The sequence below is a fragment of the Sphingorhabdus profundilacus genome (assembly GCF_009769755.1).
Taxonomy (GTDB): domain Bacteria; phylum Pseudomonadota; class Alphaproteobacteria; order Sphingomonadales; family Sphingomonadaceae; genus Sphingorhabdus_B; species Sphingorhabdus_B profundilacus.
On the sequence record NZ_SDWJ01000002.1, the window covers coordinates 1 to 922746 of the forward strand.

866 protein-coding genes, 10 tRNA genes and 3 pseudogenes (1 of these 879 only partly in view) are annotated in these 922746 nt (G+C 56.1%); 445 read left to right on the forward strand and 434 right to left on the reverse strand.

What is annotated here, in order from left to right:
* The first annotated feature begins 220 nt into the window (after nucleotides 1–220).
* Genes EUU23_RS07750 through EUU23_RS07760 form a run of 3 tightly spaced genes read left to right on the forward strand, consistent with a single transcriptional unit; the run spans nucleotide 221 to nucleotide 4414 of the window.
* Nucleotides 221–1918: an MFS transporter gene (locus tag EUU23_RS07750; RefSeq protein WP_160353601.1), complete on the forward strand. Its 1698-nt coding sequence runs from the start codon at nucleotides 221–223 to the stop codon at nucleotides 1916–1918.
* The gene (locus EUU23_RS07755) at nucleotides 1911–3014 is read left to right on the forward strand and encodes an HlyD family secretion protein (RefSeq protein ID WP_160353602.1); all 1104 of its coding nucleotides are present in this window, start codon (nucleotides 1911–1913) and stop codon (nucleotides 3012–3014) included. The genes EUU23_RS07750 and EUU23_RS07755 overlap by 8 nt, the downstream gene beginning before the upstream one ends.
* Complete coding sequence (locus tag EUU23_RS07760) at nucleotides 3011–4414, forward strand: efflux transporter outer membrane subunit (protein WP_160353603.1); 1404 nt, start codon at nucleotides 3011–3013, stop codon at nucleotides 4412–4414. The genes EUU23_RS07755 and EUU23_RS07760 overlap by 4 nt, the downstream gene beginning before the upstream one ends.
* A 230-nt stretch (nucleotides 4415–4644) precedes the next feature.
* Here EUU23_RS07760 and EUU23_RS07765 read toward each other — a convergent pair whose 3' ends face one another.
* The 10 genes from EUU23_RS07765 to EUU23_RS07810 form a co-directional block, all read right to left on the reverse strand.
* Complete coding sequence (locus EUU23_RS07765; protein WP_160353604.1) at nucleotides 4645–5421, reverse strand: COG4705 family protein; 777 nt, start codon at nucleotides 5419–5421, stop codon at nucleotides 4645–4647.
* Nucleotides 5422–5488: 67 nt separating this feature from the next.
* On the reverse strand, nucleotides 5489–5986 hold the full coding sequence (locus tag EUU23_RS07770) for a superoxide dismutase family protein (RefSeq protein WP_160353605.1): 498 nt from the start codon (nucleotides 5984–5986) through the stop codon (nucleotides 5489–5491).
* 74 nt (nucleotides 5987–6060) lie between these two features.
* Nucleotides 6061–8436 (reverse strand): TonB-dependent receptor, encoded by a 2376-nt coding sequence (locus EUU23_RS07775; protein WP_160353606.1) that lies wholly within the window; start codon nucleotides 8434–8436, stop codon nucleotides 6061–6063.
* Complete coding sequence (locus EUU23_RS07780; RefSeq protein ID WP_160353607.1) at nucleotides 8387–9307, reverse strand: FecR family protein; 921 nt, start codon at nucleotides 9305–9307, stop codon at nucleotides 8387–8389. The genes EUU23_RS07775 and EUU23_RS07780 overlap by 50 nt, the downstream gene beginning before the upstream one ends.
* 63 nt (nucleotides 9308–9370) lie before the next feature.
* Nucleotides 9371–9919 (reverse strand): RNA polymerase sigma factor, encoded by a 549-nt coding sequence (locus EUU23_RS07785; protein WP_160353608.1) that lies wholly within the window; start codon nucleotides 9917–9919, stop codon nucleotides 9371–9373.
* Between the two features lie 40 nt (nucleotides 9920–9959).
* Nucleotides 9960–10526: a class I SAM-dependent methyltransferase gene (locus tag EUU23_RS07790; protein ID WP_160353609.1), complete on the reverse strand. Its 567-nt coding sequence runs from the start codon at nucleotides 10524–10526 to the stop codon at nucleotides 9960–9962.
* 77 nt (nucleotides 10527–10603) lie between these two features.
* On the reverse strand, nucleotides 10604–11260 hold the full coding sequence (locus EUU23_RS07795) for a tetratricopeptide repeat protein (RefSeq protein ID WP_246156367.1): 657 nt from the start codon (nucleotides 11258–11260) through the stop codon (nucleotides 10604–10606).
* Between the two features lie 17 nt (nucleotides 11261–11277).
* Nucleotides 11278–12039 carry an SDR family NAD(P)-dependent oxidoreductase gene (locus EUU23_RS07800; protein WP_160353610.1) on the reverse strand — a complete coding sequence of 254 codons (762 nt, stop codon included), beginning with the start codon at nucleotides 12037–12039 and terminating at the stop codon, nucleotides 11278–11280.
* Entirely contained in the window at nucleotides 12026–14116 is a 2091-nt protein-coding gene (locus tag EUU23_RS07805; protein WP_160353611.1) for an AMP-binding protein, read from the reverse strand. Before EUU23_RS07805 ends, EUU23_RS07800 begins: the two co-directional genes overlap by 14 nt.
* A complete protein-coding gene (locus EUU23_RS07810) occupies nucleotides 14113–14661 on the reverse strand; it encodes a thermostable hemolysin (RefSeq protein ID WP_160353612.1) in 549 nt (182 codons plus the stop codon). The genes EUU23_RS07805 and EUU23_RS07810 overlap by 4 nt, the downstream gene beginning before the upstream one ends.
* A gap of 348 nt (nucleotides 14662–15009) precedes the next feature.
* Between EUU23_RS07810 and EUU23_RS07815 the strand changes: the two genes are divergently transcribed.
* Nucleotides 15010–15363 (forward strand): LysR substrate-binding domain-containing protein, encoded by a 354-nt coding sequence (locus EUU23_RS07815; protein ID WP_160353613.1) that lies wholly within the window; start codon nucleotides 15010–15012, stop codon nucleotides 15361–15363.
* Nucleotides 15364–15790: 427 nt separating this feature from the next.
* The gene (locus tag EUU23_RS07825; protein WP_160353615.1) at nucleotides 15791–16084 is read left to right on the forward strand and encodes a TFIIB-type zinc ribbon-containing protein; all 294 of its coding nucleotides are present in this window, start codon (nucleotides 15791–15793) and stop codon (nucleotides 16082–16084) included.
* Here the strand turns inward: EUU23_RS07825 and EUU23_RS07830 are convergent.
* Nucleotides 16081–16260 carry a hypothetical protein gene (locus EUU23_RS07830; protein ID WP_160353616.1) on the reverse strand — a complete coding sequence of 60 codons (180 nt, stop codon included), beginning with the start codon at nucleotides 16258–16260 and terminating at the stop codon, nucleotides 16081–16083. The two genes, EUU23_RS07825 and EUU23_RS07830, sit on opposite strands and share 4 nt — an antisense overlap.
* A 404-nt stretch (nucleotides 16261–16664) precedes the next feature.
* Entirely contained in the window at nucleotides 16665–17735 is a 1071-nt protein-coding gene (locus EUU23_RS07835; protein ID WP_160353617.1) for an AraC family transcriptional regulator ligand-binding domain-containing protein, read from the reverse strand.
* Nucleotides 17736–17807: 72 nt separating this feature from the next.
* On the opposite strand from EUU23_RS07835, the gene EUU23_RS07840 reads away from it, so the two are divergent.
* Complete coding sequence (locus EUU23_RS07840) at nucleotides 17808–18581, forward strand: thioesterase family protein (RefSeq protein ID WP_160353618.1); 774 nt, start codon at nucleotides 17808–17810, stop codon at nucleotides 18579–18581.
* On the opposite strand, the gene EUU23_RS07845 is transcribed toward EUU23_RS07840, so the two are convergent.
* The 4 genes from EUU23_RS07845 to EUU23_RS07860 form a co-directional block, all read right to left on the reverse strand.
* Nucleotides 18578–19819 carry an SAM-dependent methyltransferase gene (locus EUU23_RS07845; protein ID WP_160353619.1) on the reverse strand — a complete coding sequence of 414 codons (1242 nt, stop codon included), beginning with the start codon at nucleotides 19817–19819 and terminating at the stop codon, nucleotides 18578–18580. The two genes, EUU23_RS07840 and EUU23_RS07845, sit on opposite strands and share 4 nt — an antisense overlap.
* 130 nt (nucleotides 19820–19949) lie before the next feature.
* Nucleotides 19950–21191, reverse strand: a complete 1242-nt coding sequence (rlmN, locus tag EUU23_RS07850; protein WP_160353620.1) for a dual-specificity RNA methyltransferase RlmN — start codon at nucleotides 21189–21191, stop codon at nucleotides 19950–19952.
* Between the two features lie 45 nt (nucleotides 21192–21236).
* Entirely contained in the window at nucleotides 21237–21722 is a 486-nt protein-coding gene (locus EUU23_RS07855; protein WP_160353621.1) for a hypothetical protein, read from the reverse strand.
* Nucleotides 21719–22363, reverse strand: coding sequence for a histidine phosphatase family protein (locus EUU23_RS07860; RefSeq protein WP_160353622.1), 645 nt, complete (start codon nucleotides 22361–22363; stop codon nucleotides 21719–21721). Before EUU23_RS07860 ends, EUU23_RS07855 begins: the two co-directional genes overlap by 4 nt.
* Before the next feature lie 142 nt (nucleotides 22364–22505).
* Here EUU23_RS07860 and dnaN point away from each other — a divergent pair, with 142 nt between their 5' ends.
* Nucleotides 22506–23621, forward strand: coding sequence for a DNA polymerase III subunit beta (gene dnaN, locus EUU23_RS07865; RefSeq protein ID WP_160353623.1), 1116 nt, complete (start codon nucleotides 22506–22508; stop codon nucleotides 23619–23621).
* Nucleotides 23622–23710: 89 nt separating this feature from the next.
* Here the strand turns inward: dnaN and EUU23_RS07870 are convergent, their stop codons facing one another.
* From EUU23_RS07870 to EUU23_RS07895, 6 genes are all read right to left on the reverse strand, one after another.
* A complete protein-coding gene (locus tag EUU23_RS07870) occupies nucleotides 23711–24094 on the reverse strand; it encodes a PIN domain-containing protein (RefSeq protein ID WP_160353624.1) in 384 nt (127 codons plus the stop codon).
* Nucleotides 24095–24096: 2 nt separating this feature from the next.
* The gene (locus EUU23_RS07875) at nucleotides 24097–24351 is read right to left on the reverse strand and encodes an AbrB/MazE/SpoVT family DNA-binding domain-containing protein (RefSeq protein WP_160353625.1); all 255 of its coding nucleotides are present in this window, start codon (nucleotides 24349–24351) and stop codon (nucleotides 24097–24099) included.
* A gap of 66 nt (nucleotides 24352–24417) precedes the next feature.
* Nucleotides 24418–26160, reverse strand: a complete 1743-nt coding sequence (locus tag EUU23_RS07880; protein WP_160353626.1) for an N-acyl-D-amino-acid deacylase family protein — start codon at nucleotides 26158–26160, stop codon at nucleotides 24418–24420.
* Between the two features lie 75 nt (nucleotides 26161–26235).
* Entirely contained in the window at nucleotides 26236–27588 is a 1353-nt protein-coding gene (locus EUU23_RS07885) for a methyltransferase family protein (RefSeq protein ID WP_343032696.1), read from the reverse strand.
* A 41-nt stretch (nucleotides 27589–27629) separates the two neighbouring features.
* Nucleotides 27630–29555, reverse strand: coding sequence for an OPT family oligopeptide transporter (locus EUU23_RS07890; RefSeq protein ID WP_160353627.1), 1926 nt, complete (start codon nucleotides 29553–29555; stop codon nucleotides 27630–27632).
* A gap of 88 nt (nucleotides 29556–29643) precedes the next feature.
* Nucleotides 29644–31713, reverse strand: a complete 2070-nt coding sequence (locus tag EUU23_RS07895; RefSeq protein ID WP_160353628.1) for a malate synthase G — start codon at nucleotides 31711–31713, stop codon at nucleotides 29644–29646.
* A 109-nt stretch (nucleotides 31714–31822) separates the two neighbouring features.
* Here EUU23_RS07895 and EUU23_RS07900 point away from each other — a divergent pair, with 109 nt between their 5' ends.
* Entirely contained in the window at nucleotides 31823–32611 is a 789-nt protein-coding gene (locus tag EUU23_RS07900; protein ID WP_179956533.1) for a type I phosphomannose isomerase catalytic subunit, read from the forward strand.
* Between the two features lie 265 nt (nucleotides 32612–32876).
* Here the strand turns inward: EUU23_RS07900 and EUU23_RS07905 are convergent, their stop codons facing one another.
* Nucleotides 32877–33611, reverse strand: coding sequence for a DUF1223 domain-containing protein (locus EUU23_RS07905; protein WP_160353629.1), 735 nt, complete (start codon nucleotides 33609–33611; stop codon nucleotides 32877–32879).
* A gap of 78 nt (nucleotides 33612–33689) precedes the next feature.
* Complete coding sequence (locus EUU23_RS07910) at nucleotides 33690–34133, reverse strand: DUF1801 domain-containing protein (protein WP_160354650.1); 444 nt, start codon at nucleotides 34131–34133, stop codon at nucleotides 33690–33692.
* An 85-nt stretch (nucleotides 34134–34218) separates the two neighbouring features.
* On the opposite strand from EUU23_RS07910, the gene EUU23_RS07915 reads away from it, so the two are divergent.
* On the forward strand, nucleotides 34219–35433 hold the full coding sequence (locus EUU23_RS07915; RefSeq protein WP_160353630.1) for an argininosuccinate synthase: 1215 nt from the start codon (nucleotides 34219–34221) through the stop codon (nucleotides 35431–35433).
* Nucleotides 35434–35685: 252 nt separating this feature from the next.
* Here EUU23_RS07915 and trxB read toward each other — a convergent pair whose 3' ends face one another.
* On the reverse strand, nucleotides 35686–36636 hold the full coding sequence (trxB, locus tag EUU23_RS07920; protein ID WP_160353631.1) for a thioredoxin-disulfide reductase: 951 nt from the start codon (nucleotides 36634–36636) through the stop codon (nucleotides 35686–35688).
* Nucleotides 36637–36789: 153 nt separating this feature from the next.
* Here trxB and EUU23_RS07925 point away from each other — a divergent pair, with 153 nt between their 5' ends.
* Complete coding sequence (locus tag EUU23_RS07925) at nucleotides 36790–37107, forward strand: 2Fe-2S iron-sulfur cluster-binding protein (RefSeq protein ID WP_158897494.1); 318 nt, start codon at nucleotides 36790–36792, stop codon at nucleotides 37105–37107.
* A 243-nt stretch (nucleotides 37108–37350) separates the two neighbouring features.
* Here the strand turns inward: EUU23_RS07925 and EUU23_RS07930 are convergent, their stop codons facing one another.
* From EUU23_RS07930 to EUU23_RS07940, 3 genes are read right to left on the reverse strand one after another with little or no spacing between them, the layout of a single operon-like run.
* Complete coding sequence (locus tag EUU23_RS07930) at nucleotides 37351–38619, reverse strand: NupC/NupG family nucleoside CNT transporter (RefSeq protein WP_246156368.1); 1269 nt, start codon at nucleotides 38617–38619, stop codon at nucleotides 37351–37353.
* Entirely contained in the window at nucleotides 38616–39401 is a 786-nt protein-coding gene (locus tag EUU23_RS07935; protein WP_246156369.1) for an NUDIX hydrolase, read from the reverse strand. Before EUU23_RS07935 ends, EUU23_RS07930 begins: the two co-directional genes overlap by 4 nt.
* A gap of 29 nt (nucleotides 39402–39430) precedes the next feature.
* Nucleotides 39431–40294 (reverse strand): autotransporter outer membrane beta-barrel domain-containing protein, encoded by an 864-nt coding sequence (locus EUU23_RS07940; protein WP_160353632.1) that lies wholly within the window; start codon nucleotides 40292–40294, stop codon nucleotides 39431–39433.
* Nucleotides 40295–40419: 125 nt separating this feature from the next.
* Here EUU23_RS07940 and EUU23_RS07945 point away from each other — a divergent pair, with 125 nt between their 5' ends.
* The 3 genes from EUU23_RS07945 to EUU23_RS07955 all read left to right on the forward strand — a co-directional run bounded on the left by EUU23_RS07945 (nucleotide 40420) and on the right by EUU23_RS07955 (nucleotide 42789).
* Nucleotides 40420–41022, forward strand: coding sequence for a sigma-70 family RNA polymerase sigma factor (locus EUU23_RS07945; protein ID WP_160353633.1), 603 nt, complete (start codon nucleotides 40420–40422; stop codon nucleotides 41020–41022).
* Nucleotides 41019–41927 carry a hypothetical protein gene (locus EUU23_RS07950; protein ID WP_160353634.1) on the forward strand — a complete coding sequence of 303 codons (909 nt, stop codon included), beginning with the start codon at nucleotides 41019–41021 and terminating at the stop codon, nucleotides 41925–41927. The genes EUU23_RS07945 and EUU23_RS07950 overlap by 4 nt, the downstream gene beginning before the upstream one ends.
* Before the next feature lie 301 nt (nucleotides 41928–42228).
* Entirely contained in the window at nucleotides 42229–42789 is a 561-nt protein-coding gene (locus tag EUU23_RS07955) for a hypothetical protein (RefSeq protein ID WP_160353635.1), read from the forward strand.
* Between the two features lie 173 nt (nucleotides 42790–42962).
* On the opposite strand, the gene EUU23_RS07960 is transcribed toward EUU23_RS07955, so the two are convergent.
* The gene (locus EUU23_RS07960) at nucleotides 42963–43805 is read right to left on the reverse strand and encodes a murein L,D-transpeptidase catalytic domain-containing protein (protein WP_160353636.1); all 843 of its coding nucleotides are present in this window, start codon (nucleotides 43803–43805) and stop codon (nucleotides 42963–42965) included.
* Nucleotides 43806–44016: 211 nt separating this feature from the next.
* Here EUU23_RS07960 and uvrA point away from each other — a divergent pair, with 211 nt between their 5' ends.
* Nucleotides 44017–47088, forward strand: a complete 3072-nt coding sequence (uvrA, locus tag EUU23_RS07965) for an excinuclease ABC subunit UvrA (RefSeq protein ID WP_160353637.1) — start codon at nucleotides 44017–44019, stop codon at nucleotides 47086–47088.
* Here uvrA and EUU23_RS07970 read toward each other — a convergent pair.
* Nucleotides 47075–48115, reverse strand: a complete 1041-nt coding sequence (locus tag EUU23_RS07970) for a hypothetical protein (RefSeq protein WP_160353638.1) — start codon at nucleotides 48113–48115, stop codon at nucleotides 47075–47077. The genes uvrA and EUU23_RS07970 overlap by 14 nt on opposite strands.
* 10 nt (nucleotides 48116–48125) lie before the next feature.
* Nucleotides 48126–49289, reverse strand: coding sequence for a hypothetical protein (locus EUU23_RS07975; protein WP_160353639.1), 1164 nt, complete (start codon nucleotides 49287–49289; stop codon nucleotides 48126–48128).
* Nucleotides 49290–49686: 397 nt separating this feature from the next.
* Between EUU23_RS07975 and EUU23_RS07980 the strand changes: the two genes are divergently transcribed.
* The gene (locus EUU23_RS07980; RefSeq protein ID WP_160353640.1) at nucleotides 49687–51204 is read left to right on the forward strand and encodes an alkaline phosphatase family protein; all 1518 of its coding nucleotides are present in this window, start codon (nucleotides 49687–49689) and stop codon (nucleotides 51202–51204) included.
* Nucleotides 51205–51268: 64 nt separating this feature from the next.
* A complete protein-coding gene (locus EUU23_RS07985) occupies nucleotides 51269–51595 on the forward strand; it encodes a hypothetical protein (RefSeq protein WP_160353641.1) in 327 nt (108 codons plus the stop codon).
* Nucleotides 51596–51708: 113 nt separating this feature from the next.
* Here EUU23_RS07985 and EUU23_RS07990 read toward each other — a convergent pair whose 3' ends face one another.
* Nucleotides 51709–52308 (reverse strand): fasciclin domain-containing protein, encoded by a 600-nt coding sequence (locus tag EUU23_RS07990; protein WP_160353642.1) that lies wholly within the window; start codon nucleotides 52306–52308, stop codon nucleotides 51709–51711.
* A gap of 165 nt (nucleotides 52309–52473) precedes the next feature.
* Between EUU23_RS07990 and prmC the strand changes: the two genes are divergently transcribed.
* The 4 genes from prmC (at nucleotide 52474) to EUU23_RS08010 (ending at nucleotide 57272) form a co-directional block, all read left to right on the forward strand.
* The gene (prmC, locus tag EUU23_RS07995; RefSeq protein ID WP_160353643.1) at nucleotides 52474–53346 is read left to right on the forward strand and encodes a peptide chain release factor N(5)-glutamine methyltransferase; all 873 of its coding nucleotides are present in this window, start codon (nucleotides 52474–52476) and stop codon (nucleotides 53344–53346) included.
* A gap of 174 nt (nucleotides 53347–53520) precedes the next feature.
* The gene (locus tag EUU23_RS08000; protein WP_160353644.1) at nucleotides 53521–54222 is read left to right on the forward strand and encodes a DUF4167 domain-containing protein; all 702 of its coding nucleotides are present in this window, start codon (nucleotides 53521–53523) and stop codon (nucleotides 54220–54222) included.
* Nucleotides 54223–54304: 82 nt separating this feature from the next.
* Complete coding sequence (locus tag EUU23_RS08005) at nucleotides 54305–55696, forward strand: DUF4139 domain-containing protein (RefSeq protein WP_160353645.1); 1392 nt, start codon at nucleotides 54305–54307, stop codon at nucleotides 55694–55696.
* Nucleotides 55653–57272 carry a DUF4139 domain-containing protein gene (locus EUU23_RS08010; RefSeq protein WP_246156373.1) on the forward strand — a complete coding sequence of 540 codons (1620 nt, stop codon included), beginning with the start codon at nucleotides 55653–55655 and terminating at the stop codon, nucleotides 57270–57272. The genes EUU23_RS08005 and EUU23_RS08010 overlap by 44 nt, the downstream gene beginning before the upstream one ends.
* A gap of 260 nt (nucleotides 57273–57532) precedes the next feature.
* On the opposite strand, the gene EUU23_RS08015 is transcribed toward EUU23_RS08010, so the two are convergent.
* Both EUU23_RS08015 and EUU23_RS08020 read right to left on the reverse strand, forming a co-directional pair.
* Nucleotides 57533–57928 (reverse strand): hotdog domain-containing protein, encoded by a 396-nt coding sequence (locus EUU23_RS08015; protein WP_160353646.1) that lies wholly within the window; start codon nucleotides 57926–57928, stop codon nucleotides 57533–57535.
* Nucleotides 57925–58218: a hypothetical protein gene (locus EUU23_RS08020; RefSeq protein WP_160353647.1), complete on the reverse strand. Its 294-nt coding sequence runs from the start codon at nucleotides 58216–58218 to the stop codon at nucleotides 57925–57927. Before EUU23_RS08020 ends, EUU23_RS08015 begins: the two co-directional genes overlap by 4 nt.
* Before the next feature lie 63 nt (nucleotides 58219–58281).
* Between EUU23_RS08020 and EUU23_RS08025 the strand changes: the two genes are divergently transcribed.
* Complete coding sequence (locus EUU23_RS08025; RefSeq protein WP_160353648.1) at nucleotides 58282–58710, forward strand: CBS domain-containing protein; 429 nt, start codon at nucleotides 58282–58284, stop codon at nucleotides 58708–58710.
* Nucleotides 58711–58714: 4 nt separating this feature from the next.
* Here EUU23_RS08025 and EUU23_RS08030 read toward each other — a convergent pair whose 3' ends face one another.
* A complete protein-coding gene (locus EUU23_RS08030) occupies nucleotides 58715–59449 on the reverse strand; it encodes a hypothetical protein (RefSeq protein WP_160353649.1) in 735 nt (244 codons plus the stop codon).
* Between the two features lie 146 nt (nucleotides 59450–59595).
* Complete coding sequence (locus EUU23_RS08035) at nucleotides 59596–60345, reverse strand: Bax inhibitor-1/YccA family protein (RefSeq protein ID WP_160353650.1); 750 nt, start codon at nucleotides 60343–60345, stop codon at nucleotides 59596–59598.
* Between the two features lie 230 nt (nucleotides 60346–60575).
* Here EUU23_RS08035 and EUU23_RS08040 point away from each other — a divergent pair, with 230 nt between their 5' ends.
* The 3 genes from EUU23_RS08040 (at nucleotide 60576) to EUU23_RS08050 (ending at nucleotide 63986) form a co-directional block, all read left to right on the forward strand.
* Nucleotides 60576–62195 carry a spinster family MFS transporter gene (locus tag EUU23_RS08040; protein ID WP_425505106.1) on the forward strand — a complete coding sequence of 540 codons (1620 nt, stop codon included), beginning with the start codon at nucleotides 60576–60578 and terminating at the stop codon, nucleotides 62193–62195.
* 79 nt (nucleotides 62196–62274) lie between these two features.
* Nucleotides 62275–63429 carry an acyl-CoA dehydrogenase family protein gene (locus EUU23_RS08045; protein WP_160353651.1) on the forward strand — a complete coding sequence of 385 codons (1155 nt, stop codon included), beginning with the start codon at nucleotides 62275–62277 and terminating at the stop codon, nucleotides 63427–63429.
* 125 nt (nucleotides 63430–63554) lie between these two features.
* Complete coding sequence (locus EUU23_RS08050) at nucleotides 63555–63986, forward strand: acyl-CoA thioesterase (RefSeq protein ID WP_160353652.1); 432 nt, start codon at nucleotides 63555–63557, stop codon at nucleotides 63984–63986.
* Here the strand turns inward: EUU23_RS08050 and EUU23_RS08055 are convergent, their stop codons facing one another.
* Both EUU23_RS08055 and EUU23_RS08060 read right to left on the reverse strand, forming a co-directional pair.
* Nucleotides 63987–64784: a crotonase/enoyl-CoA hydratase family protein gene (locus EUU23_RS08055; protein ID WP_160353653.1), complete on the reverse strand. Its 798-nt coding sequence runs from the start codon at nucleotides 64782–64784 to the stop codon at nucleotides 63987–63989.
* Complete coding sequence (locus tag EUU23_RS08060; protein WP_160353654.1) at nucleotides 64781–65401, reverse strand: 2-hydroxychromene-2-carboxylate isomerase; 621 nt, start codon at nucleotides 65399–65401, stop codon at nucleotides 64781–64783. The genes EUU23_RS08055 and EUU23_RS08060 overlap by 4 nt, the downstream gene beginning before the upstream one ends.
* A gap of 228 nt (nucleotides 65402–65629) precedes the next feature.
* Here EUU23_RS08060 and EUU23_RS08065 point away from each other — a divergent pair, with 228 nt between their 5' ends.
* From EUU23_RS08065 to EUU23_RS08080, 4 genes are read left to right on the forward strand one after another with little or no spacing between them, the layout of a single operon-like run.
* Nucleotides 65630–67201: a M23 family metallopeptidase gene (locus tag EUU23_RS08065; RefSeq protein WP_160353655.1), complete on the forward strand. Its 1572-nt coding sequence runs from the start codon at nucleotides 65630–65632 to the stop codon at nucleotides 67199–67201.
* Nucleotides 67202–67240: 39 nt separating this feature from the next.
* Nucleotides 67241–68248: a porphobilinogen synthase gene (hemB, locus tag EUU23_RS08070; protein WP_160353656.1), complete on the forward strand. Its 1008-nt coding sequence runs from the start codon at nucleotides 67241–67243 to the stop codon at nucleotides 68246–68248.
* Complete coding sequence (locus EUU23_RS08075) at nucleotides 68245–70476, forward strand: spermidine synthase (RefSeq protein WP_160353657.1); 2232 nt, start codon at nucleotides 68245–68247, stop codon at nucleotides 70474–70476. Before hemB ends, EUU23_RS08075 begins: the two co-directional genes overlap by 4 nt.
* On the forward strand, nucleotides 70473–71036 hold the full coding sequence (locus EUU23_RS08080; RefSeq protein ID WP_160353658.1) for a gamma carbonic anhydrase family protein: 564 nt from the start codon (nucleotides 70473–70475) through the stop codon (nucleotides 71034–71036). The genes EUU23_RS08075 and EUU23_RS08080 overlap by 4 nt, the downstream gene beginning before the upstream one ends.
* Here the strand turns inward: EUU23_RS08080 and EUU23_RS08085 are convergent.
* Nucleotides 71033–73123, reverse strand: a complete 2091-nt coding sequence (locus EUU23_RS08085) for a TonB-dependent receptor (protein WP_343032697.1) — start codon at nucleotides 73121–73123, stop codon at nucleotides 71033–71035. The two genes, EUU23_RS08080 and EUU23_RS08085, sit on opposite strands and share 4 nt — an antisense overlap.
* Before the next feature lie 172 nt (nucleotides 73124–73295).
* Between EUU23_RS08085 and EUU23_RS08090 the strand changes: the two genes are divergently transcribed.
* The gene (locus EUU23_RS08090; protein ID WP_160353660.1) at nucleotides 73296–73643 is read left to right on the forward strand and encodes an arsenate reductase family protein; all 348 of its coding nucleotides are present in this window, start codon (nucleotides 73296–73298) and stop codon (nucleotides 73641–73643) included.
* A 12-nt stretch (nucleotides 73644–73655) separates the two neighbouring features.
* Here the strand turns inward: EUU23_RS08090 and EUU23_RS08095 are convergent, their stop codons facing one another.
* Nucleotides 73656–76007: a putative bifunctional diguanylate cyclase/phosphodiesterase gene (locus EUU23_RS08095; RefSeq protein ID WP_343032698.1), complete on the reverse strand. Its 2352-nt coding sequence runs from the start codon at nucleotides 76005–76007 to the stop codon at nucleotides 73656–73658.
* Between the two features lie 144 nt (nucleotides 76008–76151).
* Nucleotides 76152–77879, reverse strand: a complete 1728-nt coding sequence (locus tag EUU23_RS08100) for a fatty acyl-AMP ligase (RefSeq protein WP_246156376.1) — start codon at nucleotides 77877–77879, stop codon at nucleotides 76152–76154.
* A gap of 114 nt (nucleotides 77880–77993) precedes the next feature.
* Between EUU23_RS08100 and EUU23_RS08105 the strand changes: the two genes are divergently transcribed.
* From EUU23_RS08105 to EUU23_RS08125, 5 genes are all read left to right on the forward strand, one after another.
* Entirely contained in the window at nucleotides 77994–78524 is a 531-nt protein-coding gene (locus EUU23_RS08105) for a regulatory protein RecX (RefSeq protein ID WP_160353662.1), read from the forward strand.
* A 164-nt stretch (nucleotides 78525–78688) separates the two neighbouring features.
* A complete protein-coding gene (locus EUU23_RS08110) occupies nucleotides 78689–79165 on the forward strand; it encodes a helix-turn-helix transcriptional regulator (protein ID WP_343032699.1) in 477 nt (158 codons plus the stop codon).
* Between the two features lie 68 nt (nucleotides 79166–79233).
* Nucleotides 79234–79617: a hypothetical protein gene (locus EUU23_RS08115; RefSeq protein WP_160353663.1), complete on the forward strand. Its 384-nt coding sequence runs from the start codon at nucleotides 79234–79236 to the stop codon at nucleotides 79615–79617.
* A gap of 4 nt (nucleotides 79618–79621) precedes the next feature.
* Nucleotides 79622–80053 carry a hypothetical protein gene (locus EUU23_RS08120; protein WP_160353664.1) on the forward strand — a complete coding sequence of 144 codons (432 nt, stop codon included), beginning with the start codon at nucleotides 79622–79624 and terminating at the stop codon, nucleotides 80051–80053.
* Nucleotides 80054–80065: 12 nt separating this feature from the next.
* Nucleotides 80066–80536, forward strand: coding sequence for a helix-turn-helix domain-containing protein (locus EUU23_RS08125; RefSeq protein WP_160353665.1), 471 nt, complete (start codon nucleotides 80066–80068; stop codon nucleotides 80534–80536).
* 134 nt (nucleotides 80537–80670) lie between these two features.
* Here EUU23_RS08125 and EUU23_RS08130 read toward each other — a convergent pair whose 3' ends face one another.
* Nucleotides 80671–82764, reverse strand: a complete 2094-nt coding sequence (locus EUU23_RS08130) for a RelA/SpoT family protein (RefSeq protein ID WP_160353666.1) — start codon at nucleotides 82762–82764, stop codon at nucleotides 80671–80673.
* Between the two features lie 179 nt (nucleotides 82765–82943).
* A complete protein-coding gene (locus EUU23_RS08135; RefSeq protein WP_160353667.1) occupies nucleotides 82944–83300 on the reverse strand; it encodes a CC_3452 family protein in 357 nt (118 codons plus the stop codon).
* 196 nt (nucleotides 83301–83496) lie between these two features.
* Here EUU23_RS08135 and EUU23_RS08140 point away from each other — a divergent pair, with 196 nt between their 5' ends.
* The 8 genes and pseudogenes from EUU23_RS08140 to EUU23_RS14140 form a co-directional block, all read left to right on the forward strand.
* Entirely contained in the window at nucleotides 83497–84015 is a 519-nt protein-coding gene (locus tag EUU23_RS08140) for a winged helix-turn-helix transcriptional regulator (protein ID WP_160353668.1), read from the forward strand.
* 244 nt (nucleotides 84016–84259) lie between these two features.
* Complete coding sequence (locus tag EUU23_RS08145) at nucleotides 84260–84787, forward strand: CarD family transcriptional regulator (RefSeq protein WP_160353669.1); 528 nt, start codon at nucleotides 84260–84262, stop codon at nucleotides 84785–84787.
* A gap of 106 nt (nucleotides 84788–84893) precedes the next feature.
* Nucleotides 84894–85643 (forward strand): head GIN domain-containing protein, encoded by a 750-nt coding sequence (locus tag EUU23_RS08150; RefSeq protein ID WP_160353670.1) that lies wholly within the window; start codon nucleotides 84894–84896, stop codon nucleotides 85641–85643.
* Nucleotides 85598–86266, forward strand: coding sequence for a class I SAM-dependent methyltransferase (locus EUU23_RS08155; RefSeq protein WP_246156378.1), 669 nt, complete (start codon nucleotides 85598–85600; stop codon nucleotides 86264–86266). The genes EUU23_RS08150 and EUU23_RS08155 overlap by 46 nt, the downstream gene beginning before the upstream one ends.
* A gap of 8 nt (nucleotides 86267–86274) precedes the next feature.
* Nucleotides 86275–86979: a GIN domain-containing protein gene (locus EUU23_RS08160; RefSeq protein WP_160353671.1), complete on the forward strand. Its 705-nt coding sequence runs from the start codon at nucleotides 86275–86277 to the stop codon at nucleotides 86977–86979.
* 14 nt (nucleotides 86980–86993) lie between these two features.
* Entirely contained in the window at nucleotides 86994–87488 is a 495-nt protein-coding gene (locus EUU23_RS08165) for a DUF192 domain-containing protein (RefSeq protein WP_160353672.1), read from the forward strand.
* Nucleotides 87489–87528: 40 nt separating this feature from the next.
* Nucleotides 87529–87915 carry an NADH:ubiquinone oxidoreductase subunit NDUFA12 gene (locus EUU23_RS08170; protein ID WP_160353673.1) on the forward strand — a complete coding sequence of 129 codons (387 nt, stop codon included), beginning with the start codon at nucleotides 87529–87531 and terminating at the stop codon, nucleotides 87913–87915.
* Between the two features lie 188 nt (nucleotides 87916–88103).
* Nucleotides 88104–88328 (forward strand): annotated as a pseudogene (locus tag EUU23_RS14140) (DUF2155 domain-containing protein); the annotation flags it as partial.
* A 35-nt stretch (nucleotides 88329–88363) separates the two neighbouring features.
* On the opposite strand, the gene aat reads toward EUU23_RS14140, so the two are convergent.
* Nucleotides 88364–89101: a leucyl/phenylalanyl-tRNA--protein transferase gene (aat, locus tag EUU23_RS08180; RefSeq protein WP_218939620.1), complete on the reverse strand. Its 738-nt coding sequence runs from the start codon at nucleotides 89099–89101 to the stop codon at nucleotides 88364–88366.
* 199 nt (nucleotides 89102–89300) lie between these two features.
* Here aat and purC point away from each other — a divergent pair, with 199 nt between their 5' ends.
* Both purC and EUU23_RS08190 read left to right on the forward strand, forming a co-directional pair.
* A complete protein-coding gene (purC, locus tag EUU23_RS08185; protein ID WP_160353675.1) occupies nucleotides 89301–90080 on the forward strand; it encodes a phosphoribosylaminoimidazolesuccinocarboxamide synthase in 780 nt (259 codons plus the stop codon).
* 6 nt (nucleotides 90081–90086) lie between these two features.
* On the forward strand, nucleotides 90087–92975 hold the full coding sequence (locus EUU23_RS08190) for an insulinase family protein (protein WP_160353676.1): 2889 nt from the start codon (nucleotides 90087–90089) through the stop codon (nucleotides 92973–92975).
* A gap of 23 nt (nucleotides 92976–92998) precedes the next feature.
* On the opposite strand, the gene EUU23_RS13970 is transcribed toward EUU23_RS08190, so the two are convergent.
* Nucleotides 92999–93151: a hypothetical protein gene (locus tag EUU23_RS13970; protein ID WP_179956534.1), complete on the reverse strand. Its 153-nt coding sequence runs from the start codon at nucleotides 93149–93151 to the stop codon at nucleotides 92999–93001.
* A gap of 181 nt (nucleotides 93152–93332) precedes the next feature.
* Here EUU23_RS13970 and purS point away from each other — a divergent pair, with 181 nt between their 5' ends.
* Together purS and purQ are read left to right on the forward strand one after the other, a co-directional pair.
* Nucleotides 93333–93566: a phosphoribosylformylglycinamidine synthase subunit PurS gene (gene purS, locus EUU23_RS08195; protein ID WP_160353677.1), complete on the forward strand. Its 234-nt coding sequence runs from the start codon at nucleotides 93333–93335 to the stop codon at nucleotides 93564–93566.
* Nucleotides 93566–94231 (forward strand): phosphoribosylformylglycinamidine synthase subunit PurQ, encoded by a 666-nt coding sequence (gene purQ, locus EUU23_RS08200; protein WP_160353678.1) that lies wholly within the window; start codon nucleotides 93566–93568, stop codon nucleotides 94229–94231. Before purS ends, purQ begins: the two co-directional genes overlap by 1 nt.
* Here the strand turns inward: purQ and EUU23_RS08205 are convergent.
* A complete protein-coding gene (locus EUU23_RS08205) occupies nucleotides 94184–94588 on the reverse strand; it encodes a hypothetical protein (RefSeq protein WP_160353679.1) in 405 nt (134 codons plus the stop codon). The two genes, purQ and EUU23_RS08205, sit on opposite strands and share 48 nt — an antisense overlap.
* Nucleotides 94588–95319 carry a queuosine precursor transporter gene (locus tag EUU23_RS08210; RefSeq protein WP_160353680.1) on the reverse strand — a complete coding sequence of 244 codons (732 nt, stop codon included), beginning with the start codon at nucleotides 95317–95319 and terminating at the stop codon, nucleotides 94588–94590. Before EUU23_RS08210 ends, EUU23_RS08205 begins: the two co-directional genes overlap by 1 nt.
* Before the next feature lie 59 nt (nucleotides 95320–95378).
* On the opposite strand from EUU23_RS08210, the gene EUU23_RS08215 reads away from it, so the two are divergent.
* Nucleotides 95379–95455, forward strand: a tRNA-Arg gene (locus EUU23_RS08215).
* Nucleotides 95456–95521: 66 nt separating this feature from the next.
* Here the strand turns inward: EUU23_RS08215 and EUU23_RS08220 are convergent.
* Nucleotides 95522–96460: a Brp/Blh family beta-carotene 15,15'-dioxygenase gene (locus tag EUU23_RS08220; RefSeq protein WP_160353681.1), complete on the reverse strand. Its 939-nt coding sequence runs from the start codon at nucleotides 96458–96460 to the stop codon at nucleotides 95522–95524.
* Between the two features lie 6 nt (nucleotides 96461–96466).
* Nucleotides 96467–97228, reverse strand: coding sequence for a bacteriorhodopsin-like (locus EUU23_RS08225; RefSeq protein WP_160353682.1), 762 nt, complete (start codon nucleotides 97226–97228; stop codon nucleotides 96467–96469).
* A 192-nt stretch (nucleotides 97229–97420) separates the two neighbouring features.
* Here EUU23_RS08225 and EUU23_RS08230 point away from each other — a divergent pair, with 192 nt between their 5' ends.
* Nucleotides 97421–98035, forward strand: coding sequence for a PAS domain-containing protein (locus tag EUU23_RS08230; protein WP_160353683.1), 615 nt, complete (start codon nucleotides 97421–97423; stop codon nucleotides 98033–98035).
* Between the two features lie 468 nt (nucleotides 98036–98503).
* Nucleotides 98504–98869 (forward strand): hypothetical protein, encoded by a 366-nt coding sequence (locus EUU23_RS08235; RefSeq protein ID WP_160353684.1) that lies wholly within the window; start codon nucleotides 98504–98506, stop codon nucleotides 98867–98869.
* A 145-nt stretch (nucleotides 98870–99014) separates the two neighbouring features.
* Here the strand turns inward: EUU23_RS08235 and EUU23_RS08240 are convergent, their stop codons facing one another.
* The 4 genes from EUU23_RS08240 to amaB form a co-directional block, all read right to left on the reverse strand.
* The gene (locus EUU23_RS08240; RefSeq protein ID WP_160353685.1) at nucleotides 99015–100151 is read right to left on the reverse strand and encodes a TIGR03032 family protein; all 1137 of its coding nucleotides are present in this window, start codon (nucleotides 100149–100151) and stop codon (nucleotides 99015–99017) included.
* Between the two features lie 172 nt (nucleotides 100152–100323).
* Nucleotides 100324–108825, reverse strand: a complete 8502-nt coding sequence (locus EUU23_RS08245) for an autotransporter outer membrane beta-barrel domain-containing protein (RefSeq protein WP_160353686.1) — start codon at nucleotides 108823–108825, stop codon at nucleotides 100324–100326.
* 653 nt (nucleotides 108826–109478) lie between these two features.
* Nucleotides 109479–110945, reverse strand: a complete 1467-nt coding sequence (locus EUU23_RS08250) for a carotenoid oxygenase family protein (protein WP_160353687.1) — start codon at nucleotides 110943–110945, stop codon at nucleotides 109479–109481.
* A 4-nt stretch (nucleotides 110946–110949) separates the two neighbouring features.
* The gene (gene amaB, locus EUU23_RS08255; RefSeq protein ID WP_343032700.1) at nucleotides 110950–112464 is read right to left on the reverse strand and encodes an L-piperidine-6-carboxylate dehydrogenase; all 1515 of its coding nucleotides are present in this window, start codon (nucleotides 112462–112464) and stop codon (nucleotides 110950–110952) included.
* A 141-nt stretch (nucleotides 112465–112605) separates the two neighbouring features.
* Between amaB and EUU23_RS08260 the strand changes: the two genes are divergently transcribed.
* Nucleotides 112606–113790 (forward strand): acyl-CoA dehydrogenase, encoded by a 1185-nt coding sequence (locus EUU23_RS08260; RefSeq protein WP_425505107.1) that lies wholly within the window; start codon nucleotides 112606–112608, stop codon nucleotides 113788–113790.
* Between the two features lie 155 nt (nucleotides 113791–113945).
* Here EUU23_RS08260 and EUU23_RS08265 read toward each other — a convergent pair whose 3' ends face one another.
* From EUU23_RS08265 to glmU, 17 genes are all read right to left on the reverse strand, one after another.
* On the reverse strand, nucleotides 113946–114362 hold the full coding sequence (locus EUU23_RS08265; RefSeq protein WP_160353688.1) for a hypothetical protein: 417 nt from the start codon (nucleotides 114360–114362) through the stop codon (nucleotides 113946–113948).
* Between the two features lie 144 nt (nucleotides 114363–114506).
* Nucleotides 114507–115427, reverse strand: a complete 921-nt coding sequence (hslO, locus tag EUU23_RS08270; protein ID WP_160353689.1) for an Hsp33 family molecular chaperone HslO — start codon at nucleotides 115425–115427, stop codon at nucleotides 114507–114509.
* A 25-nt stretch (nucleotides 115428–115452) separates the two neighbouring features.
* A complete protein-coding gene (gene argF, locus EUU23_RS08275) occupies nucleotides 115453–116382 on the reverse strand; it encodes an ornithine carbamoyltransferase (RefSeq protein WP_160353690.1) in 930 nt (309 codons plus the stop codon).
* Nucleotides 116379–117566 carry an aspartate aminotransferase family protein gene (locus tag EUU23_RS08280; protein WP_160353691.1) on the reverse strand — a complete coding sequence of 396 codons (1188 nt, stop codon included), beginning with the start codon at nucleotides 117564–117566 and terminating at the stop codon, nucleotides 116379–116381. The genes argF and EUU23_RS08280 overlap by 4 nt, the downstream gene beginning before the upstream one ends.
* A gap of 117 nt (nucleotides 117567–117683) precedes the next feature.
* Entirely contained in the window at nucleotides 117684–118103 is a 420-nt protein-coding gene (locus EUU23_RS08285) for an OsmC family protein (RefSeq protein WP_160353692.1), read from the reverse strand.
* Nucleotides 118100–118222 (reverse strand): hypothetical protein, encoded by a 123-nt coding sequence (locus EUU23_RS14285; RefSeq protein ID WP_281346886.1) that lies wholly within the window; start codon nucleotides 118220–118222, stop codon nucleotides 118100–118102. The genes EUU23_RS08285 and EUU23_RS14285 overlap by 4 nt, the downstream gene beginning before the upstream one ends.
* A gap of 9 nt (nucleotides 118223–118231) precedes the next feature.
* Entirely contained in the window at nucleotides 118232–118453 is a 222-nt protein-coding gene (locus tag EUU23_RS08290; RefSeq protein WP_160353693.1) for a hypothetical protein, read from the reverse strand.
* 91 nt (nucleotides 118454–118544) lie between these two features.
* Nucleotides 118545–119231 carry an alternative oxidase gene (locus tag EUU23_RS08295; protein WP_160353694.1) on the reverse strand — a complete coding sequence of 229 codons (687 nt, stop codon included), beginning with the start codon at nucleotides 119229–119231 and terminating at the stop codon, nucleotides 118545–118547.
* A gap of 119 nt (nucleotides 119232–119350) precedes the next feature.
* Nucleotides 119351–120325, reverse strand: coding sequence for a division plane positioning ATPase MipZ (locus EUU23_RS08300; RefSeq protein WP_160353695.1), 975 nt, complete (start codon nucleotides 120323–120325; stop codon nucleotides 119351–119353).
* A 115-nt stretch (nucleotides 120326–120440) separates the two neighbouring features.
* Entirely contained in the window at nucleotides 120441–120770 is a 330-nt protein-coding gene (locus EUU23_RS08305; RefSeq protein WP_160353696.1) for a type II toxin-antitoxin system PemK/MazF family toxin, read from the reverse strand.
* Nucleotides 120767–121024, reverse strand: a complete 258-nt coding sequence (locus EUU23_RS08310) for an AbrB/MazE/SpoVT family DNA-binding domain-containing protein (RefSeq protein WP_160353697.1) — start codon at nucleotides 121022–121024, stop codon at nucleotides 120767–120769. Before EUU23_RS08310 ends, EUU23_RS08305 begins: the two co-directional genes overlap by 4 nt.
* 70 nt (nucleotides 121025–121094) lie before the next feature.
* Nucleotides 121095–122918, reverse strand: a complete 1824-nt coding sequence (glmS, locus tag EUU23_RS08315; RefSeq protein WP_160353698.1) for a glutamine--fructose-6-phosphate transaminase (isomerizing) — start codon at nucleotides 122916–122918, stop codon at nucleotides 121095–121097.
* Nucleotides 122918–123304, reverse strand: a complete 387-nt coding sequence (locus EUU23_RS08320) for a PIN domain-containing protein (RefSeq protein WP_160353699.1) — start codon at nucleotides 123302–123304, stop codon at nucleotides 122918–122920. The genes glmS and EUU23_RS08320 overlap by 1 nt, the downstream gene beginning before the upstream one ends.
* Nucleotides 123301–123732 (reverse strand): ribbon-helix-helix domain-containing protein, encoded by a 432-nt coding sequence (locus EUU23_RS08325; RefSeq protein WP_160353700.1) that lies wholly within the window; start codon nucleotides 123730–123732, stop codon nucleotides 123301–123303. Before EUU23_RS08325 ends, EUU23_RS08320 begins: the two co-directional genes overlap by 4 nt.
* A gap of 30 nt (nucleotides 123733–123762) precedes the next feature.
* Nucleotides 123763–124089 (reverse strand): low molecular weight protein tyrosine phosphatase family protein, encoded by a 327-nt coding sequence (locus EUU23_RS08330; RefSeq protein ID WP_160353701.1) that lies wholly within the window; start codon nucleotides 124087–124089, stop codon nucleotides 123763–123765.
* A gap of 24 nt (nucleotides 124090–124113) precedes the next feature.
* Nucleotides 124114–124593: a DUF3224 domain-containing protein gene (locus tag EUU23_RS08335; protein WP_218939573.1), complete on the reverse strand. Its 480-nt coding sequence runs from the start codon at nucleotides 124591–124593 to the stop codon at nucleotides 124114–124116.
* The gene (gene glmU / locus EUU23_RS08340) at nucleotides 124590–125936 is read right to left on the reverse strand and encodes a bifunctional UDP-N-acetylglucosamine diphosphorylase/glucosamine-1-phosphate N-acetyltransferase GlmU (RefSeq protein WP_246156380.1); all 1347 of its coding nucleotides are present in this window, start codon (nucleotides 125934–125936) and stop codon (nucleotides 124590–124592) included. The genes EUU23_RS08335 and glmU overlap by 4 nt, the downstream gene beginning before the upstream one ends.
* A 166-nt stretch (nucleotides 125937–126102) precedes the next feature.
* Here glmU and EUU23_RS08345 point away from each other — a divergent pair, with 166 nt between their 5' ends.
* Nucleotides 126103–126780 carry an HAD hydrolase-like protein gene (locus EUU23_RS08345; protein WP_160353703.1) on the forward strand — a complete coding sequence of 226 codons (678 nt, stop codon included), beginning with the start codon at nucleotides 126103–126105 and terminating at the stop codon, nucleotides 126778–126780.
* Between the two features lie 304 nt (nucleotides 126781–127084).
* Here EUU23_RS08345 and EUU23_RS08350 read toward each other — a convergent pair whose 3' ends face one another.
* From EUU23_RS08350 to EUU23_RS08365, 4 genes are read right to left on the reverse strand one after another with little or no spacing between them, the layout of a single operon-like run.
* Entirely contained in the window at nucleotides 127085–128095 is a 1011-nt protein-coding gene (locus EUU23_RS08350) for a nucleotidyltransferase domain-containing protein (protein WP_160353704.1), read from the reverse strand.
* Nucleotides 128092–128946 (reverse strand): HprK-related kinase A, encoded by an 855-nt coding sequence (locus tag EUU23_RS08355; RefSeq protein ID WP_160353705.1) that lies wholly within the window; start codon nucleotides 128944–128946, stop codon nucleotides 128092–128094. Before EUU23_RS08355 ends, EUU23_RS08350 begins: the two co-directional genes overlap by 4 nt.
* Nucleotides 128939–129232 (reverse strand): HPr-rel-A system PqqD family peptide chaperone, encoded by a 294-nt coding sequence (locus EUU23_RS08360; RefSeq protein WP_160353706.1) that lies wholly within the window; start codon nucleotides 129230–129232, stop codon nucleotides 128939–128941. The genes EUU23_RS08355 and EUU23_RS08360 overlap by 8 nt, the downstream gene beginning before the upstream one ends.
* 39 nt (nucleotides 129233–129271) lie before the next feature.
* Nucleotides 129272–129610, reverse strand: coding sequence for a hypothetical protein (locus EUU23_RS08365; RefSeq protein WP_246156472.1), 339 nt, complete (start codon nucleotides 129608–129610; stop codon nucleotides 129272–129274).
* Here EUU23_RS08365 and EUU23_RS14145 point away from each other — a divergent pair.
* The 8 genes from EUU23_RS14145 (at nucleotide 129537) to phoB (ending at nucleotide 137180) form a co-directional block, all read left to right on the forward strand.
* Complete coding sequence (locus EUU23_RS14145; protein WP_246156578.1) at nucleotides 129537–129770, forward strand: hypothetical protein; 234 nt, start codon at nucleotides 129537–129539, stop codon at nucleotides 129768–129770. The two genes, EUU23_RS08365 and EUU23_RS14145, sit on opposite strands and share 74 nt — an antisense overlap.
* 53 nt (nucleotides 129771–129823) lie before the next feature.
* Entirely contained in the window at nucleotides 129824–131065 is a 1242-nt protein-coding gene (locus EUU23_RS08370) for an ATP-binding protein (RefSeq protein ID WP_343032701.1), read from the forward strand.
* Between the two features lie 98 nt (nucleotides 131066–131163).
* The gene (locus tag EUU23_RS08375) at nucleotides 131164–132216 is read left to right on the forward strand and encodes a substrate-binding domain-containing protein (protein WP_160353708.1); all 1053 of its coding nucleotides are present in this window, start codon (nucleotides 131164–131166) and stop codon (nucleotides 132214–132216) included.
* A 126-nt stretch (nucleotides 132217–132342) separates the two neighbouring features.
* Nucleotides 132343–133731, forward strand: coding sequence for a phosphate ABC transporter permease subunit PstC (gene pstC, locus EUU23_RS08380; RefSeq protein ID WP_160353709.1), 1389 nt, complete (start codon nucleotides 132343–132345; stop codon nucleotides 133729–133731).
* Entirely contained in the window at nucleotides 133724–134989 is a 1266-nt protein-coding gene (gene pstA, locus EUU23_RS08385; RefSeq protein ID WP_246156383.1) for a phosphate ABC transporter permease PstA, read from the forward strand. The genes pstC and pstA overlap by 8 nt, the downstream gene beginning before the upstream one ends.
* 22 nt (nucleotides 134990–135011) lie before the next feature.
* Entirely contained in the window at nucleotides 135012–135785 is a 774-nt protein-coding gene (gene pstB / locus EUU23_RS08390; RefSeq protein ID WP_343032702.1) for a phosphate ABC transporter ATP-binding protein PstB, read from the forward strand.
* A 12-nt stretch (nucleotides 135786–135797) separates the two neighbouring features.
* Nucleotides 135798–136469 (forward strand): phosphate signaling complex protein PhoU, encoded by a 672-nt coding sequence (gene phoU, locus EUU23_RS08395; protein ID WP_160353710.1) that lies wholly within the window; start codon nucleotides 135798–135800, stop codon nucleotides 136467–136469.
* A 15-nt stretch (nucleotides 136470–136484) separates the two neighbouring features.
* Entirely contained in the window at nucleotides 136485–137180 is a 696-nt protein-coding gene (gene phoB / locus EUU23_RS08400) for a phosphate regulon transcriptional regulator PhoB (protein ID WP_160353711.1), read from the forward strand.
* Between the two features lie 11 nt (nucleotides 137181–137191).
* On the opposite strand, the gene EUU23_RS08405 is transcribed toward phoB, so the two are convergent.
* A complete protein-coding gene (locus EUU23_RS08405; protein ID WP_160353712.1) occupies nucleotides 137192–138703 on the reverse strand; it encodes an OprO/OprP family phosphate-selective porin in 1512 nt (503 codons plus the stop codon).
* A gap of 194 nt (nucleotides 138704–138897) precedes the next feature.
* On the opposite strand from EUU23_RS08405, the gene EUU23_RS08410 reads away from it, so the two are divergent.
* Nucleotides 138898–139800 carry an SDR family NAD(P)-dependent oxidoreductase gene (locus EUU23_RS08410; RefSeq protein WP_160353713.1) on the forward strand — a complete coding sequence of 301 codons (903 nt, stop codon included), beginning with the start codon at nucleotides 138898–138900 and terminating at the stop codon, nucleotides 139798–139800.
* 71 nt (nucleotides 139801–139871) lie between these two features.
* Entirely contained in the window at nucleotides 139872–140504 is a 633-nt protein-coding gene (locus tag EUU23_RS08415; protein ID WP_160353714.1) for a DUF4328 domain-containing protein, read from the forward strand.
* Nucleotides 140505–140525: 21 nt separating this feature from the next.
* Here the strand turns inward: EUU23_RS08415 and EUU23_RS08420 are convergent, their stop codons facing one another.
* Nucleotides 140526–140870 (reverse strand): DUF2794 domain-containing protein, encoded by a 345-nt coding sequence (locus tag EUU23_RS08420; protein WP_160353715.1) that lies wholly within the window; start codon nucleotides 140868–140870, stop codon nucleotides 140526–140528.
* Entirely contained in the window at nucleotides 140867–141586 is a 720-nt protein-coding gene (gene epsC, locus EUU23_RS08425; protein ID WP_160353716.1) for a serine O-acetyltransferase EpsC, read from the reverse strand. Before epsC ends, EUU23_RS08420 begins: the two co-directional genes overlap by 4 nt.
* A gap of 150 nt (nucleotides 141587–141736) precedes the next feature.
* Between epsC and EUU23_RS08430 the strand changes: the two genes are divergently transcribed.
* On the forward strand, nucleotides 141737–142642 hold the full coding sequence (locus tag EUU23_RS08430) for a LysR substrate-binding domain-containing protein (RefSeq protein WP_160353717.1): 906 nt from the start codon (nucleotides 141737–141739) through the stop codon (nucleotides 142640–142642).
* Here the strand turns inward: EUU23_RS08430 and EUU23_RS08435 are convergent.
* The 4 genes from EUU23_RS08435 to pgsA are packed head-to-tail and all read right to left on the reverse strand — an operon-like array spanning nucleotide 142639 to nucleotide 144522.
* Nucleotides 142639–143253: a glutathione S-transferase family protein gene (locus EUU23_RS08435; RefSeq protein ID WP_160353718.1), complete on the reverse strand. Its 615-nt coding sequence runs from the start codon at nucleotides 143251–143253 to the stop codon at nucleotides 142639–142641. The genes EUU23_RS08430 and EUU23_RS08435 overlap by 4 nt on opposite strands.
* Nucleotides 143253–143696, reverse strand: a complete 444-nt coding sequence (locus EUU23_RS08440; protein WP_160353719.1) for a molybdenum cofactor biosynthesis protein MoaE — start codon at nucleotides 143694–143696, stop codon at nucleotides 143253–143255. Before EUU23_RS08440 ends, EUU23_RS08435 begins: the two co-directional genes overlap by 1 nt.
* Nucleotides 143693–143944: a MoaD/ThiS family protein gene (locus EUU23_RS08445; protein ID WP_160353720.1), complete on the reverse strand. Its 252-nt coding sequence runs from the start codon at nucleotides 143942–143944 to the stop codon at nucleotides 143693–143695. The genes EUU23_RS08440 and EUU23_RS08445 overlap by 4 nt, the downstream gene beginning before the upstream one ends.
* Before the next feature lie 5 nt (nucleotides 143945–143949).
* Nucleotides 143950–144522 (reverse strand): CDP-diacylglycerol--glycerol-3-phosphate 3-phosphatidyltransferase, encoded by a 573-nt coding sequence (pgsA, locus tag EUU23_RS08450; RefSeq protein WP_160353721.1) that lies wholly within the window; start codon nucleotides 144520–144522, stop codon nucleotides 143950–143952.
* Nucleotides 144523–144646: 124 nt separating this feature from the next.
* Between pgsA and EUU23_RS08455 the strand changes: the two genes are divergently transcribed.
* On the forward strand, nucleotides 144647–145942 hold the full coding sequence (locus EUU23_RS08455) for an MFS transporter (protein WP_160353722.1): 1296 nt from the start codon (nucleotides 144647–144649) through the stop codon (nucleotides 145940–145942).
* Between the two features lie 370 nt (nucleotides 145943–146312).
* Here EUU23_RS08455 and EUU23_RS08460 read toward each other — a convergent pair whose 3' ends face one another.
* Nucleotides 146313–146504 (reverse strand): hypothetical protein, encoded by a 192-nt coding sequence (locus EUU23_RS08460; RefSeq protein ID WP_343032703.1) that lies wholly within the window; start codon nucleotides 146502–146504, stop codon nucleotides 146313–146315.
* 129 nt (nucleotides 146505–146633) lie between these two features.
* On the opposite strand from EUU23_RS08460, the gene EUU23_RS08465 reads away from it, so the two are divergent.
* Entirely contained in the window at nucleotides 146634–147356 is a 723-nt protein-coding gene (locus EUU23_RS08465) for an SDR family oxidoreductase (protein WP_160353723.1), read from the forward strand.
* A gap of 58 nt (nucleotides 147357–147414) precedes the next feature.
* On the opposite strand, the gene EUU23_RS08470 is transcribed toward EUU23_RS08465, so the two are convergent.
* Together EUU23_RS08470 and EUU23_RS08475 are read right to left on the reverse strand one after the other, a co-directional pair.
* Nucleotides 147415–147499, reverse strand: a tRNA-Leu gene (locus tag EUU23_RS08470).
* Nucleotides 147500–147572: 73 nt separating this feature from the next.
* The gene (locus EUU23_RS08475) at nucleotides 147573–148994 is read right to left on the reverse strand and encodes a coniferyl aldehyde dehydrogenase (RefSeq protein ID WP_246156385.1); all 1422 of its coding nucleotides are present in this window, start codon (nucleotides 148992–148994) and stop codon (nucleotides 147573–147575) included.
* Between the two features lie 159 nt (nucleotides 148995–149153).
* Here EUU23_RS08475 and EUU23_RS08480 point away from each other — a divergent pair, with 159 nt between their 5' ends.
* The 6 genes from EUU23_RS08480 to glnA all read left to right on the forward strand — a co-directional run bounded on the left by EUU23_RS08480 (nucleotide 149154) and on the right by glnA (nucleotide 156713).
* A complete protein-coding gene (locus EUU23_RS08480; protein ID WP_160353724.1) occupies nucleotides 149154–150341 on the forward strand; it encodes an acetyl-CoA C-acyltransferase in 1188 nt (395 codons plus the stop codon).
* Between the two features lie 118 nt (nucleotides 150342–150459).
* Entirely contained in the window at nucleotides 150460–150933 is a 474-nt protein-coding gene (locus EUU23_RS08485; protein WP_160353725.1) for an RcnB family protein, read from the forward strand.
* A gap of 96 nt (nucleotides 150934–151029) precedes the next feature.
* Nucleotides 151030–151713, forward strand: coding sequence for a DJ-1/PfpI family protein (locus EUU23_RS08490; RefSeq protein ID WP_246156387.1), 684 nt, complete (start codon nucleotides 151030–151032; stop codon nucleotides 151711–151713).
* Nucleotides 151714–152325: 612 nt separating this feature from the next.
* Nucleotides 152326–154503, forward strand: a complete 2178-nt coding sequence (locus EUU23_RS08495; protein ID WP_160353727.1) for a PQQ-dependent dehydrogenase, methanol/ethanol family — start codon at nucleotides 152326–152328, stop codon at nucleotides 154501–154503.
* Between the two features lie 328 nt (nucleotides 154504–154831).
* A complete protein-coding gene (locus tag EUU23_RS08500; protein ID WP_125231011.1) occupies nucleotides 154832–155170 on the forward strand; it encodes a P-II family nitrogen regulator in 339 nt (112 codons plus the stop codon).
* 130 nt (nucleotides 155171–155300) lie between these two features.
* Complete coding sequence (gene glnA / locus EUU23_RS08505) at nucleotides 155301–156713, forward strand: type I glutamate--ammonia ligase (protein ID WP_160353728.1); 1413 nt, start codon at nucleotides 155301–155303, stop codon at nucleotides 156711–156713.
* Between the two features lie 369 nt (nucleotides 156714–157082).
* Here glnA and EUU23_RS08510 read toward each other — a convergent pair whose 3' ends face one another.
* The 4 genes from EUU23_RS08510 to EUU23_RS08525 form a co-directional block, all read right to left on the reverse strand.
* Nucleotides 157083–157535 carry an ExbD/TolR family protein gene (locus EUU23_RS08510; protein WP_160353729.1) on the reverse strand — a complete coding sequence of 151 codons (453 nt, stop codon included), beginning with the start codon at nucleotides 157533–157535 and terminating at the stop codon, nucleotides 157083–157085.
* Nucleotides 157536–157556: 21 nt separating this feature from the next.
* Complete coding sequence (locus tag EUU23_RS08515) at nucleotides 157557–158099, reverse strand: ExbD/TolR family protein (protein WP_160353730.1); 543 nt, start codon at nucleotides 158097–158099, stop codon at nucleotides 157557–157559.
* 90 nt (nucleotides 158100–158189) lie between these two features.
* Nucleotides 158190–158954: a MotA/TolQ/ExbB proton channel family protein gene (locus EUU23_RS08520; protein ID WP_160353731.1), complete on the reverse strand. Its 765-nt coding sequence runs from the start codon at nucleotides 158952–158954 to the stop codon at nucleotides 158190–158192.
* 80 nt (nucleotides 158955–159034) lie between these two features.
* The gene (locus tag EUU23_RS08525) at nucleotides 159035–159730 is read right to left on the reverse strand and encodes an energy transducer TonB (protein ID WP_160353732.1); all 696 of its coding nucleotides are present in this window, start codon (nucleotides 159728–159730) and stop codon (nucleotides 159035–159037) included.
* 255 nt (nucleotides 159731–159985) lie between these two features.
* Here EUU23_RS08525 and EUU23_RS08530 point away from each other — a divergent pair, with 255 nt between their 5' ends.
* Complete coding sequence (locus tag EUU23_RS08530) at nucleotides 159986–160840, forward strand: hypothetical protein (protein WP_160353733.1); 855 nt, start codon at nucleotides 159986–159988, stop codon at nucleotides 160838–160840.
* Between the two features lie 15 nt (nucleotides 160841–160855).
* Here the strand turns inward: EUU23_RS08530 and egtD are convergent, their stop codons facing one another.
* Genes egtD through gluQRS form a run of 5 tightly spaced genes read right to left on the reverse strand, consistent with a single transcriptional unit; the run spans nucleotide 160856 to nucleotide 164801 of the window.
* Nucleotides 160856–161821 (reverse strand): L-histidine N(alpha)-methyltransferase, encoded by a 966-nt coding sequence (gene egtD / locus EUU23_RS08535; protein WP_160353734.1) that lies wholly within the window; start codon nucleotides 161819–161821, stop codon nucleotides 160856–160858.
* Nucleotides 161814–163052 carry an ergothioneine biosynthesis protein EgtB gene (egtB, locus tag EUU23_RS08540; protein WP_343032704.1) on the reverse strand — a complete coding sequence of 413 codons (1239 nt, stop codon included), beginning with the start codon at nucleotides 163050–163052 and terminating at the stop codon, nucleotides 161814–161816. Before egtB ends, egtD begins: the two co-directional genes overlap by 8 nt.
* Entirely contained in the window at nucleotides 163049–163630 is a 582-nt protein-coding gene (locus EUU23_RS08545; RefSeq protein WP_160353736.1) for a cob(I)yrinic acid a,c-diamide adenosyltransferase, read from the reverse strand. The genes egtB and EUU23_RS08545 overlap by 4 nt, the downstream gene beginning before the upstream one ends.
* An 18-nt stretch (nucleotides 163631–163648) precedes the next feature.
* Nucleotides 163649–163876: an HIG1 domain-containing protein gene (locus tag EUU23_RS08550; RefSeq protein WP_160353737.1), complete on the reverse strand. Its 228-nt coding sequence runs from the start codon at nucleotides 163874–163876 to the stop codon at nucleotides 163649–163651.
* A gap of 40 nt (nucleotides 163877–163916) precedes the next feature.
* Nucleotides 163917–164801 carry a tRNA glutamyl-Q(34) synthetase GluQRS gene (gene gluQRS, locus EUU23_RS08555; RefSeq protein ID WP_160353738.1) on the reverse strand — a complete coding sequence of 295 codons (885 nt, stop codon included), beginning with the start codon at nucleotides 164799–164801 and terminating at the stop codon, nucleotides 163917–163919.
* 119 nt (nucleotides 164802–164920) lie between these two features.
* Here gluQRS and EUU23_RS08560 point away from each other — a divergent pair, with 119 nt between their 5' ends.
* A complete protein-coding gene (locus EUU23_RS08560) occupies nucleotides 164921–165505 on the forward strand; it encodes an HNH endonuclease (RefSeq protein ID WP_160353739.1) in 585 nt (194 codons plus the stop codon).
* 113 nt (nucleotides 165506–165618) lie between these two features.
* On the opposite strand, the gene EUU23_RS08565 is transcribed toward EUU23_RS08560, so the two are convergent.
* Both EUU23_RS08565 and EUU23_RS08570 read right to left on the reverse strand, forming a co-directional pair.
* The gene (locus EUU23_RS08565) at nucleotides 165619–166158 is read right to left on the reverse strand and encodes a (2Fe-2S)-binding protein (RefSeq protein WP_160353740.1); all 540 of its coding nucleotides are present in this window, start codon (nucleotides 166156–166158) and stop codon (nucleotides 165619–165621) included.
* A 191-nt stretch (nucleotides 166159–166349) separates the two neighbouring features.
* Nucleotides 166350–167114 (reverse strand): class II aldolase/adducin family protein, encoded by a 765-nt coding sequence (locus EUU23_RS08570; protein ID WP_160353741.1) that lies wholly within the window; start codon nucleotides 167112–167114, stop codon nucleotides 166350–166352.
* A gap of 225 nt (nucleotides 167115–167339) precedes the next feature.
* Between EUU23_RS08570 and rpsU the strand changes: the two genes are divergently transcribed.
* Together rpsU and EUU23_RS08580 are read left to right on the forward strand one after the other, a co-directional pair.
* On the forward strand, nucleotides 167340–167546 hold the full coding sequence (rpsU, locus tag EUU23_RS08575) for a 30S ribosomal protein S21 (protein ID WP_125231027.1): 207 nt from the start codon (nucleotides 167340–167342) through the stop codon (nucleotides 167544–167546).
* Nucleotides 167547–167658: 112 nt separating this feature from the next.
* Nucleotides 167659–168288 carry an FKBP-type peptidyl-prolyl cis-trans isomerase gene (locus tag EUU23_RS08580; RefSeq protein WP_160353742.1) on the forward strand — a complete coding sequence of 210 codons (630 nt, stop codon included), beginning with the start codon at nucleotides 167659–167661 and terminating at the stop codon, nucleotides 168286–168288.
* A gap of 32 nt (nucleotides 168289–168320) precedes the next feature.
* Here EUU23_RS08580 and EUU23_RS08585 read toward each other — a convergent pair whose 3' ends face one another.
* Complete coding sequence (locus EUU23_RS08585) at nucleotides 168321–169844, reverse strand: fumarate hydratase (RefSeq protein WP_160353743.1); 1524 nt, start codon at nucleotides 169842–169844, stop codon at nucleotides 168321–168323.
* 568 nt (nucleotides 169845–170412) lie between these two features.
* Here EUU23_RS08585 and EUU23_RS08590 point away from each other — a divergent pair.
* From EUU23_RS08590 to EUU23_RS14150, 5 genes are all read left to right on the forward strand, one after another.
* The gene (locus EUU23_RS08590; RefSeq protein ID WP_425505108.1) at nucleotides 170413–172329 is read left to right on the forward strand and encodes a ribonucleoside-diphosphate reductase subunit alpha; all 1917 of its coding nucleotides are present in this window, start codon (nucleotides 170413–170415) and stop codon (nucleotides 172327–172329) included.
* Nucleotides 172330–172414: 85 nt separating this feature from the next.
* Nucleotides 172415–172882 (forward strand): endonuclease domain-containing protein, encoded by a 468-nt coding sequence (locus tag EUU23_RS08595; protein ID WP_160353745.1) that lies wholly within the window; start codon nucleotides 172415–172417, stop codon nucleotides 172880–172882.
* Entirely contained in the window at nucleotides 172870–173922 is a 1053-nt protein-coding gene (locus EUU23_RS08600) for a ribonucleotide-diphosphate reductase subunit beta (protein ID WP_160353746.1), read from the forward strand. The genes EUU23_RS08595 and EUU23_RS08600 overlap by 13 nt, the downstream gene beginning before the upstream one ends.
* Nucleotides 173922–175292 (forward strand): ATP-binding protein, encoded by a 1371-nt coding sequence (locus EUU23_RS08605; protein WP_160353747.1) that lies wholly within the window; start codon nucleotides 173922–173924, stop codon nucleotides 175290–175292. Before EUU23_RS08600 ends, EUU23_RS08605 begins: the two co-directional genes overlap by 1 nt.
* A 426-nt stretch (nucleotides 175293–175718) precedes the next feature.
* A complete protein-coding gene (locus EUU23_RS14150) occupies nucleotides 175719–175871 on the forward strand; it encodes an excalibur calcium-binding domain-containing protein (RefSeq protein WP_246156392.1) in 153 nt (50 codons plus the stop codon).
* A 73-nt stretch (nucleotides 175872–175944) separates the two neighbouring features.
* On the opposite strand, the gene EUU23_RS08615 is transcribed toward EUU23_RS14150, so the two are convergent.
* The 3 genes from EUU23_RS08615 to EUU23_RS08625 all read right to left on the reverse strand — a co-directional run bounded on the left by EUU23_RS08615 (nucleotide 175945) and on the right by EUU23_RS08625 (nucleotide 178230).
* Entirely contained in the window at nucleotides 175945–176367 is a 423-nt protein-coding gene (locus EUU23_RS08615) for a hypothetical protein (protein ID WP_160353749.1), read from the reverse strand.
* Between the two features lie 27 nt (nucleotides 176368–176394).
* On the reverse strand, nucleotides 176395–177210 hold the full coding sequence (locus EUU23_RS08620; protein ID WP_160353750.1) for a class I SAM-dependent methyltransferase: 816 nt from the start codon (nucleotides 177208–177210) through the stop codon (nucleotides 176395–176397).
* A gap of 366 nt (nucleotides 177211–177576) precedes the next feature.
* A complete protein-coding gene (locus EUU23_RS08625) occupies nucleotides 177577–178230 on the reverse strand; it encodes an ankyrin repeat domain-containing protein (protein ID WP_179956535.1) in 654 nt (217 codons plus the stop codon).
* 58 nt (nucleotides 178231–178288) lie between these two features.
* Between EUU23_RS08625 and EUU23_RS08630 the strand changes: the two genes are divergently transcribed.
* Genes EUU23_RS08630 through EUU23_RS08645 form a run of 4 tightly spaced genes read left to right on the forward strand, consistent with a single transcriptional unit; the run spans nucleotide 178289 to nucleotide 180256 of the window.
* Complete coding sequence (locus tag EUU23_RS08630) at nucleotides 178289–178924, forward strand: SCO family protein (protein WP_160353751.1); 636 nt, start codon at nucleotides 178289–178291, stop codon at nucleotides 178922–178924.
* An 8-nt stretch (nucleotides 178925–178932) separates the two neighbouring features.
* Complete coding sequence (locus EUU23_RS08635) at nucleotides 178933–179367, forward strand: YcgN family cysteine cluster protein (RefSeq protein ID WP_160353752.1); 435 nt, start codon at nucleotides 178933–178935, stop codon at nucleotides 179365–179367.
* Nucleotides 179324–180058, forward strand: a complete 735-nt coding sequence (locus tag EUU23_RS08640; protein WP_160353753.1) for a M48 family metallopeptidase — start codon at nucleotides 179324–179326, stop codon at nucleotides 180056–180058. The genes EUU23_RS08635 and EUU23_RS08640 overlap by 44 nt, the downstream gene beginning before the upstream one ends.
* Before the next feature lie 9 nt (nucleotides 180059–180067).
* Complete coding sequence (locus tag EUU23_RS08645) at nucleotides 180068–180256, forward strand: DUF1272 domain-containing protein (RefSeq protein WP_160353754.1); 189 nt, start codon at nucleotides 180068–180070, stop codon at nucleotides 180254–180256.
* A gap of 30 nt (nucleotides 180257–180286) precedes the next feature.
* On the opposite strand, the gene EUU23_RS08650 is transcribed toward EUU23_RS08645, so the two are convergent.
* Nucleotides 180287–180991 (reverse strand): proton-conducting membrane transporter, encoded by a 705-nt coding sequence (locus EUU23_RS08650; RefSeq protein ID WP_160353755.1) that lies wholly within the window; start codon nucleotides 180989–180991, stop codon nucleotides 180287–180289.
* A gap of 135 nt (nucleotides 180992–181126) precedes the next feature.
* Entirely contained in the window at nucleotides 181127–182407 is a 1281-nt protein-coding gene (gene purD / locus EUU23_RS08655; RefSeq protein WP_160353756.1) for a phosphoribosylamine--glycine ligase, read from the reverse strand.
* Between purD and xseA the strand changes: the two genes are divergently transcribed.
* Genes xseA through EUU23_RS08670 form a run of 3 tightly spaced genes read left to right on the forward strand, consistent with a single transcriptional unit; the run spans nucleotide 182406 to nucleotide 185003 of the window.
* Nucleotides 182406–183818, forward strand: coding sequence for an exodeoxyribonuclease VII large subunit (gene xseA, locus EUU23_RS08660; RefSeq protein WP_160353757.1), 1413 nt, complete (start codon nucleotides 182406–182408; stop codon nucleotides 183816–183818). The two genes, purD and xseA, sit on opposite strands and share 2 nt — an antisense overlap.
* 44 nt (nucleotides 183819–183862) lie before the next feature.
* Nucleotides 183863–184066, forward strand: coding sequence for a DUF2093 domain-containing protein (locus tag EUU23_RS08665; RefSeq protein WP_160353758.1), 204 nt, complete (start codon nucleotides 183863–183865; stop codon nucleotides 184064–184066).
* Entirely contained in the window at nucleotides 184020–185003 is a 984-nt protein-coding gene (locus EUU23_RS08670; RefSeq protein WP_246156394.1) for a M23 family metallopeptidase, read from the forward strand. The genes EUU23_RS08665 and EUU23_RS08670 overlap by 47 nt, the downstream gene beginning before the upstream one ends.
* A 190-nt stretch (nucleotides 185004–185193) precedes the next feature.
* On the opposite strand, the gene EUU23_RS08675 is transcribed toward EUU23_RS08670, so the two are convergent.
* From EUU23_RS08675 to EUU23_RS08720, 10 genes are all read right to left on the reverse strand, one after another.
* Entirely contained in the window at nucleotides 185194–186321 is a 1128-nt protein-coding gene (locus EUU23_RS08675; protein WP_160353760.1) for an OmpA family protein, read from the reverse strand.
* Between the two features lie 158 nt (nucleotides 186322–186479).
* On the reverse strand, nucleotides 186480–186929 hold the full coding sequence (locus EUU23_RS08680; RefSeq protein ID WP_160353761.1) for a DUF2793 domain-containing protein: 450 nt from the start codon (nucleotides 186927–186929) through the stop codon (nucleotides 186480–186482).
* Nucleotides 186930–186976: 47 nt separating this feature from the next.
* Nucleotides 186977–189157: a phage tail protein gene (locus EUU23_RS08685; RefSeq protein ID WP_160353762.1), complete on the reverse strand. Its 2181-nt coding sequence runs from the start codon at nucleotides 189155–189157 to the stop codon at nucleotides 186977–186979.
* A gap of 1 nt (nucleotide 189158) precedes the next feature.
* Nucleotides 189159–189572, reverse strand: coding sequence for an NlpC/P60 family protein (locus tag EUU23_RS08690; protein WP_218939576.1), 414 nt, complete (start codon nucleotides 189570–189572; stop codon nucleotides 189159–189161).
* Complete coding sequence (locus tag EUU23_RS08695; protein WP_160353763.1) at nucleotides 189562–190383, reverse strand: DUF2163 domain-containing protein; 822 nt, start codon at nucleotides 190381–190383, stop codon at nucleotides 189562–189564. The genes EUU23_RS08690 and EUU23_RS08695 overlap by 11 nt, the downstream gene beginning before the upstream one ends.
* On the reverse strand, nucleotides 190383–192707 hold the full coding sequence (locus EUU23_RS08700; RefSeq protein WP_160353764.1) for a DUF2460 domain-containing protein: 2325 nt from the start codon (nucleotides 192705–192707) through the stop codon (nucleotides 190383–190385). The genes EUU23_RS08695 and EUU23_RS08700 overlap by 1 nt, the downstream gene beginning before the upstream one ends.
* A 3-nt stretch (nucleotides 192708–192710) precedes the next feature.
* Complete coding sequence (locus EUU23_RS08705; protein ID WP_160353765.1) at nucleotides 192711–193289, reverse strand: tail tape measure protein; 579 nt, start codon at nucleotides 193287–193289, stop codon at nucleotides 192711–192713.
* Nucleotides 193282–193473, reverse strand: a complete 192-nt coding sequence (locus tag EUU23_RS08710) for a phage tail assembly chaperone (protein ID WP_160353766.1) — start codon at nucleotides 193471–193473, stop codon at nucleotides 193282–193284. The genes EUU23_RS08705 and EUU23_RS08710 overlap by 8 nt, the downstream gene beginning before the upstream one ends.
* Entirely contained in the window at nucleotides 193470–193784 is a 315-nt protein-coding gene (locus EUU23_RS08715; protein ID WP_160353767.1) for a GTA-gp10 family protein, read from the reverse strand. Before EUU23_RS08715 ends, EUU23_RS08710 begins: the two co-directional genes overlap by 4 nt.
* Nucleotides 193781–194188, reverse strand: coding sequence for a phage tail tube protein (locus EUU23_RS08720; protein WP_160353768.1), 408 nt, complete (start codon nucleotides 194186–194188; stop codon nucleotides 193781–193783). The genes EUU23_RS08715 and EUU23_RS08720 overlap by 4 nt, the downstream gene beginning before the upstream one ends.
* A gap of 50 nt (nucleotides 194189–194238) precedes the next feature.
* On the opposite strand from EUU23_RS08720, the gene EUU23_RS08725 reads away from it, so the two are divergent.
* Nucleotides 194239–194469: a hypothetical protein gene (locus EUU23_RS08725; RefSeq protein ID WP_160353769.1), complete on the forward strand. Its 231-nt coding sequence runs from the start codon at nucleotides 194239–194241 to the stop codon at nucleotides 194467–194469.
* Nucleotides 194470–194508: 39 nt separating this feature from the next.
* Here the strand turns inward: EUU23_RS08725 and EUU23_RS08730 are convergent, their stop codons facing one another.
* The 10 genes from EUU23_RS08730 to EUU23_RS08775 all read right to left on the reverse strand — a co-directional run bounded on the left by EUU23_RS08730 (nucleotide 194509) and on the right by EUU23_RS08775 (nucleotide 199435).
* Entirely contained in the window at nucleotides 194509–194907 is a 399-nt protein-coding gene (locus EUU23_RS08730) for a DUF3168 domain-containing protein (RefSeq protein WP_160353770.1), read from the reverse strand.
* Nucleotides 194904–195098, reverse strand: coding sequence for a hypothetical protein (locus tag EUU23_RS08735; protein ID WP_160353771.1), 195 nt, complete (start codon nucleotides 195096–195098; stop codon nucleotides 194904–194906). The genes EUU23_RS08730 and EUU23_RS08735 overlap by 4 nt, the downstream gene beginning before the upstream one ends.
* Before the next feature lie 49 nt (nucleotides 195099–195147).
* Nucleotides 195148–195471, reverse strand: coding sequence for a head-tail adaptor protein (locus tag EUU23_RS08740; RefSeq protein WP_160353772.1), 324 nt, complete (start codon nucleotides 195469–195471; stop codon nucleotides 195148–195150).
* Between the two features lie 14 nt (nucleotides 195472–195485).
* A complete protein-coding gene (locus tag EUU23_RS08745; protein WP_160353773.1) occupies nucleotides 195486–196025 on the reverse strand; it encodes a head-tail connector protein in 540 nt (179 codons plus the stop codon).
* 51 nt (nucleotides 196026–196076) lie between these two features.
* Nucleotides 196077–196685, reverse strand: coding sequence for a hypothetical protein (locus EUU23_RS08750; protein ID WP_160353774.1), 609 nt, complete (start codon nucleotides 196683–196685; stop codon nucleotides 196077–196079).
* A complete protein-coding gene (locus EUU23_RS08755) occupies nucleotides 196685–197137 on the reverse strand; it encodes a hyaluronate lyase N-terminal domain-containing protein (protein ID WP_160353775.1) in 453 nt (150 codons plus the stop codon). Before EUU23_RS08755 ends, EUU23_RS08750 begins: the two co-directional genes overlap by 1 nt.
* Before the next feature lie 201 nt (nucleotides 197138–197338).
* Entirely contained in the window at nucleotides 197339–197680 is a 342-nt protein-coding gene (locus tag EUU23_RS08760) for a hypothetical protein (protein WP_160353776.1), read from the reverse strand.
* A 51-nt stretch (nucleotides 197681–197731) separates the two neighbouring features.
* Nucleotides 197732–198799: a phage major capsid protein gene (locus EUU23_RS08765; RefSeq protein WP_160353777.1), complete on the reverse strand. Its 1068-nt coding sequence runs from the start codon at nucleotides 198797–198799 to the stop codon at nucleotides 197732–197734.
* A 1-nt stretch (nucleotide 198800) separates the two neighbouring features.
* Entirely contained in the window at nucleotides 198801–199181 is a 381-nt protein-coding gene (locus EUU23_RS08770) for an HK97 family phage prohead protease (protein ID WP_160353778.1), read from the reverse strand.
* A complete protein-coding gene (locus EUU23_RS08775; protein ID WP_160353779.1) occupies nucleotides 199178–199435 on the reverse strand; it encodes a DUF6127 family protein in 258 nt (85 codons plus the stop codon). The genes EUU23_RS08770 and EUU23_RS08775 overlap by 4 nt, the downstream gene beginning before the upstream one ends.
* 48 nt (nucleotides 199436–199483) lie before the next feature.
* Between EUU23_RS08775 and EUU23_RS08780 the strand changes: the two genes are divergently transcribed.
* The gene (locus EUU23_RS08780; RefSeq protein WP_160353780.1) at nucleotides 199484–199627 is read left to right on the forward strand and encodes a hypothetical protein; all 144 of its coding nucleotides are present in this window, start codon (nucleotides 199484–199486) and stop codon (nucleotides 199625–199627) included.
* Here the strand turns inward: EUU23_RS08780 and EUU23_RS08785 are convergent.
* The 3 genes from EUU23_RS08785 to EUU23_RS08795 all read right to left on the reverse strand — a co-directional run bounded on the left by EUU23_RS08785 (nucleotide 199624) and on the right by EUU23_RS08795 (nucleotide 202300).
* The gene (locus EUU23_RS08785) at nucleotides 199624–200757 is read right to left on the reverse strand and encodes a phage portal protein (protein ID WP_160353781.1); all 1134 of its coding nucleotides are present in this window, start codon (nucleotides 200755–200757) and stop codon (nucleotides 199624–199626) included. The two genes, EUU23_RS08780 and EUU23_RS08785, sit on opposite strands and share 4 nt — an antisense overlap.
* A gap of 296 nt (nucleotides 200758–201053) precedes the next feature.
* Entirely contained in the window at nucleotides 201054–201242 is a 189-nt protein-coding gene (locus EUU23_RS08790) for a hypothetical protein (protein WP_160353782.1), read from the reverse strand.
* A 419-nt stretch (nucleotides 201243–201661) separates the two neighbouring features.
* A complete protein-coding gene (locus EUU23_RS08795; RefSeq protein ID WP_160353783.1) occupies nucleotides 201662–202300 on the reverse strand; it encodes a glutathione S-transferase family protein in 639 nt (212 codons plus the stop codon).
* A gap of 122 nt (nucleotides 202301–202422) precedes the next feature.
* Between EUU23_RS08795 and EUU23_RS08800 the strand changes: the two genes are divergently transcribed.
* Entirely contained in the window at nucleotides 202423–203073 is a 651-nt protein-coding gene (locus tag EUU23_RS08800) for a YqaA family protein (protein WP_160353784.1), read from the forward strand.
* A 55-nt stretch (nucleotides 203074–203128) separates the two neighbouring features.
* The gene (locus tag EUU23_RS08805; protein WP_160353785.1) at nucleotides 203129–203440 is read left to right on the forward strand and encodes a hypothetical protein; all 312 of its coding nucleotides are present in this window, start codon (nucleotides 203129–203131) and stop codon (nucleotides 203438–203440) included.
* Here the strand turns inward: EUU23_RS08805 and EUU23_RS08810 are convergent, their stop codons facing one another.
* Both EUU23_RS08810 and EUU23_RS08815 read right to left on the reverse strand, forming a co-directional pair.
* The gene (locus tag EUU23_RS08810; RefSeq protein ID WP_160353786.1) at nucleotides 203441–203860 is read right to left on the reverse strand and encodes a VOC family protein; all 420 of its coding nucleotides are present in this window, start codon (nucleotides 203858–203860) and stop codon (nucleotides 203441–203443) included. It lies immediately after the preceding gene.
* The gene (locus tag EUU23_RS08815) at nucleotides 203857–204195 is read right to left on the reverse strand and encodes a hypothetical protein (protein WP_160353787.1); all 339 of its coding nucleotides are present in this window, start codon (nucleotides 204193–204195) and stop codon (nucleotides 203857–203859) included. Before EUU23_RS08815 ends, EUU23_RS08810 begins: the two co-directional genes overlap by 4 nt.
* A 124-nt stretch (nucleotides 204196–204319) precedes the next feature.
* On the opposite strand from EUU23_RS08815, the gene lnt reads away from it, so the two are divergent.
* The 5 genes from lnt to EUU23_RS08840 all read left to right on the forward strand — a co-directional run bounded on the left by lnt (nucleotide 204320) and on the right by EUU23_RS08840 (nucleotide 209642).
* Nucleotides 204320–205924, forward strand: coding sequence for an apolipoprotein N-acyltransferase (gene lnt / locus EUU23_RS08820; RefSeq protein ID WP_160354668.1), 1605 nt, complete (start codon nucleotides 204320–204322; stop codon nucleotides 205922–205924).
* A 60-nt stretch (nucleotides 205925–205984) separates the two neighbouring features.
* Nucleotides 205985–207196 carry a methionine adenosyltransferase gene (gene metK / locus EUU23_RS08825; RefSeq protein WP_160353788.1) on the forward strand — a complete coding sequence of 404 codons (1212 nt, stop codon included), beginning with the start codon at nucleotides 205985–205987 and terminating at the stop codon, nucleotides 207194–207196.
* Nucleotides 207197–207219: 23 nt separating this feature from the next.
* On the forward strand, nucleotides 207220–207918 hold the full coding sequence (trmB, locus tag EUU23_RS08830) for a tRNA (guanine(46)-N(7))-methyltransferase TrmB (RefSeq protein WP_160353789.1): 699 nt from the start codon (nucleotides 207220–207222) through the stop codon (nucleotides 207916–207918).
* A 128-nt stretch (nucleotides 207919–208046) separates the two neighbouring features.
* Complete coding sequence (locus EUU23_RS08835) at nucleotides 208047–208388, forward strand: helix-turn-helix domain-containing protein (RefSeq protein WP_160353790.1); 342 nt, start codon at nucleotides 208047–208049, stop codon at nucleotides 208386–208388.
* Between the two features lie 72 nt (nucleotides 208389–208460).
* Nucleotides 208461–209642, forward strand: a complete 1182-nt coding sequence (locus EUU23_RS08840) for a type II toxin-antitoxin system HipA family toxin (protein WP_246156396.1) — start codon at nucleotides 208461–208463, stop codon at nucleotides 209640–209642.
* Between the two features lie 46 nt (nucleotides 209643–209688).
* Here EUU23_RS08840 and EUU23_RS08845 read toward each other — a convergent pair whose 3' ends face one another.
* Nucleotides 209689–210246, reverse strand: a complete 558-nt coding sequence (locus EUU23_RS08845; protein WP_160353792.1) for a hypothetical protein — start codon at nucleotides 210244–210246, stop codon at nucleotides 209689–209691.
* Nucleotides 210247–210410: 164 nt separating this feature from the next.
* Here EUU23_RS08845 and EUU23_RS08850 point away from each other — a divergent pair, with 164 nt between their 5' ends.
* Both EUU23_RS08850 and EUU23_RS08855 read left to right on the forward strand, forming a co-directional pair.
* Entirely contained in the window at nucleotides 210411–211538 is a 1128-nt protein-coding gene (locus EUU23_RS08850) for a sensor histidine kinase (RefSeq protein WP_160353793.1), read from the forward strand.
* Nucleotides 211535–212275 carry a LytR/AlgR family response regulator transcription factor gene (locus EUU23_RS08855; RefSeq protein ID WP_246156399.1) on the forward strand — a complete coding sequence of 247 codons (741 nt, stop codon included), beginning with the start codon at nucleotides 211535–211537 and terminating at the stop codon, nucleotides 212273–212275. Before EUU23_RS08850 ends, EUU23_RS08855 begins: the two co-directional genes overlap by 4 nt.
* A gap of 39 nt (nucleotides 212276–212314) precedes the next feature.
* On the opposite strand, the gene EUU23_RS08860 is transcribed toward EUU23_RS08855, so the two are convergent.
* Nucleotides 212315–212635 carry a UrcA family protein gene (locus EUU23_RS08860; protein WP_160353794.1) on the reverse strand — a complete coding sequence of 107 codons (321 nt, stop codon included), beginning with the start codon at nucleotides 212633–212635 and terminating at the stop codon, nucleotides 212315–212317.
* Nucleotides 212636–212909: 274 nt separating this feature from the next.
* Entirely contained in the window at nucleotides 212910–213905 is a 996-nt protein-coding gene (thiS, locus tag EUU23_RS08865) for a sulfur carrier protein ThiS (protein ID WP_281346887.1), read from the reverse strand.
* Nucleotides 213906–213985: 80 nt separating this feature from the next.
* On the opposite strand from thiS, the gene EUU23_RS08870 reads away from it, so the two are divergent.
* The 14 genes from EUU23_RS08870 (at nucleotide 213986) to EUU23_RS08935 (ending at nucleotide 228014) form a co-directional block, all read left to right on the forward strand.
* A complete protein-coding gene (locus EUU23_RS08870; protein WP_160353795.1) occupies nucleotides 213986–214930 on the forward strand; it encodes a DUF481 domain-containing protein in 945 nt (314 codons plus the stop codon).
* A 15-nt stretch (nucleotides 214931–214945) separates the two neighbouring features.
* Nucleotides 214946–215380, forward strand: coding sequence for a type II 3-dehydroquinate dehydratase (gene aroQ / locus EUU23_RS08875; protein ID WP_160353796.1), 435 nt, complete (start codon nucleotides 214946–214948; stop codon nucleotides 215378–215380).
* 45 nt (nucleotides 215381–215425) lie between these two features.
* Nucleotides 215426–215905 (forward strand): acetyl-CoA carboxylase biotin carboxyl carrier protein, encoded by a 480-nt coding sequence (gene accB / locus EUU23_RS08880; protein ID WP_246156402.1) that lies wholly within the window; start codon nucleotides 215426–215428, stop codon nucleotides 215903–215905.
* 2 nt (nucleotides 215906–215907) lie between these two features.
* Nucleotides 215908–217257: an acetyl-CoA carboxylase biotin carboxylase subunit gene (gene accC / locus EUU23_RS08885; protein ID WP_160353797.1), complete on the forward strand. Its 1350-nt coding sequence runs from the start codon at nucleotides 215908–215910 to the stop codon at nucleotides 217255–217257.
* Entirely contained in the window at nucleotides 217257–217946 is a 690-nt protein-coding gene (locus tag EUU23_RS08890) for a M15 family metallopeptidase (protein WP_160353798.1), read from the forward strand. Before accC ends, EUU23_RS08890 begins: the two co-directional genes overlap by 1 nt.
* A gap of 330 nt (nucleotides 217947–218276) precedes the next feature.
* On the forward strand, nucleotides 218277–218600 hold the full coding sequence (locus EUU23_RS08895; protein ID WP_160353799.1) for a GIY-YIG nuclease family protein: 324 nt from the start codon (nucleotides 218277–218279) through the stop codon (nucleotides 218598–218600).
* A gap of 450 nt (nucleotides 218601–219050) precedes the next feature.
* Nucleotides 219051–219782 carry an RcnB family protein gene (locus tag EUU23_RS08900; protein ID WP_246156407.1) on the forward strand — a complete coding sequence of 244 codons (732 nt, stop codon included), beginning with the start codon at nucleotides 219051–219053 and terminating at the stop codon, nucleotides 219780–219782.
* Nucleotides 219783–219894: 112 nt separating this feature from the next.
* A complete protein-coding gene (locus EUU23_RS08905) occupies nucleotides 219895–221163 on the forward strand; it encodes a metal-dependent hydrolase family protein (protein ID WP_160353801.1) in 1269 nt (422 codons plus the stop codon).
* 12 nt (nucleotides 221164–221175) lie between these two features.
* The gene (locus EUU23_RS08910; RefSeq protein ID WP_160353802.1) at nucleotides 221176–221880 is read left to right on the forward strand and encodes a prolyl hydroxylase family protein; all 705 of its coding nucleotides are present in this window, start codon (nucleotides 221176–221178) and stop codon (nucleotides 221878–221880) included.
* A gap of 90 nt (nucleotides 221881–221970) precedes the next feature.
* Nucleotides 221971–223803 carry a DUF885 domain-containing protein gene (locus EUU23_RS08915; RefSeq protein WP_425505119.1) on the forward strand — a complete coding sequence of 611 codons (1833 nt, stop codon included), beginning with the start codon at nucleotides 221971–221973 and terminating at the stop codon, nucleotides 223801–223803.
* Between the two features lie 45 nt (nucleotides 223804–223848).
* Nucleotides 223849–225387: a DUF1570 domain-containing protein gene (locus EUU23_RS08920; RefSeq protein WP_160353803.1), complete on the forward strand. Its 1539-nt coding sequence runs from the start codon at nucleotides 223849–223851 to the stop codon at nucleotides 225385–225387.
* Between the two features lie 23 nt (nucleotides 225388–225410).
* A complete protein-coding gene (locus EUU23_RS08925) occupies nucleotides 225411–226304 on the forward strand; it encodes an alpha/beta hydrolase fold domain-containing protein (protein WP_160353804.1) in 894 nt (297 codons plus the stop codon).
* An 87-nt stretch (nucleotides 226305–226391) separates the two neighbouring features.
* Nucleotides 226392–226895 (forward strand): rhodanese-like domain-containing protein, encoded by a 504-nt coding sequence (locus EUU23_RS08930; RefSeq protein WP_160353805.1) that lies wholly within the window; start codon nucleotides 226392–226394, stop codon nucleotides 226893–226895.
* Between the two features lie 60 nt (nucleotides 226896–226955).
* The gene (locus tag EUU23_RS08935) at nucleotides 226956–228014 is read left to right on the forward strand and encodes a fatty acid desaturase family protein (RefSeq protein ID WP_160353806.1); all 1059 of its coding nucleotides are present in this window, start codon (nucleotides 226956–226958) and stop codon (nucleotides 228012–228014) included.
* Here the strand turns inward: EUU23_RS08935 and EUU23_RS08940 are convergent.
* The 3 genes from EUU23_RS08940 to EUU23_RS08950 are packed head-to-tail and all read right to left on the reverse strand — an operon-like array spanning nucleotide 227992 to nucleotide 231040.
* The gene (locus EUU23_RS08940; protein WP_160353807.1) at nucleotides 227992–228960 is read right to left on the reverse strand and encodes a magnesium and cobalt transport protein CorA; all 969 of its coding nucleotides are present in this window, start codon (nucleotides 228958–228960) and stop codon (nucleotides 227992–227994) included. The genes EUU23_RS08935 and EUU23_RS08940 overlap by 23 nt on opposite strands.
* On the reverse strand, nucleotides 228957–229475 hold the full coding sequence (locus EUU23_RS08945) for a DUF1003 domain-containing protein (protein WP_160353808.1): 519 nt from the start codon (nucleotides 229473–229475) through the stop codon (nucleotides 228957–228959). Before EUU23_RS08945 ends, EUU23_RS08940 begins: the two co-directional genes overlap by 4 nt.
* On the reverse strand, nucleotides 229475–231040 hold the full coding sequence (locus EUU23_RS08950) for a lysine--tRNA ligase (RefSeq protein WP_160353809.1): 1566 nt from the start codon (nucleotides 231038–231040) through the stop codon (nucleotides 229475–229477). The genes EUU23_RS08945 and EUU23_RS08950 overlap by 1 nt, the downstream gene beginning before the upstream one ends.
* Before the next feature lie 93 nt (nucleotides 231041–231133).
* Between EUU23_RS08950 and EUU23_RS08955 the strand changes: the two genes are divergently transcribed.
* The 3 genes from EUU23_RS08955 to EUU23_RS08965 are packed head-to-tail and all read left to right on the forward strand — an operon-like array spanning nucleotide 231134 to nucleotide 235076.
* Nucleotides 231134–234016: an ATP-dependent DNA helicase gene (locus EUU23_RS08955; protein ID WP_425505120.1), complete on the forward strand. Its 2883-nt coding sequence runs from the start codon at nucleotides 231134–231136 to the stop codon at nucleotides 234014–234016.
* Nucleotides 234013–234558 carry a SixA phosphatase family protein gene (locus EUU23_RS08960; RefSeq protein WP_246156409.1) on the forward strand — a complete coding sequence of 182 codons (546 nt, stop codon included), beginning with the start codon at nucleotides 234013–234015 and terminating at the stop codon, nucleotides 234556–234558. Before EUU23_RS08955 ends, EUU23_RS08960 begins: the two co-directional genes overlap by 4 nt.
* Nucleotides 234555–235076, forward strand: a complete 522-nt coding sequence (locus tag EUU23_RS08965) for a GNAT family N-acetyltransferase (protein WP_160353811.1) — start codon at nucleotides 234555–234557, stop codon at nucleotides 235074–235076. Before EUU23_RS08960 ends, EUU23_RS08965 begins: the two co-directional genes overlap by 4 nt.
* 821 nt (nucleotides 235077–235897) lie before the next feature.
* Here EUU23_RS08965 and EUU23_RS08970 read toward each other — a convergent pair.
* The 5 genes from EUU23_RS08970 to rpmF form a co-directional block, all read right to left on the reverse strand.
* Entirely contained in the window at nucleotides 235898–236257 is a 360-nt protein-coding gene (locus EUU23_RS08970) for a MerR family transcriptional regulator (protein WP_160353812.1), read from the reverse strand.
* Between the two features lie 6 nt (nucleotides 236258–236263).
* On the reverse strand, nucleotides 236264–236554 hold the full coding sequence (locus EUU23_RS08975) for an integration host factor subunit alpha (protein ID WP_160353813.1): 291 nt from the start codon (nucleotides 236552–236554) through the stop codon (nucleotides 236264–236266).
* Between the two features lie 93 nt (nucleotides 236555–236647).
* Complete coding sequence (locus EUU23_RS08980; RefSeq protein WP_160353814.1) at nucleotides 236648–237616, reverse strand: beta-ketoacyl-ACP synthase 3; 969 nt, start codon at nucleotides 237614–237616, stop codon at nucleotides 236648–236650.
* On the reverse strand, nucleotides 237613–238638 hold the full coding sequence (gene plsX / locus EUU23_RS08985; protein WP_160353815.1) for a phosphate acyltransferase PlsX: 1026 nt from the start codon (nucleotides 238636–238638) through the stop codon (nucleotides 237613–237615). Before plsX ends, EUU23_RS08980 begins: the two co-directional genes overlap by 4 nt.
* Nucleotides 238639–238660: 22 nt before the next feature.
* Complete coding sequence (gene rpmF, locus EUU23_RS08990) at nucleotides 238661–238837, reverse strand: 50S ribosomal protein L32 (RefSeq protein ID WP_160353816.1); 177 nt, start codon at nucleotides 238835–238837, stop codon at nucleotides 238661–238663.
* Nucleotides 238838–239034: 197 nt separating this feature from the next.
* On the opposite strand from rpmF, the gene EUU23_RS08995 reads away from it, so the two are divergent.
* Nucleotides 239035–239433 carry an MAPEG family protein gene (locus tag EUU23_RS08995; RefSeq protein WP_179956537.1) on the forward strand — a complete coding sequence of 133 codons (399 nt, stop codon included), beginning with the start codon at nucleotides 239035–239037 and terminating at the stop codon, nucleotides 239431–239433.
* Between the two features lie 3 nt (nucleotides 239434–239436).
* On the opposite strand, the gene EUU23_RS09000 is transcribed toward EUU23_RS08995, so the two are convergent.
* Together EUU23_RS09000 and EUU23_RS09005 are read right to left on the reverse strand one after the other, a co-directional pair.
* Nucleotides 239437–240126, reverse strand: a complete 690-nt coding sequence (locus tag EUU23_RS09000) for an MBL fold metallo-hydrolase (RefSeq protein ID WP_281346888.1) — start codon at nucleotides 240124–240126, stop codon at nucleotides 239437–239439.
* A gap of 55 nt (nucleotides 240127–240181) precedes the next feature.
* Nucleotides 240182–240820 carry a S24 family peptidase gene (locus tag EUU23_RS09005; protein WP_160353817.1) on the reverse strand — a complete coding sequence of 213 codons (639 nt, stop codon included), beginning with the start codon at nucleotides 240818–240820 and terminating at the stop codon, nucleotides 240182–240184.
* Nucleotides 240821–240940: 120 nt separating this feature from the next.
* Here EUU23_RS09005 and EUU23_RS09010 point away from each other — a divergent pair, with 120 nt between their 5' ends.
* On the forward strand, nucleotides 240941–241147 hold the full coding sequence (locus EUU23_RS09010; protein WP_160353818.1) for a hypothetical protein: 207 nt from the start codon (nucleotides 240941–240943) through the stop codon (nucleotides 241145–241147).
* A complete protein-coding gene (locus EUU23_RS09015) occupies nucleotides 241144–241449 on the forward strand; it encodes a hypothetical protein (protein ID WP_160353819.1) in 306 nt (101 codons plus the stop codon). Before EUU23_RS09010 ends, EUU23_RS09015 begins: the two co-directional genes overlap by 4 nt.
* Nucleotides 241450–241458: 9 nt before the next feature.
* Here the strand turns inward: EUU23_RS09015 and EUU23_RS09020 are convergent, their stop codons facing one another.
* The 3 genes from EUU23_RS09020 to EUU23_RS13975 all read right to left on the reverse strand — a co-directional run bounded on the left by EUU23_RS09020 (nucleotide 241459) and on the right by EUU23_RS13975 (nucleotide 244229).
* Complete coding sequence (locus tag EUU23_RS09020) at nucleotides 241459–242607, reverse strand: mechanosensitive ion channel family protein (protein WP_160353820.1); 1149 nt, start codon at nucleotides 242605–242607, stop codon at nucleotides 241459–241461.
* Between the two features lie 94 nt (nucleotides 242608–242701).
* Complete coding sequence (locus EUU23_RS09025) at nucleotides 242702–244066, reverse strand: putative O-glycosylation ligase, exosortase A system-associated (protein ID WP_160353821.1); 1365 nt, start codon at nucleotides 244064–244066, stop codon at nucleotides 242702–242704.
* Nucleotides 244059–244229: a hypothetical protein gene (locus tag EUU23_RS13975; protein ID WP_179956531.1), complete on the reverse strand. Its 171-nt coding sequence runs from the start codon at nucleotides 244227–244229 to the stop codon at nucleotides 244059–244061. The genes EUU23_RS09025 and EUU23_RS13975 overlap by 8 nt, the downstream gene beginning before the upstream one ends.
* Nucleotides 244230–244330: 101 nt before the next feature.
* Here EUU23_RS13975 and EUU23_RS09030 point away from each other — a divergent pair, with 101 nt between their 5' ends.
* The 4 genes from EUU23_RS09030 to EUU23_RS09045 all read left to right on the forward strand — a co-directional run bounded on the left by EUU23_RS09030 (nucleotide 244331) and on the right by EUU23_RS09045 (nucleotide 248328).
* Nucleotides 244331–245554: a TIGR04063 family PEP-CTERM/XrtA system glycosyltransferase gene (locus EUU23_RS09030; protein WP_160353822.1), complete on the forward strand. Its 1224-nt coding sequence runs from the start codon at nucleotides 244331–244333 to the stop codon at nucleotides 245552–245554.
* Nucleotides 245555–245584: 30 nt separating this feature from the next.
* A complete protein-coding gene (locus EUU23_RS09035) occupies nucleotides 245585–246505 on the forward strand; it encodes a hypothetical protein (protein WP_160353823.1) in 921 nt (306 codons plus the stop codon).
* Nucleotides 246506–246666: 161 nt separating this feature from the next.
* Nucleotides 246667–247125, forward strand: coding sequence for a MaoC family dehydratase (locus EUU23_RS09040; RefSeq protein ID WP_160353824.1), 459 nt, complete (start codon nucleotides 246667–246669; stop codon nucleotides 247123–247125).
* 24 nt (nucleotides 247126–247149) lie between these two features.
* The gene (locus EUU23_RS09045; RefSeq protein WP_160353825.1) at nucleotides 247150–248328 is read left to right on the forward strand and encodes an acetyl-CoA C-acyltransferase; all 1179 of its coding nucleotides are present in this window, start codon (nucleotides 247150–247152) and stop codon (nucleotides 248326–248328) included.
* A 194-nt stretch (nucleotides 248329–248522) separates the two neighbouring features.
* Here EUU23_RS09045 and EUU23_RS09050 read toward each other — a convergent pair whose 3' ends face one another.
* Together EUU23_RS09050 and rpoZ are read right to left on the reverse strand one after the other, a co-directional pair.
* Nucleotides 248523–249503 carry a dipeptide epimerase gene (locus tag EUU23_RS09050; protein WP_160353826.1) on the reverse strand — a complete coding sequence of 327 codons (981 nt, stop codon included), beginning with the start codon at nucleotides 249501–249503 and terminating at the stop codon, nucleotides 248523–248525.
* Nucleotides 249504–249686: 183 nt separating this feature from the next.
* Nucleotides 249687–250031, reverse strand: a complete 345-nt coding sequence (rpoZ, locus tag EUU23_RS09055; protein WP_160353827.1) for a DNA-directed RNA polymerase subunit omega — start codon at nucleotides 250029–250031, stop codon at nucleotides 249687–249689.
* Nucleotides 250032–250170: 139 nt separating this feature from the next.
* On the opposite strand from rpoZ, the gene EUU23_RS09060 reads away from it, so the two are divergent.
* Nucleotides 250171–251355 carry a phospholipase D-like domain-containing protein gene (locus tag EUU23_RS09060; protein ID WP_160353828.1) on the forward strand — a complete coding sequence of 395 codons (1185 nt, stop codon included), beginning with the start codon at nucleotides 250171–250173 and terminating at the stop codon, nucleotides 251353–251355.
* 52 nt (nucleotides 251356–251407) lie between these two features.
* On the opposite strand, the gene EUU23_RS09065 is transcribed toward EUU23_RS09060, so the two are convergent.
* Nucleotides 251408–252646 carry a polyhydroxyalkanoate depolymerase gene (locus tag EUU23_RS09065; protein ID WP_160353829.1) on the reverse strand — a complete coding sequence of 413 codons (1239 nt, stop codon included), beginning with the start codon at nucleotides 252644–252646 and terminating at the stop codon, nucleotides 251408–251410.
* A 247-nt stretch (nucleotides 252647–252893) separates the two neighbouring features.
* Between EUU23_RS09065 and EUU23_RS09070 the strand changes: the two genes are divergently transcribed.
* The 4 genes from EUU23_RS09070 to coaD all read left to right on the forward strand — a co-directional run bounded on the left by EUU23_RS09070 (nucleotide 252894) and on the right by coaD (nucleotide 256301).
* Nucleotides 252894–254606 carry an ABC transporter transmembrane domain-containing protein gene (locus EUU23_RS09070; RefSeq protein ID WP_246156475.1) on the forward strand — a complete coding sequence of 571 codons (1713 nt, stop codon included), beginning with the start codon at nucleotides 252894–252896 and terminating at the stop codon, nucleotides 254604–254606.
* Nucleotides 254607–254673: 67 nt separating this feature from the next.
* Nucleotides 254674–254913 carry an exodeoxyribonuclease VII small subunit gene (locus EUU23_RS09075; RefSeq protein ID WP_160353831.1) on the forward strand — a complete coding sequence of 80 codons (240 nt, stop codon included), beginning with the start codon at nucleotides 254674–254676 and terminating at the stop codon, nucleotides 254911–254913.
* Between the two features lie 6 nt (nucleotides 254914–254919).
* Nucleotides 254920–255801, forward strand: coding sequence for a polyprenyl synthetase family protein (locus tag EUU23_RS09080; RefSeq protein ID WP_160353832.1), 882 nt, complete (start codon nucleotides 254920–254922; stop codon nucleotides 255799–255801).
* Nucleotides 255801–256301: a pantetheine-phosphate adenylyltransferase gene (gene coaD / locus EUU23_RS09085; protein ID WP_160353833.1), complete on the forward strand. Its 501-nt coding sequence runs from the start codon at nucleotides 255801–255803 to the stop codon at nucleotides 256299–256301. Before EUU23_RS09080 ends, coaD begins: the two co-directional genes overlap by 1 nt.
* Nucleotides 256302–256310: 9 nt before the next feature.
* Here coaD and EUU23_RS09090 read toward each other — a convergent pair whose 3' ends face one another.
* Both EUU23_RS09090 and EUU23_RS09095 read right to left on the reverse strand, forming a co-directional pair.
* Nucleotides 256311–257606 (reverse strand): DNA-packaging protein, encoded by a 1296-nt coding sequence (locus tag EUU23_RS09090; RefSeq protein ID WP_160353834.1) that lies wholly within the window; start codon nucleotides 257604–257606, stop codon nucleotides 256311–256313.
* Nucleotides 257603–258313, reverse strand: a complete 711-nt coding sequence (locus EUU23_RS09095; RefSeq protein ID WP_160353835.1) for a helix-turn-helix domain-containing protein — start codon at nucleotides 258311–258313, stop codon at nucleotides 257603–257605. Before EUU23_RS09095 ends, EUU23_RS09090 begins: the two co-directional genes overlap by 4 nt.
* A gap of 255 nt (nucleotides 258314–258568) precedes the next feature.
* Here EUU23_RS09095 and EUU23_RS09100 point away from each other — a divergent pair, with 255 nt between their 5' ends.
* The gene (locus EUU23_RS09100) at nucleotides 258569–259183 is read left to right on the forward strand and encodes a hypothetical protein (protein WP_160353836.1); all 615 of its coding nucleotides are present in this window, start codon (nucleotides 258569–258571) and stop codon (nucleotides 259181–259183) included.
* Between the two features lie 15 nt (nucleotides 259184–259198).
* Here the strand turns inward: EUU23_RS09100 and EUU23_RS09105 are convergent, their stop codons facing one another.
* Complete coding sequence (locus EUU23_RS09105) at nucleotides 259199–260662, reverse strand: phospholipase D-like domain-containing protein (RefSeq protein ID WP_160353837.1); 1464 nt, start codon at nucleotides 260660–260662, stop codon at nucleotides 259199–259201.
* A gap of 106 nt (nucleotides 260663–260768) precedes the next feature.
* Here EUU23_RS09105 and EUU23_RS09110 point away from each other — a divergent pair, with 106 nt between their 5' ends.
* Genes EUU23_RS09110 through EUU23_RS09120 form a run of 3 tightly spaced genes read left to right on the forward strand, consistent with a single transcriptional unit; the run spans nucleotide 260769 to nucleotide 266291 of the window.
* Nucleotides 260769–261548, forward strand: a complete 780-nt coding sequence (locus EUU23_RS09110; RefSeq protein ID WP_160353838.1) for an ImuA family protein — start codon at nucleotides 260769–260771, stop codon at nucleotides 261546–261548.
* Entirely contained in the window at nucleotides 261448–262986 is a 1539-nt protein-coding gene (locus EUU23_RS09115; RefSeq protein ID WP_179956538.1) for a Y-family DNA polymerase, read from the forward strand. The genes EUU23_RS09110 and EUU23_RS09115 overlap by 101 nt, the downstream gene beginning before the upstream one ends.
* Entirely contained in the window at nucleotides 262983–266291 is a 3309-nt protein-coding gene (locus EUU23_RS09120; protein WP_160353839.1) for an error-prone DNA polymerase, read from the forward strand. The genes EUU23_RS09115 and EUU23_RS09120 overlap by 4 nt, the downstream gene beginning before the upstream one ends.
* Nucleotides 266292–266594: 303 nt before the next feature.
* Here EUU23_RS09120 and gloB read toward each other — a convergent pair whose 3' ends face one another.
* Both gloB and EUU23_RS09130 read right to left on the reverse strand, forming a co-directional pair.
* A complete protein-coding gene (gloB, locus tag EUU23_RS09125) occupies nucleotides 266595–267320 on the reverse strand; it encodes a hydroxyacylglutathione hydrolase (protein ID WP_160353840.1) in 726 nt (241 codons plus the stop codon).
* Nucleotides 267320–267760 (reverse strand): VOC family protein, encoded by a 441-nt coding sequence (locus tag EUU23_RS09130; RefSeq protein WP_160353841.1) that lies wholly within the window; start codon nucleotides 267758–267760, stop codon nucleotides 267320–267322. The genes gloB and EUU23_RS09130 overlap by 1 nt, the downstream gene beginning before the upstream one ends.
* Before the next feature lie 147 nt (nucleotides 267761–267907).
* On the opposite strand from EUU23_RS09130, the gene EUU23_RS09135 reads away from it, so the two are divergent.
* Nucleotides 267908–268663, forward strand: coding sequence for an SIMPL domain-containing protein (locus EUU23_RS09135; protein ID WP_160353842.1), 756 nt, complete (start codon nucleotides 267908–267910; stop codon nucleotides 268661–268663).
* Nucleotides 268664–268744: 81 nt separating this feature from the next.
* Here EUU23_RS09135 and EUU23_RS09140 read toward each other — a convergent pair whose 3' ends face one another.
* Complete coding sequence (locus tag EUU23_RS09140) at nucleotides 268745–269392, reverse strand: SOS response-associated peptidase family protein (protein WP_160353843.1); 648 nt, start codon at nucleotides 269390–269392, stop codon at nucleotides 268745–268747.
* A 56-nt stretch (nucleotides 269393–269448) separates the two neighbouring features.
* Here EUU23_RS09140 and EUU23_RS09145 point away from each other — a divergent pair, with 56 nt between their 5' ends.
* The 3 genes from EUU23_RS09145 (at nucleotide 269449) to EUU23_RS13980 (ending at nucleotide 270317) form a co-directional block, all read left to right on the forward strand.
* Entirely contained in the window at nucleotides 269449–269748 is a 300-nt protein-coding gene (locus EUU23_RS09145; protein WP_160353844.1) for a DUF1294 domain-containing protein, read from the forward strand.
* Between the two features lie 81 nt (nucleotides 269749–269829).
* Nucleotides 269830–270138: a DUF952 domain-containing protein gene (locus EUU23_RS09150; RefSeq protein ID WP_160353845.1), complete on the forward strand. Its 309-nt coding sequence runs from the start codon at nucleotides 269830–269832 to the stop codon at nucleotides 270136–270138.
* Nucleotides 270139–270161: 23 nt separating this feature from the next.
* A complete protein-coding gene (locus EUU23_RS13980) occupies nucleotides 270162–270317 on the forward strand; it encodes a hypothetical protein (protein ID WP_179956539.1) in 156 nt (51 codons plus the stop codon).
* 13 nt (nucleotides 270318–270330) lie between these two features.
* Here EUU23_RS13980 and EUU23_RS09155 read toward each other — a convergent pair whose 3' ends face one another.
* The 4 genes from EUU23_RS09155 to EUU23_RS09170 are packed head-to-tail and all read right to left on the reverse strand — an operon-like array spanning nucleotide 270331 to nucleotide 275414.
* Complete coding sequence (locus tag EUU23_RS09155) at nucleotides 270331–271488, reverse strand: GNAT family N-acetyltransferase (protein ID WP_160353846.1); 1158 nt, start codon at nucleotides 271486–271488, stop codon at nucleotides 270331–270333.
* 49 nt (nucleotides 271489–271537) lie between these two features.
* Complete coding sequence (locus EUU23_RS09160; RefSeq protein ID WP_160353847.1) at nucleotides 271538–273121, reverse strand: oligosaccharide flippase family protein; 1584 nt, start codon at nucleotides 273119–273121, stop codon at nucleotides 271538–271540.
* Nucleotides 273090–274178, reverse strand: coding sequence for an LPS export ABC transporter permease LptG (gene lptG, locus EUU23_RS09165; protein WP_160353848.1), 1089 nt, complete (start codon nucleotides 274176–274178; stop codon nucleotides 273090–273092). Before lptG ends, EUU23_RS09160 begins: the two co-directional genes overlap by 32 nt.
* Before the next feature lie 3 nt (nucleotides 274179–274181).
* Nucleotides 274182–275414 carry an LptF/LptG family permease gene (locus EUU23_RS09170; RefSeq protein ID WP_160353849.1) on the reverse strand — a complete coding sequence of 411 codons (1233 nt, stop codon included), beginning with the start codon at nucleotides 275412–275414 and terminating at the stop codon, nucleotides 274182–274184.
* A 126-nt stretch (nucleotides 275415–275540) separates the two neighbouring features.
* Here EUU23_RS09170 and EUU23_RS09175 point away from each other — a divergent pair, with 126 nt between their 5' ends.
* Genes EUU23_RS09175 through EUU23_RS09185 form a run of 3 tightly spaced genes read left to right on the forward strand, consistent with a single transcriptional unit; the run spans nucleotide 275541 to nucleotide 277966 of the window.
* Complete coding sequence (locus EUU23_RS09175; RefSeq protein ID WP_179956553.1) at nucleotides 275541–276017, forward strand: DUF2141 domain-containing protein; 477 nt, start codon at nucleotides 275541–275543, stop codon at nucleotides 276015–276017.
* 10 nt (nucleotides 276018–276027) lie between these two features.
* Complete coding sequence (locus EUU23_RS09180) at nucleotides 276028–276996, forward strand: diacylglycerol/lipid kinase family protein (RefSeq protein ID WP_160353850.1); 969 nt, start codon at nucleotides 276028–276030, stop codon at nucleotides 276994–276996.
* A gap of 46 nt (nucleotides 276997–277042) precedes the next feature.
* Entirely contained in the window at nucleotides 277043–277966 is a 924-nt protein-coding gene (locus tag EUU23_RS09185; protein WP_160353851.1) for a hypothetical protein, read from the forward strand.
* On the opposite strand, the gene EUU23_RS09190 is transcribed toward EUU23_RS09185, so the two are convergent.
* The 7 genes from EUU23_RS09190 to EUU23_RS09220 form a co-directional block, all read right to left on the reverse strand.
* Entirely contained in the window at nucleotides 277963–278670 is a 708-nt protein-coding gene (locus EUU23_RS09190) for a YoaK family protein (protein WP_160353852.1), read from the reverse strand. The genes EUU23_RS09185 and EUU23_RS09190 overlap by 4 nt on opposite strands.
* Nucleotides 278627–279826 (reverse strand): serine palmitoyltransferase, encoded by a 1200-nt coding sequence (spt, locus tag EUU23_RS09195; RefSeq protein WP_160353853.1) that lies wholly within the window; start codon nucleotides 279824–279826, stop codon nucleotides 278627–278629. The genes EUU23_RS09190 and spt overlap by 44 nt, the downstream gene beginning before the upstream one ends.
* A gap of 4 nt (nucleotides 279827–279830) precedes the next feature.
* Nucleotides 279831–280073: an acyl carrier protein gene (locus tag EUU23_RS09200; protein WP_160353854.1), complete on the reverse strand. Its 243-nt coding sequence runs from the start codon at nucleotides 280071–280073 to the stop codon at nucleotides 279831–279833.
* Between the two features lie 58 nt (nucleotides 280074–280131).
* Entirely contained in the window at nucleotides 280132–281058 is a 927-nt protein-coding gene (locus EUU23_RS09205) for an NAD-dependent epimerase/dehydratase family protein (RefSeq protein WP_218939578.1), read from the reverse strand.
* Nucleotides 281055–282188 carry a glutamate 5-kinase gene (gene proB, locus EUU23_RS09210; protein ID WP_160353855.1) on the reverse strand — a complete coding sequence of 378 codons (1134 nt, stop codon included), beginning with the start codon at nucleotides 282186–282188 and terminating at the stop codon, nucleotides 281055–281057. The genes EUU23_RS09205 and proB overlap by 4 nt, the downstream gene beginning before the upstream one ends.
* On the reverse strand, nucleotides 282173–283225 hold the full coding sequence (obgE, locus tag EUU23_RS09215) for a GTPase ObgE (protein WP_160353856.1): 1053 nt from the start codon (nucleotides 283223–283225) through the stop codon (nucleotides 282173–282175). The genes proB and obgE overlap by 16 nt, the downstream gene beginning before the upstream one ends.
* 658 nt (nucleotides 283226–283883) lie before the next feature.
* The gene (locus tag EUU23_RS09220) at nucleotides 283884–284465 is read right to left on the reverse strand and encodes a DUF6680 family protein (RefSeq protein ID WP_160353857.1); all 582 of its coding nucleotides are present in this window, start codon (nucleotides 284463–284465) and stop codon (nucleotides 283884–283886) included.
* A gap of 333 nt (nucleotides 284466–284798) precedes the next feature.
* On the opposite strand from EUU23_RS09220, the gene EUU23_RS09225 reads away from it, so the two are divergent.
* The 3 genes from EUU23_RS09225 to EUU23_RS09235 all read left to right on the forward strand — a co-directional run bounded on the left by EUU23_RS09225 (nucleotide 284799) and on the right by EUU23_RS09235 (nucleotide 286431).
* Nucleotides 284799–285413, forward strand: a complete 615-nt coding sequence (locus EUU23_RS09225) for a recombinase family protein (protein ID WP_160353858.1) — start codon at nucleotides 284799–284801, stop codon at nucleotides 285411–285413.
* A 92-nt stretch (nucleotides 285414–285505) separates the two neighbouring features.
* Entirely contained in the window at nucleotides 285506–285973 is a 468-nt protein-coding gene (locus EUU23_RS09230) for a hypothetical protein (RefSeq protein ID WP_160353859.1), read from the forward strand.
* Between the two features lie 197 nt (nucleotides 285974–286170).
* Nucleotides 286171–286431 carry a hypothetical protein gene (locus EUU23_RS09235; RefSeq protein WP_160353860.1) on the forward strand — a complete coding sequence of 87 codons (261 nt, stop codon included), beginning with the start codon at nucleotides 286171–286173 and terminating at the stop codon, nucleotides 286429–286431.
* 186 nt (nucleotides 286432–286617) lie between these two features.
* On the opposite strand, the gene EUU23_RS09240 is transcribed toward EUU23_RS09235, so the two are convergent.
* On the reverse strand, nucleotides 286618–287361 hold the full coding sequence (locus tag EUU23_RS09240) for a hypothetical protein (protein ID WP_160353861.1): 744 nt from the start codon (nucleotides 287359–287361) through the stop codon (nucleotides 286618–286620).
* A gap of 330 nt (nucleotides 287362–287691) precedes the next feature.
* Here EUU23_RS09240 and EUU23_RS09245 point away from each other — a divergent pair, with 330 nt between their 5' ends.
* On the forward strand, nucleotides 287692–288468 hold the full coding sequence (locus EUU23_RS09245) for a hypothetical protein (RefSeq protein ID WP_160353862.1): 777 nt from the start codon (nucleotides 287692–287694) through the stop codon (nucleotides 288466–288468).
* 838 nt (nucleotides 288469–289306) lie between these two features.
* Here EUU23_RS09245 and EUU23_RS09250 read toward each other — a convergent pair.
* The 3 genes from EUU23_RS09250 to EUU23_RS09260 form a co-directional block, all read right to left on the reverse strand.
* The gene (locus EUU23_RS09250) at nucleotides 289307–290860 is read right to left on the reverse strand and encodes a site-specific integrase (RefSeq protein ID WP_160353863.1); all 1554 of its coding nucleotides are present in this window, start codon (nucleotides 290858–290860) and stop codon (nucleotides 289307–289309) included.
* A gap of 92 nt (nucleotides 290861–290952) precedes the next feature.
* Nucleotides 290953–291028 (reverse strand) — tRNA-Ala (locus tag EUU23_RS09255).
* An 81-nt stretch (nucleotides 291029–291109) separates the two neighbouring features.
* On the reverse strand, nucleotides 291110–291427 hold the full coding sequence (locus EUU23_RS09260) for a TIGR02300 family protein (RefSeq protein ID WP_160354679.1): 318 nt from the start codon (nucleotides 291425–291427) through the stop codon (nucleotides 291110–291112).
* 182 nt (nucleotides 291428–291609) lie between these two features.
* Here EUU23_RS09260 and aroA point away from each other — a divergent pair, with 182 nt between their 5' ends.
* The 5 genes from aroA to EUU23_RS09285 all read left to right on the forward strand — a co-directional run bounded on the left by aroA (nucleotide 291610) and on the right by EUU23_RS09285 (nucleotide 296197).
* Nucleotides 291610–292974 carry a 3-phosphoshikimate 1-carboxyvinyltransferase gene (gene aroA, locus EUU23_RS09265; protein WP_160353864.1) on the forward strand — a complete coding sequence of 455 codons (1365 nt, stop codon included), beginning with the start codon at nucleotides 291610–291612 and terminating at the stop codon, nucleotides 292972–292974.
* On the forward strand, nucleotides 292971–293597 hold the full coding sequence (locus tag EUU23_RS09270; RefSeq protein ID WP_160353865.1) for a (d)CMP kinase: 627 nt from the start codon (nucleotides 292971–292973) through the stop codon (nucleotides 293595–293597). Before aroA ends, EUU23_RS09270 begins: the two co-directional genes overlap by 4 nt.
* Nucleotides 293598–293845: 248 nt before the next feature.
* Nucleotides 293846–295552: a 30S ribosomal protein S1 gene (gene rpsA / locus EUU23_RS09275; RefSeq protein WP_160353866.1), complete on the forward strand. Its 1707-nt coding sequence runs from the start codon at nucleotides 293846–293848 to the stop codon at nucleotides 295550–295552.
* Between the two features lie 222 nt (nucleotides 295553–295774).
* Nucleotides 295775–296053, forward strand: a complete 279-nt coding sequence (locus tag EUU23_RS09280; RefSeq protein ID WP_160353867.1) for an integration host factor subunit beta — start codon at nucleotides 295775–295777, stop codon at nucleotides 296051–296053.
* A gap of 58 nt (nucleotides 296054–296111) precedes the next feature.
* Nucleotides 296112–296197, forward strand: a tRNA-Leu gene (locus tag EUU23_RS09285).
* 50 nt (nucleotides 296198–296247) lie between these two features.
* Here the strand turns inward: EUU23_RS09285 and EUU23_RS09290 are convergent.
* Complete coding sequence (locus tag EUU23_RS09290) at nucleotides 296248–297756, reverse strand: YifB family Mg chelatase-like AAA ATPase (RefSeq protein WP_160353868.1); 1509 nt, start codon at nucleotides 297754–297756, stop codon at nucleotides 296248–296250.
* 369 nt (nucleotides 297757–298125) lie between these two features.
* On the opposite strand from EUU23_RS09290, the gene EUU23_RS09295 reads away from it, so the two are divergent.
* From EUU23_RS09295 to EUU23_RS09315, 5 genes are read left to right on the forward strand one after another with little or no spacing between them, the layout of a single operon-like run.
* The gene (locus EUU23_RS09295) at nucleotides 298126–298770 is read left to right on the forward strand and encodes a TetR/AcrR family transcriptional regulator (RefSeq protein WP_160353869.1); all 645 of its coding nucleotides are present in this window, start codon (nucleotides 298126–298128) and stop codon (nucleotides 298768–298770) included.
* Nucleotides 298771–298790: 20 nt separating this feature from the next.
* The gene (locus tag EUU23_RS09300; protein WP_160353870.1) at nucleotides 298791–299213 is read left to right on the forward strand and encodes a VOC family protein; all 423 of its coding nucleotides are present in this window, start codon (nucleotides 298791–298793) and stop codon (nucleotides 299211–299213) included.
* Between the two features lie 43 nt (nucleotides 299214–299256).
* On the forward strand, nucleotides 299257–299622 hold the full coding sequence (locus EUU23_RS09305; protein ID WP_160353871.1) for a DUF1428 domain-containing protein: 366 nt from the start codon (nucleotides 299257–299259) through the stop codon (nucleotides 299620–299622).
* Nucleotides 299623–299631: 9 nt separating this feature from the next.
* Nucleotides 299632–300105: a VOC family protein gene (locus EUU23_RS09310; RefSeq protein ID WP_160353872.1), complete on the forward strand. Its 474-nt coding sequence runs from the start codon at nucleotides 299632–299634 to the stop codon at nucleotides 300103–300105.
* Between the two features lie 4 nt (nucleotides 300106–300109).
* A complete protein-coding gene (locus tag EUU23_RS09315; protein WP_160353873.1) occupies nucleotides 300110–300772 on the forward strand; it encodes a glutathione S-transferase family protein in 663 nt (220 codons plus the stop codon).
* Between the two features lie 422 nt (nucleotides 300773–301194).
* Here the strand turns inward: EUU23_RS09315 and EUU23_RS09320 are convergent, their stop codons facing one another.
* The 5 genes from EUU23_RS09320 to EUU23_RS09340 all read right to left on the reverse strand — a co-directional run bounded on the left by EUU23_RS09320 (nucleotide 301195) and on the right by EUU23_RS09340 (nucleotide 311058).
* Nucleotides 301195–301866, reverse strand: coding sequence for a glutathione S-transferase family protein (locus EUU23_RS09320; RefSeq protein WP_160353874.1), 672 nt, complete (start codon nucleotides 301864–301866; stop codon nucleotides 301195–301197).
* Nucleotides 301867–302100: 234 nt separating this feature from the next.
* Entirely contained in the window at nucleotides 302101–302256 is a 156-nt protein-coding gene (locus EUU23_RS09325; protein WP_160353875.1) for a hypothetical protein, read from the reverse strand.
* Nucleotides 302256–306422, reverse strand: coding sequence for a translocation/assembly module TamB domain-containing protein (locus EUU23_RS09330; RefSeq protein ID WP_160353876.1), 4167 nt, complete (start codon nucleotides 306420–306422; stop codon nucleotides 302256–302258). The genes EUU23_RS09325 and EUU23_RS09330 overlap by 1 nt, the downstream gene beginning before the upstream one ends.
* Nucleotides 306419–308605 (reverse strand): autotransporter assembly complex protein TamA, encoded by a 2187-nt coding sequence (locus EUU23_RS09335; RefSeq protein WP_160353877.1) that lies wholly within the window; start codon nucleotides 308603–308605, stop codon nucleotides 306419–306421. Before EUU23_RS09335 ends, EUU23_RS09330 begins: the two co-directional genes overlap by 4 nt.
* 320 nt (nucleotides 308606–308925) lie before the next feature.
* Complete coding sequence (locus tag EUU23_RS09340; RefSeq protein ID WP_343032705.1) at nucleotides 308926–311058, reverse strand: M3 family metallopeptidase; 2133 nt, start codon at nucleotides 311056–311058, stop codon at nucleotides 308926–308928.
* Nucleotides 311059–311255: 197 nt separating this feature from the next.
* Here EUU23_RS09340 and EUU23_RS09345 point away from each other — a divergent pair, with 197 nt between their 5' ends.
* The 8 genes from EUU23_RS09345 to EUU23_RS09380 all read left to right on the forward strand — a co-directional run bounded on the left by EUU23_RS09345 (nucleotide 311256) and on the right by EUU23_RS09380 (nucleotide 321051).
* Nucleotides 311256–312197 (forward strand): helix-turn-helix domain-containing protein, encoded by a 942-nt coding sequence (locus EUU23_RS09345; RefSeq protein ID WP_160353878.1) that lies wholly within the window; start codon nucleotides 311256–311258, stop codon nucleotides 312195–312197.
* Between the two features lie 50 nt (nucleotides 312198–312247).
* A tRNA-Val gene (locus EUU23_RS09350) sits at nucleotides 312248–312323 on the forward strand.
* Nucleotides 312324–312709: 386 nt separating this feature from the next.
* Entirely contained in the window at nucleotides 312710–313654 is a 945-nt protein-coding gene (locus EUU23_RS09355; protein ID WP_160353879.1) for a hypothetical protein, read from the forward strand.
* 506 nt (nucleotides 313655–314160) lie between these two features.
* Nucleotides 314161–315549 (forward strand): metallophosphoesterase, encoded by a 1389-nt coding sequence (locus EUU23_RS09360; protein ID WP_343032730.1) that lies wholly within the window; start codon nucleotides 314161–314163, stop codon nucleotides 315547–315549.
* A 7-nt stretch (nucleotides 315550–315556) separates the two neighbouring features.
* On the forward strand, nucleotides 315557–316570 hold the full coding sequence (locus EUU23_RS09365; RefSeq protein ID WP_160353881.1) for a GTPase-associated system all-helical protein GASH: 1014 nt from the start codon (nucleotides 315557–315559) through the stop codon (nucleotides 316568–316570).
* A 1-nt stretch (nucleotide 316571) separates the two neighbouring features.
* On the forward strand, nucleotides 316572–317576 hold the full coding sequence (locus tag EUU23_RS09370) for a TRAFAC clade GTPase domain-containing protein (RefSeq protein WP_160353882.1): 1005 nt from the start codon (nucleotides 316572–316574) through the stop codon (nucleotides 317574–317576).
* Nucleotides 317573–318430 carry a TRAFAC clade GTPase domain-containing protein gene (locus EUU23_RS09375; RefSeq protein WP_160353883.1) on the forward strand — a complete coding sequence of 286 codons (858 nt, stop codon included), beginning with the start codon at nucleotides 317573–317575 and terminating at the stop codon, nucleotides 318428–318430. Before EUU23_RS09370 ends, EUU23_RS09375 begins: the two co-directional genes overlap by 4 nt.
* Entirely contained in the window at nucleotides 318400–321051 is a 2652-nt protein-coding gene (locus EUU23_RS09380) for a GAP1-N1 domain-containing protein (RefSeq protein WP_160353884.1), read from the forward strand. Before EUU23_RS09375 ends, EUU23_RS09380 begins: the two co-directional genes overlap by 31 nt.
* Nucleotides 321052–321236: 185 nt before the next feature.
* Here the strand turns inward: EUU23_RS09380 and EUU23_RS09385 are convergent, their stop codons facing one another.
* Genes EUU23_RS09385 through EUU23_RS09410 form a run of 6 tightly spaced genes read right to left on the reverse strand, consistent with a single transcriptional unit; the run spans nucleotide 321237 to nucleotide 328627 of the window.
* A complete protein-coding gene (locus EUU23_RS09385; protein ID WP_160353885.1) occupies nucleotides 321237–322436 on the reverse strand; it encodes a GIY-YIG nuclease family protein in 1200 nt (399 codons plus the stop codon).
* Complete coding sequence (locus tag EUU23_RS09390; protein ID WP_160353886.1) at nucleotides 322429–324471, reverse strand: pseudomurein-binding repeat-containing protein; 2043 nt, start codon at nucleotides 324469–324471, stop codon at nucleotides 322429–322431. Before EUU23_RS09390 ends, EUU23_RS09385 begins: the two co-directional genes overlap by 8 nt.
* Nucleotides 324468–324887 (reverse strand): hypothetical protein, encoded by a 420-nt coding sequence (locus tag EUU23_RS09395; protein WP_160353887.1) that lies wholly within the window; start codon nucleotides 324885–324887, stop codon nucleotides 324468–324470. The genes EUU23_RS09390 and EUU23_RS09395 overlap by 4 nt, the downstream gene beginning before the upstream one ends.
* Entirely contained in the window at nucleotides 324887–325642 is a 756-nt protein-coding gene (locus EUU23_RS09400) for a hypothetical protein (protein WP_160353888.1), read from the reverse strand. The genes EUU23_RS09395 and EUU23_RS09400 overlap by 1 nt, the downstream gene beginning before the upstream one ends.
* Nucleotides 325635–328391 (reverse strand): class I SAM-dependent DNA methyltransferase, encoded by a 2757-nt coding sequence (locus EUU23_RS09405; protein WP_160353889.1) that lies wholly within the window; start codon nucleotides 328389–328391, stop codon nucleotides 325635–325637. The genes EUU23_RS09400 and EUU23_RS09405 overlap by 8 nt, the downstream gene beginning before the upstream one ends.
* Nucleotides 328388–328627 carry a type II toxin-antitoxin system RelB/DinJ family antitoxin gene (locus EUU23_RS09410; RefSeq protein ID WP_160353890.1) on the reverse strand — a complete coding sequence of 80 codons (240 nt, stop codon included), beginning with the start codon at nucleotides 328625–328627 and terminating at the stop codon, nucleotides 328388–328390. Before EUU23_RS09410 ends, EUU23_RS09405 begins: the two co-directional genes overlap by 4 nt.
* 716 nt (nucleotides 328628–329343) lie before the next feature.
* On the opposite strand from EUU23_RS09410, the gene EUU23_RS09415 reads away from it, so the two are divergent.
* From EUU23_RS09415 to EUU23_RS09425, 3 genes are all read left to right on the forward strand, one after another.
* Entirely contained in the window at nucleotides 329344–329682 is a 339-nt protein-coding gene (locus EUU23_RS09415) for a hypothetical protein (protein WP_160353891.1), read from the forward strand.
* A 401-nt stretch (nucleotides 329683–330083) separates the two neighbouring features.
* Nucleotides 330084–331820, forward strand: coding sequence for a DnaA ATPase domain-containing protein (locus EUU23_RS09420; protein ID WP_160353892.1), 1737 nt, complete (start codon nucleotides 330084–330086; stop codon nucleotides 331818–331820).
* A complete protein-coding gene (locus EUU23_RS09425; RefSeq protein WP_160353893.1) occupies nucleotides 331820–332416 on the forward strand; it encodes an RES family NAD+ phosphorylase in 597 nt (198 codons plus the stop codon). Before EUU23_RS09420 ends, EUU23_RS09425 begins: the two co-directional genes overlap by 1 nt.
* Nucleotides 332417–332945: 529 nt before the next feature.
* On the opposite strand, the gene EUU23_RS09430 is transcribed toward EUU23_RS09425, so the two are convergent.
* The 6 genes from EUU23_RS09430 to EUU23_RS09460 form a co-directional block, all read right to left on the reverse strand.
* On the reverse strand, nucleotides 332946–333464 hold the full coding sequence (locus EUU23_RS09430; RefSeq protein ID WP_160353894.1) for a DUF5623 domain-containing protein: 519 nt from the start codon (nucleotides 333462–333464) through the stop codon (nucleotides 332946–332948).
* A 533-nt stretch (nucleotides 333465–333997) separates the two neighbouring features.
* Complete coding sequence (locus EUU23_RS09435; protein WP_160353895.1) at nucleotides 333998–334291, reverse strand: hypothetical protein; 294 nt, start codon at nucleotides 334289–334291, stop codon at nucleotides 333998–334000.
* 145 nt (nucleotides 334292–334436) lie between these two features.
* The gene (locus tag EUU23_RS09440) at nucleotides 334437–336035 is read right to left on the reverse strand and encodes a phosphotransferase family protein (RefSeq protein WP_160353896.1); all 1599 of its coding nucleotides are present in this window, start codon (nucleotides 336033–336035) and stop codon (nucleotides 334437–334439) included.
* Nucleotides 336036–336428: 393 nt separating this feature from the next.
* The gene (locus EUU23_RS09450) at nucleotides 336429–337775 is read right to left on the reverse strand and encodes a hypothetical protein (protein ID WP_160353898.1); all 1347 of its coding nucleotides are present in this window, start codon (nucleotides 337773–337775) and stop codon (nucleotides 336429–336431) included.
* A 71-nt stretch (nucleotides 337776–337846) separates the two neighbouring features.
* The gene (locus tag EUU23_RS09455; RefSeq protein WP_160353899.1) at nucleotides 337847–339028 is read right to left on the reverse strand and encodes a radical SAM protein; all 1182 of its coding nucleotides are present in this window, start codon (nucleotides 339026–339028) and stop codon (nucleotides 337847–337849) included.
* Between the two features lie 4 nt (nucleotides 339029–339032).
* Nucleotides 339033–341816, reverse strand: a complete 2784-nt coding sequence (locus EUU23_RS09460; protein ID WP_160353900.1) for a hypothetical protein — start codon at nucleotides 341814–341816, stop codon at nucleotides 339033–339035.
* Between the two features lie 217 nt (nucleotides 341817–342033).
* Between EUU23_RS09460 and EUU23_RS09465 the strand changes: the two genes are divergently transcribed.
* Nucleotides 342034–342846: a hypothetical protein gene (locus tag EUU23_RS09465; protein ID WP_160353901.1), complete on the forward strand. Its 813-nt coding sequence runs from the start codon at nucleotides 342034–342036 to the stop codon at nucleotides 342844–342846.
* 345 nt (nucleotides 342847–343191) lie between these two features.
* On the opposite strand, the gene EUU23_RS09470 is transcribed toward EUU23_RS09465, so the two are convergent.
* The 9 genes from EUU23_RS09470 to EUU23_RS09510 all read right to left on the reverse strand — a co-directional run bounded on the left by EUU23_RS09470 (nucleotide 343192) and on the right by EUU23_RS09510 (nucleotide 352949).
* The gene (locus tag EUU23_RS09470) at nucleotides 343192–344595 is read right to left on the reverse strand and encodes a hypothetical protein (RefSeq protein WP_160353902.1); all 1404 of its coding nucleotides are present in this window, start codon (nucleotides 344593–344595) and stop codon (nucleotides 343192–343194) included.
* Nucleotides 344592–345614, reverse strand: coding sequence for a caspase family protein (locus tag EUU23_RS09475; RefSeq protein WP_160353903.1), 1023 nt, complete (start codon nucleotides 345612–345614; stop codon nucleotides 344592–344594). Before EUU23_RS09475 ends, EUU23_RS09470 begins: the two co-directional genes overlap by 4 nt.
* A gap of 4 nt (nucleotides 345615–345618) precedes the next feature.
* Nucleotides 345619–346401 carry a zinc metalloprotease gene (locus tag EUU23_RS09480; protein ID WP_160353904.1) on the reverse strand — a complete coding sequence of 261 codons (783 nt, stop codon included), beginning with the start codon at nucleotides 346399–346401 and terminating at the stop codon, nucleotides 345619–345621.
* A complete protein-coding gene (locus tag EUU23_RS09485; protein ID WP_160353905.1) occupies nucleotides 346398–346883 on the reverse strand; it encodes a hypothetical protein in 486 nt (161 codons plus the stop codon). The genes EUU23_RS09480 and EUU23_RS09485 overlap by 4 nt, the downstream gene beginning before the upstream one ends.
* Nucleotides 346884–346900: 17 nt before the next feature.
* Entirely contained in the window at nucleotides 346901–347170 is a 270-nt protein-coding gene (locus EUU23_RS09490; RefSeq protein WP_160353906.1) for a hypothetical protein, read from the reverse strand.
* Nucleotides 347171–348625: 1455 nt separating this feature from the next.
* Nucleotides 348626–350743 carry a phage/plasmid primase, P4 family gene (locus EUU23_RS09495; protein WP_160353907.1) on the reverse strand — a complete coding sequence of 706 codons (2118 nt, stop codon included), beginning with the start codon at nucleotides 350741–350743 and terminating at the stop codon, nucleotides 348626–348628.
* Nucleotides 350740–350949 (reverse strand): helix-turn-helix transcriptional regulator, encoded by a 210-nt coding sequence (locus EUU23_RS09500; protein WP_160353908.1) that lies wholly within the window; start codon nucleotides 350947–350949, stop codon nucleotides 350740–350742. The genes EUU23_RS09495 and EUU23_RS09500 overlap by 4 nt, the downstream gene beginning before the upstream one ends.
* Before the next feature lie 201 nt (nucleotides 350950–351150).
* Entirely contained in the window at nucleotides 351151–351693 is a 543-nt protein-coding gene (locus tag EUU23_RS09505; protein WP_160353909.1) for a hypothetical protein, read from the reverse strand.
* A gap of 26 nt (nucleotides 351694–351719) precedes the next feature.
* The gene (locus tag EUU23_RS09510) at nucleotides 351720–352949 is read right to left on the reverse strand and encodes a tyrosine-type recombinase/integrase (RefSeq protein WP_160353910.1); all 1230 of its coding nucleotides are present in this window, start codon (nucleotides 352947–352949) and stop codon (nucleotides 351720–351722) included.
* A 294-nt stretch (nucleotides 352950–353243) separates the two neighbouring features.
* Between EUU23_RS09510 and EUU23_RS09515 the strand changes: the two genes are divergently transcribed.
* Complete coding sequence (locus EUU23_RS09515; RefSeq protein WP_160353911.1) at nucleotides 353244–353462, forward strand: hypothetical protein; 219 nt, start codon at nucleotides 353244–353246, stop codon at nucleotides 353460–353462.
* On the opposite strand, the gene EUU23_RS09520 is transcribed toward EUU23_RS09515, so the two are convergent.
* Nucleotides 353463–354074 (reverse strand): TlpA family protein disulfide reductase, encoded by a 612-nt coding sequence (locus EUU23_RS09520; protein ID WP_160353912.1) that lies wholly within the window; start codon nucleotides 354072–354074, stop codon nucleotides 353463–353465.
* Between EUU23_RS09520 and argH the strand changes: the two genes are divergently transcribed.
* The 7 genes from argH (at nucleotide 354073) to EUU23_RS09555 (ending at nucleotide 361658) form a co-directional block, all read left to right on the forward strand.
* Complete coding sequence (argH, locus tag EUU23_RS09525; RefSeq protein WP_246156412.1) at nucleotides 354073–355461, forward strand: argininosuccinate lyase; 1389 nt, start codon at nucleotides 354073–354075, stop codon at nucleotides 355459–355461. The two genes, EUU23_RS09520 and argH, sit on opposite strands and share 2 nt — an antisense overlap.
* Entirely contained in the window at nucleotides 355458–355763 is a 306-nt protein-coding gene (locus EUU23_RS09530; RefSeq protein WP_179956540.1) for a hypothetical protein, read from the forward strand. The genes argH and EUU23_RS09530 overlap by 4 nt, the downstream gene beginning before the upstream one ends.
* A gap of 12 nt (nucleotides 355764–355775) precedes the next feature.
* Nucleotides 355776–357038, forward strand: a complete 1263-nt coding sequence (lysA, locus tag EUU23_RS09535) for a diaminopimelate decarboxylase (protein ID WP_160353913.1) — start codon at nucleotides 355776–355778, stop codon at nucleotides 357036–357038.
* A 12-nt stretch (nucleotides 357039–357050) separates the two neighbouring features.
* The gene (locus tag EUU23_RS09540) at nucleotides 357051–357821 is read left to right on the forward strand and encodes an NAD(P)-dependent oxidoreductase (protein WP_160353914.1); all 771 of its coding nucleotides are present in this window, start codon (nucleotides 357051–357053) and stop codon (nucleotides 357819–357821) included.
* A 105-nt stretch (nucleotides 357822–357926) separates the two neighbouring features.
* The gene (locus EUU23_RS09545) at nucleotides 357927–358928 is read left to right on the forward strand and encodes a threonine aldolase family protein (protein ID WP_160353915.1); all 1002 of its coding nucleotides are present in this window, start codon (nucleotides 357927–357929) and stop codon (nucleotides 358926–358928) included.
* Nucleotides 358925–359851, forward strand: a complete 927-nt coding sequence (locus EUU23_RS09550) for a DMT family transporter (protein ID WP_343032706.1) — start codon at nucleotides 358925–358927, stop codon at nucleotides 359849–359851. Before EUU23_RS09545 ends, EUU23_RS09550 begins: the two co-directional genes overlap by 4 nt.
* Before the next feature lie 325 nt (nucleotides 359852–360176).
* Complete coding sequence (locus EUU23_RS09555) at nucleotides 360177–361658, forward strand: WS/DGAT/MGAT family O-acyltransferase (protein WP_160353916.1); 1482 nt, start codon at nucleotides 360177–360179, stop codon at nucleotides 361656–361658.
* Nucleotides 361659–362105: 447 nt separating this feature from the next.
* Here EUU23_RS09555 and EUU23_RS09560 read toward each other — a convergent pair whose 3' ends face one another.
* Complete coding sequence (locus tag EUU23_RS09560) at nucleotides 362106–362903, reverse strand: esterase/lipase family protein (RefSeq protein ID WP_246156413.1); 798 nt, start codon at nucleotides 362901–362903, stop codon at nucleotides 362106–362108.
* Nucleotides 362904–362995: 92 nt separating this feature from the next.
* Nucleotides 362996–363808, reverse strand: a complete 813-nt coding sequence (locus EUU23_RS09565) for an SDR family oxidoreductase (protein WP_160353917.1) — start codon at nucleotides 363806–363808, stop codon at nucleotides 362996–362998.
* Nucleotides 363809–363885: 77 nt separating this feature from the next.
* Here EUU23_RS09565 and pgeF point away from each other — a divergent pair, with 77 nt between their 5' ends.
* From pgeF to EUU23_RS09585, 4 genes are all read left to right on the forward strand, one after another.
* Entirely contained in the window at nucleotides 363886–364650 is a 765-nt protein-coding gene (gene pgeF / locus EUU23_RS09570; protein WP_160353918.1) for a peptidoglycan editing factor PgeF, read from the forward strand.
* Nucleotides 364647–366047, forward strand: a complete 1401-nt coding sequence (locus tag EUU23_RS09575) for an SLC13 family permease (RefSeq protein WP_160353919.1) — start codon at nucleotides 364647–364649, stop codon at nucleotides 366045–366047. Before pgeF ends, EUU23_RS09575 begins: the two co-directional genes overlap by 4 nt.
* 607 nt (nucleotides 366048–366654) lie before the next feature.
* On the forward strand, nucleotides 366655–366987 hold the full coding sequence (locus EUU23_RS09580; RefSeq protein ID WP_160353920.1) for a hypothetical protein: 333 nt from the start codon (nucleotides 366655–366657) through the stop codon (nucleotides 366985–366987).
* A 535-nt stretch (nucleotides 366988–367522) separates the two neighbouring features.
* Nucleotides 367523–368848, forward strand: coding sequence for a cystathionine gamma-synthase family protein (locus EUU23_RS09585; protein ID WP_160353921.1), 1326 nt, complete (start codon nucleotides 367523–367525; stop codon nucleotides 368846–368848).
* Nucleotides 368849–369095: 247 nt separating this feature from the next.
* On the opposite strand, the gene EUU23_RS09590 is transcribed toward EUU23_RS09585, so the two are convergent.
* Entirely contained in the window at nucleotides 369096–369782 is a 687-nt protein-coding gene (locus EUU23_RS09590; protein WP_246156414.1) for an HAD family hydrolase, read from the reverse strand.
* Nucleotides 369783–369860: 78 nt separating this feature from the next.
* Between EUU23_RS09590 and EUU23_RS09595 the strand changes: the two genes are divergently transcribed.
* Genes EUU23_RS09595 through EUU23_RS09610 form a run of 4 tightly spaced genes read left to right on the forward strand, consistent with a single transcriptional unit; the run spans nucleotide 369861 to nucleotide 373386 of the window.
* Nucleotides 369861–370973: an ABC transporter permease gene (locus tag EUU23_RS09595; protein ID WP_160353922.1), complete on the forward strand. Its 1113-nt coding sequence runs from the start codon at nucleotides 369861–369863 to the stop codon at nucleotides 370971–370973.
* 3 nt (nucleotides 370974–370976) lie between these two features.
* Nucleotides 370977–371765, forward strand: coding sequence for an ABC transporter ATP-binding protein (locus tag EUU23_RS09600; RefSeq protein ID WP_160353923.1), 789 nt, complete (start codon nucleotides 370977–370979; stop codon nucleotides 371763–371765).
* 42 nt (nucleotides 371766–371807) lie between these two features.
* On the forward strand, nucleotides 371808–372788 hold the full coding sequence (locus EUU23_RS09605) for an MlaD family protein (RefSeq protein WP_160353924.1): 981 nt from the start codon (nucleotides 371808–371810) through the stop codon (nucleotides 372786–372788).
* A gap of 7 nt (nucleotides 372789–372795) precedes the next feature.
* The gene (locus tag EUU23_RS09610) at nucleotides 372796–373386 is read left to right on the forward strand and encodes an ABC-type transport auxiliary lipoprotein family protein (protein WP_218939581.1); all 591 of its coding nucleotides are present in this window, start codon (nucleotides 372796–372798) and stop codon (nucleotides 373384–373386) included.
* A 10-nt stretch (nucleotides 373387–373396) separates the two neighbouring features.
* Here the strand turns inward: EUU23_RS09610 and EUU23_RS09615 are convergent, their stop codons facing one another.
* The gene (locus EUU23_RS09615; protein WP_160353925.1) at nucleotides 373397–373765 is read right to left on the reverse strand and encodes a septal ring lytic transglycosylase RlpA family protein; all 369 of its coding nucleotides are present in this window, start codon (nucleotides 373763–373765) and stop codon (nucleotides 373397–373399) included.
* 101 nt (nucleotides 373766–373866) lie between these two features.
* Nucleotides 373867–376437 (reverse strand): DNA topoisomerase (ATP-hydrolyzing) subunit B, encoded by a 2571-nt coding sequence (gene gyrB, locus EUU23_RS09620; RefSeq protein WP_160353926.1) that lies wholly within the window; start codon nucleotides 376435–376437, stop codon nucleotides 373867–373869.
* A 468-nt stretch (nucleotides 376438–376905) separates the two neighbouring features.
* Here gyrB and EUU23_RS09625 point away from each other — a divergent pair, with 468 nt between their 5' ends.
* Nucleotides 376906–378474: a class I adenylate-forming enzyme family protein gene (locus EUU23_RS09625; protein WP_160353927.1), complete on the forward strand. Its 1569-nt coding sequence runs from the start codon at nucleotides 376906–376908 to the stop codon at nucleotides 378472–378474.
* Nucleotides 378475–378504: 30 nt separating this feature from the next.
* On the opposite strand, the gene EUU23_RS09630 is transcribed toward EUU23_RS09625, so the two are convergent.
* On the reverse strand, nucleotides 378505–379131 hold the full coding sequence (locus EUU23_RS09630; RefSeq protein WP_160353928.1) for a class I SAM-dependent methyltransferase: 627 nt from the start codon (nucleotides 379129–379131) through the stop codon (nucleotides 378505–378507).
* 12 nt (nucleotides 379132–379143) lie between these two features.
* On the opposite strand from EUU23_RS09630, the gene EUU23_RS09635 reads away from it, so the two are divergent.
* The 3 genes from EUU23_RS09635 to EUU23_RS09645 all read left to right on the forward strand — a co-directional run bounded on the left by EUU23_RS09635 (nucleotide 379144) and on the right by EUU23_RS09645 (nucleotide 382004).
* Nucleotides 379144–379587 (forward strand): antibiotic biosynthesis monooxygenase family protein, encoded by a 444-nt coding sequence (locus EUU23_RS09635; protein ID WP_343032707.1) that lies wholly within the window; start codon nucleotides 379144–379146, stop codon nucleotides 379585–379587.
* On the forward strand, nucleotides 379584–380897 hold the full coding sequence (locus EUU23_RS09640; protein WP_160353929.1) for an MFS transporter: 1314 nt from the start codon (nucleotides 379584–379586) through the stop codon (nucleotides 380895–380897). The genes EUU23_RS09635 and EUU23_RS09640 overlap by 4 nt, the downstream gene beginning before the upstream one ends.
* Nucleotides 380898–381128: 231 nt before the next feature.
* The gene (locus EUU23_RS09645) at nucleotides 381129–382004 is read left to right on the forward strand and encodes a LysR substrate-binding domain-containing protein (RefSeq protein ID WP_160353930.1); all 876 of its coding nucleotides are present in this window, start codon (nucleotides 381129–381131) and stop codon (nucleotides 382002–382004) included.
* Between the two features lie 109 nt (nucleotides 382005–382113).
* Here EUU23_RS09645 and EUU23_RS09650 read toward each other — a convergent pair whose 3' ends face one another.
* Complete coding sequence (locus EUU23_RS09650) at nucleotides 382114–382653, reverse strand: hypothetical protein (protein ID WP_160353931.1); 540 nt, start codon at nucleotides 382651–382653, stop codon at nucleotides 382114–382116.
* Between the two features lie 76 nt (nucleotides 382654–382729).
* Nucleotides 382730–383299, reverse strand: a complete 570-nt coding sequence (locus tag EUU23_RS09655; protein ID WP_160353932.1) for a hypothetical protein — start codon at nucleotides 383297–383299, stop codon at nucleotides 382730–382732.
* Nucleotides 383300–383489: 190 nt separating this feature from the next.
* On the opposite strand from EUU23_RS09655, the gene EUU23_RS09660 reads away from it, so the two are divergent.
* Nucleotides 383490–383825: a GFA family protein gene (locus EUU23_RS09660; protein WP_160353933.1), complete on the forward strand. Its 336-nt coding sequence runs from the start codon at nucleotides 383490–383492 to the stop codon at nucleotides 383823–383825.
* A 182-nt stretch (nucleotides 383826–384007) separates the two neighbouring features.
* On the opposite strand, the gene EUU23_RS09665 is transcribed toward EUU23_RS09660, so the two are convergent.
* The 3 genes from EUU23_RS09665 to lgt form a co-directional block, all read right to left on the reverse strand.
* Nucleotides 384008–386188 carry a prolyl oligopeptidase family serine peptidase gene (locus EUU23_RS09665; protein ID WP_160353934.1) on the reverse strand — a complete coding sequence of 727 codons (2181 nt, stop codon included), beginning with the start codon at nucleotides 386186–386188 and terminating at the stop codon, nucleotides 384008–384010.
* 120 nt (nucleotides 386189–386308) lie between these two features.
* The gene (locus EUU23_RS09670) at nucleotides 386309–387379 is read right to left on the reverse strand and encodes a class I SAM-dependent methyltransferase (protein WP_343032708.1); all 1071 of its coding nucleotides are present in this window, start codon (nucleotides 387377–387379) and stop codon (nucleotides 386309–386311) included.
* A complete protein-coding gene (gene lgt / locus EUU23_RS09675) occupies nucleotides 387369–388232 on the reverse strand; it encodes a prolipoprotein diacylglyceryl transferase (protein WP_160353935.1) in 864 nt (287 codons plus the stop codon). The genes EUU23_RS09670 and lgt overlap by 11 nt, the downstream gene beginning before the upstream one ends.
* Nucleotides 388233–388308: 76 nt before the next feature.
* Here lgt and EUU23_RS09680 point away from each other — a divergent pair, with 76 nt between their 5' ends.
* Both EUU23_RS09680 and EUU23_RS09685 read left to right on the forward strand, forming a co-directional pair.
* Complete coding sequence (locus tag EUU23_RS09680) at nucleotides 388309–390012, forward strand: class I adenylate-forming enzyme family protein (RefSeq protein WP_160353936.1); 1704 nt, start codon at nucleotides 388309–388311, stop codon at nucleotides 390010–390012.
* 60 nt (nucleotides 390013–390072) lie between these two features.
* Nucleotides 390073–392832: a [protein-PII] uridylyltransferase gene (locus tag EUU23_RS09685; RefSeq protein ID WP_160353937.1), complete on the forward strand. Its 2760-nt coding sequence runs from the start codon at nucleotides 390073–390075 to the stop codon at nucleotides 392830–392832.
* A 2-nt stretch (nucleotides 392833–392834) separates the two neighbouring features.
* Here EUU23_RS09685 and EUU23_RS09690 read toward each other — a convergent pair whose 3' ends face one another.
* The 12 genes from EUU23_RS09690 to EUU23_RS09745 form a co-directional block, all read right to left on the reverse strand.
* Complete coding sequence (locus tag EUU23_RS09690; protein WP_160353938.1) at nucleotides 392835–393605, reverse strand: tetratricopeptide repeat protein; 771 nt, start codon at nucleotides 393603–393605, stop codon at nucleotides 392835–392837.
* Nucleotides 393606–393641: 36 nt separating this feature from the next.
* Nucleotides 393642–394391 carry an alpha/beta fold hydrolase gene (locus EUU23_RS09695; protein WP_160354688.1) on the reverse strand — a complete coding sequence of 250 codons (750 nt, stop codon included), beginning with the start codon at nucleotides 394389–394391 and terminating at the stop codon, nucleotides 393642–393644.
* A complete protein-coding gene (locus EUU23_RS09700; protein ID WP_160353939.1) occupies nucleotides 394379–394633 on the reverse strand; it encodes a DUF6356 family protein in 255 nt (84 codons plus the stop codon). The genes EUU23_RS09695 and EUU23_RS09700 overlap by 13 nt, the downstream gene beginning before the upstream one ends.
* 39 nt (nucleotides 394634–394672) lie before the next feature.
* On the reverse strand, nucleotides 394673–395761 hold the full coding sequence (locus EUU23_RS09705; RefSeq protein ID WP_160353940.1) for a M48 family metallopeptidase: 1089 nt from the start codon (nucleotides 395759–395761) through the stop codon (nucleotides 394673–394675).
* Nucleotides 395762–395764: 3 nt separating this feature from the next.
* The gene (locus EUU23_RS09710) at nucleotides 395765–396853 is read right to left on the reverse strand and encodes a YjgN family protein (protein WP_160353941.1); all 1089 of its coding nucleotides are present in this window, start codon (nucleotides 396851–396853) and stop codon (nucleotides 395765–395767) included.
* Nucleotides 396854–396957: 104 nt separating this feature from the next.
* Nucleotides 396958–397185, reverse strand: coding sequence for a hypothetical protein (locus EUU23_RS09715; RefSeq protein WP_160353942.1), 228 nt, complete (start codon nucleotides 397183–397185; stop codon nucleotides 396958–396960).
* Between the two features lie 42 nt (nucleotides 397186–397227).
* Nucleotides 397228–397758 carry a peptidoglycan-associated lipoprotein Pal gene (pal, locus tag EUU23_RS09720; RefSeq protein WP_160353943.1) on the reverse strand — a complete coding sequence of 177 codons (531 nt, stop codon included), beginning with the start codon at nucleotides 397756–397758 and terminating at the stop codon, nucleotides 397228–397230.
* Between the two features lie 50 nt (nucleotides 397759–397808).
* Nucleotides 397809–399167 carry a Tol-Pal system beta propeller repeat protein TolB gene (gene tolB, locus EUU23_RS09725; RefSeq protein ID WP_160353944.1) on the reverse strand — a complete coding sequence of 453 codons (1359 nt, stop codon included), beginning with the start codon at nucleotides 399165–399167 and terminating at the stop codon, nucleotides 397809–397811.
* The gene (locus EUU23_RS09730; RefSeq protein ID WP_160353945.1) at nucleotides 399164–399988 is read right to left on the reverse strand and encodes a hypothetical protein; all 825 of its coding nucleotides are present in this window, start codon (nucleotides 399986–399988) and stop codon (nucleotides 399164–399166) included. The genes tolB and EUU23_RS09730 overlap by 4 nt, the downstream gene beginning before the upstream one ends.
* 8 nt (nucleotides 399989–399996) lie before the next feature.
* Entirely contained in the window at nucleotides 399997–400446 is a 450-nt protein-coding gene (gene tolR, locus EUU23_RS09735) for a protein TolR (protein WP_425505121.1), read from the reverse strand.
* Between the two features lie 121 nt (nucleotides 400447–400567).
* Nucleotides 400568–401260 (reverse strand): protein TolQ, encoded by a 693-nt coding sequence (gene tolQ, locus EUU23_RS09740; RefSeq protein ID WP_160353947.1) that lies wholly within the window; start codon nucleotides 401258–401260, stop codon nucleotides 400568–400570.
* A gap of 8 nt (nucleotides 401261–401268) precedes the next feature.
* Nucleotides 401269–401721, reverse strand: a complete 453-nt coding sequence (locus tag EUU23_RS09745) for a YbgC/FadM family acyl-CoA thioesterase (protein ID WP_160353948.1) — start codon at nucleotides 401719–401721, stop codon at nucleotides 401269–401271.
* Between the two features lie 172 nt (nucleotides 401722–401893).
* Here EUU23_RS09745 and EUU23_RS09750 point away from each other — a divergent pair, with 172 nt between their 5' ends.
* Both EUU23_RS09750 and EUU23_RS09755 read left to right on the forward strand, forming a co-directional pair.
* Nucleotides 401894–402337 (forward strand): hypothetical protein, encoded by a 444-nt coding sequence (locus EUU23_RS09750; RefSeq protein WP_160353949.1) that lies wholly within the window; start codon nucleotides 401894–401896, stop codon nucleotides 402335–402337.
* Nucleotides 402330–402536 (forward strand): helix-turn-helix transcriptional regulator, encoded by a 207-nt coding sequence (locus tag EUU23_RS09755; protein WP_160353950.1) that lies wholly within the window; start codon nucleotides 402330–402332, stop codon nucleotides 402534–402536. The genes EUU23_RS09750 and EUU23_RS09755 overlap by 8 nt, the downstream gene beginning before the upstream one ends.
* Before the next feature lie 370 nt (nucleotides 402537–402906).
* Here the strand turns inward: EUU23_RS09755 and EUU23_RS09760 are convergent, their stop codons facing one another.
* A complete protein-coding gene (locus EUU23_RS09760) occupies nucleotides 402907–406233 on the reverse strand; it encodes a YadA-like family protein (RefSeq protein ID WP_160353951.1) in 3327 nt (1108 codons plus the stop codon).
* Between the two features lie 707 nt (nucleotides 406234–406940).
* Here EUU23_RS09760 and metX point away from each other — a divergent pair.
* From metX to EUU23_RS09840, 16 genes are all read left to right on the forward strand, one after another.
* Nucleotides 406941–408089: a homoserine O-acetyltransferase MetX gene (gene metX / locus EUU23_RS09765; protein ID WP_160353952.1), complete on the forward strand. Its 1149-nt coding sequence runs from the start codon at nucleotides 406941–406943 to the stop codon at nucleotides 408087–408089.
* Nucleotides 408090–408091: 2 nt separating this feature from the next.
* On the forward strand, nucleotides 408092–408679 hold the full coding sequence (gene metW / locus EUU23_RS09770) for a methionine biosynthesis protein MetW (protein WP_160353953.1): 588 nt from the start codon (nucleotides 408092–408094) through the stop codon (nucleotides 408677–408679).
* Nucleotides 408680–408904: 225 nt separating this feature from the next.
* Nucleotides 408905–409246, forward strand: a complete 342-nt coding sequence (locus EUU23_RS09775; RefSeq protein ID WP_160353954.1) for a flagellar basal body rod protein FlgB — start codon at nucleotides 408905–408907, stop codon at nucleotides 409244–409246.
* Nucleotides 409243–409653, forward strand: a complete 411-nt coding sequence (gene flgC, locus EUU23_RS09780) for a flagellar basal body rod protein FlgC (protein ID WP_160353955.1) — start codon at nucleotides 409243–409245, stop codon at nucleotides 409651–409653. The genes EUU23_RS09775 and flgC overlap by 4 nt, the downstream gene beginning before the upstream one ends.
* A 2-nt stretch (nucleotides 409654–409655) precedes the next feature.
* Nucleotides 409656–409967: a flagellar hook capping FlgD N-terminal domain-containing protein gene (locus tag EUU23_RS09785; protein ID WP_160353956.1), complete on the forward strand. Its 312-nt coding sequence runs from the start codon at nucleotides 409656–409658 to the stop codon at nucleotides 409965–409967.
* Between the two features lie 3 nt (nucleotides 409968–409970).
* Complete coding sequence (locus tag EUU23_RS09790) at nucleotides 409971–410798, forward strand: flagellar hook-basal body complex protein (protein ID WP_160353957.1); 828 nt, start codon at nucleotides 409971–409973, stop codon at nucleotides 410796–410798.
* Between the two features lie 94 nt (nucleotides 410799–410892).
* Nucleotides 410893–411636 (forward strand): flagellar basal body rod protein FlgF, encoded by a 744-nt coding sequence (locus EUU23_RS09795; RefSeq protein WP_160353958.1) that lies wholly within the window; start codon nucleotides 410893–410895, stop codon nucleotides 411634–411636.
* 12 nt (nucleotides 411637–411648) lie between these two features.
* On the forward strand, nucleotides 411649–412437 hold the full coding sequence (gene flgG / locus EUU23_RS09800) for a flagellar basal-body rod protein FlgG (protein WP_160353959.1): 789 nt from the start codon (nucleotides 411649–411651) through the stop codon (nucleotides 412435–412437).
* Nucleotides 412438–412507: 70 nt separating this feature from the next.
* Nucleotides 412508–413125 (forward strand): flagellar basal body L-ring protein FlgH, encoded by a 618-nt coding sequence (locus EUU23_RS09805; protein WP_246156416.1) that lies wholly within the window; start codon nucleotides 412508–412510, stop codon nucleotides 413123–413125.
* Nucleotides 413125–414213 (forward strand): flagellar basal body P-ring protein FlgI, encoded by a 1089-nt coding sequence (locus EUU23_RS09810; RefSeq protein ID WP_160353960.1) that lies wholly within the window; start codon nucleotides 413125–413127, stop codon nucleotides 414211–414213. Before EUU23_RS09805 ends, EUU23_RS09810 begins: the two co-directional genes overlap by 1 nt.
* Before the next feature lie 38 nt (nucleotides 414214–414251).
* Entirely contained in the window at nucleotides 414252–414527 is a 276-nt protein-coding gene (locus EUU23_RS09815; RefSeq protein ID WP_246156417.1) for a rod-binding protein, read from the forward strand.
* Nucleotides 414524–415858: a flagellar hook-associated protein FlgK gene (gene flgK, locus EUU23_RS09820; RefSeq protein ID WP_160353962.1), complete on the forward strand. Its 1335-nt coding sequence runs from the start codon at nucleotides 414524–414526 to the stop codon at nucleotides 415856–415858. The genes EUU23_RS09815 and flgK overlap by 4 nt, the downstream gene beginning before the upstream one ends.
* A 12-nt stretch (nucleotides 415859–415870) precedes the next feature.
* The gene (locus EUU23_RS09825) at nucleotides 415871–416701 is read left to right on the forward strand and encodes a flagellin (protein ID WP_160353963.1); all 831 of its coding nucleotides are present in this window, start codon (nucleotides 415871–415873) and stop codon (nucleotides 416699–416701) included.
* Between the two features lie 217 nt (nucleotides 416702–416918).
* Entirely contained in the window at nucleotides 416919–417782 is an 864-nt protein-coding gene (motA, locus tag EUU23_RS09830) for a flagellar motor stator protein MotA (RefSeq protein WP_160353964.1), read from the forward strand.
* Nucleotides 417782–418636, forward strand: a complete 855-nt coding sequence (locus tag EUU23_RS09835; protein ID WP_160353965.1) for a flagellar motor protein MotB — start codon at nucleotides 417782–417784, stop codon at nucleotides 418634–418636. Before motA ends, EUU23_RS09835 begins: the two co-directional genes overlap by 1 nt.
* Nucleotides 418637–418804: 168 nt before the next feature.
* Complete coding sequence (locus tag EUU23_RS09840; RefSeq protein ID WP_160353966.1) at nucleotides 418805–419869, forward strand: sigma-54 interaction domain-containing protein; 1065 nt, start codon at nucleotides 418805–418807, stop codon at nucleotides 419867–419869.
* A gap of 54 nt (nucleotides 419870–419923) precedes the next feature.
* Here the strand turns inward: EUU23_RS09840 and EUU23_RS09845 are convergent, their stop codons facing one another.
* Entirely contained in the window at nucleotides 419924–420097 is a 174-nt protein-coding gene (locus EUU23_RS09845) for a hypothetical protein (protein WP_160353967.1), read from the reverse strand.
* A 182-nt stretch (nucleotides 420098–420279) separates the two neighbouring features.
* Between EUU23_RS09845 and EUU23_RS09850 the strand changes: the two genes are divergently transcribed.
* The 7 genes from EUU23_RS09850 to EUU23_RS09880 all read left to right on the forward strand — a co-directional run bounded on the left by EUU23_RS09850 (nucleotide 420280) and on the right by EUU23_RS09880 (nucleotide 425780).
* Nucleotides 420280–420366 (forward strand) — tRNA-Leu (locus EUU23_RS09850).
* A 172-nt stretch (nucleotides 420367–420538) separates the two neighbouring features.
* Complete coding sequence (locus EUU23_RS09855) at nucleotides 420539–420853, forward strand: Arm DNA-binding domain-containing protein (protein ID WP_160353968.1); 315 nt, start codon at nucleotides 420539–420541, stop codon at nucleotides 420851–420853.
* Between the two features lie 432 nt (nucleotides 420854–421285).
* Nucleotides 421286–423391 carry a tetratricopeptide repeat protein gene (locus tag EUU23_RS09860; protein ID WP_160353969.1) on the forward strand — a complete coding sequence of 702 codons (2106 nt, stop codon included), beginning with the start codon at nucleotides 421286–421288 and terminating at the stop codon, nucleotides 423389–423391.
* Between the two features lie 232 nt (nucleotides 423392–423623).
* Nucleotides 423624–424076 carry a hypothetical protein gene (locus EUU23_RS09865; protein WP_246156418.1) on the forward strand — a complete coding sequence of 151 codons (453 nt, stop codon included), beginning with the start codon at nucleotides 423624–423626 and terminating at the stop codon, nucleotides 424074–424076.
* 236 nt (nucleotides 424077–424312) lie between these two features.
* Nucleotides 424313–424759, forward strand: coding sequence for a hypothetical protein (locus EUU23_RS09870; protein ID WP_218939582.1), 447 nt, complete (start codon nucleotides 424313–424315; stop codon nucleotides 424757–424759).
* Between the two features lie 87 nt (nucleotides 424760–424846).
* A complete protein-coding gene (locus EUU23_RS09875) occupies nucleotides 424847–425215 on the forward strand; it encodes a SnoaL-like domain-containing protein (RefSeq protein WP_160353971.1) in 369 nt (122 codons plus the stop codon).
* Nucleotides 425208–425780, forward strand: a complete 573-nt coding sequence (locus EUU23_RS09880) for an amino acid permease (protein WP_160353972.1) — start codon at nucleotides 425208–425210, stop codon at nucleotides 425778–425780. The genes EUU23_RS09875 and EUU23_RS09880 overlap by 8 nt, the downstream gene beginning before the upstream one ends.
* Before the next feature lie 121 nt (nucleotides 425781–425901).
* On the opposite strand, the gene EUU23_RS09885 is transcribed toward EUU23_RS09880, so the two are convergent.
* The 4 genes from EUU23_RS09885 to EUU23_RS09900 all read right to left on the reverse strand — a co-directional run bounded on the left by EUU23_RS09885 (nucleotide 425902) and on the right by EUU23_RS09900 (nucleotide 429134).
* Complete coding sequence (locus EUU23_RS09885; protein ID WP_160353973.1) at nucleotides 425902–426327, reverse strand: ion channel; 426 nt, start codon at nucleotides 426325–426327, stop codon at nucleotides 425902–425904.
* 4 nt (nucleotides 426328–426331) lie between these two features.
* Complete coding sequence (locus EUU23_RS09890) at nucleotides 426332–426646, reverse strand: TraR/DksA family transcriptional regulator (RefSeq protein ID WP_160353974.1); 315 nt, start codon at nucleotides 426644–426646, stop codon at nucleotides 426332–426334.
* Nucleotides 426643–426897 (reverse strand): HP1242/YdcH family protein, encoded by a 255-nt coding sequence (locus EUU23_RS09895; protein WP_246156419.1) that lies wholly within the window; start codon nucleotides 426895–426897, stop codon nucleotides 426643–426645. The genes EUU23_RS09890 and EUU23_RS09895 overlap by 4 nt, the downstream gene beginning before the upstream one ends.
* Nucleotides 426898–427133: 236 nt before the next feature.
* On the reverse strand, nucleotides 427134–429134 hold the full coding sequence (locus tag EUU23_RS09900) for a 3-hydroxyacyl-CoA dehydrogenase NAD-binding domain-containing protein (RefSeq protein ID WP_160353975.1): 2001 nt from the start codon (nucleotides 429132–429134) through the stop codon (nucleotides 427134–427136).
* 137 nt (nucleotides 429135–429271) lie between these two features.
* Here EUU23_RS09900 and EUU23_RS09905 point away from each other — a divergent pair, with 137 nt between their 5' ends.
* Together EUU23_RS09905 and EUU23_RS09910 are read left to right on the forward strand one after the other, a co-directional pair.
* Nucleotides 429272–429937: a PilZ domain-containing protein gene (locus EUU23_RS09905; protein WP_160353976.1), complete on the forward strand. Its 666-nt coding sequence runs from the start codon at nucleotides 429272–429274 to the stop codon at nucleotides 429935–429937.
* Nucleotides 429938–430036: 99 nt separating this feature from the next.
* Complete coding sequence (locus EUU23_RS09910) at nucleotides 430037–430687, forward strand: LuxR C-terminal-related transcriptional regulator (RefSeq protein WP_160353977.1); 651 nt, start codon at nucleotides 430037–430039, stop codon at nucleotides 430685–430687.
* Between the two features lie 225 nt (nucleotides 430688–430912).
* Here EUU23_RS09910 and EUU23_RS09915 read toward each other — a convergent pair whose 3' ends face one another.
* The gene (locus EUU23_RS09915; RefSeq protein WP_160353978.1) at nucleotides 430913–433426 is read right to left on the reverse strand and encodes a TonB-dependent receptor; all 2514 of its coding nucleotides are present in this window, start codon (nucleotides 433424–433426) and stop codon (nucleotides 430913–430915) included.
* 88 nt (nucleotides 433427–433514) lie between these two features.
* Between EUU23_RS09915 and EUU23_RS09920 the strand changes: the two genes are divergently transcribed.
* The 6 genes from EUU23_RS09920 to EUU23_RS09945 are packed head-to-tail and all read left to right on the forward strand — an operon-like array spanning nucleotide 433515 to nucleotide 440904.
* Entirely contained in the window at nucleotides 433515–434189 is a 675-nt protein-coding gene (locus EUU23_RS09920) for a GntR family transcriptional regulator (protein ID WP_160353979.1), read from the forward strand.
* 43 nt (nucleotides 434190–434232) lie between these two features.
* Entirely contained in the window at nucleotides 434233–435144 is a 912-nt protein-coding gene (locus tag EUU23_RS09925; protein WP_160353980.1) for a hydroxymethylglutaryl-CoA lyase, read from the forward strand.
* 11 nt (nucleotides 435145–435155) lie between these two features.
* On the forward strand, nucleotides 435156–437204 hold the full coding sequence (locus tag EUU23_RS09930) for a hydantoinase/oxoprolinase family protein (protein WP_160353981.1): 2049 nt from the start codon (nucleotides 435156–435158) through the stop codon (nucleotides 437202–437204).
* 13 nt (nucleotides 437205–437217) lie between these two features.
* Nucleotides 437218–439092, forward strand: coding sequence for a hydantoinase B/oxoprolinase family protein (locus EUU23_RS09935; protein WP_160353982.1), 1875 nt, complete (start codon nucleotides 437218–437220; stop codon nucleotides 439090–439092).
* A gap of 1 nt (nucleotide 439093) precedes the next feature.
* On the forward strand, nucleotides 439094–440284 hold the full coding sequence (locus tag EUU23_RS09940; protein WP_343032709.1) for a CaiB/BaiF CoA transferase family protein: 1191 nt from the start codon (nucleotides 439094–439096) through the stop codon (nucleotides 440282–440284).
* The gene (locus EUU23_RS09945) at nucleotides 440284–440904 is read left to right on the forward strand and encodes an isochorismatase family protein (RefSeq protein WP_160354692.1); all 621 of its coding nucleotides are present in this window, start codon (nucleotides 440284–440286) and stop codon (nucleotides 440902–440904) included. The genes EUU23_RS09940 and EUU23_RS09945 overlap by 1 nt, the downstream gene beginning before the upstream one ends.
* A 98-nt stretch (nucleotides 440905–441002) precedes the next feature.
* Here the strand turns inward: EUU23_RS09945 and EUU23_RS09950 are convergent, their stop codons facing one another.
* Together EUU23_RS09950 and EUU23_RS09955 are read right to left on the reverse strand one after the other, a co-directional pair.
* Complete coding sequence (locus tag EUU23_RS09950; protein ID WP_160353984.1) at nucleotides 441003–441182, reverse strand: hypothetical protein; 180 nt, start codon at nucleotides 441180–441182, stop codon at nucleotides 441003–441005.
* A 111-nt stretch (nucleotides 441183–441293) separates the two neighbouring features.
* On the reverse strand, nucleotides 441294–442079 hold the full coding sequence (locus tag EUU23_RS09955; protein ID WP_160353985.1) for an EAL domain-containing protein: 786 nt from the start codon (nucleotides 442077–442079) through the stop codon (nucleotides 441294–441296).
* A gap of 548 nt (nucleotides 442080–442627) precedes the next feature.
* Here EUU23_RS09955 and EUU23_RS09960 point away from each other — a divergent pair.
* The 5 genes from EUU23_RS09960 (at nucleotide 442628) to EUU23_RS09980 (ending at nucleotide 452404) form a co-directional block, all read left to right on the forward strand.
* Complete coding sequence (locus EUU23_RS09960; RefSeq protein WP_160353986.1) at nucleotides 442628–443575, forward strand: complex I NDUFA9 subunit family protein; 948 nt, start codon at nucleotides 442628–442630, stop codon at nucleotides 443573–443575.
* Complete coding sequence (locus EUU23_RS09965) at nucleotides 443572–444372, forward strand: undecaprenyl-diphosphate phosphatase (RefSeq protein WP_160353987.1); 801 nt, start codon at nucleotides 443572–443574, stop codon at nucleotides 444370–444372. The genes EUU23_RS09960 and EUU23_RS09965 overlap by 4 nt, the downstream gene beginning before the upstream one ends.
* 160 nt (nucleotides 444373–444532) lie before the next feature.
* On the forward strand, nucleotides 444533–445975 hold the full coding sequence (locus tag EUU23_RS09970) for an FAD-dependent oxidoreductase (RefSeq protein ID WP_160353988.1): 1443 nt from the start codon (nucleotides 444533–444535) through the stop codon (nucleotides 445973–445975).
* Between the two features lie 2 nt (nucleotides 445976–445977).
* Nucleotides 445978–450498 (forward strand): glutamate synthase large subunit, encoded by a 4521-nt coding sequence (gene gltB / locus EUU23_RS09975; protein ID WP_160353989.1) that lies wholly within the window; start codon nucleotides 445978–445980, stop codon nucleotides 450496–450498.
* A gap of 148 nt (nucleotides 450499–450646) precedes the next feature.
* Entirely contained in the window at nucleotides 450647–452404 is a 1758-nt protein-coding gene (locus tag EUU23_RS09980; protein WP_160353990.1) for a DUF885 domain-containing protein, read from the forward strand.
* A 6-nt stretch (nucleotides 452405–452410) separates the two neighbouring features.
* On the opposite strand, the gene EUU23_RS09985 is transcribed toward EUU23_RS09980, so the two are convergent.
* From EUU23_RS09985 to EUU23_RS10025, 9 genes are all read right to left on the reverse strand, one after another.
* Nucleotides 452411–453070 (reverse strand): hypothetical protein, encoded by a 660-nt coding sequence (locus EUU23_RS09985; RefSeq protein ID WP_246156420.1) that lies wholly within the window; start codon nucleotides 453068–453070, stop codon nucleotides 452411–452413.
* Nucleotides 453067–453615 carry a demethoxyubiquinone hydroxylase family protein gene (locus EUU23_RS09990; RefSeq protein WP_160353991.1) on the reverse strand — a complete coding sequence of 183 codons (549 nt, stop codon included), beginning with the start codon at nucleotides 453613–453615 and terminating at the stop codon, nucleotides 453067–453069. Before EUU23_RS09990 ends, EUU23_RS09985 begins: the two co-directional genes overlap by 4 nt.
* A complete protein-coding gene (locus tag EUU23_RS09995) occupies nucleotides 453594–454073 on the reverse strand; it encodes a disulfide bond formation protein B (protein ID WP_160353992.1) in 480 nt (159 codons plus the stop codon). Before EUU23_RS09995 ends, EUU23_RS09990 begins: the two co-directional genes overlap by 22 nt.
* A gap of 3 nt (nucleotides 454074–454076) precedes the next feature.
* Nucleotides 454077–455453, reverse strand: a complete 1377-nt coding sequence (locus EUU23_RS10000) for a S41 family peptidase (protein WP_160353993.1) — start codon at nucleotides 455451–455453, stop codon at nucleotides 454077–454079.
* Between the two features lie 114 nt (nucleotides 455454–455567).
* Nucleotides 455568–456743, reverse strand: coding sequence for a murein hydrolase activator EnvC family protein (locus EUU23_RS10005; protein ID WP_160353994.1), 1176 nt, complete (start codon nucleotides 456741–456743; stop codon nucleotides 455568–455570).
* 4 nt (nucleotides 456744–456747) lie between these two features.
* On the reverse strand, nucleotides 456748–457170 hold the full coding sequence (locus EUU23_RS10010; protein ID WP_160353995.1) for a 23S rRNA (pseudouridine(1915)-N(3))-methyltransferase RlmH: 423 nt from the start codon (nucleotides 457168–457170) through the stop codon (nucleotides 456748–456750).
* Between the two features lie 22 nt (nucleotides 457171–457192).
* Nucleotides 457193–457585, reverse strand: a complete 393-nt coding sequence (gene rsfS, locus EUU23_RS10015) for a ribosome silencing factor (protein WP_425505122.1) — start codon at nucleotides 457583–457585, stop codon at nucleotides 457193–457195.
* A gap of 12 nt (nucleotides 457586–457597) precedes the next feature.
* Nucleotides 457598–458260: a nicotinate-nucleotide adenylyltransferase gene (locus tag EUU23_RS10020; protein WP_179956541.1), complete on the reverse strand. Its 663-nt coding sequence runs from the start codon at nucleotides 458258–458260 to the stop codon at nucleotides 457598–457600.
* Nucleotides 458224–459489 carry a glutamate-5-semialdehyde dehydrogenase gene (locus EUU23_RS10025; protein WP_160353998.1) on the reverse strand — a complete coding sequence of 422 codons (1266 nt, stop codon included), beginning with the start codon at nucleotides 459487–459489 and terminating at the stop codon, nucleotides 458224–458226. The genes EUU23_RS10020 and EUU23_RS10025 overlap by 37 nt, the downstream gene beginning before the upstream one ends.
* Nucleotides 459490–459777: 288 nt before the next feature.
* Between EUU23_RS10025 and EUU23_RS10030 the strand changes: the two genes are divergently transcribed.
* Together EUU23_RS10030 and EUU23_RS10035 are read left to right on the forward strand one after the other, a co-directional pair.
* A complete protein-coding gene (locus EUU23_RS10030) occupies nucleotides 459778–460947 on the forward strand; it encodes a M23 family metallopeptidase (RefSeq protein WP_343032710.1) in 1170 nt (389 codons plus the stop codon).
* A 7-nt stretch (nucleotides 460948–460954) separates the two neighbouring features.
* The gene (locus EUU23_RS10035) at nucleotides 460955–461371 is read left to right on the forward strand and encodes a bactofilin family protein (protein ID WP_343032711.1); all 417 of its coding nucleotides are present in this window, start codon (nucleotides 460955–460957) and stop codon (nucleotides 461369–461371) included.
* 168 nt (nucleotides 461372–461539) lie between these two features.
* Here EUU23_RS10035 and EUU23_RS10040 read toward each other — a convergent pair whose 3' ends face one another.
* The 8 genes from EUU23_RS10040 to tldD form a co-directional block, all read right to left on the reverse strand.
* Nucleotides 461540–463942, reverse strand: a complete 2403-nt coding sequence (locus EUU23_RS10040; protein ID WP_160354000.1) for a TonB-dependent receptor — start codon at nucleotides 463940–463942, stop codon at nucleotides 461540–461542.
* Between the two features lie 254 nt (nucleotides 463943–464196).
* Nucleotides 464197–465660 (reverse strand): ammonium transporter, encoded by a 1464-nt coding sequence (locus tag EUU23_RS10045; protein WP_160354001.1) that lies wholly within the window; start codon nucleotides 465658–465660, stop codon nucleotides 464197–464199.
* Nucleotides 465661–465691: 31 nt separating this feature from the next.
* The gene (locus tag EUU23_RS10050; protein ID WP_160354002.1) at nucleotides 465692–466030 is read right to left on the reverse strand and encodes a P-II family nitrogen regulator; all 339 of its coding nucleotides are present in this window, start codon (nucleotides 466028–466030) and stop codon (nucleotides 465692–465694) included.
* 170 nt (nucleotides 466031–466200) lie between these two features.
* Nucleotides 466201–466905 (reverse strand): endonuclease/exonuclease/phosphatase family protein, encoded by a 705-nt coding sequence (locus EUU23_RS10055; protein ID WP_160354003.1) that lies wholly within the window; start codon nucleotides 466903–466905, stop codon nucleotides 466201–466203.
* Nucleotides 466902–467114 carry a putative signal transducing protein gene (locus EUU23_RS10060; protein ID WP_160354004.1) on the reverse strand — a complete coding sequence of 71 codons (213 nt, stop codon included), beginning with the start codon at nucleotides 467112–467114 and terminating at the stop codon, nucleotides 466902–466904. Before EUU23_RS10060 ends, EUU23_RS10055 begins: the two co-directional genes overlap by 4 nt.
* 16 nt (nucleotides 467115–467130) lie before the next feature.
* Nucleotides 467131–467691 (reverse strand): pyridoxamine 5'-phosphate oxidase family protein, encoded by a 561-nt coding sequence (locus EUU23_RS10065; RefSeq protein ID WP_160354005.1) that lies wholly within the window; start codon nucleotides 467689–467691, stop codon nucleotides 467131–467133.
* Between the two features lie 56 nt (nucleotides 467692–467747).
* Nucleotides 467748–468935, reverse strand: a complete 1188-nt coding sequence (locus EUU23_RS10070; protein ID WP_160354006.1) for a hypothetical protein — start codon at nucleotides 468933–468935, stop codon at nucleotides 467748–467750.
* Nucleotides 468936–469036: 101 nt separating this feature from the next.
* A complete protein-coding gene (tldD, locus tag EUU23_RS10075) occupies nucleotides 469037–470464 on the reverse strand; it encodes a metalloprotease TldD (RefSeq protein ID WP_158901957.1) in 1428 nt (475 codons plus the stop codon).
* 128 nt (nucleotides 470465–470592) lie between these two features.
* Between tldD and tgt the strand changes: the two genes are divergently transcribed.
* The 11 genes from tgt (at nucleotide 470593) to EUU23_RS10130 (ending at nucleotide 482169) form a co-directional block, all read left to right on the forward strand.
* Nucleotides 470593–471720 (forward strand): tRNA guanosine(34) transglycosylase Tgt, encoded by a 1128-nt coding sequence (gene tgt / locus EUU23_RS10080; RefSeq protein ID WP_160354007.1) that lies wholly within the window; start codon nucleotides 470593–470595, stop codon nucleotides 471718–471720.
* Nucleotides 471717–474401: a bifunctional [glutamine synthetase] adenylyltransferase/[glutamine synthetase]-adenylyl-L-tyrosine phosphorylase gene (locus tag EUU23_RS10085; RefSeq protein ID WP_160354008.1), complete on the forward strand. Its 2685-nt coding sequence runs from the start codon at nucleotides 471717–471719 to the stop codon at nucleotides 474399–474401. The genes tgt and EUU23_RS10085 overlap by 4 nt, the downstream gene beginning before the upstream one ends.
* A gap of 12 nt (nucleotides 474402–474413) precedes the next feature.
* Complete coding sequence (locus EUU23_RS10090) at nucleotides 474414–474875, forward strand: peroxiredoxin (RefSeq protein WP_160354009.1); 462 nt, start codon at nucleotides 474414–474416, stop codon at nucleotides 474873–474875.
* Nucleotides 474872–475672, forward strand: coding sequence for a ferritin-like domain-containing protein (locus tag EUU23_RS10095; RefSeq protein ID WP_343032712.1), 801 nt, complete (start codon nucleotides 474872–474874; stop codon nucleotides 475670–475672). The genes EUU23_RS10090 and EUU23_RS10095 overlap by 4 nt, the downstream gene beginning before the upstream one ends.
* A 122-nt stretch (nucleotides 475673–475794) precedes the next feature.
* Nucleotides 475795–476514 carry a M23 family metallopeptidase gene (locus EUU23_RS10100; RefSeq protein WP_160354010.1) on the forward strand — a complete coding sequence of 240 codons (720 nt, stop codon included), beginning with the start codon at nucleotides 475795–475797 and terminating at the stop codon, nucleotides 476512–476514.
* Between the two features lie 100 nt (nucleotides 476515–476614).
* Entirely contained in the window at nucleotides 476615–476959 is a 345-nt protein-coding gene (locus tag EUU23_RS10105; RefSeq protein ID WP_160354011.1) for a HesB/IscA family protein, read from the forward strand.
* Between the two features lie 101 nt (nucleotides 476960–477060).
* A complete protein-coding gene (gene xth / locus EUU23_RS10110; protein WP_160354012.1) occupies nucleotides 477061–477834 on the forward strand; it encodes an exodeoxyribonuclease III in 774 nt (257 codons plus the stop codon).
* Between the two features lie 73 nt (nucleotides 477835–477907).
* Complete coding sequence (locus tag EUU23_RS10115; RefSeq protein ID WP_160354013.1) at nucleotides 477908–478447, forward strand: GbsR/MarR family transcriptional regulator; 540 nt, start codon at nucleotides 477908–477910, stop codon at nucleotides 478445–478447.
* Nucleotides 478448–478552: 105 nt separating this feature from the next.
* On the forward strand, nucleotides 478553–478981 hold the full coding sequence (locus EUU23_RS10120; protein WP_246156421.1) for a hypothetical protein: 429 nt from the start codon (nucleotides 478553–478555) through the stop codon (nucleotides 478979–478981).
* Nucleotides 478982–479060: 79 nt separating this feature from the next.
* The gene (gene guaA, locus EUU23_RS10125) at nucleotides 479061–480620 is read left to right on the forward strand and encodes a glutamine-hydrolyzing GMP synthase (protein WP_160354696.1); all 1560 of its coding nucleotides are present in this window, start codon (nucleotides 479061–479063) and stop codon (nucleotides 480618–480620) included.
* A 292-nt stretch (nucleotides 480621–480912) separates the two neighbouring features.
* The gene (locus EUU23_RS10130) at nucleotides 480913–482169 is read left to right on the forward strand and encodes a tyrosine-type recombinase/integrase (RefSeq protein WP_160354014.1); all 1257 of its coding nucleotides are present in this window, start codon (nucleotides 480913–480915) and stop codon (nucleotides 482167–482169) included.
* Here the strand turns inward: EUU23_RS10130 and EUU23_RS10135 are convergent.
* Entirely contained in the window at nucleotides 482141–482515 is a 375-nt protein-coding gene (locus tag EUU23_RS10135) for a helix-turn-helix transcriptional regulator (protein WP_425505110.1), read from the reverse strand. The two genes, EUU23_RS10130 and EUU23_RS10135, sit on opposite strands and share 29 nt — an antisense overlap.
* A gap of 218 nt (nucleotides 482516–482733) precedes the next feature.
* Nucleotides 482734–483312 (reverse strand): TetR/AcrR family transcriptional regulator, encoded by a 579-nt coding sequence (locus EUU23_RS10140; RefSeq protein ID WP_160354016.1) that lies wholly within the window; start codon nucleotides 483310–483312, stop codon nucleotides 482734–482736.
* A 28-nt stretch (nucleotides 483313–483340) separates the two neighbouring features.
* Between EUU23_RS10140 and EUU23_RS10145 the strand changes: the two genes are divergently transcribed.
* The gene (locus tag EUU23_RS10145; RefSeq protein WP_160354017.1) at nucleotides 483341–483964 is read left to right on the forward strand and encodes a cytochrome b family protein; all 624 of its coding nucleotides are present in this window, start codon (nucleotides 483341–483343) and stop codon (nucleotides 483962–483964) included.
* A gap of 1106 nt (nucleotides 483965–485070) precedes the next feature.
* Here EUU23_RS10145 and serS read toward each other — a convergent pair.
* The 6 genes from serS to EUU23_RS10175 form a co-directional block, all read right to left on the reverse strand.
* Complete coding sequence (gene serS, locus EUU23_RS10150) at nucleotides 485071–486333, reverse strand: serine--tRNA ligase (protein WP_160354018.1); 1263 nt, start codon at nucleotides 486331–486333, stop codon at nucleotides 485071–485073.
* A gap of 308 nt (nucleotides 486334–486641) precedes the next feature.
* Complete coding sequence (locus tag EUU23_RS10155) at nucleotides 486642–487805, reverse strand: acyltransferase family protein (protein WP_160354019.1); 1164 nt, start codon at nucleotides 487803–487805, stop codon at nucleotides 486642–486644.
* An 821-nt stretch (nucleotides 487806–488626) separates the two neighbouring features.
* Nucleotides 488627–490081 carry an HlyD family type I secretion periplasmic adaptor subunit gene (locus tag EUU23_RS10160; RefSeq protein WP_160354020.1) on the reverse strand — a complete coding sequence of 485 codons (1455 nt, stop codon included), beginning with the start codon at nucleotides 490079–490081 and terminating at the stop codon, nucleotides 488627–488629.
* Nucleotides 490078–492240, reverse strand: a complete 2163-nt coding sequence (locus EUU23_RS10165) for a type I secretion system permease/ATPase (RefSeq protein WP_160354021.1) — start codon at nucleotides 492238–492240, stop codon at nucleotides 490078–490080. Before EUU23_RS10165 ends, EUU23_RS10160 begins: the two co-directional genes overlap by 4 nt.
* Nucleotides 492241–492303: 63 nt before the next feature.
* Complete coding sequence (locus EUU23_RS10170) at nucleotides 492304–492879, reverse strand: cupin domain-containing protein (RefSeq protein ID WP_160354022.1); 576 nt, start codon at nucleotides 492877–492879, stop codon at nucleotides 492304–492306.
* Between the two features lie 70 nt (nucleotides 492880–492949).
* Nucleotides 492950–493570, reverse strand: a complete 621-nt coding sequence (locus EUU23_RS10175) for an RNA polymerase sigma factor (protein WP_160354023.1) — start codon at nucleotides 493568–493570, stop codon at nucleotides 492950–492952.
* Nucleotides 493571–493853: 283 nt separating this feature from the next.
* On the opposite strand from EUU23_RS10175, the gene EUU23_RS10180 reads away from it, so the two are divergent.
* The gene (locus EUU23_RS10180) at nucleotides 493854–494819 is read left to right on the forward strand and encodes a LysR family transcriptional regulator (RefSeq protein ID WP_246156483.1); all 966 of its coding nucleotides are present in this window, start codon (nucleotides 493854–493856) and stop codon (nucleotides 494817–494819) included.
* A gap of 101 nt (nucleotides 494820–494920) precedes the next feature.
* Here the strand turns inward: EUU23_RS10180 and EUU23_RS10185 are convergent, their stop codons facing one another.
* Complete coding sequence (locus EUU23_RS10185) at nucleotides 494921–495472, reverse strand: toxin-activating lysine-acyltransferase (RefSeq protein WP_160354025.1); 552 nt, start codon at nucleotides 495470–495472, stop codon at nucleotides 494921–494923.
* A gap of 20 nt (nucleotides 495473–495492) precedes the next feature.
* Entirely contained in the window at nucleotides 495493–512358 is a 16866-nt protein-coding gene (locus EUU23_RS14160; RefSeq protein WP_246156422.1) for a beta strand repeat-containing protein, read from the reverse strand.
* 473 nt (nucleotides 512359–512831) lie between these two features.
* Between EUU23_RS14160 and EUU23_RS10255 the strand changes: the two genes are divergently transcribed.
* The 12 genes from EUU23_RS10255 (at nucleotide 512832) to EUU23_RS14295 (ending at nucleotide 521418) form a co-directional block, all read left to right on the forward strand.
* Nucleotides 512832–513593, forward strand: a complete 762-nt coding sequence (locus EUU23_RS10255) for a glutathione S-transferase family protein (RefSeq protein ID WP_160354026.1) — start codon at nucleotides 512832–512834, stop codon at nucleotides 513591–513593.
* A gap of 700 nt (nucleotides 513594–514293) precedes the next feature.
* On the forward strand, nucleotides 514294–515160 hold the full coding sequence (locus EUU23_RS10260; protein WP_160354698.1) for a DUF3034 family protein: 867 nt from the start codon (nucleotides 514294–514296) through the stop codon (nucleotides 515158–515160).
* A gap of 33 nt (nucleotides 515161–515193) precedes the next feature.
* A complete protein-coding gene (locus EUU23_RS10265) occupies nucleotides 515194–515697 on the forward strand; it encodes a group I truncated hemoglobin (RefSeq protein ID WP_218939583.1) in 504 nt (167 codons plus the stop codon).
* Between the two features lie 8 nt (nucleotides 515698–515705).
* Complete coding sequence (locus tag EUU23_RS10270) at nucleotides 515706–516074, forward strand: c-type cytochrome (protein ID WP_160354027.1); 369 nt, start codon at nucleotides 515706–515708, stop codon at nucleotides 516072–516074.
* An 82-nt stretch (nucleotides 516075–516156) separates the two neighbouring features.
* Entirely contained in the window at nucleotides 516157–517377 is a 1221-nt protein-coding gene (gene hemA, locus EUU23_RS10275) for a 5-aminolevulinate synthase (protein ID WP_160354028.1), read from the forward strand.
* Nucleotides 517378–517621: 244 nt separating this feature from the next.
* Complete coding sequence (locus EUU23_RS10280; protein ID WP_160354029.1) at nucleotides 517622–518422, forward strand: hypothetical protein; 801 nt, start codon at nucleotides 517622–517624, stop codon at nucleotides 518420–518422.
* Between the two features lie 401 nt (nucleotides 518423–518823).
* Nucleotides 518824–519186, forward strand: coding sequence for a hypothetical protein (locus EUU23_RS10285; protein ID WP_160354030.1), 363 nt, complete (start codon nucleotides 518824–518826; stop codon nucleotides 519184–519186).
* Nucleotides 519187–519736: 550 nt separating this feature from the next.
* The gene (locus tag EUU23_RS10290; RefSeq protein ID WP_160354031.1) at nucleotides 519737–519889 is read left to right on the forward strand and encodes a hypothetical protein; all 153 of its coding nucleotides are present in this window, start codon (nucleotides 519737–519739) and stop codon (nucleotides 519887–519889) included.
* A 146-nt stretch (nucleotides 519890–520035) separates the two neighbouring features.
* Entirely contained in the window at nucleotides 520036–520464 is a 429-nt protein-coding gene (locus tag EUU23_RS14390; RefSeq protein ID WP_246156423.1) for a hypothetical protein, read from the forward strand.
* Nucleotides 520398–520667, forward strand: coding sequence for a hypothetical protein (locus tag EUU23_RS10295; protein WP_160354032.1), 270 nt, complete (start codon nucleotides 520398–520400; stop codon nucleotides 520665–520667). Before EUU23_RS14390 ends, EUU23_RS10295 begins: the two co-directional genes overlap by 67 nt.
* Before the next feature lie 86 nt (nucleotides 520668–520753).
* Entirely contained in the window at nucleotides 520754–521035 is a 282-nt protein-coding gene (locus tag EUU23_RS14290; protein WP_160354033.1) for an alanine racemase, read from the forward strand.
* Between the two features lie 8 nt (nucleotides 521036–521043).
* The gene (locus EUU23_RS14295; protein ID WP_218939584.1) at nucleotides 521044–521418 is read left to right on the forward strand and encodes an alanine racemase; all 375 of its coding nucleotides are present in this window, start codon (nucleotides 521044–521046) and stop codon (nucleotides 521416–521418) included.
* On the opposite strand, the gene EUU23_RS14350 is transcribed toward EUU23_RS14295, so the two are convergent.
* Complete coding sequence (locus EUU23_RS14350) at nucleotides 521415–522413, reverse strand: 2OG-Fe(II) oxygenase (protein WP_160354035.1); 999 nt, start codon at nucleotides 522411–522413, stop codon at nucleotides 521415–521417. The genes EUU23_RS14295 and EUU23_RS14350 overlap by 4 nt on opposite strands.
* A 94-nt stretch (nucleotides 522414–522507) precedes the next feature.
* Nucleotides 522508–525831, reverse strand: a complete 3324-nt coding sequence (locus EUU23_RS10315; RefSeq protein WP_160354036.1) for a TonB-dependent receptor domain-containing protein — start codon at nucleotides 525829–525831, stop codon at nucleotides 522508–522510.
* A 769-nt stretch (nucleotides 525832–526600) separates the two neighbouring features.
* Between EUU23_RS10315 and EUU23_RS14395 the strand changes: the two genes are divergently transcribed.
* Nucleotides 526601–526885: a CPCC family cysteine-rich protein gene (locus tag EUU23_RS14395; protein ID WP_160354700.1), complete on the forward strand. Its 285-nt coding sequence runs from the start codon at nucleotides 526601–526603 to the stop codon at nucleotides 526883–526885.
* Nucleotides 526886–527058: 173 nt separating this feature from the next.
* Here the strand turns inward: EUU23_RS14395 and EUU23_RS10325 are convergent, their stop codons facing one another.
* The 5 genes and pseudogenes from EUU23_RS10325 to EUU23_RS10345 all read right to left on the reverse strand — a co-directional run bounded on the left by EUU23_RS10325 (nucleotide 527059) and on the right by EUU23_RS10345 (nucleotide 532821).
* Nucleotides 527059–529896 (reverse strand): TonB-dependent receptor plug domain-containing protein, encoded by a 2838-nt coding sequence (locus EUU23_RS10325; protein WP_343032713.1) that lies wholly within the window; start codon nucleotides 529894–529896, stop codon nucleotides 527059–527061.
* A gap of 202 nt (nucleotides 529897–530098) precedes the next feature.
* On the reverse strand, nucleotides 530099–530788 hold the full coding sequence (locus EUU23_RS10330; protein ID WP_160354038.1) for a TetR family transcriptional regulator: 690 nt from the start codon (nucleotides 530786–530788) through the stop codon (nucleotides 530099–530101).
* A gap of 171 nt (nucleotides 530789–530959) precedes the next feature.
* Nucleotides 530960–531316: a toxin-activating lysine-acyltransferase gene (locus EUU23_RS10335; RefSeq protein ID WP_160354039.1), complete on the reverse strand. Its 357-nt coding sequence runs from the start codon at nucleotides 531314–531316 to the stop codon at nucleotides 530960–530962.
* A 647-nt stretch (nucleotides 531317–531963) separates the two neighbouring features.
* Nucleotides 531964–532250 (reverse strand): annotated as a pseudogene (locus EUU23_RS10340) (integrase core domain-containing protein); the annotation flags it as partial.
* A 220-nt stretch (nucleotides 532251–532470) separates the two neighbouring features.
* Nucleotides 532471–532821 (reverse strand): winged helix-turn-helix transcriptional regulator, encoded by a 351-nt coding sequence (locus tag EUU23_RS10345; RefSeq protein ID WP_218939585.1) that lies wholly within the window; start codon nucleotides 532819–532821, stop codon nucleotides 532471–532473.
* 297 nt (nucleotides 532822–533118) lie between these two features.
* On the opposite strand from EUU23_RS10345, the gene EUU23_RS10350 reads away from it, so the two are divergent.
* Both EUU23_RS10350 and gstA read left to right on the forward strand, forming a co-directional pair.
* Entirely contained in the window at nucleotides 533119–534183 is a 1065-nt protein-coding gene (locus tag EUU23_RS10350) for an NAD(P)H-dependent flavin oxidoreductase (protein WP_160354041.1), read from the forward strand.
* A 34-nt stretch (nucleotides 534184–534217) separates the two neighbouring features.
* On the forward strand, nucleotides 534218–534820 hold the full coding sequence (gstA, locus tag EUU23_RS10355) for a glutathione transferase GstA (protein WP_160354042.1): 603 nt from the start codon (nucleotides 534218–534220) through the stop codon (nucleotides 534818–534820).
* 137 nt (nucleotides 534821–534957) lie between these two features.
* Here the strand turns inward: gstA and EUU23_RS10360 are convergent, their stop codons facing one another.
* A complete protein-coding gene (locus tag EUU23_RS10360; RefSeq protein ID WP_160354043.1) occupies nucleotides 534958–535428 on the reverse strand; it encodes an RrF2 family transcriptional regulator in 471 nt (156 codons plus the stop codon).
* Between the two features lie 80 nt (nucleotides 535429–535508).
* Here EUU23_RS10360 and EUU23_RS10365 point away from each other — a divergent pair, with 80 nt between their 5' ends.
* From EUU23_RS10365 to EUU23_RS10410, 10 genes are all read left to right on the forward strand, one after another.
* On the forward strand, nucleotides 535509–535958 hold the full coding sequence (locus tag EUU23_RS10365) for a group III truncated hemoglobin (RefSeq protein ID WP_160354044.1): 450 nt from the start codon (nucleotides 535509–535511) through the stop codon (nucleotides 535956–535958).
* Between the two features lie 3 nt (nucleotides 535959–535961).
* The gene (locus tag EUU23_RS10370; protein WP_160354045.1) at nucleotides 535962–536408 is read left to right on the forward strand and encodes a hypothetical protein; all 447 of its coding nucleotides are present in this window, start codon (nucleotides 535962–535964) and stop codon (nucleotides 536406–536408) included.
* Nucleotides 536408–536716, forward strand: a complete 309-nt coding sequence (locus EUU23_RS10375) for a TehB-like domain-containing protein (RefSeq protein ID WP_160354046.1) — start codon at nucleotides 536408–536410, stop codon at nucleotides 536714–536716. The genes EUU23_RS10370 and EUU23_RS10375 overlap by 1 nt, the downstream gene beginning before the upstream one ends.
* Before the next feature lie 589 nt (nucleotides 536717–537305).
* Nucleotides 537306–538295 (forward strand): GSU2403 family nucleotidyltransferase fold protein, encoded by a 990-nt coding sequence (locus EUU23_RS10380; RefSeq protein WP_160354047.1) that lies wholly within the window; start codon nucleotides 537306–537308, stop codon nucleotides 538293–538295.
* Between the two features lie 374 nt (nucleotides 538296–538669).
* The gene (locus EUU23_RS14355) at nucleotides 538670–539191 is read left to right on the forward strand and encodes a CPBP family glutamic-type intramembrane protease (RefSeq protein WP_160354048.1); all 522 of its coding nucleotides are present in this window, start codon (nucleotides 538670–538672) and stop codon (nucleotides 539189–539191) included.
* A 239-nt stretch (nucleotides 539192–539430) separates the two neighbouring features.
* Nucleotides 539431–540312 carry an aminoglycoside phosphotransferase family protein gene (locus tag EUU23_RS10390; RefSeq protein WP_160354049.1) on the forward strand — a complete coding sequence of 294 codons (882 nt, stop codon included), beginning with the start codon at nucleotides 539431–539433 and terminating at the stop codon, nucleotides 540310–540312.
* A 184-nt stretch (nucleotides 540313–540496) separates the two neighbouring features.
* Entirely contained in the window at nucleotides 540497–540670 is a 174-nt protein-coding gene (locus tag EUU23_RS10395; RefSeq protein ID WP_160354050.1) for a hypothetical protein, read from the forward strand.
* Nucleotides 540671–541034: 364 nt separating this feature from the next.
* Nucleotides 541035–542471, forward strand: coding sequence for a hypothetical protein (locus EUU23_RS10400; RefSeq protein WP_160354051.1), 1437 nt, complete (start codon nucleotides 541035–541037; stop codon nucleotides 542469–542471).
* A gap of 581 nt (nucleotides 542472–543052) precedes the next feature.
* Nucleotides 543053–544594 carry an FAD-binding protein gene (locus EUU23_RS10405; protein ID WP_160354052.1) on the forward strand — a complete coding sequence of 514 codons (1542 nt, stop codon included), beginning with the start codon at nucleotides 543053–543055 and terminating at the stop codon, nucleotides 544592–544594.
* A 251-nt stretch (nucleotides 544595–544845) separates the two neighbouring features.
* On the forward strand, nucleotides 544846–545079 hold the full coding sequence (locus EUU23_RS10410; protein WP_343032714.1) for a hypothetical protein: 234 nt from the start codon (nucleotides 544846–544848) through the stop codon (nucleotides 545077–545079).
* 473 nt (nucleotides 545080–545552) lie between these two features.
* Here the strand turns inward: EUU23_RS10410 and EUU23_RS10415 are convergent, their stop codons facing one another.
* Complete coding sequence (locus EUU23_RS10415; protein WP_160354053.1) at nucleotides 545553–546680, reverse strand: hypothetical protein; 1128 nt, start codon at nucleotides 546678–546680, stop codon at nucleotides 545553–545555.
* Nucleotides 546681–547308: 628 nt separating this feature from the next.
* Between EUU23_RS10415 and EUU23_RS10420 the strand changes: the two genes are divergently transcribed.
* Nucleotides 547309–547743 carry a hypothetical protein gene (locus EUU23_RS10420; RefSeq protein ID WP_160354054.1) on the forward strand — a complete coding sequence of 145 codons (435 nt, stop codon included), beginning with the start codon at nucleotides 547309–547311 and terminating at the stop codon, nucleotides 547741–547743.
* Between the two features lie 287 nt (nucleotides 547744–548030).
* On the opposite strand, the gene EUU23_RS10425 is transcribed toward EUU23_RS10420, so the two are convergent.
* From EUU23_RS10425 to EUU23_RS10435, 3 genes are read right to left on the reverse strand one after another with little or no spacing between them, the layout of a single operon-like run.
* The gene (locus EUU23_RS10425) at nucleotides 548031–549281 is read right to left on the reverse strand and encodes an adenosylmethionine--8-amino-7-oxononanoate transaminase (RefSeq protein WP_160354055.1); all 1251 of its coding nucleotides are present in this window, start codon (nucleotides 549279–549281) and stop codon (nucleotides 548031–548033) included.
* Complete coding sequence (bioD, locus tag EUU23_RS10430; protein WP_160354056.1) at nucleotides 549278–549898, reverse strand: dethiobiotin synthase; 621 nt, start codon at nucleotides 549896–549898, stop codon at nucleotides 549278–549280. Before bioD ends, EUU23_RS10425 begins: the two co-directional genes overlap by 4 nt.
* Nucleotides 549895–551031, reverse strand: coding sequence for an aminotransferase class I/II-fold pyridoxal phosphate-dependent enzyme (locus tag EUU23_RS10435; RefSeq protein WP_160354057.1), 1137 nt, complete (start codon nucleotides 551029–551031; stop codon nucleotides 549895–549897). Before EUU23_RS10435 ends, bioD begins: the two co-directional genes overlap by 4 nt.
* 61 nt (nucleotides 551032–551092) lie before the next feature.
* On the opposite strand from EUU23_RS10435, the gene EUU23_RS10440 reads away from it, so the two are divergent.
* Both EUU23_RS10440 and EUU23_RS10445 read left to right on the forward strand, forming a co-directional pair.
* Nucleotides 551093–551338: a hypothetical protein gene (locus EUU23_RS10440; RefSeq protein ID WP_160354058.1), complete on the forward strand. Its 246-nt coding sequence runs from the start codon at nucleotides 551093–551095 to the stop codon at nucleotides 551336–551338.
* A gap of 266 nt (nucleotides 551339–551604) precedes the next feature.
* Entirely contained in the window at nucleotides 551605–552843 is a 1239-nt protein-coding gene (locus EUU23_RS10445; protein ID WP_160354059.1) for a ComEC/Rec2 family competence protein, read from the forward strand.
* 428 nt (nucleotides 552844–553271) lie between these two features.
* Here the strand turns inward: EUU23_RS10445 and EUU23_RS10450 are convergent, their stop codons facing one another.
* The 7 genes from EUU23_RS10450 to EUU23_RS10480 form a co-directional block, all read right to left on the reverse strand.
* Nucleotides 553272–553991 carry a PilZ domain-containing protein gene (locus EUU23_RS10450; protein WP_160354060.1) on the reverse strand — a complete coding sequence of 240 codons (720 nt, stop codon included), beginning with the start codon at nucleotides 553989–553991 and terminating at the stop codon, nucleotides 553272–553274.
* A 2-nt stretch (nucleotides 553992–553993) separates the two neighbouring features.
* Nucleotides 553994–554530: a hypothetical protein gene (locus EUU23_RS10455; protein WP_160354061.1), complete on the reverse strand. Its 537-nt coding sequence runs from the start codon at nucleotides 554528–554530 to the stop codon at nucleotides 553994–553996.
* A 62-nt stretch (nucleotides 554531–554592) separates the two neighbouring features.
* A complete protein-coding gene (locus EUU23_RS10460; RefSeq protein WP_218939588.1) occupies nucleotides 554593–554919 on the reverse strand; it encodes a hypothetical protein in 327 nt (108 codons plus the stop codon).
* Between the two features lie 106 nt (nucleotides 554920–555025).
* The gene (locus tag EUU23_RS10465) at nucleotides 555026–556909 is read right to left on the reverse strand and encodes a tetratricopeptide repeat protein (protein WP_160354063.1); all 1884 of its coding nucleotides are present in this window, start codon (nucleotides 556907–556909) and stop codon (nucleotides 555026–555028) included.
* 33 nt (nucleotides 556910–556942) lie between these two features.
* Complete coding sequence (locus EUU23_RS10470) at nucleotides 556943–557704, reverse strand: JAB domain-containing protein (RefSeq protein ID WP_160354064.1); 762 nt, start codon at nucleotides 557702–557704, stop codon at nucleotides 556943–556945.
* Nucleotides 557705–558012: 308 nt separating this feature from the next.
* Nucleotides 558013–558414 (reverse strand): hypothetical protein, encoded by a 402-nt coding sequence (locus EUU23_RS10475; protein ID WP_160354065.1) that lies wholly within the window; start codon nucleotides 558412–558414, stop codon nucleotides 558013–558015.
* Between the two features lie 22 nt (nucleotides 558415–558436).
* Nucleotides 558437–559030 (reverse strand): helix-turn-helix transcriptional regulator, encoded by a 594-nt coding sequence (locus EUU23_RS10480; RefSeq protein ID WP_218939589.1) that lies wholly within the window; start codon nucleotides 559028–559030, stop codon nucleotides 558437–558439.
* A gap of 796 nt (nucleotides 559031–559826) precedes the next feature.
* Between EUU23_RS10480 and EUU23_RS10485 the strand changes: the two genes are divergently transcribed.
* From EUU23_RS10485 to EUU23_RS10555, 15 genes are all read left to right on the forward strand, one after another.
* The gene (locus EUU23_RS10485; RefSeq protein WP_160354066.1) at nucleotides 559827–560819 is read left to right on the forward strand and encodes an ArdC family protein; all 993 of its coding nucleotides are present in this window, start codon (nucleotides 559827–559829) and stop codon (nucleotides 560817–560819) included.
* Nucleotides 560816–561022 carry a hypothetical protein gene (locus EUU23_RS10490; RefSeq protein ID WP_160354067.1) on the forward strand — a complete coding sequence of 69 codons (207 nt, stop codon included), beginning with the start codon at nucleotides 560816–560818 and terminating at the stop codon, nucleotides 561020–561022. The genes EUU23_RS10485 and EUU23_RS10490 overlap by 4 nt, the downstream gene beginning before the upstream one ends.
* Before the next feature lie 141 nt (nucleotides 561023–561163).
* Entirely contained in the window at nucleotides 561164–563029 is a 1866-nt protein-coding gene (locus tag EUU23_RS10495) for a ParB/RepB/Spo0J family partition protein (RefSeq protein WP_160354068.1), read from the forward strand.
* Complete coding sequence (locus tag EUU23_RS10500; protein ID WP_160354069.1) at nucleotides 563019–563273, forward strand: hypothetical protein; 255 nt, start codon at nucleotides 563019–563021, stop codon at nucleotides 563271–563273. The genes EUU23_RS10495 and EUU23_RS10500 overlap by 11 nt, the downstream gene beginning before the upstream one ends.
* A 160-nt stretch (nucleotides 563274–563433) precedes the next feature.
* Nucleotides 563434–563871: a hypothetical protein gene (locus EUU23_RS10505; RefSeq protein WP_160354070.1), complete on the forward strand. Its 438-nt coding sequence runs from the start codon at nucleotides 563434–563436 to the stop codon at nucleotides 563869–563871.
* A 628-nt stretch (nucleotides 563872–564499) separates the two neighbouring features.
* Entirely contained in the window at nucleotides 564500–564823 is a 324-nt protein-coding gene (locus EUU23_RS10510; protein ID WP_160354071.1) for a DUF736 domain-containing protein, read from the forward strand.
* Between the two features lie 189 nt (nucleotides 564824–565012).
* Complete coding sequence (locus tag EUU23_RS10515; RefSeq protein WP_160354072.1) at nucleotides 565013–567292, forward strand: hypothetical protein; 2280 nt, start codon at nucleotides 565013–565015, stop codon at nucleotides 567290–567292.
* A 370-nt stretch (nucleotides 567293–567662) separates the two neighbouring features.
* Nucleotides 567663–567935, forward strand: coding sequence for a helix-turn-helix transcriptional regulator (locus tag EUU23_RS10520; RefSeq protein ID WP_160354073.1), 273 nt, complete (start codon nucleotides 567663–567665; stop codon nucleotides 567933–567935).
* Between the two features lie 8 nt (nucleotides 567936–567943).
* A complete protein-coding gene (locus EUU23_RS10525) occupies nucleotides 567944–568822 on the forward strand; it encodes a replication initiator protein A (protein ID WP_160354074.1) in 879 nt (292 codons plus the stop codon).
* A 164-nt stretch (nucleotides 568823–568986) separates the two neighbouring features.
* A complete protein-coding gene (locus EUU23_RS10530) occupies nucleotides 568987–569508 on the forward strand; it encodes a DUF2840 domain-containing protein (protein WP_246156424.1) in 522 nt (173 codons plus the stop codon).
* A complete protein-coding gene (locus EUU23_RS10535; RefSeq protein ID WP_160354075.1) occupies nucleotides 569505–570080 on the forward strand; it encodes a S26 family signal peptidase in 576 nt (191 codons plus the stop codon). The genes EUU23_RS10530 and EUU23_RS10535 overlap by 4 nt, the downstream gene beginning before the upstream one ends.
* 3 nt (nucleotides 570081–570083) lie before the next feature.
* On the forward strand, nucleotides 570084–570413 hold the full coding sequence (locus EUU23_RS10540; RefSeq protein WP_160354076.1) for a DUF736 domain-containing protein: 330 nt from the start codon (nucleotides 570084–570086) through the stop codon (nucleotides 570411–570413).
* 3 nt (nucleotides 570414–570416) lie between these two features.
* Entirely contained in the window at nucleotides 570417–571127 is a 711-nt protein-coding gene (locus EUU23_RS10545) for a lytic transglycosylase domain-containing protein (protein WP_160354077.1), read from the forward strand.
* Between the two features lie 26 nt (nucleotides 571128–571153).
* Nucleotides 571154–571378 (forward strand): hypothetical protein, encoded by a 225-nt coding sequence (locus tag EUU23_RS10550; RefSeq protein WP_160354078.1) that lies wholly within the window; start codon nucleotides 571154–571156, stop codon nucleotides 571376–571378.
* Nucleotides 571375–573114, forward strand: coding sequence for a relaxase/mobilization nuclease domain-containing protein (locus EUU23_RS10555; protein ID WP_425505111.1), 1740 nt, complete (start codon nucleotides 571375–571377; stop codon nucleotides 573112–573114). Before EUU23_RS10550 ends, EUU23_RS10555 begins: the two co-directional genes overlap by 4 nt.
* Nucleotides 573115–573117: 3 nt before the next feature.
* On the opposite strand, the gene EUU23_RS10560 is transcribed toward EUU23_RS10555, so the two are convergent.
* The gene (locus EUU23_RS10560; protein WP_218939590.1) at nucleotides 573118–574461 is read right to left on the reverse strand and encodes an NACHT domain-containing protein; all 1344 of its coding nucleotides are present in this window, start codon (nucleotides 574459–574461) and stop codon (nucleotides 573118–573120) included.
* Nucleotides 574462–575092: 631 nt separating this feature from the next.
* On the opposite strand from EUU23_RS10560, the gene EUU23_RS10565 reads away from it, so the two are divergent.
* The 4 genes from EUU23_RS10565 (at nucleotide 575093) to EUU23_RS10580 (ending at nucleotide 578695) form a co-directional block, all read left to right on the forward strand.
* Entirely contained in the window at nucleotides 575093–575530 is a 438-nt protein-coding gene (locus EUU23_RS10565; protein ID WP_246156425.1) for an antitoxin Xre-like helix-turn-helix domain-containing protein, read from the forward strand.
* Nucleotides 575517–576218 carry an RES domain-containing protein gene (locus EUU23_RS10570; protein ID WP_160354080.1) on the forward strand — a complete coding sequence of 234 codons (702 nt, stop codon included), beginning with the start codon at nucleotides 575517–575519 and terminating at the stop codon, nucleotides 576216–576218. The genes EUU23_RS10565 and EUU23_RS10570 overlap by 14 nt, the downstream gene beginning before the upstream one ends.
* A gap of 114 nt (nucleotides 576219–576332) precedes the next feature.
* Nucleotides 576333–578318, forward strand: coding sequence for an IncP-type conjugal transfer protein TraG (locus EUU23_RS10575; protein WP_160354081.1), 1986 nt, complete (start codon nucleotides 576333–576335; stop codon nucleotides 578316–578318).
* Nucleotides 578315–578695: a CopG family transcriptional regulator gene (locus EUU23_RS10580; RefSeq protein ID WP_160354082.1), complete on the forward strand. Its 381-nt coding sequence runs from the start codon at nucleotides 578315–578317 to the stop codon at nucleotides 578693–578695. The genes EUU23_RS10575 and EUU23_RS10580 overlap by 4 nt, the downstream gene beginning before the upstream one ends.
* Before the next feature lie 216 nt (nucleotides 578696–578911).
* Here EUU23_RS10580 and EUU23_RS10585 read toward each other — a convergent pair whose 3' ends face one another.
* Together EUU23_RS10585 and EUU23_RS10590 are read right to left on the reverse strand one after the other, a co-directional pair.
* The gene (locus tag EUU23_RS10585; protein ID WP_160354083.1) at nucleotides 578912–579688 is read right to left on the reverse strand and encodes a hypothetical protein; all 777 of its coding nucleotides are present in this window, start codon (nucleotides 579686–579688) and stop codon (nucleotides 578912–578914) included.
* On the reverse strand, nucleotides 579689–581098 hold the full coding sequence (locus tag EUU23_RS10590; RefSeq protein ID WP_160354084.1) for a deoxyguanosinetriphosphate triphosphohydrolase family protein: 1410 nt from the start codon (nucleotides 581096–581098) through the stop codon (nucleotides 579689–579691). It lies immediately after the preceding gene.
* Between the two features lie 482 nt (nucleotides 581099–581580).
* On the opposite strand from EUU23_RS10590, the gene EUU23_RS10595 reads away from it, so the two are divergent.
* Both EUU23_RS10595 and EUU23_RS10600 read left to right on the forward strand, forming a co-directional pair.
* The gene (locus EUU23_RS10595) at nucleotides 581581–584610 is read left to right on the forward strand and encodes an N-6 DNA methylase (RefSeq protein ID WP_160354085.1); all 3030 of its coding nucleotides are present in this window, start codon (nucleotides 581581–581583) and stop codon (nucleotides 584608–584610) included.
* Nucleotides 584607–585314, forward strand: coding sequence for a hypothetical protein (locus tag EUU23_RS10600; protein WP_160354086.1), 708 nt, complete (start codon nucleotides 584607–584609; stop codon nucleotides 585312–585314). Before EUU23_RS10595 ends, EUU23_RS10600 begins: the two co-directional genes overlap by 4 nt.
* A 181-nt stretch (nucleotides 585315–585495) precedes the next feature.
* On the opposite strand, the gene EUU23_RS10605 is transcribed toward EUU23_RS10600, so the two are convergent.
* A complete protein-coding gene (locus EUU23_RS10605) occupies nucleotides 585496–586422 on the reverse strand; it encodes a HEPN domain-containing protein (RefSeq protein ID WP_160354087.1) in 927 nt (308 codons plus the stop codon).
* Between the two features lie 156 nt (nucleotides 586423–586578).
* Here EUU23_RS10605 and EUU23_RS10610 point away from each other — a divergent pair, with 156 nt between their 5' ends.
* The 16 genes from EUU23_RS10610 to EUU23_RS10685 all read left to right on the forward strand — a co-directional run bounded on the left by EUU23_RS10610 (nucleotide 586579) and on the right by EUU23_RS10685 (nucleotide 600932).
* Nucleotides 586579–587172, forward strand: a complete 594-nt coding sequence (locus EUU23_RS10610; protein WP_160354088.1) for a DUF6088 family protein — start codon at nucleotides 586579–586581, stop codon at nucleotides 587170–587172.
* Between the two features lie 49 nt (nucleotides 587173–587221).
* A complete protein-coding gene (locus EUU23_RS10615) occupies nucleotides 587222–588091 on the forward strand; it encodes a nucleotidyl transferase AbiEii/AbiGii toxin family protein (RefSeq protein WP_343032715.1) in 870 nt (289 codons plus the stop codon).
* Nucleotides 588092–588502: 411 nt separating this feature from the next.
* Nucleotides 588503–589486: a P-type conjugative transfer ATPase TrbB gene (gene trbB / locus EUU23_RS10620; protein ID WP_160354090.1), complete on the forward strand. Its 984-nt coding sequence runs from the start codon at nucleotides 588503–588505 to the stop codon at nucleotides 589484–589486.
* Nucleotides 589487–589503: 17 nt separating this feature from the next.
* Nucleotides 589504–589815 (forward strand): TrbC/VirB2 family type IV secretion system protein, encoded by a 312-nt coding sequence (locus EUU23_RS10625; protein ID WP_425505123.1) that lies wholly within the window; start codon nucleotides 589504–589506, stop codon nucleotides 589813–589815.
* The gene (locus tag EUU23_RS10630) at nucleotides 589815–590090 is read left to right on the forward strand and encodes a VirB3 family type IV secretion system protein (protein ID WP_160354092.1); all 276 of its coding nucleotides are present in this window, start codon (nucleotides 589815–589817) and stop codon (nucleotides 590088–590090) included. The genes EUU23_RS10625 and EUU23_RS10630 overlap by 1 nt, the downstream gene beginning before the upstream one ends.
* A 4-nt stretch (nucleotides 590091–590094) precedes the next feature.
* Nucleotides 590095–592551 carry a conjugal transfer protein TrbE gene (trbE, locus tag EUU23_RS10635; RefSeq protein ID WP_160354093.1) on the forward strand — a complete coding sequence of 819 codons (2457 nt, stop codon included), beginning with the start codon at nucleotides 590095–590097 and terminating at the stop codon, nucleotides 592549–592551.
* Nucleotides 592552–592556: 5 nt separating this feature from the next.
* Nucleotides 592557–593315, forward strand: coding sequence for a P-type conjugative transfer protein TrbJ (trbJ, locus tag EUU23_RS10640; protein WP_160354094.1), 759 nt, complete (start codon nucleotides 592557–592559; stop codon nucleotides 593313–593315).
* 4 nt (nucleotides 593316–593319) lie between these two features.
* On the forward strand, nucleotides 593320–593607 hold the full coding sequence (trbK-alt, locus tag EUU23_RS14300; RefSeq protein WP_160354095.1) for a putative entry exclusion protein TrbK-alt: 288 nt from the start codon (nucleotides 593320–593322) through the stop codon (nucleotides 593605–593607).
* Nucleotide 593608: 1 nt separating this feature from the next.
* Complete coding sequence (gene trbL / locus EUU23_RS10650) at nucleotides 593609–594925, forward strand: P-type conjugative transfer protein TrbL (RefSeq protein WP_160354096.1); 1317 nt, start codon at nucleotides 593609–593611, stop codon at nucleotides 594923–594925.
* Nucleotides 594926–594929: 4 nt separating this feature from the next.
* Nucleotides 594930–595613: a conjugal transfer protein TrbF gene (gene trbF, locus EUU23_RS10655; protein ID WP_160354097.1), complete on the forward strand. Its 684-nt coding sequence runs from the start codon at nucleotides 594930–594932 to the stop codon at nucleotides 595611–595613.
* Nucleotides 595610–596608: a P-type conjugative transfer protein TrbG gene (trbG, locus tag EUU23_RS10660; RefSeq protein ID WP_160354098.1), complete on the forward strand. Its 999-nt coding sequence runs from the start codon at nucleotides 595610–595612 to the stop codon at nucleotides 596606–596608. Before trbF ends, trbG begins: the two co-directional genes overlap by 4 nt.
* Nucleotides 596605–597807, forward strand: a complete 1203-nt coding sequence (locus tag EUU23_RS10665) for a TraB/TrbI/VirB10 family type IV secretion system protein (protein WP_160354099.1) — start codon at nucleotides 596605–596607, stop codon at nucleotides 597805–597807. The genes trbG and EUU23_RS10665 overlap by 4 nt, the downstream gene beginning before the upstream one ends.
* On the forward strand, nucleotides 597804–598049 hold the full coding sequence (locus tag EUU23_RS10670; RefSeq protein ID WP_160354100.1) for a DUF2274 domain-containing protein: 246 nt from the start codon (nucleotides 597804–597806) through the stop codon (nucleotides 598047–598049). Before EUU23_RS10665 ends, EUU23_RS10670 begins: the two co-directional genes overlap by 4 nt.
* 341 nt (nucleotides 598050–598390) lie before the next feature.
* Nucleotides 598391–598528, forward strand: coding sequence for a benenodin family lasso peptide (locus EUU23_RS10675; protein WP_160354101.1), 138 nt, complete (start codon nucleotides 598391–598393; stop codon nucleotides 598526–598528).
* 20 nt (nucleotides 598529–598548) lie between these two features.
* Nucleotides 598549–599199, forward strand: coding sequence for a lasso peptide biosynthesis B2 protein (locus EUU23_RS10680; protein ID WP_160354102.1), 651 nt, complete (start codon nucleotides 598549–598551; stop codon nucleotides 599197–599199).
* The gene (locus tag EUU23_RS10685; RefSeq protein WP_218939592.1) at nucleotides 599196–600932 is read left to right on the forward strand and encodes an asparagine synthase-related protein; all 1737 of its coding nucleotides are present in this window, start codon (nucleotides 599196–599198) and stop codon (nucleotides 600930–600932) included. Before EUU23_RS10680 ends, EUU23_RS10685 begins: the two co-directional genes overlap by 4 nt.
* On the opposite strand, the gene EUU23_RS10690 is transcribed toward EUU23_RS10685, so the two are convergent.
* The 3 genes from EUU23_RS10690 to EUU23_RS10700 form a co-directional block, all read right to left on the reverse strand.
* Complete coding sequence (locus tag EUU23_RS10690) at nucleotides 600918–603059, reverse strand: Atxe2 family lasso peptide isopeptidase (protein WP_160354104.1); 2142 nt, start codon at nucleotides 603057–603059, stop codon at nucleotides 600918–600920. The genes EUU23_RS10685 and EUU23_RS10690 overlap by 15 nt on opposite strands.
* Nucleotides 603059–605398 (reverse strand): TonB-dependent receptor plug domain-containing protein, encoded by a 2340-nt coding sequence (locus tag EUU23_RS10695; RefSeq protein WP_160354105.1) that lies wholly within the window; start codon nucleotides 605396–605398, stop codon nucleotides 603059–603061. The genes EUU23_RS10690 and EUU23_RS10695 overlap by 1 nt, the downstream gene beginning before the upstream one ends.
* Nucleotides 605399–605482: 84 nt before the next feature.
* Nucleotides 605483–606082 carry an RNA polymerase sigma factor gene (locus EUU23_RS10700; RefSeq protein ID WP_160354106.1) on the reverse strand — a complete coding sequence of 200 codons (600 nt, stop codon included), beginning with the start codon at nucleotides 606080–606082 and terminating at the stop codon, nucleotides 605483–605485.
* On the opposite strand from EUU23_RS10700, the gene EUU23_RS10705 reads away from it, so the two are divergent.
* Nucleotides 606076–606375 (forward strand): hypothetical protein, encoded by a 300-nt coding sequence (locus tag EUU23_RS10705; protein WP_160354107.1) that lies wholly within the window; start codon nucleotides 606076–606078, stop codon nucleotides 606373–606375. The two genes, EUU23_RS10700 and EUU23_RS10705, sit on opposite strands and share 7 nt — an antisense overlap.
* 96 nt (nucleotides 606376–606471) lie before the next feature.
* Here EUU23_RS10705 and EUU23_RS10710 read toward each other — a convergent pair whose 3' ends face one another.
* The 6 genes from EUU23_RS10710 to EUU23_RS10735 all read right to left on the reverse strand — a co-directional run bounded on the left by EUU23_RS10710 (nucleotide 606472) and on the right by EUU23_RS10735 (nucleotide 610496).
* Entirely contained in the window at nucleotides 606472–607065 is a 594-nt protein-coding gene (locus tag EUU23_RS10710; RefSeq protein ID WP_160354108.1) for a GntR family transcriptional regulator, read from the reverse strand.
* The gene (locus EUU23_RS10715; protein ID WP_425505112.1) at nucleotides 607062–607931 is read right to left on the reverse strand and encodes a phytanoyl-CoA dioxygenase family protein; all 870 of its coding nucleotides are present in this window, start codon (nucleotides 607929–607931) and stop codon (nucleotides 607062–607064) included. The genes EUU23_RS10710 and EUU23_RS10715 overlap by 4 nt, the downstream gene beginning before the upstream one ends.
* Nucleotides 607928–608548 (reverse strand): acyl-homoserine-lactone synthase, encoded by a 621-nt coding sequence (locus tag EUU23_RS10720; RefSeq protein WP_160354109.1) that lies wholly within the window; start codon nucleotides 608546–608548, stop codon nucleotides 607928–607930. The genes EUU23_RS10715 and EUU23_RS10720 overlap by 4 nt, the downstream gene beginning before the upstream one ends.
* A 134-nt stretch (nucleotides 608549–608682) precedes the next feature.
* Nucleotides 608683–609435, reverse strand: coding sequence for a LuxR family transcriptional regulator (locus tag EUU23_RS10725; RefSeq protein ID WP_160354110.1), 753 nt, complete (start codon nucleotides 609433–609435; stop codon nucleotides 608683–608685).
* A 250-nt stretch (nucleotides 609436–609685) separates the two neighbouring features.
* Nucleotides 609686–610252, reverse strand: a complete 567-nt coding sequence (locus EUU23_RS14305) for a DNA -binding domain-containing protein (RefSeq protein WP_160354111.1) — start codon at nucleotides 610250–610252, stop codon at nucleotides 609686–609688.
* A gap of 10 nt (nucleotides 610253–610262) precedes the next feature.
* Nucleotides 610263–610496 carry a transcriptional regulator domain-containing protein gene (locus tag EUU23_RS10735; RefSeq protein ID WP_160354112.1) on the reverse strand — a complete coding sequence of 78 codons (234 nt, stop codon included), beginning with the start codon at nucleotides 610494–610496 and terminating at the stop codon, nucleotides 610263–610265.
* Nucleotides 610497–610786: 290 nt separating this feature from the next.
* Between EUU23_RS10735 and EUU23_RS10740 the strand changes: the two genes are divergently transcribed.
* From EUU23_RS10740 to EUU23_RS10760, 5 genes are read left to right on the forward strand one after another with little or no spacing between them, the layout of a single operon-like run.
* Nucleotides 610787–611974 carry a Fic family protein gene (locus EUU23_RS10740; RefSeq protein ID WP_218939593.1) on the forward strand — a complete coding sequence of 396 codons (1188 nt, stop codon included), beginning with the start codon at nucleotides 610787–610789 and terminating at the stop codon, nucleotides 611972–611974.
* Nucleotides 611971–613314 carry an NACHT domain-containing protein gene (locus tag EUU23_RS10745; RefSeq protein WP_160354113.1) on the forward strand — a complete coding sequence of 448 codons (1344 nt, stop codon included), beginning with the start codon at nucleotides 611971–611973 and terminating at the stop codon, nucleotides 613312–613314. Before EUU23_RS10740 ends, EUU23_RS10745 begins: the two co-directional genes overlap by 4 nt.
* A gap of 8 nt (nucleotides 613315–613322) precedes the next feature.
* Complete coding sequence (locus tag EUU23_RS10750) at nucleotides 613323–615683, forward strand: hypothetical protein (protein ID WP_160354114.1); 2361 nt, start codon at nucleotides 613323–613325, stop codon at nucleotides 615681–615683.
* Between the two features lie 16 nt (nucleotides 615684–615699).
* On the forward strand, nucleotides 615700–617436 hold the full coding sequence (locus tag EUU23_RS10755; protein WP_160354115.1) for a hypothetical protein: 1737 nt from the start codon (nucleotides 615700–615702) through the stop codon (nucleotides 617434–617436).
* Nucleotides 617437–617442: 6 nt separating this feature from the next.
* On the forward strand, nucleotides 617443–622011 hold the full coding sequence (locus EUU23_RS10760) for a hypothetical protein (protein WP_160354116.1): 4569 nt from the start codon (nucleotides 617443–617445) through the stop codon (nucleotides 622009–622011).
* Nucleotides 622012–622013: 2 nt separating this feature from the next.
* On the opposite strand, the gene EUU23_RS10765 is transcribed toward EUU23_RS10760, so the two are convergent.
* From EUU23_RS10765 to EUU23_RS10775, 3 genes and pseudogenes are all read right to left on the reverse strand, one after another.
* Nucleotides 622014–622667 (reverse strand): Fic family protein, encoded by a 654-nt coding sequence (locus EUU23_RS10765; RefSeq protein WP_343032716.1) that lies wholly within the window; start codon nucleotides 622665–622667, stop codon nucleotides 622014–622016.
* A gap of 58 nt (nucleotides 622668–622725) precedes the next feature.
* Nucleotides 622726–623742, reverse strand: coding sequence for a hypothetical protein (locus tag EUU23_RS10770; RefSeq protein ID WP_160354117.1), 1017 nt, complete (start codon nucleotides 623740–623742; stop codon nucleotides 622726–622728).
* Nucleotides 623743–623746: 4 nt separating this feature from the next.
* Nucleotides 623747–623956, reverse strand: a pseudogene (locus tag EUU23_RS10775) (hypothetical protein); the annotation flags it as partial.
* 500 nt (nucleotides 623957–624456) lie between these two features.
* Here EUU23_RS10775 and EUU23_RS10780 point away from each other — a divergent pair.
* From EUU23_RS10780 to EUU23_RS10795, 4 genes are all read left to right on the forward strand, one after another.
* A complete protein-coding gene (locus EUU23_RS10780) occupies nucleotides 624457–624978 on the forward strand; it encodes a GFA family protein (RefSeq protein WP_246156426.1) in 522 nt (173 codons plus the stop codon).
* Complete coding sequence (locus tag EUU23_RS10785) at nucleotides 624966–625193, forward strand: DUF2805 domain-containing protein (protein WP_246156427.1); 228 nt, start codon at nucleotides 624966–624968, stop codon at nucleotides 625191–625193. The genes EUU23_RS10780 and EUU23_RS10785 overlap by 13 nt, the downstream gene beginning before the upstream one ends.
* Nucleotides 625190–625537, forward strand: a complete 348-nt coding sequence (locus tag EUU23_RS10790) for an ArsC family reductase (protein WP_160354118.1) — start codon at nucleotides 625190–625192, stop codon at nucleotides 625535–625537. Before EUU23_RS10785 ends, EUU23_RS10790 begins: the two co-directional genes overlap by 4 nt.
* A gap of 76 nt (nucleotides 625538–625613) precedes the next feature.
* The gene (locus tag EUU23_RS10795; RefSeq protein ID WP_160354119.1) at nucleotides 625614–626612 is read left to right on the forward strand and encodes a glycerophosphodiester phosphodiesterase; all 999 of its coding nucleotides are present in this window, start codon (nucleotides 625614–625616) and stop codon (nucleotides 626610–626612) included.
* Here EUU23_RS10795 and EUU23_RS10800 read toward each other — a convergent pair.
* The 3 genes from EUU23_RS10800 to EUU23_RS10810 form a co-directional block, all read right to left on the reverse strand.
* Nucleotides 626609–627823, reverse strand: a complete 1215-nt coding sequence (locus EUU23_RS10800; RefSeq protein ID WP_160354120.1) for an MFS transporter — start codon at nucleotides 627821–627823, stop codon at nucleotides 626609–626611. The genes EUU23_RS10795 and EUU23_RS10800 overlap by 4 nt on opposite strands.
* A gap of 108 nt (nucleotides 627824–627931) precedes the next feature.
* Complete coding sequence (locus EUU23_RS10805) at nucleotides 627932–628153, reverse strand: helix-turn-helix transcriptional regulator (RefSeq protein WP_160354121.1); 222 nt, start codon at nucleotides 628151–628153, stop codon at nucleotides 627932–627934.
* 2 nt (nucleotides 628154–628155) lie between these two features.
* A complete protein-coding gene (locus EUU23_RS10810) occupies nucleotides 628156–628452 on the reverse strand; it encodes a hypothetical protein (RefSeq protein ID WP_246156428.1) in 297 nt (98 codons plus the stop codon).
* A gap of 251 nt (nucleotides 628453–628703) precedes the next feature.
* Between EUU23_RS10810 and panB the strand changes: the two genes are divergently transcribed.
* From panB to EUU23_RS10835, 5 genes are all read left to right on the forward strand, one after another.
* Nucleotides 628704–629570: a 3-methyl-2-oxobutanoate hydroxymethyltransferase gene (gene panB, locus EUU23_RS10815; protein ID WP_160354123.1), complete on the forward strand. Its 867-nt coding sequence runs from the start codon at nucleotides 628704–628706 to the stop codon at nucleotides 629568–629570.
* Between the two features lie 78 nt (nucleotides 629571–629648).
* The gene (locus EUU23_RS10820; RefSeq protein WP_160354124.1) at nucleotides 629649–630398 is read left to right on the forward strand and encodes a tetratricopeptide repeat protein; all 750 of its coding nucleotides are present in this window, start codon (nucleotides 629649–629651) and stop codon (nucleotides 630396–630398) included.
* A 49-nt stretch (nucleotides 630399–630447) separates the two neighbouring features.
* On the forward strand, nucleotides 630448–631746 hold the full coding sequence (locus EUU23_RS10825) for an outer membrane protein assembly factor BamB family protein (protein WP_160354711.1): 1299 nt from the start codon (nucleotides 630448–630450) through the stop codon (nucleotides 631744–631746).
* 21 nt (nucleotides 631747–631767) lie between these two features.
* On the forward strand, nucleotides 631768–633171 hold the full coding sequence (gene der / locus EUU23_RS10830) for a ribosome biogenesis GTPase Der (protein ID WP_160354125.1): 1404 nt from the start codon (nucleotides 631768–631770) through the stop codon (nucleotides 633169–633171).
* Between the two features lie 141 nt (nucleotides 633172–633312).
* Nucleotides 633313–633744 (forward strand): Hpt domain-containing protein, encoded by a 432-nt coding sequence (locus EUU23_RS10835; RefSeq protein WP_246156429.1) that lies wholly within the window; start codon nucleotides 633313–633315, stop codon nucleotides 633742–633744.
* A gap of 29 nt (nucleotides 633745–633773) precedes the next feature.
* Here EUU23_RS10835 and bfr read toward each other — a convergent pair whose 3' ends face one another.
* The 3 genes from bfr to EUU23_RS10850 all read right to left on the reverse strand — a co-directional run bounded on the left by bfr (nucleotide 633774) and on the right by EUU23_RS10850 (nucleotide 635912).
* Nucleotides 633774–634253 carry a bacterioferritin gene (gene bfr, locus EUU23_RS10840; protein WP_143776981.1) on the reverse strand — a complete coding sequence of 160 codons (480 nt, stop codon included), beginning with the start codon at nucleotides 634251–634253 and terminating at the stop codon, nucleotides 633774–633776.
* 99 nt (nucleotides 634254–634352) lie between these two features.
* Nucleotides 634353–634523, reverse strand: coding sequence for a (2Fe-2S)-binding protein (locus EUU23_RS10845; protein WP_160354127.1), 171 nt, complete (start codon nucleotides 634521–634523; stop codon nucleotides 634353–634355).
* Nucleotides 634524–634682: 159 nt separating this feature from the next.
* A complete protein-coding gene (locus EUU23_RS10850; protein WP_160354128.1) occupies nucleotides 634683–635912 on the reverse strand; it encodes a DUF418 domain-containing protein in 1230 nt (409 codons plus the stop codon).
* A gap of 128 nt (nucleotides 635913–636040) precedes the next feature.
* Between EUU23_RS10850 and EUU23_RS10855 the strand changes: the two genes are divergently transcribed.
* Complete coding sequence (locus EUU23_RS10855; protein WP_160354129.1) at nucleotides 636041–636817, forward strand: Coq4 family protein; 777 nt, start codon at nucleotides 636041–636043, stop codon at nucleotides 636815–636817.
* Between the two features lie 3 nt (nucleotides 636818–636820).
* Here EUU23_RS10855 and EUU23_RS10860 read toward each other — a convergent pair whose 3' ends face one another.
* Nucleotides 636821–637495 (reverse strand): nitroreductase family protein, encoded by a 675-nt coding sequence (locus tag EUU23_RS10860; RefSeq protein WP_160354130.1) that lies wholly within the window; start codon nucleotides 637493–637495, stop codon nucleotides 636821–636823.
* Between the two features lie 231 nt (nucleotides 637496–637726).
* Between EUU23_RS10860 and EUU23_RS10865 the strand changes: the two genes are divergently transcribed.
* Nucleotides 637727–639298 carry an FAD-binding oxidoreductase gene (locus EUU23_RS10865; RefSeq protein WP_160354131.1) on the forward strand — a complete coding sequence of 524 codons (1572 nt, stop codon included), beginning with the start codon at nucleotides 637727–637729 and terminating at the stop codon, nucleotides 639296–639298.
* Here the strand turns inward: EUU23_RS10865 and EUU23_RS10870 are convergent.
* The 7 genes from EUU23_RS10870 to EUU23_RS10900 form a co-directional block, all read right to left on the reverse strand.
* The gene (locus EUU23_RS10870; protein WP_160354132.1) at nucleotides 639295–639705 is read right to left on the reverse strand and encodes a hypothetical protein; all 411 of its coding nucleotides are present in this window, start codon (nucleotides 639703–639705) and stop codon (nucleotides 639295–639297) included. The genes EUU23_RS10865 and EUU23_RS10870 overlap by 4 nt on opposite strands.
* A gap of 25 nt (nucleotides 639706–639730) precedes the next feature.
* Complete coding sequence (gene purL, locus EUU23_RS10875) at nucleotides 639731–641905, reverse strand: phosphoribosylformylglycinamidine synthase subunit PurL (RefSeq protein WP_160354133.1); 2175 nt, start codon at nucleotides 641903–641905, stop codon at nucleotides 639731–639733.
* Between the two features lie 64 nt (nucleotides 641906–641969).
* Nucleotides 641970–642608 (reverse strand): hypothetical protein, encoded by a 639-nt coding sequence (locus EUU23_RS10880; protein ID WP_160354134.1) that lies wholly within the window; start codon nucleotides 642606–642608, stop codon nucleotides 641970–641972.
* 508 nt (nucleotides 642609–643116) lie between these two features.
* Nucleotides 643117–643308, reverse strand: a complete 192-nt coding sequence (locus EUU23_RS10885) for a hypothetical protein (protein WP_160354135.1) — start codon at nucleotides 643306–643308, stop codon at nucleotides 643117–643119.
* Nucleotides 643292–644086, reverse strand: a complete 795-nt coding sequence (locus tag EUU23_RS10890; protein ID WP_160354136.1) for an SDR family NAD(P)-dependent oxidoreductase — start codon at nucleotides 644084–644086, stop codon at nucleotides 643292–643294. Before EUU23_RS10890 ends, EUU23_RS10885 begins: the two co-directional genes overlap by 17 nt.
* 47 nt (nucleotides 644087–644133) lie before the next feature.
* A complete protein-coding gene (locus tag EUU23_RS10895) occupies nucleotides 644134–645270 on the reverse strand; it encodes an acyl-CoA dehydrogenase family protein (protein WP_160354137.1) in 1137 nt (378 codons plus the stop codon).
* A gap of 107 nt (nucleotides 645271–645377) precedes the next feature.
* A complete protein-coding gene (locus EUU23_RS10900; RefSeq protein WP_160354138.1) occupies nucleotides 645378–646538 on the reverse strand; it encodes an acyl-CoA dehydrogenase family protein in 1161 nt (386 codons plus the stop codon).
* A 197-nt stretch (nucleotides 646539–646735) separates the two neighbouring features.
* On the opposite strand from EUU23_RS10900, the gene EUU23_RS10905 reads away from it, so the two are divergent.
* From EUU23_RS10905 to EUU23_RS10935, 7 genes are read left to right on the forward strand one after another with little or no spacing between them, the layout of a single operon-like run.
* A complete protein-coding gene (locus EUU23_RS10905) occupies nucleotides 646736–648151 on the forward strand; it encodes an MFS transporter (protein ID WP_160354139.1) in 1416 nt (471 codons plus the stop codon).
* Between the two features lie 35 nt (nucleotides 648152–648186).
* Nucleotides 648187–649470: an acyl-CoA dehydrogenase family protein gene (locus EUU23_RS10910; RefSeq protein ID WP_160354140.1), complete on the forward strand. Its 1284-nt coding sequence runs from the start codon at nucleotides 648187–648189 to the stop codon at nucleotides 649468–649470.
* Nucleotides 649467–650555 (forward strand): zinc-binding dehydrogenase, encoded by a 1089-nt coding sequence (locus EUU23_RS10915; RefSeq protein WP_160354141.1) that lies wholly within the window; start codon nucleotides 649467–649469, stop codon nucleotides 650553–650555. The genes EUU23_RS10910 and EUU23_RS10915 overlap by 4 nt, the downstream gene beginning before the upstream one ends.
* On the forward strand, nucleotides 650552–651631 hold the full coding sequence (locus EUU23_RS10920; protein WP_160354142.1) for a phosphotransferase family protein: 1080 nt from the start codon (nucleotides 650552–650554) through the stop codon (nucleotides 651629–651631). The genes EUU23_RS10915 and EUU23_RS10920 overlap by 4 nt, the downstream gene beginning before the upstream one ends.
* A gap of 37 nt (nucleotides 651632–651668) precedes the next feature.
* Nucleotides 651669–652451: an SDR family oxidoreductase gene (locus EUU23_RS10925; RefSeq protein WP_160354143.1), complete on the forward strand. Its 783-nt coding sequence runs from the start codon at nucleotides 651669–651671 to the stop codon at nucleotides 652449–652451.
* Nucleotides 652451–653245, forward strand: a complete 795-nt coding sequence (locus EUU23_RS10930; protein ID WP_160354144.1) for an SDR family NAD(P)-dependent oxidoreductase — start codon at nucleotides 652451–652453, stop codon at nucleotides 653243–653245. The genes EUU23_RS10925 and EUU23_RS10930 overlap by 1 nt, the downstream gene beginning before the upstream one ends.
* A complete protein-coding gene (locus tag EUU23_RS10935; protein WP_160354145.1) occupies nucleotides 653242–654432 on the forward strand; it encodes a serine hydrolase domain-containing protein in 1191 nt (396 codons plus the stop codon). Before EUU23_RS10930 ends, EUU23_RS10935 begins: the two co-directional genes overlap by 4 nt.
* Here EUU23_RS10935 and EUU23_RS10940 read toward each other — a convergent pair.
* From EUU23_RS10940 to cysD, 6 genes are all read right to left on the reverse strand, one after another.
* A complete protein-coding gene (locus EUU23_RS10940; RefSeq protein WP_160354146.1) occupies nucleotides 654411–655349 on the reverse strand; it encodes a hypothetical protein in 939 nt (312 codons plus the stop codon). The genes EUU23_RS10935 and EUU23_RS10940 overlap by 22 nt on opposite strands.
* Nucleotides 655350–655359: 10 nt before the next feature.
* A complete protein-coding gene (locus tag EUU23_RS10945; protein WP_160354147.1) occupies nucleotides 655360–656262 on the reverse strand; it encodes a DMT family transporter in 903 nt (300 codons plus the stop codon).
* Nucleotides 656263–656346: 84 nt separating this feature from the next.
* Entirely contained in the window at nucleotides 656347–657048 is a 702-nt protein-coding gene (locus EUU23_RS10950; RefSeq protein ID WP_160354148.1) for a Crp/Fnr family transcriptional regulator, read from the reverse strand.
* Nucleotides 657049–657089: 41 nt separating this feature from the next.
* A complete protein-coding gene (locus tag EUU23_RS10955; RefSeq protein ID WP_160354149.1) occupies nucleotides 657090–657821 on the reverse strand; it encodes a 3'(2'),5'-bisphosphate nucleotidase CysQ in 732 nt (243 codons plus the stop codon).
* Nucleotides 657822–657829: 8 nt separating this feature from the next.
* A complete protein-coding gene (cysN, locus tag EUU23_RS10960; RefSeq protein ID WP_160354150.1) occupies nucleotides 657830–659746 on the reverse strand; it encodes a sulfate adenylyltransferase subunit CysN in 1917 nt (638 codons plus the stop codon).
* On the reverse strand, nucleotides 659746–660660 hold the full coding sequence (gene cysD / locus EUU23_RS10965; RefSeq protein ID WP_160354151.1) for a sulfate adenylyltransferase subunit CysD: 915 nt from the start codon (nucleotides 660658–660660) through the stop codon (nucleotides 659746–659748). The genes cysN and cysD overlap by 1 nt, the downstream gene beginning before the upstream one ends.
* Before the next feature lie 89 nt (nucleotides 660661–660749).
* Between cysD and EUU23_RS10970 the strand changes: the two genes are divergently transcribed.
* From EUU23_RS10970 to EUU23_RS10990, 5 genes are all read left to right on the forward strand, one after another.
* Nucleotides 660750–661841: a helix-turn-helix transcriptional regulator gene (locus EUU23_RS10970; protein WP_179956544.1), complete on the forward strand. Its 1092-nt coding sequence runs from the start codon at nucleotides 660750–660752 to the stop codon at nucleotides 661839–661841.
* 37 nt (nucleotides 661842–661878) lie between these two features.
* The gene (locus EUU23_RS10975; RefSeq protein WP_160354152.1) at nucleotides 661879–662100 is read left to right on the forward strand and encodes a hypothetical protein; all 222 of its coding nucleotides are present in this window, start codon (nucleotides 661879–661881) and stop codon (nucleotides 662098–662100) included.
* A gap of 95 nt (nucleotides 662101–662195) precedes the next feature.
* Nucleotides 662196–663101: an SPFH domain-containing protein gene (locus EUU23_RS10980; RefSeq protein ID WP_160354153.1), complete on the forward strand. Its 906-nt coding sequence runs from the start codon at nucleotides 662196–662198 to the stop codon at nucleotides 663099–663101.
* Nucleotides 663102–663111: 10 nt separating this feature from the next.
* A complete protein-coding gene (locus EUU23_RS10985; RefSeq protein ID WP_160354154.1) occupies nucleotides 663112–663321 on the forward strand; it encodes a type II toxin-antitoxin system antitoxin in 210 nt (69 codons plus the stop codon).
* A gap of 33 nt (nucleotides 663322–663354) precedes the next feature.
* Nucleotides 663355–663639 carry a hypothetical protein gene (locus tag EUU23_RS10990; RefSeq protein ID WP_246156431.1) on the forward strand — a complete coding sequence of 95 codons (285 nt, stop codon included), beginning with the start codon at nucleotides 663355–663357 and terminating at the stop codon, nucleotides 663637–663639.
* Nucleotides 663640–663656: 17 nt separating this feature from the next.
* On the opposite strand, the gene EUU23_RS10995 is transcribed toward EUU23_RS10990, so the two are convergent.
* From EUU23_RS10995 to EUU23_RS11010, 4 genes are read right to left on the reverse strand one after another with little or no spacing between them, the layout of a single operon-like run.
* On the reverse strand, nucleotides 663657–665177 hold the full coding sequence (locus EUU23_RS10995; protein WP_160354155.1) for an acyl-CoA carboxylase subunit beta: 1521 nt from the start codon (nucleotides 665175–665177) through the stop codon (nucleotides 663657–663659).
* A gap of 10 nt (nucleotides 665178–665187) precedes the next feature.
* A complete protein-coding gene (locus EUU23_RS11000) occupies nucleotides 665188–666024 on the reverse strand; it encodes a S1/P1 nuclease (RefSeq protein WP_160354156.1) in 837 nt (278 codons plus the stop codon).
* 46 nt (nucleotides 666025–666070) lie between these two features.
* Nucleotides 666071–667102, reverse strand: a complete 1032-nt coding sequence (locus tag EUU23_RS11005) for an isoaspartyl peptidase/L-asparaginase family protein (protein ID WP_160354157.1) — start codon at nucleotides 667100–667102, stop codon at nucleotides 666071–666073.
* A 41-nt stretch (nucleotides 667103–667143) separates the two neighbouring features.
* On the reverse strand, nucleotides 667144–667695 hold the full coding sequence (locus tag EUU23_RS11010) for a phosphatase PAP2 family protein (RefSeq protein WP_160354158.1): 552 nt from the start codon (nucleotides 667693–667695) through the stop codon (nucleotides 667144–667146).
* A 109-nt stretch (nucleotides 667696–667804) separates the two neighbouring features.
* Here EUU23_RS11010 and ispG point away from each other — a divergent pair, with 109 nt between their 5' ends.
* From ispG to EUU23_RS11065, 11 genes are all read left to right on the forward strand, one after another.
* Nucleotides 667805–668944 (forward strand): flavodoxin-dependent (E)-4-hydroxy-3-methylbut-2-enyl-diphosphate synthase, encoded by a 1140-nt coding sequence (gene ispG / locus EUU23_RS11015; protein ID WP_160354159.1) that lies wholly within the window; start codon nucleotides 667805–667807, stop codon nucleotides 668942–668944.
* Between the two features lie 76 nt (nucleotides 668945–669020).
* Nucleotides 669021–669521, forward strand: coding sequence for a GNAT family N-acetyltransferase (locus EUU23_RS11020; protein WP_160354160.1), 501 nt, complete (start codon nucleotides 669021–669023; stop codon nucleotides 669519–669521).
* Nucleotides 669522–669594: 73 nt separating this feature from the next.
* Nucleotides 669595–671253: a cytochrome-c oxidase, cbb3-type subunit I gene (gene ccoN / locus EUU23_RS11025; RefSeq protein WP_160354161.1), complete on the forward strand. Its 1659-nt coding sequence runs from the start codon at nucleotides 669595–669597 to the stop codon at nucleotides 671251–671253.
* A gap of 12 nt (nucleotides 671254–671265) precedes the next feature.
* Nucleotides 671266–672012 (forward strand): cytochrome-c oxidase, cbb3-type subunit II, encoded by a 747-nt coding sequence (gene ccoO / locus EUU23_RS11030; protein WP_160354162.1) that lies wholly within the window; start codon nucleotides 671266–671268, stop codon nucleotides 672010–672012.
* Nucleotides 672009–672167, forward strand: a complete 159-nt coding sequence (locus EUU23_RS11035; RefSeq protein ID WP_160354163.1) for a cbb3-type cytochrome c oxidase subunit 3 — start codon at nucleotides 672009–672011, stop codon at nucleotides 672165–672167. Before ccoO ends, EUU23_RS11035 begins: the two co-directional genes overlap by 4 nt.
* Complete coding sequence (gene ccoP, locus EUU23_RS11040) at nucleotides 672160–673092, forward strand: cytochrome-c oxidase, cbb3-type subunit III (protein WP_160354164.1); 933 nt, start codon at nucleotides 672160–672162, stop codon at nucleotides 673090–673092. Before EUU23_RS11035 ends, ccoP begins: the two co-directional genes overlap by 8 nt.
* Entirely contained in the window at nucleotides 673079–674536 is a 1458-nt protein-coding gene (ccoG, locus tag EUU23_RS11045) for a cytochrome c oxidase accessory protein CcoG (protein WP_160354165.1), read from the forward strand. Before ccoP ends, ccoG begins: the two co-directional genes overlap by 14 nt.
* Nucleotides 674533–675000 carry a FixH family protein gene (locus EUU23_RS11050; protein ID WP_160354166.1) on the forward strand — a complete coding sequence of 156 codons (468 nt, stop codon included), beginning with the start codon at nucleotides 674533–674535 and terminating at the stop codon, nucleotides 674998–675000. Before ccoG ends, EUU23_RS11050 begins: the two co-directional genes overlap by 4 nt.
* Nucleotides 674997–677132: a heavy metal translocating P-type ATPase gene (locus tag EUU23_RS11055; protein WP_160354167.1), complete on the forward strand. Its 2136-nt coding sequence runs from the start codon at nucleotides 674997–674999 to the stop codon at nucleotides 677130–677132. Before EUU23_RS11050 ends, EUU23_RS11055 begins: the two co-directional genes overlap by 4 nt.
* Nucleotides 677129–677278 carry a cbb3-type cytochrome oxidase assembly protein CcoS gene (gene ccoS, locus EUU23_RS11060; protein ID WP_160354168.1) on the forward strand — a complete coding sequence of 50 codons (150 nt, stop codon included), beginning with the start codon at nucleotides 677129–677131 and terminating at the stop codon, nucleotides 677276–677278. Before EUU23_RS11055 ends, ccoS begins: the two co-directional genes overlap by 4 nt.
* Nucleotides 677275–677514 (forward strand): hypothetical protein, encoded by a 240-nt coding sequence (locus tag EUU23_RS11065; RefSeq protein WP_160354169.1) that lies wholly within the window; start codon nucleotides 677275–677277, stop codon nucleotides 677512–677514. The genes ccoS and EUU23_RS11065 overlap by 4 nt, the downstream gene beginning before the upstream one ends.
* Nucleotides 677515–677830: 316 nt before the next feature.
* On the opposite strand, the gene EUU23_RS11070 is transcribed toward EUU23_RS11065, so the two are convergent.
* Nucleotides 677831–678496 (reverse strand): OmpW/AlkL family protein, encoded by a 666-nt coding sequence (locus EUU23_RS11070; protein WP_160354170.1) that lies wholly within the window; start codon nucleotides 678494–678496, stop codon nucleotides 677831–677833.
* Nucleotides 678497–678586: 90 nt separating this feature from the next.
* Here EUU23_RS11070 and hemN point away from each other — a divergent pair, with 90 nt between their 5' ends.
* Entirely contained in the window at nucleotides 678587–679921 is a 1335-nt protein-coding gene (hemN, locus tag EUU23_RS11075) for an oxygen-independent coproporphyrinogen III oxidase (protein WP_343032717.1), read from the forward strand.
* 20 nt (nucleotides 679922–679941) lie between these two features.
* On the opposite strand, the gene EUU23_RS11080 is transcribed toward hemN, so the two are convergent.
* Nucleotides 679942–681243: a UDP-glucose dehydrogenase family protein gene (locus EUU23_RS11080; protein ID WP_160354715.1), complete on the reverse strand. Its 1302-nt coding sequence runs from the start codon at nucleotides 681241–681243 to the stop codon at nucleotides 679942–679944.
* Nucleotides 681244–681461: 218 nt separating this feature from the next.
* Nucleotides 681462–682676: a S8 family serine peptidase gene (locus EUU23_RS11085; RefSeq protein WP_160354171.1), complete on the reverse strand. Its 1215-nt coding sequence runs from the start codon at nucleotides 682674–682676 to the stop codon at nucleotides 681462–681464.
* Between the two features lie 413 nt (nucleotides 682677–683089).
* Here EUU23_RS11085 and EUU23_RS11090 point away from each other — a divergent pair, with 413 nt between their 5' ends.
* The 5 genes from EUU23_RS11090 to EUU23_RS11110 are packed head-to-tail and all read left to right on the forward strand — an operon-like array spanning nucleotide 683090 to nucleotide 688657.
* A complete protein-coding gene (locus EUU23_RS11090; protein WP_160354172.1) occupies nucleotides 683090–685408 on the forward strand; it encodes a GumC family protein in 2319 nt (772 codons plus the stop codon).
* A gap of 60 nt (nucleotides 685409–685468) precedes the next feature.
* Nucleotides 685469–686191: a metallophosphoesterase family protein gene (locus EUU23_RS11095; protein WP_160354173.1), complete on the forward strand. Its 723-nt coding sequence runs from the start codon at nucleotides 685469–685471 to the stop codon at nucleotides 686189–686191.
* Nucleotides 686188–687180 (forward strand): ATP-grasp domain-containing protein, encoded by a 993-nt coding sequence (locus EUU23_RS11100; protein ID WP_246156432.1) that lies wholly within the window; start codon nucleotides 686188–686190, stop codon nucleotides 687178–687180. The genes EUU23_RS11095 and EUU23_RS11100 overlap by 4 nt, the downstream gene beginning before the upstream one ends.
* Entirely contained in the window at nucleotides 687177–688091 is a 915-nt protein-coding gene (locus EUU23_RS11105; RefSeq protein WP_160354174.1) for an NAD-dependent epimerase/dehydratase family protein, read from the forward strand. The genes EUU23_RS11100 and EUU23_RS11105 overlap by 4 nt, the downstream gene beginning before the upstream one ends.
* Nucleotides 688088–688657, forward strand: a complete 570-nt coding sequence (locus EUU23_RS11110) for a sugar transferase (RefSeq protein ID WP_246156433.1) — start codon at nucleotides 688088–688090, stop codon at nucleotides 688655–688657. The genes EUU23_RS11105 and EUU23_RS11110 overlap by 4 nt, the downstream gene beginning before the upstream one ends.
* A 136-nt stretch (nucleotides 688658–688793) precedes the next feature.
* Here EUU23_RS11110 and EUU23_RS11115 read toward each other — a convergent pair whose 3' ends face one another.
* Complete coding sequence (locus EUU23_RS11115) at nucleotides 688794–689519, reverse strand: LuxR C-terminal-related transcriptional regulator (RefSeq protein WP_160354175.1); 726 nt, start codon at nucleotides 689517–689519, stop codon at nucleotides 688794–688796.
* Between the two features lie 674 nt (nucleotides 689520–690193).
* Between EUU23_RS11115 and EUU23_RS11120 the strand changes: the two genes are divergently transcribed.
* Nucleotides 690194–691762, forward strand: coding sequence for a hypothetical protein (locus EUU23_RS11120; RefSeq protein ID WP_160354176.1), 1569 nt, complete (start codon nucleotides 690194–690196; stop codon nucleotides 691760–691762).
* A 54-nt stretch (nucleotides 691763–691816) separates the two neighbouring features.
* On the opposite strand, the gene EUU23_RS13985 is transcribed toward EUU23_RS11120, so the two are convergent.
* Nucleotides 691817–693061, reverse strand: a complete 1245-nt coding sequence (locus EUU23_RS13985; RefSeq protein WP_218939595.1) for a hypothetical protein — start codon at nucleotides 693059–693061, stop codon at nucleotides 691817–691819.
* Here EUU23_RS13985 and EUU23_RS13990 point away from each other — a divergent pair.
* Nucleotides 693051–693581: a hypothetical protein gene (locus EUU23_RS13990; protein ID WP_218939596.1), complete on the forward strand. Its 531-nt coding sequence runs from the start codon at nucleotides 693051–693053 to the stop codon at nucleotides 693579–693581. The two genes, EUU23_RS13985 and EUU23_RS13990, sit on opposite strands and share 11 nt — an antisense overlap.
* 243 nt (nucleotides 693582–693824) lie before the next feature.
* Here the strand turns inward: EUU23_RS13990 and virB11 are convergent, their stop codons facing one another.
* Genes virB11 through EUU23_RS11165 form a run of 8 tightly spaced genes read right to left on the reverse strand, consistent with a single transcriptional unit; the run spans nucleotide 693825 to nucleotide 701587 of the window.
* The gene (virB11, locus tag EUU23_RS11130; protein ID WP_343032718.1) at nucleotides 693825–694811 is read right to left on the reverse strand and encodes a P-type DNA transfer ATPase VirB11; all 987 of its coding nucleotides are present in this window, start codon (nucleotides 694809–694811) and stop codon (nucleotides 693825–693827) included.
* A 2-nt stretch (nucleotides 694812–694813) separates the two neighbouring features.
* Nucleotides 694814–695968, reverse strand: coding sequence for a TrbI/VirB10 family protein (locus EUU23_RS11135; protein ID WP_246156434.1), 1155 nt, complete (start codon nucleotides 695966–695968; stop codon nucleotides 694814–694816).
* Nucleotides 695965–696729: a TrbG/VirB9 family P-type conjugative transfer protein gene (locus EUU23_RS11140; RefSeq protein ID WP_160354178.1), complete on the reverse strand. Its 765-nt coding sequence runs from the start codon at nucleotides 696727–696729 to the stop codon at nucleotides 695965–695967. Before EUU23_RS11140 ends, EUU23_RS11135 begins: the two co-directional genes overlap by 4 nt.
* Nucleotides 696726–697949 (reverse strand): TrbL/VirB6 family protein, encoded by a 1224-nt coding sequence (locus EUU23_RS11145; protein WP_160354179.1) that lies wholly within the window; start codon nucleotides 697947–697949, stop codon nucleotides 696726–696728. Before EUU23_RS11145 ends, EUU23_RS11140 begins: the two co-directional genes overlap by 4 nt.
* Nucleotides 697946–700363, reverse strand: a complete 2418-nt coding sequence (locus EUU23_RS11150) for a VirB4 family type IV secretion/conjugal transfer ATPase (RefSeq protein ID WP_218939597.1) — start codon at nucleotides 700361–700363, stop codon at nucleotides 697946–697948. The genes EUU23_RS11145 and EUU23_RS11150 overlap by 4 nt, the downstream gene beginning before the upstream one ends.
* Before the next feature lie 10 nt (nucleotides 700364–700373).
* The gene (locus EUU23_RS11155) at nucleotides 700374–700655 is read right to left on the reverse strand and encodes a VirB3 family type IV secretion system protein (protein WP_160354180.1); all 282 of its coding nucleotides are present in this window, start codon (nucleotides 700653–700655) and stop codon (nucleotides 700374–700376) included.
* A 3-nt stretch (nucleotides 700656–700658) separates the two neighbouring features.
* Nucleotides 700659–700970: a TrbC/VirB2 family type IV secretion system protein gene (locus EUU23_RS11160; RefSeq protein ID WP_160354181.1), complete on the reverse strand. Its 312-nt coding sequence runs from the start codon at nucleotides 700968–700970 to the stop codon at nucleotides 700659–700661.
* Nucleotides 700967–701587 carry a lytic transglycosylase domain-containing protein gene (locus EUU23_RS11165; protein WP_246156435.1) on the reverse strand — a complete coding sequence of 207 codons (621 nt, stop codon included), beginning with the start codon at nucleotides 701585–701587 and terminating at the stop codon, nucleotides 700967–700969. Before EUU23_RS11165 ends, EUU23_RS11160 begins: the two co-directional genes overlap by 4 nt.
* Before the next feature lie 204 nt (nucleotides 701588–701791).
* Here EUU23_RS11165 and EUU23_RS11170 point away from each other — a divergent pair, with 204 nt between their 5' ends.
* Together EUU23_RS11170 and EUU23_RS11175 are read left to right on the forward strand one after the other, a co-directional pair.
* Complete coding sequence (locus EUU23_RS11170; RefSeq protein WP_160354183.1) at nucleotides 701792–703147, forward strand: pectate lyase family protein; 1356 nt, start codon at nucleotides 701792–701794, stop codon at nucleotides 703145–703147.
* A gap of 24 nt (nucleotides 703148–703171) precedes the next feature.
* A complete protein-coding gene (locus tag EUU23_RS11175) occupies nucleotides 703172–704314 on the forward strand; it encodes a glycosyltransferase family 4 protein (RefSeq protein ID WP_160354184.1) in 1143 nt (380 codons plus the stop codon).
* Between the two features lie 24 nt (nucleotides 704315–704338).
* Here the strand turns inward: EUU23_RS11175 and EUU23_RS11180 are convergent, their stop codons facing one another.
* The 5 genes from EUU23_RS11180 to EUU23_RS11200 form a co-directional block, all read right to left on the reverse strand.
* Nucleotides 704339–705523, reverse strand: coding sequence for an outer membrane beta-barrel protein (locus EUU23_RS11180; RefSeq protein WP_160354185.1), 1185 nt, complete (start codon nucleotides 705521–705523; stop codon nucleotides 704339–704341).
* A 77-nt stretch (nucleotides 705524–705600) separates the two neighbouring features.
* Nucleotides 705601–706176: a polysaccharide biosynthesis/export family protein gene (locus EUU23_RS11185; protein WP_160354186.1), complete on the reverse strand. Its 576-nt coding sequence runs from the start codon at nucleotides 706174–706176 to the stop codon at nucleotides 705601–705603.
* A 68-nt stretch (nucleotides 706177–706244) separates the two neighbouring features.
* Nucleotides 706245–707147: a sulfotransferase family protein gene (locus tag EUU23_RS11190; RefSeq protein ID WP_160354187.1), complete on the reverse strand. Its 903-nt coding sequence runs from the start codon at nucleotides 707145–707147 to the stop codon at nucleotides 706245–706247.
* Nucleotides 707144–708361 (reverse strand): DegT/DnrJ/EryC1/StrS family aminotransferase, encoded by a 1218-nt coding sequence (locus EUU23_RS11195; protein WP_160354188.1) that lies wholly within the window; start codon nucleotides 708359–708361, stop codon nucleotides 707144–707146. Before EUU23_RS11195 ends, EUU23_RS11190 begins: the two co-directional genes overlap by 4 nt.
* A 22-nt stretch (nucleotides 708362–708383) precedes the next feature.
* Nucleotides 708384–710453 (reverse strand): UDP-N-acetylglucosamine 4,6-dehydratase family protein, encoded by a 2070-nt coding sequence (locus EUU23_RS11200; protein ID WP_160354189.1) that lies wholly within the window; start codon nucleotides 710451–710453, stop codon nucleotides 708384–708386.
* 425 nt (nucleotides 710454–710878) lie between these two features.
* Between EUU23_RS11200 and EUU23_RS11205 the strand changes: the two genes are divergently transcribed.
* The 9 genes from EUU23_RS11205 (at nucleotide 710879) to EUU23_RS11245 (ending at nucleotide 721231) form a co-directional block, all read left to right on the forward strand.
* The gene (locus EUU23_RS11205; RefSeq protein ID WP_160354190.1) at nucleotides 710879–712066 is read left to right on the forward strand and encodes a glycosyltransferase family 4 protein; all 1188 of its coding nucleotides are present in this window, start codon (nucleotides 710879–710881) and stop codon (nucleotides 712064–712066) included.
* Complete coding sequence (locus EUU23_RS11210; protein WP_160354191.1) at nucleotides 712063–712980, forward strand: methionyl-tRNA formyltransferase; 918 nt, start codon at nucleotides 712063–712065, stop codon at nucleotides 712978–712980. Before EUU23_RS11205 ends, EUU23_RS11210 begins: the two co-directional genes overlap by 4 nt.
* A complete protein-coding gene (locus EUU23_RS11215) occupies nucleotides 712973–713659 on the forward strand; it encodes a PIG-L deacetylase family protein (RefSeq protein WP_160354192.1) in 687 nt (228 codons plus the stop codon). The genes EUU23_RS11210 and EUU23_RS11215 overlap by 8 nt, the downstream gene beginning before the upstream one ends.
* Before the next feature lie 37 nt (nucleotides 713660–713696).
* Nucleotides 713697–715043: a hypothetical protein gene (locus EUU23_RS11220; RefSeq protein ID WP_160354193.1), complete on the forward strand. Its 1347-nt coding sequence runs from the start codon at nucleotides 713697–713699 to the stop codon at nucleotides 715041–715043.
* Nucleotides 715040–716407 (forward strand): lipopolysaccharide biosynthesis protein, encoded by a 1368-nt coding sequence (locus tag EUU23_RS11225; protein WP_160354194.1) that lies wholly within the window; start codon nucleotides 715040–715042, stop codon nucleotides 716405–716407. Before EUU23_RS11220 ends, EUU23_RS11225 begins: the two co-directional genes overlap by 4 nt.
* Entirely contained in the window at nucleotides 716404–717531 is a 1128-nt protein-coding gene (locus EUU23_RS11230; RefSeq protein ID WP_160354720.1) for a glycosyltransferase family 4 protein, read from the forward strand. The genes EUU23_RS11225 and EUU23_RS11230 overlap by 4 nt, the downstream gene beginning before the upstream one ends.
* 14 nt (nucleotides 717532–717545) lie before the next feature.
* Nucleotides 717546–718409, forward strand: coding sequence for a sulfotransferase domain-containing protein (locus EUU23_RS11235; protein WP_246156437.1), 864 nt, complete (start codon nucleotides 717546–717548; stop codon nucleotides 718407–718409).
* 17 nt (nucleotides 718410–718426) lie between these two features.
* Nucleotides 718427–719518, forward strand: a complete 1092-nt coding sequence (locus EUU23_RS11240; protein ID WP_160354195.1) for a glycosyltransferase family 4 protein — start codon at nucleotides 718427–718429, stop codon at nucleotides 719516–719518.
* 237 nt (nucleotides 719519–719755) lie between these two features.
* Entirely contained in the window at nucleotides 719756–721231 is a 1476-nt protein-coding gene (locus EUU23_RS11245; RefSeq protein WP_160354196.1) for a hypothetical protein, read from the forward strand.
* 290 nt (nucleotides 721232–721521) lie between these two features.
* Here EUU23_RS11245 and EUU23_RS11250 read toward each other — a convergent pair whose 3' ends face one another.
* Nucleotides 721522–730173 carry a beta strand repeat-containing protein gene (locus tag EUU23_RS11250; protein ID WP_160354197.1) on the reverse strand — a complete coding sequence of 2884 codons (8652 nt, stop codon included), beginning with the start codon at nucleotides 730171–730173 and terminating at the stop codon, nucleotides 721522–721524.
* Between the two features lie 1375 nt (nucleotides 730174–731548).
* Between EUU23_RS11250 and EUU23_RS11255 the strand changes: the two genes are divergently transcribed.
* A complete protein-coding gene (locus EUU23_RS11255; RefSeq protein WP_160354198.1) occupies nucleotides 731549–731920 on the forward strand; it encodes an endonuclease domain-containing protein in 372 nt (123 codons plus the stop codon).
* 149 nt (nucleotides 731921–732069) lie between these two features.
* On the opposite strand, the gene EUU23_RS11260 is transcribed toward EUU23_RS11255, so the two are convergent.
* A tRNA-Cys gene (locus EUU23_RS11260) sits at nucleotides 732070–732143 on the reverse strand.
* 227 nt (nucleotides 732144–732370) lie between these two features.
* Between EUU23_RS11260 and EUU23_RS11265 the strand changes: the two genes are divergently transcribed.
* From EUU23_RS11265 to EUU23_RS11295, 7 genes are all read left to right on the forward strand, one after another.
* Nucleotides 732371–733003, forward strand: a complete 633-nt coding sequence (locus tag EUU23_RS11265; protein WP_246156438.1) for a protein-L-isoaspartate O-methyltransferase family protein — start codon at nucleotides 732371–732373, stop codon at nucleotides 733001–733003.
* Entirely contained in the window at nucleotides 733000–734463 is a 1464-nt protein-coding gene (locus EUU23_RS11270) for a TolC family outer membrane protein (protein ID WP_218939598.1), read from the forward strand. The genes EUU23_RS11265 and EUU23_RS11270 overlap by 4 nt, the downstream gene beginning before the upstream one ends.
* Before the next feature lie 27 nt (nucleotides 734464–734490).
* Nucleotides 734491–734916: a DUF2497 domain-containing protein gene (locus EUU23_RS11275; RefSeq protein ID WP_160354199.1), complete on the forward strand. Its 426-nt coding sequence runs from the start codon at nucleotides 734491–734493 to the stop codon at nucleotides 734914–734916.
* On the forward strand, nucleotides 734916–736190 hold the full coding sequence (locus EUU23_RS11280; protein WP_160354200.1) for a Xaa-Pro dipeptidase: 1275 nt from the start codon (nucleotides 734916–734918) through the stop codon (nucleotides 736188–736190). Before EUU23_RS11275 ends, EUU23_RS11280 begins: the two co-directional genes overlap by 1 nt.
* A 354-nt stretch (nucleotides 736191–736544) precedes the next feature.
* Nucleotides 736545–738596, forward strand: a complete 2052-nt coding sequence (locus EUU23_RS11285) for an alpha/beta hydrolase family protein (protein ID WP_160354201.1) — start codon at nucleotides 736545–736547, stop codon at nucleotides 738594–738596.
* 120 nt (nucleotides 738597–738716) lie between these two features.
* Nucleotides 738717–741599 (forward strand): valine--tRNA ligase, encoded by a 2883-nt coding sequence (locus EUU23_RS11290; protein WP_160354202.1) that lies wholly within the window; start codon nucleotides 738717–738719, stop codon nucleotides 741597–741599.
* Between the two features lie 273 nt (nucleotides 741600–741872).
* On the forward strand, nucleotides 741873–743927 hold the full coding sequence (locus EUU23_RS11295; RefSeq protein WP_160354203.1) for a protein-disulfide reductase DsbD family protein: 2055 nt from the start codon (nucleotides 741873–741875) through the stop codon (nucleotides 743925–743927).
* A gap of 74 nt (nucleotides 743928–744001) precedes the next feature.
* Here the strand turns inward: EUU23_RS11295 and EUU23_RS11300 are convergent, their stop codons facing one another.
* Nucleotides 744002–744364, reverse strand: a complete 363-nt coding sequence (locus EUU23_RS11300) for a hypothetical protein (protein WP_160354204.1) — start codon at nucleotides 744362–744364, stop codon at nucleotides 744002–744004.
* 415 nt (nucleotides 744365–744779) lie between these two features.
* Here EUU23_RS11300 and infC point away from each other — a divergent pair, with 415 nt between their 5' ends.
* Entirely contained in the window at nucleotides 744780–745298 is a 519-nt protein-coding gene (gene infC / locus EUU23_RS11305) for a translation initiation factor IF-3 (protein WP_160354205.1), read from the forward strand.
* A 36-nt stretch (nucleotides 745299–745334) separates the two neighbouring features.
* Here the strand turns inward: infC and EUU23_RS11310 are convergent, their stop codons facing one another.
* From EUU23_RS11310 to coxB, 8 genes are all read right to left on the reverse strand, one after another.
* Entirely contained in the window at nucleotides 745335–745964 is a 630-nt protein-coding gene (locus EUU23_RS11310; RefSeq protein WP_160354206.1) for an SURF1 family cytochrome oxidase biogenesis protein, read from the reverse strand.
* Entirely contained in the window at nucleotides 745961–746347 is a 387-nt protein-coding gene (locus EUU23_RS11315) for a DUF983 domain-containing protein (protein ID WP_160354207.1), read from the reverse strand. Before EUU23_RS11315 ends, EUU23_RS11310 begins: the two co-directional genes overlap by 4 nt.
* 9 nt (nucleotides 746348–746356) lie before the next feature.
* Entirely contained in the window at nucleotides 746357–747244 is an 888-nt protein-coding gene (locus EUU23_RS11320; protein WP_160354208.1) for a cytochrome c oxidase subunit 3, read from the reverse strand.
* A gap of 37 nt (nucleotides 747245–747281) precedes the next feature.
* Nucleotides 747282–747848, reverse strand: a complete 567-nt coding sequence (locus EUU23_RS11325) for a cytochrome c oxidase assembly protein (protein ID WP_425505124.1) — start codon at nucleotides 747846–747848, stop codon at nucleotides 747282–747284.
* A complete protein-coding gene (locus EUU23_RS13995) occupies nucleotides 747848–748003 on the reverse strand; it encodes a hypothetical protein (RefSeq protein WP_179956546.1) in 156 nt (51 codons plus the stop codon). Before EUU23_RS13995 ends, EUU23_RS11325 begins: the two co-directional genes overlap by 1 nt.
* On the reverse strand, nucleotides 748000–748905 hold the full coding sequence (locus tag EUU23_RS11330; protein ID WP_160354210.1) for a heme o synthase: 906 nt from the start codon (nucleotides 748903–748905) through the stop codon (nucleotides 748000–748002). The genes EUU23_RS13995 and EUU23_RS11330 overlap by 4 nt, the downstream gene beginning before the upstream one ends.
* A 63-nt stretch (nucleotides 748906–748968) precedes the next feature.
* On the reverse strand, nucleotides 748969–750636 hold the full coding sequence (gene ctaD / locus EUU23_RS11335) for a cytochrome c oxidase subunit I (RefSeq protein ID WP_160354211.1): 1668 nt from the start codon (nucleotides 750634–750636) through the stop codon (nucleotides 748969–748971).
* A 12-nt stretch (nucleotides 750637–750648) separates the two neighbouring features.
* Entirely contained in the window at nucleotides 750649–751722 is a 1074-nt protein-coding gene (coxB, locus tag EUU23_RS11340) for a cytochrome c oxidase subunit II (protein ID WP_160354212.1), read from the reverse strand.
* A 228-nt stretch (nucleotides 751723–751950) separates the two neighbouring features.
* Between coxB and pyrE the strand changes: the two genes are divergently transcribed.
* Genes pyrE through EUU23_RS11370 form a run of 6 tightly spaced genes read left to right on the forward strand, consistent with a single transcriptional unit; the run spans nucleotide 751951 to nucleotide 756033 of the window.
* Nucleotides 751951–752535, forward strand: coding sequence for an orotate phosphoribosyltransferase (gene pyrE / locus EUU23_RS11345; protein ID WP_160354213.1), 585 nt, complete (start codon nucleotides 751951–751953; stop codon nucleotides 752533–752535).
* Nucleotides 752532–753272, forward strand: a complete 741-nt coding sequence (locus tag EUU23_RS11350; RefSeq protein WP_160354214.1) for a pyridoxine 5'-phosphate synthase — start codon at nucleotides 752532–752534, stop codon at nucleotides 753270–753272. The genes pyrE and EUU23_RS11350 overlap by 4 nt, the downstream gene beginning before the upstream one ends.
* Nucleotides 753269–753679 (forward strand): holo-ACP synthase, encoded by a 411-nt coding sequence (acpS, locus tag EUU23_RS11355; protein ID WP_160354215.1) that lies wholly within the window; start codon nucleotides 753269–753271, stop codon nucleotides 753677–753679. The genes EUU23_RS11350 and acpS overlap by 4 nt, the downstream gene beginning before the upstream one ends.
* Entirely contained in the window at nucleotides 753676–754632 is a 957-nt protein-coding gene (gene lepB, locus EUU23_RS11360; protein ID WP_160354216.1) for a signal peptidase I, read from the forward strand. The genes acpS and lepB overlap by 4 nt, the downstream gene beginning before the upstream one ends.
* Nucleotides 754629–755753: an AI-2E family transporter gene (locus tag EUU23_RS11365; protein ID WP_160354217.1), complete on the forward strand. Its 1125-nt coding sequence runs from the start codon at nucleotides 754629–754631 to the stop codon at nucleotides 755751–755753. The genes lepB and EUU23_RS11365 overlap by 4 nt, the downstream gene beginning before the upstream one ends.
* A 10-nt stretch (nucleotides 755754–755763) precedes the next feature.
* Nucleotides 755764–756033 carry a hypothetical protein gene (locus EUU23_RS11370; RefSeq protein WP_160354218.1) on the forward strand — a complete coding sequence of 90 codons (270 nt, stop codon included), beginning with the start codon at nucleotides 755764–755766 and terminating at the stop codon, nucleotides 756031–756033.
* Here the strand turns inward: EUU23_RS11370 and EUU23_RS11375 are convergent.
* Nucleotides 756030–756257, reverse strand: coding sequence for a hypothetical protein (locus tag EUU23_RS11375; RefSeq protein ID WP_160354219.1), 228 nt, complete (start codon nucleotides 756255–756257; stop codon nucleotides 756030–756032). The two genes, EUU23_RS11370 and EUU23_RS11375, sit on opposite strands and share 4 nt — an antisense overlap.
* 86 nt (nucleotides 756258–756343) lie before the next feature.
* On the opposite strand from EUU23_RS11375, the gene EUU23_RS11380 reads away from it, so the two are divergent.
* The 10 genes from EUU23_RS11380 to EUU23_RS11425 all read left to right on the forward strand — a co-directional run bounded on the left by EUU23_RS11380 (nucleotide 756344) and on the right by EUU23_RS11425 (nucleotide 767023).
* Complete coding sequence (locus EUU23_RS11380; protein ID WP_179956547.1) at nucleotides 756344–758164, forward strand: ABCB family ABC transporter ATP-binding protein/permease; 1821 nt, start codon at nucleotides 756344–756346, stop codon at nucleotides 758162–758164.
* A gap of 152 nt (nucleotides 758165–758316) precedes the next feature.
* Nucleotides 758317–760095 carry a DNA helicase RecQ gene (recQ, locus tag EUU23_RS11385; protein WP_160354725.1) on the forward strand — a complete coding sequence of 593 codons (1779 nt, stop codon included), beginning with the start codon at nucleotides 758317–758319 and terminating at the stop codon, nucleotides 760093–760095.
* 46 nt (nucleotides 760096–760141) lie between these two features.
* The gene (locus tag EUU23_RS11390; protein WP_160354220.1) at nucleotides 760142–760573 is read left to right on the forward strand and encodes a protein tyrosine phosphatase family protein; all 432 of its coding nucleotides are present in this window, start codon (nucleotides 760142–760144) and stop codon (nucleotides 760571–760573) included.
* Nucleotides 760570–760980 (forward strand): hypothetical protein, encoded by a 411-nt coding sequence (locus EUU23_RS11395; protein ID WP_160354221.1) that lies wholly within the window; start codon nucleotides 760570–760572, stop codon nucleotides 760978–760980. Before EUU23_RS11390 ends, EUU23_RS11395 begins: the two co-directional genes overlap by 4 nt.
* On the forward strand, nucleotides 760977–761879 hold the full coding sequence (locus EUU23_RS11400) for a sterol desaturase family protein (RefSeq protein ID WP_160354222.1): 903 nt from the start codon (nucleotides 760977–760979) through the stop codon (nucleotides 761877–761879). Before EUU23_RS11395 ends, EUU23_RS11400 begins: the two co-directional genes overlap by 4 nt.
* A gap of 64 nt (nucleotides 761880–761943) precedes the next feature.
* Complete coding sequence (locus EUU23_RS11405) at nucleotides 761944–763530, forward strand: GMC family oxidoreductase (RefSeq protein ID WP_160354223.1); 1587 nt, start codon at nucleotides 761944–761946, stop codon at nucleotides 763528–763530.
* Between the two features lie 41 nt (nucleotides 763531–763571).
* Nucleotides 763572–764978: a threonine synthase gene (gene thrC / locus EUU23_RS11410; protein WP_160354726.1), complete on the forward strand. Its 1407-nt coding sequence runs from the start codon at nucleotides 763572–763574 to the stop codon at nucleotides 764976–764978.
* A gap of 31 nt (nucleotides 764979–765009) precedes the next feature.
* On the forward strand, nucleotides 765010–765888 hold the full coding sequence (locus EUU23_RS11415) for a class I SAM-dependent methyltransferase (RefSeq protein WP_160354224.1): 879 nt from the start codon (nucleotides 765010–765012) through the stop codon (nucleotides 765886–765888).
* A gap of 8 nt (nucleotides 765889–765896) precedes the next feature.
* A complete protein-coding gene (locus tag EUU23_RS11420) occupies nucleotides 765897–766265 on the forward strand; it encodes a dihydroneopterin aldolase (RefSeq protein WP_160354225.1) in 369 nt (122 codons plus the stop codon).
* Entirely contained in the window at nucleotides 766262–767023 is a 762-nt protein-coding gene (locus tag EUU23_RS11425) for an SDR family oxidoreductase (RefSeq protein ID WP_160354226.1), read from the forward strand. Before EUU23_RS11420 ends, EUU23_RS11425 begins: the two co-directional genes overlap by 4 nt.
* A gap of 11 nt (nucleotides 767024–767034) precedes the next feature.
* On the opposite strand, the gene EUU23_RS11430 is transcribed toward EUU23_RS11425, so the two are convergent.
* From EUU23_RS11430 to EUU23_RS11445, 4 genes are read right to left on the reverse strand one after another with little or no spacing between them, the layout of a single operon-like run.
* Entirely contained in the window at nucleotides 767035–768810 is a 1776-nt protein-coding gene (locus EUU23_RS11430; RefSeq protein ID WP_160354227.1) for a hypothetical protein, read from the reverse strand.
* 20 nt (nucleotides 768811–768830) lie between these two features.
* A complete protein-coding gene (locus tag EUU23_RS11435; protein WP_160354228.1) occupies nucleotides 768831–770213 on the reverse strand; it encodes a sulfatase-like hydrolase/transferase in 1383 nt (460 codons plus the stop codon).
* Nucleotides 770210–770620: a GtrA family protein gene (locus EUU23_RS11440; RefSeq protein ID WP_160354229.1), complete on the reverse strand. Its 411-nt coding sequence runs from the start codon at nucleotides 770618–770620 to the stop codon at nucleotides 770210–770212. Before EUU23_RS11440 ends, EUU23_RS11435 begins: the two co-directional genes overlap by 4 nt.
* Before the next feature lie 5 nt (nucleotides 770621–770625).
* The gene (locus EUU23_RS11445) at nucleotides 770626–772215 is read right to left on the reverse strand and encodes an FAD-dependent oxidoreductase (protein WP_160354727.1); all 1590 of its coding nucleotides are present in this window, start codon (nucleotides 772213–772215) and stop codon (nucleotides 770626–770628) included.
* Nucleotides 772216–772606: 391 nt separating this feature from the next.
* Between EUU23_RS11445 and EUU23_RS11450 the strand changes: the two genes are divergently transcribed.
* Nucleotides 772607–774148 (forward strand): DEAD/DEAH box helicase, encoded by a 1542-nt coding sequence (locus EUU23_RS11450; RefSeq protein ID WP_160354230.1) that lies wholly within the window; start codon nucleotides 772607–772609, stop codon nucleotides 774146–774148.
* 75 nt (nucleotides 774149–774223) lie between these two features.
* Here the strand turns inward: EUU23_RS11450 and purH are convergent, their stop codons facing one another.
* Genes purH through EUU23_RS11475 form a run of 5 tightly spaced genes read right to left on the reverse strand, consistent with a single transcriptional unit; the run spans nucleotide 774224 to nucleotide 780072 of the window.
* Nucleotides 774224–775813 (reverse strand): bifunctional phosphoribosylaminoimidazolecarboxamide formyltransferase/IMP cyclohydrolase, encoded by a 1590-nt coding sequence (gene purH, locus EUU23_RS11455; protein ID WP_160354231.1) that lies wholly within the window; start codon nucleotides 775811–775813, stop codon nucleotides 774224–774226.
* Between the two features lie 4 nt (nucleotides 775814–775817).
* Nucleotides 775818–777536, reverse strand: a complete 1719-nt coding sequence (locus tag EUU23_RS11460) for a heparinase II/III family protein (RefSeq protein WP_160354232.1) — start codon at nucleotides 777534–777536, stop codon at nucleotides 775818–775820.
* On the reverse strand, nucleotides 777533–778195 hold the full coding sequence (gene rpe / locus EUU23_RS11465; RefSeq protein WP_160354233.1) for a ribulose-phosphate 3-epimerase: 663 nt from the start codon (nucleotides 778193–778195) through the stop codon (nucleotides 777533–777535). Before rpe ends, EUU23_RS11460 begins: the two co-directional genes overlap by 4 nt.
* A 60-nt stretch (nucleotides 778196–778255) precedes the next feature.
* Nucleotides 778256–778789: a GNAT family N-acetyltransferase gene (locus tag EUU23_RS11470; RefSeq protein WP_160354234.1), complete on the reverse strand. Its 534-nt coding sequence runs from the start codon at nucleotides 778787–778789 to the stop codon at nucleotides 778256–778258.
* A 5-nt stretch (nucleotides 778790–778794) separates the two neighbouring features.
* Nucleotides 778795–780072: an RsmB/NOP family class I SAM-dependent RNA methyltransferase gene (locus EUU23_RS11475; RefSeq protein WP_160354235.1), complete on the reverse strand. Its 1278-nt coding sequence runs from the start codon at nucleotides 780070–780072 to the stop codon at nucleotides 778795–778797.
* Nucleotides 780073–780176: 104 nt separating this feature from the next.
* On the opposite strand from EUU23_RS11475, the gene EUU23_RS11480 reads away from it, so the two are divergent.
* The 5 genes from EUU23_RS11480 to EUU23_RS11500 all read left to right on the forward strand — a co-directional run bounded on the left by EUU23_RS11480 (nucleotide 780177) and on the right by EUU23_RS11500 (nucleotide 784389).
* Nucleotides 780177–780341: a DUF1674 domain-containing protein gene (locus tag EUU23_RS11480; protein ID WP_158901641.1), complete on the forward strand. Its 165-nt coding sequence runs from the start codon at nucleotides 780177–780179 to the stop codon at nucleotides 780339–780341.
* Nucleotides 780342–780459: 118 nt separating this feature from the next.
* Complete coding sequence (locus tag EUU23_RS11485; RefSeq protein WP_160354236.1) at nucleotides 780460–781860, forward strand: circularly permuted type 2 ATP-grasp protein; 1401 nt, start codon at nucleotides 780460–780462, stop codon at nucleotides 781858–781860.
* A 3-nt stretch (nucleotides 781861–781863) separates the two neighbouring features.
* Nucleotides 781864–782805 (forward strand): alpha-E domain-containing protein, encoded by a 942-nt coding sequence (locus EUU23_RS11490; protein ID WP_160354237.1) that lies wholly within the window; start codon nucleotides 781864–781866, stop codon nucleotides 782803–782805.
* Nucleotides 782805–783605, forward strand: a complete 801-nt coding sequence (locus tag EUU23_RS11495) for a transglutaminase family protein (protein ID WP_160354238.1) — start codon at nucleotides 782805–782807, stop codon at nucleotides 783603–783605. Before EUU23_RS11490 ends, EUU23_RS11495 begins: the two co-directional genes overlap by 1 nt.
* 37 nt (nucleotides 783606–783642) lie before the next feature.
* Nucleotides 783643–784389, forward strand: coding sequence for a proteasome-type protease (locus tag EUU23_RS11500; protein WP_160354239.1), 747 nt, complete (start codon nucleotides 783643–783645; stop codon nucleotides 784387–784389).
* A 250-nt stretch (nucleotides 784390–784639) separates the two neighbouring features.
* Here the strand turns inward: EUU23_RS11500 and EUU23_RS11505 are convergent, their stop codons facing one another.
* The 3 genes from EUU23_RS11505 to EUU23_RS11515 all read right to left on the reverse strand — a co-directional run bounded on the left by EUU23_RS11505 (nucleotide 784640) and on the right by EUU23_RS11515 (nucleotide 787589).
* Nucleotides 784640–784912: a hypothetical protein gene (locus tag EUU23_RS11505; protein WP_160354240.1), complete on the reverse strand. Its 273-nt coding sequence runs from the start codon at nucleotides 784910–784912 to the stop codon at nucleotides 784640–784642.
* A gap of 95 nt (nucleotides 784913–785007) precedes the next feature.
* Nucleotides 785008–785400 (reverse strand): acyl-CoA thioesterase, encoded by a 393-nt coding sequence (locus EUU23_RS11510; RefSeq protein ID WP_160354728.1) that lies wholly within the window; start codon nucleotides 785398–785400, stop codon nucleotides 785008–785010.
* Entirely contained in the window at nucleotides 785397–787589 is a 2193-nt protein-coding gene (locus EUU23_RS11515; protein WP_179956548.1) for a S9 family peptidase, read from the reverse strand. Before EUU23_RS11515 ends, EUU23_RS11510 begins: the two co-directional genes overlap by 4 nt.
* Nucleotides 787590–787643: 54 nt before the next feature.
* On the opposite strand from EUU23_RS11515, the gene EUU23_RS11520 reads away from it, so the two are divergent.
* Nucleotides 787644–789452 carry an aminopeptidase P family protein gene (locus EUU23_RS11520; protein WP_160354241.1) on the forward strand — a complete coding sequence of 603 codons (1809 nt, stop codon included), beginning with the start codon at nucleotides 787644–787646 and terminating at the stop codon, nucleotides 789450–789452.
* Nucleotides 789453–789481: 29 nt separating this feature from the next.
* Here EUU23_RS11520 and EUU23_RS11525 read toward each other — a convergent pair whose 3' ends face one another.
* Nucleotides 789482–790162, reverse strand: coding sequence for a crotonase/enoyl-CoA hydratase family protein (locus tag EUU23_RS11525; RefSeq protein ID WP_160354242.1), 681 nt, complete (start codon nucleotides 790160–790162; stop codon nucleotides 789482–789484).
* A 129-nt stretch (nucleotides 790163–790291) separates the two neighbouring features.
* Here EUU23_RS11525 and yghU point away from each other — a divergent pair, with 129 nt between their 5' ends.
* The 3 genes from yghU (at nucleotide 790292) to EUU23_RS11540 (ending at nucleotide 791923) form a co-directional block, all read left to right on the forward strand.
* On the forward strand, nucleotides 790292–791170 hold the full coding sequence (gene yghU / locus EUU23_RS11530) for a glutathione-dependent disulfide-bond oxidoreductase (RefSeq protein WP_218939600.1): 879 nt from the start codon (nucleotides 790292–790294) through the stop codon (nucleotides 791168–791170).
* A gap of 54 nt (nucleotides 791171–791224) precedes the next feature.
* Nucleotides 791225–791593, forward strand: a complete 369-nt coding sequence (locus tag EUU23_RS11535) for a VOC family protein (RefSeq protein ID WP_160354730.1) — start codon at nucleotides 791225–791227, stop codon at nucleotides 791591–791593.
* Between the two features lie 78 nt (nucleotides 791594–791671).
* Complete coding sequence (locus tag EUU23_RS11540; RefSeq protein WP_160354244.1) at nucleotides 791672–791923, forward strand: hypothetical protein; 252 nt, start codon at nucleotides 791672–791674, stop codon at nucleotides 791921–791923.
* Between the two features lie 6 nt (nucleotides 791924–791929).
* On the opposite strand, the gene EUU23_RS11545 is transcribed toward EUU23_RS11540, so the two are convergent.
* The gene (locus tag EUU23_RS11545; RefSeq protein ID WP_160354245.1) at nucleotides 791930–793198 is read right to left on the reverse strand and encodes a hypothetical protein; all 1269 of its coding nucleotides are present in this window, start codon (nucleotides 793196–793198) and stop codon (nucleotides 791930–791932) included.
* A gap of 39 nt (nucleotides 793199–793237) precedes the next feature.
* A tRNA-Ser gene (locus EUU23_RS11550) sits at nucleotides 793238–793330 on the reverse strand.
* Nucleotides 793331–793526: 196 nt separating this feature from the next.
* On the opposite strand from EUU23_RS11550, the gene EUU23_RS11555 reads away from it, so the two are divergent.
* The gene (locus EUU23_RS11555; protein ID WP_160354246.1) at nucleotides 793527–794276 is read left to right on the forward strand and encodes a DUF1134 domain-containing protein; all 750 of its coding nucleotides are present in this window, start codon (nucleotides 793527–793529) and stop codon (nucleotides 794274–794276) included.
* 9 nt (nucleotides 794277–794285) lie between these two features.
* Here EUU23_RS11555 and EUU23_RS11560 read toward each other — a convergent pair whose 3' ends face one another.
* The 5 genes from EUU23_RS11560 to EUU23_RS11580 form a co-directional block, all read right to left on the reverse strand.
* Entirely contained in the window at nucleotides 794286–794897 is a 612-nt protein-coding gene (locus EUU23_RS11560; protein WP_160354247.1) for a riboflavin synthase, read from the reverse strand.
* Between the two features lie 18 nt (nucleotides 794898–794915).
* Entirely contained in the window at nucleotides 794916–795887 is a 972-nt protein-coding gene (gene ribD, locus EUU23_RS11565) for a bifunctional diaminohydroxyphosphoribosylaminopyrimidine deaminase/5-amino-6-(5-phosphoribosylamino)uracil reductase RibD (protein ID WP_343032732.1), read from the reverse strand.
* Entirely contained in the window at nucleotides 795884–796267 is a 384-nt protein-coding gene (locus EUU23_RS11570) for a hypothetical protein (protein WP_160354249.1), read from the reverse strand. The genes ribD and EUU23_RS11570 overlap by 4 nt, the downstream gene beginning before the upstream one ends.
* Nucleotides 796268–796366: 99 nt before the next feature.
* Nucleotides 796367–797026 (reverse strand): energy transducer TonB, encoded by a 660-nt coding sequence (locus tag EUU23_RS11575; RefSeq protein WP_160354250.1) that lies wholly within the window; start codon nucleotides 797024–797026, stop codon nucleotides 796367–796369.
* A gap of 166 nt (nucleotides 797027–797192) precedes the next feature.
* A complete protein-coding gene (locus tag EUU23_RS11580) occupies nucleotides 797193–798848 on the reverse strand; it encodes an NAD+ synthase (protein WP_160354251.1) in 1656 nt (551 codons plus the stop codon).
* A 111-nt stretch (nucleotides 798849–798959) separates the two neighbouring features.
* Here EUU23_RS11580 and EUU23_RS11585 point away from each other — a divergent pair, with 111 nt between their 5' ends.
* The 7 genes from EUU23_RS11585 to pheT all read left to right on the forward strand — a co-directional run bounded on the left by EUU23_RS11585 (nucleotide 798960) and on the right by pheT (nucleotide 805795).
* Nucleotides 798960–799895, forward strand: a complete 936-nt coding sequence (locus EUU23_RS11585) for a ribose-phosphate pyrophosphokinase (RefSeq protein ID WP_160354252.1) — start codon at nucleotides 798960–798962, stop codon at nucleotides 799893–799895.
* Nucleotides 799895–800674 carry an inositol monophosphatase family protein gene (locus EUU23_RS11590; protein ID WP_160354253.1) on the forward strand — a complete coding sequence of 260 codons (780 nt, stop codon included), beginning with the start codon at nucleotides 799895–799897 and terminating at the stop codon, nucleotides 800672–800674. Before EUU23_RS11585 ends, EUU23_RS11590 begins: the two co-directional genes overlap by 1 nt.
* Nucleotides 800662–801549: a helix-turn-helix domain-containing protein gene (locus EUU23_RS11595; RefSeq protein WP_160354254.1), complete on the forward strand. Its 888-nt coding sequence runs from the start codon at nucleotides 800662–800664 to the stop codon at nucleotides 801547–801549. Before EUU23_RS11590 ends, EUU23_RS11595 begins: the two co-directional genes overlap by 13 nt.
* Nucleotides 801550–801658: 109 nt before the next feature.
* The gene (rpmI, locus tag EUU23_RS11600) at nucleotides 801659–801859 is read left to right on the forward strand and encodes a 50S ribosomal protein L35 (RefSeq protein WP_143777146.1); all 201 of its coding nucleotides are present in this window, start codon (nucleotides 801659–801661) and stop codon (nucleotides 801857–801859) included.
* Between the two features lie 34 nt (nucleotides 801860–801893).
* Nucleotides 801894–802259 (forward strand): 50S ribosomal protein L20, encoded by a 366-nt coding sequence (gene rplT / locus EUU23_RS11605; RefSeq protein WP_160354255.1) that lies wholly within the window; start codon nucleotides 801894–801896, stop codon nucleotides 802257–802259.
* Nucleotides 802260–802337: 78 nt separating this feature from the next.
* Nucleotides 802338–803414 carry a phenylalanine--tRNA ligase subunit alpha gene (gene pheS / locus EUU23_RS11610; RefSeq protein WP_160354256.1) on the forward strand — a complete coding sequence of 359 codons (1077 nt, stop codon included), beginning with the start codon at nucleotides 802338–802340 and terminating at the stop codon, nucleotides 803412–803414.
* Nucleotides 803411–805795, forward strand: coding sequence for a phenylalanine--tRNA ligase subunit beta (pheT, locus tag EUU23_RS11615; protein WP_160354257.1), 2385 nt, complete (start codon nucleotides 803411–803413; stop codon nucleotides 805793–805795). Before pheS ends, pheT begins: the two co-directional genes overlap by 4 nt.
* A gap of 51 nt (nucleotides 805796–805846) precedes the next feature.
* On the opposite strand, the gene EUU23_RS11620 is transcribed toward pheT, so the two are convergent.
* Nucleotides 805847–808189 carry a TonB-dependent receptor gene (locus EUU23_RS11620; RefSeq protein ID WP_160354258.1) on the reverse strand — a complete coding sequence of 781 codons (2343 nt, stop codon included), beginning with the start codon at nucleotides 808187–808189 and terminating at the stop codon, nucleotides 805847–805849.
* 103 nt (nucleotides 808190–808292) lie between these two features.
* On the opposite strand from EUU23_RS11620, the gene EUU23_RS11625 reads away from it, so the two are divergent.
* Both EUU23_RS11625 and EUU23_RS11630 read left to right on the forward strand, forming a co-directional pair.
* Nucleotides 808293–808916 carry a TetR/AcrR family transcriptional regulator gene (locus EUU23_RS11625; RefSeq protein ID WP_246156439.1) on the forward strand — a complete coding sequence of 208 codons (624 nt, stop codon included), beginning with the start codon at nucleotides 808293–808295 and terminating at the stop codon, nucleotides 808914–808916.
* 66 nt (nucleotides 808917–808982) lie between these two features.
* Complete coding sequence (locus tag EUU23_RS11630) at nucleotides 808983–810545, forward strand: peptide chain release factor 3 (RefSeq protein ID WP_160354259.1); 1563 nt, start codon at nucleotides 808983–808985, stop codon at nucleotides 810543–810545.
* A 163-nt stretch (nucleotides 810546–810708) separates the two neighbouring features.
* Here the strand turns inward: EUU23_RS11630 and EUU23_RS11635 are convergent, their stop codons facing one another.
* From EUU23_RS11635 to EUU23_RS11655, 5 genes are all read right to left on the reverse strand, one after another.
* Nucleotides 810709–812667: a beta-galactosidase gene (locus EUU23_RS11635; RefSeq protein ID WP_160354260.1), complete on the reverse strand. Its 1959-nt coding sequence runs from the start codon at nucleotides 812665–812667 to the stop codon at nucleotides 810709–810711.
* Nucleotides 812668–812707: 40 nt separating this feature from the next.
* Nucleotides 812708–814066 carry a putative 2OG-Fe(II) oxygenase gene (locus EUU23_RS14360; protein ID WP_160354261.1) on the reverse strand — a complete coding sequence of 453 codons (1359 nt, stop codon included), beginning with the start codon at nucleotides 814064–814066 and terminating at the stop codon, nucleotides 812708–812710.
* Between the two features lie 3 nt (nucleotides 814067–814069).
* Nucleotides 814070–815575, reverse strand: a complete 1506-nt coding sequence (locus EUU23_RS11645) for a tryptophan halogenase family protein (RefSeq protein WP_160354262.1) — start codon at nucleotides 815573–815575, stop codon at nucleotides 814070–814072.
* A gap of 106 nt (nucleotides 815576–815681) precedes the next feature.
* Entirely contained in the window at nucleotides 815682–818201 is a 2520-nt protein-coding gene (locus EUU23_RS11650; protein ID WP_160354263.1) for a TonB-dependent receptor, read from the reverse strand.
* Between the two features lie 169 nt (nucleotides 818202–818370).
* Nucleotides 818371–819693: an MFS transporter gene (locus EUU23_RS11655; protein ID WP_246156440.1), complete on the reverse strand. Its 1323-nt coding sequence runs from the start codon at nucleotides 819691–819693 to the stop codon at nucleotides 818371–818373.
* A gap of 175 nt (nucleotides 819694–819868) precedes the next feature.
* Here EUU23_RS11655 and EUU23_RS11660 point away from each other — a divergent pair, with 175 nt between their 5' ends.
* On the forward strand, nucleotides 819869–820882 hold the full coding sequence (locus EUU23_RS11660) for a LacI family DNA-binding transcriptional regulator (RefSeq protein WP_160354264.1): 1014 nt from the start codon (nucleotides 819869–819871) through the stop codon (nucleotides 820880–820882).
* Between the two features lie 6 nt (nucleotides 820883–820888).
* Here the strand turns inward: EUU23_RS11660 and EUU23_RS11665 are convergent, their stop codons facing one another.
* Complete coding sequence (locus EUU23_RS11665) at nucleotides 820889–821782, reverse strand: ROK family protein (RefSeq protein WP_160354265.1); 894 nt, start codon at nucleotides 821780–821782, stop codon at nucleotides 820889–820891.
* Nucleotides 821779–822960, reverse strand: coding sequence for a glycoside hydrolase family 68 protein (locus EUU23_RS11670; RefSeq protein WP_160354266.1), 1182 nt, complete (start codon nucleotides 822958–822960; stop codon nucleotides 821779–821781). Before EUU23_RS11670 ends, EUU23_RS11665 begins: the two co-directional genes overlap by 4 nt.
* Before the next feature lie 193 nt (nucleotides 822961–823153).
* Between EUU23_RS11670 and EUU23_RS11675 the strand changes: the two genes are divergently transcribed.
* Complete coding sequence (locus tag EUU23_RS11675) at nucleotides 823154–824260, forward strand: fatty acid desaturase family protein (RefSeq protein WP_160354733.1); 1107 nt, start codon at nucleotides 823154–823156, stop codon at nucleotides 824258–824260.
* A 142-nt stretch (nucleotides 824261–824402) separates the two neighbouring features.
* Here EUU23_RS11675 and rhuM read toward each other — a convergent pair whose 3' ends face one another.
* Nucleotides 824403–825458, reverse strand: a complete 1056-nt coding sequence (rhuM, locus tag EUU23_RS11680) for a RhuM family protein (protein ID WP_218939601.1) — start codon at nucleotides 825456–825458, stop codon at nucleotides 824403–824405.
* A gap of 91 nt (nucleotides 825459–825549) precedes the next feature.
* Nucleotides 825550–825624: transfer RNA gene (locus tag EUU23_RS11685), tRNA-Gly, on the reverse strand.
* Nucleotides 825625–825838: 214 nt separating this feature from the next.
* Here EUU23_RS11685 and EUU23_RS11690 point away from each other — a divergent pair.
* Both EUU23_RS11690 and EUU23_RS11695 read left to right on the forward strand, forming a co-directional pair.
* A complete protein-coding gene (locus EUU23_RS11690; RefSeq protein WP_160354735.1) occupies nucleotides 825839–826747 on the forward strand; it encodes a tetratricopeptide repeat protein in 909 nt (302 codons plus the stop codon).
* Nucleotides 826744–827361, forward strand: a complete 618-nt coding sequence (locus EUU23_RS11695) for an LON peptidase substrate-binding domain-containing protein (RefSeq protein WP_160354267.1) — start codon at nucleotides 826744–826746, stop codon at nucleotides 827359–827361. The genes EUU23_RS11690 and EUU23_RS11695 overlap by 4 nt, the downstream gene beginning before the upstream one ends.
* A gap of 17 nt (nucleotides 827362–827378) precedes the next feature.
* On the opposite strand, the gene EUU23_RS11700 is transcribed toward EUU23_RS11695, so the two are convergent.
* The 6 genes from EUU23_RS11700 to EUU23_RS11725 all read right to left on the reverse strand — a co-directional run bounded on the left by EUU23_RS11700 (nucleotide 827379) and on the right by EUU23_RS11725 (nucleotide 831502).
* The gene (locus EUU23_RS11700; RefSeq protein WP_160354268.1) at nucleotides 827379–827999 is read right to left on the reverse strand and encodes a MarC family protein; all 621 of its coding nucleotides are present in this window, start codon (nucleotides 827997–827999) and stop codon (nucleotides 827379–827381) included.
* Entirely contained in the window at nucleotides 827996–828682 is a 687-nt protein-coding gene (locus tag EUU23_RS11705) for a hypothetical protein (RefSeq protein ID WP_160354269.1), read from the reverse strand. The genes EUU23_RS11700 and EUU23_RS11705 overlap by 4 nt, the downstream gene beginning before the upstream one ends.
* A gap of 4 nt (nucleotides 828683–828686) precedes the next feature.
* A complete protein-coding gene (folD, locus tag EUU23_RS11710) occupies nucleotides 828687–829583 on the reverse strand; it encodes a bifunctional methylenetetrahydrofolate dehydrogenase/methenyltetrahydrofolate cyclohydrolase FolD (protein WP_160354270.1) in 897 nt (298 codons plus the stop codon).
* Entirely contained in the window at nucleotides 829580–829882 is a 303-nt protein-coding gene (locus EUU23_RS11715; RefSeq protein ID WP_160354271.1) for a YggT family protein, read from the reverse strand. The genes folD and EUU23_RS11715 overlap by 4 nt, the downstream gene beginning before the upstream one ends.
* 70 nt (nucleotides 829883–829952) lie before the next feature.
* Nucleotides 829953–830843: an acetylglutamate kinase gene (gene argB / locus EUU23_RS11720; protein WP_160354272.1), complete on the reverse strand. Its 891-nt coding sequence runs from the start codon at nucleotides 830841–830843 to the stop codon at nucleotides 829953–829955.
* A 2-nt stretch (nucleotides 830844–830845) separates the two neighbouring features.
* Nucleotides 830846–831502: a queuosine precursor transporter gene (locus EUU23_RS11725; RefSeq protein WP_160354273.1), complete on the reverse strand. Its 657-nt coding sequence runs from the start codon at nucleotides 831500–831502 to the stop codon at nucleotides 830846–830848.
* An 85-nt stretch (nucleotides 831503–831587) separates the two neighbouring features.
* Between EUU23_RS11725 and EUU23_RS11730 the strand changes: the two genes are divergently transcribed.
* On the forward strand, nucleotides 831588–832850 hold the full coding sequence (locus EUU23_RS11730) for a NupC/NupG family nucleoside CNT transporter (RefSeq protein WP_160354274.1): 1263 nt from the start codon (nucleotides 831588–831590) through the stop codon (nucleotides 832848–832850).
* Between the two features lie 7 nt (nucleotides 832851–832857).
* On the opposite strand, the gene mutS is transcribed toward EUU23_RS11730, so the two are convergent.
* A complete protein-coding gene (gene mutS, locus EUU23_RS11735; protein WP_246156441.1) occupies nucleotides 832858–835464 on the reverse strand; it encodes a DNA mismatch repair protein MutS in 2607 nt (868 codons plus the stop codon).
* A 104-nt stretch (nucleotides 835465–835568) separates the two neighbouring features.
* On the opposite strand from mutS, the gene EUU23_RS11740 reads away from it, so the two are divergent.
* Nucleotides 835569–837830 (forward strand): NADP-dependent malic enzyme, encoded by a 2262-nt coding sequence (locus EUU23_RS11740; protein WP_160354275.1) that lies wholly within the window; start codon nucleotides 835569–835571, stop codon nucleotides 837828–837830.
* Nucleotides 837831–837852: 22 nt separating this feature from the next.
* On the opposite strand, the gene EUU23_RS11745 is transcribed toward EUU23_RS11740, so the two are convergent.
* Genes EUU23_RS11745 through EUU23_RS11770 form a run of 7 tightly spaced genes read right to left on the reverse strand, consistent with a single transcriptional unit; the run spans nucleotide 837853 to nucleotide 844307 of the window.
* Entirely contained in the window at nucleotides 837853–839313 is a 1461-nt protein-coding gene (locus EUU23_RS11745; protein ID WP_343032719.1) for a dihydrolipoyl dehydrogenase family protein, read from the reverse strand.
* A complete protein-coding gene (locus EUU23_RS14200; RefSeq protein WP_246156442.1) occupies nucleotides 839306–839983 on the reverse strand; it encodes a TVP38/TMEM64 family protein in 678 nt (225 codons plus the stop codon). The genes EUU23_RS11745 and EUU23_RS14200 overlap by 8 nt, the downstream gene beginning before the upstream one ends.
* A 46-nt stretch (nucleotides 839984–840029) precedes the next feature.
* Entirely contained in the window at nucleotides 840030–840554 is a 525-nt protein-coding gene (gene ssb / locus EUU23_RS11750; protein ID WP_160354276.1) for a single-stranded DNA-binding protein, read from the reverse strand.
* A 35-nt stretch (nucleotides 840555–840589) separates the two neighbouring features.
* Nucleotides 840590–842443, reverse strand: a complete 1854-nt coding sequence (gene feoB / locus EUU23_RS11755; protein ID WP_160354277.1) for a ferrous iron transporter B — start codon at nucleotides 842441–842443, stop codon at nucleotides 840590–840592.
* Nucleotides 842440–842682: a FeoA domain-containing protein gene (locus EUU23_RS11760; protein WP_160354278.1), complete on the reverse strand. Its 243-nt coding sequence runs from the start codon at nucleotides 842680–842682 to the stop codon at nucleotides 842440–842442. The genes feoB and EUU23_RS11760 overlap by 4 nt, the downstream gene beginning before the upstream one ends.
* A gap of 48 nt (nucleotides 842683–842730) precedes the next feature.
* Nucleotides 842731–843396: a COQ9 family protein gene (locus EUU23_RS11765; protein WP_160354279.1), complete on the reverse strand. Its 666-nt coding sequence runs from the start codon at nucleotides 843394–843396 to the stop codon at nucleotides 842731–842733.
* Nucleotides 843397–843434: 38 nt separating this feature from the next.
* A complete protein-coding gene (locus tag EUU23_RS11770) occupies nucleotides 843435–844307 on the reverse strand; it encodes a DMT family transporter (RefSeq protein WP_160354280.1) in 873 nt (290 codons plus the stop codon).
* Between the two features lie 73 nt (nucleotides 844308–844380).
* Between EUU23_RS11770 and EUU23_RS11775 the strand changes: the two genes are divergently transcribed.
* From EUU23_RS11775 to EUU23_RS11785, 3 genes are all read left to right on the forward strand, one after another.
* Nucleotides 844381–845475, forward strand: a complete 1095-nt coding sequence (locus tag EUU23_RS11775) for an alkene reductase (RefSeq protein ID WP_160354281.1) — start codon at nucleotides 844381–844383, stop codon at nucleotides 845473–845475.
* A 5-nt stretch (nucleotides 845476–845480) separates the two neighbouring features.
* Nucleotides 845481–846272, forward strand: a complete 792-nt coding sequence (locus EUU23_RS11780) for a sterol desaturase family protein (RefSeq protein WP_160354282.1) — start codon at nucleotides 845481–845483, stop codon at nucleotides 846270–846272.
* A gap of 76 nt (nucleotides 846273–846348) precedes the next feature.
* On the forward strand, nucleotides 846349–848286 hold the full coding sequence (locus EUU23_RS11785; protein ID WP_160354283.1) for a DUF3604 domain-containing protein: 1938 nt from the start codon (nucleotides 846349–846351) through the stop codon (nucleotides 848284–848286).
* 69 nt (nucleotides 848287–848355) lie between these two features.
* Here EUU23_RS11785 and EUU23_RS11790 read toward each other — a convergent pair whose 3' ends face one another.
* The 10 genes from EUU23_RS11790 to EUU23_RS11835 form a co-directional block, all read right to left on the reverse strand.
* A complete protein-coding gene (locus EUU23_RS11790) occupies nucleotides 848356–848868 on the reverse strand; it encodes an MmcB family DNA repair protein (RefSeq protein ID WP_160354284.1) in 513 nt (170 codons plus the stop codon).
* Between the two features lie 81 nt (nucleotides 848869–848949).
* The gene (locus tag EUU23_RS11795; RefSeq protein WP_160354285.1) at nucleotides 848950–849672 is read right to left on the reverse strand and encodes a cell wall hydrolase; all 723 of its coding nucleotides are present in this window, start codon (nucleotides 849670–849672) and stop codon (nucleotides 848950–848952) included.
* Nucleotides 849673–849839: 167 nt separating this feature from the next.
* A complete protein-coding gene (locus EUU23_RS11800) occupies nucleotides 849840–850184 on the reverse strand; it encodes a DUF1491 family protein (RefSeq protein ID WP_160354286.1) in 345 nt (114 codons plus the stop codon).
* Nucleotides 850181–850648: a PTS sugar transporter subunit IIA gene (locus tag EUU23_RS11805; RefSeq protein WP_160354287.1), complete on the reverse strand. Its 468-nt coding sequence runs from the start codon at nucleotides 850646–850648 to the stop codon at nucleotides 850181–850183. Before EUU23_RS11805 ends, EUU23_RS11800 begins: the two co-directional genes overlap by 4 nt.
* A gap of 90 nt (nucleotides 850649–850738) precedes the next feature.
* Entirely contained in the window at nucleotides 850739–851314 is a 576-nt protein-coding gene (gene hpf / locus EUU23_RS11810) for a ribosome hibernation-promoting factor, HPF/YfiA family (RefSeq protein WP_160354288.1), read from the reverse strand.
* Between the two features lie 12 nt (nucleotides 851315–851326).
* Complete coding sequence (gene dnaQ / locus EUU23_RS11815; RefSeq protein ID WP_160354289.1) at nucleotides 851327–852037, reverse strand: DNA polymerase III subunit epsilon; 711 nt, start codon at nucleotides 852035–852037, stop codon at nucleotides 851327–851329.
* A gap of 31 nt (nucleotides 852038–852068) precedes the next feature.
* Nucleotides 852069–852668 (reverse strand): dephospho-CoA kinase, encoded by a 600-nt coding sequence (gene coaE / locus EUU23_RS11820; RefSeq protein ID WP_160354290.1) that lies wholly within the window; start codon nucleotides 852666–852668, stop codon nucleotides 852069–852071.
* A complete protein-coding gene (locus EUU23_RS11825; RefSeq protein ID WP_160354291.1) occupies nucleotides 852665–853474 on the reverse strand; it encodes a shikimate dehydrogenase family protein in 810 nt (269 codons plus the stop codon). Before EUU23_RS11825 ends, coaE begins: the two co-directional genes overlap by 4 nt.
* Entirely contained in the window at nucleotides 853471–854067 is a 597-nt protein-coding gene (locus EUU23_RS11830) for a Maf family protein (RefSeq protein WP_179956549.1), read from the reverse strand. Before EUU23_RS11830 ends, EUU23_RS11825 begins: the two co-directional genes overlap by 4 nt.
* The gene (locus EUU23_RS11835; RefSeq protein ID WP_160354292.1) at nucleotides 854064–854894 is read right to left on the reverse strand and encodes a pyruvate, water dikinase regulatory protein; all 831 of its coding nucleotides are present in this window, start codon (nucleotides 854892–854894) and stop codon (nucleotides 854064–854066) included. Before EUU23_RS11835 ends, EUU23_RS11830 begins: the two co-directional genes overlap by 4 nt.
* A 299-nt stretch (nucleotides 854895–855193) precedes the next feature.
* Between EUU23_RS11835 and hemE the strand changes: the two genes are divergently transcribed.
* Together hemE and EUU23_RS11845 are read left to right on the forward strand one after the other, a co-directional pair.
* Nucleotides 855194–856225, forward strand: a complete 1032-nt coding sequence (gene hemE, locus EUU23_RS11840; protein ID WP_160354293.1) for a uroporphyrinogen decarboxylase — start codon at nucleotides 855194–855196, stop codon at nucleotides 856223–856225.
* Nucleotides 856226–856243: 18 nt separating this feature from the next.
* On the forward strand, nucleotides 856244–856687 hold the full coding sequence (locus tag EUU23_RS11845) for a CopD family protein (protein ID WP_160354294.1): 444 nt from the start codon (nucleotides 856244–856246) through the stop codon (nucleotides 856685–856687).
* A gap of 32 nt (nucleotides 856688–856719) precedes the next feature.
* On the opposite strand, the gene EUU23_RS11850 is transcribed toward EUU23_RS11845, so the two are convergent.
* On the reverse strand, nucleotides 856720–857589 hold the full coding sequence (locus EUU23_RS11850; protein ID WP_160354295.1) for an OmpA family protein: 870 nt from the start codon (nucleotides 857587–857589) through the stop codon (nucleotides 856720–856722).
* Between the two features lie 388 nt (nucleotides 857590–857977).
* Here EUU23_RS11850 and rho point away from each other — a divergent pair, with 388 nt between their 5' ends.
* From rho to EUU23_RS11890, 8 genes are all read left to right on the forward strand, one after another.
* Nucleotides 857978–859234: a transcription termination factor Rho gene (gene rho, locus EUU23_RS11855; protein WP_158901520.1), complete on the forward strand. Its 1257-nt coding sequence runs from the start codon at nucleotides 857978–857980 to the stop codon at nucleotides 859232–859234.
* An 18-nt stretch (nucleotides 859235–859252) separates the two neighbouring features.
* Nucleotides 859253–860005, forward strand: a complete 753-nt coding sequence (locus EUU23_RS11860; protein ID WP_160354296.1) for a YjbE family putative metal transport protein — start codon at nucleotides 859253–859255, stop codon at nucleotides 860003–860005.
* 59 nt (nucleotides 860006–860064) lie between these two features.
* The gene (locus EUU23_RS11865; RefSeq protein WP_160354297.1) at nucleotides 860065–860325 is read left to right on the forward strand and encodes a DUF6489 family protein; all 261 of its coding nucleotides are present in this window, start codon (nucleotides 860065–860067) and stop codon (nucleotides 860323–860325) included.
* Nucleotides 860326–860334: 9 nt separating this feature from the next.
* Nucleotides 860335–861627, forward strand: coding sequence for a tRNA uridine-5-carboxymethylaminomethyl(34) synthesis GTPase MnmE (gene mnmE / locus EUU23_RS11870; protein ID WP_160354298.1), 1293 nt, complete (start codon nucleotides 860335–860337; stop codon nucleotides 861625–861627).
* Nucleotides 861628–861692: 65 nt separating this feature from the next.
* Entirely contained in the window at nucleotides 861693–863573 is a 1881-nt protein-coding gene (mnmG, locus tag EUU23_RS11875; RefSeq protein WP_160354299.1) for a tRNA uridine-5-carboxymethylaminomethyl(34) synthesis enzyme MnmG, read from the forward strand.
* Nucleotides 863570–864235, forward strand: coding sequence for a 16S rRNA (guanine(527)-N(7))-methyltransferase RsmG (gene rsmG / locus EUU23_RS11880; protein WP_160354300.1), 666 nt, complete (start codon nucleotides 863570–863572; stop codon nucleotides 864233–864235). The genes mnmG and rsmG overlap by 4 nt, the downstream gene beginning before the upstream one ends.
* Complete coding sequence (locus EUU23_RS11885; RefSeq protein ID WP_160354301.1) at nucleotides 864232–865011, forward strand: ParA family protein; 780 nt, start codon at nucleotides 864232–864234, stop codon at nucleotides 865009–865011. Before rsmG ends, EUU23_RS11885 begins: the two co-directional genes overlap by 4 nt.
* Complete coding sequence (locus EUU23_RS11890) at nucleotides 865008–865943, forward strand: ParB/RepB/Spo0J family partition protein (RefSeq protein WP_160354302.1); 936 nt, start codon at nucleotides 865008–865010, stop codon at nucleotides 865941–865943. Before EUU23_RS11885 ends, EUU23_RS11890 begins: the two co-directional genes overlap by 4 nt.
* Before the next feature lie 215 nt (nucleotides 865944–866158).
* Here EUU23_RS11890 and EUU23_RS11895 read toward each other — a convergent pair whose 3' ends face one another.
* Genes EUU23_RS11895 through EUU23_RS11905 form a run of 3 tightly spaced genes read right to left on the reverse strand, consistent with a single transcriptional unit; the run spans nucleotide 866159 to nucleotide 867816 of the window.
* The gene (locus tag EUU23_RS11895) at nucleotides 866159–866761 is read right to left on the reverse strand and encodes a CDP-alcohol phosphatidyltransferase family protein (protein WP_160354303.1); all 603 of its coding nucleotides are present in this window, start codon (nucleotides 866759–866761) and stop codon (nucleotides 866159–866161) included.
* Nucleotides 866762–866767: 6 nt separating this feature from the next.
* Complete coding sequence (locus EUU23_RS11900; protein ID WP_160354304.1) at nucleotides 866768–867298, reverse strand: YceD family protein; 531 nt, start codon at nucleotides 867296–867298, stop codon at nucleotides 866768–866770.
* Entirely contained in the window at nucleotides 867292–867816 is a 525-nt protein-coding gene (locus tag EUU23_RS11905) for a ubiquinol-cytochrome C chaperone family protein (protein WP_160354305.1), read from the reverse strand. Before EUU23_RS11905 ends, EUU23_RS11900 begins: the two co-directional genes overlap by 7 nt.
* Nucleotides 867817–867927: 111 nt before the next feature.
* On the opposite strand from EUU23_RS11905, the gene EUU23_RS11910 reads away from it, so the two are divergent.
* From EUU23_RS11910 to EUU23_RS11925, 4 genes are all read left to right on the forward strand, one after another.
* A complete protein-coding gene (locus tag EUU23_RS11910) occupies nucleotides 867928–868401 on the forward strand; it encodes an outer membrane protein assembly factor BamE (protein WP_246156443.1) in 474 nt (157 codons plus the stop codon).
* Nucleotides 868402–868571: 170 nt separating this feature from the next.
* Nucleotides 868572–869066 (forward strand): DUF4402 domain-containing protein, encoded by a 495-nt coding sequence (locus EUU23_RS11915; protein WP_160354307.1) that lies wholly within the window; start codon nucleotides 868572–868574, stop codon nucleotides 869064–869066.
* A 188-nt stretch (nucleotides 869067–869254) separates the two neighbouring features.
* The gene (locus EUU23_RS11920) at nucleotides 869255–870112 is read left to right on the forward strand and encodes a fimbrial biogenesis chaperone (RefSeq protein WP_246156444.1); all 858 of its coding nucleotides are present in this window, start codon (nucleotides 869255–869257) and stop codon (nucleotides 870110–870112) included.
* A 32-nt stretch (nucleotides 870113–870144) separates the two neighbouring features.
* Complete coding sequence (locus EUU23_RS11925) at nucleotides 870145–872847, forward strand: carboxypeptidase regulatory-like domain-containing protein (protein ID WP_160354308.1); 2703 nt, start codon at nucleotides 870145–870147, stop codon at nucleotides 872845–872847.
* A 237-nt stretch (nucleotides 872848–873084) separates the two neighbouring features.
* On the opposite strand, the gene msrA is transcribed toward EUU23_RS11925, so the two are convergent.
* The 23 genes from msrA to EUU23_RS12040 all read right to left on the reverse strand — a co-directional run bounded on the left by msrA (nucleotide 873085) and on the right by EUU23_RS12040 (nucleotide 896850).
* A complete protein-coding gene (gene msrA / locus EUU23_RS11930) occupies nucleotides 873085–873768 on the reverse strand; it encodes a peptide-methionine (S)-S-oxide reductase MsrA (RefSeq protein WP_160354309.1) in 684 nt (227 codons plus the stop codon).
* On the reverse strand, nucleotides 873743–873925 hold the full coding sequence (locus EUU23_RS11935; RefSeq protein ID WP_160354310.1) for a hypothetical protein: 183 nt from the start codon (nucleotides 873923–873925) through the stop codon (nucleotides 873743–873745). The genes msrA and EUU23_RS11935 overlap by 26 nt, the downstream gene beginning before the upstream one ends.
* A 124-nt stretch (nucleotides 873926–874049) precedes the next feature.
* Nucleotides 874050–875252 (reverse strand): aminotransferase class I/II-fold pyridoxal phosphate-dependent enzyme, encoded by a 1203-nt coding sequence (locus EUU23_RS11940; protein WP_160354739.1) that lies wholly within the window; start codon nucleotides 875250–875252, stop codon nucleotides 874050–874052.
* 125 nt (nucleotides 875253–875377) lie between these two features.
* On the reverse strand, nucleotides 875378–877105 hold the full coding sequence (gene pabB, locus EUU23_RS11945) for an aminodeoxychorismate synthase component I (protein WP_160354311.1): 1728 nt from the start codon (nucleotides 877103–877105) through the stop codon (nucleotides 875378–875380).
* A gap of 21 nt (nucleotides 877106–877126) precedes the next feature.
* A tRNA-Gly gene (locus EUU23_RS11950) sits at nucleotides 877127–877200 on the reverse strand.
* Between the two features lie 37 nt (nucleotides 877201–877237).
* A complete protein-coding gene (fghA, locus tag EUU23_RS11955; protein ID WP_160354312.1) occupies nucleotides 877238–878083 on the reverse strand; it encodes an S-formylglutathione hydrolase in 846 nt (281 codons plus the stop codon).
* Between the two features lie 16 nt (nucleotides 878084–878099).
* Complete coding sequence (locus tag EUU23_RS11960; protein WP_160354313.1) at nucleotides 878100–878480, reverse strand: VOC family protein; 381 nt, start codon at nucleotides 878478–878480, stop codon at nucleotides 878100–878102.
* A 181-nt stretch (nucleotides 878481–878661) separates the two neighbouring features.
* Nucleotides 878662–879423: a molybdopterin-dependent oxidoreductase gene (locus EUU23_RS11965; protein WP_160354740.1), complete on the reverse strand. Its 762-nt coding sequence runs from the start codon at nucleotides 879421–879423 to the stop codon at nucleotides 878662–878664.
* An 11-nt stretch (nucleotides 879424–879434) separates the two neighbouring features.
* Complete coding sequence (locus EUU23_RS11970) at nucleotides 879435–880295, reverse strand: cytochrome b/b6 domain-containing protein (RefSeq protein WP_160354314.1); 861 nt, start codon at nucleotides 880293–880295, stop codon at nucleotides 879435–879437.
* 408 nt (nucleotides 880296–880703) lie between these two features.
* Nucleotides 880704–881447: a hypothetical protein gene (locus tag EUU23_RS11975; RefSeq protein ID WP_160354315.1), complete on the reverse strand. Its 744-nt coding sequence runs from the start codon at nucleotides 881445–881447 to the stop codon at nucleotides 880704–880706.
* 119 nt (nucleotides 881448–881566) lie between these two features.
* Nucleotides 881567–882193, reverse strand: a complete 627-nt coding sequence (locus EUU23_RS11980) for a trimeric intracellular cation channel family protein (protein WP_160354741.1) — start codon at nucleotides 882191–882193, stop codon at nucleotides 881567–881569.
* 2 nt (nucleotides 882194–882195) lie between these two features.
* On the reverse strand, nucleotides 882196–883590 hold the full coding sequence (lpdA, locus tag EUU23_RS11985) for a dihydrolipoyl dehydrogenase (protein WP_160354316.1): 1395 nt from the start codon (nucleotides 883588–883590) through the stop codon (nucleotides 882196–882198).
* A gap of 12 nt (nucleotides 883591–883602) precedes the next feature.
* The gene (gene odhB / locus EUU23_RS11990; RefSeq protein ID WP_160354317.1) at nucleotides 883603–884835 is read right to left on the reverse strand and encodes a 2-oxoglutarate dehydrogenase complex dihydrolipoyllysine-residue succinyltransferase; all 1233 of its coding nucleotides are present in this window, start codon (nucleotides 884833–884835) and stop codon (nucleotides 883603–883605) included.
* Between the two features lie 5 nt (nucleotides 884836–884840).
* Complete coding sequence (locus EUU23_RS11995) at nucleotides 884841–887642, reverse strand: 2-oxoglutarate dehydrogenase E1 component (protein WP_160354318.1); 2802 nt, start codon at nucleotides 887640–887642, stop codon at nucleotides 884841–884843.
* Nucleotides 887643–887680: 38 nt separating this feature from the next.
* Complete coding sequence (sucD, locus tag EUU23_RS12000) at nucleotides 887681–888565, reverse strand: succinate--CoA ligase subunit alpha (protein WP_158901469.1); 885 nt, start codon at nucleotides 888563–888565, stop codon at nucleotides 887681–887683.
* On the reverse strand, nucleotides 888562–889233 hold the full coding sequence (locus tag EUU23_RS12005; RefSeq protein WP_160354319.1) for a hypothetical protein: 672 nt from the start codon (nucleotides 889231–889233) through the stop codon (nucleotides 888562–888564). Before EUU23_RS12005 ends, sucD begins: the two co-directional genes overlap by 4 nt.
* Complete coding sequence (mdh, locus tag EUU23_RS12010; RefSeq protein ID WP_160354320.1) at nucleotides 889230–890192, reverse strand: malate dehydrogenase; 963 nt, start codon at nucleotides 890190–890192, stop codon at nucleotides 889230–889232. The genes EUU23_RS12005 and mdh overlap by 4 nt, the downstream gene beginning before the upstream one ends.
* Nucleotides 890193–890330: 138 nt before the next feature.
* On the reverse strand, nucleotides 890331–891713 hold the full coding sequence (locus EUU23_RS12015) for a M20/M25/M40 family metallo-hydrolase (protein ID WP_160354321.1): 1383 nt from the start codon (nucleotides 891711–891713) through the stop codon (nucleotides 890331–890333).
* Nucleotides 891714–891768: 55 nt separating this feature from the next.
* Complete coding sequence (zapE, locus tag EUU23_RS12020; RefSeq protein ID WP_160354322.1) at nucleotides 891769–892881, reverse strand: cell division protein ZapE; 1113 nt, start codon at nucleotides 892879–892881, stop codon at nucleotides 891769–891771.
* Between the two features lie 18 nt (nucleotides 892882–892899).
* A complete protein-coding gene (locus tag EUU23_RS12025; protein ID WP_343032720.1) occupies nucleotides 892900–893352 on the reverse strand; it encodes a PaaI family thioesterase in 453 nt (150 codons plus the stop codon).
* A gap of 14 nt (nucleotides 893353–893366) precedes the next feature.
* The gene (locus EUU23_RS12030; RefSeq protein WP_160354323.1) at nucleotides 893367–894146 is read right to left on the reverse strand and encodes a succinate dehydrogenase iron-sulfur subunit; all 780 of its coding nucleotides are present in this window, start codon (nucleotides 894144–894146) and stop codon (nucleotides 893367–893369) included.
* A gap of 85 nt (nucleotides 894147–894231) precedes the next feature.
* Nucleotides 894232–895569 carry a hemolysin family protein gene (locus tag EUU23_RS12035; RefSeq protein ID WP_160354324.1) on the reverse strand — a complete coding sequence of 446 codons (1338 nt, stop codon included), beginning with the start codon at nucleotides 895567–895569 and terminating at the stop codon, nucleotides 894232–894234.
* Nucleotides 895570–895626: 57 nt separating this feature from the next.
* Nucleotides 895627–896850, reverse strand: coding sequence for an FAD-dependent monooxygenase (locus EUU23_RS12040; protein WP_160354325.1), 1224 nt, complete (start codon nucleotides 896848–896850; stop codon nucleotides 895627–895629).
* 117 nt (nucleotides 896851–896967) lie between these two features.
* Here EUU23_RS12040 and EUU23_RS12045 point away from each other — a divergent pair, with 117 nt between their 5' ends.
* The 4 genes from EUU23_RS12045 (at nucleotide 896968) to ribA (ending at nucleotide 902128) form a co-directional block, all read left to right on the forward strand.
* Nucleotides 896968–899286, forward strand: coding sequence for an FtsK/SpoIIIE family DNA translocase (locus EUU23_RS12045; RefSeq protein WP_160354326.1), 2319 nt, complete (start codon nucleotides 896968–896970; stop codon nucleotides 899284–899286).
* A 65-nt stretch (nucleotides 899287–899351) separates the two neighbouring features.
* Nucleotides 899352–899975, forward strand: a complete 624-nt coding sequence (locus tag EUU23_RS12050; protein WP_160354327.1) for a LolA family protein — start codon at nucleotides 899352–899354, stop codon at nucleotides 899973–899975.
* 285 nt (nucleotides 899976–900260) lie between these two features.
* Nucleotides 900261–901067: an exodeoxyribonuclease III gene (gene xth / locus EUU23_RS12055; protein WP_160354328.1), complete on the forward strand. Its 807-nt coding sequence runs from the start codon at nucleotides 900261–900263 to the stop codon at nucleotides 901065–901067.
* A complete protein-coding gene (gene ribA / locus EUU23_RS12060; RefSeq protein WP_246156446.1) occupies nucleotides 901064–902128 on the forward strand; it encodes a GTP cyclohydrolase II in 1065 nt (354 codons plus the stop codon). Before xth (EUU23_RS12055) ends, ribA begins: the two co-directional genes overlap by 4 nt.
* Nucleotides 902129–902139: 11 nt before the next feature.
* Here ribA and EUU23_RS12065 read toward each other — a convergent pair whose 3' ends face one another.
* Nucleotides 902140–904173, reverse strand: coding sequence for a transglycosylase domain-containing protein (locus EUU23_RS12065; protein ID WP_160354329.1), 2034 nt, complete (start codon nucleotides 904171–904173; stop codon nucleotides 902140–902142).
* Nucleotides 904174–904218: 45 nt separating this feature from the next.
* Nucleotides 904219–904611: a peptide-methionine (R)-S-oxide reductase MsrB gene (gene msrB / locus EUU23_RS12070; protein WP_160354330.1), complete on the reverse strand. Its 393-nt coding sequence runs from the start codon at nucleotides 904609–904611 to the stop codon at nucleotides 904219–904221.
* Nucleotides 904612–904713: 102 nt separating this feature from the next.
* On the opposite strand from msrB, the gene EUU23_RS12075 reads away from it, so the two are divergent.
* The gene (locus tag EUU23_RS12075) at nucleotides 904714–905244 is read left to right on the forward strand and encodes a DUF4402 domain-containing protein (protein ID WP_160354331.1); all 531 of its coding nucleotides are present in this window, start codon (nucleotides 904714–904716) and stop codon (nucleotides 905242–905244) included.
* Between the two features lie 19 nt (nucleotides 905245–905263).
* Here EUU23_RS12075 and EUU23_RS12080 read toward each other — a convergent pair whose 3' ends face one another.
* Complete coding sequence (locus EUU23_RS12080; protein ID WP_160354332.1) at nucleotides 905264–905938, reverse strand: YggS family pyridoxal phosphate-dependent enzyme; 675 nt, start codon at nucleotides 905936–905938, stop codon at nucleotides 905264–905266.
* A 59-nt stretch (nucleotides 905939–905997) separates the two neighbouring features.
* Here EUU23_RS12080 and EUU23_RS12085 point away from each other — a divergent pair, with 59 nt between their 5' ends.
* Complete coding sequence (locus EUU23_RS12085; RefSeq protein WP_246156447.1) at nucleotides 905998–906501, forward strand: thiamine phosphate synthase; 504 nt, start codon at nucleotides 905998–906000, stop codon at nucleotides 906499–906501.
* A 39-nt stretch (nucleotides 906502–906540) separates the two neighbouring features.
* Here EUU23_RS12085 and EUU23_RS12090 read toward each other — a convergent pair whose 3' ends face one another.
* Complete coding sequence (locus EUU23_RS12090; RefSeq protein WP_160354334.1) at nucleotides 906541–907296, reverse strand: hypothetical protein; 756 nt, start codon at nucleotides 907294–907296, stop codon at nucleotides 906541–906543.
* A 247-nt stretch (nucleotides 907297–907543) separates the two neighbouring features.
* Between EUU23_RS12090 and EUU23_RS12095 the strand changes: the two genes are divergently transcribed.
* Genes EUU23_RS12095 through holA form a run of 4 tightly spaced genes read left to right on the forward strand, consistent with a single transcriptional unit; the run spans nucleotide 907544 to nucleotide 911998 of the window.
* Complete coding sequence (locus EUU23_RS12095; protein WP_160354335.1) at nucleotides 907544–907975, forward strand: DUF3576 domain-containing protein; 432 nt, start codon at nucleotides 907544–907546, stop codon at nucleotides 907973–907975.
* 2 nt (nucleotides 907976–907977) lie between these two features.
* Nucleotides 907978–910494, forward strand: a complete 2517-nt coding sequence (leuS, locus tag EUU23_RS12100) for a leucine--tRNA ligase (protein WP_160354336.1) — start codon at nucleotides 907978–907980, stop codon at nucleotides 910492–910494.
* Complete coding sequence (lptE, locus tag EUU23_RS12105) at nucleotides 910491–910979, forward strand: LPS assembly lipoprotein LptE (protein ID WP_160354337.1); 489 nt, start codon at nucleotides 910491–910493, stop codon at nucleotides 910977–910979. Before leuS ends, lptE begins: the two co-directional genes overlap by 4 nt.
* Entirely contained in the window at nucleotides 910976–911998 is a 1023-nt protein-coding gene (gene holA / locus EUU23_RS12110; protein WP_160354338.1) for a DNA polymerase III subunit delta, read from the forward strand. Before lptE ends, holA begins: the two co-directional genes overlap by 4 nt.
* Here the strand turns inward: holA and pdeM are convergent.
* The 6 genes from pdeM to EUU23_RS12140 form a co-directional block, all read right to left on the reverse strand.
* Nucleotides 911995–912699: a ligase-associated DNA damage response endonuclease PdeM gene (gene pdeM, locus EUU23_RS12115; protein ID WP_160354339.1), complete on the reverse strand. Its 705-nt coding sequence runs from the start codon at nucleotides 912697–912699 to the stop codon at nucleotides 911995–911997. The genes holA and pdeM overlap by 4 nt on opposite strands.
* A gap of 58 nt (nucleotides 912700–912757) precedes the next feature.
* Complete coding sequence (locus EUU23_RS12120) at nucleotides 912758–913711, reverse strand: retroviral-like aspartic protease family protein (RefSeq protein ID WP_160354340.1); 954 nt, start codon at nucleotides 913709–913711, stop codon at nucleotides 912758–912760.
* Nucleotides 913712–913774: 63 nt separating this feature from the next.
* Nucleotides 913775–916180 (reverse strand): ligase-associated DNA damage response DEXH box helicase, encoded by a 2406-nt coding sequence (locus EUU23_RS12125; RefSeq protein WP_160354341.1) that lies wholly within the window; start codon nucleotides 916178–916180, stop codon nucleotides 913775–913777.
* Between the two features lie 6 nt (nucleotides 916181–916186).
* The gene (gene pgmG, locus EUU23_RS12130) at nucleotides 916187–917572 is read right to left on the reverse strand and encodes a phosphoglucomutase/phosphomannomutase PgmG (protein ID WP_160354744.1); all 1386 of its coding nucleotides are present in this window, start codon (nucleotides 917570–917572) and stop codon (nucleotides 916187–916189) included.
* 33 nt (nucleotides 917573–917605) lie between these two features.
* A complete protein-coding gene (locus EUU23_RS12135; protein ID WP_160354342.1) occupies nucleotides 917606–918019 on the reverse strand; it encodes a J domain-containing protein in 414 nt (137 codons plus the stop codon).
* Nucleotides 918019–918801: a division plane positioning ATPase MipZ gene (locus EUU23_RS12140; protein WP_160354343.1), complete on the reverse strand. Its 783-nt coding sequence runs from the start codon at nucleotides 918799–918801 to the stop codon at nucleotides 918019–918021. The genes EUU23_RS12135 and EUU23_RS12140 overlap by 1 nt, the downstream gene beginning before the upstream one ends.
* A gap of 98 nt (nucleotides 918802–918899) precedes the next feature.
* Here EUU23_RS12140 and panC point away from each other — a divergent pair, with 98 nt between their 5' ends.
* The 4 genes from panC (at nucleotide 918900) to EUU23_RS12160 (ending at nucleotide 922496) form a co-directional block, all read left to right on the forward strand.
* Complete coding sequence (gene panC / locus EUU23_RS12145) at nucleotides 918900–919739, forward strand: pantoate--beta-alanine ligase (RefSeq protein WP_160354344.1); 840 nt, start codon at nucleotides 918900–918902, stop codon at nucleotides 919737–919739.
* Between the two features lie 107 nt (nucleotides 919740–919846).
* Nucleotides 919847–920143, forward strand: a complete 297-nt coding sequence (locus EUU23_RS12150) for an SEL1-like repeat protein (RefSeq protein WP_160354345.1) — start codon at nucleotides 919847–919849, stop codon at nucleotides 920141–920143.
* An 86-nt stretch (nucleotides 920144–920229) separates the two neighbouring features.
* Nucleotides 920230–921441, forward strand: a complete 1212-nt coding sequence (locus EUU23_RS12155; RefSeq protein ID WP_160354346.1) for a cation:proton antiporter — start codon at nucleotides 920230–920232, stop codon at nucleotides 921439–921441.
* A gap of 74 nt (nucleotides 921442–921515) precedes the next feature.
* Nucleotides 921516–922496 carry an SDR family NAD(P)-dependent oxidoreductase gene (locus EUU23_RS12160; RefSeq protein WP_160354347.1) on the forward strand — a complete coding sequence of 327 codons (981 nt, stop codon included), beginning with the start codon at nucleotides 921516–921518 and terminating at the stop codon, nucleotides 922494–922496.
* A gap of 9 nt (nucleotides 922497–922505) precedes the next feature.
* Here EUU23_RS12160 and EUU23_RS12165 read toward each other — a convergent pair whose 3' ends face one another.
* Nucleotides 922506–922746, reverse strand: the final stretch of a protein-coding gene (locus EUU23_RS12165; protein ID WP_246156448.1) for a TetR/AcrR family transcriptional regulator. Its footprint extends 401 nt past the window's final position; the window shows 241 of its 642 coding nt (coding positions 402–642); the start codon falls outside the window, past its right edge; the stop codon is at nucleotides 922506–922508.

Sequence of the window (922746 nt, forward strand, 5' to 3'; positions counted from 1 at the left end):
GAAGTGAGGATCATAAGAACTTTCACTGTCAATCTCCATCGGCGCAGGCGTGCCGCACTTTCGCTAGGAACAAGCCGCGGCCATCAGCTTTGTTCCGCAGCCGCCGAATATTCCTGCCGTTTAAGGCATCACGCGCGGTCGTCGAAAGCGTCCGTTTGTTCGAGAGGACGTTAAGGCGGAACAAAATCTGCTGACGAGTATTCCCTTGGCGTAACGACTGATGAAGGCGCACCGGATCGTGAACAGTGCAGCACCCGTTTACGTGTTCAAGCCGCATGAGCGGCCAACCTTGCCAGGCTCGCCTGCGAACCCCGATCATCCGGCGGTCCGCCGGATCGGCTACCTCCTGGCCGCGATCCTGATCGGGATCACTGGCGGCCTCGGCAGCGCGTTGGTGACCGTGAACCTGCCGTTCGTCCAGGGCACTTTGGGTTTATCGCCCGACGACGGGGCGTGGCTGCTGGCCGCATATTACATGACCAATGTCACCGCCAATCTGTTGCTGATCAAATATCGCCAGCAGTTCGGCTTGCAACCGTTCATCCGCTACGTTCTGGGGGCCTATGTGCTTGTGACGTTCGCGCATCTGTTTATCCATGATTTCTGGTCGACGCTGGCGGTCCGCGCGATCAGCGGTCTTGCGGGAAGCGGTTTGAGCACGCTGACCATTCTATATTTCATGCAGGGCCTGCCCGCGCCCAAGCGGCTCGCGGGAATCATGCTCGGCATCAGCGTGCCGCAGATTGCGACCCCGCTTGCCCGCGTGCTGTCACCCGATCTGCTGACTTGGGGCGATTGGCGGATGACCTATTTCTTCGAATGCGGGTTGGCACTCGCGACACTGGCGGCGGTAATTGCGTTGCCTCTTCCGCCGAGCGAGCGCGAAAAGGCCTTCGAGCGGAGCGATTTCCTCACATTCGGATTGCTCGCGCCTGGCCTGTGTCTGGTGATCGCAGTGCTCTGCCAGGGACGGTTGTTGTGGTGGACCGAGACGCCGTGGATCGGTCTCGCCCTAGTCGCCGCGATCATGCTGATTACCGCAGCGCTCCTCGTCGAACACGGTCGCCGCAACCCGCTGATCAACACGCGCTGGCTCGGGACTGCCGCCATTATCCGGCTGATGCTTATCGCGGCCTCGGTCCGGATACTCCTGTCCGAACAAAGTTTCGGCTCGGTCGGCTTTCTTACGGTGGTGGGCATGGGCGTCGATCAGATGATGATGCTTAACCTCATCGTAGTGATGGCGTCGGTTGCTGGCGTGATCGTGATGCTGGCCTCGTTCCGAGCACACGACGTAGGCCTGCCGATCGGCATCGCTATCCTGATGATTGCGGTCGCGGCCTTTATGGACGCCAGTACGTCAAACCTTACGCGCCCCGACGATTTCTACCTTACCCAGTCGATGATCGGTTTTGCCTCGGTCCTGTTTCTCGGCACTGCAATGGTGATCGGCATCGCGCGCACGTTGCTTGCAGGAACGCAAAACCTCGTAAGCTTCGTCGTCTTGTTCAGCGTCAGCCAGAGCATCGGCGGGCTGGCGGGCTCGGCCGGGCTCGGCACCTTCCAGACGGTGCGCGAGAAATTCCATTCGCACGAACTCGTCCAGCGCATCGTGCTCACCGATCCGATGGTCGCCGGACGGATCAGGGGCGGCGGCGGCGCACTCGGTGGGGTGGTGACCGATCCGGATCAGCGAAATGTTCAAGGACTGGCCCTGCTGGGCAAGCAGGTCGCGCGCGAGGCGAATATCATGGCCTTTAACGACGTGTTCTTCTTGGTGGGCGTGCTCGCAAGCGGTGCGCTCATCTGGATGCTCGCAATCCGCCTGTCGATGCATCGCCGGGGCGAGATATCCCCGATCATCCAGCTGCAACAAAGGATTCAGGCCATATCAGCTGAGGTAACGAGCCGTGAATGACGTACCCGCCGAACCAAACGGTGAGGCGCAAACCCAAACCCAAGCGCCCGACAAATGGGCTCCGCCCGCGCGTTCGCGTTGGGGGACATTGGTTGCTGTGGCAGCGGCGCTATTGGCCGTTCTTGCCGTCCTCTATGCTTGGCAGCTCTTTCCGTTCGCGGGCAGCGCCGAGCGCACCGATAATGCCTATGTGAAGGGCAGCGTCACGATCATCAGCCCGCAGGTCAGCGGCTATGTCACGTCGGTGCCGGAGGTCGATTTCGCGCAGGTCCGGCGAGGGCAAATCCTCGCAACGATCGATGACCGTATCTATAGGGCCCGCGTCGAGCAGGCGCGGGCGAATGTCGCCGCGCAAAATGCCGCGCTGTCGAACTCGGCACAGGCCGAGCGATCGCGCGCTGCCGCGCTAGGCGCGCAGGACGCAGGTATCGCAAATGCGCGGGCCCAACTGGTTCGCGCGCAGGCCGATATGCGGCGGGCCGATGCTCTCGTTGCCGACGGATCTATCTCTGCACGCGAACGCGACCAGACCCGCGCCGCACTGATGCAGGCAATGGCCGCACTCGCGCAGGCGCGGTCGGCGCGCGCGATCGGCGAAGAGGATATCCGATCGGTGCAGGTCGGACGCGGGGGACTGCGCGCTGGGGTCGAAGCCGCCGAAGCACAATTGCGGCTGGCGCAGATCGATCTCGACAACACTATCATCCGCGCGCCGACCGACAGCCAGTTGAGTGAGATTGGCGTCCGTCGCGGCGCGTTCGTGACCACCGGCACCCAGTTGATGTTTCTGGTGCCGCGCGCCAACTGGATTATCGCCAATTTCAAGGAAGCCCAAACGCGCAATATGCGCGTCGGACAGCGCGCCAATTTCACAGTCGATGCGCTCGGTGGTACCGAACTGTACGGCCGGATCGAGAGCATGGCTCCCGCTGCGGGCTCTGAGTTCACGGTTCTCAAGCCCGACAACGCGACGGGCAACTTCGTCAAGGTCGCGCAGAGGATTGCGGTGCGGATCGAGATCGGTCCGGGCCAGGCCGCTGCGGACAGGTTGCGACCGGGCATGTCGGTCGAAGTGCAGATTGTGACCGGGAAATGATCAAGCCCACCTCGATGCTTCTCCTGCTGACCTGTGGGCTTGCAAGCTGCGCGGGGCCTGCAGTCAAGCTTGCGAAAGTCGCACCCGTGACCCCTCCGGCGCAATGGCGGACCGATGTCGAACCCGGCAGCCTGATCAATGAGCGATGGTGGCAGCGCTTCAACGATCCGCAGCTGAACGCACTCATCGAGCGCGGGCTGGCGAACAACAGCGATATTGGCATCGCGATCGGACGGCTTGGCGAAGCGCGCGCGCAGGAACGATCGGCGCGTGCCCAGTCTTCCCCGACGCTCGATGCAGGAGTTGGCGCTGCGGCGTCGCGCGCAGTCAGTCCGTTCGGCACGTCACAGGATTCCATCGGGACGCAGCCGACGCTTCAAATTGCCTATGAGGTCGACCTTTTCGGGCGAATTGCGGATCAGTCGGCGGCAGCGCGCAATGCGTTTTTGGCGAGTGCGGCCGCGCGCGACGCGACGCGGCTCTCGATCGCGGCTGCCATTGCCAGCGGCTATGTCACGCTGTGTGCGCTCGATGCGCGACTCGGCATCGCGCAGCGTACGCTCGAAGCGCGGCGCGAGGCGCTGCGGATTGCTCGGTCGCGGACGCGCAACGGCTATTCGCCGCTGCTCGAACTGCGTCAGGCTGAAGCCGAATATCAGGCGACGCTTCAGATTATTCCACAAGCACAGCTCGCAATCGCCCGTCAGGAGAATGCCCTGAGCATACTGGTCGGCGATGTGCCGGGGCTGATTGGGCGGACGTCCGCGCTGGGCCGGATCGTCCAACCCGCTATTCCTGCGGCGTTGCCGTCTGAATTGCTGAGACGCCGTCCCGATGTGGCGCAGGCCGAATTTCAGCTGGCAGCGAGCGACCGTTCGCTCGCTGCCGCACGCAAGCGCTTTCTGCCACAAGTGCGTTTGACAGGGTCAGCAGGTGCCACCCTGTCCTCGTTGCTTGGCGATCCGATCGCGCTGTGGTCGATCGGCGGCAGCATCCTGGCACCATTGTTCGAGGGCGGCCGACTGAACGCTCAAGCCGAAGGCGCAGGCGCGCAGCGAGACCAGGCAGCATGGGCATATCGACGTGTTGCGCTCACCGCGTTTCGTGAAGTTGAGGATGCGCTTGCCGCCGCTCGGCGCCTGAGCCAGCAGCGGACGGCGATCGCGGCGCAGCGCGACGCCCTTTCGGGCGGCCTTCGGCTCGCGACCAATCGCTATCGGGCCGGCTACTCGCCCTATCTCGAACAACTCGATGCCCAGCGGGCACTTTTGAGCGCCGAATTATCGCTGATCCAGATCGAGGCCGACCAACTGACCAATCGAATTGCGCTGTTCCAGGCGATGGGTGGCGGGTGGACAAGCGCGGGTATTGGCACCGAGATATTTGGAAATTTGCCATAGTCCGATCGCGCTAACATTGCGGTTGTTCGGACATGTCGCGGCAACCGTCGATAGCTGCCGTTGATTAAGCCGTCCGACCAATGGCAGATAATGGGCCGTTTCCAGACTGTCTGCTTCTATGCATGGAAACTGGCAATGCAGACGTTCGGTCGGAGAAACTTGAAGGTAGTTGCCGCTAACATTTCGTTTATTCGGCGACCGGTTCGCACTTCACGAAAACGGCTGTTTGTTCATTTCAAGACAGGCGCGCCAGGATCGGAGTGAGTTCCGGCACGCTGCGGTAGCAGAATAATGAGAACAACGATGAACAACGCAAGCACGGCCGAAGCGAGTGGGCGGCTGAAATCCAGTCCGCCTTTGTCGATCGGCTTGTCCAGGAAATCCCCAACCGCCGCACCGAGCGGCCGGGTAAGGATGAACGCGGCCCAGAACAGGATTATGCGGCTGACATTCGTGCGGTAGTATAGAAGAATCAGGAACAGCAATCCGGCCGCGAAAATTCCAGCGGCTCCGATGTAACCAAAGCCCCCTGTGTCCGCCAACCAATCACCGAGCGCCGTCCCGAGGGTCTGGGAAAAAGTGATGGTCAGCCAATAAAACATCTCAGCTCGGCTATCTCTGATATCGTCTGCGTTTATCGTGCCAAGCGCCAGCCTCCAACTCGCTAACGAGCCGAGTACGAGACCAAGTAGTATTAATGATCCACCGGTGTAGCCGATACCCAATGATCGCGTCGCAAAGTCAGCGAGCGTCGTTCCCGCTGTAGTCGATGCAATTATGGTCGCCCAATAGAGCGAAGGGCGAAATGAACGTGCGGAAATCTGGATCGCAACGAGGCCGAGCAACAGCGCGGCAAACACGCCTGTCGCAGCAAGATAGCCCCAATTCATCGTCATGCTGAGCGTGTCACCGCCCGTCTCGCCCAAGGTTGTTGCGAGAATTTTGATTGCCCAAAAGCCCACCGTTATTGTCGGGACTTTGCTCATGGACTTTTCGACATTTTGCATATTCCGAATTTTCCTTCCTGGGTCACAGCTTACAAAGAGCTTGGCCACCGGCCGCTTCTAGCAACATTCATCCGATGACCGCGCACAAAATCCGCGGCCCGCTATTTCCGCTCGGATCAGTCATTCCGTCATCTGGGTTGGCGTGGATAATCAAAGCCGCACCGTCTGCATCGAGCAGTTGGTCTAGCGATGACATCAACATGAATCGCGCTTTGCCCTTGCCGTCTTTTCCCACGGTGATTTGTGCCAAATCGCCAAGATGTGCGCCCATCGAGTTTTGCAGACCGTGCTGTTTGACCTGAGGGTTCCAATGGCCACCCGCAGCGGTGAAGCCGTCGCCCCTACATTGTCCGGTGCTGTGAATGTGCATCGCATGAAAGCCGGGCATCATTCCGGATATTCTGATCGTTCCGTGGACCATACCGCCTTGCTGTTTCAAGGTTACCGACCCGTGGGAAACAGCGTCTGCATCCGCCAATATGCCTTTTGCATGGTCTGGCTTCGCCTGCACCGCGACCGGTTTGAGCAACAGCATCAGACAATAAAGGGATATGGTAACGCGCATGGCACTCTCCTGACATTAATTGTCAAGGGAGACGTCACGACACGCTGCTCACCGCAGCCGTTTTGCAGATTTCCTCACCAATTTTTCCGGATGCCGATGCGGAAGGTTCGAGGTTGCATGGGCGTTCTCTGATCCATGCTGCCGATGGAGAATGAATTTCCGAAGCTAAATGTATCGGCATCCGAACCTAACAGATTGGCAATTCCAGCACTTATCGTCCAATCGTCCGATGCATAGGAGCAATCAACATCGACCGCCATTCTCGCGCCGATTCGGCGGTTAAGCAGTGGATCGAGGCTGAGGCGCGTAGGCCCGATCCAATTTGCGCGCGCGCCCAATTGCAGTATGCCTGTCCCTAAATCTAGCGTGCGATGTGCCATCACATGCGCTTTATATTTTGGCACAATAGGCAAAGCACTGTCCGGCGGAAGCGCAAGGCCAGGTTCAGGCACCTCTAGACGTGCGTGCTGCAGGTCGAACCCGCCTGACAATTGCCAAATCGTGTCGTTCCAACCTAGCCGAACTTCGGCTCCGTAGATTTGGCCAGTCCCGCTATTGCGCGTGGCGACCAGCCCGTTTGGTAGAAGGTAATCGGACTGGATATGATCCCAATTCGCCAAATACCCCGTTGCATTTGCGGTCCAATGCCCGTCACGGCTTCGCCAACGGTCGCCCAATTCCCAGGATTTTAGCTCATCGGATTCGAACTCTGCATCGGCTGTCGGTGCAAATGGGCTGAGGCCCGCCGGTCGGAACGCACTCGAGTAACGAAGATACAGAAAGTGAAGTTCGTCGGGAGTCCAGCTGACCGACAGGCTCGGGGAGACGCCTGTGCGTCTAGTTTTGCGTGCAGCAGTGCCTGAATTTTCTGTCCGCTCGTCGTTGGATAGGGCGCGGAACAAGCGCAGTCCCGCCTCGGCACGGACGGCACTTGTAATCGGGGCAGAGAAGTTCGCGAAGATCGCGGCCTCGCTGTTGGTCTGATTGAGTTCGCCGACGCTGACCGCGGCGCCGACAGCGGGCTGCAACTCTGCCAATAATGTCGTATTCGCCGACAGATAGGACGCGCCGACCAGCCATCGAAACTCGGTCCCCCCTGACAAACGGATTTCCTGATTGAACAGACGGTATATCCGGTCGTCTTCAAAACGCAGAGGGCCATTTAGTCCGAAAAATGCACCGGATGCGGTGGCATCGAGTACCGAGGCAACTTCGTGCGAAGTCAAACTGGTGACCGACACCAGGTCAGCCGTGCCAAGCTGACCACGAACCGTCAGGCGGCCATTCAGAAAGTCGTTGTCATGCGGTTCAGCGATGGTGCCCGCTCGTTGATACGGACGAGTTAAGGATGTTGCATATTGGCTGTCGTCGACATCTAGCAGTTGTACCGCCCCAGCCAAATCGGCGGTCCAGCCCTCTAGCGGAACCCACCTTATGTCGGCCCGCCCGCCCAGAACCCGACTTGAATTGCTATTTCGCCCGAACGGACCCGACCGATCAATCCATCCGGCGTTTCTGGCTGCATAGGCAACTGCGCGCAAGGCCAAGCGGCCGTCCACCAGCGGTAGGTTCAGCATTGCATTGCCGTTCCATCCGGGGCCGCTTCCCCCCGACAGCTCGGCCCCGACCACAAGCTCGCCTGCTATTTGATCCAGTACCGGCGCCTTTGGCACGATGCGGTAAACGCCGCCGAGCGCGCCGGTTCCATGCAGCGGTCCCTGTGGTCCCTCAAGCAACTCCACGCGCTCAACATCAACCAGAGTCAGGTCGGGGTCGGGCGCGTTGAAGGTGACGCGGGCATCGTCCAGCTCGACCGCCACCGTGCTTTGTGTGGCTCCGTTGAAAGGGCTGTCGGCAACGCCCCGGATAAAGCTGCGGTTGCGACCCGGACCCAGATTGGTCAGCACCATCCCGTCGGACAGCGCCGCCACGGCCTGTGTGCCGGGAAGCGCTGCCAATGAGATCAGGTCGGTTCCGGATAACATAATGACCGATAGCGGCGTCGTTTGGACTGGGCTCGAAAGCTTGGTCGCCGTCACGATAATTTCTTGCAGCGGAAGTTCGTCCGGGGGAGGTGGCAGGGTTGTTTGTGCTGGTGGTTTTGTGCGCCTCGACGGCTTAGGCGACGCATGGCGGCCGGGCCCGGCTACAATGCGCCAGGCCATTGGTCCGGTTTGGGCCGCGCGCAATTGAGTGCCGGCCAACAACCGGCGAAGCGCATCTTCGACGCGCATTTTGCCTCGGAATGCCCGAACCTTTTTTGATGGCAGCCGCGGGGGATAACCAATTGATGCGCCGGTCTGCTCTGCAAGTGCAATCAGGGCGTCGCTCAGTTCTCCGGCCGGTAAGGAAATTACATATTGTGATGGCGCAGCGACAGCAGCCGAAGGCGCCGCAAGGCTAACGCTTAGCGCTGATCCGAACAGAGCCGCCTTGCTCGCTGCGCGCAAGGTCCATGAAATCGGCCAAATTCTTGTCGAGCGAATGTCCGTCACCAATCGTCAATACCCCGGAAAACCGCCGGTCAGACACAGAAGGGTCTACGGTAACCGGCGCGAGCGTATAACGGCTAATCTCCTTGGCAACCTGCCGCAAGGGGGTTTCGCGGTAAACCAGCCTGTCTTTCCGCCAGCTGGCGACCGAGCCTGCCTCGATAAGCGATGTCGTAATGAGGCCGTTTTCGACATAAGCGCGTTGCCCTGCGGTCAGGGTCAGCTTCTTGCCTTTGGCAAACGACACAGCCACTGACCCTTCGGCAACCGAAACCCCGATCTGGTCACCGTTGCGCTGGACTTCGAACTGTGTACCGAGATCGATTACCGAAACATCACCAGCCTTGACGGTAAAGCCAACTTTCGGGTCATGTCTAACGCTAAAATGCGCGGCACCTTGGGCGAGCTCAACGGTATCAAAATCATTTTTTCCGTGGAGAAGGCGGCTATTTCGATCCAGTTCGATATTAACGCGCGAATCCAGCGCGACTTGTATGGGAGAATCCCCCGCCCTCAACTCAACCGACTGACCGGGAATGCCAAACCAGAGCGCGCCCGGAATAAATGCAGATGCGCCAAGCGCCAGCATCAAAAATGTGCGGCGTTGGGGGCGTACACTGTGGCCCATATCATTTGCCGGCAATGCGGCTTGAATCGCTGCTTTGTTCGTTTCTACCGTATCGTCGAGCATCAATATCGCGTCGTAAGCACGGCCATTTTCAGGTGAAACTTCGAGCCACGAAGTAAAGCCGTCGAAATCAGGATTGTCGCCCGACATCGCGGCATGCCAGTCGGCTGCTTCGTCCGATATTTTCTGATTATTTGTCATGGCACCAATCCACGGCCATTTTCCCCTTGTTCACACCATAGACGTCGCCGACCCTAAGCAACCTCATGTCTCATCGTCCTCTTGCATAGCGCGCATCAGATGTTTCATGGCTGTGGCCATGTTCTTTTCCACCGCGCTTTTCGAAATTCCAAATTCCGCGGCTACCTCAGCATGGCTCGCACCTTCGATACGATGCTTTCGAAAAACCTGTTGAGCCCGTTCAGGTAGTGTCCGGATAGCGCGCAACAGAATGTCCAGTTCTGACTTGGCTGCCAATGCGGCTTCTGGTGAAGGCGACGGATCGACGGCCAAGCTATTCGGTTCGGCGATCATGACATCGCTCCACGCTGCTTCGCGCCCACGCTGCCGCATGCGAGAGCGTACATAGTCGTTTGCAAGATTGAGCGTCATTTTGTGGAGATAGGCAGACGGGTTCCCGACGGGGCCTGACGGAATTTGCCCCAGTTTTATCCAAAGGTCCTGCATCAGATCTTCCGCATCGGCAGGGCTGCCCAGTCGCGCCGTTAAAAACCGCCGCAACTTTGGCTGCAGCATTTCATAATGCGACCGGAGGCCAGCGGGCTGCTCTTCTGAATCCTGATCTACGGTCATTTAATTCAGCGGCATAGCATGTTGTACGACATTTGCGATATTATGCGTTTTCCAGCGTGGCGACGGCAATTACACCCATTACACCCCCGGAAAGATAGACGATTTTTACATTCACCAAATCCGGCGCAAAACCGGCTTCGATCAAGACCCACCGAACATCATCTGCGTCAAACAATCTGTGCGTTCCGGCCCGGGCAATTTTCCAGTGATGCATGGTTTGGGCGCTTGTGAGATATATCGCCAGCTTGCCTTCCGGCCGCAAAACGCGCCTGATTTCGCTCAGTACCTGTCGGGTGTCGTGCCAGAAATACATTACGTTCGACGCCAGTATGCGTTCAAAGCAATCGTCCGGAAATGGCAGTGATTCAAAATCCGCGCATTGGAATCGAGAGCGACCAACTCGAACAGCCTGGCTGTTGGTACGATTTGCCTCGTCGATCATTATGGCTGATCGATCAATGCCATCGACCCGTCCCGATGCAGCCAAAGGTAGCATCAGGGCAGATGCCTGCCCCGCGCCACAGCCGAGGTCGAGGACATCATTTCCTGGCTGAATGTCCAGTGCCTCGATGGCCAACCGGGTCGGCTCGCGGTTGGCGAGCTTCATCAGCTTGCCAACCGCAAATCCGGCGAACCCTTGGGGATACGATAATTGCCGCGCAAAGGCGTGCCACATATGGTCGCTCAGCCGAGCTTCTCGAGCAGTGCACGAACCTCGGCACGACGGCCTGCATCCCATACCGGACGGCGAGAATCATGAGGTGCGTTGAGAGCTTTCTTCAAATAGATTTTGGCTTGGTCCTTCTTGCCCTGCTCCTTTAGAAAATCGCCATAGAAGAAATTGGAATCGAGCCCGCCCGGATCATTGGTCAATCCGGCCTTCAGAAACTGTTCCGCCTTGGCGGTATTTCCAAAGCCGATAGGGAAGCCGGGCACGCGATAATATAATACGCCAAGGCTCATCGCGAGGCCGCCCTTGCCGGCGTGTGGGTCAAGTTTGAAACCTTTGATCAGAAGGTCTCTGGCTTTGGTGGCAAAACCCAGCTTCTTCAAGGTGCTCGCGACTGCCGCCTCTTCGCTTCGGACGATGCCTTCCCACATGAGCGGGTCCGCCTGGCCGGGATATTTCGCGCTCACGGCCGCAGCTTTGGCACCCAGCGCATCAAGCGCCGCATATTGGGCACTGCTGCCTTTGACTTCATATTTAATGTGCGCCCAGCCATTATTGATAGCCATGACCTCGGCATCCATTGCAGGATTGCCGCTGGCTTGGGCGCCGCTCAATGCCAGCACGCTTGCCAATAGCATTCCGGCGATTCTCATCTTTCCAGATGTTTTCATTTCATTCTCCTTCATATTCAAGCTGCGGTGAAAAAATGGCGCGCCTTTGCGGCCTGCGAAGAAATGCCCGCGTCGATGAGGCGCGGGAAAATTGCATTAAGGCGCATGAATATTCGCTCCTGGAAGCCGATAAAGACCTCCTTTTTGCGGTCGGTTATGGCAGCGACGATCCGATCCGCGACAAAATCCGGTTCGTCGGCTTTCATCTTGGTGAGTTCCATGAAGCGCACGACCGCAGGATTGTTAAAGGCGGTCCGCGCCGCACGCGGCGCGATATAGGTGATGGCAATGCCACTGGCGAAAAGCTCGCGGCGAAGGCCTTCGCTGAGGCCTTGCAGCCCGGCTTTGGAGCTCGAATAGGACGCAAAAAACGGATACTTCACCGCGCCTAACATCGACCCGATGTTGACGATCTGGCCCGCACCTCTCGCCTGCATTTGCGGCAGTACCGCGCGGCTAAGCGCGGCAGGAGCGATCAGGTTCACCGCGTAGCCAAGCCATAGATTTTCGAAGCTTTGATGCTCGAAAGGGCCAAAATACTGGATACCGGCGATATTGATGAGCATGTCAACGCGCTGCGTGGAAAGTGTTTCGGCGAGTTCGGTCAAGCCCTCCTTCGTAGACAGATCGGCAAGGATAGTTTCTGCACAATTCGGGCAATCCACCTGGTCGACCCCGATGAGATGAGCGCCGAGAGAAGCAAGCCGCTTAGCTACGAGCGAGCCGATGCCGCCCGCGGCGCCCGTCAGAATGACCCGCTGATCGTCAAGCCGCTTCATCGAGATGCTCCATGGGGATTGCGGCAAACATGTCGGCAAACAGGCGAAACATGTCGCGCGCCATGTTAATAATCGCCTGTTGGTCGGTTTCGTCGTCGATGCTGTTCATCAACTCGGCAAAAAACTTCATATGCTCCTGGTCGAGCGCGCCGTGCGAGGTGAGGTAACTGAAAGCAGCATCGGGAAGACAGAGCGCTTTTTGCACCGCTGCTGCGCCACTCGTTGCCATGGCAATGCTGGTGCCTTCGAGCACATAGACCATGCCGAAAAAGCCAGCCGGATTGCCATTTTCGATTACGCGATAGGCATGGTTCACCATCGCCGCCGTTGCCGCTGCCGGTGCGCTGTTCGCCGCCAATAACGCGTCGCCCCCGGCAGCAGCAATATCGGACAATATCCAGTTTTCGTGCCCGGTCTCTTCTTCAATATATTCGACCAATGCATCGGCATAATCGGGCTTATCCGCTAGCTTGGCTCGCGCCGCCGTTAGTAACGGAACGGTATGCCGTACATGGTGGTACGCCTGCGTAAGGTAAGCGATATATGTTTCGCGATCGATACGCCCGGCAAGCCCGGCTTGCAGTTGTGGAACGGATGCCAGCAACGCCTGCGCGTCCGCTGTTTCGGCAACAAGTCGGTCGAAAAATGCCAAGATCGTGTCTCCTTTGAGATGGGTTTTGGTAATGATGTCGCGCTTGATACGGCCATTGCCGGTGAGCATTCCGTTCGCGGGCGTGAAGGGAGGTACGACCCGAAAATCCGCGATGCGGGCATATGCAGGTAGGTCAGCGTTCGCGGTTTTTATAGCGGCGTGGACATCGGCATTGACTCTCGCCGGAACGATCAGTGCGTCCAGTGCTGCTTCGCCATCTCCGTAAACCATGGCCTGTGCAATCTCAGGATGGGCAAGGAGCGCGCCTTCGACCCATTCGGGCGAAATATTGCGGCCGTGCGAGGTGATGATAAGGTTGGATTTGCGGCCTTCGATCCAGATTAAACCATCGGCATCGATCCGCCCGATATCGCCGCTGTGGTAGGGACCAGCGTCTGCCGGAGCGCCAATCGATCCGAGACAGACCGGACCATGAATCAGTATTTCGCCATCTTCGGCGAGTGACAATTTGTTTTGACCTAGGCTTCGCCCGACGCTCCCGCGTACCGCTTCGTGGGGGCCTTCAAGTGTGATGACGGAAGCGCATTCGGTCAGGCCGTAGCCTTGCCGTATGGGCAAACCGACATCCTCCGCCCGCGAAATGAGATCTGGAGATAGTCGCGCACCGCCTACGGCAACGAGGCTGAGTGCCGGAAAGCGCACGCCGCTCATTTCCATCGCAGTCACCAGACCGCCCAGATATTCCGGCACGAGGATGAGCGAACTGATGCGCTGCTCACCAATAACGCGAAGCAGCTTTACAATGTCCGGGTTGAACGGGTCGGCAAATCCAGTTTCCCCCTGCGGCAATGCGACATAAGTCCCACCGGCCAGCATCACGGCATAAAAGCCCGCGACATTCTCCAACAAAATTCCCGGCGGCAGAAGTGCTAGATGCCGCCCGGCATGGGCATCGCCGACATAGTCCACAACCGACTGTGCAACCTGCAGCAAATGCGCGGCAGAAAGGCAGATGCCTTTGGGTGTCCCTGTCGAGCCCGATGTGAAGCTGATTTTGGTAGTCCCCGGCAAAACCGGACGCGGATCGTTATTGAGAGATGCAATATGAAACGCCCCACCTTCATCTGGACGATTTGGTTCGAGGTCTGAAATAACGACGCACGCGCCTGAGGCGAGAAGCGCATGCTCGCGCTGAAGTTTAGTGAAAAAGACGGGTATTGGGATGCTTGCAATTCCTGCTTCCAGCAGCGCCATATCGGCAATCGCGGCCGCGATCCCATGGTCGAACTCCAAAGCCGCTGGCTGGCCTTGGGCGCCGAACCTTGTTGCAAAATCGTCTTTAGCGTTGAGTACTCGCTCAGCAAGTTCTGCCCATGTCAGCGTAGCTGAAGACCCACCGTCAATCGCGACCTGATCGGCCTTATGATATGCGTGGTCCAAAATGGCATCGAGCAACGCGGTCATGCGGCGCGTCTTTCGATACGTGCGGCAAAACGCGTCAGCCGTTGCTGACCTTCGGCAATCAAACCAGCACAGATCACAGGCTCATTTTTGTAATATTCGCCCCAATCGCTCTTGTTTCCGCACAGCCGTGCAGGATCGGCAGGGGCAATTTCAGTAAGCGGAATGCCGAGCCGGCTAAACATTGCGCGCAATGGGGCAGTCAGCACTGCAACCGCTATTTCGGCATCACTGCCGAGATCATTCGCCGTTCTGGCCCAAAGCGCGATCATCGCTAGCGCATTGCAGGATGCAAGATTTCCTATTTCGACAATGTCGCGCCGGGCAAAGCTTCGCCCGAGCATATCTTGCAAGACGCTTTCAACGGGCACATCGAGATATGCCTCGAGAAACAGCCCGCCTGCATCCGCACGACGATAACCCAGCGCGGCCTTTGTCGCCCCGCAACATTTCTGTGCCTGAAAGCCCGGATATTCAAACCTGAGAGTTGCCTGATATTCCTCCGCATATCGCCATGCAATCAACTCTTCGACACTCGTCCGATCCATTGCCTGTCCTTTCGGTTACAAAGCTAGGACGGCGCAGATATTGAGTTACCTCATGTCGATGCGAGACTTTTTTTAAAACGTCGCAGAACGACCGTATTCATCTTTCGCTACACAAAAGCGAACTGTCCAGATTGTACAACAGATTAGCAATTGCCGCCTCTCTAATGCGATGTCCGCTTTTAGTTGAGCCAATCAGCGCCGAGAATGTCTGCAACGCGCAAAGCGGACATTGCGCTTCTCCTAGTTAGGGACAAGCGGATTATGGCGGTGATTCAACGCCGCTGGCCGATGAACTGAAGCAGGAAGCTGAACATGATGACGATGTCGAGATAAAGCGACAGCGCGCCCATGGCGGGCCTGAAAGGCGCGCAGGTTCTCAGCATCTCTAGGAACCACCACCTCCATCACCAGGTGGCTGCAATCTGCGCCGAACTCGGCATGGACCCGCTGCGAGACTACGAGGGCACAAGCTTGGATAGCGTCCATCAGATGGCGAGTTCGGGGCTTGGGATTGCGGTTCTCCCACAATTTTACATCCGATCGGATGTCGGGGGTCGTGCCGGCATCGACATACTTCAGCCTGTGGGCTGGGAATTCACGCGCAGCATGGCAGCAGCGTGGCGATCCGGTGCTGCTTACGAGGACGTGTATCGCACGATAGCTAGGCGGATTCAGGATGAGGCCCGCGCCCAGACCAGCTGATTGGCATACCAGCCGTTAGGAACGACGATAGTCTATTGCTATTGGAACCCGAATAAAATTCGATTGGCGGACTATCGTTGGCAAGCCTAGATTGGCTGACGCGGGCCGGGTCCCTCTGGCGGCTGTTTTACCTCGACAGCCGCGATGTCGTACCGCATCGGGCCAACCCAATGCACCTCATACCCCCAAGTCGGGTTGCATTGGAGTTGGTTCGATCGATCCCACCATTGACCGGAGAGATACAATGACCGCGCTAAGTTATCGATTACTCATGATCCACAGCAAGCTAGACGCCGAGGTCGACTATGAGCAGAAACGGCGCTTTCCAGACTTGTTTCGTCTGTTGCGTCTAAAAAAGCTCAGACTTGTCATTAAGGATCGTATGGCTCATCTCGCGTCGGTCCGCCAAATTGGGATGGCTTAGGCCATGCGAAACTCAGAATCTGTCTCCGCTATGCTCTGCCCGGTCTGCAAAACTGGCCTGACAATGTCCGAGCGCCAAGGCGTCGAGATCGACTATTGCCCGACCTGCCGCGGCGTGTGGCTCGACCGAGGAGAGCTGGACAAGGTTATCGAACGCAGCGTCGAAGCAGCGCCGTCGACCCGACGCGAAGCCGAACCACCAAGCAGGGGCTATATGCAGGGCGGATATGCAGATGATCACGACCGCTATCGCCATGGCAAGCGCAAAAAGTCGTTTCTGTCCGAGCTATTCGATTAACGTTCACCGTCGCCGATTTTGATCGGCGACGGTATTTGCACAAGTGCGCTTCTGATCACATCGGCATCATCGCCGGCTACCTTGTGATATTTGCCTTTTGTATCATTGTCGCAGTGAGTGAAGTTGCCGCGTAAGCTATTACCATTTTTTGTTTCGTCTGCCGCGTCGCCGCTCACCCATTGAGCGCCTTTGGTTTTACATTGGAGGTATTGGCGAATGGTTTATGTTTGGAATTACGATCAGACCAAATCACTCTTTAAATCACACCATGAGATCTGCGCCATTGGTGCTGACCGGGAACAATTCAGGTAGCATCATGAAAAGGAATGTCATGCTCATTTTCACCCGTTAACGAAGGAAGAATTCCCGTTTCGGTCGTTTTAAAATCCTGTTTGTCGGAAACAGGAATTTGGCTGAGAGGCGAGGCATATATACGGGTTTCAAGGCGTCGAAGCACCGGCTATGTCCCTAAATTGAGAAAATTCCCGTTATTTTCCGGTTAAATCGGGAAATTTCACCGGAGGCGCGTTAGGTCGGGACTGCGCACGCCACCATTTTCCCCTTTCGCTGTTTGCATCTGTCACTGACTTGGTGCTGTGCCGAACCATCGTTTATAGGCGCGGGAGAAAGCGCTCAGGTCGCTATAGCCCAGCAGAAATGCAATTTCGCCAAGTGTGCGTTTATCCTCCATAAAATATAGTCCGCATAAATCCTGGCGAACACGGTCAAGCAATTTGCGGAAGGGAACGCCGTCATCAACTAATTTGCGCCGCAAGCTCCGCTCGCTCATTCCAAATGATTTGGCCATGCGGTCTAATGTCGGAGGGGACTTGTCCATTTCACTGGATAAGTAAAAATAGCTATAGGCCAGATGCGGCTTGCCTTGCGCCATCCAATGGGCCGCCTGTTCAAAGCGTGCCGACGCCGCGTGAAAAAGACCTGCATTTGCCATGGCGGACGGTCGAAAAACTTGACGCGCCGCAATTTCCATTCGTGTTGTCGGTTTGGAAAATTCAACGGCGCACCCGAAGATCGCGTCATAAATTGACGGTGCAAATCGCGCCTTATGCTGAAAATGGACTGCCCGCAATATTGGCGCCTCGCCCAAAATCTGTCGGGCAAGACGCGCATAGGTAGCCACAGAAAATTCGATCAGCGGGGCATAGGAATTGACGAAATCAGGATGACAATCCCACAACAGAAAGGGCGGCTTGCCCGTCGGTTCGAAACGTGTCCGGAACATTGTCTGCCTGAGTGCCTGGATTCGCACATTGGCCTCTATCACCAAAGCCAGGTTCGCCTCGAGCCGGGTGGCATAACCAAGGTCGGAGAAATTCTGCATTGATGCGCGTTCACCAATACGCAAATTGATCGATGGATCTTTAAAATGCTGCTCCAGCATCGCAAAAAAACGCAACGCCAGGGGCGATGCCAGACGATTCAGGGGATTACGCAATTGCGTTTCTTCGATCCCGACAGCGGCAAGCATGATCCGTCGGTCGCCACCTTCAGCCTCTGCCGCACGCAAAATCCGCACGAGCAGATTGGCAGCAATTGTATCGGGAACAAGGGCAGTGCCGTCGCGTGAAAAACTATTGACCCAGCTATAGATCTTACCGCTCCTGTGTGACGTAGGGGAAAGTTTCAACACGCCAGGTGGGCAAAGGCAAGCGGGAATTTGAGGCGGGTTGCAGGCTCCAATATCTGCCGCTAAGCCGCTCCCATGAACCTCGCATCTATTCTGGCCCAGTTCAAACCGGAGGCCACATCGCACATGATTTCGATACCACCCAGCTGGCATCAAGGGCGGACATCCTATGGCGGCCTTAGCTCGGTTCTGGCCTATCAGGCGGCAAAGCTTGTCGGGGATGATTTGCCCCCCCTGCAATCGGCACAAATTGCATTTGTCGGCCCACTGGCCAATCAGGTCGAAGTCACCGCGCACATATTGCGCCGGGGGAAAAACACCGCTTTTGTCAAATCGGAAATCGTTGGGACAGATGGGGTTGGCCTGTCGTGCACATTTGTTTTCATGAATCGCAGGCACAGCCATTTGGACTATGAAGATTTGCCGCGCCCTGAGTTTCCGCCGGTACCACCGTCAGATTCGGTTCGAAGCGGCCCTCATGAGTTTTTCACGGGTCACATGCAGTATCCGGACAAGCGGTTGGAATTGGGCATGGCAACCAACCGTCTTGCCAGTTGGCACCGCTTTACCGAATATGACGGGCTTGATCATATCGCCGAACTGATTTGCATCGGTGATGCCTTACCGCCGTCGGCGATGGGAATGATGACCGAAAAAGGCATGGTCAGTTCCATGAACTGGCAGATCAATGTGCTGACCGAAGTGCCTTCGACCAAAGACGGCTGGTGGTATTTGACAAGCGAAACGCACCATGCCGCACACGGTGCCAGCAGCCAGTATATGACTGCATGGAATAGTGACGGCCTACCTATGCTCACCGGGATGCAGTCTGTTGCGATTTTCGTTTAGGCCGACTGAAATTCACATTCCGCATCAGCGATATAATCACGGGTAATCGGCAGGCTACGGCGGTTCCGGATATATTGGATCTGGTAATTGCACATCCCGCCCCATTCGAAAGCGGCGGTTGCTCCGGCGAGATAGAATATCCACATCCGGTAAAAACGCTCGCCATATTGGGCTATGATTGTGTCACGGTTTGCGCGCACACGGGCATACCATTCACGCAACGTCAGCGCATAATGCAAGCGCAGATTTTCGATATCGCTATGAATCAACTTCACTTTTTCGCTCGCCGCAAGGGTTTCGGACAGCGCGGGGATATAGCCGCCGGGAAAGATATATTTGCGGGTGAAGGCATCGGTGCTACCGGGCTTGCCTAACCGCCCAATCGTATGGAGCAACATCACGCCGTCATCTTTCAAAAGATTGGCACAGGCGCGGAAAAAAGTGTCGAATTGCGGTACACCGACATGTTCGAACATTCCAACCGATACGATCCGGTCAAAATAGCCCGGCGCACGTTTCGCCAATGTGCGATAATCGAGAAGTTCGAACCGGACCTTATCGGATACGCCCGCCGCTTCGGCGCGCTCGCGCGCCAGCTTCAATTGCTCTTCGCTCAGCGTGATGCCCAGCACTTCGACACCAGCGACTTTGTGCAGATACAGCGCCATCCCGCCCCAGCCACAACCGATATCGAGCACTTTCTGGCCAGGCTGTAGCGCGAGTTTTGCCGCGATATGGGCTTTTTTTGCCATTTGTGCCTGATCAAGCGTAGCATCAGCTTCGGACCAATAGGCACAGCTATATTGCATGTCCTTATCAAGCCACATTTGGTAAAAATCATTAGAAACATCATAATGATGCGCGACATTTGTTTTTGAATTGGCCAACGAGTTCAGCTGCGTCAACGGACTCAAGATTTGCCCTACTAATTTTCGTAACGGCTTGGGATCGCCAATCTCACCGCCATTCTCCCAAGGATTGTTCCGACGGATCAATTCAACAAAGCCCATTATGTCTTCGTCATCAACACTGACGCCGCCGTCCATATAGGTTTCGCCCATGCCTAGCCTGGGGTTCAGAAAAATGCGGCGCACTGCCGCTGGCGATTGTATCCGCAACGTTACATCTGGCCGCCCTGCGACCCGCTCACCATAGTGACTGATCTCACCCTTATGCGAAACCAAAGTTAGGCGACCATATCTTATTTTTCCGCGTAATATGCGGTCTAGCAACGACATTTAGCAAATCCCCGTTTTGCTGTTCTTTCCTCTTTCGCACAAATTATTACATTTGTTACGGAATCAATCTCCAAGTACGAAAAAAAACGCGTAAACAAATCCCGACTTCTGCATCTGGGGTCAGGGCCCTTCAACCCAAAGCTGCCTGCTTTTCTTCCGCCAATCGGTCAAGTTCAGCGCGGCTTTTTTTCTCGCTGGAGGATTTCAGCTGGCCACAGGCGGCCATAATGTCCCTGCCCCGTGGTGTGCGGATGGGGGCGCTGATACCGGCCTCAAATATAATATTTGAAAAGCGCTTGATGCGTTCTGGGTCGGAACACTCGTAAATCGCCCCAGGCCAGGGGTTGAACGGGATAAGATTGACCTTGGCCGGTAATTTATACTGCCGAATCAGGCTGACGAGTTCATGTGCGTCGTCGTCGCTGTCATTCTTGTCTTTTAGCATCACATATTCAAAAGTGATCCGGCGCGCGTTGCTGACGCCGGGATATTCAGCGCAAGCGCGCAGCAACTCGTCAATGCCATATTTGCGGTTGATGGGGACAATCTCGTCGCGGATTTCCTTCGTCACCGCGTGCAGCGATACGGCAAGGTTCACGTTGATCTCTTCCCCCGCCCGGGCCATCATGGGAACGACACCGCTGGTCGACAAGGTAATGCGCCGTCGCGACAGGCCAAGCCCATCGCCGTGCATGACGATCTTCATCGCGTCGCGGACATTGTCGAAGTTATACAGCGGTTCGCCCATACCCATCAGGACGATGTTGGTCAGCATGCGTCCGTCGGCGGTGTAATGGCCCACATCATCATCGTCTTCATCGTCATCTGCAACCGACGCCATGTTTCCTTTGGGCCATTCGCCCAGCGCATCGCGCGCCAACATCACCTGCCCGACAATTTCACCTGGCGTTAAATTGCGGACCAGCCGCATGGTCCCGGTATGGCAAAACCTGCAGTTCAGCGTGCAGCCGACCTGGCTTGAAATACATAATGTCCCGCGATCTGCATCGGGAATGAACACCATTTCATAGTCCTGCGCGTCATCGGTTCGCAAAAGCCATTTGCGTGTCCCATCGGTCGACACCTGTGCCTCTACCACTTCAGGGCGGCCGATCACAAAGCGGTCGGCCAGCCAGGGCCGCATGGTTTTGGCAATATCCGTCATCACCTCAAAAGAGGTTACGCCGCGATGGTAAATCCAGTGGAATACCTGCTTTGACCGCAGCTTTGCCGCCTTTGCATCCAGTTGCGATTCTTCGAACAACTGCCGGATTTGCAAATGGTTCAACCCCATAAGGTCAATACGCCCATCGCCGCGCGGCGTGATGGATCGGTGGGTTACAACAGGGTCGATATGTCCGGGAATTTGCATGATAGGCGGCCGTATAGGGCGGACAGCGGCAAATTACCAGTAAAGCTATTTTGCCACACAACCCAGGGCCGCCGCATCAATTGCGCTTGGCGCGCCGCGTAACGCATAGGTGTCGACAATTGAACGGCCATCACGGCCTATGCTTTCAATGCTGAGCGAGGTCGCCGATCGGATCGCCGCAATGATGGCAAGGTCCATGCGTCGATCGGCGGCCCATCCCGCGCTAACATCTGCTTTCAAACGGAAACGTCGACCTCCGGCGCTAAGGGTTACGCCGCTGTTGGACGATCGTTCCCGCGAAAGGCGGGCATAAAGCTGGTGTGTTATGCCGCGCTTTGGCCAAAAACCCACGGATAGATATCCATTGCGTGTCGGCTGACCAGCGGTTTCTTCGGGGGCAGCAATGGCATAGCATCGCGGAGCGGCAGTATCGCGAAATGCGGCCCAGCCCTGATAGACGCCAAGACGATCCTTGGCCGCAAGCTGCGCCGCGAGTGCAACAGCGCATAGCAGCCAGACCGCAATCTTCATGCCCGCTCCCCCGCGCCATCACCATCGACCACCAATTCTTCCACACCATCGCAGATCATCACCATGCTGCCTTGGGCAAGGCTAGGCGCTATGGGCGCGTCGAAACCCTTCAATGGGGCATGATCCAGCAATATTCCCCGAAGAACCCGGGCGGTCATTCCGTGACAAATGACCAGCATATCCTGTTCAAAAAGTTGGTCTTCAATCCATAACGACAGACGCGCAGCAACATCATCATACCATTCCCCGCCCTCAGGCCGGACCGAGAACAGCCGATGCTCCAAATCGACAATCGGGCCGATTTCCGCGGCAATGTCGGAATAGGTTCGGCTCGACCAAGTGCCGACATCGATTTCCAGCAGGCGGTCATCGCGGCATGTCTGGTGCCAGTCGGCATCAATTTCTTCCGCAATCAACGCCAATGTCTGCAAGGCCCGCCCGGCGGTCGAGGACCATAGCTGCGGCCGTGGATCATCGCCGAGATAGTTTTGGAGCGCCCGCCCCATCACCCGCGCCTGTACGCAACCATCCCATGTCAGCGGCGTATGCAGCTCCGCCTGCCCCTGCATCCGAGCAATTCTGTTGAACACAGTTTCACCGTGACGTGCGATGAAAACCCTTTTTCCCCCGGTCGAAATCATGGCGGCGCTTATTCCACAGCTTATTGCACATGGCAAAAGCTATCGACTTGCCCTTGTGGACAAAGCGGTTAAGGAAGATTCGCCGAAAGAATAGCGCTTTCCGGCGGATTTACGGGCAGGCAGCCCGATTAGGGGAATTGGAATGAGAGCCACGATAGAACGCGCGACCCTGCTGAAAAGCCTGAGCCACGTCCAATCGGTTGTCGAACGGCGCAACACCATCCCGATTTTGTCGAACGTCCTGATTGAGGCGAGCGACAATGGTCAGATCAAACTGACGGCGACTGATCTTGATTTACAGATTGTCGAAACCTTTGCAGCCGATGTCGAAAGCCCCGGCGCGACCACTGTTTCGGCGCATACCTTATTCGAAATCGCCCGCAAACTGCCGGACGGCAGCCAGGTGCAGCTGCACGCCGCTGATGGCCGCATGGCCGTCAACGCCGGCCGTGCGCGCTTCAGCCTTGCGACCCTGCCGCGGGACGATTTCCCGATGATTGCCGAGGGCGAATTGCCCACGTCGTTCGAAATTCCCGCCAGTTCGCTGGTGCAGATTATCGACAAGACGCGCTTTGCAATCTCGACCGAAGAAACCCGCTATTATCTCAACGGCATTTTCCTGCACGTCACCGAAGACGCCGAACCTGTGTTGAAAGCCGCGGCGACCGATGGGCACCGGCTCGCGCGCGTCACCCTGCCTCGTCCCGCCGGTGCCGAGGGCATGCCGGACATCATCGTGCCACGCAAATGCGTCGCTGAAGTCCGTAAGCTGCTCGACGAAGCCGGTGATAATTCAGTACAGGTCGACCTTTCTGCTTCGAAAATCCGCTTCACCTTTGATACGGTCATCCTGACGTCGAAGCTGATCGACGGCACCTTCCCGGATTACAGCCGGGTCATACCGACGGCCAATGACAAGCTGCTGAAAATTGATCCCAAAGCATTCAGTCAGGGCGTCGACCGCGTTGCGACAATTGCCACAGAAAAAACCCGCGCCGTAAAAATGGCGCTGGATAAAGACAAGATCACCCTGTCGGTCACATCACCGGAAAATGGCACGGCGGCCGAAGAAGTCTCCGGTCAATATAGCAGTGATTGCTTTGAAATCGGCTTCAACGCCCGCTATCTGATGGACATATTGAGCGAAATCAAAGGCGATGTCGTCGAACTCCACCTCGCCGACGCCAGCGCACCGACGCTCATTCGCGAAAATGACAAATCACCGGCGCTTTATGTTTTGATGCCGATGCGGGTTTGAATGGTGCTGAAGTTCCGGCTCCATAGACTTTACGGAAAACCCGCCTCTTGCGACGATTGAGTGTCCCGTTGGCTAATGTTTACGCCTCACTACCGAATTAACTGTACATTAACGCCAACAATATCAGCGATTTTTAGCCAGTCTCTATCGGCCGTCAAAGCAACCGCATTTCTGCTTTTTGCCAAGGCAAGACAAAGACAATCGGCTTGTGAAATACCGCTTTTGCGAGCCAGTTCACGAAAATCGGCGGCGTCGATAGCGATTTTGTGAGACACCGGTACGATTGTAATCTCCATAAGGGCAATCGCGGTTTCGAAATCAGATCGTTTCCAACCATAGAGATACTGGATCTGCGCCGCTTCGCCCAGATTTACGGATCCTATTACTGCTTGCTCAAGAGATGCCTCAACAATTTCCGCACCCGCTTCACATTTCAACAGAGCCAAAAGGGCTGATGCATCAAGAACTACCACACTCAATATTTTTCAAGTGCTGCGTCTGCACGTTTTTGTGCGAGAAAGTCGTCGACGGTAAAGCTCGGCATTCCTCGGCTTGTTTCCTCGTAAAATGCCTGCGCCTTTGCCACCCGCTGGCTAATGCTCGATAGCTGAAGACCAAACTCGCCCTCATTCAGCATCAGCTTGCCGCCATTTTCAAGTCCCAGTCGCTTTCGCACATCTGCCGGAAGGACCATGCGGCCATTTGCGGCGACTTTGATTTCGATACCCATAGAAAATGTCCCGTTTCAACAAGATGTCACGAATAGCATATTGTGACATGAAATGCAATTATGACATCACTCCGCCGCCTCTGTCAGAACGACATTTTGTGGCCCGCGCACGACGGTGCCGGGCAGCGCCCCGGTCATCGCACCGTCGCGGAAGGTCACGACGCCGGACTTGATCGTGGCGACATAACCCGTCGCCTTTTGCAGCAAACGCTTGCCACCCGCAGGCAGGTCAAAGGCCAGCCACGGTTTTTGCAGGCGCAAACTGTCGAAATCGATCACATTGACATCGGCCAAATAGCCCGGCTTCAGCACGCCGCGATCATTCAAACCATATAAACGCGCCGTGTCATGGCATTGCCGTTTGACTGCGAGCTCGAGCGGGATCGTCCCCGCCTTGCGATCGCGTGCCCAATAGCTCAGCAGAAATGTCGGTGCCGCAGCATCGCAGATGGTGCCGCAATGCGCGCCGCCATCCGACAAGGAAGCGAGCGTATCGTCGGATTCCAGCAGTTCTTTCGTGAAATCCAGATTACCATCCATGTAGTTCAGGATCGGCAGATAGATCATGCCGTTGCCATCATCCTGCATCAACTGGTCATAGGCATATTCGGCGGCATCCCTGCCCGCTGCATTGGCAAAGCCGAAGATGCTTTCTTCCCGGGTTGGTTCGTAACTGAAATCATCCACCAACGGGAATTGCATGGCCCATGCAGCTGTGACGAGCATGAAGAAGGGCGCCATGTCGGGCGATGGCGGGGGAATATTGTCCTCAGCCAATATCTGCGCCTTGAATTGCTGATCGGACAGCTTAGCCCGTTGCTGGTCCCATGGCAGATCCTTGATCGCGTCCCAGCTTGGCTTTCGCATGAACGGGTGCACCGTGCCGCGCCAGTTCATGATGACGCCGATACCCCGCAGGCCGATGGCCGCGACAATCCTTGCGCCATTGTCGTTGGCCGCCCGCATCGCGGCCATCTGGTCTTTCCAATGCATCTGCTTGATCGGCGATTGCAGCATGGAAAAGACGATGGGTTGGCCGGTTTCATCCGACAGCCGCCGCATCCAGCCGAATTCGTCCCATTCGGGCAACAGGTCGGATGTGAGTTCAAAAACACCATGCCCCGCCCGTGCCATTGCCCGGCCAAGCGCGAGCAGTTCGGCTTCGGTCGCTGTCGTCCCTGGCACCAGTTCACCATCAATCGATTTATGCAGGATCGTCCGTGACGTGGAGACGCCCAAGGCGCCTGCCCGCACACCTTCTTCGACCAGCCGCGCCATTTCGCCGATATCGGCTTCCGTCGGTTCCTCATTATCCGCGCCGCGTTCCCCCATCACATAGGCGCGCAGCGCGCCGTGCGGGACATGGGTGCCAATGTCGATGGTGCGCGGCAGACGCTCCAACGCGTCAAGATAATCCGGGAAGCTTTCCCAGTCCCACTTCATACCCTCGGCCAGCGCCGTGCCGGGGATATCCTCGACCCCCTCCATCAAGCCAATCAGCCATTCATGCTTGTCCTTGCGCGCAGGCGCAAAGCCCACGCCGCAATTGCCCATGACGACCGTGGTCACGCCATGCCAGCTGGACGGCGCCATCTCGCTGTCCCAAGTGGCCTGTCCGTCATAATGGGTATGGATATCGACAAAGCCGGGGGCGACGATCTTTCCGCTGGCATCAATTTCTTCGCGGCCTTGGGTGCTGATATGGCCGATTGCGGTTATAACCCCGTCGTCTATGGCAACATCGCCTGCGTAACGCTCAGCCCCCGTGCCATCGACAATCGTTCCCCCGCGTATAACCAGATCATGCATAGCGACTCTCCTGTGTCCTCATGCAAAGGATAGCAGGTTTAATTGAACGGCTAAAGTGTGGTTGCGTGGCGGACTTTATTCCGCAGGCTGCACTGGGCTGCCGTTATGCAGGCGATTGCCGACAAGCCGACGTAGCCATGCGAAGAAACGTGGGATCGCGGCGTTGCGCTGCATCCAGGCCGCATATTCGGCATAGGCCGGGTCGGCCATAAGATGCCTTTCCTCTGTCCGCGCGCGCCAGTAATAAATGCCGCTGACCAGCGCGAGGATCGCGGTGTTGCGGATCATGTCGGCGGTGCTGCCGGTGGTCACCAGAAATGGTAGTGTTGCCAGCCACCAATAGCTGTTCTTGCTCAAATAAGCCGGATGTTTGGTAAAGGCATAGGGTCCATGTGTTAGGATGCCGCGATGGGTCAGGTTGGAAAAGCGCAGTCCGAACGCCACCGTCGCCCACGCATATATACCGGTCAGAACGACCAGCATCCCGCCCCAGATCCACAAAAGCAGCGTCTGCCCCTGAAACCAATAGGCCCAGTCGCTGGTGCCCATATGATAATCGAGGGGGCCGCCATTGTTCATCAGGATGAAGGGCGGATAACACATCAACGCCGCAACCCATCCAGCCAGATAGGGATTGGCCGTACGGATATGGGCGTCCAGCGGTTTCATCGTCAGCATATAGCCAACCGTTGCAAACTGCACATCGACGAGGAACATCCCGGTAATCAGGGCATTGGCTAGCCACACGGGATTGGATGCAACCACGGCAAAGTTCATATTGACAATGTCCCGAAATCCACCCGGTACGATTGAAATCATGAACGCAAGAAAAAATCCCTTCACCGCCCAAGCCCGCAAATGGTGAAATATTTCGTCTTTATCCCCGTCATCGCGCCCCGCAATCCACGCACCCAAATGCCATGCACCGTCGCGTGGATTAACCAGATAGCGGTCTAGCCAGACGATATAGGGCACGGATATGAGGATGAGTGGAATGGCGGCGACCTGAAACATCTCCATTGAAAACAGATAGTCACCATTCCAATAAAAGCGGCAAAGCCCGTAGATGGACCCAATCATCCCCCATGTCGTCCATAGCCCCGCAATTTTGATGATGCTGGTATCGAGGACATCGGCAACAGGTCGCTTTAAAGACCAGTCCAGTCCCGTCGACGGGCGCCGGTGCACTTTGTTCACCAACAGTGACCAAAGCACCATGGGCAGACCGCAAAAGACCAGTGCAACCAGCGCCGAATAGCCGCCATCGGCACGTTCCGGCCATCCGGGAAAACCCAGCATGTCCATAATCGAGCCGAAATTGCGTGCGATCAGGACAGCAATTGCCAATCCCGATAACCCGCAAAGGCCGACAGCGGTGCTGACGGCGGACACGGGTTTGGGATCGGTTTCTACGTCACATATTTTCACCCGATCACCCTAAGGCGAATTGGTTAAAAAAGCGGTGCCAATTAGGCCAAAGCCTCCCGCTTCGTTCGCCGGTAGATCCACCACAGCATAGCAATAAATAAGGCTGTACCGCCCCACATGGCGAAGGGTTCAAAACTCTCGCCGACAACAGCCAACGGCGCGTCGCTGCCGCTGCCTGCTACGATTCCTGCAAACGCAACGCCGAACAGGCTTTCCCCCACGATAAGGCCGGTTGCCGCCAGAACACCCATGCGTTTCGCCGCTTCACGGTCGTTACAGGTATCCGCCCATTTGTCGTAATAATGCCCTAGAACCGTGCCGACAATGATCAGGAACGTCAGTGCCATGGGAAGATAAACTCCCATGCCGACACCCAGTGGCGGCAGGCGGCGCTTACCCGCCTTCCCCAGCAATTCATCAACAATAACGACGGCCACGCCAATCATGGCACCAAGGCCAAGCAGTGGCCAGTCGAGATCACCACCCAAAACGCCTTTGGCCAAAGCGGAGATCAGCAAGGCCTGGGGCGCAGCCAGCGCATTTGCACCTGCGCCAGCGCTGCCTGCAAAGCCAAAGGCGTTGTTGAGCAATTCGAGCACGGGCGGAATGGCGAGGCTGCCGAAGAGCACGCCTATCACCAATGCAATCTGCTGACGCCATGGCGTCGCTCCGACAATCTGCCCGGTTTTCAAGTCCTGCAGATTGTCGTTGGAAATGGTGGCAATGCCAAAGATAATCGCGGTGGCGAACAGAGCGTAGGCAATCATCGCGCTGGTTTCATCAGGAGTTTCGCCCCGGCCGAAAAAGCCGAGAAGCATCAGGGAAGCGCCGACGACGGCCAAAATACCGACGCCCGAAATCGGGCTGTTGGATGCACCGATAAGGCCGGCCATGTAACCGCAGACTGACGCGATGACGATACCGGCGAGCAATATGTAAATAAGGGTAAGTCCAATGATTGGACCTGCCATTCCGGCAATCGGCGTGCTGGACAGAAATTGCCACAACAAAAAGGCAATCGGAACGAGGGTCGCAACGATGATGGCACCCACGGTATTGATCGGAATATCACGTTCGGTCAGCGAAAGCATATCGCCTGCCGACCGCGCGGCTGAGGCGGCCATCGCGCCTTTAAGGCCCTGAACAATCGGTCCGATGATTTTGAGCAATGTCCAGATTGCAGCCACGCCAATCGTGCCTGCGCCAATGAAGCGAGCTTTTTCGCGGAACACGGTCCCGGCGATTTCCGCGGCGTCCGCGCCTGCAACGCCTTGGCTGAAATAGGGAACCAGCCCGATCCAGCTGATCGCCATGCCCAAAAGCATCGCAAGCCCGACCGACAGCCCGACCAGATGACCGACCCCGACGAGCGCCAGACTGATCGAGGTGGACGCGCCCGTGGCTCCAGCTCCTACTTTGAAATAGCGGGCGATTTCACCGGCGACCAGCTTCATGGAGATCAGAAGTGAAAGCCCTGCCGAAAGGAGGGAATTGACCAATATGGTCGCAAGACCGCGCTTGTTTTCATCTGATTCAGATCCTTCAGCCGATCCGACAATCAACACTTCGGCGGCCGCCTTGCCTTCGGGATAGGGAAGGTCTGATCCGGTCACCAGCGCACGGCGCAGGGGGACCGAAAACATGACGCCCAAAATTCCGCCGGCCGCACAGACGGCGGCCGTGGTCAGGAAAGGGAAGCCTTGCCAATATCCCAATATTACCAGACCGGGCAGTACAAAGATAATTGCCGACAATGTTCCTGCCGCGCTGGCGATGGTTTGCACGATATTGTTTTCAAGGATCGTCCCGCCCGGAAGCATCCGCAATATGGCCATTGAAATAACCGCCGCGGGAATGGACGTAGCGAACGTCAAACCAGCCTTCAGGCCCAGATAAACATTCGCCGCCGTAAACACCAAAGTAATCAGACCGCCCAATATGACGGACCGGATTGTTAATTCCCGCATAATCCCAAAACTCCCAATACCGCTTTGTGTATCGGAAATACTTTTATTTCAAGTGTTAGGTAATGTTAACATTACCTAAGGTCAGAACCTACCTTGCCTTCTTTTCCAGCCGGAATTTGTGCAGCAACGGTTCGGTATAGCCGTTGGGTTGGTGGACACCTTCAAAGATAAGTGCGCGGGCGGCTTTGAAAGCTATGCTGTCCGGTGTCAGCTTTTCATAAAGCGGATCGCCAGCATTCTGCCCATCCACCTTGGCGGCCATCTTGGTGAGGGCGGCGTCCACCTGCGCCTTGGTCGCAATGCCATGGAGAATCCAGTTGGCGATATGTTGCGATGAAATCCGCAAGGTGGCGCGATCCTCCATCAGGCCGACATCGTGAATATCGGGCACCTTGGAGCAACCGACGCCCTGATCAATCCAGCGGACGACATAGCCCAAAATCCCCTGGGCGTTATTTTCCAGCTCTTGCGTCACTTCTTCATCGGACCAGTTATGGCCGACAGGAGCGACTGGAATAGTCAGCAATGGGTCAAGACCGGGCGTGGCTTGATTGGCAAGTTCGGCCTGCCGCGCAAACACGTCGAACTGGTGATAGTGCATCGCGTGCAAGGTCGCGGCGGTGGGGGACGGGACCCATGCGGTATTTGCCCCCGCTTTGGGGTGGCCGATTTTCTGGACCATCATGTCCTTCATCATGTCAGGCGCCGCCCACATGCCTTTGCCAATCTGCGCCTTGCCCGAAAGCCCGCAGGCAAGGCCAATCTGCACATTGCGCGCTTCATAGGCCTGTATCCAGCTCGATGTTTTCATCTCGGCCTTGCGGATCATGGGGCCAGCCTGCATCGCGGTGTGCATTTCGTCGCCGGTGCGGTCGAGGAAGCCGGTGTTAATGAACACAATCCGATCCTTGACGGCGTGAATACAGGCGGCAAGGTTAGCGCTGGTCCGGCGCTCTTCGTCCATCACGCCAACCTTGATGGTGTGGCGCGCAATGCCGAGGACATCTTCGACCGCGTCGAACAGCGTGTTGGTCAACGCGGCTTCTTCCGGTCCGTGCATCTTGGGCTTGACGATATAGATCGAACCAGCTCGGCTGTTGCGGAGGGTGCCAAGACCTTTCAGGTCGTGCAGTGCACATAAGGACGTGAAGAGCGCGTCCAAAATGCCTTCCGGAGCCTCGCTGCCATCTGCAAGCCGTACCGCCGGATTGGTCATCAAATGCCCGACATTACGCACGAACATCAGGCTGCGTCCGGGCAGAACGAGGCCGTCATAGACGCGATCTTCATCCAGCGCGCGCGTCAAAGTGCGCCCGCCCTTTTCAAATGACGCGACCAGATCGCCGCGCATGAGGCCAAGCCAATTGGTATAGGCCGCAACCTTGTCCGCCGCATCGACTGCCGCCACAGAATCTTCCAAATCGATGATTGTTGTCAGCGCTGACTCAAGGATCACATCGGCAATATGCAAGTTATCCGTTGCGCCGATGGGGTGCGCGGGGTCGACCACAATTTCGATATGCAGGCCATTCTGCTTGAATAAATAGCGCGGTGCGATTTCTGTACCCGCTCTGGCGACAAAATAGGAAGAAGTACCGCCCGAAAGCACGGCGTCCCATCCCGGTACCGTTTCGTTGAGGAAATTGCGTGCGTAAGCGATAACCGCTGAACCACGTGCCGAATCATATCCGCCAGGCTGTGCGGGCGCGGCATCGAGAACATCCGTGCCGTACAGAGCGTCATAAAGGCTACCCCAGCGTGCATTAGCAGCGTTCAGGACAAAGCGGTCATTAAGTGAAGGGACCACCAATTGCGGTCCCGCCATCGTTGCGATTTCGGCATCTACATTCCGGGTGTCGATGGCAAAAGGTTGCGGTTCGGGGACCAGATAGCCAATTTCGTGCAGGTGCGCCTTATAAACGTCCATATCCGCAATCGGACCCGGATTGGCGCGGTGCCAAGCGTCCATCTTTGCCTGGATATCATCACGTCTGGCCAGCAAAGCACGGTTAAGCGGAACAAAGCGAGCAAGAATATCGGCTAGTCCCAGCCACAGATGATCAACCGCAATGCCGGTTCCGGCGAGCGCACGGGTTTCAACAAAAAGTGCCAATTCCTCTGCGACTTGCAGGGTCGAACGGGTAACATATTCAGTCATAGATGGCTCCAGCATCAACAGTGGCGCCCGGGGAGATTTTATTATTTTCGCTGCACTAGCGGGACTTTGTGCAGTGCAAAAGCTTAATTTTGCTGTTAAGCGAAAACACATGAAATTGAACAAGCATCTTGTGGACAAACCTTGGGGCCGAACCGACATTCCGCCCGAATTTGGTGATATGGGTGGACGCCGCATTGGCGAAATCTGGTATGAAGGTGAACAATCTGACGATTTGCCGATACTGGTGAAATGGCTGTTTACCAGTGAAAAGCTGTCCATTCAGGTCCACCCCAATGACGCACAGGCACGTCAGCGTGGGATGATTTCCGGCAAAGAAGAATGCTGGTTCATTGTTGATGCCGAACCGAATGCTGTCCTTGGCATGGGAACGACCCGACCGTTGAATAGCGACGAGCTGCGCGCAGCTTCTTTGTCCGGCGACATCGAACAATTGATGGACTGGAAACCTGTAAAGGCGGGCGACTATTTCTATATCCCGGCTGGAACAGTACATGCCATCGGTGCGGGTATCACATTGGTCGAGATCCAGCAGAATGCCGACATCACCTATCGGTTATATGATTATGGCCGTCCCCGCCCGTTGCATCTTGAAGATGGCGTGGAGGTTTCGGTCGCGGTGCCTTATTGCGACAAGCGATCGGGTAATGTTGAAAGCGGCCTGTGCATTTCAGACAGTCCCTTTTTCAAAATGCAGTTTGTGACGAGTGTTGATGGTTTACCGGAAATGCCACGTGGAAACTGGCTTTGGGTTGTCCCGTTAAAGGGTGAAGTGACAAGCAACGGTGTTAGCGGCGTCGTTGGTGATTGTTTATTGCTGGAATCAGGCTGTTTCATGGAATTTGCGGATGGCACGGAATGCCTTGTCGCCACCCAGTAAATTCATAAAAATAGTGTTGCAACGTAAAACAGATTCATTATTGGCGGTGAACAATCGAACATTAGCAATTAATGGATGTCTTCGTACTGATGGAAAACAGAGTTATCATCGCTTACGCATTATGTGCGTTGATGCTTTTGATTCTGGTAGTGGTTGCCGCGCGCCATATGTCTAGCCGCCGGCAATTCAAAATACGGCAATCTGGCCGGGGCAAGAATTCACCTAATGGTGAAAAACAACCCGCTGAGTGAGAAGGGTCAGGACCCTAAATCACTTTTGCAGCGATAATCGGACCAGCACCTTGGCGCTGCACCAATATCGCGGTTTTCAGGCCTTTATCTGCCGCACTGGACAAGGTGTAACCCTGGGCAGCGCCGTTCCATTCGCCAAGCTTGGTCAATGACCGCACGATATTTTTATGGGGTAAAGTCCGCCCTGTGTTTTCACCTGAACGGATGGCGACATTCTGGATACGCGGATCATAGCGAACGATCCATATATTGGCCGCACCGGTCCCGCGACCGATCATCACCTTATCGCCATTAACATCGATTGAAGGCCCACCCGACAGGCCCTTCGCCGAAGCAATATTTTGGGCCAATTCACCACTTTTAATACCGGTTATGGCGGTTTTCCCGTTGATGACGATTTGCGGTGTATACACATTGGGGTTGCCCAGCGCGTGGGCGTAATCATATTGCCTTTGGGTGTAGGCTTTATCTCCGAAAACATCCTTCCAGCCCAGCCGGTCCCAATATGTCACCGCAAAACTGAGCGCGATGACGCCCGGTTGGTCGGCAACGGCATTGACCGCGGCATTGGCGGGTGGACAGGACGAACAGCCCTGGCTCTGGTACAGTTCGACAATGACGGGGTTATTGACGCTCGCTGAGGATACCGGAGCCTTCGCCTGTGCTTCATCAATTATTTCGGGGGCTTTCTGGCAAGCGCATAGCGCGGCGATAATCGGGATTAGTGCAGCAGTATAATAAGCGTTCATGGTCGGCGTCCTGAAATGGGTGCGGGCGAGGAAAAAAGGGAGGTTAAACCCCGTCCGCAATCAAGTGTTCGCACTATTTCACTGCGAAGTTACCGCTTGGTCAGGATATTTTTCTGCCATCCAGTCAAGTGAACGTGCACATAAATCTTCCAAAAGTGTTTCATCAACATCGCTAAGGCGTTTTACATAGAGGCAAGACTTGCCGGTTTTGAACTTTCCCAGTTGTGACAATATCCCCGTATATTCCTGAAAACCGTCGAGAATATACAGCACGGTTTGCCCTTTACGGGGGGAAAAGCCGATACGGCACATAGTGCCTTCACGGCCGCTGTCATACCGATAATGATATTGTCCAAACCCGATAATGCTCGGTCCCCACATTGTCGGGGGATGCCCCGAAACCCGCGCCATCATGTCAATTATCTTTATTGCATCCAAACGCTGCTGTTCATCGGTGACAGCTGCGACAAAATCATCGACAGATACTTCCGTCTTTGTCGTCTTGGTGCCAGACTTTGCCATATATTTTGCCTCCTTATCGCCTTGCAGGTGACTGTCCACCCTGATAGGCGCGCGGGCGCTACCCAACAGCCAAATGGAATCACTGATGAAAGATAATATCAAAAAAGTCGTCCTTGCCTATTCTGGCGGCCTCGACACCAGTGTTATTTTGAAATGGCTGCAGGTGGAATATGGATGCGAAGTGGTCACCTTTACCGCCGACCTCGGGCAAGGCGAGGAACTGGAACCGGCGCGCGCCAAGGCAGTGTTGATGGGCGTTCCCGATCACCATATTTTTATTGACGACCTGCGTGAAGAATTTGTCCGCGACTTTGTCTTTCCCATGATGCGGGCCAATGCCCGATATGAAGGCGATTATCTCTTGGGTACGTCCATCGCGCGACCGCTTATTTCCAAGCGCCTGATTGAAATTGCCGCGGAAACCGGGGCCGATGCCATCGCGCATGGCGCGACTGGCAAAGGCAATGACCAAGTGCGGTTTGAACTGTCGGCTTATGCCCTTAACCCCGATATCAAGGTTATCGCCCCATGGCGCGAATGGGATCTGACGAGCCGTACCCGCCTGATCGAATGGGCCGAACAGCACCAGATACCTGTGCCCAAAGATAAACGAGGGGAAAGTCCTTTCTCCACCGATGCAAATTTGCTGCATACCTCTAGCGAGGGCAAGGTCCTTGAGGACCCCTGGGATGAAACCCCCGACTATGTCTATTCGCGCACGGTCAACCCCGAAGACGCACCAGATACTCCGGAATATATCACCGTAGATTTTGAAAAAGGTGACGGCGTTGCCCTGAACGGCGAAGCCATGTCGCCTGCCACCTTGCTGGCGGCGCTTAACGATCTGGGCCGAAAACATGGCATCGGCCGCCTTGATCTGGTGGAAAACCGCTTTGTCGGCATGAAGTCACGCGGCATGTATGAAACGCCGGGCGGCGAAATCTACGCCCGCGCGCATCGCGGGATTGAGAGCATCACACTGGATCGCGGTGCGGCCCATCTGAAAGATGAGCTGATGCCCAAATATGCCGAGTTGATTTACAACGGCTTCTGGTTTTCACCCGAGCGCGAAATGCTGCAGGCGGCGATCGACCACAGTCAGGCGCTGGTTTCAGGAACAGTTCGGCTCAAGCTTTACAAAGGTTTGGCGAGCGTCGTTGGAAGGAAATCTCCCAACAGCCTGTACAGCGAAAAAGTGGTGACGTTCGAAGACGATGCCGGGGCCTATGACCAGAAAGATGCGGCAGGCTTTATCAAACTGAACGCCCTGCGGTTACGATTGCTGGCGCAGCGAAAATAGGCCAGTCGGCACGACAAACGATAACGCAAAGCGTCACCCTGCCCCAACTACCGTCACCCTGAGCTTGTTTCAGGGTGACGGTGTGGGGATAGGCGACGGTGTGGGGATGGGCGGCGGGTTTGTGTCAGCGGAGAGGGGGAGGTGGCCAACCATCCTCCCCTCCCGCATGCGGGAGGGGGATTAGTTAGCGCGACGATTTGGTGAAGAGGCGAAGCCCAATCATGCTGGGATGGCGCTCGTTTTCGAATACATCTATTGCGCGTCGATAAACCGTTCTGCATCCAACGCCGCCATGCAGCCGGTTCCTGCGCTGGTGACCGCCTGGCGATAGATATGATCCATCACGTCGCCACAGGCGAAAACGCCGGGCACGCTGGTTTCGGTCGCCTGACCCTCTGCCCCGCCGCGGACCCTGATATAACCGCCGGCCATATCGAGATGCCCTTCGAAAATGCCGGTGTTGGGCTTATGGCCAATGGCGATGAAGACGCCGTGCAGTTCGATATCTTCGGTGCCGCTGCCGTCTGTAGCGGCGATCCGCATGCCGGTGACGCCCATCGCATCGCCCAGCACTTCGTCAAGGGTGTGGTTCCACCTGATCGTCACCTTGCCCTCGGCCTCCCGCGCGAAGAGCCGGTCTTGCAGGATCTTCTCCGCCTTCAGCTTGTCGCGGCGGTGGACGAGGGTCACATGGCTGGCGATGTTGGCGAGATAAAGCGCCTCTTCAACCGCCGTGTTCCCGCCGCCAATCACCGCCACCGGCTTGTTGCGGTAGAAAAAGCCGTCGCAGGTCGCGCAGGCCGACACGCCTTTGCCCATGAAAGCCGTCTCACTCGCAAGCCCCAGATATTGGGCGCTGGCGCCCGTTGCGATGATCACCGCGTCGGCGGTATAATCGCCCGCCCCGCCGGTCAGCGTAAAGGGCCGTTTGGAAAAATCGACTTTTTCAATATGGTCGTTCTCGATCCGCGTTCCGAAGCGCTCGGCATGTTTCCGCATCCGCTCCATCAGTTCGGGACCCATGACGCCTGCGTCGTCGCCCGGCCAATTGTCGACTTCGGTCGTCGTCATCAACTGCCCACCGATTTCCACGCCTGTCACGATCATCGGCGTCAGATTGGCGCGCGCGGCGTAGACGGCGGCAGTATAGCCTGCCGGGCCGGAGCCGATGATGATGACGGGAGCGTGGCGATTTTCGGTCATGGATGCGCTTTCTGATACTGTTGGAGGGGGACATAAGCGCCCCGACCCCGCTGGCCAAGGGGGACCCCCTACTTATCCCCATAAATTAGGGCTTCACATTAGCGCCCCGTCCACTTATCAGGCGGCGCGTAACAAGCTTCAGGGAGCATTTTCATGGCCAAAGTCACCGTAATCTCACGCAATGGCGAAGGCCGCGAAGTAGAGGCGGAAAATGGTCTGTCGTTGATGGAAGTCATCCGCGACAATGGCTTTGACGAATTGCTCGCTTTGTGCGGCGGTTGCTGCTCCTGCGCGACTTGCCATGTGCATATCGATCCGGCCTTTGCCGACAAGCTGCCCAAAATGGGTGAGGACGAAAACGACCTGCTCGACAGCACCGATCACCGCAACGAAACATCGCGCCTGTCGTGCCAGATTCCCGTCAGCGATGCTCTCGACGGCCTGATCGTCACCATCGCACCGGAAGATTAAGGTAAAACGACTTTAGGTGGGTTTGTTTTTACTCGCCCTAACCCGTGATCCCGTAAAACCCACTTCGTCACCCTGATTAACTAACTACCAGTCACCCTGAACTTGTTTCAGGGTCTTAGTTTTCAACGTCGGTGAAGTCAGACCCTGAAACAAGTTCAGGGTGACGGTAGTTGGGACTTCAGGGCGACCGGCAAGGGAGTTTGTTCCAAGTACCGGGTATAGCAGTTATCAAATTCATAAAGACTAAACCACCGTCACCAGCCCGATCATCGCCCCCGTCATGGCGGAGGCGAGGTTGCCTGCGACCCAGCTTTTCATTCCCAGCGACGCCGCGTCGGTGCGGCGTGCGGGGCAAAGCGTGCCGATGGTCGACACGAGCAAACCCACGCTCGCAAGGTTGGCAAAACCGCATAACGCATATGTGATGATAAGCTTGCTTCGGGGCCCCAGTTCGCCGTCGGACAATGCTGCCATGTCGAGATAGGCGACATATTCGTTCAAGATGGCTTTCGTCCCCATCAGCCCCCCGGCGGTGCCAGCATCCTCCCATGGAATGCCGATCGCCCACATCAGCGGCGCGAATATCCAGCCGAAAAAGCGGCGCAGTGTCAGCGGACTGCCGTCGATGAGCGGCAAGACGCCCAATATCTGGTCAACCAGTGCGACCAGCGCGAACACGACGATAATGATGCCGATCACGGCCAGGAACAATTGGACGCCATCCATCGTGCCGGTGATGACGGCGTCGATGCTGCTTTCATATTGCAGGCTTGTATCGTCCGGCTCCATCTGGGTGTCGCCATCGCCCGGGACCATCAGGCGGGCGATCAGTATCGAGGCCGGTAGAACAATCAGTGATGCCGAAATCATATGCCCCACGGCATCAGGAACCGTTTTCGACAGCGTTTGCGCGTACAGGATCAGGATCGCGCCCGAGATCGTCGCCATCGCCAGCACCATGACCGCGAACAATTCACTACGGCTCATTTTCTCAAAATAGGCCCGCACCACCAAGGGTGCCTCGACAACGCCGAGGAAGATATTGGCCCCGGCGCTCAGTCCGACAACGCCGCTGACCCCCATCGTCTTTTGCAAAGCCCAGCTCAGCCCGCGCACGATGAACGACAATATCTTCCAGTGCCAAAACAGCGCGGAAAGCGCCGAGAATACGATAACGAGCGGCAAAATCTGGAAGGCAATAATCAGCGGCGGTTGCGCGCCATCCTTAAGGACAAATGGCATTTCGCCCCCGCCGGTATAACCGAACATATAGCTGGACCCGACCAAAGTCGCCTTTTCGATGGCCAACACCGCATAATTGGCAAGCATGACGATATCCCACACAAAGGGGACACGCACGATCAAAAGCGCGATGCCGATTTGCAGCAGCAACGCCCCGCCGACCCAGCGCCAACCCGGAAACGCCTTGCGATTTTCCGACAATCCCCACGCAATCAGTATGATCAGCGCGATACCAATCAAACCCTGCAACTGCTGCAAGACAGCCATCATCCGCGCATCGCCGTTTCAATGGGTTCGGCAAGAACCGGATAGCCATGCCCTTCCGGTATGCACAGCCAACTCCCGTCCTCGCGCTTGTCGATATAAGTCTGGACCATAGTCACGGGATGCTCCGCCGCGTGTCGTGCGGCAGAATCAAAGGTGCCGAATAGGGCAAGCCGTTCGAGGTTGCGGCGTGTCGGGAAGATGATTTTGACCTCACCGCGGTCCGCCATTTCCAGAACTTCGGCGGCGGTAGCCCAGAATAGCGCGCGGTTTTCGGTGTGGTCCACGGTCGCGATAGGGGCGGTCGCACCCGCATCTGCCAGATAAAAACGGGTGTCAAAAACGCGGCTCGCCCGCTCGAACGCTGGGGGCCGCCAACGCGACCAGGGCACCAGCCGTTCAAAGTCCGGAGTCCAGCCATGGCGCGTGCATATCGCCTGCAAGCTCTCACCGTCATGCAAAGCTGCCCGCGCCTCGTCACAATCGGCGGGGTCAGAAACACCGGCAAGGCCCAATGCCAGCCCGGCTTCCTCGATCGTTTCCCTTATGGCCGCAAGCCGCGCCGCGGCCTCGTCCAGCGGCAAGGGGCCACCCAGCATTTCCGCATAATCGAAATCGGCCGCATCCACCTTGCCGCCGGGAAACACCGCCGCGCCGCCCGCAAAGGCCATAGCTTTGATACGTTCCACCATCAGCAAAAGCGGCGCGCCGCCCGATGGATTTTCGCGGAAAATCACCATCGTAGCGGCGGGCGTGGCTATGGGCTCTTCGGTGGTGTCAGAAATCATCCCGCCACAAAAGCATGCTTTCGTGACAGTTAGAAGCGGAAACTTAACCCGGCGATTAAACTGGTCGCCTCAGGCCCTGCAAATCCCAACGTGCGATTGGCGTTGAGGTTCAGACTGATATCTTGCGACAGCGCAAAAGAGGCGCTCGCGCCGACTTCCGCCCATTCGTCGCTTTGCCCCGGTACATTGCGCGCGGCGACGATGCGGCTGATGGTGCCGCTTCCCGTTCCAGATCGCGTGGCGCTGCTGTTCGACGTCGCGACAAAGGCCGCATTCATGCCAAAGCTGTGCTGGGCATCGGGTCCGAACACCGTCTGCAGGGCAACGCCCGCCGAGCCGGTCACACCATCTTCGCGTGATTTGACGGTCGTGACTTCGCCGCCTGGAAGCGTGACTGCGCGACCGACATCGATACGGTCATAATCGACCGCCAAAAAGGGCGACGCGATCACGCTCTCTCCCAACGTCACATCATAGCTCAGGCCACCCCCGACGGCGAAGCTTGATCCGTCGCTGTTTATGGTAACACGGCGGCCAAGGCGTTCGAACACTTCGGTATCAAAACGGCGTTGGCCCAATGACACATAGCCGTCGACGCTGAGGTCGCCGAAGCTGCGGCCGCCCGAAAGGGACACTGTTTCGCTGTCCACCGGTACGGCATTCAACACGCCCTGCGTCACCCCGCCGCGCACGGCGGAAACGGACAATTGGATAAAGCCCTGCTCAAATTCGCGCGCAAGCGACAGGCTCGCAAATTGTGGGTCTTCATCCTGCGAATAAACTGTCACGCCCGCATTTAACGATGCACGCCAATCCTTGGCGTCGTCCGCATGGGCTTGCGCCAAGGGCATCAGACTTGTTGCGGCGCATAGTCCGATCATCCAGATTTTCATAAACTGCCTCCTGTTGAAACGCCCGGTTAAGGGCTGGTTTGACTTCAACGGACGACAGAAGAAAAACCTTCGAAATTTTTTCGAAGGGTTTTTGCTTTATAAACGTAAAGCATGTGAACCGCATTATGATGAGTGGCCAAATGATGCAGCAAGCGATAAAATTGACGCAGGAAAATGATGACGAACTGGTGGCCCGTATTGCCGCGCGGGATCATGGCGCCATGCGGCTTGCCAGTGATCGTCATGCCAATATGGTCTGGCGCGTTGCCTACCGGATGCTGGGCGATGCCGCCGAAGCGGAGGATATTGCACAAGAATCGCTTCTAAAGCTCTGGAATCATGCGGACCGCTGGATAGTCGGCGGCCCCGGCATCGCTCCCTGGCTCAAAAAAGTCACCGTCAACCAATGCCTCGACCGGCTGCGGCGCAAACGCTTTGCCAGCGACGAAGAGGTGCCCGAGCGGGAGGATGAAACCCCATTGGCCGACCGCCAGATGGAAGCGGTGGAGACCGGACAGGCCGTGAAGGACTGCATTGAAACCCTACCCGACCGGCAGCGTGCTGCGGTCATTTTGACCTATTATGAAGAGCAGCCCAATCAAGGCGCTGCGGAGACGTTGGACATGCAATTGAAAGCCTTTGAATCGCTGCTGTTCCGGGCGCGGTCCAGCTTGAAAGGCTGTGTCGAACGCAAAGGCGTGCTCGATCAAGGGAGGGCCAGATCATGACCGACCCCGCATTCTCGCCCGAAATGGAAAAGGCGTTGAACAGCTATGCCGTTCCGCCTGCACCTGCCGGATTTTCAGACCGTTTGATGGCGCGTATCGCCAGCGGTGATACGGGAACGGTTGCGACCGCCATGCCGGAATTACCTGCGCGCCGCCGCACACCAAGCCCATGGCGGCGGACAAGCCGGATCGTCGGGTCCGTAGCCTTGTTTTCCCTGGCGACCGCGACCGCCGCTGCAGCCGGTGTGTTCGGGCATCCGGTATATCTACCAGGGATTACCGAAGCGCTGGTCAAGGCCGAGATTGTCGAGGCACCGGCGCCCCGTCCACAACCGAAGCCCGTCCAGATTGCCGCGCAGTCCCCGCAAACGGAAATCGTAGAACCTGTTCCGGCTGAACAACCGCAAGGAAGCGCGGTCGTGACGTCGCGTCTGACGGCCTTGCGCGAAGATCCGCGTTTTGCCGAACTGACACCTAAACAAAAGCTGGCGGTCGCAGGACGCGAAGTCCGCTCTATGGTGCGGAGCGGCGAAGTTACCCGGCAGGAAGCGCGTACCGCTGTGCGCGAAATGGCGCGCAATGCCGATCCTGCGACAAAGGCCGCGGTGCGGAAAGCCTTCACCGAGCGCCGAGAGCAACGGATCGAACGCCGGAACGGTGGCATTTCGGCACCAATCACCGCCACGGCAGAACCGCTGGCAGTGACCTCCCCAGTTGCGGCTGAGGAACCAGAAGCCGTAGCTCCTGCCGAAGCGTTACCTGCCGTTGCCGCTGGTAAATTGACCGAAGAGCAAGCCGAAGCCGTGCGCGAACGGCTACGCACCGCAAGCCCCGAACAACGCGCCGCGCTACGCAACGCGCTGCGCGAACGCCGCCAACTACGCCAGCAACGGCGCGCGCAGTGAGGGTGACGGGTGGAATAACTGCAATCCCTCGGTAATCCGTCACCCTGAACTCGTTTCAGGGTCCATCATGAAGCGGCAACCATTGGATAAATGACAAACGAACTGTGCGTCCCGGCTTAGCCTGTTACTACAGGGCAGTGATAACCTGACAAATGGACCCTGAAACAAGTTCAGGGTGACGATATGCTGGCCGCGATGACGAAAAAAACCCCAAAAAAATTTCGAAGGGTTTCCAAACCTCATGCGTTTCAGTTTCAGGAGCGGGGAAATTCTCCCTCCCGATGAAAACTGGAGAATGACCATGAAATATCTTATCGCACTTCCTCTCGCCGCCCTTGCCTTTGCCGCATCGGCCAATGCCCAGACCAGCAAGACGGTCACCATTGAAAAGCCCAAGGGCACCGCAACCAAGACCGTAACCCGTGAAGGTGGAAATGTAACGGTGGACGCAGTCGCTACCCGCGCCAGTGACGGCGCGACCGCCACGCATCATCGCGAACGGACAAAGACCGAAGATGGCGTTAGCGGCAGCGGATCGCAGACCGGCTTTAACGGCAAGACCCGTTCCTATGAATATGACCGCGTCCGTACCGAAGATGGCTTTACAACCACCGGTTCGGCCATCGACAAGCAAGGCCGCACCTATGAATATGACGCCTATGGCCGCAAGACCGAGACGGGCCGCGAAAACAGCCGCACGGTGCTGCGCGACGGTGAGCAGGTGTATAACCGCACTGGCAATGTGAACCGCGCTGACGGTCAGGTAACGCGCGACGTCAGTGTCACGCGCGCCCAGGATTTTCATCCCAGAAAAGCCCTGCCGATCCGTCCAGGCAAAGCCTTGAAGCGCGGCGGTAACTAAAGACCGAAAACTATCCCAAGTTTGCCGCGCGCCTGTCCGCACTCAAGGCGCGTGGCAATCCCCCCTGCCCAGGCCATACGACCCTGAATGCCGGGCACCTTATGGGGAGCAGTGATGCGGGCCTCCTCATCCCTGCTCCCCACCCTTTTGTCGGGGCATTGTGCGTGAGGCTGTTATCTGGGGCTACCGCCGCTTGCGCCCGTTCCCGGCGCAAACACGATCTGCGTTTTTGGCACATCGACCGCTTGCGACAATTTTCCGCTGAGGCCAGAAAAAAGATATCCCCCATTTTCAAGTGTATACAGAATCCAGTCGCGCTTGGAAGGTTCAACCACAAAACACCCTTCACTCGACCCCGGCCGGCCGCGTTCCGCGACCAGATCGGCATTGAAGTATCGCCGCCGTTCGGGCGCATAGCTGTGCACCACAATGTCACGCGCGCGCATCTGGCTGTTGCTCGGTTCCAACCCGTCGAGACGGAGCGAGACGCCGTTGATGCCGACATAACGCTCCCCACCCAAAGCTGCGCCTAATGACGAGGTCAGGCTTTCCTGTACGTTGCTGAAAAAATTTGCAAAACCATCGTCATCCGGGTCCGATCCGATACCATGCGCCACCTTTATGGGCGCATCCAGCCCATATCCGTCACGAAGATCGACACGGTATAGGCGGGGCTGGCTGCTATGTTTGGCAAAGTCGACAATGACGATGATGGCAGGCCCTGCAAAGCGGCCGAAATTGCAGAAATGGTTGCGATACCCTGCCAGTGCCTTTTCAAAAAGCCCGCGGTCGAGCAATCGCCGTGGCGGGGCATTGCCGACTTCAAATTCTACGGGATAAAAATGTGCATTGATAACGACCAGATTTTTTTCAAGCGACGCGCAGTCTACCTCGGCACGCCGGATAGCCGCGACTGCCGGAGCAGGAGCGGTGCCATCGCCAGTGCCGGATTGAAAAATGATCGCGGGTGGAGCCAGAACCTCTGGATCCTGCGCCATGACAGGCGACGCCACCATCGAAATAGCACATAGAGCAAAAAACCTGATCACAAGAATGTGGTCCATATGTAGAAATTAAAAACTTCCCCAATCTTTCCTTTATGCGCGATTTACCGTGTTTCGCAAGCTTGGGAAAAACCCCAGCTTGAAAATTCACCTGTTCTACGCCACCTGAGACCCATCATCTTGCCTCTTGTGCAATCAGAACAAATCTGGAACAAAGAAATTCATGTCACTCACCCATATCAAGGTGCGCGGTGCGCGCGAGCATAATCTCAAGGGCGTCGATATCGATCTGCCCCGGGACAAGCTGATCGTCATTACCGGCCTGTCGGGGTCGGGCAAGTCGTCGCTGGCCTTCGACACCATCTATGCCGAGGGGCAGCGCCGCTATGTGGAATCGCTGTCCGCCTATGCGCGCCAGTTTCTGGAGATGATGCAGAAACCTGATGTCGAGCATATCGAGGGCCTGTCCCCCGCCATCTCCATCGAGCAGAAGACGACGAGCCGCAACCCGCGCTCGACCGTCGCCACCGTGACCGAGATTTACGACTATATGCGCCTGCTCTGGGCGCGCGTCGGCGTTCCCTATTCGCCTGCCACGGGCCTGCCGATCACCGCCCAGACCGTCAGCCAGATGGTCGACCGCGTCATGACCCTGCGCGAGGGCACCCGCGCCTTCCTGCTCGCGCCTGTGGTGCAGGGCCGCAAGGGCGAATATCGCAAGGAACTCGCCGAGTGGCAACGCTCGGGCTACACCCGCGTCCGCATCGACGGCGAATTCTACCCCATCGAAGAAGCCCCCGCGCTCGACAAGAAATACAAGCATGACATCGAAGTCGTCGTCGACCGCATCGTGGTAAAGGACGGCATCCAGCAACGTCTGGCCGAGAGTTTCGAGGCGGCGTTGAAGCTTGCCGATGGCCTGGCCTTTGTGGATCTGGCGGATGGGACTGTGGCGGAGGCTATGGGCACCGCCAGCTCAGGTTTTGCCGAAGTCAGAACTCCGTTCGTGTCGAGCGTAGTCGAGACACCCCTAAGTAGCGCGCAATCTACCGGTGTCTCGACTTCGGCGCAGGGCGCCGAAGTTTATCCTGAGCGTGTCGAAGGGCTCGACACGAACGGGAAAGAAATGGCAGGAAAGAACGTCACTGGCGGCTCCATGAAAGGCACCGGCCTGCCCGCCAACCGCATCGTGTTCAGCGAGAAATTCGCCTGCCCGGTCAGCGGCTTTACCATCGCCGAAATCGCGCCGCGCCTCTTCTCCTTCAACGCACCGCAGGGGGCCTGCCCCGAATGCGACGGGCTTGGCGAGCGGCAGGAGTTCGACCCGCAACTGGTCGTCCCCAACGAACATCTCAGTCTCAAAAAAGGGGCGATCGTGCCCTGGGCAAAATCCAACCCGCCCAGCCCCTATTATATGCAGGTGCTCGCCAGCCTCGCGAAAGCTTATGATTTCAGCCTCGATACCCCGTGGGAAGACCTGCTGCCTGACCAGAAGCTGATCATCCTGCACGGCACCGGCGGCCTGCCGGTCGAGCTGACCTTCAAGGACGGGCGCAAGGAATATACGGTGCGTAAGGCGTTCGAGGGCGTCATCGGCAACCTCAACCGCCGCCTGCTACAAACCGACAGCGCGTGGATGCGCGAGGAATTGAGCAAATACCAGACGTCGCAACCTTGCGAGACCTGCCACGGTGCGCGGTTGAAGCCGGAGGCGCTGTCGGTCAAGATCGCCGGCGTCGACATTTCCATCCCCACGCGGATGAGCGTCGCCGACGCCGTGAACTGGTTCGCCAGCGTCAACGACACGCTGACCAACCAGCAACAGCAGATCGCCAAGGCCATCCTCAAGGAAATCAACGAACGGCTGGGCTTCCTCAACAATGTCGGGCTTGATTATCTCAACCTCGACCGCACATCGGGCACGTTGAGCGGCGGCGAAAGCCAGCGTATCCGCCTCGCCAGCCAGATCGGATCGGGCCTGTCGGGCGTTCTTTATGTGCTCGACGAACCCAGTATCGGCCTGCACCAGAAGGATAATGACCGCCTACTCGCCACGCTGCGCCGCCTGCGCGACCTGGGCAACACGGTCATCGTCGTCGAACATGACGAAGACGCCATCCGCACCGCCGACTGGGTGGTTGACCTTGGCCCCGGCGCCGGGGTGCATGGCGGCACCGTCATGGCCGAAGGGACGCTGAAACAAATCCTGAAAGCCAAGGGCAGCCTGACCGCCGACTATCTGAACGGCACGCGCGAGATTGCGGTGCCCAAGACACGGCGCAAGGGCAACAAGAAGAAACTGACCGTCCATGGCGCGCGCGCCAACAACCTCAAAAATGTGACCGCCAGCATTCCGCTCGGCACCTTCACCTGCATCACCGGCGTGTCGGGGTCGGGCAAGTCGAGCTTCACCATCGACACGCTCTACGCCTCTGCCGCCCGCGCGCTGAACGGCGCGCGCGTTATCGCCGGCGCGCATGACAAGATCACCGGCCTTGAACATTGCGACAAGGTGATCGACATCGACCAGTCACCCATCGGCCGCACCCCGCGCAGCAACCCTGCCACCTACACCGGCGCCTTCACCAATATCCGCGACTGGTTCGCCGGATTGCCGGAATCCGAAGCACGCGGGTACAAACCCGGCCGGTTCAGCTTCAATGTGAAGGGCGGCCGCTGCGAAACCTGTAGCGGCGACGGCCTGATCAAGATCGAGATGCACTTCCTGCCCGACGTCTATGTGACGTGCGAGGAATGTAACGGCAAACGCTACAACCGTGAAACGCTGGAGGTGAAGTGGAAGGGCCTGTCCATCGCCGACGTGCTCGACATGACGGTCGAGGATGCGGTGGAGGTGTTCAAGGCCGTCCCGCCCATCCGCGACAAGATGATGATGCTGGCCGAAGTCGGCCTCGGCTACGTCAAGGTGGGGCAGCAGGCCACGACCCTATCGGGCGGCGAAGCGCAGCGCGTCAAACTCGCCAAGGAACTCAGCCGCCGCTCCACCGGCCAGACGCTCTACATATTGGACGAGCCCACCACCGGCCTTCATTTCGAAGATGTCCGCAAATTGCTGGAGGTCCTCCACCGCCTGGTCGAACAGGGCAACAGCGTGGTGGTGATCGAACATAATCTCGACGTCATCAAAACGGCGGACTGGATCATCGACCTGGGGCCGGAGGGCGGCGTCAAGGGCGGCGAGATTGTGGCCGAAGGAACGCCGGAGGACGTGGTGAAGGTGCCCGCGAGCTATACGGGGCATTATTTGAAGCCGATGATAATTAAAGCGCAATAGCAGCCTCTAATCCTAAGCAATTTAATGCAATTTTCTCCATAATAGGATTGATGATTTGCAGCACTTCATCAACGTCATCAAAATCTTCTATAGCCAAGCCATTTGTACCTGCGTGAGCAACGGAACAACGGATTTCATAAGAAAGTGCAAGTCCCTTCCATTGCTGATCATTTATCATTTCCGGCTTTTGATTTTGGGTAGTCGAAAATTTAGAATTGTTCATGAGTGCTTGAGCAAAAGTGTTTTTATCTTTTAGTTTTTCCAACTCTCTACATATTATTGCAAATTCATTCTTAGAGTCTGTGCTAACTGAAAAATTAGCAAACATATTTCTATCAGAATCTAAGTTTTTTATCTGTTTTTCTAATACTTTCCTGGCATTTTTATAGAAATGTGTATTTATTTCTTTTAATATCGACGAAAGGTGACCTACCTCTATCGCTCGATAAAACTCTAAAAATCCGTATTTACTTTCAAAATATGGATAGGCTCCGAAAGTTACCGCAGCCATTCGATCAAGATCAATCCAATCAAATGTTGATGGCTTAAAATAGACAACATTGCTTGTAGAAATAAAAGATTTTTCACTTGCTGCTAAAGAGCTCAAGCAAAGCTGAATGCAGTTGAATTTATTAATTCCCCAGTAATTTTGTTCGTGATTTTCATAAATAAAATACGAATTTCCATCAAATATATGAGGAAATTCATCATAATATATCACAAGAGCTAGAATAATTTCTTCAACTTTACTCGGAAAATCGTCTTCCTGCTGTGAGTTAAATATACAGCCATAGGTTGATTTACCATCAATCATACATTCGATAGCTGAGATACAGTTTGAACGTGGACGAAATGTCGTCTCACAGAACGAGAATTTTCGAGCTTCCAAAAAAGCTGTCAAAGCAGACTTTGCAGCAAACTTTACGCCATTGCAGGTGCAATATTCTCCATTTTCGGCATCAATTTCAATTTCTTCGGCGGTCTGATATGCCACGCCTTGCGAGCTCAAAATGCGGTCAATAAACAAATTAAAGTGCCTAGCTCGATACTTGGGCTGAGGCCTGAATCCAACACTCAGGCATTGTTTTTTCACCTTCGTTTCTAAAATATTCTGAGAACGCGTAGTTCACGAAATCTCTAGTTGCTTTCCCAACATTGATTTTTTTGACATCAAACCCGTTACGCATATCGGAAAAGAGATTTGGTCCTAAACCTTCATCCAAGCCCTTAGCATCTATATCTGCGATCAATTTTACCATCGCGGCTTGGGTACGATCTTTCAAAGACTCCGAGTAAAAACCCGATGAAACGGCTGCAGCCATGCCCAACAATACCGTTTCATTACCCAAAAATACGAGATTTGCCGTACCAAGCTTGCTATCTAAAACGACTAGCCACTTTACAAACTCGGTAAATTCTTCGCCTTGCTTGTTACCATCTAAAGACATACCTCGGCCCAAAGCCTCGATGGCCTCATCTGCTAACAACTGCTCGGTTACCGCATTTCTCAGATCAATGTGAGGTTGCCGTTGGAGCCAGGCTTGAAACGCTCCGGCAAGCGCCGACAATTGGAATTGCCCAGGAACACTTCTTCGACGGCTGTCCATGCTGGTTATGACTTCCAGGCCATTAATCGTTTGCAATTCTGTTTGCATATTTTCTGCGACGATTTCGAGCTGGTGCTTCATCGACATAGGCTTTTGCCCCGCATTCAGCAAAAGCATTCGATATGCTAGTGCGTAAAATGATATGTTAATCCAAAATTCTAGTCGAACGGGCCGGGATAAAAAATCATCGAGATCCTTTCCCGAAAGTGTTCCGCAAACGTCGCGCAATGCATTAGTTCGTTGCAAGCCATCGACAATTCTAATTCCAGCATTCGACCGAGCTACAATCGCAGCAGCAAGTTCGTCTTTTTTCTCATCTGAAAGAGAGAAAATTGCATTCTCGGGATGAGATTTCATTTCTTCTGGAACCTCTATCCCAGATACGGCCAACACGATTGGCGGCAAAAGACAGCCGCGTGTTAGGTCGGCACGAAGAGTCTGATATGTTTTTCGTCCCGTAATAATCTTACGCTGAATGGAAAGAAGATCTTCTGATCCTTGCGTGTTCTCAAGATACCATCTGTAGTCAGCCCTGCAATTTACGGCAAAGCAGCCAATTCGATGGTCAAAATCGACAGAAGTACATTCAAGCATGTTGATCCCTAGAGCTATGCATCGATATTCCAGTACCGTATGGCAAAAGGAATTGCCGGTGTATAGCGTGGCGCTAGCGATTTCGGCGCTTTCTCGAAGTCGCGAAAACCAAATTTAGCCACCGTTGAAACGCTCACCCCCCATTGAAATGTAGGCAATCCCCTGCCACCCTCCCCGCATGACTGCGCGCGCATCTGCTCCGACGCTTCGCTCCCCCGCCTCCCCCGCTCTTAACTTAAAGCAACAAAGGATACAGTTACGCACCCGTTTTGCGTGTCTTTTGTATCTTTATCTCTGCGCCCCTCGCCAAGGTCATGGGACCCGTCTAAGCGATGGTCTGTCATGCGGGCGTCATCTACTTCTGCGACGCCGCGCGGGTCTTTTGAAGGAGAGTTTCATGCGTCACCCATCTTCCCTGTTGCTCGGCCTTGGCCTGATCGCGGCGGCGGCTCCGGTTCTGGGCCAGACGGCCTCGGCGCCTGCCTCTGCACCGGCCAAGCCGCCGGTTGCCACCAGCGAAGGCTATCTGAAGGCCGGGCAGGACGAGCTGAAACGCTTGCAGGCGGACAAGCCCAACAACCGCAAGGCGCGCAATATCATCCTGTTCATCGGCGACGGCATGGGCGTCAGCACGCTGACCGCCGGACGCATATTCGAAGGGCAGCAGCAGGGCGTCGACGGGGAATCCTTTGTCGGGCAGATGGACCGCCTGCCCCACACCGCTTTGGTCAAAACCTATTCCCACGATGCACAGGTCGCCGACAGCGCGCCGACCGCCACCGCGCTGGTCGCCGGGGTCAAAACCAAAAATGGCGTGATCGGCGTCGGGCCGGAGGCGGTTGAAAATGACTGCACGGCCACCGCGCCGTTCAAGGTGCCATCGCTGTTCGAAATGGCGGAAGACAAGGGCTATGCCACCGGCGTCGTCACCACCGCGACCATCACCCACGCCACCCCTGCCTCCACCTATGCCCATGTGGCGCAGCGGAATTGGGAGGTCGACAGCCTGATGCCCGAGGCGGCCAAGGCGGCGGGCTGCACCGATATTGCGCGGCAGATGGTCGAATGGCCGCATGGCAATGGCCTCGACGTCATGCTGGGCGGTGGACGGGCGCATTTCTTGCCCGCCGCTACGGTCGACCCCGAATATCCGGCCTTCAAGGGGCTGCGCGCCGATGGCAAGGACCTTGCCGCCGTGTGGCAAGCCGCCAATCCCAAGGGCGCCTATGTGTGGAACAGCGACAGCTTCAACGCGGTCGATGTGCAGAAATCGTCCAAGCTGCTCGGCCTGTTTGAACCGTCGCATATGCAATATGAGGCGGACCGGACCGCGGCGGGCGGCAAGGAGCCTTCGCTGGCCGATATGACGCGCAAGGCGATTGCCATGCTGTCCAAGAACCGCAAGGGCTATGTCCTGATGGTCGAGGCCGGGCGCATCGACCATGCCCACCATGCCGGCAATGCCCGCCGCGCATTGCAGGATACGGTGGCGCTGAACGCCGCATTGAAGGCGGCGATGGAGAGTGTCGATCTTTCCGATACGCTGATTGTCGTGACGTCGGACCATAGCCACACCTTCACCATGTCGGGCTATCCCGAGCGGGGCAATCCGATCCTGGGTGTGGTGGCGGCGCCGATTGGCACGCCGACGCTCGCCAAGGATGGCAAGGCCTATACAACGCTTGGCTATGCCAATGGCCCCGGCGCGGTGTCGGCGGCGGAGCGGGCGGACCCATCGAAAGAGGATACCGAAGCGCTGAACTATCGCCAGCAATCGCTGGTCGGGCTGTCGTCCGAAACGCATGGCGGCGAGGATGTCGTGGCGCGGGCGGCGGGGCCGAAGGCGCATCTCTTCAAGGGGACGATCGAGCAGAACACGATATTCCACATCCTGCGCGCGGCTTTAGGCTTGTAAGTCAGTGGCCCGCTTCCCAACTGATATTCCGGGTTTGGAGCCTGTGAAGGAAAGTTGAGAATTTATGCGAACACTATCCCTATTGGCGCTCCCCTGCCTTGCCCTTTCCCTTGGTGCCTGCGGTGAGGGCGGCGTGCTCGACGAGAGCGTCAAGACCACGGTGCGCGAACAATTGGTTGCGACCTGCACCGCCACCGCCGAAGGGCAGATACCCGAGGGGGTCACGGTCGACCTCAACCAGGTCTGCGACTGTGCCGCCGACAAGGTGCTGGACGGCAAAAGCGTGCAGGATCTCGTGACCAATCCACCGACCAGCGCGGAAGATTTGCTGAAGGTGCGCGAATGCTTGAATGAAATGGGGCCGGTGAAGCTGGCACCGGTGGAACTATAAAAACCCCGCCCGAAAGGGTGGCCCATCGGGACAGGGTCTTTCGGCCCCTCTACTTGCTAGAAAGCAGGGGGACCTTGTTCTCGATCTCCCCCCGAAAGAGGAGCCTTGAAAATTCAGGGCATGACAAGCGTGTCGATGGCATGGACAGTCCCGTTCGACCCGGTCATGTCCGCACTGGTGACTGTGGACTTGTTCCCTTTGGCGTCGGTCAGGACGATTTTGTCGCCAACCATGCTCGCCTTCAGGCTTCCACCATTCAGTGTCTTAATGCTGGCCGTGCCTTTTGCGTCGGTAATCAGCTGGGCGATGTCTCCTGACTTCAGGTTTCCGGAAACAACATGATATTTCAGTATCTCGCCCAACTTGGCCTTGCTTTCCGGCTTCATCAAACCGTCCAGCGTGGCTTTGTCGACCTTGGCAAAGGCATCGTTGGTCGGGGCGAAAACCGTAAACGGACCGGCTCCGTTCAGCGTTTCGACCAGGTCGGCAGAGGTCAATGCCGATACGAGCGTCGAGGCTTGTGGATTGCCCTGTGCCAAGCCGACGATGGTCTGGTCACCAACTGGTACTTGTGCGGCCATATTGTCGCCGGCGGTCTCGTTCTGCACCACTTCGGTGTCGGCGGCGACCGGATCGGCAGGGGTTTCTTTCGCACAGGCCGTCAACGACAGGACGGATAATGTGGTGATAAGCGCGATTTTGATGCTGTTCATAACTGGTTCCTTCAGAAGGACTGCCCCTCGGCCAACCATAACCCTGTTGCTGGGCAAATGTTGCATCGCGCGGGTAAAAAACGCCCGGAAAAACCGGCGCACCCATAACTGCGCTAGGCATGAGACAACTTGCACCGCCCCGCAGCCGCGCTATGGGCAGAAAGCATGGGTAATCTGGCCGACATATTGCGTGAAACCGCCATTCTTCTGGCAGAGGTCAGCACCACCCCGCGGCTCGACGCCGAATTGCTCGCGGCGCATGCGCTCGGGTTGGAAAGGTCGGCAATGTTGCTCCGGCTGAGCGATCTCGACACACCGCCCGACCTTGCAGCATTGACGCAGCGGCGGCTGCGCCATGAACCGGTCGCTTATATTACGGGACGGCAGGCGTTCTGGGACCTCAATCTTATTGTGACACCCGATGTCCTGATCCCCCGCGCCGATAGCGAAACGGTGATTGACAGTGCCGTTGACTATTTCCAAGCCGCCAAAGCCGGTGACGGAACTGGGCCGGCACGCATATTGGACTTGGGAACGGGCTCAGGCGCGCTTCTGCTCGCATGTCTTTCGGCATTTCCGGAGGCCTGCGGTATCGGCATCGATGCAAGCGCTGCTGCCTTGGCCGTGGCGCAGGGCAATGCTGCCCGGCTGGGGTTTGCCGCACGGTCGCAATGGCTTCACCGTAGCTGGACCGATCCGGACTGGAGCGACGATCTGGGGAGATACGATCTCATCATCTCCAATCCGCCCTATGTCGAAACAGATGCCGATCTGGCCGCGATGGTTGCGGACTATGAACCCCATTCCGCTTTATTTGCAGGCGCCGATGGACTGGACGATTACCGCATTCTTGTTCCGCACCTGGCGTCGATGCTCTCACCTGGCGGCATCGCCATATTTGAAATCGGCCATAGCCAAGCGCAATCCGTTAGCAATTTGGCAAGCAATTCAGGTTTATCCACCGAAATGCGCTGCGATCTGGCTGGCAAACCCCGCGCTTTACGCTTTTCGCTTGGAATTGCGGATATGAACGGCTAGGAAGCATAGTGCATCGCAGCAAAAACGCCCCGACCCGGGCCTTTCGCGCGAAGCCGCACCCCAGCGCAGATGGAAAAATGCAAGGTCGGGACGGACCTTGGCGGAACCCGAGAGACTGGGTTCAAGGGGGCACCAAGCAACATTCATGCTAAGTAGAGGACAGGGCAAATCCTGATGAACACCAACAACCGGCAGCAGCAGAATAACAACAACCGGCGTCGCGGTCGTAACAACAATAACCGTCAGCAGAACAACAACCGCAGCGGTTTTGACTATCAGAACCAGATCGACAACCGTGCGCGCGGAAACGCGGCGCAAATGCTGGAAAAATACAAGAAACTGGCGCAGGATGCCCAATTCAACGGTGACCGCGTCAACGCGGAATATCATCTGCAATTCGCCGACCATTATTTCCGCGTCCTTGCTGATTTCCGCGGTCGCCAGGAAGCCCGCCAGGAACAGCAAGGCGAACGCCGCCCCCGCGACGACTGGCGCGATCAGGATCGCGAAAACAGTTATGAAGAGATGGATTCCGGCGAAAATGCAGAGCGCGAGAGCGAAGCCGAGAATAATCTAGATGAAGCTGAGGAGCAGCCGCGCCGCGAATCACGCGACAATCGCCCGCGCCGCAATGACCGGCCGGAGCGTGGCAACCGTACCGAACGCGACGGCAACCGCGCACCACGTCGTCACCATAGCGAAGAAATCGATGACGCACCCGCAGGGCTGGATCTGGCTGTATTGCCGCCATCCATCGCCTTGGCATCATCCGATGACACCGATGTCGAGGTTGAAGCTGTCAAACCAGCCCGCAAGCCCCGCGCGCGCCGCCCCAAATCGGCAAACGACGAGGCAACGGTTACCGCAGCGGAATAATTTCCAAATCTGCGTTAAGCATCTGGTCATCTGGAAAAATTTAGCTAACTCTCCTACAGTCTTTGGTGGGGGGAGAGATGTTATGCGCCATGTGCTGCTTTTGGGAATGGGATGCGTTATCGCCGTACCCTTGTTTGCACAAGGCGACATACCGACGAGCGCGCAAGGCGACGTCGCGGTCACCATCTATCAGAATGGCCAGAGCCTGGTGCAGGACAGTAGGCAGATGAACCTGCCGTCAGGCCGGTCAAAACAGGAATTTCCCGACGTATCCGCCCAGATCCGCGCCGAAACGGTAACCCTGACAGGACCCGGTATCGGCATTGTCGAGCAGAATTTCGACTATGACCTGCTAACGCCTGCAAAGCTGATGGAAAAGGCGGTCGGGCAGACAGTGACGTTGCTGCGGACCAATGTTGCCACAGGTGTGGAAACGCGTGTCCGCGCAAAAGTGCTGGCCGCAAATGGCGGCGTCGTTCTGCAAATCGGTGACAGCATCGAAGTATTGCGCGACGATGGCCTGCCCGTCCGCGTCATATTCGACCGCGTCCCGCCTAATTTGCGCGCGCGCCCGACATTGTCAGTCACGGTTGAATCAAAGGGAGGCTTGACGCCGACCACCCTAACCTATCTGACCCCCGGCCTTGGCTGGACGTCGGACTATGTCACCCTGTTCGACGACGCTAGGCAGACTATCGATGTCCAGGGCTGGGTCACCCTGACCAACAATACAGGTACTGACTATGCCAACGCCGATGTGCTGCTTGTTGCGGGAAATCCCAATCAAGGGGGCAATCGCCGAATATACCAGACCCCCTATAATCCATCGACCGGCACGATTGACGAGGCCGGTACCGAATCCAACGAACGCGAACGGCTCGGTGACTATTATCTCTATCCATTGGGAGAGCGCACCACCATTGCCAATGCCCAGCAAAAGCAGGTCAGCTTTCTCGACATAAAGTCGGCGCCTGCCCGTAACACCTACGAATTCAACAATGGGTGGCTGGCCACGAATGAAGCAGCCAGCGCATCATCCGTCCTGAAATTTTCCACATCGCGCAGTGGCGGCTTGGGTGACCAGTTGCCGTCGGGCACGATGCGGGTCTATATGCGCGACAAACGCGGCGACCCGCAATTCATCGGCGAAAGCCGCATCGAAGCCACACCCATGGGCAGCGCTATGTCGATCCGCACCGGCGAATCCTTTGACGTAAAAGTCAAAACAATGGTGGAGGAACGCACCCGAATCAGCAGCAATCGCTGGAAAACCCGTATGCGCTACGAAATCACCAACGCACGTGGTAACGCCATTACCGTTGACCTTGGCCAAAATGGGCTGTGGGGCGATGTACAGCTCAGCGAGCAAAGTCAGGAAGGCAAACGCGTATCTGCCGATCGGATTGAATGGAGTGTTCCGGTCCCCGCAAATGGCAAGGCGACCGTCACCGCCACCTTCGACAGCCGTTACTAAGCCTGTGCGCGGGCTGGTTGCCCTTTTCTTTGTGTTGGCCGCGACTCCCGTCGCGGCACAAACAATCATGGTTTCAGAACAGCCCGAGGCCGTCTCCCTCACCGTGTACCGCGGCGAGAAATATGGGGGGCAGCCCATTGATCCCAATTGGCCGACCGGTTACGCCCTTGTAACGGAAACACGCACACTCACCATTCCTGCAGGAGAAAGCGTCATACGCTTTGAAGGTGTCGCCGAAGGGATGTTCCCCGAAAGCGCAATCGTAACCGGCCTTCCCAATGGCGTGAAAGAAAAGAACCGCGATGCACGGCTGTTATCGCCATTGGGGCTGGTGGATGCGTATCTGAAGCGGCAGGTGACGATTACCCGTACCGAACGGGCTACAGGAAAAACGCGCGAATTTCCGGCAATGATCACATCAGCGCCCGGTGGAGCCGTCATACTTCAAACCGGCGATGGCTATGAAGCCCTGCACTGCACAGGGTTGCCCGAAAGGATGACGTTTGCAGAAATACCATCCAACCTGTCTGCCAAACCCACTTTGTCGGTCATTACGCAAAGCGACAGGACGGTAACCGTCAAAGTTACCCTGACCTACATGGCCGCAGGATTTGACTGGGAAGCCAATTATATCGCACAGGTGCAGGATCGCGCGGTTGATGGCAAAGGCAAGGTCGACCTGTTCGCATGGCTGACCCTTGCCAACGGAGGAAACCAGAATTTTATCAATGCCAATACCATGGCCATTGCTGGCAAGCCGAACCGAGAAGAGAGCAACCCTCAAGTCAAGCCGACAGGTGGCGGCCTGGAACTGAAATGCTGGCCCAACCAACGCACCCATGAAGTACCCTATAATTTCGGTTATATTCCAGCTCCTCCGCCTTCACCTGCACCTGCACCTGTTGCTTATATGGATGAAGAGAGCGATAATATTGTCGTTACCGCGCAACGGGTTCGGGGCGAAGCGATGGCATCCTTTTCTCCCGTCGCAGTGGTGGTCGCGGAGCAGGAAAATCTTGGCGATCTAAAGCTCTATCGCATTCCCGAACCGGTCACGGTCAACGCCAAGGGGCAAAAGCAGGTTGCGATGCTGGTCAAGCCCGGCGCGGCCTTTACACATCATTATGCCGCTTCGGTTCAAGATTATGCGATGGAAAGCCAGCCAATGACCTTGATGCTGCGCGGTAAAAACACAACCGAGAAGGGACTCGGACTTCCGATGCCGCAGGGCCAGATGATGGTATTTGAAAACAGCAAATATGGCCCCCTGCTCACTGGCGAAACTTCGCTGAAGGACCGTGCGGTCGGGGAAGATGTGGAAATCGCCGTCGGTACGTCTGTGGATGTTCGAATGAGTGTGACCCCGAAATCGGAAAAGGCATACAATCAACGTTGGGAAATCAAGATTACCAATGCCCGCATTACGCCTGTCAATATCGAGGTCGAGATCCCCTACGAACTGCGTAACAAATCGGCGGCAATAACCAAAATCGACGGGGTTCCAACCTGGAAAACCACGGTCGCCGCCAGTGACAGCGCAACACTATCCTATACTATCAAGCTGGAGCGTGATTAGGGTCAGGACCTATTAAAAGCACTTGCGAGGTTTGAGGCCATTTTGCTCATGGCAAGGAAGGAAGCCGCAGGGATATAGATATATCTCAAGGCTTTCTGACGCGGCCATGGGCAAAATGGGTCAAATCCTTCGGACGTCAAAATGGCTTTGATCTCGAACCAAAATACGTTTGCCGATAGAATGACTATCGGCGGCACGCATTTTAGTCCGATATCTTCGCCATTTTGACGCCTCGCAAGTGCTTTTAATAGGTCCTAACCCTAGCGCTCAGGCAGCGGCCGAGGCTTGTGCTGTTCGTCCAGAGCCACAAAGGTGAATAAACCTTCGGTCACTTTCACTTCCTGTTGTCCCCGTTCCCGTGTCGCAATCACTTCGATGCGGATGCCCATTGACGTTCGTCCGCGCCGCTCGAGCGAGGCATAGACCGAGATGATATCGCGCAGCAAAATCGGCGCAATAAATTCCATTTTTTCAATGGCAACGGTTGCACAGGCGCCCTGCGACACACGACCTGCAACAATTCCACCAGCCTGATCCATGACGCCCAGCACCCAACCGCCAAATATATGCCCGTTGGCATTGATGTCGCTAGGGCCGGGTATGACCCTTAAAACCGGGTCGGATCTTTTGGGTAGATTTCGGACATTGTCGTTCACCGGTCTGCTTCTTCCTTAAACTGGTCTTCAATGGATTCATCATGGCCCGACCCGCTGGACAAAAACACCAGCCCCATAAGAGCTGCCGTCAACATGATCGACACCGTGATGGCACCTGCTGTTGCAATATAGAAATGGATGGAAACCATGCCGTTGTTCCACCAAAAACTACCCAAAGCGATGGCTGTAACCAGCACGGTGACTGCGAACATCCACCGCATCAAGCGCCAATAGCGCTTCCAGGCGAAACGGGCATATTCGGGGTCATCGAGGCGAGAGGGTTGAGTCATATCCTTGCGAAGCGCGCTTTATGCTATAATGTCAACAATGGGCAAGACGAGAGGAGATCGGTTATGACAATTTCAGCGATTTTAAGCGGGCGGACAGGCGACGTATTTTCAGCCGAACCCCATGAAAGCGTCGGCGAAGTTGTTGCCCGTCTGGCGGAAAACCGGATTGGTGCTTTACCCGTCATTGACGGTCCGGCCGTTGTCGGCATTTTTTCGGAGCGCGATATAGTATATGGCGTTGCAAAACACGGCGCAGCGTTTTTGGCAAAAACCGTGGGCGAAACGATGACCGCACCGGCGATTACGGTGACGTCAGATTCAGCGATTCTTTCAGCACTGTCCCTGATGACACGCCGCCGGATCCGCCATTTACCCGTCGTCGATCAAGGCCGCCTGACAGGATTTGTCTCTATCGGTGATCTTGTAAAACACCGTATCGAAAAAATCGAAGCCGAAGCGGCGGCGATGCGCGACTATATCAGCATGGCCTGAATGATCATTGTGCGGCAGATGGCTGGGAAGCCGCTGGCGACGACATCACGGGATCTGGCGTAGACATAATGGCCGCAGCGGGCGCATATTTCATGTTCCAGTCCGCCAAATCCCGCTCATATTGGGCATATGAGTCAAAGAAGCGAATGAAGATACCGTCCAGATCACTCAAGCCGCCTATGGCATATTCAGGAAGCGCAGCCTGCGGGACCATATTTGCTTCGGTTACTTTTCGCAGGGCGGCATCGCAATATTCAGACCGGATTGGCGGCAAGGCGAAGTAATTATAGAGATCAGTCAATTTGGTGTCGCGGACACGCAAACCGTTTTGGCCAGGGAATCGGGCGATATATTCGCGATCTACTGCCTTGCTGCTTTTCGACAATTGCACCTTATGGGTCAGGATGAATTTGTTATAATGCGTCGCAATCTGGCCCCAAACCGGTCCCTGGCAATTTAGTGCTGCGACATTAAGCGCCGAACGGAAATGCCAAATTTGTTCGTCGCGACTAAGCCCCCGATTTGGGGTCATGCGGACTCCGTCCGGGCCGACAGATGGAATCTTCATCGTGGTTGCGGCACCTCTTGGGGGGCGCGGCATCACCGGCGGTGGCGGCGGCGGGGCAACAACGGGCGGCGGCGGCGGGGCGATTACGACCGGCTTGGGAACCGGCGCGCACGAGGAGACGACCGCGACGGCAAAAACAATGGCTGCCAGATCTTTATAACCACGACGCATGAATATATCTCCAACCGATGATGGCCTTCCCAACAGGATTTTCACGGCAATGAAAAGCCCTGTTTGACGAGGCGCGTCAATAAAAAGGCCCAGCGGTTTCCCGCCGGGCCATATTGTACTTTTGCAACCTTAACCGAAGGTGACTTTTAGTCGCGGTTACCCATGAAACTAAGCAGGAACTGGAACATATTAATAAAGTCCAGATACAGGTTCAGGGCACCCATGATGGCGGCCTTGCCGATGAAGTCCGAATCCGAATTGCGAAGTTGCAGATAGGTGTTCTTGATCATCTGCGTGTCGTACACGGTTAGCCCTGCAAAGATCAGAACGCCAACCGCGCTAACAACCCACTGCAGCGTGCTCGATTGGAACCATATATTAGCCAGCGACGCAACGATCAGGCCGACAAGGCCCATTATCAGGAACGTGCCAATGCCGCTCAAATCCTTCTTGGTAGTGTAACCGACAAGGCTAAGCCCGGCAAAAGCGGCCGCAGTTGCAAAGAACGTCGTTGCGATCGACGCCCCTGTGTAAACAAGGAAGATCGTCGACATCGACAGACCCATCAGGCCTGCAAAACCCCAGAAACAGGCTTGCAATGCCGGAGTAGACAGCTTGTTCAAACCGAAGTTCATCACCAGGATGAGCGCCAGCGGCGACAGGATGATAACCCAGCGCAGAATGCCACCATTGCTCATCACGTCTTGGCCAAAGGCACTGCCGGCAAACAGCATCGCGACGATACCGGTCAACAGCACGCCCGACGCCATATAATTGTAAACCTTGAGCATGTGCGCGCGAAGCCCGGCGTCGATTGCGACATCACCGGCGTGCGTGCCTACACCTGCAAGACTTGACTGGGTCCCGGTTACCCGTGGATCGGACCACTGTGCCATGACAAAATTCTCCTCAAAACACGGCACCATAGCCGCATGTCCGCAATATTGGATGGAATTGCTCCAATTTCAAGCAAAACACGACATGGCATTTCGGGTTTTTTTGCAAAAACTATCATGGAAGGGCATCACCGGCCATTGCGAAGTCGAATGGCAATTCAGGTTGCACGACAATTTTGTTCTGCTAGCCATGATAATAATCGGCGAAAACAGCCACCAAGGAGAGAGATGTGAGTGATACGGTTGAAAGCGCGAAGCCGAACGCTGAAGCCGGTCAGGTCGCCACGCCCCTGCCGGAAGCCAGCGGTTATAGCTGGTATGTGCTGGGTGTTTTGGTGGTGGTTTACATCCTCAACTTCATTGATCGCCAGATTCTCAGTATCCTCGCCGTCGATATAAAGGCTGACCTTGGCCTGACCGATTCTGACATGGGATTTCTGGGGGGGGCTGCATTTGCCGTTTTCTACGCATTGTTCGGCATCCCGCTGGGCCGACTGGCAGATAATTGGAGCCGGGTGAAACTGCTGTCCATCGGTCTCGCTTTATGGTCGCTTATGACCGCGTTATCGGGGTTTGCCCGCAATCAGGTCGAACTCACCATCGCCAGAATGGGGGTCGGTGTGGGTGAAGCAACGGCAAGTCCAACCGCTTATTCCCTGATTTCCGACTATTTTCCCAAAAGACAGCGGGCCACGGCGTTGGCCATTTATTCATCAGGCCTCTATATCGGGGGCGGGGTATCGCTGTTTATCGGGGCCTTGATCGTCAAGGCCTGGAATCAGGCCTATCCCGACGGCGGGCCTATGGGTCTGGTAGGGTGGCAGGCTGCATTTCTCGCGGTCGGTATACCCGGCGTCATCGTCGCTTTGTGGGTTGCAAGCCTGCGTGAACCCAAGCGCGGGGCGATGGACGGTTTGGATACCCAAGGTTCACCCGCACCATTCCGCGCATTTGCCAGCGACCTTTCGATGATTGTACCGCCTTTTACGATCATAGGCGCATGGCAACGCGGGATATCGGCTTTTGTCATTAACATCATGACGGGCGCTGCTATTGCCGCTTTTGCCTATTGGATGATCCAGCTCACCGGGAATTTTCCGCAATGGTCAGCGGTCGGTTTCGGATATTATGCTGTCTTTTCCTGGGCATCGGCGTTGCGGGCCAAGGACCCTGCAACTTTTAGGCTGATTTGGGGAACACCTGCCTTTATCTGCACGACATTGGGGTATGGACTGGTCGCCCTGGCGGCCTATGCGCTTGCATTCTGGTCGGCACCCTATGCGGAAATCATCCTGAAATTGCCAAAGCAGGAATTGGCGCTGATTTTGGGCGCCAATGGTGCTTTGAGCGGATTTCTGGGTGTCATTTTAGGCGGCGCCATTGCAGATGCGTTACGCACCAAAATCCCGGCGGGGCGAATCTTGGTCATCATACTCGGTGTTGTCGGTCCCATTCTTCCCATATGGATCGGCTATACAACAGAAAATGCCACGCTCTTCTATATCATGAATTTTGTAGCCGCCATGCTGGGCGCGACAGCGCTGGGTGCGGCGGCGGCTACCACCCAGGATCTCGTCCTGCCACGCATGCGCGGCACCGCGACTGCTGCGTTTTTCCTTGGCACGACCCTCGTAGGCCTCTCTTTTGGCCCTTATATGGTAGGCCAGATTTCAGATCTGACCGGAACAATGGTTGACGGCAAACTGGTCGGCAATTTGCGGGTCGGCATCCTGTCATTGATCGCGGTCACACCAATTGCGGTGACATTGCTCGTCTTTGCCTATCGCCTTGTCCCCAAAGCGGAAGCCAGCATCGTCGAACGCGCGCGTGACGCCGGGGAAGCTATTTAATCGCTCGATTAAATTCTACTTGACCCTAACGTCAGCTTGTTGTCTCTAGCTTCATCAAAGATACAATCTGGAGAGTCCCATGTCGCTCGATACCATCCCGCGTACTGCCTATAATGAAGACCATGAGGCATTTCGCCAATCGGTCCGTCAGTTCCTTTTAAAGGAAGTAGCCCCGAACGCGAAGCAGTGGCAGGAAGATGGCATAGTTCCCAAATCGATCTGGCCAAAAGCCGGTGAGGTTGGAATGCTCTGCCCCACCGTACCAGCCGAATATGGTGGCCTGGGACTCGATTTCGGGTACAATGCCATTGTTGACGAAGAGTCGGCTTATTATGGCGGCGCTGCGACGGGTTTCTCCCTGCAATCAGACATCGTCGTCAATTATCTGGTCAGCTATGGAAGCGAGGAACAGAAAAAGCACTGGCTACCCAAGATGATATCGGGCGAGGTGATAACCGCCATCGCGATGACCGAGCCGGGCACAGGATCAGACCTGCAAGGCATGAAGGCCACCGCCCGCAAAGATGGCAATCATTATGTCATCAACGGCAGCAAAACCTATATCACCAACGGCCAGAATGCGGACCTCATTCTTGTATGCGTCAAAACCGACACCGAAGTCCAACCTGCGTGGAAGGGCATGTCGATCGTTTTGGTCGAGGCTGACCGCGAAGGTTTCAAACGGGGCCGCAATCTCGACAAAATCGGCATGGACGAAGCCGATACATCGGAGCTTTTCTTTGAAGATGTCCGTGTGCCGATGACCAATTGCCTTGGCGAAGAAGGCAAGGGTTTCATCTATCTGATGAGCGAACTGCCGCAAGAACGGCTTTCCATCGCGGTTTCTGCGATGGCCAGCACGCAAAAGGCGTTTGACGAAACCGTCGCCTTTGCACGCGAACGGATCGTGTTCGGCAAACCATTGCTGGATTTCCAGAACACCCGGTTCGTTCTGGCGGACATCAAGTCAAAGCTGCAGGTGGGCTGGGCGCATCTCGATTGGGCGCTCAACCGCCATTATAAAAAGGAACTGACCGCCGAAGAAGGTGCGGCGGCCAAGCTGTGGCATACCGAATTGCAATGGGAAGTTGTCGATGCCTGCCTGCAATTGCATGGCGGTGCAGGCTATATGAATGAATACCCCATCGCCCGTATGTGGCGCGGTGCGCGTGTTACACGGATTTTCGGTGGCACAAGCGAGATTATGAAGGAGTTGATAGGTCGGGGGCTGTAAGTGCGCTCACCCTTCGCTGCCGTTTGTATCGAGCGCAGTCGAGACATCCATAGTCCGTGCGCGCCTTATGGGCCACTCGACTGCGATTGAGGCGGACGGATATGGACGAATAGAAAGTAATATGAATGCCAAAACCCCAGACATGGCAACTTGATCCATCAAGTTACCCGTTCAACCACCGAACCGAAACACGATTTGCCGACATGGATGTGCTGGGACATATCAACAATGTGTCGATGGCTGGGCTGTTCGAACATGGCCGCGGTATGTTCAACCATGCCATCGAAGTGCAACGCAGGGCCGCAGGTCAGCGCTGGTTGATCGTCAGCGTATCGTTGGATTATATCGCTGAGGCGCATTTCCCGGAACATGTCGATGTGGCCAGCGGCATATTGAGAATTGGCAGCAGCAGTTGGGACATTGCCTCCGCCGCTTTCCAGGGCGGGGCGTGCAAGGCGACGTGCATTACTACGATTGTTTTGACCGACGCCAATGGTCCGACCGCAATCAATCCAGATTTACGCGCGGAATTCGAACGTCTGGCTGTTCGCCGTTAATCATCCCGTGAAATTTGCCGCCCGTTTCTGCATCTGCGACATCACGGCCTCGATCTGGTTGGGTGTGCGGATGACGCGGTTCTGGCGAACGCTTTCGGCCATCAATATCCCATCTTCATCCATATCGGCATATTCATTGAACAGGGCCTTTGCTTCACGCATGGCGTCCGGATTACGGTTGGCAATTTCCCGGGCGATTCCCATCGCACGCGCATGCGGATTTTCATCCACATAGGTCGCGAACCCAAGTTGCAACGCATCTGCCCCGGAAAATTCCCGATTGGTGTAGGTCAGTTCGCGCAACACGTCCTCACGCGCCAACCCGCGCCACAACGCATAGCCACCCATATCGGGGATCAGTCCCCATTTCATCTCCATCACCGCCATCCGCGCATCGGGGGCGATAACACGGATATCAGCGCCACTGGCAATTTGCAGGCCGCCGCCAAAGCACACGCCGTGGACGGCAGCGATGACAGGCATTGGTAGTTTGCGCCAAAGCATGGCCACCTGCTGAAAAGTATTTGCATTGCCATGCGTGCGATCGGTCAAACTCTTTATACCGCCGCTCGCGCTGGCACCGCCGCCTGCCATGCTTGCCATATCGAGGCCGGCACAAAAACTGCGTCCCTCACCAGATAGCACGACCGCACGAACGCCCTGCATCGCCGCAAGTTCTGCACCTGCAGCAATGATCCCTTCAAACATCGCTGGATCAAGCGCATTCATCTTGTCGGCCCGTGTAAGCCGCACGTCGGCAATATGGTTTTCGACGGTGATGCTAACGCGATCGTTCATGCGAGATTTTCCTTCAAAGCAAATTCCACCAGCGGCAATTGGTCATTGCCAAAATACATTTTTTTCCCATCGACAAACATCGTCGGTGAACCATAGCCACCGCGCACAATTACCTCTTCGGTGTTGGAACGCAGCAATGCTTTCACCGCGTCTGACTGCGCCGCGGCCTGTATGGCTGCGCCGTCCAGCCCAGCGGAATTTGCTACGGTGACCAGCGTTTCTGGATCGTCCAAATTCTCTTGCCGACCAAAATAACTTTCAAACGCCGCCTTGGTGAATTTGGACAAAGCAGGCATGTCATCGGCCAAAGCGCAAGCCATTCGCATTGCCACAACGCTTTTTGCCGGATGATATTGGCTAGGAAAATGCATTTCGACACCGGCCAATTCCGACCAGTCCTTCATCACTTTCCATGCATGGTTCAATTTACGGTTATCGGTCGCTTCGCGCGCCGCATAAACAGATTGGTTAACAGCATTGAAAACACCGCCAACCAATATCGGCCGCAACACAGCTTCTGCGCCGGTACGTTCCAAAATCGGCTGCAAATTGGTAAAGGCCAAATATGTCCAAGGGCTGGACAGATCATAGAAAAATTCGACCCGCGCATTAGTCATCGCCTTCTCCCTTGCCGCTCGATTCATAGCATTCGATCATTTTTAATGAAGCGTTTAAACATGAATTTACGCATTATTTTTATATGTTCACGCGCTTATCCGCGAATTTACACATTTGGCCGCATGTATCGTACAAGTTTTCACGTCTTAAATTGACTTTAACCATATCGCGTCACAGGAAACGGGGCATAAAAATCCGTCCAGTTTGGATAAGGACAAGGGTCGTTGATGTTTGAAGGCAAAGAAATCGGCTTTGCCAGTGCCGGAACAAGGGGCAGCGTCGCTTTGGCGGACGCCATGGTTATGCCTTTGCGCCAGACGGCCATCCGATCATGGGTCGACTGGATTTCTGAGATGGATCTTGTTCCAGACCTAGGCGAAGATATTGGTTCGATCCGCTGGTTTCGCGGCCTTGGGACATTAACCGCGCTGAGCGTATTCGCATTGGCGTTGCTGCCGGATTTCGGACCGGTATATGGCGCGCAACCGCCCATACCAACCGAAGCGGAATTTGAAGAAGCGCGCGCGCAGATGATCATGCCCATCGCCTATGGCAGCGATAGTGGCAAGCGGATGGCATCGACAGATGCCGTGGTCGCCTTGGCCGGAAGCCCTGAACGCCCCCGGATAGAATTGACCGCGACTTTAGGCCGAGGAGACAGCTTTAGCCGTGTGCTGCAACGTGCTGGCGTTGGTGGCAGCGAAGCGTCCGATGTAACATCAATGGTATCGGCCGTCACGTCATTGTCGGGCATAGAACCTGGCACGCCCATTGATATCATTCTTGGCAAACGAACGTCCAAAAATCAGGCACGTCCTATCGAATCCGTAGCATTTCGGGCGCGATTTGATCTCAATTTAGCGGTTAACAGGGTTGGCAATGCGCTCCAGCTTAGCCGTAAACCGATCTTTGTCGATACCACCCCCTTGCGGGTTCGCGGAACGGTTGGCGAAAGCCTCTATCGGTCGGCGCGTGCCGCCGGTGCCCCTGCAAGTGCCATTCAAGACTATCTCAAGGTCATTTCGGGCCGGACATCATTGTCTTCGATCCGCTCTGGCGACGAATTTGACATTATTGTCGATTACAAACGCGCTGAAACCGGCGAAGTAAAAGTCGGCGGTCTGTTATATGCAGGTGTGGATCGCGATGGAAAATCCGCAATCCAGATGTTGAAATGGACAATGGGGGATAACAGCCAATGGTTTGAGGCATCCGGTGTCGGCGAATCCAAAGGCGCATTGAGCCGCCCGGTCAATGGTGCAGTAACTTCAGGCTTCGGCATGCGCCGCCATCCCATTCTTGGCTATGCGCGAATGCATAGCGGGCTAGATTTCAAGGCCAGTTACGGCATGCCCATTTATGCGGTCACCGACGGTACGGTCGCTTATGTCGGTCGCAAGGGTGGCTATGGCAATTTTGTACAGATCAATCATGGCGGCGGCCTCGCTTCCGGCTATGGACATATGAGCCGTTTTGCAGTGTCATCGGGAACCCGCGTCCGGCGGGGCCAGATTATCGGCTATGTCGGGTCGACCGGCCTATCCACCGGTCCGCACCTTCATTATGAATTATATCGCGGTGGCCGAGCGGTAAACCCGATGTCGGTCAAATTCACGCAGCGCGCGCAACTGGCAGGCAGCGACCTTACCCGTTTCAAAGGACGGCTTGCAAATCTGAAATCGGTTAAGGCCGGTGCGGCGCTGGCGCCGTTAAAACCGACCGGACGCGTCATTGAAGAACCGAAGCGCGAAATCGATCGCTTGTCCCAGAATAGCGATGGACGCCCGCCACGCGGATAAGCCGTTGAGAATAGCGCAATGCTTCGCTAGACAAATGGCATGACTGACTTTTCCAGCTTTCCCAACACCCGCATGCGGCGCAGTCGCGCAACATCGTGGAGCCGCAACATGGTGTCCGAAACGATGCTCAGTCCGGCCGATCTTATCTGGCCATTGTTCATTACGGAGGGGACCTCGGTTGAGGAGCCTATCGCTGCCCTGCCCGGAGTGTCGCGATGGTCAGTCGACCATATCGTCGCCTGCGCAGAAGAAGCAATTTCGCTTGGCATCCCCTGCATCGCGCTGTTTCCCAACACGCAAGCCGACCGACGCAGCGATGACGGCGCCGAAGCGCTCAACCCCGACAATCTGATGTGCCGTGCCATTCGGGCCATCAAGGCCGCGCATGGTGATGCGATAGGCGTTCTGACCGATGTCGCCCTCGACCCTTATACCGCCCACGGACAGGACGGTTTGATTGATGAAACCGGCTATGTACTGAATGATGAAACTGTCGCCGTGCTTGTCGATCAGGCAGTGAATCAGGCGGACGCCGGTGCCGATATCATTGCGCCAAGCGACATGATGGATGGCCGGATCGGTGCAATCCGCAAAGCACTGGAAATGAACGGACATCCCAATGTCCAGATCATGTCCTATGCCGCCAAATATGCGAGTGCCTTTTATGGCCCGTTCCGTGACGCCGTCGGGTCACGCGGCTTGTTGAAAGGCGACAAAAAGGGCTATCAGATGGACCCTGCGAACAGCGACGAAGCCTTGCGCGAAGTGGCAATGGATATCGCCGAGGGCGCCGACAGCGTCATGGTCAAACCAGGCCTGCCCTATCTCGACATCATCCGCCGTGTGAAGGACCGTTTCGACATTCCGGTTTTTGCATATCAGGTGTCGGGCGAATATGCGATGATTGAGGCCGCCGCCACAGCAGGCGCAGGCGATCGTAACGCCTTGGTTTTGGAAACGCTGATTGCATTCAAGCGGGCGGGCTGTTCTGGTATCCTGTCCTATCACGCGGCACATGCGGCGCGCTTGCTCCGGTCGGGATCATGATGAAAGCGGCGGGTAACAGCCGCGCGCTTTTCCTTATCACCATTTTAACCGGCAGTTTCCTGCTATTTCTGGTGCAGCCCATGATTGCACGCATGGCTCTGCCTCGCCTCGGCGGCGCGCCCGCGGTATGGAACAGCGCCATGCTCGTCTATCAGGCATTGCTGCTGGCGGGCTATGCTTATGCCCACCGGTTGACGCAGACGACCGCACGGCGACAGGCGATTATCCACATTGCTCTTTTTCTGGTCGCCCTGCTTTGGCTGCCCATTGGCCTTGCGAATTTGCAACCCCCTGCGAATGGGTCGCCCATATTCTGGGTGCCGTGGCTATTGACAGCGTCTATCGGCCCCCTGTTTTTCATGGTCGCCTCACAGGCCCCCTTGATGCAGCGATGGTACGCCTTGTCGGGCAATGAAGGTGAACCCTATGCGCTTTACGCCGCGTCCAATATCGGCAGTTTCGGTGGTCTGATAGCCTATCCGTTGTTGGTCGAACCCTTCACGACATTGAACAGCCAGAAATGGATCTGGAGCGGCATCTATATCGCTTTGCTGATACTCGTATGTATCTGCGCGCTTCAGGTCTGGCGAAGCAATGGCGCAGGCAAAGTTCAACAGGAGCAGACCAGCGCGCCTATACCCATCGCGTGGACGCGGCGTCTGTACTGGATTGTCCTGGCGGCGGTCCCCTCTGGCTTGATGCTGTCGACAACTTCACATCTCACGACCGACCTGATGGCCATGCCGTTGATCTGGGTTATTCCGCTGGGCATCTATCTGCTCAGTTTCAGCGTCGCCTTTGCCGATAACCAGAAACCAGCATATTGGATTAGCCGCCTTGCACCCATCGTGCTCATCATTTCGGGGGCTTTTGTTTTTGTCGTCTGGGGCAAGGCAGCCATCAGCGGTCTTGTGGCAAGCCTGAGCTTGCTGTTTTTTGTCGCCGTTGCGCTCCACAATGAAATGTACCGCACCCGACCCGCACCGAGCGAATTGACCAGCTTCTACCTTATGATGTCGCTGGGCGGCGTGATCGGCGGGTTTTTCTGTGCCATCGTCGCCCCCTTATTGTTTGACTGGACTTGGGAGCATCCGATCCTGATCTTGCTCGCCGCCGCATTGCTGCCAGCGGTGCCATTGCTGCGCGTCGATGAAAATGACGGGCGTATCCCCGTTGTCATGACAGTCATCGGCATGATCGCCCTTGGCCTGGGGCTTTTTGGCGGCATCACTGAACCTGCTGAGCCCAGCTTTTTCAAAATAATATGTGCTTCGGTGATTATCCTGTTCGGGCTGGCGGTTGCCGGTTTCCGCCTGCCATTCCTGCTGGCGATGGCAGGACTACTGACGATCAACGGGGGCTGGTACAGTTTTCAGCAAACGCTCGATGGCGTCCGGATGCGAAGCTATTTTGGCACCTACACTGTGAATTCCACCGAAAGCGGCCGGGTGAGATGGCTTAACCATGGTACGACCATGCACGGCATGCAGTTGCTCGACGATCCCACGCGCCCGATTAGCTATTATCCTGAAACATCCGGTGTTGGCATTGCCCTGAAAAAGGCACCGGCGCTTTTTGGACCAAATGCAACGGTCGGAATAGTCGGCCTGGGTACGGGAACGCTGGGCTGTTATAAAAAGCCGGGGCAAAACTGGACATTTTTCGAAATCGACCCATTGGTGATCGAAATCGCCCGCGACCGGAAGATATTCTCCTTCCTTGAAAAATGCGCGCCGGATGTAAAGATCACCTTGGGCGACGCCCGCCTCACGCTGGCGGAGGTTCCAAAGGGCCATTTTGACATTCTTGCGCTTGACGCCTTTTCATCCGATTCTATTCCCCTGCATCTGCTTACCAAAGAAGCGTTTGCGACATATCGCCGTACATTGAAGCCTGACGGCCTGCTTCTGGTTCACATTTCCAACCGCTATATTGACCTCAATCCGGTTATCGCAGCCGAAGCAAAGGCCAATGGCTGGTATGCGGCCCTGCGCCATGACAGCCCGACACAGGCGATGATAAACAAGGGAATCAGGGCATCGCAATGGATCGCGCTCAGCCCCGATCCCGCCAAATTGGCGCAACTTACCGGCCCGGTCGACCGCATTGACAGCCGTTATTATGATTCAGACCAGTGGTTACACCTTGATCCGCCGGGCGATGTCGCGCCGTGGACCGACGATTATGCCTCTGTCCTGCCGCATCTTTCACTCTGGAAAATTTTATGACCCTTTCGCGCCCCGACGTCAGCATCATATCCCTGAACGGCAAGTCACCCCAGATCGACGACAGCGCCTTCATCGCGCCGGGTTGCCGCATTATCGGTGATGTTGTCATCGGCCCGGAATCCAGCATCTGGTATAATTGCGTCGTGCGGGCCGAAGTGAACCGCATCGTAATTGGCGCACGAACCAATATCCAGGACGGCAGCGTGGTCCATTGCGACGGCCCTGCCCCTGGTTATCCCGATGGCTTTCCGACCTTGATCGGCGACGATGTGCTGGTCGGGCATAATGTCTTGCTGCACGGCTGCATATTGCAGGACCGCGCCTTTGTGGGCCTTTCAGCAACAGTCATGAACGGGGCCGTCATCGAAGGCGACGCCATGCTGGCCGCTGGTGCGATGTTGACCCAAGGCAAGCGGATCGAGACCCGTCAGCTTTGGGCCGGATCACCGGCGCGCTTCGTCCGGGATCTGGATGATGCAGCGGTCATGGGCATGCTGATGGGCGTGGCACATTATGTGGAAAACGCCAAAGCCCATGCCGCTGCGATCAGGAAGGGCTAAATTTTCGCCCGTATCGTGAACCGCCCATTGATCGGTGCGCCCGTCGAAATATTGTTATTGTTATGCGCGTCCGAGAAATATGTGGTGTCGAATAGATTTTCGATGTTCAGTTGCAACTGCACATTGTCGCTCACATCATAATAGAACGCTGCGTCAACCCGGGTAAAGGACGGTAACCGTGTCGTCGTCGCACTTGTCCGGATGGCGGCGAACTGGCTGGATTGGTGGATGATCCCAACGCCAGCGGCAAAACGGTCGTTAAAGTCATAGCGGTTCCACAGGCTGGCCTGATGCTTTGGCACCTGCCCTAGTCGGACGCTATCATTGCCCGCCAACGCTGCATCCTGATAGCTATATCCACCATGCACTTGCCATTGCGATGTAATTTGACCAGCGACAGAAAACTCCACCCCTTTGGTCCGTGTTTCACCCACATTTATCGTCACCAGCGGGTTAGCGGGATTGGGCGTCGTCGCATTGCTGCGGTCAAGTTGAAACAACGCCAAGGTCACATTCAAATTTGGCCTGATATCCCATTTCGCGCCGATTTCGTAATTTGTGAACTTTTCCGGTGCCAAATTCTGCTGGGTGACCGACAAGGTCAGAAACTGGTCGCCCGAACGTGGCAGGAACGATTGGCTATAGCTGCTGTAGAGTGAAATATTTTCACGCGGTTTGATGATCAATCCGACGCGCGGACTGATTTTGTCATCCTTGCGCGCAAAAGGACGATCCACCACCGGGAAAAGGTCCACGCCTTCGATGTCAAATCGGTCATAGCGCAACCCGGCCACGACATCGACATTCTCACCAATGCTGATCTGGTCCTGGACATAGGCCGAGAAAAATTCGACATCTGAAACAGTGTTGCGGTTCGGCACGTTGAAAGTGACTGTCGGGAAGACCGGGTTGGCCAAATTGAATGTTGATGACGACAATGTGCCATTGACGCGGCTGTTGGTCGACTGTTGATCGCCATATTCAATACCGAACAGCAATTTGTGTGCCAACGGGCCGGTCGAGATATCCCAAACCAGATTGCTTTGCGCGATGAAGTTTTTCCGCGTGGTCGGGTCACTATAGGCGGACAGCGCCACCGTTCCATTTTGCGCGGTCGCTGCACCATTGGCGAACACATTTTCGTAAGTCTTGTCATAATCGCCGTACAACACGGTTCCACTGAAGCTCAGATTGTCGGCAATCTGTCCATCAAGCCTTAGCTTGGCAATCTGCGCCTCCAGCCAGGTTCGGTTGACCCCGGGAACGCCAAAAAATTGGTCGCGAAAACCGCTGATCGGTTTGTTTGGCTGACCCGCAGCGGTCGCAATCGAAGGTACACCGCGGTCGGTGACCCGGTCATCATCGACATATTCATAAGAAAGCCCAAGCTTCCAATCCTCACCGAGTTTAAATGCGATGTAAGGATTCCAAGCATAGCGCCAGCCGTCAACGAAATCCCGATGGTTATTTTGCTCTTCATAAACAGCATTCAGTCGCACCGCGATCGCATCATTCAAAGGCGCATTCAGGTCAGCCGATATGTCATAAGCGCCAAAGCTGTTGATACTGGCATGCCCTGCATAAAAGGCCTCGGTCTGTGGGGATTTCTGGACACGGTTGATGATACCGCCGCCGCCGCCACGGCCGAAGATCAAGGCATAAGGGCCTTTCAGGATTTCGACCCGTTCAATATTATACAGGCCACGATAATATTGGACATCGTCGCGGACACCATCGAGGAAAAAGTCGGCGGTTGTGTTTTGGCCGCGCAAGGTTATCTGGTCCCGATTACCCTCGCCCTGCCCGACGGTAACGCCCGGGACATAATGCAGGACATCGGCTAACGAATAATGCGCCTGATCGTCCAATTGTTCACGGGTAACAACGCTAATGCTTTGCGGGATATCGAGCAGCGGTGTGTCCGTTTTTGTTGCGGTGATCGAATTGGACGCAACATAACCCTCGCTGGCACCGGTTACGATAATGGTGCGGCTGTCGTCGTCATATGCCGCGTCTTCGGCAAGGACGGGCTTGCTCGTCAAAATGGCGGCCGTGATGGCGATGGTAGATGGTATTGAATAACGCACTGGAACCCCTTTAACTTCTATAATGCGAATGAATCGCAACATATGTCCGTGTCGTTATTGCGAATTGTTATCATATGCAAATATAATTCGCACATTCCCGTCAAAGTTTTTTGCAACTCACCTGTTCGGGCGATATGCAACAGTCTCCGAAAACAGATTAAAGGCAATTCACATGTTGGCGACTATCTGGCACAATCCCAATTGCGGTACCTCGCGCAAAACATTGGAAATTTTGCAATCGGCACCCGATGTCGAATTGACCGTCCACCATTATCTCGACAAACCTTTTGAACGCGGCAAGCTTGTTCAACTTTTCCATGATGCAGGCCTGACACCCCGCGAAGCATTGCGGACGAGGGGATCGCCTGCCGAAGAACTGGGGCTACTCGAAGGGGCCTCTGCCGATGCCATTCTGGATGCCATGGTCTTGCACCCGATCTTGGTCGAGCGGCCATTTGTGGAAACCGAAAAAGGCGTGCTGCTGTGTCGGCCTCAGGAAAAGATATTTGAAATACTTTAACCGGCTTTGGTGCTAAGCGACATTGCGCCTTGGGCCTTTGAACAGTTCAAGGCTATCGGCAAAAACCATGGGTCGCCCGAAATAATAGCCCTGTATTTTCTTGCAGCCCAATTGCTGGATCATGGCCAGCTCGCTCTCGGTTTCAACGCCTTCTGCTGTTGTGGCGATATTCAGACTGTCGGCAAGGGCAACAACGGCGCGAATGATCGCGAGGCTTTCAGCTTTATTCTTTGCCGCACCCTGCACAAAGCTGCGGTCGACCTTGATCGTGTCAAACCGGACATTGCGTAAATATCCGAGCGAGGAATATCCCGTTCCAAAATCGTCGAGCGAGAGTTTGATACCCAGTCCGCGCAGCCGGTCCAGCACTTGCACCGCCAATGTGCCGTCGCGCAGAAATATGCTTTCGGTCACTTCCAGTTCCAGCCGCCATGCGGGCATACCACTATCGTGTAATGCAGAAATAACGGTTTCCACAAAATTGGTGCTGGTCAACTGGTCCACCGAAATGTTGACCGCAACCCGTGTTGTTTCGGGCCAGCTCATCGCGTCTTTACATGCACGGCGCAGAACAAAGTCGCCAATAGGGACGATCAACCGCGCATCTTCTGCCACTGGTATGAATTTCGCTGGCGATACATTCCCGAACTTCGGGTTATTCCACCGCAGCAGGGCTTCGAAACCAACCAAAATATTGTCACCATCAGCATTGACGACGGGTTGATATTCGACGTGCAGTTGCTCGCGTTCAAGCGCATTTCGCAGTTCGAATTCCATCAGCCTGCGCTCTTCGGCATTGGCGTGCAGCTTGTGCTGGTAATTATGGTGCGTGTTTCCACCCTGATCTTTTGACCGGTATAAAGCCAGATCGGCGCTCCGCATCAGCAGTTCAACGGTCCGCCCATCCATTGGCCCCAATGCGCTGCCGATGCTCGCCCCAATATACAGGGTGTTTTGATCAATCTCATAAGGCCGTGAAAGGCTTTCGATGATACGCCGCGCCAACGCCGACACATATTTGCTATCGGTCGCGTCTTTGATAACCACCGCAAACTCGTCACCGCCCAGGCGGCCACATAATTCGTTGTCCGACATTATCAATTGCAATCGCCTTGCAACCTGCGCCAGCAAACGGTCGCCGACCGGGTGACCCAATGTATCATTGACGGCCTTGAACCGATCAAGATCGATCATCATAAAGCCGCAGCGACGGCGCCATTTATCCGCATCAGTCAATGCCTCGGCCAAAGTCTCGGTCAGTTGCAGCCGGTTGGGCAAGCCCGTCAGGGTATCGAAGCGCGCCAGATGGGAAATCTTGTCCGCCGATTCACGTTGCTCGGTTACGTCCGACCCGACACCTCTGAATCCCAGAAAGCTGCCGTCTTCGGCATGGCGCGGCGAGGCTGATAATTCCCACCAACGGGTGATGCCCTTGATAGTGACGGGTACGATCAGGTTACTAAAGGATTCGCGGCGTTTTAGCCGGTCAGCAAGGCTGTGCAATGCCTCGGGATATTGGCCCTTTTCCCAAGCATCACCGGCAATGAGTTTCAAAAGCGGTTGCCCTTCGATGATTTTGGCATCTTCGCCCAATGCATAGGCAAATCGGGGCGACACATGAGTGGCGCACCGCGACGTATCTGTCTGCCAAAGCCAATCCGCGCCGCTATCTTCAAATTCACGCAGCAAAAGGCTCACCGTTTCCGATTTTTCCTGAACAATGCTGTTGGCCACTTCGAACAATATCTGCGCTCGGGCGGAACGCAAGCACGCCATAATCAGCAACGCCCCTATGCCGCAGGACGACACGGTCAGATAATAGCCGCCATGATAAATGAAACCGAGACCGGCACACAGGCTGGTTATACTGATAAAGATGGTCGCCGCCATCGGTGCAGTTGGCAGCAGCAATGAGGCATAGACCATCATCCCGAGCACGATGGACCATAGCCCGAGCAGTTCCATGATTGAACCGCTGGTTCCAAGAAACCCGAAAGCCGACCCCCACATGACGGCGGTTATGGCCGAATGGGCATTAAGTTTGTTGACATCTTCCCGGTTCAATTGGGGGCGATCCCACACCCATTTTGTCCCGAACTGGTGAAAAGAATATAGATGAAAGCCGCTAAAAATCACCGCCCATGATGCAGTCGCCCAAACCGGCGCAACGCCCTTATACAGAAAAATCGCCATGATCGCACAGACCAGATTCAATGCCACGCGCAGGGTTGTGCGTTGGCGCATGGTCCTTGCCTGGATACCGCGCATGATGTCGCCATCCATGCCTACTGGCTCGGCAAGGCCCAATAACGCCTTGAACGAAAGCTCGCTTGGCAATTCCAGATACGCGTCTTTTTTTATCACCTGTTTCGTTTAGCGCGCGAACCTTACTCAAAGGTAATCATGCACCACGAAATATCGCGTTGGGGTACAATTTTATTGTTGAAAATCAACGGTTCCTAAACTTTACCGGATATCAACCAATTTACGTAGGGGGAAGCCTTCAGGCTATGCTGCAATTGCATAGGGCTGTATCTCTCCGGAAAGATATAGATTACGGGCCTTTGCCCGGCTCATTTTGCCGGAACTTGTCCGCGGTAACGTCCGTGGCGGAACCAATTCGACAACGCAGTTCATACCCGTAACTGACCGGACCTTGTCGCGGATCTGCTCACGGAGCTTGGCGCGTTCATCTTCATCGGTTGTGCGGCATTGGACAAGCACGGCAGGGGTTTCTTCGCCACCGGGTGTCGTGACGGAAAAGGCAGCGATATCACCGGCTTTGAACCCGGGGAGCTGTTCCACCGCCCATTCGATATCTTGCGGCCAATGGTTCTTGCCATTGATGATGATCATGTCCTTGGCGCGGCCAACAATGTAGATATAACCCTTCGACATATAGCCCATATCGCCAGTGTCGAGCCATCCATCGACCAGACAGGCGTCCGTCGATTCCTTGTCGCGGAAATATTCCTTCATCAAGGACGGCCCGCTGCACCACACTTTACCGATTGTTTTGTCCGCCAGACACGCGCCATTTTCGTCACGGATCTGGATGGTCATATCCTTGACCGCCTTGCCGCAATTCACGATAGCGCGATAGCGGATCGGCCGATCCGCAGCGCCCGGATGTCCGGTGAGCTCGGTTTCCTCGACAAGTTCCACCTGAATGCCTTCGCCCGGTGGCATGATCGACACTGCCAAGGTTGTCTCGGCAAGGCCATAGCTCGGTAAAAAGGACGAAGCCTTGAAACCCGCATCGCCGAATGCGTCGACAAAAGCCTGCATGACATCTGGACGGATCATGTCTGCCCCGTTTCCGGCAAGCCGCCATTTCGACAGGTCGAACCGGTCGTTGACATGGCTCTGGCTGGATATCCGGCGCGCGCAAATGTCATAGCCAAAGGTCGGCGAATAGCTGATCACCGTTCCGTCGGCGGCGCTGATGACATCGAGCCAGGCAAGCGGGCGACGGGCAAAATCCTCGGTTTTCATGTAATCGGTCGACACCTGATTTGCCACCGGCGACAGGAAGCACCCGACCAGGCCCATGTCATGATACCATGGCAACCATGATACGCAGCGGTCATTCTCGGTCACTTCCATCCCGTGCGAGTGCGCCGAAAGATTGTTGAGCAAAGCCTTGTGCGTTACCGCCACGCCATGCGGAAAGCGCGTCGATCCACTGCTATATTGTAAATAGCAGATTTCGTCAGGTGACGCCTGCGGCAATTCGGATTTGAGGGCGATGCGGTCTGAAAAGCCCTCCCAATCCAGTCCCTCGACGCCGCATGCCATGGCCGCTTCGCCCGCCATTTCGGACAATTCGGCCGGGTAGAGCAAAATCTTGGGATCGCAACTTTTGAGCTGGACCGACAATTGATCGACATAGCTTTCCTTGCCGCCAAAGGAAGTCGGCAGCGGCAATGGCACCGGCCACGCACCGGCGTAGACGCAACCAAAGAACAGCGCGGCAAAATCGGATCCAGTTTCGGCAACCAGCGCGACACGGTCGCCTTTTTCAATGCCGTGGCCGATCAGGCGATAGGCCATTTGCAGCGCATCGCCGCGCATTTCGCGGTACGGATAGGGCCGCGCTAAGGCCCCGCGCATGTCGTGGAAATTCAATCCGCGATTGCCGGTAGCGGCATAGTCCAGCGCTTCGCCCAATGTTGCAAAATCCGAAAAACGGCGTGGCAAGCTGTCTTGCGTCGGCGTGCTCGAAAGTTCGCTCATATTGTTTCCCATTAATTTCAGGACCCACGTCCACGTTACAATTTTGTTAAGGTGATGGTTTAGTCACTGATACCAGTTCAAAATTCGACCCGACTGTGGCAAGAATAGGGCGCAATGAGCAGACACCCCGCCAAAACCCCGCCGCCGCCGTTGAATGCGGAACGGATGCGCGGTTTGGCGCTGCACTATGTCGGTAAATATGCAACAAGCCAGGCAAAGCTCGCCAGCTATCTTCGGCGAAAGATCAACGAACGGGGTTGGGACGATGCCAGCGGCCCCGATGTCGATGCGCTAACCGAAAGATTATGCGAACTGGGCTATATCAACGACGCACAATTTGCCGAGGCGCGCAGCCGGACACTTGTCCGGCGCGGCTTTGGCAAAAGGCGCCTGGATGATGATCTGCGGGCCGCCGGCATTGCCGAACAGGACAGGGTTAATGCGCGCGAAGAGGCAGACCGGTCCCGCTTTGCCGCGGCTGAGAATTTTGCCCGGCGCAAACGCATCGGTCCATTCGCCAAAGAAGCCGCCCCGCCGGAAAAAAGACAAAAGCAATTGCGGGCTTTTCTTCGCGCAGGCCACGCATTTGATTTGGCGAAACGGTTCGTCTATGCGGACCCCGAAGAAGTTATCGAAGGGCTGTGACCGGTATCTGTGTCGCGGTGCCAAAGTTCACCCAACTATCCCAATCGGAAATTTGGTAAGGCACTATTGGATAATTATGATGGTTTATCACTATCATAAACCAAATTGACAAATTTTATCCGAAAATTGTCGAAATCGACTGTAAAATCGTTTAACAATGTGGCGTGGGCATCGAACAGGGACATCCAGTCACTCGTCTTAGCGCCGTTCAAATCGAAACGTTGCGCTTTGTCTACGCACATAAAAACTCGAAGGAAATCGCCCGGATCATGGGCGTGTCGTCCCACACGGTGGACGAGCGGATTCGCACTGCCATTCGGAAACTGGGCGTCGATTCCCGAACCAAGGCGGCCATCCTTGTCGCTGAACATCTCGATCCCAACACCTATCAACCATTGAGTTATCAACCGTCCGTTATTGGTATCAAAGGAGAATTCGGTCACCCCTTAGGGCCTCAGCAGGAAGAATGGCAGCCGACACCGATGTGGATGCGACCGCCCTTCCCCACCGAAAGGAGGCCACATAATACCGATTCATTTGGAGAGCGTTTGCTGTGGCCGGTGCTGATAGCCATGGGAACAATAATGGCTTTTGCCGCTCTCTATGCCGTAATGCTCGGACTGGGGGCAATGTTATCCTGACCGAGCTTTCTCTCAAAAGAATCGAACACGGAACAGATCGTCGTTCGATTGGCTAAGGATACTGGACCATGTTGAAACAAAGAGTAGTAGCTGCCGAAAAAATCGCTGCTGAACTTCACGAAGCTGAGGACGCCATCGATCAAGCAATCATCAAACTCGCCAAATTGGCAGGAACCCTTCCGGTCGCACGGTTCGAAACAAACATGTCCGCCATCGTCGGCCAGGATGCAGTTACAAAAGTAACGCAAGCTATCGCCGCCGCGGGCCAGGTGCGCCAAATGGTCACCGATGCCCACCATGCCCTAAGCGAAACCCAACGCCAGGTCGGCCTTGGTGCCCGCATGTTTGGTGCAGGCACAGACAAACCAAGATCGCCAGGTGCAACGGGGGATCGCAATGCAGCAAATGAAGCGGCCGATGAGGTCGTAATTCAACCAAGAGCTGTCGCTTGAGTTAATGGAACCGCATGTCGCGACCTATTATGCCGTCCTGCTGGCTACAATAATCGCCGCCCATTGGCGCGGTGAATCTTGTGAAAAGGCGGGTGCGTGGATAGCGTTCTTCGGGTCTGTGGTGTCAAGCGCCGTGACCTGGGGTGGCATATGGGGAGCGTTTGCGGTTCCAATTTTCATCATTGATCTTTTGGTTTTGGCGGGGTTCTGGTCCCTTGCGTTATTCAGTAGCCGTTTTTGGCCCTATTGGGCGACAGGATGGCAGTTGGTGGGGTTGCTGATTCATATACAGCGGTTGATGTTCGACGACATTTTGGAGAAGCCTTACGGGCTTTTGTCGATGTACATTGCCTATCCGATTTTGCTGGTCATTTTACTGTCGTCTTTACATTCGAAAACAGGTGCACATAACCATGGAAGGCTGAGCCACCGCTAAAAAGGGGGCGGTATGGGGATAAATCAGATAATAGATGAGCTGTCGGCTATCAAATCTAATATTGCTGAAATTTCCGAGAAGGTCGAAAATGAGATTAGAAGCGAAATCTTTGAAAGTAGCGATGACAGATATTTGAGCGATTTCGTTCAGAAATATCTGGAAAATAGAAATCTGCGTAACAAGATGATCCACAAGGATCTGTTTTCTGATCCTTGCTGGGATATTTTGATCGACGTGTTTTCCGCCAGACTGAATGGGAAAAATATTTCTGTAAGCGCGGTCGCAACTGCCGGAAATATGCCACATACTACAGGGCTTCGTTACATAGATACGCTCGAAAAAATTGGATATATCTACCGCGAGCGGGATGATTGGGATGGTCGCCGGATTTTTGTCAAAATCTCGGATACAACTTTCCTGATGATGAAGGAATATTTTCTGAGGGTTTTGCAAAAATCCAAGGATTATAGATTCGCAGTATAATAGCAGGAACATAACGACAAAAAGGGGCAGCCTATGCGGCGGCCCCTTTTTGTCACTTTTGCGTGATCGCAAAGCGCAAAAAACGCGCCAAGCCAAAGGGTAATAGCCCTATCTTATGCCGCAAATTCCCGGCGCTATTCATACACCCGGTCTGCAGTTGCCACTGATTCAGAGGCCCGCAGGGCCGATATGATCCGCATCAGATGCGGCAAGTCATGGACCTCGAGGTCGATTTCAAAGCTATGAAACTCCACATCGCGTGCAGACATTCGCAGGTTCATGATATTCGCCTTATGATATCCGAATATCCCCGCAATTTCGCCCAATGTACCGGGACGATTATGGATCACCACGCGAAGCCGTGCCGAGGCCCCGTCACTGCCCTTACCCCAACTTAAGTCAACCCAGTCCGCATCGACACCCGACGCCAGCCGGTCACAATCGATGGTGTGCACCTCAACAGGCTGCCCAGGCAAGCGCAGGCCAACGATACGGTCGCCGGGAATAGGGTGGCAACAATCCCCCAGATGATAGCCGACACCAGGGGTAAGTCCCCTGATCGAAATCGCCCGTTCCTGATTGGGAAAATCAAGCTGCGCCCCGTCTGCGTCGAAACCGGGCACAAGAATTTCCATCAATGTGCGATCATTGATCTTGCCGGCACCGATACGGTGCATCAATTCCTCTTCGCTTTCCAGTTTCAACCGTTCAACGGCGGCGCTCAGCGCTTTCTTGCCAATTTTGCCCGGTAACCGTTCGGCGATTTCTTCATATAGTTTGCGGCCAATGGCAACCAGTTCATCCCTTTCGCGGTGCCGGACATGGCGGCGAATGGCGGCGCGGGCCTTGCCGGTTGTCACGAAGTTAAGCCAGGTTGACTGCGGTTCCTGCGCTTTTGATTTCAGGATTTCGACCATGTCACCATTGTTAAGCTGTGTACGTAGCGGCACATGGCGCCCGTTAACCTTTGCGCCGACCGTCTTGTCCCCCAAATCAGTATGAACCGCATAGGCAAAATCAACGGCGGTCGACCCCTTGGGCAATTGGTGCAAAGCGCCTTTGGGGGTAAAGGCGAATATCCGGTCCTGATACATCGCCATGCGCGTGTTTTCGAGAATATCCTCCGCATCCTGGCTGGTTTCCAGAATTTCGATAAGGTCGCGCAACCATCCGGCCTGCCCGTCAGGCTTGTCGGATTGTTTATAGGCCCAATGCGCGGCAAACCCATATTCAGAGGCGCGATGCATCTCCTGACTTCTGATCTGGACCTCCACCCGCATATTTTTGGCAAACATGATTGTGGTGTGGATTGATTTATAGCCGTTGCGTTTCGGCGTCGAAATGAAATCCTTGAACCTGCCCGGGACCATTTGCCACCGCCGGTGCAGGACGCCCAAGGCCCGATAACAATCCTCTTCGCTTTCCGCGATGACGCGAAATGCATTAATGTCGGTCAATTGTTCGAACGCGACATGGCGTTCCTGCATCTTCTTCCAGATCGAATAGGGATGCTTTTCCCGACCCGAAATCCTTATTTTAAGTCCGGCCTGTTCCATTTCCCAGGCAATGGTCTGGTTAATCTGGTCAATTTCGACATCCGCCTTTTCCCGGATTTGTTTCAGTCGGCCAGTGATGGTTTCATAGGCTTCGGGCTCGAGTTGCTGAAATGCAAGCAACTGCATTTCGCGCATATATTCATACATGCCAATGCGCTCAGCCAGCGGCGCATATATGTCCATTGTTTCCTTGGCGATGCGGCGCCGCTTTTCCGGGCTTTTGATAAAGTGCAACGTCCGCATGTTATGCAGCCGGTCGGCCAATTTGACCAAAAGGACGCGGATATCGTCCGAAATAGCGAGCAGGAATTTGCGTAAGTTTTCGGCAGCGCGCTCATCTTCGGTCTGCGCCTCGATTTTCGACAGCTTTGTGACGCCATCGACCAGCCGGGCGACTTCGGGGCCAAATTTGCTTTCAATATCCTCTATCGAGGTCAGCGTATCTTCCACCGTATCGTGGAGCAGCGCAGTTATAATGGTGTCCTCATCCATTTTGAGGTCGGTCATCAAACCGGCAACTTCGACCGGATGGCTGAAATAAGGATCACCGCTGGCCCGTTTTTGCGCGCCGTGCATTTGCACCGTGAACACATAAGCCCGGTTAAGCCGATCTTCATCGACGTCCGGGTCATAAGCACGCACCCGCTCAACCAGTTCATATTGCCGCATCATAGGGTAACACGTTGGGTTATTGCTTTGAGCATGCAACAAAAAAATGCACCGGTCGCGCAGCGATGGTGAAATTTCTCCATCGTTGCGCTCCGGCGCAAGGGTTTTCGGCTCTCAGTTTACCAGCCATTGGCTGGCAAAGGGGGGGGTAAGAAGGAGAGAGGAGCCGAAAAATCCGGGATTTAGTTTTTCGCAATCACTTCTTTTTGATTGCCGTTGCATGCAGCGATTTCTTCTGCCGTGAAAACGCGGTCGCCAGCGCTAAAAGCGGAAACCTGACCAAATTCGCGGGAGATGCTGATGCACATATTCTTAGGCGCGGTCGACGCCATTGGCGCGCGGCAGGCCGTACCTTCACACTTTACGAATACGCTGCGGAGCAATTCCTGCTTGGACGCGGCGGGCTGGGCCAGTTCAACCTTGTAATAAGGACCGCTCGATGCGGCATGTGCTTGAGGCGCTACAAACAACAAAGTGGCGCTGATGACGGAAGCGGCGGCGAGGGCGCCGATGCGCGAAGAAACTTGGGAGAGAGTCATATTCAATTCCTTTTAGCTTTGCAAATCAGCAGAGCGCCCACCCGAACTTTATATTCTTTAAGTTTGCGTTCCGCGCCTCTGGAAAACCAGTTGCGAATCACTACCTAATATATTAGGTTTTTAGTTGCAACTTAAAACTGATTATCTGTTGCATTTTTTTGGAAGGCGGCACAGGCTCTGTGCCAGAGGATGGATTATGGGTGAATTAAGAGAATCGCTGCACGACATTTTGGAATGTGGTCTACCAACGGCGCTAGAAGCGATGGGCGAGCGGTGGTCATTCATGATCCTGCGCGCCGCATTCAACGGTATCCGGCATTTTGAAGAATTCCTGTCGGAAATCAGCATCGCGCGCAACATACTTGCGAACCGGCTGACACGGCTGACGGAAAGCGGCATTCTGCATCGTACGCCCTGCCCCGATGACCGGCGTAAAGTCGAATATCGGCTGACAGAAAAGGGGTTGGACCTGCTGCCGACCATGATTGCCCTGCGCCAATGGGGCGAAAAATGGGGGACCGGCGTGCCTTCCAATCCGGTGTTGGTCGATGAACAGGACCGGCAGCCCATTTTACCCGTTTCGATCCGCAGCCATGATGATCGCGTTCTGGCCCATATGGATCTATGCTGGATGAATTCGGCCGATATCAAACCGATCAGCACGGATGACCATAGTGAAGATAATGACCGGGTCAGAAGGTTGAGCGCTATTTAAGTGGCTCTGACCCTAGGTTCACCATCGACGAGAAGGGTCTTATTGACACCTCTGTAAAGCAGGCATTGAAAATTTATTGCGAATCTGTTACACTGCGTGACAGCAGGCCGAAAACGGTCAGGAATTGCACGGACTATCGGGTCTGGCAGACGACAAGCGCAAGGGATGAACAGATAAGTCTTATGGGTAACTTGATGTTACCGGACAAGCCAATTTATCCCGAAAAATCAGAAAGGGTCCGAACATGACGTCCAACGCGGCGATATTTGATGTAGGTGATTATGTAGTTTATCCAAAGCACGGCGTAGGCCGCGTGATCGAACTGCAAGACTCCGAAATCGCAGGGATGCAACTTCAACTTTACGTTCTGCGGTTCGAAAAAGAAAAAATGACCCTTCGCGTTCCTTTTAACAAGGCCGAAGGCGTCGGAATGCGGAAACTTTCATCGGACAAGACGCTGAAGGAAGCGATGTTCACGCTGACCGGCAAGCCAAAGGTAAAGCGCACCATGTGGTCGCGCCGCGCACAGGAATATGAAGCGAAGATCAATTCCGGCGATCTGGTGTCGATTGCCGAAGTAACGCGCGACCTGTTCCGCCCGGACGATCAGCCCGAGCAAAGCTATTCCGAGCGCCAGATTTTCGAAGCGGCATCAAGCCGTCTGGCCCGCGAACTGGCTGCGATGGAAAAGACCGACGAGAAAGCCGCACTGCAAAAAATCCTCGCCGTTCTGAACGAGGCAGCACCACAATATTACGAAAAAGCGGATTAAGAATTTCCTTACCGGAAATCTAAAGGGTGCTAAAAACGGCACCCTTTTTTTTGTTGATTTCCAGCCATTTTAGTGTATTATTGATGCAATACAGACGGAGTGAGCCATGAAAACAAAATACCTGATTGTAGCTTCAGCCGCGTTAACAGTTTCAGCCTGCGGCTATTCCGTGATGGACGCAGCGGAGGATATTTCCGGCTCCGATAATGGTCTTGCCAACGGAACCAAGATTGAAACGACCGCTGCAAAAATAGGCTCGTTTACCGAAATCGAAGGTGCCGGACCAGATAACATCATCTACGTCGTCGGCGACACATTCAGTATCAAGGCCGAGGGGAGTGCCGAAGCCCTGGCTACCTTACGCTATAAATTGGATGATGGTTCGCTTCGCATTGGTCGCACCAAGGGCAAATGGTTTGGCGATAGCGCGCAGGCAGCCACCATTACTGTTACCGCCCCGTTCATCGACAAAGCCGCATTGGCAGGGTCGGGTGACTTTACTGCAGACAAAATGACGTCCGATGACCTCGACCTGTCTATTGCCGGCTCGGGCAACATGACAATCGGCGCACTTACCGGTAAAAAACTCGACATCAGCATCGCCGGGTCGGGCGAAGCAAAGCTGGGCGGAAAAGTGGACAGCGCAAAATATTCCATTGCCGGTGCAGGTACCGTCGATGCTGTCAAGCTGGCGACCACCGACGCCGAAGTGTCCATCGCCGGATCAGGTGACCTGAAGCTGAATGCCTCGGGCAAAGTGGATGTCAGCATTGCAGGTAGCGGCGATGTCGAGGTGACAGGTGGTGCAAGATGCACGACCTCAAAAATGGGGTCGGGCAACGTCACTTGTTCATGAGCGGTTTTTGGGACAGGCATGTTGTACCCGGGTTGATCGGCTGCGCCTGTCGGCAACCGGGCATCATGAAAAGCCGCGCCAGAATAATTCCCCAAGCTTCGGGCGATGTTCTGGAACTGGGCTGTGGCGGCGCGGCCAATCTGCAATTTTATGACTGGTATAAGGTTCGCAGTCTTTCCGGTATCGATCCATCCGCAGAATTGCTGGAACGTGCGAAAACTGAATTGATGCAGCAGGGGCGTCGGGCAGATTTCATCACTGGCATCGCCGAGGCCCTGCCGTACGCAAAAGAGAGTTTTGACACGATAGTCACAACTTTCACACTGTGTTCGGTGCAAGACCCCGATGCCGCTCTGGCAGAGGCAAAGCGGGTCCTTAAACCCGGCGGCAGGCTGCTATTTGCTGAACATGGCCTGGCGCCCGACCCAGCTCCTGCCAAATGGCAGGGACGGATTGAACCGCTATGGAAACATGTCGCAGGCGGTTGCCATTTGACCCGACCTGTAACACGCGCCATATCGGCAGCAGGCTTTGCGACCGATGCGGCGCAGGGCCATTATATGAAAAGGACACCGCGATGGCTGGGCTGGGTCGAATGGGGCGAAGCGCGATTGGCTTCTTAATAGCCATAATGATGTTCAGCGGCGCATCCGGGGCGCAAGTCAACAAGCCGGTTGAACGCAAATTATTGGTCGCAAGTTTTGAAAACATCGTGGTGATCGGCGACATCAACGTCACCATCCTTACCGGAAAATCGCCCTCTGCTATCGCCAGCGGCGATAAGCGGGTGCTTGACTCGTTAAAGCTGGAGCGGGTCGGCACTACATTGCGGGTGCGGTTGCAGGATATCATCAACAACAATCGTGGTGTCCCGATCGTCGCGCCATTGCGCGTCGTTCTGACAACGCAGGATATCAAAGACATCACCCTAAGCGGAAATGGCGTCCTGACCATAACAGAGGTGCGACAACAAAACCTTGCCCGGATATTACTTGCCGGAAATGGCACGATCGATATCGGTAAGCTGGTCTCCAACCAGTTTACCGCGACGATCAACGGTAATGGAAAAATCCTTGTGGGTGGCGGCAGAATTACCGATGCACGCGTTACCATCGAGGGGGCCGGATCCTTCAGGTCCGAGGCAGCTTCAATAAGAAAGCTGCGCCTGGAACATATTGGTAATGCAGTTTCGACTGCAACTGTGGACGAAGGGGCCGAGATATTTAATCGCGGTTCGGGCAATATTAGCATTGGTGGAAAGGGGACTTGCTTTATAAAGCAGGCTGGCGCGGCGGCGATAAGCTGTGCAAAAATCGAAACTGATTCCAAAAAATGAAGTGCGAACTATTTATGAAGTTTGGATGCATTATTCTGACTCTGGCGGCGGCGGCGTGCACATTGCCAGCCAATGGAGGCAGTGAGGCAAATGCCTGCGCGACCAACACTCAGCTGGAGCAATCCGTCGCCGGACTTGCCCAGGCAAAATTATGTATTTTCAGCGGTGCCAAAAAGCGATCGTTTACCGTCGAAATTGCGCGCAATTCCATGGAACAGGCCAAAGGCCTGATGTTCCGGACCGAATTGGCGGATGATACAGGAATGATTTTCCCCTTTCCCGAACCAAAGATCGCAAGTTTCTGGATGAAGAATACGGTCATTCCACTCGACATCATCTTCATCCGCGAAAATGGAACAATTGAGAGTATTGCCGAAAACACCGTGCCCTATTCGACCGAGCCAGTAAGTTCGGGGGAGCCTGTTGCATCGGTTCTCGAATTGAGGGGTGGGTTGACCTCCGAACTCGGAATTGCGGCGGGGGACAAGGTCGTTTGGCAGTCCAAATAGGGATTGCACCGGCGCCCGCTTGGCCCTAATCGCACAGACTATGGGAATTTTAGGAAAAATCTTCACTTGGTGGGACGGAGCCACCATCGGCACGGCCATCTTTAACTGGCGCAAAGGCATGCCGGTCGGTCAAGACGAAACCGGCAACAGCTATTATCAATCTGCCGACGGCAAGCGTCGCTGGGTTATCTATAATGGCGCAAATGACGCAAGCCGTGTTTCGCCGGACTGGCATGGCTGGCTGCACGGAACACATGACGGTGACCCTGAAAGCTATCTTCCTCCCGCACGCGGTTTCGAAACGGCCCCAATTCCTAATCTGACGGGTACCACAAATGCCTATCGCCCCGCCGGGTCCATTGAGCATGGGGGCCATCGCGCCCGCGCCACCGGAGATTATGAGGCGTGGAGTCCCGACGCATCATGACATTTTCGCGCGGATTGATGCTGATGCCATTTTTGGCAATGCTGGCCGCATGCGGATCACCAAACGAGAATGAGACTGCGTTGGCCCCTGCAAAATCCGGGAAGGCGCAGGCAACTAACGACAAGATTACAATCTCGGCCGGCAAGACATTGGGCACACCAATGGCCGAGCGTGTAGCCGTTCTTGGAATGCTGAACAAACGCAACGGCCAGACCCGCGATATCGAGTTAAAGCCGGGTGAAGCCATCAGATTTGGCAAAGTTGTTGTGCGGGTGCGCGCCTGCGAAAAAACAGCGCCTTGGGAAACCCGCCCCGATGAAGGAGCGTTCGTCCAGCTCATCATCAACGAACGTCCACCCGGATCCACGCAGGCCGAACGGTGGCGTCAGGTTTTTTCAGGCTGGCTGTTCAAAGAAAATCCCGCTGCCAATGTGGTTGAACACCCCATTTATGATATTTGGGTCAAAGCCTGCAAGATGAGCTTCCCGGGCGAGGAAGAGGCTGCGGAAGAAAAATCATCCGGCGCCGGAACCGCCCCTGCGGCCAAAAAGCCATCGAGCGCACCCCAATCACCTGCGCCAGACGCACCAACCGTTGAAGCGGGCGATGCGGAAAATACGACTGACACCTGATAATTGCGTCCAAGCGCGGCTTCCAAAAGCCGCAGATAATCCGCTTGGCTAATTTCGATTGCGCCCAGACTTTGTAAATGGTCGGTCATAAATTGGCAGTCGAGCAGAGAGAAGCCGCCTGTTTTTAGGCGCGCAACAAGCCAGGCAAGTGCGACTTTCGAGGCGTCGGTCGCACGCGAAAACATACTTTCACCAAAAAATGCGCCGCCCATGGCCAAACCGTAAAGACCACCGACCAATTCGTCACCGGCCCAGCATTCAATGCTATGGGCATGGCCACGCCGGTGCAATTCACAAAATGCGTCTTCGATATCGGGGTTGATCCATGTGTCGCGCCGGTCCGCCCTTGATTCGGCGCAGGTTGCGATCACACGCGCAAACGCGCGATCCGCCGTGACGACAAATCGTTGCTGCCTGATTGTCTTGGCCAGGGATTTTGACAGTTTGAACGCATCTAGCGGCAAAATCGCTCGCAGTTCCGGCTCAATCCAGAATGTGTCGGGATCATCCCTGGCGTCGGACATCGGAAATATCCCGCTTGCATAGGCGCGCATCAGCAAATCTAGGTCGATGGACAAAAAGCGATCCTTTGATGACTGGCAAATATTTTACGTTTCCGGCCTATCATCCTATCTCGAATTGCACCTGCGCTTGCAATGGATTATAGCATCCCGATTGGCCCCGGCTGCGTTGAGTCCAAGAAGGACCTTCGTTGCCGGGGCATATCATTTCAAGATAAGTCAGGGACCATATATGACCCGCCGTCGCAAAATCTATGAAGGCAAGGCCAAGATCCTTTATGAAGGTCCTGAACCAGGCACGCTCATCCAATATTTCAAGGACGATGCGACTGCATTTAATGCCCAGAAAAAGGGAACGATTTCGGGCAAAGGTGTCATTAACAATCGGGTTTCCGAACATGTTTTTACCCGGCTTTCGCACATCGGCATCCCGACCCATTTCATCCGTCGCCTGAATATGCGCGAACAACTGGTGCGTCAGGTCGAGATCGTTCCCATTGAGGTCATTGTTCGGAATGTGGCAGCAGGTTCATTGTCGAAGCGGCTCGGCATTGAAGAAGGCACACCACTGCCCCATACCCTGCTGGAATATTGCTATAAAGACGACAGTTTAGGTGACCCTTTGGTCGCCGAAGAGCATATTGCCTGTTTCGGTTGGGCCACGCAGGAAGAAATGCAGGACATCAGTTCGATGGCCATCCGCATTAACGATTTCATGTGCGGCATGTTTGCCGCCATCGGAATTCGTCTTGTTGATTTCAAATTAGAATTCGGCCGATTGTTCGATGGCGATTTTTCGCGGATCATTCTGGCGGACGAAATCAGTCCCGATGGCTGCCGTTTGTGGGACATTGAAACCGGTGAAAAGCTGGATAAGGATCGGTTCCGTCGTGATTTGGGCGGCGAAGCCGAAGCCTATCAGGAGGTTGCGCGCCGTTTGGGGCTTATGCCCGACGAAAATGAAGGTGCGGTTCTCGACATGGTTAGCCACCGTCTTCGCAAGGGAAAATAGTCAGGAGTGCTAAAACAGGGCGTTACGCGATTAGCGGCATCGGTGCTTTTGCTGTTTGCTGTTCCAGTCATTGCTGCTTCGGACAGAGCCCCTGTTGGGGCCGAGCGTACCGCGCCCTGGAATGCAGAGACTAGCGATCTCGAGCCTGACAAAAGCATTGTATACGGCATGCTGCCCAATGGGCTCCGCTATGCCATCCGGCACAACCAGCGGCCTCAGAATCAGGTCATTGTGCGGATGGCGGTCGATTTTGGGTCGGCGGCGGAAAGTGATGATGAGCAAGGCCTTGCCCATTTTATCGAACATATGGCCTTTAATGGAACAACCCACGTTCCCGAAGGGGAAATGGTCAAAATGCTCGAACGGTTGGGCTTGTCATTTGGCGCGGATACCAACGCGTCGACTGGCTATACCCAAACCCAGTATAAACTCGACTTGCCGCGTGCGGACGCCGCGTTAATCGAGCGCGCACTTTTTCTGATGCGCGAAACAGCCAGCGAGGTCCTGTTTGATCCAAAATCTGTCGATGATGAACGCGGAATTGTGATTGCCGAAAAACGGGAACGTGAAAATTTCGGCTTTCAAAGTGCGCGGGCCGCCAATGACCTGTTCTATCCCGGTACTTTTTACGCCAAGCGCTACCCCATCGGCCAACAGAATATTCTGGAAACTGCACCATCGGAACGGATGCGTGCGCTCTACAAAAAATGGTACCGCCCTGACAGGACGAAAATCATCATCGTCGGCCCCGTCGATGTCGCTGCAATTGAACAGGAAATTGTCCGTAAATTCGCCGACTGGAAAAGCGACGGTCCCGCATTGGCCGATTTCGACACGTGCACTATTGATACAAAAAGGGGCGCTTCCTCCGGATATTTTGTCCATCCCAAGATAGGCGAGGCGATTAGCATACAGCAATTCATTCCGGATCGACGACGTCCTGATACAATTGAACGGGCCTTGATAGAACTGAAAATGCAGATTGCATCCTCGATCATTGGTCAACGAATGAGCCGCAGATCACGCGAGAATGACGTGGCTTTCCTAGGCGGTGGAACCAGTTTTGAAATTGGGTTTTGCGACCAATATGCACGTATCGGCTTTGGTGCGTCTGGTAAGGATGGAAGCTGGCGCGAGTTATTGCCCTTTGCAGAGCAAATCGTCCGCCAGGCATCACAATATGGCTTTAGCGACGCCGAAATTGCCGAGCAGGTGAAACGGCTCGATTCGGCTTATGATAATGCTGCGAAAGGCGAGACCACCAAAGCCAGCGTTGCTTTTGCGAACGAACTGGCAGGACTGGATGACGATGTGTTGAATTCCGCAGTCTATCGCCGGTTACTATGGCTGCAACTGCGCCCATTCATGACAAAAGCGTCAATCACTGAAGCTTTTTCCCATTGGTTTGGCCAGCTCGACCGGCCTATCATATATTACACGACAAAAAAGGATGAGGGCTTGACGTCCGAACAGCTGCTCACTCAATTTGCATCCAGCCGCAGCGTCCCGGTCTCTCCACCGGCGGAACGGCGGGAACAGGCATTTGCCTATACCGACTTTGGGCCTGCCGGTGCGGTGGTCAGCGATCACATTATCGCAGACCTTGGGATCCGCACCATCCGCTTTGCAAATGGTGTGATGCTCAACATCAAAAGAACAGATTATGAAGATAACAGGTTGCGCTATTCGCTGCGTATCGACGGCGGCGAGTTGTATTTTGGAAAAGATCACGCGCCGCTGGCCGCGCTGATGTCCGGTGCCTATGTGTCAGGCGGGCTCGTGGCCCATGATATTGAGGATTTACGTACATTATTGGCGGGCACAACGGTGTCAGCAACGTTCAGCGTCGCCGATGAATATTTTGGCGGTTCAGGCTCGATTGCGCCGGAGGATCTCGAGCGCCAGTTGCAGGTGATGGCTGCTTTCACAAAATACCCGGGTTATTCAGAAAATGCGCTGCGCCTGTTCCGGCGGCCGTTGCCTGAATTTTATGCCAGACTCGATGCGACGCCCAATTCGGCCATGGGCGTTTCTGCGATCAAAATCATGACCGACAGCGACCCCCGTTTCACAATTGCCCCGCTTGAAACGATGCAAGAAATTGATTTTTCATTGCTTAAATCCATTTTGGGAGATGCACTGCTAAAAAACCGGCTGGAAATCGCTGTGGTGGGTGACATTGATGAGGACGCCACAATTGCAGCTGTTGCCCGCACATTTGGCGCTCTTCCACCGCGTAATCCAGACGAAAACCGCTTGGACGACCAGCGTAGAACGGCGTGGAGCAAGGCCAGCGGAAGTTTCGACATCCCGCATATGGGGGAAGCCAACCAAATGGGATGGCGCAGAATATGGACGACAACTGACGATAGCGACCAGAAAACAAGTCAAGGACTCGATCTTCTGGCGCGGGTCATCACTTTACGTCTGACCGATGAACTGCGCGAAAAACTGGGCGCTACCTATGGAGGTGGGGCCAGTTCCTTTATGTCGAGCGTCTATCCCGGTAGGGGTACGTTCACGATAAACACCAATGGCGACCCGAAAGACCTGCAGGCAATTGAGGCAACCGTCGATGCCATCATCGCAGAAATTAGAGCAAAGCCTGTTGAGGCAGACCTTTTTGAGCGGGCACGCAAACCAGTCCTGGAAAGCTATACCGACTGGAAAAAGCAAAATGGCACATGGATTGGCGTTGCTTCTGTCGCGCAGAGCAAGCCTGAAAGATTAGAGCGTTTTCGAAAAAGCGAAGGACTCTTCAAGGCGATAACGCCCGACGATATATGGCAATTGGCAAAAATCTGGATTGGAAAGCCTGCCCAATTTACGTTTCGGGCTTTGCCTGATGAATTGACCAGCAAGAACGAGGTGCCACAGGCAGCAACGCGAAAATAGCGCGCGATTTTATAGACGGGAAGTTATCCTTTGGTTTTGTAACCGCACACGATTCCAAGAATGAATGCGATAAACAATCCCAGCTGAACCTCGTCATTGGGCGTACCGCTCCAGCCGAGCATTTCATGCCCGAAAGCGAAAAGTCCGATAAACATCGCAGTTGCCAATCCAACCATAGGTTCCTCCGAACAGCGCAATTGCCTCCACGAACCAATTGTGGAGCATGCACTTACACCAATTACCCTCAATACAGCATTGCCCTTCTTGGTTAAATTCTGGTTATCATGCACCTGCCCCCTTGCTTCAAATTGCGCGCAATCTATAGGAAGCGGACGGCAAGCTACACAGGTGAGTTCCATGAAAACCCGCGTCTTCGTTACCTTGAAAAATGGCGTGCTTGATCCGCAAGGCAAAGCCATTCATCACGCCATTGAAAGCCTCGGTTTTTCAGGCATACATGATGTGCGCGCAGGTCGACTCATTGAAATTGAACATGAGCCGGGGCTGTCCCGAACGGACCTTGAGTCTATGTGCAGCAAATTGCTGGCCAATTTGGTTATCGAGAATTTTGAAATCGAACAGGCCGCCTGATGCACGCGGCGGTCATCCAGTTTCCCGGCTCCAATTGCGATCGAGATATGGCCGTTGCTGTTCAGCAGATTATGGGCGCGCGCACCAGCCTGATATGGCACGGCGAAGCAGAGCTTCCCGATAACCTTGATTTAATCGCGATACCCGGCGGGTTTTCCTATGGCGATTATCTCCGGTCCGGCGCGATGGCGGCGCGATCTCCGGTTATGCAGTCGGTTATAGCGGCGGCTTCGCGTGGGGTGCCGGTGCTGGGTGTGTGTAATGGGTTCCAGATTTTAACGGAAGCAGGACTGCTACCGGGCGCCCTGATGCGGAATGCGGGCATTCGTTTTGTTTGCCGAACGGTTCAGTTGAAAGTCGAAAACAGCCAATCGATTTTTACCAGTCAATATGAAAATGGGGAACAGATTGCCATTCCCGTTGCCCACCATGACGGCAATTATTTCGCCGATTCCGAAACACTTGATCGCCTTGAAGGTGAGGGCCGCGTGGCATTTCGCTATGCAGAATCTGTAAATGGTTCGGCGCGCGATATCGCGGGCATTTTGAACAATGCAGGTAATGTGCTTGGCATGATGCCCCATCCCGAACGCATGATCGAACCTTTGCAAGGCGGATCAGACGGGCGCCGGCTCTTTGAAGCTCTCATTCGCGAGATCGCTTGAATCGGCTGGCCTGTTTTTGTCTTTTTTAGGCTGCGGCGGAAACAGAAACCGACCCAGCACCATGATAATCGTCGGCCAGAACATGGTATTATAAAGATCATGAACAGCCGCATCGATGGTTGATTCACCAGGAGCAACCCCGTGAAAATCGGCATATTCATTAAACAATTCGGCGATTAACACGATCAGCCAGCACCATGGACTATCGGGTCGTCGACGCAATATGATGGCCGATACGAACAAAATCAAAATCGACCCGTGAATATGCATCGCGTCGTTGGTCAGACCAACAAAATCGATGAGCGAGATTTTAAATACGATCCATTGATCGGCCAATTTCTGGAGAATTTCTAGCATCACACTTTCGTTTTGAACGGGGAGAAATCAGTGTTCTCGTCAAAAATATCGACGCCTTCCTTATGTTTTAGCCAGCCGACAACAATATAGGTTAGCGGCGTCAGCACCACTTCCCAACCCACTTTTAACAGCCAGTTGGTTATCATGACAATAAACACCTGCTCGTTGGTCCACGCGCCCCAAAAGGCGAGCGGGTAGAAAATCAAGCTGTCCACGCCTTGACCAACGATTGTAGAGCCAATGGTTCGTGTCCACAAATGCTTGCCTGCGGTCCATATCTTCATCCGCGCCATCACATAGCTGTTGACGAATTCACCGGCCCAAAATGCGATGATCGAGGCAGCTACAATGCGCCAGACCTGTCCGAACACAGCTTCATATGCCGCCTGCCCTTCCCAGCCGGGGGCAGGTGGTAAAGCGACAACGACCCAGCTCATAAATGCCATGAATACCAGACCGGCAAAGCCCGCCCAGATCACGCGGCGCGCACGGGCAAAGCCGTAAACTTCTGTCAATACATCGCCGATGACATAGCCAAGCGGGAAAAACAGAATCCCTGCGCCAAAAACCCACTGCTCCCCACCTATGGAAAGCACGGCAGGTTTGGCTGCACCAATGACATTGGATAGCAGCAACACCGCGACAAAGGCGGCCATGACAAAATCATAATAGCGAAAATGTCGCCCGCTGACTGCGTTGGCGCTTTCGGTCAAAATCGGTGTGTCTTGCATGATAGTGCCATAAGCCGCTTTGCAGGCGCACGCAAAGTGGTTATTGCGCTACACAGCGCGCGCCCTTAGCTCAGCTGGATAGAGCGCGAGACTTCTAATCTTGAGGCCACAGGTTCGACTCCTGTAGGGCGCGCCAATTTTTTGCTTTTGGCTGATATAGTCACTGCCGCATAAAGTTGCTGCACTGACACGAATTCCAGTCTTAGCGGGAATGGCGCGACGCAAATTGCTCAAGCAAAAAATGCGGAACCGTCAGGGTGGAAATCAAAACAAAGGCCGCGCGGATGACGCCTTCCTCTATTGAAAGCGGGTCATGTGCAACAAATAGCAGGACACCGAGCCCAATAGAAAGTGCGAACACTATCAAAATTATCATCGCCTTTTTGGGTGGCGCAATCATACCGGTTTCGCGCATGGCATCGGCCATATGCCGTGGTGAATGTAAACCGCAGAAAAAAATGGCAAATGCGATCAGGGGCGGCAGGAATAGTGCTGCGATCAAGCAAGTGGCAACATCGACCGCTATTTTTTTATCCCCATGAAGATAGGACCAGTGAGCAAAAACGATACTGCCCAATGCAGCTGGAATTGACGAGCACGCCAAAAGCGCAGCAATTATCCCGCCCCCTTCATTGCCGGTCAGCACTTCAAATATCGACGCGACGGCTTGTGGATGGGACAAGGCGGGCAATGCCACCAGCGCCCATCCAACCATCAACGCCAAAAAGGGTTCAGACCGACCGCGCCAGTCCAAACTGAAATGCACGACCGATATCACCAGAAATGAAATTAGGGCGAGACTTGGAAGCTGAAACCACAACAGCACCATAGACAAGGCGCAGGTTCCGTAGATCGCGACAATCAATGCCCTCCCTGCAAAGCTGGCCTGTCCGAACCGCAATGCCGCGATTTCGACGTCAAGTGTGCCGTGCGGTATACCGGCCAAGACGATCATAGCGGCTGCTATCGCCGTCATATGTTCGCTGTCCAAACCAATCCATATTATATTGGCTAAGATCAAAAGGCAGGTCAGAATTGGTAAAGCCCAGAAACGCAGCGCAGGAATAAGCGTTGCGTTTCTGGATCTCGTAAGGTGCATCAACGGCATGATGAACGGGTGATCATCAAAGCCGTCTGCCATGGCCGGTCATGCGTGGGCCGGATCGCCATATTCGACTTGCGACTTGCGCGTGGCGATCATGTAAATCAAAATACCGACGCCTGCCTTGGCAATCACATCGGCAATAGTATAGCCCACCTGAACACCGACAATGACATTGGACCCGCTTAAACTGGTATACGGGATCATGTACACAATCGGGTAAAAACCCCAAGATGCAAATGTCAGCAAACGGGCTTTTTTGACCAATTCACGCACGCTTTCCGGTTGGCTGTTAATGGAAGCACCAAGACCGGCGAATAGCTGCCACATAATGTAGACAAAGGGTATGGCCGACAAGGTTCCCCACAATATCCGGGTCGGTATATCGGTCGCGATTTCACCGGGATAACCAAGGACAATCATCAATGCCGCAGCCGCGCCCAATTTGGTCGCCTTTGAAACGGTTTCTTCTGCGCTAAGGCGCATGACCAGAATAAGTTCAATCAGCAGCAGCGGGACGGTTAGCAACCAGTCAACGTAGCGATAGGCATCATTAAAGGCATAGCCTGATGCAACAACGACACCGTTCTTGATGTCATATGCGCTCTGCCAGCTTTCGAAAATACGGAAATAATGATAAGCGGCAATGGCGCACACAAGCCCCGATATGGTCAACGCCGTCTTGTAGGCGTGGCCTACCTGCGAACGGCCGAACCACAAGAATAATGTTGCGGCTGCCATAGTGGCAAATGTGAACGAAAATGCGTTATAGACCAGCGAATATTGGCCAAATGATAATTCCTGCATTATATTTCCCCTTTCCTGTCCCAGGCTGTAACCTTGGGTGGCGGGAGGGTACGCCTCGTCCTCAATCGGACAACCTACACCTTATACCATGTTTTACCGATATTGGAGCGACTCGATAAAGAGAGCAGACCATTAATATAATGAGGCGTCTCGACGCATTTTGCGGTGCCTTAAAAATGGGAGACAGCAGCAATGGTCGTTACAGGCCGTGCCAAAAAGCGTCTTGATGCAATGATCGCTCACAGCCCGATTGCGTCGGTAATCAGCAATCCGAGATTGAAAGATAACCCGATAATTGCATGCAATAGCGCTTTTATTGAATTGACCGGATATTCAGCGGACGAGATTATTGGTCGCAATTGTCGCTTTTTGGCGGGTCCTGCAACCGAGCCTTGGCTCACAGAAACAATTCGCAGCGGCGTTCGGCGGCATTCTTCGGTTCTGGTTGAAATCTTAAATTACAAACGCAACGGTACGCCTTTTCGAAATGCCGTTCTGGTCGCACCGACATTTGACGAAGATGGAGAGTTGGAGTTTTTCTTGGGCTCGCAGGTCGAATTGGTCCCCGATGCGCCGACCACTTATGCAAACCGCCGAATGGCTGCAGCATTGGCCGTAAAGAGGTTATCGCGCCGCCAGCGCGAGGTTTTGGCAGAAATGGCGATTGGGCATTTGAACAAGCAAATCGCCCATAGCCTCAGCCTGAGTGAGCAGACTGTGAAAATGCACCGGGCGCTACTTATGACCCGACTCGGTGCGGCAACAACTGCGGACGCGATTCGGATCGCGGTCGAAGCAGGGCTTTAGGTAATATCAGATTCCGTGCAGATTACATTCGGTGGGGCGATTGGAGTGCCTGCACTTGCCTCGAAATATCTGATATTATTTACTTAATATTGATCGCAGAATTACCCGCATTGCACCAATCGCGTCAAAACCTTCAGGTGTGCGTCAACTGCATTTTCCATCTTTACATACATAGTATTACTACTTATAAAGAGCGCAGACAGATTTGGTGTCAATAGTTCTGAATAAGCTTTGCTGATTTGGGAATGTTGGTGCCAATCCAGCCCGCTATGGTTCCCCATTAATTCCATGGCGGGCTGGTCGATCCGAATGGGCGCAAGCCCATTCACCTTCCTAGTGGTCGTAACATTACTTGGATGGCACGATATCTCCGGATATCTGCCATCCATTTTTTTGTAAAATGAAAATTCCAGCTAGCCTTTTTTAAGTGATCGCTCCTGATATGAAAAACTTAAATCGGATTTGTTCATGCGGTTAAGTCTGGATCTTGTCCTTATGATGGGGGCGTTGCTGAATGGCTTTGGCGCGGTCAAACTGTTTGCCTCGTCATTTCCCAAAGTGGACACGCAGCATAGACCGGACGATTATTGGCAACTGCGACTATTTGTCGCTGGAACCGCGATGGTTTTCGGGTTGACGTATATATATCTCTATTACAATCCTGTATTTGTCTGGCCGTTTTTACTCTTCGGTGCGGCACTAAAGAGCTGGGCCTTCTTTCTCAGCCTTTATCTGCTGATTTTTGGTCGCCTATCAAAAAAGGCTTTTATCGAGTTCGGACTGACAAACGGCGTCGTTGCAACCGCATTCTGGATATTTCTGTCGACATTATAGAGGTGCGAAACGGCCCAATGTCCGTTGTCGTTTGAAGCCGAACCAGGACCACAGATGGCTATGTTGAGCCATAAACACATAGATATCATCGTCGAGGCGTCAAAATGGCTTCAAAGCTCGACGACAATATCTATGCGTTCATATCCTAGCTTATCGGGGGAAGGCTACTACCTTCCCAGGTCAGGAAATTCATAATCTCAGGTGACGTTGGGCTAAGTGCCATAGGACATGCTATCCCTGGTAATATTTCAACATCGTATAACTCGGCCACCGCACCGTCGATGCGGAACCATTCTACGCAAGTGCCCCGTTTTATATCGATGATTTGAATTCCGCACCAAGGCTCACTGTCCGCCGCCTTCAGCTTTTCATCGAGCGGTAAACCTTCAAAGCGTTCATAGCGGGGTTTGGAAAGGCCTACAAAAGCAAGATCACCGTGGAATGCCAATCCACGGGCAAAGCCTGGGCAGAAAACACGTGGGACGAATTTGCCTTTCCCGCTCGCCGCACCTTCAATGACGCCCAATTCCCCGGTCCCGGAATTAAGCACCCAAAGTTCACCATTATGGACGCGCGGCGAATGCGGCATTGATAACCCGTTGCAAATCACCTTGTTCTTTTTAACGTCAATGACGATGCCGCCATCTGATCGGCGATCACGCCAGCCGTCGATAGTGTCCGATTTGCTTACCGCGGTGACATAGACAGGTTCGCCATTTTCCATAGCCAACCCGTTGAGGTGGCAGCGGTCTTCCTTCACCAAAGCGGAAACAAAATCGGGCTTCCACAACATTCTAAAGCTGTGCTTGGGATCAGTTGTCGCTAGGCAATTAAATTGGGTGTTTACAAAAATAAGGTCACCATTGGACGCCACACCGACATCATGCGCGTCCAGTTGACCTGTGACATGCACATCACGCGGGACGAAGCAGGCATCAAAAAGGGTATTCACACGTTCATGCGCTGCCAAAGGGTTGTGGAACGTCATCAATTGATAACCCGATGACAAGGACAGCGTTCCGTTGGCGTCAAAGGAAAGGCCCATTGGCTTGGGAATACCTGTCTGGTGCAAATGTGCGCCCTGGTTGTTCCGACCCAACATATAAAGCAGACCAGACTGATAGGATGTGAACGCGACCGAAATATTGAGCCGGGCCAATAGAGCGACCAGCCCGCCGGACTGCGAATATTTCACGCTATTGGTCGACGGCGACGAACTTTCAGATGTCACCGGCTGAGGTGCGGTCTCTTTCTGGACTTTAATCTTCGATTTGCTAACCATTGGGAATCTCCAGCTTGTTTAATATTCGTCTGGCAACGGCCATAACGAGGGTCGAAACACAACCGGACGAACCGCGTCCTCTTCAGGAACACAGGCCGCCCCGCCGCATAAATATTTCAAAGTCTGAAATGTGGCGCGGTGCGATATGCTAACCCGCGCCACAATATCAAAATTACCAGTTAAAACGCAGACCGACCTTGCCGGTTCCAGCTGTGGTTTTCTGGTCTATGCCGAATTCAACATCTGCATCGACGAAAATTTCGGTCTGTTTTGCTACCGTCAGCGTCGTACCAAAGCCGATATCGACCCAGGTTTTCTTCGGCTCGAGTTTACCAATAGACTGGCCTGCGATGGTTGATGAAACATCCGCCCCTAATAAATTGTGCCACAAATTGGTCTTCAGATAACCACTGAATAGGCCACCTTCGGTGCTGTATTTCTCATCCTTAGTCGTTTTCAAACGGAAACCTACACGACCGATAATGCTGTCTTCGATAGCGACTTTGTTCAAAATCTCGTCGCTGTCGATCGCTCCATCAAACTTGTTGTTGCCGTAAATGACTTGCAATTGAGGTTCAAAAGCCAAGCGTCCGCCCAGTTTTAGTGACTTGCCCATTTCAAGCGAGCCCAAGAAAGTGCGCCCTTCTGTTTTGAGCTTTGTACCATTTGCCGCATTTGCTGCAGCGTCAAGGAAACTCGCTTGTACCACAGCATTTGCGTACCATCCGGTTGAGCCATAATAAGTACCATAAAGACCGGTTAACCAACCTTTGCTTTTCGAACCTCCGGAACGACGAGCTACATCTTGGAATATATTTGTGTCGGAAGAACTGCCGTCGGCATAACCAGCGTAAACTCCGGCGAAGGCCGCCGACCCGTTGCCGCTAATTTTGCGGACAAAATCCAGACCCATTTGCATTCCCGTGATGGAACCGTTCGATTTGACCTCGCCCAGCTCTTTCGATGCCAAGCGATCACGGAAGCCCTTGCCTATGAATCTGCCCCAAAGCCCGCTTACTCCGCCACTTTGATAGTCACGTTTGGCAATATGTTCCTGCTCACCTACACGCTCTTGCAAAGTGCCAAGAAAGGTCATCGAGATGTCATCACTCAACCGTGCGAGTGACAGGGTGGTCGCAGCAATGTCGCTGAGACCAACTGTACGCAGATACCAATCTTGATCATTCGGATCGGCAATACCACCGAGGAAAAGATCGTAACGGAAACCGCCAACTTGCAGGTCACCGCCTGCTAATTGTAGAGCATCAGCGCTGGACGTTCCACCCACTTGCACGAGTTTAATGCCGTCACCGACTGTCAAGCCGCCTACACCGCCAACATTGTTGATCGCTACAAGACCGGTGCCGCTAACATTCCCGCCGATGATTAACAAGTCGGTCGGGGAGTTATCTGCGCCGATTACTGTATCGATAGTTGTTTGACCACCGGCATTGGTAAAGTTGCCGCTGACATTCAGCCTGTCTCCAGCCTTTCCTGCAGCGCCACTCAAATTGACCAGACCAGCATTGGAGAGGTTACCGATAATACTTACATTTGCATTTCCGGCGGCATTTCCAACGAGCAATGTTCCACCTTTGGCGACTACCATATTGGCCGTAATCGCTAAGTTGTTCGATGAATCGAGCGTTCCGCCATTACTAGTTGTTATCGCCCCTGCTGTGATTGCCGCATCGCTAAACCTGACCCGGCCAGCATTGATATTGACCGCTTCCCAATTTGTTACACGGGCGCCGACCAGATCATAGGTTCCGGCACCGTTCAGGTTGAGCGTATCGACAAAACCATCTGCAGCCGAGATATTGTCACCGCCATCTAAAGCAGTGATCGTTGCGAAAGCCGCCGTATTATCTATCAGGAAATTTGCGGTATCACTGCCATTGCCGAGCCGGATTGTACCGTTAATCAGCGTTCCCTTGGCAACATTGAGAACGCTATCGCTTTCGTTATTCGAAATCGCAGCACCCGAAGCAGCAGAAACCTCCGCAGTTGCAGCAAGGCTAATCGTTGTCAGCTTGCCCGCGTTGCCAAAGGTCGCAATACCCGCACCTGTGCCGCCGATGATCTTGCCGGTAACAGACAGGGTGGAGGCGCCGGTCCCCTTATTATCAGCCAATATGCCGTTAATCGCGCCCTTTGCATCCTTGGCAGCAACCGAAAGTGTCGTTGCCGATGCTCCATTGAGCACGGCGATACCGTTCGCGGTCGCGCCGTTAACGGAACCGATTGATGTAACGGAGGATGCACCATTACCATTGTTGGTCGCAATGATACCGTCGATTGCGCCGGTAACATTGGCAGCCTCTATGGTGAGGTTTGTAGTGCCTGCGGTGTTGTTGGCGAAGATACCCGCCAATGTAGTTCCTGTTACATCGCCTTTGGCCTTAATTGTCGTTGAGGCCGGAGCAGCCGCAGATCCGACACCATTGTTGGTAACAAAAATACCGAAGTCATCGCCCCGCACAACATTGGCATCGACCAGGATAGCAGTGCCTTCGGCATCGTTCACAACCGAGATGCCATCTGCCGTGGTGCCCGTCACTGTGCCCTTGGCCGTGACGGAAGTAACACCTGAACCATTGTTGACCGCATCAATGCCGGAGAGCGAACCGGTAACAGTGCCTGTGCCCGAACTCGCGTCGATTGTGAGCGAGCCTGCTGTCGCGGCGTTGAAGGCGTTGATGCCGTCGCCTGCGCCGCCGGTTACATTACCCTTGGCAAGGACCGAAGTCGCGCCATTTCCGTTGTTTACTGCAATGATACCGAAGCCACCGGTACCGGTAGCATTGGTTGCATCAACCGACACCGCACCGCCAATAGCGGTGTTCGAAACCACAATGCCGTTCAAAGCACCAGTGACTGTGCCTTTTGACGTCACGCTCGTATCACCAGTACCGTTGTTGCGGGCAAATATGCCATCAACTCCGCCCGTGACATTATTCGCACTAACCGTCAGTGCGCCTGCGGTTGCAGCATTTGACGCGTAGATGCCATAAGTTGTACCGGTCACATCGCCTGACGCGCGAACCGACGTTGCACCATCGCCATTGTTCACCGCTACGACCCCAATGCCATTGGAACCGGTGACAGTGACCGCATCGACCAAAAGTGCACCGCCGGCAGTGGTGTTGAATACAGCGATACCGTTAGACGCACCGATGACAGTACCCTTTGACGTTACACTGGTGTCGCCATTGCCGCTATTGCTTGCCGAAATACCATTGCCGCCACCACCGGTGACATTGACCACATCGATGGTGAGGTTATCGGTATTTGCCGCGTTACTGGCAAGAATACCGGTTTGCGTGGTTCCGGTGACATCGCCCCTCGCCTTGATTGTGGTCGATGCAGGAGTACCAGCTGATCCGGTGCCATTATTTGTGACGACGATACCGAATTGTTCACCCTTAACCACATTGGCGTCAACCAGAATGTCAGTGCCCAAGGCGGTGTTGACGATAGAGATACCGTCTACGCCCTGACCGGTCACTGTGCCGTCAGCCTTTACCGAGGCCGCGCCTGCTCCATTATGGATAACACTTATACCAAAACCGGAACCCGTTACATTATTCGCACTGACCGTCAGTGCGCCAGCGGTGGCCGCGTTGTTTGCATAGATGCCGTCACCTGCGCCGCCGGTCACATCGCCCTTGGCCACGATCGAAGTCGCGCCATCGCCGTTGTTCACCGCGATAATTCCAAAACCAGCGGTGCCTGTGACATTGTTTGCGTCAACCGACACTGCACCGCCATTGGTGGTGTTTGAAATCACGATGCCGTTCAACGCACCTTTGACTGTTGTGGTAGTGCCTGAAGATTTCACGCTTGTGTCGCCATTGCCGGTGTTACGGGCAAATATGCCATCGAGGCCACCGGTCACATTGGCAACATCAATCAAGAGATTGTCGGTGTTCGTGCCGTTCAACGCAAAAATACCAGCCTGGTTGGTTCCGGTAACGTCGCCCTTTGCCTTGATGGTCGTCGATGCAGGCGTCGCCGCCGATCCGGTGCCGTTATTTGTGACGACGATACCAAACTCGTCCCCCTTCACAATATTGGCATCGACCAGAATATCGGTACCCTCGGCATCGTTGACGACCGAGATACCGTCGGTGTCCGTGCCGGTCACTGTGCCGGTCGACGTGACCGAAGTCGCGCCTGCACCATTGTTCACCGCGCTGATGCCCGAGTTGGAACCGGTCACATTTTTTACGCTGATGTTGAGCGCACCGGCCAGTTCATCATTGAGCGCATAAATACCGTCGCCTGCACCGCCGGTCACATCACCGGAGGCCAAAATCGTGGTAATACCCGCACCATAATTTGTCACCAGAAGGCCATAGCCGTCCAAGCCGGTCACATTGGCAACATCAACCGTCACCCCGTTACCGGCGTCGGTGTTGGCCGCAAATATCCCGTTGTTCCCGCCTGTTACCGTGCCGGTGGACTTCACATTGGTATAGCCACTGCCGTTGTTGATCGCGCCAATGCCGTCAAGCGCGCCCGTTACATTCACCGCCTCAATTTTGAGATTGGCAGAATTACCACCGCCGACCACCGCAATACCAAAGGCAGTTTCGCCCGTCACATTGCCCTTTGCTATCACAACCGTGTTACCGGAACCAATATTCGTCGCAAGGATGCCGGTCGTCTTGCCGGTGACCGCCGCAACGTCAATCGTCAGGTCATTCGCATCCAGAAGATTGAGCGCGTTGATGCCATCATCGGTACCGCCGTTGACCAGACCATCGGATGTAATGGTCGTGTCGCCGGTGCCAAAGTTGATCGTGTTGATCCCCTGATAGCCGCCACTGACATTTTTGACATTAACCGTCAGGTCGGTCTGCTCCGTCCCGTTGCGCGCCAATATGCCATAAGTGCCGCCGCTTACCGTACCCGATGACGACACCGTCGTCGAACCCACTTCCGCGCTATAGTTGAACGCGGTTACGCCGTTCACGCTGCCCGACACATCGGCAACGGTAATCGTCAGATCCTGGGCACTGCGGCCATTGGCTGCAAAGATACCGTCGCCGGCCTTGGCCGTGATAACACCGTCCGATGAAATGATGGTATCGCCCGCGCCATAATTGATCGCAAAGATACCGTTGCCGACCGCGCCGGCCACCGCAGGGTCACCCACGGTGATGTTCTTAGCAACAATGGTCAGGCCCTTTGCGGTGTCGTAATTATACGCCTCGATCCCGTCATTATTGGCCGTAATCGTGCCACTAACGGTGATCGTGGTAAAGCCGGACCCGCGGTTTTCCGCATCAATACCGTCCGCAGCCGCCTTCACATCAACCGCCGTCACCTCAAGATTGATCGCAGAGGAATCATTATAGGCGCTGATGCCGTCACTCGCCAGTGATTCCACCAATCCGGTCGAGACCACTTTGGTCGAGCCTGTGCCATAATTGGCGGCAAAAATACCTTGATAGGTCGTCCCCTTGGCATTTTTGGCCGTAACCGACACGTCCGTTCCGGTACCATAGACGCTGTTGAACGCAGCAATACCAACCTGTCCGCCAACAACATCGCCCCTGGCGATCACATCGGTTACGCCGCCGCCATTGTTGAACGCCAATATACCGACGCCGCCCACGCCGCCGGTCGCATTGTTGGCATCGATGAACAACCCGCCCAAGGAAGACACATCATTATACGCATTGATGCCGGTAACCCCGCCGGTCACCGTACCAGTGGAGGTGACGCGCGTTACGCCCGTGCCGTCATTGCCGACCAATATACCATTGGCCGCCGTGCCGGTGATATTGTTGACATTAATTGTCACGTCCGACCCGACATCGGTATTAAACGCGACAAGGCCATTGGCCCCGCCGGTGATTGTTCCGGTACCCGTTACCGTGGTCGTGCCGGTGCCGAGATTACGGGCCGAAATGCCGTTAAAGCCACCTGTCACATCGCCCGAGCTGACCGACAGATTGACCGTACCCAGACCGTTCGAAGCAAAAATACCGTTTAAATCCCCGCTCACCTTGCCTGAAGACACAAGCGTGGCCGATCCGCCCGCATCATTGACAAAGTTGACGCCGTTCACCGCGCCCTTCACCTCGCCGGTGCCGGTTACATTGACCGAGCCGGTCAAATCGCCGGTCGCGGCGCCCTTGGTCAGGTTCACCCCGTGCAAGCCGCCCTGCACCAGGCCGGTCACGGTCACATCAATAACACCATTACCTTCATTAACCGCATTGATCCCGTTGATCGCGCCGGTCACATTATTGGCATTGATCGTCACATTCTTCGCCGTCGCGCCATTGAACACTTCGACGCCATTGCCGGTCTTGCCCACAACTGTGCCGGTACTTTCTAGAAGAGTATTTCCCACACCTTGATTGTCGACAAAAATACCATCATCGCCGCCGGTTACGGAGGCAACATTTAAGGCCGCGCCTAAGGTTTTTTCACCATTGTACACAAAAATACCGTCGCCGTTGACGCCTTCCACTGCGCCGGCGATGACGAGCGTTGTCGAACCCGCACCGTAGTTTTGAGCATAAATACCGCTGTTCCCGCCCGTGATAGTCGGCACAGCGACGCCACCCACAACTTCCGACACTTTGGTCGAAGTGATGGTCAAGCCAGTTCCTGCCGTATCACCCGATGCGGCCGTGCCGCCTGTATTTTCCCCATTATAGGCCAGAATACCATTATAGAGGCCCGTGGCATAGCCAGCACCGCCAGCGACCACACCGCTAACCGTGATGTTCGTAATACCCCCTGCGCCTTGATTATCCACTTCGATCCCGTTAAGCGCGCCGGTTACATTATTGGCATTGACCGTCATATTCTTCGCGGTCGCACCATTGTACACATCAATGCCATTGCCGGTCGTGCCAACGACGGTGCCGGTGCCCGATACGATTGTGTTGCCCGTGCCCACATTGTTCGCGTCGATACCGTTCACACCGCCAGTGACATCACCGCCCGAAACAATGACGTCGGTTCCGACTGCACTGTTGATGGCAAAAATACCAGTGGTGCCGCCGCTAACCTTGCCGGTCGAAACCAGATTGATCGCACTCGCGCCATTGTTGTTGATAGCAGAAATGCCGTTAACTGTTCCCGTTACAGACCCACCATCTACAACCGTCACCACGCCGTTCACATCTGCTGTGTTCAATCCGTTGATGAAGCTTACACCGGTAACACCTGAAATGTCGCCATTCACCGTTACGCTTGCGGTCCCGCTGCCCAAGGACACGGCAGAAATAGCCGTCGTCGCTGCCGTGATATCACCGTTGAGAGTGAGCTTCGCATTCCCAGTGCCGCCATTCTCAAGATTTATAGCACTATTTGCTCCCGTGACATTACCGCCAACAGCCAGCGTCACTGTCGCATCAAGATTTGCATCCGTGTCGCCATTGGACAGGTTTATACCATGATCGCCGCCCGCGATGAGGCCGTTTACGGCGATGTTAGTCAATCCACTGCCGCCATTTAGAATGTTTATAGCATTTTCACCCGCAGACACATCCTTTACAGAAACCGAAACGCCCTGCGTATTCTCTCTGGCATCGACATAAACACCATTGAACGCGCCTGTAACCAACCCGGTCGAGGTAACCGTAGTCACGCCCGTGCCACCGTTGATTGCACGAATACCGATATTTGCGCCCGTGACATTGGCTACATCAATCGTAAGGTCGGTCGTGTTCGGGTTTGCGTTCAACGCATCAATGCCGATAGAGCCACCATCAGTTGCTGTGACATCTCCAGTCGCAGTGATCGATGTCTTGCCGCCACCCGCACCTCTATTCGAAACAACGATACCAAAATCGTCACCTGTAACGCTATTGGCCACAATCAAAAGATCGGTCGCGCTGGAGCCATTTAAGTTCGTGGCCGCAATGCCAGCGCCGGCGGTTGAGCTGACTGCACCACTTGCATTGATAACCGTCGAGCCCGCCCCACCATTCTGCACATTTATAGCATCACTAAAATTAGCCGTACCTGTCGCAGACACATCCTTTACAGAAACCGAAACGCCCTGCGTATTCTCTCTGGCATCGACATAAACACCATTGAACGCGCCTGTAACCAACCCGGTCGAGGTAACCGTAGTCACGCCCGTGCCACCGTTGATTGCACGAATACCGATATTTGCGCCCGTGACATTGGCTACATCAATCGTAAGGTCGGTCGTGTTCGGTCCATTCTGTGCATCAATGCCAACACCGGCTAAACCCGTAACCGCCTGCGTGGCAGTAATGGACGTAGCACCTTTTCCGCCATTATTTGCGAGGATGCCATTATTTGCGCCGATTGCAGCCGTAATGTCGATATTCAAATCCGTTGCATCAGGGCCATTTGTTGCTTCAACCGCTGCATTATCGCCGACGATGCCGACGCTCGCCTCAATATTCAGCGCCCCTGTCCCGTTGTTCACATGCTTCACGCTGTCGAACGGTGGCGGAGTATCAATCACCACATTCACATCCTGCGCCATCGCCTCCGAAGGCACCGCCATCGCGCCACCAAAGGCGAGTGCGGCGGCCATCGCGGCGACCGAAACAGACTGCAAATGACCGACTTGCGGCGCGTAGCTGGCGACCTGACCCTTCCATTTTGTCATGCGACCTCCGCGAAGCATGATGGAGGTGAAGCCGGCGCGCGCTTTTGATTCGATATTCATTTGCTTTTCTTTTCCTGACTTTGGCGTCGAAATGACACGGATTTTTGATAGTGATGCTATGGTTATTAAATAGCATAACTATGTATGTCAACTTGGCGCGTTTAGGAAATCACCGGCAAAGGGGCGCGTGGGTGGTTGTCTTTGATAGAAAGATGAATTTTTTGGGAGGTTCGGCGACCATGCGCCTTACTCCCCCTCCCGCTTGCGGGAGGGGCTGGGGGAGGGTGTGTCGGCGAGGCCCACAAGGCGGACCTGCGGCCCGCCCCCTCCCCTAACCCCTCCCGCAAGCGGGAGGGGGAAAGGCCCCTATTTTTCGTCCTAAGGAAAAAGGGAATAAGGAGGAAAGGGATTGGGTTCGCGCGAAGGCGCGAAGGCTTTATTCTAATTTCTCCGCGAACTCCGCGGAGAGAGTTTTAAAACACCGTCACCCTTGAGCCGAAGGCGTGCGGAGCACAATTTATTTCACCTCCGGTGACTGCGTTTCAGGGTCTTATTTTTCAACGTCGAAGTACTAAGACCCTGAAACAAGTTCAGGGTGACGGGGTTGGGGGTTCAGGTTAACGGGGGATTGGGGAATTGGGGTTCAGGGTGACGGGGTGGGTGCGGGTTTAGTAGATTTCTCCCTCCCCGTAGTCGGGAGGGTATTTTGGCCCTCAGCCGTATTTCCGCAAATCTTGCCGCTCGACCCAATGGGCGTGGGTGCCGCTTGATATCTTATGCGGCAAAGCGATGCGGCAGACGGGGCCTTCGGAAAACCGTTTGCAGTCGATCAGGATACATTCCGACGTGCCGCGGTTTTCGTCGATCACGAAACTGACCAGATAACCGTCATCCTCTTGCTTGGCATTGGTGCGCGGGGCGAAGGGGGCTTCGCTGCCGTAACGCCCTTCGTCCAGCATCACCTGTTCGGATGCACCGGTTTCCAGATCATGCTTCACAAAACCATTGAAGAGGAACCAGCCCGGCTTCGACGTGGTGCTATAGGCATAGCGGTATGGAAGGCCCAGATAGCGCTGGTTCATCATGCCGAATTCGAGGATGCGGTCATCAAGCCGTTCCTCTTTCGTGGTCCCGTCCGCCAGATTGAAACGCCAGCGGTGCAGCTTGGGTTTGAAGCTATGCTCATCCACATAGGCCATCATATGGGCATATTCGCCCGCGCTTTCGATGGGCGGCGGATAGGGGTCTTCTTCGAAATAGCCGTCGAGGATGACTTCGTCGCCCTCTTCATAGGCGTTGATGAAATGCAGGACGAATGTGGGGTCGGCTTCGAACCAGCGAATGTCTTCGGGCTGGCCATAGCGCGGGATCAGCGCAAAGCGGGACGGCAGTCCGTCATGCAGGCGCGTGACGTGCACATCGCGCTTCAACAATTCTTCGTCCCAGAACAGCGGGAAGTCGCACAGGATCGACCAGTTCGGTGTGAACATCATATCGTGCGGAAGGCGCGGTCCCGGCAATGGAACAGGAACATAATGCGCCAGCTTTCCATCAGGACCGACGACGCCATAATGCATATAGGGCGCATGTTTCGAATAGTTGAAGAACAGCAATTCGCCCGTGCGCTCATCCACCTTGGGATGGGCCGATATGCCATCGAGCGGAACCCAGGATGCGACACCCGACTGGTCCAGCGTTTCGGGGTCGAGAACATACCCCTCCCCACATTGGTAGAAGGTCGACACGGCCTTTCCTGCATGGACGATGATGTCGGTGCTGGATGAATCCTTGAGCCCGCCATGCGCCCCAAAGCCGGGGCGCTTGGATGTGCCGGTGCGGTCCATCAGCCCACCCCAAAGCGAGCCGCCTGCGTCCTGCTCCGCCGCGAAGCAGCGGGTGCGGACGAAACGGTTGCGGTAACTTGCCTTGCCGCCCGAAAAATCGATCTGGTGGATCATGCCATCACCATCAAAGGGGTGATAACGGCCGAGTGGCTGATGCAACTGGTTTTCGGTGTTGCGTAAATAGATGCCGCCAATATCGTCCGGAATGGCCCCTTCGATCACGTCGAGGTCGAACGCGGTCACCTCCTCATGCTGCGGGGTCCATGCCCCGTTCAGATAAGGGTGGTTGCTGGGCTGCAGCGTGGCGTTGATGGGCGGCAATTTTTCGACGAGCATAGGGCTAGCCTAGGTCAAAAGTCACCCCTTGTGCAAGCGGCAGTTCGTTTGAATAATTGATCGTGTTGGTGGCCCGGCGCATATAGGCTTTCCAAGCGTCCGACCCGGACTCGCGCCCGCCGCCAGTTTCCTTTTCACCGCCGAAGGCACCGCCAATTTCCGCGCCCGATGTGCCGATGTTGACATTGGCAATGCCGCAGTCACTGCCCGCAGCAGACAGGAAGCGTTCGCATTCGCGCACATCGGTCGAGAAAATCGCAGAGGACAGGCCCGCGCCGACGGCATTTTGCAAGGCGATTGCCGCGTCCAGATCGGTGTAGCGCATCACGTAGAGGATAGGCGCGAATGTTTCGCGCAGCACCGGGCCCTCCTGTGCGGTCATCTCCACAACCGCCGGGCGAACATAGACACCCGGCCCCGGCAGGCGTTCCCCGCCGGATATGATGCCGCCGAGCGCTCGTGCTTCCTCTAATGCCTGTTGCATCCCGGTAAAGGCTGCCTCGTCAATCAACGGTCCGGCAAGATGTGCGCTGTCCAGCGGGTCGCCAATCGGCATTGAAGCCGCAGCCGCCTTCAGCGCGGGGACGACGCTATCGTAAAGGCTGTCATGCACAAAGAGCCGCCGCAAACTGGTGCAGCGCTGTCCCGTTGTGCCAAAGGCCGAAAACAGCACACCGCGCAGGGCAAGCGCCACATCGGCCTTGTCGCTGATGATTGCGGCGTTGTTGCCGCCGAGTTCGAGGATGGACCGGGCAAAGCGGCCGGCTGCCACCTGCCCCACACTGCGTCCCATTGCCGTGCTGCCTGTCGCGGAAATGAGCGCGATGCGCGGGTCGGCGACAAGCATGGCCCCGACATCGCGTCCGCCCTGCACCACTTGGGAAAGATGCTCCGGCGCATCGCCAAAGGCGCGCACGGCTTGTTCAAAAATGGCCTGAACGGCGACAGCGGTCAGCGGGGTTTTTTCCGACGGTTTCCAGATAACGCTATTGCCGCAGACCAGTGCGAGAGCGGCATTCCATGCCCAGACCGCAACGGGGAAGTTGAACGCCGAGATAACGAGCGTCGGTCCAAGCGGATGCCATTGCTCCATCATCCGGTGGCCGGGACGTTCGCTGGCGATGGTCAGCCCATGCAACTGCCGCGAAAGACCGACGGCGAAGTCGCAAATGTCGATCATCTCCTGCACTTCGCCCAGGCCTTCGGACAGGGGCTTGCCGCAATCGATGGTGACAAGGCGCGCAAGGCTGTCCTTATGGTCGCGCAACGCATTGCCGAAAAGGCGTACCAATTCGCCCCGGCGCGGCGCGGGTACCGTGCGCCATTCGAGGAAAACGTCGTGCGACGCGGCGATAGAGGATTCAATGTCGGCTGACGAGGCAGTCGGCACAGAGCCGATCTGGCTGCCGTCTATTGGGGTGTGGACGGCAAGGTCACCACATACTGACACGCCCAGGCGTTTCAGCAATCCTTCAACTTCCTTCTTTACCAATGTCACACCCGTTCTCACCTTCGTCACCCTGAACTTGTTTCAGGGTCTTAGTTCGATGCCAAGCAAAAAAGTAAGATGCTGAAACAAGTTCAGCATGACGGCGCTAAGTGGAACTTGTCTAGTGATTTGGAAAAGTCTAGCGAACAGCCGACGAAATGGAGAATATATATGGTCGAAATGGCAGCTTTTAACTGGTCCGATCCGTTCAATCTCGACGCACAGTTGACCGAGGACGAACGGATGATCCGCGACACGGCCCACGCCTTTGCCCAAAATGAGTTACAACCGCGTGTGATCGAAGCCTATCGCAGCGAGCGCGATGCGCCCGAATTGTTTCCCCTGATGGGTCAAACCGGCCTTCTCGGCGCGACAATTCCGGAAGAATATGGCGGCGTTGGCGCATCCTATGTCGCCTATGGCCTGATCGCGCGCGAAATCGAGCGCGTCGATTCAGGCTATCGGTCGATGGCTTCGGTGCAGTCCTCGCTCGTGATGCACCCTATCTACGCATATGGCTCCGAAGAACAGCGCCGCAAATATCTTCCGGGTCTGGCAGCGGGCACGCTGATCGGCTGCTTTGGCCTGACCGAACCCGATGCAGGTTCCGACCCTGCCGGGATGCGTACTTTCGCCAAAAAGGTGGATGGCGGCTATGTGCTGAACGGCACGAAGACATGGATTTCCAACGCACCGTTCGCAGATGTGTTCGTCGTCTGGGCAAAGTCCGAAGCGCATGGCGGCGGTATTCGCGGCTTTGTGCTGGAAAAGGGAATGAAGGGCCTGTCCGCACCCAAGATCGAAGGCAAGCTCTCGCTGCGTGCGTCGACCACCGGCATGATTGTCATGGACAATGTTGAAATCGGCGAAGATGCCCTGCTCCCCGAAGTACAGGGTTTGAAGGGACCTTTTGGCTGCCTGAACCGCGCCCGTTACGGGATCAGCTGGGGGGCGCTGGGTGCTGCCGAGTTTTGCATGCACGCCGCGCGGCAATATGGCCTTGACCGGCACCAGTTCGGCAAACCGCTTGCCGCTAACCAGCTGTACCAGAAGAAGCTGGCGGATATGATGACCGATATCGCGCTTGGCTTGCAGGCCAGCCTGCGCGTCGGCCGTCTCATGGACGAAGGCCAGTTTGCGCCGGACATGATCTCCATCGTCAAGCGCAACAATGTCGGCAAAGCGCTCGACGTTGCGCGTGCCGCGCGGGATATGCATGGCGGCAACGGGATCAGCGACGAATATCAGGTCATGCGCCACATGGTGAACCTCGAAACGGTCAACACCTATGAAGGGGCACATGACGTCCATGCGCTGATATTGGGCCGCGCCATCACGGGTATTGCGGCTTTTTGAATAAAATAAGGACCGCTGGCATATTGTGCGAGCGGTCCGAGGCAGAGGCTATCGAGCCTGCTAGGGAGGAAAGCGTATCTGAAAAGATACATGTCCTAGCTAAGAATAAATGGTAAATATCTGTTTAACGCTATCGCGGTAATTTGGGTCAGGACCTAGCACGCTCCTGTGTAACGACCCTCTACCGCAAATGAAAAGGGCGAATTGTTGCGAATGCCTTGTGACTGGATATGGATCAACTTGCCTGATTCCTTGCGGATCGTCGTCAGTCCCTGCCCCGCGCCCTTGCAACTATAGCTGACGGTTACCGCAGTCGGGCTTGAGCGGACGACATAATGTTCACACAGGGCCGTTCCGTGCTGAATCTGCGTCAGCTTTATGGGGTCGCCCACGCAAATCTGATTGACCGATGCGCCTGAAGGTCCGCCGCCTACTGCGCGCAATTGCCACATTCCGCGATCAATGGATTGCAAAAGCGACAGGTCGCCCCCTTGCGCCCATGCCATCGCAGCCGTTCCGGCGCATAGCAATAAAACGCCGGTCATGGCCTTATAAACAATATTCATTTTCATAAGCTTCTTTAACGTAAACCCTAGACAGTTATAGCGAAGCGGCCCCGTTATTGCCTGCGTAATAGCAGAAGTTGTTACAAATAGCACGATAGAATGTGGTATATGAACGATGAATGACTGATATTTTGCGACAAAGGTCGCATTTCAGTTATTGAAGCTTGTCAGACTGACCGGAAAGCGGCGTGAACAAAACTCGCAATCGACAACGATATCACCTGATTCATCCGCCATTTCAGCCCGGTCCTCAGCGGGAAATTTTGCAATAACGTCTCTGATATGCACCGGGTCGCAGCGACACCCTTTAGTCAGTATACCAGCCTGTTCAACCCGAACCTCATCCTCTTCATGGAATAGACGCCAGACGATTTCCTCCAGCGGAAGTGCGGGGTCAGCCAATTCTTCGGGCAATACCGTAAAGGCAAGCATTCCGACATGTTCCCATTCGGGATGGTCGAGCCGCACGTGCAAACGCTCCCGCCCTTCTTCGCCTTCGGGCAGGTGCTGAACCAATATGCCGCCTGCGACACAACGACCGTCAACATGGTCGACCGCAGTGCGGATGAATGTCGGGATCTGTTCGGATTGCACAAAATAATTTTGCGCGGCCTCTGACAAGCAAGAGCCTTCCAGCGGCACGATCCCCTGATATCGCCCGCCACCTTCTGATGCAGGCCTGACGCGGTCGAAAGTGATGGCAAGATAGCCTGTTCCGAAAATTCCGAATAACGTCGAATCTGAAGGCAAAGCGGCGACGGTGTCAGCATCAAATTGGGCATATCCCCGCAATGCGCCGTCTTTATAGTCACATACCAAAAGGCGAATGGCACCCTTTTCGGTGTGCACCTGCATCGTCAATTGGCTGCCCTGATCTTTGAGCGATGCCCCAAGCATCGCTGTCAGGACCAAGGCTTCGGCCAGAGTTTTCTCGATCAACGGCGGATAGGCATGAGCTGCCAATATCTCGTTCAAGACAGCATCCAACCGCACCAATCGTCCGCGCGCATCTCGCACGGGGATGGAAAAGCGCAAAGGCTGGTCACCAAAGGTTTCGGGTTGGGATGCCATCAACGCGCAACACTTTCCTGCATTTTCATGCCAATAATCCAAAGCACCAAAGCAGAATGGATTTCTGGCCATGCAGCCGGTTTTCTGCCTCGTCCCAAATGATCGACTGCGGTCCATCCAAAACGGCGTCGGTCACTTCTTCGCCCCGGTGCGCCGGAAGGCAATGTAGAAACTTGGCATCCGGCTTTGCACCCGCCATCAACCGTTCGTTGACCTGATAAGGCATCATGGCGGCGATCTTATCATGGGCATGGTCCTGCCCCATCGACACCCAGGTGTCCGTGACCACAACATCCGCGCCAGCCACGGCCTCTGCCGCGTCGCGGGTCAGCGTGATCGTCGCGCCGGCAGCCTGCGCCGCTGTAATGAACAGGCTGTCGCTTTCATAACCCTGCGGTACGGCAATCCGGACGTTGAATTTGAAAATTCCCGCCGCCTCGACAATCGAGTTCAGCACATTATTCCCGTCGCCCAACCAGGCCACTTCCAGTCCTGGCAAAGCCTTGCCTTGTTCGGCTATGGTCAGCAAATCCGCCACAATCTGGCAGGGATGCGACAGGTTGGTGAGACCGTTGATAACCGGAACGCTGGCATATTTCGCCAGTTCCTCAATCTTCGCATGGTCGTCAGTGCGGATCATGATGGCGTCGACATAACGTGACAGCACCCGGGCCGTATCGGCAATACTCTCGCCCCGTCCGAGCTGCATCTGGCCGGACGCCATGAAAATACTGTCCCCGCCCAGTTGCTTCATCGCCATTTCAAACGATGTGCGTGTTCGGGTCGAATTTTTCTCGAAGATCATGCCCAGCGTATGCCCCGCCAGCGGCGCATCGCTATCGGCCTTGCCCTTGGTCCAGCCGGTCCGAACGGCTTTTCTATCCATGGCATCGGCAAGCATTACCGCAATGGCATCCCCCCCTGCATCCGACAGGTTCAGGAAATGTCGCGTCATGCAGCCGCCGGCATCTGATAGCTCGCGGCCCCTGCCGACAGTTTTTCCATGAATGTCGTGATGTGGCTGTCGTCAATGTTCAGCGGCGGCAATACGCGGAATGTATTGTCCCCTGCTGCCACCGTCAGCAAGCCATGATTGTCGCGCAAATGGGCCACAAATGCCCGCGCTTCATGCGTCATCATAACGCCGAGCATCAGGCCCTTGCCCCGCACGCCGATGAAAAGATCGGGATAATTGCCGATAAACTGTTCCAATGCCGCGCGCAGCTTGTCACCTGTCGACCGCACTTGCGCCAGAAACTCTTCATTCGCCACGACATCCCAGACCGCCTGACACGCGGCCATCGCAAAAGGATTGCCGCCATAGGTCGACCCATGCGTACCCACAACCATACCGCGCGCCGCTTTTTCGGTGGCAAGGCACGCGCCCACGGGGAATCCGCCGCCCAAGCCTTTGGCACTCGCCATGATATCGGGTTCGATGCCATATTGTTCATAGCAATAGAGCGTGCCGGACCGCGCCACACCGCACTGCACTTCGTCAAGGATGAGCATCAGGCCATGTTCGTCGGCCAGCGCGCGCAGACCCTTCATAAAGGCATCCGAAGCAGGGCGCACACCGCCCTCACCCTGAATGGGTTCGACCAGAAACGCCGCGGTCTTCGGACCGATTGCGGCCTTTGCACCTTCAAGGTCGTCGAAGTCGACATATTTGAAACCTTCGAGCAGCGGCAGGAAGCCCTTGTGCATTTTTTCCTGATTGCTCGCCGAAATCGTCGCCATCGTGCGGCCGTGAAAGGCATTTTTGAAGGTGATGATTTCGTACCGGTCGCTGCCCTGGCTCTGGTGGTAGGCGCGGGCGGTTTTGATCGAACATTCGACAGCTTCCGCGCCCGAATTGGTGAAAAATACCGTATCGGCAAAGGTCGTGTCAACCAACCGTTGGGCGAAGGCCTCGCCCTGCGGGCTGCCATATAGGTTGGACACGTGCATCAGCGTTGCCGCCTGATCCTGTATCGCCTTGGTCAGATGCGGATGGCCATGGCCGAGAAGGTTCACCGCGATACCCGCAGCAAAATCCAGAGCGCGGCTGCCATCTTCGGAAATCAGCCAAGCGCCCTCGCCACGTACCGGCCGGAACCCACACCGCGGATAGACTGGCATTAAAGGCGTAATCGACATGGCTATTTCCTTCCCATAGGACCAAAAGGCAAAAAGCGGCCCCACGGGACCGCTTGCTTCTAAAGAGCCGCTATAAACCTGCAAAAAGGGCAAATCAACCCACAGGCTGGACTCACATTACCCCAGAAGCGTGTTGATCGTGATCTGGTTGGTAAGGGTGCGATGAATCGGGCATTTTTCGGCAATTTCGATCAACTTCGCCCGTTGATCTTCATCCAAAGGCCCCTCCAGTCGGACGATCCGGTCGATCATATCAACCGGCTTGCCGTCATTTTCACCGGGCCGTTCTTCCTTGGAATGCTCGAGCATGACATGCACTTTCTCCAGCGGCCATCCTTTGCGCGCCGCATACATTTCCAGCGTGATCGAGGTACAGGCACCCAGCGCCGACAGCAGCAATTCATATGGTGTCGGACCATTGTCCGTTCCCCCCATTTCAACCGGCTCACCGGCGGCCCATTCATGCAGCCTGGCCTTGATAAGCTGAGCATATTTTCCATCAGCGCTTTCAACTATGGCATTGGGATTTTCGGTCATATTTCCTTGTCCTTCTCACGCTTCGCAGCCGCAATCCGGCGGCGAAGATAACCAAAGAGCAGCAGATGAAACGCCAGCGAGAGCAGGACAATGATAGCTATGATTTTAGCAGCGCTCATAATCTAGGGTCAGGACCACTTAAATGCACTTGCGCGGTTTGAGGCCATTTTACACAGGGCAAGGAAGGAAGCCGCAGGGATATAGATACATCTCAAGGCTTTCTGACGCAGCGATGGGCAAAATGGGTCAAATCCTTCGGACGTCAAAATGGCTTTGATATCGAACCAAAATACGCTTGCAGGCAGAGTGACTGTCTGACGGCGCGCATTTTGGTCCGATATCTTCGCCATTTTGACGCCTCGCAAGTGGTTTTAAGTGGTCCTGACCCTAAGTATAACGCCGCATATTGAGACCGCAATGTCGTGCAACTAGGATGGGGACCTAGTTCAGACCCGAATTCAGCGATATGTGGGGCGGGCATTCGGCAATATCGGCGTGATCAGCTTGGCGTCCGCACAAGGCACTGGCCATAAAATGGTTCATGTCCCGGTGATGCGCTTCGTCCGCCCGAATGATCAGGATCACGTCACGCAAGGTCGTGCCTTCCGGCAAGTTCCAGTATCGGAGCGCTACGGCAGGTGCAGGCGGATTGGTATGTCGGCCAGAATCAATTTCTTCGAGGTAGAGCGTGTAGCTCAAGACAGCCTCTTCCTCGAAATAGCCCACCAGACGGTGCGCCGTGCGATCGGAAATCAGATACAGAAAGAAAAAGCCGACATAGAAAAACCATTGCACGGTTAATATGATCATCCGCTCGAACCAGGACGGTTGGGCAATCTCGATGAAGGTCATCAAATGCATCCGCTCATTTTCGGCCTCGTCCATCAGGGTCCGGATCCATCCGTTGTCATCCTGCATCAACCGCAATGCACGCAGATGGGTCAATGTAGCACCGACCATTCCTGGCACTGCGGCAACAGTCTCCAGAACGATGGCGCGATTTCCATAGCGCTTGGCAAAGAAGGTGTCCGCACCCCAGCGCAACAGTTTCGTCACGCCGAGCGCGAAACGGTCGGATAGGCCTTGTGCTTGATAGTGGCTGGAAGGTCTCTCAATTATATTTGTCATGGTGATTTCCCTAGTGGAATGGACCGACAAAGCGCCATATTACATCACAGAGCAAATTGAATTCGAACGCAGCAAATTTACTTTTTTGCAACTGCGGCCCATGGGCCCGACAATATGTTTTATTCCGGCTGCGCGTCCGGCACCGCAATTGCCCGCTTCAACGCCGCGCTAGGCAGATTGAGCGCGCGCAGCATGGCCCAAATCTCCTCGCGGGCATTAGGCTGGGCTTTCCCGAGATCCGGTAGCGTATCCAGATCGAACAAGGTCAGCCCAAGGGGAAACAGCTCGCGATAGGTGACGCGCTCACGTAGGCCCGGCACGATCCGGAAGCCCGCAGCAGGCGCAATCTTGTCCAGCGCGTCGCGCACCTTGCGTTCATTATTGGTGGCAAGGCTACGCGACCGGTTCTGCATCACGACCCAGTCAAGGGCCGTGGCGCGCAGCGCAATGCCAGGGTCCTTGAGATGTTCGACCAGCCTTGCGAAATTGCCAAGGGTTTTGAAATCGCCCGTGCGCGGGTCGATATGGCCGAGCATGTCGAGGTCGATGAAACTGTCGTTCACCGGCGTCACGATTGTATCGGCCATGAAGATGGCTTTTCGCGCAATGGGCGAGTCATGTCCGCCGACGTCGATCACGATGAAACTGTTGTGAATGCGCGCCATACGGAGCTTTTCAGCCAACTCATTCTCGTTCTGCTGCGCGAGCATGATCTGTTCGGGGCCGGGAAGCTTCACACCATATTCGCGCTCACTCTCCTGCCGTGCCCACAAGGCGCGGTGCAACGTGAGTTGGCGCAGATCGACATCGAGCGCGGCCACCCGCTCGCCCGCATTACACAGCGCGATGCAGGTATGGAAAGCCGATGTCGATTTGCCGACCCCGCCCTTTTCATTGGCAAAAACAATGATATGCCCCTTGGGAGTGGACACCGGATATTTCATCCATGACGGCTGTACCGGTTCGGACGGGATCGCGAAATTCTCGAAATCCGGCATCGTCGCCACCGGTGGCGGCGGCCAAGGCTGCGCGGGTGCAGACGACGGCAATGCCGACCCCGCCTTTCGCCGTTTGAAGCGATCAAATAATCCCAACTGGCCTTGCCTCCGATTGCGCCGGTGATGGCCCAAGGTGGCTGGGGTTTCAAGGGGTTTGGCCGATAGAGGGTTAAAGTCGGGTCTTACCGATCAGTTCTAGAACGCGGCCCCATCAAATTTCAAACAATGTTGCCACCCTTGCAAGTACATCTTCCAGTTGCGCCTCAGGCAAACTGTCTACCTTGCGACCGCCTCTTTCGGCGATATCCAACACGCGAGGCTGATCGCACCGCACGACTCCAGTGGTCTTGATACCGCTAATTTCGACGGCGAAACCGAGACGGCGCGCAAAGTCACCGCCGTTTGTAATAGGCAGAACAACCGGCAACTGGGTTGCAGCATTGAACTCGGTCGGCGACACAATCAGAACGGGACGATGCCCCTGTTGCTCTCGGCCTAGTGTCGGATTGAGCGAAACCATAAAAATGTCGCCGCGATTCACATCAATTCCTTGCCCACGGCAGCCGCATCAAGCCACTCACGATCATCGGAAATAGCAGCGGCGGTATAATCCGACGCTGCAAGCAATTCCGCCATGGTGTAGTGCGGCTTTGGTGACGCCTCGACCACCAAGCGATCACCGTCTACAGCTAAGCCGACAGACGCACCCGGTTTTAAATGGAGAAGATCGAGCAATGCAGGCGGTACAGCCAACATGACCGATCCGCCAACCTTGCGAAGATTTGTGATGTGCATATCGAACCCTTATTGAGTTATATTTTTATATAACATCTTACTTTGATACCGTCAATTAGACAGATAGACTCTACTCCACCGTCACCGATTTCGCCAAATTCCTTGGCTGGTCGACATCGGTGCCCTTGGCGCAGGCGACGTGGTAGGCGAGGAGTTGCACCGGCACCGCATAGACCAACGGCGCAATCAGCGGATGGACTGACGGCATTTCGATGGTGGCAAGGCAGCCTTCGCCGGCTTCCTCAATCCCTTCGGCGTCGGAGATCAGCACAACCTTGCCGCCGCGGGCGCGGACTTCTTGCATGTTGCTGACGGTTTTTTCAAACAGCGGGCCCGACGGGGCGAGGACGATGACCGGTACGGCTTCGTCGATGAGCGCGATGGGGCCGTGCTTCATTTCGCCCGATGCGTAACCTTCGGCGTGGATGTAGCTGATTTCCTTGAGTTTCAGCGCACCCTCCATCGCCAACGGATAGTCGGGGCCACGGCCAAGATAGAGCACATCGCGCGCAGGTGCGATGAGATGCGCCATCGCTGCAATATCCTCATCATGGGCGAGCGCGGCATTGAGCGCGGCGGGTGCCTCGATCAGGTGGCGGACGATTTCGCGTTCTTGTTCCGCCGACAGCTTGCCTTTCACCAGCGCCAGATGCGCGGCCAGCGCGGCGAGAACGGCGAGCTGGCACGTGAAGGCCTTGGTCGACGCCACGCCGATTTCGGGGCCAGCGTGGGTCGGCAATAACAGGTCGGCTTCGCGCGCCATGCTTGATGTGGGCACGTTGACGACCACCGCAATGGTCTGCCCATGTTCCTTGCAATGGCGCAGCGCCGCGAGTGTGTCAGCGGTCTCGCCCGATTGGGATATGAACAGCGCCAGACCGCCTTCTTCCAACACGGGATCGCGATAACGGAATTCAGATGCGACATCGATGTCGACGGGAACGCGGGCAAAGGTTTCGAACCAATATTTGGCGACCATGCCTGCATAATAGCTGGTACCGCAGGCGACGATGGTGATGCGCTTTACCCCCGCAAGATCGAAATCCATTTGCGGTAGGGCGACCGTCTGTTCGAGCGGACGGATGTAGCTGGAAAGAGTCTGGGCGACCACGGTGGGCTGCTCAAAAATCTCCTTCTGCATATAATGGCGGTAATTGCCCTTTTCGATCGAGGCCGCAGACACGCCTGAAGTGGTGATTTCGCGTTCGACGGGATTATTGTCCTTGTCGAAAATCTGCGCGCCTTCGCGGGCGATGACGACCCAGTCGCCTTCCTCCAGATAGGCAATCTGCTGCGTTAACGGCGCGAGCGCCAGCGCATCGGACCCCAGATAGGTTTCCCCGTCGCCATAGCCCACGACCAGCGGGCTGCCGAGACGCGCGCCTATGAGGAAATCGGGGAATTGCCGAAAGGCGATGGCCAACGCGAACGCACCGCGCAAACGCGGGAGCACAGTCTTTACTGCATCCGCGGGAGAATGCCCGGCCTCGACCTGTTCGGACACCAGATGCGCGACCACCTCGGTATCGGTTTCGCTTTCAAAAGTCCGGCCGCGGGCGGTCAGTTCATCGCGTAACTGCTTGAAATTTTCGATGATGCCATTGTGGACCAGGGCCACTTCCTGCGTCGCGTGCGGGTGGGCGTTGCTGGTGGTCGGCGCGCCATGCGTGGCCCAGCGGGTGTGGGCGATACCGATATTGCCCGGCGCATCGTCGGATTTCAGGACCTGCACCAGATTGGCCAATTTGCCCTCGGCGCGGCGGCGGACCAGTTGTCCGTCATGCACGGTGCAGACACCGGCGGAGTCATATCCGCGATACTCCATCCGCTTCAGCCCATCGACCAGACGGTCAGAAACTGCTTCTTTACCTACAATGCCAATAATGCCGCACATTAAAGTTCATCCAATTTATAAGGGATACGAATGCCGGGCATCTCTGCCGGAAAATCTTTAGTATTTCGTGTGACCAGCACGCGCCCACGAAGCATTGCCGTCGCGAGGATCACCGCGTCAGGGGATTTCAGACGCGTCCGTTCTCGGCGAAGCGCGGCTGCCCGTTCAGCAATTTCCGAGTCAACCTCATCAATGCCAAAGCCGGACAGAAGCATCTCGGCGCGCCGCAATCCTTCGCCTTCGCCTTTGGACATGACTTCAATCCAGACCATCCGGCTCACCCAGACTCGCCCCCGCTGAACCGCACGCTCCAGTTCCGCACGTCCCTTTGGGATGCCGCGTAACGTGTCGATCAATATGTTGCTGTCAAACGTAAAGCCACTCACTTGAAAGCGCGCTTCTTTTTTACATGCTCCGGCTTGTCCGCGAAGATGTCCGATGCCTCGTCCGACGCCAAATATCCATCGCCCGGCTTTTTCCCGTGTTTGGCTTGCCAGGCTTTATGAAACTCAAATTCGCGGTCATCATCTTCATCGAAAAGATCAGGGAATTCGGCGCGAACTTCGGCGTAGTCGACATCCCAAGGGCGTGTCCACGACGCACGTTCACGCCGTTGCCATTCCACCGCATCGCCGATATCCGTGCGGTCTTTCCAAGCACCAAAGCCGGCTTCAATCCAATCGAGCGGCGATTGCGGCTTATATGCCGCCACCGCCTCCCGCAAAACAGCAGCACGCGACTTGCCCTGCTCGGCCGCTATTTGGTCGAGCCATTTGATATCCTCATCGGGCAGATCAGCAAGAATGCGAGTCATGATATACTGATATCATATCATGATATCATGTCAAGCCGGTAGATGTCTCCGCATCTTTTCCTTCAGAATTTTAATCAAGGCATCATCCATAAATTCATACTCGTCCGCTATGTCCAAAACCACGATCCGTTTCGATTTTAATGCCGATTTGAACCGCTGCTGCACCTTGTTGCGATGCTGCTTCTCCATGACGACGATGATATCAGCCCACTCGACTTGTTCGGCATCGAGCGGATTCTCTGAGTCATGGTTCGTGCCAGCCGAACTGACCTCTATGTCGTCCCTTACGGAAAATATCTGTTCGGCGGTCGGGCTTCTGAGCTTGTTCTGGCTACAGACAAATAAAAACCGCTTCATAATCGACGCCTACTGCAGCGGCCTTCACCCCGGCAGTGCATAATCCAGCACGTAGGAGTGCGCGCCTTTTTCGATTATGATGTCCAGAGTCCCGCTGATCCCGGTGAGGCCTTCGGTTCCGGAGTCGGGCACGATTTCGATACGCAAATGCTGCTGCCCGCGGTTCATGGTGCCGAAGTGCTGCAGGGCGAAGCTGCCTTTTTTGCTGTCTAAGGTGCCCGTGACGCGCTCCATCGCGACATAGCCTGCTGACCCTTCGGTCGGCGTACGGACGGCGATCATTTGGCCGATGCTGCTCGCTTCCAGATCGCCATAGTACGTCTTGTCCAGCGTCATGCGGCCTACATCGGCGGTGTCGTCGGCTTGCGGCGCCATTCTGACATCGAATGTGCCCTTGGCCTGATGCTGCGACATATGCTGTTCCTCTCGATCCGTGGGGGCTACCCCGGCGGCGGGGGCCGAGAGCAATGCTAGGGCCAGAAATGTCCCGCGCAAAGGCTTCACTTCTTCTCCGCCTTCTTTTTCCGCATCGCATCGTGGAACCGGTCCGCCCAGCCGGGCTTCACCAATTGTTCGGCGCGCACCATGCGTAGGTCGCCATCGGCGACGTCGCGGCTGACCGCGCTTCCCGCAGCAACAATCGCGTCGCGACCAATCTTAACCGGCGCGATCAGCGCGCTGTTGCTGCCAATGAAGGCACCTTCGCCGATGACTGTCTGATATTTGAAATAGCCGTCATAGTTGCAGGTGATGGTGCCAGCGCCAATATTCACTTTTGCTCCAACATCGGCATCACCGATATAGCTGAGATGATTGGCCTTCGCGCCTGCGCCAAAACGCGCCTTTTTAACTTCGACAAAATTGCCTATCTTGGCTTTTTCCTCAAGTAAGGTGCCGGGGCGGAGCCTTGCAAAGGGACCGACTTCGCAACCCGAACCGATGGTCGCGCCCTCAATATGGCAGTTGGCGCGGATTTTTACATTGTCGGCGACCGTCACGCCGGGACCGAAAAAGACATTGGGCTCAATCAGCACATCGCGGCCCAGCTTGGTATCCCAGGAAAACCAGACCGTCTCGGGTGCGATCAGGCTCGCGCCATCCACCATCGCCTGCACACGCCGCCGTGCCTGCCACTCGCCCTCCATCGCGGCGAGCTCACCCCGACTGTTGATGCCGGTCACATCATAGGGGTCGGTCTTGACGACATAGCAATGCCGCCCGTCCTGCGTGGCGATGTTGACGATATCGACCAGATAATATTCACCCGCCGCATTCTCGTTGCCGACGCGCGCCAGCAGCGGGAACAGGTCTTTTGCCTTCACCGCCATCAGGCCGCTGTTGCACAGCTTTGTTGCCCGCTGCGCTTCGGTCGCATCCTTGTGCTCGACCATCCATTCAATCCGGTCGTTCTGCGTGACGATCCGGCCATAGGCTTGCGTATCTTCCGGTTCGAAGCCCAGAACGACGACGGCGGGATTGTCGTCGGCGTTCAGCCGGTCAATCATCGTCTGCATCGTCGATGTGGGGACAAAGGGCACATCGCCATAGAGAATCAGGACGTCGCCTTCGAAACCGGCCAATGCCGCTTCGGCCTGCTGGACCGCATGGCCGGTGCCATGTTGCGGTTCCTGCACGGCCAGTTCTGCCGATCCTGCCAGCGCAGCTTCCAACTGTTCTTTGCCGCTGCCGACCACCACGACCTTCTTCGCCGGATTCAATGCGTCGACCGCGTCCATAAGGTGCATCAGCATGGGGCGGCCCGCGATCGGGTGCAGCACCTTGTGCAGGTCGGATTTCATGCGGGTGCCTTTGCCCGCGGCGAGAATGATGGCGGCGATCTGTGTCATGCGCCGCCTCATGCCAGCAAATTGTTGCGGTTTCCAGAACAACGCTCCATTCACCTGAACATATTCAATCCCGTTCGTATCGAGCGAAGTCGAGATACCAATAAGTTAGGCGCCCAGCCGCAGTATCTCGACAACGCTCGACACGAACGGAATAAGGAGATTAGGTTTGAGTTTTCCTTTCGACATTATCGGCTTCGATCTCGACGGCACGCTCGTCGACACCAGCGGCGACCTGACTGCGGCGGTCAACCATGTGCTGGACAGCGTGGGGCGTCCGCTGCTCTCCACCGAAACGGTAAAGCAGCATATTGGTGGCGGCGCGAAGCTGATGCTGCAACAGGGGCTGGAGGCAACGGGCGGCATACCGGATGACGACTTCCGTCCGCTCTACCGCCAGATGCTGACCTATTACGAAGCCAATGTTTCGGTCCACAGCCGCCCGTTCGACGGCGCGCTCAACCTGTTGGACCAACTCGACGCGATGGGCGTGCGTTATGCGGTGGTCACCAACAAGTTCGAAAGCCTCGCGGTCAAGCTGCTCACCGACCTGAACCTTGCACATCGCATGGTCTGCATTTTGGGTGCGGACACTTTGGGTAAGGAAAATGCCAAACCTTCGGGCGCGCCCATATTCGAAATGGTGAAACGCGGCCAAGCCTTGGGCGGTGGCGACCGGGCGGCCTATATCGGCGATTCCATCTATGACGTCATGGCGGCGAAGAACGCCAATGTCCCCAGCGTCGCGGTCAGCTTCGGCTTTTTGCACGGCCCCGTAGAAGAGATGGGCGCCGATGCCATCATCGACCATTTTGACGAGCTGATTCCGGTACTTGCGACGTTGTGAAGCGATGCAAAGTCGATCCACCTCACGGCGCATAGTGCGCGATCTTTGCGAGAACCGTTTATTCTGGCAATTTATGTGAATTCACACGTGATTTTTATTCTATTCAACTCGTCACCCTGAACTTGTTTCAGGGTCCATCGTGCAGCTGCTCCTGCAGCTTGAATCAAAAGCAACCGTGCATCGCCACTTGGCTCGACACAATTTGGGTTTCTCATGGCTGAAAAATGGACCCTGAAACAAGTTCAGGGTGACGACGAAAAGGAGATGTCGAGTGAATTGAGCCGAGAGGTCTCAATTCGAAAGTTTATCCCTTCCGCCACTTCGTCCATAAATGCCGCGTCAGCATCAGCGGCGGCATGCGTAGCCAGTGGGACCGGATGTAGAATATCAGGCGCGTGAATTTATGCGTGCCCCGTCCCCAATGGTCGCGTGCGGTGAGGCGGCGGATATAATGTTTGTCCTGACGATGCCAGCGCCGCCATCCGCTTGGGATCTCTGTCCCATATAGTTGATGGGCAAGGCGCACGGCGCGCTCGACCGGGGCGAGCAACTGGTGATGCGCGGCACGGTTTGTGAGTGCTGACCAAAATGCGTCATCACCATATTCGGACATCAGACAATGCAAATCCCAAAGGTTTCGCAATCCGCCATCCAGTTCGCCATCTGCAAATAAATGAGCGGCGCTGTGGATCAGCATATCGGTTGGACTCAGGACATAAAGGCCGTTTGCCAATGCGTTCGCATCCGACAGCATCGCCGCCGCATCGGGCCGGGGTCGTGCCGTCAGGGGCAGGATCGTGTGGTGCACGTCGATCATGCGGTCCCGCTCCTTGTGGATCAGCGGAGGCAGCTCATGCATATGGTCGCGATAATAGGCGTCGTCATAAGCGTCTTCTTTCACCCATTCCCACCCGGCGTTTAGCAACGCAGCCTCGACCTGCGGCAGATCGGCCTGCGCGACCATGATGTCGAGATCCCCGATATGCCGCCCCTCGCCCGCTTTCAGACCAGCGGCGACATAGGCTGTTCCCTTCATCAGCACGACCTTGCCGGGATAGTCCGCCAGTGCACGTCGCGCGCAGTCGGCTTCCCACAAGGCGGAGCGGCGCTGATATTCGGCGTTTACCCGGGCTTCGTCCAATATGTGCGCCACCGCGTCAGGCACAGGCAAACCCGATAGCTTGCGCGCCAAGGTGCCGAGCAATTGTTCAACCCGTGCGATGGTCAGCAGCGCGGTCCAACCCGCCGGGTCCAGACGGGCTGTCCCCGCCGGATCGCGCAGCGCATCGACCAGAAGCATAGCGTCATGGGTCATACGCATTCCGCCCATAGCTGGTTCACCAACGCTTCGGCCTCGATCCCGTCGCGATAGTCGATCGCGCGGGCGGGAACCGTCTGGACAAAGCGGGTCAGCGTAGAGAAGCCCTTTTCACCCAAGGCGACATAATTGGTCGAGGCTTGCGTCAAGCGCATGAACACCTCGCTTGGCCCGACTTCGCGAAACGCGGCGTCAAAGCCGAAGCTGGGGAAGAGCAGCAGCGCGGGCCGGGCCGGACGGGACATGGCCGCAATCGCATCGGCAGGCGGAACCATGTGCCGGATATCGCCCTTTGGTGTTTCTGGCATCAGCGGACCAAAGCGCCCGTCGAGCGCGGTTGCCATCATCGCGCCGATGGCTTCGTTTTTCAGGCTGATGAGCCGGGGGAATGGCACCGCATCTCCGCTGTCCAGATCGACCAGTACAAATTCATCGCCCATGAAGCGCCAGCCCCTATGACCCAGCATGGCTGCCAAAGTCGATTTTCCCGACCCCGATTGGCCGGTCATGATGAGCGCACGGCCATCCTTTTCCACGGCGCTGGCGTGCAGCAGCAAATGCCGCCGCCAGCCCAGCGCCATTTGCAGGTTCATCGCCATTTCCGCCGCCAGCAACCCCTGCGCCAATGGCAGCGGTGCTGCATCGGGCAGCATGTAGTCGCCGTTAATCGCCACCGATGGCCGGATAAAACGGCGCAGCAGGCTGACCGATTCCAGCCGCACCGAATAGTCGGGGATCTCAGGCACCGGATAATCGCGATAAAATTCCGCCAACTGGTCCAACGGTCGCTTCCATTGCGAGCCGATGCGAAAGGCGGCTGGCCCTACCTGAACCCGGAATTCATGCATGGCAGCGCTCGACCAGCCCGAGGTCGGCCAATTCGTTTAGCCGAGCGGCAATGATATCCGCGGCCTGCGTGCCGTCAAAATCAAACTGCGCCGCCAACCGTTGCGCCACCTCGTCGGCGGTCATGGCATCCGTCCCCATGGCAGCAAGGATTTCGGGAGCCGGTTCGGCCACGATATGGGTGATCCCCGACCGGCGCTGATACACCAAAGTCAGCGAATCCAGCGGCGTGACCAAAATCTGGTCCGCCGGTTCCGCTTTATACTTTATGCCTTGCGACGCTGTCATGCGCGCATGGGGTAAAGCCCCAGCGTTAAAATTCAATGTTTAGCGCGACATCTGCAGGCTGGCGTAGCAGGTGAAGCCGCTCTGTCCGCTTTGCAGGCGGCGGATATAATTTACATAGGCCTGGCTTTGTTCATAGCTCGTGCCCGGAAGGCTGCGGCCTTGCAGCGCGGCCTTTACCTGATCACCGGTGAATTTCTGTCCGGTCGCAGGAAAAGATCCCGGCGTATCGCGCGCGACCAATTTGCCATAGCTGTCGATATTCATACCCGTGCCATGCGGTCCGGGCACTGGAATTTCGCAGTTCATGACGGATGCGGCGGATTGGGCCAGGGCGGGCCGCACCGAGACGATAGCCGACGCCGTTGCAGCCCCCAGCATCAACGCACGGCGGCGGTTGGTCGGACTGCTCAGCGGGTTGGGTGATTTTTTTTCATCGTCCATCGGACCGGCCTATCATATTCCACCTGCAAATCCAGCCGCCGCGCTTGCACGGTTGCCGGACGTCTATATGTGGGACATTATCGCCGGTAAAAACTAATATATGGTTTTATCGGGTCGCCGCGCCTGATTTTATGCGAGGAAGTTTTGATCGTGAATAGCTGGCTATCTCCCCGTGTACTTTTTGCCATGGCATTGGCGACAACAGGCGCGGTCATTGCAGGGCAACTTGCCGGTGATGTGGAACGTATTCTTGTTACGATAGTGTCCTTGTTGACCGCATTGTTCATCGCGGCAGACCCGCATGATCCGGCCAGTGAGACCATCGTTCAAAGCGATCCCGGCATTCAGATCGATCCCGAAGCGATCACCAGTCACCCGCAATTGCAACCCTTTATCGATGCGTCGACTGATGCGATTTTGATTGTCGACCATTCGAAAGTGACGGCGGCCAATCATTCGGCGCGGCAATTGCTGGGTATCAATATAGTCGGGCAGAATGTCCGAATGGCCTTTCGCCATGCCGGCGCAATCGAGCGACTTTCCGACCCAGACATCAACCACACCGGTCACCCTATCCGCCTGACGGGCATCGGCCAACAGAATCAGATGTGGGACATGCGTATCCAGTCTATCGGTCCTGGTCAGAAAATGGTGCATCTGGCCGACCGCAGCAGCGCGCAGGCTGCCGAGAAGATGCGCGTCGATTTCGTCGCGAATGCAAGCCATGAATTGCTCACCCCGTTGGCCGCGGTCAAAGGCTTTATCGAGACGCTGGATGACCCGGCCGCTGGCGACGATCCCGACACGCGCGGCCGGTTTCTGGGGATCATGGCCAAGGAAACAGACCGGATGCAGGCGCTGGTGCGCGATCTGATGTCGCTGTCGCGGATCGAGGCAGAAAAATATGACCCTCCGCAAACGCCGGTCGATTTTGCCCATATCGTCGTCGATACCGTCGACCAGCTTCGCAACAGTCAGGAACGCGGCGGCGACATCGCCCTCGATATGACGGTCGAAACCTTGTCGGTCATGGGGGATGCCGGACAATTGCGGCAATTGGCGAGCAATATCATCACCAATGCGATGAAATATGGGCGGACAGGAACCCCGATCATGGTGTCCCTCGCCCATTCGCGTTCCGGGGCCATGTTGGCCTTCGCTGTCGTCGATCAGGGCGACGGCATTGCTCCTGAACATTTACCGCGACTGACCGAACGCTTTTACCGTGTCGATTCCGGGCGCAGCCGCTCCGTTGGCGGCACTGGCCTTGGCCTTAGTCTGGTTAAACATATCGTTGACCGCCATCGCGGCCACCTTGAGATCCGCAGTATAGTGGGGAGCGGCACAAGCGTTTCGGTATTATTACCCGTAGCTCCCACAGATGTAATATAAATGTCATATAATAGTCATTTATCAGCCATCTATGGCCGCTAATTGCGCGTCACGGCATGGGAAGACCATGAAGGGTCCAATAAAAGGGAATTAGCCAAATGATGAAGAAAATCTCGCTTATCGCCATCAGCGCACTCGCGCTTTCTGCATGTAATGACCAGGCCAGCACCGGCGGTGCAGCAGGTGGTTCGCGTCAGGAAATCCGCATCGTTGGTTCTTCGACCGTTTTCCCTTTCGCCAAGGCAGCTGCCGAAGCTTTTGCCAAGGCTGACCCTACCCGCAAATCGCCTGTTCTGGAATCAACCGGAACCGGCGGTGGCATGGAACAATTTTGTAAAGGTATCGGCGCGGAAACGCCCGACATCACCAATGCATCGCGCCGCATCAAGAAAAGCGAGTTTGAAGATTGCCAGAAAAATGGCGTGAAAGACATTGTCGAAATCCAGGTCGGGATTGATGGCCTTGCCCTCGCGCAGTCGAACAAGGGCGAAAAGTTCGCGCTTTCGACCGCTGATGTCTACAAGGCATTGGCCGCCAAGCCATTTGGCAAGCCGCAGACCGCAAAATTATGGTCGGATGTCAATCCGGCGCTTCCCAAATTGCCGATTTCGGTATTTGGCCCACCAACTACTTCTGGAACGCGCGATTCTTTCCATGAACTTATCATGGAAGCCGGCTGTAAATCGGACGCGGCGACCAAGGCGCTGAAGGAAACCGACGAAGACAAGTATAAAGCGATCTGCACCGAAATCCGTACCGATGGCGCGTTCAAGGAACAGGGCGAAAACGACAATCTGATCGTACAGAAACTGGATGCGAACCCGAATATGGTCGGTATTTTCGGCTATAGCTATATGGAAGAAAATGCATCGAAGGTGCACGGCATTACGATGGACGGCGTGAGCCCCACCATCGCGACCATTTCTGATGGCAGCTATCCCGGTGCACGCAAGATGTTCATCTATGTGAAAAAGGCCCATATCGACAAGATTCCGGGAGTTAAGGACTTTGTTTTAGAGTTCCTGAAAGGCGGCGTCGTTGGCGGATATCTGACCAAATTGGGCATGATTGCATCGACCGAAGATGACTATAAAAAGGCTATGGATACCGCAAATGGCTTAAATGCCATGGACGGTTCAGATTTGAAATAAATCTGCAACATACATCGCGTCTATGGGCATGGATCGAATCTGCGTTCGATCCATGCCCCAATTTTGTTCGGGCGCTGGATTTTATAAGTTTCCGGCCGGTAGGTCGAAGGGGGCAAGGTTAAGTTTATGACTGGAACAGCATTGCTATTCCTTGTCCTTGGCCTCGGTTTGGTCGCATGGATCGCGGGCCGCGCACGCGCAGCGGCTTTTGTCCGCGCTGCCAAGGGCGGCCCTCGGGGCCAGGTCAATAGCCTGCCCTCTTATCACGGCTGGTTCGTTGCCATATGCGCCATCATTCCTGCTGTGTTTTTCATGTTTGTCTGGCAAACAATTTCGCCTGCACTGGTCACCAATACGGTACTGGCGTCACCTATGACGACCGACTTGCCGCAGGACGGTTTTGCCAGAGCGGCCATATTGTCCGAAGCCCGCGCCATCGCACAGGGTTTTCAAACAACCGCATTTCAGGCGCAAAGCGAAAAGCTGGTGCCTTTATACAAAAACGCGCTGGCTTATTATAGCTGGATCGGGATGGCCGGAACATTGGCGCTGCTGTTCGCCGGGGGTGCCTTTGCGTTTACCCGCCTGAAGCCCGATTTTCGTGCTCGCAACAAGGTTGAATATCTGGTGATGCTTGCGCTGTTGTTCGCGTCATTGATCGCCATATTCACCACGGTCGGTATTTTTGCCTCGTTGATTTTTGAATCCTATCAATTCTTTTCGATGGTTTCGCCGTTCGAATTTCTGATCGGCACCAATTGGAACCCCAAAAACATTGTGACGCCGGGCGCGGACAATGGCTATGGCGCAATTCCGCTATTCTGGGGCACCATATTCATTGGCGCGATTATCGCGATGCTCGTGGCCATTCCACTCGGGTTGATGAGCGCGATTTTCCTCACTCAATATGCATCGTCCAACATTCGCAAATTGATGAAGCCGATCCTGGAAATTCTCGCCGGCGTCCCGACCGTAGTTTATGGCTATTTTGCCGCACTCACCGTTGCCCCTGCCATTCGCGACTTTGCGGTGATGCTGGGCGTCAGCAATGCCGCGTCCGACAATGCGCTGGCCGCGGGTATCGTGATGGGCGTCATGATTATCCCGCTCGTCTCGTCCATGTCCGACGACAGTATCGCGGCGGTCCCCAATGCGATGCGCGACGGCAGCCTGGCGATGGGCGCAACCAAGAGCGAGACGATCAAGAAAGTCCTGTTGCCTGCCGCATTGCCCGGCGTGGTCGGCGGAGTATTGCTGGCCGTTAGCCGTGCCATTGGCGAAACAATGATTGTCGTCATGGCCGCAGGCTATACCGCCAATCTGACCGCCAATCCCTTTGACACGATCACCACGGTGACCGTTCAGATTGTCGCACTGCTGACCGGCGATCAGGATTTTGGCAGCCCGCATACGCTTGCTGCGTTTGCGCTAGGTCTGGCATTGTTCATCACAACCTTCCTTCTCAACTATGTCGCCCTGCGCGTGGTCAAACGCTATCGGGAAGCTTATGAATAAGGCCGCAAACAACCGGATACCGACCGACTGGAATGGCGCGATAATGCAAAAGCGCATCGCCGGTCGCTATGCCGCCGAACGCCGTTTCAAGGCGATGGGTTTCGTCGCGGTCGCGCTATCGACCTTGTTCCTCGCCTTTCTGCTGTTCACCATGCTCGGGCAAGGTGTACGCGGTTTTCAACGGACGGAGATCGCCGTCGATTTCGACTTTCCGACCTTGACCTCGGGTGCGACTGCGGCGTCGATTACCGGCGCGAATGCCGAAGGCGCGCTTAATTCTATGGACCTGCCCGGCATTATCGAACTGGCGATGAGCCAGCAATATGGCGACAAGGGTGGCGAATTGCTGACATCGGCCGCCGTCGCCAATGTCCGCCAGATGTTGCTGGCCGATCCTCAATTGATATCGGGCAAGCAACGGCTCTGGTTGCCCGTCGATTCCAGACTGGACGTCGCCTATAAACGCAAAGGCGAACCGGCGGCGGAAAAAACGGTTGAAACCCTGTCTCAAAACGACGTGCTCCGCACCGGATTTAACTGGACATTCCTGACCGGCGCCGATGCGACCGATCCGTCGGCGGTAGGTATTTGGGCGGCGTTCAAGGGGTCTTTGATGACCATGGCGATCACCTTGCTGCTCGCCTTTCCCGTAGGTGTATTCGCTGCGCTCTATCTGGAAGAATATGCACCCAAGAACAAGCTGACCGATATGATCGAAGTGTCGATCAACAATCTCGCCGCGGTGCCGTCGATCATATTCGGTCTGCTGGGCCTTGCGGTGTTCCTGACGATGTTCGGTATGCCGCGTTCGTCGGCTCTGGTAGGTGGTCTGACTCTAGCGCTGATGACCATGCCGGTCATCGTGATCGCCGGACGCAATGCTGTCAAATCCGTTCCCCCGTCCATCCGGGAGGCTGCGTTGGGCATTGGTGCATCGCCGGTGCAAGTGGTTTTCCACCATGTCCTGCCGCTCGCCCTGCCCGGCATTTTGACCGGCACGATTATCGGCATGGCACGCGCGTTGGGCGAGACTGCACCATTGCTGATGATCGGCATGCGCGCCTTCATTCCGACCGCGCCGCAGGGTTTTACCGATGCCGCCACCGCGTTGCCGGTGCAGATTTATCTGTGGTCCGATGAAGTGAATCAGGGTTTCGTCGAAAAAACCAGTGCCGCGATCATTGTGCTTCTGATATTCCTGTTGGGGATGAACGCCCTGGCCATTTACTTGCGTAACCGTTTCGAAACACGCTGGTAGTAGAAAAGAAAAGGACGCCATTGTGGCCGAGACCCCTACACATTCCAAAATATCGACCCGCAACGTCAATGTGTTTTATGGCGAAAAGAAAGCCATTGATAATGTATCGATTGATGTCGACATGGATAATGTGACGGCCTTTATCGGTCCATCAGGTTGTGGAAAATCGACATTTTTGCGGTCGCTGAACCGCATGAACGACACCATTGTCGGTGCGCGGGTCGAAGGGAGTATCTTCCTCGACGGGCAGGATATCTATGCCTCGTCCATGGACGTTGTTCAATTGCGCGCGCGTGTCGGCATGGTATTTCAGAAACCCAATCCTTTTCCAAAGTCCATTTATGACAATGTCGCTTATGGACCACGCATCCACGGCCTAGCCAGTGGCAAGGCGGAACTTGACCAGATTGTAGAAAGCTCGCTCACCCGCGCTGGCCTATGGGCGGAGGTAAAGGACCGGTTGGGCGACAGCGGAACTGCCCTGTCGGGCGGCCAGCAGCAACGGCTTTGCATCGCACGCGCCATTGCAGTTGATCCCGAAGTCATTTTGATGGACGAGCCATGCTCCGCGCTTGACCCCATTGCAACCGCCCGAATTGAGGAATTGATCCACGATCTGCGCGGCAAATATGCCATCATCATCGTGACGCATAATATGCAGCAGGCGGCGCGCGTGTCACAGCGAACAGCGTTTTTCCATCTCGGCAATCTGATCGAATTTGGCGAAACATCCGAAATTTTTACCAATCCGCGTGAAGATCGTACTAAGGATTATATCACAGGCCGTTACGGCTAAGGGATACTGATTATGAGCACCGGAACGAAACATACTGTCACTGCATTTGACGATGATATGGACGAAATCCGCGGTTTGATCGCGGAAATGGGGGCGCGCGCCGAATCGGCGGTGATGGCTTCGATGAAGGCGTTAGGCGAACATGATCTTGAGCTGGCAGCGGCAACGCGCGCTGAAGACAAGATTATCGACAATCTCGAAACCGAAGTCGAAAAAGCGGTGGTCCGCACAATTGCACTTCGCGCGCCCATGGCGGACGATTTGCGCGAATTGATTGCTGCCCTGAAGATGTCAGCGGTGATTGAACGTATCGGCGATTATGCCAAAAACATCGCCAAGCGTGTTCCGCAGATGGAATCCCGGTCAACGCTTGCTGCCAATGAAGAGCTTTTGCGGATGGGCGATATTGTCGTGCAAATGATCCGCACCGCGATGGAAGCTTATGCCAAGCGCGACGTCGACCTTGCCCGCGCCGTCACCGCGCGCGATGATGATGTCGATCAATTGAACAAAGATCTATTTGTGGATTTTGTGGCCTATGTCGCAAAAAACCCAAAGACCGCAACCGAAGTCGCACATCTTTTGTTCACGGCGAAAAACCTTGAACGAATCGGTGACCATACGACAACGGTCGCACAAATGATTTACTTCACTGAAACCGGCGAAAACTTGCCTGACGCCTAATAGAGAGACCCTGATATGCCCAAGGCGCAACTGCTTTTGGTTGAAGACGACAGCGCGCTTGCCGAGCTAGTTCGCTGGCATTTCGAGCGCGAGGAATTCGATGTCCGCCATACCGGCGACGGCGAAGAAGCATTGTTGATGGCCCGCGAACGTGCGCCTGATCTTGTGCTTCTCGACTGGATGCTGGAAAATCTGTCCGGTATCGAAGTATGCCGTCAGCTTCGGAAGACCGACAATACCGCCAATGTCCCCATCATCATGTTGACCGCACGCGGTGAAGAAGATGACCGGATCCGTGGCCTTGAAATTGGTGCGGATGATTATGTCACCAAACCATTCAGCCCCCGCGAACTGGTTGCCCGTGCAAAGGCTGTGCTTCGACGGGTGCGCCCCGCTTTGGCCGGGGAATCGCTGCGCTTTGGCGATGTGGAAATGGATACTGTCGCCCATAAGGTCCGGCGCGGCGGTAAACAGGTGCCGCTCGGCCCGACTGAATATCGATTGCTGAAACATTTTCTTGAATATCCCGGCCATGTCTTTTCCCGTGAACGGTTGCTCGACAGCGTGTGGGGGCATGACAGCGATATCGAAATCCGGACCGTCGACGTGCACATCCGCCGCCTTCGCAAGGCCTTGAATGAGGGTTTTGACAGCGATATCATCCGGACCGTCCGCTCTGCCGGCTATTCGCTCGATCAGGATGCGGTGTAAGGCGCAACCCGTTAGAATTCGACCTGCATCCGGGCGGCGAGCACATCGACAGAATAAGAACGCTCGTCGACCGGTTGGGTTGACAATGGAGCGACCGCCGCCGCAAGCGGGCCGCCCTCTACATTGACGCGGCCATAGTTCAGCATGAAGCGGATATAGTCGATCGGATACCAGTTCAGGCCCAGCAAATAGCTGGTTTGCGTACCACCCCGACTCAACCGCGTGTTCAGTGCCGCAAGACTGCTGGTTCCGGTTGAGAAATTGTTGGTAACGCCGTTTTTCAGGGCATTGCTGTCAAGATCAAGAAATTCAAATCGCGCAGCAACCTGAAATGCGCCTGGACCTTTTTTGTTTATCGGGTTCAGCACCTTTGTTCGCGCCCATAATCCATCTTTGAACCCGCGCGTTTCGCCCGTCAGAAAATAGCCCGCTTCGGCGTATAGACCAAAAAAGCTGGGGTCGCCGGTGGGCGTAACGGCACTGTTACCGCCTGCAAAACTGTCGAGGCCGGTGGCGATATCACCGGCGCGATAGGCGTTGACCTTGGTCCATTGGCCCTCACCTGCCACATAAAATCCGGGGAAGATCGCGGCGAGCTCCAATCCGACAATATGGTCGCTTTTTGCCGCGAAACTGCCTGTGTCGACAAATCGCACATCAGTTAGCTGCGTATTGGGTCGCGCGCGATAACGGGCGAGCTGGTTTGTTGAAGGGCTGTTGGACGATACCGATGCTATGCCCCCATTATTTGCCGCAAACGCCCGTTGCTGGAATGATGCCCCAAAATGCAGCTGCCCGCCAAGAACTTGTGGCGAATATGTCAGCCGGGCTGCACCGATCCACCCGTCATTATCAAAGGATGCATCAATGCTGTGCGCCGTAAACAGGCCCGCCTCGGCACGCAGGACATTGGCTGTATCACGCCAAGCCACAGCGGCCCCCAAACGGCGGCTGTTGATGAAGGCATCGTTAAAAGCCGCACGCTCGGTAAAACTATTGTTGCTGGAACTGGTCATCTGCTCCAAACCGTCGAGCGTTTCGAAATTACCTATCCGGAGTGAAATTGGAGCGTTTTTGGGATTATAGCTTAAAAATGTATCGCCAAATACCACATTGCCATTCGCAAAATCGGCTTCGACCTTATATCCAAAACCGCCGGGCATTGTCCCTTCTGCGCCTAAACGCACACGGCGTACCCGGCTGTTAAATCCTAAATTGCGGTTGACGGCAAATTCCCCCGGGACACTGACATAGCCCGCATCATAATGCAGCCGTCCGCGCGGCTTAAAGGTCCAGCCGCCATCGCCTGCCGTTTCTGGACTTCCCTTCCATTTGACTTCGGCAACCGGCTTTTTTTCCGCAGCGTCAACCTTGGCGGCAATCGCGGCCAGCTGTTCCTTCAGCGCGGCAACCTCGGCACGCAAAGCATCGATTTCCGACATGTTTTCCTGTGCGTGCACGGGAACGGCGGACATTGCGACTGCAATGAGGGCAGTGCTTGCCAGCCGATATGATGCAGTCATCTTAAAATCCCCAGATCCGAAACCAATATATGACGCCTAGACAACATTTATATGACCATAAAGTGTCTTTATAATTTCTCTTTTATGACCATCGTCATGCGCCTTGCTTTACGCTTGCGTAAACGTAACCCACATGCCAAAGGATTGGCCGAATTGGCGCGCATCGTCGGCCACTTAATTTATGGAGACAGAAAATGACCATCAGCTTTAAAGACAAAGTCGCAATTGTGACCGGGGCCGGCGGCGGATTGGGCAAGGCTTATGCGCTTGAACTTGCACGGCGCGGGGCCAAGGTTGTGGTCAATGATCTGGGCGGCGCGCGCGACGGCACCGGCACGTCCGACGCAGCGGCCATGGTGGTGGAAGAAATCAAGGCCGCGGGCGGCGAAGCGATGGCCAATGGCGGTAGCGTCACTGAATATGACCAAATGGTCGAAATGGTTGCCAAGACCAAGGAAGCATGGGGCGGGGTTCATGTCCTCATCAATAATGCAGGCATTTTGCGTGACAAGAGTTTTGCCAAAATGGACATGCCCGATTTCAATCTGGTGCTGCAGGTTCACATCATGGGTTCGGCCAATTGCACCAAAGCGGTGTGGGATCTGATGCGTGAACAGGCCTATGGCCGCATATTGATGACGACGTCATCCACCGGACTTTATGGCAATTTCGGACAGGCCAATTATGGCGCGGCCAAGCTGGGTCTGGCGGGTTTGACCAAGACGCTGCACCTTGAAGGCGCCAAATATAATGTCCGCGTCAACTCAATCGCTCCAGTGGCAGGCACGCGCATGACCGAGGATATTTTCCCCGAAGGCCTGTTTGACCAGTTCACCCCGGAAAATGTCGTCCCTGCCGCGCTCTATCTGGTCAGCGAAGACGCGCCGACCAACATGATTATCGGTGCAGGCGGCGGTGGTTACCATGCCGCCTATGTCACCATGACCCCTGGCGTCGCCCTGCGCCAGGATGAGCGCACGGTCGAAGGCTTTGCTGCCGCATGGGACAAGATCATTGACCGTAGCGGCGAAACCGTCCCGCAATCGGGTGGTGAACAGTCCATCGCCGTCATGAAGGCGTTGCAAGCGCTCGGTTGATCATAGGCAGGCCGGAGTCTTGCTGCTCTGCAAACCCGCTCATTTCTGTGCATCATTAATTTGGGGGTAATATGATCGACATATCCGGTTTAGACCTGCTTCATACGCGCTTTGAACGCTTGCGCTTGATATTGTGGGCCAACCTGTCGGTGGTCGCTGTATCATTCCTGTTTGAAGTTGCTGAACTGTTGGGTTTATTTACCTTCAACACCGACCCTGATGCTGAGTTCGGCCTTTTTGAAGCGCTTTACTTCTTAGTGGGCGTGGCGATGATCATCGTTGCGATCGCTACATTTGTTCTTTGGTGCATGTGGTTGCACAGGGCCGCAAAAAACGTTGTCGAGGCTGACTTTTCCGATTTCGATTATACTCCAGCATGGGCGGTGGGCTGGCACTTTGTACCCTTTGCGAACTTATTCAAGCCATTTGAAATTATGAGAAAGATTTGGAATGCCAGCACTGGCGCATCGACCGTACTCGATGCTCCTGCTCCTATCATCAATCGCTGGTGGGTCGCATGGCTGGTTGCGGGCTTAGCTGGCAACATATCCGGGCGGATCGCATTACAGGCTGAGTCGGCAGAAACACTTTATCTTGGTACCGTCCTGGGAGCGATTTCTTCGATCGCGACTTTTGTAGCTATTCCAACTGCAATGTTAATGCTGCAAACAATTACTCAAGGCCAATCCGAAAGATTTAGGTAGATCGCAGCCGAGGGTCAGGACCTAAGTCCCGACCAGCTTCATCAACTTGCGCTCGACGGGGGCAAGTACCGGCCCGAGTTCGTGGCCGCGTTTCAGCACGGCTCCGCCTTCACCGACCAGCACCCATTGGCCTTGCTTGTTTCGCAAGTCGGGACGTTTTTCGATGCGATATTCGGGGCGTTCGGTTGCACGGCGAAAAGCACTGAAAATGGCGGCATCGCGGCCAAGATCTATGGCGTAATCACGCCAGTTGCCCGCCGCAACCATACGGCCATAAAGATTCAAGATCTGGGTCAATTCAACCCGTTCAAAACCGACCTGATTTAACCGGCTGGTAAAAGGAAAGGGCGTGATGACCGCGCTCAAGCGCTCTTTGCCCCCTTGGCCGTTGTGCGTTTGACCGCAGGCGACGCCTTGGCATCGCGTTCAGCCATCAGCTCGGCCACCTTTTTCCGCAAGGATTCAATCTCGCACTGCATGATTTCCAGACTTTGCGTTGCCGGATCAAATAACTCGCGGCAAGGGGTGCCATAGGGCATGAAATCCTTCGCATAGGTTTCAGCCTTCACCAACGTCGATCGCGCCTTTTGTCCGACCATGGTTGCGCCGGCAGGCACATCGTCCGTAACAACGGCGGCGGCACCGATGCGGGCCCGTTCCCCAACGGTAATGGGTCCCAATATCTGCGCGCCGGACCCGATAATCGCATTGTCGAGTATCGTCGGATGTCGTTTGCCGCCAGTGCCATTGGTCGGGTTGGTCCCGCCCAGCGTGACATTCTGATACATGGTCACATTATCGCCGATTTCGGCGGTTTCGCCAATCACGCTAAACCCATGATCAAGAAAAAAATTGCTGCCGATCTTTGCGCCCGGATGAATGTCGATACCGGTCATGAAGCGGGAAAAATGGTTGACTAGCCGTGCAAGGAAAAACATCTGGCCCAAAAACAGCCAATGCGCGACCCGATGGTAGGCGACGGCCCACACACCGGGATAAAGCAGAATCTCCCACCGGGTGCGCGGCGCGGGATCGCGAACCTTTATCGAATCCAGATATTCGATGAGATTTGAAATGAACATGCGGCCTTAACCTCTGTTATCCGGAGCCCTTCGTTCAAGTTAAGCGATATGTTACCCGATTTCCAGTGCCGGACTGGATTTTGCATCGAAAAAGCTAGTTAAATCGCAAAAACCGATTACTAATGATATATTGATTATAAGGATCGATAAATGAGCACCTATCTGCCGACATTGAAGCAATTACAATATCTGGTTGCGTTGGAAGAGCATGGCCATTTCGGTAAAGCTGCAGACGCCTGCTTCGTCACGCAATCGACGCTGTCGGCGGGCATCAGGGAATTGGAGTCGCTTCTTGGTCTGATGCTGGTGGAACGCACCCGTCGCGTGGTCCGGTTCACCCCGCTCGGTTTGAAGATGACCACAAAGGCGCACCGCATCCTACGTGAGGCGGAAGAGCTGGCAGAAATGGCGCGGTCGGCGGGTAAGCCCCTGGCCGATGACCTGCGGATGAGCGTAATTCCGACCATTGCACCATTTCTGCTGCCCAAATTGCTGCCCGCTTTGCGTAAGCAATATCCGGACCTGAAGCTATATCTGCGCGAAGAGGCCAGCGCTGCGGCGGTCGAGGCCTTGCATCATGGGGTGGTTGATTGTGTCTTGTTAGCGCTTCCCTTTGCGGCAGGCGATATTGAAAAGGCGAAGCTATTCGACGACCGTCTGTTCGTTGCTTTCCCCAAAGATGACCCGCGCGATCCCCCCGACAGCATCAGCCCCGACCTGATTGACGAAAGCAAATTATTATTGCTCGTCGATGGCCATTGCCTCAAAGATCATGCATTGGCAGCGTGCAATCGCCCCGAATTGAGGGCGTCGGCAACCATGCTGGGGACATCGCTGCATACATTAGTGCAAATGGTGGACAATGGATTGGGCGTCACGTTGATCCCCGAAATGGCGGTCGATGCGGGTTTGCTAAATGGCACCGATGTGCAGGCACGACCGCTGAATGCCGACCATGCAACGCGCGAAATCGCCCTGATCTGGCGCACCAACAGTCCGCGGCGTGAAGAGTTCGAGATGCTTGCCGCCGCGTTGCGCGCCTTACGCAAGAATTAAGCGGAGGCACTCGGGCGGGCAGACATGCGTTCGTACCATTGCTTCAGCGCATCGGCTTCGTCCGGAATGGGCACGCCGATAAACAGCCCGAAATCCAGCGTGCTCAGCAGGGCGATGTCGGCCATTGTATAGGAATCGCCCGCCAAAAAGGCAGTTTTGCGAAGCGCTGTGTCAAAGACCATCATCGCCGCATGCGCCAGCGGCCGGTTGCTTTCGCCAAAATCGGTATATTGCTGCTTTACCACGCGGGCGGTTAGCGGATGTGTGTGGATCCAGATATTGCGGATCGCCGCTCCATAGGTAAGCTCGACCCGGCGTGTCCACATCTCGATTTCCGCCACATCCGCCGGATTGTTGCCGAACAGGGGCGGTTCGGGGTGCAAGGCTTCGAAATAGCGACAGATCGCAATGGTTTCGCCAATCATCCGGCCATCATCCAGTTCGAGCACAGGAAGCTGCCCGGCGGGATATTTGGCTACAAACTCCGGTGCCTTATGCTCACCGGCAAAAATGGAGAGCGATTGCACCGGAACAGTCAGCCCCTTTTCCGCCAGATAAATTCGCACACGGCGCGGGTTGGGTGCGGGCATGGGGGCGTCGTATAACAGCATCAGAGACTCCATTTTTCCGCGCGGGCATCGTCCGTGCTTTTTGCCTCAACCCATAGCGCGCTGCCGTCGGTGCGATGTTCTTTTTTCCAAAAGGCGGCATCGGTTTTCAGACGGTCGATGAGAAAGGCGCAGGCATCCAATGCTTCGGCGCGATGGTGGGCGGCGGTGGCGACCACAACCACTTGTTCCCCCACCGCAATTTTGCCGACACGATGAATCACCACGCAGCCGAGCAACGTCCAGCGCGCCATTGCCTCATCAACAAGAGCGTTCAGATTTTGTTCGGTCATGCCGGGATAATGTTCAAGCTCCAGTGCCACCACGCCGCAATCCGCCCGCGCAATTCCGGTGAAACTCGCCAGCGCCCCGCCGCCCAGATGTTCGAGCGGGTCCAGCGCCATTGCCGTGCTGATGGGTTCGGCAGTGACCGCAACCTGCTTCATCCGCCAGTGACCGGCGGGAAAATCGCTAGTTCGCCATAGCCGTCAAGCGGGGTATCGGCGGTGACCATCTGCTGGTCAAGCGCATAGCGCAGCCGCGCTGGCTCGGCAAAGGCGGCAGCATAGCGCCCGTCGCATTGCCGCAACCAGTCGAGGCAGTCCTGCACGGTGTGCACCGTGACAGGCACGTCCCGTTCCTCGCAATCCATGCCGACCGCTTCCCTAACGCGCGCAAAATACACAAAACGCATCTGCATCAATCCATATGCTTGATGCCGACACGCAAATAGTCCCAGCCGGTTATCATGGTCAAAATGGCCGCAATCCAGAGCAGCGCCAACGCCGCCTGTTTCAGCAACCCCCAATCAGGCAGCGCACCAGCCAATATGATGCCGCCCAATGAAACAATCTGGAATGTCGTTTTCCATTTCGCCAGTTGCGACACCGGTACCGAAATCTGTAAGCCAGCAAGAAATTCGCGCAATCCCGACACAATCATTTCGCGCAGCAAGATGATCAACGCCGCGATCACGTTCCAGCCGTCAACATCGCGGGTGAAGACGAGCATCAAAATAACCGCTGCGACCATGATCTTGTCGGCTATGGGATCAAGGAATACGCCCAGTTTCGACACGGTTCCCTGCGCCCGCGCCAGATAACCATCAAAATAATCGGTTATCCCCATCAGGCAATAGAGGACGAATGCGAAGGCATAGTCGAGCGGTAATGGCTGTATGCCCAGATCTTTGGTACCCGGCCACAGCAGGAACACAAGGATTGGCACGGCCAGAATGCGCGACAGGGTCAAAATATTTGGCAAGCTGAGCATGGCCCACCGTTAGCTTCCTAATTCGGGAAAATCACGCAACGATTTCATCATATCGACAAAAGCGCTTTGCCGCACGCAATCCGGCGGCTAAGGCACGGCAAACATCGTGAGGTTTTCGAAAATTATGTCGACTTCCATGTCGTTGCTCAAACAGCGACGGTTCCTCCCGCTATTCGTGACCCAGTTGCTTGGGGCGTTTAACGACAATCTTTTCAAAAACGCGATGGTGCTGTTCGTCGTGTACGGCGTGTATAACGACGAAAAGGCGGAGGCGTTATTCAGCGCGGTTGCAACCGCCGTTTTCATCCTGCCCTTTTTCCTGATGTCGGCACTGGCCGGACAATTGGCTGATACGCGCGACAAGGCGCAGATCATCCGCATCGTCAAATTTTGCGAAATCCTGATCATGATTGTCGGCGGAATCGGGCTGGTTATGGCATGGCTCGGTTTTGCAGTCAGTCTCATTGCCATCCCGCTCATGATGCTCGCTTTGTTCGCCATGGGGGTGCATTCGACATTTTTTGGACCGATCAAATATGCCATTCTGCCGCAGCATTTGAAAGAGGACGAGGTGCTAGGTGGCACCGGCCTGGTCGAAGCAGGCACCTATATCGCCATCCTGCTAGGTACCATTTTGGCAGGCGTAATCGAGGTGGAATGGGCTGCGCTCGGCGTCGTCATCACCGCCATCATCGGCTATTTCACCGGACGGCAGGTTCCTGCCGCGCCGCCCGAACATGAAGAAAGCGGGTTGGACTGGCACATTCTGCGCTCGTCAATCAATCTCGTTAAAAGCACGATGCACATTCGCAAACTCTATCTGGCCATTGCCTCGATCAGCTTTTTCTGGACGATTGGTGCGGTGCTGTTCATCCAGTTTCCACCCTTGGCAAAAAATGTTCTGGGTGCCGACAAGGAAGTTGCCAGCTTGTTTCTGGCGATTTTCTCCATCGGCATTGCCATCGGTTCAGTCGCCATCAACCGGATGCTGAAAGGTCAGGTATCGGCCCGCTATGCGCCAGCCTGTGTCATCGTCATGGGTCTGTTCGTTGTCGCCTTTTATTATGTTTGCCGTAACTGGCATGTCATCGGCGCGGGGGAGCTATATAATATAACAGGCTTTGTCGCGCACCCCGATGCGATCCCCTTGCTTCTTTCCTTATTGGGCATTGCGGTGTCCGGCGGTATGTTTGTCGTACCGCTTTATGCGTTTTTGACAACAACCGTGCCCAAGGACCAGACAGCCCGGACAGTGGCGGCGAACAATATCGTCAACTCAGGCGCGATGGTTGTCGGTTCATTGATCGCCCTCGGGTTAAGCGCCGCCGGTGTAACCATCGTCAACCAGCTATTATTGGGTGCCGCCATGTGCCTCATCTCCGCTTGGCTGGCGCAGCAACTGCACAGGGCTTGTGACTGAGGTTCTCCTTGCCCGATAGGACATGAGTGCTGCCATTCGGTTCGCGCGAAAGCGCGAACAGCGCAAAGTTCGCGGAGGCTGGAAATAGCTGACCCCTTCTAGACAGGGTATATTCGGGCCACATTCTCGCACCCGGCAACCCGATGCCAAAGGCGTGCAGAGCACACCCTGTCTCTCTCCGTCACCCTGAACTTGTTTCAGGGTCCATTTGTCAGTCCATTTCTGTGCTGGAGTGGCAAGCCATGCCGTAACGCACAGTTCCGTATTCCTTTAATCTGGGATCGATACTGCACGATGGACCCAGAAACGAGTTCAGGGTGACGGAATTATTAAATGGGCCGCACCGTGGTGCAAGCAATCCCTAAACCGTTCAGTAGATAAAGCTGCTTATCGCTACAAAAAACGCGCTGAAGCTGAGCATGAAAAGATGCGTATCTTCCTTGTGCCACCACCGTGCCTTGCGCGGCATGGTTAGTGTGGCATCAAGGACGGGCGGCGGCAGCATCCTGCGGAAGGGATGGCGGGCGGCTTCGTTGCGACATACGAGTTTTCTTTTCAACATGGTGACAGGTTAACGATTTGTTAGGGATTAAGACCATTGGAAAAGATGGTTAAAATGCACCCGATTTCCCACTGTCCCGAACTGTGACACATGCTATTATCGCGTTAACCATGAATCGGGAGGGTTTTCATGCAGCTAGGTGGAAAATGGGCATTGGTGACAGGTGGCACCGATGGAATAGGTCTGGAAATCGCGCGGCAAATGCGGCGCAAGGGTGCCAATATCATTGTCTGCGGCCGACGCGAAGATTTGCTGGCGTCAGCTCGGGATGAAGGATTTGAGGCAATCCGTGCCGATCTATCGAATGCCGAAGGGTGTCAGGCGCTGGTACAGGCACTGTTGCAACGGCCGCTCGATATCCTTGTGAACAATGCGGGCATGAGCGGCAATTTCGCCCCCGACGACCCTTTGGACCTTGCGCTGACGGACCGGGCGCTGTTTTTGAACCTTAATGCGCCGATGCACCTGATCGGCCAATTGCTGCCCGGATTGTTAGCGCGGTCAGAGGCGGCGATTGTCAATGTGACATCCGGCCTTGCCATTGCCCCACGCGCTGGCGGACCCGTCTATTGTGCGAGCAAGGCCGGATTGCGTAGCTTCACACAGGCACTCCGCCATAATTTGAGGCACAGCAAGGTGCATGTCATCGAAGCTCTGCCCCCGGTCGTTGACACAGCGATGACGAGGGGACGTATTGGCGGAAGCAAAATGTCCGCCAAAGAATGCGCCGCGCAAATTGTCGATGCCATCGAAAGCAACAGCAACGAAGCCAATGTCGGCATGGTGAAACTTTTGAAAATGGTCTATTCCATCTCGCCCGCGCTGGCCCGGCGGGTGATGATCAGATTTTAGGCGGCGACACGCGCGGCGTGATCACCATGCTATCAATCATAAGGCTGTTGGAAAATAGTGGTGCCCCAGGCCGGACTCGAACCGGCACTCCTTTCAGAACAGGATTTTGAATCCAGCGCGTCTACCAATTCCACCACTGGGGCACAGCTTGTCGGGGCGGACCCTTCGAAGCGGAGGCCCCTCTAACCGAGCCTCTGTCCGGATGCAAGAGCATCCTTATTTCTTTAATTCCTTTGCCAGGGTCTTGTGTGTCGCCTTGCCATAGGGTGCCTTGAAACCGCCGATGCCGGCGACATCGATGCCGGTCTGGCGATAGACGGCGCGCATATGGCTGAAGGTTTTGAAGCCGTCCTGCCCATGGTAATTGCCCATGCCCGAAGGGCCAACCCCGCCAAAGGGCAGGTCTTCCATCGCATTGTGGAAAATTACATCGTTCACCGTAACCCCGCCGGAAATAGTGCGTGACAGGACGCGCTCTTCCTCTGCCTTGTCGCTGCCGAAATAATAGAGGCCGAGCGGACGGTCATGGGCGTTCACATAATCGATCGCCTCGTCCATCGACGAATAGGTCATCACCGGCAGGATGGGACCGAAGATTTCCTCCTGCATCACCTTCATATCGTCGGTCACATTGCGAACAATGGTCAGCGGCATCTTGTTGCCGTTGGACGAGGCGAAGTCTTCGCCCGCCGGATTCACCTCGATCAGCTCCGCACCCTTGTCGCGCGCGTCGGCCAGATAGCCCTGCAGCCGCTCATAATTGCGGCCGTTCACGACCGAGGTGTAGTCGTCATTGTGAAGCAGCTTGGGATATTGCGCCGCAACACCCGCCTTGATCGCATCGATCACGTCGGTTTCCTGATCGGTCGGTACCAGCAGATAGTCGGGCGCCAGACAGATTTGTCCGGCGTTCATCATCTTGCCGAGCGCAATCCGCTCGCCCGCCTTTTTCGTATCCGCGCTGCGGCCGATGATGGTCGGCGACTTGCCGCCAAGCTCCAGCGTCACGGGCACCAGATTGTCCGCCGCGGCGCGCATGATATGGCGGCCCACGCCGGTCGCGCCGGTGAAGATCATATGATCGAAGGCCAGTTTCGAGAATGCCATGCCAATTTCGGCATCGCCGGTGAACACCGCCATTTCCTCTTCGGCGAAATATTTGGGTACAACCTCGGCGAATAGCGCCGCAACGCGCTCGGTATATTCGGACGGCTTCACCATCGCGCGGTTGCCCGCGGCCAATATGCCTGCCATCGGCACCATCACCATGCCCACAGGGAAGTTCCACGGCGCAACTACGCCGACCACGCCCTTGGGCTGATAGACCACCTCGGCCTTCGCACCCAACAGGCCGAGCGGAAAGGTCGGCTTGCGCTTTTCACCACGGGCCCAGCTTTCGAAATTCTTTTTCGCGTGCTTCATCGCGCTGACCGACGGCATGATGTCGGTCATCAGGGTCTGTTCACGGCTGCGATGGCCAAAGTCGGCGGAGACGGCCTTGGCGAAATCTTCCGCATGGTCGACGAGCAACGCAATCGCCCGGTCAATCCGGTCGCGGCGTATCGACATGGATTCAGGAAGCGCGGCGGTAAAGCTGGCGCGCTGCTTTTCCAAAATGGCCTGCATAGTCTTTGTCATGGCTCTCTCCTCTTAATCGTACAGTTAAGCCTTATCTCGCATGATGCAAGCGGTGCGTTACACGCAAATGTAGCTGCCTTCATTTTGCCCATTTGTCTTTACGGCGCAGGCGGATTATGAGCGACTCAAACTCCCCGTCCTGAATATAAGGAACCGCATATGACCAACACCGATCCCGTCGTTATCCTGTCTTACGCCCGCACACCGATGGGCGCGATGCAGGGGGCTTTTGCCGATGTGGCCGCGACCGATCTGGGCGCGACCGCGGTCAAGGCAGCGGTTGAGCGCGCCGGTGTCGATGGCGCGGATATCGAGCGGATCTATATGGGCTGCGTCCTGCCCGCCGGTTTGGGTCAGGCGCCCGCACGTCAGGCCGCGTTAAAGGCTGGCTTGCCCAAGTCGGTGCAGGCAACCACCGTCAACAAAGTATGCGGCTCGGGCATGCAGACCGTCATCATGGGCAGCGAGGCTCTCGCCGCTGGATCGGTCGATTATGTCATCGCCGGTGGTATGGAAAGCATGACCAACGCCCCCTATCTGCTGAAAAAGCACCGCAGCGGCGCGCGTATCGGCCATGACACGGCCTATGACCATATGTTCCTCGATGGTCTGGAAGATGCCTATGAAGCAGGCCGTGCCATGGGCACATTCGCGCAGGATACCGCCAACGAATATCAACTGACGCGTGAGGCGCAGGATAATTACGCGATTGAATCGCTCCGCCGGTCGCAGGCCGCAATTGCCGATGGCGCGTTCAAGGATGAAATCGTCGCGGTCACCGTTGCCACCCGCAAGGGCGATGTCGTCGTCGACACCGATGAACAACCCGGCAAGGGAATGCCCGACAAGATCCCGGGCTTGCGCCCTGCTTTCGCCAAGGACGGCACCATCACAGCTGCGACCAGTTCGTCCATCTCCGATGGCGCGGCCGCGCTCGTCTTGACCCGCCAGTCGGTCGCCGATGCCAAGGGCCATACGCCCGTCGCCCGAATCGTCGCCCATGCCGCGCACGCACAGGAACCATCGGCCTTCACCACTGCTCCTGTCGGTGCGATCACCAAATGCCTTGCCAAGGCGGGCTGGACGGTGTCCGATGTCGACCTGTTTGAAGTCAACGAAGCCTTTGCCTGCGTGGCGATGTTCGCGATGCACGATCTTGGCATTTCGCATGACAAGATCAACGTCCATGGCGGTGCAACCGCATTGGGCCATCCCATCGGCGCATCGGGTGCACGGATCATCACCACCTTGATCGCCGCGCTCCAACGCCACGGCAAGAAGCGCGGCGTTGCCTCGCTCTGCATCGGTGGTGGTGAAGGGACGGCGCTGGCGGTCGAATTGATCTAAAATAAACGGTCTAATGGCTTATTGCTGAACGCGTTGTTTTCCGTAGGTTCAAAAGTCGCATCCTAAAAGGGAACAACAGACGCCGAAAGGGGTTTGTTGTCTTTCAAGGAGCCCGACAATGAAGAAAAGATTTTTGATAACCGTCGCTGCCCTCGCCGCCACCTTCTCCCCCATGGCGGCGCAGGCGCAGACGCGCGAACTGCAACGTGATCGTCAGGACGTGCGCGAAGAAAAACGCGAACTCAACCAAGCGAAGCGCTATGGCGATAAAGGCGACGTCCGCGAAGAACGCAGCGAATATCGCGAAGCCAAGCGCGAACATCGCGAAGACTGGCGCGATTACCGACAGAAAAACCGCAACGCCTTTCGTGGCGTTCGCTTTAACGCACCCTTTCGCTACCGCACGTTTAACGACGGCGTAAGCATCGGATCAAGCTATTATGCGCCGCGATATCGCGTCAGCAACTACCAAAATTATCGCCTGCCCCAACCCGGTCGATACCAGACCTATGTGCGTCATTATAACGACGTGCTGCTGGTCAACATTCGGACCGGTCGGGTGGTGCGCGCCTATCGCGGTTTTTACTGGTAACATTTCACCCTCCCGGAATGGTATCGGTAAATGCGGGCCGTCGGAGCAATCCGGCGGCCCTTTGCATTTGCCCGCGGGCGCGCTAACTATGCGCCTATGAACATCGTTTTCGTCCTTTTCGATAATGTCACCCAGCTCGACTTTGCCGGGCCGGTGCAGTTTCTGTCGCGCTTGCCGGGGTCCACCGTGCAGATTGCCAGCAAGGATGGAAAAGCAGTCACGACCGACTGCGGCTTTTCCATCTTGCCCAATACGAGCTTTGCCGACTGCAGATCGGCGGACATAATATGCGTGCCGGGTGGACATGGGGTGCGTCAGGCAGTGGCCGACCCTGCAATCATCGACTTTGTCCGGCAGCAGGGCGCGCAAGCGAAATGGGTCACCAGTGTATGCACCGGCGCTTTCATTCTGGGCGTCGCCGGACTGCTTCAGGACAAACGCGCCACCTGTCACTGGGCCTATACGCATTTGCTGCCTTTGGTCGGCGCGACACATCTGCCCGCGCGGGTCGTGCGCGACGGCAATGTTGTGACCGCAGGCGGCGTCACATCCGGCATCGACTTCGCGCTCGAACTGATCGCGCTGATTGCTGGTGAGGATGTTGCGCGCACACTGCAACTCGCGCTGGAATATGACCCGGCCCCGCCTTTCCACGGCGGCACCCCAGAGACGACATCGCCCGATATTCTTCATAATTTGCGCGCCCGGGTCTACGACAGCGCGGCCGCGCAAATGGAGGACGCTTTGCGGGGAAGCGGGGTCACGCTGACCAGCGCGTAGCGCGCGCCGTCATAGAAATTACATCCCCTCTCCCCTTCAGGGGAGAGGTACGCAGACTTATGGCTTTAGCCATTAGACGAAGTGGAGAGGGGGAGTTGGCGCACGAACCTGACTGTTTGAGCCCCTCACCAACTACGCCTAGGCCTGTCGGCCAAGGCTTCGTATCCTCTCCCCTGAAGGGGAGAGGGTAATCTTACGCAATGACGCAAAGGCGCAAAGAATAAGGAAAGAAGAACAGCGCATTTTGCCCCTGACCGTCACCCTGAACTTGTTTCAGGGTCTTAGTACTGCGGCGTTGAAAACTAAGACCCTGAAACAAGTTCAGGGTGACGGCGGGATTAGGGGTGACGGGCTGTGTTAGTGAACTGGTCGAGTCAGCGCACCACACTCCCCTCCCGCGTGCGGGAGGGGCTGGGGGAGGGTGAGTCGTTGACGTCACACGGCGGACCTAAGGCCCGCCCCCTCCCCTAACCTCTTCCGCAAGCGGGAGGGGGATTGGTTCGCTACCCTTACAGTCGAAACTCTCCTCCACCCCCAACTTAACCGCCCGTTTAAATTCCCTCTGGACGAACCGGCTTTCCACGCATAGCTTCCGGTCTTGGGAGAGAGCATATGATCAAAAAGCTTGGGCCGGTTGCTGCTGCGGCGGCGCTAATGGTGATGACGGGTTCGTGCCAGAAAACGGACGTCCCCGGTTTTGTCGCCATTGATGGCGAATATCTCACAACCGGCGGGGACGGGTCTAACTGGGCCATGACCGGCTTTAGCTATAACGAACAACGCCACAGCCCGCTGACTCAGATCAATGCAGACAATGTGAAGGATTTGGGCATTGCCTGGTTCGCCGATCTGCCCGACGCGCGCGGACAGGAAGCGACACCGGTCGTGGTCGATGGCAAGATGTTTGTGTCAACCGCATGGTCAAAAGTGCTCGCCTTCGACGCCAAGACGGGGAAGTCGCTGTGGAGCTTTGATCCCGAAGTCGACAAGGCGCGCGGGGTTAAGGCCTGCTGCGATGTCGTCAACCGCGGCGTGGCATTCTGGAAAGGCAGCGTCTTTGTCGGCACGATCGATGGCCGGTTGATTTCGCTCGACGCGGCCACCGGCAAGCAGTTGTGGAGCGCGCAGACGCTCGATCTAGAATCCAACGGCACCATCACCGGCGTCCCGCGCGTGGTGAAGGACAAGGTTGTGATCGGCTTTGGCGGCGCGGAGTTCGGCGCGCGCGGCTATGTCACCGCCTATGATGCCGCGACGGGCAAACAGGCATGGCGTTTCTACACGACACCCAATCCCAAGGGCGAGCCCGACGGCGCGGCGAGCGACGAAATCCTGAAGACAGCCGCCACGAAAACATGGAGCGCCAAACCCAAAAAGGGCGACTGGCGTGAAAGCGGCGGCGGCGGCACGGTGTGGGACGCGATTGTCTATGACGCGGAACTCGACCAGCTTTATTTGGGCGTCGGTAACGGCAATCCGTGGAACCATGGCATTCGCTCCAATGGCGAGGGGGACAATCTGTTCCTGTCGTCCATCGTCGCGTTGAAACCCGATACCGGCGAATATGTCTGGCATTATCAGGAAACGCCTGCGGAAAGCTGGGACTATACGGCGACCCAGCCGATCATCCTCGCCACCGAACAGCGCAACGGCAAGGATGTGAAGGTCCTCTACCACGCGCCGAAGAATGGCTTTTTCTTCACCATCGACCGGGTGAGCGGCAAGATGCTGTCGGCCAATCCCTTTATCGACGGCATCACCTGGGCGTCGGGTTATGACCTGAAAACCGGTCGCCCTATAGAAAAACCGGAGTCGCGTTACGAGAAAACCGGTAAGCTTTATATGGCCAACCCGTCTCCCTTAGGAGCGCACAACTGGCATCCGATGAGCTATAATCCGGCCACTGGCCTCGTTTATATTCCAGCCCTTTACATCGGCGCGGCCTATCTGCCGCCCGTCGCACCCAATGAAATGGAACGCAAAGCGATTGGTTTCAACACTGGCGGCGCGATGGCCGCAGCCGACCTGCCCGACGACACCAATTTTGTGAAAGCCGTCAAGGCCGCCACCAAGGGTAAGCTGGTCGCCTTCGACCCCAGGACTGGCAAGGCGAAATGGACCGTCGACCATCCTGCATCGTGGAATGGCGGCACCATGACGACGGCGGGCAATCTGGTCTTCCAGGGCACCGCCTTGGGCGAATTCCGGGCCTATGCCGCCGATACCGGCAAGCAATTGCTGAACCTGAATGTGCAGTCGGGCGTCCTGTCGGGTGCCTCGACCTATACCGTGGATGGCGAACAATATGTCGCCTTCCTGACGAGCAAAGGCGGTGCCTTCCCGCTGGTGTCGGGCTATGCCGGGTCGGCCAGCTCGGCGGTGCCGAATATCCCGCGCCTGATCGTGCTCAAGCTTGGCGGCAAGGTCGCCCTGCCCGCCTTGCCCGAAACGCCCGCTTATGTGTGGGACCCGCCTGCGAAGTTCGGCACGGCTGCGGATATCGCGGCCGGTCAGTCGAATTTCCAGCGGTACTGCCTTGTCTGCCACGGCCCCGGTGCGGTCGGCAACGGCGTGCTGCCCGATCTGCGTAAATCGGCCGCTATTGCCGATGCCGGTACGTGGAAATCGGTGGTCATCGAAGGCGTGCTGAAAGGCAATGGCATGGTCAGCTTTGCCTCGGTCCTGACACCTAAAGAGGCCGAGCAAATGCGCGCCTATGTCATCAGCCGCGTGCATTATGCCAAAACGCATGACGCAGGACTTGGCGGGGGGACCAAGCCCGCCCGATAGGCGCTTGAAATGTAGGATCATATCTGCTGGACTGGGCGGGAACATCGCTATCCGTCCAGAGGCTGTAAGGGCATGCAATCAGTCTTAAAAAATTTTGCCTGCAAAAAAAGGTGCGTGGAAGCTTCAGCCGAATTAACAAACTGCATAAAAGGCCGTGAAACTGCTGCCCATGAATCGCACATCTGCCTAATTTTTAAGCAGTCCATTTGCCTGATTCGAATCCGGAATCGCGCAAAACCGTCCATCCCAACTGGCACGATACTTGATAAACAATTGCCATAATCCGAGCGCGGTTTTTAACGCCAACCGCGCCAATAAGGGGAAAGTCATGAAGAAGATCGAAGCGATCATCAAACCGTTCAAATTGGACGAAGTGAAAGAAGCACTTCACGAAGTAGGCGTTTCCGGCATCACGGTCACCGAAGCCAAAGGTTTCGGCCGCCAGAAAGGCCACACTGAACTCTATCGCGGTGCCGAATATGTCGTCGACTTCCTGCCCAAGGTAAAATTGGAAGTGGTGGTCGAAGATGGTCTTGCCGACCGCGTGGTAGAGGCCATCGCCGCTGCCGCCCAAACCGGCCGTATCGGTGACGGTAAGATTTTCGTCATCCCGGTCGAAACCGCTCTGCGTATCCGTACCGGTGAGCGCGACAACGATGCCGTCTAAAAAATCCCCCTCCTGCATGCGGGAGGGGCCCGGGGGAGGGTCAGTAGCAAGATCCGATCCATAAACAATCAACGACACCCTCCCCTAACCCCTCCCGCGGGCGGGAGGGGAACTAAAGAAGGAAAGCAACATGGGCACGAGCGCCAAGGATATTATCAAACGTATCAAGGAAGAAGAGATCGAATGGGTCGATGTCCGCTTCACCGACCCCAAGGGCAAGTGGCAGCATCTGACCATGTGCTCGGGCGTGATTGGCGAAGACGAGCTGGAAGACGGTCTGATGTTCGACGGTTCGTCGATCGAAGGCTGGAAAGCCATCAACGAATCCGACATGATCCTGAAGCCCGACCTCGACGCGGTTTATGTCGATCCATTCTCGGCAACGCCGATGATGATAATCTTCTGCGACATCGTCGAGCCATCGACCGGTGAACTCTACAGCCGTGACCCGCGTTCGACCGCCAAGCGCGCCGAAGCCTATCTGAAGACCACAGGCATTGGCGACACCGTCTATGTCGGTCCCGAAGCCGAATTCTTCATGTTCGACGATGTGCGTTTCGAAAACAGCTACAACACATCCTATTACAAGATCGACGATATTGAATTGCCCACCAATAGCGGCACGAAATATGACAGCGGGAATATGGGCCACCGCCCACGCGCCAAGGGCGGTTACTTCCCCGTTGCGCCCGTTGACAGCTGCGTGGATATCCGTGGCGAGATGGTATCGACCATGCTCGAAATGGGCCTGCCATGCGACAAGCACCACCATGAAGTGGCCGCAGCCCAGCATGAGCTTGGCCTCACCTTCGGCACGCTGACGCAGACCGCCGACCGGATGCAGATCTACAAATATGTCGTACATCAGGTTGCCCATGCCTATGGCAAGACTGCGACCTTCATGCCGAAGCCGATCAAGGAAGATAATGGTTCGGGTATGCATACCCACCTGTCGATCTGGAACGGCAAGACGCCTTTGTTCGCAGGCGATGGCTATGCCGGTCTGTCGGAAATGTGCCTCTATTTCATCGGCGGCATCATCAAGCATGCCAAGTCGGTGAACGCTTTCACCAACCCCACGACCAACAGCTACAAGCGTCTGGTCCCGGGCTATGAAGCACCCGTTCTGCTCGCTTATTCCGCGCGCAACCGCTCGGCATCGTGCCGCATTCCTTATGGTGCAGGTGCCAAAGCCAAGCGCGTGGAAGTCCGCTTCCCCGACGCGATGGCCAACCCCTATCTCGCTTATGCGGCGCTGTTCATGGCAGGCCTCGACGGCATCCAGAACAAGATCCATCCCGGCGAAGCCATGGACAAGAATCTTTATGATCTGCCGCCTGCCGAACTGGCTGAAGTGCCGACCGTTTGCGGTTCCTTGCGCGAAGCCTTGGAAAGCCTGGCTGCGGACCATGACTATCTGCTCAAGGGTGATGTGTTCTCCAAGGACCAGATCGATGCCTATATCGACCTCAAGATGGAAGACGTCGCCCGTTGGGAAATGACGCCTTCGCCGGTCGAGTTTGACATGTATTACAGCTACTGATCGAACGCATCCGATCGATAGCTGAAGGCCCGGTGGTTGGGGGACCGCCGGGCCTTTTTGTGCTTTCGGCAAGGGCTGCTTGCAATGTAGGATTTGAATTGAAACAACGAATAGCGACCTGATGCAATTGCTCGCTCTTTGAACTTGTTGATATTCAATGTGTGAATTCACCGCGCAAAATGCCAAGCGCTTCGCGGTCGGCATGGGCGAACGCCCAAACCGTTCCTGCGAACCTTTGATGCCTTTATGTGAACCGGCGGAACATTTGCCTTAAGCCTCGAACTTTACGACGCTGCACATAGGAACGAAAAAAGGTGGCGCCTCTCGGTGCCACCTTTTCGTGTCGATTATGCTTTATATTGTGACGAACTACCGCCCGTCACGGGCAGCTTTGCCAAAGACGCTATATTGTTCGTTACCGACAAATCCGAATTTGGAAATACCGCTGATTTTAACCACAACCAGTGTTTTATCCACCGTATCATAAGGTGCCGTCGACGCAGGCTGAAACTGAAGCTCAGGCTCCGGAGTCATAGATTTCGTTTGCTTCAGATACTGCCCTACCTGCTGCAATGTTACCGGTGTACCGTTCCATTGGATGGTGCTGTCGGGCAAAATAATAATTTTGTTCACAACTGGATCCACCAAATCCTCAGGTGGAGGATTAACATTTTGCTGTGGAAGGTCGATATTTACGGCGTGTGAAACCGGGGGGATGGTGATCATCAGCATGATGAGGAGAACGAGCATGACGTCGATCAACGGCGTCGTGTTCATTTCCATCATCGGCTCGCCATCATCTTTACCGCCACTCATTGCCATGATGATTGCTCCTTTAAAATTTTACTGCACATTCGCATTTTCGAACGGCGATGAAATGAAGCCAACACGTGAGAAGCCGGACATCTGCATGGTGAAAATTGCACCACCAATGCAGCGATAAGGCGTGTTGATATCACCGCGAATGTGCGCCTCTGGCAACATATCTGGTTCAATTTGACCAGCAGCCAAAGCTTCTTCACCGCCCAGTTTTTCAAACTCGGCTTTCAAGTGATCTGTTGCACGCTTCACCAATTCCGTCGAATTTATTGGTGTTACGTTCCAATAGATACGGCATTCCCCATTCGGGTTCGCACCTTCATAAGCAGGGTCTCCGGGATCGCGCCCAGCTACATCGGTTGTCGTCACCGACAGCAACACGTTTTCACGTTTTGCCTTTGTGGGCTCAAACTTCACGACAGGAATATCCATTTTCACCGTCTGGATAGCGACCGGAATTGCGATGAGGAACACGATGAGGAGCACCAGCATGACGTCGACGAGCGGCGTCGTGTTGATGTCAGACATTGGCGTGTCATTGCCGCCGCCTCCTGAACTGATTGCCATTGGCCAATCCTCTCTTAATAAATTGGGTCAGAATCGAGAGCCGGAAAATCCAGCATATGGGCCGCGCAAAAGCGCAGCCCAAACCCAATCTTACTTCTTTACGGCGCCAGCAGGAGCAGGCTTACCAGCCTGCATCGGTGCCGTAACAGCGGGCTTAACGCGACCACCCGAAGAGATATAACCCAATACATCGTTCGAGAATGTTGCAAGGCTGCGGGCGATCGACTTGTTGCGGGCCTGAAGCCAGTTGTAAGCAAGAACAGCAGGAACAGCGACGAACAGACCAATTGCGGTCATGATCAGTGCTTCACCAACCGGACCTGCGATCTTGCCAATGTCGGCCTGACCGGCGATGCCGATTTTGATCAGTGCCGAATAAATGCCGATAACCGTACCAAGCAGGCCGACAAATGGTGCGGTAGCACCCACGGTTGCCAGGAATGGCAGGCCACTCGACAGCTTGTTGTTGATCGACTCTTCCGAACGGGCCATCGCGCCGTGCAGCCAGTCATGTGCTTCAACCGGATCGGTCAACAGGCTGTGCTGCTTCTGTGCTTCGATGCCATCGTCAACGACCTGACGAAATGCGCTATTCTTGTCTAACTTTGCAGCGCCTTCTTCCAGCGTTGCGGCACGCCAGAACTGAGCGCGTACTTGCTTGGCCTGATTCAGTACCTTCTGTTGTTCAAACAATTTTGTAAACATGATATAGAAAGAGAAGACAGACATGATAACCATCACCGAGAAAATCGCGATAGAGATCGGGCCGCCTTCCTTAAGGGCGGGGATAAGGCCGAACTGGGCGGCGGCCTCTGGAGCTGCGGCACCGGCCGCCGTTAGGAACAAAATCGACATTTTAACTACCTCTCAAAAAAATTTACGTTGCTAGCAAAAAGGTACGGTAAGAAGCCTACTCCCAGGCCGTACCATAGAATTTATTTCGGTATCTGCCACCTTACACGATTGGAATAGGTCCCCGTCGTGGGATTGCCATTATTATCCAGCGCTGGATCGAAGCGTGCACGACGCGTAACGTTAGAACAGGTAGCCTGATCCAGGTCTGGATGGCCGCTGGATGATGTTATTTGGCAATCGGTTACTCGACCATTAGGACCTATAGTCACCCTAAACCCAGTCGTCCCTTCACGCTCCTGCTGCAAAGCTCGCGATGGGTAATCGTTGGTGTTTGCCCAATTGCCCGGGTTGCCTCGCGCCTTAGCGCCTTGAGACTTATCCACAGGTTTTTGAGGGCACAACGAGGTATTCGCAGCCCTTGAACCATCCCAACAGCCAACTGAAGTATCAACTGGATCTGCTTTTTGAGTAAAATCAGGCTTCTCTTCGGTCGGCCTAGCCTGAACAGGATTATTTGTCGGTGCCTGAAAAGGAGGCTGCGGGGCCGTAATCGGGGGAGGCTCTATCTGCTGCTCAGGCTCTGGCGGCGGCGGCTCCTCTTCTTTTGGTTTTTCTTCCTTCACATCGACCACGGTCATTTTTTCCTTGATGGCAATAACCGCATCATATGCGAGGCCTGTCACCAAGGCATAACCGAGGAAAGCGTGAAGAAGGACAACAATGATGATCGAAACCAAGCGGTTCGTACTCATCCCATCTTGATCAGCATATGCCATGCGGAAACAACTCTCCTACCTTCAAAACTAATAAAGCATATGGCCGCACGTTTGAAAATGCGCCCGATATACCCCCGCGAAATCGAAAACATTATGTTTTTTAACTTCGATTCATCGAAGCTTTAGCCAAGCCTATCAGGCCTAGCAACACGGATTCTGCGATTCAGACGCGATTCATGAACAGCGCTTTCTTATGGCACAGAACAGATATAGACCAAAGTCGCGACTATTGCTGATGTTCGAAAGGGAATTTGAATGAATGTTTCTACGCTAAAAACAGCAATTGCCGCCATAATGCTGGGATTTGGAAGCGCGGGTAACGCCCAGACAAGCGTGTCGATACCATCTTCTTTAGCCGTACAATCCGAATCCGCCAGTTATGCCGATATCGCTGATTTGGTCGTAATTTCACCGTTAATTGTAGATGCTAACATCAAAAATTTACGCAAAATCCCCCCAGCTCAGGCAATTGGCGTGCCGGAAAATCTGCAACGGATGTTGGTTGAGGCCGACATTGTGGCCTTGATTCGCGGTCAGGAAGGCGTGAATCCGAAGATTCGATTTCTGCTCGATGTCCCTAAAGATGCGAAGGGGAAAATACCGAAACTGAAAAAGCAGCGACTATTTCTGATGGGGAGTATCGTTGCTGGCCGTCCCGGCGAAATTCGCCTTTCACGGCCCAACGCCCTTGTCCAATGGAGCGCGGCGAATGACATATTAGTGCGCGCAATAACGAAAGAGGCTGTTCAAATCGACGCTCCTGCAAGAATTACTGGTATATCAAGTGCCTTTTACAGCGCAGGTACGGTGATAGGCGAAGGTGAAACGCAGATTTTCCTGAAGACCGACAGGGAGCAACCCTTGTCACTTTCGGTTTTGAGTCGACCGGGGGAAAAAAAGCGGTGGGCCGTTTCTACAGCGGAAGTCATAGACGAATCGGCGACGGCACCTGCAAAATTCTCGTTGCTTTGGTACCGGCTGGCCTGCGGGTTGCCGCCCACATTATCCGCCGAACTGGTCGAGGCAGCGGGTGGTGAATATGTGGCACAGGCACAGGCGGACTATATGTTCATCCTCGACTCTCTTGGTCCTTGCGGCCGCAAAAGATAGTCCAAGACCGGATATCTAAGGTGCGGTTTGGATTGGGGCAGCTTCGGCAAGTACCAGCGTAAACCAATCTTCAGGGTCAGAATATTCCGCCACCGGGGTCCAGCAACCGGATCGAAGTAAAAGACGTAAGCTCCGCAGGTCATATTTGTGGCTGTTCTCGGTATGGATGCTGTCCCCTTCATCGAAGGAAAAGTCCACGCCCGCGACCGAAAAACGAATGTCGCGGTTGCAGCGCAGGTGCATCTCCACCCTCGCTTCCAAGTCATTCCACACAATCTGGTGCAAAAAGGCGTCAACGGGGATGTCACCACCGAGTTCCCTGTTGATGCGATGCAAGAGGTTCAGGTTGAATGCCGCAGTCACCCCCGCTGCGTCATCATAGGCCGGCACAAGAACATCGGCCGATTTAATGCGATCAAAGCCGATGAGCAATTTTGCGCCTTCGCCCAAAGTCGCGCGCATATGTCGCAGAAGATCGACCCCGCTGCGTGGAACAAAGTTTCCGATCGTCGAGCCGGGGAAAAATCCGAGGATATTTGTATAAGCGATGTTATCTGGCAAAACCATGGTTTGCGTGAAATCCGCTTCAACCGGAATTATATTCAAGTCGGGAAAACGCGATTGTAAAACAGTGGCCGAATTGCGAAGATAATCCCCGGAAATATCGACAGGAACATAGAATTCCGGATCTATGGCTTCCAGCAATAATGGCGTTTTGGTGGCGCTTCCTGCACCAAATTCAATGACTGCTCCGCCAGAGGCGATTTGCTCCGCCAATGCGTCCTTGCAATTTTTAAGCAAAGCGGTTTCGTTGCGTGTCGGATAATATTCCGGCAGCCGGGTAATCTCGTCAAATAGGGTTGATCCGCGCTCGTCATAAAACCACCGCGCCGGAATAGCGCGACGCGGGCCGCGCAACCCTTCGAGGACGTCTGCAAGAAATTGAGGGTCCGCACGGGAGAGCAAAGCGGTCTCAGACATTTTTGGCCAATCGTAATCCGGTAAATTGCCAGCGTTGATGCGGATAGAAAAAATTTCGGTAACTGGCCCGTACATGGCCGCGCGGCGTGGCACAGCTGCCGCCGCGCAGGACAAACTGACCGCTCATAAACTTGCCATTATATTCGCCCACCGCACCCGCGGCTGCGCGAAATCCGGGATAAGGCCGATAAGCGCTACCCGTCCATTGCCAGACATTTCCGAAGGGATTGCTACACCCAGCTACTTTGGGCCGCACCGGTCCCGGCCTATCGAGCAGATGTCCCTCGCCAGAAGGAAAGGACGCAGCAGCGACCTCCCATTCGGCCTCGGTTGGCAGGCGGGCGTTGGCCCAGCTTGCATAGGCATCCGCTTCATAAAGGCTGATATGCGTGACAGGGGCCGACAGGTCGACTGCCCGCAAACCGTCAAGCCCGAAACTCAACCATTGCCCGTCGCTATTCTGCTGCCAATATAAAGGCGCCGCGATGCCTTCGCGCTGGACCCAGGACCAGCCGTCTGACAACCATAGATGCGGGTCACTATATCCACCATCATTCATGAAGTACATCCATTCTGCGTTGGACACTGTTCGTTCGCAAAGCGCAAAAGGTTGCAGATAAACCTCATGGCGCGGGCCTTCACAATCAAATGCAAATCCGGCGCCTTCAAAGCCAATCGACTGAAGCCCCCACGGCCCTTCGCGCCAGCCCGCCCCGTCTTCTCGAAAAATCGCAGCGTCCCCGATAATGGGCGTTGGCCAATAGGCCGGGTAAATCGGGTTCTGGGCAAATAAGTGTAATATATCGGTCAGAAGCAGTTCCTGATGCTGTTGCTCGTGCTGGATACCCAACTCGACCAATTGCAATGCTGTTTCGGGAAGATTGTTCCAATGCGCCTCAATTGCGCTTTCAACATGGGTTCGATAATCCAGTATCTGGCCAAGGGATGGGCGGGTTATCAAACCGCGTGCCGCCCGGGTATGGCGGGCACCTTCGGCTTCATAATAGCTGTTGAACAGATAGGCGAAATTATCGTCAAAGGCGCGATATTGTGGCACATGATCCCGAAGAACGAAACTTTCGAGAAACCAGGTGACATGCGCCAAATGCCATTTGGCAGGAGACGTGTCGGGCATAGACTGCACCGTCGCATCCGCATCTGAAAGGGGGGTGGTTAGATCGACGGTCAATTTGCGCGTCGCAAAAAACCGGTCCTTTAAGCCGACCGTCACCGGGACCCGCCCGGCACCCACAAAATGTCTCCGCCGCGCGTTGCATTGATCAAACGGCAAAGCACGAACAGATAGTCCGACAGCCGATTCAGATATTGAATCGCTTGTGGATTGATGCTGACCAATTGTGCCGCAGCCACCAGTGCGCGTTCGGCGCGCCGCGAAATCGTCCGGGCCATGTGCATTTGCGCCGCAGCCTTGCTACCTCCCGGTAGAATGAAGCTTGTTAGCGGAGAGAGCTGCTCATTGGCTGCATCGATCGCAGATTCCAGCCAAGCGACCTGATCGGCAACGATCCGTAATTCCATGGCGGAGGGCTCAAAAGTCTGTCCCGGCGTGGCGACATCAGCACCCAGATCGAACAGGTCATTCTGAATACGGCGAAGGCCCGCGACCAACGCAGTCTGTCCTTCATCGGCCTCCAGGAGGCATAGCGCGAAGCCTAAGGCGCTATTTGCCTCATCAATTTCTCCGATCGCGTGGAGCCGCAGATCGGATTTGGATATGCGCGATCCGTCGACCAGACCCGTGGTGCCATCATCACCCGTGCGGGTGTATATTTTATTGAGTTTGACCATTGTAAATGGGCCGATCGCTTATTGCGAACCGGCCACGAGCAGCAGCACAACCAGAAGCATTACCGTGATTGCTTGCCATTTAACGCGCGCGAACATCATTTTATTCTGCAAAGCCAGAGATTGGGGAATTCCATCCTTGTCCAATTCGGTCGGGCGCATGTTGGCGAACGCGTGTAAACCGCGGATAAGTGCGAATGCAACCGCACCTGCACCTGCGATAACAAGGAGTACCAGCACTATCGTCATTGTTCGAACCCCTTATTTTGTTAATTCGGCTGAAGCTTATTTAGGTATCAGACATCGAAATGCCAAGGGGCAGAACCCCCCGCCGCAAATTATTGATGAGGAGCCGGCCGTCGCCTCCGGCCAGCCTTTGAATCGAAAGGGCTGGCGCAGATTTGCTTTTGGAAAGCTTTTGCCCCTCATCGTCGAGAAACAGCGGATGATGCCAGTAAAACGGCTCCGGAAAGTCCAACAGAAGCTGCAGCAAGCGGTGGATCGCCGTATAGGCAAAAAGGTCGCGGCCGCGCACGACATGGCTGATCCCGGCGCGCGCATCATCGACCGTCGCGGCCAGATGATAGGATGCAGGCGCATCCTTTCGCCACAGCACGACATCGCCAAATTGCATCGGGTCGGCAATTTGATCGCCCGCGGCCAAATCACGCCAGCGCAAAAGCCCGGCCAGCGCGACCGCCTTGGCCATATCGATCCGCCAGCTAAATCCGCTTTTCGCCTCGACCGACCGGTGACGGCAGGTCCCCGGATATTGCGGGCCATCGGGCCCGTGTGGCACTGGCGTCCGTTTCAATGCCGCCGATATCTCGCCTCGCGTACAGGTGCATTTATACAGCAATTCAAGTGCATGCAGCTTTTCCAGCGCGGCTTCATAATGCGCGATATTGGCGGATTGATATTGCACCGGCGCATCGGGTTGCAAATCGAGCCAGGCCAGATCAGCCAGAATTGCTTCACTATGTTCAGGCCGGCTGCGGGTTCCGTCGATATCTTCGATGCGGACAAGAAATTCGCCATCATGGGCATGGGCAAAATCATGCGCGCACAGCGCAGAAAAGGCGTGCCCCAGATGCAACGCTCCATTGGGGCTCGGCGCGAACCGGGTACGTATTGCGACCCGCTGCTTATTTTCGAATTGCGGTAGAAATACCATATTATGTGCTTTTGCCCTCTTGACGTCACAATATGTGCAAATAGGTTGGCAAATGTCAAAATGCTGTAACGCTCCTAGGCTTAAAGCATGTATGACAACAGGGGGAGAAGGTTTGACTTATGTTGCATACCGGAACGTTCGAAGCGGCAGGCAGGGCAAGGCATCCGGAAAACTGTCCGTCGCTTGTCCTCAATGCCGATTATACGCCGCTTAGCTATTATCCGCTAAGCCTTTGGCCGTGGCAGACCGCGATCAAGGCGGTTTTTCTGGACAAGGTCGACGTCGTTTCCAGCTATGACCGCCACGTCCACAGCCCAAGCCTTGATATCAAGATCCCGTCCGTCATCGCCCTTCGCCAATATGTCAAACCGTCGGAATATCCTGCTTTCACCCGCTTCAACCTGTTCCTGCGGGACAAGTTTGAATGCCAATATTGCGGTTCAGGCGATAATCTGACGTTCGACCATGTTGTCCCGCGTCGCCTGGGCGGCATCACAAGCTGGGAAAATGTCACGACGGCCTGCCTGTCGTGCAACCTGAAAAAGGGTGGCCGCACGCCCAAGCAGGCGCATATGCAACTCAATATGGCCGCAATCCGGCCGACGAGCTGGCAATTACAGGATCGCGGCCGCGCATTCCCGCCCAATCATCTGCACGAAACATGGCACGACTGGCTCTATTGGGATATCGAGCTGGAGGGATGAGTCCCCAGCGCCTATGGGTCCCGAAAATTCAGACCGCCGCGCCGCCCTCTTAAAAACCTTCGCGTCTTTGCGGGAAATAAATGGCGATCAGCACGCGCAAGGGGACGGTCCACTTACTCCGTCACGGTCAGCGCTGGCACCGCCCGTGCCGCATCCTCCGGCGTAATCCCGGGTGGCGGGGCGGCGGCGATGCGTTCTTCGCCGCGCATCACCCGGCCTGCACGTTTTATCGCATCACGAAGGCGTGGATAGACACCGCAACGGCACAAATTGGTGATGGCCATATTGATTTCTTCATCGGTCGGGTTGCTGCTTTTCTTGAGCAGAACCGATGCTGTCATGATGATGCCGGGAATGCAGAAACCGCATTGCGGCACATTGCCCGCAACAAAAGCCTGTTGCAATGGATGGCTGCGGTCGCGGCTCAACCCTTCGATGGTCGTGACAAAGCGCCCTTCCGCTTCGGCAATGGTAACGAGGCAGGACCGGATCGCCTCACCATCAATCTCCACCATGCATGCGCCGCAGTCGCCAGTGCCGCACCCATATTTGGTGCCCGTCAGGTTCGATGCATCGCGCAACGCCCAAAGCAGCGGCGTTTGCGGGTCCATTTTATATTGGACCGGGCGGTCATTAACGGTGAATTTGGTCATAGCGCCGGTGCGGCCGGAGGAAGGGTGTGAAAAAACGGCATGATATTATGTTACCCTCCCCTAACCCCTCCCGCAAGCGGGAGGGGGAACTTTGATTTCATCAACTCCCCTCCCGCGTGCGGGAGGGGCTGGGGTAGGGTGTCGCGCTCCCCTCCCGCTTGCGGGAGGGGTTGGGGGAGGGTCAGACTCATTCAGTCGCGCCAGCTTTTGTCGATCCGGTCGACCTTGCGGACCATTGCGTCAAATTCAACCCGGCCGGAACCGCCGGGGGGCGATGCCATGTAAAGGTCGCGTTGATGCACCGCGATGACCTCATCCGATACCGTGATTGGTTGGCCCATTTGCATCGTCGCCATTTGATGTTCGCACGCCCGTTGCAGCGCCCAATATTTGATGAATGCGTCAGGCAAGGTTTTGCCCATCACGACAGGCCCATGATTACGCAGCATCAAAATCCGCTTGTCGCCCAGATGTTCGACCAGACGCACACCCTCTTCTTCACGTACCGTCACGCCTTCAAAGTCATGATAGGCCAATTGCCCCATGAAGTTGCAGGCATAGAAATTCACCGGCTGCAACCCGCCTTCGAGTGAACATACGGCCACCGTGGCGGTCGTATGGGTGTGGATGATGGCATGGGCGTCGGGCAATGTGCGGTGGAACAGGCTGTGCTGGACAAATCCGGCCTTGTTCACATGCCACGGATTATCGACATCCAGCTTGTTCCCGTCGATATCGATTTTAATCAGGCTGGATGCGGTGATTTCACCAAAATGCATCCCATAAGGATTGATAAGGAAGGCGCCTTCCTCATCCGGTACTTTTACGGTGATGTGATTGAAAACCAGCTCGTCCCAACCGAACATCGCAAATATCCGGTAACATGCGGCAAGTTCCTGCCGCGCGGTCCATTCAGCCTCGCTATATTTGCTATTTGCGTTTAGCTGCGTCGCCATTGGTCCATCCTCTCTCTCGATTCCTTTTGTGCGTTATAGGATGAAATGAAACAGGGAATGGGCCAAGTCCAGCCATTTCCGCCTGTTTATACTTGAATTATCTGAAAAGCGAAGCTAAGGCGCGCCTCAATACGCCGCAGCTGTGTTGCGGCATTTTTCATTTTTACCGCATTTTTGGCCTGTTTTCCGCCAATTGTGCCGATTCGATTCGGAGTGAAGTTTTTTATGCAAATCATGGTTCGCGATAACAATGTTGACCAAGCCCTACGCGCGCTGAAAAAGAAGTTGCAGCGTGAAGGCGTGTATCGCGAAATGAAGCTTCGTCGCCATTTCGAAAAGCCTTCGGAAAAGCGCGCTCGTGAAAAGGCTGCTGCTGTCCGTCGCGCCCGCAAGATGGAGCGCAAGCAGCAAGAACGTGACGGCGCGAAATAGGCGCGGCACATATTGAGCAGGGAAAGCGCCACACAGGCGCTTTTTTTGTGTCTGGAAACCGCGTCAAATTCTGCTAGTCAGCGCACAACTTCTCGCGATCAGGAAAATCTCTATGTCCGTCACAGCCGTCCCCATCTTGCCGATTAAAAAAGGGTCATTGACCAAATTATGGATCGGCGTTGCTCTGGTGCTGGCTGCCGGTGGTGGTCTGGCATATTGGGGAACGGGCGATGTACGCGAAGAATTTGGCGATGTCGTCACGACCGAATCGGGTTTGCGCTACAAAATCCTGAAGGCAGGCGAAGGCAAATCGCCGACCGATACGGATGTTGTGCTGGTAAAATATACCGGCCGCCTGAAAGATGGAAAGATTTTTGACCAGAACCCGCAGGCGGCCATGCCAGTCAACGGCGTGGTTCCCGGATTTTCCGAAGGCCTGAAGATCATGCAGCGCGGCGGGCAATACCGGCTGTGGATTCCGGCAAGCCTTGGCTATGGCCCTGAAGACCAGCGTAACCCCCAAACCGGCGAAGTCGCCATTCCCGGCGGGAGCGAACTGATTTTTGACGTCGACCTGCTCGAATATAAATCCCGCGCCGAAGTCGATGCGATGCAGCGCCAGATGCAGGAAATGCAAAAACAACAAGGCGGTGCCCCGGCCGGCGGACAAGCAAGCGGCGCACCCCAAGGCCTGCCACCCGAAATCCAGGCCCAAATCGACGCGCAGATGCAGGGGCAATGAGACAGTAGCCTGCTTGCCAGCCTGTTCGGAGGCTAAACCCCCGCCAATAATCCTTCGTCCTTGATCCGCTTCTGCCAAAAGGCAGGCGCTAGCTGGTGTACATTATTGCCGTCGCTATCGACCGCGACCGTCACCGGGAAATCCTGCACGTCAAATTCGTAGATCGCCTCCATGCCGAGGTCTTCAAAACCGACGACCTTGCTGCCCTTGATGGCACGCGCAACCAGATAGGCCGCACCGCCCACAGCCATCAGATAAGCGCTTTTATGCTTGGCAATCGCCTGCGTGGCCGCCGGACCACGCTCGGCCTTGCCGACGCAAGCGAGCAGGCCCTGTTCCAGCATCATGCCCATGAACTTGTCCATGCGGGTCGCCGTGGTGGGGCCGGCGGGGCCGACAATTTCTTCGCCGACCGGGTCAACAGGACCGACATAATAGATCATTCGCCCCTTGAAACTGACCGGCAGCTCCTCACCTTTCGCCAGCATATCGGCTATCCGCTTGTGCGCCGCATCGCGTCCGGTCAGCATCTTGCCATTGAGCAACAGCCGGTCACCCTGTTTCCAGCCCTGCACATCGGCAGCCGTCAGCGTGTCGAGATCGACGCGTTTCGCGGCCACATCGGGTTTCCAGTCCACCTTTGGCCATTCGTCGAGCTTCGGTGCTTCCAGATAGGCCGGTCCCGACCCATCGAGCGTGAAATGCGCGTGGCGGGTAGCGGCGCAATTGGGAATCATCGCCACAGGCTTGCCCGCCGCATGGCAGGGCGCATCCATGATTTTCACGTCCAATATCGTCGACAGCCCGCCAAGCCCCTGCGCGCCGATACCCAGCGCATTGACCTTGTCGAATATCTCGATCCGCATGGCTTCAATGTCATTTTGGGGGCCGCGCGCCTTTAACGGTCCCATGTTGATCGGTTCCATCAGCGCCTGTTTGGCGAGCAGCATGCAATGCTCCGCAGTGCCGCCTATGCCGATGCCGAGCATGCCGGGCGGGCACCAGCCAGCGCCCATCTGGGGCAGCATTTCGACCAACCAGTCGACAATATTGTCCGATGGATTCATCATCTTGAACTTCGACTTGTTTTCGCTGCCGCCGCCTTTCGCCGCGACATCGACGCTGACCTTACCGCCGGGAACCATTTCGACGTGCAGCACACACGGCGTGTTGTCCCTGGTATTGCGACGGGTGAAGGCCGGGTCTGCCAACACGGATGCGCGCAGCTTGTTATCCGGGTGCAGATAGGCGCGGCGCACCCCTTCATCGACGACATCCTGCAAGGATTTCGACGAATCATCGAACCGGCAATCCATGCCCCATTTGATGAAGACATTGACGATGCCCGTGTCCTGGCAAATCGGGCGATGCCCTTCGGCGCACATGCGGCTGTTGGTCAGGATCTGGGCAATGGCATCTTTCGCCGCAGGTGACTGTTCCGCGTCATAAGCATCGCCCAGCGCGCGGATATAATCCATCGGGTGAAAATAGCTGATATATTGCAACGCATCGGCGACGCTTTCGATCAGATCGCCCTGGCGGATTTCTACAGTCATGAATGGACCCCGTTCTATTGTCATACACTCGACTGCCCGTAACGCCGGCACCGGCAGTTTCAACTGAATAGGCCCGAAAACCGGAAAAATTTTATTGTCGCAATTTTCCATCTTGCGCGCAAAAAAATGCCTAGCAGATCCACGCGTCGCTCCCCTTCGACCCCACAGGGGGTACGACGAATGGAATCACATTAGCGACGAATGGAATGGTAAATTTACCATTTACCCTCTTGCGTCTGAAAATGATTGAGGCACTATAGGTAGCGGTTGGCCTTGGGGGGCATTACCACAGATTGTGCTTACAGCTGCGGAACATGATTCCGCCGGCGGGGGATATTTTTCCGTCGATAAGCTGGGGACAAGTTAAATTTAGTCCCCTTTAAGGTCCAAAAAATGCTAAGTGGGGCTTTCGTGCCCTGAGTCGAACAAGACGGGAACGCAAGTTTTCGTCAGAGTGTAACGGGCCGGCCTTGCGCGTGGGTATTTCCTGCGCTGCCAAAGGGCCGCAAAAGGAATGGAGCGACAGGGTTAGATGGATTTCAGGGACACTGGCCAAGGGGCCGACGATATGACCACAGGAATAATGGACGTGCTCGAAAAAATCACGGTGGAAGCCGGAACAAAAACCGAAGCGCCAGCAAAGCCTGCTGCGGCGGCCAAAAAAGCTGCGTCCAGTAAATCGGTCGATGCGCGTCGGTTCAACATCGTGACCGATTCGTCGCGTGATGCGTTGCTGACCGAATTCGGCAAGGACACATTGCAGGACCGCTATCTGTTGCCGGGCGAAAGCTATCAGGATCTGTTTGCCCGCGTCGCGGCGGCCTATGCCGATGACCAGGACCATGCCCAGCGGCTATATGATTATATCTCGAAATTATGGTTCATGCCTGCAACGCCCGTTCTGTCGAACGGTGGTACAGGTCGCGGCCTGCCGATTTCGTGCTACCTGAACTCGGTGGACGACAGCCTTGAAGGCATCGTCAACACCTGGAACGAGAATGTCTGGCTGGCCAGCCGCGGCGGCGGTATCGGCACCTATTGGGGCAGTGTGCGCGGCATTGGCGAACCTGTTGGCCTCAACGGCAAGACCAGCGGCATCATTCCCTTCGTCCGCGTGATGGACAGCCTCACCCTCGCCATCAGCCAAGGCAGCCTGCGTCGCGGATCGGCCGCATGCTATCTTGACGTTTCGCACCCTGAAATCGAGGAATTCCTCGAAATCCGCAAGCCATCGGGCGATTTCAACCGCAAGGCGCTGAACCTGCATCATGGTGTGTTGCTGACCGACGAATTTATGGAGGCCGTCCGCGACGGGGCCGAATTCGACCTGCGTAGCCCCAAAACCGGTGAAGTGCGCGGCACCGTCGATGCGCGCAGCCTGTTCCAGAAGCTGGTCGAAACCCGCCTTGCAACCGGCGAGCCCTATATCATCTTTTCCGACACCGTGAACAACGCGATGCCCAAGCATCACCGCGACCTCGGGCTGAAGGTTTCGACGTCCAACCTGTGCAGCGAAATCACCTTGCCCACAGGCCGCGACCATCTGGGCAATGACCGTACCGCGGTCTGCTGCCTCTCCTCGCTCAATCTTGAGACGTGGGATGATTGGAGCGTCGACAAGCTGTTTATCGAAGATGTGATGCGGATGCTCGACAATGTCCTGCAGGACTTTATCGACCGCGCACCCGACGAAATGGCCCGCGCGAAATATAGCGCGGCGCGCGAACGCTCGGTCGGCCTCGGCGTCATGGGCTATCACAGCTTCCTGCAGTCACGCGGCGTCGGCTTTGAAAGCGCGCTGGCGAAATCGTGGAACATGAAGTTCTTCAAACATATCCGCGCTCAGGTAGATGCAGCTTCGATGATGCTCGCCAACGAACGCGGTGCCTGCCCCGATGCCGAAGAAATGGGCGTCATGGAACGCTTCAGCTGCAAAATGGCAATCGCCCCCACCGCGTCGATCAGCATCATCTGCGGCGGCACCAGCGCCTGCATCGAACCGATCCCGGCGAATATCTATACGCACAAGACCCTGTCGGGCAGCTTCATCGTCAAGAACCCGTATCTTGAAAAACTGCTGCAAGCCAAGGCGAAGGACAGCAACAATGTCTGGAACAGCATCCTTGAAAAGGGCGGCAGTGTCCAGCATCTCGATTTCCTCTCAGCAGAGGAAAAGGATACGTTCAAGACCAGCTTTGAAATCGATCAACGCTGGCTGATCGAACTCGCCGCCGACCGCACGCCTTATATCGATCAGGCAACCTCGCTGAACCTCTATATCCCCGCCGATGTGGAGAAATGGGACCTCCTCATGCTCCACTTCCGCGCATGGGAACTGGGCGTGAAGTCGCTTTATTACCTGCGCTCGAAGAGCATCCAGCGCGCCGGTTTTGCCGGTGGGGTGGAGGCGGACAACACCGCCGAAGCACCGGTGATGGAACTCGCGGCGCAGACGGATTATGAAGAATGTCTGGCGTGTCAGTAGTTGCTAACTCCCCCTCCCCCTTGTGGGGAGGGATGGGGTGGGGGCGCGGTGCGTCTGCGCCGCAAAAGACTCGCACACCCGCGATATGAAACGCCTCGCACTCCGTCCCGACGCAATCGATCGCGCGCGCCTGTTGCGCCGCGAAATGACACCGCAGGAGCGTAAATTGTGGCGAGCGCTGAAGGAGAATTTTCCTGAAGCACATTTTCGCAAGCAGGTACCAATGGGTGCCTACACTGTCGACTTTGCATGGCACGGTGCAAAGCTCATCATCGAAGTCGACGGAAGCCAACATGGTACCGACGCCGGAAAAGCGCATGACGCAATCCGCACGAAATATTTGGAGTCCGAAGGATATCAAGTCATTCGTTTCTGGAACAATGATGTCAATCATAATCTGGAAGGCGTGTTGACGACCATTACCAATGCCGTGGCCGACACGGCACAAGATTTTTCAGCCGCAGACGCGGCTGGCCCCCACCCTAACCCTCCCCACAAGGGGGAGGGAAACACAAAACAAACTTCGTTTGGAGCAAGCAGATGTCACTTTTAGAAGCCCGTAACAGCTACAAGCCCTTTGAATATCCCTGGGCCTATGACTTCTGGAAACGCCAGCAACAGATCCACTGGTTGCCCGAAGAAGTGCCGCTGGGGGAGGATTGCCGCGATTGGGCGCAGAAGCTGTCCGATCACGAACGCAATTTGCTGACGCAAATCTTCCGTTTCTTCACGCAGGCCGATATCGAGGTGCAGAATTGCTACCACGAAAATTACGGCCGCGTGTTCAAACCGACCGAAGTCAAGATGATGCTGACCGCCTTTTCCAACATGGAAACCGTGCACATCGCGGCATATTCGCACCTGCTCGACACCATCGGCATGCCCGAAAGCGAATATAGCGCCTTCCTCGAATATGAGGAAATGGCCGCCAAGGTCGATTATATCCACCAGTTCGGCGTCGACAGCGATGAAGATATCGCCCGCACGCTCGCCATGTTCGGTGGCTTTACCGAAGGATTGCAGTTGTTCGCGTCGTTCGCCATGCTGATGAACTTCCCGCGCTTCAACAAGATGAAGGGCATGGGCCAGATCGTTAGCTGGTCCGTCCGCGATGAATCGCTCCATTGCGAAGGCATCACCAAGCTGTTCCACGCCTTCTGTGCAGAGCGCGGGTGCCTGACCAAGGCAGTGAAGGAAGATATCATCGACTGCTGCCAAAAGGTCGTCCGTCTGGAAGACAGCTTCATCGACCTCGCCTTCGAAATGGGCCCTGTACCCGGCATGACGGCGAAGGAAATCAAGCGCTACATCCGCTACATCGCCGACTGGCGTCTGGGCCAGCTGGGCCTGCCCGCCATCTACATGGTCGAAGACCACCCGCTCCCCTGGCTCGCGCCATTGCTGAACGGCGTCGAGCACGCCAACTTCTTCGAAACCCGCGCCACCGAATACAGCAAAGCCAGCACCCGCGGCGATTGGGGTCAGGTATGGAACAGCTTCGACAACCGCAAGAAGAAGATCATCGGTATTGAGCCGGCCGCCGAGAATGATGGGGTGGATATGTTTGAGCAGGCGGGGGTTGCGGCGGAGTAATGGCCAGCCCAACCATCGAAGAAGTCTTTCCTGCAGTTGGGAAGCCTACATATACCTATGTCGAGCGAGACTCGGGCCTCAATGAACGGCGACTATCGGCTGGTCTGAATAATCCTGGACAAATATGTCTTTTGACAGGCCCGTCAAAGACAGGGAAAACATCTCTGTACCGAGAGGTTTTACCTCGAATTAAACGACAAGAGCTCGTTATCAGGTGTTCAGGAAAATTGAGCGCGAGCGAATTTTGGGCTTCAGCGCTCGAAACTTTAGATTTTAGTAGGCTGGCCGAAGCTTCGACCATTTGGGGTCTGAAGTTAGGCGCTAAAATTGGAGCTAGCGGTGAAGCGGGATGGTCGTGGCTTGCTAAAGCTATGGCAACAGTTGGTTTCGATGTATCGGCCTCCGGTGACTATGCTATAAAACGGGAAATAGTTAAATCGTCACTAAGTGCAAAGCACCTAATACCATTGCTCCAACAAATGCCAATACAGTTAGTAGTGGAAGATTTTCATTATTTAGAACAAGATGTAAAAACTGAAGTTTTCCAACAGTGGAAAGCCTTCACTGACGAAGGCGTTTCTGTTCTGGTAGTTAGTACTACTCATCATTCTGTTGACATCGCAAGAGCCAACCCTGACTTGACTGGAAGAACTAGACTTATTGATGTTGGGCAATGGAGTGAAGTAGACCTAGCAAAAATACCAGAAAAAGGTTTCAACCTTTTGGGTATCAAGCATTCAAAAATTTCGACATCCCAGATTGCTAAGGAGTCAGTCGGTCTACCAATCATAACTCAGCAAATCTGCCAAGAGATTGCCAGCGCCCATGATATGACCCCGGGTTCAATCAAACGGAAGGCAAATATCCTGCAACAGGATATTGAAACCGCTCAACGTTATGTGGCAGAAAATCTATATGGAAACCACAAGGCTGATTACGAACAATTGGCAGCTGGCCCTCGTCAAAGCCGCAGAAAACACGCTACCTATGAAATGATTCTTGCATCATTTGCCCTCGAACCCCTTAAATTTTCTCTTCCGTACTCGGAATTAATAGATCGAGTTAATCGGCTTTGTTCAAAGAAAGAGCCAATACCTGCTGCGTCGATAAATGCTGCATTAAAAGCGCTAGGAAACTTCCAGCAGCGAAAGAAAATGTCACTTTTAGACTGGCACGAATCAGAGTCTAAACTGTATATTATTGAACCATCATTCCTTTTTTATCTACGACAGCGCCTTGATAACAACTTGGCAGGTGACGACTTCACACAGAAATTGATTAAGCTCTTCGACATCGTGCAAGCCAATGGTGGCAAAGTAGAATTCAAAATGATGCAAGCTGACGGTAGCGAAGAGCCTACTCTATTGTAAAAAAGTACAAAGCGCTGAACGTTTTATTCGTTAACAATTGACGCAGGCGAGTTACCCTCCCCCTTAACCACCGCCATCCTATTTCAGGGCAATCGTCCGCGACCCGTTCGACAAAACACGTCACCCGGAACTTGTTTCAGGGTCTTAGTTTTCGCCACTTAAAAGTAAGATGCTGAAACAAGTTCAGCATGACGTGGAGGGATAGGAACTTTACCTCTTCGCGTCTTGCTCGCCGCAGGCGAGCCCCCAATTAACCCCGACGACGACTTGCGCGCGTTTTCTCCTTAAACCTCCTCTTAACCACCCCCATGCCATCTTCATCGGATGGCCCGCGACTCGACCCTTAAAGCCGTAGCCCCATTGGCAGCTTTGACCTTTTTGGCCGTCTACAACTTCCCCATTAAATCGGAGGAGGAGAAGACCGCGATGCGCTTTACTGAGCAGTCGGTTTATTACCGCTATTGCTCCGACGTGCGTGCCGCCGGAAAAGCGCCTTTGCGTCGGGGCCAACCGGGCTATGCCCCGCATCTCGACCGCGACGACGACGGCATCGCGTGTGAGCCTTATCATGGATATTGAAGCCTGAACCCCCTCTCCTTTTGGGGAATGGTGAGAGACGTGGCGGCTTGCCGCTTGGTCGCAGCGGAGAGGTTTAAACCGGCAAGTTGGGGCTGCGCGGCTTGGGCACCAGCAAAGGCATCAGGCCGAACAGGATCTGACCCGCCAGACCAATTGGTCCGGGCATTGTGATCACACCGGTCAACCATGCCTGGAGCGTCTGGCCAAACAGTAGCACCGCCATCAGGAGCTCCACAATGAACAGAAGCAGCAGCGCGACTGCACCCATGACCGCCCGGTCACGCATCACCTTCAGCTTATGCCGTCTGACCATCCCGCGCGCCCCGAACCAGCTCGCGGTCAGCATGATGGGCAGTTCGGTCAGCACGGCCAGCGTCTCCCCCGCCATCGGAGCCAGCCACAGGACACGGATTGTCCCGAGCACGAACCCGAGCGCAAATATCAGCGCAAAATAGAGCGCACCTGTTTTAATGGCGATGAGGGGATCATCGGGCATTACGGCACCATACCCTATCGTGCGCCTTCAGGGAATGCTGACCACCACTTTTAGAAACGCCGCCGGAATTTCGGTTCGCGCAGGGTCGCCGCTGATATTTTCATGCTCGAACAATGCGACCAGTTCACCATAGAGCGCATCGGCGCGGCCGTCCTTTTCTGCGGCTTCGAATGCGTTCATGGTGGGGCCGTAATAGGTGCGGAACAGATCGACAAACGCGCTTGGCGCGCCGTCGAAACGGAAGGTGTAGAGTTCGCGTGTAGTGGCAACGTTACCCTCCGGCACGCCAGCCGCGGCGAAGCGGGCGCGAACTTCGTCGTCCTTGCCCCACAGGACCGGGCTGATAAAGCCTTCGGGCGGGGGCGGCGTGTAGGATGCGCTGACCTTCAGCACCTGCGCGATCAAGGTTGGGTCGCCGGGGATCCAATTGCCCATGATGATCCTGCCGCCGGGCTTGGTTACGCGCACCATTTCGGCGGCGACATCGTGCGGCCGGAGGGCGAACATCGCGCCGAATATGCTGACCACGCGGTCGAAGCTGTTATCTGCAAGGTCCGTCAGGGCGGAGGCGTCGCCTTCCTGAAAGCGGATGTTGGGCAAGCCCAGCGCGGCGGCGCGGGCGTTTCCTGCGGCAACAAGGTTGCTGGCAATATCGACGCCGAGCACCTGCGCGCCCTTATGCGCCGCCGGAATCGCGGTGGTGCCGTCGCCACAGCCCAGATCCAGCACCTGCATATCAGCGCCTATGTCGATGCCGTCGACCAGCGCAGCACCGCTATCGCGCATACAGGCCGCCAACCGGGTAAAGTCGCCCTTTTCCCATAAAGCCTTGTTCGGATTCATTTCTCGCTCTCCTCCAGAGCGACCCTTTCGCAGGATAGATCAGATCAGAGGATGTGCCAAATAGTTCCGAAAAAAGAATTCAAATTTGACCAAAATCAAGGAAGGCCATGCGGCCGCTATCTATTGAAGGCTTCATCATTTCAAAAAGGAGCCCATTATGGACGTACTGCAAATCCCCTTCGTCGCCCTGTTTGCCGGCATGGTCTTATCCTTCGCTGCCGCGATGTTGTACGCGACAATTTCGGATGCCGTGCAGAAGTAAGGCGAACCGGGGTCGATACTTCTTCGAAGCGTAGAACAGACAAGTTCAAAAGCGGGAGACGTGGGGGCGGATTTGAAAGAGGAAGAAATTGGCCCAAATATGGACTATTTGCTGTCGCCAATGCCTTTGAAGTTTAAATCGTCTGCTTTTTTCGAGGCGCCCGTTTTATCAAAATTTTCGATAATCGAGACAATGGCACCGGCACGCCCGTCCATCTGTGCATAATCGCGCGCGGAATATCCGGCGCGGCTGTCTTTCTTGTCGGGGTTTGCTCCGGCCTTGAGCAGGGCACGGACAGCTTCGGCATTGCGGAGTTGCACCGCCAGGATCAGAGCCGTTTCTCCGGACCGGTTCGACTGGTCGACCTGTGCATTTTTTGCAATCAGCGTTTCAATGCCTTCGACATAGCCAAGCTGCGTCGCCAGCATCAAAGGAGTGGTTCCCTTCTTGTCGGACAAGGCAGGATTTGCGCCCTTTTGAAGTAAATATATCAACCATGTCGCGTCCCGGCGCTGGATCACGATATGTAAAGCGGTTTCGCCGGTTGAACCGTCGCGCGTATTGACGATCACGGTGCCTGGCTCGGACAGAAATTTTTCTGCTTCCTCGCCCTTGCGTTCCCGCACCGCTTTCAGGAAATTGTAACTGTCTGAAAATTGCGCCTGTGCCGCTGGCGCGATTACGCCGATTGACAAGGGCAGCATCGCCGCTGCTCCACCTGCAAAAACCAAATTCTTGTACACCGAAACCCGCTTCATTTTTCTATACCCAAATAACTTGATATCCGTGCATTAGCAGACCATGTCTGGCGCCGCTATGAACAAAAAAACACGCCTTGCTCTTTCGCTCGCCATTTCGCCGTTCCTAATGTTGCCCGGCGCCTGTAATCAGGGCCCTGCTCAAGTGCCACTGTCTGCGGCCCCGCTGGCGGGCGCGGCTATTGGTGGCGATTTTTCGTTGACGGATCAGGATGGAAAAAAACGAACCTGGAAAGAATTTAACGGCCAATATCGCATCGTCTATTTCGGCTATACCAATTGCCCGGATATCTGCACGCCTGACATGCAGAATTTGATGGCCGGCCTGAAAGACTTTGAAAAGGCCAAGCCTGAATTGGCCGCCAGGATCCAGCCGATTTTCATTACTGTGGACCCTAAGCGCGATACGCCTGACGTGCTCAAACAATTTGTCGACGCTTTCCACGCCCGCGCCATTGGCCTGACCGGCAGTGACGCCGACATTGCCGATGTAACCAAGAAATTCGCGGTCTACTCCAGCCGCGTCGAGGGTGCATCGCCCGAAAACTACCTGATGAGCCATAGCCAGACACCCTATCTGATGGGCCCGGACGGCAAACCCATCGCCATTTTACCCGCCGATCAGCCCAAGACCGATGCCAATGAAGGCGCACCCCAGTTGGTCGAGGCCGAACTGGAAAAATGGGTGCGCTGAACCAACTGATGGCTAAAGCACCTTTCTGGGAAGCGCCCATTGAATCATTGGACAGGGCACAATGGGAAGCGCTGTGCGATGGATGTGGCAAATGCTGCCTGAACAAGGTGGAGGATGAAGATACCGGACGTATCTATCCCACTAATGTCGCCTGCAAATTGCTTGACTTGAGCACATGTCGCTGCGCCGATTATCGCAACCGGAAAGCCATTGTACCCGAATGCCTTCGCCTGACACCGCGCAAGATTAATGACTATGTCTGGCTGCCATCCACATGTGCCTATGTCCTGCGCGCCGCCGGACAGCCGTTGCCCGAATGGCATTATCTGGTAAGTGGCAGTATCGAAACGATACATGAGGCTGGCATGTCGGTCAAAGGTCGGGCAATATCCGAACTGCATGCTGGACCGCTTGAAAACCATATTATTGAACAGCCTCTCTGACCCGGAGGTAGATATCGAGGGCGAAAGCGTTCCGGTGCGGATCCGGCGCAACCCGCGTGCGCGCCGTATTTCGATGCGCGCAGATGCGGTGAAGCGCGAAATCCGGATTACCATGCCCCACTATACTCCCACTACGGTCGCGCTCGATTTTGTGTCGAAGAAGCGGGAATGGATTGCCGCGCGGTTGCAAAGCGCGCCGGATGCAGCGCCCATAGGCCCGGGCGGCGAAATCGCGGTGGAGGGCGAAAGCCATCTCATTGAATGGCGCGAAGAGTGGCCGCGCACAATCCGGTGCGGCGAAGGCGTGATCCGGCTCGGTGGCCCCGAAGCATCGGTTGAAGCCCGCATCCTGCGCTGGCTGAAGGCGGAGGCGCGGCGGATTTATGAAAAGGAAATCCGGCATTATTGTGAAAAGGCCGACGAGCCCGTGCCGCGCCTGTCATTGGGCGACCCACGCAGCCGTTGGGGCAGTTGTTCCAGCCGGGGAACGATATCGCTCAGCTGGCGCTTGGTGATGACCCCCGTTTATGTGCGCCGCTCGGTCATCGCGCACGAAGTCGCGCATATGCGGCATATGGATCATAGCCCTGCTTTTTACGCTTGGCTGGATACGCTATATGAAGGCAACCGAAAGGATGCTGACCGCTGGCTCAAAATGCACGGCACAGCCTTACAACGAGTCGGACGATAGGAGTGCTTCATGCTGGAAATGCGCGAAAAATGCGAACGTTGCACCACCCCGCTTGCTTGGGACAGCGGCGATGCCCGGATCTGCAGCTATGAATGCACGTTCTGCGCGCCGTGCGTCGACGGACCGCTTAACGGCCGCTGCCCCAATTGCGGTGGCGAATTGCAGATTCGGCCCAAGCGCGCCCGTAAAAACGCGTGATCGCCATCCTTTAGCGGGATAGGGAAAGGATCAGGCTTTGGTAATCTCGCTGCCCAAGGCACCATATTTCTTTTCAAAACCGGTAACATCGCCAGCCACCAGCAGCTTCGCCTGATCGACCCAATTGTCTCGGGTGATGCGCCCGGCAAAATTCCCGAGTTTGCTGTCCAGTTCGGCGATATCAGCGGCCGTCATCTGGGCGACTTGGGTAAAACTTGTCACGCCAAGTGACTTAAGCAGTATGTTCAACTTTGGACCCACACCCTTCAGCAATTCCAGATTGTCCGGGATCGCGGGTTTCGCGACAGCTTTTGGCTTTGCCGCTGGTTTCGCTTTCGGCGCTGCTTTTGGCGTTGCCGAAACCGTCATTTTGGGCGCCACCTTGCCTTTGGGTGCAGCCGCTACCTTGGCATTGGTTGCTACTTCTGTCTTGGCTTTTGCCGGGGCTTTTGCAACTTCCTTGGGCGCTGTTGCTTTGGCGGCCGACGGCTTTGCTAAAGCGACTTTTGGTGCGGTGGCTTTTTTAGGTGTTGCTTTAACGGCAGGTTTCGAAGGTGAAGTTTTAACCGCAACAGGCAAAGGTGTGGCGGCAACCGGGGGTGCCGACATTTCCTTTGGTGGCGATACACTTCCCGACGGCGTATCTTTTTTGGAAGAACCTGATGCAAACCACCACCATAACAAAGCCACGATGATGACGACAACGCCCACAACAATCATCAGATTTTCAGACATTATTTTCTCCCGGAAACGGCTCGCGATACCCCTGTACCTGATCTTGCAAATTTTGGGGAGAGCAAAAGCGCGAGATAGTAATCAGAGTCCGGACGACAAAATATGAACGACGTCATCGGCCAGGGGTCGCTGCATTTATGCGGTATGTTCTGCGGATTCGCGCCTAACTTCGCGCCAGCCAATGTCGCGGCGATAAAAGCCGGAGGGGAAATTAATGGCATCGGCCGCAGTATAGGCCGCCTTCTGGGCTTGGGTTACCGAAAGGCCGGTGGCAGTGACATTGAGGACGCGGCCGCCATTAGCGATCAGCTGGCCATCTTTTTCTGCCGTTCCTGCATGGAACAGCTTGGCGTTTGTTCCTTCATTCAGTGAAATCACCCCGCCCTTTTGCGGCGCATCGGGATAGCCCTTGGCCGCCATGACGATGGTCAAGGCATAATCCGGTGCAAAATCGGGCTGCGGCGCGGCGGCAAGCCCCCCCTTTGCCACCGCCAGCATCAGGGCGGCAAGATCGCCGCGGAACCGCATCATCAACACCTGACATTCAGGGTCGCCAAAACGCGCATTATATTCAATGAGCTTCGGCCCTTCATCGGTCAGCATCAGCCCGGCAAATAGCACCCCGATATAGGGCATGCCCTGCGCCGCCATATAGGCGACAGTCGGCCGGATTATCCGTTCCATCACCTCGTCCTGCAGTGCCATTGTCAAGACCGGTGCGGGTGAATAGGCGCCCATGCCGCCTGTATTCGGGCCGGTGTCCCCATCACCCACCCGCTTATGGTCCTGTGCCGAGCCGAAGGCGACGACATCATGGCCATCGGTCAGCGCAAAAAAGCTTGCTTCCTCGCCGGTCATAAATTCTTCCAGAACCACACTGGCCCCGGCATCGCCAAATCCGCCACCGAACATATCCTCGATAGCCGCCATTGCCTCGGCCCGGCTTTCGGCGATGATGACCCCTTTACCTGCGGCCAGCCCATCGGCCTTGATCACATAGGGCGGTTTGAACGCGTCCAGCCCGGCCAGCGCCGATGCCTTGCTGTCATGGCGCTTGTAACCGGCGGTGGGAATATTTGCGGCCGCACACATATCTTTGGTGAAGCCTTTCGACCCTTCGAGCTGGGCCGCGTTCCGGTTCGGGCCGAACACAGCGATTCCCGCCGCGCGCAGCGAATCGCCCAGACCATCGACCAAAGGGGCTTCCGGGCCGACCACGACCAATCCGATATCATGGCCAGCACAAAAATTGATGACCGCCCCATGATCAGCGATCTGGATATCGACCAGCTCTGCCTCTTGTGCGATGCCGGGATTGCCGGGGGCCGCGAAAAGTGTATCGCATGACGGAGATTGCGCGAGTTTCCACGCGAGCGCATGTTCACGTCCGCCTGAACCGATGAGCAATATATTCATGTCCGAAAACGATCCCTATTCTGATCCCGACGCCCCTACAGGCCGCCTGTTAGCCGAGGAGCGCCCCGGCGACAATGCCCAGGCCATGAGCGTGTCGGAATTGTCCTTTGCGCTTAAACGCACGGTTGAGGACCGCTTTGGCCATGTCCGGGTCCGAGGAGAGATTTCAGGTTTCAAGCGCGCGGCATCGGGCCATATTTATTTCAGCCTAAAGGACGAGAATGCCCGCCTTGACGCCGTGATGTGGAAGGGCGGCGCGGCCCGCCTGCCTTTTGCCCCCGAAGACGGGCTGGAGGTCATCGCCACCGGAAAATTGACCACCTATGCCGGCCGGTCGAATTACCAAATCGTGGTCGAAAGCCTTGAAGTCGCAGGCGAAGGCGCGATGATGTTGCTGTTTGAAAAGCTGAAGGCGCGCCTTGCGGCAGAGGGGCTTTTCGCACCCCAGAAGAAAGTCTCGATACCCGCGCTTCCGCGCACCATAGGCGTTGTCACTTCGCCCACAGGCGCGGTGATCCGCGACATTCTCCACCGTCTTGCCGACCGTTTCCCGAGCCATGTCCTCGTCTGGCCCGTGCTGGTGCAGGGCGAAGGCGCGGCGGCCCAGATTGCCCGTGCAGTGAATGGCTTTTCCGCCCTGCCTGTCGATGGCCCGGTCCCACGGCCCGATCTTGTCATCGTCGCGCGCGGTGGCGGGTCGATTGAGGATCTGTGGGCGTTCAACGAAGAAATTGTCGTGCGCGCAGTGGCTGGCTGCACCATTCCGGTCATCTCCGCCGTTGGCCATGAAACCGATACCACCCTATGTGATTTTTCCGCCGATGTCCGCGCGCCGACCCCCACCGCCGCCGCCGAAATGGCGGTACCCGTCCGCAGCGAATTGCTGCAACATGTCGGTCAGGCCGCGCTTCGCATGTCAGGCGCGGTTCGCCGTCAAATGGATCGCGCCACCGAACGGCTGGAAGCGCAGCGACGGCTGATGCCCAAATTGTCCGACCTGTCCGCCCCGCACCAGCAACGCACTGATGAACTGGCCGAACGGTTGCGCCAGTCGCTCAGGACGCGGGTCGGCAAGGCGGAACTTGCCTTTTCCGGCCCTGTCCGCATGCTGCATCCGCGTGTGCTGGTACGGCGGGTGGATCAGGGGCAGCAAAGGCTGGACGCGCTCGCGCGGCTGGCGGGCAGCCTGCATCCCGAAGCGCCGTTGAAACGCGGCTTTGCCCGGGTGACCGATGACCAGGGCAAGACCATCTTGTCGCGGGACGCGGCGCTTCAGGCGGGTGAGGTCGGCCTGCGCTTTGCCGATGGCGAGGTCGGTGCCACGGTGCATGGCGCGGCGGCATCCCCCAAAACGGCCATGCCCAAGCCCCCGCGTATCGCGCCAAATCAGGGCAATCTGTTTGACGGCTAAAGCCCGTCATTGCCCATTCATCCACATTGCGCCATAATAAGGGGATGTTGATGTCGAGCAAAAACAAAGTCGCCCGCCTGCACTATATGGCGAATGGATTCCGCTTGCTGAGCCCGGGGGACCATGTGCTGTGCGCGGTCACCGGACAGGCCATTGCGCTGGATGAATTGCGCTATTGGAGCGTGATCAAGCAGGAACCTTATGCCAGTGCGGAAATCTCGACGCGGGCGACGCTCGGAAAAGGGTAAAGACCCGGTGCGCGGACGCGGCTCGGTCCTGATGATCGCTTTTGCAGCGCTTGCCACCTGCACCGCGACGCCGCCACAGGCATCCGCCCCTGTGCGCGACACGCCTGTTCCGGTAGAGCGTCCCGTCCCTGCGCGTGCACCCGTGCGCTCCGCCAGCGTGCCCGCCGACAGCACACGGCCCGATTTCTGGTTTTCTGCCCCCGCTGTCCAGGGCGGCCTGGTCACCGCACGGGCACCGGGCGGGGCCCGCGCGGTCCTGTTCAACGGCACCGAGCTTCCCTTGACCCCCGAAGGCTTTTTCCTGATCGGGTTTGACCGCGATGCCGAAAACAGCGCCAGCCTTGTTGCCCTGTTTTCCGACGGCCAGCGCAAGGACCATTATCTTCCCGTCGCACCGGGCAACTGGAAAATCGAACATGTTGCCGCCAACCCGACGGGCGGTGCAAAAACCACCGAGGAATTTCAGGCGCGACGCGGACCGGAACTTGCCCGTATCAATGCTGCCCGGGCCATTCGCGTGGCGAGCGATGGATGGCGCCAGAATTTTATCCGTCCGGTGGCGGGGCGGATATCCGGACTGTTCGGGGCGCAGCGCATCTATAATGGCACGCCCGGCAGCTATCATAGCGGTATGGACATTGCCGCGCCTGCCGGTACCCCCTTTGTCGCGCCCGCCGACGGCGTCGTCACCCTTGCCGCCGCAGATGACGTCTTCACGCTGGAAGGGCATTTGCTGATGATTGACCACGGCATGGGCCTTAACAGCGCATTCCTGCATTGTTCCGCGCTTTTGGTGCGCGAAGGCGATGTTGTGAAACAGGGGCAGATTATCGGCACAGTCGGCGCCACCGGCCGGGCCAGCGGCCCGCACCTGCATTGGGGCATGAAATGGAATAGCGCGCGGATCGACCCGCGACTGGTAATCCCGGCCGGCTAAGGCAGGGAAACATTGACGACTGCAATCTAAACCAAATGCTTAAACGCGGGGAAAATTAGGGTCAGAGTAACGAGCCTTAATCATTGTTCTGGTGACAGAACGCTCTGCTATCTTATTGAATTCCAATATAACAAAAAAGGGCCAGTCTTGCGACCGGCCCTTTTCCATATTTTCTGATATAATCCGAAGATTACATGCCCGAACCTGGACCGTAGGTGACTTCCACGCGGCGGTTTTGCGGTTCACGCTCACCGTCTGCGGTCTGTACCAGAGGTGCAGTCTCACCAAAGGCTTCGGAAGCAATCGCGCCACCGGCAACACCCTTGGATTCAAGATATGCACGAACGGTTGAGTTACGACGTTGTGACAGGCCGACATTGTACGTTGCCGTACCCGACTTGTCCGCGTGTCCAGCCAACATGACCTTCGCATTGCCGCAATCAGTATATTGGGCAACAGCGTTGTCCAGAACCGAAGCCGCGTCTGGACGCAGGTTCGACTTATCCCAATCGAAGAACACGATATATGGCCCCGTGTTACATACCGCCCGTGGGGGTGGGGGTGGCGGGGGTGGTGGCGGGGGTGGAGGTGCGACATATACCGGAGGTGGTGGCGGGGGTGCCACTTCCACAGGTGCAGGCGCGCCGCCAAAGTTATAAATCAGGCTGCCCATGATGCTGTGCGAGCGGAAACGTGTTTCCACATCGCGTCCCAGACGATCAACCAGATTTACCTTGTTCGCGTTGAAGAAGCGATATTTCAGGCCAACATCCCAATTGTTGGTCAATGGGGCACGAATACCTGCAAGAGCCTGCCAAGCGAAACCGGTGTCGGAATCATCAAGGAACGATGGACCGCCGAATACGGTCTGCAAATCAACGCGTGCAACGCCAACGCCGCCGCCGACAAAACCTTGGAGACCGTCGTCATCGCCAAAGTCAAGAAGGCCATTGACCATGAAGCTCAATGCATTTGCATCACCTGCAACTGTATAGCTACCGCCTGGTGCCAGAGCTGTACTCGTTCCTGCAGTGATTTGTGGAGTAGCGCTTGAAAAGCCCTGAATATCGGTTTCCCGATAAGACACTTCTGATTCCAGACGGAAACCGCCAAAATCATAGCCCACAATACCACCAAAATCATAACCTGTGTCGGTATCGATCGAGGCGGCATCAGCCACAGCGCCAATGTCCAACGTCAAATCTTCAACAATCATGGCACCGCCATCGACTCCCACATACCACTGGTCATCGCGGGCCAAAGCCGGTGATGCCAGAGCTGTAGAAGCGAGCGCCAAACCTATGGCTAACTTACGCATCAACTATCCCCTTTTCTATCTTAGGAACGGAATTTCGAGAACGCAGGTCTATCGATTTTGTTCCATTGATGCAAGCAACTATGTCGTTATACTGTTGCCTAAATGTCGCTATTTCGCCAAAAAAGCCCAATTTTGGTCGATAATTTTTACACGATAGTTCAACGGGTAACATATCCTATGGTCCGCAAATGATCCAATAAGGAGATAATCGCACGGCGCGCCTCCACGTCGATGACGGCTCCGCCGGCAGGGTCGACTATGGTCGGCGCGAAAATCCAATTGCCCCGGGTAAACACAGCATCGCTATTCGGTGCTTTGAGCCGTAAATTCATGCCTTCCGCCGGGCTTATGAAGCGCCAATCATTACCGATCCAGATTGCCAGCTGATCCGATTTTCCTATCCAGTCTCCGGTTGCTGCATCACCAATAAGCCAGCATTGGCCAATATGTTCATCTGCCAGAACTGGCGGACTAGAAAGTCGGGCTTCTGCCACAGAATGAAGTAGCGCATCAATTTTGACCAAAGCTTCATTATGCGTCACTTCTTTCTGTGCTTGGCTGACCGCCAGCAACGGCAGGTCAAAACGGGCAGTTTGCAGCAAAGACATGGAAAATACTCCTTCCTAAAATGGGTAGTTGAAAAGATCTTCACCCGCTAAGGTAGAAATAATACCAGCGGTGCGGATTGGGCGAAGCGGCCCAATTGTCGAATTTCTGCCCTGATATGGCCCGCTTCGGCCAGAGCCATCTCTAAACTTTGGCTGCTGCCCAGACTGAATTGCGGTGTGTCTACAATCCATTCACCAATCGGACTATCGTCGACAAAAAGCATGACACGATAGTGTTCGCGTTCTTCTGCCATTACCTGATCCACACCGTCTTTCCAGCCATTGTCGATGCGGGATCGCCGAACCCAGCGGGCCAACAATCCCCCGTCGGCTGTCCATCGCAAAGCACCATGCACTGGTGCAATAGGCGTAATGGCATGGGCTTTGATACGCGCTGAAGCCTTGGCGGGACTGACATCGCCAAGGCCTAGTGCCTCGACTTGCACGTCATCGCCGGTCCCAAAAGTCCGTTCGTCAATCAACCGCGCGCTTTCCGGCGAAATCAGCACAAATGGCGCGGAGGCAGGATGCGGCACGATGCTGTCGTCCAGCCCGAAACAGCCGCGTAACAGTCGGGAAAAGCGGTAGATTCCATGGCCCAGATCTTCACAATTTCCGTAGCGGATGAATTCCCCGGATAGCCAGACAATCGGGGCATCTTCATCCAGGGGCGATCCGCTGCGATTTGCTATGTCCATGCTGATATTCAACATTTGTACGCGCAAACTTGATCCTTCGTCGATCAGATGCGGTACATGTGGTGGCAAAGGATCAATCGTTGTTCCGATGGTTGCCGGTTGCGCCGTGCTGCCAATATCCGTTTGTGCCCCAGCATTGCCCAGCGACAATGCCGCCCTGCGCCAACCTGCACTTGTACCAGCCGCGAACACTGCAATGCCCGGCTTTCCAGGATCAGTAAGGCCAGCGGCTGGAAGTTCTACAACAACAATGCGGGTTTCTCCGACCGACACATCAGGAGAGGACACCAATCGTCCGGGCGACGCCGTGCTTTCTATTTGATCAGAGTGTTTGACGGAAGCGCGCGCAGTGATCTGGGTGGACCCAAAGCGCCGTTCGATCTCGATAATCTGCCAGATACCGCCCGTTTCATCGACAAAATGGTCACCGCAACAAAATTGCGCCCCATTTTCAATGATGTCGCCGCGCCAGATATGGCGGCGGCTCTGCATGTCCAATAGTCTGTTTTCGACCAATTGCTTTGCAACGGCGGCATCAAGAACGGCGGGCAATTCAATGCTGCGTTCTATCGCGGAAAAACGGCCGCGCGCGCTGCGTTGCAGGCTGGTCTGAAAATCCCGCTCTCTGTCGTAATAACGAAGGGTCATAATGTGCGGCAGGCGGCTTGCAGGCTCGATGGTCTGGCGCGGCTTTTCAAACGCGACGTTATTTTCCGAATGCACAGATATTATCGGATCGGCAGGTACCGGCAAAATGGGTGCATCACTGATGCACAGAACACCGCCCCGCACCCGGCACTCCATCGAAAAGCTTTCCTCCAGCAATGCAAGTGGTGCCCGGGCAGTCGAGCCTGCGAGCGCAAATCCGCGCATGGTCTGGGCGCTTTCGCCCGTGACGGCGCCGCCGGTTGCCACGTGAAATATTTCCGCAACGGGCACATCGCTGTCCCTTTCGAACAATTCGAAAGTGAGCGAGGGGATGCGATTGCCAAAGTCGGCGAGCTGCAAATCTTCGAATAACGCATATGCAATGCCGCGATGAGCCGGGCAATTTTCCGGGCCTTCGGCGGATGCCATTAACGGATCGGGAGCCTGGTCTTCATGCCCTGTATAAATCCTCAACTGCGTCTCGACCTTCAAATCGCCGGCGGCACCGCGCAACAAATTACCATCCGCCCAGATGCGGCCCACCCGCACTATGGGCCGACTGGACAAGGCGACGGCCATGCTGACCGAATAGGTAAAATTGACCGTAGAAGGCCGCCCTTTACCCCCTCCGCTTTTGGCCCGACGTTCGACCAGATCGGTTGCCCAGATGACCGTTCCGGCCACCCGCATGGTTCCGAAATGCGCGGGCAGTTGGCTGCCATAGCTGGAAATCTGGACGTCAAGCTCTTTCAGCCGCGCGCCCTCGCGCGATTTCGGCGCAAACAGTGCATTGTCAATCCGCTGGCCGAGCGCGGCACCGATGGCGCCGCCGATGGGCCCCCCAATCGCTGAACCCACGACGGTTAAAACAAGGGTTGCCATTTCATTCTCCTAAGACGCGCCAACGGCCGACCAGGGGCCAGGGCAATGGTAAAGGGGTCAGCACGACCCGCCGCAAACCGGCATGGGCATGGACAACGCCGCAATCGGTCAAAATCGCCATATGTAGCTGACGCGGGGCGGTTTGGCATAAAAGCAGGTCGCCCGATTCCATGCTTTCCCGCCCTAGATTTTGAAAAAGAGCGCGATCAAAAAAAGCTGAAATGCGGTCCAGATATTCACCACGAAGGGTATAATCGCGTGGAACCTCATCCGGCATGATATGACCTGCCAGAGCCAGCGCAACAACGCCAATGCAATCCAGCCCCGCAAGCGGGCATCTTCCGCCAAGCTTATAAGGTACCCCGACAAGATCGAGCGCCCTTTGTGCAATTTCCCGCCGCACATCAATTGGCACCGGGATAACGGGTCAAAAGATCATTCCCTGGCAAATAGGGCTCACCGCGAAAATTGACCGCATTGCCAAATCGCACAGCGCAGGTTGCGATCTGTTTATCGCAACCTTCGAAAATCTCCACCCTGGTCCCCGGCGCGATTCCGCCCATCTGTGATCGGGGCAGCTCCACATAGTCCGCGCCGCTCCCGATGATATCGAACGACCGTCCGCAATTATCACCGCCAAGCACACGCAGTTGGCCATAGGCAAATATATTTTCGGCAAATGGCACTGCAGTCTCGACCATGAGGCGTTGTTCCTCTGTTCGGACCAAATGGCATTTATGTAGATACTTCTGTCGGTTCAAACCGCAGGCGGCGTCGCAAAAACCGGCGCGGCATGAAGGTGAAGTTTGGGGCGCCACCGCCCGGTCAAATACCGTTTTCAAACCCAGAAATTCGGCCTCAAATGCGTCGGTTGAATAGGATATGGAACCTAGCTCTCCACAGGCAAGCAAACGCCGTTCCGCCGCTAGATCCTGCCAATCAAAGAGGAAAATTTCCAGATAGGCCCCATCCCAGCGGCCCGCTGCCAAGTCTTCGGCCCGTATGGCATCAGATGTCAGTGCGCCATGCACATCCAGCCCGTCATTTTCGAGACCGAGGCTTTCGACCACAGTCGTCGGTTTCAAACCCGGACTGGCCTGCAGCAGCACCCCGTCATGCACCACATTCTGATCATGGGACGTAAAACCGAGCGTCACGCCGTCACTGCGCTCCAGACGCCACCCATAAACGAGCGAGGTAACGCCTGCATCAAATGGGTCCGCCATCAGAATGTTTCCTTCAACTCAACAAGCGGTACTGACGGCATATCGCCCGCACCAAAGGTCGCACAGGCCACTTCAAGCCGGTCTTCGGCAAAGCGCACCGGCACATCGAAAAGATATCCGGCGGTGATTTGGACGCCGCTGGCCGGAGCGGTGGCAAATTCAACGACGCCAAGGCCCGTCAATATCCAATCATCGGCGCGCTCCCCATTCAGCGCGACCAGAATACTGCCCACGCGTGGGCGTGTAATCCGGCGGATTTGTGCCGCGTCGCCATAATGCTTCACCAAAGGAAAGGCGGTGCGAACGCCGTCGCCGACCCCCAATATCTGGTCCATCATCATGGGCTCACCCGTCATGGCGTGGGAGCTGAAATCAAAGGGATCGCCAAAGCGGAAACCAATAGCGGCACCGCGCCGCGCCCGGAAAAAGGCAAGAAGCCGGGACAGTTCCGCCTCAGAACGGACGCCGGGGCCAACATCATAGCTGAGCCGGGCATCGGACCAGCTGCTGTTGCGCTGCTCATGCCCTGACAGGGTCGTGACAATGTTGGTTGAAAACTCGGCAGTCGCCATCGCCGCGCGGCCGATTTCGAGTGGAAAGGGAATGTCATCAAAGGACTGCATGGCCTCTGTCTCCTGCGCTAAATCAAAAATGGTAAAGCCATCGCGGGCCACCTGCGGAAGCGCCCAGATGAAGCTGTGCGCGGTACCCCTTGCCTCTGCCTGCGCCGCGGCTTGCGCGATGGAGCGCCATTGCTGCTTGTCCTCCGGATAGAGCACAAAGCCTGCAAAATACTGCTGCTCAGCGACCGGATAGCCCAGCCGTTCGGCCATCAAGGGAACTGCCCTGCCGGTCGATCCATGATCGCCCCGGATAACCCAATCATAATCCTCAAGCTGAAGCACATCGAATGCAGGTGCCGCCCAACCCAGCGGAACATTGGCCCGCTTGGCCTCCGGAGAGAGGGGGTCGAGAACAGTCGGCAAATAGACCAGCAGCAGCGTTTCAGCCCCCGCCGGTCCTGCTGCGTCCTTGGCCGCGTCGCACAAGGCCGCCGTCGACGCGGCCAGTAATTCCCCCGCCCGGTCGAGCAGGGCATTTTGCGCCCCTGTTTTCGCACCCTTAATCTGTGGTATCGGGACCAGTTGGTCACCAAAAGCAGCCTTGGCGGCATCGTCATAAAGGCTGATGCGGCCATCGGGCATGATCCACCACCAAGGCTCGCCAATCTGGAACTTGACCGGCAAGCCCGCCTCGATCTGGATCGTGACAAAGGCCCTCGCGACGATCTGAAGATAGCCCATCGCGCCGCTATGAGCGGGTGAGAGCAAGGTGGACGGCGGGACCCAGCCGGTGAGCGCCGGGTCGCCATTTTCCGCGCGCTGTTTCCAGTCGTTCCAGCAATGGGCGTCCAGCAGTTCATAGCTGAGCGAGAAAATCAGGTCGAAGCCCATCGCCTTCGCCCGTTCTGCAAAGTCACGATGCCATGCCGCGCAAGGGCTATTCAGCACCCCGCCTGCAAGGCTGACATAATGTGCACTGTCCACGGGCTCGAGCCGGAAATAATGGCTCATCCCGACATAATGATTGATCACATCGCGATAGCCGAGCGCATGGATCTGGCGCAGCAGGCGTTCGGGTGTCTGGTTATAGCCATCATCATAGCCGGTCGCCATTTTGAACCGGTGCTCGGGCAGCAGAACATCGCCCGTATCAAGCATAACGCCCGCCCCGTCGCAGCTTATTCCGCTCAGTTCGACCCAACCCTCGGCCGGGGTCGCAAGATTGCCCGCTCCCCCCGTATAAGTGGGCGGGACAAGCGACAGAAACATCTGGTCGATATCGCCCGCATAAACGGGGTCCGCCTCCCCCGGCAGCAGGAAGCCGCCGTCAAGATCGCTGAACTTCAGGGTGATTTCGGCATCTTCAGGCGCGCCGCTGGCATAGTTCCACAGCCGCACATACCAGCTTCTCGGCTGGCCCGCGGCATCGCGCCCCGAAAGGGTCAGCGTCGGACCGTTGACCGCATCGAGCGGCATCAACCCATGCGAACGCCAGCGAAAGCGGAGCGTCAGCCGCCGATAATCGCGGTTCGTTTCATAGGCGAGCAAGGGGTGGTCCCACCGGTCTTCGCTTTCCCAGATCAGGCCTGCCAGATCGTCATTTTTGTAAAAGACCGCATCGGCGCGCAGGGAATCCGGCCCAGTGGACACCACCGATGCCATCATCGGACGGGGGAAATTGACCGTCCAGAAACGCGGGTCGAAGCGCATCATCGGGCTGGCCGTTTGCCGCCGCCTTTTGTCACATAACCAGAAGGACATCGTTCACTCCCGTGCCAAAGCCTGCCGCAGCGCCCGGGCGACATGGCGGCTTGACCGCTGCAACGCCTCTGGCGCGCTGCCGCGTCCGTTGTCGGACACATGGATGGTCAGGTTCAATTGGGTCGATACCGGGGTCGTGCCGCCGGTTTCGATCCGCCCGCTGCTGGTAGGTACAAACAGTTCGGGACCGCGCTCACCCACGCGATAAGCACGTCCGGGTGATACAGGGCCGCCCGTGGCCCTGCCCGGTGCCCCTAGCACGCCACCAAGGACCGACCCCAGAGAGGCAAGTAGCCCGCCGGCACCGCCCTGCCCGCCACCGCCCAGACTATCGAGGCCAGAGCGTATCGCCGCGGTGGCGATTTCGGACAGCACCGAAAGAGCAACCCGGCGTAAATCTTCAAAGCCGAATTTACCGCGTTGAATGGCACCCATTAAGCCGCGTTCTAGCGCAGCACCGGCGCGTTCCAGACCATCTGCAAATGGGCCGTCCAATTCAGCGCGCATTGTCGCAATGTCAGAAGCAAAGCTGCGCGTGTCGGCGCGGACCGCAACCACCAGTCGTTCAATTTCTTCATCCATCGGGAAATAACTCCATCAATGTGTGCAGCGCCGCGCTGTCGGGCGGGGTTTCTGTGAAAGCGGCGCCGACGCTGAAAATGCTGGCCAGTTCGCCAGGCGTCGCGTCCCAGAAATCATGGGGTCGCCACCCCAAAATCCAGACGCACTGCGCGAATATCTGCAAGGCATTATGGGAAAAGCTCATCTTGCACCCAAAATCTGCACCAATATGGATTTCAGGGCAGGGGTCGCCGCCGAAAGTCCGGCTGCAACCACTTCCTCGGCAAAGGCTGCCCTCGAAATATCCGGCGGGGCGTCATGACGGCAGTGCCAGAACAGCGCCACCATTTCGGACAGTTTCAACTGTCCTTCGGCGGCACGTTCGACCAACGCGAAAAGTGAGCCCAATTCAGCTTCGGCGGCGACCAATGCTGCAAAACTGGGGCGCAGCATGATTGCAGCATTTTCCGTCTGTAGAACCGCCTCGCCGCGCGCGGGATTCAGATGCGCGGTCATAACGACACCACTGGGCCAGAGCTTTCCAGCGCCAAGGTGTAAGATCGCTCACCATTGAAATCACCGGCATAATCGAGGCGCGCTACAAGGAATTTTCCGCGCAGCCGCTCGCCGCTTTCAAAGCTGAGTTCATAGTCGTCGAGCAGGCCTGACAACGCATTGTTCTTTATCCTTATTTCGGCCGCAGAGCCGGTAAATACACCAGCGCCTGACACGGAAACCGAACGTATACCGGCACCCGACAACAACTCGCGCCATGCGCCAGATCCCTTATTGGTAATCACAATAGCATCACCATTGATCGACAATTGGGTCGTTCGTAATCCGGCGACTGTGGTGAAAACGGGCGTCGCGGCACCGTCCCCTATCTTTAACAGGAAGGCGCTTCCTTTTTCGGCTGGCATGGTTATGTTCTCCTTCATTAGACGACTCACCGGGAGAGGAGATCGCCTTGTTGACAATGATATTGGCCGCAACGACGGTCGTTGCAGCACCGCAGCAAAAGGCGGACGCTCCGCCCTGTCCTTCGGGGATTATTCTTGTGTCGAAATCGGCCGCACCGGAACGCGACACGCGGATGGAACCGCAATTGCCGCGCGCGCATGCAGATCCGAAAGGCCCGGCAGTGCTATTGCCCGCATGCAAGGTCGAAGAGCGGAAGAAAAAGGACTTCCCCCTGGCGTGACAGCCGGGGTCAGGACGACCCTATGGATGCGTTCCCGGCTTAAGTTGCCAATAGTCTTAACCGATGTTCCACAAGCCCTGCCCACGGCCCCGCTGCATCGCGCACGACCATGGACCGTAAAAAGGTGATATTGGCCAAATGCCAGCCGGGCATCTGTCGCGGCAAGGCGGCAATGGCGTCCTCGAGATGCGCCATCAAATCCGCCATCTGCTCGGCATTTTCGCCTTCATCCCAAAGTATGAGCGGCAGACGAATCTCCCGCCCCGTAGCTGTTTTGGTGCTCCAGTCGCTGACCAGAGCGTCGCCAATTGCCACATAAGGAAACACCGCGCGCGGTGGAGGCCCGTCATACACGCCGCTCAATTCGGCAGCTAGGACAGGATGTGCCTCCAAAGCGGCAACGAAGGCTGCCTGAAGGGTGATGAGGGCGTCGGTCATTTTCCAAAATTCCTGAGTTGGGGATCGGCGAGCATGCGGCGGCGCAAATTGCGCCCTGACAATACAACGCCATCATCAGCGGCGTGTATCTGGACGCCGGGTAACGCCGCTGTTCCGGCCAATCGTTCAATCGTGCGCTTGACGATCCGGGCCGCGCGCTGGTCGGTGGCCTTGGCGAGTTTTTCAAACATATCATCATCCTTCCGCTCCGCATTGGTCAGCAAGCGGAGCATGAGAGAGCTATCGCTGCTCTTCACATGTAAGCAGCATCTGTGCCGGTTCTCGCGGGTCACTGATGACGCTGCGGATTGCGAGATATCTGCCGCGCCACGTCAGCCGGGTATTCAACCCGACCCCTTCGCGTTTCCGCATCGTGACCTGCCAGCGGGGCAGGGCCGAAAGTGCATCGGCGCGAACCAGATCGCCTGACACCAACGGCATCAATGCGGCCCATGCGATGCCGTCATAGGCATATTTCCCACTCGGTCCGCCGCGCACATTGCGAATGTCGAGACGCGTTTCCAGAACCACCCGCTCACGCAGGGTGCCGGTAAATTCAGCCATAAGCTTTTCCTCTGTTATATCAGTCGCAGCCGCCGCCAAGGCAGCAGCAGGACCCGCGCGGCGGCAGGCGGTCCTGCATCGGTCGCACAATCACGATGGGCATAAAAATGGGCTGCGAGGCGCAGAACGCCCAGCCGCAATATTTCAGGCAAGCTGGACCAGTCCGGCGCCAATCCCGATTGGCAGGAAATTTCCACCCGCCCCGCTATTCCGGGGTTGATTATCCGGATATAGGCGTCTCCGTGCGACCCGATCTTTGCTTCCCATGCGTCATTGGCAAGCAGAAAGCGGGCACCCTCTGCCGGAACGCCGGTGACAGCAGCAATGCTTTGGACAGGCACTGCCTCCAGGATTTGCCATCCCGAACAAGCGCTCAAAATTTCCGACGCATTGCGGCGGATCAGGATCGTGCGCGTGAATTGTTCGGCATGGCCCAAGGCTGCCATCACCGCCGCCGCCAGCGAAGGATCATCCTCCGCAGGTTCGACACGCAAATAGGCTCGCGCCTCGTCCAGCATCGCGCTGTCGAGGCCGAGCGGATCGAGGCTCAGCATTTTTCTATCCTTTTTAGTGGGTAAATTTCCGGCGTAAGGCGCGCGAAGAAATTAGATTTTGCGCTGGCCCATTATGGTCAGCCCTGCTTTTATCGTGATCGCGGACCCGGCAATTTCGGTTCGGAACAAAAGCTGGACCGGACCGCCTGTCGACCCTGTCGTAACCAGATAGCGTGCGGATACAGGGGTGTTGCTATTGGCCGTCCGCACCGCCGGGGTGGCGGCGTTGGTCGCGCTATCGGCAATTTGTTCGATCATGTTCGGCGTTGTCCCTGTGACTACAGAAACCATCTGCCCAATGACCGTGCCCGACGGAATATCAAGGGCAAGCGCCAAACCTGTCGAGATCGCCGCAGACTGATAGGCGCCGAAAATTTCCACGAGATAGCTGGTTTCCGGTTCCGCCTCGAACGACATGCCGGTTACGGGTGCCAAGGTCACCAAATTGCTGACGACATCTGCACCCAATTTCTGCCAGCTCCACGGATCAATGGCTGTTTCGCCCTGTTTCGCAAGTGGCTGATGGCCGTTGGGCGCGGTTCCAACGGTCAGCCGGGCCTCGTCGGTCATCAGATACACTTCGCCCCGCCGCAAACCGTTGGCGAGCGCTGCTGCGTCAATCTGCGCTCGCGTTCCGCGTTTGTGCGTCAGGCTAACCATCAGAAAGTACCACAGTCGACATCGCCCACCGCCAAGGTCACAAAGGCATTGCCTGTGTCCTTGATACAGAGCATCGATGAATTGACACGAAGTACCCCATCGGTTCCATTTGTACCAAATAAATAACCGGAAACACCCCCTGCTACGACGGCAACCTTTTCGTCGAGATCGGACGACGGGATGTTCAGCGCCGCCTTGAACGCATTGACGGTGATTTTGCCTTCTTTCTGTCCGGTCGCCGACGCATCGTGCAATATGAGCATATCCGCCGCCCCGTCGACCGCGGCGATGGTGGTCAAATCATCAATGGGCGGGACCACCGCAAGCCTGGTCGTTGCCCCTGTGGCAATGTGCAGCGTCCCCCGGTCTGTGGTAAAATGCGCTTCGCCGGGAAGCATGGATGCGGCGGGCAAATTGGCTTTGAGGCCACGCTTGATCTGTATTCTGGGCATAGTCTGTCCTTTGAAGAAAATATTATTGGAACGTCCCGCAATCAATGGTCTCGGGCAGTTGCCCAGGTGGGCCGGGCGGGCCGATCACTGTCGGGATCGCCGCTGGAGCATGAGCGGCCGCCACCGCAGCGACGCGATCATCGGGCCCGCGCCAGCGCAAAACCAGCGGCGGGTCGGGCTGACGCCATTGCAACAGCAGCGTCATGCCGACACGCTTTCGCGGATGGTGAGCGCGATGCTTTCGGTAATGACCACGCCACCTGCGACCTGCAGCCGCGCATCGGCGAGATAGGACCCCGCCGCCAACCCCGCCGAAGCCGCAGCATCAATGGTCAACGTCCAGCCCGCCGGAATTGCGCCTTGCGCCGCCCGGGACGATACCGAAAAAGCGGCCGCCACCGGGGTCGTGGCGTCGACGCCCGAACGCCCGGGCGGGACGGCCTTCATATGCGCCGTCATGGCTGTCACGGCCGCCGGATCACCGGCCACCGCATCGAGGGCGAGCATGATCGTCTCGCCCCGCTGGAAGATATAGGATGTCATAATGCATCTCCGCATCCTCCCCACCGCCCAGCGATGGGGAGGATATCGCGCCTAGTTCGCTGCAAATTTCATCAGCTTGATCGCTTCGGAATTGGTCACCGCCCCGCCCAGCCTTTTGGTCGCATAGAAATGGACATAGGGCTTGTTAGAATAGGGGTCGCGCAAGATGCTGGTCTCAGTCCGCTCCGCAATCAGATAGCCCGCACGGAAATTGCCGAAGGCGATCGACAGGCTTCCCGCCGCGATATCGGGCATATCCTCCGCCTCGACCACCGGATAGCCAAGCAGCATATCGGGTTGCCCTGCCGACAGGCCGGGTTGCCAGATAAAGGCCCCTTCGCTGGTCTTGAACTTGCGGATCGTCGCCAGCGTCGATGCATTCATCACCCAGCTTGCCCCCTGACGATAGGGCGCGCGCAAGGCGTGGACCAGTTCGATCAGCCGGTCTTGCGGATTGGCCGACGCAAAACCGCCCGCCGCCCCCGCCGCCACATATTGCAGCGTCCCGAACGCCCGGGTCGCATCGCCCGTGCTGGCAACGGCACTTCGGAGAAATCCTTTGGGTTTGTTGATGCCATCGCCATTGACGAAGGCAGCCCCTTCGGCCTTGGCAAATTCGGTGGCGATTTCTCCGGCAAGCCAGCTTTCCACATCAAAAGCCGCATCGTCGAGCATCGCCTGCGTCGCCGCCGGATTGGCATACAGCTCGCCAAAGCTGGGGACGATTTCGTGGAAGGTTGGCGTCGCGGTCTCGGGGCGCGTCGCCGTTTCCGAAGCCCAGCCGGAGGTAACGCCATTTTGCGTCACCAGCTTGCGATAGCCCGCCGACCCCACACGCACCACATTGGCGATGCTGCGGATGGGGGAGATATCGCGCAAGGTCGCGTCAATCGCGGCATCAATTTCCTGCGGAACGGCATAGCCGCCATCGGCTGCGACCGTGCCGGTAACGCTTTTCAGCTCCACTTCGGACCCACGGCGCAGATAGCCGTTCACAAAGGCGGTTTTCCCCGCGTCCTGTGCCTGCGCCCCCGACAGCGCTGGCCGTGTGATGGCGCTTTCCACGCACGCGTCTTCAAACACCGCATCGAGCGATGCGGCTTTGGTTTCATAATCCATGTCATTCTCCTTGGTTGTGAAATTCCTCCACCGCCAGTACCCGCGCGAGCGGTTGCATGGGGTGGGTAACAATGCTGACCTCGATCAGGTCGAGGTCGGTCAATTCGCGATAGGCCCCGCGCTGCATTGCGCGGACGCGATAGCCAAAGGACAGACCCGACCCGGCGCGCACGGGCACAGCCTCATCATCAAGCCGTGCAATCACGCGCAGGCCGCGATCATCTTCGGACAGGCTTTCGACAAAACCGATGCGGCGGGCGCAGTCATGTTGCCACAATAAAGGCAATCCCGCCTTTGCCGCCTGACCGAACGCCCCCTTTCGCACCACATCGCCGCCCCGGTCGGGCGCGTCGAAAATGGCGGCATAGCCCGCAATTCTCATCGCAGCACCAGCCCCGGCAGGCCAAGTTTGACCGCCAGCCCGATCAGCAACAGCGCCAGCGCCATGCGAACCACCCAGCCGATGGCGGCCTTGCCTGCCGACCGCTTGGCATCGCGCCACGCCGACAGCAATTCGCGCAGCTCGCCCATGTCCTTTGCCGCATGGCTGTCATCCAGCCCCAATTGCGCCAGCGCACGACGCGCACCACTTTCGGAGGCCTGCTCCAGCAGGCCTTGCAGATTGTCTTGTGTCATGTGAGATTCCTCTATGTAATTCGCCGAAATATAGGCTAAGATCATAATATGGGACGGTGGATCTTTATAACCTTGTGCATCCTGCTTCTGGTGGCGGGCGGCTATTGGTATCTAAAACGCGAAGGCATCCAAAGCTGCAACGCGATCGGCGGCGAATGGGATTATGCCCGCTGGAAATGCAATTCGGGTTAGGTCATACCCACCGCCGCGCGTTTTTCTTCTGTGGTCAGGAAGTCGGCATTTCCGACCTGAATCCATAGCCGTTCACGGTCTTCGGATAGGGCGGGGATGGCGTTTGTTTCGATATCCAGATGCAGGCCGTCAAACCATGGGTGCAAACCCTGCTGCAATCCGTTGAGCAGCTTGTATCCCAGCGGCGCGATTCCCTGGCTCCACAGGGCGCGGTTCGCCTCCCGGTAATTGGCATAGGTTGCATCGCCCGGCAGCCCGAGCAGCACCGGCGGCACCCCGAAAGCGAGCGCGATTTCGCGGGCGGCGGCCTCTTTCAACCCTGCAAAGTCCATTTCCGCAGGGGTCAGTGCCATCGTCTGCCACCGCAACCCGCCTTCGAGCAGCATGGGCCGCCCGGCATTGCCTGCCCCTTGAAAACTGGCCTCCAATTCGGCTTTCAATCGCTGATATTGATCGGCGGACAGGGTGCCCGAACCACTCTCGCCCGACACCGCATCATAAACCAGCGCCCCTGATGGCCGCGCCGCATTGTCAAGCAACGCCTTGTTCCACCGCGTCGCTGAATTGTGGATCGCCATTGCGCCCGCCGCTGCTTCCAGACAGCCCAGACCATAATGGTCGTTCAGCGGGTGCATCGACCGGATGTGGATGACCGCATCACTGGGCAAGCGGGTCGTCACTTCGCCTGCGCGATAGACAAAGGCGACCGGCCAGCCGCGCATATCGGCCTCGATCGTCACCCGTTCGGGCCGCAGCGCGAACAGTTCGGCGGGGCGGCCATCGGGGCCGGGCAATATCTCGATATAGGCATTGCCGTGCAGCATCAGATGCGTCGCCGCCGCGGCTATTAACGACTGCCCCGCTGACACCCGATTGACCAGATCAAGCGCCACCGCGTCATTCGAAGTCAATGGCGCCGCCGCCAGCCCGTCCACCACCAAGCCCAGCGCACGTTGCGCGATGGCATTGCCAAGATACAGCTCACGCAATTGCGCCTCATAATTGCGGGGCCAATCGCCAAGCATTGCCTGCCCATAGGTCCGCACACCCGATAGACGGTCCTGCCGGACATGCGTTTTGGCCGGACGCGCAAAGCCGCGTCCGGTTGATTTCCAACCGAAGATATTCATGTGTAATCCTTGTGTGACATCCGCCTGTTTGCGAATCGCAATTTTCGACGATGCCTATTTGTACCCAAACAGCGTTACGCTGTCAATTTATTTTTACCGATATGGTTATTTAATTGCAGGCATGCTTGGGATAGTCCTTAATAACCGTCACCCTGAACTTGTTTCAGGGTCTTAGTTTCAACGTCACAGTATTAAGACCCTGAAACAAGTTCAGGGTGACGGACATAGAGAAGAAACTAAAATAAAACGGCATCAAACGGTTGATTGGTGCAAAAGCCAGCGGCTAAAATCCATCCTCAAACCGCCACCGGCCCGTCCACCATCAACTGCGCCGCAATTTCGTCCATACTGCCTGCGACCAGCAACGGTTGCCCGCCGACAATACCAATCTGCGTCTGCCCATTTTCCGCCGCACGCAACCATGCAACGTTCGACGCCACCACCAGATAATTCCCGCCGCGTGAATGAAGTGCGATAAATTTCATAACCCTGACTCCTGACGCCCAGCAGCGTTAGGGGGCAGGTGTGATGTTTGGATTAACGGGTGCCGGACATTTGTCGCAATCGGTCAAGTTCGGCGCGATATTCGTTAATTAGCTGACGGCTCACGCTTTTTCCCTTCACCCGCCGTTCTGCCCTCCCCGCCCTGACAAGGCAAGGGTGCATTGGGACCGGATGGGATGAAACGGGTGGGGCGGCCCCTCTCCAACTGCGCCTAGGCCTTGCGGCCAAGGCTTCGTATCCTCTCCCCTGAAGGGGCGAGGGCGCTTGCTCCTCCCTATCGACTTGCGATGGGGAGGTGGCAGTTGCTTCAGCAACTGACGGAGGGGCCTTCGACGTTGCTGCCCCTCCACCACGCCTTTGGCGCGGTCCCCCTCCCGCATGCGGGAGGGGGACTTTGGTCTTAATCCAGACCGAGCATCTTCTTTTCGCGGCGGATCCAGTCGGCGAAGCTGGGGCGGGCGTGGAGGTTGGTGAGATAGGCGGTCAGCTTTGGATAAGCGGCGGCATCGGGGGTATAACCGGCATGCGCGGCGTTCACAAAGGGGCCAGCGACCGAAATATCGGCCAGTGTCAGGGCGTCGCCGACCAGATAGCCGCTGGCGCCGATCACACCTTCCAGATAGGCGCAGACAGGGGTCATGTCGGCCTCGCCCTTGGCCGCCGCCGCATCATCGCCGGGCTTGCCGACAAATTTGGGGGAGACGATGCGGTTGAAGAACATCGCGCCTGCCGCCGAGGTCAAGATGGTGTCGGCAAATTCGTCGAACCAGATCACGCGCGCACGGTTTTCGGCGTCGGTGGGGATCATGTTTTTGTCGGCATATTTGGTGTCGAGATAGGTCGCAATCGCGGTCGAATCCGAAATCGAAAAATCGCCATCGGTAAAGCCCGGCATCTTGCGAAAGGGGCTGCACGCCAGAAAGTCGGGGTTCTGGTCGCCCAAACCAATGGGCACCAGTTCAAGATCCAGCCCCTTTTCAGCGGCGAGGACAAGGATTTTACGGACAAAGGGGGACACGGGGGCGCCGTATAATTTCATAATTTGTGCTCCTGAATGAATGGCCGGAATCGGCCCCGATCCCTATAGTGCCAATTAAGTAGCGATTTGCAACTGTTTTCAGGCATCGACATTGACCGGCACCACCGTTACCTGCGGCACCCATGCTGAAGCGCCTGTATGACTGGATGATGGAAAAGGCGGCGCATGCCGATGCGGAGCGCTGGCTGTTCCTGTTTTCCTTCATTGAGTCGAGTTTCTTCCCCATTCCGCCCCATCCGTTGCTGGGCCTGATGTGTCTGGCGCGGCCGGACAAGGCGTTGCGTTATGGCCTGATCTGCACACTGGCGTCGGTGCTGGGGGGGATGTTTGGCTATGCCATCGGCTTTTTTGCTTATGAAACGGTCGGGGTCGGGTTGTTGAAGCTATTGGGTCTGTGGGACAGCTTTCCCGCCGCCGCCTGCTATTTGCGCGAATATGGGGCGGAGATTATCCTGATAAAGGGCGCAACGCCGATTCCGTTCAAGCTGCTGACGCTGACCGCCGGGTTCATCCATATGGACCTGTGGACCTTCCTTTGGGCCAGCATTCTGTCGCGGGCGTTCCAGTTCATGCTGGTCGGTTTCCTGTTCTGGAAATTCGGACGGCCGATCAAGCAATTTATCGACACATATCTTGCATGGGTCACCGCAGGCTTTCTGGTTCTCGTCGTTGGCGGGTTTGTGGCCTTTACCATGCTGGCAGGCGGCGGCGCGGAGAAAAGCGACCGGTGTTCACATGCCACGCGCATCGAAAAGCCAAGCGGTCCGGTTTAGGAGATCGTTAAGCTGCATCGGTTATATCTTCCGCTTTGAATATCAAGGTGGGACCATGGATCACAGTTCGCGCAATATCGTCAGTTTCATCGCCACGATCACGGTGGCCGCCCTTATTTTGATGGGCGCGCATTTCTATGCGGAAAGCAAAGCCCCCCCGACTGTTGCTTCGAAGGAAGCGCCTGTGGCCAAGCACCTGCCTGAAAATGCCACGCCCGCAACGGCAGAGGATCTGGCCGATGCAGCCTTCGATTTTGCCGAGGAGGAAGACGCCCCCATTGTCGACAGCCAGATAAATTTAGAAAAACCCGAAACGATCACTGGCGAGCCATCGATCGCAATTCAGGCGGCCAATCAGGCCGAATAGCTATGCCGCAAACAGGCTGCTGTCGTCGGCAAATGCCTTGAATTCCAGCGCATTGCCGCTGGGGTCGTAAAAGAACATGGTCGCCTGTTCGCCGACTTCGCCTTTGAAACGGATATGCGGGGCGATGCCGAATTCTATGCCGGAAGCCTGCACATGATCGGCCAGTTCCTGCCATTGCGGCATGGTCAGGACCACGCCGAAATGCGGCACTGGCACCGCGTGGCCATCGACCGCATTATGTATCGCACCCGGCGCACCGGCCGGGTCGAGATGGGCGACAATCTGATGCCCATAGCAGTTGAAATCAATCCAGTGATCGGACGAGCGCCCCTCTTCACAGCGTAAGACCGTGCCATAAAAATGGCGCGCCGCGGCAAGGTCATGCACCGGAAAGGCGAGGTGAAAGGGGCGAAGTGTCATCGCGCTTTCACAGGTTTGGGCAGCGGTTGCCCCACGGCATCGGCGGCGGCCAGTTCGCGCTGCATCTGGCGGATACAGACATTGCGCTGTGTGACGTTCTGGCCCTGTTTGATGCTCGCCTTTGCCGCCTCTTGCATGGCAAAGGCCACCAATTCGCGCGGCTGGCCGGTTTCAAATACAATCCGGTCGCCGACAATCCCCGCCCAGCGCCTGCCTTGCTGCTGCACATTAGCGCCACCTTCGACCCCGCGTTTCTGGGCATCGGCAAGCACGGCAATGTCGGCAACACAGGCGATATCCCGCTGATGCGCCTCGGTCAGCGGGGCGGGAGACACGGACGACAACAGGAAGGTGAACAGAAACATAAGCAATGAAGCTTCTAAGCGCGGCACGCAAAGGAGACTAGCATAATCTTGCAAGCTGTTGCTTTTGTCACAATGCGTGGGCAAAGACGGCGCCGTGCACAAAGTCATCGCGTTCTTTTCAAAATATCCCCGATGGACGGCCCTGATCGCAGGGGCGGTTTCGGCTGCGGGGTTTGAGCCTTGGGGTTTATGGCCGGTAACGCTGGCCTGTTTCGCGCTGCTCATCCAGCTGATCGGCGATGCCCCGAACAAGCGCCGCGCCGCGTTGATCGGCTGGCTATTCGGTGTGGGGCATTTCAGTGTAGGCAATAACTGGATCGCGGTCGCCTTTACCTTTCAGGCGGCGATGCCGATCTGGCTCGGCTATGTCGCGGTGGTGACGCTGGCGCTGTATCTGGCGGTCTATCCCGCGCTTGCGGCAGGGGGGGCATGGTGGATCAACACCCACGCCAAGCGGGCCGCCAAAGCGGGAGCGAAAATCCCCCTCATTCTTGCCTTTGCCGGATGCTGGACAATCAGCGAATGGCTGCGAAGCTGGCTATTCACCGGTTTTGCGTGGAATCCGCTGGCGGTCATCTGGCAATCGCAACTTGAGCTTGCCCGTGCGACAAGCCTGTTGGGGACCTATGGTCTTTCGGCGGTCGTGGTGGTGACGTCCGGGTTGATCCTGCTCGCAGCACACCGGCAGTGGCGGCCTTTGCTGGCAGGATTTGCAGCACTGGCGGCGTTATGGCTTTCCGGCATCAACATCCCTGTCACCGCGGCCAATACCGCACCAAAGTCGCCTCTCCTCACCATCGTCCAGCCCGACATCTCGCAGGCCGACAAATATGAACCGGGCTATGAAGCGATCAATTTCGCCAAGCTCGCGATGAACAGCCGCCCCTTGCCCGACCAGGGCCCGCGCCTGCTGCTCTGGCCCGAGGCGGCGTTGCCGGACTATCTGGAGGACGGATATCCCTATCGCTATTATTATTACCAGCCGGGCGAAAGCGCAGCAGGTGCGCGCAAGCGGCTGACGACCCTGATGCAGGATGGCGATGTGCTGGTGACAGGGGCCAATCGGCTGGTCATCGAAAAGGGCAAATTGGTCGCCGCCCGCAACAGCGTTAGCGCGCTGGATTCGAGCGGCACATTGCTCGGCCATTATGACAAGGCGCATCTGGTGCCCTATGGCGAATATCTGCCCGTGCCATGGCTGCTCCGTCCACTGGGCCTGGCGCGTCTCGTGCCGGGTGATCTCGATTTCTGGCCTGGACCCGGACCGCAGACTTTGACCGTGAAGGTCGGAGGTCAGCCAGTGAAGGTGGGCTTGCAAATCTGCTATGAAATCATCTTTTCAGGCCAGGTCGTCGACAGCGGAAAGCGTCCCGATTTCATCTTCAATCCTTCCAACGACGCCTGGTTCGGAACCGTCGGCCCACCGCAGCATCTCGCGCAGGCCCGGCTGCGCGCGATCGAGGAAGGTCTTCCCATCGTCCGCGCCACGCCCACGGGGATCAGCGCCATCATCGATGCCGATGGCCGGATCGTCCAGCATCTGCCGCTAGGTGCCGCCGGACGCATCGACGCGCGTTTGCCGACTGCCAAGGCGCCCACATTATTCGCGACCTATGGCAATATCCTGCCTATCGGATTTGCCTTGCTGCTCATCGCCGGTGCGCTGTTACCCCTTGCCCGCCGCAGGACTTCTCGCTAAAGGCGCGCATCGATATAAAGAATTCTTTATACGCAGACACAGCCATAGACTGGAAAAACCATGCGCTCCAATTACCTGTTTACCTCCGAATCCGTATCCGAAGGCCACCCCGACAAGGTCGCCGACCAGATTTCCGATGCCATCGTCGATCTGTTCCTGTCCAAGGACCCCGAAGCCCGCATCGCGTGCGAAACGCTGACCACGACGCAGCTTGTCGTTCTTGCCGGTGAAATCCGCGGCAAGGGCATCATGGACGAAAACGGCAACTGGGCCACTGGCGTCAAGGAAGAGGTCGAAGCGACCGTCCGCCGGACCGTCAAGGAAATCGGGTATGAGCAGGAAGGTTTCCATTGGGAAACATTGCGCTTTGAAAACAACCTGCACCCGCAATCCGCACATATCGCGCAAGGCGTCGATGCGTCGGGCAACAAGGATGAAGGCGCTGGCGACCAGGGCATCATGTTCGGCTATGCGTCGACCGAAACCCCCGACCTCATGCCTGCCACGCTCGATTACAGCCACAAGATCCTTCAGCGCATGGCCGCGGACCGTCATTCGGGGGCCGCGCCCTTTCTGGAGCCTGATGCCAAGAGCCAGGTAACCTTGCGCTATGACAGCGAAGGCAAGCCAAGCGCGGCGACCGCCATCGTGGTCTCGACGCAGCATGCCGCAGGTTACGACCAGGGCGAAAAAGTCGCTGAACTGCACACTTATGTGAAGGGCGTAATCGCCGATATCCTTCCGGCCAGTCTGCTCACCGAAACCGAATATCACATCAACCCGACCGGCAGCTTTGAAATTGGTGGCCCCGATGGCGATGCCGGTCTGACCGGACGCAAGATTATCGTCGACACCTATGGCGGCGCAGCGCCCCATGGCGGCGGCGCATTCAGCGGCAAGGACCCCACAAAGGTCGACCGCTCGGCGGCGTACATCACCCGCTATCTGGCGAAGAATATCGTCGCCGCTGGCCTTGCAACCCGCTGCACCATCCAGCTTGCTTATGCGATAGGCGTGTCGAAGCCGCTATCGCTTTATGTCGACACGCACCGCACCGGCACCGTGGGCGATGATCAAATTGAAAATGCGATCATGAGCATCGAGAAACTGGGCGGCCTCACACCACGTGCCATCCGCACCCATTTGGGCCTGAACAAGCCGATCTACCGCAAGACCGCCGCCTATGGCCATTTCGGCCGCAAGGCAGAGGGCGACTTCTTCCCGTGGGAGCGGACCGATCTTGTCGAAGATCTGAAGGCCGCACTCGCGTAACGCCTGACACTCATCGCGTCGGCATGACTGCACATAAACCCGGCGATCCGACCACCTTGAACCGCTTGTACGGGCGGTCCAAGGGCAAGAGGCTGCGGTCGGAACAATCCGATCTGGTCGAAAATCTGCTGCCGCAAATTGCGGTGCCGGATGAAGGCGTGCTGACCAGCGAGAGCCTGTTCGGCGATGCGCGTTCGATGCATTTCGAAATCGGCTTTGGCGGGGGCGAGCATCTGGCCCAGCGCGCCGATATGTTGCCGGACCATGGCTTCATCGGGTGCGAACCGTTCCTGAACGGTGTCGCCATGGCGCTGACCCATATCCGCGACGGCGCGCTGCACAATGTCCGCCTGCACATGGGCGACGCGCTCGATATCTTGCGCCGCGTGCCCGATGGTTCCTTGAGCTTCGTTTACCTGCTGCACCCCGACCCCTGGCCCAAGGCGCGCCACGCCAAGCGGCGCATGATGAACGACGGACCGGTCAATCTGATCGCGGCAAAGTTGAAACCGGGCGGCGAATTCCGCTTTGGAACCGACCATCCGGTCTATCTGCGCCACGCGCTGATGGTAATGCAACGGCATCGCGACCAGTTTGACTGGCTATGCGAAAAGCCATCCGATTTTCAAAATCGCCCCGGCGGCTGGCCGGAAACACGTTATGAGGCCAAAGCCCGACGGCTAGGCCATGAAGTCTGGTATTTTCGCTGGCGGAAGCGGTGAAAAGCAAAGTCTGAACAGCATTGTTGGACAAAAGTGATTTAGGGACAATATTTCTTGGGCGACGAAGTAATTAGCATGACATATCATGTCTAATTGACTTATTACACATGATATGTCATATATTTTATATGACCCGTGGATCTCGAGCCGCCAGCGGTTTACCGCCTCAAAGCCAACGTGCAATCGCGCAGTTGGGCAAAGATATTGCTTTGGCGCGTCGCCGCCGCAAACTACCGCAGCGCCTGATGGCAGAGCGTATGCTGGTGTCGGTGCAAACCGTACAGCGCCTTGAATCGGGGGACCCCACAGTCGGCCTTGCCGTCCTTGCCAGCGCCCTCCATGTCTTTGGAATGACTTCGCGCCTTGCTGCATTGGTGGCACCCGACAGTGATCGCGCAGGCATCAGCGAAGACTTGGCTCGCCTGCCCAAGACGACCCATGCCGTCAGCTATGATGAACTGGATTTCTAGCCAATGGTGACCGTCCGTAGCTATGTATTTGTTCATCTTCCAGGAGGACCCGTACCTGCTGGGTTGCTCACAATGACCGATGAACCGCGCAATAAATACGCCACTTTTGCTTATGGCCGGCGTTACCTTGAACGTGCCAATCGGGTCTCTGTTGATCCTATAGCGTTGCCGCTCCATGATGTGCGTTCAAACCAGACATTCCGGACAGAGGAGGGATTTGCCATCTTTGGTGGCATTCGCGACGCGGCACCCGATGGCTGGGGTCAATATCTTATGTATAAGGCCATGAATGATCGCTTGCCCAGCGAAATTGACCTCATTCTTTCATCTGGTGACCACCGTGTGGGCGCTCTGGCCTTTGGTCCGACACCTGTCCAACCCGAGCGCATCACACCATGGGGTGACGAAGACGCACCGGGCGAATATTTCACTCTTGAAGAACTTGCGGACGCAACGGAACGTGCTCAGCATGTTGATCAACTCGACGACAATTTGCGTCGCCTGCTTACAGCTGGATCGTCGCTGGGTGGTGCCCGTCCAAAGGCAGCGACCGATATTGACGGCCAGCCGTGGATCGCCAAGTTTCAAGCCCGCAATGACAGCTTTCCCGAATGCCGGGTCGAACTCGCTACTATGCGGCTCGCGCAAGAATGTGGTCTGAATGTCCCGCCGCTCGAATTTCGGCATGTGCTCGGCCGCGATATTTATCTTATCAAACGCTTTGATCGCATTGACCATGGGGGCCATATTGAGCGTCGCCCATTTGCCTCCGGCCTGACCATGCTCGGCGCACATGAAAGCGAAGTCAGTCTATACAGTTACGCCGATCTCGCCGCCGTGCTTCGTCAGCATGGAACGCAAGTGCGCGATGACCTGTATGAACTCTTCCGGCGGATGCTGTTCAACATTCTGGTCACGAATGACGATGATCATCTTCGTAATCACGGTTTCCTGTTTGATGGCGATGGCTGGCGTCTATCGCCTCTCTATGATGTTGTGCCTAAGCCACAGATAGGCCTTCAACGGCGCCTTGTATTAGGTGTTGGCCCCAATGGTCGCGACGCGACACTCGAAAACGCAATGGCGGGTGCGGCCAGCTTTGACATTGGGCCAGAAGATGCAAAGGCCATCGTTCGCGAAATGCGGGCAATCGTAGCCGACCGCTGGGAAGCCTTGTTTCGGGACGCGGATTTAAGCCATGCCGACCGAAAGCGGTTTGCGACTTGCTTTCGGTTGGCAAGTGAGGACGCCTAACGCCTCACAAGTGTGTTTAAGTGGTTCTGACCCTAGAACCGAAAAATCAACGCGCCCTGCTATTGCTATCCGCTTCGACCTTTTCCACCCATTCGGGGTAAAAACTGGGTTGGCGTTTGGACCAGCCCGGTGCGGTGGCTGCTGCTTCGCTGATTGACTGGAGCAATGCCTTGCGCCGTTCGGGCTGCAAATGTGGCATGGAAGCCGCCGCGCAAAAGGCCGATGGCAACCATGGCCGCGCATCGGCACCGATCAGCCGTTCGTAGAGGAACCGATAGGCGGCAAATCCATCCAGACGGCCTTGCCCAAGATCAAAAGCCGACACCGTTATCAGCGGTACCAAAAAAGGTTCGGCATCCTCGATCGAGCTGGAATCGGGAATGAGCGCACGGATTTCGGGCAGTTTGTCGTAAAATTTATGCTGCGCGTGGATCGTTGACGCCTCAACCTTGTCGCGCGACCACACGGCAATTGCGTCCTTGCGGTCGAATGCGACATCAAGGGACCGGCGCACATAGCGTTGCGTGGCGGCGCTAAATCCCGCAAATTCCTTGATTTCGGCCAGTGTCAGTAACCCGGGCCCGTCATTTCTGCTCTTTGTCATGGCACCAAATCCCCTGTCACCATCGACCCGTATCATTGCAGAAGTGTAGTTAACGAATCGTTTACAGCGCGGCTAGCCCCAAAAGATTCGACCAAATAATCGGGCATTTCGACAAGAAACGCAGCATAGGGTGCAACGGCCGAAAAATAAGCTAAGGACATGGAATGCAATTTGTTCAGCACAGAAAAGCGCTTGTCGGCCAGCAAATGGCGCTTTTGACCATCATCGGGTTCTGGGCCTTTTACGCCCTGATTCTGTCGCTGCGTGCCGCCTTGCTTGATTTTCCTGCACAGACCGTTTTGTTCGAACGTCGGTTGATGGTGGCGCTGGTTGGCATACTCGTCACGTGGATTTTATATCTGGGCCTGCGCCTCGCGGACCGCCAATCGCTCGGCTTTCGGGTCAGCATGGCATTTCTGGCGGCGATCCCGGCGGCTTTGCTGCTGGCTTCGGCCAATTTCTATATCTTCAACCTGTACGATCCGGTCAGTCTGTTCAAGGACCCGAATGTCGGCAAGACGGTCGAGGATCTGAAAGACAAGCTCGGCCTGTCCTTTTGGCAGGAAATTGCCGACATTTCCGTGACGCACTATTTCTTCCTGATTGCATGGGCATCGCTCTACGTGGCCATCGGCTATGCGCGTGAAGTGCGCGAGGCGGAGCGCAAGACATCCCGCTTTGCCCAAGCGGCGCAGGATGCAGAGCTGCGGTCGCTGCGCTATCAGGTCAACCCGCATTTTCTTTTCAACACCCTGAACTCGTTGTCCAGCCTTGTCATCACCGGCAAACCGAAAGAGGCCGAAGCGATGATCCAAAACCTGTCCAATTTTTACCGGACAAGCCTGTCATCCGACCCGCTGGAGGATGTAACACTGGAAGAGGAAGTCGACCTGCAACGGCTCTATCTGGAAATTGAGGGCATCAGGCACCCGACCCGGCTGCGAACCCATTTTGATATTCCGCCATCGTTGATGAACCAGCATGTTCCCGCCCTCATTTTACAGCCTTTGGTCGAAAATGCGATCAAATATGGCGTTTCGCGGACCAACCGCCCGGTCACCATCACCATCGGCGCGGTGTTAAAAGAGGACCATATCGAAATCAGCGTTTCCGACGATGGCGAAGCGATGGACGCGACCCATGTCGGCGGCAACGGTATTGGCCTTGCCAATGTACGTGACCGGTTGGAAGCAAGGTATAAGTCGGCGGCCACATTGGAAACGCTGGCGCTTTCGGGGGGCGGCTATACCGCAAAATTGACCCTGCCACTTAGCCACAGGGTGAAAACATGAACCGTTTGCGTACAATGATTGTCGATGATGAACCGCTGGCAATCGAACGGCTTGAAATTTTGTGTAACGAACATCCCGTTATCGAAATCGTCGGCACCGCGAATGACGGCGTTGCCGCCCTGCGCCTTGCCCAGCAATTGTCACCCGACCTTGTGTTCCTTGATATCGGCATGCCCAAAATGGACGGGATCAACGCCGCGCGCGCACTCGGGCTGATGGACAAAAAGCCGGCGATTGTGCTGGTCACCGCATATGATAATTTCGCGGTCGAAGCGTTCGATCTTGATGTGATCGACTATGTCCTGAAACCTGTATCCAGCGAACGTCTGGGCCGCGCCATTTTGCGGGCCACGACCGATAGTGAATCTCAGCCGGTTACGAACAAGGGGGCCGAGCCCAATGCAAGCTATGCGGCCGAGTTCTGGGTGTCACATCGCGCGGAGCTGATCCGTATTGCCGCAATGGATATTGAACGGATCGAGGCGGAGCGGGACTATATGCGTCTGTACACCGCCGGTCGCAGCTATCTGTTGCATCAAACAATTTCGGCGCTGGAGCAGCGCCTCGACCCCGAACAGTTCCAGCGCATCCACCGCAGCCATATTGTCCGCCGCGATCTGATTACCGGTCTGCGCCACGAAGGCGGGGGCGTTTGGCACGCCTTGCTGGGCGAGGAACTTTCAATGCGGATCGGCCGGAAATATCTGGCCGATGTCAAAAAATTGGCTGGCAAGTAACTGGCCCCGGCTGTTTGCCGGCCGGGACCAGTTCGATATTTATTGGCTCAAGGCAACGCGACGATTGGCAACATAGGACGCGATTTGCCGCTCTGCCTTTGGCATAGCGCGGGCCATGGAATCCTTTTCGCAATTTATCTGGTCGATCCGTTCACTGATCGTTGTCGCCCGCGGATCGGCGCAAACCTGTCTGACGGCCTGCTTTACCCGGACCTTGAACCGGTCCTGACCCTTTGCGGTCGAAAGATCGAGGTCTGCATATTTTACCTTGACCGTATTTATCTCGGCCATCGCCGGTGTTGAAACCGCCAGCAATGACGCGGCAACACATGCAAATGAAAACAGCTTGGGGGTAGCCATTTCGAACATCCTTTTATTTCAAGCCGCGACATATTGCCGTCGGCCAGTGGGAGAGGGTTGCAGGCGGACCGACATCTGTAGCTGGGGAGCATTTCTGCAAGCCCGACCTGCAGGAGATGAATTAGCCGGACTGTGTTGCCCCTGCATTACACTTTCGATTAAGTGCGAAGACAGTCGATGGTTCGACGAACGTCGCGGCGAACGCCCAAAGTTGTTCGACCAACGACGAATTGGGCAATTTTATTACAAACGAACGACGGCAAACGTCGTTTTTTCAGATAAGACCGGCCAAGGGACTCGACGGGTCGGCATACATCCGTCGGCCCATCCGGCCCGCGCGATAGGCCAAACGCCCCGATTCGACCGCCAGCTTCATCGCGGTCGCCATCGCCACCGGATCTTTCGCCTCGGCAATCGCGGTGTTCATCAACACGCCATCGCAGCCCAATTCCATGGCGACGGCCGCATCCGAAGCGGTGCCGACCCCTGCATCGACCAGCACGGGCACCGAAGCGCCTTCCACAATCAGGCGGATGGTTACACGGTTCTGGATACCCAAGCCGGAACCAATGGGCGCGCCCAAGGGCATGATCGCGACCGCGCCTGCATCTTCCAATTGCTTCGCGGCTATGGGATCATCGACACAATAGACCATGGGCAGAAAGCCTTCCTTGGCCAGCACTTCGGTCGCCTTCAATGTTTCGCGCATATCGGGGTAGAGCGTCTTCGCCTCCCCCAATACTTCCAGCTTGACCAGATCCCAGCCGCCCGCCTCCCGCGCCAGCCGCAGGGTGCGGATCGCATCGTCGGCGGTGAAGCATCCGGCAGTGTTGGGAAGATAGGTGTATTTTTTGGGGTCGATATAATCGGTCAGCATCGGTGCCTTGGGGTCGGACACATTGACCCGGCGCACCGCAACGGTGATGATTTCGGCCCCCGACGCCACCAAAGCAGCGGCATTTTGTTCGAAGTCCTTATATTTGCCTGTGCCAACAATCAGCCGTGACGTGAACGTCCGGCCCGCAACGGTCCAGCTATCATCCTGTCCGCCCCCTACAAAATGCACGATCTCGAGGCGGTCGCCTTCGGCAATGATAACATCGGCCAAGGTGGAACGGGACACGATTTCCAGATTTCGTTCCACCGCAACCTTGGCAGGGTCGAGCCCGATTTCGCGCACAAGGTCAGCAATGCTGCGGCCCGACGCGATGCTGCGCGGGTCGCCGTTCAGGGTGATGGAAATACTGTCGGTCATCGTGGAAAGGGTCATTACATCTCGCTTTTTCTGATTTGTCCCATATAGGAAGAGAGCAATTGCAATAGCAACCCGGCTTGCCAAAAAGGCTCTTGATGGCGCGAATATTCTTCCCATTGTCGACCGCGATTTTCGGCGTGGCAATTGCGACGCCTGCTTATGCGGAAATTCCCGAGGCCGTCCGGCAGATGATGGAAACCGCCGCGCGCGAGGGCAATCCTGCAGAGCTGGCCGCCATCGTTAAATTTGCGCGGCTGACCTATCCTGCACAAAGCGTGGACATCGACAATCTGATTTTGTCGCTTGAAAGCATAAGAGCGCAAAGCGAACCTGTGCCGGTTGCGATCACGCCGCCGCCTGCACCAACCCCTCCCCCGCCAGCACCAGCTCCGCCGCCGCAGATCAAATGGTCGGGACGCGGCGATCTTGGTGGATTTCACACCAGCGGCAACACCGACAGTTTCGGGATCACCGTCGGCGCCGTGATCAAACGTACCGGAACTGCCTGGTCGCACCAGATCCGCCTGCGCGGCGACTATCAGGAAAGCGAAGGCCGCACGTCGCGCGAATATCTGAACGCCGCCTATCAAAGTGACTGGGCAATTGGCGACCGCTATTATGCTCTGGGCATCATCGAATATGAACGTGACGTTCTGGCCGGGCTCGACCATCGGGCGACATCCAGCTTGGGACTTGGCTGGCGCGTGGTGCGTGAACCGAATGTCGCCATTTCATTGGAGGCTGGACCTGCATATCGCAAGGAATGGCCCCGCTCAGGCATCGAAAGATCAAGTCTTGCGGGACGCGGCGCGCTTACCAGCAGCTGGCAGATGAATGACAAGGTGCGTCTGACGAATAATATGGAGCTGGTGGCAGAAGAAGACAGCAACACGATCCGTGCAGTTACCGGCCTGCAGGCAAAATTGACCGGCCGGATTTCGTCCCAGATTTCCTATGACCTGCGTTACCAAGACCGACCATTGTCGGGCAAGGAAGAGACAGATACAGTCACCCGTATCGGACTGACATATGATTTTTAAGCGAAAGCCCCTATTTTGACCGACCTGATCTTTGTATTGAACGGCCCCAATCTGAACCTGCTCGGCACCCGCGAGCCGGAGATTTACGGCCATGACACGCTCGACGATATTGCCGCGATGCTGGATGATCAGGCGCGCGAAGCCGGGGCGGAGATTGATTTCCGGCAATCGAACCATGAAGGGCATTTGATCGACTGGCTGCATGAGGCGCAGGCCGAAGGCGCCAAGGCGGTGCTGCTGAATGCGGCGGGCTATACGCACACGTCGATTGCCCTGCTGGATGCGATCAAGGCCATCAAAGTGCCGGTATATGAGGTCCATTTGTCCGACCCGCATGCCCGTGAAGAGTTCCGGCATTTAAGTTATGTAGGGATGGGCGCGAAGGCGGTGTTTGCAGGACATGGCGCAAAGTCCTATCAACTCGCGCTGGACGCAGCGTTACAAGTTTGACATTAGGCGCAGCACATTAAAAATTCGGGGCGCAAGGAGCAAAAAATGGCGGCAAAATCAGGCAGCAATGGTGGGATGCAGGTGGATACCGATCTGGTCCGCGAATTGGCCGAAATGCTGAACGATACCGGTTTGAGCGAAATCGAGGTTGAGGACGGCGATCGCAAGATCCGCGTGTCGCGCACGATGACCGCCATTGCGGCCCCCGTCGCCGCCGCGCCAGTCGCTGCTGCTGCACCCACCGCGCAGGCCGCACCCGCGCATATCGCCGAAAGCGCACCGGCCGTCGCCGCCAATGCGCTCAAATCCCCAATGGTCGGAACGGCCTATTTGACCCCGGAACCGGACGCCGCGCCCTTTGCGAGCATCGGTCAGCAGGTAAAAGCGGGCGACACCGTGATGATTATCGAAGCGATGAAGGTCATGAACCCCATCGTCGCGCCAAACAGTGGCACCGTGACCGAGATTTATGTCGAAAGCGGACAGCCCGTCGAATTTGACCAGCCGCTTATGGTTATCGCGTAAATATGGGCATTGAGAAAATCCTGATCGCCAACCGTGGCGAGATTGCGCTTCGCATCCATCGTGCCGCGCATGAAATGGGAATTAAAACGGTCGCGGTCCATTCGACGGCGGATGCCGAGGCGATGCACGTCCGCCTTGCCGATGAAGCCATCTGCATCGGACCGCCTTCGGCTACCGACAGCTATCTGAACATTCCGGCGATTATTTCGGCGGCGGAAATCAGCCATGCGGATGCGATCCACCCCGGTTACGGCTTTTTGTCGGAAAACGCGCAATTTGCGGAAATCGTCGAAAGCCATGACATCAAATGGATCGGCCCCAAGCCCGAGCATATCCGCACCATGGGCGACAAGGTCGAGGCGAAGCGGTCCGCAGGTGCGCTTGGCCTGCCGCTTGTTCCGGGCAGCGATGGCGCAATCGAGGATGTGGCCGAAGCCAAGGCGATTGCGCGTGACATCGGCTATCCGGTGATCATCAAGGCTGCATCCGGCGGCGGCGGGCGCGGCATGAAAGTGGTCAACAACGAGGAAGAGCTTGAGACCCAGATGCAGCAAGCAGGGTCAGAGGCAAAGGCGGCCTTTGGCGATGCCACCGTGTATCTCGAAAAATATCTCGGTAACCCGCGCCACATCGAATTCCAGATATTCGGCGATGGCAATGGCAACGCCGTGCACTTGGGCGAACGCGACTGTTCGTTGCAGCGCCGCCACCAGAAGGTGTTGGAAGAGGCCCCCTCGCCCGTTCTGTCGACAGCCGAGCGTGACCGTATGGGCAATATCTGCGCCAAGGCCATGGCCGACATGGGTTATCGCGGCGCGGGCACCATCGAGTTTCTCTGGGAAAATGGCGAGTTCTTCTTCATCGAAATGAACACCCGTTTGCAGGTGGAGCATCCGGTGACCGAAATGATTACCGGCCTCGACCTCGTGCGCGAACAGATCCGCGTGGCAGAAGGCAAGCCGCTGTCGTTCACGCAGGATGAAGTGACCTTTACCGGCCATGCGGTCGAATGCCGCATCAACGCCGAAGACCCCGTCACATTCATGCCCTCACCCGGCACGGTCAGCTGGTACCATCCGCCGGGCGGTCTCTATGTCCGCGTCGATAGCGGGCTTTACCACGGCTATAAGGTGCCGCCTTATTATGACAGTATGATCGCCAAGCTGATCGTATATGGCCAGACGCGCGAAGGCTGCCTGATGCGGTTGCGGCGTGCGCTGGGTGAATTTGTGATTGAGGGCATGAAGACGACCATTCCTCTGCACCAGAAGTTGCTGGAAGATCCCGATTTCCAGAACGGCAATTACACGATCAAATGGCTCGAAGAATGGCTGGCCAAGGACGCCGGCTAATGCTTTCCCGCCGTCAGGTGGCGCTGGGGATGGCTCTTGTGCCGCTCGCCGGATGCGCCCCTGCCGGGCCGGACAAGGATGTTGCCTTCATTCCGGCCAAGAAGGCCACGTCGTTGGCGGCGACCGATCCGGGCCGTCTGGTCGAACTGGTCAAGATCGATCCCACCATCCGCCTCGACATGCGCTACGCCACCACCAATAACTTTACCGGCACCGTCCTGTACAGCGAAGCCCGCGCCTTCCTGACCGCACCAGCGGCGCAAGCCGTCGTCCGCGCCAGCCGCACCGCCCGGGCCGAAGGCTTCGGCCTCACCATTTTCGACGCCTATCGCCCATGGCGGGTGACGAAGAAGCTTTGGGACGCAACGCCCGTTGGCCCGAAGAAAAACTATGTCGCCAACCCCAAGCGTGGATCCAAGCATAACCGTGGCTGCGCGGTCGACCTCAGCCTGCATGATCTTGCCACCGGCGAACTGGTCGACATGCCGACCGGCTTTGACGATTTTTCGGAAAAAGCGCATCGCGACTATATGGGTGCCAGCGCCGGTGCGATTGAAAACCGCGCCCGCCTGCAACGCTATCTGGAGGCCGAAGGCTTTGTCGGCCTGTCCAACGAATGGTGGCATTTCGATTTTACCGGGTGGGAGAAATTTCCGGTGCTGGATATTCCGTTCGACAAGGTGGGGTGAAGGTCCAGCGGGGAGTTTACGGCCGGGCGGGAAACTAAGATGCTGGAACGAAGTCACCAGAGGTGAAACAAGTTCAGCATGACGGGGTGGAATTAAGGACTGATTTTGATTTTCCTCTCCGTCGCCCTGATTCCCCCCATCCCGGTCGCCCCGATTCCCCCGCCCCGTCACCCCGATTCCCCCACCACGTCACCCTGATTCCCCCGTCCCGTCACCCTGATTACCCCACCCCGTCACCCTGATTACCCCACCCCGTCACCCTGAACTTGTTTCAGGGTCTTAGTCTGGTTTACACTGCCCCCCAAATCAACGGAACCGATGGAATAAAAAATGGCGCGTCGCCTAGACTTTCAACCATGCGTTTACATCATGGCAAGCTTCAACGGTCAGGCGCTCTATATTGGAGTTACATCCGATCTTATGAAGCGGATCGGACAACATCGCGACGGCCATTTTGACGGGCATTCAAAGAAATACAAGGCCAACAGGCTGGTGCTGTTCGAAGTTTGCGGCGACATGGACGCAGCGATCGCACGGGAAAAGCAGCTAAAGAACTGGCATCGGCAGTGGAAGATAAACCATGTGACAGCCGCCAACCCGACATGGCGCGATCTCGCTGAGGATTTGGGCTTTTTGCCCTTGCCGACTTACTGAAACGGGGTGCGGGAACTAAGATGCTGAAACAAGTTCAGCATGACGGGGTGCGGGTGTTCGGCATGATTGGGTGGGAGTTGTCCGCATGACGGGGTGGGGGTGTTCGGCATGATGGGGTGGAGGTTTTCCACATGTCGGGGTGGAATTGAGGGCTGGCTGTGGTTCCCATCCCGGTCACCCCGATTCCCCCGTCCCGTCACCCTGAACCACCCCGTCCACCGTCACCCTGATTCCCCCACCCCGTCACCCTGAACTTGTTTCACCTCTGGTGACTTCGTTCCAGGGTCTTAGTTCGGTTTACACTGTCCAATATTCAGGAGCACCCGCATGCCCGTTCATCAAAACGCTTCCTTTCATGAACATGTACGGGCAATTCAGCCACGCTTCAGAACGACTCGGCCATTAAAGCATTCATGCCGGGGCATTGGGCGCCTGCATCGGGGAAAGATTATGAAGCAAATTATCTGGGCAATGCTGGCCACTTCAACCTTACTCACGCCAGTTGTGGCGCAGGCTGCAACGGTGGAACCGGTCCCACGCCAGACTTTTCGGGCCTTTAGCGACGACGCGCTTTTCCAACCGGGCGATGAAATGCGTGGCGAGCGTCCGCGTGGCGAAGGTCGTCGTGGCGGAAGGACGCGCGACCGCGCTGACATTGATCGCGGTCCCGATAATGAAGGTCCGGCACCACAGGAACAGCAGGTCCCACGCTCTGGACGCACATGGTCGCAAGAGCGCAGCCGCGATGATGACCGTGAAGGCTATCGCAATAATGAAGGCGGGCGGGAACGCAGCGACGACCGGAGGGGCGGTGGCGAACGCAACTGGGGTGTCCATCGCTCTTGGGGCAGTGACAATGACGACCGGCGGCACCGCTGGAACGAGGGATGGCGCAATGACCGACGCTATGACTGGCGCGGACATCGCAACCGCCACCATGATTATTATAATCCCGGCCGCTATTATTCGCCCTATCGCGGGCACGGCTATCGCCGGTTCGGCATAGGGATCAGCATCGGTTCGGGATATTATGGCTCGCGCTACTGGATCAGTGATCCGTCCTATTATCGCCTGCCGCCGGTCTATGGCCCCTATCGTTGGGTGCGCTATTATGATGACGTGTTATTGATCGACCTCAGGAATGGAAGAGTGGTCGACGCCATTCACGATTTTTTCTGGTAAGCGACCTGCTTTTGCAAAATTGACCCGGGCGTCCCAACTGCCCGGGTCTTTTTTTGCTTGTAACATAGCGTCAAGCTGACCAAACTCCTGACATTACATCAAGGAGATAATCATGATCCGCACCGTTTTGCTCGCCAGCATCAGCTTGGCCGCCGCAACACCGGCTTTGGCCGAAACGCAGGCGATTCTGGTCGGCAACCTCATACCCGATGCGGTGACGGGGCCGACCGGTCCGGCCGTGATCTTGGTCGAAGATGGCCGTATCAAGGATATTGCCCAAGGAACGAGCATTCCTTTCAAGGCCGACGCCGTTGTCGATCTGTCCACCAAAACCGTCGTACCAGGCTTTATCGACCTGCACGTCCACCTGACCGGCGACCCCGGCGGCGACTTCCGCGACGAAGCGGTCGACCCGGACGAATGGGGCGTGGTCATGGGTGTGAAGAACGCCGCGCTGACCGTGAAGGCCGGCTTCACGACAGTCCGCGAAGCAGGCTCGGCCCAGAACACCGCCTTTGTCCTGCGCCGTGGCACGGCAGAGGGCAAGATTGTCGGACCACGTATCGTCGCGGCAGGACCGGCTTTGTCAATCGTGGGCGGGCATGCCGATGTGACCGGTTTCCGCAAGGATGTGCTGGCCGCACTCGACACCGGATATACCTGCACCGGCCCTGTGGAATGCGCCGAAAAGGTGCGGAAATCATCGCGGCTGGGATCGGACGTCATCAAGATTACCGCGACCGGCGGCGTCCTGTCGCAACAGGGCCGCGGGCTGGAGGCGCATTTTACCGATGCGGAAATGAAATCCATCGCCGACACCGCGCACTCGCTGGGGTTGAAGGTCATGGCCCATGCCCATGGCGCGCGCGGGATTGAGGCTGCTTCAGCGGCGGGGATCGATTCGATCGAACATGGCACCTTCGCCGATGAAGCCGCGCTGAAGGTCATGAAGGCCAAGGGTACGGTGCTGGTCCCTACATTGATGGCGCTCGAAGGGGTGCGGGCGCGGCTGGGCAAGGGCATCTATACACCAACGGTCGAGGTGAAAGCGCGCCAGGCGCTGGAAGCCGCCGGACGTCAAGTGACCCGGGCCAAGGCGATGGGCGTGACCGTCGCGTTCGGCACCGATGCTGGCGTGTTCGAACATGGCAGCAATGGCAAGGAATTTGCCCTGCTGGTCAAAGCAGGCCTGACGCCGACAGAGGCGCTGGCCAGTGCCACCACGGTCGCGGCAAAGACGCTGGGCATGGAAAATGAAATTGGTAAAATCGCCGTCGGCTATTCCGCCGATCTGGTCGCGGTCCGTGAAAATCCGCTGACGAACATCAGCACTCTCGAAAATCCGTCCTGGGTCATGGTAAGAGGACGCATCGTTCCCTGATTCGGACCCGATATGCTATCAGATACGCCCATAACAGAATTTGACGCCAATAATGATCCGGCAAAGCTTGCCCGGATTGGGGCGCATGTGACCAAGCGGTTAAATGCCAACCCGCTGGTGCAGCAGGTCGAACATGCCGATGCCCAACTCTATCTCTATCAGGGTTTCCTGAGCAAGGCGGACTGCAAGACGATGATCGGCAAGATCGATGCCGATGCCGTGCCATCGACGCTTTATAAAGGCACTGAACAGGCAGGTTTTCGGACCAGCTATAGCTGCCATCTCAACCGGTGGGATGCCTTCATTGCCAAGGTTGAAGCGCGGATGAGCGATGTGCTGGGCATCGAAAATGATTATGCCGAAACCATGCAGGGGCAACGCTATCAGGTCGGGCAGGAATTCAAGGCGCATCATGATTTCTTCCACCCCAGCCAAAGCTATTGGCAACAGGAAGGACCATCAGGGGGGCAGCGCAGCTGGACCGGGATGATTTTCCTCAATGAACCCGAAGAAGGCGGGGCAACCGAATTCCCCCATCTCGGGCTAGGCGTCCGTCCGCAAACGGGCATGTTACTGATGTGGAATAATGTGAAGCCCGACGGCACGCTGAATTACAAAACATTACACAGCGGAACGCCGGTCACCAAGGGCGTCAAACATGTAATCACCAAATGGTATCGCCAGAATAACTGGCTGGAAATCAACACGCCGAAATAGCGTCGGGAAATGCCGTCTGTCGAATTGCTGTTGCAGTGCACCGTCCTTGCCTAAAAGGTAATGGCATGGTGCGCTGCGTCAGGTAGCGCGATGATTTATGGAGAAATGTTCGTGAAATCCTTCAAACTCTTATTGCTCGCCGGTGCGGCACTATCGGCGTCCATGGCGACTGCGGCGGGCGCGCAAACCGCCCCTGTAACCGAAACCGCACAGACCGAAGGCCAAAGGCTGGTCGCTCTATTCGCGGCGGATGACGAAGGCAGCCTGAAACGCAATCCTTTGAACGCGCTGTTTCGCGGTGACATGCGCTATGCCGACCGCTTTGGCGATTTTATCAGCGACGAATATTTCGCCAATGAACGAAAGGCCGCTGAGGCCAATCTGGAAAATCTGAAGACGATCGACCGCGAAAAGCTGAACGCCACCGACAAGATTGCCTATGATGTGTTCAAGCAGGGCCAGATCGACGCGCTCAAAGGTCTGTCCAAGGAAATCATGGACCTGACCGTGGTGCGCCCACTGAACCATTTTTCCGGATTCCACACTTTTTACCCGACCTTTGCCAGCGGTCAGGGCGCAGCGCCGTTCAAGACGGTTGAGGATTACGACAATAATCTGAAGCGCCATAAGGAATTCATCGTCCTGATGGACAGGTCAATTGACCGGTTCCGGCAGGGGATGGCGACCGGCGTGTTTGAAACCAGATTAACAATCACCAACGTCATCGACCAGCTGAACACCCAATTGGCACAATCGACCGAAGAGTCGCCCTATTTCGGCCCGGTCAAGATGTTTCCCGAAAGCTTTAGCGATGCCGACAAGGCGCGCCTGACCGCCGAATATCGCGACATTATCGAAAAGGGCCTCTATCCCGCCAATACCCGTCTGCGCGATTTCCTGCGCGATAGCTATCTGCCACTGGCGCGCGAGCAGGTGGGTCTGTCGGCAATGAAGGGCGGCGACATACTCTATCAATATCAGATCGAGCAAACGACGACCCTGCCGCTCAAGGCCGACGAGATCCACAAGCTGGGCCTGTCCGAAGTGGCGCGGATCAAAACCGGCATGGAAAAAATCAAGAATGAGGTCGGGTTCAAGGGGACGCTGCCTGAATTTTTTGAATATCTGCGTACCGACCCCAAGTTCAAGCCCACCAGCCGCGAAGCGCTGACCCAAGGCTATTATGACATTGGCAAAAAGGTCGACGGCCTGATTTCGGCGCAGTTCAAATATCTTCCTAAGGCGCCACTTGAAATCAAACCCTATGAAGAATTCCGCGAAAAATATGAAGCGGGCGGCAGCTACCAAAATGGTACGCCCGACGGTTCGCGCCCGGGCACCTTTTATTTCAACGCCTATGACCTGCCCAGCCGCACCACGCCGGGCATGACCACGCTGTACCTGCACGAAGGCGCACCGGGGCATCATTTCCAGATCAGCATCGCGCAGGAAAATGAGACACTTCCTGCCTTCATGCGCTTTGGCGGCAACACCGCCTATGTCGAAGGCTGGGCACTTTATGCCGAAACGCTGGGCTATGATATGGGCCTTTACAAGGACCCCTATCAACGCTTCGGTACCCTGTCGGACGAAATGCTGCGCGCCATGCGGCTGGTGGTCGACACCGGCCTGCACAGCAAGGGCTGGACCCGCGATCAGGCCATCGACTATATGCTCGCCAATAGCGACATGGGCAAAACCGACGCCACGGCCGAGGTCGAACGCTATATCGCGATTCCGTCGCAGGCGCTGGCCTATAAAATTGGTGCCCTCACGATCCTGCGTCTGAAGGACAAGGCGAAGAAGGCGATGGGTGCGAAATTTGATGTTCGGGAATTCCATAATCAGGTGCTGAACACCGGCGCGCTGCCGTTGACTGTTCTCGAAAAGAAAATTGACGACTGGATTGCGGCGTCGAAATAAACACAATAAGCTCCCCCCATCACAGCATGGGTGGTGGGGGGCCTTATGAAGACTTGGGTTGCGGTTGGGCTATTCTGTTTATGGGCGTTCATACTGCCCGCCACCGCCCGTGCGGAATGGCATGAAGCGAGCAGCGAACATTTTCTGGTGATTGCCGACCAGAAGGAAAAGGATGTTCGCGAATTTACCGAACGGCTTGAACGATATCATAGCGCACTTCTCGGGTTACTCGGACGGGCCAATGAACGTCCCAGCCCGTCCAACCGCGTCACAATCTATGTTGTTCGCAGCGCCGGCCAAGTCCAGAAACTGGCAGGCGACAAAAGCGGTTGGCTGCGCGGCTTTTACCAACCGCGCGCCGGCGGATCGGTGGCCTTTATTTCGCGGGTCGAAAGCGAAGGCAAAGACATTTCCGCAAGCGAACAGGTCCTGTTCCACGAATATGCCCATCATGTCATGCACGGGGTCAGCGAATGGTCGACTCCACGTTGGTATAGCGAAGGCTTCGCCGAATTTTTCGCAACCGCCCGCTTTGAAAAAGATGGCGGAATGGGTCTTGGTCTGCCTGCATTGCACAGGGCTGGCGAACTGCAATATGCCGACGGCGTCGCTATTGAGGAGCTGCTCGATACCGACACATATGCCAAGCGGAAAAGCAAAGGCTATGATGATTTTTACGGGCGCAGCTGGACCCTGTTTCACTATCTACAGATGTCGGGGAAGCGACCGGGGCAGCTTAAAAACTATCTCAATGCCCTTGTAAATGGTGCGACCGAGCTTGAAGCAGCACAAAAAACCTTCGGCGATCTGAAGCTGCTCGACAAAGAGATGAATGCCTATCTGCGACAATCCAAAATGAGCTATCTGCCGATTTCAGCTAGCAAATTGACGGTTGGCGCCATTACGATTCGCAAATTGAACGAAGCCGAGGCGGCGGCGATGCCCATCATATTGGAATCAAAACGCGGCGTCGACCCCGACATGGCCGCCGCGCTTTTACCCCGCGCTCAAGCCGTTGCTGCGAAATATCCCGATGATCCGGCAGTGTTGTCAGCGTTGGCCGAGGCCGAACATGATTCAGGGCATTATGCAGAGGCATTGGCCGCGGCAGACAAGGCCATAGTGGCCGCACCCAATTTGGTGAATGCCCATGTCCAGAAAATATACGCGCTTGCACAATTGGCTGAAAATACGGAAAATCCTGAAGCCAGATTGAAACAGCTTCGAAAGGCGATCACGGCGCTCAACCGGATCGAAACCGATCACCCCATACCCTTGATCTATTATTATCGCAGTTTGAAAATGGCGGGCAAGGACATCAGCGAAATTGCCGCACACGGGCTGGAACGCGCGTTGCAACTGGCCCCTTATGACCAGAATGTCCGTTGGCAGGTCGTGCAGCAAATGGTCGATGAAAAAAACTATTCGACCGCCTATCGAACGCTTTTGCCTTTGGCCAATGACCCGCATAAACGGGGTGACGACAACCCCGCCATCGCATTTTTGGCAGAAATCAAGCAAAAGTGGGATACACAAATTGCCGATAACACGCCAAAAAGCGCCGTTCCCGCTGCCGGAAAATAATTCGTCCCATAGGGAGAAACCCCATGCCAAGCCTGATTGCGCGCATTACCGGATTTGTGCTGAGGACCACCGGCATATACCGCAAAATGTTTACCGGCGGTCCGCAATTTGGCCAAAATATCGCCAAGGCGCGCAGCCAGCCCTTGCCCGAACCCAATGCCAAGGCACGCCGCAAACTTCATGTTGAACAGAGCGAATTTGGCGGTCGGCCGGTTTGGACCCTTGCGCCCAAGGACCGCGAACCGTCTGCCCATATTCTATATTGGCATGGCGGGGGTTATGTCTATCCGGCGGCGGATGTGCATTGGGCATTTCTGGCGCATATGGCGCAAGTGCATGGCTGGGCAGTGACCGCGCCGCTTTATCCGCTCGCACCTGAAAGTGATGCAGAGGCGATAACAAATTGGGCGATGGAATTTTATCGCCAATATGTCGACGACAAAGGCGGCGCACCCTTTATCATGTCGGGCGATTCCGCGGGTGGGGGATTGACCGCCGCCCTTGCCCAAATGGCGCGCGACGCCGGCGATGCAAATGCCGCAGCCCTGATCCTGATCTGCCCCTGGCTCACCCTTGACCCTGCCCATCCCGATCAAGCGCGGATCGAAAGGCGCGACGGCATCCTGACGATCAGCGGCATTACCGACGCTGGACGCATTTATGCCGCGAACCTGCCACTTACCGATCCGCGATGTAGCCCGCTATTCGGCCAATGGCATGGCCTGCCCCCGATCCTCGCCTTTGGCGGGGGCGATGACATATTGGTCACCGACGCACGCGCCCTGAAAGCGAAGCACCCGGCGACCCTGTATCGCGAACTTCCGGCGATGCTGCACGTTTGGCCGATCTTCACCTTCCGCGAATCGCGCGAAGCGCAGACAGAGATGGCGGCCTTTGCCGCAAGCGCGTTAACGTAGCGGATTTGGACGCCCCCGGCTTTTGCGCTAGCATTCATCGATTATTCAATTGCCAGCATGCAGCTTCTTCATTTTGAAGGAGGATAAATGATGCGGGCCTCGTTTCTGTTCGCCGTTGCCATATTCGCCAGTGCACCTGCCCAAGCGCAAACCAGTAATCCGCTGATCGATTATGATGGTTATGCCGGACTGGTATCTGAAGTCGCGCCGGTTCGCCGCGAGAGGCTGATACCGCTTGCCGATTTCAAGGCGCGCGCGGCTCGACCCGGAGTGCTTTTGCTCGATGCTCGGTCGGCGCAGGCCTTTGCCGAGGGCCATATCGAGGGCGCCGTCAATTTGCCACTGCCCGATTTTACCGCTGAGGCGCTTGCCGACGTAATCGGTACCGATCCGACGCGTGAAATCCTGATTTACTGCAACAACAACTTCACCAACAACCGGCGTCCCGTCGCAACCAAGAAGTTAGAACTGGCGCTCAATATCCAGACTTTCGTCAACCTATATGGCTATGGCTATCGCAACATATTCGAGCTTGGCGAAGCGGTGGACATGGACTCGCCCAAGGTCGGTTGGGTAAGCGCCGTGACGTAGCGCATTTGGAGTCCGTTTGACTTTACTGTATATTCGACACGTGATGTACGGAGAGTCAACATGCCTGCGGTAAAAGCCGCCAATCCCCGCCAGATTTTCGGGGCGGAAAAATGGATGCGTATCACGGCGGTCTCGCCCTGGCGCGGGCTGTGGTTGATTGTGCATGCGTGGGCAGTCGTGGCGCTCGCCGCATTTGGCGCGGCGGCGGCGTGGCAGTGGAGTTGGATTGCCGGCCTCATCGCAACGCCGGTGGCGCTCGTCATTCTGGGCGGTCGCCAATTGGGTCTTGCCATATTGATGCACGAAGGCGCGCACGGCCTGATCCATCCCGACCGCAAGATGAACAATTTTCTGGGCCAATGGCTCACTGGCGCCGCGACCGGCAGCGACCTTCACGCCTATCGTGCCTATCATCTGACGCACCATAAATTTACGCAGCAGCCCGAGGACCCCGACCTGTCGCTGTCCGCGCCCTTCCCCACCAGCCGCGCCAGTCTGCGCCGCAAATTCATCCGCGACCTGACGGGCCAGACCTTTTTCAAACAACGTACAGCACAATTCGCCACCGCATGGCGCGGGGTTCAGGCGATGTGGCGCGGCGAACGGGGCGATGCCTCGGCCAAGCGCGATACAAGTGCGGGGCGTATACTCAACCTGCAAAGCCGGTCGGGCATCGACGCGCCGGTGGCGAATATCGACGGCGCCAAAACAACCGCCCGCACCGTGGGCCGCTTTTTGGGGATGCAAGCGGTGCTGCTCGCGGTCTCATTGCTATTCTGGGGCTGGCTGCCCTTCGCGCTGTGGCTGGTCGCGCTGGCGACCACATTCCAGCTATTCCTGCGTGTGCGGAATATCGCGGAACATGCCTGCACCACCACAGGCAGCGACGACCCATTTTCCCATGCGCGCACCACCTATGCAGGGCTGCTCGAACGCACGACCGTTGCGCCTTATTGGGTGAATTTCCATAGCGAGCACCATCTGTTCATGGGCGTGCCCTGTTACAGCCTGCCGCTTGCCCATGCCTTGCTGGGCGAAGGGCAATATCACCACCGGATGACGATTGAACCCGATTACCGCACGGTCCTGCGTAAGGTTACAGCCAGCCAGCCCGCTTGAACCGGATATAGAGCGACAGGCAAATCGTCGCCATCGCACCAACCACGGCAAAATAACCATATTCCCAGCGCAGTTCGGGCATGACATCAAAGTTCATGCCGTAAATGCCTGCAATCGCAGTCGGCACCGCAAGGATCGCCGCCCATGCCGCAAGCTGGCGTGTAATCGCGCCCTGTCGCTGTTGTTCCAGCAAGCCGCTGGTTTCGATAACCGAGGTGAGTGTGTCGCGCAAACCTTCAACCCGGTAGATCACACGGCGGATGTGATCCAGAAGGTCGCGGAAATAGGGATGAATATTGGCGTCAATCTGGGGAAGATGCAGATTCAGAAATTGGCTGGTCAAATCTTCCATCGGCCCCAATATTCTTTGCAAGCGGAACAGTTCACGCCGCATGGTAAACAGACGGGACGTCTCGGTGCGGTTCAGGAATGTTTCGACCGCATGGTCTTCCATCGCCAGCACTTTTTCTTCGAGCTCGTCCACCACCGGAAAATAGCCGTCGACTACGAAATCCAATATGGCGTGCAGCACATAGTCAGGGCCATGTTTCAACAACCAGGGCGTCGCCTCCAGTTGCGCGCGCAGCGGTGTATGCGCGCGTTCGGACCCGTGGCGCACAGTGATGATGAACTGCCGCCCGACGAAGATGGCGGTGTTGCCATATTCAATTTTATCGTCTTGCAAATGTGCGGTGCGGGCCACCAGAAACAGATGGTCGCCATAGGGTTCCATCTTTGGCAAATGCCGGGGGTCCAACGCGTCTTCGACCGCCAGCGAGTGCAGGCCAAAATGTTCCTGTATCCGTTTCAACGCCCCGTCATCGGGTTCGTGCAGGCCGATCCAGATAAAATCACCCTGCTTTTCCACATGGGGGATCGACTTGGTGAGATCGATGTCGGTTACCATCTTGCCGTCCCGATACAGACGGGCCGCGATCACGGTCATGTCGCGCGCTCTTCATCTGGCCGGTTCAGCCTGTCCATCTGATCGATCAGATGATTGACCTTTTCATGCAGCCGCAAGATTTCCAACTCTGCGCGCAGATTGACTTCATAGTCATGCGCGGCCGCCGTGCGGTCCTTGTCTGCCTGACGGTTCTGGCTCATCATGATGATCGGCGCCTGCACCGCCGCGAGCGTGGAAAGCAGCAGGTTCAGGAAGATGAAGGGATAGGGGTCGAACGCCATCCCCATCCGGTTCAATATCTGCGAATTCAGGAACATCCAGCCAAACAGGACGACAGCAAAGGCAATGATGAACCCCCAGCTGCCCCCGACCGCGGCCACATGGTCCGACAGGCGTTCGCCAAAGGTCGCGCTTTCTTCGTGGACGACGCCGATATCCTGTGTGGTTTCCCGCTTATGGATACGCTCGAGCACGCGCCGTTCGGCAGGCGACAGCGCATCGCTCGATTTGCCGAGCAGTTCCATCGCCAGATCGTCGACCGTCCGGGATGTCATCAAGCCAAAGCCTCTGCAATCAGCGCGCGGCTGTTGGCGATGCCGTATAATGCGATGAAGCTGCCCATACGCGGCCCCGCGCTCGACCCTAATATCGTTTCGTACAGCGCCTTGAACCAGTCGCGCAGATTTTCAAATCCGCCTTCCTTGCCGATTTCATAGACGATATTCTGGATATCTTCCGCGCTCGTGTCGGCGGGCAGTTCCGCCAGCCGCGCGTCCAATGTCCGCAAGGCGGCGATTTCCACGCCTACAGGCTTGCGCTTGTGCAAGGTCGGCGCGACAAAATCACGGTTATAGGCGAGCGCGATGGGGATCAGCTCGGCCAGCTCGGGCGAATTGTCGGCGGTCGCATCCTTGGCATAATTGCCAAGATAGGTCCAAACCTGTTCCTCGGTCGCGCCTGCGCCCATTACGCCTACCAGGTTGAGCAGCAAGCCAAAGGTCACCGGTGGCTGGCCCGCAGGGACATTGCCATTGTGGATATGGTGCACCGGATTACCGAGCCGCTTTTCAACCGGCTGGTCATGCCACGCGCTGCGAAACTGGAAATATTCATCCACCGCCTTGGGTACGACACCCAGATGCAATTGCTTCGCGCTTTTGGGCTCGCGATAGGCGTAAAAGGCGACGCTGTTTTCGGTGCCATATTTCAGCCAGTCTTCCAGCGCGAGGCCATTGCCCTTGGACTTGGAAATCTTCTCGCCCTTTTCATCTAGGAACATCTCGTAGATCAGGGCCTCGGGCGGGCGACCGCCGAGCACGCGGGCGATCTTGCCCGATTGCACGCCGCTGTCGGTCAGGTCCTTGCCATACATTTCATAATCGACGCCGAGCGCAACCCAGCGCATCGCCCAGTCGACCTTCCACTGCAGCTTCGCCATGCCGCTCATGATGGATTGCGTGACGCGCTCGCCATCATCGTCAAACGCGATCAGGCCCGCCTCGGCATCGACGACCTCGACGGGTACCTGCAGGACAATGCCGCTCTTTTCACTGATCGGCAGGACCGGCGAATAGGTCGCGGCGCGTTCTTTGCGAAGCGTCGGCAGCATGATGTCCATAATCGCTTGATAATGGCGCAAAACGCCCTTCAACGCGTCGTCAAAAGCACCGCTTTCATATTGGCTGGACGAGGAAATAAAGTCATATTCGAACCCGAACTGGTCCAGAAAATCGCGCAGCATCGCATTGTTATGCGCCGCGAAGCTTTCGAACTTTTCGAACGGATCGGGAATGCGCGACAAGGGCTTGCCAAGATGTTCGGCCAGCATCGCCTGATTGGGCACATTGTCGGGCACCTTGCGTAAGCCATCCATATCGTCGGAAAATTCGATCAACCGCGTCGGCACATCGGACAGCGTGGCAAAGGCATTGCGAACCATTGTCGTTCGCAGCACCTCGTTAAAGGTGCCGATATGCGGCAGGCCCGACGGACCATAGCCACATTCAAACACCAAAGGCACACCGCCCGGCTTGCCCTGCGGATAGCGTTTCAAAAGCCGCCGCGCCTCTTCATAAGGCCATGCTTTGGATTGGCTTGCGATCTCGCGGAGGTCAGTCACGTGTTGCTCTTTCGTTCTATTTGCGCCACTCTTGCGCTTATGCAATCTCCCCTAACCTTTCCAGCGCTGCATGCAAGCCATGCCGGTATCTGGATGGCCACTCCCGATGGGCAGGTCCGCACCGTGGGCAAGGGCGACGCTGTGGGACGGGCGGCGGAGACGCCGATGGTCATGCTCAACGCGCCCCTGGTGGCGCAGCGTCTGGGCTATGCGGAATTGTCGGGCCTTGATGTGCTGGAACTGTTCGCTTTTGTGCATCCGGCGCGTTTTGTCGTGCCGACGGCCAAGGGGCTGGCCAATGTACTGGGTATCACTCCCCGTCAACAACCTGTTACCGTCATCAACTCCTCCGTCACCCTGAATTCATTTCAGGGTCTTAGTCCTTCGACGTTGGAAACTAAGACCCTGAAACAAGTTCAGGGTGACGGGAGCGGGAACGGTGACGGGGACGGCGGCGGGAACGGGACCGAGGACGGCGACGGGAACGGCGACGGCGGGGGCGTGAATCGAAATGCTGGCGTATGGAATGATGAGGAAGTTCCACACCTCCTCCTTTCCGCCACGGAGAAACTTCTCGCCACATTGGCCGACCCCGTATGGCCCGAACGGGAGGGGGCGTGGGACAGCGCGCAGGCGTTGATGCGGGTGCGCTGGCCGTGGGCGAATATCGTGCTGCGCCATCTCGCCAAGCCCGAAAAGCCCGAACGCTGGCTGTTCGCGCGGCTGCCCGAATGGGAGGAAACCGCGCCGCGCACCCCGCCGCGTGTGGTGACGCTGAACCCCGATGCAGTACAGGCACAACTCGCATCGCTCGTCGGCAACGGTGCCGAAACACGTCAGGGGCAGCGCGACTTTGCACAGGCCGCCGCCCGCATCTTTGCGCCCCGCGCGCGCAAGGGCGAACCCAATATGGTGCTGGCCGAGGCAGGAACCGGGATCGGCAAGACGCTCGGCTATCTCGCGCCTGCATCGCTCTGGGCGCGCAACGCCGACGGCGCGGTGTGGATTTCAACCTTTACCAAGGCGCTGCAACGGCAATTGGTGCGCGAGGCGCGGCGGATTTACCCCGACCCCGAAAGCTTCAAACAGAAGGTCGTGGTCCGTAAGGGCCGCGAAAATTATCTCTGCCTGCTGAACCTTGAGGATGCCTTGCAAGGCGGCTTTGCCGGACGGGCGGCGACATTGGCGCATCTGGTGGCGCGCTGGGCCGCCTATAGCAGCGACGGCGATATGATCGGCGGGGATTTGCCCGGCTGGCTGCCCACGCTGTTCCGCCGTAACGGATCGACCGCACTGACCGATCGGCGGGGCGAGTGCATCTATGCCGGATGCCCGCATTACAAGAAATGCTTCATCGAACGGGCGGCGCGCGCCTCGGTGCAGGCGGATATTGTTATCGCCAACCATGCGCTGATGATGGTCAACGCCGCACGCGGCCGTGACGAGGTCAGCCGCCCGACGCGGATCATTTTTGACGAAGGACATCATCTGTTCGACGCCGCCGATTCGATGTTCGCCGCCGCGCTGACCGGACAGGAAACGGTCGAGATGCGCCGATGGGTCATCGGCCCCGAAGGCAAGGCGCGGGGACGCAGGCGCGGGCTGGCGGCGCGGCTCGCCGATGTCGCATCCTATGACGAAGAAGGCGGCCTCGCGATCGAGATGGCGCGCATCGCGGCCGAAGCCCTGCCCGGCGATGGCTGGCTGGGCCGCGTTGCCGAAGGGGTGCCCTCGGGGCCGGTCGAGCGGCTGCTGCACGCGATCAGGACCATGGTTTTCGCCCGCGACGAAAGCAATCTGGCCGAAAGCGGCTATGGTCTGGAAACCGAACTCGCCGATCCGCCACCAGCGGTTGTCGATGCGGTTGCCGATACGCAGGTTGCGCTGGAGGCGCTGGCGCGACCGCTGACCTTGCTGGGTACGCGGCTGGAGGCGATGATTGCCGATCCGCCGGACTGGCTGGACGGCGGCGCGCGGGCGCGGGTCGAAGGCGCGATGGCGAGCCTTGGTTGGCGCATCGATACCGTGCGGGCGTGGATTTCGATGCTGGCGCGGGCGGTTGGCCCTGTCGATGCGGACTTTGTCGACTGGCTCGCCATCGACCGTTTCGAAGGGCGCGACATGGATATCGGGATGCACCGCCATTGGCTCGACCCGATGAAGCCGGTCGCCGAAATTGTCCTGAAGCCCAGCCACGGTGTGCTGGCGACCTCGGCCACATTACGCAGCGGCGGCGACTGGCCCAATGCCGAGGCGCGGACAGGTGCGGTGCATCTGGACCACCCGGCTGAACATTTCAGCGCGACCAGCCCCTTTGACTATGCCGCGCAGGCCGAGGTGTTGATCGTCACCGATATCAAGCGCGGGGATATGGCGGCGCTTGCGGGGGCCTATGCCGCGCTGATCGGGGCTTCGGGGGGCGGGGCGCTCGGCCTGTTCACCGCAATCCGGCGGCTGCGGTCAACCTATGCGCGGATCGCCGACCGGCTGGCGCGCGACGGCCTGCCGCTGTATGCCCAGCATATCGACCCCATCGACACTGGCACGCTTGTCGATATTTTCCGCGACGATCCGCACGCCAGCTTGCTCGGCACCGATGCCTTGCGCGACGGCGTGGACGTCCCCGGCGCATCGCTGCGTCTGGTGGTGATGGAGCAGGTCCCCTGGCCCCGCCCCGACATTTTGCACCGCGCGCGGCGGCTGTCCTATGGCGGCACCGATTATGACGACCGCATCATCCGCGCAAAGCTGGCACAGGCCTTTGGCCGGCTGATCCGCAGCGCAGGGGACAAGGGGCATTTTGTGCTGCTATCCTCGGCCGTACCGTCGCGGTTGCTCACCGCCTTTCCAGCGGGAACCAGCATAAGGCGCGTCACATTGGAACAGGCGGTGGCGGCGATAAAATCAGGTCTTTCCCCCGTAACAAATATCCGGCAGGACGATGCAAACACCCTGCAAGAAGGTAATCCGATTTGACGCTAACCCTGACCCTGTTCCGCCATGCCAAATCGAGCTGGGACGACACGATCCCGCGCGATTTCGACCGGCCCTTGAACAAGCGCGGTGAAAAGGCGGCGGTGACCATGGGCAAATGGGTCAAGGAAAATGGCCTGACATTCGACCATGTCGTCGCCAGCCCTGCCGTCCGCGTCATCGATACCATCGACCAATTTGTCAAAGGCACAGGCGAACGTATCGACGCGACATGGGACCGGCGGATCTACCTCGCCTCGTCCGCCACGCTGATGGACGTGCTGCGCGACCAGTCGGACGATTATAAGGATGTGCTGATGGTCGGGCATAATCCGGGGATGGAAGATCTGGTCTTTGACATTGTCCCCGACGACGGCAGCTCGCCCTTGCGCGATCTGGTGTGGGAAAAATACCCCACCGCCGCAATTGCGCGGATGGAGCTCGACATCGACAATTGGGCCAATATTGACCGCAAATGCGGGAAGCTGACCCACTTCATCCGCCCCCGCGACCTTGACGCCGAATTGGGACCCGAAGACGAATGACGCCGATACACTGGCGCAAGGCAGAACCCGACGATGCGGCAGCGTTATCGTATTTGGGTGCGGCGACATTCCTTTCGACCTTTGCCTTTGACCATCCGGGCGGGCCGCTGATCGAACATCTCGATGCCGAACATAGCGCGGGCTATTATGCGGCAAAGCTGGCGCAACCCGATGTCGATATCGTGCTGGGCGAAACGCCGCTCGGCGCGCCGGTGGGCTACGCCCTTCTCATGTCCCCGGAACATCCGCAGTATCAGCAGGAAGGGGATTGGGAGCTGAAACGCTTTTACCTGCTCGGGCCTTGGCAGGGCGGCGGCAATGGCCGGGATCTGATGGCACAGGCGGTTGAGGTCGCCCGCGACCGGGGGGCACAACGCCTGTTGCTCGCTGTCTATGAAAGCAATGCGCGCGCGGTTGCCTTTTATGAACGGGCAGGGTTCGTCCATATCGGCGAGACCATATTCATGGTCGGCGATGTGGAATTTCAGGACAGGGTCTACGCGAAGACCTTGGTGTGAGGTTGGGGGGTCGACCGCGAAGGTGCGGTTTTGGCTTCGCTAAAAGGAAGAAGGATAGAAGGAAGAAGGCGTTGCGTTTGGGGTGCAGGTTGGTGGGCAAACTCGCCCTTCCGTTCTCGATAGCTTTGCCTTTCCTATCAAAGACCCCCGTCAACCTGAACCCCCAACCACCGTCACCCTGTCTCCCCATTCCACCGTCACCCTGAACTTGTTTCAGGGTCTTAGTTTTCAACGCCGCAATACTAAGACCCTGGAACGCAGTCACCGGAGGTGAAACAAGTTCAGGGTGACGGAGGTTGGGATTCGACGGGATGGGAACCAAGGTTCCGAATGAAGTCTACCTTCTCCGCGCTCTCCGCGAACTCCGCGTGAACCAAAAACACGGCGCTAGTGGGTTCACGCGGAGTGCGCGGAGTGCGCGGAGAGAGTAGAATTGGTCGAGTCAATGAACGCGCCAATCCCCCTCCCGCGTGCGGGAGGGGTTAGGGGAGGGGGCGGGCCGCAGGTCCGCCTTGTGGGCCTCACCGACTCACCCTCCCCCTGCCCCTCCCGCACGCGGGAGGGGAGTTAGTGGGCCGAATTCTCTCTCCACCGACACAAACCCGTCACCCTGAACTTGGTTCACCTCCGGTGACTTCGTTTCAGGGTCCATCGTGCTGCAACCCCCATTGCGTTAAAGAAAACCCAACCGCGCGTCGCGGTTTGCGTTGTCACTTACCGGGTCGGAATGGTTAGACAGATTGACCCTGGAACGCAGTCACCGGAGGTGAACCAAGTTCAGGGTGACGATGCAGAAAGATGCGGAAAAAAGAGAGGAGCCCTCAGGCTGCTTGAAGCGCGGCGTTCAAACGGTTGCGGACGGCGCGAAGGGCGCCGATGTCCATTGTAGCATCGGAGGCGGGCGCAGCGTCTGCCTTTCGCGCAGACGTGGCTTTTGCGCCATTTGCCGCCAGAAATTTCCGCGCGCCTTTTATCGTATAGCCTTCACTGTGCAGCAACCGATGGATTCTTTGCAGCAACGCCACATCCTCCGGCCGGTACAGTCGTCGTCCCCCGGCCCGCGTCAACGGTTTGAGCATCGGGAACTGTTCTTCCCAATAGCGCAATATATGTGTGCGAACGCCAAGTGCCTCCGCCATTTCACCAATTGTACGGAAGGCATCGGCGGACTTTTCTGTCATATTGTTCTACTTGACCTTTTGCCGCATCCCCTGGCTGGCACGGAAAGTCAGCACGCGGCGCGGGGTGATGGGAACTTCAACGCCGGTTTTCGGATTGCGTCCGACCCGTTCGCTTTTGTCGCGCAGTACGAATGTACCGAATCCGGAAATTTTGACATTTTCGCCACCAAGCAACGCTGTGGTCATATGTTCCAGAACTGATTCGATCATTGCGGCGGCGTCCGCCCGTGACAAACCAACCTGTCGATTGAGCATTTCAGCCAAATCCGCGCGCGTTAATGTACCTGCTTCTGCCATAAGTTACGTCCCCGACGTGCGACCCGTCTGTGGAAGCACCGGTTATAAAACAAAAATATTGCGTTGTAAAATGCCTATGACGAAAAAACCGTCCTACATCCGGACAACCGAAGCGCCCCATGTAAAACCGCCACCCATGGCTTCGAGTACGATGATGTCATCCGGCTTGATCCGCCCGTCGCGCACCGCCACATCCAGCGCCAATGGGACAGAGGCTGCTGAGGTGTTGGCATGCTGATCCACGGTCAACACCACTTTGGCCGGGTCGAGGCCCAGTTTCTTTGCCGTCGCGTCGATGATTCGGGCATTGGCCTGATGGGGTACAACCCAGTCGACATCGGCAGGCGTCAGGTCCGCGGCATCCAGTGTTTCATGCATCACGCTCGCCAAATTGGTGACTGCGTGGCGGAAAACCTCGCGTCCTTTCATCCGCAACTTGCCGACGGTGCCAGTGGTCGATGGCCCACCATCGACATATAGCAGCTCATTATGCTGTCCGTCGGCGTGCAGCCGCGTCGCCAGCGCACCGCGTGTTCCAACTTCACCGCTCAACACGACCGCCCCGGCCCCATCGCCAAAAAGCACGCAGGTCGCGCGGTCTTCCCAATCCAGAATGCGGCTGAAGGTTTCGGCACCGATCACCAGTGCATTTTTCGCAGAGCCTGCGCGAATCATGCTTTCGGCGACCGAAAAGGCGTAGAGAAAGCCCGAACACACCGCCGCCACGTCAAACGCCACGCCGCCGTTGCAGCCCAGCGCATGCTGCACAATGGTGGCCGATGCGGGGAAGGTCTGGTCCGGCGTTGCGGTCGCGACGATAATCAGGTCGATATCCGATGCCGTCATGCCCGCCGCATCCAGCGCGTTGCGCGCGGCCAGCGTGGCAAGGGTTGCGGTTGTTTCGTCGGGTTCAGCAATATGGCGGAATTTGATGCCGGTGCGCTCGGTAATCCATTCGTCCGACGTGTCGACACGCGCGGCCAGCTCGGCATTGGAAACGCGGTGGCGCGGCAAGGCCGAACCGGTGCCCTTGATAACGGCGCGAAGTGCGGTCTGTGTCACCCGATTTGCACCCGGGCCAGATCCTGCGCGATGCGCGCGGTGATATCTTCTTCGACCAGACGCGCCGCCACTTCGACCGCGTTGGCGACGCCCTTGCTGGTTGCGCTGCCATGGCTTTTGACGACGACGCCGTTCAGGCCCATGAACACCGCGCCATTATGGTTGTTGGGGTCGAGATGATGGCGCAGCAGCTCGGTCGCCGGGCGCGACACCAGAAAGCCGAATTTGGACCGCAGCGAGCTGGTAAAGGCGCGGCGCAGCAAATCCGTGACGAATCGGGCAGACCCCTCGATCGCCTTTAACGCGATGTTGCCTGTAAATCCGTCGCAGACCACCACATCGCATTCGCCGCGGTTGATCTTGTCAGCTTCGATAAAGCCCTGAAAATCCATGTGCAGGCCGGTGGCATCGCGCAGATATTGGGCGGCATCGCGCAGCTCGTCGGTGCCCTTCATCTCTTCGGTGCCGATATTCAGCAAGCGCACCTTGGGCCGTTCAAAGCCGAAGATGATTCGCGAATAGGCGGCGCCCATGACCGCAAATTGCGCCAGATTTCGGGCATCGCATTCGGTGTTGGCACCCAGATCGAGCACCACCACATCGGTGTCTTTCAATGTCGGCAACAGGGCGGCGAGCGCGGGGCGGTCAATTCCGGGCATGGTGCGGAGCGCCAGCTTGGACATGCCCATCAACGCGCCGGTGTTGCCCGCGCTGACCGCAGCGCTGGCATGGCCTTCCTTGACGGCGTTAATGGCAAGTCCCATCGAGCTGGTTTTCGCCTTGCGGATGGCTTGGCTAACCTTTTCATCGCCGGTGACGACATCATCGGCATGCAGGATTTCTGACGCCGCGCGGAGGTTGGGATGCTTGTCGAGAGCCGCCTTGATCCGGGCTTCATCCCCGACCAGCAGAAATTCAAAACTGTCGTGCCGGTGCCGCGCCAGGGCTGCACCCGCCAACATTACAGGGACGCCTTCGTCGCCGCCCATCGCGTCAATTGCGATACGCGGTTTCAATGACACCAGTTATTCTCCTGTAAAAGGATTAGGCGACAGCCATCACTTCGCGGCCGTTATAATGGCCACATGCGTCACACATATGATGCGGGCGTTTCAATTCGCCACAATTTGCACATTCCTGGAATGCAGCAACTTTAAGCGAATCGTGGCTGCGACGCATGCCGCGCTTGGAAGGGGATGTTTTTCTTTTGGGGACAGCCATCTCGGCACCTGTTCCATTTCAAAATCAATAAGTTCTAAGCCATGATAGGTCAAAAGGCTGGTCGTGGCAAGCAATCGCCAGAATCAGCCCTAGTTCACCGCACATGTCCGTGTGAGCGGCGCGCTATACCGCTTTTTCTGTGCTTTGCAAGCCGAGAGATAGCAGTTAAGCGGATGCATCGAACAGGGAGAGTATATATGTTGAGTTTACCCGTCACACTGACCATCGCAGCCGGCGCCGCGCTCGTGAACCTCTGGCTGATGATCCGCTGTGGACAGGCCCGCACCAAGGAAAGCGTTTCGGTCGGCGATGGCGGCAATGAATTTGTCATCCGCCGGATGCGCGCCCACGCCAATTTCGTCGAAAGCGCGCCCTTTGTGCTGATCCTGCTTGCGGCACTGGAAGCGACCGCAGGGACGAGCAACTGGCTATGGGGTATCGGTATCCTCTATATCGTCGGGCGTCTGGCGCACGGCCTTGGCATGGACGGCGGCGCGTTGGGCAAGGGGCGGATGGTCGGCACGCTGATCAGCATGCTGACCCTGGCCGGGCTGGCCATCTGGGCGTTGTGGGCCGTCTATTCCGCTATATTATAACGCCTAAGCCCGCGCCGCCAATATGTCGTCGGCGACGAACATATTGGTCCTGCGTTCATAGCCAAACTGGCTTGTCGCACCATGTCCCGGAATAAACGTCACATCATCGCCCAGCGGCCATAGCTTCTGGGTGATGGCGTTGATCAGGTCGGCATGGTTGCCGCGCGGAAAGTCCGTACGGCCAATCGACCCCTGGAACAGCACATCACCCACAATCGCAAGACGGCTGGGTGCGTGGTAGAATACAACATGGCCCGGCGTGTGCCCGGGGCAATGGATGACATCAAGCGTCAGATTGCCTACCGTCACGGTATCGCCGTCGTTCAGCCAGCGGTCGGGTTCGAACGTGTGCGCTTCCATCCCCCAGCGCGGGCCGTCGTCGTCCAGCTGGGCGATCCAGAAACGGTCTTCCTCTTGCGGTCCCTCGATCGGCAGGCCCAATTCCTTGGCCAGCATGCCGGTCTGGCCGCAATGGTCCAGATGCCCGTGCGTCACCAAAAGCTTTTCCAGATCCACCCCGGTTTGCGCGACCGCCGCCTTCAGCTTGTCAAGGTCGCCGCCGGGGTCAACCAACGCCGCCTTGTTGGTTTGCGTGCACCAGAATAAAGTGCAATTCTGTTGCAGCGGGGTGACCGGAATGATCACGGCTTTCAACGGGGGTTGATTGCTACCGGAAGAAGTTACATTGGCCATGACACCCTTTGTGGCGAAGCAACGCGCCGCTTGCAACCCATTACAAGACCGGCCTTCACAGCCGCCGCCCGGCCCAAACCACCCGGCCCACAATCGATATTGTCGCACCCGCAATATCCGGCCAGTCGGGATAGGCGGGATTGTCCGACAATACCGACACGCGGCCCGCCGGTCCTTTGGCCAGCCGCTTGACCATCAACACATCATCCAGCCGGATAACATAAATGCCATCGCGCAATCCGGTCATATGGGCGCCGCGGTCGACCATGATGTCATCGCCATGATTCAGGGTGGGTGCCATCGATTCGCCGTCGACGCGGATGAGCGAGAGATTCGATGGATCAAGCCCCTGTTTGCGTAACCATTTTTCGTCAAAGCCGATCTTTCCGGCCAAGGATTCGACGTCATTCATCGCCCCCGGCCCAGCCGATGCGCCAATTGCAAGCTTGGGTATCAGCCGCATCTCCGGTTTCGCTGACACGGGCGCGACACCGCCCAACAGCCGTTCGTCCACCCCGAAATAGCGCGCCAATATGCCGCGTTCGATTTCGGGCAGCCGCTTGGGCGTGCCCCGCTTGATATATTGCTGGATATAGGCCGCATTGCGACCGACCAATTTGGAAAGCCCCGCATAATCGTCACCGCTTTGAACGATTAGCCGATCCAGTAATGCACGCGGGTCGTCATCCACCATATTTGCTCCAAACCGGAAGGAAATTTCCTAGACATGTAGGATTTCTCCTATCACATTTGTTCTTTATTTGTTCCATTTGATTCGGGCAAGCAAAACCCGGTCGCACTCGGAGGAGAAGTTATGCACATCAACCGTCTGGTCGAACGTTTTTTACGCGAGCAGAACCTGCCACCGACGAAGTTTGGCCGGTTGGCGGCGCGTGATCCGCGGCTTGTGCTCGACATGCGAATGGGCCGGGAAGTTAGGCCCGAAATGGAGGTAAAATTACGCCAATATATCGCATCCTACCATGAAGCTGCGGCAGCAGAGCGGAACAAAGCCGCATGAACCGCACCAATGCAACCGCCGCCGTCATGCGTGCCCTGCGCCTTCTGTGCCCCGATGCCACGCTATCAATCATGACCGAGCGACCCTGGTACAGCCTGACATTTTCCGGGGTCCAGCTTTGCGTGTCCCTGACCGCAAGCGACGCAGCCGAAACCCCCGATTTGCAAGCTTTTGCCCAAAGGCTATCGGCTTATGAATTCCATCTCCAGGGTCAGATCGTCGCTGATATCGCACTGCGACAGGATGATGGCATCAACCCCGACGGTATATTGCTCATCGATATTCTGGTCCTCGACGAATAGTGGCTGGGGTCAGCTTTTGGCAGGGGCGTAGGGCATGACCAGCGTGCCGTCCGGCGCAGCGGTGAAGGTGGTCTGGGTCGGGTAGGCAAATTCGATGCCATCACGGGCAAAGCGGTCGACAATGGCAATGCCGATCGCGTGCCGTGCCTTGAACATTTCCTCGACATCATCGCTGTTCACATCAAACACCAGCTGGAAATCGAGCGAGCTGGGGCCAAAAGTCGAAAAACCTGCGCGGATAAATTCCGATCCATGGGCCTCGACGATTTCCTTCAGCACATCCGGCACCCCTGCGGCCACGGCGGGCGGCGTCTGGTACACAAGGTTGATGGGAAAGACGACGCGGCGATAGACGGTCAGCGTGTTGTTGGTGATTTCCTTTTCCAGCAGCTTGCTATTGGCGATGATTTTCTCTTCCCCCGTCAACGCGCGCAGACGGGTGCTTTTCATCCCGATCTTTTCCACCCGCGCGGTGGTGGTGTCATAGGTGACGGTGTCCCCCCGGCGGAAGGGCTTGTCGAAGATGATCGAGATGGCGGCAAACAGGTCGGAAAAAATGCCCTGCGCGGCAAGGCCGATGGCGATACCGCCGACGCCAAGCCCCGCGATAAGGCCCGTGACATTGACGCCCAGATTGTCGAGGATGACGATGGCGGCGATGGCGAACAGCGCAAAACTGACCGACAGACGGATCAGCACCATCGCGCTGGCCAGCGTATCGCGCTCATGCTGGCCTTCGTTCACGCGCCGTTCGATCAGGCCGAGAATGATTTCGCGCAGCCAAACCGCGATCTGGATGGTGACCGCGATGGTGAATAGAATATCGACCATATGGGTCAACATATCGGGCGCGCCAGCGGTGCGGTTGACCACCTCGACCGCCACCATCACGCGGAAAAACTTGCTGGTGCGGGCCAGTGTCCGGGCGATAATGGATTTCAGCTCTGCGCGATGCTCGCTTTCCCGGGCGATCTTTGCGGCGACCCGTTTGAGCCAGCTTAACAGCAGGAACACGACCACCGCAGCAACGACTGCAAGCCCCAGTTCAATCGCATTGCCACGAACCCATTCGCCAAAGCTGTTCCAATAGGCTTCAAGTCGAAGGCCGACAGATTCAACGTCGATACGCGAAGTGGGCTTTGGGGTCTGAATGGTCATAACCCGGCTTTAAGGTGGTTCGTCGCCACACACAATGTGCCTCGTCGGGTTTTGTTCCCCTGTGCGATGCGTTCGGGAACAGGTCCCAACGCCCTCAAGCCTGCGCCAATTTCCTGCCGCTCGTCAAAGGCCGCCACGCCGCTTCTTTGCGGCGGCGGGCGAGGTAGGTGTCGAGGCTGATTTGCAGCGCGATCAGCATGTAGAAAAAGGTCTGGAACGCGATCCCTACAAAAAGCGAGCCGACCAGATAGACGATCTGGCTGTTCTGCAAGGCGGTGGCGAGTGGGGCGACCCAGGCTTCGTCGGGGCGGCCTCTTTTGCGGTACAGGCGGCTGATGACTTCCATCCGCCAGACGCCGCCCAAATGGATGATGAGCCACATCAGCAGGCCCGGAAAGCCCTGCTCGCCAAGCATCTCGAAATAGCTGGAATGGAAGGCGCGGCCTTCATCGACGATCTCGCGCACCGCAGGCGCATCATAGTCGGCGGGTTGGGCAGGGTTGCTTTTCTGCTCCATATCATAGCGGATGCGGTTCTGCCGATAGACGTCAAAGCCACCGCCCAGCGGATGTTCCTGCACATATTCCCATGTCCACGCCCAGACGGCGAGGCGGGTGGAGGCGGATTCGTCGGCCTTGTAATTTTTGATGGTATCGGCCCGCGTCGTGAAACTCGACGGCAGGAACGGCGCCGCCGCCAGCCCCATAAGCGCGACCGCGCCCAGATAGAGCATACGGTGCCGGACATAGCGCAGCAGCAAGATGCCGAGCACCGCAATGCACACAATTCCGGTGCGCGCCTGCGTGCCGACAGGAATCAGCAGGCAGGCGAAGATCAGACAAGCGGCATAAGCGCGCACTTTCCAGTCGGGTGTGAATATCGTCCCGTGCCTGGCGAGCCAGAGGATGAGCGGGATGATGGTGATCGCTACGCAGGACACGATGCTGCCTTCGAACAGGCCGCTATTGTCGTCGATCAGGATGACGAGCGAGCCATAGCCCCCGCCGCCGGCCGCGGTCTTGATGCCGCCGGTCACGATGAGCGCGGAGGCGCACAGCACCATCGTCAATATGGTCGCTTCCATCCGCAATTTGGTACGTAATGTGAGGGGTAGGAAAGCGGCGAATACCAGCGCTTTCCAGACCCAGTTCCATTTGTCGAGCGCAGCCACAGGCTCCGCTGCGAAACTGGTGGTGTAGCCGCAATAGGCCAGCAGCGCGATGAGCAGGAACCAGCGCGGCGAGACGCGCACATCTTTCTTGTCATCACCCAGCGCAAAGCCTGCAAAGGCGAGTGCAAACAGGATCAGCGACAGCGGCACCGAGTTCAGCAGGAAATAGCTGAGCCGTTGCGGCGACACGATGTCGACATAAGCATAGACCAGCGTGAACAGGAACGGCCGCTTGAACGCCATCAGCATGATGAGCGCGATATAGCCGACGAAGATCAGGTCACGCATCGGGCGTCCCCTTGGGCGCAGGACGCCGGGGCTTTGCAAAACCCGTCGGAATTTCGTCAGGCTGTGGCGGGTCTTCGACGTCAAGGTCGGGCCGGTTCATAAGATGCCACAGCGCAAAAGCGATGAGGGCGTGACTCAGCAAGATCGAAAAATTGTCGATCACCAGGGACGCGCCCCTTTTGGCCGAAATGCGCCTGTCATAGGCTGCCTATATCCGGGCCGGGTTGACGTCACGTTAATCCTTTTCTGGCAGGGATTAGGCCCATGTCGCGCATACTCCACATTCTCGATCACAGCCTGCCGCTGCACAGCGGATACACGTTCCGCACCCGCGCCATCATGAAGGCGCAGGCCGCCGCCGGGTGGGAAGTCGCCGGAATCACGGGCGTCCGGCAGTATCAGCATGGGCAGGTTCCCGATGCCGCGCAAGAGACGGTCGAGGGCCTGACCTTCCACCGCACCTTGGGCGAAGTGTCCGGGCCTTCGCCATTGCGCGAATGGCGCGAAATTGCGGTCTTGGCCGATGCGATCGTCGCGCTCCACGCGCGCTGGCCGTTCGATCTGCTCCACGCCCATTCGCCTGCCTTGAACGGCTTGGCCGCCTTTCGCGCGGCACAGCGGCTGGGCCTGCCGCTGGTTTATGAAATCCGTGCCTTTTGGGAAGATGCGGCGGTCGGCAATGGCACGGGCAGCGAAGGTTCGGCCAAATACCGCCTGACGCGCGCGCTCGAAAATTATGTGGTGAACCACGCCGATGCGGTTGCGGTCATCTGCGAAGGGTTGAAGGGCGATCTTGTCGGACGCGGCGTACCGCCGTCGAAAATCACCATCTCGCCCAATGGCGTTGACCTTGAACTGTTCGGATCCCCCCCGCCTGCGGACAGCGCGCTTGCCGCGCAGCTTGGCCTGACAGGTAAGGATGTGATCGGCTATATTGGCAGCTTCTATGATTATGAAGGGCTGGACGACCTGATCGCCGCCATGCCGTTGATGGCGCATGACGCGCATCTGCTGCTGGTGGGCGGCGGGCCGATGGAGCAGGCGCTGCGCGCGCAATCGCTGGCGTCACCCTGTGCCGACCGGATCCATTTTGTCGGCCGCGTCTCGCATGACGAGGTCGAGCGTTATTACAGCCTTGTCGACCTGCTGGCCTATCCACGCAAGAAGATGCGCCTGACCGATCTGGTCACCCCGCTCAAACCACTGGAGGCGATGGCGCAGGGGCGGCTGGTCGTGGCATCGGATGTGGGTGGGCATAAGGAATTGATTCAGAACGATGAAACCGGTATATTATTTTGTGCCGGTGATCCTGTCGATTTGGCTGCTGCTATCGACAAATTGCTTGCCAATCGCGCGTCGTGGCATGCAATGCGGAATCGTGCCCGACAATTTGTTGAAAAAGAACGCAGTTGGCAGAAGAATATTTATCGTTACGATCCTGTTTACCATTTGCTGATAGGGAAAAAGGCAATTGCCCGGGCTGCGTAAATATACTGGCCCAGTAACAGAAAGTGAATAATGCCCAAAAGCATCCCGAACAGCCAGGTTAGAGCCATCGGATTGGCGATGGCAGGGGCTATTGTGGCGGCGGTTACCACCATGTTCGTGCCCGTTGGCCTATTGGAAAACTTAACCGGTTCTACCGGATTGTCCGAACTGGTTCCTGCGGCCCGTGCGCCATTGGGCGATACGGCACGGGCGTTGATTGCTTTTGGGGCCGGTGCTTTCATTCTGGCCATATTGACCTATTTGCTGCTCCGCTTTGACGGCACACCGACCGTGCGGAACGACGCGCAGGTCGCTGTTCCCGAAGGGGCAGAAGAACCCGGGCACATGGTCAAGCCGGATCGTCTGGCCCGTCTGAAAATAGCCGGACTGGCCATGCCCAAAATGCCATGGGTGCAGGATGCCGATGCGATTACCGAATTGTCCGATTTGCCCAAATTGCGAATGGGCGACACCCATCCTGACGCGCCCCCCAGACGGCCCCTGTTCGCGCAACAGGATCTGCCGGTGCTGGACCTGGCCGACATCGCGATTTCGGTGATGCCGGAACCGGAACTGGAACCACAGGCTGAACCCGATGTGGAATTTGTCATAGCACCGCCGCCTGCGCGCACGATTGAGGCCGCCGATGTCCAGCCGACACTGGCCGAAATGGTCGCCCAGTTGGAAGTTGCGGTGGCGGAGCGTCAAAAGCAGCTTGCCGAGCTTGAAGAAGTCGCTGCGCGGTTGGCCACGCGCCAAACCGAAGCGGCCCTGGCGAATGATCAGGATGTCGAAATCATCCCTGATAGCGATGTGACGTTCGAACCGACACGCGACGGTCGTCCGTCGCTTGAAATCGTCCCTGACAATGTGGTCAAGGACGATGACATGGACTCCGCGCTTGCCGCAGCTCTTGCGACCCTGCACCGGATGAACGGCACCACCCGATAGCGATCACGCGGCTGATTCCCTCTCCATCGGCGGGCGTTGGGTGGGACTTGGCGGCCTGTCATCCGGTTACCCAAGCATGCCGTAACGGCAAGAGCGCAGGGGTTGTATTACGCCGCCAAACGGGCCACGATAGGGCAAAATAAATCTGAGGAGGATTGCCCATGACCACCATAACCCCCGCCGAACTTGCCACCAAAGTGGGTGAAAAAATCGGTACGTCCGAATGGATTTTGGTCGATCAGGATATGATCAACAAATTCGCCGACGCCACCGGCGACCATCAGTTCATCCACGTCAACGAGGAAATGGCCAAAATGACCCCCTTTGGCGGGACCATTGCCCATGGCTTTTTGACGCTGTCGCTCTTTCCCGTCATGTCCGCAAAGTCGGACAGCCCGCGGATCGAAGGCGTGAAAATGGGCGTCAACTATGGCGGCAACAAAACCCGTTTCCTCGCACCAGTGCGCTCCGGCAAGCGGGTGCGCGGCCATTTCAAGCTGCTTGAGCTTGTGGAAAAGCGTCCCGGCCAATGGCAGCAGACGCTGGAATTCACCGTCGAGATTGAAGGCGAGGACAAGCCCGCGCTTCAGGCCGAATGGATCAGCCAGTTTTTCGTATAATTTTCAATTCAAGGAACCACCCCCATGCGTGACGCAGTTATCGTTTCCACCGCCCGTACCGCCATCGGCAAAGCCTATCGCGGCGGCTTCAACGCCACATCCGGCCCGACACTGGGCAGCTATTCCCTGAAGGCCGCGGTCGAGCGCGCCGGTATCGAAGGCGGCGAAATCGACGACGTCCTCTGGGGCTCCGCGCTGCAGCAGGGCACACAGGCGGGCAACCTCGCGCGTCAGGTCGTGCTGCGCGCCGGCCTGCCGATCACGGTATCGGGCATGACCATGGACCGCCAATGCTCGTCCGGCCTGATGTCGATCGCCACCGCCGCCAAGCAGATCATCGTCGACAATGTCGACATCATGGCCGCCGGTGGCCAGGAATCGATCAGCCTCGTGCAAACCAAGGAAATGCGCGTCGCCCCCGACCGCGACCTGATCGCGATGCACCAGAATGTCTATATGCCGATGCTGCAAACCGCCGAAGTGGTTGCCAAGCGCTATAATATCAGCCGCGACGCGATGGACGAATATGCCCTCCAGTCGCAGCAACGCACCGCCGCTGCACAGGCTGCCGGTTATTTCGACGCCGAGATCGTTCCCGTCACCACCACCATGAATGTGACCAACAAGGAAACCGGCGAAGTCACCCAGAAAGAAGTCACCATCGCCAAGGACGAAGGCAACCGCGCCGACACCCAGTTGGCCGGACTTCAGGCGCTCCAGCCGGTGCTTGGCCCCGACATGACGATCACCGCCGGTAACGCCAGCCAATTGTCCGACGGATCATCGGCCAGCGTGCTGATGGAGGCCAAGGTTGCCGAAAAGAAGGGCCTCAATCCGCTGGGCCGCTATGTCGGCATGGCCGTCGCCGGCACCGAGCCCGACGAAATGGGCATCGGCCCTGTTTTCGCCATTCCGAAACTGTTGCAGCGTTTTGGCCTGAAGATGGACGACATCGGCATCTGGGAACTGAACGAAGCCTTCGCCGTGCAGGTGCTTTATTGCCGCGACAAGCTCGGCATTCCGGGTGAGCTGCTGAACGTCAATGGCGGCTCGATCTCCATCGGCCACCCCTATGGCATGACCGGCGCACGCTGCACCGGCCACGCCCTGATCGAAGGCAAGCGCCGCGGTGCCAAATATGGCGTCGTTACCATGTGCGTCGGCGGCGGCATGGGCGCAGCCGGATTGTTCGAGATTTTCTAAAGCGATTTGGGGGACAGGCCAGATTGGGTCCGTCCCCCCTGAAGGCCCATTCCCGCCCGGGAAGTGACGAGCCAAGCCGCGACGCGCGGATGCGTTTTCTTGTCCGCTTCGGGGGCTGCTGCACGATGGACCCTGGAACGACGTCACCGGAGGTGAACCGAGTTCAGCGTGACGGGAGTCTTGATGGAAGTTTTTTATTCCGAAACCATCCCGCTCGCAAAAACAAACCCGTCCGGTCGATCTTCGGCCAGCAACGCTGGGCCATCAAGGTCGACCCAATTGGCCCCTTGCGCGGCCAGATAGGCAGGGGCGATGCCAAGGCTGGTCGACAGCATGCAGCCGACCATGATTTTCATCCCCGCCGCTTCGGCCGCTTCGGCCAGCTTTAACGCCTCGGTCAGGCCGCCTGCCTTGTCGAGCTTGATATTGATGCCGTCATAATAAGGGGCAAGGCGCGCCACATCGGCGGCGCTATGGCAGCTCTCGTCCGCGATGACCGGCAACGCGCAGGATATTCCCGCCAACATCGAATCTTGCCCTGCCGGAACCGGCTGTTCGATCATTTCAACGCCCAACGTCGCCAGCAACGCGGCTTCGGCGGCAATGTCCAGATGTGCCCAGCTTTCATTGGCGTCGACGATAAGGCGCGCCTCAGGTGCACCCGCGCGCACCGCCGCGACACGGGCAAAGTCACCCTCGCCGGTCAGCTTCAGTTTCAGCACGGAATATCCCTTGGCCGTCGCCTTGGCGGCATTCGCCTCCATCACCGCCGGTTCACCGAGCGAGATGGTAAAGGCCGTGACCAGCGGCGCGGGCGCTGCTGTCAGACCGGCAAAGCGCCATAACGGCACCTCCGCCGCCTTGGCCGAAACGTCCCAAAGTGCACAATCGAGCGCATTGCGCGCCGCGCCGGGTGGGAGCAGAAGCTGCACTGCGTCACGCGCCGCATTTGCGCCAAGTGGCTCCAGCTGCGGCAGCACAGCCTCCACCTCGGCAAGGCAACTTTCCGCCGTTTCCCCATTATAATAGATTGCCGTGCCCTCCCCAAGCCCGACATGCGTCCCGTCGCTGACGGCGACAACAAGCACGTCAACATATGTCTTGGCACCACGTGAAATAATGAACTGCCCTGCAACCGGCCAGCGTTCAACGGCTGCACTTATACGTAATGCCATGGCCCCACCCGACTGTTATCCGGGGGCAGACTGGCCAGTTAAGGCCCGCATTGCAAGCCGTGCTGCGGTATTTTTTGCCGGTTTTCCATTATTCAAGTCGGCACAACGCGGTTTGGACCACAAGAACAGAACGTCTTGCGGTTCAATCGCGCGAATTTTTCGAAAACAGGAATCCGGGCCCGATTACCGGTCGTAATCGCGTTGCATTCCTGCGCCGCGTGCCGGTGCAGCCGCCGTCAAACGGAGCGCCTCTGCCGACAGGCTGATCGAACCGATTTCATCGGCTTCTTCATCTTCATCGACCTGAACCTTCTGCAACGACTGGACCAGTCCTTCTTGCAAATGATCGGGACGAACGGTTTCTTCCGCAATTTCGCGTAGCGCGACGACGGGATTTTTATCACGGTCGCGATCAACGGTCAGTTCGGCGCCACCGGAAATTTCGCGTGCGCGCTCGGCCGCCAGCAATACGAGGTCAAAACGGTTGGTGACCTTATCAATACAATCTTCAACGGTTACGCGTGCCATGCTGGCTCCTGATTCTTCACAGATTTCGGAAAAGTTGAGCGCACCTAAGGTTTGCGCGACAAAATGTCAATGAAAACGGCGCGTCGATTGCTTTGGGGTCAGGCTTGCCGATGCGGGACGGACAGGCTACCCCGGACAAATGGCGGCCCATTCCACCACGCCCGGATTTCCCGGAAAGCAATTTGCGGTCGCAGGGCATGACCTGTTCGTCCTGCATTCTGCCGATGATCGCCTTTTGGCGATGCACGCTTTGATCGCAAACGCGCGGCAATCCGTTCAAATGTTTTTTTACATGATTGCCGATGATGCGACCGGCCGGGAAATATTGGACGCATTGGTTGTCGCGGCAAAGCGTGGCGTCGAGGTGCAGCTTATCATAGACAGCTTCGGTTCGGCCGATACCGACTACGGATTTTTCGATCCGTTGGTCAATGCCGGTGGTCATTATCATTTTTTCAGCACGCGCAAAGGGCTCGGCTACTTCATCCGCAACCACCAGAAAATGCTGATAATCGATGCACGCCATGCCCTTGTTGGCGGATTTAACATTACCGACCAATATTTCGGGCGCAAAGGTGATGACAGCTGGGAAGATTTGGGGATCATCATTTCAGGACCGCAGGTCATGCGCCTTGCCACCTATTTCGGTGATTTAGACCGAATTTCCCAAGACGGAAAAGTACGCTATCTTGGCATCCGCAACGTCATTCGCAACTGGCGGCCGGGTATTGGCGAAATCCAATGGCTGCTTGGCGGGCCGACCAATCGCATCTCGCCATGGGCGCTGACGCTGAAACGGTCGTTACAGGTTGGCAAGCGTTTCGATATCGTATCGGCCTATTTTTCCCCATCTCAGACAATCCTTCGCCGCATTGCCGCAGTTGCCCGGCGCGGAGGAGGTTCACGCATGGTGATGGCCGGAAAGACCGACAATGGCGCAACCATTCCGGCGGCACGATTGCTCTATCGCTATTTGATAAAGCGCAAGGCGCGCCTGTACGAATTCCAGCCGCGCCCGTTGCACATGAAGCTGATGGTCATAGACGATGCAGTCTATATCGGTTCAGCCAATCTTGATATCCGCAGCCTGTTTATCAATCTGGAAATCATGGTGCGGATCAAAGACGCGGCCTTGGCGGCTTATATGCGCGAACTGGTCGACATCCTGATCTCGCAATCCATCGAACAAACCGTCCCGCTCTTGAAAAATCGTGATCGATGGTGGAGCCGCCTCAAAGGCGGGCTTGCCTATTTCCTGGTGAATACCGTCGACTATTCAATCGGACGACGGATCAAATTCGGCCTGCTTGGAAACCGCCGGTAAAGATCCCCGGTTACGGGGCTACGTGGCACTTTAAGCAATAGGGTCAGGACGTTCAACCCTTATGCGTGTCGATCCATTCTTCGAGTATCGGGGCAATCCGTTCGCGCCATTTGCTGCCGTTGAAGATGCCATAATGGCCGACTTCGGGTGCCATATGGTATTTCTTGTGGCTGTCGGGCAGGCCGGTTGCGATGGTCAGCGCAGCTTTGGTCTGGCCAAGGCCGCTGATGTCGTCCCGCTCGCCTTCGATGGCGAGGATCGCGATGTCCTTGATCGCGCCGGGGTCGACCAGCTTACCGCGATAGTTGAACTCGCCCTTGGGCAGCAGGTGGCGCTGGAACACGGTGTCGACCGTCTGCAGATAGAATTCCGCCGTCATGTCGCAGACCGCGCGATATTCGTCGTAAAATTCCTTGTGCCGGTCCGCCCCCTCGCCATCGCCTTTGACGAGGTCGGAGAACATGGACCAATGGCTGATCATATGGTTGCCAAGGTTCATCGACATGAAACCCGACAGTTGCAGGAACCCGGGATATACGCGGCGGCCCGATCCCTTATAATAGGGCGGCACCGTCGCGATCACATTTTGCACGAACCAGTCGTGCGGGCGGCGCGTCGCATGGTCGTTAACGGCGGTGGGGGCTTCGCGGGTATCGATCGGGCCGCCCATCATGGTCAGCGTGCGTGGACGCAAGGGATGGTTATTCGCGCTCATAGTCGCGGCTGCGGCATAGGCGGGAACCGACGGCTGGCACACGGCCAGCATATGCGCGCCGCGACCCCCTGCATCGGGGCCGATAAATTCGAGCCACTCGATCAGATAATCGATATAGCTTTCCAGATCGAAGCCACCGCCGGTCAATGGCACATCGCGCGCATCTTTCCAGTCGGTGATATAGACGTCATAAACGGGCAGCATCCGCTCCACCGTGCCGCGCAGCAGCGTGGCGAAATGCCCCGACATCGGCGCACAGATCAGCAGCCGTGGCTTTTCGCTGCTGCCTTCATAGGTAAAATGCTTGAGCTGGCCAAAGGGCTTGCGCGCTTCGTTGACTTCGGTGACCGGCAGATGCTTTCCGCCAATGTCGACAAAATCAAGGCCGAAGGCGGGCTTTCCACGCGGCATTACCGAATGGGCAAAGACGTCGAGCGCGGAGGCCGCAATCGGGGTCATGCCGCCATAGGTGAAGGGGCCTGACGCGAAATTGTTCAGAAAATCAGCCTGTTTCTGGGCAATCCAGCCCGCGCCCGCAAGCCAGCCGCGCTGAATATCATAACCGGTGTACAGCATAGATGCTTCCCTAAATAATATAGGGGCATGAAAATATTGCCCCCGAAGTTGTCACTGACATAAGCCTTTATTGTGCATTGCACCATAAAAAACTTAACAGTTTGCCCTCTCCGCAATTGTTTGGGTTCCCGCGCACTGCTAGGCGCGTGTCATGACCGAACCAGCGACAATCACCGACACCGCCTTACCCATCGCCGAGCCTGAAGAAACACCATCGCCGCCAGCGCGCAAATTGGGCCAGTTGCGGATGGTTGCCCATTTCGCCAGCCATTATCCGCGCCAGATATTCTATGCCGCCATCGCGTTGATTGTCGCGGCCAGCGCGACACTGGCGATTCCCGCCGGATTTCAGAGGATTATTGACAAGGGCTTTATTGCCGATGGCGGCGATATCGACCCTTATTTCCGCTATTTGCTGATGATTGTGGCCGTGCTGGCCGTTGCAACTGCGTCTCGCTTCTATTTTGTCAGCTGGCTGGGCGAACGGGTGGTCGCCGATGTCCGTGTGGCGGTGCAAAAAAACCTGCTCCGGCTCGCACCGCGCTTTTTCGAAGAAAACCGCCCCGCCGAAATCGCCAGCCGCATGACCGCCGACACCGCCGTCATTGAACAGATTGTCGGTACAACCGTGTCGGTCGCGGCGCGGAACTTTGTTATTGGCGTAGGCGGGATAGTCTATCTCTTTACCCTCGCCCCCAAATTGACGGCGGCGTTGCTGATCGGCATCCCGATCGTCATTCTGCCCATCGTGTTCATTGGCCGACGGCTGGAAAAGGCGTCGCGTTCCTCACAGGACCGCGTCGCGGACATTGGCACCATCACTTCGGAAAGCCTGGGCGCGCTGAAAATTGTGCAGGCCTTTGGTCAGGAAGGGCGCGAGCATATCCGTTTTTCCGACGCCGTCGAAAGCACTTTTGCCGCGGCCAAGCGCCGCATCGGCCTGCGTGCCATGCTGACCGCCATTGTCATCGCCCTGATTTTCAGCGCGATCACCCTGCTGATGTGGGAAGGCGCACAGGGCGTGGCCGAGGGCACGATTTCGGGCGGCACCATCGCGGCCTTCGTCCTGACCGGCGGTCTGGTCGCCGGCGCATTTGGTGCGTTGACCGAAGTCTATGGCGATCTGGTGCGTGGTGCCGGGGCTTCCGGGCGGCTGGCTGAATTGCTGGCGGCGGAGCCTGACATCGCCCCGCCTGCCAAGCCCGTGGCCCTGCCGGTCCCGCCGCGCGGGCAGCTTGAATTCCAGAATGTGAACTTCCGCTACCCCACCCGGCCCGAAGTATCGGCGCTCGACAATTTCAGCCTGAAGGTCAGCCCCGGCGAAACCGTCGCGGTGGTCGGCCCGTCGGGCGCAGGCAAGTCGACTTTGTTCCAATTGGCGCAGCGTTTCTACGATCCCGAAAGCGGGGCGATCCGCATCGACGGCGTCGCGCTGACCAGCGCCGACCCGGCCGAGATCCGCCTGCGTATGGCCTATGTGCCGCAGGATACCGTGCTGTTCGCCTCCTCGGCGCGCGACAATCTGCGCTATGGCAACTGGCTCGCCGATGACGACGCCATCTGGCACGCCGCCGAACAGGCCAATGCCGCGACCTTCCTGCGCGAATTGCCGCAGGGGCTCGACACCTATCTGGGTGAAGGTGGCGCGCGGTTGTCGGGTGGGCAACGACAGCGCATCGCCATCGCCCGCGCCGTCCTGCGGCAGGCGCCGATCCTGCTGCTCGACGAGGCGACCAGCGCGCTTGACGCCGAAAGCGAACGGCTGGTGCAGGATGCGCTCGACCATCTGATGAAGGACCGCACGACCATCGTGATCGCGCACCGGCTGGCCACCGTTCGGTCCGCCGACCGCATCATCGTGATGGATCAGGGCCACATCGTCGAAGAAGGCGACCATGCGAAGCTGAGCGCTGCCGGGGGCCTTTATGCCCGTCTGGCGAGCCTGCAGTTCGACGCCTGACTGACGCGCCGCGCGCAAACAATTCGAAGGGCTTGACCCGAACAGCGGCTAGCGCCATTGCAGGGGCATGTCTTCAGAAGCACCCGAACTGAATTTCGAACAGGCGCTGCGCGCGCTTGAGGATATTGTCCACAAGCTGGAAAGCGGGGAAGCGCCGCTCGACGAATCGATTGCGCTTTATGAACGCGGCAACCAGTTGCGCGCGCTGTGCCAGCAACGGCTGGACGCGGCCAAGGCGCGGATCGAGGCGATTACGCTGGGGCCCGACGGCACGCCCGCTGGCACCGCGCCTTTCGACGCCGGTTGATCCGGCATGTTGCATGACGCGCTGAACCAGATTGCCGCCGATGTAGACGTCGAATTTGACCGGCTGCTCGCGCTGCCCGGCGATGCGCGCGACCCGCTTTATGCCGCGATGCGCCATGCGGCGATTGGCGGGGGCAAAAGATTGCGGCCCTTGCTGGTCACCGCGACCGCGGCCCTGTTCCATGTCGACCGCGATGTCGCGTTGCGCGTCGGGACGGCGGTGGAGGCGATCCATGTCTATTCGCTGATCCATGACGACCTGCCGTGCATGGACGATGACGATTTGCGCCGGGGCAAGCCCACCGTGCACCGCGCCTTTGGCGAGGCGACCGCCGTGCTCGCGGGCGACTCGCTGCATGCGCTGGCCTTTGAAATATTGGCAAGCTCGCGCACCCATACCGACCCTTTCATCCGCAGCGAGTTGATCGCCACCCTTGCGCTGGCGAGCGGCCCTGATGGCATGGCGGGCGGGCAGATGATGGATCTGGAGGCGGAAAAGACAACCTTTGACCTGCCCACGGTCACGCGGTTGCAGGCGCTGAAGACCGGTGCGCTGATTGCCGCCAGCGTCGAAATGGGCGCGATCCTCGGCCATATTCCACCCGAAGGCCGCGCGCATCTGAAAGGCTATGCCCGCGATATCGGCCTCGCTTTCCAGATTGCCGACGACATTTTGGACGTGGAGGGCGACCCTGCACTCGCTGGCAAGGCGCTGCAAAAGGATGCCGATGCGGGCAAGGGGACGTTCGTCTCGCTCATGGGCCTCGAGCGCGCCAAGCAACAGGCGGGCATGCTGGTGACGCAGGCGAACGAGCATCTGGCAGGCTATGGCAGCGAGGCCGACCTGCTGCGCGCCATTGCCAATTATATTACGGAGAGGGACCGTTAATGACACATCGCATCGGCGTATATCCCGGGACATTTGACCCCATCACACTGGGCCATATGGACATCATCCGGCGCGGGGCAAAGTTGGTGGATGAGCTGGTCATCGGCGTCACCACCAACGCCGCCAAAACGCCGATGTTTTCCGACGATGAACGCATCGCGATGGTGAAGCGCGAAGTGGCGAGCATCGGCGATGCGACTATCCGCGTTGTCGGTTTTAACTCGCTGCTGATGGATTTTGCGGAATCGGTTGGCGCGACGACGGTGATCCGCGGCATTCGCGGCGTGACCGATTTCGAATATGAATATCAGCTCACCGGCATGAACCGGCAGCTCAACACCCGCGTCGACACCGTGTTCCTGATGGCCGACGTCGCCCTGCAACCCATTGCCTCGCGCCTCGTCAAGGAAATCGCGCTCTATGGCGGGGAGATTGGGAAGTTCGTGACGCCCGCCATCCGCGACGAAGTGGTCGCGCGGGTCGCCAAGGCAAAAAGCTAAGGTCAGGGCCTAAAGCGCGCGGATCTGGGGTGTACGTGGCTGGCCACGCAGCATCAACGCCCATAGCGCCCAAACCATCGCATCGGCCCGGTCCGGGCTTTTGCCTTCACCGATATAGCCGCCGGGCACCAGCCCGGCCAGCTCTGCTTCCAGCTCGGCAAAATGCCCCGCAAACAGGGCGCGGCCATTTTCGAACAGGGCCGCCACCGGCTCTGCCCGCGCCGCCTTGCCCTTGGCCGCATGCACCAGTTCCAGCGGCAAGGTTGACGCCGCCGCCAGCAGGACCGAACGTACCATCGCCCCACCCTGATTGCGTTCAGCGACCACACGGTCGGCATCAAAGGCCATCGCTGCATCAGCCACCGCCCGCGCCCAGCCTTCGGGCGAGGCACCGCCAACCGAACAGTCGGCCAGCACATAGGCGTTGCCATCGCGGCCGGTCGCACACACAATGATGCCGCATGTCCCATTGGCCGAGGCGGGCGGATCGACGCCGATGACTGTGCGGGTGACGCCGATGTCGCGATCGGGCGCGCTGCGGCACCGGGCGATCAGTTCCAGCGGCCACAGACTGCCCTCGACATCGTCGAACAATCGCCCTTCCAATTCCTGTAGCGCGATGCGCGTGCCCCCATAATGGGCCTGCATCGCACCCACAAAGCTTTCCGGCAAATGCGGGTTTTCCCCCGTTGCGCCCCCGGTACGCACGCTGTCGGCGGCCTCTATTATCCGCCGCAGCAAGGGCAAGGCGCGCGGCGTGGTCGTGACCACTGCGCGCGGATGCGCCCCCATCCGCAGGCCCATCTGCAAATTGTCCCATGTATCGACCGGATGTTGCCATTTGGCCAGCTCGTCGGCCCAGGCAAAATGATGCTCCGGCCCGCGCAGGCTTTCTGGGCTGGCCCCGGAATAGACAATGGCCTCACTGCCATTTTTGAACCACAAGGTCCGCTGCGCCGCCGACCAAAGCTCGATCTCGTCCTCTTGCGCCAGCTTGAGCAGACCCGATGGCCCCTCCACCATCACCCGGCGCGCTTCGTCCAATGTGGCGGCAACCAGCGCGATCCGGGTACATGGTTGGGCGCGGACCTGTGCCAACACCCATTCCGCGCCAGCCCGCGTCTTGCCAAAGCCGCGTCCCGCCATGATCATCCAGGTGCGCCAGTCGCTGTCCGGCGGCAACTGGCCTTCATGGTGGAAGGTGGCGAAATCGGCATTCAGCCATTCCGCCGTGCGCCTGTCCAGCTTTTCGATCAGAGTCGCGCCATAATCGCCGATCACGGCATTAAAGAACCGCTTCCTCATCGGCGGCTCGCGCGCGAGAGCAGCTCTGCCTTGCGAATAATCTCCGCCTTGACGGCTTCGACATCGACCGGCGGGCGTTTCCTGTCATAGCGCCGCAAATCGCCGTTTTTCCGGCGCCGGGCTTCGTAAAGCTGGGCCACGCGGATTGCATTTTCGACCGACATGCCCTCCAGATCAGGCACGGGAAGATCGGGTGGTTCAAGCAGATTGCTGGCCGACATGAGCAATTGGACCGCCAGTCTTTCGGTCGCCAATGATATCACCTCATCCCAGCGCGCGTCGAATGCAGGCCAGATTTTGCGGCGGTTATACAAGGTGCTGGCCGACATATCGATCTGTCGTGCCGCCTCTTTGACATTTCCGGTGGCCGCCAGAACGGTAAAGAATTTTTCCTCCACCTCTTCGCTCCATCGCCCCTTGCCGACTGCTATCACACGGGTCTTTCCATCTTTCGATGACCGGATGACGCGCGGGCGGGCGTCGGCAAAGGCCAGTTCTTCGGGTACCTGGCCTTGGACCATCGCCTGCCGCGCCGTACCCAACGCATCGTTCCACAATTTGGCAAAATGGGGATTATCGCGGCGATATCGATAGGCCGTCGAATGATGAATATCAGCGGCAAGGGCGGCCGCGCGGACATTGGCACCCTGGCCAAGCACACGCAAAAACACCCGCCGCCACGCATGTGGCACGGTTTTAGATGACATGATTATATCCTTTATGAAGGGGAATTGATGCCGGTTATGATATTTCCAGCCTACCCATATTTACCACAACAGCGTTACGATGTCAATAAATATAACCTATTTGGTTTTCTTCTCGAACTGCCGGTTTGACACTATTTTGCACCGCAACACCGCATAATTGCACCCGAGAATGCACATGTCTCTTCCCCGATGCGCCAAAATAAGTTGCGAAATGCGGGGGGCATTGTATTGCTATCTATCATTCAATGCAGAGTTATGGAGCGAAAGCCGGTGCAGCAATCTGGAGTGGATAATCATCACTGGCGGCCCTTTGGATCGGTTATTTTGTCCGTAATGCTGGCTTGGGCTGGCTTTACAGCGCCCGCCACTGCACAAGATCAACAACAATTGCCGCAATCTGTTGCACCGCAAAACACCCTTTCACCCGCACCCATCCCAGGGGAGCTGGAGCTTGCCAAGCTGATTTGGGGGACGATGGCGGCGGTGGATAATGCCAACCAGTCCGGAAATTATTCGGTATTGCGCGATTTGTCGGCGACCGGGTTTCAAATCAACAATAATGCTGCGCGCCTATCCGAGATTTTTGCTGGTTTACGAAGCAGCAAAATCGACTTGTCCAATGCGTTGCTGGTGGCCCCTTCCTACACAGCGCCGCCGCAAATGGTGCAACCCGATGTGCTCTATCTGCGCGGCTATTTTGGCATCCGGCCTACCTCGGTCGAGTTTGAACTTTATTATCAGTGGATGGCGGGCAAATGGCGTCTGTACGGCGTTTCCATTGTCCCGTTGCAAGTGGCAGGCGTGTCCCAAAACCAAAATCGCCCCACGCCTGCGCCCACCCCTGCGCCTGAAAAGAAACGAGATCGCTGAACCTGGCGCCGCAAACTACCCCGGTGAGCGTAACCGTTTGACGCGGGAAAACAGACCGGGGCTCGAAAAAGGTTCGAACATCTGGTCGGCACTTTCGGGGTCTAGCGCCGCATTCTCTGCAATCGCCTTTTCCGCATCCGTAAGTTCCGGAATATCCAGCCGCACCAGACGGCGGCCATTGCCTTTGACCGTGTCGATGATGTGCCGCATGGTTTTTCCCTGTTCGAGAAGCTCGAGCACCTTTTCTTCGGACAGTCCGCAATGTTCGGCCAAAAGCGAAGCGCGCATCGACCGGATCGTCGGGCTGGCACTTTCATTGCCGGGGCGGGTCGTATCGATGAAAATGTCGCATTCGCTGTCCAATCCCAGCGAACGGTTGTTCATATTGGCGGAACCGATACGCAATATTTCGTCATCCACAATCATCAGCTTGGCATGGACATAGATCGGCTCACCCTGCTTGGTGTGCGGAACATAGATGCAGAAACGGTCCTTGGGGTCGTGCTTCCCTATGGCGCGCAGCAGCTGCGCGCGGGCACCATCCATGGCCTTTTGCTCCAGCCATCCGTCCGCGGCCTCGGGGTTGACGACGATAATTTCGGGCGGGTCGGGTTCCGCCATACGCTTGGCGATGGCATCGGCGATTTTGGGCGAGGCAAAATACTGGTTTTCTGCGTAAATGAACTTCTTGGCGCGGGCGATCTGTTCCAGAAATAAGTGCTGGATTTCGCGGATTTCGGTGGCATCCTTATATTCCGCGCGGGTGCGCGCGATCCCCATTTCGACAAATTGATATTCGGCCTCCAGAAATTCGGGCCAGGGCGAAGCAGCATCTGTTGGACAGGGGTCCATGGGGTCGCCACCGGCCAATTCCCAACGCGCCCGGCTAAGGACGGCGAGTGCACCGGCGGCGTCGCCTTCGACCAGCATGGTCGTGTCATGCCAAGGGCCATACAGCTTCCCGTTCGGGCGCTTGCGCCGTAGGTCGCCGTCGACATGTTCGGGGGTGTCCCAGCGGTCTGCCGTCATGTCGATCCCACCGCATGCGGCCATCTTGTCGTCAATGACGACGATTTTCTGGTGGTGGCTGCATCCAGCAGGATGGGCACTGTCGAGCTTGAACTGGATCTGTTTGTGCATCGCCCATTTGGCGACATCCACCATGGCCGATCCGCGCGTGACCAGCTTAAGCGCACCGAAATTCCATTTGAGCAGCTTGATTTCCAGCCCCGGCGTCCGGTCGGCCAGCCACAATATGAAATCACCGAGCCGCTTGGGCGGGTCACCTTTTTTCCGGCGGCTCCGGCTTAAATCAATGCGTGTGTCGAAATCCCAGCCGATCAGCATGATGCGGTGCTTGGCATTCATCATGGCGGCCTGGATGATTTCATAATAGGGCGCCGCGTCGACGACAGCATGCGCTCGCGTCGCTTTCGCATGGCACCAGATGCCCGGGCTTTCCGAAATGTCGGGGTTCATTTGGTCTCCTGCATCTTTCTTTATAACAGCATCTAACAGGTCCTGCCGCAATTTAACGAGAAAAAGCTGACTCCACATTCTGGAAAAAGAAGGTATAGAACAAATCATGAACATAAAGGCGATTCTATCTGCACCCCCATCCAACAGGATGTGGCAGCAATATCAGTCGGAGAAGCCGCAAAGGCTTCTGCCGGTCGGCGCGCCTTTGGTGGACCAGCGGCTGCATGGGGGAATCGCGCAGGACGGTTTGCATGAATTTTTCGGGGCGGACCATAGCGATGGAACTGCGGCGGGCGCCTTTGCCATGCTTATGGCACTGCGCTTGCCTGACGCAGAGACGCATATTTTGTGGGTTTCGGGGGACAAGGAACGGCAGGTCTCGGGCCGGCTCCATGCGGCGGGCCTTGCACAAATGGGGGCAGATCCTGCCCGCCTGGTGCTGGTTCAGGCGGCGGATATGCGCGATGCCTTGCGCGCCGCAGCCGATGGAATCCGTTCAAAAGCCGCAGGTGCCGTCATCTTGGAGGTACAGGGCCATGCCCGGTTGATCGACCTCACATCGACACGGCGGCTGGTGCTGGCCGCGCGCGAAGCCGGGGTTCTGGCACTGCTGGTGCGGGGTGATGCGGCCCCGATGCCCAGCGCGGCCACCACCCGCTGGCAGGTCCGGTCCGCGCCATCGCTGCCTCTACCAGGCAACGTGCCGGGATTTGCAACATTCGACATCAATTTGCTGCGCCACCGCGCCGGCATTGCGCCTTTTGCGGCGAGAGTGACCTGGGATCATGGAGACAGAATTTTTCACGACGCGCCGTTATCTGGCGGTCTTTCTGCCGGTTCTGCCGGCGGAAAGACTGATCCGGAGTTGCGGAGACAGAGCGCCTGACGTTCCTTTTGCGCTGATTGAAAAGCAGCGCGGGGCCATGCGGCTTGTCGCCTGCGATATGGCTGCGCTTGGGCTGGGCATGACGCCCGGCATGGCGCTTGCCGATGCGCGGGCGCGCGTCCCTGATCTGGCGGTATTTGACCATGATCCGCAGGCGGACAGGCAATTGCTCGAATGGATTGCCGACGGATGCGAACGCTATACCCCCAGTTGTGCTTTGGATCCGCCGCAGGGTCTGATTCTGGATATTAGCGGCTGCGCGCATATATTTGGCGGCACCGAAGCGGCCCTTGCCCGGGATTTGAAAATGTGGCTGCGGCGTCATGGCCTGACCGCGCGTATCGCCTTGGGTGCGACACCGGACAGCGCGCGGGCCAAGGCCAGATTTGGTGTGCGGGTGATAAACGCATTGCCGGTGCACGCGCTGGATTGCGACGCAAAGGTGCATGCCGCGTTGCAGCGGGCCGGTTTGAAAACTGTCGGCGACCTTGCCGCGCGTCCACGTGCCGCCTTTGCCGCGCGCTTCGGTAAGGATTATGGCCGCACACTTGCGCGTCTGTTGGAGGAAGAAGATCCCCGCATTACGCCGCGCCGGGCCGCCCCGGTTATCCAGGTGGCGCTCAATTTTGCAGAGCCGGTGGCGCGCACGCAGGATGTTATGGCGGCGATTACCCATCTGGCACAGCAAAGCGCCATTCTGTTGCAGGAACGTGGCGAAGGTGGCCGGCGGTTCGAAATATCCCTGTTCCGCAGTGACGGTCATGTCGCGCGGCTTGCCGTGGATACCGGCACCCCGACGCGTGATGCCGCGTTGCTCGACCGGTTGTTCGGGGAGCGGATTGATACATTGTCCGATCCGCTCGACCCGGGATTTGGCTATGACATGATCCATATGGCTGTTCCGTGCAGCGAACATTTGGCCCTTGTGCAGGCAGGTCTTGAATCCAAGGTCAATGTAAAGGCGGAAAAGGCGGCGCTGATCGACCGGTTGAGCGTGCGCCTGGGGCCGGAGCGTGTCCGTCATTTTCACATGGGCAACAGCCATATTCCCGAACGTGCAACCTTTGAACGTCCCGCGCAGGCTGGACCGCCATCGGCTTTCCGGATCACACCCCAGATGCAGGAACCGCAAATGCGGCCTTTCCGTCTGTTCGACCCGCCGCAGCCTGTGGAGGTGACGGCGCTGCTGCCCGATGGACCGCCACGCCAGTTCCGGTGGCGGCGTCATGTCCATCTGGTCCACTTTGTGGAGGGGCCCGAACGGATCGCCGCCGAATGGTGGCGGCGTCCGGCGGGGCATGAACCGGGAAAGGGCGGACCGACCCGCGACTATTACCGTGTGGAGGACAGTGAAGGCCGGCGTTTCTGGCTGTTCCGGCATGGGCTATATGCGGAAGGGGGTGACCCGCGCTGGTATCTGCACGGGCTGTTCGCATGATTGCCTATGCTGAACTGGTCGCTGCGACCTATTATTCCTTTTTGCGCGGCGCATCCTCTCCGGCGGAAATGGTGATGCAGGCGGCCACACTTGGTATGAACGCGCTTGGCATAGCCGACCGCAACAGTGTGGCAGGTGTCGTGCGGGCATGGAGTGCAGTCAAGGCCGCCCGCGCCCAATCCCTATTGCCCCAAGGTTTCCGGCTTGTCACCGGCGCGCGGCTGGTCTTTGCCGACGGGACGCCGGATATTGTCGCCTATCCCCGCACCCGTCTGGGGTGGGGACGGCTGACCCGGCTTTTGACAACCGGGAATATGCGGTCGAAAAAGGGGGGCTGCATCCTTTATTTCGACGATCTGGCGGCGCACGCGCAGGATATACTCTTCATCCTTTTGCCTGTGTCCACGGCGCAGGAAAATACGCCGCAGGGCAAGCCTGTCCCCTATGACCATCATGACGGCAGCGAGGGGTTGCGCCTGGTGGAGCCAACGCCGCAGGGGATCGAGAATATCTTGCTGCGCCTGAAAAAATGCGCGCCCGACCGCGTCTGGCTGGGGGTGTCCATGCATCTTCAGGGCAGCGACAGGCGCCAGTTTGAACAATCCCGCCTTTTGGCCCAGCATCTGGATGTTCCCCTGCTTGCCACGAACGACGCCCTTTATGCAGAGTGCCGGAACCGGCCCTTGCACGATGTCCTGACGGCAATATCCCTCGGCGTCCCTGTGGCACAGGCTGGTGCCCGACTGGACAGCAATGCGGAGCGGTATCTCAAATCACCCGGCCAGATGGCCGATCTTTTCGCACATTGTCCCGACGCCATTGCCGAAACGTCCCGCCTGTTGCGGCAGATCACTTTTGATCTGGCGGACCTGGGTTACGAATATCCGCATGAGCCCGTGCCGGAAGGCTGGGATGCACAAGGCTGGCTGGAACATTTGGTCATGACCGAGGCGCAGCGTCGCCATCCCGATGGGTTGCCGCCCAAATTGGTGAAGATACTGAAGGAGGAATTCCAGCTTGTCCGGCTGAAAAATTATGCACCTTATTTCCTGACCGTGCACGACATCGTCCAATTTGCCCGCACGCAAGAACCGCCCATCTTGTGTCAGGGAAGAGGCTCTGCCGCCAATTCGGTGATCTGCTATCTGTTGGGGATTACCTCGGTCGATCCTGTTGCCAACAATCTGCTCTTCTCGCGCTTTTTGTCGAAAGAGCGGGACGAGCCGCCCGACATCGATGTGGATTTCGAGCATGAGCGCCGCGAGGAGGTCATGCAATATATCTACCAGCGGTACAAACGCCACCGTGCCGCCATCGCCGCCACCGTGATCCATTACCGTCCGCGCAGCGCGGTGCGCGAGGTTGGCAAGGCGCTGGGGCTGACCGAGGATGTGACGGCGCGGCTGGCGGGAACGATCTGGGGCAGTTTCGGGCGGGAGTTGCCCGAAGAGCGGCTGGTGGAGGCAGGCTTTGATCCGGCCAATCCGCAGATTGCCCAACTGCATGCGCTGGTCGGCCAGTTGCTCGATTTCCCGCGCCATCTGTCGCAACATGTCGGCGGTTTTGTGCTCACCGAAAACCGTCTGGATGAAACCGTGCCCATCCATAATGGCGCCATGGAAGATCGCACTTTCATCGAATGGGACAAGGACGATATCGCCGCGCTCAACCTGTTAAAGGTCGATATATTGGCGCTGGGGATGCTGACCTGCATCCGCAAAAGCCTCGACCTCATCCGGGAAAACGGATTGGGTGACTATCGCCTGGACAGCATACCGGCAGAGGATCCGGCGGTGTACCAGATGCTGCAAAAAGGCGACAGCATCGGCACCTTCCAGGTGGAAAGCCGCGCGCAGATCAACATGCTCCCCCGCCTGAAGCCCAAGGAGTTTTACGATCTGGTCATCCAGGTCGCGATTGTCCGCCCCGGGCCTATCGAGGGGGATATGGTCCACCCCTATCTGCGTCGCCGCAACAAGGAAGAGCCCGTCGATTTCCCCGCGCCCGCCCCGCCGCATGACCCGCGGGAACTGTACGACATTCTTCACCGCACCTTTGGCGTGCCGCTGTTTCAGGAACAGGCCATGAAGCTTGCCATGGTTGCGGCGGCTTTCACCTCGGACGAGGCCAATGGATTACGCCGTGCAATGGCCACATTCCGCAATGTGGGGACAATGCCGGATTATCGCGACAAGATGATCGAGGGCATGGTGCGCCGTGGTTATGAGCGTGATTTTGCCGAGCGATGCTACAAGCAAATCGAAGGCTTTGGCAGCTATGGCTTTCCCGAAAGCCATGCACAGGCCTTTGCCCATCTGGTCTATGTGTCGTCCTGGCTCAAATGCCATCACCCCGCCATTTTTACCGCTGCCCTGCTCAATTCCCAGCCCATGGGTTTCTATGCGCCCGCGCAATTGGTGCAGGATGCGCGGGCGCATGGGGTCGAGGTCCGGCCGATCGACATTAACTTCAGCCAATGGGACAACAGCATCGAAGCGGGGGCCTTGCGGCTGGGATTCCGGCAGGTCGATCATTTCCGGCAGGATTGGGCCAGGGCGGTTGTTGCCGCACGGCCCTTTGCCTCCATGGAGGAGCTCGCGCACAAGGCGTCTTTGCCGTCGCGCGACCTGCATCTTTTGGCCGATGCCGATGCGCTGCGGTCCCTCGGCTTCGACCGCCGCGCCGCCGGATGGGAGGCACGGCGGACGCCGTCGGACCAGCTTCCGCTTTTTGCCGCAGCGGATGCGCGCGAGCTGGCCGAAGAGCTGGACGCCCGCCTGCCCGCCATGCCGATGTGCGAGCATGTGGCTGCGGATTACCAGATGACGCGGCTGTCGCTGAAAGGGCATCCGATGCAGTTCCTGCGTTCGGTATTTGCGCGTGAGGGGATATTGAGCTGTGCCGAGACCGACAAGGCGCGGCACGGTTCTCGGGTGAAGACTGCCGGGGTCGTGCTGACACGGCAGCGCCCGGGGAAGGGCAACGCCATTTTCATCACCATCGAGGATGAGACGGGCATAATCAACGCCCTTTTATGGGCACGCATGTTCGAGCGGCAAAGGCGCGCTGTCATGGGCGCGCGCCTGATGGTGATCGAAGGGGAGGTGCAGCGCAGCAAGGAAGGCGTTGTGCACCTGATGGCGACGACGATTACGGACCGGACGCATGAGCTGGACCGGCTATCCGAAAGCCATGATCCCAATGTTCCGCTCAGCCGGTCGGACGAATTTGCACGCCCCGTCGCGCCCCGTCATGGCTACCCGCGCGACGTCCGCATCCTGCCGAGATCGCGCGATTTTCATTAGGCCGCGACCCATCTCTACTCCCCTCCCGCTTGCGGGAGGGGCCGGGGGAGGTTGGGTCGGTGAAGGCGCAAGGCGGACCTGCGGTCCGCCCCCTCCCCTAACCCCTCCTGCAAGCGGGAGGGGGATTGGTGCCTTCATTGACTGGCCCAATTCCTACCTCCGCGTACTCTGCGGTCTCCGCGTGAACCCATTAGCGCCGTGTTTCTGGTTCACGCAGAGTTCGCGGAGTGCGCGGAGTAGGTAGACTTCATCCTGAAACTTAGTTTCCTTCTTCTTGAATACTACTCCCCGTTGAGTCCCAACTTACGCGGCATCCTTCGTAGCCCGCCGTGCGGCGAGCTCGGCCACGGATGCGGCACGCATGAAGGGGTTGGTCGCCTTTTCAAGCGCGATGGTGGTCGGCACCGTCGGCTCCCCCCGATCGCGCAAGGCGATAACCTCTGCCATGCGCTGCACCAAAGCCCTGTTGTCCGGCTCGACGGTGAGGGCGAAGCGGCCGTTGCTCAAGGTATATTCATGGGCGCAGTAGATGGCGGTGTCGTCGCCCAGCGCCTCTAGCGCGCGCATATTGCCAAACATCTGCTCCGCCGTGCCCTCGAACAACCGCCCGCAGCCCATCGCGAACAGCGTGTCGCCGACAAAAGCGGCCTTATCTTCGGCGAAGTGAAAGGCGATATGGCCTGCCGTATGCGCCGGGACATCAAGGACATCAGCGGTCACATCGCCCAGCCGCACAACATCGGCGCCCTTCACCTGCACATCCAATGTCGGGATACGCCCTGCTTCGGCGGCGGGTCCTGTGATCGTGCAGCCGGTGGCCTGCCTTATCTCGACATTGCCGCCGGTGTGGTCGGGATGCCAGTGGGTGTTCCAGATCTGCGAAATCTTCCAGCCGAGCTCTTCCGCCTTTTCCAGAACGGGGGGTGCTACGGCAGGGTCGATCACCATGGTCTCGCCGCTCACCGGTTCGTGGACCAGCCAGACATAATTATCGGACAAGACCGGAATGCGGACAATTTCCAGCGCCATTACCAGCTCCCGACATTGGGCATGCTTGCCCAAGGCTCCGCAGGCTCCATATGGCCTACTTGCAAAAGTTCGATCGAGATGCCGTCCGGCGTGCGGACAAAGGCCATATGGCCATCGCGCGGCGGACGGTTGATGGTGACGCCCGCGTCCATCAGCCGCTGGCAGGTCGCGTAAATATCGTCGACCCGATAGGCCAGGTGCCCGAAATTCCGGCCGCCGCTATAATTTTCCGCAGGGCTGCCATCGGCGGGCGGCCAGTTATAGGTCAGTTCGACTTCCGCAACCCCGTCCTGGCCGGGCGCGGCGAGAAAGATGAGCGTGAATCGTCCCGCCTCGCTGTCGAAACGCCGCACTTCCTCCAGCCCGATCAGCTTAAAAAAGGCGACAGTCGCGTCGGGGTCGGTCACGCGGATCATCGTGTGCAGATATTTCGTCGCCATAATAACTCCATTCATCTCTGTTAAGGCACGGTTCATCGCCGATGCATTAGCGGACCGTGCAGTGGGTCGACGCAACAAATGGACCCGGACAGCATCCGGCGCAAGGGGCGCACAGGGCTGCGGGGTGGAATTTTCTAGGATCAGATAATGGGTGATGACAGTGAAACACAAGGGGCAAGCTGGCTCGGTAAGCTAACCGCCAATCAGGGCAAGGCGTGGCTCGCGGGCACGGCGCTATTGGCGACCGGTCTGGTAGCGGGCGGCTATCTGATGGGCGACGGGCTGGTGCGCATGAAACAGTCCGACCGCGCAGTGACCGTCCGCGGGCTAGCAGAGCGCGATGTGACCGCGGACCTTGCCACATGGACGATCGCCTATTCGGCAAAGGCGGGTGATTTGCAATCGGCTCAGGCCAAAGTCGACGGCGACACAAAGGCTATCCGCAGCTTCTTCAATAGCCTCGGTTTTGATGCCGATGCCCTGCAGCCAACCGGCGCCAATGTCTCGCAATATAATGAAAACGGCATTCCCACCTATACGGTAAAGCAGCGCCTGTCGCTGCGTACCACCGACATCAAAAAGGCCGAAGCCGCCGTGAAGCGGCAGTTTGATCTCGTCAAAAGCGGTGTAGAGCTGGAGGAGGGATCCGGCATGGCCTATACCTTCACAAAACTGAATGATATCAAGCCGGAGATGATTGCCCAAGCCACAAAAGATGCCCGCAAATCAGCCGAGCAGTTCGCAAAGGACAGCGGCACCGGCGTCGGCAGAATCAAATCGGCAACCCAAGGCTATTTCGAAGTCACCGCCCGCGACGGCGACACCGCCGGCGGTTGGGGCGTGTCGGATTCGCCCTATAAAAAGGTCCGGGTTGTCACCACGGTCGAATATTACCTGGATTAGGCTTTGGACCAAGCGGCAGGAGCATTTAAATGCGTTTGTCGGCGTCTAAATGGTGCAGAAATCGGACCAAAATGCGCGCCGTCAGTCGAACGCCATCAACTGGCTGGGAAACGGCGCGACCAACGGCGCGGCATCATCCCATTCCGCCGTCAGCCAGATCTGGTAATCAGCCTCCTGCAGGATCACCGGCATCGCTTTGGGATGCAGCGGTGCGACCAGCGGGTTGGGCTCGCAGGTCAGGAAGGCGAACGTCTTTTTCCCCTCGGGCGGCGACACCCCTCCCGTCGTCGCCCCACCCGCCCAGCGCCAGATACCCGCGAAAGCTGCAACCGGACGGTCGGTGATCGTAAACCAATGCTCCGCCCGCCCCTGCCCCATTTTCGGTTCGGCAAAGCGGGTGAAGGGCACAAGGCAGCGTTGCTCGGGCTTTATCAGCATCGCGCGCCAAAAGGGGCTGGCAAGATTGCGGACATTGGTGACATGCTTCGTCACCGTCGTCTTCGGCCGCTTGCCCGGCAACGACAACGGCACGCCCCATGTCATCAGGTCGATCGCCCCATCCAGCGCACCATCCTGCCGCACCACCGCCGCTTCGCGCCGGGGCCAGATTTCTTCCTCCAGCTCGATAGGGGCGGGCGGAACATGATCGGTCAGGCTCCACGAAATATATTCGCGCCACGTTTGCAACAGCGCCTGTGCGTCGGGGTTATTTGCATAATGGTTACACATTATGTGCAGATTAGGGTCAGCACCTGCTAAAGCAACCATAGCAAACGAGCCTTGATATGAATTTTGTCCCATTTCTGACGCCGACCAATCTGGCTACCGCATATATTGCCGTCAATTTTTGTGCCTTTGCCGCCTTTGGTATCGACAAGATGAAAGCCGAGGCGGGCAAGTGGCGCATTGCTGAATCCACGCTGCTCATGCTCGCATTTTTGGGTGGGTCACCCGGGGCCTATGCCGGCCGTTCGCTATTTCGGCACAAGACACGCAAGCAGCCCTTTTCCAATATGCTGCACAGCATCGCCGCGTTTCAAGGCCTGTTGATTGCGGGGGGTAGCGGCTGGTTGCTGGCCGGATAGCCTTTGCCAGGCCCCCTTGTCATGACGGGCATTTGCTGAAAAAGGGATGGGCTGTTGCACATCATATCATCAGGATTCCCGATGCCCGAAACCGCATTCAAGATTTTCACCGTTGACCAATGGGCGCAATTTCAAGCCGACGGTATATTTTACGGCGCGCCGGTCGATCTGGCCGATGGCTATATCCATCTGTCCGCCGCCGACCAGCTTCAGGGCACGCTCGACAAACATTTTGCAGGGCAGACCGGACTCGTCATTGCCAAAGTGGATCTCTCGGTCCTGGGTAATCTGGTAAAATGGGAAGAATCACGCGGCGGTGCGCTGTTTCCACATATTTACGGGGCGCTGCCGGTGGACGCGGTGATTGACGAACCAGCATTTACGTCCTGAGCTTTACCGCATAGGGAGAGCTCATGGCCGATCTCTATCTCAAAGCCCTCGAATCTGAACGCCGCAGCCTCTGGGCGACCGCGCGGCTGAAAGGATTGCCCAAAGATTCCCCGGAACGCCTCCGGATTGCGGCGCTTGACGCCGATATTGCGGCCCACAAGGCAAAACAAAAGGGATAAGGGCAGTTACCGCCTAAAGCTGCTTTTCGTAAATCCGGTAAACTTTATTGACGGTGCCACCCACAGCCTCCCCCACCGAACGCATGGGGCCGTTGCTGGCAAGTACCCACCCAAAGTCGCCGCGAACGGCACCGAATTTGGAAACTGAATCGCGACGGATATATTCAACCAGCATGAATGCCAACTGGCTCGCCATCCGCGTGGACTGCAGCTTTTTGACGACACCCATCAGCGGTACACGCATTGTACGCACTTTTGGCTTGCGTAACCACCATAGCAATTTTGCCCAATTAAAGGGCCATAAACTGCCCCCAAAATCCTTCAGCTTTTCATTTAGATCTGGAATCGTCATCATGAACGCGACCGGCTCTCCGTCAACTTCTGCGACGCGGATGAGATCTTCAAAAACGATCGGTTTCAGTTTTTTGCCGGCATAGGCGATTTCGGAATCGGTAAATGGCACAAAGCCCCAATTGTCGCTCCAGGCATCATTTAGGATGCTGAGCAGAAGCGCGGCTTCTTCGTCGAATCTGCTTTTGTCAACGCGCCTTATCCGGATCTTGTCCGACCGTTCGCCCATGGCGACGATCCGGCTCGACAATTCAGGAAGACCCTTATCGATCGGCAGGTCGTATGTCAGCAGATCCTGCACTCCGACATATCCGGCAGCCAACACCCAATCGGCGTAGGCTGGGTGGTTATAGCCCATCATGACCACAGGTGACTCGTCAAATCCTTCGACAAGCAAACCCGGTTCGTCCCACATCGCAAGGCTGATTGGTCCCAAGGACCGCGTCATGCCCTTTGCGCGCAAGGCGGCCTCCGCCCTTTCAATCAGCAAGGCGGCGACATCACCATTTTCGGCCTCGAACAAGCCCCAATTGCCACAGCCTAGGCCCATTCCCTGTTCAGCGGGTTGCTGCAATGCCAGATGATCGATGTGCGCTGAGATACGTCCCACAATCTGGCCACCGCGTTCGGCCAGAAAAAACTCTGCCTCGCCATGTTCGAACCAAGGGTTTTTCCCCGGCGTAATCAGGCCGTAAACCTCGTCCTTTAAAGGCGGCACCCAATGGGGATTGTCGGCATATAAGCGGTAAGGAAGGTCCACAAAGGCTTTCATGTCAGCCTTTGTCAGCACGGGTCGGATGATAATTTCTGTCATAACCATTTTTTGAGTCCGCCTCTGCCAACTGTCAATATACTTAGGATAACTGACCCTAAATACGAATCCGTTTTCGGAACGAACCCAGCGCGGCCTTGTCCGATTCATCCAATCCATAACGCAGTCCAAGCCATAGCGAAGGCCAAAATGATGCGAAAAGCGTCAACGCACGGACGCGGGCGCCAAATGGCATTAAAACCTCGCCGGCAGCCCACAGAAAAATGATGATCGCGGTGCCCGCCGCAAGGGCGCGGAAAAACCCTGCGCCAAATGGGCTGAGCCCGTCGCTGATTTGCAATTCCACCACCGCGGCCCATGCAGTGGCGACCACCGCGAAAGAAACGGAAATTGCCATGCCCAATGCGCCATAAGCAGGTACGAGGAAAAGGGCGAGCAGCAGCCACAGAGCAAGGCCGATGATTGAGTTCAGCAATGGGAGCCCGCGGTGGCCGACCATTTCCACAATTGGCGTTGCCGGACCTATTACGGCCTCGCCGGCCCTAGCCGCCAACAGGATAACCAACACCGGAAGCGCAGCCGCAGTCCCGGGCGCAAAAGCGGTCAACATATCCGATGCGATCAGTATCATGAAACCCGTCAATGGCACCGCAAGTAGCAGCGACATATGCGTCGAAAATCGATACATTGGTAGCAACGCACCACGATCAACCGACGCCTGAGCCGATGCAAGGGGCGACAGGACATAGAGGAATGATTGCCGGACGATCAGGGGAATCGATGCGATTTTTCGCGCTATGCCATATAATCCGGCTGCTGCAGCGCCCGCCGTACCTGGAACCATCAGATTAAGCAAAATCGGCGGCAGGTCATTATATGCCCGCCGTGCAATTGCAGGGGGCAGCATTGCGGCGCCGCCTTTCAACACCGCAGCACGGACCGTTAATGTCATCGGCGCCCGGATCAGCATTCGCATGTTATAATAGCGACCCAGCAATTGGGCCGACATTATTGCGGTAACCGCCAGTGACAGCATATGCCCCAGCAGCAAACCCAACAAATCAAATCCGGCAAAGAAGAAACCTCCCGCGAATAACAGGCGCGCAACCTGTTCCCAGAAAATACGTAGCCGAATTTCCGGACCAAATGCACGCTTTGCGCGGGCCGCCGCTGTCGCAATTTCGACGAAAATCCATAACGGAAGACTCCATGCGAAGAGCGCGATGGCACGCGGCATCTGCGCCACATCTTCCGGTGCGGTCGCCAAAAACCCGGCCAGCCACTCTGCCGACAAGGACATCGCCAATGCTGCCAAAACGCCAAGGCCGGTGCCCGTTACCAGTGCGAATTTGACTGCCGCATGTTGGCTAGGCCGATCCGCTTCTGCTGGAACAACACGTTGCAGCGCCTGTCCCATCGCCAGATCCAGGATATTCGCCAATATATTGATCGCAGCCCACAGGACCACATAAATGCCATAGCCGGACAAGCCGAACATCCAGGTATAGGCAGGCTGCGCGACAACCTCGATAAGTGCCCCCAGCCGCGACAGGGCGGCCAGCCCGGCGCCCTTGGCGACCTCTGTATTACTCACGGCGGGCGCTGGCGGAACCAGCGCGTCTTCGATAGGCCCGCTCACTTCGAAATGCTCATTCTTCGGTTCGGACCAGCACGGTTTCACCAATCAGAAAGAAAAGCAAAAACGGACCCCAAGCGGCAATTATCGGCGGGTAGGCACCCAAATTGCCCATTGCGAGTGCAAAATTATCTGCCACAAAATACGCAAAACCCAGCGCCATGCCGATAACCACACGCAGGAAAAGCGCACCTGAACGCGCCAATCCGAAGGCGGCAACCGCCGCAAGCAAAGGCATCAGCAGCGTTGACAGCGGCCCTGATAATTTGTGCCATAAAATGCCTTCAAGACTGTCCGTGCGCCGACCTGCAGCCTTCAGATCACTGATCGCATTCATCAAAGGGAAAAAACCGAGACTATCGCCGTCCACTTTTACATAATTGAATCGATCCGGTTTGATATCGCTGCCAACGTCGAGCGTATCGAACTTTTCTTCTTCGGTTGTGGCAACATTAAAACTTGTTACATCTTCAAGTTTCCAAGCCTTGCCCGTGAAACGGGCTTCGCGCGCGCGGACGACCTGACGAAGGCTCCCATTGGTGCGAAGATAAAGGCTGACATCCCCCAGCACCGTCTGATCGCCTGCGCCGGTAACGGTTCCGGCATTTATCAAATCCGGACCTTCGCGGACCCAGACATTGGTTTTGATACCGGTATCCAATGGCACAGGACCATAATCTTCGGCCTGCCATATTTTCAGGCGGGCGGTATTGGGTGCCACCACAATATCATTGAAAGCAAATGATATCCCGGCCACCGCAAGACTGGCGACAAACATGGGGGCGAGTATCTGGTGGGCCGACAATCCCGCCGCTTTCATGGCGACTACTTCGCTATTCTGGCTAAGGGCTGCAAATGCGATAAGCGTCCCGAGCAGAACGGAAAATGGTAAAAAACGTGCAATAATCTGCGGTGCGCGCATCATGACATAGCGCATGACATCGCCTTGATCATTGCCCGGAACAGAGAGTATCTTGCCACTCTCCCCCAAAAGATCGAGCGTCATCAAGATGAGGACCAGCATGGCCAGAACCGCAAAGGTTCGGACCACGAACAGCTTCGCCATATAGATTGTGATGTTACGGGACGGAAAGAAATGCATTATTTAGTCCCCGGATTCTGGCATGCCGATGGTTGCCAGGCGTGATTTTCGACCGAAATCGAATGCTTTGCGAATGGATTTGCCGATCCGGTCTGCAAAAACCTCCAGCGCACCGATCGGTTGACCGCCGGGGACATGGGCAATCACATGATACATCCACAAGATCAGCGCAGCAAAAAATGCAAATGGCACCCATAGGGCAATGAACGGATCCACGACACCCATGCCGCCCACGCCTTCTGCATATTCGTTAATTTTGTGGTAGGTCACAACCATGATGATCGACAGAAAAACGCCAAGTGCCGATGTCGACCGCTTGGGTGGAATCGCCAAAGCTACCGCTAGAAAAGGCAGCAACAGCATCATCGCCACTTCAACCAAGCGGAAATGGAAATTTGCCCAAGCCTTGTTGCGTTCACCGACAGGCTTGCTCGCATCCCCACCGATATTCATCAATTCGGTGATGATGTATTCACGATCCTTGCCGCCGCGCGCACGGAAACTCTCGATCTTTGGCAATGGTATCGGCACATCGTGACTACTGAAACTCAATACGCGGGGCGTTTTATAATTGGGAGCATCATGGACAAGCGTACCTTTTTCCAAACGCAACAAAATTGTGTCCGGATCATCAGTCCTGAGAAACTGGCCTTTTTCCGCAGAAACCGCAATTGACTGCCCATTTTTGCTTTTGGCGTACACAAACATTCCGGTTAGCCGGTTGCCATTATCGCGGCTTTCTTCGATCCGCATGGTCAAATTTTCGCCAACATTGTTAAATTCGCCGACCCTGACCTTCGCGCCAAAAGCACCGGACCTTAATTCAAAGCGCAACTCTTCATACAAGTAGCGCGCGCTTGGCTGGATGAAACCGACAATGGCAAAATTCAATGCTGCCAGGGCAATGGCGAGCATGAAAGGGACACGCAAAAGGCGGAAATAGCTCATCCCCACGGCACGAAATATGTCGAGTTCAGAAGAGGTTGCAAGCTTTCGGAACGCCAGCAAAATGCCCAGCAAAAGCCCGATTGGAATTCCCAAAGAGAGATATTCGGGAATGAGATTGGCCAGCATGCGCCATACAACACTGACCGGACCACCTTCTGCCGCGACGAAGTCAAACAGGCTCAGCATTTTTTCGAGAAGCAATAATGACGCCGCAATCGCCAGTGTGGCAAGCAGAGGCAACATTACAAGCCGGAAGACATAGCGGTCAGTGGCGGTGATAAATTTCAACTTATGGTCGCCCTATTACCCTAATTTGGCCGCAAACTCACCCGATAGACCGTAACAGGTTCAGGGGCAATATAGATGGCGTTTTGTCAACAAAAACGCCGGGAATACTGTTCCAGGAGTTCTATGATGAATAAGTTTGTTGCTATTTTTACAATCTCTACCTTCATTTTTGGGGCGGGAACCGCGGTTGCCGGTCAAGAAATCAACAACGACATGTCACGGTGCACGGCCGGCAATGGCCCCGCTATTTTGATAAATGTACGCGGGGTGAAAGAATCTGCGGGCAAAGTGCGTGTCCAGTCCTACCCGGCAACCAACAGTGCATGGTTGGCTAAAGGTCGTTGGCTGCATCGTATCGAAAGCCGAGCAAATGCGGGTAACATGACCTTCTGCGTGCCGGTTCCGGCAGAGGGTCGTTACGGTATAGCCGTGCGCCATGATCGAAACGGCAATGGGCAAACCGATATCAGCAAAGATGGCGGCGGTTTTTCAAACAACCCCAGCATCAGCATTTTGAACCTTGGCAAGCCTTCGTTCAGCAAGGTCGCCTTCCAAGCCGGGCCGGGCGTAACCAAGATCACTATCAACCTGAAATATTTGTAACGGAAATTATTTGGCACTTGTCGCACTTCTTTCGAATCCCAATTCCACCGGCAACAAATCGCTGTTGCCGGCAATCCGAAGCTATTGCGCCCGGAATCCCGATATATTCCATTATGAAGTCGAAGAAATTGGGCAAATTGCCAAAGCGTTAGAGATGATCGCACGGGTGAAACCCAAAGTATTGGTGGTCAATGGCGGGGATGGCACGGTCCAGTCCGCTTTAACCGAATTATACCATGGCGGCCATTTCGAAGGCACGCCTCCGCCGGTCGCAGTCCTGCCCAATGGCAAAACTAACCTCATCGCGCTGGATCTTGGTACAGAGGGGGATCCGCTAATTGCGTTAAGCCGTATTGTCGAAGTCGCCAAAGGGGACTTGACCGACCATATAGTCGTGCGTGAACTTATTGCCTTAAGCGATGGCAGCGAAGGTGCGCGACCTGTGCTCGGCATGTTCCTTGGTGGTGCCGGTCTGGCCGAAACCATTCTCTATTGCCGGAATAAAATTTATCCTCTCGGCTTGCCAAATGGCTTGAGCCACTTTCTTGCGGCCATAGCGGTTTTTCTCTCGACTATTTTCAGGCTGAAGGCCGATTTTCTTCCAGCCCGGGCCAATCCAATCAGTGTATCTTTCATCCGGCAGGGCGAATTGCAGGGCATATTTTCAGTCCTGATTGTTACGACTCTCGACAAATTGCTACTCGGCGCGCAAGCCGGCGGGGCGCGCAAAGGCTTGATGAAGTTTCTCGCGGTCGATCAAAGGCCTTGGTCAATGCTGAAAATGATTGTCGCATCACTGGGCGGGAAATTGGGGCAGCGTAAAATGACGGGCGTCCATTTTCAAGAAGGTGATACCATCCGTATCGATAGCGACGACAGCAGCGTTGTTCTGGACGGCGAAGTATTCGAAGCCAGCCGGGGAAGCCCGATTGTGCTAAGGTCTACGCCGCCTGTGCCATTCTTGAAACTCGCAGCCTGATCTTCCCGCTTAACAAGCATAGGTGAAAGTCGCTAAGGTGGTATCTGTGCCTTCGCTGTTACAACTTGTCGCTGAGGAACTGGCGGTTCCCGCCCTGCCGCAGGTGCAGGCTTTTGCGCGCTATATTGCAGGCCAATATCCGGATGCGGCGCGCGGCGTGCTCTTTTACGGATCCTGCCTTCGGTCCGAACGGCTGGAAGGCCAGATGCTTGATTTTTACGTGATCGTGTCGGACTATGACGCCGCGTACAGCCGGAAATGGATGGCCACGTGGAACCGGCGGTTGCCACCCAATGTCTTTCCGTTCCAGCATGAAGGTCTGATGGCCAAGGTTGCGATATTGAGCTTGGAAGATTTTCACGATTTGAACCGCCCTTCGGCGTCGGCTGTTTCGGTCTGGGCGCGCTTTGCCCAGCCATCACGGCTTTTATGGGTGGCCGATGATCATAGCCGGGCCCTGATTTGCACGGCAGTTTCAGGCGCTGCGCCGACCTTGCTCAACGCTGCATTGGCATTTACCGAACGCGAGGTCGACGTGCTCGATCTTTGGCAGACCGGGTTTCAAATGACCTATGACGCAGAATTGCGCGCAGAGCGGAAGGACCGGCCTTCGTCAGTGATTGAATTCGATCCCAACCGCTATGTGCGTTTGGGTCTGGCTGCGCTTCGGCATACCCCTATTGCCAATGCGTATCGCGGCGACAAGATCCATATTTTGCCTGACCCACAAGGCAGGATCGTGCAGGAGAGAGAACGTTGGCCCGCCTTACGCCGAAACGGCAAGCTATTGACTATTGCCCGCCTCGCCAAGGCAGCCTTTACCTACGCGGACGGCATTGATTATCTGGCATGGAAAATTAACCGCCACGCCGGAACCAAGATTGAAATCAAGCCGTGGCAGCGACGCTGGCCCCTTGTCGCGGCGCTGTTTCTGGTACCCAAATTATGGGCGAAGGGCGCAGTCCGTTAAGGCTTTGCAGTCCTGTCTGCAAAAAGTAGCGCCAAAGCAAAACTTGCCGCCAGCGCGGACGGCAGCCACAGACTTGCAATTCCGAATGCGTTGAACAATGCAGCTCCGATTGCCGCGCCGCTAACGAGACCAAGCCATAAAATCAGATAAGGCACCCACACCAGACGCTCCCCACCGCTGATAAGCGTCGCCATACCCTGGCCAATCTTCACCAGCGCACCGGTCATATAGGTCAGCCCAAATGACACCGAACCGTCGCGTTCAAAGAGTGTGTTTTCCGCGCCCATGCAAAATGCCGCCAGACACAGGCCCAGCAGCGGCACATCACGGGCAACTAATAATGGGGCAAGGAATAGCAATGCGGACATGACCGCCAGAATGAGCGCCTGACGCTTTGCGGCCGAGATTATTCCTTTTCGGCCGATCAACGAACCGCCGGTGACACCCAGCACAAAGCTTATCAGTAAGGAAGCAACCATGCCCACATAAGGCGCGCCGGAAGCGATGCCAACACTTAATCGGGTCGAATTACCGCTCATGAAAGAGAGGAAAAACCCGCCGCTGGACAGAAATCCGATTGCATCTACCATTCCGGCCATCGCGGCAAAACCAATCGCCAGCAGGCGCGCGTTCCGGTCGAGCCTGGTCACAACCGGACGATCAGATGATCCCCACGGCTTTTCCTGCCCGTTCGAAACGGTCAAGAATATCCGCAACCTGATCGCTCGTATGCTCGGCACAGAGTGAACACCGCAATAGGGTCATGCCCGCAGGAGTTGCAGGTGGGCGCGCCAGGTTCACGTAAAGGCCATTTTCCAGCAATGCCTGCCACATCGCCGCGCCTCTTTCGAGATCTGGCATGATAACAGCGATAATCGCGCTTTGTGCCTCGGGCGTACCCAGCTGGAATCCCAGATCGCGCAAGCCTTTGTGCAATGTCTTCGAATTCTCCCAAAGATGCGCCCGCTTGTTGCTGTTGTGCATCAATTTGCGAATACTCGTGGCCGAGCAAGCGACCACGGCGGGGGGCAGCGACGCCGTAAATACATAAGGACGGCACACCAGCCGCATGATTTCAAATTTGGGATGGTTGGAAACGCAGAAACCGCCCACGGTGCCGACGCTTTTACTGAAGGTTCCGATGACAAAATCGACATCATCGAGTACGCCCTGTTCCTCGGCAACCCCGCGGCCGTTTTCGCCGATAAAGCCCATCGAATGCGCCTCATCCACCAGCACCATGGCGCCCGCTTCTTTGGAAATGCGGATCATCTCCTTCAGCGGCGCAACATCGCCAAGCATCGAATAAACACCTTCAAGCACGACCAGTTTACCGGCGTCAGCAGGCAATCGTTTCAGACGTTTCTCCAATGCCTCCACGTCATTATGGCGAAATGCCACAATCTCGGCATCACCCATTTTGCACCCATCATAGATGGAGGCGTGGCTGTCGATATCGAGGATAATATAATCACCCTTGCCCGCAATCGTGCTGATAATCCCCAAATTGGCCTGATAGCCGGTAGAGAATACCATCGCATGTTTCATGTCGTAAAATTCACGAAGCGCGTCTTCGCATTCTTTATGGCCTTGAAACGTGCCGTTCAGAACGCGGCTGCCCGTCGTACCAGCGCCAAATTCGTCTAGTGCCTGTTTACCCGCCGCAATGACATCATCATCAAATGTCATGCCCATATAATTATAGGTGCCAAGCAAGATGGTTTCTTTGCCATTGCAGACCGCAACGGTTGGTGATTTCACTTCTTCCATCACAAGGCTGAACGGGTCTTTCACGCCCGTGGCGAGCAAGCCTTCACGTTGGGCGATCAGGGCGTCGAATTTGGAAAACAGGTCGTTCATGGGGTCAATCCGTCAGCTTCTTCACCGCGTCGACAAGATGGCCGACATTTTCAATTTCTGCCTGCAAATTCATGCTTATGACGATATCGAAATCATCCTCGACTTCGGCAACAAAATCCATCACGGTCAGGCTGTCCCATTCAAGATCACCCGCAAAAGTCGTTACTTCGGATATTTCAACACCCTTTTTATTGAAGGGCGCGATCAGGCCCTTCAGCCGATCAAACATTTCGCTACGGTCGGTCATATCACATCCTTTTGTTTTGCCGGGCTATGGCAAGCGATTAAGGCGGCAAGAGGGCAATTTATAGCCAGCCATGCGCCTTGTACCAGCGCACCGTCTCTTTCAATCCTTGTCGCGTTGCAATCTGTGGTGCCCATAAAGCAGTGGGAGGGATGGCGCGTCTGTCGATCGTCCAGTCCGGATGCGACAGATAGCTCACTCTGTCCGGTGTCAACTTGGCTTTATTCCCGCGAAAAAAGCGGTCGGCGTACGCAGCGAGTTTGAGCAACAGCCGCGGTGCATGCAGCGTCGTTACCCGCCGTCCGACGGCCCAGCCAATCGCCCGCGCAAAGGCTTCATGACTCCAGCCCCGCTCGAACCCGTCATCCACCTCGAATATCTGGGTCGTGGCGTCATCGAGGGAAGGCAGCAACGCGACCAGCAGACGCGCCAGATCATCAACATGGATGATCGACACACGCCCGCGCGGTGGCAAAAGAGCCCATCCCTTTTTCGCGAGGCGGAACATGTCGAACATTTCGGTATCGCCCGGTCCAAATATGCCCGGTGGGCGGACAATGGTCCAATCCAGCATACTGGTGCCGACAATTTTCTCTGCGCGATATTTACTTGCCCCATATAGTGACAATTGTGGCTGCTTGGCCGCCAACGACGACACATGCACAAAACGCTTTATTCCGCAGTCTTTGGCCGCAGCAATTATCGATGCCGTACCCGTGACATTTCCAGCTTCAAAACCTGCGGCATCAGGTGCGTTTACGACCCCGGCAATATGCAGCACAGCATCAGCGCCCGCACATAATTTTTGAAGGCTTTGTGCATCATCCAAAGCGCCTGGAACCCATATCACGCCGGACTTTTTAGGTTGGTCACGCCGGGTAAGAGCGCGCACTTTCCATCCGGCTTCGACCAGTCGGTCCAGCGTCACGCGCCCGACAAATCCCGTCGCTCCGGTAACCGCAACGATGTTTCCCGCACCATGTTTCAAAGCAGCACCAGTTGATCGCGATGGACCAGGACCGAACGGGGGACGGTGCCTAAAATCGCCTCAAGTTCCGCCGAACGATGGCCGCAAATGCGGGCGGCATCTGAGGCATCATATTCGGAAAGGCCGCGCGCAAAGGCAATCCCGTCATCCGCGGTGATGTCAATGACATCACCGCGTTTGAACTCCCCTTCCACGCGGGTTGCGCCGGCCGGAAGCAGGCTGTTTCCCGTGTGCAGCGCCCGGATTGCGCCCTCATCCACATAAATGCGCCCTTTTACGGTAAGCCGTCCGCCCAGCCACGTCTTGCGTGCCGATCCGCCCATCCGGGGCGCAAAATATGTCGCGCGCCCACCATTTGCGAGCGCCGCAAGCGGATGGTCGGTCAAACCCGATGTGATCGCAAGACCTATGCCCGCACGCGTGGCAATATCAGCGGCATCCAATTTGGAGGCCATCCCGCCCGACCCCATGCCTGACGACGAACCCTGCGCTACCATGATGCGGATGCGACCATCGATCTTATCAACCTGAGGTAACAGAACGGCGCCGGGCAAATGCGGTGCGCGGTCATAAAGACCATCGACGTCGGACAGAAGAATAACACCAGAGGCCCCGGCGGCCTGCGCCACGCGCGCAGCGAGCCGGTCATTGTCGCCAAAACGGATTTCCTCTGTGGCGACACTGTCATTTTCGTTGATGACGGGAATGGCATCAGCGCCAATCAACCGGTCCAAAGTCGCCGCGATATTCAAATAGCGCCGCCGCTCCTCAAGATCGTCCAACGTCACCAGCATTTGCGCCGCAACAAGATTGCGCGCGCCGAGCAGATCGGCCCAGATTCCGGACAACAGAATTTGTCCAACCGACGCCGAAGCCTGTGCGTCGGCAAGGCTTGCCCTTCCGCCTTTGTCAAATCCCAACCGGCGCGCACCCAGCGCAATGGCACCGGACGTCACGATGATGATCTTTTGCCCTGACCGATGGCGAACGCTGATATCGGCAACCAATGTTTCCAGCCATTCACGGCGCACACCGCCATCAGGTTTCACCAACAGGGACGACCCGACCTTGACCACCAGCAGCGGGCACGCGCTTTTCGAAAAGGCGACGGGGTTCAAATCGGCGACCATGTCCCATCCTCGGCTATGCCGTCGGCTTTTGCGCCTTCAAGGCCGCTTTTCGCGGGCAAAGCCTCAAGAATGCGATCCAGCACGAGATCGACACCCTGTCCCGTGGCACCGGAAATTGCGACAACATCAATTGCCCCTGCTTCCTGCAATTGGGCCGAAATATCGGCCATCAATTCAGGATCGAGCAAATCACCCTTGTTGAGCGCCACGATCTGCGGCTTTTCATTCAGGCCTGCGCCATATTCGCCCAATTCTTCGCACACAATATGCCATGCTTCGACAGGATCATCCTGCGTCGCGTCGATCAAGTGAATCAATATCTGACAGCGTTCAATATGCCCCAGAAAACGGTCGCCAATGCCCACGCCATCCGCAGCACCGGCGATCAGACCTGGAATGTCAGCCAGCACAAATTCACGGCTTTTATGCTCGACAACACCCAATTGGGGACGCGTCGTGGTAAATGGATAGGCGCCGACCTTTGCTTTGGTATTCGACACCTGATTGATGAAGGTCGATTTGCCCGCATTGGGCATTCCGACCAATCCCGCATCGGCCAGCAGTTTAAGCCGCAACCAGACATACATTTCTTCGCCCGGCCAACCCGGACCATGTTGCCGCGGGGCGCGGTTTGTCGAGCTTTTATACGATGCGTTGCCGCGCCCGCCGTCACCACCGCGCAAGAAGACAACGCGCTGCCCAACTTCGGTTAGATCAAGAAGAAGGCTACGTTCCTCGTCATCCGCCAAAACCTGTGTCCCCACGGGTAGCTGAATGACCAGATCATCGCCATAGGCGCCATGCCGGTCACGACCCATACCCTGAATGCCGCGCATGGCCTTGAAATGCTGGGCATAGCGAAAATCGATCAAGGTGTTCAGACCAGCAACCGCTTCAAAGATGATATCCCCGCCCTTGCCGCCATTACCGCCATCGGGACCGCCATATTGGACATATTTTTCGCGGCGGAAACTGACAGCCCCAGGCCCGCCTGCGCCCGAGCGAATAAAAATTTTGGCTTGATCGAGAAAATGCATGGGGTCGCCTTTAGGGGAGGATGGCGGCTTTGGCCAGTGGCGCGCGATTTGGTCGCACATAGCCGCGAAATGGGGACCGCGAAATGGGGCGGTGGCGGTATCCAATTCACCAGTCCCGACCGGTTACCGCGGAAAACTGGTGGAGCCTAGGGGAGTGGGCCAATGGGAGATTAAATTACTGTAATATATTGCTATTTTATTAGTGACTGTAGCGCACGTAATAGACGGATGTAACAGGAAAGCAAGTTCATTGAGTTCACTCGTCACCTACTTGGTTATTTTTGGGCATATATGTCTTTTGCAAACCTACTGGCTGGCAGGTAAAGTGATTGTCACCTTGTAGGTTACAGGAATGGTGCCAAGGGCGATGGCACATAATACCAAGGTAACAGCCCACCATCTTCTGCCTTGCTTCCAATGGTAGATGGCTCGGACAACCACGATGATAAATGTAGCTAAGATGATTAGCGCCCAGATTTGGCTCACGCCGTCTTCTCCACCGGCTTAATGATAATGTCGCGCTTGGAAACCACAACCCACGGCCCAACAACCACTAAACCAACTGCCATCCCGAATAAGGCGCGTTCATACCACGGCCAGTCTTTGATTAGCTCCCACATTTTTCTACGCCAGTTTTAGTCGAGCAATTGTATTGCGGTTATGGTTTACGAGGTTGCTTAGCGGTCATTGCGTTTGGGCGCGATTTTTGTTCAGCAACTTGAACTGGCGTAATTATATCGGTCTGTGCTTCCAAAGCATTTGCAATCCGAGGCCATGCGCGCCAAGCGTCCATCATCAAGTTGTCTCGTGCTACAAAGCCACCAGCAGCATACGCGCTGGTTTGAATGTCTGTTTCGGACAAATCATACCCAAGGCACTTCATTATCTCAAAAATCAGTTTGGTCTGATTGGTATATATCTTTGTCTCATGTGAAGCGGCATTCTCAGCCGACGGCTGAAACATAATCGTTTCGATATAGGTTTTCCAAGCCGCCATGACCTTGCGATTGCGATTGAAATCTATCGGTATCATATTGATTGCTGTTGAATACGCCGGGTCGCTGGGCATGTGACGGGTGCTGACTAGCATTCTCATCGTCTGAGTTTGCTGCTCTTTTGTCCTACGCCTTGTTTCACTGGTTAGCTGAATAGCTACCGCCGCAAGCGGACCAATTAAGATGGCGGCGATGGTTATAAGCTCATAAAGCTGCATTCCCATATATAGCTTTTCGCCCGCCATATTTTTCTCCCATCATCCCCGGAAATTCTTAAACTGATAGCGTCTGTCCTGCCAAACAAGATCAGGTCAACAACGGCTACCATGAAACTGAAAGGCCCCGAGGGCAAGGAGTTCAATAAACTCTCAAAAGCAAAAATCGCCATAGAAATGCGAGGGGGCAACTCCGATCAAACGTAAGGCCATATCTCCCCCATAGGGGATGCCCTGCCCCGCACCGGATTACATAGGCTCATAACTTATAAGCTACGGGCTAGGCTCACAACATATCTTGACAGCTTCAAAGAGCTAGCTTATGAGCCAGCTTATCAGTAACCCTAACTTGTGAGCCATCCCATGACAAAGCACCGCATAGCGTACTACCGCGTATCCACCGGGGACCAATCAATTGACGCCCAACGAGCAGCTATGGGCGGAGGCTTCGATACTGAATACAGTGACGAGGGGATAAGCGGGGCAACGCTGGCTGCGGAACGACCGGGCTTTGCCAAGCTAATAGCCAGTGTCCGCAAAGGGGATACAGTATGCGTCTATGCCGTTGACCGCTTAGGACGTGATGCACTTGACGTACAAAGCACAGTGAAGCGCCTAATTGATGGCGGGGTGATTGTGGACATTCACGGCCTAGGCCAGATCACAGGGGACATAGGCAAGCTAATCCTAGCCGTGCTGGCACAGGTTGCTGAAATGGAACGCAACAGGATAACGGAACGGTGCAACAATGGCAGGAAGGCAGCCCGAGAGGCATTGGCGGCAACGGGCAAGACACACAAGGGCAAGCATGGGCTTGGGAGGCAGCCGCTCTATCTTCAGAAAGACAGCAAGGTTAAAGGTAAGGATGACATAGCTGCGTGGCGTAAGGCGCAGGGTGCCAGCATATCGGCAACAGCCCAGCACTTCGGCATCTCACCAGCCAGCGTTAAGAGGTATTGTGCCGGGGCATTAGGGTGAACTAGGCGGACTGCACACTGAACGAACGTCCGCTTTTATCGAACCAGAAATCTATCGGTAATGTCTGGAATGTTGTGGAAAACGGACATCGAGTGATGTATCACCGCAAGGTGGCCGAGCAGCAACTTTCATACCTTATCGTGGGTTTGCTGGCGTTATACGGCTGCGCGGACAAGGTCACACCGCCAACACCTCCATTGCTTCAGAACGTCAGTGCGGCGGGAGGATGGTGGAACGCCGGCTGTCCACCACGAGACGCGACAGAAGCAGAATTTTTCGAACCATCGCAAGAAGCGTTGTCGCCCGAGCTCATGGAGCGGCTGTCGCGCGAGTTTCCGGTGGGTAGCGACGCAAGCCGACTGGAGCGCAATCTTAAAGAACAGGGCTTTAGTTTTAGCCTTCCTTGCGACGGTCTATCAGCCATCCACCTTGGCGAATTTAGTCAGAATGGCGGCGGCTTTAACGGCCCTTATCCAATCTTCGCCCAGATCGTGTGGGAGCAGGATGACGCGGGGAAAATACTTTGGACTAAAGCGACTGTGTCTTTCACAGGTCCGTGAGCATAATGTCCGCAATGTTGTCGTGTCCGGAACGGCAGCTTTTGTTGTATATTGTCGGAAAGCTGCCCTAAAAATGCCGAAAAGCCCGTGTCACTTTCGCCGCTAGGAGTTTCTGCGGCCTTGAAGGGGTTGCTTGCAATACCCGATCCGGACGCCACAAAGTTAAAGGCCAAGGGAAAAAAGAAGGAAATAATGAAATGATTTTGCGTTACGCGCTCGGCTTGCTTGTGGTTTTGTCATTGCTCACACCGTTGGTGATGCTTCCTGAAAACGGCGACAGGCTTATGGAATTTTATATGACACTGCCAGCGGTCGTCCTTGCGACAGTTGCTGCGACAGGCTCAGCTTTTTTTATCCCGAAAGATAAGAGGAACCAACCTAAGATGTATTTATTGCCCACGCTGATGGCCGTCGTAATTCTTGCGCTTATTGGATGGGCGTCAGTTTCAATGACATAAGTTGGTCCAAACAACTATATTATCGCTGAAAATCGCGCCAGCAACCGACCTTTAATACACTTACGACTGCAAGGTTGGTCACCGAGTGCGGTGCAAGGTGCCCTATTTTGTGCCGATGAACAAATGGCAGATAACGATTGCTTCAGCCTGCCGCCTGTATGACCGGAATGTTGTGGAAAGCTGACATTAGTTCTTCATCGTGCGAGCGACGGCAGCTATTTGCTTTTTAGCGTCTGCCAAAGCAGCAGCGCTTATTAAGTTTGGCGGCTGATTGGTCCGTTCTGCGCATTCCACGCTAGTTATCGACTGCTTATACGCCACATCCTCCTTCGCAATCGCATAATGCGCGGCGTAAGACGTGCCCGCCAAAGTCTGCTCAAAACGATCGACCTCCCTTTTTGCGGGTGTGAGGAGTTCGTCATTCTTCTGTTCAATATGTAAGTCACACATAGGACTCACCATCTGCACTAAAAGGCTTACATGATAGCGAAACGCTGACTGGTCGTCCGATCCAGTCAATGGACTATCTGACCCGTTGCCTAAATCAGGGCGGAGGCTCCGCAATGTGCCCAACCCATTCCGCACAGTTTTTTTCGTCATATCAACATGCAATTTGGCGAATGTAAGATCGTCGTCATTCCAGCATCCCTTACCGGTCCGCTGACTGTATTGAAAATCCTGCAAGGCAATCGCTAGTTGGTTACCCGGCTCTGTTCCTTTCACTTGCCGCTCAAATTTGCTCACCGCTTCAAGTTCCGAACCAAGCAGTTCGTGTCTGCTAAAGCCAGATGGAGCGTCGCACGAAGGACTGAGCAGGTCAGTATAAATGTCGCGCGCCACGAAGCGGAACTCAGCACTGTTCGCGGGATCAACCTTTTCGATTGAACAACCCGAGCAAGCTAGGACCGACAGGAAGAAAAGGACGCGCATTAACGTCGTCGTAAGCGATGTTCCCAACGTCCGCAATGTTGTCGTTTGCTGACTGTCGGCTTTTGTCGGTATATGCACCCGTAGCTGTCATAGCAGCCGCACTCAACGACCGTCACACTCAAACCCTACGCGGAGGCAAATGGCACCCGACAAGTGTTAAGAACTTGTTGGATAGGATTTCAGGCGACGTACCCCAACCCCTCCTACCCGCGCACTCAACGACTGCTAACTAGGCCCAATGTGAGAGCGCACCGAGGCTTGATCGGATTGCCATTGTTTAAAGGTTGCGAGTTACATGCATTCTACTAGCTGTCATCAAACCTTTGGAGAATGCGGGACATTATGCACATTTTAAATATTGTTACAAATGACGAGCGCCCCGAAACAATCAGAAAACCTATCATTATTCCCGAACTTGAGTTAGATGATTTGAAGGCCCTTGTGGAAGCGCCCACGATAAAATCGCGTGACTTTTCCGCTGAAATTGCGTTGGCAGCAGCAGACGGGGCTATTTCAGAACAGAAGGCGCAATCGAGTGCGAAAGTTCAAGCTGCACAAACGCTTGCCAAGGACTTGTTCAAGACAGCTGCTGACAGCGTGAAGGAACAAACCGGGATGTCGATTGGCTACCTCGAACCGTGGGCATACGAGCCAAAACCCAAGGCAGCCTATAAATTGTGGAAGACAGTTGTAACGATGTACATAGATCAGCCCGACACTTTGGACATTGGGTCGACGGCTATGGCCCTAAAGCTAAACCAGAGGGACAACGGATATGTGGTCACCCGCGACATGTTCTATGACAAGCTCAATCGTTATGCGAAAAAAGACCTTGAGAGGCTTTTGAAGTTGTTGGGGGTAACTCTACAATTGCGCGGTCCAGTGACGATCCGATCCGTGCGTAAGGCACTGATAGAGCGGCGGGAGACTTCGGCTGGAGTGCCTATCGAGGAGTTTGCAGGTCGCTTCGTAATCCGTGGTAATGCTATTACCCTCAATGGTGTTGAGTACAAAATCCAGCTAGGAAAATCTGGCAAGCGTCGGATAAGACATCGCGGCGAGTGGCTCCCGCTAGACGTTCTTAAATCAATTTGTTTGGGAACTTAGATATGTGAGTGTTTTATTGTATATGTATATACATAAGCACAACGTACCTCCGTGTATCGTCTATGCAACACAGCTTTGCAGTAGCGCGTTGCCTTTTATATCACTCAGCGGCTTCCATTGTTGTCGTCGACGGCCTCCCCCAACCATGCACCATGGGGCGAAGTTTTTCATTTAGGAACATATCATCTCTCGCAAAGCTCTTGTAGTTGGACCTCAATCCGACCCACGATTTGCCCTCCACCAGCGCCAACCACGCGCCAACAAACTAGACACAAAGCAACGGGCCATTTGCCAGATCGACAATGCCTACTCAGAGGCGCTCAGGGCGCGTGTGAGGCACGCTGGCAGATTTTCGGCGTTCATGGACCGGGCAGCCTATTATATCGATCTGGAGGCTCCATGCCCCAAGTGCGGTGCATTTAAGCGCCGGACCCGTGATCGATCTTGTTACGTATGCCATCTCAACAGAGGCGGCTCTAACTTCGAACGGATGAAGGCTGGGATAGCTCCCATGGTCAATAGGAGCAAGGCTGGGCACCTAGACATCCTTGAACGTAAGAAGCGCGAGAAAGATGGGGAGTGTCTGGTCCGGAAGTTTGGGGAACTTACCGCGATACGTTGGCCAACCGGGCGGCTAGAGATTTACTTTCCAAATGGTGCCCATGAAGCCGACCTTAGCCTACTTCATCCAACCTTCATGCAACATGCATTGGATAATGTGCCCGAACTCACCGAGGCACTTGTTTGGGCGGGTTGGTACTAAAATCCTCGCTATAGTCGGCCTGTAAGGTTGTTGGTGGGCAGCAGAAGCTGCAAACGCATAATCTCGGACCCTCACTTAACGCCAAGCCTTCGGCAACTTGAGGCCGGGTATCTTGTACATGGCCATACCTTCAACAACCGGATGCATATAGAAACCCGACCCATAGTCATCTGCGACGCTATCACCGCTATGACCCATGATTTGTGTTTGGATACCTTCGACCACGCCGACTTGCCGGGCATATTGTTTGAATGTGTGACGGAAGGAATGGAACGTCATACGGCTATCAGTGACGCCGCATATCTCCCGTTTGTATTTGCCGAACCACTCGCCCCATTTAGAGGTGAGCGTGCCGAACTTGTTTGGTTTAAGTTCCGGGAACAACCGCAAGTGACCTTGCCGCCGCATTTCATCGCAGTATGCCAGAAAGCCTAGCCGCTTTAGTTCGGGATGGACCGGAACCTTGCGTATGCTATGTTCGTTCTTAACGGATTGCCCGGTTTCATCATCTTCTTTAATTGAAATGAAATCAGCCGTCCGGTCTTCACCGTCAAGATCGGAATAGGTCAATGCCATTATATCTGTAAGGTGAAGCTGGCCTAGTTCCTCTAATCTGGCTCCGGTAAACAAGGCTAGTAGCGGCAACCAATATGCCGCCTCTCCTCTGCCCTGTGTCGGCCTAGACCCGGTGGCATAAACAGGACTTTCAAAGATGGCCTTTAGGGCTTCTAGGCTAAATTCAGTCCGCTTGTTCTTAGCCGCGTTCCTATCAATCACCTTGATACCAGCCGCCGCATTCGTGGCAGCGTAATCATTATCAGCCGCCCATTGCAGCAAAGTTCGCAGACGGCTTAGCTTTACCTTGATATTGCCTAGGGTCTGCCCCTCACTGACAAGAGCATTCTTGAACGCCAGTACATCTGCACGAGTTATATCGGCAACGGCCTTCTTACCGACCCGCTCGTAAAACCAGCGCGCCACAGCCCTATGGGCTTCAACGCCCCTTAGTTTAACCGCCCGTTCGACAGCCCATCGGTGAATTATATCACCGTCTAGCATAATGCCGGGGGCAAACGCCGCTAGACTGGCTGGCACTATCGCCGCTGGCTGGGCTAGTAAATCCGGGTCATCCTGCCTTGATGCTGCCCGAATATCATGCCGGTAAATCCGCAGCCGTTCCATTGCTACCACGTGGTCATAATCCTTGGCAGCAAATAGGTCTTTGATCGCGGCTTCCTCTGGCGATAGTTCCTGCGTGGTAAGGGCCATCCGTTTTTCTAATGTACGGCGGTAGTCTTCCCGGCCCTCGTACCGCTCCTCTTGCTCGAAACGCTGGCGCTCCTCGTAATCTGTTTGTTCTATTTCAGCCGGGGTAACGGGACGCCCAGCAAGCGAGTTACTAGCCCCGCCAGCGGCCTGCCCGGACCCTTTGGCTAGGTGTAGTGCTTGCTCAATGAGGCCGTCTGTGTGCGTCCCAGCCAGTCGAGCGAGCCGCTTACCTTCGGCGAGGTCTTTGGTCCCGAGACTGTGCATCCATTGTTTCTTGTTATCGAAATAGGATTGCAGATTTACAGGGATGACGCGCCGGAAATAATAGACGGATTGGCGCTTGGTTAGGTGGGTACACATGGGCTGTCCTCGCTGCTACGGCTGTAACAGTCAACCGACAAAAACCCATTATATTTCAGTAACTCCCCGCAAATCTGCGGTTTGTATGACATTGGTGGAGCCTAGGGGAGTCGAACCCCTGACCTCTACACTGCCAGTGTAGCGCTCTACCAGCTGAGCTAAGGCCCCATCATGCCGCAATCAAGGCGGCTATTTGGTGAGGAGCGCCACTAGCGGGCGCTCCATCATATATCAAGCACGAAGTTCGACTTAAATATCGTCGGGTTCGTCTTCGCCGCTGGCCACGCCAAGATCATCATCACCGCCAAGATCGACGTCATTGTCAGGCGACACGTCACCATCAACCGCATCGACATCAATGTCGAGATCGTCGTCGGCCAAATCCGCGTCATCCTTTTTCTTTTCAACTTCTTCAAAGGGAAGCGGTTGTTTAGATTTCAGGACAGGTTCCGGCGTCCACTGGTTGCCACACTCAATGCACTCAACCGGTTCGTCCTTGGTGAGATCGTAAAAGCGAGTACCGCATTTCGGGCAAGTGCGCTTGGTTCCCCATTCAGCCTTAATCATGGCAGGCTCAAATCCTTTATAAAATAGCTTGAAACGGGCGATGCACGTCGGTGAATCGCCGTCAGTTGGCGCGGCCTTTGCCACAGCATGGCGATGCTGTCAAAAACTTCTCCCCTCTTGATAGCGGCTGAGGGGACAAGGTGCGTTGACTTCCTGAACCCGGGAAAGCAAAGCAGCGCCCTATGCACGAAGCCCATCCACGCCCCGCCACATTTTGCCATTCCGGCCCGTTGTGCGGAACCTTCAGGGTTCCCGGTGACAAGTCGATTTCGCACCGCGCCCTGATGCTGAGCGCGCTTGCGGTTGGCGAAAGCCGCATAACCGGCCTGCTGGAAGGCGAAGACGTCCTGTCGACTGCGGCCGCAATGCGGGCCATGGGGGCCACGATCCATCAAACCGGTGAGGGATGCTGGACCGTTTATGGTGTCGGTGTTGGCGGGCTCATGCAGCCTGCGGGCGCGCTCGACATGGGGAATAGTGGCACATCCACACGGTTGCTGATGGGTCTGGTGGCAAGCCACCGGCTGACCGCCACTTTCATTGGTGATGCAAGCCTGTCGAAGCGGCCTATGGGTCGGGTGATCGACCCGCTTAGTCTTATGGGCGCGGAATTCAATGCAAGCCCCGGCGGAACACTGCCTTTGATGGTTCATGGCCTTGTCCCTGCAATACCAATCCAGTACCGCCTTCCTGTCGCGTCGGCGCAAGTAAAAAGCGCCATTCTGCTCGCCGGGCTCAATACTCCGGGCATAACCGAGATCATTGAACCGGTTCCCACCCGCGACCATAGCGAACGGATGCTGCACGGTTTTGGGGCGGATCTGACCGTTGAAGTGGACGGCAACGGCACACGCACCATCCGCCTTATTGGTGAGGCTGAATTGAAGCCCCAGATAATTGACGTACCCGGCGACCCATCGTCTGCGGCCTTCCCGATCGTCGCTGCACTGATCACACCGGGTAGTGAAGTGACGATAACCCATGTCGGAATGAATCCGACCCGCACCGGCATATACCGGATGCTCGAAGCAATGGGTGCAGACCTGACCTATGCAAATCAGCGCGAAGTGGGTGGGGAGCCTGTGGCTGATATCACCGCACGGCATTCGATTCTGCGCGGAATTGAAGTACCGCCCGATATCGCACCGAGCATGATCGACGAATTTCCAATCTTCTTCGTTGCCGCCAGTGTCGCCCAAGGGCGGACGATAACCAGCGGACTTGAAGAATTGCGCGTCAAGGAGAGCGACCGGCTGGCGTTGATGGCGGCGGGTTTGACGGCCGTTGGTGCACAGGTGGAAGAACGCGCCGATGGCCTGATTATCAACGGGACCGGCGGCGAAAATCTGGCTGGCGGCGTGACCATCAAAAGCGCGCTGGACCACCGCATCGCCATGAGTTTTGCCGTCGCAGGCCAACGCTGCACTCATAACGTAACCATCGATGATGTGTCACCGATAGCGACAAGTTTCCCGAACTTTGAAGCGATGCTCTCGGCGATGACCACCCCGTTATCTGCCCCAGCGAAGGCCGTTGTTGACCTATGATAATCGCAGTCGACGGCCCCACTGCTTCTGGCAAAGGCACCATCGCAAAGGCGCTGGCCTTGCATTATGATTTGCCGTTTCTGGATACCGGCCTTTTGTACCGGGCGGTGGGATATCAGATCCTCCAAAATGGAGGCGACCCGGATCACGCGCCGGATGCTGCGAAGGCTTGCGAATTTGCCGATTCGATACTGGACGACCCCATTTTGCGAAGCGAAGAAATCGGAGGATTGGCCAGCCGTGTCTCGGTTCATCCTCAAGTGCGGGCTGCATTGAACCGGCGTCAGGTCGATTTCGCGCACCAGATCGGTGGCGCGCTGCTTGATGGACGAGATATTGGAACGGTGATTGCGCCGGATGCCGATGTTAAAATCTTCGTGACTGCGCCTGCACCGATCCGGGCGGCGCGGCGTCATGAAGAGATGCGGAAATATGGAATAGATGCCACCTTGTCCGAAATTCTGGCAGATATCGAGGCGCGCGATGTTCGTGACATGAGCCGCACTGATTCGCCGTTGAAACCTGCCAAAGACGCGCTCTTGCTTGATACGGGCGATTTGACTATAGGCGACGCCGTTCAAGCCGCGATTGCGCTGGTGGAGCGTAAACTCCACAAGGGCTGACCGGCGGGTGTGTTGCAATTTCAGACACACGTCATGCTGAACCTGTTTCAGCATCCATTCCGCCTAACAGACCGATGGTCGAGACGGAGAAATGGACCCTGACTCAAGGTCGGGGGGACGGCTTTTGATGTTGCAACCCTCTTAAAACGAACGCCTTTTCGGCATGGGGCCGCAGGGGCAACTCTGGTCAAAGACCATCGGAACCAACCGATTGGCCGGATAAAAAGTAAGCAAGGAAACTCTAACCTATGGCAACTTCGCCAAACCCGACCCGCGACGATTTCGCGGCACTTCTCGACGAATCGCTTGGTGGCGCCGATGGTGGCTTTGAAGGCCGCGTCGTAAAAGGCACCGTAACCGCAATCGACAATGACCATGCCGTCATCGATGTCGGTCTGAAATCCGAAGGCCGTGTGGCTCTGCGTGAATTCGCAATGCCCGGCCAGAAAGCCGACCTGAAAGTCGGTGACGAAGTCGAAGTTTATGTCGACCGCGTAGAAAATATGAACGGCGAAGCGATGCTGAGCCGGGACCGTGCCCGCCGCGAAGCTGCATGGGACGTTCTGGAAGGCGAATTCGAAGCTGGCAACCGCGTTGACGGCGTCATCTTTGGCCGCGTCAAGGGCGGTTTCACCGTCGATCTTGGCGGCGCCGTTGCATTCTTGCCCGGCAGCCAGGTAGACGTCCGTCCGGTACGCGACGTTGCACCGCTGATGGATATCGCCCAGCCTTTCGTCATCCTGAAAATGGACCGCAAGCGTGGCAACATCGTTGTTTCGCGTCGCGCCATTTTGGAAGAAACCCGTGCCGAACAGCGCACCGGTCTCATTCAGAATCTTGCTGAAGGCCAGATCATTGACGGCGTCGTCAAGAACATCACCGACTATGGTGCATTCGTTGATCTGGGCGGCATTGACGGCCTGCTCCATGTCACCGACATCAGCTACAAGCGCATCAACCACCCGAGCGAAGTCATCAACATCGGTGATACCGTCAAAGTCCAGATCGTCCGTATCAACAAGGATACACAACGCATCAGCCTTGGCATGAAGCAGCTTGAAAGCGATCCTTGGGATGCCGCCGTAAAGAACTATCCGGTTGGGACCAAGCTTAAGGGTGCTGTCACGAATATTACTGAGTATGGCGCATTCATCGAACTTGAACCCGGCATCGAAGGTCTGGTGCACGTTTCTGAAATGAGCTGGACCAAGAAGAATGTCCATCCTGGCAAGATCGTTTCGACAAGCCAGGAAGTCGACGTCATCGTGCTCGACATCGACATGGAAAAGCGCCGCATCTCGCTTGGCCTCAAGCAAGCCCAGGACAATCCTTGGGCCAGCTTTGCCGAGAAATTCCCTGTTGGTTCGACCGTCGAAGGCGAAGTCAAGAATGCGACCGAATTTGGTCTGTTTATCGGCCTCGACGGCGACGTCGATGGCATGGTGCATATGTCGGATATCGCTTGGGGCATTTCGGGCGAAGAAGCACTCCATCTTCATCGCAAGGGCGAAACCGTCAAAGCCATCGTGCTCGACATTGATGCAGAGAAGGAGCGTATTTCGCTCGGCATCAAGCAGATCGAAAAGGGTGCGCCATCGGCAGCCGGAGCCACGTCGGCTGGCGGTCTGAAAAAGGGTGCGACCACCACGGTCACTGTACTTGAAGTTCGCGATGGCGGCCTTGAAGTGCAGGCGGGTGAAGACGGTGCGACAGGCTTTATCAAGCGCGCGGACCTTGGCCGTGACCGCGACGAACAACGTCCTGACCGCTTCCAGGTCGGGCAGAAGTTCGATGCCATGATCACCGGTTTTGACCGCTCGAAAAAGCCGAACTTCTCCGTCAAGGCACTTCAGCTGGCCGAAGAAAAGCAGGCTGTCGAGCAATATGGTTCGTCCGACTCGGGCGCATCGCTTGGCGACATTCTCGGCGAAGCGCTGAAGGGTGTGAAGAAGTAAGCCACGGCTTTCTAACAAAAGTTCTATTTTTGGGACAGAAAAGCCCGCTCTTGGAAACGAGAGCGGGTTTTTTATGCTTTTGAACGGGCGTTCCTGCAGCAAAAGCGTTGTAAAATAAAATATAATCTGGCAGCTTTGCGACGCTCCCGAGCCGGATCCCTTTGGTCGCATGGCTTCTATAAACTCGGGTATCGACTTGAAAATAAATGAAGGACTTTGCCCATGATCCGGTCCGAGTTGATTAAAAAACTGGAGAGCGAGAATCCCGAGCTCAAAACCGAAGAAATCGAAAAAATTGTCGATGTATTCTTTAACCAGATTATCCAGCGTTTGGCCGATGGCGGTCGTGTAGAGCTGCGCGGTTTTGGAGCATTTTCGACGCGCGAACGCAGCCCTCGCAAAGGCCGCAATCCACGGACCGGCGCGTCGGTGGAAGTGCCGTCAAAACGCGTTCCATATTTCAAGCCCGGTAAGGAAGTGCGCGAACAGCTTAACAAATAAGCTGTTTTACCAAAGCGACTTGACCGCAATGTAATTATGTTGTCTGCGCTATCGGCACGCGGATGTGGCGGAATGGTAGACGCTACAGACTTAAAATCTGTTGTCCTTTTGGGCGTGCGGGTTCGAGTCCCGCCATCCGCACCATTGTCGTTATACGCCGCGTTTGCGTCAAGGTTCCGGCTATTGCCCATCGGTCAGTTCCGGGGCGCCTGTCGGCGATAGCTCAGCGCTTCGGCAATATGAATGCGTCCGGTTTGTTCGGCATGGGCCAGGTCGGCAATGGTTCGGGCAACGCGTAAAATCCGCGTATAGCCCCTTGCCGACAGGCGCATCGCCTCGGCCGCCTGTGCCAGTAGCTTTCGCCCCGCCTCATCAGGCGTAGCAAAGGCCGCCAAGGCATCGCCATCCAGTTCCGCATTGGTCCGCAGCCCGGTGCCGGCCAACCGTTGCGTCTGGATATTGCGCGCGCCGCAAATGCGGGCTGCAACCTCTGCCGACCCTTCGGCGGGTGGGGGCAAGACCAGATCGGCGGCGCTGACCGCCTGCACTTCAACATGCAAGTCGATGCGATCCAGCAACGGTCCCGAAATCTTGGCCTGATAATCTGCGGCGCACCGCGGTGCCCGGCTGCAGGCCAAAGCGGCGTCGCCCAAATGGCCGCACCGGCACGGGTTCATCGCCGCAACCAGTTGAAAATTCGCCGGGAAAGTGACGTGATTATTTGCGCGCGCAACGCTGACTTCGCCCGTTTCCAAGGGTTGACGCAAACTGTCCAGAACGACACGCTGAAATTCGGGCAGCTCGTCCAGGAACAGGATGCCCAGATGCGCCAAGCTGACCTCCCCCGGCCGCACGCGCGCACCGCCACCCACCAAAGCGGGCATTGACGCACTGTGATGCGGGCTTCGGAATGGCCTTGTTCGGACCAGACGTCCCCCATCCAGACCGCCTGCGACCGACATGATCATCGAAACCTCAAGCGCCTCTGCCGGGGTGAGCTCGGGCAGAATTCCGGGCATACAGGATGCCAGCAACGACTTGCCCGCACCCGGTGGTCCGACCATGCACAGATTATGTCCGCCCGCTGCGGCTATTTCCAACGCCCGCTTTGCCGTTTCCTGCCCCTTCACCATTTTCATATCCGGCCCCCCTTTGGGAGGATCGGCGACGCCCGGCTCTGGTGCGCGCAGCAGGGCCTGGCCTTTCAGATGGTTGAGCAAGGCCAGTAAATCGGGCGCTGCGACAACCTCTATTTGTCCGGCCCACGCCGCCTCTGGCCCCTGCACCGCCGGGCAAATAAGGCCCATATTGCGGGATGATGCATGCAGCGCGGCAAGCAATACCCCCGGCGAACCGGCAACTTTGCCATCCAGTCCCAGCTCCCCGACCACGACATAATGCGCCAAGGCTTCGGTATCGACCAGCCCCATTGCCGAAAGCAGGGCCAGCGCAATGGGAAGGTCATAATGCGACCCTTCCTTGGGCAGATCTGCTGGCGACAAATTGATCGTGATCCGCTTGGGTGGCAGCGCGAGGCCCAGCGCCGATATGGCGGCGCGCACCCGTTCCCGGCTTTCGGCAACCGCCTTGTCGGGCAGACCGACGACGGCAAAGCCCACCATTCCCGGGGCAATCTGGCACTGCACTTCGACACTGCGTGCTTCCAGCCCCAGATAGGCGACGGTCGAGACTGTCGACACCATTTCTTTTCCCCCGATCATTGAAAGATTGTTACGCGGGGCTGTTACATCAGGGCTAATATCCCCTTAACCCTGCCCACACATTCTTTGGAAATTCCTTGCAAGGCATGATTGGGGCGCGAAGCAAGCCGTCGCATCATGCATGCCTGCCCTTGGCGATTTCACCCTTTCTCCAATGGGCAGGTATGTTTTTACCGATTTTTGGCGTCATGCCGCATTTACCGCCACTTCACCAAAATATATCTTTCGATATAGCTCAAACCAACTGAATTTGCAAGCTAAATTCGGCAATATCCAGTGCCGTTTGTTAACTCGGCTTAAGCTTGGGGCAGCTATTGTTGACACATACCAACTGGTTGGTATGTTACCTCTATGCCCCCGAGTCGCCCTTCAAAAGTCGCCACCCCGTCGCCCGCCACAGGCACGGTTTCTGCGCGCGAAAAGCTGATCGCCGCGGCCATTGCGACCGTGCGCTACAAGGGCTTTTCCGCCACCTCGGTCGATGAAATCTGTCAGGCCGCGGGCGTCACCAAGGGCGCCTTTTTCCACCATTTCGCCTCGAAAGAAGCGCTTGCCGTCGCGGCGGCAGGGGCGTGGACCGATATTGCCGAGCAGCGCATCTTCACCTTGCCCGACTGGACCCGCCTTGCCGACCCGCTCGACCGCCTACTGGGCCATATCGACTTCCGGCTTTCCATGCTCGACGGTCCGGCGGAGGATTTCACCTGCTTCGTCGGCACGATGGTGCAGGAAAGCTATAATAGCAGCGACCCCATCCGTGCCGCCTGCGACGCCAGCCTGCGCGCCTATGCCGTGCGGCTGGCCGAGGATATCCAACGGGCCATCGACACCCACGGGATTGCGGAAGGCGTCTCCGCATTCAGCCTTGCCTACCATATTCAGGCCGTCCTGCAGGGCGCGTTCATTTTGGCCAAGGCCAATGGCCATCCGGTAATTGCCCGCGACAGCGTCATCCACCTGAAACGCTACGTCGCCATGCTGTTCAAAAAAGAGTGACAGAGAAGAGGAGAAGAAAAATGGCAGAAGAACACGCACCAACAGGCGGGCTGACCCCGCACATCCAGATCGGCGACAACCGTGCCGCCGAAGCGATCGATTTCTACATCAAGGCCTTTGGCGCGATCGAGATTCGCCGGATGCCCGCCGAAGATGGCAAGCGTCTGATGCACGCGCATGTGCACATCAACGGCGCATCGCTGATGCTGCACGATGAATTTCCCGAATATGTCGACCCGTCCGAAGCCGATGTCGCCGGCGGCAGCGGCCTGACCCTGCATCTTCAGGTCGACGACGCCGACGCATGGTTCGCCCGCGCTGTTGCGGCAGGGGCCACGGCCACCATGCCGCCCGCCGATATGTTCTGGGGCGACCGTTACGGGCAGATCAAGGACCCGTTTGGTTACCGCTGGTCCATCGGCCATCCGCTGAACGGGGAATAGCGCAGCCTGACAATTTCGGGGGCAAAACCGAAGGAGAGACGACATGTATATTGAAGGATTTGTGTTGGCGGTTCCCACCGCAAATAAGGAGAAATACCGGCAGCATGCCGAAAGTGCCGTGGAGTTGTTCAAGGAATTCGGCATGACCCGCATGGTCGAATGTTGGGGCGACGATATCCCCGATGGCACAGTCACCGATTTCAAGCGCGCCGTAAACGCCAAGGAGGACGAGACGGTCGTGTTCAGCTGGTGCGAATATCCGGACAAGCAAACGCGCGACGAAGCCTTTCAGAAAATGATGAGTGACCCCCGTATGGCCGAACTGGGCGTGATGCCGTTCGATGGCAAAAGGATGATCATGGGCGGCTTCGTACCGATCGTCGATACCACACAGGCTTTGGATAGATAGGAGCGCGATATGAACAAGAACACAATCTGTATCTGGTACGACACGCAAGCCGTGGAAGCCGCGCATTTCTATGCGGCTACATTCCCCGACAGCCATGTGGGCATGGTCCACCATTCGCCACTCGACAATCCGGGCAACAAGGCGGGCGATGTGCTGATGGTCGAATTCACCGTGTGCGGCATCCCCTGCATCGGGTTGAACGGAGGACCGAAATTCCCGCACAGCGAAGCCTTTTCCTTCCAGATCGCCACCGAGGATCAGGAAGAAACCGACCGTTACTGGAACGCCATTGTCGGCAATGGCGGGGCGGAAAGCGAATGTGGGTGGTGCAAGGACAAATGGGGCATCAACTGGCAAATCACCCCGCGCGTTCTGATCGACGCAATGAAGCAAGGCGGCGATGTCGCACGCCGTGCTTTTGAGGCCATGATTGACATGCAGAAACTGGATGTCGCCGTCATTGAAGCCGCGGTGAAGGGATAGCGACATGACCCTGACGCTCTATGGTCATCCCTTTTCTTCCTACACATGGAAAGCGTTGATTGCGCTCTATGAAAAGGACCTGCCCTTCACCTTTGCAATGCTGGATGGCGAACATCCCGAATATGGCGAGCGGTTGACGGCATTGTCGCCTGTCGGCAAATTTCCGATGCTGGACGACGGGGGAAATATCTACACCGAAGCCTCCATCATCATCGAGTATCTGGACCGCGCCACGCCGGACAAACCCCCTCTGGTCGGGGACGCATCCGATGCCACGCTCTACATCCGCTTTCTGGACCGGTTATTTGATAATTATGTGATGGGTCCGACGCAGGAAATTGTCGGGCAGCATATTCCTTTCCTGACGCCCGTTCCCGACGAAGCCCGCATTGCCCGCGAAAAAGCGGCTCTGGATAAAATATACGCATGGCTGGAATCGCATTTGCCTGAACAGGGCTGGGCCGCGGGTGACCGCTTCACCTTGGCCGATTGCGCTGCGGCGCCGTCGCTCTTCTATGCGGATTGGGTGCACCCGATAGCGGCGGAATATCCACGCCTTGCCGCCTACCGCGCCCGCTTGCTCGCCCGCCCGTCCATCGCCCGCGCGGTCGATGGCGCGCGGCCCTATCGTCACCTGTTTCCCTTGGGGGCACCCGACAAGGACTGAAAAGGAATTTGGAATATGACCGCAACGCGAGAAAATGGCGGAGGGTTGAGGGGGTGTTGGGGACAGCCCTCAACACCTAGCTTCTCCACCTCTCCCCTTTAGGGGAGAGGTACGCAGTCTTACGGCTTTAGCCGTTAGACGAAGTGGAGAGGGGGAGTTGGCGCGCTAACCTCACCGTCGAAGCCCCTCACCAACTGCGCCTAGGCCTGTCGGCCAAGGCTTCGTATCCTCTCCCCTAAAGGGGAGAGGGTAATCTCACGCGAAGACGCAAAGGCACAAAGGGAAGTGTACAAGAGCGAAGCGCTTATAAAATCTCTTGCCTGCCAACCAAATAGCGGCCGAATTTAAAGGCTACGCCTTCGTGCCTTCTTCTTCGCGTCTTTGTGTCTTTGCGTGATAAAAATAGACACAACGTTGCAGGCCTAAAAATCCACCTGCTCATAATGCTTGGGCGGCGTGATGACTTCCATGCGTTCGGACAATAGCGGGCGGAAGCTGGGGCGGGATTTGAACATTGCGTACCAGGCCTTGGTCTGCTCATGTCCGGTCCAGTCAATACCGCCCAGATAGTCGGCGACCGAAATCTGCGCCGCGGCGGCAAGGTCAGCCATGCTCATCACCGATCCCGCCATCCACGCGCGGTGGTCGATCAGATAGTCGACATATTCCAGATGGCCATTGGCAAGCTTCATCGCCTCGCGCAGCACGCGGCTGTCGGGGGGCTGGCGGTCGATCAGGCGCTTTTTCATGCGCTCATGCAGCAGCGGCTGGGTTACGTCGCCGTAAAATTGTTCGTCAAACCAGGCGACCAGACGGCGGATTTCGGCGCGATATTGCGCGCTGCCGCTGACCATCGGATTGGCGGACACGGTCTCGTCAATATATTCGGAAATGGCCACGGAATCGACCAGCGTGATGTTCCGTTCCGCATCGCGCATGACAGGTGTACGGCCCGCGGGGTTCATCTGCAGAAAATCGTCGCGCTGCTCCCACGGATTTTCCCGCACCAAACTATAGGGCACGCCCTTTTCCCCCAACAGCAAACGCACTTTGCGCGAGAACGGACAAAGCGGATATTGATGAAGGTGCCACATAAAGGTCCTGTTAGGGTTGATTGCCGCGAATGGGAAGGGGGCGAGGCGGTATTTTCTTTAAGCCGAGAGAAATCTCACACAAAGACGCAAAGGCACAAAGAAGGTCTAAAGAGCGAAGCTCCTAATTTCGTCAGCAGCGCATCTTATATCATACAGGAATACATAAAGGCTTCGCCTTGTCATCTTTCCTTTGTGCCTTTGTGTCTTTGTGTGAGACCAAAAAAACACAACCCCTCAACGCTCCTCCCCCGCCTCCTGCTTTTCCTGCTTCGCCCGGGCGGCGTCGATCTTTGCCTCTGCCGCCTTCACCTTTTTCTCGGTCTCGGCATATTGGCTGTCGAAATCCTGCTGGCAGGCGCCGAGCAGCAGGAGAAGGCAGAGCGCGCGCATCAATAATCCTTTTTGTAACGGACGTTGACGTTGGATGTACCGGTGGTGCCGATCTGGCTCAACACCGAAAGCGCGGGCGTCAGGCTGATCTCCAGCTGCGTTGCGGTATAGCCGCGCGCATCGGTGACGATTTCGACATAGACATCGTTGGTGATATATTGGCCGAACGCCACGGCCATTTCGCGGCCCGTCGCCTGATCCGCGCCCAAAATCCGCAGGCGGTTGAGGCCGGTGGCCGATTGCAGTACGCCAAGCGGGTTGAGCCCGCCCGACCCGCCGCGCAAATTGTTGAGCGATGCGGCAAGCTGCACCGCCTGTATCGCGCTCAATTCGCCAATCGAGTTTCCGAACAGGATGCGCGCCATGATCTCGTCCTGCGGCAAAGCAGGGGTGGAGCTGAAGCTGATATCGGGGTTCTGACCGGTGCCGCGAATATTGACGCGCACCGTTGTGCCGTCGACTTCGCTCGCCGCCGCGATGCGGATGGATGGGTTGGTGGCGGGGCCGCCGTTGAAGCTGATCCGGCCATTTTCCAGTTCGAACGAGCGTCCGGCAAAGCCGAGTGTGCCGCGCACCAGTTCCATTTCGCCTGCGATACGCGGCGCGTTGCTGGTGCCCGTGACGCGCAGGTCAGCGCCCCATTCGGATTCCAGACCCATGCCGCTCACATACAGTTCGTCCGGCGCGGTCAGTTTGATGTCGAGTTTCCAGTTGCTCGGCAGCGTGCTGATCGGGTCGGCATCGCCCGACACACGCGGACGGCCCGACACCGCCTTGCGCCGCACGCCGGTCAGGGTGGCGACCGAGGCTGCGCCCTGGCGGATGATCTTGAAACGGGTTTCGGGCAGGCGCAATGTCCCGCTGATCAGCGCGTCGCCGTCGGGGGTGTTGGTGACGCTGATCTGCCCCGTGGCGGTGGTGGAGATCAGCTCGCTGCGCGCGACGCGGGCCTGATTGAGGTCGAGGTCGAGCTGCAGCGGGAAGCCCTTTTCAGAGCTGAGATTGACAAAGCCCTTGCCGGTGACGGTCCCCTTGCCCGCCACAGCGGACAGTTCGGTCACCTCCAGCTGGTCGTTGGTGAACACGCCCCGCACGCGCAGCTTGGTCAGGCGCGTGCCGTAGACGTCATTTTCGTAAATCAGGTCGTTGGCGCGCACGACGCCGGTCAGGCGCGGGGTCTGCACGCGGCCGGAGAAATCCGCCGCGACGCCGATATTGCCCTCAAGGCTCTGGTCCGCCAGCGCGGCGAGGGAAAATAGCGTGTCGGCCGGGCCGTTATAGCGGATGCCGCCTGACAGCGGCGCGGCGAGCAGGCGCTCGGTCCAGCTTGCATTGCCAGGCGGCAAGGGGGTGAGGTCGATCTGCAACCGGCCCACGGCGGCACCCAGACGGCGGATGATCGCGCGGGCGTTGCCGCCATCGGGCAGCAGGCGGCCAACAAGGCTGATGTCCACCGGCTGCGACCGCGACCCCAGATTGCTGCGGACAAAGCGCCGGATTTCCAGCCGCGCATCGGCGCGGGGGAAGGCGGCGAAGGAGGCTTGCGACCAGTCGATGCTGCCCGTCGCGCGGCCCCGGATGCCGAGCCCCGGCAGGAAGGGATTGATGACCGCGATGTTCACATTGTCGAGCCGCGATTGCAGTTCCAGCCCGTCGCCATAGCTGCCCGCAAGCTTCACCGTGCCATTGGCGACACGGATGGTGGACAGCTTGATCTCATATTCGTCGCCCTTGGGCACGATGCGTAAGGGGCTTTCGGTCGAAAAGTCGATGCTGTTGGCCCGGCCCTTCGCCGCGATGCGCCATAGTTCGGGCGTAAGGTCCGCGTTGGCGGCGATGCGGAAGGGCACCTGGCTGCGCCCCTCGGCAAGGATCTTGGCGGTACCGGTGCCGCCGCGATAGTCGACCTTCGCCCGCGCTGCGGCCAGTTCGATATCGTTGAGCAACGCATTTTCCACCTGCACATCGGCGACAATTTGCGGGCTGTTATAGAGTATGACGTCCGCCTTCACGATACCCCGCCCGATGGCGAGCGTCTGCTCCCCGCCGGTCAGCTTGGCATTGTTCGCGACCGCATCGACGACCGCGCGCTGATATTTGCCCTCAGCCGACAGCGCGATGGTGCCGTCAAAGCCTGCGCCCACGCCGTTCAGCGTTCCCAGGAACGGACCCGACGCCGCCTGCTGCACCCGTCCGGTCAGGCCGATCCCGGCAAAGTCACCGCGCAAAATGTCGATGGTGAGCGGCCCGTTGCCCGACAGCATATCGATATCCCCGCTGATCGGCCCATAGTCGGTCGCGCCGGTCAACGTGATCGCATAGCCTTTCGCGCTGCGTGTCACCAGCCCGACCACATTGGACAGGCCGACGCCAAAGCCCGGCCGCGACGCGGTGACGCGGGCGACGGGGCGATCGAACGTGCCGGTCAGCTGCACCGCCACCGGACCATATTGGTTGGAATAGCCCGCGCCGTTGAACACAACGCGGCCACCCTCGGTCACATAGGTTCCGTTGCCGCTGTTCAGCCGGAATTGCGGCGCGACCACGCTTGCCCGTGTGATACGCAGCACGCCGTCGGTGCCGTAGCGGATGCCCGCATTGACGAACATCTGCCCGCCAAGGAATTTCTGCACACCGGGGCTGAACAATTTGGTCGACCGCGCCTTGACCGTCCCGACCAGCGCATAGCCGCGCCCCAAGGTGGTTTCGAGGTCAACATCGGCGACCACGTTGAACAGCCCGACAGAGCTCACTTCGAACCCGTCCACCTTGCCGTTCAGCGCGCCGGTGTAAAAACCCTTGCCTATGTCCCCGACGATCAGCGCCGTCGCATTGATCCGGTCGGACCGGATTTTCATATTGTCGGACAGCAGGCGTCCATTAGCGATGGCCAGATCGCCGTTCATTTTGACATTGGTCAGCAGCCCGCCCGCAATCTGGTTGATGCCCGTCACGCGCCGCGCAACGGCATTGACCGGAATAAGGAAGCGGTCTTCGCTGCCCTGCGCCTCGCCGGTGACGCGCACATCTTCAAAGGTCGTCCGGTCAAAGGCGAGCCGTGTCGCCGTCGCCGAATAGGCCACCGTCGGCGCGGCAAAGGCCCCGTTCAGCAGGGCTTTCCCCCGCAATTTGGTGCCGCTGACATTGCGGCCGATAATTGCGGGACGCAGCAACTGGATATCCAGCGCCAGATCGTCAAACGCCCCCTGCCCCAAATCCACCAGCCCGCTGGCACCGAGCACGGCGGAGGCCGAGCGCACGCTGCCTTTGATATTCGCAACGCGCTGGTCGAAGGACGCCGACAGGTCGACCAGGGCAACGGGCGACAACCCGCGCACGATCAGGCTGTCCGCCATTACCTTGGCCGGGGCGGTTTTGCCCTTGGCCGTGAAGGTCCCGTCCCGCGCAGTCAACGCCACATCGGCCACCTGTGCTGCACCCATGCTGGCGGTCAGGCGTCCATCCCATTTCTGCCAGCTTCCGCGCCCTTGCAGCGCGGCCTGCACAGGCACCTGGCGCCCCATCAGTCCGGCAACCAGACCCTTGGCCGGGGCATCAATTTTCAGATCGACATCAAAGCGGTTATCGTCCGGCACGGCATCGAGCTTGAGCGCCAACCGGTCGCCCTGCTCCGACCCTGCGGTCGCCTCGACCACCGCACGCCGGTCGGCGATTCGCGCCTTGCCGTCAAAGGTCGCGACCTGTTCTTCGCCGGTAATGGCCTTGGCAAAGACGATGCGGTCCACCCGCAACCGGTCGATCCGGATATCGAGATCGGGCAGCAACGGATCGCCCCGGTCCGGCACGACATTGAACGCCGGCATCCGCGCCACATTCAGGTCGCGCGCGGTCAGCGCATCGACATCAACGACGCCCGTCAGATAGGCGAAGGGATGCCAATCGAGCCGGATTTCGGGCGACCGAGCAAAAGCACCCTTGGGGTCGCGAAACTGCACATCGCGCAGCACCGCGCCGCCATAGATCGATCCGTCGATCTTCCCGATCCGGATGTTCAGACCATTCTCCAGCGCCACCGCTGCGACTTGCCGTGCCACAAAAGCACGGCCCGACTGCGTATCCAGCCAGACATAGGCGCCCAAGAGCACGGCCAGCAGCACGCCCAACAGAGCCACTCCGCCTATGGCCAGGCGACGGCCGAGCGTCAAAACGCCTGCCCGATCGAGACATAGACGCTGATCTTGGATTCGCCCTGTTTGCGGTTCAGCGGCGTCGCCAGGTCCAGCCGGACCGGCCCGAAATTGGTGTAGAAACGCCCACCAATGCCAAGGCCGAAGCGCCAGTCGTCAAATTTGGGGATGCTGCTTTCATAAACCTGCCCGGCGTCGACAAAACCCGCGACGCCGAAATTGCCGAAACGGTATCGTGCCTCCAGCGCGGCTTCGTTCATGCTGCGCCCGCCAATGGGGTCGCCGTTAATGTCCTTTGGCCCCAATTGCTGGAAACCAAAGCCGCGCACCGACCCGCCGCCGCCGCCATAGAATCGCCGCGACGGGGCTAGATCATCGCGTCCGGTTCCACTGATCGTGCCGACGCGCCCGCGGGCCGCGAGTACCATATTGTCGGTAGGCGCATAGTAAAACGACCCGTCGACTATGGCGCGCGCATAAACCCGCGTCCCTCCGCCCAGCGATGCTTCGGGTGACAGGCGCACATTCAGGCGATACCCCTTGGTCGGGTTCAGCAAATCGTCGGACCGGTCAAAGCCCAATTGGCCCGGAACGGCGGCGACATAAAAGGTTTGGCGGTTGCGAAGGCCGCGCGCCACGTCAAACTGGTCTTCCGATGTGGCCAATATTTCGAGGCCCGCCGACCATGTGAATTTCTTTTGCCAGATCGGCGTCGAGGCATAGCTGTAAAAGGCCGCGACCCGTCCGGTATAGGCCTCGAACGCGTCATAATTGCTGTGCAGTGCCGACAACGACATTTCAAAGGTGCGGTCGCGCTTTCCGGCATTGGCACGGGAAAAACTGACGCTCGCGGCCTGTTCCTGCGTGCCGAGCACACCCGCTGCGGTCAACGCCCCTTCGGGCGGGAACAGGTTGCGATGGGTCCAGCTACCCTCGACCCGCGGACCCTGGCCGGTGCCATAACCAGCGCTGATGGCAAGGGTGCGCGCAGGCCCTGCCTCTTGCCGGACAAGCAAATCGGCATAGGGCGTGCCATCGGGTGCGGTGCCCTCGCCGGGTACAGGTTCGACCGACACGGTCGAGAGCAATCCGGTGGCGACCAATGCGGCGCGCAGATCATCGACCTTGCGGCTGTCGTACAGATCACCTGTCCTGAACCGCCGCAATATCGCGACATGTTCGGCATCAAAGGCTTCTTTCCCCTCGCTCTTGATCTGCCCGAAAACGCTGCGCGCACCGGGATCGACCGGCAGGGTATAATCCCCCAACCCCTTTTCGCTATCGAGCAATATGTCGCGCTGTCCCACGGTTGCGAAGGGATAGCCATTTTCCGGCAGCTTGATCGAGATATTGGCTTCGGCGGCCAATATCGTGTCGGCAACAATCGGATCGCCGCTTTTCGGAACGAAGTTGCTGGTGATCAGGTCAGCAGGTTCAACCGGCTTGGTTTCGAAGCGGATTTCGCCCAGATAATAACGTCGTCCGGGAACGACATTCAGCACGACGCTCAAAGGCTCGGCGGTCGCAGGGGTGCCCTCGGTGGCCGCCGCATTGGTCCGCTCGGTCGCCACACGCACGGTGGCATCGTAAAAACCTTCGCTGGTCAGGATATCGAGCAGCAACTGACGGTCGGCCCGCGCGCGCTGGCTGACCACGGCGCGTGTATCTGCCTTTCCGCCATTTTTGCCCAGCACCGACAGATCGTAAAAGCGGCGCAGGCTGGTGCGGTAGATGTTTCCGTCGGCGTCCACCGCAATGTCGGCGCTGGCTTCCGGATCAAGCCCGTTGATCTTGGCCAGATAGCGCACCGACTGGCTATCTTCATTTTCTGCGGCCTGGGTCGGTTGCGGCGGGGGCTCGGCATCGAAACTGTCAATCGGCGGCAATGGCTGGTCTAGCAACGGGTCCACAACCGGCGCGTCGGCCAGAATTTCGACCAGATCCCCATCGCGCAAGGCAGGGTTTGACCGCTCTTGCCCGGCCTGCTCCGTCTGCTGCCGCACCTCTTCGCTGGAGGTCGTTTCATCCCTGACGTCTTGCTCACGCTGCCATTCTTCGACCGATTCCAGCGGTGCATCGTCGAGGCTGGGGATCGCGGTGTCAAATTCTTCGTCGCTGATGATATCGACGCCCGCCGCCGTTCCAGAAGGATTTTGGGCAAGCAAGGGTGCACATATAAAAACGAGAGTTAACAGGGCCATTGTCCGAATCAAAAACGCAACTCCAGCCACCCGAACGCACACACACAGCCCCGCCGCCCCCGATAGCCTGGACATCGGCAGATGCAACCGCCAACGGCATTTCTTCTGTTAAAGAACGCGTGAACCGCTATTTGGTTCACGCAAAGACGCAAAAGCCTGTATTTTGGGAACGCGGCCTAGGGTCAGGACCACTTAAATACACGTGCGAGGTTTGATGTGTGCAAGAAACCCCAACCCGCGCGCTGCTATCTGGCGTGTCCCTGCGGGGCGGGCTTGGTGATGCGGTGTTCCGGTTGATACCCGAACACCGCACCCCATTCTTATTCCCCGGTCGGGAAACCGCGCTTTTTCATGATGTATTTCACGTCCGGATCACGCCCGCGAAAGGCGCGGTAGGCTTCGATCCGGTCGGTTTCATTGCCTGTGGCCAGCAACATCGACCGGAAACGCTCTGCCGTTGTCTTATCCCAGACATCCCCCTTTTCGGTAAAGGCCGCCCAAGTGTCTGCGTCCATCGTTTCGGACCAGAGATAGCTGTAATAGCCCGCCGAATAGCCGTCGTCCGCAAACAGATGATTAAACTGCGGCAGGCGGTGGCGCATGACCATTTCTTTCGGCATACCGATTTGCGCCAAGGTGTCGCGTTCAAAGGCGGCGGGGTCGGTCACTGGCGTTGCCCGGTTGTGCAGTTTCATGTCGAGAATGGCGCTGGACAGATATTCCACCGTGGCAAAGCCCTGGTTGAAGGTATCGCTGGCCTTGATCTTGTCCACCAGCGCCGCCGGTATCGGCTCTCCGGTCTTGTAATGCTTGGCATAGGTGTTGAGGATATAGGGCGTCAGCAACCAATTTTCGTTCACCTGACTTGGATATTCCACGAAATCGCGAGGCGTTCCGCCAAGACCCGGCCATGTAATGTCTGAATTGAGATAATGGATCGCATGGCCAAATTCGTGAAATAGGGTCGACGCATCGTCGATACTGATGAGCGTGGGTACGCCGTCGGCCCCGGGAACGAAATTGTTATTGTTCGACGCAAGCACAATATCATTTTTGCCGCCCAGCTTATGCTGGCTGCGATAGGTCGTCATCCACGCCCCTGACCGTTTGCCCGCACGGGCGAAATTGTCGAGATAGAATAATCCGATCAGCTTGCCGTCGCGCTTGACCTCGAACGTCCGCACCTTGGGTTCAAACACGGGCACGGTGCCGGTATTTTCGGTAAAGCTCATACCGTAAAGCTTGCCCGCCGCATCGAACATGGCAGCCACCATATTATCGAGCTGGAAATAAGGCTTGATGGCTTCCTGATCGAGGTCATATTTCGCCTTGCGGACCTTTTCGGCATAGAAGCGATAGTCCCATGGCGCGATTGTAATGCCATCGGCATTGGCGATAGCCTGCATATCGGCCACCTCTTCCTTGACGCGCGCAACGGCGGCTGGCCATACTTTCATCATCAGATCCATCGCCTTGTCCGGATCTTTCGCCATGGTATCGGCCATCCGGTAATGGGCATGGGTCGGAAAGCCGAGGATTTCAGCCCGGTCCTGACGCAGTTTCAATATCTCGGCAATGGTTGCATTGGTGTCATTGGCATCACCATTGTCACCGCGCTTGGTAAAGGCGCGCCACACTTTTTCGCGCAAGTCGCGCCGCGTCGAATTTTCGAGGAAAGGCTGCACCGCCGACCGTGTGTTGACAACGGCCCATCCGGTTTTGCCTTTCGCCTTGGCTGCCGCGCTGAGCGCAGCAACAAAAGTGTCCGGCAGCCCTGCCAGATCGGCATCCTTATCGATCAGGATGAAGCTCTCTTCATCGGCCAGAACCTTTTCCGAAAATGCCGAGAATTTCTTCGACAAATTGGTCTCAATAGCGATGACCTTCGCCTTTTGTGCTGCATCAAGCAGTGCGCCATTACGCACCAGGCCGTCATAGGTCCGTTCGAGCAAGCGCATTTGCTTGGCATCCAGATTCAGGGAAGCACGCTGGTCATAAAGATATTTCACCCGCTGGAAATATCGCGCATCCAGCGTCAGTTCCGAGAAAAAGGCGCTGACCTTTGGTTCCCATTCGCCCTGGATTTTGCGGATCTCGGGTGTGGACAGGTTGGATGAGTAGACACCCCAGATCGAAAATAGCCGTCCCATTTTTTCGCCGGACAATTCGCTGGCGGTGATGGTGTTATCAAAACTGATTGGACCTGGCGTTTCCAACATTGCCTCAAACTCGGCCTTGGATGCAGCCATCGCGGCTTCAAAAGCGGCAGGAAATTGGGCCGTCTTTACCTGATCCCATGGCGGGACGCCGCCATAAGGTCCGGTCCATTCCTGCAACAAGGCAGGTTCGGCGGTCGGCGCGGCTTTCATTTCCTTGGCATCAGCAACCACAGTCATCGCCGTTCCCGACAGTGCAAGCGCCGCGACGCTGGCCAGCATTTTCCCTATTTTCACGCATAATACTCCTTAACAACGCAGATGCAGGCGGTGACAAAAGGGCAGGCCTGCAGAACATGGAAGGAGTAGCGACTGTACCGGCGTCATGCAAATGGCAGATTGACCGCAATTTATTCCTCCAGATTGGAGGAAAATATTTTCCCCTTTACGCCTTGAAATATTGATATTTTCAGTCCCTAAGACGCCCGAATTTGATGGCAGGAGTAAATCGGGTGATGGAAAATTATGGCAAAGTAATCGGCCGCAAGACGGCTATGATCTTTGCAGACAGCATCCGGCGCCATGGCGAGTTGGAGCAGTTGGCGCATGCATCGGGCTATGTGACACTGGCAAGGGATCCCAGCTTTGCAGCCGACTATATTCTGGTCGATATTTCCTCCGAAACGGAGCCACTGGCAGATTCCCTTACGGCAATAGTGCGATATCTCGAACAACATCGCAGTACAGCGGTGGTGTGGATAAATCTCGATGGCCTAGAAGACGCCCTTGCTGTGTTGCCGCAGGGGCAATGCCACTTTCTTATCGATGCCAATGATGTCGAAGCGATGCCGATATTGGCAGGGGCATTAGGAACAGGCAGAATGGACCGATTGCACGACAGGGATCATCCAGTGGAATTCGGTTCGCTGCACCGGATCAGCGATGAACTGGCGCAATTTGCACGGACATTGGCCAGAATTGCCGATACTGACCGTCCCAAGGGACTATCGGACAAGCCGGTGTCGTTCAGACCTGCGCCTATTGGCGGCTTTCAACCCTTTGCAGACTTGGCCGCGCCTTCAAACCGCCGCCTGACCTCAGCCCAGATTCGCGAGATCATAAGGTTGCGCCGTCATCGGGAACGGTTTTTTGATTCGGAATTATTTGCCGACCCTGCCTGGGATATTCTGCTCGATCTCAAGGCGGCGCAGCTGGAAAACCAGAATGTATCCGTGTCCAGCTTGTGCATCGCGGCGGCGGTTCCATCGACGACGGCATTGCGCTGGGTTACCGTGATGACCGAAAGCGGCATGCTGGTCCGGCGGCAGGATCCCGATGACGCGCGGCGGGTTTTTATCGAACTTTCAAGCGGGGCAAGCGCCCAATTGGACGAATATTTTGCCTCAATAGCCGATCGCCTGGTACAAATTGTCTGAATGCTCTTGCCAAAGCCGCGCCGCTTTGGCAAAGGCGCGCTTCCCCACGGGGGCGCTTAGCTCAGTTGGTAGAGCATCTCGTTTACACCGAGAGGGTCAGCGGTTCGAGCCCGTTAGCGCCCACCATTAAAACCCGCGGAAAACCGCCATTTTTGATATTCGCTGTACTTTGGCCGGGATACTGAAGTAATTCTGTGTATCCACCGTGTATCCCAAGAAATTCCCGTGAAATCCCGATTCGTCCGGTTTTGCGAGCATGACTAGCGAAAATTCACAGCACGAAAGTGCCGAAAACCTCTCGCTCCGGTCCTGAGCGACGCTAAGCACTGTCCCAACCTGACAGTGACATTTGTCCAAGCTTGGAATGACATCGACGGAAATGCCGCTTTGCCGCATTCCCGGCCATTTTGGCTGATACGTACAGCATCGATTTTTAAGTACATTTCTTCATTTCGCAGCGAGAATTTTTCGTCACAAGGGAGTGATGTTCTCGCGAAAGAATTGGTGATTGGTTGTCCATTCAACCTCAAAAGGTTTTGAGGATTCTGATTCGCAAGTTTAATGATGCCTCAAAAATCGTGGAAGCGAGCCTCCTTTTACTCGATGGTGCACAGAGTGCGAGCATTGGCAGAGTCACCCAAACCAGCTTGAAAACTCTTGCGGAAATCGATAGCTGCCCGCTAGTACGTCTGGAGAAGAAAATGGCCGATATGTTCCGGGTAGTGATTCCGGTTGACTCGATGGACGTCACCTCTTGGCAGCTCGCCGCAGCCTATGCTTTTAAGATGGCGTCCGAGGCCTCACCGCGCGCCATCGATATTGTGCTACTGACACACACCAAGCACCAACTCGACCACACCTCGCTAGCCAGTCACCTCGGGCCGGGTGCTTCCAAGGCATTATCCAAGGGAAAATCGTTCAATCTCGATGATGGCGTCACGCTCCGTCATGCAACGCTACGTACACTGGGTTATTCGACCCGAAATAGCATCGTAGTCGCCTTTTACGCGGACGAGGGCATGTTAGAGATGCTCGATGGACAGAAGGGTGTTGCCGGGATCGTCGCCGTGCCCGAATTCGATGGCGACATCTATCAGTGGATCAAGCGCTGGAACCCGGTCGTGCATGGCGCGGAGCGCAAAGCCACAAAGCCGCTTATCGACGATCCGGTTATTGAAAACGCGCTGAAATCTATTACTCAAATGAGCAACACCGCATATGACGTGATGCATCCACGCGACAAAGAATTCGCTGAAGACGTATTCCGCATATTGCGTGCTAAGGGCCATGCGCTCGACCCGGTCTCGATAAAGTCTTGGGCAATTCGCACGGGGTGGAAACCCGGGGCAGCTGAAGAGCTAAGTATGGTCGCCGCGAAGATCGGCAAGTTAAAAAACAAACCGAGTTTGGGTGCAATGCACGACCCTCATGGCCGTTACGAGCGATGGAAGAGCTAATCGGCTGACCTGAGCAATGTTGCGAACTTAGAATTCATTGCTAGCGCATCAATCCGGCTACACTCTTTGGATGGACATTGAAGTTTTTCGGCGTCTGGCAGCCATAACTTGCTATATTTTGTCCAAAGTGTAGCTCGATTTGATTTACAAAGTGTTGGGCGCTGAAGCGGTCTTGTGCGATATTCCAGTCTTTAAACTAGTGTGTCGGAGGAAACTCTCAATCATAGCCGATTCGATTGCGAAAGGCTGAAAGTTGCCCAACGATGATCGCATCGAAACTGTTCGACACTTGATCAATGCATACAACAAGAGCCCGTCGCTACGCCACATTCGTGATCCCTATGCGATTTCCAAACTTGCCAGCGACAAGCGTTTGGGGCGACGTGATGCGTACTTTGGACAACGCCGTTTGGTTTACCGGTAGCATAAACTCGTATCACCTAAACAAATGCTGGCGGTCAGAAGGTGCTCGTTGATTTCAAGACCTTATTCTTGCGTTGACATTGGTGATTTCTGGTGGCCTTTCCAACTACTGCGGCGCTCAATTTCAATCTTCTACGGAAATCTGCCAAATGTCCCTAATTCTTGTGCATCTCTCTGACATCCATTTCGGCCAAGAGCGGGCGAACAAGTTAGTTGAAGTGCATAAGGATGCACGGGAGCGCCTCCTGGATGATGTCCGTAAATTCGGCGCGGACATCGCCCCGAAACGAATTTCCGGTGTGTTAGTCACTGGCGACATTGCCTACGGTGGGAAGCCGAATGAGTACGAAGACGCAGGGCAATGGTTAGACCGGTTGACGCAGATAATTGGGTGCTCTCGATCCGATGTGCAAGTTGTGCCTGGCAACCATGATATAGACTGGGATGAAATATCGGCGAGCGTCGCCTATTTGCTTAAGGAAATCGAAATTCACGGCGAGGATAAATTAGACGAATTCTTGAATACGACAAACGACCGAGAGATTCTTTATCGCCGATTTAATTCTTACGAGAGGTTCGCCGATGCGTACAACTGCCCGCTCGATAAGGGGGGCGGCGGCGCTGGAGACCGCGTCGTTGAATTGGCACCGGGCCGTCGACTGAGATTCACGGGCTTAAACAGTGCCCTGACCTGTGCAAAGGTCGACACCCAAGGAAAGCTTGTGCTAGGGGAACGTCAAAGGGTTCTCCAGCGCAACTCCGGCGAGGAACTGGTAGTGCTTTCGCACCATCCGATGAGTTGGATGATCGATGGGGAGGACGCAAATGGCTACATCAGAGCGCGCGCCCGCGTATTAGTGACCGGTCACGAGCATAAGCCATCTGCACGGGTTGAGCACGTATTAGATGATGCCGACCTACTTACCATTGAGGCTGGTGCAACGACACCGCCAGGATCAGACGACGAGTTTACTTACGCCTACAATTTGCTGGAATTTGCTTGGGAAGAGAAAGAGGACGCTCTGGCGGTAACAGTTCACTCGCGGTGCTGGTCTGAGACGCGCAAAGAGTTTGTCGAGGATGTAGCTAGGGCCGAATCGGAAACTGGTTACTATGTGCTCGCGTCGCCAAGGTACAAGGAGGCACCACAAGTTCAGGTTAAACAAACTGCCACGGCTAGCGAGACAAACGAACCTCCTGTAATCCAGCAAGAGTCGTCAAACGGAGAAAACGGATCAGATCTTATGCCCGCCGAGTATCCCGACATAATCCTGCGTTTTTTCAAAGACCTTGTGCCGAGTGAAAGGCTGAGATTACTTGTCGAGGTGGGCGCGGTGCCGGAAAACTGGAACGACAAACTGTCGCACGGTATCGAGAAGGCGCTCATTGACCGAGCCGTCCAGTCCGGACGTGCAGCCGACATAAGAGCAAAGCTTGACGAGCTTATTGCAGAAAAGAACAAGGAGGGATAACTACCAAATGGCTGATCTTGCGACCTATATTCGGATCTACGACGCTGACCCCGACGACGATTTGGTCGGAAAGAGGGAAGCCGCGATCAAAGATGCGATTTCCGCACTTAGGAAGACGACCACCGCACCTAACCTGGTCGAGATGGCGTCGGCTGCGGCTAGATCGTTTTCTGAGGATACCACGCCTGATCCACTCGGTGCGATCGTGGCGACGGCAATAAAAGCGAAGGCTCCATCGTTCGTCCGCGAGGAGCGCGAGATGGAGGTGTCAGTGATCTCGGCATTAGCAGTTGCTGGAATGCTTGATATTCCCGAAACGGCCAGTGTGGTGACCATTAAGGATATCGTGGCCGCCACGCTTTGGTCCGCACTCTCGTTCCAAACACCGATCACAAACGTGAAGCACGAGCAGCTCAGGCAGGAAGTTATGGTGTCGGCTCGCGACCGCACACTAAACCGCGGAGAGGTTAGTCGCAAGCGGATGGTCCCGCGCGAGGTGCCTGAGTTTGCGGAAGGGGAAATCGCTTCAGTTGAAAAGAGTGTCAATATTGCCAGGACCAGCATAACGGCGCTAACCAATAACGCGGTACTTGACCGCGAGGAGATCGACGTTCTCTGGTGGTCGGTAAGTGGCCGGAGTCCCATTACTGGCGGTGCGTACGATGAGATCGATCCAGAAGCGCGCGGTTTACTTCGGGCTTTCGAGCTCGGTATACTTATGCGCCGCCTCCCCTCACAAGCCATGCGCCGCATTGTGCTCTCAGGTGTCCCAGCACTCGGCGACATCTCTTTCGGCGATATACTAACATCGGTAGAAAAAATTCGTGATCGTATCGTAGAAGCGGTCCCTGCGCATGATACGATCCGGTCCAACCCCATCGCCTTCCCGCTGCTGACCGCAGTATTAGACGAAACCACGAAGACGCCGGCTATCACTAAGAAGGGTGACGAGTGGGTCAGTCGAGCCCTGCTGGAGACAGCGCTGGCGAGACTTTGCGAAACCCCGGACCCAAAGCTGTAATATGACCGACGCCTGCCAAACAGTCGGCTGCACGGTCGGGGAGACTGGAGTCTGCCTGCTCAACAACGACCCTGAAGTATGTGAATTCAGGGTCACTCACGACACGACTACGCTCGAGAGCGATGACAGCTTAGAAACGGAGCTGACCGTATCACCCGTGTTAGAAACATGGGAGGACAAGCCGGTTCTATGGGACAACCTGCCACTCGAGGTCGGAGAGCTTAGTGACTATCTTGGGTCCCGTAAATGTCTCCTCGTCGGTGTCGTCGGAACACCTGCAGCTGGCAAGACTGCTGCGCTCGTCAGTATGTATCTGCGCCTTGGTCACGGCAGTTTAGAGGGTTTTCAGTTCGCCAAAAGTACGCGTCTGCTCGCATTCGAGGAGATAAGCCAAGGAGCACGCGTCTGGAGTACTCCGCCGCCAGACGCAATGACTGCCCGTACAACAGCAGGCGGTCGTCGTGTTGCCGGTTTTTTACATTTGCGGCTAAAGAAGCTAGACAACAACACCTTGCTCGACCTGCTGATCCCCGACATGCCTGGCGAATGGAGCGACACTCTGATAGATTCGAACAGGACCGAAGGCCTCGGCTTTCTCGCTTCAGCCCAGGTGATTTGGGTGTTCGTGAACGGCGCTGAGTTACGGGACAACGCCACGAGGATGCACACAATGAGTCGTACGAAGCAGCTGCTCCGCAGAGTTGCAGCCATGCTAGAGCAGGGGTGTCCACCGGTTAAAATCGTCGTCACGCATTCGGATTCTGGGCCATTGCTCCAAGCTACTTCGGGTCGCTTAAATCAGATTGCAGACGAACTTAACTTGTCAGCCGAGATCATAGAAATCGCATCGTTCTCCGCCAACGAGCAGGTTCAGGCAGGCGCCGGCATCTCCGACCTCATTCTGAAGTCAATTCCAACGCCTCAGCCCGCTGGAATAGAGTGGCCCGACGACACCGGTGGCTTGGCCGGAAGGTTTATGAACCGCTACGTCGGAGAGAAAAAGTGAAAAATCGGACGCTCATTATGGTCGGCGGCCCAGACAGTGGAAAGACCAACTTCCTTGCGAGACTTGTCGCACATTTGCGTGACGGCGATGGAAAGCTGCGTGCGCCGGACCTGCCAGATGACATTCAGTACGTGGAGGAGGCGCTTGCTTACCTGATGAAAGGAGAGTTTGCTCCCCGGTCACACAATACCACCGATGAACTCAGTGGCGATATCACGCTCGATGTCAGGGAGGTCGACACGGGAGCGACTGCAACCATCAGTGTCCCGGATGTTTCGGGCGAGACATGGGACGAGGTCGCTCGCACGGCTGAGATATCCCGCCAGTGGCTTGACAGAGTCCAACATGCAGACGGCGCGCTTCTTTTCGTCCGGGTACTTTCCGAGCTGAACGTCACTCCGCTGGACTGGGTAAATACTGCTCCTCTGCTCGAGCTGGCTGGGCCCAATCCGGCATATGCGATTCCGAGCCAAGTTCTACTCTGCCAACTCCTTCGCCTCCTTCAAGAAAACCTAGGCACAGGCTTGGATACAAGACCACGCGTAGGTATCGTCGTGACCGCCTACGACCTGCTAGATACGGAGACACGAAGCAAAGGACCGCTTTCCTTCTTGCGAGACACTTATCCATTGTTCGCCGGCATGATCGACAATGTCGACGACGTCGAGATCGGCGTGTTCGGCGCTAGCGTCGTAGGCGGTGAGCTTGCTGACGTGGCTTTTCAAAACGTTTATCTTGAAGGCGATATTGTTGAGAGTGGCTACGTCGTAGACGACACCTTGATACCAATGGAACAAGTTGGCGATATTTCGCGTCCGGTATCGTGGGTGCTGCAATTCCAGAATTCCACCTGATGCAAGTCGATCAACAGTGGCACGGTTACAGGCGAGGTCATCAGCTCATTTCCTCGACCATTGAACTCGAACCACGCGACCAAGATCTCATAGACAAGCTTTCGGACGCGAGTGGTTCGCCGCGCCCGGGTGAGATGTTCGCGCCCTATCTCACTGTTTACCCGCTCCCCAGTGGACGCTTCAGCGTCATCGCCCGAACGTGGCAGGATCTGAATGCTACTAGATCTGGCACCGTCTTTACCCGAAGCCTCCTCGTGCCAACCGAGTTGTGGGCGACAGCGCCCTCTGTTCGGCCGTTTTTCGAGACGTTGAGCACCCAAGACATTACAAAAGAGCGTGCTCAGATCGTGACCACAGCCTCTTCGTGGGAACCGCTCAATGAACCGGGCTTGGGGCAACTCGTGGAGGCCCTTTTCCTTGAGCGGGCAGCCACGCTCGCCGCATTCGGTTATGGCTCTGTAGAGGAGATTACCGGTCGCCTGCTACAGAGCCTGTGGCCATCGCGTCGTGCGTCGATGGCGATCTGTACATTTGCCCTCAGTCCTCGATTACTGCCGGAACGCGACTTCGACGTTGTCTTCGCTCCAGACAGCGCACGTTCTAGATTTACGAGGTGGGCTGGCCGAAAAGTGAACGCATCTCTTGAAGGCGGTTTCACCCGCCACGAGTGGACTGCTCAGCTGCAAGCCCATATATTTATTGATCCAAACCCGAGTTTACGAGCATTGGATGAAATTGGTGCACTTGACGCAGGTGACCGCAACGATGGTTCAGCCCTACGCCTCTCGCTGCTGTGGTCGGACCTGCGAAGCAAGGCTCATTCTTCGCCAACCGCGCTGCTAGGGATGTTAGACATCCTTAGCTCGCTCGGCAGACAGCCTTGGAGCGTGCCCGAGGTCCAGGGGCTTATCATCCGATTTCTTTCCGAGTCATCTTCGTCTCCGACGCCGGACAACTGGCGCTTCGTCGTCTTACTAGTACGCAAGCTGGGTGACGGGATACCGCTCAGTGTCATACGATCAGTATTTAAGGCAGGCAGACTAATCGCGCGATCGCTCCCTGCGTTGGTTATTAGGGCGAATGATGATGTCTCAACGACTACGCTTCCGCATCTTCTCCGACCGCCAGTCGCCCAAGGACTGGCAGACTTGGACGAGGACAAATTCGTCATTACCCTCCGAGGCTGCCTTCCTGACGTGATCGTTTCACTTATGAAGGAGAGCCCCTCGTTCTCCACTGCGGTCGCTACCAGTTTAAATGACGACGCGGACGCGGTCTTGGTGAAGCAAATCGCAGATCTCGTCGCAGGCGACCCATTGGCGGCAAAGAGATCGATTGGCGGATTAGCGAAAGGCGCCCGCTCCTCCATCGTGGCTCCACTGCTACGTGCTGCAATTCAGGGTGCCCCAGCATCAAACTTCGGACTTCTTGCCAGAAACGTGCTCGCGGCAAACGCTAGATCGCGATCAGCAATCATTGATACGCTTATCGAAGCTTCACGCGAGATGCTTCAGAAGGACGTGCTGCTGAGAGAGGCGCTAGTTGCGCCAAGCGTGAGCGAAGGCGACCAGATTATTCTCGAACTCTCCCGCGATCGGACATCGATCAAATGGCTCGTGGATGCACGCTTTGTTCACGCCGACCGACTTTCATCACTTTTGCTGACGATTATCTCAACCGAATCCGATGCTGACCTGCGCGAATTACTGCGCGAAGGACGTATAAAAGATGCTCTTATAGAGGCATCGCTTTCAGGGCTGCCAGGAAGTGGAAAAGCTTTTGTCAGACTTTTGCGTTTACTTCCCGTCGCCGCTCCGTCGGCCGCTTCGTTGCTGCGGCAAGCTCGGGTGACGTTGTCGGAAAGTGAGTATCACGACGCAAGTATGCAGCTTCTCGATCAACTATTGTCCCTCGATCCTGTTCCTCATGCCGACCTCCTTGACCCTCTACTTGCTAACGCTGAGCCAGCACGGCTTGTATCGGTAGCTCTGTCTACTGCTTTCGATGGCGCGCAGGTCGGACGCAATGTCGCAGCGATTGCACAATCCAAATCAGTTGCGCGATTCATACCAATTGTTGATCAGATAAATCGTCGTCTGACTGATCGCAGAACGGGTGGATACGGCCAAGCGGGTTACGACGGCTGGGCACGTATTCTTCGACTAGCCAGAAAGTCTCACCCTGAGGCTTTGTTGCGAAGCGTCGATGCAGCCCTCAATTACGCCCTCACGCGAGTCAATGAACCAGCCGGCGCAGTGGTGGCGGCTGCTTTCCCCCTGGTTTATGCTCGGCTCAAAAAAGATAGCGTGCCTGATGTACCGAACAACTTGATTACAGCGATGATTATGCTCCCGCTGTCACTTATAACCGACTGGGACAAGGCCAAGTCCGCTCGGCACGGGGTAGTGGACGAGTTCCTTCGCTCAAAGTGGGAGCCAGTTGAATTGCTCAGGGCGGGTGTTGATGCGCATATACCCCGAAAAATTCTCGGATACCTAATCGGCCGTCCTGGAGGAATGGCATACCTCCGTCGCATAGAAAGCGGTGTCAGGAGTTATCCGGAACCGGGACGCACGGTTCTAAAAGCCGCTTTGGACGATTTCCATAAAAGCGGGAGTTGATCCGGTTCATGCATTGGAAATTATGGCCATTCGTTCGGATAAGTCGAATCTTGCCGGCTAGATTAGGCTTGGCATTGGTCTGGGACATTAGGACACGCTCGAGAATTGTTAGGTTGATGTGGCTCGAAAGGAATTCTGGGTGACCGTATTATAGACGTTAGGCCGTATTAAACATAAAAACTCGCCTATTTCCTTGTAAAATCAACAAGCTTTGCCTCTTTGGGATCGTAGATGCAGCCTGTGATATCTCCGCTTCTAATCCGCTCCACCGCATCATCTATGACGAACAGCGGCACAAGAAACCATTCACGCGGGACCACCGGGTTGCCGAAACGGTCCTTGATCTCGATATCAAGCCGTGCGGGGTCAAATATCCGATGGATAAGGTTTTCCAGCTTAGTCCGGTTGATATTGAACAGCGTGTAAGTGGCTACGATTTCTACCTCCGCCATAAGGAAGGTCGGATCAAGTTTGGCGTTGGCGACGCGGCGAACTACGTCCCCGCCAGTCACGCCGATCTTGTGCAGAACCTCCCGATTGGCTGCAACGAGTGGGTGCACCGACTTGCTACGGAGTACGTAGATCGTCCCGCTTGCCAAATCTTCCTCATTGATCACTTCTGCAAAAAGAGGCCCTGCTGACAATTCGGTGATACGCCGGGCGGCACCATCGCGGTAAAGTGCTTTTTGAAGAGAACGAGCCAGTACATTGCTTTGCGTCTTGTTATCGTAGATTACACGCAGCCGCCTGTCGGTTCTGTTGTATTCCGTCACGAATGACTTCTCTTCCTCAACGACAACTGCAATCTGTCCGCCTACAATGAATAGCGCACCAGGCTTAATGTCTGCCAAGCTGTTTTCTGAGTTGTCGATTTTGCGGGTTTCGCGCACGCCTACTTTAAGATCTTGCCTCACCCGGTCAAATAACGGCTTGAATTGGTCGAAATCGTCACAAGGTTCGCGGTTAGCAATTTCTTCGGCGGCGCGCTTTTCGGCACTGGGCCGGACATGCCGAAGCTGGGTAATGTCAGCATCGCCTGCCAGTCCTTCCAACTCGGCTAGAAGCTCGTCCTCATCCATCGTCTCGACGGGCGCCGCTGCAAAGGCATCTGCTCCAGATAATAACCCCTGATGGTCGAGCGCTACCAGCAGCTCGCGGCAATCATCCTGGGAACGAAGCCGGTCGAGCCGCACAGCGTACAGGCGTTCAAAGATGTCGCAGTCCTCGCCATGCTTTGGTGTCCGGCCATGGTCCTCTACAAATCGCTGGATCTCCTCAAATCCAGCAACGATGCGTTCCTCGCGTGGAGAACGCCCTACCTTCTTTTCGGGCAGCGCGAACTCAGACAGTTCGTTACGCAGGTCGTCGAGGTCGAAGTCACTCATAGCGACCCTCGTCCTTGAAGCGCACAAATGCGGCGGCGCCCTCGGCCATCCGCTTTTCCCATGCGTCAGTCGAACTGATCGACGGCAAACGTCCGCGCTCTTTTTTGAAGCGCACAGCGCGAACGGCTAGCTCCTTCGCCTCTTCTGGCGATAGGGTCGTGCGCTTGGCGGCAATTGCTGCCGCGACTTGCTTCAGGCTATCCTCGCTCATCGTCTTGGCAAGGATGGAATAGGCTTCCCCGAATGGATTAATGCGATCGATCAGGTCGATGTCCAATTCGCGCACATCCATCGCAAACTTGCGCACACCGTCGATAAGGGCGGTGTTGGCGCTGGGCTGGTCGTCGTCCCCGATGGCGATGCGGGCTGCCTGCTGAGTCAAATTTAAGGCGGCAATGGCATGCTGACGCAACGCCTCCTGATCCTCGTCGTCCAGCTCAGGATATTTGGCCTTAATGATCTTGCCTAGGCGCAGCTGGGTCAGCTCCTCCGGAACCAGCTCCTCGTCGAACAAGCCGCGCTCAATCGAGGGCTTATCCTGCACGAAACTCGCAATCACCTCGTTCAAGTCCTCACGGCAGATGCGCACGGCTTCCGGGCTCTTGGGCTCGGTTAGCCCCTTGATCTCGATCTGAAATACACCGCGTTCCTCGTGGAAACCAACGTTACATTTGTCAGGATCGTAACCGTCCGGGCCGTAGTCAAAGTCAGGTGTGGCCTGATTTGTCGGGTTTTTAGGCTTGAACTCGAAGCGCGGGGCCAACACCTGCTCCATCAGTAAGCTGGCGGCGATCGCCTTCAAGGTGTCGTTCACCGCTTCCGTCACGGCGGCTTCAGCAGCATCCGGCTCTGCGATTAGATTGGTAAAGCGCGCACGGATCTTACCTGGTGCATCGCGGGTAGCGCGTCCGATGATCTGCACGATTTCGGTCAGGCTGGCGCGGTACCCCACGGTCAGGGCATGTTCGCACCAAATCCAATCGAACCCTTCCTTCGCCATACCTAGCGCAATTATGATATCCACATGGTCGCGATTGTTTTTCTGCGCGGGATCTTTCAGCGCAGAGGACACGCGATCGCGCTTAGCTAGGTCATCATCCACGAGATCGGCAATCCGAAGAGTGCGGCCATCCGCTGTGGTGACCAGCTGGAAGCCGGTGACAGGGTCGGTGCCCTGCCAGTCGCCCAGCTCTTCGATTATGTGTTCCACCTCCCTGATCTTGTCTTTCGTGCTTTCGCGCGAATTCACGTTGGGGATGTGGACGATGGTTTTTTCGGCTGGGTTTAGCACAGCGAGGATATCGTCGGCATAGGCACCAGAATAGAAGAAATAGCCGATGTCGAGCTGCTTCAGATGCTCATAGCCATTGAGCTGCTGATAGTATGTGTAGGTATAGCTGTCGAAGCGGGCTTCATCATGCGGGGAAAGCACTGCCTCGGCATCGCCCCGGAAATAAGAGCCCGTCATCGCCACGATATGAATGCGGTCCCGCGCGATGAACTCCGCCAGATGCGCGCCCAGTTTGTTGTCAGCGCTGGCAGAAACATGGTGGAATTCATCTACCGCGATCAGGCGGTCATCAAACGCCTCCACGCCAAACCGATCCACGGCAAAGCGGAAAGTGGCATGGGTGCAGACCAGAACCTTGTCGTCGCTTTGGAGGAAGGCACCGACCGAATTGACTTTACCGCCATCCTCGCCGGGCGCATTGCACAGGTTCCAGCGCGGAGCGACGGTCCAGTCTGACCAGAAGCCATATTTCGTTAGCGGCTCGTCGTTAAAACTCGAGCCGATGCTCTTTTCCGGAACGACAACAATAGCCTGCTTCAACCCCTGATTGGCCAGCTTATCAAGCGCTATAAACATCAGCGCGCGGCTTTTCCCCGACGCGGGGGGCGATTTGATTAGCAGATACTGCTCACCGCGCTTTTCATAGGCCCCTTCCTGCATCTCGCGCATGCCATAGGCGTTAGCCTTGGTCGAAGCACCATTGCGAGAATAAGTAACGGAAACGCAGGGAACGGATTTGGTCATTGTGCAATCCTATATTCGGATAGATAGATTATCGCCCATGACGGCGGGGATGGCCAGCTGCGGAATCCTTGCTGGTGCCATGTAACGCTATCTGCTCCAATCAATTCACTGTCTTCAAGATGTTGAACAAATTTGTCGTGGTCATAGAGGTATAATTCATTTCCATGCAAAAACGCGATGTGGATGCCTTTGCCGGAATATTTCCGATCTATGACCAGCCTGCCCTTGAGTTGAACCTTCAGGAAAGTTTCGCCATCAATATGAACGGCGATAAAATCAGCGCCCTGCCAGTCGTCTGTCAGACGAATGCTGTTGAAGCCATAGTCAGCGAGCCGGGCAGCAATCTGTTGGAAATTGTAATTTTCCTTCTGTCTGCTGTTGAGCAACCGATATTCAATTTTCTCGAATGCCGCCATTATCCCAGATCCTTCTCGACGGCTTTTTTCAGCCATTTCGGTTCACCGGAGATCTGTGAAAAAAAGACGTTCTCTGGCACATCTTTCCAAAACGCGATTATAGCGTTCGAGAACCGGTCAAGGTCAGCATCGTCAACCTCTAGATTGGTGTAATCGAGGGCAGACAGAAAAAATCCCGGCAAATCAGCCTTGGCACCTACAAGTTCGGGAGCCTTCTCCTTTAGCTCGTTGAACGAGTTGCCGCTGCCGTGTTTATACACGTTGACCACGAGATGGCAGAGATTGAGGTCGACATAGTATGGCCGATCCCTGACGGGCCACTGCAAGCACTCGAGAAATTCCAATAAATCGCCGATGACCGCCTTCCATATGGCAGCATGCGTATGCTCGCCGAGGCGGTGATGGCCCATCTCCTGGCCCAGCCAATCACGTAGGTGCTTTTCCCATTCATGATACATGCCAGCGACGATACTGAGCCTGGTCGTCTTCTGAAGATCGACCAGGCTCTGGTAAAATGCCACCGCCTCATCCCAAGACTGCTCGTAGGCGGCTGCCGGATCATCGCGTTCGGGATCGAAATGCTGCGCCCGGCCAGCCAGCCACGCTTCCGCATGGCAGTCGGCATCCGCCTTCATCGCCTCATCGTTGAACTGGGCCAGTAACCTGCTTTTCGCTTCCGCCACATAGAATTCGTGGGTGGCGATAAGACGATCGCGAAATGGGCCCCACATTTGGACGAAGACACGGTCAACCACTATGGGGCCTTTCCGTGGTCATCTTAGTGTATAGCTCAAACAGTTTTTCCAAGCGCTCAGTGTCGTTTTTAAAACGACGGCCGATATAGATGCGTTCCAGCACCTCGTCGTTGCGTTCATGGGCTTCGCGCAGGTTGTCAGGTATCGTTTCTGGGTCGTAAAGGTCGGCGATGGTGGCTGGGTAATGCGCCTCGCGCGCTAACAGAATGTCTTCTGCGCATCGGGTAAGGTCGATCTTGTTTTTCTCGGTCAGCGTAGGAACGGGGAAGGTGTTCCAGCCGAGAGTGTTGGAATAGGAAAACCGCATCTCCAATCGCGCGCAAACGGTGCCGATCCAAACCCAGTGAAGTCGCGATGCAATAAGCGCCATATTCCAGAGAGGGGCGTCATGGATCGCGAAGCATTTGAAGCTCGCTACAGCGGGCGCCCTAATGACATTACAAGGCAGATAAGGTCGATTTTCTGAACTTGTTTGTGGAACAGCAATAAAATAACTTGAAGATTCAACCTGATCGCGAAACCGGTAAGGCGACTTAACCAGCGTCGTGGCAGTTGAATCGGATGGCTTTGATCTGCGATCCGCTTGTACTGATAAAAATCTTCGTTTTAGATCGGGAATTGCCGCTGCTTGATCGGCCTGATCATCCCTTACCCATATACACATTCGGGGATTCGCATTAATCACCTCCGCTGACCCATAATATGGCCTAACAAACTCGGCTATACGGTTGTCATTTGCAACCATTTCACTTGCATCATACCTAGAGATAATCAAAGCTGCACCATAGTAGGGATGGTTACCGAAGTTCATTTTTGAGATCGATGAAATCGGTTGCGTTGCAGCTTGAATGAAAATATTGGCTGAGGGTGCAAGATAACCATTGATATTGGTAACCTGTCGAACTTCTATCCCTTCGATGGCCTCTTCATACAATGTTGCAGGATCATTTGATCCGCGAGCAATCCCAACTATTACTACGGTGATGCCTGCATTTTTCGCTGCAAGATTGGCCCACTTGAACGAAGTGTGCGCAAACGCGATCTTTTGTCTCGCAGCAAATATCCAAGGCCATAAGATTGGCACTTGCCCGCCCTGACATATGGTATTTGTCGCAACGAATGCCGCTGCTCCATCAGATTGTTGAATAAATTGCGCAGCCTTGATGAACCATCCTGCAACATAATCTAGGTTCCCCCATCGTTTCATCACCGGGGCGAACACCGACTCAAGGTCAGCTTTTTGTTCAGCTGTTTGTTTGTTGTAGCCTGAATACGGCGGATTACCGCAGATATAGGTTTCACCACCTTCATTTTCGAAGTGGATCTTCGTTTGATCGAGTGGCGCGCCAAACAAGTCGTCAGCGTAAATCTTCCCGCCGCCTTTTCCTGTAGGTTCACAAACGCTTAGCCAATCTAGCCGTAACGCATTGCCGCACGTGATCCAATTCTCAGCGTTCAGCGGCAGGAACTCCGCCAACGCAAGTTGCTGCCCACGATAGATTTGGTCGCATTGAAACTCTGCAATAATCAGCGCAAGCCTCGCGATTTCTGCAGGAAAGTCGCGCAACTCGATGCCGCGAAAATTGGTGAGCGGAATGTCGGTCGCCCGCTCGGCCTCACTACGCCGCCGGTTGATCTCGGCTTCGATATCGCGCATTTGCTTGTAAGCAATGACAAGGAAATTGCCGCTGCCGCAGGCCGGATCGAATACCCGGATTTTCGCCATGCGGCTCCGCAGAATGGCCAGCTTGCGGGGATTGTCGCCTGCGTCCCCCAGCTTCTCACGCAGGTCATCCAGGAACAACGGGTTGAGCACCTTCAGGATGTTGGGTACGCTGGTGTAGTGCATGCCAAGCGCACCTCGCTCCTCATCATCCGCGACTGCCTGGATCATCGATCCGAATATATCCGGATTAATCTTCGTCCAATCAAGGCTGCCAATATGTAGTAGGTATGACCGCGCGATCCTGCTGAAGCGTGGCACGTCTAGATTGCCGCCGAATAGCCCGCCATTCACATAGGGAAAGGCTCGTGCCCAGTTGCGGATTCCCGCGGCCTCATGATCGATCTTGCGCGTGTTCATAGCTCGGAAAAGCTCGCCGATCACCTCATCAGTGTTGCTGCTGTCCCGGTCGCTCATCTTCTCGATGGTGCTAGTGAAAGGATGGTTCGGATGGAAAATGCCGGTGTCCTCTGCATAGAAACAAAAGATCAGCCGGGCCATAAAATGGTTCATGTCTCTGCGGCGCGCTTCGCTCCCCCAATCCGGATTGTCCTTCAGCAATTCCACGTACAACCTATTGAGGCGACGAGCTGCGCCTCTGTCGATTGCCGTTTCTCGAAGCTCGTTGACGTAGGAGATCCCTGCTAAAGGCAGAAAAAAGTCGAAGTGCTCGGCGAAGTTGTCGAATTCACAAGCCAGTGTTTCGCCGGAATCGAGGTGCTCGGCCTCAAACAGGTCGCCATCCGTGGCGAGTATGAATTTCACCTTTGCCTTGGCAGTTTGCGGGCTAGCTTTCAGCGCCCCAAGTGTCTGCGTGACAGCACCGAGCTTAGCGACCGCAAGATGAATGTTGTTCGCCTGCAAAACGCCGCCAACATCGGACTTGTTCGATGCGCCGCTGCGCAGCCGTTTGATCGTGGTCGCCTTGTTGCCAAAGGCTTCGAGAAACGCGAACGGAAACTCTTGGGGCTCAAATGGCTGCTCAGCCAGTTTGGATACGGCTTCTTCGATTTCGACGGCGTTCATTGCAGCGCGCGCTTTCCTTTGGAGATGCTGGCAGTCTCGCGTGCCTCCTTGACTGCTGCCAGGGTTTGTTCGTCGGGCGCTAAAAGCTCGAAGGGTAAAGCTTTGTCATGCGCAACACGCGTCAACATCAGACGCACGGCATCGGAAACAGTAAGGCCCATCGCCGCTAGAACAGTGGCGGCCTCCTCCTTTACCGTTGCGTCAATGCGGGTCTGAACCAGTGCATTTGCAACCATTGCGCTCTCCCGTTGTTGCTGCCGTGAATGACAATGTGATTCACTAGAAATACCTAGGCCGTTTTCGGACGCATTTCAAAGCATTAGCGTTGCAGCGCTTTCTGATGACAGATTGCATGCCGGGGTAGCAGCCGGACGCTCCGAGGATCAGCCTTTGCACGGGAAATTTTGTACTATTTGTATACCGCGACTCGAGCGCGCTTCTCCCCGAATTAAAGCTATGCGAACGTTCCTCAACGAAGTGAAATGAGTTGATTACAGTTAATGCCGAAAGATAGCTTACCGGCGAGGTCGGGAATTAGTGAATGGCTGAGGAGAAAGCGGCACCTTCGGATACACGCTCGGATACACACGGTCGGTTCTTAACATACTGACGCGGCCTTTCCAACCTCTCTGGCCCCTCACTAGAGGCGTCGGAAAGCTCATAAGCGAAAGGTTTTGAGAACGTTGTGTAGCGGCCCGGCGGCTAACCGCGCTTTGACATAACCGTAAGCAGGCGAAGACATTTTTGACTGGTGAAAGCAGTATCGTGACTGCCGTTCGTATACACGTCGAAATACATAACGGGTTTGTCCCTATCCAAGCCCGCTCAGAAAGCCGCCCTGCAGGGTTTGACCCCCTTTTCGCATGAGAGAGGTTCGCGTTGGTGAAAACGCAATATATTGTGCCGTAAACTCTGCTGTGTTTTTTCTTTAATGAATTGAAGGAGAAAGCCCATGCTTAGTGCTACAATGGAAGTAGATACGGACCAAGTTACTCTAGAAGCTGCCCGATTAGTGAAGCTCGCAAGTGTCGCGTGCAAAAAATGGGAATGCACCGGGATGCCCGAAGAAGTCAGCGAAACTGCAGCCGACGCGCTCGACATTACTCATAGCGTCATTCGCTTGGAAGCAGAAGAGACGGGCGAATCTATGATTGACCAACTTCCTGAGACGCGACGTGGACGGTTACTGGCAGCAGCATGGCTTTTGGTCCTCGCTGGTACGGACGAACACGGGGAAAGCCTCGATCTCGCGATAGCATCTAAGCTGTTATGCCAAGCGGCAGAAGCATAGGAACAATTTGCAGTGTCAGCTGTCGTTGACCAGTAACTTGCGATTGCCCAGACATCGTCTGACATTCGCTCGCCTCACTAATGTCAGCTCCAAAATATATCTGGTGTATTTGACCGAAACGACCACAACAGGTGGTGTCCCGCGTAGGCAAAATTGAGTCGCCTACTTATCGTCGTTTTCGTTGACCATCGGTATGATGCGAGTTGGCAGGAAGCTCAACATTGGGGGTATGTTTTGCTTAGCTTAAAAAGGCAGGCAAGGCGATATCGTACAGATTTTCGCCGGACTCTTATCAACATCTCAGACTTGCGCCTGATCGCATGCTGGCGTTGTCGCCATTGACGAAGTTGATGATGTTGACGATATAGTAGGCAAATCGAGTCAAAAGGTATCCCAGCACTATGGAAAAGACCAAAACCCACGCCGACATTCGGAAAGCCAATGCACCCACAGGTGACGAAACCGTCGTGATCTATGCACAAACAAATTTGGGCATTCCCGACGAGCAATCGGCGACATTGCGAGAGGGCAATATCGTCAGCAATCACAGGGTCGTTTTGAACACGGCCAAGCGCGGGAGGCTTGTGGACGTTAAACTCCCTCAAAACATGTCCCTACTCGAAAAAAAAAATATCTATACACCGGTCGTGCTTTCGCAAATCGGGTGGAATGAGAGGCGTGCTCGGCAATTCGTTCGAGACATCGAGTCCATCGCCGAGGCCCCGACGTCGCTACGATCTAAACTCGTGGATCTGATCATTCGTGGCATTGCAGGCAGCCACCTGATGGTCGCCAAAGAAACCCAGAAAGTGGTGGCGATGACAGAAATGATCCACAACATTGTCGCCGCCCAATCGGCCGTTGAAGCCTTGCCCGTCCGCTCGGCGCTCGATCCGCGGCTCACCTTTGCCAATTTCGTTTGTGGCCCGACCAATGTGCTCGCAGTCACCGCCGCCGAGCGCGTCGCGACGAAAGACAAGCCCTTGTTCAACCCGCTCTACTTGCAGGCGGCAACGGGGCAGGGCAAGACGCACCTGATGCACGCGATCGGCCATGCCTATGCGCAGGTCAATCCCGACGCGCAGATCATCTATATGTCGGCCGAAAAGTTCATGATGGAATTTGTGACCGCGATGCGGCGCAAGGAAGTCATGGAGTTCAAGGCACGGCTGCGTGCGGTCGATGTGCTTTTGATCGACGATATCCAGTTCATGATCGGCAAGGTTTCGACGCAGGAAGAGTTCCTGCACACGATCGACGCAATCATCGGCGCGGGCAAGCGCCTCGTCGTTGCCGCCGACCGTGCGCCGCAGGCTTTGGATGGCGTCGATCAGCGGATACTGTCGCGGCTGTCGATGGGCTTGGTAGCGGATATCCAGCCCCCCGATCTTGAGCTTCGCCGTGCGATCCTTAACCAGCGGCTCGCATCGATGCCCGACACGCAGGTAGGTGAGGATGTGATCAAATTCCTCGCGCGCACCATCAGCCGCAACGTCCGCGAACTCGAAGGCGGGCTCAACAAGCTGGTCGCCTATGCGCAACTGACCGGCCAACCGATCACGCGGACGCTGGCCGAGGAGCAGCTGAAGGATATCCTCCCGGCCGCCGCTACCAACCAAACGCTTGGTCGCGTGGAGGTCGTAATAACCGGCGTGGACCAGCCACAACAAAAATCGCACGAGGCCGGCCCTTGGGAAAGTTCGATGCCCACCCTGTCGAAACCCGAAGCTATCGCTGCGGCGCAAGAGAATGGAGATCCGGAAGCAAATGTGCGCGCGTATGCGCGCAAAGCGGGTCGGCAACTGGATGCGTGGGCCGGTGAATTATTGGGAGCCATTGCGATCAAGGATCGCTTCAATATTAGTCCCCAGATGCTGAGTCAGTACCGCAAAAAAGGCCATGTTATAGCCTTTCCAAATGGTCGCACGAAGTTCCGGTATCCCGAAGAACAGTTCCGCGAACGAGCCATTCTCCCCGATACCGAACCAGTTCTAAGGCTCGCTGGCTCACCTATCAGCGCATGGCATTGGTTGGTTCACATGGCGCCCACACTTGGGCACAAAAGACCAATCGATCTTTTGTGGACCGGTGAGCGCGAAGCGGTCATCGAAGCAGCCGAACTGCAATTCGGCCAATAATGGACCCGATCATCAAACATTTTCGACGCGCAACCCGTGTCGAAACGATGCCTTCTCATGTCCTACGAATTTACGATGAAACCAAAGGCTACACGCCGCTGGGTTTCGGCTATGCGAACACACGCTTCTCATCGCCGAGCAAGGACTTTGCGGTAATCTATACCGCCAATGACCTGATTGCGGCACTCCTGGAGGTTGTAATCCGCGATACACTCAATTGGACGAAAAACCGCGCCATACCGATATCTGAATTGGAAAAGCACCGGATCGCCTCGCTCAAGCCGCCGGCAGAAATGACCTTGCTCAGGCTAGATAAAAATCTGTGTTCGCGAGCTGGAATCGATACCGATGTGATTATGTCATCGCACCAAGATAAATCCCGACAACTTAGCCAAACCTTATTCGATCAAATCACCTCGGCCGAAGGGATCCTATACCCGAGCCGCTTTCGCAACAACGATATCTGCTTGGCGACATATATAAAACCAGGCTCTACGCCGCCGTTCGATGTCGCAGCCGACATGCCGCTTATCAAACACCCGATGCTCAAACCAGCTCTGATCGAACTCGACATTGTTATCGATGAAGACCACTGAAATCGGTAGCCTCATGCCCCAGAAAGATCAGGCCCATGAGGGCTGCAGGGGCAAAATCATGTATTTTTCGAGTGGAAACTGCTGCCAACATTGCTGCCTTCCAAGCGACCCATTGAGCGGTTCGATACTGGCAGCAGCATGGCTTTTGGTCCTCGCTGGTACGGACGGACACGGGGAAAGCCTCGACCTCGCGATTGCATCTAAGCTGTTGTGCCAAGCAGCAGAAGCATAGGACCAATTTGCAGTGTCATCTTTCGTTGACCAGTAACTTGCGATTGCCCAGACATCGTTTGGCATTCGCTCACTTCACTAATGTCAGCTCCCCAATATATCTGGTGTATTTCCGTGATAGCCTCTGAAATGTTCCGCTTTGTTTAACCAAAAATCCCTGACATCCTGACATTACAAATGGGAGATATTTTGGGAAAAGTACGAAGGAAAGCATTTACCTTACCATTCGTAAAAGCGGATCAGCAGAGAGGCGGCGTCATGAGTGTCAGGGTGTCAGCAGCAAAGGCTCAGAAGCCCGTTATAGTCGGGGCTGAGGTTCAAGGTCATTCGCAAGGTGTTTTGCCAAATATGGTTGGGTTTGGCCGAGCCATCTTTCGATCCATACAATCGCGCGATCGACCCACATAAGCAGCTCTCGTAAAGGCGAACCGTCTGGATAGTGCCTACGAAGCGTCGACTTAAGTTCTTCCAGATACGGAACCAGCTGATCGCGATCTAATTTGTCGGGACGGGTGTAATCTAGACCATCGTAATACAGATTGAGAAATGTTTCCTGATCCAATTCATCGACCTTATATTCGCGCATGACATATTCATCCAAATTGCCGCGAACTTGATTGAGACAATTTTCGACATGTAAACGTCCTTCGGTCGCTTTGAGCACCGATTTGATGATCAGGGCGCTGCGTTGATGGGCATCAATTGGCATCTTACCATTCGGCCGGAACTGCTGACCCGCAAAGCTATGATTATAGAGTAGCGCACCTTTTCTACTTGCATTCCCGGACCGCATTCCTTTTGAAATTTTTCGGGGCATAAAGATTACTCCTGTACAATGTGGAGATCATCTTTTAGCAGCAAAGTGCAATTTACTCTATATAATTCAATATGTTAATAAGGTGTCATAAGCTCCCAAGAGCTTACATTCAAAAATATATTTTCCGTATGTAGCCACTTTGAGCCAATATTAAGTCGACCCGATTCGAACCATATTACATTCCTTTGAAGCAGAGGGTCAGGCGCGGAAACAGGGCCACAAGATATGATACAATCCGTGTGTATCCTTCTGTGTATCTCAACCGCTTATATGTGTAGTTATTTGAGCGGTCGACTGTACTTGAGCCGGAAGCCGACCGTTCTCCTTATGGCAATGTGACCTCGGAGATTTTTGTACGGAGATATTGAATGGCCGCTTCCGCTAACAAAGCTGTCGTTCGAGCGCTCAAACGATATCCTTGATAGCGGCAGTTCGTCCAGTGGGTTTTGGCCAGACCCAATAGACTCTTCGTTGGTGACCCTGCGTACAACTCAACGGAGGAAAGCGTGCAATCCAATCGCGCTTGCGCGCACTCACTGAAGCTCGACGCATTCCCAGGTAATGGGTGCGCCATCGGCAAGCGTACCCGCCCCGGCGGTACCAATCGCCAAGCCGTCAAGGCCTAATATCTTTAAGATCAGCTCGCCCGACCCGGCATGGCAGGCGGCGATGCCAGCGAGTAAATCAAACGTGCCGGCGTCACACGAGAGCACGCCTTTCGGATCAGTGGTCTGCCAAGTGTTGGCAGCGCGTCTTAGCGTAATGTCGAATTTGCGCTCAGGCTGTGTCGCTTCCTGGCAACCTAATATCGCACCCGACCACGCCATGCTGCGCTCCCTTGTTTTGTGAAGACGTTATTCCGACTCCGATAATTTCGATCGATACTCGTTATCCCTCCGCTAGACAAGCAAGTGCAGGCCATCGTTGGTTGTTCGCAAAACGTCCCGACCGAACTGCGCCGTCACTGTTCGATCATCCAAGGACTTGGTCCGTCAGGCGAAGGATATCTTGGACGGCAGCCTCAGCAGCGCGATGACGGCCCTCGAAATGATTTGTGTGGAAGCGCTTGAGCATCAGCAACAACTCGCCCAATGTGAGCAGAGCGCGGTCCGTTACGCCGCCCTCTGCCCAATAACCTGTCAAAGCCGCGCAATGGAGCGACGCATCCGAGACCCACGTCCCGCTGCGCGTCTGCCGTGTTGCGTAGCGCAAAGGTGCGAAGTCGAATTCTGGAGGCCCGATCGTCGCCTCATCCCAGTCGATGATCCGCACACCTTCGTCGCTCACGATTGCATTGCCGGCGTGAAGGTCCCCGTGCAGCAGCGCCCAACGCACGGCCGCCATCTCGAAGTGACCGCGTCGCAGTAGGTCCGCGTGCCTATCTCCGATCCGCCGCTCCAGCGCCGGCGTACAAAGGCCATATAGTCGCTCTTTCAGCCATGCCTCGCCGTCGGCTTTGACGCTCGACGGCCCGAGCCCGGTTCGGAAACTGGAAAAGCCCACGCGGTGCAACGTCGCTAGGCGCCTGCCGAGATCCACGAAGTCTGGCGGCGCCGCGCATTCGCCCGCGCTTGACCCGGTAATCCAAGAAACGAGCTCCCATGGCGGGCGCTCCACAACTGCGCAGCCATCACGATAAGCATGGATCATGGCGCTGCCGGGAAACGCAATCCGCTCGCTCCGAGCGGAGTTAGTCGCTGCCGTCCGGGCAGCGTCGTGCGTGCGGCCGGTGTTATGCTCGACAAGGTCTGCGCACAATGCCGATTTGACGAGCCAGCCGTCCTCCTCCTGCGCCGATACACGTCGTCGAATGCGCAGTGCGAGATCGTCCCCTCCGCTCGTCCGAAGGCGATAGATGTCGTTTACGGCTCCTTGACGGTACTCGTCGATCCGAACCTGACCCGCTCCGCCTAGCGTTTTGAGGACGGTCTCGAGCACGACGCGCCGCGCCAGTTCCGGCACATACCAGTCGGCCGCCTTTTGTGGGATATGCGGCTTCAGGTTAGCCTGCAGAAACCCACGCAGCATGAGAGCGCGATCGGGGCTCTCTGCGCCGAGGCTGGAGGCATCGTGGATCATATTCTCGGTCGGCGCGAGGTAGGCTTCTCCCGGGCGTATCTCTAACCGAAAGACGCGCCGATCACTCTGCAGAAGAAATTGCCGAGCGATGTCACGGCCCGTTTCGTCAGACCATCCCAAAGTCTCGTCCATCCCTGCGACCTCGTAGGGGACGAACAAAAGATAACGGGGATAAGCGCCGACATTGACGACGAGGCGATTGCTGCCACGTCGACGCTCGGCGAGCACAAAGCCGTCCCAACTATCGACATGAAGGCCGGCCAAACTACGGTCAGGATTCGGAGTAACCGTGTTGAGCCCTGCGGGACTTTGCGAAACGCAGGCACTGAGCGCAGGTCCGAACAACGCCAAGCTGTCATCACGGTCGAGCAGCGCGCTAAGTTGCGTCTGAATGGCGGGCGGTGCGATGTGCAGCGAATCTTGGGCCGCAATCGCCTCCTGCTCGGCAGCGATTGCGGCGAGTTCCGCTATGAAGTCCGTGCTCGGCGCCATCAGCACCAAGCTTGCGTAGCTCGGTACTTCCTCCGGTCTCCGGCTCGTAAGGCCGGCGAACTCCGCATCCGAAAGAGCCCGCCATGCCGTCGAGGGGACGAGGGCACCGGCTTCGTATGACCCCTCGCGCGGTGGCGGTAGGACAGCGGCGGAAGTCGCCTCGCTTGCTGCCAGTCGTACCCGCAACCGGTCTGCGGACAGATGCGTGGACCAAAGGGTAATAGTGTCCTTCAGCATCGGCGAACGAGCGCAGCATCAACAAGGTTCGCGGATGGCGGCGGAGGGCCTCGGCCGCGTTGCGACGCATCACCCGGAACGAGATCCTGAGAGCCATTCGCTTCCCGCCGACGGGCCAGCGTAATCGACCATTGGGTTGCTGTCCATATCACCGCCTCAGGCAAGCCTGTCCGAGCGTTCTGCGATCACCGCCTGAACCGGCTCTAGATCGCGGAACTGACACCACCATCCGGCGGCGATGCCGATGATGTCCCCGGCCACCTGTTCGCATTCGCGAATATCGAGCCCACTGCGACTGAGGCGATAGCGCAGCTCAGGATCGAATAGGTCAGGTCCACCCGCAAGGAGATCGGCCGGCGAGCCGGGCGCGCAAAAGACCCAACGCCGGCAGCCTGAAAGCAGTATCGACCAGGTGTCCTTCGCAACCGGCTCCAGCAGCATGCCACCTGTGACCACGGGTTCGGCTCCGGCATGAGGCTGGGTCTCGAGCTGGCTTGCTCGCTCAAAATCAGAGAGTGCGAACGCGGGCGACGGCGCGGGGGCGAACAGCGCTTCCTGGCTCTCCTCGTTACTGTCAGTCCGCGAGGCGAACTCAGGCAAGTCCGCTCCCGCGCCAACCAAAATAACCGGCTCCGACAAGATTTTTGGGACCTCAAACGAGGACAGGGAGGTAACGCCACCCACCTGCACCGTCGGCGCATCCTGCGTGATGTTGGCAATACCGTCCTGAAAGGTACGCCGGCCCTCGAGAGGGCGCCGCCGCGGCGTACGAAATGGGAATACGAGGCCTGTCGCAGCTTCAGCCGGTGCAGCGTCGATAGCGCCCCGCTCATGCCGCGCCTTTCGGCCCGTTGCGATCGTGTCGTGGACCAGGCGAAACACCGGCGTGAGAACTTGGGCGATCCCGTGCAGCGCCGACCATTCGAGCGGCCAGGATAGGATCTCGGGCAAATCGGCGGGCGCCTCGCTGCCCGCAATCCACTCGAGGGTGGACCTGCAGTCGGGAGTGCAGGGCAGCCAGGGCGCGGGCGACAGACCCAGCCGATGGAGAGTGTGGTTCGTCTGCCAGGTCTGGAGACTGACCCCCTGCGACGATGACCACTCGGGCCGGGCGAATAGATTGTGGGCGAAGAGCGCCTGCAGGCAACAGCCGGGCATACCGAGCAAATTTCCTAAGCCGACGACATCTCCGGTCGTCCACGCAGCCTCGCCCGCCTTCACGGCGTCAGCCGCTCCGCCTAAGCACCACAAACCCGAGGCACGAGCACTGGCAAGTAGGTCCGCCATGCCCACCGGGGCGTTCGGACCCAAAATGGCTAGGCGCATCCCGGCTTCCTGAAAGCGGCGTCGAAGCAATGGTGCCTCGAAGGGCGCGAGGCGAACGAGCGCAAGGTCGATGAAGCCGCGCTGGGCCTCCGCGATCCAGCGGGTGGCACCCTGAGCAGCGGCCTCCTGAAGGCGCGGTTCCCAGACCGCACGCGCCTTGCGGCTCGTCCATGCCACGCGATGGAAGCGAGGCAATCGAAACCCAAGCACAGGTGCTGCCAACACCGCTGCTTCAAGATTGGGCGAGCTCAAGGCTGCGAGCCGGCCAGATCCAACCCGAGAGTGCCGCGCAGGCTCGCAAGCGTCGGATTTTCTCCTCTCGACCAGGCGTCAACTAGGACAGCCTCGACCTCTGGCCGGCGCGGATGGATGGAGATTGGCATGCTGCCCTCGGCCACTAGTTCCGCTTCGGCGTGCGCAAACAGCTGCCGCCAAGCTTCGCAGTTGTCCGACCGGTTGCGCCAGTCTCCTTCGATCGCCGAGCCCGGACACTGCCCCTTGCAGACCAGAAAAAATCGGCAATCGTGGCATCCGCCATAAGCTTGCGGAGTGTGGTAGAGCGCCAAATAGCGCTCGTGCCGCGGTTCGTCGGCTTTCAAAAAGTCGATGCCTTCCTTGTCGGTCAGGCCGCATTTGTGCGGTTCGCCGTCGCCGCCGAGTCCGACCACGGCCTCGGTTACGAGGGGATCGCAGGCGCGAAAAGTGCAAGCGACCGCTTCGTCGTCCATCATCAGCATGTCGCGCCGATCGGACGAGATGTCGAAACGTAAAGTTTGGAACCCCTTGGCGAGCTCGACGAGCCGGGTCACCGCGATCACGTTTTCCGCCACGGACAGGCCGTGCGCCGCTCGGGCCGCTGTGCCGTCGAGCTCAAGCACGTGGATCCTGGCCGAGGGCACGCCCTTGCGATCGAGTTCGGCGAGCCAAGTGCAGAGCTCGTCGAGCCGCTCGCCGACGCCGTTCGCGCGACCAATCTGGACCATGATGCCGTTGCACAGGCCGGCATCGAGCAGCAGATCGATTGCCAGCAGGGTCGCCGCCGTACTCACGCGGGTCCGTTTCAGCGAGCCCGCCCAGCGCGCATCGTTCAGCGCGCCCGGCCCGTCGACACTGATGCCCACCTTCGCGCCGTAGCGGCCAAAGACGGCGACGTGGTCGGGCGTCAAAAGCGCGCCATTCGACTGGATGAGCGGCGCTCGGCCAAACCGCTCGCAGTTGAATCGGATGAGCCGTTCGATATCGGCAAGCGGAAGCAGCAGTGGCTCGCCTCCGAACAAGTTGAGCGGTTCGTCCATGGCATCGGCCGCAGAAGTTACAGCATCGAAATCGAACTTGGGCGTGGTCGCGGCCACGTCGCGCAACGAATTCTGATAACAATATTGGCAGGCGATGTTGCAGGCGACGCCCAATGGTCTGAGCTCGATCGACATTATATCAAAACCGAATGTGCGGCACGCGGATATGCTGCGGCAGGCGAGTGTGGGGGATTCTGATGAATGGCACGCCTACGTGGGGGATATTGATGAATGGCACGCCTACGTCGGGGATAATTTTAAACACTTCGTCGATGACCTTCTTCGCGATCTCCGCCGGCACATTGGCGACCCTCAGCAGCCCCTCGGCCACGTCGCCGGAGATGCCTATCGCTTTCAGACCGTCCACGACGGCCTGCACCGGATAGCCGACCGTGATCAGGCTCTTGGCGACGTCTTCCGGTGACTTGCCAATATCGGTGAGTGCCTTGGCGACGTTTTCTGCAGTCTCGCCGATCGACTTCAGTGCGGCCGCGGCCTGCTCGGTGGTATAGTGCAGGGCATCGGTCAAACCCCGCGCGATGGCCTGGGCTTGCTGCTCGAAGTGCTCCTTCAGGACTTGAGCGACGTTTTCGACCGCTCTCACCACGCCGTCCGCTATCGCTTGCAGCCATTTCTCGGCCGATTGCAGCAATTCCGCGAATAGATCGTCCGCGTGGTCGAGGATATACCTGATGACCTGTTCCGGAATACGCGCGAAGGCGTCGGAGTCCACGGCGATCTTCGGCAGGGCGATATGCAGTCCGATGACTACGAAGGTACCCTCGACCGTCACTTTGACGCCATCGCTGGTTGCCAAGATCGCCGTCACCGCGTCGAACCCGGTGTCCAGATGTATTTCACCGAGGCTGGGCCCACCGTCAAACAGCCTGATGGGCCCAATCGAAGCTCGCAACTGGAAGCTCGCGGTGCCGTCGGCTCTGAACCGGTTCTCGCCGAGCTCGCTATCCAGCATGATGGCGACAGGTCCAACCTCTTGCTTGAGGCTTATCGTGATACCATTTGAGCCCGCAACGCCTTTGATATCCTGGACCAAGCCCATCAACGAGAGCCTAGCCCCCAAGATCAGTTGGGGATTGGCGCCAGTGTCAAGCGCCAGGCTCGGCGTTCCAACGCCGCCTGGTCCCGTAAGCTCGAGCAACGAGCCGAACCGAACCGGCGCGATAAGGCCGACCTCGGCAACCACGCGGTCGACTTTTGCGCTCAAACGCAATCCCGCTGACAAACCGAGATATTCGATCGCACCGGAAATCGCGATGCCCGACGGATAGGCCCGGCCGGCTATCGTCTCGCCCAAGGGGTTGAGAACGATGTAGATCGCCAAGTCTTTGAAACTGGGCTCGAAGAAATCGGGTATTAAGTCCACGCCGATGAACTCAGCGACTAGGTCGCTCAAGGTGAGATCGCCCGGCGCTTCCACAACTAGCATGCTCGGCGCTTGGCCGACGAACTTCGCCGCGACGGCGAGCTCTTGCGACCTCATGAGGATCTTGCCGAAGAAGCCGTAAGCTGGGGGCGGCGTGGAAAGTTGAAGGCCGAGTTCGACGACATCAATGGGTAAACCCAGCGGATGGCTCCACGGCTCGTCGGTCCGCAGGAACAGCGACTCTTGCGTCCCGCTGACTTCGACGCCGAGAGCGAGGGATGGCAGGCTCATTCCGAATAGATTGAGTTCGGCGTGACCAACAGCAGCTACTCTGATCGGTTGCACCGAAAGCGCCACCTCAACGCCCTCGACGGTAAGCACGCCAGGCACCGCCTGGATCCGCATCGGCAACGACGCGGCAATTTTGAGATCGGCGAGTTCAGGCGCTAGCGGGATATGGAAAGGCAAAGCGTCCATGTTGAGCAAGGCTGCCACCGCTTCCAAGCCGAAGCCGTCAAGCAACAACTCGCCTTGAAACGACGCCCCAGCCTTTGCAGGTAAGGTGCGCCAATCGCCCTCCGCCGTGGGATAAGGAAGTTGCGCGGTATCTTCGGTCGCCAACAAGAGAGCCGGTATGCCTAGCCGCAAGACCGACTGCAGTTGATCGAGCGGTGCCAGGGGCGGCAGGAGATTCCCAAAGCGGAAACCCGGAGACGTTTCGAGGCCGGCCGCCATTACCAAGCGACCGTCCACTTCAGCGGCGACAAAGACAAGGGCGCCGATCCCGCTGACGGGCACCCTGCCCGACAAGCGAATTGCGGGCTCCAAGATGATTCTGATCGCCTCTAACGGCGTTGCCAACAACGGCAAGGGAGGAAGCGTGGGAAGCTCCAGGCCGAGCGCCCGCGCAAGATCCACGAGGGTGACGTTAGGCAGTGTCGCGGAAACACGGACCGGATCGTCCAATGTCAAAGCTAGCGGTAGTGCCAGACCGCCGAGCGATGCTGTCCCGCGCACTTGCGCCGCTCTCATCCCCTGGGCAGCGAAGGCGACACTGCTGAACGCGAATGAGATTTCAATACCGACCAGCCGAGTGACGAATGCCCCAGCGACTTCCACTGTTATCGAGGGTTCGCCATCCGCCAAGTCGTGAAGTCGAATGCCGCGCGCTACGACACCATCGATGAGGCGCCCAGCGGCCGCCGCGAAACCGAGGCCGGCGCGTTCCAAAAGTTCTGCAAGGCGCAGCGGTTCCGACATCGACCAGCGCACGCGCGGGGTCAATCCCTTAGCCGCAGCCGATAATTCGCAGATGAAGGCTGCAGTGCCTAGCAAGGGGTGAGTGATGCTCCCCGACAAGACCAGCATCTCCGCCGGACGGGAGATGACAGGAGCGGCAATATCGACGTCCGTTAGGGCCCCCAACCAGGCCGGAGGCGTGGGCAGATGAAGGGCTTGCGCAAGAGCTTCGGTCAGCCTCAGTCGCTCGTCAACGATCGCCGCGCGAAGCTCTCGTTCAAGGTCGTCGAGTTGAGTCAATGGCGTCCCCTGCTCGCTAGTACGAGAGACTGGAGACTAAGCAGAACATCAATGCATAGCAATAGCAATACTTGCAACCGACCTACACGCCTGCCAATTTAGTGAAGTTGTTGCGCGGGCCGTCTTTTGACCCAAGAAACACACTCGCATCGCGCGCAGATTTACTGCATGATGAATCGATTGATCCGCGGCGCGACTTTTTTAGACGGGGGCAGCCATGGCTGATGGGGACATTTTCATTTCTTTCCTTGCGCGGAACGCGAGCCTTGTGCCGCCGATGTCGCCAGGCCATGTGTTTTTCTGCATCGAGATGCATCTGGCTAGCGGTATTAAGGAAGATTGTTTCGGCTTCTACCCGGAAGATGGCGCCAATCCGCTCGATGGCCCGGGTGTAATCACCAACGAATTCAACAAACCGGCGATCGGAGTGGTCGAGCATTCCTTCCGGCACCGAATCTCATCGAGCGGCCGGCGTGCTATCTACGCGCTGCTTCCCGGCTACACGGATGCGAACTACCGGCTCGCGACGATCAACTGCATTGATTTTGTATCGGCGATCGCAGGGGCGGCAGGCTTGAAGTTACCTCCTCGTACAAACATCACTTTGCCCCGGGAAGTTGTCTCCGGTCTTCGCTCGCTTTATTGGAATGGCGGCTGGCAATCCGAAGACGTCCAGACACGCTTTCAACTCGAGATCGTCGCGCCAAATGTCGATTGGACGGAGCGCAACGCCGCAGGCCAGATGCTTTTGGTGCCCGCTCAATTCGCGCCGACCGACGACCAAATTAAGATCGAGCGTGACAACACGCTCGACGTCCTCGCGCATATCGGCTTTCAGCCCAATGTTGCCGACCAAATTACGGCAGCGGGACCGAGACCGTCTTATCTGGTCTTGCGCCGCATCGACGGGCGCATCGAAGGTGAGTGGAGTGGGCTGATCGCTACGAAAGACGCCGCCGGAAATCTTGAGGAGCTCAAGCAACCCGGCACGACGCCGTCAAAGCCGTTTGGTTTCAGCCGAGTACATTAATGGCCTTGCCTAGGGACTTGCTGCCGGATCTCGCCAAGTACTTCTCCTAAGATCTGGCATATGAATTCCTCGGATGGGACGTGCAACGGCAGAACAAGCTGCTGCGTACGCTCCCGGCGACCGTCCGCGAGAGTTTCATCTCCGAACTTGAGGAGGTGCCAGCCCTGTTGACCGGCGACGCAGAGGATGGGTGGATAGAAGGTATCCGGACCATCTGCGCCGAATTCAAGCGCTTCGCCGAAAGAGAGTCATTGTAAGTGCTGGGGGAAAGGGTTTGGCCGGAAGCTCATCCTTCGACATAATCAACACGGGCAAGGGTTCGAAGGCGGACGAATTCCGCCGGGATCAGGCCATCGTTGTGCGATCGACAAGAGGAACAATATCGTCGCTCAGGATAGTATCCGCCTTCCCGCGCAGCGGCTTCTCGAAAATCGATAGCGGCACATTGTTGGCCTGGGCTGCGGCAGCGATGTCCAACCGGATGAATTTTGCCTGTCCGATCGACGTCAATTCGGAGGTGTCGAAGGTCAGCCCAAATTCCCGTGACTGGTCGGTCTGGCGTTCCATATGTGCCTCTGTATCCCGCCAGGAATGGTGGCGGGGTGCCCAGGACATATAGGGGCCCATCCGGTTGCCATCACCCGTTGCACGCCATAGGCTGCGTCCGATCCAGATCAAACCGTCCTTGCTTGCGCTGCCTTTGAGTGCGTCCCAACTCGCCTTGAACAGCGGTGGCTCGCGCACTTCGACTTGGCCAAGCAGCCGACCGGCCTTGAGTCGAAGCGCCGTCATGTCAGGGAGTTCGGTCCAAGCCGGATCATTATACAAGCGGTTGCGTCGGCCAGGCTGCAAAAGACCAGTAAGGTTTTGGAGAACGTCATCGATCTGCTTGACCTTGGCTGTGGGCCAATCCCTTTGTGGCGTTGACGCAAGACCGTCGAGCATCAAGTGCAGGCCCGTCATTCCTGCAATAGGATTATCGAACTTATTATGAAGCAGATCCTCAACCAGACCATCCGAGGAGAAGATGTTGCGCCCTGTCTCGAGCGAGCGGCGTGCTACTTCGACAGTCTCCCAATGATCCCAATAGACCACAGATTGATTACTTGGGGCCATCTGGACTGACGTCTCGCAAAGCGCTCCGGCCCCCTCGCGCGCCGACAGGCCGCGCATGAATACCCTCGTCTGCCAGTTCGGGGTGAGAGGAATCGCGTGACGTGCGGAAAAACTAGTCCCGCCGATTTCCAGAACCCAGGTGTCGCCGCGGTGCTCGACTTCCAAGGCGACGGCAGACCATCGTTCGTTACCAAAAATCCCAGTGTCACGACAAACTGAGCCGAGTGCGATCCCCTCACTTACTTTGCGCCACGGCATCACGCGCACTCCTGAGAAAGGAGATCGCGAGACGGTAGTGGGGTAATGTTCAAGGAGCAGCAACGCTGGGCCGCGGACCCGCCCCAAGGCCTTTTGCGCCAAGGTTTCAAGCCCTTGCTGGTCAGCGACCATAGAACCGATGGGCGCGATCGCAGGAAAATCGATTATGTAGAGCGAGACTCGCCGACCTTGGGGAGTCAATTCGATCAGCTGTTCCTTCATAGCCCCACCGCGATTGACCTTGATCTTGTAGAGCCCCGTAGGCAGCCTTTGTTCAAACCGGCCGACCACTGCCGCGACCCGCGAGAGCGTTGCATCAAGCACCGCAATTTCAGCATCGCGATTTGAGTCCACAGTTAGCAGTGCGTCGCTCATGCCTCGATCCTTTTCTCGGCTGCGGCAGCGATTTCCATGTACTTCTCGATACCGGGTGCGGTCAGTTTGACCAATCCGACTGGCAAGTTGAAGCTAACCCATCCGCCTTGGACATCTCCCTTGAGGTTAAACTCACTGTTCGGCCGGTATGCCGTCACAGTCGTTCCGTCGGGCAAAATATTACCTTGTGTGTCACGAATACGGAACTCGTAGTTCGGAAAGGGATGTTTGGCGAAGAGCAAATCATCTTGCTGAACAACGTCGGCAGGCGGTCGCGCTGGCGCACTCGGCGTGTTGCCGTCCACAACAACGGCGCTCTCGTTGCGCAAGAAGCTGGCTAGCGAAGCTGACCTCACCTCGCCATCCAACCCTACAGCGGCACCGCCAAGCCCGGCTAGCAGACGATCAGTGAAATACCCGCGAATGACGCCATCCTTGGTCGGCCCCTCATAGGCTTCGCGTCCGTTGCCGGACGCGAAAGCCATGAATACGGGTGCGGCATTCCCCGCCCTGCTCACGCCACGTCGTACCGGGGGACCCCTGCGCTCGTATTCGAGCCCTGTGTTTCCGCAGCAATCCATCCAAAGTACGAATTCGTCAAACTGCGTCTGCAAGGCAAACCAGTCGATCCATGCCGATGCTTCGCAGGCGGGCACCCACGGTTGCTTGGAATTCTGGGCATCGGCCAAGATCAGGCTGCGGGAACGCGCCGCCGGGGCAATTCCATGGCCCGCCATGAAAACCGTCAGCCGACTACCGACACGGTTGTCGGCGGTCACAAACGGTTTGAAGGCATCTTCCACGTCCTGCCCGTTCGGCCGAATCGAGGCCACCTCCCAGGGCCCATCGTTAAGCCCTGTGGAGGTTATCTTGGTCACCGTTGCTCCGCCTTGCTCGGCCAGCCACGCCGCCATCTCGTTCGCATCCTCGACGGCACCGGGCAAGTCATTTGGCTGTTTCCCCCCCGCCCCGAGGGTGGGATAGTGTCCAATCCCAACAACAATGGCGTGGTCGGGCATGAAATCAGCCGCCTAAGCTGGGGCGCGGTCCATATGCTTCGCGCACCAAGGCTTTGTCCGCATCAGTCAGTACGGAATTGAACGGCGCACTGTAGCCGTTGGTGGTCCAGACCGGATCGATCGGATACATCATTATCGAAAGCTGATCGACATCGGTTCCGAATATCTGGTCGGGGCGATAGCGGGCAAACATATTTGCCTCGATTTTGGTCTCGTCCCAGCCTTGGGATTTTTTGAGATCGGCAATAACGCGCTCGCGATTCCAGGAAATCGGTTTGGCCGGATTCATATGTTCGTGCACGAGCCCAAGCGCATGACCGAATTCGTGGAGCACCACCGCGCGCGCGCGCTCCTCGTCGAGATCGAGCGTCATCCAGCCTAAGTTCATCGTCCGCTTAGACTTGGCGACACTGGTCGCATAGCGGCCAAGCTTCGAAAAGCTGCCCAGACCCGGAGTGAAGGTGACGCGAATGTCGGCCTCCGAAGGATCTAACCCGTTATCGATCCAGAACTCGAAGGAAAAATCCGCCTCTGTTTGCTCGGGCCAGAGCTGCGCAAGCGCTTCCACCCGCCGGTGGAGCGCAGGCTCGCCTTCCATGAAAGCGACCCGCAACCGGACGCCGCGACCCCAGAAGGCCGCATTGAGCAATACTGCACGGGCCGAGACGCCAGTTGTATTCGACGGCGGATTGTCGAGATCTTCGGCAATCTCAATCGCCGAACAGAAATGCGCTGTCGGCGGCGGCACATCGCCGCCGGTATTTGCTTCGTGATCCTGAGCCGTCACGGCTTCGCAGCCTTGGCCGGAGCCTTTCCCGCTTCGTCCGACGGTGCCAAACTGTGCATATCCCCCGGATTGACTCCGTAGAAGTGATTGACCGTTCCGCTAGCCACGGACCCGGACGGTTGCAGCGCTGCCGGAGTCACGGTGCCCCGCGCGTCCGCGCCGTAGCCTTCATCCTCAGCCGGATTCTTGCGGCGCCCGTCGAGGAACCAGTCCGCGTTGAAATTATCAGATTTGTTCACCGTCCCGATCAGGAACGCGAAATACAGGAAGAAGCCCACTCCGAGCCCGACACCGTAGGCTCCGAACAAATTGGTTCCGGCCTCGAACAAGGTTAGCACTGCAGCCCCGCCAACCGCCCCGATCAAGGTTGTGAGGTCGCCAAAGCCGATCTCACCCTTGCGGTAGCGATTGACGAAATACAGGTTCCATCCCAGCACCAGTCCAAACGCAAAGGCTCCTGCCATCTGCCAATCCCATTGCATCTTCAATCCCTTTCCACTCAGTCGCCGCCTAGCCACGACGGCGGCGCAAACGCCGCACGTTGCAGCAACAATGTCGTTAGCGCGGAAAAAGCATAGACGCCGGTCGCTGTGCCCCCGGCTTGCCAAAGTGTGATCAAGCCAAGCCCAGCCAAGCTCACCGATGGCCACGGTACCTGAATGAGGTTGGAGAGGTTGGCCGGTCCGGCGCGCAACCCCGCAATGCAACCCATTGCCCCGCCGCTCAACGCCGCGCCGGCGATCGAGAGGCTGGCATTTAGATCGCTCACACGCCGCTACCTCTGCGCGCGGAGCCGCATGCTGCCGTCAAGCCAGCCGCTTGGTAAGATCGCGCTTCGATCATTTCCCCTCCAACATCTTACTGCGAACCTACCAGAACTTGAAACCAAAATGCAGAGAAAGTCCAGTCAATATATATCTACGAAGTACCCGCGTGGATTTGGCGGACTATTGCTTGTTTACGGTTTATCTTGCCACCAAAGATGCGTTCTACTTAGCATCGTCCAGCAGAACTGCCACTAACGTCGTACCACACGAAAATAACCTGATTCAAAACTAACTCCCTCGATTTCAATCCCTTGCGATGCGTTGTGCGTATAGCCGAACGGAAGCGAAACTGGCCACGCAGTTGCGAAAGCTATGGTTTCCTTGAAGTCCTTATCCAATCACCGATGGCCTCTATTTGCATGTCGCAGGTCAAATATCGATGCGCTCAGCAACCATGTGGGCCCTGCTTTTCAGGCCGATATCGACGCGGCCGTCGAAGCGTTCCGCATCCAGCGAATGGCAGCTCTTGATCGGTCGTCTCGGTGCGCAGATCAGGCACATAGCCAACAGTAGGGCGCTCGATGAACGAACGTCTGCTGCCGACCTCGCCGCCTCGTAAGCGGATCGTCAAGATTATCCAACAATGCTGCCTTTCGAAACAAAGTAGATATGGTCCACAGCGAGAGGGTCGACCGCAGATTACCAGCAAAATCACGAGGGCCATATCTCGTGTAGCTCCTAATGTATCCAAGCGATCGAAGATTCGGATCTCCGTTCAATTTACACTCTCATTGCGAAATTCGTCTGATCATTCGCACATGCAAAACCCGGCGATTGCCACAACAACACACTGCGATAGTTCTTCACGAATACCTTCGTGTACATGCGAATATACACGAGACCCCAATTGTACCAACAGACGCGGCGGGACGGCGTTCTCAAATAGGGGCCCCATACTCTCAGGAGAGGGGGTCGTCTGAACACAGCTGTCGCACGGGTATTTTGCATCTACCCCGTCCTTAGCCCCTGCTCGGGGCAGCATGCCCGACTAGACTAGCTAGTTTTTACAAGAACGTCCAAAAACTTACATGAACACATGACGCAGGATGACTCCGCGTTGGGTCGTATCAGTTCCAATTTGGCTCCAAATAGTTCGGGAGAGTTGGCAGGGCATTCGAGTCGCCTGACGGCTATGACAGCTATGACGCCCACGCAGCCATACGGAAAATGCGTGGGCTTTTAACACGAGCCATATTTTCCAGGGTTCCTGCCTCTTATCGTTTAACTAGTTTCATACTTGTCAGGTTGTCAGTTTGGCTAAAAACGTTTTCGTGATTGTTTCAGCCGTACACATCGACGCCCAGAGACAACCAGCATTACTCTGACAGTGTAGCCGCGGCCCCGTCAGCGGACGTCATATGTATTTTTGCGATAATAATCTCCGCATGGAAGTGAGACTAAAAGTCTCGCATTCCGTCAGGATATTCGCCGCGGAGATCGATACCCATATAGCAGCGTACTGAATTGCTGCGGCCTTTGATGGTGGCAGTTCGGCTATCAATACTTTTCGATTTGAGTCTAGACGTGAACGACTGTCGCTGGATGGGAAATTTAACACCCTGGTCGGCGCACCAACTGACATAGTTCTGATAAGCGACAATCCCTTCCACCCGGCGATCTGGATCAACTTCGCAACATTCATTCAACCACTGTTGTATAAGATCATTGGCCTCAAAATACTCGGCATTTGCGGCCTCGACTGCAGGAGAGCGGCTTAGACCCTCACTATAATATTTTATGGCTCCCTCTATCGCATACCGCAGTATTGCCCCGCTTTCAGCGCGCAACTTTTCTGATAATTCGGCGTCAGGTGAAGCGACGCCCCGGGTGAAGTTATAAACATGAAACCGTCTTCTGAACTCGGGACCAGCCGACCGGAGACGTGGGGCCTCGTTACCGGTAATCAAAAGCTTGAAACTTGGCCTATATTCAAAAACATGACCGCCTTTATACGATGCGGCGATATGCTCTCCGCCAGTGACGGCTTTTATCCGACTGTCATTCCATGGAAGACTGCCGTTAATCTCGTTCACCAGCACCAACCGTGCGCCATTAAGCCAAGCGAGTTCCTCGGAATGTTGTGAGTGGCGGGTGTCGACGAACGCCGTATCTGTCGAAGTCTTCGCATAATCTCCTAGCATATTGCGGAGCGTATTCGCGATCACCGATTTCCCATCGCCACCAGGACCTATCCACACGGGAAGGCAGGCATGGCGTGTCTCACCTGTGAGAAAATAACCGAGAAGTACCTGGATGTAGGTTTGCTCCGCGGGATCATCACCAAACCATTCCAAGAGCTTCACGGCCCAGAGCGACCCAGACCAGTCGTCCGCGGGCGCAGCACTGGTAATCCGGGTCATCAAAAAGTCAGGCGCTGAAGGCATGATGTTCCCAGCCCGCAGGTCAACCACCCCGGCAGGTGTGTTTAGCAAATGAGGATCGGGATCCCAGTCTCTCTGCCTAATCGATAATTTGGGACGGTTACGCAGAGATTTCTCGACGCCGGCAACCACGTGGCTGTTGCGCAGTTCTATCGGCAGGGAGTTTTCTATTGCGTGAAGAACCAGGAAATTGTGATTTCCCTGCCAGCAGCGCCCATCAAAGAAATACCAACAGTTTGCATCGCGATCAAATCGCAAATAGTGACCCGAATTTAACAGAAATGCGTCGGCCAGGGCTCCGTGGCTGATCTTTTGCCGACCTTTTTGCGATCCTCCAAATTTGGCTCGCGCGCTATCGATCCATTCCTGGATTACCTTTTCGGCTTGCGGCCAGTCGTAAGGCATTCCCGCCGCCTCGCAGGCTTCACGTTTTGCGCGCCCAACACGTATATGAATATCTTCATCTGGCCATCCGCGCGTAACCATGGACGACACAGCGCGAAGACAAGTCTCATGGGTGTCTCCGCCCGCCCCAATTCCACGCCAGACCATGTCGTTGAGCGCGTAAATCGGATCATCGGGATTTTTGCAAAATCCAACGACCTCGTCGATGACCCAAGGCGTGAACATCGGGAGCTTATCGTATGGCATTTCGCGAAGTGGAGACCCCGCAACCCACTTGTACGGTTCCTTTGTTTCTGGATGAATTGATGGAGGAATTACCGTTTGCGCGCTCCGACATAATATATCGATCACGGGTCGCTTATTACCGTCACGATACATATGGATCTTTTGACTGGCTATTTGCTCGGTCAGTCGAGCTAAATAGGTAACACCTTTTTTGCCCCTTTTTACCGGCACGGAACATCCAATCGCTCGCTCGACACATCGTACGAGATTTGCATCATCTACGTCGATGTCGATGCCAAACAGGCAACTGCCATCAGCATGGGGATCACCGGTACGGATACCAAGGTTGGATGGCTTAGAGAATTCCCGATTTATGCTGTCTTCGGTTGCCTTCTTTACCTGCCAGCCCATCGATTTAGCGCCCTTTTCGCCGCGTGGCACATATACTGGCTCATAGCCTAGAGAGTGATAATGCAGTGCATCTTCGCAAAGGATTTGCGTCATAACGCCTCCGCGTCTTCACGAGTCTTGCGGGACGCGCACCATTCGTTGACCTCGTGTTCGAGCCACCCGACGCTGTTCGGCCCAAGGTGACGGCGTTTGGGGAAAATGCCCTGCTCCTCCCAGCGCGATATTGTATTGTAGGATACTCCAACTCGCGCGAGAACTTCTGGAAGTCTCAAGAAGCGAGGATTTTGATGTTCTAACATTTTAATTCTCCGATCGTTTAACCGACGGGAGGCATCAAACTTCGAAACTTTCAGTTTCTGTTTATAGGCCCTCCCTATCAGGAGCACCCATTAAACAACGTCAAATATGTTGGGGTCAATAACTCCTATCCCAACACTTCAAGGGTCGTTACGTTACGTTTTTCCCGGGCCAGAAGACGTATCGTTTTTTCAGATCTCTACTCAGATCACCTGGGTCATATTCAGCAAGTTCAGCGATTTTACGGAGGCTTGCTGTAGGATTTTGAGGATTAATTCCTGAGCCTTAGCCCGTTTTGGTACAGATTTCGGCCGGCGTTTCTTTACTAAGAGTTCGAAATCGACTTTTAAACTTTCGGGGGCATTTGCTAGCTCTAACAGCCGTGAAACCGCCTCGAAAACATAGTGCGCCCTTACTAATACGTCGGGATTACCTTTTTGCCTCATTTCTTCCTCCGTCAAAGCGATTTTCGGGTATGCAGAGGTATATTCCAACCAGTCCTCCATGCGCTCTGAGTCGCGAACATTTCGTGCGTGAACCAGCATGTATGTCCGAGCTCGGTCTTCAACTTCATACTGCCGATCGGAGTAGGTCGTCCATTTTGCACCTTTTTTTCTGATACCGTGGGGTGATTGGTGCGGAAACGAACCGATATACCGTGCGCGCTCCACGGCGTCTGCCGGCTCAGCGAGTAGGGTACTAGCCTGACCGGATTTGTCATCGTCAAAGGAATAGTTCTTAGACATAGATAGCCCTGCCGATTTTCTTGAAATTAAGGGGTTCCGATAATTTTTAATACATAGCTGCTCCAAACTTCCAATGCTTGTTTCTTCTCCTCCTCGTATCGATGATGAAGGTAGTGCGCTGCAGCGCCGGACCGCGTACTGCTAACATGCCCAATAACTTGATCTGCAATGTCCGGCCGAAAGCCAAGGCGTTGCAGTCCCGTGGCGATGGTTCGACGAAAATCGTGAATTCGCCAGTTCTCTGGATCCCGCTCGCCAATGGCGGCAAGTGCTTTGCGCATACGCTCATCGATACGGTCTTTCACTTTTTGATCACCGGACATGCATCGCGTAGGATTGCCATTAGCCGGAAAAAGCAGGTCTGTATTCGGAAAGCGAGCAATGTTATTCAACACGGCAAGTGCGGCTTCGGCGAGATGAATTTGCTGCGGGACGTTATTCTTCGCCCTGTGCGCAGGGATGGTCCAAACCTGCGCTTCAAGGTCGAACTCCATCCAACTTGCGTTGCGAACTTCCGCATTTCTTGTGCCGGTAAGGATCAGCAACTTTATCCAATGTCCCCAACGCCCCTCGGGTTCACTCGCGATCCAGATTTCCCGCAACTCCTTATCGTTGAGTACGCGGGTCCGTATCGACTTCCCTATAGTTGCTTTGCGAATTCTCGCGAAAGGATTTCCGTCCACATGTTCCCGTTCCCAAAGCCAATTGAAGAAAGCTGTACCTTCCTGCCTAACTTTATCGGCCAACGGGAGCTTTCCGTCTGCTACGATTTTATCAACCACTTCGAGAGCATGAGATCGTTTTATTTCTGTTATGCAGCGCCCACCTATTATTGGCAGAATGTGGCGGCGGAAAAGCCGGTCCTTTTCATGCCGAGACCGTAACCGACTAGCGGCTAGCTGCATATATTTCAGCCAAAGATGCTCTGGGTCGAGTAAAATGCGTGCATTACTGGCGGTGCGTTCTGCGAGTTTTGCTCCGTGGGGGTCTTTACCGCTTTCGACTTCCGCACGAAATTTGGCAGCAAGTTTGCGGGCATCTGCAAGAGTGAACGCCTTAGTGCTTCCGATTGTAAGTTTAACAAGCTGCTTGCCCTTACGATATCTCAAAGCATAGCTCGTATATCCGGAGGGAGTGTGGACTAAAACAAAGCCAGGTACGCCACCCAATCCGATATGCCGGATGGTAGTAGGAGCAGAACTGGTGATGCTTTCAATTTCTTTTACCGTTAGCGGCCTTAATCTGGAAGAACCCATCGGTTGCCCTTTCTCGTGTATCCATCTGTGTACACACAGACCGAGTATTTCGGTGATTGTGCATGGATTTACAAAAACACCCAGAAGGCCGTTCTACAATATATTTCGTTATTTATCAAGGCTTTGTTGGATACCCTTGTATACCCTTGGATACCCCGCTAACAGGTTTTACACCGAGAGGGTCAGCGGTTCGAGCCCGTTAGCGCCCACCATTTTTCAGACTTTACCTGAAAAATAAAGAGAACGCCTGTGTCGTTCATCGTGCAGAAAGCTTTGGAGATGCATTTTCGGCGCATGAGGGGTCATATTCCGACATTGGGAACAGCCTTAGTGCTGTGCGCGGCTATGCTGGTGCCCGATGCTGCCTATGCGCGGGAAAATGAGCAGGGCGAGCAAAATGAAACGCTCAACTGCACAGACCCCAAACACCGGCACTCCATCGTCCGGTCGCTGACCGAATCGCTGCCGATTCGCAAAAAGGAAAAAGCCCGCGTCCGCCGCATCCTGATGTAATCAGGTTGCTTCACGTAGAAGCTTTGCCATTTCGGCGTCATCCCATTCCACACCGCCGGTAACGCGCCAGACTTCATGGCCTTCGGAATCATATAATATGGTGGTGGGCAGGGCAATCTGGTTATTGAACGCTGCAAGCATGGCATTGTCGACGTCGGTATAGGGTTCCAGATTTTTGATGCCCGCTTTGGCAAAAAAGGCGTCCACCGGCGGTCGCCCTGCAAGATCCTGCGATAGGACGATCACGGCCATGCGGTCCTGCTCTAACGCGGCCAGCGCATCCAATGTCGGCATTTCCGCCTTGCACGGCGCGCACCATGTTGCCCACAAATTGACCAAAATCGGTTTTCCTGCAAAGTCAGCAAGCGTCACATCGCCGCCGTCCGCCCCTTTGAATACGGCCGATGGTGCTTGTTGCCCTGCAAATCCATAGCTCAAGGCCGCACGCATCCCGTTGGCGCTTTCAAGGCCGACATCGGCTTTCGCGGATATTGCGGCATTTTCGGTCCCCGAACCGGCTTGCCCTTGCCCCTTTGGCGGACTTCCCGTATCGCACCCGGCCAGACCGAGAGAGACTAGCGCGAAAAGGGTTGGGGCGATTACCAAACGCATGTCAGATTCCAATAGCATGTGGGGCGGCCGTTTTGGCGAAGGCCCGGGGGATGTCATGCGCGAGATTAATGCCTCGATTCCATTCGACAAGCGCCTTTGGCAGGAAGATATCGCCGGAAGCAAGGCCCACGCACAAATGCTCGCCGCGCAAGGCATTATTTCGGGCGCAGACGAGGCCGCAATCCAGCAAGGACTGTCCGCCATCCATACCGAATATGAAGCGCATGGCGTGCCTGAAGACTGGACGCTTGAAGATATCCATATGGTGACCGAGACCCGCCTGCGTGAACTGGTCGGCGAACCGGCCGCGCGGTTGCACACCGCCAGGTCGCGCAACGATCAGGTGGCAACCGATTTCCGCCTCTGGATCCGCACCGCGATCGGCCAGATTGATGGCGGACTGAAAGCTTTCCAGTTGGCGCTGGTCACCCGCGCCGACGAACATGCCGACAGCATCATGCCCGGCTTCACCCATTTGCAGGTCGCGCAGCCGGTGACGCTGGGGCACCATCTGATGGCCTATTATGAAATGGCCAAGCGCGACCGCTGCCGCTTTGCCGACTGCGCCCGGCGTTTGAACCAGTCCCCCTTGGGCGCTGCGGCGCTGGCCGGAACATCCTTCCCCATCGACCGGAGCGCCACGGCGCAGGCGCTGGGTTTTGACGGGCCGATGGGCAACAGCCTCGATGCCGTTTCGGACCGTGACTTTGCACTCGAATTTCTGACCTGTGCCACGCAAACGGCGCTGCACCTGTCGCGCCTTGCCGAAGAAATGATCCTGTGGGCATCACAGCCTTTCGGCTTTATCGCCTTGCCCGATGCATGGTCGACGGGTAGCTCGATTATGCCGCAAAAGCGCAATCCGGACGCCGCCGAACTGGTGCGCGGCCATGCCGGACGCATCATGGGCTGCATGACCAGCCTGATGGTCATAATGAAGGGCCTGCCGCTCGCTTATTCCAAGGATATGCAGGACGATAAGCCGCCGGTGTTCGAGGCCTATGACCTGCTTGCGCTGTCGATCGCCGCGATGACGGGCATGGTCGGCAATGTCGCATTCCAGACCGGGCGGATGCGCGCCGTCGCCGCTTCGGGTTTTTCGACCGCGACCGATCTGGCCGACTGGCTGGTGCGCGAACATGGTCTGGCCTTCCGCGATGCCCACCATGTCACTGGCAGCATCGTCAAGGCATGCGAAGCCCGCAATATGGGTCTGGAATCGATAACCGCAGATGACCTTGCGGCTGTTCATCCGCCCTTGGCGGGATGCATCCTGCCCGATTTATCGGTCGAAGGCTCCGTCGCCAGCCGGACGAGCGCTGGCGGTACCGCACCGCTTCGGGTAAGGGAAGCCGTCGCCGCCGCACAAAAGGAGCTTGAGGCATGACGTCAAAAGGCAAGCTGTTCATTATCGTCCTTGGCCTCTGTCTGGTAGGGTGCGGCAAAGTCGGCGATTTGGAGCCACGCACCGGCACTACATTGCCGGTCAAAGCCTATGGCCAACGCGGCGAACAGTCCGCACAAGCCCTGTCCACGCCCAATGTGCAGGCCCGGCCAGGGCGCTCTGATGAATTGCTGAAGCGGTCCGAACGGCGCGAGGATGATCCTTTTGACGTTCCACCGGGACAGGAACCCAAACCGTTCAATCCCGATGACCCCACCACTGATCCCAAATCGAACCTAGATTAAGTCCACTCTCGCATGAATCATTTTGACCTTATAAATGGCGTGTTGCACGCCGAAGATGTGCCGTTGCCCGCCATTGCCGATAGCGTCGGAACGCCCGTCTATGTCTATTCCCGCGCAACATTGGAACGTCATGCCCAGGTCTTTCGCGACGCGCTGTCAGGCCTTGATAACCCGCATCTTGCCTTTGCGGTGAAGGCCAATCCCAATCTGGCGGTGCTCAAAGTTCTTGCCCGGCAAGGCTATGGCGCCGATGTGGTGTCCGGCGGGGAAATGGACCGTGCGCTGGCGGCGGGCATGGCGGCGGAAGATATTGTGTTTTCCGGCGTCGGCAAGACCGCCGGCGAAATCGTCCGCGCGCTCAAGGCTGGGATCGGCCAGTTCAACATAGAATCCGAAGAGGAAGGCCGCGAGCTGGCGACGCTCGCCGATACGCTAAACCTGCCTGCGAACGCGGTTTTGCGGATCAACCCCGATGTTGATGCAGGCACGCATGGCAAGATTTCGACCGGCAAGGCCGACAATAAATTTGGCGTCGGCATCCACCGTGCGCCAGACATTTACGCACGGCTTGACGCACTGCCCAGCCTCAATATGCGCGGCGTTGCCCTGCACATCGGCAGCCAGTTGACCAGTCTGGAACCGCTGGAGACAGCCTTTGGCAAAATCGGTGCGCTCGTAAGGGGATTGCGGGGCAGTGGACACCGCATTACCCATGTCGATCTGGGCGGCGGTCTGGGCGTTCAATATAAGGCGGAGGATTGCCCCCCTGACCCTGCCGACTATGGCGCGATGGTCGAACGCGTCACCCGTGATTGGGATGTGCGGCTGATGTTTGAGCCGGGCCGCGTTATTGCCGGAAATGCCGGAATATTGTTAACCCGCGTCATTCGGGTAAAACCGGGGTCAGGCAATCTGCCCTTTGCCATTGTCGACGCGGCGATGAACGATCTGGCACGCCCGGCGCTGTACGATGCCTGGCATGATTTTGAGGCGGTGGAACCCAATGGACAGAAAATGGCGGCCAATATCGTCGGTCCTGTCTGCGAAACCGGTGACACATTTGCCATGGGGCGCGAAATTGATGTCGTCGCCGCCAATGATCTGGCCATTTTCCGCACCGCAGGGGCCTATGGCGCGACAATGGCCAGCACCTATAACAGCCGCGGGCTTGTGCCCGAAGTGCTGGTTGACGGCGACAAATTCGCGATCGTCGCAGAACGCATTTCGCCTGAAACGATTTTAGCCGCCGAACATGTGCCGGATTGGCTGAAATAAAAGGAACGATTGGTGGACCAGCTACCCATTTTCGTAAATGTGCGGGGCCGGAAAGTCATATTGGTTGGCGAAGGCGACGCGGCGGATGCCAAAAGGCGGCTGATCGAACGCGCTGGGGGAATCTGCGTTGATGCAAATAGCGACGAGGCGGTGCTGGCTTTCGTGGCGGTGGAAGACGAAGCCGAGGCGTTGGCTATTGCCGCCGAACTGAAAGCACGTGGCTTGCTGGTCAATGTCGTCGACCGGCCGGAACATTGTGATTTTACGACGCCAGCGCTGGTTGATCGTGCGCCCGTGCTGGTGGCAGTGGGAACAGGCGGCGCATCGGCGGGAATGGCCAAGGCCATCCGGCAACGGATTGAGACGTTGCTGCCGGAAAATCTGGGCGCGCTAGCGACATCCATATCGAATGCACGCGACGCCATTCGCGCCCAGTGGCCCCAGGCAGCAGACCGCCGCCGTGCGCTCGATCAGGCTTTTGCCGCAGGTGGACGTCTCGACCCGTTCCAAAACCACGGTGCATCGTCCATCGACACATGGCTGGATCAAGGCGGTACGGCGCAGCGCTCCCGCCTGGTGGAAATATCTCTGTTATCGGGCAATGCCGATGACCTCACCCTGCTGACAGCGCGTTTATTGGGCGAGGCCGATCATATATTTCACGACGCCAACATCCCCTTTGCCATATTAAACCGCGCCCGCGCCGACGCGGTCCGCCATGAAGGCGCTCCCCCAACACCCGCCCCCGACGGTTTGGTGCTTTATCTGAAATTGGGGATTTAAGGATAAACCCGCAGGCCATTTATAAATGATTTAGGGTCAGGACCTATCTTCCGCCATCACGCTATCCGCTTGACGCCGGTGTGCATTTCCTTTCTTGCGCCAATTATGCGTTTTTTCTCTGACAATGCGGCCCCCGTTCACCCCAAGGTGATGCAGGCCATCGCGGATGCGAACCAGATTGATACCGCCTATGATGGCGACCGCTGGAGCGCGCAGTTGGATGCCCGTTTTTCCGAAGCCTTCGGCTGCGACGTGGCGGTGCTGTGGGTGGCCACCGGCACCGCCGCCAACTGCCTTGCGCTCACCTCCCTGTGCCAACCGCATCAGGGCATAATCTGCCACCGCGAGGCGCATATTGAGGTCGATGAATGCGGCGCGCCCGGATTTTACACGGGCGGCGCAAAGCTGATGCTGGTCGATGGCGATGGCGCGAAGGTTACGCCGCAGGCGGTCAGCGATTTGCTGGGGACGATCCGCAACGATGTGCATCAGGTACAGGCCGCTGCGCTGTCGATCACCAACGCCACCGAATATGGCCTGACCTACCGCCCTGCCGAAGTGGCGGCGCTGGGCGATGTGTGCCGGACACGCCATATCGGCTTTCACATGGACGGTGCGCGTTTTGGGAACGCGGTGGCATCGCTTGGCTGCCACCCCGCCGACGTCACCGTCCGCGCAGGCGTCGATGTGCTGAGCTTCGGCTTTGCCAAAAATGGCGGCATGGGGGCCGAGGCGTTGGTCTATTTCGACCCCGCCCATGCCGACGCCGCGCGCTATCGCCGTAAACGCGCCGGACATCTGCAATCCAAGGGCCGGTTTCTGGCGGTGCAATTGCTGGCGATGCTGGACGATGACCTGTGGCTTGCCAATGCCCGTGCGGCCAATGCGGCGGCGGCGATTATCGCCGGGGCGGCACAAGACCGTTTGCTCTATCCGGTCGAAGCCAATGAGATTTTCGTCCGGCTGACCGCAACAGAAGCCGCCAGCTTGCGCGCGCAGGGCTTTGACTTTTACGACTGGGGCGAAGGCGCGGCGCGCCTGGTTACCAGCTGGCACCACACCAAGGACGATGTCGCACCGCTCGCCCGCGCGATTGCCGCCTTGTGAGCAGGTCCGACCCTGAACCCGCAATCGAACCCGGGCTGCTCGCACCACGCGTGCTCATCCCTTTTCTGGTGGTGTCGCTGATCTGGGGATCGACCTGGTTCGTGATCCGGGACCAGTTGAGCGTTGTACCGTCAAGCTGGTCCGTGACCTACCGCTTTACGGTGGCAGCAATAGGTATGTTCCTTCTTGCACTGATCATGCGGCAACCATTGCGGATTGACCGGGAATTTCTTGGCTGGTCGATGTTTCTGGGTCTCATCCAGTTTTCGCTGAATTTCAACTTCGTCTATCTGGCGGAGCATCATATTACCTCGGGTCTGGTCGCCGTGATTTTCGCGCTGCTGATCATCCCCAATGCCTTGCTCGGCAAATGGTGGCTGGGACGCCCGATCGGCACGGCGTTCATCATCGGGTCCGCCATTGCGACGACCGGCGTCGGCTTGCTGATGCTGCGCGAATATCGCGTGGCGCCGGTGGGGGGCATGGATGTGCTCATCGGGCTGTCGCTGACGCTAGCCGCCGTGGTCAGCGCGTCGATATCCAACGTGTTGCAGGTGATACCCCGCATCGCCCGATTCCCGACCGTGACGATATTGGCCTGGTCGATGCTTTGGGGCAGCGTTTGTAACGCGCTGATCGCTTTATTCTTTTTCGGACCACCGGTGTTTGACCCGCGACCTGCCTATTTTGGCGGCGTGCTGTATCTCGGTATTGTGGGCACGGTGCTGACCTTCCCGCTTTATTTCCGCCTGATCCGTGACATTGGCCCCGGCAAGGCGGCCTATACCGGTGTATTGATTCCGCTTATCGCCATGCTTTTGTCCACCGCCTTTGAAGGCTATAGATGGTCACTGCTCGCTATTGCAGGCGCGGGGCTGGCGATGATCGGGCTCGTCGTCGCGATGCAGACCCGCAAAGCCTAGGCGATGAACTCGTAAATTTCGTCATCGAGGTTTGAGGCCATTTTGCACAGGGCAAGGAAGGAAGCCTCCGGGATATCGACATATCTCAAGGCTTTCTGACGCAGCCTTGGGCAAAATGGGCCAAATCCCTTCGGGACGCCAAAATGGCGTCGATCTCGAACCAAAATGCGCTTGCCGGTAGAATGACTATCGGCGGCGCGCATTTTGGTCCGAGATCGACGCCATTTTGACGCCTCGATGACGAAATTTACGAGTTCATCGCCTAGGACTCGCCTTCCCGTTAAAATCGCGATAGCTTCTCTGCAAAATAAAGCAGGAGAGGGCTATGGAGCAACTAAGCGGACAAGACGCGAGTTTCGTCTATCTGGATACGCCAAACACGCCGATGCACATCGGGTCGGTCGCGATTTATGACCCTTCGACGGCGCCGGGCGGGTTCGTCCGCTTCAAGGATATATTGCGGCATATCGAAGGGCGCTTGGACAAGGCGCGCAGTTTTCGCCAGAAACTGGTGCGCGTGCCGTTCGACCTTGACCATCCTTATTGGGTGGAGGATGCGAATTTCGATCTCGAATATCATGTCCGGCACATCGCCCTGCCGCAACCGGGGGACTGGCGGCAATTGTGCATCCAGGTCGCGCGTCTGCATGCGCGGGGGATGGACCTGACCAAGCCGTTATGGGAATTCAACATTGTCGAAGGACTCGACAATATCCCCGGCATTCCCAAGGGCAGTTTCGCACTCGTATCCAAGGTCCACCATGCGGCAATTGACGGCATGTCGGGCGTGGAGCTGAGCGCGGCGGTGCATGATCTGGAACCCAAGGAAGTGCCCGAAGCGCCGCCGTCAAGCTGGAAGCCCGAGAGCGATCCGAAACTGGGCGAGATGCTGGTTCGAACCTGGATGACCTCGGTCACACAACCGTTCAAATTTGCCAAGACGCTGGCCAACACCGTACCCGGCATTGCACGCCTCACCAAGGAAATCGCGGGCGGGGACGTGTCGCTAAAATCCACACGGATGGCGCCGCAGACGATTTTCAACGGAAAAGTTGGCCCCCACAGAGCGTTTGACGGGGTGGTCTATGCCCTTGCCGACATACGCGCGATCAAGGACCGGGTCGAAGGCGCGACGGTCAACGATGTCATCCTCGCCATTATCGGCGGGGCCTTGCGTGAATATCTGATGGGCCGAGATGCCCTGCCGAAACCGAGCCTGACCGCGATGGCCCCCATTTCGGTGCGGGCCGAGGGCGAGAAGGAATCGCTCGGCAACCTCGTCTCGGCCATGATGGTGCAGCTCGGCACGCATATCGCCGACCCGGCGGAGCGGCTGCGCTATATCCATAAGGAAGTGAAGAACAGCAAGGCGATGACCAACGCCGTCGGCGCGCGGACGCTGACCGATTATAGCCAATTCATGCCTGCCGCGCTCGCCGGATTAGGCGCGCGGCTGTATACAAGGCTCGGTATATCGAACCTGCACTCGCCCGCGTTCAACTGCGTCGCGACCAACGTCCCCGGCCCGCGCGTCCCGCTTTATTTTGCAGGCGCAAAGCTGGTGCGGATGATGGGTCTGGGGCCAGTGTTCGACGGCATGGGCCTGATCAACACGATCTACAGCTATGGCCCGGAAATCGCCATTTCCTTCACCAGCGACCGCGCCATCATGCCCGACCCGTCGACCTACGCCGCCGCGCTGCAGCACTCGTTCGAAGCGCTGCGCGACGCGGATTTCAGCGAGGTGAAGGCGGAGAAGGCGGCGAAGCCTGCAAAGAAGGCGAAGGCGAAGGTTAAGGCAAAGTAGAGAGCAAAAACCTATCCCGCCCCGTCACCCTGAACTGCGCTAACTCTGCGTGAACCAATCCCTCTCCCGCTTGCGGGAGGGGTTAGGGGAGGGGGCGGGCCGTAGGTCCGCCTTGCGACCTCGCCGAGTCACCCTCCCCCGGCCCCTCCCGCAAGCGGGAGGGGAGAAAGGCGCACTAACTCCCACTCCCGTCACCCTGAACTTGTTTCACCTTCGGTGACTGCGTTCCAGGGTCCATGTAACAGCCTATTCCTGCGTCCGTCGTGACAAGCCAAACTGTGACGCACGGTTGGGTGCTATTTCACACAAAGGGTGCATCTGCACGATGGACCCTGAAACAAGTTCAGGGTGACGGTTTTGTATGTTCAAGGTAGCGGTTCGGTGTGCGTTTGAAAGGGGTGGGTATTCCTTCGCGCCTTTGCGCGAATTAAACCCCCACCTTAAGCTTCAATGCCCCGAAGACGGATACACCAACGCCCGTGCGCCGGTGCGTTCGAAGGGTTTCCAGCCGTCTTCTGGCTGGGCCAAACGGTCGGCGATTGCCCAGAGCACGGCGGGGTTTGCGCCCAATCCGCAATGGCTGCCGCGCACTTCGATATTGTCGGTGGTCGCTGACTTGGGCTCGCGCGAATTCTGCCAGGCGACGACGCCGTCGGTACGGGAGAAAATCGCCGTTGAAGGCACCGGCGGGACGGCATGGCCTTCGCTGACCTGTTCCTGCATCTTGGGATCATCCAGCTTTTGCCCTGTCACATATTGATAGGCGCGCCATGCATTGGTCGATTTGGGCGTGCCAGTAATCGGTGAGCCGAGCGAAATGACCTGACGGATATGGTCGGGGCGGCGGCGCGACAGCATCCGGGCGAACGATCCACCCAATGACCAGCCGACAAGGCTCACTTTCTTGCCAGTTTTGGCATAGATTTCATCAAGGCGGGCAATCATTTTTTCGCCTTCCTGCCCGACCGCCTTATGCCCCAGATTGCGGCCCAATTCCCAGTGATAGGGATCATAGCCCAGTTTTTTGAGGTAACTGTGCAAGGCGCGCATCGAAAATTCCGAAGCCATAAAGCCCGGCAGCAGCATCACCGGATGTCCGTCACCCTTGGGTGCCTGCAACAAAAACGGAGCGGCCCAAGGCAGCGATCCCGTTTCCAGCAAGGCCCGCGGAAGCTCGCTCAATATCAGTAAAAGTGAAGGGGCTTTGATGGCACCCATGTTGGAATCAGCGGCGATAGTTGCCAAAATAATTCTCCCGTTAACAACAGTAACGTCCGGTCTGCTACCGAATTAACGCAAGGCTAGGCCGATAGTTCCGCAACGGTCAATCCGCTTTTTTACAGGCCCTCGGCCCGCAAGGCACTAAGCCCCTGTTTATAATCGCTATAAGTGGGCACCCAGCCGAGCACGCGCTTGGCCTTTCCGTTCGATATACGCCGGTTTTCGGCATAAAAGCCCCGCGCCATCGGCGATAGCTGCGCCTCCTCCAATGTCCGGAGCGGCGGCCAGGGCAGGCACAACAGGTCACAGGCATATTCGATCACCGCATTTTGTGACGCCGGCAGATCGTCGGCAATATTATAGACGCCGGGTGCGCCTGCAAAGGAGGCGATCACCGCGCCACCAATATCATCGGCATGGATGCGGCTGAAAATCTGGTGCGGCAGGTCGATCCGGTGCGCCTTGCCCTCGCGCACCCGGTCAAGCGCGGAGCGGCCCGGTCCGTAAATGCCCGGCAGGCGAAAGACGTGCATATCCGGCCGCAATGCCTGCCATGCCAGATCCGCCTCGGCCCGTGCGGTCCGCCGACCCTGGCCAATGGGTGCGCTTTCATCCACCCAAGCGCCACCGGTGTCGCCATAAACGCCGGTCGACGACAGATAGCCTGTCCACGCCGCCCCGCTACGCACAATTTCCCCACCATAGGCCGCCAGTACGGGATCAACGCCCTCGACCAGCGGCGGCACGCTCGACAGGATATGCGTGGCACTTGCCAGCGCGTCGAGCACGGCATAGCGGTCATCAAAGGCGACAGCGCCCTCCCCGCTCATCCGCCTTGTGCCCGTGACCCGCCACCCGTCCGCGCGAAGCCGTTCGGCCAGCCGCGACGCGGTGTATCCCATTCCGAAAATCAGCATATGCCTGTTCATAGCCCATGGTTCGCAATCTAATGGCTTGCCGTCAAGCGCCGCACTTGCAATGAAGCCCAAAGGGAGAAGCAGAAGCGATGAGCGTCGAAGTTATCAGGGCACGGATGCTGGGCGATGTCCCGCACGGTTTTCTCGGGCGCGTGGGTGGCGTGTCCACCGGAATCTATGCGGGCCTGAATGTCGGGCTGGGGTCAGAGGATGAGCGCGAGGCTGTCCTCGAAAACCGCCGCCGTGCAGGGGACGCCGTGCTTGCGGGTGCCGACATTGCCCGCGTTTACCAGATCCATTCCCCCGATGTCGTGACGATCACAGGGGCCATCGACCCCGAAGACCCGCCCAAGGGCGATGCCATGGTTACGAACCGTCCCGGCCTGTTGCTCGGCATTGTCACCGCCGATTGCGTGCCGGTGCTGTTCGCCGATGCGCAAGCAGGCGTGATCGGTGCGGCCCATGCCGGATGGAAAGGCGCGATCTTCGGCGTCACCGACAACACCCTGGCCGCGATGGAGGCCCTCGGCGCCGACCGCGCCCGCATCCGCTGCGCCATCGGCCCGTGCATTGCGCAAAAAAGCTATGAGGTGGATGCCGCTTTCTACCAGCGTTTTGTGGATGAAAATCCGGAGAATGAGCGGTTCTTTTCCGATGGCAAGCCCGGCCATTACCAGTTCGATATCGAAGGCTATGTCGCCGCGCGGCTGGCGCAGGCGGGGGTCACGCAGATCGAATGTCTGGGCGAGGATACCTATAGCCAGCCCGACCGCTTCTTCAGCTATCGCCGCAGTTGCCACAAGGACGAGCCCGGCTATGGCCGCCAGATTTCGCTGATCGGCCTGCCTGCATGACCGCGAATCGTGTGGGTTTCTGGGGCGGCCTGCTGGTCTTTGTTGCCATGCTGCTGGTCCCCGCACCGTCGGGGATGGAAACGTCGGCGTGGAATGTCGCGGCGCTCACTTTGCTGATGGCTACATGGTGGATGACGCAGGCCCTGCCCCTGACAGTGACGGCGCTGCTACCCTTTCTTGCTTTGCCGCTGATGGGCGTGCTGACCGCGGGGGACGTGGCGAAGGAATATTATTCGCCGACCCTGTTCCTGATTTTGGGCGGCGCGTTTCTGGCGCTGACGATTGAACGGACGGGCATGCACCGGCGCGTGGCGCTCGCGATCTTGGGCCGTTCGGGCCATAGCGTGCAGGGGCTGATGATTGCCTTCATGGGCTCGACCGCCTTGCTCAGCATGGTGATGTCCAACACCTCCATCGCGCTGATCATGGTGCCGATTGCCATTGCCGTTCTGGCGGCAGGCGGCGTGAAAGAAGGCGAGACCGACGGCCTGCCCGGCGCGCTGATCATGGGGGTTGCCTTTGCCGCGAGCATTGGCGGTCTGGGCACGCTGGTCGGATCGCCCACCAACGCCATCGCGGCGGGGCTGGTCGAAAAGCAATTGGGCATCCAGATCAGCTTCGTGACGTGGATGCAATATGGCCTGCCCATCGTATTGCTCGGCATTCCGCTCTGCGCCTTCATCCTGATGCGCGTGCAAAAGGTCAGCGCAGGCAGCTTCGACGTCGACGCCGCCCGTGCCGCCATTGGCAAGCCGCAGCCCATGTCGGTCGCCGAACGGCGGCTGGTGCCGATTTTCCTGCTCGTCATCAGCGCATGGATTGGCCAGCCGCTGATCGAACCCTATCTGCCCAAGGGCGGGATAACCGATGGCAGCATCGCCATTGCGGGATCATTGCTGCTGTTCCTCGTCCCCGATGGCACGGGCCGTCCGCTGCTGGTCTGGCAAGAGGCCGACCGCGCGCCGTGGGGCGTCATCATGATGTTCGGCGGCGGACTTGCACTAGCGGCGGGGATAACCGAATCCGGTCTGGCCGCATGGCTGGGCGAGGCGCTTGAACCCCTGTCCACGGTCCACCCGGTCATCATCGCCCTCGCACTGACCGCGCTGGTCATCCTGATCACCGAATTTGCAAGCAACGTCGCCACGGCAAGCGGCATCCTGCCCGTCGTCGCCGGCCTCGTCACCGCCACCGGCGCGGACCCCTGGCTGATGGCCATGGCCGCCTCGATGGCCGCAAGCTGGGGCTTCATGATGCCATCGGGCACCGGCCCCAACGCCATCGCCTGGTCCACCGGCCACATCGCCCTGCCCAAGATGGTGAAGGCCGGATTCCTGCTGGATATTGCGGGGATACCGTTGATTGTCGGGGTGATTTGGGTGGTTGGGTTGATTTAGGATTTGGTTGGTTGCGGGGTGCCACGGTAGGTGGGGGCTTGATGGCTTAGGGTGTGTTTTTGGTTCGCTAAAAAGAAGAAGGCGGAGGTTTTCGCTTTGGGCGGGGCGCTTTGGTTGAACGTAGGGCAGCTAATTGAGACTATGAAATAGAAGCGGACTGTCCGGACACGACAACATTGCGGACATAGCGGAAGCAGTTAGGTTGGAGCCATGTGGATCGAAAACGGCTGCAGCAACAGGGGGACGCTTTGAATAGGTTTTTTATCTCTCTACTCGTTGCGCTAATTTCGGCTTGCTTGGCGTATATCGCGTTTTTTGAGATTTTTGGTCCAGATGTTCCAGATATAGAAAACAAACAAATCGATGTAGCTATCGACACAATGGAAAGGTCAGGGTTCACTCTGCTTTACTCACATGAAGTTGACTTTCCCATTTCCGACTGCAGCGCCTATCCAAAGTCGGTATTTTTGTTGCACACAGCAGACGCGTGGCACGTCGTAACTGAGCAAAACAAAGACTGCGTTGTCGTTGACGTTGACGTTGTGTTGGTGGGGCCCGCACTTTAGTTCACGTTGCGGACCGTCGGTTCACCCACTAACCAGTACCCATGAAACCTGAGAACAAACCTATCGCAATCGGCACTGCTGTCGGGTTTTTGGTCGAACTGCCGAGCCTATGGCTGGCTCTCGTTTCGGCCGGAGCAGGACACGGAGATTATGTTGCTGCGCGAGCTTTATTTCCGCTGCCTATGTTAACACTCATTGCAGGGCAAATCGGAGCATTCGGGTTTGGATTGGCGTTTTTCCAGTTTCCACTCTACGGAGCGATTATTGGCTGGGCCTTTGCACGATCCAATCTTATTATCGCACTCAGTTTGGTAGTGCTGCACTCGTTGGCTGTAACACTGTGCTTTTCAGGAATACTTCCTGACTTCTCATAATTTGGGGTACTCCACATAAACCATCAACTCTGTCCGCTATCCACAACATTCCAGCCATTCCCGTCAGCGTTTAGCCACACTGAAACCGGCCGTTTGTTCAGAAACTCCTCTCCTTACCCCTTATCTTTGTGTCTTCGCGTCTTTGTGTGAGACTAATCGGGCGCGGCATTGCGGCGGGAAATTCTTTTGCGGTCGAACAATCCCTCGAAAACAACGTCACCCTGAACTTGGTTCAGGGTCCATCGTGAAGCGGCCACGACCGGTGCATTATCAAACAACCGTGCGTCCCAGTTTGGTTTGCCACACAGCGCGCAGAATAGGACTGAAAAATGGACCCTGAAACAAGTTCAGGGTGACGGGTTTTGGGTTCGACTCGCCACGCAAAAGAACCAAAACCCCCTCGCCTCCCTCCTCCAACGGCGCAGCCCCGCACCACGCCTTCTTCCTTTTTCCCCTTCTTCCTTCTAGCCCCCTCACGTAATTTAGTTTCAATTGTAACAAATAATGTTATGACATGGGGAAATAGGAGAACCCCGTGACTGATAGCAAAACACCCCCCATCGCCGCCCCTGCCTCGCGCCGTAAACCCAAGGCGGATATTGAAACCATTGGCGGCCGCAGGCTGAAGCCGTCGACGTTGATGATGGGGCATGGTTATGACCCCACCCTGTCCGAAGGCTCGCTGAAGCCGCCGATTTTCCTGACCTCCACCTTCGCCTTTGAAAGCGCGGCGGCGGGGAAGAAGTTTTTTGAACATATCACCGGCAAGCGTGAAGGCCCGGCCGATGGCCTTGTCTATTCGCGCTTCAACGGACCCAATCAGGAAATATTGGAAGACCGTCTCGCGGTCTGGGACGAGGCGGACGACAGTCTAGTTTTCTCCAGCGGCATGTCCGCGATTGCGACCATGTTGCTGGCGCTGGTCGGTCAGAATGACGTGATCGTCCATTCGGGTCCGCTCTATGCGGCGACCGAGACGCTGATCGCGCGCATCCTGTCGCGCTTTGGCGTGTCCTTCCTCGACTTTCCGGCGGGTGCGACGCGTGAAGAGATTGACAGCATGATGGATCAGGCCAAGGCTCTGGCCGCCGAAAAGGGCGGCAAGGTGGCGCTAGTCTATCTGGAAAGCCCTGCCAACCCGACCAACGCGCTGGTCGATGTGGAGGCGGTGCGCGCCTCGCGCGATGCAGCGTTCCCGGGCGACCAAAAACCCGCCATTGCCATCGACAACACCTTTTTGGGCCCGCTGTGGCAGCAGCCGATCAAGCAGGGCGCCGAGCTGGTCGTCTACAGCCTTACCAAATATGCGGGCGGGCATTCCGATCTGGTCGCAGGCGGCGTTTCGGGCAATCAGACGCTGATCAACATCATCCGGCCGATGCGCAATGTCATCGGCACGATCTGCGACCCCAATACCGCGTGGATGTTGCTGCGCAGTCTGGAAACGCTCGAACTGCGCATGACGCGGGCGGGCGAGAATGCGGCGAAGGTCTGCGCCTTTCTGAAGGCGCATCCAAAGGTCGAGGGGCTGGGCTATCTCGGCATGATCGACGATCCGCGGCAGCAGGATATCTACAACCGCCATTGCAGCGGCGCAGGGTCGACCTTCTCGCTGTTCATCCGCGGCGGCGAGGCGGAAAGCTTCCGCTTCCTCGACGCGCTGAAAATCGCGAAGCTCGCGGTCAGCCTCGGCGGCACCGAAACACTCGCCAGCCATCCCGCGGCGATGACGCACCTGTCCGTCCCGCAGGAGCGCAAGGACGCGCTGGGGATTACCGACAATCTGGTGCGGATTTCGATCGGGATTGAAGACCCCGATGACCTGATCGCCGATTTCGACCAGGCGTTGGCGTTGGTTTAAAAAGGCGTGGCTTAAGCGCTGAGTGGCCACTTCTCAACCTCCGTCACCCTGAACTTGTTTCAGGGTCCATTGTGCAGATATGCCCTGCGGCCTGATCGGCAGCGCCACAGTGCGGCTTCGGTTGGCTTGTCACTACCGGTTCGGAAAAGGGCTGACGAATAGACCCTGAAACAAGTTCAGGGTGACGTGGAGTGACGGGGAGTAATGGGAGAATGCCGGGTGGCGGACTAAGCCGACGCCCCCAACTCTAACGCCAGTCCAATATCGTCCATCCGTTGGCCTTGGCCATCTGGGTGAGCGGGCCGTGGGGGTTGGTGGCGAAGGGTTCGTCGGCAAAGCCGAGCAACGGCGCGTCAGAGACATGGTCGGAATAGGCGCGGATGTAGCAGTCTTCGCGCTTGATGCCCTGCGCCTGCATCCACGCCTTGACGAGGTCGAGTTTCGCCGCGTCGTAGCAATTATGCCCGTCGATCCGCGCCAGCACATGGCCGCTGCTGTTCTTGGCAAGGTTGGTGGCGATGACATCGTCGAAGCCGAGCCGGTGGGCAATCGCCTCGACATAGAGGCGATAGGATGCGGTTGCCATGACATGGCGGTATCCCGCCGCCTTCTCCGCCGCCACCCGCTCGCGCAATTGCGGATAGACATTCTTGCCCACCACCAGATCGGCATGGCTTTCGAGATAGCGGGCGAATTTTTCGGGCGGCACGCGGTGGCCGATCAGCAGCATCTGCGCGAATTGCTTCAACCGGGCGCGATCCCATATCTTCAGCGCGTAAAGCGCCAGACCGACAGGTAGCAGCGGCAATAGGACCAATCTCCACGGCGACTTGTTCAATGCCATGTGCAGCAGAAATCCATTATAGGTCGCCCGGCGGGTGACCGTTTTGTCCATGTCGTAAATGGCAAGCAGGGTTTTGGCAGGAGTCGTCATGCTGCGTCTACAGGCACAATCCGCGAGCAAATGTCTACAGGCTTGTGATAGTGTTGATTATGCGCCAGTTATACCGACATGGTTCACTCGGCAGACTTTATTCAGGAATCACTTCCCGATGGAGGCAACATTCTCCGTTTTTCGGGGAACCTGGCCATTGCAACGATCGGCGATCTGGACAGCCGACTGCACGCCCTTTCCGATTCTGTCATGCAGATCGATTTGGGCGATGTCACCCACATAGATACCGTTGGCGCATGGCTGATATATCGGACCGCGAAACAAAGCGGGGCACAAATAGTAAACGCACATATGGATGCGGCCCGCCTGATCGAGGCCGTCAGTGGCGTCGACCAGACAGAATCTATAGCGCCAGTCCGCAGGTCAACGCTCGCGCATTTTCTCGGCGAAATCGGCGAAGGCGTTGTCGTTGCCTTTACAACTCTTTTGCATTTTCTCGGCTTTGTGGGCCAGGTCGTCAAAGCCTCTGCGATTCTGATACTCCATCCCGGCCGGTTCCGCTGGCACTCCGTCGTGCAGCATTTCGACATGGTCGGCGTGCGCGCACTCGGGATTATCGGTCTGATGAGCTTCCTGATCGGCATCGTCATCGCGCAACAGGGCGCGGTACAGTTGCGGCAGTTCGGGGCCGAGGTGTTCACGATCAACCTCGTCGGCCGTCTCACTTTCCGCGAGCTCGGCATTTTGATGACCGCCATCATGGTCGCGGGCCGCTCGGGCTCGGCCTTCGCGGCGCAGATCGGGACCATGAAAATCACCGAAGAAATCGACGCAATGCGGACCATCGGCGTCGTCCCGGCAGAAGCGCTGGTCGTACCGCGTGTCATCGCGGCGGTGATCATGATGCCGCTGCTGGGCATTTATGCGTCACTGATGGCGATTATCGGCGGCGGGCTGCTGTGCTGGATCATCCTCGAAATCCCGCCTGCGACCTTTGTCATCCGCCTGCGTGAAGTGACGCCGATGACCGATTTCTGGATCGGCATGATCAAGGCGCCGGTGTTCGGCGCGATCATCGCCATGGCCGGTTGCTTTCAGGGGATGCAGGTCGAAGGCAATAGCGAACAGGTCGGCCTGAAAACCACCGCCGCGGTGGTGCAGGCGATCTTCCTCGTCATCGTCCTCGACGCCTTTTTCGCGGTCTTCTTCAGCGAAATCGGCTGGGACTAAGCGATGGCGGGCGATGACATCATCTCGGTGCAAGGTCTGTGCAACAGCTTTGGCGACCAGATCATCCATAAAGACCTTGACCTCGATGTCCGGCAGGGAGAGATACTCGGCGTCGTGGGCGGATCGGGCACCGGCAAGTCCGTGCTGATGCGCTCGATCATCGGGCTTCAGGAGCCGACCGCGGGCGATATCCATGTCTTTGGCGAAGCAATGATCGGCAAGGAAGAGGATGAGGCGACCGACGTCCGCCGCCGCTGGGGCGTCCTGTTTCAGGGCGGCGCGCTGTTCTCGACCCTGACCGTCGCCGAAAATGTGCAGGTACCCTTGCGCGAATTCTACCCCGATTTCAGCACCGATTTGCTGGAGGAAATCGCCCGGTACAAAATCCACTTAAGCGGCCTGCCGCCTGAGGCAGCGCATAAATATCCGTCGGAGTTATCGGGCGGAATGCGTAAACGTGCAGGGCTCGCACGGGCACTTGCGATGGACCCCGAACTGTTGTTTCTGGACGAGCCGACGGCAGGTCTTGACCCCATCGGCGCGGCGAATTTCGACAATCTGACCCGGAACCTCAAGGAAACCTTGGGGTTAACGGTGTTCCTGATTACCCACGACCTCGACACATTATATGCCATTTGTGACCGGGTCGCGGTGCTCGCCGACCATAAGGTGATTGCCATCGGTCCGATTGAGGACTTGCTGGCGACCGATCATCCATGGATCAAGGAATATTTCAGCGGCCCGCGCGGGCGCGCAGCACGCAGAGGACATGCAAAGCGCGTCGACAAATAGGTCGTGGACAATCACTTGCTAGGAAGGCCATAAGACGGGGCGATGGAAACGAAATCCAATTATGTAGTGGTCGGTGCGGTCACTTTGCTGCTGCTGGCGCTGCTCGCCGGATTCACCGTGTGGCTTTCGCGTGCAGGTGAAGGCAGCAAGAAAGAATATGACATCTTCTTCCAGCAGTCGGTGAACGGCCTGGCCAAGGGGTCAGGCGTGTCCTTTTCCGGCGTGCCGGTCGGTGAAATCAAAAGCATCGAATTATGGGAACCGGACCCCGATTTCGTCCGTGTCCGCATCACGATCAAAGACGAAGTACCCATTCTGCTCGGCACCGTGGCCACGATCAATGGCGTCGGCTTCACCGGCGTGTCTGAAATCCAGCTTGATGGCGCCGTCAAGGACGCGCCGCCGCTGCAATGCCCCAAGGATAATCCTAAATCCGCCTGCCCCACTGGCGTTCCGGTCATTCCCACCAAGCCCGGTGCATTGGGCGAATTGCTGAACAATGCGCCCCTGTTGCTCGAACGTCTGTCGACCCTGACCGAGCGGCTGACCAACATCCTTTCGGACAAGAATCAGCAGTCGATTGAACAGATTCTCGACAATGTCGAAAGCCTGTCGGGATCACTGGCGACGCAAGCCCCCGACCTGCGCGCCGCGGTGCAGGAATCACGCCTGACCCTGCAAAAGGCAGGGCTGGCGGCGGATGAACTGGCCAAGATGGCAGGTTCCGCCAACCAGTTGCTCGACAACGATGGAAAGCCGTTAATGGCAGAGTTACGCAAGACATTGCGCTCCGCCAATGGCAGCCTTGCCGCGCTGGAAACCACGCTTAACAACGCCAATCCCGCGATCGAAACGCTGAACACGCAAACCTTGCCGGAGGTCACGCAACTGGCCCGCGACTTGCGTGAATTGTCGGTGTCGCTGAAATCGGTGACCGAGCGGGTGGACCAGAATGGCCTTGGCGGTGTCGTCAGCGCGCCTGCGCTACCCGATTACAAGCCCGATGGCCGGAAACGGAATTGAGATGACCATGACCAAGATTTTGCGAAACGCCCTGTGTGTCGCCACCGCCGCTCTGGCCCTGTCCGCCTGCGTCAGCTTTGGCGGCAAGGCCCCGCCATCGATGCTGGTGCTGACATCCGACAGCAGCGTTGCGGGCGGAACCAGCAAAAGCGGTGCGTCGGGTGAGGCCCTGATCGTCCTGCTGCCCGAAACCCCGCGCAAGCTCGACACCAACCGCGTGCCGGTGCAGGTCGACGACAGCAACATTGCCTATATCAAGGACGCGGTCTGGGCCGACAAGCCGTCACGCCTGATGCAGATGCTGCTGATGGAAAATATCGCGGCGAAGAACAACCGGCTGGTGCTCAACGAAACCGATGCCGGCGGCAAGGCGCAGCTGTATCTGTCAGGTAGCCTGCTGGAGTTCGGCCTTGACGAATCCAAGTCAGAAGCGGTGGTGGTCTATGACGCCGTCAAGATCAACCGTGGCCAGTCTGTCGAAAAGAAACGCTTTGAATCGCGCAAACCTGTCAGCGCCATTGACGCCCGCGAAGCTGGCCGCGCCCTCAACGCCGCCGCCAATGACGTGGCCAGCCAGATCAGCGCATGGATCGGCTAGGGTCCTGACCCTAATCCAGCAATTCCAGCTTCACCCGGGCAGTGCCGCTGCGGTGCATCCCGATTTCGCGGGCTGCGGCATAGCTGATGTCGATGATCCGCCCTTTGCCCCACGGCCCGCGGTCATTGACACGGACGATGACTTCCTTGCCATTGGCCAGATTGGTGACCGCAACCCGGCTGTCAAAGGCGAGTGAGCGGTGTGCGGCGGTGAATGCGGCGGGGTCAAAACGCTCCCCACTGGCGGTGCGGCTGCCTGCAAATTCATTGCTGTAATAGCTGGCCATGCCGTCGCCGACATGACGCCGTATGTCCCCCGCCTGCGCCAGAACAGGCAGCAGGGCGAACGCCAGAAGCAGCGTGCGAAATCGAGTTTTCATGGACCCCTCCATCGATTCGCCCAGCTTACGCCTAAGTCCAAAACCCGCCAATCCGCCTATCGATATGGCGGGCCATTATTGGGGCGAGGCGATGGGACCAATCAAACGTCCAGATTGGCGACGTTCAGCGCATTTTCCACGATGAAATCGCGCCGGGGTTCGACGACTTCGCCCATCAATTTGGTGAAGATGTCGTCGGCCACATCCGCCTGGTCAATCTCCACGCGCAGCAGGCTGCGGTGGTTGGGGTCGAGCGTGGTTTCCCAAAGCTGTTCGGCGTTCATTTCGCCCAAGCCTTTGTAGCGCGAGATGGACAGGCCCTTGCGACCCGCAGCCAGCACAGCGTCGAGCAGTTCGGATGGGCGGGTGATCGCGCCCTTGTTACCAATGCCCGCTGGCGTAACGGCGCGTTGCACCTGATCGCCGACGGCGGTGATGTCTTCGCCTTCGCTGTCGGTTTCGGGCTCTGCCTCGACAACCGCTGCGGCTCCGCCCGCTTTGACCAGCCGCGCCGGTGTCTCGTAGCTCGCGCTTTCCTCACTCGCCAGTCTGTGCAGCTTACGGGCTTCGGCGGAGAGCAGGAAGGCAGCTTCGATGATGTGATGGTCGGTCACGCCGCGCCACAACCGTTCGAAATGATAACCGCCATCAGCAGAAACACGGCCGGTCCATTTGCCTTCAACATCCTGCGCGCCCATCCAGGCGGCGGCCTTGGCGACGGCGGTGCTGCGGTCGCTTGCCTCTGGGTCGAGCGCGCCGGTCAGTGCCATCGCCTCGACAATTGTCGGGTCATAGCGCCGCGGGACGAACGCCATCAGGCTACGCATCCGGCGCGCATGGTCGACCAAAGCGCCCAGATCCGCACCGGCGCGCTGTCCGCCTGCGCCTTCCAGAACGATACCGTTCAGGCCGACTTCGACCAGATGGTCGTCGAGCGCGCGGTCATCCTTCACATAAATTTCGCTGCGTCCCTTGGCGACCTTGTACAAAGGCGGCTGCGCGATGAAGAGATGGCCGTTCTCGATAATCTCCGGCATTTGCCGGTAGAAAAAGGTGAGCAACAGCGTGCGGATATGGCTGCCGTCGACGTCAGCGTCGGTCATGATGACGATCTTGTGGTAGCGCAGTTTTTCAATGTTGAAATCCTCACGCCCGATGCCGGTGCCCATCGCCTGGATCAGCGTGCCAACTTCCTTGGAGGACAGCATCCGGTCAAAACGCGCGCGTTCGACGTTCAGGATCTTACCCTTCAACGGCAGGATCGCCTGATAATGGCGGTCACGGCCCTGCTTGGCCGAGCCGCCTGCGGAGTCACCTTCGACCAGGAAGAGTTCGGATTTCGCTGGATCTTTTTCCTGGCAATCGGCCAGCTTTCCGGGCAGCGACGCAACGCTCATCACCGATTTGCGGCTGGCTTCACGCGCCTTGCGCGCGGCTTCGCGGGCAGCGGCGGCGTCGATCACCTTCTGGATCACCGTGCGCGCATGGCCGGGATTTTCCTCCAGCCATTCGCTCATCCGGTCGGCCATCAGGCTTTCCAGCGGCTGCCGCACTTCGGACGAGACCAGCTTGTCCTTGGTCTGGCTCGAAAATTTGGGATCGGGCAATTTGACCGAGACAATGGCGGTCAAACCTTCGCGCATATCGTCGCCGGTCAGGGTGACTTTCTCTTTCTTCAGAACGCCCGATTTTTCGGCATAATTGTTCAGCGTGCGGGTCAGCGCGGAGCGGAAGGCCGCCAAGTGCGTGCCGCCGTCGCGCTGCGGAATATTGTTGGTGAAGCACAGCACATTTTCATAATAGCTGTCGTTCCATTCCAGCGCGACGTCGATGCCTATACCGTCACGCTGCGACGAAATGGCGATAGGTTCGGCCAGCAAAGCCGCCTTGTTCCGGTCGAGATATTTGACGAACGCGCCAATGCCGCCTTCATAATATAGGTCATGTTCCTTGATTTCCTCATGCCGCTTGTCGCGTAGCAGGATACGGACACCCGAGTTGAGGAAGGCCAGTTCGCGATAGCGATGCTCCAGCTTGTCAAAGTCGAATTCGAGGACATTTTTGAACGTCTCGGTCGAGGCCATGAAGGTCACGCGCGTGCCCTTCTTGACGCCGCCAGAGCCGTTGGATGGCGCATCGCCCACCACCTTCAACGGGCCGACAGCGTCGCCATGTTCGAAGCGCATCCAATGCTCTTTCCCTTCACGCCAGATGGTGAGTTCGAGAAATTCGGACAGGGCATTCACAACCGACACACCCACGCCGTGCAGACCGCCCGATACCTTATAGGCATTGTCGTCGGAGGTGTTTTCAAACTTACCGCCCGCGTGCAACTGGGTCATGATAACCTCGGCTGCCGACACGCCTTCTTCGCTGTGCATTCCGGTGGGAATACCACGGCCATTGTCCTCGACACTGACCGATCCATCGGGGTTGAGTTCGATCAACACCAGATCGCAATGCCCGGCCAGCGCCTCGTCAATCGCGTTGTCCGATACCTCGAACACCATATGGTGCAGACCCGACCCGTCGTCAGTGTCGCCAATATACATGCCCGGCCGCTTACGCACGGCATCGAGCCCCTTCAGCACCTTGATGCTGTCGGCGCCATATTCATTCTGGTTGGGGGAAGCGGCGCTATCGCCGGTACGCTCTTCGGGAATATCATTCATCGTGACACTATAAGGGAACGAGCGCCAAAACCCAAGCTAATGCGACCGTTTTCCACATCTATTTGATCTTTAAAATCAGGTGGTTGGTGGTTTTTCGATGTTGCGTGGATTATTTCGTCAAAAGGAAGAAGAAAAAGAAGGAAAAAGGGGTGGAATTGGAGACATTGCGTGCAGGCTGTCCCAAGAGGCGAGAGAACTAAGACCCTGAAACAAGTTCAGGGTGACGGTGGGTAGCGATTAGAATTTTGGTGACCTGCTTTGAACTCAATATAAGTACGCAAGTCCCCCATCCCGTCACCCTGAACTTGTTTCAGGGTCTTAGTCCCCACCTCATTTACCCCACCGCGGCGTAAGTTCCGCCACTTCGCGTAAAGCCTTTCGAACCCACCCCCTTTTTCCTTCTTTTCTTTCTTCCTTCTGACGAAAAAACTGGCACAACCAAATTTCCAAAACACAGCAAGGCACCCAATGACCCTTGACCCACAGGCCGAACTTGAAAAACCCTTTGGTTCCTATCCCGACTTGATTGCACATTGGGGGCGGGACCGGCCGGGGCGGGTTGCGCTTGATGACGGGCGGGAGAGTTTAACCTGGGGTCAGGTGGCGGCGCTGGTCGACCGGATGGCGGCGCAGTTGCAGCGGGACGGGTTGCAGAAAGGTCAGGCCGTCGCAATCCTCGGTGCGACCTCGGTCCGCTATGCGCTCGCCTATCTGGCCGCCGTGCGGGCGGGCGGCTGCGCGGCGCCGCTCACGACCTCCGCCGCGCCCGCGCAGCTCAACGCGATGCTGCGCGACAGCGGCGCGATGCATCTGTTCATTGACGCATCCAAGCGCGCCGATCTGGCGGGGGAAGATCTGCCGCCGCTCACAACCATCATGCTGGATGCCCCCCTGCCCGACGCACCGGACATATATGGCTGGATGGCGGAGGAAGGCGCGACGCCCGCGGATATGGGCTGCACCGCCAGCGACCCGTTCAACATCATCTATTCCAGCGGCACGACCGGTACGCCCAAGGGCATTGTCCATTCGCGCGGGATGCGCTGGAAGCATGCCGCCGTCGGCACCAATGCGGGCTATGGCGAGCCTGGGCAGAAATCGCTCATCTCTACCCCGCTTTATTCGAACACGACGCTCGCGCTGGTAATGCCGACGCTCGCCTATGGCGGTAGCCTTTACATGATGCCCAAATTCGACGCGGCCCGCTATCTGAAGATCGCGGCGGGGGAGCGGATTACGCACACCATGCTGGTGCCGGTGCAGTATAAGCGCCTGATGGAATATGATGCGTTCGACCGCTTCGACCTGTCGTCTTTCCAGATCAAATATTGCACTAGCGCGCCTTTTTCCGCCGCATTGAAGGCCGAGGTGGTCCGCCGCTGGCCAGGGGCGCTGATCGAGATTTATTCGATGACCGAGGGCGGCGTCGTCTGCCTTTTGCACGCGCATAAATATCCCGACAAGCTGCACACCGTCGGCCAGCCGGCACCCGGCAGCGAGGTGTTTACGATCGACGAGGATGGCAACCGCCTGCCGCCGGGCAGTATTGGCGAGCTGGTCGGGCGGTCGCCGACGATGATGTCGGGATACCAGAACCAGCCCGAAAAGACGCAGGAAGCAAGCTGGTACGACGAAGAGGGCGGCCGGTGGCAGCGGATGGGCGATATCGGCCGGGTCGATGAGGACGGCTTTGTCGAACTGGTCGGCCGCGCCAAGGACATGATCATTTCGGGCGGGTTCAACATCTACCCCGTCGATCTGGAGACGGTGCTGATGCAGCATCCGGATGTCGAGGAAGCCGCCGTGATCGGCATGCCGAGCGAGCAATGGGGCGAAACGCCGGTCGGCTTTGTCACCCCGGCAAAGGGGGCGACCTTGAACACCGCCGCCGTGCTGGCCGCGACCAACGCGCAGCTTGGCAAGACCCAGCGCCTGTCCGTGCTACATGAAATTGCCGAAATGCCGCGCAGCCATATCGGCAAGCTGCTGAAAACCGACCTGCGCGATTTGGCGGCCGGGAAATTGCCTTCCCCGTGAATATGTCCGCGCGGCATGGGTTCGTCGGGTCTATTCCTTCCATCCCCAGAAAAGATGGCAAGGAGGAATGTTTGTGAGCGAAATACCAGTGTCGATTTTACGGAAAAAGGGTGCCATGAAATCGCGGGCGCGGGCGCGATATTGGTAAACCAGAAAGGCCCCGCCCGGACGCAATGCACGGGCGGTACTTTCCGCAATGACCGGTCCCAGATTGTCGGGAAGCGTTGAAAACGGTAGACCCGAGAGGATATAATCTGCGTGTTGAAAACCGAATTCCGCGATGATTTCATTCACGCAAGCGGCAGACCCATGCACCGCGATAAAGCGGCTGTCGCGGATGGTTTTACGCAAATAATCGATAAAATCCGCGTTCAGATCGATGACCAGCAAAGTCGCGTCGGGCCGTAAATGATCAAGCACCGGCTGGCAAAATGTTCCGACGCCAGGTCCATATTCGACGAACAATTTGGTTTGGGCCCAATCAACAGGCGCCAGCATTTTGACGACGGTGCCGCCAGATGACGGTAGGATCGCCCCCACCATCACAGGGTGCTTCAAAAAACCCTTGATGAACACCCCCCAAGGCCCCAAAAATCGTCGGGCGCGCGCTTTGATGCGGTCAAGAAGAGGCGGTTTGGCGAGCGCGGTTGAAGACATGAACGGGTTTCCGTGACAATTTTATTACAAGCCAGTGACCTTGCAAATCGGCGCGGTGAATGCAACCGCAATCCGAAAGATTGTACGGCCGACGGGTTGCAACGCCCGATAAAACAGTTCTATGCCTTGCACATGGGTACGCTTCCTTCCGGCACGATATCGGTGATGTTCATCGCACAACGTAGCGAGAAAGATGATGACGGTTATGCCCGCGCAGCGGCCGCAATGGGCGATCTGTCGGCATGTCAACCGGGCTATATCGGGATAGACTCGGTGCGCGGGCATGACGGGCTGGGCATAACCATAAGTTATTGGGCGAGTGAAGCGGACGCCAAAGCATGGCGCGACCATCCGGAACATATCGCGATAAGAGAGGCAGGACGCGACCGCTGGTACACAAGCTATAGCCTGCATGTCGCCATGATCACGCGCAGCTATGACTGGCAAAAGACATGAGCGCGGTTCCGGCCATTCCCAACAGCCGCGTTGTCGTGCTGTTTCTTGTAATGCTGGTCGCTGCTGCCGGCAATACAGCCATGCAATCGGCCCTGCCCGCCATTGCGAGCGAGTTGGAAATGCCCGATGTCTGGGTCAGCCTGGCATTTAGCTGGTCAGCGCTATTGTGGGTCATTACCGCGCCAAAATGGGCGCGAATGTCCGATCGCCGGGGCCGCAAGCAGCTGATGAGCGTGGGCATCATCGGCTTTGTCGCTTCCATGGGATTATGCGGAGTGACATTATGGATGGGGCTTGCCGGATGGATAGGCCCTGTGGCGACGTTCATCTTTTTTGCTATATTCCGCAGCCTTTACGGCGGTTTTGGTTCCGCAGCACCACCCGCAGTCCAAGCCTATGTCGCCGCCCGGACGGAACGGGAAGAACGGACCAAGGCTTTGTCAATGCTGGCATCTTCCTTCGGCGTTGGCACCGTTATTGGTCCGGCTGTGGCCCATTATCTGTTGTTTCCACCCTTTGGGCTTGCCGGTCCGCTCATCATGTTTGCCGCGTTCGGGGTGGCGGTGCTGATCGCATTGCATTTGCAGTTACCCAATGACACACCAAGATTTGCCGCGCGCGGCGCCGTCGCGGCCTATCCCAATTCGGCCTCGATGAATGCGCCGGAACCTGAACAGGCGGATGGCCAAGCGCTCGATTCCGTGTTGCCTGATACCGAAATTCGCCTGCCATGGCGCGATGAACGATTGTTGCCCTGGTTGATTGCCGGACTGATTGGCGGGCATGCTCAGGCGATTTTGCTCGGCGTTGTGGGTTTTTTGGTGCGCGACAGGCTTGGCCTTCAGGATCGCCCTTGGGAGGCAGTGCAAGCCAGTGGATCGGTGATGCTGATCGGCGCGATGGCGACATTATTGGCGCAGTGGGGCTTGATCCCCATATTGTCACTGGCCGCGCGCAGTTCGGTTTTGCTGGGGTCAGCGCTGGCCTTGATCGGCGTGAGCCTGACCGCCGTCAGTCAGGATTTTTATGGCATCAGCACGGGATTTGCGATTGCGTCACTGGGTTTCGGGCTGTTCCGGCCAGGGTTCACCGCAGGCGCTTCGCTGGCAGTTCGGCGACATGAACAGGGTGACATTGCGGGAAAAATTGCCTCGATCAACGGTGCCGCCTATATTGTTGCACCTGCGATAGGGGTGGCACTGCTTGATCTTTGGGAACCGGCAACGTTCATCCTGACCGGGGCAGCATTGCTGTTCCTGATACTGTGGGGCCGACGAGCCCTGGTCGTTCCAACCATTGAAAAAGCCTAAAAAAAAGGGTCGACCGAGGCCGACCCTGAATAAGTTTTTAGGAGAGGATGCCTATAAGGCATGGTCCATATGCCATCATAACACTTATTGTGCAAGTGCGAACAATGCAATTTGGGTTGCACAAAGTGCAACTACATATTAGGCATTTCACAATGAAAAATCGTACTGTTTGGGCAGATGCGATGAAAAACCTGTATTTGTTGCACCGCGACAATTCTCTAGGAGGTAGTGATGCGTCGTTTACCCCCCTTGCGCTCGTTGGAAGCCTTTTTGCGCGTCGCAAAACTCGGTTCGGCCAAAGCCGCCGCCAGTGAGCTTTCGCTATCCCCGCCCGCGCTAAGCCGGCGCATCAAAGGCCTTGAGGATTTCATCGGAAAACCGTTATTTGACCGGCGGGCGCAAGCGATGGTCATCAATGCAGATGGCGAAGCGCTGTTGGCAGCGGTTGAGCCTGCGATGGATGCGATGGCCGAAGCGGTCGAGGAACTGGCAGGGCGCGGCGGCGAATATCGGCTGCGCCTTGGCGTGTTGCCCTTGTTCGGAACACAGCGGCTGGTTCCAAAGCTGCCTGCACTACGCAAGGCGTTTCCGAAACTGCATATCGATGTCGATACATCCGGCCATGCGGAAAATCTGTTGGGCGATGTCGTCGATGCCGCGATCATCATCGCGGCCGAGGTGGACCCCAAATTATACAGCGTGCGGCTCGACCGGAATGTCGTTTTCGCCATCGCGTCCGAAGAATGGGCCAGGGAACAAGATATCAAAACCCCGGCAGACCTCGGCAAACATACCGTTATGGTACATAGCGATATGCCGATGATCTTTGACGCTTGGCGCGAAGCGGTAGGCCAGCCAAGGTTGAAACCGATGGCCATTGACCATATCGACAGCGGCCCGTTGATGCTGGAGGCGGCGGCAAACGGGCTGGGCGTTGCCATCATGCACGGCAGCCATTTTTCCGACGCCCGCGACCCGCGCCTGACGCGGTTGTTCGATATCGAGGTCGAAAGCCCTTATAGCTATTGGTTTGTGTGCCGTCCGCGCGCGCTCAAGCAACGGGCGGTCAAGATTTTCCACGACTGGCTGTTAAAATCCGGGGTCTGACCAAACCTTCGCGCCCATTACTCCCCTCCCGCAGGCGGGGGGGGGATTATGGCTCTCTCTCCCCTCCCGCTTGCGGGAGGGGGATTGGCACTGCCGCTCCCGTTATTTCCTAAATATCGCGGTCGCCAAATTGGATGAAGTCGACCTCGCCATTGGTTGCGCCGCAGGTGAATTCATCATTATTGCCACTTGATATGCGTCCTTCCACGCGCCAGCCTGCGCCGTCGCGGGTTACATTGCGGATTTCGTCAACGCGCGCACCGTCCCTTTGCACGGCACCTGTGCAGGCCTCGACCGCGCTGGCGACATCATTATTGCGTGCGGTGTCGCGGGTGCTTTCGGATTGGTCGTCATAGCGACGGGTGTCGGGATAACGTTCCGCATCACGGTCGTTCTTACTGCCCTTGCTTGCTGCATCGGCGACAATGGCAATCCCGGCCAATATGGCGATGCCAGCAAGAATGTCACCACCATCGACACGGTCGCGGTGCCGATAGTGGTGACGTCGGCCCCAGCCATTATATTCGCCGGCCGATTTCAATATGGATTGCCCCCGATCCAGCGAAACCGCCGCCATGGCGGGGGTGAACGATGTTGCCAATAGTGCAGCCGTACCGATGGTCAGCGCGCTCTTGTGAAAATACCCCATTTTTGCCTCCTGTTATTTTGATTGAATAAAAAAGGGAACAGCCACTTTCCGAACCGGAGGTGGCTGTCGCCCCAAATTACCGCCAGCGATCAAGCCCGCTATAGTCGATATCGACAACCCGCCCGCGTTCGACATAGCAGGTAAACCTGCCCTTGTCATAGCCACGGCCATAGCCGTTCCCATAGCCGTAACGATCATCCCGGTCGTACCGGTCATAACCATAATACCCCCGGTTGTTCCCGCGCCAGCCATCTTTAACGACAACATTGCCTTTGACGCGATAGCCATAACGGGTGCGTTCTATGTCGCGGATCTGGGTGACATCGGAACGGCTGTACCTATTGGCCCAGCGTTCAACGCCATTCACGCACAGATTGACCGCAGACCGGCCACCGCCAAAGCGATTGTCATAGCCAAAGCCTGCACGGTTATAATCATAACGGTCGCCACGGTCATAATCGCGGTCATTATCCGATGCCGCAATAACAGCGGCCAAACCGCCCAAAACAACCGCACCAGCAATGACTTCACCGGCACTGATATGGTCACGGTCATGCCGGTCACGGGCAATGGCCGGGGCGGATACACTCACCAAAGCTGCAGCAACAGCTCCGGCGCTTAGCAAGCTTTTGGTTACAAAATTCATCTTCAGTCTCCTGTGCCGCGACGAGTTGTTTCCCGTGCGGACAGGTACTGAATAGGTGATTCGTCTTGACGGTTTCCTGAATTGACTTGTCAGCTTTTGTTCAGGAAAGTGAGGTTTTTTATGAACGGCCTGCCCGGACCCACTTTCGGTCGTTCTTGCGAACACCGCCAACTGCCGATAGACTATCGCTATGAGAGTTCACGGAAGCTGCCATTGCGGCAACATACAAATCGCGGTGCCGCACACGCCAATATGGGTGGCGGATTGTAACTGCTCGCTCTGCCGCCGCACCGCCTGGCGCACCGCCTATTACCCACCGGAACAGGTGAGCATTTCGGGCGAGACCAAGGCCTATATCTGGGGCGACAGGATGATCGGCATCCACCATTGCCCGACCTGCGGCTGCGGGACGCACTGGGCTACGCTGGGCGAGGACTTCGGCAAAATGGGCATCAACGCGCGGTTGCTCGACGATTTCGACGAGGCGACAGTTGAGGTGCGTAAGCTGGATAATGCGGGGGATTAGGGAGGCGGGATTTTCCGAAGTGTCTCCAGAACCGTCACCCTGATCCCCAACCCCCAACCCCCGTCACCCTGACCCCCAACCCCCAACCCCCGTCACCCTGAACTTGTTTCAGGGTGACGGAGGGAAAAGATGTGCTTTTCACGCATTTGGCTCCTGCGTGCCATACTTTCCAGACTGCAAATTTACTTCAGCTCCAGCCCCGTCCATTTGGCGAGGAAGGCGTAGATGTCGGAATATTCCTCGATCAGCTTGTCGGTCGGCTTGCCCGAGCCATGGCCCGCGCGGCTTTCGATGCGGATGATCTTGGGCCGCGATCCGGTCTTTGCCGCCTGCAACGCCGCAGTATATTTGAAGCTGTGCCCCGGCACCACGCGGTCGTCGGTGTCGGCGGTGGAGACAATCACCGCCGGATAATCGACGCCCGATTTGATGTTGTGATAGGGCGAATAGGTCAGCTGCATCTTCAGATCGGCTTCTTTCGCCGGGCTGCCATAATCGTCGACCCAATAGCGGCCCGCGGTGAAGCGGTCGAAACGGGTCATGTCCATCACGCCGACGGCGGCATGGCCCGCGGCGAACAGGTCCGGCCGTTGGTTCAGCGACGCACCGACCAGCAAACCGCCGTTGGAGCGGCCCTCTATGGCGAGCTTGCCCTTGGCGGTGTAGCCCTTGGCCACCAGATATTCACCCGCCGCGGCAAAGTCGTCGAACACATTCTGCTTGTTCATCAGGCGGCCCGCATCGTGCCACGGCTTTCCATATTCGCCGCCCCCGCGCAGATTGGCAAGCGCAAAGACACCACCCGACTGGATCCACGCCATGCGCGTCGCCGAATAGGTCGGCGTCTGCGAAATGTTGAACCCGCCATAGCCATAGAGCAATGTCGGCGCGCCCTTGCTAAGGTCGAGGCCCTTTTTGTGGACGATGAACATGGGGATCTTCGTTCCGTCCTTTGACGGGTAGAACAGCTGTTCGATTTCGAAATCCGCGGGATTGAAGCTCAGCTTCGGCTCGGCAAAGGACGTCGACTGGCCTGTGCGGCTGTCGAAACGATAGACCGCGCCCGGCTGGTTGAAGCTCGAAAAGCCGTAGAAGGTTTCGGGGTCACCCGGCGTGCCGGAAAAACCGCTCGCCGTGCCGATGGCGTTCAGCGAGATTTCCTTGGCCGGACCGCCGGCCAAATCGGTCATCATCGCCATAGATTTCGCGTCCTTGATATAGGACAGGATCAGGCGCTCGCCCACAATCTGGGCGCGGGTCAGCGTTTCGGCGCGTTCAGGCACGATGTCGGTAAAGACCGGCGCCTTGCCAGCAACATCGACCGACACAACCTTCAGGCGCGGCGCGTCCTTGTTGGTCACGAACCAGAGCGTTTTGCCCATGCCTTCGACCAATTGCCATTCATGCTCCAGCCCCTTGACCAGCGGCTGCGCTTTCCACGACGGTTTTTTGCCGAGCGGCATGATGTGGAGTTCGTACTTCTCGTCCGTACCCTGCGACGTGGTAATCAGCGCCCATTTGCCGTCATGCGTGACCTGCGCGCTGTGGCCATATTCGGGCTTGTCGGGGGTCGCATAAATCGCCTGGTCTTCCGACTGGGGGGTGCCGATCTTGTGGTAATAGACGGTCTGGTTGTAATTGAGCTGCTGGAAAGCGGCGCCTTCCTTCGGTTCGGCAAAGCGCGAATAGAGGAAGCCATCATTGCCGACCCAACTGATGTTGGTGAACTTCGCCCATTTGATCTCGTCGGTCAGGATCTTGCCGGTCGCGGTGTCGAGCACCTTGATCGTCCGCCAGTCCGAACCGCCATCCTGGATCGAATAGGCCAGCAGCTTGCCATTTTTCGACGGCACCCAAGCGTCGAGCGCGGTCGCGCCGTCCTTTGCCCATGTGTTGGGATCGATCAGGATACGGTCCTTGCCGGTCAGCCCCTTGCGGACATACAGCACCGACTGGTTTTGCAGCCCGTCATTCTTTGTGAAGAAATAATGCCCGCCGGCCTTTTCAGGCAGGCCGAAGCGTTCATAGTCGAACAGCTTCTTCATGCGCGCGGCGAGCACATCCTTGCCGGGCAGCGTATCGAGATAGGCGTCGGTAACCTTGTTCTGCGCCTTGACCCAATCGGCGACGGCAGGGTTGACGCGGACATCATCCTCCAGCCAGCGATAGGGATCGGGGATCTTGATGCCAAAGGCGGTGTCGACGACATCGACGGTCTTCGTCTGCGGATAGGTCAGACCGGTCGCCACATCAGCCGCCATATCCGCTGTCGCCGCATCATCCGCCCCCGCATCATGGGCAAAAGCGCCCTGCGGCCCTGTCATCACCATCAACGCAACCCCCAACCAAAGTGCTTTACGCATTTTTTCAATCCCTATCTCGCAAGAATCTGTCGCCCAATGCCTAGTGCGTTGCGCGGCGAAGGCCAATAGTTTCCTTGCATGGGCCGCAAAGCCCCGCCCGATCAGCCCAGGGCACAGGCGTTAAACCACTGGTCCACCAAAACCTTCTGGCACAGGCCAGTCAGCGGAATGCGCGGCGAGGACTTTGAAGAGCGTCCCCATTTCACCGGTTTTGACAAGGCGGTCACGGGCGATGAAGATGTCGTCGCGTTTGTCAGGCGACGCTTCCGCAAGGGCAAGGGCGCGTTGTCCGATGCCGAGCGCGGAGAGCCAGACACCCTGTGTGGTGGGTCCAGACACCACCAGTTCGCGCATCCGCGCCAGATTGCCTAATTCCAGAAAATTAACATGCGCGGTCAGATCGCAGGTGCCGGGGTCGAGAAAGGGGTCCGCATAATCATGCGTTTTTACCGCCTGCAACGTGCTTCCCAGCGCGGGTTGAGTGTAGCCATAATCGATGACCAATATCGCGCCGCCTTGCGTGGCGATCCGGGTGGCCAGTTCATACATGATAGCCGCCGCATCGGGCGAAGATTCAAAGATGCTGCCGACCGGGGAATTCTGGAACGCGGCGGGGACTGATCCATCCATCGGATAGGAACCGGGCATGGCGGCAAATTTCGTGCCGCGATCCCGCACGACAACACGTTCGCGCCAGCCGGCATGGGTCAGGATAAGCTGGCGGATGGGGAGGGCATCGAAAAACTCGTTCGCGACGACAAGCAGAGGCCCGTCGGTCGGTAGACTTTCGATCCGGTCGTGAAAGGCAGCGCGCGGGACATTCTGGAGCTGCTGTGCGCGCAACGCCTCGCTGGTTTCGACAAAATGTACAGGAGGCGCAAATTCGAATTTCGCCATGGCGCGCAATGCATCAGCGGCCAAGGTGCCGCGCCCCGGGCCCAGTTCGACATAATGGCAGTTGGCCGGGCTATTCTGGCGCAAATAGAGGTCGGTCAGCCACATGCCGATCAGTTCGCCGAACATCTGGCTGATTTCCGGCGCAGTTATGAAATCGCCTTCGACCCCGAACGGGTCGCCAGCACCATAATATTCACTGTTCGACGCCCGCATATATTCCGCGACGCTGATCGGGCCGGACCCCTCAATCTGCTTCGCCAGGCGAAGCGCCAGATGGCCGGTGTCAGGCGACACTGCCGCTGCCTGATGTCGGTTCGACCCGCTGCCTGCGGCCTGCAGCGGTCGCAATCAGCCAGATACCCAACACCAAAAACGGGATGGTCAGCCATTGCCCCATGCTGAGCCCGGTCATTTCGGGAAGCCATTTCAACTGGCTGTCGGGTTCGCGGACGAATTCGACGCTGAAACGCGCCACGCCGTAAATCAACGCAGCCACGCCGGTTAACAGGCCGGGTTTGTACCGGGCATCCGTTTTCCAGAACAGCGGCCAGATAATCGCGGCCATCAACAGGCCTTCAAGTCCGGCTTCATAAAGCTGGCTCGGGTGGCGGGGAAATTCGTCGGCCGCAGGAAAGACCATAGCCCAGGGCACATCGGTCACCTTGCCCCAAAGTTCGCCATTCACAAAATTGGCAAGACGGATCAGGAATGTGCCAAATGGTACACATACTGCGATATAATCGCACACGCGAAGATAGGATAATTTGTGGGTGCGGGTGAAGAGCCAAAGGGCGAACAGGACGCCCAAAGTGCCGCCATGCAGCGACATTCCCCCTTCCCAAAGCCTGTAAAATCGGTCGAGCGCGAGCAAATCATGATCGTAAAACAAGATGTAGCCGATTCGGCCGCCCAAAATGATTCCCAGCGTCATATAAAGAATTAGGTCGTCGGCATGCGCCCGTGACATTGGTGCACCGGGCCGGTTCAGCAATTTGGTGAGATACCAGTAACCGAGTAATATCGTGACCAGATAACTCAGGGAATACCAGCGAATCTGGAAAAAACCCAAATCCAGCGCCACCGGCCCAATCCCAAGGTCGGTATATTGGATATAATTGGCGGCGGTCGCAATAATTTCAAATGACACAGGAAATCCTCGGTAAATTTTGACATTCCTATAGAGCGAAATAGAAGGTGCACAAAGAGTTTAGGAGAGAATCAAAATGCCGACCGATCTGGACCTTGCGATCACTGCGACGATTACGCGCCTGATGGAAAATGATGGTCCCCTTACCATTACCCATGTGGAAAAATACGGGGTGCAAATGCCCATGTTGGCAAAAGCCCCGGCAAATCTGTCGGATTATTTCGCCTTTTTCTGTGCGACCCATGCGGACAAGGAATTTCTGGTCGACGGCGATTGCCGCCTGTCCTTCCGTGAAACCTATGCCGCGGCACGCGCCCTGGCCGGTGGCTTGGTTGAGGGCCGCGGACTACAAAAAGGTGAGCGCGTCGGAATTGCGGCACGAAATTCGGCCAACTGGATCGTCGCTTATATGGCGATCATCATGGCAGGTGGTGTTGCAACTTTGCTCAACGGATGGTGGCAGGGCGGCGAACTGGCTGAAGGTATCCGCATGGTCGGCTGCCGCTATGTGCTCGCCGATGCCCAGCGCGCGGCGCGTTTGGAAGGACAGGACATAGGCGACTGCCAATTGCTGATTTTCAGCCATGACTGTTCGCCGCTTGACGGCCTGTCGGTATTGACCTCACAGGGAGGGGGCGCACAAACAGCCCTGCCCGCCATTGATGCGCTGGATAATGCAACCATTCTGTACACATCGGGATCGACCGGCCAGTCCAAGGGCGCGGTTTCCGACCATCGCGGCGTTGTTCAAGGCGCGATGAGCTATGTCGGGCAGACACTCGTCTTTTTCGAATTATTGAGCGCAACCGGCCAGAATATGCCCGCGCAACCTTCGGCTTTGGTCAACGTACCCTTATTCCATGTCACCGCTTCAGTGCCTCTGGTATTGCAAAGCTTCGCCATTGGCCGCAAATTGGTCATGATGCCCAAATGGGATGCCGAAGAGGCGATGCGGATCATCGAAAAGGAACGGATCAGCTATTTTGTCGGCGTACCGTTGATGAGCATCGAGCTTGCGACCCACCCGAACCGCCACAAATATGACTTGACCAGCTGCACCGCCTTTGCCGCAGGTGGCGCGCCGCGTCCGGTCGACCATGTGAAGAAAATCCGCAAGGAAATGAGCTGGGGTTACCCGTTGCTCGGCTATGGCCTGACCGAAACAAATGGCGTGGGCTGCGGCAATTTCACCGAAAACTATCTGCTCAAGCCCACCAGCACCGGCCCGGCCACCAAGCCCTTGGTCGAGGTCGAAATGCTGGACGACGACGGTAACCCGATGCCGCAGGGCGAACGCGGCGAGGTCTGCATCCGGACCATCGCCAATTTCAACGGCTATTGGGATAATGAGCAGGCAACCCGCGACGCCTTCACCGACGACGGCTTTTTCCGTACCGGCGACATCGGCTATCTGGATGAAGACGGCTATCTGTATATCGTTGACCGCAAAAAGGACATCATCATTCGCGGCGGCGAAAATATCAGCTGCCCCGAGGTGGAGGCCGCCGCCTATGAGCATGACTCGATCGTCGAACTTTCAGTGTTCGGCATTGCCGATGACAAATATGGCGAAGTGCCGGGCATCGTCTATCACACCAAAGACGGCGTGCCCCTGCCGGAAGACGATCTGAAAGCCTTTTTGGCCCCCCGCCTTGCACCGTTCAAGATTCCGGTGCATTACTGGCAGGCACCCGAACCACTTCCGCGTCTTGGCACGCAGAAGATCGACCGGGTCACGTTGCGCCGCGAATATAATGCAAAGGTCGGTGCGCCTGTCTAACTTTGGGCACCGGCCTGCATTTTGGTTCGACCCCGATGAAATAGGGGTATAGGAGGCCTTATGGCTTCGACGGCGGATCATATTGTAAAGCAGCGCGATATTATCGACCGGAAATCGCTGGCGGAAACGCTGGACGATATTGCGTCGGAACGCGAAACACTGACCCAGCGCGGTCGCGTGCTGGAGCAGCTGCAAACCGCATTGGCGCGCGGCCGGGGCGAGATTGACCGACGATTGCAACTCCATCCTTCGCAAGGCTATCGCGCGGCGACCGAACAGGCCTTTCTGATCGACCAGATTGTCCGGCTGATCTACGATTATGTGACCGTCCATGTCTATCCTGCCGCCAACCGGTCTGCGTCCGAACGGATCGCGGTTCTGGCCGTCGGCGGCTATGGACGCGGCGAGATGGCACCGCATAGCGACGTCGATATCGCCTTTGTCACGCCCTATAAGCGCAGCTCCTGGACCGAACAGGTGGTCGAGGCGATCCTCTATCTGCTGTGGGATTTGGGGCTGAAGGTTGGACAATCCAGCCGGTCGCTGGATGAGACAGTAAAAATGGCGCAAGAGGATCTGACCATCCGCACCGCGCTGCTCGAAAGTCGCTTTGTCTGGGGTGACCGCGACATTTATGAGCAGGCAGGCCGCCGGTTCTGGAGCGAGGTCGTCGGCAAGACAGCGTCGGAATTTGTCCGGCTGAAAATGATCGAACGCGACGAGCGGCACAAGCGCATGGGCGACAGCCGCTATGTGGTGGAGCCCAATATCAAGGACGGCAAAGGCGGTTTACGCGACCTGCATACGCTCTACTGGATCGGGAAATATATCCACCAGGTTTCGTCCGCATCCGATCTGGTCGGCGTGGGTCTGCTGACCGCGGATGAATATCGGCGGTTCCGCAAGGCAGAGAATTTCCTGTGGGCCGTGCGCTGCCACATGCACGCCATCACCAACCGGGCCGAGGACCGGCTGACTTTTGACCTGCAACGCGAAGTTGCCGAGAGGATGCATTTTGCGGATCGACCGGGACGGTCGACCGTCGAACGGTTCATGCAATATTATTTCCTGAACGCCAAAACCGTCGGCGATGTGACCGGCCTGTTTCTTGCCCATCTTGATGAAGCCATGGCGAAAAAGGGGCGGCGCTTTTTGCCGTCGTTCAACCGCAATCCCCGGAAATTGAATGGGTTTCAACTGGACCGTGGACGACTTGCCCTGCCGCATGACCGATTTTTTGAAGAAGACCCTGTTCGGTTGCTGGAAATATTCCAGCTCGCAGATTTGCACCGTCTGGAAATACACCCGCTCGCCATGCGCGCAGCGCAGCGTGATGCAAGGCTGATCGACCGCAATGTGCAGCGCGATAGTCGCGCAAATGCCTTGTTTCTCGATGTGCTTTCGTCACCCCGGGACCCGGAAACTGTATTGCGCTGGATGAATGAATCGACCGTATTTGGTCGTTTCGTTCCCGATTTCCGGCGGGTCGTGGCCCAAATGCAATTCGATATGTATCACCATTATACCGTCGATGAACATTCGATCCGCGCCATCGGCCTGTTGGCGGAAATTGAATCGGGCGCTTTGAAGGACGACCATCCCTTGTCGACCGCAATCATGCGCCAAATTGTCAGCCGCCGTGTCTTGTTTGTCGCAACGCTGTTGCACGATATTGCCAAAGGCCGGGGCGGTGACCACAGCGTCTTGGGCGCAGAGGTTGCCGAATATCTATGTCCAAGACTTGGGCTTAATCCGGCGGAAACCGAAACTGTGGCATGGCTGGTCCGTTTCCACCTGCTCATGTCGGCAACCGCGTTCAAACGCGATCTGGCGGACTTCAAAACCATATTGGATTTTGCCCAGGCGGTCCAATCGCCAGAAAGATTGCGGCTATTACTCGTTCTGACTGTGGTCGATATCCGTGCCGTGGGGCCCGGCGTCTGGAACAGTTGGAAACGGCAATTGCTATCTGACCTTTATGAAGCAACCGAGGAAGTGTTGCGGCTGGGCCATAAGCAACGCGGTCGTGAAGAGCGTATTGCCACGAAAAAGGAATTGCTGGAAAATGAGCTGCGCTTACCCGCGCCGGAATTTGCCAAATTGGCAAAGCGCTTGCCCGATGCCTATTGGATAGCCGAACCTTCGGACATCATCGCACGCAATGCCAAGCATCTGCTTGCGAACAAAGATACCGATCTTGCAATTGACGCCTGTTTTTATCCGGAGCGGGGGGCGACATTGGTCACCGTTTTTGCCGCCGACCATCCCGGACTATTTTACCGGATCGCCGGTGCGATCCATTTGGCGGGCGGAAATATTATCGATGCCCGCATTCACACCAGCAGCGACGGCATGGCAATCGACAATTTCCTGATACAGGATCCGATTGGGCGGCCATTCAGAGAACAAGGCCAATTGACCCGGCTTTCCCGCAATATTCAGGATGCGCTAACCAACCGCGCCAGGTTGATGGCGCAGCTTGACGCAAAACCAAAAGCACTTCGCCGTGCAGATGCTTTCAAGATCGCACCTTCGGTATTTATCGAAAATCAGGCATCGAACCGTTTCACTGTAATCGAAGTCAATGCACTGGATCGCCCGGCATTGCTGAACAATCTCGCACAGGCATTGTTTGAATCAAAGGTGACCTTGCATAGCGCCCATATTGCAACTTATGGCGAACGGGCGGTCGATACTTTTTATGTAACCGATTTGTTGGGCGGCAAAATCGAAAGTCGGTCCCGGCTAAAATCACTTGAAGCCCGTCTGATCGACGCGGCTGCCGGTAAGCTTCCGTCAAAAAGCAAAGCTGCCGCCTGATTCTAGCGCGATTCCAATGGCGCGGGTGCGATGCCCAATGTTGCCAGCTGCGCCTTTGCACTGGTTGCCTGACGGCTGTTCGGGGCAAGGGACAGGACCTGTTCCCATTGTTTGCGCGCGGTGCTGTCGTCACCGGCGGCAATGGCGATATTGCCGGCCTCCAGCGCAACCGCAGGATCTTTTGGCGCGAGCGCCGCCGATGTCTGGATAAAGGCCAAGGCTTCGGAAAGTTTATCTCCGCGCCGCGCAAGCGTGGCCGATAGCAGCCATGCGGCCGCATTTTCAGGGGCCAGCGTGCGCGCCGATGCCAATGCCTTTTCGGCTTCCGCATTCCGGTTGAGCGCGACCAGCGCGCGGGCGCGGTCGATTTCACCGTCGGCGCGCTCGCCCTTGTCCAGCATGGGCGTGGCCAGCGCCCTGTCCAGCGATGCCAATGCACTTTCCATTTGGCCCGCGGCGATGGCGGCATTTCCCGCCTGTGCCCAGAAACGCGCCGACCGGCTGTCGGCTTTTGCTTCTGCGCCCCTGGCGGCTTCGGCGAATATTGTCGCCGCCAGTTCGAATTCGAAATCGGTTGCCAATGCAAATCCCTGACAGGCGCGGGCGAGATAGTGCCCGCTTTTCTGCGTCCATTCACCTGCCTGCGCCATGGCCGACGGCGCGTCGGTTCGCGCCAGTTTCAGGCATTCACTGAACTGGATTTCGTCAAGCGTCGGCAAAGGCTGCGCTGATGCAGGAACCGCCGACTGGAGAAGGAGAGAAAGCAGAAGCATAAATTATCCAAAATGTGGACGCGGCGGCCATCCGCGTCAGAGTTTTGCCACCACATCGATCAATAATGCAATGTCCTGGTCGCGCGAAAGACGGTGGTCGCCATCTTTTATCAAGATCGTCTGCACCTCTGCTGAACGAAGCTGCGCGGCCAGCTGTACCGAAATGTCCCAAGGAACGTCGGGGTCCTGTTGCCCATGGATCAGTCGTACCGGGCAGTTGATGGCGATGGCGCCGGTCAATTGCAGATTGTCCTGCCCCGATTGCCAAAAGGCGTGCGTCACCACCATGGGGTCATAGCCATAATCGCTTGGCCGTTCGATCCTGCCCTTTTCCAGCAAGGTGGCCTTATCGGCTGCGTCAAAATCCCAGTCTGTAAAATCAGGCGCTGCCGCGATACCGACCAGCGCCCGGACTTGGTCACCAAGCGCTTGCGCCACCAGCAGCATCAACCAACCGCCCATGGACGACCCGATGATAATGATAGGCCCCGTGACGACCGCAGCGATGACCGCGCAAACATCGTCGCGCCAGATATCAAGGGTTCCCGATTCAAATTTCCCGTCGCTTTCCCCGCAGCCCGAATAATCGAGCCGCAACATGGCGCGGTTGTGGCATTCGGCCCATGCGGCGAGCGCCTGTGCTTTGCCCCCTTGCATGTCGGACATATAGCCGGGCAGGAACAGGAGCGTCGGGCCTTCGCCGTGCAAATGGCGATAGGCAAGACGGGTGCCGTCCCGACGGCGCACATATTGGACAGGCGGTTCGACCAGCGTCAAATGATCCAGTCAACCGTCAAGGTCTGGGCGACATCCTGCCCTTTGGCCCGGCGCTGTTCGACCATGATTGTGTTGAGCCGCCTGACGGTGTCGCTCCCCGATGTGATGCACAGGCCGGGAATCAGCGCATGCACCAGCGCCTTCATGCCGCCCCAGATCATCGTCAAACCGAAGCGGCTGGCCACACCGAAATGCTGCAGATAATTTTCGTCAACGCTTTTGGGGTGATCGATGAACAGGCGGCGGAACATATTGGGGGCGGTCTCCTTTTTGCACGCAATAGCGCGGCATCATTCAAATTCAAAACCAAAGCCTGATTTCGCCTTGCGGTCTTGGGTGCACATGGTTTTCAACTCGGTCCATTCGGTCGGGGTTAGCGCGGGCTTGTAATTCCTGCCCTTCACGATGCTCTTTTCAAATGCCTGCTTACGCGCGCGGGAAAGCGGGTGGCTCGACATATAGCCTGCAATTCCCTGGCCGTTGTCCCCGTCGCGGGCGCTGCCATCCAATTCGGACAATCGGTCAAAGAATGACGCGGTGCCAACGGGCGAAATATTGGCGGTGCCGAGCGCTTTCATCGAATGCGCGTCGGCCTCCGCCTCGGATTCGCGGCTGTAGCTCATGGCGAGCATATTGTTGACGAGCGCGCCGCTATTTCCGTCCACCCCGCCGAGCACGACGGCAAGACCCATTTGCCGCAGCAGCGCCTGCATCACATGCTTTTCGCGCACATGGCCGATTTCGTGGGCGAGGACACCGGCCACTTCGTCGGGCGACCGGGCCTGCTTTACCAGGCCGTCGAACAAAATGACCTTGCCGCCGGGCAGGGCGACGGCGTTAATCATATCGATCTTGGCGACCTCGACCTGAAGATCTTGCGGGTTGCGATCAAGCGAATTGACCAGCTTTTTCAAGGCGGCGTCGCCGGCGGGCGTGCTACAGAAACGTCCGCCGAAATCACCGACCAGCGCATCGCCCAGCTGCCTGTCAATGCTGTCGGGAATAAGCGGGGCGAGCCATTGGGGGCTGAGCAGGACAATCGCGACAGCGGCGGCGCTGGCCAGCGTGAAGGCGATGGTGGCCTTGCCAAGGCCCAGCCGATCAACCCACCCGCCATATTTGCGCTGCACCGGCAGAAGTTCCGACAATTCGTCGGGGACAGGCCCCGACAGCATGAGCCGCCAGCCATCAACATCGGTTAGGCCATATACGTCGACATCCTCTTTGCGTGTGACATATTCGACGTCGGAAAACGCAAAGGGGCCGTGCCGCCGTTCATTTTCCAGCAGAAAGAACTGGCGTCCGATGGTCTGGATCTCGACCTTCCGGCGCACGGCGCTTCGGCCATCATAATGCCAGACGTTGAAAAATGTCTCCATCGATCAGATCGCGCCGACATCAAAGGCGTCAAGCAGGCCTTCGCCATGTTTCGACACGACCGTTTCGGACTGGGTCAATTCGTCAATGTTGATTTCGCCATAAGCTTCCAGATGGTCGATGAAGAATTTCCAGTTTCGGTACGGCATGAAGATATAGCCGATTCCGAGCGTGCAGATCACAATGGCCATATTCGCCAGAAAAAAGAGGATCCAGTTCGGCGCGCGCGCGCGGAATTCGAATTCGAGATTGTGCAGGCGAAGGCCGCCCACCGCGATACGGAAATATTTGCTGTAATAAGCAAGCGCGGCGAGCGGCAGGATGATGTAAAGGCCCAAGATCGCAATGACGACCAATATGCCGCCAACCGCCATCCCTGCACCACCCAGCGCGCCGATGTCGGCGCCAGAGGTTGCCGCGGCGACCGCCAATGTGATCGCGCCGAAGAACAGTAGAAACGGGACCAGATAGAAAAGCAGATAGCGCTTCATCAATGGCTGCCACCGGGCAGTGGATTCGAAGCTGTGCGGGCCAAAGCTCATCGAATTCCAGCGTTCATTCCACAGCGATATCATCGACCATGGCACGAGCAGGAATATCGGCAGCACGCCGACAAAGTTTTTCCACATATAGGAAAGACCATAGCCAAAGCCGGGATTGTTGCTACCGCCCCGAATTCCGCGCCAATAGGTGCGGCTAAGCCGATAGCGAAGCGCGCGGAAATAGGCGACGCCGCTGAGGTAGAATAGCAGGACAAACATCGCGATGGTAACAATGCCCGCGACGGCGGTCTGACCGCGGAAAATAAGGCCCTGAGATATAAATTGGATGACAATGATCGGCAGGCCGATCAGCAGGAATACCATGATGAAGCCGATGAAAAGTTCGATTCCCCGGCCGGTCCATTCGAGCCGTTCGTCGATGAAATCGGTCTTGCTCCACAGATATTCCCGTTCCCGCGTGGTCGCCCAGAAACGGTAAATGCCCAGCGTGACAATGGTCAGCAACAGATTGGGAAAGGCGATTCTGGCAAATTCCTGCCAGTTTCCGTGAAAACGGAAGGCGCTATGCCGCTGTGCCGGATCGTCGTTCATCTTCTACCCCCTCATGCTTGGCAAAACATGCGCGGAAGGACTTGGACTTGTCAAGAACAGCCACGTCAAAGGGCGACGCGCTTGGACAAAAGCGCGTCGCTCGCTTAGGCCGTGAACTCATACATATCGTCGTCGAGGTTTGAGGCCATTTTGCACAGGGCAAGGAAGGAAGCCGCAGGGATATAGATATATCTCAAGGCTTTCTGACGCAGCCCTGGGCAAAATGGGTCAAATCCTTCGGACGTCAAAATGGCTTTGATCTCGAACCAAAATACGCTTGCAGGCAGAATAACTGCCTGACAGCGCGCATTTTGGCCCGATATCTTCGCCATTTTGACGCCTCGACGACGATATGTATGAGTTCACGGCCTAGTTTATTGAATAGTAACCGTCACCGCGCGGCGGTTTTGTGCCCAGCTTTGTTCGTCCGAACCCAGCGCCTGTGGTCGTTCCTTGCCATAGCTGACCGTCTGGATACGGCTGGCATCAACGCCGACCGAGATCAGGTAATTTTTGGCAGAATTCGCCCGGCGTTCCCCCAATGCAAGATTATAGTCGCGCGTGCCGCGTTCATCGGCATGGCCTTCGACGGTGATCCGCGTATTGGGGTAACGGGCGAGCCATTGCGCCTGAACCTGCAGCACGGACTGGTCTTCGGTGTCGACGTTAAAGCGGTCCGTGTCGAACAGGATGCGGTCGCCATATTGCCCCACGGTTTGCAGAAAATCTTCCTGGCTTCCTGGCCGGATGGCATTGGTGACGGGGGGTGTTTCGGTGGCCGTCTCTCCGTAATTGGTCTGTTCGGCAACAGGCGGCAGCGCCTCGACATCTTTCTTGCCGCATCCTGCGACCAATGCCGTGCTCGCCAGCAATAATGCCATCCCTTTGACTGTGTTGCTTTTCATCAGCTTACTCCTTTTCTTTCGGCCCCGCTAAAATTCATCTTGTAAAGCCATTATGGCAAGACCGGACCCCAAGCCGGATCGGATCCATCGACCGGCGTGGGCAGCTTGCGTTCGTTCGAACCGGTCAAGTCTACCTGCCATATGCTTGTTTTACCACTCACTTTTGCCGTGCGGAAAAACTGGATGACGCGGCCATTGGGCGCCCATGTGGGCGCCTCATCCTGCCAGCTATCGGTCAGCAGGCGTTCGCCCGAACCATCGGGGCGCATCGTACCGACGCGGAAATCCCCGGCGATGCGGGTATAGGCAATCAGGTCGGCGCGCGGGCTCCATTCAGGTGTTGCATAGCGTCCTTGGCCAAAGCTGATCCGGCGCTGGTTCGTACCGTCGGCGTTCATGACGTAGATCTGCTGGCTGCCCGAACGGTCGCTTTCAAACACGATCTGGCGGCCGTCGGGCGAAAAGCTGCCGCCGACATCAATGCCCGGTGCTGTGGTCAGCTTGACCGGCGTGCCGGTGCCCGATGCCGAGATTTTATAGATATCGGTGTTGCCCGATACCGCCATCGAATAAAGGATTGTCTGCCCGTCGGGGGACCAACGCGGCGCGAAGGTCGGGTTGCGCGATTGCGTAATCAACCGCTGCCGTCCGGCGTCGATATCATACACATAGATACGCGGATTGCCGTCGACATAGGACAGATAGAGGATCGATTTGTAATTGGGGGAGAAACGCGGGGTCAGCGCGGTCGACTGGCCATTGGTGATGAAGCGGTGGTTGGCACCGTCCGAATCCATGATGGCAAGGCGCTTGACCCGTTTGCCCTTGGGACCGGTCTCGGCAATATAGGCGATGCGGCTGTCGAAAAAGGGCAGCTCGCCGGTCAGTTTCGAATAGATCGCATCGGCGCATTTATGCGCGGCGCGGCGCCATTCACGCGGCGGCACGTTAAAGCCGAGGCGGGTTGTTTCATTGCCAAAGCCGACATCATAAAGATAGCAGCCCACGGTCAGATTACCATCGCCGCCCACGCGGACAAAGCCCTGCACCAGCTGTTCGACCGGACGTGCTTTCCAATAATCGAATTGCGGTGCAGTGACTTCGGGCAAGCCGATGGCGCGCAGCCCATTGGGCCCTTGCGTTTCAAACAACCCGGATGCGCGCAAGTCCGATGAAATTACTTCCGCAATCTGGCGACCCAGCGCGGTGCTGTTGCCCGCAGGCGTGTCGGCAGGCGAGGGCGCAACGAGGGCAGGGACGGCAATAGTCGATTGCTCACTGCTAAGCGTGCCTTCAACAACTTCTCTTGGTGCTGACTCTTGAGGAGAGGCGAGCGCCTGAGCTGAAGCAGGACCGGTAATCGATACGGATATCAACCAAACAGTTGCTACGAAAATACTTTTTGTCATTTCTTAAACAACTCCAATTCGTAGTCTTTCCAAAAGTCAAAATTTTCATCTGGAAGATTGAAAGGTGACGCTTGCTTGATCGCAAGCTTTGCACATTCTTGATGCCGACCGACCTGAAATTTATTGCTGTCGTTCTGACCTGTCGTCGCAACCGATTTATAACCTTTGAGGCTTCCATCTCGGTTCAGCTCGAATTTTACTATTGTAACTAGCAAGTTGGCATCGACGCCAGAAAACTTACAGGCATTCCAAGGACCTCTGACTTCACTGTTTATACTCACCGAAATAGCACGCCGAACTTCTGCTGAAATTTTTGCTGCTGAGGTTCCGATAGCCTTGCCCGCGCCCGGGGCTTTGCCAATTGCCTCAATGCTGTCTAAAGAGCTCTTACTAAACCCGCCCGGCTTTGCAGGGGTCGTCGCTTTCCCGCTCTTCGCCGCGGCAGTGTTGCTTTTGGCAGGTGGCTGCTTGACGGCGACTTTTTTGGTGGCGGTCTTTGCAGGCGGCGGCGTGTCGCGCGCCAATGGTTTGGGCACAGGCTTGGCCTGCGGCTTTTCAACCGGCCGCTCGATCTGCATCGCCGGACTTGGCGGCGGCTCGGTAGGTTCGATTTCGCCCGGCGCGGGGGGTGCGGATTCTTCCTGTATGGCGTCCGGCGCGGTCGAGACGTCGGCAATCTCACCGACCAGCGAGACCGAGATGGCTTCGGGCTTGGTAACAGGTTCTGCGGACATCATCAGGCCAAGCGCCATCGCTCCCAGCAGCACGACATGGCCACCAACGGCAGTACCCAATCCCAGTTTCTCCGCCCGGTCCATCACGCTATTGCCTAATTTTCACCAGATGAACCTGTCGTGACCAGGCTGACACTGTTCAGCCCCGCCCGGTTCAACTCGCCCATCACCCGCATCATCTGGCCGTAACTGATCGCCGTGTCGCCGCGCAGCATGATCTGGCGCGGCGTTTTGGCGTCTTGCGCCGCTGCAATCTCCTCCAGTCGTGTGGGCAGGTCGCCCGGGCCGACTTCGGTGCCGTCGATGAAGGTCGCGCCATCCTTGTCGATGGCAATTTCAATCGGTTCGTCCTTCTGGTCCAGGGCATTGGCGCGGCTTTCGGGTAGCTCGACCGGTACGCCGGTGACCAGCAAGGGGGCGGTCACCATGAAGATGATGAGCAGCACCAGCATGACATCGACCAGCGGCGTGACGTTGATCTCCGCCATCGGCGCGCGCCGTCCGCCCCGACCCCGCCTGCGTCCACCGCCCGAGGATAGATTCATCGCCATCAGTTCCCCTCCCGCTTGCGGGAGGGGTTAGGGGAGGGTGAATCTGAGCCGGTGATGCCACTGAGCCTCACCCGGCCCCTCCCGCAAGCGGAAGGGGAATAAGATCGTAGCGCCGTCATCCTTCCCGCTCCAGCTCGCGGCTTAATGTGCCGTGGAAACTATCGGCAAAGCGGCCCATACGCGCTTCATACTGGTTCAGCCGGTGAGAAAAACGGTTATAGGCGATAACGGCGGGAATGGCGGCAAACAGGCCGATTGCGGTGGCAAACAACGCCTCGGCAATGCCCGGTGCAACGACGGCAAGCGAGCTATTCTGTTCGGCGGCAATGGCGGCAAAGCTCCGCATTATGCCCCACACCGTGCCGAACAGGCCGACAAAGGGCGCGACCGATCCGGTGGTTGCAAGAAAATTCAGGCGATTGGCCAGCCTGTCGGTTTCGGCGGCAATCGTCGCATCCATGGCGGTGGCCAGCCGTTCCCGGGTTCCGGCCCGATCAATGGTGCGGCCATTGGTCGAACGCCGCCATTCAGCGACACCGGCGGCAAATACCTGCGCCATGGGCAATTCGCTTTTGCCATGACCGGTGTAAAAGCCGTCTATATCGGTGTTCGTGCCGAAGTCGCGTTCAAATTTGTCCGTCTGGCTGTTGATCCGCGCCATCTTCAATGTGAAGCTGATGATGATCGTCCATGCCCAGATGCTCGCCAGCGCCAATCCGATGATCACCGCCTTGACCACCCAGTCGGCATCCATGAAGAGTGTAATCGGAGAAAAATTCACCGCTTGTGCTGCTAAAACCAGATTCATGGGATTCCTTATTCTTCTGTGCGGTTCAAAAAAGGCTGGAACGCGGCCACCCAATGGGCGGGTTGGCGACGCGGTTTGCCGTCGGGGGATAGGAACGCAGCCGTCACGGTCGCTGTCACCAATATTTCACTGCCACGCATGACTGTTTGATGAATATCGCAACTGGCGCCACGCACGGCTTCTACAGTGCTGATGACATAAAGGGCATCATCAAATTGCGCCGGGCGGCGGTATTTGATCTGCATTTCAGTGACGGCATAGGCCCCGGTCCCATCTTCATGCACGCGCCGTTGGTCAATACCGACACAGGCCAACATGTCCGACCGCGCCCGTTCCATGAAATGCAGATACCGGGCATGATAGACAATGCCGGAAAAATCAGTGTCCTCAAAATAAACGCGCACGGCAAAAATATGCCGCATGCCTTCAAAATGGCCGTGATAGGGTTGGGGCGGGGACATTGGGCATGTGCTTAATCCCAGAAAACCGATGCGGGAAGGGGGTTTGACAATTGACCGCTCAATTCGTCGCACCGCAGAATCACACTGCCCCTTTGGCCAAAACCGAGATCATTGACTTAAGGTAACCTTAAGGTTACATATGTCACCCTGGGGTTACAGAAAGGATATGGATATGGCGCTGAATGATATGGCTTTGGCCGAAAAGCTGACGAGGCGACGGGCGAGGGGATCGATCCTATTGGGCATATTTTTTTTGGGCACCTTGGCGACCAGCCTTGATGTGGATTTTCCTTCGGACAGACCGCAGGCGTTCAAACTCGCGGCATGGCTGGTTTGGGCGGCGGCCTTGCTTTTCCTATTGGCCGTTGGTGGCGGCTTGTTTCGCGGCAAATCCGTCCGTGCGCTGATGAATGATGAAACGACGATCGACAATCGGCGACGCGCCATGACCGCGGGGTTTTGGGCGACGGTGGTGTCGGCATTCGCGCTCTACGCCATCACCTTTTATGAACCGATATCGGGCCGCGAAGCGATACGGCTTTTGCTCTCGGCAGCTGTCGGCGCTTCGATTATCCGCTTCGGTATATTGGAGCAACGATCTCTCGGTCATGGCTGACACATTGAAGAACCGCCTCCGCGAAGCCCGTGTCGCAGTCGGCTGGACACAAGCGGAATTGGCCGAGCATATCGGTGTAAGTCGCAAGACCATCAATACGGTCGAAAATGGCGTGTTCATACCATCCACAATCCTTGCGCTCAAATTGGCCCGTGCCCTGGCCGTCCCGGTGGAGGGTCTGTTCAGCCTGGCCGAATAACCGTTCCTGCACCGCAAGGCCCCAATAGGGCAGGAGCTATTCATTAGGGTCAGGACCTAAAGAATGTATCGACAGAATTTGACTAATAGCCCCTCTCCTGCCTGCGGGAAGAGGTGTGAGGCCTGCGAACTTGGTCGCAAGTCGCAAGGAAGGTGTAAAATACCCCCTTAAAAATCTGCATGAGCTTCGCATGCACCGGATATCAGACAGAGATTGTCGAGAGGATTAGCGTCAGGACCTAATGCCCCTCAGTATTCGTCATCAGTTCCAATGGACCAAAAATGTTCGTGGAGGAATTTCGACGGGTCAATTTGCAAAAAAAAGGGCGCCGGAATGAATCCAGCGCCCCATTTTTTAGGCTATGTGCCGCTTAGAATTCAGTTGCAACATGGGCGCGGACGACGGTGTCTTTGCCACCCGAATGCGCGATGCCACCACCGAAGGAGACAGGAGCCTCCAGGTTCAGACGGTGGTTGAACGACACGCTGAATGCGCCTTCACCACGGTAGAATGCGGTACCGGCAACGACCGAGGTCTTACCGGGTTCCGAAGGCATAGGGGCGGAAACCAGTGCCGATGCAGCGGCAATACCGCGACGTGCTTCACGACGGTTCAGGTTGGCCAGATCAAACAATTCCTGCTGCCCGGCTTGCAAGGATGCAATTGCCGGACGGATGGAGGCGTCACGCCCAACAGTGCCGGTGGCATCGACGGTCATGACATCGGTTGGCCCGACCTGCGCCGCCGTGCTGGCTGCGATGTCGGCGATGGTGACCGAAGTACCCTTAAACGGTGTTCCGTTTTGCGCCACACCAGCGGCGCGACCCAGGACGAGCTGGTCTGCCCGCGACGTTGTCGCACCAATACCGATAGCTGTACTGTTGGTGTCGGAAGCGCGGACCGTAGCGTTGGCACCAATAGCCATGGCACCTTCGGCAAGGGCATTGGCGCGGAAACCGACCGCAGTCGATCGCACACCGGTCGCATTGGTTTGCCAACCAAAGGCTTGTGCACCAGCGGCACTCGCAATGACTTCACCGCCGACGGCAGTGGCATGGAAACCCGCTTGCGACTTGTCACCAATAACCGTTGCGTCTTCGTCATTGGCAACGGCCCCATTACCTATGGCAATGGTGGTTTGCGCTGTTGCCTGGGCTTTACGTCCAATGGCGATATTCGAATCGGCAAATGCTTCCAAAGATCCAGCAGTCTTCTTATCCAGCGCGGCCCGTGCGCCATCACCAATCGCGACCGCCGAAACGCCAAGCGCGTTGCTTTCCGAACCCAAAGCAACCGCCGCAAGGCCGGTGGCGGTGTTGGTGAAGCCCAATGCAACCGCACCTTGGCCGGTGGCGGTGTTTGGATCACCAATGGCAACCGCACCATTGCCAGATGCAGTGTTGCCCAGACCGATGGAAACTGCCGCGCCGTTCTTGGCAATCGCACCGGTGCCAATGGCCACCGAGTCGTTGCCGGACGCCACCGCTTTGCTACCTGCGGCTATGGAACCGATACCAGTCGCGGCTGATGCAACCGCGGCTGCGTCTACATTTACCGCAAGGAAACCACCACCCGCGCCGCCAGCACTGGCAGCATTTTTGAGGAGTGTAATATCACCCTTGATGAGCGCCACGTCATCTTTGACAAGATTTAACTGGCCAACATTGACCGCATCGGTGGCGTCAGTGCCCGCAGTGACATTCACCAGCCTGCGTGTGGCAAAGGCGTCGCCCGTCACACCCGAACCGATGGAGACGGTGTTGGCCGCAGTTGCAATCGAACCCGAACCCAACGCAACGCTGTTATTTGCATTCGCCTCCACTTTCGCACCCGCACCCAACGCGGTAGCGTTGGTTGCCAAAGCGTTCGAACCTTCACCAATGGCAACCGCGCCCGCCAGCGTTGCGTTGGACGCACCACCAAGAGCAACCGTACCCGCCACCGCCGCATTCGCAGGCGCCGCACCGGCAACTTCCTTGACCGCGACAAACAGGCTGGCGGGAACAACCACCCCGCCGCTAGCACCGCCGCCCAGTTTGGCTTCGCCAATCAGAAGCTTCACCTGCCCCAGTGTCGTGGCATCTGTATCCAAACTGCCGTCTTTAAGATTGATCAAACGACGCTTGATTGTGCTGCTACCAAAAGAAACTATGTCCGCATCGCCCGAAGCCGTAACCGATCCACTGCCGATGGCGACCGAGCGCAGGCCCGCTGCATTGGTGTTACCCCCCAATGCAACGGCATCAGTTCCGACCAATGCAGCTGTTCCGAAATTGGATGTGTCGACGCCAATAAATGCGTTCTGGACAGTAGCTGCGAATAGCTGTGCCCCGGTAACGGCATCACTGCTGCCCGCGGCGACCAAGCCTTGGTCAACATTGGTAATCTTGCGTTTCAAATTCTTCCCGCCAACTGAAACAGTGTTCGCCGCTACGGCATCCGATCCTTCACCAAGTGCAACTGAGTTGTCTGCGGATGCCTTTGCATTGCCCCCAATGGCGACGCTACGCGTTCCTGATGCTACTGCATCCACAGGCGTGAAGATTACTCCGCCAACCGTGCCACCAGCACTCACTTTTACAAATTTGTCGGGTACACCACCACCACCTAATGCAGCCTGCGAAATCAGTGTATTTACCTGACCTAAGTTAACCGCGTCATTGTCCGCCGTGCCTGCCTTGATGTTCACCAAACGACGAGTTTTTTCGGCTATCCCCAAGGTGTTCGCGCCCGCACCGAACGACACGGTATCAGCAGCATCCGCCAACGAATCCGATCCAATAGCAACCGAATCGTTGACGCCTAAGCCAAAAACAAACGACCGGATACCAATCGCGATACCCCGCAAGTTTGCCGATCCGACACTAGCATCGCCGCCAATCGCCACCGATTCATTCGAACCGGCAAATGCGCCAAAACCGAATGCCGCCGACTGCTCTCCATTGGCGGTCGCAAATGTTCCTATGCCGACCGATGATATTCCGACAACATTGGTTCCCGCACCGATAGCAATGGAGTCTTCACCAAAAGTGGCAGAATCCTGAGACACCAGAGTACTGATACCGACAAAGGGGTTAACGCCGTTAAAGACAGCATTGTTAATCGCGACGTTCAATTGGCCCACATTAGCGGCATCATTTGCATCAATACCAGCCGTAATGTTGGTCAAACGACGTGTAATTGCATCAATTGGGTTGAGCGGATCGGACAGGTCTGCCTTGCGGCCAAACGAAACGGTTAAGGCATCAACCGCTTCTGAACCGTTACCAATGGCCACCGAGTCGGAGGCAACTGCCGCCACAAAAGCGCCAGCACCAAGGGCAATGCTGCGATCCGCAATAGCAAATGAACCGGCGCCAACTGCAGTTGAAAATGCGCCATCGGCAATGGAAACATTGCCTAAAGCGGTCGCGCCACTGCCCGATGCCGTAGAACCAATGCCACATTGCGTGCTGAAAGGAATTGGGTCGCCCGCTGCTACAAGAACAGGATCGCCCGTCACCGGATCAAGAATTGGATCGCCGGTAACAGGGTCAAACTGTGTAGCAGCAGGATTGGTACCTGTAGATTCAACCGCTACAGCACAATCAGCAACGCTATTGGGAGTCGCCTGCGCCCAAGCGGACGTCGGCATGGTAAGCGCGGCAAGGCTCGCGCTGGTGAGCGCGGCGGCCAGTAAATTCTTACGGTTTAACATCTGAATACTCCTTTATTTTTCGTACTGATCCGGCGCGCGGCTTTTTGCGTGCTAATGGGAATCGATCGACCGATACATAGTGTAGCTTTGTATGTAAACATAGTTCTACGTTTTATATGGGTGGCGGGGGTGGGCCGCTTCTTTTTTGGTTCGCGCGAAGACGCGAAGATTTGGGGAGCGGGCGAGGCCTTTATTCTGCTCCCTCCGCGCCCTCGGCGTACTCTGAGTGGAACCATTAACGCCGTTTTTTTGGTTCACGCAGAGTGCGCGGAGAGGAATCGCCCTCACCTGCAAGCGAAGGCGGGTGACTGACGATACGCTCTCCGTCACCCTGAACTTGGTTCAGGGTCCATCGTGAAACGGCAACTAAAGTGTAATCGAGAGAGCAACGGTGCGGCGAGGCGTGGCTTGTCACTGGGATGGCGGTATGGGCTGTTAAATGGACCCTGAAACGAGTTCAGGGTGACGGTGGTTGGGGGTTCAGGGTGGCGGGGGTGGTATTGAGGGCGACGGGTTTGTGTTCATGGAGAGGCCGAGTTAGCCCTCTTTCCCCCCTCCCGCTTGCGGGAGGGGCTGGGGGAGGGTGTGTCGTTGACGTCGCAAGGCGGACCTTCGGCCCGCCCCCTCCCCTAACCCCTCCCGCTTGCGGGAGGGGGATTGGTCGCCTGCGCGTGAAATATTCTATTGTTTAGCGTCGTGTGGCTGATATGGCGAAAAGCATGCAAGGGGATGAGCGTTTCGGGTTGGATAAAAGGGTGCGCCTGCTGGGGCCGGTCAGGCTTGAAAGCGGGGCGGAGTTTGCGCCGGTTGATTTTGCCTATGAAACCTATGGTTCGTTAAACGCCGATAAAACCAACGCGATCCTGATCTGCCACGCGCTGACCGGCGACCAATATGTCGCATCAACGCATCCGGTAACCGGCAAGGATGGCTGGTGGACGCGCATGGTGGGGCCCGGCAAGCCGATTGATCCGGCGCGCCATTGCATCATCAGCATCAATGTCATGGGCAGTTGCATGGGATCGTCCGGCCCGGCCAGCCTCGATCCGTCAACAGGCGGTCCTTATGGCATGGCCTTTCCCGTGATTACCATTGGTGACATGGTGCGGGCGCAGGCGATATTGCTCGACCATCTGGATATCCCGATATTGTCGGCGGTGGTGGGCGGGTCGATGGGCGGAATGCAGGCGTTAAGCTGGGCTACGCTGTTCCCAGAACGGGTGCGCTGTGCCGTGGTCATTGCATCTACGGCGCGTCATTCGGCGCAGAATATCGCCTTTCACGAGGTTGGCCGACAGGCGATCATGGCTGATCCACGCTGGAATAATGGTGCCTATTATGGGCGGGAGGCCCCGGCCTCGGGCTTGGCGGTGGCGCGGATGGCGGCGCATATCACCTATCTGTCCGAAGCTGGATTGACCGAAAAATTCGGCCGTCGCCTGCAAAACCGCCCAGACGGCAGCATGGGCGCGAAGAGTTTTGGCTTTGATGCAGATTTTCAGGTGGAAAGCTATTTGCGTTATCAGGGGCTAAGCTTTGTCGACCGCTTCGATGCCAATTCCTATCTCTATATCACCCGCGCGATGGATTATTTCGATCTGGCTGAACCCCATGACGGGGTACTGGCCAAGGCTTTTGCCGCCACAAAAGCGCGGTTTTGCCTGATCAGTTTTGACAGCGACTGGTTATATCCGACGTCGGAGTCACGCCGGATTGTCCATGCCTTGAATGCCGCGGGGGCGGCGGCGAGCTTTGTCGAATTATCCAGCCCCTTTGGCCATGACAGCTTTCTGCTCGATGCACCTGAAATGAACCGGATTGTCGACGGATTCCTGCGCGCCGGGGAAAATCTGTGACGATGCTGCGGTCAGATCTTGCAATAATCGCCCGCAATGTCCGCAGCGGATCACGCATCCTGGACGTTGGCTGCGGCGACGGCCAGTTGATGGCGGCCCTGCGCGATCACAAGCAGGTCGATGCCCGCGGGCTGGAAATTGACCCGGTCAATGTGGCGACCGCGGTTGCGCGCGGGCTGTCCGTGGTGCAGGGCGATGCCGATAGCGACCTGGTCGATTATCCCGACGGCTGTTTTGACTATGTGATCCTGAGCCAGACATTGCAGACAACACGGCGTCCCGATCTGGTGCTGGACCATATGTTGCGGATCGGGCGGCAGGCCTTTGTATCCTTTCCCAATTTCGCGCAATGGCGCATTCGCATCGCGCATATGTTTGGCGGCCAGATGCCGGTGACCGAACAATTGCCGCACAGATGGTATGACACGCCCAATATCCACCATGTCACGATCGACGATTTTCGCAGTTTCCTCAAAGATCGCGGCGTAGTGGTCGAAGGGCAGTGGTTCCTGTCGGGGAACCGGCCGCGCAAAAAGGCACTGGCCAATTTGATGGCGGAACATGCGGTATTCCTGCTGCGGCAGGGCTAGGGCTGCTGGCACCGAATTACCGACCGCTAAAGGTAGCAACACCGTCACCCTGAACTTGGTTCAGGGTAACAGGCGGGGCGTCGGGATTTTGACAGTCGGACTTTTGACACCGAAAATGTATCCTTTAAACATCTGATAAAACATCATATATTATAATTTGGCACGGCAATTGCTGTATTTCATTCGTAAGCACCTGAACCGGTGCGGTAACGAAAGGAGTCGGCCATGCCGTCACTGGACAATATGTTCGGCATTCATGCCACCGCGCTCAAGTTGCGGGAACAGCGTATGGGGATGCTTGCGTCCAACATCGCAAACGCCGCGACGCCCGGCTATAAGGCCCGCGACATTGAATTTTCATCTGCCTTGAAACTGGCAGAGCAGGGCCAATCGCCCGAAACCGCGATCCAATATCGCATTCCGGTCCAGCCATCATTGGATGGAAATACCGTCGAGCTTGCCACTGAACAGACTGCCTTTGCTGAAAATGCCCTCGCCTACCGGTCGAGCTTGTCGTTTCTGCAAGGCCGTATCGGCACGCTGACCCGTGCGCTTAAGGGAGAATGAGGGTGGCCGAAAATCTATCCATATTCGATATAAGCGGGCGGGCTATGGCAGCGCAGCTTGTGCGGTTGAACACGACTGCATCCAATCTTGCCAATGCCGGAACAGTATCGGGCAGCGAAAGCACGGCCTTCCGTTCGATGAAGCCCGTGTTTCGCACCATCATGGGCGAAGCTGGCAAGGCCACCGTACAGGTCGACCGTATCGACAATGGCACAACCGCCCCTGTCAAACGCTATCAACCCGACCACCCGCTTGCCGACAAGGATGGCAATGTCTGGGAAGCCGCCGTCGATAGTGCGGCAGAGATGGTCGAGATGCTCGAAACATCACGCCAATATCAAAACAACGTTCAGGTGCTTGCAACCGCCAAGGGCCTGATCAGCGAAACCCTGCGGTTAGGACAATAATCATGACTAGCGTATCAGCTGTAAATTCCCGCAACTTGCCGGTCCTATCGAAGGACATGGCCGAGAAAAAACTGGGCCAGAATGATTTCCTGCGCCTGATGACGACGCAGTTGAAGGAACAGGATCCGTTCAACCCGGTCGATAACCAGGCAATGGTCGCGCAAATGGCGCAGTTTTCAAGCGTTGCCGGTATTTCCGAAATGAACACATCGCTGAAATCTATTGCAGAGCAGATTTCGGCGCAAACCGCACTTTTGGCGGACATCAAATCGTCAAACGCAACCGCAACCACCGCATCTGCAACAGGAGTATAAACCATGTCCTTTTACACGTCATTGTCGGGCCTGAAAGGCGCGCAAACCGATCTTTCGGTGATCTCGAACAACCTCGCCAACGTCGGCTCGACAGGCTTCAAAAAAAGCCGCGCGCAATTTGGCGACCTGTTCGCCAGCGCGCCGACGCAGACCACCAAAATGATCGCCGGACAGGGCACGCGCCTGAATTCGGTCGTGCAGCAATTTACGCAAGGCACGTTGGAAGCATCTGACAAAACGCTAGATCTGGCCATTGCCGGTGAAGGCTTTTTCGTGTCGCGCGGTGATCCACCCCGTGCAGCGGTAACCTATACCCGCAATGGCGCGTTTCAGGTCAATGCGAACCGTCAGGTTGTCGATACTCTGGGTTCCACCTTGCAGCTTTTGCCTGTCGATGCGGCCGGAAATGTGACGTCCGCGACATTGGGTTCTGCATTTGATTTTGTTTTGCCAGCCAACTCACCCGCTGATCCGACGGTTGCCCTTGTCAACGTGTCTGTTGGCATCGACGGACTGGTGACAGCCACTTATGCCGATGGCTCTAGTGAATTGCTGGGCAAGGTCGCGATGGCCAGCTTTACCGCGCAAGAAGGTTTGCGTCCGGTGGGTGATGCCCATTGGCAATCAACCGGCGACAGCGGTCCACCCTCGATTGATGCTGCAACCAATGGACCTTTGGGAACTATCCGCTCAGGTGCACTGGAACGCGCCAATGTGGATGTGACCGAAGAACTGGTCGCATTGATTTCGGCCCAGCGCAATTTTCAGGCCAATGCCAAAGCAATCGAAACCGCGTCGAACATGACGCAGACGATTGTCCAGATCAACTGATGATCGGCACTAATGCCCTGCCTGTCTGCATCCCGACATTCCGACGGGATGCAGGCGGCTGGGTAAAGTTTACCGCCCGCCAAGGAGGATAAGCATGGACCGTCTGATCTATACCAGCCTGACAGCGATGCGCGGATCGATGGCACGCCAGACGGCGATTGCCAACAACCTGGCCAATGCCAACACACCGGGTTTCAAGGCTGATCTGGCGGAGGCCCAATCGCTTTGGCTTGATGGTCAAAGGCTCGACACCCGCGCCTTTGCTTCGGAAGAAGTGCTGGCGGCCGACATGCACGCAGGAACGGTCGTGTCCACTGGCCGCGATCTTGATATTGCAATGTCGGGCGATTCCATGCTGGCCGTTCAGGCCGAAAATGGCGAAATTGGCTATACCAAACGCGGTGACCTTATGTTGTCATCCAGCGGGCTGTTGACGACCGGTGATGGTCGTCCGGTACAAGGTACGCAAGGCCCCCTCACTCTGCCCCCTGCAGATAGTGTCAATATCGATGAGCAGGGCAATGTCTGGATCGTACCGCAAGGCGGCGATGCCAGCCAGCCGCAACAGGTCGACAAATTGCAAATCGTCAGCCCGACGGGTTCCAACGTCGTCAAAGGTCTGGATGGCCTGTTCCGCGTCAAAGGCGGCGGCGTATTGCCCGACGACCCCGACGCCCGTGTTACGACGCGCAGCCTGGAAAGTTCCAACGTCAGCGCGACCGAAGCCTTGGTAAAAATGATCGAGGCGAGCCGGTCTTGGGACACGCAACTCAAATTACTGGGCGACGCGCGCGATATGGACGCAGCGACCGCCGATCTTATGTCAATGCCGCAATAAGGAATAGAGACCATGTCAAACGGAGCCCTTCATGTCGCCCGCACCGGGTTAGATGCCCAGAATATGCGAATGCAAGTCATCGCCAACAATCTGGCCAACGTAAACACCGTCGGCTTTAAAAAGGATCGGGCGAGTTTTGAAACGCTCGCCTATCAGGCGATGACGGTCGCAGGATCAGCATCTTCGGCGGAAAACAAATACGCTATCGGCCTGAACCTGGGCACCGGCGTGCAGGTAAACGGAACCGCCCGTATCGATACCCAAGGCACGTTGACCACCACCGGCAACGGCATGGATGTCGCCATTGAAGGTGCAGGCTATTTTCAGGTGCAAATGCCTGATGGCCGCATCGGTTACACCCGCGCTGGCGACTTCAGCCTGTCAGCCGAAGGGACATTGGTGACCCCGGACGGTATGCCGGTTCAGCCGCAGATCCAGATACCCGACGGCACAACCTCTGTGTCAATTGGTGCGGACGGAACCGTATCCGCGCAGATCGCCGGTCAAGCGGCCGTCACTGAAGTCGGTCGCATCGAAATCGCCCGCTTTGCCAATTCGGCCGGTCTGCAATCCATCGGCAATAATCTTTTGGTCGAAACCCCGGCATCAGGCGCACCCCAAGTGGGCGCCGCAGGTGAAGAAGGGCGTGGTTCATTGCGTTCCGGCGCGCTGGAGGCAAGCAATGTCAATGTCGTCGAAGAATTGGTCGATATGATCGAAACCCAACGCGCTTACGAGGTCAACAGCAAGATGATCCAGTCCACCGATGAAATGATGCGTAATGCCACACAAAATCTCTAGGCCCGTGCGAGCCGTGAAATCTAGGGTGGGCCCTATTGGCAGGATCGTTCTTGCGATGTTGGTGACGGCTATGCCTGCGCCAGCATTTGCCAAAGATGGCAAGATAGCCGAAAATTTCACACCAACGGCACCGACCGTTCCGGTCAACCTGCCGACAAATGGCGCGATCTTCCTGTCCGATAATTACAGCCCGCTGACATCCGGTGCGCGCGCGAGCCGTATTGGTGACTTGCTGACCATCATTCTCGTCGAGCGGATGAGCGCCAGCAAAAGCAACAGCGCCACAACCGGCCGCACCGGCAGCGTCGGTCTGACACCGCCCACGACCGGCCCTTTGAACCTGTTTAGTCCAAGTGATGTAAACATCAGCGGCGATCAGTCGTTTAAAGGCAAAGGTGAAGCCTCGCAATCCAATGCGCTGTCCGGAGAAGTAAGTGTGACCGTTGCCGCTATCTATCCCAATGGAACGATGCTGGTGAAAGGCGAAAAGTTCGTCACATTGAACCGGGGCGATGAAAAAGTTCAGTTTTCCGGCATTGTCCGCTTGGCGGACATCAGCGTCGATAATCGCGTTCCGTCTACCCGCGTCGCCGATGCCCGCATCCGGTACACTGGCAAGGGCGAAATCGCACGCGGCAGCTCACAAGGCTGGCTGCAACGTTTCTTCTCCAGAATAAGTCCATTTTGATGCGCGCGCTGCTCCTCTTTATCGCCCTGTTCTTTTCCGCGTCGGCTCATGCCGAACGGATCAAGGATATGGGCCAGTTCGAAGGTCTTCGGGCCAACCAGCTCACCGGTTACGGTGTGGTCGTTGGCCTTGCCGGAACGGGTGACGACAGCCTCGATTATGCAACCCAAGGCGTCAAAGGCGCGATCTCGCGTTTTGGCGTCAACCTGCCTGCCGGCATCAATCCTGCACTGAAAAATGCCGCCGCTGTTGTGATTACAGCCGAACTGCCGCCCTTTGCAAAACCTGGCCAACGTCTTGACGTCACCGTTTCCGCCCTTGGCAAGGCCAAGTCGTTACGTGGCGGCACGCTTGTGATGGCACCGCTTTATGGTGCAGATGGCCAAATATACGCGATGGCGCAGGGCAACCTGGTCGTCGGCGGTTTGGGCGTAGATGCTGCTGACGGATCCAAATTGTCGGTCAACATACCATCCGCTGGCCGTATTGGCAGCGGGGCAACCGTCGAACGCAGCGTGGACACAGGATTTGCCCAAAGCCCGCATTTGACGTTCAATCTTGCCCAGCAGGATATCAGCAACGCGGGCCTTGTTGCAGATGCAATCAACCGCCAATTGGGTAGCGATATCGCGCAGGCCGTCGATGGCGCGTCGATTCGTATCAATGCACCAACCGGCGGTGAAACCCGCATTCGCATGATGGGCGTCATCGAAAATATCGAGATCAAAAAGGCACAGCCCCCCGCCCGTGTCATCGTCAACGCCCGAACCGGGACGGTTGTCATCAACGGCGCGGTTCGTGTCGGGCCTGCGGCGGTAAGCCACGGTAAGCTGACGGTTAAAGTCGATGAAAATCCGACCGTCGTTCAGCCTGCGCCGTTTAGCAGGGGCCAGACTGCGCTTGAGCCATCCAGCGATATCGCCATTCAGGAAAAAACCAATCCTGCCTATCTTTGGGACAAGGGCGCTTCGCTCTCCGATATTGTGAAGGCGATAAACAAGCTCAATGTTTCACCCGGCGATCTTGTGGCCATTTTGGAAGCCCTGTCTCAGGCAGGTGCCCTTAGTGCGGAACTGGTGGTTATATGACTCCTATCGGCGGCCTTTCAAAAACAGGTGCAACCGCGATGAAAACTGACCCGGCGCTTCGCAAGGCGGCCGAGGCTTTCGAAGCGGTGATGCTGCGCCAGATGATGGCCAGTATGCGGCAGGCAAAACTTGGCAAGGATGTTTTCGGGTCTAGCGCAACCGACAATTTTCGCGAGATGTCAGACGCAAAGCTAGCCGACAATATGGCTAGCCTTCGCCAGTTCGGCATCGCCGACATGGTGGAGCGGCAATTGACGCAAACCTCTGCAAGCCCTGCCCGCGCGCAGGCTGAACATAAAGGAAATGGTAGATGAGCGATCTTCTCGCCATCGGTGCATCAGGCATCAAAGCTTATGGTCAGGCACTGTCGGTTGTGGGTGACAACATCGCCAACGCGCAGACCGAAGGCTATGTGCGCCGCAGTGTGCGGCTGGCCGAGGCACCGTCGGGTGGGGACATCGTCCTTTCACGCAATAGCATCCGGCCGGGCGGCGTTATTGCCGCCGGTGTCACGCGCTCAATCGACCAATGGCTTGTCGACGACGCTCGCGTTGCCGGAGGTGAAGCGTCGCGGCAAAGTGCGAAACTCGACTGGGTGACCGCTACCGAAAGCGTTCTTGCCGACGGCGGTGCTGGTATCGGCAAAAGTGTAACCTCCGTTTTCACCGCGGCCGAGCAATTGAGCGGCAACCCCGGCAGCGACACTTTACGCCGCCAATTTCTCTCATCCGTTGACGAAAGCGCGGCAAATTTTCGGCGCACCGCTGCTGCACTCGGTTCCGCAGCGAATGGCGTTGCAACCGAAGCGCGAGGCGCGGCAACGCAGTTGAATTCCGACTTATCGGCTTTGTCGCGTATAAATGACGGGTTACGCCGCGCGCGGGCCGGATCAAGTAACGAAGCGACGTTGCTCGACGAACGTGACCGTCTTGTCGGCAACATATCCAATGCCACCGACATCACGGTTTCTTACGATGCCAGAGGTGCAGCAATAGTCCGAACACCTTCGGGTGATGCATTGGTAGATGGCCCTACAACAGCGACCATATCGGTAACAGTTGCGGCAAATGGCACGATTGGCTTTGGTATCAACCCTGGCGCAACAGGCGTGCTTTCTCCGGGATCAGGCTTATTTGCCGGACTTCGCGATGCCGCCGACCATATCGCAGACCAGCGAAGCGATCTGGATACACTCGCCACACAATTTGCAACCGAATTGAACGCAGCGCATCAGGCCGGTACTGACGCCAATGGAAACCCCGGCGCGGCATTGCTGAACCTGAATGGTGGCGCAGCGGCGATTGCCGCAGTTGCGCTTGCCCCGGACGATGTTGCCGCTGCCAATGGATCGAGCCTGAATGGCAATATGTTGTCATTCAACAATCTGCGCGGTGCAAGCGGTGTGGAGCAGAATATCTCCGCCATGATAGCGGCGCAGGCCCAAACCACCGCAGCCGCGCGCGCGCAAGAAGCCGCCGCCAGCAGCAGGCGGGATGGCTCATTTGCCGCGCGCGATGCTATAGGCGCGGTCGATCTTGATCGTGAAGCGGCCGAATTGTTGCGCTTTCAGCAAGCCTATGAGGCCGCCGCCCGTACCATTCAGGTTGCACGCGAAACCATGCAATCGCTTTTGAACATTTTTTAAGGTGAGGTCGCAATGATTAACGCAACCGGCAACCGGATGACCCAGGAAATCCAGCGGCAATCGCGCATGGCGCAACAGATTGCTGAAAAACAAACGCAGATTTCGACAGGTAAACGCCTGCAACGCGCCTCGGACAATCCGGTCGCGACGGCGAGGATTGCCGACCTTGCCCGATCGCAGGCCAATGACGCCGCACGTGCAGCGAATATCAATCTGGGCATCACCATGACCGCGCAGGCAGACGGCAGTCTGCGCCAGATGTCCGGATTACTGGCGCGTGCAAAAGAATTGACATTGGCAGGAGCCAGCTCGTCTGCATCGCCTGCCGATCGTGGGTCGATTGCCATCGAACTGACCACCATCGCCGACGAAATAGATGCGATGGCACTGACAAAATCTGCCACCGGACAGCCCCTTTTCGCTTCAGGCTCTAACATGGCGATTCGGTTCGACGACAATGCCATTTTCGCACCCGTCCCCTCCCAAGCCGAGGTTTTCGATATTGCTGGCATCTCGATCGGACAGATAATCCGCGACACAGCGTCAGCCATCACGGCCGGCAATGCGGCGCAGATAGGGACATCCAACACCGCCGTTGACAGCGCTATCAATCATGTTGCCGATGTCACGGCAGCCGTGGGGATTAATGCCGCACGGCTCGAACGGATCGACGATAACAGTGCGCTTCGGTCGATCAGTATCAAAGAAGAACGGTCCGCACTTGAAGATACAGACTTCAGTGCCGCGATTGCCGAGTTGAATGGCATGACATTGACATTAGAGGCCGCGCAAGCTGCATTTGCACGCATTAACCGCCGTACCTTGATGGATTTTCTGAACTAGGGCCAGGACTTAGGGTCATCCGGCGAACTGAATGATTGTGCTTATTTTTCGTCAGGCTGACGAAATATGATCACTATCCGGCAACGCCGCGGAACCCTTGTGACGCCAACACCTCGCTCCGGCCCTTTCTGCTCACCATCCTGAAAAAACTGCTTAATATCTGGTAGCTGCTGCCGTTTACCATGATTGAAGAACGCGTATAGGGGCCAGCCATTTCATGTTTGCAGTTGTCGGTATCATCGTCCTCCTTGTCATGGTGTTTGGCGGTTTCGCCCTCACTGGCGGCAATCTTGGACCTGTCATGCACGCTTTGCCGCATGAGATGCTGATTATCGGCGGAGCGTGCATTGGCGCGCTCATCATCGGAAACTCTGCCAAAGAATTAAAAGCATTGGGCGGCGGACTGGCGAAGGTTTTCAAAGGCCCGCAATATGGCAAGCAGGATTATCTTGATTGCATATTCCTTGTTTCAAAGCTGATGAAGATGCTGAAAACCGAAGGCCCGGTCGCGGTCGAACCGCATATTGAAGACCCGGCCAATTCCACATTGTTCAGCGAATATCCGAAGTTATTGAAAGATCAGGTGCTGGTCCACCTGATCTGCGACACGTTGCGGCTGGTGGTGGTTTCTTCTGGAACGCTTGACCCTCACGCCGTCGAAGAAGTCATGGATAACAGCATCAAGAACCATCACCATCATGTCGTGAAACCAGCCGAAGGTCTGCAAGGGCTTGCCGACGCACTGCCCGCTCTCGGAATTGTGGCTGCGGTTTTGGGCGTGGTTAAAACCATGGGTTCTATTGACAAACCACCGGCCATATTGGGGGGTATGATCGGTTCTGCATTGGTCGGAACCTTTTTGGGCGTGTTGCTGGCTTATGGTCTGGTCGGTCCCTTTGCCAACCGCGCCAAGCAAGTCATCGAAGCCGACGCCGCCATTTATCATGTCGTCAAGCAGATGATTATCGCATCACTCCATGGCCACCCACAACCATTGGTCATTGAAGCCGCGCGTTCGGGTATCGAACATAGCAACCAGCCGAGCTTTGCCGAAGTCTTTGACGGTATGCGGGGGCGGTAATGGCCAGAGCTAACGAACCCGTTCGCCCGGTAATCGTCAAGAAAATCTACGAGGCACCGCATGGCGGCCATCATGGCGGTGCCTGGAAAGTGGCTTATGCCGACTTTGTGACCGCAATGATGGCGTTTTTCCTTTTGATGTGGTTGCTGGGCGCGACCACCGAAAAGCAACGCAAGGCCTTGGCAGACTATTTCTCGCCGACATTGGTATCGAGCAAACAGGATAGTGCCGGATCGACCAGCTTCTTTGGCGGGGATTCGATTACCTCAGTGGATAAATATCCACATCGCGCAGGGCAAACCGGCACCCGCAGCATGACGATCCCGCGCGATGCAACCGGCGGCCCCAAAGAAGCGTCAGGAATTGGCAAGGACCGCGCAAAATTCCAGGAAGTCCGCAAGGCGCTGATGACCAAGTTGATCGAGCGCAAGGAAGTCCGAAGGCTCGCCAAAAGCCTGCGCTTTACCGAAACCCGCGACGGTCTGCGGATCGATATGGTCGATGAAGCGAATTTTGCGATGTTCATATCAGGCACCGATATTTTGACACCGGATGCCATCCGACTTTTAAGTGATGTTGGCGAAAGCATTTCTGACCTGCCCAACGGCCTGATCATTCGTGGACATACCGATGCCCAACCGACCTCAAGCCGGTTGGGCGTAAATAACTGGCAATTGTCATCCGCCCGCGCCGAAGCGACACGCGCAACATTGGCGCGCGCTGGGGTTTCACCCAACCGGTTTGTCCGTATCGAAGGCGTGGCTGATCGCGAAGCCTATATTCGCGATAACCCCTATGACCCTCGTAACCGGCGCATGTCGATCACGCTTGGATGGCGCACGGTTTCGGATTAGGCTGTAAATGATGTCCAAAATGGATATATCTGTTTACGAAATTTGACAATTTACCCCAACTTTAATCCGTTTCGGATTGGTTAACGCTTGGGCCCAGTTTTGTTAGTATTTCGTTTACCATGATTGGCAAAAACCGGTCCCAAGGCAGTCATCCGACAGGAAACAAGCATGGTAACGTCAACGGTTCAAGCACCCGCCAAATATGAAAAGCCGGCCTCTATAGAAGAAATGCTGATCGGTAAAAGCCCGATCATGGGGACGTTGCGCGACATGGTCCGCCGGGTTGCCAATTCGTCCGCTTCAGTGATGATTTGCGGCCCATCTGGTTCAGGTAAGGAAGTCGTCGCCCGCGCCATTCACAACGCCAGCCCGCGCAGCACAAAGCCCTATGTTGCCCTGAACTGTGGGGCCATCCCTGCCGAGTTGATTGAATCCGAATTGTTCGGACATGAGCGTGGCGCTTTTACCGGCGCGCAAGCTCGCCGTACCGGCCATTTTGAAAATGCCGACAAGGGCACGCTGTTTCTCGACGAAATTGGCGATATGCGGTTCGACATGCAGGTCAAGCTTCTGCGTGTTCTGGAAGATGGCCTGATTTCCCGCATCGGCGGCAACAGCAATATTCCTGTCGATGTCCGCATCATTTCGGCAACGCATCAGAAAATCGACAAGGCCATTCTTGACGGCCGTTTTCGCGAAGACCTGTTTTTCCGCCTGGGCGTAGTGGTGTTGCAAGTGCCGGATCTCGCTTCGCGGGTTGAAGATATTCCCCAGTTGATCGCCCATTTCCAGAAAAATCGCACTGGCCAGCTTTGCCAATTTGATGCCAGCGCAATCCAGCGCCTGTCGATGCATGATTGGCCGGGCAATGTCCGCGAATTACGCAATGTGATCGAACGCGCGAATATCCTGTTCAATGGCGAAACAATTGACGCCTTTGGGGTCGATCAATTGCTGGGCCGCAGCCTACCGAAACTGGCCGCTGTGCCTGTCCTTCCTATCGCCACCGATGTGCCGGACTTTGTTCCGCAAGCGACCGAAGCTCGCCCCGTCTCATTCGGCGCGCCCATTGATCTGAAGGCACAGATTGAACGGATGGAACTGGAGCGTATACAGATGGCCCTGATCCATGCCGAAGGGGTCATTTCCGAGGCAGCACGCCTTCTCACGTTGAAACGCACGACCCTGATCGAGAAAATGCGGAAATACCGTCTCGAAAAAATCGCCGCCTAATAAAAATCGACCAGGGTCAATTTTTCTCGTTGCCGATATTGTCGGTCACGTTGTTTATGATCCTGTTCCGGCGACTTTGGAAAGGCAGATTCTGCCCTGATTATCTGCACCGTCGCCGTTCCACCCCGGCTGACGCGGGATGGCACCGTCGGTGCGGTCGCTGGCGTCGCGGCCAATAACAAGGGCAAAAGCGCTATCACGGCCAAATGATAACGCCGTTTTAACCATGGTACGCAAGCGATATAGGAGGCAAAGATCCACAACATACACGTCGTCAAACGACCAATTGTCTTCAATATTAAAAACTGTACCGTTATGCGACATCGGCCCCAATGATCGCGGCATCACAAAGCCTGTTGCGCGCACCGGACCGCTTTGCTAGGGGCGGCGTCCTACCTGTCGAGGCGCGTGCGGCCATGGCGGAATTGGTAGACGCGCAACGTTGAGGTCGTTGTGGGCGAAAGCCCGTGGAAGTTCGAGTCTTCTTGGCCGCACCAGACAGCCGTTTTTGGCTGTTTTCTGTAATTCCCAAACATCTTGCAAAACCATTGGTTTTCTGCCAGTTATTGTGCCTATCCAGCGTTAGGCATTCCCTTTTGTTCTTCCCTAGCCTGTCTCTTTTGGGGGTATATTTGGGGGCATATCGCGAAATCGAACTTTGGGGGATTTATGCCACTAACAGTTTTGCAGATTGCCGCAATCAACCCGCTCGACAAGTCTTACCGCAAGGCAGACGAAAAGGGGCTTTATCTCGAAGTCTTCCCGAACGGCTCGAAGCTATGGCGCTTCAAATACCGGATAGATGGCAAGGAAAAGCGCTTGGCGCTTGGGGCCTATCCCGAAACGACTTTGCAGGATGCAAGAGACCAACGCGATGCACGCCGGAAACAAGTTATGGACGGTATAGACCCAGCGCGCGAAAAACGGCTCAACCGGCTGGAACGCAAGGTCTGTTCCCCGTCAGCACCACGGTTTGGGACTTAGCATCAAATAAGTGATGCGCTCCGTGGTTCGGTCGAACCACATTTAGTCATATTTGATATGACGCGCTCGGTGGTTCATTGGTCAACATTTTCAGCGCACAGACAACAGATTTTGCCTCTCAATTCGTGTGCTGATTGGTCGAGACTATCAATCCCTAGTTGCTTAGTATGAAACGGCAATTTTAAGCAGTCGGTGTTACCCACCGTAACTACCAGTCCAGAGCGTCCGCGGCATCTTTCATGAACGCGGGAGAGTACCTTGCGTAGGTCGTTTCGGTCACAGTAGTCGTGGGGAGTAGCGGGCGCTCACCTGTCGACCCGGCTTAAGACAGCGATAATGCCAGCCATTGCGGGCTGCACAAAATGCAATATTATGTAAAATTCCGTGGCATAACAGGCCAATTTGCGCTAATCCGGCGACCGGGGAGCATAGATGGCAACGAGTGCGGGCATTCAGGTGGAAGAGCGGGGGGCGCTGGTTGCGCGCGCTTCGCTTTTTGGCCCATTTGCGCTTACCGATCAGGGCGGAGCACCTATCACCCTTTCCAATCGCCGGGCCCGTGCGGTGTTGGCTATGCTGTGCTTGGAGCCCGACCAGCCTGTCGCGCGCGAACAGCTTACCCGGCTGCTATGGCCCGGACGGTTTGAGGCTCAGGCAAAGGGGAGCTTGCGGCAATGCCTGCTCGAACTGGGCAAAGCGCTTGAGCCTTTAGAGCAGCCGCTGCTTGTCGTAACGCGCGAGCGGGTTATGCTTACCAATATGCGTTTGCGGACCGATCTGTCGGATCTTGAAGCGGCGCTGATGGCGGGGCGCGATCAGGAGGCGATCGCGCTCTTTGATATGATCGGGACAAGGCGTCTGCTCGACGATCTGAATGTCGGCGATGCTTTTGCCGATTGGCTGGAGGCGCGGCGGAAACAAGTTTCGCTGCGGCTGCAGGCTTTGGTCGAGCGGGCGCTGGATGACATTGGCGATACGGCGCTGCGCAAACGCCTGCTCGGCGCCTGGGCGGTGCAGCAGCCGTCTGTTGCGCCCGCTGCCATGCCGATACCGACCGACATAAAGACTCGGATTGCCGTTTTGCCTTTCAAATCTTTGGGCAGTGCCGATGGGCCGGATTATTTCACCGACGGGATGGTCGATGAGTTGATCACGACGTTGGGTCAGGTACCCCAATTGCTGGTCGCGGGCAGGATATCGTCCTTTCATTTCCGCGATAGCCCCTTCACGCCCACACAGATCGCCGGGGAATTGGGGGTCACCCATCTGATCGAGGGATCGGTGCAGCGGCAGGGCGAGCAGGTGCGCATCCATGTGCATCTGATTGCGGGTGACACAGGCTTTGAACTTTGGGGGCAGCGCTTTGATGGGAGCCTCGATTCGATTTTCCGATTGCAGGAGGATGTCGCGCAAGCCGTGACGCGGGCGCTGGCCGAAGCGCTAGACCTCGATATGGCTGCACCGCTGGTGCGCACCATGACCGGCAGCAAAAAGGCCTTTGATCTCTATTTGCAGGGTCGGGCCCTCAATGCCCGATTGTTCGGCGATGGCGTTCTCGACAATGCCGTCGAGCTGCTGGAGCAGGCCGTCGCGATTGATCCGCAATTTGCCGAAGCTTGGGTCGAACTGGCCGAGGTGCATCACAATATTTCGGTCTGGACCCAATGTCTGGACCGCAATGCAGAGGCGCTCCGCATGGCGGAGTGCGCCCACAAGGCAATCGCCCTTGCTCCCCAGCTTGGCTATCCGCGGGCGCTTCTTGCCATCTATGAATGGACGCGAAACAACATAGTCGTGGCAATGGATCTGGTGTTCGAAGCCTATCGCCGCGAACCGACCCATCCCGGGGTCGCCATGCGCGTCGGCTCCTTTCTGCTTTACATCGGGCGCACCCGCGATGCGGCTCCCTATGTTATGGCCGCGATTGAACAAGATCCGGTCGACACGCGCAAATTTGCCCTGCTGATCGCGGTGCATATGCATCGCGGCGAGTTTAAAGCGGCTGTGCAGGTCGGGCAGCGCTCGGTTGATCTAGGCTGGCCGTCGGTTCAGTTAGGGCTGGCGATGGCAGCAACGGGCCGACATGACTTGGCGGTAGAACAATATCAGCTGACCAAAAAATTAGTCAACACCATCATCCTACCTCCGGTCGGCAGCGGCCCAATGACGGACGAAGCGATGGATGCGTATTGGCTGGTTGCGGCAAAGGGCGTGTGCAGCGGGCAGGAAGCCGATCGCCTGATCTATCATCAGCTTTTGAATATGATGTTCGCCACGCTGCATGACAAAGCGGATATGGCGATCATCGCACCTGCCATTATGACGGGCCATGTAGAATTGGTGTTCAATGGCCTTGGGCTTCGCCTGACACCGGCCAATATGGTGTGGCTGGTTATGCTGTGGATGGACATCGATCCCGTCCGCCAGATCTGGCAGCATCCCGAATTCATCCCCTTTGCCCAGCGTATCGGCCTGGCAGCCGCATGGGACAAATATGGCTGGCCTGATTTGTTGCCGCAGCCCAGCAACCGCGTTTAGAGCCGTTTTGACGCTTTATTGACGCTTTATTGACGATCCGGTGGATTGACCGATGACGCTACGTCATCGCAAGATAGCGTTAAGGGATCGCAGACAATTTAATGGATTTTGGGTGAACCGGCACAGTCGGTTTTGCCAAGAGGAGAGCCGTGCCTTTGGCCTCGACCGCGCGGCACTGTGGGTTTGAACGAGCCCCGTCAATGCGGCGGGACGCAATATGGGGAGTATGAAAATGAAATTGATGAAAAATGTGATGATCGCAACGGCTATGCTGATTTCGGCACCGATGGCATTGCCAACGGCCGCAATAGCGCAGGAATTTCCGCTGGTAGCCGGTGACTATTCCGATGTTGGCGGCATCTTTGTCAAAGACGGCGGGACGCTGAAATATGCGATGCATCTGGCGGGCGACTGGAAGAAGAATCAGGAATTTGCGAAATCGCAGGGCTGGATCACCGACTACAAGATCTACGTCAATGAAAACCCCCGCGATGGTGAGCCCAATGTCTATCTGGTAACAACATTCGCCAGCCTACCCGATGCCGCCGAAACCGAACGGCGTGGCAAGGTTTATGAAGCCTGGGTCAAGACGACCAATGCACAACGCGACGCGGCATCAGGAAATCGGGCTGAATATCGCACGATAAAGAGTAGCATGCTCTTACGCGAATATAAGGTCCGCTAAGGCGCGATCGGGTCAATTCGCTCGGCCTGCAAAAATGCCGTGCCGGGCGAATTGACCATGGTCGCCATAACTTCGCTGCATGGCGATTGGCGACTTTAGACAGATTTTGAACTTCAGGGCGAACTGGACAAGCCTGTTTTGCGAAGAGGCGAGCTGTGCCTTCGGCGCACGCGTCGCGGCACCGTGAGTTTGAACGAGCCTCGTCATTTTGACCTGGCCAATTTGGGAGAATGATGATGAAAATGATGAAAAGCCTTTACGTAGGGGCAGCGTTGTTGGTTGCCGCCACCATGGCTGTTCCTGCCGCCGCGCAAGAATCGCCGCTCAAGCGCGGCAGTGTCTGGGTTGCCAGCCGGATCGACGTTCTGCCCGGACAGAACCCTGCCTATACCGATTATCTGGCGACCCAATGGAAAAAGGAAATGGAGTGGGGCAAGTCCCAGGGCCATATCCTCAGCTATCGGATAATGAGCACCAACCACGCACGTACCGGCGAGCCCGATATTATCCTGCTGATCGAATATAAGGATTATGCAAGTGCGGCTGAGCGGGACGCCATCAGCAAACGCTTCAATGAAGCCATGAACACCGACAGATTGAAGACTGCTGCCGCAAACCTTGAGCGGGAAAAAATCCGCACGTCGATGGGCTCGACCGAATATCAGGAATGGATTGTGAGATAAGCGACCCGTTGCACGACCATGGCGGGCGGCATCCTCCCCAGTGTGCCCCCGCCAATCCCTATTTCCTCAATCGATGCGGAGGCACCTGTGGCTGTCATCGACGATGTTGCCCGTGATTTCACTGCGATGCTCCGGCTCGACCAGTTCGAGGCAGCAGGCGAGAAATTCTGGGCAATAGACGTGAAAAGCGCGGAACCTGCGGCCTTGTCCCAAGACATTCCCGCGCTTGTATCCGGCAGGGAAGCGGCGCTCCGAAAGACCAGAGCACGGTTTGCCGAGGCTGACATCGACGACCTACGCATCGATGGCCCCTTTGTCACCGGCGACCAGTTCGCGCTGTTCCTCGATATGCTGATCACCGACCCGGCGACGGGCAAGACGCAACCTTTCGCCGAAATCGCCATTTTTACCGTCCGCGACGGGCGCATCATCGAGGAACGATTTTTCTATGACTGAAGCCGCAAGTCCGCCCCGCGTGGTCGGCACGTTTGGCACGGTGATGCTCAGCCTCAACTCGGTGATCGGCGCGGGCATCTTTGCCCTGCCAGCCGTGCTCTATGCCGCAACTGGCAATTTTTCCCCATGGATGTTCCTGATCTTTGGACTGCTTCAAAGCTTTAATGTGCTCGTGCTCGCGCGCCTTGCGACGATGTTCGTAGCCTCAGGCGGTGTTCAGCTTTATGCCCAGTCTGCATTCGGGCCAATTGCCGGGTTTCTGGTTGGCTGGTTGATGGTTCTTGCGGGAGCAGCGGGGCGCGGAGCGGCGCTTTCGGTGCTGGTTGACTATTTTGCGGTGTTCTTGCCGGCGCTGGCCGATCCGTTGGCAAAACAGCTGTCGGTGCTGCTGCTGATTGCTGCGCTGTGCGGTCTGACGCTGGCGGGAATGCGCTATGCGATGAACAGTCTCGTGGTCGGGACCGTGTTCAAGCTGGCTCCGATTGCTGTGTTGTGCTTGATTGCCTTCGCGTCAGGGGGCGTTGCGGTAAGTTCTACCTTGCCGAGCATTGGCGAGTTTGATTAGTTCGAAATTTGCGAAAATTCCCGATATTTTCCCGTTAAATCGGGAAATTTCAATGATACGGGTCCGCTCAGGACTGCACCGCGCACCAGACAGTCGTTTTGATCCGCAAAGTCTGAGCCGATCAAGTTCGCCCCAGCCGCGCGACAATGGTCACGAAGAACGCAGTCGACCATCCCAGCAATAGCAGGCCGTTGATGCCCTCAATTGCGGCGACCAAACGCCAATCGGGATTTATATAGCGGTCGTCAAAGCCGATGCCGGCATAGCTGATCGTTGAAAAATAGACGGCGGTCTCAATATCGCTAACCGCACCGAGCGCTTCGAAGAGAAAGGCATAGAGCCAGATTTCCACGCCATGAAGCGTGAAGAGCCCGACAACCAAGGCAAGCGTGAACAGCATCGTTCGGGGGGACATAGCGGCCAAGTGATGCGCCCGCTCCATCTGTATTTCGTTACGCAGACTTCGTCCCAACAGCGCCAGTCCTACACCATGAATGACCACGGTCAGCAAAACGCTCAGAGTCGATACCAAGAGTTGAACGAACATCTATCTACATACAATCGGCGCACAAGGTGGCCGTAGGCATCGATTCCAGCCGCGCCGCAGAAATAGGCTCCCCACAGGAAAAGCATTTGCCATATTGGCCCTGATCCAGACGCCCTAGTGCGGCGCGGATCGCCGCCATTTCCTGCATGACCAGAGCATCTTGTGCAGCGAGCATGTCATCATCTTCAATTTCGATGGCTTGCTCTTCTGAATCGGCACTCATCGGTTCGGTCAACTGGGCTTCAATTCGCCCTCCACGCAATTCCAGTTCCGCCAGACGGGCTATAAGTTTGGATCGAACTTCCGCGTCGACAGTCATTTCGACACCTCGTCTGCTTTCAGTGCCAGCTGAACGGCGTCCAACAGCGAAAGGCGTTCTTTTTTAAGCTCCTCGGTCCTGTCTTCCGAGGCCGCTTCGATACCACTGTCGATCCGGTGGATTTCACGGTTGAGCACATGATAACGTTCGGCCAGCGCGGCAAAGCGCTTATCCTGCGTTTTTAACGCGTGAATGTGTTCGGCCGCATCCGGGAATTCGTCGTGCAGTTCATGTGGCGTGTGGGACATCATTATTCTCCTTGGTAAAAAGGCATATGATGTAAATGGCTGAACGCCGCTTAAGTTGCATTGCGCTAGATCAAGAACCGATGGCATGCCGGAATGAAGCGATCAGCGGCATGCTGCTGCTATCATCTGCAAACAGCTCATGACCGTCATACAGAAACGACAGTGTTCCTGGCGCGGTTTTGCTACTTGAGCGCCCGCACTAGTGACGCTTTGACAATGTCAGTCCCGCCTCACCCCCGTCACGCCTTGGCTTTCAAACTGTCTGCCACTGGAACGCCGTGGCGCTCCAAGGCTTCAACGATTTTGCCAGCGCCTTCCAGATCGCCCCAGAACATCGGGCCGCCGCGATAGATGGGCCAGCCATAGCCGTATATCCACACCACATCGATGTCGGACGCCCGCTGCGCCTTGCCTTCTTCGAGGATATGATATCCCTCATTGACCATCGGATATAAAGTGCGCTCGACAATTTCCTGATCGGATATGTCGCGTTTGGGAAGATTTGACGTCGCCCGGAATTCTTCGATAATGGCCAAGGCTTCGGCGCTGGGTGTGCCGACACGCTTTTCGTCATAATCGTAAAAGCCCTTGCCGTTTTTCTGGCCAAACCGACCAGCGGCACACAGGCCGTCGCGGATGCTTTCAATCCGGGCCGGATCACGGTGCCAGCCAATATCCAGCCCAGCCAGATCGCTCATCTGGAACGGGCCCATTGGCATACCGAAATCAGTATGCACCTTGTCAATCTGGGCCGGGGTTGCGCCTTCGAGCAAAAGCTGCATCGCCGGCTGCTGTCTTTTGGAGAGCATACGGTTGCCGATAAATCCGTCGCATACACCGGCAACGACGGCGACCTTGCCGATTTTCTTGCCGGTTGCCATCGCGGTTGCCAGCACGTCGGGCGCAGTTTTTTCGCCGCGCACCACTTCAAGCAGCTTCATGACATTGGCGGGGGAGAAAAAGTGCATGCCCACCACATCTTGCGGGCGGCTGGTCGCAGCGGCAATTTCATCGACATTCAGATAGGACGTGTTCGACGCCAATATCGCGCCGGGTTTGCAAATCTGGTCGAGCTTGCTGAACACCTCTTTCTTGACGTCCATATTTTCATACACCGCCTCAATGACCAGATCGCAACCGGCCAGCGCGTCAAGACTGAGCGACGGGGTCAACAGCGCCATCATTCCTTCGACCTGTTCGGTCGTAAAGCGCCCTTTGGCGGCGCTGGCTTCGTAATTTTTGCGGATGACGGCAACGCCGCGGTCCAGATTTTCCTGCACCATTTCAACGATCGTGACCGGTATGCCCTTGGCGAGAAAATTCATCGAAATTCCGCCACCCATGGTGCCTGCGCCGATCACGCCGACTGTGTTCACGGGGCGCAGCGGCAAATCCTTGGGCAAGCCGTCAATTTTGGCCGCCTGACGTTCGGCAAAAAACATATGCCGCTGTGCCGCGGATTGTGACCCGCCCATCAATTTGAGGAATTCGGTGCGCTCAAACTTCATGCCGTCTTCAAACGACAGCTTCGTCGCAGCTTCAACGCAGGCAAGATTCGCATAGGGGGCTTCAAAACCCTTCCATTTACGGGCGTTCATTTGCTTCAACTGGTCGATCACACCAACATCGCCCTTGACGGGCAAATCGCGCGTCGCCCGTGGTCCGGTTGCAATCACTTCCCGGGCAAAGGCAAGTGCGTCGTCGGCAAGGTTGTTTTCGTTCGCCAGCCGATCAATCAGACCCATTTGCAAAGCCTTTGACGCTGACACAGGCTCCCCCAGCGCACACATTGTTGCCGCCGATTCAACCCCCACGATTCTGGGCAGGCGTTGGGTGCCGCCTGCGCCCGGCAAAAGGCCAAGCTTTACTTCCGGAACGCCCAATTTTGCCGAAGGGACCGCAATCCGATAATGACAAACAAGCGCAGTTTCGAGACCGCCGCCAAGCGCTGTGCCGTGAATTGCGCCGACCACGGGCTTTGCTGCACCCTCGATCAAGCCTAGCACCTTGTTGAAATCCGGCCCTTGGGCAGGCTTGCCGAATTCTGTAATATCTGCGCCTGCAATAAAGGTCGTACCTTCACAGCGCAGCACAATCGCATGCACGACAGGGTCTGCCAATCCTTGCTCGATCGCATCTGCTATCCCTTGTCGCACATGCCAGGACAGCGCGTTCACCGGAGGATTGTTGACCAGAACGACCAAAATATCATCGATGGCTTGGGTGGTAACAGACGACATCTGCGGCTCCTGCAATGTTGGCAAAAATGAATTTTACCGATGTGCTGGATTTATCGGGTCAATGCAAGCGGACCTGTTCCCGTGGCGCACCGCCCTGCCATTAACCTTGTTCGTCATGTACAAAATTAGAATCTTTGATGGATACAGCCCTTATGGTCGACGCGTCCTCAGTCCAATATTCAGATCGGAATCCGGCGCCGGAAATGGCACCCGATGCCGCCAATGACAGTGACCGGCGACAGCATGCGCGCGCGGTCAAGGTTATGCGTGTGGCACGACTGAAAAATGTGGAACTCCATGCAGAATGTCTGGGTCTGGTCCGCGACGTGTCATCGGGCGGCATGAAAATAGATGCCGACTTTCCGCTCGAAATTGGCCAGTCTGTCGAAATCGCGTTGTTGGACGATCAAGAACTTATAGGCGACGTGGTATGGCTGGACGGGAAAACTGTCGGGATCAGCTTTTCCCGGCCAATATCTGTTGAACAGATACTGACACGGCCATCGAACAAGCACGGTGCGCGACAGGTCAGATTACCCCGATTCAAGACCGAACGTGAAGTTACCCTGAAGGTCGACGACCATTTGACCGACGCAAAATTGCTTGATTTGTCGCAACGCGGTGCAAAATTGAGCTGCGATGCCAAAGTCAAATTGCACCAGAATATTCTGGTACGCCTGAATATCCTGCATGCCGTTCGAGCCACGGTAAAATGGCGCGCGGCGAATATGCTCGGAGTAGAATTTCATCGGCTGTTGACGGTCGAAGAATTAAGTGAATGGCTAAGGGTGAGGACCACTTAACAACGCAATGGCCATGCACTCGTCGCAAAAAGTTCCATTTCACTTGAAATCACATCGCGCTAAAGCAATAAGCATCCGGGGACGGAGGTTGTAGGGGCGATGTATAAAATCCTGTTGATCGTCGACGCTTCATTTTTTGCCCATGGATTCAGCCACTATGTCGGCGGCCTGGATAGTTTTGAGGTCGACACTATTGGCACGACCGAAACGGCAATTTCGAAGATCGATATGGCATTGGCGGATCTGGTCGTTCTCGACCCGCATATGGATGGTGGCGCGGGCAGCGACGTCTTGAAATATCTGCGCCTGCATTCCCCGGATCTGCCGGTTATTCTTCTCACCGCACATATTGACCCCGAACGGACAATTGAGGCGATGCAAATGGGGGTAAAGGGAATAGCCTTAAAAGACAGCATTCCCGACACGATTGTTCGGGGTATCAAAACCGTTTTGGCAGGCGGATTTTGGTTTGACGAAAATGTAACGAAACCCGCTTTGCAATATTCCGCCGATCGACCAAATCGTGTTACGCGTTCTGACGAACTGCTTACCAAAAGAGAGCATCAGATTGTAGATCTCGTCTGCCTTGGCTTGCGAAACCGACAGATTGCCGATCAATGCAGCCTGACCGAAGGCACTGTCAAAATTCACCTTAACAGTATTTTCCGGAAATTGAGCTTATCTTCACGCGCCGAACTTATCGTCAACCGCGAAGATCTACGTTCGAAAAAGGCCGTTCCGGTAAACTGAATTGTGGCGCGCCCTCAAGCGCGTGATGGTCGCGCCATATCCGGTGTTCATTGCTGACCCGATACAGGGTCGTGTCGCCCGTCCGGAAAATTGGACGCTTTACTGGATCAAATGGGATTGCCCGACACCCCAACCGATGATTTGCGATTAGCCTCAGAAGCACACATCAGCTGTCGTCAAATCTGGGTTAAAGTGCCGGGCTTCCTTGCCCCCTTGGGTAAGGAACTAAAACTTATATCCGACTTCGACCCCGATCAGGCGGCGCGCACCCGGCGAAATGAACGATCCGCCAAATTCAATAGCAGGGATCGCTTCGTTGATATATTTGCGATCTAGCATATTGTCGGCAAAAGCGGTGAGGTTCCAGTTTTCACCTTCCAACCCAAAGCGCAGGTTCAGCACGCCGAAAGCATCACGCTTTGCGACGCTATAATTGGCATTCCCGACAAAACCCGGAAGCGCCAAAGCTGAAATAGGCAAAAGCTGGCTGAAAATGGTGGCGCGTGTCTGGTCCTGCACTGTGTGGAACCATGTAGGTCCGGTGATGCGGTAATCAGCGCGCATCACCAAATCGAGGCTGTCATTGAGCGGCGTATCGATCTGGCTACCGAGGTTTATGGTATAGTCGGCGGTATATGGCGATTTATTTCCGACCGTATAAGGCCGCGAGGCATTGGCCTTGATCTCGCTGTCGGTAAGGTTGACCGAGCCGAACATCTTCCAGCCATCGATGATTTTTACGGTCGTGTTAAACTCGACGCCCTTCACATCGACCTTGTCGATATTGGAAACAACGCGCAACAAACCGAAAGAGCCGACGAAAAATTCAAAAAACTGCATGTCGGTGATGCGCGTATAATAGCCTGCAAGGTCAAAAGTTACGCGATTGTCAAACAACGAGCCCTTGATACCAGCTTCAAACGCGCTGGACCGTTCTTTGCGGAACTGGTCGTTGATTGTCACGCCAGCTGCGATTTCCGGGATATTGAAGTTGGTGTTCACCAACGCCGAAGACCCAGTATTGTTGAAACCACCCGATTTGAACCCGATGCCCCAATTGGCATAGATATTGGTGGAACTATTCGGTGTGAAGCTGAGCGTAAGCTTCGGCTGAAGCTGCTTGAAACTAGCCGACTTGTCCGCAATGCCACCCGTTGCAGGCAGACCGGGATTGATTTTTGCGCCTGTTATCGGGTCAAAAACATTAGGCACCAGATTGGATGTGCTACGATCCTCTATATCATATCGTAAAGCCACGCCGGCCTTGAACTTGTCAGACGCAGCATAATCAACCGAGCCGAACGCAGCATAGACATCGGTTTTGAATTTGTCCGAAAACAACTGCGACGTAGGGTTATTGCTGCCCGGTGCATTGTAAAGCAAGCGGCTTACACCCAATCCCAGATCGGCACCCAAGCTGACGCCGACCGAACGGTCAATATGCAGACCATATACACCCAATTGCCAATCCAGCGGTCCATCGCCATTGGAGGCCAGACGGATTTCTCCGCTAAAATCCTTTTGGTTACGGATTTGCAATTGCGTGCCATCGCAGGTGGTCGGGCTATATGCTCCGAAAGTTGAACCGGTTGTCGGCGCAAAGATGAAAGGCACCGGCACTTGCCCTATGAACCCGGGCGCGTTTACCGGAAAACCGGTAAGCGCTGCTGTGGTAGCAAAACATTGGTTCTGCACCGCTAAATTGGTTGCATTCGCAGGGGCACCCAAAGCGGGCGAGATATACCGCGCAAAGTCCGCAGATGTGCCGTCTGCGGTCAGGCTTTGGTCAACATCCGAAAACAGTGCCCAAGCGGTTAGCTTTGTCGATCCGAAGTCATGTTCCAGCTTGGCAGAAACATCGATGGATCGCTGGTCATTGGTTGGGCGGATGTTGCCATAATAGCCCAGTTCATGGTCGTCGACATCTTCAAAGAAGGCGCCGCCAAAGGCTTCGATATGGAATACCGAGTTGAAGTTGATCGATGCGCCCGAAAGTTTGGAATAGCGCGTCTTTACATCGATGTTCGTTGAATCGCCAATATCGGCCACAAATCGTGCATCGATTGAATACACCTCCTGATCGTCTACAACTTTGCGGTCGAGAAACGTATTTCGATAGAAACCATCGGTCGTCCGGTAGTTACCCGAGAGCACAAGGCCGGCATTATCGCCAATCGGAGCTGATATATAGGCAGAGCCTTCGATAGTTTGTTCATTGGCATAGCTAAATTTCACCGCTCCTTCGAATGTGTCGCCAGGCTTGACCGTCGAAATAACAATCGCGCCCGCGGCAGCATTACGACCGTAGATCGCGCCTTGCGGCCCCTTCAATATTTCGATCTGGCGCAGCGTTCCTTGTGTCTGGTTCAACTGGGCAGTGTTGGTTTTCAATATGCCGTCGACGACAAGCGCGACAGAGCTTTCGGCATCACGTGCACCGTTGATGCCACGAATGTTAATCTGCGTATCACCGGCCTCTGCCGTGCCTGTGACGATTGTCACGCCGGGCGTCAATTGTGCGAAACCCTGTGCATTATCCGCCCCGGTCTTGGCGAGTGAATCCGCGTCGATCACCGACACTGATGCCGGCACATCCACGAGCCGTTCATTCTGCCGGCGGGCGGTGACGATGATTTCTTCCGACTCGGCACCGTCTTCAGCATCTTGCGCGAACGCCATGCTGGGCAACATTGCGGCGGCCGCAATGGACGTGAGGAGTGCACTTTTGGTGATACGCATTTGACAAAACTCCCTAGTTTTCGCTTTTATTGCTTTGGCGACAGCTTATTGTATACAAATACCATTCGTCAAGAGGAGCATTGCACCTATGTCACGGGCATCGGATCGCGCTTATGATCATATCCGCAACCTGATCCTGTCCGGTGAATTGTCACCGGGGGAACAGATCCGTGAGGAGGCTTTGGCCGAGTTATGCGGCGTTTCGCGGACGCCGGTGCGCGACGCCCTGCGACGGCTGGAAGCCGAGCTTTTCATTCGCCGGAACGAATCACAGCGCAGCTTTGTCGCTGACTGGTCGCTCGATGATCTAGAAGAAGCTTTCCAGTTGCGCGCCATGTTGGAAGCTTATGGCGCAAGGCGCGCCGCCAAGCGGATTTCCTGGGACCAACTCGCTCGTCTGCGGTCCCACAATGATGCAATTCGCCAGGCAATCACGGCCTCCACACCTGATATCCCGAAATTTCTGGACCATAACCGGCAATTCCACGCCATCGTCCTGGAGGCCGCGGGGTCCGAACGACTATCGGGCATGCTGGCACAAGTGATTGAACAGCCTGTCGTTCTGCGGACAGCGCGGCAATATGACATGGAAAATCTGAAGCGTTCGCACCATGAGCATGACGAACTGCTCATTGCATTCGACAATCGCGATGGAGAATGGGCGGCCGCCGTGATGACAGGTCATATCCGCCGCGCCTTCCACGCCTATGCTGCGGCGCATTCGGGCGACACCGAAATCCACCGAACAGATGAGGCCGCATAATCCTGTTTGATTTTGTATACAATTATGGCATCATTTATGTGTGATGAGCATTTCCGGTCGTATTGAATTTGTCGAAGTCGGGCCGCGTGATGGCCTGCAAAATGAAAAGCTGCTTGTGTCCACCCAGGACAAGCTGGCGCTGATCAACCGTGCGATAGACGCAGGAGCGCGGCGGATCGAAGTGACCAGTTTCGTGAACCCGACCCGCGTCCCGCAAATGGCCGACGCCGAGTCGGTATGCGCGGGATTGCCGGTGCGGGATGATACGACCTTCATCGGTCTGGTTATGAATATGCGCGGCGCGGAACGTGCGCTGGCCACGGGCCGCATCGACCAGCTTGGGGCCGTCGCCGTGGCAACAGATCGCTTTGCCATGGCGAACCAGGGCCAGACCAGCGACGAATCGGTTCAGGCGGCCAAAAGCATTATCGCCCTTGCAAATGCCGAAGGCCGCACCGCCCAATGCACGATCGCGGCCTCGTTCGGCTGCCCGTTTGAAGGCGAAGTCGCGCAGGACCGTGTTGTCGCGATGGCGGCTGCGCTTGCAGAGGCCGGGCCGGTCGAGATTGCCCTTGCCGATACGATCGGCGTCGGCAACCCTGCCCATGTGGCCGAACTGGTCGCGCGCGTGCGGGATGCCATTGCGCCCCTGCCGGTCCGCGTCCATTTCCACAATACCCGCAACACCGGCCTTGCCAATGTCTGGGCCGCGGTGACTGCGGGTGCCAGCATCATCGACGCCTCGATCGGCGGCTTGGGCGGATGCCCCTTCGCCCCGGGCGCGGCAGGAAATGTGCCGAGCGAAGATGTCGTCTACATGCTGGAACGCGCGGGCATTGATACCGGCATGGATCTGGATCGGTTGATCGAAACCAGCCGCTGGCTTTCGGACATAATGGGAAGAAAACTGCCCGGCATGGTGGCGCAATCGCCCGCCTTTCCTGTGGCAGCTTAAGGGAGAAGAATATGGGTTATCGTTTGGGAGTTGACGTAGGCGGGACATTTACGGACCTGTTGCTGTTCAATTCCGACACCGGAGCCTTTTGGCGCCACAAGACCCCTTCGACGCCGCACGACAGCAGCGAAGGCATTTTGACTGGCGTAACCGCAATATGCGGGCAGGCCGGGGTCGCGACCGCCGAGATTGACTATTTCCTGCATGGAACAACCGTCGCCACCAATGCGGTCCTGGAAGGTAAAGGTGCACGCGTCGGCCTGATCGTGACCGAAGGCTATCGCGATATCATGCAAATCGCCCGGTCCTATGTCCCCGGCGGCCTTGCCGCATGGATCATCTGGCCCAAGCCTACGCCGCTTGCCGCGCTGGAAGATACGGTGACCGTGGGTGGCCGCATGAATGCCCAAGGCGGCGAAGTACGCCCGCTGGACGAGGCAGGTGCCCGCGCCGCGCTGATGCAGTTGAAAGACAAGGGCGTCGAAGCCATTACCGTCAGCTTCATGAACGCCTACACCAATGGCGCACACGAGGCGCGCGTTGGTGAATTGGCGCGCGAGATTTTTCCCGATGCGCCGATATCGCTAAGCCACGAAGTGCTGCCCGAAATGCAGGAATATGAGCGGACATTGACCACGGTGGCCAATGCTGCCGTCCGGCCGGTGGTCAGCAAATATGTCTCCAACCTGCGCGACAAGCTTGCGGTGTCGGGCTTTTCGGGAAAGCTGTCCTTGCTGCGGTCCGATGGCGGCCTGATGTCTGCACAAAAGGCGCAGGAGCATCCGGTCAATATCCTGATGTCCGGTCCGGCAGGCGGCGTGACCGGCGCGCTTTGGGTCGGTAAAAATGCAGGTATCAGAAATATCCTGACGCTCGACGTCGGCGGCACCTCCACCGATGTGGCGTTGATCGAGAATCTCGAGCCGCGCCGGGTGCGGACTACCGAAGTCGGGCATCTCGCCGTGCGCGCGTCGTCGCTTGATGTCAAAACCGTGGGGGCTGGCGGGGGTTCTATCGCTTATGTCCCCGAACTCACTCGCGCTTTGCGCGTCGGCCCGCAATCCGCCGGAGCCGTCCCGGGGCCTGTCGCTTATGGCAAGGGTGGCGAAGCACCGACCGTCACCGACGCCAACGTCGTGCTGGGCTATCTGCCCGAAAATCTGTTGGGCGGCAGTTTCAAACTGGACCGCGAAGGCGCAAAAAAGGCGGTTCAGACCATTGCCGACGCGCTGGGCATTGACCTGATGGCGGCAGCGCGCGGCATCATCGATATTGTGAACGAAAATATGTTCGGCGCGCTGCGGATGATTTCGGTGCAGCAGGGCTATGACCCGCGCCATTTTGCGCTGATGGGCTTTGGCGGCGCAGGTCCCCTGCACGTCAATGCGGTGGCCCGCTTGATGGGAAGCTGGCCCGCCATTTCGCCGGTCTCGCCCGGTGTGCTGTGTGCCTTGGGCGATGCCACGACGCGGATGCGGACCGAGACGGCACGTTCTTTCTCGCGTCTGGCCACCACGACCGATGCGGCGGAGCTGATCGCCATTTTGAAAGAAATGTCCGACCAGACACGCGCCGAATTGCGTTCTGATGGCATTGCCGAGGCGGATATCACCAGCGAGTTTGAGATTGACGTGCGCTATTCCGGACAAGCCTTTGAAGTGCCCCTCACGATCACGCCCGAAATATTGGAACGCGACGGCATCGACGGCATCCTGCGCCGCTTCGACGAGGAACATCTGCGGCTGTTCACCTTCAACATGGATACCCCGCACGAAATCGTGAACCTGCGGGCGGTTGCCCTTGGCCAAGCTCTCGACCTGCCTGCGGCGGAATTGCCGAAGGGCGATGGTAATCCGGCCGCGGCCAAGATGCGCGACCATGTCTTGTGGATGGACGGCAAGGAACAGGCGGCGATCATCTATGACCGGGCGAAGCTGAAACAGGGGGATGTCATCCCGGGGCCAGCCATCGTTATCGAGATGGACTCCACCACGCTCATCGAAACCGGCTGCGTCGCGACTGTCGACAAGGTCGGCAACATCCTGATCAATCTGGCTTGAGGAGAAACAGCCCATGCCCGCCACCATCGTTCAAACCAACCACACCCCCTTCGAAAAGAAGGTCATTGATCCGGTCACCCTCGACATCATCGAAAATGCGTTACGCAACGCCCGCATCGAAATGGACGCCACGCTGGTCCGCACCGCCATGTCGCCCGGCATTCGCGAACAGGGTGATGCCTTTCCGCTGATCGCGGACCACACCGGCAAGATGATCGTCGGCCAATTCGGCAGCTTCATCGGCGGCTTTCTCGATAATTGGGACGGCACGCTGGAGGACGGCGACATGATCTTCCTGTCCGACCCTTATTCCTGCGCTGGTGCCGTCAGCCATAGCAACGACTGGCTGGTCCTGTTGCCGGTGTTCAAGGACGGGCGGCTGATCGCCTATACCTCCATGTTCGGGCACCAGTCGGATATCGGCGGCAAGGTCGTCGGCTCTATGCCCATCAACGCGCGTTCCATTTTCGAAGAAGGCGTGCGTATCCCGCCCGTGAAAATCTGGAAGAAGGGCGAGTATAATGAAGACCTGATGAAGCTCGTCATGCACCAGACGCGCAAGCCCGATTGGTGTCAGGCCGACCTCAACGCCCTGATCGCCTCCTGCCGCGTGGCTGCTCGCCGGGTGATCGAGATGGCGGCGCGCTTTGGTGACGATGTCTATATTTCGGCCACGCAGGAACTGCTTGCCCGCAACCATCGCGCGATGAAGTCCCTGATTGCTATGGCCATCGGCGAAGAGCCCGTCAGCTTTGAAGATTATATCTGCGACGATGGCATGGGGTCCGGCCCCTACAAGATCAAATGCACCATGTGGCGCGAAGGCGAAAAGGTCGTTCTCGATTTCGCCGGGACCGACCCGCAAAGCCAGGCGTCGATCAACTTCTATCTGAACGAGAATATGTTCAAGATGTTCTTCGGCATTTACATGATCATGGTCTTCGACCCGCAGATATTGTTCAACGACGGTTTCTATGATTTGATCGACGTGCGTATTCCCGACGGCTCCCTGCTCAAGCCGAAATTCCCGGCGGCACTGTCGGGACGCACCCATGCGTTGGGGCGGATATTCGACATTTTGGGCGGACTGTTGGGGCAGAAAACGCCCGAATTTCTCAACGCCGCAGGCTTTTCATCGTCGCCGCATCTTTTCTATTCGGGCAATGACAAGAAAGGCGACTGGTTCCAGCTTTTCCAGATCGGCTTTGGCGGCATTCCCGGCCGACCGATGGGCGATGGACCAGACGGCCATTCGCTGTGGCCCGGCTTTACCAATGTACCGAATGAATTTCTGGAGCGTTATTTCCCGCTGCTGATCGAACGGTACGAAACCGAACCCGACAGCGGCGGAGCGGGATTGCATCGGGGTGGCAACGGCATCCACATGACCTATCGTTTCCTTGCGAGCGGTACCATCTCGATCCATGACGACCGCTGGTTCGTGCCCCCATGGGGCGTGAATGGCGGGGAACCCGGCAAACGCGCGCGCAAGGTCCTGGAAAAGGCCGATGGCACGGCCCAGATCATCGGCAACAAGGTCGAGGATGTTCATGTCGACGAGGGCGATCAACTGCACTTCATCACCTGGGGTGGTGGTGGCTGGGGCGATCCGCTGGACCGTGATCCGGCTTTGGTCGGGAAGGAAATCACCCAAGGGCTGGTAACCGTCGAAGGTGCCAGGGCATATGGCGTGATAGCCGGACCGGACGGCGCGGTTGACCAAGCCGCGACCGAAGCGCTTCGCGCGAAAGTGCGGGCAGAGCGCCCTGCCCTGGAGCTGTTCAACTATGGCCCGGCGGTCGAACAGTTGCGCGCCGATTGCGTGGCCGAAACCGGATTGCCCGCCCCTATCCAACCGAGATGGGCAACTTTGGAGGCTGCGGAGTAACGTGGAAAACACCGGCGCATTAAAGGATATCCGCGTTATCGAATTGGGCCAGCTGATTGCCGGACCCTTTTGCGGCCAATTGCTGGGCGACATGGGGGCGGAGGTCATCAAGGTCGAGCCGCCCGGCCAGGGCGACCCGATGCGAAATTGGGGGCGAGGCGACGACAAGCTATGGTGGGAAGTGGTTTCCCGTAACAAGAAAGCCGTATCGGCAAATCTGCGCGTCCCTGAAGGGCAGGAGCTGGTACGCAAACTGGTTGCCACCGCCGATATTCTCATCGAGAATTTCAAGCCCGGAACGATCGAAAAATGGGGGCTGGGACCCGATGTCCTCCAAGCGATCAACCCGCGTCTCATTATAGTGCGTGTGTCAGGCTATGGCCAGACGGGCCCTTATTCGAAGCGGGCCGGATTTGGCGGTATTGGCGAAGCGATGGGTGGATGGCGATATATAGTGGGTGATCCCGACCGCGCACCCAGCCGCATGGGCATATCTATAGGCGACACGCTGGCTGCGACCTATGGCTGCATGGGGGCGCTTGCCGCACTGCATGCCCGGGAAACCACCGGCAAAGGGCAGATAGTCGACAGCTCGCTTTATGAATCCGTGCTGCAGGTCATGGAAAGTGTTGTCCCGGAATATCACTGGTCGGGCTATATTCGCGAACGGTCCGGATCATTTCTGCCAGGCATTGCGCCTTCGAATGTCTATCAGTGTTCAGATGGCGAATATCTCATCGGTGCCAATCAGGATGCCGTTTGGGCGCGCCTTGCCGAAGCTATGGGCCAGCCTGAACTTGCCAATGATCCTCGCTATATCGACCATGTTTCGCGCGGCAAAAACCAGATTGAACTCGACAACCGCATCAACGAATGGACCAAGACACAAACAGTTGAGAAGTTGGAAGCGCTGATGATTGCCCATTCAATACCCGCAGGAAAAATGTACCGCGCGCCGGAAATGCTTTCAGATCCGCATTTTTCAGCCCGAAGTTCAATTATCGACGTTGAAACCGAACGGTGGGGAACATTGAAGATGCAAAACGCATTCCCGAAACTGTCCGGAACCCCAAGCCATGTTCGCAGCCCAGCGCCATCTCAAGTGGGCCAGCATAACGCGGAAATTTATGGCGGACTCTTGGCTCTGGATGAAAGCGAGATCGCCGCGCTGAAGGCTGCGAATGCCATTTGATGGATGATGTAGCGATCAATTATGCCACTGCCTTTGATGGGCATCTGGCTTTTGGCAAGCGACCTGCATTGCTCATCGTCGATTTTGTGATGGCGTATCTGGAACCATCATCGCCGCTCTACGCTGGTGTCGAAAATGCATTGGCGAGCAATGAGCGTCTGGTCGCACTTGCGCGTGAACTTCGGATTCCCGTCATTTTTACAAATGTGGTGTATATGCCGGGTGGGGCCGATGGCGGGCTATTTTACCAAAAGATTCCGGCATTGCGCGCGTTCGATGCGGGTTCACCGCTGGGAGCATTCCCGCCTTCTTTACAACCGGCGGACAATGAACTCGTAATCAGCAAGCAATATGCCTCCGCCTTTTTTGGGACCGGTCTTGCCGTGACCTTGCAGCGCATGGGGATTGATACGCTTGTCATAACGGGTTTATCAACATCAGGTTGTGTTCGGGCGACTGCGCTGGATGCGCTGCAATATGGCTTTGCGCCCTTTGTCGTCCGGGAGGCGTGCGGTGACCGGCATCCCGCACCGCATGAGGCAAACCTGTTTGATCTACAGGCGAAATATGCCGAGGTGGTTAGTGAAGACAGTGTTACTGCGTTAATGCGGGCAGTTTAGCGGCATTTAGGGTCAGGACTTAGGATGGGTAATTTCGCTATCTTGTTAGGTAAGCGAAAAAAGGGAGGAATGGTTACAAAAGACGCAGCCATTCCTCCTTAAAAGGTGATACCATTTTCGGGTAGGATGCGTACTGCCCGATGACTTTCCGCCGTAAAAAGCTTAACGGCAGATTTTCCGGCACTGCGTTTATGAAAAGGATAAACCCTGCCATTCAAACAGAACCAGAACTTTTGACCCAAAATGATTTCGATAAATCCAAAATCTAGGGTTTTCATTTTTCACCAAGGTCTCAGAGCGACGACACGTTCAATATCACTCGAATTCGCTGTGCTGACCTCGGCCAATGCCTTATCCAATTGGATGATCTGCTTACGCGCCAACGCTTCTCAAACGGTGTTCGCGGAACTTACCAATCGCAATTCAGGGCGACGCGCGCGCTTTATCCAATGGTCCAACGGCTCAGGTTCGCCGTAATAATAACCTTGGTAAAAATCCACCAACGCCTTTGGAAAAGCCAGAATATCTTCAGCTGATTCGATGCCCTCAACAACAAGTGCGGCACCATAGGTTCTAGCTAAGCTGGCTTTTTCCAATAAATCCGTATCGGGCCGCTTTCCACTGGTCATCCGAAGTTTCACCACTGCGGGGATCAGGACCGACAGATAAAGGGCGGTGGAATTACCTTCACCAAAATCGTCAACAACCATTTGCACACCCATGCCATCCAATGCAGCCGCAAATTCAGCCGCAAAAAGCATATTGGAGATTGAATGCGTCTCGGTAACTTCGACGTAAAGGCGCGGACAGATATGAGGGGCGTTCATCAGTAAATTGACGATTTTGTCGCACGCGTCTTTACTGCTTAGCGTCGCGCCGGAAATATTTACACCGACATTGAAATCGTCACACCTCGAAAGCGTTGCGATAGCCGCTTCAAAACTGCGGACATCCAAGTCGAGAATTTCACCCGTAACCTCAAACCAAGCAATGATCGTTTGCGTATTACGCAACCTGCCAATCGTATTTCGGAAACGGGAAAGCTGCTCATAATACAAAATTTCTTTTGTACGTTTGCAAATTATTGGCTGATAGACAAAGTCGACATTTTCGATTTTAACGTCGCTTGCAACCGGGGGATTTTTGCGTCCACTTATTCCGCTATAGTAAGACATAAAGGCCCATTTCCAATTATTTTCAGCGCAATGTTGTTTTCATCTTTCAGGCTGCTTTTTGAACATGGAGCGATGACCGCCGATGGAGGGGGAAAGCTAACAAGCTAAAGCCTTCCCCCTCGTCGGGTGACAATGGATTAATGGCACCGGCTCAGTTGCGACCCGAGCTTGAGCTAGCGCCTCCATCATCTATGTCGACAGCTGGAGACCCTGAAAGAGGGACCTGCCGACATATTCGATTCCACATTCTAATTCTGTAACTGCCGATAATTGAATCAGACCGTCACAACCTGAATATGTGGATAGATAGCATCACTATGATTGTCAATATCGTTCTGATCAGCTTCTCCGATTAAATATTATGATGTTGTTATTCTGCTATTATATGATGCGGTTTTACAGGTCAGGAACGCCAGAAAAACTTGTCGAGGCTGATAATACCGGGAACCGGCGGCGTTCGAGCTGGTTGATTCGCATATCATCCTTGAAAGCAACGGAGCGCTGGTGCAAAGCGCACCGATGACAGCGCGCTGCGTGACGGAGTATTTATGCAAGGAAAATTGGTAACCATTTTCGGGGGCAGCGGTTTTTTAGGCCGCTATGTTGCAGAAGAATTGCTGGCCCGTGGTGCCCGGATCAGGGTGGCTTGCCGTAACCCGTCCACTGCCATTTTCATCAAACCGCTCGGTAACTTGGGTGACGTTCAGCTTGTTGCGGCTGATATCCGTAAACCCGCACCCGTCAATCGCGCCTTGGCCGGTGCGGATGCTGTCGTCAATCTCGTGGGCAGCTTTGCTGACATGGATGCCGTCCAGAATATCGGGGCGGGCATAATTGCCCAAGCGGCAGCTGATCTGGGTATCGGGACATTTGTCCATATTTCTGCAATTGGCGCAGATCCGTCCAGTCCGGCCGAATATGGGCGCAGCAAAGCCGGCGGAGAGGCTGCCGTCCATGCCGCGTTACCGACCGCCATCATAGTGCGGCCTTCCATTATTTTTGGTCGCGAAGATCAGTTCATAAATCGCTTTGCCGGACTGATCCGGATGTTGCCCGTTGTTCCGGTTATCGGCGCTTCCACGCGTTTCCAGCCGGTTTTTGTCGGCGATGTCGCCAAAGCAATCGCCGCCGCATTGTCCGGTAAGCCTGGCGAAATTCTGGAGTTGGGCGGCCCGCAAATCTTGTCGATGATCGAACTGAATCGCTGGATTGCCAAGGCCATCGGGCGCAATCCAGTCTTTCTGGAAATACCCGATTTTGCAGCAGAAGCGCTTGCCCGAAGCACCGGCTGGCTTCCCGGCGCCCCCATAACAATGGATCAATTTCGCATGTTGGGCAGCGACAATATCGTGACCGGAGTGGACGGTTTGGCGACATATGGCATCGTCCCGACACCCATAGACATTGTCGCACATGACTGGCTCAGCCTCTATCGCAAGCATGGCCGTTTTGGTGCATCGACTTCTGATGAAAAACATCCGGACGCAAAAGCATGACCGATTGGCTAGTTGCGATCATCCTTGGCATTGTCGAAGGTTTAACTGAATTTCTCCCCGTATCCTCCACTGGCCACCTCATTCTGGCGACAGAATTATTGGGCTATGACGCGGGACGATGGGCGATCTTCAACATCGCGATCCAACCCGGAGCGATATTGGCCGTGGTCGTTCTGTATTGGCGGACCTTTCTGGATGTCCTCAAAGGCCTGTTTACGCTGGAATCGGGGGCCATTGCGTTTGTGCGTAATCTGCTCCTCGCGTTCTTTCCGGCCGTCATTCTAGGCCTTGCCTTTGGCGATCTTATCGAAGTGATGCTGGAAAATGCCGTCATCGTGGCATGGGCGTTGATTATCGGGGGCTTTGCCATATTGGTTGTCGAAAAATACGCCAAGCCCGAAGAGAGCGGCGGTGTTGCCGCGCTGTCGGTAAAACAATCCGCGATGATCGGGCTGGTGCAATGCCTTGCCATGATTCCGGGCGTCAGCCGTTCGGGCGCCACCATATTGGGGGCAATGTCGCTGGGCATTGACCGCAAGACCGCGGCTGAATTCAGCTTTTTCCTGGCCATGCCGACGCTGACAGGGGCAACGATATTGCAGCTGTTCAAGCATCGGGATCAGGTAAGCATGGACGATATGGGCCTGATCGGTATCGGTTTCTTCATATCCTTCGTGGTTGCCTGGATTGTCATCAAGGCATTTCTGGCCGTCGTGACGCGCTACGGATTTGGACCCTTTGCCTGGTACCGAATCATTGCAGGTACCGCGGCGCTTATATGGCTGGCGCAAAGATAGGACCGAAACGGAATTAGTTTATTGTAATAAAATTTCGTTGGCGTGAAACTAGCAAAAAGAAATGCCAATTTAAGGCAGTATAGCTGACCTATTTTGACGCTTTACACGTGACAGCGCGGGTGGAGCGGTCTATGCGCGACGCGTTGTAAAGGAGTGCGTCGTGGCCAAAGACCCCATGCTGAAATTCGTGTCCAGGGCGCAGGCCTATCCGGAAAAACGCGCGCCCGAGTTGCGCGCCGAGGATTTTGACGAAATCGCCAAGCGCTACGCTCCGGAGGCCGCCGCCGATCAGGCTTCGCGCTGTTCGCAATGCGGGGTGCCGTATTGCTCGGTCCATTGCCCGTTGCACAACCACATCCCCGACTGGCTGCGCCTGACCGCCGAAGGGCGTTTGCGCGAGGCCTATGAACTGTCCAACCTGACCAGCACGATGCCCGAAATCTGCGGCCGCATCTGCCCGCAGGACCGGCTGTGCGAAGGCAATTGCGTTATTGAGTTTTCGGGCCATGATGCCGTGACCATCGGCTCGGTCGAAAAATATATCACCGATACCGCATGGGAACAGGGTTGGGTCGAACCCATTGAAGTCGGCGCGCCACGCGGACAATCGGTCGGCATCATCGGCGGAGGTCCCGGCGGGCTGACGACCGCGGAATATCTCCGGGTCGCAGGCTATGATGTCCATGTCTACGACCGGTATGACCGTATGGGTGGATTGCTGACCTATGGCATCCCCGGCTTCAAGCTGGAAAAGGATGTCGTGATGCGCCGCATCAAGCGGCTTGAAGACAGCGGCATCATCTTCCACGCCAATTTCGAAGTAGGGCGCGACGCATCGCTGGATGATCTGCGCGCGAAACATGACGCCGTGCTCATCGCGACGGGCGTCTATAAAGCGCGCGATATCAAAACGCCGGGCATTGGCCTTGATGGCATTGTGCCTGCCCTCGACTATCTGACCGCCTCCAACCGCAAGGGCTTTGGCGATACCGTAGAAGCGTTTGAGAGCGGCGCGCTAAATGCCGAAGGCAAGGACGTTGTCGTCATCGGCGGCGGCGATACCGCGATGGATTGCGTCCGCACCGCCATCCGTCAGGGCGCAAAGTCGGTCAAATGCCTCTACCGCCGTGACCGCGAAAATATGCCGGGCTCGCAGCGCGAAGTCGCGAACGCCGAAGAGGAAGGCGTCGAATTTGTCTGGCTGTCAGGTCCCAAAGGCTTTGACGGCACCGACAAGGTCGAGCGGGTCCATGTCGCCAAGATGCGGCTGGGCGCACCTGACGCATCGGGCCGCCGCGCGCCGGAAAATGACCCCGCCGGCGACTTCACGCTGAATGCCGATCTGGTCATCACCGCGCTCGGCTTTGAAGCCGAAGACCTGCCCGTCCTGTTCGGCGCGCAGGATCTGAACGTCACCCGCTGGGGCACCATCCGTGTCGACCACACGACCCAGATGACCAATCTGGACGGCGTCTTCGCCATTGGCGATATCGTCCGCGGCGCGAGCCTTGTCGTATGGGCCATCCGCGACGGACGCGATGTGACGCAGCATATCCACAACTGGTTGCAGGCCAAGGCAAGAGTGACAAGGAAAGCAGCGTGACCATGAACTTCCCCACCACCGAACATGAACGCCTCGCCCGCGAGGGCATGTATCATCCCGAATCCGAAGGTGATGCCTGCGGCGTCGGCCTCGTTGCGGCCACCGATGGCAAGCCGTCGCGGCGCGTCGTTGCGGCGGGGATCGAGGCGTTGAAGGCGGTGTGGCATCGCGGGGCGGTCGACGCCGATGGCAAGACGGGTGATGGCGCGGGTCTGCATATCGACCTGCCCGCGCGCTTTTTCGACGATGCGATTTCGGACAGCGGCCACCGGCCGATGCCCAACCGGCTGGCGGTGGGTATGGTTTTCCTGCCCCGCACCGATCTGGGCGCGCAGGAAAACTGCCGGACCATTGTCGAGGCAGAGATTATCGATGCCGGTTACACCATCTACGGCTGGCGTCAGGTGCCGGTCGATGTGTCGGTGATCGGCACCAAGGCGCAGGCCACACGTCCGGAGATCGAGCAGATCATGATCGCCGGTCCGCTTCCCGACGAAGTGGACGCGACCGAGTTCGAGAAAAACCTCTACCTCATCCGCCGCCGGATCGAAAAGAAGATCATCGCCGCGCAGATCCGCGATTTCTACATCTGTTCACTGTCGTGCCGGTCGATCGTCTACAAGGGCCTGTTCCTTGCCGAAAGCCTGTCGGTCTTTTACCCCGACCTTCAGGACGACCGCTTTGAAAGCCGGGTCGCGATTTTCCACCAGCGTTATTCGACCAACACTTTCCCCCAATGGTGGCTGGCACAACCGTTCCGCGGCCTTGCCCACAATGGCGAGATCAACACCATTCGCGGCAACCAGAACTGGATGAAGAGCCACGAGATCAAGATGGCCTCCATCGCCTTTGGCGCGCAATCCGACGATATCAAGCCGGTCATTCCCGCAGGCTCATCGGACACCGCCGCGCTGGATGCCGTGTTCGAAACGCTCGTCCGTTCGGGCAAGGAAGCACCGACCGCCAAGTTGATGCTGATCCCTGAAGCATGGCAGTCCAACCCCAATATCCCCGCCACCCACCGCGCCATGTATGAATATATGGCCTCGGTGATGGAGCCTTGGGATGGCCCGGCCGCCCTCGCCATGACCGACGGGCATTGGGCCGTGGCCGGCGTTGACCGCAATGCCTTGCGTCCGCTGCGCTATAGCCGGACATCGGACAATCTGCTCGTCATCGGTTCGGAAACCGGGATGGTTGTGTTGCCGGAATCAACCATATTGGAAAAGGGTCGTTTGGGCCCCGGACAGATGATCGCCGTCAATCTTGATGAAGGCAAACTCTACCGCGATGGTGAACTTAAGGACCGGATCTCTGCCGAGCAGGATTATGGCGCGCTCGTCAAAGGGTTCCGCCGGATCGCCGATTTGCCCGAAGCGTCGGGCGACGCGCTGCCCACATGGAGCCGCGCCGAACTGACCAAGCGGCAGATTGCCGCAGGCATGACGCTTGAGGATGTGGAAATGATCCTCGCGCCGATGATCGAGGATGGCAAGGAAGCCATCGGGTCGATGGGCGACGACACCCCGCTCGCCGTGATCAGCGACAAGCCACGCCTGATCAGCCAGTTCTTCCGCCAGAATTTCAGCCAGGTCACCAACCCGCCGATCGATTCCTTGCGCGAGCGGCATGTGATGAGCCTGAAGACGCGCTTTTCAAACCTTGCCAACATATTGGACGAAAAGAGCCAGAATGCCGATGTTCTGGTACTGGAAAGCCCCGTTCTGACCGCGACCGAATGGCACCGGTTGAAGGCCGCCTTTGGCCCCGTCGCCGCCGAGATTGACTGCACCTATGACATCGCCGCCGGACAAGAAGGCTTGCGCGCGGCCATTTCCCGCATTCGCGAAGAGGCCGTCGAAGCTGTCCGCATGGGCAAGTCGGAGCTGTTCCTGACCGACGAGAATATCGGCCCCGACCGCGTCGCCATCGCCATGATTCTGGCGTCGGCGGCGGTCCACACGCATCTCGTCCGCAATGGCCTGCGTAGCTATTCGTCGATCAATGTCCGTTCCGCCGAATGTCTGGACACGCATTATTTCGCCGTGCTCGTTGGCGTCGGCGCGACCACAGTCAACGCCTATCTGTCCGAAGCCGCCATTGCCGACCGGCACGCGCGCGGGCTTCTGGGCGATATAAGCCTTGAGACAGCGGTGGGTAACTACCGCACGGCGGTCAATGAAGGCTTGCTCAAGATCATGTCCAAAATGGGCATCGCGGTTATCTCCAGCTATCGTGGCGGTTATAATTTCGAGGCCGTTGGCCTCAGCCGCGCGCTCGTCAACGACTTCTTCCCCGGCATGCCGAACAAGATTTCGGGCGAAGGCTATCACTCGCTGTACGTCAACGCGCGCGACCGTCATGCCGATGCCTTCGACAGCGCAGTTGCGCGGCTTCCGGTCGGTGGCTTCTACAAGCAACGCAATGGCGGCGAAGAACATGCCTATTCGGCGGGTCTCATGCATCTGCTGCAAAGCGCCGTCGCCAATGACAGCTATTCGACTTACACGCAATTTGCACAAGGCGTGAAGGAATTGCCGCCGATCTATTTGCGCGACTTGCTTGAATTCAACTTTGCCAAAGAGCCTGTGGCGATTGACGAGGTCGAGGCGATCACCGAAATCCGCAAACGATTTGTGACGCCGGGCATGTCCCTGGGCGCGCTGTCGCCAGAGGCGCATGAGACGCTTGCGATTGCGATGAACCGGATCGGCGCGAAAGCGGTGTCCGGCGAGGGCGGCGAAGACAGCAAGCGGTTCAAGCCTTATGAAAATGGTGACAATGCCAACAGCGTCATCAAGCAGATCGCATCGGGCCGCTTTGGCGTAACCGCCGAATATCTGGGCGCGTGCGAAGAAATCGAAATCAAGGTCGCCCAAGGTGCAAAGCCCGGCGAAGGTGGGCAATTGCCCGGTTTCAAGGTGACCGAGATGATCGCCCGGCTGCGGCACTCGACCCCCGGCGTGATGCTGATCTCGCCACCGCCGCATCATGACATCTACTCCATCGAAGATCTGGCGCAGCTGATCTACGATCTGAAGCAGATCAATCCGCGCGCACGTGTCTGCGTCAAACTGGTGAGCGCCGCCGGTATCGGCACGATTGCGGCGGGAGTTGCCAAGGCGCATGCCGACGTCATTCTGGTTTCCGGCAATGTCGGCGGCACCGGCGCGTCGCCCCAGACCAGCATCAAATATGCCGGCACGCCATGGGAAATGGGCCTGTCCGAGGCCAATCAGGTGCTGACCCTCAATGGATTGCGCCACCGGATCAAGTTGCGTACCGACGGCGGCCTCAAGACCGGCCGCGACATCGTGATCGCCGCCATTTTGGGCGCCGAGGAATTCGGCATCGGAACGCTCAGCCTTGTCGCCATGGGCTGTATCATGGTGCGGCAGTGCCATTCGAATACCTGCCCGGTCGGTGTCTGCGTGCAAGATGAAGAACTCCGCAAGAAATTCACCGGTACACCGGAAAAGGTCATCAACCTGATGACCTTCATTGCCGAGGAAGTGCGCGAAATCCTCGCCAAGCTCGGCTTCCGCAGCCTTGACGAGGTGATCGGCCGCACAGAATTGCTGCGGCAGGTCAGCCGTGGTGCGGAGCATCTCGATGATCTCGACCTCAACCCCATCCTGGCGAAGGTCGACGCGCCGGACAGCGCACGTCGCTTCTCCATTCCGACCTTCCGCAATGAAGTGCCGGACAGCCTCGATGCCCAGATGATCCGGGATGCAAAGCCCGTGTTCGAGCGGCGGGAAAAGATGCAGCTGACCTATAATGTCCGCAACACGCATCGCGCCGTCGGCACCCGTTTCTCGTCCGAGATTACGCGCCTTTATGGCATGAAGGATCTGGCTGAAGACCATGTCCATGTCCGGCTTCGCGGCTCGGCAGGCCAGTCACTCGGCGCGTTTCTGTGTCAGGGCATTACGCTGGAAGTGTTCGGCGATGCCAATGACTATGTCGGCAAGGGCCTGTCCGGCGGGACGATAATCGTCCGTCCGACGGTCAGCAGTCCTTTGGAAAGCCAGCATAACAGCATCATTGGCAACACCGTCCTCTACGGCGCGACCTCGGGCAAATTATTTGCCGCAGGACAGGCGGGCGAACGCTTCGCGGTCCGCAATTCCGGCGCGCATGTCGTGGTCGAAGGCTGCGGCTCAAACGGGCTGGAATATATGACGGGAGGCATTGCCGTCATATTGGGTGCAGTTGGCAGCAATTTCGGGGCCGGAATGACGGGCGGCATGGCTTTCGTTCTGGATACCGCCGAAAATTTTGCGTCAAACGCCAACCCCGAAAACATCGTGTGGCAACGCCTCGACAGCGCCTATTGGGAAGAACAGCTAAAGTCGCTCATCATGGCGCATGCCCACGCCACCGACAGTGCATGGTCGCGATCAATCATTGATGATTGGGACCGTCGGCGCGGCGAATTCTGGCAGATCTGCCCGAAGGAAATGCTGACGCGTCTGGCACAACCTCTATCCGATACATCTGCCTTGGAAGCAGCAGAATGATGGCGGCCGGCCATGCAAATGCTGTTTCCGGAGGCAGAGATTTATCGTATCGCGCCCGGCCTTAATCAAAAAAATAATTGAACATGCTGGCCAAAATCATTCTCCTCATTATGCCATGTCGCCATCGACTTTTGTGAGGAGGATATAAATGCATAAGCGCCTTTTGTTCGTGACTGCGGCTGCGTTGGCATGGACGACGCCTGCATGGGCCGATGCGAATGCGGATCTCAAAACTCTTGTCGACAGCTATTGGTCAGATGTTTTGAAGGAATCGCCGATCATGGCGAGCTCTCTGGGTATCGACCTTTACGCAAACGAAGTCGGCGACTTTAGTCTGGCGGCATCCGACCGGAGAGCCGCAAATGCCGCCCTATTTTTAGAAAAACTTCAAGCCATCCCCCGCGATCATCTTGATACCGCCAGCAGGGTTGAGGCAGGCATATTGGAGCGTAGCCTGAACAGCACGATAGAGGGCAATCGCTTCGGCCAACGTGCCATCAATTTCACAACCTATTCGAGCTGGCACCAGAATTTCGCTGGATTGTCAAATAACCTGCCTTTCAAAACCAAGGCAGATTTTGAAAGCTACAATGCCCGTTTGGCGCAATATGCCAAGGTAAATGATCAGAATATCGAGGTCGCCAATACTGCCATAAAGGGCAGATTTACTCAGCCTTGTGAAACATTGAACGGGTTTGAGGCGACTATTACGGGGTTGATCACCACTGATCCCCGCGCGTCGCGTCACTTTAGCCCTTATTCCCAAGCCCGGCCCGAAAGCATTGATGCCGCCGAATTTGATGCTTTGGCCAGCGACGCATCAAGGATTATCGAAACAATAATCTATCCAGCGCTCCGCAAACAACTGGACTGGTATGTCACAAGCTACAAACCAGCCTGTGCGAAGGAACCGGGTATTTCGGCGCAGCCGGGCGGCGCCCAATATTATGATTTCCGTATCCGCGAAGAGACAACCACGGCACTGACAGCGGAAGAAATCCATAAAATCGGCTTGGCCGAGGTAGCCCGCATCCGTTCGGAAATGGTCGAGGTCGCCAAAAAGGCAGGCTTTGCCAGCCGGGAAGCGTTCATCCTGCATTTGCGAACCGACCCGCAATATTATGCCAGAACGCCGGAAGAACTGATGGAGAAATCAGCCCGGATTGCCAAATTCATCGATGGCAAAATGCCTCTGCTTTTCCACAAGATGGCCCGCCTGCCCTACGGCCTGCGCGAAATCCCCAAGGAAACGGCAGAGGGAACCACCACCGCTTATTACAATCCCGGTTCGCCAGAGGTGGGCATTTCCGGGACCTATTATGTCAATACCTCCAAGCTGGATCAGCGACCTTTCTGGGAAATTCCTGCGCTTACCATGCATGAGGCAGTGCCCGGCCACCACCACCAGATCGCCTTGCAGCAGGAACTGCCGCTGTCCGACTTCCGGAAAAATGGTGCCTTTTTTACAGCTTTTGTCGAAGGGTGGGGCCTCTACTCTGAACGTCTCGGTCTTGAAATCGGCCTGTACGACACCCCTGAAAAGGATATGGGCCGGCTGTCCTATGAAATGTGGCGGGCCTGTCGGCTGGTCGTTGACACCGGCATTCATGCAAAAGGGTGGAGTAAACAGCAGGCAATAGCCTTTATGACCGACAATAGCGCCTTGTCGGCCGCCAATATCGAGGCCGAAATCAACCGCTATATCAGTTGGCCGGGTCAGGCATTGGCCTATAAGCTGGGTGAACTGAAAATTCGCGAATTACGGGCGCTGGCGGCAAAAGAGTTGGGGCCGAAATTTGAACTCGCGGCCTTTCACGACGCGGTGCTTGGTCAAGGCGCCGTGCCGCTCAATGTCCTGGAAAACCAGATTAAGGATTGGATAGAAGCGGAAAAAGCGAGGCGCTAATTCTGTTTATTGGGGTTCTGGCAAAGGGTCCGAACCTGCATTGCTTCGTTCGGCATTTTCTTTGGCATCCATTTCGGCCTGTAACCGTGCCTCCCGCTCAGCCCGGCCTTTTTCAAATTCCTTGACCCGTTCCTCGACGGCAGCGGCTTCGGCATCAATTCCTGCCATCCGCTTTATGCGTTCGGCTGCGATCAGGCGGCCAAATGTCACGCCGGGATCCTGAGCCTTTTCGGCATAGGCCCGGTCAATTTCCTTAAGTCCGCACCCGGTAAACCCGCCTGCGCCGGAGGGAGAACAGCTTAAAGTGCCACTTGCTCCGACATACTCATAGGCCTGAACCCGGTTTAACCACGCCTGATTCTGTGGGCTGTTCGGGTCATCTCGCAATGACGGCGGAATCCGGTAGCGATCTGCCTCATTCATCCGCGCGCAGACGACGATTTCGTCGCTCTTGCTTTGCGGACATTCATCGCTGCCATAGACGATCAACTGATTGATTTTTTCATCCCCGGGCTGACTTTCGTCGGCGTCTTGCGCTATTGATGCAGTCGACATCAAAATCGCTGTGGTCATCAATAATGTCTTGGCCATGGGGTTCACGGTGAAATCTCCGGTTAATCTGGGCTTGGCTTGGGACTTCGACGCTGAACGAAGGATGAAGTTCATATTCGTTTCGATACTGCAATGGCCGTGCGGCAGCCCAGACGGATGGCCGCGCTCATGATCGGATAGGCAGGGGCGCGTTCTGCACCTTGCGCCAGTGCGGTGGCCTTATGTTCAAGCTCGTCCGCCTGAAAATCGGCAACCATTGCCGCCAATTCAGGATCGGTATCCCCCAATTGTTCCAATTGTTCGGAATAGTGGCGATCAATTTCGGTTTCTACCGCGACTGTGCACGCCATCGCCGCCTCCGGTCCGATAGCCGCGGTCACTGCCCCCAGGGCAAAACCTGCAACGTCCCAAATGGGATGCAGCAACGTCGGCCTGACGCCCCGTTCGGCCATCAATGCATCAAAAGCGGTCAAATGCCGATCTTCCTGTTCCGCCATATGCGCGATGCTACGTGCAGCGGGGGTGCGGTCGCCCATGATCGCAAGCTGTCCGGCATAGATGCGTTTCGCACCATATTCGCCCGCCTGGTTGACACGAATCATGCTGGCAATCGCGTCAGAGCGCTGTGCCTTGGTTTTTAGGGTGTTTTGCTGCGCCATATTGACAACAAGATGGCGATTGCGCCGCCAGTCGACAAGAGGAAATTATATCCGGCAAGCGAAATGCCAAATAAAGTCCAAGGTGCGGTATCGCAGCGTATCAGCGGGGCGTTCATTATCGATTTCAGCAAGGCGTCGCCCGAACCGGAAATGGTGGAGGTACATGCGGTCAACCCTTCCCACCATTGATATTCCACGCCCGCGTGAAAGCCACCGATCAGTCCGCTCGACAATATACCCAATGCGGCAAGAGCCACCAAAGCCCTTCGATAGACAGGGTTAGCGACAAAAAAGGCGAGGGTTGCCAGCGCAGCGGCCTCAAAATGCGGATACCGCTGCCACCAGCACATTTCGCAAGGGTACAACCCCCCAATATATTGCGATCCATATGCCCCCGCCAGCAAGCCTGTGGGCAATAGAAAAGCGAGCCAATGTGCAAACCCAATCTTTCCGGTCATGGGCTAGTTTTGCGCCTTACCTTTTACGGGCTTTTCCGCCAGCTTCATCGTCTTTGCGCCCAAACGGTTCAGCGTTTCCATCGCATAATGCAGTTGGAAATCGTCGATACCCTTTGCCTTCAACTGTTCAGCCGTCAGGGCAAAGCGGGGATCGTCGCCGATGTCTTCTTCAAGTTCCTTAGCATCGTCCTGCATTTCGTTGATGAGATGCCGCCGCAAGTCTGATTCCCGAATGGCGACACGTTTTTTGTAATCCGGGTCCGAAAGCTGGGGCACTTGAATATCGGGCTTGATCCCACCTTCCTGCACCGAGCGACCGGATGGCAAATGATAGCGCGCAACGGTTAGGCGCAATCCGGTTTCACGCGTCAGGGGAAGGACATTTTGCACCGACCCCTTACCAAAACTGCGCTCACCCATAACCAGCCCGCGATGGTGGTCTTGCAAGGCGCCTGCAACAATTTCAGAGGCGGAGGCGGAGCCCGCATCGACCAGAACGATAATAGGGGCACCGCCGGTTACATCACCAGGAACCGCCCGTTCAGCCCACCAGCGTTCAATGTCGCGTTTTTCGCGCCCGCGTTCGGAGACAATTTCACCGCTCTCCAGAAAGGCATCCGAAACAGCAACCGCTTCGTCCAATATGCCGCCAGGGTTTGATCTCAGATCAACGATATAGCCCAATGGTTTGCCGCCCATCGCCTTTTTGATACTCGAGACCGCCGAGACGACATCAGCGCCAGTTTCTTCGGAAAAGCCGGTAATCGTGATAAGACCGATGCGGTCCTTCACTTCCCAGCGGACGGGTTTGAGATCAATGATTGCCCGGGTGATCGTCACGTCAAATGGCGCATCGCGACCGGGACGCACAATCGTTAGCCGGATGGACGTACCGGGTTCGCCGCGCATCGCCTCGACCGCTTCATCCAGCGTACCGCCGAAAATCAGCCTGCCATCCAGGTGGGTAATATAATCGCCGGACTTTAATCCAGCCTTGTCGGCAGGGGTATCTTTTGTCGGAGCGATAATTTTAACCGCCTTATCTTCGAGAGTGACCGAGAGACCAAGGCCACCATATTCGCCATCAATCTGTGTCTGCAGCGCGCTGAAATCAGATTTATTGAGAAACCCGCTGTGCGGATCAAGGCTGGAGAGCATGCCCTGAATAGCGCCTTCCATCAGTTGTTTGTCGTCAACTTTGTCGACGTAGCTGGATTTGACCTTCTTATAGACAGCCAGGAATTGCTCAAGTTCGCGAATCTGATCCGCTTGTGCCTGTGCCGGTGATTTTTGCTGGGCGCTTTGCGCCACCAAGACAGAGGCTGGCACAGTAAAGGCCAATGCTAATGCAAGGGTCGAGGGCAGCAGGCGAATTTTCATCTTGTTATCCAGTCCTTAAATCAGGATGATTCGTATATCGCGCCTTAACCTATGGTGAAAGCGCGTTTACCAAAAAAGGTAGAGGTGCCGCGGGGCAGGATCTAGGGTCAGGACCTAGGCCGTGAATTTCAACATGGCAGCAACATCCATTACGCGCCCATTTTTTCGCAACTCAATACCGATTTCGGTTGGGTCTTTGCCGGCTACGCCAATCATGCTTCCTTGCCGGACCGGCTGCCCCTTCTCCGCCTGCACTACGCCAATATTGGTGATCAGGCTGCTCCAGCCATTTCCATGTTCGATAATGATGATATTGCCATAACTACGATATCGGCCCGCGAAAGAAATCGTGCCGTCGGCGGGCGCCAATATCGGTGCAGAAGGCGGCGCAAAAATACGCATTCCACGTTCCCGATACCCGGTTATGTTAAGTTCGAGAAACCCCGACGCCACATTGCCACGTACCGGCAGGATATAGGCATTTTTGCCTCCCTGAATATTCCGCCGTTGGTCCTGACGCATCATTGGTCCGTCAAGCAGTGCAAGTTCCGCCGCCTTTGCGCTGCTCACCCGCTGCGTATCGATGCTGCCGACAATGTCGCGCGCGCGTTCACCCTGTGCTATGGCCCGTTCAAATTCAATGGCGGCGTCGGCGGCCAATGCATTGGCCTTGCCCCGGGCATTACCTTCCAGTTTTGCGAGCGCAGTTCGCCTGCCACTCAACCTGGCACGCGCATCATCAAGCGTTTTAAGCGCCAATAATTCCTGCGACCGCAATTCATTTTGCACGGCAATCTGTTGCCGCAGCCTGCTTGTGCGTCGAACAATTTGTGGTTGTACCGTCGCCATCACCGCCCGCAGATGGATATAATCTTCACGGTGACCAGGCTGGGCCATCATCAATGCGGTTGGTCGCCCGGTCATTTGCTGTAAAGCCGCGTTAAGGCGCAATATCGGCTCGCTTTGTTGGCCCAAATGGGTGCGTTGCGCGCGCTGCCGTCGGCTGATGATAGATATCCGGGCATTGGCGGCCTCTATCTGTGCCTCGGCCGCGGCAATTTCTGCGGACAAGAGGGCACGTTGCGCCACCAGCCGGTCCGCCGCATTTTCAGAATTGCTTGCCTCTTGCCGTAGAAGTTCACTGCGTCTCTCGGCAGTTTTTGCCTTCTCTTTCGCTTCTAACAGGGTCTTTTCCTGCACCGTCATAGAAAGTACCGGTTGCGCGATAAGAGCGGCGGCAAAACTGGATGAAGCAAAAGCCAAAAGAGCAAGGATCAAACTGCGTCGCAAATGACTAGCCTTCCCGATGATAGGGGTGGTTGGCTATAATGGATGTTGCGCGAAACAATTGCTCCGCCAGCATTGCCCGGGCCATAAGATGCGGCCAGGTCACTTTACCAAATGCTATTAACTTATCGGCTGAATCGCGATCTACATCATTGAAGCCGTCGGCCGCACCAATCAGAAAACGGGTTTCGCGCGCCCCTTCATCCTGCCATTTTTCCAAAAGGCGCGCGAGCTCCATCGACCCCATCTGCTCGCCTTTTTCGTCCAATATGACCGTCTTGCAAGGAGAATCGCTTACGGGAAGTTCCCCACCACGGTCAGGAAGTTCGCTGTGCTTTATCGGCCACTGAATGCGTTTCAGATAGCGGTTTACAAGCTCTGCCTCAGGCGAACGGCCAATTTTTCCGCGCGCAATGATATGCAAACGCATTGCCATAGCCTGAGTGCTGACCCTAGGCCGATGCAGATTCCGGCGCGTCGCCGAATGCCCACATACGTTCGAGATTGTAAAAACTACGAACTTCGGGCCGAAACAGATGCACAATCACATCTTCCGCATCGATCAGGACCCAATCTGCCGAGGGCAATCCTTCGATTCGCGCATGGCGACCGGCCTGCTTGATCCGCTCGGACAGCTTCTGCGCCATGGATGCCACCTGCCGGGACGAACGACCGGAGGCGACGACCATATGGTCGGCGATGTTGCTTTTACCTTCGAGAGGAATCGAGACAATGTCCTGCGCTTGATCGTCGTCGAGCGATTTTAAAATGAGTTCATGGAGCTTTTCAGGGCTCAATACGGGTCCCTTGGCCTTGGCGGCGGGGGGGACGGAGGCGGAATCTATCAAGTGTGCTCCTTACAGAACAATTTTGTGGGTGACGCCATCGCGTGCGCCAGTTCCTGAAAATCGCTGATACCAATGGGGGTCGGCACGGCGAATTGCGGTTGCCGAACGGGGATCTGGACGAAAGCGCAAAAAGACAAGCGCTGGCGTACTCCATCTTGTCCAGTGATGACGCTGGTCCGGACGCCGGACAAACCGCCTGAACCAGGCCATTGCGGGACCCGCAACAGCCTTCGCATCATAGCCGGGTCTTGCGATAACTGCAATCGGCATCAATCGCGCGATATCTCTCCACTGTCGCCAGTGATGAAATTGCAACAGATTATCTGCGCCCATGATCCAGATAAACCGGACTTTGGGGTATTTGGCGACGATCTTTTGCAGGGTGTCGATGGTAAAAGCGGTTCCCAAATCGCGCTCGATCGCGGTCGCCTTGATCGGACTGCGCCGCGTTTGCGCCTTTGCAGAGCCGAGCCGAGCCACAAGCGGTGCCATTCCCTTTTTGGGCTTCAAGGGATTGCCGGGCGAAACCAGCCACCAGTATTCGTCGAGGTCCAGCGCATGGAGGGCAAACAGGCTGATATCCCGATGCCCGCCATGCGCCGGATTGAACGAGCCGCCCATCAGGCCGATGGTTTTCAAGGCCGTATTTGCCCTTGGCCGTGCACCAGCCATTTATAGGTGGTCAAACCCTCAAGTGCCACGGGACCACGCGCATGCAGCCGTCCGGTGGCAATGCCTATTTCCGCGCCCAGCCCGAATTCGCCGCCATCGGCATATTGGGTCGAGGCATTGTGCATGACGATGGCGCTGTCGACTTCGGCCAGGAACTGCGCGGCCACCGCGTCATCGTTGGTGATGATCGCGTCGGTGTGGTGCGACCCATGGCGGGCAATATGGTCCATCGCCTCATCAAGGCCGCTCACCATCCGCACGGATATGACCGAATCGAGATATTCGGTATCCCAATCGGCATCGTCGGCAGACACCGTGCGCGGATCGAGCTCCATCAGCGCGTCGTCGGCCCGGACTTCGCAGCCTGTTTCAAGCAACGCCGCGATCAGGTCGGCGGGCGCGGGATAATCCTGATCAATCAGCAACGTCTCCGCTGCGCCGCAAATGCCCGTGCGCCGCATCTTGGCGTTGACGATGATGGCGTTGGCCATCGCAGGGTCGGCATCCTTGTACACATAAATGTGGTTGATACCGTCGAGATGCGCCAGCACGGGAACCCGCGCCTCGTCCTGCACCCGCGCCACGAGCGACTTGCCGCCGCGCGGAATGATCATGTCGATGGCCCCTTGTGCGCGCAGCATCGAGCCGACCGCCGCACGATCCTGCGTCGGCACCAGTTGCACAGCATCGGCGGGCAAGCCTGCTTCGACGATGCCGGATACCATGGCCTTGTGGATTGCCCGGTTGCTGTGCACCGCTTCGCTTCCGCCGCGCAGGATAACCGCGTTCCCGGCCCGCAGCCCGAGTGCAGCAGCATCCGCGGTGACATTGGGGCGGCTTTCGTAGATAATACCCAAGACACCGATGGGGATGCGCACCCGGCGCATGACAAGGCCATTGGGTTGCGTGCGGCTGTCGATGACTTCGCCCACGGGATCATCAAGAACGGCTACCTGATCGATCGCATCCGCAACCGCAGCAAGACGGCCTTCGTCCAGTTTCAGCCGGTCCAGCATCGCAGGCGAGAGACCCGCCTTTGTCCCCGCCTCCATATCGAGCGCGTTCGCCGCAATGATGCCTTGGCTGTCCTGCCGCAGCGCCGCCGCCGCTGCCTTCAGCGCGGCAGTCTTGGTCGCGTCGGACGCCAGCGCAAGCACCTTGACCGCAGCGCGTGCCTTCGCCGTCATCTCGGCAATCAGCTGGTCCGGAATATGGTAATCGGCAGTCATGGGGAAACCCGTAGAGAATCTGCGGAAAAATAGAAAGCAGCCTTGCCAAAAACGCTTTTACCAAAAGGCTGCGAATCGGTCCGCCTGTAAATAGCTGATTTCATTAACTATTCTGAATTTCCGAATTTTTACAAACAGTTTCATCCGGTCACAATTGGTCAAATTGGTAACGATTTCCACAACTCACCGTGTGACTCGCCCGATTCGTCACGACTCGCCCTCATCCGATTCGCCCGCACCCCGCAGACCTGCTACCGGCGCTGCACAAATAAAAAAATGGGGTGGGTCGTGTCGCTACAGACCAGATTGACTGGCTGGAAAAGCCAGATCGCTGGATGGTTTATTGACCGCGAATTTTTCATGCGGGCCAATGGCCAAGTCCGGTTTTTGAAGATTTCCGCACAACTGCAACGCCGCGTTGCAGGGGTGACCGCTTTTATTGTGGGCGCGTGGCTGATCGTCACGCTGGGCATGGCCGTGAACCAGGTCAGCGTGTCCGTCGAGCGGATGGCGCTGAACGAAAAAGAAGCCAAGGTCGAATCCGCCGAAGAGCGCGTTGCCAATTACCGCGGCTCAATTGACGAGGTGACCAAGGACCTTGAGCGTCGCCAGAAAATGCTGGAAAGCCTGAGCGACCAGTATCTCGACGAAATTCCCGCAGCGGCCGCAACCGGATCCGATGCCGCAGCGCAAGACGATAAAACCGTCAAGACAATAAGCGCATTGGTTCCCGAAGCCGCCGGCTTGGCCCGCATCGAAGCACGGCAGATCCGTTTTGCCGAGTTGATGACAAAGGTGGCACAGGCTCGGACCCAAAAGGCAGAAGCAGCGATCCGCCAGTTCGGCCTCAACCCCGACATCTTGGCCCGTCAAGCAATCAGCGCGCAGGGTGGTCCGTTTGAATCCTTTTTTGGCAGTTCCAAAAAAGATGTCCGCGATCCGCGCTTTACCAAACTCGCCATGTCGCTCGGTCGGATGGACGCCATGGAGCGTGCCTTGGCCGCTATCCCCACCTCCATGCCCGCCGCTGTCATGCTGATGTCGAGCGGTTTTGGCTATCGCAGCGATCCGTTCACCGGCGCTGGCGCAATGCACAATGGTCTTGATTTCAAAGGCCCCATCGGGACCCCCATCTTGGCCGCCGCCGATGGCCGCATTACCCATGCGGGATCGCAAGGTGGCTATGGAAATACGATCGAAATCACACACGCTAATGGTTTGGTAACCCGTTATGCCCACTTGTCTGGTTTTAACGTCAAGCTCGGCCAAAAGGTCGCGCGTGGCGCACAAATCGCGCGGATGGGCAGCACAGGTCGTTCGACCGGCAGCCATCTGCATTTCGAGGTCCGCCTGAACGGTCAGGCTATTAACCCACGGAAGTTTTTGGAGGCTAACCCTGATGTTCTCGAAGTCCAAAGCGTCGCCGGAATCCGTGCAGACACCAGCACAAAGGAATAATGGTAACGTGCGTAACAATTCTGGTCACACCTTTTCCATCATCGCGTCCGACGTCGAAATCGTCGGAAATCTAAATGCCCGCGTCGACCTGCATATCGACGGCAAGATTCAGGGCGACGTGACCTGCGGCAACCTCGTCCAGGGTGAAGGCAGCGTCATTTCAGGGAAGGTCATCGCCGAATCCGCGCGGCTGTCGGGCAGCGTGGAAGGGTCGATCGAGGCCAATGATCTGGTCATTGAATCGACCGCACGGATTACAGGCGATGTCGTCTACACCAACCTGACCATCGCACCCGGTGGCCAGATCGAAGGAAAGTTCCGCCACAAGTCCTCAGGCGGTGCACCCAGCATCGGCCGCACAACAGTCGATATCAGCAAGGTGGCTGACCCGCTTATTCTTGGAAACGCTTCCAAAGTGGCTTGATCTTCAATCAATATCGCGGCTCTATATCTGGGCCGTGAACGCCCATATATCATCGTCGAGGTTTGAATCCATTTTGAAGCGTCGACGAGGATATATATGCGGTCGCGGCCCAATAAAAAGGCGGCCCGATGGGTGGGCCGCCTTTTCGATTTTTCGTTCAATGGCACATTAGAATGTTTTTCGCACCGTGACCCCGAATGTACGCGGACTATTCGTCGTAAAACCGAGGCGCGCTCTACCGCCGCGTTCCCTGTCGAATGACAATAGGGCGTTTTCATCGAACAGATTGTTGACATATGCGATTACCGACAAGCCATTTTCAAAATCAACACCCGCACTTAAATTGACCAGTTGATAGCTCGGCAGAACAAGGTTTAGGGTCGTCGCATCGGTCCCCGGAGCCCCTGCAAAGGCAAGGCCGGAAACAAAACTACGCGGATTACCCTCTTGGTCACTGGGTTGTGTAATGCGGTTTCCAACATGCTGGATTGAAGTGGCGATATAAGCTTCAGCCGACGAGCTTACCGGAAATTTATAGCTCGCATTTGCTGAAATTTGAAACTTGGGTACTGTTGGCAGACGATTTCCATCGCGGATACCCGCAATTACGGCCCCCGCCGTCGATGTAACCGAAGAGTCGAACTTGGCGCTAAGTAGGCTTCCCGAAATGCCGAAGTCAAAACCATCGGCGGGGCTAGCGCTTAATTCAAATTCGAGACCCTGCGTATGCGCTTTGGGTACATTAAACACCACTCGCGACGAACAGCTTCCGGCATCCGCCGTCACCTGCAAATTATTTATGTCTGTATAAAATGCGGCTGCATTAAACGTAATGCCACGGCTTTGTGTTTTTACGCCCAGTTCATAGTTCCAGAGCGTTTCATCATCATAACGTGGCCGATTGCCGAACGTTAAAGCGTCGACCCCGCCCGCACCACCGGAACAAAGTGGAATATTGAGCGGGTCATTAACACCCCCGAGCCGGAAACCTTTCGACGCTTGAGCATTGATCGTTATGCCATCTGTTGCCTTGAAACTTGCCAGCAGGCGAGGCGTAAAACCGTCCGACTTTGTGCTTGCAGGTTGGTTGTCGCCATTCGAAAACAGACCACCCGATTTGAATATCCGGTCTTCAGAAAAATCATAATAACGACCACCTGCCGTCAATGTGAATTTATCCCCAAAAGCGTAGCTTGCTTCGCCAAATATGGCCTTTTGTTCAATGTCATAAACGATATCCGCATTGTAAGGCGAGTTAAGCGGAAAGCCGTTCGCAACTGCGGCCGACGTGCCAGCGCCAAATCGTGCATCGGTAAACGCGTCATATCCTGGTGTAGGCAAGCGTTGTGCATAATCACGGTCAGTGTTGGAATAGAAACCACCCAAGACCCATTGAAATGGCCCATCACCGCTCGAACTCAATCTCAGTTCCTGTGTGAAGGACTGGACTTTTGTCGTGTCGCGAAGGTTTGACGGTAACAAAACACCCGCGGTGGGAAAGCCCAAGTCGACCGAAACACTGCCAGTTAATGCACTTGCGTCGCGGCTTACCAAAATGTCACGGTCCGTGTAACTGCTAACCGAGGTCACATCGACGCCACCAAGACCGATCTTGATTGTGCTATCCGCAATAAGTGTTTCGTCTTCAAAGCCCTCGCGCAGCAACAGATGCTGTTCCCGCTCATTAAAGGTTACGGCAGGTCGTGTAGTGGTAAAGGGGTTTGCATAGAGATTGAATACTTCCTGACGGTTAAATCCGTCGGTTGAAATCTTTTGATATACAACCCTCGGTGTAATGGAAAAATTGTCACTCGGCTCAACAGTCAGTGCAATTCGGCCACCATAGCGTTCGCCGTCATTGACATCCTGATCGACGCCGCCGCCTTCACGCCGGGCATCGATAAAGCCGCCATATTGCGTATAATATCCCACCGCACGAAAGGCCGCCTTTTCACCGATTGGAACATTTATCGCGCCTTTCAGGTGTCCGCCAAAATCATCCCCATCGACAAGATTAACATTTCCCTCAACGGACCCTTCGGTCGCGCCTAATTTGGGTTGATTGGTAATGTAGCGCACGGTGCCGCCAACCGATCCTGAGCCAAATAGGGTGCCTTGCGGCCCCCTTAACGTCTCGACGCGATTGAGGTCAAAAAGGTCAAGGTCGGGCGTGAACAAGGAGAGTGAAATAACAGATTCATCGAGATAAACGCCGACCTGTTCTTTAACACCAGGCTGGTCGCGGACAATCTGACCCGCCGAAACGCCACGAATGGAAACCTGACTCTGCCCAGGTCCTAGATTTTGGATAGTCAGACCAGCGACATTACGCGAAAGGTCTTCGAGCGTGGTCGCGCCGGTTTTTTGTATGTCATCTGCAGTCTGGGCATTGATCGAAAACGGTACGTCCTGCAGATTTGCATCGCGTTTCGTGGCGGTCACGATGATAATGTTTTTATCAGCCTCGCTATCGGCGTCTTGTGCAAACACTGCGTTGCTAACGATCAGCGCGGCCAGCGCTGATACAGACGCGCTCACGCGGGCTGCTTTACGGCACGTAAAGTTAATCATGGCTCTCTCCCTAGTTTGACAGATGGCTAAAACCTCTGTTCTATTCTTTCATAATGCGCCGATTAATTGGAATTTGTTACACCCTTTAATCTCGCGCACAGCATTTTCCATGAATAGTAGCATTTTTGCAACAGCCGAAAAATGGCCCGAACCATTGGGTCCGGGCCGTAAGTTGGATGTTCGCGGGAGGAACATCGGGAGGAGGCGGAGCGTCAAAGGAGAGGAGAGAACGCCCCGCCGCCAAGCTGTGAAACTCAATAATTATAGGCGCGTTCTCCATGGCTGGAGAGGTCGAGACCTTCGCGTTCCGCTTCTTCGGTCGGACGCAGGCCCAGCGTGAATTTGAGACCGTAGAAAAGAACAGCCGAGACGACGCCGGTCCACAGAACCGTGGTGCCAACAGCCCATAGTTGCGAGATCAGCTGGTCAACCATCACATATTCACCAGGAACAGCCGGGAAGACGGTGTAGTCGATCCATCCCTGACCGCCGAGCGCCGGATCGGCAACGATAGCGGTTCCGAGGGCACCCACGATGCCACCAACGCCGTGCACGCCGAAGACGTCGAGCGTGTCGTCATATTTCAGCTTGTTCTTCACGACGGCGACGAAGAGGTAGCAGACAGCCGACGCGACGAAGCCGAGAAGGATCGACGTCATAGGCGCTGCAAATCCGCTGGCCGGTGTAATCGCGACCAGACCTGCAACGGCCCCTGTTACCGCGCCAAGAAGCGAAGGCTTGCCGTGGTGCACTTGTTCGATGATGCACCAGGCGACAGCCGCTGCGGCGGTGGCGACAAAGGTGTTCATAAAGGCGAGGGCTGCGATGCCGTTCGATTCAAGGTTCGAACCGGCGTTGAAACCGAACCAGCCAACCCACAGAAGCGAAGCGCCGATCATGGTCATGGTCAGGCTGTGCGGAGGCGTGGCTTCCCTGCCAAAGCCCACACGCTTGCCGATGATGAGGCAGCCGACCAGACCAGCGATACCGGCGTTGATATGGACAACCGTGCCGCCCGCGAAATCGAGCGCAGCTTTACCCCAGAGGAAACCTACATCCGTTGGCGCGTCGACGAGGAAGTCGGGTCCAGCCCAGTACCACACCATGTGCGCGATCGGGAAATAGGCGAAGGTCAGCCACAGCACCGTGAAGATCATCAACGGCGTGAATTTGATACGTTCGGCAAAGGCGCCGACGATCAGGGCGGGCGTGATGCAGGCAAAGGTCATCTGGAAAATGACGAAGGCATATTCCGGAATATACACATTGTTGCTGAACGTCGCCGCATAGGTCGTCGTGCTGACACCTGCGAGAAACGCCTTGGAGAGGCCGCCGATGAACGGACCGCCGCTGGTGAAGGCAAGGCTATAGCCATAGGTTACCCAGACAAGCGCCGCGACCGAAACGATCATGAACACCTGCATCAACAGGCTTAGCATATTCTTCGTGCGGACAAGGCCGCCATAGAAGAGTGCAAGTGCAGGGATCGACATCAGCAGGACCAGCGCCGAGCTGATCAGCATCCATGTGGTGTCGCCCTTGTCGACCATCGTCGCCATCTGCTCGACCGTCGGGGCCTTGATGGGACCTTCGGCAACTGCGGCAGTCGCTGCCGCGGCACCATCAGCAACTGCTTCGGCCGCCTCCTGTGCAAAGGCGGGCAGAGCAGCGAACAATGTCGCCCCCGTCGCGCCTATGAATTTGAGTGTTTTGGACATTTTATGGTTCCCCTAGCTAAATATTATCGCGTCAGAGCGCGGTTTCGTTGGTGTCGCCGGTCCGGATGCGTAACGCACCGGCAAGCTCGAATTCGAAAATCTTGCCATCGCCAATTGCGCCGGTTTCGGCAGCATGCTGGATAGCTTCGATCACCGCAGGTGCCTGATCGCTTGCACAGGCAATCTCGATCTTCACCTTGGGCACCATGTTGGTTTCATATTCCGCGCCGCGGTAGATTTCGGTCTGACCCTTTTGACGGCCGAAGCCTTTGACCTCGGTCACTGTCATGCCCGACACACCAAGCGCGGTCAGCGCTTCGCGGACCGGGTCAAGCTTGTGCGGCTTTATCACTGCTATAATATATTTCATGCACACCCCCGTTGGTTGTGCAGTGCAATATGCAATCGCCGTGCCAGAATCGCGGAGTCCCGGAATCGGTTGGTTTTGCGTGTGGACTCGCCCGGAATCAAACCGGGAGTATGTTAACAATTGCTTAAATATTGAGCAGTAAAAAGTGACTGCCTAATTATTGGGCAGTTCTATCCTATGTGCAGTGCCGCCCAAACGGGCAGATGGTCTGATGCCTGTTTGGAGAGCAGCGAGACATGGCAATCCGCCGCAGACACCTGAATATCATGGCTCACCACGATCCGGTCCAGCCGCGCCACCGGACGGGATGTGTGAAAGCTTTTGGGTGTCTGAACGATCCTGTGATGGTGAAATGCCAGCTCGCTCAAGGCCCCGCTATCGGACCATTGATTGAAATCCCCCATCATAACGGTTGGCATCAGCCGGGGGCAGGCATCAATCGCCGCCAACAAGGCCCGCACCTGCTTGCGCCGCCAAAGCCCCGAAAGGTCGAGATGGACGCCAATGACGCGCAAGGAATGGCCCGCAACCGACAGCTCCGCCATCACCGCCCCGCGGGGTTCGAGGGTCGGCATTTCGATCGGCGCGACATTTCGCACTTCGATGCCTTTTCGCACCAATATCGCATTTCCGTGCCACCCAATAGCGGCCGGGCGGAAATGCAAGGGAACCGGCATCCAGGGCGTTTCCGCCTCCAGCATCGCCAGTGGCAGCGCACTCACCCGCGCGCCAAATCGGCGGTCAACCTCTTGCAGAGTGATAATGTCGGCATCAATTTCGTTAAGGACATTGATGATCCGCGCAGGATTGCGACGCTGATCAAGGCCAACAGCTTTACGGATATTGTACGTCGCCACCTTGACCTGATGGCTCATATGCTGCCGGCTTCCCTTAAAATCTCTATCGCTTCTTCACATTCGTCATCAAGCACCATCAGCCGGACGGGAATGGCGAAAGCTGCGCTATCTGCTATGTTCATTCCTGTGTCAAAAGTGACCGCCATCAAACCGTGAGATTCCAGCAGCGTTCGTGCAATCTCAGCCTCTATGGCATTGGGGTAGCGGGCAAGCTCGACAAGCGCCATCGGCTAATCCTGACCCTTAATTTGCCGGTCCAAAATAACGGTCGGTGGGTCGGGTCGGTAATCCGTCAATGCTCTTTATACGCCCTTTGGTTTTATTCAGCCATGCGTCGGCATCGGCCTGGGCATGATATTTGGTCAGCGTTTCCCGCTCGCGGTCGAGCGTCATAAAGGGTACGCCCCAGCCGCAGCTGCTTTGTACGCTTTCGACATCAATAACGAAAATCTGTCGTGTGCCAGGCAAAATCGTGAAATATGCGGCAAGTGCTTCCCATTCGTCATCCTGGGGCAACACAGGCCGACCACGACCGTAGATTCGCACAATCAGCGCCGGACGGTCGAAATCGCAGAACATGACGGTTATCCGCCCATCCGCCAGCAAATGGGCATGGGTCTCATTCCCGGACCCGCCCAAATCCAGATAGGCCACGCGCGTCGGTGAAAGCACGCGGAAGCAGTCATATCCCTTCGGGGACAGATTGATCCGGCCATCGGCCGCAGCGGTCGCCGTAAAGAAAATCGGTTGTTTGCCGATCATCTCGACATGTTTGTCTGTCAACGTTTCGGTAAAGTCTGCCATTCACCCGTTTTGACGCAATTACCGATGGAGCGCAACCTAGGCCGTGAACTCACAACCTAACAGGACGAACCGGGTATCGGAATACCCAAAGGTCCCTTGCAAGATTTGGGCTTACGCGCGGGCGCGCCTTCCTCTCCCCCGCCCGCTCCCATCGATCCCATTCCGGTCATGAAGCTGGTAAAGGCACGAAAACGAACCTTCGCCGTCCAGTCGATATTCCACACCGCCTTGGGATCGGCCGGTTTGGGCGGAAAGGCAAAATTCTCCTCCGGACCGAAGGCATTCATACTGCCGAACATCATGCCGCCCGCCGCCGCCTTGGCTTCGGCAGGGATTGAACAGGTTGTCTGTGTCGGCGGCAGGATGTTCTTTGCGGCAATCTGCCGCTGCACTTCGGCCGGGGATAGCCAGTCCATGCCGGTGCCCCCATCCTTGCTGTTGGCCGATGTCCACATGACCAGATCGCCGCCCTGCCCCGCACGTTCCATGCCGCCCATCGCCCAGGCGACATATCCGGTTGCGGTGGGAACGCTGTTCCATTTGAGCAGGATCGCCCCCAATTGTTCCGACGGATTGACCTTTAGCGAAGCCATATAGTCGTTCATCAGCGCGAATTTGATTTCAGGCGTGTAGGCGCTGGCCACCCGATGTTCGCCGCGCAAGGAGGAGCCGGACTTGGGTTGCTTGCCATTTTGCCCATTGGGCCACCAGGCGGCATTTGCATCGCGCGCCGCGGCTGCGACCTGCATACCCCGCATCTGGGCGGGCATATTTGCGGGCATCTGCGCCGTCGGCAATTTTGCAAAATCGATGATGAAGGGTTGCCCCTTGGGTGCCTTGGTATAGCAGCCCCAGAACATCAGTAGACGGCCCTTCGGCTTTTCCATGCCGCGCGGATCATAATCACGGTCGGTCTTGGACGGCTTGCCCGGCGCATCGCCGACCAGCGGCACCGACTTGCCCATCTTGGCAGCAGGCAGGAAGAAATGATCGGCCTTTTCCGGCTGCTGCGGCGAAGGCGTTGCGGAAGTCAATTTGAGGTCCAGCATATAATTATCGCCGCCACCGCCGAGCAGTCCGCCGAGACCGCCGCCCATCATGGCCCCCATGCCCATGCCGGACATAGTCGACACATCCATGCTATATTGCGCCTTGGGACCTGTTGTTTTCTGGGCGGAGCCGGGCACCGTCGCCAGAACAGCGGCAACCGCCGCCAATGAGGCATATCGTGATATTGAACGCATGTTTCCACTCCTGGGTTTCCGGACCTGTCAGCCCGGTCAAACATGCGACCCGATTCTCGTTACCTGCTAACTATATGCATGTCGGAAAACGAAGCAAGTCCTTACCCAGCGGTGCCTCCAACCGTCAGCGCGCTGACCAGGGTCGTCGGCTGCCCGACGCCGGCAGGGACGCTTTGACCCGCTTTGCCGCAAATGCCGACGCCTTCGTCGAGCGCCATGTCGTTGCCGATGCCGGTTACATTGTTGAGCGCGGTGAAGCCGTCGCCAATCAGGGTCGCGCCCTTGATGGGATCGCCCAGCTTTCCGTCCTTGACCAGATAAGCCTCGGTGCAGCTGAACACGAACTTGCCCGACACGATATCGACCTGACCGCCGCCAAAGCTCTTGGCGAAGATGCCGTTTTTGACGCGACTCAAAAGTTCGGCAGGATCATCGTTACCGCCCCGCATGAAGGTGTTGGTCATGCGCGGCATCGGCGCATGCGCGTAGCTTTCGCGGCGGCCATTGCCCGTCGGCTCCACACCCATCAGCCGCGCGTTCATGCGGTCCTGCATATAGGCGCGCAAGATGCCGTCTTCGATCAGGACATTTTCCTGCGTCGGCGTGCCTTCATCATCAATCGAGAGCGACCCGCGCCGGTTCAGCATCGTGCCATCGTCGACCACCGTCACGCCCGGCGCAGCGACGCGCTGGCCGATCTTGCCCGAGAACACCGAAGAGCCCTTGCGGTTGAAATCGCCTTCCAGACCATGGCCCACCGCCTCATGCAGCAAGACGCCGGGCCAGCCCGGTCCGAGCAGGACGGTCATCTCGCCCGCAGGGGCCGCGACCGACCGCAAATTGGTGAGCGCCTGTGCCAGCGCCTCATCAATGGCATGTTCCCATTCATGGTCTTCAAACAGCTTGTCGTACAGATAGCGACCACCAAAACCGTAATTGCCGCTCTCGCGCCGGTCGCCATCTTGCGCGACGATGGACACGTTCAGCCGCACAAGCGGGCGGACATCGGTGGCGATGAACCCGTCGGCGCGGACGATCTCCACGACGGTCCAGCTGCCCGACAGGCTGACGCTGACCTGTGCGACACGGGGATCGCGGGCGCGGGCGGCGGCATCGATTTTCTGGCAAAGCGCGACCTTCTGCGCGAAGGGCACCAGTTCCAGCGGATTGCCGTCGGTATAAAGGTGCCGGTTATTCTTGCGCGGCGGGGCGGCGGGCTGATCCTTGGCGGGGTCGAGCAGCTTCAATGTTTCGCCCGCACGCCGGATGGCGGCCTCGCTCATATCATTGGCGTGGCTGAACCCCGTCATCTCGCCAGACACACCGCGCAGGCCGAAACCCGAACCGGTGGAATAATCCGCCATCTTCAGACGGCCATCGTCAAAACCGAAACTCTCGGTGGCGCTATATTGCAGATAGAGCTCGCCATCATCGCAGGCCTTGAGCGCCTCGCGCGTCAAACGCTGGGCCGCATCAGGGTCGAGCAGGCCGGGTTGATACAGATAGGAACGGGGATCGGTATATGTCATACCCCCTATATGGAGAAGCAATGCAGGCGCGAAAAGGTCTAATATAAAACTCCAATATAAAACAATGCGGCGGACCGCGGGACGCGCATGCCCTTCCCTCTGCAATCAACCCTGCTAAAGCGACGGCGATGAAAAGCCGATTCCAGTTTTCGATTTCCGCCACCAGCGGCAAGGCCCGCACCGGGACCATCCAGATGATGCGCGGCGACATCCGCACGCCTGCCTTCATGCCCGTGGGCACCGCCGCGACGGTCAAGGCCATGCGCCCCGCCGAAGTCCGCGCGACGGGGGCCGACATCATTTTGGGCAACACCTATCATCTGATGCTGCGCCCGGGCGCTGAACGCGTCGCGCGGCTGGGTGGGCTGCATCAATTTTCCGGCTGGGACCGGCCGATCCTGACCGACAGCGGCGGCTATCAGGTGATGAGCCTGTCGGCATTGCGAAAGATCAGCGAAGAGGGCGTTTCCTTTTCGAGCCATCTCGACGGGTCGAAGCATATGCTGTCGCCCGAACGGTCGATGGAAATCCAGCGCCTTCTGGGCTCCGACATCGTCATGGCCTTTGACGAATGCCCCGCCAACGGGGTCAGCCGCGACGAGGCGATCAAGTCCATGGAATTGTCGATGCGCTGGGCCAAGCGGTCGCGCGATGCCTTTGATGCGGGCGGCGCCCATGCCGAACAGGCTGCCTTGTTCGGCATCCAGCAAGGCTCACTCGACGAAGAATTACGCAAGCGGTCTGCTGATGCGCTGATCGATATCGGCTTTGACGGCTATGCCGTGGGCGGCCTTGCCGTGGGCGAGGGGCAGGAGGCGATGTTCGGTTGCCTCGACTATGCCCCCGACCAACTGCCCGCCGACCGGCCGCGTTATTTGATGGGCGTGGGAAAGCCCGACGATCTGGTCGGCGCGGTCGAACGCGGGATCGACATGTTCGACTGCGTCCTGCCGACCCGCAGCGGACGCAATGGCCAGGCCTTTACCCATTCCGGCCCTATCAACATCCGCAACGCCAAATTTGCGGAGGATCAGGGCCCGATTGACGACCGCTGCACTTGCCCCGTCTGCGCCACATGGACCCGGGCCTATGTGCACCATCTGATCCGGTCGGGCGAGATATTGGGCGCGATGCTGATGACGCAGCATAATCTGCACTATTACCAGATGCTGATGGCCGATATGCGCGCCGCCATTGCCGAGGACCGTTTCGCGGCCTTTGCCTCCGGTTTCCGGCGAGACTATCTTAAGACATGAACGCCATCCGCAACGCCATAACCTGCGCGTCCACCAACAGCCCGTTCCTTGGCAGCCTGATGGAGCGCAATCCCGATCTGATGGCATTAGTCGAAGCAGGCGACCTCGACGCCGCGTTGCACAGCGCCTTGGCGCGCCAGTCGGATACGGTCGGTTCGGCCCTCCGGCGGCAGCGGCAGGGTGTGGCGCTGGTGACGGCGCTTGCCGACCTTGCCGGACTATGGAACCTGACCCGCGTCACCCGCATCCTTTCGGATTTCGCCGACCATGCGCTCGACCAGGCCATCGCCGCCGCCATCGAGGAACGCGTGCCCGGCGCCCCCAATCAGGGTTTTGCGGTCATCGCGCTGGGTAAGCATGGCGGGCGGGAGCTTAACTATTCGTCCGACATCGACCCGATTTTCCTCTTTGACCCGCAGACGCTTCCCCACCGCGAACGCGATGATGTGGCCGAGGCTGCGGTCCGCTACGGACGGCGCGTGATCGAATTGCTGTCGGCGCTGGATGCCGATGGCTATGTCTTTCGCGTCGACATGCGCCTGCGCCCCTCGCCCGAGGTCAGCCCCATCGTCCTGCCGGTCGAGGCCGCGATCAGCTATTATGAATCGAGCGCGCTGGCATGGGAGCAGGCCGCCTTTATCCGATCACGCGTCTGCGCGGGCGACCGGCCGCTCGGCGATTATTTCCTCAATGCTATTCAGCCTTTCATCTGGCGCAAGTCGCTCGATTTCGGGCAGCTCAAGAACATCACCGCGATGACCGCGCAGATCCGCGACCATTATGCCAAGGGGCAGAAAATCGGCCTCGGCTATGATCTGAAGCGCGGGCATGGCGGGATAAGGGAATGCGAATTTTTCGCCCAGGCGCATCAGTTGATCCATGGCGGCCGCGACGTCGCCCTCCGCAATCCCGATACGCGCGAAGCCTTGGCCGCGCTGGCGACTGCTGGCTGGATCAAGCCGGAGGAATCGGACATACTGGGCGCGGCCTATGAACAATTGCGGATCGCAGAACATCGCCTGCAAATGCACAGCGACCGGCAAACGCACAGCATCCCCGACAATCGCGACACCGCCGATGCGGTCGCGCGGCTGCACGGGCTGGCCGATGCCGACGCGCTGATCGAGATCATCCGGCCCATCTCGACATCGGTCGCCGCGATCTATGACCGGATGGTGGACGCCAGCGGCAGCGAGGGGCCGCGCATGGCCGAAGACGGCCTGCCGCTTGAAGAACAGCTCGCCGATCTGGGCTATGCCGACCCGGCTGCAGTGATGCAGCGCATGACCCGATGGCGCAGCGGCAACATCCGCGCCATCCGCAGCCCGTCGGCCCGCGACGCGTTCGAGGCCGTGCTTCCCGCCTTGCTGAAGGCAATTGCCGACGCACCTGATTCCGACCGCGCGATTGCCCGTTTCGACAATATGATCGAGGCGATGCCGAGCGCCATCAACGTGTTCCGTTTGTTGGAGGCACGGCCCGGTTTGATGCAACTGGTTGCGGATATTTTGAGCTACACCCCGACCCTCGCCGAAGATCTGGGACGCCAGAGCCGATATCTGGATGCCTTGATCGACGCCAGTGCGATGGATTTACCGGGCGATGTACCAGAATTGCTGACGGCGATGCAGCGCCGTATCGGCCAAGCGGACTACCAGTCGACGCTTGATATCGTCCGCGACTATGTGGGCGAAAAGCGCTTCGCGCTGGGCGTCCAGCTGATCGAAGGGCGCAACGACGCGCTCGATATCGCGCGCAGCTACGCCCATTTGGCGGAGGCGGCGTTGCAAACCCTGACCGCCGCCACCGTGGCCGAGTTTGAAAAGTCCCATGGCAAGGTGCCGGACAGCGAGCTTGTCATCCTCGCGCTCGGACGGCTGGGCGGCGAGGCGTTGACCCATGCGTCGGACCTTGATCTCATTCTGCTCTTCACCGGCGATCATCTTGCGGAATCCGACGGCGCGCGGCCGCTGGGCGCCACCCAATATTATAACCGGCTGGCGCAGCGCGTCATCGCATCGCTCAGCGTGCCGACCGCTTCGGGGGCGCTGTATGAAGTCGACACGCGCCTGCGGCCCTCGGGCGCCGACGGTTTGCTCTGTGCTTCGGTCAAAAGCTTCGGCCAATATCAGCGGGAAAATGCGTGGACATGGGAACATATGGCGCTGACCCGTGCCCGGCTGCTCTTCGGTTCGGATACCGCGTGCGGCGAAGTGCGGGGAATTATCGCCGATGTCCTGAACGCCAGACGCGATGTCGACAAGACCCGGGCTGAAATCGCCGATATGCGTAAGGACATGGCCGCCCATAAGCCGCCCAAAGGCGAGCTGGATGTTAAGCTGCTGCCCGGCGGGCTGGTTGATATGGAGTTCATCATTCATATGCTGCAACTCACCCGGCATGAAGGACTTGTTCCGCAACTGGGGTCCGCGATCGACATGTTGGCGCGCGCCGGACATTTGCCCGCCGATTTTGCACAGGCCTATGCGCTTTTGGGACGCTTGCTGGTGATGGTCCGGCTGGTGGCGCCCGACTGTGCCGTCCCGCCCGTAGCAGCGCAAAGCCTGATCGCCCAGGGTCTGGGCTATGCCGACTGGAATGCCCTGACCGCCGCGATTAGGGATTATCGCGGGGTTGTCACGGTGGAATGGGAGCGCCTATTTGGCCCACGCGATTTTTAAAGGATGCCGATAATGACCGATGTGAACGATACGCTTCCCGATGTAACGGTGCTCGACAGCGCCGGAACTGCCGTCAACCTTGCGGCGCTCAAGGGGCCGTTGGTGCTCTATTTCTATCCCAAGGCCGATACGCCGGGATGCACCAACGAAGCGAAAGACTTTACCGCGCTGGCCGCTGAATTCGCTGCACTTGGCTGCCCGGTTTATGGCATGTCGAAAGACAAGCCCGCAAAGCTCGCCAAATTTGCCGCCAAATATGACCTGAATGTCGCGCTGCTGTCGGACGAAGCCAGCGACGCCACCGAAAAGATGGGCGCTTGGGTCGAAAAGTCGATGTATGGCAAAAGCTATATGGGCATTGACCGGTCGACCTTTCTGGTGGGCAAGGACGGCAAGGTGAAGCAGGTCTGGCGCAAGGTGAAGGTGAAGGATCACGCCGCCGAAGTTTTCGCCGCGGCAAAGGCGCTTGGGTGAACGCACCGTTCGCCCATCCGGCTACACTCGGCCAAGCCTGCCAATCCGTCCTCCTGACCGCGGATCCTTATGCCAAGGTGATGGCGGCGCGGGCGGCGGCGCGGCACTGGCGATTGGGGCGATTGGCGCACAGTTTCGATGTGCCGATGCCCGATGCCCCTGCGCGTCCCGAACGTCCGCAGCTTTTGGCACCCGGCCGGATGCCCAAAAGGCGCAAGGGCGGGACCGAGGCCAACCGCATCGCCCTGTTGCACGCCCTGGCCCATATCGAATTTGTGGCTATTGATCTGGCCTTCGATCTGGTTGGCCGATTTGGCGGCCAATTTCCCGCGGCCTTTGCCGACGACTGGATGAAGGTCGGTGCGGATGAGGCCATGCACTTTGTCTTGCTCGACCGGCGGTTGCGGCAATTGGGCAGTTTCTATGGCGCGCATCCGGCGCATGATGGCCTTTGGGAATCGGCCTATGAGACACGCCATGATGCCCTCGCACGGTTGGCCGTTGTGCCGATGGTATTGGAAGCGCGCGGCCTCGATGTGACGCCTGCGACCATCGCGCGTTTGGAATCGGCGGGTGATTCGGTCTCCGCAAAAATCCTCAATCGCATCTATAATGACGAGATTTCCCACGTTTTTGCCGGAACAAAATGGTTTGAGACGGGTTGTTCCGAGCACAGAATCTTACCAAAAGATTACTGGAAAGTGCTGGTAAACCGTCACTTTCGTGGGTCCGTTAAGCCCCCGTTCAACGACTCAGCGCGTTTGAGCGCCGGTTTGTCCCGCGATTATTACGCATAGGTTGCAATGCTTCAAACTCTCCGTCACCACCTCTTCACATAAGGGGTGGGCAGAATAACTGCCTTTGTAAAACTTCGGGGCTGCGCGTCGGCGTGGGTCGCAACAAAAGGTACGTTAACGCTATGATACGCAGCGCTTTGGCTAATGGCCAATCACTGACTTTCAAACTTGTATCTGCGCTTGCCTTCATGGTCGCCGCTTTCACAATGTCGCCCGCCCATGCAAATTCCGCAGCGGCTTCGGACAGCTTCCGGATCAAAGCAGAAGATTTGAAAGCCAATCAGAGCGCATTGGGAACTTCCGATCCTGAATTCCGCGCCCTCAACAATAGCTGGGGCCGCATTGTCGGCGCTTCAACAAAAGTTGAAGTCGCTGTTCCGTCGATCAACCCTGTAGAAGTTATGAAATTTTCGAGCGGTTTTGGATATCGCAACGCACCGACGCGTGGCGCCAGCCGCAATCATAAGGGAATTGATATTCCTGGCCCGGTTGGCACACCTATTTACGCAACAGCAGATGGTGTTGTTGGCCGCGCGCAATGGCTGGGCGGTTATGGCAAATATGTTGAAATCAACCACGGAAACGCGGTGCAAACACGTTATGGGCATTTGTCCGCTATGAACGTTGCTCCCGGACAGTCTGTCCGCAAAGGCGATATTCTCGGTTATATGGGTTCCACAGGTCGCTCCACCGGCAGCCATCTGCACTATGAAGTGCGTATCGCAGGCGAAGCCATCAATCCCACCGCCTTTCTGTCGCCTTTGACCGCTGAATCAAATATCTTGCTTGCCAGTAAAACTGCTGATAACAATGCCATAGGCGGGCCAGCTGAAAACGAGTAAGCTTACCGGCTAAACGCATCACCTTTGGGAGAGGGTGTAATCTAGGGGGCTGGCAAAGGAAACTCTGCCGCCCCTTTTCTTTATCTGCTGCACAGCCTACATGGGGTGTATGTCTGAAACTCCCGCCATATCCATGACCGATAACGCCGCCCGCCGGGTTGCGGAAATCGCCGTCAAGCTGGGCAAACCGCCAATCTTGCGCTTGTCTGTAGAGGGCGGGGGCTGTTCGGGCTTCCAATATCGCTTTGGCCTGGCCGAAAGCGTCGAGGCCGACGACATCAGGGCCGACGGAACCGGCGCGTCGCTGGTGGTGGACCCCATCAGCCTCGATCTGGTGCGTGGATCGGCAATCGATTTTGTCGAATCGCTCGGCGGCAAATCCTTTCAGGTCACCAATCCGCAAGCCCAGGCCGGATGCGGATGTGGTTCCAGTTTTTCGGTTTAGCCGCATCGCCGTCGCTTTGCGGGGCCGTTTTTCTGTTCGCTAAATTTCGCATCTAATCAGATGTGCTCTGGCGCTTCGGACCAACTGCGCTAAAACGGGCTATGCGTATCGCGACTTACAACATCAATGGTGTCAAAGCCCGGCTGCCGCGTTTGCTGGAGTGGCTGGACGAAACCAAACCCGACATTGCCTGCCTGCAAGAGGTGAAGTCCCAGGACGACGGCTTTCCGGTCGGCGAATTTGAACGCGCGGGCTATGGCGCGATCTGGCACGGGCAGAAATCCTTTAACGGCGTTGCCATTCTCGCCCGCAATGCACAGCCTGTCGAGGCGCAGCGGACCTTGCCCGGCGATCCCGAAGACGAGCATGCCCGCTATCTGGAGGCTGATGTTTTTGGGGTGCGCGTCGCCAGCATCTATTTGCCCAACGGCAATCCGCAACCCGGACCGAAGTTCGACTATAAGCTGAAATGGATGCAGCGCCTGCGGGCGCGCGCAGCCGAACTGATGGCAGCAGAGATACCGGCGGTGCTGGCGGGCGACTATAATGTCATTCCGACGCCGAAGGATATCTGGTCGGCTTCAGCCATGCTCGACGATGCCCTGCGCCAGCCCGAGAGCATTGCGGCCTACCGGACCTTGCTGGCCGAGGGATGGACCGACGCGCTGGCCACACATTATCCGCAAGGCGGGGTGTGGACCTATTGGGATTTTCAGGCCGGCGCATGGCAGCGCGACCATGGCTTCCGCATCGACCATCTGTTGCTCAGCCCGTTGCTGGCCGATCGGCTGGTTGCCTGCGGCGTCGATAAAGACCATCGTGGCCGCGAAAAGGCGAGCGACCATGCGCCAACATGGATCGAACTGGCGGATTAGCTTCAGAAAACGCCATCGTTGACAATTATCGTTATTTCTGTAAATACAGAAATAACGATAAGGACGAGTCGCCATGGGCGTTGAGAAGTATCCCGAAGCACTTGAGTTCATCCTGCATTGGGGTGAAATGGGCACCCATTGGGGCGCCAACCGCTCCGTCGCGCAGGTGCACGCGCTGCTCTATCTCAGCGACCAGCCACTGGATGCCGAGGCGATTTGTGAGGCGCTCGATCTGGCCCGCTCCAACGTGTCTACCGCGCTCAAGGAACTGCAGGGTTATGGCATTGTCCGCCGGACCCATATTCCCGGCGATCGGCGCGACTATTTTACCGCGGAAACCGAGCTTTGGGACCTGTTCATGGCGATCACCGCCGAACGCAAAAGGCGGGAGATTGATCCGACCATCGCAAAACTCGGCGAACTGAAGGACCGCATGGCCGCGAACAAGGATCTTCCCGCCCATGTGCGTGAGCGGATCGGGCGGATGCACGAATTTATCGCGACCCTGACCGGATGGTATGAACAGGTACGCGGCCTTAAGAAATCGACGTTGGTTTCGCTCATGAAGCTGGGTGCAAAGGTCGCCCGCTTCGTCCCCGGATCAAAGGACTAATCAAAACAGGAGAAATCGCATGCCACCTGAACATTCGCATATCTGATCATTTCGATTTTTACAGAAATTAAAGAAAGTAATTTTCAAACGTGAAAGGACACAGTCATGACCTTGTTAGCTTATAGCCTCTACCTCATCCTTGCGATCGGCATGACGATCTGGGTCGCATGGACGCTTAGCACCAACGGGAAAATCTATCTGATCCGATGCTTCGGGCATGATGCGGAACTGGCGACCTCTGTGAACCATTTGCTGGTGGTCGGCTTCTACCTCGTCAATCTGGGCTTTATCGCTCTTGCCTTGAGCGGAGCGGGGACGGTCAAGGATGCGCCCGAACTGATGCGCTTTCTGGGCTGGTATGTCGGATTGGCAGTGCTCGTCCTGGGCGGTATGCATTTCTTCAACATGGGCGCGGTCACGCGGCATGGGAAGAAAGTCGCCGATTGGGTGCATCAGCAAGCCCCTGCCCCCGATCCAGCCCCTGAACCCGAGCGCATTGTCGCCAGAACACGGAGCGATAGCCTGCTCGACTAAGGGGCGAAACGAACAAATAGTTTGCCGCCGCCGCTGCGCCGATATGGACAGCGGCGGCGGTTATGCCTATCGGCTGGTCATGTCGATTCAGCCATCAGATTCCATCCTCATCATCGATTTCGGGTCGCAAGTAACCCAGCTCATAGCCCGCCGCGTGCGCGAGGCCGGGGTCTATAGCGAAATCGCCCCCTTCAACGCAGCGCAGGCGGCTTTTGAACGCATGCAGCCCAAGGGCATCATCCTGTCGGGCGGCCCTGCCTCCACCACCGAGGCCGGCTCCCCCCGCGCACCCCAATGCGTCTTTGACAGCGGCCTTCCCATTTTGGGCATTTGCTATGGCCAGCAGACCATGATGATGCAGCTGGGCGGCCATGTGACGGGCGGCGAAGGCGGCGAATTTGGCCGTGCCTTTATCGAGGTTGAAAAGCCCTGCACCCTGTTCGACGGCGTCTGGGGCGAGGGCGAAAAGCATCAGGTGTGGATGAGCCATGGCGACAAGGTCACAAGCCTTGCCCCCGGCTTCGAAGTCGTCGCCACCAGCGATGGCGCACCCTATGCCTTTATCGCGGACGAGGCGCGGCGCTATTACGGCATCCAGTTCCACCCCGAGGTGGTGCACACCCCCGATGGCGCAAAACTGATTTCCAACTTCGTGCATAAGGTCTGCGGCCTTGCCGGCGACTGGACCATGGCCGAATTCCGCGCCACCAAAATTGCCGAGATCCGCGCCCAAATTGGCTCCGGCCGCGTCATTTGCGGCCTTTCAGGCGGCGTCGATTCCTCGGTCGCCGCGATCCTGATCCACGAAGCGATCGGCGCGCAATTGACCTGTGTCTTTGTCGACCATGGCTTGCTGCGGATGAACGAACGCGAGCAGGTCGAAACGCTGTTCCGCGACCATTATAATATCCCGCTGGTCGTGGTCGATGCCGAGGCGCGCTTCATGGCGGGCCTGTCGGGCGTCACTGACCCTGAAAAGAAGCGTAAGTTCATCGGCGCAGAATTCATCAATGTCTTTGAAGAAGAAGCGAAGAAAATCGGCGGCGCGGATTTCCTCGCCCAAGGCACGCTCTACCCCGATGTGATCGAAAGCGTGTCGTTCACCGGCGGGCCATCGGTCACGATCAAGAGCCACCACAATGTGGGCGGCCTGCCCGCGCGCATGAACATGCAGCTGGTCGAACCATTGCGCGAATTGTTCAAGGATGAAGTCCGCGCATTGGGCCGCGAATTGGGACTCAACGACCAGTTTGTCGGCCGCCACCCGTTCCCCGGACCCGGCCTTGCGATCCGTATCCCGGGCGAAGTGACCAAGGAACGGTGCGATATCCTGCGTAAGGCCGACGCGGTCTATCTGGAGGAAATCCGTAACGCCGGTCTGTACGATGCCATCTGGCAGGCCTTTGCCGTATTGCTGCCCGTCCGCACCGTCGGCGTGATGGGCGACGGGCGGACCTATGACAATGTCTGCGCCTTGCGCGCCGTCACCAGCACCGACGGCATGACCGCCGACATCTACCCGTTCGACAGCGCCTTTTTGAGCCGGGTGTCCACGCGCATCATTAACGAGGTCAAGGGCATCAACCGCGTCGTCTATGACTATACATCAAAGCCCCCGGGCACGATCGAATGGGAATGATTTTCACCCCTCTGAGATATCCGAGAGTGCGAAAAACTACGACGTAACACTCTGATCTATAATATCTTTTATTCAGTGACATTCAGCAACAATCGCTTGATGGCGTACAAAGTTCGCGGACTTGCTGACGGTATCGCCTGCTCTTGCTACTTCCAAAATCGCTCGTTACCGTCAGGGGTACAATAGCACCTGACGGTAAATTTTTTACGCTAACATTCGGAAACTTATGTGTTTTTTCGAACTGGAGAGGTGCGTTCTGGGATGACGGTCAAAATTAAAGGAGTATAAGGATATGCTTACCGACGCGGCCCTTAAGAATCTGAAACCAAAAGACAAAGTCTACAAGGTGACCGACCGCGACGGGATGTATGTTAGGGTTGGGACAAACGGTACAATCTCATTCCGCTACGACTACCGGATACACGGTAGGCGCGAGACAGTGACCTTCGGCAAATACTGCGCTTCCGGACTCTCGCTGGCCCGCGCTCGTGAAAAGTGCATCGATGCCAAGCGCATGATCCAGGAAGGCCTGTCGCCTGCGATCGAGAAGCAGCGCGACAAGCGCCGGATCAAGGAAGCAAAGAGCTTCGGCGAGTTTGGCGAGAAGTGGCTGACGGCGGGGCCGATGGCAGACAGTACGCGCGCCATGCGCCGCTCGATCTTCGAGCGCGAATTGGTGCCGTATTGGCGTAACCGGCTGCTGACCGAGATCACACCGGGCGATCTGCGCGCGCATTGTCTTGCGATCGTCGATCGCGGCGCGCCTGCGACCGCGATCCATGTCCGGGACATCGTGAAACAGATTTTTGGGTTCGCAATCTTGTACGGCGAAAAGGTCACCAACCCGGCTGACGAGGTTGGCCCATCATCAATCGCAACTTTTGTCCCCAAGGACCGCTCTTTGTCACCGAGCGAGATCAGAGTGTTGTTTCGGTGCATCGAGAAGGTTGCGACGCTGCCGACCATCCGTCTCGGCATGAAATTTTTTCTGCTTTCGATGGTGCGCAAAAGCGAATTGCAGGATGCGGTCTGGGATGAGGTCGATTTCGAGAACGCGGTATGGTCGATCCCCAAGGAACGCATGAAGCGTTCAAAGGCGCACAATGTCTATCTGTCACAGCAGATGCTCGACATCCTCATTGCGCTCAAGACCTGCGCTGGAAATTCGAGATACCTACTTCCTTCGCGCTACGATGCCGACGCGCCGATGTCGCGCGCGACTTTCAACCGAGTTACCTATTCAGTTGTCGAGCAAGCGCGCAAGGACGGTCTTCCTCTCGAACCGTTCACTGTTCACGATCTCCGTCGCACCGGGTCGACGCTCCTCAACGAACTTGGATTCAACAGTGACTGGATTGAAAAATGCTTGGCGCATGAAGATGGCCGGTCATCACGCGGCGTCTATAACAAGGCCGAATACGAGCTGCAGCGCCGCCACATGATGCAAGAATGGTCCAATACAGTGGATGCCTGGATCGCTGGACAGAAATATGCGCCGGTCATTCTGCCACCTTCGGCCCCTATGTTGGCAATGGATCCGAGCCTCTGACGGGGCGAGAACGACGATGACGCACATCGACCTGCTGTCCGCGCTCGATCGGACAAGTCCGTCGCGACGCCAGCCATTCTTCGACTTCGGCAAGATCCCAAACGACGCACCGGGGTGACAAAGCAAAGCGACATGGAAATTCACCACGCTGTTCCATGCCGAAGATCGTGCTGTCTGCGAGCGGCACCATTTCTTTGAGCTGTCGCCGTCTAATTGTCCGCGTAAAGGAAGGCTGTGTCATGAACGTGTCCGGCATTTCTCCAGTAATGACTCGCAGAGTGCGCATGACTCTAACGGTTTTAAACACGTTTTTTGCTGGAACGGGCGTTAGCGTAACATTGGGCATGATCTGCAGCGATGGAGTGCATAACGTGTGGTATTTTCGCTGGAGGCCTATCTAGGGATACCTCTAGTGTAGAATCACCGATTTATATCAGTATATTAGCTACGCTACAGTTTTCCTTCTCTGGCGGCAGTTTCTGCTTCGGTGATTATCCGAGATAAGGATCGTCAACATATTTTATGTCAAGCAATTGGAATCGACCTCTAACCTTATTTTACAATTCACTCGTTTACTAAAAGTCCCTTGGCTAGCTTTCGATATGCAGCTCGCGCTAGACGACTTGCGTCTTGTGGATTGTGGGCTGCCATGATCTGCAGGACCCCTTGAGAGAATGCTCCAAAAAGTAAGTGTGCCATCATTGGTACGAGCGATCGATCGATAAGGCCTTCGTCGGCGACATGATGAAGCGCATGTTCGCCTAACTCAACCCTGAGTCGCTCTTGGATCATATTCCACTCGTTTATTCCAAGAACTGAAGGACCGTCGATCAAGAGCAAACGGCGAACACGCGGATCTTCGTACGCATCAAACAATCTATCACCACCGGTGACAATTTCATCGACAGTATGTTCGTCCGTTTCCGTCGTCGTGTCTTCAACATGCTCAATAATTTTGTCTAGAGTTGCAACGCAAGCGGCACGGAACAGTTCACGTTTGTCCTTGAAAGAATGATAGACCGCTCCTTTAGTACAACCAGCTTCCGATGCGACATCGTCGACCGAGGCGCCCGAATAGCCGCGTTCTGCGAACAACTTTTGAGCGGCGTAAACGATTTTTATTGAATTACTGGTTGACTCCATACTTTCAGTATGGATACATACCGAGAGTATGGCAAGGCACTATTCAATTAAATTGCGCGCTGCAATTCTCACTGCATTGACTCTTGCGCTGGCAGCAGCGTGTTTCGGATTTTGGCTTGGTGGATGGTCCGAAAACGGCGCAGTTCTGGCATCGCGCTACACTGCGCGCGTATCCTTTTATTGGTTCATCGCTGCTTGGTCAGCGTCCTCAATTGCTTCAATTTGGCCGGGAGGCTGGCGATTACAGTTGCTAAAACGCAGGCGCGCGATTGGCTTAGGTTTTGCCACAGCGTTTGGCGTTCACTTCGCGACCTTTTTCACAGCTATCTATGTATTTGATCACAGCAGTGAAATTACCAAGATCATTGGCGGCGGCATAGGTTATCTTTTTGCGGCGGCTATGGCAGCAACTTCCAACGACTGGTCTATAAAAACGTTAGGGCCGCGCCGCTGGAAACTCTTACATGCATTGGGTGGCTGGATTTTATTCGCGATTTTCAGTTTATCCTACTTCAATTCGTTGGAGCCGAAACCGTTTAGCGCCATTCCCGCCTTGCTGGTGGTAGTGGTGGTTATTTATCTGAGATTGGTAGTAACGACAAAACGCTTTCGACAACATCGATCGCGGCATGTAACATTATTGACCCAATAAACCGATTAAAACAGGCTGTGTTTTTACAATGTGAAAGATATCCAGCGACCATTACAAACCCGACAATTTGCTCGTTGGTGTCGGATAACAATCGATGTGGTAGCGCGTTGATCGCTTCGATCTATTGCGTCCTGTCGGCGGCAAGTCACTTTAAATGCATTTGAAACCTGCCCTAACCGACCGTGGAGGAAGAATTATGACCTTGAGAACTTTATTTGCAGGCGCGCTATTATTTCTCGCATCTGGTAGTCCTGCTTTGCATGCCGAAGCGGAGATAGATAACTCGCCCGACGAAGCAGAACTTCTAAAATTGGTAGATCAGTGGTGGCCTAGTTTTTCGCGTCGGCTCCAATTACAGGATAGGCTGACTGAAACGCCGAGCCGGCTTGCTGGCTTGCCGCAAGCAATTTGCCGGAAGGTAATCCCACGCACTTTCGAATGTGTCTCGCTTATTGAATACGAGTATTCAAACGGCAAGCATGCAAATGCGCTTCTGAGGCATAGCGTTTCGAGAGATGCGGAAGGGACACTGCTCGATGCAATAGTAGTCGTAGAGACACCTGCACCCAAGCAATAGGCTTCAGAACGCTGCAACTGCCATTCAACAGTTCGGTTCGGGCAAGCGCCAGTGAGGGGAAAAAGGCCCGTCGGTCAGGCGCTTGTCGCGGAACTTGCCATGCGGGCGTTCTGGGCAGTGCCCTGCCTTTCCATGCGTTACCTTTTCGTACAGCGTTGATTAGTCCTTGTATGTAACCGTTCATCGGCGCGCCTGAAACCAGCGCCCACCTGCTCTCGCTCCGGCTTCTTACGCGCAAGCCTTATCCAAATTAGATCCGCAGCAGATTCTTTTTGTTTGGCTTGGCCCCTCCGTGCGCCAGAAAATACTCCCGACGGCACTAACAAATTGTCCTCAGTGCATTATTGCGACACAGATCCAAGGCAAGGCTTCACAGAAGCCCGCCTAAAACTTACGCCGTAAAAATTTGCGATAAATTTCAAAATTAATCGCTGCGGATTAACACCAATGTCGGCGCGCCTATTTCGCGTAACGTGACACTTAGACGCAAACATTTAGCCACGGCCCAGTGCTTTTTTGGGGAGGATAGCTAACGTGCACGAATAGTTTCTTTACCAAAATACGGTTGAAGCTTTTTGGGGATTCGAACTGATCTATCAAGCTGCTGGTTATTTTCTAACAGCGCAATCATAGCACGTCCAATAGCTAGGCCAGTGCCATTGAGTGTATAAACGAAAGCATTTTTGTTTGTATCCTTCATTTTGTATTTAATATTTAGGCGACGGGCCTGATAATCAGTGCAATTACTCGTACTAGTTACTTCGCCAAACTCTCCGCCATCCCCTCGTTTAGGCATCCATGCTTCAAGGTCGTATTTTCGGTAAGCGGGCGCCCCAAGGTCACCGGAAGCAATATCTATGATTCGGAAAGGAAGCTCTAGATCCTCAAATATCTTTTTCTCGATCGCAAGAAGTTCGTTATGAAGCCTCTCGCCATCTTCTGGTTTGCATATTGCTACCATCTCGACTTTCTGGAACTGATGAACTCGGTACAGCCCTCTTGTTGCTCTACCGGCGGCTCGTTCTGTACGAAAGCAGTGGCTCAATCCGGCAACCCTAACCGGGAGATCTTCTTCATTGATAGTAGTGTCGGCATACATCCCGCACAGAACGATTTCCGACGTCGCGATAAGGTTCAGTCCGTCGTGGCCGAGAGTAAAAGTGTTCGACTCGTCCCCTCTTGGAAAATATCCTGTGCCTTCCATAGTTTTATCGTTTGCCACATCGGGTGTTATAAGAAGCTCGTAACCGGCTTCCATTACTCTATCCAAAGCAAAGCGCATCAGCGCAATTTCTAAAAGAGCAAGATCACCTTTGATAAAGTAAAAGCCAGGCTTGGCTACCTTTGTACCGGAATCCATGTCGAGCATCCCTAATTCCTCGCCGAGATCCTTATGGTCTAAAATTGCATAATCAAAGTTCGGCTTTGGATATTTTGACCTATATATTTCTTGGCTATTGGCTTCCTCACCGATTGGCGAGTCTGGATGTGTTAAGTTGGGAATTTGCTTTAAAAGAATGTCCGATTTTTCAGCAACCTCCACCAGGTCAGCTTTAATAAGGCGCGCTTCTCGTTTTAATTCTTTCGCACGCTCGTGGTCTACTTCCGCCTCAACGCTTCGCTGTTTAGCCAACCTATTCATCTCTTGCTGAATTTGCTGCAACCTGCGCTCGAGGTTCAATCTGGCTTTTTCAGTTCGAACAAAGCTATCAACGTCTACTAAAGCCCTGCGCTTGGCGCAGTTATCTCTGACCATTTCTAAATTTTGAATTATAAATTTTCTATCCAGCATATTTTGCCTTCTTGTGTAAAATTGTTGCTACACACCCCCTGAACCCATGATCAAAAAACGATAATATGTCCATTCTGCGTAAATGAGTGAATATCAATCGAGTAAAGCCAACGATAAACAATTTCTGTCTCGACAACGGTGTTCACCAATGTCGATGATATCTTTGGTCGTTCGTGTTCGTTCTCTATTCACGATGTACTGCTGCCGACTCACGATGGCTCACTGTATCAAAATTGATACCATAATTTAGATGCGAAACACCCAGAATGGTCAGCCAAAGATCGAAATTTAGATCCAATCATAATTATTCAAAGATCTTCGCGTGCTCGCACGTATGTGAACTTGGACTTGTATGCGATTATGGGTCGTTCGAAATATTTAAATGATAAGTGAGCGAAAAGAACGCATAAAACCAGCACCAATCCCGTTGCAGTAGCATTCACCACGCCATGCTTTGAACTGAGTTCCAGGAAAGGCATCGCTTTATCGAAGATCAAAACAAATAGAAGCGAATGCACAAGATATAACCCAAAAGATATGCGCCCGAGGTGGCGCATCCATTCGGGTATAATGGTGCCGGGGATTCCAAGACTGCTGATGAAGAGCATCACGGTGCCGCACAGTACGAGAAACCAACCAATGAAGGCGCCGGAGAAACTGGGCTGCGGGTCCCAACTACGAACTTCAAAAACTGAAACCGCAAGCAACCAACTTGCAAAACCCGAAAATACAAAGCAGATTCGGACAACCATAGAAAATTTTGGCAACCGTCCTCGCAAGAGAGCAGCCAGAATTACGCCCGCGGCAAAGAATTGGAATTGGAAAAAGCTATTGGTCCATTCTCCCTGGTCACCGGGAGGCCGGTCCCAAGCGTATATTCCGATGGTTAGATAAGACCCAACCAGCATTATGGCGGCCATTACCATCAGCATTCGACGTCCACCCATCGCTATTACGACTGGCGCGATCAGATAGAATTGTTCTTCAACAGAAATACTCCAGAGAGGGTCAATGGGCGCGGCAATCCACCCATTTATCGTTACATACCAGTTCCCGGCGAACAGGCTGAAAGCGATCCAAGCCAAAACATCTTGCGTTCCAACACCCGGCACGAAGACATCAAGTATGACAAGAAAAAGCAATGTTGCGAAATAAAGCGGCCAGATACGCAGGATACGTCGCACATAGAAAGCTCTAACGTCGACCGTCCCCCTGATATCGCGTTCACGCAAAAGGAGTTCCGTGATAAGGAAGGCACTCAAGAGGAAAAAGATAGGGAGCCCGAACGCCCCCATTGTTCCGAGGCGCCAAGCCCACATATCGTTCGTGGGATCTGCACCGGTATGCGCCATCCGATGCCAAAAAAAAGTTAGTAGAAACGCAAAAAACCGCAGAGCATCAAGCTCAGGCCGATAATATCGACCATCGCGCTCACTTTCTGCCTGGTGGTCAATTTTATTGAGTAAAATCATAGCAACACTCCCAATGGAATTGTTGCTAACATAATGAATTTGCTTTGATTAGAGCTGTATACGTATTCATTAATCGCGTTTTCGCCTCGTTCTAATACTCATACCAGCTTGCCCCCGAGATCATAAGGAGCAGCTGGTGCGATGAATGGCAAAACTATCTCTAACAGTAGCTGTCATGTCGCGATCTGTTTTAGTGATAAATGTTTCAAAAGCAGAAGAAACTGCCATCAAAAAACCGCTGCCGAGTGGCGTAAGGTCACGATATACTTTCTGATGACCGATCGCTTTGCTAACGGTGATCGTGCAAACGATCCACATAGTCTTCGGTCCATCAAACCAGGTAAACTGAGGGGGTTCATTAGTTGAGACATCCGCGGAACATATTAATCACACTGTGCCCGTTACAGACTTGGCCGTAGGCGCCGGTCGACATATGGAACTATCTCGTGTCCCATAGCTGTTTGGAAGAATAATGGATGGTGGCTGTAAGTCCGATCGGATTGTAGCCGCAATCGGAATTTCCAGTGCATTTGTCACGCTGCCATTGACAAGTAAGGACATCATTAAAAAGCGACGGGCTGATGTTACTTTAAGATGCGACGAAATATGCCAACTGCAAACTAGATTCTGTTAAGATGCATTTTCATCCGAGTGTAAATGAACGAAAAGTCAGTATCGAGCATCTTTCGAAAATCCACGGTCTGTTCATTTGTGAAGCCTTGTATGAATTTCAGGTCGTGCAGACGCTACTAACAGAGACTTGTGATGGATTAAATCGACCGCCTCTGTAAAACGACAATAAATTGACTTCATAGTTGATATTACCGTTCGCGGCCGGCTTCATCGAGAGTCTGCGCAATTGGACTAAGAAGGTAATCGATAATCCTTCTTTCGCCTGTCTTGATTTCAGCCTGTGCAGCTAAACCGGGGCCTATAATGCGGTCGCGACCGCGGACTCGGATAGACCGCTTATTGAGGCGAATGCGGGTTGCATAAACCAATCCCGGAGGTTGAGGGCGGCCATTACTATCTCTTGCGGTTGCCTGCCCTTGCTGGCTCAAGTCGATTGCATCGCGGCTGATGCTTTCCACGATGCCGGGAATGATCCCATAGTCGGTGAAGTTAAATGCCTCCAACTTGATGCGCACGGGCTGACCCTCGCGCACAAACCCGATGTCCTTGTTCAGGATGTTTGCCTCTACTACCACCACTGCATCATCAGGGACGATAATCATAATGGCCTGCGCAGGCTGTACGACACCGCCAACTGTAGAAACTGCCAGTTGCTGCACCGTACCGGACACTGGAGCACGCAATAACTGAAACTCCTTGCGCCGATCGGACTTTGTGACCTCCTCTTTGGAAAGACCCAATTTTTCTTGGGCTTCGGCAAGCTCGGTGACCGCTGCCCTTCCAAAGCTACCTTCCAACCTTACCAACTGAGCATCGATGTTCGCCATCGCTGCGCGCGCTTTAGACGCATTGGCCTCCTGAACTGCAATATTCTGCAGATGTTCGATCTTCAATTGCTCATATTCAAGCAACCGAATTTTGGAGAAATAGCCTTTTTCTGCGAGCTCCTGCCGTACAATCAATTGTTGATCAACCAGAGGGAGAGTTTGCCTCAGCTTGGCTACTTCTGCTTGCGCCCCGGTCAACTCAGCAGCCCTTTCAGCGCGCTGCTGAACAAGACTTGCGCGCTCTCCTTCATATTCAGCAATGGTCATTCGGACATAGTTGTTCTGGGTGCTTGCGATTTGCGACGGCGTTCCGGAAGGCGCATTGAAAATTCCACCTCGTCCTTGAACGTGGCTTAAAAGAGCCGTATTACGCGCCGCAATAACTTCGGCGGAGCGCAAGCCTTGACTGGCTTGAGCTGCATCAGCTCCAGTCAATGTAGGGTCAAGTTCCACTAATAATTGACCCGCCTCTACGTGCTGTCCATTGGCGACATGAATTTTGCGGACATAACCGATTTCGATCGGTTGAATAACCTTGACGTTGCCGGATGGGATTATTCTTCCACTCGCAGTAGCAACTACGTCAATAGTACCAACAAAAGACCAGACAAGGGCAATACTGAAGAGCACGCAAACGGAGAGCAGGAGCCATCGCAATCCAGGGCTGGGTGGTTTTTCCATGATTTCCAGCGCAGCCGGCAAAAATTCATGGTCGCTTCGCGGTCTGATCTTGGCCTGCGCCTCGTTTTGCTGCTTCCAACTCTCTTTTAGAACAACCCAGTGTCTGGCGAGTGTTTGAAATTGCCGACCAATCATTGGACGATACCCATTTGTTTGTTATACAACATCGCATAACGGCCGTTGGCGACGAGAAGCTCGTCATGCGTACCTATTTCGGTAACTTCTCCGCTTTCCACTGTAATAATCCGATTACATTGCCTCACTGCCGAAAGGCGGTGCGCAATAATTATGACAGTGCGACCTTGCGCGATGCTCGCCAGATTATTCTGAATGATCTCTTCGCTTTCGGCATCGAGCGCCGAGGTTGCTTCGTCCAGAATAAGAATGCGAGGATCATTGATCAATGCGCGGGCGATCGCCATTCGCTGACGCTGCCCGCCCGATAAATTACCTCCGCGCTCGTCAATGACCGTGTCATAGCCGTGCGTAAGGCCTAATATAAATTCATGCGCTCCAGCCAGTTGCGCTGCGGCTATCACTGCTTCCATCGGCCTAGTCGGGTCACCGAGCGCAATATTTTCGCGCACCGACCGATTGAACAATATGTTTTCCTGCAACACTACACCGATTTGGCGGCGCAACCAAGGCGGATCAACAAGTGCCAAGTCAACTCCATCCACAAGGACGCGCCCTTGCTCTGGGACATAAAGGCGCTGGATAAGCTTTGTAAGCGTTGATTTGCCCGAGCCTGAAGGCCCGACGACCCCCAACATTTCGCCAGCGTTGATATCAAGGCTTACACCACGCAAAGCTTGCGGCGCATCAGGCCGATATCGAAACCGGACTTTATCAAGCCTTATCGAACCGGTAATGGGCGGGAGGCTGGCTCGGTTCGGATTATACTCCGGCTCGGTGGGCGTATTGAGAACATCGCCCAGGCGCTCTACTGAGATGCGAACCTGTTGAAAGTCCTGCCATAATTGCGAGAGCCTCAGAATTGGTGAAGAAACCCGCCCGGACAACATGTTAAATGCTACCAATGAGCCAACCGACAGATCACCCCCGATTACCAGCTTAGCTCCAAAATACAGGATCGCGACGGTCGTTAATTTTGATACCATCTGAATTAGGTGGCTGCCCCAATTGGCCAGTTTGGCAACATCGAACCCGATATTTGTATAACTCGAAAACAACTTCTCCCATCTCTCTCTCATCTGCGGCTCTACTGCCATTGCCTTCAAAGTGCCGATACCGGTCACACTCTCAACAAGAAAAGATTGGTTTTCTGCACCGCGTCGGAATTTTTCTTCCAACATTGCGTGAAGCGATGGAGAAATAAATAGCGAGATACCAATATAAAACGGGATGGACAACAACACGACTAGAGTTAGGAGTGGCGAATAAAGGAACATAACGGCAAAAAAGACAATTGTGAAAAATAGGTCGATCACCACAGTTACCGCATTTGAGGTTAAAAACTCCCGGATACTCTCCAATTCCCGCACGCGTGCTATGCTATCCCCCACGCGGCGTGCTTCGAAATAACTAATAGGCAGATTAAGTAGGTGACGAAACATCTTCGATGAAAGCTCACTGTCTACCCTGTTGGTGGTATGAGCAAACAACCAGTTTCTAAGACCCGACATGATCGTTTCAAAAATCAGTATGACCAGCAGTCCAAAGGCAAGAACGTCAAGAGTGGTCATCGATTGGTGGACAAGCACCTTGTCGATGACCAACTGGAAAAAGATTGGCGATACCAACCCCATCAATTGTAGAAAAAAGGAACCGATTAACACATCACGCAGTGGGTTCCGGTATTTGACCAGTGCCGGAATGAACCAACTTATATCGAACGGCCGTTTAGTACCTGCGATGGCGGCGCGACTGGTCATAAGCAGAAGACGACCGGTGAAATTTTGCGCAGCTTCCTCGCCCGACCATATATCAGGATGTTCTGCGTCTCCACGCTGTATCAGATAACGTGGATTGAGATTCTCATCCTCTATCTTAAGCAGGATAACTGCTTCGCTTCCTGAGATTTCCGCCAAGGCAGGCAAAGGTGCCTTTCGAAAATCGTCTATCGGAGTATTTTTGATTCTGGCAATCAGATCAAGGCGCTTGGCAATCCGGCTAAGATCTTCAAAACTATAGGGCGCATCACCTTTACCTCGATCATGCTCAATCTGCTGAGGATCCGCTGGCGTACCCAGAAATTTTGCAAGCAGAACGAAGCAGGCCAGCGAGCGGGACGGCAACGGTTCCGCAGCAGAGCTAGGTGTCTGGGGCAACATTATTCAATGTTCCGGAAGAGTTTATGACGAATATGCTGGGGAATTCAGGTAACAGATCGAGAATCATAAAAGCGCGTCGAATACTTTGTACTCGACTGGCACCGGCTCATCTGACGTATTTTTGTAGAGTGTGAATAATATGCAACCCCCATCTGAATGCATGCGTTGATGGATTGACGCTGCAGGAACACAGATATAGTCACCGGTTGAAAAAGTACGCCCGCCTATATTCAGGTCACCTGCGATAACGATGATATGCTCGTCTTCATCATGCGGCTGACCATGCTCTTCCTCATAGCCACCAGGAACACATCGAATAAGAATGGCCTTATCCGACCATAAAGGCTTTACATCAATGCCAGTGCCATGCGCTTCCCATGCGCCTTCCGAAAAGTCTTCGACACATTTATCGCCAAGCGCGGTCAATTCGCGCGTCAAAGCCGTGTCTATGCGATCCCACAACGTTCCTGCATTACAGGCAGGCTTAGTCGCAACCAGGCCTTCTCCCAATAGCTGTTCCAGTCGTATTATTTCGCGATCTAGTTCCAGGTTGTACAGGCGCTCAAGCGATACGGCGTGACGCTCCCTAGGCGACAATATTCCCATGACATATTGGGTAGCCATTTCGTTAATATTCATTACATCGCCCTATACACATGTAATCGTTACTTCGGGAATTTGGTTTTGGATGCGTCTCGATCGAATTTTCTTACTGTTCATCGACGGTCCTTAAAATGCCTACATCGAGAATTTGACCTCGCAATTGGTTGGTTCCCCGCGTGACCCAGCTTTTGACGGTGCCAAGCGGGACGCCCAAATATAACGCAAGCTCAGCATGGCTCAGACCATAAGTGTACATTAATATAATAGCATTGCCTTGTTCGGCGGGCAAACGCTTCAGGCATTGCGCAAGCTTCTGGTCTGGCGGGTCCTGGGGCGGTGTAGAAAACTCAAGATTGTCAAGCGCTGTCTCGTCAAAATGTGTGATTGGCGTTTTCCCGAAGTCAAATGCTGCGTTTCGTGCAATTGTTCCCATCCATGCCATTGGAGTACCGCGTACAGGCTCATAGCGGCCAGCATATCGCCAAATCCGCAACAACGCTTCTTGGAGCGCATCTTCCGCCTCGACATCGTTCCGCAATATATTTGAAACAATCCGCAGCAATTGCCCCCCAATTAGGTCGTATAATTTTTTATACGCCCGCCTGTCACCGCTTGCGATTTCTTTCAGGAGTCCGGTGAGAATTAGATCATTGCGAACAGCATGCACCTTGTAATGCGTCGCAATCGAAGATTCATCAATCCTGCCGTTGGGAGCCTTCATCGACATGTCACACCGAACGTACCAAACGGCCTTTCAGTGTTGCCCCCTGCATGGGGGCTCAAATGGCTTGAGAAAAGCTCGGCTCCTGACCGCCTCCCGTATATGAAGCATGTTTTTAACTCTTGCGGCCCACCGTTTTTTTTATCCAGCATTGATAGCTCCAGTAGAGTACGTTAATGCGCGAGGATGGATTTGATAGCTTCACTCCAGCGCGATGCAGAGATTCAAAAATCTGAACAGGAGCGTTCCAATTTCTGAACGTGATGCCATGCTCGACAGGCTCGACCTGATGCGCTGGGATGACTTGAACACATTCAGGACTGTTGCGTCATGCAAAAGCCTCAGGCAGGCCGCGATCATGTTGTCGGTTTCTGTCAACACGGTCCGCAGCCGTGTCGAGCGACTGGAAACCAATCTGGGAACGACCCTCTTGAGCCGTTCGCATGACGGAATCAATTTGTCTGAAGACGGTCAGACCGTCCTAAATATTACAATGGAAATGCAGTCTTCCAGCTCGCAATTGCGCAGCGGCGTGAGCAATGATTTGCTTGTACGGCCGGGTGAATTACGCATTTGCTGTTGTGAAAGCCTGGCCACTTTCTGGCTATCGCCTCAGATCGCAGAGCTGAATAACAAGTTACCTGATCATGTGATCATGTTGCATAACGAATATAATCAAAATGTTATACACTCTCGTGATTTTGACATTTGCATCGGTTATCAGATGCCTAAAAATCCCGACGCAATTGTAAAAAAAATTGCTACCGTTCACCAAATTTTATTCGCCAGTCAAGAATACATTGATCAGTATGGCATTCCAAATTCTTTAGATGACGCCGAAAATCATAAAATAGTGCTATTTGAAGCGCCCGGATTGAATTATGAAGCTTCAAAGTTGTACATTGGCGAGGATTTATTGCAGAAAATTGTAAAGAATAAATATAACACTTCGCATTCATTTTTCAGGTCAGTTATAAATGGAGCTGGCATTGCCGTTCTTCCATCTTATGCCAAGATTATTTCAAAAAAGCTTGTGTATTTAGATTTGCCTATCAAATTCAAGTTTGATGTATGGCTCTCATTCAGCAAGACGAGTAGAAATTCGAGGGTGGTTCGAGAGGCTATAGATTGGGCGGAGAAATGCTTTGATTCTAGCATATTTCCCTGGTTTTCAGATTCGTTCGTTAATCCTAATGATTTCATGTCTATGAAACCGGATTTGGATTCTGTACGCAAAAAATTCTTTATGATGTGAATGGTCACCTCTCTACTCTGGCTGTTACAGGCCAGAAGTAGGATGTGACTTGGTTTCGGAAAGAAGGCACGTTACGCCGCTCGCACAAAGCGAGGATAAACTTACTCAGCTTTCTTGATTTCTGCTTCGATTGTCTCTCTTAGCTTTTCGCCCGCATCGGCGGCTACCGTTACCGATGTTCGATTGCCCGTCGTCACATCCAATTGGTGAAAATGAAATTGGACACCCGAAAGTGGGCCAGAAATCAAGTCCGCGAAAACCAGTTCCCGATGCTTGTTTTCATCATTGGCAAAAGGTGTGACTAGATCAACCAGCCAGATTGAATCGCCCGATTTCCATTCTTCTAAGTTCAGCCGATTTTCGGGATCGATTACGCCCCGCTCGAGCTTTGACACCGTTGGCTCGTCACATTTGGCCCAGGTTGCAAGAGCAACTGGACGATCGGCATCCCTGAACAAATAAAACTGTTCGTGAAGAAGGGCGGGCATGACCAGCCATTCCAGGTCGCCTATGGTCAAGGACCGGTGCAATTGGGATTGCGATAACAGCCAGGTCATTTCACCAAAGAGATGGCTGACTGTGGGAGTGACTTCGTCTTGCGCTTGGCGCTTCGAGGAAGCCTGTGTTGGGCGACGTTTTGATTTCTGTACCATATAAACTCCTATGTTGATATTCAGGCAAACCAGTCCATCGAGTTAGTGGAGCTGCCATTTTGGTGAATTTTGCTTTCGCTAGCAGCATTTGCTCCGAAGACGCTCATCGCTTGCACCATTTGTAACAGCCGCACATCCCCGAGTTCGGTCATTTCAGCAACATGGGACGTTGACTCATCTTCCGGACTGAAGCCATCGTCAAAACCGTTACGCAACGCTGCAAGTCTATTGTCAGCTAGTCGGAGGTTGCGCCGAGAATCTTCATTTAATTCGGCACCATGTTCCAATATTGCCTGTGCTCCAGATGTCCTTTCTACCGCCGAACTTGCGGCAAACGCAAAACCAACGGAACCGATCGTTCCAGTAGAACCATTGGTCTTGGTGAACGACGACGTCGCCAAAACTAAGTTTCTGCCAACTTTGACGGACTGATTGGTCGCTTGCTCCGACAGGTTGATGGCCGTTATGCCCGCAGTGTCCAAAGACCGCAGTTCTCCCGCATCGGTTTCGCCATTATCATTGGCATCGAGCCATATTTTGAGATCACTGAAACGGCGATCTACCAGCGTAATTCTGCCATCGGCATTATCGTCAAATTCTGCAAGTGCATCGAAGCTGTTTGTGGAGGCCGAGCGGTCAGACTGGAAAAGCAATTCCGACGACCTTGTAATCAAACCGTCATTGTTTCGGTCAATCACCAACAAGCCATCGCCGCGTCCGACCCAGCCAGTATTGTCCTTGATACCGTCGCCATCCACATCGAACTTCGCATGGGATTTCTTCCGGCTGCGCAACTCTAGACCATCGCCGTCTAGGTCGAGGACGACAGGTGAATAGATTCCGATCGCCCGGTCGCGGAACTTTAAGATTGTAGTATTGCCGAGAATCCCGGCCCGGGCATCAAACGTGCCATTCGCCTTTCGCGGTGCAATCGACATGCCACCTTGTTGAAAAGAGACCATGAAATGCTTGGCCCGGCGATCAAAATCGACTGTTTGGACATTAGATGGAGGTGGCGGTGCCGCTGTTGTTTCCCGCAATGCCGGAGATTCCATATTCATATTATCCAGATCGACCATCGGCTTCAATTCGACCTGCACCGAACCGATTTCATCTGCAGTATTAGCAGCGCTCGACAAAGTTATTGGCTTTGCAGGCCCCGCGTCGGCCAACAGCTGAGAAACCGCTATGATTTCGGGAATTGCGCTATCGACAACGCTGCGTGGGCGTATCGGGGTTGGCGGCACGACATTTACCAACGGTGGAGTAAGGATTGCACTGTCGGGTAACGAAACCGTTTTCGATCCAGCAATATAGACAAGTCCTACGTCGCCAAGTAATCCTGTCGAGCCATCGCTGCGTGAGAACTGGCTTGTGTTGTAAACGATGTTTCCAACGGTGTTTTCAGCTGTCTGCCCGGTAGAGGTTCCACCCAGCTTGATGGAGACAATACCAGCCTGGGCTAAAGTGCGAAGTTCATCGACTTGGCTGATACCGTCCTGATTACGGTCCTGCCACACCTGTAATTCAGCAAAACGCGAATCCTTGGCCGTTATCAGTGCATCACCATCTGTATCGAACCCAGCCAGGCCCTCGAGATCGGTTTTTGCACCTTCCTTGTCACCGACAAAGGATATTTCACTACCGTTATCTATCAAGCCATTACGATTGCGGTCGTAGACAAGCAACGCGTCATCAGCTCCTACAAAACCCGTGCGATCAAGTATCCCATCGCCATTCTGATCGAACAGCACATGCGAGTCCTCGAGACTGATTAGATCAAGCCCGTCGCCGTTGAGATCGAACACGATCGGTGGCTGGACACCTCCTGGAGGAGGATCATCACCGATTGGTGTAGGCGTAGGCGTCGGGGAAGGATTAAACGTGACTAAGTCAGATCCAACAAGATGATTAAGATTATTGTTATTACTTTCATCATCTGAAAAAATATTACCGTTAATGTCGCGAACGTACCCTGCCGCAAGTATTCCTTGCGTTATGGCGCGCCCGCTCGTTTGGCCACCGGTATTAACAATTTCCGAATGGTATAGCACCACACGCCCTTGATTATCCACCAGACGGATACTGACGAGTTGTGTACGACTGTCTCCAAAGGGATTAGCCCTACGGTCGGTCACAAATGTGTAGCCCGGCTGCTCAACCTCACGGACAGCAACTTCCCTACGGATATTCACCACCTCGACACGCACGACCTGGTCAACCGGGGTGCCGCCATCCGATGCGCGGATAATCAGGTCCGTAAATTTACCGGTGGAGCCACCTTGTGACCAGCCTCCGTCTTCATAATCCACTCCGCCATTGCCATAGCCGATCACGCCGGTTTTGGGATCAATCTGGAATACCGGGCCATTGGGGCGGCTTATATTCCCACCGACAATTGAATAGGTAATACCAAGATTGTCGACGTCCGTCGCCTGCAATTGGCCCGGGGACGTTACCGATCCAGTGATAATGGCGTTTTCGGTAATGCGCAGCGTACCCGGGACATTGGTGAAAACTGTTGGGTTGTCATTAACATTGATGACGTTGATCTTTTGACGCACTCCAGTCTTTGAGAACTGGCCATCAGCAAATGCAAAAATATCAAACTCGAGCACTCCGTTGTTTGTCGCTTCGAAGTCAAGTCCATTGCCATCAACATGAAGGCCGTTTCCAAACAGGAACAAATTGCCCATCCGATCCGTGCCGTTGGCAAAGCGGTAATTGATGGTTGAGCTGTCCACATCAGTCGCACCCAATACAACTCCGGTGAACCCTGTGACGCCCTCGGTGATGTTGATCACTGAATTGGACGATGTCGGGTTAAGCGGTGCTTCGTCAACGTTTCTGACCAAAACCGTGATATCGCGGGCCAGCGAACGCCGACTATCGGCAATGTTGGAGATGCCGACGGCGTTGATGTCAGCATCCACAGCAACAATCTTCAACGTGATGGTGCCGCTGGTAGCGTTAGTAGCGGTGTAATAGCTTTGGTTCTTGATCGTTTCAAAATCAAATGGCTGTAACAACTTGATCGTTAGCCCGCTTCCAGCGGTATTGACGATTTCAAACAGGCCGCCCGGATTGCCACTCACATTATTTTGTAAGGCAAAGCTATAATCTACTGGCCCGCCCTCCGGATCGATCGAACCGAGGTCGAAATTTTGCGAATAAGGGGTGTTTTCATCGATGATCAATTGCGCAACAGCGGCCGGCGTGCTCGGGGCCTCGTCAACGTTGGAAAGGTTGAAAGTGAAGGCCTGATAATCGCTGGCAGGGCCGGTGCTCGTTCTAGAGCGAACGAATATGGTAGTCGAGCGTACGCCACTTGCGTTGATCGCACCAAAGCCGGCCAAAGCGCCATCATAGTCAAGCGGGCCATTAAGCCGCAACATCCCACCTGCACCCTGGCCACTGACGTTGAACAGCGATGCTGCCCCGCCCGGTTGAATTTCATAGGTTACATTCTGCCCTTCTTGGTCGAACCCATTAAGGGAAATCCCACCCCAACCGTTCGTGGCCGTTTCAGCCAGCGTAACGGCTGTTTGACCAAGGACAAGTGAAGGCGCTTCGTCTACAGGATTGATATTTACCCTGATTGTGCGCGCGACTGCCGATGCCAGATTTCCGGGATCCCGCGCAATAATGTTGAGATCATGGAACGGGATAGTTGCACCGTTGACACCTTCAAAATTAACGACTTGCCCATCGCGCACTCGGACCTGGGTTCCCACAACCTCAAATAGGCTGGATTCGCCGACGATTTCGAACTTGACGGCATGGCCATCATCATCGGTTGCGCTCAGGTTCAAATTCGCAACTATCGTGCCCGCACCAGCGCCATCATTAATCGACGCATTGGTGACCTCAGCAGGCGTTCCAGGGGCTTCATTCACATTGTTTGGCGTGATGCTGAATTCGGTAGTGCCCCCAACAAGCTCAGTGCCGCTTGAGATATCAACAACACGAATCTGAAGTTGTGCCGCTGGAGCTTCGAAATTCAACGCCTGTCCTGCAGCTAGCCGCAGTTCGCTATTATTGGCACCGGTCAGGACAAATCTATTCTGATCCGCACCGCCAATAATTTCATAACGGTAATTGCCGGTACGATCCGGATCGCCGAGAGCGCCCAGCGTCCCTACAAGGCCTCCCACAACGTTCTCGTTTAGCCCCGCGAGTTGGAGTCTTACTCCTGTCGGCGGTGCGTTCACCACGATCTGGATGTTGGCGCTGACTGATTCTGTAGAATAGACATATGCACCGGGATTGCCATCGCGTGAGCGGCCGCGCAGACGCAGTGTGAAATCTGCACCCGAACCAGGAGGTGGGGTGACCGTTAGGTTTGACAATGTCAGCGCCAGATTACCGCCGTTCCAGCCACGGATGTTGACCGAACCATTCGTTGCTGTTGCAGCGAAGCTCTGCGTGCCAGAGCTAAGAATTGCGCCAGCTGGCAAGCCGTCGACAAACAGGTCCTCGATAACCTCGGAACCGTCGGCATCCTTCAACGCAGCTGACAGCCCGGTCAACACGACCGGTGTACCCGCATTCACTGCAAGCGCAGTCTGGGTAGCACCGAGGAGAAGCCCATCGGCTTCCGGCGTTATTGTGATAGGCACTAACAACGGATCGGAGTAAATCCCGCCGTCAAAGGCGCGCAACATCAGTTGGCCTATGCCAGACTGATCTGCCAACCCTCTGATTGTAACCGTGTAAGTGCCTTCACCTGTTGGGTTAATCTCCGCTGGGCGCAATACACCGTCAACTAGCGCTTCCAATGTCAAGCCAGATGGAGACGTCTCTTGATCACTGATATTAACATTGAAGACAAGAACACCATCTTCCTTCACCGTCGTCGGCTGCCCAGGAGCAAGCGCAACCGTTGGCGCCTGATTCTGCCTCCAGGCGGCGTTGATGTCCGCTTGCAGCATCGCACTCAGACTGTCAAAGTTCGACGGAATGGCCTGTCCTTCCATCAGCTGAAGCAGCCTCGGCAGGCTTACCTTGTGCCCGGCGACATGTTGCTTTGCGATCACAACGTCGACCACGAAGTTATCGAGAGCCGAATAGTCTCCTGTTACATCATTAACAAACCAGTCTTTTATGGTGGTTTTTGTGCCGTCACGTATCACCGTGACGACCAGGTCCCGTCCTGATTTCTGGAACCAGAGCTCGGTGTTAGCGATGTCGTCTTCAAACACGATACCATCATTGGCAACGACGCCATTGCTAATGTCTTCGTCAAAATTGAAGATGGTGTCGCTGCCGCCACCGATGCCGATGAAATAGGTGTCACCACCGCTGCCACCGATCAGCACGTCATTGCCCGCTCCGCCCTTCAGTGCGTCGCCCTGATTGCCGGCTTCCAATATGTCGTTGCCGTTGCCGCCGATCAAAACGTCGCTTTGGCCGCCACCGAACAGGCGGTCATTACCTTCGCCGCCTAACAGCGTGTCATTGCCCATCTCGCCGTAGATGACGTCGTCACCAACGCCACCGTCGAGCGTATCGGCCCCGTCACCGCCATAGATAAGGTCGTCGCCAGCCCCGCCCTCCAGCTTATTGTCCAGCCAGCTTCCGACCAACTGGTCACTAAAGTTGGAACCGATCAGGTTTTCAACACCAACCAATATGTCGCCTTGCGCATGTCCACCGACAGCAGCGAGCGTTTCACCCGTGGCCGCCAGGCTAACTCGTACACCATCCAGAGGAAGCACCACACCCGCAACTTTAAACGGCGTGCCAGAAGCCGGAGGCGTGAAGTCCAAAGCCCCCACAGCTGCCGGATTTGTCGTACTTATACCCACCAAACTGTCGACATAGCTGACGGTGTCGATCCCTGCGCCACCGATCAGATAATCCGCGCCTAGGCTGCCAATGAGCAGATCATTGCCGGCACCACCATCCAACACATTGTCTACATCGCTGCCACGGATCGTGTCGTTGCCCGATCCGCCAATGGCATTTTCGACGTTAACAAGACGATGACTGTCATTGATGTTGCGCAGATCGACGTCGATGCCGCTCTGGTTCGTGGCGTAGCTAACGGTATCAATGCCATCCCCGCCGTCAAAGCCGTTCGCACGGAAGGTTGTAAGGTGTGCGACATCGTTACCATTGCCACCATAAATCAAGGTGTTCTGCGCTCCACCGGTCAGGATATCATTGCCATCCTCACCAAATATCTGGTCTTCTCCGCCACCGCCTTCGATTCGGTCATCGCCCGCACCACCAATCAGGCGCTCGCCGCCTGTACCACCGTAGATAGTATCATTACCTGCACCACCCACCAGAGTATTACCGTTTATGCCGCCATGGATCGTGTCATCGCCATCATCGCCATAGACAAAGCCCGTGCTCGTATCGGTATAGATGGTGTCATTGCCCGTGCCGCCATGCAGACTATCATTACCGCCGCCGCCATGGATGGTATCGTTGCCAGATTCACCAATCAGTATGTTATCATTGGCGTCACCCCGAAGGATGTCTGCAACAGCGGAACCATATATCAATTCAATATCGATATAGCTGTCGCCTTCGGCCTGCCCGCGGTTATTTGCAATATTAGCAAGATCGACGGTTACACCTTGGGAATCAGTACCCGAAATATCGAAGTAGCTGACGCTATCTATCCCAGCGCCGCCATTCAGCACGTCATTGCCAGCGCCGCCATTCAGCACGTCATTGCCAGCGCCGCCCTCCAGCGTGTCGCCGCCGGCCTCACCATAGAGCAAGTCGGCTCCGTCCTGACCATAAAGCAGATCACTGCCGTCACCGCCGGCAACGCTGTCGTTCCCGGCACCGCCTTCCAACACGTCGCCGCCGGCCCGTCCGTAAATGGTATCGTCGCCACCATTGCCACGGATGATGTTACCACCGCTATCGCCGTAGAATGTGTCACTAAACTCCGAACCAAAGATGCGCTCTACATTTACATAGCTATCGCCCGCCGCATCGCCAGCGTTGGCAATTATTCCAGCCAAGTCGAGCGTGACGCTGCTCTGCGCACCACTGAGAAACGCCCAATCCTCTCCGTCGCCACCATCGATTATGTCAGCGCCCTGACCACCCTCTAGATAGTCATCGCCACCGCCACCAAAGATCGTATCATTGCCAAGACCGCCATAGATCACGTCTAGCGCAGCACCACCAGTCAACTGATCGTCGCCATTATGACCGATAAGTTCGCTTCCGTTGTTCGTAGCAGTAAGGTTATCCCTGAATTCACTGCCCTCGAGCGATTCCGTATTGATCAGCGTATCGCCTTGGGCCTGGCCGCCTGTTCCCGGGCCGCCATCAAGCGCGATCGTGATCCCAGCGGTAGAGTTGCGATACGATATCCGGTCGAAGCCAAGACCGCCGTCGATCCTGTCAGCGCCATTGGAACCGGAAACAATATCGTTGCCGTCGCCAAGATTGACGTCTTCTCCGCGGAATGTACCTTGGATCACGTCGACACCGGGCGTTCCGTTGATCGTGGCACCCCGCCCTTCTTTAAGGGTGAAGCGGAAGATATCCTCAACGCTTGCACCACGTGCGTCCGTCGCCTTCACTTTGACGTCAAGAACGGTGCCCGCCGGCGCCGCATTGGCGGCGTATGAGAATTGGACATTGTTATTATCGAAGATCAGCCAAGCCGGAAGCGGAGAGCCATCAGCAAGCGTCGCACTAAATGTGAGGCTGTCTCCGTTTGGAATATCTAGATCGATGAAGTTGTTTCGAACGTTAAACGCAACTAGCGCCTCATTATCATCTTGTGTCACGTCCGGCAAAAGCGGGTTAACGGTGGGCGCGTTGTTGGTATCGATACCCAAAATCGTCTGAGCATCCGCAAATTGGATACGGTTGATGTCTTCAAAGGTGTCGACACCATCATTGCCGTCCGATAGGTCGATATCGGTCACTGTCTTGTTAACAGTATCAACAGTGTAGCCGGCAAGCTTACCCTTATAGCTTAGCGTATTAAATCCGGAGCCACCAAAAAAGCGATCATCGCCGGCCCCGCCTTCCAATACGTCATCGCCCGCACCGCCATAAAGGGAATCACTCCCCGCGCCGCCGCTCAAAACGTTGTTGCCATCGTTTCCGCGCAGCGTGTCGCTGCCAGAACCGCCGGTAAGGTTTTCAACATTTGTAAGACGATGGCTGCCGTTCACAACGCTCAGGTCGATGTTCAGGTTCGCAGTGCTTATGGCAAAGTTCGCCGTGTCGATACCATCACCGCCGTCAAAAGCATTTTCGCCGACGGTCGATAACAGTGCGGTATCGTCACCTGCCTGACCGAACAACAGATCGTTTCCGGAACCGCCGACCAGGATATCATTGCCATCACGGCCTTCCAGACGGTCATTTCCCGCACCGCCAGAAAGACGATCGGCGTTGGCTGAGCCAAGCAGGGTATCTGCTCCCTCGCCTCCTGTTGCGCCTTCAATGCCGCTTAGTGTCGTGCTGTTGGCAGTATTGCCGTGCTGAACCGTCTGTGCGGCGAGATCTATGGTAATGCCGGTCGTAAGCCCGCTGAAATCAGCGATATCAAAGCCAGCACCTCCATCCAGCTGGTCGGAGCCTGTGCCTGCGTTCAGCGTATCATCGCCGGCACCACCCAGCAGCCTGTCGTTACCCGCGCCACCTTCAATGACATCATTACCCTTGCTGCCCGTGATTGTATCGGCACCGACAGATCCAACAATTTTTGCAATGCCGCTGACCGCGACATTGGTCAGATCAAGGTTCGCTCCAGTGTTCAGGCGGATCTGGGCGTTGCTCTTCGCCGTGCCGTCAATAACCTCGACATTGGTCAGGCTAGTGAGTCCGATCACCGTATTGTCGGAAGACACAATAATACTGTCATTGCCAGCACCACCATCCACCTGATCAAAGCCCGTCTCGGTTCCGTAAACGATGGTATCGTTACCGTCTTGACCAAACAGCTGGTCATTATCCGCTCCACCGGTCAGTCTGTCGTCACCGGCGCCAGCGTTGATTGTGTCGTTGCCTGTTCCGGCGTCGAATATGTCATTGGACCCGGTTCCGTTCAGGACGTCGTTGCCACCCAATGCGTTGAAGGTCACACCACCGATAATAGCGGAATCGACGCTAGCGGTTTCGCCATTGTCTGTGCCCGTTACGGAGAACCGGTCACTATAGGTTGCCAGTGGTTGCCAGACCCTGTCGAATATAAGTTTGTATGCAGCTGGATCAAGATTGCCAGCCTGCGCGTTGAACAGCGCCTCCACATCGGATTGCGCAATCGCCTTATCACCAACGATGATCCGGCGAGCTGCTAACGACGACGCCGTTGTCGCAGGAGCGGCGTTAAACCAGTCGACTACTGTAACAACTGATGTTGCACCCATGATGGTGATAACCAGATCGTTGCCGGCACGGCTTAGCAATACCTGCTCCGCCGTGATCGGCTGCTTGCCACCCTCAGCGGTGGCTCCGTAAACTATACTGTCATTGCCGCTACCAACGGAGATTCTGTCCGAGCCACCATCCCCGAAGACGGTGTAAATGTCATTGCCTGCACCACCAAAAAGTAGGTCGTTGCCCTGTCCGCCGTCCAAACGGTCATCGCCGGTGCCGCCATAGATACTGTCGATACCTGTTCCGCCCGAAAGTGTATCGCTACCGTCATTGCCGCGCAAAATATCATCGCCGTCACCACCAATCAGGGTATCGGCGCCACCTCCTTTTGTAACAAGCTTCACAAGGTCGATGGTCGCGCCTTGGCCATCTGCAACCCCTGTACCTGCAAATTTCAGGATGTTGTCACCGGTGAGCGCGCCTTTGACGTTTACTGAATAGGCAGTCGTTGATCCCGGCACGAGAGACGGAACCAGTTTAACGCCGTTCCAGAAAACCTCGAAATTGGTCCCGGTGGCTCCGGATGTATTTTGGACGTCAAAGCTTAGAATTAATTCTTGCCCTGCACCAATTCCATTGATGACTTGTGTCACTTCAAGATTGGATGTTCCACCGTCCAACGCAAGACGTCTGGACTTGTCAGCGCCGGTTATAGTGAATGTCTGCCCGCTCAAGCTAGTCCAGCCCGGGAGCTCAGATGAGCTCGCCCCTAAGGTTTCGAAACTGCCATTGGCGATCCGGTTATAGGTGCTGATTTCCAACGCGCCGCCATCGTCTGCGCTGGTTGCATCTCCCATTAAGATGTCGTTACCCGCACCGCCCGTAATGATATCATTATCGCCCAAACCTGTCAGGTTATCGTTGCCATCGCCGCCTTCAAGTGCATCATCCCCGACACCACCAGTCGCCGTATCATCGCCATCGCCGCCGACAAGTACGTCATTACCATCATTGCCGATCAGCGTGTCCCGGCCCGCATTGCCGCGTAACACGTTATCGAACGCGTCGCCGGTGATCGTGTCGTTAAAGTCAGAGCCGATTACATTTTCGATGCTGATGAATTGATCGCCCGTTGACTCACTGGTTCCAGCACCTGCTAACGGCGCAGCTCCGGTGAGATTTACAGATACGCCGGTTCCAGCCAGTGCGGCGCCTGTTGCAGCGGCAGCACCGTAATAGGTGGCCGTATCAACACCTATGCCTCCATTTAAGGTGTCATTTCCGATACCCCCTGACAAAATGTCATCGCCGTCTCCACCAATGAGTTGGTCCGCACCATCGCGTCCACTGAGCACATCATTTCCCGCTGCCCCATTCAGTGATGATGCACGTCCGGCGATGTCGACTATCAAATTATCTTCGCTGTTGCCGATAACGCCGAGATTGCCATTGATATCAAATACCAGGCCCTTCAACGCCGCCTGTTCGCCGTCAGACAGCAACAGTGTTTCGATCCCGCTGGTTGTGCTGAAAAGCCCGGCTGTGGTTTTGAAATTTTTCAGCTGCAGCACCGAGCTCGATGACCCGATTTTGATCAACAAATCATTTGTCTGGCCAGCCGTCTTGCTAAAGGAGAAATCAAGCTCAGACCAGCCAACAGCAGTACCCGTTGTGAAAGCGGTTGGAAGCCGCGCTGATACGCCGATAAGAATGGCGTCGTCCCCGGCGCTGGTCGTCGAGTCAATAACTGGACGCGAAATTTGTTGACCATTGGTAGTCAGTCCCGGAATCCAGCCATCGCTGGTCAGAGCCGGCGCGGATGCCAGTCTCTGCCCAGACTCTATGATCCGCTGATAAACGATTTCACCTGTATCGATATTCTCCACCCGCTGGGAATATGTGAAGATGCCTCCATCGCTACTGATCAGATCGAAGCGGTCGACATAGGGCTCAACCAGACGTCCCATAGCGTCGACTATCGTTTCGTTCGCGGTCTGGAACTGGTCGGAAACAATTACCGAACCGGTATTACGGCCAAAGACATAGGTGTCGTTGCCGCCCTGACCGAAAAGCTGGTCAGAACCCACCAACGCACCATTACCCGTCAATTCATTATCACCATTGTCACCGGTAAGGATATCGGCATACTTGGATCCGATGATCCCTTCGATGCTAGCGAATGTGTCTCCACCTGCGGTTAAACCAGCATTTGCAGCCGCATTACCAAGATTCACCGTCACGCTATTGGCCGCGCTTGCATAACTGGCCAGGTCAAAACCTTCTCCGCCGATCAGCGTATCACCGCGACCGCCGGGCGCTGCTATTGCGCCGGTTCCAAGGTTGTTCCCCAAAGCGTCAGTACCATCGCCTTCAAAAAACTGCCCACCATTTTGTCCTTCCAGGATGTCGTTCCCGGTTCCGCCAAACAAGATGTCGGCACCGTCGCCGCCCAACAGGACATCGTCACCACTATTGCCATTTAGAATGTCGTTCAGGAGACCGCCGGTGATCATATCGTCTCCAGCCCCCGCCGTGATCCAGTTGCCTCGAGTCGAAGCCGTTGAAGTACCCGTAAGTATGTCGGCGCCATCGGTGCCACCCTTCAGGTCAAGCGCCGAAACATTTATCGTTCCGCTTGAAAAGAAAGAGAAACCCTCGAACGATTTGCGTACGGCTTCGTTGGTTAGCCATTCCCGCAGAACGATCCTGTCCGTCAAGCTGGCGAAACCACCCGTGGCTCCGCCCGATGGCTCGATACCAATTATGAGATCTCTTTTGGGAACCTGCGCGCTGCCTGCGTCGGAAAATTGAAGTTCAGAGACATCGATACCAATCCCGAATTCAATCACGTCATTGTTGTTTAACGCATCGGTCCTGATCACGGTGTCCGTGATCTTGTTGGCATCGGCCGGGCGATGCCGCATCAAGGTACCGCCATTGCTAACGCTATATTCGATCCGCACTGTTTCGGTACTGCCATCGGCATTACGAATGCCCCAAACCGCGCCGTCGAAGATCCGGACTTTGTTTGTTGATCCGGGTGCAGTGTAAAAAAGGTGATTTGCCTCCGGGGTGCCTGCATCTCCTCTGCTATATCCTGCAGTGAAGCCTCCGTCGGTAGAATATATAAGTTCCCATTCGTTCGAGAGTTGGTCGACATAGACATCCTGGCCATCGCCGCGCTCGAACTTATACAGGTCATTTCCCGATCCACCCGAGACAAAGTCATTGCCCGTGTCCCCGGAGACCACATCATTGCCGTCGCCGCCGCGTACTTCGTCATTTCCGGCCCCGCCGGTTACATTGTCCTGATCAAGCCCGCCAAGCACGGTATCGTTCCCGTCAAGGCCAATGACAATATCGTTGCCCTGGTCACCAGAAACATAGTCATTACCATCGCCGCCATTGCCAAAATCATTGCCAAACAACAGGGTAATAAAGTCATTGCCCTTACCACCATGGACGAAGTCGTTACCATTTGTACCATAGATATAGTCGGCACCATCGGTACCAAGCGTAAAGGTATCAAAATCGGCAATACGCAGGACTTGGCCATCGGCAAAGGCCAGGTTTTCAATCTTGTTGAATGGATTGAACCAGTCTTGAAGAAGGATTTTTTCCTTTGTGCTTGTTATTTCGATAATCAGATCAAGATTGTTCGTAGCCTTGATGATGGAAATGCCGTCAAGAGTAATCCCTGCGCCAAACACCAGCGTGTCATTTCCGCCGGCTTGCACCTGGTCTCCGCTCGATAGGCTGACCTGCGTGCTTACGGTGTCGCCATTGGTTCCGGTCCATTTGCCCAAGCCAAATTTGCGGAACAGCAACTTACCTGCAAAGCTGCTAATGTCAGCACCAACCTTGCCCACCTGCCCGGCGACCGCCAGATTGATTGCCGACTGAACGGTCAAGCCGCTCTCGTCGCGCACTATATCGGCATTGGCGACATCGCCGCTACCATCGGCGTCCCCGATGCGGAAGATATATTGATCGTCACCCAATCCGCCGCGCAGTACGTCTTGTGCACCCGCGCCGCCCGCGAGGACGTCGTCCCCGTTGCCGCCTTCCAATATGTCGGTGCCCTTACCGCCTTCCAGCCAGTCCGAGCCTTCGCGCCCGATAAGCATGTCATTGCCGGCGCCACCATCCAGATAGTTACCGTCACCGCCGAGCGTGCCAGCAATATCGGACCCGGCATTCAGGCTGTCATCCCCCTCGCCGCCGATCAACCAGTCATCCAACCGCCCACCAAAAATTGTATCATTGCCACGGCCGCCAAAAACGTTGTTGCCAAGGTCGCCTGCATGAACGGTATCATTGCCGTCGCCGGCATCGATGGTCGCCGCAATGTCCACCGCAAACTGCCCGCCGGTGCGCGCAGTGCCATTGATAATCAACCCAGCTGCGTCAGCGATGCGATCTGCGCCGCCGGTAATTTGAAATTCAATGCCATCAGCATCGCGCGTGGTATCAGAATGGGTGAGCTCAATGACATCGTCCGCAGATGTTCCTTGAATTAAATCAGTTGATGCTACGTCAATTGTATCGTTAAGTTCGAAACTCCCAAAACGTTGCGATCTAGCAAATTTTTGTGAAGCATTATCAAAGAATATATTGAACTTCACATTCGATGCACTAACATCAAGATGATTTAATATAAATGTGAATCCACCAAAATAATCACTCTCGTGGCGCTTGTTCAACCCCAGCTCATCAGCTCTAATAATATTTAATATTGTTTCTACTGCAAATGTACTCTCTGCATCATTTTCGATAATTGTATTTATTGTTCTAAAATTTTCCAAATATGTTTGGAACGATTGAGCAGTAGAAATGTTTCCATCTAACACTTCTGATCGAAATTCACCTTTTGTTATCGCACTTTCAATAGTATTGTAAATAGCACGCTTTATAAGCACATTTCCGCCCAGGATTTGAAAATCGGGGTCTGACAAGCCTTGCAAAATTCCAAAATTTATCAAATCTTGAGATGCTGCCTTACCTTTAAATCTAGCCGTAATTGCATCTTTCGATCGCGTGGAATTCGGACGATACACATATGTCGAACCCCTAAGCCCATAATTTCCGGCCTGAATTCTATCCGGATTAAGTAATGAACCATTAGAGACATCGATTACGAAATTATATGTGCTTGCGACTGCCGAGGCGAGACTTTGCGCAGTATCTTTTGACCCACCCTTGCGTGAATAAACATTGTCTACGTCAAAACGTCCAGTCGATTTGTCGAACACAACATCGGCGCCTGACCGAGGCGTTCCTCCAAATACCGAACCAATCAAACCGCCAACGATAAATCCAACGGCAGCGAATGCCGCTGCAGTCAAGGGACCACCTGCAATACCTAGATTCGCGCCAAGGACAGTTAATGAGCCACCTGATGGCAACGATGCTAGTATCGCAGCTGCCGCAATACCGCCCAAAGAAGCCCCTACCGAACTTCCAATTTGACCACCAACCGATTTGAATGAAACAAGTTCAGAAGCCAATTTGGTTCCAAGAAAGCCGCCAACAGCGGTGCCAACTGCTGCTATATTCACACCTTCGAATGCATTTGCAAACACCGATCGACCATCTAAAGTACTAGACGCAATGTTTGATACTATCCGTCCGATAACCGCGCCCGTCGAGACATTTGCTAGTTCACCAGCGAAACCATCAACTCCAAGCGCATTAATAAGATTTGCGGTTATAAAAGACGAAATAGACCCGACACCGGCGGCTTGCAAATTATTAAATAGTTCCGTATCTATTTTTTGGAATGCATTTTTTAGTGCAACTGCTAATTTATCTCCGTTAATTAATCCGTCAACTGTATCACCGATATTATCAAACAACGTTGATAATAGAGCTCCTGCAGCAACGCGTTCTGTGGATGTTTTCCCTAATCTTGCACCAAATTGGCTGCCAATTAAACCACCTATTTCACTAAATCCGATCCCCGCCAAACTTCCTTCTAAATCGACATTACTATTCCCATTTCTATCAATCGTAATTCTGGATTTATTATTGAGATTAAATATTATAATATCAAAGTTATTTGTCAGTAATCTAGATTCGTTACCCTTGATTAATAGTAAACCATCTACTGTCGAAAAAACCTCGGACACATCAGTTACATCTGTATTATCTCCAAACTTGGAGCCATCATTTGCTAAACGCGAAAGTAAATCTTCAAGATTTTTTTCTATTTCAACGCCATCAACACGAGACACATTCCTCCCATTTACGACATAATCAACTCCACCAATTGCAAGCCCAAGTGGGCTACTTGATGTTTCGCGCGATACTGTGTACGAAAGCTTTCCATTATGTGGGTTACCACGAAACGATTTTGTAAAGCCACCAACATTTGATCGTGTGTCAATCAAAACGCCGGCTGCTGGATCAAACCTCAGACCTGGTTCGAATGAGAGAAACCCAACTCCTCCCGAAACAACAACAATTTCTTTTTCTGTAAATGGGTTTACGGGGCTATCTTTTATCTGTAACCCTCTACTTCTTGCAAAGTCAGCTGCTGCATCGAAGCTTGTACCAGTTACAATTCTTCCATCAGCCAATTCTATAGATTCAATTTGTTTTCCAAAGTTATCTTTAATGCTAGTTGTCTGCCTAAGAATCAATTCTCCACTCGGACTAATTTCTAATCCCAGAAGGCCTGTTATCGATTTAACTGCTTGCAGGTCACTATTTTCAAATTTTATTGCAACTTTATCTTCTTCAATTTGCAATAATTTACTGCTATTGTCTATAATATCAAATTTATTTGTATTTGATTTTGTATACTCAATTGTAACAGTGAATTTAGAAGTTGCACCTCCTCCAAGATTTAACTCTATTGTGGTGCCTGCTGAAGCAGAAAATACATTGTCTGTACCAACATTTGTTAAGGTAGATTGATTGGATATCTTGAATAAATCTAAGGATAAATCGATAGGCAGCTCTCCAATCGCTGCATTTTTTAGGCCATCCGATACGCCCGATAATATTTTTGACACAAAGGATGGAAGCTTCGAGCTTGCCGCGATATTTATGGATGTTTTATCACGGAAATTTGTTCCTATTGTAGCACCTACACTAAAATCTGGTACAAAGGTATTTATAAGATCTCCAAATTTTGTTCCCGGTTTAGCGATACTCTTTACTAATGGGAATTTATTTATATCACCACGAGCTTCTAGACCGAAGGCTAGCATTGAATCAAACCCGACGCCATTTTCATCTGTCAATTTAGACGTATCAAATACCTCGACCTTGGGCTTTAAAATACTAGGAATCAGTTGTATTAGTTCCAGGGGATTACCAAACTTACCCAAAAATGAGTTTATATTGGTAACCGTCTGCCCAGGATCCACAACTTTGAAATCAGCTTGCGATTTTTTATTAATTGGCCCCTTGAAAACATCTTTTGGAAGGGAGTTCAAAAGTGGATTATTCTGCAAATTAAACGGTACAATTGTACGTTTGGTCAAAAACTTTGGAGACTTTGCAAAAAGAATATCGGTTGCCGTTATTCGGTTTTCGCGGCGCAATATGGGAAATGGTTGTGTAACATTGCTCATTATCCATGATCTCCAGAATGTATTAATTCAATCAAATACTCGGTTTATGCTAATTTTTTGGAACTTTGCATCCGTCGAGCATTCATATAGAAACAATTTAATTTAAATAATTGCGGTACACCTCTCATTGTTACTCTTTTTGCTTTGCAGTTATACCAACAGATTCCGCAATTTTTTTCCTGATAACTACCGTTACCCCTCACAAACTATTTTTGGATGCAAAACGGCATTTTTATTGCAGGATGAGCGCTTGACTTTCTGAGAGTAGGCATCTGATAAGTTTAGAGATCGCTTCAACATCATTACGGCTACGCCGATAACATAGTCGACTCTCTATTCTAGGGCCTGAGATCACCCACTAATAACCGGTATCGTTTTGCGAGCTATTGGCAAGCTTCTACCGACGAAGCTAACAACAAGGAAGGCCAGTGACGCCAACCGGGATCCTATTCATTCTACCTTGAGGACGGCTAATGCGGCTATTTACAAACTGGTTCAGTCCATTTGCGCGAAAGGTTGCGCTAGCCTTGGAACACAAGGGAATTGCCTACGAAGCAATTGACGGACTGGCTCATGCCAACCACGCCCTTTTGCGCCGCCATAACTCTCGGGGCGAAGTGCCAATACTGATCGATGGCGAGGTGGTGATATCGAATTCGGCGAATATATTGGCGTATCTGGAGGATGCCTATCCTCAACCCGCCATTCTACCCTTTGATGCACCGGCTCGTGCCAACGCACGGGCATTAGAGCGCTTGTTCGATACGCGTGTCGATCCGATTTTGGTCAACTGTTCATTATGGACTTGGGCAACGCGAAGCGACAACATGCCATCCGGGTTGAAAGAAGCAGGCCAACTCGACCTTGATGCCGCTCTTGCGGAAACTGAAACGCTCCTCGCCAAGAAAGGAGCATTCAGTTTTGGCGAATTGCCCGGTCTGGCTGATTTCGCATTATGGCCGCATCTGGCCGCGATCGAACCTCTAGGATTCCAGCTTGACTGTTCTCGATATGGCCGGACAGCTGAGTTACTCCAGCAGATGAGGGCAACAGAACTTTTTCAAAATGATGCCCGGCGAACCCGTAACTTTCTTAAAACCATGTCAGCCGATACGCACGAGACGACCAGAATAGCCTGGCGCGGAGACAGGATTGAATGGCTGCTGTCTCGTGGTTATCACAGTTGGTTTTTGAACGAAATTCTCTCTGATAGAGTCCTTTGGCCAATTTCCTAGTTCGATAGATTTTGAGGAATTTAAGGTCTGACGGCAGCACAAATGGCCCATTATGGTCACTCATCTGGTCCTTGATGAGCAATTTCGTGATTGATTGGTCGCCTAGCTCGGCAAGCGAGCGTGACGACAGTCCAGTTTGATACGCTTAGGCGGCTCAAGCGGATGCATCAGCTTCAGACATTTTTTATATTCTGCCATTCTGGGATACATCGTACTGTCCGACTGTACAGGTTAACATAAGCGATCTCTGATACATTCCACAAAGCATCGTTGCCTGCGCTTTCGCACAAAGGTGAACAATCGTTCGGTCCGATACGCCATGGCCTAACCTGGCACGCACGGAATGGCGGGAGATCACATCGTCTTACCGCTCCTGTGCAGTTAATCGCATATATTGCAAAAATATCATATCCTTTGAATGCCGATAACACACTGATATATTGATATTATCGAGTGAACAAAAATTGCACTGGCCTCAACGTTGCCCAATTTATTTTCACAAACGCGCATCCAAATAGACACATCCAACCGTAGAGCCTTCTGACGAGACCGGACCGCAAAAATGGTTGTTGGTTCGAACAAGTTTATAAGAAAGGCGAAAATGTCCAAAAAGTATTTATGTCAAGTCGCAACCATAGCGTTATGCGCCGTTCCTCAATTTGCCTTTGCCGGCGAATTGCAGGAAACCGACTCTGTGGCCATGGAAAGCAGCGATGCACTAGCTGCTAACAGCGACGCCGCCGAGAACACGCCACCTTTCTACGAAGGTGGAGGGCGGCTGCTGCTCACAGGAGGTGTCAGTCAGATCGAAGGTGCCGGGGGAGGCGGTTTGACGCCCTGGGCGTTGATCGGCGGTTATGGGACGCGTAATGAACTTGGCGCGAGCGCCTTTGCCACGGGCGTTAATACCCAGGACTATTCCTTGACGGCCTTTGGTGGTCAGATTGCCTATGGCAACCGCATCGAACTGTCGGTCGCACGACAAAGCTTTAACCTCAACGCAGTAGGTGCTGCGCTTGGCCTCGGCCGAAAATTTTCGGTTCACCAGACCGTGGTTGGTGCCAAGGTCCGCCTGATTGGCGATGCCGTGCTTGAACAAGATTCGCTGCTGCCGCAGATTTCAGCCGGCATCCAATATAAGAAGAATGACGAGGGCCCGGTTATCGCAACGCTTGGCGCGCGCGATGATGATGGCATCGATTATTATGTCAGCGCTACCAAGATCATCCTGTCGCAAAGTCTGCTGATCAACGGTACCGCGCGCCTGACAAAAGCCAACCAATTCGGGATCCTTGGATTTGGTGGTCCGGGAGAAGGCTATTCACTGCAGGGAGAGGGTTCTGTCGCGCTACTGCTAACCCGAAAACTAGCGATCGGCGGGGAATATCGTATGAAGCCCGACAATCTGGGACTGAAGGAGGACAATGCCTTTGATGCATTCGTCGCTTACGCACCTACCCGGAATGTCTCCGTTACACTTGCCTATGTCGATCTCGGCAGCATCGCGCGTGAAGTGACAATGCGCAAGCAGCGCGGTGTCTATGCGTCGGTGCAGATCGGGTTCTAACGCCTCGCTTGAAAATAATCAGAAAGAATAATCATGAAACGAACATTTTTATCGACGATCACCCTCAGCCTGCTGGCGGCCCCCTCAATGGTGTTTGCACAGGTTGGTCCGGGCAGTGAACCACCTGTCAACGACCCGGACGTAACAGTTCGTGCACCTTCGCTGCCAGTTATCACCGACGACGAAAACCTCTTCGAGGCATTTGGCGGTCGCGAAGGGCTGGTGAAGATTATGGATGACTTCATGGAACGGCTAGTTGTCAACCCGGCAACCAAACCTTTCTTTGAAAATTCTGACAAGGAGCGGGTCAAGCTTCAGCTTGTCGAACAACTCTGCGTGATCATGAAAGGACCCTGCACATATTCAGGTCGGTCAATGGCCGAGATCCACCGCGGCATGAATGTCTCGGAACGAGCATTTTACGCCCTGGTCGAAGAGTTCCAGAGATCAGCAAACAAGATGAACGTCCCGTTTCGTGCCCAGAACCGCCTGATCGCTGCGCTGGCACCAATGCATCGCGACATCATAGATCGGTGAGGCTCACTATGGGAAAGAAAGCGTGGGTCGCTAGTGTATGCCTTGCCGTAGTCGGAGTTCCTGCCTTCGGGCAGGCTCCGGCGCCTAACGGGGCCGCCACCTATAAAGCCAAATGCGGATCCTGTCACAGCATTCCAACCAACAAAATTGGACCTGCGCATAAAGGCGTTTTTGGCCGAAAAGCGGGACTGGCAGCGGGATACAGCTATTCTGCGCCCCTCAAAGGATCCGGCATTGTATGGAATGACAAAACTCTCGACCTATGGCTGCAGGGACCACAGAAAGTTGTGAAAGGCAGCAAGATGTTTGTCGCGGTCCCAAATGCAGCCGAGCGCGCGGCTATTATCGCTTACCTAAAATCCCCAGCGGCGAAATAGTGCGCAACTGACGCGGCTGGCTTGTCCACCTCAGCCCCTTACCTCTCGGGCCAGCCGCGTCTTTTTCGTGAAATGATATTTAGTGAACTATCAAAATCTATTCGACAAGGCTATCGACCGGCTTCATGCCGAAGGCCGTTATCGCGTTTTTATCGACATATTGCGGAACAAGGGCGCGTACCCCAACGCGCGCTGTTTGGCAGGACATAATGGACCAAAGCCGATTACCGTTTGGTGCTCGAATGATTATCTCGGCATGGGTCAGCATCCCAAGGTCGTCGCCGCGATGGAAGAAGCGTTGCATGATGTCGGCGCTGGCTCTGGCGGCACGCGCAATATCGGTGGCAACACGCATTACCATATCGAGCTTGAGGCCGAACTTGCCGATTTGCATGGCAAAGGCGGCGCTTTGCTCTTTACATCGGGCTATGTCTCGAACGACGCGACGCTCTCGACGCTGGCAAAGGTTCTGCCAGGCTGCATCATTTATTCCGACGAGTTGAACCATGCCTCGATGATCGCGGGCATTCGCAATGCAGGCTGCGAAAAGCGCGTATGGCGGCACAATGATTTGGCGCATCTCGAGGAACTGTTGGCCGCCGACGACGAGGACGCACCGAAACTGATCGCGTTCGAAAGTGTCTATTCGATGGACGGTGACGTCGCGCCTATCGCCGCCATCTGCGACCTTGCCGACAAATATAATGCGCTGACCTATTGCGACGAAGTTCATGCTGTCGGCATGTACGGCGCACGTGGCGGCGGGATAACAGAGCGCGACGGCGTTGCTGACCGGGTCACAATTATCGAGGGCACGCTGGGCAAGGCATTCGGTGTGATGGGCGGCTATATCGCTGCCGACCGGCGCATCGTTGATGTCATCCGCTCTTATGCGCCCGGCTTCATATTCACGACCTCGCTGTCGCCTGTGCTTGTCGCTGGCGTGCTTGCGTCAGTAAAACACCTCAAGGCCTCGAGCGAAGAGCGTGATGCGCAGCAGGCACATGCCGCAATGCTGAAGACGCTGATGGCCGATGCCGGGCTTCCTGTGATGCACAGTGAGACGCATATTGTGCCTTTAATGGTCGGCGACCCTATTAAAGCGAAGAAGATCAGCGATATATTGCTCGCCGAATACGGCGTCTATGTGCAGCCGATCAATTATCCGACAGTCCCCCGCGGCACGGAGCGTTTGCGGTTTACGCCAGGGCCATTCCACGATGAAGCCATGATGCGTGAGTTGACTGCAGCACTAGCTGAAATTTGGGACCGGATGGAACTGCGCGCCGCACAGGCTGCCTAAGCCTATCACCTGAATAAAGGTTTTGCGATCCAGGCACTTGCATTCAGCGATTATTCAGCGCCGCTGCCTCCATCTAACCTCCCTTTTTCAGAGAATTCTCTTGATGTTACTTCGTACCTCAATTGTTATTGCAGCATGTTTGCTGCACACCGCTCCCGCAGTGGCGAGTACTTCAGCCGGGGAGTGGACCGATCTCAGCGTCCGTATTGGCGAGACTGTCGAGATATACATCAAGGATAAGCCTATGCATTTCCGTATAGCGCCGGATGCAGTATCCGTGCCCACATTGAACGCCGATGCGGCCCAGAAGATCGGGTTGAAGCCCAGCATGATCGGCTATGTTTTCGGCGTCGGACCGGTGAAGATTGCCTTCCGGACTGATGATGTAAAGTACCGCGCCGGGAGTGCGTCATTTAATCGCCGTACGGCCTTCAGTGACCGGGAAGTGGTGGACGGTGCCGACGGCATAGCGGGCCCTGAAACATTTCCGTTCCGTCGCACCATATTCACTTTGCGCAATCCACAAGCCGACGACAAAGCGATTACCTTTCCACTCGACAAAGATATGGGGCGTAGCCAGACGGGCGTGAAAATCGAAATCGATGGGCGTCCGGTCTATGCTGCCTTCAGCTTTGACCGGGCAGAAAGTCTGGTGACGGCAACCGGCGGGCAATGGATCGCTGATGCAAATGGTGGTCGGTTCAACGGGGATACGCTCGAAACACCGATCCTTTATGGCGTGCGTCGCCCCATCCGCCCCTTACGGCTGGAACGCCCCTTGATGCTGGGCGAACTGGAAATTCGCAATCTTGCCGTCCGCGTTTCGGACGCCGGTAATGCCCAACGCATTGCAGACGGCACAGCACCCGAGCAGGATCCCAACGAGATCGTCGTAACAGGTGACAGCAAGCGCAAAATACCGAACCAGCGCCTATATATCGGGATGGAGACGATCGGGCATTGCGCCTCGATTACATATGATTTCGAAGTCGGCACGGTAATGCTGATGTGCCCTGAACAGCCACCAGCTGCGATACTGAACTGACGCATTCGCATGAGCGAGAAAGTGAGTTGAACGGCCGCAGGTCAAACCCTAATCGAAAGGAGGCCAGCACAATATTCCAGACATAAAGATAACAACTTCCGGTCCTCGTTAGTTGCCGTTGGCTGATTGGCTGGACGAAGAGCAGATTTGAGACATTATGCAACAAAAGCTAACCGTCAACTCACGACAACATTGCGGCATTCTGAACAGCTAAGGCACATCCTAAACGAACCCTACGCACGATCATCTGAACCTCCCGAAAATGAATATGCGAATTCGTCGGCTCTCGATTAATAGCGTGAGTAGCAAAAACGACGGTTCCAAGGTCGAAATGAACAACGCTGAATTGGTCGCATAGCGACGCTTTTGCTAAGGAACTGGGCCAGTCAAAGGTCGAGTTCATGGGGCCGGTTTGCCGGTTGGAGCAGGACGGCGCCAATATCATTGTTCTGTTGGCCAGGTACATCGACTGGATGACCAGCGCAGAGCGATGGTTTTTTCATTGGGTAAGGTTGGACCAAGCTGCATTTGCTGTGTTTGGGTTGATGGATCCTCTAAACACCAAAGTGGGTGCATATTATCTTGTACCTGGCCCCGACATGGTCAAGCTTCAACATCGAAAAAACCGTGATGACGGTCGATGTCTGCACAAATTCTCCCAGCCAAATTTGACTGCCTGTGTCAGTCGTGCCGTAAACCCCATGAATTTGCCGGGTTATGCGGCCGGGCAAAATGACCCCTTAATCTCAATTAATACTATGTAAGTAGGGGCCTGATTGCTGGGTTGAATTAGCTACTTTGCAATTTATGCATGTTCGTTAGTCTCTGTTCTTCAAGACGATTCAATCCGGGGAGAGGATGTCTCTATGAAAATCAGGTTTCTGGCTGTCGTCAGCATATTTGCTGTGCCGGTTTGCGCGTTTCAGGATCGCGATAACTCGGATGGCTGCAAGTCGATGGACGTTATGATGAGCGTGCATAAAGCTGAGCCGGTCAAGCCTGATCTGTACCCTAGAGCGCCCTTATTGCCGAAGGTCCAAATGGAGAGCACAGGCCCTGCGGTATTAATCCCTGTTTGTAGGGAAAAAGAGTCGAAGCGGCACAAGAGGGATGACAATCCTTTGGCCTGATCGGGAACCGGGAAACGCTATGTTACAAATCGAACGATCATATCTCTATCACCGCCTCACAGCTGCTCTTTCGTTTGGATAGCGCCAAATTGGTGGCAACCTCTCCAAAGTCCAGATTTACGAGCTTTGTGACATGGTCTACGGCGAGATTTGTAATGAATCAGTAATGGTCGTGACCGCCACAATGCCAGATTTTAGTCATGGCGGTTTGGACAAATTTGGGCGAGACGAACCTTGGCCGGACTGGTGCGATCCGAACGGACTGCAACGTGATTTTGCCATTGCCGCACCTTTCAGTGAACAGCTTGATTTGGAAAGTGAGACTGCTACATCTTAGCGGTGCAGATCGACTGGGACTTTGCCGAGGCTATCGTAATAGGTGCGCTGCTTCTGTACGGCGTTATGAGTGCATTCGTTAGTTTGTTGAGCCAACTGCTAATATAGTCGTTTTACATCGAAGCCTTCGGGCCTAGCGAGCAATAGATGATTACTGCACTTTTATTCGCCGCAGCGGTTGTTCCAGCCGGACAAACATTTCAGTGTACACCAACGCGGGTCTGGGATGGCGACGGACCTATCTGGTGCGCTGAAGGACCGCGTATTCGCTTGTCTGGCGTCGCAGCGAGGGAGTTGGACGGATCGTGCAGCGTAGGTCATCCCTGCCCGGATACTGATCCTATCGTTGCACGTGACGGGCTTGTGCAGCTTATCGGAAAACCAACGGGACAATCTCGCGAGGGCCACGTTCTTGTTCGCGGTCCGACAATGACATGCCGGTCAGACGGTGGCGCTGGTGGTGACAGGACAGCCGCGTTTTGTGTATCCCCACAGTCGGGAGATGTGTCATGCAATATGGTGGCAGGCGGCTTGGCTGCAAAATGGCAGCGGTACTGGCGTGGACATCGTTGCTAATGACACCTGAGCGCCATGTTTGGGCTTGCGCCAATTCCCTCATTGGGCGGTACAGCGAAGACGCTTGGTTTCACGCATCGTTACGGGCAGACGAATTGTTGGAGGCTTGTGATCTTGATGGTTACGCAATGTTCAAAGCGATTTTAGCACGTGTCGAAGAGTTGCAGCAAATGCAGCCAAACAGCCGCGCCCCACTCTCCTAGATATTTATCCGCCCGTCGCCCGGGCTGGTGCGACCTCCACTGTCGCAGGCGCTGCAACCTCAATCGGCTTTGAAGCGGCGGTGAGCGTGAAGCAGATTTCCATCTTATCTCTTGTACTGCTGTCTACCCGCGATTTCGATGCGCTGGTTTCCAACTGGCTGTTTCCCAAAACGCAGGAGAATGCCGCGTGCGGTCCGGCGGTGAAGGCTAATGCCTATGGCCTAGGTGCGCGCGAGACGTGGTTGCGCGATGCTGGCTGTCGTGATTTCTTCGTGGCGCATTGGGACGATGCCGCTGCGGTTGCCGATCTCGTTCCGGCTGAATGGATATCGGTACTGAATGGCATCGAAGCTGCAGTATCCCCCTGATCCAGCAGTTGGCAGCGAGTGCTGTACTCAACACACCCAGACAAGTTGCACTGTGGAAATCGCCCGGTGGTGGCAAATGTCATGTCATGCTGGACAGCGGCATCAACCGTTTAGGTATCGGGCCGGAGCAATTTTCGGCCGAGCTATTCAAGGGACTCAACTTCGATATATTGATGTCACATCTCGCATCCGCAGATGAGGATAGCGACCAGAACTCGCGCCAGCTCAAACGGTTCGGCGAGCAATCTCTGCAGATCACCGCCCGACGCCGCAGCCTTGCCAACAGCGCGGGTATCATGCCCGGTCAGGATTATCATTTTGGTCTGTCGCAATATGAATTACTGACACTTTTGGGTCAGCGTTTTGAACGACGCTGGACTTAAGCCGCCAGCCCGGGCAGCGTCCCTAAAATCGAGGGTGGAGCTGGATATGTAAAGCGCGATCGGCGTAGCCACCGGGTGGCTATCATTTTGGTTCCTTTGAATACCGGCAACCCACAATGCAACGACAGGGGGTCGGGGCGCCCGTCAGGTAGAAGGTTTGCGAAAAGCAAGGCATCTCCCTTTTGGCCCTTGAACGATAAACCAGTTCGCAAAAACTTCGTTTCTCCGCCATCATAGCCATCGGTGAGGTAAATGATTACTGTCATCACCCTCTGATTTGGTTCGTTGGGAAGCGCATCCAGATGTGGACGGTACTCGTCGCCGCGCTCATATTGCAACAACTGAAGCGGTTCGCCTTGTTCATATGATGTGCCAGAAAGCGAGGCAATCCTCCGATTTATCGCGTTAATGACGAGATCTTCCGTATATACCCCGAACATCGCACCATGCGACCTGCGGACCGGATGCGGGATCAGCTGCTGGGTATTAGGATCCACAACATATGACGGTTCCAAAAATGGTGTGCCGATATCGGCAATATAATCGCATTCAGCAGCCGTCAAAAACTGCCGGCAGGTAGCTACTCTTGGTTGGCTACTGCAAAGCTCCAAATTGTAAGATGCCAATGGAACTCCATCAGTTGTCATTTTCATTTGGCCGAGTTTTTCAACCTGCCTTCCGGCAATTTCAGATGTCTCGCCCAAGCGAGTAAGGAGCTCGAGGGCCGATTGCCAGTCAGGTAAACAACCCGTTCCAGCAGCGGTAAAATAAGCGCGCAAAAGCGCAGCGTCGGTGAAACCTGCCTCCGAAGCCCGACCAAGCCAATCATATGCCAAAGCAAGATTACGGGGGATGACGTTGCCGGCAACGGCCCACAGGGCGAGCTCATACATTGCCTCACTATGGCCACGCTGCGCCGCTTGGACCAAAGTGGTTGCCGCCTCTTTTGCCTTGCCGCCAGCAAGCAGGGCACGCACTTCAGATAATAAATTCACGTCATTCACCGGTCAGACTTTAGGGTGATTTCGGCAAAAGAAAAGGACCGGGAAATCTCTTTCCCGGCCCCTCGACTTTATATGTTGCGTGCGTTCAGAAGCGAGCCCGAACACCTGCGTATACGCTGCGACCACGGACGTCATAAATCGCGCTACCCGCACCCGTCGCCGTGCTGCCCAAGGGCGGCTTGCGATCAAGGAGGTTGTCGACACCAGCGTAGAACTGGAACGAGTTACCGATGCCACCAAGATTGGTCAGGTCCCAAGAGAACCGGACATCATGATAGAAAACGCGCGAGAACTTACGAATATCCGAATAATCAAGATTGACCGGCGGGCAACCTGCAGTGGTGCAAGCCGATGGCAACTCGCTGAAATCTTCAAACGCATTCACGAACATCGGTCCGATGTAGCGCATGCGATATCCGAAGTTGAAGTCACCAACGGTCAAGTCGGCATCCAAGCGCAGTTCGTCAACAGGGTCGCCCAGTTCGCCCAAAATCCGGTTTTCAAACGCGGGAAGCGACGGGTTTTCGAAGTTGCTCGACTGGAGACCATGCACATAGATCAAGCTGGTATCGAACTTCACATTGCTGCTCAGTTGGGTGCGATACGACAGGTTGACGTCGACACCCCGGCGAACACGCTTCGCGAAGTTGACCGGTGCAGAAACCAACGAGTTTTCCAGGATCTGGCCTGGTGCAAAACCACCCGGGCTGCTGCCCGGCCCGCGCCAGCGAGTGAACACTGCGCAAAGCGGGTTGTTGAGATCAGGCTGATCATAGCAACCATTTGCAATTGCTTGGGCAGTCAATGAAACGATCACACCAGTCACTTCGATGTCGTAATAATCGACGCTCAACGACAGACCCGGAACAAAGCTTGGCTGGAAGACGCCACCAATAGTCAGTGACTTCGATGTTTCCGGGCTAAGGTCAGGGTTGCTTCCGCTAATGATTGGAAGCGAATATGCAACGTTCGGGATCGAAGCCAGCAACGGACCCAAATCTGCGTTGCAGTTTGCGGTACGGTTAGCGTTGTTTGCAATCTGACCCGATGCGCATGGATCAAGGAAGCCAGGCGCAAAGTTAGGTACGGCAGGGAAACCGGTTTCCGAACTGTTTGGCGCGCGAACGGCCTTACCATAGCCAGCGCGGAACCGGATGTCGGGGAATGGCGCATATTCGCCACCAACATTGTAGGTCCAGATTGTACCGACTGCACCCTTATAATCCGAAACACGCCCTGCTCCGGTGAGGCTCAATTCGTGGAAGAAAGGCTCGTCCTTCAGGATTGGAATGCGGACTTCAGCAAAAGCTTCCTTTACTTCAAACGTAGGCGGATCGAATTCGCCGATGATAACGCCGTTAGTAGCGCCACTTTCGACATAATCGTCATCTTGATAGCGGGCACGCTCGCGGCGATATTCGCCACCAAATGCGAAGCTTATCGGGCCGCCAGGAAGTTCGAACAGCTGGCTAAGATCGCCGCCAACGAAACCCAAGATATCAACCTGCTCGAGGCTTGCTTTGGTACGCGCGTTAATGCTGAAATAGTTCACAGCCGCACTATTATCTGCTGCGCCGAACGGATTGTAAGGAACGCAGGCTGCGATATCGCTAGCCAGACGTGCCGCTCCACCTGCGCCGACGCCAGCAAAGGCCACTGCAGCTGTTGGATCGAACTGCGAACGGCACTGGATAGCGCCCGTTACTGGGTTACGGCCTGCATCCAATGCCAAGACGAACTTCTGACGGTCAATAAAGCCATAAGTCGTTACGTCTTGTTTGAACTTGCCATAGTTCGCAGCGATCTCATAGTTCCAGTCGTCGTTGAATGTGCCTCGTGCACCAACGACCACTCGATAGGTGTCGCGCTGGAATTCTTCGTCACGGATCCCTGCGTCCAGCAAGCTGCGTGCCGTAACGAAACGATAGGTACCTGCATTGATCGCTGCAATGTCTGCAGCATTAAGCGGGCCACCAATACCCTGCGACCCATTTCCATCAGTACGCGCGGTTCGGTTGAAGCTGGCGGTGTTACCAGTAACGTTACACGCGGCGGTTAGGCTGGTGTTGCAACCCGAAGTGATGATTGCGTTAGCAATCGTCGTGCGCTGTGCCGCCGTAAGGAACGGGTTGTCCAGTCGCGTACGCTCGCGAAGGTCAAACTGACCGAAAGTTCCCTGAATAGCCGACGGACCTGCGTTGTTGCCGAGTGCATTTACCCGGTTCCATTTTGCTTCGATAAACGGCTCAAATGCGTCGCTTACCTGGAACCGAGCGAGCAGGTTGAAGTTATAGCGCTCGGTGAACGGGAAAACCGACAGCAACTGGCCTTCACGACCGGTTTGGCCGTTTCCACCGACGATGCTGCCGATAATGCCCTGACCCAAACGTGTGCCGGTTTGCGGTGTCAGTGCGCCTGCTTCGGTGAACAGAAGCGTACAGTTATAAGGCGTTCCAACTGTCGCGCCGGAACCTGCGCCGGGTGCTCCGTTTGTTGCTCCAATACCGACGCCGCAAAGCGGGTTGTTGTTACCCGACTGCGTGATTGGCACGAGGCCAAACCGATTAATGCTTGCAGTGCGAATATCGCGGAAAAACGCACGGTCGGGGAAGCCGTCGCTCGAGTTAGGCAGGCCACCGGTATCGACATCCACAACAAGAAGTCCGTCATTTCGCCGCGCGAAAGGCACATCTGACGCAAACACGCGGCTTTGGCGGGCATATTCACCGTGTACAGTTACGTTTCCACGGCCGTCAGCAAAATTCTTGCCGAACATCGCCGACACATACTGGTTGCCGCCATAGCCCTCTTCCGAAACGCCAGCCTGCGCGCGAATTTGTGCGCCGTCGAAATCGCGGCGGAGCACGAAGTTAACAACACCCGCGATTGCGTCGGAGCCATAGGTTGCAGACTGGCTTCCGGTAACAATGTCGACGCGTTCCACGAGGTCGTTCGGGATGGTATTGATGTCAGGCGAAACGGCGTTGTTCAAAATATCGGCTGCAACATGGCGGCGACCGTTTACGAGCACCAGTGTTCTTGATGTACCCAGACCGCGAAGGTCGAGCAGGTTAAGACCGGCGATACCAATACCCAGACCTGGGTTTTGCTGAGCGAAGGTGCTGCGAAGCTGTGGCAGGTCGTTCAGCGTGTCACCGATATTGGTGTCACCTTGCTGAAAGAACTGTTCACCCGAAATGGATGTGACCGGCACATTCGACTCTAGATTCGGTCGGCGAATGCGCGAACCGGTAACCAGAATGGGTGCGGACTCTGCTGCTCCAGTGCCATCTTCCTCGGCAGAGGGCGCAGGTGCCGCTTCATCGGCATCCTGCGCGTATGACGGCATGGCCGAAAAAAGAGCAAGGCTGATTGCAGAACCAGCAATCATCAAACGTGACTTCTTCATATTAGTGAGCTCCCGAGCGACAGAATATTCATCTTCGATTAATCGTCCGGTTATGCGCGGAGGCAAAATAAGCGCAAGCCACATCCTCAAAAATCAGCGGAACTTAGAAATATGTTGCCGTCTCGCAACAACAAAATCAACACGCCAATACTGGTTATTGGCAATATAGAACTTCTGTAGATACAGTTTGTGAAATATTATTATAATATATTTAGTAAGATTGAGTGATATTTTTCATATTTCCGATTTCAATCAATTTCGCTTCTGATGCGCGCATCGAGATACCACCAGTTAAGGGCAGATAATGTGTATTATATAGGAATGATTTATGCATTATATATGCACATGATTGGGACTTATTTGTGTAGCTCCCTATCATCGCAATCCTCCTCGTTCTTGCTCTGGAGTTTCACGCGGCGTTCGATCTTCTTGGACTGTTGGCCTTTGTCTTTTGGGCGGTATGACAAGAGGCGGGTTGTGACTGAGTCCAGGATTGCTTTAATGGCATCGCTCAATCGACAATATCCCCCGACAATAAACCGACTGGCGTTCGCAAATCCACTCATGCACCGACTCTAAATCGTCTTTTGGCGAATCATCGGGCAATCGCTTCCCTGAGTCAGCGCGCATTGGCCTGACGGCAAAGGTCGGTATCTGATTGTTTGATACCAAGTGACCAACGTTTCAAAAACTGTCCGGCATCAAGAGACGGATCCTCTTTTCTAGATCATCAACCGATTTCATAGAACTGCAATGCCAATCGGGATCGATAGCCCGGCCCGAATCCCATGACACCTTCTCCCTTGCTTATACCCCTTGCCCCTGCTGTCGAAACCTCACCATTTGCGAACCTGCGGCCTATGAGATTTGTCCTGTCTTCTTCTGGGAAGATGATGGTCAGGATGATCTTGATGCAGACATCGTTCGGGGCGGTCCGGATAGAGACTTGTCGCTAATTGTCGCTCGAGAGAATTTTAACCGGTTTGGCGCCGCTGACCGAAAGGGCTTGGCCCATGTCCGCCCCGCCACGGAACATGAAGCGGCGATCAGCTAATGTCTGCTTCCCAAAACATTCAAGTCAAGCGCGCAACAGGTTGAAGGCGACCAAAGCGGCCAGTCCGGATGCCACGACAAGTCTGTCAAAATTGAGTGGTTTTTGTTCTTTTTAAAAAAAGAAGGGGGCAGGTGTTATTCCACCTACCCCCTTATTTTGCATAGTTGTTACAGTTAGAAACTCATCTTAGCTCCAATGAAGAAACGGCGGCCGAGTGTATCGTACAATGTTTCATCAGTATTAGTAGCTGTAAACCCAGCCTGAACCAACGGAGGCTGCTTATCCAGCAGGTTTTGGACCCCACCGAAAAATTCAAAATTTTCCGTGGCTTTTACGCGCGCGTTCAGGTCGAAATAATTTTGCGCCTTAAGCCGTGCTGAAGCATCGGGGTCGGTTCGATCAAAATCGATGTCACCAAATGTATCTGTGCTTTTACCAATATACTGCCAGTTGAGGCTGAGTGAAAAAATTTCGTCGGAATAGGTCACACGCGTATTGGCTTTCCAATGTGGCAATGTTCCAAAATCGGCTGACGCGAAACCGGCAAATTCGGTTCCGTTAAACTTATAGTCCATCAAATATGTTACATTTGACGACAAACTCAGCGTACCATTATCAGCGCCGATAAAATCAAGACCGAAATCATATGAAGCAGCAAAATCGATACCTCGCGTTCTAAGAACATTATCAACACCGGGCAGTAACTCGTTCGTCAACGGAACAGTGGCCAATAGTTCACCGTTGGGACGACGCGACAACAGACTGCAAAATGGATCGGCTGCCAATTGTGCTGCAGTCGTAATATTTTGCTTAAAGCACTCGCCGACCAATCCCGAAGTGCCCCCGGCAACACGCGAGACATATCCCTCGACTTTAATGTCGAAATAATCCACCGAAAGCGACAGGCCGTCAGCAAAGCTTGGGGTAAACTGGATCCCGCCAGTTAACGTTTTAGACGTTTCCTCACGCAAATTAGTACTACCCGTAAATGTACCTTCAATCTGTGAATTTGTCTGTGTAAGAACTGTTGTCCTTGGATCGGGCAAGCCTTGAAGTACGCAGATAGCGGCCACATTAGCTGCGGGCGCCGCCCTTACACCACCGGGCTGGCCTCGAAAACAGGGATCCACCACGACCGGAAAACCTTGGTCACCTGCCTGAAACAGTTCAAACACCGATGGCGCACGGTTTGCACGTGAATAGGTCGCGCGCATACGCACATCGTCCACAGGCCTGAAATCACCTTCTACACTCCACGTAAAATTACCGCCAACGCTTGAATAATCGGAATAACGACCTTTCGCCGCCAGCGTCAGCATATCAATAATTGGCACACTGACCTCACCGAATACTTCTTTGGTATCGAATGAGCCATTGACTGGCTTAACCGCATTGAAGCCGGTTAGATCGCCCGTCTGGGCTGGATCAGAAGGGGTAAAACGAGACGCGTCACGGCGGTACTCAACACCAAATGCTGCACCGATATCACCAGCTGGCAAACTTCCCAATGTGCCATTGGCTGACGCCACCACATTGTCCCGGTCAAAGCCGAACTGATCAACCGCAGAAGCAATACGGATATAGCTGGCAGCAGCTGGCGTAATGCGGCCCGCTCCAAAGGCATCGACGGAAACGCAACCAGCCGGAGAACCCGCTGGACAACCGTTGAGACCCGAAGTCAAACGCGAACGGGATACATCATTCTGAAGTCCTTGAGATGAGTCAACGCGGCCACGACCATAATAGACATCGAAATTCCAATCGTTGAACAACTTACCCTTCGCCCCAACATTGAACTGGGTTACATCAAAATTGAAGGTCTGGATCCGAGGACCAACTTCAGTCAGCCGCCGGCGAAAGGTCAATGGTGCGGTCGGGTTCGCTCGCGATGCAGCGAGCGCTCGAGCAGAGGCAGATAGTAACGGCGAGTTCGCATTTACAAAAATGTTGGTTGCGGGCGTTTCTGCCAGTTGCAGCTTAACTTCGCTCGATACATAACTGCCCTCTGCATATATGTTGATATTTTCAGTTACGTCAAAATTCGCAAGCGCAGTCATTGTGAAGCGCTTTTGCGGCGTTTGAATATAATTGACTGGAGCAAAGTTGTACCGGTCGGTAGCCGGATTGGTCAGATCTGTATCATTGATGAACGGTCTGACCGAGCCATCCGGATTGAAGGCTCGATTGCCACCCGGAACGAAGGGATTGGTGAACAAATTGTCAAATCGGCCAGCAACACCGGTCGCCGAGCCGCCAAATTGGTCAATACGGGACCAGGCACGCTCGGACTGGAAGGAATCGCCACGATCAGTATAGGACACAGCCAGGACGGCATTGCCCCTATCATCGGCAAAGTTTCCTCCGATTATTCCACCTAACGTCCAAGTTTCGCTATCGCCGCGGCTAGTCAAGCCATATTGGCCGCTCATTTCAACGCCTTCAAATTTATCTTTCAAGATAAAGTTCACAACGCCGCCTAATGCGTCAGACCCGTAAGTGGCCGACGCTCCGCCGGTCACAACTTCGACCCGTTCAATCAAAAGCGGATTGATGACATTGAGATCAACAACGCCGGTATTGGTCGAAGGCACCATTCGGCGGCCGTTGACCAAAACCAGCGTACGGCTTGCGCCGAGACCCCGAACGTCAACCGAGACGGTTCCATTTCCTCCATTATTGACGTTGGCATTTAAGCCTGGAGTAACCTGTGGGAGTTGGTTCAACGCCTCTTCGACGTTTACCGTGCCCTGATCTTGCAAGACTTGACCGGTTACGACACTAATCGGCGAATTGGATTTGAGATCAGGGCGCGCAATGCGCGATCCGGTTACAATTATAGCATCGCCTGCCTCATTTGTATCCTCCGCAGCGCCAGTTACCTGCGCCATGGCCTGACTACTTGAAATCATAGCCACCGCAATGGCCAACCCGGCCGCACCCCGAAGCAAAAGTTTGTTATAGTGTAACGTCATTTTTTCATCTCCATATGTCACGCGAGCCCAATAAATCATGGTACAACCGGCAAGCTTAATTTGCTGCCTGCGATTATCGCTTACATATAGATAAATGAGATGAATTTTGAAAAACGCAATTTCAAGTCAATGTCGATTTTTTTGATAATGTTGCAAATATATTACCGAATATATTGTAAGCATTAAATGTTGTAAACGCCAATTTTATTGCACACATCTGTAAACTTTAAAATCTATTCATTTATCCTGTGGCCGAATTGGATCTCGGTAACAGGATTGCTGCATACGCCTTTGCCAAGACTTCAAGCCGCTCATGTGTCGGCGGTAGAGGTTGCCGGACATAGCCGAAAATATGTGGCCCGATCGTCAGTGATTTGACAGAGCCGACCAACTGCTCAGATATATAGCGGGGTACATCTGGTGGGAGCGGCGAGTGGCGAGTCTGCTTCAAGATAAAATTCTCGCATGCGCGCACGAGCCGGTCGTGAATGTCACGATGATATGCTTGAACTAACCACTGCTGGTGCGCGCCGTCTCTGACGACCGACAATATTATGTCCCTCGCTGCATCGCTCTCATAGACTTCGATGCAACAGGCCAAAAAAAACCGCATGCCGTCTAATGGTGACATTTTATCGGGTACATCTTCGGTAACTATATCGGAGACGGACTTCAGCAGTCGCTCGCAAGAGCTGCGATACAAATCATCTTTATCAACAAAAAGATTATAGAGAGTGCGCCTGCTAATCGAAGCATGTGCTGCAACATGCTCCATCGACAGCGTCTCGTATGACCCGGCACGGAGCGCGCGACGCACTGCATCGAGAATCTCGTTACGCAGTTCGCCGCGAGTCCGGCGCGTGCCCACTCGCTTGTATTCTGACCGATAAAGAGCAGCGGTGGAGTTTAAGCTTGCAACACCCTCGGTCACGCAGAAATCCAGTCGCCAAATTTATTTGCACGATTAGTTGTCGTCGAGGAAGCACAGACTGACAAGCACGTCGAAATGACAGTGCACGCTTCTGTGCGTATCGCATCTGCGTCAGCCAGGAGAGGCCTAGCCCGACGGGTCGATCCGGATGCAAGAATTTTTTGATCCATTTTAGGCGGCCTTAATCACAGCAGCTTCTACCGCAGCACGAGACTTTTCGCCGGCATCGGCTGCAACTGCGGCAGATGTCCGCTTGCTTGGCGCCATATCCGTTTGATGAAAGTGAAGCGCCTCGTCTGCCAAAGGCCCCGACACTAAATCTGCAAAAACATGCTCTCCGTGCTTATTGATATTGTCAGCAAACGGTACGATCATATCGACCAGCCATATCGGATCTCCTGAATTCCATTCATCTAAGCTCAACCTGTTTTGGGGTTCGATCATCTCCGCCCCTAGCTTCGCAGCCGCAGCTGCATTACATCCAGCCCATATTGCCAGTGCAACAGGGCGATAATCATCCCGGAACAAATAGAAATGTTCATGAATGTTTCTATTTTTGCTTGAACCCCTTATTTATTTCTTCTGCAGCACGTCGAAGATTTTAATGGTATTTTTTGCATTGGCGAAATTTGCTATTGAAGTCGGTAAAGCCATAATTTTGCTCCGGTAATTCAACGAAAACTAGACAATAATACCCAAATTCGTCTGGCCTGGTGACATATATTCAGTTTGGTCACACGTCACGTAAGCCTATCCTCTCATGCGCGCCGACTTGGGAGTTTTACATCGGTATATTGCTATTACTGCGTGGCAGGGCATTTTGGATGCAGGCGTCGATTTTTTTTGGCCGTATTGCAATACTGCTTCGGCCGGTTCGACATCTGCATGTGTCATTCATCGTTGTGCGGCCCAATCGGCCTTTTCCAGGCGCAGGCGTACTGCCAGGTCCAAAACGTCGAGTTCTCCAGCCCTCAATCCAAAATCCTTTTCAGACCGCAGAATCCAAAATTACGTCGGCCCGGTGATTGGCTCTGAGTGATAATCACAACATTGCCTAATTGGCTGCGCCACAAAATCCTGCCGTCGGAAAGGTTTTTATGTTTCGGAAAGTGATCGGCTCCCATCGAGTGATCCGTATTTATTGTGAGTGCTGGATCACCGTCTTCGCCAGTGCTGGCCGAAGAACCGGAGGGCCGCACTGGCCAGAGGACAGCTTCTGAGGCGGGCGGGCGATAGCTATCCGGGCGCGCGGTGTTGTAGGTCGTCGCCATGCCTCGATTAGTATTTGCGCTTCGGCAAGGCTGTAAAAGATTTCGCCAATGAACAGCTCGCCGCGCCGGCTGCGATTGAACGATCCACAATAGCCATTCTCCCAAGGACTTCCGGGCATGATGTAAAGCGTTTGCACACCGATCTACACCAGCCATTCCTTGACGGCGGTTGCCATAAACTCAAGGCCGTGAAGCGCTCACTCCTACCTTCGATCATTTGCACACCAATTCCGTTACACAGTCACTCTGGATTGCCTGCAAAGATAACAACGCAGCAAGTTCCACCTCAGCCAAGCTGATTGCAGGACTCACCTGGCTTTAAGTCGGTATCATGCTAAGGAGTTTCAGATGTGACTGGATCGCCATTTAAAAGACTGTAAGCTGGCGGCGACAATTTGACCGTTCTAACATTTAATAATCCCAAGCCACGCCGTTGCGGATCTTCAATCGCTTGCCTACCGAAACGATTGATTTGATAGCGGGCATCAGCTCCTCACCCAGATCCGTCAACTGATATTCTACCGACGGCGGCGAAGTCGGAACTACCGAACGCTCGACCACCCCCGCCATCTCCATTTCCCGAAGCCGTGTTGTCAGCATCTTCGCCGAAATTTTCCCAATATCGCGTTTGAGCTCGCTAAACCGCCGAGCTCCACCGCTTAGATGCCAGATGATATTAGGCGTCCACAGTCCGCCAATGAGCTGCATGCATTCGCCCAATGGGCATAATGGCTCGATATCCTCAGCGCGGTTTTTACGCATTTTCAAAGCCATATAAGCCCCCGGTTACTGTGGGGTAACCGGAAAAAGCCGGCGCCCACTTGCCACATAGGTATCCGGAATATATCTGGTTACCAATCGTAATCAACAGGAAGCTGAAGTTATACATCAGGCGCATAGCCTAACCAATGACCAAGTTAAATGACCACTCGCGAAGAAACGAACCCCGCTTTCGTTCCACTCCTGCAGATCAGAACTCTGTGTGACAAACGCGAACCAACCATAATCCGCGGAATCGCTTCGCGCGGCTATTCCGCTCAAGTCCAACCAGAGGGCATAATGAAACTCGACACATCAACCTCGTTCTCCCAAGTGCTTGGGATTGACCTCCCGCTTGTCCAGGGCCCGTTTGGCGGTGGCTTATCGACTGTAGAATTAGCAGCAACCGTTGCGCAGAATGGTGGATTGGGGTCGTTCGGCGCGCATAGTCTTGACGGTGATGGTATCAGTGACGTTGTCAGTTCAATCAAGGCGCAAACTGATCGCGCGTTTGCCCTTAACCTGTGGGTCGCAGATCACGATCAAGGCGGCGACGACATGTCTGTCGAGACATTTGATCGCGCCTGGCAGATTTACGAACCCTATTTCCGTGAATTTGGACTTGAGCAGCCAGAACCGCCAAAACACTACCACCCGAGATTCGAGGACCAGATCGATGCGTTGATCGAGGCGAGGCCCCACGCTTTCAGCTTTGTGTTCGGCATCCCCTCCGCAGCAATTTTGGAGAAATGTCGCAAATCCGGCATAATCACAATCGGCGCAGCAACGACGCCTGCAGAGGTTGAGGCGCTGGATACGGCGGGCGTGGATGCTATGGTGGCATCGGGGTTTGAGGCGGGCGGTCATCGCCCTTCCTTCATCGAGAGCGCCGAAGCCAGCCTTATGGGGACGGCAGTCCTTGTGCGATTGGCAGTTACGAAAACAAAAAAGCCAATTATTGCAGCCGGCGGAATCGCAGATGCGACGGGTATTCGGTCGGCACTTGCGGCGGGCGCACAAGCCGCGCAGCTCGGCACCGCATTCATTGCGTGCAAGGAATCGGGGACCGCCGACATCCACCGTGAAGTGCTCTTCTCCGGGCGGACGCAGCGAACCGTCCTGACGCGTTCTTACACGGGTCGGCTTGCGCGCGGCATCCCCAATCGCGTTATTGCGGAATTCGACAAGCGCGCCGGTGAACTGCCTCCCTTCCCGATTCACGGCTGGTTTGTCGGCAAGCTGAAAGCAGCAGCCATGGCAGCCAATATCGAGGATTTTGTCTCGCTATATGCGGGTCAGGCGGCCCCTCTGCTCAAGCACCGCACCGCGTCTGCGCTGGTTGCTGCAATCCGCGAAGAACTCTGAATATCGTTTCCCCCTCCCAAGAAAGGAAAATAAAGTGAAGCTATATTACTCTCCCAGTGCCTGCTCGCTCTCGCCGCATATCATATTGCAAGAGCTCGGTGCCGATTTTGCATTGGTTCGCGTCGATCTCGATACCAAGAAGCTCGAAGACGGACGAGATTTCAAGCAGATTACGGCAAAAGCGCAAGTGCCTGCGCTCGAACTTGACGATGGCACCATCCTGACCGAAGGCGTGGCAATCGTTCAATATCTTGCCGACCAGGTTCCGGGCGCGGGATTGATGCCGCCCGTCGGCACCGTCGAACGGGCGCGTGTCCAGGAAACGCTCAATTTCATCTCGTCCGAACTGCACAAGGCATTCAGTCCGCTCTTCAACCCGGCAACCTCGCATGAAGGCCGGGCCGCAGCATTCGCAACAGTTGCCGCAAAGCTCTCGATGCTGGACGCTCAGCTTTCCGACGGACGGTTATGGCTGGCGGGCGCGACATTCACGCCAGCAGACAGTTACGGCTTTGCCGTTACACGCTGGGGACCGTTCCAGGGAATGACACTCGACCATTGGCCATATCTTTCCAGCTGGATGGGCAGAGTGGGAGCAAGATCGGGGGTACAGGCCGCGCTTGCATCGGAAGCCTGACCCTTGATGGAGGCGCGAGCGCCGCATTTGGCCCACCCCTTACGCAAAGCGGAATTCGCCGCTCGTGCCTCCAAATCTTCTATTTACCGTCGTCAGTACATTGGGTGCTGACGACAGACACCGGCGCGTTGGCCAGATCATCCATCGTCGTTAATAGCCCCGCTAACAGGATAGAGCGACACTGCGGAAAGCCGGTCCAGAAATTTTTTGGGAACTGGCACTAGATCGGCCAAACTATACTTATCCAGCCGAACCATAAAGTCACCAAGCGCAAGCGAAAGTGCAGCTTGAAGACCACACCCCCCCGTCACCCGGCACTGGTTTGTTTCAGGATCGAAACACTCAACAAATGCCCGCGTGCTTTCAACCTGCCGTACCAATGCCCCGACATTTATGCTCTCGGGTGAGTGCGACAAGGTCAGCCCTCCTCCGCGTCCACGTCGTGCTGTAACATAGCCAAGTTCGGTTAGGCGCTGCCCCACTTTCATCAAGTGATTGCGCGAAATGCCATAAGCTTTTGCGATCTCGTCGATAGATGCTTGCTGTTGTTTCACAGCCAGAAACATCAACAATCGCAGCGCATAATCGGTGTGCAGGCTCAATCTCATTAAAGCAGTATATTATATATTGCTTTTGGGTGCAATTATCTTAAATGTGTATTTCATATACCACTTAATGAGTCGCGAACATGACCCACCCGTTTATCGCCGCCGCACGCCGAAATGCTGTCAATGAAGCGCATGATATCGGGATCGATGATGCTTTCATTTCAAGCTTGGTTGAGCGATTTTATGCGCGCATTCAGGCAGACGAGATGCTTGGTCCGATTTTTGCCCAACGGATCAGCGACTGGCCGCACCATCTGGCGCACATGAAGAAATTCTGGCGCTCAATCATGCTCAAAACCGGTGAATTCTCTGGAAATCCGATGACGAAGCACGTCGCAATTACCAAAATCGATAATCCAGAATTCAGCCACTGGCTCAAACTGTTCGCAGAAACACTCGACGAAATAGGGAGCTCTAAAGAGGCGAGTACTCGCGTCTACGGACGTGCCGAAATGATCGCGGAGAGCTTGCTGCTCGGAATCCACATTCACCGTGATGGCATCAAATTTCCTGCAAAAGTGAGAGGATAGATCATGTTCTATGAAAAAGACCTTCCTGCGGAGGCCAGTGCCACGCTCACAGACCATAGCACAATTTTTGTAACGCCAGGTTCTACCGGTGATATTGTGCAGCCAGAAAAGACGGATCTGGAAATGCCAAAATCTATCTGGATCACGATGTTTGCGGGCTATATCGTCTTTTTTGCTGGCCTCATCGCGGCAACAGCGCGCGATAACGGGACGATCTTTGTGATCATCATAAGCATTTTGTACACACTCATATATTTCGGTGTGGCATCGGTGCTGTTCAACCAGAATAGGCCTGAACAGACTTCACTTTTTGCGCGCGGACTTGGGCCATTGGCGACCTACACTGGCTCGATGGATAAAGGGGCTGTCGTCGGCCAAGTTCTGACCATCCCCGCATGTCTTGCGCTGTTTGGCGTGACTATGGCCATATTCCGAGCGATGATTTTCTGATGTCCCACGTGCAAGGTTACACGCTACCCGTGAATGCCGCATGCTACCGCACGCTTGGCCCATGGAACACTGACGAAATTCCGACAGGGCTAAAGGGACAGCATCAACTCAAAGCCGGTAGCTGGGCAGTGATCAAAATCCTGAGCGGCAAGATAGACTTTGTGTGGGACGATGAGAGCGCCAAACCTGCCATAACGCTAGAGGCCCGTATGGAGCTGACGGTGCCGCCGCTTGTACTGCATCATCTGGTTCCCGACGGTCCGGTTGCAATGACTTTATCGTTTTACCGCGAAGGCCAGACAGTTTGAACCAAGCAACCGTTTATCAAAATGGTGTTTGCAGTAACCGTCCACCCGCAGTTTCAGCGTCGGTTGGCGGGATACCATCCAGATTTATCTCATGTTGAACCAGGTTTCTTCGCATTTGGTTTAAAAGCTGACAGTCCTCTTCCCACAACTAATCAGACCTTAGCGAGCGGTCGGATGACGTTTGTGGGCGGACGGGCGGCTATAGACAACAACAACCAAAAGCAGCCGGACAGTAATCGACAACATTGCGGACATAGTGTCCGGGACAGGCTTGACTAACATTCCAGCCGTTCACGCATGTCTAGCGGCTCATTAAAACCTGCCGTCGGTTAACCCCAACATTACAGCCATTGGAACTGCTGATCTTGTCCACAAAAGCGGTCATAAGCAGTGGGAAAATGCGAGTTGAACGAATGGCAGGTTTCGTGACGCCCGATTGGCTGAGTAGACGACGGCTTTGTTAGCCGAGGTTACCAGAATACGGCACATTTTACCCTGCAATTTTAGTCTTGTGTAAAATGCAGGGTAATGATTGCAATTTCAATGTTTATCCTGCAAAGTGCGAAATATGAATTTCGCAGGGTAAGATATGATGTTCCAGCCATTTACCGATGAGCAAGCAAGGGTTGTCGTAAACTTGGAACAAACTTACGACGTTTGGATGAGCGCGCTGCGCACCTTGAACGATATGCCCTACAACATGCGTATCAAAGAGGTTTCCGGACGGGAATATCTCTATGAAGTTACCGATCGTCGCGGAGCTATGAAGAGCAAAGGGGCGCTTGATCCTGCAAAACAAGACGAGTTCGACAATTACAAGGCCGACAAGGCAGAACTAAAAGATCGGCTCACACGAGCCAGGGAGACGCTCAGGGAACAAGCTAGCCTCTATCGCGCGCTGCGGCTTCCTATGCTTCCGACGGAAGCAGGTAAAATCCTGCGCGAAGCTGATCGCCTAAATTTTCTCGGAGAGCAGGCGATGGTGGTTGGCACCAATGCCTTGGTTGCTTATGCAATGGAAGCGAATGGGTTCATTCGCGATGCACCCGATGCCACTCTTGACTTCGACATGGCGCTGACCGCGCTCGACACGAAGGCGGACCGATCGACGCTGTGGAAGGTTCTTAAAGAAGCCGACATGACCTACTCGGTGAACACCGAGCGGCCATTCCAAGCACGCAACGCCAAAGCCTATGAAGTAGAGATACTCTCGGCTCCAAGTCGAATCGGCGGCCAGATTGCGCAGGACAGGCCCCGACCCATTCCGCTGCCCGAGCAAGAGTGGCTTTTGAACGGTAGGCGGGTTGATCGCGTGGTCGGCGTGCGCGACGGCGAAGCAGCCCGCATAGTAGTGCCCGATCCTCGATGGTTCGCGTTGCAAAAGCTTTGGCTCGCTGACAAGCCGCAACGAGACCCGCAAAAAAAGGGTAAGGATCGTAAGCAAGGCAGCGCCTTGCTTGACGCGGTATGGCTGACAATGCGACATTACCCGCTCGACGATGTCTTTTATGACGAACTGCCCGCTGCTTTGAGACCTTATTTTGAACGTTGGGAGGCACAAAAGCCGACACGCGGATGACGAGGACACAAGCTTCAAGTTTGATGGGCGCCGCAATTTTTCAACTTCGACCTTCCACGTCTCGTCCTCGCATGGCACACAATCTGTCAATAAAGCTTGCTAAACGTACGGCAGGTTTTGGCTATCAATTAAGTGCGTTCGAAAGACAATAAAGTTAGCGACCTCTGCGATCAAGCTTTGCCTCGTCTTGAATGTCGGCTTTCTAGGCTTTTGCCCTGAAACCTGCCTGTCCGGACAGACAACATTGCGGACATAGAAGAGTGGCGTCAACCTTTCATGGGGGCCTTACTCAAACATCTCGGCAATATTTCGGTCACCGCTCCCACGATGAAAGTAGGCTTGCTTGGCTTATTCCATCCAGTATACCTCGCGCAGTGTTTGCAGCAGAGGTCATCCGCACTGGAGTGCTAATCGCCCTCATCGTGATCTGTGCGTTATGCTTCAAACTCGATCTTGGTCTTAGGGCACCGAAATGGAGGGGTGCTTGGCCATGGATTGCGGCGCTTCTAACTTGGGACGGCCTGGTCTTTACGGTGGACACGTTACACCCGACCGAGATAGACGAAGACATGCTTCAGTGGATGAAGCAGTACACGACTCTTCAACTCGTGATACTCGCCGTGCTGTTGGGACCTTTGCTAGAGGAATTATTCTGTCGGAGTGTTTTATTCTCCAGCTTGTTGCATACTTGGGGGATCAAAGTAGCAGTGATTGGGCCCAGCGTTTTTTGGGCCGTCCTACACACAACCTACGATGCTTGGGCCATGTTCTCCATTGCGGTGGCGGGTGTGCTGCTGGGTTTAATTAGATGGAAGAGCGGCTCGGTGTATCTGCCTTGGGCTTTGCATGCCGCATGGAATCTCGTCGTCCTGCTTTCTGGAAGTTCCGAACCCTAAAAAGTAAGCCGATCGACACAAGCAAATCAGCTTTACGTCATCGGTGGCAAGGTAATTCGGTTCGGCACGGGCAGCGTGCCTTAGCGTCCGTTTTCCACAACAAATGTGCTATAGCCGCCAAGCGGCACACGACAACATTGTGGACATTCGAATTGGAATGGTTGCTTCCTAGACGCGGACATTGGCGTGTCGTCACTAATCTTGAAATAGAAACGCTCGTCTGACACTCTGCCACAGTTATGGTTTCGACGCAGACTTCATTGGTTCGAGAGTTATTGAAAGAGCAGCTGCCAACTTGGGCAAATCTGCCCGTCTCGCTCGTCACTTCTACCGGAACGGATAATGCGATTTTCCGGCTCGGCGAATCCCTCGTGGCTCGACTGCCCAAAGTTGAATGGGCATCGGGACAGCCAGCACGTGAACATCACTGGCTCCCGCACCTCGCGGCGAAGCTTCCTCTCGAAATTCCGGAGTCGCGTGCATTAGGGTCGCCGGGTTCAGGCTATCCTTGGCAATGGTCCGTGCACAACTGGATAACGGGTTCCAGCGCAGCACGTTGTGATCTCGACAACGCAGACGCGGCCGAACTTCTTGCGGGCTTTGTCGCTGCGATGAGGGTCATAAATACTTCAGGCGGTCCGGCAAGCGGGCAGGAAAACGGGTATCGTGGTGTCCCGCTTATCGAGAGAGACACGAGCGTTCGCAGTGCGCTGGCGCAACTTCACGATGAACCGGGAATAGAAGCGGTGCGGACGGCATGGGATGATGCTCTGAATGCCCCAATCTGGTCGGGCGAACCTGCGTGGCTTCACGGCGATCTGCAGGCCTCAAATTTGATTGTGCGTGATGGGCTTTTGGTTGCCGTGATCGACTTTGGCCTTATGGCAGCGGGCGATCCGGCTTGTGACCTCATGGCCGCATGGACCTGCTTCACAGCAGCATCGCGCCGCATTTTCCTGTCTGCAACAGGTGCCAATGAAGCCGACTTCCGCAGGGGGCGAGGTTGGGCTGTGTCAACCGCGCTCATCGCCTTGGCGTACTATCGTGAGAGAAATTCGTTGATGACCGAAATGGCGCGATCGACATTGGCAGAGGTTTGTAGCGACTTCGATCTTGGCTGAATTGTCGTCCGCTTTTGATCATATCAGACCCAAAAGCGGACTTTCTGGACACGACGAATTACAGCCATGCAGGCAGCAGGCTGACTTCACCGACACCAGACTGGTGCGACATGACAATCTTGCTTACATTTGCTTTCTGTGTAATTCGGTTTATCATTGATGTGGCACGTGGAGATTTTGGCCGATGAATAGCAATCCAAAGTTCATTTTGTTTTTCACGATGGCGCTTGCAATCGCTGGGGTCGGTTTTGTGGTTGGTCAAGGCAAAGACGGCGCGGGTGTTCCTGTTGTTATTTTACTTTCAACCGTCTGGACTATTTACAGTGTCAGTCGGTGGGGAAAAATCTCCACCGACTGACACATTTCTGCACTCGCTGCGATAGCATTGTACCAGTATAGAATATCAGCATTCCACCCATCATCAGCCATTCCTGGTGATGCGGCAGGCACCTGGTACCGGACCGGCAGCTTTGGTTAGTTTTTGCCAAAAGCTGCCTTTCAGCAACCGACAACATTTCAGCCGTTTAGAAGCGAGATTCGCGTTCCTGAAACCGGACGTTCATTTGAACAAGCTGCGGGCAGCGGCGTCGCACTGCCGAGACATAGTTAAGGCAATCAACTGATCTTGATAACATCAAGCGCCCTACAACGATTGCTTTGCGCTTGGCCAAACATACCGATAGGAATTGTGTTTCGATGGGCTGTTGATGTGAGGGGGTATCGTGGGCAAAACTCTAACATGTGGCGCCTTGCCGCTATTCAGAACGTTTATCCTCGGCATCGCAATTCTCACAACCACTCCCTGTGGCGCACAAACGGCTTCAAGCTCGCACGTCAAGACCGAAAAAATGGATTTGCCAGCCCGCTTCAATGCTTCACTCCCAATGACAATCGCTGAGATGGATAGTTGGGCGGAAGGCAGCGTAAAGTTTCCTCCGCAATCGCATGTCGTGGACATTTTGTCATTTGGCCAACCAGCGATGTTCCGCCGCTTAGAGATCGCTAGCCTGTCCGTGCCGAACGGACAACGATCAGCGTGGTCTGACCGCTGGTATGACCTACTGGAATTTCAAACCTCAGCTCAAGAATTCTGTTCTTTGGCACGACCTGTAATTCAGGGGCCGGAATCCGCGATGAGAATGGCGGTTGCTGGATCATTCGTCAGAGACTGTTTCAAGCCAGAAGATCGCGCTCTTGTTTTGCGCAAAGACACACCCAATCGCGCCGTTCTGGATTATTTCGATTCCTACCAGGGGCCTGCAAGCAAAGGCATAGCTGTTCCATATGATGATCGATTGGCATCTGCGGCGGCTGACATAATTCTCAATGGTAAGGACCATGAATCGCGCAGTGCGGCGTTCACGATAATCGAACAAAAGAGCGCAAGAGCCGAAGCCGCTCTCTTGTCAATCTACAAGGGCCTCCAAGATACGAAACGGAAGGACGACGTGGCGCTTGCATTCCTGAGGAGCAATAATCCTGAAGGCAAGCGCATCGCACAGGAAGTGTGTCTGCGTAAGTCGACAGATCCAATGTGCTCAAATTCTGACCCTTTGGCTGGAATGGAGCCAGGAAAAGATCCGCCGAAACCATCAATCGCAGCTATTCAGACGAGCAAGGATCGACTTGCGGGAATGGGGTTCTCAAGAGTCGCAAGCCTTGATGTCGAGGCTATTGAGACTGATTCTGTGGAAATTATGTTACTCGAAGCCGGTTATGGATACGGATTCGATGTCGAGACGGGCATGTTTCCCAACGGTCATGACTCACTTCTGAGGAATTTGGCAAGACTTACCAGCCCCGCACTCGATGCCGCCGTCTTCGAAGAGATTGCTCCATCTGATGATGTAGGCCCATACGAGTTGCGCGCCTATCTCAATGGAAAGAGATACAGCATTAAAGCCAACAATTTGGGCGACTGGTACGACGTGGATGCCGCTCTGAAATTACTGGATTCCGTTCTTGCAGACCAAAAGCCAGAATTCGGCTTGCTACCTCTTCCGACCGAAGATCAAACCCTTATCGTAATTGGCGGACCCAAAGCCGCAATCGATCTGGCCGTGAAGGCTAAGCTTATTCGTCGAGGAGACGTTGGGCGGGCCGAACAGCTCGGCAAGGATTTTGAAAATGAGGTATTGGAGATTTTGCGCACGAAATAGCCTGATATTATTGACCGAAAATCGTGACCAAGAGCAACGGCAGCTTCCTCCGATCTAAATCTAAAACCGGACGTTCCGGACCCCACCCTAAATAGGCCATTCCCGGTCACGATTATGTTTCCCAAAACTTGCCATGCAAACGGATGTTACCCCGGGGGCAGCTTCTGGGCCGTTAACGGACTGTCCGCTTATGGGTTGAAATACCGAAAAGCTGCCGTTCCGTTTGCGACAACATAGCGGAAGTAAATTCATACGCGGAGTTAGTTCAATTGCGGCATTTGGATCCGCATGCAGATTATTATCGCCTTTGACACCAATTTACGCTTTATTCCGCGCATTGAGTATCTTGCAGTTAGCTGCGCTTGGCGGCACTTCACGCTGCGCAGGCATGGGGGGTGATGATGCATAGACGCGATTTCTTGAAGTCAACGTGCGCAACAGGAGCGTTGGCGTCGATTGTCCCATCTCAATCTTTTGCTGCTCCGGCAGTACCTGACTGGAACCAACTCCGGCAGAAAGTCGGCTCGCGATTGATTCCCATAGAGTCACCATTGGTTTTGGCACAACAGGGTCGAACCAAAGTGGAAGAGGTCTTTCGGCGCTTAAAGAATCCTTACTGGATCGGTGACGAACCCGGACTCACCCAAACGCTAGGCTGGATCGACGCCTGGACGAGCAGACCGAGCCTGATGGCGGTTGCTGCTGAATGTGCGGAAGATATCTCCGCCGCGATCGGTTTTTCTACTGCCAACAAAATTCCTCTCGTCGTGAAAGGCGGCGGGCATAGCTATTTTGGCAATTCGAACCGAGCAGATTCTCTGCTTATCTGGACTAAGCGTCTTCGGAGCATTGAGCTTCACGATAGTTTTCGCCCGCAAGGTTCGCCAGCCGAAACGGCTATCCCCGCTGTGTCAGTCGGCGCAGGCACGCTATGGGGAGAACTGTACCGCAAAGTTGCTCGCGATCATGGCCGCTATGTTCAAGGCGGAGGTTGCATGACGGTCGGTACCGCAGGCTTTATCCAAGGTGGAGGCTTCGGTAGCTTCTCTAAGCAGTTTGGTACGGGTGCTGCCAACTTGGTCGAGGCAGAGGTTGTTACGGCCGATGGCGTCGTGCGCATCGTCAATGCGTGGCAGGAACCCGATCTCTATTTTGCCCTTCGCGGGGGCGGAGGCGGCACTTTCGCGGTTGTAACCCGGATGACGCTCCGCACGCATCCGCTGCCTGATACCTTTGGCGCGATTATGTTCGAAGCCAGTGCTACAGACGATGCTGCTTGGAAGGCACTGGTGGAGCAGATGCTTCTTTTCTACCGCGAGAAGCTTCACAATCCTAACTGGGGCGAACAAATCCGCTTTATGCCAAAACGCCGCCTATCGGTTTCAATGCTGTGCCATTCTCGCAGCGAAAGCGAAATGCGATCCACTTGGGCTCCGTTTTTCGATTGGATCGCGGCGCAAGCTGGCCGTGTAAAACTGGGTGCCGAGCCGCTCATTCTTGCTCTGCCCGGCCGCAGTTTTTGGGATCCGGACTTTTTGCGTAAATTGCCGGGGATCACGTTGGCCGATGACCGGCCAGCAGCCAATCCCGACAATCTGTTCTGGGCCACGAACCTTGGCGAAGTCGGGCAGGTTCTTAACGCTTATCAATCACGCTGGCTCGCTGCCTCCTGGTTGCAACCTGCGCGGTTCGATACACTGGTCAACGCGTTGATTGACGCGAGCCGTGAGTGGAGTGTGGGGCTTCACACTAACAAGGGATTGGCAGGTGGTTCGGCAGAGGCGCTATCGGCCACGCGTGAGACTGCGACCAACCCAGAGGTTCTTGACGCCTTCGCGCTGTTGATCTGTGCCGCGGATGCCCCGCCTGCCTATCCGGGCATCGCCGGGTATGAGCCTGACGTTGCTGAAGGTCGCCGGGAAGCAGCCTTCGTCCGTCGGGCAATGGCACCCATTGTCGCACTTGATCCTGCTGCTGGCTGCTACATCTCGGAAGCGGACTATTTCGAAACGAATTGGCAACGCGCGTATTGGGGCGCTAATTACCCGCGTCTGGCCGCTGTCAAACGACGCTACGATCCGCGTTCGTTCTTTGCCGGACATCATACGGTGCGGGCGCGCTAGCTCTATTTGATGGTTCTGACTACCATCGCCTCCAAACATGTCCCGTGGGTTTTCGATTTGGAGAAACGGCAGTTTTCCCAATTAGTGCCCTGAAAGCTGCCAGTCCGCTTTCCACATCATTCCAGCAATACCGGCGGCAAGTTGACGTTGCCAAAAGCAGATAGACCCGACACAATAGCATTGCTGACGTTCGATCTAGGGATTAGAAGTGTTGGATCGCTCAAATCGACACTGAATTACTTTCACGTTTGGTGCTGACCGATATTGATAAAGTCACTTTCTACAAGCGTGACGAGATTACCACTGACCTGATTTGCTGCGACGTGGTCGTGCGCGATGCAGTGTGGACGTCCCAAGAGGAAATAGTCGGCTGGGATATGCTTGTCAGCCACATTGAAGGGCTTCCCGGCTTTCGACACGAATGGTATGAATTGGTCGCGCAACCGGCACTTGAGGCCAGCGAAATAGAGGCCTTCAGTCGTTAGGCTTCATCTGCATCGCAGTACCGGAAATCTCCCCCGAAAGCGGCGTGTCCGGACACGACAACAATGTCGCCACAGCAGACAGTCCGGATGGGACAACGTTACGGACAGTAGCAAAATTGGGTAAGTTTTCGCGATGAAACGGAAATCATCAATAAATGACGACATGCGGTCGCGCTTCTTTCGCAGTTCTATCGCGTTTGTCGGCTTTGCTCTTATCTATCTCGCAGGAAGCGCACTCCTCAATTACCTGACGGGAGACCCGTGGGAACCCAATTCATTTGTGTTGGTCGCTTACGTCGTAGGGGATTTGATCCTTGTTTTACTGCCGGGCATAAAAAACTCAGATGATTGCCAAGCCTAATCTTTGCAGCCCTAATCTTTGCAGCGAGTTTTTCAATATGTCCGCCTTCCCCAACATTCCAGCTGTGTGCACCAGCATTTAGGTTCGATAAAACAGGGCATTTAGGCAGACGTTACAGAAAATCCTGCAGCTGCAAAGTTACTTCACGACGCGTTCCCGCCCGCTCGACCGTTAGCGCTAGCTCATTTCCGGCAGGTTCAAACATTCTGTCGATGAGTTTCTCAAATTGGACACCAACTAAGCGATCGCCGGCTTTCAGTTCAGCTTTCGCCGCAGGGCTTCCGGGACCTACCACCATGATTTTGGCGTCAGAGCCGGCGCGATCTATCCAGATGCCCGCACGATTATATCGGGCAGGCAGTCCGGGAAGCGCGTTACTTTTAAGGAATAAGGTTTGCTCATTAGATGCCGTTGCCATATTAAATCGGCGAAGGATGGGTAGTCCGATAACGCCGTTGGGAAATACATCCCACTCAGGGTCATCGATAACGGTGACGATCACATCAGGCATTGTCACGCTAGCCAAGGTCAATGTGGCGCGAACCATTCGACCTTTGCCGTTTGGCGCCGTCGGCGACCAACGTGGTGTGTCCCAAAGCCCCGCTTGCTCCGCGGCCTTGCGATAGATCCGCATTGCTGACGGCATGCCGGTATCAAGTCCGAATCGAAGCATCCGGCCTTCTAGCATTGCGTCAGCGGCAATGAAGGCTGACCCATTAACATTGCCGTATTTGAATATGGCGCCAGGAAACCGGGTCCAGCTGCTCCGGTCTGGTAAGCCATCACGATAAATACGCCATTCGCTAGCTTCAAAATCGAGTTCGCAATCGCCAGCTGTGAGTGCCCCAGCGGCAATTGATCCGACCGCGCCTTCCCCAAAGTTCACAACATCAACTCCTGCGATCGTCGATACGGGCTGCCGCACTGTGTTGCCGAATGCCAGATCAGGAACGATGAAAATCGGATATGCCTTACGACCCTGTTTGAGCCCGAGAAAACTGGAGCCAAGTCGTTTGAGCTTTAGTTGCTGGGCCAGTTTTAATTCGATCAGTCCGATCGTACCTCCGGAATCAAAAACAAAGCTAAAAGGGCCGTGCGGCCCGATCGTACAATCGACCAGCACCCGCGTGTCGGTCAGCTTAATAGGAATTCGAAAAGGGGGAGTCGATCCCCACGCGGTTTTGGCATAAATTGGGGTCGAACCAGCGACAGCTAGGAACGCACGACGGTCTACCGACATAATTTTGCTCCGATCTCAGATGAATTCGTTATTTAACATCGGCCTGTCACGCTGTCGAGAACGCGAGGCATTGAGCGGACGACCATGGTGGCCTATTCATCCTAGAGGGCTTGGTTCACTATCTTAAGAACCGCCTAATCCGGACCTATGGTACCGCTTCACAATTGCGCTTTGTATGGAAACGGGCGTCCGCGCATCTATGCTGACTTGTGGGAACGAACTTCTTTAGGAACGCACTGACATCTCCTCCATCGTCATCTTATGCCATCAGCAGGGCTGCTTCCAGCCCGTAGCTGAAAGTCCGCTTTCCACAACTTTCCAGCCGTTGGTACCTGTAAAGCTGGTCCACAGAAGCAGTCGTAGGCAGTAGGAAAATGCGAGTTGAACGAATGGCAGGTTTTGCAAAACGCAAAAGGCTTAACGAACGTCTGAAAAGTTAGCGGAATCTGCCAGCAGGTTGCGTCTATGCTCGAACGTCCGTTTTCGCTCTCGTTCGATCAAAACTTGCCTGTCCGGACACGACAACATTGCGGACATTGAAAATGTTCGACCTAACATGGAGGCGTGCTAGAATAATGTTATGAAATCAGCGCGGCCCTTGGCACCAAAATGTCTGTTCGCAGCTTGGGTGGTTGGCTGGGCGACGGCGGTATACCTGCCAAGTCTCTCAATTGCGGCGTTGTCACTCTCGCCGCTTGCGGCCGGCACAAACGTCTTTGTAGATACTTTTCAAGTCGCCGATGAGGTTTCGCCTGCTGCGAAGATAGCATTCGCGGTTATTTTCGGCGGCTCTCTGGTTGGCATGCGAATGGCTGCGGCCAAGAGTCGAATGTTGGTCGACGCGCTGGTCGGCGTGATTAGCATAATCCTTGTGGTGGCCTTCCTCCCCGAAGACTGGTCGAGGGGTTTCGGCATCGGGTTAAACGGCATTAGGTTCGATACGGTCCCGACAACAATTTACGTCATCGGGGGCTTTCTGGGCGGTATTATTTTTTCGCTTTCTGAAGCGCAGTGTGTTTTGCATGGCCAGAAACAGACAGTTCATCAATCCGCCAAAGATTGATTGTCGCGGCAGCTAAACACAACATTCAGCCGTTGGAACAATGGTCTGGAGACATTGAAAATGGCCTGTTCGGACAGACAACATTGCTGGCGTTCAGCGTTTGAAATGCGTTTGTCGAATGCCGCCTGGTTGCCCAGAGAACAACGATTATGGCACGTTCAGCATCGGGGTTTGGCCAGCCAGCATAATTTGGCCGCGCCTAGTTTCCTTCGTCACTATGGTGAGACCAATGACTCCTTAAACCACAACTTCAAATCTGTGCTGTTGGTGCTGACGGGGAACATCCTTCAAAGCTCATCCGCAACGTGGATAATACTTTCGTGTATTCGCCCAAGATCAATCTCGTCAATGCAGTAAGGCGGCATCACATAAACGCTGTTCCCAAGCGGCCGGAGCAATATGCCTAGCGCTGTGAAAGCAGCCTTGAGGCGAGGTCCCAGTTCGGAAAGATAACCGCTTTCCGTGGCTGCCACATCTACAGCTATTATAGTCCCAAGTTGCCGCGGGTTGGTGATTGCCGGATGGATCGATAGTTGTTCCAGGCCCGCTGCTTGCCTTTCGGCTAATCTTGAAATACGCTCGAATACCGGTTCTTCACGCCAAATCGCAAGGTTGGCATTCGCCGCGGCGCACGCAATGGGATTGGCCGTGTAACTTGATGAATGGAAAAATTGCTTGGCGCGGTCTGTGGAATAATGTGCCGCAAAGACCGCGGGTGTTGCCATGGTAACTGCAAGCGGGAGTGAACCACCGGTCAGACCTTTCGATAGGCAGAGGAGATCGGGAACGATGCTGGCCTGCTCGCAGGCGAGAAGCGTTCCGGTGCGACCCCATGCAGTCATGACTTCGTCGGCAATAAACAGAACGCCGTGGGCGGAACAAATCGCCCGCATCTCGGCAAGCACCCGAGGAGAGTAAATCATCATTCCACCAGCGCCTAGTATCAGCGGCTCGACAATGAACGCAGCGGTATCTCCTCTCGCACAGGCACGCTCAAGCGCATCCAGCGTTGCCTGCTCTGCACCAGGTGTCGGGAAAGGTATGGCCTCAACATCGAACAGCAGCGGCGCATAGGCGCGGTTGAATACACCGCGAGCCCCGACGGACATGGCACCGATCGTGTCACCGTGATAGCTATGTTCCAGCACTAGGATGCAATGGCGATCCTCTTCCCGATTAGCAAAATAACCCAGCGCCATTTTGAGCGCCACCTCGACACTGGTTGAACCCGAATCCGAGAAAAACACATGGTCGAGCGGTCTCGGCATAATGCGCACAAGTTCATCAGCCAGATCTTCGGCTGGCTGATGCGTCCAGCCAGCGAAAATAAGCTGGTCGAGCTGTTCGGTTTGCTCACATATCGCGGCCATTATCCGGGGATGGCAGTGGCCATGTGTGGTCACCCACCAGCTTGAAATGGCGTCAATGATCCGGCGACCATCTGAAGTGTAAAGCGCGGCACCTTCGGCGTGAGAGACAAGCGGTATCGGCTCATCAAGCCCATGCTGGTGGAAGGGATGCCAGATTGAAGAGGTCATAGCAGGTCTGTGCGGATAAAAGCTGCAAAAGCTTCGGCGAGCGTGTCTGGGGAAAGCGGATCGAGGCGAGGAAGACGGCCGAGATGAGCAATGCCACCGAGCCTGATGACTGCCTCTTCACTTGCCCGGTTCTCTTCACCCATGAATATAATTCCTTGCACGACAATGCGGCGCGACCTCAGTGCCTCAATCGAGAGCAGGCTATGGTTGATCGTTCCGAGCGACGTGCGGGCGACGAGGATAACCGGTAGACCCCACCACGCGAAGAGGTCGGCCGCGAGTAGGTTATCGGCAAAGGGAACGAGCACCCCACCTGCACCTTCAACCACCAAGGGGAGGTTGCCTGCCGGCAACGCCAAATGCTCCAAATCAACCGTCACGCCGTCAATATGTGCAGCTTCATGGGGCGAACATGGTGTGCCCAATATATAGGCTTCGGGGAGGACATCGGCCTTTCCGCCTGATAGGCGCCGAACCCGTTCGGAATCGGAACCGCCTTCAGTTCCCGCCTGCACCGGCTTCCAGTAGCGCGCGCCGAAATGCCCCGCGAGCCCCGCGGCAAACACCGTCTTGCCGACATCGGTATCCGTTCCGGTTATGATATAGCGCTGGGTCAATTAGTTAAATCCAGTTCTGCAAGTAGGTCGGCAAGCGCGATTATCTGTTCCTCGCTTACATTGTTGGTCATAGTAATTCTGAGCCGCGCCGTGCCAGCAGGCACTGTCGGTGGACGAATGCCGCGCACATCAAATCCCGCATCCTGGATCTTTGCAGCAAGCGCCATAGTCCGCGCGTCGTCTCCGATAATGAGGGGAAGGATCTGCGTGCCGTTCACCGTTGCCCCAAGAGGTGCAAAGAGCTTTTCGGCCAGCCGGATGCGTTGCCACAACGCATTACGCAATTCTGGTGCGCTTTGAAGCAGCCCCAAGCTTGCACGGACAATGGCAGCCATGAGCGGTGAAGGCGCGGTCGAGAAGATGAAACCGCGACCACGATTGACGAGGAAGTCAGCGATTACAGCAGGCCCGCAAACAAGTGCACCCTCACAGCCGAGTGCTTTGCCGCATGTGCGCAAAGTAATAACATTGTCGCGGCCTTCTAAATGGGCTGCCAGACCGCGGCCGTCGGGACCGAACACACCTGTTGCATGTGCTTCATCAATCACCAGCACCGCGTCGTGACGATCGCAAATATTGATGAGGTCATCAAGAGGTGCAACGTCGCCATCCATCGAATACAGGCTCTCGACAGCGACCCAGGCGCGTCCTGTACCGCCTGCGGTTCGCCACCGTTGGATGGAATCGTCGAAAGCCTCGGCACGATTATGGACGACAGATACAAATTCCGCCCTGCCAATGCGCAATCCTTCATGTGCGCTGGCATGAATAAGTTCATCATGGAGAACAAGGTCACCCTCTTGGGGCAAGGTAGAGAATAATGTCGAGTTGGCAGCAAAGCCGCTTGCAAACCACAGCGCGCGTTCGCATCCAAAGAAGGTTGCTGCCTCGGCTTCCAGCGCTTCGTGCTCTGCATTATTGCCGCGCAGCAATCGCGATCCGCCAGAGCCGACCGGCACAAAGCGATCCAAGGCCTCGCGTGCAGCGACCGCCAGTATCGGCGAGCGGGCGAGACCCAAATAGTCGTTCGAACTGAAATCAAAACCTGCCTGCTCACAGAGCGTACGGCGGCGCGAACGTGCTGAGAGTTGTGCCAGGTCGGCTGTCTGACTTTCAAAGCCCGTTGCTGTCACGACGCCACCCCGGCATCCATTATGTCAACTGCGCCGAGTTGCAGGATGTGGGGAAGCACTTTTGTCACAGCTCGATCCGGTTATTGTGGTTGCGCCAGCAGGTCGGTCTTTATGGGAGCACGCGGGCGAAAGATACCCCGGCATGAAGTATGATGGGCAAAAATGGCGTGGAATTATTCGGAGGAATTCAAACGCCCTCAAAGCTGCAGACAGTTCACGCCCGCTGACGCGAACCGGCAAGCTACGACTATTTGCCGAAGCGAGTGAGTTGCTGGAAGCCATTGGCGCCATGCCGGCCAAGTACTGATCGGCATGACCTAACCCGCGAACATTGCGGTCGGTCGATCGGTCGAAACGCTTTCCTGATACCGCAATCATGAACCGGACTCAAAGCAGCTGCCGCCCGCGACCTTAAAGTTCTACAGGCGAGCGACAATCTGCACCCTGCATATATCGAAGTCACAAACAAACTGCTTCGGAAGTTCAGCGCATATGGAGCGTGATGCATGTCACGCTTGGTTGACCGAATTACGATATATTGGCAAGCTGGGTATAGCTTTAGGGAGGCTGGTAATGAAGATCGCATCTGCTTTGCTGATATTATTTGGCGCTCCGGCAATCGCCGGAAACCCTGCCTTTGCACAAGGCAATGAGCTTGAAATCGTCAACATCCGGATTGGACAGGGTGATGCCACCTTGATACGTGGACCGGAGAACGCAAGCGGTAAACGCATCGTTGTTTTATTTGATGCCGGTGATGACGCGCGAAGCACGGATGCTGACTATGAAGGAGGCAAAATTGTTTCGGCCGTTTTGAAGCGGCGCGGGATTTCCCATATCGATTATGTTGTGATTTCACATTATGATGAAGATCATATCGGTGGCCTCATTATCGACAAGGATCGTAAGAATGCGAGTCTGTTATTCGGCCCGAATGGCGTTCCGGGAGCGCCGGGCGATGATGACGGAAACGGAAAAGCCGATTGGGCAGATGATGATCCGCAGAGTCCCTATCCTGAGGAATATGGCAAGGGTGACGATATCACGGTCGGCACGTTCGTTGATCGCGGCGACGAACAAAGTGAATCAAGTGGTCAGCAATTTGGAACTCCTCCTTATAAACTATATGTTAGCCTGGCAAAGTCGAGTGGCAACCGACTATCGCTTGATACCCAGTCAAAGCTCGATGACTTTAGCATCGACCTTGGTGAAGGTGCCAAGATGCTTCCTTATGCCAGTGCTGGCCGCATCCGGGGTGGGAGTGGAAAAGTAGCCGACGTGAACACTGAGAACGAACATAGCGTCTCGATGCTGGTGACCTATGGCAAGTTCGACTTCCTCGTATCTGGAGATCTTATAGGTCAAAAACACGGCAGCGAGGATGCCAAGGTCGAACGTGCCGTTGGCAGCAAACTTCAAGCCGAGGGCAAGATTGTTGATGTGCTTCATGTGAACCATCACGGCGCAAACAACGGGTCTGATGCGATGTTTCTGGAGCAGATCAAGCCGACAATCGCCGTGATTTCGCATGGCAATGTTGGCAGTTATAAACACCCAAATATCGCGGCATTGAAGCGTCTTGAAGCCGCAAAAGTCTATCGTATTATTCAAACCAAGTGGGGAACAACCGAGCTTTCAATTTGCAAAAGCAAGCAGGAGTGCGAGACGGTCAGAAAGAATGAGTCTCCCGTGCGAGACATACAGGCGGTCTATCAGAATGACGTTGTAATTACCTCCGACGGTCAGAATTACACGGTCTCAACCAGCCGAACATTTCCAGCCGATAGCAACCCAAGGCGGCCGTCCAATTAGGATCAGCCCTCCTCGATTGATGTTCTTAGCGCGCCCATCTGCTAGAGGGACCGCGCTTCACACCAAAACGTGGCGCGCCGATGATGCTTGTCCCCAGTTCTCTCTTTCAATCGCACATGGCACTGCCAAAACTGACATTTCACTGCAATAATGGCGGTACAAAAATGAACTTGGTTACAATTTTCTCAACCAATACCGGTTGGGATCGTGCGATATTATACTTTGCCCACCACCGCTGAAGGTCAAAAGTTGCTAAAGTGCTGCTTTCAATTTGCGTCCGCAAAACATCAACTTGAATCTTCTTTTGAAGTCTGATCTTTGCAGACCGCATACACAGATTTTCCAAATATGCCGGTCGCTCAGGCAAATAAGCCCGATATTGCACGATAGCCATTCCGCGATGGATCGAACGGCAAATTTGCCGAATTTTAGAGGGTATTTAATTGCAGGCTTGTCCACATCGACAATTCATCCAAACTCAGCGTACGGTGAAATTCAAGACCAACAAGGTCACCAACCTGCCATTTAACGCTTCCCGTTGCTGGACGCAAATCGCCCTTGCTGATCTGCACACGGCAATCGATCAGGAGGTATTTGTTGAACTGTATTTTGGCACCTCGCTGGGAGATATCACATATCCGTGCATCAGCTAGATAAGAACCTGAACGCACCAGAATCGGGTAGTTGATCGTGAGCCGGGGACGCCGAGGGCGCATTGCCGTATCCGTAACCAGCGATTTTGCTAAGACCCTTTCTACTGAAATCCAGCTGCAAAATCTGATACCAAATGCAGTTCCATTGCGCCACACAACTTCACCCTCGATCCGGTCGCCATCAAGCAATGAAATTGCCACTCTCTCTCCAGTCTCAAAGCTGAGGTGGCTGTGGACCAGCATACCGCCTTCGGAAATATTGCGCACAACGCCCATGCCTTCAACTTTGTGTACGCAACTGGATAGCCTTGCAGCGCGCATTACTGCGCGGTGGCGCTGCCCGCCTCTACGTTCTTCGGGCTTTGCGATTGCAGCCGGCGTCTCAGCATTCATTGTAGGCGGATTCCCATCCACATTCACATGCGGGTCTCCGGCCGCGACGTGCGATTCCAACGGATCGGGAAATCCTGCCAAATGCATATATTTATCAGCCATGTTCAATCAACCTTCATTCGGTAACGGAGGGTAAAATACGAAGGTTCCGCTGCGGCCGGCGCCATCGCGCCGCGCAGCCTGAACCGCAAATGTGTGATTGCTGGGTCTATGCCGTCTGGATCAGGTGTCGGTTGGTAATCAAAGCTGACACCGCCATTTGAAGAAAATTCAAGGCAATCGTCGCGATCCGCGAGCGACCGGAATAGGCACGTTAAATCGCTCGGCGGTAGGCCCTCAACAAAGTCAAATGGCGAAGAAACGCCGCCATCCAAGCCAGAAACGACCAGACTTAGTGATTGTGGAATAGGGTTGGTAATTGCGAGGCTGTGCTCACCGAGAGCTTCATCACCGCCATAAGATACTTGTGCACTATATTCTATGATTGAACCTGGCAGTGCCTTGGGATTGCTCTGAGCAATTGGACCGGAAACAACCTTACTGGTTATCGAGATTTTCAAATCGGACCCAGCAGCTACCAAAGGGCCGGGGAAGTTTCCGCAAATCGAACACAACGCCGCTACGATCGCAACCCGGCGCACAAATCTTTCCTGATTCAGCAGATGCCGCTTTTGTTGGTATGGGAAGGATCTTGCTCCTTTAATCATGGCAAATCAACGATCAGTTGCCATTGTATGAATTGCGCCGCAGGCGGATGACCGGAGTTTAATCGGCGTCTGACAAACAGCCTATATTCATTCATGCTCACCTCTCCATTGCGGTCAGATGTGAGTAGCTGGAGGCGCATCGCGACAGGGGTCACTATTTTGACAGTTGCGTTCGCTTTTTCGATCATGATCTGCGCCGGGGCCGTGGGATGTGGGGACCCCGGCGCAGATGCGGAAGCGACTGCGCCCATGATGCTGCCGCGTAGGACCAGTACAAGCGGCACAAGAGCAGTTAGTGCTTCCATGGGCCGAATGATCGACATATTGAGTGTCCGGCAACAGTTTTACACCGTTGCAGGCTTGGATTAACTATATGTAGATTGGTATCTTGCGATCATTACTATATGCAGTATGCTAATTGAAACTGTATTAATTTTCATTAACTGCTGTGACGCGGCGCAAACGTTCCGATTGTGGCTCCAGGGGCAACACTTTGCTACTTTGCAGAACTGCAATAATGCGCTGTCGAACCTGTTGCGACAACACAACGCGCTGCAACATGTCGTCGGGCGTTCCCTTCGGCGCCGCCGACACGGATGCAAATTGAAGCCACTGCATTTTGGCTTTTTGCGAATTGCCTGATGCTGCCGCAATCAAAGTCTCACAAAGAAAATGATAGGCTGGATTTACATGCGGGACGTTTTCGGCTTCCGACGAAAGAAAAGGCAATTGGTCGGTTCTCCCCTTACGGATTGCCGCAAGAATTAACGAGAGTCGAGCAACGGATTCACCTGGAGAGCGAAACTCATATGCGCGCTCCAGCAGCTCGTCACCGTCGGGATCGCCGCAAAGCGACGCAAAGTTGCCGAGTACCGCCAGTAGCACCGGATCATAAGGATTTGCATCAAAGGCGTGGCCGGTGTGCAGCATTCCCATCTCGCAATTGTCCGATACAAAATATATTCGAGACATAGCAAAATGCGCGTAGGCTTCCTTCGGGTCTAAACTGATCGCGCTCTGCGCAAGCGAAAGTGCTCTGCCAATTGCGGCCGGCCGACTGGGAGGTGGCGCGGTCTCAATCACATAAAAGGACAATAGGCCGAGGCGGACGGCATCAAGACGGGAAATGCCAATGGGAACCGTCAGGCACTCCGAGAGCGGACCGCGTAATTCCAAATCTTGGGTCTTCAGAAGTTGGACATATCCTAACAAGCATGAATAGCCTTTAGAATAGGCGCCTTCCATTTGCCGCGTTTCGCGGCTGGCTATAATCCCGAAAGGCCCGGCCAGTTGCGCGATGCTTTTTCCAAAACTGTCCGAGAGCGATTTTGCTGGATCGATCAGCGCGGTACTCGTCCAGATCAACTCGCCAGTCCTGTTATCAGTAAGCCGCAGGTAAAGGGGCCGCTGGCTACCTTGCGGTTCGCCGAGTTGTAGCATCAGCCGGTAGTCTACACTTCTGGACTCCAATGCCTTATTACTGCGCTCTTCAAGACGAAGCTGAACGACCCATGAGCGATTTATGCTGTCCGCAATTTTAGCATAGGCTTCTTCGGCTAAGGCTTGCGATGCAACATCCGGCGTTACCCCCGATCGTTCAATAAGCATGACAGGACTTTCAAATCGCACGGGCTTTTCTTGAGCAGCCACTGGGCCAGGCGTTTCATTCGGCCACCAGAAATAGGCAACAACAAGCGCCCCTATCAGCGCGACAACCAACCAAATTCTGGCGGGTTGCTTGCCGGTCACACTCTCTCGCGCTGGGCCGTCCAATGTCGTCCGACCATCTTGGGTGGTATAGGCAAGGTGTTGAATATCGCTGAAAGCTCTTGCCGCTCCTGGAGCTTCTTCTACTTGGGCTGTTCCGGCGGACGGTTGCGCGCCATCAGATGCAATTATCAGTTCTGGATAAGCTTTGGCCCGCCGCGCAAGTCGTACGCCATAGCTTCCAGCAGGAATGTACAAACACAGTTCTTCAACCGGTTCATGCCGCGCGTAATAAGCCTCCAGCATTTTGCGAAGGCGAAGGACTTGAACGCGCGGGTAGCTATCAACATTCGGATCGAAATCGGGATCCTTGCCGAGGCCGTCGACACCAACCACGTAACTTTTGAGCAATTCACCTTTGCCCTCCAGTGTTTGTTCGACAAGGTACACAAGCAATCGTTCAAGTATCGGCGCCTTCCCGAAATGACCGCTTGCGAATATGCTCCCAAGCTCGATCCGGGTGGCAGCACTGCATCGATGGTTTTTCTCGTCTGACTGGAATGAATCCAGCGCTCTCGCCTCAAACTTATCGCCCATCTCGTTCATCCTGTTTTGGCGCCATGACACGATTAAGTTAATTCAGCTGTGGCTCCCAACCGACCCCCATGGATCCACCGATTTGTGAAACCGCATGCTGTGATAGCTGCTTGCCGATACGATGAAATGATCGTGTAGCGCGATCCCGAGCATATCGGCCGCGTGGATCAGTTTTCTGGTCATGTCGATGTCGGCTTGGCTTGGCGCAAGGAAGTTACTGGGGTGGTTATGCGCAGCAATGAGCGCCGAACTATCCAACTCCAGTGCGCGGCGAATAATTTCGCGTGGATATATTTGGACTTCGGAAACGGTCCCGCTCCAGAGCTGTTCGTCAGCTATAATTCTGTTATGTGTGTCAAGAAACAGGACACGAAACGTCTCAATGCGGCAGCCGCCGATCACGATCTGTAAATAACGGACCAGATCCGCACAGTTTCTAATGACAGGGTGATCGATTTCGGTCGGCTGCGCGAATTCGGCACCGATCTGCATAATTGACTTCAGCTTTGCCGCTCGGCTTCTATTGCCTAGAATTACGGCCAGCTCGTCCGAATCTGCTGCAAGCAAGGTTGGATAGTTTCCAAATCTGACTAGCAGCGCGCGTATTTTTGCCTCGCTGACACCAGACCCTAGAACCGCTTTGAGCTGGGCTACTTTTGTTTCCGACGGGCCAGAAGTGAAGCTGCGAATATTGTCCCGAACTGTAGGTAAGCCCAAATTCCCTGACTGATCCCGTAGGCATTCGGTAACAGATTGTGGGCAAAACTGCTCGCCACGTGAATTGTTACCGCCGCTATCTGCCATCCTATAATGAGCAGAAGCCAAGACTCGCGCGAACGGGTCGCTATCCAGATGAAGGCCAGAAGCGCAATCACATCGACCAGCAAAACGCTGATATTGAGGGGCAGCCATTTATGACTTCCTGATACATATATTAGGGAGGTAGCGACTACACCGAATAGCATTATGCCAATCGCCTGCCGCTTAACGATGTCGCCCTTGACCAGCACATATCCCGCAGCGGAAAGAAAGATCAGCCAGAAGATTATGCCCCATAACATGCTTTTACATCAGCATGTGCTGCGGTACTGGTCAAGTGCAACCACGCGACATCAGGCCGCTTTGTCGGCAACCAAAATCAATGGGTTTGCCTGCTCTGATTGGAACACCTTCCAGCCGTCACCCATAGCATAAGCACCGAGCCCGATATCGCGCTGTGTGCCTGCAAGCACCTCATGGGCTTCTACGGTCTGGCGGCGGCATTGAACGAGTGATTGAAGCGCTTGGACGGATAAATCAAACGCAGGCTGGCAAACCGTTGCTGAGAGTTTCGCTTCCATCCTTGCGGCAGGCAATTCACAATTCAATTCTGACAATTTGATGATGGCGAGATCTATCGCCTCCTCCGCTGCATGCAGCTTAGCGGCAACTCCGCGAACAACTGAAATTTTGGTTGATGTATCTGCTCGACGATTAGACATAAAAATCCCTTTCGGCACATATGGTGCTTCCAAAATCAGGCAACATTGCCCGTATTCAGATGCGAGAAAGGGCCTCTAGCGCGGCTATTGCTGCTCCGAAGGCTAAAAGCGAGATGGCGGCTATACCGACAACTAGCAGAGCCTTCGCCCGCAGACTAAGCCATGATCGTGGCTCTTCCCCAAACAAGACCGGATTGGAAAACAGCGTTTCAATTTTTGATGCGTCCGCAAAAGAATAAGGCGCTTGAGCATCTTGCAACTTTGATTTTGCTGTACCGTAAAGCGGGTCTTTTTCACTGTCCGGCTCTCCGTCTCTACTGCTCATCCCGCTAACCGGAATATACGCTGCGTCATATAATACAGGATCGCACAAATCTGGCGTCTGAGTTGGCCGTGTTTGCAAAACGTCCATATCGCAGAAGCGTCGCGCTGCTTCATGCCTTGAGCTTGCGCCCATTCGTTGTGTGGCCGTTCGCAGCCGTTGATCCACGGTGTGTTTGGAAATGCCAAGCATACGGGCGATTTCTTTTGAGCTGTAGTTTCGCCCGGTCAGTCTGAGGCATTCCTTGTGTATGTCCTTCAACGCGGCCAGTTCATGCTGAGTCATTTTCACAAACCCTCCAAATTTTACATTTGAGATGTGTGCCACAAGCGACTATTTTTGCAATAACACTTTGTACCTTTTGGACTCCAAAGACTGCGGCGAATCGGGACAGTTCCGGCTTTTCAATCCAGACCAGTACGACACGGCCTACCGCGGCTTCTCCACCGGAGAGAAGCAGCCGCGCAACGCAAAGTTGCGCCGATCTCTTCACTACTGACCGGCCCCATTTTTCGTCCAGTCAAGCACAACGGAGAGGCCGAGCGTTCGGAAAAGCATTCCATTAAGTCGGAACCGCTGCACAGTCTCTGGCTACCCCTCGGAGCGGGGGTTCGTCCCCGCGATGCTCCTAAAATGAGCGGGACTGATGACGCACTCGTTCCCGCGCGCCTGCGGCGTGCTCCTTAGGGTGCGGCCTTTGACGAAAAGGGCCCCGCAGGCACACCGAACCGGCAGAAATTGTCCAATGTGCAGGCGCTGAAAGCCGACAAGTCCCGCCTTTCCGCCTGCTTTGGTCAGACCAGCGACATCTGCCTCCTTTCAGGGTGCAGGTTTTTTGCTTTGGCCAACTCGCTGGTCGCTCGCACCCATTGCGGCATGACCGGGGATCTGCGGACGGCGCCCGTGCGCCGGCGTTGTTTGTGCCGGCTCCGGCGAGACGGGGTGAGCGGCGCTCCCGTCTAGGGTCAAACTGCCCCGGCTCACAACCCCTGCCGGGGTCTTCCTCTTCGTTGCAGCCCTCCGGGTGTGCCCGGCACAGTCCGCCCCTCTCTGGTCGCTTCTTGCCGCCCACCCCGCCTCTCCGGGGCCGGTTGCGGCGGATTTTGGGTGTGTGGAGGCGGTGATGGCAGTTGGCAAAAGCAAACGGCAAGAGGACGGCAAGCGTCGCAGGACGGCGCTTCGCGCCGTTCGCGGCGGTGAAGCGTCGCGTGTCTCGCTTTACGACGAGGTGACCGCCAAGATCATTGCGCAGCTGGAAACAGGGATTTTTCCTTGGGCGCAGCCGTGGAGTTCGAACGCAGCCGTGCCGGGTCTACCGCGCAACGCGATTTCGGGGCGGGCCTATTCGGGTATTAATGTGCTTGTCTTATGGGGTGCAGTCATTGACGGCGCCTATCCATCGCAGGACTGGCTGACCTTCAGACAGGCGCTTGCCGCAGGCGGATGCGTTCGCAAAGGTGAGCGCGGGCAGACGATCTTTTATGCCGACTGCTTTAAGCCCGATGAGGGGCACGAGCAGGGCAACAATGCACAGGGTTGCGGCACAAAGGGCGAAGGCGAGAGGCGTTCGGTTCCCTTCCTCAAACGCTTCACGGTGTTCAACGCAGCACAATGCGACGGCTTGCCGACACGACTGACCGCCAACCCGACGCCGCTACCGGAGCGCGAACTGAATGATGCCGCCGAGGCCTTGATGGTGGCGACGGGCGCAGATTTCAGGATAGGCGGCGCTCAAGCTTTCTATGACGTCCGGAACGATTATGTGCAGGTGCCGCCGCAACCGGCATTCACGGCACAGATCGATTATTACCGCACCGCATTGCACGAACTCGGCCACTGGACTGGCCATGCTTCGCGGCTTGGCCGCGACCAGTCGGGGCGGTTTGCAAGCGCGCTTTATGCCCGCGAGGAACTGTGTGCCGAACTGGCGTCTGCCTTTTTGTGCGCGGCGCTTGGCATCCAGCCCACCGTTCGTCATGCCGATTATCTGGGGTCTTGGCTGGAGCTCTTGCGCGGCGACGCCCGTGCGATTTTCAAGGCCGCAAGCCAAGCCGGCAAAGCGGCTGACTTTCTCTTGGCCTACACCGAGCACGCCCAGATCGAGGCAGCGGCATGAGCAGGCCAGCAGCTCCCGTCGAACTCGAATCCGAGATCACGCCCATCGGTGTCCAGACCTTGGTCACCGGCGTTGCGCCGATCACGCCAGCACAGCGGCTGGCCATTCTAGCCGAAGCGCCATTGCAGCCGCGCCGACCGCAGCGCCCAGCCGATCACGGGCTGTTCGATACGAACGCGCGGCTCCAGATCGAGATGTTTTGATGAGGTTCGCCGTTCCTTCTTCTCCCCTGAAGGACGGCAACCCCGCGCCGCGACAATCGCGGAACGGGCAACCGGCCCCGCCCTCAATGCCCACCCAAGATGCCCCGAGGGCGGGGCCACCCAAGCCAAGGAGTAAGTGACATGCAAATAGACCAAATCCCGCTCGACCGGCTATCGGTTTCCAAAGCCAATATGAGGGCTGGCAAAAAGCTGCCCGATGTGAGCGACATATTGCCTTCCATCATCAAACGCGGCGTGATTGCGCCATTGTTCGTGCGGAAAAATTGTCAGGACGGCCACTACGAGATCGTCGCTGGCAAAAGACGTTTTTATGCCAGCCTTGAAGCAGCCAAGCAGGGCAAAGAAGCCCTCACCCTGCCCTGCATATCTGTTGGCGAAGGCGATGATGCCGAGGCGCTCGAAATCTCGATGATCGAGAATATGCTGCGCCAGAACCCCGATGCGGTGACGCAGTGGGAAAGCTACACACGGCTCGTGAAGGAAGGCCGAAGCGTCGAGGATATCGCCGCAACCTTCGCGCTTACCGAATTGCAGGTGAAGCGCATCTTGGCGCTCGGCAATCTGTTGCCGCGCATCCGCGAGGCTTACCGCGCCGAGGAAATCGATGCAGCGACGGTGAAGCATCTGACTCTGGCAACCAAGGCCCAGCAGAAAGCGTGGCTAGCCTTGTTCGAGGATGCCGACAGCTATGCCCCGCGTGGCAACCAGTTGAAGGCATGGCTGTTCGGCGGCGCGTCGATCTCGGTCGGCGTCGCTTTGTTCGATGTGGGCGCATTCGGTGGCCAGATCGTCCAGAACCTGTTCGAGGAAGATGGCTATTTTGCTGATGCCGATGCTTTCTGGGCGGCGCAAACCGCCGAGATTGAGGTCCGCAAAGCCGCCTACCTTGCCGAAGGCTGGAGCGATGTTCAGATCATGCCCCCGCACGAGCATTTTGCGTCTTGGGAATATGAAAAAACCCCCAAGCGCAGAGGCGGACGCATATATATCCAGTGCCGCGATAACGGCGAGGTGGTCTTCCACGAAGGCTATGTCACGCGCAAGGAGGCCGAGAGAGTCGGTAAAGACGACAGCGGTGGCGTTGCAGATGCGGCAAAAGCGGCGCGCCCCGAACTAACTTCCGCGCTGAACCAATATGTCGACCTCCATCGCCACGCAGCGGTGCGGACGGAACTGGCGGCGCGTCCCCATGTTGCGCTCTGCGTGATGGTCGCCCATGCCATCTGCGGTTCGCCTCTATGGAGCGTAAGCGTGCAAGAACAGCGCACGCGCAATGACTCGATTAACGAAAGCATCGAAACCTGCACCGCCGAAACCCGCTTCGACGAGCGCCGCCGTGCGGTGCTGAATGTTTTGGGGTTCGACGCCGAACAGCCGAGTGTGACGGCGCAAGGCTATGGCGACCGCAGCCTGCTACCGTTGGTAACGCGGTTGCTCGGCCTGCCCGAAACCACTGTGCTCGACATATTGGCTGTGGTCATGGCCGAAACTCTCGCCAGCGGCAGCGAATTGATCGAAACGCTCGGGATCACGCTCGGTGTGCCCATGACCGACTACTGGCAGGCCGATCAGGCGTTTTACGACCTGTTGCGCGACAAGGAGGTGGCAACTGCCGTTCTCGCGGAGGTCGGCGGAAGCCCAGTCGCAGAGGCCAATGCCAAGGAAAAGGGCAAGGTAATCAAAGGCGTCATCGCTGATTGCCTGACCGGCGATAATGGCCGCGCGAAGGTGGAAGGATGGGTGCCGCGCTGGATGGCCTTTCCGCCTGCGGCATATACGACACGCGGCGGTGTTGCGACGGTGTCGGCTGCCCATCGGGCAGCGTGGATGGTCGAAAGCCAAGCGCCGGTCGAACCCGACCCGAATATACCGGACGTGGCGGACAAAGCGCAGACCGGAGCCGATGCCCGAGGCGAAGCGGAAACCAAAGACGAAAGCGACGCTGCCCAAAGCGCAGAAGCCGAGGAAGAACGGCTTGCTGCATGAGCAAGTTCGTCCAGGCGGCGGACAACCGCCGCCTGCCTTTCGTTTAACACAGGCCGGAGACAGAATATGTCCGACCGCATATCAGCGCTGGTCGGGAGCCTGTTCCGGCAGCTTCGGAGCCGAACGCATCGTCTTTGACGGCAAAACCGGTCCGCTGAATTTCGCGGTCGATGACGACGACCGGCTCGGGCTGCATGTCGAGACCATCGGGCGGCTCGGTTCGATGGGCGCGGTCCGGCGCTAAGTCGCCAAAGCCGAGATTGAAATTCCGGTGCTCGTGGTCCGCGTCGGCCTAAACCTGTGCGGGTGCGCCGTACGGCATCAGGATTCATTGGGAACAGTTGAAAACGCTGTGACGGCGACGGAAAATGCCAACATGCCAAGTGTTGGCACAAAGGACGCCCATGTTATTGATTTCTGGATTCCTGCTTGTCGTCTGCGCCTATATTGCAGGCACATTGCTCTGGTCGCTTGCGGTCCATGCCCTGCCGTTATGGTGCGGCGGCCTTGCTGGGCTGTCGGTCTGCTCTGCTGGCGGCGGACTGCTAGCCGCACTGATGGCAGCGTTGGCGGCAGCAACCGCAACGATCATCGCCGGCCAATTGCTGAACGGGTTTCTGCGTTCGCCGCTGCTGCGCGCCTGTGTCGGGCTTGCGTTCGCGATGCCCGCCGCGATCGCGGGATATCATTCAGCTTTTGGGTTCGCGACCGCGTTTGGCATCGGGGAAGGCTCAAAAGTCATGATCGCAATGAGCGCGTCTTTGTATACCGCGCTTGCTGCATGGCGCGGAACATTACATCCACGCGTCCGACCCCGAGCGGCAGCACCGGAATGGAGATAAACTTCGGCAACTGGCCAATGAGGCGCAGCTGCTGCCCATGTCCAATTGATACTATCTTACCGCGATGTTCGGTTTTGAAGAGGGTCCGTGACACAAACCCCAAGTTCGGCCCTGGGATGGCCGTGGTCTTCATTCGACAAGCAAGGCTTTGGCGCGTGCAAATGTCCATCTGTCCGGCGATCGCCGACTGCTCTGTAATTACCATTGGCCCTCGGGAGCTGGAGGCAGACTTTCAAGTTGCCGAACATCGTGTCCCGACAAAGCCATCTTACGTCGCCCTTGCGTGATGAACGTTCCACTTTTGCCAAACTGCCATATCCCTGCTGCCATGCGCTGTGCCAATCACAGCCTCGTCGACGGTCTGGCTGGCAGCAGACGGGCTTTGCCCTCGCGTGCCCGCCGCAACCGCAGCCGGGCACCTATTTTCCGCCGCGCGTAAACGCGCTTTGCATCGCGAAACAAAATAGCCGCCGTCTGCGGTCCTGCGTTTTACTCCGGCCCTAAGACCCACCCCACTCGGCGAGCCGAGCGGGGACCCCGGGGGGTGCGCCGGTCCCGCGCCGCTGCCTGTCACCAGCCATCGAGGCCGCGATTGGCGCAGCGCTCGAAACATTGAAAGGAAGTTATCATGGCTAATATCGGTACATTCACAAAGACCAGCGACGGTTATAAAGGCGAAATCGTTACGATGAGCGTTCAGCAGAAGAATGTCCGCATCGTTGCCGAACCCGACGGCGCAAATGAAAATGCTCCAAGCCACCGGGTGTTCGTCGGTCGTGCGGAAATCGGCGCAGGCTGGCCCAAGCGCTCGAATGAAGGACGCGACTATCTCTCGGTCAAGCTGGACGATCCGAGCTTCACGGCTCCAATCTACGCCAACCTGTTCGACGACGAAGACGGCAAGACCTTCAACCTCATCTGGTCTCGCGCCCGCGTCGCGAACGGCGACTGATCGCCAACCATTTCACCCCGTCCGGCTTTGCCGGACGGGGTTCGTCTGCAGCCGTCGGTCGATGTACGTTGAAAATTGTCAGCCGCAACGCCGGTACCGAAAGGATAAGGTAGCCGGTTGAGTCCAGTTTTTATTTTTGCACCGCGGCTGCCTTGAGTAGCTATACATCCTTCTATAACAAACCGGATAGTGACCCAAAATATTGCTCCTACCATTCTGATCGCTAACCGAACCGAAAAGCTGCACTTTCTGGTTGAGGAACTCGCGCTCTCAGCCCAGTTAACAAGCTATGCTACAGATTCCGACATGGCGCGGATGCTCGCTCGCCATGTAGCCATTCGCATTCCAGAATTCATCTGCCACCTGCGACAGCTGCGCAACTGTTTGCCCCTTTCCCCGGCCAGCTTGAAACTAAAAGACACTTTGAACACGTTCGCAGACGAGTTCGATGCGCATATCGCCATCGTACGAAATAAGTTGGCCGCTCATGTTCAGGATATCGACCTTGTTGCACGCACTGAATTATGGGCTTCAATCGATGCTTCAATGGTCGATTATTTCGTCGACGGCGCCTATGAGCTTTGGGATAGCTTGGGCACATTAAATGCACCCGGTCATCAACCTTTCGCGAGTCCCGCAGCGCTGGCCGATCCAAGCGTCGCCTCGGCCCTCAACGTACTTGCGAAAGAGGTAGCCATACCCGTTACATTTGGAACGGACGCCTTGGCGTTTGCGCGGACGAATTCCTCCGTGCTGTTCAACGACACGCTGGTTCATCAACGCGCCGGTCAATTAGCGCTACTGCGTCGCTGGGTACGCTCGGAGCGCAAACTCCTCTCATTGTTTAAGCAATATGCGCCAATTGGGCGCATATTGAAGGCACGGTTGCTTACCGATATCGTAAGCTTTCACGATTGTCTGATCACCCGGCCAGTACAAGCCGGCGCGCCGCAGGAAATGGATGGTCTCGATGCCTTGATTGCCGCTGCAGGCACGAACCCTGTGGCCATTCAGCTATTTGCCACTTCTAATCGCGATGACACGACGATCGATCCTATCCGGCACTTACGTAATCGCATTGGCGGACATCTCGAAATTGACGCTGCAGTTTCGCTCTGCACGCTTATCGCCGAATTGGACGGGTTCGAATTGGCTCAGGCAATTCGCCATTATGCGCGACTTGAAGCGACCTTTATCGAGACTTGCCAACAGGTCCATTTCTTAACCACCCATCTGATGGACGGTCAGGAAGTCAGAGGCACGCTCTTGAAAAGAGGAACTGTGTCACCATTCGATCCGTCGCGCCCCGACATCATCGCCGGTCCGTCGCCGCGACCGACTTATTCGGCCACGGAGATGCAGGGCGAGCTGGAGCGCTGGGAAGATGGAACCGGTCTCTTTGCGGCAAAAGCGCTCGACTATTTTCGCGACGCCTTTTCGCACGCCCCTTTGGCGGAAACGCGCATTTGCACAGAGCACTTGGGGTCGAGCAAACATTTCCATCATTTGGAAATCAGAACATCGCATATGTTCATCCGCGATGCGCTGACAAGTTGCGGTGTCGAGGAAGAGGAAGGCCTGCTTACCCTCATTTCCTACTGCCCTGGCTTTCCTGCTGAACTCACCGAAGTAATGACCGATTATCATCTGACGAGCGGAAGGCCCGCTTCTCCTGCGCTGCTGGAATCGTTAGGGAGGCTCGCGCCATGGTGGCATGAAGCTGCACGCACGATAGTAAAGGACGTCATCGGCGCGCAAACCGGCGCCCAGAGCCTTCTCGCACGCGCCGTGCTGCTGCGAATCTATTTGCGCCAAGAAGGCCCAAAACGAATGAATCGACAACCGAGCCACCCTGAATGGCCGGAAGTGAAAGCACTTATTCTAAATGACATCTCTGCTCCAGATGACCTTGCGGCATTAATCGTGCTGGCCAGCGCATTTATCGGCAAGGACACGGGCAGTTTTGTGCAAAAGTTCAAATCTGAATATCAAGAACTTGTGGACGCAGTGCTCGACACCGCACGGGAACGGCTTGCAGGTACGCTCGACCCGTCTCGTGACGCGAACCTGTGTCATTTGCTCATTAGTGGCCAATTCGCGCAGGCAGTGCAGTGCATTATTACTACCGGTCCAAAGGGCCATGCCGCGGCTAGCAAGAATCTTCTGCTCCATGCATTCGGTCATGGGCTGATTGAGACTGGACGTTCGGCCGCAGAAGGCCCCGCAGTCGCAGAATTGCTGCTGGCGCTTGATGCAAGAGAGGCATCGCTTGGCGTGCTCGAGAGTCTCTGCAAGCGCGAACCAGGCAATGTCGAATATCCACTGCGTCTGGTCGAGATCGTCGTCGCAATCAACGGCATGGCCGAATATGCACGCATTAAGATCCAGCATATCCGTGAGCAATTTAACCTTGAGGCTGCGTCCGAAGAACGTCTCAATGCAGCCGAACGAAAACTGGATGCGCCCTAAATCTAGCTGCTTGCCGCAGGCGAAGGCAGATAGTCTTCGCAACAGCGAACACCAACATTCATGACTTGGATGCCTGATACCGACTGAAACGCCGAAACTGCAATTTGCCAACGAGCAGAGGCTGCCGGCTGCGAGCCTGTTTTAAGATGTAGCGGTCTGCAATCAGCCCAAAACTGCCTTTAGGATAGAATCTGCTCTCACCCGGTATCCGAGGCGAACGGGAAAGCACTGATCGCGCTAGCGGCTGACGAGTGCGACAATATTGGCATAGGCAAAATTGTCGCTCCCCCCTGCAGCTGCCACTGCGCCATTGATCTCGGCAGCCAGCGGCAGCCCGCCGTTGTCCTCGAACAATCGCGGAATCAAGCTTATGGACGCACGACCCACTCCTATCATTGCCCGCTATCTTCGCACGCCCGATGCGGCCGTCCATCTCGGGCTGTCTGCCCGTACCCTCGAAAAGCATCGCTGCTTTGGAACAGGACCGGTTTACCGCAAGCTCGGCGGACGCATTGTCTATCTGATCGCCGATCTTGATGCCTGGGCCGAGCTCGGTCTACGCTGCTCGACCAGCGATCCCGGCAGGGGTGTTGTCCATCCCGCCAAGCGGATCGACGGCTATACCGGCCCGGTCCGACGCTGATCCGTTCGATGCAGCGCACAACGACATTCCCGGCTATTGACGCGCAACCCGATTTTTTCGTCGGGGCAGGCAGCGGCATCGCCGTGCGAGACTCACAGGATCTCATGGCATGGCCCTTCTTCAGCCTTGCCAAATCGAAGCGGGTTCGACCGATCGATTTCCGGATGGGAGATATCTCGATTCTCGTCGAGGCGACCGCCGAACATGGTATGGCAACAATCTGGGATGCCGATGTCCTGATCTGGGTTGCGAGCCAGATCGTCGAAGCGCGCGATGCTGGCCGCCCGACTTCGCGGCTAATAGCCGCCACACCGCATGAGATCCTCGCTTTCACCCGGCGCGGCACGGGTAAAGCAAGCTATGACCGGCTCAAGGCCGGGCTGGACCGCTTGCAGTCGACGACGATCGCGACCTCGATCCGCCAGCGTGACGCACGACGGCGGCACCGCTTCTCCTGGATCAATGAATGGAAGGAATGCCTCGATGGTTCTGGTCGCGCGCGCGGCATCGAGATGATCATTCCAGACTGGTTTTACGAAGCTGTGATCGATCAGGCACTCATCCTTACCATCAATTCTGCCTATTTTTCGCTGACGGGCGGGCTCGAACGCTGGCTATACCGCCTCGTGCGCAAGCATGGTGGCAGACAGAAAGGTGGCTGGAGCTTTGACTTCCAGCATCTTTATCTCAAATCAGCTGTGCTTTCGCCGATGAAGCGCTTCGCCTTCGAACTGCGCGACATCGTCAGACGCCAGGCGCTCCCGGGATATACTCTGAGGATCGAATATGCCCATGGCCGTGAGCGGCTGAACTTCGTCGCCATTCCCGTCGATCCGTTCGATGAAGCGATGCGGCGCGTCGGCCTTCGCCTTGTGGACAAGTCATGATGCTACACGGACTATCAGGAACCACCACATCCGGACGATCAGGAACCCGATCTTCGGACCATCGGGAACCGAATTGCGCGAAAAAGGCGCAGAGACCGGAGCTTCACGGCGCCCTTAACTTAGCTAACACAGAATCCTTCGGATTCTTGCTAACGCCAACGCGCTTGGCGAACGACAAAGGACAGCCATTTCTGGCACCGTCCTGCGAACTGCCCGGCGATAGCTCTCAACTGACGCAGGTGACGCTTGTCTGGCAAAAAGGCTGGCGCGAGGACTGGCTCAAATTCGGCAAGCCTGTGGCCAGCCTGATCGTCGACCGCAGGCAGCGCAAGGAGTTCTATTCGGCAGGCCAGGTGTTCGGTCTGGTCTGCTGGGCAGCCAATGATTTTGGTACGGTGCGTTCATCGTTACACATTGTTCGTGCCGTTTGCGCGGGCGAGGCCGTGATCCCCGTTCCGCAGGTTGATCCAGGCGGGGACCTTTTGCTTTCCGCTTTTGGCTGGCCCAAAGTTGCGCGCGTCTTCCGCCTAATCGACGCGATCGAAGCGTCGGGCATCGACCCGTGCGACGTAGCACCCGATCACTGGCGACATATTCACAACCGGCTTGCAGCGCGTGAAACACCGCGAAGCTATTCACCTGCGCGCCACCGCGCGTGGCTCCAACGCAAAGCGCTGACACGGTGACGCAGCGGCGCTTCCTGATCGCCGCTGTTGTCGCTGCCGCAACTCTCGGTACGCTTGCCCTGCCGGTCGCGCGTTTTGCCGTGTGGAATACCACGCCAAGCGTTCCAACCGGGCTTTATGCTGTTCGCGGCACAGCGAGCCTGCACGTGGGCGAGCGCGTTGCCGTCGAACCTCCGGCTAAACTGCGGAACCTGCTGGCACAGCGCCGCTATCTTCCGATCGGTATTCCGCTGATTAAACGCATTGCTGCCGTCCGGGGCCAGCGCGTCTGCCGGTTTGCACACGGCGTCACCATCGACGGAAAGTTTGCAGGTGTCGCGCGTGCCCGCGACCGTCTCGGTCGCACACTGCCCGCCTGGTCGGGCTGCCATATGCTTGGCGCCGACGAACTGTTTCTCATGAACCCGGCAGTGCCTGACAGTTTCGACGGTCGCTATTTTGGTGTGCTTCGCATGACCGATGTGATCGGTCGCGCCACCCCGGTGTTGACCGATGAGGTGGGTAATGGCCGCCACATCTGGTTCGCCAGCCCAGGCGCTTCATATTCTGCCCCCAATACCCAAGGAGACTGACACATGCATATTGGTAAATTCACGGCCACAGATGGCGGCTTTGTCGGACGTCTGCACATGCTCATGATCGACATCGATATCAGCCTAGTTCCGGCAGAACAGTCCGACAGCGAGCACGCACCGGACTTCCGCGTGATTGCCGGACCGGATGACGAGGCACGTGAAATCGGAGCGGGCTGGAAGCATATTGGCGAGAAAGCCGGTGATTATGTCACCGTCTTGCTGGACGATCCGATGTTCATCCAGCCGCTGCGCGCAAACCTGTTCAGGAGCGACAACAACGATCATGCGCTTGTTTGGTCGCGCCCGTCCCGGCGCGACGCTGCGAGTTGAGCGATGCGCAGATTTGTTCGATATGCCGTCATTCTCGCTGCTTTTGCCCTGGGTGAAACCCAGCCAGCGTTCGGGCAGGACGTAGCAGAGCACGCCTCGCGGCGCGTAATCGACATTGCGGCGCACGTCGCCGAAGCCGCACAGCGTTTCGGCATTCCCGAACATTGGATCTACGCCGTGATGCGCACCGAAAGCGCGGGCCGGATCGGCGCTGTCTCTTCAGCTGGAGCAATGGGTCTGATGCAACTCATGCCCGGAACCTGGGAGCGCCAGCGCACCCGTTTCGGGCTTGGAACCGACCCGTTCGATCCGCGCGACAACATCATGGCAGGTACCAGCTATCTTCGCGAAATGTATGACAGCTATGGCACGCCGGGCTTTCTTGCAGCCTATAATGCGGGCCCTGGCCGTTATCAGGACTGGCGGGATCGTGGCCGACCATTGCCTGCCGAAACCCGTTCTTATGTCGCCAAAATCGCTCCAATGCTTCAATCCGGCAGCGGACCAACTGTCGTTGCCAGCGCGCAAATATTGCAGGCTGATCGCATATCCTGGACACAAAGCCAGCTGTTTGCCGGTCGTAGCGATGCAGTCCCGGACTGGTCCAGCGACGGTGCTCCCGCCGCGCCAGCGCCTTCCCTGCCGCATTTGCCTGCTCCACCTGATCGTCAAAACGGGCTGTTCGTTGCCGTTTCGAAGAAACGTCCACAATGATCGCTGCATTACATCCTTGGCGGATCATGGAGTGGATCGGCGCAGGCTTGTCGTATTTGAAGGTCATGGAGAGGAAGGCAGATTTTCGATGGCAAGATAAAAGCACCGCCGTCGGTTGGGGTGCAGGATATTGGAATTACACGAAAAACTGCGCCAGCCCTTTGCCGGCCGTGCTGGCAGCTGACCGTGAAAATGGCTCAATTCTGGCCTTTTCAGCGCCGTCGCGCCGACACATCAGACAATTCCTGTGAGCGATGACGATTTCGAAATCAGGCCCGGGCGCGTTCGGGATCGCAGCAGCCGGTCGGCAAAGCCAAAGTCGCTCGCCTCCCAGATCCGCGCACTGTCAAACAAATCGGGTTATGTTGGCATCACCGGTCACCGGGGACGCGCTACCGGGCGTCATGCCCGTGGCCGAAGTGCCGCGCTCGCGATACGAGCTCATCGCGGACAGCGCCGGGTACTCGTCAAGGCGCGCGTGGTCCGGCATCATGGTTCGCGTTTCTCGGCCGCGCCGCTTTTGCGGCACATCGCCTATCTGAAACGTGAGGGCGTCAGCCGGGACGGAGCCGATGCCGCGATGTTTGGCAATCATGATGAGCGAGCGGATGGCACCAGCTTTGCCGAACGCTGCGCCGATGACCGGCATCACTTTCGATTCATCGTCTCTCCGGAAGATGCAGGCGAGCTAGCTGATGTCCGGGCGTTCACCCGCGAGTTGCTAAGCGACATGGAGGCCGATCTCGGTACGCGTCTCGACTGGGTCGCTGTCGATCACTGGAACACCGACAACCCCCACATCCATATCCTGCTACGCGGAAAGACCGAAAACGGCCAGGATCTCGTCATCGACAAGGATTATATCCGCGAAGGGATGCGCGGCCGCGCCGAGGCACGCGTCACTGTCGAACTTGGCCTTCGCAGCGAACATCAAATCGATCAGGCATTGGCGCGCGAAGTTACTGCGGATCGTCTGACCAGTCTCGACCGGCGGCTACAGCGCATGGCTGATAATCTTGGCGGCGTCATCGATCTGCGCCCTGCCCCGCCGCGCCCTCAATCTTCGATGGACCGCCATCTGATCGGCCGCGCGGCCAAGCTCGAACGTCTGGGGCTTGCGACCAGAATCGCGGCTGCTTGCTGGACGCTCAAGCATAACCTCGAACCGACGTTGCGCCAACTCGGCGTTCGCGGCGACATCATCAAAGCCATGCATCATGCCATGAATGGTGTCGGCATCAACGCAGATCCCGGACGCTTCTTTATCCACCTGAATGCGGTCGAAGAGCCGGTCATCGGCCGCCTTGTAGAACGTGGGCTGCACGACGAACTAACGGGGGAGGCCTATGCAGTGATCGATGGCGCTGATGGGCAGGTGCATCATTTGCGTTTCGGTGACCTTGACCTCAGCAGCGATGCTACTCCCGGAGCGATCGTTGAACTCAAGAGTTGGACCGACCGGCGCGGACGGCCGGGACAATCGCTTTGGGTCCAGTCCGATCTGCCACTGGACGAGCAGATTATCGCGCGAGGGTGTACATGGCTCGACCGGCAGTTGGTGTCGTCTGATCCGGTGCAGTCACTGGGTGGCTTTGGCAGCGCAATCGAACAAGCCAAGGCAGACCGGACAGAATATCTTATATCGCAAGGCCTCGCTGCGCGTCGCGGCGGCCGGGTCGTCATGGACCGGGGACTATTAAGCACATTGCGTTCGCGCGAACTGGCAGAGGCCTGCGGCGCGATCACTGCCCAAACCGGACTGCCGCATCGTCCAAGCGCCGAAGGCGATGTGGTGTCTGGCATCTACCGTGAGCGCTTACAATTGGCCACGGGGCGGTTCGCCATGATCGACGATGGTCTGTGCTTTGAGCTTGTTCCCTGGCGACCGCAACTCGATAGGCAACTGGGACAACATATATCGGGAATAGTGAAAGCTGGTGGCGGGATTGACTGGACGCTTGGTAGGTCACGGACATTAGGTGTCTGAAAGTCAGATCTTCGCTGGCTCGTCTCGTAACTCGGAGGCGAGCATTTGCACGATGGCAGGATAAGGGTCGATTTCAAGTTGCTGTTTTACTATGTGGCGCGCCAGATAATATTCTTGGAACGCACGGTGGGTAAATCGCAGCGGCACCGAGCCGCGAAATTTCTGCGTTACTGGATTGAAGAAAGTGACGGCGATTGCTGCAGATAAATCTCGACATCTTATCCGAAAAATATCGGACGCGAGTTCGAGGAGGCGGTCAGAGTCCAATGTTTCAAGCAGCCTGATCTCGCTATTTTGCAGTTCAATCATTTCGCCCGCAGCTCGCTCCATCAACGCTTCCATGTCATCGATATAGGCATCGCGATCCGTTACGGGGCAAATAGTGTTGCGTGCTGACCGCAGATCCCTCGCCAGCTTGGCGAAGCTCCATTGGTTTAGAATCGCAACACGCGTGTCGGCAGGATTCGCGCCAGAGGCTACCAAGTCGAGTATCATGCGAAGGAAGAAGGGATGGGTAAGAAGCTCTTCAGGCCAGCCCGTTGGTTGGTCTGACGCAATGACATCATACAGATGCTTGAGTCCGGGGTTGTCTGGTTTCTGCCTCTGGATCTTAACAACCAGCGCGCCAACTTCCTTTCGAGTCCACGGTAATACTTCCAACAACTTCATATTGCGCACACCGCCGCCTCGTTGACTCAGCTCCTTGAAAAGATGATCGATGTTTCCGAAGGTCGCTCGAAAATGCTCTTCGCGCGTGGTCAGTACAATCTTGCAGCGCAATTCAGTCAGCATGCTGGCAAATCGCGTAATCTCGTCTGGTGTCGCAAGCGCGCGATTTTCATCAAGTGCGTCGATGATGAGCGTTCGTTCGGAATTTTCCGACGATAGCATTGCACGCAGAACTGGACCTCCCAGGCGCTGGTACTGCGCCCTCTCATCAACATCATAATCGTCGAACAGGTGCAGAGCTTCGATAATCCGCGACATGAGGACATTGGTGCCAAATTCGCCGCGGCGCGGTTCGACGTTGGCTGCGGGCACATAAATGACCCCATTGGGCCATTCACGTGCGGCATGAAGTGCTGCACTTGTCTTGCCGCTTCCAAACAGACCGGTAAGCAGCGTCCATTGGTGCGATTTGGCCTTACCCAACATCTGCGCCAGTCGTGTCGGCTTGGCAGTCTGGTCACGTTTGATATCGGCTGATTGGCCGCGATTGAGCTTCAGTTCTCCAACTTGCAGCGGAATCACGTCGACATATTCGCTGCCACTTTCGAACAGTGCGTCAAACTCCGCTAGGAATCTCACTGTCTGTTCGCTCAGGCGCTCATCGATCATCTCGCGCAAGCGCTTCTCGATAGCGCTCAAGCATTGTATACGATCCCATTGCGCTACGGTTTTAGCCTTGTTCCGAACCTTCAGTGTTTCCAACGCAGCATCGATTGTGCGAGCAGCGTCCCGATTGCGACCATCACGACTATGGACCAACACATAGTGATCGGTCTTGAGTTCAGAATTCGCGAACTTTTCAATCGAAGCGAGGATCTGGCTGACATGCGAATCCGATAGCCCTTCAGATGCGAAAAAGCCTTTGGCTTGTATGACGACCTCCAGCTGGTCATCGTCAGTTTGCGCAATGAGGTCACAACCGGCTGCGTCATAGCTTCCAAGGCTGCGAGGGCGAACAAGACCTGGCCAGATCGACCGAAGGACAGGGAGCAGCAAGGTCTCGAAATCGTGGCCCTTCACTGCGAGAATTTCGCCAGCGAGTTGTTTCCAGGCAGTAGTGCTTTGCGTTGATGACATTCTGACCCCACGATAGCTTTACCAACAAACGGTCGTGGAGCAATCATAGCTATTATCTGGCTAGGGCATTCCTTCGATTGGGCATTCGCTGGACCGGTGAGTCCGCGCCGAATCCGAACAGTCTTGACATTCGCACCAGATGATGCGTATAAACGCATCAGGAGACACGGAAATGGCAAGTGTAGCAATCACAGATCGCGCAGGTCCCGCCGCCATGGCCTTGCAGAACTTCGCGAGCGATAGCGACCGTAAACGCCTGACCGGTGCCGCGATCAAGGCCGTTTTGCGCCTGATCGACAGTTGGGGCGGAAGCAATGCCGAAGGTGCAGCGCTTCTGGGCGTTTCCGAAAGCACCTGGGACCGGATGAAAGCTGGCAAGTGGGATGGCACGTTGAGCCAGGACCAGTTGACCCGCGCCTCAGCGTTGATCGGTGTGTTCAAAGGGTTGCATCTGCTGTTTGCCGACGGCATGGCGGACCGCTGGCCGCGTCTTGCCAATCGTGCGCCGGTCTTTGACCGCAAGTCGCCGATTGAAGCGATGATCGAAGGTGGCATCCCGCGTATGCTCGAGACCCGGCAATATGTAGACGCGCTGCGTGGCGGGCTCTGAAGCTGGCCCAGCACTGCCACTGGTGCGCGAAGCCTTTCCGCGCACCATCAGGCTCGTGGCAAGCGCGCGGCTGCGCGATCCTGTGCTTGCCCCGCTGGTGGACGCGGCCGAGGATATGGACCTTCTTGCAGAGATCGAAGGGGCGACCAGCGGAAGACTGGTTGCTGAAGAACGCGGCCTGGGCGGTATAAGCGACGATGAACTGGTTCACGGCGTACCTCATGCCAAGTTCATCAATGCGAGTTTTGCTTATGCCAAGCCCCGAGAACCCATGCGCTTCAATCCAGCTGATCGGGGCGCATGGTACGCTGCTCTGGTTATTGAGACCTGCATTGCCGAAGTCGGTTATCATTTGACCAAAGCGCTCGAAGATGCCGGCGATTACAACGCGGTCGTCGAATATGGCGAGATGCTTGCCAGCATGTCGGGGGTCTTCATCGATTTGCGTGGGGCGCCAGAGCACCCGGCGCTCGATCCCGATCCCACCAAAGGCTATGCTGCGGGCAATGCTGTAGCTGCCGGGGCTCGGGCCGAAGGTCATAATGGTATCATCTATCCATCGGTCAGGCATGAAGGTGGCACCTGCATTGCCGCTTTATGGCCGAATGTCGTCCAGTCGGTCGTTCAGGGCGCTATGGTACGCCTGACATGGAGCGGATCTCCGGAATACCGAACCGAAACCTTATAGGTTGATACGCCCGCGCTTGCTGATCCTGCGCCAGCCTTTCCACGAAAATCAATTGCCCTTGCAACTACACGCACGCTGCCTTGACTGATCTCCCAAACTGCAGGAGCCAACGCCGTGACAGCCGCAAAAATTCTCTGGGGCCAGATACTGGCTGTCACATTCATCATCCTGACAGGCGTCTGGGCAGCGACGCAGTGGACGGCATCTGCACTCGGGTTCCAGACTGAACTCGGGCAACCATGGTTCAATTTATGGGGTCATCCGGTCTACCGGCCATACGACCTGTTCTGGTGGTGGTTTTCCTATGACGCTTATGCGCCACATGTGTTCGATACCGGAGGACTTATCGCGACTTCAGGCGGGTTCGTCGCAATCATGGTCGCGATTTTTATGTCGGTCTGGCGCGGCCGAGAGACAAACAGTTCCAGCACTTATGGTTCAGCGCATTGGGCGACACGCCGCGACATCATCCGTGCCGGACTTTTTGCCGAACAGGGCGTGGTGCTTGGCAAGTTCAACAACAGCTACCTGCGGCATGATGGGCCAGAGCATGTGCTCTGTTTTGCGCCGACCCGTTCTGGCAAAGGTGTCGGGCTGGTCATACCGACCCTGCTTACCTGGGCGGGCTCGGCAATAGTCCACGACATCAAGGGCGAGAACTGGAGCCTGACTGCCGGATTTCGCGCAGGCTTCAGCCGCGTTATCCTGTTCGATCCGACCAATTTACAGTCCGCTGCCTATAATCCACTGCTTGAAGTGCGCCGCGGTATCCGGGAGGTCCGCGACGTCCAGAATGTTGCCGACATACTCGTCGACCCCGAAGGCAGTCTCGAAAAGCGCAACCATTGGGAAAAGACCAGCCATGCTTTGCTGGTCGGTGCAATTCTCCATGTACTCTACGCAGAGTCTGATAAAACACTGCCCGGTGTTGCCGCATTCCTGTCCGATCCCGGCCGCAGTATCGAAACGACGCTCAAGGCAATGATGAGCACGCCGCATCTGGGCGAGGCAGGTCCACATCCGGTTGTCGCAAGTGCTGCGCGCGAATTGCTGAACAAGTCGGAGAACGAGCGATCAGGTGTGCTCTCGACCGCCATGTCATTCCTTGGGCTTTACCGCGATCCAGTGATCGCAGAAGTAACCAGCCGTTCGGCTTGGCGCATCGCCGATCTCGTTGACGCGAAGTGCCCAGCGACGCTCTATCTGGTCGTGCCGCCGTCGGACATCAGCCGAACAAAGCCCTTGATCCGTCTGATCCTCAACCAGATCGGGCGGCGGTTGACCGAGGAATTGGAAGCCGGACGCGACCGGCACCGGCTGCTGCTTATGCTCGATGAATTTCCGGCGCTTGGGCGTCTGGACTTTTTCGAAAGCGCGCTTGCGTTCATGGCAGGCTACCGCATCAAAGCATTTCTGATCGCCCAGTCGCTCAACCAGATCGAGCGAGCTTATGGCGCCAATAACGCGATCCTGGACAACTGTCATGTCAGGGTGGCGTTTGCGACCAACGATGAACGTACTGCGAAACGGGTATCGGAATCTTTGGGGACTGCAACTGAGCAACGGGCAATGAAGAATTATGCCGGCCATAGGCTGTCGCCATGGCTCGGCCACCTCATGATCTCTCGCTCCGAAACCTCGCGGCCGCTCCTCACCCAGGGCGAGATGCTCCAGCTGCCGGATACGGACGAGATTGTGATGGTATCGGGAGCGCCCCCGGTCCGGGCAAAGAAGGCGCGCTATTACGCCGACCCTCGCTTACAAAGTCGGATCATAAAGCCGCCGAAGCCGACTGTTCATATGCGCGTAGGGCTGCCCTCGGATGACTGGAGCGCGTTAGCTGTAATTAAAGCACCCCGGAGGTTGGCCTCCAAAGATACTGTGGCGCCAGATGAAGCAAATGGCGGGTTGCGCCGCGAACCCGAATTGCCAGTGCATGTCGAGATCGCGCCTCAGACGAAATCGCGGATCAACGAGTTTGACTTTGGGGGCACCAATGGCGCGGCCGATGACGCCGCGCGGTCAGAACGACTTCGCAGCCGAATGACCGCTAATGCTCGTCAGGCTGCCCTTGATCCTGGCGATGGGATCGAGCTGTGAAATCGAAACATACTTTCCGGCTCTCACCAGAAGTAGCCCGATACCTATCCGATTATGCGGCGCGAAAGCGCGTGTCTCAGGCTGAGCTTGTTGAAGCGGCTCTGGTCTCATTCCTGTCGCCCGATGGATCGGAGCGAATGGAGGCGGCATTCAGCAGGCGCATCGATCGGGTGATGCGCCAGATAGAAAATCTGGACCGGAGCGTCGAAATTGGGAATGAGGCTTTGGCGTTGTTCGTTCGTTTTTGGCTGACGGCCAACCCACCTTTGCCCGACAGTGCAGTCGCGGCTGCGCAGGCACAGGGCAAAGAGAGATATGATAGTTTTTTGGAAGCGCTAATGCGCAGGCTAGGCACCGCTGAGCGGCTTGTTCGCTAAGTCAGATATCGCTAACAATGCGGACGAAGGGGGTCAAACTGCCTCCAAAACAGCTGCCGTAAGTTCACGTGCTGGACTAAACAAATTCGATGGCCCGAACTAGCAGAAGTGCCCAGTAACTTTCGGGTATTAAGCAACGGGTAAACTCTCGTTTCGCCACTCGCAGCTAAACCGGTTGCTCGATCACAATTTAATTTGGTTGATTGTCGATATCCGTTATTCGGCGCCGAAGCCTGGAAAATCCAGCTGCTCTCCGAAAGTGGGGAATAACTTCGACGCCTTATCGTTGAGCAATGCTTCGCAAAGTCCCGGTGCGCTAGCAAAGTGGTCAAGAACATTATTCGGGTAAAGCGATCGCTCTATGTCAACGATACGTGCGAAGGAATGTTCGTTAAGCTCTCGCTCTATAAAGCTCTGAAGGCTAGGACCAGGCCGAAAACCCCAAAGCAGAATGCGCCGCGAGGCGCGCAGCAAATTCCCGTCAATTGAGGGATTTGGAAGCAGGTTGACGTCGATGGATCGTTTGTTGATCCGCTCTAAATATCCTGGGAGAGCATGCAATCGCTTCTTCCCGATTTCGTAGCAAATTGCGTCGCAGTCGAAAAATGTGGTGTGAACAAGATCTGCCAGCGATTTCACTTGAACCAGGCCGACGGCCGCAGCCCAAGTGTTGGGTAGCGACCAAAAATCAACCTTCCAGTGCGGGTGGATCGACGAGAAACCGCCAAATCTGTTTGGTGTCGCGCCTATCTTCAATGCAAGCGCAGCTACATCTTCCGGTGTCGCGTCAACAACAAGGTCAATGTCGGATCTAAAGCCAACCTTGCCGCGGCGCGCGATGTCGCGGACTAGGCCGCCAATAATGGCTATGGGACCCAAGGGCTCGAACTGCGTTGAAATAATCTCCCGAAGGCGTCGAATTGGCAACGCATCTTCGCGGAGATAATCGTCGATGCGTCGCTTAAGCGTGGGAAGGGTCGCCGCAGGCTGCACCTAGGTCATGTCCTTCAAATCTTCCCAGAGCTTCATCGTGAAAGTGTCTGTCATGCCCGAGATCATATCCGTAAGTAGGCGCAGTTCGCGGTAGCGAACCGAAGCTGCGATGCCTTCTGAGCTTGCAGAACGCGACGCGTCTTCGAGGTAGTTTTGACTTATGAGGGCAAACACGTATTTGTTCTTAGCGCCTGAGCGCCGAGCTAGGATGTCGTCGAACTTTTCATGCGGTCTGTCGTGAATTGCCTCCCAGAACGTCGTCATCAGCCCATCGATGGCCTCCGCCCCTCGCGCCTCCATGCGCAACACACCCGGATTGCTGAAGGCATGTTGGACGGCAAGCGCCTTCAGCTTTTCGCAAAGAGGACTGTCATCCATGAGCGGCGCAACGTGTGTAAAGTCGTTTACCGCCTGACCAGCTGCAACAAAGTTGTCGCTGGCATGGTCAATAAGTGCGTCAATGAAATAGGCCCGCAAATAGCCAATTTTGATGTCTCTCGCGAGCTCTGGTCGCCGACTGGCGGCGTCAACTTCATCGAACTTCGCACGCGTCTTTGCTACGACTGCGTGACCGGCTGTGCCGACATCCGCTATAAGGCTAGCGATAACGTCATCCGGGGAAATAACGCCCTTCTTCATTGCATCATCGACGTCGAGCACGGAGTAGGCAATGTCATCGCAGGCTTCCATAATCCAAGTCAGCGGATGGCGCTGGCGCTCCTTGAGACCCGTCACTGCGCGGAGCATCTCGACTAAGGTTCGCTCCGATTCAAAATACCCATACTTCTTTGTTATTGGATTGCCCTTAACGCGATTGGGAGCTCCAACGGGATACTTTATCGCGGCGATCAGTGTAGCGTAGGTCAAATCTAGGCCGAGGTGGGCAATGTTCGTCTGGAGCTTGGAAACCAACCGCAAAGTCTGGGGATTCCCGTCGAACTCCAAAAATTCTTTGTGGAGCTCTTTCGGGATGGCGACGGGCAATCCCTCACCCTTATCGCTATGGTTTGTGAATATCCATTGCCTCTGTTGGAACCAACGCCCGATTGCCGTTTCGCCTTGATGGCCAAATGCCGGGTTGCCCAGGTCATGGGCCAACCCGATCGCCGAAAGCATGGGTTGCACGACTTGGTGTAAATCAGCGCCTATGAATAGATCGGGATTCGCGGCGTAGATGCGCGTCCCGATTGAGCGAGCGAGATTGGCCACCTCGTGGGAATGCGTGAGCCTAGTTCGCACTCCGTCGTTTTCGTCCATCGGCCACACCTGTGTCTTGTCGGACAATCGCCTCACAGGTGTTGAGAACAGCAGTCGATCATAGTCCTGTTGGAACCTAGACCGCACATCATCCAGCTTCTCCGCCTCATTTGCGGGGTCGCCCGCACGTCTGTCCGACCATATTGTTGTCATCCGAATCCATCACCGCTACGTTTCATTGCAACAAGGCGATAGGCGTCGACGTGGGCCTTTCCAAGCTGCACTTGATCTTCTGCAGCATTCTTCGCAAACCTATTGGGTACGCGACGAAGCTAGGTCACAAACTTAACCGCTAAAACTGCGTCAGTAACAATGAAGCTAAAGAGGGCAGGTCATCGGATTGCAGCACCAGTTTGTTGTCCTACGTTCGCTCAATCCCGCCGATTTGGAGTCTCATTCTGTGTCGCGCTAGTGAACCATGCAATTATTCCACGAGGAAAATGAGCTAGCGAGAGTCGCTGCAACCTGGTGAAGCAATGCTGTTGCGTGGAAAGCCAACTCGCTATAGTTATCCAAAAAACTTGGATGCGCTATTCGTCGCAACGTAATGAAACAGGGGGCGCCATGAAAATCGGGAGCGGGATCACCGTCGTTTCATCCCGATTCCGATCCAGTTTTGGGCGCGAGTTGCCGAAATGATCCATTACAAGGAAATCATTGCAGAGCACGGTGGTGACCGCGCAAGCTTTTTAAGCTTTGATAATGAGGATGATCAACTCCATCTCCTCCCATACGCGACGTTGACAGCCGCGCGGGGCTCCGACGAACTTTCGGCATTGATCGGCGTTTATGAGTGGCAGGGCGGGCCGCTTTTCATGCTTGTAAACGGCGATGCGCTCGGCAGTGATAGCGTTAAGCTGAGCCGCCTGCGTCGCTTGGTTGCGATGCGCGGCGATGCTCCTTATCTGGCGGTCGCTGAGGCAAGTAGGCTCACTTTTTACGGCGTTGGCCTTGATGATAATTCGCCGATGGCTATCGATGGCGAATTGGACCATGTCCAACTCCTCATCCCGCATATTGTTAATAGACGTCCAGGGTTCGCTTCGAAACAGCGATGGATAAGCGATGTGATCCTGAAACTTCTGACCGAGGCGCTTGATGCCTTGGTCGCGCTTGGGATTGACAATGGCAACGCGATTTCGCTGGCTGGCCGCGCCTTATTCACACGTTTTCTCGCTGATCGCCATTTGTTGAACGACGAGGTCATTGCAATCGGGCCATCCGGTGCTGGCTCGCTGTTTGATACGCACGACAGTGTAGTAAAAATATCCAATTGGCTGGACGACACTTTCAACGGCGATTTCCTGCCGTTGTCGGAGACAACAATCAGAACCTTTCCAGCAGAAGCATTTCAAACGGTCGGTAACATATTGCGCCGAGCAGAGAGCGGCCAGCTTCAGCTCGATTGGAGCGAGGACTGGGCGAAGCTAGATTTTGCACACATTCCGGTTGGTGTACTGAGCCAAGCGTATGAGCAGTATCTCGGCACCCATCAAAAGGACAAGCAAAAGAAAGAAGGCAGTTTCTACACGCCTCGGCACATCGCCGACCTTATGGTGCATGCGTCATTTGCCGCTTTGAAACGCGACGGCAAAGCACACACTGCCAAGGTACTCGACCCCGCAGCGGGTGCAGGCGTTTTCCTGATTACAGCGTTCAGGCAGCTGGTCAAAGAGCGTTGGCAGCATGATGGCAAGCGACCCGGCACCAAGGTGCTGCGCGAAATACTTTACGGACAAATCCGCGGCTTCGACATAAACGATTCCGCTCTGCGCTTTGCTGCGCTTGGGCTTTATCTTATGTCCATCGAATTAGACGCTGCGCCAAAACCAGTCGAAAAGCTAAAATTTGAGCGGGACCTTCGCAAAACAGTCATTTTTGAGCTTGGCAACGACAGTGACTCAGAGGGATCTGAAGGTCTCGGCAGCTTAGGCGACCAAGTTGGGCAGGAACACAATGGTCAATACGACCTCGTGATCGGTAACCCTCCTTGGTCATCGATAACAAATCTGGATCAATGGCCGACGGTGATTGAGCGCGTTTCAAGGATCGCTCGTACTCGATTGAAAAATGATATGGCAGTTGCACTGCTGCCCAATGAAGTGCTTGACCTGCCCTTTGTCTGGCGAGCGATGGAATGGGCAAAACCGAATAGCCAAATCGCTTTTGCCCTGCACGGTCGCCTTTTGTTTCAACGCGGCGAGGGCATGGACAAGGCGCTCATGGCAATATGCCGATCCATTGATGTGACGGGCATCATCAACGGGGCTGAGGTCCGTCAATCTAAAGTGTGGCCAAACGTCGCTGCACCCTTCTGCCTGCTGTTTGCGCGCAATATTGCAAGCCCGCCCGGCGCGGGATTTAAATTTATCAGCCCACATCTAGAAGGCCCACTTTCTGAGAGTGGCAGCTGGAGAATTGATCCCGCTAAAACCGAGATCGTGTCAATTGACCGTCTTGAAGAGCGACCCGAGCTACTGAAAGCTCTATTCCGAGGAACGAGACTTGATCTGGAAGTTTTTGAACGCTTGTCATCTAAGGAATATCCTTCTTTCGGCGAGTATTGGCAAAGCCTACACGGAGGGACTTCAAAACAACCTAATTGCTCAGGTAAGGGTTTTGGGAAACTCTTAGAGAAAAGCCGCCTCAATCCCAAAGAAGGCGGTCTCCCAGGTTACTCGGCAGATATGCTGCTTGATCTACCCGTTCTGGAGCACTGTAATTTTAAAGGTGTTCTTCTTGAAACTTCTAAATTTAGGCCGTTCCGCCAGCTATACAAGCCACGTGTACATCGGCGGGGCCAAGCGAATTTGTACAAAGGGCCAATGCTCTTGGTGAAAAAATCGCCTAATGCGTTGCACGGACGCATTGGAGCCGCCGTTTCTTTGACAGACCTTGCATTTAATGAAACTTATTATGGCTATAGCGCTCACCTGCAAAGTTCAGCTGCTGAATTGACCAAATATCTGTGCCTAGTAATCAGCAGTAAAATTGCACTTTGGCATGCCTTGATTACCAGCGGCGGTTTCGGCGTTGAACGGGAGGTAGTGGAGAAGTTTAATATCCAAGAGACCCCCCTTCCAAGATTTGACAATTTGAGCGCTGCGAACCGCGAAAAAGCCGCTTCGCTTTTTGCTGAGCTCGCTGAAGGTGAAACGCCCGAGCGATGGAAAAGCACGGACGAGTGGGTTGGCTCGTTGTTCGACCTGACACCCGATGACGTTCAAACAATTTCGGACACTTTGGCCTATGGCTTGCCTTTTAGCGACCACAAGGATGCAGCCCGAGCGCCAACCTCCGCCGAGTCACGAAAGCTATTTGCTGATCGCCTTGATAACGAACTGAAGCCTTGGGCAGAACGCTTCGGTCGAAAGCTTGCAGTTCAACCCATTGCGTCGCCGACCCTTTCGCCTTGGCAGTTCGTGGCAATCTCCGCCAGAGTTAATGAGGTTGGACAAATTGACGCTGCCCTTTTGCAATCTATGCAGCAGGCTGCTGATACCTTATCTTCAAGCGAAATCATCTACCGCGATGAACAAAGCGATTGCCTGTTCGTTGGACGCCTAAATCAGGCGCGCTATTGGTCAATCAGTCACGCCCGACTGGTCGCTCGTCGACTCATCTGGGAACATGTCGATTTTCTGTCGGGTAAGCTCGCCGCATGACAACGACAAAGGGGGTACCTAGGCCGGATCATATTGCCGAACTGACGAGAGGGACGCGACTACCGCTTGATCCCGTTAGAGAAGAGCATTTGAGCGTTATCTTCGAAACGATCTCATGCGCTTGGCATGAATTGCGCGGCAACGGCACCTCGACTATGCAATACAATGACGAAGCCGAAGTGAACGCGCTCCTAGATCCGCGGTTGAACCATTACTGCCAATCGCAGCCACTTTGGAAAGACTTGGTGCATTCGGTTCATCGCGGTCGAGAATCGATAAGTTATGACGGCAGCAAACTCGAACTGCGCCCCGACTTGTCGTTCATTCTTTTGCATGGAAATCGCAATTTTCCGATCGCTGTCGAATGCAAGATAATCGACCACCCGAACAGTAAAACCGTCGGGCTTTATTGCACCAACGGAATCGCACGCTTCGTTTGTGGAGATTATGCTTGGGCTAATCGAGAGGCCATTATGTTGGCCTATGTGCGCGATGACTCATCTCTTTCGTCGAGGCTCATTCCGCACCTGGCAAAAAATGGGAAGTTAAAGTCTGATCCATTGCAAACCGCTTCGCATCCGCAATCGAGAATTGATCTTCATCCAACGGTTCAGCAAACAGTGCATGAGCGGAGTTTCAGTTACCTGGCCTCTGTGGATGGCAATGATCCCGGACCAATAAGCTTGTTTCATCTCTGGTTATAAGCTGCAGTGCCGCGGCCAAATGTATGGCATCATTTTTACAATTTATCGATGACCGGGATAAGTATTGTTAGCAACGCAGCCTGCGGAAACAAGCTTTCTGAACCTAAGGCTCCTTAGCATGATTCTGCTTATGAAACCGGACTGTCGGCAGCGTCCAACCTTTCGGACATCGCGAACAAAGTTATGCTTTGCTAACTCTGTTTTTGAGTTCAGAAATCCGTTCCGAGCAGATGGCATGAACGGCGCCACCAAGCTCTTCGATCCGATCACCGAGCCACTCAAGTTCGTCTTCGGTAATCTGGTAATGCTTCGAATAGCGCGCTTTTACGTATGCTTCTTTGAGCTTTTCAAATCGTGCGCGTTCTGTCCGGGATTCACGAGGCCAAGCGTCAACTAGTCTCATGTCAATACGCTCAGCTTGGGTGCGAAGAAAGCCGAGATTATGGACATGCGGTGTGTAGAATGTGCAGACTAGCAACACACAATGATAAAGACGCTCAGCAGCTTGATGGGTGAGAAACGCAGCATCTTTCAAGCGCCCTTGGCTTTTACTAAACTTGGCGGTTTCAAGCATCCCGGCACCTGCAGGAAACCACTCCTCAAAATATTCCTTCGCCATGGCGAGTGCCTGCTCGGGCGTCTTGGGTTTCGGTACATGGAGTTGGCGCTCGTCAGCTTCGTAGAGCGCGATGCCGTCTTTGGCGACGTCCATGAAGAAGTAACGGCCATGAGCTAGGCCGTCATTCACTTCCTGTAGCGTGTGGACAATGAAGTTGACCGGCGTTTTGAGCGTCTTGTCGATGGCGAGTTCACGGGTGAGACGGTTGTCGAGCTTTAGCCAGTAATCGACTTTGTCGGTCAGGCGCTTGTCATTGACGATGATGAGGATATCGAAGTCTGAGCGGTAGCCTTTGGCGGTGTGGGGTTCATCCACCCAGCCGCCGCGTGCGTAGCTGCCGTAAAGAACAATCTTCTCGATCTTGCCCTTTTTCTTCCATTCATGCTGTGCGAGCGCCAGCGCGTCTTCGAACTCTTCGAAGATAATCGCGCGAACCCGTTCGAGTTCGCGTTGCTTGGCGGCCGGGAGATGATCAAGATCGGTGCGCATTTCGGTTCATATCGTGGAGTCTTGCTGCTGAATTGGCAAGATATATCGCGCATTCTGCTGAAAAATATTTGCCGGAAACGTCGTATATTGTAAATGCCTTGAATATATCGGGTACATGGGATATCTATGTCGTAAGCGTCGTATATTGAGTCAACCATGCCTGATCTAGCTACACAGATTTTAGAGCGCATTCCTGAAGGAATAGCCGTTGATCGGGCCAGCCTTGCTGTTGATGCCAATTATGATTCTGTTGGCCGGGTGCTGAGCACGTTGGTCAAGCAGCGCAAGCTCGTTCGCGTTGGTCGGGGCTTCTACAAAAAGGCAGTTAGCCGGAACTCGGTTTCAACGGGTACGATTGAAGAACGGATCGAACGTAAGATATCTAAGTCCAGGCGCAATGTATTCATGCGTGAGAATTTCAAGGATTTTGGAAGCTATGACGCCGTCGGTAGGGCGCTGAAAAAGAAGACAGAGAGCGGTCGGCTCATCCAGATCAGTAAGGGTATTTATGCAAAGGCAGAATATTCCAGAATTACGGGAAAACCGGCGCCGCTTGTGGGGATAAAGACACTTGCTTCGGAAGCTCTTGGGCTTCTCGGTTACAAAGTGTCTGCATCCAGTCCCGAAAAAAATTACAATCAGGGCCGCTCAACGCAGGTTCCAACGGGCAGAACGCTTGCCGTCAACAAGGCACCGCGACGCCGGATAGGATATGATGGCAAATATGTCGTTTTTGAACGCGCCCGTTAAGAAGCTTCTGGGCCGCGTTGCAGGCGCGATCGGTGTCGATGAATCCTTTGTGGAGAAGGATTTTTATGTCGTTGCGGCGATCCGGATCTTGCTGGGGTGCGCTACTGAAGATTTGAACCCGGTATTTTCAGGCGGAACTGCATTATTAAAGGCCCATAAGCTGGTCGAGCGCTTCTCCGAAGATATGGATTTCAAGCTTCATCTCTCCGAGGCGTTTACGGCAAAATCGGGTAACCAACGCAGAAACATCCTCAGTGCATTCAAAAACGACATTGTGAATGCGTGGGTTGCAGCCGGATTTACGATTGTCGATGTTAAGGCACTCGATGGAAATGGTTTCATTGCCATCTCGATGCAATATCCTTCAGTGCTTGAAACCGGTGATATGCACCCGGCACTTCGTCCTCATATTCTGGCAGAAATATCGGCTAAACCGCCCAAGCTTCCGACGCTTTCAAAATCGGTACAATCATTTGTCTTGGCCGAGCGCGGCGGCGATGCCGAAGTGCCTGATATCCAATGTATCGACCCGGTTGAAACGGCAGCCGATAAGCTGAGTGCATTTGCATGGCGCTCCATTGTTCGTGATCGCACCCATCCCAATGATGATCCTGCCATCATCAGGCATGTCCACGACCTAGCAAAGCTGGCGCCCGTTATCGAGCATAGCGCCATCTTCCCCAAGCTCCTGGCAGAGGTTATGACTGCCGATAATGACCGCGGCCAGGGCCAGATCGCAGACATGCCGCCAACGGAGCGCCTGGCGAAGATGAACGAGCTGCTAGGCTCGGATGATGCGTACAAAGCTGAATATGAAAAATTTGTTGTGGGCATGGCCTTTGCCGGTTCAGACGAAACGCCGTCCTTCGAGGAAGCTATACAAGCGGTCTCAAGATTGAGCAGCCTGTTGTCTAAGTGATCGGTCGAAACAGGCCGCGGGTTAATCGCCGATCAGCAAATCCCGACCTAAATATGCTACCGATATCAGGAGCAATAGTGCGATGAACACAAACTCGACATGAACATTTTCCGGCTGCTTGAGACTCACCGTCGCTCTCCTGATTCCACCGGGCAGTCATAGCCTTTGGTTCGCCGCCAATGCAATGCGCACCGTGAATCTGATGATTCGGGCGCGGCAGTCCAATGCAACCGTTATACTACGCATTAGCTCCGTCCTGTGATTGCCGGACAGCTGATCCGCCGACTGTTTGCAAATCGTCGCCAGACTACTCTGGTTGCAGGAAGCTGTTGCGCTTGGGCATTTTGATGTCCTTTTGATCCGCCTCACGAGGTACCCGGTGTCGGTCGCCTCCAGGACAAGAGGCAGCCCATGAGTGTCATTCCGATCCAATCGCAAGCATCAGCGCGCGGCGCGCGTATGTTGCGCACGGCGCTGGGCGTTGAGATCGGTGCGTGGCTCGAAGATGCTTCGGTTATCGAAATCATGCTCAATCCTGACGGGCGGCTGTGGACCGACCGGCTGGGTGCCGGGATTGCCGATACAGGTGTAAGGATGGCCGCCGCCGATGGCGAGCGGATCATCCGGCTGGTTGCCCATCATGTCGGCGCCGAGGTACATGGCGGGGCTCCGCGCGTCTCGGCAGAACTTCCCGGGTGCGGCGAGCGGTTTGAAGGTCTGTTGCCGCCTGTTGTGGCAGCGCCAAGCTTTGCGATCCGCAAGCCTGCCGTCGCAGTGTTTACTCTGGCCGATTATGTTGCAGCGGGGATCATGACGCAGTGGCAGGCCGATGCGCTGGCGGGTGCGGTTGCTGCACGCAAAAACATATTGGTTGCCGGTGGGACATCGACCGGCAAGACAACGCTTACCAATGCTTTGCTGGCCGAGGTCGCCAAGACCTCTGACCGTGTCGTGCTGATCGAAGACACGCGCGAACTGCAATGTGCAGCGCCCAACCTTGTGTCGCTGCGCACCAAGGACGGGGTTGCGAGCCTTTCAGATCTCGTCCGCTCAGCGCTGCGCCTGCGGCCTGACCGAATCCCTATTGGCGAGGTGCGCGGGGCCGAAGCCCTTGACCTGCTCAAGGCTTGGGGAACCGGTCATCCAGGCGGGGTCGGTACGATTCATGCCGGAACGGCGCTTGGCGTCCTGCGACGTATGGAGCAGCTGATCCAGGAAAGCGTGGTTACCGTACCACGCGCGCTCATTGCCGAAACCATCGATGTCATCGCCGTCCTCGTCCGCGACGGCACCGGGCGGCGCTTGTCCGAACTTGCAGAACTGCGCGGGCTTGATGCCTCTGGCGACTATCAAATTATTCCCATCACCCCTCAGCCCCAAGGAGATTGTTCGTGATCCAGACCATTTCGCGCGTGCGTGCGCGCCTGTCCACTGCGTTACTGGGCGGCTTCATTGCACTTTCGGTAGCCAGTCCCGCGCACGCCGCTGGTTCCTCGATGCCATGGGAAGCACCGCTCCAGTCAATCCTTGAATCCATTCAGGGTCCGGTTGCCAAAATCATGGCGGTGATCATCATCATTGCAACCGGTCTGACATTGGCATTCGGCGACACGTCGGGCGGCTTTCGCCGTCTGATCCAGATTGTCTTCGGCCTGTCGATTGCCTTTGCCGCCTCGTCCTTCTTCCTGTCGTTCTTCTCGTTCGGCGGCGGAGCTTTGGTCTGATGGACAGCTTGCCAGCCGAAGCCGTTCCGGGATTTATCGTGCCGGTCCACCGCGCGCTGACCGAGTATATCCTGCTTGGCGGCGCACCGCGCGGGCTCGCCATTGCCAATGCGACGCTTGCAGGTGCGGTCGGACTTGGTCTCAGGCTCTGGCTGGCCGGGATCGTCTTTTTCGCGATCGGCCACATGATCGCGGTCTGGGCAGCGCGGCGCGATCCGCAGTTTGTCGATGTTGCGCGGCGGCATCTGCGCTTGCCCTCCTATCTGAGGGTTTGAGCTGATGCTCTCGCTTCGCGAATATCGGAATAAGGCCGACCGGCTCGCCGATTTCCTTCCCTGGGCAGCTCTGGTCGCCCCCGGCGTGGTGCTCAACAAGGACGGCAGTTTCCAGCGGTCTGCCCGCTTCCGCGGTCCCGATCTTGACAGTGCAACACCGTCGGAACTGATTGCGACCACCGCGCGGCTCAACAGCGCTTTGCGGCGTTTGGGTTCTGGCTGGGCGATCTTTGTCGAAGCCGTACGGCGGCCTGCACAGGACTATCCTGATGACGTGTTTCCAGATGAAGCGTCGGCGCTGGTTGAAAGTGAGCGTTATGCGCAATTCGCTGCGGAAGGCGCCCATTTTGAAAGCCGCTATTTCCTGACGCTCCTTTGGATGCCGCCTGCTGAAGATGCCGCACGCGCTGAAAGCTGGCTTTACGAAGGCAAGGCCGAGAAAGGCATAAATGCCTACGAATTGCTTGATGGCTATATCGATCGCACAGACCGGCTGTTACGATTGGTCGAGGGATTTTTCCCCGAGGTCGCCTGGTTGAATGATGCTGAAACGCTGACCTACCTGCACAGCTGCATATCGACGAGAGTCCAGCACGTGCGCGTGCCCGAAACACCGATGCATATCGATGCGGTGCTTGCCGACGAGCCGCTGACCGGCGGGCTGGAGCCGCGTCTGGGCGCGGCGCATCTGCGCACGCTCACCATCGTCGGTTTTCCGAGTTCGACCTTTCCCGGCCTTCTCGACGAACTCAACCGGCTTGCGTTCGCGTATCGCTGGTCGACCCGCGCGATCATGCTCGACAAGACCGATGCGACAAAGCTCTTGGGCAAGATAAGGCGGCAATGGTTTGCCAAGCGCAAATCTGTTGCCGCGATCCTCAAGGAAGTGATGACCAATGAGGCATCGGTTCTGGTCGATAATGATGCCTCGAACAAGGCCGCCGATGCTGACGCGGCTCTGCAGGAGCTCGGCGCTGACCATGTTGGCCAGGCTTATGTTACCACCACCGTCACGGTGTGGGACGAGGATGCTGCACTTGCTGCCGAGAAGCTGCGCCTGGTAGAGAAGGTCATCCAGGGCCGTGATTTCACCTGCATAGCCGAAGGCATGAACGCGGTCGAGGCGTGGCTCGGATCGCTTCCCGGCCATGTTTACGCAAATGTCCGGACACCACCGATTTCTACGCTCAATCTGGCTCACATGATCCCGCTGTCGGCCATGTGGGCCGGACCGGAACAAGACGAGCATCTGGGTGCTGCTCCGCTCTTTTATGCACGGACAGAAGGCTCGACCCCGTTCCGGTTCTCCCTCCATGTCGGCGATGTCGGCCATAACCTGGTCGTTGGACCGACGGGTGCCGGCAAATCGGTGCTGCTTGCGCTGATGGCGCTTCAGTTCCGGCGCTACGCGGGCGCTCAAGTGTTCGCATTCGACTTTGGCGGCTCGATCCGCGCTGCAGCCCTTGCCTGTGGCGGTGACTGGCAGGATCTGGGAAACAGTCTATCCGAAGACAGCACAGGCGCCGTACTGTTACAGCCGCTGGCGCGGATCGACGAGCCTGCCGAACGAAACTGGGCGGCAGAATGGCTTCAGGCGATCCTTGGGTCCGAGGGCGTGCTGGTCGATCCGGCTACTAAGGAGCATCTCTGGTCGGCACTGACCTCGCTTGCCACCGCGCCGATCGCTGAGCGGACACTGACCGGGCTTGCTGTCCTTCTCCAGTCGCAAGCTTTGAAGCAAGCGCTTGCATCCTATTGCATCGGCGGGCCGTTCGGACGGCTGCTCGATGCCGAGAGCGAACATCTGGGGGAAGGCACATTCCAGGCGTTCGAGACCGAGGGACTGACAGGCTCGGCGGCAGCGCCCGCTGTGCTTTCCTATTTGTTCCACCGCATCGAAGGCCGGCTCGATGGCTCACCGACAATGATCATCATCGACGAGGGCTGGCTCGTGCTCGACAGCCCCGCATTCGCGGCACAGCTGCGCGAATGGCTGAAGACGCTGCGCAAGAAGAATGCGAGCGTGGTGTTCGCCACCCAGAGCCTTGCCGACATCGAAGCCAGCGCAATAGCGCCGGCCATCATCGAAAGCTGCCCGACCCGTATCTTCCTGCCCAACGAGCGCGCTGCCGAACCGCAGATATTGAACATCTATCGCCGCTTCGGTCTGAATGACCGGCAGATCGAGATCATCGCGCGCGCCACCCCCAAACGCGATTATTACTGTCAGTCGGCGCGCGGCAACCGTTTGTTCGAGCTTGGCCTCGGCGACGTGGCGCTCGCCTACACCGCAACCTCCTCGAAAGCCGATCAGCTGGCGATTGCCGAATTGACGCAAACGCGCGGTGAAGAGGCATTCGCAGCCGCCTGGCTGCGTCATCGCGGCCTCGCCTGGGCTGCTGACATTCTCGAGCCCTCAATCCCTGTTCCACCCGCCCATATGGGCCAAACCAAGGAGTAGCCGCCATGAAATCCCCCAATTTGAGTCAATTGCTCGCCGCCGGTGCATTTGTGCTGTCGGTAACCGTGACCACGCTCGCGCCCCTACCCGCTTGTGCCCAGTTCGGCGGGATCGTTTACGATCCGACCAATTACTCGCAGAACATCCTGACCGCTGCGCGGACGCTCGAGCAGATCAACAACCAGATCCGCCAGCTGCAGAACCAGGCAACCTCGCTGATCAACGAAGCACGCAATCTGCAAAGCCTGCCGATGACAATGCTCGATCCACTCCAGCAACAGATCCGCCAAACCCAGCAGTTGCTGAACCAGGCACAGGGTATTGCTTATGATGTCCAGAAGGTCGAACGCGAGTTCGGGCGTCAATATAAGGACATCGACCTTACAGGTTCGCAGCGTGAGCTGGTCCAGCGGGCTCAGGACCGCTGGCGCGGCAGTGTCGCCGCCTTCGAAGACGCGCTTAAGGTTCAGGCAGGCGCCGTCAGCAATATCGAAGGTGCGCGGTCCGCGGTGCAGAACCTGGTCACCGCGAGCCAGTCGGCAACCGGTGCGTTGCAGGCAGCACAGGCCGGAAACCAGCTGCTCGCGCTCCAGTCGCAGCAACTCGCGGACCTCACCGCAACCGTCGCCAGCCTCGGTCGCGCGCAGTCGCTTGATGCCGCCTCCGCCGCAGCGGCAAAAGCGCAGGCACGCGAACAGTTGCGGCGGTTCCTCGCACCCGGACGCGGTTACACGCCTGCCAACGCTCAGCTGTTCCGGAACTGAAGCAGTGGACAATAAGCTCTTCGCACGGATCGGAGCGGGCGCGTTCGTCGCCGTCGCTCTTACCATGTCGCTGCTTCAGCTGCGCGAAGAGCCTGCTGAGCCGTTGCCTGAAATCGTCACCATCTGGGAACCGGATGGTGATCCGCTGCCCGGCCAATTGCGCGCCTGTTCGGCGATGGGCGAACTGGCGCTGTCCGCTCCCGAATGCCGCGCGGCCTGGGCCGAAAAGCGGCGGCGGTTCCTCGGGAGGTCGGACAAAGCTGGCGCTCCGCAGAGTGATAAGGGTTTCTGACATGGGTGGCACCGGCGTCGTCGACCGTTTTCTCGATATCTTTTCGCGCTACATCGATAGCGGTTTCGGGCTGCTCTCGGGTGAGGTCGCGTTCATTGCGACCACATTGATCGTTATCGACGTGACGCTCGCTGCTTTGTTCTGGTCCTGGGGCGAAGCCGACGACGTCATCGCCCGGCTCGTAAAGAAGACCTTGTTCGTCGGCATCTTCGCCTACATCATTGGCAACTGGAATAATCTCGCCCGCATCGTCTTCGAGAGCTTTGCAGGCCTTGGTCTGAAAGCCAGCGGTACCGGATTTACCGCAGCAGAATTGCTGCAACCAGGCCGGGTCGCTCAAGTCGGACTCGATGCTGCGCAGCCGCTTATCGTCGCGATCTCCGACTTGATGGGGTTTGTGAGCTTTTTTGAAAATTTCCTGCAGATCATCATTCTTCTGCTCGCCTGGGCGATTGTCATCATCGCCTTCTTCATCCTGTCGATCCAGCTGTTCGTCACATTGATCGAGTTCAAGCTGACGACGCTCTGCGGGTTTGTGCTCATCCCGTTCGGTCTGTTCGGCAAGACCGCGTTCATGGCCGAACGCGTGCTCGGCAATGTCGTGTCGTCGGGCATCAAGGTGCTGGTGCTTGCAGTCATTGTTGGAATCGGCTCGACGATCTTTACCGAGTTTACCAGCGCGATCACGGGCGATCCGACCATCGAAGACGCGCTGTCGATCGTGCTGGCCAGCCTGGCGCTGCTTGGCCTCGGGATCTTCGGCCCGGGTATTGCCAATAGCATCGTATCGGGCGGACCGCAGTTGGGCGCAGGTGCCGCGGCTGGGACCGCTTTGCTTGCAGGCGGCGCAGCGGCGGGAGCGGTTGCTGGTGCAAAGCTTGCAGGCGGCGCGGTTGCCAGTGCTGCTTCCAATGTCGCACATGGGACCGCCCGCGCTTCTGGTGGCGCAACGATGGCTTATGCGTTGGGTTCTGCTGGCAAATCAGGCGCGGCCGCAGTTGGATCTGGGATGGCCGCAGTTGGCGATGCCGCTATCGGCTCAGCCATGTCACCCTTACGCAAATCCGCAGACGGGATGAAGCAGTCGTTCCGCGAGGGCAGCCGCGCCGCGATCACCAACACCGGCGGCACGATTACGCCCGGTCCAGACACGCCGCCCGCTTCCCCGGCATCTGCCGACGCAGGCCAGCCTGCCTGGGCAAAGGCGATGAAGGACCGGCAGGCCATCACCCATGGCGCAACCATTGCTGCCCACACGCTGAAGGCCGGCGATAGCCATGGCGGTGGCGCTTCCATCGACACATCTGAAAAGGACTGACGCCATGTTCCAACGCCCGAGCATCCGGTACGGAAAGACACCCGAGCCCGAAACACCCTATCAGCGCGCCGCTAAAGTTTGGGACGACCGCATCGGATCGGCGCGCGTTCAGGCCAGGAGCTGGCGCTTTGCCTTCTTCGGCGCCCTTGGTCTTTCCACTTGCCTGACCGCCGGGATCATCTGGCAGGGCGCGCGCGGCTCGGTCGTGCCCTGGGTGGTCCAGGTCGACAGGTTCGGCGAAGCGCAGGCAGTGGCGCCTGCCGATGCCGGCTATATGCCCTCCGATCCGCAGATAGCGTTTCATATGGCTCGGTTCATCGAGCAGGTTCGCAGCATTCCCGAAGACCCGGTCATCGTCCGGCAAAACTGGCTGCGAGCCTATGATTTTGCAACCGGCAAGGGTGCGCTTGCGCTCAATGACTATGCACGAACCAACGATCCGTTTGCGCTCATCGGCAAAGAACAGGTCGCGGTCGATGTCACCAGCGTCATCCGGGCTTCGCCGACCAGCTTTCGCGTCGCGTGGGCCGAGCGACGCTACCGCGACGGTAGCCTTGCCGAAACCAGTCGATGGACGGCGATCCTGACCATCATTGTTCAGACCCCCCGCACCCCTGATGCCCTGCGCCGCAATCCGCTCGGCATTTTCGTCAACGCCATCAACTGGTCGAAGGAACTCGGATCATGATCGGATATCTTGCCCCCCGAAATCATATTTTTGCCATTGCTCTGCTCGCTGCGGGCACCGCGCCTGCAACATCTGCGCTGGCAACGGGCAAACCCGCATCGCAGGTGCCCCATTCGGCGCACGAAGTGATCGCGATCCCCGTGCCGCTTCCGCTTCCCGGCCAACTCAAACAGCTTCCGCAGGCGTCTCCTCCCCGGCCTGCGGGCCGCTCCCGTTCGTCCCAGCGTTCCCCCGCGCCACGGGACAGGGTGGGAGCGGCAAATACCGCCGCACGGATCGAGCCGTATGAACAAGGCTTCGTCAATGCGATCCAGTTATACCCCTTTACCGAGGGCGCGCTGTATCAGGTCTATGCCAAGCCCGGACAAGTCACCGACATTGCGTTGCAGGAAGGCGAGCAGCTGGTCGGTGCCGGACCGGTCGCGTCCGGCGATACATTGCGCTGGATGATCGGCGACACCTTAAGCGGCAGTGGCGCGGCAGCGCGCGTCCACATCCTTGTAAAACCGATACGGTCGGACATCACCACCAATCTCGTGATCAATACTGACCGGCGTACCTATCATCTCGAGCTGCGCGCCAATCCGAGCGTTTATATGGCCTCGGTGTCCTGGAGCTATCCGCAGGACGAACTGATTGCGCTTCGCCAGACACGCGCTGAAGCCGCGCGTTCCGCACCCGTCGCTGCTGGAATGGATCTCTCCAGTCTCGACTTCCGCTATGCGATCGGCGGCGACAAGCCCCAATGGCGGCCGCTCCGTGCCTTCGATGACGGTGTGCGGGTATTTATCGAGTTTCCTGAAAGCATCGCACAAGGCGAGCTACCGCCACTTTTTGTCATCGGTGCCAAGGATGAAGCCGAGCTAGTCAACTACCGGGTATCGGGCCGCTATATGATCGTCGACCGTTTGTTTGCGCAAGCCGAGCTCAGGCTTGGCGGGCGCAAGGGCCAACAAAAGGTCCGCATCATATCCAACCGGCGGGGGCAGAAATGAACGGCGACGACCAGACAGGTCGGGCAGAAGCGCCAGCCGCCGATCCTGAGGCAGCAGTCAGGCTGCGGGGCGAGCCGCCGCGCGTGATGCGTCTGTCGCGTAAAGCCATCGGTACTGTATCAGCGTGCGCGTTTGCGATTGTAGGCGGCGCACTGATCTACGCTTTGCAGCCCCGGGACGGCAAAGAAGCAGAGGAACTGTTCAATACCGATGGTGTGTCGGTTGCCGACAATCTCGCAGGCGCGCCTAAGGACTATAGCCAAATACCAAAACTCGGGCCCCCTTTGCCCGGCGATCTCGGAAAACCGATTCTCGATGCCCGGCGCCGCGGCGACATCGCCGAATTGCCGCCCATCGGTGCCCAACCGACAGCTTCAGTCAATCCTGCCGCCAATGCCGCCGAGTCGGCGCGTCAACGCGCCGAGCAGGAGCGCGAGGCCGCGCGCGCCAGCCGCTTATTCTTCGGAGGCGGGTCGCAAAGTGAAGGTAGCGCCGGACCTGCCGTGCCTCTGCTGCCTGGTGAAGCGCCACCTGCAACGTCTGCGGCTGCACCGCAGACCGATGCCGTTAAGCGACAGGCATTTCTCGACCGCGCAAGTGACCAGCAGACCGTCTCGGCGGAGCGGTTAACCGGACTTGGGTCGCCTTCGATCCTGCAAGCAGGTTCGGTCATCCCGGCCGCTTTGATCTCAGGCATCCGCTCGGATCTGCCAGGGCTGGTGACCGCGCAGGTCACCCAGAATGTCTATGACAGCCCGACGGGACGAACCGTGCTGATTCCGCAAGGCTCCCGGTTGATCGGCGATTACGACGCTGACATCGCGTTCGGCCAGAACCGTATCCAGCTCGTCTGGAACCGGCTGATCCTGACAGATGGCCGGTCGATTGTGCTCGAACGCCAGCCGGCGTCCGATCCAAATGGGTTTGCCGGTTTAGCAGACCGAACAAATTACCATTGGGGCGGTGTATTGAAGGCAGCTCTCATATCGACGTTGCTTGGCGTTGGCTCGGAGCTTGGATCTGGCAATGACGGCGATCTTGCGCGTGCCGTTCGCCGTGGGATGCAGGACAGCGTCAACCGAACCGGCGAACAGATCGTCTCGCGTGAATTGAACGTCAGGCCAACACTGACCATCCGCCCGGGTTTTCCGGTGCGCGTGCTTGTGACTCGTGATCTGGTTTTGGGAGATGCACGTTGACCCGCCTGACACTTGCCGACCTCGAAGACGAAAAGCCGGTCCGGCTGACAATCGAGGTGTCTGCCCGGCTGCATCGCACGTTGCTCGCCTATGCCGTCGCACTTAATGGCGGCGATCCCAAAAACGCGCCAGCGCCGGAGCGACTGATCTCACCGATGATCGAGCGTTTCGTCCTGAATGATCGCAGCTTTGCCAAGTCACGCCGATCATTACGGTCCGATGGCCCCGCTCAGTCAGAATGATGCGAGATGATCAAACTAAGTCCATCCCATCATCTGCGAGCGTATAAACTACCACGATACTGACAGGTGCGTAATGATTGCCTGAAAGGTCAAGTTATGAGACATCCCGAAATCAGCAAAGATCAAGTCTTTGTCGCAAATGACCGGGTACTGGTACGCATGTCCAGGCTCGCGCTAAAGGTACCAGTGCACATCCCAACATGTGCTTCCAACGCCCGGTTATTTCGGTATTTGACCGACCGGAAATTATAATCGGTTTATAAGATGGATCGCCGATTACCGGTCGGTCATTCTGTCATTGCGACAGATCGAGTCGCATTTCAACGTGAAGGAGTGATGACATGAAAGACGTGGAACTTCGTGAAGACACCGTGATCGACCTTGGCCAGGCCTCGGTCGAAACCAAGGGTGACGCCATCTTCGAAAGCGATGGCAGCGGCGGCAAGCTGGTTTATGCAACCGGCATCGCCAACGACTGAACCAGACGGGGTGCGGACCGGTGGTTCGTACCCCGTTGCCGAATGGCATTACAATGCCCTTTTTGGAAAATCCCGATCTTGCTTGGTGCGAGATCAACGAAACGCTCGTCTTCCTCGACATCTCGAAAGACCGGTATTTCCGCTTGGCCGACGATCAAAATCGTGAGGCGCTTGAAGCAATCGACGGTTCTGCATTTGGGCGCTGGCACCAGCCTGTGAGTTTGACTGCACTGTCAAATTGGACGCCGCCAGCCCGATCGTGCGCCGCCATCGGCGTCGGCTCTTTCCAGCTGGCTGAAGTGGCGCGCGCCCTTTGGGTCCAGCGTCGCGTCGAACGGCGGCTTGCAAGGCAGCCATTTGGCTTGGTCATTGGCGATTTTCGCCGGGTGAGGGACACACGCGCTGATAATGCGGCTGTTGCCAGCAACATCGCTTCGGGCACCATCTGTGGCTTTGAACATGCCCGTCTCTTGCGTACAGCGGCCGAGCGCTGCCTGGCCCGTTCGCTAGCATTGTCGCTATGTCTGGCATCGCGCGGCGTTCGCGCCCATGTCGTTCTCGGGGTCAGGCTTGCGCCATTTAGCGCTCATTGTTGGGCGCAGGCAGGTGACGAGGTTTTGAACGACAGTGTCGAGGAGGTGCTCCGCTACAAACCCATCCTGTTCATATGAAAGCGCTTCGCTTTGTTCTGGCTGTGCCATTTCAGCAGCCTCAGTTTTTACAGAAGATCGAAGCTGCCATCCAGCTCGATCAAGTCTGCGCCGGAGGCCCGCGACTTTGGACTGACGATGGCGTCCCCATTATGGATTTGGGGGATGCGGGACAAATAGTAGGCGTCGTATTTTCAAAGACGTCGAACACACAGGTTCATCGCCTTCCGCCTGATGCTCCGGTGAACGATAGCCCGGTCACGTTGGCGGCTTGGCTGATGCGCACATGCTGGGGTGGATATGTAGCATTTCTGGCCGATCGCACGACCGGCGCAATAGAGGCTATTGTCGATCCGTCGGGCCTGTGTCCGGTATATCGCGGCTATAGTTCCACCCATATCATTATCGCATCCCATCCAGACCTTCTCAGAACAGCGGTCGATGCGCCTCTGGCCGTGTCCTGGCATGCTCTCCATTCCCATTTGTCCCGGCCCGAACTTCGGCAGCGTTCCACCTGTCTTGTCGGTATCACTGAACTTCCGCCGGGCGAATTGGTCCGGATTGAAGCCCGAATTTTGGCAGGCAAAAGAATCTGGCGTCCGGACGATTTCATGCCCGGGAAAACGACAATGACGTTTGACGAAGCAGCCGAAGAACTCCGAGCCATCGCCATTCAGACGATCGGCGCGTGGGCGAAGATGATGGGGCCGGTCGCGATAGCGGCATCGGGTGGCGTGGATTCCTCGTTCATATGCGCGGCGCTTAAAGCCAATGGCGAACAATTCACATGCGTTACAATTTCGACCGCCGATGCAAGCGGCGACGAACGCGCTTTTGTCCACATGCTTGGCGATCATCTTGGCGTTGAGACGATATCAGCGATTTACGATCCGCAGGCGATCGATCCGCTGCGCGGAGTATCAGCCGGGCTGGCGCGTCCGACCCGTAAAGCCTTCATGGCAGCACTCGATACCGCGCTGTTCCAGGCCGGTCAAAGTGTTGGGGCAGAGGTGATTTTTGACGGCAATGGCGGCGACAATCTGTTCTGCTTCCTGCACTCCTCTGCGCCTGTTGTCGACCGGCTTCGGTGCCAGGGCGTAGGTCGGGGCTTTTTTTCAACCTTCATCGATATGTGCCGCGTGACCGGATGCGATATGCCGACAATGGCGCAAGCGATGTTGCGGCGACTGGGCCGGTTCAAAGAATTGCCAGGCTGGCCTGCCGATTTAAGTTTGCTGGCAGGCACAACTGAAGATTTAGAGGAAATCAAACCGCTCACACCCTGGCTCCGGACAGACGTTGGCCGACACAGCGGAAAGCGCGATCATCTGGCACTTATCATGAAGGCGCAACATTTTGTGCATGGCCTCACAGCCTGCGGGCTACCTCGCTTCTCGCCGTTAATGAGCCAGCCATTGATCGAACTTTGCCTTAATATCCCAACTTGGGTGTGGCCCGAAGGCGGCATCAACCGGGCGCTTGCGCGATCGGCCTTCAATACCGAATTGCCACGCAATATCCTCACGCGGACATCGAAAGCAGGACCGGACAGCTTCATCCGGCGAAGCTTTGATCAACACCGGCCCACGATCCGTAATCTTCTAATGGACGGTCTGCTCGCACAGCACGAAGTCATCGACCGCGCGGCTGTGGAAGATGCGCTAACAACGGATGTCATCTCTGGCGGTGATATCGTATACCGGCTGCTGGATCTGGCTGAGGCCGAAAGCTGGGCGCGATCATGGCAGAATTGAAGCGGCATTCTCGCATCTCAGCTCTACTGCCTTGGGTGCATCTTTCATTGCCATCCACCGCGCATATTGACCCGCCTTAGCAGGATCGCAGCTGATCTGCCGCATGAGCCAGAACTGGAACCATTCTGTGTACCGCTCATATGTGGCCTGCCGGTGCGCGGGCTGATATTTAACATGTGGTTCGCCCTCCAGCACATAAAGCTCGATTGCCTTGCCGCGATGTTTGTACAATTCAACCACATCTAAACCACCCTCATATTCGCTGTCGGGAGATTGTATGAGGATGGGAACATTGATCCGGTCGACGTTGAGGACGAGTGACAACGGTCTCCAATGATCTTCGGCTCCGGGCTCGAAAAATCGGTAACCGATATCGCGTCCATATTGCGTGAAGGTCGGGCCAGCGGCGAGCGGAAATGCCGACATATCTTCGCAGCACGTTCCCAGAGCCGCTACTTTGAATAGCGAAGAGTTGATCAGGGCCCATTGTGTCGTCGCCGTTCCGTCACTGAAACCCGTGATTCCAATTCTGCTGCTGTCGACAATGCCGGTATTGACCGCGTGCTCGACTGCCATCACTAACGATGAATGGACGTTGCGCCGGTCTATCCACTCAGCCCGGTTCGCCTTACCTAACTGGAGTTCGGATTCGCCGGCCATTGCTGCCGGTACGAAATCGGGTCGGGCAAAGCTCAGTACAGCGAATCCCTTGGCCGCGAGTAACTGGACAGGAAATTCGTTGCCCGTGCTGCCGCGCAAAAAACCCTGGCTGTGATATTGCACGACCACCAGCGGATGGATGGCACCTTTTGTGTGAAGCGGAGGCCGGAGCAGATCGGCATAGCTTTCGACGCCGTAGCTGTTGCGAAACTTGAAGCGCTGGGTTTTGCCCAAAATTATCCGGCCAAAGGCCGGATTGGGATCATGGATCAGCCGCTCGCGACCCGTGTCAGGATCGATGGCAACCAGTCGTCGTGGTCGCAGCGCACCTTCGCGCGCGCAAATCAACTCCTTTCCGGCCAATTCGCAACCAACCAGCGCGTCATCTGTAACCATGATCCGGCGCGGCGCCGTGGCGCCGCGTTTCCAGCGCAAAAGGGCCGTCTGGCTTCCTCCCCATCCAGTCTTCTGGATCGCATAAACGCTGCTGCCGTCAACCGACCACCATATTTGCTTCGTGCCGCTGCAGCGCTCCTCGCACCTTAGAATTCGTCCATCGGCTTGCTGTACGGTCAGCCCTGTCGGGCTAAGCAGTTCGAGTGGACGGAGCGGTTGGCGCCAGGCAACAGCACCGTCGCTGCCTTTCGCAAAGCCCCTGGCATTTTGCGGCACGCCTTCTGGCCGTTCGGGCCTGAGCCTCGCAATTTCGGAGAGCGTCGATTGTCTTATCGTGCCTGTTTCAAGCGCAACTGTATTATATTCATAACTGACTGGTTCGATCGGGATGGGATAATCGGCTTTGTCAGGCGCAAACCGCTCGTCGAACAAAAAGCCGCTTCGTGCTTCCTTCGCTATGGCCTCGGCCTGTACGCGGATTCCCGGACGTGTCGCAACGACCAGCGCCTCGCCGCTTTCGGTCCAGGCAAAATCGTCAACATTGTCAGGCATTCCGGTTGCACGCGACGCAGGTATTTCGCCTGCACTATCCACCAGCCAAACCTGCGATGTTTTTCCCTCCTGCTTCAGAAACCCGATGCGGCGTCCGTCAGGTGACCAGCGCGGCGTGATCACCTTTGCCGACCCCGCCATGACCGATACGAACTTGCGCAGTTCGAAATCATTCCTGATCAATACTCCGCCCCGGTCAAGTTCCCGCGGCTCGTTGGCAGCATCGACAGGCATGACCATCAGCTTCTGGCAATATCGATTTTCCTTAGCATTTGCCCGACGAACAACGAAGGCAATGTCCTTGCCGTCCGGCGAGATGCCGAACGGGCTAGGTGTTTCATGAGGGTCAGATCGACCGATATCGGCAAGACCAACGAGATCGCTGACTGTTATGAGCCTCGGCGCGCTAGCGCGGATCTCGGGTCGGTCGAAGATAGCACATGGGTCCGCAAGCGTCGTCGGGATATCGGCGGTCGGTACGATGGTCCTGGCGACAAGCGCTGCAACCAGCAAAATCATTACCAGTGCCTCCGGATCCCGATGGCAATAAAGCGACCGATGGGCGAAAAATTGGTGGAATCATATGGCGTGTCGGTGGGCCCGGTAGTCCGGATGATCTCAGGCTTGTCGTTCAGGAGATTGTTGATTGTCACCGACACCGAAAGACCAGCATCCCTGTCGCTTCCCCCGATTATATCGTAGCTCGCGCCAACATCTACGGTTGCACCGGGTTTGAGTTGGCGCTCAATAGCAAATCTCCGGTCCTTCAAGGCTCCGGTGAAATTGAGCGCCGATGTCAGCATTAGCCCATCGGCCCGGTAATTCGCTGCTGCCCGCAGCCGGAATTTTGGAGGATTGAAGACGGTGCCGGATAGCTGAACGACCGGAAGCTCTGGCGTCAGAAGCTGACTGCTTTCGAGCCAGCTCGCGTCAACATCAAGTCCAAGTCTGCCACGCCCGAGTTCGCCATTCCAGGAAAGCCGTGCATCAAGTCCCCTTATCGTCTGGGCAGCAACATTGATGTTTCGGTTGTCGATAAAAGCTATGACATTTGCTGGATTATAGGCGCGTCCAGTGAAATTCTGGAGACCTATCTGCGCGCCTGCAATCAGCGCAGAAAGCTCGGAGGCAGTCGGCGAGAAGTCGATGAGCGTCGCAAATCCGGGGTTCCTGAATGCTGCCGCAATCGAACCCGCGATTGGCCGAACGACGCGGTCGCGGTAACGGATATCGTAGTAAGTTGCAGAGACGGTCAAACCCTCAAGAAACTGAGGACGCAGTTCAAACCCTGCCGTCCAGCTTGTTGCGTGTTCTGGTTTCACATCCGGGTTGCCGCCAGCGGTATAGAAAACAGTATTCGTGCTGGACCCAGTTCCGAACGCAGCCCCCGGCAGCAGTATGGCTTCATACGGGATATATTGCTGGTAGAGAGTGGGAGCTTTGAACGATCGTGCCCAGCTTGCCCGCAAGGTGAGTTCCGGGATCGGCGCATAAATCAGCCCCAGACGCGGTGTCGCAAGACGGTCAAGCCCTGGATAATCTTCATACCGCAGCGCTGCGGATACGCTGAGCCTGTCGACGCCGCGAATATTGAGGTCGGACGACACGAACGGAAGGTTCAGTTCGCCATATGCATAGCGGCTCCGGCGCGTCACATCGAAAGCGTCAGAGGGCGTTGCGTTCACAAGCTGGGTGTAGCCAAGACTGTTTCTCCGGAACCCGCCGCCAATCGCCAGCCGGGCATCTCCTCCGCCAAGCGCAAAAAGCGGTCCTTCGGCGCCGGCTTCGAACGCAGTTATGCCATTGCAATAGCAACCGTTGGCTACCCTCGCCGTTCCTGTAACCGGCGTTGTCGTCGTCGAATAATATGTCTGGTCACGGCCGAACACACCCAGCAATTTTGCCTGCCAGCCAGAACCCAGGTCGACCTCGATCGATGGCGCGATTGTGTAGGTCTCGGCCTCGGGCTCGATAAGAAACTGGGTAGTAGGGCTTCTGCTTTCGGTCTGCGACTTGCGTCGCGCATAAAGCGCGTCGACTTTCGCCACCACATTTTCGCCCAATCTTTGGTGGGCGGAAAAGGTCACTGCATGGCGGTTTAACGACGGGTAGAGCGTAGCATTGGGATTGAGCGCCGTCGCATAGGAGCGTTGGCGAGCTCTAATCTCCGAATTGCGTGCGAAGTCATACGCTATGAGAAAGCCGCCACCATTCCAGGTCTTGCCACCCACGATGGAAGCTTGCTGCCGGAAATAGCCCCCGTCTGTGCTTCCACCGATCTGCGCTGAGGTCGCAACACCGTCGAAGTCACTGCGCAGGATGACGTTGACGACACCGGCAACTGCATCAGAACCGTAAAGCGCCGATGCCCCGTCAGGGACCACTTCAATGCGATCAAGCGCAGCTAGCGGAACAGCCGAGATATCGACACCGCCAAAGGCGGAATCATAAGGCAGACGGTGCCCGTTCAGCAGAGTCAACGTCGCATCCGGCCCAAGTCCGCGCAGATTTGCATGAGAACCCGAATTGATATTGTTGTTGATGAGGCCGCCGCCGCTGCCGACCCCCGGATTTTGACCTCCGCCGAAATTCTGTGGCAGCGAGCGAATGGCCTCGCCCAGGTCGATCTGTCCGGCAGCGACAATAGAAATCTGGTCAAGCGTGATCACGTCGCTGGCAATCGCGGCACCCCTGATGCGCGAGCCGGTTACGACGATATCGCTGCCCTCGTCGGCAGGCAGTTGCGCTTCGTCTTCTTGTGAAGTTTGCATCGGCTCTTGGGCGAAAATGGTTTGCGGCAGCATTCCGGCTATGATGGTTGCGAGCGCGGCGGACATGATGTGGCTGTAATTTGGCATCGACTTCTCCCTGAAGGTGTCAGGCGGCCCTTTATCGAGCTCGCCTTGCAGGGGATGACGCACACCAGCGGATTTACCTTAGTATCATATGAAACTATTTCTGATTTTGAGTGATCGGCCGGATTCCGGGATTGTGGCGTGGTCGCTCAGGCAGGCCCGGACATGCGCCAATGCTTTCATCATGTGATATTCAACGCCAGCCAGCGATATCCCCAGTTCCCCCTGAATTTCGCGATAAGCCATGTCGTCGAAGCGGTGCATGACGAAAATGGCGCGTGTGCGCTCGGGCAGTCCGCCCAGCGCCAGCGCTAATGCAGCTTCGAGTTCATCAGCTTCGATTTGATGTTCCTGATCGGCGGGACATCGGCTTTCGACCGGTTCTGCAGATGCGACCGTAACGATCTTGCACCGCTGTCGGCGCGCTTGGTCGACCAGCAAATTTTGCGCTATCCGGTGCAGGAATGCGCGTGGATTTACGAGCGTCGAAAGCTGTCGGCTGGTGGCGGCACGCAGGAATATGTCCTGTACGAGATCGTTTGCAAATTCAGGCCCAACTCTTTTTGCGAGATAACGGACAAGTCCGGCGCGTTCTTGCCTGAACATTGCGTCGAGCGGGCAAATGCCGCCAGGATATTTGGCCGTCGGGTCAGCAGCCCCTTTTGGCGAACCTTGAAATTGTGACATGTAGCGATCGCATTGGCGCAACCGTCGAAGCCCGGTTGGCTAGCCGGGTCGATCGATCTCCATCGCTGTGCCGCCGTTCGGCCTTATCAGGCTTTGTCCGGTACGGCCGCCCGTCCATTTGCCGGACTGGCGTGTTTGATGCTTGGCGGATTTATCCCGCGCGACCTACGCCAGCTATCGGTCTGCGCAGCTACATTCTGGCGAGGCGGGCAATAATTGGCAAGCAATGGTTCGAGCATGCTACAACATCGATTTCGAACAATGTTGAACAGGTAGCGGTCAAATCCAAATAATTCTGAAGTCGTTGCAGCCCTTTGTCCTAAAATTGCGACCGGCGATGGTGATATGCACTGCGATCCCGGCCAGCGTCTTTGTTAGACTATTGTACGTTAGGATTGCGCCAGTTGGACGAGAGTTGCGACGCTGCCAAGACGACGGTCATGATATTTGCCCAACATGATACTCAAGTTGCTGGAATTTGCAGCCAGCTCCCGCTCCAACTCATCCAGCTCCTGAAAGCAGTCGGGAAATAAATGTGGTTCCCATCGGCGGATGGTGTGCATGCGATCGCCAAGCGAATGCAAAGTTTCGGTAAGGACGGTATTGGCTGATCGTAGCGCGATGACGCTAAAAAGCGCTGCCACCCGCCCGGCATAATCCTCAACCGAATGCGCACTATGAGGAACCTCGCCCGTCTTGACTGGATTAAGCAGAGCAAAATCGAGAAGCAGTATGTTGAACTCGAGCATATCTCGCAGCTTATTCTCGCTGATGCGCGGCACGCGGTAACCTTCACCCGGCTTCATTTCAACCAACGCTTCGCCAACAAGGCGGTTCAGGCAGTCCCTGACAGGGGTCATGCTGACCCCGAACTCGTCAGCGAGCCGAAGTGCCTCGAGCCTCTCGCCCGGACGCCAGTTGCCCTGCATCAGTCCCCGTTTCAGATTCTGGTAGGTTGGCTCGAGTACATGGGCAGGACTCACGCAACGGCTCGTCGCGAACGCGCAAATTCGTGGACTGCTTCCTGCTGATCTGGTCGCAGCGCATCGGTGGCCCTGGGATAGGCAGGTACGCTGTCTTTCAACAATATCGAAGGGCACTGGCCTTCAAAATTGCCAAGATTGGGGCGGTGCTGCGCGTAGCCTGCAAGGCCAGCAAGTTCCGGCCCGAAGGTCTTGGCGATTTCCGGTGGATAGGCCAGCCACGGATTTTCATAGGGCTTTAGCCAGCCTAGACTGTAACCGATGACGATGGCCCGCCTGACATCGTGAGACAGGTTTGCGCCTGCACCATGGACCGTCGAACCGAGAAAACAGATCGCAGACCCAGGATCACATTCGGCCACCACTGGCTCGCCGAGTTGTTCCAATGAAGTGATTTGAATGCGATGCGTACCTGGATAGATCCTCGTCGCGCCATTGAATTTTGTAAATCGCGAGAGCGGCCAGATGACGTTGACCAGATATTCATGCTCCCCCTTGGCGCCGCTCCACATATCATGATCGCAATGCGGGAACTGCTCGATTTCGCCAGGATGAATTTCGATGGCTTGCGCTACGTTGAGCTGGATGCGCTCGCATGCCCCGCTCAATATGCTGTTCGCGATGCCAAGCACCGTCGGCTCCATCACCAGCCGGGCGGCATGTTCGGATCTGCGAAGCAGGCTCCCGAAGCGCTTGGTGCGATAACCATAAAAGTCACCATCGCCCAATGGTGTTTGGATGAAGTCACTTTCCAGATCGGCTTCAAGCGCTGCAAGGACTGATGATGGGAGCACATCAGGTATCACGCAATATCCGTCACGCTCGAGGCTTTCGCTCCACGACGCTGGCATTGCAGCGCCCATCATTGCATTGCCCCAACATTGGCCAGATGGAAATCGGTCGGGGCAAATATTCCCGCTGCTGCCAAGTCATCAGGCGTATCGACATCAACTTCGATGTGAAGCGCAAGCAGGCATTCGCCGTCGATATGGCGCGCAGGCCCTAATGCGCGGCATTTCCAGCCGAAATCTGCAATCTGCCGGTACCAGGCCAAATTCGCCACGGCCGTGTAATCGGTGACACTATGTGTCAGTGCGTACTGGACAAGAGCGGTCACGAGTTGGTTTCTCGCGATGCGGCGCTCAATCCGGTCGAGGGTCGGTTCGATGCAGAACCGAGTTATCTCGCGGATATGCGAACCATTTGGGATTTCATAGTCGCACAAGGCGGGGAACAGATTGCCCAGTATATGTGCCTGGTCGGTGCGCAGCAGGCGAGCGGATGCACGGTGGCTGCCGTCATCAGCTGTGAGGATCAGATAATTGGCGTTCGGCGTATCAAACTGGTCGATCTCGTATATGTCGTTCAAGACAGGCACATCCCACTTCAGGAGATCGACGAAAACGCGTTTTCGCGCTTCGAACATATTGCGGACAGCGGTATCGGCATACAGTTCTGCGGAAGAGGATGTAATAGGAGGCATGATGATCACCAGTCTTGTTGAAGATGGAAATCATCACACCAGCGCGAGCGACCTCGCGATATACCAAGAACTGGGGATGCACGCGAGCAGGAGGTAATGTTGGCGTTGTCTGGCGGAGCGCTGAAACCGCTAAATCATTGGTATTTTCGCCATCCGAAAACATCGCCAAAGCCAATCAGTCCATCGAACAGCGCGCTGACGATAAGCGATTGTTTGCAGTGCACATCATATCTTTCCCGCGCCATTTTGAGGTGCTGGATGACAGTCTCGGTGCTTATGCCAAGGATGGTTGCAGTTTCTGATGCCGTTTTGCCGCGTGCCGTCCACAAAAGACATTCACGCTGGCGATCGCTGAGTTTCGCTGCCGACGCGCTTGCTGCCATTCCACTGAGCTTGAGGGCACTTGTGAGCGCCAGAGTACCGACAAGCTCTGCCACGATGAGCCCTTGATTGGGTAGATTTCCGTCGGGCCGAACTACAAAGGAACAGGTTCCAGTTGCACTCCCCGGCAGATGCCGCGGGACAGTGTAGCCATCACCGATTCCGCATTCGCGACCGACTGCAAGCATTTGCCTGTCGCCGCGGGTCATGGGGATCATATTTTCGATATTGTCCCAAGTGAAGCCTGCAAAGGATTTGTCACAGGCCCGCCTTACCGGATCCCTGCCGGCCAGGTCGAAGTTAATGTATACCTTTGCCCATTCATCGGGATAGTCATGAATTAGGACTTCGGGAGGTTGTTCGACGCTCATCCGCGCTTCCAGCGAGAGCGCAAAATGATCGAACCCCAAGCTCCTTGACGTTCGTTTAAGAGCTTCTCCGAGTCCTGAGGGAGTTTCTATCTCGACCAGTTCTCTGGCAAATTCTTCGGCAAAAGATAATCGCATGCATTGACCGTTCGATGTGGTCCAGCCCTTCCCAATCTGCTGTCCTCCGATCGCCTTGTTGATGCCCTGAAGAACGGTTCCAATCCATCTTGCGAGCCATTGCAGTTAAAGCTCGGTCTTTGCCGACAGAAATCTTGCGTTTCGATTCAGCGAAGGGCCGATGACCGCTTATTATCAGAAAGGCTGGTCACCAGGCTTGCACAAAATGGGCTTTGAATAGAAAGGGGGAAATGCACATAAGTGCGATTGTCTACTTTGTTTGGACGTCACCGACGCACCTTTGGTGCTGCATTGTTCCTTTGAGCAACAGCCGGTAACCACCATTCACGAGATGGCGCGCCTCGTTGATGAGCCGTTGCGTCTGGCGTCTGTGCGATGATGACTTCCATTCTATCGCGCGACCGAAGTCCGCATCGCGGTATATAATTTTTTGAGCGATGTCCCTCATTGTAGTAAAATCTTTATCGGGGCGCCGCATGGCGTCGAGAATGTTCAGTAAAAGGGTTAGCCGGTGTGTCTGATAAGCGGTCGGGTAAAATACAGTGTGAGATTTTGCACGGCCGGTTGGTGCCGATGACATTTCGAATGCTTCGGCGGCAGCAAGGCGAGTACGAAACCATGGGTCGCGTGGGATGAAGTAGCCGCTGCCCCCAGAATATGGCGGCGTTATCAACAAGCGATGGCGCCGGTTCCGGTTTTCCAGCACCAGATGCCTGCCCTCGCTGGTAAATCTGTCCTGTAGCAGATCGTAATGTTCCAACATGGGTTGGATTGGGACCTGTCCGGAATCGCCGGGCTTGTTCTGAAAAATGATCACCGAAGGTGCTTCACAAGGGCGCCAGATTGCTGGGTTTTCGCAGGAACTGAATGCCGGCGGAAAGGCGAAACTCCAACCCCCATGATCGTGCCATTTTCCTGAAATCCGGTGACTCGATATCAGGAACCGGGCCTTTGCATAAGCTAACAAATTGAGCTTGATAATCTGTATTCCGCCTCAAAAACTCTTGGGCGAAATCCAGAAAGTCGAAATTATCAAAGCTCTTCTCGCTGTCTGCTGGCATTGATCGCACCTCTGTTCGGCAGGGGTGCTAATGAAAACCGGGTGAATCTTCGCTTCCAAGATCGGATTATCTCCATCCCCAGAACTTGTAAGCCACTGAACTTGGTAGACCTTAACGTCACTTGCCTTCACAAGGCTGCTTTTTGTAGCAAAGGGATTGACTTGTCTCGACCAGCTCAAGAGGTCGATCTGTCAACTGGCATATGAACCGGCACAGATATACCAAATATTGTACATATTATCTCTATAATTCAGCGTATACAACCGGCATCAAAACCGGTAAGAGGGCATATGGATATCGCCAGCATGGAGCCTATGGTCCCGGAAGAAGCGTCAAATGCGCTGGAGGACGAAGTCGTCACATTGATTGCCGAGGCAAACCAGCTTGCCGGCCGTATCCATCCAATCATGCGCGACTCGATTGGCGATCTCGTTCGTTCGATGAACTGCTATTACTCGAACCTCATCGAAGGCCACGACACGCATCCGCGCGACATTGATCGTGCGCTTGCCAACGACTTTTCCACCGAACCCAAGCGGCGCGAACTCCAACAGGAAGCGGTGGCGCACATCCATGTCCAGCGCCTCATTGATTCAGGCCGCGATCCCGATGTGTGGCCGGCTTCCGCTGCGTATGCCGCGTGGCTGCACGAAGAATTCTGCTCGCATCTACCGCCGGAAATGCTCTGGGTTATCCAGCCGGGAACAGGTGAGAAATTGCCCGTCATCCCTGGCGAGTGGCGGACCCACGATGTTGAAGTGGGTCGACACTTGCCGCCCGAGCATGACGATCTGCCGCGCTTTATGGCGCGCTTCGATCGTGCTTATGATGCGCCTCCCCTCAATATATTCCGGCAAATCCAGACTGTTGGCGCCGTGCATCATCGGTTCTTGTGGATACACCCGTTTCTCGACGGCAACGGGCGGGTTGCAAGACTGATGGCGCACGCACTGTTCAAGCGTCTTGGGATCGGCACGAGCCTGTGGTCGGTAGCGCGCGGGCTTGCGCGCGAGGAAGAACTGTACAAGAAGCTGCTTTCCCAGGCCGATGGACCGCGCGAAGGGGATCGTGACGGTCGGGGGAATCTCACGCAGCGCGGTTTGATCGCGTTCTGCAAATTCTTTCTTGATCGCTCGATCGACCAGATCCGCTTCATGAGCGGCCTGCTCGAACCTGCCACTTTGCTCACGCGTATCGAGATCCATATCGAAGAAGAAATCCGTTTCAAGCGGCTACAGCGCGGAAGCTTCCCTGTCCTGCGCGAAGCCGTGTTGGCGGGCGAGGTCGAGCGGGCCAAAATCCCCATGCTGACCAATTATGAGGAACGTGGCGCGCGTAATGTTACAGCCGCCCTGGTCGAACGCGGCATGTTGACGGCTTCGTCGCACCGGGCGCCATTACGCCTCGCCTTTCCTGCCGACGTTGCCGAGCGCTGGTTCCCCAACCTCTATCCAGCCAATGCAGGGACAAGGTCATGAAAGATATCGTGGTCCAGCTGATCCGCAGGTTTGTGCCAACCGCCGCGCAGCTTGGAGATTGGGAGTTTCTGAGCTCAGCTGCCAGCGGCAAGCCCGTTGGCTGGCATGATCTGGAGGATTTCCGCCGAGTTCTGATTCTCGCAGATCCTGGTGCTGGCAAGACATTCGAGGCACTCGACCGGGCAAAAAAGATCCGAGATCGAGGCGCAAAATCGTTCTTCATTCGTATCGAAGCCATCAACGCAACTTTCGAGACAGCATTCGAGGTCGGGACCGCCACCGAATTTGCCGAATGGCTCATATCGAACGAGGAGGCCTGGTTCTTCCTGGACTCGGTCGATGAGGCCCAGCTGGAAACACCGCGCGCACTTGAAGATGCGATCCGGCTATTCGGTGCACGAATTCATGATGCGCGTGAGCGCGCGCATATCTTTATTACAAGCCGCGAGGACGCGTGGAAAGCGCTGTCAGACCGCAGTCTGGTCAAACAATATCTTCCCTTTGGCGCACCTTCAGATGAAGCGACCGCCGAGACCGAAAACGACGTTTCGGCGCCACCGGACTTGCAGGTGTTCCGGCTTGCCGGGCTGAAAATTGATCAGATCAGGCTTTTCGCCGGACATTATGGCGTTGGTAATGTCAGCGCCTTTGTTGCAGCGATCGAACGCGGCAATCTCATGTCGATGGGCGAGCGTCCGTTTGATCTCAAGGCCCTTATCCGTAAATGGCAGGCAGACCAGGCGCTTGGCGGACGACTGGAAGTACTCCAGCGCATGATCGAACTGCTGCTTGCGCCATTGTCGTTGGAATCATCGCTGCCGAAAATCGATACCGACAAGGCGCGTGCGGGGGCAAGGTCGCTGGCGGCTGCGGTGACTTTGACCGGCCGGAACATCATCTGTCTGCCGGACGGTTTATTGAGCGCCGATCGCATCGAACCTGCAAAGGTGCTGCCCGATTGGTCCGAAGCTGAGTTGGCGGCGTTGCTGCGTACCGGCATATTCGACGATATCGTTTATACCAGTGTGCGGTTCCGCCACCGCGAAATTCGCGAACTGCTCACCGCCGAATGGGCAGCCGAGTTGATGAGCAGGCCCGAAGCACGCACAGACGTCGAAGCGTTGTTCTTCCGAACCCAATATGGCGAGGAAGTAATCGTTCCGCGGATGCGACCGACCCTTACATGGCTGCTGCTGCTGGATGAAACTGTCAGGGACCGTGCGCTAGCACTGGAACCAGAGATTGCCACCGAGGGAGGCGATCCCTCGCATCTTCCGCTTCCGGTCCGTCAGGCAATGCTGACCGAGATCGTCGAACGCATAGCGGCTGATAAGGAGTGATAGACATCATGGATAACACCGCCATCGAACGCATTGCGGCACCCGACCTTTCCTTGGATGCTATGGCCTTGCTTGCAGAATATGGGGACAATGACGATGTCGTCTTTTTCCTCGGTCGCCTGGTCTGGCAGGGTGAAATGGCGGAATGCCTTTCGGCCCTTGCTGCGATTGCGGGTGACCCTGCGCGTGGACATTATGCGCGGATTGCATCGATCCGTGCGGTGATGGCGGTTGGGGATGAGGCGCAGCAGAACGCGCTTTGGGAGGCAATCATTGGTCATGATGGGCTTCTGGACCGGCGGCTGATTGCGGAGCTTTTGGAGTGGGCCTCGCCTACATTGCGCAGCGTGGACCTTTTGCTGCGCTCGCTTGACCGGCTTGAAGCGCATGAACGCTTCGAGGTAACGGGCCTCAACCAGGCGATGCACGAGTTCATTGATCGCTTGCCCGTGCTGGCGGATGGCGTGCCGGATCAACTGCTCCCAAAGCTCGTTTCCGGATTGAACGCGTTGCTGGACCGCCAACCCTATATGGAACGTGGTGAGTGCCATGTTTCGGAAGAATTCGCCTGGGCCATGGCCCCGGCGGTTCATGCCGTTGATCGGCTTGTGGGCGCTCGCTCGGCGGGAGCACTGGAAGGCGACAGCATCGCAATCCTTCACAAACTGCCGGCAGTGCGCTTCTGGCGAGGTGATGATGTCACGGAATATCGAACCTCCCTTGGCGAGAATGTGCCGCGTTGGCGCGTACTGAACGAGCTGCTGTACTGGACGAGTGTAGCCGAGCGCCGAGCGCATCTGGTGAAGAAAGGCGAGCGGATGGTCGATGACTGGCAGATCGCATTCATGCATCCCTTTTGGCGATTTACGGAAGGCGATTTCGATCTCTGCCTTGCATGGGTCGAAAACAAAGCTGATCTCGATGACCGTCTCGTCGCGCTGTCACGCTGCCTGACACTTTTTGTGGAAGCCGGCCGGCCCGCCGCCTGGCTGGAGCAACTGCATGCAGCGGTGGCAGGACAGCGAGAGCTCGAGGCGGCACTTGATGCCAAGATGAATCCAAAGCTGTCGCCTGCGGTCAAAAAAATGAACACAGAGCACCGGAAATGGGAAAAGCAACAGAAGGTAAAGGAAGAAAAGGAACAGCGACACCGCGCCGACTGGATCATGGCGCTGAAAGCTGATCCTGATCGCGTCCGGCATCCTGCTGGTCTGAAGCCGGGCGAGTTTAGCCGCGATCATTACTATCTTATGACGAGTGTGCCTGACGGAGGCATGGCGAACGATCGCGGGGGTGCAGATTGGCGCACCTTGATTCCGGAATTCGGTGAAGCGGTTGCCCGTGCCTATCGTGACGCGGCGGTTGCCCATTGGCGACATTATCGCCCGGGGCTTCGCTCCGAAGGTATCGACGCGGGATCGACACCCTATGCACTTATCTTCGGCATGGCGGGCATCGCTATCGAGGCGAGCGAGGCCGAAGATTTTCTGGCGGGGTTGACGCCGGACGAAGCACGTCACGCATTGCGCTACTTCATCTGGGAACTAAACGGTTTCCCCAGCTGGTTCGAGCCGCTCTATCGCGCCCATCCGGGAATCGCGCTGGACGCTGTCAGGAAGGAACTTACCTGGGAACTTGAACACAGCGCTACAGAAGCGCCGATGCATTATGTCCTGCACGACTTTCTCTACCATGCGCCTTGGGTCCATTCCATAATTGCTCCCCTGATTTTCGAGTGGCTTGTCATGCATGAAATGCCCAATCAGGATAGCCTTCGCTACTGCCTGAATATCTTGACGAGCGGCGGCCTTGCGCCTGCAGATCTTGCGCGTCTTGCCGAGGCAAAGCTACACGGTTCGGTGCCCGAACAGCAGCGGCCGCGCTGGCTCGCTTTGTGGGTCGACAACGAACCCGCCGCCGCGATCCCCGCTTTGGAGGCATCACTGGAGAATATGAGCGAAGCCGATGCGTCCAACTTCGCACAGCAATTCATTGTTGCCTTGCTCGGTGATCGCCACGGAACCGGCAACAAGTCCGGAGCCTATCGGACTGCAGAACATCTCAAAAGCCTTTATCTTCTGATGCACCGCTTCGTCCGTGCAAAGGAAGACATCCAACGCGCTGGAAATGGCGCTTATTCGCCAACCTTGCGCGACCATGCCCAGGACGCGCGCAACAATCTGTTCAATATGCTGTCCTCGGTTCCGGGCCGGGAAACCTATGCGGCAATCAAGGCCTTGGCAGACGAGCATCCCGAGCCGGGCTATCGCAAATGGATGGCGCGCCATGCACGCGCTCGAGCGATCGCCGACGCGGACGAAGCGCCGTGGACCGCCGAGCAGGTTCATGCCTTCGCGAGCAGATTTTAGCGATCAGGGAACTGCGATGCAGCATATCTTCTATTCCTGGCAGGCCGATACGCCAAGCGCGACATGCAAGAATCTGATCGGTCGCGCGCTGCAGGACGCGATCGACACGCTCAATGCGGACGCGGAAATCGAAGGGGCGGATCGACACGAAGATCCCCGCGCCGCCATTCTCGATCATGATACCGCAGGCGTACCCGGATCACCGCCGATCGTTGAGACGATCTTCAGGAAAATAGACGGGGCCGCTATATTCATTTCGGATCTGACCTATGTCGCAGAGCGCAGGGACGGACGCCGCTCGCCCAACCCGAACGTGCTGTTTGAGCATGGCTGGGCCTGGAAATCATTGAGTTGGCGAGCGGTGATTTCGGTGATGAACATCGCGCATGGCGACCCGAAAAATCATCCCCTGCCGTTCGACCTGCAGCATTCGCGAGGGCCTATCCTTTTCGATTGCCCCGATGATGCAACGGTTGAACAACGCCGGGCCGCCCGCGCCGGCCTTGCAAAGGCGCTTGTCCCTAAGTTGCGGGCCATATTCGATGATGATGTTCTCAAGGCTGCGCGCGTGCCGGCCGCACCGGTCGAACCTCATCCGCACGATCTGGAACTGGTAAAGCGATGGCAGGCGTTGCTCACGGAGCCGGTCCGGCGCTTCCTGCGCGAGCAGAATTTCGGCGATGTCTATGTTCGCAAGAATGTCGATGCGCTCCACGAGATCAACGACACATGGCGTGGTGCCAAATTTGAATTTGATGATCCCGAGTTGCAGCGGGCTTTCCAGGAATTTCTTGCCGCCAATGCGCCCTTCTGCCGGCAGCTCGTCGAACGCACCTACGTGCTGGACAACAATGCCGCGTTGGCAAGCCCGAAAACAACGGTCGACCAGCAACGCGGAATTCAGCAATCCACGTTCAAAGCGATTGAACGGCTCAATGAACTGGCGACGTTACTGAACGACGCTATTGACGCATTTGAACGGCAGATACGGGCGCGGATCCGCCTTCCGCTCGAACCCAGCAGCAGACGTGCGCCCGAGATTGACCCACGTTGGGATTCTGCGCGCCAGGGGCTCGTCAAGCTCGCGACCGATCGGACCATCGGCGGGGTTCCAAGAATCGTCAGCCGGCCATGCTTCGTTATGATGGTCGTGCCCCTCGCCGCCTTCGAGGGAGAGCGGCTCGCGCCTGCTTCGGTCACAGAGGCACAGCTGCGTTTCCCGCCCGACCCGCATATTCGCATAGAGGAGGGATCTGATGCCCGCCAATGGTGGGTGTGTGCGCTTCCCGAGAGCAAAGGCGGTCCCAATCCGGAGACGGCCTGGCTTGCGCGGATCGTCCGGCCGGGTCTGCTCGAAGCGCAGGTGAATATCGGCGCGCGCATCGATGATGACAGCGATATCATTATCGACGGTGGATGGCTCGAACGGCATATCGTCGGATGGTACGAGCGTCTCTGTAGGGGACTGGCGCCTTTGGGTCTGGCCGGACCCGGAATTGTCGGGCTATCCTTGCACGGCACGGAGGACGTGATCCTTATGCGTTCTCGTCCCGGCGGACGGAAGATCGTCATGCCTGAAATTCATTTGGCGACACTTGAAGTCGCCGATCTCTCTGAACCCATCGCGCCCGCGCTGCAGGAGGCCTTCGATATCATGTGGCAAGCCTCGGGATGGCGGGACGGATCGCCTTCCTATGGAAGCGGCACATGGTCTGGCTATAGCGCTCATGACGCCAGCGCGGCACGCGGTTGACCGGCCATGGCGTCACACACCCCTGATATCCGGCGGTCAGAATTCCAGCCTCCTGCCAGCACTGGCGGCCAACGGGCCATTTCCGGCTTTCTATACCAGATTCTGCGGAGCGTTCAGCTCGGGCTGCGGGTGAGTGCGCAGATCTACAGTAATGGGCCAAATGCCGGAACACAAACGATGCAGCTCGTCCTCGAGCCTGGCGATGGGGGCGATCACCGGGTTGATCAGCATCGCTTTTCAACTATCGAGCAGGTCAAGATGCGGCGCGGCAGCCAGCCCTGGTCCGCAGGCGCAATAGCCCGCGAGGTATTTCCAGATCTACTCAAGGCAGCAAAGCCTGGCGGTTGTCAGAGCTTTACCTTTGTTACCGACAATCCGCTTGGCCTCGGACCGCTTCGCGAATTCCTTGAGCACCGGCAGGCAGCTGCAAGTATAGCAACCAGGTTCGGCTGGGGACCAAAACGGCTTACCGCTGCCGAATTTTTAGAAAGAATTGCAAAAGAGGCCGGTGTAGCAGCTCACGACAAAAAATTGGCTTGGTTGCTCGACAATCTTTCGCTTGAAGTGATCGATACGGCAGCGGCGGAGCGCGAGATTGAGGCCTTGATCGGAAGCATATTGGCGCCCGGCCAGGACGCTGCAGGCAAACGGCGGGAACTGACTCAGAGGCTTCTTGAAGCGGCCGGTTCCGGGCAGACAATCGACGCGGCAAGCCTGCTGGCGATGATCGATCAACAGGCCGTCATTCGTCTCGGTCATGTCCAGAGCTTGCCGCGCGCGCTGGATGCTGCGGTGAAACGCGATTGCGCGACGCTTGGCTATTCTGCAGCGCATCAGGCACGATCCGGCAACATAGTTCCGGATGCGGCGCTCACCATTTATTCTGGCGAATCCGGCCAGGGGAAGACATGGTCGCTCTGCCAGTCCGCGCTGGCACAAAGTGCGCGCGGCGAATGGACAATCGTCATGCGGGCACCGAACAGCTTGCAGGAAATTGTAGAAGCACTGAACGAGCGCTTATGGCGTCCAGCCTATTCCGAAAGCGTTTCTCCACAAATCATGGCGCAGCGATTCATGCGCGCGTCGCCGAATGACGGTTTCTGGCTTACGCTTTATATTGATGATCTGCAAAATCGCAGGCTCGCAGAAGAGATCGCGAGGCTGGATTGGTACATATATGGCATACGGATCGTAATCTCCGCGCAACCACGTATTACCCTTGCAATCCGGCGCCAGCATCCGGGCGCCGCTGTCCAGCCGATCGGCAATTTCACAGGTGCTGACCTTCGCCGCTTCCTGACGCATCACGGGCGTGATGCTGCGCTCGACACTGTGCCTGATGACATATTCGAGCTTCTGCTGAAGCCAATACATGCAAGCATATTTGCCCAGCTCCCCGTTCGGCCGGCTTGGTCGAACGCCTCGGAATATGAGCTATTCAAAGCATATTGGAACTTTGCAACTAGCGAAGCCCGGGAGCAATATGATCACCGCTCGGATCGCGATGCATTGGTGGCGCTTGCAGGCTCGCTGCTGGGTTCATCTTCACGCTATCCCTGGCCGGCGCGCGACGCGCGGGCGGCTGGTCTGGATGATGTCGCGATCACCCGTCTTGAGGCCGTTGGGCTCGTTCGCTGGTTCGATGCGGATGCGCTTCAATTTGCGGCAGATCGCATGCTGAACTGGGCAGTCGCCGAATATATGGCTGCGCGGGTGGAAGACGAGCAGTGGTCAGCTGCCAGGCTTGATGCCGAGCTCGAGCGAATTGAGGGCATTACAACCATCCACGACGAGCCCATCGGGCGAAGACTGGGTTACGTCTTTCTTGACCTTATTTGGCTCCTCGCTGGCGGCAACGATCCGGGGCTGGTTGCGGATACACTGCGAGCGCAGATACAGCGCCTTCCGCACGAATGGCGGGGCGATAGCATGTGGAAGGACCATCTCGCTACAGTGGGCGGACGGCTGATACCCGTATTGGAAGTCTTAGCCCTGCAGGATTTTGACGATGAAAACGACTGGGACATTCCCGGCAATATTCCGGTCGCATTGGCCGCGATTGGCAAAAGTGATCGTGGTCCCGTTGTGGATTTGACAAGACGTTTGCTAGTGGCGGGTTCCGAAAGCGCAATCAACATTGCGCTCGGTATAGCCAGCCGTCTGGCTGCACCTGAACTCCTCGATCAGCTTTGGCGCGAACATCTCGAACGAGAACGTGCATTTGACGTCAGCAACCTAAGTCCGGATGCAGGCAATGACCGGGTCGAGAAGATGTTTCGCAGGGATCTGAGCTGGAAAGCGGTGAGGCGGGCAGCGGCTTTCGACGACAGCTGGCTCGACAGACAGATTGGAAGGGCGCTCGATCCGTTCGAACTCAACCAACTGCTTTGGCTTGTTACTAATGATGATTGTTTGAGCGACGAGCGTTCGGAGCAAATCTGGCTGCGTCACCGATCACATCTTTTGGCTCACTTGCCCAGCGACAGCAAGGCAATGATCAATGCAGTCGGCCATTTTGGTGATACAGCGTGTAAATCCTGGCTCGATGCAGTTCCGCTTGGACTTGACTACGGCATGGGTGCGCGTGTCCTTCGCAGTCGCGCGCGGATCGATAAGACAGCCGCGTTGCGCCAGATTGGCGAACGCAGCGAAGAGTATATCTGGAGTGCCGCTAAATGGTGGATTGACGAACTTGCGGCAAGCGATCCAGGCGGTCTGTCGCGTGCCGTCATGGACAATGCACTCAAGGGAAACGATCCGCTCACCGATATTGTGCTGTGTTATGGCAGGGCACCAGAGCTGATCGATCCCTCGACGCTCGAGTGGGTCCTTGATCAATTCGCCAATGCGCTACAAATTTACAACGACACAGACGCGGATGGCGAATTGGGTCCACTGGCTCACCCTCTTCGCTTCCTCACGAAATTGACCGAACCCTGGCAATTTGACCGCATCGCAAATCGCGCCGGAAGCGTGCTTGAGCAAGAGTTGGTCCATCTTGCTACCGGACGGGAAGGCCGCACATCGCGGCTGCGCGATTCCGACGGGGTCGAATGCGAGCAGTTGTTGGCAATGATTGCCGGCGAGGGGTATGACCGATTGGTACTTTCCGAGCTGCAGCGTCCTAATGTCTTTGGCCGGGAAGACGGTTACAAAGCTGCCCACTGGACAGGCAGTGACGCCGTCAAAACTGCGTTCATTTCAGCGCGTGAGACCGATGTTCCAGATGCCTACCGTAATGTTATTGCCATGCAGGCGCTGGCCATTCATCAGTGCGATGACGCGCTCGAGCAAATGGTCCGCGCGGGTGCTCCGATCTATGTGAACGCTGCTGAAATGCGAAGTGCAGACGGGCGGCCAACCGAAAACCTGCGAGTACGCATCGAAACGCTCATCGCCAGTGGCGATCCCGAAGAGCAACGCATAGCGGCGAGGCTTGCTGGATTTTTGACTGAAGCGTCGCAGGCAGAAATATTGCTCCCGCTTTTTATCGACCCCGATATCGGCGAAGGCGTCAAGCAGGTGATCATTGGTACATTCAACGCGCTCGGCTTTTATGATCCATCGATGTTGCCTGTAGCGGTCCAGTTGATCACTGGCAGGATCGACGACGAGGCTCAGTTTCTTGCTGCTTTTCTGGCCGCCAAAGGCGACGGCGATGCCCGCAGGGCCGTCTCCCAGTGGCTTGCCGATCTCGATATGGGAACCTGGTCGCGGTCCCGCGATGCCTTTATCGCTCCACTTTTGCAGCATGACGACAGTCGTCCCGCCGTGATCGAGTTCCTGCAGCGATCAAGACAGGGCGGACATGTTTTGATTGAATCCCACTATCTCCGGTTGCTGGCGGAGAATGACGATCGCGATGCGCATAAGGAACTGGTAGAGGCAGCCTACCGCCAACCACGTGCCTCTTTCCTGGCAACCGGTGCCGCCATCAACTATCTGCGTACCCAGGACAGCGACGAGGCATTCTTCGCAGCGCGACGTTACTTTGCCAGGCATGAATCGGTCGATGCAATTGCGTTGATGCTCGAAATCGACCCCGCGACCGCAGCTCCGCTGTTGGTGGAAGCTTACAGCCTGGCCAAGCCATCGTTGAAGTCGGCTATTGCTCGACAGTTGCGCACGCGCCTTCCTGCCGGGGACTGTAAGCGGATTATCGATGCACTAGCGGTTCGCGAAACAGCATGCGACCGCCTCATAGCGACGGAGCTCGCCGGCTGGATGCCGCCTGGCATGGATTTTGGCTGGCTGGATACTTTCGCCGCAACAGGTAGCGCAAGGATAAGAGCGGCAGCGCGCACGAGCTTGCGCAAACGGTCTCGCGAGGCTGCGGCTATGGCACATCTCGCTGCAATGGGGCATTCTCCAAAGCCGCTCAAATGGGCGAGACTGCTAACGATCTTTGACTGCGTCGATCCCTACTTCCTTTGGTCGAGCAACGATCCTGCTAGCCTGCAGGATTTTGTTGATAACAACCCTCCCGAATTTCTGGTCGAGGCAAGGCAGTTGCACACACGCGCGACCAAGAAGCAAGATGATGCGGCAAAGCGGGCGGACAAAGACGCTCAGTGACGTTATTCGTCTGGAATACCGGAGCCTGGTCTATCGAAAGGACCGGCAAGCCAAGTGCTCAGATACTCGGCAACCATGGCAATGAATTGTTCCCTCTGGTTTTCAGCCGCTCGGGTGAACATCTCCAAGGGCAAGGCTAACAGCCGGTCATAGGACCGTGGATGAATCGCGAAGCGCGGCAAAAGGGGAATGCCCAGCTCGACTGCGGCGGCCGCGAATAGGATTCTCTGGATGTGCCCGTTTCCGTCCAGGAACGGGTGGAGCTTTCCCCACCAGCAGAAGAGATGGGTGAGCATAAGCAGTTGGGTATAAGTTGGCGCATGGTGCGCTTCTTGAATTTCTTGCGTGATCTGCCGGAGCAGAAAGTCGACCTTGTCCGGCAACCCCTCAGGCGCTTCAAAAGCAAAATGCCCACCCGGCTTGAACAGCATTGGCGCCGATATCTCACGTTTTTCGAGCGACGTGGCGACTGTTCCTCGATAGGTCCCGGCATATTCTGGATGTGAATCGGGCGCGAAATCTCTGAAAAGCGAAGCATGTAGGTCGCGCGGATCGGTTAGGATGGCGCGGCGATAGTCGACATTATTTTGCAGATTTCGAAAAACTTCTGCTGCCGCAAGTTGCATGGCTTCGTCATAGCCTTCAGCCGAATGCACCTGCCAGGGCGGATATATTGTCATCCTATTGCTAAGTTCCAAGGCGCCATATCACGCATTACGAGTCCGGCATCGTTTCGGGTGTGAAAGGAATTGAAATGCACCACTCACCCGACGACTGATAGAAATGAATGCCGCCGAGTTCAAAGGCTTCGCGTGCAACATCGATGAGTGGCGCAAAGACATCCTGATCCACGCTCCATTCTGCTTGGCTTTCCCACAATGAGCGGCAGTGCCGCCGTAGCGCATCGGCAAGCTCGGCATAGCCGGCCTCTTCAACTGCGGCCTGGGCATCTGGAAAATCATGCCAATCCAAATTGTCGGCATCCATCCCGCCAAATAGATAGGCTATGGCTTTCAAAGGTTGGCACAATTCACCGCCAGCTTCGCTGATAATACGCTGATTATCGCCGTGAATCCGGTAGGCCGTTATATACGCGTGCGCCCGTTCAAGCGCGCCGGGCACGACGGCGATGACAGTTGCGGAATGCTGCTCATTCTGGAGCGGAGCGAACGGCGCCGACAGCCGGCAGACCGCATACTCATCCCAGCAAATGTTCGCGATCTGAAATAGCACCGCGCGTTCGAAATCTGCAATCACTGCCCCGAGGCGTGCATCCGGCACGACCACATCAAGCTGTGCGTTGACTTGAACATGACCGCATTCATGAGCGATGATCCCTATAGCGCTCTTGCGATCGTCATCAGTCGCAGCCTCTCCAGCGATAAGGGAGACGAGCATTTTGGCATTGAAAACCAGGTGACTTTTGCGGAATCCGTCTCGCATCACCTGACAGGTCTTTGCGACGCCTTGGAGTTCCTCGGTGTTGGTCCGATCCAACGGTTTAAGCCCCGCCATTCCTCGATCGATCTCGGCCAGTGCTGCGTCATAGTCGATGGCAATTGTTACACCATCAAGCGTAGAGAGATCGATGAAGCTGCCGATGGTGGCCACACACTCGCCAACGGTCTTGCCAAGTTCAGTCGCGGCCTCACCGTTGCTGAAGCCCTTGACGATGACTGGTACCTGAGGCGTAGTTGTGGGTGGGAGATTGTCCCAGTCAATCTCGCGCATCGCTTCAGCGTTTCAACCGAACGCAAAGGCGCCGGGCCGGCTCGCGGAAGGCGTGCTCGCCGCCCTCCAGAATGTCGCAACCTGCCTTGCGGATCGCCGGGTCCTCGAGATTACCGGAGCGATAACCGATCAGTGGCAACTGGCCGACTGGATGGGTGCCAGCATGCGCGACGATGATCTGGTCCGCATCGGTATTGATTACGAGATTTGCGTTGCGCGGGTCCCATTGCAGCCAAGTTACGCCGATATCTAAATTGGGCATCTCGTGCTCAGCCATTTTTTGAAACTATCCGCAATCAAGCGCGTTGACCTGATCAGCTTCGACCTCGCCGCAGTGGTTATGATTAGGGTCGCACGTTGCGGAAGATTGGATTCGATTCGTCATCTTCTTTTTCTAGCATCTTCTTATACCACTTGACACTTTCATCAATCAGATTGGATTTTCACGTCTTGGCTGTTTGGTCGGCCCTACGATGAGGCAACAAACTGCAACGGGTTCCCGACTCGACGGTAAAACGCTAGAAGCGATTCGACGTTGCACGTTCGCATTGCGCGGTACCAATTTGGGCAAATGATAGCGATTGTCTCCGAAAGGTCAGGCTGCAAAAAATTGCGAAATTAACAAACTAAATCAAAATGATAACATAATGACGGCCTCATTTACGGAAGCGCTCTTGAAAAAATATTTTTTCGCTATTTATTTCAATTAGTTAGATGTCATCAAAACAATCGAGTGGGAATGATGGCGGCATGAAGCGCATCGATGGCGCGATTTCCGGCGGGTGCCAATGCGGCGCGGTGCGCTATCATGCGACCGCCGTGCTCGACTCGTCGCACATCTGCCATTGCCGGATGTGCCAGAAAGCAGTCGGCAATTTCTTCGCCGCCTTGATCGGCATCCCGCGCGACGCCTTTACATGGACGCGGGGTACGCCCGCACTCTACCAAAGCTCTGATCCCGTCACCCGCGGATTTTGCGCTGATTGCGGCACGCCACTGCTCTATGACTATACAACGAGCGCGCATCTGAATGTCACCACCGGATCGCTTGACGACCCGTCCGCCTTCCCGCCACAGGTGCAATTCGGGGCGGAGGGACGGATGCCGTGGTTCGCGGATATCGGCGGACTGGCCGATGAAGGCAGCACCGAAGAGACCATGGCGGAGCATGTCGCGCAGATCCGCGCCAGCAATCACCAGCATCCCGACCATGATACCGACCAATGGCCAAACTGATGCCGCAAACGCCCGATCTTTCCGCCAGCCAGTTGAGCGAGATCATCGAGATGGCGCTATCCGACCATGTCAGCTTTGGCCAGATAACGCAGCAGCATGGCGTTACACCAGACCAGATAAAGTCTATCATGCGTGAAAATCTGAAACCGGGAAGTTACCAAAGCTGGCGCAAGCGTGTGCGCGAATTTGGCGACCGGAGGGAGCATTATAAATGACGATAACCCTATATGGCATACCCAATTGCGATACTGTCAAAAAGGCACGGCAATATCTGGGCGACCGGGGAATCGCATTCCATTTTCATGATTATAAAAAAGACGGGATCGCAATTGAAACTCTGGAACGATGGATCGAACAGGTCGGTTGGGAAAAGTTACTCAACAAGGCCGGTACGACTTTCAAAAAACTCGCCGATGCGGATAAGATCGGCATCGACACAGATAAGGCGATTGCGCTGATGCAAGCCAACCCGTCGATGATCAAGCGCCCCGTCGTCGAGGGCGGTCCCAATTTGCTGGTCGGATTCAATCCTGAAATCTATGATCGAGAGGAGCTTTGAAGCCACAATGAAACTGCTGTTGCCATTTCTCTGTGCCGCCCTTCTGTCCTCATGTTCTGCTTCGGAGAGCCAAGCCATGCAAAAAACCACTGACGGCCCCGTCATCATTATCGCGCACCGTGGGGCCAGCGGAGAACGCCCTGAGCATAGTATCGCCAGCTACACATTGGCGATTGAGCAAGGCGCCGATTTTATCGAGCCAGATCTGGTGCTGACCAAGGACGCCGTGCTCGTCGCGCGGCACGAGAATGAAATTTCGGAAACAACCGATGTTGCCACAAAAGCGGAATTTGCGAACCGCAAGACCAGCAAGATAATCGATGGCCAGAAAATGACCGGCTGGTTTACCGAAGATTTCACCCTTGCCGAGTTGAAAACCCTGCGCGTGAAGGAACGGCTACCGCAACTGCGTGGTGCCAACACTGCCTATGACGGGCAATTCGAAATTCCGACATTTGAAGAAATTTTGGACCTTGCAAAAACATATGGGGCAAAGTCCGGTCGGATCATTGGTGTATATCCGGAAACCAAGCATCCGTCCTATTTTGCTTCAATTGGCCTTCCGCATGAGGCACCGTTACTGGCGCTATTGCAACGCTATGGCCTTGTTGAAAAGACATCGCCAATATTTATCCAGTCATTCGAAGTGGAAAACCTCAAGGCTTTGCGCGCCAAAACAAAGGTGCGACTGATCCAATTACTGGATGAAAAAGGCAGCCCGGCCGACAGGCCCGATCTCACTTATCCGGAAATGGCAACAGCCGAGGGATTGCAGGCGATTGCGACCTATGCCGACGGAATTGGCCCCAATAAGGCGCTGGTCATTCCACGTAATCTGCTGGGCAATCTGGGCACCCCCACAAACCTTGTCCGTGATGCACATAAGGCAGGCCTTGCTGTCCATCCATGGACTTTCCGTCGCGAAAATTACTTCCTGCCGCTCAGTGCAAAATCGGGTGTCGACCCGCGGGCTGCGGGTGATCTGGCGGCGGAAATCAGGGCCTTTATTGCCACTGGCATTGATGGACTTTTCAGCGACAATCCAGCCGAAGCGGTTGCGGCCGCCAAACGCTAATCGGCATGCCGGTTCAAGGTTCGCCATAAAGTTAGGACGGCAATTGCCATCAATGTCGCCGCAAGCATGTAAGGGGCGCCCGGGAAAAATAGCCCGACTTTATCGGCATATGCCCCGAACACTCCGGTCATGGTCGGCGGACCGAGGATTGCGGTCAAGCTGACCACACTGCCAATCGCGCCTTGCAGCTCCCCTTGCGAATCTTCGGCTATTTTGACCGTCATCAAACTTTGCATTGAAGGAAATGTAAGGCCGCTGATCGCCCCGATTATGAGCCCTGTGATCATCATGGCGGATGAAGTGGCAAAGCCAATAACAAGATAGCTTGGGATGGCGAAAATCAAGCTCCAGACGGCTGTCCGCACCGCGCCGAAACGGCTAATGACTTTACCGACCAAAACGCCTTGGATCACGGCGAGAAGCATGCCGAACAAGGCAACCGTCGCACCGATGGTCAATGGACCCCAATCGAATTTCAAAGCGCCATAATAGCTCCAGACAGCGAAGTTTGCCTGCGCGGCAAATTGCATGAAGAAAATTGTGATGAGGCAACCGAGAACCAGAGGCGTCTTTGACATTTGTACCATAGTGCCAAATGGATTTGCTCTTGAAAGGCTGAATCTTCGGCGTTTTTCCACCGGTAAAGTTTCCTTTAACGCATAAGCGCCATAGGCTGCGCCCATCAGGCTCAATACACTGGCGACGATGAATGGCACCCGATCGCCGAGCAGCCCGAATGCACCGCCAAGCGCCGGACCGAGTACAAAACCCGCCGCGCCTGCCCCACCGAGCACGCCATAAACTGCGCCCCGTTTATCCGGAGGGACAATGTCAGCAACGCAGCTATTTGCAGCAGCCCATGTCGCCCCCATGATGCCGGAAATCATGCGCCCCAAAAACAGCCACGCGAGCGTGGGTGCCCATGCCATTACCGCATAATCAATTCCCAAAGTGGTCAGCGTTACGAGCAAAATCGGCCGACGCCCGAAACGATCCGACAGACCGCCGATTACTGGCGAGAAAAAGAACTGCATGATGGCATAAGCAAAAAGCAGCCAACCACCAATTTCAGCGGCACGGTCAAGCCCTTCATGACTCAAATTCATAACGAGCCGGGGCATGACAGGCACAATCAAACCGATACCTGCCATGTCGATGAAGACGATGAAGGCAATAAGGCCTAGCGCCGGGCGATTTGCTGTTTTATCCATCAGGCCCCCATATCTGTGGGGTAACCCCATGATTTTCAGTCGTCAAGTTGAAGGCCAAGGAAGCCGGGGAGCATTATTCAGGCCTTCGGTGCTGCGCGGCACTTTCGGTTAGGGGATATCATCTTGCCATCGGAACACATCTTCCAAAGATTTTCCGAACACATGGGCAATGCGGAACGCGACTTCTAAGGACGGGGAGTATCGGCCTTGTTCAATTGCTGCGATGGTCTGGCGCGTCACACCAACCTTGTCCCCAAGGTCCCCTTGCGTCATTTCACCGGCCAGAAAACGCAATGTCTTTATTTCGTTGCTGAAGGGTATATGTGCCATGCTCAAGCACCTTTGCGATAGAAATATAGCTGCGAGCCGACCCGGATGACTTCCGACACAACAAGGGTGGCGATCAGGATATTGACCGAATATCCGAAGCCTATGCCATTTATCAGGAAAAATATATTGGCCCACACGCCCAGTACCAGCGGGTAATAGGCCATGTGCGTTCCCCGCAGATGGATTGTTTTCTCTCGCTCATCCTCTTTCAAATTGGCTTCTTTTGGTGTGCGGATGGCGAAAAATACGGTCCCGGCGATCATCGGGACAAGGAATATGATGGTTACCGGTATCAGCATTCCCACGGCCGTCCATACGCCCTGCTGTGTATTGGCAATAGTCCAAGGGTACGCCAAAAAGTACCAGCCAAAAGCCACAATCAAACCGAAAAGTGCGACCCAATGTATTTTTTCGCGAAAGGACATTTCCCATCTCCAATGTTAATTGATTCGCACTCAATGTTATATATAATTAACACCGAGTCAAATTTTTATGACATATTTTCGCTTCGTGCTTTTGCAATGCCGGATTAACCGCTAAGCCGCCGCGCATGTCCACTCGACCCCAAACGCTCACCTTTGACACGTCAACCAGCCGTGCCAACCCCACGCCTTCACCGATGAAAAGGTTGACGGTGCCCCGCATCCGGCAACGAAAGGGCGGTGAACCCCTGGTCATGCTGACTGCCTATACAGTCCGAATGGCGCAGCTGCTGGATCCGCATTGCGATATGTTGCTGGTGGGCGATTCGCTTGGCCAAGTGATCTATGGATTGCCGCATACCGTGGCGGTCACGATGGAAATGATGGCCGCTCATGGCGCGGCCGTGGTTCGCGGCAGTTACCACGCCGCGGTGATTGTCGATATGCCCTTTGGTTCCTATGAAGCATCGCCCGAGCAGGCCTTTGTCAACGCCTCACGCCTGTTGAAAGAAACAGGTGCGGCAGCGGTCAAAATCGAGGGTGGGCGGGTGCTCGCCCCGACCGTGGAATTTCTGACGTCGCGTGGCATTCCGGTCATGGCACATGTCGGCCTGACACCGCAGGCGGTCAATATTTTGGGGGGATATGGTGTGCGCGGTAAAAGTCCCGAAGAAGCCAAATCCATTGTCGAAGACGCAGTCGCCATGTCTGACGCGGGTGCTTTTTCGATGGTTATCGAAGGGGTTTTGGAACCTATCGCCATCGAAATTACCAATAAGATCGACTGCCCGACCATCGGCATCGGCGCATCGGCACAATGCGATGGTCAGGTATTGGTGACAGAAGATATGTTGGGCCTGTTCGACCGCGTGCCAAAATTCGTCAAAAAATTCGGCAATATGGGCATGTCCGTCGAAGAAGCGGTGCGCGAATATGCCAGCGGTGTGCGCGACCGTAGCTTCCCTGGACCTGATCAATTGTATGAACCTGTTTGAAGCAGGGCTGGCCTATCGCCGCGAGTCCCGCTAAGGACGGCGCAACAATATGGTTATCATGCAAATTCGGAGGCCCTTTTGGCTTTAACACCGACTGAAAAACGCGCCGGAAGCGATGAAGCTTTCCTGCGTGAAGTGGACGACGCAGTACGCGCAAGCGATCTCACCAATTTCTGGACTCGCTACGGCCGGTGGATGCTTGCGACGATTGTCGCTGGACTTTTGGCCTTTGGCGGCTGGATCATCTACCATAACCAGCAACAGGCAAAAGCAGACAGACAGAGCGAAGAATTTGTCGATGCCATGGATAAACTGCGCGCCGGACAAGCTAAGCAGGGCCGCGACAAGCTCGCTCGGCTTGCCAAGGCCGAACAGCCCGGGTACCGGGCGATGGCGCAAATGGTAGAGGCAAATTTGCTCGGCGAAGATGGTAAGACCAAAGAAGCAATCGCGATTTACACCAAGGTGGCCAAGGATAGCAGTCTGCCACAAACTTTCCGTGATTTGGCGCTCATCCGTCAGACCAGTGCGGAATTTGACACGCTTCCACCGCAGGCAGTTGTTGACCGGCTGAAACCTCTGGCGACACCGGGCCATGCATGGTTTGGCAGCGCAGGCGAGCTAACGGCGCTGGCCTATATGAAAATGGGCAAAGACAATCTGGCGGGGCCCATTTTTGCCAAGATTGCCAAACAGGAAGGCATTCCTCAAAGCCTTCGGAGCCGGGCACAGCAAATGGCGGGCGCGCTCGGCATTGATACCGTTCAGGTTGACGACAAGACAAGTGCGGCAAAAACGGCAGATAAATCCGCCGCCAAGGGAGAGTGAATTCGTGAAAACCAACGCAAAATTGCTATTGGCATTTGCCGCAACGGCGATGCTGGGTGGCTGCGCCGCGCTTGACGGTCTGCAGGGGGATGCCGGCAAGAAAAACAACACGCCAACCATCGGAAACCGCGTCGATATATTGGGCACCGAACGCGACACAGAAGTTGACCCTGCACTAAGCAGCGTAGCAGTAATCCTCCCCCCCCCATTGGTCAACGATGCCTGGGCACAGCCGGGTGGCAATGCGTCCAAATCCCCCGGTCATGTTGAACTTGGCCTGGGACTTACCCGTATCTGGAGCGCGAGTGTTACCGGCGCGAATCCGCGTGCACGCCTTGCCGCTAGTCCGGTGGTCAGCGATGAGCGGGTCTATGTCGTTGACACAACTGCACGCGTCACCGCTTTCAATGCCAACAGCGGCGCACAAATCTGGTCCAATGCACTTGAAATTGATGATGATGGCAAGCCATCGCGCTTTGGCGGCGGAGTCAGTGCAACAGCCACGATGGTGTTTGCAACCAACGGGGTGGGCGATGTTGCCGCCCTGGCCGCCGATACCGGCGCGTTGAGCTGGCAAAAGCGTCCTGCCGGTCCTTTGCGCGGCGCACCGACTTTGTCGAATGGCAATGTCTATGTCATGACGCAGGACAATCAAATCTATGCGTTGCGCCAAACCGATGGCGAACCGCAATGGAATGAAGCCGGGCCGGTTGCCGCGTCAGGCATATTCGGCGTAGGCGCACCGGCTGCGGCACAAGGTACGGTTATTGCTGGTTATTCGAGCGGAGAGCTTGCTGCATATCGGTATGAAAATGGCCGTAGTTTGTGGACCGATACTCTGTCGCGTACTGCGATGTCGACATCAGTGTCGACATTGACGGATATTGATGCTGATCCGGTGATTGATCGTGGACGCGTTTTTGCCCTCGGTAAGGGGGGGCGCATGGCGTCCTATGAATTGGTTACAGGACAGCGTATTTGGGAAATCAATATTGCCGGAATTTCGACTCCGGTCGCGGCCGGTGAGTGGGTTTTTGTTATGACCGACGAAGCCCGCCTTCTTTGCGTTGCCCGTTCGAGCGGTAAAATCCGCTGGATTTCGAAATTGCAACGCTATGGCAATGAAGAAAAGAAGAAAGGACCAATTAGCTGGTATGGCCCTGTTCTGGCAGGCGGTCGCCTGATCGTTGCGAGTTCGAAAGGCAATATCTGGTCCATTTCACCCGAAGAAGGGGTCGCGAACGAGGTTTTCGATTTGAAATCCCCGGTGTCGCTTGCCCCGATTGTGGCGAATAAAACACTTTATATCCTTGATGACTCGGGCCGAATCTCGGCTTTTCGCGGATAATGCATTAGGAGGAGTAACGGCATGTTGCCGACGGTAGCCATTATCGGTCGGCCCAATGTCGGCAAATCGACTTTGTTCAACCGGCTGGTTGGCAAAAAGCTTGCGCTTGTCGATGACACCCCCGGCGTTACCCGCGACCGGCGGGAAGGTCAGGGCAGGTTGTTCGATCTTGAGTTTACGATTGTCGACACTGCCGGATATGAAGACGAAGATCCGGATACGCTGCCTGGACGGATGCGGATGCAGACAGAAGCGGCAATTTCCGGTGCACAGGTGGCACTATTTCTAATTGATGGCCGCGTTGGCGTTACTCCACTAGATGAAGAAATTGCGCGATGGCTTCGCAGCAGCGCTACCCCGGTCGTGTTGGCGGTCAACAAGGCAGAGGGCAAGCAAGGCGATGACGGCATTTTAGAAAGTTATGCCCTTGGTTTTGGTGATCCTATTGCGATCAGCGGCGAGCATGGTGAGGGCATGGCGGATCTGTTCCAGGCGTTATTGCCCCATATCGACGGAGGGTCATTTGAAGTTCAGGACCCTGAAGCGCCCGACGCCATATTGAAACTCGCCATTGTCGGTCGACCCAATGCCGGTAAATCGACGCTAATAAACAAGATATTGGGCGAGAACCGACTGATCACTGGCCCCGAGGCCGGGATCACACGCGACAGTATTTCCATAGACTGGATATGGACAGATCCTCATCCCAAACAGGGTGAAGCGGACGAGGAAGGGAATATCCCCCCATTGCTAACCGACCGACGGGTGCGTCTGATCGATACCGCCGGTATGCGTAAACGCGCCAAAGTGCAGGACAAGCTCGAAAAGCTGTCTGTCGCCGACGCCCGTCACGCCATTGATTTTGCCGAGGTTGTTGTCTTGTTGCTTGATGCGACCAAGGGCCTTGAAGTCCAGGATTTGAAGATCGCCGATCATGTCATTCAAGAAGGCCGGGCGCTGATCATTGCGATTAACAAAAGGGATATTGCGGAAAACGGAAGCAGCCTCTTCAACGGTATTCGCGCAGCGCTTGAAGAGGGCCTGTCGCAGTTAAAGGGCGTGCCGTTGATCGCTGTTTCCGCGGCAACGGGCAAAGGATTGGATGTCATGATCTCCGCCGCTTTTGACGCGCGCGAAGCTTGGAACAAACGCGTGCCAACGGGAATATTGAATCGCTGGTTCGAAGCGGCGGTCGCTGCAAATCCCCCGCCAGCGCCAGGCGGCAAGCGAATCAAACTGCGCTATATGACGCAAGCCCGAAATCGGCCCCCGACCTTTGTCATTTTCGGCAATCGAACTGACGAACTTCCCGCCAGCTATGCGCGGTACTTGTTAAACGGCATCCGACGCGATCTCGACTTTGGCGCTGTACCGGTGCGGATCAATTTCCGATCGTCGAAAAATCCTTTTGCGGAAAATGACTAGGATGGGGACCTAGGATGAGAAACTCGAATGGTCCCCATCCTAATGTAGATTTTGCCAAACAGAATGTGTCAACGCTCTGTTTACCTCTCCCATTGTAAAGGAAACCGACAGGACCATTTTCGTTGTCCATGGAGCAGCGCGTTGACCGAAAAGCCGGATGATCTAATTGACTGGAAGACCTTTACCGAAACCCGTAACCTTTTAGGTGCCGGTTTCGTCAGAATATTGGGCTATTTCCGAGAGGATGGCACCAAATCGGTGGCAGCGATTGAAGAAGCCTTGCGCCTGAAAGATTCGGCCAAGCTGGTAATTCCCGCCCACACTTTGAAAGGCGAATCTTGGCAATTTGGCGCAGATAAGCTGGCGCTGCTAGCCGAAGAAATCGAAATGGCCGCCCGCCATTATGTCGAAATTCAGATCGATCCGTCGGAACTGGTCGAAAAAATCGTCCGTTTGCGGCCTGTGTTCGAAGCAACTTTATCTGCGCTTGAATCTGAAGCCAGTCCGCTGGTCGAACGCCGTCCCGTCAGTTTTGGCCAGCGCAACGCGCTTGGCGGCATGAGCTACGGCTAGACTTGAGAGTCGAGATCTAGGATAGGTACCTAGTCTTCTGCGGGCTTTGATTGCAGCTGAACATAGTTTTCAATGCCCATCCGCGCGATCATATCGAACTGTTTTTCCAGCATGTCGACATGTTCTTCTTCGCTTTCGAGAATATCCGCAAACAAATCACGGCTGACATAGTCGCGCACGCTTTCTGAATAAGCGATGGCATCTTTCAACAACGGCAGGGCTTCATATTCAAGCTCCAGATCCGCCTTCAGTATTTCTTCCACGGTTTCGCCTATGCGTAACCGGCCGAGGAGTTGAAAATTAGGCAATCCATCAAGGAAGAGTATCCGTTCCGACAAGCGGTCGGCATGTTTCATTTCGTCTATGGATTCATGTCGTTCAAAATGCGCCAGCTTCGCCACGCCCCAATTGTCGAGCATACGGTAATGCAGCCAATATTGGTTGACAGCGGTCAACTCGTTTTTGAGCGCTTCATTCAAAAACTCTATGACTTTGGCGTCGCCCTTCATCGTCTGTCTCCTGTTGGATATCCATGTTTGAATAGCGTTTTACCCCCAACAAGTGAAGGCAATATTCCAAAGATTTTCAGGGATAAAGCAGTGCTATTGCTATGCGGTCGCAGGACCGGAGCTGATAATGTTTCGCGCGAACGATAGACATTGTCCGCATTTGGGTTTGCGCCCGAGCCGGGCATAAACATCGTTGGGGCGTTCCGACCCGGTTCGTACCGCCGCGCGGAGGTCTTTCTCACGAATAGCATTACATACGCAAACAACCATCGATTCGGCTCCTGTCGAACCCGACTACCGTTAATGCGAATTGATTGCAATAGCTTTACGGCCGAGGGTCGGTTTTGCTTTTCCTACGCCTGATTCAGACCGTGGGTCTTCCCGTTTCACTGTCGAATATTTGGCGTCGGGACCTAAGCAGCATTAATGTTACCGTATCATTTTCTGAAGTTTGCCGCGGGCTAGGCTCCGCCAAAGCCATTCAAGTGGCCCGTAGCGAAAGCGGACGAGCCAGGGCTTTGACCAAAGCAGCATCCATATCCAAGTGCCGAATACGAAAGGCCAGAGCTCGATGCGGCTTAAATCACCATATAACCCGAAGCCATAGCCATAAAATATGCTGGTCATGATGATGCTGGTGCCCAAATAGTTCGTAAAGGCAGCCTGCCCCGCAGCTGTGACCCGGGCAATCAGGGCGCTGCCTGAATATCGCTCGATCACAAGGATGAGAAGCGCAGCATAACCGACTGTCAGCATCAATCTGGGTATCCCGCTCCAGACAAGAAACACAGCAACTGAATTCACCGGATCATAGCCAACCGCACATAACCCACCAGCAAGGCCGGCGCTCAATACAAGTCCGGCCGGAACAAGCCTTTTGATCCAGACGATATAATCTTCTCTAGCCCACGCACCGGTGATGAAGCCATTTTTCTTCATCGCCATGCCGATCATCATGAGCGGTAATGTCTCGGTAATTGACTGCAGCACCAGTGTAAGGGGCGCATACCATTCGGACAATTTATGTTCTACTATTGGCCAATAGCCGCCGCGATACAGCGCAAGATCTTTTTCCACATTTGGGTCGAAATCAGGGCTGTTGATGATCTTACCAAATTGCTGGGCAATTTCCGGGTCGGCATTCGGCATTGTGGCAAAAAACTGCAAAACCTGAAGCCCGCCCATTTGCAAACCCCACAACAGCAAGCCAATACCAAATATTATGAGCGCCCATTTCACAAGTTGGCGCGGTTGCCATTCCTTAAACAGGAATGCGATGCAGCCTACCGACGCGTATAAAAACAATATATCGCCAAACCATATGAAAAAATAATGGGTTAATCCGAACAGGGCGAGCCAGAACATTCTTGAAAAATGGATCTTTTTTGCACTTTCGCCCTTGGCCTGTGCACCTTCGACGATCAGCGTTAAACTCGCACCGAAGAGCAGCGAAAAAAGACCGCGCATTTTGCCATCGATGAAGATGAATGACAAAAGCCACGATAACTGGTTCTCAGTCGTTAGGCCGCCATAGGCCTTGGGTGTGACATAGGCCCATTCCGGCATCGCAAAGGCGATGATGTTCATCGCCAAAATTCCCATCACGGCAAATCCCCGCATCGCATCCAGCGTGATGTAGCGATCTGTATCTGCTGTCATGGAATCCTCCTATGTTGCAGCGGTAATACAACTTGCTTTTTCGTCGTCTAGAACTTTCAGGATTTGTTATTGACATCAATGTAGGTAACAATTATCTGACTATAAATCTATCAAATGGAGTGCCTCCGTTGACGTCTGTCCCATTTCATCATCCCGAACGGCCGTTGAGCGAGTTTCGACCGCTAAAAGCGCTGCACCATTTCCGTAAATTGATCGCTGACAAAGAAGATACGGAACAGGTGTTCCATATTATCGCCGCGCTTCGCGGACGCAAATTCCGTAATATTGCCAGCCGCTTCTGGTATAGTGAAAAGGGACAGCTGATATTAGCATCGAACCAGCGGCTGATCGATATACTGGACGACCATGCGACACTCAAACAACTTCCGGGTGGTACGGTGGGCCGGGCCTATGTCGACTTCATGGAGCGAGAAGGACTAAGTGCAGCAGGTCTGGAAGCTGAATATGAAAAGTTTACAGGCGCCGGTGTTCGCTTTGAAGACGGGATTGACCACTATGGCGACCGGCTACGTGACACGCATGACATGCTGCATGTGCTAACCGGCTATGGCAGGGACGCTTTGGGCGAACAATGCGTGTTGGCATTTACCTATGCCCAGAACCGCAACCTTGGTGTTGGCTTTATCGCCTATGCAGGCGGGTTCGAATTGAAACGTCGCGTGGCAAGATCAGCCCCGATTATGAAAGCCGTTCATGAAGGTTATCGCATCGGCAATGCCGCCAAAAATATTGTGCACGAAGATATTGTCGCTTTGCTGAAGGAGCCTCTGGCCGACGCACGTAGACGGCTGGGAATTGGCGATCCGATTGCATATCGCGTGGCGCATGAAGCGATGCGTTCTGGCGGGGTCGATCCTTATAATCTTCTGGCGGCACCTGCTTAGGACCTAAAGCCAGCTGGAAATCTGGTCCAATGGCTTTTTTATCGTCGCATGCACCGGCACTGTTGCGTGCGGCGCCGGGTGGCCAACCACAAGAACCATAGCCGGCTTTTCATGGCTTGGCCGTTCGCAAATTTCATTTAAAAATTTCATGGGATTAGGCGTGTGGGTCAAGGTCGCAAGGCCCGCATCATGCAGAGCCGCAATAAGAAAACCTGTCGCGATCCCGACGCTTTCATTCACATAATAATTCTGCTTGTTATCGCCGGGATATAACCCACCGCGACGTTGCCCGAAAATAACGATCAAATAAGGTGCCGTTTCGAGATAGGGCTTCACCTCATCCGTGCCAAGCGGGGCCAAGGCATCAACCCATTCCTGGCTGGCCTTGCCTGCGTAAAATTCGCGTTCCTCTGCCTCTGCCGCTTCCCGCAATGCGCGTTTCCGGTCGGTCGATGTGATAACCGCAAAATGCCATGGCTGGTGATTGGCTCCACTTGGTGCCGTACCTGCAGCCAGTAATGCCGATTCAATTATGTCACGCGAAACTGGCCTGTCGGAAAATTCACGGCAAGTCCGTCTGGATTTAATCGCGTCATAAAATGCCCGCGCCCGCTGTATCCGTTCACCATCCTCATAAGACGGAAGGGCGGAATAAGCGATGGTATCATGCGGCTTCATAACATCTACCTACCCAAAGCTTATGCCTTATGCCAGCCTTCCAGGCCGTGATCACATAATAATCCTCGTCGAGAACTGAGGCTCCTAAATTTGTGCGTTCACAGTCCAGCAGTTAACCTATTTTATCATTGCGATGGCAACCGAAGCCTGAAATTATAAGGACACGGTCGGTCGAAGAAAAAAGCGTGCAGGTTAAAAAACCGCAGCGGTCAGTCATGGAGAATGCGACTTATGCCAGACAGTTTCATCGATGTCCGCAATACCGTCGACTGGATCAACCACCATGAAAATGTGCGTGTTCCGGTAGCAAAAATTCTGACCGTGCGAAATGAAACGCCGGCATCTGCTTCTTTTGCTGGAATGCGGGCAACGGCTGCGCGTTTGCAAAAGATTATTCAAGACGCTTTGGCAGCTGGAAAGCGGATCCGCGCTGTGGGCGCGCATTGGTCATTTTCCGATATACCAACGGCGGCCAATGGGTGGATTGTCGAAACAAACAAATTGGACTGGCGTTTTGCCTTTGTTGCGGGCGATATGCATATTTCGTCGAACGTAACACATGATGAACTTTTGCTTTGCCAGTGCGGGACTTTGGTTGCCCGGATAAACGAGACGCTCGAATCGCCCAATAGCGTATTTCCGAACAGCCAGCGCCGCAAAGCGCTGCGGACATCCGGTGCGAGCAATGGCCAGACGATCGCGGGCGCACTAGGCACAGGTGTACATGGTTCAGCCATTGATGTGGGCGGAATGGAAAGTCAGGTTGTGGGCATACAGCTATTGTCGGCCACCCGCAATTTGTGGATCGAACGCGCCAGCGCGCCAGTCATGAAAGATGGATTTGCCGCCCGATTGGGCGCTGAACTGATCCGGGACGACAATTTATTCGAGGCCGCGATTGTCAGCCTCGGTTCGCTGGGCATCGTCCATGCGGTCATGCTGTGTTCGACGGGCCGATATCTTTTGAACACTTCGCTGCGTCGAATCCGTTATGGCAACATCAAGGCAGCGTTAAACTCGCTCAATTTCCAAGGATCGGGAATTCCTGACGAAACCCGCCGACCCTATTTCTTTCAGGCGATTATGGACCCGGACGATTTGTGGGAAGATGGCGACCGCGCCAAGGTGTTCTGCACCGTTCGTTATAAGGAAGTGTGCCCGCCAAATCATCCCGTCGCATATAATCTCAAAAAGGAAAATAGTGACGGCACGGACCTGCCAAAATTGATTGGCGACATCATATCGCTCAGTCCTGATTTTCGCGATCTTGCCACTTGGCTGTTGATGGAAATCCTGCTGAAAGAACAAAGCGAAATAGGGAAAGCAGATAAGTGGAGGACGCCCGGCCAGACCTACACATTTACCGACGCGCGGCGCGGGGTCGCCAGCAGCGGTTTTGGCGTTCCCCTCGCGCAGGTCAGCAATGCGTTGGCAATCATGGCCGAGGCCTTTCGCGCCCATAAAAAGGCAGGTGTCGTTCTTACCTGCCGATATGTCCAGAAATCGCCCGGCATCCTGTCCTTCACGCGCTATGACCCAACGTGCGTCATCGACATTGACGGCATCGATTCTCAGGCAACGCAGAAATTGATCAAATTGGTCGCGCAACGGTTCGAGGCGGCGGGTATGCCATTCACCATGCATTGGGGCAAAACCAACCATCTGACCAAAGCCCGGGTGCGCGCAGCCTTTGGTGGAAATGTCGACCGCTGGATTGTTGCACGGCGGACCCTATTGCCGGACCAGGCAGAGCGTGATGCCTTTTCCAATGACTTCATCGATGCGGTGGGGTTGAATGCCTAACGTCGGTCTTTGCGGATCATCAGCTTCAGGCCCGACCAAATCGCATCGACCGCGCAGACCTTGACATCGACCAGATCGCTGCTGGGTAAGATGACTGCGCGGATAGTGTCTTCGGTGATGTCGGTGGCGACCTTTGCTGCCTTTTTCGGCCAGCTAACCCAGATAAAGCCCGCAGGGTCAATGACCTTGCGGAGCGCCTCAAGTTTTTCCGCCAAGGCTATTCTGTCAGTCACAAATAAGTGCGCTGCAAAAACACCTGCTGTAGGGACCAGCTCTTCGGAAAACTTCAGCCCTGCCTCGGCAATTTCCGCGCGGACGCTATCGGGCATGGAATCAAACCACACGCGCATCCCGTCTTTATAGCCCAGTTTTTGAACCAATGGTTTGCCGGAATATCCTGTGATCATGACTAGGATAATCCGGTGGGGGTATTCATTGTTCCATCCACTCTTTGAAGAAGCTGTCATGCGCCGCCCGCAGATCGGCCAATTCAACGTCGGCGACCCTGCTTCCATCCACAGTGCCGATTGGCATAGCATTTGGCAAAGTTACCCCTCGCGGCGTGGTCAAAACATAGCGACCCTGATCCTCACCAAATGCCTGAACCGTGTTGTGCACCGCCGAAAGCGTACAGCCTTTTTTGCCCGCCAGCGCCATCTCCGTCAGCGCAACCAGAAGGCCGCCGTCGCTGACATCGTGGACCGCGTTTACCGTGCCGCTCGCTACAAGCTGCCGCACCTGCCCGCCCAGCTGCCGCTCCTGCTCCAGGTCGACCGCCGGGGCATCGCCATCTTCGCGTCCGGCAATTTCACGCAGCCATAGCGACTGACCAAGATGCGCGCCTTGTTGGCCCAAAAGCCATATGACATCGCCCTCCGTTTTGAACCCGATTGTTGCCATCTTGCTCACATCTTCGAGCACACCCACGCCGCCGATCGCGGGTGTCGGTAAAATCGCGCTGCCACCACCGGTCGCCTTGCTTTCATTGTAGAGGCTCACATTGCCCGACACGATGGGGTAATCGAGCGCGCGGCAGGCGTCGGCCATGCCCTCCAAACACCCGACAATCTGTGCCATGATTTCGGGCCGCTGCGGGTTGGCGAAGTTGAGGCAGTTGGTAATGGCCAGCGGCGTGGCACCCACGGCACAGATGTTGCGATAGGTCTCGGCCACCGCCTGCTTGCCGCCTTCGTACGGGTCGGCGTAGCAATAACGCGGCGTGCAGTCAGTGCTCATCGCCAGCGCGCGGTTGGTGCCGTGAATACGGACCACGGCTGCGTCGCCGCCAGAAAGCTGCGCCGTGTCGCCGCCCACCTGGCTATCATATTGCTGCCAGATCCAAGCGCGCGAAGCGAGATCGGGACAGGCCATCAATTTGAGCAAATCCGCACCAATGTCGGTGCTTTCCGGGATGTCGCCGAGCGGTTTGACCTTGGCCCACGCCTTATACTCTTCCTTCGACGCGGCAGGCCGGTCATAAAGCGGCGCGTCTTCGGCAAGCGGGCCGAGCGGGATATCGCACACGACCTCGCCCTTCCATGTCAGCACCATATGGCCGGTGTCGGTAACCTCACCGATCACTGCAAAATCAAGTTCCCATTTGTCGAAAATGGCCTTGGCAAATTCCTCGCGGCCCGGCTTGAGGACCATCAACATGCGTTCCTGACTTTCGGACAGCATCATTTCATAAGGCGTCATGCCTTCCTCGCGGCACGGAACCTTGTCCATGTCGAGAATGATTCCGGCCTTGCCATTGGTCGCCATTTCGACGCTGGAGCTGGTCAGTCCTGCCGCACCCATATCCTGAATCGCGACAATCGCGTCCGACGCCATCAATTCAAGGCAAGCCTCGATCAGCAGTTTTTCGGTGAACGGATCGCCGACCTGCACCGTGGGCCGCTTTTCTTCGGTATCTTCGCCAAAGTCGGCTGATGCCATCGTCGCACCATGGATGCCATCGCGGCCCGTCTTGGAACCTACATAGACGATGGGGTTCCCCACGCCCGTTGCCGCCGAATAGAAAATCTTGTCTTGGTCAGCGATGCCCACGGTCATGGCGTTGACCAGAATATTGCCGTCATAAGCGGGGTGAAAATTGGTTTCACCGCCCACAGTGGGCACACCAACGCAATTGCCGTAACCGCCGATCCCTGCAACCACACCCTGCACCAGATGCTTCATCTTGGGATGGTCGGGCCGCCCGAAACGCAGCGCATTCAGGTTGGCCACAGGACGCGCGCCCATGGTGAACACATCGCGCAAGATTCCGCCGACGCCTGTGGCTGCACCCTGATAGGGTTCGATGTAACTGGGATGGTTATGCGATTCCATTTTGAAGATCGCGGCAAGCCTGGTGCCGTTCGGCCCATCGCCAATGTCGATAACGCCGGCATTTTCGCCGGGGCCACAAATGACCCATGGCGCAGTCGTTGGCAGTTTTTTCAAATGGATGCGCGAGGATTTGTAGGAGCAATGCTCCGACCACATCACTGAGAATATGCCCAATTCCACCAAATTGGGTTCGCGCCCCATCGCATGTAGGATGCGCGCATATTCTTCTTCATTCAGACCATGGTCGGCAACGATTTGGGGTGTGATCTCGGACATGGTTGCGCCTTAGCGAGGGTGCAAGATTTTGGCCAGTGGCTTTGGCTCGTTTCAGGGGCTCGTTTCAGGCAGAAGCGCTGCTGGCCGTCCACCAGGACGCCAAGGTTACAAGACCGAACGCCACAAAGGCCAAAAGGCTGGTTCCCAAGCTGACCTCGGGTTCGACCGGACCGAACCAGTTTATCGCCTGAAAGGCGAGCAGTAATGCGGCGAGAACGAGCAGGGGCAGCCGCTTGGGCTTTGCTCTGAGCGCAAAGAACCACAAGGCACCAAATGTGAGTACGAGTTCCAACGGCATTTCGATGGCTGGATGGTTCCAAAGCCCAAAACCCAACTTCGGCTCGCGCCCCGCCAGTGTCAAATCGGGTACATGGACAAGCAGATCCAGAAACCAGTGGGACTGAACCACCAAAGCGGCGATGACCGCCGCAGATTGGTTGCGACTAAAGGCATAGACAAGCATGCCAAATCCAGCAGCCCAGATCGACGATCCCAGCAGACTATGCGTAAAGGGCATATAATAAAGATCCATGGGGTTCATCGCCGATATGCCCGGTGTCACCCGCATCGCCTCTATCCCGAATATCAGAAGCAGGAAAAAGGCCCAGTCAACCAGTTGCGCCGCAATGAAAAGGACGGGCAGGCTCGGTGCATTTTTAGAAGTTGCTACGACCAAGGCGGGTGCCCAGTGACCGATAAACATACAGATACCCCTCCCACCGCAAAATAAATGGGCGCTGGTATTGCTACCAGCGCCCACTGCGTCTGATGTTGGAAGTCCTTGGCCACAAGGGCCATTCTTTCCGCTTTCTGACGTCCGGTTCCCCAACCTGACCCGAAAGCCCTATTGGTTCGCCTTGGCACTTTGGGTGTCCCACCCGGCGTTGCGTCACTTTCATGATGCCGCACTTGATGTTCGTTTTCTTTGTGCCCGCCGCCTCTGCCACATTTCCTTGGTCTTGCGACCAGGCTGCCGGCTGATTTGGCGATCCTGCATTTCCTCTGTTCCGCTCCACTTTCCCGTTTCCGGTTCGGTTTTGCATCTTAGCGGTCTTGCCTGATGACCTTAAGGTGTCATGACATTCCGAGTCGCACAAAGGGGAAAAAGGTAACTTATCCACAGCCGAGCCAATTCATGGTGGACAAAATGGAGAACAAGTCAAACGCCCCAACGAATACGGCCCCCACGCGGTGCATGGAGGCCGTTCGTTTCAACCGGGGGCGAGGGAGAGAGGAGGAGAGTGCCCGCCGGTTAAAGTGCGTTTCAGCAATTTCTTGCCGTCGACAGGTTGGATAATCTCCAGTTGCTTTTGCTGCAATTGCGAAAAGAAAAGGGCCAGTTGCATCTTTTGCAACTGGCCCCAATGCCGTAACGGAAGGTTGTAATCAGGGTGCGATGCCATTGCCCGGCAAACTGGAATAGGCAATCCCGCCATCGCACGCCAGTGTGTCGCCAACGATATAGTCGCCGGAACGTGCTGCCAAAAAGATCGCGAGTCCGGCCATGTCTTCGGGCGTTCCGATTCGCGGAAAAGGAATATTCTTGGCAACAGCATCGGCATGATCACGCGCGGCCTTGTTCATTTCCGACTGGAAAGCGCCGGGCGCGATACCGCTCACCAAGATGTTATCCTTGACCAGTTCTGCGGCCAAACGGCGGGTCAGGTGAATAACGGCTGCTTTTGAAGCCTGATAAGCATAGGTCTGCCACGGGTTGATCTTGATACCATCAATCGATGCAATATTGATAACCTTGCCGGGCCGTTCAAAGGTCGCTGCCTTCTTCATCAACGGATGCAACGCCTGTGTCAGGAAGAACAGGCCTTTGACGTTCAAATCCATCACCCGGTCCCATTGCGCGTCTGTGACGGTTCCGAAATCCGCCCCCCAGGCTGCGCCAGCGTTATTCACAAGGATATCAACTTTTTCTTCGCGCTCGGCAATTTGCGCCGCCAAGGCATTGCACCCTTCAACTGTCGAAAGATCGCTTGGCAGGCCAATTACCCTGTCGCCATATTCAGCGACAGTCGCTTCGATCTGGTCAACCTTACGCGCGCTAATGTAAATACGCGCGCAGCCTGCATTCAAATAGCCTTCGACAATCATCTTGCCGATCCCGCGGGAGCCGCCAGTAACAACCGCGACGCGGTCATTGAGGCTGAAAAGAGTCTGTAAATCCATGTAATTTCTCCTTCAAGTCCCCCTCCCGTTTACGGAAGGGGGTTTACTCAATAACCGTTCATCGTCGCCACGCGGTCGGCGTGATAATAAGCGTCGCCGAAAAACTCGTTCAGGCTCCGGTCGCGCTTCATATAGAGGCCGATATCATATTCATCGGTCATGCCGATACCGCCATGCATCTGCACCCCTTCGCGCACGGCAAGATTGCAGGCTAGGCCCGCCTTTGCCTTTGCGGCGGCCACATAAAGCTCCGCTTTGGCATGGCCATCGTCCATCAAGGACTGCGCCTTCAGCACGATGGAACGCGCGCCCTCCATCTCGCCATAAAGATGCGCGGCGCGGTGCTGCAAAGCCTGAAATTCGCCGATGACGCGATCAAATTGCTTGCGGGTTTTCAGATATTCAAAGGTCATATCCATCGCACCGGAACCGACACCCACCATTTCGGCGGCGGCCCCCACACGGCCCGCGTCGAGCAATTTGCCCAAAACCGACCAGCCGCCGTCGACTTCCCCGATAACAGCATCCGCATCCACCTGTATGCCATCCAGTGTCACATGCGCGGCCATGGCCGAATCGACCAGCCGTGCGGCCTCCATCGACATTCCGGCCGCGCCCTTTTCGACCGCGAACAGGGTCAGCCCGTCCGTCTCGCCAGCCGCACCTGCTGTGCGGGCTGCCACGATCAACATGTCGGACGACGTCCCCTGCAAGACGAATTGCTTATGGCCCGACAGCTTGAAGCCATTGCCGCTACGTTCTGCCTTGCAGGCGATTTTTTCAGGCCGGTGCTTGACGCCTTCATCGATGGCGAGGCCGATAACCGTTTCCCCTGCCAGGATGCCGGGAAACCAGCGTTCGCGCATGCCCTTGTCCGCCAGCTTCAATGCCTCGACTGCCGCGACGGAGGTAGAAAGAAATGGTGAGGGTGACAGATTGCGCCCGATTTCTTCAAGTACGATACCGGCTTCGATATGTCCCATGCCCATGCCGCCATCGGCTTCGGGAATCAGAATTCCGGTAAAACCCATTTCGGCAAATTGCTTCCACAAATCATGGCTGAAACCATCCTTGCAACCCATGTCGCGAAACTTGCGAAAATGGGTGACAGGCGCTTCGCTGGCCATGAAATCGCGCGCGCTGTCGCGGAGCATGGTCTGGTCATCGTTCAATGTCATCGCCATATTATTCAATCCTTCAATTCCCCTCCCGCCCGCGGGAGGGGTTAGGGGAGGGTGAGATTGCGTCGGTCGTGGCCCTCCCCCGGCCCCTCCCGCAGGCGGGAGGGGAGCTAAGCTCCCGGCATTTCAAGAATGCGTTTGGATACGACATTCAGCATAACCTCACTGGTACCGCCTTCGATCGAGTTCGCCTTGGTCCGCAACCAATTGCGCGCCTTCGACCCTCCATTGGAGCGCTCGCTCTCCCATTCCAGTGCCTGACTTCCGCCAATCGACATCACCAGTTCGTTCCGTTTCTTATTCAGTTCGGTGCCGACATATTTCATCAAATTGGAATAGGCAGGATGCGCCTTGCCGGTTTTCCATTCGTCCATGAACCGTTCGCCATGGGCGCGGAAGGTCAGGTTGTCGACGTCGAACAGCGCCATTTGGGCGCGCAGTACAGGCTCCTCGGCCAGCACTGCTTTCATCGCGGCACCGATGGAGGTTACGCCGCCATCGCCGCCCATTCCCGAAATCATCTCACGCTCATGCCCGAGCAGATATTTCGCAACGTCCCATCCGCGATTCAGTTCGCCCACAATCTGGTGCTTGGGCACAACAACATTGTCGAAGAAGGTTTCACAAAAAGGCGAATTGCCTGAAATCAGTTTGATGGGCTTTGTTGAAACGCCCGGCGTTTCCATATCGAACAACAGGAAGCTGATTCCCTGATATTTGTTCGTCTTGTCGGTACGGACAAGACAGAAAATCCAGTCGGCCTGATCAGCATAAGAGGTCCAGATTTTCTGGCCATTGACGACCCAATGGTCGCCCTTGTCCTCACCATAGGTTTGCATCGACACAAGGTCGCTGCCCGATCCCGGCTCGGAATAGCCTTGGCACCAACGGATTTCGCCGCGCGCGATCTGGTTCAGATAATGCACCTTCTGTTCTTCGGTACCGAATTGCAGCAATGCAGGCCCGAGCATCCAGATGCCGAAGCTGTTCAGCGGGCTGCGGCAGCCCAGCTTTGCCATTTCCTGACGCAGAACCTTGGCCTCCTGAGGGCTGAGACCGGCTCCGCCATAAGCCTTGGGCCAATCGGGAACGGTGTAACCTTTGGCGGCGCAGCGCTCCATCCAGAGTTTCTGGGCTTCACTCTGGAACTTGAAATTACGGCCGCCCCAGCAGACATCTTCATCCCCTTTGACCGGGGTACGCATTTCAGGCGGGCAGTTTTCTTCCAACCAGGCGCGCGCTTCCGCGCGGAAAGTTTCAAGTTCGGACATGGCGCTCTCCAATTAATTGCTTGGCTAAATTTTGGGCTTTAGCGCGAGGAAAGGCAAGCGCTTATCAAAGAGCGATGTATGCCGTAACGTCAAAAGCGTGCCAATTGACAGGCCGGGGCGCAAGCCTAGCATAGTCGCCTGTTAGAGGAGTATAAGGACATGCGATTCGTCGCCAGAAGAACGTTTTCGCGCGCCGTATGACAAGCTCCAAAAGCCTTCCATCGTCGTTGAAGATATTCCATGGCCTGGGCGCGGTTGCTTATGGAATCAAAGATAACGGATTTTCCGTCTTCCTGCTGATTTTCTACAATCAGGTTATGGGGCTGGATGCGGGCCTTGTGGGTACCGTCATCATGGCCGCGCTGATTTTTGATGCATTGGCCGATCCGGTGATTGGCGAACTGAGTGACCGGACACAAAGCCGTTGGGGGCGAAGGTTGCCGTGGCTTTATTCAGCAGCCATTCCGGTTGGCGTGGCTTGGATGTTATTATGGCATCCCCCCGCTTTGAGTGAAACCGGCTTGCTCCTTTGGTTATTTGCGACAGCCATTCTTGCCCGATTTCTGATTGCGATGTGCGAAATTCCATCAATCGCACTGGTTCCCGAAATCACCTCCGACTATGATGAGCGCACGGTGCTGATGCGCTATCGTCTGCTCTGTGCCTGGGGCGGGGGATTGTTCATTCTTATTCTGGCCTATGGCGTGTTTTTTACCGACGCAAAGGGCGTTGGCGATCCTGAAGGCTATGATGCATTTTCATTATGCGGCGCGCTGATCATGACCGGATCAGTGCTTTTTTCGGCTTTGGCACAGCATCCTTATGTCGCCCGGCAATCGCCCGCCGCTCGCCCCGCGCACAGTTTACGGCAGGCATTGTTTGAAATGCGCGAAACATTATCCAACCGTGCATTCGTCATTCTGGCCTGTGCGGCATTATTTGGCCTGATCAACCAAGGCATGACTTTCGCGCTCAGCAATTACCTGCTGAGCTATGTTTGGCAGTTGGAGCGTATGGAGTTTCTCTATTACGGACTGGTCCTGTTTTTAGGTGTCGTTCTTGCATTTTTCATCGTTCCTTCGGTTTCGCGAAAAATGGGCAAGAAAAATGGTGCAATACTGCTGGCCATTGTGACTTTATCGGCCAACACAGCGCTGTATTGCTGCTGGCTGTTCGACATGGTGCCAGGCGGTATGGCTAATCCGCAGCCTATATTCATGTTCGGTTTTACGATTTTTGCCAACAGTGCTGCCATTGGTATGATGATCCTGACCAATTCCATGTTCGCCGATGTGGTCGAGGCATCCGAGGCCGAAACCGGCAGACGGTCAGAAGGGCTGTTTTTCGCAGGTTACTTCTTCACGCAAAAATGCGCGGTCGGGATCGGAACTTTTATCGCCGGGATGATTTTGACATTTTCCGCCTTTCCAGAAAAGGCCGTGGCAGGCCAGATCGATATCGCAATACTCCATAACTTCGCATTATTTTATATGCTCGCGCTTCTGGTTATCGGGTTTATCGGCATATCCATCTTGCGGCACTTCCCAATTTCGCGCGAAAGTCACAATGAACGCTTGCGTGTCTTGAACACAGCAGCAGAGTCTGCCAGTTAACCGGTCAATTAAAATTTAGCAGAGGATGATAGATTATGGATTTCGATCTCACTGAAAAGCAAACCTATTGGCGGGACCGTATCCGCGAGCATAACGAGCGCTTCATCCGCCCACGCGTCGCCGATTATTATGCCGAGCAGGCAACGGGCGGTCGTTGGAAAGTCCTGCAGGTTGTGGAAGAGGAAAAGGCGCGCGCCAAGGCAGCAGGCCTTTGGAACCTGTTCATGCCCCCCGGATCGGGCCGTCCGCATGTCGACGATAGCGTTCATTTTGAAGGCCCCGGCCTTACAAATATGGAATATGCCTTGTGCGCCGAAGAAATGGGCCGGATAGGCATGGCGTCCGAAGTTTACAACTGTTCTGCCCCGGACACCGGAAACATGGAGGTGTTCCTGCGTTACGGCAGCGCGGAGCAGAAGCAGAAATGGATGATCCCGTTGATGAACGGCGAAATCCGCTCGGCCTTTTTGATGACCGAGCCTGCAGTTGCGTCGTCGGATGCCACCAATATCGAAACCTCGATTCGCCGCGAAGGCGACGAATATGTGCTGAACGGTGTGAAATGGTGGTCCTCGGGTGCCGGAGACCCGCGCTGCAAAATCGCAATCGTGATGGGCAAGACTGATTTCGAAGCCAAACGGCACGCGCAACAGTCGATGGTGTTGATGGAACTGGATGCCCCGGGCGTGAATATCCTGCGCCATCTGCCCGTGTTCGGATATGACGATGCACCGCATGGCCATATGGAAATCGAACTGAAGGATGTCCGCATTCCTGCTTCCAATATGCTGCTTGGCGAAGGCCGTGGTTTCGAGATCGCGCAGGGCCGCCTCGGGCCGGGCCGTATCCACCATTGTATGCGTACCATTGGCACCGCCGAAGAAGCACTCGAAAAAATGTGCAAGCGTCTGCAAAGCCGCGTCGCGTTCGGCAAGACCATTGCCGAACACAGCCTATGGGAAGAACGCATCGCACGCGCGCGTATCGACATCGAAATGACCCGCCTGCTGTGCCTGAAGGCCGCCGATATGATGGACAAGGTCGGCAATAAAGCAGCCGCAGCCGAGATAGCGATGATAAAGGTTCAGGCGCCCAATATGGCGTTGAAAATCATCGATGATGCCATTCAGGCGCATGGCGGTGGCGGCGTTTCCAACGACTATGGCCTTGCTTATGCCTATGCCGGACAGCGAACCTTGCGGCTGGCCGATGGTCCAGATGAAGTACATGCAAGAGCCATTGCACGTATGGAACTGGGTAAACATGGCGGACGTGGCAAAGATGGCATGTCGAGCGGCGACATCGGGGTTTCCCGGTGAAAGCAGCCGTTCTGATCGAAGCGGGTAAACCGCTTCAAATTGAGCAGGTCAATATATCAAGCCCCGGGCCGCATGAGGTGCTGATCCGCACCGCGGCCTGCGGGCTTTGCCACAGCGACCTGCACTTTATCGAAGGCACCTATCCACACCCCTTGCCCGCCATCCCCGGGCATGAGGCGGCGGGTATTGTCGAGGCGGTGGGCAGCGAAGTTCGCACTGTTAAAGTCGGCGATGCCGTCGTCACCTGCCTTTCCGCCTTTTGCGGCCATTGCGAATATTGCGTAACCGGGCGGATGTCGTTGTGCCTGGGCGGCGACACCCGTCGCAAAGCAGGGGATGCCCCGCGTCTCACACGGCCTGATGGGAGCATCATGAACCAGATGCTCAATCTGTCTGCCTATGCCGAAATGATGCTGGTCCACGAACATGCCTGTGTTGCAATCAACCCCGAAATGCCTCTGGACAAGGCATCGGTCATTGGCTGCGCTGTGACCACAGGTGCCGGAACAATTTTCAACGCCTGCAAAGTGACACCCGGCGAAACTGTCGCGGTTATCGGTTGTGGAGGTGTTGGCCTTGCTACCATCAATGCAGCGAAAATTGCAGGCGCAGGCCGAATTATCGCGGCAGACCCTATTCCAGAAAAGCGCGCCCTGGCCCTGAAACTTGGTGCAACCGATGTTGTCGATGCCATGGCCGACAATGCAGCGGCACAGATTCAGGAGCTGACCAAAGGCGGTGTCGATCACGCCATTGAGGCAGTCGGCAGACCTGCGTCGGGCGAATTGGCCGTTAAATCGCTAAAACGCGGTGGCACCGCCACCATTCTTGGCATGATGCCGCTATCTCATCATGTTGGTCTGTCCGCGATGGACCTTTTGTCCGGCAAGAAGCTGCAAGGTGCCATCATGGGTGGCAACCGTTTTCCTGTCGATATTCCGCGCCTCGTCGATTTCTATATGCGCGGGTTGCTTGATCTCGACAGCATCGTTTCCGAAACGATTCCACTGGAACGCATAAATGAAGGCTTTGACAAAATGAAACGCGGCGACGCGGCGCGTTCGGTCATCGTATTTGACCAATGACTGAACTTACCCCCATTGACGCACAGACCGCATTTTCCGGCACCGTAGCCCCGACCGGCGCGGATAGGTTGGACGAGGTTAAACTTGCCGAATGGATGTCGGCCAATGTTGCCGGTTTTGAAGGACCGGTGGAAGCATTGAAATTTGCCGGCGGTCAGTCAAATCCGACTTACAGGCTGAATGCCACAAGCGGCTCTTATGTGCTCCGGCGTAAGCCCTTGGGCGTTTTGTTACCCAGCGCGCATGCGGTGGACCGGGAATTTAAGGTCATTGCCGGATTGCATCCAACGGGATTTCCGGTGGCAAAGCCTTATGGCTTGTGCACCGATGAAAGCGTGATCGGTACCATGTTCTACATCATGGATATGGTCGAAGGCCGCACCATCTGGGACGGCGCGATGCCCGGGTCGAACCCTGCCGAACGCAAGGCAACTTACGAGGCTATGATCGACACGTTGGCGGGGTTGCATAATGTCGACGTCGAGGCCGCAGGCTTGTCCGATTTCGGCAAGCCCGGCAATTATTTTGGCCGACAGGTCGAACGCTGGACGAAACAATATCGCCTCGCCGAAACCGAAGTGATGCCGGAAATGGAGCGATTGATCGAATGGCTGCCCAAGACCCTGCCTGAACAGACGCGAACCAGCGTCGTGCATGGCGACTATCGTATCGACAATATGATTTTCGACGCCAAGGAACCTGTCGTCCGGGCTGTGCTCGATTGGGAATTGTCGACTTTGGGCGACCCCCTTGCCGACTTCACCTATGTCGCCATGGCATGGGTCACGCAGAACGAAGGGCGGTCGGGTGTTATGGATCTGGATCGCACCGCGCTCGGCATTCCGGAACTCGACGCGATGGTCGAACGCTATTGCGCCGCCACGGGCCGCGATGGTGTGCCCGATATGAACTGGTATTTCGCCTATAATTTCTTCCGGCTTGCCGGGATTATCCAAGGCATCAAAAAGCGGGTAATCGACGGCACCGCCAGCTCGTCCCACGCACAGACGATGGCAGAACGTGTGTTCCCGCTGGCAGAATCTGCGTGGAGGTTTGCGGAGAAAGCCGGCGCTTAGGGTCAGGACCTAGTTTTGCGAAGTAAAGGAGAAGAAGATGTCGCTATTCGACATGACCGGCCAAGTGGCCGTCATCACCGGTTCATCACGCGGGATCGGAAAGGCGATTGCATGGGAAATGGCCGAACAGGGCGCCAAGGTCGTTATTTCCAGCCGCAAGCTCGATATCTGCGAAGAAGTTGCGGCCGATATCAACGGCAAATATGGCGAAGGCACCGCCATTGCTATCGCCGCCAATATTTCGTCGAAGGAAAGCCTCCAAAATCTGGTTGATGAAACGCGCAAAGCTTTTGGCAAAATCACGGCCCTAGTCTGCAATGCGGCATCAAATCCTTATTATGGCCCGATGGCCGACATTCCGGACGAAGCGTTCCATAAAATTCTGACCAATAATATCGTCGCCAACAACTGGCTGATTTCCATGGTCGTACCGGAAATGGTGGAGCGCGGGGAAGGTTCCGTGACGATTATTTCGTCTATCGGCGGCCTGAAAGGCTCTTCGGTGATCGGTGCCTATTGCATTTCCAAGGCGGCCGATATGCAGCTCGCCCGTAATCTGGCAGACGAATATGGCCCCAAGGGCGTGCGGGTGAACTGCATAGCGCCGGGGCTGATCAAGACCGATTTTGCCAAGGCATTGTGGGACGATCCGGCAACGCTGAAACGGTCCACGGCGACCGCGTCGCTCAAACGAATTGGCGAACCGCATGAAATTGCAGGCGCGGCGGTTTTTCTGGCATCGCCAGCAGGGGCGTTTATGACGGGTCAGACAATGGTGATCGACGGTGGCGTCACCAGCAGTGGTGGAGGAGTAGGCTAATGGGTGCTTTGGACGGCAAAATTGCCATCATAACTGGCGCAGGATCAGGTATTGGCCGCGCATCGGCTCTACGTTTTGCTGCTGAAGGCGCCAAAGTCGTTTTGGGCGATATGGCTGCATCGGTGGATGACACTGCTGAAATGATCGGCGCAGCGGCAACCGCTGTGCAAATGGACGCAGGCGATGAAGCCGATGTCTCCGCCCTAGTCGCCAAGGCAATCGAATTGCATGGACATCTTGATATCGCCTTTGCCAATGCCGGAATCTCCGGCGGTATGGAGGGTATCTTCGATAACACGGTCGAGAATTTCACCAGCGTTTTGCGGGTGAACCTTATCGGTCCCTGGCTGATGGTCAAGCATGCAGGCAAAGCTATGGTTGACGCCGGACATGGCGGTTCGATCATCCTGACCGCCAGCGTCGCCGGTATCCGTTCCGGTGCGGGCGGACCACCTTATTCAGCTTCCAAGGCAGGTGTTATCAATCTGGCCAAGGTTTCGGCGCAGCAATTATCAGGCACCAACGTCCGCTGCAACGCAATCTGCCCAGGTCTCACTGAAACCGGCATGACCAAACCGACATTTGATTATGCGAAGGAAAAGGGCGTCACCGACAAAATCGGTCGTCTCAACCCCCTGCGCCGGGGCGCGCAACCCGAGGAGCTTGCCAATGTAGCACTGTTCCTTGCCAGCGATCAGGCAAGCTATGTCAACGGACAGGCTATTGCGGTTGACGGCGGCCTTTCAAGCTCCCATCCGGTAACCCGGCAATTGACAGGACAAACAGCAGTATGAGCGCGGACGAACTCGGATTTCTGCCGGACCGGCTGGCCCGTATACCGGAATTTGTGCAAGCAAATTATCTCGACAACGGGAAACTGCCTTTTGCGTCGCTGCTGGTCGGTCGCGGCGATGATATTGCGCTCAACTGGAATTCAGGCGTCGCCGATGACGCCATATTCCGCATTGCGTCGATGACCAAACCGGTCACTTCAGTGGCGTTTATGCAGTTGGTCGAACAGGGCAAGGTGGCTCTCACCGATCCAGTGGCCAAATATATACCGGAATTTGCCAAGCTCGGCGTCTTTGTAGCCGGCGGTGGCAATGTGCCGTTCGTGTCACGCCCGCCCGCATCGCCCATGCGGATCGTGGATATCCTGCGCCACACAGCTGGATTCACCTACAGCTTTCAGGAACGCAGCAATATTGACGCGGCCCATCGCAAGACGGACCTCGAAAGCTGGACCCGCAATACATCGCAAAGCTTTATCGACACACTGGCCCAAATACCTTTGGAGTTCGACCCGGGAACCGAGTGGAACTATTCGGTTGCGACCGATATTCTCGGGATATTGGTCGAACGGATTAGCGGCCACACGCTGGCGGAGTATTTCCAGCACCAGATTTTTCAGCCACTAGGAATGAATGATACGTTCTTCACAGTGCCTGCGGACAAGGCTGGACGCTTGCCGGAAGCCTATGTTTTCGACGCAGAGACGAAGTTAAAGCTATCCGACAAAGCGGGCAGCGACAGTCTTTGGGCCAAAGGCTGGTCATTCAATTCCGGCGGCGGTGGCTTGGCTTCGACGGTTGCGGACTATCACCGTTTTTGCCGCATGCTCTTAAATGGCGGCGCACTGGACGGTGTCCAAATCATCAGCCCCAAAACATTGGAATTGATGACCGCCAATCACCTTCCCGGCGGCAGGGATTTGACCCAGATGTCAAAGTCGCTGTTCAGCGAAGCAGACATGGCGGGCATCGGCTTTGGCCTTGGCTTTGCCACAACCATCGACAATGCGGCAACATTGGTTCCCTGCTCGAACGGTGACTTTTATTGGGGCGGAATGTATTCCACCGCCTTCTTCGTGGACCCGGTTGAAGATATCATCATGATCTTCATGACTCAACTGATGCCGTCCACCACTTACCCGGTACGGCGCGAAATCAAAACGATGATCTATTCGGCCCTTGCCGCCTGAAGCATTGCGATAGCCCGCCGGGTCGATGCGACGTAACTGCCGCGGTCATATCGGTAGGTACCGATATAGTGGATGAAGGCCGGGTCCGGCGGCAAGTCCTCTTCCCAATGGTTGGTATAGCGGTCATAGGGTAGCTGGATCGGATCCGGATCGTTGGCGATCACAAAGTTGGACGCGGCTTGCTCGCTGCCCCATTCGCTAAAGCGGGGACCCACGGCGCGGCCAGCATCCTGGGCAAAGCGCTCAGCCATGGCACGACCGTCGGCTGATCGCGCAAATCCGGCAAAGCCCGCGCAGCCGCGAATGTATTTTAGGCCGGCGGCACCCCGCACATCACGCAAGGACGCTTCAATAACAGATTGGATATGCGGATAGATCGGGCCATCGGGATAGATCGTGTCGACCATCTTCGGGATGGTCATGAAACCATGTTGAACGTCCTCCAACCCGCCGCCAAGGGTGAAGCTGCGGTTCGCATCGATGGCTGCCACAATTTCGGGCACCGGGCCCAGCGTGACGGTATCGGAGTCCAGCTGGATAACATAATTGCCACGCCGCAAATCCAATATGGCCAACAGCCGTTCCCAGCAATTGCCTTTGGGGCAAGGGGCGGTGGAGATATCGGCAATGGTCAATATCGGTGGATTGCCACAATGGTAAGCCAGATGCGCCTTGTCAGCCGTTGTTAGTGTGCCGTCATCTAGAAGCATGATCCGGCCCCTCTGCAATTGAGCATGGATCGATTTGACCGCAACCAGATAGGGTAACAAGACGGCCGTGCCGATCATCGAAAACAGAATGACACCGTCGTCGAGCGGCTCAATGGGCGGGGTATCCAATATCGATTGCACCGCACGGCCATGTTGCCACGCACCGATTCTGCGGCCAAATGCCGACCAATATGTTGCGACGGTCATGTCACTTTATTTAAACCGAAGCGATTTCGACTTGATTAACAGGGGACGGTTTTGCCCGAGCGGCGATCAGGCTACCGCATACAATAAACGCCGTGCCGAACAAGACCGGCCATGTCACTGGCTCGGCAAAAAACAACCAGCCGAACAAGGCCGCCCAGACGAAAGCAGTATATTCCACCGGTATCAGAATCTGCGCTTCGGCCCGTGCATAGGCCCAACTTAAAAGCAAAAGCGAAATCGTTGCCAGAGCCGCGGCGCCTGCAAGCATTGGCGCTTTGTCCGCTGGCATCGGTTCTAAAAACCATGGAGCGGCAAAACTCAATGTTACTGCGACAAACAGGTTCTGAAAAAAAGCAATCTCTATTGGTCCTGCCAATTGCGCCTGTTGGCGCGCAAGTATTAGATTATAGGCAAAGATGACAGCTGAGAACAAGACGGCGGCTGCACCCCAAAGATGGCCCATCGTATAGTGCCCGCTCAACCGGCCCACCAAGATAATGGCGACGCCAACCAACCCGGCTAGCGACGCCCAGATGGCCGCGCGCCCGATTTTTTCGCCCAGCAGAACTGCAGCAAGATATAGTGCCACAACCGGCGCGATAAAACTAAGCCCGATGGCTTCGGCTAATGGTAATTTGGTGAGCGACCAGAAAAAGCTGACCGCCATGACGGACACCACCATGCTGCGCCACAGATGCAGCTTCAGCACTGCTTTATCCGGCCATTTCTGACGCATTGCGACAAATAGGATACCCATGAACAGCGCGCCCAGACTGTTGCGCCACATCACCGCATTGAAAGAGCCGAGCGCCAAGGCCAGATCTTTCATCGCAGCATCCATCAGGGAGAATGTCCCTATGCCAGCACAAGCTACCAAAAATGGTATGAAAGGACGAGGGTGCAAACCGGACATAGAGTCGCATTGGGACAGAATGAAAGAAAGCTCAAGACGCTACCAGACCGGCGGGTGAATAACCAACACACTCAATGGATGCGGTTATGCAGCTTCGGCGAGGTGTTTCAGCGCACTTCGGTCATTGATAACCACGCGACGGCGATCTGGCAATGTGATGACCCCGCTCGCTTTAATGCGGGTTAGTTGCCGGCTTACAGTCTCGATGGTCAGCCCCAAAATATCTGCCATCTGCTGGCGATCCATCGGCAATTCAAACTCATCCAGATTTAACACAGGTCCCGAACATCCGTCGGCGCTTAACCGTTCGGATATGCGGATAAGCAGGGTTGCAATCCGCTCTTCGGCGGTCTTCTTGCCAAGCAACATCATCCATTGGCGCGCTTCGTCCAGTTCGATCAGGGTGCGTTGCAAAAGTTTATGCTGCAAGTCCGGGTGTTCTCGTGCGAACTGGTCAAAAGCCGAACGCTGGAAAACGCACACTTCAGCATCGCTTAAAGCGGTCACGCTATAGGGGCTTTCTTTCCCGAAAGGTCGTCCGATAAAGTCGGATTGAAATACGACGCCGACAATCTGTTCGCGACCATCGGCGGTAGACACGCTTAATTTCAAAACACCAGAAATGACGTTGGCAACGACCAGCGCATCATCGCCTTCCCAAACGAGAGTTTGCCCACGGCGCACCGATTGCTTTCTGCCTTTTTGTCCCAGCATAGCCAGCTCGTCAGGTTTTAACCCCGAACAAATGGCCCTGTTGCGGACAACACATTGCGTACAATCGCTCATTCCTTGCGGGTAGCAACTTTCCCGATCTGTGACAAACCGAATTAGCCGAATTCGCGGACCAGCCCTAAAACGGGTTCGGCCCATTCGGGGCGGCAGATCAGAAGGTCGGGCATATAGACGTCGGCCTGATTGTAGACGAGCGGGCTGCCGTCGACCCGGCTGATGTGCAGGCCATAAGCCGCTGCGACGGCTGCGGGCGCGCAGCTGTCCCACTCATATTGGCCGCCGGTGTGCAGATAAATTTCCGCCTCCCCGCGTACAACTGCCATTGCCTTCGCGCCTGCGCTGCCCATGGGTACGAGGTCGGCCCCGATTTTTTCGGCGACCGCCACGGCTTCGGCAGCAGGCCGGGTACGGCTAACCAACATCCGGGGTTTTACGGCCGCAGGGGGCAAGGGCCGGGGCTGATCTGTACGTAAGACCAGAGCAAGTCCAGGAAGCGCAACGGCGCCGATGGTTGGCACGCCGTCTATCGCAAGCGCTACATGCACGGCCCAATCGGTCCGTTCCTCTCCATATTCACGCGTGCCATCGACGGGATCAATGATCCACACGCGCGATCTGGACAGGCGATCGGCATTGTCCTTTTCTTCTTCGGACAATAATCCGTCATCGGGGCGCTGTTCGCGCAACGCGTGGCACAGGAACTGGTTCGCCGTCTGATCGCCTGCTTTGCCCAACGCTTTCAGGCTGAGCAAGCCAGAGGCCCGCACTTCGAGTAACAATCGCCCTGCAACGTCTGCCAGATGCGCTGCCAATTCGCTGTCATTCATCTCCAACCTCACTTCAGGGGCATCAGGAGACGGATGATATGCTCGGCGGCATCTGCCGCTGTCATCTCGACTGTATTGACGCGAATTTCAGGATTGAACGGTGCCTCATAGGGGCTGTCGATACCAGTGAAATTCTTCAGTGCGCCGCTCCGCGCCTTTTTGTAGAGGCCCTTCACGTCCCGTTCTTCGGCAACCTCAAGCGGCGTGTCGACGAAGATTTCGACAAACTCGCCTTCGGGCATCATGGCGCGGACCATGTCGCGTTCGGCGCGGAAAGGTGAGATGAATGCCGTCAGGACGATAAGTCCTGCGTCGGTCATCAACTTCGCCACTTCGCCAACGCGCCGGATATTTTCAATCCGGTCAGCTTCTGTGAAGCCCAGATCCTTGTTCAAACCATGACGCACATTGTCGCCATCCAAAAGGAAGGTGTGGCGGTTCATCAGGTTCAGACGTTTTTCAACTTCATTGGCGATGGTCGATTTGCCTGAACCCGACAGGCCGGTGAACCATAGCACACGGGGCTTCTGGTTTTTCAGATTGGCATGTTCCTCGCGGCCGATGTCGGTTGCTTGCCAATGCACATTCTGTGCGCGGCGCAAGCTGAAGTGCAGCATGCCTGCACCCACCGTGCGGTTGGTGATCTTGTCGATCAGGATGAACCCGCCCAGCGCACGGCTGTCGGTATAAGGTTCAAAAACGATGGGCTTGTCGGTGGCAAGCTCGGCAACCCCGATAGCATTCAGTTCAAGTGTCTTTGCGGCCAGATGCTCCATCGTGTTCACATTGACGGTATATTTGGGCTGCTGCACCGTTGCCGATACAATCTGGGTGCCCAGTTTCAACCAATAGGATCGCCCTACATGCAGGGGGTCATCATCCATCCAGACAATCGTGGTTTCAAACTGGTCAGATACTTCAGGCGGATTGTCGGCCACGGAAATGACATTGCCGCGCGAACAATCGACTTCATCGGCAAAGCAGATGGTGACGGATTGCCCCGCAACGGCTTCGTCCAGATCGCCGTCGAGAGTAACGACCCTGGTCACCGTGGATGTCTTGCCCGACGGCAGGACGCGAACCGCGTCGCCCGGCTTGACCGAGCCGGTGGAGATCAAACCGGAAAAACCGCGGAAGTCGAGATTGGGGCGGTTCACCCATTGCACCGGCATCCGGAATGCCTTGCTTTGGTCTTGCTGGTTGTTCAACTCGACGGTTTCCAGATACTCCATCAAAGTCGCACCATGATACCATGCCGTGTTTTCCGAACGCGACGTTATGTTGTCGCCGGCCAGGCCCGAAATGGGGATGCAGGTGAAATTTTCGTCGATGCCCGCTTCGCGCACAAAGGCGCGGAAATCCTCGCAAATGGCGTTATAACGGTCCTGATCATAGCCGATGAGGTCCATCTTGTTGACCGCCAGCACGATGTTCTTCACACCGATCAGGTGCGCGAGATAAGCATGGCGGCGCGTCTGCACGATGATGCCCTTGCGTGCATCGACCAGCAGAATCGCGAGATCGGCGGTGGATGCGCCTGTCACCATGTTGCGCGTATATTGTTCGTGGCCCGGGCAATCGGCTACGATGAACTTGCGCTTTTCGGTGGCAAAGAAGCGATAGGCGACATCGATAGTGATGCCCTGTTCCCGCTCGGCGGCAAGGCCGTCGACCAGCAGGGCAAAATCGATTTCTTGGCCCTGGGTGCCGACACGCTTGCTGTCGGCCTGTAACGCTTCCAACTGATCTTCAAAGATCATCTTGGAGTCGTAAAGCAGCCGTCCGATCAGGGTTGATTTGCCGTCATCGACACTGCCGCAGGTAATGAACCGCAGCAGGCTTTTATGCTGGTGCGTTTCCAGATAGGCGTCGATATCCTCTGCGATGAGGGCGTCGGTCTTGTAGATGGTATCTGCGTCCGACATCAGAAATAACCTTCCTGCTTTTTCTTTTCCATACTGGCGTCGCCGCCATCCTTGTCGATGACCCGGCCCTGACGTTCGGACGTGGTGGTCAACAGCATTTCCTGAATAACTTCAGGCAAGGTTTTCGCATCGCTCTCAACCGCGCCGGTCAACGGGAAGCAGCCCAAGGTGCGGAAACGGATCGAGCGTTCGGTTATTTCAGGGCGTTTGCCCATCACCCGTTCCAGCCGTTCAATATCGTCAGCCATGAACAATTGGCCCTGATATTCAAAGGTCGGTCGTTTCGCGCTGAAATAGAGCGGGACAATCGGGATGTTGTTCAGATGGATATATTGCCAGATGTCCAGCTCGGTCCAGTTGGAGATGGGGAAAATCCGGATACTTTCGCCCTTGGTCTTGCGGGCATTGTAAAGATTCCACAATTCGGGCCGCTGGTTCTTGGGGTCCCAGCCGTGCGTCGCTGTGCGGAACGAGAATATGCGTTCCTTGGCGCGGCTTTTTTCCTCGTCACGCCGCGCTCCGCCAAAGGCGGCATCAAATCCAAATTGATCTAGCGCCATTTTCAAACCCTGTGTCTTCCACATGTCGGTGTGCAATGGACCATGGTCGAACGGGTTGATGCCCCGATCCTTAGCGTCCTGATTTTGATAGACGAGCAACTCCATGCCGCTCTCTTTGGCCATTTGGTCGCGCATCTTGTACATTTCCTGAAATTTCCAGGTCGTATCGACATGCAGCAGCGGAAAAGGCGGAGGCGAAGGATAAAAAGCCTTGCGCGCAAGATGCAGCATCACCGCGCTGTCCTTACCAACCGAATAGAGCATCACCGGCCTTTCGGATTCAGCGACAACCTCGCGCATGATGTGAATGCTCTCGGCTTCCAGTCGTTCCAAATGGGTCAATATGCGGGCCATCGCTATACAAGCTCCTTAATCTGTTGCCGAATCACTTACCGTAGACATGCAGGGCTTGAACCTCCCAAATGGGAGGATATAAGCACCGGATGCGAACCGACGATGACAGCCTGTTGCAATCACTTTACGAGGGGATGTTCGAAGCGCCCCTATGGGATGGATTTCTTAACAAGTTACTTGCCAAAACCGGCTCCGATGCGGTGAAATTGCTCTTTCAGCCTTCCGATGAGGAACGCATCATCGAACTGTCGGCGGGAAACGCCGTGGTGCTTGAAGAAAGAATGCTACCGGAGGGTGGCCGGCGAATCGGGGACGCAATTGCGTTCCGGTCCATGCGTCCCAACCGCGTCTATGCACAAGAGGAGTTGCTGGACCTTGCCGAAGCAAAGCGTCCCGATATCCCTTCACTCACCGGCAGTTCAGCACCTCTCAAACAGCTGCGCGCGGTCCGGGTGACTGAGACTGGCGGACTTGACCTATGGCTCCTATGTTCGGGCGGGAAAAACATTGGTTCGGCCACCAGCGCATTGCTGGCTGCCCTTGCCCCGCATCTGCAGATTGCCTTGCGGAGCCATGCGGCGCTTGAACGCGAACGATTCCGCTCTTCAATAACGGGGCAGGCTTTTGACCGGCTGAAAATGGGATGGTTGTCGCTGGATACCGGATGCCATATCATTGATGCGACCGACAATCTGGATCAACTGTTTCAATGGGGCAGCGTTCTGCGCCGCGGCCGCTATGATCGGCTGGTTCCCGCATCTCCCTCTATAGACCGCGCTTTGACCTCGCTGGTGAAAAGCTTCGCCGCCAACAGCGATGCGCGGCCACAGGCTTTTAACCTTAGCAAGGACCCTTGGGTCGAAATGCTGGTCACCCCCCATCAAAGCCAGAATTTTGCAGGCAGCCGGACGCCCGTTGCCATTGTCTATATCAGTGGCGACCGCCGCTCACAGGCTGACCGGTGCGACCAGCTGGTCGACCTTTTCGGACTTTTACCCAGCGAAGCGCGGCTGGCGTGGATGCTGGCCCAAGCGACCAGCATATCGGAGGCAGCCGATGCTTTGGGACTGACCGTGGAGACCGCACGCAACTATTCCAAGAAAATATATGCCAAGACCGGTGCTCGGGGCCATGCGGAATTGGTGCGGATCATTCTGACCAGTGTTCTGGCGATCAGCTAGGGTCAGGACCACTTAAAACCACTTGCGAGGCGTCAAAATGGCGAAGAGATCGGGCCAAAATGCGCGCCGTCAGGCAGTTACTCTGCCTGCAAGCGTATTTTGGTTCGAGATCGAAGCCATTTTGACGTCTGAAGGATTTGACCCATTTTGCCCATCGCTGCGTCAGAAAGCCTTGAGATATATCTATATCCCTGCGGCTTCCTTCCTTGCCCTGTGCAAAATGGCCTCAAACCTCGCAAGTGCATTTAAGTGGTCCTGACCCTAGGTCAGGACCCTCATTGCCGCAATTACGATTTTGCTTGTGACTCGCGAAAAACGATATAAATATGATATCATATTAAATGGGAGGTTTTGATGTCTGAAGAAATTACAAGTTTGAATGCAAGCCGCGAAGCTCGGGCAGGTGGTTTTAGCGGTTATCTCGCCCTTTTGCTGATGCTGGCTTTTCTGGCTTATGCACTTTGGGCTTTGGTCGGGGTGATTGAACGTGGCGACTACGCCACACCCTCGGACTTTATAGGACTGACCTGCTCGCTTTTCAGTTTCTTCCTGCTGTCCGCAGGCTTTTATATGATCCAGCCCAATCAGGGTGTCGCGATTACGCTATTTGGCGCATATAAAGGCACTGACCGCAACGAAGGGCTTCGCTGGGTCTGGCCGTGGATGGGCAAGGCGAAGATTTCGCTGCGCGCCAACAACCTGATCTCGGAAAAGATCAAGGTCAATGATCTGCGCGGCAATCCGATCGAGATGGCGGCGCAAGTGGTCTGGCGCGTGACCGATACGGCGCAGGCGCTATTCGATGTCGATGATTATAAAGCTTTCGTGCTCGCGCAGATCGAAGCTGCGGTGCGGACGATTGGCGCGCGTTACCCTTATGATGATTTCACCCATCAGGAGGTCACCTTGCGCGGTAATCATGATCAAGTGGGGGGCGAATTGCGCGCCGAGTTGATGGAGAGATTGGCGGTAGCTGGAATCACCGTAGATGAATGTGGCTTCACCCATCTTGCCTATGCACAGGAAATTGCGGGGGCAATGCTGCGCCGCCAACAAGCCGAAGCCGTCGTGGCAGCGCGCAAGACATTGGTCGAAGGTGCCGTAGGAATGGTGGAAATGGCGCTCGAAATGCTGTCGGCTAAAAATGTTGTTGAGCTGGATGATGAACGGCGCGCCGCGATGGTATCCAACCTCATGGTCGTCCTGTGCGGTGAACGCGATACACAGCCGGTCGTAAACACCGGCTCGTTATACAGCTGAGGAACTTAGATTGGGCGTTCCAACCAAAAAGGCCTTTCCGCTCCGTCTCGATCCTGCGCTTTTCGCAGCGATCGAGCGGGTCGCGACAGCCGAATTCCGGAGCGCTAATTCCGAGATTGAGGTTTTGTTACGCGAGGCGCTCGCCAGGCGCGGTATCAAGGTTGGGGTAAGCCAAGCGCCCAAGCGCGGGCGTCCACCCAAAGAAGCAGGTTCAAACTAGCTCGCGTTTAACAGGTGGCAATTTGCACCGAAAATGACGGATTTGGATGAAAGGCTGAAGAAAATGATGCACCATTTCATGGAAAAAGGCCCATGGTTCCGGGCAAAGCGTTTTGGATATGGCGCTGGGCTGCCATTCAAATGGCAGGGATGGGTTCTCTTGCTCTCTCATATGGCGTTTATCCTGGGTATCGCCGCGTTTCTGGCGGAGCGCCCGCTCGTCATGTTACCCTTGTTTCTCGCGGTCGCGCTTGGACCAATGCCAATATATGCCGCCCGCACCGAGGGTGGATGGAAGTGGCGCAATGGCAAAGATTGACCTCGCCATTTAGGTCATCACGCACCTAATCGTCGCCACGCCAAGTCCGCAAATTCGCACAGCAAGGGCCGTGTGTCGCGCGGATCTATAATGTCCTCGACATTGAATTTCTCTGCGGTGCGGAACGGAGATGTCACGGCGTCGAGCCGCGCCTTGATTTCCGCAAGCCTGGCGGCCGGGTCCGCAGAGGCGGCTATTTCGGATTTATACGCCGCCTCCAATCCGCCCGCAATGGGGAGGCTTCCCCAATCACCCGACGGCCAGGCAAAGCGGTACTGGAAACGCTCCCCGTTCGACATCGCGCTCCCCGCAATACCATAAGCGCGGCGGATGATGACCGATGCCCAGGGTATCCTCGCCTTGTAGACCGCGTTCATGGCCTCCACGCCATAGCGGATGGTGCCGGTACGCTCGGCCTCCAGCCCGATCATGAAGCCGGGATTGTCGACCAGATGGACCACCGGCAGGCGAAACCGTTCGGCAAGTTCGACGAAGCGCTTCACCTTCTGGCTCGTCAGCGCCTCCCAAGATCCACCAAGATAGGTCGGGTCGGAGGCGAGCACGGCGACCGGCCATCCATCCAATCGGGCAAAGGCGGTAATCGCTGCGCGGCCCCAGCGTTTGCCCATTTCAAAGACGCTGTGCGCGTCGAACACCGCGTTCATCACCGCGCGCATCGAGTAGACCTGCCTGTCGTCGCGCGGGACGATGGACAGCAGTTTCTCGTCACGCCGTTCTACCGGATCGATGCTGACCGTCCGCTCGGCCAACCGGTCGACTGACGACGGCAGGTAGGACAGAAAGCGGCGGGCAACGGCAAAGGCCTCCTCCTCGCTCGCCACTTCTTCGTCGACGACGCCATTGCGGGTATGAATTTCAGAGCCGCCCAGCTCCTCCTTGGACAGCGCTTCGCCGATCTGGGCTGCGACGACCGGTCCGGCGGCGAACAATTGGGACAGGCCTTTGACCATGATGGAATAATGGCTCGCAACCGTGCGCGCCGCGCCCATGCCGGCCGTGGGGCCCAGCGCCAGCGCGACGACAGGTACGGTTTCCAGATTGGTGACAATATCCTCCCACCCCGGGGTAACCGGCACATAGGTGAAGCCCATATCCTCAAGGCTTTTGACCGACCCTCCACCTCCCGTGCCATCGATCATGCGGATCAGGGGCAAGCGCATTTCGTGCGCCATTTTTTCGGCCTGCACGAACTTGCGGTGCAAAGCCGCATCCGCCGCCCCGCCGCGCACAGTGAAGTCGTCTGCGGTTGCCACGATAGGCTGTCCGTCTATCCGTCCTCGTCCAAAGATGAAGTTGGAGGCGGCAAAGTCGATCAGTTCGCCTGCTTCATCATAGCTGCCTCGTCCGGCGATCTTGCCGATCTCGCGAAAACTGCCGGCATCGAGCAACCGCCGGATCCGCTCGCGGGCATCGAGTTTGCCCTGCCCATGCTGACGGGCCACCTTCTCTGCGCCGCCCATATTCTCGGCCAGACTCTCCCTTCGACGGATATCTTCGACGTCTTTTTCCCAGCTCATGCTGTGTCCTTTAATTCAAAGCATTTTCAAGCAACCGCGCCAAACGCAATCCGCCCCGTTCCACTTGCCGGCGTAACGCAGCGCGCGATGCGGCGACATCGGCTTCGTCGATTGTCACCGGCGTTAAAGGCTTTGGGCCGCAAGGATCGCCATCGATCGCGCGACGATAGGCAATGTCGCGCGATATGATCCAGTTTTCTTCGCTCCAGTCGCGCGTTGTGCCCGCAGCCATCGCCGCCGCTTCATCGACCGGGAAACGCCGGACGATGGCAGGTGCGGCGGACAGGGCGCGATCGGCGAGCAGGCCATCCCATACCGAATGGAGATTATAGCCCGGCATGACACCATAATTGGCCTTCAGGTCATTGCCGCCCCGGTCTTCATGGTCACCGGCATGCAATGGCTGGTGCAGGTCGCCGACAAAATGAACGAGAAAGGCAAGAGCCTCCAGACGAACATGGGCAGGTAAGGTCCGGTTTTTGAGAAGTGCAACATGGCGGTCAATCTGCGCCGAAACACAATTGCCATCCGCGCATGCACTTTTGAGGTCGAACGGCTTGCAGATATCGACATTCTGGTAGTGCCAGCTGTTGGTATAGCCCCATCGCACCCGGTCACCCTTAATACAGTCCGCCCAAACGCTTACATCACTTATGTTGCGTAAAGGGCATTTGGGCGTCCCCAATAAAGGCGCGGCGCGCAACAGTCGCTGCACTGCGCCACGCGCTTTTACCGATATATTGGTTTCGGCTATTCGGGCCACTGTTTCATGCCCATATTCCCAATAAGCCTGCGCTGGGGCGAACGGGATGATCAGGACCAACAGAGCAGAGACAAGACGGTTCATATGCGTTGCTAAAGCCGTGCTTGCCCGAAAAGGAAAGCGCTATCCTTCATTCATCACCGTAAATCGCAACCATCCTGTCACCTTTGCTAGTCGCCTTCCCGCGATACATGCCCGGGGTGTTAAAGGCGAAGGTTGCCGTTCCGTCGGGTGCGGTGACGATAACGCCGCCGGTGCCACCCAATAAACCAAGTTCCTTGATGACATGATCCGAAGCTGTCTTCGCATCTTCGCCCAACATCCGCATCCGCGCGCAGATTTCATGCGCGACACCCAGCCGGATGAAAAACTCTCCGGCACCGGTTGCGGAAACGCCGCAAGCGCGGTTGTCGGCATAATTGCCAGCACCGATTACCGGACTATCCCCGATACGTCCCCAGCGTTTACCGGTCAGGCCGCCAGTCGAGGTTCCGGCGGCTACATTACCCTCGCTGTCGACCGCAACAGCCCCGACCGTTCCATATTTCAAATCGACATCATACCAGCCCAATTTCTTCGCCTTCAACTCTTCCAACTGGCGCCAGCGTTCGGGCGTTGCGAAATAGTCGGGGCTCACCTGTTCCAGGCCTTGTTCGCGGCTAAATTCATCGGCTCCTTCGCGGCTCAACATCACATGCGGGCTTTTTTCCATCACTGCGCGCGCCAGCAGGATCGGATTTTTGGTATAGCGCGCGCCGGTAACCGCACCTGCGCCCAGGGTCTTGCCGTCCATAATGGACGCGTCGAGTTCATTTACGCCCTTATAGGTAAAAACTGCGCCGCGACCTGCATTGAAATGCTCATCATCTTCCAGCACCATGATCGCGGCGCTCACTGCGTCCATCGCGCTGCCACCCTTTTCCAACACGGTCGACCCTGCTTCCAACGCTTTGGTGAGACCAGCACGCGCGGCACTATCCTGCTCTGGGGCCAGTTTGTCGCGTGCCATGCTGCCTGCGCCGCCATGGATTACGAGAGTCCAGCTTTTATCGACCACTTTTTTGTCCTTTATATCATGGGTATGCACATCGGGATGTGCAGCGATAGGTGTGCCAATAGATAGTATCAACAGCAACCATATTGGACTGAAAAAAATACGCATCTTATGTCCTTCATCTTTGGCTTTGGTGTTAGGATGGGGACCTAAAAGCGCATGGCGACGCTGACTCCGGCACTTTTGGTGTCGCCCCACGGGACGATCATCGCCTGCTTTTCGTTACGCTGCCGGGTGATCAGAAATCCCGACGTCATGCCAATGCCAGCGCCAACGAGCACATCATACCAGAAATGCTTGTCTGCCTGTACACGGGCCACACCCACGAAGCTGGCTACGGCCATTGCGGGTATACCCACAGCAGGACCTTCGCGATTATAGATGGTTGCAGCTGCGGCGAACGCGCGGCTGGTATGCCCAGACGGGAAACTTTTCCGGTTGCTTCCGTCAGGGCGCAATTCAGGGAAGGTTTCTTTCAACCCCGTCGCGATCAATACCGAGGCACCGATTGAACCGGCTGCCTGAAATGCCCCCTGCTTGTCACCTTTGATGATGGGTAATCCCAACGCAATCAAGGTCAAACCGTGCGCGCCAACGTCGCTTGCCGTCGCCCATGCTTTTTCATCTTTTGCCTTTGCCGCCGAAGGAAGCGTCGCCGCTGTTGCGGCCAGAATTAGTGCGGCATTATAGGTTAGTTTCATTATCTAGCTCCGTTGGTAAGGCCCTTGGGAAACACTATAGGGGTGCATGTGTGTATTAGCCAGAGATGCCTGATTGCCTTGCGGTGCTGCCGCTAGTATAGACGATGCCATGTCTTCAATCCGTCCCTGGCGCGATATTGCGCGCCGTTCTTCACGCCAGATCATGGTTGGTAAAGTCCCTGTAGGCGGGGATGCTCCGATTACGGTGCAAACCATGACCAACACGCTGACCAGCGATGCCGGTGCGACGATTGACCAGATCCGCCGATGTGAAGATGCAGGTGCCGATATCATCCGCGTGTCTTGTCCGGATGTGGAAAGCACCGCCGCACTCAAACAGATTGTGCGTGCCGCGCATGTACCCATCGTTGCTGATATCCATTTCCATTACAAACGTGCGCTGGAGGCCGCAGATGCAGGCGCAGCCTGTTTACGCATCAACCCCGGTAACATCGGTTCAGCGGAACGCGTCAACGAGGTTGTGAACGCAGCCAAGGCTAATGGCTGTGCCATCCGTATCGGCGTGAACGCAGGCAGTCTGGAAAAGGACCTGCTCGAAAAATATGGTGAGCCTTGTCCCGAAGCGCTGATCGAAAGCGCACTCGACCATATCAAATTGCTGCAGGACCGGGACTTTCACGAATATAAGGTCGCGGTAAAGGCATCGGACGTATTTCTGGCGGTGGCCGCTTATATGGGCCTTGCCGAGGCCGTCGACTGTCCGTTGCATCTGGGTATAACCGAAGCAGGTGGCCTTATAGGCGGGACGGTTAAATCGTCCATCGGTCTGGGCAATCTGCTATGGGCCGGAATTGGCGACACCATTCGTGTCAGCCTCTCGGCGGAACCAGAAGAGGAAGTCCGCGTCGGCTATGAAATTCTAAAATCGCTCGGCCTGCGGACACGTGGTGTCCGGGTAGTGAGCTGCCCCAGCTGCGCGCGGCAAGGTTTCGACGTGATCCGCACGGTGCAGAAACTCGAAGATGCACTCGGCCATATCAAGACACCGATGAGCCTTTCGGTCTTGGGCTGTGTCGTCAACGGCCCGGGCGAAGCACGTGAAACCGACATCGGCATCACTGGCGGCGGTAACGGCAGGCATATGGTCTATCTGTCTGGAGTCACCGACCATCATGTCGAAGATGCCGACATGATCAGTCACATCGTCAAACTGGTCGAAGCAAAAGCCGCCGAGATTGACGCAGGAGCAGGCGTCAGCATGGACACTCTGCATGGGAAGGCCGCCTGACAATTTTCTGGAAAGGTGAGCTTATGGGATTGAGCATAAAAAACGAAAGGACTGCGCGTCTCAAAGGTTCAGCACTTTGACCCTCTCGATCCGCCCCGCAAAACCCGCCGACCTGCCCCTGATTGGACAATTCATCCGCGATCTGGCGGAGTATGAACGGCTGGCGCATGAGGTGCGCTTTGACGAGGCTGTGCTTGGTGAGCGTTTGTTCGGCCAGGGTGCCGGAGGGCGTCCCTATGCCGAGGTGTTGATTGGCGAAGTAGACGGTATCGCGCAGGGTTTTGCGCTGTTCTTTCACAATTTCTCGACTTTCGAGGGTAAGCCCGGCATTTATCTGGAAGACCTGTTCGTAAAGCCAGAGGCGCGCGGCATGGGGCTTGGCAAGGCTTTCTTGCAAAGGCTGGCGCAACTCGCAATAGAGCGTGATTGTGCAAGACTGGAATGGTGGGTGCTCGACTGGAATGAACCGGCAATCCGCTTTTACAAGGCACTGGGTGCCAAGCCAATGGATGAATGGACAACCTTTCGGGTAGATGGACCCGCACTTTGTGAGCTTGCTGACGATTCATTGACCTAGGTCAATGATCAGCCAGTCCAAATAGCCCATCGCTACGCCGAACTGCCAACCAATTGGCGGTCGGGGAACGATAATGGATATTCTTTTAACGCGCGTGGGTGCGTGGCTGTTTGTGGCATTTCTTGCTTTTGCTGCGATGGCGATGGGTGCCGATCAGGCCTATTCCATCCATATGGGGATTGTCTGCATCGCTGCATTGATAGCGATGCTGGCATCAATGAACGGGTTTGATTTTCTCACCGAACGTTTTCCGAAGCTTGGCGGGTCGGCTCTCCAGTCCCGTTATGATGACGACCCCATCCGCTGGGGGGTGATTGCGACCCTATTCTGGGGCATCGCAGGCTTTACCGTCGGGTTGATCATCGCCTTGCAACTTGCTTTTCCGGTGTTGAACCTGAATCTTGAATTTACCACTTTCGGTCGCCTGCGCCCGTTGCACACCTCGGCCGTCATTTTCGCATTTGGAGGCAATGCGCTGATCGCGACAAGTTTCTATGTCGTCCAGCGCACCTGCCGGGCGAGACTCGCCTTCCCCGGTCTCGCCCGTTTTGTTTTCTGGGGCTATCAGCTGTTCATCGTGCTGGCCGCCACCGGCTATCTGATGGGCGTGACCGAGGGTAAGGAATATGCCGAGCCCGAATGGTATGTGGACATCTGGCTGACGATTGTCTGGGTCAGCTATCTGGCGGTTTTTGTCGGTACAATTGTGAAGCGCAAAGAGCCGCATATCTATGTCGCCAACTGGTTTTACCTCAGCTTCATCATTACCGTGGCGATGCTGCATCTGGTCAACAACATGTCGATGCCGGTCAGCATCTTCGGTTCAAAAAGCTATAGCGCCTTTGCAGGCGTGCAGGACGCGCTGACCCAATGGTGGTACGGCCACAACGCCGTCGGATTTTTCCTGACCGCCGGTTTCCTTGCGATGATGTATTATTTTGTGCCCAAGCAGGCGGAACGCCCGGTCTATTCCTATCGCCTTTCCATCGTCCATTTCTGGTCGCTGATCTTCCTCTACATCTGGGCGGGACCGCACCATTTGCATTACACCGCACTGCCCGACTGGGCGCAAACGCTGGGCATGGTGTTCTCCATCATCTTGTGGATGCCAAGCTGGGGCGGGATGATTAACGGCCTGATGACGCTGAACGGCGCATGGGACAAAATCCGCACCGATCCGATCATCCGCATGATGGTCATGGCGCTCGCGTTTTATGGCATGAGCACCTTTGAAGGACCGATGCTGTCGATCAAGGCCGTGAACAGCCTGTCGCATTACACCGACTGGACCATTGGCCATGTGCACAGCGGGGCGTTGGGCTGGAACGGCATGATTACCTTTGCGTGCCTTTATTATCTGTTCCCGCGGCTTTGGGGCCGGGCTCGTATGTATTCGCTGCGGATGATTAACTGGCACTTCTGGCTCGCCACTCTGGGTATCGTCTTCTACGCGTCGGCCATGTGGGTATCGGGCATCATGCAAGGCCTGATGTGGCGTGAATATGGCGCGGACGGCTATCTGGTTTATTCCTTTGTCGAAACCGTCGCCGCGATGTTCCCCATGTATCTGATCCGCGCCTTTGGCGGTTTGCTCTACCTCTCGGGTGCGCTGGTCATGGTCTACAATGTGTGGATGACCGTGGCGGGCAAGCTCCGCGACGAAAAACCGATGACCGAAACGCCCTATAATCCTGAAGCTGACCGGCCCTACGTCGCCGTTCCGGCCGAATAAGGAGCACCCATAATGACAAGCAAATCCGAAACCGGAGCCTTCAGCCACAAAAAGCTGGAACGCAATGTGACCTTGCTCGGGCTATGCGCTCTGGGTGCCGTGGCAATCGGCGGCATTGTCGAAATTGCCCCGCTCTTCTGGATCGACTCGACCGTTGAAAAGGTGGAAGGAATGCGCCCCTACACCCCGCTCGAACTGACCGGTCGCAACATCTATGTGCGCGAAGGCTGCTATCTGTGCCATAGCCAGATGATCCGCCCGTTCCGTGACGAGGTCGAACGTTACGGCCCCTACAGCTTGGCGGCGGAGAGCATGTATGACCATCCGTTCCAATGGGGTTCAAAACGGACCGGGCCGGATCTGGCCCGTGTGGGTGGCCGCTATTCGGATGAATGGCATCGTGCCCATTTGAAAGACCCGCGCAGTGTGGTGCCCGAATCCATCATGCCACCTTATGCGTTTTTGGCAGAACGCGAAATCAAGGTTGGCGATATGTCGGCGCATCTAACAGCGCTGTCACGCGTCGGCGTGCCCTATAGCCGTGAGGCCATCAAGCAGGCTGATGCCGATCTGGTCGCTCAAGCCGACCCCAATGCCGATGGCGAAGCGTTGAAAAAGCGATATCCAAAAGCGCAGGTGCGTGATTTTGACGGAAATCCTGCCCAGGTCACTGAAATGGATGCGGTTATCGCCTATCTGCAAATGATCGGAACGCTGGTCGATCATCAAAAGGCCAAAGCCTATGAGCAGCCAAGATGACCTATAACGACTTTCGCCACTTCGCCGACAGCTGGGGCCTGCTGGCCATGGGGATGTTATTCCTCATTCTCGTCGCATGGCCTTTTCGCAAGGGCGCCGCACCGCGCAACCATGATGCGGCACATATCATATTCAGGGATGACGAAAATGACTGAGAACAAGCGGATTGATGCGGCAACTGGCACGCAAACGGTCGGTCATGAATGGGACGGCATCGAAGAACTCGACACGCCGATGCCACGCTGGTGGGTTATTTCTTTTTGGGCCACAATTGTCTGGGGCATCATTTATGTTCTGCTTTATCCCGCAATTCCCATGCTCAACGGCGCCACGCCCGGACTTTGGAACTGGACGAGCAGGGGTCAGCTGGAGCAGGAATTGAAAGCAGAAACGCTGCGCCGCGCGCCTGTCACCCGTGCGCTTGCCGCAATTCCGGTCGAACAATTGGCGGGCAATGAAAAACTTTACCAGGCCGCCATCGAAGGGGGGCGGGCTGCATTCAAGGTGCATTGTGTGCAATGCCACGGGTCGGGTGCCGCCGGATCCACAGGCTATCCCAACCTCAATGATGACGATTGGCTTTGGGGCGGCGATCTGCCTGCGATCCATACCACGTTGACACATGGGATCAGGCAGCCGGATCATGACGCGACACGTTTTTCGCAAATGCCCGCCTTTGAAGGGGTATTGAGCGCGCGCGAAGTCGATGCCGTTGTGGGCTATGTGCAGACTTTGTCGGGCAAGGCCAGACCAAACGCAATTTCAGCGAGCGGCGAGGCGATCTTTGCGAACAACTGCGCGTCCTGTCATGGTGTTCAAGGTAAAGGCATGCGCGAATTTGGCGCACCAAATCTGACCGATAAAATATGGCTCTATGGCGGCGACGAGGCCAGCTTAAAAACGACCGTCAACAAGGCGCGCTATGGTGTAATGCCCCGCTGGAACAATCGGCTTGACCCAATTACCATCAAAATGTTGGCGGTCTATGTGCACTCTCTTGGCGGTGGCGAAGCAAATGCTGTGCCGGACAAAGCTGTGGCTCCCGACCCGGCAAAGGTCGTCGCCAATGTCCGGCCCTGATGATCTGATCGCACCGCATCAGCCGCTATATGAAGCGCGCAAGGGTGTATATCCCAAGGCAGTCGACGGGTTTTTCCGCCGTTTGAAATGGGCTATCATGGCTGTAACGCTGGCCATATATTATATCACCCCATGGATCCGGTGGGATCGCGGTCCCTATGCGCCTGACCAGGCTGTGCTGGTCGATCTGGCCAACCGCCGTTTTTATATGTTCCAGATCGAAATCTGGCCGCATGAATTTTATTATGTCGTGGGTCTGTTGGTGATGGCCGGGATCGGCCTGTTCTTGCTGACCAGTGCGGTTGGGCGGGCGTGGTGCGGATATTCATGCCCGCAAACCGTGTGGACCGATCTGTTCCAGCATGTGGAGCGTTTCATTGATGGTGACCGCAACGCGCAAATTCGGCTGGCAAAGGCTAAATGGGGTCCCGGGAAAATCACCAAGCGGCTTGGAAAATGGTCGATTTGGCTGTTTATCGCCTTTTGGACGGGCGGCGCATGGATCATGTATTTTGCCGACGCGCCGACCTTGGTGCGCGATTTCTGGTCGGGTGACGCTGCGCCCGCTGCCTATGCCACGGTCGGCATTTTAACAGCCACGACCTTTGTCTTCGGCGGCTTCCTGCGCGAACAGGTGTGTATCTATATGTGCCCCTGGCCGCGTATTCAGACCGCGATGATGGATGAAAAATCCTTGCTGGTCACGTACAAGGACTGGCGCGGGGAACAGCGAGGCAGCCTGAAAACGGCGCAGGCCGATCCCAAGGCATTTGGCGACTGCATTGACTGCAACCAGTGCGTTGCCGTGTGCCCGACGGGTATCGACATCCGTGAAGGCCCGCAAATCGGGTGCATCACCTGCGCGCTGTGTATCGATGCTTGCGACACAGTGATGGAACAGATCGGCAAACCCCGGGGCCTGATCGATTACTGCACATTGGACGATGCAGATGTCGAGAAAAAGGGCGGGACCGGTCATCCGGTGCTAAAAACATTATTCCGGCCAAGGACGATGATTTATTTCGGAATCTGGACCAGTATCGGCCTTGCGATGCTCTTCACACTGGGCCAACGGACGCGCCTTGACCTTGCGGTCCAGCATGAACGGAACCCCGTTTATGTGCGGCTTTCGGATGGCACAATACGCAACAATTACACCCTTAAAATCCGGAATATGGAAACTCGGCCGCGGATTGTGGATGTATATATCCAAGGCTTGCCCGGCGCGGTTCTTTGGACCCCCGATGGCAGCCGCGAATTTGCCAAGCAGAGCATAAATTTCGCGGTTGCACCCGACGCTGTGCACAGGGTGCAGTTATTCATCGCGGCGCCTGAAACCGGACCGACAAGTGCGGAATTCGCGATCAGCACGCGGGCACGTACCGGTGATAACAAAGGCGATAGCGACACAGTTATATTCGAACGACCAGAGGCCGGACAATGACTTTACAAACAAAGGGCCAATTTACAGGTTGGCACATGACCGCGATATTAGTTGTGTTTTTCGGCATTGTCATGGCCGTGAACTTTACCATGGCGCGCATGGCAATAGGTACTTTCGGCGGTACGGTTGTTGATAACAGCTATGTCGCAAGCCAGAATTACAATCGCTGGCTGGATGCCGCAGAACGGCAGGACAGATTGGGTTGGACGGTTCATACGACCCTGACCAAGGATCGTTTTGTCATCATCGACGTTAAAAAAGGCAGCGCCTTGGTGCCCGGCGTGACAGCCGTTGCAGACGCGATCCATCCGCTGGGCCGGGCGTCGGACATCCCGCTGGAATTCAGGACTATGTCTGACGGCAGGTTAAAATCGGTAACCGCACTGCCTGCCGGCCGCTGGACCCTTCAGGCTTCCCTGCGCCAAAGCGCCGATATCTACAAATTTGTGGAACAATTCCAATGACTGCGCCAACCCGAAACCAGGCCGCCATCGCATTGCCAACTGCCGATTTCGCTGTTCCCGCGATGCGCTGTGCAGGCTGTATCGCAAAGTTGGAAAGCGGATTGGCCCTGCAATCGGGTATCGTGAATGCAAGGGTCAATTTCACAGCGAAGCGGGTGACGATTTCGCACCTGCCCGAAATGACGCTTCCGCAATTGGTGGCGGCGATCGCCAATGTCGGTTTTGAGGCTATTCCATTGTCCGAGAGCGGGGTTGAGGACGAAAACCGAGATGCACAGCGCCTGTTAAAGGCATTGGCGGTTGCCGGTTTTGCGATGATGAACATCATGCTGCTTTCGGTCTCTGTCTGGTCAGGTGCAACCGGGGTAACCCGCGATTTATTCCACTGGCTTTCGGCGATGATCGCGCTGCCGACCGTCGCCTATGCAGGGCGGGTGTTTTTCCGGTCTGCATGGGGTGCGCTTCGAAAGGGGCATACCAATATGGACGTGCCGATTTCCATCGGCGTCACCCTGACCACCGCATTGAGCCTGTATGAAACATTCACCCATGGTCCCCATGCGTATTTTGACGGGGTCGTGATGCTGCTGTTTTTCCTGCTAACTGGTCGTTGGCTTGACGCCGTCATGCGGGACCGTGCGCGCGATGGCGTTAGCGCACTTTTGAAACAACGCGCGTCAGGCGCCATGGTTTTGCACGCCGATGGCCAATCGACATGGATCGAAGCGAAAGGGTTAAAACCCGGCATGGTGATGCTGGTTGCGGCGGGCGAACGCCTTGCGGCAGATGGCATATTAACCGAAGGATGCAGCAGTTTCGACCTGTCACTGCTCACCGGCGAGACGGCACCTCAGTCTGTCATTGCCGGAAGCATTGTTCACGCAGGAACGTTAAATCTCGATGCACCGGTACATATTGAGGTTACAGCGACCGGCGCGGATACCGCAATTGCGGACATCGCGCGGTTGATGGAACAGGCGACACAATCCAAATCGCATTATGTCAGGATTGCTGACCGCGCGGCACGCTATTATGCGCCCGCTGTCCATAGCCTTGCTGCGGCCAGCTTTCTTGGTTGGATGGCCGTCGGTGCCAGTTGGCATGAAAGCTTGTTGATCTGTGTTGCCGTGCTCATCATCACCTGCCCTTGCGCGCTTGGACTTGCGGTTCCGGCGGCCCAAATCGTGGTCGCCGGGTCACTGATGCGTGCCGGAATTCTGGTAAAGGATGGCAGCGCGCTTGAACGGCTGGCCGAGGTAGATCTGGCAATGTTTGACAAGACAGGAACTCTGACCCTGGGGCGGCCAATGCCGGACAATCTCGACCAGGCAACCGACGCGCAAAAAGCTATATTATTGGCCCTGACCCGCGCAAGCCGCCATCCCTTGTCTGAGGGGATAAGGCGCACTTTGGAAATAGAGGGCGTGAAGGCCGCGTCTGTAGGGCATGTCCGCGAAGTGGCAGGCGCCGGTATTTATGCGACTGTAGATGGGCAGCCAGTATCGCTCGGCCGGCCCGACCGTGACATTGCCCATGACGGCCTCGCGTCACAATTGCAGGTTGAGGGGCAGGACGCTTTTGTCGTGCACCTATCCGACCAGCTAAGGCCCGAGGCGGCAGCCTGCGTGACGGCATTGGCCCGGCTTGGTATATCCTCTTCAATTCTATCAGGTGACCGCGCTGAATCGGTCGCCCCGATAGCGCGTAGTTTGAAGATGACCGCACAAACGTCGATGCAGCCGCAGGACAAGCTGGATGCAATTGCGCGGCAGACGGCGGCTGGGCACAAAGTGTTGATGGTGGGCGATGGTCTGAATGACGGGCCTGCACTTGCCGCAGGCCACGCATCCATCGCGCCCGCATCGGCCAGTGATGCTGGCCAGAACGCGGCAGATCTGGTGTTCTTGGGGGATTCGCTCAGTCCCGTTGCCACTGCCATCCGCGCTGCTCGAAAAACGCAAAAGATTGTACGGCAGAATTTCATGTTGGCCATTGGCTATAATATTCTCGCCGTTCCGCTTGCGATATCAGGCACAGTCACACCCCTGATCGCAGCTGCGGCCATGTCGGGTTCCTCGTTGGTGGTCGTTGCGAATGCCCTTCGCCTGAAAAATGCCGCCAGCGCCCGATGACAGGGCTCGCCTTCCTTATCCCCGTTGCATTAGGTCTCGGCCTGCTGGGCCTTGCGGGGTTTTTCTGGTCGATCAAAAATGGCCAGTTTGATGATGCCGACGGCGCCGCGATGCGTATCCTGATCGACGAAGAGGATAGTTTATGAGGCAAATCTTCAGCCTGTTCGCAGTCCTGATTTTGACTCTGCCGCCGGTACCTGCTTCGGGAAAATCCATCATGGTCGGGGTATGCGGCGATGGGGAAATGCGCGTGTCGATTCCCGTCAAACTGCCGTTGCCGGGCGAAGGGGATAGTCACGGCTGCTGCAAAAAAGGCTGTCACGCGGCCAATGAGCGCAAGAAGAAAGCGGATGGCACCAACGAAGACGATTGCTGCCGATAGGACGAGGGTCAGGACCTGTTAAATGCACTTGCGAGGTTTGGGCGGCGCTTCCCCCCGGCAGCGCCGCCCTAGGCGAGGACTTTCTGCAGACTCTCTCTAGGCCGTGAACTCATAAATATCGTCGTCGAGGCGTCAAAATGGCGAAGATATCGGGCCAAAATGCGCGCCGTCAGGCAGTTATTCTGCCTGCAAGCGTATTTTGGTTCGATATCTTCGCCATTTTGACGTCCGAAGGATTTGACCCATTTTGCCCATGGCCGCAAACCTCGACGACGATATTTATGAGTTCACGGCGTAGGATGAGGACCTAAGCGGTCTAAAAGCGAAAACCCAAGCCAACGCCTACCACAATCGGATCAAGGCTGATCTTGACCCTCTGCGTTCCGATGGCCGTTGTTGCCAGCCGTGCGGTTGTATCGATGTCGATATATTTGACATCAAAGTTCAAGAACATCTTCTTGTTCAAATCGATATCGATGCCGGCCTGCGCTGCCCAGCCAAAGCTGTCTTTCATATTGACATCAGTCTGGCCGACGGCGGCTTCCAATCCGGACGACGCCTTTTCCGAATAGAATATCGTATAATTAACGCCGGCCCCAACATATGGCCGCACTTTGGCTTCGGGTGAAAAATGATATTGTACCGTCAAGGTGGGCGGCAACACCCAAGTCGATGCTAGCTTACCGATGCCGCCGGTCGTTCCAGTGGTCCCCGACGCATTATGCTTGGTTGTCGCTGCAATCAGTTCGAACCCGACATTGTCGGTTACCATATGGGTGATATCAACTTCGGGCATCACGCTGTTATTCACCTTGACCTCTTCGGTCGGAAAGGTCGGCAATATACCGCCGGAACTTTCGGTTGGTGCCACCATGATTGCGCGCACCCGCACAAATGTGTCGCCAGCTTCGGCTTGGGCAGCGCTGCTGCCAATGGCAGTTGCCGCCAACAACAAGGAGCATTTCAATGCGAGAGTTTTCATAGAGATTCCTTTTACTGACCACAGTGTCAATATGGCGATATTGCATCGTGATAAGCGGGAGTCTTTGACGCAGATCAAGGTGCGCGATCAGTGTTTGTTTATGCAGGCACCATGTGGCCTTATTATCCCGAACTCTTGTCGCGGCCTGTGCCCAGATATACCAGCTATCCCACGGCTGCCGAGTTTCACGGTGGAGTGGGGGCGAAGGCCTATGTCCAGGCCTTGGACGCAATCGCGCCGGGAACGCCCTTGTCGCTCTATGTACACATCCCCTTTTGCAAGATGATTTGCTGGTATTGCGGATGCAACACCGGTGCCGCATCAAAGGCGCAGCGGTTGGCCGCCTATCTGGACGCACTCGAGACGGAACTTACGCTGGTTGCAAAGCGTATTGGTGGCAGGGGGAGTGTCAAACGGATTGCCTTTGGCGGCGGCAGCCCCAATGCCCTTTCCACGGTTGAATTTGTAAGACTGCTTGACCGGATCATCACCGTATTCGCCGCAGGTCAGCCCGAGATTTCGATCGAGATCGACCCCCGAGGGTTCACGTCTGAATGGGCGTTGGTTCTGGCGGCTTCAAATGTCAGCAGGGTCAGCCTGGGTGTCCAGACATTCGCACCCCATGTACAGGAAGCCATTGGCCGTATCCAGCCACTATCGCTGATCGAAAATTGCGTGTCCGCCTTGCGGATGCGGGGCATCGATGCGATCAACTTTGATTTGATGTACGGACTTCCCAATCAATCTTTGGCCGACCTTGGGGACAGTATCGAACAAGCGATCCGGTTGCGTCCGACGCGGGTCGCGCTGTTCGGCTATGCCCATTTGCCCAATATGATACCGCGTCAAAGGCGTATCGATGGCAGCATACTCCCAGATGCCAATCTTCGCTTTCAACAATCAGCCTTGGGCTATGATCTACTGACCTCCGCCGGATATATGCCGATCGGCTTCGATCATTTTGCGCTGCCGGAAGATCCGTTGGCGATTGCAGCAAAATCGGGTAAAGTCAGGCGGAATTTTCAGGGTTTTACCGAAGATTGCAATGATAACCTGCTTGGCTTCGGCGCAAGCTCGATCAGCATGTTGCCCGGCTTGCTTGTCCAGAATGAGAAAAATGTCGGGCCCTATCGCGACCACCTCAACGCCGGTACACTGCCGACTGTCCGTGGCTTTATTCCAGATGCAAACGACATCGAACATAGCCGCTGGATCGAACGCCTGTTATGCGAAGGCAGCGTCGAACTGGGTTCCGATGCGGAAACCCGCCGTGCGCTCCAACCTTTCGAAGACCGGGGCCTGACCAAATGGCGGGGCAATATATTATATATTGAAGATAGCGGTCGACCCTATGCGCGATGTATAGCCGCAACCTTTGACAGGTTCCGCACGCCTGACAAAGGCCAGGCTTCACAAGCAATCTAGCCCGTAACCAATGGGGCTATTCAGCGACCAATGCTGCTATAGCTAAAACCAGCCTCTTCAATTTCCGCAGCGCGGTAGATATTGCGTAAATCAACCATCGCGCTGCCGGCCATGGCCGCGCGCAGCTTTTTCAGATCAAGCGCACGATAAGCGTCCCATTCAGTGACCAGAGCGACGGCATCGGCCCCTTGCGCTGCGGCATAAGCGCTTTCGGTCATCACCACGCCGGGAAGTATCTTGGCGGCTTCCTCCATCCCTTCGGGATCATGTGCGTGGACTTGTGCACCAGCGTCGAGCAACGTCTGGACAATTGCTATCGACGGCGCATCCCGCATGTCGTCGGTATTCGGCTTGAACGTCAAACCGAGAAGCGCGACTTTCTTGCCTCGCGCATCCCCGCCCAGGGCAGCGATAATCTTGCGACCCATGGCCCGCTTGCGAAGATCGTTTGCTTGAACGACGGCTTCGACAATGCGGACCGGACTATCATTATCCTGAGCGGTTTTGAGCAGAGCAAGCGTATCCTTTGGAAAGCAGCTGCCACCATATCCCGGACCGGCATGCAGGAATTTCGACCCGATACGGTTATCAAGCCCAATTCCGCGTGACACATCCTGAACATTGGCACCCAGTTTTTCGCAAAGGTCGGCCATTTCATTGATGAAAGTGATTTTTGTCGCCAGAAACGCATTGGCAGCATATTTGATAAGTTCCGAAGACCGGCGGCTTGTAAACAAGATGGGCGATTCATTCAGGAACAATGGGCGATAGATCGCGCGCATGGTTTCGCGCGCCCATTCGACATCGCTGCCAACAACAATACGGTCGGGCCGTTTGAAATCGCCTATGGCTGCACCTTCGCGGAGGAATTCGGGGTTGGATACAACCGCAAAATCGAGCGATGGATTGGCTTCACGAATGATCCGCTCGACTTCATCACCGGTGCCAACAGGCACGGTAGATTTAGTCACCACAACTGTCCTCGGGTCGATAGCGTCTGCGAGTTCTTCGGCGGCGGCATAAACATAGCTGAGATCAGCATGCCCGTCGCCGCGACGCGATGGCGTCCCCACGGCGATGAAAACTGCTTCACAACCCTTCAAAGATGCCTTGAGGTCGGTCGAAAAAGATAGCCGTTTGGCATCAACATTTGTTTTGACCAAAGTGTCGAGGCCCGGTTCAAAAATCGGCATGATATTGGCGTTGAGTTGATCGATCTTGCGTGCATCTTTGTCGACGCAGACAACATCATGGCCAAAGTCGGCAAAGCAAGCGCCAGAGACGAGCCCGACATAACCTGATCCTATCATCGCAATTTTCATACACATATTCCTGGCAATAGATTTTGTTCGCCGCCTCATTATTTTGCGGAACAGCAAACAGCAAGCGGCTAAAAGGGATAACCATTCTGTGCCAAAAGAGTATCCATAAGGTTTCCGCCGGTATAAAAAAGCCCCGCACATGAAGATGCGTGCGGGGCTTTTTTCAATCCAATCCGCAAGGCTGTTTTTGGCAAGACCTTACAAATCACATGTGGCGATTAACGGACGCCGATAATATCGGGGGTTCCGTCCCTGTCACCAATAACCGAACCGCCACTGCGAACTGGACCCAGCAGCAACAGTCCTGCAAGATGCGGAGTTGCCATCGATGTTCCACTTATCGTGTTGTAACCACTGGCAAGCCAGGTCGATAGGACACCGACGCCGGGTTCGGAGAAATCCACCGGTGGATTACCGAAGTTGGAAAATGAAGCAAATACATCGCCCGTCGCAAAAGCCGATACGGTATAAATATTGGGGCCATTGGCACGACCGGGCGAACTGCTGGTGGCGTTGGTGCTTTCATTGCCAGCAGCAAGTGCAAAGCGAATGCCCTTTGAAGACGCAGCAACAACCGCATCATCCAGCGCCTGACTTATACCGCCACCCAGGCTCATATTCGCGACATCGCCAGCAGCTCCGTTCTGGGCGACATAATCCACACCGGCGATAACCCCCGAAGTGGAACCACTGCCCTTTTTGTTGAGAACGCGAACAGCGACGACCTGCGCGCCGGGCGCGACACCCACAACACCGATGTTATTGTTGATCGCGGCAATGGTCCCGGCAACATGGGTTCCATGTCCATTCTGGTCGTCAGCGGTCAAACCGACGATAAAACTGCGACTGCGGACTTTATCAACATTAAGGTCAGGGTGGGTTAGCTGGATGCCGGAATCGATCACCCATGCTGTCGCGAAGTTACCGTTAATTCCTCCACCAACGCGGGTAATGCCCCAAGGGGTTTGCTGCGCTGCTGTAGGCGGCGGAGGAGGTGGTGGGGGCGGGGGTGGCGGGGGTGTCGGCGAGGGCGGCGGCGTCGGTTTAACTCCGTCCTGTCCCTTATTCGCGTTCACTTCACCCAGCGTGTAAACGACATTGCCGTTTGCATCGCGCGGGACGATTGAAATCACGCGGTCCGTTTCACAATAGGCGATTTCGCTGTTGCGTGCTTTCAAACCGTCAATTGCGGTCTTGGTCATTTCAGCAGCAAATCCGCGCACAGCGTCACGATATACATGCTTGAGCTTGCCGCCGCTATCGCGCACGGCGCGGTCCGCCTTTGCACCGATGTCAGCTTTGGCAACTGCATTGCCTTTGAATACGCAAATATAGCTATTGGCAATCGGATCACCGGTTCGATCAGCAACCGCCGGACTGACAGCAACAATCGAACAGGCCGCAATCGCCGTTCCAAAATAAAGACTTCTCATAAACGAAACCTCCCAACACAAAAATCTGCTCTTCTGGAGCGATATCTGCCTTTAAGTACTTACTCGTCTTCATAGCAACACTATATATAATTAGTCGAAATAGCGGCCCATATTTGAACAGTTACTACGAATTCTTAACAATGTAGGCAACATCTCACCTTAGGATGAGCACCAAATGGTGCGATAACCGCGCGCAAGCTTCGGTTTTTCCGAAGTCATTATGTTAACCTGACGATGATAGGCCGGGCAAAGTAGCTCAAAGGGGGTAGTCCAATAAAGACGGCTTATCCCCCCAATATCAATCGCGCCCCAAGCTGAGTGGGCGCTATATCATACCAATATGGCGTTCGGCATAATTTGGCCAGCTTCCGCAAACGGAAAGACGCAATGTACAGAAAATAGAGGGTAATCCAATGTCCAATGCTATCATCAGCTCGAACCACACCGGACAGGTCGGTTATTTGCAGGGTCGCCCCTTAAACGCTGCACCGCAGAATTTTTCGACGATGGAAAGTTCGGGGCTTAGCGAATTCACCAATGTTCTGCTCCGCCACAAGAAATTGGTGTTGAGCATCATAGCTGCGATCACCCTTAGTGCGTTTATCTGGCAGATTACGCGCCCTACCCTCTATAATTCGACCGTTTCCATGCAGGTGGAATTGATTGACTCGGTCGGCGTGAATCAGGCTGATATCATGGCAAAAAACAACCAGCGTATTGCCAATGAAGTCAAGCTGCACCGTTCGCGTGCGGCCGCGGAAAAAGTGGTCCGTGATCTGGAACTTTATGAACGCGCAGATTTCAAAAAGGATATGGGCAAAGAGGCCGTCGGCGGAAAAAAACAGAAAATCCGGCAAGCAGCCAGCACCTTGATGCAAATGTCGGAAATAACCTCTCAGGAAGGGTCCGATCTGGTTGAAATCACCGTCGAATCCCGGTCTGCCGAAATGGCAACGCTGATTGCCAACCAATATCCGATTTCAGTGCAATCGATCCGCATCAAAAAGTCCGAAGAGCGGAGCAACGAACTGCTCGCATCTTTGACTAAAAAGCAGGAAGAAACTGCCCGACGGGCGGAAGAAAGCGCCAAGGCGGTATCCGATTTCCGGATTGCCAACGGAATGCTCTCAGGTGCCGCTGGTAATGAGGATTTGAACCAAGTTAACCGTATACAGAGTGAAGCCATTTCAGCAGCCGCGATGAGCGCAGGATCTTCGTCGCGCAGCGCAGGTGTTGCCGCAGCCGCAGGCATGCGTAGCACCGCAGGTGCGACCAATGCCTCAACTCAGGCGCTTGAAAGACAGGAGGCAGATCTCGCCTCGCAACTGGCGAGCAAGTCGGAAACATTTGGAAACAGCCATCCTGAAATCATCACGCTTTCAGCGGCCCTTGGTCGCGTGCGCCAGGATTTGGTCAGGGAACGGAGCAGAGCTGCTGCCGACGCAGCCGCCGTTGCGGGGGCAGAAGGCGCGCGGATGGCGCAGATCGCCCGCAGTGATGCATCAGGTGATGCAGCACGCGCCGGTCAATTGCGAGCCCAGTTGAATGCACTGACAGGCAAGGCATATAGCAATATCAAGAATGTCGTCGAACTCGAAACGCTCTCGCGTCAGGCAGAGCAGGCCGTCAAGGCATATAACCAGATTACAGAGCGTGTATCTGAAATTCGCGCCAAGAACCCGCTGGAAGGTGTCAATACAACGGTTGTTTCACCTGCATCGGTCAATGACGATCCGGTGTCACCGCAGCCATTCAAGATTACGACAATGGCCCTTTTGGCGTCCGCGGTGTTGGCGTTCCTGATTGCATTTGCCATTGACTTATTCGACAATAAACTTCGGAATTCTGCACAGATACGCAAGTTTTTTGGTCTGCCTACCTTTGGCATGCTCCCTTTCATTACCGCAGATTTCGGTAGCAAAATCGAAGACAGCCCTGTGCTTCAAGACCCCCAATCGCTGTTTTCCGAAGTTGCCCGCGCAGCCTATTTCGATGTGAATGCGCTCAGCACACCCAATCAGTGCCAGACGGTTCTGATCACCTCGCCTTTGCCCGGCGACGGCAAATCGGTGGTATCTGTAACACTTGCCGCCGCCGCCATGGCAGTTGGCAAGCGTGTCGCCGTCATTGATCTTGACCTGAGGAAGACGGGCCTGATCCAGCAGATGAAGCGGGCAGACACACCCGATTTGATCGAGATATTGAAGGGTCATGTCGATTTTTCAAAAATCGCCCCGCCGATGTTGCCCGCCGATAGCGATCTGGATCAAATAGACACCGAAACCGAAGTCGATACCAGCCGCATCGCCCTGATCAGCGCGACCAAGCCGGTTGCCGAACCTGCGCGTCTGCTGGGTTCACGCGCCTTGCAAATTCTGCTGACCGATTTGCGGCAGAAATTCGATTTCATCGTCATCAACGCGCCGGCTACACTGGCGGTAAAAGACGCGCGCACAATGTGCAGCTTTGCCGACCATACTGTCGTGGTTGCCCGCTGGGGCAAAACAACGATCGACCAGATGAATGCGACAATGGAAATGCTCGGAACAAACCGAGTGGCAGGCGTAATTTTCGATCAGGTCAATTATGAAGAACATGCGCGTGGCCGCTATGGCGATGCTATCCAATATTATTGGGAATCGGCCAGCTATTATACCGATGTGGGTCGCACACGTTCCAAAATGCCCGCATGGTTTAACCGCTTTTTCGGCAAGAAATCTTATGTGAACTAGGCTGTACCCCGGTAAAGAAGGCGCCGGTCAGCCCGTTGCAAATAGAAAAAGGTCAGGTTCGTGCGTATAGCTGTCATCAGCGACATTCATTCTGCTTATGCGCCCTTCGCCCAGGCCTATTCCGATGCGCGGGCAGCAGGGTTTGACCAGATGATATTATTGGGCGATTTGTTCACCTATGGTGTCGACCCGACCAGATGCGCCGAACTCGCAGCAAAAGCCATCGCACATGATGGCGCGCTGTTAATTGGCGGCAATCACGACCAACTTTATGTTGACCTGCAAAACGGTAACACCGCCTATTTTGACCGTTTGCCCGATTGGATCAAGGAATCGGTGAGCTGGACTTGGGACAAATTGGGCATGCACTGGCCCGATGACTTGCCAATTTTGGAAGAATGGGAAACTGGGGCCATATTGATGGCGCACGCCAATCCCTTTGGCTATGGCGATTGGACCTATATGTCCGGCGAAACGGAACTGGTCCGGGCTGCTGCCTCATGCGCCGCCCGGGGGTATCGCTATGGCGTTTTCGGTCATTTGCATCGCAGCCGCTATCATGCCGATGACAAGGCAGAAATCCACGTCATTGGCTCGGTCGGCCAACCCAGAGCTTCCGATGACCGATGTCCGCAATGGGCGATGATCGAATATCGCAACGAAAAATTGACTTTATCGCGGCATAACATCGCCTTCAATGCGACGGCACATTGTGCAGATATCCAACGACAACCCGATCTTTCTCCGGGCACCAGAAACCGACTATGTGGATTTTTTGAATGATGAGAATTATCGTAACAGGCGCGGGCGCTGTCTTGGGCCAAGGTATCATCAAATCATTACGTTCAAGCACTTTGCCGCTGCACATTGTGGCGCTGGACCCCAATCCGCTATCGGCAGGCCTGCATTGGGCCGACAGCTCCCATCTGATACCCATGGCCACAGATGCCGATTATGAAAACCGGATAGAATCGATACTGGAAATCGAACAGCCCGATGCGGTTCTGGTGGGCACCGACGTTGAGCTGGCGATTTTTGCAAAGAAGCGGGCTGAGTGGGAAGCGCGTTACAATACCCATATCTTGGTCAGCGCCGAAAATGTTATCGAAATTGCCGATGACAAATATCAAACGGCCCAGTTTCTGGAAAAACACGGGCTGTCCAACCCGAAATCCGTCCGGGGCGAAGATACACAGGCCCTTCGCCAGCTTGTGGAGGAAATTGGCTTTCCCCTGATTGTCAAACCACGGCGTGGCGCAAGGGCGGTCGGCGTTTCGAAAGTCAACAGCCAGTCAGAATTGGACGAGACAATGAAAGGCAGGCACGGCCTGGTTGTCCAGCAAATGGCAGGTGCCGATGATCAGGAATATACGGCCGGAGTGCTCTATTTTGATGATAAGGTGCAGGCATCGATTGTCCTTCGGCGTGACCTGCGTGACGGGAATACCTATCGCGCCTATTCAGGCGATTTTCCCGATTACGAAAAATATGTGCATGAACTTGCCCATGCCTTGAAACCCTATGGCCCTACCAATTTCCAGTTTCGTGTCGATGCCCATGGGGTTCCCCGCCTGTTCGAAATCAACGCCCGCTTTTCCGGAACGACACCCATGCGCGCATTATTCGGCTTTAATGAAGTTGAGCTTTGCCTGCGTAAGTTGATCATGGGCGAAGATATTTCGCCGCCGTCGATCCGCCACGGGACCGTCATCCGGTTTTTGGAAGAACAGTTTCTGGACGCAGGTCAAATCGCTGCGGTAGGGCAGCCGTGAGCACCCAAAAAATTGCCGTGACCGGGGCAAGCGGCGCGATTGGAAGCCGTTTGATCGGTTTGCTACAGAACCGGGGATTCGATGTCGTGGCCCTGCAACGGGATCCGAGCTTTCAACATTCGGGGCAAGTTTCGGTCCGTCCGTTTCAATTGACCGACACGACCGAAGATATGGCCCGGCAATTGGCCGATGTTGATCAGCTGGTTCATCTGGCCGCGATTATTCCCGGCAAAATACCCGGAGCTGAAGGTGACGCCAGTCTTTGGACCACCAATGTACTGGGCACGCAGCGCCTGATCGATGCAATGGCTCTGGCGGATGTCAAGCGACTGGTTCTGACCGGCACCGCCAATGTATACCGCACTGACCAAAAGGAAGCTTTCGAAGATTCCGCCTTTGGCCCGCAGTCACGCATACTCTATCTGGCATCCAAAGCCGCGCAGGAATGGCTTGCAGCCAGCATGTGCCATGACAATGACATCGACTATGCCATATTGAGGATATCCTCGGTCATCGGTGACGGGCGCAGTATAGTCGACAAGCTCGCGCGCGATCTCGCGCAAGGGCAGACGGTCAAAATTCAGGATGGCGCGGCATTCGGAGCTGATTTTATTGATTGTGAGGATGTGTGCGACGGCTTGTTACTGGCGGTCGAAACCCGTCTAACCGGTGTTTATAATCTTTCATCAGGCAAGCGCACCGAACTGATTGATATCATCATGCAGCTCGGCGAGATGATGGGATGTGCGCCCGATGCAATCCAGATGGTCCACGCCAATCGGCCGCCCGACACTGGTTTCCCGGCAATCAACAGTGATAGATTGCAAAGCTTTGGGTTTACGCCGAAAAAATTGGCGGATGTCCTCCACCGTATTGCCGACGAAGCTTGTTCCGAAAAGGACCTGACATGAGGTTCATGATCGATTTCGCCCGCCGTTTTTTGGCGGCGGTTGCGCTCATCGGGCTGTTACCCGTCAACCTGGCGATCGCACTGCTCTTGCGGATGATGCAGGGCAAGGGTGTGTTGTTCCGGCAATTGCGGGCCGGATATGGCGGAGCACCTTTTACTCTCGTGAAATTTCGAACGATGCGCGATCTGCGTGATGCCGACGGACATTTGCTCGACGATGCCGAACGGGTTACCGGAATAGGAACTTTTCTGAGGAAAACGCGGCTCGATGAGCTGCCCAGTCTCTGGAATGTGGTGACCGGAGACATCGCAATTGTCGGCCCGCGTCCGTTACTGCCCGAAACGATTGAGGGCCTTGGTGATCGAGGCGTGCGCCGAGGATATGTGCATCCCGGCCTGACCGGTTGGGCACAAGTCAGCGGCAACACATTATTGTCGCTGGATGAAAAAATCGATCTTGATCTTTGGTATATCGACAATGGCAATTGGAAAACCGACCTTTCCATTCTGCTGTCCACAGTCAGCGTGATGGTCGCCGGTGAAAAGCGAAAGCGTCGCCCCGTATGACTTAGGGTCAGGACCTATTAAATGCACATGGGCCGTTTGAGGCCCGGCTAATTCAAATAAAAAACCGGAACATCTTTTCGATGTCCCGGTCTTTTTCTGTCTGCACCCCCGGATTCAGGGATAAAAACTTGCAAGATTATTCAGCGGCGACTTGAACGTCGTCGAAATTCATATCGTCGTCCAGTTCCTTGACATCATCGGCAACAACCTGAACGCCATTGTTAAACGCCCAGATGGCGGCCTGCGTCCGATTGCTAACACGCAATTTGCGTAAGATGGCTTTCACATAGACCTTTACGGTTGCTTCGCTAATTTCAAGCCTGCGGGCGATCACTTTGTTGGCGTGTCCAACAAGCAAATACCGCAAGGTTGTAATTTCACGTTCCGACAAAATCCTTGAAACATCGGGGTTTCGGGCCAATTGCGGCGCCTGCGAACGCTCTTCCATGCCGGAAAGATGCTTTGCTAGCTGGCTTGGCATAACTTTTTCGCCCATCGCCACCAAACGCAGCGATTTCATCAATGCTTCGCAGCTAATCTCTTTGACGATGTATCCGTCGACGCCAAATTTGAAGGCATCGACCACTTCTTCAAGGTCAAATTGATCCGAAAGCACGACTTTACGTGATTTTGGGAAGCTGGTGTTCAGCGCCTCCAATTCACTTTCGAGGTGGTCGGTTGTGCTATTGTCCAGAATGAAAAGATTTGGCGATTCATCTTCGGCGTTTGCAAGAAGGAAAGATGTCCCACTTTCTACCGATGCCTGAACCGAAAAATTTTCTTCGGCTAAAATGCGGCGGAGGCCTTCACGAGCAAGAGAATTCTTGCCCACTACAACGGCTGATAAAACTGTATCGATCATCAAACGTACCCTGTCCAGAAGCTATCACGTTTGCGACCCACGAAAACTTTTACTTTTTGGTAAGTTCCTTAAAGTTATATAACTTCGTCCGGACTGTCGACTCCCAAAAGCCCATTTTAGGTCAATTTTTGCATTTTTTTGCATGTGCGAAATAACCATTTAAGTAATTGTTTCTTAAAAGATTATTTCAATTCTTTGTACGAAATCATCAGTGTCGTACCATAATGAGACAGTGGCCAAATCAAACGTAAATGGACCAAAATACCCCATCTCGATCACTTTCAAAGGGTGATTCGTTTTGGTGATTCGCACGTTAACCAAGTTCAGATTTCCACTTTCGGCAACACAAAGCAATACGGAGTTGTGACTATATTGCTGAAATCTCGTCAGAACAGAAAATTGAATTCGGCTTCTGTGCATCTTATTGCAACTGATCACGAGCAATTACGCCATTGCACATAAAATGTGCTCGATTTCGGTAAATGCGCTAGTCCGCTCAAAATATAAATCCATTATAATTTAATGAAATCATCACTCTAGTTGATCTAAAACAATACATTGTATTACTATCTTTACAAACATAGTATTACTACCTTAAAAGCAGCAACGAAATTCATTAAACTTTGTATCGGCCAAATAAATATCATCTGGCGATACTCAAATGGAGCAAGTTGATGTTTTATAATCATAAATTGTCGCAATCGGCAGCACCCTTTTCTGCCGAAGAAAAATCTACCGCATCGGCGCACAGACCAATGTTTTCCGGGCTGAAGACATATCTTGGCATTTTGTGCGCGTCCGGCGCCTGTGTCGCGGCTCCGTTCATGCTGAGCGCGGCAACAACGCCCCTCTATAATCCGGCAAAGCTGCCCGCAGGTCCACAGCGCGCCTTTCCCACTGCTGAAGGATTTGGCGCGGCTTCGGTTGGCGGACGCGGCGGCCGGGTCATCCAGGTTACAACGCTGGCGGATTCAGGCGCTGGTTCATTGCGCGAATGCATGATGGCCACCGGCCCGCGCACCTGCGTCTTTCGCGTAGCAGGCACAATCGAGTTGATGTCACAGATCAAACCGACATCGGGCAACCTTACCATCGCGGGTCAAACCGCACCTGGTGGCGGGATCGCGATCAAAAACCATCCATCGAACCTTACCGGATCGCCGCTATTTTTCAATCAGCCGCATAATATCATCCGGCATATTCGCGTCCGTCCCGGACCGACAAGTGGTGCCAAGCAAGATACAACCGATAGTATCACGGTCGATAGCGGGGCGATAAACACCATTTTAGACCATGTGTCGCTGTCATGGGCAACGGACGAGCCGTTTAACACCACAAAGGCTGCTTCAAATGTGACGATCCAATGGTCAATGGTCTATGAAGGGCTGAGCAAGTCCACACATATACAAGGCGAGCATGCAAAAGGCATGTTCCTTGAAGGCAATAATATCACGGCGCACCATGTGTTCATGGCGCACGCCACGGATCGCATGCCCAATGCCGGCGTTGGCAGCCGTGTCGATTTCGTTAACCTGATTTCCTATAATATGCGGGAAAAGGCCCATCAATATTTCTCGATGAAGCAAAAGCAAAGCTCCACCAGCAGCGGTCTGCTGCGTGAAGCCAATGTCATTGGCAATTGGGTTTCAATGGGGCCAAATTCATTGCGCGGCATTCCCATCTTTGGCGGAAATTATGACGAACAATATTCCACCAACCCCGGCTTTGCGAAATTCTATCTCTACCAGAATATCGATGGCCGCCGTCGGACACAGGCCAATAATGAAAAAATGTTCTTCGACCCTGCAGACTGGAAATATATCACGACGCAGCCTATCGGCAATTTGAGTGTTCAACTCTTCAGCCCTGCCGAACAGGCGGTCAGAGACGTGACTGCCTTTGCCGGGGCCTTCCCCAGAGATGCAGCCGACGCCCGAGCCGTGCAGGGTTTCCTGACATGCGGTGGCGCGATAATCGATAGCCCTTCGCAAGTTGGTGGATGGCCGGTACTCGCAACGGGCATTGCCTATCCTGATGTCGATAAGGACGGCATGGATGACAATTGGGAACGCAGCCGGAATATCAGCAGCGGTTCGGCTGACGCGGATGGCGATGGCTATACCAATTTAGAAGAGTTTTTGAATGAACTTGCAGGCGATCAGGACGCGGCCGGCAATTTCATCAACCGGGTAGGTGCCGGCATCGGCACCGTACCTGCCGTCAATTGCAATATTATCCCCTAGCCCCCAAAGCTGTGATGGGCAGTGCAGACATCCCCTAGGGATTTCGGTACTGCCCTAAACAGCGATAGAGCAATTGACGGCGGGTACAGAACCAGTCCCAGACCCGACACGGTTTATCATATTGCCCGAGGCATCCTGATCTCCGGCCAATTCATTCAGGAATTCTTCCAGATTGGTGAAGCCGTCACCGTCGGCATCGGCAATTCCGCTGCTGACGCCTCGGGCGGCTTCCCACACATCATCCATGCCATCGCCATCCGCGTCGGCATAAGGCGTTCCGGCCGCCAGCGTGGGCCAGCCGCCCACTTCGCTGGGGCTGTCAATGATCGCACCTCGACAATTCAGGAAATCGATCAGTACGCGCTGGTCTGAACTGTCCCGGGGAAATGCGCCGGCAAAGGACATCAGGTCCCGCACGCCTTGCGTCGCCGAAGAAAACAGTTCTACCGAGAGAGTACCGATAGGTTGGCTTAATACATAACGCCAATCGGCAGGGTCTAAGAACAAGCGATCATCGACCGAAGTCGACACGCGACGTCCGTCGATGTTACCCGATAGGAAGAATTGGGCGAAGCCAGGGTTGGTCGAATATTGCTCGTCATAATTGCCGCCATAGATCGGCGTGCCGCGCAACGAATCCGGACCCATGGAGACCCAATTGCTGACAACATTGGCCTGACGGGTCAATCCGCTCGTGGTACTACCCTGCTTTTGGAGCATCGAAAAATACTGATGCCCGCGTTCGCGCATGTTATAGGTCACAAGATTGACGAAATCGACGCGACTGCCCACACCGGCATTGGGCATACGATCAGTGGCATGCGCGATAAAGGTGTGGTGGATAGTGATATTGCTGCCTTCGACAAACATCCCTTTGGCATGTTCGCCGGATTTGTGCGTGGAATTGCTCAAACCTTCATAGACCAGCGACCATTGGACGGTGATATTGGCCGATGCCTTGGTCGAATTGAACGGTTCATCTGTTGCCCATGATAGTGACACATGATCCAATATCGTATTTTCCGCGCCTGCATCAATTGTAATGCCGTCGGTCGTGTCCTGCTTGGTCCCGCTTGTCGGGCCTGGCCGAATACGGATATGGCGGATGATATTATTGGGTTCTGCCAGAAAAACCGGCGAACCCGTCAGATTTGACGGATCATTACGAATAGCAATTCCGCCACCTGGAGCGGTTTGACCTGCAACGGTCAAATTACCCGAAGTCGGCTTTATCTGCGAGAGCAGGTTGATGGTACCTGCCACCCGGAAGGTGCAGGTTCGAGCGCCCGTGGCCATCATGCAGTCACGCAAGGACCCTGCGCCGGAATCGGCCAGTGTCGTCACGGGAATCACGCGTCCGCCTCTACCACCGGTCGCAGCTGCCCCGAAACCCTGGGCAGTTGGGAAAGCCCTTTGGCGGCCATCGGGCAGCTTGGAAGGACTATATATACCTGCAGTAGGCGGTGGTGGTGGCGGTGGTGGCGACGGCGGTGGCGGCACCGGAGGAGGGGGCGGAGGCGGAGGGGGCGGCACCGGTGGTGGCGGTGGCGCAGGTGGCGGGGGCGGCGACGAGGGAGGCGTCGTCGTAGGCGGAGGAGAGGGTGGGGGAGTTACAACCGGTGGCGGAGACGGCGGAGGCGGGACCACAACGACAGGGGGTGGAGGGGGCGAGCTTGACGGGGGCGTCCCGCCGCTGCTGCCACCCGAGCCGCCGCCTCCACAGCCCGACAGGGCTAAGGCAAAGACAAGTGTAGTGGAACCGACGGCAATGCGTCCGCGTTTTTGCATTGGATTGCGACCTCTGGCCATGTTGAATTAAACCCGTGCCATTATTTATTTCTAAGCATCGAGTATTCGAAGTTACCTAATTAGGAGTACGCAAATATGGTTAACAAATTGCTAAAGAAACTGCGCTTCGGCCACACGTTGTATTTTATCGGCCAGCCGAAAATACGCATGAATGGCAGATTAACAGGGGTTTAAGCGGTTTTTACCGAATAAATTACATAGCCAATATCATTCAATTAGTTAGACTGAATTCAGCATCGCGAGCCGTTAATTGTTACAGTTCAAGGTCACGCGTGACAACTATTGAACTGATGCCCCTTTTACCTTCTTGTCGTTCCAATTGAACAACAATATCGATTACGAATCGTGCATATTCGATCACATCCTGGCGGCTTAATCCAATGCCCGATTGCATCACCATCAGGGCAAGTTGTTCAATGGCGCCTCTGGGTGAATTGGCGTGAATGGTTGAAAAGCTGCCCGGATGCCCGGTGTTTATAGCCCGCAGGAAACTAACCGATTCCGATCCGCGCAGCTCCCCCAAAACGATACGGTCGGGCCGAAGCCGCAATGCGGCTTGCAACAGATCATTCGTGTTGATCCGGGCGACGCCCATATCTCCCTTCATTGCTACCAACCCAACCGAATTGGGGTGCGACAGCCGAATTTCCGGTGTATCCTCGACAAGCACAATGCGTTCGGACATAGGCACTTCGGCCAGCAGTGCATTCAGAAAACTTGTTTTACCGGTCGACGTACCGCCGCTGATCAATATGGTTTTACGCGCATGTATCGCTTGCTGTAAAAATGCGATCGGGTCGCTTTTGGCCAGCATGATTGCAGGCTCGCTTGCCGGCGCCAATTTGTCGGAAAAAGCCGAAAGTGGCATCGCCTTGATCTTGTGTCGACGAATGGCAATGACCCAATCCCCACGGGTGGCGGACGGCGCAATGACCTGAACACGCGCCCCATCTTCAAGAACCGCAGATAATAGCGGGTTTTCCCTGTTGACGCCTTGATTATTGACCCTTGCAATTTGTGTGGCCAGCCTTTCAATCAGGCGGCTATCGATTTGGGGCACTAAAAAGCGCTCCATTTTGCCGGGGCCGGCGCGCTCTATCCATATCTCGCCGGGGCGGTTTATCAGAACCTCTGTAACATCGTCCTGGTTCAGCCAGGGCTGTAACGGTGCAAAATATGCTTCCAGGTAGGATTCGGCTACCTTTTCCTTGGTGCGCGCCGCCGCGAAATCTGGCCTCACGGTCAAAGACTTGCGCCCATGGCTTCGGTAAAATCCAGATCGCGGGCGACGAAAATCTTGACCGCCTGCCCTTGGGTTACGCGGATTGTCGGCGGTATATTGGCGTTGCTCTGCGCGGCCACCGATGCCGCACTGGTGCCCGATGCGATAACAACGCCATCATTTGTCCGCGACCCCAAAGCGCCGACAACCGACAGCAGGATGGCCGCGCCGAAGCGTTTGAAGAAATGGCTATTCACTTTACCCGGAAGTCCGGTTTCGCCCGCCCCGTCGGTTCCGGGCGAACCAAGATCGATCGAAACGCCATCGGGACGGATAGCGCGGGTCCAGATCACATAGGCACGTGTCTGTCCAGCCGCGACCCCACTTTTATACTGGCCGATCAGGCGTGAACCGCGTGGAAGCAAAACCGTTTTATTGTCGAAACTGCGAACGTCCTGACTTACAAAAGCGCGCGTATAGCCCGGAAGGTCGGAGTTGATAGCGGTTTCAAGCACCGCCGGTATCAACGTTCCCGCCACGATCGTGGCCGCTGGATTTGCCATCGGTGTCGCGCTGCTGCTGCCTTCCTCTCCTGCTCTTAATCCGAAAAGTTCGTCATTGTTCAGGCCGATAGGTGTCGTAGGGACATCACCGGATGACCCCTGACGGCTCGCGGTGCGGCGCTGGAGCCGATCTGCATATTCATCGAGAATAAGTGCAGGAGATCGTGGGTCTGTCGTTCTGGGTTCAAAATTTGACGTGAGCGACGACGGTGCCTGCACGACCGATACCGGCGGCGGCGTCACCGGTGGCAACCCTTGCCCGGCGGCCGCTGATCCCGCTTGCACACCCATCACAGAATTGCCCAGCGGGTCAACCAGTGTCACGGCATTTTGCGGGACAGGCGGTGGCTGTAAATCTGCAATGGCAGGCATTTCTTCTTCCTGCCTTGGCAGCGGACTTGCGGTCTGGCGGGCTTCGGACATCAAATACAAGGTCAACGCACCCAAAGCGACGGCACCGAACATGCCGCCCCAAATTGCAAAACCGTCTTTCCCGCGTTTCTGGCTGGCAACGACCGGAAAACGGTTGGTCGACGCCTCTTCAAGACTGTCGCCATCAAGCATGGTCCGTGGATCACGCTCATCATGGATGCCTTTCGTGATCGTCTTCAATTTCCGGTCTCCAGATTCGCGGCATTTGGTGCGGGTGTCGCCACGCGGTCCAGCCTGGCTTTCGCTTTGCCAAGCCGTAACATGATCGCGCTCGGTACGAAATCAATCACGAAATAATCATTCTGGGCAAGCTGGTTCACAAGGCTCTCTGTGCCATCAACGCCGATGGAAAATATAGCTGGCGGTGTCACCGTTTTGGGCCATCGCAAATAGGTCAATGTGCCATCGTCAAATATCTCGCTTGGCCATAGGTTGGACTTACCGCTTTTGGACCAGCTGACTTTCAGGTTTGACGGCTGAACAGCCGGGCTATCGCTGATTGCTTCTGGTGGAATCGCGGTCAGGTCGGGCAGGTCAGGGTCCACCGGATCAGGCGGATAGATGAACCGTAACGTATAAATGGGCACCGCTTTTTGATCGACAGAATTCAGTTCGAACAAATAGGTCCGGCGATCGGTGACGATCGTCAGATTAGTGACTTTTTTCGTGGCAATAGGCTTGATGAACAGGATATTCGATCGCTTATTGGGCGTAACTTGCCAATTCGATCCATCGCCAATGGCGATATTTTCAATTCGCTCTTCCTCGCCGAACAGGACAGCGGTTTGAATGCCCATTACGCCCGCAATCCGATACACCGTCGCTGCCGAATAATACCGCTCCACGACGCGGTTGTCACTTGCCTGCTGTGCGATCGTTTGCTGGCCTGCAAAGATGATAGCCAGCGCCCAGATAATGTTAAAGCATCGCATCTTGCTCATGCCGCTCCCTCCCGCTTTAATCGCACTGCGCCGATGGTTGCGGGGCGGTATTTGCGGCCCAGTGCCTGCGTAACATCATTGGTTTCACGCCGTGAGGTTCCTGTATTTCCCGGATTGTCGCCGGTGTTCATCGCAAAGCTGCGGGCAAAACCGGTGCGTTCACCAGGGTCCGAAGTCGCCGATGCCATCATGCCTTGATCGACCGCGCGCAGGATGGACTGGGTGCGCTGGTCAGGGCCGGATTCAGTGGAGGATTGCGGCGTTGTGGCAGCTGCCAAGGCCGATGCCGAAGCGCTCAATGCCGCGGCGCTGGCTGCGGCACTATTGCTGTCGGCGGACGAACCATTGCCGTCCGTTTCAGCCCATGGCAAACGCCAGCCCGAAACAAGGGTCGTCGACAGCTTAATCGCCATCAACATAAGCGCAACATGCACCGAGGCGGCCAAAAAGATATTCACCGCGATCCGCATATCAATTTCACCATTCAGCTTCGCCAATTCGACCACCAGCGGCCTGATCAGCGCGAGCGTGCCGCCGCCCAGCAGCACCGCGAACAGGGGGGTAACGGCAAGCATTACAACCGTCTTCATCCATCCAACAAACAGGCCACGGGTTCCAGAAAACAGGGCCAATATTATAAAAATGGGTCCCAGTGCCAACATCAAAGCCAAAGCCATTCGCGCGACAATTAAAACCCCGACAGTGCCTAAAAGCAACATCAAGGCGCCGAGCCATAACAGATTCCCTTCTGCCGACATGGCGCCCGCCGCCCCTTCGGCCCCGGCCCCTGCGCCACGCGACTGCAGCGCGACCCGGGCAATGGCCTGGAACATGACGTCTAACTGGTGCGAGAACATATAGGTCGCGCTGCCTTTGGTATTCAGCAGGATCTTCGCCAGTTCCTCGGGCGCGCCCAATGCGATGTTCAAAACAAAACTTTGATATCCAATCCAGCTTGTCGCGAATGTCAGGATCAGCCCGAGGCCAAGTATACGCGGAGGAAGCCCCGACAAACGGCCCCGGCCGCTCAAAAGACGGAATGCGATCAAGGCGACATATATTGTCAATATGATCGTCAGCGCCCAGCCTAGTGCGCCACCGGGGCCGAAAAAGCGGTTGAACGCATATTCGATTATCCGTTCGCTGTTGCAGTCAATATATTGCAACCCGGCAGTGATGCCTTTTTCTTTTAGGCCTGTTGGTTGGCAGAACTGGCTCATTGGGCAAATTCCGTCAGGTCGAGCAATATGTTCGGATCACCCGGCCAAGGCGTTTTGGTCAGATGTTCGTACCAGTTTTCCGGACTATCGCCAAAGCTGAGGCGCAGGCTATCCAAGGCACGCACACTCGATTCCCTGCCGGACAAGATTGTCAAAATGTCAGGCATCTGCCCAAGATCCAGCCTGACAACCACGCTGTGATTGGGCTTGCGTATCAAAAAGCAACGGCTGTGTGCCGGCAAGGTGCGGATTAACGACAGCTCATGGTCGCTCAAACCAAATCCGCCGCAGTAATCCTCGGCCTTGGCACGGCTGTTGGGCATGAATATTTGCGTTGCCGTCTGTTCCACGATGGCAGACGATACCTTGCTATCAAGCGCGTCACGGGCACTTTGCGTGCCAAAACCGACAATGGCATTACGTTTCCGCAAGGTTTTAAGCCAATCGCGAAGACGTGCGGCAAAGACAGGATCGTCCAGGACTTTCCAACCCTCGTCAATCATGATCATCGCCGGGCTGCCATCCAGCCTTTCGTCAACACGGTGGAAGAGATACATCATGACTGCGGTCCGAATGGCCGGTTGGTCAAGCAACGCCGTCATGTCGAACCCGATGATGCGGTTTGACAGGTCCAGACCGTCTTCGACATTATCGAACACCCAGCCACGATCACTATGGTCAAGCCATGGCCGCAGGCGTGATTGCAGATCGCCCTCCTCGGGCCGCTTGGTACCGCCGAGCAATTCGCCCAAATGCCGCAAAGTACGAAGATGCGGGCCCTGTTCAAAATTGGCATCGACCGCCGCGGCAATCACCGTTTCATCGGCGGGCGACATGCCGCCTTGTTCCGGCATTAACAGACATGCTAGCCAGTCCCTGAGAAACGCTCTGTTTAACGGGCTATCGGGCACCCGCAAAGGGTTGAAACCGGTGGCTACGCCGGGACGCAGCTCGACATAATTTCCACCCAGCGAGCGCAGAAATATTTCAGCACCGCGGTCTTTATCGAACAGGATTGTGCGCGGCTCGAGCTTTTGTGCCTGTGCAGTCAGGAAATTCATGACGACCGTCTTACCGGAACCGGATGGTCCAATAAGGCTGAAATGGCCCAAATCCCCTTCATGAAAGTTGAAGAAATAGGGCGTCGCGCTGGTTGTTTCGAAGATCGTGATCGCATCGCCCCAGTGATTGCCTCTGGGTTGGCCCATCGGAAAGCCGTGCATCGATATAAAGCTCGCAGCGTTACTGGTCGAAATCATCGCACCGCGCGCAATGAACATTTCATTTCCCGGAAATTGTGCCCAGAAAGCGGGTTCCAGATTAACATCTTCACGCACACCGATTGATCCGAAGTCGGCCAGCGCAGCAACCGCTTTGGCGGCAGCTTTGTCGAGCGAAACAATATCATCAGCCCGCACCGACAGCGAAAGATGATGCATGCCAAAACCAATTTGACCGCCGATCAGCTGATCTTTGGCCGCCAACATTTCCCTGCGTTCACCGGCAACATCCTCATCGGTTGCTTTCAACCGCCGCAACGACAAATCAATCCGTTCCTTGGCCACCTGCCGGTCAACGGGCGCAAAGCTCTCGGTCAGGGCAAATTCATGCGGTAATCGCAGAACATCATCCAGAATCCCGACCCGGGTTTCACCTGGATAGTCCTTGACCGAGATCATCGCTGCAAATTCCGAGCCGCCAGCGCCGCGATATTCGATCGTATCGAGACCAAAACTTACCCGCTTATAAGGAATATGGTTCCCCAGATCGACTTCATCATCTGGCTTGAGAACCGACCGCATTTCGCCATTGTAGAGCGCGGCGAGAAACTCCAGCGGTTCCGAACATGTGCCGCCTTCGCCTTCATAACAGCCCAGATCGCGCACACCATATTGCTGCAAAGCTGCGCTTAATCCGATCACCGCACTGTCCAGATCCCGCAATTCTTCCTGGAAAATGGCGTCATAATGGTTGCGATTGAACCGACGGCGCAAGCGTTCAAGCAGCCCGACCTTGCCACGCGGCGGTCGGCGCAGCACGGTCAGGAAAAGTTCATTGGCGAACAAGGTGCGCTTGGCCAGCCGATAAGACCATTTTTCTTGCAGGTGCGCTGAAAATGCGCCGGTATATTGCGCGGGCATTTCGGCCGAGACCCGCCGCCGGATGACATGGTGATAGACAATGAAGCGCGCATCGAGCGAACTGCGTAAAATCGTTTCACGTACCGCCTGGGTATGGTTCAGATGATCGGCATCTTCGGTTTCGAAAGGCAGACCATTCAAATGCAGCACCCGCATCAAGCTGCCATCCCGCAGCTGTAGCGTCACGTCATCGACATGACGGCGATAGGGCAAGCGCTCACCTGCGCGTTGTTCATATTTTCCCCATGCTGCGGGTCCGCGCCATGCCATCATCTATTCCAATTCACGGTGCGTAACTGTTGCATCCCCAGCGTTTCCAATTTCTCACGCGCGGTGTGCGGGACACCTTTGTGATCCATAAATCGAAAAAACGGGGTTCCCGAAGGCAGGCGAGATAACCGATAACATGCACCACCAGCGCCACTCCCAAAGCCCAGAAACTGCGGGTAATCAGAAAGGCTTCGGTGGAAATCACACCATTGATAACAAAAAAACTATAGGTCACGCCCGCAAACATGTGCGGCCGCGTCAGCGATGTGAAAATAGGGGCCTTGTTGAGCGACACTACTTAACCTGCGCCAGCCGCAGACTGGATACCCGATACAATGGCGACCGCACCGAACAGGATGAAGCAGCCAAGCACAACGGTCATTCCATAGCGCCAGTTCATCCGGCCGGTGAGCATCAAAAAGCCGACCGCCGCCACCGCGACAACCGCAGCAGCTGTGGCAACATTGCCCAATAGCGTACCCTGCAACCATTGCGCGGCCCGCACAATCGGGCCACTTCCAGCGGGGTCCTGCTGTGCAAATGCAGGTGCGGAAAGCATGGCCATTGGCCACAGGATGACGATCCGTTTCAGTAGTTTATTCATGTTCATTCCTCCAAAGCGCCGCCCCAGGCCACGCGTTGACCGATTGCTTCTACATATCCGCGGGTTTCCGCAAATGGCGGAACTCCCTGATATTGAACAACACGGGCAGGCCCGGAATTATAAGCCGCCAATGCCAAACGGGTATCACCGTTAAACCTTGTCAGCATTGATTTCAGATATCGCGCACCACCTTCAAGGTTGGCAATTGTATCAAAAGGATTAACCCCTAACTGCTGCGCTGTTCCGGGCATCAATTGTGTCAGGCCAATCGCACCCCTGGGCGACCGTGCCGCCGGGTTCCATCGACTTTCCTGCCAGATCAGCGCTTCGAACAAAATCGGATCGAGGGCATATCGTTCCGAAATCGATGTGACGATAATTTTCCAATTTGGCGGCATAATTTTTCGCGTGACCAATGGCGAATGCGAAACCGCATTTGCATCATTGATTCGCGCGTGCGTCTCGTCCGATTTGGGTGTCGTCAACGCGGGAATTAACATAGTTTCACTATGTGTACCAATTTCATACACTTGTGCCGAAAGGCTGGTAGGCACACCCCAGAAAACGCCCGAAAACATCAGGAATTTAAGGAGATATGGTTGGTCGCGATGATGCAAGATCATAGTGTGCGGCATAAGACTTTCCACAAAATTGGCAAGCATCATACCGGTAATGTGCCGACTTTGGTCTTCGAAAAATCGATCATATTACATTTTTGCGACAATTGTCCGGACGCTTCAGGACATAAGGGGTAAGCCCTTTGGCCACTTCATTTTGGTATCGAACAGGTGCATGGTTCACGGGTTGATTTACACAAGGATCCTGTCATGCCCCCCCTCTTGCGCCACGGTGCTATTGCTGGATTAGGCCTTTTACTTTCGACCAGTATTGCCTTTTCATCCTGTTCACCGGTGGGCGGCCAAACGGAGGGCGGACCAGAACCAGTTGTTCGTGCAAAAGCCTTTCCCGGTGCGATCGGCCATGGGGCGGCTACACTTGGCGGTGCCAAAGGCAAGATTATTCAGGTGACGACTGTAACCGACCAAGTCGCAGGTTCATTGCGGGCCTGTGTTGAAGCCTTTGGCCCACGCACCTGCGTTTTCCGGGTCGGAGGCATTTTCCGGTTCACCGGCACGCCGCCGGTTATTCGCAACCCTTACCTGACCATCGCCGGACAAACCGCGCCGGGTGGAGGGGTAACCATCGCGCATGATGGCAGCGCGGAATCCCGAACACCTTTGCTGATCAAAAACACCCATGATGTTATCGTCCGGCATGTTCGGGTCCGTAATGACCGAATTGGCGGTGAAAAAGAGTCGGAAGATTCAATAACAATTGAAAACAGCAAATATGTCATCATCGATCAGGTCAGTGCCAGTTGGGCCCGCGATGAACTTATCAATGGCTATGGTAACAATGATTTCATCACCATAAGTAATTCGATATTTTCTTATGGCATTCCGCGTCACGATAAATGTGCCCTATTAGGCAGCGACCCGAAAAATGCCCAGAAGTTCAGCTTTATCGGCAATATCTGTGCACATAATGGCGATCGGAATCCGGACATTAACTTCAAACCGGCATCTTGTGTCGAAGTTGTGAATAACATCTTTTACAACGCTGTTTCAGAATTTGCCGAAATCTGGGAAACCTATGGCGGCACGCCCGTTTCGATTGTCGGGAACAGCTTCAAATCCGGAACAAATACGAGCGATGGCGCTGTGGGCGTTATTCGCCAGACCGTCGGCAGCACCGGAACATCTGCCATCTATCTGCATGACAATCAGTTTTTTGGCAATTTTACCCACATTGATGCGTCGGTTGCCGTTGGGCAGCGGAATACGCCACCCTGCCCGCTTACCATTAGCCCCATGTCCGCTAATGATGCCTATGTGTCTGCTCTGGCAAAATCGGGGGCTTGGCCACGTGATGCTATCGACCTGGAAGTATTGGCCGATGTGGCGAACGGCACGGGCAGGATCGTGCATTTACCGGGATCTATTCCAGCAATATTGGAAGGAACACCCTATCCCGATAGCGACCGCGATGGCATGGATGACCGTTGGGAGGCAAAACATGGAGCGAAGGTGGGCGTTTCGGACCCGTGGATTGACTCGAACAAGGATGGTGTTTCCAATTTCGATGCCTTTCTCGACGCATTGCACCAACAATTGTTGCGCTGACCGATTGCTGCCTGTCATTCCTGTATGAACACCGAACCTATAACAATCGCCTATCCCATGGCTGGCGACAGCCTGGGCGGCAGCCATCATTCGCTTCGGGGTTTGCTGGAGGGACTTGATCCCGCGATGTTCAGGCCTGTCATCATATTGGAAAATCCCACGGGCCGTCTGGCCGAGCATTTCGCGGCTTTCGAACACCGTGCCGACCCGGCGCCACCGCAAGAAAGCTTTGCCGTCGGGCGCGATTTCAGCCTGTCAAACTTTGCATCAACCTTTGCAGGCATGGGCTGCCGCGCCGCCCTGCTGCGCGAAATCGGCGCGAAAATCGTCCATAGCAATGACGGCCGGACCCATGCGACATGGGCATTTGCAGCCAAACGCGCAGGCTGCAAATTGCTCTGGCACCACCGCGCAGATCCTTATGCAAAAGGCTTGCGCTACCTTGCGCCCTGGGTTGCGGACCAAGTGGTCGCTGTATCCAGATTTTCCCTGTCCGGTATGCGCCGCGGCAAAGTGTCCGACGGCGCACAGGTTGTTTTCAGCCCGTTTGATGTCGATGTGCAAGCGGACCGCCATGCCATGCGCCAAAAATTACTAACCGAATTGAACGCTCGACCCGATACCATAGTCTGCGGCTATTTTGGCAGCTTCATTGATCGCAAGCGACCCCTGGAATTCATCAATGCTGTCGCCGAAATGCGGAAATTGCAGGATCGGCCCGTAGTCGGCCTGATGTTCGGCGAAACGACTTATCCCGAACTGGAAGCCGCAATGCGCGCCCGGATGACCGATCCCGACGTTGCGGGTTCAGCGCATATCATGGGGTATAGATCACCGGGCGTTGACTGGATCGCTGCGGTCGACCTGCTGCTGGTAACCGCGGTCAGCGAACCATTGGGCCGAACTCTTGTAGAAGCCATGCTCGTCGAAACCCCCGTTATTGCAACCGATTCAGGTGGCAATCCAGAGGCCATTCTGGATGGTTTGGGCAAGCTTGTGGCGCCGGACGACGCATTGGCAATGGCTACCAGTGCGCTCGCGACACTCAGCGATAAAGAAGCAACTTCCGCGATGACAGCGCGTGCCAAGCAAAGCGCCAAAGCGCGCTTTTCCGAAGCAACACATGTCGCAAAAATCTCCGAGATTTACCGCGATCTATCGGCTTGAAATGGCACCCCTGAAATTGCGGGATCAAAACCGCAATCTAAGAGAAAACCCGCCACGCGTGCGGTCAAATACCTCTTCGGCGATGTTACTGGTGCGATCTGTATAGCTGACATAACCAGCGATCGAGAGGCGTTTGGTTGCAAGCCATTCCACTTCAACCCGGGGGCTGATTGCCTTTTCCAAATCGCCCGAGCCAAAAAATTCCGCGCGCAGATAGGACAGGCCGGCCGTCGCATAGAGATTATGCCTGATTTCCTGCTGGACATTTATCGACGCGGTTGTGTCCGAACGCGCCACTGCGCCTAGCCGGAATGTGGCGACATCGCCCGAAAATACATTTAGCGAAATTGCCGTGCGTTGTTGCGGCCGGAAGGTCAGCGCGACGTCCGCGGAAATACCGCTGCGGCCCTTTTGCGCTGGTTCCGCCGGGTTCAACCGGAACACGCCAATCGAAGCGCGGCCCTCGATCAGACCACGATCTTTGGTGGCAACGCCGATACGGCCACCAATGGTGGTTTCATCCTGAATAGCCCCTGTGGTCAGCGGTAACCGAAAATCACGGTTGGTCACAAAGGCGGTGGCAGTGCCATATAATCTGCTGCCAATGCTGCGGCCCAATGTCAGCGAAACAAATTGCGAGGAGAAGTCGCGCCGTGCATTTGCTGTACCTAGAAAATCGAATTTCCGCACGACAACATCTGTCGCGACCAGCATTTTGCCGCCTTCCTGACTGAATTTCGCTTCGGATTCGAAAATATTGGCCAGCCTTGGGCCCGTTGACGTCAATTGCAGGGCTTCGGGATCACCCCGTTCTTCGACAACCCTGCGCCATCCGCCTTCAAGACCAAATTTCTGGCCTTCCCTCGGCTGCCAACCCAGTTTCACCAAAGCCTCTGCCCCTTCAGAATTTTCGGTCGTCAGCTTGTCATAACGCCGGATCCGGGTTCTTGCATTGGCTGTAAGATCAATGTTGCCGATGCGTCCCTTCGCTTCAACCCCGCCAACGATGATGAATGCTGCGTCGGCTTGCGTTCCGTTACTCAATGTTCCGTCAGGTAAAAGAAATTTTCCGTCCCGGGCGGCATAAACATTGTCATCCGCATACAGAATATATTCAAAATCCGGGAGCAAGCGAAAGCCGCCAAGATCAAAGCCCTTGGGTTCAAAATCCGGCAGCTGGTCAGACACCAGCGGTGCGGTTTTGCTCACGGATTCCGCCTGTGCGGCCGTCGATAGAAGCAAGCCCGCAACCGTGCAGGCCGCGCATAGAGAATGTCGCATCGTAATCAGAACCACTTCTCTACAATCCGGATTTGGTCGCCGGGCATCACAATGGTATTTTCCGATGCCTTGCCGGTCACCTTGCGCCCATTTACGGTGCGCGTAATAACCATCGACATCGTGTCAGCGCGATAGGTGTACCCACCGGCCAGTGAAATGATCGAAAAAACCGTGAGGCCTTCCCTATATTCATATTGGCCAGGCTTGCCGACTTCGCCCAGAATATAGATGGGCCGCAGCGACGCAGCCTGAATGGTGACGTTCGGGCGCACCAATATCCGTTTGTCGAGCAGGGCTTTTTCGACGGCCCGTTCCGCTTCACGCAAAGTCAGGCCGGAAATTTTCACTTCCTCGACCAAAGGCAGAGAGATAATGCCACTTTGATCGACGGAATATTCACCATCGGCGCCCACCAGATCGGGGATCTGGACTTTGATCTTGTCGCCCGGTTCCAGCCGGAATTCCGCGACTTCAGTGGCCGGTATCGCCGACAGTCCGCTGGTCGCAGGCATGCAGCCAGCGACCATCGATGATCCGGCAAGAACAGCGGCGGTTAGCAGACATTTGAGCATTTTCAGCATTTCGCTGTCTCCCCATTTTAATGTGATGCCCCAATTTTCCGGGCATCCTGGTTAATCAGTTCTTCCAATCAGGCGACTTTTTTGTGTTTTTCCCGATCATTGCCTTGTTTGGCACCGGATTGCGTAACGTCCAGCCAATCCGACAAATCCCTTCCGAGCATTTGTCCCAAGTCTGCAACATCATCGGCATAAAAATCACGCAACCGCAACCTTAATTCGGACGACAATGGGGGATAAGCTATTTCGCGCGCGAACATGCTGCGCGTTGATTCAAACAGGGCTGTCCCGCGCAATGGCGCTATTGTGCTTTTGAGCGGTGCCAATACCTTACGGACGGGCAAGGGCAGAAAACGTTCCGACGCATTGTTTGCTTTCTTGCGCGACTGGCCGACATCAAAGACCGGATCGACACCGATATGTGCGGAAATCGCTTCAATGGTCGCCTGCGGCTGGGCTTTCACGTCATCATATAGAAAAGAGTGAATCTGTTCGGCGGGGAAATGATCAAGCCAGCGGCGCAAGTGCAGCGCATATAGGCCGTCATTCAAAAATCGCGGCTGCGGATTGTCGAGCGATGCAAGATAAGCCTCAGGCCCCTCTTTCACAGTCCCGCGGCGATACAGCATTTTATAGTCGGAATAGGCCCGTTCGATCGGGTTGCGGAACTGCACCACCAACCGTGCGTGGGGCAACATCGCGGCAATCCGTTGCGCGGCTTGTGGATGGGCAAGATAGTCTGCCGATTTCTCGCCCAACATACGTTCCGAACCCGCCTGTGCTTCAAAAAAGGCGCGATAATAATCTTCGCCCTGTTCAAATTCACTGCTGAAATAATGCGGTTCCGGGTCAGGCATAAAGAGTGCAGGATTTACCTGTAACTGTTCCAGCGCCCAAGTGGTCGCCGCCTTTACCGCGCCGATAATGATGAAAGACGGGTGCCAGTCAGCCTGGCCGGTGTAGGTGTTGGTCATGCCATCACTACCTTTTTCAGGGCACCGGCAATAACCAGCATGTCATCTTCGCTGAACAGATGGTCTACTGGAAACATAATCGTACTTGCCCCCAATCGATGGGCATTTTCCAGATTTCCGTCACGACGCGGCTCGCGGCCCTGAAACGCGATTTCCTTGCTCATATCCGGGCAGGAACCGCTGCCGCATTGGATACCCAAAGCCAGCAGACCGGCGATGATATCAGCGCGTGTTTTGTTACCCGGCAATTTGTCTTCATCAATCCGGATGAAATATTTGTACCGTGCGGACAAAATATGTGCGTCATAGGCATCAACGATAACGCCCGGAATGTCCGCGACGGCTTCGCTCAGGCAATGTGCGTTGGCCCGACGCTGCGCCAGCCATTTCGGTAATTTTTTAAGCTGCACCCTACCGATGGCGGCCTGCATTTCCGTCATCCGGAAATTGGTACCAAAGCTTTGGTGTACATAGCGAAATTCGCCGGGAGGCGCGATATTTTGCGGCATTTCTTCTGGTGGCACCTTGCCGTGATCTTTTATCGCCCACGCTTTGGACCATGCGGATTTATCGGCGAACAGGATCATGCCCCCTTCGCCGCCGGTCGACATTATCTTGTCCGTGCAGAAGGAAAAGGACGATGCGTCCCCAAAAGACCCGACCATTTTGCCATCATACACCGCGCCATGGGCCTGCGCGCAATCTTCGATCAGAAAAAGGTCATGGTCATCACATAGCTGCGTCAAAGCACGCATGTCACATGGAAGCCCCGCAAGGTGCACGCATATGACCGCTTTCGTCTTGTCCGAAATCATGCGCGCCACCGAATCGGGGTCTATATTCTGTGTTTCCACCAGAATGTCTGCGAAAACCGGGCTGGCCCCAACCGAAACAACGGCGCTTGCCGTCGCAAAAAAGCTGCGGGCCGGAATGATGACTTCATCGCCTGCGCCGATCCCAAAGGCACGCAGAGCCATTTCGATCGACACCGTCCCGTTGCTTACTGCTATCGCATGGGGCATTCCGATATAGGCCGCGAACTCTTTTTCAAAGGCGCGGTTCTGCTCGCCATGTACCAGCGCATTGACGCGGCCACTTTGCAAAACTTGTGTGACGGCCAGGATTTCATCGCGTCCATGGCTCGGCCAGGAAGAGGCTATCGGCACCGGATAATCACGGATCTCGGCGGAGGTCGGCGTTGTTTGCTTGTTCATGATTTGCCAACTTTCTTTTCGTTTACAATCCCTGCACCAGCTGCAGATGGTGGCCCCGCTTTGGCAGAGAATTATTAAGGAACATGGTCGAAAGATCGATGTCGCTGCTAGGAAGTTTCACCAGCGAATGGGTCAACCGGCACGCTTCTTCCAGCTTGCCTTGCTTCACTGCCATATCAAGTTCGTCAATGGCGCGGCCAATCAGCGGCAACGGAATGGGACGTGAGCAAGCCTCGAACAGATTTGGGATTTTCGAATCCACGCGGCGTTCACAGGTGTCGAACAATTCTTCAAAAAGTTTTTCGCCCGGACGCAGGCCGACGAACTGGATCGGCACATCGACATCGGGTTCAAGCCCATGCATTTTGGCCATGCGCTTGGCCAGATCGACGATCTTCACAGGTTCGCCCATATCGAGAACGAAGATATTGCCACGGGTAGAGTTATCCTCAAGCGAGCGGGCGCTGCTCTCCAAAATCAACTGGACCGCTTCGCCTACCGTCATGAAAAACCGTTCGATGTCGGGATGGGTCACGGTCAGCGGACGGCCTTCGAGCAATTGACGCTTGAACAAAGGCACAATCGACCCGCTGGAACCCAGCACATTGCCGAACCTGACGGTCATGAAACGCGGCGCGGATGTGTCGTCAACGCCGCACAGATCGAGCGACTGGCAATATAATTCGCCAACGCGTTTGGTGGCGCCCATCATGCCCACAGGATTAACCGCCTTGTCGGTTGATACCTGAACCATAGCGCGCACCGCATATTCGGTCACGGCATTCGCAACATTACGGGTGCCGATGATATTGGTGTGAATGCCGCCCAGCGGATTGGCCTCAACCATGGGTACATGTTTCAGGGCTGCGGCGTGATAGACGACCGATGGCAAATGCTTGGCAAAGACCCGGCGTACTTCGTCCTCGTCACGAATATTGCACAGCTCTGGAAAGATTTCGAGGTCTGGATGGGCTTCACGCAGCCGCATTTCAATATTGTACAACTGGAATTCGGCATGATCGAGCAAGACGATCCGCGAAGGACCATAGCTTGCAAGCTGCATCACAAGCTCACCACCGATGGTGCCACCTGCGCCCGTTACCAGGACGCATTGCTGCGATACCTGACGCTGGATGATGCTGCGTTCGATGGTGCGTTCACTGCGGCCCAGCAATTCCGATAATGGAAAGTTGCTCGGGTCACGGGTGGGCTGACGGTTCAGCAACTGGCTGGCGGGGTCGCTCAATTTCAGCACTTCGATATTATGCTGCTTTGCCGATTTGTTCAGGGCAGAAAGGTCGCGCACACTGATGTTGAAACCATCATCGCACACAATTGCCAGATTAGGCTTCTCGCCCTGTTCGGTCAGGAACGAAACCGTCTGGTTAAAGGATTCCATGCCGCCCAGCACTGGCACATTGGCCAGTTGGGAAATTGTCCGGTCATCCGACGGCAGCAACAGGCCGATGACGTTGATGGCCGACGAATTGCGCGGCCCGAACATGTCAAGAACCGATAGCGCCCATTCAGGATCACCGATCAGCAATGCCGTTTTGGCAACATTGTCGTTGGAATAAACCGACGCCTTATTCTGTTGCCGGCGGCGATAGGAGCGTACCGCACGCCGGCAAGCGCGCATGAGCTGCATAGCCATGCTCGCCAAGCTGTAATGTAAAAACGCAAAGGTGATAAAATTGAAGGGATAGGCGGCAAGTGGCGAGAAATAGGCGATGGACGCCCAGCCAATCGCCAGACCGATAAAGCTTGTTATTAGCAGCGAGATGCTGTCAGCAAAGGATACAAAGCGCCAACTGCGTTTGTACATTCCGGTGATGAACAATATTGTCGATGACACGCCCGCAATGATCGCGCCGTCATAAAGCGACAGCAAAGTAGCCGATTCGGCCCAGCCACGGGTCAGCACCAAAAGAACTGCAAATGAAGCAAAGATGGCGAATGTATCCAACGCCCAGACCGCAGCTGTACGGATCACCCGTTTCCAATAGGGAAAACGCCATAATGAGTTCAAATCCCGTTGTTTTCCGCGATTGTGGATGAACAGGTCAATCTTTTGCGCCAAGCCTTGAATCATTGCTTGCTCCCATTTGCTTGCATCACAAACCGGGAACCTGTCCGGCAAGCAGATGGCTTGCCGGTCGTTCCACATTTGACGTGGTGTGTGAAGAAAACTGAATTCGTCATTTCACCGACAAGGTACGACAGGAATCTTAACACGTCGCATTCTCTTGCTGACATTAGACGAAAGGGTCAAAAATCTGCCTAGGAGAGGGCTATCGGCCCTAATGGGGGATAGGGGTCTACTAAATCGCAATAGGGGGGGTGGGCGCGCAGGCCCTTTGGCGGGACAAAAGGATGAATACCTATTGCTAAATTGCCTAATGCCTTTCGATGGCCCATCTGGACCCTGCATTAACGCGACTGATACATTTTACACATAAGGCGCAAACCGACGATGCCGACCCGGCGCAAACGCAATTTTCTGGAGGGAGTGCAAGCATGAAAATCCTTGTTTTTTCAAGTCTTGCCTATTCGCTCGTCAATTTTCGCGGCGCGTTGCTATGCCGCATGAAAGATGCCGGCCATGATGTCGTTGCGGTTGCGCCAGATGACGATCCCGCCGTTTCTGCATGGCTGCGTGAACGCAATATTGAATTCAGAATCATATCCATGAACCGGACCGGCATGAAACCGCTGGAGGATATTCGTACCCTTTTGGGGTATGTCATGCTGATTTTGAAGGAACGGCCCGGACTAATTTTGGCTTATACCCAAAAACCGATCATCTATGGTGGCATCGCGGCCCGGTTGACGGGAAACATTCCTTTTTACGCATTGATGTCCGGCCTAGGCTATCTTTTCAGTCCCGACGGGTCAAAGCCCGGCATCAAAAGGTCGATATTCCTGCGTCTGTACCGCGAAGGCGTTCGCCGCGCGATCAAGATATTTGTTTTCAATCGCGATGACCATGAAGATATGGTCAGCGCAGGCATTGTCGACCGCAGCCAGACCGTCATCCAAGTACCGGGGTCAGGCGTTGACACACAATATTTTGTCCAGCAGCCTCTACCCGCAGGTGCCCCCCATTTTCTGATGGTCGGCCGGTTGATGCGTGACAAGGGCGTATATGAATTTCTGGAAGCTGCCCGGGCCGTAAAGGCGGAATATCCCGATGCGCGCTTCAGCATTCTGGGACGGGCGGAAGTTTTCAACCCGACCGGGATCAGCAAGGATGACATCCCCCGTCTGCAATCCGAATATCCGGTCACCTTTTTGGAAGAAACTACCGATGTTCGCCCCTATCTGGCGCAATCTTCGGTATTTGTCCTGCCATCCTATTACCGTGAAGGGTTGCCCCGCACGATATTGGAAGCTCTCGCGACCGGCCGTGCCGTCATCACCACCGATATGCCCGGTTGCCGCGACCCGATCGAAGCCGGGGTCAACGGACTGATCGTTCCGCCCCAAAATGCAGAAGCGCTGGTTGCTGCCATGCGGTCCTTTCTCGACCATCCCGAACAGGCGCAGGAAATGGGCGAAAAATCGCGCGCCATTGCAGAGGCCGTATATGATGTTGGCAGGGTCAATGACATTTTGACCGGTCATATGGGCCTGCAACATATGGCCGGGTCAGCGCCAACCAATGCGACGCTGACGCAAGAACGCCAGGTTGCGCCGCAAATATGACGTTGCGCGCCGTCATCGTTGGTGCTGTTGAAAGCACAGCCGTCGCCATCCGGGCATTTGCAGGGTCCGATTGGGATCTTTCGCTGGTGGTGACTTTACCGCCGGAAAAATCGGCCCGCCATTCTGACTATGTGGATTTGCAAGGCGATGCCGAAAAGGCAGGCGCAGCCATTTTTCACACCACGCAAACAAACCACCCCGACACCATCGCCGCCATTCGAAATGCCCGGCCCGACTATATTTTCGTTGTCGGCTGGTCACAGATTTGCGGGCCGGATTTTCTGGCAATTGCGCCGGGAAAGGTCATCGGCTATCACCCCGCCGCATTGCCGCGTTTGCGGGGCCGGGCAGCGATCGCATGGACGATCATGCTGGATGAAAAAATCAGCGCCGGATCGCTATTTCAAATGGCAGACGGCGTCGATGACGGGCCGTTGCTGGAACAAAGTTACTTCCACATTGCGCCGCGTGAAACCGCCCAATCCTTGTATGACAAGCATATGATAGCTTTGGACAAGATGGTCCGACACGCCCTGTCCCGGCTGTCGCGCGGCGATACACAATGTCAGGTACAGGACGAAAGCTGCGCGACCTACGCCGTGCGACGGACACCTGCCGACGGTCTTATCGATTGGAGTCAATCGGCGGCGCACATCGACCGTCTGGTACGTGCGTCCGGCAAGCCATATCCCGGTGCCTATACCCATGTCCGGGGTTCGCAGATGACCATATGGTCAGCCGAACCGGTCGAGCCGGCTCTGCCTTACCATGCGTCACCGGGCCAATTGCTGGCGGATGATGGACACAGCCTTCTGGTCCAGACCGGTTCCGGACAATTACGAATCACCAATTGGTCTTGGGAGGTCGAAGGACGTCCCCCGATGCATGGAATATGGGGGAATAGTCATGGGTGATCTGAATTATATGGGAAAGGTGCTGGTCATCGCCCCGCATCCCGACGATGAAATTCTGGGTTGCGGCGGAACGATGGCGCGGCTGGCAAAATCGGGGGCCGAAGTCGTGGTCGCCATTGTCACGCGCGGCATGGCGCCGCAATTTTCGGATGAATTTGTGGCAAATATCCGGGCCGAGGCAAAGATTTCACACGCGCTGGTTGGAGTCAGCGAAACGCTATATCTCGACCTGCCCGCCGCCGCGCTGGAAACTGTTCCCGCAATGAAACTGAACGGCACATTGGCAAAGCTGGTGCAGGATGTCCGCCCCGATACGATGTTTGTGCCCTTTGTCGGCGACATCCATACCGATCATCAACTGACCTTTCTAGCGGCGATGGTCGCGGCCCGACCGCGCGATATCCATGCCCCGCGGCGCATCTATGCTTATGAAACATTGTCGGAAACAAACTGGTACGCGCCTGGCATTACGCCGGCGTTTGTGCCCAATATATTCATCGATATAACCGAAACGCTCGAACTAAAGCTCGATGCATTTCGATGCTTTGAAAGCCAGGTGAAGGCTTTCCCCGATGAACGCTCGATCGAAGCCATCCGCGCGCTGGCGACAATGCGCGGTGCGTCCATGTATCTGAAAGCGGCCGAAGCATTCATGCTGATCCGGCAGATAGATTCATGATATCCCATCGCATCATTTCAAGCTGGGAGAGCCGGATATGACACAGGATTATGCAGTTTATCCCGATGGTGCCCAGATGGTCGGTTACGCAGCGCCACTGGAGCGGATTGACCGGCTCCGGCAATTGTTCCTCGGCGCAGCCTGCTTCTTGCTATCATGGCATATCTTGCGGGTTGGCGATTTCAACTTCACGGCCGCCGATTTTCTGTTTCTTGTCTGCTTCATCATATTTTTAGTCCGGCATAATCTGAACATGATGGCTTTGAATGTGATGACCGCCCATTGGTGCGCTGCATTGTCGTTGATGCTGGGCGGTTTGCTGATCGGGTCGGTTTTCAACGGCGATCCCTTGCGATGGGCGAATATTGCCAGCCAATATCTGTTCGGTTTCCTGCTTTTGCCGATGGTGTTGATGAGCGAGGACAGGATGTGGATCCGCAAATGCCTGCTCTATTTCGTGCTCGGCGTTGCAGCTTCCCAAATCGTCGCGCTTTCGATGGCAAATTTCTTTAGCTTTGATCAGTCTAAGGAACTGCTCGGCCCCAGTGTTGTCGCCGGTAATGGCCGAATTGGTGGACTTGTTTCGGACGCGAACCTGAATGGTGCGGTCATTTCCTTTGCAATCATTGCGCTTTTTAACGCCCATCATCACGGCTTGATCCGCAATATTTTTGCCATTTTGGTGGGCGCCATTTTATTCTGGTCATTGCTTTCGACCGCCAGCTTTACGGCCTTTGCCGCAACGGCCATCGCCACGTGCATATATTTTGTGTCATCCAATCTTGGCCGGTTCCTGAAAGTGGGCATTCCGCTGATAATCGTGTCTGCGACCTATATCGGAATGGGCTTCCCGCTACCCGAGGCCTTTAGCGAACGTGTGCTGGGTGCGGTTTTGACCGGCGATCTGTCTCAGGCAGGAACCTTTACGCAACGGTCTGCGCTTATCGCCGAGGCGTGGGAAATGAGCAAGGATACCATGTTTGTAGGACTCGGCGTGGACCGGTTCCGTGTCGAAAGCATTCATGGGATGCCAGTGCATCATTTTTGGATGCTGCTGTTGACCGAGGGTGGGTTGATGTCATTCACCGGGCTTATCCTGATGTTCGGGGTTCTCGGAATCATGGGAATGCGCGCCCTGTCATTGCATCGCGAAGATGGCGCAATGGCGATGGCGATGCTTGCCATCCTGTTCATATTTTCAACCTCAATTCCACATATGTATAACCGGCTCTGGATTGCCCCGTTGATGCTTGCGCTTGCTGCTGCATTCGCCAAGTCCACCCAAATTTACTTCATGCCCGAAGGCAAAGATGACGAATTGGACAATATATTTGAAGTGGACGGCACACCGACCGCTTTGGCTCTGAAAGGGCAGACCTTATGACCCGCGCAACCCCATCCACCGAGGAATTGAATTCCGGTTCCACACCATCATGGCGCAAGAAGGGTTTTGAAAAGGGCTGGCTGAAAAACATCCTCCATCTTGTTTCGGGAAGTTCGGGCAACGCCATATTGATGTTGGTCAGCACCACCATTGCCGCGCGCTCGCTCGGGCCTGCCGCTTATGGTGTTCTGGCACTGGTCCTCACCGTTGGCCGGTTGAGCGAACGACTGCTGCGTTTTGAATCATGGCAGCCGCTGATCCGGTTTGCCGCGTCTGACGATGTTGCGAACGACAAGAAAAAAATGTCCGAGCTATATCTTTACGGCCTGTTCCTTGACATCGGCACCGCCTTACTGGCTGCCATTTTGACCATCGTCATTGGCTATGCGTTAATGACCGTCATCGGCCTAAAGCCCGAACATATGCCGTTGGTTGCGATCTATGCGATCGCAATTGCGGTCAATATTCGAGGTGTCCCGACCGCCGCGCTGCGCTTTGACGGAAAATTCAAGACGCTTGCTTATGTACAAATGCTGTCATCAATATTGCGACTGGCGCTTGCCGGCGTCGGGCTATATCTGGGTTTTTCCCTGCTTGAATTTGTCATCATCTGGACAGTGTGTCAGGCGCTTGATTCAATGCTGTTCTTCTGGCTTGGCATGCGGGTCATTGCAAAACAAGGCATCCCCAGCCCGTTTCGTGCCAATCCGTTCGGGCTGCAAAAGCGCTATCCCGGATTTTTGTCTTTCGCTTGGTCGACCAATGTTTCTGGCACATTGCGAACCTTGACGCAGGAAGCTGATACCCTGCTGGTCAGTGCATTTGCAGGCACTGCTTGGGCTGGATTCTACCATATTGCAAAACGCATTGCGAAAGTGGCGCAACAGGTGGGTTCAATGATGCAAGCCGTCGTTTATCCCGACATGGCGCGCATGTGGGCGCAAAAGGATTTCACGGCCTTCAGTTCGACCATCAAACGTGTCCAACTGGTTCTAGGCCTGGTCGGGATCAGCTTTCTGGCGGCATTCTGGCTCTTGGGTGACTGGATCATGAAAGTCGCATTCGGGCCGGAATTTGCCCAGGCCTATCCGTTACTGTTGGCACAATTGCTGGCCGTCGTCCTCATCATGCACGCCGCCCCGTCGCGGTCTGCACTGCTGGCGATGAACCGTCCGGGCTTTGTCCTGTGGGTCGCTATCGCCTCCACCCTGCTCTTCTTTTTCACGGCCTGGATTACCATGCCCACTTACGGCGCGCTGGGTGCCAACTTTGCCCATATTGCCTTTGCTGCCTTGACCGTCATTGCCATGGATATCGCAATGTGGCGCCAGATAGGACAGACCGTGAAAGCGACGAAAGAATGACGACGGTCACGCCCCGTCCGGCGCGGATCAAATTCATCCTGCCCGGCCTGTCGGCTGGCGGATCCGAACATGTGGTCAGTTTCGTTGCCAACCGGCTGGCGCAATCGGGTTTTGATGTCAGCATCCTGTCGTTCGAAATGAGCGGCAGCACCCCTTATTATAAAACCGACGACCGGATCCGGATCGAGTATCTTGATGTACCGATCGGCAGACGCGGGCCAATGGGCGTTCTTGCCGATATTGTGCGACGTGTGAAGCGACTGCGCGCCCTATTCAAGGAACAACGCCCTGATATGGTGGTCAGCCTGCTCACACGGTCCAACGTGATCGCTGTATTGGCGGCCACTGGTCTCGACATTCCAGTCATCGTTTCGGAGCGCAACAATCCGCTTCGTCAAAAGCCCGGCGTCGTCTGGCAGATTTTGCGCCGCTACGCCTATGCCCGCGCATTTGGCCTGATTACGATGACACGCGGCGCGCTGGAATGCTTTCCACCGGTGATGCGACCACGCAGCTGGGTCATACCCAACATGGCGGATTATCAGGATTTCAAACCCAAATTCACCAACAAACGCATGGTGATGACTGCCGTTGGCCGGCTGGTCGACCAAAAGGGGTTTGATTTGCTCATTCAGGCATGGGCCAAAATCGCCGACCAGCACACAGACTGGTGCCTGCGTATCTGGGGGGAAGGCCCCGACCGTTTTATGCTCGAATCATTGGCCGCAGCGCATGGCGTTGCCGACAGTGTGCAGATGCCCGGCGTCAGCTCGGCCCCAGGACGATGGATCGAGGAAGCCGATGCCTTTGTACTCAGTTCCCGTTTCGAAGGCTGGGGCCTTGTCCTGGGCGAAGCGATGGCGGCCGGGCTACCTTGTATTTCCTTCGACTGTCCATTTGGCCCTGCCGATATGATTACCCATGATCATGACGGGTTGCTGATCGAAGAAGGCAGTATCGACGGCATGGCAGGTGCGCTGTCGCAATTAATGGGCGACGCCGCTTTACGCAGCCGACTTGGGACCCAAGCGGAATCGGCGGCAGTGCGGTTCGCGCCCGCTGCCATTGGCGACCTGTGGGAAAACACAATCCGTGGCGCACTTGCAACCGCGCGCGGACAATGAAGGGTTCAGGGAAAATGCAGATGGCACCGGAATTTGTGAAAAACATATATCGCCGAGTCCGGCGGATGCGGAACCTGATGCTTCTGGAACAGGCCGCCCCTTCGGTCGATGCCTTTTTGGTGTCCTACCCGAAAAGCGGTCGGACCTGGTTGCGATATCTTTTGTCCTGTTATTTCGCACAGGTGGCGCATCTGGATTTCGAACCCGATCTACGCACAACCTTCCGCGTGCTGCCCAATTTTGACCGCGACGCCGAACGTGGCCTGCCGGTGTTTGTGGGCCGTTCGGACAAAATATCCCTCCCGCTGATCGCGGTAAGCCACCGCCAGTTTACCGCCCAGCTATTTGCCGGGCACCCGGTCATCATATTGGTCCGCGACCCGCGCGACGTCTGTGTGTCCGCTTATTTCCACGAGACCAAGCACAAGCACCGTTTTTCAGGCAGCATTGCCGAGTTTATCGAGGATGACACTTACGGTATTCCCGCCATCGTGCGCTATCATAATGGCTGGGCCACCGGCATCGAACGCAGCCGCTCGCTGGTCATCAGCTATGAAGATATGAGCAGCAACACCGACGCAACCGTTCGCCAAATCCTGGAATTTTTGGGTCAACCTGTCGACGAAGCGGCGCTGGCCAAAGCGATCGAACAAGCGCGGTTCAGCAAGATGCAGAAGACCGAGAAAAAGACCGGCATTCCGGGCCATGATTATGACCGTTCAGATGAAGACAGTCTGCGCGTGCGAAAGGGCAAGGTCGGCGGATTTTCCGACACGCTGAGCGAAGCCGAAGCCGAACGGATCATCGAGATTTGTCGCGACACCATGGGGCCGGAGGCAAAGACGCTGATGCACCGCAGCGGCATTGCACTCGATTGAAATCAGGTACAGCGGCTATGCACATCGTTTCGATCCTCACCAGCCTGACATCGGGTGGCGCAGAAATGCTCGTCGTCAATCTGAACAAGGAATATGTGGCCGCAGGACATCGCAGCACCATCGTCACGCTGGCCGATGCCGATAGCGTCGGGAACTCGCCGGAAATGGAGGCTATCCTGCATCAACGGATCGTCGACGAGGGCGGGGAACATATCTCGCTGCACCTTGGCACATCACGCAATCCGATAAAGGGGTGGCGCAAGATGCGTCATCTCGTTCGCCAATTGAACCCTGATGTGATTCACGCGCACACCGCAAGGGCGCTGCTTATGGTGATGGCGCATCCCGGCAAAGCGCCGGTGGTGTTGACCCATCATAATAGCAAGCTGAGCTTTCCCGTCGCTATGTTCAGGATATTCGACCAGATTGCCGATGCCTATGTTGCAATCAGTAAAGAGACCGAGACAATCTTTGCACAAAATGTAAGACGGCCCATCGCGTACATACCCAATGCCGCAAGCAAGAGTTTTTCCGCGTCCGCCCCACGCGCGCGCGCAAACGCTAGCGCGCAAATTTTGAGTGTCGGGACAATTTCGGCGCAAAAGCATTATGATCTGTTGGTCGAAGTGGCAGTCGCGCTGAAAAACCGGATTGGCATTGCCGCAATGCCGAAATTCATGATCGCGGGTAACGGCGTTGATCTGGAAAATATGCGGATGTTGGCGCAGGAACGCGGTGTTGCAGACCATGTGCATTTTCTGGGCGAACGGTCCGATATCGCCCAATTGATGCAATCGTCCGATCTGTACCTCAATAGCTCGCGCTATGAAGGTATGCCGGTGGCATTGCTCGAAGCGATGGCGAGCGGCCTTCCTATCATAGCCACAAAAGTCGCAGGCAATACCGAGCTTGTGGGGCACATGGAAAATGGCCTGCTCTGTGCTCTGGATGATGCACAAGACCTTGCAGGTGCCATTTCAAAACTAATCGACGATGATGCTCTGTACAGCCGCTGTTCGGCAGCAGCAATTGAGCGATCAAAGTCATTTTCCATCGAAGCGACATGCGCCAGTCACCTTGCGCTCTATCAAAAAATCCGCGGTGCTTAGGGTCGGGACGCCGAAAATATTATCCGATGTTCAAAGTATTTTCTGCAACTTGCGGATATGGGAAAGTCTATTTTAACTATATAAATTGCTGATTCGGTAGAGCAACATAGCATTATCATAATGGTTACCCGGTTTTTGACTTAACCGAGTTTGCCCCGCAAAATTTTTACTTGCTCCGTTCATTTGGCATTTCACACAATTTTTGTGTTTTGATTTGGAAATGCAGCGGAGGTTTTGATGAAGAGATTTTTTGGGGCAGTATTGGCAACTGGGTCGCTCATTGCTTTGCCATCGGCCAATCATGCAAATTATTCGTCGACATATAATCCATCGAAACTGCCTGCCGGGCAACAACGGTCTTTCCCGACGGCCGAAGGTTTCGGCGCGGCATCGGTGGGTGGCCGGGGGGGGCGTGTCATTCAGGTCACGACGCTCGCGGATTCCGGCGCCGGTTCACTGCGCGCCTGCATGATGGAGACAGGACCACGCACCTGCGTATTCCGGGTGGGCGGTACCATCGAATTATTGAGCCAGATCAAGCCGACATCAGGCTATCTGACTATTGCAGGACAAACAGCGCCTGGCGATGGTATCGCCATCAAGAACCATCCCAATAATCTTACAGGATCGCCGCTATTCTTCAACGCGCCGCATAACATCATCCGACATATTCGCGTTCGGCCCGGGCCGACAAATGGCGTCAAGCAGGATACCACCGACGCCATAACCGTCGACAGCCGCGCCGAGAACACAATTTTGGATCATGTTTCCCTGTCATGGGCAACCGACGAACCGTTTAACACGACCAAGGCCGCGTCCAACATCACCATCCAATGGTCTATGGTGTATGAAGGCCTGAGCCGTTCAACGCATAAGTCAGGTGAACATTCCAAAGGCATGTTCCTTGAAGGGAATAATATCACCGCGCATCATGTATTCATGGCCCATGCCACCGACCGCATGCCCAATGCTGGCGTCGGCTCACGCGCGGATTTTGTGAACCTGATTTCCTACAATATGCGTGAAAAAGCCCATCAGTATTTTTCGATGAAGCAGAAAGAGGCGTTAAGCACCAGCGGCCTCAAGCGTCAGGCCAATATCGTCGGTAACTGGGTTTCGATGGGGCCAAGTTCGCTTCGCGGTACGGCTATTTTCGGTGGGAATTATGACGAACAATATTCGACAAATCCTGGAAACGCCGAATTCTTCCTCTACCAGAATGTCGATGGACGCCGCCGCACGAACACGATTGATGACAGATTGTTCATGGATCCGATGGATTGGAAATATGTGAAAAGCCAACCCATTGGTGCATTGAGCGTGCAGTTGTTCAGTTCACCCGATCAAGCGGTAAGAGATATCACCGCATTTGCAGGGGCCTTCCCCCGCGATGCATCGGATCGCCGTGTGCTTCAAACCTTCCTGGGCTGCACTGGACGTATCATCGACAGCCCGAATGATGTGGGCGGTTGGCCGACCCTGCAATCTGGCGTCGCTTATACCGATAATGATCGCGATGGCATGGACGACAATTGGGAACAGCGTCAGAATTTATCAAGCGCAACCGCTGATGCCGATGGTGATGGCTATACCAATTTGGAAGAGTTTCTCAACGAATTGGCGGGCGATCAGGACAGCTATGGCAATCTGGTCAACCGCGTTGGAACCGGAAACGGAAGCGTCCCCGCACCCAATTGCGGGATCGCCATCTAAGGTCAGGGATTGCAGGAAACTGTCGTAAATCCCTGACTGGGAATGCGGGTTTTCGTCAAAGGAAAAAGGAATAGGAAAAAGTAGGGAATGTTTTGCCTTGTGGCGCAAAACCTTTTTTCTTCTGTGACTTATTCCGTTGAGCGAAAAGCGCGGCCATGGGCAAAATGGGTCAAATCCTTCGGACGTCAAATTGGCGAAGATATTTATGAGTTCTCGGCCTAATGCGGGAGCATGAGGGTTTATGCCGCCATGCTCCCTTTTACCTTCCGATATTCTAACCCGCCTCGATATTACCAGCCAAAGCTGACGCCGACACGGCCTCCGGTTGAACGTTTCACGGTTGAACCTGCGATACCACCGGTGATCCAGATATTTTCCTTCACCTGCGCTACCAATGCGCCGGAGAAGCCCTGTTCGCCGCGGTAGGTCGCAAGGTTGAACGTTACCGACACCGCTTTGTCAGGTATCAACAGGGTGCCGCCCAGCGCCATGGCCGCAGCGATGCCGCCATCGGCTTGGCGTGCCTTTCTGTTCAACCCTTCGACCTGCGTGTTGATATTGCTAAATTCGCTGGTCAAATCCGCCACCGATTTCTGTAAATTGGTGATGTCGGTGGTGGAGAAGGTTGAATAAGCAAGGTTGCCGAACGAATCCCCGGTGACCAGCTTTGTAGTGCCGGTTTGCGCCGCCGTGCTGGCGGCTGAACCGAGGCCTGCCATGGTGACAGTCGTCGTCGTGTTACCCACTGCGATCTGATTTTCGCGGGTGGTGGTCGCCCCTTGACCGATTGCAACGCTTCCGGCCTTGGTCGCAGATGCGCCATTACCGATCGCAACCGTCAAGGCTCCTTCCGAATTGGCGCCATTACCCAGGGCAATCGCGCCTGCTCCGTTGGATTTCGACCCTGCGCCAATCGCAAGTGCCGCTGCACCCGTTGCGTTCGCATTGACGCCGACCGCAAGTGCGTCCTTGGAATTGGCATTGGCATTTTCACCCAGCGCAATCGCGTCTTCACCCGTTGCTTTGGGTTTGGTGCCCGTGCTGTTCACTTCCAAATATTGGGTGCGTTCCAAGGCGACAGTCGTATCCCGTGTTACGTTGGTTACGAGATCCCGAACCGCAGCGAGCTGTCCGCCATTAACGGCTTCCTTGCTGCCTGCGGCGACAAGACCATCGGCCACGTTGACGATTTTGCGTTCCGCACCCACCGCGCCGACCGAGACGACGTTGGACTGATTGGCTGACACAACCGACCCCGCACCCAGCGCCACGCTGTTTTGTGCCGCCGCATCAACAGTGGCCCCCTGACCCAACGCAACAGCTTTTTCGCCGGTGGCAAAGCTACCCTTGCCAATGGCGACCGCATCCGCGCCTGTTGCGGTTGATTTGCCGCCGATGCTGTTCACCGTGACAAAGGGATTGAACGATTGGGTAATCGCCCGGTTTACCTCGGCAAGCAATTGCGCGCCATTGACCGCGTCGGTGCTCGTTTCGCTAATCAAGCCTGCTTTTACATTGGTGATCTTGCGTTCGGCCCCTGCCGCACCGACCGAGACGACACCATCCTCGTCAGCCACAGATCCCGTTCCAAGCGCGACACTATTGTCGCCATTGGTCGTTGCGTCTTTACCCAATGCAATCGAGTCGACGCCATTGACCGTGGCTTTGCCCGACGTGCTGCTGGTGATGAAGAACGGATTGACACCCGCAATGACACCTTGCAACGCCTCGGTCAGTTGGGCGACATTGACTGCTTCAAAATCCCCTGAGCCTCTAGCAACGTTTACAATCTTACGTTCAGCGCCGACCGCGCCAATCGACAGGACATTCGCTTCATTTGCGACCGACCCGTTGCCAAGCGCGATACTGTTACCGCCTGCGGCTCCAACTGTTGCCGCTTTACCAAGGGCCATGGCATTCGCAACGCTGACAGTTGCGCCGGAACCGATGGCGATATTGTCCAAATTGGTCGCCGACGCGGTGTCGCCAATGGCGATGTTGCCCGCACCCAAGGGCACCCCGGCTGCATCAACAGCACCCGCCGTGGCGCTATCACCTAAGGCAATGGCCGATTTACCAAAGGCCTTGTTCAAATTGCCCAACGCCAGCGTTCCATCGCCGATGGCCTGATTTTCATCACCCCCCGCAAAGGCGCCCGTGCCGTTTGCGACATTGGGATCACCTATAGCGACCGCACCTTTTCCAGTCGCCCGGTTGCCCTTGCCGATGGAAACCGAAGCCCCGCCCTCGGCAATGGCTCCATTCCCGATAGCAACCGAATCTTGCCCGGTCGCCTTTGAGCCTCCGCCAATAGCAACCGCATCTTCGCCCGTAGCCGATGCAACAAGATCCTGGCCAACGAGGCTCTTGACCGAAATCCAGGGCGAGTCTTCATTCAACGAATTATTGATATTTGTCACCTGATTGGCAAGTGTCTGCAACTGCGCGCCATTAACCGCATCGGTGCTATCCAGTGCCAGACGACCGGCGGACACATTGACCAGCTTGCGGGTACTTAATGTAGTGCCGAAGGATACGGTGTCATCTTCCAGAGCAACCGAGCCTGCGCCCAGCGCGATGCTGTTTTTTACGGTCCCCTCGATACGTGCGTCTTTACCAATGGCAACACTGTTAAGTCCCGCAGCAATCGTGCCTGCACCCAGTGCAACCGCATCCGCGCCCGCCGCACTCGCCGCCGTCGCACTAGCAAGGCTGCCAACCGCCAAGAACTTCGTGTCCGCCGTGATGTTGGTGATATCACCTTCAAGCGTCGTGATATCGCCTTCTATGGTCGTGATGCTGCTGTTCACACCCGCAATCTGGTCAAACAGCTGGTCTGCATTCACCGCATCCGTGCTGCCATCGGCCAATGTCCCTGCAGCAACATTGATGATCTTGCGCTGCAATGTCGACGAACCCACAGACACCACGTTCGCGACACCTGCAATCGAGCCTGCGCCCAGAGCAACGCTGTTGTTACCCACAGCACTCGCCGAAGCACCCATCGCCAGCGAGTCCGTACCCGTTGCAACCGGCTTGTTCGCAATATTCGTGCTCTGCGATACAAAGAACGGATTGGCCGCGCCCACCGCGCCTGCAATCGCTGTATCCAACTGACCCTTGTTGACCGCATCGGTCAGATCAGTACCCGCCGCCACATTGGTCAGCTGACGCTGACCACCTGTTGCCGTCGTCCCGAACGACACCGTTCCTGCTGTCCCTGCCAAAGGCACACGATCTGCAACCGAGCCTGCGCCTATCGCCACGCTGTTCGATTGCGTGACCGAAGAGCCAGCGCCCAAGGCGATGCTGTTCAGCACATCAGTGTCGAGTATCTTTGCGCCTGTCCCAAGCGCAAGGCTGCCAACCGCATTCACTTCCGCGTTCAGGCCCAGGGCAACACTGCTGGCTCCAACCGCCTTGGTGCCTGCACCCAGTGCAACCGCATCCGCGCCCGCCGCACTCGCCGCAAGCGCTGTATCAAGGCTGCCCACCGCCAGGAACTTCGTGTCCGCCGTGATGTTGGAGATGCTGGTGTTGATATCGCCAATGTCAGTGGTGATGTCCGTGATCTGGTCACCAATCGTGTCACCAAGGTTGGTGATGTTCAAGTTCACACCCGCAATCTGGTCAAACAACTGGTCTGCGTTCACCGCATCGGTGCTGCCATCGGCAAGGTCGCCTGCTGCCACATTGATGATCTGGCGCTGCGATGTCGACGAACCCACCGATATCACATTATTCTCGCCCGTACCTGCAATCGAGCCTGCACCCAACGCCACGCTGTTGTTACCCACAGCACTCGCCAAAGCACCCATCGCCAGCGAGTCCGTACCCGTTGCAACCGGCTTGTTCGCAATATTCGTGCTCTGCGATACAAAGAACGGATTGGCCGCGCCCACCGCGCCTGCAATCGCTGTATCCAACTGACCCTTGTTCACCGCATCGGTCAGATCAGTACCCGCCGCCACATTGGTCAGCTGACGCTGACCACCTGTTGCCGTCGTCCCGAACGACACCGTTCCTGCTGTCCCTGCCAAAGGCACACGATCTGCAACCGAGCCTGCGCCTATCGCCACGCTGTTCGATTGCGTGACCGAAGAGCCAGCGCCCAAGGCGATGCTGTTCAGCACATCAGTGTCGAGTATCTTTGCGCCTGTCCCAAGCGCAAGGCTGCCAACCGCATTCACTTCCGCGTTCAGGCCCAGGGCAACACTGCTGGCTCCAACCGCCTTGGTGCCTGCACCCAGTGCAACCGCATCCGCGCCCGCCGCACTCGCCGCAAGCGCTGTATCAAGGCTGCCCACCGCCAGGAACTTCGTGTCCGCCGTGATGTTGGAGATGCTGGTGTTGATATCGCCAATGTCAGTGGTGATGTCCGTGATCTGGTCACCAATCGTGTCACCAAGGTTGGTGATGTTCAAGTTCACACCCGCAATCTGGTCAAACAACTGGTCTGCGTTCACCGCATCGGTGCTGCCATCGGCAAGGTCGCCTGCAGCAACATTGATGATCTTGCGCTGCGATGTCGACGAACCCACCGATATCACATTATTCTCGCCCGTACCTGCAATCGAGCCTGCACCCAACGCCACGCTGTTGTTACCCACAGCACTCGCCAAAGCACCCATCGCAAGCGAGTCCGTACCCGTTGCAACCGGCTTGTTCGCAATATTCGTGCTCTGCGATACAAAGAACGGATTGGCGTCAGCTACAGCAGCGATTAATTGTCCCACATTGACCGCATCGGTCAATTGGGTACCGGCGGCCACGTTGATCAGCTGGCGTTGGAAAACAGGGTTGGTTGCAGGATCGCCGTCACCGTCGATATCAAAGACATCATTACCAAACGACACCGCATTACCGCGGTTTGCAAACGAACCAGACCCAAGCGCGACGCCGTCTTTTGACGTTACTGTGGAGCCAAACCCAAGGGCCAGGCCACCTTCGACATCCGCGCGTGCCGCTCCACCAAATGCAGTGGAGCCTAAACCAGAGGCCCCAGAGAATCCACCTAATGCAATAGACAATCCGCCGCTGGCGAAGGAGGCTTCCCCGATTGATATAGCCTCATCACCACTTGCGCCTAAGTCATTGCCGGTATTGGGACCAGTTGTGTCAGCCGCCAAAAGACCGATACCAATGGCAATCGAATTGCGGCCTGACGCAAAGCTGTCGGCACCAATTGCGATTGAGCGTGAGCCGAACGCATCGGCGTTGACGCCAAATGCCAATCCAGCAAAACCGGATGATACGGCCCCATTACCCATCGCGATCGACGCAGTGTTCAATGCTTTTGTATTGATCCCCAATGCCAGAGAAGCAGCGCCACTTGCGTCGGCAAGATTACCCAAGGCAATTGCTTGCAAATTGGAGGATTTTGCATCGCGGCCGATGGCGATGGCGTCGGTTGTCTGGAATGGCGCGCCAGCCGCAGTATCGACAATCTTTGCGCCTTTACCCAGTGCGATGCCGTTGCTGGCCCGCGCGTCGACCGATGCCCCTTCACCTATCGATATGGACGCCAGCCCCTTGGAGTCCGCATCGGCCCCCATGGCCAGCGAATCGGTGCCAGTGGCGCTGGCTGCACGGGCCACGTCGATGGTCTCTGCCGCGAAAAACGGGCTGGAGCCGCCGCTGATATTCGTGATCGTGTTGTTCACCTTTGCGATCTCGTCAAACAACTGGTCCGCATTCACAGCATCCGTGCTGCCGTCGGCCAATGTTCCCGCTGCCACATTCACGATCTTGCGTTGGCCGCCCGCTAATGTGGTACCGACCGAGACGGTGTTTGCGGCATCAGCCACAGAGTTCGCGCCCAAGGCAACCGCATTTTTCGCAGTTACCCGCGTGTCGGAGCCGATTGCGACCCCGCCTTCGGCAGCAGCAGAGACGTTCGCGGTTTTACCGATGGCAATCGCACGAAGACCATCGGCGGCTGTTTCTTCACCCAAGGCGATGGCATCATCACCGCTTGCCGAAGCAGGATCTTCGTTGCTGTTCACCGCGAGAAATTGCAGTTCGATTTCGGTGGCTTGGATCCGGTCCCCCAGCGAGGTTTCCACCTCAGTTAACTGGCCAACATTGACCGCGTCGGTATCGGCGGTGCCTCTGGCGACATTCACGATCTTGCGTTCTTTGCCCTTTGCACCCACAGAAACGGTACCGCTTTCGGTGGCGACCGAGCCCGCGCCCAGCGCGACGCTGTTGTCCGCCTCGGCACTTGCCGATTTACCAAGTGCGATGGCATCCGCCCCGCCCGCGACGGCTTCGTCACCTGTCAACACAAATTGGCTGTTGATGGCAAGGAAAGGGTTGGCAAGTTCGGTCCGCAACGTATCGATTTCGGAGAATAACTGGTTGCCGGTGACCGCATCCGTGCTGCCCAAGGCGACGATACCGTCGGCCACATTCACCAGCTTGCGTTCCGTACCCAGCGCGCCAATTGACACGGTGTTTTGTGCATTGGCAACAGAACCTGCGCCCAAGGCCACGCTGTTGCGTTCGGTCGCCCGTGCGCCATTGCCAACGGCTACAGCGTCATTACCCGCCGAACTGGACCCGAGACCCACCGCTACGCTATTCACCCCGGCCGCGTTACCACGCAAGGCGATGGAATCCACACCCGTGACGGTTGCGCCTTTACCCAAGGCAAGACCGTTGGCCGCGGTTTCCGAAACATTCGCGCCATCGCCCAAAGCAACGCCGGATTCTTTGAAAACCTTCGCACCTGTGCCAATGGCAACGCCGTTGGTGGCAACGTCCGTAGCGAGCTTACCCTTGGATACGTCAGCGCCATTACCAATCGCGATGGCACCGACGGAACCGGAACCGATTTTTGCGTTAATCCCCAAAGCGGTGCCGTTCACACTGGCAATATTTGCATTCGCGCCAAAGGCCGATGCGCCATCGACATTTGCCTGACTGCCCTTGCCAACTGCAGTTGCGGAAATGCCGAGCGCGGTTGCGGTTGAACCAAGCGCCAAGGCATCTAAAGCCCCCGCGCTGGAACCAAGCCCCACCGCTACGGCGTTCGTCCCCGCCGCACTGCCGCGCAGGGCGACAGCATCTGTACCCGCAGCTGTAGAGCCAAGCCCCATCGCTACGGCGTTCGTCCCCGCCGCACTGCCGCGCAGGGCGATAGCGTCCGCGCCCGCTGCATTGGCGTTTTTGCCCAACGCGAGGCCGTTTGTGGCAGTGTTTGCCACCGTCGCGCCGTCACCCACGGCGACGCCGGATGCGGCGTTCACCTTGGACAGATTACCCAGTGCCACACCGTTCACGGCGGCAGGCGATGTGCCGACGGTGGTGACTTGCGAACCTGCGCCAATTGCGACGGAGTTGGAGGTGGCGGCATTACCACGCAGGGCGATGGCATCCTGCGCCGCCTGTGCGCCGTTCCCGACCGCAACCGCATTTTCTGCATTGGCCTTTGCATCAAAGCCAATCGCCGTGGCGTTTTTACCACCAGCCGCGGCATCCGCACCAAATGCCGAAGCGCCTTCAAAATCTGCGTCACTGCCTTCACCGACAGCGGTGCCCGACAAGCCCGCCGCGCTGGCCAATTTACCGATGGCGACCGATTCCAAACCTTCGGCGACGGTGTTGGCACCAATGGCGACACCGCTTTGCCCTTCGACAAACGCGTCCAAACCAATTGCAATGGATTCATCTGAACTGGCTTCTGCGGACGCGCCCAGCGCAACGCTGTTCTTGCCGGTCGCCGATGCTTCAAAACCAACGGCGGTCGCGCGGTCGAACAGTTGCTTTCCATCGAGGTCAACGCCCACCCTACCCGCAACGGATCGCGCGCCAATGGCGATAGAGTTATCCGAATCCGCACCTGACCCGAAGCCCATTACAATGGCTTGAATCGCCGAATTGCCAATTAAAGTGTTCGCACCAATCGAAATAGCCGACAGGCTTTGTGCCTGTGCGCCATTACCAATAGCAACGGTTTGAATGCCCGAAGCGATCGCTGCACGCCCTATACCGACCGCACTTTCGCCGAAAACTTCCGTTCCCGCACCGATGGCGACGCCCCCCTCGCTATTTGCTTTCGCCTCATTACCCAGGGCCAACGCAAAAACGCCGGACGCACTGGAATTGACGCCAATCGCCATTGCTGCGTTCTGTGCCGCGAGGGACGGGATCTCATCGCCGTTAACATCAAGCGTGAATGCCTCGGCCGTGGCATTTAGACCAATCGCAATAGAGCCTTTTCCCGTCGCGACTGTGCCTGCACCGACACCAACTGCATCATCATCAACCAAGGGCAATGCCCCGGTGGAGGGGCCATATTGGAAATATTTGACGGCGTCTTCCAACTGACCCACCGTTGCCGCGTCGGACAGGTCGATACCGTCGGACAGGTTGACAAGGCGGCGTGTGAAGTGGGTGTTTGCGGCTCCGGTGGAATTTCCGATGGATACCGTATTGGCAAGATTGGCAGTGGAATCATTACCTAACGCCACCGCATTATCCGCTCCAAAGATAACTTCGGCACTTGCACCAATGGCAACAGTATCTTTTGAGGCGGCTTTTGCGCTTGCGCCTATCGCCGTAGCGGCAAATGCGGTTGCTTGTGCATTAGATCCAATTGCAGTGGCCGCCGTTTGTGTCGCGTCCGTAAGGTTACCGATCGCGGTCGCCCCCAATGCTGACGCGGTCGCCTCATTGCCTATGGCAGTTGTGTTCTCCTCAGATGCCTTAGCATTAGCACCCAATGCCGTCGCGCGGAAGCCATCAGCTTGCGCCCCTACACCGCATTCGGTCGCAGTGTCCGACTGAAACGGGTTACCACTCGCATCTGTACCAAATTCGCCAATGTTACATTCCACCGTACCATCCGCCCAAACCGGCGGCACGATCAGGGCTATTCCCCCCAAGGCCAAAGCCGTTGTTGATGCCCGTAGCAACAGCGTATGTTTTTTGGCGCCCATCGGTAATAACTCCCTGTCTTGCCCAAAGCCCCCATCCACGGGGCGGTTTGCGACATCAAAACCCCGCAAACAGATTCGGAATTCTGATTTATCCACAGGGTGTTGCCAAACATTGTGGTGCTATGTCAATATACATTGTGATGCTATTTATATGTCGGCTGAACATGGGGTGTATGGTTCTGGTGTCGGCGGGGTTGGGGTTTTTCGTCAGAAGGAATAAGGGAAGGAGGAATAAGATGTTTGCTTTGAGGGCTGCCGCCCTCTTGATAATCTTCGTAGCCTTCGTGTGAAATCTTCTCCCCATGGAATCCCAATTACCCGTCACCCCTCCCGCAGGCGGGAGGGGGATTGGCACCTTCATTGACTCGACCAATTCTACTCTCTCCGCGAACTCCGCGCACTCCGCGTGAACCAAAAACACAGCGCTAATTAGGTTCACGCGGAGTGCGCGGAGAGCGCGGAGAAGGTAGATTTCATCCTGAACCTTGGCTCTCCTCCCGTTGAATCCTATTTACCCGTCATCCTGAACTTGGTTCACCTCCGGTGACTGCGTTCAGGGTGACGGAGATTTGGGATTCGGGGCGGCGGGAGCGTGATTTCGGCCTTCTTGCTCCCCTCCCGCTTGCGGGAGGGGCTGGGGGAGGGTGACACGGCGAAGTCGCAAGGCGGACCTACGGCCCGCCCCTCCCCTAACCCCTCCCGCACGCGGGAGGGGGATTGGTTTGTGCGACGATTTGGTGATTAGGCGAAGCTTTTTTACTCTCTGCGTTCCTCCGCGGTCTCTGCGTGAACCCATCAATCCTTACGTCTTTTGGTTCACGCAGAGGCCGCAGGGTTCGCAGAACTATCCTTTTCAAACACCGTCACCCCGAACTTGGTTCACCTTCGGTGACTGCGTTCCAGGGTCTATCTATCAGCCCGTTTCTGCCTTGTCGTGGCACGCCGAGTGGCGACGTGCGGTTGGGCTTGCTTTCTTACTGTGGGTGTGCGGCGCGATGGACCCTGAAACAAGTTCAGGGTGACGGGTTTGTGTCGGTGGAAAGGGGGAGGTCGGGCGATACCCTCACCGTTGTTGCCCCTCTGCGCTGCGACTAGCGAATAAATTCGCAAGTCTCGCCCCTCTCCCTTGAAGGGGAGAGGGAGAGGTCGGGGATTGATCTCACCGCCGAGGCCCCTCTCCAACTGCGCCTAGGCCTGTCGGCCAAGGCTTCGTATCCTCTCCCCTGAAGGGGAGAGGTCATGCGCTTTTTCCTCTCTCCTTTAGGGGAGAGGTACGTAGTCTTATGGCTTTAGCCATTAGACGAAGTGGAGAGGGGGAGTTGGCGCACCACCTTTTCGATATTGCTTTGTTCCCCGTAACGGTTATCCATAAACAATGAGAAATCAGACCCTTATTGAAAGAGCAAAGCAAATGCGGCGAGAGTCGACGCCGCCGGAGCGGGCGTTGTGGGCGCGTTTGAAATCCGACCAACTCGATGGAGCAAAATTCCGTCGGCAAGTTGTAATCGGACCTTATATCGCCGACTTTGCGTGTCGTTCCCCAAACATGATCGTGGTCGAACTTGATGGCGACACGCACGGCGCGCAATTGGAATATGACGCGAAACGGACGCGCTATCTGGAGGGCATGGGTTACCGTGTTTTGCGTTTTTCGAACCGGGATGTGTTGCGGGATAGAGAGAATGTACTGGCGACGATTTGCGCGAATCTAGCCGTCACTCCCCTCTCCGCTGCGACTAGCGAATAAATTCGCAAGTCTCGCTCCTCTCCCCTGAAGGAGAGAGGGAGAGGTTGGGCGCTGTCCTAACCGTTGTAGCCCCTCTCCAACTGCGCCTAGGCCTTGCGGCCAAGGCTTCGTATCCTCTCCCCTGAAGGGGAGAGGTTGTGGCGGGAAATTGGAGGCCCGAGCCGGAATCGAACCGGCGTGCAAGGATTTGCAATCCTCTGCGTCACCACTCCGCCATCGGGCCTCTGGAAAGCATATGCTTTATACAGCGATGCTGTATGTGGTGAGCGCGGGCGTCTAGCGGCTTGGGCGGATCAAATCAACCGGCAATCTGTGCCTTGCCCGCCACAAAGGGCGGAAAAAATGCCATTTGCATGGGCAGGTTGGGCGTTTGTCTGAATCCCGCTTGGCGATTTGCCTTGTGCTGGCTAGAACCGAAAGAAAAGGCTGTATTGTATTTGCAACACAGTTATGCCACATGGCGCGGAAAGTAATGGAAAAATCCTGATGGAATCTGTGAGTTTTGAAGATATGCGGCGGGCGATGGTCGATTCCCAGTTGCGGACCAATGGTGTGACGCAGGCATGGGTCCTGGCCGCGATGGGCAGTGTGCCGCGCGAAGATTATGTGCCGGTATCGCATCACAATGTGTGCTATACAGACCGTGCGATCCCGCTGGATGACGGGACGGTGCTGAATCCGCCACTGGCCACCGCCCTGTTGTTGCAGGCGGCCGACATTCAGGCGACCGACAAAGTTCTTTTAATCGGCGCAAGCGAAGCAGGGGCGCAGGGCTATGTTGCTGCGCTGTTGCGGGCCCGTGTTGCCGGCCTGACCAGTGCCAGCACGGCCAATTGGGCCGATGCGGGCCACGCTGCGCCTTATGATGTGATCTTCATTGACGGCGCGGCGCACTTGGTGCCTGACGCATTGCTGGCGCTGGCCGAAGAAGGAGCGCGGTTGGTGACGGGCATTGCCGATGGCCCGGTTACACGATTGGCCAAGGGCTATATCCATCAGGGACAGGTTGCATTGAAAGCATTTATCGACAGCGAAATCGCGCCACTGGCCGCATTTGCGCGCAAGCCGGAATTCACATTTTGACCCCGCGCCGGTTTAGTGTCGCCGCGCTGCTTTGTTCGGCGCTTGTCAGCGGGCCTGTCGCTGCGGATACGTTGCGCGATGCGCTGGTGTCGGCTTATGAAACCAACCCCAATCTGACCGCCGCGCGTGAAGGGCAGAAGGCGACTAATGAAGGTGTGCCGCTGGCCAAGGCCAATGGCCGCCCTGATGTCAGCATACAGTCGACCTATTTCGAAAATATCATGCAGGACAGTGGCTCTTCCGTCACGCAGGCGCGCGGGATAAGCGCGAATGGGACGATATCTGCGCCTGTTTATGCAGGGGGCGGCATCCGCAATGCGGTGCGCGCCGCTGAAAACCGGGTTGAGGCAGGCTTTGCCAGTCTGCGCGGTACCGAAAGCGCGATTTTTTCGGCGGTGGTCGGCGCATATATGGACGTTATCCGCGACGAATCGATTGTCGATCTGAACCGGGCGCAGGTCGGTGTGCTTTCGGTCAATCTGGATGCGACACGTGACCGATTTGAAATTGGTGACCTGACCCGGACCGATGTGGCCCAATCCGAAGCACGGCTGGCGCTGGCCACCAGCAATCTTGAATCGGCGCGGGCGAACCTCATCCGGTCGAAAGAAATCTATATCCAGCTGGTCGGGCGCGAACCGGGGCAATTATCTGCGCCGCCTCCCTTGCCCAATTTGCCGGACACACCCGACAATGCCGTGAATGTCGCGCTGGAAAATAACCCCGACCTGATCGCCGCACGGGAAGCGCGGGAAGCGGCCGGTTTTGACCGGCGGGCCGCCAATGCGTCACGCCTGCCCACGGTCAGCGTTTTCACCACGCCTTCCTATAGCAATGCCTTGGATTCTATTTCATCGCGAATCCCTGGATTTCAGGCAGACAACAAATCCTTCACGGCGCAGGCCGGGGTGCGGGCGACGATCCCATTGTACCAGGGCGGTCAACCTGCGGCGCAAATCCGGCAGGCACAGGCCCGTTTGGGGCAGGCACAAGAACTGGAAATCGCCGCCGAACGCGAAGCGATTGCCCAGACCCGCGCATCCTATGCCAGCTGGAAAGCGGCCAATGACGTCATCGTCGCGTCGGAACGGGCGGTTTCGGCCAACGAGCTGTCGCTGGAAGGAACGCGCGCGGAAAACAGCGTGGGCAACCGGACGATATTGGACATTTTGAACGCCGAGCAGGAATTGCTGAACAGCAAGGTGCAATTGGTCACGGCACGGCGCAACGCCTATGTCGCAGGCTTTACCCTATTGGCCGCGATGGGCCGTGCCGAGGCGCGTGATCTGGGCCTTGAAGGCGGGGTTTTATATGATCCGGTGGCGGAATATGAAAAGGTCGACAATGCGTGGAACGACCTGTCCACATTGCCCGATCCAACCACAAAATCGACGCGCACCGTTGACACGCCAGCACAAAAAGCAGAAATAGAGCCGCTTCCGACCCAAATGAGGAAGTAATAAACAAAGCTATGGGGAGCTTTAACTATGGCCGAGGGCCGGAATGAGCCATCAATGGATGAGATTTTGTCGTCGATAAAACGCATTATTGCAGATGATGACCGCGCACGCCCCCTATCGGCGAAACGTGCTGCCAAGGACGCGCCTCTGGATGCGGAGGACGAGATTCTGGAACTGACCGAGGCCGCCACCGATTCGGAAATGGACGCGGCGGACGAAGTGCTGCTCGATGACAGCAAGGCCCGCAGCCTGCGCCACAGCTTTTCCGCGCTACAGACATTGTCCGAACCCGGCGTTGCCCCGCAAATCGTGCGTTCGGGCGAAACCTCGCTTGAGGGGCTGACCCGCGACCTGTTGCGCCCGATGTTGAAGGACTGGCTCGACACCAACCTGCCGCCGATCGTCGAAGCGATGGTCGAGCGCGAAATTAACCGCATCACCAAAAAGGGCTGATGCGCGCCGCCCGGGCTTTGGCGATTGCACTGGCGTGCACGTCAACGCCGGTATTTGCCCAAAGCTTCTATGTCGAAACCGGCCGCATCGTCGATGTCGCCAGCGGCCAGATGTTGAGCGGACAATGCGTCACCATCGAAGCAGACCGGATCAGCGCGGTTGCACCCTGCGGCCCGACGCCAACCGGCGCGCAACGTGTGGACTGGTCGGCTTTTACCGTGTTGCCGGGCCTGATCGATCTGCACACCCATTTAGCCGACACCGGGCAAAGCGCGGATCTGGCGTTGCCATTGAAGACATCACCAGCCGGGACCGCACTGATCGGCGCATATCATGCCAAAGTGACGCTGGAGGAAGGCTTTACGACCGTGCGCGACGTCGGCACCTATCGCGGCCTGACAGATGTGGCGCTCAAAAACGCCATTAACGCCGGGCATGTCCCGGGGCCGCGGATGTTTGTCGCAGGGGCCTATATCACCATCCCCAAGGGCGGCGGTGAGCTGAACGGTGTTATCCCCAATGAACAGCTTCCCGCCGATATGCGGCTCGGCGTTGCCAGCACGCCGGAGGAAGCCAGGACAAAGACCGAGTTTCTGATTCAAAACGGCGCGGATTTCATCAAGACCATCGCCACCGGCGCGGTGCTGGCCATCGGCACTGAACCGGGCGAACCCGAAATGACCGAGGCGCAATTGCGCGCCGTTGTCGAAACCGCCAAAGCCAAGGGCATCTTCGTCACCGCTCATGCCCATGGCGCCATCGGCATCAAGAACGCGATTCGTGCAGGGGTGCGCTCCGTCGAACATGCCAGCCTGATCGATGACGAGGCGCTGGCTATGGCAAAGAAGGCGGGAACCTGGCTCGTCATGGATATCTACAATGGCGACTATATCAACGATATCGGCACCAAAGAAGGCTGGCCGGAGGAATATCTCCGCAAAAATCGCGAAACCACCGATGTCCAGCGCGCAGGTTTTGCCAAGGCGGTAAAGATGGGCGTCAAAATTGCCTATGGAACCGACAGCGGCGTCTATCCCCACGGCCTGAACGGGCGGCAGTTCGCCTATATGGTCCGCTATGGCATGACCCCGATGCAGGCCATCCAGTCCGCCACCATCCGCGCGGCGGAATTGCTGGGTAAAGAGGATATATTGGGCAGCATCGCCGTTGGCCGCTATGCCGACCTGGTCGCGGTCAAGGGCGACCCGCTGACCGACATCCGCCTGCTAGAAAATGTCGCGCATGTGATGAAGGACGGGGCGCTGGTGAGATAGACAGCAGCCCTGAATGCAAAAGGGCGGGGAAAACCCCGCCCATCTGTCTTTTTCAGAGCTGTTTTCCCGTTACACCATGGTAACCGAGAAAAGCAGGCCACTGAGCGCGATGGCGCAGATAAAGCTAGCCAATTTCTGCATGTTTCATTCCTTCTTCTGTGCCGCACAGCCACTTTGGCCGGGTCGTCCGTTCGAAGGCATCCTTTATATTTTTGTTATGCCGCCCAAATAGGGGGCAAAGGTTAAAACTCAATTGATATAGTAGACAAAGTAGTTGCAGTAATGTAAACATAGCATTGCTATGAGGGCGGTAATTTTCTTGCGCGTCCCCGCCGCGTTGACTAGCTTGGCCCCATGAAAAAACCCCTATTGATCGCCGCACTCATCGGCGCCACCACCCTGTCCGCACCCGCCTTTGCCCGTCCAATGACGGAAACGGATCTTGCCACGATGAAGCGGCTTTCAGGCACGGCCGCTTCGCCAGATGGCACGATGATCGCATATCAACTGCGCGAAACGGATCTGGAGGCAAACAAGGGGCGGACTGATCTGTATCTGCTTAAGCTCGGCACCCCCAAAGCGCAGCCCGTGCTATTCGCTTCCAAGCCCGACAAGAATGAGCATGACCCCGCCTTTGCCCCCGACGGCAAGAGCATTTTCTACATCAGCAATGAAAGCGGGTCGGACCAGATCTGGCGCTATGACCTGGCCAGCGGCACCACCACACAGGCGAGCAATTTCAAAACGGATGTCAGCGGTTTCAAGATTTCGCCCGATGGCAAGAAATTCGCGGTCTGGGGCGATATCGCGCGGGACTGCATGGAATTTGGCTGCGAAAAGGATGGCGACACGTCGAAGCCTGGCCCCGGCACGGGCCGCGAATATGACCAACTGATGGTCCGCCACTGGGACGCATGGGAAACACCGGGCAATTACAGCCGCATCTTCACCGTGGTGCTGGGCGCGGATAACAAGCTGGGTACATTGGGCGTGGCGATGGACGGCGATCTGGTCGGCGACGCCCCGTCAAAACCCTTTGGCGGCGCAGAAGAAGTCAGCTGGGCCGCCGACAGCAGCGCCGTCCACTTTGCCTTACGCAAGGCGGACGGCGACGAAGCCAAGTCGACCAATCTTGATATCTACCGATCAGGCCTGCAATCGCCAAAACCGATCAACCTGACCGCCGACAATGCCGGAACCGATACGACCCCCGCCGCATCGCCCGATGGCAAATGGCTCGCCTGGACCTCAATGGAGCGCGCCACCTATGAAGCCGACCGGCTAGTCGTCAAGTTGATGGACACAAAAAGCGGCAAGGTCACAGCGCTGACCGACGCATGGGACCGGTCCGTCGGCTCGCTCGCCTGGGCCGCCGACAGCAAGAGCCTGCTCGTCACCGCGCAGGACACGCTCGAAACCCCGCTCTACCGCGTCGACCTGAAGGGCAAGGTCACGCGCCTGACCGAGCGGGGCAATATCGCCGAGGTCGTGCCGCTGAAAAACGGTGGCATAGTCTATGCGATCAACAGCATATCTGCGCCGTCCGACCTTGTTCTGATGGACGCCAAGGGCAAGACGACACGGCTGACCAATGTCAACGCGCAGACATTCGCCGCGCTCGACCCGGTCAATTACCAGAAATTCGATTTTGCAGGAGCCAATGGCGATCAGGTGTTTGGCCAGATCGTCAAGCCACAGAACGCAACGGGCAAGCTTCCGGTCCTGCTGCTCGTCCATGGCGGGCCGCAAGGGACCTTCAACAATAACTGGTCTTATCGATGGAACCCCGCTGTCATGGCATCCCAAGGCTATGCCGTCGTCACGATCGATTTTCACGGGTCCACAGGCTATGGCCAGAAATTCACCGATAGCATCAACAAGAATTGGGGCGGCTGGCCGCTGGAGGATTTGCAAAAGGGCATGGCTGCGGTCGGCAAGATCGACAGCCAGCTTGATACCGCCAATGCCTGCGCGCTTGGCGGGTCTTATGGCGGCTACATGATGAACTGGATCGCGGGCAACTGGCCCGACCGGTTCAAATGCCTTGTGACCCATGCCGGTATTTTCGACATGCGCGCCATGGCATATGAAACCGAGGAATTATGGTTCGACCAGTGGGACAATGGCGGACCGTGGACGACGCGGACCGATGCCGAGAAATGGAATCCGGTCAACCATGTCGCCAAATGGAAAACCCCGACGCTCGTGATCCATGGTGAAAAGGATTACCGCATCCCCTATTCGCAAAGCCTGGCCGCGTTCACCGCGTTGCAGCAACAGGGTGTGGAATCCAAATTGCTCGTCTTCCCGGACGAGAACCACTGGATATTGAAACCCAAAAACTCGATCCAATGGCACCAGACCGTTTTCAAATGGGTCGATAAGCACCTGAAACCTGCCAAGTAAAGGCGAGCGCCGCAGGCTTTATTATCTCACACAAAGACACCAATATAGCGCTGCGCTTGAGTTACTGCTTCGCATCTGAAAACCTTGCCCAAATGCCCGCGCGCTGGCAAAGGCAGCGGCATGACTATCGACAAGACATTTGATCCCGCCGCGATTGAGGCGAAATGGTATGCCCATTGGGAATCGACCGGCGCGTTCCGCCCTGAACGCCCGAATGCGGAGCCTTATACGATCGTCAACCCGCCCCCCAATGTGACGGGCAGCCTGCATATCGGCCATGCGCTCGACAACACGTTGCAGGATATCCTGATCCGCCATGCCCGTCTGCAGGGCAAGGATGCCTTGTGGGTCGTGGGCACCGACCATGCCGGCATCGCCACCCAGATGGTGGTTGAACGCCAGATGGCGCAAAAGCAGCAAAAACGCACCGATTTTACCCGCGACGAATTTGTCGCCAAGGTCTGGGAATGGAAAGAGGAAAGCGGCGGCGAGATTACCGGCCAGTTGCGCCGCCTCGGTTGCTCCATGGACTGGGAAAATGAACGCTTCACCATGGACGAAGGCTTCAGCAAGGCCGTGATCAAGGTGTTTGTCGACCTCTATAATCAGGGCCTGCTCTACCGCGACAAAAGGCTGGTGAACTGGGACCCACATTTCAAGACTGCAATTTCAGATCTCGAGGTAGAGACTCGCGAAGTGAATGGCCATATGTGGCACTTCAAATATCCGCTCGCTGGAGGGGAAACCTATACCTATGTCGAGCGCGATGCAGATGGGAATGTCACGCTTCAAGAGGAACGCGACTATATCGCGATTGCCACAACTCGGCCCGAAACGATGCTTGGCGACGGAGCCGTAGCGGTTCATCCCGAAGATGAACGTTACAAACCGATCATAGGCAAACTCTGCGAAATTCCCGTTGGCCCCAAGGAACATCGGCGGCTGATCCCAATAATCACCGACGAATATCCCGACCCCGATTTCGGCTCAGGTGCCGTGAAGATTACGGGCGCCCACGACCAAAATGATTACGCCGTTGCCCAGCGCAACGGCATCCCGATGTACCGGCTGATGGACGAAATTGCCGCGATGCGGAGCGACGGTGCCCCTTATGCCGCGGCCGCCGAACAGGCAAAATCAATGGCTGCCGGAAAACAATGGACAGCCGCCGAAATCGACGCTCTCAACCTCGTCCCTGATGCCTATCGCGGACTTGACCGCTATGAAGCGCGCAAAAAAGTCGTGGCCGATATTGACGCAGACGGCTTGATGATTGCCGTCGAAAGCAAGATAATTCAGCAACCATTTGGCGACCGTTCCGCTGTGGTCATTGAGCCTATGTTGACCGACCAATGGTATGTTGATGCTAAAACACTCGCGGTTCCAGCAATTGAAGCGGTGCGTTCCGGTGCCATCGAAATCGTCCCCAAGTCGTGGGAAAAAACGTATTTCAACTGGATGGAGAACATCCAGCCATGGTGCGTCTCGCGCCAGCTTTGGTGGGGGCACCAGATACCGGCATGGTTTGACAGCGACGGCAAATGCTATGTCGCCGAAGATGAAGCCGGGGCGCAAGGCTTGGCAGGTGAAGGCGTCACTTTGATGCGCGACCCAGACGTGCTCGACACATGGTTCTCCTCCGCGCTCTGGCCGTTCGGAACCTTGGGCTGGCCTGACCAATCCCCCCTCCCGCTTGCGGGAGGGGCCGGGGGAGGGTCAGTGGAACCAACTGACTCACCCTCCCCTAACCCCTCCCGCAGGCGGGAGGGGAATATGCTCGACCGCCATTACCCCAATGACGTTCTTGTCTCCGGCTTTGACATCCTGTTTTTCTGGGATGCGCGGATGGCGATGCAGGGGATTCATTTCATGAAAGAGGTGCCGTGGAAGACGCTTTATCTCCACGGACTCGTCCGCGCCGCCGACGGCAGCAAGATGTCGAAGTCGAAAGGCAACACCGTCGATCCGCTGGGCCTGATTGACCAATATGGCGCCGATGCGCTGCGCTTCTTCATGGCGGCAATGGAAAGCCAGGGCCGCGACATCAAGATGGATGAAAGCCGCGTCGCCGGGTACCGCAATTTTGCAACCAAGCTGTGGAACGCCGCCCGCTTTGCCCAATCCAACGGCATTGGCGGGTCGGACAGCATCAGCGCGCCCAAGGCGGAGCTTGCCGTCAACCGCTGGATTATCGGCGAAGTCGTCGAAACGCTTGAAAAGCTGAACAAGGCCTTTGCCGAATTCCGTTTCGACGGCATGGCCGATGCCATCTACCATTTCGTCTGGGACCAGTTTTGCGACTGGTATCTGGAGCTTATCAAGCCTGCGTTCGTTGATGGCGAGAAGCAGGATATGGACGCAGAATCGCAAATGGTGGCGGGTTGGGTGCTCGACCAGATATTGGTGATGCTGCATCCCTTCATGCCCTTTGTGACCGAGGAATTATGGCATGCGCTGGCCGATCCGGCAGCGCCCCGCGCCTATGACCTGATCCACGCCAAATGGCCGGAACCCAAGGCCGAGGTCGATGCCGAAGCCAAGGCGGAGGTCGAATGGCTGATCCGTCTGGTTGGCGAAGTGCGGACCGCGAAGAACGAACTGGGCATTGCGCCGGGCGCGAAGATGGATGCCTTTGTCCGCGACGCGTCCCCTGCAACGCAGCAACGCATTGCCCGTCAACAGTCCGCACTGGCGCGATTGGCGCGGCTCGATTCAGTGACCACGGGCGACGCGCCGGAAGGTGGATCGGTCCAGCTGGTGGTGGATGAGGCAACCTTTGTCCTGCCTCTGGCCGGTGTCATCGACCTTGACGCCGAGCGTGCGCGCATCAGCAAAGCTATCGAGGCGGCTACCAAAGAAGCTGCGGCCCTTTCCGGCCGCCTATCGAACGCCGCCTTCGTCGAAAAAGCCAAGACCGAAGCCGTGGAAAAGGCGCGCGCTGACCATGCCGAAAAGACCGCCGAGGCTGAGCGCCTGACGGCGGCACTAAAGCGGTTGGGCTAAGCCTTGGCTTTTTCTTTCAGCGATTCATTCCACGCAAAGACGCAAAGATTTTCAAGAGCGCGGCGTAGCCACTTTCTGTAACCAGCGCATCTGCGTATCCGAACTCCAGATTCGAATCTAACCTCTTAAAAACCTTCGCGCCTTTGCGTGAAATAAAAAGGTTTTGGGACTATGAACGGAAAATTGAATTGCACAGTTCGGTATCCGAAAAAACCTTCGAATTGCCTAGAATTCCCTGTCCTACTGGCCCCCAACTCGGGTAGGTCGACAGTGATGATGCTGCGCTTGCTGACACTTTGGGTCATTGCCCTGTTCTTGCTGCCCCCTGCCTATGGGCAATTGCCCGGTGCACCCCAAAATGTGCAGGCCACAATCGAGTCGGAAACGACGTCGCCCGCGCCTGGCGACACTGTAACAGTCGCCATCATCATGGACCCAAAACCGGGCTGGCATGATTATTGGCTGAACCCCGGCGATGCCGGAACGCCGCTCGAACTTGAATGGACTTTGCCCGAGGGCGTCAGCGCCGGTCCAATCCGCGCTCCGGTGCCTGAAACGTTGGTTGTAGGCGGGTTTATGAACCATATCTACCGGCAAAAACATGCCTTTCTGGTTGACATAAAACTACCCCCGAAGCTTCAGCCGAGTAAACAAATCGATTTAAAGGTCGATGCCAGATGGTCCGCCTGTTCCGATTTGGTCTGTGTTCCCGAAGGTGGCAGCTTTGTCATTCCGTTGAAAATCGGCGATGGCCGGATCGACGCCGATCAACGCAGCCGGTTCGACATGTGGCGCGCCGCACTGCCTGTGCCGCTGGACCGTCAGGCACAGTATAAGATCAATGGAAAAGTGATTTCCGTGGCCATTCCCTTTCCCGAAAATGCCGACGCCCAAAGCATCTGGTTCTTTCCGCAGACCGAAAATGTTTTTCGCTATGCTGCGAAACAGTCGGCCCGGCGCAGTGGGGACTGGTTGGTGGTGTCGGGCGAAATCGACACGCAATTTACTGGCAGGATAGACGGCGTCCTGCGCTTTGGTGACGCACAAGGCCTGATAGTCAGGGCTACGCCCGGTATGGTACCGCAAGGTGGCAACGCCCTGTCGGTACTCGGTGAAAAGACCGGAGAAACGGGGGGCTCAACGCCTGGGAACCTTTTCTGGATATTGGGACTGTCCATCCTTGGTGGTCTGCTGTTGAACTTGATGCCCTGTGTTTTTCCAATTTTGGGTTTGAAAGCGATCGCCATTGCCAAATCGGGAGGAAATGAACGGGAGGCCAGGCTCGATGCGGTGGCCTATACCACCGGCATAATCCTGAGTTGTCTTGCCTTGGGCGGTGCAATGCTGACCTTGCGGGCGGCGGGTGAGGAAATTGGCTGGGCATTTCAACTGCAAGACCCGAATGTCATATTCCTGCTGCTGTTGCTGATGACGGCAATTACTGCGAATCTTGCGGGATTGTTCGACATTGGCACCATAGGGGCAGGCGACAGTTTAACGCGGAAAAAGGGCGTGGCGGGGTCGTTCTGGACCGGTGTATTGGCAGCAGTCGTCGCCACGCCATGTACCGGTCCCTTCATGGCAGCCGCAATGGGCGCGGCGTTGTTGCTGCCTGTGGGTCAGGCCCTGTTGATTTTTGCAGGTCTGGGCTTCGGGTTGGCGCTGCCATTTCTTGCCATTGCGTTTATTCCGCCCTTGCGCGCCCACATGCCGAAAGCCGGACCTTGGATGGAAAATTTCCGCCGGTGGATGGCCGTGCCAATGGCTTTGACCGCAGCCGCCTTGCTCTGGCTTTTGGCGCAGCTGGTGGGCGGTGCAGGCTGGGTGATCGGCGGCGTCAGTGTGGCGGTTTTGATAGCCGCTTTGTTCATTACGACGCGCAAGAAGGCACACAATTTCGCCATTTTGGGCTTGGCGAGCTTGATTGCCATAACGGGGATATTTGCCATCACCCGCCTTGAGCCGCCCAAGACCGGCAGCCTGACGGCCAGCAAAAGTGGGAATGTACCGTTTTCGGTCGAAAAACTCGCCGCTTTTCGGGCCGACCATCGACCCGTTTTCCTTTATTTTACGGCAGACTGGTGCGTAACATGTAAAGTGAATGAAGCGGCGGCGATTGATCGGGAAGAAACAAAAGCTGCATTTAAAAAGGCGGCTATTGTCACCATGGTGGGTGATTATACCCGCCGGGACCCCGCCATAACCCGTTTTCTTGCCCAGAATGGCAGGTCAGGAGTTCCGCTATATCTGTATTATCCAGCCAAGGGCGAGCCGCAGATTTTGCCACAGATCCTGACGGAGGATATGATGCTGGAATTGGCGAAATGACACTCTTCTCTGTGGAAACAGGGACAAATTTCGCTGAAATTTGCCCCTGCCCCTGCCTTCGAGCTGCGACCCGGTCAGGACTCGCCGGCAATGTCGATGCGCTTGACCTGATTGGCCCCGATGACGGTTATTCCCTTGACACCGACGATGCCGGTCAAGGGAACCGACCTTTCGAATATAAGATCTCCGCTATTCTGCGCGTCATGGTTGGTGGCACCGGGCGCGTGAACGATCGCCACTTCGATACCCCAATAATCCGGTCGTTCTTGATAAATGCGGGGGGCCAGTCTGGCTTCGAAACCGATACCCGGGAGTTTCCCCCTTACCCAGAGATACAGGCTGTCTTGAAAAGGCAATTTACGCAGTTCAGCGATGTCGAAGTCAACAATCCGCCCATTTGGCACACTCGAAAGCGAGCCAGTGGTGGAGAAACTCATTTTTAATCCAATCGAGCGATATTATATGTCAATATTTTGAATGAATAGTATAAATTTATGAAACTATATTATGCAGCATATAGCAATTTACCTGCACGTAAAGTGAACGATGAAGGTATTCAACGCGCAGCGCCCTATGGCGCTGAAAGCATTTTCAAATAATTTTCGACGATGAACTTGATGATCAGGAAAATCGCCGAAACGGGCCATGCCAATACAATAGGGCGCGAATCATGCATTTTTGTTTGAAATTTCCCGGGATATGATGGCCATTGCGTGGCGGTCGGGACACAATATGCGACAATTCTGCACAGATGCTGCCTAAGCCCTTTATTTGCGCGGCAAATGGCTGTACTGACGCCCTCTTATAACATCAGGAGTATCGACTATCGCAACCCCGCCTACCCGGCGCGCTATGACCCCACCTGTTAAAAGTGGACCGCGCTACAACAATTTGATCACCGCCGAAAAAGTCCGGGTCATCGATGATGACGGTGAAAATCTGGGGGTGCTCTACACCCGCGAAGCGATAGCACAAGCGGCCGAAGTGGGCCTTGATCTGGTCGAAGTATCTCCGAACGCTGATCCACCCGTTTGCAAATTTCTCGACATCGGCAAATTCAAATATGAGGCCCAGAAAAAGGCCAACCTGGCCCGTAAAAGCCAGAAGACGCAGGAGATCAAAGAGATCAAGATGCGTCCGAACATCGATGACCATGACTATATGGTAAAGATGAAAAAGGTGGCCGAGTTCATTGAAGAGGGTGACAAGGTCAAGATCACGCTGCGTTTCCGCGGTCGCGAATTGGCACACCAGCAGCTGGGAATGCAGTTGTTGCAGCGCGTTCAGGCCGATACCGCCGATACGGCCAAAATTGAGGCCCATCCCCGGATGGAAGGGCGCCAGATGCTGATGGTGCTTTCACCGAAATAGTTCGTTTGGCAGGTACCAAGACCACCATGGCCGGGTTTATGTCCCGGCCATTTTTTTGCGTAGCGCGAGCCCGTAAATAATCGCAGCAGCAGCAGCGAACAGGAACCACTGAACAGCGTAAGAACCATTATTTGCGATCTTGCTACGAATTTTGCTTAAGGATGGCGGTTCGGGCGTTCGAAGCCCACCCAGGCCTGTCTTTGATACCAGCATGGGCCGCAAGATGACTTTTGAACCGAATAGCTTTGCAATCATCGATTGTCGGTCGGGTTCGGTCGTAATCACCCCCTCGACCAATCCACCATTCCAATCCACTTTTTCATTTGGACGATTCGATATGCCAGCGACAATTAAAGCGCCCGGCCCTTCGGCACCGGTGGCACATTCTGCAAGATAACGGGTACCAGTGTTGCCCATATTATCGCTGCCCGAGTCTTCGACCCAGCGCACCACGCGCAAACAGGTGACCAACGATTTGCGGTGCAATGAACTTGCGTCCACCGGACCCAATTGGGGGTAGGCAATAGCGGGCTTGGAGATATTCGCGGACACTTGCCGCAATAAAATCTCGTTCATGCCCTTGCGCTGCAATTGCCAGATGCCAAGTCCGACCATCGTTGCAACGGCAAGGCTGACCAATATCGTTGGGATTAATGGCCATTTCATGTGACGTCATCCCGCCCGGCTTCCTTAGCGCGGTTGTAATGTTCCGCCGCCAGCAGAGCGCCCTTAGACACCCGTAACGCATATACCGTCATTGCCGCAGTGACGGGTACCCAAATAATGACATGCACCCAAAATGGCGGACGGACAGCGGTATCGAGCATCAGCGCCATAATGATAATCAGCGCACCGATGCCCAAGGTCAGCAACGCAGCTGGCCCATCGCCGACATTGAACCCGGCATAGTCCAGCCCGCAATTACCACAGCGATCGGAAAAGCGCGCTGGCCCTGCAAACAATGTTTTAGCCCCGCATTGCGGACAGAGACCAAAAAGGGCAGCCTTGGCGATGCCTGGCTGCCCTTTTGGTTTTTGGATGTCTGGCACCAATATGCCTTATGCGTGGACGGGTGCGCCCCATCCTCCCCAGATGTAGATGGCGATGAAAAGGAACAGCCATACAACGTCCACAAAATGCCAATACCAAGCGGCAGCTTCAAAACCGAAATGCTGCTGCGGCGTGAAATGCCCCTTATAGGTTCGCACGAGACAAACGATCAGGAAGATAGTGCCGACGATGACGTGAAAACCATGGAAACCAGTCGCCATGTAAAAGGCGGTTCCGTAGTTCAAACCGCCGAATGGAAATGGTGCCACCGAATATTCATAGGCCTGAATGGAGCTGAACAGCAGTCCCAGGATGATGGTCAACCACAATCCTTTTTTAAGCCCTTCACGATCACCATGGATCAACGAATGGTGGGCCCATGTGACTGTCGTGCCCGAGCAAAGTAGAATAAGCGTGTTCAGCAATGGCAATTTCATGGCATCGAGTACTTCAAGACCTTTTGGCGGCCATTGAAGCAGAGCGGCTGCGCCTTCCTGCCCGATCAAATTCGTTACGGTAAAGGCGTGGGTTTCTGCGTCTTTCACAAGCTCAAGCGGCACCGGGAAAAGCGCGTAATCAAACCAGGCCCAAAACCAAGCGACAAAGAACATCACTTCTGAAGCGATGAACATGATCATGCCATAACGCAAATGCAGCTGCACCACCGGTGTATGATCGCCAGCATGCGCTTCATTGATCACATCCGACCACCAGGTGAAAAAGGTGTATAAAACACCAAGGAAACCGAGCCCAAATACCAAACTGCCATACCCAAACTGTTCAGGATGCAGCCACATCACCAAGCCGAAAAACATAGTGAGTGCAGAAAACGAGCCGAGGATCGGCGTGATGCTCGGCGGTAAAATGTGATAGTCGTGATTCTTGGCACCGGCCATGGTCAATTCCCTGTAGTCTAACGCGTTGCGATTGGTCTTAGCTTCCCTCACCCGCCGGGTCCACCGTCTTCGGGTCCTCAACGGGGTAGAAAGTGTAGCTAAGCGTAATTTCTTCGATATCTTTTGTTTCCGGATCGGTCATGATCTTTGGGTCCACATAATAAAGGACCGGCATGCGAACCTGTTGACCTGCCTGAAGAGTCTGCTCTGTAAAGCAGAAACACTGGATCTTATTGAAATATTTCCCAGCAAGTTCCGGAGTTACGTTAAAAGTTGCTGTTCCGGTGACAGGAGCGTCCGATAGATTTTTAGCAATAAATATCGACATGTCTTTGGCACCGATCGAGACCGTATCTGTCGGGTGTTCCGGCTTGAATTCCCACGGGAGTCCGTTACGCTGATTTGCATCGAAGCGGATAATCATTGTTTTGTCGGTTGCAACAACCGTCGCGGCCTGCGCCGCATCGACGCGCATCGTCGTTCCACCAAAGCCTGTGACCTGACAAAAGATCCGGTACAAAGGTACAGCGGCAAATCCTACACCAACCATGGATATAGCTAATGTACCGGCCATCATGGCGACGCGCAGGTTTGATTGAGCCATCAGCCCCATATCCCGATTTTGGCAACGGTGATGAGGAAAAACAGCACGCAAAGCGCAACAAGAATGACACCCATTATTCGCGAGCGCGCAGCCTGCCGTTGACGAATTATACGCGTTTCTTCGACAGAAAATCCGAATTCTTCAGGCTGCGTCATGCAAACATCATCCGATCAAAAGCGAAAACAGCGAACAGGAGGAAAAGATACAGAATCGAAAATGCAAATAACCGTTTTTCGGGTTTCATTCCCGAAGCTTCATTGGCTTCGTTTCGCCACACAAGAAAGGCAAGCCCCAGAAAAATGACGTTCAAGACCATCGACGCAATGCCATAAAGCCATCCACTTTCGCCCAGAATGAAAGGCGTGACGGCCGTGATCGCCATCGGAAAACTATATGCAAAAATCTGATTCCGGGTAACCCGCTGACCTGAAACATTAGGCAGCATCGGAATGCCGGCTGCACCGTAATCCGTTTTCATGAACAGTGCCAAAGCCCAGAAATGTGGCGGCGTCCAAAGAAAGATGATAGAAAATAGCAGCACGGGCAGCAAGGTGACATCGCCCGTTACCGCGGCCCAGCCAATCACCGGAGGAAAGGCACCGGCCGCACCGCCGATTACAATATTTTGTGGCGTGTTCGGTTTGAGCCAAATCGTATAGACTACCGCGTAGAAAAATATGGAAAAAGCAAGCAATGCTGCCGAAATCCAGTTCACCGCGACACCCATGATGCCGACTGAAAACGCCGCAAGAGCTATGCCGAAATGCAAAGCTGCCTCTCGGTCCATGCGACCGGCGGGCAAAGGACGTTTGGACGTCCGCGCCATTTTTGCATCGACCTCGACTTCATACCACTGATTTAGCGCCCCACATGCGCCGGCGCCCAAGGCAATACATAATATCGCGGTAAAACCAATGACGGGATGGATGTGCCCGGGCGCAGCCAAAAGCCCGCAAAGAGCGGTGAAAACAACGAGCGACATCACCCGGGGCTTGGTCAATGCCCAGAAATCGCGCCATTCCGCTGGCAAGGAAATATTATGCGTAGCCGTTGTCATAATCTAATTCCTGTCCTGCCCCGTTTATATTCAAACAGGGCAGGAGTGGAGGATGTATTCCGGTTACTTGATGACCGGAAGTGTTTCGAACTGGTGATAGGGTGGAGGGCTCGAAAGCGTCCATTCAAGCGTAGTTGCACCTTCACCCCAATAATTTCCTTCTGCACGACGTCCTGCAGCCAAAGACCAGAAGACGTTGATGAAGAAGATCAACACGCCAACGGCCATGATGGCATAGCCGGTCGACGCCACACCATTCCAATAGGCAAACGCTTCCGGGTAATCAGGGTAACGACGCGGCATGCCCGAATTTCCGAGGAAATGCATCGGGAAGAACAGAACATTCACGCCAATGAAGAAAACCCAGAAGTGCAGATGCCCCAGAAATTCATTGAGTTGGCGGCCAAACATCTTGCCAAACCAGTAATAGAAACCGGCAAATAGCGAAAACACTGCGCCGAGCGATAGCACATAGTGGAAGTGGGCGACGACATAATATGTGTCGTGCAGGTTATCGTCCAAGCCACCATTTGCGAGCACAACGCCAGTTACGCCGCCGACAGTGAACATGAAGATGAAGCCCATGGCCCAGACCATCGGCGTCTTGAAGCTAACCGAGCCGCCCCACATGGTAGCAATCCAGCTAAAGATCTTGATCCCGGTCGGGACCGCGATCACCATCGTCGCGGCGGTAAAGTACATCTTCATATCAACGCTCATGCCCGTGGTGAACATGTGGTGCGCCCATACCACAAAGCCAACAACGCCGATGGCGACCATAGCATAGGCCATTCCGAGGTAACCAAAGACTGGCTTGCGGCTGAAGGTTGCTACGATCTGGCTGATAATGCCGAAGCCAGGCAAGATCATGATATACACTTCGGGGTGGCCGAAGAACCAGAACAGATGCTGATACAGAACCGGATCGCCACCGGCCGCTGCATCGAAGAATGCACCGCCAAAGTTACGGTCGACGAGCAACATGGTGATCGCCGCAGCCAATACCGGCAATGCCAGAAGAAGCAGGAACGCGGTGACAAGCACCGACCATACGAACAGCGGCATTTTGTGCAACGTCATGCCCGGCGCGCGCATGTTGAAAATGGTGGTGATGAAGTTGATTGCGCCCAAAATCGACGCTGCGCCCGCAAGGTGGAGCGAGAAAATCGCCATGTCGACAGCCGGACCGACCGACCCCGATGTCGAGAGCGGCGCGTAAACGGTCCAACCCGTTCCGGCACCCAGACCCGTACCGCCGGGCACGAAACTTGATCCCAAAAGCATGATGAACGCAACGACCGTAAGCCAGAAGCTGATGTTGTTCATGCGCGGGAACGCCATGTCAGGCGCACCGATCATCAACGGTACAAACCAGTTGCCGAAACCGCCGATGATCGCGGGCATAACCATGAAGAACACCATGATGAGTCCGTGCGCGGTTATCAGGACGTTCCACATATGATAAGCCTCATCCATCGAGGCGTCTTTGCCGGCCATCATAGAAGCCCAGCTTTGCAGATATTGAATACCGGGCTCAGCAAGTTCCAGACGCATCAAGCCTGAAATCGCGCCCCCTATGATCCCTGCGAAAATCGCGAAGATCAGATAAAGCGTCCCGATATCTTTGTGATTGGTTGACATAAACCAACGGGCGAAAAAGCCCGGCTTATGATCCGCATCATGATGGTCATGTGCGTGAAGGTCGGCGCCCGTAGCAGCAATGCTTGTCATCAGTCTGGCCTTTTACTTGGTTACGGTTACGGCTGCGGCAGGCGCAGCGCTGGAAGGAGTTGTGGCAGCAGCAGGTGCAGGAGCGGCAGCAGCCGCGGCTTCACCGGGCATTTGCCCGCCTTGTGCCTTTACCCATGCTGCGAATTTTTCAGGCGGTAGAGCCTCGACGGCGATCGGCATGAAACCATGACGCGCACCGCAAAGTTCCGAACATTGGCCGAAATAGACGCCCGGCTTCGTAATCGTCAGAGATTTTTCATTCAGGCGACCGGGAACCGCATCGAGTTTGAACCAAAGCGAAGGCACGGCAAAAGCGTGGATTACGTCGGCAGCCGTCGTTTGAATGCGGAGCGGAACGCCTGCAGGCACCACCATGCGATTATCAACCGCAAGCTGCTTTGGACCATCATTATCGGTACGGAAACGTTCTCCCGTGGCGACATCACCTTTGTCCTTGAGCATATTGGACACCACTTCAAATCCGCCATGGTCAGGGTAGCTATATCCCCAATACCACTGATATCCCGTTACTTTAACGGTTACCGCATCGGCTGGCGCAGGTTTGAACTGTTTGGCCAACAGGTCAAGCGAAGGATAGGCAATTCCCAGCAAGATGAGCACTGGAACAAGTGTCCAGACAATCTCGATGAACGTGTTGTGGGTCGTTTTCGACGGCACCGGATTGGCCCGGCGGTTAAATCTTACAATAACCCAAAGCAGCAGTCCGAGAACGAAAAGCGAGATGATTGTAATGATGGGCAACAAAATGGCGTTGTTGATCCATTTGGCATATTGGCCATTGTCGCTGAATTGTTCCTGAAAATCGATTTCCTTTGGTTTCGGCATTCCGATCCCTTCGGTCGGCTTCATCGGGGTGTATCCCGGCAACGAACCGTCCATCGATTTGGGAGCAGTCGCCTCGGCTGGAGCAGCCGCTACAGCACCCGCAGCAGCCGGTGTGGCCACAACAGGTGCGGCAATTTCTTTAGTGACCGGCGCAGGTGCGGGATTCGCCGTCTGCGCCATTGCCAATGACGGCACCGTCATTACAGCAAGGACAATCAGGATTTTCTTCAACATATTCATCAACTTGGCCCCGTATTCTTGGTGCGGCGCAGGAACATTGCGCGGATCCGACATAGCCATGGGCTGCCGGACTCGCGCGACCTATAGGCGCGCTTGTCAGAAGCCTCAAGCGGTCGATTAAAGATTTTTAGCATTTATTTGCCGCGCTTTTCCACCTATTTGCGTTGCAAACCACAAAGCAGAACATGCAATTTACAACATCCGCCCGCGAGGAAAATTTTGACTGTCATGACCGAAGATGAAATCCTGTCTGAATTCCGTAGCGTCGACGCTTTGCTCGAAGGGCATTTTCTGCTGTCATCAGGTCGCCATAGCGCCCATTATCTGCAATGCGCCAGGCTGTTGATGAACCCCGACAGGGCGGCGCGCATTGCGCTGTCCATCACGCAAAAAATCCCGCGTGAGATTCGCGGCGAAATAGAGGCGGTCATTTCTCCCGCTATGGGCGGCATCATCATCGGACATGAAATGGGCCGCGCTCTGGGAGTCGATGCCATGTTTGTCGAGCGTCCCGAAGGCGTCTTTGGCCTGCGCCGGGGCTTTTCCGTCAACAAAGGCGCCAAAATTTTGATGATGGAGGATGTCGTTACAACCGGCCTGTCATCTCGCGAAGCGATCAAAGCGATTGAAGATGCTGGTGGCTCTGTCATTGCCGCAGGCGCGGTGGTGGATCGCTCGGCAGGAACTGCCGATCTGGGCGTACCCTTTTTCCCGCTGATCGAATTGAACTTTCCGACCTATGCGGCGGCGGACCTGCCCGACGAACTGGCCAAAATTCCGGCGGTGAAGCCCGGCAGCAGGGCTGACTCATGACAGCACCCTTGCGCCTCGGGGTAAATATTGACCATGTTGCCACCATACGCAATGCGCGCGGCGGCGATCATCCCGACCCTGTCCGCGCCGCCGAAATCATCGCCCATGTCGGCGGTGATGGCATTACCGCCCATCTGCGCGAAGACAGGCGGCACATTCGCGATGCAGATATAGAGCGGATCATGGCGGCCACCAACCTGCCCCTGAATCTGGAAATGGCCGCCACCGAAGAAATGCTATCCATCGCCCTGCGCCACCGACCTCATGCGGCCTGTATTGTTCCTGAAAAGCGGGAAGAGCGAACGACCGAAGGGGGTCTGGACGCTGCCGGCTTGCATAACCAGCTGGCCCCCATAGTCACGCAATTACGCGAAGCTGATATCCGGGTCAGTCTGTTTATCGAACCTGACGCCCGCCAGATCGAAGCGGCAATCCGCCTCAAATCCCCTGTGGTAGAATTCCATACAGGAAAATATGCCCATCTGTTGCTGGATAATGATCACAACGGTGCCGAAGCCGAGCTTCGAAAAATCGCCGATGCTGCGGCGCTTGCATCCAAAAATGGGATCGAATCACACGCCGGGCACGGGCTGACCTTCGACAATGTCCAACCTATTGCCGCTATCCCGCAAATCGCCGAGTTGAACATCGGCCATTATCTGATTGGCGAGGCGATATTCATTGGTCTGGAAGAGAGCGTCCGGAAAATGCGGATGCTGATGGACATGGCGCGTTGATCGTCGGCCTGGGATCTGATCTGTGCAATATCGAGCGTATTGCCCATTCGCTCGACAGGTTCGGCGAACGATTCGAAAGGCGGGTCTTTACCGAAATCGAACGCGCCAAGGCCGCCAGGCGCCCATTTACCCGGGCCGGCACCTATGCCAAACGCTTCGCCGCCAAAGAAGCTTTTTCGAAAGCCGTTGGGACCGGATTCAAGCGGGGCGTTTTCATGAAGGACATCGGAGTCGTCAACGCGGCATCAGGTGCGCCGACATTGGCATTGACGGGCGGCGCAAAAGCGCGGCTCGACGCGATGATTCCAAACGGCTATGAGGCGCATATTCATCTGACGCTCACCGATGACCATCCATGGGCGCAGGCATTTGTAATCATAGAGGCGCTTCCAGCACAAAAGGTATGAGCAGTTTGACCACCGAAAATAGCACTCCCGCCACCCCGCCCGCATCGACACCTGAAAAGCGAGGTTGGGCCGCATCTTTATGGTCTGAAATCAAGGGGATGTTCTGGCTGCTTATTGCCGTTCTGGCTTTTCACAGCTTCATCGCCAAGCCTTTTTACATTCCCTCGATCTCGATGATGCCGACATTGCTCGTGGGCGACAGGCTGTTCGTATCGAAATACCCTTATGGATGGAGCCATGTTTCACCGACGATCCCAAACCCGGTAGCCATTTTTCGTTGGCTGGTCTTGCGCGAAGAGGTCGAGGCACTCGCCGTCCCACTGCCCGAAAGCCAGACAAGAGTCTGGGGCAAGATGCCCGAGCGCGGCGACATCGTCATCCTGACACCCAAGGGTAAATATCAGGACTGGATCAAGCGTGTGATCGGTCTTCCGGGCGACACAATTGCATTGCGGGAAGGACAGATCTTCTTGAACGGCAAACCGGTCAAGCAGGAAACGCAGCCTAATTTGATACTTCCGGTCGATGCCAATAGTCCTTGCAATGACTATGATTTTCCCGGTGCACTGAATCGCGATGCCACGGGGAAAATGACATGTCACTTGCCGATCATCCGCGAAACCCTGCCCAATGGGGTGCAATATGACACGATCGACGCACGCCGCCGTGAAACGGACGATATGGACCCGGTCAAAGTTCCGGCAGGCCATGTGTTTCTGATGGGCGACAATCGGGACAATAGCTCGGACAGTCGGGTCGCTTCCGAACTGGGCGGGTTGGGTGGTCCGGTATCATGGGACAGGTTGGGCGGCAGGGCAGAGATTATTACCTTCTCGGTCGATGGTAGCACTGGATTAAACCCTGCAACATGGTTCAGTTCGCTACGCGGTGATCGCGCCGGATCAAGCCTTCGGCCCAAAAAGATAAAAGTACCAAAAGGTAAGGCCGAATGAATGATGCCGCAACCGCGAGGCCCCGTAAAGCGCGTGTTCCAAGGAAACAGGCCGAGCCAGTAGCGGATGTATTCCGCGAAGAGGTAGGGCCAACCGAGTTTTACGATCCCCTCGTTCGCAGCGAACTGAAAAAAGCGGCGGTCTGGATTGGTATGGCAACATTTGTGGTCGCACTGATCTGGCTGGCGCAGCCGATTTTGCTGATTATCGGGGGACTTGTACTGGCCGCCATGTTCGACGGCGGTGCCCGCCTTTTGGGAAGAATACTCCCCATTCCACGTGGCTTTCGGTTGACGATTGTCGTGCTGGCAGTGTTTGGCTTCATTTACTGGACATTTGTCTTCACAGGGTCGGAGCTCGCCGCACAGGCCGCCAGTTTGCAGGCGATTATCGAAGCACAGGTTGAAACACTCGGCAACCGGATCGCAGCGTCTGGTTTCAACATTTCTGCCGATGATGTCAAAGGATTCGGCACACAAATCCTGAATTCGGTCGGGCGTGTGACTGCGGCGGTTTCTTCGGTGGTGGGCACGGTGACCAATATGGCAATGATGCTCGTTCTGGCCATTTTCATCGCGGCCGAACCACGCATGTACGAACGCGGCGTTGCGTGGATGTTACCCTTGGCCGAACGCGAGCATTTCTATGGCACAGCGGAGAAAATCGGCCGTGTGTTGCGCCGCCTGATGGCGGGGCGCCTGCTGGGCATGGCGGTAGAAGGCTTTGGCACATGGATCCTTCTTAGCCTTGGCGGCGTGCCAATGGCGGCGCTGCTCGGCATTCTTACCGGCTTACTCGCATTCCTGCCCAATATCGGCGCGATTGTTTCAGGGGCACTCATCATCCTTGTCGGCTTTTCGGCCGGGGTCGATGTCGGGCTTTATGCCGTCTTCGTTTATTTTGTCGTACAGATGGTCGACGGTTACCTCATTGTTCCCATGGTTGCCAAACGGGCCGTCGACCTGGCCCCGGCGCTGGTATTGGGCGCGCAGATATTGTTCGGGGCGCTATTTGGTATTCTCGGCCTCGCGCTTGCCGACCCCATCATTGCGATGATCAAGGTCGCGCTGGAACGGCAGTCGGAACGGAACGAAGCGCGCGCGGTCCATCAAGGACCGTGATGCGGCACCCATGTTGCTGATATTCGCCTTTCTTATGGGTGTCGCGAATTTCGCGATGCACAAAGCCGTGGTGGAATGCGGGCATCCTTTTGTCGAAGATACCAAGCGTTATTTCGGCACATATTTGGGTCCTTATGGGAGCTATGCCATTGAACTGGCACTGTTGATCGGCGCGCTGTGGCTGGCAAATGAAGGTTCGGTTTTGGTTGGTCTCTTTTATCTCGCCTATACGGGCATGAATGCTGTCGCCACCTGGATGTTGCTGACGGGCAAAACTTAGGATGGGGACCACTTAAATACACTTGCGAGGTTTGAGGCCATTTTGCACAGGGCAAGGAAGGAAGCCGCAGGGATATAAATATATCTCAAGTCTTTCTGACGCAGCCCTGGGAAAAATGGGTCAAATCCTTCGTACGTCAAAATGGCTTTGATATCGAACCAAAATACGCTTGCAGGCAGAATAACTGCCTGACGGCGCGCATTTTGCTCCGATATCTTCGCCATTTTGACGCCTCGCAAGTGCATTTAAGTGATCCCCATCCTAAGATGGGGACCTAATCACCCTTTGTTATTAAGCGCCACCTGCCTATATGGCGCGGGTGCCGCCGTTAGAAACCCCAGCCGATAGCAAGCCTGATTTCGCCGTCATGCGGCGCTTTTTACCTTATCTGTGGCCAAAGGACGAACTTGGCCTTCGCGTTCGCATCGTCTGCGCGCTGCTGCTCGTCATTCTGTCAAAGTTGATCCAGCTCAGCATGGCGTGGCTCTATGGACAAGCGGTGGACCGGATGGTTCCAGGCATGGAAGACGGCGTCGTAATCGCCATTGCACTGGTCGCCGCTTATGCCGGTGCGCGTTTTGGCGGGGTGTTGTTCGACAATTTGCGTAATGTCGTGTTCGAACGGGTGGGGCAGGATGCCACGCGCCGTCTTGCGGAAAATGTCTTTGGCCATCTGCACAATCTGTCCATGCGGTTCCATATGAACAGGCGTACCGGTGCTGTGACCAAAGTCATTGAGCGTGGCACCAAGAGCATTGATATCATGCTCTATTTCCTGCTATTCAACATCGCACCGACGCTCCTCGAACTGGTGCTGGTTTCGGCCTATTTTCAGATCGAATTCGGCTGGGGCATTGTGATCGCAACTTGGATCATGGTCGTTGCCTATATCGGATTTACCACCATCATCACCAATTGGCGCAACAAATTGCGCGAGGAGATGAACGAACTGGATACCCAAACGGTAGCCAAGTCGGTCGACAGCCTGCTCAATTATGAAACGGTCAAATATTTCAACGCCGAAAAGCGCGAAGCCGCCCGTTACAACCAAGTCGTCAGCCAATGGTCCGACGCAGCTGTTAAATCTGAAAATTCACTGGCGATTCTCAATGTCGGGCAATCGTTGATTACCAACCTCATGATGGCAGGTGCCATGGGCTATGTCGTCTGGGGATGGTCGCAGGGACAATTTACAACCGGTCATGTCGTGACCGTCAATACCTTGTTAGCGCAGCTGTTCCGCCCGCTCGACATGCTCGGCATGGTCTATCGCACGATCCGCCAGGGCCTGACCGATATGGCGGCGATGTTCGACTTGATCGACACCGCTCCTGAAATTGTTGATGTGCCCGGTGCGCCGTCGCTTATCATCAAGGGCGGCGCACTTTCCTTTGAAAATGTGCAATTCGGCTATGAATCAAACCGCCCGATCCTGAAGGGCGTCAGCTTCGAAATTCCGCCAGGCGGAAGGCTCGCGGTTGTGGGGCCATCAGGCGCAGGAAAATCAACAATCGCGCGGCTGATTTATCGCTTTTACGATGTCACCGGCGGGCGCATCACGATTGATGGACAGGACATAAGGCAAATCGCGCAAAGCTCGTTGCGATCTCAAATCGGAATCGTGCCACAGGACACCGTGCTGTTCAACGACACCATCGGCTATAATATCGGCTATGGCCGCGAAGGTGCCGATCAGATCGCAATCGAGGAAGCCGCCCGCGGCGCCGCGATCCACAACTTCATCACCTCCCTGCCCGAAGGTTATGACGCCAAGGTTGGCGAGCGCGGGCTGAAACTATCAGGCGGCGAAAAGCAACGGGTGGCCATTGCCCGAACGCTGCTGAAAAATCCGCCGATCCTGATCCTAGACGAAGCAACCAGTGCCTTGGACAGCCGGACCGAAGCTGAAATACAGTCGACGCTCGACCGCATATCGGTACGCCGCACAACCATCATCATTGCCCACAGGCTTTCGACCATCGTGGATGCAGACCGTATTCTGGTACTGGAGGCGGGTCAGGTCGCCGAACAGGGCACCCATGCCGAGCTATTGGCCAAAGATGGACTCTATGCCGAGATGTGGGCACGGCAGCAAAATGAGGGCGAAGAAGAGGTTGTGGCGGTGGAGTAAACGGGCGGCAACTCCAGCCTTTTTTGTTCCCTTTACAGCCAGATACATGTTCTATAAATGTTCTCTCCGCGACCTAACTATCCACAGCGGAGTCGCGCATGGTTGAAGCACGGTCTATCCTGGACGAGATATCGGGGTTAGAGCCTGGCGCAATGGCCACTGCCCCTGAACCAATCAAAGCTGCTGATATATTGCACCGTGTATTCGGCTTCCCTGCATTTCGCGGGGTGCAGGAAGATGTCGTCAATCGGGTACTTGCCGGTCGGAACAGTCTGGCCGTGATGCCGACGGGCGCGGGAAAGTCGCTTTGCTACCAGTTGCCTGCTGTGATGATGAACGGCACGACGGTTGTCATTTCGCCTCTTATCGCCTTGATGCATGACCAGATGCGGGCAGCGGACGCAGTTGGTATAAGGGCAGCGACGCTGACGTCGGTCGATGACAACCGTGCCGAGACAATGGAGCGCTTTCGAAATGGTCAGTTAGACCTGCTCTATGTCGCACCGGAACGGGCGAACAGCTTCGAATTCCGTGGTCTGCTCCGTGAAAGCAAAATCGCGCTTTTCGCCATTGATGAGGCGCATTGCGTGTCCGAATGGGGGCATGATTTCCGTCCCGACTATCGGTTGTTGCGGCCCTTGATGGATGACTTTCCCCACGTTCCGCGACTTGCCCTGACCGCGACAGCCGATGCCCATACGCGCGCGGACATTGCCGAACAGCTGGGCATTGCGCCGGACGGGATCATCATTTCCGGCTTTGACCGACCCAATATTCGCTATGCCATGAACGGCGGCGGCAAGGGCGGAGTCGCGTCGCTGGTGCGTTCGCTGCACGGTGCGGGCATTGTCTACGCGCAGACGCGGGACCGTACTGAAAAGATCGCGGCACAGATCGCCGCGACCGGACGAACCGCGCGTTTCTACCATGCGGGAATGGAGCCGCGGGTGCGGGCCAAGGCGCAGGCTGATTTCGTGGCTTCCGAAGATATGGTCATGGTCGCCACGGTCGCATTTGGCATGGGCATCGACAAGCCTGACGTGCGCTTTGTCGTTCATGCCGGGCTACCGAAATCGATCGAATCCTATTATCAGGAAAGCGGACGTGCCGGGCGGGATGGCGACCCGGCGGTTGCACATATGCTATGGTCGGCGGGCGATTTTACCCGCGCGCGCGAACGCTTGGCCGAGCTACCCGAAGAGCGGCGCGATGCCGAGCGGGTGCGTATCGATACACTATCGCGCCTCGTCGAAACCCATGGCTGTCGACGCGCGATCTTGCTGCGGCATTTTGGCGAAGATCCGCCGGAAACTTGCGGCAATTGCGACAATTGTCTTGAGGCTCCCGCTGTTAAAGATGCAACCGAGCTGGCGCAAAAGCTGCTTTCTGCTGTCTTTCGCACAGGGCAATTGTTCGGCGTTGGCCATCTGGAAAAGGTGCTGACCGGCAAAAGCGATGAGCGGGTGCTGAAATTCAGGCATGACCATTTGTCCGTATTCGGCATTGTCGATGACCAGGAAGCAGCATCGCTCAAGCCGCTGGCACGGGCGTTGCAGGCGCGAGGCAGCCTTGTTGCCAATGAACATGGCGGACTCAAACTGGCGGGTGATGCGCGCCAGATCATGCGCGGCGAGAAAAAGATTGAGATTGCGCTGGTGCCAACGGGTCGCAAGCGGCGCGAACGTGGCGGCGGCAACCCGCTCGGCGATCCGCTGTTCGACGCCCTGCGCGCAAAGCGGCGTGAACTGGCTGAGGAGGCGGGTGTGCCGCCCTATGTCATATTCCACGATAGCACATTACGCGACATGGCGATGCTGAAACCGCGAAACCGGTCGGATATGGCGCTGGTCAACGGGGTCGGCGCGCGCAAGCTGGATGCCTATGGCGACGCGTTTCTGGACGTGGTGCGCCAGTTCCAGACGATCGCATGATGCAGGCCGCTTGTGCTAAATGCGCGATTAAAATATGGATCGAACCATGTTCAGAAAATTGAGCGATAAAATCTATGTTGCCCCGCAAATCGGTGTCGCCGACGTTGGCGATGCGGCGGCGTTGGGCGTCACCCTTATCATCAACAACCGGCCGGAGGATGAGTCTGCGGACCAGACACCCGGCGGCGACGTCGAAGCGGCTGCCAAAGCGGCGGGGCTTGCCTATGTGGCGATCCCGGTGACACATGCCGGTTTTGCCGAGTGGCAGGTGACCGCCATGGCCGATGCGCTGGACAAGGCCGAAGGCAAGGTGCTTGCCTATTGCCGGTCGGGCACGCGTTCGACTTTGCTGTGGGCCCTCGCCCGGGCGTCCCGCGGCGACCATCCTGCGGTCTTGAGCGAGCAGGCGGCGGATGCGGGATATGATCTGTCGCCGGTGACGGCGATGATGGATATGGTCCGCGGTCGCGCGTCATGACACCGGCGATTGTCGAGATATTGAAATTGGCAGGGTCGGTCGCAGCCATCCTGTTTCTGGCGTGGTTCGCGCGAAAATTGGGACTCGGCGGCGATGTCCGCATAAGCAGCGAAGAGCAGGCCCGCGCCATCGCCGATGAAATCATTTGCGGATTTGATCCGGTCGATATCGCCATCGACAGGGCAGGAATCGGCGCATTGATGCGCGATGCCCAAGGCCGCCATTTGCTGGTCCGTCGCCATGGTGCACATTTTGCAGGACGCCTGCTCGACAACCATAGCGAGACACGGCTGGACCAGAATTTTCTGACCGTCGGCACCGGCGAACCGACATTTGGCCGGGTCACGCTCAACCTTGGCAAAGAAGCGCAATATTGGGCCTCGGGCCTCAGGCACTTACGCACATGACCGAAAAACTGTTCAGCCCCGTCGATTATGCCGTTCCGTTCTTCATCCTGCTCGTCATTCTGGAAATGCTGTGGGTTCGCAGGAATGCGCCTGAGAAATATGAGCCGCGCGACACGCTGACATCGCTGGCGCTGGGGACCGGAAGCACGGTTGCAGGCGCGCTGTTCGGCGGGACGATGTTTGCCATTGCCATGTGGGGCTATGACTATCGGATCACGACCATCCCCTGGACCTGGTGGGCATGGATTGCCTGCTTTGTCCTGGATGACTTTTTCTATTATGTCTTCCACAGGTCCGCGCATCGCGTCCGCTGGTTCTGGGCAGCCCATGTCAACCATCATAGCAGCCAGCATTATAATCTGTCGACCGCGCTGAGGCAGACATGGACCGGCTTTTTCGCCTTCACATTCCTGTTTCGCCTGCCCCTGGTCTTTATTGGATTCGATCCGGCGATGATCCTGTTTGTCGGGGCGATCAACCTGATCTACCAATTCTGGATTCACACCGAAGCCATCACCAAATTTCCGCGCTGGTTCGAATTCATCATGAACACGCCGAGCCACCACCGCGTGCACCACGCCACCAATCCGCGCTATCTCGACCGCAACTATGCCGGGGTTTTCATCATCTGGGACCGGATGTTTGGCACCTTCACCGAAGAGGTCGAGGGCGAGAAAATACGCTACGGCATCGTCAAGCAGCTCGGCACATTCAACCTGCTGTGGTCGGTATTCCATGAATGGGTGGGCATCGCCCGCGACATCTGGTCTGCACCGTGGAAACATAAATTATCCTATGCATGGCGGCCACCGGGTTGGAGCCACGACAACAGCCGCGACACGTCGGACACGATCCGCCAACGCTGGCTGGACCGGCAAACAGAGCAGCCTGCGGAATAACGTTATTTACACTCTTGCCAGTAGTTAATCGTCCGATTAAACTCGTTTTCGAAGAGGAGATGGCATGGACGAATTTGACATCATCGTGGTTGGCGGTGGCTCGGCTGGCAGCGCGGTGGCCGGACGTCTGTCCGAAGGCGGCCGCTATTCCGTCTGCCTGATCGAAGCCGGCGGGACCAACAACAATATGCTGGTCAAAACGCCTGGCTTCATGCCCTTCATACGCGGTGCGTCCAACTGGAAATATGAAACCGTCCCGCAAAAGGGGTTGAACGGACGCACAGGTTACCAACCGCGTGGCCGGGGCCTTGGCGGGTCCAGCGCCATCAACGCGATGGTCTATATTCGCGGACATAAGTGGGATTACGACAATTGGGCCGAACTGGGTTGCGACGGTTGGTCCTATGATGATGTTCTGCCGGTCTTCAAAAGGTGCGAAGACAATGCCCGTGGCGCCAACCCCTATCATGGCGCAGGCGGACCCCTCTCCGTTATGGACCAGCATTGGCCACAGGCGGGAAGCCTTGCCTTTGTAGAGGCGGCGGCAGAGTTACAGCTGCCGCGCAATGCCGACTTCAATGGGGCGAGCCAGGACGGCTTCGGCCTGTATCAGGTGACGCAGAAAGGTGGCGAGCGCTGGACCGCAGCCCGCGCATATGTCGAACCGGCGCGCGACCGGATGGAAATCATCACCGGCGCCCTTACCGAGAAGATCTTGGTCGAAAATGGTCGCGCCACCGGCGTGGTCATCGCGCAAGGCTGGGGCCGGAAACGCACGGTCCGTGCGCGCGGTGCCGTGGTTCTTTCGGCGGGTGCCTTTGGCAGTCCGCAGATATTGCAGCTTTCGGGCATCGGCCCGGCGGCGCATCTGCAAAGCGTCGGCATTGATGTTGTCCATGACAAGGCAGCGGTCGGTGCCGATTTGCAGGACCATATCGATTATGTATCCAGTTTCGAAACTGGATCGAAAGAGGATTTCTTCGGCGATTCCGTAAGCGGCACCATCCGCATGGCGAAGGCCTTTTTCGAACACCGGCGCAAACGGACCGGCATCCTGACCACCTGTTTTGCCGAAGCTGGAGGTTTCTGGCGTTCCACGCCCGAAGCGCCTGCACCCGACATTCAATATCATTTTGTACCCGCCATGCTCGAAGACCATGGCCGCACCAAGGTAAAGGGGCATGGCTTTAGCTGCCACGCCTGTGTCCTTCGCCCCGAAAGCCGTGGAACTGTTCGTCTTGCCTCGCCCGATGCCCGCAAAGCACCGCTGATCGACCCGGCGTTCCTGACCGACGCGCGCGATATGACCACCTTGCGCCGCGGCGTGCGCGAGATGCACCGCATTTTCAGTGCTCCGTCGCTTGCAGTCTATGGCGGAAAAGACAGGCACCCTGTGAACATCGATAATGATGCCGAGCTGGATGCCCTGATCCGCAGCCGCGCCGATACCGTTTACCACCCCGTCGGCACCTGCCGCATGGGTCCCGATGCCGATGCCGTGGTTGATCCCCGGCTGAAATATCGGGGACTCGATGGTCTCTATGTTGCCGACGCCAGCATCATGCCGCGGCTGGTGTCGGGCAATACCAATGCCCCAAGTATCATGATCGGCGAACGCGCCGCCGAATTTATCCGGGCCGATTTGCAATAATCTTGCGGAAAGCCGCCTACACCGCTAACGGCGGGCGCGTTATGGGCAACAACAGCACAGAATATTTCAGCACACGCGGAAATGCGGACATCCTGGATTTCGCAGGCGTCACTCTCACCGGACTTGCAGGTGACGGCGGGCTCTATGTGCCAACGCACTGGCCGCGTTTCACGCCGGAGCAGATTAAAGCCATGCGCGGGCTGGATTATGTGGCGCTGGCCGCGCGTGTCATGGCGCCGTTCACCCAAGGCGTTCTGAGCGAAGATGAACTGCAGGATCTGTGTAAAGCCGCTTATGGCAGTTTCGCCCATAGCGCGATTGTCCCGCTGAAGCAGCTTGATAGCCAGCATTTCCTGCTCGAACTTTTTCACGGCCCCACATTGGCGTTCAAAGATGTCGCGCTGCAATTACTTGGGCAATTATTTGCGCGGTTCCTGTCTGGAAACGACAAGAAGCTGACAATTGTTGGTGCGACGTCGGGCGATACCGGTTCCGCAGCCATTGATGCCGTTGCCGGACGCGACCAGATCGAGATTTTCATGTTGCACCCGCACGACAGGGTATCGGATGTGCAGCGGCGACAGATGACGACGATCCTTGCCCCCAATGTGCATAATATCGCCATTGAAGGCAGCTTTGACGATGCACAGGCCATGGTGAAACGCATGTTCGGTGACCGCGACGTCAACGGACCACTGACGCTGTCAGCGGTCAATTCGATAAACTGGGCGCGATTGATGGCGCAAGTGGTCTATTATTTCGCCGCCGCCCTGCGCCTCGGTTCGCCAGATCGGACGGTTGCCTTTTCAGTCCCGACCGGAAATTTCGGCGACGTGTTCGCAGGCTATGTCGCCGCACAAATGGGGCTGCCTATTGAGCGCCTGATCGTTGCCACCAATGTGAACGACATATTGCACCGCGCCTTGGCCAATGGCGATTATTCGGTTTCGGGCGTCACGCCGACCGCCGCTCCTTCCATGGACATTCAGGTGTCGAGCAATTTCGAACGTCTGCTGTTCGATCTCGAAGGCCGCGATGGTGCGGCCACATTGGCGCGGATGAAGGCGTTTGAAGCCAGCGGCCATATGCAGATCGGCCCCGAAATGCGGGCCAAGGCGGATATTTTCGTCAGCGCACGGGCCGATGCAGATGATATGGCGCTGGCCATGCGCTGGGCCTATGAACATTGTGGGGAAGTGCTCGATCCGCACACCGGTATCGCATTATATGCGGCGCGTGCCGAGATGATCGCGCCGCACATTCCCGTGGTGACTTTGGCCACCGCGCATCCTGCAAAGTTCCGCAATGCGGTCGAACGGGCCACCGGGATCCGCCCCACCCTACCCCAGCGCCTAGCCAATCTGTTTGAGCGTGAAGAACGGTTTGACATTTTGCCGGGTGATTATGACGCGGTGCGGGACTATGTCCTTGCAAAGGCCGTGCGATGACCTGTGGTCTGAACGCACTTTAGCGCCGATTATGGAGCCTCATTTCGTCACCCTGACCAGCCAACCGCGTCCGGATTATACCCTGATCGACAGCGGCAACGGCCGGAAATATGAAAGCTATGGCGACCGCCGCTTCATCCGTCCCGAACCACAGGCCATGTGGGCCCCGGCGATGGAGGACTGGGATGCGGACGCCGAATTTGTACCCGGCTCAGACGAAGATGGCGGCGGGCGGTGGTATAATAACCGTCCCGTTCCGATGGACGGCTGGCCGCTCGTCTGGAATGACGAAGTCACCTTCACCGCGCAATGCACGCCCTTTCGGCACCTTGGGTTCTTCCCCGATATGGACCCTGTGTGGCGCTGGATGCGGGGCGAGATTGCGGGCGTTGCGGATCCTTTGGCGATGAACCTGTTCGGCTATACCGGCGTCGGAACCTTGGCGTTATCCGCCGCCGGTGCCCAAATGGTGCATGTCGATGCATCGAAGAAGTCCGTCGCCCAGGCCCGCGCCAATGCGGAAATGTCGGGCATGCGTGATCGTCCGATCCGCTGGATCGTCGATGACGCGGCAAAATTTGTGGCGCGCGAGGTCCGACGGGAAAAGCGTTATGATGGCATATTGCTGGACCCGCCCAAATATGGACGTGGGCCTGAAGGAGAAGTCTGGCGGCTTGAGGAAGATTTGCCCAGCCTGATCGCCGATTGCCGCAAATTGCTCGACCGGGATTCGCGGTTCCTGTTCCTGACAGTCTACGCGGTACGCATGTCGGCACTGGCACTGGGCGGTTTGTTGAATTCCCATTTCGCGGATTTGGGCGGCAAGGTCGAATTCGGGGAACTCGCCGTCCGGGAACAGGCACGCGGCCTGTTGCTGCCCACTGCAATATTCGCGCGCTGGTCGCAATAAGGAGCATTATGGCCGACTCCCTCATACTTGAAGTGCATGATCTTGTCGTCAATGTCCTGACGGGCATTTACAGTCAGGAAACGCATCTGCCGCAGCCGCTGAAAATCTCGATCAGCGCGACGTTGGATATTGCCGATCGCTACACAGCGGATACACCACTTGATGCGTCCAAAAACTATATGACGTTAAAAGAGGCGGCAACCCACCTTCCTGAGGGGGTGCATTTCACTTTGATCGAGGCCGTGGCCGATCACATCATCGAAAAGCTGTTCGTCGACGACGTCCGCATCAGCCATATCAGCGTCAAGATCGTGAAGCTGGCGATCGCCGAAGACGGTGAGGCCATCGGGATCACCATGGCGCGGAGCCGCAAGTGACACCGCAGGCGCCGCTTGCACTGGTCACGGGCGGCAAGCGCCGCTTGGGCGCGGAAATTGCAAAAACATTGGCGAAGGCAGGCTATGCCCTTGCGCTTGTCAGCCATGTCGACAAGGCACCCGATGCCGACCTGCTCCAGATAATGGCCGAGCAGAACAGTGATTGGCATGCGTTCACGTGCGACCTTGGAAACCCTGAAAATGCGGGAAAGCTCATTTCCGAAGTGACGGCACATTTCGGCCGACCCGTGGATTTGCTGGTCAACAACGCTGCCATGTTCGGGCAGGATGACTGGCACGGCATGGACGTCGATACGCTGGAAGCGCATTTCCGGCTGAACCTGTTCACGCCGCTGCTTTTGGCAAAGGAAGTTGTGCGGGCTACACAGGACCACCAGCGACCGGCCATTGTCCACATTCTCGACCAGCGCATCACCAATCCGCACGGCGACCAGCTCAGCTACACATTATCCAAACAGGCACTCGCCGCTTCGGTCAGGTCCATGGCCGCGTCCTTCGGGTCTGCGGCACGGGTGAATGGCGTTGCCCCCGGTCTTGTCATTTCAACGGATGAATATGACGAAGCTCTTGAGGATCGCCTCGCCCACAGGATGCCCTTAGGGGCCCTGCCTTCGCCCCAGGCGGTGGCCGAAGCCGTGCTGTATCTTGCACGGGCAGTGGATGTCACCGGGCAGACTATTTTTGTCGACGGCGGTGCCCATCTGAAAAGCTTTGATCGCGATTTCATGCACCTTTGAAAGGCGCAAGGTCAGCGAACGCGCCAGACCTTGATACCTTTACCCCGCGACCCAAGCGGCTCGAGCCATTGCGGAATTTTACCCTTGGCCAATTGCGCCCATAATCCGCCCGGATCTTTGCGGGCATAAATGGCCAGCTCGGTTTCCGCAGGGCAAAGGGCAAGATAATCGATACCGCGGGCTTTCAGCAATTGATGGGAAGTATCGGGGGATGACCGGAATATCTGGATATGGTCGTGCATCGCCTGCTCATTACGATGATGGCTGCTGGCAAGGACGCTATGCGGTGTTTGCGCCAAAATGGTCGGACCCATGTCGAAGGTCGAAAGAAAATTCCCTTTGGGAAGCGAGCCAAGCGCCCGGATGGAGAGCGCCGACTGGCATAGCGCATCAGCAGCCTTGTTTTTGGCCTCGGCTGTGCTGTCATTCGCGCCATCCGGCAGGATACGGATCAGCGAGGAGATGGCGGCTCCCGGAACCAGCAGGACAAGGATCGCGGCGATCAGGCCAATTCTGCGGGCCGGAACTTTGGCTTGGCGGTATTGGCGGAACAGCAAGGCGATGAAGCTCGCGGTTACCGGAATGGCAAAGGCAGTGGCAACCGAAATGGTGCGGACAACAAGCAAGGATAACAGCACGCCGAAGAAGACGAAAAAGCCCATGGTCGCAAGCTGACGCCGGGGTTCCCCCCGTAAACGGGCGCTCAAAAGGAACCAGCTGATTGTACCCGCCACCAGACCTGCCGACAGGTTCAGCGCAACACGCCATGGCTGGTGCCAGATGGGCAAGCCTTCGGTTACGTTGCTATACCAATAGGTGCGAACCAGCGGATCCATCCCCCCGAACGCACCGCCGACACATTGCGGCGCCATCGACAGTAACAGGACAAGCGCCAAACCCCCGGCCAAAGCCGCCGCCGCCAGCCGTATTTCCCAACGGTCTGGCTGTAGATAGGTGGCAGGGATCATGATGAACGCGGCACTGGCTATGCCAAACATATGCGGTGGCGAAATCGTGTCGCAATAGGTGTCGGCGTAAAGTCCCTGTGCCTGCGTGCCAAAGAAGAGCAGCACGGTGCAGACGGTAAAGCTGGTGATCGTCCAGAAAAGCCGCCCCTGCACTGCGGATCCCCGCACCCAGCCGAAGCCGAGAAACAGGAAGAAGGCCGCCGTCATTGGCGCACCCTCAAGCGAGATATGCAACCACACCGCCATAGCGAGACCCAGCACGATGCCCGCCTTTCGCACGTCGGCACGGAACAGCGTCGAAAGCGCCAGAACGGCCATGGCAATCTGCCAGCCATGATGGTCAATCCGCATCGGCCGCAGCTGCAAAAGCAGCGCACCCGACGACAGAGTAATCAGCGCCGCCGCCACACCGGCTTCGCGCGACGAAATCTGCGTGGCGATGCGCGCGAGCATGTAGCTGATCCAGCCGAGCAGCAGCAAAGGAACCGCAATTCCGGCGGCAATCTCTGCCCACATTTGCCCCATCAGCGGGCGAAGGAGCAGGATGAGTAAGGCGAGCGGAACTTCGACCAGCCGCGACCAATGAATCGGCGCCCCGTTAGGACGGTTCATGCGATATTGGGTAGTGTCAAACCAGCTTTGCCCGTTCAGAAAATCCCGCAATTGCACCAGCCGCAATTCATCATCGGGATCCCATCCGGCCAAAGTGCCGACCTGAGGCCAGCTTGACCAGATCAAAGCGGCGCTTACCAAAAGCCATAACATCGCCAGCAGCCGCACCGGCAACCTTTCGCGACCTATTTGCGTCCCAAAGTTCATCGAATTCCCCCGCCGTCGGTCTAACGCATCGCAGCGCCTTTGTCTGCTTCATCTTTTCGGCGAAGATAGAGCCATGGCACATGGCCGGGATCGAATTGGGTGCGGTGATGCCGATCAAAATAAGGGGGCATATGGTCACCCACGAGCAAAATGTCCGCATCGGGAAAATCAGTCGCGGTTATTTCATCCGCCAATGCGGTTTGAATGTCATGATATATGGCAAACTGGCGACAAATCTGTGGGAATTCTGCCTTCAGAAAGGCCGATACACGCTCACAATTGTCGACGTTCAGATTGAGTCCCGAAGGCACCGGCAAATGTGAATTCAACGTCAGCCAGTACAGAAATGTCGGTTTTTGTGCTGCCTTCAGCTTGGCCGCGATTTGCTTCGGTATCTGCCGGTCACAGGCGCCCGGAAAGACACCACCACATTTTTCGGCGCCTGCTTTCATCATGTCCATGCCGAATTCGCGCTTGGCAAAGCCGATGTTGGGATACCATTGCTCGCGCTTGAAAAAGGAACCGGTAAAGCTGTGCATGGCCAAAGTGTCATAGCCTTTCTTCGCCAGGACATTGGGCAGACATCCCGAATCCTTCCGGTCGAGAAGGTCATAATAATCGCCCCACCGGCCACATAGTTCCCGGATTTCACCAGCTGTGGTGCTGTTGTAATAAGGCGCGGTTCCTCGCTTGAAATCGTAGCGGGCTTGAACCGCTGCATTGTCCACCAGCGGAGCGAACAGCAGCTTGGCCATTTCGGGATTGTCTTTGGGAAGACCCATGGCCTCCACCACGATCAAGACCAGATGACGCTTTCCATCCGCCCGCGCGGCAAAGCCGCTGTCTCCAGTCGCGGAACCAAAGAGCGCGCCTTCGGGTGCCGCGCGGAAATAATGACCCCGCATGTCTCTCCCCATCCAGAGATCAACCCCTGCAAGTGAGACAAAGGCTCCGGCTGCTGCGATAATCAGCCACGGGCGCGCAAAATCAGTATCGCGACGTAAAAGCTTGAATGCCAGAATCATCACACCGAAAATTGTCACTGCACCCGCAATATAGTCGAACGAATTTGACGGCTTGATCTCGGCAAAAAACTGCAGCGAGTAAAAAAGCGACGACATGTCGAGGTTAAACAGCCCGCCGACAAATTTCAGGGTCGAAAAGGTAAGGATGCCCACAAAGGCGAGATAGCGGATCGCAAAAGGCATTCGTTTGACGACCAGCCCGGCCAGCCCTGCATAGACTATTTCCATGTGCCGTGGGGGTGCGCCGGAAAACCACATCGCGGCAAAGCCGATATTGGCCAGCACGACCCACACTAATATCCAGTTTCCGAATTTCCGGACTTCGTCGTCGACCTGCCATAGGGCAGGTCTTTCCATCTCGGCTGTCAGTGCGGTCACCGGAATACCCCCCATTTACGCATGGCATAGACGGCGACAAAGCTGATGCCGATCGCCACTGCTTTCGATGCAATAGGCTCAATACCGAAACGACTGAGTAGTTCGACCGTAGTTACGGTGATCCCTAAGCCCACCAATGCAGACCCCGCAAACAGCGCCCGTTGCACGTGAAGCGACGCTCCGTCGCGGGTCTTGCCGGTGAACACGATATTGGCGCTCACCAGCCAGTGGATGATAATGCCCACGCAATAGCCCGCCGCCGATGCAATGGTCGGATCGACCGCCACGGCCACAAGGCCGGAGAACAGCGCAACGTCAAACAGCAGCGCAATGATGCTGGCGGCCAGATAGCGCGTGATCGTAAACCGGTGCCAGAGCACCAGTGCCGAGGCGAAAGCCCGATCCATGTCGTTTAAGCGGCCTGGCCGATCTTGCGACCTTGGCCATCATCGTCCGTGTCCTTGACGATACGGCGCGGAACTTCCCGTTCGGACTCGAGCGCGGCGGCTTGATCCTCGGTCACTTTCGCAACGATGACCTGCTGGTCACCTTCGTCGCCGGCTTCGTGATATTCGGCGTCTTCGTTAACGTTCCAGATATTGTAGACGCGCGACCCTGCGACGATGTTTTCGACCGTCAGCATGGCCGTCATCATGGCATGATCCTGGTTATTATACCGGTGCATCCCATTGCGGCCTACCATGTGCAGTGTCGGGTAGAGCGTTTCGAGTTCCGCACGCATGACTTCGACATTATCGGCATAATCATCGTCATATACCGGATAGGCTTTTTCCTGACGGACAACGGCACCGCCCACAACATCCTCGGCCTTGCACAGCCCGAGAATCGCCATTTCCTTTTTGGCCAGCTCGATCAGGTCCGCATCGCTCGACGACCAGAGGCCATCATTTTCAAAGCAGAAATATTCAAGGCCAACGCACGCAATCGACGGATCGGGCACCATCTCGGGCGACCAGCTGCGGAAATTCTGCACGCGGCCAACCTGTACCTTGCTGTCGTGGATATAGATCCAGTTGTCGGGGAACAGATCGTCCGACCTTATCATCAATGCGACAGTCAGAAAATCGCGGTAACGCAAATTCATGGCGGGCATAGATGATTGCGGAAGAGGATGGATACGCGCCGACAACTCGCGCATCGGTGCGCTGCTGATGACATGCTTTGCGGAGATTACTGTTTCGTTGCCGTCCGACGCCGTGGCGGACAGACGCCAATTGCCAGCGCTGTCCTGTGCCAATTGTTTGAAACGATGGCCCATCAAGACATGATTGCCATTGGCGACAACATAATCGCGCGCGGCATCCCACATCATGCCCGGTCCAAGCCGCGGATAGCGGAATGTTTCGAGCAGAGTTTTGGTTTCCATGCCGTCATTCGGCTTTTTATTTAAGCCGAATGAGCGTTTCAGCCCGTCAACCACCGCTGCGCCTAGACTCAACCCTTTGATCCGCTGCGCTGCCCAATCTGCAGACATTTCGTCGCAGGGCATTCCCCATACTTTTTCGGTGTAGGTTTTGAAAAAGATCGAGAACAGCTTTTCACCAAATTGGTTTATCGTCCAATCCTGAAAACTGCGTACATTGGTGATCGGCTGAAATTTTGCCTTTGCATAGCTGATCATACATTGGGTGGACCGGATGATCCCCAGATTGAACAAAGCCTCAAAGGCGCGTAAGGGATAGCTATAGAATTTACCCTCATAGTAAATTCGGCTCATCCTGGGGCGCTGGATGAAATCATTGGGAAGTATTTCATTCCACAGATCGACTACCTCTTTAGATTTTGAAAAGAAACGATGGCCGCCAATATCGAACCTATAGCCATCAACCTCCACCGTTCGGCTGATGCCACCAACATAGCGTTCGTCCTTTTCTATGACCGTGACGCTAAATCCCTTCTGGGTAAGCAGATAGGCAGCGGTTAGACCTGCTGGACCGGCGCCGATAATTGCAACGTCAACTGAGTTTTGGCCCTGAGCAATCACTTGTATACCCCCATAGAAATCTATCTCTGAAATCTGTGAAGGAAATGCCCTAATAGATAGTTAACGAGAGGTTATTTCCGACGCATCGATTTTCGAAAATTGCGGCCGCACAATATTATCTTGCTTCTTTTCGCTTAAACGCGCATATGCGGCGTCGAACGCATGAGGCAAGCGGACAATCCCGCCGCAGTATTGGCAGCGTGAGGGCCCGGATGAACTGGCTCCGCCAATCGAACAAGATGCGTAAAGCTTAGAGGCTTCCCATTTCACGCAGGGTTGTTTCCAACGGGTCGGCACAAGCTGTTCCCGAACACCTGCTGTTGCGCCTGCATTCCCCTGTCTTAAGGGTGCGTGCTTTGGGCGGCAACGACCAATTGAAAGTAATTTTATGTCTTTTTTCCAAGACCTGGGCCTTGCCCAACCTATCCTGAAAGCGCTCGAAGCGGCGGGATATGACACCCCCACTCCAATCCAGCAGCAATCGATCCCGCCTTTGCTTCAAGGCCGCGATTTGTGCGGTATAGCGCAGACCGGGACCGGTAAGACGGCGGCATTTGCACTGCCTTCGCTCCACCATTTTGCAACCAAGCCCAAGGCGCGCCAGCAATATAGCTGCCGCATGCTTGTGCTTTCGCCGACACGCGAATTGGCCGCGCAAATCGCGGAAAGCTTCCGCACCTATGGCAAATTCCTGGGCCTCAAGATCGATTGTGTCTTTGGCGGAATGCCGATTTTCAGCCAGAAAAAGCGTCTTGCGGGCGGCGTCGATATCCTCGTTGCTACGCCGGGTCGTTTGATCGATCTGATCGAACAACGCGCGATCACTCTGAAAGATGTCGAAATCTTTGTTCTCGACGAAGCCGACCAGATGATGGACCTTGGCTTTATCCATGCCTTGAAGCGTATCGATCAACTGTTGCCAAAACAGCGCCAGACGCTGTTTTTCTCGGCCACAATGCCCAAGGCTATTGCCGAACTTGGCAACCGTTTCCTGAACAACCCTGTCCGTGTGTCGGTTGCCCCAGCGGCTACCACGGCGGAACGCGTTGAACAATTTGTGACCTTTGTCGAACAACGCGAAAAGCAGACTCTGCTGACGCTCAAGCTGCAAAGCGAAGAAATTGACCGCGCGCTGGTCTTTACGCGTACCAAACATGGGGCCGACCGTGTGGTCCGCGGCCTTGCCGGTGCTGGCATTCAGGCGGCTGCCATTCATGGCAACAAGAGCCAGGGCCAACGTACCGCAGCGCTTCAGGCGTTTCGTGACGGCAAGATCAAGATTCTGGTTGCCACCGACATCGCCGCACGCGGTATCGATGTTCCCGGTGTCAGCCATGTGTTCAACTTCGAACTGCCTAATGTGCCGGAACAATATGTCCACCGCATCGGCCGGACCGCACGTGCGGGTCGTGAAGGCGTCGCGATGAGCTTCGTTGCCGGCGATGAGCGCGGCTATATGAAGGATATTGAACGTCTGACCGGAGTACGTGCCATGACCTTGGGCCTGCCCGAGGGCTTCCGCGCTGCGGTTGCGGCATTGCCGCCGCCCGTCGCCGACAAGAAACCACAGCAGTCACGTGGTGGCCGTGGTGGCGGACAACCCGGTGGTGGTCGCACCAACTATGCCGGCAAAAAGCTGGGTGGAAATAATGGCGGCATCGGACGCAATGGCGAAACCCGTCAGCGCACACATGCCCCGCAAGGCGGCTGGCAACCCGCCATCGGTCCCAAGGACGGCAGTCGCGAAGGCAGTGCAGATGCCCGTCCGCGCAACGAAAATGCCGGATCGGGTGACCGCCGTCCAACCGCCGACCGCGCATTTGCTGCCCGCAAGGAAAGCCGTCGCGATCCCGGTGCACCGGCACGCAACTATGGCCCGAAAAAATCCGGTCCAAGTAAATTCCGCGGTGCGGTAAAGCGCGCCGGATAATCTTCTGTTACCCCGCCGTCCCGAACCGGTTTCGGGACGGCGGAGAACATCTGTCCAGAGATTGGCGCCGCCTGTTTAGTGGCGGAAGTGGCGCATGCCCGTAAAGACCATCGCCAGGCCAGCTTCGTCTGCGGCCGCAATCACTTCATCGTCGCGCATCGAACCGCCCGGCTGGATCACGGCTGTGGCCCCTGCTTCAGCAGCGGCAAGCAAGCCGTCTGCAAAGGGGAAAAAGGCGTCCGACGCAACGGCAGAACCAACGGTCCGCGGGCTTTCCCACCCATAGGTTTCGGCGGCTTCACGCGCCTTTATGGCCGCAATCCGCGCACTGTCGCGCCGGTTCATCTGGCCTGCGCCAATGCCCGCGGTCGCACCATCCTTGGCATAGACAATCGCATTGGATTTGACATGCTTGGCAACGGTCCAGGCAAAGCGGCAATCGGCCAATTCCTGCGCCGTCGGGGTGCGTTTGGTCACCACCTTGAATTCGCCATCCGCGACATGGCCATTGTCCCGCGACTGGACCAGCAACCCACCGGTTATCGGCTTGATCGCAAGGCCCCCACGCTTGGGATCGGGCAAATCACCTGTCAGCAGAAGGCGCAGGTTCTTTTTCTTCGCAAACACCGCCTTGGCCGCATCGTCGGCAGACGGGGCGGCAACCACTTCGGTGAAAATCTCGGTTATAGCCTCGGCTGTCGCGCCGTCCAGCGCACGGTTGACCGCCACAATCCCGCCAAAGGCCGAAACGCTGTCGCATTCCAGTGCGGCACGATAGGCGTCGATCAAGCTGTCGCCGCTGGCGACACCGCAGGGGTTGGCATGCTTGACGATTACCACCGTCGGCGGACCATCGCGAAATTCGCTGACAAGTTCGAGCGCGGCATCGGCATCGTTGTAATTATTATAGGACAGTTCTTTACCCTGCACCTGCTCGGCCTGCGCAATGCCGGAACCATGCGGGCCGACCGGCACATAAAGCGCGGCACGTTGATGCGGATTTTCGCCATAGCGCAATTCTTCGATGCGGTTCCCGTTAACCGCCAGCATATCGGGAAACAGCTGTTGCTGGTCGGCAAAGGCGAACCACTGGCTGATCATGCTGTCATAGGCAGCAGTCGCCGAATAGGCCTTGGCCGCGCATTTCCGTCGGAATTCATAGCTGGTCTTGCCGCCACTTTCTTCCATCTCGGCCACCAGATTGTCATAGTCAGCCGGGTCAGTAACGATCGTTACAAAAGCGTGGTTCTTGGCTGCGCTGCGGACCATTGATGGGCCGCCAATATCTATATTTTCGATAATTTCATCGCGCGTTGCGCCTTTTGCGACGGTTTGGGCAAAGGGGTATAGATTGACCACCACCAGATCTATTGCACCAATATCATGCACTTTCATCGCCGCGACATGTTCCGCATTGTCTCGCACCGCGAGGAGACCACCATGTACCTTGGGGTGCAACGTCTTGACCCGCCCGTCCATCATTTCGGGAAAGCCGGTCAATTCGCTGATATCCTTCACCGCCAGACCAGCGTCGCGCAGGGTCTTTGCCGTCCCGCCTGTCGACACCAATTCGACATGCCGCGCCGCCAGGGCATGGCCCAATTCGACAAGGCCGGTTTTATCCGAAACCGACAAAAGGGCCCGTTTGATTACGACGTCTTCCATGTACTTATCCTAAATGGCGCAATTGCCAGCTGAAGGTGAGGCCGCCTTTACCAGTCGCCGCCTCGATTACCAATTGGTGGGTGGGATGTGGACGACCTTCCTCATCAACCCATAAGCTATCATCAACCGATAATGTGCCCCCAGCCGCAGCAAAAGCCCAGCTGCTTCCATCTGCCATGCGGAGTAATGCGGTTTGGGCATTGTCAGTCGGCACGATCTCGATATCGGGACCAAGATGAAAACGAACATGAACCGGCGTACCGTCTTTTGGTTTTCCTTTAGGCAACAGAGTATCTTCGCCCCGCAGTTCAAGCCCGTCCGAACGCAGGATCAGCAGGCGTGAATGAACATAGCCAAAGCCACGCACATAGCCATCATGACTTGCTTCAATCCGCGTAGCCTGATCGGCATCCCGCCGTTCGAGGCCGACTTCAGCTACGCCCTTGCCCAATTGACCGCCTTGCAGAATTGCGGTTGAATTGGTGTCGTTGATACACAGGGTCGAATGTGCAGCGGTTGTCCGTAAGCCCCGCGCCAATGTCACGGGAATGGTCGAACCAACCAACGCCGCACCGCCACAATTTACAAACAACCGCTGACTGCCGTGGGACAATTCAACCGCCAATGTTGACGCGCAACCAGATGCGGATTGCCGAGCCAAAGGCGGCGGTCCTGCATCCAGCAGCAACACCGTTTTACCAGCAGAAACCCTTTGATAACCCCAATCAAGCGCCTGACGATGCGGTCGGGCACGGACCTCACTTGCCAAAACAAGAGCCTCGATGCTTTCTGCGCTCATATGAGCCGAACCCTGCCAGGCCCCCAGACCACCGTCCGAGTGGGTAAGGCCCAATAAGGCCGGCACGGCACGGCCAATTGCATCAGACAAAAATGCTGGCACCATTTCGTTACGCGCATTGTAGCACTGCTTAAGCAAGCTGAGCAGTCCGATCAATTCGATCAGTTGCACTGGCGACCGGGACACTACACCGCCGTCGGGAAAAATCGCGGCCTGTAGTGCGGCGGCCAGGCCATCTTCACCAACCGCGCGCCTTGCCTTTCCCTCAGGCAACAGCAAGGATGCAGCAACAACTCCTGCCCAGCCAAGACTTTTGGCGAAATGGCTTTGCGCGCGCGGTGCAGACTGGTCGAGATGGCGGGCGACCCGGGCGAAGTGGTTGATGACGCGTGAACGGTAAACGGGGTCTGCGCTGCTCAAAAGCAAAGGCGAGCCCGCCGCCATGTTGAGTAATCGCCATGCACAATTGTCGACCCGCCAAGCGGGTTCGCGTGTTTTCATACCATTGGCGATCAACCAGTCATCGGCAATCGATGCCGCAATCGGCGCGCCTTCGCCCCTGTTCGTCGCCGCCGCAAGATCGCGCAACCATCCAAATCGATGGATATAATCGGTCATTGTCGGAGGTAGCGTTAGCTTTTGATAATCAACTCCGCGAAATGGTTGTTCTGCGCCCTGATAATAGAATTTGCCCATCCGCAGGGCTTGTCCACGACCGACATCACCTTTTAGCACATCTTGAGGAATGGTGATCAGGCGCAAGGGCACCTTGCCCCTCAACCGTCCGCTATGCAGCGGCGTTCTCCATGTCAATTTATAGAATTGTAGGGACAGACGTTCGAAAATATTCTGGCCCACACCCGTCGGCCGGACGATCAATGCCGCCTGCCTACCCCCTTCACCGCGTGCCTCATGGTCCGTCATCCACCCCTCAATGCATGGATGTTGGCGGCATATTGGTCGGGGCCGCCCTTGAAAGTGGCCGTCCCGGCGACGAGCGTGTCGGCCCCGGCTGCAATCGCCAGCGGCGCAGTCTCGATGGTTATCCCCCCATCAACCTCCAGCCGGATATCGCGGCCTGTTTTGTCGATCATTTTGCGGATCGCCTCAATCTTACGCAATTGGCTGGAGATGAAGCTTTGCCCGCCAAAGCCGGGATTGACGCTCATCACAAGCACAAGGTCGACTTCGTCGATCAGATAGTCGAGCATCTTGGCCGGTGTTGCCGGGTTCAACACGACCCCGGCCTGCCTGCCGAGGGACTTGATCAGCTGCACCGTCCGGTGCGGATGCGGGCCGGCTTCGGGGTGGAAAGAAATAATGTCCGCGCCTGCGTCGGCAAAATCTTTCACATATTGATCGACCGGCGAAATCATCAGATGCACATCAAAAGGCTTGCTGCTGTGCGGCCGAAGCGCCTTGACCACGGCGGGGCCTATGGTGATGTTCGGCACGAAATGACCATCCATCACGTCGACATGGATCCAGTCGCAGCCTGCTTCATCGATCGCACGCACTTCGTCACCCAGCCGAGCGAAATCGGCGGAGAGGATGGAAGGCGCAATGCGGATGGCGCGGGTCATGAATGGCGCTTAGCGGCCTGAGCCGCCAGCGGCAAGGCGAGCCGTTGCGTTATGCACAGCTTATCGTAACACCGGACTCGGTTCGCGGCGGTAAATGAACAGGTCACCGATGACATCGTGCGATTCCGCAATTTTCTTAAAGCCCAATTTGGCCGCCACATTGTGCGACGCGGTGTTGCCCCGATCAATGATGCACCGGATTTCGCCCAATCGCGCCTCTTCATCCGCCCATTGCAATATGGCCGTGAGCGCTTCGGTCGCATATCCCTTTCCCCAGGCGTCGGGTACAAATGCCCATCCCGCTTCGGGGAAGTCCGCCAGCTCGGGCAGGCCACGTTCAAACCGCGCCAAACCGCCATTACCCACAAGGACACCGGTCTCGCTTTCGACAAAAGACCAAAAGCCATAGCCCAGAAGGGACCATAGCCCGATCCCGCCCAAAAATTTCCCCCAACTGGTGTTGCGGCTTCGCGGCTCGCCGCCGATAAATTCTGTCATGCGCGGATCAGCCCATGCGGCGGCATATGCCTCCCAATGCGACAGCGTCATGGGTTCGATCCGGAGCCGTTCGGTTGTCAGCGTTGGTGCAATCATAAATTTCAGGCACCCTTCCGAATAAACCGTGCGATGAAAAATCCGTCCATGCCGCCCTTGTCCGCCAGATTGTGTGGCATAGTGCGGACATCACCCTGCGCGTTAGCCGTCACCCCTTGGGGCAATTCACCTTCGGTCGCGGGCAAGGGCGAAAAATCGGGATGTTTGGATAAAAACAACTCCGCCTGAGCCTCGCCTTCCTGCGGTTCCAGTGAGCAGGTGGCATAGACCAGCAAGCCGCCAGGCTTCACCCAGGCCGCTGCACGGTCCAGCATAGCGCATTGGAGCGCGGCCAGATTGTTGATCTGCTTGATATCGATACGCTGCAACACGTCGGGATGCCGCCGCATGGTGCCGGTCGCGCTGCACGGCGCGTCGAGCAGAATAGCATCATACAGGCCCGAAGGCTCCCACTCCATCACGTCGGCCGTGACCCGATCGGCATTGAGCTGTGTCCGTTCCAAATTGGCCATCAACCGGTCCATACGACGCGCGCTGTTGTCCAGCGCGGTGACCGTGTATCCGGCGGCCGAAAGCTGCATCGTCTTGCCACCCGGTGCGGCACACAGATCAAGCGCCCGCTTGTCCAAACCATCGCCCAGAAGCCGTCCAGGTAAGCTGGCGGCCAGATCCTGCACCCACCACGCGCCTTCATCATAACCCTGTAATTCTTCGACCGCCGTGCCACGCGGCAGACGGATATGGCCCGGCATCAGGCTTTCCCCGCCCAATATCTCGGCCCAATGCGCGGTCGAAGCGGGATCGCGCAACGCGAGATCCAGCGGTGGTGGTTCCGATAGAGCGGCTTGCGCGCCTGCAACCATGTCGTCGCCCCATGCCGGATGCCACCGCATCATGACGGCTTCGGGCAAGGACGGCAGTTCGGGAAGGGCCGCATTGGCCCGCAACAAGGAACCCAGAACACCGTGCACCAAACGGCGCGGGCCTTTGTCTACCAGTGGCAGGGCCGTTGCAATCACCGCATGGGGCGGTGTGCCTAGCCGCAAAATCTGTGCCAGCGCCAGCCGTAACACCATCCGCGCCTTGCTATCATCGGGCAGCGCCTGCTTCGTCTTGCTGTCGATCAGGACATCAAGGTCGACCGACCAACGCAGGCTTTCCTGTGCAATGGCAATCGCAAGGGCGCGGTCTGGCGGCGACAGGCCCTTGGTCGCATTCGCCGTCGCCTGATCCATGGGCGTGCCCATGCGCATGACCGCATCAAGCAGGCGCAAGGCAGCGCGGCGGGTGGGGAGGCCGGAAACTTCTTCTTCATTGGACATCGCTAGATCGCTTAAGCAAATCCGTGAACAAAGTCACCCATCTTGCAAATGCGCCCTACACCTCCGATATAAGGTAAGCTATTTTTATTTGAGGAGCATCCACCATGGGCCAGCGCCCACCCCATGTGAAAGCGCCCGCTTATCTGTCGAAAAGCCCGCCGGTGCCCGAACCCAAAGCCGTCGCACGCGAACCGGAGCCGGATTCGGAACGGCCGGACCCTGTGCGCTACGGCGATTGGGAACTTAAAGGCGTCGCCATCGACTTCTGAAGCCGGCCATTAGGTCGGAAACTGCCCAAAATTTGTGCATGTGCGAAGTTACTTGTTCTCTGCATTATTTTTGTGCAGACATTAGATAATGGTATCTAGACCGCCCTGCTTTGATGAAATGCTAAATGAGGACGGCACGCCGCGCGCGGCTTATGCAGCCTATCACAAATGGTTCGCCGAGCAGGACAGCACCCATTTGAAACAAAAGGCCCGAGATGCGGAGGAGTTTTTCCGTCGCACCGGCATCACCTTTGCAGTCTATGGGGATGACGAGGCCGAAGAACGGTTGATCCCGTTCGACATCATCCCCCGCATCGTGGCGGCTCGGCAATGGACCAAATTATCTCGCGGAATCGAACAGCGTGTCCGCGCCATCAATGCCTTTTTGCAGGATATCTACCACCGGCAGGAAATCGTCCGCGCCGGTCGCTTGCCGATTGACTTGCTGGTCAAGAACGAAGCCTTTGTGTCGCAGATGATTGGCTTTACTCCGCCGGGCGGGGTATACACCCATATCGTCGGCATCGACCTAGTACGCACCGGACCTGATGAATTCATGGTGCTGGAAGATAACGCACGCACCCCGTCGGGCGTGTCCTACATGCTCGAAAACCGCGAAACGATGATGAACATGTTTCCCGAACTGTTCAGCACCATCCGCGTCCGTAACGTCAGCGATTACCCCAAAAACCTGCGTGCGTCGCTTAGCCGCGTCGCGCCGCCTGCCTGCACAGGCGACCCTGTTGTCGCCGTTCTGACACCGGGAATACATAACAGCGCCTATTTCGAACATGCCTTTCTGGCCGACCAGATGGGCGCTGAGCTGGTCGAAGGCCATGACATCCGTATCGTCAATGGCCGGGTCGCCATGCGGACGACCCGGGGTTACCAGCCGATTGATGTGCTCTATCGGCGGCTCGATGATGATTATCTCGATCCGCTAATTTTCAAACCGGATTCGGTGCTCGGCATTCCGGGCGTTTTCGACCTTTATCGGGCCGGCAAGATAACCATCGCCAATGCTCCGGGCACAGGGATTGCCGATGACAAGGCTATTTACAGCTACATGCCCGACATCGTCGAATTTTATACCGGCGAAAAACCCATTTTGAAAAATGTCGATACCTGGCGGTGTTCGGAACCCGATTCCCTTGCCTATGTGCTCGACCATCTTTCCGAACTGGTCGTAAAAGAAGTGCATGGATCGGGTGGCTACGGCATGCTGATCGGGCCTGCGGCCAGCAAGAAGGAGCTGGCTGCCTTTACGGCAAAACTGAAAGCCAAACCGGCCAACTATATCGCGCAACCGACGCTTGCCCTTTCAACCATCCCCATTTTCGCCAATAGCGGCCTTGCCCCACGCCATGTCGACCTGCGGCCTTTCGTGCTGGTGTCGCCAGACAAGATCGACATCACGCCCGGCGGTCTGACCCGTGTGGCCTTGCGCAAGGGATCGCTGGTGGTCAATTCAAGCCAGGGCGGCGGCACCAAGGATAGCTGGGTGATCGAGGATGATTGAGCCATGCTAGGCAAGACCGCTTCCGGTATATTCTGGATGTTCCGTTATCTGGAGCGGGCGGAGAATATTGCACGGCTGATCGAGACCGGGCACCGTTTCACCCTGACCCGCAACCGTGGGCGGCAGGACGAATGGCGCTCCATCCTCTCAGCACTGGGCATGGATGCCACCTATCGCGCCAATCATGAGGAGTATAACGCGGCGCAAGTCGTCGACTATCTGCTACGCGACAAGGCCAACCCCGGCAATTTGCGCAACCTGATCGACAGCGCGCGGCAGAATGCGCGGACCACCCGCACCGCGATAACCCGTGAATTGTGGGAAGCCGTCAACGAATGCTGGATCTGCGTCAATGATGCCCTGAAACGGCAAGTGCGTGAGGCCGAACTGCCCGCGACCATCGACCTGATCGAACGGCAGACGGCGCAGGTGCGCGGTGCGCTGGAAAATACGATGCTGCGCAACGACGGGTATAATTTCAGCCGCGTCGGCAACTTTATCGAGCGTGCGGACAGCATGGCGCGGCTGCTTGACGTCAAATATTATGTTCTTTTGCCGTCGGTATCCTTTGTCGGTTCCTCACTCGACAATATCCAGTGGGAAACGATCCTGCGGTCGACGTCGGCCTATAGCGCCTATCGTTGGCTCTATCCCGGCCGGGCCAGTGCACTCGGCATTGCCGACTTTCTCATTCTCGACCGCCGTTTCCCGCGCAGTCTTGCCTTTTGCTATGGAAAGCTGACGGACAATCTGCGCCACCTTGCCATGTCCTATGGTGTCCAGTCGGACAGCCTGACCGAAGCAGAACGCATCTACGCCGGGTTCGCGTCGATGACGGCGGCATCGATACTGGAAGACGGGTTGCACGAATTTCTGGTCGATTTTCTGACGCAGAACCGAAGGCTGGCGGCGATGGTGGAGCAGGAATATAGGTTCAACTCCTGATGCTTTTGTCCATCCACCACCTTACCGAATATCAGTTCGACCAGCCGGTCCATTACGCGCTGCAACGGCTGAAGCTGCGTCCCAAAGACGGGGCGGGGCAGCAGATCATCGACTGGACCCTGACCGTCGACGGCGGCAAGGTCGAGGCCGAGCATGACGATCCGCACAACAATCATGTGACGCTGATTTCGGTGGAAGAAGGCCGCACCTCCATCACCATCAGCTGCCATGGTCAGGTCGAGACCACCGACAACCACGGCATATTGGGCCGCCACCGAAGCCATGTGCCGCTTTGGGCCTATTGCCGGCCCACAAGATTGACGACTGCGGGGCGGGGCGTGCAAAAGCTGGTTACAGGTGTCGATCGCGAACAGTCCGACAAGCTCGCTTTGCTGCATCAACTATCCGCGCATATTCTGGGCTCGGTCGCCTACCAGAGCGGTGCGACCGGTGTGGACAGCAGCGCGGAGAACACCATCGCTGCAGGCGCCGGCGTGTGCCAGGACCATGCCCATATCTTCATCGCCGCCTGCCGGTCCATGGGCATTCCTGCCCGTTATGTGTCGGGATATCTAATGATGGATGGCAAAGTGGAGCAGTCCGCAAGCCATGCTTGGGCCGAAGCGCATGTCGATGCGATTGGCTGGGTCGGGTTCGATATTTCGAACGGCATCAGCCCCGATGGCCGCTATGTCCGCGTCGCCACCGGCTTCGACTATCGCGACGCCGCGCCCATTTCGGGCATGTCCTTTGGCGCGCGAGATAAAAGCATGGTTGTCAGCTTGCGGGTGGAACAGTAAGCGAAACAGGATCAAGGGTCGGGGGACTTTTCAAGTCATGACATATTGCGTGGGAATGTTGCTGGAAAAGGGCATGGCGTTCATGTCCGACACGCGCACCAATTCGGGCGTCGACAACATTTCGACCTTCCGCAAGATGTTCAGCTGGTCCGTGCCCGGTGAGCGTTTCATCACCATGATGACCGCGGGCAACCTCGCCACCACACAGGCATTGATTAGCCAGTTGGAAGAGCGCAGCAAAGCACCTTGCGAACGCAAGCCGTCGATATTGGAAGCACCGACCATGTTTCAGGTGGCCAATATCATCGGCACCACCTTACGCGACACGATAGCGGCACGGGCGCTTACAGGGCCGGTTGCGGCCAGCCCCGCCCCCAATTTCAATGCAAGCGTCATATTGGGTGGTCAGATTAAAGGCATGGAACCAAGGCTTTATCTGATTTATCCTGAAGGCAATTTCATCGAGGCAAGCCCCGAAACACCTTTTTTCCAGATCGGTGAAACCAAATATGGGCGGCCCATATTGGTGCGCGGTTTTGAATCGCACATGTCCTTTGCCGATATTACCAAGCTGTTGATGGTCTCATTCGATTCCACTTTGAAGGCGAACCTATCAGTGGGTTTGCCGCTGGATCTGATGCTTTACCGCAACGACGATTTCACGCCTTTCCACGAACGGCGCATCACCGCCGACGATCCCTATTTTAAAAAGATCTCAGACAGCTGGAGCGAAGCGTTGCGGAACGCCTTTCATTCACTGCCGGACTATCCGCTTAACTTATAAAAAAGGCGCGCTCAAGCAAAAGCAAGCGCGCGCCTTTCTTCACTCATGTCTTGTTAAGGGCAGCAGTCCATGCCCATGCCACAGCACGCACCGACAGCGCAGCACGCGGCTGCAAACGTAGCGGGAGCGGCAGCGTAAGCGGATGTTGCAGTAAAAGTCAGGCCTAAAAGGGCCATTTTTGCAAAACGAATCATATTATAACTCCATGTAATTATTTAATTAAATTATTGGTTTTTTGTGGAATTCGCATTTAATTTCTTGGCGGTGGCGGATCGATGCTCGAAACAATCGGATACAGAATCTCTGGCGCAATCACTTCATGGATTTGAACATCGTTTCGCTCCAGCGAGCGACTTGGCCCACTGATATACCCAGCACAGGGTGCACAACTGGTGCAATCATGCAGTCCAATTGCATCACAGCAGCCATCGGCGACTACACTGCAATTTTTCATCATGTCCATGTGCGCGAAAGAAGCAGATGTTCCGTTCACAATTCCTAAATGGGCAAGGAAAAATGCCATTATCAAAGTTAATCTCAACCGACGTGCCATACCGCTCTGCATGTTATTTTGTTTAATTCAAAAGATATTCGAACAATTGCCGGGATTAGTTACGGCTAAGTCAGAAACGGTCCGGAAATTTCCGGCCGCACGCGCGCCAACCTTCCGCTTTCCCTGTCGATCATCGCCCAAGTGGTATTCGCCCGCACGATAACCTTTCCCGCCGCATCGACAAAATCGACCCGCCGGTCAAATTGTGCCCCCTTGGGTACACTCTCGATCCATGTCCGCCCCGTCACGCTTTCCCCCGCGGCAATGTTACCGCGATAGTCAATCTCATGCCGTGTCACGACCCAAATATAGGCGGCGATATGCTCGGGCGCGGCGACCGCCTGCCAGTGTGATGTCGCCATATCCTGTATCCATCGCACCCACACCGCATTGTTGACATGACCAAGTTCGTCGATGTCGGCGGGCGAAGCAGTAAAGCTTTGGGTGAAGGGTGTCATGATCCGCTTTTGACCATCCCCATCTGCCACAGGAGGAACGCCGCTTCCTCGGCATTTTCACGCAGTCGTTCGAAGCGGCCCGACTTGCCGCCATGGCCTGCGCCCATATTGGTCTTGAGCAAAAGGACATTGTCGTCGGTCTTCATTGCGCGCAGTTTGGCGACCATTTTGGCAGGTTCCCAATAGGTCACACGCGGGTCATTCAGGCCTGCGGTCCACAACATGGGCGGGTAGGCCTTGGCCGCGACATTGTCGTAAGGCGAATAGCTGCGGATATAATCGAACGCTGCATTGTCAGTTATGGGATTGCCCCATTCGGGCCATTCGCCGGGTGTCAGCGGCAGGTCTTTGTCGAGCATGGTGTTGAGTACATCGACAAAGGCCACATGGCTGACCACTGCGCCGAACAGTTCGGGTGCCTGATTGACCACCGCGCCCATCAATTCGCCGCCCGCTGAGCCACCGCTTGCGGTCACCTTGCCCTTGCCGGTGAATCCCAACTGGATGAGGCCGCGTGCCACGTCGACAAAATCGTTAAAGGTGTTGGTCCGCTTGGTCAGCTTTCCGTCGAGATACCATTGGTATCCCAGATCATCGCCGCCACGAATATGCGCGATGGCATAAGCAAAGCCGCGATCAAGATAGCTAAGCCGTGTGGAAGAAAAGCCCGGTGGCATGGCATAGCCATAGGCCCCATAGGCATAGAGATGGAGTGGTTGGCTGCCATCTTTCTTGAAGCCTTTTTTGTAGACGATGGACACCGGCACTTTCGCCCCATCGCGTGCCGTGATCATAACGCGCTCGGTTTGATATTGGCTGGCATCATAACCGCTCGGGATTTCAGCGACCTTGAGAGTTTCGAACTTGCCGGTGCCGACCGTATAATCAAACACCGTGTCTGGCGTGACCATGCTTTCATAATCCAGCCGCAGCTTTGTTACATCATATTCGGGATTGTCGCCCAAACCTGCGCTATAGCTTGCTTCTGGAAAGCTGATTGGGGTCGTGCGTTCGGAGTCGTCATAATAGTGGATATCAACCTGATCCAGACCCTGTTCGCGGGCTTCGACCACAAAGAAGTTTTTGAAAAGGCTTACGCCCGTGATGTAATAGTCATCTGCACCGCCAATCATTGTTTTCCATTCGCCCGGCGCCTTCAAGCTGGCGGTCGCAACGCGGAAATTGACATGGTCATCGTTGGTCAGAATGTAGAGCATCCCGTCGCGAACATCGACCGAATATTCCCGTCCGGTCTTGCGCGGCGAAACCAGGATCGGGTCGGCGGACGGATTATCGGCGGGCACCAGCCGCACTTCGCTGGTGACATTGTCGCCAGTGGCGATGACAATCCAGTCGTCCTGTGCTGTCAAACCAATGCCCACGGTAAAGCCGTCATCTTTTTCATGGAACAGCAATATGTCTTCGCTTTGCGGCGTACCGAGCCTATGAATCATGATCTTGTCCGTCCGCCAGTTTTCATTGACCTGGCCGTAGAGCAGGCTTTTCCCGTCGGTCGTGAAGACGATGTTGCCTAACGTGCCCTCTATGGCATCGTCTCCCCAAGGCGCGCGTGCGTTACATATCTGGTCATCCAGATCCGTTCCGGTGGCGAGGCATTTGAACTTTATGCGATACCGTTCCGAACCGTTATCGTCGTAGGAATAGGCAAGGATACCGCCATCTCTGCTGACCTCGGCCGCACCGAGGCGGAAATAATCCTTGCCCTTGGCCAGCTCGTTTTCGTCCAGAATCAGCTGGCTGGGTCCACCCGCCACAGGCTTGCGGTAATGCTTGCGATATTGCGCGCCTTTTTCAAATTCGGACCAGTAGATATAGTCGCCATCCTTCTGAGGTACGGAACTGTCATCTTCTTTGACGCGGCCCTTCATTTCCTGAAAAATGGTTTCAGTGAGCGCGGCCTGAGGGGCCATCTGCGCTTCGAAATAGGCGTTTTCGGCCTTTAGATGCTCCAATATTTCCGCGTCATCGATCGTCGGATAGCTTTGATCCTTGAGCCAATGATAATCGTCGGTCAGCGTCACGCCATGATAGGTCGCGCTATGCGGGCGCTTGGCCGCGACGGGCGGCTTGATTTCAACGGCGGATTTTTCGGTCATATTTTCTTTCTGGGCAAATAGTGGCGACGAGAGTGTACCAATCATGACAAACAGGGGCAGCAACGCTTTCATGAGAAGGCTTCCTCGCTTATAGGGGTGGTGTAACCATATGAACGGAAGTCCGATATGTCCACCTATGAAGCCCGCCTAGGCGCCCTGCGCGCGCAATTGAAGCAAGACCAGCTCGACGGCTTTGTTGTGCCGATCTGCGATGAACATATGTCCGAATATGTCGGTGACTATGCACAGCGTCTGGGCTGGTTGACGGGCTTTGGCGGGTCGGCAGGGTCCGCAGTTGTGCTGAGCGAGGAAGCAGCCATCTTCACCGACGGTCGGTATACGTTGCAGGTGCGCGAACAGGTCGACGGACAAAATTGGCAATATGTCGGGGTGCCGCAAACCAGCATCGCCGACTGGCTGAAGGAATATGCACCTGCGGGCGCTCGTATTGGCTATGATCCGTGGGTCCATACCAAAGGCTGGGTCGAAAGCGCCAGCAGTGCACTTAAGGCCAAGGGAGCCGAACTGGTTGCCGTCAAAAGCAATCCTATTGATGCGGTATGGGCCGACCAACCGGAAAAAAGCGACGCCAAGCTGATGGTGCATGAGGACCGCTATGCCGGCCAAAACAGCGCCGAAAAACGCGCGGCGGTGGCGGAGTGGCTGGCCGACAATGGCGTGGACAGCACGGTGATCTCGGCGCTGGATTCGGTCGCATGGCTGCTGAACGTGCGCGGGTCAGACGTGTCGAACACACCTGTCGCGCTGAGCTTTGTGCTCGCGCATGCCGACGGCACAGCGGACCTGTTTGTCGCGCCGGAAAAAGTGGACGAGGCTGTGCAGGCCCATCTGGGCAACGCGGTCCGGTTGCGGACACCGGAGGAATTTGTTCCCGCACTCAAGGCCATGAGCGGCAAGCGTATTGCCGTCGATCCCGATCGCGCCGTCGCCGCCATCTTCGGCGCACTGACAGATGGCGGCGCCACGATCGTGGAGGCGCGTGATCCCACCATCTTGCCCAAGGCCATCAAAAACCCTGTCGAGCAGGATGGCCATCGTGCAGCACAAGCACGCGATGGCGCGGCATTGAGCCGTTATCTGCACTGGCTTGCCCAAGAGGCACATAAGGGCGAACTGACAGAATTGTCGGCTGCGGCCCAGCTCCGAGCCTTCCGCGAGGCGACCGGCTTGTTGAAGGACCTGAGCTTCGATACCATCTCGGCCGCCGGGCCCAATGGGGCCAGCCCGCATTATAAAGTCGATGAGAAATCGAACCGTCGCATTGACCCCAACAGCATTTATCTGGTCGACAGCGGCGGCCAGTATCTGGACGGGACCACCGACGTCACCCGCACCATCTGGGTCGGCCCCGGCGAGCCGACAGCAGAAATGAAGGACCGCTACACCCGCGTTCTCAAGGGCCACATCGCACTCGCGCTCGCGGTCTTTCCCGAAGGTACCCGCGGGGCACAGCTCGACACATTGGCGCGCGCCGCGCTCTGGCAGGCAGGCGTTGATTACGCGCATGGCACCGGTCATGGTGTAGGCAGCTTTCTTGCCGTGCACGAAGGGCCGCAACGTATCGGCAAATTCTCCGGCGGACAGGCCGGAACGGACGAACCGTTGCAGGCGGGCATGATTTTGTCGAATGAACCCGGTTATTATAAGCAAGGCGAATATGGCATCCGCATCGAAAATCTAATTCTGGTGGAAGAACGCAAATTCGGCGGCGCTGAAGGGCGCTATTTCGGTTTCGAAACCCTCACCTTCGCACCAATCGACAAGGCCTTGGTCGACACCAGCCTGCTGACCCGCGACGAATTGCGGTGGTGGGATGATTATCACGCCAAGGTGCTGGACATCGTCGCGCCACAGTTGGATGGCGATGCGCTTGCATGGGTGACGGATGCTTGTGCGCCGATTGAGCGAATCTGAGCTTTCGAACCCTTCTAGCGGAATATACCTTACAACTTATGATGAGCACCTATGCTCGACCTGATCCGGTCAAGTGTAGCTTTTCGGATCGCCTTCTTGTTCCATGAATAGGCTTTACCGGGGAGTTGCGCCAACTGTTCTGCAACTACCAGTGCCTTTGCCTCCACCCTGTCCGGATCGGCAAGAGTATCGAGATAGCCGGCCTCAACTGCGCCTTCGGGATTATATATAAAGCCCTGCATCAACGCGCGAGTCAGGTGCCGCGAGCTTAGCCGGTCGCGGGATATCTCCATCGCGAAGATCGGCAACTGCATGCCCGTAATCGCCTCATTTGCACCGATCTTATAGTCCCCCGCCGCACCGATGCGCGTGTCGCATGCGTTCAGGATGAACACCCCCATTGCAATTGCGTGGCCGGTGCACGCCGCGACAACAGGAAGAGGGCCGCCATAAAGCCGCAGCAACAATTCCGCACCCGCATCGAGTAACTTATAGACGCCATCCGCCCCCAAGTTTGCAAAGGCGTTCAAATCAAACCCGCCTGAAAACCGACCTTCACGTCCTGCAAGCACAATCGCCATCGCTTCGGCCTCGGCTGTGTCGAGCGCGGCGTTCAGTGCAGCAATCATCTCGAAGTTGATGGCATTGGCTTTTCCATCGTCCATACGGATCAGGGCAATATCGTTTGTGATTTCAACGGTGGCGGCCATCTTGGTTCTCCCTAAAGCTTTAATCATATGATTAAAGCGGCGCTTTACGTAAACGTCAACTCCTATTTCGGGTGGCTAAGCCGACGCGCGCTTCTATGCTGGATAGCAACACAGAATCAGGAGAGCATGATGAGCCAGACATTTTCGGACTATACACCGACCAAAATCTGGGAATGGAATAAGGAAAATGGGGGCCAATTCGCTAGCATTAACAGGCCTATAGCCGGTGCAACGCATGATAAAGACCGCCCGATCGGGAAACACCCACTTCAACTTTACTCGCTCGCCACACCCAATGGCGTGAAAGTAACCGTCATGCTCGAAGAATTGCTCGCACTGGGCCATGAAGGCGCCGAATATGATGCGTGGCTGGTGAACATTCGCGACGGCAATCAGTTTTCAAGCGGATTCGTCGACGCCAATCCCAATTCGAAAATTCCAGCGCTGTTTGACCAAACTACGCCTGAACCTACCCGCGTGTTCGAATCGGGATCAATCCTGCTCTATCTGGCGGAGAAGTTCGGGGCCTTTCTACCGACCGAACACCATAAACGCACCGAAACCATAAACTGGCTGATGTGGCAAATGGGCAGCGCGCCCTATCTGGGCGGTGGGTTCGGCCATTTTTACGCCTATGCACCTTTCAAGTTCGAATATGCCATCGACCGTTTTGCAATGGAGGTGAAGCGGCAGCTTGATGTTCTCGACCGGAACTTAGCGGATCGCGAATATATGGCCGGCGACGAATATAGCATTGCGGATATCGCAATCTGGCCATGGTATGGCGCACTGGTCAAAGGTCTTATTTATGAAGCAGGCGAGTTTCTCTCGGTCCATGAATACACAAATGTGATTCGCTGGACCAACCAGATCGCCGAACGACAGGCGGTAAAACGTGGGCGGATGGTCAATCGTGTCATGGGCGATCCGGCGAGCCAATTGCACGAACGGCATGATTCCAGCGATTTTGACATGAAAACGCAGGATAGAATAGCGCCCGCCACCTGATTGACACAGCCATTTTGTTCTTGTATTGTTCTGTCACTTATGAGGAGAGAAATGATGATCGGATATGTAACATTAGGCACCAATGACCTGGCGCGTGCGGCGATATTTTACGACGCCATTGCTGCGGAACTTGACACCCCGCGGATGATGGAATTTGATGGTTTTATTGCCTGGGGCAAGCCGGGCGATGCCGCTGGTATTGGACTTACCAAGCCGTTTGATGGAAATGCGGCTAGCGTTGGCAACGGTGTAATGGTTGCGCTGGCGGCCAAGGACAAGGATCAGGTGCAGCGTCTCTATGATATCGCGCTGGCCAATGGCGGAACGTGCGAGGGGCCTCCTGGACCACGCGGTGATTCCTTTTTTGCAGGCTATTTCCGTGACCCCGACGGCAACAAACTCAACGCCTTTATCATGACATAAGCAGGATATGAATCTGTTCCTTGGGCGAAGGTAACGGGCACGGGCACGGGCACGGGCAATGTGGTGCGAGATCTGGAGATGTATCCATTACATCTGGGATTGGGCGCAAAGGCAATCCCGTTACCGCCCATTACAGGACTGCAATGGTATGACGAATATTCGGCCCACCATAGCAATGATGGTCCTGAAGGGCGGCTAGTTTCACTGTTCCGCTTTATCGAAAGCTGGGACAGCTGGGAAATGCACCCTTTGGGCGATGAAGTTATTTCGGGCGAAACGGATTATTTTGCGGCCGGGGAATCACGCAATAATGGGTATGTTATTGCGTGATGATTTTCAGGGAGTGCGTGTTATCGCCACTGATCGCAGGACAAATTCGGCACCCAATTGCCCGCTGCCGCCGGCAATTTGCAACTGCAACAGCTGATGGGGGCAATCTGCGTTCAGGGAAAATTTCTGCGAGTCACCGCTGCGTCCCGATTTGACGGCGGCGTTCGTGAACCATTTGCTGACCGGACCCTTGCCGGACAGGCATGACAATTCCCATCTGATGTCGGAATCAGAAGCAGTTTCCTGTGCCTCATATTGTGCAGTGAAGCGATAATTGCCCGGTTTTAGAAAAAGATATTTGCGGATCAATTCTCCGCGTTCACCTGATCCGGCAAATGCGGACAGCGTGTAATTGCCCGCCTTGTCCGGTTCAGAAAAGGCACCACCAATTGCCGGATTTTCTGAAATCTGCCAGCCTACCGCGGGATAGCGCAAGTTGACTGTGTCTTTAGTCAGCGCTGCCGTCTGCAAAGCCTTCAGTCGTGCGGACGGAAGGCTCGTATAATAGCGTTCAAAGGCGGAAAACTCTCCCTTGGCAGCCAAAGTAGATAGGAGATAATTGGACTGGTCGCGATATTCCTTACGATCTGGCAATGGTCCCGCCTGCAATAGCACATCCACCAAATAGGAAGGATCTTCCATCGATCCAATCGCGTAAGGCAAAAACGACAGCAGCCAATCCGGCGCGGCCTTAACAAAAGGGGTCAAGCCCGCCCGTACTTCGGGATCGTCAAGCGCTCCAGTCAATGTAGGAAAAAGAACCGGAAAGCTGCTCGGCGTAGTTCGCATCGCGATATCATAATGATAGAGCGCCTGTTTCTTGTCATTGCGCGCCACCGCATCTTCGATCAACCATAGTTGCGTGCCAAAATCACGTCGCGACACCTTTTGCGACAGAAGCATCAATTCACGCGCCCTTTTCCGATCGCCACGAACATCTGCAACATAGCCAAGCAAGCGGATGGCCACAGGGTTTAATGCGCCACCGCGGAGAGACTGTTTCGCCATCGCTTCGACCTTGGCCAAAGTCGCCGGATCCTGCTTTTCTGCAAATAATTCATCGGCTTTGCGCGAAAGCGCGAGCGGATGATCGGGTACAAACCGCAGCGCCATGTCCGGATTCTGCTGCCATGTTATATTCGCAACGGCATGAATGAACGACAGCCAGGCGATATAACCCGTAACCGATATGAAACCGACAATTTTTACCCAAAAGAGAGGCGGCTTTGCCTTGAGGGCAGTAAAACGCGGCAAGGCTTTTCTTTTTCTGGACATAGCTTTCGCGCGCATTGACCCTATCAAGATGCCACAAACTGGCGGAGACGGAGGGATTCGAACCCTCGGTACCGGATTTACCAGTACGACGGTTTAGCAAACCGTTGGTTTCAGCCACTCACCCACGTCTCCTGCGCGCTTGGCATCGGGGGCCTATAGCGTTGCAACCCAGGGCCTGCAATGGTTATTGATGCCTGTGCTGTCTACCACTAAAATTAGATGCTTTAGATTCACTCTGGCGCAAATAGGACTCGGATGGTCGCCCGTTCATTGTGCGCTCATCCACATGATTCATATGATTGAGCCAGAATGACAGGAGGCGTGCGGAATGCACCAAGTAGCGAACAAGCAGGGTTTCGGATCGATGGTGAAACATGCGATGCTGATGGTGGCTTTAACCGCCGCTATCGCCGCACCGACGAGCGCGCAAATCACGACTGTAGATCCCAATGTCGCGATTGATGCGGATCTTGGTACACCGCCTGCGCCCGCCCCATCTGAAGAAAATGTGACTGTGCAGGACGGAATTCCGACCGAAGGCGCATTACCCGCACAAGCCGGTTCACCTAGCACAAATGTTGCCCCGTCGGATCAAAATACGTTTCAAGAAGATGATCTGATCGGGGCGGCTGAGGGCGTTTTTGGCAAGGGCGCGAAGGGCCTTGGCAAATTGATCGAAGATATTCTGAAAAAGCAAGGTCGGCCCAATGGCTATATTGTTGGCCGGGAAGGCGGCGGGGCATTTGTCGTCGGGCTGCGTTACGGATCCGGTACCTTGAATCACAAGGTTGAGGGTCAGATGCCCGTTTATTGGACAGGTCCATCAATCGGTTTCGATGCTGGCGCTAATGCAGGCAGCACTTTTGTACTTGTTTACAATCTCTATGACACCGAAGATATTTATCGGCGGTATCCGTCCGGTGAAGGCGTTGCCTATCTGGTAGGCGGTTTCAACGCCAGCTACCTGCGTCGCGGGAATGTGGTCCTGATCCCGATTCGTGTAGGTGCCGGTCTTCGGCTGGGTGCCAATGTCGGTTATATGAAATTTTCGAAAAAGCAGCGTTGGTTGCCGTTTTAGACAGGGGCATTAAGCGGCGGCGCGTAGATCTTCCATCCGTTTGAGATAGCGGGCAAGGACATCGATTTCGAGGTTCACCTGACGCCCGACGGCAAGGGTATCAAGCGTCGTCATCTGCGCCGTATGCGGAATGATGTTCAGCGTGAACCGCACCAAGCCGTTGGATTGATCGGCAATTTCATTGACGGTCAACGAGATGCCATCAACAGTTATCGATCCTTTGGCCGCAATATAGGGCGCCAGTGAAGCAGGGGCCTGAACCGTAACTTTCCAGCTATCGCCGACCGGATCGCTTCCAACAATCTCGCCGACGCCATCAACATGGCCGGTGACGATATGCCCCCCCAGCTCGTCGCCAACTTTCAATGCCCGTTCCAAATTGAGTCGCGACCCTGCTTGCCATAATCCCTGTGCGGTGCGCGATATGGTTTCGGCTGACGCATCAACGGCAAAACAGCCATTACCCTTCTCCACCACTGTGAGGCATACGCCCGAGCACGCGATGGATGACCCGATGGCAATTTCGTCCATGGTATAATGGCACCCAATGACGAGGCGAAGATCCCCGCGTTGGTCAACAGAAGAGATCGTGCCGATATCGGTAATAATGCCGGTAAACATAAGTGAGAAGCCTTTGGTCTATAGCGCTCTATCGTAGACTTCGACGTGATCATTGCCAAGACGGCGTGCAAGAGAATTATGCCACCGCCCATGCGCGTCTTTTAAATCTTCCAAACCGATATCGCCCAAACACGCCGTTCCGGCGCCGATCAATATAGGTGCTCGGTATAAAAGCAGGCGATCAACCAAGCCGGCACGTAAAAACGCAGATGCAGTCTTTGCGCCGCCTTCCACCAGCAACATGTTGCAGTCCAGTGATGAAATTTCGTCAACCGACCTCAAAACATCCCAACCGTCAGGTGCGGTACCACTGCCCAACATGACCTTGCGCGGACTTCGATTTTCCAGTCCGGGCAAACGGACATCAAGTGCCGGGACGTCGATCCTGACCGTTGCAGCGCCGACCAAAATGGCATCGCTCCGTGCCCGCTCGACATGGGCGTGGGCCCGGGCGGATCCACCTGTAATCCATCGGCTTTCACCATTGGCCAACGCAATTTTCCCATCAAGCGAAGTGGCGAGTTTTAACGTCACAAACGGTCGCTGTCGTTCCAATCGGCTGAAAAAGCCTGCTAACTGTCTCCTCGCAACTGACGCCATGACGCCGGTTTCGACCGTGATTCCAGCCTCTTTCAGTTGGTTAAAACCTTTTGTACTGGTGCGTGGATCGGGGTCGACAATCGCACCAACCACCCGTGCCGGACGCGCTTCGATTAAAAGCTGTGTGCAGGCAGGGCCGCGCTCAGACACATGCGCGCAGGGTTCCAAGGTAACATAGATGGTTGCGCCTGTCGCGCTGCTGCCTGCCTGGGAAAGCGCCATGGCTTCTGCATGCGGCCTTCCGCCCTGCCCCGTCCATCCCCTGCCCAACACGATATGATCTTTGACAATGATGCAGCCGACAGACGGGCTGTTAAGCGTGCAGCCAACACCACGTTCCGCCAGCGCCAGCGCGGCAGCCATATAATGTTCGTCAGCGTGAGAGGTTATTTCTCAGCTCCCTTTGCTGCGGCTTGTTCGGCCCGTGCTTCTCGCTCTATCCGGTCAACATCCATGCCGACGGCCCTGCCGAAGGCTTTATAGGCCTCTTTCTCACGCGCTATCATCTTGTCCTTCATCTTCTGACGCTCGGCAATCGCAGCCCTGGATTCTTCAATTGTGCGCGTGGCCGGCCAGCTTTCGACATAGATGATTTCACGCGGCGGCGGTTTTGATTTCTCCAATATGTCGAGATAAAATGTATATATGATGATCGCTGTCGGCACACATGCGGCCAGAAACAGCAACGGACTGTGATGACCCGAAGTGCGGAAAAACCCGATCAGGTCGGAACCTCCGCTTTTAAGTGATACGTCTTTGAAGAAGGACATATTTCGTCAATAGGCGGGGTATAGCGCGATTTCCAGTGCTGGAATCACTCTGGGTCGAAAGCTCATAACTATTGTCGTCGATAGCTATGAGCTCGCGGCCTAATTTATGTCGAATCGAACGGTGAGTGTTTGCCAGTCTTCGACCGCGATGCCGTCGCGCGTTGCGGGTTTGAATCGCCATGCCGAGAGCGCCTGCTTTTCGGTTACCCGCGCAAAGCTGCTGTCGGTTGCGCTAATTGTCTGAACCTGCCTAACCCGGCCATCGATACCGACCAAAATGCGGACAGTGACACTGCCTTCAATTTCCTGACGCAGCATGGCGACGGGGTAGTCGGGTTGGAAATTGCGTATGTAGCGCGGATCGCGTGTCGCAGATTTGAAAATTGGTGTCGGTGTTTTCGGAATTATCGAAGTGAAATCGGCAAAATCGTCGCCGCTGCCAGCACCGGCTGTTATAAGGCCGGTCGCCGTTTCTGGGCCCGTCGTTATGACTCCAGTTTCTACAGGTGCATTGGTCTTGATTACTGGATCTGACCTGACGACTGTCTTCACCGCCTTGTTTTTTGGTTGTACCTTTTGTTCGGTTTTGGGCGGCGGTGTCCATGCGGGAATATTATGCCCGAAAAATGTTTTCGGCCCCGGTTCAAATTTAGCGATGATTGGCGACAGTGCCACGGCCAATATAATCGACCCATTTACCATGATTGCCGCGCCCATACTGACCTTATTGGCGTGGCTGTTTTCTTGTGCATAACTCATATCGGGTTTCCTCTCTCCCAGTTACGACGAGAAGGCCGGAGCAACACGAACAGGCGAATCACCCCGAATCCGACTCGCTTTAGTTATGATATATTGTATCTTAAACAAATCAACACCAATTTACAGCTACGACGAACGGCTACCTTTTCAATATTGAACAGGTGCTTCAGCCGCTGCGGAAGGCATTAGTAATCGGATAGCGGCGGTCACGGCCAAAATTTCGTGCGCCAAGTTTAACACCCGGCGGGGCCTGACGGCGCTTATATTCCGCTATATAAAGTAGCCGTTCAATCCGCGTGACGACATCGCGATCAAAACCCAGTGCAACAACCTCGTCGACCGACAGTTCTTCCTCGACCAACGCGTGCAGCATTTTGTCGAGCACCGGATATTCGGGCAGGGAATCGCTGTCTTTCTGATCAGGCCGCAGCTCCGCACTGGGGGGCTTGGTGATGATCGACTCTGGCATGACGGGTCCATCGGGACCTAGCCCGATGCGCGGCTTATGGCTGTTGCGCCATTTGGAAATGGCAAAGACCGTCATTTTATAGGCGTCTTTAATCGGATTATAGCCACCGGCCATATCGCCATAAATGGTGGCGTAGCCGACGCTCATCTCGCTCTTGTTCCCGGTGGTCATCAGCATGTGGCCAAATTTGTTGGACAGGGCCATCAACGTCACGCCTCGGATGCGCGATTGCACATTCTCTTCGGTGATATCGACCTGGGCATCGGCAAAACTGTCTGAAAGCATGACGTCAAAGGCATCGACAGCGGGTGAAATAGCGATGGTATCCAGCCTGCAGCCGATCATGCGCGCGCATTGTTCAGCATCATCAAGACTCGACTGGCTGGTGTACCGGCTTGGCAGCATCACGCACCAGACCCGGTCGGGCCCCAATGCATCGGCCGCAATAGCCGCGCAAATGGCGCTATCGATGCCGCCCGACAGGCCCAATACCACCCCGGGGAAACGGTTGGTGTCGACATAATCGCGCAGGCCCGTCACCATCGCGCTGTAAATGTCGGCAGGATGGTCTTCCCAAACCGCCAACTCACCTGCTTCACATACCCAGCCTGCGCCCTTACGGGTCCAGTGGGTCACGCGCAGCGCTTCCGTCCAGTCGGGCAAACGGTGCGCGGCGATTCCATCGGCGTTGAGGATGAATGAGCTGCCGTCGAAGACGAGTTCATCCTGCCCGCCGACACGGTTCAGAAACAATAGTGGTAAACCGGTCTCGGCGACGCGCGCTGCAAATACCTGTTCCAGCCGGCGATCATCCTTGTCGATTTCATAAGGGCTGCCATTTACCGAAATCAGAATTTCAGCACCCCTTTTGGCGAGATACGTCGATACCGGTTGCAACCAACCATCTTCGCATATCGGCAATCCGAGCCTGATGCCCTTGAACTCCACAGGTTCAGGTAACGGACCCGGGGTAAAAATACGCTTTTCATCAAAGGTGCCATAATTTGGCAATTCATGCTTGTAACGCACAGCCACAATCCGACCGCCGTCGAGCAACGCGATTCCATTGTAGAGCGCCCCGTCCTCGGAAAAAATCGATCCGACAAGCATCGCGGGTCCGCCATCGGCCGTTGCTCTGGCGAGTTCGGCCAGTTGTGCAGCGGCTTTGGCTGCAAAGACAGGTTTTAAAACAAGGTCTTCTGCCGGATAACCGATGAGTTGCTGTTCAGGAAATACAATCAAATCGGCCCCCGGCACTTTGGCACGCCATTCCAGCATTGCCGCTGCATTACCTGCCAGGTCTCCGACTCGCTGGGTGATTTGCGCCATCGCGATTGTAAGCTGATCTGTCATCCCCCCTGCTTATTGTCCACAATGTAAGGGAGCAAGCCGATTGTCAGAATGAGTCTCTCTCGCTAGAGCGACCACCGAACCTGCTGGGTTGTTTTTTCGGGGAACGCGCGCATGAAATTGATGACAGGTAACAGCAACCTGCCCTTGGCCAAGGGTATTGCCGAATATATGGGCTTGCCCCTTACCGATGCCAGCGTCCGCCGTTTTGCCGACAATGAAATCTTTGTGGAAATCCATGAAAATGTGCGCGGCGAAGATATGTTCGTGATCCAGTCCACAAGCCATCCCGCCAACGACAATCTGATGGAATTGCTGATCATGATCGATGCGCTGCGGCGCGCCTCGGCCAAGCGGATCACCGCTGTGTTACCTTATTTCGGCTACGCCCGGCAGGACCGCAAACCCGGCCCGCGCACGCCAATTTCTGCCAAACTGGTCGCCAATCTGATTACCGAGGCAGGCGCTGATCGCGTGCTCACCGTTGACCTTCATGCCGGGCAGATCCAAGGCTTTTTCGATATTCCGACAGACAATCTCTATGGTGCGCCGGTCATGAGCGCGGACATTTTGTCGCGCCATGCCGACAAGAATATCACCGTCGTTTCGCCCGACGTGGGCGGTGTGGTCCGTGCCCGCGCGTTGGCCAAGCGGTTGGAAGACGCACCACTTGCCATCGTCGACAAGCGCCGGGAAAAAGCCGGTGTGTCCGAAGTGATGAACATCATCGGCGACGTAAAGGACCGGTTCTGCATCCTGATCGACGATATTGCCGACAGCGCTGGAACATTATGCAATGCCGCCGATGCCTTAAAGGCCGCCGGTGCATCCGATGTCGTGGCTTACATCACCCATGGGGTTCTGTCGGGCGAAGCAGTCAACCGCGTAAATGCATCTTCCTTACGCAAACTGGTCATTACCGATTCGATCATTGCGTCCGACGCAGCGCAAAACAGTGAAAAAATCCGTCAGCTTCCTATCGCCCCGCTTTTGGGCGAGGCGATCAAACGGATCGCCGACGAAAGCTCGGTCAGCTCGCTGTTCGATTGATGACGTCGGCGGATATCTTGCTGGCAAACCGGTTGGCGGATGCGGCGGGCGCCGCAATCCGGCCATTTTTTCGATCCGGATTCGTATCCGAAGCAAAGCAGGATGCGTCTCCGGTGACCGAAGCCGACCGCGCCGCAGAGGCCGCGATCAGGCGGATACTGGATGCAGAATGCCCCCGTGACGGCATCATCGGCGAAGAATATGGCATAAAACAAGGCAGTTCAGGTCGAACATGGGTCATCGACCCGATCGATGGCACCGTCAGCTTCATGGCGGGCCGCCCGATTTTCGGCACATTGATAGCTTTGCTGGAAGAAGACTGGCCCGTGCTGGGCGTGATTGACCAATGTATCAATCAGGAACGCTGGATCGGGGCGACCGGCTACCCGACTATGCTGAACGATAAGGTAGCAACCAGCCGTAATTGTGCCTCACTTGCAAAAGCCACGCTGGCGACCAGCGGTCCCCAATATTTCACGCAGCATGACGGCGATCATTTCATGGCGCTTGCGGCCAAGACGGCACACAAGCACATGCTATTTGGCGGCGATTGCTATAATTACGCGCTTCTGGCCAGCGGGCATATCGACATCATTGTCGAAGCTGGCTTGAAGCTTCATGATTTTGCTGCTCTAGTACCTGTAATAATAGGATCGGGTGGCATGATAAGCGATTGGACAGGGGAGCCGCTGCACGCGGCCTCGGATGGACATATCATCGCGGTGGGCGATCCTGCACGGCTGGAAGACGTGCTGGGGGCCCTCCAATGCGATCATTAAAGCGCATCAATCCCGTCCATTTCATCCTGCCTGCATTAGCCCTGCGCCGTTATGTGTCGACCTATTATTTCTTCGATTTTACGAGCGAGTCCGGCGAACTAGAAGATTTGCTGCACCCCGAATGGGCGAGCGCGCATTATACGCTGTCTGGGGCATCACGCGGCAGCATTGTCGGTGATCCACCGTTGCCGACGCCCGATGTGAACATGACAGGGCCGACCGGAAAAGCCGCCCGCATCTTTTTTGAACAGTTGAAACTGGTCGGAATCGGCCTGTTACCGCTGGGCTGGTACCGTCTTGTCGGCTGCCCGGCTGAGCGCTGGGCCAACAAGGTCAGCGAAATCGAAGGTGTTGCGGAATTTCGGTTATTCGAAAAAATCTGGCGGGAAATGCAAGGTGTGGAAGATCCCAACGACATGGCTCAGATGTTTGACCGGATATTGACACAAGCCATCATGATTGCCGATCCGCTGGAAATCGAGATTGAAAATATTCATGAAGCACTGGCCAATCCAGATATCAGCAGCGTAGCGGACTTGGCCGATCTTACGGGTATCGGGCAACAACGCCTGGAGCGCCTGTCACGCCGGATTTTCGGATTTCCGCCAAAGCGGCTCCTGCGTCGACAACGATTTTTACGCACATTGGGCAGCGTCATGATGGACCCTGAATTGAAATGGTCGGTGGCGTTGGACGATCAATATTTCGACCAAGCCCATTTTAACCGCGATTTTCAGGAATTTATGGGCATGGCCCCGGGCCAGTATCTGGCCATGCCGCGCCCGATCAGTATCGCTGCAACGCTCGCGCGTGCAAAACATGTCGGCCACCCCCTCCAAGCGCTGCAAGGCCCGGGATTGTCCGACAAGCAATAGCTTGTTGCATTCGCGCCCGAATCCCGCTAGGCGCGCGCCTTCCGAATAAGCAGGCTGGCCAATAGGGCTGCCATGTCGGCTTGATACGGACTCAACAAAGGAGACCAAAATGCCCAAGCTCAAGACCAAGAGCGGTGTGAAGAAACGCTTCAAACTCACCGCAACAGGCAAGATCAAACATGGCGTCGTTGGAAAGCGGCACCGTTTGAGCAGCCATAATGCGAAATATATCCGCCAAAACCGCGGCACCAGCGTGATCTCCGATCCCGATGCCAAGACAATCAAGAAATGGGCGCCCTACGGTCTCTAAGACCGGCGATCATTTGCACGAAAGGATATAGATTATGGCACGCGTCAAACGTGGTGTGACCACCAAAGCCAAACATAAGAGAATTTTGGAACAGGCGAAGGGCTATTATGGCCGTCGCAAAAATACCATCCGCGTCGCGCGGCAGGCCGTCGAAAAGGCTGGCCAATACGCATATCGCGACCGCAAGGTAAACAAGCGCAATTTCCGCGCACTCTGGATTCAGCGCATCAACGCTGCTGTCCGCGCCGAAGGTATGACTTATGGCGTGTTCATGCATGGCGTAAAGCTGGCCGGTATCGAACTAGACCGCAAAGTAATGGCCGACCTCGCGATGAATGAAGCTGCCATGTTTAGCACCATCATCGCGCAATCAAAGGCGGCGTTGGCGAAAGCAGCTTAAACCAGCTTTGAATAATGCGCGAAAGGGCGTGGGCGGCACTTGCCGTTCGCGCCCTTTTGCTTATGCAGGCGAACCGAGATGACAGACATAGCAAATTTACAAGACGAACTGCTCGCCGCAATCGGTGCTGCTGACACAACCGAAGCTTTGGAAGCGGTCCGCATATCCGCGCTTGGCAAACAGGGTAGTGTTTCAGCGCTGCTTAAAACAATGGGCGCGATGTCGCCCGACGAACGGCAGATTCAAGGCCCCGTCATCAACGGTCTTCGCGAAACAGTATCCAATGCCTTGGCCGCCAAAAAATCCGAGCTTGAAAATGACGCCCTGAATGCGCGCCTTGCAACCGAACAGCTGGACATGACGTTGCCCCCGACAGCCGCGCTTAATGGGTCGGTGCACCCGGTCAGCCAGGTCATGGATGAACTGGCTGAAATTTTCGCCGATATGGGATTCGCGGTCGCCGAAGGACCGGAAATTGAGGACCAGTGGCATAATTTTACCGCTCTCAACATGCCCGAAACCCATCCGGCACGGGCGATGCATGATACATTCTATATGCAGGCGGCTGGCGAAGAGGAGGCGAGGCTTTTACGCACGCATACGTCGCCGGTTCAAATCCGCACGATGACATCGCAGGAACCGCCGATCCGCATTATCGCGCCAGGCCGGGTCTATCGCAGCGACAGCGATGCAACGCACACACCGATGTTCCACCAGATCGAAGGGCTGGTCATCGACAGGGGCATCCATTTGGGTCATCTCAAATGGACGCTTGAAACCTTTCTCAAGGCCTTTTTCGAACGCGATGAACTGACGATCCGTTTGCGGCCGAGCTATTTTCCCTTCACCGAACCTTCGGCCGAGGTCGATGTCAGCTTTTCGATGGAAAATGGCAAACGCATTTTAGGAGGGACCGGAGGATGGATGGAGCTTCTGGGTTCCGGCATGGTCCACCCCAAAGTGATCTCGGCCTGTGGGCTCGACCCTGATGTCTATCAGGGATTTGCTTTTGGTGTCGGCGTCGACCGGCTGGCGATGCTGAAATATGGCATGGATGACCTGCGCGCCTTTTTCGATGGTGATTTACGCTGGCTGAAACATTATGGATTTGGTGCGCTTGATGTCCCAACGTTGAGCGGAGGAGTATCGGCATGAAATTCCCGCTGAGCTGGCTCAAGGCGCATCTGCACACTGATGCTGACGCCGACACCGTTGCAGACAAGTTGAACCGCATAGGATTGGAAGTCGAAGAAATCGACAATCCGGCAGAAAAACTATCTGCATTCCGCATCGCAAAGATCCTGACCGCGGCGCCGCATCCGCAAGCAGACAAGCTGCAAATACTAACGGTCGATGCCGGGGGCGAGCTATTGCAAGTGGTCTGTGGCGCGCCCAATGCACGGGCAGCGATGCTCGGTGTCTTTGGCCCGGCAGGCGCGGTTGTACCTGCCAATGGCATGGTACTGAAAGTCGCAGCCATTCGCGGTGTCGAATCCAATGGCATGATGTGTTCGGTTGCAGAACTGGAACTGGGCGACGACCATGATGGAATTATCGAACTGCCCGACGACGCGCCGGTAGGTGAAGTCTATGCCCAATGGGCAGGGCTGGACGACCCGGTGATCGATGTCAGCATTACCCCCAATCGTCAGGATTGCATGGGCGTGCGCGGTATTGCCCGCGATCTTGCTGCCGCTGGACTAGGCACGCTGCGACCGCTTCACGAAGTGTACCATATGGACACGCTCCAGCCAATTGCAGGCGACGGACCTGCCCCTGTGGTTGCAACGCACGATCCAGATGGTTGCCCGGCCTTCTTCGCCCAAGCTGTATCGGGCGTTGTCAACGGAGCATCCCCGCCATGGATGCGTGACCGACTACGCGCCATTGGCCAAAAACCGATTTCGGCGCTGGTCGACATTACCAATTTCATCTCGATTGATCTGGGCCGCCCGTTGCACGTATATGACCGTGCGAAACTGTCCGGCCCACTTGTCGCACGCAAAGCGACGCAGGGTGAGAATGTGTTGGCATTGAATGGTAAGACCTACACGCTCGACAACAGCATGACGGTCATTGCCGACGATATAATGGTTCACGACATCGGCGGCATCATGGGTGGCGAGCATTCGGGCGTGTCCGAAAGCACCAAAGATGTTCTGATCGAGTGCGCCTATTTCACGCCCGAACATATCGCCCGTACCGGGCAGAAGCTCACCCTGACCAGCGATGCCCGTCAGCGGTTTGAACGTGGGGTCGATCCGGCATTTTTGGATGATGGCCTTGCTATTGCGACCAAATTGGTGCTCGACATATGTGGCGGGCAGGCGAGCGCAATTGCCCGCGCCGGATCGCCCCCAGTTGCGCCGCGCAACATCTCTTACGATCCTGATCATTGTCAACGGCTCGGCGGCATTGCCGTTTCTGCCGAAGATCAACGAAACATATTGGAAAGACTGGGGTTTTCAGTGACGTCAGACTGGCGAGTGACGCCACCTAGCTGGCGGCGTGACGTCGAAGGCAGCGCTGATCTGGTCGAAGAAGTGGTCCGCATGGTCGGGCTGGACAATATTCCGTCAACTCCGTTGCCCCGCACCGATGGCGTAGCCAAACCCACCGCAACGGCAATGCAGAAAATCGAGCGAAAGGTCCGCAGAACTGCTGCTGCGCGCGGCTTGAATGAAGCGATCAACTGGTCGTTCCTCCCCGAGAAAGAGGCAGCGGCCTTTGGTGGTGGCCATTGGTCGCTGGCCAATCCGATCAGCGAAGATATGAAAGTCATGCGACCGTCCTTGCTGCCGGGTCTGTTGTCGGCGGCGCAACGCAATATGAATCGTGGTGCATCATCGGTCCGTCTATTCGAAATCGGTCGGCGGTATCTGCCGGATAGCGAAAAACTGACCGCCGCTTTCGTTTTATCAGGTGACAAGGCTACGCGCGACTGGGCCAATGGCAGGGCGACAAAGTTTAACGCCTTTGATGCCAAGGCCGAAATTGAGGCGCTGTTGTCGGCGACGGGTGTCGCTGTTGAAACACTAATGGTCATGGGTGAAGCAGGGGCGCATTATCACCCCGGCCAGTCGGCAACATTGCGTATGGGGCCGAAAAATATTCTGGCCGCTTTTGGTGCATTGCATCCTGTAACGGCCAAGGCCTTTGATCTGGACGGACCGGTGATGGCAGCGGAAATTTTTCTTGATGCGATACCGGTCAGAAAATCGACCGGGTTCATGCGCGCCGCCTTCACACCACCGGCATTGCAAGCGGTAACACGCGACTTTGCATTTTTGGTGGCGGCGGATGTTGCAAGCGGAGATCTGGTTCGCGCCATCAAAGGATGTGACAAGGTCAATATCGTTGCCGTCCGGCTATTCGATCTATTCGCAGGGCAGGGTGTTGCAGAGGGCCAGAAATCACTGGCCGTAGAAGTGACCTTGCAGCCGTTAGACAAAAGCTATGGTGATGAAGAGCTGAAAGCCATATCGGACCGTGTCATTACCGCTGCCGCCAAGCTGGGCGGGGTTTTACGCGGATAAAGAGGGCCGGAGCATGACGCCCGGCCCTCTTTTTTATTCCCAAATTCGGGGTCAGAACTTGAAGCCTGCGGTGATAAACACTTGGCGTGGATTCCCGTAAAATGCGGTTACAATGCCCTCACGCCCCAGCGATGGAATGACATTTCCCGTGGTCGCATTACGCAATGGCGTACCGTCCGGTGCCACTTGCAGGAACTGGTAGCCCGAGGTGATATATTCCTTGTCCAAAATATTCTTGCCATGCAAGCCGACGCTGAAACGGTCGTCGTCGCTCGACCAGGTCAGGCTTGCGTCCAGCAAGCCATAGCTTTTCTGGTCAAGAAACGGGCTGGGTACTTCAAACTGGTTGGTCTTGCTGCGATAGCTGTAGGTGGTCGACGCGTTGAATGCCCCCAGCTCTACACCCAGAGTCCCCGAAATTGTCCACTTCGGGGTGTTTTGAATTCGCCGCAAGTTCGACACATCGACATTGTTCACAATGAAGCGGTCATATTGGCCGTCAATATAGCCAATTGTACCTGCAAAAGTGATAGCGGATCCGTCGCCTGCGAAACCCTCGCCAAAGCGTGAGAAGGATTCAAATTCGACACCCTTGAATGTCGCCTTTGCCGCATTGGTGGTTACCCCGGCAAAGCTTTCGAATATCCCGTCGCCATTGGCATCTACACCGACCGATCCCGGGATTTGTACATTTTTATAGTCGCCATAAAAACCGGTAATGGCAATGCGGGCGCCATCAAAGCTTCCCTTCCAACCCAATTCATAGCTGTCGACGGTTTCAGGATCGAACAGAAAGAAATCATAGATTTCCTGATAGCTCCGCACACCGTTGCGGTCCGTATCTGGCGCAATGCGGGAGTCGCCGCGGGGGTCAAAACCACCGCCCTTGAACCCTTGCGCGTAGCTGGCGTAGAATAGATGGTCGCTATTCGGTTTAAAGCTGAGTGAGGCGCGTGGATTGAAATCGGTGAACTTTGCCGAACCACTGAAATTAGTTACGGTTGCGATCGGAACAGCTGTTCCGCCAAAGATCGGGGAACTGCCGCCAATCTTTGTCTGGCGCAATATGCGCGAACGCCGTTCGTCGCTGGTGTACCGCCCGCCCAGCGAAACTGCGAACTGGTCGCTAAAATCAAATGTGAAGTCACCGAAGACCGACCATGTTTTGGTTTTCACTTCACCTTCAGTAAAGGCATTGAGGCCGGGCAGGCCCAAAAGCGGACCGGTCGTTCCAAGGATTACGTCAAACTGGGTCGAGCTGTCTGCATCCAGATAGTAAAAGCCTACCAGACCATTGAGTCTGTCGCCTTCATAGAGGAGCTGGAATTCCTGGCTTACCTGTTCGTTGCGATAAACCGCAGGTACGTCGACGTCGACCGATGGCAAAGAGTCAAAATCAATAGGTGTAAAACTGCGGTCCTTACGCCATGCGCTGATCGACTTGAGCGTCAGATTTTCTGCAAGATTAACTTCCGCATTTATTGCCAGGCCATAGGCCTTCACGTCCTGTTTCGGCGTATTCAACCCCGAGCGGGTGTCAAAAACATCATTCAATACAGGCGCAGCGGATAACAGACTGGTAATGAGGCGGTGGCCATTGCGCGCATCCGATTTGTCGCGGGTATAGTCACCCGAGATGCGGATGAATACGGGTTCGCCATAGCCCCCCAGTTCTGCGCTGCCTCGCGCAGCCCAGACGTCCTTGTTGTAATTTTCAACGCCGGCAAGGTTAAGATTATCGCCAAAACCACCCCGTGACAGACGCGCAACAGAACCACCAACACGAACAAGGTCGCTGATCGGCGTCGAAGCAGTCAGTACGCCATCAGCCTGATCGAATGTGCCATATGTCGCACGTGCCTTGAGCGCAAAATCCTGCGAAAGACGCCGCGTTACATATTTCACCGCGCCGCCGATGGTGTTGCGCCCATAAAGCGTCCCCTGTGGCCCACGCAGCACCTCGATACGCTCAACATCATAAATATCCAGCACGGCGCCCTGCGGCCGATTGAGATAAACATCATCAAGATAGATGCCCACACCGGCTTCAAAACCCGATACCGGGTCTTGCTGTCCAACACCACGGATGAAGGCAGTCAGAGTTGAGTTGGTTCCCCGCGAATTTTCAAGCGTGACGTTCGGTGTCGTGTCGCTGATATCAGTGATATCCAGCGCACCGGCCGCTTCCAGCTGCGCGCCAGAATAGGCAGTCACCGCTACCGGAACATCTTGCAGGCTTTCTTCGCGGCGGCGGGCGGTTACAATGATTTCATCACCGTTGGACGCGGCTTCATCCGCATTCTGCGCCAAAATGGGGGTGGCACAGAAAATGCCTGGTGCGGCAATACCGGCAAATAAGGCGGCGCGAACATAAGCGATTTTAGGGGATTTCATAGGTCACTCTCCAGCAGAAAAAGCGGGTCTTTACCCGTTCCAGAAATCGGTTATAGTGAAAGTTGAACCATGTTTCAACTTTAAGTGAGAGGAAGGCTGGAGAATGCCCACCAATCGTGGCATATCAGCAACAATGACACCTGCCGGCAAAACTCCACGTACCGAACGCGGACGCAAAACCTTGCGCCATTTGCTCGATGCGGCGGCGGCTGAGTTCGGTGAAAAGGGGTTTCACGAGAGTTCAGTGGTGAGCATCACGCAACGCGCTGGCGTCGCGCTGGGCAGTTTTTATACCTATTTTGATTCGAAAGACTCGCTGTTTCAAGCTCTTGTCCGAGACATGTCGGCACAGGTCCGTAATACGGTCGGCCCGATCATCGCCGCAGAATCGGATCGTCTCGATGGCGAGCGCAAAGGACTTGCCGAATTCCTGCGCTTTGTGCGGCGGCACAAGGAATTATACCGGATTATCGACGAAGCCGAATTCGTCGATCCGCCTAGCTATCGCGCCCATTATGAAAATACCGTGTCAGGCTATATCGCAAGCTTGAAAGATGCTGCTGAAACGGGTCAGATACGCGCCGATGTCGAGGAAGTGCACGCTTGGGCAATTGTCGGCATGAACGTGTTCTTGGGTCTGCGTTATGGCGTCATGGGGGAAGACCGCGACGCCAATGAAGTGGCCGATATCGCAGCTGATTTCCTGGCCAACGGGCTGAAGCGGTAAAGTAAAACTGCGCTTTTCCAGCGGTTACCGGTTCCAATTACACGCAAATCCATCTAAGCGGCGCGCATGACGCTGAACCGCCGCACCTTTGCCATTATTTCCCACCCCGATGCGGGTAAAACGACATTGACCGAAAAGCTGTTGCTGCAAGGCGGGGCGATCCATTTGGCCGGAGAGGTCAAGGCACGCGGTCAGGCGCGGCGCGCGCGATCAGACTGGATGAAGATCGAACAGCAGCGCGGCATTTCGGTAACCTCTTCGGTGATGACTTTCCAAAAAGACGGCATTGTCTTCAACCTGCTCGACACGCCGGGGCACGAAGATTTTTCCGAAGACACCTATCGCACCCTGACCGCTGTCGATTCCGCCATCATGGTGATCGACGCAGCCAAGGGGATCGAGCCGCAGACCCGCAAATTGTTCGAGGTGTGTCGCTTGCGCTCGGTGCCGATCATCACCTTTGTCAACAAGGTGGACCGCGAAGGCCGCGCCGCATTTGAAACCATTGACGAGGTCGCCGATGCGCTCGCGCTCGACGTATGTCCGATGAACTGGCCGGTTGGGATGGGTGGCGAGTTTGAAGGGCTTTACGATTTCACCAGCGGCCGTTTGAGCCAGCCATCCGGCGACAGCAAAGCCTTTGAAGGAAAAGTCAGCGACCATGAAGGCCTTGGCGCCGCCAGCCTCGACGATATGCTGTCCGCTGCGGGTGCTGCGCGTTTGCGTGAAGAGGCAGAGCTTGCACAGGCAGGCTATTCCGAATTTGATCTTACCGCATTTCGGAACGGTGATTTGACTCCGGTCTATTTCGGGTCCGCGCTGAAGGAATTCGGGGTGATCGAATTGATCACCGCCATTGCGGCGTTTGCCCCGCCGCCCCGCCCCCAACCCAGTTCCAAAGGCGTAATCGACCCGTCGGGCAAGGAAGTAACCGGATTTATCTTCAAGGTGCAGGCCAATATGGATCCGCAGCACCGCGACCGTATTGCGTTCATGCGGCTGTGTTCAGGGACATTCAAACGCGGCATGAAATTGACCCCGTCGGGCCTTGGCAAGCCGGTGGCGATCCATTCGCCTATCCTGTTTTTCGCTCAGGACCGGGAAATCGCCGATAGCGCGGAGCCGGGTGACATTATCGGTATTCCGAACCATGGTACGTTGCGGGTCGGCGACACTTTGTCGGAACGCAATGAGGTGCGCTTCACCGGCCTGCCCAATTTCGCGCCGGAAATCCTGCGCCGCGTTGTCCTGCGCGACCCCACCAAGACCAAGCAGTTACGCAAGGCCCTCGACGATTTGAGCGAGGAGGGTGTCATTCAGGTTTTCTATCCGGAAATCGGTTCGAACTGGGTAATTGGTGTCGTGGGCCAGTTGCAGCTTGATGTGCTTATTTCCCGTCTGGAGGCGGAATATAAGGTCGATGCCTTTCTGGAAGCCGCCCCTTATGACACAGCGCGCTGGCTGATCGGGACCGATGCCGACCTGACCCAGTTTGCATCGTTCAACGGCGGCAACATGGCGAAAGACCGTGACGGTCACCCGGTATTTATGGCGCGATCAGCATGGGATGTCGGCTATCAACAGGAAAAACACCCTGATTTGAAATTCAGCGCAACTAAAGAGCGCTGATTGCAGCCTTTCGGGCCAATACCCTTGTTCTCATCTATTAAAACTCGGCGGACTGTGCGAACTTTGCGTGAGCCATGTGGCCCCTTGATATGAATTCACGCAGAGTGCGCCGAGTATTGAGATTAAAAAGGAGAGGGGTTTTTCGATATCCCTTGGCTTAAGATTACCGCCAGACGGCAACCCCAAATGGCTCGATTTGAGCGCCACCTAGCACAAAATCCGCGCCCTCGGGTGCAGGTACTTGGGCAGGTTCATCAGCCAGATTGAACGCAAATGTCATTCCGCCCCGGCGGCGTAAGCGCAAGGTCGGCGGCAACGGCGTGACCGGAATGTCTGCTTCGGCGCACAACCGCACTAACACGCTTTTCAGAAAAGCGTCATCCGTCAAAGTCGCGATATAGGTGCTGCGGCCCGAACGGATGGCGGCAGGAGCACCATCTTCGTAGGTTGCCACGATTTCCGTGTCGCCTGCTTCAATTGTTTCACGCCAGCGACCGCTTTCGAAATGCTCGCCCTGATAATGAAGCTCCCCGGTGCAGTCGGGGCGCAATGTCTCCACTGCAATGACTTTTACAGGCACAAATTCCCGTAACGGGCCCGGAGGCAAACCGTCGCTAATGGAAAACTCCTGTGTCTTTGCGCCCGAACGCGGTCCGAAGAGGAGCAAGCCATCACTCGCCCGCAATGTTTCAACGGTTTTTTCGTCGGGCATGGCAAGCGTCGGAGCAACGATAAGCTTATATCCGTCCAGCGGTCCATCGCCCGCCGACAGGATATCGACATCCAGTCCCAACGCCCGCAGCGCGCCATAATATTGAAAGACCACCGCCGAATAGCGATAACCCGCGCCCTGCCGTTCGATATCGTCAACCCACGCCGAGGCGGGATCAACCAGCAACGCTACCAGTGCTCTTTCAGGCACTGCCGACAGATCGCCCAGCAGTGCCATTTCACGCACAACCTGTTCAACTTCTGGCCATGCAGGTGCGTGCTGATCGTCGGGACGCAATAGCCCTGCGTGCATCTGCTCTTGGGCAAAGGGTACCTGTCGCCAACGGAAATAGGCAACGCACGCCGCGCCATGGGCAAAGGCTTGCAGCGTCCAGTGCCGGATCATGCCGGGTGCCGGGCGAGGATTGTGCGGGGCCCAGTTTACCGGGCCGGGCTGTTGTTCCATCACCCACCAGGCGTCCTTGGATAAACCGCGCACCGAATCGAAATTCAGCGCCGCCAGATCGGGGTGGCCGGTCCGCATGAAGGGCTGCCATTCCGAAGCCGGTGCCTTGGCCATCAACTGGTCGGAAAAGCCGAGCGGATAATTATCATAGCTGACAAAATCGAGACCACGGGTCAGCGCGGCATTGTCGACGCCGGTTGTTGCAGGCGGAATGATATTATGGGTGATCCATTGCCCCTCGCCCGCGTGCGCGCGGATAGCGGCAATCATGACGTCATGAAAGCGCACCACCTGATCCGATGCAAAGCGGCGAAAGGCAAGCCGATGTGCGGGATTGGTTTCGCATACCGTGAAAAAAGGCAGTTCGATCTGGTCGAAGCTGTCATATTCCATGGACCAGAACACATTGCCCCATGCGGCATTCAGCGCCTCGATTGTCCCGTAGCGTTGGGCGCACCATATCCGGAATGCATCGCATGCCGCCGGTGAGGCGCTGAGTGAGGTGTCGTGGCAGCAGAGTTCATTGTCGGTCTGCCAACCCGCAACATGAGGATGGGAGCCGTACCGCTGCGCCATGGCCGCGCTGATCCGTTCTGCCTGTGCCAGATAGGTTTCGCTCGAAAAATCATAATGGCGGCGCGAACCGAAACCCCGACGCAGACCGGTGTGGATGTCGACTGGCAAAATGTCGGGATACTTCTCGCACAGCCATTTGGGCGGGGTTGCCGTGGGCGTGCCCAGAACGACCTTCAGCCCGGCCTCACCCAATGTGTCAATGGCGCGGTCCATCCATTCCCATGTGAACTGTCCCTCGCTCTTTTCGATCCGACCCCAAGCGAACTCGCCTATGCGGACATAGGTGAGGCCCAGATCGCGCATCCGCCGCGCATCGCGGACCCACATGTGATCGGACCAATGTTCGGGATAATAGCAAACGCCTAGCATGATCGTCTTGTTACTCGACAATCCGTGAAGAGCAAGGGCTTCATGGGCGCTTTATATCAAAAGCGATGGTCAGCCGTTCCCCCGCTTCAAAGGGAATGGTGCTGTGCCACATGGTCGAGGGGAACAGGACCAAGCGACCGGGTTTCGGCTCGACTGTGCAATATGCCGGAAGGTTCAGGCCCAGTTCTGGCGGCGGTGTTCCAAGCGCAAAATGGCCAGACGGCGGTGGTCCCGGTTGGCCGGGTAAGGCGACATAAAAGGCCGAGCTGATCCAGCCGTTCACATGCGTATGGCTGGCATGAAAGCCCTTGCCGTTCAGTCGTACCGACCAACTTCCGTCCAGCAGCAAAGCCGCGCGGTCCGGGGACAATAATGGATGGTGCGGGTCCTGCGGTGGAAGCGCATCGACATAGCCGCGCACCGCATCCATGATCGTGCGCCTCGCGGTCTGTATAACAGGGTCGGGATGAAAGAACAGCGGCCGGTCGGTTTGCGTGCCGCCGCGCACCGATTGTTCGGGATAGGGCGCCTGCAGGATATGCAATCGGCGCAGCACATCCGCGAGATCAGAAATTTGCCTCGACGAAACGTCCAGATCAATGACCGATAGATAAGCCGGCGTGCCATCCAGCCATTGTGCCAGCGCATTGCCCGTCAGCCGCCAAATGAGCGAGAGATAGGGCCAGAACATCGCACCTGCAGGGGTCCCGATATGGCGACGCGCGCACCTTTCGGCCTCGGCCCATTGACCCCGACGCAGATGGAAGCGCACCCGGCACAGATCAAAGCCGGGATCGGTCATGAACGTAATTTCGGCAAGCGCCGCCTCCGCGCTTGTGTCATCTCCGGTTTCGGCCGCATTATAAAAGCGGGCTGCGCGCAAGGCGGGCTGATCCGGAAATATACGCTCCGCAGACTCAAGTATTGACCGGACTTTCGCCCATTCCTTCGCAATCGCTGCATTGTGAAACCATGCAAGGTGTAGAGCGAGCGGTGCTCCAGGCCCCGCGCAGGCTTCGGCAAAGCTCCTGTCATATAGCCCGGGTTCACCGCTGGTTTGGCGGATGCGCGATAGGGTGGCATGCCCGCTGATCCAATCTGGTCGCCGATGCAATTCATTTTCCAGCAGCGCCTGCGCGCCCAGCCCGTCTCCTTCGGATTGCAGTGCCAGCGCCTGATTACGGCTTAGCTCCAAATCCTGCGGATCCAGCGCGGCCGCGCGGGCAAACAAGGCGGATGCCGGACGCCAGCTTTCATAATGCAGAAGTGCGCGAACGGCGGCTATCTGTGGATGGTTCGGCGCTGCACATTGCGCCTCGTCAATCGCCTCGATCGCGCTTTCGATATCCTGGGTCTGCCGCGCCTGACAGGCTGTCCGGAACAGCGCGGCGGCGTCCACGGTTTAGCTGCCTGCCTTGCAATGCTGGTCGATAAACTGCTGATGGCTCGGCTGACGCTCGGCTTCAAACTGCATCGCGCCGCGCAACTTGCCCAGCCATTCGCGTCCATCAATGCCGCGATAGTCGAACAGCGGATCGACCGCTTCCGGGATATTGCCCTGTCCGATATGCACGGCGAGCCAACTGGGCGGGCCGAACAAATCCATGTCGCGGGCAATGTGCCGGCCATAGCTTTTGAAATGGTCTATCTTGAATTGCAGCGTATCGGGGATGTCCATATGCGCGCAATAGCGCCACAATTCGCTATCGTCGCGGGTCGTGAGTTTGTAATGAAGCACCAGAAAGTCGCGGATGCGTTCAAATTCGGTCACGGCAATATGATTATATTCGTCGGCGAGCAGCGGATTAAAATCCTTGTCAGGAAACAGCGCCAAAAGTTTCGAAATGCCCGCTTGAATCAAGTGCAGGCTGGTCGATTCCAGCGGCTCCATAAAACCGCTCGAAAGCCCGATAGCGACGACATTCTTGTTCCAGAATTTCCGGCGCCGCCCGGTGACAAAACGCAAGCGGTTGGGTCCGGCCAATTCCTCTCCATCCAGATTGGCGCGTAACATTACCTCGGCATCATCGTCCGACAGAAACTGGCTGCAATAGACATAACCATTGCCCGTGCGGTGCTGCAGCGGAATACGCCACTGCCACCCGGCGGCGCGGGCTGTGGAACGGGTGTAGGGCGTAAAGTCGCCCGCCTTCGCGCAGGGCATGGCGACGGCACGGTCGCACGGCAACCAATGCGACCAGTCTTCATAGCCCGTTTGCAAACTGCCCTCGATCAAAAGCCCGCGGAAGCCCGAACAGTCGATAAACAGATCGGCAGCAAAGACCTGACCATCCTCCAGTTGAACCGTCTCGACACATCCACTTTCACCATGCTGTGCGACCGAGGCGATTTTGCCTTCGACCCGCACAACGCCTCGCGCCTCGGAATAGCGCCGCAGATAACGGGCATAGAGCCCGGCATCAAAATGATAGGCATAGTCAAAGGTCGACAGGACATTGCGCGGATCTTGCCCGGGCCGCGTAAACCGTCCGGCCTTTGCCAGCGCCCACGCCATGCTATGTTCGTCGAACGCGGCTGTCTCTCCTGCCTCACGCGCCTTTAGCCAATAATGGTGGAGGCCGACGATATCGAATGCCCGGCCATGCGGTCCAAAGGGGTGGAAATAGCGGTTGCCGAGATGTCCCCAGTCGACAAACTCGATCCCCAGCTTGAACGAGCCCTGGGTCGATTTGACGAACTCGCGTTCATCAATGCCGAGCATTTCATTGAACGTGCGGATGGGCGGGATCGTGGCCTCACCTACACCGACGGTACCGATATCGTCGGACTCGATAAGGGTGATCTTGCACCCCTGCCGTAGGCTGTTCGACAACGCCGCCGCCGTCATCCATCCAGCCGAACCGCCGCCGACTATTACAATCGATTTGATACGCTTGCCCATCATCATTTCCCGTTACGCCCACCGCTTGTTTTTGCAACGAAAACGGGTCCGGTAGCTTTCGCCCCCGGACCCGCCTCTTATCCTGTCGAAGGTGCGACCCTTCGGGCTAGACTTAGAAGCTGAAGCGCACCGAACCCGTTAGCGTCCGGCCGATAACCGGCGTTCCGGTAATGCCGCCGCCAAAGGTTCCATTGCCGTTACCGCGCGAGTCATAGGTGTTGAACAGATTATAGACATTCAATCCGACCTCGATATTTTCCAACGGCATGATTTTCAAATTGGTGTTGAAAACTGTCTTTCCGGGATAGGTCAGCGCGCCATCGAAAGTGCTGGACTGACCGACCGCCGTAACGCCCACCGTTGCGATTTCGGCAATGTCATAATTGGCCGACAACGAATAGCTGAGGTCCGGGATGTTCAATGCTCGGCCAAAGCTGGAGGACCCTGCGACCTGCGTCCCATTGCGCGTTGAAGTGAACTTCTGTTTTGCCTTCGTATATGTGGCGTTGGCGATGAAGTTGAGACCACCCAGACGCAAGGTAGCAAAGAATTCTGCGCCTTGTGTCTTGAAACTGTTGTCGATGACGCAACCGCCACCCGGGCAAATGCCGGTGGTGGTTGGTTCAAAATCGCTACGCTTGAAATCGCCCTTTAACAGGGTGAATTCCACGGTGTACCGACCATCACCCAGATTTCCCCGGTTCTTCAAACCGATTTCATACTGGTTGACGAAGTCGACCGATGGGGTCACGCCGTCAGTACAGGCAAGCGCAGTTGCCTGCGCCCTTGTGCACAGGCTGCCATCGGGATTGAACTTGCCGCTGACGGTCTGACGGTCGCTGTTGAAGCGGCCACCGCGCGATGCACGGGTGAAAATCGACAAGTCGGGCGTTGCCTTCCAAAGCGCACCTGCGGTCCAGCTGGTATAGCTGCGGCTGTAATCCAGAACTTCACGCGCGCCATTTGCGGTAGTGGTCGGGATCAGGACACCATTGGAATTTACATTGAATTCCGCGCCCCCTGCAATTGTGTAGCCCGAAGCCTTTACCTTTTCAAAACGGACGCTGCCGTCCAGATTGAAGCTGTCATTGTCGAGCACCAATTGTGCATAAGGAGCCGTGTTGGTGTAGGATAAATCATAGTCACGCGCACAGCAGCTACCCCAATTATTGTTATAGCCTGAGATACCTTCTTGCGTAATCTTGTTCGCGGCCGCCGTCGCCGTCGGGCTGTCGAACAGATCAAGCTGGGACGGATTGTTACCGCTGAGTTCACGCAAGGACTTGTTCACATGCCAGTCCATAGCGATTGTCTGGTCCATATAAAAATAGCCCAGGCGCGCAGTCAATTCGGCAAAACCAGTGTCGAACTTTCCGGCAACCGTAAGGTCGTTTACAAAACTTCCCAGGTCGCGAATATTCGTTTTCACATTCACATTATTATCAAGAAATGTGTTGGTGTAGAGCTGCCCTGCATTGGGCCCGCTGGCGATGCGAATGGCCTGAACGGTGCGGCCATTGACTGTTGAACCCAATATGCTGGCGGTCGTTGCAATACCCAGAAATGGCGATGCGAATCCCCCGCTCAAATCCGCATAGCGGGCATTATTGTCGACCGTGATATTATCGCTCAACTCATAATGAAATTGAGCGCCGATGGTCTTTTGTTTGGTCGTGATCCCGTCCATCTTTACGCGTTCCAGCGCGCCTTCGCGGTTAAAGATCAGAAAGCTCTGGTTAAAGAGCGAATAATTGGTGTCCTTGCGTCCGTCAAAACCGGGGAAAGGCTTCACATTGCTAACCTTGCCGCCATTGATCGTCGCCAATGCAGGCGCGCCGGTATAGTTTGGCTCTGCGGTATCGGCATATTTGAACAATAGGCGGAAATAGCCCTTTCCATCGCCAAATTCCTTGGTGACATTGGCCTTAACCTGAATGCTGTCGCTGAGGTTATAGCCTGCATTTAGCGGCCCACGACCGCGCTTAAACGCGCCACCAACATGGAAATTCATGCTGTCGGTCAGCGAACCACCATAGCGGAAATTCAACTGGGTTTCGCTGTAATCAATGCCCTTTTTGAGCTCGATATAGCCACCCTCTTCGCGGCCATAATTACTGATATAGTTGATAACCGCACCGGGTGCCTGCGAAGCAAAGGTTGTTGCCGAACCGCCACGGACAGCTTCGATCCTCGCAACCGAAGGGTCGAACCGCGTCCAATAATCATTGTTGCCGAACTGGATATCACCAAACAACACGACAGGCAGGCCGTCTTCCTGCAACTGGACAAAAGGCGCACCACCGGTTGCAACAGGCAGGCCACGCACTGCAATATTGGAGTTGCCGCCAGGGCCGGATGTACCGGGAACCTGAATGCCCGGTATCAGCTTGAATACTTCGGCTTCGGAACTCGGCTGGAAATCCTGAATAAGCTGGGCATCGATGCTGGTGACTGAAACCGAGGTTTCAATCTTGGTCTGGTCACGGCCGGAAGCGGTCACCACAATTTCGTCAAGACCGGAAACTTCTTCGTCCGGCGATGCAGCTTCGTCCTGTGCAAATGCGGGCGCGGCAACCAGTGCGGTGCACAGCGCGACAGCCGATGCATAACAATGTAAACGGGATATCTTCATGTCATCCTCCCCAATGAGTCCTAAATCCGGGCACAGTTTTGCGCGCCTCCACTGCGCTTGATAGAGATTTGGAAATCGTTTGCAAGAATTTTCCGCAAACCTTTGCATAAAAAGCCTGAAGCCCCTTTTTTGTTGCATTAACGTCACATCAACGACGCGATAACAGGGATTATGCCGCACCCAGTTCTGAATCCTTCACCCTTAGAACGGCCATGGCCGCGCAGATTAGCAGAATGCCAGCCAGCACAAGCGCATTGCGCGCATCCCCGCCTAACCAGGGTCCATAGTAAAATGGGAAAGTCGCCGCGTTCAGTAACATCGGTATGACAATCATCATGTTGAAGATTCCCATATATACGCCGGTCCGGCGCGGCGGGATACAGCTTGCCAGCATGACATAAGGCGTACCCATGATGCTGCCCCAGCAAATACCGACACCAATTGCGGCCGGGAACAGCATCGCCGTCTCTGTCATATATGGGATCGCCATCATACCGAGGCCGCCCGACACGAGGGCAAAGGCATGGACCTTGCGTGCACCTATTTTTCGGATCAAAGGCATCATCAACAGGGCGGAAACAAAAGCCACTGCATTATAAAATGCGGCCATCGTTCCGTTGGTCAACACCGCGCTGCGGAAACCGTCGCTGACCGGTTCGGTGGTATTATAGACCGAACGGGCTATCGAATAGGTCACATAGGTCCAGTAAATCCCCATGGCATACCATTGGAAAAGCATCATCACGCCCAACTTTCGCATCGGCGTCGGCATTTCACGAATGGCCGATCCGATTTCCCTGAAGGTTGCCGATGCTGTCTTGGGTTGCGCGGCGATTTCGGCTTTCTGGATCTCGGTCAGTGGCAATTCGGGTACGCGAATGACCGACCATAATATTGTCGACAGCGATAAAACCGCGCCGACGGTGAAAACAATATATACCGTATCTGGAATATTATTAGCGCCGATCGCATCCTTGTTCATTCCAAACAGGCCGACCAGCAACGCAGGCGTGCCGAGAGCGAGACATTGGGCAAGGCCGGTAAACGCGCTTTGCGTTAGAAATCCCACATTGTGCTGGTTTTCGTTCAACCGGTCGCTCACATAGGCGCGATAGGGTTCCATCGTGATATTGTTACCGGCATCCAATATCCACAACAGGCTCGCCGCCATCAAAATGCTTTGCGAAAGCGGCATGAACAAAAGGCCGATCGAACATAATATCGCACCGATGATGAAATAAGGGGTACGCCGCCCCCATTTGGAATTGGTCCGGTCACTCATCGCGCCGATAATCGGTTGCACCACAAGACCGGTGATCGGGCCTGCCAGTTGCAGGATAGGTAAAGACGCTTCGTCGGCACCCAGATAAGAATAGATCGGGGCCATATTCCCCTGTTGCAGCCCGAAGCTGAATTGCAGACCCAGAAAACCCAGATTCATCTGCAATATTTTCGAAAGTGACAGATGCGGCTTTTCGCCTCGCTTGGACATTTTCCTCTCCCCCGAACGGAACAATCCGTTTCTTCTCGGACAAGATGCTAACGCGTGGACGCGAGAATGCAACAATCGATTGCATTACACGGCACTGTTCTTTTCTTTCCCTCTTGCCTTGCGGGCAAATCACTCTCAATACTGGCCTTATGTGGACCCGGATTGAGGAGTGGAAATGAGCGATCAGGGGCGGGTTCGGAATATCACAGATTTAGCCAGACTGGCCGGCGTTTCCCCAGGAACAGTGTCGCGCGCGCTTGCCGATTCGCAGCTGATAGCAAAGAAAACGCGCGAGAAAATCCAGCAATTGGCCCGCGAACATGATTTTCGGCCCAATGTGATGGCGCGTAACCTGCGGATCAAGCGCGCCGGTGCCATTGGCGTTCTTATTCCACTGGGTCATGAAACCGGACAGCATATTTCCGACCCGTTTTTCATGACTATGCTTGGTCATCTGGCCGATGCGTTGACTGAACGGGGGCATGATCTGCTATTGTCACGGGTTATTCCGAAAGATCCCGACTGGTTAAACCGCGTTGTTGATTCAGGACGGGTCGACGGGGTCATTTTAATCGGCCAGTCGGACCAAATTGACGTGATCGAGAAAATGGCCAGCCGGTATCTACCGCTGGTCGCTTGGGGTGCCAACCTTCCGGGGAAAATCCATTGTTCGGTTGGCTCGGACAACCGGAAGGGTGGCGAAATCGCAACACGCCATCTGATTGAACGCGGGTGCCGGAATTTTGCGTTTTTCGGTGATCCGGTCGCCCCTGAAATATCGGAACGGCTTGAAGGATGCCGCGCCGCGCTATCCGCGGTAAATATGTCCAGTAATCTGAGCATCCTGCCTGCCCATTTGACCGCGGAAACCGCGCATCCGGCGATCAGCAAATGGTTGGATGACACGCGGTCCATCCCCAATGGGATTATCGCCGCATCTGATGTGATCGCCATGAGCGCCCTGCGCGCGCTCGCTGAACATGGTGTAACTGTGCCCGGTCAAGTGCATGTAATCGGATATGATGACCTGCCTTTTTCCAACCAGACAGTGCCTACCTTATCGACCGTGAAGCAGGATCTTGCCGCAGGGGCAGCCCATTTGGTTGACCTGCTGTTCCGGCGAATTGCGGGCGAAGAAACAGGATCTGTGGTGCTCGAGCCGGAATTGGTCATCCGCCAATCAAGCTGATCTGGCCTAAACCGCGTGCGGCAGTATGTCCTGCGCCAATGCAAGACCACCGAGCAGCCCTGCCTTATCACCAAGGCCCGGCGGTATGATAATGTCTTTTGCTCGCCCGCGAAAATAGCCGCCGCCCAAGATATCAGCCTGTGTGCGGATACGGTCGATCAGGCCGGGGGTGCCGGTTACTCCGCCGCCCAAGATAACGCATGCAGGCTCCATGATTGACTGTAGCGTGACGACCATATGCGCCAGGTACCAGGCGATGATATCATGTGCCACATGACCTTGCGGCAAATCCGAAAGCGATGCCCCCCAGCGCGCCATGATTGCAGGGCCGCTGGCAAGACCTTCGAGGCAATCGCCATGGAACGGGCAGACGCCTGAAAATCCGGTATCATCGGCATGGCGCGGTAATCTTATATGCCCCATTTCAGGGTGTGAAAGACCCTGTAGCGGCTTGCCATCGATGATCGCCCCGCCGCCGATACCAGTACCTATGGTGACATAAACGCAGACCGGCTTTCCTCGCCCCGCGCCCCACCGCGATTCAGCGAGCGCGGCACCGTTTACATCAGTGTCGAAGCCGACCGGCAAGCTCAAAGATCGGCCGATCAGGCCGGCAAAGTCGCAATTGCTCCACCCTTTTTTGGTCGTCGCGGTAATATATCCCCAATCGGGTGCCGCACGATCCAGTTCCAATGGACCAAAGCTTGCAATGCCTATGGCAGACAATGCGCCATGGCGACCCTGTGCCGCCCGCAACCAGTCGAGCGTTGCGCCAATGGTTTCTGCAGGTGTGGTGGTATCGAACCGCACGGTTTCCCGAATATCGTCGGGTCCCGCCACAATCGCAGCGACAAATTTTGTACCGCCCGCCTCGATACATCCAAATAGCGGCCGGGTCATGCGAGGCCCAGCAGGCAAGTTGTGGTCCCGTCGATGGCAATTTTCAGCACAGGCGCAATTGTGCCCCCGAACTGGTCACGTTGCAACCGGGGTTCAGCAAACATATCCCGGCCCTGCAAGCCCCAATGGTCGACAAAGCTCACAACCTCAAGCGTGTCCAGCACTTGCCAGCAATAGGCTTGCCGGGGCTCGGCGGCGGGGTTGGCTATGACGAGGCCGCTGCCATTCAGCGGTTCGTAAGGACCGGGCAACGCCGGAGCAACCATGCCGTACAGCCCGCTTGGCCCCTTTGGTCCATCCGGAGCGAATACCGAATTTTGCGAGGACCAAAACAGATAGTAAAGCCCGTCCTTCAAAACCAGATGAGGCCGTTCCATCTCGTTGCAGACGCCGTCAGCGGTGATGATCGGCGGTAACAGACGGAAACCATCTTCGCCCATAGCCGAATGTGCTACCGCAAGCCCGACGACGCCATTATGGCTGGACCCTGACCCGGCCTGCGATCCGGTGAACAGGATATAGGCATGGCCATCAGCGGGGTCGCAAAACCAATAGGGGTCACGAAACCCTTTGATATTGCCCGGAACCCCTTGTTCCACCCGTAAATCCACATAAAAGCCACCGTCATTCACGGCAATCGGGCTGGCGACGGACCAATTGGATATGGCGGGTAGCGGTCCCGATAGATCAAGGTGGCCGTTGGTCTGGAACAGACGTTGTTCAAAGCTTTGACCGGGCTCACCCCGACGTCCGGTGGCGGTGAAATAGGCGGTGACCTGTCCATCGGACGAATTGTAACGCGCCGAACCCGACCATTCGCGCGTTCCCGGATTAAGGTCGTCCGGAAATAGCAATCCACAATCGCGCCATTGTTGGCCGACGCGGTGCAACAGGCGGGTGCGCGCAATATCATGGCGCATAGCAGGGTCAGCCAGACGGGGGGCCGACAGCACCATCCAAAGTTCACCGCCCGCAATGTCGGCAACACTGCCATCCGGATTTTGCAGCGGCCACAGATCCCACAGATCTTCGCCGGGCAAAAGAGGTTTTGCATCAGCCGCCATAATGACGGGCGCTTCGGGAAGCGGACGCTGCAAAATGCCGGCCACATGCGCCCTGGTCCAGCGTGACAGCGGCCGCTTTGAATCAAAATGGGCAGTTTGTGCTGAAATCGGCATCTGGCGTCTTGGCCCCCTCTCTTCTGAGCCGTCCCTATCGCGCCGCCGAAAAAAATACAACAATCGTTTGCATAAATATGCATTAGCGAAATTTCCGGGCCACAATTGGCCTTTTTTGCCATGATATCGCCACGACTAATGCCTATCTGGGGTTAGATGACCCCCTTTTTCCGAAACTGCTGAAATGACTGACATGACCTTCTCCCCAGCCGAAACGGCGCGTGAAACAACGCCCGACATCGGCGTTGCCGCCCGTGCCGAGCGCCTGAAGCGCGTGCCCGACGACAAGGCAATGCTGCGCGCGGTCGCTGAACTGACGCGCGATCTGGGGACCGCGAACCCGCGTATCTTCTGGTCGGATTTCCTGTTTTCGGCGTTTCTGGGCTATGCTGCACTCGCCGTTGCGATCGTGGCCGCGCCACTTTGGTTGCAGCTTGTGGCCGCCGCCGTTTCGATACTCGCGCTCTACCGGGCGGGTGGCTTTATCCATGAAGTCACCCATATGAAGCATTCTTCCGTGCCGGGTTTCCGCTTCGGCTTTAACGCGGTCATCGGCGTGCCGCTGCTGGTGCCGTCCTATATGTATGAGGGCATTCACAACCTGCACCACTCGCGCACCCGTTACGGAACAGATCAGGATCCCGAATATCTGCCACTTGCGCTGATGAAGCCGTGGACCCTTCCGGTCTTCATCCTCGTATCGATCCTCGCGCCTTTGGCGCTGCTGTTCCGCAATGCCGTTTTGGCGCCCTTGTCTCTTTTCATCCCGCCGCTGCGCAGGCTTGTGGTGGAACGCTATTCCGGGCTTGTCATCAACCCTGCCTTCCGCCGCCGTCCGGCCGAGGGCGAAGCGCGCCGCAACTGGATCTGGCAGGAAACCGTCGCCAGCATCTGGTCTATTGCGCTGCTGACCGGTGTTTTCACCGGAATCATCCCGCTGAATGCGTTCCTGATCTTTTTGGCCATCGTATCGGCAGTCGCCGTGTTGAACCAAATTCGCACGCTGGTCGCGCATTTGTGGGAGAATGACGGAGAACCGTTGAGCGTCACGGCGCAATTCCTCGACAGCGTCAATGTCCCGCCGCCAGGGCTGTTGCCCGCATTGTGGGCCCCAGTCGGCCTGCGCTACCATGCCTTGCACCATTTGCTGCCAAGCGTGCCCTATCACGCGCTGGGCGAAGCACATCGCCGCCTCAGCGCCGAACTCGCACCGGATTCCGCCTACCACAACGCCAGTTACAAAGGCTTGCCCGGCCTCGCCTATCGCTTGGCGAAAAGCACAATGGTACGCGGGGCCTAAACGGCCTTATTATTCGGAAGTCATTGAAAAACTGGAGCGGGCGAAGGGATTCGAGCGTTAGCATCACTGTTGTCGGCCAAACTATGATGCCCAAACTACGCCTGCTTAGACAAAAGATAGACGTCTACAACGGACCCACTGACTATTTCTTCGTGGTTCTTGGAAGACCTTTTTGCGCGGTTTTAATTTCTGAAATGACCTTGTCAGCCGCTTCATGACGCAACGCCTTAACTTTTGCCTTAAACTTATCATATTCGCGCTCGGCATGTTTTTTAGCATCCTTCATGGATACGCGACCGCCGGAACGCAACACCGACCGACCTAAATCCTTCAGCTGCTTGTCAAGTAAATTGCCAGCTTCAACCATTGTCTTCAAGCGCCCGATATCCAGCTGGTCTTCAAATATGTCGAGCAGGATCGTGGTAAGGCGATTAAGTTCCTTGATCTCTCGCTCGGCCAGATAGTTCTTCGACGTAGTCACATCCGCTTTTCGGATGTTGTCATTCGGCCATGTTTGAAGTCCCATATTTGGCGCGTTGGAATCAGCCCTATTGTTAAGCACTTCAGCGGGGGTATTTGACGCAACCGCATAAATTAGCTTGGCTTGCGTGTTTTTATAGAATTCGTGCCACTCGTCTGAAGTGCCATCATAATCTTGGCACATTGCACAGATCGAACGTAGTTCGCGATATACATTGGCTTCGTCCGACCTGATGTCCCTAATGATATCGCGGAGTTCCGTGACGCGGTCACGATAATCGGGACTCTTAAGCCGAGTTGCATCGACTACAAAACCCTTCGTGGCGAATTGGACCAGTTTGTTTGTGGCCCATCTGCGGAACATTGTGGCTTGCTTTGAGGAGACACGATAGCCAACAGAGATCACCATATCTAAGCTGTAGAGCGTGATCGGTTTGGTTGATGAAGCAATTTGCGTTTTATGCAAATTGCTCTCGTCGAGTTCGCCCTCTTCGAGAATGCTGCCTATGTGTCGAGATATTGTCGAAACGTCCCGACCATACAGATCGGCGATTTGAGCCTGTGTCATCCAGAGTTCGTCACCCTGATAGTAAATTTCTACCTTGGGTCCGGTATCCGTCCCATAAAAAAGAAATCGGTCACCCGTCGCTTGATCCTCTTGCAGATGCACAGGTTCCAGATCTGACATTAACATTGCCCCAATAGACGATTCGAACATAAAGGGAACAAATAGCACTTGGCGGTGCTATTGCCAATAGCACCGTGTTTCACGGTCGATGCGCCGTCAAGCATCACTTGCGTGTTAACATTGGAGCGGGCGAAGGGATTCGAACCCTCGACCCCAACCTTGGCAAGGTTGTGCTCTACCCCTGAGCTACGCCCGCTCTGGCGGTCGGTACAAGTGATTGACCTCATGGCCATCGCTGATTCCCCGACAGGTGAGGCGCGCCGTTAGCATGGGGGTTTTGGTCCCGCAACCCCCAATTACATGCTTTTTATGCAAAGGAGTGATTGCCTATCTTGTATATGGCATGGCTTTGCGCACATAGGGCATAGTCGAATCTGCTGCAGAAAGCATGGAGAATAGCATTGGCAACGATGGGCCTGACCACCGAAGAGCAAAAAGCAGTCGAGCAATTCCGCGAACAGGTGGTGACACCTTCGATGGACAAGCTGGTCATATTGGACTTCTGGGCGGAATGGTGCGGACCGTGCAAGCAATTGACGCCCGTGCTGGAAAAAGTCGCTGCCGATTATGCCGACCGTGGCGTCGTACTGGCCAAGGTGAATGTCGATGAAAATAAATTCATCGCCGCGCAATTCCAGGTCCGGTCAATCCCCACCGTTTACGCCATTTTTCAGGGCCAGCCTGTGGCCGATCTGACCCCGGCTCGTACAGAACCGCAATTAACCCAGATGCTGGACCAGATTTTGGAAAAGCTGCCGGTCACGCGGGGTGACACGACGCCCGACCCTGCCGCGCAAATCGCGCCATTGCTCGACGCGGGCGAAGAGTTGCTGGATCATGGTGGCGAAGAGCAGGCTTATGGTTTGTTTATCGATGCCCTCGGTATCGCGCCAGAGCATCCGGCTGCTTTATCGGGCCTGATTCGCGCACTGGCTGCAATGGGCCGTGCAGAAGAGGCGCAGGCCATATTTGACAGCCTGACCGACGAACAGAAAAGCGATGCCGCTCTGGTGCGGGCAAATTCAGTTTTGAGTATCGCAGCAGCCGCCGTGGCGCCCGATGAGCTGGAGGCATTGAAAACAGCCGTCGCCACGCAGCCCGACGATCATGCCAAGCGGATCGAACTCGCCAACGCGTTAATGGCGGCAGGATTTCGCGACGAAGCCGCTGACGAGTTGCTACACAGCATCGCCGCCGACCGCACATGGAATGACGGTGCTGCCAAGGCGCGACTGCTGGAAATTTTTGCGATGATCGGTCTGGAAGACCCTTGGGTTTCCGCCACACGTCGCAAATTATCGGCCATTTTGTTCGGATGACCGTCCGTCGCATCTCAATCTTTCCATTGACCGGGGCGATCTTGTTTCCCGGCATGCAACTGCCTTTGCATATATTCGAGCCGCGCTACCGCGATCTGGTCGGTGATTCGCTGGCGCGTGACCGGATGGTCGGGATGGTCCAGCCCAAAGGACAAGGCAACAGCCCCGCCCTATTCCAAGTCGGCTGTTTAGGCCGGATCGGCGATGTCGAGGCGATGGAAGACGGCCGCTACAACATCATATTGGAAGGGCTTCAGCGTTTTTCGATCCGCAAGGAGCTCGATGTCACAACCAGTTTTCGTCAGGTTGAAGCAGATCTTTGGGAAGAGGATGAAGCGTCAGATGCGCTGTCCATTGCCGAGCGGGCGTCCCTCGAAATAGAGTCACGCCGTTTTGCCGATATTCAGGGCTATGCCGTCGATTGGGCGGCCGTAGGCCAGTTGGACGATTATTCCCTGGTCAACGCCATCGCACAAATCGCGCCTTTTGACTTTGCCGCAAAACAGGCCTTGCTGGAGGCACGGGGTCTGTCAATGCGCGCCGATTTGATCGTGCAGTTGATGCAGTTTTTCGGGCGGCATGATGGATCGGACGATCGGGTTACTTTGCAGTAACGGACGGATAAGCGCGGCTACAAAAAGCTTTCGCGCAAACCGTCGATCACAAATTGTGCTGCTAATGCAGCCAACAAAACACCGAGCAACCGGGTAATTACCGCCTCTGTCTGCGCGCCCAAAACCCGCATCAATGGCCCGGCGGCCAGCAATGCCAGCAAGGTCAGCGCGAGTACCGCGAACAATGCAGACAAGATGATTCCGGCCCTGTCGAGCCCTTCATTTTGCGACATTAAAAGCATGACCGACGCAATCGACCCTGGCCCTGCAATCATCGGCATGGCCATCGGAAAGACCGAAACATCCTCGATTTCCGGTGTGTCGATGATTTTTTGCGCCCGTTCTTCGCGGCGTTCGGTACGTTTTTCAAACACCATGTCGATGGCGATCAGGAACAGCATGATGCCGCCTGCGATCCGGAAGCTGTTCAGTTCGATATGCAGCGCCGCCAGCAATTCTTCGCCAAATAATGCGAACACGAGCAATATCAATGACGCCACAAATATCGCGCGAAACGCCATGTTGCGACGCTGGGCCGTGCTGGCCCCCTTGGTCAGACTTGCGTATATCGGCGCGCAACCTGGCGGGTCGATAACGACAAAAAAGGTGATGAATGCCGAAAGGAAAAGATCGATCATGTGGGCGCTGCAACCTGATCCGATATAACGGTTTCCAAAGCCTGCCCGTTCCAAAGCTTCACCTCGACCGAGCGGCTGCCATCGGGCTGGACTACCCATGTATAGTTGAGTGACTGGTCGCGCGAATAGCCGCTTTTCATCTGCGCGCCTTCGGCCGGGGCGGTGAGCAAGGCAGGCGCTCTGCCTTTGCAACTTGCTACCTTGGTTTCGATCATTTCCTTGGGCGCTCGGGCTGTCGCAAGTGCATCGCCATGGTCAACCACCCATTTCCATTCACCATCGCCGCGCTCATTCTTTTGAATGAACTGCCATATTGTTGTGAAATAACCGAATGTGCCATTGGCCCGTTGCCATGCGCCGGTTGTCGCGCCGGTTTTGCCATCGCACGACATGAACGCCTTATGCGCTTGCCATTTGACCGCAGCAGGCGGGTCAGCACGACCTTTGAGCCAGGCCTGCGCCAGATTTGGCTGCGGGTCGAACATTATGGCATCCTTCGCCGCCGTTTCGCGAAAGGCCGTCCACTGGCCCTTTTCTTGCGCCAGACGGGCAAAGGCTATTTCGGCAGAGATGATGGCGCTCGGATTGGCGATACGCGGTTCGAACCCCGAAGGCGCCTGTGGTCCGCCGGCACAGGCTGAAACGGTCAACATGACGCCGCCCAATAGACCTAGCCGTTTCATTGCGCTAAAATCCTTCGGGGTGGGCAAGGCCCGCACGGCGGTGCGCCGCGACAAGCGTGTTGCGTAACAAACAGGCGATCGTCATGGGGCCAACCCCTCCTGGTACCGGTGTGATTGCGGCAGAATGCGCCACTGCTTCGGCAAAGGCAACATCGCCGACCAAACGGCCCTTGGTTTCACCGGGCGCTGGTGCCAGCCGGTTGATGCCGACATCAATGACGACCGCGCCCTGCTTGATCCAGTCGCCCCTGACCATTTCCGCACGGCCCACCGCCGCGACAATGATATCGGCGCGGCGGACCACCTCGGCCAGATCTTGCGTCCGGCTGTGCGCGATCGTGACCGTGCAATTTTCGGCCAGCAAAAGCTGCGCCATTGGCTTACCGACAATGTTCGAACGGCCAATCACCACCGCATTTTTGCCAGACAAATCGCCGATCCGATCCTTGAGCAGCATCAGGCAGCCCAGCGGTGTACAAGGAACAAAGGCATCTTCGCCCACGGCAAGCCGTCCGGCGTTGACCACGTGGAAACCGTCCACATCCTTAGCTGGATCCAATGCAGCAATAACCGCCTTATCATCCATATGCGGGGGCAACGGCAATTGAACGAGGATGCCGTCGACATGGTCATCGGCGTTCAACCGTTCAACAAGCGATATGAGGTCCGCCTGTGCCGTATCTTCGGGCAGGCGATATTCGAAACTATCCATTCCGGCTTCGACTGTCGCTTTTTTCTTGGACCCGACATAGACTTGACTGGCGGGATCATCGCCCACCAGAACGACGGCAAGCCCGGGCTTGCGCCCACTTTGCGCGATAAATTCCGGCACGGATGCAGCGATGCGTCCACGCAAGGCGGCGGCAAATGACTTGCCGTCAATGATCGCGGCGCTGCTCATATGCCTGCCGAAGCAATGTCATTGGCAAGTCCCATCAACAGCATTTGCAGAATACGAAGGCCGATCAGCAACACCATCGGCGAAAAATCGATCATGCCCGTATCCGGCATTATCTTGCGGATCGGCTTGAGAAACGGGTCCAAGATCATATTGAGCGCATGCCAGATGGAGGACACGAAATTGTTCGACAGGCTGACCACATTGAAGGCGATCAACAGGCTGAGGATGAATTGCACAATGACCACGGTCGACAAGATCGTCATCAAATAACCAATGATCGAAATAAGCGCGAGAAGCATGGGTTTCTCCGATAGGGGGCAGTTAAGTGCGATTAGCTGAGGCGGCGCGCTGTATCAACACCCTAAAACACTATTTATGGATAAGCGTGCCTGCGCCCTTGTCGGTGAACATTTCGATCAGCATCGCATGGCTGGCACGGCCGTCCAAAATAACGGCGGCGTCTACCCCTGCTTCCACCGCATTCACGCAAGTTTCGATCTTGGGGATCATGCCGCCGCTGATCGTACCATCGGTCTGCAGTGCGACAATGGCTTCGGGGTCGAGATCGGTTAGCAAATCCCCTGCTTTGTCGAGAACGCCTGCCACATCGGTCAGCAAAAACAAACGCGACGCACCGAGCGCACTTGCCACCGCGCCCGCCATGGTATCTGCATTGATATTATAGGTGTGGCCATCTTCGCCTACGCCGATCGGGGCGATGACGGGGATCATTCCGGCACCGCTGATTGTATCGATAACGCTGCGATCAACCTTTTGCGGTTCGCCGACAAAACCCAGATCGATATTACGTTCGATATTACTGTCCGGGTCCTTCTGGGTCCGTTGCACCTTGGTCGCTGTCACAAAGCCGCCATCCTTGCCCGAAATACCCAGCGCCCGGCCACCAGCGGCGTTGATCCAGCCGACCAATTCTTTGTTGATCGCCCCTGACAACACCATTTCGGCGACCTTGGCTGTTTCGGCATCAGTAACGCGCAGTCCATCGACAAATTCGCTTTCGACGCCAAGCTTTTTGAGCATCGCGCCGATTTGGGGGCCGCCGCCATGCACGACAACCGGATTGATGCCGACAGCCTTCAGCAACACAATATCCGCCGCAAAGTCCCGCGCCAAAGCCGCATCACCCATCGCATGGCCGCCATATTTCACGACAAAGGTCTTACCCGCATAGCGCTGCAAATAGGGAAGGGCCTCGGTAAGCGTTTCCGCCTTGGCAAGGTTGATCGGGTCGATGCCCATCGTCAGGCCACTGCGTCCAGCTTGCGGCCGATACGCACAACCAGTGCGATGACCAAAGGAACCATCACGGCCGAAAGGACAATCTTGGCGATCATCTGACCCATCATCAGGTCGGCAATCGGGCGGACGCCATAGAAGGAGACAGTGATAAAGATCAGCGTATCGACAATCTGCGACAACGCCGCCGCAATGAATCCGCGTATCGCCAGAAACCGGCCCGATGTCCCTTTCAGCCGCGCAAACAGCCAGACATTCAGGGATACCGATACGCCATAGGCCAAAATACCTGCCGCCATCATCCGCCCGCTTTGGCCGACGATGATCGGAAATGCTTCCTTTGCGGGTTCGTACATGCCCGCATCGGTCGGCAGCTGCAGCACGAAATAGGACAGGCCAATCGCGATAAACAGCGGAACGAAACCGAAGCGAACCAACCTGTCGGCAATTTCGCGCCCGTGCAATTCGGCAATGGCGCTCGATACCGCAATCAGGGTCAGAAAAGGAAAAATCCCGGCTTCGACGGCCAAGGGTCCAATCGCCACTTGTTTCGCACCCAGAAAGCCGCCCAGAGGAACCATACCACCATAAAAAATGGCAAAAACAAAGAGCGAGCGCGGAATGACACCCAAAGAAGTGCCCGATTTGGTCTGTTCAGTCATGGACACTGACTAGCGTCTATTTTTATTGGCGCAAGACTGCGCTTGACGCTAGGTGAAGTCTAAATAACTCAGGGTCGGGGATATTATGCAGATTTTGATGAGCCTTGCGGGCATGGTTGTAATCTTGGCCATCGCGGTTTTGCTATCGACAAACCGCCGTGCCATCAAATTTCGGGTGGTGGGCGCCGCCTTCGCCCTACAAGCCAGTCTTGCCGCGCTTGTTCTCTATGTGCCCTGGGGCAAAACCGTCCTCGGATTCATGTCCAATGGCGTTTCCAATTTGCTCGGATATGCCGGCGAAGGCACGAAGTTCATCTTTGGTCCATTGGCTTCGCCCGATATTGGCGGGAATAGTTTTGCCATAGCTGCATTGCCGGTGATCATCTTCTTCGCGTCGCTGATTTCGATCCTCTATTATCTGGGCATCATGCAATATGTGATCCGCTGGATCGGTGGTGGTTTGCAAAAAATCACCGGCATTTCCAAAGTTGAAAGCCTGTGCGCGGCGGCCAATATTTTTGTTGGCCAGTCCGAATCGCCGTTGGTGATCCGCCCCTATCTGGCAGGATTAAAACCCGAACAGCTTTTCTGCGTGATGACAGTTGGTATGGCAGGCGTCGCAGGCACGATCCTTGCGGCCTATGCATCGATGGGCATCCGCATCGACTATCTGCTCGCTGCCGCCTTCATGTCGGCGCCGGGCGGCATATTGATGGCCAAGCTGATGATGCCCGATGTCCCGCCTATGCCGGTCGGTGAAGGTGATCCGGCGCTCGCTAACCCGCACCCCGATGACGAGCCTGTCCTAGTCCACGACGACGAAGAAAAGCCAGCCAATATCATCATGGCCGCGACTCAAGGCGCGCAAACCGGCGTCAAGCTCGCCGTCGCCGTGGGTGCCATGGTGTTGGCCTTTGTCGCGCTTGTTGCTCTGGCAAACGGTATATTGGGTGGAATCGGCGGCTGGTTCGGCCAACCCGAACTGAGCTTCCAACAAATTGTAGGCTATGTCTTTGCACCGCTTATGTTTCTTTTGGGTGTTCCATGGCACGAAGCCATCCAGGCAGGCGGACTTTTCGGGACTAAAATCGTTCTGAACGAATTTGTTGCGTTCATCGAACTCGGTGCTGCCAACACGCTGTCGGCCTCCACCGTTGCCATCGTGACCTTCGCGCTATGCGGTTTTGCCAACATCCTCTCCGTCGCCATCCAGATCGCGATAACCGGCGGATTGGCGCCCAACCAACGACCGGTCATTGCAAAACTGGGCCTGAAAGCCCTGGCAGCAGGCTCCCTCTCCAACCTGATGAGCGCGGCACTGGCCGGGCTGTTCCTCAGTCTGGCATAATTCTAAATCACCCCTCGCCCGCCGCACGCTTTAGCTCGTAAAGCAGGTCAAGCGCGGCTCGGGGGGTGAGGGAATCGATGTCGAGGCCGGTCAGTTTTTCGCGCAATGCATCGACCTTTGCCTCGGCGGCATCCAACGCTGCGCTAAACAAGGGCAGGTCACCCAGACCTGCGGCCAGCCCACCGGTTTCGGCACGTCCTTTTTCAAGCTTGCCGAGCACGGTTTGCGCGCGCGCAATGACAGGCGGCGGTAGCCCAGCGAGTTTCGCAACAGCAATCCCGTAGCTACGATCGGCTGGACCATGTGCCAATTCGTGCAGAAGAACGAGGTCGCCTTTATATTCCTTCGCCCGGACATGGTGGAGCGAAAGCGCGTCGAGGCTATCGGCGAGCCGGGTCAATTCGTGATAATGGGTGGCAAAAAGACAACGGCAGCGGTTGGTTTCGTGAATACCCTCCACCACGGCCCAGGCAATGGCAAGTCCGTCATAGGTGGAGGTCCCGCGCCCGACCTCGTCCAAAATCACAAAGCTCCGCGCGGTTGCCTGCGCCAGGATCGCCGCGGTTTCGACCATTTCGACCATGAAAGTCGAGCGGCCCCGCGCCAGATTGTCAGACGCCCCGACGCGGCTGAACAGCCGGTCTACCAACCCCAGCCGGGCCGAGGTCGCAGGCACATAGCTGCCCGCCTGAGCGAGGAGGACGATCAACGCATTTTGCCGCAGAAATGTTGATTTACCCCCCATATTGGGTCCGCTGACCAGCCACAGGCGGCGGTCTGGGGCAAGCGTGCAATCATTGGCAATAAATCGGTCACCCGATTTGGCGAGCGCGCTTTCGACCACGGGATGTCGGCCGCCCTCGATATGGAGTTCTGCACCTTCGACAAAGCCCGGACGGCACCAGCCGCCTTCGGCTGCTCGTTCGGCAAGGCCGGCGGCCACATCGATCCGTGCCAGCGTGTCAGCGCTTGCAGAAATCGCATCACGCCGATCCAGCACAAAAGCGATCAATTCTTCCAAATGCGCTGCTTCTGCTGCCAGCGCATGGCCGCCAGCCTGCGTGATGCGAATGGCCTCTTCATGCAGTTCGGGCGAATTGAACCGCACTGCCCCTGCCATAGTCTGGCGGTGGGTGAATCCGGTGCCGGGGGCCATCAGTGAATCGCCATGCTTGGCGGGTACCTCGACAAAATAGCCCAGCACCGCGTTGTGCCGGATTTTCAGCGCTGCAATCCCTGTCGAATCGCGATAGCGGGCCTCTAACTGGGCAATGGCTTGTCGCCCATCGCGCCCCGCCAGCCGCAGGGCATCGAGCGCGGCATCATAGCCTTCGGCGATATAGCCCCCTTGTCCGGCGTCGGTCGGTGGCGCTGCAACCAGCGCGCGGGTGAACAGATCAACCATCGCCCCGTGCCCGTCGAGCGTCGGTAGCAACTGGTCGAGCAAAAAGGGCCGGTCGTCCATCACGCCCAGCCGTTCGCGCAAGGTGCGGGCCCCGTTCAGCCCATCACGTATTTGCCCCACATCACGCGGGCTGCCGCGTCCGGCAACCACGCGGCCAAGTGCGCGTGCAATATCAGGCAATTGGCGCAGCGCCGTGCGGATGGCGTCGCGAAGCAGCGGAGCATCGTGGAACCATTGCACGAGCGCGAGGCGCGCCTCGATTTTCGCCCTGTCCATCAAGGGGGCAGCCAGATCCGCTGCCAATTGCCGCGCGCCCGCGCCGGTGATGGTGCGGTCCATCTCGGCCAGTAACGAACCGGCCCGTCCACCCTTGGTCCCACTGTTGATTTCCAGACTGTCGCGGGTCGCCTGATCGATCAGCAAATGATCATGTACCTCACGGCGCTGCGGTATCTTCAGGAAAGGCATTTTGCCTTGTCCGACATGCGCCAGATAGGCCAGCAATCCACCCGCTGCCGCCAGTTCAGCACGCGAAACGGCACCGATAGGTTCAAGTGTCGGCAGCATGAAATGCCGTTTCAGACTTTCCTCACCGGCCTGGCTGTCAAATTCGGTGCGCGGACGCGGGATCGACCCGAACGGCGCACTTTCAAAGCCCTCCGCTACCACAATCTCGCTGGCCGCCAACCGTGCCAATTCGGCCTCAAATGCGCCTTGGGGCACCGTCACCAGTTCAAAATGGCCCGTCGATATATCCGCTGCTGCAATACCAATGGCATCGCCGACCGATACCAACGCGACCAGCATGTTCGACGCCCAGCTATCGAGCAGGCTGTCTTCGGTCAATGTGCCAGCCGTCACGAATCGAATGATGTCGCGCGCCACCAATGTTTTGGACCCGCCACGCGCCCTCGCCTCGTCCGGGCTTTCCGTCTGTTCGGCGATGGCCACACGGTGCCCTGCCTTGATCAGCCGCGCCAGATAGCCCTCTGCCGCATGCACCGGAACGCCACACATGGGAATGGGCCTGCCATCATGTTCGCCGCGCGAGGTAAGCGCGATATCCAGCGTTGCCGCCGCCACGCGAGCGTCGTCAAAGAACAGCTCGAAAAAATCGCCCATCCGGTAAAAAAGCAGGCAGTCACCTGCCTTGGCCTTCAGACCCAGATATTGCACCATCATCGGTGTCGGTTTGCTATCCCCTGCCATATCCGGATTGCGTTAGCGAAGGCGGGACGGCGGGGCAATGCTTGCCCTTGCGACTTCAGCACGTTAGGGGTGAATGAGTTGATAAAAAAGGGCGAGTGCAAAGTATGAACGACAGCGACGTCCAGTTTACCGCGCAGGAAGCCCTCGATTTTCATTCCCAGGGGCGGCCCGGTAAAATCGAAATTGTCGCAACCAAGCCCATGGCGACGCAGCGCGACCTAAGCCTTGCTTATTCGCCCGGTGTCGCGGTTCCGGTTCAGGCAATTTACGACGATCCGGCTACCGCTTATGATTATACTGCCAAGGGAAATCTGGTCGCGGTCATTTCCAACGGCACCGCGATTCTGGGCATGGGCAATTTGGGGGCGCTCGCCTCAAAGCCCGTCATGGAAGGCAAGGCAGTCCTGTTCAAACGATTTGCCGATGTGGATTCAATCGACATTGAAGTGAAGACCGAAGATGTGGACCGTTTCATCGACGCGGTCGAACTGTTGGAGCCGACCTTTGGCGGCATCAACCTAGAAGACATTGCTGCGCCGTCCTGCTTCATCATCGAACAGACCTTGCGCGAACGCATGAATATTCCGGTGTTCCATGATGACCAGCACGGCACCGCTATCATTGCAGCAGCGGGGCTTATCAACGCATGCGAGCTGACCGGACGGTCGCTGAAAGACGTCACGGTCGTGTGCAATGGCGCAGGCGCGGCGGCCATTGCCTGCACCGAACTGATCAAGGCCATGGGCGTTCCGCACGACAATGTGATCATGTGCGACCGTACCGGTGTCATATATCAGGGTCGCACCGAGGGTATGGATCAGTGGAAATCAGCGCATGCCGCCAAGACCAGCACCCGCACTCTGGCCGAAGCGATCGTTGGTGCCGATGTGTTTCTCGGCCTGTCGGCGGCCAATGCGCTCAGCCCCGAAATGGTCAAGGCCATGGCCAACCAGCCCATTATTTTTGCCATGGCAAACCCTGATCCGGAAATTTCCCCACCGGTTGCACGCGCGGCGCGGCCCGACGCGATCATCGCCACTGGCCGGTCGGACTTTCCCAATCAGGTCAACAATGTCCTGTGCTTCCCCTTCCTTTTTCGCGGCGCGCTCGATGTCCGGGCGACGACGATCAATGAGCCGATGAAGATTGCGGCGGCCAATGCACTGGCGCAGCTCGCGCGTGAAACCGTACCCGAAGAGGTTGCCGCAGCCTATGGCGGGATGTCGCATAAATTCGGCCGTGACTATATCATTCCATCACCTTTCGATCCGCGATTGATGGAAATAGTTGCCTCTGCCGTGGCCAAGGCCGCGATGGATTCGGGCGTAGCGCAGAAGCCTATTGCAGACATGGTGGCTTATCGCGCCGAACTGCGGGCGCGCCTGAACCCGACAACGTCGGTGTTGACCCAGGTTTATGAAGCGGCGCGTGCCAAACCAAAGCGCGTCATTTTTGCCGAGGCGGAAGAAGATGTCGTCCTGCGCGCGGCGGTTCAATTTAAACAGGATGGCTATGGCATACCGGTACTGGTCGGTCGCGACGTCCGCGTGACGGAAAAGTTACGGGAACTGGGCGCAGACCCCGACGAATATGAAATCCACAACAGCGCCCAAAGCCCGCTTGTCGAAAAAATGGTCGACCGTCTGTATAGCCGACTGCAACGACGCGGATTTTTAAGGCGCGATATACAGCGCATGGTAAACCGTGACCGTAATATTTTTGGCGCGTTGCTGCTACAAATGGATCAGGCCGATGCCATGATTACCGGCGTCACCCGCACCTTTGGGCAAACCTTGCGCGAATTGCGTCGGGTGCTCGATTCCAAGAAAGGTGAAATACCCTTTGGCATCCATGTCATGGTCGGGAAAACACATACGGTGTTTATCGCCGACACCACGGTAAATGAACGCCCGAGCGCCGAAGAGCTCGCACATATCGCCGAAAAAACTGCCGCAGTTGCCCGTCGTATGGGACATGTGCCGCGCGTCGCATTTTTATCCTTTTCGACATTCGGTAATCCGCATGGCACCTGGCTTGACAATATACGCGATGCGGTGGCGTTGCTCGATGCCCGAAAACCAGACTTTGAATATGAAGGCGACATGCCACCCGATGTCGCGCTAAATCCCGCGTTGATGAAAAATTACCCCTTTTGCCGCCTTGCCGGCCCCGCCAATGTGTTAATCATGCCCGGCCTGCAATCTGCCAATCTGTCCGCCAAATTACTGCGCGAACTGGGGGGTGATCGCGTAATCGGGCCGATGCTGATCGGGATGGAGCGGCAGGTTCAGGTTGCAACGATGGCGTCGAGCACCAGCGATCTGGTCACGCTGGCAGTATTGGCAGCGGCAGCCGTGACGGAGTAGATTACCGAAGACAAATGCCCTGTTACCCCCGCCGCCAGCGGAACCAGCGTTCAGCCCATTTGAGCAAAGCCAGCGGCTTGCGTGCAAGGCCATATTGCCCCGCCGCATATTTGGTCGCTTCGGACCAGGTGGGGTAAGGGTGGATGGTCGCCAAAATCTTGCGAAGGCCAAGTTGGTGTTTCATCGCAAAGGTGATTTCGGCCAATATCTCCCCAGCATGTTCGCCGATAATGGTCGCCCCCAATATCCGGTCACTGCCAGTGGCAGTCAGGATTTTGACGAAACCTGCCTGTTCTCCTTCGGCTATAGCGCGGTCGAGATCATCGAGATCATAGCGTGTCACATCAAAAGCGACCCCCTGTCTGGTCGCCTCCACCTCGGTCAGCCCGACCGCCGCAAGTTCGGGTTCGGTGTAGGTTACCCGCGGTAGAACACGATAATCGGCGCGGTATTTCTTGAACGGCCGGGCGAGCGCATTGACGCTGGCATACCAGGCCTCATGCGAGCCTCCATGGGTCAGTTGCTGCTTTCCCGCGACATCGCCCGCGCATAATATATGTGGCATGTTGGTCCGCAGGAATCCGTCGACCGGCAATTTGCCATCAATGACCAACCCCAATTCTTCAAGGCCAAAGCCTGCAATGCGGGGTTTGCGGCCCACGGCGATAAGCACATCGTCATAGGCTAGGGTCCGTTCGCCCTGTGACCCTTCGACGATTAGGCATTTGTTAGTTTCAAAGCGAACCGCTTTATGTCCGGTTAAAATCTCCACGCCGTCGGCATGCAGGTGCTCGGTCACCAGTGCCGCAGCGTCAGCCTCTTCCTTGAGCAGCAGCCGTTCTGCCATTTCCACCAATGTCACCTGCGACCCCAGCCGTTGGAAGGATTGCGCCAGTTCACAACCAATGGGCCCGCCGCCCAATATCACCAGCCGCTTCGGTGCAGCTGGACGTTTGGCAAATTCGTCCCACAAGGTTTCACTGGTCAAATAGCCGCTGGCTTCGACGCCCGGTAGAGGCGGAATAAGTGGTGCGGCTCCGGTCGCGATCACAAAGGATTGCGCGGTCAGCCGGGTTTTCCCGTCAATTTCGACAGTCCAAGGGTCGATGAAGCGGGCATACCCCTTCATACAATCCACACCAAGACCGGTGAAGCGTTCGACACTGTCATGCGGTTCGATTGCCGTTATGACCTCGCGAATTCGCTGCATGACCACAGGGAAATCTATCGTAGGGGTCGATGTTTTAATGCCAAAGCGCGCCGCATCCGAAACCATATGCGCCACCCGCGCGCTTTTGATGAGGGCTTTGGAAGGGACGCATCCGGTATTGAGGCAATCGCCACCCATGGCATGCGCCTCGATCAAAGTGACCTTGGCCTGCGCGATCGCGGCAATATAGGCCGACACCAGACCGGCAGAGCCTGCGCCGATGACGATCAAATTGCGGTCAAACCGCTTTGGCTTGGTTCCTGAATTAGCCACGACGTCGGTTCACATATGCAATCAAGCCTTTGGCAGCCCAGGGGAAAAACGCGAGCAGCACGAAAGAACCGATCAGCACCGGTGACAATAGACCGGCAGTCGATTCTATCTGGCTGATCTGGGTTCCGGCGTTCACATAGACAATCGTGCCCGCCAGCATCCCCAATTGGCTAACCCAGAAAAAGGTCCATGTGCGAATGCGGGTAAGACCCATCAGCAGGTTGATGACGAAAAAGGGGAATACTGGAATCAGCCGCAAGGTGAACAGATAAAAAGCGCCGTCCTTGGCCAAGCCGTCATCAATCGCCTTCAACCGTTCGCCAAATTTCGACTGCACCCAATCCCGTAAAACATAGCGCGACCCCAGAAAGGCCAGCGTCGCGCCAATCGTCGAGGCGAATGAGACAAGGATCGTTCCAAGTACAAGCCCGAAAAGCGCCCCTGCAATCAGCGTCATGATCGCCGCGCCGGGAATGGAAAGCCCGGTAACCGCGACATAGATCAGGAAGAAACCGGCCATATAGAGCACCGGTTGTGCATTTTTCGCCGCAAGAATCTCGGCCTGTTGTGTCTTGAAATTTTCGAGACTGAGATATTGGCCGAGATCAAACACAAAATAGGCAAGCAGCGCCGCGGCCGCCAGCAATAGGATCAAAGCCTTTTTCATCATCGTCCCCGTCCGGTTGGAGCGCCGCCTGCGTCAGATCCGCCTGTTTTCAAAACGGCACGTCATCGTCGAGGTCATTGTCAAAATCGCCACCGCCAAAGCCTGATGAACCGCCGCTCCAGTTGCCGCCGCCCTGACCGGACTGACCGCCGCCACCTTGACCACCACCTGATGGCGCACCGCCCGACCAGCCGTCATTGCTGCCGCCACCAGAACCGCCGCGTGCACCATCGAGCATCACCAGCTTGCCGTCGAACCCTGCGACAGATACTTCCGTGGTATAGCGGTCGTTACCTGATTGGTCCTGCCATTTGCGGGTCCGCAACTGGCCTTCGATATATACCTTGCTGCCTTTTTTGAGGAAGCGCTCGGCAACACCGACCAGCCCGTCACTTTGCAGGACGACGCTGTGCCATTCGGTGCGTTCTTTCTTTTCGCCGGTAGTGCGGTCTTTCCAGTCTTCTGATGTCGCAATGCGTAAATTGCAGATGCGTCCCCCATTTTGGAAAGATTTCACCTCAGGGTCCGCGCCCAGATTACCGACGATTATTACTTTATTGACGCTACCCGCCATGTCCTACCCCTTAGTCTTTTTGGAAACGCCGGCGTTTAAAGGCCAAGCGCAATTGCTGTCCAATAGGTAGCCCCTGCCGCAATATAGGCAAGCGCAAACAGATAGGTGACCATGAAAATCGGCCATTTCCAGCCATTGGTTTCGCGCCGCGTCACTGCGATGGTAGAAATACATTGCGGGGCAAAGATGAACCACGCCAAAAAGGCCAAAGCAGTGGCCAACGACCATTTGGCCGCCAATTTGGGGCCCAGGCTCATCGCGGCCTGCTCTTCATCGGTGGCATCAATGGCATAAGCGGTGCCAAGCGCGGAAACCGCAACTTCACGCGCGGCCATGGCGGGGATCAGAGCCAAGGCAATATCGTGATTAAAGCCGATGGGGCGGACAACGGGTTCGATGACATCGGCAATATTGCCTGCAATCGAATATTCCACCTGGCTCTGTGTGCTGCCCGCCGGCACTTTTGGAAAGCTGAGCAAGGCCCACAATATCATGGACGCCACAAATATGATGGTGCCCGCACGGCGCAGAAATACCCAGGCGCGCTGCCACAAACCAAGCGCAATGTCGCTGAGGCGCGGCAATTGGTAACGCGGCATTTCGATCAGGAAACTGCTGCTGCGGCTTTGAGTGACGAAACGCTGGATAACCGCCGCAGCCAGCATCGCGCCCAAAATACCGAACAAATAGAGCGCCAAAAGCACCAGCCCCTGCAAACCGATGCCGGGGCCAATATTTTGCGCCGGAATAAACGCCCCGATAATCAAGGTGTATACCGGCAGGCGCGCCGAACAGGTCATTAACGGCGCGATCAATATCGTCGCCAGCCGTTCCTTCTGGTCCATGATACTGCGCGTCGCCATAATGCCTGGAATGGCGCAGGCAAAAGAGGACAGAAGCGGGATGAAGCTGTGCCCCGACAGACCGACCGCCGCCATCATACGGTCCATCACAAATGCGGCGCGCGTCATGTAACCCGTCGCTTCCAATATGAGGATGAAGAGGAACAATATCAGGATCTGCGGCAGGAACACCACGACCGCACCGACGCCTGCAATGACCCCGTCGGTCAGGAAAGACCGCAATAGACCGTCGGGCATCTGCGCGTTGATAACATTCGTAAGCGCCGCAAATGCCGCTTCGATCCAGCTAATGGGGGCTTCTGACCAGCCATATACCGCCTGAAACATAACAAACAGCAACGCCAGCAATATCGCCACGCCGCCCACAGGGTGCAACAGAATCGCATCCAGCCGCCTTGTCCATTGCCGCCCTTGCGTTTCATGGATGATCGCGCGTTTGGCAATGCGGTGGGCGCGTTCAGTAATCTGTTTGCGGCTTTCCGTCGCTTCGTCCTCTTGCAGTCTGGGTTTCGACAGCGATTCTGCAAGCATGATGAGCAGCCGATCCAGACCGCGCTTACGTACCGCGACGGTCGAGACCACCGGAACGCCCAATTCATCGGCCAACACTGTCGGGTCGATTTCCAACCCGTCACGTTCGGCAAGGTCGATCATATTGAGGGCGATCACGACGGGCAGCCCCTGGCCGATCAGTTCAATGGCAAAGCGCAGATGATTGTCAAGATTGCCCGCATCGACCACGATGACTAGCGCGTCAGGGCGGCGCTGTCCGGCCAGTTTGCCGAGGATGACATCGCGGGTCACCGCCTCGTCAAGGCTGTCGGGTTGCAGGCTGTAGGCGCCGGGGAGATCGAGCAGTTCGACCGGACGGCCATCGGGCAGCGCCGTGCGCCCCGATTTACGCTCCACCGTCACGCCGGGATAGTTGGCAATTTTCTGGCGCGCGCCTGTCAGCGCGTTGAACAGCGAGCTTTTGCCACTGTTCGGATTACCGACCAAAGCTACCAGCGGCGGTGTTCCAGTCATGCGACTAGCTCACAGGAAATGGCCGAGGCAACTTTGCGCCGCAGTGCGATCCGCATTCGCCCGACGCGCACAGCAATCGGGTCACGCCACAATAATATGCCCTTGTGCAGTGCCTCGATCTCAACGCCTTCTTCCAGCCCGAGTGATCGCAGGCGATGGCCTTCACTTTCGGGAATCGCAGCCCAATTGATGGTTTGCACCCTTGCATGGCTGTTAAGCGGGAGATCGTCTAATTGCACGGGTCACATTTGCAACCGATTCGCAATAACATCAAGTGCTATTCGTTTTTAGGCGGGATAGCGCAGCCGTCCGATGAAACGCGACAGGCTGGGAACATATTCCCGTCGCGCGCGCGCCTGGGCTTTCACCTTTTCAAACTGCATCACATTGTCGATCCGCCGGTCGAGAAAGGCGCGGGTATCGGCAAAATCAGCGCTTTCGTCATTGACGAACACGCTGAGCGTGCTGCCATAGACTGCGGATAGAGTTGCTCTTTTGGTATAATGGTTGAAATCGGTGGCTGTGTCCCCGGCCAACCGCCACATACGGTCGGCCGAACGCCAGCCGATTTTGGTCGCGCGAACGAAATTTTGCGGCATGGCCATAATCGCCATCGCACGGCGCAGCGCCTCACGTTCAGGGTGCATGATTTCCAGCCGCGTCGCCAACAGTGCAGTGATGCGGTCCCGTATTTTCATCGCGTTCAGTTTTTCCGCGGGCAAGCGACGCGCCAGTTCGAGGTCTACCGACTCGATCCATCCGTCGACCATCGCCATCGCGTCGCCCTTGAACGCCAGCGCAGCAACATCCGGGTCTAGCCCCAGCTTTGCCGCAGACGTTTCAACCGCCGCGGTGCTCCACCCGTCAAAGGCCGCATTACGGGCGATAAGCGGGGCAAGTGCAACGCGGATTTCATCAAGCGTCGGGTCATCAGCAAGGGTAGATTTGGTCATACAGGAAATGTAGGCGTTCACGGGGATGAAGAAAAGCCCTATTGCCTTCGCACCAGCACCAAAGCGGTCATTACCAGCAGGCTGCCGGTGAAATCGAGCAAGGTCAGCGCCTCGCCAAAGGCAAACCAACCCGCTGTCGCCGACAATGCCGGTTGCAACAGCAGCGCCAGCCCGATGACCAGCGGGCTGAAATGCGGTAGGGCATAAGTGAGGCATCCCTGCCCCAGAAATTGCGAGGTAAAAGCCAGCAGTAATACCGGCCACCAGACAGCAGGAAGAATCTGCTCACCTGCAAATAATGCAGCAGGAAGCAACACGAGCGCCGCAACGGTGCTCGCCATCGCCAGCGCGCCCCAGCTTTCGGTATTTTCCCGCACCCGCATCATCATCAGCAAGTAGATGGTGTAAGTCAGTCCCGCGCCAAGACATAAAAGATCGCCTGCGAAATGCACCGGCGACAGTTCAAGGCTTTGCCCCATGAGCAACGCCGCACCGACAAAGGCCAGCATCACCGACATGATCTGCCATTTGCCCGGCAGTTTCCGGGCTACCACCACCCCGTAAATGACCAGCAGCAGGCTGGCACAATTGGCGAAAAGCGTCGCGTTGCCCAGCTTGGTCTGGAAGATACCGATATGCCAGGCGATGATGTCGATCCCGAAAAACACGCCCGCAATAAGGACCAAAAGAAAGGTCTGCGGACGCACGGTCGACAGGCGAAACCCGAATCGATGGCTGACCAGAAACAGAAAAGGCGTCGCCAGTGCCAACCGCCAGAATCCCGTCGCTATCGGGCCGCTATCGGCATAGCGCACGAGCAGGGGGCCAAAGGCGATGGCAATATTCCCGGCAATCAGCGCCAAAAAGGCCAAAGCCTTCGGGCTTTGCTGATGGAAAATCTTTGTCGGCATAAACCCCCGTTGCAATTTGCAACGCTTATCCGCATCTTGGCTGCAAACCAAAGCCTTAATGACAGGAAGATTTATGACAGCAACTTTGTTCGATCCTATCCAGCTTGGCGCAATTTCCGCGCCTAATAGAGTATTTATGTCTCCGTTGACCCGCGGACGCAGCAGCGCCGGCCATGTCCCTGTGTCCGAATTGAAAGCCGTATATTATAGCCAGCGCGCCAGCGCGGGTTTGATCATCGCAGAAGCCACCGGCATTTCGCAGGAAGGACTGGGCTGGCCATCCGCACCGGGCGTGTGGAGCGACGCGCAGGTCGCGGCGTGGAAACCGGTGACCGAGGCGGTACACGAAGCTGGCGGACGAATCATCCTGCAATTGTGGCATATGGGCCGTCTGGTCCATCCCGATTTTCTGGGCGGGGCGCAGCCAGTATCGGCATCGGCGACTACAGCGCCGGGCGACGCGCACACTGCTGAGGGTAAAAAGCCTTATACTGAGGCCCGCGCCCTTGAAACAGCCGAGATTCCGCGCATTGTTGAAGATTATGTCCACGCCGCCAAAAACGCGATGGCCGCCGGATTTGATGGCGTCCAGATCCACGCCGCCAATGGCTATTTGATCGACCAATTCCTCCGCGACAATTCCAATTTCCGGACAGATCAATATGGCGGCCCAATCGAGAACCGTATTCGCCTGCTCCGCGAAGTGACGCAGGCCGTCGTCAATGCCGTCGGGTCCGACCGGACATCAGTGCGTCTGTCGCCCAATGGTGAAACCCAGGGCGCGGATGACAGCAACCCTGTCGCCCTGTTCACTGCCGCAGCTGCCGCGCTTCAGGATATCGGCATCGCCTTCCTCGAACTGCGTGAAATAAAGCCCTATGGCAATTTTGGCCGGACTGATGTGCCCCGCATTTCCCCGCATATTCGTGAAGTGTTCAAAGGGCCGCTGGTCCTGAACCAGGAATACACACGGGAACTTGCCGACGCTGATCTTAGCTCGGGCCTTGCCGACGCGATCAGTTTTGGACGGCCCTATATTGGCAACCCGGATCTTGTCGAACGGCTGCGCGTCGGGGCAGAATTGACGCCTGACAATTTCAAGACGTGGTACTCGCCGGGCGCAGAAGGCTATACCGACTACCCTTTACTTGAAAGCGCGGACGCCTAAAGCTAATGATTGAGGCGGGGCTAGGCCTATATGCGATAGCCATCCCCGCCGCAATGCTGGCGCTGATGGCTGTGGCAGAATGGTTTTGGCCCCGGCGCGAACTGGTCCTTGGCCGCTACCCGCGATGGCTAACCCATGCGCTGTTTTTCCTGACCAATGCCGTTATCGGCCGAATATTGTCGATGGTCGTGGTGGTCGGCAGCGCTGCTGTCTGGGCCGATACGCACCATTTTGGTCTTTTTAACCAGACAGTCTGGCCTTGGTGGGTGGAGGCTTTGCTGGCCTTCATCCTGCTCGATCTGGCCGTTTGGGTGCAGCATTGGACGATGCACCGGGTTGGATTCTTGTGGCGGATGCACAAGGTACATCATAGCGACCGCGATCTGGATGCAACAACGGCCTTGCGATTCCACCCCTTTGAACTGATTGTTTCGACATTGTTCAAATCAGCCTGTGTCGCCGCGCTGGGGGTGCCCCTGCTGGTCGCGCTGGCCTTTGAACTTTGGCTGAATTGCAACGCGCTGTTCAACCATAGCAATATCCGTCTGCCCCGCCAAACGGACCGGATTATTCGCTATATTCTTGTAACGCCCGACATGCATTTGGTGCACCACAGCATCGATGTTGCCGAGCAGAATCGAAATTATGGCTTTGCCCTGACATGGTGGGACCGTCTGTTTGGCACATATGCAGATGAATCTGCTATGGGTCGCGAACATCAGGCAATCGGGTTGTCCGAAATCGACGACGGCCGACCTTCAACATTTTTGTGGAGCATGAAATTACCTGTGACGTAACGTCAACGGGGACTCATTGCGACGCTATTGACGCCTGCCGTTTTCCGGCGCAATTTTCCGTCGGGGAGAAAAAGATATGGCCAAAAAGCGCGTAATCATTTTGGGGACCGTAGCCGTTATCACCGTCGGGATCGGGCTGACCTACGGATGGCGGCAATGGCAGGAAAAAAGCATTCTCGCGAATGCGCGCACAGCTCAAGTCACGTCTGACAAAGAGGTTACGTCCGGACCTGCGACGAAATTGCTTTGGGGCGACACCCATTTGCATACGTCGAATTCTATCGACGCATTTGGCTTCGGCGTAAAATTGGGGCCGGAAGAGGCGTTGCGCTTTGCACGGGGTGAAGAAGTCGTCTCAACCTGGGGTTTGAAAGCGAAACTCGAACGACCGCTCGATTTTCTGGTCATCGCCGATCACTCTGGTGGGCTGGGTGCGACAAAAGCTTTGTATGACGCACCCGGATTCCTGATCCGCGACCCGACGCTACGCCGCTGGCATGATGAAATGCACAAGGGCCCCGAAGGTATGCAGCGGGTCACAGCAGAGCTCATCGACCGGGTCGGCCGCAATGATTTGCCAAAGGCGCTGACCGATCCAGAGCGACAGCGCAAGACGTCCACAAGCATATGGACCGGCCATAGCACTTTGGTCGAACGCTATAATGAACCCGGCAAATTTACCGCCTTCATGGGTTTTGAATATACGTTGATGCCTGGCGGCAACAATCTCCACCGTGTGGTCATGTTCCGCGACGGCAAAAGCCGCACCGATCAGGTGCTCCCCTATGATCCCGGACAGGGTGACACACCGGTCAGCCAGTTGTGGGACTATATGGACGATTATGAAAAGCGCACCGGTGGCAAGGTGCTCGCCATTCCGCATAACAGCAACCTGTCCAACGGCCTGATGTTCGAATTGGTCGGCCCGGGGGGCGGACCGATGACCGCCGAATATGCCCGACGCCGCGCCGCACACGAACCGGTAGTGGAAATCACCCAGATCAAGGGCGACAGCGAAGCGCATCCCTTTTTGTCCCCTAATGACGAATTTGCAGGCTATGGCACCGCCGGATGGGAATTGGGCAATCTGACGATGCAGGCGGTGAAAAAGCCTCAGGATTTCGCAGGCGAATATATCCGGGAAGCATTGAAGCGCGGACTCGCCATTGAGGCAAAGACTGGCGTGAACCCATATAAATTTGGCGTCATCGGGTCAACCGACAGCCACACAGCACTTGCCACCGCCGATGAAAACAATTTTTTCGGCAAGCATTCGGGAGGCGAGCCCAATAGCAAACGCGCGTCCGAGGCGCAGAATCTGGGCACCCGTGAGGGACGCTTTGGCTGGCACTATCTCGCCGGTGGCTATGCCGCCGTGTGGGCAACGGCCAACAGCCGTGCGGCCATTTTTGATGCGATGATGCGTAAGGAAATTTACGCCACAACCGGCCCACGCATGACGGTGCGCTTCTTTGGCGGATGGGATTTCAAACCTGAAGATTTTGCCGGAAACTGGGTGACCGCAGGCTATAATCGAGGCGTTCCTATGGGCGCGGATCTCAAACCCGGACAGGGGGCGCCAAGCTTCCTGATCTCCGCACTGAAAGACCCGATGGGGGCCAATCTCGACCGGGTACAGATGGTCAAGGGCTGGGTGGATGAAACCGGCCAAATGCGGGAAAAGATATTCGACGTGGTCTGGGGGGATTCCGATTCGCGCCCGCGCAATGCAAATGGCAAGGTTCCGGCGGTGGGCGACACAGTCGATATCGCCAGGGCAAGCTATACCAACAGCATCGGCGATCCCGAGCTGCAGACAGTGTGGCGCGACCCCGAGTTCAACGCAAAGCAGAAAGCTTTTTACTATCTGCGCGTGCTCGAAATTCCCACCCCACGCTGGGTCCTGTTCGACGCCATCCGTTATGGTGCAAAATTGTTACCCGGCACTGAATTAAAATCGCAAGAACGGGCCTATACGTCACCGATTTGGTATAATCCGGCAAAGACCGGCTGAGATTTTGGGGTCATTACCAAGGCTGTTTTTCCTTTTGACGGAAAAATTCCCGACCCCTCTATCTTAAACTCATTCCGCCTCAATATCCGAAAATCGCGGGTCGGGGTCAGCGATGCCCATCAGGCGGCGCATCGCCAAACGGGCGAGGCGTTGGGTTTCAGTCTTGCGCCTGGCTGCGGCCAAAGGGACCAGCGCGGCGGGGCGGGCAATTTCGCCATCATAAGCGTCGGCAATAATAAGGCCTGCCCGTTCGGGCATGAACGCATCCCCATGCAAGGGGCCGATGTCAAAACCGGCGGGAACAGCCCAGAAAAAGCGGTCGCAAAAGTCGAGATATTCGGGCCATTTCTGGTCCCCTAACAGGTCTGCGCGGGCGCATTTGATTTCGACAATGATAATCTCGCCCTTGGCATTGATACCCATCAGGTCGGCACGCCGGTTGTTGCGTAACGACACCTCCGGTTGAACCATGATCTGGTTCCGCAGGAAAAGGCGTGACACACCGCGTGCAACCGCAGCAGCACCATCCAGACTCACCTTTGCGGATGGTTGCAAATGGATGAAGGTTTCAAGGTCTTCCATGACAATGGGATAGAACGTATAAGGAACAAAATAAAGGCCCCATTTCGGGGCCCTTATCTTTTCATACTGTTTCGGCTGCGATCAGCGATAGAAAATGTGGTTGTCGATCGACCCGATCCGGGTCAGCCGCCAGCCTGGCGACACATGGCGGGCATGGAAGAATAGCGCGCCTTCGACCGGGCTTTTCCAGCTATTTTCCAGCGCAATACGACTTATCGCAACGGCGTTGCGCCAATGCGTACTAGATGTGGAAATGCGGGGCATGCCGCCGCCTCGGATAAAAGAAAACTGGCTTTTCTGATACACTACGCCACAAAGCGTACTCGGGAATCTTCCCGACTGGGCACGGGCGATGACGACGCGCGCGACGGCCAATTGACCGGCAAGTGATTCGCCCTTGGATTCAAAATAAATGGCCCCGGCGAGACAGCGTTCTTCGCTGTCCAGCGGTTCAGAGGTATCCTGCATACGAACCAGTTCGGTCAGCGAGGAAGCCGAAACGCTCTCTTCGCGCGCATCGTCTGCCAAGCTGGAACCGATTTCGGGAGTGTCTGCGCCACCATTTCCAGGAATGAAGATGATATCGCCATTTTCACCCAGCTTTGTCGTGATCTCACCATTTTTCAGGCGGTCGGAATTTTGCTGGTCTGCCGCAATTTGGGCGGCATCAATGACGATGGACGTAGCGCCAAGCGCTGTGCTTTGGTGGTTACCAAAGGCAAAACCGGCATCTGCGGTCAACGCGGCAGATGCAAGGGTACAAGAAATGGCCACGACAGAGGCAGCCCGGATAATATTCAACATGTAACATACTATATTGCGGCGGCAGCAGCGGATGAGCCTCTAATATTTTGCTTTAGCTCTTCGTTTGTTGCATCCGACTCGCGTGTTTGCCCGGCCACCCCATTTGTGCCCCGCATGACAACCTTCGCTACTCGATGTCGGCCCACTTATTGTGCGGCGCAGCACAGTCAAGCGTCGGTAGCCAAAAGTCCGTCCAACCGTTCTATCGACGCGACGTCCAGTTCCAAAACCCATAAATCTGGATCACGCTGGGTACGTGTTTTCCAATATTTTGTGATTTCCGTTTCATCACCCACAAGTGATTGTGTTATGCGGTGCCACGTCAAGGATCCGTCGAGCGCGGGATAGCGTTCAAAAAGAACGGGGTTTCCGCCCCTTATATGGCCAACAAGCAGGATGACGCCCGATGTCGGGTCGCCCTTGTGTAACAATGTAGCAAATCCGCCATCAGCCTCTGTCAGCCTTTGTAATGCCGAAATCCGAAACTGGCTGGTCAGCCGCGGTTCAGTCAAGCCGCGTCGCGCTCTTCAGACAAGGTCAGCAAGGCAAACATGGCACCGGAATCGGCAGCACCGCGCAATTGGGTCCGGAATTTCTCATCCCGAAACAGGCGCGAAACCTCCGCCAATGCACGCAAATGCGATGCCCCATCCTGCGCCGGTGATACCAGCGCACAGACAAGATCGACAGGTTCGTCGTCAACCGCATCATAGTCAACAGGCTTGGCAAGGCGCGCAAAAACGGCAACCGGCATGTCAATGCCCGTCACCTTGCAATGCGGAATGGCGGTGCCTCCGCCAAAACCCGTCGGGCCCAGCCGTTCGCGTTCAACCAAACCGTCGAGCACAGCGTCGGCGTCCAACACATAATTTTCTGCAGCTATAATCGAAAGGCGTGCCAGTACGTCGGTTTTGCTGGTGCAAACCAGATTCGCGACGACAGCCCCTTCGACGAGCCTAGTGGAAATTCGAATCATATCTTGTTCAATTGCAATCGACCCGGGGCCGCGTGGCAAACCCCAATTATCTGAATAAGTTTACATATCTGTTAAGATTTCGGCCGAGTTCTAAGGTACGGATTTTGGTTCAACCCACCCGATCGTGCCGTCTTCCCGGCGGTAAACCATATTATGGCGGCCAGTGCCAGTGTTTTTAAACAGCAAGGCAGGTGTGTTGCGTAAATCCATCAGCATGACCGCATCCGAAACGGTAGATTCGGGGATGTCCACGCTCATTTCCGCAACAATGACAGGTGCGTCGGGTGGCGGTGCATCTTCTGTAAAATCACCGCCATCAAATACCGTATAGGCCGCTTCTTCTTCGCGCAGGGCATGGGCGGATTGGGCATGACGGTCCTGAAGGCGGCGCATATAACGGCGCAACTGCTTTTCAATCCGGTCAGCTGCCTGATCAAGTGCGACATGCGCGTCCTGTGCCTCGCCACGACCTTTCAGCACCAGTCCTTGCATCACATGCATGACGATATCGCTGGTAAAGCGTTCATGTGGGCCACGGCCAAATGTCGCGTGCGATGACAATGCCTTGGAAAAATACTTACCGGCAATTGCATTCAGCCGCTTTTCAACATGGCTCTGTAACGCTTCACCGGTTTCGACCTGATGTCCTGAAACCCTGATATCCATCGCCTAACTCCTTCATTTAAGCGCCGACCCAGTATCGAGCCAAAGCGCATCCTTGATTTTACTGATAAATTCGCTGTGCCGCGCCAGTTCCTGTGCAGAGGCGCTGTGCGGGCGTGGTTCGCGATAAGGTTTTGAAATTTCCAACAGGGGGACCTGGACACCGGTCGTCATCTGATCCGTGCTGCCATTATCGACCAGACCAAGGCCGATTTGCCTTCCGCCGGTCAGTTCAATATAGAGATGAGCCAATAGTTCGGCATCAAGCAGGGCCCCATGTTTGACCCGGTGACTACGATCAATGCCATAGCGGGTGCACAAGGCATCAAGGGAGAGCTTTGCCCCCGGATGCTTGACCCGTGCCAGCGCCACCGTATCGACCATCCGCCCCAATGCCACAGGGGCCAGACCGCACAATATTAGTTCGGCATTGAGAAAGCCGAAATCAAAACTGGCATTATGCGCGACAAGCGGGCTGTCGCCCAGAAAGGCCAGCAATTCCTCCGCCTTGTGCGCGAACAGGGGTTTGTCCGACAGAAATCTGTCCGACAGCCCATGCACCTGTTCAGCAGCAGCAGGCATCGGACGTTGCGGGTTGAAATAGGCATGGTAATTTTCGCCGGTCATGACCCGGCCAACCATTTCGATGCACCCTATCTCCACCATCCGATCCCCGGTCAGGGGGTCAAAGCCAGTCGTTTCGGTATCGAAAATAATCTCACGCATTCTACCGGTGAATGTGAGCCTGTTTTCAATGTTATGCAAGACCCGCGCGCAGCTTTTTGACAAGTTCGCGCACATTGTCGCGCGTTTGCTCCAGCGAATCCCCAGTTTCTATAATATGGTCAGCCAGCGCCCGCTTATCGGCATCATTCATTTGCAGCGCGACAATCTGGTCGAACTTTTCCGTCGTCATCCCCTGTCGCGCCAGCACCCTTTCGCGTTGAACTAAATAGGGCGAAGATACTACGACAATGCTGTCGACGCCCTTATGTCCGCCCTTTTCTAACAGAAGCGGAATGTCAAACACCACCATATCCGCATCCGCATGATCGCGTAGAAAAGCGGTGCGCTGTTCCGCCACGGCGGGATGGATAATCGATTCCAGCTTTGCCAGCCTGTCCCTGTCCCCAAAGACCGCCGCACCCAGCGCCTTGCGGTCGACGCCGTGCGTATCGGTGGTGCCGGGAAAGGCCGACTCGATTGCGGGCACCAGCGCTCCACCTGCTTTTTGCAGTTCATGCACCGCCGCATCTGCATCGAACACCGGTACGCCTTCATCGGCAAACATGGCGGCCACCGTGGACTTGCCCATGCCAATCGATCCGGTCAGCCCGATGATGTGCGGCGCGGTCATTTCAGCAGTAGCGCCCGCAAGGCTTTTTCTTCGTCATCAGGCGGGGTGACGCCGAAGAATAGTTCGAACGCAATCGCGGCCTGACCGACCAGCATTTCGAGACCGTCGACCACCTCCAAATCCCGCGCCCACGCCTGTTTCAGCAAGGCGGTTTCGATAGGTGCATAGACCAGATCATAGACCAGCGCATGATCGGGAAGTGGCGCAAGATCAATTTCCAACGGTTCCTGCCCTTTCATGCCGAGGGGGCTGGCATTAACCAGCAACGCCGCCTCGGGCAGACGCGCATCCAAAGACAACACACGCCCTTTCAGCCCGAAATGCGCCAGCAACCCTGCGGCCTTCAGACCGTTTCGGGCGAGCAGGATTACATCGCCGATATCGGCCTGCGCCAGGGCAAACAGCACCGCCCGCGCCGCGCCGCCTGCACCGATAACCACCGCAGTTTCCCCGGCCAACGGCATATCGGCAATCGGCCCGTAAAAACCGCCCGCATCGGTATTGGTCCCGACCAGCGCTCCGCCATCACCCCGGAAAACCGTATTGATTGCGCCAATAGAGCCGCGCACATCGCCGGGGTCGGTGACATATTCGAGCGCAGCGATCTTGTGAGGAATTGTGATGTTGCAGCCGCGCCACGCGGGGTCCGCCGCCCGGTCGCGGAAATAACCCTCCAGATTGTCAGGCTGGATATCTTGCGCGCGATAGTCCGCCACCAGCCCCAGCTGGTTCAGCCAGAACCGGTGGATCAGCGGGGATTTGGAATGGGATATCGGGTGTCCGATGACTTCGGCATATTTGTTCATGTCGGCAAAAGACCCCGTATCCGCAAATAGTCAAGCACGGGCAGCAGGGGCAGGCCGATGATCGTAAACTGGTTACCGCTGACGCTTTTAAACAATTGCGCGCCTTCGGCCTCGATCCGGTAACAGCCCACGCAATGGCGGATTTGGTCCCAATAATCCGTCACATATTTATCGATGAACGATGGACTCAACGGGCGCATCGCCATCTGCGCGCTGTCAACAATCCGCCATACCGGTTCGCCCGCTTCGCAGATGACGGCAGCAGTTATCAGCCGATGCGTCTTGTCCGATAGCTGGGCGAGATGAGCGCGGGCGTCGGCGGGGCTTTCCGGCTTGTCTAATATCTTGCCCTCGGCAGTGACCGCAATCTGGTCACAGCCTAGCACCAGCGCCGCAGAAAATTTTCCGGATATCTTGCGCGCCTTGGCTTCGGCGAGCGCATCGGCAATATCGCGGGGCTTGGCTCCGGTCGCAGCAAGCGATTCCTTGATGCTCGCCTCGTCTACCAACGCGGGCATTGCCTCCAACGGGACACCGGCAGCACGCAACATCGCGACCCGTCCGGTACTTTGCGACGCCAATATCAGCGTCACGATGTTTGGGCCTGTTGTAATTCGCGTTCGTTGAACAGGTTGATAATCGCCGCCGCCGTCTCTTCAATCGAGCGCCGCGTCACATCAAGCACCGGCCAGCCATTATCGGCAAACATCCGCCGGGCATGGGCAACCTCCGCCTTGACCTTTTCTTCGTCCACATAATCTGTGTCGGGCGACTGGTTCAGCGATAACAACCGGTTGCGCCGGACCTGCACCAGCCGTTCAGCGCTGGTCACCAGCCCGATCACCATCGGATGTTTCAGTGTAAAAAGGATAGGGGGCGGGGGCGATTCCGGCACGATGGGAATATTCGCCGTCTTGTAACCGCGGTTCGCAAGATAGATACTGGTCGGTGTTTTGGACGTCCGTGACACACCCGCCAGCACAATATCGGCCTCTTCCCAATTTTGCGCGTTGATCCCGTCATCATGGGCAATTGTGAACTGGATGGCATCCACACGCGCAAAATACGCGGCGTCCATCGCATGTTGCCGGCCGGGTCGGGCCTTTGCTTCTTGTCCCAACATATTGGATAAAGCGTCGCTGACGGCATCAAGCGCGGCCACCGCAGGCAGGCCCAGGGCTCTGCACCTATTTTCAAGCTTGCGCCGCGTATCCCGGTTGACCAATGTAAACAGCACCAGCCCCGGATTTGCAGCGACATCGATCATAATCCGGTCCAAATGGCTTTCCGAACGCACCATCGGCCAGAAATGTTTGACAACATTTTCGACACCGTCAAACTGCGCGAGTGCGGCTTTGGCAATATTTTCCAGCGTTTCACCCGTGGAATCCGACAATAAGTGGAGATGAAAACGTTCCATGGGCACAGTCTTGTTGGCAGGCTGGGGATAAATCAAGGGACAAAGTTTGCGGCGCTCAAACTTCCCCACTAGCCGGTTTTTGCCTCCCGATTCTGTCACAGGCTATCCACAAGGGCTTTGCAGCTTCCACAGCCTGTGAATAACGGGGATGAAAAATGCGAATCCAAGTGTCTGCTTGGTTTGTATGAGGTCAAGCTGTTGGCAATATCCGCAAAAGCTTTTAAGGGCATGTCTATCAACAGCCCATCATCTTTCATCATCCTAATATAAATATATATTTGATTGGATTCCCTTTCCCGATGTCCGTTCCGGCTTCCAAGAAATTGCTTCAAGTCCTGCAGGGCCAACAGGAAGATATTCCGCCGATCTGGCTCATGCGTCAAGCGGGGCGTTACCTGCCGGAATATCGTACATTGCGTGCAGAAAAAGGCGGTTTTCTGGAACTCGCTTATGACAGCGATGCGGCAAGCGAGATTACAATCCAGCCTATCCGCCGCTTTGGTTTCGACGCGGCTATCCTGTTTTCCGACATCCTTGTCATCCCACACGCCATGGGTCAGGATCTATGGTTTGAAACCGGCGAAGGTCCACGCTTGGCGCCTCGGCTGGCACAGACCGCGTTGGAGGATTTCACCCCTGCGCCAGAACGTCTTGCGCCGGTGCTGGACACGGTGCGTAAGGTTTCTGCTACCCTGGCCCCCGAAACGACGTTTCTGGGCTTTGCGGGCAGCCCCTGGACCGTGGCGACCTATATGGCGCATGGACAGGGCAGCAAGGACCAGTCCGAAGCACGACGCATGGCCTATGCCGAACCCGAACGCTTCGGCGCATTGATTGAGGCGATCATTACCGCCACCGTTGATTATCTGGCCGGACAGATTGAGGCAGGCGTTGATGCCGTCCAATTGTTCGATAGCTGGGCGGGTTCCTTATCACCTGCCCAATTTGAAAAATGGGTGATTGCCCCCAATGCCGAAATCGTCCGCCGGTTAAAGGCGCGCCATCCCGATGCGCCAATTATCGGTTTTCCCAAAGGTGCAGGCGGAAAGCTTGCGGCTTATGCCAAAGGAACCGGCGTTGATGCGATTGGTCTTGATGAAACGGTCGATCCGCACTGGGCGAACCGCGAATTACCCAAGGGACTACCTGTTCAGGGCAATCTTGATCCGCTGGCGTTGGTTTCTGGTGGTGCTGATCTGACCAATGCGGTTGACAATATATTGTCGGCTTTTGCCAATAGGCCCCATATTTTCAATTTAGGGCATGGTATTTTGCCCGATACCCCCATTGAACATGTCGAAAAGCTGCTTAATCTGGTCCGCAAAGGATAAACCGGGAAAGCCGCTCCTATGACGGAAATTATCTCTATGCTTTATATCTGGCTCAAATCCGCGCACATCATATTTGTCATTTTCTGGATGGCCGGCCTGTTTATGATTCCGCGCTTTTTCGTCTATCATCAGGAAAGCGCTGAGGATTCTGAAGAAGCCGCCAAATGGGTGGACCGGGAATCCAAGCTGATCAGAATCATTCTGAATCCATCGATCGTTGTGGTATGGATCGTTGGCCTGTTGCTCGCCTGGCATATCGGCGCGATGGCCGATGGATGGTTCCACGCCAAGCTGCTCTTCGTTCTTGGTTTGTCGGCTTATCATGGCTGGGCGGTCAGCTATGCCAAAAAGCTTGCGCGGGGCGAACGAACCCTGACGGGAAAACAATTACGCCTGTTCAATGAAGTGCCGGGTGTAGCGACGGCGATCATTGTCATCCTAGTGGTGGCAAAGCCATTTTGAAGGGGCGGGCGTAAACCCACCCCGGTTTTTTCCTAAAGTCCGTCCAGACCTTTACTTACCAATATATTCACCGAAACGCGGCGGTTTTGTGCCTTGCCTTCTTCGGTGTCATTGCTGGCAAGTGGATCGGATTCGGCCATTCCGGTCGGGGTCAGCATCCGGTAGGGTTTCCAGCGACATGCCTGTTGCAGATAGTTGATAACGCTGCTGGCGCGTTTTTCGCTAAGGGTCTGGTTATATTCTTCGCTGCCGACAGAATCGGTGTAGCCAACGACAAGCATCAGGGCATTATCTGTTGCTTCTGCCGTATTTGCGGTGGCGCAAAGTTCTTGTTTGGCTTGTGGCGACAACATGTGTTTTCCAGTGTCAAAATAGACGTTGGTCGTACCTTTGATGTTATACTTGTCGATATCACCCATACGACCGCGCAGTGCTTCAGTGGCAGCGGTTTGTTCGTCAAATTGCTGCGCTGTTCCATTGCGGATCATCGTGGCTGTCTTGAAATCATTGTTGCGGAATGTGATCTGGCTGGCAACTAATCCGGATCCGGATTGCAATGTCTTTACCGTCACCGGCAACCCATTGAGTAACGCATTGGGTGCAAGTTTGTTGCGATTTCCGGCAAAAAGGCCGCCGCCTGTTTTGATTTGAGTGGCGTCGGTGACGATGATGATCGTGCTGGCACCGTTTGTGGATGTGATTTTGATCTTGTCACCGTTTCTAGCCGAAATAATCCCTTTTATTTCTGGGCCTTTAGCCAAGGTGGCAAAATCTTCGATCGGTGTGCCTTCGACAATAATTGTGGGGTCGGCAGGTTGCTGTGCCACCACAATGGTGGATGATGTGGCACATAACATGCCAAACAGGGCGGTTAACTCCACCCTTTTCGTATTGATGTGCATAAATACTCCTTCATTCTAACATGGTCGTTTATATTTTTATCCGGTTCCAAGCCTTCCCTGTTGAACCTTTCTGACACATGAATGCCGATGGCTGGATGATGGTCTGTGCGGTTAATCTGCCCGCAAGGTGCGGCCAACCGTTAACGAACCCGTGGGAATGGGGGGTTCGCAAATAGTGTATTTAACCGTTCACGGCCTAGAGAGTTGACGTGAGCTGCCTTCGAGACTATTTAATCGGCTAAGCCCGTCCTGGGCGTGAGGCGCGATCCGTTTAACAACCGCGCTACCGATTTTCCTCTTCTACCGGTTGCTTTTTGAAACCGGTTCACCGACCGAGCCGCTGGCTCATCCATCATCAGGACTTTAGGGTCCGTCAACGGAATTATCTATGCATTTGAAAGAGCTGAAAAGCAAAAACCCTGCTGATCTCGTGTCGATGGCCGAAGAATTGGGGGTCGAGGGTGCCTCGACACTGCGAAAGCAGGACCTAATGTTCGCCATTCTCAAGGAATTGGCCGAAGATGGCGAGCAAATCATGGGTCTGGGCACGATCGAAGTACTGCCCGACAGCTTTGGTTTCCTGCGTTCGCCCGAGGCCAACTATCTGGCCGGACCGGACGATATCTACGTGTCGCCAAATATGGTGCGCCAATTCGGCCTGCGGACCGGTGATACGGTCGAAGGCGAAATCCGCGCGCCCAAGGATGGCGAGCGCTATTTTGCCCTGACCAAGGTCATGAAGATCAACTTTGACGACCCCGATGCCGTGCGGCACCGTGTCAATTTTGACAATCTCACACCGTTATACCCCGATGAAAAGCTGACGCTTGATTCGCTAGATCCCACCGTCAAGGACAAGTCGGCCCGGGTCATCGACATCGTTAGCCCGCAAGGCAAGGGCCAGCGCGCGCTGATCGTGGCGCCGCCGCGCACCGGTAAAACTGTCCTGCTGCAAAATATTGCCCGCGCCATTACCGATAACCATCCCGAGGTGTTTCTGATCGTGTTGCTGATTGACGAACGGCCTGAGGAAGTGACCGACATGCAGCGTTCGGTAAAGGGGGAGGTTGTCTCCTCCACCTTTGATGAACCGGCAACGCGCCATGTTCAAGTTGCTGAAATGGTGATTGAAAAGGCAAAGCGTCTGGTCGAGCATAAGCATGATGTCGTCATCCTGCTCGACTCGATCACCCGTCTGGGCCGCGCCTATAATACCGTCGTCCCCAGCTCGGGTAAGGTGTTGACCGGTGGTGTCGACGCCAACGCGCTGCAAAGGCCAAAGCGTTTCTTTGGTGCGGCGCGGAACATTGAGGAAGGCGGGTCGTTGTCAATCATCGCCACTGCGCTAATCGACACCGGCAGCCGCATGGATGAGGTTATCTTCGAAGAGTTCAAGGGCACCGGGAACTCGGAAATCGTGCTTGACCGCAAGGTTTCCGACAAGCGTATCTTCCCTTCGCTTGATGTCGGCAAATCCGGCACCCGCAAGGAAGAATTGCTGGTTGAGGAAGGTAAGCTCAAGAAAATGTGGGTGCTGCGCCGTATTCTCATGCAGATGGGTACCGTCGACGCGATGGAATTCTTGCTCGACAAGATGAAGGATTCGAAGACCAATGAGGATTTCTTCGATTCGATGAACCAGTAAAACATAAGGCTGGATATTATGTTTGAATTTCTGACTGCGACCGCGAGTGCCGCTTCGTCTTTGGGTGGGCCAACCGAAATCTGGGCTGCCATCGTCAAGGATTTCTCCAACATCGGCCAACCGGCGGCCTTTACAGCCTTTGTGCAGGTGTTGTTGATCGATCTCGTGCTGGCCGGCGACAATGCGATTGTCGTCGGCGCTTTGGCGGCGGGGTTGCCTGCGGACCAACGCAAGAAAGTCATCCTGATCGGGGTGCTTGCCGCCCTGGTGCTGCGAATCATCTTTGCGCTGATGGTTACATGGCTGTTGGGAATTGTCGGTTTGGTACTTGCGGGCGGCTTGTTGCTGTTGTGGGTGGCGTGGCGGATGTACCGCGATATTGCTGGCCATGCGGGAGAATCCGCCGGGTCGCCGGAAATTGCCGGTGATGAACATTCAGGCGTTAAATCCACCAAGACCTTTGCGGGGGCCGCCTGGGGCGTTGCCGTAGCCGATGTTTCAATGAGCCTCGACAATGTGCTCGCAGTAGCGGGCGCTGCGCGGGAGCATCCGGGTATCCTGATCGTCGGCCTGATCTTTGCAGTTGCGCTTATGGGCGTTGCCGCGAACATCATTGCCCAATATATCGAACGGTACCGCTGGATTGCATGGGTCGGTCTGGTCGTGATTGTCTATGTCGCCGGCAAGATGATCTGGGAGGGCTGGCATGAAGTACAGCCCCATGTGATGGAAATGGCATCCATGCTGCCCTTTTTCTCTGCAATTGCTTGATACGGCATAGGCTCTATAGTGATGCCGGTTCGAGGGAAGAGGAAGGAGGGCCAGCGCCCATGAAGATGAATATAGAGATTGATTGCTCACCCGAAGAAGCACGCGCCCTGCTGGGCTTGCCCGATGTGACCGAGGCAAATGAAGCCTATGTGCAGAATATCACCAAGTTGATGAAAGGCGCAGGCGGGATTGAGCAATTGCAGGAATTGGGCAAGCAAATCGCGCCGATGGGGCAGATGGGTCTTCAACTGTTTCAGCAGCTGATAGAAACAGGGGCGAAAGCTGCCTTTTCTGGTGTATCGCCAAAGGACAAGAAATAACCCGAAAAAATGCGCGCCACGGACACGATTTTCGCGCTGTCGAGTGGCGCTCCGCCTGCGGCTATTGCGGTGATGCGGATAAGCGGATCTAATGCCTTTTGTGCAGCCGAGGCCTTGGCGGGACGTGTTCCGGAATCGAGACGGGCATCTTTGGCTTTGCTGCGCGATGCAGCAGGGATGGAGCTGGATCGCGCCCTTGTTTTGGTCTTTCCCGGCCCAAACAGCGCGACGGGGGAGGATCTGGTGGAGCTGCATCTGCACGGCGGACGGGCGGTGGTGCGTGCCGTGTCTGCCGCGCTTGCGGCGTTTCCAGGCCTGAGGCCTGCAGAGGCAGGGGAGTTTACCCGGCGGGCTTTTTTGAACGGCCGGATGGATCTGAATGAAGCCGAGGGGCTGGCCGACCTTTTGTCTGCTGAAACCGAATGGCAGCGCCGGGCCGCGGGCGCGATGATGGGAGGGGCCTTTTCCCGACGGATCGAGCAATGGCGGCAGGAGGTGCTTGTCCTATCGGCACTGACTGAAGCGGAGCTTGACTTTTCCGACGAAGGGGATGTCGAGACGCAAAATAATCACAAAATATCAGAAGGTTGCAAGAAGCTTCATGACGCCATCCGCACCTTGGTCGAGGCCCCAGGAGTCGAGAAATTGCGCGATGGCTTGCGTGTTGTGCTGGGCGGCCCGCCCAATAGCGGCAAGTCGACACTTCTCAACGCGCTGGTCGCCCGTGACGCGGCTATTGTATCCGATATTGCCGGCACTACGCGCGATGTGATTGAGGTGCCGGTGTCGATCGGTGGCATGGCCTTCCTGTTTCTCGACACAGCGGGCCTTCGTGACGCAAGCGACGACCGGATCGAAGCGATCGGTATCGAACGCACCCGGGCCGCGATGGAGAGCGCCGACATCCTGTTATGGCTGGGGGAAGAGGGTACAGGACCCGACCGTCCGCATCTGGTGGAGATCGAGGCCAAGGCAGATGATCCCGCCCATCAGCGTAAGGGTTCACGAGCCGTGAAGGTTTCCGCGAAGACCGAAGAAGGACTAGCGGAACTTGTCGCCACCCTGACCGACACGGCCAAGGAGCTATTGCCCCCGCCGGATCAGTATGCGACCAATGCCCGTCAACGCGACCTGTTAGCCCAATGTGTCACCGCACTGGCCCAAGCCGCATCAGCGGAAGACTGGCTGATCACTGCCGAACATCTGCGTCAGTCACGCCTCGTTTTGGATGCGTTGACAGGGCGGGCGCACACCGAAGACCTGCTTGATACGCTCTTTGGCCGATTCTGCGTCGGAAAATAATCTGTTTCACGTGAAACACCCCCAACCACTTTGACCGCGCCGTCGCGCTGCGCTATGCGCGCGCCATGCGTAGTGATGTCGACATATTGGTTATTGGCGGAGGCCATGCGGGCACCGAAGCCGCAGCGGTTGCGGCGCGGATGGGTGTGCGTGTTGCTCTGGTCAATTTCGACAAGGCAACCATTGGCGCCATGTCCTGCAACCCGGCCATAGGTGGCCTGGGCAAGGGGCATCTGGTCCGTGAAGTGGACGCCTTTGATGGACTGATCGCGCGCGCTGCCGACGATGCGGCGATCCATTACCGGATGCTCAACGCCTCCAAAGGGGCGGCAGTGCAGGGGCCACGTATTCAGGCCGATCGTGCCCTGTTCAAGGCGTCCATCCAACGCCAGTTGGCAGCTTTACCGAATTTGACGATCGTCGAAGGCGAGGCAGCGGCGCTTCGTTTTGCACCGGACAATGTCCAGCGCGTTGTCGGTGTCGACCTAGCGGATGGCAGCAGCATTGGCTGCTCCGCCGTCATATTGGCGACGGGCACGTTTCTGGGTGGAAAATTGTTTCGAGGGGAAGAGCGTCTGGAAGGAGGCCGGATAGGCGAATCCTCGGCCCTCAAGCTGGCAGACCAGATTCGCGGCTCAGGTTTACCTATGGCCCGCCTGAAAACCGGCACACCTCCACGTCTGGATGGCCGGACCATAAATTGGGCCCAATTGGATGTGCAGCCGTCCGACGATGGGTCCTGGACCATGTCGCCGTTCACAGGGCGCCGCCATATCCCGCAGCTTTTCTGCGCCGTCAGCCGTACCAATAGCGAAACCCATGATATCATCCGCAGCGGTTTGGACCGGTCGCCGCTTTTTGGTGGGGACATTGCGGGGCAGGGGCCGCGTTACTGTCCCTCTATCGAAGATAAGATCTTCCGCTTTGGGGATCGCGACGGACATCAGGTATTTCTGGAGCCTGAAGCTCTGGACAGCTTCCTGATCTACCCCAACGGCATTTCCACATCGTTGCCGACCGATATCCAGATGGCCATGGTGCGGTCCATGGCCGGTCTTGAGCAGTGCGAGATTGTTGTCCCCGGCTATGCCGTGGAATATGATCATATAGACCCACGCGCGCTGGATAGCAGTCTCGCAGTCCGGGGCATTGAAGGTCTTTACTGTGCCGGACAAATCAACGGCACAACGGGTTATGAAGAGGCGGCTTCACAAGGTCTGATCGCTGGTATCGGTGCAGCATCGCGCTTTTTGGGTCGTGAAATGCCTGCACTGGACCGGTCGAACAGCTATCTCGCTGTCATGGTGGATGACCTGATCCTGCAGGGCGTCACAGAGCCATACCGGATGCTCACCGCACGTGCCGAATATCGCTTGCGGCTTCGCGCTGACAATGCGTCCACCCGGTTGACGCCTTTGGCCTTGCAATCGCGATGTGTAGGCGAAGAACGTACGCTTTGGTTTAACCAGCGCTTGTGGGAGAAGCAGGCCCTGGAAGCCGATTTCGCCCGGGATTTTTCAGCCGACCAATTGCTACGTCACGGCCTAGATGTGAAGCGCGATGCAGGCCGGATGTCGCTCTATGAGTGGCTCCGCTTTCCTTCGGTGACCGTCCGGGACCTTCTGGCTGTTTCACGTGAAACAACATGGGACGGGGATGAGACCTTGCTGGATGAGCTGGAGCAGGACGGGCGTTATGCCCCTTATATCGAGCGGCAAGAGAATGAAATTCGCGATATTGCCGCAAATGAAAAGGTCCTGCTGCCTGAATGGATCGACTATCGTTCTATTGCGGGTCTGTCGAACGAGATGGTGGAGCGACTGGATGCAGCACGTCCGGAAAATCTGGCGGCGGCCGCACGGGTCCGCGGTGTCACTCCGGCGGCGTTGGTTGCAATCATGGTCCATGCCAAACGGGCACAGCAGATCAGAGATGTGGCCGCATGATCGAAGCCGAAGCCCGCCACTGGCTGGAAGAGCATTTCACTGTTTCACGTGAAACAGAGGAAAAGCTTGAAGCCTTTATCGCCTTTTTGAAACGCGAGGCGGAGAGTCAGAATCTGATCTCCGCATCGACTCTGGATCATATCTGGGATCGCCATATTGTCGACAGTGCACAGCTTTTGCGCTTCTGCCCCGACGGTCCACTGACATGGATAGACCTTGGTTCCGGAGCTGGCTTTCCGGGGTTGGTCGTTGCCTTGCTTAGCCCGCATCGGGTAACCTTGGTGGAATCGCGTGGAAGGCGGATCGAATATCTCCAGCGCGCCATTGCCTTGCTTGATCTGGAATTGCAGGTCACTGTTGCAGGCATGCCGTTGGAGCGTTTTGAAACTGCTTCATATTCGGTCATCAGTGCACGGGCATTTGCCCCTTTGGACAAGTTGTTCGATCTTGCCGAAAGATTTTCCACAAATAAGACGTTATGGCTGTTACCAAAGGGCCGGAATGCGGCTAAGGAATGGGAAGGGGTTCAATCGGTCTGGAAAGGGGAATTCCGGATCGAGTCGAGTGTGACTGATGCCGAGGCGGGCATATTGGTCGGGCATTTGACCGGAAAAGGCGAAAAACACACCGCTGCGGCGGTCATGAGGCATCAGATACGATGATTCGAATTGCAATAGCGAACCAGAAAGGTGGTGTGGGGAAGACCACAACCGCTATCAATCTTGCGACAGCTTTAGCCGCAAGCGGTTGGCGCTGTGTTTTGGTGGATCTAGACCCGCAGGGCAATGCATCAACAGGGCTGGGGTTGAAACAAGCCGAACGCGTGCATAGCAGCTATGATCTTCTTCTGGGGGATGCATCTTTGAAAGATGCTGCCATACCTACGATGATTCCCAATCTCGATATTGTGCCTGCAACTGTCGATCTGTCCGGTGCCGAAATAGAGTTGGTGGAATATGAAGACCGGACCGGTCGCCTGAAATCCGCGTTTGATAAATCGGATGCAAATTGGGATATCTGTCTGATCGATTGTCCGCCGTCGCTGGGGTTGTTGACGATCAATTCGCTCGTTGCGGTGGATTCAATCCTCGTGCCTTTGCAATGCGAATTTTTTGCGCTGGAAGGTTTAAGTCAATTATTACAGACGGTTGAACGCATTCAAAAACGATTTAATCCCAATTTGGCCATATTAGGCGTGGCATTGACGATGTTTGACCGACGTAACCGGCTTACCGATCAGGTCGCCGATGACGTACGTAGCTGCCTGGGCGGTCTGGTGTTCGATACTGTCATTCCCCGTAATGTCCGCTTGTCAGAGGCGCCGAGTCACGGACTACCTGCACTGGTTTATGACCATCGCTGTTCGGGGTCAGAAGCATATATCAATCTGGCGCGCGAATTGATCGGACGCTTGCCTGCACGGGAAATGGCGGCATGAGTCCGGAAGACGCATTGGAAAAAGCACCCTTACGCAAGAAAATGGGGTTGGGTCGCGGCTTGGACGCCTTGTTGGGGGAAGCTATTCGCGATGTAGCGCCGGATGCAGCACCAAAGCCTGTGGCAAATTCGGTCATAAAGGGGGTAGCAATAGTTGCGGTGGGCGACATCCGGCCAAACCCCGATCAACCGCGTCGATATTTTTCGGATGAAAAACTGGACGAACTGGCGGCAAGTATTGGCCGCCATGGTATAATTCAGCCGATTGTTGTCCGACCTTTCGGTGAAGGCTATCAGATTGTTGCCGGCGAACGCCGTTGGCGCGCAGCGCAGCGTGCACAGATTCATGAATTGCCGGCGATTGTCCGCGATTTTGATGATGCCGAAACATTAGAAATCGCGCTTCTGGAAAATATCCAGCGGCAGGATCTGAACCCGATTGAAGAGGCGGAGGCCTATCGCAAGCTGACCGAATTATTCGGGCATAGCGCTGCAGCGCTGGCGGATCTGGTGCACAAATCACGCAGCCATGTGGCTAATATGATGCGACTGCTGGATTTACCTGTCACGATTCGGGAACTGGTGGTCGAAGAGAAATTGTCGATGGGTCATGCCCGTTCGCTTTTGGGCAGTGAAGACCCTGTCCGGCTGGCGATGATTGTCATCAAACAGGGTCTGTCGGTTCGTGCGACAGAGGCGCTGGTAAAAAAATGGCGTCCGGCCAAGCCCGGCGCTGGTGGAGGGTCGGCCCGGTCGGCAGGGTCCGACAGTGCCGATATCCATGCGGTAGAAACCCATTTGGGTGACCTTTTGGGACTAAAGGTGAAAATCAACCAGCGCAATTCAACCGGCGCCGGGTCAGTCACCTTTGAATATGGCAGCCTCGATCAACTGGACATGCTGTGCCAGCGGCTGACCGGGGAAAAATTCTGACGATTCAAAGGCGATGGGGATTGGTTTGCTTGGGAGTCAAGGAGACGATGGATATTTTCCGCAAAGGCCCGCGTGATGTTTTCGGGTTTCGCAAAAAGCGCCGAGATTGGAATTAAGCCGCACCGCTGTAGCTAGCGAACAAGTTCGCAAGTCTCACTCCTTTCCCGCAGGCGGGAAGGGAAGATTTCTTCACCCAAAATCATGCACCTTCTTTTTCACTTGAATCGTTGGGCTGCCATTACCAGTCGTTGCGCTACTGTCAGAAGGCAAAGAAGTGCAAAGGCATTTGCCAGCATCGGGAAATATGTCGGAAACAGGCAAAAGAGCGCGAAAAAGGCAATTGTTTCTCCGCCCTCCATCAGGCCGGTGGAATAAAGAAAGGCTTTGCGATCGAGACCAGTCTCGCTTTGCGCCTGTAACGCGGCGATCGCGGCAAAGGCGAGGAAACTGACGGCGGTGATCGTGAAACTTGCTACTAAAAGCAGTGCTGGCACGAGATTTGCGCCATTGGCCAAGCCAAAGGCAACGGGAATCGAAATGTAGAATACATAATCTGCCAGACTATCGAGATAACCACCCCATGCCGTGGGTCCGTTGATGCGGGCAACTGCGCCATCCAGACCATCAAGCGTCCGGCTTGCGGCGATCAGGCCAAGCGCCAACGGCATGTGGTTTCCCAAAATCGCCAAAGCCGCGGCCAATGCCACCAGCGCACCTGAATAGGTCAGGCTATTGGCCGAAAGCCCGGCGCGCGCCACGCGAATAGCCACATATTGCAAGGGTCGGTCGACCAGTTTACGCAGTTGCGTATCAAACATCGTGGGTCATTTCTTCGCCAGCTTTTCCTTAAGCCCGGCGAGCGCGCCAAAAGGACCGGATTCATCCTCTCCCTTGACGCCCGCCGCTTTGAGCAGTTCGTCGGCGTGGGGGCTGCGGGGATAGGGATCGAGTGCAAGGCCCAGCGACTGCGCCACAGCCTCGCCGAGGTCGATTATTTGGCCATCGTGGAACATGACATCGCAATCTTCGGAAGCCAGCTCAAACTCCGCTTCTTCTTCGATCCGGGGTTCGGGAATGAAGCGGATGACCATCGGTTCGGAAATGTCCGCCGGAACGGGCTCGCCGGTCGCAACGCAGATTTGCGCCAGTTGGGCGACCAGTTGACCTGATGCAAAAATGTCTGACCCTTCGGTGGTCATCGTTAAATCGGCCTCCAGCTTGCCCAGCGCGGCCAGATCGAACCTTTTTGCCAGAGCTGCGCGCTGCGCTTCATTGGCGGACAGATGGATGCTGCGCTTTTTACCGCCCAGTTCCGAAATCTTGAGTTCGTGACTGAATTCGCTGCCTGTTACCATGACGCATTGCCCGTCGCTAAATCATCAGGTGTTACTCGAAACAGAGTTTGTTCTATGGCGACAAGACCGTCACGGACATGCGCTATTGCCGCCGCGTCCACGTCGCCGCCGCGATAGATATTGCGTATTATCGCTGTATCCAGCCGGTCTTTATCTGCAAACGCCTCCCGAAATGCAGTGATTCGACCGCCGACAGCGCCCATGATCTTGCCGATATGCTTGCCCACGATCATGTCGCCAATACCAACCTCGCGCAATTGCCCGTCCATATCGTCAACCAGGACTTCGGTTAGATGCGCCATATTGCCGCCTTGGGCTTCATCCTGTTCCAGCCGCAGCAGAACCAAGGAAAACAAGGCGGCGATCATGTCGAAACGCCCATCAATGCTGTCCGGGACCTGCCCTGTTTCATACCAGTGCGGCTGGCGTGCTTTGGCGACAATCTGGGTATAAAGCGGCACGAGTTGCAGTTTCGGGTCGGCCTGCGCGGGACCGAAGATAGTTTTCCAAAAAGCCATGTGCCCCGTTTCCGTTCTACTCATCCGATATTCATCTGCCATTGCATATTGATATTGCGGGCCAAGGATGCAATGGCACAGCCTGAGTTTCGTACAATAGCGGAGAAGTTTATGCGCAAGTCGCAAATCATGGTTCTGGGCGCCTTGGCTGCCATATTGGCAATCACCCCGGGCTGTACACGCTTGCGCGCGCATCAGGGGTATATTGGTGACCAGACCTTATTAGGGTCTGTACAACCGGGTGTGGATAACAAGGAATCGGTGCAGGCGTCACTTGGACGTCCGACTTTTGTGGGGCAGTTCGATGCTAATGACTGGTATTATTACGCCCGAGACACACGCCAGCTCGCCTTTGCCCAGCCGACGGCCACTGAGCAATTTGTTCTGAAAATACGTTTCGATCCCGCCGGCAATGTCGCATCGGTTTCGAAAACCGGTAAAGAGTTGATCGCCAATATCAGCCCTGAAGGCGACAAAACGCCAACGCTGGGCCGCAACAAAAGCTTTTTTGAAGAAATATTCGGCAATATCGGCTCTGTTGGTGCTGGCGGCGGTCAGGGCAGTACCCCCAACAGCCCTAATTAAGCGAAGGGTCGCATCGCGGCTTTTTACGTTCATTCTGATTCGAATATGGCCGCTGCATGTTATGTTTTCGTTAACCATGACAGGCAGCAAAGCCTTATGATTTGGCGTGCATAAGCGATGGTGAATGCAGTGGGGCATTCTAACTTGATTTTGTCACGAAGGACCAGTATATGTTGAACAAGTCGAAAATCGCCATTGCTGGCGCAATCGCAGCTGCCGCTTTGGTTTCGACCGGTGCCAGTGCCGCTACCCAGACCGCAACTGCCGAAGTTGATATTCTTGCCGCTGTGCAGCTTGCACAGAATGATGGGCTTGATTTTGGCGTTGTGGCATCAAGCGCTGCAGCCGGTACGGTTACATTGCCGAACACATCGAACACACGCACCTGCTCGGCAGGCGTTACTTGCGTTGGTACAGCATTGCGCGGCCGCTTTACCGTTAGCGGTGCAACATCGGGTTATGTTGTAGGCGTTACCGTTCCTGCGTCGACAACGCTGACCTCGGGCGCGAACAGCATTGCGCTGACGCTTGCTCCTTCGATCACCTCGTTCACGTCGACCGGTGCCGCCGAAGTATTCTTCGTTGGTGGTTCGCTGGCGATTGGTGCAAACCAGGCCGCAGGTACCTATACCGGAACCTATAATGTTTCGGCTGATTACCAGTAAAACCTTCGCGCATCCAATTGCGCGATAAGGAGAGAGAACCCCCGGCAGCACCCCTGCCGGGGGTTTTTCTTCGCCCTGATTCCACAGGCGTTAGCTTGATGGTAACCATATTCTGCCATGCCCGCATATGGACCTGCGCGGACAGGTGACCAGACCGAATTCCGCGCACACTGAGTGGATGGGGAATTATGATGTGGACCTGGCTGACTTTAGCGCGCCCTATATTGGCCGCCCGGGCCGTTTTGGGCGGTGCCCTGATAGGGTTAGCTATACCAGCTTTCGCGCCGCCTGCTTATGCAGCAGGCGATCTGCTGATCGCGCCGACGCGCGTTATATTGGATGGCAGGCGCGGGACGGAAGTGATCCTGAACAATATTGGCGATGAAGAGGCGACCTATCGCATCACGCTTGAACTGCGGCGGATGAACGATCAGGGGCGGCTGGACGATGTTGATGCGGTCGCGGCCAATGACAAGGAAAAATCCGCGCTTGATGTCATCCGCTACGCCCCGCGCCGCGTAACCCTGCCCCCCAATCAACCGCAGTCGATCCGCATCGGCCTGCAGGCGATCGATGCGCTGCCCGATGGCGAATATCGCGCACATATGCTGTTTCGCGCCATTCCCAAGACCCCGGCCGCAGACGGCACCACAGATGCCGGCAACAGTTTGCGAATCCAGCTTATTCCCATTTACGGAATCAGCATTCCGGTCATCGTCCGCAAAGGCAATTTGCAGGGAACCGCAGCGTTGACCAATGTCCGCATCGGTAAGGACAATGAAGGCCCTACGCTGGAATTCGACATGGCACGTCAGGGGAACAAATCAATATTTGGTGAAATTCATGTCACCAAACCCGGTCAATCCGAACCGATTTCGGTGGCCAAGGGCATTGCCATCTATCCCGAAATCACCAGCCGTATCGTATCCCTCCCCCTTACCCCTGATGTGGCGGCGAAGATGCGCGGCGAAGTGGTCATTTCCTATTATGAAGCCCCCGAAGCCGGTGGCGGATTGATCGCACAGGTCCGCACCGTCCTGCCATAGCGCCCCCGTGGGCTGGCCAGAACCCGCTATATATGCACAGATATTTTCATAAGGCCGCACAGGCATTGACGGCGATGGCCGTAGCGACAGGGATGCTCACCATCCCGGTCGCATCGGCGCGCGCGTCGACCTGGCAGGCCAATGAAGATGATGCGCTCCTGTTCGATGTCCGCGTCGGACAATGGCGGGTCGGTGACGGGGTGCGCGGCTATCAGACCGATAGCGGCGTATGCGTTGATTTTGCCGATATCGTTATCGCCTTTGACCTTCCTGTCCGGCTCGACAAAAAGTCGCGCCGCGCAACTGGCTGGCTGTTCGAAGAAAGCCGGACCTTCACACTTGACCGTGACTCCAATATAGTACAAATCGTGAACAAAAGCGCGCCGGTGGCACCGACCGCCATTCGCGACGTTCCGGAAGGCTGGTGCGTCGATACCAAAATGCTGGCAAGCTGGCTGAATGTCGAGATAAAGGCCGATCTGTCCAACGCGCTGTTGATTGTCAGTGCCGATCGCAAACTGCCATTCGAACTGGCCGAAGAACGTAAGGCGCGGGCGGGCAAAGTACGTCCAGCCAAGGCATTTGACCTTGCCAGCCTGCCGCAGGCCCGCGATCCCTATAAAATGTTCCGTACACCATCGGTTGACGTCGTGGCGTCTGTCGGTGCCGCGCATGACAAGCGCAGCGGCGGCCGTCTTGATGCCCGTTATGAAATTTATCTCAGTTCCGAAATTGCTGGCGCGTCCTTTGATGCACGTCTGTCATCGGATGACCGGGGAATTCCGGAAAATCTTCGAATCCGGACCTATAAGACCGATCCTGATGGCGGGCTGCTTGGTCCGCTGAAGGCGACGCATTGGGCATTGGGCGATGTCGCCACCAATGCGACACCTTTGGGGGTGCAGACAACTGCCGGACGCGGTGCATTCATTACCAATCGCCCGCTGAACCGGCCCGACAGTTTTGACCGCACGGCGTTTCGCGGGGAATTGCCTAATGGCTGGGACGCCGAACTGTATCGCAACGAACAATTGATCGGCTATGTGCAAAGCCGTGGCGATGGCCGGTATGAATTTCTCGATGTCCAGTTGCTGTACGGGCAGAACCGTTTCGAGGTTGTTCTTTACGGGCCGCAAGGCCAGATTCGGCGTGATGTCAAAATGATCCCTGTCGGACTCGGCTCGATACCGCCACGCGAAACCTATTATTGGTCGGCCGTACAGGATTCCGGACGCGACCTCATCAATCTGGGCGGCGTGGAACCCGGAGACTATCTCGGTCTGCGTGGTGGATTCGGGCTTGAAAGGGGTCTTGACGCCAGGACGTCTGTCGCCGCGTCGCTATTTACGTCGGTTTTACGGGGCAATCGCACGACCTATCTCGAAGGTTCGGTGCGTCGTGCCATCGGACCAACACTGGTGGAACTGGCCAGCGCCGCCAATCTGGCTGGCGGCTATGCCGTGCGCGGCCAGCTTTTGGCGCAGGTCGGAGAAACATTGGTCAGTGGCGAAAGTGCATGGCTGCTCGGCGGTTATGAAAGCGAGCGCTATGACCGCGACGTCCGCCGATTCAACAGCCTGTCGGTCGACCACAGCCTGCGCTTTGGCCGCCACGCCCTTCCGGTGCGCGCCGAATTGCGCTATATTGACCGCATAGATGGTGGCCACCGGATCGAAGCAGAGTCAAGACTATCATTTAATATCAACAAGATAAATGCAAGCACGGAGCTGATATGGGTAAAGGATCATAGCCCTTCGGGCAGCGACCCCGATGCGCGCCTTGACACATCGTTACGCTTGTCCGGGCGGATCGGCGGCCTGCGTTTGCGTGGTGAGGCAACGCTGGCCCTGACAGGTGATCGCGGCTTTCGCGAATCAAAAATAACCGGAGAGTGGCGCGCAGGCGACACGTCAGACTGGAAAGTCGAGGCCGGATATTCCAGCGGTGACTCGCGCGGTCGCCTCGCGCTTGGACACACCCGCCGATTCCGGCATTTCGCCCTTACAGGTCAGGTAGAGGTCGCAAGCGACGGGTCGGCTGCCGCCGGATTGAACCTTGCGGTCAGCATCGGTCCAGATCCGCACAAGGGCGGAATGCGTTTCACCTCGGAAAAGCTCGCTTCGTCAGGTCAGGCATTTGCGATTGTATTTCAGGACGAAAATGCCGACGGCATCCGGCAACCGGGTGAAGCGGTGCAAAAGGAAGTGGAATTGACCGCCGGCCTGTCTGCCCGCGGCCCGCCGACCGACGCACAGGGCCGGACGGTGATTGACGGGTTGCAACCCTATGAACCGGTGTTGATTGGAATCGACGCATCCACTTTGCCTGATCCCTTTGTCCAACCGGCAACAAGCGGGGTGGTTGTAACGCCACGCCCGGGCATTCCGGTCATTATCGAACTGCCGCTGGTTTCAGCAGGCGAAATTTCGGGGAATTTGCAACGCGAAGGCGGCAGGATTTTGAGCGGTGTCGACATCGAACTGCTCGACCGGAACGGCCGCGTGATCAAGACGACGCGCAGCGAATATGATGGGTTCTTTCTGTTCGAATTTGTCCCATATGGTCGTTACAGCCTGCGAATAGCGGCGTTGTCGGCCAATGTGGTCGGCGTCGAAATGGCGTTGCCCACGGTTGCGGAACTTGGCAGGAATGGCGGCAGTATCGACTTGGGTATCGTAACGGCACGACCGGCACAGCGAGTGGCAGGGCTAGCCCAGGCGGCGCAGGGGCCTTAAGGTCGGCTCTGATTTGGGTTCGCGCAAAGTCGCAAGGAAGCGGCAACATATTCCCTCAAATCTCCACATCAAAGACGCTGTTTCTTTGGTGGCACCATAGGGAGTGTTAATAACCTTCGCCTCATTCACACGCGAACTCCGCGAACTCCGCGCCCTCCATGTGAACCAAATAACTTGAGCATATCGGGTTCACGCGGAGTTCGCGGAGGCTATCCCCGATGCGAGGGGATCGGCGCCTTAAGACCGGACGCGGGTGGGGAAGAGGCGTTTGAGGTTGGCTACTTTGGGCTTGTCCCAGGCCAGAATATAGGGGTGCGACGGGTTTTTCGTCATAAAGTCCTGATGATAGTTTTCCGCCGGATAAAAACTGAAGGCTTCAATGCGCGTAACAATCGGCCTTTTCCAATAGCCCGCCTTGCCCAGTTGCGCGATATAGGCGGTAGCAGCCTTGCGCTGGACGGCGTTGGCGGGGAAGATGGCGGTGCGATATTGACTGCCGCTGTCTGGACCCTGACGGTTCAACTGGGTTGGATCATGGGTTACCGAAAAGAAGATATGCAGCAAGTCATTATAGCTGACGACTGCAGGATTATACCGGATGCGGACCGATTCGGCATGACCTGTCGTCCCGGTGCTGACCAGATCATAATCGGCCTTGGCCTTGGTACCGCCCGAATAACCTGATTCGGCACTGGTGACGCCCTTGACGCGTTCAAACACGCCTTCAATGCCCCAGAAACAACCGCCGGCAAAAACAGCCGTTTGCGTGGTTTCGGGTTCAACTATCGGGGCCTTTGGCGCGGCGATGCTGACGCCTTCGGCGGCATGGGCCAGACCGATAGGGGCCGGTCCGCAGGCGGCGGTGAAAGCCAGTGCGGCGGCAAGGATGGTAAGTTTATCGAGGTAACGAAATTTCTTCATGAATAGACGCTCCAACCAATATCGACCCTGTGGCTTCGACCTCGCCATGATTGGCTTTGGCCGGATCGACCAGCGTCAATCCTGCAACACCCAGGGCAAAGCCGCCCAGAAGGCTGAGGAAAAGATCTGATCGTACAAAGTCGAAAATATGGTCCATGATGTTTCTCTTGTTATCGCCTATTCGGCAGCACGAGCAGATACGTTACCCGGCCACAAAAGGTTTCATGCAGAGTGCACGTTAAACCGCGCTTAACAGCCGGTTACCCCGCATAGTTTTGCGTTCAGACGAGCGCAGCGCAGGCTGATTGGATGCGGGTGCAGGCTTCTTTCAGGATTTCCGCCGATGTGGCGTAGGAAATGCGGAAGCCGGGCGACAGGCCAAAGGCTGCGCCATGCACGGCGGCGACGCGGTAATCGTCGAGGAAATAGTCGATCAGATCGGCATCAGTCTCGATCTTCTTTCCCTTCGGCGTCGTTTTGCCCATGACGCCGCTGGCGTCAGGATAGACGTAGAAGGCGCCTTCGGGTGTGGGGCAGCTGAGCCCGGGGGCATCGTTCAGCATCGCCACCACCAGATCGCGCCGTTCCTTGAATGCGGCATTGCGATCACGCAGAAAATCCTGCGGGCCGTTGAGCGCGGCAAGAACGGCATATTGGCTGATCGAGCAGGGGTTGCTGGTCGATTGCGACTGAAGATCGGCCATCGCCTTGATCAGCCATGCAGGTCCACCGGCATAGCCGATACGCCAGCCGGTCATGGCATAGGCCTTGGACGCGCCGTTCATGGTCAACGTGCGATCATAGAGATCGGGGCAGACCTGCAACATGGTCGTAAAGGGCGACTGTGCATACCAGATATGTTCGTACATATCATCGGTCAGCAACATGACATGCGGGTGTTTCATCAACACCTGTCCCAACGCCTCAAGCTCGACCGCATTATAGGCAGCGCCGGTGGGGTTGGAGGGCGAGTTGAGGATCAGCCAGCGGGTCCGGGGCGTGATCGCGGCGTCCAGCTGTTCGGGGGTGATCTTGTAATTTTGCGCGACGGTCGCCATGATGACGACCGGCGTGCCGCCCGCAAACTGCACGATATCGGGATAGCTGACCCAATAAGGCGCGGGGATGATGACCTCATCACCCTTGTCGAGCGTTGCGACCAGCGCGTTGAACAGCGTGTGTTTGCCGCCCGAGTTCACCGTAATCTGCTTGGGCGTATAATCAATGCCATTGTCGCGCTTGAACTTGGCGATGATCGCCTGCTTCAGCGGGGCGATGCCGTCGACGGCGGTGTATTTGGTCATCCCGTCGCGAATGGCCTGAATAGCGGCCTCTTTCACAAAGTCGGGGGTGTCGAAATCAGGCTCACCGGCGGACAGGCCAATCACGTCAATGCCCTGTGCCTTCAGGTCAATCACCCGGCCCGACATGGCAAGGGTGGCGGAAGGGGCGATCCTGCCGAGGGCGGCGGACAGGCGGTCGATCATGGGACTGGCTTTCACGGGCTGAATTGAACGCAAATGGGTGACTGTTTTCGTGATTTCCGGGCCGTGAAATGTTCCATTTCCCTCGAAATCACTTCAGGCTGCCCCTAATGCCTCACCGAAAATTACGCAACCCTTGTGGCCGGGATTAATCCTCGCAAAGAGTTGCCGACATAAAAAGGCGCGTCCAGATCGGCGGCGAACAGGTCTGCCTCGACCGCTTGCCCATTATCGACCAGTTCGCGCCGCAGCACGGAGGGCAAAAGACCTGTCGCCAGCCGCGGGGTCTGCAGCGTGCCGTCGCGCTCGACAAAAAGCGCGGTAATGCTTCCTTCGGTCAGGCGGCCGTCGGGCGTGGTGAACAGAACCTCGTCGCAATCGGGCCGCGATCGGCGCGCCTCGTCGTAAAAGGCGCGGTCGCTGGTCTTGTGGCGCAGGCGGAAATCGGCGCTGTCCACCGGAAGCGGTACCACCGCAACACGCCAGCCTGTTGTCTCGTCCAGCGGCCGGACCTCGATCGACAAGGCCCCGCCCTTGGACGCAAGCAGCCGGATTTTCGACAGCCTGTCGAGATGGAAGGTCGCGGCGTGCAGCCGGTTGCGTGCCTCGTGTCGGTCGAACTCGAATCCGAACACCCGCGCGCTTTCCTTCATCCGTTCCAGATGCAGTTCCAGCCGCAAGATGCCCTGCGCCGGTTCAAAGCGCATTGTTTCAATCAGGTCAAAACCGATCCCACCCACCTTCGCAAAATCCCCCTTTGCAAGACATTCCGCCCATTCAGCGTCCACGTCGGAATCCGCGACGATGCCGGACCCCAGCCCCAATGAAACCGTCTTCGTCGTTTCGCACAAGGTAAAAGTGCGGATCGCGACATTAAACGCCGCATCGCCCCCGGCATCGATCCGCCCGATGGACCCGCAATAAAGGCCGCGCGGTGCGGCTTCGGTCTCGGCGATGATCTGCATGGCGCGGATCTTGGGGGCACCGGTAATGGAGCCGCACGGGTACAGCGCCGCGATCACGTCCACCGCATCGCGCCCGTGTGCCAGTTCGCCCGTGACGGTCGAGGTCATCTGGTGGACGGTGGGATAGCTTTCTATATGGAACAGGTCCGGCACGCGTACTGACCCGGCCTCGCACACCCGCGACAGATCGTTACGCAACAGGTCCACGATCATCAGATTTTCCGCCCGCTGCTTGGGGTCGGTCCGCAGATGTTCGGCCTCCGCCACATCGGCCACAGGATCGGCGCGGCGTTCGGCTGTGCCTTTCATCGGCCTGGTCGTCACGCGGCGGTCTTTTGCTGCAAAAAACAGTTCGGGCGAGAAGGACAGATAATAGCGTTCGCCTGTCCAGACCACGCCGCCATAGCCCGCCGCCGCCCGCGGGCGCAGCGCGGCATAGAGCGCGAGCGGATCCCCGGCATAGTCGGCAAGCAGGGGAAAGGTCAGGTTCGCCTGATAGATATCGCCCGCCTTGATATAGTCCTGCACCGCGGTAAAGGCCCGTGCATAGTCGCCCCGCGTGATCTGCGGGCGCAGCGGCGACAGCCATGCACCCGCCGGATCGGGCAGGCATGACGCCATGGCGCCTGAGTCAAGCTGTTGATATTCGGTGAATAATCCAAACCAAGCCAGCGTTCCCGACGGCGGCTGGCCCAGTTGCGGCAAGAGCGCGGCGCCCGCGTCAAAGCTTAAAAATCCGGCGGTTTGCAGCCCGTCGGCCTGCGCCGCGCGAAGCTGTTCGAGCAGCGGGTCAACCTCTTCCCCGCTCTGTGCCGTCAGAACTGCAACCGGATCGGCATAGAGCCGCGCCGGCGACGCACCCGTCGTGCGGGCGTCGTCGAGCAGCACAAAAGGAGATTTCCGGAAAGCTGGAGCGGGTGAGGGGAATCGAACCCCCGTATTCAGCTTGGGAAGCTGCTGCTCTACCATTGAGCTACACCCGCTTGTCCGCGTGCCATTATCGCGCAGGGGCCAAAATGGCTATGCCTTTAACCGCGCGGCATGCCATGCAAGATGGTCGGCCATGAAGGTGGAGATGAAATAATAGCTATGGTCATAGCCGGGCTGCATCCGGATCGTCGCCTTTTGCCCCGCCGCCGCACACGCCTCCACCAGCAAATGCGTCTTGAGCTGTTCCGCCAGAAAATTGTCCGCCTCGCCCTGGTCGACCAGCAGGTCGGGCAGACGGGCACCGGTAGCGATCAGCGCGCAGGCATCATATTCGGCCCATATCTCGCGGTCCGGCCCCAGATAACCGCCCAGCGCCTTTTCCCCCCAGGGGCAATTCAGCGGTGATACGATGGGCGCAAAGGCCGACGTCGCCTTATATTTTCCCGGATCGCGCAATGACAAGGTGAGCGCGCCATGCCCGCCCATCGAATGCCCCATGATACCCTGCCGTTCCATATCGACGGGGAAATGTGCGGCAACCAGTTGCGGCAATTCGCTCTCGATATAGCCGCGCATCCGGTAATGTTCGGCAAAGGGTTCGACCAGCGCATTGACATAAAAGCCCGCGCCAAGGCCGAAATCATAGGCCCCGTCGGAATCATCGGGCACGCCCTCACCCCGTGGGCTGGTATCGGGGGCGACAAAGATCAGACCCAGTTCCGAACAGGCCCGGCGAAATTCGCCCTTTTCGGTGACATTGGCATGGGTGCAGGTCAGACCCGACAGATACCAGACCACCGGCAATTTGGCACCCGGCGCATGGGGCGGGACATAGACCGAAAAAGTCATATCCGTCCCCGTCGCGGTCGAGTGATGTTTATAAACACCCTGCACCCCACCAAAAGCGGTGTTCGTCGAAACCGTTTCAAATGTCATGCAAGATGTCCTTCGGTCAGTCGGTGACGCGGTGCAGCGCGCACAGCTTGTTGCCATCGGGATCGCGCAGATAGGCGAGATACAGCTTCATGCCATTGCCTTCGCGCACACCGGGGGGATCCTCAATCGCCTTGCCGCCATTGGCAACGCCTGCGTCATGCCAGGCATTGGCAATTTCAGGAGTCATCGCAAAGCCGATGGTCTGTCCATTACCCGGAGTCGCAGGCTGACCATCAATTGGCGGCGTGACCAGAAACAGCGCGCCATTGTGCATATAGATCAGGCGACCCTTGGGGTCCAGAACGCCCTCTTTGCCGCCCATTGCGATGAATGTAGCATCGTAAAATTTCTTGGACCGGGCGATATCGTTGCTGCCCACCATCATATGACTGTACATTTTCCATCTCCTTTAAACCGGTCTTGCGCTGAACGCTCCGCCCGCTTTGACCATCAACCCCCAAGAGGCGCAAGCCCAATTTTTCTGGCAGGCGCGCGCCAGCGTGGCGCTTGCCGGGTATTTTCAAGCAGGTCGAGTCTGTTTTTGTCCGAACGGAAAAAGCGGAGATTTTGGGGAAAAGCTATATCCCTGCATACCAGTCATAATCATGGGCATCTTCCCAATAGCCGCCCTTGCCACCAAAGAATTTTTTCAAATCATCGGTCGCCTCGACGCGCATGACATATTTGGCCTGCTTATAGCCCAATTGCCGTTCGACCCGAAGGCGCAAGGGCGCGCCATGTTTGACGGGTAATATACCGTCATTCATGCTCCATGCCAAAATGGTTTGCGGGTGGAATGCATCGATCAGGTCGATTGATTCATAATAGGGCGTGCCCGGCCCCCATTGGTCGGCGCAGTGAAACACGACATAGCGTGCGCGCGACGACAGTCCGGCCGCCTGCAACAACAGCCTGAGCGGTGTACCGCGCCATTTTCCAATCGCACTCCATCCTTCAACGCAATCATGGCGGGTAATCTGTTCGCGTGACGGCATCGCCATCAGCTTTTTCAGATCAAGATTGAGCGGATTTTTGACCATGCCGTCGATCCGCAATTGCCAGCTTGCAAATTTGTCCGCGACATGGGCTGCATATTCAGGGGTTCCGCCGCTGATCGATCCATTGGCCTTGAAAATCGGCGACATATCCGCCTCGCCAAATTCGGGGGCGAGCGCGCCACGGTCCATGATCAACCGGTGTGCGCCGTTGTTCAGCGCTTCGCCCGTCCGCAGGAATGAACGAAAACGGGCATCCTCGGTCAACGCATCGCAACCGGCGAGCAACAGGCCACCGCCGCCCAACGCCGCCGCGCTCAGAAATTTCCGGCGCGGCACAATCATTTTGGAATCGCTCATGCGGGTTCTCCCTGTACAACTTCGGGTTGGGGAAGTGGATCGGCCTTACCCGGTAATGTATATTTGCCGGTAATCATCGAACGCACCTCGTTGATTGGTCCGGCCAGCAATACCATCGCCATATGCACAAAGAAAAAGGCGACCAGTGAAAACGCAGCGATAAAGTGGATCGATCGCGCAGATTGCCGCCCGCCAAACAGGTCGAGCAACCACGGCCAAGCCGCATTCATCGCAGGGGACATGGTCAGTCCGGTAAATATGATAAGCGGTAAAAGAATGAAGAGTACGGAAATATATGCGAATTTTTGCAGGATATTATAGTCTTTTGCAGCGGCCCCAGTCGGAAAGCGCAACCGGGCATGGTCTTTGATATCATGCCAGATATGGCCGATCGACCATTCCCATTTGCGGATATGCAAATCATTGCGGACATGCCCGTTCCAAAGCGAACGGAGCATATAGAGGGTCAGCCCAACCGCCAATATCCAGGCAAAGGTGAAATGCCAACGCCGCGCGGCTTGTAAGTCATAAGCCGATGGTATTGTAATCCAATGCGGAAAAGCCCGGCGCTTGACCTCACCTTCCGAATTTTTCCAGATACCAAGGACGCCGGTGGTTTCAACACGAACGCCCGCAATCTCGACAAAGCCAGTGTCGCCTGCATCATCGATAACCAGCCAGGCCTTGTCATCATTGGCGCCATAATCGCCCCAATAAAGCCGCGCATGCGCGTTGAAAATCATCAACCCGCTCATCAACATGACAAATAATGTTATCGCATTGGTCCAATGCCATAATCGTGTCGACAAACGATGCCGCTTCACGACATCCCCCGGTTTCAATTCTGCCTGCGCCATCCTTCACTCCCCTTTTGCATCCTATCCTGCCAGAGAAGGTTCGCGCCGAACAGCGATAAAGTTACAAGACCCCTCGTTACTCTCTCCCGCCAAAGGGGAGGAAGTGAAGGTGATGCCTACCTTCTCCGCGAACTCGGCGTGAACCCGATATGCTCAACTTGTTTGGTTCACGCGGAGGGCGCGGAGTTCGCGGAGGTACAGAGTGAATAAGGCGAGGGTCGTTGACACGCCCTATGGTGCCACCAAAGAAACAGCGTCGTTGACCCGGAGATTTGAGGGAATCTGTTGCCCCTTCTTTGCGACTTTGCGCGAACCAAAAAGCACTTTCCGCACCGTTGATGCCCCTCTCCAACCGTGCCTGGACCGTGCGGCCAATGCTCCATATCCTCTCCCTCCAAAAGGGGAGAGTTACACCCATAATGGTTTTCCGTCTGTCTGGCGGGCTCTTTCGGCCTCGAGTGCGTCGGCCTGACGGATGATGGACATCTTTACGGCTTCGACATCTACCGGGCCGGTGTTCCATGCGGTTCGGCGTTCGCCGCGATATTTGTGGTGATAGGCCAGTAATTGGATTGCATCGCCATAGCGGTCGAGACGGATTTCGCGGGGTATGCCGACATAATAATCATCGGTCTGGTCAAGCGCGTCATAAAGCAACCGGATTTCCATGGCCTGTAGCCCGATTTTCAGTGCTTCCTCCCACTCCTTGGCAAAAGGGGTCCATTTATTTCTGCGCGTATAAGCAGAAGAGCGGTCATGCCCCGCCGCAGCGCAGGCCAACGTCACATTGCATGTTGTGGCAAGTGTATCGAGGAACCGTTTTTCGTCGGCGCGAGTCCAGCCATTTGGTCCCGCGCGCTGGGTCCGGCTCGGTGCGCCATACGGGCTTTGCGTGATGATCAGCGCCGAGCCATCGCTGTCCCACCGCGCGCCAGAGGGTGTCGGACGCTCTTCGTTGGCGAGGCGCAATTCGGCTTGCGTCCGGGCAGCGTCCATGTCTGCGGCAAATTCTGGGTCACTTTGCCGTTTGCGGTAAACAGAGGCATTGTTGACCTTTGCCCTGTCGCTGGCCAGTCTGACATTGCCGGTTTCCGCCAGCGCGCGCAGAAAGCGCGCCCGCCAGCGCGGCGGACGGGGTTTGCAGTTTCGCATTACAGGTCCTTTCAAGATTTGGGGAAACAGCCGCAAAGGCGGAAAACGCGGCTTTGCGACAATATCATTGTCTAAAAGATGCAGCGTCACGCTGTCAAGAAAAATAACCTATTTGGTTACTATCCGCGATAGGCGGGAATAGCCCAGCCTTTCAGGATGGCCATTGCCCGCAGAATGAAACCGGCCATTGCGCTCAGGATTGCGGCCAGAAGCACGGGCAGGCCGATCCACAGCAGTAGCACGAACAGACCGGAGGCAAGCGCCGCGGCGGTGACATAGATTTCGGGCTTGAGCAGGATCGACGGCTCGCCAGCCAATACATCGCGGATGATACCGCCGACGCACGCGGTAATGACGCCCATCATCATCGCGGGCAGCAGGGGCACGCCAAATGTCAGCGACTTCCATGCGCCAAATACGGCGTAAATGGCAATGCCGATAGCATCGAACCAGTCGAGCGCGCGCGCATTCCAGAAGGATTTGGGCGTCACCCACACCAAACCCGCCGTCACCAGACAAGTGGCGGCAAAGCGCCAGTCATGCACCCAGAACACCGGTGCCCCGATCAGAAGATCGCGCACGGTACCGCCACCAACGCCGGTGACCAGTGCAAAAAATGTAAAGGTTACGAGTGTCTGGCCGCGATGCGCCGCTGCCAACGCGCCAGACGCTGCAAAAACGGCAATGCCGAACAGATCGAGCCAGACGATGAGTGCGGGCGCAAGCTGGACGGCCTCTTCAACCATTGTCACATATGGATCGGCTTGCCCGTGACCGCCATCGCCGCCTCTTTCAACGCCTCGGCTTGGGTGGGGTGGGCGTGGCAGGTGTAGGCAATATCTTCGGATGTCGCACCGAATTCCATTGAGAGCGCGGCTTCGGCGATCATGCTGCCCGCGATCGAGGCGATGATATGGACGCCCAGCACACGGTCGGTTTTGGCATCGGCGATGACTTTTACAAAGCCGTCGGTGTCGCGGTTCGTCTTGGCGCGGCTGTTGGCCATCATCGGGAACTTGCCGACCTTGATCTCGCCCTGTGCCTTTGCCTCTTCCTCGGTCAGGCCAACGCTGGCGATTTCGGGATAGGTGTAGACGACGCCGGGAATGACGTCATGGTTCACAATGCCGGTCAGGCCCGCGACGAATTCGGCGGCGGCAATGCCCTCGTCTTCCGCCTTGTGCGCCAGCATTGGGCCGGGGACGACGTCGCCAATGGCATAGATGCCGGGCACGCTGGTCTGGAAATCATGGCCGATGTCGATCTGGCCACGGCCGTTGACGGTCAGGCCCGCCTTGCCGAGGGCAAGGCCGTCGGTATTGGGCTTGCGGCCGATGGCGACGAGGACGCAATCGGCCTCGATGCTCTCCGCAGCGCCGCCTGCGGCCGGTTCGACGGTCAGTGTCGCGGTGCTGCCCTTGACGGTGGCGCCAGTGACCTTGGTGCCGGTGCGGATGGTGAAGCCCTGCTTCTTGAAGATTTTGGCGGCTTCCTTGCGGACTTCGCCGTCCATGCCGGGCAGGATCTGGTCGAGATATTCAACCACGGTGACTTGCGCGCCAAGACGCAGCCACACGCTGCCCAGCTCCAGCCCGATCACACCGCCGCCAATGACGACAAGATGCTTGGGCACCTTGGGCAAGGCGAGCGCACCGGTGGAATCGACAATCACCTTATGGTCGATGGTGACGCCCGGCAGCGGGGTGACGGACGACCCCGTCGCGATCATGATTTTCGGGGCAGTATAGCTTTTGCCCGCCACATCGATGCTGTTAGGCGAGGTGAAGGCCGCATGGCCCTTCAGCCAGTCGACCTTGTTCTTCTTGAACAGAAACTCGATACCGCCGGTCAACTCGTTCACGGCCTTGGTCTTTTCTGCCTGCATCTGGTCGAGGTTCAAGCCGACGCTCTTGAAGTCTATACCGAATTTGGCAAGCGCGCCCGACTGTGCCTCATGGTAAAGTTCCGACGCGTGGAGCATCGCCTTGGACGGGATGCAGCCGACGTTGAGGCAGGTTCCGCCCAGCGTTTCGCGGCTTTCTACGCATGCGGTTTTCAGGCCGAGCTGTGCGGCACGGATCGCGGCGACATATCCACCGGGACCTGCGCCAATGACGATCAGGTCATAATCTTGTTCTGCCATGGTGTTGGCTCCTTAAAGGTCGATCAACAAACGGGCGGGGTCTTCAATCGCCTCTTTGACGATCTTGAGGAAAGTCACCGCCTCGCGCCCGTCGATCAGGCGGTGGTCGTAGCTGAGGGCGAGATACATCATCGGGCGCACGACAACGGCCCCATTGCGGACCACAGGCCGGTCTTCGATACGATGCAGCCCCAGAACAGCGCTCTGCGGCGGGTTGATGATGGGTGTCGACATCAGGCTGCCAAAGACGCCGCCATTGGAGATGGTGAAAGTACCACCGGTCATGTCGTCCATCGTCAACGAGCCGGTCTTCGCCTTGGCACCGAAATCGGCGATTGCTTTTTCGATTTCGGCAAAGCTCATGGCATCGGCATTGCGAACCACAGGGACGACCAGACCATTGGGGGCGCTGACCGCAACTGAAACATCGAGATAATTGTGGTAGACGATTTCGTCGCCTTCAATCTGGGCATTCACCGATGGCACATCGCGCGCGGCAAGGGCAACGGCCTTTGTGAAAAAGCCCATGAAGCCCAGGCGGACGCCATGCTTCTTTTCGAACAATTCCTTATATTTGTCGCGCGTCGCGATGACTTCGCTCATGTCACAATCATTGAAGGTCGTCAAAAGCGCCGCGGTTTCCTGCGCGCTCTTCAGCCGCTTGGCGATCGTCTGGCGCAGACGGGTCATCTTGACCCGCTCTTCCTGACGCGCGCCTGCGGGGACGGCCTTTGCCGGAGCCGCCTCAGCCGAGGGGGACGATTCGGCAGGTGCAACCTTTGCGGCGGCAACCACGTCTTCCTTCGTCAGGCGTCCGTCCTTGCCGGTGCCCTTGATCTTGCTAGGATCGATACCGAGTTCGAGAACGAGTCGGCGGACTGCTGGCGAAAGCGGAAGGTCGCTGGCTTCTGCAGCAGGCGCTGCTGCTGCCGGTACGGGCGCAGGTGTCGTTGCGACCGGTTGCGGAGCTGCGGATGCGGCAGGAGCTGGCGCTGCGGTACCGGCGCTGCCTTCTTCGATGGATGCAATCACGGCACCCACATTGACCGTCGCGCCTTCTTCGACGCTGTATGCGCCCATGATTCCGGCGACGGGTGCGGGCACCTCGATAGCAACCTTGTCGGTTTCAAGGCTGGCAATCGGCTCGTCGGCGGCCACGGCTTCACCCGGCTTTTTCAGCCATTGGCCAAGGGTGGCCTCGGTGATGGATTCGCCCAGTACGGGAACTTTGACTTCGGTGCTCATAGGGATCAGCCTTTTCTCTGACGGCGGATTTCTGCGCGGACATTATGACCAAGGGCGTCGGCAACCAATGCGGCCTGCTCGGCCTGATGGCGCTTGGCAAGGCCGGTTGCGGTCGCTGCGGCGGCTTTACGTCCGGCATAGCGCGCGCGGGTCGGTTTGACCTTTGCGTTCAACAGACATTCTTCAATGAAGGGATCGACGAAGGACCAGCTCCCCGCGTTTTTGGGTTCTTCCTGGGCCCAGACAACTTCTTCCAACGCGGTCATGCGCTTCAGGCGAACGATCAAGGGTTCGCCCGGGAAAGGGTAGAGCTGCTCGATCCGCACAATCGCGGTGTCGGTATCGCCCGCTGCATTGCGGGCCTCCATCAGGTCATAGGCGAGCTTGCCGGAGCAGAGCACCAGACGTTTCACATCCTTGTCTGCGGGCGCGTCGGGATCGGACAATATCCGCATGAAATGGCTGTCGCCCTGGAAATCCTCTGACTTGGAAACCGCCATTTTGTGCCGCAGCAGGGATTTGGGTGTCATGACAACCAGAGGCTTGCGGAACGACCGCGCCATTTGACGGCGCAGCAAGTGGAAGTAATTTGCAGGCGTCGTGCAGTTGGCGACCTGGATATTGTCTTCGGCACAAAGTTGCAGGAACCGCTCAAGCCGGGCCGAGCTATGTTCGGGACCCTGACCTTCATAGCCATGAGGCAACAGCATCACCAAACCGTTGGCGCGCAGCCATTTGGCCTCGCCCGCCGCAATGAACTGATCGATCATGGTCTGCGCGCCGTTGGCGAAGTCGCCAAATTGTGCTTCCCACAAGACCAGCGTTTTGGGTTCGGCACCGGAATAGCCATATTCATAGCCGAGCACGCCAAATTCCGACAGCGGACTGTCCAGAACCTCGAACCGGCCATGCGGCAATGTCGACAGGGGCACATATTTCTCTTCAGTGCCTTGATCGACCCAGACGGCGTGCCGCTGGCTGAAGGTACCGCGGCCTGAATCCTGCCCCGAAAGACGCACGCCAAAACCTTCGGACAGCAGCGCGCCAAAGGCCAGCGCTTCGCCCGTTGCCCAGTCGAAATTTTCACCGGCGGTGAACATCGTTTTCTTGGCATCGAGAACGCGGCCAAGGGTTGGATGGATATTCAGCGTTTCCGGAACGGCGGTCAATGTGCGGCCCAAGCTGTCGAACAGCTTTTTGGAGATGCCCGTTTCCACATTGCGGCGTGCCGTTTCGGGGTCCGCCGGCTTGGAAAGCCCCGACCAGCGTCCGCCGAACCAGTCCGCCGCATTGGGCTTGTAATCGGCGGCCCCTGCAAATTCCTGTTCCAGCAAGGCGACAAAGCGCATGGCATGTTCATTGACCCAGTTGGCATCGATCACGCCTTCGGCTTGCAGCCTCTTGGCGTAGATTTCGCTGACGCCCGGGTGGCCCTTGATGACCTTGTACATCAAAGGTTGCGTGAAGCTGGGCTCATCGCCTTCATTATGGCCGAAGCGGCGGTAGCACCACATGTCGATCACGATATCGCGGTGGAATGTCTGGCGGAATTCGATCGCGATCTTGCACGCAAAGGTCACCGCTTCCGGGTCGTCGCCGTTCACATGGAAAATCGGGGCCTGAACGCCCTTTGCGACATCCGACGGATAAGGCGACGAGCGCGCATATTGCGGGCTGGTGGTAAAGCCGACCTGGTTGTTCACGATGAAGTGCAGGCAGCCGCCGGTATTATAACCTCGAATACCCGAAAAGCCGAGGCACTCCCAAACGATGCCCTGTCCCGCAAAGGCCGCGTCGCCATGCAACAGAACCGGCAGAACCTGCTCATGCTTGCCAAGGTCGCCGCGCGCGGTCTGGTTTGCACGAACCTTTCCGAGAACGACCGGATTAACGGCCTCCAAATGGGACGGGTTGGGAACAAGGCTCATATGCACTTTGATGCCGTCAAATTCGCGGTCGGTGCTGGTGCCCAGATGGTATTTCACATCGCCCGAACCGCCGACGTCATCGGGGTTGGCGCTTCCGCCCGAAAATTCATGAAAGATGATGCGATAGGGTTTGCCCATAACATTGGCCAAAACGTTCAGGCGGCCGCGATGCGGCATGCCGTAAACGATTTCGCGGACGCCCAGTTGACCGCCATATTTGATGACCGCCTCAAGCGCCGGAATCATGGACTCACCACCGTCCAGACCGAAGCGCTTCGTGCCTACATATTTGCGGCCCAGGAATTTTTCGTACTGCTCGGCCTCGATGACCTTGGCCAGAATCGCTTTCTTGCCTTCGGGCGTGAAATGGATCGCGGCGTCTCTGCCCTCCATCCGATCCTGCAGGAACCGGCGTTCCTCGACGTCTGAAATATGCATATATTCCAGACCAACGGGCCCACAATAGTTCGCCCGCAAAATGTCCACCAGCTCGCGCACGGTGGTCCATTCAAGGCCCAATGTGCCGCCAACATAGACTTTCCGGTCGAGGTCCGCGCCCGAAAAGCCGTGATATTCGGGGGTTAAATCCGCCGGTATTTCCTGCTTCGAAAGGCCCAGCGGGTCGAGATTTGCGGCCAGATGTCCCCGTACCCTATAGGTACGCACCAGCATCATCGCGCGGATTGAATCGTTCGCCGCCGCAACCGCGTCGGCCTCCGCCATCGGCTTACCTGCTGCTTTTGCAGCCGCCTTCACCTCGACCGCCATTTGTGTGGGGTCGAGCGATGCCGTCAATTCGTCGGTGGCCGATAAAGGCCAGTTGGCGCGTTCCCAGCTGGGACCGCGTTCCATTTCAAAATCCTGATTCTCAAGACCCATAATTATGCCTTCCGTGGGGAGGGAAACGGCAGGGATGCTTATCCCTTCAATACTTCGACCAATGTTTTGCCGAGCAGTGAAGGGGATGCCGACATGCGGATGCCCGCAGCTTCCATCGCCGCGATCTTGCTTTCCGCATCGCCCTTGCCGCCCGAAACGATTGCACCGGCATGGCCCATGCGCCGTCCGGGAGGTGCCGAGCGTCCGGCGATAAAGCCGGCCATCGGCTTTTTGCGGCCCTTTTTGGCTTCGTCGATCAGGAATTGTGCGGCTTCTTCTTCCGCGCTGCCGCCGATTTCACCGATCATGATGATCGACTTGGTGGCATCGTCGGCAAGGAAGAGTTCGAGGCAGTCGATAAAGTTGGTGCCGTTGACAGGATCGCCACCGATGCCGACGGCTGTAGTCTGGCCAAGCCCTTCGGCCGTGGTCTGGAACACGGCTTCATAGGTGAGCGTGCCCGAACGTGAGACAACGCCAACCGAACCAGCCGAGAAAATGCTGCCGGGCATGATGCCGATCTTGCATTCATTGGGAGTCAGCACGCCGGGGCAGTTCGGCCCGATCAGCCGCGATTTCGAACCCGAAAGCGCGCGCTTCACCTTGACCATGTCGAGCACCGGAATGCCTTCGGTGATGCACACGATCAGCGGAATTTCGGCGTCAATCGCTTCAAGGATCGAGTCGGCAGCAAAGGGGGGCGGAACATAGACAACTGACGCATCTGCGCCGGTCGCCTGCTTGGCTTCCAGCACGGTATCGAACATGGGCAGGCCGATATGGGTCGATCCGCCTTTGCCGGGGGTCACTCCGCCAACCATTTGCGTGCCATAAGCCAGTGCTTGTTCGGTATGAAAGGTGCCGGTTGCACCGGTCATGCCCTGCGTGATGACCTTGGTATGTTTGTTGACGAGGATGCTCATTTACTTTGTGCTCCCGTTGGGATCGATTGAACCGAAAGGTGAATGGGTTGTGGATACTGCCTCTCGCTAGGAACATTAATGTTGACGCGAAGATCGCCCGTCACCCAGTAGCCATCCGCAAAAGTATTTTTAACGACGAGCTTACCGGGCGCTCCCAGTTTAGCTGTCAAAAGCTCGGCAACGGTGGTTGCGGCGGCGAAGTCGGGTAAGTTAATGACCAAATTGCATTGCGAGCCAAACGCTTTGAAGGGCCCATAAGGTCCAGTGGTAACTGCACCACGGCTTGGCATGGCGATAAACCTACCTTTGAGACCTGCCTCGTCCCCCGACCAGATAAAGAGAGAGGCTTGATCACCGATCCATCGCTCGATTTTCGCTTCACCGGCTTTACCCAGAGCCGGAAAAACAACGTCATCGCGTTTCAACGAAATCTGCGACGCTGCCACTCTCGAACCAGCATTTTGCGGGTCCGGCATGCAAATCTTGGTAAACTCATCGACGACCTGAGCGGGCGTGAGTTTGATTGTTTCAATGCCCTGGGCAATCTCGGTTTCCCCACCTATGACCAGCGCGCGACCGTCTTTAACCGTCAGAGTCGCTGACTGGGAAAAAAGTGGTGCGTGCGACACCAGCAATATGGGTGCCCAAAAATACCGCGCGATGATCATTTAAGACTCTCGTCAATCGCCTTACACGCCACCAGCAATTCCTTCACCGCATCGACGCTGACAGCGAGATTTGCCTTGGCTTCGTCGTCGAGAGCGATCTCGACGACTTTCTCGACACCGCCTGCACCGATCACCACCGGAACACCGACATAAAGATTGTCGACGCCATATTGGCCGGTCAGGTGGACCGCGGCGGGCAGGACGCGCTTTTGATCATAAAGATAGGCTTCGGCCATTGCGATGCCGCTTGTGGCAGGCGCATAATAAGCAGAACCGGTTTTAAGGAGCGCGACAATTTCGCCGCCGCCGCTGCGGGTGCGCTGGACAATTGCATCAATGCGTTCCTGCGTCGATAGGCCCATCGCGATCAGATCGGGGACCGGAATGCCCGATACGGTCGAATATTGGATGACCGGAACCATTGTGTCGCCATGGCCGCCCAAAACAAAGGACGTCACGTCCTTGACCGAAACCTTGAATTCCTCAGCGAGGAAATGGCTAAAACGGCTGGAATCTAGAACGCCCGCCATGCCGACGACCATATGGTGCGGCAGCTGCGAAAACTCGCGCAAGGCCCAGACCATTGCGTCCAATGGGTTGGTGATGCAGATGACGAATGCGTTCGGCGCGTTGGCGGCAATGCCTTCGCCGACCGCTTTCATCACCTTCAAATTGATACCGAGAAGGTCATCGCGGCTCATGCCCGGCTTGCGCGCGACACCGGCGGTGACGATGATGACGTCAGCGCCAGCGATATCGGCATAATCATTGGTGCCAGTAATTTTTGCATCAAAACCTTCGACAGGGCCGCATTGCGACAGGTCAAGCGCCTTGCCTTGCGGGATACCTTCGACGACGTCGAAAAGGACGACATCGCCAAGGCCTTTATAAGCTGCGAGGTGGGCGAGTGTGCCGCCGATATTACCGGCACCGATAAGCGCAATTTTTTTGCGAGCCATGAAACGAAATCCTTCCCTTAAGGCCTATAGCGGAATTGACGTCGCGTTACGCCGAATCGCTGTGGATAACAACCCAATAAAGGCGACAAGTTAAGGCTTTTTCCGATAATAGTTCGCAATAGCGTTAAAGGGGGATTATCAGCCCGCCACGCGTTTCAACATCTCCATCCAGATCGGAATCTGGCCGTGAAACCCTTCGGTCCAAACCCGTTCATTGAGACCATGGGTACCTTCGCTTTGCCCGACAATGCCCCACAGGCCGCCAAAGCCGTAGACCGGGATGCCCTGCGCGCGCAGAAATGCCCCGTCGGTCGCGCCAGCCGATTGAAACGGGATGACCGGCGCATCTTTAAAACGCGTCGCGACCGCCGCGCGATAAGCATCTATAATGTCGTCGCGCAAAGGCGTGGGCGATGTTTCGGGCGTTTGGGACCCTTCAACGGCTGTGACTGTCACATCCGGGCCGGACAGTTTTTGCAATATCTGGCGCACGTCTTCGATCTTGACGCCGGGGAAAATCCGGCAATTGACGGTGGCTTCGGCCTTTTGCGGCAGGGCATTGGGGGCATGTCCGCCCGACAGCATGGTTGCAACGCAGCGCGTTCGCGTGCTGCCGCTGTCCATCGCTTCCAGCAAATCGGCGGTCTCGCGGTCTTTGGGGTCGGCTAGAAAGCGCTTCAAAAGCTCGCCATATTGACCATTATCGCCTTTTGCCAATGCAGCAAATGTGGCGCGGGTGGCATCGTTTATCATCGGTTCGAAACGGTGGTGTTCCAGCGAAGTCAGCGCATTTGCAAGTGCATAAATGGCGTTGTCGGGCCGCGGAACGCTGCTGTGGCCGCCCCGGTTGGTGGCGGTTAATTTATAATCAGCATAGGTTTTCTCGGCGATTTGCATGCCGAATGCCTCCACCCGCCCATCGGGAAAAACAGAGCCGCCGCCGGCATCGCTGTTCAGCGCATATTCGGCGTCAATCAATGCCCGCCATTCGGTTCCGGCGCGCCTGCTGCCATTGCCGCTGGTTTCTTCGTCCCCTGTAAACAAGACGATGATGTCGCGGGTGGTTTGGAACTTTTCCGCCCGTAAATATTGCAGGGCGATCAATATACCCGTCAATCCGGCCTTATTGTCATTAGACCCGCGGCCCAGATAATAGCCGCCCTCTTCACGGAATTTGAAGGGCGGATATTTCCAGTCACTTTCCTTGGCCGCAACAACGTCCATATGCGCCATCAACAATATCGGCTTCTTACCGCTCGGCTTTTCCGCAGGCCAGCGTGCGATCAGCGTTTGGGTGCCGTCATGATCCTTGACGACGACATTGTTGATCCCTGCCTTGCGGAATTCCGCCGTCAATAACGCCGTCAGCTTTTTGAATTCGGCCGTCTGTCCTTCAACCGTGGGGATTTCGACAATTTTGGCGAACAAATCACGTTCGGCCCTCAATTTCGCGTCCTGCGGCTGGGCTTGCGCTGTGGTTGCGACAAGCAACGCGGCTGCGATGGATATATAGCGAAACATTTTACTCTCCCTCAAGGCTCCGTCCGATTCCTCCCGAAATCGCCCTTGCCATTTCCTAACGCGGACCATGGCCTTCGGCCAGATAATCCTCAGACTGCATTTCGAGCAGGCGGGACACGGTGCGATCAAATTCGAACCGACCATCGCCCTGCGGATACAGTTTGTCGGGGATTGCATCCGCGCTTGCCAAAAACTTGACCCGATATTCGTAAAGCGCATCGATCAGCGTTACAAAACGGGCTGCCTCATTCCGGTTTTCAGGGCCAAGCACCGGAATGCCGACCATGATGACCGAGTGAAACCGCCGTGCAATCGCCAGATAATCCGCAGCGCCCCTGGCTTCGGCGCATAACCGCTTGAAGGAGAAGACGGCGACGCCTTTCAACGCCTTGGGCACATGAAGCGTCCGGCCGCCCCCGACATCCAGTTCCAATGCCGGAACATGGGCGCGGTCTTCGGGCGGATAGTCGGTCAAACGGAAAAAGCTTTGGGACAAGGCGGCCGTTGCCTCCGCCCCGTTGGGAACAAGCCATGTTTTGGCATCCCCCAGCCGGTCGCGACGGTAATCGACCGCGCCGTTCAGCGCGATAATGTCGAGCTTGTCCTTCACCAGTTCGATAAAGGGCAGAAAAAGCTGCCGGTTCAGGCCGTCCTTGTACAGATCGTCCGGATGGCGGTTTGACGTCGCGACAACCGTGACGCCCGCCGCAATCAAGCCGGTGAACAGCCGCGACATAATCGCCGCGTCCGCCATATTGTTGACCACCATTTCGTCAAAACACAGCAGGCGCGCCTCATCCGCCAAAGCGGCGACCAAAGGCGGTATGGGATCACCCTCTTCTTTGGCGCGCTCGACCTTCAGGCGGGCGTGGATGTCGAGCATGAACGCATGAAAGTGAACACGTCTTTTGCGCCGGATTTTTACCGATTCAAAAAATAGATCCATGAGCATCGATTTGCCGCGCCCTACACCGCCCCACATATACAATCCGCGCACAGGCTCGGGCTTTTTGCCGAGATAGCGCCAAATCGTGCTTCCACGCGGGGGTACGGCTTCGAGCTCGGTCTGGACCCGGGTCAAGGCGGATATCGCGGCTGCCTGATCGGGATCCGTCCTAAGTTCATTGGCCGCTACCAGAGCGGCATAGCGGCTATCGACCTTATCCATGCATTTCACCGCGAACAATCATCGTTGCGTGGGTTTCCGGATTGTCCCAGAAAAAGCGGCGACCCGTTCGCTGCCTTGGGTCACAATGCCCCGCATAAACAGCAAGCGGCCGGTTTCTTTCAGCAGTTCAACGTCGGCATCCAAGGGTTCGCCGATGACCCCGGCGCCGATGAACTGCACCGAAAGATCTATCGTTACGGCGGCCCCGGCCTCGATAAGACCAAACATGCGCGATGCGCCAAACATGGCGACATCGATAAAGCCCAGGGTGACACCCCCATGCACCGCATTGCGTAAATTGCTGTGGCGATGTTCGGGAAACATGCGAAGGCGGGCCTTGCCTTCGCCTTCGCTCCGCACCAGCATCTTGCCCAACACTGTGCCATTATAGCGCGAGGCGTCGGTCATCTGCCAATTTAGCCAGCCCGGATGATCGGGGTCGGGGCTGCTATCAAATGCCGGAGTTTCCAAAAGATGACCCGAGTTTAGATGTGCCGCTCGGCAACCATTTTCTTGGTTTCCGCGATGGCCTTGGCCGGATTCAGTCCCTTGGGGCAGGCGTTGGCGCAATTCATGATGGTGTGGCAGCGATAGAGGCGGAACGGATCTTCCAGCTCGTCCAACCGCTCACCAGTCATTTCATCGCGGCTGTCGGCCAACCAGCGATACGCCTGCAACAATATGGCAGGTCCCAGAAACTTGTCGCTGTTCCACCAATAGGATGGGCAGCTGGTCGAGCAGCAGGCGCACAAAATGCACTCATACAGACCATCCAGCTTGGCCCGGTCTTCGGGCGACTGCAGCCGTTCCTTGCCCGAAGGCTCGGGCGTTACGGTTTGCAGCCAGGGCTTGATCGACGCATATTGCGCGTAAAAATGCGTGAAATCGGGAACGAGGTCCTTGATCACCTCCATATGGGGCAGCGGCGTGATGGTCACTTCGCTTTTGCAGTCCTCTATCGCTGTGGTGCAGGCAAGGCCATTCTTGCCGTCGATATTCATCGAGCAGGACCCGCAAATGCCCTCGCGGCAGGAGCGGCGGAACGTCAGCGAACTGTCTTGCTCGCCCTTCATCTTGATCAGCGCGTCCAGCACCATCGGGCCGCATTGTTCGGTGTCGATTTCAAATGTGTCGTACCGCGGATTCTGTCCGCTGTCGGGGTCATAGCGATAGACCTTGAATTTCTTCACCCTGCCGGTTGTTTTTGCTTCGTGAACTGTGCCCTTTTGGACTTTGCTGTTCTTGGGAAGGAAGAAATCGGCCATATCTATATCCTGTGGAATCGAAGGGATCTGACGAGAGACCCTCCATCTTTATGTCTTCTGGTTCGTTATAGAGCCATTCGGTTAATCACAAGCCCTCAACTTCGTCGTTTATGCTTGCCTTTTTTGCAAGCGCCACGCGCAATTTGTCGATTTTACGCCCGTCCATATCGACCACTTCAAATCGCCAGCCCTGATCGACGAACGCTTCGCCTTCTTCGGGCAAATGCCGCAAGATATGCAGGACATGTCCGGCGGCGGTCGCATAATCGCGGTCATCGGGCAGGTCGATGTCCAAAATCTCTGCCATGGCATCGGCGGCCATTGCACCTGATACCAGCATGGAACCGTCCTCGAGGGTTACGATATTGGGCGCGCTTCCCTGCGCCTGATCGGACGCGAACTCACCTGCAATTGCTGCCAGCAGATCATTGGGCGTCACGATCCCCTCAAAATGCCCATATTCATCATGCACCAACAGCATGGGAACATCGGACGAACGGAGGATTTCCAGCGCATCCATTGCATCGAGCTGATCCGGTACAATCTCCGCCTTTCGCATCAGGTCACGCAAATCGAGGCGTTTGCCGCTAATCTGTGCGGCGACAATGTCGCGCGATTGGACCACGCCAATAATGTCATCACCATTTTCGCCAGTCACTGGAATGCGCGTGTGCGGGGAATTTACAAGGACATCGCGCACTTCGTCTTCGGACGCGTCGGCGGATATGCGGTCGACATCGGTGCGCGGCGTCATCACTTCGCGCACGGGCCGGTCGGCCAATCGAACGACGCCTGCGATGACCTTATGTTCATGCTCTTCAATGATGCCCGCATGGGTGGCTTCGGCAAAAACCATGCGAAGCTCTTCGGTGGTCAATGCCTCCCGGCTGTCGCGGCGCAGCCCGAGCAGGCGAAAAATCAGTGCGCTTGAACGATCAAGAAGCCACACGATCGGCGCTGTAATACGGGACAATATTTCCATCGGTCCGGCAACAATCACAGCGATTCTTTCAGGCGCGATCAGGGCGAATTGCTTGGGCACCAGTTCCCCCACGACAAGCGAGGCGTAAGTCGTAATCGAAATAACGATACCGAATCCGATGGTATCGGCCCAGTCCGCCGGAACACCGACAAAGGCCAGCCGCTGTGCCACAGGTTCGCCCAGGGTCGACCCCGAATAGGCGCCGGCAATAATCCCGATCAAGGTGATGCCTATCTGGACCGTCGATAGAAATTTCCCGGGGTCGCGGGCAAGGCGCAAAGCTGTATTGGCCCCGCGCGTGCCGCTATCTGCCATCGCCTTTAACTTGGCCGCGCGGGCCGAAACGATGGCGAGTTCCGACATCGCAAATATCCCGTTGATGGCGATGAGCACCAAGATTGTCGCGGCATCGAACCAGGGAAAGGGACTAAGGGGTTCCATAGAAAGACTTTGCCCTTAGCGGTAAATGACCGCCTCTGGCAACCAGTGACCTGACCCTTATATCGTGACGCCCTGCAATAACTTGGGTAATGCGCCGCTTTCGCCCCTTGCTTCTGCCATGAAAAACGCCTTGGCGGGGCGGGTCCGCTGGATCATGCCCATGCCCAGACGGCGGATTGCCGAGGCGGTTTTGCCGGGGACGGAAAACAGCCGGTTCAACCCGTCCGTCGACATCGCGACCAACAGTGTATCGACGCTGCGCCAACGGCTATACCGGTCCAGCAGCTGCGCGTCACCCAGATCAAGCCCGAGGCGCATACCGTCCACCAACACCTCGGCCAGCGCGGCAACGTCGCGTAAGCCCAGATTCAGGCCCTGTCCGGCGATCGGGTGGATACCATGGGCGCTGTCCCCGATCAGCACCAGCCGTTCCGCCGTGATCGATCCGGCATGGTGAAAACCCAGCTTGTAACTCGAAAGCGGCGCGGCCAGTTCAACCGTCCCCAAAAGGCCGCCCATCGCCTTTTCCAGTTCGGCGGCATAACCGCGACCTGACAACTTCATATATCCCGGAGCATCAGCCGCATCGACCGACCAGACGATGGCCGAACGGTGCCGCCCTTCTGGACTGTTCAGCATGGGTAAAACCGCAAAAGGACCCGACGGATAGAAAATTTCATAGGCGATATTGTTGTGCGGTTTTTCATGGAACACGGCGCCGACCATGGCGCTGTGCTGATATTGCCAATGCACAATTTTAATGCCCGCCTCTTCGCGGGTTTTGCTTTGCCGCCCTTCGGCCACGATCATCACCTGAGCACAAAGCGTGGTTCCATCGTCAAGGTCGACCCGCACGCCAGAGCTATTACGCGTTTTTGTAATGATTCGGGCTGGCATGTGCAATTGAATCGCGTCGCTGGCCCGTGCCGCCTCATATAAGGTCCGCCGTAAAAAACGGTTTTCGAACATCTGCCCCAAATAGCCATCTTCGGCACCGGGGACAAAGTCGAGCGAGCCGAGTTTAAGGCCGTCGCTGACCCAAATCTGTTCGATCGGGCAGCCTTTGCCGGCCAATGCGTCAGCAAGTCCGATTGCCTCAAGCATCTTCATGCTTGAACTGGAGATGGCCGAGGTGCGGCCATCAAAGCCCGGCGCGAGCATGGCGGCCTGATCTGCGTGATCGACAACATGGCTGGTGATTCCATGCCTCGCGAGGGCCAGCGCCTGTGTCAATCCGACAAGACCGCCACCAATGATGATGATATCTGCATTTTGCGTCATATCGCGCTTATGGCCCATTTGGCGGCGGGACTCAAAGGAGGATTTTGCCCGTAACGCTTGACGGGGAGTCCGGCGAAGGCGAAAAGGGGGCGTATTAACCCAATAGAGCAGTATTCGATGGCGTCGCGCATTTCCAAAATCACGTCCAAAAATAATATGGCCAATTGGCGCCAGATGATGCGCGCCTCGCTTATTCGCAGTGGGGCGCTGATGGGCGCAGGTGCGCTGGCCCTCTTTGCCTTTTTCTATGGATTTTCAGTTTTAAGCTATTCCCCCGCCGACGCGGCATTTAACAGCGCAGCGGCCAATGTTCAGCATAATTGGATGGGGCAGACAGGGGCGTATTTAGGCGATGCGGCGCTGTTCCTGTTCGGCTTACCGGCGATTTTCCTGTGCCCCTTAATGCTGATATTTGCCCGCCGCATGTGGAGGAACGTTCCGCAACCGCAATGGAAGCGCCAGTTGATTTTGTGTATTGCGGGCATGTTGTTCATGGGTTTCGGCATGGCCTATTGGCAACATGGCAGCGATATCGGCCTGCCTGCGGGATGGGGCGGCGCCATTGCCTTGTTGCTGGATCATGGAATAACGCCGCTGATCGGGCAAATTCCTGGGGCGTTAGGAAATCTGACTCGGCTTCTGACCATCATTGGCACAATGATCGGCGGAGTTATGCTGGTTATCCGCTCGCTCCAGCTTGAACGGCCCTTGTTTCGTATTCCTGCACTTTCAATCCCGAAATTCGGAAATGGCATCGGCATGATAGCCGAACGGGAAGAAGACGCCCCTGCGCCGATCTTGGAACCGAAACCCCCGCGCAAAGCGGTGGAGCCGGAGAATCGCAAACCGCCTGTGATTGACGACCGCAATGCCGCACCGAAAAAGGCGGCCTTTTCGACCGGCGCGCGGCAGGGCGATTTTTTCGGCAGCTATGCCCTTCCCTCGCTCGATCTGCTGGATCCGCCACCGGCGATATCGGCACCCAAGCTCGATAAGGCTGCGCTCGAAGCCAATGCGAGATTGCTGGAATCGGTGCTCGACGATTTTCATGTGAAGGGCCAGATCGTCGCGGTACGACCCGGGCCGGTGGTGACTATGTACGAACTGGAACCTGCGGCTGGCATCAAATCCAGCCGGGTGGTGCAACTTGCCGAGGACATTGCCCGCAATATGTCGGCATTATCCGCACGTGTTTCAACGATTCCCGGGCGCACCGTGATGGGCATCGAATTGCCCAACGCCAATCGCGAAGCCGTTGTGTTTCAGGAAATGGTCGGTTCAAGTGCCTTTGCCGACCAGAAAGGCGCTCTGCCGATCGTTTTGGGCAAGAATATTTCCGGCGACCCGGTCATCGCCGATCTCGCGCCCATGCCCCATTTGCTGGTCGCTGGTACCACCGGGTCGGGTAAGTCGGTGGGCCTGAACTGTATGATCCTTTCGCTGTTATACCGGCTGACACCAGACCAGTGCCGGATGATCATGATCGATCCGAAAATGCTCGAACTCAGCAGCTATGACGATATCCCCCACTTGCTTTCGCCGGTAGTGACGGAGCCGGCAAAAGCCATCCGCGCGCTGAAATGGGCGGTGGAACAGATGGAAGAGCGGTACCGAATGATGTCGTCATTGGGTGTCCGCAACCTTGCCAATTTCAATGAAAAAGTGCGCGCAGCCTCGGCAAAGGGCGCGCCTTTGGGACGCAAGGTCCAGATCGGCTATGATCCGATGACCGGCCAGCCCCAATATGAAGAAGAGCAATTGGCCTATGAACCCATGCCGCAAATTGTCATCATCGTCGACGAGCTGGCCGATCTGATGATGACGGCGGGTAAGGAAGTCGAATTCCTGATCCAGCGGCTGGCGCAAAAGGCGCGGGCGGCGGGGATCCATTTGATCATGGCGACGCAGCGGCCATCGGTGGATGTTATCACCGGCGTTATCAAAGCGAATTTGCCCACGCGCATTTCTTTCCATGTGACTTCGAAAATCGACAGCCGCACGATTTTGGGGGAACAGGGCGCTGAACAGCTATTGGGCAAGGGTGACATGCTCTATATGGCAGGCGGGCGCGGCTTGACGCGTATTCATGGGCCCTTTGTCTCCGACGATGAAGTGCGGCGCGTTGCCGATCACTGGCGCGGTCAAGGGCAACCCGAATATATCCAGGCCGTCACAGAGGAGCCCGAAGATGGCAGCTTCGATTTTGGTGGCATGGCGGGCGACGACAGTGAGGAGGATTCGCAATACCGAAAGGCATGCCAGATCGTCTTTGAAAGTCAAAAGGCATCGACCAGCTGGATTCAACGGCAATTGCGGATCGGTTATAACAGCGCGGCGCGGCTGATTGACCGGATGGAAGAGGATGGCTTTATCAGTGGGCCAAACCATATCGGTCGTCGTGAAGTATTGCGCGACCGGAACGGTGAACCATTATAAGTGTTAAGACGAGGTTCAACGCCAATACGCGAATCCGAGCCGCACTTCCCCATTGGATAAAAATTATGACTTTTGGAAAATATGCCCTGATGCTTGCGCCGGTCGCACTGGTACTGACTGTACCCGGGTCGGCCCAAAACAGCCCGGCCAGAATGGATCAGGTTGTCGCGCATATGAAAGCCGTCAGCACGATGACGTCCACATTCACACAAACCGACCGGCGCGGCGGGACGCTTTCGGGTAAATTGCTGCTCAAGCGCCCGGGCCATGTTCGATTCGAATATCAAAAGGATGTGCCATTGCTGATTGTCGGCGATGGCAAGGCACTGACCATGGTTGATTATGAAGTGCGTCAGGTTCAACGTTGGCCTATCCGCAACAGTCCGCTCGCCGCTTTGCTTGATCCTGGTCAGGATTTACGGCGCTTTGGGAAAATTGTCGAAACATCCACCAATGATGTCATCAGCGTTGCAGTGCGAGACCCCAAACGCCCGGAATTTGGCGTCATCACGATGGTTTTTGTTCGCAAAGCAGACGCACCGGGGGGATTGACCCTGAATGGGTGGGTCGCGCTTGATTCGAAAAACAACCGCTCGACAATCCGACTCGCTGATGTGAAATATAACGATAATATCCCAAGTTCAGCTTTTACATGGAAGGATCCCCGCCCTGTGCGGCGTAAATCATGACATGGGCGACGAAGCGATGCTGGGCCCCGACCAATTGCCAAACTGAACAGCCTTGTTCATCTGGCTGACAGGAATGTCATTGTATAAATTTCCTATCAACAGCCGGTAGTTCGTGTGGTTTTCCCCCTGTTGCCCACGACGATAAAGCTGGCGTTGATATCCGCGTGACGAACGCAAGCTTAGCCCTCATCCCAAATGCCCCCGGGATGAGGGCTTTGCTTTTTCCGTCTCAATTTTCATCCGTCCCTTGCCCCGGACCGTTCCTCCTTCTAGGGCCTTAAAGCTATGTCACAGACAATCCGCATCGCTTCGTGGAACATCAATTCGGTCCGGGCCCGGATCGACATAGTCGAACGCTATTTGAAAGAAGAAGCGCCGGACGTTTTGTGCCTGCAGGAAACCAAAGTCATCGACGGTCTTTTTCCGGAAGGGCTGTTCCGGCAATTGGGCTATCGCCACATGATGATTAACGGGCAACCGATGCACCATGGTGTCGCCATCGTCAGCAAGGTTCCATTGATCCATCGAAAGGTGGAGGATTGGCAGGCCAATGGCGAAGCGCGGCATATTAGCGCCGAATTGAATCTGGAATCAGCCAAGGGTATCCGTCTGGACAATGTGTATATCCCGGCAGGCGGCGATATTCCAGATCGGGAGGCCAACCCGAAATTCGGCCAGAAACTCGATTTTCTGACCCGGATGAAAGACTGGTCGCAAAGCGTGAAAACGCCGACCATCCTGACCGGAGATTTCAATGTGGCCCCGCTTGAAAATGATGTCTGGAGCCACAGGCAACTGGTCAATGTGGTCAGCCATACCCGAATCGAATGCGAACATCTTGCAGCAATCAGGGATGCGGGCAATTGGGTCGATATTGCCCGACATTTTGTGGATCCGTCGCAAAAACTCTACACATGGTGGAGCTACCGCGCGCAGGATTGGGAAACGTCGGACCGTGGCCGCCGTCTTGACCATATGTGGGTCACGCCCGACCTGACCGCCAAGGCGAAAGCCCATATTGTGCACAAACATGTCCGGGGCTGGGGCAAGCCATCGGACCATGCGCCGATCGTAACGGAATTTGCTTTTTGAATAGCGACCTTTCTTCCGGTGGCGACCCGAAGCGCGCAGCGCGCGCCATCGATGCGTTAAGGCGCGGCTGGTCCATTCGAATCGAGCATGAAGGTGAAATCATTCGCATTGCCGCGGTCGAAACCGCTGTTTCGGTCCTAGGTGCCTCGAGCCTGCTTTTATCGGCAAGCCGGGCAGCGACGCTCAAGCTTGTGAATCAGCGCGCCGCAGCTAACACTGAATTACCCGTCCGCATCGCGATTCCTGCGGATTTTGACATTGGCATGGCGTTGGCGATTGCCGACCCGACGCTTGATCTGCGCTATCCTTTAAAGGGTCCTTTTTTGGCGCAACCGGCGACCGGCGCGCCTGCATGTGTTGCCGCGATGGAATTGGCGCGGTTGGCTGGTCTGCTGCCGGCATTTCTGGTTTTGGATGTCGATCTATCGACCGATGACATAGTGGTACCGGCCGATGTTTGCGCCTTTGACGACAGCGATAACCTGCAGATTGCCGCGCGGGCTAATTTACCGGTTGCGGCCAATGCCGACACCGAAATAGTCGCATTCCGTTCGCCGGCCGATTCAACGGATCATGTTGCGCTGGTGATAGGCAAACGAGACAGTTCGCCGCCTGTTGTCCGTTTGCACAGCGAATGTCTGACAGGTGACGTTCTTGGCAGCCTGAAATGCGATTGCGGCCCGCAACTGCATGAGGCACTGCACCAGATATCCGACGCCCAATGGGGCATATTGCTCTATTTGCGTCAGGAAGGGCGGGGCATCGGCTTGATCAACAAATTGCGCGCCTATGCCTTGCAAGACCAAGGGTTTGATACCGTTGACGCCAATACCCGGCTGGGTTTTGCCATAGATGCGCGCGATTTTTCGGTGGCTGCCCGAATGCTTGACCTGTTGGGCGTACATTCGGTGCGCCTGCTCACCAATAATCCGGAAAAAGTGGCCGGGCTGCAAGCCGAGGGTGTGGAGGTTTGCGAACGGCTCCCGCTGCAAATCGCCTCTAACCCGCATAATGCCCAATATCTCGCTACCAAACGTGACCGGACGGGGCACGCACTTTAGCTATTCACGGCCTAAAGACCGGTAGGTTCATCCGGTTCGGGTTGGGCGTCAACGGGTCGGCGGCCGATCGCTTTGTCGATGAACTCTTCATCCAATTGTTCGGATCGAATGCCATCGGGAAGGCCGGGGTCGTCGACCGAAGGGACGCCCTCTATCGGGTTGCCATTTTCATCGAGTATCAAAGGCTCGCCATCTTCGCCCAACAATAATTCTTCTTCCTCCAGCCTTTCGGGGAAGGTCACTTCGGTGGCGAATTGTTCGACAGGCCGATTGGCGACCGCAACGCGCATAAAGGCAGCCCAGGCCTGAGCTGGCGCCCGCCCGCCTTCCAATCCGCCGACGGCGCGGGCATTATCCCTGCCCATCCAAACGCCGGTTGTCAGCCCGCTCGAAAAACCGAGAAACCAGCCATCCTTGTTGCTGCTGGTGGTGCCGGTTTTGCCAGCTGCCGGTCGTCCGATATTGGCCGCCCTGCCGGTGCCGGTTGCTACCGCAGTTTGCATCAGGTCAGTCATACCTGCTGCGACCCATTCTTCGACCAGCTGGATCGATTTCTGCGGCTTGGCGGAGTAGATGACATCACCGTCAATCGTTGTGACCTTGGAAATGCCATATGGCGTAATGCTGCGCCCTTTGGCCGCGACTGCGGCAAAGGCGCGGGTCATGTCAATCACCCTCGCTTCGGATGTTCCCAATACCATTGAAGGCTGCGTATTGATTGGCGTCGTGATACCGAAACGCTTGGCCATGTTGGCGATACTGCTGGTGCCCACTTCTTCACCAATTTTTGCAGCAACAGTGTTTTTTGAATAGGCGAACGCGGTTCGGAGCGTGATCTCGCCGGCATAGCTGCCACCGCTATTCCTGGGTTGCCATCCCTCGATCTCCACAGGTTCATCCACAACCTTATCCTCAGGCCGATAGCCCGATTCCAAAGCGGTAAGATACACAAATAACTTCCATGCTGACCCTGGTTGCCGCACGGCAGTCACGGCGCGGTTATAATTGCTGGTGACATAATCGGTCCCGCCAACCATCGCCTTGACCGCGCCATCACGATCAATCGCGACGAGCGCGCCTTGCGTCCCCTTTGGTGCATTGGCGACAATTGCCGCCGTTGCCGCCCGCTGCATTTTCAGGTCCAATGTCGTCCAGACATCAATCGGTTTTTCGGTTTCGTCAATCAGACCATCAAGCTGGGGCAGCACCCAGTCTGTGAAATAGCGAACACTATCCTGTGGTGGTTCCGATGCGATCTTGACCTGTGCCGGTTTGACCGCCGCCGCCTGTGCCGCGGTAATCATCCCTGCGTCCTGCATGACCTCGACCACGACTTCGGCGCGATCCAGTGCGGCCCTTGCATCGGCCGTAGGCGAATAGCGTGAAGGGGCTTTTACCAGTCCGGCGATAATGGCTGCCTCGGCCAGAGAGAGGTCCTCTGCGCCATGATCAAAGAATTTACGGCTCGCGGCGTCCACGCCATAAGCCCCGCCGCCGAAATACACCTTGTTCAAATAGAGTTCGAGTATCTGCTCTTTGGAAAATTTGGTTTCCATCGCCAAAGCAAGGATGATCTCGCGGATTTTTCGTCCGAATTCCTTGTTGCTGTTCAAATATATGTTGCGCGCCAATTGCTGGGTGATGGTCGATCCACCTTGTGTCCAGCGACCTTCAATGGCCCGGACATAGAAGGATCTGGTGATGCCGATGGGATCGACGCCGGGATGCATATAATAACGGCGATCCTCGACCGCGACCATCGCCTCTTTCATTTCTTTAGGCAACTGCTTGAATGTCAGCCATCGGCCAAAACTTGGTCCAAGCGATTGTATGACTGTCCCGTCTGCGGCGCGGATGCGGATCATCTGGCCATTGGGGGACGCCTTCAAGTCTTCAAAACTGTCGATTTCCCCGCGTGCAATGGCGACAAATATACCAACGACCATCAAACCAAGAAGAAAGCCGCCTATGCCGATTTTGAAAAGGCGGGCGATCCATGTCATGAACGATCCGCGTCCGCTATTGGGTGTATATGCACGTGCCATTGGCCAGCGTGTTAATGCCAATGCGATTCGCCGACAAGGACCAAGTTATTCCGGATCGAATTCAAGTGCCGCGCTGTTGATACAATAGCGTAGACCAGTCGGGCCGGGGCCGTCGGGGAAAACATGGCCCAAATGCCCTTCGCACGCGGCGCAGCGGACTTCGGTACGGATCATGCCGTGCGATACGTCGCGATGTTCCTCAACGACAAGAGGATCGGCAGGTGCTGTAAAGCTTGGCCAGCCTGACCCGCTGTCAAATTTGGTATCGGATATGAACAATGCGGTCCCGCATCCGGCGCACCGAAATTCGCCTTCGCGCTTCTCGTCGGTCAATTTGCCCGCAAATGCACGTTCTGTGCCTGCTTCCCGCAGGACATGATATTGCACAGGGTCAAGCTCCGCTCGCCATTCGGCATCGGTTTTGTCAATTTTTTTCATCTTTCAGGGCCTTTCAGATACAGGATATGGTGGGTCATGACGCGCGATCAAGGGGCCGATTTAACCTGTCCTTTACCATGAAGCCGTTATGGTGAACAAGCTATGACAGGACCAGGTCATAAGTTACGCGCTTTGGCGGCGTTGGGGCTTTTACCGTTGCTTTTGGCGGCGGGGGAGGGGCCTTGCCTGCTGTGCAAAGCGACAGATGGTGCAACTGATAAAAGTACCGGACATGACATTCCGCTCTCTATCGAAATCACAACCAAGCTGGATTTCAGCCGTGCCGCCCTTTCGCATTCAGGTGGCGGCCAGATTGAGGTTGATCCCAGCAATGGCAGTCGGCGGATGAATGGAGGAATTGTCGACCTGGGCGGCTCGGCGCTTGCAGGAACCGCAATAGTTCGCGGCGAACCAGGGCGTTTGGTCCGAATAGATATGCCTACAACTGCCCGCATGACGTCATCAACGGGCGGGTTGGTTGAAATAGCCGACTTGCGAACAAGTCTGATCGGTAATTCCCGTCTTGATCAGCAAGGCCGTCTCGATTTCTCGTTCGGCGGCAAATTGATAATCCGAGGTAACGCCTCAGGAACCTTTCGTGCGCGAATACCGATCACCGCCCAATATGAATAAGCGCCGGTAAAATCATGCTTTAAACACGCTCTCCAAACAAAGCTGTACCAATCCGAATATGGGTCGCGCCAAGCATGATGGCTGTTTCGAAGTCGCCCGACATGCCCATGCTTAAACCGGTAAGGCCGTGGCGGGCGGCCAAATTTTCCAGCAGCGCGAAAAAGGGGGCAGGTTCAACCTCTGCTGGCGGCAGGCACATCAGGCCTGCTATTTTGATATTTTCATTTTTGGCCAATTCAAGCATTTCAGGCAGCGCATCAATGTCGCAACCACCCTTTTGATCTTCTGCACCAATGTTAACTTGAATAAAACAAGGGATGTGTCGCCCTTGATCGCGCATGGCTTTACCCAACGCGGTTACCAATGAAGGCCGGTCAAGCGAATGAATGACATCAAAAAGCAACACAGCCTCTTGCGCCTTATTCGATTGCAACTGTCCAATAAGATGGAGTTGAATGTCGGCGTGGCGCGCCTTCATCTCCGGCCATTTGCCCGCAGCCTCTTGTATCCGGTTTTCTCCGAAAACGTGTTGCCCTGATGCAATAAGCGGCTCAATTTCCTCAATCGTGCGCGTTTTTGAAACCGCGATAAGCGTCACATGTCGCGCATCACGATTTGCAACTTTTGCGGCCGCCGCCATTTGCGATTTGATTTCGACCAGACGTTGATTTGGATTTTCAGCTGTTGCTTGCATGACGCAGCGCTATAGGCAAATGGATGCGCCGCCGCCACCCCCTTCCAAAAATCTGGTTGATGACTGACCCGCGTTTTGGCGGCAAATTGCTGGCGGCGGTTCGTAAACTGCCCTTTGGCTCGGGTGTGATTTTTCGCCATTATGCGCTGGAAGTAAAGCAAAGGCGCGCCTTGTTTCGGCAGATCACACATATTTGCCGTCAACGCGGTCATCTTGTCCTGCTTGCGGGCAATCAGCGAGACGCCATGCGCTGGCATGCGGATGGTTTTCACCAGAGAAGCGTCAACCGTTCCGCTATGTTGCAAAGCGCCGCCGTTCATGACTGGCGCGAATTGGCGCGCGCCCGGCGCTATAACTGCGAAATGATTTTGGTTTCACCGATATTTTCTACGAAAAGCCACCCTGACGCGCGCCCGATGGGATTGCCAATGTTGAACAGAATAGCAGCGCGCGCCGGTGGCGCAAAAGTCATCGCATTGGGCGGTGTTACCCGTCAAAAAGCAGGTATGTTAAATCCACGCCTTGTCCACGGATGGGCTGCAATAGACGGGCTAAAGCCGTAAACACCCAAAGTTTGCTGTAAAATTTTTTGAATTTACCGACTAGAAGCGGATTTTGGTGCCAACATACACTGCTTCATTGTCTTTGCGGTTATCAGTGATCGGCATCGCACGGTCATTTTCACTGGTATAGCGAACACCTGCGGTCAGGTCGATCTTCCGACTGATTGAGAAGCTGCCGCCAACATCCAACTTATAGTCGCCAGTTGACGCACTACCGCGCGCAGGTGGAGCAGCTTCCTTATGCTGATCAAGCTTGATATTGGCGCTAAACTTGCCCGTTTTCTTTGCGCTATCCTCAAGCCGGAAATTACCCCGGCCAAGTTCGCCCAGCGGTGTTACTGCAGATAATTTAGGTGCAGTCGTCAAAGTGAAGCCCTGCCATCCTTTGGCGGCAGTCAAACGATAGTCGATGGTAGAGAGGCGCAAAGCCTTGCCAGCGCCTGGCTCAGTTGCGGCAATGGCGCTACGAACCGAAACGGCTCCAGCTGTCAAACGTGAATTTGCGCGCGCGGCAACGATGATCGTGCGATTGCGATTTGCGTCCCTGCCGGCAAGCGTGAAGGGAAAACGGCTATTATCGGCAGCTGTTGGCTCGGCAAATTTCCCTGCCAGCCGACTGTCGACGCCGGCGGGCGTGAATGTATTCAGCCAGTCATTTGATGGAAGGCTGGACTTCACCATTGCGTCGGCCGCAAAAGCCGGCACAACCAAAGGCGATAGGGCAAGCGACCCCGACGCAAGCAATGCAGCTGCAAAAACGGCGTTTTTTCGCCAGAAAGGCTTAGTTGCGGACATGATCGCGCGAAAACGACTCCTATTCGCACTACGTATAGACATGATTCACAAATTTCGAAAGGCCAGTTACCAAAGTTTCTTTCTAACAATGCAATTTTTCCCAATATGTTGCCCGTTGTCCACAAACCGAAATCCTGACCGGCCCGACCCGGTCATTCATCACCTCCGGTTCAGCAGCCAGAAAGCTTGCTCAAGCCAGCAAGGCGCTATAGAGGTTTCTTACTTTTCCATCGTTCAAGGACTTATTATGCGTATCTCTCGCTCGGCAATCATTCTCGCCTCCGGCTCATTGCTGCTGTCTGCCTGTGGCGGCGTCATGCGTCCGAAAGCCGATCTTGCCGCAAGTCAGGTGACTACCATCGGGGTGAACAGCTATCTGTGGCGGGCGTCGCTGGATGCATTATCGTTTATGCCCCTGGTGCAAACCGATTCGGCGGGCGGCGTGATTGTGACCGACTGGTATGTAAACCCGCAAAGCCCGGGCGAACGAATCAAATTGACGATTTCAATATTGGATCAGGATCTGCGCGCTGATGCGCTGCGGGTGGCGGGCAGCCGTGAGATATCGCAAAATGGCCAGTGGGTCGCCGCGCCACTACGCGCCGCTACGGTTCAGAAAATGGAAGCGATTATTCTCACCAAGGCCCGCGATTTGCGCCGTACTGCCATTAGCGGATAATTATGAACCAGCCTGATCGTTTCAACCCGCACGTCGCCGACGCGCGGTGGCAGAAGATTTGGGAAGATCAGGCGAGTTTCGTCGCCGACGACGCTTCTCCCAAGCCGCGCAGCTATGTGCTCGAGATGTTTCCCTATCCATCCGGGCGGATTCACATCGGCCATGTCCGCAATTACACGATGGGCGATGTGCTGGCGCGCTATAAGCGCATGACCGGCTATGAAGTTTTGCATCCCATGGGCTGGGATGCGTTCGGGATGCCGGCAGAAAATGCTGCGATGGAAAAGGGCGTCCATCCCGGCGGCTGGACCCGCGACAATATCGCCAATATGAAAGCGCAATTGAAACGGCTGGGCTTTGCGATTGACTGGACCCGCGAGCTGGCAACGTGCGAGCCGGAATATTATGGCCATGAACAGGCCCTTTTCCTGAAGCTCTATGCAGCAGGTCTGGTGTATCGCAAGGAATCTGCGGTAAATTGGGATCCGGTCGACATGACGGTGCTGGCCAATGAACAGGTCATTGATGGCAAAGGCTGGCGATCCGGTGCGCCGGTTGAGCGCCGCAAGCTAAGCCAATGGTTTTTGAAAATCACCGATTTTGCCGACGAATTGCTGGAAGGCCTCTCGTCGTTGGATCAATGGCCTGACAAAGTGCGTTTGATGCAGGAAAACTGGATCGGGCGCAGCAAGGGGCTGACGCTCCGTTTTGCCTTTCCCGCATCGAACGGGGATGGCATCGACGTTTTCACAACGCGGCCCGACACGATGTTTGGCGCCAGCTTCGTCGCCATCGCCGCCGATCATCCGGTCGCGCAAAAATTATCGGCCCATGCACCGGAATTGCGCGCCTTTATCGAAGAGTGCCGCAAGGGGGGCACCACAGCGGCAGATATCGAAACGGCGGAGAAAAAGGGATTTAATACCGGTCTGACGGTCGAACATCCGCTCGACCCCAGTTGGCATTTGCCCGTTTACGTCGCCAATTTCGTGCTGATGGAATATGGCACGGGTGCGGTCTTCGGTTGCCCCGCGCATGACCAGCGTGATCTTGATTTTGCGCGTAAATATGACCTGCCCGTCATCCGCGTCGTGTCGGACGGTGACATGAGCGACAGTCACTTTACCGGCGATGTCGCCTATACCGGTCCGGGTACCATTGTGAATTCGCACTGGATGAACGGACTGTCGGTCGAACAGGCCAAGGCCGATGTGATCGCCAAGGCGGAATCCGAAGGGTGGGGCAAGGGCCAAACACAATATCGCCTGCGCGATTGGGGCGTCAGCCGCCAGCGTTACTGGGGCACGCCGATCCCGATCATCCATTGTGAAAGCTGCGGCGCGGTCCCGGTTCCCGAAGCGCAGTTGCCGGTGAAGCTGCCCGATGATGTGACATTCGATATCCCCGGCAACCCGCTGGACCGCCACCCGACATGGAGCAAGGTCGATTGCCCGCTATGCGGAAAAGCCGCGCGGCGCGAGACCGATACGCTCGACACTTTTGTGGATTCGAGCTGGTATTTCATCCGTTTCGCCAGCCAGCCGGGTTCCAAGCCATTTGACCGCGCCGTTGCCGAAAAATGGTTGCCGGTTCAGCAATATATTGGCGGCGTTGAACATGCGATTTTGCATTTGCTTTATGCCCGGTTCTGGACGCGGGCGCTCAATCATATCGGGTTGATTGATGTGAAGGAGCCTTTTGCCTCACTGTTCACGCAAGGCATGGTAACGCATCAGACTTTTCAGGATGCGGACGGAAAATGGCTAAGTCCGGAGCAGGTGAAACGCTCTGCCGACAATTGGACGGTCGTTGACACCGGCGCACCAGCGACGGCCGGCCGGATTGAGAAAATGTCGAAGTCCAAGAAAAATGTCGTCGATCCAGATGATATTGTCGACCAATATGGGGCCGACGCCGTGCGCTGGTTCATGCTGTCCGATAGCCCGCCCGAACGCGACCTGGAATGGTCGGAATCCGGGATCGAAGGCTGCTGGCGCTTTGTCCAGCGTCTTTGGCGCTTGACCGGGCAAGTCAGCGGCGCGCAGGGCGAAGACAAGGCACTGTTACGCAAAATGAATCAGGCGATTGCCGGTATAGGCGCTGATATTGAGGCTCTGTCGTTCAACAAGGCGGTAGCCAAAATCTATGATCTGGCCAACGCCATTGAAAAGGCAGCCCCTTCGGGATCACGCGATGCCGCCATCAGGACGATCATCCTGTTGTCCGCCCCGATGGTTCCGCATCTGGCCGAAGAAGCGTGGACGAAATTGGGACAGGGGCTGATCGCAGACGCGCCCTGGCCCCAAGTCGACCCTGCACTTTTGGTCGAAGACGAAGTGACGATTGCGATTCAGGTGCGGGGCAAATTGCGCGAAACATTGACTGTACCCAAAGGATTGGGTCAGGACGAAATGCAGGCGCTTGCACTCGCCAGCCAAAAGGTTCAGCATGCCATTGACGGCGCGGAAATCCGCAAGGTCATTGTGGTGCCCGACAGGCTGGTCAACATCGTCCTATGAAACGCTTAATTGCCCTGGTTATTTTTAGTCTGATACTATCGGCATGCGGTTTGCGGCCGCTCTATAGTGGCGGATCGAAAGGCGCGGTCGCCTCGACATTGGGAAGCATCGCCGTTGAACCCATTCAGGGCAAAAATGGCTGGCTTATGAGCAATGCGCTAAATGACCGGCTGGGATTGGCGCAAGGCGATGATAGCCGGTTCCGGCTGGTGGTAACACTTGATGACCAGATCGAAGGATTTGGCGTCCGCGCCGATGATACCGTTACCCGCGAACGGCGCACATTACGTGCCCGATATCAGCTAATCATCCGTTCAACCGGTGAAACTGTTCTGGATGCAACGGCGGGCGCGGATGCCGGGATCGATGTTGTCAGTTCCGAATATGCCACAATCGCCAGCGAAAACACCGCGCTCGAAAATTTGACGCAACGTGTTGCTGACCAGATTGTCACCCGCCTGTCACTTTACGCAGGCGGCGAATGAGCAACGCCAAAGAACGCAGTTTCATTGGAGCAATCACAACACGGGACGATATCCGGCTTTTCTTCATATTCGGACAGGACGAATCTGCCATTGCCGATATTGCCAGCCAGATGGCTGCACAACTGGATAGCGCAGAACGGATCGACATAGACAGCGACCGGATCAGGAATGACCCTGCTCTTCTGGCCGATGAAGCCACGTCGCTGTCGCTCTTCGGCGACAAACGCTACCTCCGTGTGAATTTTCGGCGCGAAGAGGGGGTGGCGGCGGTCGAAAATCTGCTGGCGCTTGACGGTGTGGCAAATCCGGTGATCGCCGTGGCCGGGAATCTCGCCAAAAGCAGCAAATTACGCAAATTGGTTGAAGGCAGCCCCAGGGCACTGTCCCATATCTGTTATCTTCCCGAAGAAGGTGATGCAGCGACTGCGGCCATGGCTTATGCATCTACACTTGGGTTGAAGATTGACCGCAGCCTTGCGGCACGGATTGCCCGTTATACCGGTCAGGACCGTAAACTGGCGCACGCCGAGATCGTGAAGCTGTCGCTGTTCTATGACGCATCACCGCAAAGGCCGGCCACCGTTGAAATTGCCGATTTTGAAGCTTTGTCAGCGGAAACCGGGGAAGAGAATGTGGGCGGACTGGTCAATCAGGTGATGGGCGGGGAATTACGCGCCACCGGCCGAGAATTGGTTGCCGCCCGCGAAATGGGCGTGGATGCCATACGCATCGTGCGGGCTTTACAAAGACGGGTGACTTTGTTGGCATCACTCAGGGCCAAAGTGGACAGCGGGTCCAATCCCGGCGCGGTTGTGAAAGCAACGCGATCCATTTTCTGGAAAGAGGCAGATGATTTCGTCAAGCAGCTGTCCCGTTGGCCATCCATGCGACTGGCCGGCTTGAATGCCCATTTGCTTGATGTGGAATCGAAACTGATGAGTGTGCGCGAAAATTTGGCAATGACCATATTGGAAGAGGAACTAATCCGTATAGCCCGCGCTGCGGCCCGCCGCGGTTAGCGGCGGACCATCGACAAATTTGGATCAGGCTTCAGCACGAACCGGGTGAAACCATTGTGAACAGGAATCATCGCATCGGCATTTTCACCATCGGCGAGATCACAGGCCTTTAAAATCGCGGCTTCATGCACATCCATTCCGCCGGTAAGCGTCCCGAATGCGGGCATGATCAGCTTGCGGGAGCTTTTGACGAAGCAGCGGCGCGATATCATTCGCCCGCGCAGCACTTGCCGGAACTTCGGGTGAAAATGACCGGATATTTCAGGCAAGGCTTCACCGGCTGTGGCTTCGTGGCGTAACAGGATGTCACCGAGTTTCATTTCTGCAACCGACACCCCGCCCCAACGGCCCTCAACTACAGGGTCATGATTGCCCGTGATCCAGACCCATTTGGTCGACCCGATTAGATCCGACAGAATATCGGCGGCATCGCTGCCAAGACGCTTCTCCCCTCCAATATCGTGAAAATTATCGCCCAGACATATGATCCGGGCCGGCCGGAATATTTGGGAGAGAGAAGCGAGGGCCTGAATGGTGGCAAGGCTGTCATAAGGTGGTAACATCTGGCCGCCCGCCGCATAGGCGCTGGCCTTTTCCAGATGCAGGTCGGATACCAGCAATGCGTCATGACGGGGCCAATAAAGCGCCGCATCACCTGCCAATTCGAACGCATCACCGCCAAATTCAAATATGCGCTTCATCGCGCCAGCCTATGCGGCGCATCAGTGTGTGTTGCAAGCCGTCACTGGAATGTAGGGGTCAGTACCTAATCGACATCCCTTTCGGCCTATTGCGCCAGACATTTTTCGGCAGATCAAACCCCACCCTGCGATTGCCAAAATCGATCAGCACCCGGTCAAAGAGTTTCATCGCGTCCATGCCCAGCAGGATTGCGGGCCTGTCATTCATTTTGAGCGCGGTAAAGGCGTAGTTTTCGGCAAAGGTGATCGGTAGGTCATTGATCGCCAGTCCGCCGATTTCAATTTGCCTTAATTGGGTGAATTGCCCGTTTAAGATGGCACCGGTTACGCTTAACATTTTCACCGGGACAAAATCATCCTTCCGGTGCCTGCGGCGCAGCTTGTCACGTAATGCAAGATTGGCCATGCTGTTTTGGGCACCTGTGTCCAAAATGATGTCCACCTTTATACCGTCGATATTGGCGCTGGAAATAATCATACGGCCCGCCTTTTTTTTCGCGGTGACCACGATCATTCCGTTTTCAAGCTTTGTCTTACCGCGTGTTTTCTGCGAAATAAGAACATCCATCTTTTGGTTCAGGAAATCCAGTAACACCCGATTTTCTTCGAGGCTGTCAATTCCCAACAAGCCATAGGCTCCAAGATTTGACCGTTCGAGCCCCGGTGCCTCTATTCCTTCAACATTAACGGTCGCGGTGGTCAATTTATCGATGTAAAAGGAATTCACCTGGATTTGCCCTGATATCGTAGCAAGCGTCAGCGTCGGGCCCGATTCAAGAGCCAGCTTTTTGGCCAGATCATTGGCAATCACTGTCCGTTCGGCACCCGTGTCAACAATGAAAGGCACCGCTTCGCTGCCATTCACCTGAACCTGGACCGTCATCCGGTCTGTCTTGTCCATTGCAAATAATTCGATTTGCGCCATTTCGGTCGCGGGCACCGACACATCTTGCGCCACCGCACCATCAGGGGCAAGCGCTATGACGAGGAATCCTAAAACCAGATGTTTCATGTCATCTTCTCCCGCCACGATGCTACGCCTGTTTGTGACTAGCGACAAGTCGCGGCCAGTGGGTCAGGGGGTCATCGCAAGTTCGGCCAGACTTTCTGCCTCCAGCAATAGTTCGTCATCGACTGACCCCTGCGCCACGCTCTCGCGCCCGATCATCACGAGCAGCGGCACCGCCAGCGGGCTGACCCGTTCCAGATCAACATGCAGCATCGTGTCGGCGGCGCGGTCGAGCAGATTTCCAAGACGCCCGACATCGGTCAGCCGCGCCCGTGCGTCCGCCCAAGCGGCCTCCAGCAACAGATGGTCGGGTTCATATTTGCGGAGCACGTCATATATCAGGTCTGTAGAAAAGGTGACCTGCTTGCCCGTTTTGCGCTTGCCCGGATGCTGCCGTTCCACCAACCCGCTGATAACAGCAACCTCGCGAAATGCACGTTTGAGCAGATAGCTTCCTTCGACCCATTCTATAAATTCATCGGCCAATATGTCGGCGGAAAATAGCGGCGCCGGGTCGGTAATCGGCTTCAGGCTCCAGACGCCCAGCGCATAGTCGCTGGCGACAAAGCCCATGGGCATCAGGCCCCGGCTTTCCATCCGGCGGGTCAGCAACATGCCGAGCGACTGGTGTGCGTTCCATCCTTCGAACGGATAGGCCACCATATAATGCCGCTTGTCGTGCGGAAATGTTTCGACCAGCAACTGTCCGGCTTCGGGCATCTGGCTGCGATAGTCCTGCATCTCCAGCCATTCGCGCACATCGTCGGGGAAGCGGGCCCAACCCGCCCGGTCGGTCAGCATCTGCCGGACTCGGTCGGCAAGATGGGTCGTCAGCGGCATCCGCGCGCCCATATAGCTGGGGATTGTGTTGGCAGGCTTGGTCGAGGCGCGGACGATCAGGTCGAGATCCTTGATCGATTCAACTTCCAAAGCCATGCCCGCAAAGGTGAAACGGTTGCCGGGGGACAGCGTGGCGGCAAATCCCTCCTCCACTTTGCCGAGTTTGCGCCCGTTGCGGAAACGCACATCAAGCATCGGGGAATCGACGATGATTCCGGCGTTGAACCGGTGCTGCGTGGCGAATTTGGGATGCGCCAAATGCCATTTCCCGTCGGTTCGCAAAACAAGTTTGCGGAATTTGTCATAGGCCTTGAGCGCGTAGCCACCCGTTGCGACAAATTCGATGACGCGGTGGAATGTGCCTGCATCCAGCGCGGAATAGGGGAGGGCTGATTGCACTTCGGCGAGCAGTTCTGCTTCGTCAAATGGACCGGCACAGGCAAGGCCCATGACATGTTGGGCCAGCACATCGTAGCTGCCGGGCTGAAAGATTTCGCCATCGCGCACACCTTCGCGGACGGCATCATATGCGGCCTGTGCCTCCAGATATTCGAAGCGGTTGCCGGGCACCAATATCGCCTTGCTCGCCTCGTCCATGCGGTGGTTGGACCGGCCGATACGTTGCAGCAAGCGGGAACTGCCTTTGGGCGCGCCCATCTGGATGACGCAGTCGACGTCGCCCCAGTCGACGCCCAGATCCAGCGATGCCGTGCAGACCAGCGCACGCAATCTTCCCTCGGCCATCGCGCCCTCGACCTTGCGCCGGGCCTCAATCGACAGCGATCCGTGGTGGATGCCAATCGCATATTTGGGATCATTCGCGTCCCATAACTTCTGGAAGATATATTCGGCCAGAAAGCGGGTGTTGCAGAAAATCAGCGTGATATTGTTATGGCCAATCTCCTCGATCAATTGGGGAATGGCATGTTGGCCGCTATGCCCCGCCCACGGTACCCGCCCCTGGGGCAGCAGGATTTCAAGGTCCGGTTCCGCCGCTGCCTCGCCGGTCACAAGCTGTACCAGATCGATGTCACCATCGGGCGCTAGCCAGGCGCGATAGTCATCGGGATCCGCAACCGTTGCCGACAAGGCAACCCGCTCCATCTGCGGTGCCAGTGCTTGCAGCCGCGCGAGCGACAGGCTGAGCAAGTCGCCCCGCTTGCCATTGGCAAAGGCATGCACCTCGTCAATGATCACACGCTGCAGTGTTGAAAACAGAAACACGCTGTCTTCATGGCTGAGCAACAGCGACAGCGATTCCGGTGTCGTCAGCAGAATATGCGGCGGCTTTACCCGCTGCCGTTGCTTGCGGTCCGACGGTGTGTCGCCGGTTCGTGTTTCCACCCGGATGGCCAGTCCCATTTCTTCGATCGGTATCAACAAATTGCGCCGGACATCGACGGCAAGTGCCTTTAGCGGGGAGATGTATAGCGTGTGGAGGCCTTCAGCAGGGTCAGTCACCAACGCATTCAGGGTCGGTAGAAATCCAGCCAACGTCTTTCCCGCTCCAGTCGCGGCAACCAGCAAGGCATGCCGGTTTCGTGTCGCCGCGTCGAGCATATCCAGCTGATGCCGCCGCGGTGACCAGCCCCGGGCGGCAAACCAGTTACGGATGATAGGGGAGAGCGTCACAAGGGCTTAATGCCCCACAGTTTCTCCGCGTTCCAGACCTGATGCTGCCAATTGTGCGTCTATTTGTGCCATCAGGCGGTCAAGACCCGCTTCGCTGGACGCTTCGGCGCGTGCGACCAGCACATCTTGCGTATTCGATGCCCGCAGCAGCCACCAGCCGTCGGGTGTGTTTACACGGGCGCCGTCGGTGTTGTTGACGTCTGCGCCCTCTGCCGACAGCCGAGCCAGAACCTCGTCAATAACGGCGAATTTGCGGCTTTCATCGACCTGGAACCGCATTTCGGGGGTGTTGATCATATCGGGCATCGCGCCGCGCAGCTCGGTAACGCTCTGGCCGAGCTTTGCTGAAGCCGCCATCAGGCGGACCGCAGCGTAAATGGCATCGTCAAAGCCATAATATTCATGCTTGAAGAAGATATGCCCGCTCATCTCGCCCGCCAGCGGGGACCCTGTTTCCTTCATTTTGGATTTAATGAGGCTGTGGCCGGTTTTCCACATCAATGGCTTCCCGCCCAATTCCGCGATCCGGTCATACAGCGCCTGCGACGCCTTGACGTCAGCAATGATCGTTGCGCCGGGCACGTCGCCAAGGACATCTTCGGCATAGATTTGCATTAGCTGGTCGCCCCAGATGATGCGGCCTTCGCCGTCGATCGCACCGATCCGGTCGCCATCGCCGTCAAAAGCCACTCCGAAATCGAGTTTCTTTTCAGCGACAAGCCGCTGCAAATCGACCAGATTTTTAGGGTCGGTAGGATCGGGGTGGTGATTGGGAAACTGGCCATCCACATCCACAAACAGAAGGTAATGCTCACCTGGCAGCATCTTCACCAGCTTTTCAATCGCCGGTCCTGCCGCACCATTGCCTGCGTCCCAACCGATGCGAAAGGGCTTGTCCGGCGCGGCCTGGGCAACACGGGCGACATATTGGTCAAGGATATCGAGATGTTCCGAAGTAGCTGTACCCGAAACCCAGTCGCCCGCCGCGGCCATGGCACCCAGTTTCTGGATATCCGCGCCAAAAAACGGGCGGCCCTGAAGGACCATCTTGAAGCCGTTATAATTGGCGGGATTGTGGCTGCCGGTTATTTCAATGCCGCCATCTACATCATCCAATATGGCTTCGGCATAATATAGCATCGGTGTCGGACCCATGCCGATGCGGACAACTTCGACGCCGCAGTCATTCAGGCCGCGCACCAATGCCTCTTCCAGCATGGGGGAGCTGACCCGGCCATCATAGCCAACTGCGGCCTTTTTGCCGCCCGCGCGGACCAGGCAGGTGCCAAAGCCGCGCCCGATGGCATAGGCGTCGTCTTCGCCCAGCGTTTCGTCAATGATCCCGCGAATATCATATTCGCGAAGTGAGGTAGGGTGAAAAACATGGGTCAATGTCGTAACTCCTGTCATATGTTCGAAGGCCGGTTAACGGGTATATTTTTCAAGTTCGCGTAGTAAATGGTCGCGTGCCTCATTTAATTCTCGGGCGCGGTCTTCCGATCCCCCGATATCAGGATGATTTTGCGTGATGAGCGCGCGATGCCGCTCTCGAATACGCACGGCATTGTCGAAACGGGAAACCCCCAATAACAATCGCGCCTTGTCTGTCACTATTTGGTCATTCTGCTTGTTTTTAGAACCGAGCAACCGGCCATTTAACCCGCGATACCATGCCACGGCGACAGCTATGGCACCCAGTCCAAACACAAGATTTCCGCGCAATACGAGAAATCCACCCGCTAACCCCATGATAACGGGAAGAAAATGGTCGATTTTCAATTTTCCCTTCCAGATCGCCCAGCCGAGCATCGCTATCACAAGGGCGATAAGGAAAGGCATCAAGCCAGCACGGCGCTTTTCAGTTCGGGCAGTGCAAGGCCGGTGACCAATTCACGCAGTTCCTGTCGGGCCACGATATGCGCGGTGGCCAATTGGCCCAGATGGCCCTTGTCTATCAGCGTCAGGCCCGATGGAAAAAGTTCACGATAGATAACGCGTTCATTCAGTCCGGGGACCGAACGGAAACCCACCCGCTTGGACAGTTCGGCGATGGCGTCCGTCATGCGCTGCTGGTTGCGCGCCTCCATATTGTGTAGTCGGTTACGAACGACAACCCAGTCGATCGTGACACCATCCGCTTTTGCCCGTTCCTTTCGGGCTTCCCAGATCAGTTCGGCATAAAAGCTTAAGCGACGGACCTTGAAATTTTCTGCGTCAACCTGACCGATCAAGTCGAAATCGACAAAACTGTCATTGATGGGCGTCACCAATGTATTGGCTCTAGTGGCAACAAAACGTGCATATTTGTCATCGCGGCCCGGGGTATCGTAAATCATAAAGTCATTGTCTTGACTTAACCGGTCTACCTGCCTTTCCAAGGTGGCCTGCGAATCATTTTCGAAAACTTCAAACATGGGCATCGCCAGGTTGATCCCACGACGCTTGATCGTATCGCGCCGATTTTCGAGATAACGATATAATGTGCGTTGACGCGAATCCAGATCGACACATGCGACCCGCGCGCCCCGCGAAGCGAGTGCAATTGCCACATGCACCGCTGTCGTTGACTTGCCTGTTCCGCCTTTTTCATTCGCGAAAACGATATGATGTACCCCGGCCATGTGCCTATTATTACCCCTGTTCGATATTTGCCTTGATATGCGATAACCGCATCTTTCATAGACATGCGAACACAGCCAATAACCAAGGCGACCAGTACGTGCAAATCATCAATCAGCTTGACTCACTGCGAATTTACATTTCAGAACTACGTATAATAAAGCGAAGGATTGCTTTGGTGCCCACCATGGGTGCGCTCCACGCCGGTCATCTTGCTTTGGTCGAAGCCGCCAAAGCGCAAGCCGATGCGGTTATTGTATCGATTTTCGTAAACCCGGCGCAATTCGGACCGAATGAGGATCTGGAATCCTATCCAAGGACTATGGAACGTGATTGTGATGTGTTGCGCGCCTGCGGCGTTGACATGCTTTGGGCACCGGATGCATCGACCATGTATCCGCAAGGCTTTGCAACGCAAGTTCATGTCGCGGGCCCCAGCACCGGATATTGCGGCGGTTCGCGCCCGGGGCATTTCGACGGCGTTGCGCTGGTCGTCGCTAAATTATTCCATCAGATAGAACCTGATGTCGCCTTATTCGGCGAAAAAGATTTTCAGCAATTGGCGGTTATTCGGCGCATGGCCCGTGATCTGGATTTTAACCTGAACATCATCGGTGTACCCATAGTGCGCGATGCCGATGGTTTGGCGCTTTCTTCGCGCAATGCATATCTTACGCCTGCGGAACGCCAATCGGCGCTTGCCTTGCCCCGTGCGCTAATCGGTGCCTCACAGGCAATCCGGGACGGCGAGGCGGTAGGTGAATCGACCGCGCGGGCAATGTCCGATATCAAGGCGGCAGGTTTTTCAGATGTGGATTATTTCACACTGGCGGATGCTGTGACATTAGAGGCGATGACTGGCTATGATGGCCGTCCCGCGCGACTGCTAGCGGCGGCGAAAATTGGTAAAACCCGCCTGATCGACAATATTGCCCTATGAATTTCATGGACCCACTCCGGAACGGATGTAATTTTCGCGGTTTTTGTTAACCATTTGTTAGCCATGATCCGCGAAGTTGTCTCCATGAGGAAAAATGGGGACAGAAAATGGGAAACAGTTACGAAAGTTCGGCCTTTCTTATGGAAAGCCGTTTAGCAGATGCGGCACGAGGTTGCGCTGAAGCTCTTTATGATCTCGGCATGGCTTACTCCACCGGTGGCGGTGTTGAAATAGACCTGATCGAGGCGCATAAATGGTTTAACCTTGCCGCACTGAACGGTAGTGAAGCAGCGATGATGTGTCGGGCCGATATCTCCGACGATATGACGGCGCGCGAAATTGCCGAGGCACAGCGTCAGGCCCGCGCCTGGCTGCAACATACCGATCAACGCCGCGCAGCCTGATATAATTGCACCACAAATATCTATTGGCATTTTCAACCCGAGCATGTTTCGCTAGACCCAGCCCCAGATAACATGGGGAGGTTTAAATGGTTCAGATGACGTTGACCGAAGTCTATCTGATTGCGATGATTTTAATATTCGCGGTGCCCTTTTTGATTTGGCGCCTGTGCCGCACCGAATATTATGCCCCTCTGGTTGTTGTTCAGATCATCTGCGGTATCTTGTTGGGACCCGGCATCATGGGTGCCATTTTCCCTGAATATTATTCCTTTGTATTTCGACCCGAGGTCATCGGCGCGCTGAACGGCGTTGCATGGTGGGCCGTGATGATTTTCGTTTGGGTGGCAGGCATTGAACTGGACTTGTCCGAGGCGTGGAAAAAGCGAAAGGAAACCGGGGTTACCGCGGGACTTGCATTGTTCGTACCGCTTATTTCCGGCGGCATTGCAGCTATCATATTGTTGCAAACGGGACAGGGATGGGCCGGACCAAAGGGAGAATATTGGCAGGTTGTGATAGGAATCGGCATGGCATGCGCTGTCACCGCGCTGCCTATCCTGATATTATTAATGGAAAAACTTGAAATCCTGCGCGAGCCGTTAGGCCAGAGGATATTGCGCTATGCCAGTCTCGACGATGTGGCGATCTGGGGTGTACTTGCGCTCATACTGCTCGATTGGGAGAGGATTGGCAGGCAGGGCGCCTTCCTCGTGATATTTGCGGTGGCGGCCTATCTGGTGCGGCAGTTGATGCTGAAAATCAGGGAAAATGACCGTTGGTATGTAGGACTCATCTGGTTGGCGCTGTGCGGTTTCGCGGCGGATTGGGCCGGCTTGCATTATATGGTCGGCGCGTTCTTGTCAGGCGCGGTGCTCGACGCCAAGCTATTTGACCAGAAAAGAATGGATGATTTTCGCGGCACGATATTGCTGGCCATCATGCCCGTCTTTTTTCTCAGCACCGGCCTTCGAACCAATTGGGATGTAGGAGGTACCGTAGTGTTCGGCGCCGCTGCTTTGCTTTTGTTCGCTTCCGTAGCAGGAAAACTTGCCGGCATTCATATCGCCGGACGAATTTTGAAATGGGAAAAGGGTGAAGCTTCGCTGATCGGATGGTTGTTACAGACCAAAGCCCTCATTATGATCATATTTGCCAACATCTTGCTGGATAAGGGAATTATAACAAATGAAACCTTCACCGCCCTTTTGCTGATGGCAGTCGGGAGCACGATGTTGACCATACCGCTGGTCACCCCAAAGTTGCGACATCTAAAATCGATTGTTTCCCGAACGGATTAGCGCCGCTAACAGGATTTTTACCGGCTGGACGCTAGGACCTGAAATCGCACCGCTGACGACAATAAGGATATGTCATGAAACAAGCTATTATCGTCACCGGCGCGGCCGGATTTATAGGCCATGCCGTGGCACACCGCCTGTTGGCACGCGGAGATAAAGTGATCGGCGTAGATATCGTAAATGATTATTACGATCCGGCGTTGAAAGAAGCCCGATTAGCCACATTTGCGGGTCAAGAAGACTTTACCTTCGTGCGCCTGGACATTGCCGATTCCGTGGCGATGGCAAAGTTGCTTCGGGAAAATGGCGTTGTAAGGGTTGTCCATCTCGCAGCGCAAGCTGGGGTGCGCTATAGTATCGAAAATCCCTTCGCCTATGAACGGTCAAACCTTGCAGGTCACTTGTCGGTGATGGAAGCTTGCCGCCATGCGGAAGGTTTTGAACATCTCGTCTACGCATCGTCCAGCTCGGTCTATGGGGACAAGCCCATGGGCGGCGCCGGCTTTACCGAAGACGAGCCTGCGATGGATCCAGTTTCGCTATATGCGGCAACCAAACGGGCCTGCGAACTGATGAGTCAATCCTATGCAAAGCTATATGGTTTCCCGCAAACAGGGTTGCGGTTTTTTACGGTTTACGGCCCATGGGGCCGACCGGACATGGCCTATTTCAGCTTCACGCAAAAAATTCTGAAAGGCGAATCTATTGAAGTGTTTGGCAATGGCCAGATGGCGCGAGATTTCACCTATATTGATGATATTGTTGATGGAATTATCGGGGCTTTGGACAATCCCCCACAGCGCGGCGACCATCGGGTGCTGAACATTGGTGACAGTCATCCGGTGGGTCTAATGGACATGATCGAAACATTAGAAAAAGCCATCGGAAAAGAAGCAGTGAAGATCATGCGTCCGATGCAATTAGGCGATGTTACCGCGACCTATGCTGATGTTTCCAAACTGCACGCGCTTACTGGATATAAGCCAAAGGTCATGCTGGCCGAGGGGCTCCAGCGATTTGCCGACTGGTATCTAAACCATTATAAAGCCCTCTAGGGTCGGGACCTAATCGGTGCCTGCCTGACTGCGCGCCTGCCATTCATCAAATGAAGCGGCAAGTTTTCGACTGGCTATTTGACGTCCGGATTCGCGTGGCAGGCCGAGGGATGCAGACAGGGGTCCGCCGAGCAAGGCATCACCCAGCGCCATCAGGACCATTTCGAGTGTCAGTTCGTGAAGTGAGGTATCTGCATGGCCATCTTCGGCAATTTGGTCGACCAGATTGTGAATGGCCTCGACAATAGGG

Bases quoted from the DNA above. Each gene is read 5' to 3' on its own strand.
- EUU23_RS07750 (WP_160353601.1), top strand. From the start codon at position 221: ATGAAGGCGCACCGGATCGTGAACAGTGCAGCACCCGTTTACGTGTTC.
- EUU23_RS07760 (WP_160353603.1), top strand. From the start codon at position 3,011: ATGATCAAGCCCACCTCGATGCTTCTCCTGCTGACCTGTGGGCTTGCA.
- EUU23_RS07765 (WP_160353604.1), bottom strand. From the start codon at position 5,421: ATGCAAAATGTCGAAAAGTCCATGAGCAAAGTCCCGACAATAACGGTG.
- EUU23_RS07770 (WP_160353605.1), bottom strand. From the start codon at position 5,986: ATGCGCGTTACCATATCCCTTTATTGTCTGATGCTGTTGCTCAAACCG.
- EUU23_RS07780 (WP_160353607.1), bottom strand. From the start codon at position 9,307: ATGACAAATAATCAGAAAATATCGGACGAAGCAGCCGACTGGCATGCC.
- EUU23_RS07785 (WP_160353608.1), bottom strand. From the start codon at position 9,919: ATGACCGTAGATCAGGATTCAGAAGAGCAGCCCGCTGGCCTCCGGTCG.
- EUU23_RS07790 (WP_160353609.1), bottom strand. From the start codon at position 10,526: ATGAAGCTCGCCAACCGCGAGCCGACCCGGTTGGCCATCGAGGCACTG.
- EUU23_RS07795 (WP_246156367.1), bottom strand. From the start codon at position 11,260: ATGAAAACATCTGGAAAGATGAGAATCGCCGGAATGCTATTGGCAAGC.
- EUU23_RS07800 (WP_160353610.1), bottom strand. From the start codon at position 12,039: ATGAAGCGGCTTGACGATCAGCGGGTCATTCTGACGGGCGCCGCGGGC.
- EUU23_RS07805 (WP_160353611.1), bottom strand. From the start codon at position 14,116: ATGACCGCGTTGCTCGATGCCATTTTGGACCACGCATATCATAAGGCC.
- EUU23_RS07810 (WP_160353612.1), bottom strand. From the start codon at position 14,661: ATGGATCGGACGAGTGTCGAAGAGTTGATTGCATGGCGATATGCGGAG.
- EUU23_RS07815 (WP_160353613.1), top strand. From the start codon at position 15,010: ATGGCGGGCCTGAAAGGCGCGCAGGTTCTCAGCATCTCTAGGAACCAC.
- EUU23_RS07825 (WP_160353615.1), top strand. From the start codon at position 15,791: ATGCGAAACTCAGAATCTGTCTCCGCTATGCTCTGCCCGGTCTGCAAA.
- EUU23_RS07840 (WP_160353618.1), top strand. From the start codon at position 17,808: ATGAACCTCGCATCTATTCTGGCCCAGTTCAAACCGGAGGCCACATCG.
- EUU23_RS07845 (WP_160353619.1), bottom strand. From the start codon at position 19,819: ATGTCGTTGCTAGACCGCATATTACGCGGAAAAATAAGATATGGTCGC.
- rlmN (WP_160353620.1), bottom strand. From the start codon at position 21,191: ATGCAAATTCCCGGACATATCGACCCTGTTGTAACCCACCGATCCATC.
- EUU23_RS07855 (WP_160353621.1), bottom strand. From the start codon at position 21,722: ATGAAGATTGCGGTCTGGCTGCTATGCGCTGTTGCACTCGCGGCGCAG.
- EUU23_RS07860 (WP_160353622.1), bottom strand. From the start codon at position 22,363: ATGATTTCGACCGGGGGAAAAAGGGTTTTCATCGCACGTCACGGTGAA.
- dnaN (WP_160353623.1), top strand. From the start codon at position 22,506: ATGAGAGCCACGATAGAACGCGCGACCCTGCTGAAAAGCCTGAGCCAC.
- EUU23_RS07875 (WP_160353625.1), bottom strand. From the start codon at position 24,351: ATGGGTATCGAAATCAAAGTCGCCGCAAATGGCCGCATGGTCCTTCCG.
- EUU23_RS07880 (WP_160353626.1), bottom strand. From the start codon at position 26,160: ATGCATGATCTGGTTATACGCGGGGGAACGATTGTCGATGGCACGGGG.
- EUU23_RS07890 (WP_160353627.1), bottom strand. From the start codon at position 29,555: ATGCGGGAATTAACAATCCGGTCCGTCATATTGGGCGGTCTGATTACT.
- EUU23_RS07895 (WP_160353628.1), bottom strand. From the start codon at position 31,713: ATGACTGAATATGTTACCCGTTCGACCCTGCAAGTCGCAGAGGAATTG.
- EUU23_RS07900 (WP_179956533.1), top strand. From the start codon at position 31,823: ATGAAATTGAACAAGCATCTTGTGGACAAACCTTGGGGCCGAACCGAC.
- EUU23_RS07905 (WP_160353629.1), bottom strand. From the start codon at position 33,611: ATGAACGCTTATTATACTGCTGCACTAATCCCGATTATCGCCGCGCTA.
- EUU23_RS07910 (WP_160354650.1), bottom strand. From the start codon at position 34,133: ATGGCAAAGTCTGGCACCAAGACGACAAAGACGGAAGTATCTGTCGAT.
- EUU23_RS07915 (WP_160353630.1), top strand. From the start codon at position 34,219: ATGAAAGATAATATCAAAAAAGTCGTCCTTGCCTATTCTGGCGGCCTC.
- trxB (WP_160353631.1), bottom strand. From the start codon at position 36,636: ATGACCGAAAATCGCCACGCTCCCGTCATCATCATCGGCTCCGGCCCG.
- EUU23_RS07925 (WP_158897494.1), top strand. From the start codon at position 36,790: ATGGCCAAAGTCACCGTAATCTCACGCAATGGCGAAGGCCGCGAAGTA.
- EUU23_RS07930 (WP_246156368.1), bottom strand. From the start codon at position 38,619: ATGATGGCTGTCTTGCAGCAGTTGCAGGGTTTGATTGGTATCGCGCTG.
- EUU23_RS07935 (WP_246156369.1), bottom strand. From the start codon at position 39,401: ATGATTTCTGACACCACCGAAGAGCCCATAGCCACGCCCGCCGCTACG.
- EUU23_RS07940 (WP_160353632.1), bottom strand. From the start codon at position 40,294: ATGAAAATCTGGATGATCGGACTATGCGCCGCAACAAGTCTGATGCCC.
- EUU23_RS07945 (WP_160353633.1), top strand. From the start codon at position 40,420: ATGATGAGTGGCCAAATGATGCAGCAAGCGATAAAATTGACGCAGGAA.
- EUU23_RS07950 (WP_160353634.1), top strand. From the start codon at position 41,019: ATGACCGACCCCGCATTCTCGCCCGAAATGGAAAAGGCGTTGAACAGC.
- EUU23_RS07955 (WP_160353635.1), top strand. From the start codon at position 42,229: ATGAAATATCTTATCGCACTTCCTCTCGCCGCCCTTGCCTTTGCCGCA.
- EUU23_RS07960 (WP_160353636.1), bottom strand. From the start codon at position 43,805: ATGGTGGCGTCGCCTGTCATGGCGCAGGATCCAGAGGTTCTGGCTCCA.
- uvrA (WP_160353637.1), top strand. From the start codon at position 44,017: ATGTCACTCACCCATATCAAGGTGCGCGGTGCGCGCGAGCATAATCTC.
- EUU23_RS07975 (WP_160353639.1), bottom strand. From the start codon at position 49,289: ATGCTTGAATGTACTTCTGTCGATTTTGACCATCGAATTGGCTGCTTT.
- EUU23_RS07980 (WP_160353640.1), top strand. From the start codon at position 49,687: ATGCGTCACCCATCTTCCCTGTTGCTCGGCCTTGGCCTGATCGCGGCG.
- EUU23_RS07985 (WP_160353641.1), top strand. From the start codon at position 51,269: ATGCGAACACTATCCCTATTGGCGCTCCCCTGCCTTGCCCTTTCCCTT.
- EUU23_RS07990 (WP_160353642.1), bottom strand. From the start codon at position 52,308: ATGAACAGCATCAAAATCGCGCTTATCACCACATTATCCGTCCTGTCG.
- prmC (WP_160353643.1), top strand. From the start codon at position 52,474: ATGGGTAATCTGGCCGACATATTGCGTGAAACCGCCATTCTTCTGGCA.
- EUU23_RS08000 (WP_160353644.1), top strand. From the start codon at position 53,521: ATGAACACCAACAACCGGCAGCAGCAGAATAACAACAACCGGCGTCGC.
- EUU23_RS08005 (WP_160353645.1), top strand. From the start codon at position 54,305: ATGCGCCATGTGCTGCTTTTGGGAATGGGATGCGTTATCGCCGTACCC.
- EUU23_RS08010 (WP_246156373.1), top strand. From the start codon at position 55,653: ATGGCAAGGCGACCGTCACCGCCACCTTCGACAGCCGTTACTAAGCCT.
- EUU23_RS08020 (WP_160353647.1), bottom strand. From the start codon at position 58,218: ATGACTCAACCCTCTCGCCTCGATGACCCCGAATATGCCCGTTTCGCC.
- EUU23_RS08025 (WP_160353648.1), top strand. From the start codon at position 58,282: ATGACAATTTCAGCGATTTTAAGCGGGCGGACAGGCGACGTATTTTCA.
- EUU23_RS08030 (WP_160353649.1), bottom strand. From the start codon at position 59,449: ATGCGTCGTGGTTATAAAGATCTGGCAGCCATTGTTTTTGCCGTCGCG.
- EUU23_RS08035 (WP_160353650.1), bottom strand. From the start codon at position 60,345: ATGGCACAGTGGTCCGATCCACGGGTAACCGGGACCCAGTCAAGTCTT.
- EUU23_RS08045 (WP_160353651.1), top strand. From the start codon at position 62,275: ATGTCGCTCGATACCATCCCGCGTACTGCCTATAATGAAGACCATGAG.
- EUU23_RS08050 (WP_160353652.1), top strand. From the start codon at position 63,555: ATGCCAAAACCCCAGACATGGCAACTTGATCCATCAAGTTACCCGTTC.
- EUU23_RS08055 (WP_160353653.1), bottom strand. From the start codon at position 64,784: ATGAACGATCGCGTTAGCATCACCGTCGAAAACCATATTGCCGACGTG.
- EUU23_RS08060 (WP_160353654.1), bottom strand. From the start codon at position 65,401: ATGACTAATGCGCGGGTCGAATTTTTCTATGATCTGTCCAGCCCTTGG.
- EUU23_RS08065 (WP_160353655.1), top strand. From the start codon at position 65,630: ATGTTTGAAGGCAAAGAAATCGGCTTTGCCAGTGCCGGAACAAGGGGC.
- hemB (WP_160353656.1), top strand. From the start codon at position 67,241: ATGACTGACTTTTCCAGCTTTCCCAACACCCGCATGCGGCGCAGTCGC.
- EUU23_RS08075 (WP_160353657.1), top strand. From the start codon at position 68,245: ATGATGAAAGCGGCGGGTAACAGCCGCGCGCTTTTCCTTATCACCATT.
- EUU23_RS08080 (WP_160353658.1), top strand. From the start codon at position 70,473: ATGACCCTTTCGCGCCCCGACGTCAGCATCATATCCCTGAACGGCAAG.
- EUU23_RS08090 (WP_160353660.1), top strand. From the start codon at position 73,296: ATGTTGGCGACTATCTGGCACAATCCCAATTGCGGTACCTCGCGCAAA.
- EUU23_RS08100 (WP_246156376.1), bottom strand. From the start codon at position 77,879: ATGAGCGAACTTTCGAGCACGCCGACGCAAGACAGCTTGCCACGCCGT.
- EUU23_RS08105 (WP_160353662.1), top strand. From the start codon at position 77,994: ATGAGCAGACACCCCGCCAAAACCCCGCCGCCGCCGTTGAATGCGGAA.
- EUU23_RS08115 (WP_160353663.1), top strand. From the start codon at position 79,234: ATGTTGAAACAAAGAGTAGTAGCTGCCGAAAAAATCGCTGCTGAACTT.
- EUU23_RS08120 (WP_160353664.1), top strand. From the start codon at position 79,622: ATGGAACCGCATGTCGCGACCTATTATGCCGTCCTGCTGGCTACAATA.
- EUU23_RS08125 (WP_160353665.1), top strand. From the start codon at position 80,066: ATGGGGATAAATCAGATAATAGATGAGCTGTCGGCTATCAAATCTAAT.
- EUU23_RS08130 (WP_160353666.1), bottom strand. From the start codon at position 82,764: ATGATGCGGCAATATGAACTGGTTGAGCGGGTGCGTGCTTATGACCCG.
- EUU23_RS08135 (WP_160353667.1), bottom strand. From the start codon at position 83,300: ATGACTCTCTCCCAAGTTTCTTCGCGCATCGGCGCCCTCGCCGCCGCT.
- EUU23_RS08140 (WP_160353668.1), top strand. From the start codon at position 83,497: ATGGGTGAATTAAGAGAATCGCTGCACGACATTTTGGAATGTGGTCTA.
- EUU23_RS08145 (WP_160353669.1), top strand. From the start codon at position 84,260: ATGACGTCCAACGCGGCGATATTTGATGTAGGTGATTATGTAGTTTAT.
- EUU23_RS08150 (WP_160353670.1), top strand. From the start codon at position 84,894: ATGAAAACAAAATACCTGATTGTAGCTTCAGCCGCGTTAACAGTTTCA.
- EUU23_RS08155 (WP_246156378.1), top strand. From the start codon at position 85,598: ATGCACGACCTCAAAAATGGGGTCGGGCAACGTCACTTGTTCATGAGC.
- EUU23_RS08160 (WP_160353671.1), top strand. From the start codon at position 86,275: ATGATGTTCAGCGGCGCATCCGGGGCGCAAGTCAACAAGCCGGTTGAA.
- EUU23_RS08165 (WP_160353672.1), top strand. From the start codon at position 86,994: ATGAAGTTTGGATGCATTATTCTGACTCTGGCGGCGGCGGCGTGCACA.
- EUU23_RS08170 (WP_160353673.1), top strand. From the start codon at position 87,529: ATGGGAATTTTAGGAAAAATCTTCACTTGGTGGGACGGAGCCACCATC.
- aat (WP_218939620.1), bottom strand. From the start codon at position 89,101: ATGCGCGCCTATGCAAGCGGGATATTTCCGATGTCCGACGCCAGGGAT.
- purC (WP_160353675.1), top strand. From the start codon at position 89,301: ATGACCCGCCGTCGCAAAATCTATGAAGGCAAGGCCAAGATCCTTTAT.
- EUU23_RS13970 (WP_179956534.1), bottom strand. From the start codon at position 93,151: ATGGTTGGATTGGCAACTGCGATGTTTATCGGACTTTTCGCTTTCGGG.
- purS (WP_160353677.1), top strand. From the start codon at position 93,333: ATGAAAACCCGCGTCTTCGTTACCTTGAAAAATGGCGTGCTTGATCCG.
- purQ (WP_160353678.1), top strand. From the start codon at position 93,566: ATGCACGCGGCGGTCATCCAGTTTCCCGGCTCCAATTGCGATCGAGAT.
- EUU23_RS08205 (WP_160353679.1), bottom strand. From the start codon at position 94,588: ATGCTAGAAATTCTCCAGAAATTGGCCGATCAATGGATCGTATTTAAA.
- EUU23_RS08210 (WP_160353680.1), bottom strand. From the start codon at position 95,319: ATGCAAGACACACCGATTTTGACCGAAAGCGCCAACGCAGTCAGCGGG.
- EUU23_RS08220 (WP_160353681.1), bottom strand. From the start codon at position 96,460: ATGGCAGACGGCTTTGATGATCACCCGTTCATCATGCCGTTGATGCAC.
- EUU23_RS08225 (WP_160353682.1), bottom strand. From the start codon at position 97,228: ATGCAGGAATTATCATTTGGCCAATATTCGCTGGTCTATAACGCATTT.
- EUU23_RS08230 (WP_160353683.1), top strand. From the start codon at position 97,421: ATGGTCGTTACAGGCCGTGCCAAAAAGCGTCTTGATGCAATGATCGCT.
- EUU23_RS08235 (WP_160353684.1), top strand. From the start codon at position 98,504: ATGCGGTTAAGTCTGGATCTTGTCCTTATGATGGGGGCGTTGCTGAAT.
- EUU23_RS08240 (WP_160353685.1), bottom strand. From the start codon at position 100,151: ATGGTTAGCAAATCGAAGATTAAAGTCCAGAAAGAGACCGCACCTCAG.
- EUU23_RS08245 (WP_160353686.1), bottom strand. From the start codon at position 108,825: ATGAATATCGAATCAAAAGCGCGCGCCGGCTTCACCTCCATCATGCTT.
- EUU23_RS08250 (WP_160353687.1), bottom strand. From the start codon at position 110,945: ATGCTCGTCGAAAAATTGCCGCCCATCAACGCCACGCTGCAGCCCAGC.
- EUU23_RS08260 (WP_425505107.1), top strand. From the start codon at position 112,606: ATGGTCGAAATGGCAGCTTTTAACTGGTCCGATCCGTTCAATCTCGAC.
- EUU23_RS08265 (WP_160353688.1), bottom strand. From the start codon at position 114,362: ATGAAAATGAATATTGTTTATAAGGCCATGACCGGCGTTTTATTGCTA.
- hslO (WP_160353689.1), bottom strand. From the start codon at position 115,427: ATGGCATCCCAACCCGAAACCTTTGGTGACCAGCCTTTGCGCTTTTCC.
- argF (WP_160353690.1), bottom strand. From the start codon at position 116,382: ATGACGCGACATTTCCTGAACCTGTCGGATGCAGGGGGGGATGCCATT.
- EUU23_RS08280 (WP_160353691.1), bottom strand. From the start codon at position 117,566: ATGTCGATTACGCCTTTAATGCCAGTCTATCCGCGGTGTGGGTTCCGG.
- EUU23_RS08285 (WP_160353692.1), bottom strand. From the start codon at position 118,103: ATGACCGAAAATCCCAATGCCATAGTTGAAAGCGCTGATGGAAAATAT.
- EUU23_RS14285 (WP_281346886.1), bottom strand. From the start codon at position 118,222: ATGAGCGCTGCTAAAATCATAGCTATCATTGTCCTGCTCTCGCTGGCG.
- EUU23_RS08290 (WP_160353693.1), bottom strand. From the start codon at position 118,453: ATGGCGAAGATATCGGACCAAAATGCGCGCCGTCAGACAGTCACTCTG.
- EUU23_RS08295 (WP_160353694.1), bottom strand. From the start codon at position 119,231: ATGACAAATATAATTGAGAGACCTTCCAGCCACTATCAAGCACAAGGC.
- EUU23_RS08310 (WP_160353697.1), bottom strand. From the start codon at position 121,024: ATGCACATCACAAATCTTCGCAAGGTTGGCGGATCGGTCATGTTGGCT.
- glmS (WP_160353698.1), bottom strand. From the start codon at position 122,918: ATGTGCGGCATTATTGGCATTGTAGGTAAAGAAGCAGTTTCTGACCGT.
- EUU23_RS08325 (WP_160353700.1), bottom strand. From the start codon at position 123,732: ATGACTCGCATTCTTGCTGATCTGCCCGATGAGGATATCAAATGGCTC.
- EUU23_RS08330 (WP_160353701.1), bottom strand. From the start codon at position 124,089: ATGAAGCGGTTTTTATTTGTCTGTAGCCAGAACAAGCTCAGAAGCCCG.
- glmU (WP_246156380.1), bottom strand. From the start codon at position 125,936: ATGACACAGATCGCCGCCATCATTCTCGCCGCGGGCAAAGGCACCCGC.
- EUU23_RS08350 (WP_160353704.1), bottom strand. From the start codon at position 128,095: ATGACCCATGACGCTATGCTTCTGGTCGATGCGCTGCGCGATCCGGCG.
- EUU23_RS08355 (WP_160353705.1), bottom strand. From the start codon at position 128,946: ATGCATGAATTCCGGGTTCAGGTAGGGCCAGCCGCCTTTCGCATCGGC.
- EUU23_RS08360 (WP_160353706.1), bottom strand. From the start codon at position 129,232: ATGACAGCGTCGCAAGGCATAAAGTATAAAGCGGAACCGGCGGACCAG.
- EUU23_RS14145 (WP_246156578.1), top strand. From the start codon at position 129,537: ATGACGGATGCGGCGGATTGGGCCAGGGCGGGCCGCACCGAGACGATA.
- EUU23_RS08365 (WP_246156472.1), bottom strand. From the start codon at position 129,610: ATGCTGGGGGCTGCAACGGCGTCGGCTATCGTCTCGGTGCGGCCCGCC.
- EUU23_RS08375 (WP_160353708.1), top strand. From the start codon at position 131,164: ATGATGAAGAAAATCTCGCTTATCGCCATCAGCGCACTCGCGCTTTCT.
- pstC (WP_160353709.1), top strand. From the start codon at position 132,343: ATGACTGGAACAGCATTGCTATTCCTTGTCCTTGGCCTCGGTTTGGTC.
- pstA (WP_246156383.1), top strand. From the start codon at position 133,724: ATGAATAAGGCCGCAAACAACCGGATACCGACCGACTGGAATGGCGCG.
- phoU (WP_160353710.1), top strand. From the start codon at position 135,798: ATGAGCACCGGAACGAAACATACTGTCACTGCATTTGACGATGATATG.
- phoB (WP_160353711.1), top strand. From the start codon at position 136,485: ATGCCCAAGGCGCAACTGCTTTTGGTTGAAGACGACAGCGCGCTTGCC.
- EUU23_RS08405 (WP_160353712.1), bottom strand. From the start codon at position 138,703: ATGACTGCATCATATCGGCTGGCAAGCACTGCCCTCATTGCAGTCGCA.
- EUU23_RS08410 (WP_160353713.1), top strand. From the start codon at position 138,898: ATGACCATCAGCTTTAAAGACAAAGTCGCAATTGTGACCGGGGCCGGC.
- EUU23_RS08415 (WP_160353714.1), top strand. From the start codon at position 139,872: ATGATCGACATATCCGGTTTAGACCTGCTTCATACGCGCTTTGAACGC.
- epsC (WP_160353716.1), bottom strand. From the start codon at position 141,586: ATGTTCATTTCAAATCTCATCGAATATCTGGATTCGATAAAGGTTCGC.
- EUU23_RS08430 (WP_160353717.1), top strand. From the start codon at position 141,737: ATGAGCACCTATCTGCCGACATTGAAGCAATTACAATATCTGGTTGCG.
- EUU23_RS08435 (WP_160353718.1), bottom strand. From the start codon at position 143,253: ATGCTGTTATACGACGCCCCCATGCCCGCACCCAACCCGCGCCGTGTG.
- EUU23_RS08440 (WP_160353719.1), bottom strand. From the start codon at position 143,696: ATGAAGCAGGTTGCGGTCACTGCCGAACCCATCAGCACGGCAATGGCG.
- EUU23_RS08445 (WP_160353720.1), bottom strand. From the start codon at position 143,944: ATGCGTTTTGTGTATTTTGCGCGCGTTAGGGAAGCGGTCGGCATGGAT.
- pgsA (WP_160353721.1), bottom strand. From the start codon at position 144,522: ATGCTCAGCTTGCCAAATATTTTGACCCTGTCGCGCATTCTGGCCGTG.
- EUU23_RS08455 (WP_160353722.1), top strand. From the start codon at position 144,647: ATGTCGACTTCCATGTCGTTGCTCAAACAGCGACGGTTCCTCCCGCTA.
- EUU23_RS08460 (WP_343032703.1), bottom strand. From the start codon at position 146,504: ATGTTGAAAAGAAAACTCGTATGTCGCAACGAAGCCGCCCGCCATCCC.
- EUU23_RS08465 (WP_160353723.1), top strand. From the start codon at position 146,634: ATGCAGCTAGGTGGAAAATGGGCATTGGTGACAGGTGGCACCGATGGA.
- EUU23_RS08475 (WP_246156385.1), bottom strand. From the start codon at position 148,994: ATGACAAAGACTATGCAGGCCATTTTGGAAAAGCAGCGCGCCAGCTTT.
- EUU23_RS08480 (WP_160353724.1), top strand. From the start codon at position 149,154: ATGACCAACACCGATCCCGTCGTTATCCTGTCTTACGCCCGCACACCG.
- EUU23_RS08485 (WP_160353725.1), top strand. From the start codon at position 150,460: ATGAAGAAAAGATTTTTGATAACCGTCGCTGCCCTCGCCGCCACCTTC.
- EUU23_RS08490 (WP_246156387.1), top strand. From the start codon at position 151,030: ATGAACATCGTTTTCGTCCTTTTCGATAATGTCACCCAGCTCGACTTT.
- EUU23_RS08495 (WP_160353727.1), top strand. From the start codon at position 152,326: ATGATCAAAAAGCTTGGGCCGGTTGCTGCTGCGGCGGCGCTAATGGTG.
- EUU23_RS08500 (WP_125231011.1), top strand. From the start codon at position 154,832: ATGAAGAAGATCGAAGCGATCATCAAACCGTTCAAATTGGACGAAGTG.
- glnA (WP_160353728.1), top strand. From the start codon at position 155,301: ATGGGCACGAGCGCCAAGGATATTATCAAACGTATCAAGGAAGAAGAG.
- EUU23_RS08510 (WP_160353729.1), bottom strand. From the start codon at position 157,535: ATGGCAATGAGTGGCGGTAAAGATGATGGCGAGCCGATGATGGAAATG.
- EUU23_RS08515 (WP_160353730.1), bottom strand. From the start codon at position 158,099: ATGGCAATCAGTTCAGGAGGCGGCGGCAATGACACGCCAATGTCTGAC.
- EUU23_RS08520 (WP_160353731.1), bottom strand. From the start codon at position 158,954: ATGTCGATTTTGTTCCTAACGGCGGCCGGTGCCGCAGCTCCAGAGGCC.
- EUU23_RS08525 (WP_160353732.1), bottom strand. From the start codon at position 159,730: ATGGCATATGCTGATCAAGATGGGATGAGTACGAACCGCTTGGTTTCG.
- EUU23_RS08530 (WP_160353733.1), top strand. From the start codon at position 159,986: ATGAATGTTTCTACGCTAAAAACAGCAATTGCCGCCATAATGCTGGGA.
- egtD (WP_160353734.1), bottom strand. From the start codon at position 161,821: ATGTCTGAGACCGCTTTGCTCTCCCGTGCGGACCCTCAATTTCTTGCA.
- EUU23_RS08545 (WP_160353736.1), bottom strand. From the start codon at position 163,630: ATGGTCAAACTCAATAAAATATACACCCGCACGGGTGATGATGGCACC.
- EUU23_RS08550 (WP_160353737.1), bottom strand. From the start codon at position 163,876: ATGACGATAGTGCTGGTACTCCTTGTTATCGCAGGTGCAGGTGCGGTT.
- gluQRS (WP_160353738.1), bottom strand. From the start codon at position 164,801: ATGGTATTTCTACCGCAATTCGAAAATAAGCAGCGGGTCGCAATACGT.
- EUU23_RS08560 (WP_160353739.1), top strand. From the start codon at position 164,921: ATGTTGCATACCGGAACGTTCGAAGCGGCAGGCAGGGCAAGGCATCCG.
- EUU23_RS08565 (WP_160353740.1), bottom strand. From the start codon at position 166,158: ATGACCAAATTCACCGTTAATGACCGCCCGGTCCAATATAAAATGGAC.
- EUU23_RS08570 (WP_160353741.1), bottom strand. From the start codon at position 167,114: ATGGCGACGCAGCTAAACGCAAATAGCAAATATAGCGAGGCTGAATGG.
- rpsU (WP_125231027.1), top strand. From the start codon at position 167,340: ATGCAAATCATGGTTCGCGATAACAATGTTGACCAAGCCCTACGCGCG.
- EUU23_RS08580 (WP_160353742.1), top strand. From the start codon at position 167,659: ATGTCCGTCACAGCCGTCCCCATCTTGCCGATTAAAAAAGGGTCATTG.
- EUU23_RS08585 (WP_160353743.1), bottom strand. From the start codon at position 169,844: ATGACTGTAGAAATCCGCCAGGGCGATCTGATCGAAAGCGTCGCCGAT.
- EUU23_RS08590 (WP_425505108.1), top strand. From the start codon at position 170,413: ATGACCACAGGAATAATGGACGTGCTCGAAAAAATCACGGTGGAAGCC.
- EUU23_RS08595 (WP_160353745.1), top strand. From the start codon at position 172,415: ATGAAACGCCTCGCACTCCGTCCCGACGCAATCGATCGCGCGCGCCTG.
- EUU23_RS08600 (WP_160353746.1), top strand. From the start codon at position 172,870: ATGTCACTTTTAGAAGCCCGTAACAGCTACAAGCCCTTTGAATATCCC.
- EUU23_RS08605 (WP_160353747.1), top strand. From the start codon at position 173,922: ATGGCCAGCCCAACCATCGAAGAAGTCTTTCCTGCAGTTGGGAAGCCT.
- EUU23_RS14150 (WP_246156392.1), top strand. From the start codon at position 175,719: ATGCGCTTTACTGAGCAGTCGGTTTATTACCGCTATTGCTCCGACGTG.
- EUU23_RS08615 (WP_160353749.1), bottom strand. From the start codon at position 176,367: ATGCCCGATGATCCCCTCATCGCCATTAAAACAGGTGCGCTCTATTTT.
- EUU23_RS08620 (WP_160353750.1), bottom strand. From the start codon at position 177,210: ATGAATCCGAACAAGGCTTTATGGGAAAAGGGCGACTTTACCCGGTTG.
- EUU23_RS08625 (WP_179956535.1), bottom strand. From the start codon at position 178,230: ATGAAGCGGGTTTCGGTGTACAAGAATTTGGTTTTTGCAGGTGGAGCA.
- EUU23_RS08630 (WP_160353751.1), top strand. From the start codon at position 178,289: ATGAACAAAAAAACACGCCTTGCTCTTTCGCTCGCCATTTCGCCGTTC.
- EUU23_RS08635 (WP_160353752.1), top strand. From the start codon at position 178,933: ATGGCTAAAGCACCTTTCTGGGAAGCGCCCATTGAATCATTGGACAGG.
- EUU23_RS08640 (WP_160353753.1), top strand. From the start codon at position 179,324: ATGCTGGACCGCTTGAAAACCATATTATTGAACAGCCTCTCTGACCCG.
- EUU23_RS08645 (WP_160353754.1), top strand. From the start codon at position 180,068: ATGCTGGAAATGCGCGAAAAATGCGAACGTTGCACCACCCCGCTTGCT.
- EUU23_RS08650 (WP_160353755.1), bottom strand. From the start codon at position 180,991: ATGTCTGAAAATCTGATGATTGTTGTGGGCGTTGTCGTCATCATCGTG.
- xseA (WP_160353757.1), top strand. From the start codon at position 182,406: ATGTCCGAAAACGATCCCTATTCTGATCCCGACGCCCCTACAGGCCGC.
- purD (WP_160353756.1), bottom strand. From the start codon at position 182,407: ATGAATATATTGCTCATCGGTTCAGGCGGACGTGAACATGCGCTCGCG.
- EUU23_RS08665 (WP_160353758.1), top strand. From the start codon at position 183,863: ATGTTGATGTCGAGCAAAAACAAAGTCGCCCGCCTGCACTATATGGCG.
- EUU23_RS08670 (WP_246156394.1), top strand. From the start codon at position 184,020: ATGCCAGTGCGGAAATCTCGACGCGGGCGACGCTCGGAAAAGGGTAAA.
- EUU23_RS08675 (WP_160353760.1), bottom strand. From the start codon at position 186,321: ATGCGTAAGTTAGCCATAGGTTTGGCGCTCGCTTCTACAGCTCTGGCA.
- EUU23_RS08680 (WP_160353761.1), bottom strand. From the start codon at position 186,929: ATGTCTTTGCTGCAAACTGCCCGTTTTGACCTGCCGTTGCTGGCGGTC.
- EUU23_RS08685 (WP_160353762.1), bottom strand. From the start codon at position 189,157: ATGGCAACCCTTGTTTTAACCGTCGTGGGTTCAGCGATTGGGGGGCCC.
- EUU23_RS08695 (WP_160353763.1), bottom strand. From the start codon at position 190,383: ATGGCGGACCCATTTGATGCAGGCGTTACCTCGCTCGTTTATGGGTGG.
- EUU23_RS08700 (WP_160353764.1), bottom strand. From the start codon at position 192,707: ATGTCCTTCTGGTTATGTGACAAAAGGCGGCGGCAAACGGCCAGCCCG.
- EUU23_RS08705 (WP_160353765.1), bottom strand. From the start codon at position 193,289: ATGGATGAAGAAATTGAACGACTGGTGGTTGCGGTCCGCGCCGACACG.
- EUU23_RS08710 (WP_160353766.1), bottom strand. From the start codon at position 193,473: ATGAGCTTTTCCCATAATGCCTTGCAGATATTCGCGCAGTGCGTCTGG.
- EUU23_RS08715 (WP_160353767.1), bottom strand. From the start codon at position 193,784: ATGACCGCGCATCTGAATCCCGCGCGCGGCGAGGCGGTTCTACAGACG.
- EUU23_RS08720 (WP_160353768.1), bottom strand. From the start codon at position 194,188: ATGCCAGCCGAAAAAGGAAGCGCCTTCCTGTTAAAGATAGGGGACGGT.
- EUU23_RS08730 (WP_160353770.1), bottom strand. From the start codon at position 194,907: ATGACCGACGCCCTCATCACCCTTCAGGCAGCCTTCGTTGCCGCTTTG.
- EUU23_RS08735 (WP_160353771.1), bottom strand. From the start codon at position 195,098: ATGTTTGAAAAACTCGCCAAGGCCACCGACCAGCGCGCGGCCCGGATC.
- EUU23_RS08740 (WP_160353772.1), bottom strand. From the start codon at position 195,471: ATGGCTGAATTTACCGGCACCCTGCGTGAGCGGGTGGTTCTGGAAACG.
- EUU23_RS08745 (WP_160353773.1), bottom strand. From the start codon at position 196,025: ATGCTGAGCCTCGATCCGCTCGGCCTCGACAGCGCGATGCTGGACGAG.
- EUU23_RS08750 (WP_160353774.1), bottom strand. From the start codon at position 196,685: ATGGTTAGCCTGACGCACAAACGCGGAACGCGAGCGCAGATTGACGCA.
- EUU23_RS08755 (WP_160353775.1), bottom strand. From the start codon at position 197,137: ATGCCCAGAATACAGATCAAGCGTGGCCTCAAAGCCAATTTGCCCGCC.
- EUU23_RS08760 (WP_160353776.1), bottom strand. From the start codon at position 197,680: ATGACATCCTATATCTTCCAGCGGGGCGAGACGATCATGCTCGCCCTC.
- EUU23_RS08765 (WP_160353777.1), bottom strand. From the start codon at position 198,799: ATGGATTATGAAACCAAAGCCGCATCGCTCGATGCGGTGTTTGAAGAC.
- EUU23_RS08770 (WP_160353778.1), bottom strand. From the start codon at position 199,181: ATGAGAATTGCGGGCTATGCCGCCATTTTCGACGCGCCCGACCGGGGC.
- EUU23_RS08775 (WP_160353779.1), bottom strand. From the start codon at position 199,435: ATGACACAAGACAATCTGCAAGGCCTGCTGGAGCAGGCCTCCGAAAGT.
- EUU23_RS08780 (WP_160353780.1), top strand. From the start codon at position 199,484: ATGGGACGGTGGATCTTTATAACCTTGTGCATCCTGCTTCTGGTGGCG.
- EUU23_RS08785 (WP_160353781.1), bottom strand. From the start codon at position 200,757: ATGAATATCTTCGGTTGGAAATCAACCGGACGCGGCTTTGCGCGTCCG.
- EUU23_RS08790 (WP_160353782.1), bottom strand. From the start codon at position 201,242: ATGAAATTTATCGCACTTCATTCACGCGGCGGGAATTATCTGGTGGTG.
- EUU23_RS08795 (WP_160353783.1), bottom strand. From the start codon at position 202,300: ATGAAATTATACGGCGCCCCCGTGTCCCCCTTTGTCCGTAAAATCCTT.
- EUU23_RS08800 (WP_160353784.1), top strand. From the start codon at position 202,423: ATGCTGAAGCGCCTGTATGACTGGATGATGGAAAAGGCGGCGCATGCC.
- EUU23_RS08805 (WP_160353785.1), top strand. From the start codon at position 203,129: ATGGATCACAGTTCGCGCAATATCGTCAGTTTCATCGCCACGATCACG.
- EUU23_RS08810 (WP_160353786.1), bottom strand. From the start codon at position 203,860: ATGACACTTCGCCCCTTTCACCTCGCCTTTCCGGTGCATGACCTTGCC.
- metK (WP_160353788.1), top strand. From the start codon at position 205,985: ATGCGCTCCAATTACCTGTTTACCTCCGAATCCGTATCCGAAGGCCAC.
- trmB (WP_160353789.1), top strand. From the start codon at position 207,220: ATGACTGCACATAAACCCGGCGATCCGACCACCTTGAACCGCTTGTAC.
- EUU23_RS08835 (WP_160353790.1), top strand. From the start codon at position 208,047: ATGACCCGTGGATCTCGAGCCGCCAGCGGTTTACCGCCTCAAAGCCAA.
- EUU23_RS08840 (WP_246156396.1), top strand. From the start codon at position 208,461: ATGACCGATGAACCGCGCAATAAATACGCCACTTTTGCTTATGGCCGG.
- EUU23_RS08845 (WP_160353792.1), bottom strand. From the start codon at position 210,246: ATGACAAAGAGCAGAAATGACGGGCCCGGGTTACTGACACTGGCCGAA.
- EUU23_RS08850 (WP_160353793.1), top strand. From the start codon at position 210,411: ATGCAATTTGTTCAGCACAGAAAAGCGCTTGTCGGCCAGCAAATGGCG.
- EUU23_RS08855 (WP_246156399.1), top strand. From the start codon at position 211,535: ATGAACCGTTTGCGTACAATGATTGTCGATGATGAACCGCTGGCAATC.
- EUU23_RS08860 (WP_160353794.1), bottom strand. From the start codon at position 212,635: ATGGCTACCCCCAAGCTGTTTTCATTTGCATGTGTTGCCGCGTCATTG.
- thiS (WP_281346887.1), bottom strand. From the start codon at position 213,905: ATGACCCTTTCCACGATGACCGACAGTATTTCCATCACCCTGAACGGC.
- EUU23_RS08870 (WP_160353795.1), top strand. From the start codon at position 213,986: ATGGCGCGAATATTCTTCCCATTGTCGACCGCGATTTTCGGCGTGGCA.
- accB (WP_246156402.1), top strand. From the start codon at position 215,426: ATGGCGGCAAAATCAGGCAGCAATGGTGGGATGCAGGTGGATACCGAT.
- accC (WP_160353797.1), top strand. From the start codon at position 215,908: ATGGGCATTGAGAAAATCCTGATCGCCAACCGTGGCGAGATTGCGCTT.
- EUU23_RS08890 (WP_160353798.1), top strand. From the start codon at position 217,257: ATGCTTTCCCGCCGTCAGGTGGCGCTGGGGATGGCTCTTGTGCCGCTC.
- EUU23_RS08895 (WP_160353799.1), top strand. From the start codon at position 218,277: ATGGCGCGTCGCCTAGACTTTCAACCATGCGTTTACATCATGGCAAGC.
- EUU23_RS08900 (WP_246156407.1), top strand. From the start codon at position 219,051: ATGAAGCAAATTATCTGGGCAATGCTGGCCACTTCAACCTTACTCACG.
- EUU23_RS08905 (WP_160353801.1), top strand. From the start codon at position 219,895: ATGATCCGCACCGTTTTGCTCGCCAGCATCAGCTTGGCCGCCGCAACA.
- EUU23_RS08910 (WP_160353802.1), top strand. From the start codon at position 221,176: ATGCTATCAGATACGCCCATAACAGAATTTGACGCCAATAATGATCCG.
- EUU23_RS08915 (WP_425505119.1), top strand. From the start codon at position 221,971: ATGATTTATGGAGAAATGTTCGTGAAATCCTTCAAACTCTTATTGCTC.
- EUU23_RS08920 (WP_160353803.1), top strand. From the start codon at position 223,849: ATGAAGACTTGGGTTGCGGTTGGGCTATTCTGTTTATGGGCGTTCATA.
- EUU23_RS08925 (WP_160353804.1), top strand. From the start codon at position 225,411: ATGCCAAGCCTGATTGCGCGCATTACCGGATTTGTGCTGAGGACCACC.
- EUU23_RS08930 (WP_160353805.1), top strand. From the start codon at position 226,392: ATGATGCGGGCCTCGTTTCTGTTCGCCGTTGCCATATTCGCCAGTGCA.
- EUU23_RS08935 (WP_160353806.1), top strand. From the start codon at position 226,956: ATGCCTGCGGTAAAAGCCGCCAATCCCCGCCAGATTTTCGGGGCGGAA.
- EUU23_RS08940 (WP_160353807.1), bottom strand. From the start codon at position 228,960: ATGACCGTGATCGCGGCCCGTCTGTATCGGGACGGCAAGATGGTAACC.
- EUU23_RS08945 (WP_160353808.1), bottom strand. From the start codon at position 229,475: ATGACATCCCGGACGGTCGACGATCTGGCGATGGAACTGCTCGGCAAA.
- EUU23_RS08955 (WP_425505120.1), top strand. From the start codon at position 231,134: ATGGCCACTCCCGATGGGCAGGTCCGCACCGTGGGCAAGGGCGACGCT.
- EUU23_RS08965 (WP_160353811.1), top strand. From the start codon at position 234,555: ATGACGCCGATACACTGGCGCAAGGCAGAACCCGACGATGCGGCAGCG.
- EUU23_RS08970 (WP_160353812.1), bottom strand. From the start codon at position 236,257: ATGACAGAAAAGTCCGCCGATGCCTTCCGTACAATTGGTGAAATGGCG.
- EUU23_RS08975 (WP_160353813.1), bottom strand. From the start codon at position 236,554: ATGGCAGAAGCAGGTACATTAACGCGCGCGGATTTGGCTGAAATGCTC.
- rpmF (WP_160353816.1), bottom strand. From the start codon at position 238,837: ATGGCTGTCCCCAAAAGAAAAACATCCCCTTCCAAGCGCGGCATGCGT.
- EUU23_RS08995 (WP_179956537.1), top strand. From the start codon at position 239,035: ATGTTGAGTTTACCCGTCACACTGACCATCGCAGCCGGCGCCGCGCTC.
- EUU23_RS09000 (WP_281346888.1), bottom strand. From the start codon at position 240,126: ATGGCCAATGTAACTTCTTCCGGTAGCAATCAACCCCCGTTGAAAGCC.
- EUU23_RS09005 (WP_160353817.1), bottom strand. From the start codon at position 240,820: ATGGTGGATGACGACCCGCGTGCATTACTGGATCGGCTAATCGTTCAA.
- EUU23_RS09010 (WP_160353818.1), top strand. From the start codon at position 240,941: ATGCACATCAACCGTCTGGTCGAACGTTTTTTACGCGAGCAGAACCTG.
- EUU23_RS09015 (WP_160353819.1), top strand. From the start codon at position 241,144: ATGAACCGCACCAATGCAACCGCCGCCGTCATGCGTGCCCTGCGCCTT.
- EUU23_RS09020 (WP_160353820.1), bottom strand. From the start codon at position 242,607: ATGACCATTCAGACCCCAAAGCCCACTTCGCGTATCGACGTTGAATCT.
- EUU23_RS09025 (WP_160353821.1), bottom strand. From the start codon at position 244,066: ATGCGTGACCTGATCTTCGTCGGCTATATCGCGCTCATCATGCTGATG.
- EUU23_RS09030 (WP_160353822.1), top strand. From the start codon at position 244,331: ATGTCGCGCATACTCCACATTCTCGATCACAGCCTGCCGCTGCACAGC.
- EUU23_RS09035 (WP_160353823.1), top strand. From the start codon at position 245,585: ATGCCCAAAAGCATCCCGAACAGCCAGGTTAGAGCCATCGGATTGGCG.
- EUU23_RS09040 (WP_160353824.1), top strand. From the start codon at position 246,667: ATGACCACCATAACCCCCGCCGAACTTGCCACCAAAGTGGGTGAAAAA.
- EUU23_RS09045 (WP_160353825.1), top strand. From the start codon at position 247,150: ATGCGTGACGCAGTTATCGTTTCCACCGCCCGTACCGCCATCGGCAAA.
- EUU23_RS09050 (WP_160353826.1), bottom strand. From the start codon at position 249,503: ATGGCATTACGTATAAGTGCAGCCGTTGAACGCTGGCCGGTTGCAGGG.
- rpoZ (WP_160353827.1), bottom strand. From the start codon at position 250,031: ATGGCACGCGTAACCGTTGAAGATTGTATTGATAAGGTCACCAACCGT.
- EUU23_RS09060 (WP_160353828.1), top strand. From the start codon at position 250,171: ATGGCGGCCCATTCCACCACGCCCGGATTTCCCGGAAAGCAATTTGCG.
- EUU23_RS09065 (WP_160353829.1), bottom strand. From the start codon at position 252,646: ATGCTGTACACCGGTTATGATATTCAGCGCGGCTGGCTTGCGGGCGCG.
- EUU23_RS09070 (WP_246156475.1), top strand. From the start codon at position 252,894: ATGGTTGCCCATTTCGCCAGCCATTATCCGCGCCAGATATTCTATGCC.
- EUU23_RS09075 (WP_160353831.1), top strand. From the start codon at position 254,674: ATGTCTTCAGAAGCACCCGAACTGAATTTCGAACAGGCGCTGCGCGCG.
- EUU23_RS09080 (WP_160353832.1), top strand. From the start codon at position 254,920: ATGTTGCATGACGCGCTGAACCAGATTGCCGCCGATGTAGACGTCGAA.
- coaD (WP_160353833.1), top strand. From the start codon at position 255,801: ATGACACATCGCATCGGCGTATATCCCGGGACATTTGACCCCATCACA.
- EUU23_RS09090 (WP_160353834.1), bottom strand. From the start codon at position 257,606: ATGAGGAAGCGGTTCTTTAATGCCGTGATCGGCGATTATGGCGCGACT.
- EUU23_RS09095 (WP_160353835.1), bottom strand. From the start codon at position 258,313: ATGTCATCTAAAACCGTGCCACATGCGTGGCGGCGGGTGTTTTTGCGT.
- EUU23_RS09100 (WP_160353836.1), top strand. From the start codon at position 258,569: ATGGAGCGAAAGCCGGTGCAGCAATCTGGAGTGGATAATCATCACTGG.
- EUU23_RS09105 (WP_160353837.1), bottom strand. From the start codon at position 260,662: ATGAACCCCGACATTTCGGAAAGCCCGGGCATCTGGTGCCATGCGAAA.
- EUU23_RS09110 (WP_160353838.1), top strand. From the start codon at position 260,769: ATGAACATAAAGGCGATTCTATCTGCACCCCCATCCAACAGGATGTGG.
- EUU23_RS09115 (WP_179956538.1), top strand. From the start codon at position 261,448: ATGGAGACAGAATTTTTCACGACGCGCCGTTATCTGGCGGTCTTTCTG.
- EUU23_RS09120 (WP_160353839.1), top strand. From the start codon at position 262,983: ATGATTGCCTATGCTGAACTGGTCGCTGCGACCTATTATTCCTTTTTG.
- gloB (WP_160353840.1), bottom strand. From the start codon at position 267,320: ATGGCGCTGGAAATTGTCCGCATTCCGGTCTTGTCCGATAATTATGTC.
- EUU23_RS09130 (WP_160353841.1), bottom strand. From the start codon at position 267,760: ATGGCGACGAAATATCTGCACACGATGATCCGCGTGACCGACCCCGAC.
- EUU23_RS09135 (WP_160353842.1), top strand. From the start codon at position 267,908: ATGGGTGATGACAGTGAAACACAAGGGGCAAGCTGGCTCGGTAAGCTA.
- EUU23_RS09140 (WP_160353843.1), bottom strand. From the start codon at position 269,392: ATGTGTAACCATTATGCAAATAACCCCGACGCACAGGCGCTGTTGCAA.
- EUU23_RS09145 (WP_160353844.1), top strand. From the start codon at position 269,449: ATGAATTTTGTCCCATTTCTGACGCCGACCAATCTGGCTACCGCATAT.
- EUU23_RS09150 (WP_160353845.1), top strand. From the start codon at position 269,830: ATGCCCGAAACCGCATTCAAGATTTTCACCGTTGACCAATGGGCGCAA.
- EUU23_RS13980 (WP_179956539.1), top strand. From the start codon at position 270,162: ATGGCCGATCTCTATCTCAAAGCCCTCGAATCTGAACGCCGCAGCCTC.
- EUU23_RS09155 (WP_160353846.1), bottom strand. From the start codon at position 271,488: ATGGTTATGACAGAAATTATCATCCGACCCGTGCTGACAAAGGCTGAC.
- lptG (WP_160353848.1), bottom strand. From the start codon at position 274,178: ATGCATTTCTTTCCGTCCCGTAACATCACAATCTATATGGCGAAGCTG.
- EUU23_RS09175 (WP_179956553.1), top strand. From the start codon at position 275,541: ATGAATAAGTTTGTTGCTATTTTTACAATCTCTACCTTCATTTTTGGG.
- spt (WP_160353853.1), bottom strand. From the start codon at position 279,826: ATGAACGACCTGTTTTCCAAATTCGACGCCCTGATCGCCCAACGTGAA.
- EUU23_RS09200 (WP_160353854.1), bottom strand. From the start codon at position 280,073: ATGACCGACCGTAGCGAAATGTTTGATCGGCTGAAGGGCCTGATCGCG.
- proB (WP_160353855.1), bottom strand. From the start codon at position 282,188: ATGGTCGCCGATTTGAACCCCGTCGCCTTTTCGAAAAGCGCGTGCCCG.
- obgE (WP_160353856.1), bottom strand. From the start codon at position 283,225: ATGCATTTTCTCGATCAAGCCAAAATTTTTATTCGCTCGGGCGCAGGC.
- EUU23_RS09220 (WP_160353857.1), bottom strand. From the start codon at position 284,465: ATGGCGGGCGAAAAGCTATATATGGGAATGCAGCTTTATGAGCTTATA.
- EUU23_RS09225 (WP_160353858.1), top strand. From the start codon at position 284,799: ATGACAAAGCACCGCATAGCGTACTACCGCGTATCCACCGGGGACCAA.
- EUU23_RS09235 (WP_160353860.1), top strand. From the start codon at position 286,171: ATGATTTTGCGTTACGCGCTCGGCTTGCTTGTGGTTTTGTCATTGCTC.
- EUU23_RS09240 (WP_160353861.1), bottom strand. From the start codon at position 287,361: ATGCGCGTCCTTTTCTTCCTGTCGGTCCTAGCTTGCTCGGGTTGTTCA.
- EUU23_RS09245 (WP_160353862.1), top strand. From the start codon at position 287,692: ATGCGGGACATTATGCACATTTTAAATATTGTTACAAATGACGAGCGC.
- EUU23_RS09250 (WP_160353863.1), bottom strand. From the start codon at position 290,860: ATGTGTACCCACCTAACCAAGCGCCAATCCGTCTATTATTTCCGGCGC.
- EUU23_RS09260 (WP_160354679.1), bottom strand. From the start codon at position 291,427: ATGATTAAGGCTGAATGGGGAACCAAGCGCACTTGCCCGAAATGCGGT.
- aroA (WP_160353864.1), top strand. From the start codon at position 291,610: ATGCACGAAGCCCATCCACGCCCCGCCACATTTTGCCATTCCGGCCCG.
- EUU23_RS09270 (WP_160353865.1), top strand. From the start codon at position 292,971: ATGATAATCGCAGTCGACGGCCCCACTGCTTCTGGCAAAGGCACCATC.
- rpsA (WP_160353866.1), top strand. From the start codon at position 293,846: ATGGCAACTTCGCCAAACCCGACCCGCGACGATTTCGCGGCACTTCTC.
- EUU23_RS09280 (WP_160353867.1), top strand. From the start codon at position 295,775: ATGATCCGGTCCGAGTTGATTAAAAAACTGGAGAGCGAGAATCCCGAG.
- EUU23_RS09290 (WP_160353868.1), bottom strand. From the start codon at position 297,756: ATGGTGTCGACAGTCTCGACCGTCGCCTATCTGGGGCTGGAAGCACGC.
- EUU23_RS09295 (WP_160353869.1), top strand. From the start codon at position 298,126: ATGCCCCCGAGTCGCCCTTCAAAAGTCGCCACCCCGTCGCCCGCCACA.
- EUU23_RS09300 (WP_160353870.1), top strand. From the start codon at position 298,791: ATGGCAGAAGAACACGCACCAACAGGCGGGCTGACCCCGCACATCCAG.
- EUU23_RS09305 (WP_160353871.1), top strand. From the start codon at position 299,257: ATGTATATTGAAGGATTTGTGTTGGCGGTTCCCACCGCAAATAAGGAG.
- EUU23_RS09310 (WP_160353872.1), top strand. From the start codon at position 299,632: ATGAACAAGAACACAATCTGTATCTGGTACGACACGCAAGCCGTGGAA.
- EUU23_RS09315 (WP_160353873.1), top strand. From the start codon at position 300,110: ATGACCCTGACGCTCTATGGTCATCCCTTTTCTTCCTACACATGGAAA.
- EUU23_RS09320 (WP_160353874.1), bottom strand. From the start codon at position 301,866: ATGTGGCACCTTCATCAATATCCGCTTTGTCCGTTCTCGCGCAAAGTG.
- EUU23_RS09325 (WP_160353875.1), bottom strand. From the start codon at position 302,256: ATGCGCGCGCTCTGCCTTCTCCTGCTGCTCGGCGCCTGCCAGCAGGAT.
- EUU23_RS09335 (WP_160353877.1), bottom strand. From the start codon at position 308,605: ATGGCCCTGTTAACTCTCGTTTTTATATGTGCACCCTTGCTTGCCCAA.
- EUU23_RS09345 (WP_160353878.1), top strand. From the start codon at position 311,256: ATGGCAGGAGTAAATCGGGTGATGGAAAATTATGGCAAAGTAATCGGC.
- EUU23_RS09365 (WP_160353881.1), top strand. From the start codon at position 315,557: ATGGCTGATCTTGCGACCTATATTCGGATCTACGACGCTGACCCCGAC.
- EUU23_RS09370 (WP_160353882.1), top strand. From the start codon at position 316,572: ATGACCGACGCCTGCCAAACAGTCGGCTGCACGGTCGGGGAGACTGGA.
- EUU23_RS09385 (WP_160353885.1), bottom strand. From the start codon at position 322,436: ATGAGTGACTTCGACCTCGACGACCTGCGTAACGAACTGTCTGAGTTC.
- EUU23_RS09390 (WP_160353886.1), bottom strand. From the start codon at position 324,471: ATGACCAAATCCGTTCCCTGCGTTTCCGTTACTTATTCTCGCAATGGT.
- EUU23_RS09395 (WP_160353887.1), bottom strand. From the start codon at position 324,887: ATGGCGGCATTCGAGAAAATTGAATATCGGTTGCTCAACAGCAGACAG.
- EUU23_RS09405 (WP_160353889.1), bottom strand. From the start codon at position 328,391: ATGAACGCCGTCGAAATCGAAGAAGCCGTATCCAAACTGGCTGAGCAG.
- EUU23_RS09410 (WP_160353890.1), bottom strand. From the start codon at position 328,627: ATGGTTGCAAATGCACTGGTTCAGACCCGCATTGACGCAACGGTAAAG.
- EUU23_RS09415 (WP_160353891.1), top strand. From the start codon at position 329,344: ATGCTTAGTGCTACAATGGAAGTAGATACGGACCAAGTTACTCTAGAA.
- EUU23_RS09420 (WP_160353892.1), top strand. From the start codon at position 330,084: ATGGAAAAGACCAAAACCCACGCCGACATTCGGAAAGCCAATGCACCC.
- EUU23_RS09425 (WP_160353893.1), top strand. From the start codon at position 331,820: ATGGACCCGATCATCAAACATTTTCGACGCGCAACCCGTGTCGAAACG.
- EUU23_RS09430 (WP_160353894.1), bottom strand. From the start codon at position 333,464: ATGCCCCGAAAAATTTCAAAAGGAATGCGGTCCGGGAATGCAAGTAGA.
- EUU23_RS09435 (WP_160353895.1), bottom strand. From the start codon at position 334,291: ATGGCGTGGTCGGGTGCGATATTAGGTTGCCAGGAAGCGACACAGCCT.
- EUU23_RS09440 (WP_160353896.1), bottom strand. From the start codon at position 336,035: ATGGCGCCGAGCACGGACTTCATAGCGGAACTCGCCGCAATCGCTGCC.
- EUU23_RS09455 (WP_160353899.1), bottom strand. From the start codon at position 339,028: ATGTCGATCGAGCTCAGACCATTGGGCGTCGCCTGCAACATCGCCTGC.
- EUU23_RS09465 (WP_160353901.1), top strand. From the start codon at position 342,034: ATGGCTGATGGGGACATTTTCATTTCTTTCCTTGCGCGGAACGCGAGC.
- EUU23_RS09470 (WP_160353902.1), bottom strand. From the start codon at position 344,595: ATGAGCGACGCACTGCTAACTGTGGACTCAAATCGCGATGCTGAAATT.
- EUU23_RS09475 (WP_160353903.1), bottom strand. From the start codon at position 345,614: ATGCCCGACCACGCCATTGTTGTTGGGATTGGACACTATCCCACCCTC.
- EUU23_RS09485 (WP_160353905.1), bottom strand. From the start codon at position 346,883: ATGCAATGGGATTGGCAGATGGCAGGAGCCTTTGCGTTTGGACTGGTG.
- EUU23_RS09495 (WP_160353907.1), bottom strand. From the start codon at position 350,743: ATGACGCAAATCCTTTGCGAAGATGCACTGCATTATCACTCTCTAGGC.
- EUU23_RS09500 (WP_160353908.1), bottom strand. From the start codon at position 350,949: ATGTTAGAACATCAAAATCCTCGCTTCTTGAGACTTCCAGAAGTTCTC.
- EUU23_RS09505 (WP_160353909.1), bottom strand. From the start codon at position 351,693: ATGTCTAAGAACTATTCCTTTGACGATGACAAATCCGGTCAGGCTAGT.
- EUU23_RS09510 (WP_160353910.1), bottom strand. From the start codon at position 352,949: ATGGGTTCTTCCAGATTAAGGCCGCTAACGGTAAAAGAAATTGAAAGC.
- EUU23_RS09515 (WP_160353911.1), top strand. From the start codon at position 353,244: ATGAGGGGTCATATTCCGACATTGGGAACAGCCTTAGTGCTGTGCGCG.
- argH (WP_246156412.1), top strand. From the start codon at position 354,073: ATGTCAGATTCCAATAGCATGTGGGGCGGCCGTTTTGGCGAAGGCCCG.
- EUU23_RS09520 (WP_160353912.1), bottom strand. From the start codon at position 354,074: ATGCGTTTGGTAATCGCCCCAACCCTTTTCGCGCTAGTCTCTCTCGGT.
- EUU23_RS09530 (WP_179956540.1), top strand. From the start codon at position 355,458: ATGACGTCAAAAGGCAAGCTGTTCATTATCGTCCTTGGCCTCTGTCTG.
- lysA (WP_160353913.1), top strand. From the start codon at position 355,776: ATGAATCATTTTGACCTTATAAATGGCGTGTTGCACGCCGAAGATGTG.
- EUU23_RS09545 (WP_160353915.1), top strand. From the start codon at position 357,927: ATGCGTTTTTTCTCTGACAATGCGGCCCCCGTTCACCCCAAGGTGATG.
- EUU23_RS09555 (WP_160353916.1), top strand. From the start codon at position 360,177: ATGGAGCAACTAAGCGGACAAGACGCGAGTTTCGTCTATCTGGATACG.
- EUU23_RS09565 (WP_160353917.1), bottom strand. From the start codon at position 363,808: ATGAACAGGCATATGCTGATTTTCGGAATGGGATACACCGCGTCGCGG.
- pgeF (WP_160353918.1), top strand. From the start codon at position 363,886: ATGAGCGTCGAAGTTATCAGGGCACGGATGCTGGGCGATGTCCCGCAC.
- EUU23_RS09575 (WP_160353919.1), top strand. From the start codon at position 364,647: ATGACCGCGAATCGTGTGGGTTTCTGGGGCGGCCTGCTGGTCTTTGTT.
- EUU23_RS09580 (WP_160353920.1), top strand. From the start codon at position 366,655: ATGAAACCTGAGAACAAACCTATCGCAATCGGCACTGCTGTCGGGTTT.
- EUU23_RS09590 (WP_246156414.1), bottom strand. From the start codon at position 369,782: ATGACGACTCCTGCCAAAACCCTGCTTGCCATTTACGACATGGACAAA.
- EUU23_RS09595 (WP_160353922.1), top strand. From the start codon at position 369,861: ATGGTTCACTCGGCAGACTTTATTCAGGAATCACTTCCCGATGGAGGC.
- EUU23_RS09600 (WP_160353923.1), top strand. From the start codon at position 370,977: ATGGCGGGCGATGACATCATCTCGGTGCAAGGTCTGTGCAACAGCTTT.
- EUU23_RS09605 (WP_160353924.1), top strand. From the start codon at position 371,808: ATGGAAACGAAATCCAATTATGTAGTGGTCGGTGCGGTCACTTTGCTG.
- EUU23_RS09610 (WP_218939581.1), top strand. From the start codon at position 372,796: ATGACCAAGATTTTGCGAAACGCCCTGTGTGTCGCCACCGCCGCTCTG.
- EUU23_RS09615 (WP_160353925.1), bottom strand. From the start codon at position 373,765: ATGAAAACTCGATTTCGCACGCTGCTTCTGGCGTTCGCCCTGCTGCCT.
- gyrB (WP_160353926.1), bottom strand. From the start codon at position 376,437: ATGAATGATATTCCCGAAGAGCGTACCGGCGATAGCGCCGCTTCCCCC.
- EUU23_RS09625 (WP_160353927.1), top strand. From the start codon at position 376,906: ATGACCCTTGACCCACAGGCCGAACTTGAAAAACCCTTTGGTTCCTAT.
- EUU23_RS09630 (WP_160353928.1), bottom strand. From the start codon at position 379,131: ATGTCTTCAACCGCGCTCGCCAAACCGCCTCTTCTTGACCGCATCAAA.
- EUU23_RS09640 (WP_160353929.1), top strand. From the start codon at position 379,584: ATGAGCGCGGTTCCGGCCATTCCCAACAGCCGCGTTGTCGTGCTGTTT.
- EUU23_RS09645 (WP_160353930.1), top strand. From the start codon at position 381,129: ATGCGTCGTTTACCCCCCTTGCGCTCGTTGGAAGCCTTTTTGCGCGTC.
- EUU23_RS09650 (WP_160353931.1), bottom strand. From the start codon at position 382,653: ATGGGGTATTTTCACAAGAGCGCGCTGACCATCGGTACGGCTGCACTA.
- EUU23_RS09655 (WP_160353932.1), bottom strand. From the start codon at position 383,299: ATGAATTTTGTAACCAAAAGCTTGCTAAGCGCCGGAGCTGTTGCTGCA.
- EUU23_RS09660 (WP_160353933.1), top strand. From the start codon at position 383,490: ATGAGAGTTCACGGAAGCTGCCATTGCGGCAACATACAAATCGCGGTG.
- EUU23_RS09665 (WP_160353934.1), bottom strand. From the start codon at position 386,188: ATGCGTAAAGCACTTTGGTTGGGGGTTGCGTTGATGGTGATGACAGGG.
- EUU23_RS09680 (WP_160353936.1), top strand. From the start codon at position 388,309: ATGCCGACCGATCTGGACCTTGCGATCACTGCGACGATTACGCGCCTG.
- EUU23_RS09685 (WP_160353937.1), top strand. From the start codon at position 390,073: ATGGCTTCGACGGCGGATCATATTGTAAAGCAGCGCGATATTATCGAC.
- EUU23_RS09690 (WP_160353938.1), bottom strand. From the start codon at position 393,605: ATGCTTCTGCTTTCTCTCCTTCTCCAGTCGGCGGTTCCTGCATCAGCG.
- EUU23_RS09700 (WP_160353939.1), bottom strand. From the start codon at position 394,633: ATGTTCCGCCGCCTGTTCATCGATCACCCCAAAAGCGTTGACGAAAAT.
- EUU23_RS09705 (WP_160353940.1), bottom strand. From the start codon at position 395,761: ATGGAGACATTTTTCAACGTCTGGCATTATGATGGCCGAAGCGCCGTG.
- EUU23_RS09710 (WP_160353941.1), bottom strand. From the start codon at position 396,853: ATGAACGACGATCCGGCACAGCGGCATAGCGCCTTCCGTTTTCACGGA.
- EUU23_RS09715 (WP_160353942.1), bottom strand. From the start codon at position 397,185: ATGGCGAAGATATCGGGCCAAAATGCGCGCTGTCAGGCAGTTATTCTG.
- pal (WP_160353943.1), bottom strand. From the start codon at position 397,758: ATGAAAAGCAACACAGTCAAAGGGATGGCATTATTGCTGGCGAGCACG.
- tolB (WP_160353944.1), bottom strand. From the start codon at position 399,167: ATGACAAAAAGTATTTTCGTAGCAACTGTTTGGTTGATATCCGTATCG.
- tolR (WP_425505121.1), bottom strand. From the start codon at position 400,446: ATGAATCTATCCTCGGGCGGTGGACGCAGGCGGGGTCGGGGCGGACGG.
- tolQ (WP_160353947.1), bottom strand. From the start codon at position 401,260: ATGAATCTGGTTTTAGCAGCACAAGCGGTGAATTTTTCTCCGATTACA.
- EUU23_RS09745 (WP_160353948.1), bottom strand. From the start codon at position 401,721: ATGTCCCCGCCCCAACCCTATCACGGCCATTTTGAAGGCATGCGGCAT.
- EUU23_RS09750 (WP_160353949.1), top strand. From the start codon at position 401,894: ATGGCGCTGAATGATATGGCTTTGGCCGAAAAGCTGACGAGGCGACGG.
- EUU23_RS09755 (WP_160353950.1), top strand. From the start codon at position 402,330: ATGGCTGACACATTGAAGAACCGCCTCCGCGAAGCCCGTGTCGCAGTC.
- EUU23_RS09760 (WP_160353951.1), bottom strand. From the start codon at position 406,233: ATGTTAAACCGTAAGAATTTACTGGCCGCCGCGCTCACCAGCGCGAGC.
- metX (WP_160353952.1), top strand. From the start codon at position 406,941: ATGGCGAAAAGCATGCAAGGGGATGAGCGTTTCGGGTTGGATAAAAGG.
- metW (WP_160353953.1), top strand. From the start codon at position 408,092: ATGCTGCGGTCAGATCTTGCAATAATCGCCCGCAATGTCCGCAGCGGA.
- EUU23_RS09775 (WP_160353954.1), top strand. From the start codon at position 408,905: ATGCCGTCACTGGACAATATGTTCGGCATTCATGCCACCGCGCTCAAG.
- flgC (WP_160353955.1), top strand. From the start codon at position 409,243: ATGAGGGTGGCCGAAAATCTATCCATATTCGATATAAGCGGGCGGGCT.
- EUU23_RS09785 (WP_160353956.1), top strand. From the start codon at position 409,656: ATGACTAGCGTATCAGCTGTAAATTCCCGCAACTTGCCGGTCCTATCG.
- EUU23_RS09790 (WP_160353957.1), top strand. From the start codon at position 409,971: ATGTCCTTTTACACGTCATTGTCGGGCCTGAAAGGCGCGCAAACCGAT.
- EUU23_RS09795 (WP_160353958.1), top strand. From the start codon at position 410,893: ATGGACCGTCTGATCTATACCAGCCTGACAGCGATGCGCGGATCGATG.
- flgG (WP_160353959.1), top strand. From the start codon at position 411,649: ATGTCAAACGGAGCCCTTCATGTCGCCCGCACCGGGTTAGATGCCCAG.
- EUU23_RS09805 (WP_246156416.1), top strand. From the start codon at position 412,508: ATGCCTGCGCCAGCATTTGCCAAAGATGGCAAGATAGCCGAAAATTTC.
- EUU23_RS09810 (WP_160353960.1), top strand. From the start codon at position 413,125: ATGCGCGCGCTGCTCCTCTTTATCGCCCTGTTCTTTTCCGCGTCGGCT.
- EUU23_RS09815 (WP_246156417.1), top strand. From the start codon at position 414,252: ATGAAAACTGACCCGGCGCTTCGCAAGGCGGCCGAGGCTTTCGAAGCG.
- flgK (WP_160353962.1), top strand. From the start codon at position 414,524: ATGAGCGATCTTCTCGCCATCGGTGCATCAGGCATCAAAGCTTATGGT.
- EUU23_RS09825 (WP_160353963.1), top strand. From the start codon at position 415,871: ATGATTAACGCAACCGGCAACCGGATGACCCAGGAAATCCAGCGGCAA.
- motA (WP_160353964.1), top strand. From the start codon at position 416,919: ATGTTTGCAGTTGTCGGTATCATCGTCCTCCTTGTCATGGTGTTTGGC.
- EUU23_RS09835 (WP_160353965.1), top strand. From the start codon at position 417,782: ATGGCCAGAGCTAACGAACCCGTTCGCCCGGTAATCGTCAAGAAAATC.
- EUU23_RS09840 (WP_160353966.1), top strand. From the start codon at position 418,805: ATGGTAACGTCAACGGTTCAAGCACCCGCCAAATATGAAAAGCCGGCC.
- EUU23_RS09845 (WP_160353967.1), bottom strand. From the start codon at position 420,097: ATGGTTAAAACGGCGTTATCATTTGGCCGTGATAGCGCTTTTGCCCTT.
- EUU23_RS09855 (WP_160353968.1), top strand. From the start codon at position 420,539: ATGCCACTAACAGTTTTGCAGATTGCCGCAATCAACCCGCTCGACAAG.
- EUU23_RS09860 (WP_160353969.1), top strand. From the start codon at position 421,286: ATGGCAACGAGTGCGGGCATTCAGGTGGAAGAGCGGGGGGCGCTGGTT.
- EUU23_RS09865 (WP_246156418.1), top strand. From the start codon at position 423,624: ATGAAATTGATGAAAAATGTGATGATCGCAACGGCTATGCTGATTTCG.
- EUU23_RS09870 (WP_218939582.1), top strand. From the start codon at position 424,313: ATGAAAATGATGAAAAGCCTTTACGTAGGGGCAGCGTTGTTGGTTGCC.
- EUU23_RS09880 (WP_160353972.1), top strand. From the start codon at position 425,208: ATGACTGAAGCCGCAAGTCCGCCCCGCGTGGTCGGCACGTTTGGCACG.
- EUU23_RS09885 (WP_160353973.1), bottom strand. From the start codon at position 426,327: ATGTTCGTTCAACTCTTGGTATCGACTCTGAGCGTTTTGCTGACCGTG.
- EUU23_RS09890 (WP_160353974.1), bottom strand. From the start codon at position 426,646: ATGACTGTCGACGCGGAAGTTCGATCCAAACTTATAGCCCGTCTGGCG.
- EUU23_RS09895 (WP_246156419.1), bottom strand. From the start codon at position 426,897: ATGATGTCCCACACGCCACATGAACTGCACGACGAATTCCCGGATGCG.
- EUU23_RS09900 (WP_160353975.1), bottom strand. From the start codon at position 429,134: ATGTCGTCTGTTACCACCCAAGCCATCGATGATATTTTGGTCGTTCTG.
- EUU23_RS09905 (WP_160353976.1), top strand. From the start codon at position 429,272: ATGGATACAGCCCTTATGGTCGACGCGTCCTCAGTCCAATATTCAGAT.
- EUU23_RS09910 (WP_160353977.1), top strand. From the start codon at position 430,037: ATGTATAAAATCCTGTTGATCGTCGACGCTTCATTTTTTGCCCATGGA.
- EUU23_RS09915 (WP_160353978.1), bottom strand. From the start codon at position 433,426: ATGCGTATCACCAAAAGTGCACTCCTCACGTCCATTGCGGCCGCCGCA.
- EUU23_RS09920 (WP_160353979.1), top strand. From the start codon at position 433,515: ATGTCACGGGCATCGGATCGCGCTTATGATCATATCCGCAACCTGATC.
- EUU23_RS09925 (WP_160353980.1), top strand. From the start codon at position 434,233: ATGAGCATTTCCGGTCGTATTGAATTTGTCGAAGTCGGGCCGCGTGAT.
- EUU23_RS09930 (WP_160353981.1), top strand. From the start codon at position 435,156: ATGGGTTATCGTTTGGGAGTTGACGTAGGCGGGACATTTACGGACCTG.
- EUU23_RS09935 (WP_160353982.1), top strand. From the start codon at position 437,218: ATGCCCGCCACCATCGTTCAAACCAACCACACCCCCTTCGAAAAGAAG.
- EUU23_RS09945 (WP_160354692.1), top strand. From the start codon at position 440,284: ATGGATGATGTAGCGATCAATTATGCCACTGCCTTTGATGGGCATCTG.
- EUU23_RS09950 (WP_160353984.1), bottom strand. From the start codon at position 441,182: ATGAAAACCCTAGATTTTGGATTTATCGAAATCATTTTGGGTCAAAAG.
- EUU23_RS09955 (WP_160353985.1), bottom strand. From the start codon at position 442,079: ATGTCTTACTATAGCGGAATAAGTGGACGCAAAAATCCCCCGGTTGCA.
- EUU23_RS09960 (WP_160353986.1), top strand. From the start codon at position 442,628: ATGCAAGGAAAATTGGTAACCATTTTCGGGGGCAGCGGTTTTTTAGGC.
- EUU23_RS09965 (WP_160353987.1), top strand. From the start codon at position 443,572: ATGACCGATTGGCTAGTTGCGATCATCCTTGGCATTGTCGAAGGTTTA.
- gltB (WP_160353989.1), top strand. From the start codon at position 445,978: ATGAACTTCCCCACCACCGAACATGAACGCCTCGCCCGCGAGGGCATG.
- EUU23_RS09980 (WP_160353990.1), top strand. From the start codon at position 450,647: ATGCATAAGCGCCTTTTGTTCGTGACTGCGGCTGCGTTGGCATGGACG.
- EUU23_RS09985 (WP_246156420.1), bottom strand. From the start codon at position 453,070: ATGAACTTCATCCTTCGTTCAGCGTCGAAGTCCCAAGCCAAGCCCAGA.
- EUU23_RS09990 (WP_160353991.1), bottom strand. From the start codon at position 453,615: ATGGCGCAGCAAAACACCCTAAAAACCAAGGCACAGCGCTCTGACGCG.
- EUU23_RS09995 (WP_160353992.1), bottom strand. From the start codon at position 454,073: ATGACCGGAAAGATTGGGTTTGCACATTGGCTCGCTTTTCTATTGCCC.
- EUU23_RS10000 (WP_160353993.1), bottom strand. From the start codon at position 455,453: ATGAAAATTCGCCTGCTGCCCTCGACCCTTGCATTAGCATTGGCCTTT.
- EUU23_RS10010 (WP_160353995.1), bottom strand. From the start codon at position 457,170: ATGCGTTTGCATATCATTGCGCGCGGAAAAATTGGCCGTTCGCCTGAG.
- EUU23_RS10020 (WP_179956541.1), bottom strand. From the start codon at position 458,260: ATGGCTGGTGCACGGCCAAGGGCAAATACGGCCTTGAAAACCATCGGC.
- EUU23_RS10025 (WP_160353998.1), bottom strand. From the start codon at position 459,489: ATGACTGCCGATTACCATATTCCGGACCAGCTGATTGCCGAGATGACG.
- EUU23_RS10040 (WP_160354000.1), bottom strand. From the start codon at position 463,942: ATGATTAACTTTACGTGCCGTAAAGCAGCCCGCGTGAGCGCGTCTGTA.
- EUU23_RS10045 (WP_160354001.1), bottom strand. From the start codon at position 465,660: ATGTCCAAAACACTCAAATTCATAGGCGCGACGGGGGCGACATTGTTC.
- EUU23_RS10050 (WP_160354002.1), bottom strand. From the start codon at position 466,030: ATGAAATATATTATAGCAGTGATAAAGCCGCACAAGCTTGACCCGGTC.
- EUU23_RS10055 (WP_160354003.1), bottom strand. From the start codon at position 466,905: ATGAGCCATCAGGTCAAGGTGGCGACGTACAATATCCGTAAAGCTGTT.
- EUU23_RS10060 (WP_160354004.1), bottom strand. From the start codon at position 467,114: ATGGCGCTTGTCGAGCTTGCCCGCTACCCCAATGCCATAGAGGCTGAG.
- EUU23_RS10065 (WP_160354005.1), bottom strand. From the start codon at position 467,691: ATGGCAGACTTTACCGAAACGTTGACAGACAAACATGTCGAGATGATC.
- EUU23_RS10070 (WP_160354006.1), bottom strand. From the start codon at position 468,935: ATGCGTTCAATATCACGATATGCCTCATTGGCGGCGGTTGCCGCTGTT.
- tldD (WP_158901957.1), bottom strand. From the start codon at position 470,464: ATGACATATACCGATCCCCGTTCCTATCTGTATCAACCCGGCCTGCTC.
- tgt (WP_160354007.1), top strand. From the start codon at position 470,593: ATGAAAAGCCGATTCCAGTTTTCGATTTCCGCCACCAGCGGCAAGGCC.
- EUU23_RS10085 (WP_160354008.1), top strand. From the start codon at position 471,717: ATGAACGCCATCCGCAACGCCATAACCTGCGCGTCCACCAACAGCCCG.
- EUU23_RS10090 (WP_160354009.1), top strand. From the start codon at position 474,414: ATGACCGATGTGAACGATACGCTTCCCGATGTAACGGTGCTCGACAGC.
- EUU23_RS10100 (WP_160354010.1), top strand. From the start codon at position 475,795: ATGATACGCAGCGCTTTGGCTAATGGCCAATCACTGACTTTCAAACTT.
- EUU23_RS10105 (WP_160354011.1), top strand. From the start codon at position 476,615: ATGGGGTGTATGTCTGAAACTCCCGCCATATCCATGACCGATAACGCC.
- xth (WP_160354012.1), top strand. From the start codon at position 477,061: ATGCGTATCGCGACTTACAACATCAATGGTGTCAAAGCCCGGCTGCCG.
- EUU23_RS10115 (WP_160354013.1), top strand. From the start codon at position 477,908: ATGGGCGTTGAGAAGTATCCCGAAGCACTTGAGTTCATCCTGCATTGG.
- EUU23_RS10120 (WP_246156421.1), top strand. From the start codon at position 478,553: ATGACCTTGTTAGCTTATAGCCTCTACCTCATCCTTGCGATCGGCATG.
- guaA (WP_160354696.1), top strand. From the start codon at position 479,061: ATGTCGATTCAGCCATCAGATTCCATCCTCATCATCGATTTCGGGTCG.
- EUU23_RS10130 (WP_160354014.1), top strand. From the start codon at position 480,913: ATGCTTACCGACGCGGCCCTTAAGAATCTGAAACCAAAAGACAAAGTC.
- EUU23_RS10135 (WP_425505110.1), bottom strand. From the start codon at position 482,515: ATGCCCAATGTTACGCTAACGCCCGTTCCAGCAAAAAACGTGTTTAAA.
- EUU23_RS10140 (WP_160354016.1), bottom strand. From the start codon at position 483,312: ATGGAGTCAACCAGTAATTCAATAAAAATCGTTTACGCCGCTCAAAAG.
- EUU23_RS10145 (WP_160354017.1), top strand. From the start codon at position 483,341: ATGGCAAGGCACTATTCAATTAAATTGCGCGCTGCAATTCTCACTGCA.
- serS (WP_160354018.1), bottom strand. From the start codon at position 486,333: ATGCTGGATAGAAAATTTATAATTCAAAATTTAGAAATGGTCAGAGAT.
- EUU23_RS10155 (WP_160354019.1), bottom strand. From the start codon at position 487,805: ATGATTTTACTCAATAAAATTGACCACCAGGCAGAAAGTGAGCGCGAT.
- EUU23_RS10160 (WP_160354020.1), bottom strand. From the start codon at position 490,081: ATGATTGGTCGGCAATTTCAAACACTCGCCAGACACTGGGTTGTTCTA.
- EUU23_RS10165 (WP_160354021.1), bottom strand. From the start codon at position 492,240: ATGTTGCCCCAGACACCTAGCTCTGCTGCGGAACCGTTGCCGTCCCGC.
- EUU23_RS10170 (WP_160354022.1), bottom strand. From the start codon at position 492,879: ATGAATATTAACGAAATGGCTACCCAATATGTCATGGGAATATTGTCG.
- EUU23_RS10175 (WP_160354023.1), bottom strand. From the start codon at position 493,570: ATGTCGATGAAGGCTCCCAACGGCAGGATTGATGAATCTTCGATTGCG.
- EUU23_RS10180 (WP_246156483.1), top strand. From the start codon at position 493,854: ATGCGCTGGGATGACTTGAACACATTCAGGACTGTTGCGTCATGCAAA.
- EUU23_RS10185 (WP_160354025.1), bottom strand. From the start codon at position 495,472: ATGGTACAGAAATCAAAACGTCGCCCAACACAGGCTTCCTCGAAGCGC.
- EUU23_RS14160 (WP_246156422.1), bottom strand. From the start codon at position 512,358: ATGAGCAATGTTACACAACCATTTCCCATATTGCGCCGCGAAAACCGA.
- EUU23_RS10255 (WP_160354026.1), top strand. From the start codon at position 512,832: ATGCGGCTATTTACAAACTGGTTCAGTCCATTTGCGCGAAAGGTTGCG.
- EUU23_RS10260 (WP_160354698.1), top strand. From the start codon at position 514,294: ATGGAAAGCAGCGATGCACTAGCTGCTAACAGCGACGCCGCCGAGAAC.
- EUU23_RS10265 (WP_218939583.1), top strand. From the start codon at position 515,194: ATGAAACGAACATTTTTATCGACGATCACCCTCAGCCTGCTGGCGGCC.
- EUU23_RS10270 (WP_160354027.1), top strand. From the start codon at position 515,706: ATGGGAAAGAAAGCGTGGGTCGCTAGTGTATGCCTTGCCGTAGTCGGA.
- EUU23_RS10280 (WP_160354029.1), top strand. From the start codon at position 517,622: ATGCATTTCCGTATAGCGCCGGATGCAGTATCCGTGCCCACATTGAAC.
- EUU23_RS10285 (WP_160354030.1), top strand. From the start codon at position 518,824: ATGGGGCCGGTTTGCCGGTTGGAGCAGGACGGCGCCAATATCATTGTT.
- EUU23_RS10290 (WP_160354031.1), top strand. From the start codon at position 519,737: ATGCCAGATTTTAGTCATGGCGGTTTGGACAAATTTGGGCGAGACGAA.
- EUU23_RS14390 (WP_246156423.1), top strand. From the start codon at position 520,036: ATGATTACTGCACTTTTATTCGCCGCAGCGGTTGTTCCAGCCGGACAA.
- EUU23_RS10295 (WP_160354032.1), top strand. From the start codon at position 520,398: ATGCAATATGGTGGCAGGCGGCTTGGCTGCAAAATGGCAGCGGTACTG.
- EUU23_RS10315 (WP_160354036.1), bottom strand. From the start codon at position 525,831: ATGAAGAAGTCACGTTTGATGATTGCTGGTTCTGCAATCAGCCTTGCT.
- EUU23_RS10325 (WP_343032713.1), bottom strand. From the start codon at position 529,896: ATGATTTATTGGGCTCGCGTGACATATGGAGATGAAAAAATGACGTTA.
- EUU23_RS10345 (WP_218939585.1), bottom strand. From the start codon at position 532,821: ATGCGTAAAAACCGCGCTGAGGATATCGAGCCATTATGCCCATTGGGC.
- EUU23_RS10350 (WP_160354041.1), top strand. From the start codon at position 533,119: ATGAAACTCGACACATCAACCTCGTTCTCCCAAGTGCTTGGGATTGAC.
- EUU23_RS10360 (WP_160354043.1), bottom strand. From the start codon at position 535,428: ATGAGATTGAGCCTGCACACCGATTATGCGCTGCGATTGTTGATGTTT.
- EUU23_RS10365 (WP_160354044.1), top strand. From the start codon at position 535,509: ATGACCCACCCGTTTATCGCCGCCGCACGCCGAAATGCTGTCAATGAA.
- EUU23_RS10370 (WP_160354045.1), top strand. From the start codon at position 535,962: ATGTTCTATGAAAAAGACCTTCCTGCGGAGGCCAGTGCCACGCTCACA.
- EUU23_RS10375 (WP_160354046.1), top strand. From the start codon at position 536,408: ATGTCCCACGTGCAAGGTTACACGCTACCCGTGAATGCCGCATGCTAC.
- EUU23_RS10380 (WP_160354047.1), top strand. From the start codon at position 537,306: ATGATGTTCCAGCCATTTACCGATGAGCAAGCAAGGGTTGTCGTAAAC.
- EUU23_RS10390 (WP_160354049.1), top strand. From the start codon at position 539,431: ATGGTTTCGACGCAGACTTCATTGGTTCGAGAGTTATTGAAAGAGCAG.
- EUU23_RS10395 (WP_160354050.1), top strand. From the start codon at position 540,497: ATGAATAGCAATCCAAAGTTCATTTTGTTTTTCACGATGGCGCTTGCA.
- EUU23_RS10415 (WP_160354053.1), bottom strand. From the start codon at position 546,680: ATGTCGGTAGACCGTCGTGCGTTCCTAGCTGTCGCTGGTTCGACCCCA.
- EUU23_RS10425 (WP_160354055.1), bottom strand. From the start codon at position 549,281: ATGACCTCTTCAATCTGGCATCCCTTCCACCAGCATGGGCTTGATGAG.
- EUU23_RS10445 (WP_160354059.1), top strand. From the start codon at position 551,605: ATGAAGATCGCATCTGCTTTGCTGATATTATTTGGCGCTCCGGCAATC.
- EUU23_RS10450 (WP_160354060.1), bottom strand. From the start codon at position 553,991: ATGGCTGATAAATATATGCATTTGGCAGGATTTCCCGATCCGTTGGAA.
- EUU23_RS10460 (WP_218939588.1), bottom strand. From the start codon at position 554,919: ATGTCGATCATTCGGCCCATGGAAGCACTAACTGCTCTTGTGCCGCTT.
- EUU23_RS10465 (WP_160354063.1), bottom strand. From the start codon at position 556,909: ATGAACGAGATGGGCGATAAGTTTGAGGCGAGAGCGCTGGATTCATTC.
- EUU23_RS10470 (WP_160354064.1), bottom strand. From the start codon at position 557,704: ATGGCAGATAGCGGCGGTAACAATTCACGTGGCGAGCAGTTTTGCCCA.
- EUU23_RS10485 (WP_160354066.1), top strand. From the start codon at position 559,827: ATGGCAGTTGGCAAAAGCAAACGGCAAGAGGACGGCAAGCGTCGCAGG.
- EUU23_RS10490 (WP_160354067.1), top strand. From the start codon at position 560,816: ATGAGCAGGCCAGCAGCTCCCGTCGAACTCGAATCCGAGATCACGCCC.
- EUU23_RS10495 (WP_160354068.1), top strand. From the start codon at position 561,164: ATGCAAATAGACCAAATCCCGCTCGACCGGCTATCGGTTTCCAAAGCC.
- EUU23_RS10505 (WP_160354070.1), top strand. From the start codon at position 563,434: ATGTTATTGATTTCTGGATTCCTGCTTGTCGTCTGCGCCTATATTGCA.
- EUU23_RS10510 (WP_160354071.1), top strand. From the start codon at position 564,500: ATGGCTAATATCGGTACATTCACAAAGACCAGCGACGGTTATAAAGGC.
- EUU23_RS10520 (WP_160354073.1), top strand. From the start codon at position 567,663: ATGGACGCACGACCCACTCCTATCATTGCCCGCTATCTTCGCACGCCC.
- EUU23_RS10525 (WP_160354074.1), top strand. From the start codon at position 567,944: ATGCAGCGCACAACGACATTCCCGGCTATTGACGCGCAACCCGATTTT.
- EUU23_RS10540 (WP_160354076.1), top strand. From the start codon at position 570,084: ATGCATATTGGTAAATTCACGGCCACAGATGGCGGCTTTGTCGGACGT.
- EUU23_RS10545 (WP_160354077.1), top strand. From the start codon at position 570,417: ATGCGCAGATTTGTTCGATATGCCGTCATTCTCGCTGCTTTTGCCCTG.
- EUU23_RS10550 (WP_160354078.1), top strand. From the start codon at position 571,154: ATGGAGTGGATCGGCGCAGGCTTGTCGTATTTGAAGGTCATGGAGAGG.
- EUU23_RS10565 (WP_246156425.1), top strand. From the start codon at position 575,093: ATGGCAAGTGTAGCAATCACAGATCGCGCAGGTCCCGCCGCCATGGCC.
- EUU23_RS10590 (WP_160354084.1), bottom strand. From the start codon at position 581,098: ATGACAACAATATGGTCGGACAGACGTGCGGGCGACCCCGCAAATGAG.
- EUU23_RS10595 (WP_160354085.1), top strand. From the start codon at position 581,581: ATGATCCATTACAAGGAAATCATTGCAGAGCACGGTGGTGACCGCGCA.
- EUU23_RS10600 (WP_160354086.1), top strand. From the start codon at position 584,607: ATGACAACGACAAAGGGGGTACCTAGGCCGGATCATATTGCCGAACTG.
- EUU23_RS10605 (WP_160354087.1), bottom strand. From the start codon at position 586,422: ATGCGCACCGATCTTGATCATCTCCCGGCCGCCAAGCAACGCGAACTC.
- EUU23_RS10610 (WP_160354088.1), top strand. From the start codon at position 586,579: ATGCCTGATCTAGCTACACAGATTTTAGAGCGCATTCCTGAAGGAATA.
- trbB (WP_160354090.1), top strand. From the start codon at position 588,503: ATGAGTGTCATTCCGATCCAATCGCAAGCATCAGCGCGCGGCGCGCGT.
- EUU23_RS10630 (WP_160354092.1), top strand. From the start codon at position 589,815: ATGGACAGCTTGCCAGCCGAAGCCGTTCCGGGATTTATCGTGCCGGTC.
- trbE (WP_160354093.1), top strand. From the start codon at position 590,095: ATGCTCTCGCTTCGCGAATATCGGAATAAGGCCGACCGGCTCGCCGAT.
- trbJ (WP_160354094.1), top strand. From the start codon at position 592,557: ATGAAATCCCCCAATTTGAGTCAATTGCTCGCCGCCGGTGCATTTGTG.
- trbL (WP_160354096.1), top strand. From the start codon at position 593,609: ATGGGTGGCACCGGCGTCGTCGACCGTTTTCTCGATATCTTTTCGCGC.
- trbF (WP_160354097.1), top strand. From the start codon at position 594,930: ATGTTCCAACGCCCGAGCATCCGGTACGGAAAGACACCCGAGCCCGAA.
- trbG (WP_160354098.1), top strand. From the start codon at position 595,610: ATGATCGGATATCTTGCCCCCCGAAATCATATTTTTGCCATTGCTCTG.
- EUU23_RS10665 (WP_160354099.1), top strand. From the start codon at position 596,605: ATGAACGGCGACGACCAGACAGGTCGGGCAGAAGCGCCAGCCGCCGAT.
- EUU23_RS10675 (WP_160354101.1), top strand. From the start codon at position 598,391: ATGAAAGACGTGGAACTTCGTGAAGACACCGTGATCGACCTTGGCCAG.
- EUU23_RS10685 (WP_218939592.1), top strand. From the start codon at position 599,196: ATGAAAGCGCTTCGCTTTGTTCTGGCTGTGCCATTTCAGCAGCCTCAG.
- EUU23_RS10690 (WP_160354104.1), bottom strand. From the start codon at position 603,059: ATGATTTTGCTGGTTGCAGCGCTTGTCGCCAGGACCATCGTACCGACC.
- EUU23_RS10695 (WP_160354105.1), bottom strand. From the start codon at position 605,398: ATGCCAAATTACAGCCACATCATGTCCGCCGCGCTCGCAACCATCATA.
- EUU23_RS10700 (WP_160354106.1), bottom strand. From the start codon at position 606,082: ATGTCACAATTTCAAGGTTCGCCAAAAGGGGCTGCTGACCCGACGGCC.
- EUU23_RS10715 (WP_425505112.1), bottom strand. From the start codon at position 607,931: ATGATGGGCGCTGCAATGCCAGCGTCGTGGAGCGAAAGCCTCGAGCGT.
- EUU23_RS10720 (WP_160354109.1), bottom strand. From the start codon at position 608,548: ATGCCTCCTATTACATCCTCTTCCGCAGAACTGTATGCCGATACCGCT.
- EUU23_RS10725 (WP_160354110.1), bottom strand. From the start codon at position 609,435: ATGCGATTATCTTTTGCCGAAGAATTTGCCAGAGAACTGGTCGAGATA.
- EUU23_RS10735 (WP_160354112.1), bottom strand. From the start codon at position 610,496: ATGCCAGCAGACAGCGAGAAGAGCTTTGATAATTTCGACTTTCTGGAT.
- EUU23_RS10740 (WP_218939593.1), top strand. From the start codon at position 610,787: ATGGATATCGCCAGCATGGAGCCTATGGTCCCGGAAGAAGCGTCAAAT.
- EUU23_RS10745 (WP_160354113.1), top strand. From the start codon at position 611,971: ATGAAAGATATCGTGGTCCAGCTGATCCGCAGGTTTGTGCCAACCGCC.
- EUU23_RS10750 (WP_160354114.1), top strand. From the start codon at position 613,323: ATGGATAACACCGCCATCGAACGCATTGCGGCACCCGACCTTTCCTTG.
- EUU23_RS10755 (WP_160354115.1), top strand. From the start codon at position 615,700: ATGCAGCATATCTTCTATTCCTGGCAGGCCGATACGCCAAGCGCGACA.
- EUU23_RS10760 (WP_160354116.1), top strand. From the start codon at position 617,443: ATGGCGTCACACACCCCTGATATCCGGCGGTCAGAATTCCAGCCTCCT.
- EUU23_RS10770 (WP_160354117.1), bottom strand. From the start codon at position 623,742: ATGCGCGAGATTGACTGGGACAATCTCCCACCCACAACTACGCCTCAG.
- EUU23_RS10780 (WP_246156426.1), top strand. From the start codon at position 624,457: ATGTCATCAAAACAATCGAGTGGGAATGATGGCGGCATGAAGCGCATC.
- EUU23_RS10785 (WP_246156427.1), top strand. From the start codon at position 624,966: ATGGCCAAACTGATGCCGCAAACGCCCGATCTTTCCGCCAGCCAGTTG.
- EUU23_RS10790 (WP_160354118.1), top strand. From the start codon at position 625,190: ATGACGATAACCCTATATGGCATACCCAATTGCGATACTGTCAAAAAG.
- EUU23_RS10795 (WP_160354119.1), top strand. From the start codon at position 625,614: ATGCAAAAAACCACTGACGGCCCCGTCATCATTATCGCGCACCGTGGG.
- EUU23_RS10800 (WP_160354120.1), bottom strand. From the start codon at position 627,823: ATGGATAAAACAGCAAATCGCCCGGCGCTAGGCCTTATTGCCTTCATC.
- EUU23_RS10805 (WP_160354121.1), bottom strand. From the start codon at position 628,153: ATGGCACATATACCCTTCAGCAACGAAATAAAGACATTGCGTTTTCTG.
- EUU23_RS10810 (WP_246156428.1), bottom strand. From the start codon at position 628,452: ATGCTGATACCGGTAACCATCATATTCCTTGTCCCGATGATCGCCGGG.
- panB (WP_160354123.1), top strand. From the start codon at position 628,704: ATGTCCACTCGACCCCAAACGCTCACCTTTGACACGTCAACCAGCCGT.
- EUU23_RS10825 (WP_160354711.1), top strand. From the start codon at position 630,448: ATGCTGGGTGGCTGCGCCGCGCTTGACGGTCTGCAGGGGGATGCCGGC.
- der (WP_160354125.1), top strand. From the start codon at position 631,768: ATGTTGCCGACGGTAGCCATTATCGGTCGGCCCAATGTCGGCAAATCG.
- bfr (WP_143776981.1), bottom strand. From the start codon at position 634,253: ATGAAGGGCGACGCCAAAGTCATAGAGTTTTTGAATGAAGCGCTCAAA.
- EUU23_RS10845 (WP_160354127.1), bottom strand. From the start codon at position 634,523: ATGGTTGTTTGCGTATGTAATGCTATTCGTGAGAAAGACCTCCGCGCG.
- EUU23_RS10850 (WP_160354128.1), bottom strand. From the start codon at position 635,912: ATGACAGCAGATACAGATCGCTACATCACGCTGGATGCGATGCGGGGA.
- EUU23_RS10860 (WP_160354130.1), bottom strand. From the start codon at position 637,495: ATGAAGCCGCATGATACCATCGCTTATTCCGCCCTTCCGTCTTATGAG.
- EUU23_RS10865 (WP_160354131.1), top strand. From the start codon at position 637,727: ATGCCAGACAGTTTCATCGATGTCCGCAATACCGTCGACTGGATCAAC.
- EUU23_RS10870 (WP_160354132.1), bottom strand. From the start codon at position 639,705: ATGATCACAGGATATTCCGGCAAACCATTGGTTCAAAAACTGGGCTAT.
- purL (WP_160354133.1), bottom strand. From the start codon at position 641,905: ATGTCCGAGATCACACCCCAAATCGTTGCCGACCATGGTCTGAATGAA.
- EUU23_RS10880 (WP_160354134.1), bottom strand. From the start codon at position 642,608: ATGTTTATCGGTCACTGGGCACCCGCCTTGGTCGTAGCAACTTCTAAA.
- EUU23_RS10885 (WP_160354135.1), bottom strand. From the start codon at position 643,308: ATGGCATCGCACCCTGATTACAACCTTCCGTTACGGCATTGGGGCCAG.
- EUU23_RS10890 (WP_160354136.1), bottom strand. From the start codon at position 644,086: ATGGATTTACAGACTCTTTTCAGCCTCAATGACCGCGTCGCGGTTGTT.
- EUU23_RS10895 (WP_160354137.1), bottom strand. From the start codon at position 645,270: ATGGCGATGACATTGAACGATGACCAGACCATGCTCCGCGACAGCGCG.
- EUU23_RS10900 (WP_160354138.1), bottom strand. From the start codon at position 646,538: ATGTCCGAACTTGAAACTTTCCGCGCGGAAGCGCGCGCCTGGTTGGAA.
- EUU23_RS10905 (WP_160354139.1), top strand. From the start codon at position 646,736: ATGACAAGCTCCAAAAGCCTTCCATCGTCGTTGAAGATATTCCATGGC.
- EUU23_RS10910 (WP_160354140.1), top strand. From the start codon at position 648,187: ATGGATTTCGATCTCACTGAAAAGCAAACCTATTGGCGGGACCGTATC.
- EUU23_RS10920 (WP_160354142.1), top strand. From the start codon at position 650,552: ATGACTGAACTTACCCCCATTGACGCACAGACCGCATTTTCCGGCACC.
- EUU23_RS10925 (WP_160354143.1), top strand. From the start codon at position 651,669: ATGTCGCTATTCGACATGACCGGCCAAGTGGCCGTCATCACCGGTTCA.
- EUU23_RS10930 (WP_160354144.1), top strand. From the start codon at position 652,451: ATGGGTGCTTTGGACGGCAAAATTGCCATCATAACTGGCGCAGGATCA.
- EUU23_RS10935 (WP_160354145.1), top strand. From the start codon at position 653,242: ATGAGCGCGGACGAACTCGGATTTCTGCCGGACCGGCTGGCCCGTATA.
- EUU23_RS10940 (WP_160354146.1), bottom strand. From the start codon at position 655,349: ATGACCGTCGCAACATATTGGTCGGCATTTGGCCGCAGAATCGGTGCG.
- EUU23_RS10945 (WP_160354147.1), bottom strand. From the start codon at position 656,262: ATGTCCGGTTTGCACCCTCGTCCTTTCATACCATTTTTGGTAGCTTGT.
- EUU23_RS10950 (WP_160354148.1), bottom strand. From the start codon at position 657,048: ATGAGCGATTGTACGCAATGTGTTGTCCGCAACAGGGCCATTTGTTCG.
- EUU23_RS10955 (WP_160354149.1), bottom strand. From the start codon at position 657,821: ATGAATGACAGCGAATTGGCAGCGCATCTGGCAGACGTTGCAGGGCGA.
- cysN (WP_160354150.1), bottom strand. From the start codon at position 659,746: ATGTCGGACGCAGATACCATCTACAAGACCGACGCCCTCATCGCAGAG.
- cysD (WP_160354151.1), bottom strand. From the start codon at position 660,660: ATGGCCCGCATATTGACCCATTTGGAACGACTGGAAGCCGAGAGCATT.
- EUU23_RS10970 (WP_179956544.1), top strand. From the start codon at position 660,750: ATGCGAACCGACGATGACAGCCTGTTGCAATCACTTTACGAGGGGATG.
- EUU23_RS10975 (WP_160354152.1), top strand. From the start codon at position 661,879: ATGGCGAAGAGATCGGGCCAAAATGCGCGCCGTCAGGCAGTTACTCTG.
- EUU23_RS10980 (WP_160354153.1), top strand. From the start codon at position 662,196: ATGTCTGAAGAAATTACAAGTTTGAATGCAAGCCGCGAAGCTCGGGCA.
- EUU23_RS10990 (WP_246156431.1), top strand. From the start codon at position 663,355: ATGACGGATTTGGATGAAAGGCTGAAGAAAATGATGCACCATTTCATG.
- EUU23_RS10995 (WP_160354155.1), bottom strand. From the start codon at position 665,177: ATGAGCTGGGAAAAAGACGTCGAAGATATCCGTCGAAGGGAGAGTCTG.
- EUU23_RS11000 (WP_160354156.1), bottom strand. From the start codon at position 666,024: ATGAACCGTCTTGTCTCTGCTCTGTTGGTCCTGATCATCCCGTTCGCC.
- EUU23_RS11005 (WP_160354157.1), bottom strand. From the start codon at position 667,102: ATGCGTATTTTTTTCAGTCCAATATGGTTGCTGTTGATACTATCTATT.
- EUU23_RS11010 (WP_160354158.1), bottom strand. From the start codon at position 667,695: ATGAAACTAACCTATAATGCCGCACTAATTCTGGCCGCAACAGCGGCG.
- ispG (WP_160354159.1), top strand. From the start codon at position 667,805: ATGTCTTCAATCCGTCCCTGGCGCGATATTGCGCGCCGTTCTTCACGC.
- ccoN (WP_160354161.1), top strand. From the start codon at position 669,595: ATGGATATTCTTTTAACGCGCGTGGGTGCGTGGCTGTTTGTGGCATTT.
- ccoO (WP_160354162.1), top strand. From the start codon at position 671,266: ATGACAAGCAAATCCGAAACCGGAGCCTTCAGCCACAAAAAGCTGGAA.
- EUU23_RS11035 (WP_160354163.1), top strand. From the start codon at position 672,009: ATGACCTATAACGACTTTCGCCACTTCGCCGACAGCTGGGGCCTGCTG.
- ccoP (WP_160354164.1), top strand. From the start codon at position 672,160: ATGACTGAGAACAAGCGGATTGATGCGGCAACTGGCACGCAAACGGTC.
- ccoG (WP_160354165.1), top strand. From the start codon at position 673,079: ATGTCCGGCCCTGATGATCTGATCGCACCGCATCAGCCGCTATATGAA.
- EUU23_RS11050 (WP_160354166.1), top strand. From the start codon at position 674,533: ATGACTTTACAAACAAAGGGCCAATTTACAGGTTGGCACATGACCGCG.
- EUU23_RS11055 (WP_160354167.1), top strand. From the start codon at position 674,997: ATGACTGCGCCAACCCGAAACCAGGCCGCCATCGCATTGCCAACTGCC.
- ccoS (WP_160354168.1), top strand. From the start codon at position 677,129: ATGACAGGGCTCGCCTTCCTTATCCCCGTTGCATTAGGTCTCGGCCTG.
- EUU23_RS11065 (WP_160354169.1), top strand. From the start codon at position 677,275: ATGAGGCAAATCTTCAGCCTGTTCGCAGTCCTGATTTTGACTCTGCCG.
- EUU23_RS11070 (WP_160354170.1), bottom strand. From the start codon at position 678,496: ATGAAAACTCTCGCATTGAAATGCTCCTTGTTGTTGGCGGCAACTGCC.
- EUU23_RS11080 (WP_160354715.1), bottom strand. From the start codon at position 681,243: ATGAAAATTGCGATGATAGGATCAGGTTATGTCGGGCTCGTCTCTGGC.
- EUU23_RS11085 (WP_160354171.1), bottom strand. From the start codon at position 682,676: ATGAGAAGTCTTTATTTTGGAACGGCGATTGCGGCCTGTTCGATTGTT.
- EUU23_RS11090 (WP_160354172.1), top strand. From the start codon at position 683,090: ATGTCCAATGCTATCATCAGCTCGAACCACACCGGACAGGTCGGTTAT.
- EUU23_RS11100 (WP_246156432.1), top strand. From the start codon at position 686,188: ATGATGAGAATTATCGTAACAGGCGCGGGCGCTGTCTTGGGCCAAGGT.
- EUU23_RS11110 (WP_246156433.1), top strand. From the start codon at position 688,088: ATGAGGTTCATGATCGATTTCGCCCGCCGTTTTTTGGCGGCGGTTGCG.
- EUU23_RS11115 (WP_160354175.1), bottom strand. From the start codon at position 689,519: ATGATCGATACAGTTTTATCAGCCGTTGTAGTGGGCAAGAATTCTCTT.
- EUU23_RS11120 (WP_160354176.1), top strand. From the start codon at position 690,194: ATGTTTTATAATCATAAATTGTCGCAATCGGCAGCACCCTTTTCTGCC.
- EUU23_RS13985 (WP_218939595.1), bottom strand. From the start codon at position 693,061: ATGATGGCCACGGGCGCTCGAACCTGCACCTTCCGGGTGGCAGGTACC.
- EUU23_RS11140 (WP_160354178.1), bottom strand. From the start codon at position 696,729: ATGAGCAAGATGCGATGCTTTAACATTATCTGGGCGCTGGCTATCATC.
- EUU23_RS11145 (WP_160354179.1), bottom strand. From the start codon at position 697,949: ATGAGCCAGTTCTGCCAACCAACAGGCCTAAAAGAAAAAGGCATCACT.
- EUU23_RS11150 (WP_218939597.1), bottom strand. From the start codon at position 700,363: ATGATGGCATGGCGCGGACCCGCAGCATGGGGAAAATATGAACAACGC.
- EUU23_RS11160 (WP_160354181.1), bottom strand. From the start codon at position 700,970: ATGAACATGAATAAACTACTGAAACGGATCGTCATCCTGTGGCCAATG.
- EUU23_RS11165 (WP_246156435.1), bottom strand. From the start codon at position 701,587: ATGATCTTGCATCATCGCGACCAACCATATCTCCTTAAATTCCTGATG.
- EUU23_RS11170 (WP_160354183.1), top strand. From the start codon at position 701,792: ATGCCCCCCCTCTTGCGCCACGGTGCTATTGCTGGATTAGGCCTTTTA.
- EUU23_RS11175 (WP_160354184.1), top strand. From the start codon at position 703,172: ATGAACACCGAACCTATAACAATCGCCTATCCCATGGCTGGCGACAGC.
- EUU23_RS11185 (WP_160354186.1), bottom strand. From the start codon at position 706,176: ATGCTGAAAATGCTCAAATGTCTGCTAACCGCCGCTGTTCTTGCCGGA.
- EUU23_RS11190 (WP_160354187.1), bottom strand. From the start codon at position 707,147: ATGACCAACACCTACACCGGCCAGGCTGACTGGCACCCGTCTTTCATC.
- EUU23_RS11195 (WP_160354188.1), bottom strand. From the start codon at position 708,361: ATGAACAAGCAAACAACGCCGACCTCCGCCGAGATCCGTGATTATCCG.
- EUU23_RS11200 (WP_160354189.1), bottom strand. From the start codon at position 710,453: ATGATTCAAGGCTTGGCGCAAAAGATTGACCTGTTCATCCACAATCGC.
- EUU23_RS11205 (WP_160354190.1), top strand. From the start codon at position 710,879: ATGAAAATCCTTGTTTTTTCAAGTCTTGCCTATTCGCTCGTCAATTTT.
- EUU23_RS11210 (WP_160354191.1), top strand. From the start codon at position 712,063: ATGACGTTGCGCGCCGTCATCGTTGGTGCTGTTGAAAGCACAGCCGTC.
- EUU23_RS11215 (WP_160354192.1), top strand. From the start codon at position 712,973: ATGGGTGATCTGAATTATATGGGAAAGGTGCTGGTCATCGCCCCGCAT.
- EUU23_RS11220 (WP_160354193.1), top strand. From the start codon at position 713,697: ATGACACAGGATTATGCAGTTTATCCCGATGGTGCCCAGATGGTCGGT.
- EUU23_RS11225 (WP_160354194.1), top strand. From the start codon at position 715,040: ATGACCCGCGCAACCCCATCCACCGAGGAATTGAATTCCGGTTCCACA.
- EUU23_RS11230 (WP_160354720.1), top strand. From the start codon at position 716,404: ATGACGACGGTCACGCCCCGTCCGGCGCGGATCAAATTCATCCTGCCC.
- EUU23_RS11235 (WP_246156437.1), top strand. From the start codon at position 717,546: ATGCAGATGGCACCGGAATTTGTGAAAAACATATATCGCCGAGTCCGG.
- EUU23_RS11240 (WP_160354195.1), top strand. From the start codon at position 718,427: ATGCACATCGTTTCGATCCTCACCAGCCTGACATCGGGTGGCGCAGAA.
- EUU23_RS11245 (WP_160354196.1), top strand. From the start codon at position 719,756: ATGAAGAGATTTTTTGGGGCAGTATTGGCAACTGGGTCGCTCATTGCT.
- EUU23_RS11250 (WP_160354197.1), bottom strand. From the start codon at position 730,173: ATGGGCGCCAAAAAACATACGCTGTTGCTACGGGCATCAACAACGGCT.
- EUU23_RS11255 (WP_160354198.1), top strand. From the start codon at position 731,549: ATGAGAAATCAGACCCTTATTGAAAGAGCAAAGCAAATGCGGCGAGAG.
- EUU23_RS11265 (WP_246156438.1), top strand. From the start codon at position 732,371: ATGCCACATGGCGCGGAAAGTAATGGAAAAATCCTGATGGAATCTGTG.
- EUU23_RS11275 (WP_160354199.1), top strand. From the start codon at position 734,491: ATGGCCGAGGGCCGGAATGAGCCATCAATGGATGAGATTTTGTCGTCG.
- EUU23_RS11280 (WP_160354200.1), top strand. From the start codon at position 734,916: ATGCGCGCCGCCCGGGCTTTGGCGATTGCACTGGCGTGCACGTCAACG.
- EUU23_RS11285 (WP_160354201.1), top strand. From the start codon at position 736,545: ATGAAAAAACCCCTATTGATCGCCGCACTCATCGGCGCCACCACCCTG.
- EUU23_RS11290 (WP_160354202.1), top strand. From the start codon at position 738,717: ATGACTATCGACAAGACATTTGATCCCGCCGCGATTGAGGCGAAATGG.
- EUU23_RS11295 (WP_160354203.1), top strand. From the start codon at position 741,873: ATGATGCTGCGCTTGCTGACACTTTGGGTCATTGCCCTGTTCTTGCTG.
- EUU23_RS11300 (WP_160354204.1), bottom strand. From the start codon at position 744,364: ATGAGTTTCTCCACCACTGGCTCGCTTTCGAGTGTGCCAAATGGGCGG.
- infC (WP_160354205.1), top strand. From the start codon at position 744,780: ATGACCCCACCTGTTAAAAGTGGACCGCGCTACAACAATTTGATCACC.
- EUU23_RS11310 (WP_160354206.1), bottom strand. From the start codon at position 745,964: ATGAAATGGCCATTAATCCCAACGATATTGGTCAGCCTTGCCGTTGCA.
- EUU23_RS11320 (WP_160354208.1), bottom strand. From the start codon at position 747,244: ATGGCCGGTGCCAAGAATCACGACTATCACATTTTACCGCCGAGCATC.
- EUU23_RS11325 (WP_425505124.1), bottom strand. From the start codon at position 747,848: ATGGCTCAATCAAACCTGCGCGTCGCCATGATGGCCGGTACATTAGCT.
- EUU23_RS13995 (WP_179956546.1), bottom strand. From the start codon at position 748,003: ATGACGCAGCCTGAAGAATTCGGATTTTCTGTCGAAGAAACGCGTATA.
- EUU23_RS11330 (WP_160354210.1), bottom strand. From the start codon at position 748,905: ATGACAACGGCTACGCATAATATTTCCTTGCCAGCGGAATGGCGCGAT.
- ctaD (WP_160354211.1), bottom strand. From the start codon at position 750,636: ATGACAAGCATTGCTGCTACGGGCGCCGACCTTCACGCACATGACCAT.
- coxB (WP_160354212.1), bottom strand. From the start codon at position 751,722: ATGAATATGTTGAAGAAAATCCTGATTGTCCTTGCTGTAATGACGGTG.
- pyrE (WP_160354213.1), top strand. From the start codon at position 751,951: ATGACCGAAGATGAAATCCTGTCTGAATTCCGTAGCGTCGACGCTTTG.
- EUU23_RS11350 (WP_160354214.1), top strand. From the start codon at position 752,532: ATGACAGCACCCTTGCGCCTCGGGGTAAATATTGACCATGTTGCCACC.
- lepB (WP_160354216.1), top strand. From the start codon at position 753,676: ATGAGCAGTTTGACCACCGAAAATAGCACTCCCGCCACCCCGCCCGCA.
- EUU23_RS11365 (WP_160354217.1), top strand. From the start codon at position 754,629: ATGAATGATGCCGCAACCGCGAGGCCCCGTAAAGCGCGTGTTCCAAGG.
- EUU23_RS11370 (WP_160354218.1), top strand. From the start codon at position 755,764: ATGTTGCTGATATTCGCCTTTCTTATGGGTGTCGCGAATTTCGCGATG.
- EUU23_RS11375 (WP_160354219.1), bottom strand. From the start codon at position 756,257: ATGGCGAAGATATCGGAGCAAAATGCGCGCCGTCAGGCAGTTATTCTG.
- EUU23_RS11380 (WP_179956547.1), top strand. From the start codon at position 756,344: ATGGCGCGGGTGCCGCCGTTAGAAACCCCAGCCGATAGCAAGCCTGAT.
- recQ (WP_160354725.1), top strand. From the start codon at position 758,317: ATGGCCACTGCCCCTGAACCAATCAAAGCTGCTGATATATTGCACCGT.
- EUU23_RS11390 (WP_160354220.1), top strand. From the start codon at position 760,142: ATGTTCAGAAAATTGAGCGATAAAATCTATGTTGCCCCGCAAATCGGT.
- EUU23_RS11395 (WP_160354221.1), top strand. From the start codon at position 760,570: ATGACACCGGCGATTGTCGAGATATTGAAATTGGCAGGGTCGGTCGCA.
- EUU23_RS11400 (WP_160354222.1), top strand. From the start codon at position 760,977: ATGACCGAAAAACTGTTCAGCCCCGTCGATTATGCCGTTCCGTTCTTC.
- EUU23_RS11405 (WP_160354223.1), top strand. From the start codon at position 761,944: ATGGACGAATTTGACATCATCGTGGTTGGCGGTGGCTCGGCTGGCAGC.
- thrC (WP_160354726.1), top strand. From the start codon at position 763,572: ATGGGCAACAACAGCACAGAATATTTCAGCACACGCGGAAATGCGGAC.
- EUU23_RS11415 (WP_160354224.1), top strand. From the start codon at position 765,010: ATGGAGCCTCATTTCGTCACCCTGACCAGCCAACCGCGTCCGGATTAT.
- EUU23_RS11420 (WP_160354225.1), top strand. From the start codon at position 765,897: ATGGCCGACTCCCTCATACTTGAAGTGCATGATCTTGTCGTCAATGTC.
- EUU23_RS11430 (WP_160354227.1), bottom strand. From the start codon at position 768,810: ATGAACTTTGGGACGCAAATAGGTCGCGAAAGGTTGCCGGTGCGGCTG.
- EUU23_RS11440 (WP_160354229.1), bottom strand. From the start codon at position 770,620: ATGGATCGGGCTTTCGCCTCGGCACTGGTGCTCTGGCACCGGTTTACG.
- EUU23_RS11450 (WP_160354230.1), top strand. From the start codon at position 772,607: ATGTCTTTTTTCCAAGACCTGGGCCTTGCCCAACCTATCCTGAAAGCG.
- purH (WP_160354231.1), bottom strand. From the start codon at position 775,813: ATGGAAGACGTCGTAATCAAACGGGCCCTTTTGTCGGTTTCGGATAAA.
- EUU23_RS11460 (WP_160354232.1), bottom strand. From the start codon at position 777,536: ATGACGGACCATGAGGCACGCGGTGAAGGGGGTAGGCAGGCGGCATTG.
- rpe (WP_160354233.1), bottom strand. From the start codon at position 778,195: ATGACCCGCGCCATCCGCATTGCGCCTTCCATCCTCTCCGCCGATTTC.
- EUU23_RS11470 (WP_160354234.1), bottom strand. From the start codon at position 778,789: ATGATTGCACCAACGCTGACAACCGAACGGCTCCGGATCGAACCCATG.
- EUU23_RS11475 (WP_160354235.1), bottom strand. From the start codon at position 780,072: ATGTCCAATGAAGAAGAAGTTTCCGGCCTCCCCACCCGCCGCGCTGCC.
- EUU23_RS11480 (WP_158901641.1), top strand. From the start codon at position 780,177: ATGGGCCAGCGCCCACCCCATGTGAAAGCGCCCGCTTATCTGTCGAAA.
- EUU23_RS11485 (WP_160354236.1), top strand. From the start codon at position 780,460: ATGCTAAATGAGGACGGCACGCCGCGCGCGGCTTATGCAGCCTATCAC.
- EUU23_RS11490 (WP_160354237.1), top strand. From the start codon at position 781,864: ATGCTAGGCAAGACCGCTTCCGGTATATTCTGGATGTTCCGTTATCTG.
- EUU23_RS11495 (WP_160354238.1), top strand. From the start codon at position 782,805: ATGCTTTTGTCCATCCACCACCTTACCGAATATCAGTTCGACCAGCCG.
- EUU23_RS11500 (WP_160354239.1), top strand. From the start codon at position 783,643: ATGACATATTGCGTGGGAATGTTGCTGGAAAAGGGCATGGCGTTCATG.
- EUU23_RS11505 (WP_160354240.1), bottom strand. From the start codon at position 784,912: ATGGCATTTTTCCTTGCCCATTTAGGAATTGTGAACGGAACATCTGCT.
- EUU23_RS11510 (WP_160354728.1), bottom strand. From the start codon at position 785,400: ATGACACCCTTCACCCAAAGCTTTACTGCTTCGCCCGCCGACATCGAC.
- EUU23_RS11515 (WP_179956548.1), bottom strand. From the start codon at position 787,589: ATGAAAGCGTTGCTGCCCCTGTTTGTCATGATTGGTACACTCTCGTCG.
- EUU23_RS11520 (WP_160354241.1), top strand. From the start codon at position 787,644: ATGTCCACCTATGAAGCCCGCCTAGGCGCCCTGCGCGCGCAATTGAAG.
- EUU23_RS11525 (WP_160354242.1), bottom strand. From the start codon at position 790,162: ATGGCCGCCACCGTTGAAATCACAAACGATATTGCCCTGATCCGTATG.
- yghU (WP_218939600.1), top strand. From the start codon at position 790,292: ATGAGCCAGACATTTTCGGACTATACACCGACCAAAATCTGGGAATGG.
- EUU23_RS11535 (WP_160354730.1), top strand. From the start codon at position 791,225: ATGATCGGATATGTAACATTAGGCACCAATGACCTGGCGCGTGCGGCG.
- EUU23_RS11540 (WP_160354244.1), top strand. From the start codon at position 791,672: ATGTATCCATTACATCTGGGATTGGGCGCAAAGGCAATCCCGTTACCG.
- EUU23_RS11545 (WP_160354245.1), bottom strand. From the start codon at position 793,198: ATGTCCAGAAAAAGAAAAGCCTTGCCGCGTTTTACTGCCCTCAAGGCA.
- EUU23_RS11555 (WP_160354246.1), top strand. From the start codon at position 793,527: ATGCACCAAGTAGCGAACAAGCAGGGTTTCGGATCGATGGTGAAACAT.
- EUU23_RS11560 (WP_160354247.1), bottom strand. From the start codon at position 794,897: ATGTTTACCGGCATTATTACCGATATCGGCACGATCTCTTCTGTTGAC.
- EUU23_RS11570 (WP_160354249.1), bottom strand. From the start codon at position 796,267: ATGTCCTTCTTCAAAGACGTATCACTTAAAAGCGGAGGTTCCGACCTG.
- EUU23_RS11575 (WP_160354250.1), bottom strand. From the start codon at position 797,026: ATGAGTTATGCACAAGAAAACAGCCACGCCAATAAGGTCAGTATGGGC.
- EUU23_RS11580 (WP_160354251.1), bottom strand. From the start codon at position 798,848: ATGACAGATCAGCTTACAATCGCGATGGCGCAAATCACCCAGCGAGTC.
- EUU23_RS11585 (WP_160354252.1), top strand. From the start codon at position 798,960: ATGAAATTGATGACAGGTAACAGCAACCTGCCCTTGGCCAAGGGTATT.
- EUU23_RS11590 (WP_160354253.1), top strand. From the start codon at position 799,895: ATGACGTCGGCGGATATCTTGCTGGCAAACCGGTTGGCGGATGCGGCG.
- EUU23_RS11595 (WP_160354254.1), top strand. From the start codon at position 800,662: ATGCGATCATTAAAGCGCATCAATCCCGTCCATTTCATCCTGCCTGCA.
- rpmI (WP_143777146.1), top strand. From the start codon at position 801,659: ATGCCCAAGCTCAAGACCAAGAGCGGTGTGAAGAAACGCTTCAAACTC.
- rplT (WP_160354255.1), top strand. From the start codon at position 801,894: ATGGCACGCGTCAAACGTGGTGTGACCACCAAAGCCAAACATAAGAGA.
- pheS (WP_160354256.1), top strand. From the start codon at position 802,338: ATGACAGACATAGCAAATTTACAAGACGAACTGCTCGCCGCAATCGGT.
- pheT (WP_160354257.1), top strand. From the start codon at position 803,411: ATGAAATTCCCGCTGAGCTGGCTCAAGGCGCATCTGCACACTGATGCT.
- EUU23_RS11620 (WP_160354258.1), bottom strand. From the start codon at position 808,189: ATGAAATCCCCTAAAATCGCTTATGTTCGCGCCGCCTTATTTGCCGGT.
- EUU23_RS11625 (WP_246156439.1), top strand. From the start codon at position 808,293: ATGCCCACCAATCGTGGCATATCAGCAACAATGACACCTGCCGGCAAA.
- EUU23_RS11630 (WP_160354259.1), top strand. From the start codon at position 808,983: ATGACGCTGAACCGCCGCACCTTTGCCATTATTTCCCACCCCGATGCG.
- EUU23_RS11635 (WP_160354260.1), bottom strand. From the start codon at position 812,667: ATGCTAGGCGTTTGCTATTATCCCGAACATTGGTCCGATCACATGTGG.
- EUU23_RS11645 (WP_160354262.1), bottom strand. From the start codon at position 815,575: ATGATGATGGGCAAGCGTATCAAATCGATTGTAATAGTCGGCGGCGGT.
- EUU23_RS11650 (WP_160354263.1), bottom strand. From the start codon at position 818,201: ATGAAGATATCCCGTTTACATTGTTATGCATCGGCTGTCGCGCTGTGC.
- EUU23_RS11655 (WP_246156440.1), bottom strand. From the start codon at position 819,693: ATGTCCAAGCGAGGCGAAAAGCCGCATCTGTCACTTTCGAAAATATTG.
- EUU23_RS11660 (WP_160354264.1), top strand. From the start codon at position 819,869: ATGAGCGATCAGGGGCGGGTTCGGAATATCACAGATTTAGCCAGACTG.
- EUU23_RS11665 (WP_160354265.1), bottom strand. From the start codon at position 821,782: ATGACCCGGCCGCTATTTGGATGTATCGAGGCGGGCGGTACAAAATTT.
- EUU23_RS11670 (WP_160354266.1), bottom strand. From the start codon at position 822,960: ATGCCGATTTCAGCACAAACTGCCCATTTTGATTCAAAGCGGCCGCTG.
- EUU23_RS11675 (WP_160354733.1), top strand. From the start codon at position 823,154: ATGACCTTCTCCCCAGCCGAAACGGCGCGTGAAACAACGCCCGACATC.
- rhuM (WP_218939601.1), bottom strand. From the start codon at position 825,458: ATGTTCGAATCGTCTATTGGGGCAATGTTAATGTCAGATCTGGAACCT.
- EUU23_RS11690 (WP_160354735.1), top strand. From the start codon at position 825,839: ATGGGCCTGACCACCGAAGAGCAAAAAGCAGTCGAGCAATTCCGCGAA.
- EUU23_RS11695 (WP_160354267.1), top strand. From the start codon at position 826,744: ATGACCGTCCGTCGCATCTCAATCTTTCCATTGACCGGGGCGATCTTG.
- EUU23_RS11700 (WP_160354268.1), bottom strand. From the start codon at position 827,999: ATGATCGATCTTTTCCTTTCGGCATTCATCACCTTTTTTGTCGTTATC.
- EUU23_RS11705 (WP_160354269.1), bottom strand. From the start codon at position 828,682: ATGAAACGGCTAGGTCTATTGGGCGGCGTCATGTTGACCGTTTCAGCC.
- folD (WP_160354270.1), bottom strand. From the start codon at position 829,583: ATGAGCAGCGCCGCGATCATTGACGGCAAGTCATTTGCCGCCGCCTTG.
- EUU23_RS11715 (WP_160354271.1), bottom strand. From the start codon at position 829,882: ATGCTTCTCGCGCTTATTTCGATCATTGGTTATTTGATGACGATCTTG.
- argB (WP_160354272.1), bottom strand. From the start codon at position 830,843: ATGGGCATCGACCCGATCAACCTTGCCAAGGCGGAAACGCTTACCGAG.
- EUU23_RS11725 (WP_160354273.1), bottom strand. From the start codon at position 831,502: ATGACTGAACAGACCAAATCGGGCACTTCTTTGGGTGTCATTCCGCGC.
- EUU23_RS11730 (WP_160354274.1), top strand. From the start codon at position 831,588: ATGCAGATTTTGATGAGCCTTGCGGGCATGGTTGTAATCTTGGCCATC.
- mutS (WP_246156441.1), bottom strand. From the start codon at position 835,464: ATGGCAGGGGATAGCAAACCGACACCGATGATGGTGCAATATCTGGGT.
- EUU23_RS11740 (WP_160354275.1), top strand. From the start codon at position 835,569: ATGAACGACAGCGACGTCCAGTTTACCGCGCAGGAAGCCCTCGATTTT.
- EUU23_RS14200 (WP_246156442.1), bottom strand. From the start codon at position 839,983: ATGATGAAAAAGGCTTTGATCCTATTGCTGGCGGCCGCGGCGCTGCTT.
- ssb (WP_160354276.1), bottom strand. From the start codon at position 840,554: ATGGCGGGTAGCGTCAATAAAGTAATAATCGTCGGTAATCTGGGCGCG.
- feoB (WP_160354277.1), bottom strand. From the start codon at position 842,443: ATGACTGGAACACCGCCGCTGGTAGCTTTGGTCGGTAATCCGAACAGT.
- EUU23_RS11765 (WP_160354279.1), bottom strand. From the start codon at position 843,396: ATGACCAAATCTACCCTTGCTGATGACCCGACGCTTGATGAAATCCGC.
- EUU23_RS11770 (WP_160354280.1), bottom strand. From the start codon at position 844,307: ATGCCGACAAAGATTTTCCATCAGCAAAGCCCGAAGGCTTTGGCCTTT.
- EUU23_RS11775 (WP_160354281.1), top strand. From the start codon at position 844,381: ATGACAGCAACTTTGTTCGATCCTATCCAGCTTGGCGCAATTTCCGCG.
- EUU23_RS11780 (WP_160354282.1), top strand. From the start codon at position 845,481: ATGATTGAGGCGGGGCTAGGCCTATATGCGATAGCCATCCCCGCCGCA.
- EUU23_RS11785 (WP_160354283.1), top strand. From the start codon at position 846,349: ATGGCCAAAAAGCGCGTAATCATTTTGGGGACCGTAGCCGTTATCACC.
- EUU23_RS11790 (WP_160354284.1), bottom strand. From the start codon at position 848,868: ATGGAAGACCTTGAAACCTTCATCCATTTGCAACCATCCGCAAAGGTG.
- EUU23_RS11795 (WP_160354285.1), bottom strand. From the start codon at position 849,672: ATGTTGAATATTATCCGGGCTGCCTCTGTCGTGGCCATTTCTTGTACC.
- EUU23_RS11805 (WP_160354287.1), bottom strand. From the start codon at position 850,648: ATGATTCGAATTTCCACTAGGCTCGTCGAAGGGGCTGTCGTCGCGAAT.
- hpf (WP_160354288.1), bottom strand. From the start codon at position 851,314: ATGGATATCAGGGTTTCAGGACATCAGGTCGAAACCGGTGAAGCGTTA.
- dnaQ (WP_160354289.1), bottom strand. From the start codon at position 852,037: ATGCGTGAGATTATTTTCGATACCGAAACGACTGGCTTTGACCCCCTG.
- coaE (WP_160354290.1), bottom strand. From the start codon at position 852,668: ATGACCGCGCCGCACATCATCGGGCTGACCGGATCGATTGGCATGGGC.
- EUU23_RS11825 (WP_160354291.1), bottom strand. From the start codon at position 853,474: ATGAACAAATATGCCGAAGTCATCGGACACCCGATATCCCATTCCAAA.
- EUU23_RS11835 (WP_160354292.1), bottom strand. From the start codon at position 854,894: ATGGAACGTTTTCATCTCCACTTATTGTCGGATTCCACGGGTGAAACG.
- hemE (WP_160354293.1), top strand. From the start codon at position 855,194: ATGTCCGTTCCGGCTTCCAAGAAATTGCTTCAAGTCCTGCAGGGCCAA.
- EUU23_RS11845 (WP_160354294.1), top strand. From the start codon at position 856,244: ATGACGGAAATTATCTCTATGCTTTATATCTGGCTCAAATCCGCGCAC.
- EUU23_RS11850 (WP_160354295.1), bottom strand. From the start codon at position 857,589: ATGCACATCAATACGAAAAGGGTGGAGTTAACCGCCCTGTTTGGCATG.
- rho (WP_158901520.1), top strand. From the start codon at position 857,978: ATGCATTTGAAAGAGCTGAAAAGCAAAAACCCTGCTGATCTCGTGTCG.
- EUU23_RS11860 (WP_160354296.1), top strand. From the start codon at position 859,253: ATGTTTGAATTTCTGACTGCGACCGCGAGTGCCGCTTCGTCTTTGGGT.
- EUU23_RS11865 (WP_160354297.1), top strand. From the start codon at position 860,065: ATGAAGATGAATATAGAGATTGATTGCTCACCCGAAGAAGCACGCGCC.
- mnmE (WP_160354298.1), top strand. From the start codon at position 860,335: ATGCGCGCCACGGACACGATTTTCGCGCTGTCGAGTGGCGCTCCGCCT.
- mnmG (WP_160354299.1), top strand. From the start codon at position 861,693: ATGCGTAGTGATGTCGACATATTGGTTATTGGCGGAGGCCATGCGGGC.
- rsmG (WP_160354300.1), top strand. From the start codon at position 863,570: ATGATCGAAGCCGAAGCCCGCCACTGGCTGGAAGAGCATTTCACTGTT.
- EUU23_RS11885 (WP_160354301.1), top strand. From the start codon at position 864,232: ATGATTCGAATTGCAATAGCGAACCAGAAAGGTGGTGTGGGGAAGACC.
- EUU23_RS11890 (WP_160354302.1), top strand. From the start codon at position 865,008: ATGAGTCCGGAAGACGCATTGGAAAAAGCACCCTTACGCAAGAAAATG.
- EUU23_RS11895 (WP_160354303.1), bottom strand. From the start codon at position 866,761: ATGTTTGATACGCAACTGCGTAAACTGGTCGACCGACCCTTGCAATAT.
- EUU23_RS11900 (WP_160354304.1), bottom strand. From the start codon at position 867,298: ATGGTAACAGGCAGCGAATTCAGTCACGAACTCAAGATTTCGGAACTG.
- EUU23_RS11905 (WP_160354305.1), bottom strand. From the start codon at position 867,816: ATGGCTTTTTGGAAAACTATCTTCGGTCCCGCGCAGGCCGACCCGAAA.
- EUU23_RS11910 (WP_246156443.1), top strand. From the start codon at position 867,928: ATGCGCAAGTCGCAAATCATGGTTCTGGGCGCCTTGGCTGCCATATTG.
- EUU23_RS11915 (WP_160354307.1), top strand. From the start codon at position 868,572: ATGTTGAACAAGTCGAAAATCGCCATTGCTGGCGCAATCGCAGCTGCC.
- EUU23_RS11920 (WP_246156444.1), top strand. From the start codon at position 869,255: ATGATGTGGACCTGGCTGACTTTAGCGCGCCCTATATTGGCCGCCCGG.
- EUU23_RS11925 (WP_160354308.1), top strand. From the start codon at position 870,145: ATGCACAGATATTTTCATAAGGCCGCACAGGCATTGACGGCGATGGCC.
- msrA (WP_160354309.1), bottom strand. From the start codon at position 873,768: ATGAAGAAATTTCGTTACCTCGATAAACTTACCATCCTTGCCGCCGCA.
- EUU23_RS11935 (WP_160354310.1), bottom strand. From the start codon at position 873,925: ATGGACCATATTTTCGACTTTGTACGATCAGATCTTTTCCTCAGCCTT.
- fghA (WP_160354312.1), bottom strand. From the start codon at position 878,083: ATGACATTTGAAACGGTTTCGACGAACACCGCTTTTGGTGGGGTGCAG.
- EUU23_RS11960 (WP_160354313.1), bottom strand. From the start codon at position 878,480: ATGTACAGTCATATGATGGTGGGCAGCAACGATATCGCCCGGTCCAAG.
- EUU23_RS11965 (WP_160354740.1), bottom strand. From the start codon at position 879,423: ATGATTGTGCCGCGCCGGAAATTTCTGAGCGCGGCGGCGTTGGGCGGC.
- EUU23_RS11970 (WP_160354314.1), bottom strand. From the start codon at position 880,295: ATGGCGCAGGCAGAATTGAAACCGGGGGATGTCGTGAAGCGGCATCGT.
- EUU23_RS11975 (WP_160354315.1), bottom strand. From the start codon at position 881,447: ATGCGAAACTGCAAACCCCGTCCGCCGCGCTGGCGGGCGCGCTTTCTG.
- EUU23_RS11980 (WP_160354741.1), bottom strand. From the start codon at position 882,193: ATGGTTGAAGAGGCCGTCCAGCTTGCGCCCGCACTCATCGTCTGGCTC.
- lpdA (WP_160354316.1), bottom strand. From the start codon at position 883,590: ATGGCAGAACAAGATTATGACCTGATCGTCATTGGCGCAGGTCCCGGT.
- odhB (WP_160354317.1), bottom strand. From the start codon at position 884,835: ATGAGCACCGAAGTCAAAGTTCCCGTACTGGGCGAATCCATCACCGAG.
- EUU23_RS11995 (WP_160354318.1), bottom strand. From the start codon at position 887,642: ATGGGTCTTGAGAATCAGGATTTTGAAATGGAACGCGGTCCCAGCTGG.
- sucD (WP_158901469.1), bottom strand. From the start codon at position 888,565: ATGAGCATCCTCGTCAACAAACATACCAAGGTCATCACGCAGGGCATG.
- EUU23_RS12005 (WP_160354319.1), bottom strand. From the start codon at position 889,233: ATGATCATCGCGCGGTATTTTTGGGCACCCATATTGCTGGTGTCGCAC.
- mdh (WP_160354320.1), bottom strand. From the start codon at position 890,192: ATGGCTCGCAAAAAAATTGCGCTTATCGGTGCCGGTAATATCGGCGGC.
- EUU23_RS12015 (WP_160354321.1), bottom strand. From the start codon at position 891,713: ATGTTTCGCTATATATCCATCGCAGCCGCGTTGCTTGTCGCAACCACA.
- zapE (WP_160354322.1), bottom strand. From the start codon at position 892,881: ATGGATAAGGTCGATAGCCGCTATGCCGCTCTGGTAGCGGCCAATGAA.
- EUU23_RS12030 (WP_160354323.1), bottom strand. From the start codon at position 894,146: ATGGCCGATTTCTTCCTTCCCAAGAACAGCAAAGTCCAAAAGGGCACA.
- EUU23_RS12035 (WP_160354324.1), bottom strand. From the start codon at position 895,569: ATGGAACCCCTTAGTCCCTTTCCCTGGTTCGATGCCGCGACAATCTTG.
- EUU23_RS12040 (WP_160354325.1), bottom strand. From the start codon at position 896,850: ATGACGCAAAATGCAGATATCATCATCATTGGTGGCGGTCTTGTCGGA.
- EUU23_RS12045 (WP_160354326.1), top strand. From the start codon at position 896,968: ATGGCGTCGCGCATTTCCAAAATCACGTCCAAAAATAATATGGCCAAT.
- EUU23_RS12050 (WP_160354327.1), top strand. From the start codon at position 899,352: ATGACTTTTGGAAAATATGCCCTGATGCTTGCGCCGGTCGCACTGGTA.
- xth (WP_160354328.1), top strand. From the start codon at position 900,261: ATGTCACAGACAATCCGCATCGCTTCGTGGAACATCAATTCGGTCCGG.
- EUU23_RS12065 (WP_160354329.1), bottom strand. From the start codon at position 904,173: ATGGCACGTGCATATACACCCAATAGCGGACGCGGATCGTTCATGACA.
- msrB (WP_160354330.1), bottom strand. From the start codon at position 904,611: ATGAAAAAAATTGACAAAACCGATGCCGAATGGCGAGCGGAGCTTGAC.
- EUU23_RS12075 (WP_160354331.1), top strand. From the start codon at position 904,714: ATGACAGGACCAGGTCATAAGTTACGCGCTTTGGCGGCGTTGGGGCTT.
- EUU23_RS12080 (WP_160354332.1), bottom strand. From the start codon at position 905,938: ATGCAAGCAACAGCTGAAAATCCAAATCAACGTCTGGTCGAAATCAAA.
- EUU23_RS12085 (WP_246156447.1), top strand. From the start codon at position 905,998: ATGACTGACCCGCGTTTTGGCGGCAAATTGCTGGCGGCGGTTCGTAAA.
- EUU23_RS12090 (WP_160354334.1), bottom strand. From the start codon at position 907,296: ATGTCCGCAACTAAGCCTTTCTGGCGAAAAAACGCCGTTTTTGCAGCT.
- EUU23_RS12095 (WP_160354335.1), top strand. From the start codon at position 907,544: ATGCGTATCTCTCGCTCGGCAATCATTCTCGCCTCCGGCTCATTGCTG.
- leuS (WP_160354336.1), top strand. From the start codon at position 907,978: ATGAACCAGCCTGATCGTTTCAACCCGCACGTCGCCGACGCGCGGTGG.
- lptE (WP_160354337.1), top strand. From the start codon at position 910,491: ATGAAACGCTTAATTGCCCTGGTTATTTTTAGTCTGATACTATCGGCA.
- holA (WP_160354338.1), top strand. From the start codon at position 910,976: ATGAGCAACGCCAAAGAACGCAGTTTCATTGGAGCAATCACAACACGG.
- pdeM (WP_160354339.1), bottom strand. From the start codon at position 912,699: ATGAAGCGCATATTTGAATTTGGCGGTGATGCGTTCGAATTGGCAGGT.
- EUU23_RS12120 (WP_160354340.1), bottom strand. From the start codon at position 913,711: ATGAAACATCTGGTTTTAGGATTCCTCGTCATAGCGCTTGCCCCTGAT.
- EUU23_RS12135 (WP_160354342.1), bottom strand. From the start codon at position 918,019: ATGCCTTTCCTTATCGCCCTTGTGATAGCGATGCTCGGCTGGGCGATC.
- EUU23_RS12140 (WP_160354343.1), bottom strand. From the start codon at position 918,801: ATGGCCGGGGTACATCATATCGTTTTCGCGAATGAAAAAGGCGGAACA.
- EUU23_RS12150 (WP_160354345.1), top strand. From the start codon at position 919,847: ATGGGAAACAGTTACGAAAGTTCGGCCTTTCTTATGGAAAGCCGTTTA.
- EUU23_RS12155 (WP_160354346.1), top strand. From the start codon at position 920,230: ATGGTTCAGATGACGTTGACCGAAGTCTATCTGATTGCGATGATTTTA.
- EUU23_RS12160 (WP_160354347.1), top strand. From the start codon at position 921,516: ATGAAACAAGCTATTATCGTCACCGGCGCGGCCGGATTTATAGGCCAT.